General features: G+C 65.1%; 829 protein-coding genes, 21 tRNA genes, 1 other RNA gene, 6 pseudogenes and 1 riboswitch (2 of these 858 cut by a window edge). Of the genes and pseudogenes, 441 read left to right on the forward strand and 416 right to left on the reverse strand.

Features of this window, described 5'->3' with window-relative positions; all coding sequences use genetic code 11:
- On the reverse strand, window positions 1–861 hold the 5' portion of the coding sequence (locus ACSVDO_RS09800) for a catalase (RefSeq protein WP_489596178.1). 585 nt of this gene lie to the left of the window's left edge; only the first 861 of its 1446 coding nucleotides appear in the window; it begins with the start codon at window positions 859–861; its stop codon lies beyond the left edge, outside the window.
- 125 nt (window positions 862–986) lie between these two features.
- Window positions 987–1529: a PAS and helix-turn-helix domain-containing protein gene (locus ACSVDO_RS09805; protein WP_332540265.1), complete on the reverse strand. Its 543-nt coding sequence runs from the start codon at window positions 1527–1529 to the stop codon at window positions 987–989.
- A gap of 86 nt (window positions 1530–1615) precedes the next feature.
- Between ACSVDO_RS09805 and ACSVDO_RS09810 the strand changes: the two genes are divergently transcribed.
- The 3 genes from ACSVDO_RS09810 to ACSVDO_RS09820 all read left to right on the forward strand — a co-directional run bounded on the left by ACSVDO_RS09810 (window position 1616) and on the right by ACSVDO_RS09820 (window position 4472).
- Window positions 1616–2323 (forward strand): CoA transferase subunit A, encoded by a 708-nt coding sequence (locus ACSVDO_RS09810; protein WP_332548890.1) that lies wholly within the window; start codon window positions 1616–1618, stop codon window positions 2321–2323.
- Window positions 2324–2325: 2 nt separating this feature from the next.
- The gene (locus tag ACSVDO_RS09815) at window positions 2326–2964 is read left to right on the forward strand and encodes a 3-oxoacid CoA-transferase subunit B (RefSeq protein WP_332537708.1); all 639 of its coding nucleotides are present in this window, start codon (window positions 2326–2328) and stop codon (window positions 2962–2964) included.
- Between the two features lie 98 nt (window positions 2965–3062).
- Window positions 3063–4472 (forward strand): HD-GYP domain-containing protein, encoded by a 1410-nt coding sequence (locus ACSVDO_RS09820; protein WP_489596181.1) that lies wholly within the window; start codon window positions 3063–3065, stop codon window positions 4470–4472.
- A 16-nt stretch (window positions 4473–4488) separates the two neighbouring features.
- Here the strand turns inward: ACSVDO_RS09820 and ACSVDO_RS09825 are convergent, their stop codons facing one another.
- Entirely contained in the window at window positions 4489–6690 is a 2202-nt protein-coding gene (locus ACSVDO_RS09825; RefSeq protein ID WP_489596183.1) for an AsmA family protein, read from the reverse strand.
- 246 nt (window positions 6691–6936) lie between these two features.
- Here ACSVDO_RS09825 and ACSVDO_RS09830 point away from each other — a divergent pair, with 246 nt between their 5' ends.
- The 15 genes from ACSVDO_RS09830 (at window position 6937) to ACSVDO_RS09900 (ending at window position 19440) form a co-directional block, all read left to right on the forward strand.
- A complete protein-coding gene (locus ACSVDO_RS09830; protein WP_332537705.1) occupies window positions 6937–7851 on the forward strand; it encodes a pseudouridine synthase in 915 nt (304 codons plus the stop codon).
- A gap of 173 nt (window positions 7852–8024) precedes the next feature.
- Window positions 8025–8297, forward strand: coding sequence for a hypothetical protein (locus ACSVDO_RS09835; protein ID WP_489596184.1), 273 nt, complete (start codon window positions 8025–8027; stop codon window positions 8295–8297).
- Window positions 8298–8490: 193 nt separating this feature from the next.
- Entirely contained in the window at window positions 8491–9078 is a 588-nt protein-coding gene (locus tag ACSVDO_RS09840; protein ID WP_489596186.1) for an A24 family peptidase, read from the forward strand.
- 29 nt (window positions 9079–9107) lie between these two features.
- Window positions 9108–9971 (forward strand): Flp pilus assembly protein CpaB, encoded by an 864-nt coding sequence (gene cpaB / locus ACSVDO_RS09845; RefSeq protein WP_332683299.1) that lies wholly within the window; start codon window positions 9108–9110, stop codon window positions 9969–9971.
- Between the two features lie 67 nt (window positions 9972–10038).
- Window positions 10039–11595, forward strand: coding sequence for a type II and III secretion system protein family protein (locus tag ACSVDO_RS09850; RefSeq protein WP_489596188.1), 1557 nt, complete (start codon window positions 10039–10041; stop codon window positions 11593–11595).
- Between the two features lie 13 nt (window positions 11596–11608).
- Window positions 11609–11923, forward strand: coding sequence for a hypothetical protein (locus ACSVDO_RS09855; RefSeq protein WP_332537701.1), 315 nt, complete (start codon window positions 11609–11611; stop codon window positions 11921–11923).
- A 146-nt stretch (window positions 11924–12069) separates the two neighbouring features.
- Entirely contained in the window at window positions 12070–12279 is a 210-nt protein-coding gene (locus ACSVDO_RS09860; RefSeq protein ID WP_332537700.1) for a Flp family type IVb pilin, read from the forward strand.
- A gap of 92 nt (window positions 12280–12371) precedes the next feature.
- Entirely contained in the window at window positions 12372–13616 is a 1245-nt protein-coding gene (locus ACSVDO_RS09865) for a pilus assembly protein TadG-related protein (protein WP_489596191.1), read from the forward strand.
- A 4-nt stretch (window positions 13617–13620) separates the two neighbouring features.
- Window positions 13621–14058: a TadE/TadG family type IV pilus assembly protein gene (locus ACSVDO_RS09870; protein ID WP_332548885.1), complete on the forward strand. Its 438-nt coding sequence runs from the start codon at window positions 13621–13623 to the stop codon at window positions 14056–14058.
- Window positions 14055–14498 carry a TadE family protein gene (locus tag ACSVDO_RS09875; RefSeq protein ID WP_332537697.1) on the forward strand — a complete coding sequence of 148 codons (444 nt, stop codon included), beginning with the start codon at window positions 14055–14057 and terminating at the stop codon, window positions 14496–14498. Before ACSVDO_RS09870 ends, ACSVDO_RS09875 begins: the two co-directional genes overlap by 4 nt.
- Window positions 14499–14514: 16 nt before the next feature.
- A complete protein-coding gene (locus ACSVDO_RS09880; RefSeq protein WP_489596193.1) occupies window positions 14515–15675 on the forward strand; it encodes a CpaE/TadZ family protein in 1161 nt (386 codons plus the stop codon).
- Between the two features lie 29 nt (window positions 15676–15704).
- The gene (locus ACSVDO_RS09885; protein ID WP_489596195.1) at window positions 15705–17117 is read left to right on the forward strand and encodes a TadA family conjugal transfer-associated ATPase; all 1413 of its coding nucleotides are present in this window, start codon (window positions 15705–15707) and stop codon (window positions 17115–17117) included.
- A 14-nt stretch (window positions 17118–17131) separates the two neighbouring features.
- Window positions 17132–18121 (forward strand): type II secretion system F family protein, encoded by a 990-nt coding sequence (locus tag ACSVDO_RS09890; protein ID WP_489596196.1) that lies wholly within the window; start codon window positions 17132–17134, stop codon window positions 18119–18121.
- Window positions 18122–18149: 28 nt separating this feature from the next.
- Window positions 18150–19061, forward strand: a complete 912-nt coding sequence (locus ACSVDO_RS09895) for a type II secretion system F family protein (protein WP_489596198.1) — start codon at window positions 18150–18152, stop codon at window positions 19059–19061.
- A gap of 94 nt (window positions 19062–19155) precedes the next feature.
- Window positions 19156–19440: a PsiF family protein gene (locus tag ACSVDO_RS09900; protein ID WP_332537692.1), complete on the forward strand. Its 285-nt coding sequence runs from the start codon at window positions 19156–19158 to the stop codon at window positions 19438–19440.
- Between the two features lie 50 nt (window positions 19441–19490).
- Here ACSVDO_RS09900 and ACSVDO_RS09905 read toward each other — a convergent pair whose 3' ends face one another.
- From ACSVDO_RS09905 to ACSVDO_RS09920, 4 genes are all read right to left on the reverse strand, one after another.
- Complete coding sequence (locus tag ACSVDO_RS09905; RefSeq protein ID WP_489596200.1) at window positions 19491–20525, reverse strand: DNA/RNA non-specific endonuclease; 1035 nt, start codon at window positions 20523–20525, stop codon at window positions 19491–19493.
- Window positions 20526–20608: 83 nt separating this feature from the next.
- Window positions 20609–21889, reverse strand: coding sequence for an FCSD flavin-binding domain-containing protein (locus tag ACSVDO_RS09910; RefSeq protein ID WP_489596202.1), 1281 nt, complete (start codon window positions 21887–21889; stop codon window positions 20609–20611).
- On the reverse strand, window positions 21889–22215 hold the full coding sequence (locus ACSVDO_RS09915) for a c-type cytochrome (protein WP_332537689.1): 327 nt from the start codon (window positions 22213–22215) through the stop codon (window positions 21889–21891). Before ACSVDO_RS09915 ends, ACSVDO_RS09910 begins: the two co-directional genes overlap by 1 nt.
- Window positions 22216–22326: 111 nt before the next feature.
- The gene (locus ACSVDO_RS09920) at window positions 22327–23166 is read right to left on the reverse strand and encodes an alpha/beta fold hydrolase (protein ID WP_332537688.1); all 840 of its coding nucleotides are present in this window, start codon (window positions 23164–23166) and stop codon (window positions 22327–22329) included.
- Window positions 23167–23436: 270 nt separating this feature from the next.
- On the opposite strand from ACSVDO_RS09920, the gene ACSVDO_RS09925 reads away from it, so the two are divergent.
- Window positions 23437–23979 (forward strand): hypothetical protein, encoded by a 543-nt coding sequence (locus ACSVDO_RS09925; protein ID WP_332537687.1) that lies wholly within the window; start codon window positions 23437–23439, stop codon window positions 23977–23979.
- A 79-nt stretch (window positions 23980–24058) separates the two neighbouring features.
- Here the strand turns inward: ACSVDO_RS09925 and ACSVDO_RS09930 are convergent.
- The 5 genes from ACSVDO_RS09930 to ACSVDO_RS09950 form a co-directional block, all read right to left on the reverse strand.
- A tRNA-Gly gene (locus ACSVDO_RS09930) sits at window positions 24059–24132 on the reverse strand.
- 80 nt (window positions 24133–24212) lie between these two features.
- Complete coding sequence (locus ACSVDO_RS09935; RefSeq protein WP_489596204.1) at window positions 24213–27956, reverse strand: PAS domain-containing protein; 3744 nt, start codon at window positions 27954–27956, stop codon at window positions 24213–24215.
- Between the two features lie 127 nt (window positions 27957–28083).
- Entirely contained in the window at window positions 28084–29880 is a 1797-nt protein-coding gene (locus ACSVDO_RS09940; protein WP_489596206.1) for a monovalent cation:proton antiporter-2 (CPA2) family protein, read from the reverse strand.
- Window positions 29881–29892: 12 nt separating this feature from the next.
- Window positions 29893–31059, reverse strand: a complete 1167-nt coding sequence (locus tag ACSVDO_RS09945) for a GGDEF domain-containing protein (RefSeq protein WP_489596208.1) — start codon at window positions 31057–31059, stop codon at window positions 29893–29895.
- Between the two features lie 170 nt (window positions 31060–31229).
- Entirely contained in the window at window positions 31230–32039 is an 810-nt protein-coding gene (locus tag ACSVDO_RS09950) for an IclR family transcriptional regulator domain-containing protein (RefSeq protein WP_489596210.1), read from the reverse strand.
- A 148-nt stretch (window positions 32040–32187) separates the two neighbouring features.
- On the opposite strand from ACSVDO_RS09950, the gene mhpA reads away from it, so the two are divergent.
- The 9 genes from mhpA (at window position 32188) to yoaA (ending at window position 42647) form a co-directional block, all read left to right on the forward strand.
- Window positions 32188–33948 carry a bifunctional 3-(3-hydroxy-phenyl)propionate/3-hydroxycinnamic acid hydroxylase MhpA gene (gene mhpA, locus ACSVDO_RS09955; RefSeq protein ID WP_489596212.1) on the forward strand — a complete coding sequence of 587 codons (1761 nt, stop codon included), beginning with the start codon at window positions 32188–32190 and terminating at the stop codon, window positions 33946–33948.
- A complete protein-coding gene (locus ACSVDO_RS09960; protein ID WP_489596214.1) occupies window positions 33949–34947 on the forward strand; it encodes a 3-carboxyethylcatechol 2,3-dioxygenase in 999 nt (332 codons plus the stop codon).
- The gene (gene mhpD / locus ACSVDO_RS09965; protein ID WP_489596216.1) at window positions 34944–35726 is read left to right on the forward strand and encodes a 2-keto-4-pentenoate hydratase; all 783 of its coding nucleotides are present in this window, start codon (window positions 34944–34946) and stop codon (window positions 35724–35726) included. The genes ACSVDO_RS09960 and mhpD overlap by 4 nt, the downstream gene beginning before the upstream one ends.
- A 41-nt stretch (window positions 35727–35767) precedes the next feature.
- Window positions 35768–36742: a Bug family tripartite tricarboxylate transporter substrate binding protein gene (locus ACSVDO_RS09970; protein ID WP_489596218.1), complete on the forward strand. Its 975-nt coding sequence runs from the start codon at window positions 35768–35770 to the stop codon at window positions 36740–36742.
- A 22-nt stretch (window positions 36743–36764) separates the two neighbouring features.
- Window positions 36765–37718, forward strand: coding sequence for an acetaldehyde dehydrogenase (acetylating) (locus tag ACSVDO_RS09975; RefSeq protein ID WP_489596219.1), 954 nt, complete (start codon window positions 36765–36767; stop codon window positions 37716–37718).
- 10 nt (window positions 37719–37728) lie between these two features.
- Window positions 37729–38754, forward strand: a complete 1026-nt coding sequence (gene dmpG / locus ACSVDO_RS09980; RefSeq protein WP_489596221.1) for a 4-hydroxy-2-oxovalerate aldolase — start codon at window positions 37729–37731, stop codon at window positions 38752–38754.
- A 21-nt stretch (window positions 38755–38775) separates the two neighbouring features.
- Window positions 38776–39639: an alpha/beta fold hydrolase gene (locus tag ACSVDO_RS09985; protein WP_489596222.1), complete on the forward strand. Its 864-nt coding sequence runs from the start codon at window positions 38776–38778 to the stop codon at window positions 39637–39639.
- Between the two features lie 84 nt (window positions 39640–39723).
- Window positions 39724–40602 carry a serine hydrolase domain-containing protein gene (locus tag ACSVDO_RS09990; protein ID WP_489596224.1) on the forward strand — a complete coding sequence of 293 codons (879 nt, stop codon included), beginning with the start codon at window positions 39724–39726 and terminating at the stop codon, window positions 40600–40602.
- Window positions 40599–42647, forward strand: a complete 2049-nt coding sequence (gene yoaA, locus ACSVDO_RS09995; RefSeq protein WP_489596226.1) for a DNA repair helicase YoaA — start codon at window positions 40599–40601, stop codon at window positions 42645–42647. Before ACSVDO_RS09990 ends, yoaA begins: the two co-directional genes overlap by 4 nt.
- Here the strand turns inward: yoaA and ACSVDO_RS10000 are convergent.
- The gene (locus ACSVDO_RS10000; protein WP_489596228.1) at window positions 42613–43410 is read right to left on the reverse strand and encodes an outer membrane protein assembly factor BamD; all 798 of its coding nucleotides are present in this window, start codon (window positions 43408–43410) and stop codon (window positions 42613–42615) included. The two genes, yoaA and ACSVDO_RS10000, sit on opposite strands and share 35 nt — an antisense overlap.
- Window positions 43411–43585: 175 nt before the next feature.
- On the opposite strand from ACSVDO_RS10000, the gene dnaE reads away from it, so the two are divergent.
- The 5 genes from dnaE to sbcB all read left to right on the forward strand — a co-directional run bounded on the left by dnaE (window position 43586) and on the right by sbcB (window position 53004).
- Window positions 43586–47122 carry a DNA polymerase III subunit alpha gene (dnaE, locus tag ACSVDO_RS10005; protein WP_489596230.1) on the forward strand — a complete coding sequence of 1179 codons (3537 nt, stop codon included), beginning with the start codon at window positions 43586–43588 and terminating at the stop codon, window positions 47120–47122.
- 116 nt (window positions 47123–47238) lie between these two features.
- Window positions 47239–47595, forward strand: coding sequence for an ATP-dependent Clp protease adapter ClpS (clpS, locus tag ACSVDO_RS10010; protein ID WP_332536716.1), 357 nt, complete (start codon window positions 47239–47241; stop codon window positions 47593–47595).
- A 60-nt stretch (window positions 47596–47655) separates the two neighbouring features.
- The gene (gene clpA, locus ACSVDO_RS10015) at window positions 47656–49992 is read left to right on the forward strand and encodes an ATP-dependent Clp protease ATP-binding subunit ClpA (protein ID WP_332536715.1); all 2337 of its coding nucleotides are present in this window, start codon (window positions 47656–47658) and stop codon (window positions 49990–49992) included.
- 119 nt (window positions 49993–50111) lie between these two features.
- Window positions 50112–51521 (forward strand): cardiolipin synthase, encoded by a 1410-nt coding sequence (gene cls / locus ACSVDO_RS10020; protein WP_489596378.1) that lies wholly within the window; start codon window positions 50112–50114, stop codon window positions 51519–51521.
- Between the two features lie 37 nt (window positions 51522–51558).
- A complete protein-coding gene (gene sbcB, locus ACSVDO_RS10025) occupies window positions 51559–53004 on the forward strand; it encodes an exodeoxyribonuclease I (RefSeq protein ID WP_489596232.1) in 1446 nt (481 codons plus the stop codon).
- A 190-nt stretch (window positions 53005–53194) separates the two neighbouring features.
- On the opposite strand, the gene ACSVDO_RS10030 is transcribed toward sbcB, so the two are convergent.
- Complete coding sequence (locus ACSVDO_RS10030; protein WP_489596234.1) at window positions 53195–54430, reverse strand: nucleoside recognition domain-containing protein; 1236 nt, start codon at window positions 54428–54430, stop codon at window positions 53195–53197.
- Between the two features lie 256 nt (window positions 54431–54686).
- Between ACSVDO_RS10030 and ACSVDO_RS10035 the strand changes: the two genes are divergently transcribed.
- Together ACSVDO_RS10035 and ACSVDO_RS10040 are read left to right on the forward strand one after the other, a co-directional pair.
- Window positions 54687–57029: a putative bifunctional diguanylate cyclase/phosphodiesterase gene (locus tag ACSVDO_RS10035; protein ID WP_489596235.1), complete on the forward strand. Its 2343-nt coding sequence runs from the start codon at window positions 54687–54689 to the stop codon at window positions 57027–57029.
- A gap of 13 nt (window positions 57030–57042) precedes the next feature.
- Window positions 57043–57966 (forward strand): phosphate/phosphite/phosphonate ABC transporter substrate-binding protein, encoded by a 924-nt coding sequence (locus ACSVDO_RS10040; RefSeq protein ID WP_489596237.1) that lies wholly within the window; start codon window positions 57043–57045, stop codon window positions 57964–57966.
- Here the strand turns inward: ACSVDO_RS10040 and ACSVDO_RS10045 are convergent.
- On the reverse strand, window positions 57953–59149 hold the full coding sequence (locus ACSVDO_RS10045; RefSeq protein ID WP_489596238.1) for a PQQ-dependent sugar dehydrogenase: 1197 nt from the start codon (window positions 59147–59149) through the stop codon (window positions 57953–57955). The two genes, ACSVDO_RS10040 and ACSVDO_RS10045, sit on opposite strands and share 14 nt — an antisense overlap.
- Window positions 59150–59370: 221 nt before the next feature.
- On the opposite strand from ACSVDO_RS10045, the gene ACSVDO_RS10050 reads away from it, so the two are divergent.
- Both ACSVDO_RS10050 and ACSVDO_RS10055 read left to right on the forward strand, forming a co-directional pair.
- A complete protein-coding gene (locus tag ACSVDO_RS10050) occupies window positions 59371–60075 on the forward strand; it encodes a YebC/PmpR family DNA-binding transcriptional regulator (RefSeq protein ID WP_332536704.1) in 705 nt (234 codons plus the stop codon).
- A 165-nt stretch (window positions 60076–60240) separates the two neighbouring features.
- Window positions 60241–61188, forward strand: a complete 948-nt coding sequence (locus ACSVDO_RS10055) for an IS481 family transposase (protein ID WP_489596240.1) — start codon at window positions 60241–60243, stop codon at window positions 61186–61188.
- Between the two features lie 82 nt (window positions 61189–61270).
- Here ACSVDO_RS10055 and ACSVDO_RS10060 read toward each other — a convergent pair whose 3' ends face one another.
- Complete coding sequence (locus ACSVDO_RS10060; protein ID WP_489596242.1) at window positions 61271–62254, reverse strand: Bug family tripartite tricarboxylate transporter substrate binding protein; 984 nt, start codon at window positions 62252–62254, stop codon at window positions 61271–61273.
- A 97-nt stretch (window positions 62255–62351) separates the two neighbouring features.
- Window positions 62352–63281 (reverse strand): LysR family transcriptional regulator, encoded by a 930-nt coding sequence (locus ACSVDO_RS10065; RefSeq protein ID WP_489596243.1) that lies wholly within the window; start codon window positions 63279–63281, stop codon window positions 62352–62354.
- Between the two features lie 140 nt (window positions 63282–63421).
- On the opposite strand from ACSVDO_RS10065, the gene ACSVDO_RS10070 reads away from it, so the two are divergent.
- On the forward strand, window positions 63422–64834 hold the full coding sequence (locus ACSVDO_RS10070; protein WP_489596244.1) for a M20 family metallopeptidase: 1413 nt from the start codon (window positions 63422–63424) through the stop codon (window positions 64832–64834).
- Between the two features lie 123 nt (window positions 64835–64957).
- Here the strand turns inward: ACSVDO_RS10070 and upp are convergent, their stop codons facing one another.
- Together upp and ACSVDO_RS10080 are read right to left on the reverse strand one after the other, a co-directional pair.
- Window positions 64958–65587 carry a uracil phosphoribosyltransferase gene (upp, locus tag ACSVDO_RS10075; RefSeq protein WP_332536696.1) on the reverse strand — a complete coding sequence of 210 codons (630 nt, stop codon included), beginning with the start codon at window positions 65585–65587 and terminating at the stop codon, window positions 64958–64960.
- A gap of 70 nt (window positions 65588–65657) precedes the next feature.
- On the reverse strand, window positions 65658–66632 hold the full coding sequence (locus tag ACSVDO_RS10080; protein WP_332536694.1) for a threo-3-hydroxy-L-aspartate ammonia-lyase: 975 nt from the start codon (window positions 66630–66632) through the stop codon (window positions 65658–65660).
- Window positions 66633–67180: 548 nt separating this feature from the next.
- Here ACSVDO_RS10080 and ACSVDO_RS10085 point away from each other — a divergent pair.
- Window positions 67181–67969 (forward strand): c-type cytochrome, encoded by a 789-nt coding sequence (locus ACSVDO_RS10085; protein ID WP_489596246.1) that lies wholly within the window; start codon window positions 67181–67183, stop codon window positions 67967–67969.
- An 81-nt stretch (window positions 67970–68050) separates the two neighbouring features.
- The gene (locus ACSVDO_RS10090; RefSeq protein WP_332536690.1) at window positions 68051–69838 is read left to right on the forward strand and encodes a pyrroloquinoline quinone-dependent dehydrogenase; all 1788 of its coding nucleotides are present in this window, start codon (window positions 68051–68053) and stop codon (window positions 69836–69838) included.
- Window positions 69839–69921: 83 nt separating this feature from the next.
- Here the strand turns inward: ACSVDO_RS10090 and ACSVDO_RS10095 are convergent, their stop codons facing one another.
- Window positions 69922–70785, reverse strand: a complete 864-nt coding sequence (locus tag ACSVDO_RS10095) for an enoyl-CoA hydratase-related protein (protein ID WP_489596248.1) — start codon at window positions 70783–70785, stop codon at window positions 69922–69924.
- A gap of 61 nt (window positions 70786–70846) precedes the next feature.
- On the reverse strand, window positions 70847–72358 hold the full coding sequence (locus ACSVDO_RS10100) for a helicase HerA-like domain-containing protein (protein WP_489596249.1): 1512 nt from the start codon (window positions 72356–72358) through the stop codon (window positions 70847–70849).
- 79 nt (window positions 72359–72437) lie between these two features.
- Between ACSVDO_RS10100 and ACSVDO_RS10105 the strand changes: the two genes are divergently transcribed.
- From ACSVDO_RS10105 to rlmH, 5 genes are all read left to right on the forward strand, one after another.
- Window positions 72438–73157: a YebC/PmpR family DNA-binding transcriptional regulator gene (locus tag ACSVDO_RS10105; RefSeq protein WP_332536686.1), complete on the forward strand. Its 720-nt coding sequence runs from the start codon at window positions 72438–72440 to the stop codon at window positions 73155–73157.
- Complete coding sequence (gene purD, locus ACSVDO_RS10110; RefSeq protein ID WP_332536685.1) at window positions 73154–74437, forward strand: phosphoribosylamine--glycine ligase; 1284 nt, start codon at window positions 73154–73156, stop codon at window positions 74435–74437. Before ACSVDO_RS10105 ends, purD begins: the two co-directional genes overlap by 4 nt.
- A 1-nt stretch (window position 74438) precedes the next feature.
- Window positions 74439–75407 carry an oxygen-dependent coproporphyrinogen oxidase gene (gene hemF / locus ACSVDO_RS10115; RefSeq protein WP_489596251.1) on the forward strand — a complete coding sequence of 323 codons (969 nt, stop codon included), beginning with the start codon at window positions 74439–74441 and terminating at the stop codon, window positions 75405–75407.
- 219 nt (window positions 75408–75626) lie between these two features.
- Window positions 75627–76460, forward strand: coding sequence for a ribosome silencing factor (rsfS, locus tag ACSVDO_RS10120; protein ID WP_332536681.1), 834 nt, complete (start codon window positions 75627–75629; stop codon window positions 76458–76460).
- Between the two features lie 13 nt (window positions 76461–76473).
- Entirely contained in the window at window positions 76474–76941 is a 468-nt protein-coding gene (rlmH, locus tag ACSVDO_RS10125) for a 23S rRNA (pseudouridine(1915)-N(3))-methyltransferase RlmH (RefSeq protein ID WP_332536679.1), read from the forward strand.
- Between the two features lie 161 nt (window positions 76942–77102).
- Here the strand turns inward: rlmH and ACSVDO_RS10130 are convergent, their stop codons facing one another.
- Entirely contained in the window at window positions 77103–77837 is a 735-nt protein-coding gene (locus tag ACSVDO_RS10130; RefSeq protein WP_489596254.1) for a GntR family transcriptional regulator, read from the reverse strand.
- A gap of 125 nt (window positions 77838–77962) precedes the next feature.
- Between ACSVDO_RS10130 and pcaB the strand changes: the two genes are divergently transcribed.
- The 8 genes and pseudogenes from pcaB to rng all read left to right on the forward strand — a co-directional run bounded on the left by pcaB (window position 77963) and on the right by rng (window position 86015).
- Entirely contained in the window at window positions 77963–79330 is a 1368-nt protein-coding gene (gene pcaB, locus ACSVDO_RS10135) for a 3-carboxy-cis,cis-muconate cycloisomerase (protein WP_489596255.1), read from the forward strand.
- Window positions 79331–79354: 24 nt separating this feature from the next.
- Window positions 79355–80332 carry a tripartite tricarboxylate transporter substrate-binding protein gene (locus ACSVDO_RS10140; protein ID WP_332536673.1) on the forward strand — a complete coding sequence of 326 codons (978 nt, stop codon included), beginning with the start codon at window positions 79355–79357 and terminating at the stop codon, window positions 80330–80332.
- Between the two features lie 8 nt (window positions 80333–80340).
- Complete coding sequence (locus ACSVDO_RS10145; protein WP_489596257.1) at window positions 80341–81837, forward strand: fumarate hydratase; 1497 nt, start codon at window positions 80341–80343, stop codon at window positions 81835–81837.
- Between the two features lie 95 nt (window positions 81838–81932).
- Window positions 81933–82022, forward strand: a pseudogene (locus ACSVDO_RS10150) (septum formation inhibitor Maf); the annotation flags it as partial.
- Between the two features lie 22 nt (window positions 82023–82044).
- Window positions 82045–82155: pseudogene (locus tag ACSVDO_RS10155) on the forward strand (23S rRNA (pseudouridine(1915)-N(3))-methyltransferase RlmH); the annotation flags it as partial.
- Between the two features lie 278 nt (window positions 82156–82433).
- Entirely contained in the window at window positions 82434–83792 is a 1359-nt protein-coding gene (locus ACSVDO_RS10160) for an alanine/glycine:cation symporter family protein (RefSeq protein ID WP_489596259.1), read from the forward strand.
- 95 nt (window positions 83793–83887) lie between these two features.
- A complete protein-coding gene (locus ACSVDO_RS10165; protein ID WP_332536670.1) occupies window positions 83888–84502 on the forward strand; it encodes a Maf family protein in 615 nt (204 codons plus the stop codon).
- Window positions 84503–84524: 22 nt separating this feature from the next.
- On the forward strand, window positions 84525–86015 hold the full coding sequence (gene rng, locus ACSVDO_RS10170; protein ID WP_332536721.1) for a ribonuclease G: 1491 nt from the start codon (window positions 84525–84527) through the stop codon (window positions 86013–86015).
- A gap of 33 nt (window positions 86016–86048) precedes the next feature.
- On the opposite strand, the gene ACSVDO_RS10175 is transcribed toward rng, so the two are convergent.
- The gene (locus ACSVDO_RS10175; RefSeq protein WP_489596261.1) at window positions 86049–86477 is read right to left on the reverse strand and encodes a hypothetical protein; all 429 of its coding nucleotides are present in this window, start codon (window positions 86475–86477) and stop codon (window positions 86049–86051) included.
- A gap of 447 nt (window positions 86478–86924) precedes the next feature.
- Between ACSVDO_RS10175 and ACSVDO_RS10180 the strand changes: the two genes are divergently transcribed.
- Entirely contained in the window at window positions 86925–87392 is a 468-nt protein-coding gene (locus ACSVDO_RS10180) for a DUF3592 domain-containing protein (RefSeq protein WP_489596262.1), read from the forward strand.
- A gap of 76 nt (window positions 87393–87468) precedes the next feature.
- Here the strand turns inward: ACSVDO_RS10180 and ACSVDO_RS10185 are convergent, their stop codons facing one another.
- From ACSVDO_RS10185 to ACSVDO_RS10205, 5 genes are all read right to left on the reverse strand, one after another.
- On the reverse strand, window positions 87469–87627 hold the full coding sequence (locus ACSVDO_RS10185) for a hypothetical protein (protein ID WP_489596263.1): 159 nt from the start codon (window positions 87625–87627) through the stop codon (window positions 87469–87471).
- Between the two features lie 40 nt (window positions 87628–87667).
- Window positions 87668–87790 carry a hypothetical protein gene (locus tag ACSVDO_RS10190; RefSeq protein ID WP_489596265.1) on the reverse strand — a complete coding sequence of 41 codons (123 nt, stop codon included), beginning with the start codon at window positions 87788–87790 and terminating at the stop codon, window positions 87668–87670.
- A gap of 221 nt (window positions 87791–88011) precedes the next feature.
- Window positions 88012–88914, reverse strand: coding sequence for a ZIP family metal transporter (locus ACSVDO_RS10195; protein ID WP_489596266.1), 903 nt, complete (start codon window positions 88912–88914; stop codon window positions 88012–88014).
- 12 nt (window positions 88915–88926) lie between these two features.
- Window positions 88927–89553, reverse strand: a complete 627-nt coding sequence (locus tag ACSVDO_RS10200; RefSeq protein ID WP_489596267.1) for a superoxide dismutase — start codon at window positions 89551–89553, stop codon at window positions 88927–88929.
- Between the two features lie 191 nt (window positions 89554–89744).
- The gene (locus tag ACSVDO_RS10205; protein ID WP_489596269.1) at window positions 89745–90383 is read right to left on the reverse strand and encodes a LysR substrate-binding domain-containing protein; all 639 of its coding nucleotides are present in this window, start codon (window positions 90381–90383) and stop codon (window positions 89745–89747) included.
- A 24-nt stretch (window positions 90384–90407) separates the two neighbouring features.
- Between ACSVDO_RS10205 and ACSVDO_RS10210 the strand changes: the two genes are divergently transcribed.
- Complete coding sequence (locus tag ACSVDO_RS10210) at window positions 90408–91262, forward strand: CaiB/BaiF CoA transferase family protein (protein ID WP_489596380.1); 855 nt, start codon at window positions 90408–90410, stop codon at window positions 91260–91262.
- A gap of 10 nt (window positions 91263–91272) precedes the next feature.
- On the opposite strand, the gene ACSVDO_RS10215 is transcribed toward ACSVDO_RS10210, so the two are convergent.
- From ACSVDO_RS10215 to lptF, 5 genes are all read right to left on the reverse strand, one after another.
- Window positions 91273–92451 (reverse strand): pyridoxal phosphate-dependent aminotransferase, encoded by a 1179-nt coding sequence (locus ACSVDO_RS10215; protein ID WP_489596270.1) that lies wholly within the window; start codon window positions 92449–92451, stop codon window positions 91273–91275.
- Between the two features lie 58 nt (window positions 92452–92509).
- Window positions 92510–93451 carry a CysB family HTH-type transcriptional regulator gene (locus tag ACSVDO_RS10220; RefSeq protein WP_332539507.1) on the reverse strand — a complete coding sequence of 314 codons (942 nt, stop codon included), beginning with the start codon at window positions 93449–93451 and terminating at the stop codon, window positions 92510–92512.
- Window positions 93452–93528: 77 nt separating this feature from the next.
- Window positions 93529–93906: a sirohydrochlorin chelatase gene (locus tag ACSVDO_RS10225; RefSeq protein ID WP_332539505.1), complete on the reverse strand. Its 378-nt coding sequence runs from the start codon at window positions 93904–93906 to the stop codon at window positions 93529–93531.
- Window positions 93907–93908: 2 nt separating this feature from the next.
- Window positions 93909–95015 (reverse strand): LPS export ABC transporter permease LptG, encoded by a 1107-nt coding sequence (gene lptG, locus ACSVDO_RS10230; protein WP_332539504.1) that lies wholly within the window; start codon window positions 95013–95015, stop codon window positions 93909–93911.
- The gene (gene lptF / locus ACSVDO_RS10235) at window positions 95012–96115 is read right to left on the reverse strand and encodes an LPS export ABC transporter permease LptF (RefSeq protein WP_332549445.1); all 1104 of its coding nucleotides are present in this window, start codon (window positions 96113–96115) and stop codon (window positions 95012–95014) included. Before lptF ends, lptG begins: the two co-directional genes overlap by 4 nt.
- A gap of 23 nt (window positions 96116–96138) precedes the next feature.
- Here lptF and ACSVDO_RS10240 point away from each other — a divergent pair, with 23 nt between their 5' ends.
- The 3 genes from ACSVDO_RS10240 to ACSVDO_RS10250 are packed head-to-tail and all read left to right on the forward strand — an operon-like array spanning window position 96139 to window position 98773.
- Window positions 96139–97752: a leucyl aminopeptidase gene (locus tag ACSVDO_RS10240; RefSeq protein WP_489596274.1), complete on the forward strand. Its 1614-nt coding sequence runs from the start codon at window positions 96139–96141 to the stop codon at window positions 97750–97752.
- 20 nt (window positions 97753–97772) lie between these two features.
- Window positions 97773–98207: a DNA polymerase III subunit chi gene (locus ACSVDO_RS10245; RefSeq protein WP_332539500.1), complete on the forward strand. Its 435-nt coding sequence runs from the start codon at window positions 97773–97775 to the stop codon at window positions 98205–98207.
- Window positions 98207–98773 carry a hypothetical protein gene (locus tag ACSVDO_RS10250; RefSeq protein ID WP_489596276.1) on the forward strand — a complete coding sequence of 189 codons (567 nt, stop codon included), beginning with the start codon at window positions 98207–98209 and terminating at the stop codon, window positions 98771–98773. The genes ACSVDO_RS10245 and ACSVDO_RS10250 overlap by 1 nt, the downstream gene beginning before the upstream one ends.
- A 24-nt stretch (window positions 98774–98797) precedes the next feature.
- On the opposite strand, the gene ACSVDO_RS10255 is transcribed toward ACSVDO_RS10250, so the two are convergent.
- Window positions 98798–99805: a D-2-hydroxyacid dehydrogenase family protein gene (locus tag ACSVDO_RS10255; RefSeq protein ID WP_489596278.1), complete on the reverse strand. Its 1008-nt coding sequence runs from the start codon at window positions 99803–99805 to the stop codon at window positions 98798–98800.
- A gap of 202 nt (window positions 99806–100007) precedes the next feature.
- On the opposite strand from ACSVDO_RS10255, the gene ACSVDO_RS10260 reads away from it, so the two are divergent.
- A complete protein-coding gene (locus ACSVDO_RS10260; protein WP_489596279.1) occupies window positions 100008–101294 on the forward strand; it encodes a tyrosine-type recombinase/integrase in 1287 nt (428 codons plus the stop codon).
- Here ACSVDO_RS10260 and ACSVDO_RS10265 read toward each other — a convergent pair.
- Together ACSVDO_RS10265 and ACSVDO_RS10270 are read right to left on the reverse strand one after the other, a co-directional pair.
- Window positions 101276–101557, reverse strand: coding sequence for a helix-turn-helix transcriptional regulator (locus tag ACSVDO_RS10265; protein WP_489596281.1), 282 nt, complete (start codon window positions 101555–101557; stop codon window positions 101276–101278). The genes ACSVDO_RS10260 and ACSVDO_RS10265 overlap by 19 nt on opposite strands.
- A 222-nt stretch (window positions 101558–101779) precedes the next feature.
- Complete coding sequence (locus ACSVDO_RS10270) at window positions 101780–102670, reverse strand: phage Gp37/Gp68 family protein (protein ID WP_489596282.1); 891 nt, start codon at window positions 102668–102670, stop codon at window positions 101780–101782.
- Between the two features lie 576 nt (window positions 102671–103246).
- On the opposite strand from ACSVDO_RS10270, the gene ACSVDO_RS10275 reads away from it, so the two are divergent.
- Window positions 103247–104845 carry a methyl-accepting chemotaxis protein gene (locus ACSVDO_RS10275; RefSeq protein WP_489596284.1) on the forward strand — a complete coding sequence of 533 codons (1599 nt, stop codon included), beginning with the start codon at window positions 103247–103249 and terminating at the stop codon, window positions 104843–104845.
- A gap of 134 nt (window positions 104846–104979) precedes the next feature.
- On the opposite strand, the gene ACSVDO_RS10280 is transcribed toward ACSVDO_RS10275, so the two are convergent.
- On the reverse strand, window positions 104980–105189 hold the full coding sequence (locus ACSVDO_RS10280; protein ID WP_489596286.1) for a hypothetical protein: 210 nt from the start codon (window positions 105187–105189) through the stop codon (window positions 104980–104982).
- Window positions 105190–105311: 122 nt separating this feature from the next.
- Between ACSVDO_RS10280 and ACSVDO_RS10285 the strand changes: the two genes are divergently transcribed.
- Window positions 105312–105515 carry a hypothetical protein gene (locus ACSVDO_RS10285; RefSeq protein WP_489596288.1) on the forward strand — a complete coding sequence of 68 codons (204 nt, stop codon included), beginning with the start codon at window positions 105312–105314 and terminating at the stop codon, window positions 105513–105515.
- 92 nt (window positions 105516–105607) lie between these two features.
- Here the strand turns inward: ACSVDO_RS10285 and ACSVDO_RS10290 are convergent, their stop codons facing one another.
- A complete protein-coding gene (locus ACSVDO_RS10290; RefSeq protein WP_489596290.1) occupies window positions 105608–106117 on the reverse strand; it encodes a class I SAM-dependent methyltransferase in 510 nt (169 codons plus the stop codon).
- Entirely contained in the window at window positions 106114–108027 is a 1914-nt protein-coding gene (locus ACSVDO_RS10295; protein ID WP_489596292.1) for a DNA cytosine methyltransferase, read from the reverse strand. The genes ACSVDO_RS10290 and ACSVDO_RS10295 overlap by 4 nt, the downstream gene beginning before the upstream one ends.
- Here ACSVDO_RS10295 and ACSVDO_RS10300 point away from each other — a divergent pair.
- The 5 genes from ACSVDO_RS10300 to ACSVDO_RS10320 all read left to right on the forward strand — a co-directional run bounded on the left by ACSVDO_RS10300 (window position 108005) and on the right by ACSVDO_RS10320 (window position 110036).
- Window positions 108005–108178, forward strand: a complete 174-nt coding sequence (locus tag ACSVDO_RS10300; RefSeq protein WP_489596294.1) for a hypothetical protein — start codon at window positions 108005–108007, stop codon at window positions 108176–108178. The two genes, ACSVDO_RS10295 and ACSVDO_RS10300, sit on opposite strands and share 23 nt — an antisense overlap.
- A gap of 63 nt (window positions 108179–108241) precedes the next feature.
- Complete coding sequence (locus ACSVDO_RS10305) at window positions 108242–108640, forward strand: hypothetical protein (RefSeq protein ID WP_489596296.1); 399 nt, start codon at window positions 108242–108244, stop codon at window positions 108638–108640.
- Entirely contained in the window at window positions 108637–108936 is a 300-nt protein-coding gene (locus ACSVDO_RS10310; protein WP_489596297.1) for a hypothetical protein, read from the forward strand. The genes ACSVDO_RS10305 and ACSVDO_RS10310 overlap by 4 nt, the downstream gene beginning before the upstream one ends.
- Window positions 108933–109733, forward strand: a complete 801-nt coding sequence (locus ACSVDO_RS10315) for a glycoside hydrolase family protein (protein ID WP_489596299.1) — start codon at window positions 108933–108935, stop codon at window positions 109731–109733. Before ACSVDO_RS10310 ends, ACSVDO_RS10315 begins: the two co-directional genes overlap by 4 nt.
- A 3-nt stretch (window positions 109734–109736) precedes the next feature.
- The gene (locus ACSVDO_RS10320; protein ID WP_489596301.1) at window positions 109737–110036 is read left to right on the forward strand and encodes a hypothetical protein; all 300 of its coding nucleotides are present in this window, start codon (window positions 109737–109739) and stop codon (window positions 110034–110036) included.
- 131 nt (window positions 110037–110167) lie between these two features.
- Here the strand turns inward: ACSVDO_RS10320 and ACSVDO_RS10325 are convergent, their stop codons facing one another.
- The 4 genes and pseudogenes from ACSVDO_RS10325 to ACSVDO_RS10340 form a co-directional block, all read right to left on the reverse strand.
- Window positions 110168–116161, reverse strand: a complete 5994-nt coding sequence (locus ACSVDO_RS10325; protein WP_489596303.1) for a DUF4347 domain-containing protein — start codon at window positions 116159–116161, stop codon at window positions 110168–110170.
- A 229-nt stretch (window positions 116162–116390) separates the two neighbouring features.
- Window positions 116391–116964 (reverse strand): annotated as a pseudogene (locus ACSVDO_RS10330) (IS3 family transposase); the annotation flags it as partial.
- A 642-nt stretch (window positions 116965–117606) separates the two neighbouring features.
- Window positions 117607–117903: a hypothetical protein gene (locus ACSVDO_RS10335; protein WP_332539616.1), complete on the reverse strand. Its 297-nt coding sequence runs from the start codon at window positions 117901–117903 to the stop codon at window positions 117607–117609.
- Window positions 117904–118033: 130 nt separating this feature from the next.
- Complete coding sequence (locus ACSVDO_RS10340) at window positions 118034–118279, reverse strand: hypothetical protein (protein WP_332539615.1); 246 nt, start codon at window positions 118277–118279, stop codon at window positions 118034–118036.
- Window positions 118280–118649: 370 nt separating this feature from the next.
- On the opposite strand from ACSVDO_RS10340, the gene ACSVDO_RS10345 reads away from it, so the two are divergent.
- Both ACSVDO_RS10345 and cyoE read left to right on the forward strand, forming a co-directional pair.
- Complete coding sequence (locus ACSVDO_RS10345) at window positions 118650–119819, forward strand: COX15/CtaA family protein (protein WP_332539614.1); 1170 nt, start codon at window positions 118650–118652, stop codon at window positions 119817–119819.
- Window positions 119816–120712, forward strand: coding sequence for a heme o synthase (gene cyoE / locus ACSVDO_RS10350; RefSeq protein WP_332539613.1), 897 nt, complete (start codon window positions 119816–119818; stop codon window positions 120710–120712). The genes ACSVDO_RS10345 and cyoE overlap by 4 nt, the downstream gene beginning before the upstream one ends.
- A 23-nt stretch (window positions 120713–120735) precedes the next feature.
- On the opposite strand, the gene ACSVDO_RS10355 is transcribed toward cyoE, so the two are convergent.
- The 7 genes from ACSVDO_RS10355 to cyoA form a co-directional block, all read right to left on the reverse strand.
- Window positions 120736–121269, reverse strand: a complete 534-nt coding sequence (locus ACSVDO_RS10355; RefSeq protein WP_332539612.1) for a response regulator transcription factor — start codon at window positions 121267–121269, stop codon at window positions 120736–120738.
- Complete coding sequence (locus ACSVDO_RS10360) at window positions 121241–122500, reverse strand: ATP-binding protein (RefSeq protein WP_332539611.1); 1260 nt, start codon at window positions 122498–122500, stop codon at window positions 121241–121243. The genes ACSVDO_RS10355 and ACSVDO_RS10360 overlap by 29 nt, the downstream gene beginning before the upstream one ends.
- Before the next feature lie 108 nt (window positions 122501–122608).
- A complete protein-coding gene (locus ACSVDO_RS10365) occupies window positions 122609–123379 on the reverse strand; it encodes an SURF1 family protein (RefSeq protein WP_489596382.1) in 771 nt (256 codons plus the stop codon).
- Window positions 123380–123444: 65 nt separating this feature from the next.
- A complete protein-coding gene (cyoD, locus tag ACSVDO_RS10370; protein WP_332539609.1) occupies window positions 123445–123849 on the reverse strand; it encodes a cytochrome o ubiquinol oxidase subunit IV in 405 nt (134 codons plus the stop codon).
- Window positions 123849–124481, reverse strand: a complete 633-nt coding sequence (gene cyoC, locus ACSVDO_RS10375) for a cytochrome o ubiquinol oxidase subunit III (RefSeq protein WP_332539608.1) — start codon at window positions 124479–124481, stop codon at window positions 123849–123851. Before cyoC ends, cyoD begins: the two co-directional genes overlap by 1 nt.
- A complete protein-coding gene (gene cyoB / locus ACSVDO_RS10380; RefSeq protein WP_332539607.1) occupies window positions 124474–126471 on the reverse strand; it encodes a cytochrome o ubiquinol oxidase subunit I in 1998 nt (665 codons plus the stop codon). Before cyoB ends, cyoC begins: the two co-directional genes overlap by 8 nt.
- A gap of 58 nt (window positions 126472–126529) precedes the next feature.
- Window positions 126530–127576, reverse strand: a complete 1047-nt coding sequence (gene cyoA / locus ACSVDO_RS10385) for a ubiquinol oxidase subunit II (protein WP_332539605.1) — start codon at window positions 127574–127576, stop codon at window positions 126530–126532.
- 320 nt (window positions 127577–127896) lie between these two features.
- Between cyoA and ACSVDO_RS10390 the strand changes: the two genes are divergently transcribed.
- The 8 genes from ACSVDO_RS10390 (at window position 127897) to ACSVDO_RS10425 (ending at window position 138499) form a co-directional block, all read left to right on the forward strand.
- The gene (locus tag ACSVDO_RS10390) at window positions 127897–129237 is read left to right on the forward strand and encodes an MFS transporter (RefSeq protein WP_332539604.1); all 1341 of its coding nucleotides are present in this window, start codon (window positions 127897–127899) and stop codon (window positions 129235–129237) included.
- 276 nt (window positions 129238–129513) lie between these two features.
- Window positions 129514–132138, forward strand: a complete 2625-nt coding sequence (gene alaS / locus ACSVDO_RS10395) for an alanine--tRNA ligase (RefSeq protein WP_489591947.1) — start codon at window positions 129514–129516, stop codon at window positions 132136–132138.
- A 75-nt stretch (window positions 132139–132213) separates the two neighbouring features.
- Entirely contained in the window at window positions 132214–133560 is a 1347-nt protein-coding gene (locus tag ACSVDO_RS10400; protein ID WP_489591948.1) for a GntP family permease, read from the forward strand.
- A gap of 85 nt (window positions 133561–133645) precedes the next feature.
- The gene (locus ACSVDO_RS10405) at window positions 133646–134557 is read left to right on the forward strand and encodes a LysR family transcriptional regulator (protein ID WP_332535810.1); all 912 of its coding nucleotides are present in this window, start codon (window positions 133646–133648) and stop codon (window positions 134555–134557) included.
- Between the two features lie 161 nt (window positions 134558–134718).
- Window positions 134719–135837 (forward strand): NADH:flavin oxidoreductase/NADH oxidase, encoded by a 1119-nt coding sequence (locus ACSVDO_RS10410; RefSeq protein WP_489591950.1) that lies wholly within the window; start codon window positions 134719–134721, stop codon window positions 135835–135837.
- Window positions 135838–135949: 112 nt separating this feature from the next.
- Window positions 135950–136939 (forward strand): Bug family tripartite tricarboxylate transporter substrate binding protein, encoded by a 990-nt coding sequence (locus ACSVDO_RS10415; RefSeq protein WP_489591952.1) that lies wholly within the window; start codon window positions 135950–135952, stop codon window positions 136937–136939.
- Window positions 136940–136948: 9 nt separating this feature from the next.
- Window positions 136949–137941 carry a TauD/TfdA family dioxygenase gene (locus ACSVDO_RS10420; RefSeq protein ID WP_489591954.1) on the forward strand — a complete coding sequence of 331 codons (993 nt, stop codon included), beginning with the start codon at window positions 136949–136951 and terminating at the stop codon, window positions 137939–137941.
- A gap of 9 nt (window positions 137942–137950) precedes the next feature.
- A complete protein-coding gene (locus ACSVDO_RS10425; protein WP_489591956.1) occupies window positions 137951–138499 on the forward strand; it encodes a TetR/AcrR family transcriptional regulator in 549 nt (182 codons plus the stop codon).
- Window positions 138500–138507: 8 nt separating this feature from the next.
- Here ACSVDO_RS10425 and trmB read toward each other — a convergent pair whose 3' ends face one another.
- The 4 genes from trmB to ACSVDO_RS10445 form a co-directional block, all read right to left on the reverse strand.
- Window positions 138508–139260, reverse strand: coding sequence for a tRNA (guanosine(46)-N7)-methyltransferase TrmB (gene trmB / locus ACSVDO_RS10430; protein ID WP_489591957.1), 753 nt, complete (start codon window positions 139258–139260; stop codon window positions 138508–138510).
- Complete coding sequence (gluQRS, locus tag ACSVDO_RS10435; RefSeq protein WP_489591959.1) at window positions 139257–140225, reverse strand: tRNA glutamyl-Q(34) synthetase GluQRS; 969 nt, start codon at window positions 140223–140225, stop codon at window positions 139257–139259. Before gluQRS ends, trmB begins: the two co-directional genes overlap by 4 nt.
- Entirely contained in the window at window positions 140222–141340 is a 1119-nt protein-coding gene (locus ACSVDO_RS10440) for an NAD(P)/FAD-dependent oxidoreductase (protein ID WP_332535804.1), read from the reverse strand. The genes gluQRS and ACSVDO_RS10440 overlap by 4 nt, the downstream gene beginning before the upstream one ends.
- Before the next feature lie 95 nt (window positions 141341–141435).
- Window positions 141436–142374 (reverse strand): LysR family transcriptional regulator, encoded by a 939-nt coding sequence (locus tag ACSVDO_RS10445; RefSeq protein ID WP_489591961.1) that lies wholly within the window; start codon window positions 142372–142374, stop codon window positions 141436–141438.
- A gap of 249 nt (window positions 142375–142623) precedes the next feature.
- Between ACSVDO_RS10445 and ACSVDO_RS10450 the strand changes: the two genes are divergently transcribed.
- Entirely contained in the window at window positions 142624–143049 is a 426-nt protein-coding gene (locus tag ACSVDO_RS10450) for a DoxX family protein (RefSeq protein WP_489591963.1), read from the forward strand.
- 21 nt (window positions 143050–143070) lie between these two features.
- On the opposite strand, the gene ACSVDO_RS10455 is transcribed toward ACSVDO_RS10450, so the two are convergent.
- From ACSVDO_RS10455 to ACSVDO_RS10470, 4 genes are read right to left on the reverse strand one after another with little or no spacing between them, the layout of a single operon-like run.
- Window positions 143071–143832, reverse strand: a complete 762-nt coding sequence (locus tag ACSVDO_RS10455) for a sulfurtransferase (protein ID WP_489596383.1) — start codon at window positions 143830–143832, stop codon at window positions 143071–143073.
- 43 nt (window positions 143833–143875) lie between these two features.
- Window positions 143876–144724, reverse strand: coding sequence for a MinD/ParA family protein (locus ACSVDO_RS10460; RefSeq protein WP_442881454.1), 849 nt, complete (start codon window positions 144722–144724; stop codon window positions 143876–143878).
- 10 nt (window positions 144725–144734) lie between these two features.
- Window positions 144735–145526 (reverse strand): GGDEF domain-containing protein, encoded by a 792-nt coding sequence (locus ACSVDO_RS10465; RefSeq protein WP_489596385.1) that lies wholly within the window; start codon window positions 145524–145526, stop codon window positions 144735–144737.
- A gap of 29 nt (window positions 145527–145555) precedes the next feature.
- A complete protein-coding gene (locus ACSVDO_RS10470) occupies window positions 145556–147244 on the reverse strand; it encodes a SulP family inorganic anion transporter (protein WP_489591965.1) in 1689 nt (562 codons plus the stop codon).
- Window positions 147245–147390: 146 nt separating this feature from the next.
- Here ACSVDO_RS10470 and ACSVDO_RS10475 point away from each other — a divergent pair, with 146 nt between their 5' ends.
- The 4 genes from ACSVDO_RS10475 (at window position 147391) to ACSVDO_RS10490 (ending at window position 150391) form a co-directional block, all read left to right on the forward strand.
- Window positions 147391–147864, forward strand: a complete 474-nt coding sequence (locus ACSVDO_RS10475; protein ID WP_332535797.1) for a BON domain-containing protein — start codon at window positions 147391–147393, stop codon at window positions 147862–147864.
- A 130-nt stretch (window positions 147865–147994) separates the two neighbouring features.
- Window positions 147995–149224: a PLP-dependent transferase gene (locus tag ACSVDO_RS10480; protein ID WP_332535796.1), complete on the forward strand. Its 1230-nt coding sequence runs from the start codon at window positions 147995–147997 to the stop codon at window positions 149222–149224.
- A gap of 118 nt (window positions 149225–149342) precedes the next feature.
- Window positions 149343–150143 carry a DUF2189 domain-containing protein gene (locus ACSVDO_RS10485; protein ID WP_489591968.1) on the forward strand — a complete coding sequence of 267 codons (801 nt, stop codon included), beginning with the start codon at window positions 149343–149345 and terminating at the stop codon, window positions 150141–150143.
- Between the two features lie 56 nt (window positions 150144–150199).
- The gene (locus tag ACSVDO_RS10490; protein ID WP_332535792.1) at window positions 150200–150391 is read left to right on the forward strand and encodes a hypothetical protein; all 192 of its coding nucleotides are present in this window, start codon (window positions 150200–150202) and stop codon (window positions 150389–150391) included.
- Between the two features lie 16 nt (window positions 150392–150407).
- Here ACSVDO_RS10490 and ACSVDO_RS10495 read toward each other — a convergent pair whose 3' ends face one another.
- A complete protein-coding gene (locus tag ACSVDO_RS10495) occupies window positions 150408–151070 on the reverse strand; it encodes an arylesterase (RefSeq protein ID WP_442881592.1) in 663 nt (220 codons plus the stop codon).
- Between the two features lie 20 nt (window positions 151071–151090).
- Between ACSVDO_RS10495 and ACSVDO_RS10500 the strand changes: the two genes are divergently transcribed.
- The 8 genes from ACSVDO_RS10500 (at window position 151091) to ACSVDO_RS10535 (ending at window position 164292) form a co-directional block, all read left to right on the forward strand.
- The gene (locus ACSVDO_RS10500) at window positions 151091–151774 is read left to right on the forward strand and encodes an ABC transporter ATP-binding protein (protein ID WP_489591970.1); all 684 of its coding nucleotides are present in this window, start codon (window positions 151091–151093) and stop codon (window positions 151772–151774) included.
- A 199-nt stretch (window positions 151775–151973) separates the two neighbouring features.
- Window positions 151974–154478 (forward strand): putative bifunctional diguanylate cyclase/phosphodiesterase, encoded by a 2505-nt coding sequence (locus ACSVDO_RS10505; protein WP_332683847.1) that lies wholly within the window; start codon window positions 151974–151976, stop codon window positions 154476–154478.
- A 29-nt stretch (window positions 154479–154507) separates the two neighbouring features.
- Window positions 154508–154840, forward strand: coding sequence for a YnfA family protein (locus tag ACSVDO_RS10510; RefSeq protein WP_332535788.1), 333 nt, complete (start codon window positions 154508–154510; stop codon window positions 154838–154840).
- Window positions 154841–154899: 59 nt separating this feature from the next.
- On the forward strand, window positions 154900–158436 hold the full coding sequence (gene smc, locus ACSVDO_RS10515; RefSeq protein ID WP_489591972.1) for a chromosome segregation protein SMC: 3537 nt from the start codon (window positions 154900–154902) through the stop codon (window positions 158434–158436).
- 21 nt (window positions 158437–158457) lie between these two features.
- Window positions 158458–159672 (forward strand): cell division protein FtsZ, encoded by a 1215-nt coding sequence (locus tag ACSVDO_RS10520; protein WP_332547775.1) that lies wholly within the window; start codon window positions 158458–158460, stop codon window positions 159670–159672.
- A 14-nt stretch (window positions 159673–159686) separates the two neighbouring features.
- A complete protein-coding gene (gene ligA, locus ACSVDO_RS10525; RefSeq protein ID WP_489591974.1) occupies window positions 159687–161873 on the forward strand; it encodes an NAD-dependent DNA ligase LigA in 2187 nt (728 codons plus the stop codon).
- Between the two features lie 114 nt (window positions 161874–161987).
- Window positions 161988–163433 carry a hypothetical protein gene (locus ACSVDO_RS10530; RefSeq protein WP_489591976.1) on the forward strand — a complete coding sequence of 482 codons (1446 nt, stop codon included), beginning with the start codon at window positions 161988–161990 and terminating at the stop codon, window positions 163431–163433.
- Between the two features lie 70 nt (window positions 163434–163503).
- Window positions 163504–164292: an SOS response-associated peptidase gene (locus ACSVDO_RS10535; protein WP_489591978.1), complete on the forward strand. Its 789-nt coding sequence runs from the start codon at window positions 163504–163506 to the stop codon at window positions 164290–164292.
- 12 nt (window positions 164293–164304) lie between these two features.
- Here the strand turns inward: ACSVDO_RS10535 and ACSVDO_RS10540 are convergent, their stop codons facing one another.
- The 3 genes from ACSVDO_RS10540 to ACSVDO_RS10550 all read right to left on the reverse strand — a co-directional run bounded on the left by ACSVDO_RS10540 (window position 164305) and on the right by ACSVDO_RS10550 (window position 168656).
- On the reverse strand, window positions 164305–166995 hold the full coding sequence (locus ACSVDO_RS10540; RefSeq protein WP_489591980.1) for a chemotaxis protein CheW: 2691 nt from the start codon (window positions 166993–166995) through the stop codon (window positions 164305–164307).
- A gap of 309 nt (window positions 166996–167304) precedes the next feature.
- Complete coding sequence (locus ACSVDO_RS10545) at window positions 167305–167856, reverse strand: NUDIX hydrolase (protein ID WP_332535779.1); 552 nt, start codon at window positions 167854–167856, stop codon at window positions 167305–167307.
- Between the two features lie 104 nt (window positions 167857–167960).
- On the reverse strand, window positions 167961–168656 hold the full coding sequence (locus ACSVDO_RS10550) for a fumarylacetoacetate hydrolase family protein (RefSeq protein ID WP_332547772.1): 696 nt from the start codon (window positions 168654–168656) through the stop codon (window positions 167961–167963).
- A gap of 169 nt (window positions 168657–168825) precedes the next feature.
- On the opposite strand from ACSVDO_RS10550, the gene maiA (ACSVDO_RS10555) reads away from it, so the two are divergent.
- Window positions 168826–169491 (forward strand): maleylacetoacetate isomerase, encoded by a 666-nt coding sequence (gene maiA, locus ACSVDO_RS10555; protein WP_489591982.1) that lies wholly within the window; start codon window positions 168826–168828, stop codon window positions 169489–169491.
- Window positions 169488–170348, forward strand: coding sequence for a peptidoglycan editing factor PgeF (gene pgeF / locus ACSVDO_RS10560; RefSeq protein ID WP_489591984.1), 861 nt, complete (start codon window positions 169488–169490; stop codon window positions 170346–170348). Before maiA (ACSVDO_RS10555) ends, pgeF begins: the two co-directional genes overlap by 4 nt.
- Here pgeF and ACSVDO_RS10565 read toward each other — a convergent pair.
- A complete protein-coding gene (locus ACSVDO_RS10565) occupies window positions 170259–170582 on the reverse strand; it encodes a hypothetical protein (protein WP_489591986.1) in 324 nt (107 codons plus the stop codon). The two genes, pgeF and ACSVDO_RS10565, sit on opposite strands and share 90 nt — an antisense overlap.
- A gap of 156 nt (window positions 170583–170738) precedes the next feature.
- Between ACSVDO_RS10565 and ACSVDO_RS10570 the strand changes: the two genes are divergently transcribed.
- From ACSVDO_RS10570 to phbB, 3 genes are all read left to right on the forward strand, one after another.
- Complete coding sequence (locus ACSVDO_RS10570; RefSeq protein ID WP_442881451.1) at window positions 170739–172463, forward strand: PHA/PHB synthase family protein; 1725 nt, start codon at window positions 170739–170741, stop codon at window positions 172461–172463.
- 93 nt (window positions 172464–172556) lie between these two features.
- Entirely contained in the window at window positions 172557–173738 is a 1182-nt protein-coding gene (locus ACSVDO_RS10575) for an acetyl-CoA C-acetyltransferase (protein ID WP_332535771.1), read from the forward strand.
- A 119-nt stretch (window positions 173739–173857) separates the two neighbouring features.
- Window positions 173858–174595: an acetoacetyl-CoA reductase gene (gene phbB / locus ACSVDO_RS10580; RefSeq protein WP_332535769.1), complete on the forward strand. Its 738-nt coding sequence runs from the start codon at window positions 173858–173860 to the stop codon at window positions 174593–174595.
- A 765-nt stretch (window positions 174596–175360) separates the two neighbouring features.
- Here the strand turns inward: phbB and ACSVDO_RS10585 are convergent.
- From ACSVDO_RS10585 to dusA, 9 genes are all read right to left on the reverse strand, one after another.
- Entirely contained in the window at window positions 175361–177388 is a 2028-nt protein-coding gene (locus ACSVDO_RS10585; protein WP_332535768.1) for an ABC-F family ATP-binding cassette domain-containing protein, read from the reverse strand.
- Between the two features lie 106 nt (window positions 177389–177494).
- Entirely contained in the window at window positions 177495–178412 is a 918-nt protein-coding gene (gene prmB / locus ACSVDO_RS10590; protein ID WP_489591990.1) for a 50S ribosomal protein L3 N(5)-glutamine methyltransferase, read from the reverse strand.
- 11 nt (window positions 178413–178423) lie between these two features.
- Window positions 178424–179611 (reverse strand): succinyl-diaminopimelate desuccinylase, encoded by a 1188-nt coding sequence (dapE, locus tag ACSVDO_RS10595; RefSeq protein ID WP_489591991.1) that lies wholly within the window; start codon window positions 179609–179611, stop codon window positions 178424–178426.
- 56 nt (window positions 179612–179667) lie between these two features.
- Window positions 179668–180846 carry a PilT/PilU family type 4a pilus ATPase gene (locus ACSVDO_RS10600; protein WP_332535763.1) on the reverse strand — a complete coding sequence of 393 codons (1179 nt, stop codon included), beginning with the start codon at window positions 180844–180846 and terminating at the stop codon, window positions 179668–179670.
- Between the two features lie 130 nt (window positions 180847–180976).
- Window positions 180977–181801: a 2,3,4,5-tetrahydropyridine-2,6-dicarboxylate N-succinyltransferase gene (gene dapD, locus ACSVDO_RS10605; RefSeq protein WP_332535761.1), complete on the reverse strand. Its 825-nt coding sequence runs from the start codon at window positions 181799–181801 to the stop codon at window positions 180977–180979.
- A 6-nt stretch (window positions 181802–181807) separates the two neighbouring features.
- Window positions 181808–183013: a succinyldiaminopimelate transaminase gene (dapC, locus tag ACSVDO_RS10610; protein WP_489591994.1), complete on the reverse strand. Its 1206-nt coding sequence runs from the start codon at window positions 183011–183013 to the stop codon at window positions 181808–181810.
- 91 nt (window positions 183014–183104) lie between these two features.
- Window positions 183105–183782 (reverse strand): electron transport complex subunit RsxB, encoded by a 678-nt coding sequence (gene rsxB, locus ACSVDO_RS10615; RefSeq protein WP_489591996.1) that lies wholly within the window; start codon window positions 183780–183782, stop codon window positions 183105–183107.
- Between the two features lie 14 nt (window positions 183783–183796).
- A complete protein-coding gene (locus ACSVDO_RS10620; RefSeq protein ID WP_489591998.1) occupies window positions 183797–185377 on the reverse strand; it encodes a polyhydroxyalkanoate depolymerase in 1581 nt (526 codons plus the stop codon).
- Between the two features lie 137 nt (window positions 185378–185514).
- Window positions 185515–186486 carry a tRNA dihydrouridine(20/20a) synthase DusA gene (gene dusA / locus ACSVDO_RS10625; protein WP_489592000.1) on the reverse strand — a complete coding sequence of 324 codons (972 nt, stop codon included), beginning with the start codon at window positions 186484–186486 and terminating at the stop codon, window positions 185515–185517.
- 366 nt (window positions 186487–186852) lie between these two features.
- Here dusA and ACSVDO_RS10630 point away from each other — a divergent pair, with 366 nt between their 5' ends.
- From ACSVDO_RS10630 to ACSVDO_RS10640, 3 genes are read left to right on the forward strand one after another with little or no spacing between them, the layout of a single operon-like run.
- Window positions 186853–188520, forward strand: a complete 1668-nt coding sequence (locus ACSVDO_RS10630) for a ShlB/FhaC/HecB family hemolysin secretion/activation protein (protein ID WP_489592002.1) — start codon at window positions 186853–186855, stop codon at window positions 188518–188520.
- A gap of 18 nt (window positions 188521–188538) precedes the next feature.
- The gene (locus ACSVDO_RS10635) at window positions 188539–192165 is read left to right on the forward strand and encodes a two-partner secretion domain-containing protein (protein WP_489592004.1); all 3627 of its coding nucleotides are present in this window, start codon (window positions 188539–188541) and stop codon (window positions 192163–192165) included.
- Window positions 192166–192173: 8 nt separating this feature from the next.
- Window positions 192174–192629: a FecR family protein gene (locus ACSVDO_RS10640; protein ID WP_489592006.1), complete on the forward strand. Its 456-nt coding sequence runs from the start codon at window positions 192174–192176 to the stop codon at window positions 192627–192629.
- Between the two features lie 491 nt (window positions 192630–193120).
- On the opposite strand, the gene ACSVDO_RS10645 is transcribed toward ACSVDO_RS10640, so the two are convergent.
- The gene (locus ACSVDO_RS10645) at window positions 193121–193777 is read right to left on the reverse strand and encodes a DNA/RNA non-specific endonuclease (protein ID WP_442881607.1); all 657 of its coding nucleotides are present in this window, start codon (window positions 193775–193777) and stop codon (window positions 193121–193123) included.
- Between the two features lie 799 nt (window positions 193778–194576).
- Here ACSVDO_RS10645 and ACSVDO_RS10650 point away from each other — a divergent pair.
- The 15 genes from ACSVDO_RS10650 to ACSVDO_RS10720 all read left to right on the forward strand — a co-directional run bounded on the left by ACSVDO_RS10650 (window position 194577) and on the right by ACSVDO_RS10720 (window position 212224).
- Window positions 194577–195383: an ABC transporter permease gene (locus ACSVDO_RS10650; protein WP_489592008.1), complete on the forward strand. Its 807-nt coding sequence runs from the start codon at window positions 194577–194579 to the stop codon at window positions 195381–195383.
- Window positions 195380–196054, forward strand: a complete 675-nt coding sequence (locus ACSVDO_RS10655; RefSeq protein ID WP_489592010.1) for an ABC transporter ATP-binding protein — start codon at window positions 195380–195382, stop codon at window positions 196052–196054. The genes ACSVDO_RS10650 and ACSVDO_RS10655 overlap by 4 nt, the downstream gene beginning before the upstream one ends.
- Complete coding sequence (locus tag ACSVDO_RS10660; protein WP_489592012.1) at window positions 196051–197169, forward strand: KpsE/RkpR family capsule polysaccharide export protein; 1119 nt, start codon at window positions 196051–196053, stop codon at window positions 197167–197169. The genes ACSVDO_RS10655 and ACSVDO_RS10660 overlap by 4 nt, the downstream gene beginning before the upstream one ends.
- Window positions 197170–197586: 417 nt before the next feature.
- Window positions 197587–199128, forward strand: a complete 1542-nt coding sequence (locus ACSVDO_RS10665) for a polysaccharide biosynthesis/export family protein (RefSeq protein ID WP_489596387.1) — start codon at window positions 197587–197589, stop codon at window positions 199126–199128.
- A gap of 16 nt (window positions 199129–199144) precedes the next feature.
- A complete protein-coding gene (locus ACSVDO_RS10670; RefSeq protein ID WP_489592013.1) occupies window positions 199145–200167 on the forward strand; it encodes a glycosyltransferase family 4 protein in 1023 nt (340 codons plus the stop codon).
- A gap of 1 nt (window position 200168) precedes the next feature.
- Window positions 200169–201815 carry a capsular polysaccharide export protein, LipB/KpsS family gene (locus ACSVDO_RS10675; protein WP_489592014.1) on the forward strand — a complete coding sequence of 549 codons (1647 nt, stop codon included), beginning with the start codon at window positions 200169–200171 and terminating at the stop codon, window positions 201813–201815.
- Between the two features lie 11 nt (window positions 201816–201826).
- The gene (locus ACSVDO_RS10680) at window positions 201827–203281 is read left to right on the forward strand and encodes a hypothetical protein (protein WP_489592015.1); all 1455 of its coding nucleotides are present in this window, start codon (window positions 201827–201829) and stop codon (window positions 203279–203281) included.
- Window positions 203274–204098 (forward strand): 3-deoxy-8-phosphooctulonate synthase, encoded by an 825-nt coding sequence (gene kdsA, locus ACSVDO_RS10685; RefSeq protein WP_489596388.1) that lies wholly within the window; start codon window positions 203274–203276, stop codon window positions 204096–204098. Before ACSVDO_RS10680 ends, kdsA begins: the two co-directional genes overlap by 8 nt.
- A gap of 150 nt (window positions 204099–204248) precedes the next feature.
- Window positions 204249–205232 (forward strand): KpsF/GutQ family sugar-phosphate isomerase, encoded by a 984-nt coding sequence (locus ACSVDO_RS10690; protein WP_489592016.1) that lies wholly within the window; start codon window positions 204249–204251, stop codon window positions 205230–205232.
- 70 nt (window positions 205233–205302) lie between these two features.
- Window positions 205303–207372, forward strand: a complete 2070-nt coding sequence (locus ACSVDO_RS10695) for a capsule polysaccharide biogenesis protein (RefSeq protein WP_489592017.1) — start codon at window positions 205303–205305, stop codon at window positions 207370–207372.
- Complete coding sequence (locus ACSVDO_RS10700; RefSeq protein WP_489592018.1) at window positions 207369–208850, forward strand: capsule polysaccharide biogenesis protein; 1482 nt, start codon at window positions 207369–207371, stop codon at window positions 208848–208850. The genes ACSVDO_RS10695 and ACSVDO_RS10700 overlap by 4 nt, the downstream gene beginning before the upstream one ends.
- The gene (locus ACSVDO_RS10705; protein ID WP_489592019.1) at window positions 208847–210055 is read left to right on the forward strand and encodes a hypothetical protein; all 1209 of its coding nucleotides are present in this window, start codon (window positions 208847–208849) and stop codon (window positions 210053–210055) included. Before ACSVDO_RS10700 ends, ACSVDO_RS10705 begins: the two co-directional genes overlap by 4 nt.
- 83 nt (window positions 210056–210138) lie before the next feature.
- Complete coding sequence (locus tag ACSVDO_RS10710) at window positions 210139–211446, forward strand: cytochrome P450 (protein WP_489592020.1); 1308 nt, start codon at window positions 210139–210141, stop codon at window positions 211444–211446.
- Entirely contained in the window at window positions 211443–211787 is a 345-nt protein-coding gene (locus ACSVDO_RS10715) for a hypothetical protein (protein WP_489592021.1), read from the forward strand. The genes ACSVDO_RS10710 and ACSVDO_RS10715 overlap by 4 nt, the downstream gene beginning before the upstream one ends.
- Before the next feature lie 77 nt (window positions 211788–211864).
- On the forward strand, window positions 211865–212224 hold the full coding sequence (locus ACSVDO_RS10720) for a bleomycin resistance protein (protein ID WP_489592022.1): 360 nt from the start codon (window positions 211865–211867) through the stop codon (window positions 212222–212224).
- Here the strand turns inward: ACSVDO_RS10720 and ACSVDO_RS10725 are convergent, their stop codons facing one another.
- Window positions 212225–213118, reverse strand: coding sequence for a LysR family transcriptional regulator (locus tag ACSVDO_RS10725; RefSeq protein WP_489592024.1), 894 nt, complete (start codon window positions 213116–213118; stop codon window positions 212225–212227).
- A gap of 103 nt (window positions 213119–213221) precedes the next feature.
- On the opposite strand from ACSVDO_RS10725, the gene ACSVDO_RS10730 reads away from it, so the two are divergent.
- Window positions 213222–214088, forward strand: coding sequence for an MBL fold metallo-hydrolase (locus tag ACSVDO_RS10730; protein WP_489592026.1), 867 nt, complete (start codon window positions 213222–213224; stop codon window positions 214086–214088).
- Entirely contained in the window at window positions 214085–214708 is a 624-nt protein-coding gene (locus ACSVDO_RS10735) for a DsbA family protein (RefSeq protein ID WP_489592028.1), read from the forward strand. Before ACSVDO_RS10730 ends, ACSVDO_RS10735 begins: the two co-directional genes overlap by 4 nt.
- Before the next feature lie 6 nt (window positions 214709–214714).
- On the opposite strand, the gene ACSVDO_RS10740 is transcribed toward ACSVDO_RS10735, so the two are convergent.
- The 15 genes from ACSVDO_RS10740 to ACSVDO_RS10810 form a co-directional block, all read right to left on the reverse strand.
- Window positions 214715–214975, reverse strand: a complete 261-nt coding sequence (locus ACSVDO_RS10740) for a DUF2798 domain-containing protein (RefSeq protein WP_332536307.1) — start codon at window positions 214973–214975, stop codon at window positions 214715–214717.
- 97 nt (window positions 214976–215072) lie between these two features.
- A complete protein-coding gene (locus tag ACSVDO_RS10745) occupies window positions 215073–215624 on the reverse strand; it encodes a GNAT family N-acetyltransferase (RefSeq protein WP_489592030.1) in 552 nt (183 codons plus the stop codon).
- Between the two features lie 19 nt (window positions 215625–215643).
- Entirely contained in the window at window positions 215644–216762 is a 1119-nt protein-coding gene (locus tag ACSVDO_RS10750; RefSeq protein WP_489592032.1) for a CMD domain-containing protein, read from the reverse strand.
- A gap of 163 nt (window positions 216763–216925) precedes the next feature.
- The gene (locus ACSVDO_RS10755) at window positions 216926–218245 is read right to left on the reverse strand and encodes an acyl-CoA thioester hydrolase/BAAT C-terminal domain-containing protein (protein WP_489592034.1); all 1320 of its coding nucleotides are present in this window, start codon (window positions 218243–218245) and stop codon (window positions 216926–216928) included.
- Window positions 218246–218252: 7 nt separating this feature from the next.
- Window positions 218253–219827: an ABC transporter substrate-binding protein gene (locus ACSVDO_RS10760; protein ID WP_489592035.1), complete on the reverse strand. Its 1575-nt coding sequence runs from the start codon at window positions 219825–219827 to the stop codon at window positions 218253–218255.
- Between the two features lie 143 nt (window positions 219828–219970).
- Window positions 219971–221005: an ABC transporter ATP-binding protein gene (locus ACSVDO_RS10765; RefSeq protein WP_489592037.1), complete on the reverse strand. Its 1035-nt coding sequence runs from the start codon at window positions 221003–221005 to the stop codon at window positions 219971–219973.
- A complete protein-coding gene (locus tag ACSVDO_RS10770; protein ID WP_489592039.1) occupies window positions 221002–222054 on the reverse strand; it encodes an ABC transporter ATP-binding protein in 1053 nt (350 codons plus the stop codon). Before ACSVDO_RS10770 ends, ACSVDO_RS10765 begins: the two co-directional genes overlap by 4 nt.
- Before the next feature lie 10 nt (window positions 222055–222064).
- Entirely contained in the window at window positions 222065–223000 is a 936-nt protein-coding gene (locus ACSVDO_RS10775; RefSeq protein WP_332536295.1) for an ABC transporter permease, read from the reverse strand.
- A complete protein-coding gene (locus tag ACSVDO_RS10780) occupies window positions 222997–223971 on the reverse strand; it encodes an ABC transporter permease (RefSeq protein ID WP_489592042.1) in 975 nt (324 codons plus the stop codon). Before ACSVDO_RS10780 ends, ACSVDO_RS10775 begins: the two co-directional genes overlap by 4 nt.
- Window positions 223968–225446, reverse strand: coding sequence for an FAD-dependent oxidoreductase (locus tag ACSVDO_RS10785; RefSeq protein ID WP_489592044.1), 1479 nt, complete (start codon window positions 225444–225446; stop codon window positions 223968–223970). Before ACSVDO_RS10785 ends, ACSVDO_RS10780 begins: the two co-directional genes overlap by 4 nt.
- Entirely contained in the window at window positions 225443–226444 is a 1002-nt protein-coding gene (locus tag ACSVDO_RS10790) for a LysR family transcriptional regulator (protein ID WP_332536291.1), read from the reverse strand. The genes ACSVDO_RS10785 and ACSVDO_RS10790 overlap by 4 nt, the downstream gene beginning before the upstream one ends.
- Window positions 226445–226585: 141 nt before the next feature.
- Window positions 226586–227527, reverse strand: a complete 942-nt coding sequence (locus ACSVDO_RS10795; RefSeq protein WP_332536289.1) for a LysR family transcriptional regulator — start codon at window positions 227525–227527, stop codon at window positions 226586–226588.
- A 265-nt stretch (window positions 227528–227792) separates the two neighbouring features.
- Window positions 227793–228830, reverse strand: coding sequence for a tyrosine-type recombinase/integrase (locus ACSVDO_RS10800; RefSeq protein ID WP_489592047.1), 1038 nt, complete (start codon window positions 228828–228830; stop codon window positions 227793–227795).
- Window positions 228831–228908: 78 nt separating this feature from the next.
- A complete protein-coding gene (locus ACSVDO_RS10805) occupies window positions 228909–230714 on the reverse strand; it encodes a diguanylate cyclase domain-containing protein (RefSeq protein ID WP_489592049.1) in 1806 nt (601 codons plus the stop codon).
- Between the two features lie 203 nt (window positions 230715–230917).
- A complete protein-coding gene (locus ACSVDO_RS10810) occupies window positions 230918–231556 on the reverse strand; it encodes a GntR family transcriptional regulator (protein ID WP_332536284.1) in 639 nt (212 codons plus the stop codon).
- Window positions 231557–231644: 88 nt separating this feature from the next.
- On the opposite strand from ACSVDO_RS10810, the gene scpA reads away from it, so the two are divergent.
- From scpA to ACSVDO_RS10860, 10 genes are all read left to right on the forward strand, one after another.
- Window positions 231645–233837, forward strand: coding sequence for a methylmalonyl-CoA mutase (gene scpA / locus ACSVDO_RS10815; protein WP_489592051.1), 2193 nt, complete (start codon window positions 231645–231647; stop codon window positions 233835–233837).
- Entirely contained in the window at window positions 233834–234862 is a 1029-nt protein-coding gene (meaB, locus tag ACSVDO_RS10820) for a methylmalonyl Co-A mutase-associated GTPase MeaB (RefSeq protein WP_332536283.1), read from the forward strand. The genes scpA and meaB overlap by 4 nt, the downstream gene beginning before the upstream one ends.
- 76 nt (window positions 234863–234938) lie before the next feature.
- Window positions 234939–236471, forward strand: coding sequence for an acyl-CoA carboxylase subunit beta (locus ACSVDO_RS10825; protein ID WP_332536281.1), 1533 nt, complete (start codon window positions 234939–234941; stop codon window positions 236469–236471).
- A gap of 25 nt (window positions 236472–236496) precedes the next feature.
- Window positions 236497–238572: an acetyl-CoA carboxylase biotin carboxylase subunit gene (locus tag ACSVDO_RS10830; protein WP_489592053.1), complete on the forward strand. Its 2076-nt coding sequence runs from the start codon at window positions 236497–236499 to the stop codon at window positions 238570–238572.
- 250 nt (window positions 238573–238822) lie between these two features.
- Window positions 238823–240556: a methyl-accepting chemotaxis protein gene (locus ACSVDO_RS10835; RefSeq protein ID WP_489592055.1), complete on the forward strand. Its 1734-nt coding sequence runs from the start codon at window positions 238823–238825 to the stop codon at window positions 240554–240556.
- A 77-nt stretch (window positions 240557–240633) separates the two neighbouring features.
- Window positions 240634–241515 (forward strand): LysR family transcriptional regulator, encoded by an 882-nt coding sequence (locus ACSVDO_RS10840; RefSeq protein ID WP_489592057.1) that lies wholly within the window; start codon window positions 240634–240636, stop codon window positions 241513–241515.
- A 142-nt stretch (window positions 241516–241657) separates the two neighbouring features.
- The gene (locus tag ACSVDO_RS10845; RefSeq protein ID WP_489592059.1) at window positions 241658–242635 is read left to right on the forward strand and encodes a Bug family tripartite tricarboxylate transporter substrate binding protein; all 978 of its coding nucleotides are present in this window, start codon (window positions 241658–241660) and stop codon (window positions 242633–242635) included.
- A 1-nt stretch (window position 242636) separates the two neighbouring features.
- A complete protein-coding gene (locus tag ACSVDO_RS10850; protein WP_489592060.1) occupies window positions 242637–243806 on the forward strand; it encodes a CaiB/BaiF CoA transferase family protein in 1170 nt (389 codons plus the stop codon).
- A complete protein-coding gene (locus ACSVDO_RS10855) occupies window positions 243803–244555 on the forward strand; it encodes an enoyl-CoA hydratase (protein WP_332534597.1) in 753 nt (250 codons plus the stop codon). Before ACSVDO_RS10850 ends, ACSVDO_RS10855 begins: the two co-directional genes overlap by 4 nt.
- Before the next feature lie 133 nt (window positions 244556–244688).
- The gene (locus ACSVDO_RS10860) at window positions 244689–245159 is read left to right on the forward strand and encodes a VOC family protein (protein ID WP_332534598.1); all 471 of its coding nucleotides are present in this window, start codon (window positions 244689–244691) and stop codon (window positions 245157–245159) included.
- Between the two features lie 4 nt (window positions 245160–245163).
- Here ACSVDO_RS10860 and chrA read toward each other — a convergent pair whose 3' ends face one another.
- Window positions 245164–246381: a chromate efflux transporter gene (gene chrA, locus ACSVDO_RS10865; protein WP_489592062.1), complete on the reverse strand. Its 1218-nt coding sequence runs from the start codon at window positions 246379–246381 to the stop codon at window positions 245164–245166.
- A gap of 361 nt (window positions 246382–246742) precedes the next feature.
- Here chrA and bioB point away from each other — a divergent pair, with 361 nt between their 5' ends.
- Entirely contained in the window at window positions 246743–247777 is a 1035-nt protein-coding gene (gene bioB / locus ACSVDO_RS10870) for a biotin synthase BioB (RefSeq protein WP_489592064.1), read from the forward strand.
- Between the two features lie 37 nt (window positions 247778–247814).
- On the opposite strand, the gene ACSVDO_RS10875 is transcribed toward bioB, so the two are convergent.
- From ACSVDO_RS10875 to ACSVDO_RS10890, 4 genes are all read right to left on the reverse strand, one after another.
- The gene (locus tag ACSVDO_RS10875; RefSeq protein WP_332534603.1) at window positions 247815–248231 is read right to left on the reverse strand and encodes an organic hydroperoxide resistance protein; all 417 of its coding nucleotides are present in this window, start codon (window positions 248229–248231) and stop codon (window positions 247815–247817) included.
- A gap of 29 nt (window positions 248232–248260) precedes the next feature.
- Window positions 248261–248734 (reverse strand): MarR family winged helix-turn-helix transcriptional regulator, encoded by a 474-nt coding sequence (locus tag ACSVDO_RS10880; RefSeq protein ID WP_489592066.1) that lies wholly within the window; start codon window positions 248732–248734, stop codon window positions 248261–248263.
- An 83-nt stretch (window positions 248735–248817) separates the two neighbouring features.
- On the reverse strand, window positions 248818–249987 hold the full coding sequence (locus ACSVDO_RS10885) for an AAA family ATPase (protein WP_489592068.1): 1170 nt from the start codon (window positions 249985–249987) through the stop codon (window positions 248818–248820).
- 85 nt (window positions 249988–250072) lie between these two features.
- Window positions 250073–251218: a site-specific integrase gene (locus tag ACSVDO_RS10890; protein ID WP_489592070.1), complete on the reverse strand. Its 1146-nt coding sequence runs from the start codon at window positions 251216–251218 to the stop codon at window positions 250073–250075.
- A 116-nt stretch (window positions 251219–251334) separates the two neighbouring features.
- On the opposite strand from ACSVDO_RS10890, the gene ACSVDO_RS10895 reads away from it, so the two are divergent.
- From ACSVDO_RS10895 to ACSVDO_RS10905, 3 genes are all read left to right on the forward strand, one after another.
- Window positions 251335–252309 (forward strand): DNA-binding protein, encoded by a 975-nt coding sequence (locus tag ACSVDO_RS10895; protein ID WP_489592071.1) that lies wholly within the window; start codon window positions 251335–251337, stop codon window positions 252307–252309.
- 110 nt (window positions 252310–252419) lie between these two features.
- Window positions 252420–252686, forward strand: a complete 267-nt coding sequence (locus ACSVDO_RS10900; protein WP_489592072.1) for a hypothetical protein — start codon at window positions 252420–252422, stop codon at window positions 252684–252686.
- 146 nt (window positions 252687–252832) lie between these two features.
- Window positions 252833–253957: a Fic family protein gene (locus tag ACSVDO_RS10905; RefSeq protein WP_489592073.1), complete on the forward strand. Its 1125-nt coding sequence runs from the start codon at window positions 252833–252835 to the stop codon at window positions 253955–253957.
- On the opposite strand, the gene ACSVDO_RS10910 is transcribed toward ACSVDO_RS10905, so the two are convergent.
- From ACSVDO_RS10910 to ACSVDO_RS10955, 10 genes are all read right to left on the reverse strand, one after another.
- Window positions 253930–254463 (reverse strand): (2Fe-2S)-binding protein, encoded by a 534-nt coding sequence (locus ACSVDO_RS10910; protein WP_489592074.1) that lies wholly within the window; start codon window positions 254461–254463, stop codon window positions 253930–253932. The two genes, ACSVDO_RS10905 and ACSVDO_RS10910, sit on opposite strands and share 28 nt — an antisense overlap.
- Window positions 254460–256745: a xanthine dehydrogenase family protein molybdopterin-binding subunit gene (locus tag ACSVDO_RS10915; RefSeq protein ID WP_489592075.1), complete on the reverse strand. Its 2286-nt coding sequence runs from the start codon at window positions 256743–256745 to the stop codon at window positions 254460–254462. The genes ACSVDO_RS10910 and ACSVDO_RS10915 overlap by 4 nt, the downstream gene beginning before the upstream one ends.
- Complete coding sequence (locus ACSVDO_RS10920) at window positions 256742–257572, reverse strand: FAD binding domain-containing protein (protein ID WP_489592076.1); 831 nt, start codon at window positions 257570–257572, stop codon at window positions 256742–256744. Before ACSVDO_RS10920 ends, ACSVDO_RS10915 begins: the two co-directional genes overlap by 4 nt.
- A 9-nt stretch (window positions 257573–257581) precedes the next feature.
- Window positions 257582–258085 (reverse strand): nucleoside deaminase, encoded by a 504-nt coding sequence (locus ACSVDO_RS10925; protein WP_332548835.1) that lies wholly within the window; start codon window positions 258083–258085, stop codon window positions 257582–257584.
- A gap of 23 nt (window positions 258086–258108) precedes the next feature.
- Window positions 258109–258867, reverse strand: coding sequence for an ABC transporter permease (locus ACSVDO_RS10930; protein ID WP_332534618.1), 759 nt, complete (start codon window positions 258865–258867; stop codon window positions 258109–258111).
- Between the two features lie 42 nt (window positions 258868–258909).
- Window positions 258910–259683 (reverse strand): ABC transporter ATP-binding protein, encoded by a 774-nt coding sequence (locus tag ACSVDO_RS10935; RefSeq protein ID WP_489592077.1) that lies wholly within the window; start codon window positions 259681–259683, stop codon window positions 258910–258912.
- 70 nt (window positions 259684–259753) lie between these two features.
- On the reverse strand, window positions 259754–260743 hold the full coding sequence (locus tag ACSVDO_RS10940) for an ABC transporter substrate-binding protein (protein ID WP_489592078.1): 990 nt from the start codon (window positions 260741–260743) through the stop codon (window positions 259754–259756).
- Between the two features lie 147 nt (window positions 260744–260890).
- A complete protein-coding gene (locus ACSVDO_RS10945; protein ID WP_489592079.1) occupies window positions 260891–261673 on the reverse strand; it encodes an alpha/beta fold hydrolase in 783 nt (260 codons plus the stop codon).
- 4 nt (window positions 261674–261677) lie between these two features.
- Complete coding sequence (locus tag ACSVDO_RS10950) at window positions 261678–262649, reverse strand: isopenicillin N synthase family dioxygenase (protein WP_489592081.1); 972 nt, start codon at window positions 262647–262649, stop codon at window positions 261678–261680.
- A 117-nt stretch (window positions 262650–262766) separates the two neighbouring features.
- Entirely contained in the window at window positions 262767–263630 is an 864-nt protein-coding gene (locus tag ACSVDO_RS10955) for a LysR family transcriptional regulator (protein ID WP_489592082.1), read from the reverse strand.
- Window positions 263631–263713: 83 nt separating this feature from the next.
- On the opposite strand from ACSVDO_RS10955, the gene ACSVDO_RS10960 reads away from it, so the two are divergent.
- Complete coding sequence (locus tag ACSVDO_RS10960; RefSeq protein ID WP_489592083.1) at window positions 263714–264301, forward strand: nucleotidyltransferase family protein; 588 nt, start codon at window positions 263714–263716, stop codon at window positions 264299–264301.
- A gap of 32 nt (window positions 264302–264333) precedes the next feature.
- Here ACSVDO_RS10960 and ACSVDO_RS10965 read toward each other — a convergent pair whose 3' ends face one another.
- Complete coding sequence (locus ACSVDO_RS10965) at window positions 264334–264570, reverse strand: hypothetical protein (protein WP_489592084.1); 237 nt, start codon at window positions 264568–264570, stop codon at window positions 264334–264336.
- Window positions 264571–265392: 822 nt separating this feature from the next.
- Between ACSVDO_RS10965 and ACSVDO_RS10970 the strand changes: the two genes are divergently transcribed.
- The 21 genes from ACSVDO_RS10970 (at window position 265393) to ACSVDO_RS11070 (ending at window position 290793) form a co-directional block, all read left to right on the forward strand.
- Window positions 265393–266451 carry a HEAT repeat domain-containing protein gene (locus ACSVDO_RS10970; RefSeq protein WP_489592085.1) on the forward strand — a complete coding sequence of 353 codons (1059 nt, stop codon included), beginning with the start codon at window positions 265393–265395 and terminating at the stop codon, window positions 266449–266451.
- Window positions 266448–267983: a glycosyltransferase family 2 protein gene (locus ACSVDO_RS10975; protein WP_489592087.1), complete on the forward strand. Its 1536-nt coding sequence runs from the start codon at window positions 266448–266450 to the stop codon at window positions 267981–267983. Before ACSVDO_RS10970 ends, ACSVDO_RS10975 begins: the two co-directional genes overlap by 4 nt.
- 17 nt (window positions 267984–268000) lie before the next feature.
- Window positions 268001–269272, forward strand: a complete 1272-nt coding sequence (locus ACSVDO_RS10980; protein WP_489592089.1) for a YaiO family outer membrane beta-barrel protein — start codon at window positions 268001–268003, stop codon at window positions 269270–269272.
- A 4-nt stretch (window positions 269273–269276) separates the two neighbouring features.
- The gene (locus tag ACSVDO_RS10985) at window positions 269277–271631 is read left to right on the forward strand and encodes an LTA synthase family protein (RefSeq protein ID WP_489592090.1); all 2355 of its coding nucleotides are present in this window, start codon (window positions 269277–269279) and stop codon (window positions 271629–271631) included.
- On the forward strand, window positions 271628–272569 hold the full coding sequence (locus ACSVDO_RS10990; protein ID WP_332534634.1) for a glycoside hydrolase family 18 protein: 942 nt from the start codon (window positions 271628–271630) through the stop codon (window positions 272567–272569). The genes ACSVDO_RS10985 and ACSVDO_RS10990 overlap by 4 nt, the downstream gene beginning before the upstream one ends.
- 251 nt (window positions 272570–272820) lie before the next feature.
- Entirely contained in the window at window positions 272821–273294 is a 474-nt protein-coding gene (locus tag ACSVDO_RS10995; protein ID WP_489592092.1) for a sugar dehydrogenase complex small subunit, read from the forward strand.
- 58 nt (window positions 273295–273352) lie between these two features.
- Entirely contained in the window at window positions 273353–275008 is a 1656-nt protein-coding gene (locus tag ACSVDO_RS11000; RefSeq protein WP_489592093.1) for a GMC oxidoreductase, read from the forward strand.
- A 7-nt stretch (window positions 275009–275015) separates the two neighbouring features.
- On the forward strand, window positions 275016–276776 hold the full coding sequence (locus tag ACSVDO_RS11005) for a pyridoxal phosphate-dependent decarboxylase family protein (RefSeq protein ID WP_489592095.1): 1761 nt from the start codon (window positions 275016–275018) through the stop codon (window positions 276774–276776).
- Window positions 276777–276810: 34 nt separating this feature from the next.
- Complete coding sequence (locus tag ACSVDO_RS11010; RefSeq protein WP_489592096.1) at window positions 276811–277584, forward strand: phytochelatin synthase family protein; 774 nt, start codon at window positions 276811–276813, stop codon at window positions 277582–277584.
- Window positions 277585–277587: 3 nt separating this feature from the next.
- Window positions 277588–278685, forward strand: a complete 1098-nt coding sequence (locus ACSVDO_RS11015) for an RCC1 domain-containing protein (RefSeq protein WP_489592098.1) — start codon at window positions 277588–277590, stop codon at window positions 278683–278685.
- Window positions 278682–280379 (forward strand): multicopper oxidase family protein, encoded by a 1698-nt coding sequence (locus ACSVDO_RS11020; protein ID WP_489592100.1) that lies wholly within the window; start codon window positions 278682–278684, stop codon window positions 280377–280379. The genes ACSVDO_RS11015 and ACSVDO_RS11020 overlap by 4 nt, the downstream gene beginning before the upstream one ends.
- Window positions 280376–281719 carry a hypothetical protein gene (locus tag ACSVDO_RS11025; protein WP_489592102.1) on the forward strand — a complete coding sequence of 448 codons (1344 nt, stop codon included), beginning with the start codon at window positions 280376–280378 and terminating at the stop codon, window positions 281717–281719. The genes ACSVDO_RS11020 and ACSVDO_RS11025 overlap by 4 nt, the downstream gene beginning before the upstream one ends.
- Window positions 281716–282810 (forward strand): hypothetical protein, encoded by a 1095-nt coding sequence (locus ACSVDO_RS11030; protein ID WP_489592104.1) that lies wholly within the window; start codon window positions 281716–281718, stop codon window positions 282808–282810. The genes ACSVDO_RS11025 and ACSVDO_RS11030 overlap by 4 nt, the downstream gene beginning before the upstream one ends.
- A gap of 56 nt (window positions 282811–282866) precedes the next feature.
- Complete coding sequence (locus ACSVDO_RS11035; protein ID WP_489592105.1) at window positions 282867–284558, forward strand: SLC13 family permease; 1692 nt, start codon at window positions 282867–282869, stop codon at window positions 284556–284558.
- Window positions 284555–285535: a hypothetical protein gene (locus tag ACSVDO_RS11040; RefSeq protein WP_489592107.1), complete on the forward strand. Its 981-nt coding sequence runs from the start codon at window positions 284555–284557 to the stop codon at window positions 285533–285535. The genes ACSVDO_RS11035 and ACSVDO_RS11040 overlap by 4 nt, the downstream gene beginning before the upstream one ends.
- Before the next feature lie 74 nt (window positions 285536–285609).
- Entirely contained in the window at window positions 285610–286044 is a 435-nt protein-coding gene (gloA, locus tag ACSVDO_RS11045) for a lactoylglutathione lyase (protein ID WP_489592108.1), read from the forward strand.
- Between the two features lie 63 nt (window positions 286045–286107).
- Window positions 286108–286770 (forward strand): pyridoxamine 5'-phosphate oxidase, encoded by a 663-nt coding sequence (gene pdxH / locus ACSVDO_RS11050; RefSeq protein ID WP_332534637.1) that lies wholly within the window; start codon window positions 286108–286110, stop codon window positions 286768–286770.
- Window positions 286771–287145: 375 nt separating this feature from the next.
- Window positions 287146–287493: a DUF3649 domain-containing protein gene (locus tag ACSVDO_RS11055; protein ID WP_489592109.1), complete on the forward strand. Its 348-nt coding sequence runs from the start codon at window positions 287146–287148 to the stop codon at window positions 287491–287493.
- A 35-nt stretch (window positions 287494–287528) separates the two neighbouring features.
- Window positions 287529–289157, forward strand: a complete 1629-nt coding sequence (locus ACSVDO_RS11060; RefSeq protein ID WP_489592111.1) for a PepSY-associated TM helix domain-containing protein — start codon at window positions 287529–287531, stop codon at window positions 289155–289157.
- Window positions 289154–289489 (forward strand): DUF3325 domain-containing protein, encoded by a 336-nt coding sequence (locus ACSVDO_RS11065; RefSeq protein WP_489592112.1) that lies wholly within the window; start codon window positions 289154–289156, stop codon window positions 289487–289489. The genes ACSVDO_RS11060 and ACSVDO_RS11065 overlap by 4 nt, the downstream gene beginning before the upstream one ends.
- A gap of 215 nt (window positions 289490–289704) precedes the next feature.
- On the forward strand, window positions 289705–290793 hold the full coding sequence (locus ACSVDO_RS11070; RefSeq protein WP_489592114.1) for a tyrosine-type recombinase/integrase: 1089 nt from the start codon (window positions 289705–289707) through the stop codon (window positions 290791–290793).
- A gap of 62 nt (window positions 290794–290855) precedes the next feature.
- Here the strand turns inward: ACSVDO_RS11070 and ACSVDO_RS11075 are convergent, their stop codons facing one another.
- From ACSVDO_RS11075 to msrA, 5 genes are all read right to left on the reverse strand, one after another.
- Window positions 290856–292970 (reverse strand): TonB-dependent receptor domain-containing protein, encoded by a 2115-nt coding sequence (locus tag ACSVDO_RS11075; protein ID WP_489592116.1) that lies wholly within the window; start codon window positions 292968–292970, stop codon window positions 290856–290858.
- A gap of 143 nt (window positions 292971–293113) precedes the next feature.
- The gene (locus tag ACSVDO_RS11080; protein WP_489592117.1) at window positions 293114–293539 is read right to left on the reverse strand and encodes a hypothetical protein; all 426 of its coding nucleotides are present in this window, start codon (window positions 293537–293539) and stop codon (window positions 293114–293116) included.
- A gap of 45 nt (window positions 293540–293584) precedes the next feature.
- A complete protein-coding gene (locus tag ACSVDO_RS11085; RefSeq protein WP_332534647.1) occupies window positions 293585–293866 on the reverse strand; it encodes a hypothetical protein in 282 nt (93 codons plus the stop codon).
- A gap of 48 nt (window positions 293867–293914) precedes the next feature.
- Window positions 293915–294379, reverse strand: a complete 465-nt coding sequence (locus ACSVDO_RS11090; protein ID WP_332534649.1) for a Fur family transcriptional regulator — start codon at window positions 294377–294379, stop codon at window positions 293915–293917.
- 144 nt (window positions 294380–294523) lie between these two features.
- The gene (gene msrA, locus ACSVDO_RS11095) at window positions 294524–295090 is read right to left on the reverse strand and encodes a peptide-methionine (S)-S-oxide reductase MsrA (RefSeq protein WP_489592120.1); all 567 of its coding nucleotides are present in this window, start codon (window positions 295088–295090) and stop codon (window positions 294524–294526) included.
- A gap of 126 nt (window positions 295091–295216) precedes the next feature.
- Between msrA and ACSVDO_RS11100 the strand changes: the two genes are divergently transcribed.
- From ACSVDO_RS11100 to ACSVDO_RS11135, 8 genes are all read left to right on the forward strand, one after another.
- Window positions 295217–295669 carry a VOC family protein gene (locus ACSVDO_RS11100; RefSeq protein ID WP_332549135.1) on the forward strand — a complete coding sequence of 151 codons (453 nt, stop codon included), beginning with the start codon at window positions 295217–295219 and terminating at the stop codon, window positions 295667–295669.
- A 27-nt stretch (window positions 295670–295696) separates the two neighbouring features.
- Window positions 295697–297049, forward strand: a complete 1353-nt coding sequence (locus ACSVDO_RS11105) for a glycosyltransferase (RefSeq protein ID WP_489592122.1) — start codon at window positions 295697–295699, stop codon at window positions 297047–297049.
- Between the two features lie 79 nt (window positions 297050–297128).
- Window positions 297129–297836: a TetR/AcrR family transcriptional regulator gene (locus ACSVDO_RS11110; RefSeq protein WP_332534656.1), complete on the forward strand. Its 708-nt coding sequence runs from the start codon at window positions 297129–297131 to the stop codon at window positions 297834–297836.
- 14 nt (window positions 297837–297850) lie between these two features.
- Window positions 297851–299029 carry an efflux RND transporter periplasmic adaptor subunit gene (locus ACSVDO_RS11115; protein WP_489592124.1) on the forward strand — a complete coding sequence of 393 codons (1179 nt, stop codon included), beginning with the start codon at window positions 297851–297853 and terminating at the stop codon, window positions 299027–299029.
- 12 nt (window positions 299030–299041) lie between these two features.
- A complete protein-coding gene (locus tag ACSVDO_RS11120) occupies window positions 299042–302227 on the forward strand; it encodes an efflux RND transporter permease subunit (RefSeq protein WP_489592126.1) in 3186 nt (1061 codons plus the stop codon).
- Between the two features lie 66 nt (window positions 302228–302293).
- Entirely contained in the window at window positions 302294–303004 is a 711-nt protein-coding gene (locus ACSVDO_RS11125; RefSeq protein ID WP_489592128.1) for a protein-L-isoaspartate O-methyltransferase family protein, read from the forward strand.
- Between the two features lie 16 nt (window positions 303005–303020).
- Window positions 303021–303365 (forward strand): rhodanese-like domain-containing protein, encoded by a 345-nt coding sequence (locus ACSVDO_RS11130; protein ID WP_332534662.1) that lies wholly within the window; start codon window positions 303021–303023, stop codon window positions 303363–303365.
- A 90-nt stretch (window positions 303366–303455) separates the two neighbouring features.
- Window positions 303456–304826, forward strand: coding sequence for a TolC family outer membrane protein (locus ACSVDO_RS11135; RefSeq protein WP_489592131.1), 1371 nt, complete (start codon window positions 303456–303458; stop codon window positions 304824–304826).
- A gap of 15 nt (window positions 304827–304841) precedes the next feature.
- Here ACSVDO_RS11135 and ACSVDO_RS11140 read toward each other — a convergent pair whose 3' ends face one another.
- The 3 genes from ACSVDO_RS11140 to ACSVDO_RS11150 all read right to left on the reverse strand — a co-directional run bounded on the left by ACSVDO_RS11140 (window position 304842) and on the right by ACSVDO_RS11150 (window position 308421).
- The gene (locus tag ACSVDO_RS11140) at window positions 304842–306158 is read right to left on the reverse strand and encodes a 3-deoxy-D-manno-octulosonic acid transferase (RefSeq protein WP_489592132.1); all 1317 of its coding nucleotides are present in this window, start codon (window positions 306156–306158) and stop codon (window positions 304842–304844) included.
- Window positions 306159–306312: 154 nt separating this feature from the next.
- Window positions 306313–307701: a phosphomannomutase/phosphoglucomutase gene (locus tag ACSVDO_RS11145; RefSeq protein ID WP_489592133.1), complete on the reverse strand. Its 1389-nt coding sequence runs from the start codon at window positions 307699–307701 to the stop codon at window positions 306313–306315.
- A gap of 117 nt (window positions 307702–307818) precedes the next feature.
- A complete protein-coding gene (locus ACSVDO_RS11150) occupies window positions 307819–308421 on the reverse strand; it encodes an isochorismatase family protein (RefSeq protein WP_489592135.1) in 603 nt (200 codons plus the stop codon).
- Between the two features lie 188 nt (window positions 308422–308609).
- Here ACSVDO_RS11150 and ACSVDO_RS11155 point away from each other — a divergent pair, with 188 nt between their 5' ends.
- From ACSVDO_RS11155 to ACSVDO_RS11180, 6 genes are all read left to right on the forward strand, one after another.
- Window positions 308610–309182, forward strand: coding sequence for a C40 family peptidase (locus ACSVDO_RS11155; RefSeq protein WP_332534697.1), 573 nt, complete (start codon window positions 308610–308612; stop codon window positions 309180–309182).
- A gap of 122 nt (window positions 309183–309304) precedes the next feature.
- Complete coding sequence (locus ACSVDO_RS11160) at window positions 309305–309565, forward strand: GlsB/YeaQ/YmgE family stress response membrane protein (protein ID WP_332534669.1); 261 nt, start codon at window positions 309305–309307, stop codon at window positions 309563–309565.
- Entirely contained in the window at window positions 309562–310125 is a 564-nt protein-coding gene (locus tag ACSVDO_RS11165; RefSeq protein WP_489592138.1) for a hypothetical protein, read from the forward strand. The genes ACSVDO_RS11160 and ACSVDO_RS11165 overlap by 4 nt, the downstream gene beginning before the upstream one ends.
- A 37-nt stretch (window positions 310126–310162) precedes the next feature.
- A complete protein-coding gene (locus ACSVDO_RS11170) occupies window positions 310163–310663 on the forward strand; it encodes an EVE domain-containing protein (RefSeq protein ID WP_489592140.1) in 501 nt (166 codons plus the stop codon).
- A gap of 195 nt (window positions 310664–310858) precedes the next feature.
- A complete protein-coding gene (locus ACSVDO_RS11175; RefSeq protein WP_489592142.1) occupies window positions 310859–311890 on the forward strand; it encodes a M4 family metallopeptidase in 1032 nt (343 codons plus the stop codon).
- Between the two features lies 1 nt (window position 311891).
- Window positions 311892–312239 carry a protealysin inhibitor emfourin gene (locus ACSVDO_RS11180; RefSeq protein ID WP_332534674.1) on the forward strand — a complete coding sequence of 116 codons (348 nt, stop codon included), beginning with the start codon at window positions 311892–311894 and terminating at the stop codon, window positions 312237–312239.
- A gap of 74 nt (window positions 312240–312313) precedes the next feature.
- Here ACSVDO_RS11180 and lpdA (ACSVDO_RS11185) read toward each other — a convergent pair whose 3' ends face one another.
- From lpdA (ACSVDO_RS11185) to aceE, 3 genes are read right to left on the reverse strand one after another with little or no spacing between them, the layout of a single operon-like run.
- Complete coding sequence (gene lpdA, locus ACSVDO_RS11185) at window positions 312314–314203, reverse strand: dihydrolipoyl dehydrogenase (protein WP_489592144.1); 1890 nt, start codon at window positions 314201–314203, stop codon at window positions 312314–312316.
- A 12-nt stretch (window positions 314204–314215) separates the two neighbouring features.
- Window positions 314216–315907, reverse strand: a complete 1692-nt coding sequence (gene aceF, locus ACSVDO_RS11190; RefSeq protein WP_489592146.1) for a dihydrolipoyllysine-residue acetyltransferase — start codon at window positions 315905–315907, stop codon at window positions 314216–314218.
- Window positions 315908–315925: 18 nt separating this feature from the next.
- Window positions 315926–318649: a pyruvate dehydrogenase (acetyl-transferring), homodimeric type gene (aceE, locus tag ACSVDO_RS11195; RefSeq protein ID WP_332534679.1), complete on the reverse strand. Its 2724-nt coding sequence runs from the start codon at window positions 318647–318649 to the stop codon at window positions 315926–315928.
- Window positions 318650–318925: 276 nt separating this feature from the next.
- Here aceE and ACSVDO_RS11200 point away from each other — a divergent pair, with 276 nt between their 5' ends.
- From ACSVDO_RS11200 to ACSVDO_RS11225, 6 genes are all read left to right on the forward strand, one after another.
- Entirely contained in the window at window positions 318926–321535 is a 2610-nt protein-coding gene (locus ACSVDO_RS11200) for a PAS domain-containing sensor histidine kinase (RefSeq protein WP_332534680.1), read from the forward strand.
- Window positions 321532–322170, forward strand: a complete 639-nt coding sequence (locus ACSVDO_RS11205; protein ID WP_175503911.1) for a response regulator transcription factor — start codon at window positions 321532–321534, stop codon at window positions 322168–322170. Before ACSVDO_RS11200 ends, ACSVDO_RS11205 begins: the two co-directional genes overlap by 4 nt.
- Before the next feature lie 75 nt (window positions 322171–322245).
- On the forward strand, window positions 322246–323100 hold the full coding sequence (gene folD, locus ACSVDO_RS11210) for a bifunctional methylenetetrahydrofolate dehydrogenase/methenyltetrahydrofolate cyclohydrolase FolD (RefSeq protein ID WP_332534681.1): 855 nt from the start codon (window positions 322246–322248) through the stop codon (window positions 323098–323100).
- Window positions 323101–323248: 148 nt separating this feature from the next.
- Window positions 323249–325306: a M3 family metallopeptidase gene (locus ACSVDO_RS11215; protein WP_489592150.1), complete on the forward strand. Its 2058-nt coding sequence runs from the start codon at window positions 323249–323251 to the stop codon at window positions 325304–325306.
- A 63-nt stretch (window positions 325307–325369) separates the two neighbouring features.
- Window positions 325370–326026 (forward strand): glutaredoxin family protein, encoded by a 657-nt coding sequence (locus ACSVDO_RS11220; protein WP_489592152.1) that lies wholly within the window; start codon window positions 325370–325372, stop codon window positions 326024–326026.
- Window positions 326027–326361: 335 nt separating this feature from the next.
- Window positions 326362–327618, forward strand: coding sequence for a hypothetical protein (locus ACSVDO_RS11225; RefSeq protein WP_489592154.1), 1257 nt, complete (start codon window positions 326362–326364; stop codon window positions 327616–327618).
- A gap of 50 nt (window positions 327619–327668) precedes the next feature.
- Here the strand turns inward: ACSVDO_RS11225 and rpiA are convergent, their stop codons facing one another.
- Window positions 327669–328361, reverse strand: a complete 693-nt coding sequence (gene rpiA / locus ACSVDO_RS11230) for a ribose-5-phosphate isomerase RpiA (protein WP_489592155.1) — start codon at window positions 328359–328361, stop codon at window positions 327669–327671.
- Window positions 328362–328395: 34 nt separating this feature from the next.
- On the opposite strand from rpiA, the gene ACSVDO_RS11235 reads away from it, so the two are divergent.
- The gene (locus ACSVDO_RS11235; RefSeq protein ID WP_489592157.1) at window positions 328396–329442 is read left to right on the forward strand and encodes a quinone-dependent dihydroorotate dehydrogenase; all 1047 of its coding nucleotides are present in this window, start codon (window positions 328396–328398) and stop codon (window positions 329440–329442) included.
- Window positions 329443–329524: 82 nt separating this feature from the next.
- Here the strand turns inward: ACSVDO_RS11235 and ACSVDO_RS11240 are convergent, their stop codons facing one another.
- The 4 genes from ACSVDO_RS11240 to ACSVDO_RS11255 all read right to left on the reverse strand — a co-directional run bounded on the left by ACSVDO_RS11240 (window position 329525) and on the right by ACSVDO_RS11255 (window position 331849).
- Window positions 329525–329866, reverse strand: a complete 342-nt coding sequence (locus tag ACSVDO_RS11240; RefSeq protein ID WP_332534688.1) for a hypothetical protein — start codon at window positions 329864–329866, stop codon at window positions 329525–329527.
- The gene (locus ACSVDO_RS11245; RefSeq protein ID WP_332534690.1) at window positions 329863–330258 is read right to left on the reverse strand and encodes a phage holin family protein; all 396 of its coding nucleotides are present in this window, start codon (window positions 330256–330258) and stop codon (window positions 329863–329865) included. Before ACSVDO_RS11245 ends, ACSVDO_RS11240 begins: the two co-directional genes overlap by 4 nt.
- A gap of 31 nt (window positions 330259–330289) precedes the next feature.
- Window positions 330290–330601 carry an ElaB/YgaM/YqjD family protein gene (locus ACSVDO_RS11250; protein WP_489592160.1) on the reverse strand — a complete coding sequence of 104 codons (312 nt, stop codon included), beginning with the start codon at window positions 330599–330601 and terminating at the stop codon, window positions 330290–330292.
- A 141-nt stretch (window positions 330602–330742) separates the two neighbouring features.
- Entirely contained in the window at window positions 330743–331849 is a 1107-nt protein-coding gene (locus tag ACSVDO_RS11255) for an NAD(P)/FAD-dependent oxidoreductase (protein ID WP_489592162.1), read from the reverse strand.
- 353 nt (window positions 331850–332202) lie between these two features.
- On the opposite strand from ACSVDO_RS11255, the gene ACSVDO_RS11260 reads away from it, so the two are divergent.
- From ACSVDO_RS11260 to ACSVDO_RS11275, 4 genes are all read left to right on the forward strand, one after another.
- Complete coding sequence (locus tag ACSVDO_RS11260; RefSeq protein WP_332537356.1) at window positions 332203–333147, forward strand: dihydrodipicolinate synthase family protein; 945 nt, start codon at window positions 332203–332205, stop codon at window positions 333145–333147.
- 495 nt (window positions 333148–333642) lie between these two features.
- Window positions 333643–334275: a TRAP transporter small permease gene (locus ACSVDO_RS11265; RefSeq protein WP_489592164.1), complete on the forward strand. Its 633-nt coding sequence runs from the start codon at window positions 333643–333645 to the stop codon at window positions 334273–334275.
- Between the two features lies 1 nt (window position 334276).
- A complete protein-coding gene (locus ACSVDO_RS11270; protein WP_489592166.1) occupies window positions 334277–335542 on the forward strand; it encodes a TRAP transporter large permease in 1266 nt (421 codons plus the stop codon).
- 48 nt (window positions 335543–335590) lie between these two features.
- The gene (locus ACSVDO_RS11275; RefSeq protein WP_332537361.1) at window positions 335591–336583 is read left to right on the forward strand and encodes a TRAP transporter substrate-binding protein; all 993 of its coding nucleotides are present in this window, start codon (window positions 335591–335593) and stop codon (window positions 336581–336583) included.
- A gap of 80 nt (window positions 336584–336663) precedes the next feature.
- On the opposite strand, the gene ACSVDO_RS11280 is transcribed toward ACSVDO_RS11275, so the two are convergent.
- Window positions 336664–337371, reverse strand: a complete 708-nt coding sequence (locus ACSVDO_RS11280; protein ID WP_489592168.1) for a GntR family transcriptional regulator — start codon at window positions 337369–337371, stop codon at window positions 336664–336666.
- Window positions 337372–337515: 144 nt separating this feature from the next.
- Window positions 337516–338520: an Ldh family oxidoreductase gene (locus ACSVDO_RS11285; RefSeq protein WP_489596389.1), complete on the reverse strand. Its 1005-nt coding sequence runs from the start codon at window positions 338518–338520 to the stop codon at window positions 337516–337518.
- Window positions 338521–338954: 434 nt separating this feature from the next.
- On the opposite strand from ACSVDO_RS11285, the gene ACSVDO_RS11290 reads away from it, so the two are divergent.
- Window positions 338955–340541, forward strand: a complete 1587-nt coding sequence (locus tag ACSVDO_RS11290) for an aldehyde dehydrogenase (NADP(+)) (protein ID WP_489592170.1) — start codon at window positions 338955–338957, stop codon at window positions 340539–340541.
- Window positions 340542–340626: 85 nt separating this feature from the next.
- Here ACSVDO_RS11290 and ACSVDO_RS11295 read toward each other — a convergent pair.
- The 4 genes from ACSVDO_RS11295 to ACSVDO_RS11310 form a co-directional block, all read right to left on the reverse strand.
- Window positions 340627–340701, reverse strand: a tRNA-Val gene (locus ACSVDO_RS11295).
- A gap of 105 nt (window positions 340702–340806) precedes the next feature.
- A complete protein-coding gene (mtlD, locus tag ACSVDO_RS11300) occupies window positions 340807–342981 on the reverse strand; it encodes a bifunctional mannitol-1-phosphate dehydrogenase/phosphatase (RefSeq protein ID WP_489592172.1) in 2175 nt (724 codons plus the stop codon).
- Between the two features lie 164 nt (window positions 342982–343145).
- A tRNA-Val gene (locus ACSVDO_RS11305) sits at window positions 343146–343220 on the reverse strand.
- A gap of 31 nt (window positions 343221–343251) precedes the next feature.
- Window positions 343252–343326: transfer RNA gene (locus ACSVDO_RS11310), tRNA-Val, on the reverse strand.
- Window positions 343327–343884: 558 nt separating this feature from the next.
- Between ACSVDO_RS11310 and ACSVDO_RS11315 the strand changes: the two genes are divergently transcribed.
- The gene (locus ACSVDO_RS11315) at window positions 343885–344277 is read left to right on the forward strand and encodes a hypothetical protein (RefSeq protein WP_489592174.1); all 393 of its coding nucleotides are present in this window, start codon (window positions 343885–343887) and stop codon (window positions 344275–344277) included.
- Window positions 344278–344282: 5 nt separating this feature from the next.
- Here the strand turns inward: ACSVDO_RS11315 and ACSVDO_RS11320 are convergent.
- The 11 genes and pseudogenes from ACSVDO_RS11320 to uvrB form a co-directional block, all read right to left on the reverse strand.
- Window positions 344283–344489 (reverse strand): annotated as a pseudogene (locus ACSVDO_RS11320) (IS481 family transposase); the annotation flags it as partial.
- Between the two features lie 194 nt (window positions 344490–344683).
- Window positions 344684–344758 (reverse strand) — tRNA-Val (locus ACSVDO_RS11325).
- A gap of 49 nt (window positions 344759–344807) precedes the next feature.
- Window positions 344808–345515, reverse strand: a complete 708-nt coding sequence (dnaQ, locus tag ACSVDO_RS11330; RefSeq protein ID WP_489592175.1) for a DNA polymerase III subunit epsilon — start codon at window positions 345513–345515, stop codon at window positions 344808–344810.
- Between the two features lies 1 nt (window position 345516).
- A complete protein-coding gene (gene fdx / locus ACSVDO_RS11335; protein WP_332537372.1) occupies window positions 345517–345855 on the reverse strand; it encodes an ISC system 2Fe-2S type ferredoxin in 339 nt (112 codons plus the stop codon).
- Between the two features lie 19 nt (window positions 345856–345874).
- Window positions 345875–347743, reverse strand: a complete 1869-nt coding sequence (gene hscA, locus ACSVDO_RS11340) for a Fe-S protein assembly chaperone HscA (protein WP_489592177.1) — start codon at window positions 347741–347743, stop codon at window positions 345875–345877.
- Window positions 347744–347837: 94 nt separating this feature from the next.
- Entirely contained in the window at window positions 347838–348356 is a 519-nt protein-coding gene (hscB, locus tag ACSVDO_RS11345) for a Fe-S protein assembly co-chaperone HscB (RefSeq protein WP_489592179.1), read from the reverse strand.
- Window positions 348357–348443: 87 nt separating this feature from the next.
- Complete coding sequence (gene iscA, locus ACSVDO_RS11350) at window positions 348444–348767, reverse strand: iron-sulfur cluster assembly protein IscA (protein ID WP_159913525.1); 324 nt, start codon at window positions 348765–348767, stop codon at window positions 348444–348446.
- A 1-nt stretch (window position 348768) separates the two neighbouring features.
- Window positions 348769–349167, reverse strand: coding sequence for a Fe-S cluster assembly scaffold IscU (gene iscU / locus ACSVDO_RS11355; RefSeq protein ID WP_159913523.1), 399 nt, complete (start codon window positions 349165–349167; stop codon window positions 348769–348771).
- A 61-nt stretch (window positions 349168–349228) separates the two neighbouring features.
- The gene (locus ACSVDO_RS11360) at window positions 349229–350449 is read right to left on the reverse strand and encodes an IscS subfamily cysteine desulfurase (RefSeq protein WP_332537378.1); all 1221 of its coding nucleotides are present in this window, start codon (window positions 350447–350449) and stop codon (window positions 349229–349231) included.
- A 101-nt stretch (window positions 350450–350550) separates the two neighbouring features.
- A complete protein-coding gene (iscR, locus tag ACSVDO_RS11365; protein ID WP_159913519.1) occupies window positions 350551–351087 on the reverse strand; it encodes a Fe-S cluster assembly transcriptional regulator IscR in 537 nt (178 codons plus the stop codon).
- A gap of 210 nt (window positions 351088–351297) precedes the next feature.
- Window positions 351298–353379, reverse strand: a complete 2082-nt coding sequence (gene uvrB, locus ACSVDO_RS11370) for an excinuclease ABC subunit UvrB (RefSeq protein ID WP_332537380.1) — start codon at window positions 353377–353379, stop codon at window positions 351298–351300.
- Between the two features lie 112 nt (window positions 353380–353491).
- Between uvrB and ACSVDO_RS11375 the strand changes: the two genes are divergently transcribed.
- Window positions 353492–354688: an amino acid aminotransferase gene (locus tag ACSVDO_RS11375; RefSeq protein WP_332681918.1), complete on the forward strand. Its 1197-nt coding sequence runs from the start codon at window positions 353492–353494 to the stop codon at window positions 354686–354688.
- A gap of 108 nt (window positions 354689–354796) precedes the next feature.
- Here the strand turns inward: ACSVDO_RS11375 and ACSVDO_RS11380 are convergent, their stop codons facing one another.
- The gene (locus tag ACSVDO_RS11380; protein WP_489592183.1) at window positions 354797–355771 is read right to left on the reverse strand and encodes a TerC family protein; all 975 of its coding nucleotides are present in this window, start codon (window positions 355769–355771) and stop codon (window positions 354797–354799) included.
- A 44-nt stretch (window positions 355772–355815) separates the two neighbouring features.
- Window positions 355816–356328 carry a universal stress protein gene (locus tag ACSVDO_RS11385; protein WP_489592185.1) on the reverse strand — a complete coding sequence of 171 codons (513 nt, stop codon included), beginning with the start codon at window positions 356326–356328 and terminating at the stop codon, window positions 355816–355818.
- 109 nt (window positions 356329–356437) lie between these two features.
- On the opposite strand from ACSVDO_RS11385, the gene ACSVDO_RS11390 reads away from it, so the two are divergent.
- Entirely contained in the window at window positions 356438–357328 is an 891-nt protein-coding gene (locus ACSVDO_RS11390; protein ID WP_332539889.1) for a LysR family transcriptional regulator, read from the forward strand.
- 89 nt (window positions 357329–357417) lie between these two features.
- Here the strand turns inward: ACSVDO_RS11390 and ACSVDO_RS11395 are convergent, their stop codons facing one another.
- From ACSVDO_RS11395 to ACSVDO_RS11415, 5 genes are all read right to left on the reverse strand, one after another.
- The gene (locus tag ACSVDO_RS11395) at window positions 357418–358422 is read right to left on the reverse strand and encodes a Bug family tripartite tricarboxylate transporter substrate binding protein (protein ID WP_332539900.1); all 1005 of its coding nucleotides are present in this window, start codon (window positions 358420–358422) and stop codon (window positions 357418–357420) included.
- A gap of 95 nt (window positions 358423–358517) precedes the next feature.
- On the reverse strand, window positions 358518–359234 hold the full coding sequence (locus tag ACSVDO_RS11400; protein ID WP_489592187.1) for an SDR family NAD(P)-dependent oxidoreductase: 717 nt from the start codon (window positions 359232–359234) through the stop codon (window positions 358518–358520).
- Window positions 359235–359295: 61 nt separating this feature from the next.
- Complete coding sequence (gene pcaF, locus ACSVDO_RS11405) at window positions 359296–360498, reverse strand: 3-oxoadipyl-CoA thiolase (protein WP_332539892.1); 1203 nt, start codon at window positions 360496–360498, stop codon at window positions 359296–359298.
- A gap of 49 nt (window positions 360499–360547) precedes the next feature.
- The gene (locus ACSVDO_RS11410) at window positions 360548–361189 is read right to left on the reverse strand and encodes a 3-oxoacid CoA-transferase subunit B (RefSeq protein ID WP_332539893.1); all 642 of its coding nucleotides are present in this window, start codon (window positions 361187–361189) and stop codon (window positions 360548–360550) included.
- A 26-nt stretch (window positions 361190–361215) separates the two neighbouring features.
- Window positions 361216–361917 carry a 3-oxoacid CoA-transferase subunit A gene (locus ACSVDO_RS11415; RefSeq protein WP_489592189.1) on the reverse strand — a complete coding sequence of 234 codons (702 nt, stop codon included), beginning with the start codon at window positions 361915–361917 and terminating at the stop codon, window positions 361216–361218.
- An 87-nt stretch (window positions 361918–362004) separates the two neighbouring features.
- Here ACSVDO_RS11415 and ACSVDO_RS11420 point away from each other — a divergent pair, with 87 nt between their 5' ends.
- On the forward strand, window positions 362005–362802 hold the full coding sequence (locus ACSVDO_RS11420) for an IclR family transcriptional regulator domain-containing protein (protein WP_332539896.1): 798 nt from the start codon (window positions 362005–362007) through the stop codon (window positions 362800–362802).
- A gap of 132 nt (window positions 362803–362934) precedes the next feature.
- On the forward strand, window positions 362935–363846 hold the full coding sequence (locus ACSVDO_RS11425) for a CoA transferase (RefSeq protein ID WP_489592192.1): 912 nt from the start codon (window positions 362935–362937) through the stop codon (window positions 363844–363846).
- 34 nt (window positions 363847–363880) lie between these two features.
- On the opposite strand, the gene ACSVDO_RS11430 is transcribed toward ACSVDO_RS11425, so the two are convergent.
- The 5 genes from ACSVDO_RS11430 to ACSVDO_RS11450 form a co-directional block, all read right to left on the reverse strand.
- Complete coding sequence (locus tag ACSVDO_RS11430; protein WP_489592194.1) at window positions 363881–366394, reverse strand: YgiQ family radical SAM protein; 2514 nt, start codon at window positions 366392–366394, stop codon at window positions 363881–363883.
- Between the two features lie 100 nt (window positions 366395–366494).
- The gene (locus tag ACSVDO_RS11435) at window positions 366495–366704 is read right to left on the reverse strand and encodes a DUF2783 domain-containing protein (protein WP_489592196.1); all 210 of its coding nucleotides are present in this window, start codon (window positions 366702–366704) and stop codon (window positions 366495–366497) included.
- On the reverse strand, window positions 366704–368419 hold the full coding sequence (locus ACSVDO_RS11440) for an FAD-dependent monooxygenase (RefSeq protein WP_489592198.1): 1716 nt from the start codon (window positions 368417–368419) through the stop codon (window positions 366704–366706). Before ACSVDO_RS11440 ends, ACSVDO_RS11435 begins: the two co-directional genes overlap by 1 nt.
- 105 nt (window positions 368420–368524) lie before the next feature.
- Window positions 368525–369367: a helix-turn-helix transcriptional regulator gene (locus tag ACSVDO_RS11445; RefSeq protein WP_489592200.1), complete on the reverse strand. Its 843-nt coding sequence runs from the start codon at window positions 369365–369367 to the stop codon at window positions 368525–368527.
- A 153-nt stretch (window positions 369368–369520) separates the two neighbouring features.
- Window positions 369521–369718 carry a hypothetical protein gene (locus ACSVDO_RS11450; protein WP_332538811.1) on the reverse strand — a complete coding sequence of 66 codons (198 nt, stop codon included), beginning with the start codon at window positions 369716–369718 and terminating at the stop codon, window positions 369521–369523.
- A 125-nt stretch (window positions 369719–369843) separates the two neighbouring features.
- On the opposite strand from ACSVDO_RS11450, the gene ACSVDO_RS11455 reads away from it, so the two are divergent.
- The 5 genes and pseudogenes from ACSVDO_RS11455 to ACSVDO_RS11475 all read left to right on the forward strand — a co-directional run bounded on the left by ACSVDO_RS11455 (window position 369844) and on the right by ACSVDO_RS11475 (window position 373573).
- Window positions 369844–370431 (forward strand): IMPACT family protein, encoded by a 588-nt coding sequence (locus tag ACSVDO_RS11455; protein WP_489592202.1) that lies wholly within the window; start codon window positions 369844–369846, stop codon window positions 370429–370431.
- An 83-nt stretch (window positions 370432–370514) separates the two neighbouring features.
- Window positions 370515–371951 carry a dihydrolipoyl dehydrogenase gene (locus ACSVDO_RS11460; protein ID WP_489592203.1) on the forward strand — a complete coding sequence of 479 codons (1437 nt, stop codon included), beginning with the start codon at window positions 370515–370517 and terminating at the stop codon, window positions 371949–371951.
- A gap of 107 nt (window positions 371952–372058) precedes the next feature.
- Window positions 372059–372271, forward strand: a complete 213-nt coding sequence (locus tag ACSVDO_RS11465; protein WP_332538814.1) for a hypothetical protein — start codon at window positions 372059–372061, stop codon at window positions 372269–372271.
- A 41-nt stretch (window positions 372272–372312) separates the two neighbouring features.
- Window positions 372313–372489, forward strand: a pseudogene (locus ACSVDO_RS11470) (helix-turn-helix transcriptional regulator); the annotation flags it as partial.
- Window positions 372490–372589: 100 nt separating this feature from the next.
- Window positions 372590–373573 carry an aldo/keto reductase gene (locus ACSVDO_RS11475; protein ID WP_489592205.1) on the forward strand — a complete coding sequence of 328 codons (984 nt, stop codon included), beginning with the start codon at window positions 372590–372592 and terminating at the stop codon, window positions 373571–373573.
- Window positions 373574–373584: 11 nt separating this feature from the next.
- On the opposite strand, the gene rlmB is transcribed toward ACSVDO_RS11475, so the two are convergent.
- Window positions 373585–374340, reverse strand: a complete 756-nt coding sequence (rlmB, locus tag ACSVDO_RS11480; protein WP_332538816.1) for a 23S rRNA (guanosine(2251)-2'-O)-methyltransferase RlmB — start codon at window positions 374338–374340, stop codon at window positions 373585–373587.
- A gap of 243 nt (window positions 374341–374583) precedes the next feature.
- Here rlmB and sstT point away from each other — a divergent pair, with 243 nt between their 5' ends.
- The 5 genes from sstT to aptA all read left to right on the forward strand — a co-directional run bounded on the left by sstT (window position 374584) and on the right by aptA (window position 380722).
- Window positions 374584–375810, forward strand: a complete 1227-nt coding sequence (sstT, locus tag ACSVDO_RS11485) for a serine/threonine transporter SstT (RefSeq protein ID WP_489592207.1) — start codon at window positions 374584–374586, stop codon at window positions 375808–375810.
- A gap of 10 nt (window positions 375811–375820) precedes the next feature.
- On the forward strand, window positions 375821–376291 hold the full coding sequence (locus tag ACSVDO_RS11490; RefSeq protein WP_332538819.1) for a CopD family protein: 471 nt from the start codon (window positions 375821–375823) through the stop codon (window positions 376289–376291).
- A 7-nt stretch (window positions 376292–376298) separates the two neighbouring features.
- Window positions 376299–376529, forward strand: a riboswitch (cobalamin riboswitch).
- 62 nt (window positions 376530–376591) lie between these two features.
- Window positions 376592–378445, forward strand: coding sequence for a TonB-dependent receptor domain-containing protein (locus ACSVDO_RS11495; RefSeq protein ID WP_489592209.1), 1854 nt, complete (start codon window positions 376592–376594; stop codon window positions 378443–378445).
- A complete protein-coding gene (locus ACSVDO_RS11500; protein ID WP_332548788.1) occupies window positions 378427–379314 on the forward strand; it encodes an ABC transporter substrate-binding protein in 888 nt (295 codons plus the stop codon). The genes ACSVDO_RS11495 and ACSVDO_RS11500 overlap by 19 nt, the downstream gene beginning before the upstream one ends.
- Before the next feature lie 64 nt (window positions 379315–379378).
- The gene (gene aptA / locus ACSVDO_RS11505; protein ID WP_489592211.1) at window positions 379379–380722 is read left to right on the forward strand and encodes an omega-aminotransferase AptA; all 1344 of its coding nucleotides are present in this window, start codon (window positions 379379–379381) and stop codon (window positions 380720–380722) included.
- 47 nt (window positions 380723–380769) lie between these two features.
- Here aptA and ACSVDO_RS11510 read toward each other — a convergent pair whose 3' ends face one another.
- The 3 genes from ACSVDO_RS11510 to ACSVDO_RS11520 form a co-directional block, all read right to left on the reverse strand.
- Entirely contained in the window at window positions 380770–381018 is a 249-nt protein-coding gene (locus ACSVDO_RS11510) for a DUF3297 family protein (RefSeq protein ID WP_332538823.1), read from the reverse strand.
- Between the two features lie 62 nt (window positions 381019–381080).
- Entirely contained in the window at window positions 381081–381419 is a 339-nt protein-coding gene (locus ACSVDO_RS11515) for a heavy metal-binding domain-containing protein (RefSeq protein ID WP_332538824.1), read from the reverse strand.
- 72 nt (window positions 381420–381491) lie between these two features.
- A complete protein-coding gene (locus ACSVDO_RS11520; protein WP_332538825.1) occupies window positions 381492–381986 on the reverse strand; it encodes a MarR family winged helix-turn-helix transcriptional regulator in 495 nt (164 codons plus the stop codon).
- 201 nt (window positions 381987–382187) lie between these two features.
- On the opposite strand from ACSVDO_RS11520, the gene ACSVDO_RS11525 reads away from it, so the two are divergent.
- Genes ACSVDO_RS11525 through ACSVDO_RS11545 form a run of 5 tightly spaced genes read left to right on the forward strand, consistent with a single transcriptional unit; the run spans window position 382188 to window position 386880 of the window.
- Entirely contained in the window at window positions 382188–383390 is a 1203-nt protein-coding gene (locus tag ACSVDO_RS11525) for a 3-hydroxybenzoate 6-monooxygenase (RefSeq protein ID WP_489592214.1), read from the forward strand.
- Between the two features lie 20 nt (window positions 383391–383410).
- Window positions 383411–384448, forward strand: a complete 1038-nt coding sequence (locus tag ACSVDO_RS11530; RefSeq protein WP_332538828.1) for a cupin domain-containing protein — start codon at window positions 383411–383413, stop codon at window positions 384446–384448.
- Window positions 384449–384484: 36 nt separating this feature from the next.
- Entirely contained in the window at window positions 384485–385189 is a 705-nt protein-coding gene (locus tag ACSVDO_RS11535; protein WP_489592217.1) for a fumarylacetoacetate hydrolase family protein, read from the forward strand.
- 5 nt (window positions 385190–385194) lie between these two features.
- Entirely contained in the window at window positions 385195–385836 is a 642-nt protein-coding gene (gene maiA / locus ACSVDO_RS11540; RefSeq protein ID WP_489592219.1) for a maleylacetoacetate isomerase, read from the forward strand.
- 60 nt (window positions 385837–385896) lie between these two features.
- On the forward strand, window positions 385897–386880 hold the full coding sequence (locus ACSVDO_RS11545) for a Bug family tripartite tricarboxylate transporter substrate binding protein (protein WP_489592221.1): 984 nt from the start codon (window positions 385897–385899) through the stop codon (window positions 386878–386880).
- Window positions 386881–386948: 68 nt separating this feature from the next.
- Here the strand turns inward: ACSVDO_RS11545 and ACSVDO_RS11550 are convergent, their stop codons facing one another.
- Entirely contained in the window at window positions 386949–387851 is a 903-nt protein-coding gene (locus ACSVDO_RS11550) for a LysR family transcriptional regulator (RefSeq protein ID WP_332681948.1), read from the reverse strand.
- 161 nt (window positions 387852–388012) lie between these two features.
- On the opposite strand from ACSVDO_RS11550, the gene ACSVDO_RS11555 reads away from it, so the two are divergent.
- From ACSVDO_RS11555 to ACSVDO_RS11585, 7 genes are all read left to right on the forward strand, one after another.
- Window positions 388013–389536 carry a CoA-acylating methylmalonate-semialdehyde dehydrogenase gene (locus ACSVDO_RS11555; protein WP_332548792.1) on the forward strand — a complete coding sequence of 508 codons (1524 nt, stop codon included), beginning with the start codon at window positions 388013–388015 and terminating at the stop codon, window positions 389534–389536.
- Window positions 389537–389566: 30 nt separating this feature from the next.
- The gene (locus tag ACSVDO_RS11560) at window positions 389567–389983 is read left to right on the forward strand and encodes a lysozyme inhibitor LprI family protein (protein WP_489592223.1); all 417 of its coding nucleotides are present in this window, start codon (window positions 389567–389569) and stop codon (window positions 389981–389983) included.
- Window positions 389984–389991: 8 nt separating this feature from the next.
- Window positions 389992–391170: an acyl-CoA dehydrogenase family protein gene (locus ACSVDO_RS11565; protein ID WP_332548795.1), complete on the forward strand. Its 1179-nt coding sequence runs from the start codon at window positions 389992–389994 to the stop codon at window positions 391168–391170.
- Window positions 391171–391180: 10 nt separating this feature from the next.
- A complete protein-coding gene (locus ACSVDO_RS11570) occupies window positions 391181–391555 on the forward strand; it encodes a TfoX/Sxy family protein (protein ID WP_489592225.1) in 375 nt (124 codons plus the stop codon).
- Between the two features lie 30 nt (window positions 391556–391585).
- A complete protein-coding gene (gene mmsB / locus ACSVDO_RS11575) occupies window positions 391586–392485 on the forward strand; it encodes a 3-hydroxyisobutyrate dehydrogenase (protein WP_332539154.1) in 900 nt (299 codons plus the stop codon).
- Window positions 392486–392682: 197 nt separating this feature from the next.
- Window positions 392683–393243, forward strand: coding sequence for a PepSY domain-containing protein (locus ACSVDO_RS11580; RefSeq protein ID WP_332539153.1), 561 nt, complete (start codon window positions 392683–392685; stop codon window positions 393241–393243).
- 97 nt (window positions 393244–393340) lie between these two features.
- Window positions 393341–393670 carry a cupin domain-containing protein gene (locus ACSVDO_RS11585; protein WP_332539152.1) on the forward strand — a complete coding sequence of 110 codons (330 nt, stop codon included), beginning with the start codon at window positions 393341–393343 and terminating at the stop codon, window positions 393668–393670.
- Between the two features lie 23 nt (window positions 393671–393693).
- Here the strand turns inward: ACSVDO_RS11585 and ACSVDO_RS11590 are convergent, their stop codons facing one another.
- Window positions 393694–395169 carry an aminotransferase-like domain-containing protein gene (locus ACSVDO_RS11590; protein WP_489592228.1) on the reverse strand — a complete coding sequence of 492 codons (1476 nt, stop codon included), beginning with the start codon at window positions 395167–395169 and terminating at the stop codon, window positions 393694–393696.
- Between the two features lie 148 nt (window positions 395170–395317).
- Here ACSVDO_RS11590 and ACSVDO_RS11595 point away from each other — a divergent pair, with 148 nt between their 5' ends.
- Window positions 395318–395935 (forward strand): LysE family translocator, encoded by a 618-nt coding sequence (locus ACSVDO_RS11595; protein WP_489592230.1) that lies wholly within the window; start codon window positions 395318–395320, stop codon window positions 395933–395935.
- Here ACSVDO_RS11595 and mnmH read toward each other — a convergent pair.
- Window positions 395932–396990: a tRNA 2-selenouridine(34) synthase MnmH gene (gene mnmH, locus ACSVDO_RS11600; protein WP_489592232.1), complete on the reverse strand. Its 1059-nt coding sequence runs from the start codon at window positions 396988–396990 to the stop codon at window positions 395932–395934. The genes ACSVDO_RS11595 and mnmH overlap by 4 nt on opposite strands.
- Window positions 396991–397184: 194 nt before the next feature.
- Between mnmH and ACSVDO_RS11605 the strand changes: the two genes are divergently transcribed.
- The 9 genes from ACSVDO_RS11605 to ACSVDO_RS11645 all read left to right on the forward strand — a co-directional run bounded on the left by ACSVDO_RS11605 (window position 397185) and on the right by ACSVDO_RS11645 (window position 410266).
- Window positions 397185–397868: a DsbA family protein gene (locus ACSVDO_RS11605; protein WP_489592234.1), complete on the forward strand. Its 684-nt coding sequence runs from the start codon at window positions 397185–397187 to the stop codon at window positions 397866–397868.
- Window positions 397869–397973: 105 nt separating this feature from the next.
- Window positions 397974–399158 carry an imelysin family protein gene (locus ACSVDO_RS11610; RefSeq protein ID WP_489592236.1) on the forward strand — a complete coding sequence of 395 codons (1185 nt, stop codon included), beginning with the start codon at window positions 397974–397976 and terminating at the stop codon, window positions 399156–399158.
- Between the two features lie 14 nt (window positions 399159–399172).
- Window positions 399173–400666 carry a di-heme oxidoreductase family protein gene (locus ACSVDO_RS11615; protein WP_489592238.1) on the forward strand — a complete coding sequence of 498 codons (1494 nt, stop codon included), beginning with the start codon at window positions 399173–399175 and terminating at the stop codon, window positions 400664–400666.
- Window positions 400667–400681: 15 nt separating this feature from the next.
- Window positions 400682–401755, forward strand: a complete 1074-nt coding sequence (locus ACSVDO_RS11620; protein ID WP_489592240.1) for an imelysin family protein — start codon at window positions 400682–400684, stop codon at window positions 401753–401755.
- Between the two features lie 4 nt (window positions 401756–401759).
- A complete protein-coding gene (locus ACSVDO_RS11625; RefSeq protein ID WP_489592242.1) occupies window positions 401760–402935 on the forward strand; it encodes a DUF1513 domain-containing protein in 1176 nt (391 codons plus the stop codon).
- 250 nt (window positions 402936–403185) lie between these two features.
- Window positions 403186–405153 carry a TonB-dependent receptor plug domain-containing protein gene (locus ACSVDO_RS11630; protein WP_489592244.1) on the forward strand — a complete coding sequence of 656 codons (1968 nt, stop codon included), beginning with the start codon at window positions 403186–403188 and terminating at the stop codon, window positions 405151–405153.
- 157 nt (window positions 405154–405310) lie between these two features.
- Window positions 405311–409309 carry a cobaltochelatase subunit CobN gene (gene cobN, locus ACSVDO_RS11635; protein WP_489592246.1) on the forward strand — a complete coding sequence of 1333 codons (3999 nt, stop codon included), beginning with the start codon at window positions 405311–405313 and terminating at the stop codon, window positions 409307–409309.
- Between the two features lie 46 nt (window positions 409310–409355).
- The gene (locus ACSVDO_RS11640; protein WP_332539135.1) at window positions 409356–409922 is read left to right on the forward strand and encodes a MotA/TolQ/ExbB proton channel family protein; all 567 of its coding nucleotides are present in this window, start codon (window positions 409356–409358) and stop codon (window positions 409920–409922) included.
- Window positions 409919–410266: a DUF2149 domain-containing protein gene (locus ACSVDO_RS11645; protein WP_489592248.1), complete on the forward strand. Its 348-nt coding sequence runs from the start codon at window positions 409919–409921 to the stop codon at window positions 410264–410266. The genes ACSVDO_RS11640 and ACSVDO_RS11645 overlap by 4 nt, the downstream gene beginning before the upstream one ends.
- A gap of 7 nt (window positions 410267–410273) precedes the next feature.
- Here the strand turns inward: ACSVDO_RS11645 and ACSVDO_RS11650 are convergent, their stop codons facing one another.
- The gene (locus tag ACSVDO_RS11650; RefSeq protein WP_332549501.1) at window positions 410274–410729 is read right to left on the reverse strand and encodes a GNAT family N-acetyltransferase; all 456 of its coding nucleotides are present in this window, start codon (window positions 410727–410729) and stop codon (window positions 410274–410276) included.
- 93 nt (window positions 410730–410822) lie between these two features.
- Between ACSVDO_RS11650 and ACSVDO_RS11655 the strand changes: the two genes are divergently transcribed.
- The 4 genes from ACSVDO_RS11655 (at window position 410823) to ACSVDO_RS11670 (ending at window position 414284) form a co-directional block, all read left to right on the forward strand.
- Entirely contained in the window at window positions 410823–411593 is a 771-nt protein-coding gene (locus tag ACSVDO_RS11655) for a nucleotidyltransferase domain-containing protein (RefSeq protein WP_489592250.1), read from the forward strand.
- A gap of 111 nt (window positions 411594–411704) precedes the next feature.
- Complete coding sequence (locus ACSVDO_RS11660; RefSeq protein WP_332549503.1) at window positions 411705–413120, forward strand: cytochrome ubiquinol oxidase subunit I; 1416 nt, start codon at window positions 411705–411707, stop codon at window positions 413118–413120.
- A gap of 21 nt (window positions 413121–413141) precedes the next feature.
- Window positions 413142–414152 (forward strand): cytochrome d ubiquinol oxidase subunit II, encoded by a 1011-nt coding sequence (gene cydB, locus ACSVDO_RS11665; protein ID WP_332540163.1) that lies wholly within the window; start codon window positions 413142–413144, stop codon window positions 414150–414152.
- Window positions 414153–414161: 9 nt separating this feature from the next.
- Entirely contained in the window at window positions 414162–414284 is a 123-nt protein-coding gene (locus ACSVDO_RS11670) for a DUF2474 domain-containing protein (RefSeq protein ID WP_489592252.1), read from the forward strand.
- 25 nt (window positions 414285–414309) lie between these two features.
- On the opposite strand, the gene ACSVDO_RS11675 is transcribed toward ACSVDO_RS11670, so the two are convergent.
- Together ACSVDO_RS11675 and ACSVDO_RS11680 are read right to left on the reverse strand one after the other, a co-directional pair.
- Window positions 414310–415281, reverse strand: a complete 972-nt coding sequence (locus ACSVDO_RS11675; protein WP_489592254.1) for a Bug family tripartite tricarboxylate transporter substrate binding protein — start codon at window positions 415279–415281, stop codon at window positions 414310–414312.
- Window positions 415282–415321: 40 nt separating this feature from the next.
- Window positions 415322–416536 carry a M20 aminoacylase family protein gene (locus tag ACSVDO_RS11680; protein ID WP_489592256.1) on the reverse strand — a complete coding sequence of 405 codons (1215 nt, stop codon included), beginning with the start codon at window positions 416534–416536 and terminating at the stop codon, window positions 415322–415324.
- Window positions 416537–416638: 102 nt separating this feature from the next.
- Here ACSVDO_RS11680 and ACSVDO_RS11685 point away from each other — a divergent pair, with 102 nt between their 5' ends.
- Both ACSVDO_RS11685 and ACSVDO_RS11690 read left to right on the forward strand, forming a co-directional pair.
- The gene (locus ACSVDO_RS11685; RefSeq protein WP_332540159.1) at window positions 416639–417604 is read left to right on the forward strand and encodes a LysR family transcriptional regulator; all 966 of its coding nucleotides are present in this window, start codon (window positions 416639–416641) and stop codon (window positions 417602–417604) included.
- Window positions 417605–417815: 211 nt separating this feature from the next.
- Entirely contained in the window at window positions 417816–418379 is a 564-nt protein-coding gene (locus tag ACSVDO_RS11690) for a hypothetical protein (RefSeq protein WP_489592257.1), read from the forward strand.
- Window positions 418380–418559: 180 nt separating this feature from the next.
- Here ACSVDO_RS11690 and ACSVDO_RS11695 read toward each other — a convergent pair.
- A tRNA-Met gene (locus tag ACSVDO_RS11695) sits at window positions 418560–418636 on the reverse strand.
- A gap of 364 nt (window positions 418637–419000) precedes the next feature.
- Here ACSVDO_RS11695 and ACSVDO_RS11700 point away from each other — a divergent pair.
- Window positions 419001–419537, forward strand: coding sequence for a hypothetical protein (locus tag ACSVDO_RS11700; RefSeq protein ID WP_489592258.1), 537 nt, complete (start codon window positions 419001–419003; stop codon window positions 419535–419537).
- Between the two features lie 91 nt (window positions 419538–419628).
- Here the strand turns inward: ACSVDO_RS11700 and ACSVDO_RS11705 are convergent.
- Window positions 419629–419705 (reverse strand) — tRNA-Met (locus tag ACSVDO_RS11705).
- Window positions 419706–420371: 666 nt separating this feature from the next.
- Between ACSVDO_RS11705 and ACSVDO_RS11710 the strand changes: the two genes are divergently transcribed.
- Window positions 420372–421769, forward strand: a complete 1398-nt coding sequence (locus ACSVDO_RS11710; protein WP_489592259.1) for a hypothetical protein — start codon at window positions 420372–420374, stop codon at window positions 421767–421769.
- An 84-nt stretch (window positions 421770–421853) separates the two neighbouring features.
- Here ACSVDO_RS11710 and icd read toward each other — a convergent pair whose 3' ends face one another.
- The gene (gene icd, locus ACSVDO_RS11715) at window positions 421854–423116 is read right to left on the reverse strand and encodes an NADP-dependent isocitrate dehydrogenase (protein WP_489592261.1); all 1263 of its coding nucleotides are present in this window, start codon (window positions 423114–423116) and stop codon (window positions 421854–421856) included.
- A 209-nt stretch (window positions 423117–423325) separates the two neighbouring features.
- Here icd and ACSVDO_RS11720 point away from each other — a divergent pair, with 209 nt between their 5' ends.
- Complete coding sequence (locus ACSVDO_RS11720; protein ID WP_332548982.1) at window positions 423326–423835, forward strand: DUF192 domain-containing protein; 510 nt, start codon at window positions 423326–423328, stop codon at window positions 423833–423835.
- Window positions 423836–423925: 90 nt separating this feature from the next.
- Here ACSVDO_RS11720 and ACSVDO_RS11725 read toward each other — a convergent pair whose 3' ends face one another.
- The 3 genes from ACSVDO_RS11725 to xseA all read right to left on the reverse strand — a co-directional run bounded on the left by ACSVDO_RS11725 (window position 423926) and on the right by xseA (window position 428592).
- Window positions 423926–426163, reverse strand: a complete 2238-nt coding sequence (locus ACSVDO_RS11725) for an NADP-dependent isocitrate dehydrogenase (protein WP_332548981.1) — start codon at window positions 426161–426163, stop codon at window positions 423926–423928.
- A gap of 351 nt (window positions 426164–426514) precedes the next feature.
- Window positions 426515–427096, reverse strand: a complete 582-nt coding sequence (locus ACSVDO_RS11730; protein WP_489592264.1) for a Fe-Mn family superoxide dismutase — start codon at window positions 427094–427096, stop codon at window positions 426515–426517.
- Window positions 427097–427284: 188 nt separating this feature from the next.
- On the reverse strand, window positions 427285–428592 hold the full coding sequence (gene xseA / locus ACSVDO_RS11735) for an exodeoxyribonuclease VII large subunit (protein ID WP_489592266.1): 1308 nt from the start codon (window positions 428590–428592) through the stop codon (window positions 427285–427287).
- 140 nt (window positions 428593–428732) lie between these two features.
- On the opposite strand from xseA, the gene ACSVDO_RS11740 reads away from it, so the two are divergent.
- The 6 genes from ACSVDO_RS11740 to adk all read left to right on the forward strand — a co-directional run bounded on the left by ACSVDO_RS11740 (window position 428733) and on the right by adk (window position 432830).
- Entirely contained in the window at window positions 428733–429362 is a 630-nt protein-coding gene (locus tag ACSVDO_RS11740; protein WP_332539913.1) for a MotA/TolQ/ExbB proton channel family protein, read from the forward strand.
- Between the two features lie 20 nt (window positions 429363–429382).
- The gene (locus ACSVDO_RS11745; RefSeq protein WP_332539911.1) at window positions 429383–429808 is read left to right on the forward strand and encodes an ExbD/TolR family protein; all 426 of its coding nucleotides are present in this window, start codon (window positions 429383–429385) and stop codon (window positions 429806–429808) included.
- Window positions 429809–429842: 34 nt separating this feature from the next.
- Window positions 429843–430835: a tetraacyldisaccharide 4'-kinase gene (gene lpxK / locus ACSVDO_RS11750; protein WP_489592268.1), complete on the forward strand. Its 993-nt coding sequence runs from the start codon at window positions 429843–429845 to the stop codon at window positions 430833–430835.
- An 18-nt stretch (window positions 430836–430853) separates the two neighbouring features.
- Window positions 430854–431036, forward strand: a complete 183-nt coding sequence (locus tag ACSVDO_RS11755; RefSeq protein WP_332539908.1) for a Trm112 family protein — start codon at window positions 430854–430856, stop codon at window positions 431034–431036.
- 74 nt (window positions 431037–431110) lie between these two features.
- On the forward strand, window positions 431111–431854 hold the full coding sequence (kdsB, locus tag ACSVDO_RS11760; RefSeq protein ID WP_489596391.1) for a 3-deoxy-manno-octulosonate cytidylyltransferase: 744 nt from the start codon (window positions 431111–431113) through the stop codon (window positions 431852–431854).
- Between the two features lie 319 nt (window positions 431855–432173).
- The gene (gene adk, locus ACSVDO_RS11765; protein WP_332539907.1) at window positions 432174–432830 is read left to right on the forward strand and encodes an adenylate kinase; all 657 of its coding nucleotides are present in this window, start codon (window positions 432174–432176) and stop codon (window positions 432828–432830) included.
- 59 nt (window positions 432831–432889) lie between these two features.
- On the opposite strand, the gene ACSVDO_RS11770 is transcribed toward adk, so the two are convergent.
- Window positions 432890–433867, reverse strand: a complete 978-nt coding sequence (locus tag ACSVDO_RS11770) for an asparaginase (RefSeq protein WP_489592270.1) — start codon at window positions 433865–433867, stop codon at window positions 432890–432892.
- 89 nt (window positions 433868–433956) lie between these two features.
- Between ACSVDO_RS11770 and lexA the strand changes: the two genes are divergently transcribed.
- From lexA to ACSVDO_RS11785, 3 genes are all read left to right on the forward strand, one after another.
- Window positions 433957–434631 carry a transcriptional repressor LexA gene (gene lexA, locus ACSVDO_RS11775; protein WP_332539905.1) on the forward strand — a complete coding sequence of 225 codons (675 nt, stop codon included), beginning with the start codon at window positions 433957–433959 and terminating at the stop codon, window positions 434629–434631.
- Between the two features lie 112 nt (window positions 434632–434743).
- The gene (locus tag ACSVDO_RS11780; RefSeq protein ID WP_489592272.1) at window positions 434744–435043 is read left to right on the forward strand and encodes a hypothetical protein; all 300 of its coding nucleotides are present in this window, start codon (window positions 434744–434746) and stop codon (window positions 435041–435043) included.
- An 87-nt stretch (window positions 435044–435130) separates the two neighbouring features.
- Window positions 435131–435886, forward strand: a complete 756-nt coding sequence (locus tag ACSVDO_RS11785; RefSeq protein ID WP_332539903.1) for a PP2C family protein-serine/threonine phosphatase — start codon at window positions 435131–435133, stop codon at window positions 435884–435886.
- 43 nt (window positions 435887–435929) lie between these two features.
- Here the strand turns inward: ACSVDO_RS11785 and ACSVDO_RS11790 are convergent, their stop codons facing one another.
- From ACSVDO_RS11790 to ACSVDO_RS11810, 5 genes are all read right to left on the reverse strand, one after another.
- A complete protein-coding gene (locus tag ACSVDO_RS11790; RefSeq protein ID WP_332539902.1) occupies window positions 435930–436640 on the reverse strand; it encodes a hypothetical protein in 711 nt (236 codons plus the stop codon).
- A 62-nt stretch (window positions 436641–436702) separates the two neighbouring features.
- On the reverse strand, window positions 436703–437806 hold the full coding sequence (gene zapE, locus ACSVDO_RS11795) for a cell division protein ZapE (RefSeq protein WP_332548973.1): 1104 nt from the start codon (window positions 437804–437806) through the stop codon (window positions 436703–436705).
- Window positions 437807–437915: 109 nt separating this feature from the next.
- Entirely contained in the window at window positions 437916–439343 is a 1428-nt protein-coding gene (lpdA, locus tag ACSVDO_RS11800) for a dihydrolipoyl dehydrogenase (protein WP_332548972.1), read from the reverse strand.
- A gap of 114 nt (window positions 439344–439457) precedes the next feature.
- A complete protein-coding gene (odhB, locus tag ACSVDO_RS11805) occupies window positions 439458–440720 on the reverse strand; it encodes a 2-oxoglutarate dehydrogenase complex dihydrolipoyllysine-residue succinyltransferase (protein WP_489592273.1) in 1263 nt (420 codons plus the stop codon).
- Window positions 440721–440765: 45 nt separating this feature from the next.
- Window positions 440766–443642, reverse strand: a complete 2877-nt coding sequence (locus tag ACSVDO_RS11810) for a 2-oxoglutarate dehydrogenase E1 component (RefSeq protein ID WP_489592275.1) — start codon at window positions 443640–443642, stop codon at window positions 440766–440768.
- Window positions 443643–443848: 206 nt separating this feature from the next.
- Here ACSVDO_RS11810 and ACSVDO_RS11815 point away from each other — a divergent pair, with 206 nt between their 5' ends.
- From ACSVDO_RS11815 to ACSVDO_RS11855, 9 genes are all read left to right on the forward strand, one after another.
- A complete protein-coding gene (locus ACSVDO_RS11815) occupies window positions 443849–444946 on the forward strand; it encodes an AI-2E family transporter (RefSeq protein WP_332548967.1) in 1098 nt (365 codons plus the stop codon).
- A 173-nt stretch (window positions 444947–445119) separates the two neighbouring features.
- Window positions 445120–447237, forward strand: a complete 2118-nt coding sequence (locus tag ACSVDO_RS11820) for a hypothetical protein (protein WP_489592277.1) — start codon at window positions 445120–445122, stop codon at window positions 447235–447237.
- Between the two features lie 291 nt (window positions 447238–447528).
- On the forward strand, window positions 447529–450594 hold the full coding sequence (gene fdnG, locus ACSVDO_RS11825; RefSeq protein WP_489592279.1) for a formate dehydrogenase-N subunit alpha: 3066 nt from the start codon (window positions 447529–447531) through the stop codon (window positions 450592–450594).
- A gap of 10 nt (window positions 450595–450604) precedes the next feature.
- The gene (gene fdxH, locus ACSVDO_RS11830; RefSeq protein WP_332540073.1) at window positions 450605–451546 is read left to right on the forward strand and encodes a formate dehydrogenase subunit beta; all 942 of its coding nucleotides are present in this window, start codon (window positions 450605–450607) and stop codon (window positions 451544–451546) included.
- Window positions 451543–452169: a formate dehydrogenase subunit gamma gene (locus ACSVDO_RS11835; RefSeq protein WP_489592281.1), complete on the forward strand. Its 627-nt coding sequence runs from the start codon at window positions 451543–451545 to the stop codon at window positions 452167–452169. The genes fdxH and ACSVDO_RS11835 overlap by 4 nt, the downstream gene beginning before the upstream one ends.
- 209 nt (window positions 452170–452378) lie before the next feature.
- Window positions 452379–453344 (forward strand): formate dehydrogenase accessory protein FdhE, encoded by a 966-nt coding sequence (gene fdhE, locus ACSVDO_RS11840; protein WP_332540076.1) that lies wholly within the window; start codon window positions 452379–452381, stop codon window positions 453342–453344.
- A 15-nt stretch (window positions 453345–453359) separates the two neighbouring features.
- Window positions 453360–454832, forward strand: coding sequence for an L-seryl-tRNA(Sec) selenium transferase (gene selA / locus ACSVDO_RS11845; protein ID WP_489592283.1), 1473 nt, complete (start codon window positions 453360–453362; stop codon window positions 454830–454832).
- Entirely contained in the window at window positions 454829–456763 is a 1935-nt protein-coding gene (gene selB, locus ACSVDO_RS11850; RefSeq protein WP_489592285.1) for a selenocysteine-specific translation elongation factor, read from the forward strand. Before selA ends, selB begins: the two co-directional genes overlap by 4 nt.
- A gap of 8 nt (window positions 456764–456771) precedes the next feature.
- Window positions 456772–456867 (forward strand) — tRNA-Sec (locus tag ACSVDO_RS11855).
- Between the two features lie 3 nt (window positions 456868–456870).
- Here the strand turns inward: ACSVDO_RS11855 and ACSVDO_RS11860 are convergent.
- Complete coding sequence (locus ACSVDO_RS11860; RefSeq protein WP_489592287.1) at window positions 456871–458421, reverse strand: hypothetical protein; 1551 nt, start codon at window positions 458419–458421, stop codon at window positions 456871–456873.
- A gap of 299 nt (window positions 458422–458720) precedes the next feature.
- Between ACSVDO_RS11860 and selD the strand changes: the two genes are divergently transcribed.
- Window positions 458721–459788 carry a selenide, water dikinase SelD gene (gene selD, locus ACSVDO_RS11865; protein WP_489592289.1) on the forward strand — a complete coding sequence of 356 codons (1068 nt, stop codon included), beginning with the start codon at window positions 458721–458723 and terminating at the stop codon, window positions 459786–459788.
- 10 nt (window positions 459789–459798) lie between these two features.
- On the opposite strand, the gene msbA is transcribed toward selD, so the two are convergent.
- A complete protein-coding gene (msbA, locus tag ACSVDO_RS11870; protein ID WP_332539832.1) occupies window positions 459799–461577 on the reverse strand; it encodes a lipid A export permease/ATP-binding protein MsbA in 1779 nt (592 codons plus the stop codon).
- A 246-nt stretch (window positions 461578–461823) separates the two neighbouring features.
- Between msbA and tolB the strand changes: the two genes are divergently transcribed.
- The 6 genes from tolB (at window position 461824) to ACSVDO_RS11900 (ending at window position 467880) form a co-directional block, all read left to right on the forward strand.
- Window positions 461824–463143, forward strand: coding sequence for a Tol-Pal system beta propeller repeat protein TolB (tolB, locus tag ACSVDO_RS11875; RefSeq protein ID WP_332539834.1), 1320 nt, complete (start codon window positions 461824–461826; stop codon window positions 463141–463143).
- Between the two features lie 69 nt (window positions 463144–463212).
- A complete protein-coding gene (gene pal / locus ACSVDO_RS11880) occupies window positions 463213–463755 on the forward strand; it encodes a peptidoglycan-associated lipoprotein Pal (protein ID WP_332539835.1) in 543 nt (180 codons plus the stop codon).
- Window positions 463756–463757: 2 nt separating this feature from the next.
- Window positions 463758–464534 carry a tol-pal system protein YbgF gene (gene ybgF / locus ACSVDO_RS11885; RefSeq protein ID WP_332539836.1) on the forward strand — a complete coding sequence of 259 codons (777 nt, stop codon included), beginning with the start codon at window positions 463758–463760 and terminating at the stop codon, window positions 464532–464534.
- A 156-nt stretch (window positions 464535–464690) separates the two neighbouring features.
- Window positions 464691–465512: a tRNA threonylcarbamoyladenosine dehydratase gene (locus ACSVDO_RS11890; RefSeq protein ID WP_489592292.1), complete on the forward strand. Its 822-nt coding sequence runs from the start codon at window positions 464691–464693 to the stop codon at window positions 465510–465512.
- A 58-nt stretch (window positions 465513–465570) separates the two neighbouring features.
- Window positions 465571–465646 (forward strand) — tRNA-Lys (locus ACSVDO_RS11895).
- 1085 nt (window positions 465647–466731) lie between these two features.
- The gene (locus ACSVDO_RS11900; RefSeq protein WP_489592294.1) at window positions 466732–467880 is read left to right on the forward strand and encodes an alpha/beta hydrolase; all 1149 of its coding nucleotides are present in this window, start codon (window positions 466732–466734) and stop codon (window positions 467878–467880) included.
- A gap of 196 nt (window positions 467881–468076) precedes the next feature.
- Here the strand turns inward: ACSVDO_RS11900 and ACSVDO_RS11905 are convergent, their stop codons facing one another.
- Entirely contained in the window at window positions 468077–468739 is a 663-nt protein-coding gene (locus tag ACSVDO_RS11905) for an SOS response-associated peptidase (protein ID WP_489592296.1), read from the reverse strand.
- Window positions 468740–469198: 459 nt separating this feature from the next.
- On the opposite strand from ACSVDO_RS11905, the gene ACSVDO_RS11910 reads away from it, so the two are divergent.
- The 3 genes from ACSVDO_RS11910 (at window position 469199) to mqo (ending at window position 475709) form a co-directional block, all read left to right on the forward strand.
- Window positions 469199–471652: a SwmB domain-containing protein gene (locus tag ACSVDO_RS11910; protein WP_489592298.1), complete on the forward strand. Its 2454-nt coding sequence runs from the start codon at window positions 469199–469201 to the stop codon at window positions 471650–471652.
- Window positions 471653–472294: 642 nt separating this feature from the next.
- Window positions 472295–473611 (forward strand): dicarboxylate/amino acid:cation symporter, encoded by a 1317-nt coding sequence (locus ACSVDO_RS11915; protein ID WP_489592300.1) that lies wholly within the window; start codon window positions 472295–472297, stop codon window positions 473609–473611.
- Window positions 473612–474017: 406 nt separating this feature from the next.
- Entirely contained in the window at window positions 474018–475709 is a 1692-nt protein-coding gene (gene mqo, locus ACSVDO_RS11920) for a malate dehydrogenase (quinone) (RefSeq protein WP_489592301.1), read from the forward strand.
- A 72-nt stretch (window positions 475710–475781) separates the two neighbouring features.
- Here mqo and ACSVDO_RS11925 read toward each other — a convergent pair whose 3' ends face one another.
- Complete coding sequence (locus ACSVDO_RS11925; protein WP_489592303.1) at window positions 475782–476672, reverse strand: LysR family transcriptional regulator; 891 nt, start codon at window positions 476670–476672, stop codon at window positions 475782–475784.
- Between the two features lie 98 nt (window positions 476673–476770).
- On the opposite strand from ACSVDO_RS11925, the gene cuyB reads away from it, so the two are divergent.
- The 4 genes from cuyB to ACSVDO_RS11945 all read left to right on the forward strand — a co-directional run bounded on the left by cuyB (window position 476771) and on the right by ACSVDO_RS11945 (window position 478799).
- Window positions 476771–477562, forward strand: a complete 792-nt coding sequence (cuyB, locus tag ACSVDO_RS11930) for a cysteate racemase (RefSeq protein ID WP_489592305.1) — start codon at window positions 476771–476773, stop codon at window positions 477560–477562.
- 215 nt (window positions 477563–477777) lie between these two features.
- Complete coding sequence (locus ACSVDO_RS11935) at window positions 477778–477951, forward strand: ETC complex I subunit (RefSeq protein WP_332536647.1); 174 nt, start codon at window positions 477778–477780, stop codon at window positions 477949–477951.
- Window positions 477952–478046: 95 nt separating this feature from the next.
- Window positions 478047–478217, forward strand: coding sequence for a hypothetical protein (locus ACSVDO_RS11940; protein ID WP_332536645.1), 171 nt, complete (start codon window positions 478047–478049; stop codon window positions 478215–478217).
- Between the two features lie 123 nt (window positions 478218–478340).
- On the forward strand, window positions 478341–478799 hold the full coding sequence (locus tag ACSVDO_RS11945; protein WP_489592308.1) for a nucleoside deaminase: 459 nt from the start codon (window positions 478341–478343) through the stop codon (window positions 478797–478799).
- 9 nt (window positions 478800–478808) lie between these two features.
- On the opposite strand, the gene ACSVDO_RS11950 is transcribed toward ACSVDO_RS11945, so the two are convergent.
- The 6 genes from ACSVDO_RS11950 to mltG form a co-directional block, all read right to left on the reverse strand.
- Window positions 478809–479513 (reverse strand): ankyrin repeat domain-containing protein, encoded by a 705-nt coding sequence (locus ACSVDO_RS11950; protein ID WP_489592310.1) that lies wholly within the window; start codon window positions 479511–479513, stop codon window positions 478809–478811.
- Window positions 479510–480316, reverse strand: coding sequence for a TatD family hydrolase (locus ACSVDO_RS11955; protein ID WP_332536639.1), 807 nt, complete (start codon window positions 480314–480316; stop codon window positions 479510–479512). Before ACSVDO_RS11955 ends, ACSVDO_RS11950 begins: the two co-directional genes overlap by 4 nt.
- Before the next feature lie 164 nt (window positions 480317–480480).
- Window positions 480481–480840: a PilZ domain-containing protein gene (locus ACSVDO_RS11960; RefSeq protein ID WP_332536637.1), complete on the reverse strand. Its 360-nt coding sequence runs from the start codon at window positions 480838–480840 to the stop codon at window positions 480481–480483.
- A gap of 43 nt (window positions 480841–480883) precedes the next feature.
- The gene (locus tag ACSVDO_RS11965; protein WP_489592312.1) at window positions 480884–481894 is read right to left on the reverse strand and encodes a DNA polymerase III subunit delta'; all 1011 of its coding nucleotides are present in this window, start codon (window positions 481892–481894) and stop codon (window positions 480884–480886) included.
- Entirely contained in the window at window positions 481891–482562 is a 672-nt protein-coding gene (tmk, locus tag ACSVDO_RS11970; RefSeq protein WP_489592313.1) for a dTMP kinase, read from the reverse strand. The genes ACSVDO_RS11965 and tmk overlap by 4 nt, the downstream gene beginning before the upstream one ends.
- Before the next feature lie 30 nt (window positions 482563–482592).
- Entirely contained in the window at window positions 482593–483546 is a 954-nt protein-coding gene (gene mltG, locus ACSVDO_RS11975) for an endolytic transglycosylase MltG (protein ID WP_489592315.1), read from the reverse strand.
- A gap of 84 nt (window positions 483547–483630) precedes the next feature.
- On the opposite strand from mltG, the gene ygfZ reads away from it, so the two are divergent.
- Window positions 483631–484548: a CAF17-like 4Fe-4S cluster assembly/insertion protein YgfZ gene (gene ygfZ, locus ACSVDO_RS11980; RefSeq protein WP_332536630.1), complete on the forward strand. Its 918-nt coding sequence runs from the start codon at window positions 483631–483633 to the stop codon at window positions 484546–484548.
- A gap of 22 nt (window positions 484549–484570) precedes the next feature.
- Here the strand turns inward: ygfZ and ACSVDO_RS11985 are convergent, their stop codons facing one another.
- From ACSVDO_RS11985 to ACSVDO_RS12025, 9 genes are all read right to left on the reverse strand, one after another.
- On the reverse strand, window positions 484571–485230 hold the full coding sequence (locus ACSVDO_RS11985; RefSeq protein ID WP_489592317.1) for an ankyrin repeat domain-containing protein: 660 nt from the start codon (window positions 485228–485230) through the stop codon (window positions 484571–484573).
- A gap of 34 nt (window positions 485231–485264) precedes the next feature.
- Window positions 485265–486122, reverse strand: coding sequence for a YbgC/FadM family acyl-CoA thioesterase (locus ACSVDO_RS11990; protein WP_489596392.1), 858 nt, complete (start codon window positions 486120–486122; stop codon window positions 485265–485267).
- 5 nt (window positions 486123–486127) lie between these two features.
- Complete coding sequence (locus ACSVDO_RS11995) at window positions 486128–487057, reverse strand: alpha/beta hydrolase (protein ID WP_489596393.1); 930 nt, start codon at window positions 487055–487057, stop codon at window positions 486128–486130.
- 215 nt (window positions 487058–487272) lie between these two features.
- Window positions 487273–488178, reverse strand: a complete 906-nt coding sequence (locus ACSVDO_RS12000) for a hypothetical protein (RefSeq protein WP_489592319.1) — start codon at window positions 488176–488178, stop codon at window positions 487273–487275.
- A 244-nt stretch (window positions 488179–488422) separates the two neighbouring features.
- A complete protein-coding gene (locus ACSVDO_RS12005; RefSeq protein WP_489592320.1) occupies window positions 488423–488929 on the reverse strand; it encodes a hypothetical protein in 507 nt (168 codons plus the stop codon).
- 299 nt (window positions 488930–489228) lie between these two features.
- A complete protein-coding gene (locus ACSVDO_RS12010; protein WP_489592322.1) occupies window positions 489229–491781 on the reverse strand; it encodes an AI-2E family transporter in 2553 nt (850 codons plus the stop codon).
- A 128-nt stretch (window positions 491782–491909) separates the two neighbouring features.
- Window positions 491910–492767, reverse strand: a complete 858-nt coding sequence (locus ACSVDO_RS12015; protein WP_489592323.1) for a sensor histidine kinase — start codon at window positions 492765–492767, stop codon at window positions 491910–491912.
- 41 nt (window positions 492768–492808) lie between these two features.
- Window positions 492809–493519: a LuxR C-terminal-related transcriptional regulator gene (locus ACSVDO_RS12020; protein ID WP_489592325.1), complete on the reverse strand. Its 711-nt coding sequence runs from the start codon at window positions 493517–493519 to the stop codon at window positions 492809–492811.
- 211 nt (window positions 493520–493730) lie between these two features.
- On the reverse strand, window positions 493731–494003 hold the full coding sequence (locus tag ACSVDO_RS12025; RefSeq protein WP_489592327.1) for a hypothetical protein: 273 nt from the start codon (window positions 494001–494003) through the stop codon (window positions 493731–493733).
- 282 nt (window positions 494004–494285) lie between these two features.
- Between ACSVDO_RS12025 and ACSVDO_RS12030 the strand changes: the two genes are divergently transcribed.
- The 4 genes from ACSVDO_RS12030 to ACSVDO_RS12045 all read left to right on the forward strand — a co-directional run bounded on the left by ACSVDO_RS12030 (window position 494286) and on the right by ACSVDO_RS12045 (window position 498249).
- The gene (locus tag ACSVDO_RS12030; RefSeq protein ID WP_489592329.1) at window positions 494286–494783 is read left to right on the forward strand and encodes a hypothetical protein; all 498 of its coding nucleotides are present in this window, start codon (window positions 494286–494288) and stop codon (window positions 494781–494783) included.
- Between the two features lie 97 nt (window positions 494784–494880).
- Entirely contained in the window at window positions 494881–495318 is a 438-nt protein-coding gene (locus ACSVDO_RS12035) for a hypothetical protein (protein WP_489592330.1), read from the forward strand.
- A 205-nt stretch (window positions 495319–495523) separates the two neighbouring features.
- Window positions 495524–497122, forward strand: coding sequence for a DUF4384 domain-containing protein (locus ACSVDO_RS12040; RefSeq protein WP_489596395.1), 1599 nt, complete (start codon window positions 495524–495526; stop codon window positions 497120–497122).
- Window positions 497123–497127: 5 nt separating this feature from the next.
- Window positions 497128–498249 (forward strand): tetratricopeptide repeat protein, encoded by a 1122-nt coding sequence (locus ACSVDO_RS12045; RefSeq protein WP_489592332.1) that lies wholly within the window; start codon window positions 497128–497130, stop codon window positions 498247–498249.
- 36 nt (window positions 498250–498285) lie between these two features.
- On the opposite strand, the gene ACSVDO_RS12050 is transcribed toward ACSVDO_RS12045, so the two are convergent.
- Both ACSVDO_RS12050 and ACSVDO_RS12055 read right to left on the reverse strand, forming a co-directional pair.
- Window positions 498286–500637: a Tex family protein gene (locus ACSVDO_RS12050; protein WP_332536614.1), complete on the reverse strand. Its 2352-nt coding sequence runs from the start codon at window positions 500635–500637 to the stop codon at window positions 498286–498288.
- A gap of 244 nt (window positions 500638–500881) precedes the next feature.
- A complete protein-coding gene (locus ACSVDO_RS12055; RefSeq protein ID WP_489592334.1) occupies window positions 500882–501337 on the reverse strand; it encodes a hypothetical protein in 456 nt (151 codons plus the stop codon).
- Window positions 501338–501376: 39 nt separating this feature from the next.
- Here ACSVDO_RS12055 and ACSVDO_RS12060 point away from each other — a divergent pair, with 39 nt between their 5' ends.
- Complete coding sequence (locus ACSVDO_RS12060) at window positions 501377–501946, forward strand: hypothetical protein (RefSeq protein WP_489592336.1); 570 nt, start codon at window positions 501377–501379, stop codon at window positions 501944–501946.
- Between the two features lie 418 nt (window positions 501947–502364).
- Here ACSVDO_RS12060 and ACSVDO_RS12065 read toward each other — a convergent pair whose 3' ends face one another.
- Window positions 502365–503393 carry a cysteine peptidase family C39 domain-containing protein gene (locus ACSVDO_RS12065; protein WP_489592338.1) on the reverse strand — a complete coding sequence of 343 codons (1029 nt, stop codon included), beginning with the start codon at window positions 503391–503393 and terminating at the stop codon, window positions 502365–502367.
- 120 nt (window positions 503394–503513) lie between these two features.
- Between ACSVDO_RS12065 and ACSVDO_RS12070 the strand changes: the two genes are divergently transcribed.
- Window positions 503514–504584 (forward strand): DUF72 domain-containing protein, encoded by a 1071-nt coding sequence (locus ACSVDO_RS12070; protein ID WP_489592340.1) that lies wholly within the window; start codon window positions 503514–503516, stop codon window positions 504582–504584.
- Between the two features lie 7 nt (window positions 504585–504591).
- On the opposite strand, the gene ACSVDO_RS12075 is transcribed toward ACSVDO_RS12070, so the two are convergent.
- The 8 genes from ACSVDO_RS12075 to ACSVDO_RS12110 all read right to left on the reverse strand — a co-directional run bounded on the left by ACSVDO_RS12075 (window position 504592) and on the right by ACSVDO_RS12110 (window position 515746).
- Window positions 504592–506073 carry an efflux transporter outer membrane subunit gene (locus tag ACSVDO_RS12075; protein WP_489592342.1) on the reverse strand — a complete coding sequence of 494 codons (1482 nt, stop codon included), beginning with the start codon at window positions 506071–506073 and terminating at the stop codon, window positions 504592–504594.
- Window positions 506070–509246, reverse strand: a complete 3177-nt coding sequence (locus ACSVDO_RS12080; RefSeq protein ID WP_489592344.1) for an efflux RND transporter permease subunit — start codon at window positions 509244–509246, stop codon at window positions 506070–506072. The genes ACSVDO_RS12075 and ACSVDO_RS12080 overlap by 4 nt, the downstream gene beginning before the upstream one ends.
- Window positions 509247–509262: 16 nt before the next feature.
- Window positions 509263–510606 carry an efflux RND transporter periplasmic adaptor subunit gene (locus ACSVDO_RS12085; RefSeq protein ID WP_489592346.1) on the reverse strand — a complete coding sequence of 448 codons (1344 nt, stop codon included), beginning with the start codon at window positions 510604–510606 and terminating at the stop codon, window positions 509263–509265.
- A gap of 362 nt (window positions 510607–510968) precedes the next feature.
- Complete coding sequence (locus tag ACSVDO_RS12090) at window positions 510969–511880, reverse strand: SDR family oxidoreductase (RefSeq protein WP_332536600.1); 912 nt, start codon at window positions 511878–511880, stop codon at window positions 510969–510971.
- 17 nt (window positions 511881–511897) lie between these two features.
- Window positions 511898–512914 carry an NADP-dependent oxidoreductase gene (locus ACSVDO_RS12095; protein WP_489592348.1) on the reverse strand — a complete coding sequence of 339 codons (1017 nt, stop codon included), beginning with the start codon at window positions 512912–512914 and terminating at the stop codon, window positions 511898–511900.
- Between the two features lie 68 nt (window positions 512915–512982).
- On the reverse strand, window positions 512983–513384 hold the full coding sequence (locus tag ACSVDO_RS12100) for a PaaI family thioesterase (protein ID WP_332536596.1): 402 nt from the start codon (window positions 513382–513384) through the stop codon (window positions 512983–512985).
- Window positions 513385–513490: 106 nt separating this feature from the next.
- The gene (locus ACSVDO_RS12105; RefSeq protein ID WP_332536594.1) at window positions 513491–514282 is read right to left on the reverse strand and encodes an SDR family oxidoreductase; all 792 of its coding nucleotides are present in this window, start codon (window positions 514280–514282) and stop codon (window positions 513491–513493) included.
- Between the two features lie 114 nt (window positions 514283–514396).
- Window positions 514397–515746, reverse strand: a complete 1350-nt coding sequence (locus ACSVDO_RS12110; protein ID WP_332536649.1) for an MFS transporter — start codon at window positions 515744–515746, stop codon at window positions 514397–514399.
- 293 nt (window positions 515747–516039) lie between these two features.
- Here ACSVDO_RS12110 and ACSVDO_RS12115 point away from each other — a divergent pair, with 293 nt between their 5' ends.
- The 5 genes from ACSVDO_RS12115 (at window position 516040) to ACSVDO_RS12135 (ending at window position 520488) form a co-directional block, all read left to right on the forward strand.
- Complete coding sequence (locus ACSVDO_RS12115) at window positions 516040–516624, forward strand: Lcl domain-containing protein (RefSeq protein ID WP_489592351.1); 585 nt, start codon at window positions 516040–516042, stop codon at window positions 516622–516624.
- Between the two features lie 105 nt (window positions 516625–516729).
- On the forward strand, window positions 516730–517035 hold the full coding sequence (locus ACSVDO_RS12120) for a hypothetical protein (RefSeq protein WP_332536591.1): 306 nt from the start codon (window positions 516730–516732) through the stop codon (window positions 517033–517035).
- Window positions 517036–517237: 202 nt separating this feature from the next.
- Complete coding sequence (locus tag ACSVDO_RS12125; protein ID WP_489592353.1) at window positions 517238–518116, forward strand: putative selenate ABC transporter substrate-binding protein; 879 nt, start codon at window positions 517238–517240, stop codon at window positions 518114–518116.
- A gap of 12 nt (window positions 518117–518128) precedes the next feature.
- On the forward strand, window positions 518129–518941 hold the full coding sequence (locus ACSVDO_RS12130; protein ID WP_332548323.1) for a phosphonate ABC transporter ATP-binding protein: 813 nt from the start codon (window positions 518129–518131) through the stop codon (window positions 518939–518941).
- Window positions 518932–520488 (forward strand): PhnE/PtxC family ABC transporter permease, encoded by a 1557-nt coding sequence (locus tag ACSVDO_RS12135; RefSeq protein ID WP_489592355.1) that lies wholly within the window; start codon window positions 518932–518934, stop codon window positions 520486–520488. Before ACSVDO_RS12130 ends, ACSVDO_RS12135 begins: the two co-directional genes overlap by 10 nt.
- A 13-nt stretch (window positions 520489–520501) precedes the next feature.
- Here ACSVDO_RS12135 and ACSVDO_RS12140 read toward each other — a convergent pair whose 3' ends face one another.
- The 13 genes from ACSVDO_RS12140 to ACSVDO_RS12200 form a co-directional block, all read right to left on the reverse strand.
- Window positions 520502–520873: an ankyrin repeat domain-containing protein gene (locus ACSVDO_RS12140; RefSeq protein ID WP_332536583.1), complete on the reverse strand. Its 372-nt coding sequence runs from the start codon at window positions 520871–520873 to the stop codon at window positions 520502–520504.
- 18 nt (window positions 520874–520891) lie between these two features.
- Window positions 520892–521299, reverse strand: a complete 408-nt coding sequence (locus ACSVDO_RS12145) for a YgiW/YdeI family stress tolerance OB fold protein (protein ID WP_489592357.1) — start codon at window positions 521297–521299, stop codon at window positions 520892–520894.
- Between the two features lie 95 nt (window positions 521300–521394).
- Window positions 521395–522777, reverse strand: a complete 1383-nt coding sequence (locus tag ACSVDO_RS12150) for an ATP-binding protein (protein WP_489592359.1) — start codon at window positions 522775–522777, stop codon at window positions 521395–521397.
- Entirely contained in the window at window positions 522774–523442 is a 669-nt protein-coding gene (locus ACSVDO_RS12155) for a response regulator transcription factor (protein WP_332548321.1), read from the reverse strand. The genes ACSVDO_RS12150 and ACSVDO_RS12155 overlap by 4 nt, the downstream gene beginning before the upstream one ends.
- A gap of 56 nt (window positions 523443–523498) precedes the next feature.
- Complete coding sequence (locus tag ACSVDO_RS12160; RefSeq protein ID WP_489592360.1) at window positions 523499–525325, reverse strand: acyl-CoA dehydrogenase family protein; 1827 nt, start codon at window positions 525323–525325, stop codon at window positions 523499–523501.
- A 120-nt stretch (window positions 525326–525445) separates the two neighbouring features.
- Window positions 525446–526621: an acetyl-CoA C-acyltransferase gene (locus ACSVDO_RS12165; RefSeq protein ID WP_489592362.1), complete on the reverse strand. Its 1176-nt coding sequence runs from the start codon at window positions 526619–526621 to the stop codon at window positions 525446–525448.
- Window positions 526622–526656: 35 nt separating this feature from the next.
- The gene (locus ACSVDO_RS12170) at window positions 526657–528753 is read right to left on the reverse strand and encodes a 3-hydroxyacyl-CoA dehydrogenase NAD-binding domain-containing protein (RefSeq protein ID WP_489592364.1); all 2097 of its coding nucleotides are present in this window, start codon (window positions 528751–528753) and stop codon (window positions 526657–526659) included.
- 325 nt (window positions 528754–529078) lie between these two features.
- The gene (locus ACSVDO_RS12175; RefSeq protein WP_332540094.1) at window positions 529079–529774 is read right to left on the reverse strand and encodes an ABC transporter ATP-binding protein; all 696 of its coding nucleotides are present in this window, start codon (window positions 529772–529774) and stop codon (window positions 529079–529081) included.
- A 2-nt stretch (window positions 529775–529776) separates the two neighbouring features.
- Window positions 529777–530556 carry an ABC transporter ATP-binding protein gene (locus ACSVDO_RS12180; protein ID WP_332540095.1) on the reverse strand — a complete coding sequence of 260 codons (780 nt, stop codon included), beginning with the start codon at window positions 530554–530556 and terminating at the stop codon, window positions 529777–529779.
- The gene (locus ACSVDO_RS12185) at window positions 530553–531905 is read right to left on the reverse strand and encodes a branched-chain amino acid ABC transporter permease (protein WP_489592366.1); all 1353 of its coding nucleotides are present in this window, start codon (window positions 531903–531905) and stop codon (window positions 530553–530555) included. The genes ACSVDO_RS12180 and ACSVDO_RS12185 overlap by 4 nt, the downstream gene beginning before the upstream one ends.
- Before the next feature lie 3 nt (window positions 531906–531908).
- The gene (locus tag ACSVDO_RS12190) at window positions 531909–532862 is read right to left on the reverse strand and encodes a branched-chain amino acid ABC transporter permease (protein ID WP_332537987.1); all 954 of its coding nucleotides are present in this window, start codon (window positions 532860–532862) and stop codon (window positions 531909–531911) included.
- A gap of 78 nt (window positions 532863–532940) precedes the next feature.
- Window positions 532941–534176 (reverse strand): branched-chain amino acid ABC transporter substrate-binding protein, encoded by a 1236-nt coding sequence (locus ACSVDO_RS12195; protein ID WP_332537988.1) that lies wholly within the window; start codon window positions 534174–534176, stop codon window positions 532941–532943.
- A gap of 316 nt (window positions 534177–534492) precedes the next feature.
- Window positions 534493–536133, reverse strand: a complete 1641-nt coding sequence (locus tag ACSVDO_RS12200) for a 3-(methylthio)propionyl-CoA ligase (RefSeq protein WP_489592369.1) — start codon at window positions 536131–536133, stop codon at window positions 534493–534495.
- Between the two features lie 148 nt (window positions 536134–536281).
- On the opposite strand from ACSVDO_RS12200, the gene ACSVDO_RS12205 reads away from it, so the two are divergent.
- From ACSVDO_RS12205 to ACSVDO_RS12225, 5 genes are all read left to right on the forward strand, one after another.
- Complete coding sequence (locus ACSVDO_RS12205; RefSeq protein WP_489592371.1) at window positions 536282–537775, forward strand: protein adenylyltransferase SelO; 1494 nt, start codon at window positions 536282–536284, stop codon at window positions 537773–537775.
- Entirely contained in the window at window positions 537772–538182 is a 411-nt protein-coding gene (msrB, locus tag ACSVDO_RS12210; protein WP_332537991.1) for a peptide-methionine (R)-S-oxide reductase MsrB, read from the forward strand. The genes ACSVDO_RS12205 and msrB overlap by 4 nt, the downstream gene beginning before the upstream one ends.
- Window positions 538183–538240: 58 nt before the next feature.
- Complete coding sequence (locus ACSVDO_RS12215) at window positions 538241–538798, forward strand: septation protein A (RefSeq protein WP_332537992.1); 558 nt, start codon at window positions 538241–538243, stop codon at window positions 538796–538798.
- Window positions 538795–539067: a BolA family protein gene (locus tag ACSVDO_RS12220; protein ID WP_332537993.1), complete on the forward strand. Its 273-nt coding sequence runs from the start codon at window positions 538795–538797 to the stop codon at window positions 539065–539067. Before ACSVDO_RS12215 ends, ACSVDO_RS12220 begins: the two co-directional genes overlap by 4 nt.
- 73 nt (window positions 539068–539140) lie before the next feature.
- Complete coding sequence (locus ACSVDO_RS12225; protein ID WP_332537994.1) at window positions 539141–539926, forward strand: peptidylprolyl isomerase; 786 nt, start codon at window positions 539141–539143, stop codon at window positions 539924–539926.
- Window positions 539927–540000: 74 nt separating this feature from the next.
- On the opposite strand, the gene ACSVDO_RS12230 is transcribed toward ACSVDO_RS12225, so the two are convergent.
- Window positions 540001–541263, reverse strand: a complete 1263-nt coding sequence (locus ACSVDO_RS12230) for an MFS transporter (RefSeq protein WP_489592375.1) — start codon at window positions 541261–541263, stop codon at window positions 540001–540003.
- Window positions 541264–541366: 103 nt separating this feature from the next.
- Here ACSVDO_RS12230 and ACSVDO_RS12235 point away from each other — a divergent pair, with 103 nt between their 5' ends.
- Entirely contained in the window at window positions 541367–542155 is a 789-nt protein-coding gene (locus ACSVDO_RS12235) for an SDR family NAD(P)-dependent oxidoreductase (RefSeq protein ID WP_489592377.1), read from the forward strand.
- Window positions 542156–542180: 25 nt separating this feature from the next.
- On the opposite strand, the gene ACSVDO_RS12240 is transcribed toward ACSVDO_RS12235, so the two are convergent.
- Both ACSVDO_RS12240 and ACSVDO_RS12245 read right to left on the reverse strand, forming a co-directional pair.
- Entirely contained in the window at window positions 542181–542420 is a 240-nt protein-coding gene (locus ACSVDO_RS12240; RefSeq protein ID WP_489592379.1) for a hypothetical protein, read from the reverse strand.
- A 113-nt stretch (window positions 542421–542533) separates the two neighbouring features.
- On the reverse strand, window positions 542534–543034 hold the full coding sequence (locus tag ACSVDO_RS12245; RefSeq protein WP_489592380.1) for a hypothetical protein: 501 nt from the start codon (window positions 543032–543034) through the stop codon (window positions 542534–542536).
- A 705-nt stretch (window positions 543035–543739) separates the two neighbouring features.
- Here ACSVDO_RS12245 and ACSVDO_RS12250 point away from each other — a divergent pair.
- Entirely contained in the window at window positions 543740–544204 is a 465-nt protein-coding gene (locus tag ACSVDO_RS12250; RefSeq protein WP_442881504.1) for an SH3 domain-containing protein, read from the forward strand.
- A 9-nt stretch (window positions 544205–544213) separates the two neighbouring features.
- Here ACSVDO_RS12250 and thiD read toward each other — a convergent pair whose 3' ends face one another.
- The 3 genes from thiD to ACSVDO_RS12265 all read right to left on the reverse strand — a co-directional run bounded on the left by thiD (window position 544214) and on the right by ACSVDO_RS12265 (window position 547376).
- Window positions 544214–545098, reverse strand: a complete 885-nt coding sequence (gene thiD, locus ACSVDO_RS12255; RefSeq protein WP_489592382.1) for a bifunctional hydroxymethylpyrimidine kinase/phosphomethylpyrimidine kinase — start codon at window positions 545096–545098, stop codon at window positions 544214–544216.
- Between the two features lie 62 nt (window positions 545099–545160).
- The gene (gene eutC, locus ACSVDO_RS12260; protein WP_489592384.1) at window positions 545161–545964 is read right to left on the reverse strand and encodes an ethanolamine ammonia-lyase subunit EutC; all 804 of its coding nucleotides are present in this window, start codon (window positions 545962–545964) and stop codon (window positions 545161–545163) included.
- Window positions 545965–545975: 11 nt separating this feature from the next.
- Entirely contained in the window at window positions 545976–547376 is a 1401-nt protein-coding gene (locus tag ACSVDO_RS12265; protein ID WP_489592386.1) for an ethanolamine ammonia-lyase subunit EutB, read from the reverse strand.
- Between the two features lie 376 nt (window positions 547377–547752).
- Between ACSVDO_RS12265 and ACSVDO_RS12270 the strand changes: the two genes are divergently transcribed.
- From ACSVDO_RS12270 to thiE, 4 genes are read left to right on the forward strand one after another with little or no spacing between them, the layout of a single operon-like run.
- Window positions 547753–548793: an FAD-dependent oxidoreductase gene (locus ACSVDO_RS12270; RefSeq protein WP_489596397.1), complete on the forward strand. Its 1041-nt coding sequence runs from the start codon at window positions 547753–547755 to the stop codon at window positions 548791–548793.
- Between the two features lie 25 nt (window positions 548794–548818).
- Window positions 548819–549016: a sulfur carrier protein ThiS gene (gene thiS / locus ACSVDO_RS12275; RefSeq protein ID WP_489592388.1), complete on the forward strand. Its 198-nt coding sequence runs from the start codon at window positions 548819–548821 to the stop codon at window positions 549014–549016.
- Window positions 549017–549043: 27 nt separating this feature from the next.
- A complete protein-coding gene (locus ACSVDO_RS12280) occupies window positions 549044–549859 on the forward strand; it encodes a thiazole synthase (RefSeq protein WP_489592390.1) in 816 nt (271 codons plus the stop codon).
- 10 nt (window positions 549860–549869) lie between these two features.
- Window positions 549870–550799: a thiamine phosphate synthase gene (gene thiE, locus ACSVDO_RS12285; protein ID WP_489592392.1), complete on the forward strand. Its 930-nt coding sequence runs from the start codon at window positions 549870–549872 to the stop codon at window positions 550797–550799.
- 29 nt (window positions 550800–550828) lie between these two features.
- Here thiE and ACSVDO_RS12290 read toward each other — a convergent pair whose 3' ends face one another.
- Window positions 550829–553132, reverse strand: coding sequence for a hypothetical protein (locus tag ACSVDO_RS12290; RefSeq protein WP_489592394.1), 2304 nt, complete (start codon window positions 553130–553132; stop codon window positions 550829–550831).
- Window positions 553133–553420: 288 nt separating this feature from the next.
- On the opposite strand from ACSVDO_RS12290, the gene ACSVDO_RS12295 reads away from it, so the two are divergent.
- The 8 genes from ACSVDO_RS12295 to ACSVDO_RS12330 all read left to right on the forward strand — a co-directional run bounded on the left by ACSVDO_RS12295 (window position 553421) and on the right by ACSVDO_RS12330 (window position 563682).
- Window positions 553421–554140: a Crp/Fnr family transcriptional regulator gene (locus ACSVDO_RS12295; RefSeq protein WP_332538007.1), complete on the forward strand. Its 720-nt coding sequence runs from the start codon at window positions 553421–553423 to the stop codon at window positions 554138–554140.
- A 20-nt stretch (window positions 554141–554160) separates the two neighbouring features.
- Window positions 554161–555252: a phosphotransferase gene (locus tag ACSVDO_RS12300; protein ID WP_489592396.1), complete on the forward strand. Its 1092-nt coding sequence runs from the start codon at window positions 554161–554163 to the stop codon at window positions 555250–555252.
- Between the two features lie 32 nt (window positions 555253–555284).
- Window positions 555285–556559, forward strand: a complete 1275-nt coding sequence (locus ACSVDO_RS12305) for an acyl-CoA dehydrogenase family protein (protein ID WP_489592398.1) — start codon at window positions 555285–555287, stop codon at window positions 556557–556559.
- A 250-nt stretch (window positions 556560–556809) separates the two neighbouring features.
- Complete coding sequence (locus tag ACSVDO_RS12310; RefSeq protein ID WP_489592400.1) at window positions 556810–558546, forward strand: methyl-accepting chemotaxis protein; 1737 nt, start codon at window positions 556810–556812, stop codon at window positions 558544–558546.
- Window positions 558547–558685: 139 nt separating this feature from the next.
- A protein-coding gene (gene prfB, locus ACSVDO_RS12315) for a peptide chain release factor 2 (RefSeq protein WP_332538011.1) occupies window positions 558686–559790 on the forward strand; the annotation gives its coding sequence in 2 pieces (ribosomal slippage) (window positions 558686–558766 and window positions 558768–559790; 1104 coding nt in all).
- 12 nt (window positions 559791–559802) lie between these two features.
- Window positions 559803–562523: an aminopeptidase N gene (gene pepN / locus ACSVDO_RS12320; RefSeq protein ID WP_489592402.1), complete on the forward strand. Its 2721-nt coding sequence runs from the start codon at window positions 559803–559805 to the stop codon at window positions 562521–562523.
- A gap of 63 nt (window positions 562524–562586) precedes the next feature.
- Window positions 562587–563594: a class 1 fructose-bisphosphatase gene (locus ACSVDO_RS12325; protein WP_213301972.1), complete on the forward strand. Its 1008-nt coding sequence runs from the start codon at window positions 562587–562589 to the stop codon at window positions 563592–563594.
- A gap of 12 nt (window positions 563595–563606) precedes the next feature.
- Window positions 563607–563682: transfer RNA gene (locus ACSVDO_RS12330), tRNA-Thr, on the forward strand.
- Window positions 563683–563806: 124 nt separating this feature from the next.
- Here the strand turns inward: ACSVDO_RS12330 and ACSVDO_RS12335 are convergent.
- Window positions 563807–564976, reverse strand: a complete 1170-nt coding sequence (locus ACSVDO_RS12335) for a glycerophosphodiester phosphodiesterase (RefSeq protein WP_332681310.1) — start codon at window positions 564974–564976, stop codon at window positions 563807–563809.
- A gap of 147 nt (window positions 564977–565123) precedes the next feature.
- Between ACSVDO_RS12335 and ACSVDO_RS12340 the strand changes: the two genes are divergently transcribed.
- From ACSVDO_RS12340 to ACSVDO_RS12355, 4 genes are all read left to right on the forward strand, one after another.
- Window positions 565124–568786 (forward strand): DEAD/DEAH box helicase, encoded by a 3663-nt coding sequence (locus ACSVDO_RS12340; protein ID WP_489592405.1) that lies wholly within the window; start codon window positions 565124–565126, stop codon window positions 568784–568786.
- 224 nt (window positions 568787–569010) lie between these two features.
- Entirely contained in the window at window positions 569011–570042 is a 1032-nt protein-coding gene (locus tag ACSVDO_RS12345; protein ID WP_489592407.1) for a porin, read from the forward strand.
- A 488-nt stretch (window positions 570043–570530) separates the two neighbouring features.
- Complete coding sequence (locus ACSVDO_RS12350; protein ID WP_489592409.1) at window positions 570531–572201, forward strand: hypothetical protein; 1671 nt, start codon at window positions 570531–570533, stop codon at window positions 572199–572201.
- A gap of 43 nt (window positions 572202–572244) precedes the next feature.
- Window positions 572245–572619 carry a hypothetical protein gene (locus tag ACSVDO_RS12355; protein WP_489592411.1) on the forward strand — a complete coding sequence of 125 codons (375 nt, stop codon included), beginning with the start codon at window positions 572245–572247 and terminating at the stop codon, window positions 572617–572619.
- 143 nt (window positions 572620–572762) lie between these two features.
- Here the strand turns inward: ACSVDO_RS12355 and ACSVDO_RS12360 are convergent, their stop codons facing one another.
- The 4 genes from ACSVDO_RS12360 to ACSVDO_RS12375 all read right to left on the reverse strand — a co-directional run bounded on the left by ACSVDO_RS12360 (window position 572763) and on the right by ACSVDO_RS12375 (window position 577817).
- Entirely contained in the window at window positions 572763–574583 is a 1821-nt protein-coding gene (locus ACSVDO_RS12360; RefSeq protein ID WP_489592413.1) for a methyl-accepting chemotaxis protein, read from the reverse strand.
- Between the two features lie 152 nt (window positions 574584–574735).
- Entirely contained in the window at window positions 574736–576172 is a 1437-nt protein-coding gene (locus ACSVDO_RS12365; RefSeq protein ID WP_489592415.1) for a carboxylesterase/lipase family protein, read from the reverse strand.
- Window positions 576169–577158, reverse strand: coding sequence for a Bug family tripartite tricarboxylate transporter substrate binding protein (locus ACSVDO_RS12370; RefSeq protein WP_489592416.1), 990 nt, complete (start codon window positions 577156–577158; stop codon window positions 576169–576171). Before ACSVDO_RS12370 ends, ACSVDO_RS12365 begins: the two co-directional genes overlap by 4 nt.
- A gap of 23 nt (window positions 577159–577181) precedes the next feature.
- Complete coding sequence (locus tag ACSVDO_RS12375; RefSeq protein ID WP_489592418.1) at window positions 577182–577817, reverse strand: TetR/AcrR family transcriptional regulator; 636 nt, start codon at window positions 577815–577817, stop codon at window positions 577182–577184.
- A 243-nt stretch (window positions 577818–578060) separates the two neighbouring features.
- Here ACSVDO_RS12375 and ACSVDO_RS12380 point away from each other — a divergent pair, with 243 nt between their 5' ends.
- Window positions 578061–578519, forward strand: coding sequence for a VOC family protein (locus tag ACSVDO_RS12380; protein ID WP_332537440.1), 459 nt, complete (start codon window positions 578061–578063; stop codon window positions 578517–578519).
- 27 nt (window positions 578520–578546) lie between these two features.
- Here the strand turns inward: ACSVDO_RS12380 and ACSVDO_RS12385 are convergent, their stop codons facing one another.
- A complete protein-coding gene (locus ACSVDO_RS12385; protein WP_332537439.1) occupies window positions 578547–579644 on the reverse strand; it encodes an NAD(P)-dependent alcohol dehydrogenase in 1098 nt (365 codons plus the stop codon).
- A 175-nt stretch (window positions 579645–579819) separates the two neighbouring features.
- Between ACSVDO_RS12385 and ACSVDO_RS12390 the strand changes: the two genes are divergently transcribed.
- Window positions 579820–580317, forward strand: a complete 498-nt coding sequence (locus ACSVDO_RS12390; protein ID WP_332549759.1) for a flavodoxin family protein — start codon at window positions 579820–579822, stop codon at window positions 580315–580317.
- A gap of 12 nt (window positions 580318–580329) precedes the next feature.
- On the opposite strand, the gene ACSVDO_RS12395 is transcribed toward ACSVDO_RS12390, so the two are convergent.
- The 4 genes from ACSVDO_RS12395 to ACSVDO_RS12410 form a co-directional block, all read right to left on the reverse strand.
- A complete protein-coding gene (locus ACSVDO_RS12395) occupies window positions 580330–582894 on the reverse strand; it encodes a TonB-dependent siderophore receptor (protein WP_489592421.1) in 2565 nt (854 codons plus the stop codon).
- A gap of 117 nt (window positions 582895–583011) precedes the next feature.
- Window positions 583012–583998 carry a FecR domain-containing protein gene (locus tag ACSVDO_RS12400; RefSeq protein WP_489592423.1) on the reverse strand — a complete coding sequence of 329 codons (987 nt, stop codon included), beginning with the start codon at window positions 583996–583998 and terminating at the stop codon, window positions 583012–583014.
- A gap of 4 nt (window positions 583999–584002) precedes the next feature.
- On the reverse strand, window positions 584003–584515 hold the full coding sequence (locus ACSVDO_RS12405) for a sigma-70 family RNA polymerase sigma factor (RefSeq protein ID WP_489592425.1): 513 nt from the start codon (window positions 584513–584515) through the stop codon (window positions 584003–584005).
- Between the two features lie 103 nt (window positions 584516–584618).
- Entirely contained in the window at window positions 584619–586064 is a 1446-nt protein-coding gene (locus ACSVDO_RS12410; protein WP_489592427.1) for a short-chain fatty acyl-CoA regulator family protein, read from the reverse strand.
- A gap of 141 nt (window positions 586065–586205) precedes the next feature.
- On the opposite strand from ACSVDO_RS12410, the gene acnD reads away from it, so the two are divergent.
- The 3 genes from acnD to ACSVDO_RS12425 all read left to right on the forward strand — a co-directional run bounded on the left by acnD (window position 586206) and on the right by ACSVDO_RS12425 (window position 590792).
- Window positions 586206–588842, forward strand: coding sequence for a Fe/S-dependent 2-methylisocitrate dehydratase AcnD (gene acnD, locus ACSVDO_RS12415; protein ID WP_489592429.1), 2637 nt, complete (start codon window positions 586206–586208; stop codon window positions 588840–588842).
- 1 nt (window position 588843) lies between these two features.
- Window positions 588844–590004 (forward strand): bifunctional 2-methylcitrate synthase/citrate synthase, encoded by a 1161-nt coding sequence (prpC, locus tag ACSVDO_RS12420; RefSeq protein WP_489592430.1) that lies wholly within the window; start codon window positions 588844–588846, stop codon window positions 590002–590004.
- A gap of 74 nt (window positions 590005–590078) precedes the next feature.
- The gene (locus tag ACSVDO_RS12425) at window positions 590079–590792 is read left to right on the forward strand and encodes a class I SAM-dependent methyltransferase (protein WP_489592432.1); all 714 of its coding nucleotides are present in this window, start codon (window positions 590079–590081) and stop codon (window positions 590790–590792) included.
- A gap of 30 nt (window positions 590793–590822) precedes the next feature.
- Here the strand turns inward: ACSVDO_RS12425 and queE are convergent, their stop codons facing one another.
- From queE to ACSVDO_RS12440, 3 genes are all read right to left on the reverse strand, one after another.
- On the reverse strand, window positions 590823–591458 hold the full coding sequence (gene queE / locus ACSVDO_RS12430; RefSeq protein ID WP_332537423.1) for a 7-carboxy-7-deazaguanine synthase: 636 nt from the start codon (window positions 591456–591458) through the stop codon (window positions 590823–590825).
- Window positions 591455–592528, reverse strand: coding sequence for a 6-carboxytetrahydropterin synthase (locus ACSVDO_RS12435; protein WP_489592434.1), 1074 nt, complete (start codon window positions 592526–592528; stop codon window positions 591455–591457). The genes queE and ACSVDO_RS12435 overlap by 4 nt, the downstream gene beginning before the upstream one ends.
- A gap of 122 nt (window positions 592529–592650) precedes the next feature.
- Window positions 592651–592893 carry a putative hemolysin gene (locus tag ACSVDO_RS12440; protein WP_489592436.1) on the reverse strand — a complete coding sequence of 81 codons (243 nt, stop codon included), beginning with the start codon at window positions 592891–592893 and terminating at the stop codon, window positions 592651–592653.
- Window positions 592894–593004: 111 nt separating this feature from the next.
- Between ACSVDO_RS12440 and ACSVDO_RS12445 the strand changes: the two genes are divergently transcribed.
- Window positions 593005–593811 (forward strand): DNA/RNA non-specific endonuclease, encoded by an 807-nt coding sequence (locus ACSVDO_RS12445; protein WP_489592437.1) that lies wholly within the window; start codon window positions 593005–593007, stop codon window positions 593809–593811.
- A 118-nt stretch (window positions 593812–593929) separates the two neighbouring features.
- The gene (locus tag ACSVDO_RS12450) at window positions 593930–594442 is read left to right on the forward strand and encodes a Dps family protein (RefSeq protein ID WP_489592438.1); all 513 of its coding nucleotides are present in this window, start codon (window positions 593930–593932) and stop codon (window positions 594440–594442) included.
- Window positions 594443–594523: 81 nt separating this feature from the next.
- Here the strand turns inward: ACSVDO_RS12450 and ACSVDO_RS12455 are convergent, their stop codons facing one another.
- The 7 genes from ACSVDO_RS12455 to ACSVDO_RS12485 all read right to left on the reverse strand — a co-directional run bounded on the left by ACSVDO_RS12455 (window position 594524) and on the right by ACSVDO_RS12485 (window position 602655).
- Complete coding sequence (locus ACSVDO_RS12455) at window positions 594524–596962, reverse strand: membrane-bound PQQ-dependent dehydrogenase, glucose/quinate/shikimate family (RefSeq protein ID WP_489592440.1); 2439 nt, start codon at window positions 596960–596962, stop codon at window positions 594524–594526.
- A gap of 205 nt (window positions 596963–597167) precedes the next feature.
- A tRNA-Gln gene (locus ACSVDO_RS12460) sits at window positions 597168–597244 on the reverse strand.
- Between the two features lie 70 nt (window positions 597245–597314).
- Window positions 597315–598055, reverse strand: coding sequence for an alpha/beta fold hydrolase (locus ACSVDO_RS12465; RefSeq protein WP_489592442.1), 741 nt, complete (start codon window positions 598053–598055; stop codon window positions 597315–597317).
- A complete protein-coding gene (locus tag ACSVDO_RS12470) occupies window positions 598052–599569 on the reverse strand; it encodes a carotenoid oxygenase family protein (RefSeq protein ID WP_332537411.1) in 1518 nt (505 codons plus the stop codon). Before ACSVDO_RS12470 ends, ACSVDO_RS12465 begins: the two co-directional genes overlap by 4 nt.
- Before the next feature lie 45 nt (window positions 599570–599614).
- Entirely contained in the window at window positions 599615–600586 is a 972-nt protein-coding gene (locus ACSVDO_RS12475) for a Bug family tripartite tricarboxylate transporter substrate binding protein (RefSeq protein WP_489592444.1), read from the reverse strand.
- 37 nt (window positions 600587–600623) lie between these two features.
- A complete protein-coding gene (locus ACSVDO_RS12480) occupies window positions 600624–601430 on the reverse strand; it encodes an alpha/beta fold hydrolase (RefSeq protein WP_489592446.1) in 807 nt (268 codons plus the stop codon).
- Between the two features lie 151 nt (window positions 601431–601581).
- Window positions 601582–602655, reverse strand: coding sequence for a porin (locus ACSVDO_RS12485; RefSeq protein ID WP_489592447.1), 1074 nt, complete (start codon window positions 602653–602655; stop codon window positions 601582–601584).
- Window positions 602656–602935: 280 nt separating this feature from the next.
- Here ACSVDO_RS12485 and ACSVDO_RS12490 point away from each other — a divergent pair, with 280 nt between their 5' ends.
- From ACSVDO_RS12490 to ACSVDO_RS12505, 4 genes are all read left to right on the forward strand, one after another.
- Window positions 602936–603787, forward strand: coding sequence for an IclR family transcriptional regulator (locus ACSVDO_RS12490; protein ID WP_489592449.1), 852 nt, complete (start codon window positions 602936–602938; stop codon window positions 603785–603787).
- 120 nt (window positions 603788–603907) lie between these two features.
- The gene (locus ACSVDO_RS12495) at window positions 603908–604882 is read left to right on the forward strand and encodes a tripartite tricarboxylate transporter substrate binding protein (RefSeq protein ID WP_489592451.1); all 975 of its coding nucleotides are present in this window, start codon (window positions 603908–603910) and stop codon (window positions 604880–604882) included.
- A 47-nt stretch (window positions 604883–604929) separates the two neighbouring features.
- Complete coding sequence (locus tag ACSVDO_RS12500) at window positions 604930–605706, forward strand: SDR family NAD(P)-dependent oxidoreductase (RefSeq protein WP_332537400.1); 777 nt, start codon at window positions 604930–604932, stop codon at window positions 605704–605706.
- Entirely contained in the window at window positions 605703–607208 is a 1506-nt protein-coding gene (locus tag ACSVDO_RS12505; RefSeq protein ID WP_489592453.1) for an aldehyde dehydrogenase, read from the forward strand. The genes ACSVDO_RS12500 and ACSVDO_RS12505 overlap by 4 nt, the downstream gene beginning before the upstream one ends.
- 10 nt (window positions 607209–607218) lie before the next feature.
- Here the strand turns inward: ACSVDO_RS12505 and ACSVDO_RS12510 are convergent, their stop codons facing one another.
- The 6 genes from ACSVDO_RS12510 to ACSVDO_RS12535 all read right to left on the reverse strand — a co-directional run bounded on the left by ACSVDO_RS12510 (window position 607219) and on the right by ACSVDO_RS12535 (window position 615247).
- Complete coding sequence (locus tag ACSVDO_RS12510) at window positions 607219–608220, reverse strand: Bug family tripartite tricarboxylate transporter substrate binding protein (protein ID WP_489592455.1); 1002 nt, start codon at window positions 608218–608220, stop codon at window positions 607219–607221.
- A 103-nt stretch (window positions 608221–608323) separates the two neighbouring features.
- Window positions 608324–609358 carry a threonine ammonia-lyase gene (locus tag ACSVDO_RS12515; RefSeq protein WP_489592457.1) on the reverse strand — a complete coding sequence of 345 codons (1035 nt, stop codon included), beginning with the start codon at window positions 609356–609358 and terminating at the stop codon, window positions 608324–608326.
- A 2-nt stretch (window positions 609359–609360) separates the two neighbouring features.
- Entirely contained in the window at window positions 609361–610359 is a 999-nt protein-coding gene (locus tag ACSVDO_RS12520; protein ID WP_489592459.1) for an N-carbamoyl-D-amino-acid hydrolase, read from the reverse strand.
- Between the two features lie 245 nt (window positions 610360–610604).
- The gene (locus ACSVDO_RS12525) at window positions 610605–611600 is read right to left on the reverse strand and encodes a LysR substrate-binding domain-containing protein (protein ID WP_489592461.1); all 996 of its coding nucleotides are present in this window, start codon (window positions 611598–611600) and stop codon (window positions 610605–610607) included.
- A gap of 85 nt (window positions 611601–611685) precedes the next feature.
- On the reverse strand, window positions 611686–613101 hold the full coding sequence (locus ACSVDO_RS12530) for a CoA transferase (protein ID WP_489592463.1): 1416 nt from the start codon (window positions 613099–613101) through the stop codon (window positions 611686–611688).
- 436 nt (window positions 613102–613537) lie between these two features.
- Window positions 613538–615247: a methyl-accepting chemotaxis protein gene (locus ACSVDO_RS12535; protein WP_489592465.1), complete on the reverse strand. Its 1710-nt coding sequence runs from the start codon at window positions 615245–615247 to the stop codon at window positions 613538–613540.
- Between ACSVDO_RS12535 and ACSVDO_RS12540 the strand changes: the two genes are divergently transcribed.
- Window positions 615240–615614 carry a hypothetical protein gene (locus ACSVDO_RS12540; RefSeq protein WP_489592467.1) on the forward strand — a complete coding sequence of 125 codons (375 nt, stop codon included), beginning with the start codon at window positions 615240–615242 and terminating at the stop codon, window positions 615612–615614. The two genes, ACSVDO_RS12535 and ACSVDO_RS12540, sit on opposite strands and share 8 nt — an antisense overlap.
- A 145-nt stretch (window positions 615615–615759) precedes the next feature.
- Here the strand turns inward: ACSVDO_RS12540 and ACSVDO_RS12545 are convergent, their stop codons facing one another.
- Window positions 615760–616728, reverse strand: coding sequence for a LysR family transcriptional regulator (locus tag ACSVDO_RS12545; protein WP_332539424.1), 969 nt, complete (start codon window positions 616726–616728; stop codon window positions 615760–615762).
- Between the two features lie 196 nt (window positions 616729–616924).
- Between ACSVDO_RS12545 and ACSVDO_RS12550 the strand changes: the two genes are divergently transcribed.
- The 7 genes from ACSVDO_RS12550 to ACSVDO_RS12580 all read left to right on the forward strand — a co-directional run bounded on the left by ACSVDO_RS12550 (window position 616925) and on the right by ACSVDO_RS12580 (window position 623823).
- The gene (locus tag ACSVDO_RS12550; protein ID WP_489592469.1) at window positions 616925–617935 is read left to right on the forward strand and encodes a tripartite tricarboxylate transporter substrate-binding protein; all 1011 of its coding nucleotides are present in this window, start codon (window positions 616925–616927) and stop codon (window positions 617933–617935) included.
- Window positions 617936–617961: 26 nt separating this feature from the next.
- Complete coding sequence (locus ACSVDO_RS12555; RefSeq protein ID WP_489592471.1) at window positions 617962–619389, forward strand: M20 family metallopeptidase; 1428 nt, start codon at window positions 617962–617964, stop codon at window positions 619387–619389.
- Window positions 619390–619582: 193 nt separating this feature from the next.
- Window positions 619583–620209 (forward strand): ANTAR domain-containing response regulator, encoded by a 627-nt coding sequence (locus ACSVDO_RS12560; protein ID WP_332539428.1) that lies wholly within the window; start codon window positions 619583–619585, stop codon window positions 620207–620209.
- 274 nt (window positions 620210–620483) lie between these two features.
- Window positions 620484–621728, forward strand: coding sequence for a CmpA/NrtA family ABC transporter substrate-binding protein (locus ACSVDO_RS12565; RefSeq protein ID WP_332539429.1), 1245 nt, complete (start codon window positions 620484–620486; stop codon window positions 621726–621728).
- Window positions 621729–621767: 39 nt separating this feature from the next.
- Window positions 621768–622721 (forward strand): nitrate ABC transporter permease, encoded by a 954-nt coding sequence (gene ntrB, locus ACSVDO_RS12570; RefSeq protein ID WP_489592474.1) that lies wholly within the window; start codon window positions 621768–621770, stop codon window positions 622719–622721.
- Entirely contained in the window at window positions 622718–623518 is an 801-nt protein-coding gene (locus ACSVDO_RS12575; protein ID WP_489592475.1) for an ABC transporter ATP-binding protein, read from the forward strand. The genes ntrB and ACSVDO_RS12575 overlap by 4 nt, the downstream gene beginning before the upstream one ends.
- A gap of 95 nt (window positions 623519–623613) precedes the next feature.
- Window positions 623614–623823, forward strand: coding sequence for a hypothetical protein (locus ACSVDO_RS12580; RefSeq protein ID WP_332539432.1), 210 nt, complete (start codon window positions 623614–623616; stop codon window positions 623821–623823).
- A gap of 193 nt (window positions 623824–624016) precedes the next feature.
- On the opposite strand, the gene ACSVDO_RS12585 is transcribed toward ACSVDO_RS12580, so the two are convergent.
- Entirely contained in the window at window positions 624017–624985 is a 969-nt protein-coding gene (locus ACSVDO_RS12585) for a LysR family transcriptional regulator (protein ID WP_489592478.1), read from the reverse strand.
- Window positions 624986–625090: 105 nt separating this feature from the next.
- On the opposite strand from ACSVDO_RS12585, the gene ACSVDO_RS12590 reads away from it, so the two are divergent.
- From ACSVDO_RS12590 to ACSVDO_RS12600, 3 genes are read left to right on the forward strand one after another with little or no spacing between them, the layout of a single operon-like run.
- A complete protein-coding gene (locus ACSVDO_RS12590; RefSeq protein ID WP_332539434.1) occupies window positions 625091–626929 on the forward strand; it encodes a gamma-glutamyltransferase family protein in 1839 nt (612 codons plus the stop codon).
- 27 nt (window positions 626930–626956) lie between these two features.
- On the forward strand, window positions 626957–627925 hold the full coding sequence (locus tag ACSVDO_RS12595) for a Bug family tripartite tricarboxylate transporter substrate binding protein (protein ID WP_332539435.1): 969 nt from the start codon (window positions 626957–626959) through the stop codon (window positions 627923–627925).
- Window positions 627918–628451 carry a GAF domain-containing protein gene (locus ACSVDO_RS12600; protein WP_489592480.1) on the forward strand — a complete coding sequence of 178 codons (534 nt, stop codon included), beginning with the start codon at window positions 627918–627920 and terminating at the stop codon, window positions 628449–628451. Before ACSVDO_RS12595 ends, ACSVDO_RS12600 begins: the two co-directional genes overlap by 8 nt.
- Window positions 628452–628656: 205 nt before the next feature.
- Here the strand turns inward: ACSVDO_RS12600 and ACSVDO_RS12605 are convergent, their stop codons facing one another.
- Window positions 628657–629148 (reverse strand): Lrp/AsnC ligand binding domain-containing protein, encoded by a 492-nt coding sequence (locus ACSVDO_RS12605; protein ID WP_489592482.1) that lies wholly within the window; start codon window positions 629146–629148, stop codon window positions 628657–628659.
- A gap of 96 nt (window positions 629149–629244) precedes the next feature.
- Between ACSVDO_RS12605 and putA the strand changes: the two genes are divergently transcribed.
- The 4 genes and pseudogenes from putA to cobA all read left to right on the forward strand — a co-directional run bounded on the left by putA (window position 629245) and on the right by cobA (window position 638216).
- Window positions 629245–632988 carry a trifunctional transcriptional regulator/proline dehydrogenase/L-glutamate gamma-semialdehyde dehydrogenase gene (putA, locus tag ACSVDO_RS12610; protein WP_489592484.1) on the forward strand — a complete coding sequence of 1248 codons (3744 nt, stop codon included), beginning with the start codon at window positions 629245–629247 and terminating at the stop codon, window positions 632986–632988.
- A gap of 279 nt (window positions 632989–633267) precedes the next feature.
- Window positions 633268–634527, forward strand: a pseudogene (locus tag ACSVDO_RS12615) (NAD(P)/FAD-dependent oxidoreductase); the annotation flags it as partial.
- Between the two features lie 27 nt (window positions 634528–634554).
- Complete coding sequence (locus ACSVDO_RS12620; RefSeq protein ID WP_489592486.1) at window positions 634555–637401, forward strand: nitrate reductase; 2847 nt, start codon at window positions 634555–634557, stop codon at window positions 637399–637401.
- An 8-nt stretch (window positions 637402–637409) separates the two neighbouring features.
- Window positions 637410–638216 (forward strand): uroporphyrinogen-III C-methyltransferase, encoded by an 807-nt coding sequence (cobA, locus tag ACSVDO_RS12625; protein ID WP_489592488.1) that lies wholly within the window; start codon window positions 637410–637412, stop codon window positions 638214–638216.
- A 118-nt stretch (window positions 638217–638334) separates the two neighbouring features.
- On the opposite strand, the gene ACSVDO_RS12630 is transcribed toward cobA, so the two are convergent.
- The 4 genes from ACSVDO_RS12630 to ACSVDO_RS12645 form a co-directional block, all read right to left on the reverse strand.
- Window positions 638335–638538 (reverse strand): hypothetical protein, encoded by a 204-nt coding sequence (locus ACSVDO_RS12630; RefSeq protein WP_213300549.1) that lies wholly within the window; start codon window positions 638536–638538, stop codon window positions 638335–638337.
- 63 nt (window positions 638539–638601) lie between these two features.
- Complete coding sequence (locus ACSVDO_RS12635; RefSeq protein WP_489592490.1) at window positions 638602–639555, reverse strand: alpha/beta hydrolase; 954 nt, start codon at window positions 639553–639555, stop codon at window positions 638602–638604.
- A gap of 2 nt (window positions 639556–639557) precedes the next feature.
- Window positions 639558–640442 carry an alpha/beta fold hydrolase gene (locus ACSVDO_RS12640; RefSeq protein ID WP_489592491.1) on the reverse strand — a complete coding sequence of 295 codons (885 nt, stop codon included), beginning with the start codon at window positions 640440–640442 and terminating at the stop codon, window positions 639558–639560.
- A 31-nt stretch (window positions 640443–640473) separates the two neighbouring features.
- Entirely contained in the window at window positions 640474–641529 is a 1056-nt protein-coding gene (locus ACSVDO_RS12645) for a sugar phosphate isomerase/epimerase family protein (protein WP_332539574.1), read from the reverse strand.
- Between the two features lie 146 nt (window positions 641530–641675).
- On the opposite strand from ACSVDO_RS12645, the gene ACSVDO_RS12650 reads away from it, so the two are divergent.
- Both ACSVDO_RS12650 and ACSVDO_RS12655 read left to right on the forward strand, forming a co-directional pair.
- Window positions 641676–642287: a TetR/AcrR family transcriptional regulator gene (locus ACSVDO_RS12650; RefSeq protein WP_489592494.1), complete on the forward strand. Its 612-nt coding sequence runs from the start codon at window positions 641676–641678 to the stop codon at window positions 642285–642287.
- Between the two features lie 74 nt (window positions 642288–642361).
- Entirely contained in the window at window positions 642362–643237 is an 876-nt protein-coding gene (locus tag ACSVDO_RS12655; protein ID WP_332547685.1) for an alpha/beta fold hydrolase, read from the forward strand.
- 12 nt (window positions 643238–643249) lie between these two features.
- Here ACSVDO_RS12655 and ACSVDO_RS12660 read toward each other — a convergent pair whose 3' ends face one another.
- The 9 genes from ACSVDO_RS12660 to ACSVDO_RS12700 all read right to left on the reverse strand — a co-directional run bounded on the left by ACSVDO_RS12660 (window position 643250) and on the right by ACSVDO_RS12700 (window position 649318).
- On the reverse strand, window positions 643250–643597 hold the full coding sequence (locus tag ACSVDO_RS12660) for an AsnC family transcriptional regulator (protein WP_332539578.1): 348 nt from the start codon (window positions 643595–643597) through the stop codon (window positions 643250–643252).
- Window positions 643594–643941, reverse strand: a complete 348-nt coding sequence (locus ACSVDO_RS12665) for a GIY-YIG nuclease family protein (RefSeq protein WP_332539580.1) — start codon at window positions 643939–643941, stop codon at window positions 643594–643596. Before ACSVDO_RS12665 ends, ACSVDO_RS12660 begins: the two co-directional genes overlap by 4 nt.
- A gap of 116 nt (window positions 643942–644057) precedes the next feature.
- Window positions 644058–644627 carry a DUF2239 family protein gene (locus tag ACSVDO_RS12670; RefSeq protein WP_489592497.1) on the reverse strand — a complete coding sequence of 190 codons (570 nt, stop codon included), beginning with the start codon at window positions 644625–644627 and terminating at the stop codon, window positions 644058–644060.
- Between the two features lie 100 nt (window positions 644628–644727).
- A complete protein-coding gene (locus ACSVDO_RS12675; protein ID WP_489592499.1) occupies window positions 644728–645114 on the reverse strand; it encodes a copper-binding protein in 387 nt (128 codons plus the stop codon).
- Window positions 645115–645137: 23 nt separating this feature from the next.
- Entirely contained in the window at window positions 645138–645626 is a 489-nt protein-coding gene (locus ACSVDO_RS12680; protein ID WP_489592501.1) for a DUF411 domain-containing protein, read from the reverse strand.
- A gap of 27 nt (window positions 645627–645653) precedes the next feature.
- On the reverse strand, window positions 645654–647033 hold the full coding sequence (locus ACSVDO_RS12685) for a multicopper oxidase family protein (protein WP_489592503.1): 1380 nt from the start codon (window positions 647031–647033) through the stop codon (window positions 645654–645656).
- A 2-nt stretch (window positions 647034–647035) separates the two neighbouring features.
- Entirely contained in the window at window positions 647036–648472 is a 1437-nt protein-coding gene (locus ACSVDO_RS12690; protein ID WP_489592505.1) for a TolC family protein, read from the reverse strand.
- Window positions 648469–648795 carry a hypothetical protein gene (locus tag ACSVDO_RS12695; protein WP_489592506.1) on the reverse strand — a complete coding sequence of 109 codons (327 nt, stop codon included), beginning with the start codon at window positions 648793–648795 and terminating at the stop codon, window positions 648469–648471. Before ACSVDO_RS12695 ends, ACSVDO_RS12690 begins: the two co-directional genes overlap by 4 nt.
- Window positions 648796–648877: 82 nt before the next feature.
- A complete protein-coding gene (locus tag ACSVDO_RS12700) occupies window positions 648878–649318 on the reverse strand; it encodes a hypothetical protein (protein WP_489592508.1) in 441 nt (146 codons plus the stop codon).
- A 116-nt stretch (window positions 649319–649434) separates the two neighbouring features.
- Here ACSVDO_RS12700 and ACSVDO_RS12705 point away from each other — a divergent pair, with 116 nt between their 5' ends.
- A complete protein-coding gene (locus ACSVDO_RS12705) occupies window positions 649435–649971 on the forward strand; it encodes a hypothetical protein (protein ID WP_489592510.1) in 537 nt (178 codons plus the stop codon).
- 190 nt (window positions 649972–650161) lie between these two features.
- Here the strand turns inward: ACSVDO_RS12705 and ACSVDO_RS12710 are convergent, their stop codons facing one another.
- Window positions 650162–650485, reverse strand: a complete 324-nt coding sequence (locus ACSVDO_RS12710; protein WP_489592512.1) for a hypothetical protein — start codon at window positions 650483–650485, stop codon at window positions 650162–650164.
- 68 nt (window positions 650486–650553) lie between these two features.
- Window positions 650554–651837: an SGNH/GDSL hydrolase family protein gene (locus tag ACSVDO_RS12715; RefSeq protein WP_489592513.1), complete on the reverse strand. Its 1284-nt coding sequence runs from the start codon at window positions 651835–651837 to the stop codon at window positions 650554–650556.
- A 121-nt stretch (window positions 651838–651958) separates the two neighbouring features.
- Here ACSVDO_RS12715 and ACSVDO_RS12720 point away from each other — a divergent pair, with 121 nt between their 5' ends.
- Window positions 651959–652870: a LysR family transcriptional regulator gene (locus tag ACSVDO_RS12720; RefSeq protein WP_489592515.1), complete on the forward strand. Its 912-nt coding sequence runs from the start codon at window positions 651959–651961 to the stop codon at window positions 652868–652870.
- 86 nt (window positions 652871–652956) lie between these two features.
- On the opposite strand, the gene ACSVDO_RS12725 is transcribed toward ACSVDO_RS12720, so the two are convergent.
- Window positions 652957–653364: a GntR family transcriptional regulator gene (locus ACSVDO_RS12725; RefSeq protein ID WP_489592517.1), complete on the reverse strand. Its 408-nt coding sequence runs from the start codon at window positions 653362–653364 to the stop codon at window positions 652957–652959.
- Between the two features lie 240 nt (window positions 653365–653604).
- Here ACSVDO_RS12725 and ACSVDO_RS12730 point away from each other — a divergent pair, with 240 nt between their 5' ends.
- A complete protein-coding gene (locus ACSVDO_RS12730) occupies window positions 653605–653763 on the forward strand; it encodes a DUF3309 family protein (RefSeq protein WP_213300558.1) in 159 nt (52 codons plus the stop codon).
- Window positions 653764–653843: 80 nt separating this feature from the next.
- Here ACSVDO_RS12730 and ACSVDO_RS12735 read toward each other — a convergent pair whose 3' ends face one another.
- Both ACSVDO_RS12735 and ACSVDO_RS12740 read right to left on the reverse strand, forming a co-directional pair.
- Window positions 653844–654866 carry a sensor domain-containing diguanylate cyclase gene (locus ACSVDO_RS12735; RefSeq protein WP_489592519.1) on the reverse strand — a complete coding sequence of 341 codons (1023 nt, stop codon included), beginning with the start codon at window positions 654864–654866 and terminating at the stop codon, window positions 653844–653846.
- Window positions 654867–654957: 91 nt separating this feature from the next.
- The gene (locus tag ACSVDO_RS12740; protein WP_332538584.1) at window positions 654958–656025 is read right to left on the reverse strand and encodes a TerB family tellurite resistance protein; all 1068 of its coding nucleotides are present in this window, start codon (window positions 656023–656025) and stop codon (window positions 654958–654960) included.
- A 224-nt stretch (window positions 656026–656249) separates the two neighbouring features.
- On the opposite strand from ACSVDO_RS12740, the gene ACSVDO_RS12745 reads away from it, so the two are divergent.
- A complete protein-coding gene (locus tag ACSVDO_RS12745; protein WP_489592521.1) occupies window positions 656250–656645 on the forward strand; it encodes a hypothetical protein in 396 nt (131 codons plus the stop codon).
- Window positions 656646–656726: 81 nt separating this feature from the next.
- Here the strand turns inward: ACSVDO_RS12745 and ACSVDO_RS12750 are convergent, their stop codons facing one another.
- The 13 genes from ACSVDO_RS12750 to ACSVDO_RS12810 all read right to left on the reverse strand — a co-directional run bounded on the left by ACSVDO_RS12750 (window position 656727) and on the right by ACSVDO_RS12810 (window position 670701).
- Window positions 656727–656861 carry a hypothetical protein gene (locus ACSVDO_RS12750; RefSeq protein ID WP_332538582.1) on the reverse strand — a complete coding sequence of 45 codons (135 nt, stop codon included), beginning with the start codon at window positions 656859–656861 and terminating at the stop codon, window positions 656727–656729.
- Between the two features lie 143 nt (window positions 656862–657004).
- Window positions 657005–657187 (reverse strand): CsbD family protein, encoded by a 183-nt coding sequence (locus tag ACSVDO_RS12755; RefSeq protein WP_332538580.1) that lies wholly within the window; start codon window positions 657185–657187, stop codon window positions 657005–657007.
- Window positions 657188–657323: 136 nt separating this feature from the next.
- On the reverse strand, window positions 657324–658994 hold the full coding sequence (fes, locus tag ACSVDO_RS12760; RefSeq protein WP_489592524.1) for an enterochelin esterase: 1671 nt from the start codon (window positions 658992–658994) through the stop codon (window positions 657324–657326).
- A gap of 2 nt (window positions 658995–658996) precedes the next feature.
- Window positions 658997–661150 carry a TonB-dependent receptor gene (locus ACSVDO_RS12765; RefSeq protein WP_489592526.1) on the reverse strand — a complete coding sequence of 718 codons (2154 nt, stop codon included), beginning with the start codon at window positions 661148–661150 and terminating at the stop codon, window positions 658997–658999.
- A gap of 152 nt (window positions 661151–661302) precedes the next feature.
- Entirely contained in the window at window positions 661303–662070 is a 768-nt protein-coding gene (locus ACSVDO_RS12770) for an SDR family oxidoreductase (protein ID WP_489596399.1), read from the reverse strand.
- 19 nt (window positions 662071–662089) lie between these two features.
- Window positions 662090–663100 (reverse strand): ABC transporter substrate-binding protein, encoded by a 1011-nt coding sequence (locus ACSVDO_RS12775; RefSeq protein ID WP_489592528.1) that lies wholly within the window; start codon window positions 663098–663100, stop codon window positions 662090–662092.
- Window positions 663101–663114: 14 nt separating this feature from the next.
- Window positions 663115–663912, reverse strand: a complete 798-nt coding sequence (locus ACSVDO_RS12780; RefSeq protein WP_489592530.1) for an ABC transporter permease — start codon at window positions 663910–663912, stop codon at window positions 663115–663117.
- Window positions 663909–664655, reverse strand: coding sequence for an ABC transporter ATP-binding protein (locus ACSVDO_RS12785; RefSeq protein WP_489592531.1), 747 nt, complete (start codon window positions 664653–664655; stop codon window positions 663909–663911). Before ACSVDO_RS12785 ends, ACSVDO_RS12780 begins: the two co-directional genes overlap by 4 nt.
- Window positions 664656–664657: 2 nt before the next feature.
- A complete protein-coding gene (locus ACSVDO_RS12790; RefSeq protein WP_489592533.1) occupies window positions 664658–666139 on the reverse strand; it encodes an acyl-CoA reductase in 1482 nt (493 codons plus the stop codon).
- Entirely contained in the window at window positions 666136–667218 is a 1083-nt protein-coding gene (locus ACSVDO_RS12795) for a LuxE/PaaK family acyltransferase (RefSeq protein WP_489592536.1), read from the reverse strand. The genes ACSVDO_RS12790 and ACSVDO_RS12795 overlap by 4 nt, the downstream gene beginning before the upstream one ends.
- Before the next feature lie 228 nt (window positions 667219–667446).
- Window positions 667447–668466, reverse strand: a complete 1020-nt coding sequence (locus ACSVDO_RS12800; protein ID WP_489592538.1) for a Bug family tripartite tricarboxylate transporter substrate binding protein — start codon at window positions 668464–668466, stop codon at window positions 667447–667449.
- A 49-nt stretch (window positions 668467–668515) separates the two neighbouring features.
- A complete protein-coding gene (locus tag ACSVDO_RS12805) occupies window positions 668516–669475 on the reverse strand; it encodes a 2-hydroxyacid dehydrogenase (protein WP_489592540.1) in 960 nt (319 codons plus the stop codon).
- Between the two features lie 29 nt (window positions 669476–669504).
- On the reverse strand, window positions 669505–670701 hold the full coding sequence (locus ACSVDO_RS12810; protein ID WP_489592542.1) for a mandelate racemase/muconate lactonizing enzyme family protein: 1197 nt from the start codon (window positions 670699–670701) through the stop codon (window positions 669505–669507).
- A 115-nt stretch (window positions 670702–670816) separates the two neighbouring features.
- Here ACSVDO_RS12810 and ACSVDO_RS12815 point away from each other — a divergent pair, with 115 nt between their 5' ends.
- The 8 genes from ACSVDO_RS12815 to ACSVDO_RS12850 all read left to right on the forward strand — a co-directional run bounded on the left by ACSVDO_RS12815 (window position 670817) and on the right by ACSVDO_RS12850 (window position 679148).
- On the forward strand, window positions 670817–671545 hold the full coding sequence (locus ACSVDO_RS12815; protein WP_489592544.1) for a FadR/GntR family transcriptional regulator: 729 nt from the start codon (window positions 670817–670819) through the stop codon (window positions 671543–671545).
- A gap of 101 nt (window positions 671546–671646) precedes the next feature.
- Entirely contained in the window at window positions 671647–672084 is a 438-nt protein-coding gene (locus ACSVDO_RS12820) for a YbaY family lipoprotein (protein WP_489592546.1), read from the forward strand.
- An 835-nt stretch (window positions 672085–672919) separates the two neighbouring features.
- Window positions 672920–673345: a GtrA family protein gene (locus ACSVDO_RS12825; protein WP_489592548.1), complete on the forward strand. Its 426-nt coding sequence runs from the start codon at window positions 672920–672922 to the stop codon at window positions 673343–673345.
- The gene (locus tag ACSVDO_RS12830) at window positions 673345–674274 is read left to right on the forward strand and encodes a glycosyltransferase family 2 protein (RefSeq protein WP_332538562.1); all 930 of its coding nucleotides are present in this window, start codon (window positions 673345–673347) and stop codon (window positions 674272–674274) included. Before ACSVDO_RS12825 ends, ACSVDO_RS12830 begins: the two co-directional genes overlap by 1 nt.
- An 18-nt stretch (window positions 674275–674292) precedes the next feature.
- On the forward strand, window positions 674293–675672 hold the full coding sequence (gene wsfD, locus ACSVDO_RS12835; protein ID WP_489592551.1) for a glycan biosynthesis hexose transferase WsfD: 1380 nt from the start codon (window positions 674293–674295) through the stop codon (window positions 675670–675672).
- Between the two features lie 321 nt (window positions 675673–675993).
- Complete coding sequence (locus ACSVDO_RS12840; protein WP_332538560.1) at window positions 675994–676197, forward strand: hypothetical protein; 204 nt, start codon at window positions 675994–675996, stop codon at window positions 676195–676197.
- Between the two features lie 993 nt (window positions 676198–677190).
- Window positions 677191–677817, forward strand: coding sequence for a uracil-DNA glycosylase (locus ACSVDO_RS12845; RefSeq protein ID WP_489592553.1), 627 nt, complete (start codon window positions 677191–677193; stop codon window positions 677815–677817).
- Window positions 677818–678950: 1133 nt separating this feature from the next.
- A complete protein-coding gene (locus ACSVDO_RS12850; protein WP_489592555.1) occupies window positions 678951–679148 on the forward strand; it encodes a hypothetical protein in 198 nt (65 codons plus the stop codon).
- Between the two features lie 4 nt (window positions 679149–679152).
- Here ACSVDO_RS12850 and ACSVDO_RS12855 read toward each other — a convergent pair whose 3' ends face one another.
- The 26 genes from ACSVDO_RS12855 to ACSVDO_RS12980 form a co-directional block, all read right to left on the reverse strand.
- Entirely contained in the window at window positions 679153–679821 is a 669-nt protein-coding gene (locus tag ACSVDO_RS12855; protein ID WP_489592557.1) for an SOS response-associated peptidase, read from the reverse strand.
- 89 nt (window positions 679822–679910) lie between these two features.
- Window positions 679911–680309, reverse strand: a complete 399-nt coding sequence (locus ACSVDO_RS12860; RefSeq protein ID WP_489592558.1) for a BLUF domain-containing protein — start codon at window positions 680307–680309, stop codon at window positions 679911–679913.
- Window positions 680310–680551: 242 nt separating this feature from the next.
- Window positions 680552–680881: a hypothetical protein gene (locus ACSVDO_RS12865; protein WP_489596400.1), complete on the reverse strand. Its 330-nt coding sequence runs from the start codon at window positions 680879–680881 to the stop codon at window positions 680552–680554.
- 32 nt (window positions 680882–680913) lie between these two features.
- Window positions 680914–681306 carry a hypothetical protein gene (locus tag ACSVDO_RS12870; protein WP_489592560.1) on the reverse strand — a complete coding sequence of 131 codons (393 nt, stop codon included), beginning with the start codon at window positions 681304–681306 and terminating at the stop codon, window positions 680914–680916.
- Complete coding sequence (locus ACSVDO_RS12875; RefSeq protein ID WP_489592562.1) at window positions 681303–681728, reverse strand: glycoside hydrolase family protein; 426 nt, start codon at window positions 681726–681728, stop codon at window positions 681303–681305. Before ACSVDO_RS12875 ends, ACSVDO_RS12870 begins: the two co-directional genes overlap by 4 nt.
- Window positions 681725–682024, reverse strand: a complete 300-nt coding sequence (locus ACSVDO_RS12880; RefSeq protein ID WP_489592564.1) for a hypothetical protein — start codon at window positions 682022–682024, stop codon at window positions 681725–681727. The genes ACSVDO_RS12875 and ACSVDO_RS12880 overlap by 4 nt, the downstream gene beginning before the upstream one ends.
- Complete coding sequence (locus ACSVDO_RS12885; protein ID WP_489592566.1) at window positions 682021–682419, reverse strand: hypothetical protein; 399 nt, start codon at window positions 682417–682419, stop codon at window positions 682021–682023. Before ACSVDO_RS12885 ends, ACSVDO_RS12880 begins: the two co-directional genes overlap by 4 nt.
- Before the next feature lie 63 nt (window positions 682420–682482).
- A complete protein-coding gene (locus ACSVDO_RS12890) occupies window positions 682483–682893 on the reverse strand; it encodes a hypothetical protein (RefSeq protein ID WP_489592568.1) in 411 nt (136 codons plus the stop codon).
- A gap of 2 nt (window positions 682894–682895) precedes the next feature.
- A complete protein-coding gene (locus ACSVDO_RS12895; protein ID WP_489592570.1) occupies window positions 682896–684038 on the reverse strand; it encodes a glycine-rich domain-containing protein in 1143 nt (380 codons plus the stop codon).
- A complete protein-coding gene (locus ACSVDO_RS12900) occupies window positions 684035–684970 on the reverse strand; it encodes a hypothetical protein (protein WP_489592572.1) in 936 nt (311 codons plus the stop codon). Before ACSVDO_RS12900 ends, ACSVDO_RS12895 begins: the two co-directional genes overlap by 4 nt.
- Complete coding sequence (locus ACSVDO_RS12905; RefSeq protein ID WP_489592574.1) at window positions 684967–690621, reverse strand: phage tail length tape measure family protein; 5655 nt, start codon at window positions 690619–690621, stop codon at window positions 684967–684969. Before ACSVDO_RS12905 ends, ACSVDO_RS12900 begins: the two co-directional genes overlap by 4 nt.
- A gap of 77 nt (window positions 690622–690698) precedes the next feature.
- A complete protein-coding gene (locus ACSVDO_RS12910) occupies window positions 690699–691022 on the reverse strand; it encodes a hypothetical protein (protein WP_489592576.1) in 324 nt (107 codons plus the stop codon).
- Window positions 691023–691105: 83 nt separating this feature from the next.
- Entirely contained in the window at window positions 691106–691573 is a 468-nt protein-coding gene (locus ACSVDO_RS12915) for a hypothetical protein (protein ID WP_489592578.1), read from the reverse strand.
- A 112-nt stretch (window positions 691574–691685) separates the two neighbouring features.
- Window positions 691686–692153, reverse strand: coding sequence for a phage tail tube protein (locus tag ACSVDO_RS12920; protein ID WP_489592580.1), 468 nt, complete (start codon window positions 692151–692153; stop codon window positions 691686–691688).
- Between the two features lie 63 nt (window positions 692154–692216).
- A complete protein-coding gene (gp17, locus tag ACSVDO_RS12925) occupies window positions 692217–692555 on the reverse strand; it encodes a tail completion protein gp17 (RefSeq protein ID WP_489592582.1) in 339 nt (112 codons plus the stop codon).
- Window positions 692556–693011: an HK97-gp10 family putative phage morphogenesis protein gene (locus ACSVDO_RS12930; RefSeq protein ID WP_489592584.1), complete on the reverse strand. Its 456-nt coding sequence runs from the start codon at window positions 693009–693011 to the stop codon at window positions 692556–692558.
- 1 nt (window position 693012) lies between these two features.
- On the reverse strand, window positions 693013–693336 hold the full coding sequence (locus ACSVDO_RS12935; protein WP_489592586.1) for a phage head closure protein: 324 nt from the start codon (window positions 693334–693336) through the stop codon (window positions 693013–693015).
- Between the two features lies 1 nt (window position 693337).
- On the reverse strand, window positions 693338–693673 hold the full coding sequence (locus tag ACSVDO_RS12940) for a head-tail connector protein (RefSeq protein WP_489592588.1): 336 nt from the start codon (window positions 693671–693673) through the stop codon (window positions 693338–693340).
- Window positions 693670–694089: a hypothetical protein gene (locus tag ACSVDO_RS12945; RefSeq protein ID WP_489592590.1), complete on the reverse strand. Its 420-nt coding sequence runs from the start codon at window positions 694087–694089 to the stop codon at window positions 693670–693672. Before ACSVDO_RS12945 ends, ACSVDO_RS12940 begins: the two co-directional genes overlap by 4 nt.
- A 49-nt stretch (window positions 694090–694138) precedes the next feature.
- Window positions 694139–695332 (reverse strand): phage major capsid protein, encoded by a 1194-nt coding sequence (locus ACSVDO_RS12950; RefSeq protein WP_489592592.1) that lies wholly within the window; start codon window positions 695330–695332, stop codon window positions 694139–694141.
- Window positions 695333–695341: 9 nt separating this feature from the next.
- Complete coding sequence (locus ACSVDO_RS12955) at window positions 695342–696199, reverse strand: head maturation protease, ClpP-related (protein ID WP_489592594.1); 858 nt, start codon at window positions 696197–696199, stop codon at window positions 695342–695344.
- A gap of 3 nt (window positions 696200–696202) precedes the next feature.
- Window positions 696203–697498, reverse strand: a complete 1296-nt coding sequence (locus ACSVDO_RS12960; RefSeq protein WP_489592596.1) for a phage portal protein — start codon at window positions 697496–697498, stop codon at window positions 696203–696205.
- Window positions 697495–699183 (reverse strand): terminase large subunit, encoded by a 1689-nt coding sequence (locus ACSVDO_RS12965; protein ID WP_489592597.1) that lies wholly within the window; start codon window positions 699181–699183, stop codon window positions 697495–697497. The genes ACSVDO_RS12960 and ACSVDO_RS12965 overlap by 4 nt, the downstream gene beginning before the upstream one ends.
- On the reverse strand, window positions 699180–699365 hold the full coding sequence (locus ACSVDO_RS12970; RefSeq protein ID WP_489592599.1) for a hypothetical protein: 186 nt from the start codon (window positions 699363–699365) through the stop codon (window positions 699180–699182). Before ACSVDO_RS12970 ends, ACSVDO_RS12965 begins: the two co-directional genes overlap by 4 nt.
- Window positions 699366–699671: 306 nt before the next feature.
- Window positions 699672–699962: a hypothetical protein gene (locus ACSVDO_RS12975; RefSeq protein ID WP_489592601.1), complete on the reverse strand. Its 291-nt coding sequence runs from the start codon at window positions 699960–699962 to the stop codon at window positions 699672–699674.
- Entirely contained in the window at window positions 699959–700291 is a 333-nt protein-coding gene (locus tag ACSVDO_RS12980; protein WP_489592602.1) for an HNH endonuclease signature motif containing protein, read from the reverse strand. The genes ACSVDO_RS12975 and ACSVDO_RS12980 overlap by 4 nt, the downstream gene beginning before the upstream one ends.
- A 70-nt stretch (window positions 700292–700361) precedes the next feature.
- Here ACSVDO_RS12980 and ACSVDO_RS12985 point away from each other — a divergent pair, with 70 nt between their 5' ends.
- Window positions 700362–700577: a hypothetical protein gene (locus ACSVDO_RS12985; protein WP_489592604.1), complete on the forward strand. Its 216-nt coding sequence runs from the start codon at window positions 700362–700364 to the stop codon at window positions 700575–700577.
- A gap of 154 nt (window positions 700578–700731) precedes the next feature.
- Here ACSVDO_RS12985 and ACSVDO_RS12990 read toward each other — a convergent pair whose 3' ends face one another.
- The 7 genes from ACSVDO_RS12990 to ACSVDO_RS13020 are packed head-to-tail and all read right to left on the reverse strand — an operon-like array spanning window position 700732 to window position 705303.
- Complete coding sequence (locus ACSVDO_RS12990; protein WP_489592606.1) at window positions 700732–701139, reverse strand: hypothetical protein; 408 nt, start codon at window positions 701137–701139, stop codon at window positions 700732–700734.
- Window positions 701133–701720 carry a recombination protein NinG gene (locus ACSVDO_RS12995; protein WP_489592608.1) on the reverse strand — a complete coding sequence of 196 codons (588 nt, stop codon included), beginning with the start codon at window positions 701718–701720 and terminating at the stop codon, window positions 701133–701135. The genes ACSVDO_RS12990 and ACSVDO_RS12995 overlap by 7 nt, the downstream gene beginning before the upstream one ends.
- Window positions 701717–702415, reverse strand: a complete 699-nt coding sequence (locus ACSVDO_RS13000) for a phage antirepressor KilAC domain-containing protein (RefSeq protein ID WP_489592610.1) — start codon at window positions 702413–702415, stop codon at window positions 701717–701719. Before ACSVDO_RS13000 ends, ACSVDO_RS12995 begins: the two co-directional genes overlap by 4 nt.
- The gene (locus tag ACSVDO_RS13005; RefSeq protein ID WP_489592612.1) at window positions 702415–702642 is read right to left on the reverse strand and encodes a DUF3310 domain-containing protein; all 228 of its coding nucleotides are present in this window, start codon (window positions 702640–702642) and stop codon (window positions 702415–702417) included. The genes ACSVDO_RS13000 and ACSVDO_RS13005 overlap by 1 nt, the downstream gene beginning before the upstream one ends.
- A gap of 2 nt (window positions 702643–702644) precedes the next feature.
- Window positions 702645–704006, reverse strand: coding sequence for a replicative DNA helicase (locus ACSVDO_RS13010; RefSeq protein WP_489592614.1), 1362 nt, complete (start codon window positions 704004–704006; stop codon window positions 702645–702647).
- The gene (locus ACSVDO_RS13015; RefSeq protein ID WP_489592616.1) at window positions 704003–704827 is read right to left on the reverse strand and encodes a hypothetical protein; all 825 of its coding nucleotides are present in this window, start codon (window positions 704825–704827) and stop codon (window positions 704003–704005) included. The genes ACSVDO_RS13010 and ACSVDO_RS13015 overlap by 4 nt, the downstream gene beginning before the upstream one ends.
- Window positions 704824–705303, reverse strand: coding sequence for a phage regulatory CII family protein (locus tag ACSVDO_RS13020; RefSeq protein WP_489592618.1), 480 nt, complete (start codon window positions 705301–705303; stop codon window positions 704824–704826). The genes ACSVDO_RS13015 and ACSVDO_RS13020 overlap by 4 nt, the downstream gene beginning before the upstream one ends.
- Window positions 705304–705453: 150 nt before the next feature.
- On the opposite strand from ACSVDO_RS13020, the gene ACSVDO_RS13025 reads away from it, so the two are divergent.
- Window positions 705454–705699: a hypothetical protein gene (locus ACSVDO_RS13025; protein ID WP_489592620.1), complete on the forward strand. Its 246-nt coding sequence runs from the start codon at window positions 705454–705456 to the stop codon at window positions 705697–705699.
- A 518-nt stretch (window positions 705700–706217) separates the two neighbouring features.
- Here the strand turns inward: ACSVDO_RS13025 and ACSVDO_RS13030 are convergent.
- On the reverse strand, window positions 706218–706490 hold the full coding sequence (locus ACSVDO_RS13030) for a helix-turn-helix transcriptional regulator (protein ID WP_489592622.1): 273 nt from the start codon (window positions 706488–706490) through the stop codon (window positions 706218–706220).
- Between the two features lie 84 nt (window positions 706491–706574).
- Here ACSVDO_RS13030 and ACSVDO_RS13035 point away from each other — a divergent pair, with 84 nt between their 5' ends.
- The 23 genes from ACSVDO_RS13035 (at window position 706575) to ACSVDO_RS13145 (ending at window position 721862) form a co-directional block, all read left to right on the forward strand.
- Window positions 706575–707360: a S24 family peptidase gene (locus ACSVDO_RS13035; RefSeq protein WP_489592624.1), complete on the forward strand. Its 786-nt coding sequence runs from the start codon at window positions 706575–706577 to the stop codon at window positions 707358–707360.
- 107 nt (window positions 707361–707467) lie between these two features.
- Window positions 707468–708025, forward strand: a complete 558-nt coding sequence (locus ACSVDO_RS13040) for a hypothetical protein (protein ID WP_489592625.1) — start codon at window positions 707468–707470, stop codon at window positions 708023–708025.
- Window positions 708026–708808: 783 nt separating this feature from the next.
- The gene (locus tag ACSVDO_RS13045) at window positions 708809–709099 is read left to right on the forward strand and encodes a hypothetical protein (RefSeq protein ID WP_489592627.1); all 291 of its coding nucleotides are present in this window, start codon (window positions 708809–708811) and stop codon (window positions 709097–709099) included.
- The gene (locus ACSVDO_RS13050) at window positions 709086–709616 is read left to right on the forward strand and encodes a hypothetical protein (protein WP_489592629.1); all 531 of its coding nucleotides are present in this window, start codon (window positions 709086–709088) and stop codon (window positions 709614–709616) included. Before ACSVDO_RS13045 ends, ACSVDO_RS13050 begins: the two co-directional genes overlap by 14 nt.
- A 62-nt stretch (window positions 709617–709678) precedes the next feature.
- Window positions 709679–709879, forward strand: a complete 201-nt coding sequence (locus ACSVDO_RS13055; protein ID WP_489592630.1) for a hypothetical protein — start codon at window positions 709679–709681, stop codon at window positions 709877–709879.
- 722 nt (window positions 709880–710601) lie between these two features.
- A complete protein-coding gene (locus tag ACSVDO_RS13060) occupies window positions 710602–710895 on the forward strand; it encodes a hypothetical protein (protein ID WP_489592632.1) in 294 nt (97 codons plus the stop codon).
- The gene (locus tag ACSVDO_RS13065) at window positions 710892–711071 is read left to right on the forward strand and encodes a hypothetical protein (RefSeq protein WP_489592634.1); all 180 of its coding nucleotides are present in this window, start codon (window positions 710892–710894) and stop codon (window positions 711069–711071) included. Before ACSVDO_RS13060 ends, ACSVDO_RS13065 begins: the two co-directional genes overlap by 4 nt.
- Window positions 711072–711997: 926 nt before the next feature.
- Complete coding sequence (locus tag ACSVDO_RS13070) at window positions 711998–712291, forward strand: hypothetical protein (RefSeq protein WP_489592636.1); 294 nt, start codon at window positions 711998–712000, stop codon at window positions 712289–712291.
- A gap of 26 nt (window positions 712292–712317) precedes the next feature.
- Complete coding sequence (locus tag ACSVDO_RS13075) at window positions 712318–713217, forward strand: ParB/RepB/Spo0J family partition protein (protein WP_489592637.1); 900 nt, start codon at window positions 712318–712320, stop codon at window positions 713215–713217.
- 57 nt (window positions 713218–713274) lie between these two features.
- Window positions 713275–713610, forward strand: a complete 336-nt coding sequence (locus ACSVDO_RS13080) for a hypothetical protein (protein WP_489592639.1) — start codon at window positions 713275–713277, stop codon at window positions 713608–713610.
- The gene (locus ACSVDO_RS13085; protein ID WP_489592641.1) at window positions 713607–713822 is read left to right on the forward strand and encodes a hypothetical protein; all 216 of its coding nucleotides are present in this window, start codon (window positions 713607–713609) and stop codon (window positions 713820–713822) included. The genes ACSVDO_RS13080 and ACSVDO_RS13085 overlap by 4 nt, the downstream gene beginning before the upstream one ends.
- A 45-nt stretch (window positions 713823–713867) precedes the next feature.
- On the forward strand, window positions 713868–714803 hold the full coding sequence (locus tag ACSVDO_RS13090; protein ID WP_489592643.1) for a recombination-associated protein RdgC: 936 nt from the start codon (window positions 713868–713870) through the stop codon (window positions 714801–714803).
- Window positions 714800–715168, forward strand: coding sequence for a hypothetical protein (locus ACSVDO_RS13095; RefSeq protein WP_489592645.1), 369 nt, complete (start codon window positions 714800–714802; stop codon window positions 715166–715168). The genes ACSVDO_RS13090 and ACSVDO_RS13095 overlap by 4 nt, the downstream gene beginning before the upstream one ends.
- A complete protein-coding gene (locus ACSVDO_RS13100; RefSeq protein ID WP_489592647.1) occupies window positions 715165–715401 on the forward strand; it encodes a hypothetical protein in 237 nt (78 codons plus the stop codon). The genes ACSVDO_RS13095 and ACSVDO_RS13100 overlap by 4 nt, the downstream gene beginning before the upstream one ends.
- 30 nt (window positions 715402–715431) lie before the next feature.
- Window positions 715432–715956 carry a hypothetical protein gene (locus ACSVDO_RS13105; RefSeq protein WP_489592649.1) on the forward strand — a complete coding sequence of 175 codons (525 nt, stop codon included), beginning with the start codon at window positions 715432–715434 and terminating at the stop codon, window positions 715954–715956.
- Window positions 715957–716040: 84 nt separating this feature from the next.
- Window positions 716041–717117: a DNA cytosine methyltransferase gene (locus tag ACSVDO_RS13110; RefSeq protein WP_489592651.1), complete on the forward strand. Its 1077-nt coding sequence runs from the start codon at window positions 716041–716043 to the stop codon at window positions 717115–717117.
- A gap of 43 nt (window positions 717118–717160) precedes the next feature.
- On the forward strand, window positions 717161–718591 hold the full coding sequence (locus tag ACSVDO_RS13115) for a hypothetical protein (protein ID WP_489592653.1): 1431 nt from the start codon (window positions 717161–717163) through the stop codon (window positions 718589–718591).
- A 182-nt stretch (window positions 718592–718773) separates the two neighbouring features.
- A complete protein-coding gene (locus tag ACSVDO_RS13120) occupies window positions 718774–719163 on the forward strand; it encodes a hypothetical protein (protein WP_489592655.1) in 390 nt (129 codons plus the stop codon).
- The gene (locus tag ACSVDO_RS13125; RefSeq protein ID WP_489592657.1) at window positions 719163–719444 is read left to right on the forward strand and encodes an ASCH domain-containing protein; all 282 of its coding nucleotides are present in this window, start codon (window positions 719163–719165) and stop codon (window positions 719442–719444) included. The genes ACSVDO_RS13120 and ACSVDO_RS13125 overlap by 1 nt, the downstream gene beginning before the upstream one ends.
- A complete protein-coding gene (locus tag ACSVDO_RS13130) occupies window positions 719441–720049 on the forward strand; it encodes a Lar family restriction alleviation protein (protein WP_489592659.1) in 609 nt (202 codons plus the stop codon). Before ACSVDO_RS13125 ends, ACSVDO_RS13130 begins: the two co-directional genes overlap by 4 nt.
- Window positions 720036–720386 carry a hypothetical protein gene (locus tag ACSVDO_RS13135; protein WP_489592661.1) on the forward strand — a complete coding sequence of 117 codons (351 nt, stop codon included), beginning with the start codon at window positions 720036–720038 and terminating at the stop codon, window positions 720384–720386. Before ACSVDO_RS13130 ends, ACSVDO_RS13135 begins: the two co-directional genes overlap by 14 nt.
- Window positions 720387–720477: 91 nt before the next feature.
- Window positions 720478–720726 (forward strand): excisionase family protein, encoded by a 249-nt coding sequence (xisR, locus tag ACSVDO_RS13140; RefSeq protein WP_489592662.1) that lies wholly within the window; start codon window positions 720478–720480, stop codon window positions 720724–720726.
- Window positions 720687–721862, forward strand: a complete 1176-nt coding sequence (locus tag ACSVDO_RS13145) for a site-specific integrase (protein ID WP_489592664.1) — start codon at window positions 720687–720689, stop codon at window positions 721860–721862. Before xisR ends, ACSVDO_RS13145 begins: the two co-directional genes overlap by 40 nt.
- Window positions 721863–721979: 117 nt before the next feature.
- Here ACSVDO_RS13145 and ssrA read toward each other — a convergent pair.
- The 4 genes from ssrA to ompA form a co-directional block, all read right to left on the reverse strand.
- Window positions 721980–722357: a transfer-messenger RNA gene (gene ssrA, locus ACSVDO_RS13150) on the reverse strand.
- 12 nt (window positions 722358–722369) lie between these two features.
- Window positions 722370–723044, reverse strand: a complete 675-nt coding sequence (locus tag ACSVDO_RS13155) for an HAD family hydrolase (RefSeq protein ID WP_332548305.1) — start codon at window positions 723042–723044, stop codon at window positions 722370–722372.
- Window positions 723041–723754 (reverse strand): bifunctional 2-polyprenyl-6-hydroxyphenol methylase/3-demethylubiquinol 3-O-methyltransferase UbiG, encoded by a 714-nt coding sequence (ubiG, locus tag ACSVDO_RS13160; protein ID WP_489592666.1) that lies wholly within the window; start codon window positions 723752–723754, stop codon window positions 723041–723043. The genes ACSVDO_RS13155 and ubiG overlap by 4 nt, the downstream gene beginning before the upstream one ends.
- Before the next feature lie 153 nt (window positions 723755–723907).
- Entirely contained in the window at window positions 723908–724567 is a 660-nt protein-coding gene (gene ompA / locus ACSVDO_RS13165; RefSeq protein ID WP_332548303.1) for an outer membrane protein OmpA, read from the reverse strand.
- A gap of 227 nt (window positions 724568–724794) precedes the next feature.
- On the opposite strand from ompA, the gene gyrA reads away from it, so the two are divergent.
- The 18 genes from gyrA (at window position 724795) to ACSVDO_RS13255 (ending at window position 744759) form a co-directional block, all read left to right on the forward strand.
- A complete protein-coding gene (gyrA, locus tag ACSVDO_RS13170; protein ID WP_489592668.1) occupies window positions 724795–727467 on the forward strand; it encodes a DNA gyrase subunit A in 2673 nt (890 codons plus the stop codon).
- Window positions 727468–727572: 105 nt separating this feature from the next.
- A complete protein-coding gene (serC, locus tag ACSVDO_RS13175) occupies window positions 727573–728682 on the forward strand; it encodes a 3-phosphoserine/phosphohydroxythreonine transaminase (RefSeq protein WP_489592669.1) in 1110 nt (369 codons plus the stop codon).
- Between the two features lie 13 nt (window positions 728683–728695).
- Entirely contained in the window at window positions 728696–729793 is a 1098-nt protein-coding gene (gene pheA / locus ACSVDO_RS13180; protein ID WP_332538691.1) for a prephenate dehydratase, read from the forward strand.
- A gap of 42 nt (window positions 729794–729835) precedes the next feature.
- The gene (locus tag ACSVDO_RS13185; protein WP_489592671.1) at window positions 729836–730729 is read left to right on the forward strand and encodes a prephenate dehydrogenase; all 894 of its coding nucleotides are present in this window, start codon (window positions 729836–729838) and stop codon (window positions 730727–730729) included.
- A 22-nt stretch (window positions 730730–730751) separates the two neighbouring features.
- Complete coding sequence (locus ACSVDO_RS13190; protein WP_489592673.1) at window positions 730752–732779, forward strand: bifunctional 3-phosphoshikimate 1-carboxyvinyltransferase/cytidylate kinase; 2028 nt, start codon at window positions 730752–730754, stop codon at window positions 732777–732779.
- A 150-nt stretch (window positions 732780–732929) separates the two neighbouring features.
- On the forward strand, window positions 732930–734615 hold the full coding sequence (gene rpsA / locus ACSVDO_RS13195) for a 30S ribosomal protein S1 (RefSeq protein ID WP_159915580.1): 1686 nt from the start codon (window positions 732930–732932) through the stop codon (window positions 734613–734615).
- A gap of 83 nt (window positions 734616–734698) precedes the next feature.
- Window positions 734699–735028, forward strand: coding sequence for an integration host factor subunit beta (locus tag ACSVDO_RS13200; RefSeq protein ID WP_159915582.1), 330 nt, complete (start codon window positions 734699–734701; stop codon window positions 735026–735028).
- Between the two features lie 129 nt (window positions 735029–735157).
- Window positions 735158–735463, forward strand: a complete 306-nt coding sequence (locus ACSVDO_RS13205) for a LapA family protein (protein WP_332538685.1) — start codon at window positions 735158–735160, stop codon at window positions 735461–735463.
- A complete protein-coding gene (gene lapB, locus ACSVDO_RS13210) occupies window positions 735453–736607 on the forward strand; it encodes a lipopolysaccharide assembly protein LapB (RefSeq protein WP_489592676.1) in 1155 nt (384 codons plus the stop codon). The genes ACSVDO_RS13205 and lapB overlap by 11 nt, the downstream gene beginning before the upstream one ends.
- A 133-nt stretch (window positions 736608–736740) precedes the next feature.
- Window positions 736741–737091 carry a ComEA family DNA-binding protein gene (locus ACSVDO_RS13215; protein WP_489592678.1) on the forward strand — a complete coding sequence of 117 codons (351 nt, stop codon included), beginning with the start codon at window positions 736741–736743 and terminating at the stop codon, window positions 737089–737091.
- A gap of 132 nt (window positions 737092–737223) precedes the next feature.
- Window positions 737224–740157 (forward strand): monovalent cation/H+ antiporter subunit A, encoded by a 2934-nt coding sequence (locus ACSVDO_RS13220; RefSeq protein ID WP_489592680.1) that lies wholly within the window; start codon window positions 737224–737226, stop codon window positions 740155–740157.
- A complete protein-coding gene (locus ACSVDO_RS13225) occupies window positions 740157–740522 on the forward strand; it encodes a Na+/H+ antiporter subunit C (RefSeq protein ID WP_213304022.1) in 366 nt (121 codons plus the stop codon). The genes ACSVDO_RS13220 and ACSVDO_RS13225 overlap by 1 nt, the downstream gene beginning before the upstream one ends.
- Window positions 740519–742213, forward strand: coding sequence for a monovalent cation/H+ antiporter subunit D (locus tag ACSVDO_RS13230; protein WP_489592682.1), 1695 nt, complete (start codon window positions 740519–740521; stop codon window positions 742211–742213). Before ACSVDO_RS13225 ends, ACSVDO_RS13230 begins: the two co-directional genes overlap by 4 nt.
- Entirely contained in the window at window positions 742210–742698 is a 489-nt protein-coding gene (locus ACSVDO_RS13235) for a Na+/H+ antiporter subunit E (protein WP_489592684.1), read from the forward strand. The genes ACSVDO_RS13230 and ACSVDO_RS13235 overlap by 4 nt, the downstream gene beginning before the upstream one ends.
- Window positions 742695–742973, forward strand: coding sequence for a K+/H+ antiporter subunit F (locus ACSVDO_RS13240; RefSeq protein ID WP_213304028.1), 279 nt, complete (start codon window positions 742695–742697; stop codon window positions 742971–742973). Before ACSVDO_RS13235 ends, ACSVDO_RS13240 begins: the two co-directional genes overlap by 4 nt.
- Window positions 742970–743356: a monovalent cation/H(+) antiporter subunit G gene (gene mnhG / locus ACSVDO_RS13245; protein WP_332548298.1), complete on the forward strand. Its 387-nt coding sequence runs from the start codon at window positions 742970–742972 to the stop codon at window positions 743354–743356. The genes ACSVDO_RS13240 and mnhG overlap by 4 nt, the downstream gene beginning before the upstream one ends.
- Before the next feature lie 19 nt (window positions 743357–743375).
- Window positions 743376–743759 carry a fluoride efflux transporter CrcB gene (gene crcB, locus ACSVDO_RS13250; RefSeq protein WP_332538676.1) on the forward strand — a complete coding sequence of 128 codons (384 nt, stop codon included), beginning with the start codon at window positions 743376–743378 and terminating at the stop codon, window positions 743757–743759.
- A gap of 124 nt (window positions 743760–743883) precedes the next feature.
- Window positions 743884–744759, forward strand: a complete 876-nt coding sequence (locus ACSVDO_RS13255) for an LOG family protein (RefSeq protein WP_332538674.1) — start codon at window positions 743884–743886, stop codon at window positions 744757–744759.
- 194 nt (window positions 744760–744953) lie between these two features.
- Here the strand turns inward: ACSVDO_RS13255 and ACSVDO_RS13260 are convergent, their stop codons facing one another.
- The 5 genes from ACSVDO_RS13260 to ACSVDO_RS13280 form a co-directional block, all read right to left on the reverse strand.
- Complete coding sequence (locus ACSVDO_RS13260; RefSeq protein WP_332538673.1) at window positions 744954–746162, reverse strand: MFS transporter; 1209 nt, start codon at window positions 746160–746162, stop codon at window positions 744954–744956.
- The gene (locus ACSVDO_RS13265; RefSeq protein WP_489592688.1) at window positions 746162–747763 is read right to left on the reverse strand and encodes a DNA recombination protein RmuC; all 1602 of its coding nucleotides are present in this window, start codon (window positions 747761–747763) and stop codon (window positions 746162–746164) included. Before ACSVDO_RS13265 ends, ACSVDO_RS13260 begins: the two co-directional genes overlap by 1 nt.
- A 58-nt stretch (window positions 747764–747821) precedes the next feature.
- The gene (locus tag ACSVDO_RS13270) at window positions 747822–749237 is read right to left on the reverse strand and encodes a sodium:proton antiporter (protein ID WP_489592690.1); all 1416 of its coding nucleotides are present in this window, start codon (window positions 749235–749237) and stop codon (window positions 747822–747824) included.
- Window positions 749238–749253: 16 nt separating this feature from the next.
- Complete coding sequence (gene pncB, locus ACSVDO_RS13275; protein WP_332548296.1) at window positions 749254–750462, reverse strand: nicotinate phosphoribosyltransferase; 1209 nt, start codon at window positions 750460–750462, stop codon at window positions 749254–749256.
- Window positions 750463–750545: 83 nt separating this feature from the next.
- Complete coding sequence (locus ACSVDO_RS13280) at window positions 750546–751001, reverse strand: acyl-CoA thioesterase (protein ID WP_332539882.1); 456 nt, start codon at window positions 750999–751001, stop codon at window positions 750546–750548.
- A gap of 298 nt (window positions 751002–751299) precedes the next feature.
- Here ACSVDO_RS13280 and ACSVDO_RS13285 point away from each other — a divergent pair, with 298 nt between their 5' ends.
- The 3 genes from ACSVDO_RS13285 to ACSVDO_RS13295 all read left to right on the forward strand — a co-directional run bounded on the left by ACSVDO_RS13285 (window position 751300) and on the right by ACSVDO_RS13295 (window position 754058).
- A complete protein-coding gene (locus ACSVDO_RS13285) occupies window positions 751300–751845 on the forward strand; it encodes a phasin family protein (RefSeq protein ID WP_332539881.1) in 546 nt (181 codons plus the stop codon).
- A gap of 263 nt (window positions 751846–752108) precedes the next feature.
- Window positions 752109–753155: an extracellular solute-binding protein gene (locus ACSVDO_RS13290; RefSeq protein WP_332539880.1), complete on the forward strand. Its 1047-nt coding sequence runs from the start codon at window positions 752109–752111 to the stop codon at window positions 753153–753155.
- A 144-nt stretch (window positions 753156–753299) separates the two neighbouring features.
- A complete protein-coding gene (locus tag ACSVDO_RS13295; RefSeq protein ID WP_332539878.1) occupies window positions 753300–754058 on the forward strand; it encodes a 3-hydroxyacyl-CoA dehydrogenase in 759 nt (252 codons plus the stop codon).
- A 47-nt stretch (window positions 754059–754105) separates the two neighbouring features.
- Here ACSVDO_RS13295 and ACSVDO_RS13300 read toward each other — a convergent pair whose 3' ends face one another.
- Complete coding sequence (locus ACSVDO_RS13300; protein WP_332539877.1) at window positions 754106–755170, reverse strand: LacI family DNA-binding transcriptional regulator; 1065 nt, start codon at window positions 755168–755170, stop codon at window positions 754106–754108.
- 114 nt (window positions 755171–755284) lie between these two features.
- Between ACSVDO_RS13300 and ACSVDO_RS13305 the strand changes: the two genes are divergently transcribed.
- The 5 genes from ACSVDO_RS13305 (at window position 755285) to ACSVDO_RS13325 (ending at window position 761471) form a co-directional block, all read left to right on the forward strand.
- Entirely contained in the window at window positions 755285–756313 is a 1029-nt protein-coding gene (locus tag ACSVDO_RS13305) for a TRAP transporter substrate-binding protein (protein ID WP_489592693.1), read from the forward strand.
- 98 nt (window positions 756314–756411) lie between these two features.
- Window positions 756412–758289 carry a TRAP transporter large permease gene (locus ACSVDO_RS13310; RefSeq protein ID WP_489592695.1) on the forward strand — a complete coding sequence of 626 codons (1878 nt, stop codon included), beginning with the start codon at window positions 756412–756414 and terminating at the stop codon, window positions 758287–758289.
- A 46-nt stretch (window positions 758290–758335) separates the two neighbouring features.
- Window positions 758336–758878, forward strand: coding sequence for a VOC family protein (locus tag ACSVDO_RS13315; protein WP_489592697.1), 543 nt, complete (start codon window positions 758336–758338; stop codon window positions 758876–758878).
- Window positions 758879–758890: 12 nt separating this feature from the next.
- Window positions 758891–760156, forward strand: a complete 1266-nt coding sequence (locus tag ACSVDO_RS13320; protein WP_489592699.1) for a ribulose-bisphosphate carboxylase large subunit family protein — start codon at window positions 758891–758893, stop codon at window positions 760154–760156.
- A 7-nt stretch (window positions 760157–760163) separates the two neighbouring features.
- Entirely contained in the window at window positions 760164–761471 is a 1308-nt protein-coding gene (locus tag ACSVDO_RS13325; RefSeq protein WP_489592700.1) for a four-carbon acid sugar kinase family protein, read from the forward strand.
- A gap of 397 nt (window positions 761472–761868) precedes the next feature.
- On the opposite strand, the gene ACSVDO_RS13330 is transcribed toward ACSVDO_RS13325, so the two are convergent.
- From ACSVDO_RS13330 to folC, 15 genes are all read right to left on the reverse strand, one after another.
- A tRNA-Asp gene (locus ACSVDO_RS13330) sits at window positions 761869–761945 on the reverse strand.
- A 49-nt stretch (window positions 761946–761994) separates the two neighbouring features.
- Window positions 761995–762070: transfer RNA gene (locus ACSVDO_RS13335), tRNA-Glu, on the reverse strand.
- Between the two features lie 29 nt (window positions 762071–762099).
- Window positions 762100–762175, reverse strand: a tRNA-Ala gene (locus ACSVDO_RS13340).
- Between the two features lie 36 nt (window positions 762176–762211).
- A tRNA-Asp gene (locus ACSVDO_RS13345) sits at window positions 762212–762288 on the reverse strand.
- A 57-nt stretch (window positions 762289–762345) separates the two neighbouring features.
- Window positions 762346–762421: transfer RNA gene (locus ACSVDO_RS13350), tRNA-Glu, on the reverse strand.
- A 30-nt stretch (window positions 762422–762451) separates the two neighbouring features.
- Window positions 762452–762527: transfer RNA gene (locus ACSVDO_RS13355), tRNA-Ala, on the reverse strand.
- A gap of 38 nt (window positions 762528–762565) precedes the next feature.
- Window positions 762566–762642, reverse strand: a tRNA-Asp gene (locus ACSVDO_RS13360).
- 57 nt (window positions 762643–762699) lie between these two features.
- A tRNA-Glu gene (locus ACSVDO_RS13365) sits at window positions 762700–762775 on the reverse strand.
- Between the two features lie 60 nt (window positions 762776–762835).
- Window positions 762836–762911, reverse strand: a tRNA-Ala gene (locus tag ACSVDO_RS13370).
- 73 nt (window positions 762912–762984) lie between these two features.
- Window positions 762985–764388 (reverse strand): glutamate--tRNA ligase, encoded by a 1404-nt coding sequence (gene gltX, locus ACSVDO_RS13375; RefSeq protein ID WP_489592702.1) that lies wholly within the window; start codon window positions 764386–764388, stop codon window positions 762985–762987.
- On the reverse strand, window positions 764388–765599 hold the full coding sequence (locus ACSVDO_RS13380) for an O-succinylhomoserine sulfhydrylase (protein WP_489592704.1): 1212 nt from the start codon (window positions 765597–765599) through the stop codon (window positions 764388–764390). Before ACSVDO_RS13380 ends, gltX begins: the two co-directional genes overlap by 1 nt.
- A 189-nt stretch (window positions 765600–765788) precedes the next feature.
- The gene (gene purF / locus ACSVDO_RS13385) at window positions 765789–767297 is read right to left on the reverse strand and encodes an amidophosphoribosyltransferase (RefSeq protein ID WP_332549830.1); all 1509 of its coding nucleotides are present in this window, start codon (window positions 767295–767297) and stop codon (window positions 765789–765791) included.
- Window positions 767298–767370: 73 nt separating this feature from the next.
- Window positions 767371–767862 carry a CvpA family protein gene (locus tag ACSVDO_RS13390; RefSeq protein ID WP_332540197.1) on the reverse strand — a complete coding sequence of 164 codons (492 nt, stop codon included), beginning with the start codon at window positions 767860–767862 and terminating at the stop codon, window positions 767371–767373.
- Between the two features lie 7 nt (window positions 767863–767869).
- Window positions 767870–768775, reverse strand: a complete 906-nt coding sequence (locus ACSVDO_RS13395) for an SPOR domain-containing protein (protein WP_489592707.1) — start codon at window positions 768773–768775, stop codon at window positions 767870–767872.
- 21 nt (window positions 768776–768796) lie between these two features.
- Window positions 768797–770122: a bifunctional tetrahydrofolate synthase/dihydrofolate synthase gene (gene folC, locus ACSVDO_RS13400; protein WP_332549874.1), complete on the reverse strand. Its 1326-nt coding sequence runs from the start codon at window positions 770120–770122 to the stop codon at window positions 768797–768799.
- Window positions 770123–770183: 61 nt separating this feature from the next.
- Between folC and ACSVDO_RS13405 the strand changes: the two genes are divergently transcribed.
- The 5 genes from ACSVDO_RS13405 to ACSVDO_RS13425 all read left to right on the forward strand — a co-directional run bounded on the left by ACSVDO_RS13405 (window position 770184) and on the right by ACSVDO_RS13425 (window position 774713).
- Window positions 770184–770540, forward strand: coding sequence for an arsenate reductase (locus ACSVDO_RS13405; RefSeq protein ID WP_332549875.1), 357 nt, complete (start codon window positions 770184–770186; stop codon window positions 770538–770540).
- A gap of 118 nt (window positions 770541–770658) precedes the next feature.
- Window positions 770659–771393, forward strand: coding sequence for a glycine zipper 2TM domain-containing protein (locus tag ACSVDO_RS13410; protein ID WP_489592709.1), 735 nt, complete (start codon window positions 770659–770661; stop codon window positions 771391–771393).
- A 138-nt stretch (window positions 771394–771531) separates the two neighbouring features.
- A complete protein-coding gene (gene ppnP, locus ACSVDO_RS13415) occupies window positions 771532–771849 on the forward strand; it encodes a pyrimidine/purine nucleoside phosphorylase (protein WP_332540205.1) in 318 nt (105 codons plus the stop codon).
- A 61-nt stretch (window positions 771850–771910) separates the two neighbouring features.
- Complete coding sequence (gene argG, locus ACSVDO_RS13420; protein WP_489592711.1) at window positions 771911–773248, forward strand: argininosuccinate synthase; 1338 nt, start codon at window positions 771911–771913, stop codon at window positions 773246–773248.
- Window positions 773249–773363: 115 nt separating this feature from the next.
- Window positions 773364–774713 (forward strand): diguanylate cyclase domain-containing protein, encoded by a 1350-nt coding sequence (locus ACSVDO_RS13425; protein ID WP_489592713.1) that lies wholly within the window; start codon window positions 773364–773366, stop codon window positions 774711–774713.
- Window positions 774714–774738: 25 nt separating this feature from the next.
- On the opposite strand, the gene ACSVDO_RS13430 is transcribed toward ACSVDO_RS13425, so the two are convergent.
- A complete protein-coding gene (locus ACSVDO_RS13430) occupies window positions 774739–775353 on the reverse strand; it encodes a hemerythrin domain-containing protein (protein WP_489592716.1) in 615 nt (204 codons plus the stop codon).
- A gap of 301 nt (window positions 775354–775654) precedes the next feature.
- On the opposite strand from ACSVDO_RS13430, the gene ACSVDO_RS13435 reads away from it, so the two are divergent.
- Window positions 775655–776644 carry a hypothetical protein gene (locus ACSVDO_RS13435; protein WP_332538938.1) on the forward strand — a complete coding sequence of 330 codons (990 nt, stop codon included), beginning with the start codon at window positions 775655–775657 and terminating at the stop codon, window positions 776642–776644.
- 171 nt (window positions 776645–776815) lie between these two features.
- Here ACSVDO_RS13435 and ACSVDO_RS13440 read toward each other — a convergent pair whose 3' ends face one another.
- Window positions 776816–777706: a LysR family transcriptional regulator gene (locus ACSVDO_RS13440; RefSeq protein ID WP_489596402.1), complete on the reverse strand. Its 891-nt coding sequence runs from the start codon at window positions 777704–777706 to the stop codon at window positions 776816–776818.
- A 96-nt stretch (window positions 777707–777802) separates the two neighbouring features.
- On the opposite strand from ACSVDO_RS13440, the gene ACSVDO_RS13445 reads away from it, so the two are divergent.
- A complete protein-coding gene (locus ACSVDO_RS13445; protein WP_332682190.1) occupies window positions 777803–778570 on the forward strand; it encodes a sulfite exporter TauE/SafE family protein in 768 nt (255 codons plus the stop codon).
- Window positions 778571–778583: 13 nt separating this feature from the next.
- Here the strand turns inward: ACSVDO_RS13445 and ACSVDO_RS13450 are convergent, their stop codons facing one another.
- Both ACSVDO_RS13450 and ACSVDO_RS13455 read right to left on the reverse strand, forming a co-directional pair.
- Window positions 778584–778943 carry a VOC family protein gene (locus tag ACSVDO_RS13450; protein ID WP_489592718.1) on the reverse strand — a complete coding sequence of 120 codons (360 nt, stop codon included), beginning with the start codon at window positions 778941–778943 and terminating at the stop codon, window positions 778584–778586.
- 153 nt (window positions 778944–779096) lie between these two features.
- The gene (locus tag ACSVDO_RS13455) at window positions 779097–779291 is read right to left on the reverse strand and encodes a hypothetical protein (RefSeq protein ID WP_332538931.1); all 195 of its coding nucleotides are present in this window, start codon (window positions 779289–779291) and stop codon (window positions 779097–779099) included.
- Here ACSVDO_RS13455 and ACSVDO_RS13460 point away from each other — a divergent pair.
- Complete coding sequence (locus ACSVDO_RS13460) at window positions 779290–781002, forward strand: tannase/feruloyl esterase family alpha/beta hydrolase (RefSeq protein ID WP_489592721.1); 1713 nt, start codon at window positions 779290–779292, stop codon at window positions 781000–781002. The two genes, ACSVDO_RS13455 and ACSVDO_RS13460, sit on opposite strands and share 2 nt — an antisense overlap.
- Before the next feature lie 43 nt (window positions 781003–781045).
- Here ACSVDO_RS13460 and ACSVDO_RS13465 read toward each other — a convergent pair whose 3' ends face one another.
- Window positions 781046–781825, reverse strand: a complete 780-nt coding sequence (locus ACSVDO_RS13465) for a DUF6597 domain-containing transcriptional factor (protein WP_489592723.1) — start codon at window positions 781823–781825, stop codon at window positions 781046–781048.
- Window positions 781818–782243 carry a helix-turn-helix domain-containing protein gene (locus ACSVDO_RS13470; protein WP_489592725.1) on the reverse strand — a complete coding sequence of 142 codons (426 nt, stop codon included), beginning with the start codon at window positions 782241–782243 and terminating at the stop codon, window positions 781818–781820. Before ACSVDO_RS13470 ends, ACSVDO_RS13465 begins: the two co-directional genes overlap by 8 nt.
- 67 nt (window positions 782244–782310) lie before the next feature.
- On the opposite strand from ACSVDO_RS13470, the gene ACSVDO_RS13475 reads away from it, so the two are divergent.
- Window positions 782311–783546 (forward strand): MFS transporter, encoded by a 1236-nt coding sequence (locus ACSVDO_RS13475; protein ID WP_489592727.1) that lies wholly within the window; start codon window positions 782311–782313, stop codon window positions 783544–783546.
- Between the two features lie 13 nt (window positions 783547–783559).
- On the opposite strand, the gene ACSVDO_RS13480 is transcribed toward ACSVDO_RS13475, so the two are convergent.
- Window positions 783560–784444, reverse strand: a complete 885-nt coding sequence (locus tag ACSVDO_RS13480) for a LysR family transcriptional regulator (RefSeq protein ID WP_489592729.1) — start codon at window positions 784442–784444, stop codon at window positions 783560–783562.
- A 219-nt stretch (window positions 784445–784663) separates the two neighbouring features.
- Here ACSVDO_RS13480 and ACSVDO_RS13485 point away from each other — a divergent pair, with 219 nt between their 5' ends.
- From ACSVDO_RS13485 to ACSVDO_RS13495, 3 genes are read left to right on the forward strand one after another with little or no spacing between them, the layout of a single operon-like run.
- Window positions 784664–785866: a CaiB/BaiF CoA transferase family protein gene (locus ACSVDO_RS13485; protein ID WP_489592730.1), complete on the forward strand. Its 1203-nt coding sequence runs from the start codon at window positions 784664–784666 to the stop codon at window positions 785864–785866.
- A complete protein-coding gene (locus ACSVDO_RS13490) occupies window positions 785863–786867 on the forward strand; it encodes a hydroxymethylglutaryl-CoA lyase (RefSeq protein ID WP_489592732.1) in 1005 nt (334 codons plus the stop codon). Before ACSVDO_RS13485 ends, ACSVDO_RS13490 begins: the two co-directional genes overlap by 4 nt.
- Before the next feature lie 32 nt (window positions 786868–786899).
- Window positions 786900–787880 carry a Bug family tripartite tricarboxylate transporter substrate binding protein gene (locus ACSVDO_RS13495; RefSeq protein WP_332538921.1) on the forward strand — a complete coding sequence of 327 codons (981 nt, stop codon included), beginning with the start codon at window positions 786900–786902 and terminating at the stop codon, window positions 787878–787880.
- A 2-nt stretch (window positions 787881–787882) separates the two neighbouring features.
- On the opposite strand, the gene ACSVDO_RS13500 is transcribed toward ACSVDO_RS13495, so the two are convergent.
- The 3 genes from ACSVDO_RS13500 to ACSVDO_RS13510 form a co-directional block, all read right to left on the reverse strand.
- The gene (locus tag ACSVDO_RS13500) at window positions 787883–789766 is read right to left on the reverse strand and encodes an acyl-CoA synthetase (RefSeq protein WP_489592734.1); all 1884 of its coding nucleotides are present in this window, start codon (window positions 789764–789766) and stop codon (window positions 787883–787885) included.
- Window positions 789767–789788: 22 nt separating this feature from the next.
- On the reverse strand, window positions 789789–790763 hold the full coding sequence (locus ACSVDO_RS13505; protein ID WP_489592736.1) for an NAD(P)H-dependent flavin oxidoreductase: 975 nt from the start codon (window positions 790761–790763) through the stop codon (window positions 789789–789791).
- 86 nt (window positions 790764–790849) lie between these two features.
- Window positions 790850–791866 (reverse strand): Bug family tripartite tricarboxylate transporter substrate binding protein, encoded by a 1017-nt coding sequence (locus ACSVDO_RS13510; protein ID WP_489592738.1) that lies wholly within the window; start codon window positions 791864–791866, stop codon window positions 790850–790852.
- A gap of 116 nt (window positions 791867–791982) precedes the next feature.
- Between ACSVDO_RS13510 and ACSVDO_RS13515 the strand changes: the two genes are divergently transcribed.
- A complete protein-coding gene (locus ACSVDO_RS13515) occupies window positions 791983–792903 on the forward strand; it encodes a LysR family transcriptional regulator (protein WP_332682201.1) in 921 nt (306 codons plus the stop codon).
- 28 nt (window positions 792904–792931) lie between these two features.
- Here the strand turns inward: ACSVDO_RS13515 and gorA are convergent, their stop codons facing one another.
- The gene (gorA, locus tag ACSVDO_RS13520; RefSeq protein WP_489596404.1) at window positions 792932–794338 is read right to left on the reverse strand and encodes a glutathione-disulfide reductase; all 1407 of its coding nucleotides are present in this window, start codon (window positions 794336–794338) and stop codon (window positions 792932–792934) included.
- Window positions 794339–794396: 58 nt separating this feature from the next.
- Window positions 794397–795314 (reverse strand): LysR family transcriptional regulator, encoded by a 918-nt coding sequence (locus tag ACSVDO_RS13525; protein ID WP_332538915.1) that lies wholly within the window; start codon window positions 795312–795314, stop codon window positions 794397–794399.
- A 158-nt stretch (window positions 795315–795472) separates the two neighbouring features.
- On the opposite strand from ACSVDO_RS13525, the gene ACSVDO_RS13530 reads away from it, so the two are divergent.
- Together ACSVDO_RS13530 and ACSVDO_RS13535 are read left to right on the forward strand one after the other, a co-directional pair.
- A complete protein-coding gene (locus ACSVDO_RS13530; RefSeq protein WP_489592740.1) occupies window positions 795473–796681 on the forward strand; it encodes a CaiB/BaiF CoA transferase family protein in 1209 nt (402 codons plus the stop codon).
- A 27-nt stretch (window positions 796682–796708) separates the two neighbouring features.
- A complete protein-coding gene (locus ACSVDO_RS13535; RefSeq protein WP_489592741.1) occupies window positions 796709–797713 on the forward strand; it encodes a Bug family tripartite tricarboxylate transporter substrate binding protein in 1005 nt (334 codons plus the stop codon).
- Between the two features lie 93 nt (window positions 797714–797806).
- Here ACSVDO_RS13535 and ogt read toward each other — a convergent pair whose 3' ends face one another.
- From ogt to ACSVDO_RS13575, 8 genes are read right to left on the reverse strand one after another with little or no spacing between them, the layout of a single operon-like run.
- A complete protein-coding gene (ogt, locus tag ACSVDO_RS13540; protein WP_489592743.1) occupies window positions 797807–798352 on the reverse strand; it encodes a methylated-DNA--[protein]-cysteine S-methyltransferase in 546 nt (181 codons plus the stop codon).
- A 47-nt stretch (window positions 798353–798399) separates the two neighbouring features.
- A complete protein-coding gene (locus tag ACSVDO_RS13545; protein ID WP_489592745.1) occupies window positions 798400–799203 on the reverse strand; it encodes a transporter substrate-binding domain-containing protein in 804 nt (267 codons plus the stop codon).
- Window positions 799204–799246: 43 nt separating this feature from the next.
- Window positions 799247–799975, reverse strand: a complete 729-nt coding sequence (locus ACSVDO_RS13550; RefSeq protein WP_489592747.1) for an amino acid ABC transporter ATP-binding protein — start codon at window positions 799973–799975, stop codon at window positions 799247–799249.
- The gene (locus ACSVDO_RS13555) at window positions 799959–800633 is read right to left on the reverse strand and encodes an amino acid ABC transporter permease (RefSeq protein WP_489592749.1); all 675 of its coding nucleotides are present in this window, start codon (window positions 800631–800633) and stop codon (window positions 799959–799961) included. The genes ACSVDO_RS13550 and ACSVDO_RS13555 overlap by 17 nt, the downstream gene beginning before the upstream one ends.
- Window positions 800630–801364 (reverse strand): amino acid ABC transporter permease, encoded by a 735-nt coding sequence (locus tag ACSVDO_RS13560; RefSeq protein ID WP_332548255.1) that lies wholly within the window; start codon window positions 801362–801364, stop codon window positions 800630–800632. The genes ACSVDO_RS13555 and ACSVDO_RS13560 overlap by 4 nt, the downstream gene beginning before the upstream one ends.
- On the reverse strand, window positions 801364–802326 hold the full coding sequence (locus ACSVDO_RS13565) for a Bug family tripartite tricarboxylate transporter substrate binding protein (RefSeq protein WP_489592751.1): 963 nt from the start codon (window positions 802324–802326) through the stop codon (window positions 801364–801366). Before ACSVDO_RS13565 ends, ACSVDO_RS13560 begins: the two co-directional genes overlap by 1 nt.
- On the reverse strand, window positions 802316–803698 hold the full coding sequence (locus tag ACSVDO_RS13570; protein WP_489592752.1) for an amidase: 1383 nt from the start codon (window positions 803696–803698) through the stop codon (window positions 802316–802318). Before ACSVDO_RS13570 ends, ACSVDO_RS13565 begins: the two co-directional genes overlap by 11 nt.
- Window positions 803695–804363: an RraA family protein gene (locus tag ACSVDO_RS13575; protein WP_489592753.1), complete on the reverse strand. Its 669-nt coding sequence runs from the start codon at window positions 804361–804363 to the stop codon at window positions 803695–803697. The genes ACSVDO_RS13570 and ACSVDO_RS13575 overlap by 4 nt, the downstream gene beginning before the upstream one ends.
- A gap of 96 nt (window positions 804364–804459) precedes the next feature.
- Here ACSVDO_RS13575 and ACSVDO_RS13580 point away from each other — a divergent pair, with 96 nt between their 5' ends.
- The gene (locus ACSVDO_RS13580) at window positions 804460–805362 is read left to right on the forward strand and encodes a LysR family transcriptional regulator (RefSeq protein WP_332539365.1); all 903 of its coding nucleotides are present in this window, start codon (window positions 804460–804462) and stop codon (window positions 805360–805362) included.
- A gap of 96 nt (window positions 805363–805458) precedes the next feature.
- Window positions 805459–805833: a nucleotide pyrophosphohydrolase gene (locus tag ACSVDO_RS13585; protein ID WP_489592756.1), complete on the forward strand. Its 375-nt coding sequence runs from the start codon at window positions 805459–805461 to the stop codon at window positions 805831–805833.
- Between the two features lie 42 nt (window positions 805834–805875).
- On the opposite strand, the gene epsC is transcribed toward ACSVDO_RS13585, so the two are convergent.
- A complete protein-coding gene (gene epsC, locus ACSVDO_RS13590; protein WP_489592758.1) occupies window positions 805876–806793 on the reverse strand; it encodes a serine O-acetyltransferase EpsC in 918 nt (305 codons plus the stop codon).
- Window positions 806794–807231: 438 nt separating this feature from the next.
- Here epsC and ACSVDO_RS13595 point away from each other — a divergent pair, with 438 nt between their 5' ends.
- Complete coding sequence (locus ACSVDO_RS13595) at window positions 807232–808014, forward strand: hypothetical protein (protein ID WP_489592760.1); 783 nt, start codon at window positions 807232–807234, stop codon at window positions 808012–808014.
- Window positions 808015–808038: 24 nt separating this feature from the next.
- On the opposite strand, the gene ACSVDO_RS13600 is transcribed toward ACSVDO_RS13595, so the two are convergent.
- The 3 genes from ACSVDO_RS13600 to guaB form a co-directional block, all read right to left on the reverse strand.
- On the reverse strand, window positions 808039–809325 hold the full coding sequence (locus ACSVDO_RS13600) for a M16 family metallopeptidase (RefSeq protein ID WP_489592762.1): 1287 nt from the start codon (window positions 809323–809325) through the stop codon (window positions 808039–808041).
- Between the two features lie 154 nt (window positions 809326–809479).
- Window positions 809480–811096, reverse strand: a complete 1617-nt coding sequence (guaA, locus tag ACSVDO_RS13605; protein WP_332548017.1) for a glutamine-hydrolyzing GMP synthase — start codon at window positions 811094–811096, stop codon at window positions 809480–809482.
- Window positions 811097–811170: 74 nt separating this feature from the next.
- Window positions 811171–812646: an IMP dehydrogenase gene (guaB, locus tag ACSVDO_RS13610; protein ID WP_261498487.1), complete on the reverse strand. Its 1476-nt coding sequence runs from the start codon at window positions 812644–812646 to the stop codon at window positions 811171–811173.
- Window positions 812647–812804: 158 nt separating this feature from the next.
- Between guaB and ACSVDO_RS13615 the strand changes: the two genes are divergently transcribed.
- Window positions 812805–813353, forward strand: coding sequence for a DUF4124 domain-containing protein (locus ACSVDO_RS13615; RefSeq protein WP_489592765.1), 549 nt, complete (start codon window positions 812805–812807; stop codon window positions 813351–813353).
- On the opposite strand, the gene ACSVDO_RS13620 is transcribed toward ACSVDO_RS13615, so the two are convergent.
- Complete coding sequence (locus ACSVDO_RS13620) at window positions 813347–813685, reverse strand: RnfH family protein (protein WP_332538169.1); 339 nt, start codon at window positions 813683–813685, stop codon at window positions 813347–813349. The genes ACSVDO_RS13615 and ACSVDO_RS13620 overlap by 7 nt on opposite strands.
- On the reverse strand, window positions 813678–814118 hold the full coding sequence (locus tag ACSVDO_RS13625; protein ID WP_489592767.1) for a type II toxin-antitoxin system RatA family toxin: 441 nt from the start codon (window positions 814116–814118) through the stop codon (window positions 813678–813680). The genes ACSVDO_RS13620 and ACSVDO_RS13625 overlap by 8 nt, the downstream gene beginning before the upstream one ends.
- A gap of 142 nt (window positions 814119–814260) precedes the next feature.
- On the opposite strand from ACSVDO_RS13625, the gene smpB reads away from it, so the two are divergent.
- The gene (gene smpB / locus ACSVDO_RS13630) at window positions 814261–814734 is read left to right on the forward strand and encodes an SsrA-binding protein SmpB (RefSeq protein WP_213304108.1); all 474 of its coding nucleotides are present in this window, start codon (window positions 814261–814263) and stop codon (window positions 814732–814734) included.
- Window positions 814735–814951: 217 nt separating this feature from the next.
- Here the strand turns inward: smpB and ACSVDO_RS13635 are convergent, their stop codons facing one another.
- The 10 genes from ACSVDO_RS13635 to ACSVDO_RS13680 all read right to left on the reverse strand — a co-directional run bounded on the left by ACSVDO_RS13635 (window position 814952) and on the right by ACSVDO_RS13680 (window position 827002).
- Window positions 814952–816046 (reverse strand): enoyl-CoA hydratase/isomerase family protein, encoded by a 1095-nt coding sequence (locus tag ACSVDO_RS13635; protein ID WP_489592769.1) that lies wholly within the window; start codon window positions 816044–816046, stop codon window positions 814952–814954.
- Between the two features lie 167 nt (window positions 816047–816213).
- Window positions 816214–818034 carry a translational GTPase TypA gene (gene typA / locus ACSVDO_RS13640; protein ID WP_332548021.1) on the reverse strand — a complete coding sequence of 607 codons (1821 nt, stop codon included), beginning with the start codon at window positions 818032–818034 and terminating at the stop codon, window positions 816214–816216.
- The gene (truB, locus tag ACSVDO_RS13645) at window positions 818031–819023 is read right to left on the reverse strand and encodes a tRNA pseudouridine(55) synthase TruB (RefSeq protein ID WP_489592772.1); all 993 of its coding nucleotides are present in this window, start codon (window positions 819021–819023) and stop codon (window positions 818031–818033) included. The genes typA and truB overlap by 4 nt, the downstream gene beginning before the upstream one ends.
- A gap of 2 nt (window positions 819024–819025) precedes the next feature.
- The gene (gene rbfA / locus ACSVDO_RS13650) at window positions 819026–819397 is read right to left on the reverse strand and encodes a 30S ribosome-binding factor RbfA (RefSeq protein ID WP_332538175.1); all 372 of its coding nucleotides are present in this window, start codon (window positions 819395–819397) and stop codon (window positions 819026–819028) included.
- Window positions 819398–819400: 3 nt separating this feature from the next.
- Window positions 819401–822268 carry a translation initiation factor IF-2 gene (gene infB / locus ACSVDO_RS13655; RefSeq protein ID WP_332538176.1) on the reverse strand — a complete coding sequence of 956 codons (2868 nt, stop codon included), beginning with the start codon at window positions 822266–822268 and terminating at the stop codon, window positions 819401–819403.
- Window positions 822269–822291: 23 nt separating this feature from the next.
- Window positions 822292–823776 carry a transcription termination factor NusA gene (nusA, locus tag ACSVDO_RS13660; RefSeq protein WP_332538177.1) on the reverse strand — a complete coding sequence of 495 codons (1485 nt, stop codon included), beginning with the start codon at window positions 823774–823776 and terminating at the stop codon, window positions 822292–822294.
- Window positions 823777–823897: 121 nt separating this feature from the next.
- Window positions 823898–824479 (reverse strand): ribosome maturation factor RimP, encoded by a 582-nt coding sequence (gene rimP, locus ACSVDO_RS13665; protein ID WP_332538179.1) that lies wholly within the window; start codon window positions 824477–824479, stop codon window positions 823898–823900.
- A 210-nt stretch (window positions 824480–824689) separates the two neighbouring features.
- Window positions 824690–825055, reverse strand: coding sequence for a thioredoxin family protein (locus ACSVDO_RS13670; RefSeq protein ID WP_489592775.1), 366 nt, complete (start codon window positions 825053–825055; stop codon window positions 824690–824692).
- Window positions 825056–825065: 10 nt separating this feature from the next.
- The gene (locus ACSVDO_RS13675) at window positions 825066–826340 is read right to left on the reverse strand and encodes a c-type cytochrome (protein WP_489592777.1); all 1275 of its coding nucleotides are present in this window, start codon (window positions 826338–826340) and stop codon (window positions 825066–825068) included.
- Entirely contained in the window at window positions 826340–827002 is a 663-nt protein-coding gene (locus ACSVDO_RS13680; protein WP_489592779.1) for a c-type cytochrome, read from the reverse strand. Before ACSVDO_RS13680 ends, ACSVDO_RS13675 begins: the two co-directional genes overlap by 1 nt.
- Before the next feature lie 338 nt (window positions 827003–827340).
- Here ACSVDO_RS13680 and ACSVDO_RS13685 point away from each other — a divergent pair, with 338 nt between their 5' ends.
- The 3 genes from ACSVDO_RS13685 to ACSVDO_RS13695 are packed head-to-tail and all read left to right on the forward strand — an operon-like array spanning window position 827341 to window position 829266.
- Window positions 827341–827931, forward strand: coding sequence for a lipocalin family protein (locus ACSVDO_RS13685; RefSeq protein WP_489592781.1), 591 nt, complete (start codon window positions 827341–827343; stop codon window positions 827929–827931).
- Between the two features lie 27 nt (window positions 827932–827958).
- Window positions 827959–828912: a DnaJ C-terminal domain-containing protein gene (locus tag ACSVDO_RS13690; RefSeq protein WP_489592783.1), complete on the forward strand. Its 954-nt coding sequence runs from the start codon at window positions 827959–827961 to the stop codon at window positions 828910–828912.
- A gap of 21 nt (window positions 828913–828933) precedes the next feature.
- Window positions 828934–829266: a MerR family transcriptional regulator gene (locus ACSVDO_RS13695; protein WP_489592785.1), complete on the forward strand. Its 333-nt coding sequence runs from the start codon at window positions 828934–828936 to the stop codon at window positions 829264–829266.
- Between the two features lie 65 nt (window positions 829267–829331).
- On the opposite strand, the gene ACSVDO_RS13700 is transcribed toward ACSVDO_RS13695, so the two are convergent.
- Window positions 829332–829502, reverse strand: a complete 171-nt coding sequence (locus ACSVDO_RS13700; protein WP_332538189.1) for a hypothetical protein — start codon at window positions 829500–829502, stop codon at window positions 829332–829334.
- 179 nt (window positions 829503–829681) lie between these two features.
- Here ACSVDO_RS13700 and ACSVDO_RS13705 point away from each other — a divergent pair, with 179 nt between their 5' ends.
- Window positions 829682–831475, forward strand: a complete 1794-nt coding sequence (locus ACSVDO_RS13705) for an ABC transporter ATP-binding protein (protein WP_489592787.1) — start codon at window positions 829682–829684, stop codon at window positions 831473–831475.
- Window positions 831476–831678: 203 nt separating this feature from the next.
- A complete protein-coding gene (locus tag ACSVDO_RS13710; RefSeq protein ID WP_332538191.1) occupies window positions 831679–832326 on the forward strand; it encodes a lipocalin family protein in 648 nt (215 codons plus the stop codon).
- A gap of 13 nt (window positions 832327–832339) precedes the next feature.
- Here ACSVDO_RS13710 and ACSVDO_RS13715 read toward each other — a convergent pair whose 3' ends face one another.
- The 5 genes from ACSVDO_RS13715 to ACSVDO_RS13735 form a co-directional block, all read right to left on the reverse strand.
- Window positions 832340–833227, reverse strand: a complete 888-nt coding sequence (locus ACSVDO_RS13715; RefSeq protein WP_489596406.1) for an alpha/beta fold hydrolase — start codon at window positions 833225–833227, stop codon at window positions 832340–832342.
- Window positions 833228–833389: 162 nt separating this feature from the next.
- Window positions 833390–835006 (reverse strand): ABC transporter ATP-binding protein, encoded by a 1617-nt coding sequence (locus ACSVDO_RS13720; RefSeq protein ID WP_489592789.1) that lies wholly within the window; start codon window positions 835004–835006, stop codon window positions 833390–833392.
- Window positions 835007–835011: 5 nt separating this feature from the next.
- Window positions 835012–836112, reverse strand: a complete 1101-nt coding sequence (locus ACSVDO_RS13725; RefSeq protein WP_489592791.1) for an ABC transporter permease — start codon at window positions 836110–836112, stop codon at window positions 835012–835014.
- Window positions 836078–837109 (reverse strand): microcin C ABC transporter permease YejB, encoded by a 1032-nt coding sequence (locus tag ACSVDO_RS13730; RefSeq protein WP_489592793.1) that lies wholly within the window; start codon window positions 837107–837109, stop codon window positions 836078–836080. Before ACSVDO_RS13730 ends, ACSVDO_RS13725 begins: the two co-directional genes overlap by 35 nt.
- A gap of 11 nt (window positions 837110–837120) precedes the next feature.
- Window positions 837121–838950 carry an extracellular solute-binding protein gene (locus ACSVDO_RS13735; protein WP_489592795.1) on the reverse strand — a complete coding sequence of 610 codons (1830 nt, stop codon included), beginning with the start codon at window positions 838948–838950 and terminating at the stop codon, window positions 837121–837123.
- 106 nt (window positions 838951–839056) lie between these two features.
- Here ACSVDO_RS13735 and fabI point away from each other — a divergent pair, with 106 nt between their 5' ends.
- On the forward strand, window positions 839057–839857 hold the full coding sequence (gene fabI, locus ACSVDO_RS13740; protein ID WP_332548026.1) for an enoyl-ACP reductase FabI: 801 nt from the start codon (window positions 839057–839059) through the stop codon (window positions 839855–839857).
- 185 nt (window positions 839858–840042) lie between these two features.
- Window positions 840043–841017 (forward strand): cation diffusion facilitator family transporter, encoded by a 975-nt coding sequence (locus tag ACSVDO_RS13745; RefSeq protein ID WP_489592797.1) that lies wholly within the window; start codon window positions 840043–840045, stop codon window positions 841015–841017.
- 10 nt (window positions 841018–841027) lie between these two features.
- On the opposite strand, the gene ACSVDO_RS13750 is transcribed toward ACSVDO_RS13745, so the two are convergent.
- The 4 genes from ACSVDO_RS13750 to ACSVDO_RS13765 all read right to left on the reverse strand — a co-directional run bounded on the left by ACSVDO_RS13750 (window position 841028) and on the right by ACSVDO_RS13765 (window position 844284).
- Window positions 841028–841264 carry a DUF2789 domain-containing protein gene (locus tag ACSVDO_RS13750; protein WP_332538797.1) on the reverse strand — a complete coding sequence of 79 codons (237 nt, stop codon included), beginning with the start codon at window positions 841262–841264 and terminating at the stop codon, window positions 841028–841030.
- 184 nt (window positions 841265–841448) lie between these two features.
- Window positions 841449–842438 carry a Bug family tripartite tricarboxylate transporter substrate binding protein gene (locus ACSVDO_RS13755; protein WP_332538805.1) on the reverse strand — a complete coding sequence of 330 codons (990 nt, stop codon included), beginning with the start codon at window positions 842436–842438 and terminating at the stop codon, window positions 841449–841451.
- Window positions 842439–842493: 55 nt separating this feature from the next.
- Window positions 842494–842865: an AtuA-related protein gene (locus tag ACSVDO_RS13760; RefSeq protein WP_489592799.1), complete on the reverse strand. Its 372-nt coding sequence runs from the start codon at window positions 842863–842865 to the stop codon at window positions 842494–842496.
- A 15-nt stretch (window positions 842866–842880) separates the two neighbouring features.
- A complete protein-coding gene (locus ACSVDO_RS13765; RefSeq protein WP_489596408.1) occupies window positions 842881–844284 on the reverse strand; it encodes an acyclic terpene utilization AtuA family protein in 1404 nt (467 codons plus the stop codon).
- Between the two features lie 99 nt (window positions 844285–844383).
- Between ACSVDO_RS13765 and ACSVDO_RS13770 the strand changes: the two genes are divergently transcribed.
- The 4 genes from ACSVDO_RS13770 to ACSVDO_RS13785 all read left to right on the forward strand — a co-directional run bounded on the left by ACSVDO_RS13770 (window position 844384) and on the right by ACSVDO_RS13785 (window position 848652).
- Window positions 844384–845325, forward strand: a complete 942-nt coding sequence (locus ACSVDO_RS13770; protein WP_489592801.1) for a LysR family transcriptional regulator — start codon at window positions 844384–844386, stop codon at window positions 845323–845325.
- 61 nt (window positions 845326–845386) lie between these two features.
- On the forward strand, window positions 845387–845830 hold the full coding sequence (locus tag ACSVDO_RS13775; protein ID WP_332538793.1) for a hypothetical protein: 444 nt from the start codon (window positions 845387–845389) through the stop codon (window positions 845828–845830).
- Window positions 845831–846242: 412 nt separating this feature from the next.
- Window positions 846243–846860 carry a YqiJ family protein gene (locus ACSVDO_RS13780; protein WP_489592802.1) on the forward strand — a complete coding sequence of 206 codons (618 nt, stop codon included), beginning with the start codon at window positions 846243–846245 and terminating at the stop codon, window positions 846858–846860.
- Between the two features lie 31 nt (window positions 846861–846891).
- Window positions 846892–848652 carry a flotillin family protein gene (locus ACSVDO_RS13785; RefSeq protein ID WP_489592804.1) on the forward strand — a complete coding sequence of 587 codons (1761 nt, stop codon included), beginning with the start codon at window positions 846892–846894 and terminating at the stop codon, window positions 848650–848652.
- Window positions 848653–848748: 96 nt separating this feature from the next.
- Here ACSVDO_RS13785 and ACSVDO_RS13790 read toward each other — a convergent pair whose 3' ends face one another.
- From ACSVDO_RS13790 to ACSVDO_RS13800, 3 genes are all read right to left on the reverse strand, one after another.
- Window positions 848749–849642: a dienelactone hydrolase family protein gene (locus ACSVDO_RS13790; protein WP_332538791.1), complete on the reverse strand. Its 894-nt coding sequence runs from the start codon at window positions 849640–849642 to the stop codon at window positions 848749–848751.
- A gap of 76 nt (window positions 849643–849718) precedes the next feature.
- Window positions 849719–850123, reverse strand: a complete 405-nt coding sequence (locus ACSVDO_RS13795) for a COG4315 family predicted lipoprotein (RefSeq protein WP_332538790.1) — start codon at window positions 850121–850123, stop codon at window positions 849719–849721.
- A 139-nt stretch (window positions 850124–850262) separates the two neighbouring features.
- Entirely contained in the window at window positions 850263–851642 is a 1380-nt protein-coding gene (locus ACSVDO_RS13800) for an aminotransferase-like domain-containing protein (protein ID WP_489592807.1), read from the reverse strand.
- Window positions 851643–851759: 117 nt separating this feature from the next.
- On the opposite strand from ACSVDO_RS13800, the gene ACSVDO_RS13805 reads away from it, so the two are divergent.
- A complete protein-coding gene (locus tag ACSVDO_RS13805; protein ID WP_489592809.1) occupies window positions 851760–853037 on the forward strand; it encodes a hydroxymethylglutaryl-CoA reductase, degradative in 1278 nt (425 codons plus the stop codon).
- A gap of 226 nt (window positions 853038–853263) precedes the next feature.
- Here the strand turns inward: ACSVDO_RS13805 and ACSVDO_RS13810 are convergent, their stop codons facing one another.
- The 5 genes from ACSVDO_RS13810 to ACSVDO_RS13830 all read right to left on the reverse strand — a co-directional run bounded on the left by ACSVDO_RS13810 (window position 853264) and on the right by ACSVDO_RS13830 (window position 859649).
- Entirely contained in the window at window positions 853264–854898 is a 1635-nt protein-coding gene (locus ACSVDO_RS13810) for an AMP-binding protein (RefSeq protein ID WP_489592811.1), read from the reverse strand.
- 15 nt (window positions 854899–854913) lie between these two features.
- A complete protein-coding gene (locus ACSVDO_RS13815; protein ID WP_489592813.1) occupies window positions 854914–855639 on the reverse strand; it encodes an ABC transporter ATP-binding protein in 726 nt (241 codons plus the stop codon).
- Window positions 855632–857452: a branched-chain amino acid ABC transporter ATP-binding protein/permease gene (locus ACSVDO_RS13820; protein ID WP_489592814.1), complete on the reverse strand. Its 1821-nt coding sequence runs from the start codon at window positions 857450–857452 to the stop codon at window positions 855632–855634. Before ACSVDO_RS13820 ends, ACSVDO_RS13815 begins: the two co-directional genes overlap by 8 nt.
- Entirely contained in the window at window positions 857452–858372 is a 921-nt protein-coding gene (locus ACSVDO_RS13825) for a branched-chain amino acid ABC transporter permease (RefSeq protein ID WP_332538784.1), read from the reverse strand. The genes ACSVDO_RS13820 and ACSVDO_RS13825 overlap by 1 nt, the downstream gene beginning before the upstream one ends.
- Window positions 858373–858461: 89 nt before the next feature.
- Window positions 858462–859649 carry an ABC transporter substrate-binding protein gene (locus ACSVDO_RS13830; protein WP_332538782.1) on the reverse strand — a complete coding sequence of 396 codons (1188 nt, stop codon included), beginning with the start codon at window positions 859647–859649 and terminating at the stop codon, window positions 858462–858464.
- A 289-nt stretch (window positions 859650–859938) separates the two neighbouring features.
- Between ACSVDO_RS13830 and ACSVDO_RS13835 the strand changes: the two genes are divergently transcribed.
- Window positions 859939–860325, forward strand: a complete 387-nt coding sequence (locus ACSVDO_RS13835) for a VOC family protein (RefSeq protein WP_332538781.1) — start codon at window positions 859939–859941, stop codon at window positions 860323–860325.
- On the opposite strand, the gene ACSVDO_RS13840 is transcribed toward ACSVDO_RS13835, so the two are convergent.
- Window positions 860322–860885 (reverse strand): TetR/AcrR family transcriptional regulator, encoded by a 564-nt coding sequence (locus ACSVDO_RS13840; RefSeq protein WP_489592817.1) that lies wholly within the window; start codon window positions 860883–860885, stop codon window positions 860322–860324. The genes ACSVDO_RS13835 and ACSVDO_RS13840 overlap by 4 nt on opposite strands.
- Window positions 860882–861418 (reverse strand): dihydrofolate reductase family protein, encoded by a 537-nt coding sequence (locus tag ACSVDO_RS13845; RefSeq protein ID WP_489592819.1) that lies wholly within the window; start codon window positions 861416–861418, stop codon window positions 860882–860884. Before ACSVDO_RS13845 ends, ACSVDO_RS13840 begins: the two co-directional genes overlap by 4 nt.
- A 144-nt stretch (window positions 861419–861562) precedes the next feature.
- Here ACSVDO_RS13845 and ACSVDO_RS13850 point away from each other — a divergent pair, with 144 nt between their 5' ends.
- Window positions 861563–861952 (forward strand): hypothetical protein, encoded by a 390-nt coding sequence (locus tag ACSVDO_RS13850; protein WP_489592821.1) that lies wholly within the window; start codon window positions 861563–861565, stop codon window positions 861950–861952.
- 23 nt (window positions 861953–861975) lie between these two features.
- Here ACSVDO_RS13850 and ACSVDO_RS13855 read toward each other — a convergent pair whose 3' ends face one another.
- The gene (locus ACSVDO_RS13855; protein WP_332538776.1) at window positions 861976–862671 is read right to left on the reverse strand and encodes a FadR/GntR family transcriptional regulator; all 696 of its coding nucleotides are present in this window, start codon (window positions 862669–862671) and stop codon (window positions 861976–861978) included.
- Window positions 862672–862795: 124 nt separating this feature from the next.
- On the opposite strand from ACSVDO_RS13855, the gene ACSVDO_RS13860 reads away from it, so the two are divergent.
- The 3 genes from ACSVDO_RS13860 (at window position 862796) to ACSVDO_RS13870 (ending at window position 866121) form a co-directional block, all read left to right on the forward strand.
- Entirely contained in the window at window positions 862796–863764 is a 969-nt protein-coding gene (locus ACSVDO_RS13860; protein WP_332683166.1) for a Bug family tripartite tricarboxylate transporter substrate binding protein, read from the forward strand.
- A gap of 6 nt (window positions 863765–863770) precedes the next feature.
- A complete protein-coding gene (locus ACSVDO_RS13865) occupies window positions 863771–864973 on the forward strand; it encodes a mandelate racemase/muconate lactonizing enzyme family protein (protein ID WP_332538774.1) in 1203 nt (400 codons plus the stop codon).
- Between the two features lie 116 nt (window positions 864974–865089).
- Complete coding sequence (locus ACSVDO_RS13870; protein ID WP_489592823.1) at window positions 865090–866121, forward strand: porin; 1032 nt, start codon at window positions 865090–865092, stop codon at window positions 866119–866121.
- Window positions 866122–866228: 107 nt separating this feature from the next.
- Here ACSVDO_RS13870 and ACSVDO_RS13875 read toward each other — a convergent pair whose 3' ends face one another.
- Window positions 866229–868295, reverse strand: coding sequence for a TonB-dependent receptor family protein (locus ACSVDO_RS13875; RefSeq protein WP_489592825.1), 2067 nt, complete (start codon window positions 868293–868295; stop codon window positions 866229–866231).
- A gap of 81 nt (window positions 868296–868376) precedes the next feature.
- A complete protein-coding gene (locus ACSVDO_RS13880) occupies window positions 868377–868775 on the reverse strand; it encodes a hypothetical protein (protein ID WP_489592826.1) in 399 nt (132 codons plus the stop codon).
- Window positions 868776–869421: 646 nt separating this feature from the next.
- On the opposite strand from ACSVDO_RS13880, the gene ACSVDO_RS13885 reads away from it, so the two are divergent.
- From ACSVDO_RS13885 to ACSVDO_RS13935, 11 genes are all read left to right on the forward strand, one after another.
- Window positions 869422–870105 carry a hypothetical protein gene (locus ACSVDO_RS13885; protein ID WP_489592828.1) on the forward strand — a complete coding sequence of 228 codons (684 nt, stop codon included), beginning with the start codon at window positions 869422–869424 and terminating at the stop codon, window positions 870103–870105.
- A gap of 81 nt (window positions 870106–870186) precedes the next feature.
- On the forward strand, window positions 870187–870375 hold the full coding sequence (locus ACSVDO_RS13890) for a hypothetical protein (protein WP_489592830.1): 189 nt from the start codon (window positions 870187–870189) through the stop codon (window positions 870373–870375).
- Window positions 870376–870378: 3 nt separating this feature from the next.
- Window positions 870379–870639: a hypothetical protein gene (locus tag ACSVDO_RS13895; protein WP_489592832.1), complete on the forward strand. Its 261-nt coding sequence runs from the start codon at window positions 870379–870381 to the stop codon at window positions 870637–870639.
- 3 nt (window positions 870640–870642) lie between these two features.
- Complete coding sequence (locus ACSVDO_RS13900) at window positions 870643–870903, forward strand: hypothetical protein (RefSeq protein ID WP_489592834.1); 261 nt, start codon at window positions 870643–870645, stop codon at window positions 870901–870903.
- Window positions 870893–871348 carry a CHC2 zinc finger domain-containing protein gene (locus ACSVDO_RS13905; RefSeq protein WP_489592835.1) on the forward strand — a complete coding sequence of 152 codons (456 nt, stop codon included), beginning with the start codon at window positions 870893–870895 and terminating at the stop codon, window positions 871346–871348. Before ACSVDO_RS13900 ends, ACSVDO_RS13905 begins: the two co-directional genes overlap by 11 nt.
- Window positions 871345–872688, forward strand: coding sequence for an AAA family ATPase (locus ACSVDO_RS13910; protein ID WP_489592837.1), 1344 nt, complete (start codon window positions 871345–871347; stop codon window positions 872686–872688). The genes ACSVDO_RS13905 and ACSVDO_RS13910 overlap by 4 nt, the downstream gene beginning before the upstream one ends.
- Complete coding sequence (locus ACSVDO_RS13915; RefSeq protein ID WP_489592839.1) at window positions 872685–873017, forward strand: hypothetical protein; 333 nt, start codon at window positions 872685–872687, stop codon at window positions 873015–873017. The genes ACSVDO_RS13910 and ACSVDO_RS13915 overlap by 4 nt, the downstream gene beginning before the upstream one ends.
- Window positions 873014–873157: a hypothetical protein gene (locus tag ACSVDO_RS13920; protein ID WP_489592841.1), complete on the forward strand. Its 144-nt coding sequence runs from the start codon at window positions 873014–873016 to the stop codon at window positions 873155–873157. The genes ACSVDO_RS13915 and ACSVDO_RS13920 overlap by 4 nt, the downstream gene beginning before the upstream one ends.
- A gap of 1 nt (window position 873158) precedes the next feature.
- A complete protein-coding gene (locus ACSVDO_RS13925) occupies window positions 873159–873425 on the forward strand; it encodes a hypothetical protein (protein WP_489592843.1) in 267 nt (88 codons plus the stop codon).
- Window positions 873426–873629: 204 nt separating this feature from the next.
- Complete coding sequence (locus ACSVDO_RS13930; protein ID WP_489592844.1) at window positions 873630–874877, forward strand: phage major capsid protein; 1248 nt, start codon at window positions 873630–873632, stop codon at window positions 874875–874877.
- A gap of 103 nt (window positions 874878–874980) precedes the next feature.
- Window positions 874981–875589 (forward strand): hypothetical protein, encoded by a 609-nt coding sequence (locus tag ACSVDO_RS13935; RefSeq protein WP_489592846.1) that lies wholly within the window; start codon window positions 874981–874983, stop codon window positions 875587–875589.
- Window positions 875590–875964: 375 nt separating this feature from the next.
- On the opposite strand, the gene ACSVDO_RS13940 is transcribed toward ACSVDO_RS13935, so the two are convergent.
- From ACSVDO_RS13940 to ACSVDO_RS13955, 4 genes are all read right to left on the reverse strand, one after another.
- Window positions 875965–876516, reverse strand: a complete 552-nt coding sequence (locus ACSVDO_RS13940; protein ID WP_489592848.1) for a hypothetical protein — start codon at window positions 876514–876516, stop codon at window positions 875965–875967.
- 103 nt (window positions 876517–876619) lie between these two features.
- Window positions 876620–876709 (reverse strand) — tRNA-Ser (locus ACSVDO_RS13945).
- A 62-nt stretch (window positions 876710–876771) separates the two neighbouring features.
- Entirely contained in the window at window positions 876772–877689 is a 918-nt protein-coding gene (locus tag ACSVDO_RS13950) for an SPFH domain-containing protein (protein ID WP_213298503.1), read from the reverse strand.
- 94 nt (window positions 877690–877783) lie between these two features.
- The gene (locus ACSVDO_RS13955; protein WP_332540269.1) at window positions 877784–878209 is read right to left on the reverse strand and encodes an NfeD family protein; all 426 of its coding nucleotides are present in this window, start codon (window positions 878207–878209) and stop codon (window positions 877784–877786) included.
- Window positions 878210–878352: 143 nt separating this feature from the next.
- On the opposite strand from ACSVDO_RS13955, the gene ACSVDO_RS13960 reads away from it, so the two are divergent.
- From ACSVDO_RS13960 to ACSVDO_RS14010, 11 genes are all read left to right on the forward strand, one after another.
- On the forward strand, window positions 878353–881004 hold the full coding sequence (locus ACSVDO_RS13960) for an Orn/Lys/Arg family decarboxylase (protein WP_489592851.1): 2652 nt from the start codon (window positions 878353–878355) through the stop codon (window positions 881002–881004).
- Window positions 881005–881162: 158 nt separating this feature from the next.
- Window positions 881163–881531 (forward strand): VanZ family protein, encoded by a 369-nt coding sequence (locus tag ACSVDO_RS13965; RefSeq protein ID WP_489592853.1) that lies wholly within the window; start codon window positions 881163–881165, stop codon window positions 881529–881531.
- 143 nt (window positions 881532–881674) lie between these two features.
- Window positions 881675–882457, forward strand: coding sequence for a sulfate reduction electron transfer complex DsrMKJOP subunit DsrO (gene dsrO / locus ACSVDO_RS13970; protein WP_489592855.1), 783 nt, complete (start codon window positions 881675–881677; stop codon window positions 882455–882457).
- A 15-nt stretch (window positions 882458–882472) separates the two neighbouring features.
- Window positions 882473–883516, forward strand: coding sequence for an NrfD/PsrC family molybdoenzyme membrane anchor subunit (nrfD, locus tag ACSVDO_RS13975; protein WP_489592857.1), 1044 nt, complete (start codon window positions 882473–882475; stop codon window positions 883514–883516).
- An 18-nt stretch (window positions 883517–883534) separates the two neighbouring features.
- Window positions 883535–886714, forward strand: a complete 3180-nt coding sequence (locus ACSVDO_RS13980) for a tetrathionate reductase subunit A (protein ID WP_489592859.1) — start codon at window positions 883535–883537, stop codon at window positions 886712–886714.
- Window positions 886715–886793: 79 nt separating this feature from the next.
- A complete protein-coding gene (locus tag ACSVDO_RS13985; RefSeq protein WP_332539659.1) occupies window positions 886794–887459 on the forward strand; it encodes a response regulator in 666 nt (221 codons plus the stop codon).
- Window positions 887456–888964, forward strand: coding sequence for an ATP-binding protein (locus ACSVDO_RS13990; RefSeq protein WP_489592862.1), 1509 nt, complete (start codon window positions 887456–887458; stop codon window positions 888962–888964). The genes ACSVDO_RS13985 and ACSVDO_RS13990 overlap by 4 nt, the downstream gene beginning before the upstream one ends.
- Before the next feature lie 132 nt (window positions 888965–889096).
- Window positions 889097–889756 (forward strand): c-type cytochrome, encoded by a 660-nt coding sequence (locus tag ACSVDO_RS13995; protein ID WP_489592863.1) that lies wholly within the window; start codon window positions 889097–889099, stop codon window positions 889754–889756.
- Window positions 889757–889772: 16 nt separating this feature from the next.
- Window positions 889773–890753, forward strand: a complete 981-nt coding sequence (locus tag ACSVDO_RS14000; RefSeq protein WP_489592865.1) for a c-type cytochrome — start codon at window positions 889773–889775, stop codon at window positions 890751–890753.
- Between the two features lie 119 nt (window positions 890754–890872).
- Complete coding sequence (locus tag ACSVDO_RS14005; protein WP_489592867.1) at window positions 890873–891181, forward strand: hypothetical protein; 309 nt, start codon at window positions 890873–890875, stop codon at window positions 891179–891181.
- A gap of 19 nt (window positions 891182–891200) precedes the next feature.
- Complete coding sequence (locus tag ACSVDO_RS14010; protein WP_489592869.1) at window positions 891201–892028, forward strand: TlpA family protein disulfide reductase; 828 nt, start codon at window positions 891201–891203, stop codon at window positions 892026–892028.
- A 1-nt stretch (window position 892029) separates the two neighbouring features.
- On the opposite strand, the gene ACSVDO_RS14015 is transcribed toward ACSVDO_RS14010, so the two are convergent.
- The 3 genes from ACSVDO_RS14015 to ACSVDO_RS14025 form a co-directional block, all read right to left on the reverse strand.
- Window positions 892030–892929 carry an MBL fold metallo-hydrolase gene (locus ACSVDO_RS14015; protein WP_489592871.1) on the reverse strand — a complete coding sequence of 300 codons (900 nt, stop codon included), beginning with the start codon at window positions 892927–892929 and terminating at the stop codon, window positions 892030–892032.
- Between the two features lie 128 nt (window positions 892930–893057).
- Window positions 893058–893384, reverse strand: coding sequence for a plasmid stabilization protein (locus tag ACSVDO_RS14020; RefSeq protein WP_489592873.1), 327 nt, complete (start codon window positions 893382–893384; stop codon window positions 893058–893060).
- Between the two features lie 56 nt (window positions 893385–893440).
- Window positions 893441–893563: a hypothetical protein gene (locus ACSVDO_RS14025; RefSeq protein WP_489592875.1), complete on the reverse strand. Its 123-nt coding sequence runs from the start codon at window positions 893561–893563 to the stop codon at window positions 893441–893443.
- Window positions 893564–893702: 139 nt separating this feature from the next.
- Here ACSVDO_RS14025 and ACSVDO_RS14030 point away from each other — a divergent pair, with 139 nt between their 5' ends.
- A complete protein-coding gene (locus ACSVDO_RS14030) occupies window positions 893703–894800 on the forward strand; it encodes an alkaline phosphatase D family protein (RefSeq protein WP_489592877.1) in 1098 nt (365 codons plus the stop codon).
- On the opposite strand, the gene ACSVDO_RS14035 is transcribed toward ACSVDO_RS14030, so the two are convergent.
- Entirely contained in the window at window positions 894797–895519 is a 723-nt protein-coding gene (locus ACSVDO_RS14035) for a flagellin N-terminal helical domain-containing protein (RefSeq protein ID WP_489592879.1), read from the reverse strand. The two genes, ACSVDO_RS14030 and ACSVDO_RS14035, sit on opposite strands and share 4 nt — an antisense overlap.
- A gap of 939 nt (window positions 895520–896458) precedes the next feature.
- On the opposite strand from ACSVDO_RS14035, the gene ACSVDO_RS14040 reads away from it, so the two are divergent.
- Entirely contained in the window at window positions 896459–896662 is a 204-nt protein-coding gene (locus ACSVDO_RS14040; RefSeq protein WP_489592880.1) for a hypothetical protein, read from the forward strand.
- Between the two features lie 122 nt (window positions 896663–896784).
- On the opposite strand, the gene ACSVDO_RS14045 is transcribed toward ACSVDO_RS14040, so the two are convergent.
- From ACSVDO_RS14045 to ACSVDO_RS14080, 8 genes are all read right to left on the reverse strand, one after another.
- A complete protein-coding gene (locus tag ACSVDO_RS14045) occupies window positions 896785–897837 on the reverse strand; it encodes a DUF5677 domain-containing protein (protein WP_489592882.1) in 1053 nt (350 codons plus the stop codon).
- A gap of 264 nt (window positions 897838–898101) precedes the next feature.
- A complete protein-coding gene (locus ACSVDO_RS14050) occupies window positions 898102–898380 on the reverse strand; it encodes a hypothetical protein (RefSeq protein WP_489592883.1) in 279 nt (92 codons plus the stop codon).
- Window positions 898377–898769: a hypothetical protein gene (locus ACSVDO_RS14055; protein ID WP_489592885.1), complete on the reverse strand. Its 393-nt coding sequence runs from the start codon at window positions 898767–898769 to the stop codon at window positions 898377–898379. The genes ACSVDO_RS14050 and ACSVDO_RS14055 overlap by 4 nt, the downstream gene beginning before the upstream one ends.
- Window positions 898766–899191, reverse strand: a complete 426-nt coding sequence (locus tag ACSVDO_RS14060) for a glycoside hydrolase family protein (protein WP_489592887.1) — start codon at window positions 899189–899191, stop codon at window positions 898766–898768. Before ACSVDO_RS14060 ends, ACSVDO_RS14055 begins: the two co-directional genes overlap by 4 nt.
- Entirely contained in the window at window positions 899188–899487 is a 300-nt protein-coding gene (locus ACSVDO_RS14065; protein ID WP_489592889.1) for a hypothetical protein, read from the reverse strand. The genes ACSVDO_RS14060 and ACSVDO_RS14065 overlap by 4 nt, the downstream gene beginning before the upstream one ends.
- Window positions 899484–899882: a hypothetical protein gene (locus tag ACSVDO_RS14070; protein WP_489592891.1), complete on the reverse strand. Its 399-nt coding sequence runs from the start codon at window positions 899880–899882 to the stop codon at window positions 899484–899486. The genes ACSVDO_RS14065 and ACSVDO_RS14070 overlap by 4 nt, the downstream gene beginning before the upstream one ends.
- 63 nt (window positions 899883–899945) lie before the next feature.
- Window positions 899946–900359 carry a hypothetical protein gene (locus ACSVDO_RS14075; RefSeq protein ID WP_489592893.1) on the reverse strand — a complete coding sequence of 138 codons (414 nt, stop codon included), beginning with the start codon at window positions 900357–900359 and terminating at the stop codon, window positions 899946–899948.
- Between the two features lie 2 nt (window positions 900360–900361).
- On the reverse strand, window positions 900362–901303 hold the 3' portion of the coding sequence (locus ACSVDO_RS14080) for a glycine-rich domain-containing protein (protein ID WP_489592895.1). It continues 201 nt past the right edge of the window; the window shows 942 of its 1143 coding nt (coding positions 202–1143); the start codon falls outside the window, past its right edge; its stop codon occupies window positions 900362–900364.

Here is a 901303-nt window from a genome sequence, read left to right on the forward strand (position 1 = left end):
CAGCGGATAGTCCTTCTTGCTCCAGACCTTGGTCAGGTCGAACGGGTGGAAGCGGTAATGCTCGGCTTCGGCCTCGGGCATGACCTGCACGCACAGCTTCCACTTGGGGAAGTCGCCGCGCTCGATCGCGCCCAGCAGGTCGCGCTGCGAGCTTTCGCGGTCGCCGGCCACCACGGCCGCGGCTTCGGCGTCGGTGTAGTTCTCTATGCCTTGCTGACAGACGAAGTGGAACTTCACGTAGAAGCGCTCGTTTTGCGCGTTGTAGAAGCTGTAGGTGTGCGAGCCGAAGCCATGCATGTTGCGGTAGCCCTTGGGAATGCCGCGGTCGCTCATCACGATGGTGATCTGGTGCAGGGCTTCGGGCAGTCCGGTCCAGAAGTCCCAGTTGTTTTCCGCCGAGCGCATGTTGGTGTACGGATCGCGCTTGACGGCCTTGTTCAGGTCGGGGAACTTGAGCGGGTCGCGGAAGAAGAACACGGGCGTGTTGTTGCCCACCATGTCCCAGTTGCCTTCCTCGGTGTAGAACTTCATGGCGAAGCCGCGGATGTCGCGCTCGGCATCGGCCGCGCCGCGCTCGCCGGCGACGGTGGAAAAGCGCGCGAACATTTCGGTGGTCTTGCCGATCTGCGAAAAGATCTTGGCCTTGGTGAAGCGCGTGATGTCGCCGGTGACGGTGAACGTGCCGAACGCCCCCGAACCCTTGGCATGCATGCGGCGCTCGGGAATCACTTCGCGGTTGAAGTGGGCGAGCTTCTCGAGGTGCCAGATATCCTGCAGCAGCATCGGTCCGCGCGGACCCGCGGTCATCGAGTCCTGGTTGTTGGCTACGGGAGCGCCGGCGACTGTCGTGAGTTTGTTCATGCGTGGCCTTTCGTTATGAAGATAAAGCAATCGGTGTGGTTCATTATTGAGGTGAATCAGTCATTTGACGTGGCTTGCGCGATTGCAAGTTTGGAACTCCGTCATAGGATTTTTTATGACACCAACTAGCCGAGAGCGAGTTTTCGCACCAGGTCGGCGGCCGTCGCCGCGCCGTATTTGCGCATCAGGCGCGCGCGGTAGATTTCCACCGTGCGGTGGCTGATGCCCAGCGCCTTGCCCATCTCCTTGGAAGTCAGGCCTTCGAGCAGCCGCGCCGCGACTTCGCGCTCGCGGCCGGTGAGCCCGGCCTTGACGGGGCGCTGCGCGCTCAGGTCCTCGAAGCTCCAGACGCCGGCCGCATGCGGGTTGCCGCGCTCTAGCGTGCGGCCCGAGACATGGCACCAGAAAGTCTCGCCCGTCGCGCGCTGCATGATGCGGCTGTCGGAATACAAGCCCGTGGCGCTCATGATGGGCGCAATGCGCTCGCCCAGGCGTTCATACTCTTCCACCGATGGATACAGCACCTGAAAAGACTGGCCGATCAGCAGTTCGCGCGAAGCGCCGAACATCGTGCACAGTTGCTGGTTGCAGTCCATCATGATGCGGTTGCGGGAAATGACCAGGCCCACGGGCGCCATGTCGAAAGCCAGGCGGTAATCTTCAGTCATGACCTGTTCCTAGTGCTAGTCTTTACGGAAAACTACGTAGTTGTCTACGTAGTATGCTAGCCCAAACCCCTTACCAGGAGACAAGAGTGAAAAAGCTTTACCCTTCAGCGGAACAGGCCTTGCAAGGCGTGGTCGCGGACGGCCAGACGCTGGCCGTCGGCGGCTTCGGCCTGTGCGGCATTCCCGAGGCACTGATCGATGCCTTGCGCGACAGCGCGGTGCGCAACCTCACCGTGATCTCCAACAACGCGGGCGTGGACGGTTTTGGCCTGGGCAAGCTGCTCGAGACGCGCCAGATCAAGAAGATGATCTCATCCTATGTGGGCGAGAACAAGGAGTTCGAGCGCCAGTATCTCGCGGGCGAGCTCGAGCTGGAGTTCACGCCCCAGGGCACGCTGGCCGAGAAGCTGCGCGCGGGCGGCGCGGGCATTCCTGCGTTCTTCACCAAGACCGGCGTGGGCACGCTGGTCGCCGAAGGCAAGGAATTGCGCGATTTCGACGGCGAAACCTATGTGATGGAGCGTTCGCTGGTGCCCGACGTGTCGCTGGTCAAGGCCCACCGCGCCGACAAGAGCGGCAACCTGCAGTTCCGCCTGACGGCGCGCAACTTCAATCCCGCGGCCGCGACGGCCGGCAAGATCTGCATCGTCGAAGTCGAGGAAGTCGTCGAGATCGGCGAGATCGCGCCCGACGACATCCACCTGCCGGGCATCTACGTGCACCGCATCGTGCACAACCCGAATCCCGAAAAGCGCATCGAGAAGCGCACCATCACCGCAAAGCAAGGAGCCTGACCATGGCGTGGACCCAAGACCAGATGGCCGCGCGCGCGGCGCAGGAACTCGAAGACGGCTTCTACGTCAACCTAGGCATTGGCATTCCGACGCTGGTGGCCAACCACACGGGCGACAAGGAAGTCTGGCTGCAGTCGGAGAACGGCATGCTGGGCATTGGCGCGTTTCCGACCGAAGACAAGGTCGACGCCGACCTGATCAACGCCGGCAAGCAGACGGTCACCACCATTCCCGGCTCGGCGATCTTCGGCAGCGACCAGTCGTTCGCGATGATCCGCGGCGGCAAGATCAACCTGTCCATTCTCGGCGCAATGCAGGTCAGCGAGAAGGGGGACCTGGCCAACTGGATGATTCCGGGCAAGATGGTCAAGGGCATGGGCGGCGCGATGGACCTCGTGGCCGGCGTCAAGCGCGTGATCGTGCTGATGGAGCATGTCGCCAAGAAAAAGGATGGCACGACCGACCTCAAGATCCTGCCGCAGTGCACCTTGCCGCTGACCGGCGTGGCCGTGGTCGACCGCATCATCACCGACCTGGGCGTGTTCGATGTGACGCCCGAAGGCCTCAAGGTGGTCGAGCTGGCCGAAGGCGTGGCGTTCGAGGAAGTCCAGGCCCAGACCGGCGTGACGCTGCTGCGCTGATGCTTTCCTGGCTGCATTGACATACGGCCCGCAAGGGCCGTTTTCCATGGGCGATGCATTGGCTTACATTTAGGGTCTGTCTCAATACCATCCAACGAATGTCAACAAGTGCTCTCTCAGATCCGGATGCGGTTCCGGACGATCTGCGCGACAGCGTGCATTTCCTGCGGGCGATCACGGAACTGGCCGAAAACGATAACGTCATCACGCACAGCGCGATCTTCACCGACAAGGGCATCAAGCTGGTCGAAAGCGGTGCGCGCATCGACAGCCGCCTCTATGACCGGCTGGTGCAGGCGCCGCTGCGTGAAGCGATAGACCACCATCTGATGGTCGACAACATGGTCTGCATACAGTCCATCGAAGCCGAAGTCATGGTGCAGTGCGAAACCGTGGGCCTGGTGCGCAGCCTGGTCGCCGCACTCGGCGGCGTCGACCGCCTGCTCACGCCGCTGCGCTTCATGCCCCTGCCAAGGCCCATTGCGTTCAAGCTCACGCTGATGCGCGAGCAGCGCCCCGAACTCTATGCCCACAGCCTGCAGATGATGCTGGTGGCGCTGTACCTGGCCGTCAAGGCGGGCTGGACCGAACGCGAATGCGTTCCGCTGGCCGCGGCCGGGCTGCTGCATGACATCGGCATGCTCTACATGCCGCCGGGCTGGACCGACCCCGAGCACAAGCTGACACCCGAGGAACGCAAGCAGTTGGTGGCGCACTCGGTCACCGCGATGTGGGTGCTGCGCGAGCAGCGCGTCTACCCGCTGTCGGTGCAGGTCGCGGTGCTCGAGCACCATGAGTGCATGGATGGCAGCGGCTATCCGCGCGGCCTGCAGGGCGAGCAGATTTCGGCGATGGGCCAGATGCTGATACTGGCCGAAGTGGTTTCCGCCTTCCACGAAAAGTATGCCGACATGGCGGCTTCGCGCCTGTCCTTGATGCTGCGCATGAACCATCGCCGCTATCCGCCGGACCTGGTGCGCAAGATATTGCCCCTGCTCGCGGGCGAGGTCGACAGCAGTCTGGAGATCGGGCCGCTGCTGCATGAAGTGCAGACCATGACCACGCTGCTGGGCGAAGCCTTTGCGCGCTGGGCCCAGTTGCGCGCGCAGTTGCCGGCGGCGCTGCCGGTATCTTCGCCCTCGCTGACCAAGCCGCCGCCGCGTCCCGTGGACCGCGCCGTGGTCTGGCTCGACGGGCGTCTGAAGGTGCTCGAAAAGGAGCTGGCCCAGGCCGGCTCCCACCCCAAGCAGCTGCCCGATCTGCTGGGCTATCTGAAGGACGATCTGCAAGGCATGGCCGAACTCGCGCTGCTGCACCGCGAAGCCGTGTGGCAGCTCGAAGCGATTGCCAACAACTGCCTGCGGCGCTGGCCGCAACTGCTCGAGGGCGCGACGCCCATGGAGCATGCGCTGGCGCGCTGGTGCCGGGCCGCGGGCCGGCAGGCCAGCCAGGAAGCGGCGCAGGAAGCGGGCGAGCAGCCGCAGGAGGACGCTGCGGCCGACGCTTAGCGCCGGCCGCCGTGCGTCAGCGCGCGCGCGGCTTCTGCTTCGCGCCCTTGCTGCCCGACTGCACGGCAGACCGGCCCTGGGCCAGCAACTGGCTGCAATTGGCGTCGTCCTCGGCACCGGGCACGGTGATGGGCACCAGGGCCAGCGCGACCGGCGCGATCGCGATCGCTGCGGCGGCGGCGCCCGCGCGCAGCAGCAGCGGGCCGGCCTCTGGCCCGACCTTGGGCTTGGAGAAGGGGCCGCGCACATAAAGCGGCGTGCGCAGCGAAAAGAACTTCCATTCGAGCGATTCAGGCTTGATGTGCAGGTCGAGCTGCTCCTGTGCCAGGTCTATGGTGCCCGTGGCCTCGACATTGGCTTCGGGCGTCGCGAGTTTGGCCACGCGCGTCTGTGCCACGCCCTTGCGCACCGCGAAATCGGCGACCGCGCACTGCAGCTTGACTTCCTTGTCGTCGCCGAACAGCTTGGCGACCACGACGGAGCCGACGTTGAGCGCGGCCAGATCCAGCAGCTGGCGGCTCAAGGTGCCGTCGCGCACATAGAGCTTGAACTCGCCCGTGCTGCTTCCCAGCAGCTTGGCGATGGAGTTGCCCTGGGCGCTGAGCGCGACCGCGCCATCCATCTGACCCAGGCTCTTTTCCATCAGCGCGACCTTGGGGAACAGCGCCGAGAGCTTGAGCCCCTGCACCGTGCCCTTGATCTCGCCCTGCAGCGGTTTCTGGTTGCTGTCGAGCACGACCACCGTATCGAACTTGCCCTTGGCGACGCCGAAGCGCAGCGGCTCCAGGCGCAGCACGCCGTCCTGCAGCACGGCGTGGGTGCTCAGCGAATCGATGGGCAGGTTTTCCGAACCCACGACATGCTTGCCGTCGAACTTGATGTCGAGATCCATCGCATTCCAGCGACCGATGTTGAACGGGTTGTCGGGCAGGATGCGCCCCCCCGTGGCCCGGGCCTTGCGCGCCTTGGCTTCGGAGGTGCCGAGCACGGGCACCAGGTCGGCCAGGCGCAGCTGCTCGGAGCGCATGTCGCCGACGAGCTTGGCGCGCGGCTTGCCCGAGGTGTAGGTGAGGTTGCCTTTGAGATCGCTGCGTCCGACCTTGCCGCGGAAGTCTTCATACTTCCAGACCGCTTTTCCCGGCTCCAGGCTGCCGGTCAGATGGCCGCGGGTGTCGAAGGTCGGCGTATTGGGCAGCACCAGTCCCGTGAGCGGGTAGAGGTCGGCCATGCTGAAGCCTTCGAGCGTGACGTCGAAGTCCAGGCCCGAGAGCGCCACCGGGTTGGCCAGAATGCCTTCGGCCGTGGCGGCGATGCTGCCGGCACGCGCCGAGAACTGCAGCGGATAGTCCACCTTCCTCTCGCGCAGGCTCAGCACGGGGCCGGCCTTGCCCTGGCCCGTGACCTGGGCCTTGCCATAGCGGCCAGTGAGCACGAAGCCCAGGCCATAGGGGCTGTCTGCGGGCGCATCGTCGAGGGTTGCCAGGCGCGCGCGCACCGACAGGTCGATCGCGCCATCGAGATAGCCCAGCCAGCCCTGCTTGATCTGCAGCTCGCCCACGTCGAACTGCCAGGGCCGGGCGCTGGGTTCGGGGCGTTCGAACTTCCAGTTGTTGCTGCCGTCCTTGCGCCGAGCCAGCACGATGTCGGGTTCATCGAGCACCAGGGTGTCGATCTGCAGCTGGCGCGCGAGCAGCGGCCACAGGCGCAGCGAGGCGCTGGCGCGCGCCACGCTGGCCATGGTCGCGGCGTCGCGTGCTGCGGGCGCAGCGGTGTCGGCCACCGGCTGCGACGCAGCGGGCTTGGCATCGCCCTGACCGGCTTTTCCTTGCGCTGGCACCGCGATCGCCTTGCGCGCCGGCAGGATAGGCAGGCCCGTGACTGCGCGCTGCGGTGCTTCTGGGGTGCTGAAATCCACCGGATTGCCCAGCGTCAACTGCTCTGCGTGCAACGTGACGCCAGGGATCCAGTGGCGCCAGCCGGTATCGAGCGGTTGCGGCCACTGCCATTGGGCCGACAGCGGCCCGGCGATGGTGAAACTGCGGCCCGTGGCTTCGCTGACTTTCTGTTCCACCCAGGGCTTGTAGCGGTTCAGATCGGCATAGATGATGAACAGGACGGCGGCGACCAGCAAGGCCAGCAGCAGTGCGAAGAGGGCGCCGATCCAGCGCAAGGCGCGATAGCGTCGTACGGGGGGCTTGGTGTCTGGGTTTGGGGTCATGCGCAGCAAAGGGGAATCCGTCGAAATAGCGCAGGTTCGCGCGGGCAACCGTCCTCGGTTGCAGGATGAATGCATCCTAGCCCTGCAGTCGGCCGCATCCAAGCGCGGGGCAGACGCTCGCGCCATTGGCTTACAGCGCAATGCCCTCTGAAGGTCCGTTGCGCGCGCGCTGCGCTGCCTGCGCCACGCTTTTGTCGCCCCAGGGGCGGCAGCGGCGCGCCAAACAGGCCCTAAAATCACGCCGCCATGCACAACCCGCACGATCCCAAAGTTCTGCCCCTGCGCGATGGCGTCAGCCCCAGTTGCATCGTGCTGCCCCACCAGGTCGAAGGCCTGGTGCTCGATTTCCTGGCACGGCGCCTGCCCGTGGTAGCGCGCGCCGATTGGCGCGCGCGCATGGAGGCCGGCGATGTGGTCGATGAGCATGCACAACGCGTGCTGCCCGACCGCGCAATGGCCGGCGGGCTGCGCGTGTACTACTACCGCACGCTGGAAAACGAAGCGCCCATCCCGTTCCAGGCCAGTGTGCTGCTGCGCGACGCGCACCTTCTTGTCGCCGACAAGCCCCATTTCCTGCCCGTGGTGCCCGCGGGGCGCTATCTGCAGCAAAGCCTGCTGGTGCGCCTCAAGCGCGAGTTCGACCTGCCGGACCTGTCGCCCATCCATCGCATAGACCGCGAAACCGCGGGCCTGGTGCTGTTTTCGGTGCAGCGCGCCACACGCGGCCTCTACCAGGGACTGTTTCGCGAGCGCGCGATCGAAAAGACCTACGAAGCCGTCGCGCCCTGGCGCGCGCAGCTGGCGTTTCCGCGCGAACATGCCAGCCGCATGGAGGAAAGCGGTCACTTCTTTCGCATGCACCAGGTGCCGGGCGAGCCCAACAGCTTCACGCGCATCGAGGTGCTGGAGCAAGCGGGCGACTGGGCGCGCTACCGGCTCACGCCCGTGAGCGGCAAGCGCCATCAGCTGCGCGTGCACATGGCGGCCCTGGGCCTGCCGCTGGTCGGTGACACGCTGTACCCCGAAGTCAACGACGCGCCGGAAGGCGATTTTTCGCGCCCGCTGCAGCTGCTCGCGCGCTCGCTGGCCTTCGTCGATCCGCTCACGGGCGAGCACCGCAGGTTCGAAAGCCAGCGCAGTCTGGCAGACCTGCCGAGTTGAAACGCCGGCCGCGCAGCGCAGCGCGGCCCATGCGCCAGCACATCCATCGGCCCGGCTTCGAAGCGCCGGAGGCAGGGGCGCGAGCGAGCGCGCCGCGACGGCCATGCGCAGGGTGTCGCAGCCCGATAGTTCATTGCTAACACCATAGCTATTGCACAGGCTAAGCCAATCATTTGCTGAAAAATGCAGTCGAAATTGCGCCCGAAAAGGGCTGTTCAAACCCCTTGTTGGCGGCATGGTTAAAGCAAAAATCTGTCACCAGTGCACGGATTTCTGGCCTTGATTCAGCGCGTTTGCGGCATTTATTCCGGCACTGGAAGTCCGCTGAATCAGGAGCAAGCTTTCAAGGCGTGGCGTGGATTTCATCACTTTTTGTGTCGGCGGGTTCTGACAAAAAACGGCCTAAGAAACCATGGCGAGATATCGGCTATTTGCAAGAAGCTTGATTGACAAAGCTAACCAACGGAATAGGATTTTTTCAAAATAAAACAACTTGTAAAGATCGATAGAAAGTTTCTATTTTTCTAAGCAAGGACCGGTGTCCGAACTGCCTGGATGACGGCCCATCGGCGCCTGCGCCCAGCCCTTCACCAGCGACGAAGTACACGCTTGTCAGACCCGATCGAATGGAGGTTGGCCATGGAATTTTCCGAACTCCGCGCCGCAGCCGAGCTGGTGGGCATGCTGTTTGCCGATCCGCGCTCGCTGACCCTTCTGCTGCTGCTGCTCGCGGCCGCCGTCTGTGATCTGCGCAGCCGCCGCATTCCCAACCGGCTGACATTCGGCGGTGCCACCGCAGGCTTGCTGTTCAGCCTGGCCGCACCCCATCACGGCGGTGGCCTGCTGTGGGCCCTGGGCGGTCTGGGCCTGGGGCTGGCGCTGATGCTGCCGCTCTATCTGCTGCGCGCTCTGGGCGGCGGCGACGTCAAGCTGATGGCCATGTCCGGCGCCTTTCTGGGCCCTGAAGGCACCTGGCAGGCCGTGCTCTTTGTCTTTGTCGTGGGCGGAGTGCTGGCCATGGCCTACGCGCTGTGGCATCGCGTGGTGGGCAGGCTGCTGCGCAACACGCTCAAGACGGTGCAGATCCTGTCCATGACCGTTGCCGCGGGAATGCGCCCCGACGCCCGCGCCAGTTCGGCGCAGTCGGTAGGCAGCTTGCCCTACGGCGTCAGCATCGCGCTGGGAACGGCAGCGTTCCTGGTCGCCCGGCAGTTCACCTGGATTTAGCAACCACAACAGCTTCGCAGGGAGTTCCCATGAAAAACGTCAAAGCTCTGGGTCTGTTCGTTCTGGCGGCGCTCGTCAGCCTGGCGGCCGCGGTCTATGCGGCGAACTGGGTGGCACGGCGTGGCAGCGTGGACACCGACCGGGTGGTCGTCGCGGTCACCGATATTCCTCTGGGCAGCAAGCTGGTGCCCACCATGCTCGGCACGGCCGAGTGGCCGCGCGGCTCGATTCCTGAAGGCGCCTTCACGGACATGCAGCGTCTGCAGGACCGCGTGATCAAGGTCGGCGTGCTGCGCGGCGAAGCGCTGCTCGAAGGCAAGCTGGCGCCTGAGGGAACGAAGGGCGGCCTGGCCGCCATCATCGCTCCGGGCAAGCGGGCCATGTCGGTGCGCGTCAACGATGTGGTGGGCGTCGCCGGCTTTGCCCTGCCGGGCAACTATGTGGACGTGCTGGTCAACGCCGAGCAGGACAAGAGCGGTGGGACGCAGCAGCATCAGATCAGCATGACCGTGCTGGAGAACGTGCTGGTGCTGGCCGTGGCGCAGGAAGCGGGCCGCGACGAGACCAAGCCCAAGGTGGTCAGCGCCGTGACGCTGGAACTCAGTCCTGCGGATGCCGAGAAGCTGGATCTGGCGCGCAGTGTCGGCAGCCTGTCGCTGGTGCTGCGCAACCAGGTGGACAAGGACCCGGTCGGCACCGCTGGCATCACCAAGAACCAGCTGTTCGGCACCTCAGAGCCGGCTGCCGTTCCAGTCAGCGCTGCGGTCAAGGTGGCTGCTGCCGTCAAGCCTGCCAAGCCGGTCGCGCCGCGCGCCCGGCCCGCAGCGCAGCTCCCGGCCGCGACCTGCGTCGAAGTGATTCAGGGCGGGGGCAGCACCTTCAACTGCTTCTGATCTTCAAACAACCAACAACCCAGAGAGGCCGGCCGTGCGAAACCACCACCTGTACAGAGCAGCGAGCATGCTGCTTGCCAGCGCCGTTCCGGCCCTGGTCGCCAACGCCCAGCCTGCGGACACGCCGGCAAAGGCTCCCGCCACGGCTGTTACGGCGCCAGTGCCGGCGCGCAGCGCCGTGTCCGCGCGCAATTGCAGCGCCATCCGCATGGAGGAGCCGGCCACGGTGACGCTGGGCAAGTCCGTCGTCATTCCACTGAGCTCGCCCATGGCGCGCATTCTGGTCAGCGGGCACACGCCGGGCAGCGCGCAGGCGGGCGTGCCTGCGGCAGCGGCGGCGGCCGCCGCCACCCAGACGGCGGTGCAGGACGGCATAGGCGATATCGAAGTGCAGCTGCTCAGCCCGCGGGATCTGTTCTTTCGCGGCCGCAAGTCGGGCGGCATGAACGTCATCCTGCAGAACGCCCAGGGCATCTGTTTCGTCAAGGACGTGGTCGTGACCATCGATCCCGGCCCGCTGCAGGCCAAACTCGCCGAGCTCATGCCCGAAGAGCGCGGCATCCGCGTGCAGGGCGCGGACAACGCGCTGGTGCTCAGCGGCGAGATCAGCAATCCGCTGCGCCTGGACGACGTGCTCATGCTGGCCGGCGCCTACAGCGACAGCAAGCGCATCGTCAACCTGCTGCGCACCACCTCGCCCCACCAGGTGATGCTGGAGGTGAAGATCGCCGAGATCAGCAAGACGCTGCTCGACAAGCTGGGCGCAGGCTTCAACGGCCAGCGCATCGCCAGCGGCGGCATGAACAGCTACTCCATCATTTCCAATTTTCTCAGCGGAGGGGGCGGGCTGTTGAGCGCGCTGCGCATAGGAAGGGGCGCATTCACCATCGACGGGCAGAAGGACGATGGCCTGGTGCGCATCCTGGCCGAGCCCAACATCATGGCCATCAGCGGCCAGCAGGCGAGCTTTCTTTCGGGCGGCAAGATCTTCATTCCCGTGGCCCAGTCCAACACCAATGGCGTGCCGGTGATGACGCTGGAGGAAAAGGAGTTCGGCATAGGCGTCAAGTTCACGCCCACCGTGCTGGGAAATGCGCGCGTCAATCTGAAGCTGGTGTCCGAAGTGTCCGACCTGTCGCAGACCGGCTCGCCCTTCACGTCGATCAACGGCGTGACCTCGGTCATTCCCTCGTTCTCGGTGCGCCGCGCCGACACCACGGTGCAGCTCAATGACGGGCAAAGCCTGGTGATCGCCGGTCTCATCAAGAACAACATCACCGAAGCCATCAAGCGCTTCCCGGGGCTGGGCGAAATCCCGGTGCTGGGCGCGCTGGCGCGCAGCACCGAGTTCCAGACCGACCAGACCGAGCTGATGTTCGTCATCACGCCGCGCCTGGTGCAGGCACTGGCCGAAGCGCCGCGTCTGCCCACGGACAACCATGCGACGCCTTCGCGCACCGAGGTCTACCTCAACGGCGCGCTGGAAAGCGCGACACCTGCGGCGGCGCCGCCGGCGCCCGCAATGCCGGGCTCGACCACGCCGCGCCCCGAACTGTCGCCCACGCCGCTGCAGCCTCTGGCACCCCCTGCCAACCTGCCCGATCCACAGAATCCGCCCTCATGAAAGGAGGTCCGCCATGATCGCTCGCACCCTCTGGCTTCCCCTGGCCGCGACCGCAATGCTGGCCGGCTGCGGCAGCACCACGCCCCATTACGACGCGCGCTTCGGCGACGCCGTGCGCAGCGCCCGCGCACAGATGACCATCCATCCGGACGCGGGCCTGGTTGCGGGCAGCGGCGTTGACGGCGCCACCGGCATGGACGGGCGCACCACGCGCCAGACCATGCAGCGCTACGAGCAAAGCTACAAGACGCCGCCCAAGGCGGTCAATGTCATCAACATCGGCGGCTCGCTGGGAGGCACTTCGTCCGCCGGGGGCGAGACGCAATAGGCCGGGCGACGGTCGCCCGGCGACACGCAATTGATTGAATTGAAAAGGAGTCCAGACCGCATACCGGCCTTGCACGCCACCCACCGGTCCACAGACCGGCGCATTCAGCGCAGTTCCTTTCATTTATCCACTTTAGAGGTGTCACCATGACCAAGTTTGCTCAACAGTTTGGCAATTCCCTGCAGTCCTTTGCAAGCGACGAAGAGGGCGCGCAGGTGATCGAGTACGCCCTGGTGGTGGCCGTGGTTTCGATCGGACTCATCTTGTTGATGAAGTCGTCCATCAGCACCACGCTGTTCACCGATTGGCTCACCAAGGTCAAGGCCTGCCTGACCAACAGCGCTGCCTGTGTGTAGTGGCTTCGCGCGCCAGCAAAAGCCTTTGCGGTCTCCGCGCCGCATCGGCTTTGCGCTGGCACATCGCTGCAACCCTTCAACCACCATGCGCCATGAAAAACCATCCGCACCCACGGTCCAGTCATTGGTCCACGCGCGATGCTGGCGCTGCGGCGCGGCGCCAGCATGGTGCGTTTCTCATCACGTTCGCGCTGTTCATGCTGTTCCTGCTGGGATTCATGGGCGTGGCGCTGGATTTCGGCCGGCTGTTCGTCGTCAAGGGCGAGCTGCAGACGGCCGTGGACAGCTGCGCGCTGGCGGCGGCGCGCGAACTCAACGGCCAGGCTGACGCCATTGCGCGCGCCCAGAGCGCGGGCATGGCGGCCGGCAATGCCAACCGCGTCAACCTGCAGTCCACGGCCTGGAACGGCCAGGGCAAGCTGACGAACGCCGACATTTCCTTTCGCGACCAGGCCTACGCCGTGACCGGCGCGGCCAATCTGGCCCGATATTCCGAATGCCAGTACACCATGGGCGGGCTCAAGCTCTGGCTGCTGCAGGCCATGGGCGCATTCACGGGCGACAGCGCCAACTGGGCCAATGCGGGCACCGTGGCCGCGCGCGCCGTGGCCACCAGAGGCGTGGCGCAAAGCGCCTGCCCGGTTCCGGTGCAGCTCAAGCAAGCCAGGTTCCAGACGCTGGCCAAGGGCGATTGGGTCGTGGTGCTGAGCAAGTCGGGCGACAGCGGCAGCGACTTCGGCTGGGCCAACCTCGACGGCAGCACCAGTGCCACCGAAACCTGGGCCGAAATGGAAGGCAAGTACTGCAGCACCAAGCTCGGCGACACCATAGGCACGGGCGGCGTCAAGGCCTCGGTCTTCGAGTACTGGAACCACCGCTTCGGCATCTACAAGAACAATGCCGCGACCCCGGCCCAGGACCCGAACGCCAGCCGTCCCGACTTCACCGGCTATATTTACAGCGCCACGAACTGGACTGCGGGGCGCAATGCCTATGACGGCAGTTCGGGCGCCACGCCCAATTTCAAGGCGCAGCGCCAGGCCTTTGCGGCCTGCAACCCCAGCTGTCCCGTCAAGGGGCAGGAGGTGGCGCTGGGCGCGGGCGCGCTGCAATCCTATGGCGCCGACCGCCGCCTGGTGCTGCTGCCCGTGGTCTCGGCCAGCGGTGTGGTGGTCGATTTCGCCTGCATGCTGATGCTCCAGCCCATACCCACGCCGGTCAAGGATGACATCCAGCTCGAGTTCCGCGGCAAGGCCAGCGACCTGGACAGCCCCTGCACCACGTCGGGCCTGGCGGGCGGCACGATAGGCCCGCTGGTGCCCACGCTAGTGAGGTGAAACCATGCGCAAACACCATGCACAACGAGGGGCGGCGCTGATCGAGCTGGCGCTGGCCATCCCCTTCATGATCCTGCTGAGCATGATCGTCATCGAGTTCGGCCGCGCGCTGTACGAGTACGGCGCGGTCACCAAGTCGGTGCGCGACGCCGCGCGCTATCTGTCGAACCAGACGCCCAATACCTTGTGCGCGAACGCGCAGAACCTGGTCGTCTACGGCAGCCTGACCACGGGCAGCACGCCGCTGGCGCCCGGCCTCAATACCGGCGCGGTCAGCTGCAGCTGGCAGACCGCGGGAACGTTTCCCTTGATCAACACCGTCACCGTCACCGTGACCGACTACCGCTTCCAATCAATGGCAAGCAGTGTGTTCGGCACGCAGTTGACCGATGGCGGCATTACTTTCGGCGCTATCTCCGCCACCATGAGGACGCAGTCATGAAACGCCTCACACAGCGTGGCGGCACGCTCATCGAGTTTGCGCTGGGCTTGCTCATCTTCCTGATGTTCCTGCTGGGCGTGGTCGACTTCAGCCGCATGCTCTATACCTGGGGCGCGGCCAGCGAGGCGACGCGCGCCGGCGCGCGCTTCGCCGTGGTCTGCGACGACCAGGCGCAAAAGGCCCAGGTGCTGGGCTACATGCAGGCGCGGCTGCCCCAGATTTCCGACGTGGACATCGTCTGGGCGCCGAGCGGCTGCACCACGGCCAGCTGCGAGGGGGTGACGGTGAGCATTCCTGCGGGCGGGCTCAAGTTCCAGTGGATTGCGCCCATCGTGGGCTCGGGCCTGCAGGCGGCCATCGACGTGCCGCGGTTCTCCACCTTCCTGCCGCGCGAAGCCATGCGCAAGGACCTCAACAGCGAAACGGCCTGTGCCAACTAACCAGAGTGCGCGCATCATGAAAATCGCCATCATCTCTCCCAACCCCGCGCATCTCCAGGACATGGCGCATGCGCTGCAGACGTACTCGCACCAGGTGTGGACTTTCGAGGGCGGCAAGACGCGCATGCCCGCGATCGCCGAGCAGGAGCGGCCCGATCTGATGATCGTCGACGGCATGTGCTGCGATCCCGGGGACCTGGCGCCGGTGGAGTACGTGACCAGCCACCATCCCCACACGGCGGTGATTCTTCTGTGCGCCCAGCAGACGCCCGAGTTCCTGCTGCAGTCGATGCGCGTGGGCGTGCGCGAAGTGCTGGCTTCACCCGCGCCGGCGCAGGCGCTGGTGGAGGCCGTGCGGCGCATCGCGGCGCGGCTGCAGGACGGCGCGTCCGAACACGCCAAAGGCCGGATCATGGCTTTCGTCTCCTGCAAAGGCGGCAGCGGAGCCACTTTCCTGACAACCAATCTGGGCTGGATGCTGGCGCGCCATCAATCGGTGCTGCTCATGGACCTGAACCTGCAGTTCGGCGATACGCTGGCCTATCTGCACGAAGGTCCGCCCAGCTCGACGCTGGCCGATGTGACGCGCGACATCCATCGCCTCGATGCGTCCTTTCTCACGGCCAGCACGGTCAAGGTCACGCCGCGCCTGCATGTGCTGGCCGCGCCAGAGGACGCGATGCATGCACTGCAGGTCGATCCCTCGGATGTGGATGCCATCTTGCAGCTGGCCGCCGCGCACTACGACTTCGTGCTGCTGGACATGCCGCGCGTGCTCGACCCGCTGGCGCTGCGCGTGCTCGACCGGGCGCAGATGATCGTGCCGGTGCTGCTGCCCGACGTGCCGGCGGTGCGCAACGCGCAAAAGCTGCTGGGCATGTTCCACGACCTGGGCTATTCGGAAAGCCGTCTGCATCCGGTGCTCAACCGGCTGGACCGGCGCAGCGAAATCGGCCTGGCCGAAGTGCGCAAGGCGCTGCGCCTGGACCTGCCATGGCACGGCGTTTCCGACGCGCCGCATGAAGTCCAGGCGGCGATCAATGCGGGCCTGCCGCTGGCGCAGGCGCAGCGCGGCAGCGCCGTGGTGCGCGAGCTCGCGGCCTGGGCCGATGGGCTGTCGCCCCAGGCCCATCAGGAAAGCATAGGGCTGTTGCAGCGGTTGTTTCGCCGTGCCTGACAGCGCCAGTCGAACACAAGGAGAAGGTCATGTCATTACGAGACTTGCTCGCCACCCCCCTGGCCCGCAGCCCCAGGCCTGCGCTGCAGGTGGTCCCCGCGGCCGCCGACAGCGCCCCGGCCGACGGGCCGCCGCCTGCGCCGGCCGTGCCGCTCTACGGTCACTCGGCGCCGTATCTGGCGCTGCGCGGACGCATCCATGCCAAGCTGCTGGAGCGTTTCGACCTGGCCGCGCTCGAGTCGCTGTCGCCCCAGATGCTGCAGCAGGAGATCGCGGCCATGACCGAGCGCCTGCTGGACGAGGATGCGGAGGCGATCAACGACCTCGAAAGAAAGCTGCTGGTGCGCGACATACAGCATGAAATGCTGGGCTTTGGGCCGCTCGAGCTGCTGATGGCCGACCCCGCGGTCTCGGACATCCTGGTCAATCGCCACGACCAGATCTATGTGGAGCGCCACGGCAAGCTGGAGCTCACGCAGGTGGTCTTCACCGACGAAAAGCACTTGCTGCGCATCATCGACAAGATCGTCTCGCGCATAGGCCGGCGCATCGACGAGTCCAGTCCCATGGTCGATGCACGGCTGCCCGACGGCTCGCGCGTGAACGCGGTCATCGCTCCGGTCGCGCTGGACGGCCCGATGATGTCGATACGGCGCTTCGCGCGCACGCCGCTGCGCATGGAAAACCTGGTCGGCGATCTCAAGAGCCTGACGCCGGGCATGGCCCTGGTGCTCGAGGCCCTGGTCAAGGCCAAGGTCAACATGATCATCTCGGGCGGCACGGGCGCAGGCAAGACCACGCTGCTCAACATTCTCTCGGGCGACATTCCCGTCACGGAACGCGTGGTGACGATAGAGGACGCGGCCGAGCTGCAGCTGCAGCAGCCGCATGTGGTGCGCATGGAAACCCGCCCGGCCAACATCGAGGGCCGCGGCGAGATCACCCAGCGCGCGCTGGTGCGCAACGCACTGCGCATGCGCCCGGATCGCATCATCATCGGCGAAGTGCGCGGCGCCGAGGCCGTGGACATGCTGCAGGCCATGAACACCGGGCATGAAGGCTCGTTGACCACGATCCATGCGAACACGCCGCGCGACTCGCTGGCCCGGCTCGAGAACATGGTCGGCATGGCCGGTCTGAACCTGCCGCACCAGGCCGCGCGCCAGCAGATTGCCTCGGCCATCACGGTGGTGGTGCAGGTGCTGCGGCTCACGGACGGCAAGCGCAAGATCACCAGCATCCAGGAAATCACCGGCATGGAGGGCGATGTGGTCACCATGCAGGAGATCTTCGCGTTCATCCAGACCGGCATAGGCCAGGGCGGCGAAGTGCAGGGCTATTTCCATGCGACCGGCGTGAGGCCCAAGTTCGCCGACCGGTTCCCGGGGCTGGGAATCGTGCTGCCCGATTCCGTCTTCGATCCCGAGCGGCACTACCAGTGAACCAGGAGGCTGCCATGTCGTCCTTTCTTTCCTCGCATTCGTTCATGGTGATCAGCGCGCTGGTGTTTGTCGCGGCGCTGCTGCTGCTCGAGGCGCTGCGCCTGCTGTGGAAGCAGTACAAGAGCCCCGAAGCCAAGCGGCTGGAGCGGCGGCTGCGCGCGCTGTCGGCGGCGCATGACCACAGCGCCCCGACCAAGCTGGTGAAGGAGCGCGCGCTCAGCGACATACCGCGGCTGCAGCGCGCGCTGCAGCGCGCGCCGCGCGCTTACCAGCTGGACCGGGTGATCGTGCAATCGGGCCTGGAGTGGACGGTTTCCGGTTTGCTGCTGGGCTGCGCGATACTGTTTGCGTTCGGCGTGCTCGCGGCCGTCATGTTGCGCCAGCCCATGGCGCTGGCCATTCCCCTGGGCGCCGCGCTGGGCCTGCTGCCCTGGCTTTTCCTGCAGCGCAAGCGCCATCAGCGCCTGGCGCTGATGGCGCGCCAGCTGCCCGAAGCGCTGGATCTGATGACGCGCGCCTTGCGCGCCGGCCATGCGTTTTCCTCGGGCCTGCAGATGGCGGGCGACGAACTGGCCGAGCCCATTGCCGGTGAACTGCGCCTGGTGCACGACGAGATCAACTATGGCACTTCGCTGCCCCAGGCCTTGACCAACCTGAGCGAGCGCGTGCCCATCACGGACCTGCGCTACTTCGTCGTGGCGGTGCTTATACAGCGCGAGTCCGGCGGCAACCTCACGGAAATGCTGATCAACCTGAGCCGCCTCATCCGCGAGCGGCTCAAGCTCCACGACAGGGTGCGCGTGCTTTCCGCAGAAGGGCGCATGTCGGCCTGGATTCTGGGGCTGATGCCGTTCGGGCTGGCCGCGATGCTCAATCTGCTGAACCCGGAATTCATGTCGGTGCTGTGGAGCGATCCCATAGGCATCGCGATACTGCAAATACTGGCCGCGTTGATGGTGATCGGGGTGCTGATGCTGCGCCGCATCGTTCGCATCCGGGTCTGAGTTTGGTCCTGAACGCAAGGAGTCCGCCATGCTGATCGTCGCTTTGCTCACTTTCGTCGCGCTCATGCTGGTCGCGGCAGCCATGTTCTCCTGGATGGTGCCCACGGCCACCGAGCAGCGCCTGCAGTCGCTGGCGCCCGCGCCTGCGGACCAGGGGTGGACGCAGACCGTGGTCAAGCTGGTAGGCCCGTTCGCCCACTTCTCATTGCCCACGGGCGGCATGGACGCATCGCCCTTGCGCCTGCGTTTTCTGAACGCCGGAATCCGCCACGAGAGCGCGCCGCTGCTGTATTTCGGCAGCAAGACGCTGCTGCCGCTGCTCGCTGCGCTGGCGGTGTATTCGCTGATGCTGACTTCCAGCGCGCCCGATGGCACCGAGCGCCTGTTCTATCCGCTGGTGGCCGCGCTGGTTGCCTGCTATCTGCCCAATCTTGTGCTGCGCCGCATGGCCGCGCGGCGCCAACGCGAGATCTTCGAGAATTTCCCCGATGCCGCCGATCTGATGCTGGTCTGCGTGGAGGCCGGCATGGGGCTGGACGCAGCGCTGAGCAAGGTGGCCGAGGAAATCCGCATCAAAAGCCAGGCCCTGGCCGACGAGCTGCATTGGACCAACCTCGAAATGCGCGCCGGCAGCAGCCGCGAGAAGACCTTGCACAACCTGGCCGCGCGCACCGGGGTCGAGGAGATCCACTCCTTCGCCGCCATGCTCACGCAGGCCGACCGCTTCGGCACCAGCATAGGCGACTCGCTGCGCGTGTTCTCGGACGATCTGCGCCACAAGCGGCAGATGCGCGCCGAGGAGCTCGCGGCCAAGATTCCCACCAAGATGCTGCTGCCGCTGGTGCTGTGCATCTTTCCGGCCATCGTGATGGTGGTGCTCGGGCCCGCGGTGATAGGCATAGTGCGCACCGTGCTGCCGATGATGGCCGGCAACGGCTGAGCAGCGCTGCGCTGTCGCACAAATTGCCCGAAACGCGCCGACCTGTGGTGCAATGCAGTGGCGCTGGTCGTCAGCGTGTTTTCGGGGCACTTTCATGCAGAAACTCGTCGGAAAAATCCTTGCCATCGCCACCTTGGCCCTGGCGGCCAATGCCAGCTTCGCGCAGGATAAGCAGCCCACGCCGCAGCAAAAACTGATGGGCACCTGCAATACCGAGGCCACGGGCAAGAAGGGCGATGAGCGCAAGGAGTTCATGAAGTCCTGTCTTTCGGACGGCAAGAAGCTGCAGCAGGAGCGCATGAAGCTGTGCAACTCCCAGGCCACGGGCAAGGCCGGCGACGAACGCAAGGCCTTCATGGGCCAGTGCCTGAAGAAATAGGCATTGGCTGGCGTCCGGGTTGCACCGGCTGGAGCGCCTGGGCCGCGGCTTCAGCCGTGCAAAAACCGTATGCCGCTGCGCCGCACCAGCTCGTCGTAGCTGATGGGCGCGCTCAGTCGCGTGCCGGCCGCGTTCTCCTGCCAGTGCGCCCAGCTCTTGCCCGTGCTCGCGTCATAGACCAGCTTGAACAGATGGCTGGGCACCTGCACCTTGCCCGGGCCTATGGTGCGCACAGGCCCCGAGAACACCGGGCCGGTGAACACATAGACATCCCCTTGCGCGCGCTGGGCATAGCGGCGCGTGTCCTGTTCGATCTGGCTCCAGGGCCCGGCATTGTGGGTCTGGTTCTGCGGCACCATGTTCGCCAGGCTGAAGCTCTGCGCCATGGCTTCGGTGCTGGCCATGTTGCCGGCCGGCGCCATATGGCCGCGCGAATAGCCCGAGCCCTGGTAGTCGGCAAGTTCCGCGCGCTCGGCGCGCGGCAGGCGCGCGTCGGCAAAGAACTTGTCGGTGCGCTGCAGGCCCTTGGCCTGGGTGATGGTGGCGCGGTTGAGGCGTTCGGCGACGAACACCGGCGTCTTGTGGCTGCCGCTGTGCAGCACCGCGAAACTGCTGTAGCACAGCTCGCGCAGATCGCCGGCCTGGGGCACGACGGGCGGCAGGCCGCCGGGGAAATGCTGGCGGCATTGCGAAAACTGCGTGGCCGTGGTGCTGCCCTGGCCCGCATGAGGGGCGGGCGCCGGGCTGCTGGTCGTGGTCTGCGGCAGGCCCAGCAGATCGTTGAGCGCGAAGCGCGCCAGTCCGTCGGCCAGGGGCGCGAGCGCGGCCAGCGCCGATGCGGCTGCCGGGCCGACCAGCGACGTGACCGAGGCGAGCAGCGGCGGTCCTATCACCGCCGAAGCCTTGGCCAGCAAGCCGTCGTACCAGCCCATGTGGGGCGTGCAGCCCGAAACCTGATGGCCCACGGCCGCCGACGAAGTCAGTCCGAGCCAGAACCGGCGCATCCGCAGGAGGTCGTTGATCTTGGAAAGCAGTGCACTTTTACGGGTGCGTCTGCGGCTGGCCTTGCGGGAACGCTTCGTCATGTCTGCGGGGATGTTAACCGCCAAACCGCCCCGTTTTTTCCATTCATGCGCGCATATGCGCCCGGGTCGCGAGAATGTTGCTTTCAGTTGCCCCAGGTATCGGCGCTGATCGCCTGGTACCAGGCCGCGCCGTAGCGCGCTTCGGCCACGCGAAAGCCCGCCGGGGCCTCAAGCGGGCTGATTCCGCCCGAGTCAGGCACCTCGATGAGTGTGTCGTTCTGCGCCCGGTAGACCCCTGCCACCGAGATGCCGTGTTCCGGGCCTATCAGGCTGTAGCAGGTGTTGGTGTACCAGGCCTGGGGCGCCTGCTGGCCTTGCAGTTCGGCGCAGATCGCCGCGGCAACCAGCCGGCCCTGGGAGTTCGCGCTGGCGCCCGATTTGGGCATGGGCGCGGCCAGGCTGGCGTCGCCTATCACATGGATGCCGGCCTGCTGGCGCGCGGCGAAATTCTCCGGGTGCACCGGCACCCAGCCGCTGGCGTCGGTCAGGCCCGCGCGCTCGGCGATCCAGCCGGCTTTCTGCGGCGGGATCACATTGAGCACATCGGCGCGGTGCAGCGTCCCCAGCGAAGTCTCGACTTCGCGCCGCAGCGCATCGACGCGCACCACCTCGCCGTCGTCGTCCAGGCTGCGCCAGTCGATCATGTCGCCATACAAGGCTTTCCAGCCCTGCAGAAACAGCGGCTTCTTGGAGAATTCGTTCTTCGCATCGAGCAGCAAAATGCGTGATCTGGGCTTGCGCGCGCGCAGATAGTGCGCCACCAGCGCCGCGCGCTCATAGGGGCCCGGCGGGCAGCGATAGGGCGCGGCGGGAATCACCATCGCGAAGGTTCCGCCATCGGCCATGGCCTGGAGCTGCGCGCGCAGCAGGCGCGTCTGGGCACCGGCTTTCCAGGCATGGGGCGCATGCATGGATGCGGCGGCATCGTAGCCCGCGAGCCGGTCCCAGCGCATGTCGACGCCCGGTGACAGCACCAGCCTGTCCCAGGCGAGGCGCTGGCCGTCGGACAGCGTGACGGTTCTTGCCGCGGCATCCACGTCGACGGCCGCGGCGTGCACGACGCAGATGCCCATGCCGCGCAGCGTTTCGAAGCCGTGTCCCAGGCTTTCCCAGTGGCGCAGTCCCGCGAGATAGTGGCTGGAAAAAGCGCAGGTGTAGTGGCGCGCTGCGGGCTCGATCAAGGTGATGCGCAGCGCGCTGTTGTACAGGCGCAGATGGCGCGCTGCCGTGGCACCCCCAAAGCCGCCGCCGACCACGACCACATGCGCCGCGCCTGCCTGGGCACGCACCAGGGCCGGCATGGCCAGCGCCCCCAGTCCGGTGAGCAGCGCGCGGCGCGAAAGAGGAGAGGGTGGTGGCGTCATTACCGCTCCTGTGCAAACCAGCGTGCCAGGGCCGCGATCTGCGCTTCGTCATAGCCCTTCATCAACCGCGTCATGATGGTGGCATCGGGCGCTGTGCCGTTCCTGAACGCCAGCAACCGCGCGCGCAAACGGCTTTCGGACTGACCGGCAATGCTGGGAATGTCCGTGGACGAGTGGCCGCCCGGCCCATGGCAGCTCACGCAGGTGGCCGCGAGCACGGCCACCGTGGCGGGCGCGATAGCGGCTTCGGCAGCCGGGCCGGCGACAGCCGTGCCCGGCAGCACAGAAAGCAGCAGCGCGCATGGGCGCCAGAGGGAACAAGGCATGGGGAGACCTTTGCAACACAGGATTGCCAGCATGCCTGTGAGGTCTGTGCGTCTGGATAAGCGCAGCGCGCATCGTCTTGCGCGCAGCAGCCGACAGCGCCGTCCCGCCCGCTATCGTCCTTGCAGGAAGTCCAGCAATGCCTGGTTGAACTCCGCCGCATGCGAGAGATTGCAGCCATGCGGGCCGCCCTTGATCAGATGCAGCTTGCTGCCCGCGATCGCGCTGTGCGTGCGCGCGCCGCTGACTTCGAACGGCACGGTCTGGTCGCTGTCGCCATGGATCACCAGCGTGGGAATGTCGAATTTCTTCAGGTCAGCGCGGAAGTCGGTGCGCGAGAACGCGGCGATGCACTCGTGCGTGCCCTGCGGTGACGCGAAGGCGGCAATCGTCTTCGCGTATTCGCGCTGGGCTTCGCTCACGGCCAGTTGCCCGCCCTTGGGCGTGAAGAACTTCTGCGTGAACTCGTCGAGAAATGCGAGCCTGTCGTCGCGCACGCCTTTTTGCTTGGCGGCGATGTCTTCGTCGGAAACCGCGCCTTCCGGGTTGTCGCCCGACTTGAACAGGTAGGGCGGCACCGCGGCCGCGAACACCGCCTTGGCGACGCGCTCGGTGCCGTACTTGGCGACATAGCGCGCGACTTCGCCGCCGCCCATCGAGAAGCCCACCAGCGTCACGCCATGCAGATTCAGGCTGTTGAGCAGGATGTGCAGATCCTGGGCCAGCGTGTCGTAGTCATAGCCGTCCCAGGGCTGGGTCGAATGGCCGAAGCCGCGGCGGTCATAAGTGATCACGCGGTAACCGGCCGCGACCAGCGGCCCGACCTGGGGCTCCCATGTGCGGCCGCTCAGCGGCCAGCCATGGATCAGAACGACAGGCTTTCCCTGGCCGAGATCCTGGTAATGCAGCTGCAGATCCTGGCCGGAAAATTGAGGAAGGTTGACAAAAGGCATGCGAGCTCCCGCTTGGTTTGGATACAAGCCTTGAGCTTCGCAAGCCCGCGGCATGTTGTCTGTCATCCATTGATGACATTGCATCTGCGCGCCACCGCTCCATCGAAACCAGATGTCGGCTCCGTAGGACAGCCACTACAGCCGTACGCCATTTTTGCTGGCAAGGATTGGGCCGATTGACGACATGGTGACCCGTGGGCAATTGGCGACTATCGATGCCTAGCGCAGGAGCACCAGCGCCCATTTCCAATCCATCCATCCGGAGACCCCATGCCCAACATCAAAAAGAATTTCTTCTATGCCGCCACGCTTGGCGCAGCCCTTGCCCTGGCCGCCTGCGGCGGCGGCAATGACGACGACACCGAGCCCAGCGGCGACATCGGCATTCTGCGCATCTCCCAGGCGACCGATGCCAACCTCAACGGCTGGTACGGCACCGGCAATGTGGGCCTGACCGGCGTCGCCGACACCGGCAAGATCGGCCCCAACGAATGCGCGTTCGATTTCGACAACTTCACCAAGATCACCGGCGACCGCACGCTGGCGATGATGGGCGACATCCGCTATGCCTATCCCAACGGCAACGCCGCGCCCGCGCTCAACGGCGACAGCATCAAGATCAAGGACACGACCTACGCCTTCGTCAAGGACGGCAACAACCTGAGCAAGGCCAAGGTCAACCTGACGCTGGGTACGGTGACGTTCGACAATCTGCTGGCCAAGGATTCGGGCACGCAGTCGGTGGAGCTGTCCGGCACCATCAAGCTGCCCGACGAAGCCAACCGCGACAAGGCCTGCAAGAAGCCTAGCTAAGCGACCCGCAGCGCCCAAGGCGCAGCGAGGGGCTGAAATGCGCATTGTGTCCCGAGGGCGCGATGCGCATTTCTGCATGTGGAGCGGGCGACGGGAATCGAACCCGTGCTATTTGCTTGGGAAGCAAAAGTTCTGCCATTGAACTACGCCCGCAATCTGTGGCTGGTTGCAAACGAACTATCCTGTGCCGCCAGGGCTGGATTATCCATCGGGTTTTTCCAGAGGTTCGGAGTTCAGCGAGGGGGACTTGCGCCAGGTTCCTGCCTGCACAAAAGATGCTCGATGGGTTCCGGTCGGTGCAACAGAAATCCCTGAGCGTAGTCCACGCCGATGTCCCGCACATGTTGCAGCACTGCAGCTTGCTCGACAAACTCGGCGACGGTCCCGACACCGAGCACCCTTGCCACGTCGACGAAGCTGCGCACTGCGGCGGCGTCCAGCGGATCGTCGATCACATCCCGGATGAAGCTGCCATCGATCTTGAGCAGGTCGACCTTGAGTTTCTTCAAGTAACCGAAGGACGACGCCCCCGCGCCAAAGTCATCCAGCGCAATCCGTACTCCCAGTTCCCGCGCTTGTTCGATGAATACAACTGCGTCCGTCATGTTGGTCACGGCCGCTGTCTCTGTGATCTCAAGGCAGATGCGCTGACACACCGCGCTGCCGGCTTGCGCGAGTGCATCGATGGCATAGCGGTGAAAGGCCCGGTCGCCCACCGAATGCGCTGTAAGGTTGATGCCCAGTGTGTCCAGCACGTTCAAATCAGCGAGGTGCTGAATCTGCTGCACCGTGCGTTGCAGCACCCAGCGGTCTATGCGCGCGGCCATATGAAAGCGCTCTGCGGCCGGCAAGAATGCACCGGGCTGTATCAGGCTGCCATCGCTGTCGCGCAGGCGAATCAGCACTTCGGCATGAAGCCCGCTGCTGTTCCCGGCGAGCGGCTCGATCCGCTGGGCGAAGAGCACAAAACTGTCTTCATCCAGCGCCCGCTCCAGCCGGGCGGCCCATTGCATCTCGCCATGGCGTGCGAGTATTGCCTTGTCGCTGTCTGACCACACATGCACGCGATTGCGCCCCGCCTCCTTGGCGGCGTAGCACGAGGTGTCGGCCGCCTGCATGGCGGCTGCGGTGCCGCCCCAACGGCTGTCCAGAGGAACCAGTCCGATGCTGGCGCCGATGCGGAAACGCCGCTCGTCATGGAGAAACCTGAACTCATCCATGCGGTCGCAGATCTGCTGCGCCAGCCGGCCGGCCTGGTCCACCGTGCATTGCTCAAGAATCACGGCGAACTCGTCCCCCCCTAGCCGTGCAAGGGTGTCGTGCGCTCGAACGACGTCTTTCAGCAGCTTGGCCACCTGCTGCAGAAGCCGATCGCCCACCGAGTGACCGCAGGCATCGTTGACGAGCTTGAACTGATCGAGGTCTATGTACAGCAAGGCGTGCTCGCTGCCTTCTTCGCGTGCCTTTTTCAGCGTACGGCTCAGCTGCGACTCAAACTCGGCCCGATTGACCAGGCCGGTCAGCGCATCGTGCGTGGCCCGATAGCTCATTTCGCCCGAGAGACGTCGCTGCTCGGTCACGTCATGAAAGACCAGCACGACGCCGAGGATGTCGCCGCTGGGGTTGCGAATGGGTGCGGCAGAGTCTTCTATGCCGAACTCGTTGCCTTGGCGGGAAATGAGCACCGTGTGATTGCCTGTGCCGGCGATCCTGCCTTGCTCAAGACAGGTGAGCACCGGATTCTCGGCCGGTTGGCGCGACTCCGCATGGACGACGTGGAAGACCTGCGCTACCGGCTTTCCCTGCGCTGCGGCTGACGGCCAGCCTGTCATGCGTTCGGCGGACGGATTCAGCCACGTGACTTCGCTTTGTGCGTTGGTGGTGATCACCGCGTCGCCAATCGATTGCAGGGTCACATGCAACAGCTCGTGTTGTTCAGCCAGCTGGTTGGCGAGGTGCCGCAGCGGCGTCACGTCCCAGTTCACTCCCACCATGCGCAGTGCCTGGCCTTCGGTGTCGCGCGTGACCCGGCCGGAGCCGCGAAGGTAGTGCACCGAGCCATCGGGCCAGACAACCCGGAACTCCGAGCGGAAATCGCCGCCGTCTTTCAGGCACTCCTGGACTTCGCCTTCCACGCGATCCTTGTCGTCGGGGTGAAGACGGTGGGACCACAGGGTATAACCCTCGGTGCCCGGGCCCATGGGCATGCCGTGCAGCGCGTACATCTGGGCATCCCAGGTGAGCGTGCCCTCACGCAACTTCCATTCCCACAGGCCGATGCCGCCACTTTCAGTGGCCAGCGATATGCGCTCGTGGGCGCTTTCGAGCATCTGCCGGTGCCTGACCCGCAGCGTAATGTCCTGAAAGGCGCCGAAAAGCCGCACTGGCTTGCCCGCCTGGAACTCCACATGACCGACGGCGCGCACCCAGATGCGCTGACCGCCGTGTTGAATGACGGGCAGTTCCACATCCCAGTCCCGCCCATCGCACGCGGCTTTGTGGATGGCCGCTTCGATCACCGGTCGCGCTTCTGGCGCATAAAATCCTATTGCTTCGGCGAGCGCCGGCTGGTGTCCCGGCGGCAAACCATGGATGCGGCAGGTCTCCTCTGACCATTTGACACGGGAGCTGGCAATGTCGAGTTCCCAACCGCCTACCTGCGCCAGAGCGCCGGTGCGGTTGAGCAGTTCTTCGCTCTTGCGCAGCTCTTCTTCCTGGATCTTGCGCACGGTGATGTCGAGGTGCGTGCCGAACATCCTTTCCGGTTGTCCGTCTGGCGTGCGGGTCAGCAGCCTTCCGCAACTGAGCACCCACACCCAATGACCGTCGCGGTGGCGCATCCGTGCCTCGCATTCGTAGGCCTTGGCTTCGCCGCAGAAGTGCGCCTGCAGCAGCGCGTTCGAACGCGCGAGGTCGTCGGGATGGGTCAAGCCCGTCCAGGTATGGATGGTGGTCGGCTTCAGTTCGTCTATCGTCAGGCCCACGATCTCGGCCCAACGCTCGTTCAACCAGGTCTCGCCGGTTTGCACATTCCATTCCCAGGTTCCGGCGCCGGTACCCTGAATGATGGCCGTCAGCCGTTGCCGCTCGCCTTCGAGCGCATGACGTTCCAGCTGCCGGTCGGTGATGTCTTCCACCGATCCCACAAAGTCTGTGACCTCACCATCCGTGTCGAGCACCGGCTGGGCGATGGAGCGGACATGGCGCACCGTGCCATCGTCGCGACGCACCCTGAACTCCATGTCGAACTCGCGCTTGAGTGCCATGGCGCGACCCCACTCTGCGAAGGCGCCAGCCCGGTCGTCCGGGTGCAAGGTGCGACTCCAGTCATCGCCCAGGGCTTGGCTTTCGGTCAAGCCAAATATGGCCTGCCACTGCGCATTGGTGTAGGTGCAGGAACCGGACGCATCGGTAGCGAACACGCCCAGCGGAGAGGCCTCGCTGAGGGTGCGGAACCGCGTTTCGCTGGCCACGAAAGCGCGCGCCATCCTCCTGGATTCAAGCGCCTGGACTGCAGCGATGGACAGCAGTCGCAAGGCTTCGCGTTGCTTCTCGCAGAGCTTGCGGGGTACGCGATCGATCACGCACAGGGTTCCAACGTGTGCGCCATTGCTCAAGCGCAGCGGGGCGCCGGCGTAGAAACGGATATCGGGCGCGCCGGCGACCAGCGGGTTGTCGGCAAACCGCGGATCGGCCAAGGCATCGGGTACCTCGAACACTTCTTCTTGCAGGATGGCATGAGCGCAGAACGCCACGTCGCGCGGCGTCTCGGTGACGCCAGGCAAGCCAATGTTGGCCTTGAACCACTGGCGGCCGCTGTCGATCAAGCTCACAAGCGCTATGGGCACACCGCAGACCAATCCGGCCGTCGCCACCAAAGCGTCGAATTCACGCTCGGGTGCAGAATCGAGAACCTTGAGGTGCTCAAGGGCTCGCATGCGCTCGGCTTCGTCCAATGGCGTCGGTGCTGTCAACATGATGTGGCCTTACTCACAGTTGATTACCGATTGTCACGGCTATTTCGTCATCTTGGCGACCTGATTTTCCCTTTAAGGGATACGGGTGGAGGGAATCACCACGGCAACACGCCCCGTGGTTTGCCCTTCAGTGCTTTGCGGTGTTTGCCGCTGCATGCCGTGAATGATCCGGCGGATCGATATGTTCGATGTTGCCCAGCAGCAGGGCACGGCCCGCAAATACGCCGCTCACATCCTCTAGTTCAAAGCGTTCGGTGTCGCGCTTGCGCACGCGTTCGGTGATGGCCGCGGCCTCATCGTCCGTGGCACCGAGCGCGGCCACCGCGTGCTGTCCCATCTGCAGCGCCGACTCGAAGGTCTCGCGCACGACATGGTGGGCGTCGAGCTTGATCAACTCCAGCGCATGCTGGCGGTCGAAGGCGCGCGTGACCACCACGGATTGGGGGAATTCGCGCTGGATGTTCTCGACGATGCGCGTGGTCGCATCCTTGTCGTCTATGCACACCAGGATGGCCTGCGCGTGGTGGGCACCCGCGGCATGCAGCACATCGGTTCTCGCGCCGTCGCCATAGTAGACCTTGAAGCCATAGGGCTCGGCCGCGCGTATCGCATCCGGGTCGCTGTCGATGATGGAAAGCTGCGCGCCGCGCGCCAGCGGGCCCTGGCTCGCGATCTGGCCTACACGGCCGAATCCTATGATGAGCACATTGCCCTGCAGGTCCTTGGGCGCCTCGACGCCGTCGAGCCTGATGGCCTGCGCCGCGCCCAGGCGCTTGTACAGCACCACCACCAAAGGCGTGAGCGCCATGGATAGAACGATGATGGCGGTCATGTTGGCGTTCACTTCGGGCGTGATCACGCGCAGCTTGAGCGCTTCGGCAAACAGCACGAAGGCGAACTCGCCGCCCTGGGCCATCAGAATGGCGCGGTCGACGGCATCGGCGTGCGAGCTCTTCGCCAGGCGGGCAACCGCATAGATGCACGCGGCCTTGGCGATCATCAGCGCCACGACGCCGGCGACGATGAGCTGCCAGTTCCGGCCCACGACGTCGAGGTTCAAGGCCATGCCCACGCCCAGGAAGAACAATCCCAGCAGCAAGCCGCGAAACGGCTCGATATCGGCTTCGAGCTGGTGGCGGAAGGTGGACTCCGAAAGCAAAACGCCGGCCATGAACGCTCCCATGGCCATGGAGAGGCCGCCCAGCTCCATCAGCAGCGCCGCGCCGAGCACCACGAGCAGCGCCGCAGCCGTCATCACTTCGCGCGCCTTGGCCTTGGCCAGCACGCGGAACAGCGGATTGAGCAGCCACAGGCCGGCGCCTACCAGGGCCGCCAGGGACAGAACTGCCAGACCCACGCGCTGCCACGGCGAGGCGCTGGCCACGGGCAAGGCATCGGCCGGTGCGAGAAACGCCACGATGGCCAGCAAAGGCACGATCAGCAGATCTTCGAACAGCAGGATGGAGACAATGCGCTGGCCGCGCGGCGCGAGAATGTCGCCGCGTTCGGCCAGCACCTGCATGACCACGGCCGTGGAGGTCAGCACGAAGCCCGCGCCGCAGACGAAGGACACCTGCCAGGAGAAGCCGAAAGCCATGCTCACCGCGGTGAGCAAGGTCGCGCAAAGCAGTACCTGCATGCTGCCCAGGCCGAATATCTGCGCGCGCAGATTCCAGAGGTGCGAAGGCTTCATCTCCAGCCCGATGACAAACAGGAACATCACCACGCCGAGTTCGGCGATGTGGATGATGGTCTGGGCGTCGTTGACCAGGCCCAGGCCGTACGGACCTATGGCCAGGCCGCCGGCGAGGTAGCCCAGCACCGAGCCCAGGCCGAAACGTTTGAACAACGGCACGGCAATGACCGCGGCGCCCAGCAAGGTGATGATGCTTGTCAGCTGGCTGGCGTTACCTTCAGCGGCCATATGGATTTTCCTTCATGTAGTCTGTATTTCGTTCAGCGGTCGGGCCACATACACGCGGTCACGTCCCGCCTGCTTGGCCTGGTAGAGCAGGCCGTCCGCACGCGACAGCGTGGCGGACAGCTCGGTCGGGCTGGTGATCGGCGCGATGCCGAAACTCATGGTCATGCGGTCGCCATCGGGCAACAGCTGCCTGTTTTCGCTCAACTGCATGCGTATGCGCTGGGCAATGCTCTCGGCGCTGGCGAGGTCGGTGCGCAGCAGCAGCACGAACTCCTCGCCGCCGAAACGCGCGACCAAATCGTCGCCGCGCACCTGCTGGGTCAGCGCGCCGGCCACGGTCTGCAGCACATGGTCGCCGTGTGCATGGCCCCAGGTGTCGTTGATGCGCTTGAAATGGTCGATGTCGCCGATCAGCAGCGTCCAGGGGCCGCGCTGCGGATCGCGCAGCAGCGGCCCGGCCGCCTCCTGGAAGGCCCGGCGGTTGAGCAGGTTGGTCAGCGGGTCCATGTTGCGTTCCGCGCGCAGCGCGGTCATGGTGTCGCGCACCGTATTGGCCAGCAGCAGCATGGCGAACAGCAGGGCGAACAGCATGGTGGTGGCCAGCATCATCAGCCAGTAGGAAGAAAAGAATGCGGCGTCCTGGCCCATGCTGCCTACGGCCAGCCACAGAATGGGGCGGATGCTGGTGTTGAGCGCGAATACCACATACGACCAGTACATCGCGCGCTCCAATCCTCCCGCGGGCAGCTGGCGGCGCAGAATGCGCGCCGCGGGCAGCAGCTGCATCAGTCCCAGGCCGGCGTTGAGCCAGAGCATGCGCATCCACAGACTGACCTCGACGCGGCTGTAGTAATAGAGCGCCAGCAGCACCACGGCGCCTATGAGCAGGCCCAGCCGCGGCCGGGCCGAGACGTCGTAATAGCCGGCCAGGCCGCGCGCAAAGCTCCAGGCGCCAAACAGATACAACATGCCCGTGACCACGGCCCAGCGCTGCAGCTCCTCGACGCTCATCAGGCTTTGCCAGGCGAGCGCGCTGCCCACCAGCGCGTAGCTGGCCGCGACCCACAGCAGATGGAAACGGCGCCGCTGCACCCGCCAGCAGCCCGCGAGCATCGCTCCCAGCAGCAGCATGCACGCCGGAATGATCAACAGAAACAGGCGGTCGATGAGAATGGGCACGTGATCAATGCAGCCGCACGCCGCGTGGAAGAGTGGTCAGCAGGCATGACAGGCGCGCGGCTGGCCCGCGGCGCGCTGCCTTCCCGTGGACCGATAATTGATTATTCTGGCAGCGATTTGCATTCGCGGGGAGGATCTGGGCTCCAATTCGCGCGCCATCGTACATGGCGCTATTCCCGCCAGGGCGTGCTGTCGCGGCCTATGCGATAGGCGAGCTTTTGCAGCAGCGGCAAATACTTGCGCTCCACCGTCTGTTCATCGACCGAGGCATTGGGGTAGATCATGTTGATGGCGCCTATGACCTGGTCCGTTCCCATCACGGCCACGCCTATGGCCGAGAAATCGGATTCCTTGGCCCATTCGCCGCTGTTGCGCGCATAGCCGCGTGCGCGCGTGGCCTGGACCAGCGCCTCTATGGACTGGCGGTCCCTGGCCATGTCGCCTATCCAGTCGGGACGCTGGCCCAGCAGCTGCAGGATGCTGCCTAGCTGCTCGGCGTCGCAGGCCGCGAGGTAGGCCCGGCCTATCGCCGTGACGAACAGCGGCAGCCGTTCGCCGATCATCGCCTGGTGTTGAGACAGCAGGCTGAAGCGGTGCGTGCTTTCGCGCACCACGAGAAATCCGGCTTCCATCGTCGCCAGGTCGCAAGGCCACATCAGCTGCTTGACGGCGCCGCGCATCAACGGCGTCGCCACCTGGCTGATCCATTCATCCTCGATGAAGCCTTCGCTCAGGCGCTTGACTTCGAAGGTCAGGCAGTACTGGCCTTCCTGCTCGGTGGGCCGCACCAGGCCGCAGGTGCGCAGCGTCTCCAGCATTCTCTTGACGGTGGTGCGATGCACCTGCGTCATCTGGCCCAGCTCGGTCGTGGTGGCCGTGCCGCCGGGCATCTGGTTCATGCATTTGAGCAAGGCGATGCCGCGGGCCAGACTGCGAATGTCTTTGTAGGCCTCGCTGGCGCGGGGGGTGTCGTCCGGCATGGGGCGCTGGTCCTGGTAATTACCCGTGGCTCAAGGTGCACCACGTGCACTCAGTTTACCGGTTCGCGGGGCGTCCACACAATTCCAGTCATCAAGTGGCCGGAAGTGATTTCCGGAAAACGACGCGTACTGAGCAAGGACCGGGGACATGACAAAACAAGCGCACGAGACACATTCCGCACTGGACGCTGACGTCCTGATCATTGGCGCCGGCCCGGTGGGCCTGACGACCGCCAACATCCTGGGGCAGGCGGGCGTGAAGACGCTGGTGGTGGAGAAGCTGGACGCGATCATCGACTACCCGCGCGCCATCGGCATCGACGACGAGTCGCTGCGCACCCTGCAGACCGCAGGCCTGAGCGGCGAAGTGCAAAAGCACATCACGCCCTATCACTGGATGCGCTTTTACACGGCCGGCGGCAAATGCTTCGCGTCCATAGAGCCGCGCACCGATGAATTCGGCTGGTCGCGGCGCAACGCGTTCATCCAGCCCGAGGTCGACCAGATCCTGTATGAAGGCCTGCAACGCTATGCGCATGTGCAGGTGCTGTTCGGCCAGAGCGTCTGCTCGGTGTCCCAGGGCGCAGAAGGCGTGGCGCTCGAAGTCGAGAATGCGCAAGGCGAGAAGAGGACCTTGCGCGCGCGCTATCTCGTGGCCTGTGACGGCGGCAACAGCCTGATCCGGCGCACGCTGAACGTGGCCTTCGAAGGCCGGACCAAGCCCAACCAGTGGATCGTGGTCGACGTGCGCAACGACCCGCTGGGCACGCCCCATGTCGGCATGCACTGCGATCCCGAGCGGCCCTATGTGTCGGCCGCCCTGCCGCATGGCATAAGGCGCTTCGAGTTCATGGTGATGCCGGGCGAGACCGAAGAGGAGCTGTTCAAGCCCGAAGCCATGGCGCGGCTGATGTCCAAGGTGGTCGCCCATCCCGACAAGGTCGACTACATCCGCAAGCGCGTCTACACGCACAACGCGCGCCTGGCCGCGACCTTTCGCGTGCAGCGCATCTTTCTGGCGGGCGACGCGGCCCACATCATGCCGGTCTGGCAGGGCCAGGGCTACAACAGCGGCATGCGCGACGCGAGCAACCTCGCGTGGAAGCTCGCGCTGGTGGTGCAGGGCAAGGCCGGCGACGCGCTGCTCGACAGCTATACCGAGGAGCGGCGCGACCACGCGCGCTCGATGATCCACCTGTCCGAAGTCGCGGGCGACATCTTCGCGCCCGAAAGCGCAACCGCGGCCAAGGTGCGCGACACCGTGATGCTGGCGATGAACGCCGTGCCGCCCGTGAAGCAGTATTTCGCCGAGATGCGCTTCAAGCCCATGCCGCGCTATGAGAAGGGGCTGGTGCTGCATGCTGCGCCGTCGGGCCCGCCTTCGGCGCTGGGCGGTCTGCTCACGCGTTCGGGCGACACGCCGCTGGGCCGGCTGCTGGGACTGGTGGCCGAAAAGAAGGAGTCCTTCGTCGGCCGGCTGCTCAACGGCTTCGAAACCGTAGAGCCCAGCCCCGTGGGGCGGATGTTCATCCAGCCGCTGGTCACGACCGAGGACGGCGCCGTGCACAAGCTCGACGACGTGATAGGCCTGCGCTTTGCGATCCTGGCCTGGGGCACGGACCCGACTTCGGGCATGGCGCCCGAAGTGCGCGCGTTCTGGGAGCGCACCGGCGTGAAGTTCCTGTGCGTCAAGCCGCTGGGCCAGATGAGCCGCGGCGCAATGGCCCAGCCGCATGTGACGCTGCTGCAGGACACGCAAGGCCGCATCAAGGACTGGTTCGGCGCGCAGAAGAAGGCCGTGGTGTTCATTCGCCCCGACCGTTTCGTCGCGGCCCTGGCCAGTCCGCAGGAAGTCGATGCCGTGAGCCATCAGCTCGCCCAGCGCATGGCCCAAGCCGTGGAGGCCTGAATGCAGATCCGCAGATCGGAACGTGGCTTTCTGGGCATGTCGCATTCGCCGCTCTATGGCCTGAATGCGGTCGATGCCGCAGTGCAGCGGCAGCTCGACGCCGCGGTGGCCCAGGCGCGCGCGCTGGTACATGACTTTGCCCCGGAACTGGTGGTGCTGGTCGGGCCCGACCACTACAACGGCTTCTTCAACGAACTGATGCCGCCGTTTTGCATAGGCTCCGCAGCGACTTCGGTCGGTGACTACCTCACGCCCGCGGGAGCGCTGAATGTCGATGCCGCGCTGGCGCTGGGCCTGGCCGAGCATCTGATGGACGCCGACTTCGACGTCGCGGTGTCGCGCCGCATGAAGGTGGACCATGGCTTCGTGCAGGCGCTGCAGTTCCTCTGGGGCGGGCTGGACACGCCGCCCGTGCTGCCGGTCTTCCTCAACGCCGTCGCCCAGCCCGGCATCGCGCGCCTGCGCCGCTGCGAGCAGCTGGGCCGGGAGATGGGCCGCTTTCTCGACGGCCTGCCGCAGCGCACGCTGCTGATCGGCTCGGGCGGGCTGTCGCATGAGCCGCCGGTGCCGACCATGGAACACCCCGACGCCGCGGTGCGCGAGCGCATCACCTGCGCGCGCATGCCGACGGCACAGGAAGTCGCGGCCAAGACCGAGCGCGTGATGGCCGCAGGCCTGGCGCTGGCGGCCGGCAGCCCGGACATGAAGCCGCTGAACCCGCAGTGGGACCTGCAGTGGATGCAGGCCACGGAGCAGGCCGACTGGAGCGCTTTCTCCGCGCAGGGCGAGGCCGCGATCGCGCAGCACGCGGGGCTGTCGGCGCACGAGTCCAAGACCTGGGTCGTGGCGCGCACCGCGCTGGACTCGCCCGGCGCAGGCCAGGCGCTGCACTGCGGACTGCGCCACTACCAGGCGATTCCCGAATTCATCGCCGGCTACGGCATCTTGATGCTGCACAACCTCGCTTCTCCTCACGTTCCTGAAAGGCCATTCCCATGAATACACCAGAGCACATCGAACGCTGGGCCGCGGCGCTGCGCGCGGCCGAAGCCGGGCGCGCGCCGATCGCACCGCTGCGCGCGGAAATTTCCGACGCCGAAACCGCGTACGCGGTTCAGCTGGCCAACGTCGCCCATGCGCAGGCCCAGGGCCGGCGCATCGTCGGGCGCAAGATAGGCCTGACCTCGCTGGCGGTGCAAAAGCAGCTGGGCGTGGACCAGCCCGACTTCGGCACGCTGTTCGCCGACATGGTCCACGGCGACGACGAGCCGGTAGCGCTGGCGCGCACGCTGCAGCCCAAGGTCGAGGCCGAAGTGGCGCTGGTGCTGCGGCACGATCTGGACCTGCGTGACGCGACGCTGGTGGACGTGATCAATGCCACCGACTACGTGCTGCCGGCCATAGAGATCGTTGGCAGCCGCATCGCCAACTGGGACATCCGCTTCATAGACACCGTGGCCGACAACGCTTCGAGCGGCCTGGTCGTGCTCGGCGCCGTGCCCACGCGGCTCGACGGGCTGGACCTCAAGTCCTGCGCGATGGAAATGCGCTGCAACGGCGAAGTGGTGTCCACCGGCAGCGGCGCGGCCTGCCTGGGTCATCCGTTGAACGCGGCCGTGTGGCTGGCGCGCAAGCTCGCGGCGCTGGGCCAGCCGCTGCGCGCCGGCGACCTGGTGCTGACCGGAGCGCTGGGACCCATGGTGGCCGTCAAGGCCGGCGACCGCTTCGAGGCGCGGATCTCGGGCGTGGGCGTGGTCAACGCCCAGTTCGGCACCTGACACGACTTCCCCATAACAACCATTCCATTCAGGAGACAAAAATGAGCCTCAAACGACAATTCCTGCTGGCCTGCGCGCTGGCGCTTCCCGGCCTGGCGCTGGCCCAGCCGGCAGCGGCCTTTCCCCAGCGCCAGGTCACCATGGTCGTGCCGTTTCCCGCGGGCGGCATCACCGACACCGTGGCGCGCGCGCTCGCGCTGAAGATGGGCGAGAACCTGGGCAAGGCGGTGATCGTCGAGAACAAGCCCGGCGGCGGCGGCCAGATCGCCGCCGCCCAGGTGCGCCAGGCGCCGGCCGACGGCCACACGATCTACGTGGGCGCGACCGAAATGTTCGCCATCAACCCCGTGCTGTTTCGCAAGTTCTCCTATGACCCGCTCAAGGATTTCACGCCCATCACCTCGCTGATCCGCTCGCCGCTGGTGCTGGTCGTGCCCGAAAACAGCCCCATCAAGGATGTCGACGGCCTGATCAAGGCGGCCAGGACCGAAGCCAAGGGGCTGAGCTTTGCCTCGCAGGGCCCGGGCTCGATAGGCCATCTGCTGGGCGAAGTGTTCCGCAGCAAGACCCAGGGCCAGTTCACGCATGTGCCCTACAAGGGCTCGGCGCCTGGCCTGCAGGACCTGATGGCCGGTCAGGTCGACATGATGTTCGACCCGGTGATCAGCACCGCACCCTTGATCGCGGGCAGGAAGCTGCGGCCGCTGGCGATCGCCGCCGCCGAGCGCGCGCCGCAGATGCCCCAGGTGCCCACGCTGCTCGAGCTCGGCCTGACCGGCCTCGACGCCCAGGTCTGGTTTGGCGCGGTCGCCAGGGCAGGCACGCCCGCGCCCGTGGTGCAGCGGCTCAACGACGCCCTGCATGCGGCGATGAAGGACCCTGAAGTGCAAAAGCGTTTTGCCGAGCAGGGCATGCAGGCCTTCCCGTCAACGCCCGTGCAGTTCGGCAGCTTCATGTCCGCAGAAGCCGCGCGCTGGGCGCCGCTGGTCAAGGCCAGCGGCGCTTCCATCGATTGATTTTTTACCTAAGGCAAATGCGATGACCCGCAAACTCAAGGCTGCCATCATCGGCAGCGGCAACATCGGCACGGACTTGATGATCAAGATACTGCGCCACGGCCAGCACATAGAAATGGCCGCCATGGTCGGCATCGATCCGGCGTCCGACGGCCTGGCGCGCGCCGCCCGCATGGGCGTGGCGACCACGCACGAAGGCGTTGAAGGCCTCACGCGCATGGCGCAGTTCGCCGACATAGCCTTCGTCTTCGACGCCACTTCGGCCGGCGCGCATGTGAAGAACGACGCGCTGCTGCGGGCTCTGAAGCCCGGCATTCGCATGATCGATCTGACGCCCGCAGCCATTGGCCCCTACTGCATTCCCGTGGTGAACGGCGACGCGCACCTGGACGCGCTGAACCTCAACATGGTGACCTGCGGCGGCCAGGCCACCATTCCCATGGTGGCCGCGGTGTCGCGCGTGGCCAAGGTGCATTACGGCGAAATCATTGCCTCCATTGCCAGCAAGAGCGCTGGGCCGGGAACGCGCGCCAACATCGACGAGTTCACCGAGACCACCTCCAAGGCGATCGAAGTGGTCGGCGGCGCGACCCGCGGCAAGGCCATCATCGTCATGAACCCGGCCGAGCCGCCGCTGATCATGCGCGACACGGTCTACACGCTCAGCGACTTTGCCGAACAGGACGCGATTGCCGAGTCGGTGGCGCGCATGGCCGCGGCCGTGCAGTCCTATGTGCCCGGCTACCGCTTGAAGCAGAAAGTGCAGTTCGACCGCATTGCCCAGCCGATACGCATTCCGGGCGTGGGCGACGCCATGACGGGCCTGAAAACCTCGGTGTTTCTCGAAGTCGAAGGCGCGGCGCATTACCTGCCGGCCTATGCGGGCAACCTCGACATCATGACCAGCGCCGGCCTGCGCACGGCCGAGCAAATGGCCGCACGCATGCTCGCGGCTCAAGCCGTGGCCACCGCCTGAGGAGCACACCATGCAAAATAAACTCTATATCTCCGATGTCACGCTGCGCGACGGCAGCCACGCCATCCGCCACCAGTACAGCATTGCCCAGGTGCAGCAGATCGCCCGGGCGCTCGACGAGGCCAGGGTCGACTCCATCGAAGTCGCGCATGGCGACGGCCTGCAGGGCTCGAGCTTCAACTACGGCTTTGGCGCCCACACCGACCTCGAATGGATAGAAGCCGTGGCCGGCGTGGTCAAGAACGCCAAGATCACCACGCTGCTGCTGCCGGGCATTGGCACCGTCCATGACCTGAAAGCCGCGTATGAGGCCGGCGTGCGCGTGGTGCGCGTGGCCACGCACTGCACCGAAGCCGACGTCTCGCGCCAGCACATCGAATACGCGCGCCATCTGGGCATGGAAGCCGTGGGCTTTCTGATGATGAGCCACATGCAGACGCCGCAAGGCCTGGCGCAGCAGGCCAAGCTCATGGAAAGCTATGGCGCGACCTGCTGCTACGTGGTCGATTCGGGCGGCGCGCTGGGCATGCAGGACGTGCGCGAGCGCTTTCGCGCGTTCAAGGACATCCTGAAGCCCGAAACCCAGACGGGAATGCACGCCCACCACAACCTGAGCCTGGGCGTGGCCAACTCCATCGTGGCCGTGGAAGAAGGCTGCGACCGCGTGGACGCAAGCCTGGCGGGCATGGGCGCGGGCGCGGGCAATGCGCCGCTGGAAGTGTTCATTGCCGCGGCCGACCGCCTGGGCTGGAACCATGGCACCGATCTGTACAAGCTGATGGACGCGGCTGACGACATCGTGCGCCCGCTGCAGGACCGGCCGGTACGCGTGGACCGCGAGACGCTGGCCCTGGGCTATGCGGGGGTCTACAGCTCGTTCCTGCGCCACGCCGAAGTGGCCGCGGCCAAGTACGGCCTCAAAGCCGTGGACATCCTGGTCGAGCTGGGCAAGCGCCGCATGGTCGGCGGCCAGGAAGACATGATCGTCGACGTGGCGCTGGACATTTTGCAGCAGCGCGCGCGCGCGGCCACCTGATTGAAACGACAAGGAGCAGCAATGTCCAACCCCATCACAGAACAAGCCACCAGCCATCTGGTGCGCATCAGCGAATCCGGCCTGGACCTGCAGGTGCACTACAACGACGTGGGCCAGGGCAATCGTGTCGTCGTCATGCTGCACGGCTCGGGCCCGGGCGCGACCGGCTGGGCCAATTTCCAGCGCAACATCGAGCCCCTGGTCGCCAAGGGCTTTCGCGTGATCCTGCTCGACTGCCCGGGCTGGGGCCGCAGCGACAGCATCGTCAACCCGGGCTCGCGCTCGGACCTGAATGCGTCGGCGCTCAAGGGCCTGCTCGATGTGCTGCAGTTGGACAAGGTCCACATCATCGGCAACTCCATGGGCGCGCACAGCGCCGTCGCTTTCGCGCTGCGCTATCCCGATCAGGTGGGCAAGCTGGTGCTGATGGGCGGGGGCACGGGCGGCCCGAGCCAGTTCGTGCCCATGCCGACCGAAGGCATCAAGCTGATCGGTGCGCTGTACCGCAACCCGACGATAGACAATCTCAGGAAGATGATGAGCGTCTTTGTCTACGACGCGAGCAGCATGACCGACGAGCTGTTCCAGCAGCGCCTGGACAACATGCTCGCGCGCCGCGAACACCTGGAAAACTTCGTCAGAAGCAGCCAAGCCAATCCCCGGCAGTTCCCCGACTACGGCCACCGGCTGCACGAGATCAACGCCAGCACGCTGGTGATCTGGGGCCGCGACGACCGTTTCGTTCCCATGGACGTGGGCCTGCGCCTGATCTGGGGAATCCGCAACGCCGAGTTCCACGTGTTCAACCAATGCGGCCACTGGGCTCAGTGGGAGCATGCCGAGCGTTTCAATCAGCTCGTGGGCGAGTTTCTTTCGCTGCCATAAGCCCTGCGCGGCGAATTCCCCGGATTGGGCAGCGGCGCGCAAGGGTGGCAGACTGCAGTCTGTCGCCCCTTTCCGTGCAACGCCATGCCTGCCCAATCCCTCGCCCTGATCGATTCTTCCGGCCAGACGACGCTCAGCGGCGACAGCGCCGCCGTGCCCTGGTGGAGCTTCACCAAGACCGTGCTGGCCGTTGCGGCGCTGCGGCTGGTCGAGGATGGCATGCTGTGCCTCGATACGCCTATCGAGGGTGAGTGCTTCACCCTGCGCCAGCTGCTGCGGCACGAGGCCGGCTTGGCAGATTACGGGCTGATCGCGCAATACCAGGGCGATGTCGCCGCGGGCCGCACGCCGTGGTCGGTCGAACAGCTGCTCGACCGGGTCGATGTGCGCTCGACGCGCGGCATGCCAGGGCAGGGCTGGCGCTATTCCAATGTGGGTTATCTGTATGTGGGCCGGCAGATCGCGCGGGCCATGGGCCTGGGACTGGCCGATGCGCTCAGGACCTGCGTGTTCCAGCCCGCGGGCCTCACCAGCGCGCGGCTGCCGCCCGATCTTGCCGACGTGAACATGGGCGACGCGTCTGGCTACCACCCCGGCTGGGTCTATCACGGCCTGGTGACCGGAACCACGCTCGATGCGGCGCGGCTGCTCGCCGCGCTGGTCCGCGGCCACCTGCTGCAGCCGGGAACGCTCGCGCAGATGTACGAGTGCCGCGCGCTGCCCGAGCACCGCTGCGCATTGCATCCGGATCCGGCCTACGGACTGGGGCTGATGCTGCATGCGCGCGACGCGCAGTTGCACCCCGTGGGCCATTCGGGCGCGGGCCCGGGCAGCCGGATCGCGGTCTACTCCCAGAGAGACATGGTCTGCGCACTGTGGCAGGCAGAGTCCATGCAATCGGACCCGGCGCATGAAGCTTTTAGAATGCTCTCCAAGTCTGAACAGGTTCCAGGAGCGGCGTGAACGATTATTTTTCCGCCGTACAGGCGGCTTTTTCCGAAGGCGGAGTGATTGCGCGCGCGCAGCCGCATTTCCGCCCGCGCAGCGGCCAGACCGAAATGGCGATCGCGGTCGCCGAAACCATTGCCGATGGGGGCGTGCTCGTGGTCGAGGCCGGCACGGGCGTGGGCAAGACCTATTCCTACCTCGTGCCCGCGCTGCTCAGCGGCAAGCGTGTGCTGATCTCCACGGCCACCAAGGCCTTGCAGGACCAGCTGTTCTCGCGCGACCTTCCGAGTCTCACGCGCATGCTGGGCCTGCCGCTGCGCATGGCCCAGCTCAAGGGCAGACCCAGCTATCTGTGCCAGCACCATCTGGGCCAGGCGCGCCAGGGACGGGGCGCGCCCCAGGATCCGCAGCTGCTGCGCACGCTGGCGCGCGTCGAGGAGTGGGCGCGCGTCACGCGCACCGGAGATCTGGCCGAACTGTCGGCCGTGAGCGAAGACTCGCCCGTCTGGCCGCTGGTCACGTCGACGCGCGACAGCTGCCTGGGCAGCGCCTGTCCGCAGTTCGAGCCCTGCCATCTCAACGTCGCGCGGCGCGCGGCCCTGGTTGCCGATGTGGTCGTGGTCAACCACCATCTGTTCTTTGCCGATCTGGAAGTGCGCGAGTCGGGCGTGGCCCAGCTGCTGCCCTCGGTGGGCGTGGTGGTGTTCGACGAAGCCCACCAGCTCAACGAGACTGGCATCCAGTTCGCGGGCACGCTCGTGGGCACGGCCCAGCTCCAGGGCTATGGGCGCGATTTTCTCGCGCAGACGCTCGAGCATGCGCGCGGCATGGGCGACTGGATGCAGCTGAGCGCCGATCTGGAGCGCACGGTGCGCGATCTAAGGCTCGCGGTCGGGCGCGCCGCCGTGGGCGAGCGCCTGCGCTGGCTGGGCGCCGTGCCCGACGGGCTGGACGCGCTGGCCTGGTCGCGCGCTTTCTCGGCGCTGGGCCAGGCCTTGCACGCGGCGCTGGTCGCGCTCGGCGGCGTCGAGGAAATGGCCGCAGAATTGCGCCAGCTCTATGCGCGCGGCGAAGCGCTGCTGCGCCGCCTGGCATTGTTTGGCCGCACCAGCAGCGACGACACCGTGCGCTGGCTCGATATCGGCAGCCGCCATCTGCGCATGATCGAATCGCCGCTGAGCATCGCGCGCATCGTGCGCACGCGGCTGCTGCAGGAAGGCGAGGGGGCTGCGGGGGCCGAAGTCCCGCACGAGGGGCGGCCCGCGTCGTGGATCTTCACCTCGGCGACGCTGGGCGATGACGCCGCGCTCAGTTGGTTCACCGAGCCCTGCGGGCTGCGCGACGCGCGTATTTTGCGCGTCGACAGTCCGTTCGACTATGCGCAGCAGGCGGCGGTCTATGTGCCCGCGGAATTTCCCGCGCCCGGCACGCCCACGCACAGCGCCGAGGTCGCAGCGCTGGTACAGCGTTCGGCTGAAGTGCTGGGCGGGCGCACGCTGGTGCTGACCACGACCACCAAGGCCTTGCAGGTCATAGGCGCGGCATTGCAGGCGCAGTTCGGGCTGTTTTCAGATCTGGAGGTGCTGGTCCAGGGCCAGGCGCCCAAGCAGCTGTTGCTCGAGCGCTTTCGTTGCGGACAGGATGGCGGCGGCAAGGGCTGCATCCTGGTCGCTTCGGCGACGTTCTGGGAAGGCGTCGACATGCCCGGCGATGCGCTCGAACTGGTGGTGATCGACAAGCTGCCGTTCCCGCCGCCCGATGACCCGCTGGTCGAGGCGCGCTCGCAGCAGCTCGAAGCCGTGGGCCGCAACGCGTTTCGCGACTACATGCTGCCCGAGGCGGCAATGGCCTTGAAGCAGGGCGCGGGGCGGCTGATACGCAGGGAAACCGACCAGGGCGTGCTGGTCGTGGCCGATACCCGCCTGGTCGCCAAGCCCTACGGCCGGCGGTTGCTCGCGGCGCTGCCGCCCATGCGCCGCCTTAAAACCGTGGCCGATTACGACGCCGCGCTGGCCGCGCTGGCGCTTACCAGAACTTCCACCAGGGACTCGACTTCGTGAGGCCGGCCGTGCCTGGCGTGCCGCCTTCGGGGAAGGTGGTGTCGAGCACGCGCTTGCTGTCGTCGCGCAGCTGGGTCATGCCCAGCGCGTCATACGACTTGATCAGGATCTGCAGCGCTTCGCGCACCGCGGGCACGCCTTCGTACTCTGCCAGCGCGGTCTGGGCGCGGCCGATCGCGGCCACATAGGCGCCGCGCTCATAGTAGTAGCGCGCGACATGCACTTCGTACTGGGCCAGCGAGTTGACGATATAGGTCATGCGCTGGCGTGAATCGTTGGCGTACTTGGATTCGGGAAAACGCGTCACGACCGCGCGGAAGGACTCGTACGAATCCTTGGCCGCCTGCTGGTCGCGCTCGGACAGGTCCTGGCGCGAGATCCAGGAAAACATTCCGAGGTTGTCGTTGAAGTTGACCAGGCCCTTGAGGTAGAGCGCGTAATCGGTGGCCGGGCTGGCCGGGTGCAGCTTGAGAAAGCGGTCCAACGTGGCCTGGGCCTGGGCTTTTTCGCCGGCCTTGTACTGGGCATAGGCCTTTTCGAGCTGGGCCTGCTGGGCCAGCGGCGTGCCCGCAGCGCGGCCTTCGAGTTTTTCGAACAGCGGCACGGCCTTGTCGAACGCGCCGGCCGAGACTTCGTCGCGCGCTTCGGTGTAGATCCGGTCCGGAGTCCACTTGGCCGTTGGATCTTCCTGGGTGCTGGAACAAGCCGCCAGCAAGCCCGCAGCGAGCACGGCAGGAAGAAGAGGCGAGGACAAACGCAGCATGGCAGGAAGCTTTCTGGCAATAAGGGGCATCTGGTGGTGGGCGCTCCCACGGGAGTGCCAAGGCCGATAAAGGCGCAGGATACGGCATTGTAATGTCCGCAAAGGCCCGTGCCGCGCGGGGCCTGCGGGGGGCCGCTTTGTCCCGCGGTCCCCAGGCCTTTCTACAATGCTGCCCATGTTTGTTCATTTGCGCCTGCACTCCGAGTTTTCCGTCATCGACGGAACCACCCGTATCAATTCCATCATCAAGGCAGCCGCGGCAGACGGGCAAGCTGCGATGGCGATCACCGACTACAACAACATGTTCGGCGCCATCAAGTTCTACAAGGAAGGCCGGGGCAAGGGCGTCAAGCCCTTGCTCGGCACCGAAATCCAGCTCGAGGGCGAGGACGGCGGCGCGCCGTCGCGCGTGATTCTGCTGGTACAGAACAAGGCCGGCTACCACAACCTCTGCGAGCTGCTGGCGCGCGGCTGGACGCGCAACGTCGTCAAATCCCAGGCGGTCCACACCTGGGAATGGCTGCAGGAATTGGGCGAAGGCCTGATCGTGCTGGCGGGCGCCCAGGCCGGGCCCGTGGGCCAGGCGCTGATGCGCGGCGACATGGCCGGAGCCGCCAACCAGGCGCTGCGGCTTGCTGCAATGTTTCCCCATCGCTTTTACATCGAGTTGCAACGCGCGGGCCGCGCCGACGACGAAGCCCATGTGCTCGCGGCCGCGCAGCTGGCCGCGCGTCTGAACCTGCCGGTGGTCGCGACCCACCCCATCCAGTTCTCCACGGCCGACGACTACGAAGCACACGAAGCGCGCGTGTGCATCGCCGAAGGCGAAATTCTGGGCAACCCCAAGCGCGTGCGCCGCTTCACGCGCGAGCAATACTTCAAGACCCAGGCCGAAATGCAGGCGCTGTTCGCCGACCTGCCTTCGGCCATCGCCAACAGCGTGGAGATCGCGCGCCGCTGCAGCCTGACGCTGGTGCTGGGCTCGCCGCAGCTGCCCAACTTCCCGGTGCCCGAGGGCATGACGATGGAGTCGTTCTTCCGCCAGGAATCGTTCGACGGCCTCGAAGTGCGGCTGGCGCTGCTTTATCCCGATGTCGCCAAGCGCGATCAGGAGCGCCCGCGCTATGTCGAGCGGCTCGAGTTCGAGCTCAACACCATTTTGAAGATGGGGTTTCCGGGCTACTTCCTGATCGTGGGCGACTTCATCAAGTGGGCCAAGAACAACGGCTGCCCCGTGGGGCCGGGCCGGGGTTCGGGCGCGGGCTCGCTGGTGGCCTATGTGCTCAACATCACCGATCTGGACCCGCTCGAGTACAACCTGCTGTTCGAGCGCTTCCTGAACCCGGAGCGCGTTTCGATGCCCGACTTCGACATCGACTTCTGCCAGTCCAACCGCGACCGCGTGATCGACTACGTCAAGCAGCGCTACGGCCGCGACGCCGTCAGCCAGATCGCGACCTTCGGCACCATGGCTGCGCGCGCTGCCATCCGCGACGTGGGCCGCGCGCTCGACATGAGCTACACGTTCTGCGACGGCATCTCCAAGCTGATCCCGAACAAGCCCGGACTGCATGTCACGCTCAAGTACCCGCCCAACCCGAAGAAGGAGGGCGACAAGTACACCTATGCGATCGAGGCCGAGCCCATGCTCGCCGAGCGCATCGAGAAGGAAGAGGACGTCAAGACGCTGATCGAGATGGCCCAGCGCCTCGAAGGCATGACGCGCAATATCGGCATGCACGCCGGCGGTGTGGTGATCGCTCCGGGCCGGCTGGCCGACTTCTGCCCGCTCTACCAGCAACCGGGCAGCGACTCGGCGGTGAGCCAGTTCGACAAGGACGACGTCGAGGACATCGGCCTGGTGAAGTTCGACTTTTTGGGCCTGGCCACGCTGACGATTCTCGAGATCGCGCGCGAATTCATCATGGCGCGCCACAAGGGTCAGGAAAACTTTGCCTACGAGCGCATTCCGCTCGACGACCATCCGACCTACCGGCTGTTTTCCGAAGGCAAGACGGAAGCGGTGTTCCAGTTTGAAAGCCGCGGCATGCAGGGCATGCTGCGCGACGCCAAGCCCAGCCGCCTCGAAGACCTGATCGCGCTCAACGCGCTGTACCGTCCCGGTCCCATGGACCTGATTCCCAGTTTCGTGGCGCGCAAGCACGGGCGCGAAGTCGTCGAGTACCCGCACCCCATGGTCGAGAAGGTGCTGGCCGAGACCTACGGCATCATGGTCTACCAGGAGCAGGTGATGCAGACCGCCCAGGTGCTGGGCGGCTACTCGCTGGGCGGCGCCGATCTCTTGCGCCGCGCGATGGGCAAGAAGAAGGCCGAGGAGATGGCCAAGCACCGCGAGCTGTTCCGCGAAGGCGCGGCGAAGAACGGGCTGAACCAAGAAAAGGCCGACGAAGTCTTTGACTTGATGGAGAAGTTCGCGGGCTACGGCTTCAACAAGTCGCACGCGGCCGCGTACTCGTTGCTGGCATACCACACGGGCTGGCTCAAGGTGCACTACACGGCCGAGTTCTTCTGCGCGAACATGACCGTGGAAATGGACGACACCGACAAGCTCAAGGTGCTCTACGAAGACGCGCTGAAGATGGGCCTGACCTTCGAGCCGCCGGACGTCAACCGCGGCCGCTACCGCTTTGAGCCCGTGACCGACAAGGTCATCCGCTACGGCCTGGGTGCCGTCAAGGGTGGCGGCCAGGCCGCGATCGAAGCCATTGTCGCCGCGCGCGAAGGCACGGGCACGGGTCCCCGGGGGACGGAAAAAGGCCCGTTCAAGAGCCTGTTCGACTTCTGCCTGCGCGTGGATAGAACGCGGCTGAATAAGCGCACGCTCGAGGCCCTGATCAAGGCCGGCGCGTTCGACGCCATCCACCAGAACCGCGCCTCGCTCGTGGCGTCCATAGACACCGCGTTCGAGTTCGCGAATGCGACCCATGCCAACGCCAACCAGGGCGGGCTGTTCGACATGATGGGCGACGACGCCGTGGGCTCGAGCACGCAGGAGCCCGAGCTTGCCGAGCGCCTGCCCTGGGGCATCAAGGAGCGGCTCACGCTGGAGAAGACCGCGGTCGGCTACTATCTTTCGGGCCATCTGTTCGATGAAGTCGAGACCGAGGTGCGGCGCTTCGTGCGCACGCGCATCGAGGAGATGCGCGACAGCCGCGAGCCCCAGGTCATGGCCGGCATCATCAGCGATTTCCGCGCGATCACCGGCCAGCGCGGCCGCCTGGGACTGTTCAAGATCGACGACAAGTCGGGCGTGATCGAAGCTTCGGCCGACGAAGCCGTGCTCAACGCGCACAAGGAGCTGCTCAAGGAGGACGAGTTCGTCGTCGTCAGCGGCCGGCTGCAGCTGGACCACTTCAGCGGCGGGCTGCGCATGAAGGTCCAGCAGCTGTGGAGCCTGGCCGACGCGCGCTGCAAGTTCGGCCGCTATCTGCAGGTCAGCGTGGGCGACGCCATGCCCGACGTGCTGCGCGTGCTGGGCGATTTCCCTGCGCGCCGCGTCGAGCACGAGCAGGCCGAGCCTGTGGTGCACGGCCTGCGCGTGCGCCTGGGCCTGCGCTGCGAGTCGCCGCAGGGCGCGGCTGTGGCGGAGTTGCAACTCGGCGACAGCAGCCGTTTCTATCCCAGCGACGCCGCGCTCGCAGCCTGGACGGCGCAGGCCGGCAGCGGCCACGCGACGGTGATCTACGAATGAAAACCGCCGGTTTGCGCGACACTGGCGGAAAATGCCGCGGGCGCAGGCTTGAAATTGGTGTTTCCCTTCCCATCTGGGAAGACAAAAGAGCCGGTATGGCTCGCTAGAATGAATTCATGGCAACACAACCCCCTTCCATTCCACCAAAGCCCCCCGAGGGGCCAGGCGCAGACGACGCTGGTTCGGTCGTAATGGAGCGGCGCGCGCAGCGTGTGCAGCCCCCCAAGATGTACCAGGTGGTCATGCTCAACGATGACTACACACCGATGGAGTTCGTCATTGCCGTGCTCCAGGAACTGTTCAGCAAGGACCGGGAAACCGCGACCCAGATCATGCTCAAGATCCACCTTGACGGCCGCGGCATCTGCGGAGTCTTTCCGCGCGATATCGCGGCGACCAAGGTCGATCAGGTGCACCAGGCCGCGCTGAAAGCGGGTCATCCACTACAGGCAACGTTGGAGCCTGTTGAATAAGCTGCAACCGCCCCGATTTATCTCCATAATGAAATCACGCAAGCCAAAAGGAGTCCTCTCATGATTGCCCAGGAACTGGAAGTCAGCTTGCACATGGCCTTTGTCGAGGCCCGTCAGCAGCGCCACGAATTCATCACCGTGGAACACCTTCTGCTCGCGCTGCTCGACAACCCCAGTGCTGCCGAAGTATTGCGCGCCTGCTCGGCGAGCATTGATGATCTGCGCGCCTCCCTGTCCAACTTCATCAAGGACAACACGCCGCAGGTCGCCGGTAGCGACGAAGTCGATACCCAACCCACGCTGGGCTTCCAGCGTGTGATCCAGCGCGCCATCATGCACGTGCAGTCCACGGGCAATGGCAAGAAGGAAGTCAACGGCGCTAACGTGCTGGTGGCGATCTTCGGCGAAAAGGATTCGCATGCGGTCTACTACCTGCACCAGCAGGGCGTGACGCGCCTGGACGTGGTCAATTTCATTGCCCACGGCATCAAGAAGAGCGAACCGCCCGAAGCCGCCAAGTCCGAAGGCCAGGCCGAAGGCGAAGAGGGCGGCAACAGCGAGCGCCAGGAAAAGGCTTCGCCGCTCGAGCAGTTCACGCTCAACCTGAACCAGGCCGCCAAGGAAGGCAAGATCGATCCGCTGATCGGGCGCAACTACGAAGTCGAGCGCACGATACAGATCCTGTGCCGCCGGCGCAAGAACAACCCGCTGCTGGTGGGCGAGGCCGGTGTGGGCAAGACGGCCATTGCCGAAGGCCTGGCATGGCGCATCACCCAGGGTGATGTGCCCGAGATCCTGGCCGAGGCCGTGGTCTATTCGCTCGACATGGGTTCGCTGCTCGCGGGCACCAAGTACCGCGGCGATTTCGAGCAGCGCCTCAAGGGCGTGCTCAAGTCGCTCAAGGACAAGCCCAATGCGGTGCTGTTCATCGATGAAATCCACACCCTGATCGGTGCGGGTGCGGCCTCGGGCGGAACGCTGGACGCGTCCAACCTGCTCAAGCCCGCGCTGTCGAGCGGCCAGCTCAAGTGCATCGGCGCAACGACCTTCACCGAGTACCGCGGCATCTTCGAAAAGGACGCAGCCCTGTCGCGGCGTTTCCAGAAGGTCGACGTGGTCGAGCCCACGGTGTCGGAGACGATAGAGATCCTCAAGGGTCTGAAGTCGCGCTTCGAAGAGCACCACAACGTGAAGTACGCTGCGGCGGCGCTGCAGGCGGCAGCCGAGCTGTCGGCCAAGTACATCAACGACCGTCACCTGCCCGACAAGGCGATTGACGTGATCGACGAAGCCGGCGCTGCCCAGCGCATCCTGGTCGCGTCCAAGCGCAAGAAGACCATAGGCAAGGCCGAGATCGAGGAAATCGTCGCCAAGATCGCGCGCATTCCGCCCGCGAACGTCTCGAACGACGACCGCAGCAAGCTGCAGACGCTCGAACGCGACCTCAAGAGCGTGGTGTTCGGCCAGGACAAGGCGCTGGAAGTGCTGGCCTCGGCCGTCAAGATGGCGCGCTCGGGACTGGGCAAGGGCGACAAGCCCATTGGCTCTTTCCTGTTCAGCGGCCCCACGGGCGTGGGCAAGACCGAGGCCGCCAAGCAGCTGGCGTTCATCATGGGCGTGGACCTGATCCGCTTCGACATGTCGGAGTACATGGAGCGCCATGCGGTGAGCCGCCTGATCGGCGCGCCTCCGGGCTACGTTGGTTTCGACCAGGGTGGTCTGCTGACCGAAGCCATCACGAAGAAGCCGCACGCGGTGCTGCTGCTCGATGAAATCGAGAAGGCGCATCCCGACATCTTCAACGTGCTGCTGCAGGTCATGGACCATGGCACGCTCACGGACAACAACGGACGCAAGGCCGACTTCCGCAACATCATCATCATCATGACGACGAATGCGGGCGCCGAGACCATGAACAAGGCCAGCATAGGGTTCACCAACCCGCGGGCTGCCGGGGACGAAATGGGCGACATCAAGCGCCTGTTCACACCCGAGTTCCGCAACCGTCTGGACGCGATCGTGGGCTTCAAGTCGCTTGACGAGCAGGTCATCATGCGCGTGGTCGACAAGTTCCTGCTGCAGCTCGAAACCCAGCTCGCAGAGAAGCGTGTCGAAGTCACGTTCACCGACAGCCTGCGCAAGCACCTGGCCAAGGCCGGCTTCGATCCGCTGATGGGCGCGCGTCCCATGCAGCGCCTGATCCAGGACACGATCCGGCGCTCGCTGGCCGACGAACTGCTGTTCGGCCGACTGGTGGACGGCGGTCGCCTGGGCGTCGACTGGGTCGAAGGCGAAGGTGGCGCTGCGGGCGAAGTGCAGCTCGACATCCAGCCCCTGCCGCGCAAGGAGCGCGGCCGGTCGGAACCGGCCGAGCCCGAAGAAGCCACGACCGATTGAGCGTGTGACGCTTTGATCCTCTCAAGCCGACAGCCTTGTGCTGTCGGCTTTTTATTTTTTTCAAAGGCTTTCAAGTGCAATGGTTCAGCGATGTCTGGAACGCCGAGAACACCCACTCGATGTTCTGGCTGATTTGGTCGGTGTATGCACTGGTGATAGGCGTCTGGGTGCTGATGCAGCGCAGCGCGCCCGTGGCCACGCTGGGCTGGCTGCTGGCGCTGGCGGCGCTGCCCGTGGGCGGGCTGGGCGTCTACTACTTCTTCGGACCACAGCGGCTCAAGCGGCTGCGCAACAAGCGGCTGCGCAGCCACAAGTCCTCGCGCCTGCGCATGAGCGCGGCGCGGCTGCGCGAGCATGTGCCGGCCGCTACCGTGCGCCTGCAGCAGGTGGCGCGCCTGGTGAGCCGCACGGCCGATTTCCCGGTCAGCAGCGCCGAGCGCATGGATCTGCTGGTCGGCGGCGACCGGACCTATGACGCCATCCTCGAAGCCGTGCGCGCCGCGCGCCACCATGTGCACCTCGAGTACTACGTGTTTGAGCCCGACCAGACCGGCACGGCGCTGATGGATGCGCTGGTCGAGCGCGCGCGCGCCGGCGTCAAGGTGCGCATGCTGGTCGACTCCATGGGCTCCAAGAAGATACGCCGCAAGTTCTACGCGCCGCTGGTCGAGGCCGGCGGCGAGTTCGCTTTCTTCCACCCCTCCAAGATAGGCCGGCGCCTGCGCCCGGTGATCAATTTCCGCACCCACCGCAAGATCCTGGTCTGCGACGGCAAAGTGGGCTTCACGGGCGGGGTCAACATCACCGATGAGGAAGACAAGCGCGTGATGGACTGCGCCTACCATGACGTGCACCTGCGGCTCGAAGGCCCGGTGGTCAACTGGCTGCAAACCGTGTTTCTCGAAGACTGGTCGTATGCGCTGGAGCGCAGCCACCCGGTCGAGCCGCCGGACCTCGATGAACTGTTGCCCGACCTCGCCGAAGGCCAGCATGCGGTGCAGATCGTGAGCTCGGGCCCCGACAACCGGCTCGAAGCCATCCACCGCGCCTATGTCGCGGCGATCAACGCCGCCGATGCGCGCGTGTGGCTCACGACGCCGTATTTCGTTCCCACCGAAGCCGCGATGACAGCACTGACCAATGCCGCGCTGCGCGGCGTCGACGTGCAGCTGCTGGTGCCCGAGAAGTCCGATTCGTTCATCGTCACCATGGCCGCGCGCTCCTACTTCGACGAACTGATCGCCTGCGGTGCCAAGGTCTACGAATACCGCGCACGCATGCTGCATTCCAAGACCCTGGTGGTCGACGACAGTCTGGCGATCATAGGCACGGCGAATTTCGACCACCGCAGCTTCTTTCTCAACTACGAAGTCTGCGCGATAGGCTACGGCGCCAAGCTCAACGGCGACCTGGCCACGCAGTTCGTGCTCGATCTGGAGAACGCGCGCCTGGTGCACTACGAACGCAAGCAGCGCTTCTTCCCGCGGCTGGGCGATTCTGTCGCCAGGCTTTGTTCGCCCCTTCTTTGATATGCAAGAGGCAGCCATTCCCGGGCATACTCCGGGCATGGCTGATACCACTTTCTTCTGGCACGACTACGAAACCTTCGGTGCCCAACCCCGCTATGACCGCCCGGCCCAGTTTGCCGGCATACGCACGGACATGGAGCTCAACGAGATCGGCGAGCCGCTGGCGCTGTACTGCCAGCCGGCCAACGATTACCTGCCCGACCCGCAGTCCTGCCTGATCACCGGCATCACGCCCCAGCAATGCGTGGCCCAGGGCGTGGCCGAGCACACGTTCGCGGCGCGTATCGAGGAGGAGTTCGCCGCTCCCGGCACGGTGGGCGTGGGCTACAACTCGATCCGTTTCGACGATGAGATCACGCGTTTTATGTTCTGGCGCAACCTCATCGACCCCTATGCGCGCGAATGGCAAAACGGCTGCGGCCGCTGGGACCTGCTCGACGTGGTGCGCATGGTCTATGCGCTGCGCCCCGAAGGCATCATCTGGCCGCGCAAGGAAGACGGCACGGTGAGCTTCAAGCTTGAAGACCTGGCGCGCGCCAACGGCCTGGTGCACGAGCAGGCGCATGACGCGGTCAGCGACGTGCGCGCCACCATCGCGCTGGCGCGGCTGATACGCAAGCACCAGCCGCGGCTGTTTGACTATGCGTTCAGCCTGCACAAGAAGGACCGGGTGCTGCAGGAGCTGGGCCTGCCGGCCGTGGCCGCGCATGCCAAGCCGTTCCTGCATGTCTCGGGCATGTTTGGCGCGGCGCGCGGCTGCCTGGCCGTGATGTGGCCGCTGGCCACGCACCCCGCGAACAAGAACGAGATCCTCGCCTGGGATCTGTCCCAGGACCCATCCGAACTCGCGACGCTTGATGTAGAAACCTTGCGCCTGCGCATGTTCACACGCGCCGCCGATCTGCCCGAAGGCGTGGCGCGGCTGCCTATCAAGAGCATCCACATCAACAAGTCGCCGATGGTCGTCGGCAGCCTCAAGACGCTGAGCCCGGCCATGGCCCAGCAATGGGGCATAGACATGGAGCAGTCGCTGCAGTACGCGGCCGTGGCGCGCGACCTGCCCGACATGAGCGCGCTGTGGAAGCAGGTGTTCCAGCGGCCGGCGACCGGCACGGCCGTCGATGCCGACCAGGATCTCTATGGCGGCTTTGTCGGCAATGAAGACCGGCGCCGGCTCAACCATCTGCGCGCGCTCACGCCGCTGGAGCTGGCGATGGACCGCACGGGCTTTGACGATGCGCGCCTGGGCGAGCTGGTGTTCCGCTACCGCGCGCGCAATTTCGCCGACACGCTGTCGCCCGAAGAGCAGCAGCGCTGGATGGAACACTGCGCTGCCTGCCTGCTCGACGGCAAGGGCGGGGCGCGCTCGTTTGACCAGATGTCGGCAGCGATCGACGCGCTGTTTGAAACCGCCGACGAGCGCGGCACGGAAATCCTCGAAGCACTTTATGAGTATGCGGAAGCCATAGTGCCCGAGGCGTGAGTCATCGTCTTGCCGATGGCGGCAAGCTGGCCACCAAGGGCGTTGCCGTTCGCCCCGAGCGGACCGCCCACAGTAATTGCGTTTGCCCTGAGCCTGCCGCGCCGGCCGCGTCTAAGGGTGAACGCAGAAACCCGGCCAAACCGCAACAGCGTTTCAAGGCCGGGCTGCGAGCGCCGCAGTCCCAGCCAGCTCACATTCCCCCGAAGAACTGATAACACACCGCAATTGCCGCCACCACGCCCGCGAACTCGGCAATCAGCGCGCAGCCCACCGCATGGCGCGCGCGCTGTATGCCCACGGCGCCGAAGTACACGGCCAGCACATAGAACGTGGTCTCGGTGCTGCCCTGGATGGTGGCCGCAGCCAGCGCGGCAAAACTGTCCACGCCCTGGCTTTGCATGGTCTCTATCAGCATCGCGCGCGCCGCGCTGCCCGAAAACGGCTTGACCAGGGCCGTGGGCAAGGCATCGACAAAGCGCGCATCCCAGCCGCCCAGATCCACCAGCCAGCGAATGCCCGACAGCGCATAGTCGAGCGCGCCGGAAGCGCGGAACACGCCCACCGCGCACAGCATGGCAACCAGGTAGGGCAGCAGGCCCTTGGCGACGTCAAAGCCTTCCTTGGCGCCGTCGATGAAACTGTCATAAACCGCGACCTTGCGCCAGGCGCCCAGACAGACAAACAGCATGATCAGGCCGAACAGCGTCAGATTGCCCAGCAGCGACGACAGCGAGGCCAGGGCCGCGCCGCTGAGCGTGGCCAGCAGCGCCATGAAGCCGCCCAGCAGCAGTGCGACCGGCAGAAGATAGGCCAGCACGACGGGATGCCACAGTTTGAGACGCTGCACCAGGCCCACGGCCAGCAGCGCGACCAGCGTCGAGGCAGACGTGGCCAGCAAAATCGGCAGGAAGACCAGGGTCGGGTCGGGCGCGCCCTGCTGCATGCGGTACATGAAGACCGTGACCGGCAGCAGTGTCAGCGACGAGGCGTTGAGCACCAGAAACAGGATTTGCGCATTGGTCGCGGTGTCGGGCCGCGGATTGAGCGTCTGCAGTTCGCGCATGGCCTTGAGGCCCATGGGCGTGGCCGCGTTGTCCAGACCCAGCGCATTGGCCGCGAAGTTCAGCGTGATCAGGCCCAGCGCCGGGTGACCGCGCGGCACTTCGGGCATCAGCTTGGCAAACAGCGGGCCCAGCGCCCAGGCCAGCCATTGCACCACGCCGGCTTTCTCGGCGATGCGCAGAAAGCCCAGCCACAGCGTCAGCGTGCCGAACAGCAGCACCATCACTTCGACCGACAGCTTGGCCATCGCGAACAAGGCCTGGACCATGCCGGCAAACACCTGGGCCTGGCCGCCGATCAGCCATTGGGCCAGCGCTGCGATCGCGGCGATGAGAAAAAAGCCCAGCCACAAGGCATTGAGCATCGGAGGTCTCCTGGTGGGAATGGCGCGCCAGCGCGCGCTGGCGCTATTGTCGCGGCTAGCAGACCGTCACGGGGTTTGTGATCTGTCACAAAGGGCGCGGGGCGAGAAATATTTCAAACTGTCACGCCATTGACTTGCGGGCTTTGCATCATCCACGCATCTGCCCGTATGCGCCCGCTCCGTGACTGCCCTTTATGCCCGTTGTTTGTCCTTGCTGCTGCGCTTTCGCCGGCCGGTATCCGCGATGCCGTGGCGCATGGGATGGCGTGGAATACGGCTGGCCTGCATAGGGGCCGCCTTGCTGGTGCTGGGTCTGGTCTGGTGGCTGGCCTGGCAAAGCGTGCAAGCCGAGCGCGTGCAGCAGCAGATCAGCACCGCGCAGCAGCAGGCCAGCCTCGCGGCCGTGGTCGCCGAGAACCTGGTGCAGGTCGTCAACAAGGGGCAGCTGATGGGCTTGGCCGCGGGCGACGCACTCGCAGGCCATATGCGCGGCCAGCAGTCCGCGGCCGAAGTGCACCGGCGGCTCTCGACCATGCTGGTCGCCGAGCACTGCTTCGCGCGCTATGTGCTGTTCGATGCGGCGCTGCAGCCGGTCGATGCATCTTCCCCGCTGTCCGCCGTCGAGCTCGCGCCGCTGGCGGCGGCGCTGCGCGAGGCGCTGCAAAAAACCGAACCGGGCCATGCACGCCTGCTGCCTGCGGTCCAGTCGGCGCTGTCGGGCCATCCCGACCTCTGGCAGATTCCGTTGGTCTATGCGTTGCGCCCGCTCGAGTCCGAGGCGGCGCGCGCGCCGGGTGGCTATCTGCTGCTGATGCTGGACCTGGGCTATTTCCTCAATCTCTACCGCGATGTGGAAATGGGGGCAGGCAGCGCCATCCATCTGCTCGACGACCAGGGCGTGGCGCTGGCCGAACTCGGTCCCCAGGGTCTGACCATGCCGTTTTCGCGCGCGCCCGTGGCGGCAGCGGCGCAGATGGCCGGCAACCGCGGCGCGATGGTGGCCGCGCTGCAGCCCGGCGGCGCCAAAAGCCATTTCAGCTGGCGGCGCAACGCCAACTCGCCGTTTCTGGTGGTTGCAAGCCGCGGCCTGGAATGGGTGCACGGCTCGCCGCGCGAAGACAGCCGCAAGGTCTGGACGCTGCTGGGCGTGCTGAGCCTTTGCATGCTGCTGGCCGTGGGCGGCATGCTGCGCGTGCTGCGCCACCAGGAAGGGCTGTTCACCGCGCTGAGCTACGCCAACCGCGACAAGCACATGCTGATCGATCAGCTCGAACAGGAAAAGGCCAAGGCGCTGGAGCTGGCCGCCAACGACCACCTCACGGGACTGCACAACCGCCGCATGTTCAACGAGCTGGTCGCCAGCCACCTCGCGCTGGCGCGGCGCAGCCGCAAGTTCTATGCGCTGATGTACCTGGACCTGGACCGCTTCAAGGCGATCAACGACACGCTGGGCCACCATGTGGGCGACCTGCTGCTGCAGGCGGTTGCCCAGCGCCTGCGCCAGCTGCTGCGCAGCTCGGACATCATTGCGCGCATGGGCGGCGACGAGTTCGCGGTGCTGGTCACGGGCATGGACGCGATGAGCGACATGGACGTGCTTGCGGCCAAACTCGTCGACTGCCTGAGCCAGCCCTATGAAGGCGTAGAGGGCAACAGCCTGCAGGTCACGCCCAGCATAGGCGTGGCGTTCTTCCCGCGTGACGGCCACGACGTGACGCTGCTGTGCCGCAATGCCGACGCGGCCATGTATGCGAGCAAGCGCGCGGGCCGCGGCCGATTCACCTACTACGACGCCACGGCCAGCGCCGACAGCGCGCGCAGCTACGCGCTCGAGCGCCAGCTGCCCAAGGCCGTGACCGACCAGCAACTGGTGCTGCATTTCCAGCCCAAGGTGCGGCTGCACGACTGCCGCATCATGGGATTCGAGGCGCTGGTGCGCTGGCAGCACCCCGAATACGGCCTGATCTATCCCGGCGAATTCATTGCCTCGGCCGAAGCCACGGGCGCGATACGCGCGCTCGGCGACTGGGTGCTGCAGGCCTGCTGCAGGCAGGCGGCCGACTGGCGCGCGCTGGGGCTGGAGCCCGTGCCCATCGCTTTCAATGTCTCGCCCGTGCAGCTGCGCGACGGCGCGTTTGCCGCGCGCCTGGCCGCGCATATCGCGCATTACGGCATAGAAGCCGCGGACCTGAGCATGGAGATCACCGAAAGCTGCCTGCTCGAGCCGCGCGAGCTCGCCCTGAGCGTGCTCGAGCAGGTGCGCGCCATGGGGGTATCCATCGGCCTGGACGACTTCGGCACGGGTTTTTCCAGCCTCAGCCAGATCAAGGATCTGCCCATAGACACGCTCAAGCTCGACCGCTCATTCGTCAACGACATCCGCAGCAGCAGCGAGGCCGGCGTGATCGTGACCTCGGTGATCACGCTGGCGCACAACCTCAAGATGCGCGTGGTCGCCGAAGGCGTGGAGCTGATGGACCAGCTGGTCTATCTCAAGACCGCGGGCTGCGACGAGGCGCAAGGCTATTTCCTCAGCCGCCCCGTGGGCGCCAAGGCCGCGCAGGAGATGCTGCGCGCCGCCTATCTTTGCCCCGCATGAAAGGCCGGCACCGATGAGCCCAGACATCAACGACCGCCGGCGGGCGCTGGCGCAGCTGTTGGGCCTGGGGGCCACCGCGGCCGCCATGCGCCCGGCTGCTGCCGACGCGGCCCCGGCCGCCGCGGCATCGGCCGCCGCGCCCTGCGATCACCCGCGGCGGCTGCGGCTGGCCTTCATTCCCAAGAATCACGAAGATGCGCAGGCCAACGGCTACCGTCTGCTGGGCGCGCTGCTGGCCGGCGCGCTGGACATGCCCGTGGACCTGGTGTCCGCGGCATCGTATTCCGCCGTGGTGCAGGGCCTGCAGGGCGGGCGCATCGATGTCGCCGAACTCGGTCCCGCCACCTATGTGCAGATGCAGCGCAGCGGCGCCTCGGCGCGGCCCATGGCGGCGATGGTCAAGAACGCCGGAGTGCTCACGCGCTATCACGCGCTGCTGATCGTGCGCAGCGGCGCGCGCTATCGGCGCTGGCAGGACCTGCGCGGCGCGACGCTGAGCCTGGTCGATCCGGCCAGCACTTCGGGGGCCTTGCTGCCGCGCCAGGCGATGAAAGCCCAGACCGGGATGCGGCTCGAAGACTACTTCTCGCGCGTCTCGTACGCGGGCTCGCATACGCGCGCGATCGCGGCCGTGGCCGACGGGCTCGTGGACGCGGCATTCGTATCGAGCGACAGCCTGACGCTGGCGCAGCAGCGCAAGTCCGTTGAGGCCGGCGCGCTGCGCACGCTGTGGATGTCGCCGCCGCTGCCCACCGATCCGCTGGTCGTGCGCCGCAAGCTGTGCCCCGCGCTGCAGGCCCGGCTGCACGCGGTGTTGCTGGCGCGCCAGCAACTGCTGCTGCCGGCGCTGCGGCTGCTGGGCAAACAGGGGCTGGTGGCCGTCGATGAAAGCGACTATGCCCATGTCGAGGCCATGCTGGGACTCAGCGCGCCTTGAGCTGCACGCGCAGCAGCTGGCCGTTGCGTGCGTCGGTCAACAGATAGAGCCAGCCGTCCGGGCCCTGGCGCACGTCGCGCACGCGCTGGCCCAGTTGCGCCAGCATCAAGTGGCGCGCCGTGATCTTGCCATCCTGCAGTGTCAGGCGCTCGAGCATCTGGCTCTTGAGCGCGCCCACCACCATCTGGCCTTTCCAGGCCGTGCCATAGCGGTCGCTGGTGATGAAGGCCATGCCCGAGGGGGCGATCGACGGCACCCAGTAATGCACGGGCTGCTCCATGCCGGGCTGGGCCGTGATGCCCTTGCCGATCGCGCCGCCGCCGTAGTTCTCGCCGTAGGTGATCACGGGCCAGCCATAGTTCTTGCCGGGTTGGGGCTGGTTGACTTCGTCGCCGCCCTGGGGACCATGCTCGTGCACCCAGAGCTTGCCATCGGGCGCGAGCGCCGCGCCCTGGGGGCTGCGGTGGCCGTAGCTCCAGATTTCGGGCAGCACGTCGGTGCGGCCGGCGGAGGCGCCCCCCGCAAACGGGTTGTCGCTCGGCACCTTGCCGTCCTTGCCCACGCGCACCACCTTGCCGAAATGGCTGCGCAGGTTCTGCGCCTCTTCCTTGGCCGTGGAACGCTCGCCCAGCGCCAGGAACAGCGTGCCGTCGGGCTTGCCGCCGACTTCGCGCTCGACGATGCGGCAGCCGAAATGCAGGCGGCTCGCGTACTTGGGCTGCTGCGAGAAGATCACCTGCACGTTCTCCAGGCGTGTCGCATCCGCAGAGAGAGTGGCGCGCGCCAGCGCCGTGCTGTTTACCGCCGTATTGCCGTCGGCGCCGGGCTCGGAAAAGCAGAAGTACAGCGTGCGGTTGCTGGCGAAATCGCTGTCGAGCACCACGTCAAGCAGGCCGCCCTGGCCGCCGGCGGCGACCTTGGGCAGGCCGGCCAGCGGCGCGAGCAGACGGCCGTCGGCTTCGACGATGCGCATGCGGCCCGGCCGCTCGGTGACCAGGTAGCGGCCATCGGGCAGGAATGCCAGCCCCCAGAGGTTTTCGAGCCCGCTGGCGATGGCCTTGGCCTCGACGGCCGGGGCATCGGCGCCCGCGGGCGAGACGGCCAGAGGTTGCGCGCCGGCCGGCGCGGCCCCCGCCAGGGCTGCCGCGCAGGCCGCGATGAGGAGGGTGGAATGGGAACGCATGGGCAGGCTTCTCCGGTAATGGCAAACAAGGGGCGGGGCAGAGGGCCAGCGAAGCACCTCGCCGTGCCAGCATAGTTTTGCGTACCTTGCACCAGCGCCGCATACCCCTGCAATGCACTTGGCTAAATCACGGCGCCACTCACAGGTGTATAACCTCCACCCTTTGGGGTGCGCGTGCCCGGATGGGGCGTGCGCGCCTTTCACCTGAAGGAAAACAATTCATGGGCGCGCAGTGGAAATCGAAGGGCAAGGCACAGGTTGCCGATGCCAAGGGCAAGCTGTTTGGCAAGCTGGCCAAGGAAATCATGGTCGCCGCACGCGGCGGTGCCGACCCGGCTGCGAACTCCAAGCTGCGCCTGGTCGTCGAGCAGGCCCGCAAGGTGTCCATGCCCAAGGACACGCTTGAGCGCGCGATCAAGAAGGGCGCGGGCCTGACGGGCGAAACCGTCAATTTCGAACATGTGATCTACGAAGGCTACGCGCCCCACCGCGTGCCGGTGATGGTCGAATGCCTGACCGACAACGTCAACCGCACGGCGCCCGAAATGCGCGTCGCCTTCCGCAAGGGCCAGATGAGCGCCGTGGCCTGGGACTTCGACTATGTGGGCATGATCGAAGCCGAACCCGCCCAACCGGGTGCCGACGCCGAAGTGGCGGCGATCGAAGCCGGTGCGCAGGACTTCGAGGCCGGCGACGCCGAAGGCAGCACGCTGTTCCTGACCGACCCCACCGATCTGGATCTGGTCAGCAAGGCGCTGCCGGCTCAGGGCTTCACGGTGCTGTCGGCCAAGCTCGGCTACAAGGCCAAGACCCCGATCAGCGCGTCCAGCCTGAGCGCCGAGCAACTGGAGGAAGTGCAGACCTTCCTCGCGGGCATTGACGACAACGACGATGTGCAGAACATGTTCGTCGGTTTGGTCGACTAAGAGCCACTAGCACAACCCTTGCTGCGTCGTTGCGTCGCCTTGTCGTGCTACTTGCACTGCCTGCGGCACCGCGCCTAGCTGTGAAGTCTCAATAGGTTGTTCATCCGTCCCGGACCTGGGAAGCTGTGGTTACCACGCCAACGCAACTCAGGACAGGAGAGACGGATGAACAGTCATAAGCATGCAGCATTGACGCCGCGAGGTCGAGCGCTACTGGTCTACAGGGTCTTGCACCAAGGCTGGAAGGTCGCACTTGCCAGCCAAGCGGCTGGCGTCAGCCAACGCACTGGGTACAAGTGGCTCGCACGCTTCAAGGCAGAAGGCGAAGATGGATTGCGCGATCGCACCAGCAGACCTTGGCACAGCCCAGCCTCCTGTAGCGCCGCGCAGCTCTGCCAGTTCGAGCAGCGCCGCCGCGAGCGAGCGCCGCTGTGGCGCATTGCGCGCGAGTCCGGTCGCAGCTTGGCAACCGTGGCGCGTCACATCGCGCGGCTGGGGCTGAGCCGGCTACCAGCGCTGCAACCGAGCGAGCCCATCGTGCGTTATGAACGCGAGCGTCCTGGCGAGTTACTGCACATCGACATGAAGCGGCTGGGCCGTATTAGGGGCATTGGCCATCGCATCACAGGCGAGCGCCTGCACCGCAACCGTGGCATTGGCTGGGACGCGGTACACCTGGCCATCGACGACCATTCGCGCGTCTCCTTCGCCGCGATCAAACCCGACGAGTCGAGTCTGAACTGCATCGAGTTCTTGCGCCAAGCTCTGGCCTTCTATGAGACCTTAGGAGTGAAAATCGAGCGGGTCATGACAGACAACGGTTCGGGCTACGTAAGCCGAGCCTTCAAGCTTGCTTGCCAAGAGTTGGGGGTGCGCCACATCCGCACTCGCCCCTACACCCCGAAGACCAATGGCAAGGCTGAACGCTTTGTGCAGACCAGCCTGCGCGAGTGGGCCTACGCCAGGGCTTATGAAAGCTCAGACCAAAGACATGCTGCGCTGCAGCCATTCATTGACTACTACAACTGGCTGCGGCCACACTGCGCTCTAAACCATCAGCCTCCCATGAGCCGCATCCCGAGCATGAACAACGTCCTGAGACTCGACACCTAGCCGGCCGCGCCTAGCAGCAACCGCAAATCTTCGATTTGCTGGGTCGTGTTAGCGGCTCTAAAAGTCCTGCACCCGCGCGCCATCATTCCATCACGATGCTGGCGCGCTTGCCCGCGGCCTTGAACGTGGCTATTTCATCGGCCACTTTTGCCTTGAACGCGGGCGCATCCAGAAACCCGGGCTCCAGGCCCGCGGCCAGCATCTTTTCCTTTACATCGGGCAAGGCCATGATGGCGGCGAGTTCGCGCCCCAGCAACTGCTGGACGGCCTGTGGCGTGCCTGCGGGCGCGGCAAGCCCGTAGAACCCGTCGAAGCTGGCCTTGCCCAGCTTCAGTTCACCCAGGGTGGGAACGTCGGGCAGCGCGCTGGCGCGCTGCACCGAGGTCACGGCGAGCGCGCGCATCTTGCCCGACTTGATGTGGGGCCCGACCGAAGGAATCGTGTCGATCGCATAGTGGATCTCGCCGCCCAGCAGCGCCATGGAGGCCGGCGCGCTGCCTTTGTAGGGCACGGCCAGCACCTTGATGCCGGCTTCGTGCGCGAACATTTCACCGGCAAGGTGGGGCGCGGAGCCCGTGCCGAAGGTCGCGTAGCTCAGCTCTCCGGGCCTGGACCTGGCCAGCGCCACGAGGTCGGCCATTGTCTTGGCCTGCGTGGCCGGGCCGGTCACCAGCACCAGCGGCGCTTTGACCAGCAGCGCGATCAGCGCCAGGTCTTTGTGCGGGTCGTAGGGCATGCGCTCCTTGAGCGCCGGCACTACGGTGTAGGTCGACGAGCCCGAGACCATCAGCGTATAGCCGTCGGCTGCGGCCTTGGCCACGGCGTCGGCACCGATCATGGTGCTGGCGCCGGGCTTGTTCTCCACGATCACCGGCTGGCCCAGCCGGGACGACAGCTTGTCGGCGACGCTGCGCGCCACCACATCCGTCGCGCCGCCGGGCCCGAAAGGCACGACGATGCGTATCGGCTTGTGCGGGTAGCTGGGCGTTTGCGCCTGGGCCCAGGGGCTGGCGAGCGCCGCGGCGCCGAGCAGGGATACGTTCAGTAAATGGCGACGTGTGGTCATGATGGCAGCGGGCAAGAGTATTGTCTGCATCGTAGAAAGATTGCCGCCTTGCCACCAGCAGAGAATTTGAAACCCAGCTTTGCCGGATCGGCAATGATCAGGGTTTACCTTCGGTGTCCGTAGCCGCGGGAAGCATGGTCTTGAGATAGTCGAGAAAACGCTGCGCCGCATGCGGCAGGGTGCGCCCGGCCAGGGTCTGCAGCTCAATGTCGCGCAAGCCCATGCCGTGGTCGCGGATGGGAAGGGCGCGCAGCGTGCCTGCGGTCACCATCTGCCGGGTCGTGACTTCGCCGGCGACCGTCAGGCCGCCGCCGTGGCATACAAAACCGACCAGCGTGGGCCAGTGGTTGGTGGTCAGCACCGGCTCCAGCGGCAACTGCTGGCGGCTGCAGGCAATGTCTATCATCTGGCGCACCGTGGTGCTGGGCATGGGCAGGGCCAGCGGATGGGCGCACATGGCGCGCAGGCTCACGGTCTTGAGCCCGGCCAGCGGGTGGTCGGGGCGCATCACGGCGAGCAGCGGCGCGGGCTGGCGGTATTCCACACGGATGTCGCGCTCGGGCTGGCGGCTGAAGGTCAGGCCCATGTCGGCATTGGCCTGGCGCACCTGCTGGGGTACCTCGGCCGGAAGCAAGACCGATACCTGGAACTGGATCTGCGGGTGCTGCAGCCGGAACTGCTGCATCAGACGCGGCAGGAATTCGCCGGCGAAGCCCTCGGTGACGGCCAGACGCACCTTGCCCGAGCGCAGGCCCTGCAGCGCGCGTATCCCTTCGAGCGCATGTTCGGCGTCCATGCGGCTGCGCCGCGCGTGCACGGCCAGGATTTCGCCCGCCGCCGTCAGCACCATGCCGCGCGGCTGGCGTTCGAACAGCGGCGTGCCCAGGGTCTGCTCCAGCCCGCTGATCTGGCGGCTGATGGCGGAGGTGGCGACATGCAGCCTCAGGGAAGCTTCGGTCAGGGAGCCGACTTGCGCCACTTCGAGAAAGTAGCGCAGCGCGGTATCTTGCAATTGGTGGGCGTGCACGGGAGAGTCTGCGGTGATGGTTTGCCGATTCGGCAATGGTAGTTTGAAAATACGGTGATTGTGTTGACGCAGCGCTGTCTCTACGCTCGCTCCATCGATCGGCATGGCGCCGACACCCCTGCACACCGGAGAACCACCCCATGAGCCGAGACCACGCGCTGCAGCGCGCCACCGACTACTTTGACAGCGGCGAACTGCGCCAGACCCTGGCGCAGCGCGTGGCGCTGGCGACCGAGAGCCAGGAGCCCGCACAGGCGCCCGTGATGTCTGCTTACCTGCACGCGCACATGGTGCCGCTGCTGGAGTCGCTGGGCTTCGTGTGCCAGATCTGGCCCAACCCGGTTGCCGGCGGGCCGCCGTTCCTGTTTGCCGAGCGTAGCGAAGCCGATGCGCCGTTCGCCGTACTCAGCTATGGCCATGGCGACGTCGTGCGCGGCTACGCCGCGCAGTGGAACCCGGGCCTGGAGCCCTGGGCGTTGGTGGTCGATGGCGACCGCTGGTACGGCCGTGGCACGGCCGACAACAAGGGCCAGCACAGCATCAACCTGGCGGCCTTGGAGCAGGTGCTGGCTGTGCGCCAGGGGCGACTGGGCTACAGCTTCAAGCTGCTGCTGGAGATGGGCGAGGAAGTCGGCTCGCCCGGCCTGCGCGAAGTCTGCGAACTGCACCGCGAGGCGCTGCGCGCCGACCTGTTCCTGGCCTCAGACGGCCCGCGCGTCGCGGCCCAGCGGCCCACCTTGTTCCTGGGTTCGCGCGGCGGAGTGAACTTCGATCTGCGCATACATCTGCGCCCGGCGGGTCACCATTCGGGCAACTGGGGCGGCCTGCTGCGCAACCCCGGCGTGCGCCTGGCGCATGCGATTGCCTCGCTGGTCGATGCCCAGGGCCGCATCCTGGTGCCCGGCCTGCTGCCCGCGAGCCTGCCCGACAACGTGCGCCAGGCGCTGCAGACCATTGACGTTGGCGGCGGCGCCGACGACCCGCAGATCGACGTCGACTGGGGCGAACCCGGACTGAGCCCGGCCGAGCGCGTGATCGGCTGGAACTGCCTGGAAGTGCTGGCCTTCAAGACCGGCAACCCCGAAGCTCCGGTCAATGCCATTCCGGGCCATGCATCGGCCCATTGCCAGGTGCGCTACGTGGTGGGCAGCGACAGCGCAAACTTCATGCAGTACCTGCGCGCCCACCTGGACGCGCACGGCTTCAGCGACGTGCAGGTGGAGCAAAGCGGCCCGCTGATGGAAGCCACGCGGCTGGACCCCGACAATCCCTGGGTGCAATGGGCGCTGGCTTCCATGGAGCGCAGCACGGGCAAGGCTCCGGCGCTGCTGCCCAACCTGGGCGGCACCTTGCCCAACGATGTGTTTTCGATGGTGCTGGGTCAGCCCACGCTGTGGGTGCCGCATTCGTACCCGGCCTGCGCGCAGCATGCGCCGAACGAGCATCTGCTGGCCAGCGTCGCGCGCGAGGCGCTGGCGCTGATGGCGGGTCTGTTCTGGGATCTGGGAGAGCAGGGCGCGCAGATTGCGCTGGCCTGTCGAGCGGGGCGCTGATGGTGCAGTGCGCGGCGGCGAGCAGCTGAGGTATCGCACGGATGCGGGCTGCCGCATGCCGTGCTGTATGCGTCCTGGCCATTGCGGCGGACGCCGGGAGACGGCAGGCCTTTGCCGTGGGCTTTACTTGGTGCCGAAGATGCGGTCGCCGGCGTCGCCCAGGCCCGGCAGGATATAGCCGTGGCTGTCGAGTTCGCGATCGATGGCCGCGGTATAGATGGCCACATCGGGGTGGGCCTTCTGCATCGTGGCGATGCCTTCGGGCGCGGCCAGCAGGCACATGAACTTGATCGACTTGGGGCTCAGTTGCTTGAGGCGCGCCACGGCGGCCGCTGCCGAATTGCCCGTGGCCAGCATGGGGTCGACGACGATGATGTCGCGTTCGGCCATCTCCGAAGGCATCTTGAAGTAGTACTCGACCGGCTGCAGGGTCTGCGGGTCGCGGTACAGGCCGATGTGGCCGATGCGCGCGCCGGGAACCACATTGAGCATGCCGTCCAGGAAACCGTTGCCCGCGCGCAGGATGGACACCAGCACCAGCTTCTTGCCATCGATGACCTTGCCGGTCATGGTTTCCATGGGCGTTTCGATCTCGATGTCCTGCAGCGGCATGTCGCGCGTGATCTCGTAGGCCATCAAGGTGCTGAGTTCGCCGAGCATGCGGCGGAAGCTGTTGGTGCTGGCCTCCTTGCGGCGCATCAGCGTGAGTTTGTGCTGGACCAGCGGGTGGTCTATTAGATGAACTTGGCTCATTTAGGTTGTTTGTTCGACAGGGAAATGGAGGGCCTGCAGACCAGGTCCGCAGGCCGGTGGCGGCCAGACATCAATCCGCCAGAAAACGGGCGTAGCGATCGAGGTCCACGTTGCCGCCGCTGATGATGACGCCGACACGGGCTCCCGAGAGCTCGATGCCGCCATGCAGGGCCCCGGCATAGGCCAGGGCACCCGTGGGCTCGACCACGATTTTCATACGTTCGGCGAAAAAGCGCAGCGCCTGAACCAATTGCTCGTCTGAAACGGTAAGAATGTCTTCGACCGCGGGCTGGATCAGTGCAAAGGTGATATCGCCCAGGGACTGGGATTGTGCGCCATCGGCGATGGTCTTGGGCGTGGGAATGCGCACCAGCGCGCCGCTGCGCAGCGATTGCTGGCCGTCGTTGCCGGTTTCGGGCTCCACGCCGTAGACCTTGCACTGCGGCGCGAGCTGCTGCGCTGCCAGCAGGCTGCCCGACAGCAGGCCGCCGCCGCCCAGGCACACAAACAGATAGTCGAGGTCGGGAACTTCCTCGAACAGTTCCTTGGCCGCCGTTCCCTGTCCGGCAATCACGTCGGCGTGATCGAACGGCGGAATCAGTGTCATGCCGCGCTGCTGGGCAAGCTGGGCGCTGATGGCTTCGCGGTCCTCGGTGAAGCGGTTGTAGGTCACTACCTGGGCGCCGTATTCGCGCGTCGCGGCCATCTTCGCGGCCGGCGCGTCCTCTGGCATGACGATCACGGCCGGCATTTCCAGCAGCCGCGCCGACAGCGCGATCGCCTGCGCATGGTTGCCCGAGGAAAAGGCCAGCACGCCGCCCTTGCGCTGGGCATCCGTGAACTGCGACAGCGCGTTGTAGGCGCCGCGGAACTTGAAGGCTCCCATGCGCTGCATGTTCTCGCACTTGAAGAACAGCTGCGCACCCAGCAGCGCGTCGGCCGTGCGCGAGCGCTTGACCGGCGTGCGGTGGGCGATGCCCTCCAGCCGCTGGGCGGCTGCTGATACATCTGCGTAACTGGGAAGAGAGGTGGCAGTAGAGGGCATGGGAGGCTTTGCAGGACGTTGGAATATGCAGCCCATCATAGCGAGCCGCCAGCCCTGCGCGAGGCATCGCCACTGCTGAATATCAGCGTAGCGCAGCCGTGCCGCCCACGGCCCAAGGACAGCCGCCTGCCATCAACGGGTGATCAAAACGCGAAATATGTTCCCTTTGAAGTCGGTTTCATGTGTAAAAAATAGTAACTATTCTTGTATTTCAGGAATTTCACAAATTTCTGAAATTTTAGCAAACTCCTGCAAAGAAAGAAGATAAGAATGAATCTTATTTACATTTCAATGTTTTTTATGGGGGTATAGGGTCAATTGGTCGACCCTGTCCGGAAGATCGCCGCTGTTGCGGGCATTACGGAGGTAAAAAGCGGCCGCTGACGCTGGTTGAAAGCCGAAGTGCGGATGCAATCTTTGCTTTGATTGATCCATGTCAAGTCAATAAGGGTGAGGCCTTATTGCATTGTGTGTCTTTTTCTATGCGGAAATTTTGTGCAACGATTCGCGAACTTTTGTAGTTCAACCACGAAAAGAGCACAACAATCATGTACGTGAAGACCCTGGTGGCAGCCCTGTCGGCTGCTGCGTTCATGGCTCCTGTCAGCCTGCTGGCACAGCCCACAAACAATTTCACACTGATCCAAGGCAAGACCCAGTCGCTGGGCAAGTTGGTTGCCGCAGCCAACGGCCAGACGGCTTACACGCTGCTGACCGACTCGCAAAAGAGCGAAGAAAAAGCCGCAGCCCTGGCTGCCTGCGACAAGGCCTGCCAATCGCAGTTCACGCCCCTGAAGGCATTGAGCGCCAAGCCCCAGGGCTGGTTGCTGGCCCAGGGCCTGGTCGGCGCCGTCAAGCGCGCCGACGGCACGCTGCAAGCCACGTTCAACGGCCTGCCGCTGTACACCTTTGCCGGCGACAAGGCCGCGGGCGAGGTGAACGGCCAGGGCTTTAACAAGGTGGCCTATGCGGTCACCACCGTGGGCAAGATCAATACTTCCGCCCCCAAGGTTGCACAAGCTGCGGCCGCCGTGAAGACGGTCGCTGCCGTGGATGCCGCCCAGTTCGAACTGGGCAAGGACAAGTACGCCGCGACCTGCGCCGGCTGCCACGGCCCGAACGGCGAAGGTGCGTTTGGCGCGCCTTTGAAGGGCAACAAGATGATAGGCAACGACGAAGCCTTCATCAAGCAGATCCTGGTCGGCAGCGGCGACATGCCCAGCTTCGCCCCCATGCTGGCCGACGCCGACGTGGCGGCCATCGCCACCTTCGCGCGCAATGCCTGGGGCAACAAGCTCGGCGGCATCACCGTGGACCAAGTCAAGAAACTGCGCTGAGCCCCGATTCCCGCAGCGCCGGCCCCGGCCCGCGCGCGGGATGCCTCACGCCTTTCCCCCTATTTGACGGAATTTGCATTCATGAATTTCAAGACCCTTGCCCTGGCTGCTGCGATCAGCGCCACTTTCGTGCCCGCAGCGTTTGCTGACATGGCCGCCTACCGTCCCGTGACGGACGCCAACGTGCTCAACCCCGAAGCCGGTGAATGGCTGATGTGGCGCCGCACGGTCGACAACCAGGCCTACAGCCCGCTCGAGCAGGTCAACACCAAGAACGTGGGCGAACTGCGCATGGAATGGTCGTGGTCGCTGCCCGTGGGCGGCCTGACCGAGGTCGCTCCGCTGGTGCGCGACGGCGTGATGTTTGTCGGCATGAACCGCGCTGTGGTGCAGGCCCTGGACGCGACCAACGGCGACCTGATCTGGGAATACAAGCACAAGAACCCCGAGTGGACCGGCGGCTACCACGCCAGCCAGGCCGATCGCCAGCGCAACAACATCGTGCTGTACAAGGACAAGGTCTACCTGACCACGCCCGACGCCAAGATCGTCGCGCTGGACGCCAAGACCGGCAAGTCGCTGTGGGAAAGCCAGGCGGCCGACTGGAAGAAGGGCTTCAGCTACACCGCGGGCGCGATGGTCGTCAACGGCCTGATCTACACCGGCATGTCGGGCTGCTCGATTGCCGACACCGGCGGCGGCTGCTTCATCATGGCCCACGACGCCGAGACCGGCAAGGAAGTCTGGCGCGTCAACACGCTGTCCGACCTGACGCGCAAGGAAGTGGAAGCTTCGTGGAACGGCATTCCTCCCGAAAACCGCTACGGCGGCTCGGCCTGGATCACCGGCGCCTATGACGCCAAGCGCGACACCCTGTTCTGGGGCGTGGGCATGCCCATTCCGTGGGCCGAATCCGTGCGCGGCACGACCGGCGGCGCGACGCTGTACACCAACTCGACGCTGGCCATCGATGCCAAGACCGGCAAGGTCAAGTGGTACTACCAGCATCTGGGCCGTGACGACTGGGATCTGGACAGCGTGTTCGAACGCGTGCTGGTCGAGTCGGAAATCGCTCCCGAAGCCAAGGAAGTGCGCTACATGAGCGCCAAGGTCAAGCCGGGCAAGAAGTACGACGTGATCGTCACCGTTCCCGGCAAGTACGGCACGGCTTTCGTGCTGGAGCGCGATTCGGGCGACCTGCTGTGGGCGCGTGACACCGCCTACCAGAACGTGGTCAAGGGCTTCACCAAGGATGGCAAGTCCATCCCCAACGCCGACCTGATCTCCAAGACCATAGACCAGACCGTGCACGTCTGCGGCGGCCGTTCGCTGGGCAAGCTGTGGCAAGCCGGCGCGTACAGCCCCAAGACCAACTCGTTCTACTTCCCCATGGCCGAATCGTGCCGTGACCTGACGCCCAATCCAGGTGAATACGTCACCGGCGGCGCGCTGGGCTTCCAGAAGTCGGGCCCTGCCCAGGCAGCTCCCGGCGAGACCAACACCGGCCGTTTCTACGCGTTCAACGTGAAGACCGGCAAGATGGAATGGGTCAAGAAGCAGGCCGCGCTGTTCACCTCCTCGGCGCTGACCACGGCCGGCGACCTGGTGTTCGTGGGCGACAGCATGCGCAACTTCACGGCGTTCGAGCAGGCCTCGGGCAAGCTGCTGTGGAACAGCAAGCTCAACACTTCGGTGTCGGGCAACCCCATGACCTACAGCGTCAACGGCAAGCAGTACATCGCCATCACCACCGGCCCGCACGCCCAGACGCCTACGGCCGTGGCAGTGAACCCCGAACTGAAGAACGTCAACGACAGCGGTCACTCGCTGTTCGTGTTTGCGCTGCCTGACGCCAAGCCCGCCAAGTAATCCATCCCTGGATGGCGCGCGCAGGTCGCAAGACCTGGCGCCGACAAACCCCGCCCGCAGCGATGTCGGCGGGGTTTTTTCTTTCAGCGGGGATCAGCGAACGCGTGCAAGGGCGCAAGCGGCGGAAATTCTGGCGCGCGCTTTTCCTGGCGCGCCTGCACCGCTTCGCTCACATGGCGGTTGCTCCAGATGCCCGACTGCAGCCAGCCCATCTGGCGCAGGCTGTCTTCCACGCTGTGGTCGCGCGCGTAGTCCAGCGCCTGCTTGGTGCCCCAGATGGCAATCGGCGGCTTGGCGGCAATTTCATGGGCGCAGGCCAGCGCGGCTTCAAGCAGCGCCTCGGGCGTGTCATACAGCGCGTTGACCAGGCCATGGACCAGCGCCTGCTCGGCGGGCAGGCGCCGGCCGGTATAGGCCATCTCCTTGACGATGCCCATGGGAATGAGCTTGGGCAGGCGCTGCAGCGTGCCCAGGTCGGCCACCATGCCGATGTTGATTTCCTGGATGCAGAAGAACGCGTCGCGCGTCGCGTAGCGGATGCAGGCCGTGCTGACCAGGTCGACCGCGCCACCTATGCAGCCGCCCTGGATGGCGCAGACCACCGGCATGCGCAGCCGTTCTATGCGGTTGAACGTGGCAAGCATGTCGGCCAGCGTGTCGCTGAGCGCGGCCCGGCCTTCGGGCGTGCGGTCCTGCGGCGCGAAGCCCGGGTCGGCAAAGGTCTCCAGCGCCATGCCTGCGCTGAAGTGCTTGCCGGTGCTGCTGATGACCAGCGCGCGCGCTTCGCCCGCGTTGTGCAGCTGCTGCAGCACGCCGTCGAGCTCGCGCCAGAACAGCGGGTGCATGGTGTTGAGCTTGTCGGGCTGGTTGAGCTGCAGGTGCGCGACGGCGCCATGCCAGGTCAGCGCAAAGCAGTGCAGCGAGGGGGAGGCGTTGGTTGCGGTCATGGCCTCACTGTAGGGGCGCGCGGGGAGGGCGCGCGTCACTCCGGTGACGCGGCCCGGGCGCTCAGCGCTTGCCGCCGCCCATGATGCTGCCGAGCACGCCGCGCAGGATCTGCTTGCCCAGCGAGTTGCCCATGGTGCGCATGGTGGACTTGGCCATGGTCTGCACCAGTCCGTCGCGCTTGCCGCCGCGCGGTCCGGTGCTGCCGAACAGCAGGTCGTTCAAGCCGCCCATCATTCCCGAATCCTGGGCCTGGCCCGCGGGCGCCGCGCCGCCGCCGGCCGCGGGCGTGGCCTGGGCCGTGCGCTGCTTGAGGATCTCATAGGCCGATTCGCGGTCCTCGGTCTTCTCGTAGACGCCGGCGACCAGCGACGACTGCTGCAGCGCCTGGCGCTGGGCGCTGGTGATCGGGCCGATCTGGCTGCCCGGCGGAATCACGTAGACGCGCTCGGTGATGCCGGGCCGGCCTTTTTCGTCGAGGAAACTGATCAGCGCTTCGCCCACGGCCAGCTCGGTGATCGCAGTCTCTATGTCCAGGCCCGGGTTCTGGCGCATGGTGGTGGCCGTGGCCTTGACGGCTTTCTGGTCGCGCGGGGTGAACGCGCGCAGCGCGTGCTGCACGCGGTTGCCCAACTGGGCCAGCACGCTGTCGGGAATGTCCAGCGGGTTTTGCGTGACGAAATACACGCCCACGCCCTTGGAGCGCACCAGGCGCACGACCAGCTCGATGCGCTCGAGCAGCACCTTGGGCGCGTCGTTGAACAGCAGGTGGGCCTCGTCGAAGAAGAACACCAGCTTGGGCTTTTCGGGGTCGCCGATCTCGGGCAGCTGCTCGAACAGCTCGGACAGCATCCACAGCAGGAAAGTCGAGTACAGCCGCGGCGCGTTCATCAGTTTGTCGGCCGACAGGATGTTGATCACGCCCTGGCCGCCGGCATCGGTCTGCATCAGGTCCTGGATGTTGAGCATGGGCTCGCCAAAGAACTTGTCGCCGCCCTGGCTCTCGATCTGCAGCAGCCCGCGCTGGATCGCGCCCACGCTCGCGGCGCTGATGTTGCCGTATTCTGTGGTGAATTGCTTGGCGTTGTCGCCCACATGCTGCAACATGGCGCGCAAATCCTTGAGATCGAGCAGCAGCAGGCCGTTGTCGTCGGCAATCTTGAACACCAGGTTGAGAACGCCCATCTGCGTCTCGTTGAGCGCCAGCATGCGGCCCAGCAGCAGCGGACCCATGTCGGACACCGTGGCGCGCACCGGGTGGCCCTGCTCGCCAAACACATCCCACAGCGTGGTCGGGCAGGCGAGCGGCGTGGGCAGGGCAATGCCGCGCTCCTTGAGCGCGGCCGCGAGCTTGTCGCCGATACTTCCCGTCTGGCTGATGCCCGCGAGGTCGCCCTTGACGTCGGCGAGGAACACCGGCACGCCGATCTGGGAGAAACTTTCGGCGAGTTTTTGCAGCGTCACGGTCTTGCCGGTGCCCGTGGCGCCGGTGATCAGGCCGTGGCGATTCGCCAGGCCGGGCAGCAGCGCGCATTCTGTGGCAGAGTGCTGTGCGATCAAGAGTGGTGGGGCCATAACGAGGTTCCTCTGGAAATGCGTGCCGTCAAAAGTAAAATCGCCACCAGTAGATTAAATCAATACCAAAGGAATTCCTGTGGCAGGACACAGCAAATGGGCAAATATCCAGCACCGCAAGGGTCGCCAGGATGAGAAACGGGGCCGCATCTGGACCCGTATCATTCGGGAAATCATGGTGGCCGCACGCACGGGCGGCGGCGACCTGGATGCCAACCCCCGGCTGCGCCTCGCGGTGGAGAAAGCCAAGGCAGCCAATATGCCGGCTGACAACATCAAGCGCAACATCGACAAGGCCACGGGCAACCTCGAAGGCGTGAACTACGAGGAAATCCGATACGAAGGCTACGGTATTGGTGGAGCGGCGATCATTGTCGACACCATGACCGACAACCGCGTGCGCACGGTGGCCGATGTGCGCCACGCATTCAGCAAATATGGTGGCAACATGGGCACGGAAGGCTCGGTGGCCTTCCAGTTCAAGCACTGCGGACAAATCATTTTTGCACCGGGCACTTCGGAAGACCGCGTCATGGAACTGGCGCTCGAAGCCGGTGCCGAGGATGTGGTCACCGACGAGGAGGGCGCCATCGAGGTGCTGACCTCGCCCGCCGACTTTGAAGCCGTACGCAACGCACTGGAAGCCGCGGGCCTCAAGCCCGAAGTGGCGGAAGTGACCATGCGCCCTGAAAACACCATCGCCCTCGAAGGCGATGACGCGACCCGCATGCAAAAGCTGCTGGACATGATCGAAGACCTGGACGACGTTCAAGACGTTTACCACAACGCAGACTTATGAAAATTCTTGTGATTGGCGGCGGAGGCCGTGAGCACGCTTTGGCGTGGAAATTGGCGCAATCGCCCAAGTCGACCAAGGTGTTTGTTGCACCCGGCAACGGTGGCACGGCATTGGCGGGCGGCAAGCTCGAAAACCTGGCCCTGACCGATGTCGTGGCGCTGCGCGAATGGGCGCAGGCCGAAAAGATCGGCCTGACCGTGGTCGGCCCCGAAGCGCCGCTGGCGGCCGGCGTGGTCGACGAATTCCGTGCCCACGGGCTCAAGGTGTTCGGCCCGACCAAGGCCGCGGCGCAGCTTGAAAGCTCCAAGGCCTTCTCCAAGGCCTTCATGGCGCGCCATGGCATTCCCACGGCGGCCTACGAAACGTTCAGCGACCCGGCGCTGGCCCATGCCTACATCGACCGACTGGGCGCGCCCATCGTCGTCAAGGCCGACGGCCTGGCCGCCGGCAAGGGTGTGGTCGTGGCGCTTACGGCACAGGAAGCACATGACGCCGTCGACTTCATGCTGGTCGACAACAAGTACGGCGTGAGCCACAACGACGGCGGCGCACGCGTGGTGATCGAGGAATTCCTCGAAGGCGAGGAAGCGAGCTTCATCGTGCTGTGCGACGGCAAGAACGTGCTGGCGCTGGCCACCAGCCAGGACCACAAGCGCCTCAAGGACGGCGACGAAGGCCCGAACACCGGCGGCATGGGCGCTTACTCGCCCGCGCCCGTGGTCACGGCCGACGTGCATGCCCGGGCGATGCGCGAAATCATCCTGCCGACGATACGCGGCATGGAGCGCGACGGCATTCCGTTCACGGGCTTCCTCTACGCCGGTCTGATGATCGATCCCACGGGCCATGTGAAAACGCTGGAATTCAACTGCCGCATGGGCGACCCCGAAACCCAGCCGATCATGATGCGCCTCAAGAGCGATCTGGTCGACGTGATGGCCGCAGCGGTCGATGGCAAGCTCGACCAGGTCGAACTCGAATGGGATCGCCGTACCGCGCTGGGCGTGGTGATGGCCGCCCATGGTTATCCCGAAGCGCCGCGAAAGGGCGACGTGATCACCGGTCTGCCCGCGGAAACCGATGACGCCATGGTCTTCCATGCCGGCACGGCGCTGGTTAACGGTCAGCCCCAGGTCACAGGCGGACGCGTGCTGTGCGTGACCGCGCTGGCCGACAGCGTCAAGCAGGCCCAGGTGCGCGTGTATGACGTGGCGCGCAGCATCCATTTCGATGGCATGCAGTACCGCCGCGACATCGGCTTTCGCGCCATCAAGAGCTGAGATGCAGCCGGTGGAATCAATCAGCGCAACGCCTGCAAGCGTCGACAACGTGCGCGCCTACCTGACGGGGCTGCAGGATGCGATCTGCAGCGCCCTCGAAGCCGTTGAAAGCGGCGCCGGGGGCGAGGGCGCGGGCGCTGGCCGTTTCCTGGCCGATGCCTGGGCCAAGGGGCCGGAGGAGCGTCTGCAGGGCGAAGGCATCACGCGCATCATGGAAGGCGGCCTGGTGTTCGAGCGCGCGGGCTGCGGCTTCTCGCATGTGCGCGGCGCGCAGCTGCCGCCCTCGGCCACGCAGCACCGGCCCGAGCTGGCCGGCGCGCCGTTCGAGGCCATGGGCGTGTCGCTGGTGTTCCACCCGCGCAACCCCTATGTGCCCACGGTGCACATGAACGTGCGCATGATTTCGGCCGGTCATCCGGGCCAGGCGCCCACACGCTGGTTCGGTGGCGGGCTCGACCTGACGCCGGTCTATGGCTTCGAGCAGGACGCGGTGGATTTCCACCGCGGCTGTCGCGATGCGCTGGCGCCGTTCGGCGCCGATCTCTACCCGCGTTTCAAGACCTGGTGCGACGAGTATTTCTATCTCAAGCACCGGGACGAGCAGCGCGGCGTGGGCGGAATCTTCTTTGACGATTTCTGCGAGCTGCCGCCCGAACAGAGCTTTGCCATGCTGCGTTCGGTGGGCGACAGTCTGCTCAAGGCCTACCTGCCCATCGTCGCGCGCCGCCAGGACACACCCTATGGCGAGCGCGAGGTGGCGTTCCAGCGCTATCGGCGTGGCCGCTATGTCGAGTTCAACCTGGTCTGGGACCGGGGCACGCATTTCGGCCTGCAGTCGGGCGGGCGCACGGAATCCATCCTGCTGTCCATGCCGCCGCATGCCTGCTGGAGCTACCAGCGCGAGGACGCCCAGGGCTCGCCCGAAGCGGCCTTGACGCGTGAATTCCTCGTGCGGCGCGACTGGCTTTGAGCCTGCAGGCCCGCCGTTCTGACGGGCTTGATGTGCGCGCAGCGGGGTTATGCTGCAAAAAACTATAATTTCGATAGCTGACCGCGCAGATGCGGCACGCATATCATTCCAATAACAAAGCAACAGCCCGGTCTGCGGTACACCGCGGGGGGGCAAGCCGCAGAAGGCATTGAGCCCGGATGCGCGCTATATTGAACAACCTTTTCTATACATCGCCTGATGACCACCACCCCCAAAACGGAAACCGCCGCCAAAAAAGACGTCACCAAGCTCCAGCGCGCCATCGTCGATGGCCTGGAGGATGTCAAGGCGCAAGACATCCAGGTCTTCAATACCGAACACCTGTCGCCCCTGTTTGAACGCGTGATCGTGGCATCGGGCACGTCGAACCGCCAGACCAAGGCGCTCGCGGCCAGCGTGCGCGACGCCGTCAAGGAAGCCGGCTTCGACAAGCCGCGCATGGAAGGCGAAGAAAACGGCGAATGGATCATTGTCGACTGCGGCTCGGCCGTGGCGCACATCATGCAGCCCGCTATCCGCCAGTACTACCGCCTGGAAGAGATCTGGGGCGACAAGCCCGTGCGCCTGAAGCTCGGCGCCGCCAAGCCCGCGCCTTCGGCCGCCAATGTGCTGGCCGACAAGAAGGCCGCGCAAAAGGCCGCCAAGTCGGATGCCAAGGCAGCCCCCAAGTCCAAGGCCAAGGCCGCAGACAGCGCCAAGCCCGCAGCCAAGAAGACTGCGGCCAAGCCGGCAGCCGCCAAGAAGCCCGCCGCCGGTAAGCCGGCCTCCAAGACCGTGGCCAAGGGCCTGGCAGCTCCGGCCGCCAGCGCCAAGACCGCAGCCAAGACGGCAGCCAACGCCGTGGCCAAGGAAGCCGCCCAGACCGCAGCCAAGAGCGCGGCCAAGGCTGCAGCCAAGCCCGCTGCCGTCAAGAAGCCCGCTGCCAAGAAGGTCGCCGCCAAGGTCCAGACCGTCGTGGTCAAGCCTTCGGTGCCGCGCACTGCCAAGCCCGCGGCGCCTGCCGCCAAGCGCGCTCCCCGCAAGGCTTCCTGATCGGGCCTGAAGGATGAGGCTTTTGATCGTGGCCGTGGGCCTGCGCGTGCCCGATTGGGCGCAGACGGCTTACGACGATTACGCCAAGCGCTTTCCACCGGAGTTGAAGGTGGAGCTCAAGGCGGTCAAGACCGAGCCGCGCGGCTCCAAGACGCTGGAGACGCTGTACGCCGCCGAGCGCGAGCGCATCGAGGCGGCCATTCCGCGCGGCATGCGCATCGTGGTGCTCGACGAGCGCGGCACGACCCTCACGACCAAGGCCCTGGCCCAGCGTCTGCAGGGCTGGCAGCTCGAAGGCGACGATGTGGCGCTGGTGATAGGCGGGCCCGACGGGCTTGATCCGGCGTTTCGCCAGGCCGCGCACGAGCGCATACGCCTGTCCGACCTGACGCTGCCGCACGCCATGGTGCGCGTGCTGCTCATCGAGCAGCTGTACCGCGCCTGGTCGGTGAATGCAGGTCATCCTTACCATCGCGAGTAAGGGACGGTGGCGCGAGCTGGCGCCTCTTTAGACCCATGAACGGCCTGTACTCATCACTTGAGTACGGGCCGTTCATCCTTCGACGGGCTCAGGACGAACGGGGGGATGAGGCCCGCTGTTTCTTGTTGATTCATTGCGAGACTTAGGCTCGCTGGCCTCGCTCAATCCTTGCTCCGACTCATTTCCATGGAGAACGTGAACCGATTCGCCGGGTGGAATGAACGCGAGATCTCCAGCAATTCCCCGGCCTGATCGTAATAGCGCCGCGTGATGCGCAGCGCGGGCGAGCCGCTTTCCGTTTTGAGTTCCGCCGCCATGTCCGCGGGCAGCAAAATGGCCTGCACGTCCTGGCGTATGCGCGCGATCGCGCGGCCGTAGCGTTCTTCGATGAGGCTGCTGATCAGCGTTTGTGGCGAGGCGCGTACCAGCTGGGCGATGTCGGCGAAAGCGGCGTCCACATAGACGTCGGTCCAGCAGATGGGCAGGGCATTGGCCTGGCTGCTGTCGAGCCGCAGGCTCGAGATGCGCAGCCAGCGCGTGCCGCCCGGGCAGTCGAGCTCCTTGGCCAGAGCGAGGTCGGCGACCAGCTCCTGCGACGACTTGACGGTGCGCACATGGCGCGCGCCGAACTGCGCGAGCTCGTCCACGGTGGCGATCGACTGCGTGAAGCCCATCGCGGGGCGCGCCGATTCGACGCGCGTGCCCACGTTCTTCTTGCGCGAAATCAGTCCCTGCTCCTGCAGCTCGTCGAGCGCCTTGCGCACCGCGTAACGGCTCAGGCCGTACTGCTCGCACAGTTCCAGTTCGGTGGGCAGCAGGCTGCCCACGGGATGCACCCCCGAAGTAATGGCGTCCGTCAGCTCGCGGCAGAGGTCTGTCTGTGTGCTTTTCTTCATCGCTTGGATTGTGTCCCGAATCAGGGTTTTCACTGTGAAGTCAATTGTTCGAACATATCTACACTTCGATATGTACGAACATAACTATATGTTCGATTTTATTCAACATATTGGATTGCACTCCCATGCGCAACGGCTCATCTTCCAGCACTGTCATCGATTCCATCCTGTTTCGCGATGCGTTCGGCACGCCCGCGATGCGCGAAGTCTTCTCCGATCGCGGTCTCATCGCGCGTTACATCGAAGTCGAAGTCGCACTGGCCCAGGCCCAGGCCCGCTGCGGCGTGATCCCGCAAGACGCGGCGCAGACGATTGCGCGCGCGTCGTGCATAGAGAAGATCGATTTCGATCATATGCGCCAGGAGACCGACATCGTCGGTTATCCGATCCTGCCCCTGGTGCACCAGCTGGTGGAGATGTGCGGCGACGCCGGCCGCTATGTGCACTGGGGCGCGACGACCCAGGACATCATGGATACCGCCAACGTGCTGCAGGTGCGCGCCGCGCTGGATATCGTGGAAGCCGACATTCGCGCGCTGCGCGCCATCCTGGCCGATCTGGCGAAGAAGCACCGCGACACGCCCATGGCCGGGCGCACGCACCTGCAGCAGGCGCTGCCCGTGACCTTCGGCTACAAAGTCGCGATCTGGCTGGCGATGTTCGATCGCCATCAGCAGCGCCTGGCCGAGCTGCGTGCGCGCGTGCAGTGTGTGAGCTTCGCGGGCGCCGCGGGCACGCTCGCTTCGCTGGGCGACAAGGGCTTCGAAGTGCAAAAAGCCCTGGCCGAGGAACTGGGCCTGCAGGTTCCCGTGACCACCTGGCATGTGGCGCGCGACGGTTTCGCCGAGGCCGTGAATCTGCTGGCTCTGGTCACGGGCTCGCTGGGCAAGATTGCGCTCGACATCATGATCATGGCTTCTACGGAATTCGGCGAAGTCTACGAACCGTTCGTCAAGGGCCGCGGCGCCAGTAGCACCATGCCGCAAAAGCGCAATCCTATCTCCAGCGAGCTGATGCTGGCCGCGGCCAAGGGCGTGCGCCAGCATGCGGGCCTGATGGTCGACGCGATGATCCAGGACTTCGAGCGCGCGACCGGCCCCTGGCACGCCGAGTGGATTGCGATTCCGGAGAGCTTCATCCTGACCGCGGGCGCATTGCACCAGGCCAGGTTCGCGCTCGGCGGGCTGATCGTCGACGCCGCACAGATGCGCCGCAATCTGGGCATCAGCCGGGGCCTGATCGTCGCCGAGGCCGTGATGATGGGTCTGGCCCCGGCCATGGGCCGCCAGCAGGCGCATGACGTGGTCTACGACGCCTGCCGCAGCGTCAACGAATCCGGCGGCACGCTGGCCGAGGCGCTGGCCGCGCTGCCCGTGGTCACCGAGCATTTCGATCGCGCCGCGATCGAGCACCTGACCGACCCCGTGAACTACCTGGGGCTGGCGCCGCAAATGGTCGACCGTGCGCTGGAAGCATCGACCAAGACCCTCTGATTCCGAAATCCAAGGAGACAAAAAATGAAGCTGCTCAAGACTTCCGGCGCTGTGGCCCTGCTGCTCGCATCCCAGATCGCCGCGGCCCAGGCCTGGCCCAGCAAGACCATGACCTGGATCGTGCCCTTTGCCGCGGGCGGTCCCACCGATGCGATGGCGCGCGACATCGCCGACAAGGTGTCGCGCCAGGTCGGCCAGACCATCGTCATCGAGAACGTCGCCGGCGCGGGCGGTACCATAGGCGCGACCAAGGCATCGCGCTCGCCGGCCGACGGCTATACCTTCCTGGTCGGCCACATGGGCTACATGGGTGCGGGCCCGGCGCTGTACAAGAAGCTCAGCTACGACCCGGTCAGGAGCTTCGAGCCCGTGTTCCGCTTTCCCGATACCCCGCTGGTGATGCTGGTCGGCAAGAACTCGCCCTACAAGAGCGCCGACGACTTCGTCGCCGCGGCCAAGGCCAAGCCCTTGGCGCTGAACTTCAGCAATGCGGGCGTGGGCTCGACTTCGCATCTCATCGCCGCGCTGTTCGCGTCACGCGCCGGCATCGAAGTCACGCAGATTGCCTACAAGGGCGCGGGCCCGGCGATCAACGATCTGATCGGCGGCCAGGTCGATGCCATGTTTGACCAAAGCAACACCGCCTTGCCGCAAGTGCAGGGTGGGCGCCTGAACGCGATCGCGCTGACTTCGCTCACGCCCATGGCCAGGCAATATCCGGGCGTCAAGCCGCTGGCCGAGAAAACGATTCCCGGCTTCGAGGCCGCGACTTGGTACGGCCTGTACGCGCCCAAGGGCACGCCGCGCGACGTGGTCGAGAAGATGCACCAGGCCTATCTCAAGGCGCTGGGGGACAAGGCATGGACCGAGCGCATGACAAGCCAGGGCATCAAGCTGCTGCCCGATGCGCAATACGCGCCTGATGCATTCGGCAAGTTCACGGCCGCCGAAGTGCTGCGCTGGAACGAGGTCGTCGCGGCGGCGAAGATACAGCTCGACTGAGCGCGCCCATGGTCCGCATCGCACAGGAAGATCTGGTCGAAAGCCTGGCCCGGGCTTTCCAGTATGTGAGCCACCACCATCCGGCTGACTATGTGCAGGCGCTGCGCCGCGCGCAGGCGCGCGAGACGCATGCGCCCGCGCGCGCCGCGATCGAGCAGTTGCTGGTCAACAGCCGGCTCGCGGCTCTGGGCCGGCGGCCCCTTTGCCAGGACACGGGCGTGGGCCAGGTGTTCGTGCGTCTGGGCTGCGGCGTGCAGTTCTATCGCCACGACGGCGCGCCGCCCCTTTGCTTGCAGGAAATCGCCAACGAAGGCGTGCGCCGCGGCTACACCGACCCGGTCAATCCGCTGCGCGCGACCATGGTGTCCGACCCGCTGGGACTGCGGCGCAATACGCGCGACAACACGCCCGCCGTCGTGCAGTGCGAGATCGTCGCAGGCGATGTGCTCGAAGTGCTGGTCGTCGCCAAGGGCGGCGGCGGCGATGTGAAGACGCGGTTCGCGACGCTCGAGCCCAGCGACAGCGTTGCCGACTGGGTGATTGCGCAGTTGCCAGGTATGGGCGCGGGCTGGTGCCCGCCGGGAACGCTGGGCATAGGCATAGGCGGCACGCCCGAACAGGCTATGCTGCTGGCCAAGCTGTCGCTGTTCGATGCGATCGACATCGATCTGCTGCAGGCGCGCGGCGCGCAGGGCGCCGAGCAAGCGCTGCGCCTCGAAGTCTTCGAGCGCGCGAACGCGCTGGGCATAGGCGCGCAAGGCCTGGGCGGGTCGTCGGCCGTGCTGGATGTGAAGCTGCGCACCGCCCCCTGCCATGCGGCCACCATTCCTGTGGCCTTGATTCCGAATTGCACGGCCGCGCGCTATGTGCGCTTCACGCTCGACGGCAGCGGCCCGGCCGAGCTGGCCGAGCCGCCCGCAAGCCTGTGGGACGGCATCGCCGAGCGCTTCGACATGCCTGGCGCGGTGCGCGTCGATCTGGACCAGCTCGACAAGGCCCAGGTGAGCCAATGGAAGACCGGGCAGACGCTGCTGCTGTCCGGCTCCGTGCTGACTGCGCGCGACGCCGCGCACAAGCGTCTGGTTGACCTGATGGCGCGCGGCCAGCCGCTGCCGGTGGACCTGCGTGGTCGCACCATCTACTACGTGGGCCCGGTCGATGCCGTGGGCGAAGAAGCCGTGGGCCCCGCGGGGCCGACCACGGCCACGCGCATGGACCGCTTCGTCGAGCCGCTGATGGCCGGCACCGGACTGCTGGCGATGATAGGCAAGGCCGAACGCGGCAAGGATGCGATCGCGGCGATCGCGCGCCACGGCGGCGTGTACCTGAGCGCGACGGGCGGCGCGGCCTATCTGCTGGCCCGATCGATACGCGCGGCACGGGTCGTGGCGTTTGCCGACCTGGGCATGGAAGCGATCCATGAGTTCGTGCTGCATGACTTCCCGGTCACGGTGGCGGTGGACAGCCAGGGGCGGACGATCCACCTTTTTGGCAAGGCCGTCTGAGGCGCAAAGGCTGTCGCGCGCTTTGCCCGGAGCGCACGGAATCGGTCGGACGATGGGAGACCACTGCGGCAAGGGCTGCTGTCAGGCCGCAAGGCGTTGGCCGCCATGCGCGCCGTTGCCTGGCACCCGCGCCGATTCTCTGCTCCGACACCACCGTCGCGCTGGGCGCGCAGCGCCTGGGCAAGTCCGGCGCCTGTGGCATCCTGTATCCGCCTGTCCGACCTGACGCTGCCGCACGCCATGGTGCGCGTGCTGCTCATCGAGCAGCTGTACCGCGCCTGGTCGGTGAATGCAGGTCATTCTTACCACAGGGAATGATTGCGGGTCCGGATCGATGAAGCAGCCTCAGGGCTGCTTTTTTTTGCTCCGCCCCGGATGAGCACGAGTCCGCGGCTGCAGGTCCCGCCACTACAGGGCCGCAGTGAGCGATGCAAGGCGCGACCGGGTGGTGAGATTCAGCCGGTAAATGCAATTGAATATTGCTCTGCTGCGGGGTCAGGGCCGCGCGGCACCTGTTAGATTGCGGTATCGCAAGGCGCTGTGCGTGCGGCCCGGAAGGCGCGCGCCGAAAATCTACATAACTATCGAGAGAATCCATGGAATTGCTGAATCAGTTCTTCACGTCATTGAACGGCATCGTATGGGGTGTGCCCATGATCGTGCTGATCCTGGGCACCGGCTTTTATCTGCAGATTCGCCTGGGATTCATGCCTCTGCGCAATATCGTCCATGGCTTTCGCATGATCTGGCGCAGCCGGCGTATCGAAGACAAGGCCGATGGCGACATCTCGCCCTATGCGGCGCTGATGACGGCGCTGTCGGCGACGGTGGGCACGGGAAATATCGCCGGCGTGGCCACGGCCATCGCGGTGGGCGGCCCGGGGGCGCTGTTCTGGATGTGGATGACCGCGTTGCTGGGCATGGCCACCAAGTACGGTGAAGTCGTCGTCGCGGTGAAGTACCGCGAGCAGAATGCCAAGGGCCAGTGGGTCGGCGGCCCGATGTACGCAATCAAGAACGGCCTGGGGCGTCACTGGCGCTGGATGGGTACGCTGTTCGCCATCTTCGGCGGCTTTGCCGGCTTCGGCATAGGCTCCATGGTGCAGGCCAACGGCATTGCCTCGGCCATGCACAGCGCCTTCGGCCTGGAAAACTGGGTCACCGGCCTGGCATTGGCGCTGCTGGTGGGCGCGGTCGTGCTGGGCGGGATCACGCGCATCGGCGCGGTCGCCGAAAAGCTGGTGCCGGCGATGTGCGTGCTCTACATCGCCTGCGTGCTGTGTGTGCTGTGGGTTTTTGCCGACCGTATCCCCAGCGCCTTCGCGCTGATCTTTGCCCAGGCCTTCAATCCTACGGCGGCCACGGGCGGTTTCCTGGGTTCGACCGTGCTGATGGCCTTGCGCATGGGAGTGGCGCGCGGCATCTTCTCCAACGAAGCCGGCCTGGGCACCGCCGGCATCGCCCAGGCCGCGGGAGCGACCAAGGACCCGGTGTTCTCGGGCCTGGTGGGCATGATGGGCACCTTCATCGACACCATCATCGTCTGCACCATGACCGGCCTGGCCATTGTCGTCAGCGGTGTCTGGAACTCGGGCGCGACCGGCGCGGTGCTGTCGACCCAGAGTTTCGAGGCGGCACTGCCCGGCATTGGCAAGTATTTGCTGGCGCTGTCGCTGGCGGTGTTTGCCTTCACCACCATCCTGGGCTGGGCCTATTACGGCGAGAAGTGCTGGACCTACCTGGTCGGCCCGATCTGCGAAAAGCCTTTTCGCATCCTGTGGACCGTGGCTGCGTATTTCGGCGCCGTGGCGACCCTGGACTTCGCCTGGCTGGTGGCGGACACGCTCAACGCGCTGATGGCGATTCCCAATCTGATCTCGCTGCTGCTGCTTTCGCCGGTGATCGTGCAGCTCACGCGCGAGTACTTTGCCCGGCGCGACGGCGCAGCGCGATAGGCGGCTTGCGAGGCCGTCGAGCGCGCGTGGTACTATCTTTTTCATAGCCTGCGACGCTTGAATTTAAAGGGTTGCAGCAGTTTTTACCGTCTGCCATGTCTGATTTCCTCTACCTCGCCTCGCAAAGTCCCCGCCGCCGTCAATTGCTCGAGCAAATCGGCGTGCGCCACGAATTGCTGCTGCCCAACGCCGCCGGCGATGTCGCAGAAGATGCCGAAGCCATCGAGCTGGCGCTGGCCGCCGAAGCGCCACGCGACTACGTGCAGCGCGTGACCGGACTCAAGCTCGACGCAGCCGTGGCCCGCCATGCGCGCCGCGGCCTGGCGCCCGCGCCCATCCTGTGTTCCGATACCACGGTGGCGCTGGGTGCGCAGATCCTGGGCAAGCCCGAAGATGAGGCTGATGCCGCGCGCATTCTTTCGCTGCTCTGCGGCCAGGAGCATGAAGTGCTCACGGCCGTGGCGCTGCAGTCCGGCCCGCAGCGTTTCACGGCGCTTTCAGTTTCTGTCGTGCGCTTCGCGGCCATGACGCCCGCGCAGATCGCGGCCTATGTCGCCACGGGCGAGCCCATGGGCAAGGCCGGCGCCTATGGCATACAGGGCGCGGCCGCGGTGCATGTCGCCCACCTCGCGGGCAGCTATACCGGCATCATGGGGCTGCCCCTGTTCGAAACCGCCCAGCTGCTGCGCCAGGCCGGCTGGTCCCTTTGAGTTGGATAGGCAAGCAATGAACATGCAACAGGACATTCTGATCAACTGGTCGCCCCAGGAGACCCGCGTCGCCATCGTCGAAAGCGGGGCGGTGCAGGAGCTGCACATGGAGCGCCCGCTCGAGCGCGGCCTGGTGGGCAATGTCTATCTGGGCAAGGTGGCGCGCGTGCTGCCGGGAATGCAGTCGGCCTTCATCGACATCGGCCTGGAGCGCGCGGCTTTCCTGCATGTGGCCGACGTCTGGCAGCGCCAGGAAAACGGCGAGGCGCCGATGTTCGCGCGCAAGGACCTGCCGGTCAAACCGATTGAAAAGCAGATCTTCGAGGGCCAGGCCATCCTGGTCCAGGTCATCAAGGACCCGATCGGCACCAAGGGCGCGCGGCTGTCGACCCAGGTCAGCATCGCAGGGCGGCTGCTGGTGTTCCTGCCCCAGGACGACCATGTGGGCGTGTCGCAGAAGATTCCGCCTGCCGAACGCGACGCGCTGCGCGCCCGGCTGCAGGGCCTGGTGGGCGAGAAGGCCACGGGCGGCGGTGGCGGTTTCATCCTGCGCACCAACGGCGAGGATTCGAGCGACCAGGAGCTGTCGGAAGACATTGCCTACCTGCGCAAGACCTGGGCGCGCATCAAGCAGTCATCGGTGCAACTGCCGCCGGGCTCGCTGCTGCACCAGGATCTGAATCTGCTGCAGCGCGTGCTGCGCGATCTGGTGGGCGAGCAGACGCAGACCATTCGCATCGACTCGCGCGAGCAGTTTGCGGCCTTACAGGCTTTCGGGCTGGAATTCATGCCCGCGGCCGTGCCCAAGCTGCAGCTGTACAAGGGCGAGCGGCCGATTTTCGACCTCTACTCGATTGACGAGGAAATCGCCAAGGCGCTGGGCCGGCGCGTGGACCTCAAGTCGGGCGGCTACCTGATCGTCGACCAGACCGAAGCCCTGACGACGATCGATGTCAACACCGGCGGTTTCGTCGGCGCGCGCAATTTCGACGACACCATTTTCAAGACCAATCTCGAGGCCGCCCAGGCGATCGCGCGCCAGCTACGCCTGCGCAATCTGGGCGGCATCGTGATCGCCGACTTCATCGACATGGTGCGCGAAGAGCACCAGCTGTCGGTGCTCGCCGAGTTCCGCAAGCAGCTGGGCCGCGACCGCGTCAAGACCATGATGTCGGGCGGCTTCTCGCAGCTGGGCCTGGTCGAGATGACGCGCAAGCGCACGCGCGAATCGCTGGCCCACATGCTGTGCGAACCCTGCCCGGTGTGCACCGGCAAGGGCATAGTCAAGACCGCGCGCAGCGTCTGCTATGACGTGCTGCGCGAAATCCTGCGCGAGGCGCGCCAGTTCAATCCGCAGGAATTCCGCGTGATTGCCTCGCGCCAGGTCGTCGACCTGTTTCTCGACGAGGAAAGCCCGCATCTGGCAAGCCTCTCGGACTTCATCGGCAAGCCGATTTCGCTGCAGGCGGAAAATGCCATGGGCCAGGAGCAGTACGACATCGTGCTGCTGTGACCCTAGGGCAGAGGGTCGCCGCGCCGCGCGAAATCACTGCGATACGTTAATCTGCGTATGTTCCGGTGCGCTTTCGGGGTGGGAGGGGTCAGGGTGCTTGGGACTGCTCATGGAAAAGAAGACGTAGGTCGACTTGCCATGGGCCGTGTATTTGAAGGCCTTGGCGTGAAAGATTCTGGCTTGTGCACCCACCATGTCCTCGGAGCCGTCCTCCGAGAACCACTGCGCGATTTGTTGTGGCGTCATATCGAATCGCGGATCGTGTGGCCGCGGCCGGGCGAAGGGGGCGAGGGCGGTCCCGTCTTCCGCAAACTCGTCAAAGCCATAGCTGTAGCCGTTGGCGTCTAGGCCCCAGACGCCTCTTTGATCCAGGCAGTTGTGCATGTCTTCATAAACCCTGCCGAACAGTTCAGTGTGGGGCACCTCCACTAGGTCGCTGGAGACGAAAACATATTTGCTCACTATCGAGTCACTGCGAAACTCCCCTGACCCACCATCTTTCGGCTGCCGGCACGCTGCCAGTACCGCCCGCGTCGACGCCAGCGCCGGCGGCGGACGGCGAGCCGCCCCCCCCCGCCGTAAGTCGCCGGTCCCCATGCCAACGCCACCCCTGCGACAGTCAGCAAGCATGAGTTTTGGCGTATGGCGCCCATGATCTGCCTCGGTTGAAAGCGCCGAAACTGGCAAATCAACTATGGCTTTTGTTGGGCTCGGGCCAAGGCGGCAAGGGGCTTATTTCCAAGCCAGAAAAACCTTATCATCCGGATCGCGTGCCGGTTGGCTGGCAAGCGCAAGGGGGGGCGGGGCGTGCAGCCCGATGCAGCGCGCATTTCGGTCCGCCCGGCATGGTGTGGCATTCGCGGGGCACCGAAACAAAGCAGCGAAACTGTGACTGACTATCTTCAGCTGATGTTCGATCTGACACTGCGCAAGCAGCCTCAGGGCATTCATTTCTGGTTTACGGTTTACGTGGTGTTCGTGCTTTTGGGCACCTTGCTGCATGCGCTGCGCGTGCGCCGCTGGCCTGGCACCGAAGGCCGTTTGCTGCGCTTGGGAACGCGCCAGTTCGGCGCCACCGAGCTTCACCCCGCCAATCAGCAATTCGTGCCCGATGCGCTCTATGAGTACCAAGTGAGCGGGCAGGTCTATCAAGGTCGAGAAATCTCGATCTGGAAGATGTCCGCGTCTGGTGTGCTCAAAGGCGCGGCAGGAGTGCTGCCGCGGCGGGTCAAGGCGGATGCCCGCGGCGCGGTCCGTGTTTTTTACCATCCCGGCAAGCCGTACCGGAGCCTGCTGTTGCGACCGGGATGGGTGAGCTTGTCGAGTTTGTGCGCGGCCATAGCCATCGTGATCGCTGGCTACATTGGCCGTTGGTGAGTGCCATGCCGCGCGCTGCACCGGGCGCCGCATCAGACCTGCAGCGGCGCCGGCGGGGCAGAGTCCCAGGCGCGGTTCAGCTGGCTTCTCCCGTGGGAAAAAGCGCGGGCTTGGCCGTATAGCTCTCGGGGAAAAGCTTCCTCAATTCGTCGATCTTGGGCAGGTCGTTGACCGTGATGTACGGCTGGCCCGGATGCAGCGTCAGGTCATTCCTCCTGCCAGGCGAGGTTGCCACGAAGCAGCATGAACGCAAAGCCGAATCGTCAGGAGAGGGTCTAGCCGGACTCCCCGCCAAATTCGACCAGCTTGCAGTTCCAGGCGGACTGGCAGTCCGATAACGTGCCCTTGAGATATTCCAGCACTTCGGGCGACAGCGTCTTTCGCCGGTATTTCCGCACAAAAACGATGTGCGGCCCGCTGTTAAAACAGCAGGAGAGCTAGGGCTTGTTACTTTTCATGCTGGCGCCTTACTGATTTCTCCATGAGCATGGCGACATGCAGATCGGCCACCGTTTTCGCTGCTATCCCACGCCTGCACAGGCACAGACTCTGCTGCGGTGCAGGCGCCGAAAGCGGCTGATGCGCCTTGGATGCCCGACCGCGCTGCGCGCGGCCGTGCTCAGGCGAGTGCGGTATCGAGCACCATCATCATCACGAAGCCCAGCATCAGCCCGGCGGTGGCAAACACTTCGTGGCCCTTGCGGTGGGATTCGGGAATGATTTCGTGGCTGATGACGAACAGCATCGCTCCCGCGGCAAAACCCAGGCCCCAGGGCAACAGCATCGCGGAGTGTCCGACGATGGAAGCGCCGACCACGGCGCCCATGGGCTCCACCAGGCCCGAAGCCATGCCTATGGCGACGGCCAGAATGCGACCGTAGCCCGCGGCAAGCAATGCCGCGGCAACGACAAAGCCTTCGGGCACGTCCTGGATCGCAATGCCTATCGCCAGCGCGTTGGCGCGCAGGCCTTCGTTGCCCGCGTAGCCCACGCCTATGGCCAGGCCTTCGGGAATGTTGTGCAAGGCAATTGCGATGACGAACAGCCAGGTGCGGCGCAGCTGCTGGGCGCTGGCGCCTTCGCGTCCCTTGATGAAATGTTCGTGCGGCAGCAGCTTGTCCAGCGCCAGCAGCACCAGGCCGCCGAGCAGAATGGCCGCGCCGACCGAGCCGCTCGCGGCCCAGGCGCTGCCGCCGGCCTGGCGCACCGCGTCCAGGCCTGGAATGACCAGCGAGAACGCGCATGCCGCGAGCATCACGCCGGCACCGAAACCGAACAGCGTGTCCTGCAGGCGTTCGGACGGGCGCTGGGCCAGCAGCACGGGCAAGGTGCCCAGCGCCGTGGCCAGCGCTGCGACGCCGCCGGCAAGCAGCGCGCCGCGCGCCGCCGGATTGTTCTGCAGGCCGTTCCAGACCAGGGCGCACAGCGCCCATACGCCAAGAATGGAAATCGCCAGCCCGATCCGGGTTCTGAGCCGCATGCGTTGTGTGGCGCGCGCAGCGCAGGCGCTGGAGTCATTCATGCGTGGGTCCGATCAGCCTTGCAGCGCCTGGGCGTGGCGGCGAGCGACTTCGGCCCAGTCGATGACGTTGTAGAACGCCGCGATGTACTCGGGGCGACGGTTCTGGTACTTGAGGTAGTACGCATGTTCCCACACATCGAGCCCGAGGATGGCGGTATTTCCGGAACCGATGCCGACCATGGCCGGGTTGTCCTGGTTGGCGCTGCTTTCGACCGCAAGCTTGCCGTCGCTGTCGACCGTGAGCCAGGCCCAGCCGCTGCCGAAGCGGCTCAGCGCGGCCTTGGTGAACGCGGCCTTGAAGGCTTCGAGGCCGCCGAGGTCGGACTCGATTGCGCGCGCCAGATCGCCCGCAGGCTGACCTCCGCCCTGGGGCGACATGACTTGCCAGAACAGGCTGTGGTTGGCGTGGCCGCCGCCGTTGTTGCGCACCGCGGGGCGCAGCGCTTCGGGCAGGGACTCGACCTGGGCAATCAAGGCCTCGATGGAAAGTTCCGCATACGCGCTGCCTTCAAGCGCCGCATTGAGATTGTTCACATAGATCTGATGGTGCTTGGTGTAGTGGATCTCCATCGTCTGCGCATCGATGTTCGGCTCGAGGGCGTCATAGGCGTAGGCAAGCTGGGGCAAGGTAAAGGGCATGGGAGTCCGTCTGGGGAGTGGGAAAAAATGCGTGGCGCGCGCAGGACAGGGCAGGCCGGCGAAAGGCTTGCGCGCAGAAGTCCTTCATTCATTGGAAATGATATTAAATGAGAATCATTACCGATGCAAAACCCATTCGAGCCACATTGACTTAGGCATTTTCCGCTGAATCCGGTGAGCGCTGCGCCCGTTCAGCGTTCGGCTGCGCAGGCCATTTGCAGGTGCTCTTTCACGACCGAATGCAGGTGCGCCAGCAGTATCGGCATCAGAGGATGCGCGGGCGAGGGGCGCCACATGGCCTGCAGCACCGACAGCGGCGTTTTGCGCGCGATCGGCTTGAACGCCAGGCCCTGCATGCCCGCGCGCTGCAGGCAGGCCGGCACCAGAGACACGCCTTGGCCGGTGCTCACCAGCGACAGCACGGACAGCCAGTGGCGCACCTCATGCCGCAGCTCGGGGTCGAACCCGGCTTTCTGGCACATGCTGCGTATCACGCGAAAGTAGTCGGGCGACACGGCTTCGGAAAACAGGATCAGGCGTTCGTTGGCCAACTGGGCGATGGAGATCTTCGCCTGACCCGCCAGCGGGTGGCCCGCGGGAATGCAGGCGATGAAGGGCTCGGAGGCGATGGTCTGCGCGCTCATGCCCGGCGGTGGCGCCATGGTATGCATCAGTCCCAGGTGGATCTTGCCGGCCTGCAGCGCCCCGACCTGGTCGATGCTGTTGAGTTCATGCAGGTCTACGCGCACGTCGGGGTATTGGGCGCGCATGTGTTCCAGCGCTTCACGCGCCTGCACCAGCAGGTGCAGGCCCGCGTGGCTCAGGCGCACGCCGCGGCTGTTGCGCTCGAACAGCTGGGCGTCCAGCGTGCTTTCGAGCTGATCGAGAACTTCAAGATCGGCACGATGGAAAAATGGGGCATTGGCTTTGCGCAGATGCAGCAGCGCTTCGAGCGCCTGGTCTGGTGCCGCGTCAGCGGCTTTGGCGCCGACGGCCCGCTGGGCGCCTGGCCGGGTTACGACGCCGCGATCCAGGCCATGACAGGGCTGATGAGCGTCAACGGCGAGCGCGACGGCGGGCCCTTGCGCGTGGGACTGCCCGTGGTCGACATGGTGACGGGAATGAACGCGGTCATCGGCGTGATGCTGGCTCTGCACGAGCGCCAGCCCAGCGGCCTGGGCCAGCTGGTCGACGCCGCGCTCTACGACAGCGGCATCTCGCTGCTGCACCCGCATGCGGCCAACTGGTTCATGGACGGCAAGACGCCGCAGCGCTCGGGCAATGCCCATCCGCACATCGCGCCCTACGACGTGCTGCAGACCGGCTCCATTCCGGTGTTCTTTGCCGTGGGCAATGACCGCCAGTTCAAGCTGCTGTGCGAACACATCGGCTGCGCGCAGTTGGTGCAGGACAGCCGCTTTGCGACCGCCGGCCAGCGTTCGGTGCACCGCGAGGCGCTCAAGCCCCTGCTGGAACAGGCGCTGGCGGGCTTTGAAGGCAATGCCCTGGCCACGGCGCTGATGGCGATCGGCGTGACGGCCGCGCCCGTGCAGGCTGTGGATGCGGCGCTCGCGCACCCGCACACGCTGCACCGCCAGCTGCGCGTGCAGCTGCCCGGCTACCAGGGCGTGGGCTCGCCGATCAAGCTATCGCGCACGCCGGCTACCTACCGCCATACGCCGCTGACCCCGGGCGAGCAGTTCGATTGACGGCTGCGGCTCAGAGCTTGCGCAGGCGCGCCAGCGCCGCGTGCAGCGTCGCGTCTTCCTTGGCAAAGCAAAAGCGCACCACGCGCTGGTCGAAGCCGTCGCCGTAGAACGCCGACAGCGGAATCGCCGCCACGCCGATCTCGCGCACCAGCCACTGGCAGAAATCGGCTTCGCTCAGATCGCTGACGGCCGAGATGTCCACGCACTGGAAGAAGCTGCCGGTGCTGGGCAGCAGCTTGAGGCGAGAATCCGCCAGGCCCGCGCGAAACAGGTCGCGCTTGGCCTGGTAGAACGCCGGCAGGCCCTGGTAGCGCGCGGGCTCGGCCAGGTAGCTTGCCAGGCCGTGCTGCATGGGCGTGTTCACGGTGAACACGTTGAACTGGTGGACCTTGCGGAACTCGGCCATCAGGGCCGCGGGCGCGGCCACGCTGCCGACCTTCCAGCCGGTGACGTGGAAAGTCTTGCCGAAGCTTGAATTGATGAAGGCGCGCGCCGCCAGGCCGGGAAAGCGCGCCGCGCTCTGGTGCTCGGCGCCGTCAAACACCATGTGCTCGTAGACTTCGTCGCTGATCAACAGCACGTCGGTGGGCGCGAGCAGCTCTTCGAGCGTGCGCATTTCCTCGGCGCTCCAGATGGTGGCGCTGGGATTGTGCGGCGTGTTGATGATCAGCAGACGCGTGCGCGGCGTGATCGCCGCCGAAATCCTGTCGAAGTCGGGGCGGAAGCTGCCCGGCGTCAGCGGCACGCGCACCGGCACGCCGCCGGCCAGCAGAATGTTGGGAATGTAGCTGTCGTAGCAGGGGTCGAGAACGATGACTTCATCGCCTGGGTGCACGCAGGCCAGGATGGCCGTGAGAATGCCCTGGGTCGCGCCCGCGGTGATGGTGATCTCGCTGTCGGGGTGGTACGTGCGGCCGTGCAGCGCCGCGATCTTGGTGGATACCGCCTGGCGCAGCGCGGGCACGCCGGGCATGGGCGGGTACTGGTTGTGGCCGGCCAGCATCGCCTGGTGCACGGCCTCGATCAGCGCCGGGTCGCAGGCGAAGTCGGGAAAGCCCTGGCCCAGGTTCACGGCCTGGTGCTCGGTGGCCAGGGCCGACATCACGCTGAAGATCGTGGTGCCGACGGCGGGCAGCTTGCTGGCGAAAAGGGGCGTGCGGGGTGCGGATGCAGCAGGGGTAGAGGTCATGGTGCAGCAGGAAAAACGATAAGGCACCGCGGGCCGGTGCGCAGGTCAGTCGGAAGAATCAGAGTTCGTAATCGGCCACATGGCCGTTCATGGCGCGCACCACCAGGTCACGGCTCAAACGGTCGCTGAGCAGCTCGGCGAACTTGTAGACGAAGTTGCGCATGTAGGCGCCGCGCTTGAACGCGACGCGCGCCACGTTCTGGCCGAACAGATGGCCCATGGGGCGCACCACCAGGTCGCCGGCCGGGTCGTCGCGCATCGCCATTTCGGCGACGATGCCAATGCCAAGGCCCAGGCGCACATAGGTCTTGATCACGTCCGAATCGATGGCTTCGAGCACCACGCGCGGCTGCAGGCGGCGTGCGGTGAATGCCTGGTCGATCTTGTTGCGGCCCGTGAACGAGGGGTGGTAGGTGATCAGCGATTCGTGGGCGATGTCGTCCAGCGAGATGCGCTCTTTTTGCGCCAGCGGGTGGCCGGGCGGCACGACCAGCACATGCTGCCATTCATAGCAGGGCAGGGTCACGAGTTCGGGGTAATCGGCCAGCGACTCGGTGGCCATGCCGATCTCGGCGACCTCGTCGATCACCATGCGCGCGACTTCCGCGGGCGTGGCCTGGTGCAGGCTGATGTGCACCTTGGGATAGATCTCGCGCAGCTTGGCGACCGAAGGCGGCAGCACATAGCGCGCCTGCGTGTGGGTGGTGGCGATGCTCAGCGTGCCGCTGTCCTGGGCGCTGAACTGTTCGCCTATGCGCTTGAGGTTGCCCACCTCGCGCATGATCAGCTCAATGCTTTGCAGCACATGCTGGCCGGGCTCGGTGATGCGCTTGAGGCGTTTGCCGTGGCGCGCGAAAATGTCCACGCCCAGCTCTTCCTCCAGCTCGATGATGGCTTTGGAGACCCCGGGCTGCGAGGTGTGCAGGGCTTTCGCCGCCTCGGTGAGATTGAGGTTGCGGCGCGCGGCTTCTTGGACGAAGCGGAATTGATGCAGGTTCATACTGATTTCTGCTAAGAGCTTCCATCATTATGACGCATTTGTCTAACAAGAGCCGCTAATTTGCGGCCCGCAACGCGTTATTCGGTCGCTATCTGCGCGAGCAAGGCCGTGACGCGCGCGTCCTCGCCCACGGATGCCTGCACTTCAACCTGCACGTCGGGGTGGCGCGCCTGCAGCTCGGCGACCAGCCGCGGAATGTCTTCGCGCGCATGCTTGCCCGTGCCCAGGAACATGGGCGTGATGCGCAGCTGGCGCACGCCCTGGGCAATCAGCTGGTCGGCGGCCTGGGCCAGGCTGGGCTCGGTGAGTTCCAGATAGGCGCAGCAGCAGGGCGACTGCGGCTGGGCGCGCTGCACGCGCTGCTGCACGGCCTCGATGGGCGCGCGCCACAGCGGATCGCGCGAGCCATGGCCCAGCAGGATCACGCCGAATGTCGAAGGATTTTCAGTAGTCATGTTCATCGCCTGAGCACCAGCCAGCTGAAGGCGCCGAGTGAAAGCAGGCTGTAAATGAAGCCCGGCGCCGCGGCAGTGAGCCAGGGCGACCAGTTCTGCAGATTGCCCGCGTAGCCGAACACGTTGTTCAGCAGGAAGAAGCTGATGCCGGCCATGACGCCGCCGAACACATAGCCCGCGATGCCGCCCGAGCGGAAATGCAGGTAGGCAAAAGGCAGGGCCAGCACGACCATCACCAGGCAGCTCAAGGGATAGAACACCTTGCGCCAGAATTCGATTTCATAGCGCTGCGCGGACTGGCCGTTGGATTCGAGGTGGCGGATGTACTGGAACAGGTCGAGCGTCGCCATGCGGTCGGGCTTGAGCAGCGAAGCGGCGACCATCTCCGCGCTGATGCGCGTGGGCCAGCGCAGCGCGGCCTCGCGCACGCGATCGAGCCGCGCCTGGCCGGCCTCGACGACATAGGTGCTGCGCGTCACGTTGCGCAGCTCCCAGGTGTCGTCGTTGGTGCTCACCACGGCGCTCTCGGCGCGGGTTTGCGAGGCCATGTGGCCCTGGGCATCGAACTCGAAGATGCGCACGCCCAGCAGGTCGCCGTCATTGCTCAGCGCATTGACGTTGACCGCGAACGAATGATCGCCCTGGCGTTCCTTGAGCCAGGCACCGGTTGCGCCGCTCGACACTTTGCCCAGCTGCGCGGCCTTCACGGTCTGCGCCAGGCGTTCGGCCGCGGGTGCGATGTAGTCGCCCACGGCAAACGTCAGCACCACGAAACCCAGGCCCAGCACCAGCAGCGTGCGCAAGGCCATCCACGGGCCCATGCCGCTGGTGCGCATGATGGTGAACTCGGAGCTTTGCGCCAGCCGCGCCATCACGAAGATCGTGCCTATGAGCACGGTGATGGGCAGCAGCTCGTACAGATGGCTGGGCAGGCTCAGCAGCACGAACACCAGCGCGTGCGAAGGTTTGTACAGGTCGCCGCCGGTGCGGCCTACCCAGCGCAGCTCATCGATCAGATCGAAGAAGAAAAACAGCCCCAGAAAGGCCAGGGTCACGAAGGCGACGGCGGACAGCGCGTCGCGGTAGATCAGTCGGCGCAGGACTTTCATTGCACGGCTTCCTTGCGTCGGTTGGACCAGAGCGAACGTATCGACCAGCGGTGGTGGCGCGCGAGCAGCACGCCCAGGGCGCACAGCAGCGTGCCGCCATGCAGCAGCGCCAGAAAGCTGAAGGGCCCGATGCGGCCCGCGCCGACCCAGCTTTGTCCCAGCGTCATCAGGTTGTAGTAAACGATGAATGCGAACAGCGCAATCATCAGGCTCGAGCTGCTGCCCGCGCGCGGGTTCACGCTGGCCACGGCCAGGCCCAGCACGAGGAAGTTCAGCGCCGCCAGCGGCAGGCCCAGGCGCCAGCCCATTTCGGCCTGGTAGGCCGGCAGCGCACTGCTCCACAGCGCATGGGTGTATTGGCTGCGCGCCGATGCATCCTCTTCGGCGATCGATGCGCCGTCGCCCAACTGCAGGCCGTATTCCTTGAACTCGCTGATCTTCACGCCCGGAGTGTCGGTCTGGGTCTCGACGCGCTGGCCGTCGCTCAGGATGACCGTGCGCTGGCCGTTCTCGACAATCAGGCGCGCGCTGCGTGCCGACGTCACCGACTCCGCATGCGGCTCGTTGGTGACGATGAACACATTGCTCGCGGCATCGGCGCCCGGCGTGTCCTTGTCGATGAAGAACACGCGCGAACCGTCCGACGATTCCTGGAACTCGCCGGGCGCGATGCGGTCAATGTCGCTGCGCTGCGAGTACTGCGACTTGAGCTGCTGGACCTGCTGGTTGGACCAGGGCCAGACCAGCGTTGCGAGCACCGCGATCACCGCCACGACCGGCCAGGCAAAGCGCAGCAGCGGTGGCAGGAACGACACCAGTCCGCGACCACTGGCAAACCAGATGACCATCTCGCTGTCCCGGTACATGCGCGACAGAGACCCTACGACGGACACGAACAGGCTCAGACCCAAAATAGTGGGCAACTGGCCCAATACCGTGAAGCCCATGACCATGATCACGTCGGAAGGATTGACATTGCCGCGGGATGCCTGGCCCAACGTGCGAATCAGCATCATGGTCATGACGACCGTGACCAACACCACCAAGGTGGCGCCAAAGCTGCGGGCCAGCTCTTTGCGTATGGATGAATCGAATAACATTGGCTAAAAGGAAAACGCCGATTATGAACTTTGATCTCAAGGCACTGACCATCGCGGCTGCCGCCAACGAAAAATCCGACCTGCTGGTGCTGCTCGTTGCCGAGCCCACGCCCGCCGCGTCCGATCCCCTGTCCTCGCTTGTGGCCCTGGCCCTCAAGCATGGCGACCTGCAGACCGAAGCCGGCAAGTCATTGTCGCTCTATCATCTGCCCGCCATCGCTGCGCGCCGGGTGCTGCTGGTGGGTGCGGGCGATGGCTCGGCCAAGGCCGTTCGCAAGGCCCTGGCCGCTGTCGGCCCGGCGTTGAGCGCGCCCGCGCTCAAGCGCGCTGTAGTGTGCTTCAGTTTCGATGTCCCTGCGCCGGCGCTGACTGCTGCGGTGCAGGCGATTGCCGACGCGACCTATGTCTTTGCCACGACCAAGCCTTCGGCCAAGCCCTGCAGCCTCGAGAAGGTGGTGCTGGGCGTGCCTTCCAAGGCCGCGTCGCAGGCGGCGTTCGACTGCGGCGTGGCGCTGGCGCTGGGCCAGGGCACGACGCGCGAATGGGCCAATCGCCCCGCCAACCATGCGACGCCCACGCTGCTCGCCGACGCCGCCAAGGCGCTGGCCAAGCTGCCCGGCATCGAGTGCAAGATCCACGGTCCGGCCGAAGTCGCCAAGCTCGGCATGGGCGCGTTTCTCGCCGTGGCCCAGGGCTCGGCCGAGCCACTGCGCCTGATCGAGCTGCATTACCAGGGCGGCGCCAAGGGCGACGCGCCCGTGGCCCTGGTTGGCAAGGGCATCACGTTCGACACCGGCGGCATTTCGCTCAAGCCGTCGGCCGAAATGGACGAGATGAAGTTCGACATGGGCGGCGCGGCCAGCGTGCTGGGCGTGTTCCGTGCCCTGGCCGAACTGCGCCCGGCAATCAATGTCGTCGGCCTGATCCCGGCCTGCGAAAACATGCCAGACGGACGCGCCGTGAAGCCCGGCGACGTGGTCACGAGCATGAGCGGCCAGACCATTGAAATCCTCAACACCGACGCCGAAGGCCGTCTGGTGCTGTGCGACGCGCTGACCTATGTCGCGCGCTTCAAGCCGCGCGCCGTGGTCGATATCGCGACGCTCACCGGCGCCTGCGTGGTCGCGCTGGGCGGGCTGCGCAGCGGCCTGTTCTCGAACAACGAGGAGCTGGCCCTGGCGCTGCAGAACGCGGGCGAGGAGGCGCAGGACCTGTGCTGGCGCATGCCGCTGGACGACGACTACGCCGAAGGCCTCAAGAGCAATTTCGCCGACATGGGCAACGTCGCGGGCCGTGCGGGTGGCGCGGTGACGGCCGCGAAGTTCCTGCAGCGCTTCGTGGGCGACATGGCCTGGGCGCATCTGGACATCGCGGGCACCGCCTGGAAGGGCGGCGCGGCCAAGGGCTCCACGGGCCGTCCCGTGGGCCTGCTGGTGCACTACCTGCTTGAAGCTGCCAAGTCCGCTCCTGTGGCGGCCAAGGCAGTGAAGGGTGACAAGGCCGGCAAGGCGGTGAAGGCCGCCAAGCCTGTCAAGGCGGCCAAGCTGCCGGCAGCGGCCGACACGACGGCTGCCGTCGCCAAGACGATCACGCCCGCGGCCGGCGCGCCCGACGCCGCGACCGATACGCTGCTTTGAGTGGCGCCAGCGCTGTGACCATGACCGAAGTCGCCTTTCATTTCAACGCGCCCGACAGGCTGGCCTATGTCTGCCGCTTCGTGCGCAAGGCCTTGCGCAACGATGCGCGCGTGGTCGTGACCGGGCCGCAGGCGGTGACGCAGGCGCTGTCGCAGATGCTCTGGAAGCTGTCGCCGCCCGACTTCCTGGCCCATGCCTGCGAAGGCGACGACGCGCAGGTGTTCGCGGCCTCGCCCGTGGTGCTGGTTCAGGACGAGCGCTGTGCGCCGCACCAGGACCTGCTGCTCAACCTCTGGGACAGCGTGCCGGCGCATTTCGCGCCGTTTGCGCGCGTGGTCGAAGTGGTGAGCGCGCATGACGAGCAGGACCGCGCCCAGGCGCGTGTGCGCTGGAAACACTATGCGGGCCTGGGACTGAACATCGTGCGCCATGATCTGGTGCTGAAAGGGGCGTGATGGACTTGTCCAATGCCAAGGCGCCACCGCGCTATGTGCCGACCTTGACCGATGTGGTGCAGGACCCGGCTCACGGTTCCGTGCAGGCGTCAGCGCCCGAGCCCGCTGCGCATGCCGTGCCGGTGCAGGCTTACGCCTCTCGGGACGTGGCGGCCCAGGCGCCCGCGCCCCATGCTGCAATCCCCGAACTGCATCCCGGCGCGCGCGTGGTGTATTCGCCGTCGCCGGCCTCGGGGTCGGCGGCGCGTTTTCCGCTGGCCGAGACGGTGTTGCCCAGCCTCGCCGAGCAGGAGCCCGAAGCCAGCCCCGAACTCGACGCCGTCGCCTGGGCCCAGGTCCAGATGCAGGCCGAGGAGCGGCTGGTGCAGCGCCTGCTCGAGCGCGTGGAACGCGTGCTGGACCAGCGCCTGCGCGAGTCCATCGCCCAGGTGGTGCAGGAGCAGACGCGCTCGGTGACGCTGCGGCTGCAGGAAGAACTCGAATCGGTGGTGCGCCAGACGGTGCAGGAAGCCATCGCACAGGAGCGCGAGCCCGACGGCGGCGCCGCGGGATTCAGAGTCCGCTGATCATCGCCGATGCCGCGCGCGCGTTCAGCGCGCGACCCGCTGATAGTCGGGATTGACGATCTGCGTGGGCATGCCCTGGATGAAATTCACGACATTCTCGAAGGCCGTACCGAAATACAGCTCATAGCTGTCCTGCTCGACATAGCCCAGGTGCGGCGTGCAGATGCAGTTTTCCATGCGCAGCAGCGCATGGCCTTGCAATATGGGTTCGCTTTCGAACACGTCGATCGCGGCCATGCCGGGGCGGCCGCGCTGCAGCGCGGCGACCAGCGCATCGGCCTCGATCAGCTCGGCGCGCGAAGTGTTGACCAGCAGCGCCGTGGGCTTCATCAGCGACAGGTCGTCCAGGCCTATCACGTGCTCGGTGGCTTCGCTCAGGCGCAGGTGCAGGCTCAGCACATCGCATTGCGAGAAGAACTCTTCACGCGTGTTGGCCGCCTGGTAGCCGTCGGCCAGGGCTTCGGCGCGCGAAGCGTCACGGCCCCAGATGCGCACGTTCATGCCAAAGGCGCGGCCGTAGCCGGCCACGATCTTGCCGACCCGGCCGTAACCCCAGATGCCCAGCGTCTTGCCGCGCAGCACATTGCCGAGCGCGAAATTGGGCGGCATGGACGCGGACTTGAAGCCCGATTGCTGCCAGGCGCCATGCTTGAGGTTGGCGATGTACTGCGGCAGGCGGCGCATGGACGCCATGATCAGCGCCCAGGTCAGCTCGGCGGGAGCAACCGGCGAACTCACGCCTTCGGCGATCGCAATGCCATGGTCGGTGCAGGCCTTGACGTCGATATGCGCGCCCACGCGGCCGGTCTGGGCGATCAGCTTCAGACGCGGCAGCTTCTCTATCAGTTGTCGCGTGATCGCAGTGCGGTCGCGTATCAGCACGATGATGTCGGCATCCCGCAGTCGCACCGAAAGCTGGCCCAGGCCTTTGACGTTGTTGGTGTAGACCTTGGCATTGAGCGCATCCAGGCGGGAAGCGCAATGCAGCTTGCGTACGGCGTCTTGGTAGTCGTCCAGTATGACAATGTTCATGGTTAAATCACCTGCCTAAGTGCTTGAATTTACAGGGGAAAACAACGCAAGCCGTTGATTTGCTTAATTTTTTTGGACTTTCGGCAACCTTGCCTCAAGTCACGGCATCGTCACCACATGCCCTGTACACTTCACTAATTGGCGTAGCTTTTGGCGTAACCTCATTTCGGACTGTAGGAAAGCTACGCTGGCAGGGAGTGCAATGTATTTTGATGCGCGGACAGCAAAGGCGCTGCAGCCCGGTGCCTATATTGTCGTACATGGGTGCCCAGGCTTACGTCTGGATGCAAGTAACGCAAGTAAAAGTTGGATTTACCGTTACAAGTCGCCAGTCGATGGGCGCATGCGACAAATCAAATTTGCTCAGTGGCCAGCGATGCCGTTCACGGCTGCTGTTGCTAGGTGGGAGGGGTTGCGCCAAATTCGTGATTCCGGACGCGATCCGTCGCTCGAGCGTAAGGCAGAGAGGCAGGGAAAGCAGGCCGCAGCAGTTGAGGCGAAAGAGGGGGCTTACACCGTTGGGCGTCTGGTAGGCGACTATCTCACCGACTACATCGAGCGCAACCGTGAAGCCAAAAACGCAAAGGCTTTGCGATCGCGCCTCACTCGTGGCATCGCATCCATCGCGCATTTGGAGCCCTCGGCAGTTACGCGCAGCGTAGCTTTTGAAGCGATCCAAGCCGTGGCCGATAGGCCTGTGATGGCGAATAGCCTGCGCCAGGAGCTGGGCGGGGCCTGGGAATATGCCCATGATTCAGGTCGTTTGAGCGCAGATGTTCCCAACTGGTGGCGGCAGATCCTAAAGCGCAAGCTACAGAGCAAGGGCCAGTTGCGTGATGGCGAGCACAAGGGTTCGGATAAGCGAGTGCTCGAGCCTGAAGAGGTGCGGAGGTTGATCGTGGCAGACTATCCCAAGCTGTCGCCGGCGGTACAGGATGTGCTGACGCTATACCTGTGGACGTGTGCTCGGGGAGTGGAGATTTGCGCATTGCACGCAAGCCACATTAGAGAAGAGGGAAAGGTGTTGTGGGCAATGCTGCCCAGGAGCCTCACCAAGAACAAGAAAAGGGAAAGCGCCAATGACTTTCGAGTTCCGCTTTTAGGTCGTGCCGCGGACGTCGTCAAACGGCGGCTGGCAGACAATCCCAATGGATTTCTGTTTCCGGGTGCGCATGCTTCCGGGCATATCCAGCAGACGAACGTGCAGACCCAGGTGCATTCGAAGCAGCCTTATAGCAAGACGCGACCAGGTTGGGAGCGGGCGCGGCTGGAGGTGACGCACTGGTCTCCGCATGATTTGCGCAGGACAGGGCGCACGATGCTTGCTCAGATCGGTTGCCCTGAAGAAGTTGGCGAGGCCATCATGGGGCATGTCACTGCAGGTGTGGCAGGCGTATATAACCGATACCGCTATGACGCTGAAAAGCTTCACTGGCTGCAGCGCCATGCGGAGAGGCTGGATGCAATTGTTCAGGCCTCTCCTACATAGACGGCCTCACCCTGCCTGTTGTTTCTAGGCTTTGGGGCTCCGGTGTTGCTGGGCGGCAGCAGCTCTGAAACGGGGCGCTTTTCAGCCCATGAGTCAATGTCGCTGACCAGCCAGCCTACTCGATTGGGGCTGAGCTGCCTGGACTTGGGGATGCTGCCTTGAGCCACAAGGCGCTCAAACGACTTCACGGAAAGACTCAAGAGTTGTGCTGCGATTTCTTTGGGGACGACGCGGGGTGAAATTGTTACGGTGGTCATAGTCATTTGCTCGTAAAAGGAGCGCCCTTCGGGGGTAGGCTGGACGAGTTCGAGGAACGCGGTTGCGTTGGGGTTGGCAGCCAGGTGAAGTGGGGCGGATCGCCTGCAGCTTGGTATGTGTCCCAGAGCGCTTGCCGGGCGCGGCGCCGGCGGCAATGCACTGTGGGCAGTTGATGTGGTGGAGCTGGTATGCCTTATCGGCCTGTTCCCAGGTGCTGGCGCTGGTCGTCATGGCGCGGGAGCCTCGTCCCAGGTGTGGCCATCCAGCAGGCGGCCAGCGAGTTTCTTGCCGACACGAGCCATTTCGCCCCACATGCATACGTAGAGATCGCTGCGCTTTCCGCCCGCCGCCATGAACGCAGGGCCGTCGGCTGGCCCCCATTCGCCCCACTGCTTGAACAGGAAGGGCACGTCGGCATCGGCGCACTGGTCGCGCAGACTGAGCGCCCAGTCGGGATGCATGGGCCGCGCGCCGGGTTCGCTCTCGCCGCCAACGATCACCCAGTCCAGGCGCTGAATGGCCCGGACCATGTTGCGCATGACACCATTTGCCACCATCACGCTGGTCAGGTCGACCGAGCCCAGCAGCGGCTCCATGCTCAAGAACCGCACGCGCGCTTCCAGCGCCAACAGCTTGGGAATGTCGCGGGCTGCTTCTGCCTGGCTGGTGATGGTGGCGCCGAGCCACACGTTGGGATACTGCTTGGCGAAGTCGAATGGCACAGGGAGCATGTTGCCCACGTTGCCAATGCGTTTGGTCAGCAGCAGCCAGTCCAGGTTGGGCGTGGCCTCGATCAGCCGGAACAGGTCTTCGCGCCACTGCGGATCCACGGCGTTGTCGAAGACGTCGGCCAAGCTGGTGCAGAACACGCGCTGGCGGCGGCCGTGCTGGTTCATGAAGGCCTCGGCCTGGGCATTCCAGCGCTTCGGCAGTTCCCAGTTGCTGGCGCTGGTCCGGCGCCGCGCCGCGCCGGGGCCCAGGTTGATGGTCGTGCCGCCGGCGAAGCGCGCGTTGCGCGTCTTGGCATAGCAGTGGTCGCAGCCGGGTCCGACCTTTTGGCAGCCTTCCCAGGGATTGAAGGTGTGGTCTGTCCACTCGATCTTGCTGTTTTCGGACATGAGTTCTCCAAAAAAGCAGCCCCGCTCGATGGCGGGGCTGGTGGTTGGTTGAGGCGGATCCGGGGTCCTGGTAGTCCGCGTGGCGTTATCGAGAGTGCGTACGTTATTTGGCTATCAATTCAGCAGCACCAACCTTGCGGCTATGGCCCCGAATGGTATGCAGCGCGAGATATGCGTTTCGCTTTGTCTGAGGCCTTGCCTGTGTATGCCTTTTTTCATTCCATCTCACTCGTGAATGCCTATAAATATCCGCAATGAGGGGAATCATGTATTGAAAAGAAATATCCATGGTGTTTAAGAAATCTCTGTGGGATTTAACGCCTAGGTGCTGTAGGACGTGACCTGCGTGGCGTATTTGGCATTCTGATCAATGGAACTCTCAATGGGTCAGAGCTGGATTGATTGGTCTGTAAGCTCCATTTACGCCATAGTTGTATAAAAAAAGCAACAAGATGCTGCTATCATTATTGATGTTACGTTTTGCAATAATTGATGGCCACCAGAGGCGTCGGTGCTGAAGAACCGCAACTGGCACGCCTGCTGGAACGGCGCCAAATAATCCCTCTTGGAGTAGAAATGAAGTTGTTTTCAGACTGGTCCGTAGGCACCAAGTTGCTGGTCGGGTTTCTTGCGGTCGCAGCCATTGCGGCACTGATTGGTCTTCAAGGAATCCTGAAGGCGGGGGAGATCAACGAGCTCGCCAACACCATGTACGAGCGCGAAACCGTAGGTATGCGCCAGATCGCCGATGCCAACATCGAGCTACTGGCCGCTACCCGTGCCCTGCGCAGCGCAATGCTGTCCTATTCCAGTAATGACCGGGATACCCACCTCAAAGATCGTGAGCAGCGCCTGTCGAACACCCTCGCGCAATTGCAGATGGCGTCTAAGTCGTTCACCCGGCCTGAAGGCAAGGCGATGCTGGAGGACGCTCGTGTCTCGGTGGAGGCGTACATCAAGGCGTCGGATCAAACAGTGGCCTTGCTGCGTTCCGAGCCGCTCATAGAAGTGCTGGGTTCCACGCAGCAACTGTTCACGGTGGTGCGCCCTATTGCCGACAAGGCCGACGCTCTGATGACCCAATTGGTGAACCGGCGTATGGCCCAAGCCAGCAACCTCAAAGATGAAACCGACGTCATTTTTGAGAACATCCGTATCCTGCTGCTAGTGCTGACGCTGGGTGGCGTGGTAGTGGGAGTCGTGCTGGGTGTGACCATCACCCGCGGCCTTACTGGCCAGCTGGGCGGCGAGCCCGGCCAGGTGGCAAAGATGGCTAGCGCGATTGCCGATGGCGATCTGACGACCCGCATCGATACGTCCAAGGCCAAAGATGGCTCCGTGGTCCACGCCATGCACTCCATGCAGGAATCGCTGCGCCGCGTCGTGAGTTCCGTGCGCTTCAGCAGCGACAGCATTGCGACAGGATCCGGCCAGATTTCCGTAGGCAATGCCGATCTGTCACAGCGCACAGAAGAGCAGGCTAGCAATCTTCAGCAGACGGCAGCTTCTATGGAAGAGATCAGCAGCACCGTGCAGCACAATGCAGAGACTGCCCGCCTGGCCACGCAATTGGCCAATAGCGCCAGTCAGAGCGTGCGCCAGGGCGGTGAAGTGATGGAGCAGGTAGTGGCTACGATGGCCGAGATCAATACCTCATCGCGCAAGATCGCAGACATCATCAGCGTGGTTGACGGCATCGCGTTTCAGACCAACATTCTGGCGCTCAATGCGGCGGTTGAGGCCGCACGCGCAGGTGAACAGGGCCGGGGCTTTGCCGTGGTCGCAAGTGAAGTGCGAAGCCTGGCGCAGCGTAGTGCCGAAGCGGCCAAGGAGATCAAGACGCTTATAGCCAACAGTGTGGACGCTGTGAGCGCAGGCGGTCAGCTGGTCGATGAGGCTGGCACCTCCATGCAGGTCATCGTTGGCCAAGTGCAGCAGGTCACCGACCTAATCGGTCAAATCAGTTCCGCCACCATCGAGCAGACCACAGGTATCGGCCAGATCAGCGATGCGGTTGCGCAGCTCGATCAGGTCACCCAGCAGAACGCCGCGCTGGTTGAAGAGTCTGCAGCTGCGGCCGACAGCCTCAACGTGCAGGCCAAGCAATTAGTTCAGGCTGTGAGGGTGTTCCGGCTGGGTTCGGATTCGCCTGCGCCCGCATTGGCGATGACGTAGCACGTGCTTATGTGCCGCCGGGCATGGATAGCTGCATGTGCAATGTCAGCAGGCTTGCCCACGCGGCACAGCGTGGTCTTGGTCATAAACACGCCATGTATCCCGCAGCCTATTCCGGATTGCTCGCATTTTGACTAATAGAATGCTGCTGGGGTCGCCAGTGCCGCGCGGCCTGCGGCCGTGGGCAGGTGATTGATGCCGGCCAGCATTCCCTTGCGGTGTAAGGCCTGGGCGGTGCTGAGCGGGCCGGACTGGTGAATTCGGGCCAGGCCGTGCTCGAGCGGTCGGCCGGTGATGGCATTGGCCAGCATTGCGCGCTGGGGCCTAGATAGGGATTGCTTCATAACGCCCTCTGCAGTGAAAAATCTCGCTATCGCGGGCATGAATATTTTTTGCAAATGGGTGTCAGCAGTCACACTAATATCGAACCTCACAGAGTGGCTGCCGCAGATCGAAGGAGAGCCGTATGAACGAAACAGCAATTCGGCTTGTTCGAGAAGCAGTGGTCAGAGCACTGGTGAAAAATCCTGGCGACGTCGAGTTTTATCGTGCTCAGGTGATCGACCCATTGCGTAAGCCCCAGTACAGGCAAGCGCTGCAGCAGGCCATCGAAGAGAGTCGACAGATGCTTGAGGACCGCCGACAGAACGCAAATCAGCACAGTGCCTAGCGCACGACATGGGCCTGCGCCTGCGGGTTCCAAATGAGTTGACCAGCATTGCGCGCTGGGGGCGGGAGAGGGTGCGCTGGTTCATGCTGCTGTCACTCCGGGGCAGGTTTCATGAACACCAGCCAGTGGGTCATTCCCGATCGCCCGCTGACCTGGCCGAAGAGCGGCGCGGCGGGCGCGAGCGCCAGGACCTCTCCGACCTTCACCTGGGTCTCGTTCCACTTGAACACCAGCACGCCGTCTGGCGCGAGGACTCGCCAGCACTCGGCGAGGCCTTGGCGCAGGTCGTCGCGCCAGTCGGTGCCCAGCTTTCCGTACTTGGCTGCCAACCAGCTGCTCGGGCCAGCGCGAACCAGGTGCGGCGGATCAAACGCGATCAGCTTGAATCGGCCGTCGGGGAAGGGCAGCGCGCGGAAGTCGAGTTGCACATCCGGGTTGATCGTCAGCGTGCGCGTGCCCTCTTCGCGGTGGGAGCGGCCGGTGACGACGAGGGTTTCGCTGCGTTGGTCGCCGAAGATGACGCGCGGGTCCGACTTGTCGAACCACATTATTCGACTGCCGCAGCAGGGGTCCAGCACTTGCTGGGTGGTGAGGGTGTTCATGCTGCTGTCACTCCGTAAATCTGTGCCTCATGGGCGAAGTTGGCGCGGGCCAGGGCCTCGGCCAGCGGTGGACAAACGCTGTTTCCGCACATGCGCACCTGTGCGCTTTTGGTGAGCTTTAGACCCTGGCTTTCGTCGTCGCCGATGATGTAGGTGTCAGGGAAGCCCTGGGCCTTGAACAGCTCGCGCGGCGTCAGCATGCGCAGGCCTATGTCCACGATCTGGTAGTCCTGGCCGTGAATGGTCACCAGCCCGAAACGGTCCTTTGTGGTTGCCGTGGGCAGCGGGCCTCCGATCTTCGGGTCCCGGTCGGTGCTGTAGTAGCTGAGCAGGAACGCGCGGACCTCGGCGTGATGCTGGCCGCCAGCGCTGGCGGTGTGCAATGGCCCATCGGTAGCCGCGGCGCTGCTGGTGCCGCGCAGCTTGACCAAGTTACTGGTGACAATGGCGGCGGGCATGCCGGAGGCGGCCACTGTGTTCAGTGGCACTTCGACTTCGCGCATAGCGTGGCTGAATCGTTTCGTTCCGTCCTTGCCTTCGCCGTGTCCCATGTGCACCAGGTGCGCCGACACAAGGCTGTGGTGATCCACTGCGGTCACCGTGCCCATCCCGTCGCTCAGATCGCTGCCGACCACGCCGGTGTAGTGCTTGGCGAGGAAGGCCGCGACGAGCGCATGCTTCACGCTTCCCACTGCGGTTCCGAGCGGCTTTCCGATGTCCAGCGCCCGCGGCGCCTGGCCTTTCCGCTCGCCGTAGCCGGTTTGCATCAATGTGGGCGAGACAAGTGCGAAGTGACCGCCCTTGACCTGGGCGCATTGCGTGCGCATTGGGTCCTCCACGGAAAACACCCGCTGCGTTGAGCTGTTGGCATGCTCTGTCATGAACGGGGCGATGCCGGCGGCATTCCCAGGCACGATGAACGGCTGCTCTGCATTCACCACGTACCGCATGATCCCCTTAGCAATGCGCCGCAGCGTGGCGTCTGCCAGCGGGCGGGCGCGCTCGAAGATGGACGGGCAGGGGATCGACCAATCGATGCACTCGGCGGCCGTGCGCCAGGGCTTCAGCTTGCCGCTGCGCGCCAGCTCGCTGCCTGGTGCTGCATGCGTCACCGGCGGCCGCGCGATGGTGGGCAGCCCGTCGCGACGGCCGACCATGAAGAAGCGTTTGCGGATGGTGGGGGTGCCGTAGTCGCAGGCTTTCAACTCGGCGCATTCGACCGAGTAGTGCATGCCGTCCAGCAGGCGGGCGAATTCGCTTTGGCTCAGCGCCAATGGCCGGGTGCACAGCGCGGCGCGTGCGTCTTCGATCGACTCGTTGCCTTCGCGTTCCGACAGTGGCACGCCCGTGGTGAGCATCTGCTTGAACACGCGGAAGGTCTGGCCCTTCTTGGCTGGATCGGGGCGGGCGTTGCCGTCCTCGTCGATCAGCAGCGGCCCCCAGGTCTGCAACTCTTCTACGTTCTCAAGCATGAAGCCGCGCGGCTTGGTGCGGATGACCCAGCGAACGCCGATCCATGCCAGGCCGCGGATCTCCTTCTCCACGGGCTTGCCGCCCTTGGCCTTGCTGAAGTGCTTGCAATCGGGCGACAGCCACACTAGGCCCACGGGTTGGTTCTGGGTGACTTCGATCGGGTCCACATCCCAAACGCTCTCGCACAGGTGGCGAGTGTGCGGGTGGTTGGCGGCGTGCATCGCCAGTGCCTCGGCGTTGTGGTTTATCGCGATGTCGACCGGGCGCCCGAACGCGGCTTCAAGGCCGGTGCTGGTGCCGCCGCCGCCGGCGAAGTTGTCGATGATGAGCTCGCCCGGGAAGGCCAGCGGCAGGGTGAATGCGTCACGCCGCCAGGGCCAGCGAGCATTGCTGGTCCACGGGCACCTTGACGATGTGGAGGCGGCAATCGCAGCCATCACCGATCCCCTTGATCGGCGCGATGCGCAGATTGAGTACGAGGCAGGCATCTGGGAGCGCGACAACCCATTCGTGCAAGCCATGTGGGCGCAGCTTGGCGGCACGCCCGAGCAGCTGGACGAGCTGTTCCGAATGGCGGTCACGCTTTGACCGGCGCCGCTCCACCCGCACCCGCTACGGCGGGGTTTTTTTCGCCTGCTGAAAGATCCTGACATGGGCACAAATCAACTCGACCCGGTCTCCGTGGCCATCGCCCTTGCCGGCGTGCTGTTTGGCCCGGCGCTGGCCGGCGTCATCGGCCCCTATGCCGTGATCCTCATCAGCTGCACGGTCGGCGCGGGCTGGGCGCTAGGCCGGCGCGACCCCGCGGCGCGGCTGTCTGCCGCCTGGTACTTCCTGCGACTCAACGCTACCGCTGTCCTCGTGACGGTGAGCCTGGCCCAGCTCGCGGGCCGGTGGCTTGGTGGGGATGACCACGCCTGGCTGTTGGCGCCGATCGCGTTGGTGGTCGGTGGCGTGGGCGACGATTGGCCTAGCCTGGGCCGCTGGCTTCTGCAGCACGCCGGCCGCATTCTGGAGCGCCGCGCGGGCGGCGATGGAGGTTCGACATGACATGGCAAACCCATCAACTGCTGGCCGTGCTGAACCTGATCATTTGCGCGGGCATCGCCTGGGCCTGCCTCTGTCGGCTCAACTCCGAGATCTGCCGGCGATTCCGCGCGGCGCGCGCCAAGTATTCGCTGCTCCTGGCCGGCGCGCTGGCCAGCGGCATGCAGCCGGCGCTGTGGGGCTCCTGGCCCACGGTGGGCGGCGTGCTGCTTGCCGGCTGCGTGCTCGCAGGGCTGGCGATCAACGTGGTGCGCTGGTATGGCCAGACCCACCCGATGCGAAGAAAGGACGACGCATGAAAACCGAACTGACCAAGCAACTGCGCCGCGATGAGGGCGAAGTGCTCAACGCCTACACAGACCATCTGGGCTATTTGACGATCGGCGTGGGCCGCATGATCGACAAGCGCAAGGGCGGCGGCATCACAGCCGAGGAATCTGCCTACCTGCTTAGCAATGACATCGACAAGCGCCAGGCCGAGCTACTGCGCCGCGCGCCGTGGATGGCCCAGCTCGACCCGGCGCGGTTCGGCGTCATGCTGAACATGGCGTTCCAGATGGGTGTCGACGGCCTGCTGGGCTTCAAGAATACCCTGGCCATGGTGAAGGCGGGCGACTACGCGGGCGCTGCAGCCGGCATGCTGCACAGCAAGTGGGCCACGCAGACGCCGGCGCGCGCAGCGCCTGTCCGTGCAGATGCGGTCGGGGGTGTGGCAATGATCGGCCAAATCAAAGCCTACGCCTGGCAGCTGCTGGCCGTGCTGCTGCTGGTCAGCCTTGCGGCCAATGGCGTGTTGACCTGGGCCTACCTGGGCCAGCGCGATGCAACGGCGGCCACGCGCACCTCGGTCACCGCTGTGGAGCGTGAGCGCGACGGCGCGCGCGGCGCAGGCCTGCAGCGATGGTGTCGAGGGGCTGGAGAGTGCGGCAGCGCAGCGGCAAGCCCAGGTCGAACCGGCGCGCGCCGCGGCGGCCGCGCACGCTCAGGTGCTGAACCAGCGCGCCGACTACACGTTATCCACGGCGCCGGCCGCGCCCGGCGATGCATGTTCGAGCGCTCAGGCCCTGGGGGCGGCCTGGCTGAAGGGGAGGGCTAAGCCATGAAATTTCGATTTTTCGCAATTTCGCAATTTGTGGCGTTGGCTGGCTTGTTTGCCCTGGTCGGATGCGCAAGCGCGCCCCATGTCGAGATCCAGACGGTCAAGGTGCCCGTGCCCGTGGCGTGCCGCGAGGCAACCCCGGGCCGCCCGAGCATGCCGACTGAGTCCCTGGCCGACGACGCGGACCCCTTCGACTTGCTGCGCGCGTCCCTTGCCGAGATTGACCGGCGCGAGGGCTACGAAATGAAGCTGGTTGCAGCCCTGGAGAACTGCAAGCGACCGCTCATCTCACCGGAGTGACTTGCTGCGCATATGGTATGGCCTGAGCGGCAAAGCCGCTGAATATGCCCTTGGACTGGCCAATACCACCGGCCAACTTGCCTCGAATGCCGGAGTGGTGGGGGAGGCGCTATGCCTCCACCATTCACATGTCAGGCGAACTCGATACCTGTGGCTGCCAGGCCTACGAGGTCGATGCGCATGGCGTTTAGGTCCAGATTGCTTGCGAGCACTGCGAGCTCGCCGCCTGTGACGCCCTGCGCCATCATGTTGACAAACGGTTGCAGCTGCACTGGCGTGGCCGCGCTGCCCACCACGTTGGTCCACAGCAACTGCGTCACCTGACCCGGCGTGGACGCGCCCAGCAATTGCAGGCCCAGTTGCGCCAGGCTTTGCGCGCTGATGCCCGCGTCCAGAGCGCGAATCACTTCGCCCACCAGCGGCTTGTTGTCCAGGAACGCGGCGCCGGCCACCGCGCCTATCAGTTTGGCGGCCTGGCCCGCGTGGCCGTCCAGGTCCAGGGCCAGCTTCGTGTCGCTCAGCGTGAGCCGCTCCACATTCATCAGCTCGAGCATTGCGCCATCGGTCATGCGCTGCAGCGTGTAGCCTGCGTCGCCTGCTTCGATATGCAGCTGCGCAAAGCTGGCCGGGAAGACCACGGTGTCAATGCCCGCGCCGCCGTCGACCGACCAGGCCAGGCCCGGTGTCGGGGTAAAGGTGTTGTCGCCGGCATCGCCCGTGAACGCGGTTGCGCGCTCGGCATCCACGCGGATCGCGCCCGCGCTGCCCATGCCTTCGAGCAGCTGCTGCGCCGTCCTGCCGCCGGCCTGCTGCGGGAACACCAGGGCAAACAGCTCGGCAACTTGAACGGCCGTCTTGCCTTGCAGCGTCTGGATCACCGCGCCTTCGGACGGCGTCGGTTCGCGCCCCATCCATTGCTGGAACAAAAAGGCTGCCACTTCCTCGGCCTCGCTATAGGCCACGGTCAGACTCGGGCCGGTCGCAAAGCGCACCTGCTCCACGTCGACCAGCCAGTCGGAGATGCCACTTACGCCATGGGTCAGCTTGATGCCCGCGCCGTCGAGCGTGATCGTGTAATCGCTGCGCTTGCCTTCCTGGAGGGCGACATCAAAGCCCGTGCCGCCGTTGAGGCGGTCGCTGCCCGAGCCGCCGGACAGCAGGTCGTTGCCCGCGCCGCCAAACACGATGTCGTCACCGGCATCGCCGTAGACCTGGTCGTTTCCGCCCTTGCTGCCGACGGTGTCGTTGCCGTCGCCGCCATGGATGATGTCGTCCTCGGCGCCCAGCACGATGTACTGGGCGGCGCCGTCGCCGCTGGCCGTGTTCTGGCCTGCGCCGCCAATGATACGCACTGCGCCAATCACGGTCACGAAGTCCACGTTGTCGACCTGAATGGCGCTGCCCGAGGGTAGTGCACGGGCGTCGAGAATCACAGCCTGCAGGCCGTCGCCGGGCAGCGCGCTGCCACGCACCACGATTGGCGCGCTGGCGTCGAAGCCAGCGCCCGTGCTCAACGTCAGCGTCTGGATGTGCAGCTTCGTGGTGGGGCTGACTGTGCTATCGAAAGTCCGACCCAGGTTCAACTGTTCGGTGTTGCCGCCGGCGCTCTCGATCCGCGTCAGCAGCTCATTGAGGGCAGCATCACTGCGCAAACCGGTAGCTACGCCTTGGGCCTTTACCGCCACACCTGCCGGCACACCTACCTCGAGAATGCTGCGTCCACCTGCGGTCTTGACGATTGGAATATCTGCCAATCCCGAATCCGGAGTGTTGGGGTCGTCCACTCGAGTGGGTCGAACAATTGGAACGGTGATGATGGTCGTTCCGCCGTCGCCGGTGGTGGTGGTCACGGGCACGCCATCAACCACCGGTTCGGGGGCCGGTGGTGGCGCAGGAGGAGATGGAGGGGGTGGCGTTGGCGTGAGGTTGGTCGCTGGCGCGGCGCCAAAGCTGTCGGCATCGTTGCCTGCTGCGTCCTGGATGGCGTTGGTGTCGTCGCCAACTGTAGGATCTGTGTAGGCGACGGTGACCGCTTGGCCTGCACTGGCTGCTGTAGCTAGAGTCAGGGTAATGGTCTTGGCTGCTGCATTGACCGCTACGCCTGTGACTGCGCCAGGAGTACTGCCGACTTGTACTTCAAAGTTCCCTGCAATAGGCACGTTGACGGGATCCAGGGTCGTGGTTTCCGTGTAGGTCAGGACTAGCTGGGTGCCGTTGACTGTGGCGCTGGAGAAGGCGGGGAACGTCGTGTCGATGGTCATGCCCAGGGGGCTTGAGGCGTCACTGAAGTTGCCCGCAGGATCGCTGGCCTTGGTGGTCAGTGTGTGCGTGCCCTCAGTCAAGGCGATGCTGGTGATAGTCCAGTTGCCAGAGCCGTCGGCGGTATCGGTGCCCAGCACTGTGATGCCATCGGTGTCGTACAGAGTGACCGTGGCTCCAACATCGACCGTGCCGGTGAAGGTGGGCATGGTCTCCGATGTGTTGTTGTCTGCGTCAGAGGCGCCCGAGTCGCTGCCAGCGACCATGTCAGGTGCTGATGGCGCAGCTGGGGCCAGTGTGTCAAACGTAATGGCAGGCGTCGGACTGCCGACACCATCGTTATTGCCTGCAACATCTGCGTAGCTTCCTGCAGGGACTGTGATGGATGCGGATCCGCTGTCGATATCGGCTGTGGGCGTGAAGGTTGCTGTGCGGGTGAGGCCGGAACCAGAGATGGCGCCAAGCGTGCCGCCGATGACGATCACATCGCCAATCGTGCCATCCCAGGTGAACGAAGCTCCGGGATCTTCGCTAAAAGTGAAGGTGATGTTGGCTGTCTCTCCAGCTTTTAGCACCTGCACATCGCTCGTAATGGCCAACGTGGGGGCCGTGGTGTCTATAACGACGCCCACACCGCTAGAAGCCGCACTGACGTTGCCAGCCACATCGGTGGCCTTGGCCGTGAGTGTGTGCGACCCCTGTGCCAATATGCTGCTGGTGATGGCCCAGAGACCATTTGTTGCGACGGCGCTGCCCAGTGAGGTCACTCCATCGGTGTCGTACAACGTGACGGTAGAGCCCACCTCTGCAGTGCCTGTGAAGTTGGGCGTGGTGATGCTGGTGATGCCGTCCACGTTGGAGACGCCCGTATCGCTGGCTAAGTGCAGGCCCGGCGTGCTTGGTGCCGGTGGGGCGGTGGTATCGAGCGAATATGCCTGGCTGGTGCTGGTGCCGACGTTGCCCGCCGCATCGACAACGCGCAGCAGGAATGTGTCGCTGCCAGCCAGCGTAACGCCATTCCAGCTCAGCGTGGTTCCAGAGACCTTGCTGGTGATGTCAGTCCAGGTGCTACCGTTGTCCAGCGATCCATAAACGACGTCAGCGCCTGCCGGGGCAGCGCTCAGTGTCGCCGTGATGGTCTGGGCAGCGGTGCTGGTGACGAGGTCGCTGTTGCTGCTGCCGGTATCCGCCGAAAACCTGATTGTGTCGAAGGTGATGGTCGGGGCCGTGGTGTCGAGCAAGTAGGCCTGCGAAAACACACTCCCGTCATTGCCGGCGGCGTCGGTTACCTTGATTTTCAGGATGCTGCTGGCAGTTAAAGTCTGGTCCGCCAGGGACCAGGCATTGCTACCAACACTTGCCGTAGCTGTCGTCCAGCCGCTGCCATTGTCGAGCGAGACATAGACAATTTCACCGCTGGCAAGATTGGCAGACAAGGTGCCACTGATGGTCTGGGCGGCAGTGCTGGTGTTGAAGTCTGTACTGCTACTGCCGGTATCGGCGCTGAAAGAGGCCGTCGCAACAGTGGTGGTTGGGGCTGTCGTGTCAAACACATACGCCTGCGAATACACGACACCATCATTGCCAGCCTCGTCCTGCACCTTGACACGCAGCGTACTGCTGGCACTCAAGATCTGGCCGGTCAGCGACCAGGCACTGCTGCCAGCGGTTGCCGTGGCGGTCGTCCAGGTGCTGCCATTGTCGAGCGAAACATGCACGCTCTCGCCGCTTACGAGGTTGGCCGAGAGGGTGCCGCTCACAGTCTGCGCTGCCGACTTGGTGATCAGGTCAGTGTTGCTGCTACCGGTATCGGCACTGAAGCCGGCGGTACTGACCGTATTGGTGGGCGCTGTCGTGTCGAGCACGTACTCGTGCGCGTAAGCCGTGCCGCTGCCATCTGCATTGCTAACCCGCGCCAGAAAGGTATTGGTGCCGGACAAGGTCGTCGTCGTGGACCATGAGTTGGAGCCGACGGAATAGAGAGTAGCATCGCTCCAACTGCCGCCGTTGTCGTAGGAAACCTCAACTTTCTCACCGCTCGCGAGGTCGGCTGTGAGCGTACCGCTGATGGTTTGGGATGCAGTGTTGGTGATGAAGTCGGTAAGGCTGCTGCCGGTGTCGGCAGACAGAGCCGCGCTATTTACCATAGTGGTGGGGAGTTCGACCACGTTGGTGACGGTGATCGCCACCGCCCTAGACGCATTCAACGCGCCAGCCCCGCTATCGGTAGCCGTGACGGTGATGTCGTAGACGTTGTCGCCCCCTGCATCACTCGGCACTTCGTAATTCGGCGCGACGTTGAAGCTCACCGCGCCAGTGCTGCTGTTGAGTATGAACAAACTGGCATCGGTGCCGCCCAGGCTGTAGCTCAGTGTTTGGCCTGTATCCGCATCGCTGGCTGTGGCAATGTAAACGATACCCGTGCTGTTCTCGGCAACGGTGGCCGTGGCGCCCGAGGTGATGGCAGGCGTGTCGTTTGCACCGGTGATGTTGACCGTCAGCGTCGCCGTACTGGTGGCTGCGGCATTGTCGGTCGCTGTGACGGTGAAGGTTTCATTCTGCGCGCTGCTGCTTGCGTTGATCGCCGTGGCGTTGGGCACATAGACGTAGCTGCCATCGCTACTCTTTACATAGAGCGTGCCATAGGTGCCGGCCCGGGAAACGTCGTAAAGCGTCCCGCTGATATCGGTGGTGCCGCCCGCGGTGCCCCCGGAGATGCCGTAAGAAGCAATAGGGCTGATGGTTACTGCAGAAGAACTTGCGGTCAATGTTCCGGTTTGGTTTGAGAACGTGTTGTCTGCAGCGGTGTCGGTGTAGGTGATGGCGCTCGGCGTGGTTAGCGTGGGCGGGGCTTTCACGTCGGTGATGATCAAATCTTGGAAGAGTGCGTAATTCTCGGAGGAAAACGTAACGAAGGTGACATCATTGAAGTCTGTCAGGCTGGACAGGTTTTTTTCCGTGTCGATAGCGCCAAGATTGAAGTCCTTGTAACTCGCCATCCCGTTGTAATAAACCCGAATGAGGCCCGTAGAGGCCGATGCCGCGAAACCGGTAAGATCAAAGGTATAGCCGTTTTCGACGGTTATCGTGAAATCGACGCCGCCGCCCGCATTGCGTGCGGATAGTGCATAAACCCCGGCAAAACCGTCGCCGGGGATACCGTTCATGGTCTGGATGTCGAAATATGATCCGGGGTAGGCACTTGATCCGCTTGCGAAAGTGAAGGTTGCGCCATCGATGGTCTTGGCGAAGGACGTTGCACCGCTTTCAATGTTCAGGTCTTCGGTTGATCCTTCGACAAAAACCACGGTAGCCAGCAGACCGCTGAATCCCGCCACGCCTCTATCATCCAGCATGGCGGAGGCATCAATCTGGCCGGTTTCCTTTTCCAGCACCCAATCGCCGCCCTTGGCCGCCGCGCCGGTCAAATCGGTCGAAGCCGCGACATCCGCCCCCGTCGCCTGCGCAAGTTCGGCGATGAAGGCCGCCCCATCCGTTCCCTGCGCGATGTCGCATCCGTAGAGCAGCAGGTCGCCGCCCTCGCTCAGGGAGCGCCCGATCGTGGCCAGATCGGCTTGACGGCTTTGCAGCGTGTTCTTATCGAGTGTCAGCGTCCCCAGTTGCACCGACGCGTCCGACCCATGAGAGAAGAGGTGAATAGCGTCTATGCCGCTTCTTCCAGCCAAAATTTCTGCCATTTGCGCCAATCCATCGCCCGCAGCATCGAGGATGTAAACTTCGACTCCTTCTTGCAGTCCGGCGATGAGCTGGGAGTAATCGGCAACGTTGTTTTCGATGAAGACGATTTCGTTTTGTAGTGATTCTCTCGCAGTGATTTCGGACGCTGGAAAACTGACTGACGACATGTTTACACCTAGTCTTTGAGGGAACGGTTTTATCCAGGTCGGGATTAGCGATAGCGCATCCCGTGCATTGTGATTTCTGCACTGCGTATGATAGTTCTGAGTTGGCGACGAAGTCATGCTTTTTGCGGAGCGAGCCTCGCGAGTGTTCTTGCGAAAACACCTTAAAGCAGTACTAAGATCAGCTCTAGTGCTCTGGCCCTGATCGGCCATCTGAATCGCCCCGGCTTTTCTAGACACTGTTGAGCGGTTGGGAATGTCGCTGTTCGAACTCTGCAGGAGATAGCCCTGCTGCTGACGAATGACGGCGCTGCTAGTTGTAGAACATCTCGATGTAGTTGAAGGCATCCGCTCGTGCGTCGCTTCGGGACGCATAGATCCGACGACGGATGCGCTCGCGTTTGAGCAGTTGAAAAAAATTCTCGGCCAGAGCGTTATCGTGGCAGTTGCCACGCCGACTCATGCTGCTGACCAGATTGTGGTCATTCAGGAAGATCTGACACTCGTGGCCGGTAAATCGACAGCCCTGGTCGGAGTGAACCAGAAGAGGCGCCTGCGGCTGGCGGCGCCAAGGCGCCATCAGCAGGGCATCAAGGACCAGTCTGGTGTCGATGCGGCTACTCATGGACGCTCCCAAGACCTGCCTGGAGAACAGGTCAACGACGACTCCCAGGTTGAGCCAGCCTTCGTGGGTTCGGATGTAGCTGATGTCGGTGACCCACGACTGGGTTGGGTTCTGCCACAGTGAACTGACGCTGCTGGTGATTTGGCGCGACCATTGCAGACTTGCCGACTGACATCCCCGGCGTGCAGCCGTAGCTTGATCCACTTGTACAGGCTGTGGTGGCTCACGCAGATCCGGGCAGATACATCGGCCGCCCTATGGCCCCGCTACGTGATGTGCTTGACGGCTTCGATCTTGAATTCTAAAGGGTATGGCTGCTTGTTTGTCATGGCACCTCCTGTTGGGTCTCAGGTTTGAGGCTCGAAGATGTCTAGTGCAGCCGGGGCGATTCAGTTAAATGCGTCCTGTGAGCCATTACAGCTTGCCGCGGACAGGCACGTGAAAGCGGCGTAGCTTTTGGCGTAGTTTCAACCAAAAATGCCCATACTCTATATAGTGAACATTGCCATCCAGTATGACAATGTTCATGACGGGCTCCCAGCTCGTGGGCTTTGGGTAGGTGGAGGCAGCTTGCCTGTGCGTGGCAGGCGTGCCTGGGGCAGGATAGAGGGCGGTGGAAAGCTTCGCCCGCTTTCCACCATGCTTGCGCCAGGCAGGCCTCAGGTATTCACCATTGTCCCGCATGCACAAACGTGCATACATGGGTGATAGAGGGCGAGCGGCGCGAATACCGAGTTTGATTGTTACAGATTACATTGGTATGTATCAAGACGTATATCCTGCAAGGAATATACGGCCGGCGCGCGCCGTGGCTGCGATCAGATCAGGGCTCGGTGCCGTACTGGCTGCGAAAGGCAGCGTCGAGGTCGGCGCAGTCCTTGGGCGTCAGGTCGGGACGCTTGCGGTCTTCGGGCGCGCGCGCGACCTCCTTGTTGCAGACCTTGATGGCTTCGCGCGCCACCCACTGGTTGCTGCTTTCGGGCGTGGACAACAGCTGGCCGACGACCATCAGTACCGCAAACGCGCCCACGGGCAGGCCTATGAGCCAAGGCACCAGACGGCTGCGCGGCGCGGGCGCAACCGCCTGTGCACCCGCAGTCGAAGCGGCAGAGGAGGGCATTTTTCCGCACCCGGCGCAAGGCGAGATGCTATCGGTCAGCGTATGACCGCAGAAAGGGCATGAAAGGGTGGACATGGCCCATTATCGGCCGAGGCGGTCGGCATGCCCACCCGGGCACAGGCCCTGCGCGTCAACCGGCGGCATGCACATGCTTGCGGCGGTTGGTCCAGGAGTCGACGATCAGTCGCTGGCCCATCTCGTTGGCGCAGCGCAGGTGCAACAAGATGCTGCCGCCTTTGCCGTCATAGCGTACGCCTGAAGAGGCCAGTGGCTGGCCGCAGGAAAAGCAGGCAAAACCGTGCTCATGGCTTTCCAGAGGCAGGTCGACGATGCATGTCATATCAGCGATGTAGGTCATGTGCTGGATATCGGCCATTGCCGCGTCGACTGTAGGACAACCTGTGATCGCGTGTCACACCCTGCATCGCGGCGCTTGCATGCCTCGTTGGAGCCTGCTCGCCGGCACCGCGCCGGGCCCATCATCCATAGGGTCACTTGCTGCCGCGCTGTGCAGCGGCGTGTGCGCCGATAGAATTGACCCGGGACAATGCGCCGCGGTCTGCAGACCGCCTTGACAGCCCTGCGAGGAGGTGTCGTGCATGCTCTCTTCCCGGCCCTGGCGCCGCGCTCGTACCTCGCGCAGGCAGCGCGGGTTTTTTTATTAAGAGCGTTCAGATATTTCAGACAATCTTGAAATGGTGGCGGCCTTGCCGGTCGCGGCCCGGCGCACGTGACAACAACGAGTGATGACTAGCCAGCCCCTTTACGATTTGCAACCCCTGCTGCATCTGATGCTGATCGGCGCGGTGATCGCGCTGGCTCCGCTGGCCTGGGTCTGGTTCCGCAATCGCCAGCATGGCCCGGCCGAGCGTCTGCTTGCGCTGAGCGTGTTCACACTGTTCCTGACCTTCGATCTGGTGATGTTCGGCGCGTTCACGCGGCTCACCGACTCGGGCCTGGGCTGCCCTGACTGGCCGGGCTGCTACGGCAACGCGAGTCCGTTGGGCGCGCACCTGGAAATCACCGCGGCCCAGACCGCCATGCCTACCGGCCCCGTGACCCATGGCAAGGCCTGGGTCGAAATGATCCACCGCTATCTGGCCACGGGCGTGGGCGTGCTGATCATTGCGCTGACGCTGATGAGCTGGCGCCTGGCGCGCAAGCAGCCGCTGTCTGCGGGGCGCAGCCCCTGGTGGCCCACGGCCAGCCTGGTCTGGGTCTGCATCCAGGGCGCGTTCGGCGCGCTGACCGTGACCGAGAAACTGTTTCCCGCGATCGTGACGCTGCATCTGCTGGGCGGCACGGTGCTGCTGGCGTTGCTGTGCGTGCCCGCTGTCGCCCATGGCCTGGCCGTGCAAGGCCGCGAGCCCGAAGTGCTCACACCCTGGCTGCGCCGCGCGCTGGTGGTCGGCCTGGCGCTGGTGACGCTGCAGGTCGCGCTCGGCGGCTGGGTCAGCACCAACTATGCGGTGCTGGCCTGCACCACGTTCCCGACCTGCCAGGGCAGCTGGTGGCCGGCCATGAATTTCTCCCAGGCTTTCGAGATCTGGCGCCCGCTGGGCATGCTGCAGGATGGCAGCCACCTCGATTTCGAAGCCTTGACCGCCATCCATTACCTGCACCGGCTCGCGGCCTATGTGGTCGCCGCGGCGCTGGTCGCGCTGCTGCTGGCATTGCGCCGCGCCCAGGCGCTCGCGCGCCAGCGCCGCTGGCTCGCCGGGCTGCTGCTGCTGCAGGTGATGACCGGACTGTCGAACGTCCTATTTGACTGGCCGCTGATTGCCGCTGTACTGCACACTGGAGGCGCCGCGGCGCTGGTGGGCGTACTGGTCTGGAGTCTCGCCAGCAGCTCTTCTTCGCGCGCCGAAATGGATCGTCGCCGCCTCCTCTCCAAGAAAGCCATCGCTCGCGCATGACTACCGACACCCTGTCCTCCGCTTCACGGATCGCCCAGTTCTATGCCTTGACCAAGCCGCGCGTGGTGCAGCTGATTGTCTTTTGCGCGCTGATCGGCATGGTGCTGGCCGTGCCCGGCTGGCCTTCGGGCGCGCAGTGGTTGCAGATGGCCGTGTCCTGCGCCGGCATCTGGCTGGTCGCGGCCGCGGCCGCGGCATTCAATTGCCTGGTCGAAAAGCACATCGACGCGCGCATGCAGCGCACGTCATGGCGGCCCACGGCGCGCGGCGAGCTGTCGAGCTCGCAGGCGCTGGTGTTTTCGGCGGCGCTGTGCAGCCTCGGTTCTGCCATCCTGTTCGTTGGCACCAATCCGCTGACGATGTGGCTCACGCTCGCGACCTTCGTCGGCTATGCGGTGATCTATACCGTGGTGCTCAAGCCGCGCACGCCGCAGAACATCGTGATCGGCGGCGCCTCGGGCGCGATGCCGCCCGTGCTGGGCTGGGCCGCGATGACCGGCCAGGTCGGCCCCGAAGCGCTGATCCTGTTCCTGATCATCTTCCTCTGGACGCCGCCGCATTTCTGGGCGCTGGCGCTGTACCGCGTAGAGGACTACCGCAAGTCGGGCCTGCCCATGCTGCCGGTGACGCACGGCAGCGAGTACACGCGGCTGCAGATCCTGCTCTACACGGTAGTGCTGTTCGCGGCCTGCCTGCTGCCGTTCATCTACGGCATGAGCTCCTGGCTCTACCTGTTCGCCGCCGTGGTGCTGGGCGCGGGCTTTTGCGCCTATGCCTGGCGCCTGCGCCGCAACTATTCCGATGCGCTGGCCTGGCGCACGTTCCGCTTCTCGCTGGTGCATCTGAGCCTGCTGTTCGCGGCGCTGCTGGTCGACCACTACCTGTTCTTCTGACCCGGTAAGGGCCGTATCGGCCCTTACTTCACCTGGCGCTTTTCCAGCTTGCGCGCCAGCGTGCGTCGGTGCATGCCCAGGCGGCGCGCGGCTTCGGAGATGTTGAAGCCGCTTTCGGCCAGGGTCTCGTGGATATGCTCCCACTCGACGGTCTTGATCGAGCTGGTCTGCTGGGTCAGCTCGACTTCGGTGTCGCCCGCGATGCGTCCGAACGCCGCTTCGATGTCATCGGTGTTCGAGGGCTTGGCCAGATAGTGGCAGGCGCCGAGCTTGACGGCTTCGACGGCCGTTGCAATGCTCGCATAGCCCGTCAGCACCACGATCAGCGCCTGCGGGTTGTGCTCGTGCAGCATCTGTATGCAGTTGAGCCCCGAGGCATTGCCCGCAAGCTTCAGATCCATCACGGCATAGCCGGGACTGTGCTCCTGCAGCAGGAGCTTGACTTCGTCGGCGCTGGCCGCGCTCAGCACCTGATAGCCGCGGCGCTCGAAGGAGCGCGCGAGCGTGCGGGCAAACGCGGCATCGTCTTCAACCAGCAGCAGCAGGCGTGGTTCCATGGTCGGTATCTCCTAACGTGATGGATGACAGCGGAAACTGGATACGCACTTCGGCGCCGCCGTCGTCGCGGTTGCGCGCCGACGCCGTGCCATCGAGCGAGCGCGCGACATTGGTCACCAGGAACAGTCCCACTCCGCGGCCCGCGCGATCCGTCTTGTTCGATTGCTGGTACTTGCCGAAGTTGCGCAATATTTCGGGCGCGAAGCCCGTGCCGCGGTCGAGCACGGTGATCACCAGCTGATCGTCCTCGCGGCGCAGGCGCAGCTCGACTTCGTCGGCCGAAGCCTCGAGCGCATTGTCGAGCACGTTGCAGATCATCTGCTGCAGCGCGGTATCGGAGATGATCGCCAGGTCCTGGGCAATGCCATTGTGATAGCGAAAGCGCCCCGGATGATGGGTTTCCTGCCACTGCGCGATCAGCCGGTCCATGAAGCGGAACAGCGTGGTCGGTTTGGGCGCGTCGGCGCGCGCTTCGCCGGCCGACAGCAGCACGTTGGTCACTATGCTCTTGCAGCGCAGCAGTTGCTGGCGCATCTCGTCGAGGTCCTGCAGCAGCTCGGGCTGGCGCGCGATTTCGGGAATGCGCTGCCAGTCGCCCAGGATCACCGACATGGTCGCCAGAGGCGTGCCCAGTTCATGCGCGGCGCCCGTGGCCAGCAGGCCCATGCGCACGATATGCTCCTCTTCGCTCGCGCGCTGGCGCATGTCGGCCAGGCGTGAGTCGCGCCGGCGCAGATTGCCGACGATGCGCGTGAGGAAGATCACCAGCAGCACCGTGGTCAGCACGAAGCAGGTCAGCAGGCCTATGACGTAGAGATTGTTGTCGGGCTGCACGGCCAGCGGCCGCGACGAGCCCGCCAGATCGATCACGCACAGCGAGGTGATGGCCGCGATCACCCAGGTGTAGGCCGGCGACAGCAGCACCGCGCTCAGGATGGCCTGCAGCAGGAACAGATAGATGAAGGGATTGCTCGCGCCGCCGCTCAGATACAGCTGCACTGCGAGCGCGGCCACGTCGGCGAGCAAGGCGCAGAACAGTCCGACGCTGGTCACATTGCGCCGGCGCCATTTGAACCAGTAGAGATAGCCGAGGTTGGTGACGATCAGCGCCATCAGCACGGCCGTCATTTCGGGCAGCGGCAGCGGAATGCCCAGGCCGTAATGCACGACGGCGATCGTGATCACCTGACCCACCACCGCCAGCCAGCGCAGCTGTATCAACAGCTGCATGTTCTTGCGTTCGGTGGTGAGGTCTACCTGGGAAAGAGGGTCCGCAGAGCGGGGGCGATGAGGGCGATTCACCGCAGCGATTTTGCCGCAAGCGGTGAATCGCCCGGCCTACAAGGTCTTGTGCGCGCCGCGGCGCTTTTCCCAGCGCACCACGACCACGGCGGCGACCAGCACCATCAAGGCCATGCCGTACCAGGTCAGCGCGTAGACCAGATGGCTGTTGTGGAACGTGATCACCGTCATGCCTGGACGCGGCCAGACCGCGTGGGCCGCGGGCGTGCCGGGGCTGTCCATGCCCGCGCTGTCCATCGCGCCGCGGGCCAGGTTGGGTCGGCCTTCATCGATGAAGTAGGGCGCGGGCCGGTCCAGGCCCTGGGCCGCGGCGATGGCCGCGACGTCGCGCGAATACCAGCGCTGCTGCTGGGCATCGTTGTCGCGCAGGAAGCCGCCGCCGGGCTCGGTCATGCGCAGCAGGCCGGTGATGGTCTGCTGCGGCGATTCGGACGCCGACGCGCCGCTTTCGGGCAGCCAGGCCTGGCGCTCGCTCGCAGGCACGAAGCCGCGGTTGACCAGCGTCTGGCTGCCATCGGCAGCCTGCAGCGGCGTGATCACCCAGAAGCCCGAGCCGAGTTCGGTCGCTGCCTGGGCCAGCACGGTCTTGTGCTGCAGGAAGCGTCCGGACAGGGTGACGGGCAGGTATTCGTATTGCGTGGCATCGACCTGCGGCCATTGCGCCGGGCCGGGCGCGGCCACGGGCGCCGAGCGCACGCGTTCGGTCACGCGCTCGATCAGCGCGAGCTTCCAGGCGCGGCGCTGCAGCTGCCAGCTGCCCAGGCCCACAAACGAAACAAACAAGGCCACACCCAACAATGCGAGCATGGCCTTGAGCAGAACAGAACGCGGGCCCGCAGGCCCGGCGTTCAGCGCATGGTGACGAGTGGAGGTCAAGACTGCGGAGCAGTAACGGCCGCCGGCGCGTCGTGGTGCGGCATCATGTTGGCGTTCATGTGGAACATGACCCAGAGCGTTCCCGACAGCGCAATCACGACGAAGATCACGGTGAAGATCGTCGACAGCAGCGTCCAGCCGGCTTCGACCTTGCTGTTCATGTGCAGGAAGTAGTACATGTGGACCAGGATCTGGATGATCGCGAACGCGCCCAGCACCAGCACCGCAGTGCTGCGGCCTTCGATGACCTTGGCCATGATCAGCCAGAACGGAATCGCGGTCAGGATGATCGACAGCACGAAGCCCGTCATGTAGCCGGAGAAGGTGCTGTGCGGGCCGGCGTCGTGGTGGTCGTCATGCGCATCGTGCGCATGGCCGGCATGGATGTCGTGTGCGCTCATTACAGCACTCCCATCAGGTAGACAAAGGTGAAGACGCCGATCCAGACCACGTCCAGAAAGTGCCAGAACATCGACAGGCACATCAGGCGGCGGTTGTTCTCGTGCGTCAGACCATGCTTGTTGATCTGCAGCATCAGCACGACCAGCCAGATCAGGCCGAACGTCACGTGCAGGCCGTGCGTGCCGACCAGCGTGAAGAACGACGACAGGAAGGCGCTGCGGCCCGGGCCCGCGCCTTCGTGCAGCAGGTGCGAGAACTCATAGAGTTCCAGACCCAGGAAGCCCAGGCCCAGCACGCCGGTGATGGCCAGCCAGCCCAGCGTGGCCGAGACCTTGCCCTGCTGCTTCTTGAGCATCGCGAAGCCGAAGGTGATCGACGACAGCAGCAGGAAAGCCGTGTTCATCGCCACCAGCGGCAGGTCGAACAGGTCGGCGCCGGTCGGGCCGGCGGCGTAGCTGCGACCCAGCACGCCGTAGGTGGCGAACAGGGCGGCGAAGATGAGGCAATCGCTCATCAGGTAGAGCCAGAAGCCCAGCGCCGTGCCGTTGGCCACGTGCGGTTCCTCGGCCAGGTGGTAGTCGCGGGGTTCAATGGCGCCAGCGGCGCCAGCGTTCATGCGGAGTTCAGACATTGCGGGCAAGCAGTTCAGTGCGGGCATCTTCAGTCGCAGCAACTTCGGATGCTGGAATGTAGAAATCGCGCTTGTAGTTGAAGGTATGGATGATCGAGATCAGCACCACGGCGGCGAACGACACGGCCGCGACCAGCCACATGTGCCAGATCATCGCGAAGCCGAACAGCGTGGCAACCATGGCGATCACGAAGCCTGCACCCGTGTTCTTGGGCATGTGCAGCGCCTTGAAGCCGGCCAGCGGACGCTTGTAGCCATGCTTCTTCATGTCCCACCAGGCATCGATTTCGTAGACCTTGGGGGTCATGGCGAAGTTGTAGTCAGGCGTGGGCGAAGCGGTCGACCATTCCAGCGTACGGCCATCCCATGGGTCGCCGGTGACGTCGCGCAGGGCTTCACGGTTGCGGAAGCTGACCCACAGTTGCATCAGGAATGCAGCGATACCCGCGGCCACGATCATCACGCCGACGAACGAGATGTACAGCCAGATGTTGTACGAAGCGTCCTCGAACACGTTGACGCGGCGCGTCGCGCCCATCAGGCCCAGAACGTACAGCGGAGTGAACGTGACCCAGAAGCCGACCAGCCAGCACCAGAAGCAGACCTTGCCCCAGAACTCGTCGAGCTTGAAGCCGAAAGCCTTGGGGAACCAGTAGTTGATGGCCGCGAACAGGCCGAACACCACGCCGCCGATGATGACGTTGTGGAAGTGGGCGATCAGGAACAGGCTGTTGTGCAGCACGAAGTCGGCAGGAGGAACGGCCAGCAGAACGCCGGTCATGCCGCCCACGGCGAACGTTGCCATGAAGCCCACGGTCCACATCATGGGGACAGTGAAGCGGATGCGGCCCTTGTACATGGTGAACAGCCAGTTGAAGATCTTCGCCCCGGTAGGGATGGAGATGATCATCGTGGTGATGCCGAAGAACGAGTTGACACTCGCGCCCGAGCCCATGGTGAAGAAATGGTGCAGCCAGACCAGGTAGGACAGGATGGTGATCGCGACCGTGGCGTACACCATCGAGGTGTAGCCGAACAGGCGCTTGCGGCTGAACGTGGCGGTGATTTCGGAGAACACGCCGAAGGCCGGCAGGATCAGGATGTACACCTCGGGGTGGCCCCAGATCCAGATCAGGTTCACGTACAGCATGGCGTTGCCGCCCATGTCGTTGGTGAAGAAGTGCGTGCCCAGGTAGCGGTCCAGCGACAGCAGCAGCAGCGTGGCCGTCAGCACGGGGAACGAGGCGACGATCAGCGCGTTGGTGCACAGCGAGGTCCAGACGAACACCGGCATCTTCATCATCGTCATGCCGGGAGCGCGCATCTTGATGATGGTCACCAGCAGGTTGATACCCGACAGCGTGGTGCCCACGCCCGCGATCTGCAGTGACCAGATGTAGTAGTCGAGACCGACGCCCTCGGGGTTGTGGCCGAGGTTGGACAGCGCGAGCCAGCCCGACGTCGAGAACTCACCGATGAACAGCGACACCATCACCAGGATGGCACCGGCGGTCGTCATCCAGAAGCTGAAGTTGTTCAGGAACGGGAAGGCCACGTCGCGCGCGCCGATCTGCAGCGGCACGACGTAGTTCATCAGGCCCGTGACCAAAGCCATGGCCACGAAGAAGATCATGATGGTGCCGTGGGCCGTGAAGATCTGGTCGTAATGGTGCGGCGGCAGGAAGCCCAGGCCGTCCACCGTGGCCATGGCCTGCTGCGCACGCATCATCAGCGCGTCGGCGAAGCCGCGCAGCAGCATGACGATGCCCAGGATCATGTACATGATCCCGATCTTCTTGTGGTCGATGCTGCAGATCCAGTCGCGCCACAGCGGGCCCCAGAGCTTGAAGCGGGTCAAAAGGGCGAGCACCGCCAGGCCGCCGAGGATCACTCCCGCGAAGGTGGCGAGAAGAATCGGCTCGTGCAGCGGTATCGATTCCCAGCTCAACCGTCCGAAGATCAGTCGGGCTGTATCAAATTGGTCAGACATAAAGGGTCTCTTGTGAGGTGGACAGCAGGCCGGGCAGGCCGGCTATCCACCGAATTGCTTATTGCTGGATGACGGCAGGGGAGGCCACGCCGGGTTCCAGGGCTGCCGTGATTTTGTCGGCGTCCTCGGTCGTGCAGATGTCGGCCGTGAGGTTCAGGCCCTTGGCACGTGCATAGGACTCGCCGCCTGCCTTGTCGATGGCCATCATGGTGTGCATGCACATCTGGCCTTCTTCGACGCAGCGGTTCAGGACCGTGTGGTAGAGCTTGGGGTCGACATTGCCGAAGCGTTCGACCGGGTTGCGCTCGCTGGGCTTGGCCAGTGCGAGGTAGCTGTCGCGGTCGAGCGTCTTGCCTTCGGTCTTGGCCTTGGCGATCCACTCGGCGAAGCCTTCGTTGCTCAGGCCGTGGAACTTGAAGGTCATGCCCGAGAAGCCCGCGCCGCTGTAGTGCGAGGACATGCCCTTGTAGACGCCTTCCTTGTTGATCACGGCGTTGAGTTCGGTCTGCATGCCGGGCATGGCATAGATCATGCCGGCCAGGTCAGGCACGTAGAACGCGTTCATCGTGGTGGTCGACGTCAGCTTGAAGTGGATGGGGCGGTCGACCGGCGCAGCGAGTTCATTGACCGTGGCAATGCCTTGCTCGGGGTAGAAGAACAGCCATTTCCAGTCCATGGCCACGACTTCGACGGTCAGCGGCTTGACGTTCTCGGCCAGCGGACGCTGGGCGTCGATGCGGTCGAGCGGACGATAGGGGTCGAGCTTGTGGGTGCTGATCCAGGTGATCGCACCAAGGATGATCACGATGATCAGGGGCGCCGTCCAGATGATCAGTTCGAGCTTGGTCGAATGATGGAAGTCTGGATCGTATTCGGCTTCGGTGTTCGACTGGCGGTATTTCCAGGCGAAGAAGAACGTCAGCAGAATCACCGGAACGATGATGATCAGCATCAGCAGGGTGGCCAGCATGACCAGATCACCTTGCTGCGCGGCGATATCGCCTGCGGGGTTGAGAACTACGGCTTTGCTGCAGCCGCTCAGAGCGGCGACAAGCGCAGTAGCTGTGAGCCACGCAGGCCCACGGATTTCCTTGGATTGAAGCATGTCATGGGCGCGCCAGAGCGCGCTTAGGTGTAAACGTGAGATTGGAACCAGCGTAAATGTAATAAAAAGGAGCAAATTGTCGATTGGACATTTTGTCCCACGTCAAGACGTGGGTGTATTGCGCCATTCTTGGTAGATCAGCGGATTTCGATGTAGGCGGGTAAGCCGAACCGATGTCGGCGGGCTTCATGCCCGCCGGGGTGAGGGGCTGGCGATGGCCGGGCTGTAGTTTTTGGCTGACGCGTTCAGGCGCAAAAGCCGCACCAGGCCCTGTCGTTGACCAGCGTAGAAAGAGCTAGTCATTGAAAGGGAGCATCTCTATGAGCGCAACCGGTTACACAGCATTGTCTGCAGGGGGCCGCGAAAGCCCCGAAGCACTTTCCCGCGCCGATACGGACGAAGAGGTCAGCCCTGGTGATATCGCGGTCGGCGTGATCATTGGCCGGTCGTCCGAATATTTCGACTTCTTTGTGTTCGGCATCGCCTGCGTGCTGGTCTTTCCCGCACTGCTGTTTCCCTCCTTTTCACGTCTTGACGGCACGCTTGCGTCGTTCGCCATCTTTTCGCTGGCCTTCATTGCCCGGCCTTTCGGTACCGCCATCTCCATGGCGGTGCAGCGGCGCTGGGGTCGCGCCACCAAGCTGACGCTGGCGCTGTTCCTGCTCGGCACTTCCACCGTGGGCATGGCCTTCCTGCCCGGCTACCAAAGCCTGGGCATCTGGGCGATCGTGCTGTTTGCCGTGCTGCGCATAGGCCAGGGCCTGGCGCTGGGCGGCTCCTGGGACGGCCTGCCGTCGCTGCTGGCGATCTCCGCGCCGCGCGAGCGCCGCGGCTGGTACTCGATGCTGGGGCAACTGGGAGCGCCCGTGGGCTTCTTCATGGCCGCAGGCCTTTTTGCCTACGTCTACGAGAACATGAGCGCCGAGGAGTTCCTCTCCTGGGGCTGGCGCTTCCCGTTCTTCGTCGCCTTCGCGATCAACGTGGTGGCGCTGTTCGCGCGGCTGCGGCTGGTCGTGGGCCAGTCGTTCTCCCATCTGCTGCACCAGAATGAACTCGAGCCGGTCAAGGCCTCCGAAGTGGTCGCAAACGAAGGCCGCAACGTGGTCATCGGTGCATTCGCGGCGCTGGCCAGCTTCGCGCTGTTCCATCTTGTGACCATCTTCCCGCTGTCGTACATCGAGCTGTATTCCGAGCAGCCCGTGGGCGACGTGCTGCGCGTGCAGATGCTGGGCGCGGCTGCAGCCTGTGTGGCGATGGTAGCTTCAGGCTGGCTCGCCGACCGCTTCGGGCGGCGCAACACGCTGGGCACGATGGCCGCGCTGATCTGCGTGTTCAGCTTTGTCGGTCCCGGCCTGCTGGGCAACGGCCAGGGCGGCAACAACACCTTTCTGATCGTCGGCTTCATCCTGCTGGGCCTGTCCTACGGCCAGGCCTCGGGCACGGTCACTGCGAACTTCACGCCGCGCTACCGCTACACCGGTGCGGCGCTGTCGGCCGACATGGCCTGGCTGGTCGGTGCGGCTTTCGCGCCACTGGTCGCGCTCGCGGTGTCGGCCCGCTTCGGCCTGTTCGGGCTGGGCATCTACCTGCTGTCGGGCGGTATCTGCACGCTCGCGGCGCTGGCGATCAACCGCGCGATCGAAGCGCGCGATAGCGAGTGATCACCCCCTGAGCGCCTGCGCGGCATGGGCCGCCCGCGCTTGCCCCTCTCAACCTTCGTTGGAGGGGGCGGCAGCCTCGCTGCGGGGCTGCCCTTGCGCGCTGCCCCCATGCTGGGGCACGCCAGTTTCCAGAGGGTTGCGCGAAGGCCATGGAGGCAAATTCAACTGCCGTCAAAATCGGGCCGCACAAATCTATAATGGAAGATTGTCCCGCTGCACAGCGGCGCGCCTTTTCATGCGAGCGTGCAGGCGCTGCGCACTTCCAAACCATACGCCATGAGCCAACCCACTTTTTCCGTTGCCGAAATCAGGAAGTCGTTCCTGGACTTCTTCGCCTCCAAGGGCCACACCATCGTGCCGTCGAGCTCGCTGGTGCCGGGCAACGACCCGACGTTGATGTTCACCAATTCGGGCATGGTGCAGTTCAAGGACGTGTTCCTTGGCACGGACAAGCGCCCCTACACCCGCGCCACCTCGGTCCAGGCCTGCCTGCGCGCCGGCGGCAAGCACAACGACCTGGAGAACGTGGGCTATACGGCCCGCCACCATACGTTCTTCGAAATGCTGGGCAACTGGTCGTTCGGCGACTACTTCAAGCGTGAATCGCTCAAGTGGGCCTGGGAACTGCTGACCGAAGTCTACAAGCTTCCCAAGGAGCGACTGCTCGCGACCGTGTACGCCGAAGACGACGAGGCCTACGACATCTGGACCAAGGAAATCGGCCTGCCGCCCGAGCGCGTGATCCGCATCGGCGACAACAAGGGCGGCCGCTACAAGTCCGATAATTTCTGGATGATGGCCGACACCGGTCCCTGCGGCCCCTGCTCGGAAATCTTCTACGACCATGGCGACCACATTCCCGGCGGCCCTCCGGGCAGCCCCGATGAAGACGGCGACCGCTTCATTGAAATCTGGAACAACGTGTTCATGCAGTTCGACATGGACGAGCAGGGCCGGCTGACCAAGCTGCCCGCGCCCTGCGTCGACACCGGCATGGGCCTGGAGCGCCTGGCCGCGATCCTGCAGCATGTGCACAGCAACTACGAGATCGACCTGTTCGCGGCGCTGATCAAGGCCGCGGGCCGCGAGACCCATGTGGCCGACCTGAGCAATCCTTCGCTCAAGGTGATCGCCGACCATATCCGCGCGACCTCGTTCCTGGTCAGCGACGGCGTGATTCCGTCGAACGAAGGCCGCGGCTACGTGCAGCGGCGCATCGTGCGCCGCGCGATCCGCCACGGCTACAAGCTGGGCCAGAAGACGCCGTTCTTCCACAAGCTGGTCAAGGACCTGGTGGCCGTGATGGGCGACGCCTATCCCCAGCTGCGCGAGCAGGAAGCACGCATCACCGAAGTGCTCAAGGCCGAGGAAGAACGCTTCTTCGAGACCTTGGCCAACGGCATGGAAATCCTCGACAGCGCGCTCGCGGGCGACGTCAAGGTGCTGCCCGGCGACGTGGCGTTCAAGCTGCACGACACCTATGGCTTCCCGCTCGACCTGTCGAACGACGTGGCGCGCGAGCGCGGCCTGAGCGTCGACGAAACGGGTTTCCGCGCGGCCATGGAAGAGCAGAAGAACAAGGCGCGCGCGGCTGGCAAATTCAAGATGGACCGTGCGCTTGAATACACGGGCGCGGCGAACGCCTTCACGGGCTACACCCAGCTCGCCACCCCGGCCAAGGTGCTCGCGCTCTACGCCGACGGCACCAGCGTGCAGTCGCTGGCCGCGGGCCAAAATGGCGTCGTGGTGCTGGACAACACGCCTTTCTACGCCGAATCGGGCGGACAGGTCGGCGACGAAGGCCTGATCACGGCCGACGGCGTGCGCTTTGCCGTTCAGGACACGCTCAAGATCAAGGCCGACGTGTTCGGCCACCACGGCACGCTGGAGTCCGGCAGCCTCAAGGTGGGCGATGCGGTCTCGGCCGAAGTCAACACCGAAGTGCGCGCTGCCACCATGCGCAACCACTCGGTCACGCACATCATGCACAAGGCGCTGCGCGAAGTGCTGGGCGACCATGTGCAGCAAAAGGGCAGCCTGGTCAACGCCGAGCGCACGCGTTTCGACTTCACGCACAACGCGCCCGTCACCGACGCGCAGATCCGCGAGATCGAGCGCCGCGTCAACGCCGAGATCCTGGCCAACAGCGACACCCAGGCGCGCGTGATGGACATTGAGAGCGCGCAGAAGACCGGCGCCACCATGCTGTTTGGCGAGAAGTACGGCGAGACCGTGCGCGTGCTGGACATCGGCTCCAGCCGTGAACTGTGCGGTGGCACGCATGTGCAGCGCACGGGCGACATCGGCCTGTTCAAGGTCGTGGGCGAAAGCGGCGTGGCCGCGGGCGTGCGCCGCATCGAAGCCGTGACCGGCGCCAACGCGCTGGCGTACCTGCAGTCGCTCGAAGAGACCGTGGGCCAGGCCGCGGCCGCGTTCAAGGCACCGGCCAGCGAACTCAATGGCCGCATCGGCCAGGCGCTCGAGCAGATCAAGGCGCTGGAGAAGGAAATCGCCGCGCTCAAGGGCAAGCTGGCGTCCAACCAGGGCGACGAACTGCTGACCCAGGCCGTCGAGATCAAGGGCGTGAAGCTGCTGGCCGCACGCCTCGAAGGCGCCGATGCGAAGACTCTGCGCGACACCATGGACAAGCTCAAGGACAAGCTGGGCAGCGCGGTGATCGTGCTGGCAGCGGTCGACGGCGACAAGGTGCAGCTGGCCGCGGGCGTGACCAAGGATTGCATAGGCAAGCTCAAGGCCGGCGAGCTGGTCAATCATGTGGCGCTGCAGGTCGGCGGCAAGGGCGGCGGCAAGCCCGACATGGCGATGGCCGGCGGCACCGATGCCGCGGCACTGCCTGCGGCGCTGGCTTCGGTCCAGGCCTGGGTGACTGAACGCCTTTGAGCGTAATCTCCAAGGGTGCGCCTTGCGCGGCGCACCCGGTCTGAAAACAGCAACCTGATTTCCGAAGGAGACGGCATGGTCGTGCTGCACACCGTCGTGGCCATTGCGCTGGTCATCGGCCTGATCATCTGGCTGCGTGTGGAACCGGTCATCTCCCTGGTGCTGGGCTCGCTCTATCTGGGCCTGGCCAGCGGCGTGGGCTTTGCCGGCACGCTGACCGAGATCACCACCGGCTTTGGCGAAATCATGGGCAAGGTGGGCCTGCTGATCGGCTTCGGCGTGGTCATAGGCTCGCTGCTGCACGCGACCGGCGCGTTCGGGCGCATGGTGCAGGCGCTGGTCTCGGCCGTGGGGGCCAGGCGACTGCCCTATGCGATGGCGGGCGCCATGTCGACCATCTTCCCCTCCATCTATGTCGACGTGCAGGTGGTGCTGGGCGCGCCCGTGGCGCGCTCCGCGGCGCCGCTGCTCGGGCGCAACGGCCTGCCGCTGCTCGCGGGCGCGATAGGCACGGGCATCTTTTCGGGCTATGTGTTTGTCGTTCCCGGCCTGGCCGTGATCCTGATCGCCGGGCAGATGAACGTGAGCCTGGGCGCGTGGCTGATCGGCGGACTGTGCATAGGCCTGGCCACGGCGCTGCTGACCACCTTGCTGTTCAGCCTGCTGCTGCGCACCAACTACTGGAAGCCCGAGACTGACGAGGACGCGAGCGATGCCATGCTGGAAACCGAGGCCAGCGATGCGCAGGCGCCGGCATCCGGTGAAGGTCCGGGCCTGCTGCTGGCTTCGGCGCCCATCGTCGTGCCGCTGTTGATGATTGCCTTTGGCGCCTTCGCCAAGCTCGCGGGCGTCTCCAACGAAGTGATCAGCTTCATAGGCAATGCCAACCTGGCCTTGTTCGTCGGCCTGCTGGGGGCTTACTTGATGGCGCGGCGCTGGATAGGCGTGGAGCGCACCAGCGAGGCCTTGACCGACGGCTTCAAGACCAGCGGAGAAATCCTGCTGATCACCGGGGTAGGCGGCTCGCTGGGCGCGATCATCACGGCCTCGGGCATGGGCGCCGAGCTGGGCAAGCTGTTTTCGGCCGATGCAGGAGGTCCGGTGCTGCTGAGCATCGTGCTGGCCTGGTTCATTGCCGCCGTGTTGCATGTGGCCATAGGCTCGGTGTCGGTCGCGGCGCTGACCGCGGCCAGCATCATCGGCCCGGTGGCATCGCAGATCGCGGTCTCGCCGGTGATCATAGGCTTCGCGATTGCCTCGGGTTCGCTGTTTGCCGTGCAGGTCAACAGCAACTTCTTCTGGATGTTCAAGGGGCTCATGGGCCTGTCGACCAAGGGTGCGCTCAAGACGCTGACCATGGTGACGTCGATGGCCTCGCTCGCTTCGCTGGCGTTGGTGCTGCTGGCCAGCGTGTTTGGCTGAAGACCTGCATTTTCTCCTGGCCATCTTCGTTGCTTGTGCGGTTGAGATATAAACCAGGCTGGTTTGTATCGGGTCGGTAATAAGAATGAAAGATATCAGGAGCATGGATCTCAACCTGCTCAAGGCGCTGGACGCCTTGCTGGACGAGTGCAATGTGACCCGCGCCGCGGCGCGCCTGGGGCTGACCCAGCCGGCGATGAGCGGCATGCTCACGCGGCTGCGCGAAAGTTTTGGCGACCCGCTGTTCGCGCGCGCCCAGCGCGGCATGGTGCCCACCCAGCGCGCGCTGGACCTTGCGCCGTCCATCAAGCAGGTGCTTGCGGGCATAGACGCGCTGCTGCAGCCGCCGGTGTTCGATCCCTCGACCGCGCGCCTGACCTTCACCATTGCCGCGACCGACTACGCGCTGCGCGCGATTGCCGTGCCTTTTCTGGCCGTGCTCAAGCCGCTGGCGCCGCACATGCGCGTGGCGCTGGTGCCGCTGAGGAACGGGCAGGTGCAGACCCAGCTCGAGCGCGGCCAGATCAGCCTGGCCTTGCTGAGCCCCGAGAACACGCCGCCCGATCTGCATGCGCGCGTGCTGTACCACGAGCGCTATGTCTGCGTGCTGCGCCAAGGCCACCCCGCGGCGACCGGGCGCAGGCTCACGCTGGAGCAGTTCTGCGCGCTCGACCATGCGCTGGGCTCCTACGAGGGCGGCGGTTTTTACGGCGTGACCGACGAAGCGCTGGAGAAGCTGGGCAAGCGGCGCAATGTGACTGTGTCAGTCAAGTCCTTCCTGATCCTGCCCGACATCCTGCGCGCCAGCGACATGGTCGCCATCCTGCCCAGCCGGCTGGTCGCGGGCCAGGACGGATTGATGGTGTCCGAGCCGCCGCTTGACGTTCCCGGATTCACCAACACCGCGGTCTGGCATGCGCGCACCCACAGCGACCCCGCGCACCGCTGGCTGCGCGAACTGCTGGTCAGGTCCTGCGCCGAAACGCAACCGGGCTGATATCGATTGCGCTGATGCGAATCATAAATTTATAGCATTTGATTTATTTCAGCAGCGGCGCAATTTGTGCCTATGGGTCCACAGCATTCGCCGTGTCGAATGCCTGGGCTCGCGGCCGTTCGCGCCGCCCCATTTCCCTTTCAGCCCAGAAGAAAATCAGCATGTCCGCATTGTTCTCTCCGTTCACCCTCAAGGACGTCACGCTGCGCAACCGCATCGCCGTGCCGCCGATGTGCCAGTACAGCGCCGTCGACGGCTTCACCACCGATTGGCACCAGGCCCATTACACGTCGATCGCGCGCGGCGGCGCGGGTCTGGTGATTGTGGAAGCCACGGCCGTTTCGCCCGAAGGCCGCATCACGCCGGGCTGTACCGGGCTGTGGAATGACGCCCAGGCCGAAGGCCTGGCGCGCATCGCCGCCTCGGTCAAGACCGCGGGCGCCGTGCCCGGCATACAGATCGGCCATGCGGGCCGCAAGGCCAGCGCCAACCGGCCCTGGGAAGGCGACGACCATATCCCCGCGGATGACGCGCGCGCCTGGCAGCCGATCGCGCCTTCGGCGATTGCCTTCGGTGGCGGCCTGCCGCGCGTGCCCACGGAAATGACGCTGGCCGACATCGTGCGCGTCAAGGCCGATTTCGTGGCGGCCGCACGCCGCGCGCGCGACGCGGGCTTCCAATGGCTCGAGCTGCATTTCGCCCATGGCTATCTTGCGCAAAGCTTCTTTTCCGCGCATTCGAACCAGCGCACCGATGCCTACGGCGGCAGCTTCGACAACCGCGCACGCTTCCTGCTCGAGACGCTGGCCGCGGTGCGCGAGGTCTGGCCGCAGAACCTGCCGCTCACGGCGCGTTTCGGTGTGATCGAGTACGACGGCCAGGATGAGCAGACGCTGTCTGAATCGATCGAGCTGGTCAAGAAAATGCGTGCCGGCGGACTGGGCCTGCTCAACGTCAGCGTCAACTTCGTGATCCCCGACGTGCAGATTCCCTGGGGCACGCCCGCGTTTCTCGCGCCCATCGCCCAGCGCGTGAGCCGCGAAGCCGGCCTGCCGGTCGCTTCGAGCTGGGGGATAGACGACCCGCAGGTGGCCGAGCGTGCCGTGGCCGAGCAGCAGATGTCGCTGGTGATGATTGGCCGCGCGATGCTGGCCAATCCCCACTATCCGTATGTGCTGGCCCAGGCGCTGCAGCAGCCGCGCCCCGACTGGACGCTGCCCGCGCAATACGCGCATTGGCTCGAGCGCTACCGCGGCGCGGGCAAGAAGGCCGTGCAGTAAGAAGTCCGGGGAGCGTTACTCGAAATCCGAGTAATCATCCTCGGAATCGTTCGATACAGACAGGTCTGTCCACCCCTAGCATGGGACCATCCTGTCTGAATTCCTATCGAACATGTCTCTGCTCACCCGTCGCCAATTCGCCTTTTCCGCCGGCGCGCTGTGGCTCGCCGGTGCAACGAATGCATCGGCCGCCACCGCCGCCTATCCAACGCACGCGGTGTCCATCGTCGTGCCCTACGCCGCGGGCGGCGCTGCCGACCTGCTGGCGCGCATCCTGGCGACCAAGCTCGGCGAGCGCTGGGGCCAGCCCGTCGTGGTCGACAACAAGCCCGGCGCCTCGGGCCAGAGCGGCACCGAGTTCGTCGGCAAGAGCAGGGGCAACCCTTACCGCCTGCTGCTGGGCACGCAGGCGGTGTTTGCCGTGCTGCCCACGCTGAGCAACCGCGCCGACTTCAACGTCAACGCCGATTTCTCGCCGATTTCGCTGCTGATCAAGATGCCTTCGGTGATCCTGGTGCCCAGCGCAAGCCGCATCGCTTCCCTGGCGGAACTGGTGGCGCTGCTGCGCGCCGGCCCGCCCAACGCCTACTCGTTCTCGTCAAACGGCGCCGGCACCTCCCAGCAGCTGATTGCCGAGGACTTTCTCGGCCGGCTGGGCGTCAAGGCCGTGCACGTGCCCTACAAGGGCAGCACCCAGGCGCTCACGGCGCTTGCGGGCGGCGACCAGATCCTGCTGAGCGTGGACAACATTCCTTCGGCCCTGCCGCTGCTCCAGGCCGGCAAGATCAAGGCCCTGGCGGTGACGACCACGGCGCGCGCGCAGCAGCTGCCCGACGTGCCCACCGTGGCCGAGACCCTGGACGGCTTCGACCAGTCGACCTGGATGGGCCTGATGGCGCCGCCTGGCATTCCCGCCGATGTGCAGCAGTTCCTGAGCCGCGAAGTGCGCGCTGCGCTGGCCGACGCCGACGTGCGTCGCCAGTTGCAAGCCCTGGCCTTTGTGCCGCAGGGCAGCGCGCCCGACGAGTTCCGTTCCTTTGTCAACCAGGAAACGGCGCAGTTCAAGAAGCTGCTGGCCCGGTTTGATCTAGCGCAGAACTGAGGAGTGGGCATGACAGCGAACACCTTTGCCGTCGCAGGCACCATCGAAGGCCCCAGCGCCTGGACACGCGACACGATTTCTCCCGATGACTGGACGCTGGCGTTTCCCGCCGAATGCGTTGCCGAGCTGGCGCAAGCGGTGCGCGCTACCAATGGCCACGCAGGCGCGCTGCACACGCTGGGCCGCGAAGGGCTGCAGCTCGATGCCTGCCAGGCGTTTGCCGCGCGGCTGCGCGGCGATTACCTCGACAACGGCCCGCTCTTTGCGGTGTTGGACGGACTGCCGGCGGCGGCTTTTACCGATGCCGAACTGACCCGGGCCTACTGGCTGTTTTCAGGCCTGGTGGCGCGCCCCGTGGAGCAGACCTACCAGGGCACGCTGATGTTCGATGTGCGCGATACCGGCGTGGGCGGGCAGATGGTGCCGGGCTCGGGCATTCGCGCGACGATCACCAATCTGGACCTGAACTTCCACAACGACAACTGCTTCAACAGCGCCATGCCCGACTATGTGGGCCTGCTGTGCCTGCATCCGTCCAGGACCGGGGGCATCTCCAAGGTCATCAGCTTCCACACGCTGCACAACATCCTGCTGGCGGAAAACCCCGAGCTGCTTGAAAGGCTGTATCAGCCCATCTGGTGGGACCGGCACCGCGAGTTCGGCCCGGGCGAGGCGCCGTATGTCGCCAATCCGGTGTTTGACGCGGCCAACGGCCGGCCGCGCGCGCGCTTTTCCAACTACAACATCCGCGGCGGCTACCGGCTGCGCGAGCAAGCGCTTGATCCGGCGCTGGAGCAGGCCATGCAAAGGCTGTTGGCGCTGTTTGCCCGGCCCGAGCTGCAATGCCAGTTCCACATGCAGGCTGGCCAGATCCAGTATGTGAACAACCGCGCGATCGCCCATGCGCGCAGCGAGTTCCAGAACGGCGACACGCCCGAAGAGCAGCGCCATCTGGTGCGGCTGTGGCTGCGCGAGCACGGCCGGGTCGGCTACGAAGGCTGAGGCGCAGCGGTGCGTGATCACATCGTCGAGACCGCGAGCCGGCTTTTCTACCAGCATGGCGTCAAGACCGTGGGCGTGGACCGCGTGATCGCCGAAGCCGGCATCGCCAAGGCCACGCTCTACCGCCATTTCCCGAGCAAGGAACAGCTGGTCGTCGCCTATCTGCAGGCACGCCATGACGCGGTGATGCAGTCCATGGAGCAGGGGCGGCTGGGCGGCCAGGCCGGTGCCAGCGCGCGCGTTCTGCGCTATTTCGAGATACTACAGCGCAAGGCCGGCAGCCCGGAGTTTAAGGGCTGCGCCTTTTTGCTCGCGCTGGCCGAGAACGAGAATTCGGCGCCCATCAAGGAAGTCGTGCTGCTGCACAAGCAGACCATCCTGGAGATGTTCCTGGCCGAGCTGCCCGAGGACCTGCCAGCCCGCGTGCCGCTGGCGCGGCAACTGGCCTTGCTGTACGACGGCGCGCTGGCGCAGATCATGGTCCAGCGAAGCCCCGAGGCCGCGCAAATCGCGGCCCTCTGCGCTGACAGCCTGCTGCAGGCGCAGCTCGGCCGCTAGCGTCCAGCCTACTTCTTGCGGAACACCAGGTCCCAGACGCCGTGGCCCAGCTTGATGCCGCGGTTCTCGAACTTGGTCAGCGGGCGGTAGTCGGGCTGGGGCGCGTAGCCTTCGGCGGTGTTGGCCAGCGTGGGCTCGGCCGACAGCACTTCGAGCATCTGCACGGCATAGGGCTCCCAGTCGGTCGCGCAGTGCAGGTAGCCGCCAGGCTTGAGGCGCGACGCCAGCTTGGCGATCAGCGGCGACTGCACCAGGCGGCGCTTGTTGTGCTTCTTCTTGTGCCAGGGATCGGGAAAGAAGATGTGCACGCCGTCGATACTGGCTTCGGGCAGCATGTTGTCTATCACTTCGACGGCGTCATGCTGCAGGATGCGGATGTTCTTGATGTCCTGCTCGCTGATGCGCTTGAGCAGCGCGCCTACGCCGGGTTCGTGCACTTCGCAGCACAGGAAGTTGTCGTCGGGGCGCACGCGCGCGATATGCGCCGTGGCCTCGCCCATGCCGAAGCCGATCTCGAGGATCAGCGGTGCCGTGCGGCCGTAGGCGGCGCTCGCGTCCAGCGGCGCGGCCTGGTAGTTCAGCAGGAACTGCGGGCCGACCTCGGCAAAGGCCTTGGCTTGGCCGGTCGTGGTACGTCCTGCGCGCAGCACATAGCTTTTGATGGTTTTGGGATAAGCCACGCCGGCGGGTGCAATGCCGGGAGTAGCGTCTTGGGGGGCGTCGGGGCCGGGAGCGGCCGCATTGGTTTGGTGTTCAGTCACAGGGCGTGATTGTAGTTAGCTCGCCAGGCCTGCACCCACAGGGCCAGTGCATCGGCCAGGGATTTGTGGGTGCAATCGGCCACGGGCAGGCCCAGCGCGGCAGCGGCGGTGGCCAGAGCGGCGCTGCAGGCTTCGCGTGTGGACACGTCGATGGAGCGCGCCCCATGCTGCTTGGAGAGCTTTTCGCCATCGGCGCGGCGCACCAGCGGCATGTGCAGATAAGCGGGCGTGGCCAGGCCCAGCGCCTGCTGCAGCAGCATCTGGCGCGGTGTGTTGTCGGTCAGGTCTTCGCCGCGCACGACATGGCTTACCTGCTGCAGGCCGTCATCGACGACCACGGCCAGCTGGTAGGCCCACAGGCCATCGGCGCGGCGCAGCACGAAATCGCCGACACTTTGAATGAGGTCCTGAGACTGCGCGCCGAGTCGGCGGTCCTGCCACAGCAGGCGGCCGTCTGCGGCGTTCCAGGTGGGCGCGCACTGGCCGTGGAACGCCAGCGCCAGGCGCGCCTGTTTGTCGGTTGCAAAGCGCCAGGCGCGCGCGGGCCGGCCGTTCAGGCCTGCGCGGCAGGTGCCGGGGTAGGGACGCTCCACATGCCGCTCGCGCTCCAGGCCCGACTGCTCCCAGGCGAGCGCGATGTCGCGGCGCGTGCAGGCGCAGGCATAGGCGAGCTGCCGGTCGAGCAATTGCTGCAAGGCGTGGGCGTAATGGTCGCCGCGCCGGGATTGCCAGACCGGCGGTGCGTCGGGCAGCAGGCCGCAGGCGGCGAGTTGCTGCAGTATCAATTCGTCGGCACCGGGCATGCAGCGCGGCGGGTCTATGTCCTCGATGCGCACCAGCCAGCGCCCGTTGTGGGCGCGTGCGTCCAGCCAGCTGCCCAGTGCAGCAACCAGCGAGCCCGCATGCAGCGGGCCCGTGGGAGAGGGCGCAAAGCGCCCGACATAAGACGAAGAAGTCCCGGTCATGCCACTTTCAACGCAAGCTCCAGGCCGGACACGAAGGCATCCTCGACGCGTGCACCCAGGCACCAGTCTCCGCAGACGCCCAGGTGGGTCTTGTCGTTCCAGAGGAAAGGATGGCCCAGCGTGCTCACGGTCTGGGCATGCGGCCAGAAGCGGCTGCTGACATGGCTGGGCGTGGCGTGTATGCCGGTAATTTCGGCAAAGGCCTTCTGCAACTTGGCCTGGATGCGCGGGCCGTCGTCGTTGCGGTGTTCCTGCGACCAGGCGGGGCTGGCCTGCACGGTCCAGCGCTCGGTCGTCGCGCGCCCGGGCTTGGACGATTCGCGGGCGAGCCAGGCAATGCGGTGGTGGGTGCTGCGCGCGGCGTTCCAATGGGGGCCCAGCGTGGTCAGGCCCGGCTGCTGCGCCTGGGCGAAAGTCAGGTGCAGCGTCCAGCATGGTGCGATGTCGATTTCGCTGAGCGTCTGGCAATGCAGGTCGGCCAGGCCCGTGGGTTCGAGCAGCGCGCGCGCCAGCGGCGCAGGCAGGGCCAGCAGCACGGTGTCGAAGCCCGCGTGCACGGTCTGCTCGGTCGAATCAAGCGAATTTTCGGTTTGCAGCTGCCAGCGCGTGGGGTCGAGCCGGTCGCGCTCGAGCGCGGTGACGCGGCATTGCGTGAGCACGCGCCCGGCATCGACCAGCGGTTTGGCCCAGGCCGCGGGCAGGCTTTGCATGTGGGGTGTGGCGACCCAGTGCGATTCGCGCGGCGGCGGCACGGCCGTGGCCACGCGTCCGGCGCTGTCAAGCACGCGGATGGTGGTTGCGCTCCAGGGGCGGCACAGCTTGGGGTCCAGCGCCAGCACCTGTTCGAAGCGCGCATCGCGCACGGTGAAATATTGCGCACCGGAGTCGAAGCTGCCGTGCGATGTGGAATGCACCGCCATGCGGCCGCCGACATCGGCGCCCTGTTCGAAGACCTTGACCTGGTGGCCGGCCTGCACCAGCGTGCGCGCGCAGGCCAGGCCCGCGATGCCCGCGCCGATCACGGCGATGACTTGGGGTCGGTGGCGGGCGCGGCGCGGGTGCTGCGCGGCAGTGGGTGCGGGGGCAGGGGTGCGAAGCGTGCGCGGAGCAGTCATGTCAAGCCTTTCGGAAAACAGGGAGGCGAATTCTGCGGTCTCGCTGAGCCTCCACCGTGGACTGACTCTACACCCTTCGCGGGGGTGCGCAGGGCTCAAAGCACGTGATGGTTTTCCAGCAATGCGGCGCGCGTGGTCGGATGCGACAGCTTTTCGAGCCACCACTGGAGCGCGCGACCGGGGCTCGCATGGCCCGAAGTGGTCCAGGCGTAATGGGCGCGCAGCGTGCGCGCCGGACGCACCACGGAGCGCACCACCAGCCGTCCGCTGGCCGCGTGTTCGTGCAGCATGCCCTGGGGCAGGAAGCCGTAGCCCAGGCCGCGCAGCATGGCGTCCACTTTGGCGCCCATGCTGTCCACGGTCAGCACCTGCTGGCCATCGAGCACGCCTATGCTGGTGGTGTCGCGCAGCGCGGAGTCGGCCACGGCCACCACGCGGTGCTGCAGCAGCGTGTCGTCGCTGATGGGCTCGGGCAGCTGGGCGAGCGCATGGTGGGGGGCGACGGCCAGACAGAAGACCAGCTCGCCGAGTTCCTGCAGCTGTATGCCCGCGACATTGCTCGCGTTGACGGCCACGCCTATGGCCAGGTCGGCGCGCCCCGAACTCAGCACTTCGAGCGTTCCGCTCAGGATGCCTTCGCGCAGCTTGAGCCGCGTGGGCGGCGCGAGCGCATAGAACGCTTCGACGAGATCGAACAGCGGGCCGCGCGCCAGCGCGCCGTCGGTGACTATCGTCAGCTGGGGTTCCCAGCCCGTGGCCACGCGGCGCACGCGGTGGGCAACGCTGTCGATGTCCTGCAGCAGGCGCGCGCCTTCGCGCAGCAGCGCCAGGCCGGCTTCGGTGGGCTGGGCCTGGCGCGAGCGCCGATCGAACAGCAGCACATCGAGCGCATCCTCGATGTGGCGCACGCGATAGGTCAGCGCGCTGGGCACCAGGCCCAGCGAACGTGCGGCGGCGGCAAAGCTGCCGGTATCGGCAATCACCTGCAGCATCGCCAGGCTGTCGGGAGTCAGTGCGTCGCGGGGACTGGACATGGAAAGGCGTGGCTGTTCAAAGGATTTGAATGATGCCATCAATTTGGCTGCACCAGCGCAGTGTTCGGCGCGGCTATGCCGCAGATTGCCGCGTGCGGCAGGCGGTGGATCAGTGGAACAAAGCTGACAAGCGCGGCCGCAACGTCTGGTGACAATGAGGTCCATCCGACACGGGCGACCGCTGGTGTCCGATCCCGCGCCACGCAGCGGAATCCTCCGCTTCGACGCAGTGTTCTCGGAGGTATCTCTATGTGGACTTCGCTGCAAAATCCGCTGGCCCTCTTGGGCCGTATCCTGCTGGCCCTGCTGTTCATTCCCGCGGGTGTGGGCAAGCTCACGGGCTTTGCCGGCACAGTGGCCTATACCGCGTCCGCGGGAGTTCCCGTGCCGCAGGTCGCAGTGGCGCTGGCGCTGCTGGTGGAAATCGTCGGCGGCCTGGCTTTGCTGCTGGGCTGGCAGACGCGCTGGGCGGCGATCGCGCTGGCGCTGTTCACGCTGGTCGCGAGCTTCTTCTTTCACAAGTTCTGGGCCTTGCCGGCGGAGCAGGCGGGAATGCAGCAGTTGCTGTTCTACAAGAACATCGCGGTGGCGGGCGGACTGTTCGCGTTCGCGGCATTTGGCGCGGGCGCGCTGAGCGTTGACGCGCGCCGACCGCTGGCGCCGGTCGTGCGCTGAGGCGGCCCTGGCCGCCGGCGCTCAGCCCGCCGAAGGCGGCAGCTCGCTGGCCGGCACGGTGTCGAGCGCCGGGTCGAGCACGCGGCGTTCGTCGAACACGAAGCAGCCGCCGCGGTAATGCGCGCCGTCGGTTTCCTCGAAGTACTTCAGGATGCCGCCTTCGAGCTGATAGACATGCTCCAGGCCCTGCTCGCGCATCAGGATCGCGGCCTTCTCGCAGCGTATTCCGCCGGTGCAATAGCTGACCACGGTCTTGCCTTCGAGCTCGGCCTGGTGCGACTGCAGCGCGGCGGGGAATTCGGTGAACTTGGCGATGCGCCAGTCGATCGCCGATTCAAACGCGCCCGCATCGACTTCGAAGTCGTTGCGTGTGTCTAGCGTGACCACGGGCCGGCCGGCGTCGTCATGGCCTTGCTCCAGCCACTGGCGCAGCCGCGCCGGGCTCACGGATGGCGCGCGCCCATGGGCGGGCTTGATGGCCGGGTGGTCCATGCGGATGATCTCGCGCTTGACCTTGACCAGCATCTTGCGAAACGGCACGTCGCTGGACCAGCTTTCCTTGGGCGCCAGATCAGCGAAACGTTCATCGGCGCGCAGCGCATCGACGAAGCCATGCACTTGCGCGGCCGGGCCGGCGAGAAAGAAATTGATGCCTTCTTCGGCCAGCAGGATGGTGCCCTTGAGTTCGGCGGCGAGCGCGCGTTCCAGCAAGGTCTCGCGCAGCGCGGGCGCGTCGGGGAGTGCCACGAACTTGTAGCAGGAAATATTGAGAATGTCGTTCACGGTCATGGGCCCGATACAGGCCGGTGCAATGGCGCGGCCTGTGTCAGGCCACCAGCATCGATTTTATCTTGTTGGCCAATTGTGCGACAGACAGCGCGGCCGCGCAGCCCGGAGTGGCTTGCAGCAGCAATTGCCGGCGCATCACCGAGTCGCGCACTGCCGGGTCGGCAGGAATGTCGCCCATGTGGATCAGCCGCAGCGGCTGGCCTTCGGCCGTGGTGACGAAACGGTTGAGCACCTGCTGCAGCTGGCCCGTGATTGCGCGGCCGTCGCCGGCGCGTACCGCCTGGTTGATGATCAGGCGCATATGCTGGCGCTTTTGCTGGGTCGCAAGCACCTTGATCGCCGCATAGGCATCGGTCAGCGAAGTCGGCTCGGGCGTGGCGACAATCATCACTTCGTCGGCCATGGAGACGGAGAACAGCACAACGTCAGAGATGCCTGCGCCGGTATCGAGCAGCACCACGTCGAAGCGCGGCGCCATGGTCTCGACGACTTCTAGGAACTTGGCGCGGATGTCGGGCGTGAGGTGCGAGTATTCGACCATGCCCGAGCCCGCGAGCAGCACCGAGAAACCGCCCGGGCCTGCGAGCAGTGCGTCTTCGAGCGCGGCCTTGCCGGTGAACACGTCGTGCAGCGTGATCTTGGGATAGAGGTTCAGCACCACGTCGAGATTGGCCAGGCCCAGGTCGGCGTCGAGCACCAGCACCTTGAGACCGTGGCGCGTGAGCGCGGCGGCCAGGTTGGCGGAGACGAAAGTCTTGCCGACCCCGCCCTTGCCGCTGGTGACGGCAATGATCTTGGCCCGATGCTGCGGGCGCGTGCGCACCGCTTCGCCCATCGGAGTGGTCGTGGGAATGGCGGGGTGGGAGGGAAGCACGGCGTCGCTCATCGCTCTGCTTTCAACGGCCTGCATCCGGCGCGTCCGTGGGGTTGACACGGATCACGTTCGATTGATCTGCTTCATTCGGATGAAGATTCATGGGCAGGGAGCCAAACAACATGCTTTTTTCTTCTGCACTCACGGTGCTGTCGGGTTGCTCTTCGATGCAGATACGGTTTCGGCCAGCGGATTTTGCCTGATAGAGCTGATTGTCCGCGCGTTCTATCCACAGTTGTGTGGTGCTGCGGATCCATTGCAGCGCATACGCGCCGCCTATGCTCACGGAGACGCTCAGGTCCAGGGCCGGCGAGACGCGAATGATGGTGGACTCGACCGCTTCGCGGATGCGCTCGGCAATCGAGCTGCCGAAAGCCGACTGGCACGAGGGCAGCACGATGGCGAATTCCTCGCCGCCATAGCGCGCCAGGGTGTCCATGGGGCGTACGCAGCCGAGCAAAGTGCGGGCCACGGATTGCAGCACCATGTCGCCCACGATATGACCGTGGGTGTCGTTGATCTTCTTGAAATGGTCGATGTCGAGCATCAGCAGGAGTGCCGCTTCACCCGAGCGCGCCATGCGGTCGACTTCGCGCTCGAGTACGGAGCGGAAATGGCGGCGGTTGGCCAGGCCCGTCAGTGGATCGCGCAGTGAGAGGTCGCACAGACCGTCGATCACTGCCTGAAGGTAGCGAGTGGGAGTCTCGTTGGGCAGCACCAGACCCGGCGCACCAGACTGGGTTACCAGGCTGTGGGCCGTAGACAAGCGCAGATCGCGCAAGAAGACAGATTGATAGGTCGCGGAACCGGTCACAAATTGCAAATCAGTGTTACGAGAGTGTATCAGCCCGTTGTCTGCGTGGCACGAAGGTTTTGCAACGCCGCCAACGCATCGGCGTCGGTGCGGTACAGGGCGAGGTCGGTGCCGGGCTCGAGCGCACCAGCGCGTCGCAGGCTATTTTCCACCGGAAGTTTGAGTCCACTGACGTGCAGTGTGCCACCACGCAGGCACAGCAGACCACGGATTCGCTTGAAAGTCTCGATTCCCGTAATGTCGATGCGGTTGATGGGCTGGGCCAGCAGGCACAGATGCAGCAGTTCCGGGTGCGCGCCCAGGTGATCGACGATGCGCTGCTCGAGCGCGCGCGCCGACGCGAAATCGAGCTCGGCATCCATGCGCAGCACCAGCACGCCCTGGGCCAGCGAGGGCAGTTGCCAAAGGTGGCGGTCGCGCAGGCTGCCGTCGCCGTGCAGGCCGGCCTCGATGATGCGTGGGTGCAGGCGCTGGTAGAGGAAGTGGCACAGGCCCATGACGATGCCGGCAAGCACGCCCCAGTACAGCCGCGGCGCCGTGGCCAGCGTGAGCGCGCAGGTGGCCAGGCCTATGCAGGCTTCGGTGCGCGAAATGCGCCACAGGCGGAACATGGTCTGCGGCTTGATGAGGTTCAGAACGGCCGTGACGACGATGGCCGCCAGCGCCGACTGCGGCACATGGTAGAGCGCTGGCGTGAGCCACAGCAGCACGATGAACACGAAGGCGATGGCAAACACCGTGGCCCAGCCGGTGCGCGCGCCGGCCATGAGATTCACGGCCGAGCGCGAAAACGAGGCGCTGGTCGCGAAACTGCCGCACAGACCGGCGCTGATCTTGGCCATGCCCTGGGCCAGCAGATCCTGGTTTTCGTTCCAGCGCGTGCCCGCGTTCTGGTGCTCGGCCTGGGCGCTGGACGCGGTTTCGAGAAAGCTCACCAGCGAAATCACCAATACCGGCATGATCAGCGCCGCAAACTCGCTGGCTTCCAGCCATTGGGGCCAGTGCAGCGACGGCAGCCCTGCAGGCAGCGTGCCTACGACATCGCCGCCGCTGTCGGCGAAGCCCATGGCCCAGCTGAGCACGCCGGCCAGGCCGGCAACGACCATGGCTGCGGGGAAGCCCGCGCGCCAGCGCTTGAGCACCAGCAGCAGCGCCACGCTGATCAGGCCTATGGCTGCGGCGCGCAGATCGAAATGGTGCAGCGAAGGGCTGTAGAAAAATGCATTCCAGGTGGTGCGCAAGCCCAGCAGCGCAGGCAACTGGGACGCCAGGATCAGAATGCCCGCGGCCTGGGTGAAGCCGTTGAGCACCGGCGAGGTCACGAGGTTGAGCAGCCAGCCCGCGCGCAGCGCGCCCAGCGCGCATTGCAGCAGGCCCGACAGCAGCGCGATCCAGACCGCGAGATTGACCCAGTGGGCGCTGCCCGGCTCGGCCATTCCCAGCAGCGATGCGCCGATGAGCAAACTGGTCAGCGCGGTCGGCCCCACGCCCAGGCGCGGCGAGGCGCTCCAGAGGACCGCGATCAGCGCGGGAATCAGCGACGCATAGATTCCGGTCACCAGCGGCATTCCCGCGAGCGCGGCATAGGCCACGCCCTGGGGCAGCAGCATCAGACCGACAGTCATGCCGGCCCAGAATTCTCCAAGCAGCAGGGCGGAAGTCGGACGGGGCCAGGCGAGAAACGGAAACCAGCGAGCAAGATGAGGCATGGGCAGCATTGTGCTGCAGCGCGATGGCTGGTGCAGGGTAGGGCGGCTGTCCTACGCGGGCGTCGGCTTCCTCCCACGGTGGCCGCTGCGCCGCGGCGTTACATTTTCCTCACGAACAACACGCAGGAGATGTCCTGCCACAAGGGGAAATCAACATGATTCAGCCACGTCAACGCATTCTTTCGATTCTCGCGGTCAGCGCTCTGGCACTGGGTCTGGCCGCCTGCGGCAAGAACGAGGACAAGACCGCAGGCCAGCAGCTGGACTCCGCGGTCTCCCGCACCGAACAAGCCGCTGGCGACGCGCAAAAGCGTGCCGAGGAGGCGGCCAAGAACGCAGGTGCGCGCATCGAGGAAGGTGCTGCCAAGATGGGCGACGCCACAACCAACGCTGCCGGCAATGCCATGGACGCAGTAGGCGATGCCGCGACCACGGCTGAAATCAAGGCCGCGCTGGTCAAGGACTCCGAACTGAGCGCGCTGCAGATCAACGTCGACACCAAGGGCGGCGCGGTCACGCTCAACGGCACGGCGCCCAGCGATTCCGCGAAGGCGCGTGCCGAAGAGATTGCCAAGGGCGTCAAGGGCGTGGTGGCGGTGAACAACATGCTGACCATCCAGCCCAAGTAACTCCGGGGACGTGGACACGGCCAGGCCCTGTCCCGGTTCTCGTGCATTCGGGCCCTGCCCCTGGACGCCACCGCTGAGCCGGTGGCGTTCTTGCGTCCGGCAGGGGGCTGCGGGGCGCTACCATTGGCCCATGAAACAAGCCGCCTACGATCTGACGACCGAACTGGTCCATCATGCCTATCAGCCACCGGCCGATTTCGTGTCCTTGCTGCCCGCCGTGCACAAGGCCTCGACGGTGGTGTTTCCCAACGTCGCGGCGATGCGCGAGCGTCGCTGGCTGGACAAGAGCAGCTACACCTATGGCCTGCACGGCACGCCGACGACCTACCTGCTCGAGGAGCGCCTGTGCACGCTCGAAGGCGGCAGGCAGTGCCTGCTGGTGCCCAGCGGATTGGCGGCGATAGGCTGCGTGTCGCTGTCGCTGCTCAAGGCGGGTGACGAAGTGCTGATTCCCGACAACGCCTATGGGCCGAACAAGTCGCTGGCAGAGGCGGAGCTGGTGCAATGGGGCATCACGCACCAATACTACGACCCCATGGATCTTGCGGATCTGGCCGCGCGCATCTCCGAGCGCACGCGCCTGGTGTGGATCGAGGTGCCGGGTTCGGTGAGCATGGAGTTTGCCGACCTTGCCGCGATGGTCGCGCTGTGCCGCGAGCGTGGCGTGATTTCGGCGCTCGACAACACCTGGGGCGCGGGCCTGGCGTTCAAGCCTTTCGATCTTGACGGCGACGGCAGCCACCGGTTGGGCGTCGATGTATCGGTGCAGGCGCTGACCAAGTACCCCAGCGGCGGCGGCGACGTGCTCATGGGCAGCGTGATGACCGTCAACCAGGCCTTGCACCTGCGCCTCAAGCTCACGCACATGCGGCTGGGCTTGGGCGTGTCGGGCAATGACAGCGAAACGGTGTTGCGCTCGCTGCCCAGCATTGCGCTGCGTTACCGCGCCCACGACCTGAGCGCGCGCGAACTCGCGCGCTGGCTGCAGCAGCAGCCTGCGGTCGTTCAGGTGCTGCATCCAGCGCTGCCCGGCTCGCCTGGCCATGCGCATTGGGCCAGGCTCTGCGGCGCGGCCAACGCCGGCCAGGGCGCGGCCGCGGGCTTGTTCAGCGTGGTCATTGATCCGCGCTACACCCAGGACCAGGTCGATGTCTTGTGCGACAGCCTGCGGCTTTTCAAGCTGGGCTACAGCTGGGGCGGCCCGACCAGTCTGGTCGTGCCCTACGAGATCGAAACCATGCGCCAGCGGTCCGTGACGCAGCTGCAGCCGGGCACCGTGGTGCGTTTCAATATTGGTCTCGAGGCGGTCGAGGACTTGCGCGCCGATCTGGCGCAGGCGCTGGCCAAGGCCTTCGGCTGAGTGGCGATGGCCTTCTTGGTGATTGTCTGGATGGCAGGCGCAGGCGGCCGCGCTAAGGTGGTGCCAGCAAGCGCCTTTGCCCGCCGGGCCGGGCGCGCATGCTGGAGGAGGCATCGCCATGGACATTTCACCGGTACCGGTTCCTGCAGCGGCTTCGGAGGTCGAGCTCAGGCCCTTGCGCTGGGGCGACCCTTTTCGCTGGCTTGCGCTGGGCTGGCGCGACCTGCGCGCCGTGCCCGGCATTGCCTTGTTCTATGGCAGCTGCTTCTGGGCCATGGCGCTGCTCATAGGCTGGCTGTTCCGCTCGCGTCCTGAATATGTGATGTCGCTGGCCAGCGGTTGTCTGCTGCTGGGCCCGTTTCTGGCGATGGGGCTGTATGACGCGAGCCGGCGCCTGGAGGCCGGGCAGCGGCCTGCGCTCGGGTCTTCGATCACCGCCTGGGATACGCACATTCCCAGCATGGCGATGCTGGTGTTGGTGCTGGTCGTGCTCGAGTTGCTGTGGGGCCGTGCGTCCATGGTGGTGTTCGCAGTGTTCTTCAACACCGGCATGCCCACCAGCGCAGGCGTGGTTCAGGCCGTGTTCAATTTCGAAAACTGGGAGTTTCTGGCCGTGTACCTGCTGGTGGGAGGGGCATTCGCGGCGATCGCCTTTGCCAGCATGGTGGTGGCGCTGCCCATGATTCTCGACCGCGACACCGATGCGCTCACGGCCTGCATTACCAGCGTGCGCGTGGCTGCGGGCCATCCGGGCGTGCTGCTATTGTGGGGCCTGCTGATCACGCTGCTGGTGGGCTCAAGTCTCTGGTGGACCTGGGGTGCGGGCCTGGTGCTGGTAGGGCCATTGCTGGGCTGCGCGAGCTGGCATGCCTACCGACATGCGGTGGCTCCGGTCCTCTCGGCGGCGGCCCAAGGCTAAACCCGAGCCCGATGGCTGGTACAGTAGGCGCAGCTTCAAATCAACGAAAGAGAACATTGGCAACACCCAACTACGGATACGAAAAACGGCAACGCGAGCTCGCCAAAAAGCAAAAGAAGCAGGATAAAGAGCGCGCCAAGGAACAACGCAAGAGCGATGTGCCCGAGCATTCGGGCGCGACCTATGTCGCTCCCGGCAATGATCCTGCGCCTGCCGCCGATGTGCCGGCGCCCAGCGCTGGCAACTGATACGCGCAGCCCGCGCTCAGCGCAGCAAGGGCTGCAGCAGCGGCCAGACATTCTCCAGCATGCGCGGATGCGCCTTGGCTGTGGGATGGATGCGGTCGGCCTGGAACCAGCTGCTCGCGTCGGGTGCGTCGGCAATGCCTGCGAGCAGGAACGGCAACCAGGCCGCCTTGTTCTGCTTGGCAACCTCGGGGAAGACCGCGGCGAAATCGCGGCCGTAGGCGCTGCCATAGTTGGGCGGCACCTGCATTCCCAGCAGCAGCACCTTGGCGCCGGCCGCCTGACTGGCGCGCGTCATGGCCTGCAGGTTGTCGCGCGTTCCCTGAAGCGGCAGCCCGCGCAGCGCATCGTTGCCGCCCAGCTCGATCACCACCACCGTCGGCGCATGCTGCTTGAGCAGGCTTGCCAGCCGGGCACGTCCGCCTGCCGTGGTGTCGCCGCTGACACTTGCATTGATCACACGCGCTTGCGGCATGCTTTTCGCTAGTCTTTCCTGCAGCAGTGCCACCCAGCCCTGGCCGCGGGCCAGGCCATATTCGGCGCTCAGCGAATCGCCCACCACCAGCACCACCGGGGCCTGTGGGGCGGACGCTGACGGCGCCGCGCTGGACATGCCGCATGCCATGGCGGCCACTGCCGCCAGAAGCCGGCGTCGCGTGCGGTCGGATGGTTTCAATTTCATGGTATCCATTTCAGTTTGATATGCCCGCACCTCTTGTACCCCCTCTGCTCGAAATCGAACATCTTTCCAAGTCGGTCACGGATTCCACGGGGTCACTCGACATTCTGCGGGATATTCATGCGAGCTTCGCGCGCGCCGAGAGTGTGGCCATCGTGGGCGCGTCGGGCTCCGGGAAAAGCACGCTGCTGTCGATTCTGGCAGGCCTCGATACCCCGACCTCGGGTACGGTCCGCCTCGAAGGCCAGGATCTGTTCGCGTTGAACGAAGATGACCGCGCGGCGCTGCGTGCGCAAAAGCTCGGCTTCGTGTTCCAGAGCTTCCAGCTGCTGGGCAACCTGACGGCGCTCGAAAACGTGATGCTGCCGCTGGAACTTGCGGGCCATGCCCAGGCGCGCCAGCTCGCCAGGGAGATGCTCGAGCGCGTGGGTCTGGGCCAGCGCCAGGGTCATTACCCGCGGCTGCTGTCGGGCGGCGAGCAGCAGCGCGTGGCGCTGGCACGCGCCTTTGTCGTGCAGCCGGCCGTGCTGCTCGCTGATGAACCCACGGGCAGCCTCGACTTTGCGACCGGCGAAACCATCATGCAGCTGATGTTCGATCTGAACCGTGAACGCGGCACCACGCTGGTGCTGGTCACGCATGACCGTGCCATCGCCGCGCGCTGCGACCGATGCCTGACCGTCGAGGCCGGGCGGCTGCTGGCGTAATTCGGGCCGGCGCGGGGCAGGGGAGGCATGGCAATGCGTGGGGCCGTTGCGAAGTATGTAACATCGACATGCAAAACCGCTGTGTCTGACTTGGAGCCGGGCAAAAAACAGCTATGCTCAACAAGCTATCGGATTCATAGCTTTTCTAATCGTTTGACGTTGTGAGCCCTCGGAATTTCCGCGGCGCGCTTATGTCCCCATGACCCTTCACCTTCCAGGCCTGTCGAAAAAGCACCGCATTTTTGTGCCGGGATTGGCGGTGTTCGTCTTGGGAGCGTCACTGAGTGCCTGGCTGGGAATTGCCTTGATGCGTGCGCCGCATGATGCGGGGGCGCTGAGCGTGATCACGCAGGGCGTGGGGCTGTCGACCAGGGCGCCGGATCTGCGAGCCGCGCCTCCTGCGGCCGCGTCCGCCCCCAAGGATCCCGTGGTGCTGCGGACTGCGGCTACGCCGGTGCGTCATCTGTTGCCCTGGGTGGTGATTCTGGGCGGCGGGCTGACGTCTTTGCTGCTCGGCGTCGCGACCGTCTGGCGCATGCGCCGGCGCCGCCGGATCTGGGCGCAGGAACGAGCGCTGGCGACCGCGCGCCACAGCGACCAGCGCATCCAGGCGCTGTTCAACCAGGCCGCGGTCGGTGTGGTCCAGCTCGATGCCGAGACCGGCGCGTTCGAGCAGGTCAACGAGCGTTACGCCAGCATTCTGGGGCTGCCCATCGAAGCCTTGCAGGACCGCAAGTTCGGAGAGTTCATCCATCCCGGCGACCGTGCCCAGCATTTGTCGCTGATGCAGCGACTGGGGCGCGGCGAGATACAGGAATACCAGGTGGAACTGCGGCTGCTGCGCAGCAACGCCTCCATCATCTGGGTCGAGGAAACCGCGTCGGCCATAGGCCGGGGCGTGCGCGGCCGGCTGCTCAACCTGGGCGTGGTGCAGGACGTGACCGAGCGCCGCCGCTTGGAGCAGCACCACCGCGAGAACGAGGAGCGCCTGCGCGCGGTGCTGCAGCGCCTGCCCGTGGGCCTGGCCATCGTCAACGATGCCGATGAGATCGTCTACCGCAACGACCGCTTCGTGTTCACCTGTGGCTATACCGAGCAGGACGCGGTGACGGTCGACGAGTGGTGGGGCCTGGCCTATCCCGATCCTGTGCAGCGCGCCAAGGCCTGCGAGCAGCTGCGCACGGCCAAGGCGCGCGCGCGCGCGCTCGACGGCAACATCGTGCACTCCGAATACCACATCGTGTGCCGCGACGGCACGATGCGCACCGTGGAAATCGGCGGCGTGGCGATGGACGGCCAGTACCTGATCACGCTCGAGGATCTGAGCCAGCGCAAGGCCGCCGAGGAAGAGATACGCTACCTCGCGTTCTATGATTTGCTGACCCAGCTGCCCAATCGGCGGCTGCTGCTCGACCGGCTGCAGCAGGCGCTGGGCGCGGGCGCGCGCCGCCAGCGCTCGGGCGCGTTGCTGATGCTCGACGTCGACAACTTCAAGACTTTGAACGAAACCCGCGGCCACGACCAGGGCGATGCGCTGCTGCGCCAGGTCGCGACACGGCTGCGCGAGACCGTCGATGTCACGCATACCGTGGGGCGCCAGGGCGGCGATGAATTCGTCGTGGTGCTCGAAGACCTGGGCGAGGACCCGGTGCAGGCCGCGGCCATGGCCCAGGAAGTCGGCCACGCCATCTTGCAGGCCCTGCGCCAGCCCTATGTGCTCGACGATGGCGAGGAATGCCATGCCACTGTGAGCATGGGCGCGACGATCTTCCAGGGCCTGAGCGACACCGTCGACGAGCTGCTGCGCCGCGCCGATCTGGCCATGTACCAGGCGAAGAAGGCCGGCCGCGACACGCTGCAGTTTTTCGACCCTCGCATGCAGCAGGCGGTGCGCGAGCGCGCGACGCTGGAGCAGGACCTGCGCACCGGCCTGGCGCAGCAGCAATTCGAGCTGTTCTACCAGCCCCAGGTCGAGGACGGACGCATCATAGGTGCCGAAGGCCTGCTGCGCTGGCGCCATCCGGGACAAGGTTTCATTTCTCCCGCGAACTTCATTCCGCTCGCCGAGGAAAGCGGCCTGATCGTGCCGCTGGGCGAATGGGTGCTCAACACCGCCTGCGCCCAGCTCGCGCAATGGTCGCGCGATCCGGCGATGGAGTCTTTGGTGGTGGCGGTCAATGTCAGCCCGCGCCAGTTCTACCAGGCGCAGTTCGTCGACCAGGTGCTCGCGGCGCTGGCGATCAACGGCGCGCCGCCGTCGCGCCTCAAGCTTGAGCTCACCGAAGGCCTGCTGCTGACCGACATCGACGATACCATCGACAAGATGGTGCAGCTCAAGCAGCATGGCGTGGGCTTCTCGCTCGATGACTTCGGCACCGGCTACTCGTCGCTGGCCTATCTCAAGCGCCTGCCGCTGGACCAGCTCAAGATCGACCAGAGTTTCGTGCGCGACGTACTCACCGATCCGAACGACGCGGCCATCGCCAAGACGATTGTCGCGCTGGGCACCAGCCTGGGCCTGCGCGTCATTGCCGAAGGCGTGGAGACCGAGGCCCAGCGGCTGTTCCTGCACGATCATGGCTGCCATGCCTGGCAGGGCTATCTGTTGAGCCCGCCCGTGCCCATGGCCAAGTTCGAGGCACTGGTGCGCACCTGGCCCGCGCAGCAGGCCGTACCTGCCGTGATCCCTGTGCAGCCCGGCTGAGAAGCCGGGCAACGCTGGCATACTGCGGCGTGCCTGAAATCAAGACCTTCTTCCTTTTCGCCGCCACCGCCGTCGCCGAGATCGTCGGCTGCTATCTGCCGTGGCTGTGGCTGCGCCAGGGCCACAGCGCCTGGCTGCTGCTGCCCGCGGCCGCGAGCCTGGCGGTGTTTGTCTGGCTGCTGACCCTGCATCCCGAGGCTTCGGGCCGCGTCTATGCGGCCTATGGCGGCGTCTACGTGGCCGCGGCGCTGGTCTGGCTGTGGCTGGTCGACGGCATTCAGCCCACGCGCTGGGACCTGGCGGGCGCGGCCGTGGCGCTGGCCGGCATGGCGATCATCGCCTTCGCGCCGCGCGCGGGCTGAATCGCCGGGCGCGCGCGGTATCATGCGGGCCTGTTCCACGAAGATGTTGCTAGACGCCCGTGCGCCTTAATTCGATCAAGCTTTCCGGCTTCAAGTCATTTGCCGAACCCACCAATTTCCTGCTGCCCGGGCAACTGGTCGGTGTGGTCGGGCCAAATGGCTGCGGCAAATCGAACATCATGGATGCGGTGCGCTGGGTGCTGGGCGAAAGCAAGGCCAGCGAGCTGCGCGGCGAGTCCATGCAGGACGTGATCTTCAACGGCACCACGCACCGCAAGCCCGCGAGCCGCGCCAGCGTCGAGCTGGTGTTCGACAACAGCGACCACCGCGCGGGCGGCCAGTGGGGCCAGTACGGCGAAATCGCCGTCAAGCGCGTGCTCACGCGCGATGGCAACAGCAGCTATTTCATCAACAACCAGCCGGTGCGCCGGCGCGACGTGCAGGACGTGTTCCTCGGCACCGGCCTGGGCCCGCGCGCCTACGCCATCATCGGCCAGGGCACGATCAGCCGCATCATCGAGTCGCGCCCCGAAGAGCTGCGGCTGTTCCTCGAAGAGGCCGCGGGCGTGTCCAAGTACAAGGAACGCCGGCGCGAGACCGAAAACCGCTTGTCGGACACGCGCGAGAACCTCACGCGCGTCGAGGACATCCTGCGCGAGCTCAACGCCAACCTCGAGAAGCTCGAGAAGCAGGCCGAAGTCGCGGCCCAGTACAACAAGCTGCAGGCCAGCGTCACGCTCAAGCAGCAGCAGATGTGGTTCCTCAAGCGCGCCGAATCCGAGGCCGAGCAGGACAGGGTGCGCGTCGAAGGCCTGCAGGCGGTCAACGACCTCGAAGCGCGCATGGCCGAGCTGCGCCATATCGAGGCCGAACTCGAAACCATTCGCCAGGCGCATTACACCGCGGGCGATGCCGTCAACCAGGCCCAGGGCCAGCTCTACGAAGCCACGGCCGAGGTCGGCAAGCTCGAGGCCGAGATCCGCTATGTGGTCGAAGGCCGCCAGCGCGTGCAGCAGCGGCTGGCGCAGCTCGCCGAGCAGATCGCCGACTGGGCGCGCCGGCGCGAGGAAGCAGAGATCGAGATCGAGAACCTCGAAGGCGCGGGCATGAACGCCGAAGAGCAGGCCGAAATGCTGGCCGCCCAGCTCGAGGAGCAGTCGCAGCGCCTGCCCGATCTCGAAGACGCGCTGCGCCAGGCGCAGAAAAATGACAGCGAGCAGCGCGCCCAGGTGGTGCAGGTGCAGCAGCAGATCCAGGTGCTGGCCGCCGAGCAGCGCAGCTTGAGCGAGCAGGAGCGCCAGTTCCAGGCGCGCGACGAACGCCTGCGCGCCGACCGCAACGCGCTGACCGTGCCCGACGAGGCGCGGCTGGCCGATCTGCGCGGCCAGCTCGAGGTGGCGCAGGAAACCGCCGAGATTTCCGAAGCCCAGCTGCTGGAACTGCAGGACAGCGTGCCCCAGCTTGACGAGGAGCGGCGCACGCGCCAGCAGGCGGTGAACACCGAAGGTGCGCGCCAGGCCGAGCTCGCGGCGCGCATGGAGGCGCTGAAGGCCCTGCAGGAAAAGGTCAAGACCGACGGCAAGCTCCAGCCCTGGCTGGCCAAGCACGGCCTGGACGGCATGCAGGGGCTGTGGACCCGCCTGGCGATAGAGCCGGGCTGGGAAAACGCGCTCGAAGCCGCGCTGCGCGAACGCATGGGCGCGCTGTCCGTGGGCCGGCTCGACATGGTGCGCGGCTTTCTCGGCGCGGGCGCGCAGGACGCGCCGCCCGCAAGGCTGGCGTTCTACAGCACGGCCGATGCCAAGCCCCTGGCCGCGCAGGCGAGCAGCACGGGCCTGGCGCCGCTGGCTTCGCTGCTGCGCGTGAGCGACGCCGGCCTGATGGCGGTGCTGGCCGACTGGCTGCAGGGCTGCTATACCGCGCCCACGCTCGACGCCGCGCTGGACCGGCGCGCGGCCTTGCAGCCTGGCGACGTGGTCTACGCGCCCAGCGGCCACGCGGTCACGGCGCACAGCGTGGGCTTCTACGCCCAGGACTCCGAGCAGTCGGGCCTGCTGGCGCGCGCCCAGGAAATCGAACACCTCGAAAAGGAAACGCGTGCCCAGGCGCTGATCAGCGACGAGTCGCGCACCGCGCTGGTGCGTGCCGAGACGGCGTACGCCGATGCCTCGCAGCGCCTGATCGCCGCGCGCCGCGACGCGGGCGAAGCCAAGAACGCCGCCCATGGCCTGCAGGTCGAGGTGCTGCGCCTGGGCCAGCTGGCCGAGCAGGCGCGCGCGCGCAATGCGCAGATCACCGCGGACCTGGACGAAGTCCAGGCCCAGCTGGGCGATATCGAAGAGCGCCGCATGTCGGCCGAAGCGCGCTTCGAGGAGCTGGACATGCAGCTTGCCGACAGCCAGGAGCGCCATGCCCAACTGGGCGACAAGGTGCTCGAAGCCGAGCGGCGGCTGAACGAATCACGCGAGCAGCTGCGCACGCTCGAGCGCCAGGCGCAGGAAGCGACGTTTTCGCAGCGCAGCCTGCAGGCGCGGCGCGCCGAACTCAGCCGCAGCATAGACACGGCGGCGCAGCAGGTGCGCTCGCTGGGCGACGAACAGCAGCGTGCCCAGGAAGAGCAGACGCGGCTGAACGACGCCGCGGCCCAGGGCGGGCTGCAGGACGCGCTGGCGCTGAAGATGGAGCGCGAGAAAGCCGTGGGCGAGCGCCGCAGCGAATACGACGAACTCACCAACCGCCTGCGCGGCAGCGACGAACGCCGCCAGCAGCTCGAGAAGGCGATGGAGCCGCTGCGCCAGCGCATCACCGAATTCCAGCTCAAGGAACAGGCCGCGCGCCTGGGCCTGGAGCAATACAACAGCCTGCTGACCGATGCCCAGGCCGATCTGGCGGCGATCGCGCAGTCGATCGCCGAAGGCAATGTGCGCATTCCCGGCATGCAGGGCGAGATCGACCGGCTGCACCGCGACATCGCGGCGCTGGGCGCGGTCAACCTGGCGGCGCTCGACGAACTCAATGCGGCCAGCGAGCGCAAGCTGTTCCTCGACGCGCAGATGGAAGACCTGACCTCGGCGATGAACACGCTCGAAGATGCGATCCGCAAGATCGACGCCGAGACGCGCGACCTGCTGTCGGGCACGTTCGACACCGTCAACCGGCATTTCGGCACCATGTTCCCCGAGCTGTTCGGCGGCGGCCAGGCCAAGCTGGTGATCACGGGCGACGAAATTCTCGACTCCGGCGTGCAGGTGATCGCGCAGCCCCCGGGCAAGAAGAACCAGACGATTCACCTGCTGTCGGGCGGCGAGAAGGCGCTCACAGCCATTGCGCTGGTGTTCGCGATCTTCCAGCTCAATCCCGCGCCGTTCTGTCTGCTCGACGAAGTGGACGCGCCGCTGGACGACGCCAACACCGAGCGCTACGCCAAGCTGGTGTCGAGCATGAGCCGCGGAACCCAGTTCCTGTTCATCAGTCACAACAAGATCGCCATGGAGATGGCCCAGCAGCTGATTGGCGTGACAATGCAGGAGCAGGGCGTTTCGCGCATCGTTGCGGTCGACATGCAGTCGGCGCTGCACATGGCCGAGGCAGTTTAGATTTTTTCCTGACGGATACACATGAGTACCTTGCAAATCAGTTTGGCCATTCTGGGTGTCGTGGTGTTGGCACTGATCGTCGCGTACAACACCTGGGCGGCGCGGCGCAATGCGCCCAAACGCGCCCAGCCCGAAGAAGACGAGACCGGCCTGCCGGGCCACCACCAGCCCTACAACCTGACCGAGCGCCAAGAACCCGCGCTCGATCTGTCGCATGGCGGCCATCAGCCCGAGCCCGTGGGTCCGCAGGTCGTGCCCATGGCCCAGGCCCAGGACCATGTCCACACCGCGCCGCCGCCGCCCGATACCCAGCGGCGCGAGCCTGGCATGGACGAAGCGCAGCCCGCAGGCGCGCCCGCGGCGTTCACCGAGCCCGCGTTTGCCGCGCCCGAGCCCAGCGCGATTCCCGTGGAGCGCCGGCCCAACCTCGACTCGCTGATCGATGCCATCGCGCCGATACAACCCGAACATGTGATTCCCGGCGAAGGCGCGCTGCAGGTGCAGCCGACGACGCGGCGCGCGGGCAGCAAGCCGTTTCGCATCGAAGGCCTGAACCAGAAGACGCGCCAATGGGAGCCGCTGCAGGCCGGTTCGCGCTACACCGCCTTCCAGGCTGGCGTGCAGCTGGCCAACCGCATGGGCGCGCTCAATGAAATCGAGTTCTCCGAATTCGTCTCCAAGGTGCAGGCATTTGCCGACGCCGTCAGCGCCTCGGTCGACCTGCCCGACATGCTGCAGGAAGTGGCGCGGGCGCGCGAGCTCGACCAGTTCGCGAGCGAACACGATGCCCAGCTGACCTTCATGCTGCGCGCGCGCCAGGCCGCCTGGAGCTCGGGCTACGTGATGCAGAATGCCGCGCGCCTGGGCTTCGTGCCGCTGTCCATGCCGGGCCGCATGGCCTTGCCTTCGGCCGCGGGCGGCCAGCCACTGCTGGTGCTGACCTATGACGCCCAGGCCGCGATGGCCGAAGACCTCGACCAGTCCGCCATCCTCGAACTGCTGCTGAGCCTCGACGTGCCCCAGGTGCACCGCAGCGAGCAGCCGTTCGCGCGCCTGCGCGAAGTCGCCGACGGCCTGTGCCAGGCCATGGAAGGCGTGCTGTGCGACCAGAACGGCCACCCGCTGCCCGTGTCCGTGGTCGAGCCGATTGCCGCCGACCTCGAGCATCTGTACGACCAGCTCGACAGCCGCGAGCTGTCGGCCGGCTCCATGCTTGCCCGTCGGCTTTTCAGTTAGTAGTTAGAGAGTGCATGCAACATCTGCAGGATGATATGTTCGGGCAGCCCGAGGGCGCGCCTGAACCCAAGCCCGCGGCCAGTCCGGCCGCCGAAATCGAAGCCCTGCGCGCGCAGCTGCGCGTCTGGGCCCACCAGTACTATGTGCTCGACGAGCCCAGCGTTCCCGACGCCGAGTACGACAAGGTCTATCAGCAACTGGAGGCGCTAGAAGCTTCCCACCCCGAGCTGGTCACGCCCGATTCGCCCACGCAGCGCGTGATCGGTGCCGTGATGGCCGGGCTGGCGCCTGTGCAGCATGTGGTGCCCATGCTCAGCATACGCACCGAAACCGATACCGAAGCCACGGGCGCGCAGGCGTTTGACGCGCGCATTCGCCGTGAACTGGGCCTGGAGCCCGGCGATCCGCCGGTCGAGTATGTGGTCGAGCCCAAGTTCGACGGCCTGGCGATGAGCCTGCGCTACGAAGCCGGCAAGCTGGTCCAGGCCGCGACGCGCGGCGACGGCAGCGTGGGCGAGGAGGTGACGCACAACATCCGCACCATACGCAGGATTCCGCAGGTGCTGCCCGCGGGCGTGCCGCCGGTGCTCGAAGTGCGCGGCGAAGTCTACATGGGCCGCGCCGATTTCGAAGCCCTCAACGAGCGCCAGCGCGCAGAAGGCGGCAAGACCTTCGTCAACCCGCGCAATGCCTCGGCCGGCGCGGTGCGCCAGCTTGACTCCTCGATCACCGCCCAGCGCCCGCTGTCGTTCTTCGCCTATGGCCTGGGCGACATCACGCCTCAGGAGCAGGGCGGGCCGGCGTTCGGCACGCATTACGCCATGTTGCAGCAGCTCAAGGCCTGGGGTTTTCCGGTCGCCGAGCAGGTGAGCCTGGCAAAGGGTGCCGAAGAACTCGTGGCCTTCCATGCGCGCATAGGCGCGGCGCGCGACAGCCTGCCCTATGACATCGACGGCGTGGTCTACAAGGTCAACGCGCTGGCATTGCAGCGCGAACTCGGCTTCGTCACGCGCGAGCCGCGCTGGGCCGTGGCGCACAAGTACCCGGCGCAGGAGATGGTCACGCGCGTCGAGGCCATCGACGTACAGGTGGGGCGCACGGGCAAGATCACGCCCGTGGCGCGGCTGGCGCCGGTCTTTGTCGGCGGTGTCACCGTGACCAATGCCACGCTGCACAACCTGTTCGAGCTGCGCCGCAAGCGCGTGCGCGTGGGCGATGAAGTCATCGTGCGGCGCGCCGGCGATGTGATCCCCGAAGTGGTGGGCGTGGTGCCCCAGCGCGTGGTGTCCGCCGCGGGTGCCGAGGTCGGCGCCGCGGCCAGCGACGCGCTGCTCGACGCCGCGGCCCAGCTGGCCACCGTGCAGCCGCGCTCGCCCTACGTGCCCAACTTCCAGATGCCGCGCCAATGCCCGGTCTGCGGCAGCGATGTGCTGCGCGAAAAAGGCCAGGTCAACCACCGCTGCAGCGGCGGCCTGTTCTGCGCCGCCCAGCGCAAGGAGGCGCTGCTGCATTTCGCCCACCGCCGCGCGATGGACATCGAAGGCCTGGGCGACAAGCTGGTCGACCAGCTGGTGGAAGCGCAACTGGTGCGCACGCTGCCCGACCTGTACCGGCTCACGCTGGAGCAGCTCGCAGGCCTGGAGCGCATGGCCGAGAAGTCGGCGCTCAACCTGCTCGCGGCGCTGGAAAAATCCAAGTCCACAACGCTCGCGCGCTTCCTGTTCGCGCTGGGCATTCGCCAGATCGGCGAAGCCACGGCCAAGGACCTGGCCAAGCATTTCGGCACGCTGGACGCCATCATTGCCGCGACCGAAGAGCAGCTGCTTGAAGTCAACGACGTGGGCCCCATCGTCGCGCACAGCATCCGCACGTTTCTCGACCAGCCGCACAACCTCGAAGTGCTGGCCCAGCTGCGCGGCGAGTGCGGCATCCACTGGTCCGAGGGCCCGCCGGCCGAAAAGCCGCCGCAGCTGCTCGCGGGCAAGACCGTGGTGTTGACCGGAACGCTGCCCACCATGGGACGCGACCAGGCCAAGGACCTGCTCGAAGCCGCGGGCGCCAAGGTCGCGGGTTCGGTCAGCAAGAAGACCAGCTATGTGGTCGCGGGCGCGGATGCGGGCAGCAAGCTCGCCAAGGCCGAGGAGCTGGGCGTTCCGGTGCTCGACGAAGCCGGCCTGCTGGCGCTGCTCGCAGGCGGATAGCCGACGCGGGCCGGATGGAACTAATCCGCGGCAACTGTTGCGAACAGGCGGGGGTGAAAGTCACCTCGCAGGTGCGGGCCGCGGGCCCGCCCACGTTCCTCGAAGGAAATTCGCATGTCGGAAGTACGCATCAACAATGTGGCACTGAGCCAGAATCGCCTGGAGCAGATCGAGGGCGCGCAGACCCTCAACGAAGCCCAGCGCATGGGCTTGTTCGATCGGGTCGTCGACTGGTTTCGCGGTGGCGTGAAGAGCGAGGCCATCAAGCAGGCGTTCGATCTGCTGCGTGCGCCCGGCTGCGGCAGTGCGCCGGCGTCGCAGCATCAAGGCCTGCTGCAGCACTTCAATGTGCTGCACAACGCCTTGCGCGCCGAGCACACTGACAAGTGCCAACTGACCGTGCAAAGGGACGAGGACACGCAGACCTGGTCCTATCGCATGGAACTCGACGGCAAGTCTCTGGTGAGTGCGACCGCCTTGCCCATGCAGTCGGGCCATACGCTGGCGGCATTCGAGGACCAGGCCATGCTGGCGAATCTGGGCAATTACCTGCAGGACAAATTTGGCGCGGATTCGCCGGACCAGCGCCAGGTGCTGCAGGAAAAATTTGCCGCCATCAACGCCGGGCATGCGGACCTTGCGGGCGATTGTGCCAACCATGCGACACTGGAAAAATTCCGCCTCGTGTGCGCCAATCTGCAGCCCTTGGGCGCGCCCGCCAAGGGCTGTTTCCCCGCAGTCCAGCTGTCGCACGACCTGGGCACGGCGGAGCTGTCGATAGGCAATCATGTGCTGGGCGAATACATGATTTCCAGCCAGTCCGTCCTGACCGACACCCTGACCACCATGGCCCAGGTCTGCGCCGGCGCCGTCGACTACATGCTGCAGGCGCGTGACATCGATCAAGCCGTGCTGGCCACGGTGCAGGACATGGTCGATGACAGGGACGAACGCAGCGTGATGGAAGGGCGCATCCACGACCCCTTCTTTTGCCGCGCGAACTTCGTCGGTGCCCGTGTGCTGGAGGGGGACGAATCGAAGTTCGTGGCGACGTTCCGTGACGCTTCGGCGGGCGGCCAGGAGCAGACACTGGTCTTTTCCAATCGCCTGGTCACGAATGCCGAGTTGCGTGGAGCCAATCTGCAGGAAAAGCTTGCAACCGGCGCCTACGCCACGCTGGCGGAGCTGATTTCCCAGCGGTTTGGCACGGCCGAGGATTCCGAGCTTCCCTATCTGACCACCACTGCGCGCTTTGGTCTGGCGGGCGCCTTGTCCTGTCTGGAAGATGACACGGATGCGGGCGAGCGACTTGGGTTTCCCGATGAGGCGTGCGTACACCGGTATTTCCAGGGGCTGAAGGACAATGTGCTCGGTCCCATGACGCTGGGCCGTACGGATCTGGCCCAGGTCTGGCGCCTGGAGTCCACCGCCTACGGCAGCATGAGCCAGCAGCAGCCGGCAGCCGACGACGGTGACCTCATGCCAGCGGAGGTGGGGCCGCCTGCCGCCCCACCGTCGCAGCCGCATGACATGACCATGCTGGCCACCTTCAAGGCCTGAGCCAGGCATAGGCCGCCGCTTCCATGCCCGTTTCGGCGCGCGGTCGCCTGCGCTGCTTTACCATTCGCGCATGAGTTCCCATTACGAAACGCTGCAAAAGGCAGACGCCTACCGCGAATTTTTCAAAGTAGCCCCTCCCGAGGACCTGGGCGAGCGCATGCTGCGCGCCCGCCGTCCGGGCTTCATGATCCGCGCCGTACCCCAGGCCGAGGCCCCGAGCGAAGCGCCGGTCGCCGCTGCGCCGGCCCCCGATGCCACGCCCGAGGCCGAGACCGCGGTCGCGGCGCCACCAGCGCGCAAGCAGGCCGTGCCGGTCGTGCGCGAGCTGGTCGCGGCGCAGTGGGGCCTGGTGCCGCACTGGGTCAAGACCGCGTCGGACGCGCGCCTGCGCGCCATCAAGCTGCTGCACGCGCGCAATGAAACCGCATCCACGGCCCAGGCGTTTCGCGACGCCTGGCTCAACAACCAGCGCTGCATCATTCCCATCATGGCGTTCTTCGAGGACGACCACCGCAGCGGCAAACCGGTGTCCACGCGCATTTCGCGCATCGACGGCCAGCCCATGGGTCTGGCGGGTCTGTGGGCGCACTGGAAGGGCCCCGAAGGCGAGGAGATCCTGAGCTTCGCGGCGCTCAACATCAACGCCAACACCCACGGCCTGCTGCACCGCTACCAGCCCCCAGGCAACGAGCGGCGCATGCCGGCCATCCTGAACGAAGGTGCCTACGACGCCTGGCTCAGCGTGCGCCAGGACAAGGCGCGCGAGTTCATGCGCCAGTACGCGGCCAACTGGCTCACGGCCAATCCCGTGGAAAACAAGAAGGACAAGATTCCCAAGGATTGGCGCGTCGCCCAGTAAGCGCGCGCCGCTTCAGGCGAACGTCTCCTCGCTCTCGGGCGTACCGTATTGCTGCGACTGCAGCGCTTCGGCCGCCTGGCGCTGGTTCGCGGCGCAGGTCTGCAGCAGCTGCATCAGTGCCGCGATGTCCAGGCATTGCACCAGCAGGCCCGTGCCGTCGGCCTGCTGCGCCTGGATGATCTCACCGACGATCGCGGGTGCGCCGCCATGCATGCGCGGCGCGGCCGCAAAGCGCCTGGCCGCGAAATGCTGTACGCCCAGCAGGTCGCTGACCAGCAGGCCTATGCGCCGCCCGCCTTGCTCGATCACGATCACCTGGCTTTGCGCGGTGATGGTCGAGGGCGTGCCACGCAGCACATGGCCCAGATCGAACACCCAGGCATAGCCCGTGACCTGGCCTTGGGACCGGCGCGCCAGCGTTCCAAGGCAATAGGGCAGGCGTCCCGCGGAGACCGCAGTGATCGCACTGGCCGGCAGCGCTTCAAGCACGCAGGCTGCATGGACCGCGAAAGGCCTGGCATCGATGAAGAACGTTGCCATCTCGCGTCCCGCGCCCATTGCCGGCTCCTGGACATTGCCCACGCTGTCACCGAGCAGCTGGGTGGTGCGGCGCAGCACCGCGGCTTCGGCATCGGCAAGCACCGCGCCAAACGAGGTGAACGACAGCGCGAGCACGGCATCGGGCGCATCGTGGTTGGCGCGAAACTCGCGGTAACCCTGCGTGACCGAACAGCCGACGATGCAGTAGTGGCCCGCATGCACCATGGCGCGCGACTCGCTCTGGCCGGGAGCTAGCTGCAGCATGCGCGCCGGCAGCGCCAGGCGGCTGCCGGCTGCAATCTGCAGGCCGGCGCGCTCGGCCCGGGCGCTGCTGCTGGCCAGCACCAAACCGGTGCGATCGACAAACACGGTGCAGTTGCGCTCGGCGCCCGGCTGCGCTCCGGCCAGCATGGCCGTGAGCTCCTCGGCCGAGTTGAAGACAATGCCTATGCCGCCCACGGGTGCCGCGTTGGCGCTTTGCGCTCCTTCGGGCGCGCGTATCGCGGCATGGAACACATAGGTCGGCGCATCGTCGCTGAGCGCGCTCGCCTGCCAGGGGCTCACGTGGTAGGCCTGGGGGCCGCGCAGCGCGAGCACGGCGGCCAGCGCCTGCGCGTCTATGCTCTGGCCTATGGCGCTCGTGCCATTGGCCAGCCGTTCGTGGCTGGCGGCGACGATGCGCCCGCTGGTGTCGTAGACCACCAGACGGGAATAGACGGTATACAGCCCGTTGATCTGCGCCAGGATGGCGTTGGCGCGCAGCACGTCGGCATCCCCGGCGATGCCCAGCTTCACATCGGCCAGCAGGTTGCGCAGCTCGGGCGTCAGCGCCCACCAGCGGCAGTCGTTGGCACGCTCATAAAGGTTGCGGTCCAGCAGATCGACCAGCAGCTGGCTCAGAAACTCGCTGTCGCGCAGCGCCGCGCTGAGCACTGTGTGGTACAGGTCGCGTATGGAGTGGCTGAACACCTCGTTGGTGCGCGCGCCGGTCTCGCCTATCTGCTCGAGCACGGCGGCCAGGCGCTGCGCGTCCTCGCGCTGACCGCCCGTCATGACCTGGCCGTTCCAGACCACGCGGCGAATGGTGTCGGCGGCCGTGACGATGTCGTGCAGCGGCGGGCAGAACTGGCGCGCATGGCCCAGCAGGCCCTGGATGATCGCCGGCGGCAGGCTGTCGACGCTGCTGCCGGCGCGCGACTGGAAGGCGAGCTCGACGGGCACCATGACCTGGCCTTTCCAGCCCGGTGGGCCGGGATAGCCCTGGTAGCCTGCGGCGGCGATGGTCTGCACCAGATAGGTGCGTCCAGAGTGTGTCCACAGTTGCGCAGCACCAGAAAGGTTCCCTGGGACCTTGATTCCAACTCCGATCCACAGCGGGTCGCTGCTGGCCAGCACCTGCTGGCTCGCATCGACCAGCAGCGCGAGGCTGCGGCCTTGCTGCGCCCCGCGTGCCTGGAAAATGCCCTGGAGCTCGTCATCGAACGCAAAGCTCAGGCACAGCACGCCCACGGCTTCGCCGGTGACCGGGTGCAGCAGGCGCTGCGAATAGATCAGTGCATGGCGCTGGCCGGGGCGCAGGTCACTGGCGCGAAAAGTCTCGACATGGCGCGGGCTGCGCAGCGTCTGCTCGATCAGCGCGTCCTGGCTCTCGACCAGCGGCGTGGCCTCGTCTATGCGCGCCAGCACGCGGCCTTGCGTGTCGAGAATCAGGATGTCGTCATAGACGGTGTATTTGCTGCGGTACTGGCGCAGGCGCGCACGCACCGTTTCGGCATCGTCGTCCAGTCCCGCGGCCAGACGGCACAGCACCGGATCGGTGGCCAGGAAACCCACGTCGGCCGTGCGTTCGTACAGGTTGCGCACCAGTATGTCGATCACATGCCGCGCCTGCGTGCCGATTTCGCGCATCACTTCGCCCAGCGACTCGGCGACCAGCGACTGCACCAGATCGGCTTCGAGCCGCTGGAAGCCCTCGCGCGTCGCGGCCATCATCGGCAGGATGCTGTGCGCCTCCTCGGGGCAGTTCATCTTTGCCGATGATTCGATCAACCGCCACATCAGCCGCAGCTCCCGCAGCGAGTCCTCGCAGCGCGATACCTTGCGCATGAAGGGAATGAAACTGTCCGTATCGATCTCGTGAACCACTTCGTCGGTGCTTGTCATGGCGCTCCCTGGTTGTCGTACTTCTTGTCCGCATGCGTCGTTGCATGGGCTATTTGTGACAAGATGCAAGCAAGAGATGGGCCAGTCTGGCGCCAGGAAGCTGCCGTCGACAGCCAGGTTCTCCATGGGGTGATAACGCTAACCACCAGCAGCGCTCGAATGGCGCTGGGTTGTTGAACAACATGGCTTCGATCCTTCAACGGCTTGGGTGCTCGGCGCGAACCGAGCGGTGCGCTGCGCCCTCAACCCCGTTCGCCCTGAGCCTGTCGAACAGCAGACGAACAGCGGCTCTATCGCCGTCGCGAAACCTCAGTTCAGATCAATGCAGTGCATGCCGAAGCTGCCGCGCGCACGGTCGGCATAGTAGTGCTGCAGCGTTTCCTTGACGGTGCGAAACGCCAGGTCTTCCCAGGGGATGTCCTGCTCGGCGAACAGCTGCACCTCCATGGTCTCGGGCCCGGGATAGCATTGCTCGGCACGCAGGCGGGCGCGGTAAAACAGATGGACCTGGCCCACGCGCGGTACGCTGATCAGGCTGTAGAGCGGTCCCATTTCAATGTCGGCGCCGGCTTCCTCGTCGGTCTCGCGCTCGGCACCCTGGGCCGTGGTCTCGCCCAGCTCCATGAAACCCGCGGGCAGGGTCCACAGGCCGCGGCGCGGCTCGATGTTGCGCTTGCACAGCAGCACGCGGCCGTCGTCCATCACCGGAATGGTGCCCACGACATTGAGCGGGTTCTCGTAATGAATGGTGTGGCAGTGGGGGCAGACGGCTCGCTCCCGGGTGTCGCCGTCGTCGGGAATGCGGTAGACCACGGCGGTGCCACAGTTGCGGCAGAACTGGATGGGGCTGCGAAAAATCATTGCCTGAATATAAGCAATAAATCAGCCGGCCGTTGGCGCCGGCCGCGAGCAAGCCGATGAAAAACCGCATCGGCAGGCCCCACGCGGCGCGGGGCCCTGTGACATCAGACGATGCGCACCGACAGCGGTGTCAGGCCTTCGACCGTGCCTTCGAGCAGGTCGCCGCGCACCACGGCGCTCACGCCTTCGGGCGTGCCGGTCATGATCAGGTCGCCGGGCTGCAGTTCCCATGCGGCCGACAGATGCTCTATGGTCTCAGCGATATTCCAGATCAGCTGCGCGACCGTGCTGCGCTGGCGGTCGACACCGTTGACCTGCAGTGCGATTGCAGCGTTCTCCACGTCGCCGGCCTGGGCCACGGGCGTGATCGGGCCTATGGGGGCCGAGTGCTCGAACGCCTTGCCGATGCACCAGGGGCGGCCCTGCTTCTTCATTTCGTTTTGCAGGTCGCGGCGCGTCATGTCCAGGCCCAGCGCGTAGCCGTAGATGTATTCGGCGGCGTCGGCGGCGCGGATGTTCTTGCCGGCCTTGCCTATGGCCACGACCAGCTCGATTTCATGGTGCAGATTGCTGGTCAGCGTGGGGTAGGGCATCTCGCCCGTGGTGCCGGCTTCTACCGGCAGCAGCGCGTCGGCGGGCTTGAGGAAGAAGAACGGCGGCTCGCGGCCGGTGAAGCCCATTTCCTTGGCGTGTTCTTCGTAGTTGCGGCCTACGCAATAGATGCGGTGCACGGGGAAACGTTCGGGGCTGCCCACCACGGGCAGGCTGGCGACGTCTGCGGGTGTGAATACATAGCGCATGGGAATCTTTCACGAAAGAAGGTAAATGCCAAGCCGCGCCCTGCGCAAGCCTGAGCTGCGCAGTGTGCCATGCGCAGCGCGGCAATCTTATATAAGAGTGGATTTTTCCGCACAGGATTCAGCGCTTGTGCCATGGGCAAGGCCCGCCGCTGGCGGTATGCTGGGCGGCATGAAGCTGCATTCCTATTTCCGCTCCTCTGCCGCCTACCGCGTGCGCATCGCGCTGCATCTCAAAGGCCTGTCGTTTGATTATGTGCCCGTGCACCTGCTGCGCGGCGACCACCGCGCCGCCGAGTACGCCGATCGCGTGGGCGATGCACTGGTGCCGGCGCTCGAACTCGACGCAGGTCCGTTGCTCACGCAGTCGATGGCCATCATCGAGTACCTCGACGAGACCCAGCCCGCCGTGCCTTTGCTGCCCGCCGATGCACTGGGCCGCGCCCATGTGCGCGCGCTGGCGCAGATGGTCGCCTGCGAGATCCACCCGCTCAACAATCTGCGCGTGCTCAAGTACCTGGTGCGCACGCTGGAAGTCTCGGAAGAACAGAAAACCACCTGGTACCAGCACTGGGCCGGCTCGGGCCTGGCCGCCATAGAGCGCCAGTTGGGCCTGCTGGCCGAGGAGCGCCGCGCCGCGGGTCTGGCCGAGTCCAGTTTCTGCTGGGGCGACACGCCCGGCCTGGCCGATTGCTGCCTCATTCCCCAGGTCTTCAACGCCCAGCGTTTCGGCCTGACGCTCGACGAACTGCCGCGCATCGCGGCGATTGTCCAACGCTGCAACGCCTTGCCCGCGTTCCAGCTGTCCCATCCTGACGCCTGCCCGGATCACCAATGAGCGCTGCCCCCGCATTCGATGACTGGCTGCGGCCCGACTGGCCCGCGCCACCGGGCGTGCATGCGCTGTGCACCACGCGCTCGGGCGGCGTCAGTGCTTCTCCCTGGGATTCGCTGAACCTGGGCGACCATGTGGGCGATTCGGCACATGCGGTCTACGAGAACCGCAACCGGCTGCAGAGCGCGCTGCGCACGCGCACGCCGGGCGCGCATGCGGTGTTCCTGCGCCAGGTGCATGGCAGCGACGTGCTGGCGCTGGACGCCGCCACCGGCCAGGGACTGGCCGCCGATGCGAGCCTGACATCGACGCCGGGCGTGGCCTGCACCATCATGGTCGCCGACTGCCTGCCGGTACTGTTCACGACTACCCAGGGCAGCGTGGTCGCCGCGGCGCACGCGGGCTGGCGCAGTCTTGCGGGCAGTGCGCGCGCCGGCGCCCGCCCGCAAGGCGTGCTGGAAAACGTTTTTGCGCAATTTGCCCAGCAGGCGGGTGCCATCAGCGGTGTCGATGCCTCCCAGGTCGCGGGCCAGACGCTGGCCTGGCTGGGCCCCTGCATAGGCCCGGAGGCATTCGAGGTCGGCGACGAAGTGCGCGCCGCGCTGTGCCAGGGCCGGCCCGAGGCCGCAGCGCATTTCCGCGCGGGCCAGGCGCCAGGCAAGTGGCTGGCCGATCTTGCGGGTCTGGCGCGCCAGCGCCTGCAATCGCTGGGCATCAGCGCGGTCTACGGCAACGACGCCAGCGCGCGCTGGTGCACCGTGGGCAACCCTTCAGCGTTCTTCTCGCACCGCCGCGACGCTGCCCGGCTGGGCAGCAGCGGACGCTTCGCCGCCTGCATCTGGCGCGACGGCGCCGTCTGAGCGCGCGCGAGCGGCCTGGGCTTCATCCCAGGCCTGCTGCTCGGCCTGAGCGCGTTGGTGCAGCTTGCGCTTGCGCGCCGGCGTTCCCAGGATATAGACCAGGATGCCCAGCGGCAGCAGGCCGTAGAGCACAAACGTCACGATGGCGCCGAGCACGCTGCCCACGGGGCTGGTGGCTTCGGCGACGGCCATCATCAAGGTGACATAGAGCCAGGCGATAACGACAAGGTACATGGAGGGCCATTCAGCAGGAAGTGGCCCTAAGGGGCCGGTGTCCGGAAAAGTGGGAAGCGCTCGCAAAGAGGGCCGAAGTGCATTGCCAGGGGGCGCATGCTGGTCAACAATGGTGACATCCGGTCGCATCGTTATCCCGCCTTTCTTGGACGCAGCATGAATTCTGACCCACTCCGTGGCTTCGCCCCGCAAATCCCGCAGATTTTCAGTCAGCAATGGGGCCAGATACTGGCCATGCTGCAGCCCGCCGCTGCAGCGAGCCCGGCGGCTGCAACGGCGCCCGCGGCGCCGGCGCTGCAGTTCGATCCGCAAAAGCTCCAGCAACTGCAGCAGCACTACCAGCGCGAGCTCACGCGCATCTGGAGCCATGTCAGCGAGCCACCGGCGGACGCGCTCAAGGACAAGCGCTTTGCCGCCGAAAGCTGGCGCAAGCAGCCCGGTGCGGCGCTGATGGCGCAGGTCTATCTGCTCAATTCACAGACTCTTCTGGGCCTGGCCGATGCCGTCAAGGCCGATGAGAAGACCACGCGCCGCATCCGTTTCGCGGTCGAACAATGGGCCGCGGCGCTGTCGCCCAGCAACTGCCTGGCCTTCAACCCCGAGGCGCAGCAAAAGCTCATCGCCTCGCAGGGCGCGAGCCTGGCCAAGGGCATCAGCAACCTGCTGCACGACATGCAGCAAGGCCATCTGTCGATGACCGACGAAAGCCGTTTCGAAGTCGGCAAGAACATGGCGACCACCGAAGGCGCGGTGGTGTTCGAGAACGAGCTTTTCCAGCTGATCGAGTACAAGCCGCTGACCGACAAGGTCAGCGAGCGCCCGCTGCTGATGGTGCCGCCGTGCATCAACAAGTACTACATTCTCGACCTGCAGCCCGAAAGCTCGCTGATCCGCTATGCGGTGGCCCAGGGCCAGCACACCTTTGTCGTCAGCTGGCGCAATCCCGACGCCTCGCTGGCCAAGGCCAGCTGGGACGATTACATAGAAGGCGCGGTGCTCACGGCCATAGAGCGCGTGCGCGAGATTTCGGGCGCCGAGCAGATCAACACGCTGGGTTTTTGCGTTGGCGGCACCATGCTCACGGCGGCGCTGGGCGTGCTCGCGGCGCGCGGCGAGAAATCGGTGGCCAGCGCCACGCTGCTGACCACGCTGCTTGACTTCAGCGACACCGGCATTCTCGACATCTTCATCGACGAGCCCATGGTCCGCTACCGCGAGTGGCAGATGGGGCAGGGCGGCCTGCTCAAGGGCCAGGAGCTGGCCTCGACCTTCAGCTTTCTGCGACCCAACGACCTGGTCTGGAACTATGTGGTCGGCAACTATCTGCAGGGCGAAACGCCGCCGCCGTTCGATCTGCTCTATTGGAACAGCGACTCGACCAATCTGCCCGGACCCTACTACGCCTGGTATCTGCGCAACCTCTACCTCGAGAACAAGCTGGTGCAGCCACGTGCGCTCACGGTGTGCGGCCAGCCGCTGGATCTGTCGCAGCTCGACATCCCGGTCTACATCTACGGCTCGCGTGAAGACCATATCGTGCCCATCAACGCCGCCTATGCCTCGACCCAGCATCTGCCGGGCAGCAAGCGCTTCGTGATGGGGGCCTCTGGCCATATCGCAGGCGTTATCAACCCGCCGGCAAAGAACAAGCGCAGTCACTGGATTCGCGACGACGATCAACTGCCCGCAAGCCACGCCGAATGGCTGGCCGGGGCGAGCGAGCGTCCCGGCAGCTGGTGGACCGACTGGTCGCAATGGCTCGCGCAGCAGGGCGGCAAGCAGGTCGCGGCGCCCAAGCGCTATGGCCGTGGCAAGAATTTTCAACCGATCGAACCCGCACCAGGTCGCTATGTACGGCAAAAAGCCGCTACAAATAGTTGACAATGTTGCGGTGCAATATCCGTAGCATGTGGCGATCACCGGCCCAGCGTTGACAGGGCCGACCGCCGAAACCAGAGTCATCAAAGGACCATCATGGAAGACATCGTCATCGTTTCTGCTGTTCGTACCCCCGTGGGCAAATTTGGCGGCACGCTCGCCAAGGTTCCCGCGACCGACCTCGGCGCCCTGGTCATCCGCGAGGCCCTGAGCCGCGCCCAGGTGCCGCTGGACCAGGTCGGTGAAGTCATCATGGGCCAGGTGCTCACCGCAGGTGTGGGCCAGAACCCCGCGCGCCAGGCGATGATGAAGGCCGGCGTGGCCAAGGAAACTCCCGCGCTGACCATCAATGCGGTCTGCGGCTCGGGCCTCAAGGCCGTGATGCTCGCGGCCCAGGCCGTGGCCACGGGCGACAGCGAGATCGTGGTCGCGGGCGGCCAGGAAAACATGAGCCTGTCGCCCCACGTGCTCAACGGTTCGCGCGACGGCCAGCGCATGGGCGACTGGAAGATGACCGACACCATGATCGTCGACGGCCTGTGGGACGTCTACAACCAGTACCACATGGGCATCACTGCCGAGAACGTCGCGCGTGAAAACGGCGTGACACGCGAAGCCCAGGATGCGCTGGCGCTGGCCAGCCAGCAGAAGGCCGCGGCGGCCCAGGACGCGGGCAAGTTCGTCGACGAGATCGTTCCCGTCGCGATTCCTCAGCGCAAGGGCGACCCCGTGCAGTTCGCGGCCGACGAGTACATCAACCGCAAGACGAATGCCGAGGCGCTGGGTGGCCTGCGCCCCGCGTTCGACAAGGCCGGTTCGGTCACCGCCGGCAATGCGTCCGGCCTCAACGATGGCGCGGCTGCGGTGGTGGTGATGTCGGCGACCAAGGCCAAGGCGCTGGGCCTCACGCCGCTGGCGCGCATCGTGTCCTATGCGACTTCCGGCCTGGACCCGGCAACCATGGGCATGGGCCCGGTTTTTGCTAGCCGTAAGGCATTGGAGCGCGCTGGCTGGAAGGCCGAAGACGTGGACTTGTTCGAGCTCAACGAGGCCTTTGCTGCCCAGGCCTGTGCGGTCAACCAGCAGCTGGGCATAGACCCGGCCAAGGTCAACGTCAATGGCGGCGCCATCGCGCTGGGCCACCCCATTGGTGCCTCGGGCTGCCGCGTGCTGGTCACGCTGCTGCACGAAATGCAGCGCAGCGGCGCGCGCCGCGGCCTTGCCGGTCTGTGCATCGGTGGCGGCATGGGCGTGGCCATGGCGCTGGAACGCGTCTGAGACCAATGACCGCAGCCCGCAGGTTTTTCACGCGGGCTCGGTAGTTACCTCAGCGTGGGATCCGCCCAAGTTGGATAGAGTGTCTGAATCGTACTAGTGGTTTGTCCAGGAGAAATTGCATGAGTCAAAAAGTAGCATATGTCACGGGGGGTATGGGCGGCATTGGTACGTCGATCTGCCAGCGTCTGTACAAGGATGGCTTCAAGGTGATCGCCGGCTGCGGCCCGACACGGGATTTCCAGAAATGGCTCAAGGAACAGAAAGACCAGGGCTTTGAGTTCTATGCCTCCGTCGGCAACGTCGGTGACTGGGATTCGACGCACGCGGCTTTCAGCGCCGCCAAGGAAGAGCATGGCAGCATCGACGTGCTGGTCAACAACGCCGGCATCACGCGCGACCGCATGTTCCTCAAGATGACGCGCGAGGACTGGGACGCGGTCATCGAAACCAATCTGACCTCGATGTTCAACGTCACCAAGCAGGTGGTCGGCGACATGGTTGAAAAGGGCTGGGGCCGCATCATCAACATCAGCTCGGTCAATGGCGTGAAGGGCCAGTCGGGCCAGACGAACTACTCGGCGGCCAAGGCCGGCATGCACGGTTTCACCATGGCCCTGGCGCAGGAACTGGCGACCAAGGGGGTCACGGTCAACACCGTGAGTCCGGGCTATATCGGCACCGACATGGTCAAGGCCATACGCACCGAAGTGCTCGACAAGATCGTGGGCACCATTCCGGTGCGCCGCCTGGGCGAGCCCGGCGAGATCGCCTCGATCATTGCCTGGCTGGCGTCCAATGACGGCGGTTATTCCACCGGGGCCGATTTCTCGGTCAACGGCGGACTGCACATGCATTGATGCGTCAGGCAAAGAAAAAACCCGCTGCGGCGGGTTTTTTTTATGCCGCTTTGGCGGCAGTGGAAATGGGAGGACGGAACATCCTGGAAAGGCTATCGGTCCGGCTGTCAGGGTTTCTTGGGGCGCCTGCGGGCGCGCGCCGGAAACAGCGGGACGGGGGCTCAGCAGCGAACGGGTGCGCGCTTGCGATCGCGTTCGTCTTCAGGCCAGGCAAACATGTGGGACATCGTGTTCATAGCAAAAGCTCCTTGATATCTGTTCAACGCGGCTGTGTAGGAATGCGTTGACAGGAAAACACCGATTCTTCAAAAACTTTTTGCATTGTCGCGCCAGGATAGGAACTTCGAGGCGCCATGCGTAGTCCAAGAAAAAACCCGCGCCTGCGGGTTTTGGCTGCCGGCTTTGCGGCGGTGGAAAATCAGCGGCCGGGGCATTTGCGTGTGAATGCCGGCGCTGCCAGAAAGTGTGCTGCGGGGGGCGTCAACGCGCGACCCGGCAACGGGGGAGGGTTTCAGCAGCGGGCCGGGGCGCGCTTGCGATCGCGTTCGTCTTCGGGCCAGGCAAACGTGTGGGCTGTCATGGTCATAGTAAAAGCTCCTTAGTGCTCATACAACGTGGGGGCCGCAAACAGCGTTGACAGTCAAACGCAAATAAATGAAACGAAAACGCGCCGTTTGACCGCACAATTCTTCCTTTTGCAAAATACATAGCAAAAAACCAAGGCATAGCCTTGGTTTCAAGTGGGTTTGCTCGCTGGAGATTGGCTTACGAATCGTTGCCAGCCTGGGCCGTCAAACCTTCGATCACGTCGTTGATTTCGAGCCAGCGTTCTTCCAGCGCATCGATTTCATCGCTGCAGGCCTTCAGGCGCTTGCCGGCTTCGACGATTTCCGCCGCGGGCAGCGGCTCGGTCAGGCGCTGTTCGATCTGCGCGCGTTCGGCCGTGAGCTGGGCCAGCTTCTTGTCGTTGGCTTCGAGCTCCTTCTTGAAGGGACGCATCTTGTCGGCCAGCTCCTGGCGCGCCAGCGCGGCCAGGCGGCGCTGCTCCTTCTGGTCCACGGCGGGCGCCGCGGGGGCAGATGCGGGCGGGGCCACCGGTGCGACGGCCGCAGGTGCGAGCGCAGGCGCAGGCGCCGCGGCTGCGGGCTTGGCCTCTTCGTTCTTTGCTTCCTCGCGCAGGCGCTTGGATTCGTCGAGCAGGTAGCGCTGGTAGTCGTCGAGGTCGCCGTCGAACGGGCCCACGGCGCCGCGACCGACCATCCAGAACTCGTCGCAGACCGCGCGCAGCAGCGCCCGGTCATGGCTGACCAGCATGACCGTGCCTTCGAACTCGTTGAGCGCCATCGACAGCGCCTCGCGCGTGGCCAGGTCCAGGTGGTTGGTGGGCTCGTCGAGCAGCAGCAGGTTGGGGCGCTGCCAGACGATCATCGCCAGCACCAGGCGCGCCTTCTCGCCGCCGCTCATCGTGCCCACGGCCTGCTTGACCATGTCTCCCGTGAAGTTGAACGTGCCCAGATAACTGCGCAGGTCCTGTTCGCGCGAAGGTTCGCGGCTGTTCGGGCCCTGTTCGCGCGCCAGGCGGATCATGTGCTCCAGCGGGCTGTCGGCGGGGCGCAGCACGTCGAGTTCCTGCTGCGCGAAGTAGCCGATGTTCAGGCCCTTGCCTTCGGTGACCTGGCCGGCAAGCGCGCCCATTTCGTGGGCAATCGTCTTGACCAGCGTCGACTTGCCCTGGCCGTTGGCGCCCAGGATACCTATGCGCTGACCGGCGAGCACCGAGCGGCTCACATTGCGCAGGATCACGGTGTCGTTGCCGTCCTCGCCGCGGTAGCCGAACGAGGCGTCCGAAATCGCCAGCATCGGGTTGGGCAGGTTGAGCGGTTCCTTGAACTCGAAGGTGAAGTCGGCTTCGGCCAGCACCGGGCCGATCTTTTCCATGCGCTCCAGCGCCTTGACGCGGCTTTGCGCCTGCTTGGCCTTGGACGCCTTGGCCTTGAAGCGGTCGATGAACTTCTGCAGGTGGGCGATCTTTTCCTGCTGCTTGGCAAAGCTTGCGCCCTGCAGTTCGAGCTGCTGGGCGCGCAGTTCCTCGAACTTGCTGTAGTTGCCGCCGTAGCGGTTGAGCTGGGCCGCATTGATCTGCAGCGTGACCGTGGTCACGGCATCGAGGAATTCGCGGTCATGGCTGATGACGATCATCGTGCCCGCATAGCGCTTGAGCCAGGCTTCGAGCCAGACGAGGGCGTCCAGATCCAAGTGGTTGGTGGGCTCGTCGAGCAGCAGCAGGTCGGACGGGCACATCAGCGCGCGCGCGAGTTGCAGGCGCATGCGCCAGCCACCCGAGAAGCTGTCGACAGGATTGTCGAGTTCGGACGACTTGAAGCCCAGGCCCAGGATCAGTGCCTGGGCGCGCGCCACGGAGTCGTGCGCGCCGGCGTCGGCCAGGTCGCAATAGGCCTGGGCGATGGCCATGCCGTCGTCGGCGGCCTCGGCGTCCAGCAGCTGCTGCTGCACTTCGGCCAGGCGGGTGTCGCCGTCGATCACGAACTGCGTTGCCGACTGGTCGGTCTCGGGCATGTCCTGCGCGACCTGGGCCATGCGCCACTGGCGCGGCTTGGAGAACTCGCCGCCGTCTTCGGCCAGCGCGCCGGTGAACAGCGCAAACAGGCTGGACTTGCCCGCGCCGTTGCGGCCCACTAGGCCGACCTTTTCGCCCGGGTTGATGGTGGCGGTCACTTTGTCGAGCAGCACTTTGGCCGAGCGGCGCAAGCTCACGTTCTTGAGGGTAATCATGTCAAAGTCCAGGGCGTGGCGTGGCCACGTAAGCGGGCCCGCGGGCCCGGCAAGAAAAGAAGTCCTGATTTTCGGCGGCTCCCGCGCGCGGCGGAAGCCGACTGGCTCAGAGGTCGGCGAGCGCCTGGCGCACCAGCGCTTCGCGCGTGATCAGCAGCACCTGTTCGTCACCCGACGAGGTGTCGAGCCAGAACACCGGCAGCCGCGGAAACGCGGCTTCGAAATATTCACGCTCGTTGCCGATTTCCAGGATCAGGATCGCGTGCTCGCGCATGCGGCTGGGCGCGTCGCTCAGCAGCTGCTTGATGAAGTCCATGCCGTCGGCGCCGCCGGCCAGCGCCAGCACCGGCTCGGCCTGGTATTCGGCGGGCAGCGCAGACATGCTGTTGGCGTTCACATAAGGCGGGTTGCACAGGATCAGGTCCCAGGGGCCGGGCGTGTTTGCCATGCCGTCGGATTCGATCAGCTGCACGCGCTGGCCCAGTTCGTGGCGATCGACATTGATGCGCGCCACGGCCAGTGCATCGGTCGACAGGTCGGCACCCGTGACCTGCACATCGGGGTAGGCCATTGCCGCCAGGCAGGCCAGGCTGCCGTTGCCGGTGCACAGGTCGAGCACGTCATGCGTCTTGTCGCTGAGCCAGTCGTCGATGGAGCCATCGGCCAGGATCTCGGCAATGAAGCTGCGCGGCACGATGGCGCGCTCGTCCACATAGAACGGCACGCCCTGCAGCCAGGCTTCACGCGTCAGGTAGGCCGCGGGCTTGCGCGTGCGAATGCGTTCCTCGAACAGCGCGGCCACGCCGGCCTGTCCGGCGGCGTCAACGGCCTGATCGGCCAGCACGGCTTCGTCCAGATCGCTGTCCAGCGGGATTCCCAGGCGCCACAGCACCAGCCAGGTGGCTTCATCATGGGCGTTGCTGGTGCCGTGGCCAAAGGCCACGCCAGCGGCGGTCAGTGCGCTCGCACCGGACGCGATGAGCGCGGCGACAGTCGTGCCGTGCACGGCTTGGGGTTCAATCATGGAGCTTTCGGTCACGCCGCGCCGGGGGCTGCGCAGGCCGCGAGAGCCTGGGCATGCAGGTTTTCCAGCGTGCGGCGGTAGATGTTGGTCAGTGGCGCGATATCGGCCAGGACGATATTTTCGTCTATCTTGTGGATGCTCGCATTCGGTGGGCCCATTTCAATGACCTGATCGCAGATCTGGGCAATGAAACGCCCGTCGCTGGTGCCGCCCGTGGTGGAGAGTTCGGTCTGCAGACCGGTCTCGTCGGCGATCGCCTGCTGCACCGCGTGGACCAGGTTGCCGGGCGTGGTCAGGAAGGGCTGGCCGCCAATCGTCCAGTCGAGCGTGTATTCCAGGCCATGGCTGTCGAGAATCGACTTGACGCGCGCCTGCAGGCCTTCGGCGGTCGATTCGGTGCAGAAGCGGAAATTGAAGTCGATCACCACGCTGCCCGGAATCACGTTGCTCGCGCCCGTGCCGCCGTGGATGTTGCTCATCTGCCAGCTCGTGGGCGGGAAGAATGCATTGCCCTGGTCCCAGGCCGTGGCCGCGAGTTCCGTCAGTGCCGGAACAGCCTGGTGAATCGGGTTGCGCGCGAGTTGCGGGTAGGCGATATGGCCCTGGATGCCGAGCACCGTGAGCTTGCCGCTCATGGTGCCGCGGCGGCCGTTCTTGATCATGTCGCCGGTGCGCTCCACGGCCGTGGGCTCGCCCACGATGCAGTAATCGAGGCGCTCGCCGCGGGCCTTGAACTGTTCGACCACGACCTTGGTGCCGTCGATCGATGGGCCTTCCTCATCGCTGGTCAGCAGGAAAGCCAGATCGATCAGCGGATCGGGCGTGGCCGCCAGGAATTCCTCCACCGCGACGACAAACGCCGCGATCGAGGTCTTCATGTCGCTGGCGCCGCGGCCGTAGAGCCGGCCGTCGCGGTGCGTGGGCGTGAACGGCGGGCTGCTCCACTGATCGAGCGGGCCCGTGGGCACGACATCGGTGTGGCCGGCGAAGACCAGCGTCTTGCGCTGCTCGGTTGCGGTCGCGCTGCGCTTGGCGTAGAGGTTTTGCACGCGAAAGCTGTCGGGGCCGCTGTCGAGGCGCTCGCAGACAAAGCCCAGCGGCGCGAGGCGCGCGGCGATCAGGTCGAGGCAGCCGGCATCTTCAGGCGTGACGGAAGGGCGGCTGATCAGTTGTTCGGCCAGTTGCAGTGTGCGGGACATGGGAAATGCAGGGTTAAAAGTGCGTAGGGACAGCGGGCAGGCGGCAATGCCAGCGCTCAGCTGTGGGAGCCGATGTCCAGCACGATGTCGGTGAAAGAAGCTTGTTCGTCTTCGGCGGGCGCGGCGGCCTTGGCCTTGGCGTCGGGGCTGGGCGCGGGAGCGGGCTTGGTGCCCGAGAAATCGTTTTGCAGCCGCCACATCAGGTTGGTCGGCGAGTCCGCATGGGCCAGGCCTTCCTTGCGGTCAATGGTGCCGGCGACAATCAATGTGGCCAGTGCTTCCTCGAAGGTCTGCGAGCCTTCGGCCATGGATTTCTCCATTGCCTCGCGCACCGCCGAGAAGTCGCCTTTTTCAATCAGGTCGGCGACCAGCTTGGTGTTGAGCATCACTTCGACGGCCGGCACGCGCAGGCCTTCGGGCGTGCGCACCAGGCGCTGCGAGATCACGGCGCGCAGCGCGGCGGCGAGATCGCCCAGCATGGTGTCGCGCACTTCGACCGGGTAGAAGCTCAGAATGCGGCTGAGCGCGTGGTAGCTGTTGTTGGCGTGCAGCGTTGCCAGGCACAGATGGCCGGACTGGGCATAGGCCAGCGCGGCCGACATGGTCTCGCGGTCGCGAATCTCACCAATCAATATGACGTCGGGCGCCTGGCGCAGCGCGTTCTTCAGCGCGGTATGCAGCGAATCGGTGTCGCTGCCGATCTCGCGCTGGTTGACGATGGAGCGCTGGCTGCGGAACTGGTATTCGATAGGGTCCTCGATGGTGAGGATATGGCCCGTGACGCTCTTGTTGCGCGCATCGATCATAGACGCGAGCGTGGTGCTCTTGCCAGAACCCGTTGCGCCGACGACCAGCAGCAGCCCGCGCTTTTGCAGTATCAGCTCGCTGAGTACGGGCGGCAGGTTGAGCGTCTCGAGCGCAGGAATGTGCTGGGCAATGAAGCGGATCACCACCGCGTAGGTGCCGCGCTGGCGCATGGCGCTGACGCGAAAGCGTCCCACGCCGCGCAGCGGCACGCCCATGTTGAGCTCGCCGGTCTGTTCCAGCTCCTGCATGCGCTCGGGGGGAACGATTTCGGCCAGCAGGCTGCGCGGCGCATCGGGCGGCAGCAGCTGGCTGTTGATCGGCACGCACTCGCCATGGATCTTGATCAGCGCGGGCGCGTTGGCGGACAGGTAGACGTCGGACGCCTGTTTTTCACCCATCAGGCGCAGGATTCGCTCCATGGTGCTCATGCAAGTTCCTTTTGGGTTGGGGTAGACCGTTGATCCTGCTCAAGATCAGCGTGAACGGGCGAGTCCGTTCGTCCTGAGCCTGCCTCGCCGGCCGCGTCGAAGGATGAACGGCCTGTCCTAAAGAAATACCTCAGTCGCGCAGCAGGTCGTTCAGGCTGGTCGTCGAACGCGTCTTGGCATCGACCTTCTTGACGATGATCGCTGCGTACATGCTGTAGCGGCCGTTGTCCTTGGGCAGGTTGCCCGACACCACCACCGAGCCCGCGGGAACGCGGCCGTAGCTGATTTCACCGGTGGCGCGGTCATAGATGGGCGTGCTCTGGCCGATGTACACGCCCATGGAGATCACCGAGTTCTCTTCGACGATCACACCTTCGACGACTTCGGAACGCGCACCGATGAAGCAGTTGTCTTCGATGATCGTGGGGTTGGCTTGCAGGGGCTCGAGCACGCCGCCCAGGCCCACGCCGCCCGACAGGTGGACGTTCTTGCCCACTTGCGCGCACGAACCGACCGTGGCCCAGGTGTCGACCATGGTGCCTTCGCCCACATAGGCGCCGATGTTCACATAGGAAGGCATCAGGATCGCGCCCTTGGCCATGAACGAGCCGCGGCGTGCGACCGCGGGTGGCACCACGCGCACGCCGGTGGCGGCAATCTCGGCTTCCGACATGCCCTGGTACTTGGTGGGGACCTTGTCGTAGAAGTTCAGGCCGCCGGCCGTGATCAGCTCGTTGTCCTTGAGGCGGAACGACAGCAGCACGGCCTTCTTGATCCACTGGTGCACGGTCCATTGGCCCACGCCCTGCTGGGTCGCGACACGCATCTGGCCGGCATCGAGCTGGGCGATCACATGCTCGACGGCGTCGAGGATTTCCGCGGGGGCGCTGGCACTGCTCAGGTTGGCACGGTCTTCCCAGGCGGCGTCGATGATGGATTGCAATTGCTGAGTCATGAAATCTTACTTCTTCAGGTTTTGGATAAATTGGACGATGCGCTGGGCTGCCTCGAGGCATTCCGCGGTCTCGGCGACCAGGGCCATGCGCACGCGATTCGCACCGGGGTTGTGGCCTGCGACATCCCGGGCCAGATAGCTGCCCGGCAGGACCGTGACATTGTATTGAGCATAGAGCGCGCGTGCGAACTCGACATCGTCCATGCCCAGGAATTCAGGCACGCCGGCCCACAGGTAGAAGCCCGCGTCGGGCAGGCGCACGTCCATCACGCTGGCCAGCAGCGGCGTGACTTCGGCGAACTTCTGCCGGTACTGGCGGCGGTTCTCTATCACATGCTCCTCGTCGTTCCAGGCGACGATGCTGGCTTCCTGCACGGCCGGGCTCATTGCGCCGCCGTGATAGGTGCGGTACAGCAGGAAGGCCTTGAGCAAGGCGGCGTCGCCGGCGACAAAGCCGCTGCGCAGACCGGGCACATTGCTGCGCTTGGACAGGCTGGTGAAGGACACCAGATTCTTGAAGTCGCTGCGGCCGAGCTTGGCCGCGGCCTCCAGGCCGCCCAGCGGGGCTTCCTCGCGGAAATAGATTTCGCTGTAGCACTCGTCCGAGGCAATGACGAAACCGTGGCGGTCGGACAGAGCGAACAGCTTTTCCCACTCGGACAGGGGCATGACCGCGCCCGTGGGGTTGCCCGGCGAGCAGACATACAGCAGCTGCGTGGTCTGCCAGACAGTTTCTGGCACGCTGTCCCAGGCGACGGCAAAGTTGCGTGCCGGATCGCTGGGCACGTAGACTGGCGTGGCACCGGCCAGCAGGGCCGCGCCTTCATAGATTTGATAGAACGGGTTAGGGCAGACCACGGTCGCGCCGGGCTGGGTCGGATCGATCACCGTCTGCGCGAACGCAAACAGGGCTTCGCGCGAGCCGTTGACCGGCAGCACCTGGGTCGCCGGGTCCAGCGACAGGCCGTAGCGCTGGTTCATCCAGTGCGCGCCCGCCGCGCGCAGTCGCGGGTCGCCGCCCGTGGCCGGATACTTGGCCAGCGCCCCGGGGCTGTTGCCCAGCACCTCTTCGATGAAGGGCGGCGTAGGATGGCGGGGTTCGCCTATGCCCAGGCTGATGGCGCGATACGAAGGCGAGGGCGTGACCCCCGCGAAAAGCTGTCGCAGCCGTTCAAACGGATAAGGCTGCAGTTTGGAGAGCAGGGGATTCATTGCCCGCATTATCCACGCTGTGGCGGGCGCTGTTGCGCTCCGTTGGCCGCAACTGACAGGCAAAAGCGCGGGGTGGTCCTGCACCCCGGCTTCAGGATTGCGCGCGCTGCGCGCGCGCTCTGGCCATGGCCGCGGCAATCGCGGCTTTTTTTGCATCGACGGGCGCCGCAGCCGAGGCCGAGGCCGGTGCCGCTGAAGGCGCCAGCGCCACTTCCAACCCTGCGGCCATTGCGGCCTTGGGCGCGGCCGCGCGCTCGGAAGCTCCCAGCCGTTTCTGTCGCCGGGTATAGCGCGACAACGCGTGCGTGGCCTGCTCCTGCGACCAGGCAGCCCAGCCGGTCGCGCCACCGCTGGCCGGAACCAGCGTGATGCAGTCGACCGGGCAGACCGGAATGCACAACTCGCAGCCCGTGCAATGGGGAGCGATCACGGTGTGCATGCGTTTGTTGGCGCCGAAAATCGCGTCCGTGGGGCAGGCCTTGATGCACAGGGTGCAGCCTATGCACCAGGCTTCGTCGATCACCGCCAGCGTGCGCTGCGACTCGAGGCCGTGTTCTGCCGACAGCGGCAGCGGCGGCCGTCCGGTGAGCGCCGAAAGCCGCGCAATGCCCGCGGCTCCGCCGGGCGGGCATTGGTTGATGGGCGCAGCATCTTCGGCGATCGCCTGCGCATAGGCCGCGCAGTCGGGATAACCGCAGCGCGTGCACTGGGTCTGCGGCAAGGCGGCGTCGATGCGAGCCGCCAGGCCTTGTAAGGCGGAGGCTGGCATGACGCGTCCCCCTGTCAGTTGCGGCGTGATCCGCGTGTCGTACGCGGTTTCGCTTTGGCGGGCTCGGGAGCACGCGCCTGCGGGCCTTCGGTCGTTGCCAGGGCTGGTTCCTCGGCGCGTTCAAGTGCCGTTTCCAGCACGGTCTTGGGCGTTTCAGGCGGCGTCACATGCGCAACTTCCAGTGCTGCTTCGGCTGCCGGGCTGTCCAGCGCCGCTGCGGGAGCGAGCGCGGGCGCGGTTTCCACCGGCGTCACCGCAGCCTGGCGGGCCGCAGCCGGACGCATGGGCAGGGCGTCGTGGCCCACGCCGTCGTCGACCGCAACCTCTGGCTGCTTGTGGTAGGCCAGGATGAAGTCGCGCACTTGCGGGTAGACCGTTTCGCGCCAGCGGCGGCCGCTGAAGATGCCGTAGTGGCCCGCGCCCTCGACTTCGAGGTGGCGCTGCTTGTCGACCGGCACGCCGGTGCACAGGTCGTGCGCGGCCCGCGTCTGGCCCGCGCCCGATATGTCGTCGAGTTCGCCTTCAACCGTCAGAATGGCGCTGCTCGTGATGTCCTGCGGGCGCACGCGCTCGACCTGGCCGTCCGGCGACTTCACATCCCAGGTGCCCTTGACCAGCGAGAAATCCTGGAACACGGTGTAGATCGTCTCCAGGTAATAGGCCGCGTCCATGTCGAGCACGGCGTTGTACTCGTCGTAGAACTTGCGGTGGGCTTCGGTACTGGTGTCGTCGCCCTTGAGCAGGTTCTTGAAGTAATCGTAGTGGCTGGTCGCATGCCGGTCGGGATTCATCGCGACGAAGCCCGTGTGCTGCAGGAAGCCCGGATACACGCGCCGGCCTGCGCCGGGATAGTTCGAAGGCACTTCGTGTATCACATTGGTCTCGAACCACTCGTAGCTGTTGGTGGTCGCGAGGTTGTTCACCGCGGTCGGCGAGCGGCGCGCATCGATGGGGCCGCCCATCATGGTCAGCGTCAGCGGCGTGGTTTCGCCGCGGCTGGCCATCAGCGATACCGCAGCGAGCACCGGAACGGTGGGCTGACACACGCTGACCACATGGCAGTTGCCATACTTGCCCTGCAGATGACGGATGAACTCCTGTACATAGTTCACATAGTCATCGAGGTGGAAAACGCCCTGGTCCATGGGAACCAGGCGCGCGTTTTTCCAGTCGGTGATGTAGACCTTGTGATCCGCCAGCATGCTGCGCACGGTGTCGCGCAGCAGCGTTGCATAGTGGCCCGACAACGGCGCCACCACCAGCACCACTGGTTGGGCCAGCATGGTGTCGAGCGTCGCCGAGTCGTCGGTGAAGCGCTTGAAGCGCCGCAGCTCGCAGAACGGCTTGTCGATCTCCACGCGCTCCATGATGGTCACGCCCACGCTGCCGACATCCACCGTGGTGATGCCGAACTGCGGCTTTTCGTAGTCCTTGCCCAGTCGGTGGAACAGTTCGAACCCCGCGGAAATACGTTGGGACAGCGGTGTTTGGCTGAAGGGCGACGATGGATTGCTGTACAGCTTGGAAGCTGCAAGTGCAAAGTCGGCGAAGGGCTCCACGAGGGAGCGCTGAGTTTCATACATTTGGTAAAGCATGGGCAAGACCTTGTTATGTTGCAGTGCAATATAGCAGTTGTCTGGCATCAAGGTGCAAGACTGTGCGACACCGACGTCCGTCATTCGGAAGAAAGCGACACAGAGACCCTTCTTGTCACATGTCCGCGCTATGGGTCTCAGCCTATGGTGCCGTTTTCCGCGCCACGCGGCTGGCGCGCGATCGCCATCACTTCGTGCGCCGGCAGGCCCTTGAGGCGGTGATCGCTCCACACCTGGCGCCAGCGGCGCGCACCCGCGAGCCCGTGGCGCAGGCCCAGCATATGGCGCGCCACGCTGTACCAGTGGGTGCCGTGCTCCAGCGCTTCGCGCTCCATGTACTCGACCATCTGCTCCTCGACGGCTTCGCGCGTCAGTTCGCTGGGCGCAGCACCATAGAACTGTGCATCCCAGCTCGCGAGCCACCAGGGGTTGTGATAGGCCTCGCGCCCGACCATCACGCCATCGACCACCTCGAGCTGCTCGGCGACGGCCGCGCTGTCCTTGAAGCCGCCGTTGATGGCAATGGTCAGCTGCGGAAAATCGCGCTTGAGCTGGGCCACGACGTCATAGCGCAGCGGCGGCACTTCGCGGTTTTCCTTGGGCGAGAGGCCCTTGAGCCAGGCATTGCGTGCGTGCACGATGAACACTTCGCAGCCGGCTTCGGCCACGGTGCCTATGAAGTCGCGCACGAAGTCATAGCTTTCGCTCTTGTCTATGCCTATGCGGTGCTTGACGGTCACGGGAATCTGCACCGCGTCGCGCATCGCCTTCACGCCTTCGGCGACCAGAGAGGCCTCGTTCATCAGACAGGCGCCAAACGCGCCGCGCTGCACGCGCTCGCTGGGGCAGCCGCAGTTGAGGTTGATCTCGTCATAGCCCCATTGCGCGCCCATCTGCGCGGCGCGCGCCAGATCCGCAGGCTCGCTGCCGCCGAGCTGCAGCGCAACGGGATGCTCCTCGCCATTGAAGCGCAGATGGCGCGGCACATCGCCGTGCAGCAAGGCGCCAGTGGTCACCATTTCCGTATACAGCAGCGTATGGCGCGTCAGCAGCCGGTGCAGATACCTGCAATGCCGGTCTGTCCAGTCCATCATGGGCGCCACGCTCATGCGCCAGTTGAGTGCAACTGCTTGATTTTCTTGAGATTTCTGCGGATTCATAGGTTTGTTTGGGGCCTGTGGCGCTGGCGGCAGCGCCGCGGACAAGGCCGATATTGTGCACACCCGAGCGCAAACCTTCAGCTCCAAGGCCTTGCCCACTCTGCGGCGCAGGCGCCTGCACAGGGTTCGGATGGATTCAATGCCCTGCGCAAACGGGGTTTACGAATGTCTGTTTTCCGATATTGTTTCAATGTAAAGCATCGTTTTTCATGTAAAAAAATGTTTGTCTCGCGGATAATTTCGCACTGAGCACCTCGTCCATATCAATCATTCGCCCGCGCCAGTGCGACCGCGTGCGCCAGCAGAAAAAATCCGATGCCTCCACGCCGTTTCCTGTCGGTCCGACTGAGGTCTGTGGCGTTCTGCGCCGCGCTGACCTGCCTTTCTGCTCATGCCACCGAACCAGCCGGGCCGCGCTTCGATATCTCGCGCTTTCAGGTCGAAGGCAATACGCTGGTCTCCAGCGAAGCCATCGCCAGTGCGCTGGCCCCGTTGACCGGCCCGCAGCGTGAATTCAGCGATATCCAGCGTGCGGTGGAAGCCGTCGAGCGCGCCTACATGCAGGCCGGCTTCACCGCGGTGAAAGTGGTGTTGCCCGAGCAGGAAATCGCCGGCGGTGCCGTGAAGATCCGCGTGGTCGAAGCCGTGGTGACTTCGGTCAAGGTCGTGGGCAACCAGCATTTCAGCGAGGAAAATATCCGCGCGAGCCTGGCGGTCCTGCAGACCGGCAGCGCGCCGCGTCTGGGGGCGCTCTCGGCGGCCATCCAGCAGGCCAACGACAATCCGGCCAAGCAGGTGTCGGTCAGCATGGCCGAAGGCGCTTTGCCAGCCACGGTGGAGGCCACGGCGTCCGTCGTCGACCATAAGCCGCTGCGCTTCATTGCCACGCTCGACAACATCGGCACCGCTGCAAGCGGCCACTGGCGCACCGGCATCGCGCTGCAGCATGCGAATCTGTTCGATCGCGATCACGTGGGCACGCTCGCGTACTCCACGTCGCCCGACGGCCCATCGGGACAGAACCTGAACGTCTACTCGGTGGGCTACCGCATGCCGCTGTATGCGCTGAACGACAGCATCGACTTCATCTATGGCCGCTCCAGCGTCAACACGCCCGCGAGCTCGCCCACGCTGGGCGGTGTGCTTGGCTTCACGGGAAAGGGCGAGACCTGGGGGCTGCGCTACAACCTCTTCCTGGGCCGCAAGGGTGAGACCGCGTCCAAGGTCGTGTTCGGCCTGGACCACAAGAAGATCGACTCGCGCTGTGATGTGAACGGCCAGCCCATCAGCGTCACGGGAGCTACGCCGCCGATCTCCTCCTGCGTGCCGTACACCACGACGCCGTTGAGCATCACCTATATAGGCCAGCGCGACGCGGTGAACCAGGCGCTGGCCTACAACCTCGGGCTGGCGCGCAACTTCGCCAGCGGTGCGCGCTACACCAATCTGGACGGCCGCACGGACCGCTACTCCTACCTGACACCGGGCAATCGCAGCACGCGCGACGGCTTCATGGTCGTGCGCGGCGGCGCCACGCTGCTGCAGGCGCTGGACAGCGGCTGGCAGATTCGCTTTGCGGGCAACGCCCAACTGACCCACACGCCGCTCGTTTCTAGCGAACAGTTGGGCCTGGTGGGCAGCAACGCGGTGCGCGGCTTCGACGAGCGCGCCGTGGCCGCGGACGGCGGCCTGGTGCTCAACGCCGAGCTTTACACGCCTGAGTTGGGCGCGCACATCAGCCTGCCGGGCACCCTGCGCGGCCTGGTGTTCTTGGATGCCGGCTATGGCAGCAACCGAAAGACGGCGGGCACCTACCTGCCGGGCCACACCAAGGTCGCCAGCACCGGTCTGGGCGCGCGCTACACGCTGAGCCGGGACTTCAGCGTCCGGCTGGATGCGGCCCGGGTGCTCGATGCCGGCAGTTCATATACCGAGAAGCGCGGCGACTGGCGCGCCCATCTGAGCGCGATGTTCGCGTTCTAAGAAAAGAGAGCTTCCCCCATGAAATCGAACAAGGCATTCCGGCTGCGCTTTCTCTCGCTGGTGGTCGCGGCGATGTGCGCCGGCGGCGCGCGCGCCCAGCTCGCCCCGGGCGCGCTGCCCACCGGTGCCACCGTGATCGGTGGCCAGGCATCGATCGTGCAAAACGGCACGACGCTCAATATCCACCAGACTTCGGCTCAGGCGCTGGTCAACTTCTCGGGCTTCAACATCGGCTCGGCTGCGCTGGTCGACATTCGCCAGCCGGGCGCGGCGGCGGCGCTGCTGGCGCGTGTGACAGGTGGCGACCCGTCGCAGATTTACGGCCAGATCACGGCCAATGGCGCGCTCTGGCTGGTCAATCCCGCTGGCATCATGGTGGGGCAGGGCGCGCGCATAGACGTAGGTGCCTTCATCGCCAGCACGCTCAATGTGAGCGACTCCGACTTCCTGGCCGGGCGCCTGAACTTCACTTCGGCCGGCAACGCCGCCGGAGTGCGCAACGCGGGCACGGTCAATGCCGGCGCGGCAGCGGGCGGGGGACGCATCTATCTGGTAGGCCAGACGGTGGAGAACGCTGGCAGCCTCAACGCCCCCAATGGCGAGGTGCTGCTGGCTGCGGGCCAGAACGTACAGCTGCTGGATACCGGCCACCCGGGCGTATCGATCGCGCTGTCCGGCGCCGGTGGCAATGCCAGGAATCTGGGCCGCATCGTGGCCGAAGCCGGCCGCATCGGGCTGGGGGGTGCGCTGGTGGCCAACGCCGGTGAAATCAGTGCCAGCAGCGCCCACAGCGTGGGCGGGCGCGTGTTCCTGCGCGCCAACGAGGTGACGACGTCAGCGGCGTCCCATATCCATGCCGATGGCTTGTCGGGTGGCAGCGTGGTGCTGGTCGGTGACACGGCCGACATTGATGGACGCATATCGGCCACGGGCAGCGCGGGCCCGGGCGGCTTTGTCGATACCTCGGGCCATGCCCGCCTCAACGTCAAGAATGCGCCGACCGTGGGCAAGGGCGGAGAATGGTTGATTGATCCCAGCAATTTGGAAGTCATTGCCGGCGCCGGCGGCGGCGCCAATGTGCAGGAAGGAATCATCGTTTCGACCGAAGCCGGCACAACCATAGGCGCCGACGTCATCACGGCCCAGCTCAACGTCGGCGCCTACGTGGTGCTGGCCACCGGTGGCAGCGGCACCGGTGAGGGCAACATCGCGGTGAATGCGGCGATCGCCAAGACCGGCGGCGAAAACGCGCAGCTCACGCTGCGTGCCCACAACGACATCGAGATCAACGCGCCCATCACCAGCAGCGCTGGTTCGTTGGGCCTGAGCCTGAAGAACAATTTCCACGGCAGCACGACCACCCCCGGCCACGCGGCCACCATCAACGCGGACATCAACCTCAACGGCGGTGCGCTGGAAGTCTCGCAAGGCGAGGCGCTGGGCAACGGAACCCTGAATATTGCGAGTGGCACCACGACGCTTCAAGGCGCTTCGCGCATTCTCGCGGCGGCGGTCAATGTCAGGAAGGATGGCCGTGTATCGATCGATTCGGCGCAGACGCTGCAGGGCGTTTGGACCAATGCCGGCGAGATAGAACTGCAGGGCGAAGGCGCACTGAACCTGGAAAACGCGGACGCGAGCCTGCTCAACACCGGGCGCCTGACCCTGTCCGGCACCAACAGTGCCGTGCTGGCCGGCGCCAGCGAAGCGTCCAACCTCACCAACAACGGCGAAATCGTCAAGACTTCGTCGGGTGCCCAGGACATCAGCAGGCTGACCAACGGCGGCGCCGGCAGCATCGTGATTGAGGCCGGGCAATTGTCGCTGTCCAGGACAACCGTGGGCGGTGCCGTGAAAGTGGCCCAGAACGCCGAGCTTGCGATAAAGGGCGCCGAACAGGGCGAACAGGGTTCCGAGCTTGCCGGTGGCGTCAACATCACCGGTGCCGGCGCCATGACATGGCGCGGTAACGTGAGGCTGCTGGGCGATGTGACGCTGGGCGCCAACGCGCCGACACTGACCATCGAACCCTCGGTCCTGACTTTCGTTGGCGGCACGAACACCCAACTCACGACGCATAACCTGATCGACATCCGCGGCGAGCTCGTGCTTGATGGCGACACGGTCTGGAACAACCACGGCCCGATCAGCGTGGGCGCTGATCAGCCTGGAGTGCTGTCCTTCAATACCAATGCCATCTTCAACAACAAGTCGAGCGGGGTGGTGGACGTAAGAAACAACTCGCGTGTCATGCTCTCGACGTTGACCACCATCAACAACGAAGCCGGCGCGCTGCTGAAGATTGCATCCTCCGAGACCAATACGTTCAGCGGCGGCTATCAGGGCCGTATCAACAACAGCGGCACCATAGAGAAGACGGGGCTGGGCACCACGCCGGCGCCTATCGTGAACCAGGCCGGCGGCTTGCTCGACATCAGAGCCGGCGTGCTGGGCGTCACATTTTCGTCCACCGACACCAACCAGGGCACGATCCGTATTGCCGAAGGCGCAACGCTGCGCAGCTACGGTCCCCAGGATCTTTACAACGCGGGCACCATACGCGGCGCGGGTACGGTTGATTTTTACGCTGCAGGGCCGACATTGGTCAACGCCTTTCCCGAAGCGCTCCAACTGGTCAACGCGGTCGTGGCGACGCCCAAGCTGGTCAACAACGGCATCGTTGCTCCGGGCGGATCGGACGAAGTGGGCACGCTGACGGTCAACGGCGGCTATGCCCAGGGAGCGCAAGGCGCTTTGAACATCCGGCTGTCGGGCGACACCGCCGACAAACTCCAGGTCACCGGCCCGGTCCAGCTGGCTGGCACGCTCAATCTGTCCACCCTGGGCGGCGGCCTGCCTGTCGATGGAGTGCAGGCCAGCGTGCTGACCGGTGACGCGGGAAGAACTGGCTCCTTCACTGTGGTGAATGCGCCCGCAATCATCACTCCTGAGCTTACCGGCAGGCTGGCAGTCGACTATCCCGCGTCGGAAACCGCCTTGGTGCAGGTCAACGCAACGACTTCCCCGACGGTCGTCACGCCAACGCCAACGCCAACGCCAACGCCAACGCCAACGCCAACGCCAACGCCAACGCCAACGCCAACGCCAACGCCAACGCCAACGCCTACGCCTACGCCTACGCCTACGCCAACGCCAACGCCAACGCCAACGCCAACGCCAACGCCAACGCCAACGCCAACGCCTACGCCTACGCCTACGCCTACGCCTACGCCAACGCCAACGCCAACGCCAACGCCAACGCCCACGCCCACGCCTACGCCTACGCCCACGCCCACGCCTACGCCCACGCCCACGCCCACGCCCACGCCCACGCCCACGCCCACGCCCACGCCCACGCCCGCCCCTACACCCACGCCCGCGCCGCCACCTACCGCAGATATCTGCACGATTGCGCCGAAGTCGGCGCTATGCCAGGTGTTGTCCCCGCCTACCGCATCGGAGCCTATAAAGCCGGTGCTACGCGCTGCAAACGAAGTGCTGTTCACCGCCATTGCAACCAGCACTCCGCCGCCGGCCCCCCCGGCCGATAAGAGCTCCCCGTCGATTGGCAACGAGGATACGAAAGCTGCGGCCGAAGCTACGGGCGCGACAAATCAAAGCGTCAAGACGACGTTCTGCAACTGAGCCAGCCCATGAAAAACCACTCCCGCGCCGCCTGCCTGCTCAGCCTTGCGCTCAGCGCAGTCATTTTTTCGCCCTTGGTCCAGGCCCAGGGCGTGGCCACCATCACCCACCTGGCCGGTCTTGTGGTCGCGCGCAGTCCGCAGGGCGCGTCCAAGCTGCTCGCCGTCGATTCGCATGTCAATCAGGGCGACACGCTGACCACTGAAGCCCGCGGCTACGCGCTGGTGAAATTCACCGACGGCGCGGAAATCATGATGAAGCCCGACTCCGTCGTGGCCGTGAACCACTTCAGCTATGACCCGGCGCAGCCGCAGCTCGACCGATTCGAGATCGGCCTGGTCCAGGGGGGCTTCGTCAGCACGCCGGGTATGCTGGGCAAGCGCAGCCCCCAGGCCAGCGTGATCAAGACTCCTTCGGGCGACCTGCAAGGCGCCGCAACACTCAATGTGATGGTGCAGCCATGAAAAATCCGCTGTTTCTGCTTACGTTGGTGTCTGCATTGACTGCGCCTGCATGGGCCCAGGTCGCTATGCCGCCGACTTCCCCTGGAGGTTTGCCTCCGGGCTTGTATGTGCAGGTGGTTGACGGTCTCATCAGTGTGACCAATCGTGCGGGCACGATGAACTTCACGGCAGGGCAGTTTGGCTATACCCCGAGCCCAACGCAGCCTCCCGCCGTCGTACCAAGGAACCCGGGTCTTCAGTTCGCATTACCCCCGTCCTTCGCCGCGCCCCCCCCAGGCAACTCGTCCAACGGAGCCACCAAAAGCAATGAAGTGATGTGCATCGTTCGGTGAGCGTGTCTGTCCGGCGAATGCATAGGCGCGCCGCTTCCGCTATTCAATTGCGTTGAGACTGCGGCGCCGGCATCGGCGCTTCAGAAAAACACTGCGCTGCACATCTATCAGGCTGACGGTCAGATGCCACAGGCACTCGCGCCCGCGGCGCACTGCGCCTCAGCGCGGCACGAATTCTATCCCTGTGCGCCGCACCAGCTCTTCATAAGTGATGGGCGCGCTGACCTTGCGCTGGGGCTCGTTGGCTTGCCAGTGCGCCCAGCTGTTGCCATTGCTCGGGTCGTATACCAGCTTGTAGAAATACTGCGGCACCTGCACCCCGCTGCGACCTATGGCGTAAGTGTCTTTCGAATAGACCGGTCCGGTGAACACATAGACGCCCGCCTGGGCGCGTTGCACATATTTGCGCGTATCTTGTTCTATGTCGTTCCAGGCACCGTTGTTGAGTTCCACGTCCTGCGGCGCCATGTTCGCCAGGCTGAAGCTCTGGGCCTTGCTCTCGACAGAGCCCATGTCGCCCGCGGGAGCCATATGACCGCGCGAATATCCCGAATCGCGATAGTCGTCGATTTCCGCGCGCTCTTCGCCGGGAAGCCGGGCTTCGGCATAGAAATGCGCGCTGCGACGCACTCCGTGTCCTTGCTGAAGGGTCGATCTGTCCAAGTGTTCGGCGACGAACACCGGCGTCTTGGTCTGGCCGCTGTGCAGCACCGCGAAGCCATCGAAGCACAGTTCACGCTGCAGCGGTGCCTTGGGAACAATCGGCGGAAGACCGGCAGGAAAGAAATGCTTGCATTGCGAAAACTCGGTGGCCACGCGCTCTGCAACCGGGAATGGCAAAAGCGGATCGGAAAATCCATGCAGTGCGAAAAAAGCCAAAGCCAGCAAGAGCCAGGAACGCTTGTGTTTGGGCAATGAGGCCGGTTGTTCGGGCATATAACTCCTTTACAGATGACGGACTGATGGATTGCAGTCTTACTGTGCATTCGTCTCGCCCGTGGTCAAGCCGGGCAGCGAAGGAACAACCTGTAGGAATTACGCCGCCAGGCGCTGAAGTTTTCGCTGGCATGATTTCCTTCATAAATCCCGCTGCGCATTGAGGAATAAAGAATTTATTCGCGACATTGGATTTTCTCGAAGTGGATGATTGTCGATGTGTGATTAATTTTTTACCGATTTTGTGCTTTGGAATATTTAATTGTTATTTTTATAGGTTTTTGTCGCGGACATAATTCTCTCGCATGCTCTGCCATGGATGCATTTGACTCGCTAGTGCTCTTATATTGTGTTTTTTGTACTTAGATGTAATAAAAAAAGGGTATTTGGATGATTGAGTGGCGCAAATGCTGGGTATTGAAGACTTATGACAAAAAGTTAATGAATGTTAATAAATGTCTTGAGAGGATTGCTCATAGAATCCTGCTATCAAAGTGAACAAAAGTTACTGCGATTAACACTTTTTTAAATATTTGTCTATAGGGCATAATCCCTATTTTTCAGCTCCCTGCAAGGTTGCCGGTGCCCACAGCGGCAGTGCCAATTTCGCTTCGTCTCTCATGAAATTCCCCCTGTTTCGAACCACAACCCGTGCGCGGTCGTTGAGTGTCTTCACGCCATGCAGATGCCGGTGACTCAGGCGCGGCAGTCCATGGGGAACTTCGAGTCAGCCATGGCCGTGTGGAAAGCACTGTTCCTGCGCGAGGCCGTGGTTCGCATGTTTGGTTCGCGGCTGGCTTGGGTCTGGCTCGTTGCCGAGCCCTTGGTCAACGTGCTGTGGCTGATTCTTATCTTTACCGGACTTCGCGTGCGCCATATCGGCGGCATTGAAACGGCGCTCTGGATAGCGATCGGCATGCTGGTGTTCATGACGTTCAAGCGCACGCTCTCACAGGTTCAGAACGGTGTCAGTGCGAACGGCGCGCTTTTTTCGTACCGGCAGGTACGGCCTGCGGACGTAGTGCTCGCGCGCGCCATGGTGGAAGGCGTCAGCATGCTGATCATCAGTAGCGTGTTGTTCTTTGTGGGTACCCTTTTTGGCTGGATGTCCTGGCCTGCGAGCGTGTTTCAGGTGCTGGAGGCTTTCACCCTGGCCTGGCTGTGTGGTCTGGGTCTGGGCATGACTTTTGCCGTGCTGATCAAGCTGGTACCCGAGATGGAACGCGTCATCAACTTCATCATGATGCCGCTCATGATGATTTCGGGTGTCGTCTTTCCTTTGTCCATGGTGCAGCCGCCGTACCTTGATTGGCTGTTGCTCAACCCTCTGGCGCATGCCATCGAAGCCGGCCGCGTAGGCTTCGCGCCTTACTACCATGCGGTGACGGGTCTTGACCTTGGCTATGCGTATTCTTGCGCGTTGGTGCTTGTCTTCACAGGGCTGGCGCTGTTCCGCCGTTTCAATGAACGGCTGGTGACGCAATGATTGAAGTGCTGGACGTACACAAGCGCTATCACACGGACCACGGCATGGGACCGTGGGTGTTGAAGGGCGTGAATCTCACGATTCCCGCTGGCTGCAGCGTCGGACTCATCGGTGGCAATGGCGCGGGCAAGTCCACGCTGCTGCGCATTGTGGGCGGCGTGGACTATCCCTCCAAAGGCGAGGTCCGCAGACATGTCAAGGTCTCCTGGCCCATGGGCTTTGGCGGCGGCCTGCAGGGCAGCATGACGGGCCGTCAAAACACCAAGTTCGTGGCCCGCATCCACGGCATGGAGCATGACATTCCACGCATTCTGCAGAGAGTGCAGGAGTTCGCCGAAATCGGTGCGTCCTTCGATGAGCCGATCAAGACCTATTCCTCCGGCATGAAGTCACGCCTGCAGTTCGCGCTGTCCCTGGCCTTCGACTTCGATGTGTACATCTCCGACGAAGTCACGGCCGCGGGCGATCGCGCCTTTCAGGCCAAGGCCGCCAAGGCTTTCAAGGACCTGATTGGCAAGGCCAGCATCGTCATGGTTTCGCACAGCGAAGGCACGTTGCGGGATTTTTGCCAGGCCGGCATCTGGCTGCACCAGGGCCAGGCGCACTGGTTTGACCAGATCGACGACGCCTTGCGCGCCTACAACGACAGTACCTCTCCCTCCCGTTCATGACCATGGTTTCTCCTATCCAACGCAGTGTTCAGTGGCTGCGACATTCCCCCTTGCGCAGTCTGACTGCCGTGGCCTGCGTCTGCAGCGCCGTCTACTGGCTTGGAATTGCTTCCGACAGGTATGTATCGGAGTCGCGTCTCATCATCCAAAGCACGAGCTTGCACAGTGGGGCATCGTTGGACCTCGGAAGCCTGATCTCGGGTGCTTCGGGGGCCAACCGTGCAGACCAGCTGCTGCTGCGCGAGCATCTGCGCTCGCCCGATATGGCCGAGATCCTGGACGCCAAGCTGGGCTTGCGTGCCCATTTCAGCTCCGAAGGGGACTGGTTTTCGCGTCTATGGGGTGCACAGGCCAGCCGCGAGGACTTCAGCGCCTATTATCTGCGCCGCGTGCAGGTCGAGTACGACGAATTTGCGGGCGTGCTGGTGCTGAAGGCCCAGGCCTACCAACCGGAGATGGCGCAGCAGATCAACCAGGCGCTGGTGCGGGAGGGGGAGCGTTTCATGAATCGCATGGCGCACGCCATTGCACAGGACCAGGTGACCTTTCTTGAAGGCCAGGTCGAAACACTGAACGCTAAAGTACAAGGCAGTCGTCAGGCTTTGCTTGACTTCCAGGAGAAAAAAGGGCTGATCTCGCCTGAAGCGGCAGCGCAGGTAATAGCCACCATCGTTGCAAGCCTTCAGGGCCAGCTCGCCGACTTGCAGGCACAGCGCAGCGCACTTCAGGCCTACCTGGTCAAAGACCACCCGAACATCGTGCTTCTTGACCAGCGCATCGCCGCGATTGAAAAGCAGATGGCCCAGGAGCAGGCAAAGCTTGCCGCTCCGGGAGGCAAGACGCTCAATCGCACTGCGGAAGCTTTTGCCCAGCTCGAGATGCAATCGCGGTTTGCGCTCGATATGTACAAGACCGCGCTGACTGCGCTGGAGCAGGGTCGTCTCGAAGCCACGCGCACGCTCAAGAAAGTCTCTGTGCTGCAGCAGCCCAACTTGCCACAGGACGCCACCGAACCCCGACGCATGTACACCAGCGGCGTGTGGATCGTCGTCATTTTGCTGCTGGCGGGCATAGCCCATCTTTTGCTGGCCATCGTGCGTGATCACAAGGATTGAAATCCTTGGTCCGTACATATTCCATATTGCCCGTGCTGGCGATGTTCATCCTGTCTCGCTCGCCTCTGAATTACCGGATTTTCTGTGTGTCTCTATCTGGCCGAAAAACGATTTTCGGGACGCAGATATCAGGAGTGCGCCAGCCGCCAATTACCTATTGCATTTATGAAGACAAGCCCTATCCCGAACGCCATTAATTTGTCAACGCCCGCGATTTCATTGCGGCATGCCTCCGCAGTGGCGATTTTGGCCGCAGCGTTGCAACCGGCATGGGCGCAATATGACGTGGGCACATCCTTGGGTCTGGGCACATCCAGCCCTTCGTTGGCATCCACGGCCCCAAACGCAGCGAAAAATACCGCCACGCATACAGCTTCGCGAGAAACACCAGCTGCAATACCTGGATTGCCATCCCCAATGCCGGTTCCCGCGCAGACTCAGGATCAGCTCGACAACCAGGCCAGCGATGTCTTCGGCGCGCAACTGTTCACGGGTGCATTCAGCCAGCCAGGCGCCACCCAGTTCAATCCTGACTACGCCATCAGCATTGGCGACCAGATTCAGGTGCGACTTTGGGGCGCGTTCACGCTGGAGGACGCGCTGACGGTGGATCCCAAAGGCAATATTTTCCTGCCCCATGCGGGACCCGTGAAACTGCAAGGCGTGCGCAATCAAGATCTGCAGTCCGCGGTGCAGAACGCGGTGCGCAAGACCTTCCGCAACAACGTCAGCAGCTACGCGAGCTTGGCCGCAGCCCAGCCGGTGCGTGTGTTTGTAGGCGGCAATGTGAACCGCCCTGGTCTTTATAACGGCACCAGCATGGACAGCGTTCTGCGCTACCTTGACATGGCGGGCGGCGTCGATCCGGAGCGTGGCTCCTACCTGCAAGTGAGCATCAAGCGCGGCCAGGCCACGAAAGCCACAGTCAATCTCTACGATTTTCTGCTCAACGGCAATATGCCCATGGTGCAGCTGGCCGATGGCGATGTGATTTTCGTGCCGCCGTACGCCAAACGCGTGAAGGTCAAGGGACTGGTCGCGAATGCCAAGCGCTTTGAATTCAATGCCGGCATGCAAACCGTGGCGCATTTCATGGAACTGGCCAAGCCGACAGCCACGGCGACCCATGTGCGTGTGGTGCGCAACACGGGCAGCATACGCAATGCCGAGTATTACCCGCTGGCCGATGCCGCGGCCGTCATGGTTGCGGACGGAGATGAACTGGAGTTCACGGCGGACAAGAAGCCCGGCACCATCACCGTGCGCGTGGAAGGCGAGCACAACAGCGCGCAGGAATATGTGCTGCCTTACGGCACGCGCATGGGAGCGCTCATGCAGCAGGTCGCCCCTACGGCGGATGCCGACACGCAAAGCGTGCAGCTGTTTCGCCAAAGCGTGAAGCAGCGCCAGAAGGAAATGCTGGCCACCAGCCTGCACAACCTCGAAATGTCATTGCTCACGGCGCGCAGCGGCAGCAGCGACGAAGCCCGGTTACGCAAGGAGGAGGCGGAACTGAGCTTGCAATGGGTTGACCGCGCCAAAAAGATCGAGCCGGTGGGCCAGGTGCAGATTTCCCAGGCCAGCCAGCGCGACGCCATGTTGCTCGAAAACGGTGACGTGATCCGAATTCCGCGCAAGGATGACCTGGTGCTTGTCAGTGGCGAAGTGCTTTTTCCGAATGCCGTGGCTTTCGAGGCCGATTTGGGTCTGGAGGATTACATCAATCGAGCTGGCGGATTTACGCAAATGGCCGATAACGCACGCGTGGTCATTGCGCGGCGAGATGGTTCCTTCGAACAGGTTGCCGCCAAGAGAATATTTGCGAGTGCAGATATTCATGCCGGTGACCAAATTCTTGTGCTGCCCAAGGTGGATGAGAAGAAGCGCCAATTTTGGAAAGATATGACCCAAATAGTTTTTCAAATTGCAGTAAGTGCAAAAGTGGTTTTGGGCCTGTGAAATGAAAGCGACGCAAATGACTATTAGAAAATATACCATTAACCATGTGATGAGTAAAAATATCGATAGCGGTATTTTTACTGCAATATTGGGGTATTTTAAAAAATATAGTCCTTCTTGGGTTGAGCATATTGAGAGCGTGAATCCGATTGATGGCGCTGATATCTATCACTACCACAGGCCTCATCTTGAGAGGAAGCTGTTGGATAACGCTGTCTGCACAGTACACCATGATCTGGATGATCCAGATGTCTGGCATTCCAGGCAAAGGTTCATTCCTCGATATGTTGAATCAGCCGCTGTCATTTGCTTAAATAGCAAACAAAAAGGCATCTTGCTGGACGATGAGGGACTGCCTGCCGGGTCGATCAATGTGGTTGCCCATGGATACAACAACGAAGTTCTTGCGTTGGCGGAAAAAAAACGCCTTCCGGGGGATAAGTTTGTAATCGGTATCGCTTCGAGGAGATATGGAAGAAGAGTGAAGGGTGAGGCTTACCTTCTCGAGTTGGTAAAGCGGTTGAATCCGGCTGGAGTGAAATTTGTCTTGGTAGGCGAAGATCGTTCAATCGATGCAATTTCACTTAGAAAGCTTGGCATTGAAGTCGATGTTTTTGAACGTCTTCCATATAGAGTGTTTCAGGGATTTTATTCGAAAATTGATGCTCTTTTAATGTGCAGTAGCCATGAAGGTGGGCCAGCGAACGTGCCGGAAGCTTTGGCCACAGGCACGCCAATATTCTCAAGTCGAGTAGGTATGTCATTGGATTTCATCAAGCATAAAGAAAATGGATTTTTTTTGAGTTTGGATCCGGATCTGGATGCTGCGGACATCAACGAAATTCTTGATGATCGTTCTGCTTTCTCAGGCGTTGAAGCAAATTGCAGGGCGTCAGCATTTTCCATACCCACTTGGCAAGATTCAGTTGCTGGTAATCTGAGCGTCTATTCAAAAATAATTGGTGCCGATATATGCTCCCCGTCATTTATTGACGTGTCAGAAGATGAATTTGCTGTTTTTTCGGGTGTAGGAGTGTGAAATGACGAAGAAATACAATATATTGGTTCCTGATGACCTGCATATAAACCAGAGGAATTTCACTTCTTTTTTTAAGTTTGTTGAAAAATCTGGTGCGTCCGTTAAGTTTGTCAAAGGCAGGCGTGACTGGATATGTCTTTTTGGAAACTATGAGGAAAAGTCGCAGGAGTTGAACGAGTTTGCCCGTGTCCTCTCTCATTTGGATCAGGAAACACTTTTTAATTACTCCATAAAGGGGGTTAATCTATTCAAGATATCTCGCGCAGAGATCTTGTCAAAAGTTATTGTTGGGCCATCATGGTTCAATGAGCCTCTTCCGTTGAAGTCGGAGGAGATTTTTCACAAGATGTTGATGCTGAATAAACAGGTGCTGATGCAGTGCTTGGCCGCCGCATGGGAATGGTTGGATTTTTGGTCAAAGTTTTTAGCCGATGAGAAGGAATTTACGCACTGCTGCGTTTTTTCTGGCTCGTTGATTTACCAAAGATCGTTGGTTGAGTTATTACGCTATACACCGACAAAAGTTCTTCATATGGAATCATTTTTTACTGGAAATGATTACTATTGTGAGGAGAAGTATGGGCCCATTGCAAACAACTGCGATATTCGGCATCAAGCTGTTTTCGAATCTCTCAGCCCTGCAATGTTGGCTAACGATTTGGATAGAGACAGGATGAAGGCCATCAACAAGGTGGTCCTGGCAAAAAACAAGAATGTAGTGCAGCCGGATTTCGGAGAGGACGTGATATTTTCTTTGCCGGGGAAAGTTGTTGTCGTATTAGGGCAGGTTGTCAATGACTTTTCTTTGCTCGAATATAAGAACCTGGGGATTTCCTCTATCTCCTTTTATAAAGAAATAATATTGGGGTTGGTTCGTGGCGGATTCAATGTTGTATTCAAGTCGCATCCTTGGGAGGAGAGGAAAACAAATATTGAAAAATCTCTTACAAAAGATGTCTTGAATGACTACGTTGCTGGATTTTCTCCCGAGGAAAGAGAGAGGATAAAAATTGTTGATCATTACCCCATAGATCGACTCTTTTCGATGTCAAGCTTTGTTGTAGGACTGAATTCTCAAAGTTTGATTGAGGCAGCATTTCACGGGTTGAAGCCGGTCCAGTTTGGTAATGCATTTTTCGGTGGCAAGGGGTTTACCAGTGATTATTCCTTCACTTCTTGCAAGCGTTTTCTGGCAGATATTGATTCGGGGTGCGTCAGTGGTTCTTTGAATTTGGATGAGTTTGCTGCTTTCGAGGAGTTTTTGAGAAGGCTAATGCAAGGGCAGTTGGTTTCTGTTCATGATTCTGGCGTTGCAAGACTGAACTCAATATTTGAGGCGAATCCGACAATTGGCTTGGCAAAAAACACATCAAAAACTGTTGGATCGCATGCCGATGATAGCCAAAGCCTTGAGAAATCCAGTAAAAATATTGCTGTTGAAAGTCAGAATATTGATGAGAAAAGTATTCCTGTCAAAGATTATTCGTCTGAAGTTATAACGCTGGGTAATGCGGTGGGAGATTTGGGGCGAGTTGGCTCTGTCAGGAGAAAGTTCAAGAAGTTCATGCTGAATCCGCGAAAATTTTGTGCTGATTCACATGTTGTTCCCATACGAGCTTTGAGGCATTTCTTTCCTGCAAAATCTTGATGGAATAAAAGATGGATTTGAAGTCGGTAGTGCAAGCGCACGAGAAGGAATTCAAGGGTAAGAAGTACTTGTTTATACCCAGGGAAGGTTGTGATCGCATTCTGATATTGTTAAGTGCGCATAATCAAGGAGATAAATATTTTCTTCTTAGGTCATTTGTTGAAAAAAGTAAATATAACCTGCTATTCATTACTGATCCAGGGAATAGCTGGTATCTGAATGAAGATTTTGGCGCCTCATATGTTGAGCTTATAAGAACAGTTCTTCTGGATTTTGATGCCGAGAAGTCTTATATTTTTGGCTCATCTATGGCTGGTTATGCAGCAATAAATTTTGCTGTGCAACTCGGTATTCATGCCTTGATTTGCAATCCTCAAGTCGATTTGAACTTGACTCTGGATTATGGTTGGTATGAGTTGAATAAAAACATAGCGAAGCTAACTTCCAAGCGATTGAATGCTGATTTAGGGAAGTTGCTCAATGAGTCAAGGCATGACAAAGTCATGTGCATTGTGCATGGGCATGCACCCATAGATGTTGCAAATGTTGAACTGATATTAGGGTCTGCGGCCCCGATCAGGAAACTGCTCGTTTATACCCTGGATACTGATGACCACTCAATGCCTTTTGGACGAGATGTTGACAAGGTCTATAAAGCATTGGATTTGATTGATAATTTTCATGATTTTAATGTTCATGTAGAAGATCAGAATTCTCAGATAGCTGTTCTCAGGGAAAACAGAAAAAAATCTGTGGCGAAAAATAACATATATCACAGCAGAAGCTTATCAGGCGTGCATTTTGAGGATATCTCCTGGGTAAAAAGATATGCGGTGAATGACCCGGGGGTTTATTTTTGCAATGATGTGGGGTTCTACAATTCAAAAGGAATATTGTCAGGGTGCCTTTTGTCCTTTGATGGCGATGATTTTACTTGCATTACAAATCATGCGGATTCAATGAAAAAATCTGCTTCACTGGGTTTGTCTGTGATTGAGGCGCTGGAGATTAATAACGGAGATGGAATTTTCCAGAACGCTTGGGCCAGGGTTCCGGAAGGCGGTTCATTGACTGCCTTGAATGAAGGTTTGTTTTTGGCTGAATTCGAATCTTCCAAAAATTGTTATTTGAATTGGGAATTGATCAAAGAGTTTTCTGCAGATGTCAAAGAGGGTATGTATGTGTCGTGCCTTGTTGATGTTGAGCTCTCTGGCGGAAAAATAACGTTGAGTCTTGGTGGGTATGGTAATGCTGGATATTATCAGGTAAATAAAGTTATTGATGCCAGTGGTTGTTATGGCTTGACGTTTCATATTTCAAATATTTTGCCGCAGCACCGAGATGCACTTTTTGCCAGAGTGTATTTTTACCCTGATGGCGTCAGTAAAGAAGTTAAATTGAATAGATTTTCGGCAATTCTGGGGTGCTACCCTGATGTTTCATTTTGGAGTTTCCGTGATGCTTAATTTGTCGAATGATCGAGGCTTTTGCTTGTTTGGTGGGATCAATGTCATTGAGGACTATGACTTTGCCTTGCGTTGCGCTGCTCACTACGTCAGAGTGACAGATAAGTTGAAGATTCCTTTTGTGTTCAAGGCCAGTTTTGATAAAGCCAACCGATCTTCAATCCATTCCTATCGAGGCCCAGGTCTGGAAGAGGGACTCCGAATTCTGGAGGCAGTGAAGAAGGAATTTGGCGTTTTGATCATCACTGATGTGCACGAGCCTTGGCAGGCTGCGCCTGTTGCCGAAGTAGTTGATGTATTACAGCTTCCCGCATTTTTGGCGCGTCAGACCGATCTGGTGGTAGCCATGGCAAGGACAGGCAAGTACATAAATATCAAGAAGCCCCAGTTCTTGAGCCCTTCGCAGGTTGCCAACATCGTTGAAAAATTCAAGGAAGCAGGCAATGACCAGTTGATGCTATGCGATCGGGGTACATGTTTCGGTTACGATAACCTGGTGGTTGATATGCTGGGTTTTGGCGTGATGAAGAAGGTCACCAACAATCTACCTATCATTTTTGACGTTACGCATGCACTGCAGAACCGTGATCCCTTGGCAGGAGCTTCTGGAGGACGTCGTCAGCAGATTGTGGAGCTTGCGCGCGCGGGCATGGCAACAAAATTGGCTGGGCTGTTTTTGGAGGCTCATCCTGACCCCAGCAACGCCAAGTGCGATGGCCCCAGCGCCTTGCCTTTGGATAAATTGGAGCCATTCTTGGTTCAAATCAAAGCAGTCGACGAGCTTGTGAAGTCGTTTGAACCATTGGTTATCGACTGAAGATCATTTGAAATACATTCCAACGAAAAATTTGCTGCTTGTAGTGCCAATGAGAACTGCTCATGTGCGCGCGCTGCGAAGATGTGTGGCCTGGAGCAAGCGTATGTTGGCCTTGTACAAGAATGATTGCGCAGCCAAGGAAAATTTAAAATGGCGATAAATATGCGAAGCACCTGTGATGCACTGGCAATAGGATTGGAAACGCTCGATGTGGAAATCGAGGCGTTGCAGCGCATGCGGTCGCGCATGGGGCAGGATTTCAATGATGCCGTAGATATTATCCTGGCCATGCAAGGACGATTGGTTATCGTCGGCATGGGAAAATCGGGAATTATTGGAAAAAAAATCGCTGCTACATTGGCTTCAACTGGAACACCATCTTTTTTTGTGCATCCAGGTGAAGCATTTCACGGCGATCTGGGAATGATAAGGCCTATAGATGTTTTGCTGCTGATTTCGAATTCGGGTGAGACCGAAGAGGTGTTGCGCATATTGCCTTTTCTTCAGCATCAACAAAACAAGATAATTTCGTTCACCGGAAAGCCGGGCTCAACGCTTGCGCTGCATTCACATGTCGTGCTGGATGTGGGAGTGGAGCGCGAGGCCTGCAAGAACAATCTGGCGCCTACCAGTTCCACAACCAATACTTTGGTGATGGGCGATGCACTGGCCGTTGCGCTGACCGTAAAGCGTGATTTCCAACCGGCAGACTTCGCGCGGTTTCACCCCGGCGGCAGCCTGGGGCGAAAACTGCTTACGCGGGTAAGTGACGTGATGCACAAGGGCACATTGCCAATTTGTGCGCCGGATGCTTCTTTTCGCGATGTGGTGAACTCGATCACTTATGGTCGTCTGGGCTTGACGCTGGTCATGGAAGGGCAGGAACTTAAAGGGATCATCACCGATGGTGATTTGCGCCGTGCTTTTGAAGCGCAGGACGATCCCAAGCTTGTGCAGGCTGCGGAAATGATGTCTTCAAATCCCCTGACTATCGCTCCAGATACACGATTTTCCGACGCCGAAGCATACATGCGTGAGAAGGAAGTCGGCGCTCTGGTCGTCAAAGATGCCGCAGGTGTGGTGGTTGGAGTACTGCAAATATACGGACTCAAGCAGGAAACCGCATTGGTCTGATATGCGAATTGGAATTCTGTCTTCCGGCATTGGCCGTATCCCTTTTCTTTCGTCTTTTATTGGGGCAGACGTGCACCGACTGCGCTGGTTCACCGCGCAGGTGGATGCGGTCGCCGGTTGGGGCCTGCGACCCAGCACGCGCAAGGCGGTTGCCTATGCCGCGAGGCACGGTCTGCCGTATGTGGCGCTCGAGGATGGATTTCTGCGATCGTTCGGCACGGGCGAGCATTTTGCGCCGGTCGCGCTGGTGTCGGATGACGAAGGCATCTATTACGACTGCACCAGGGTCAGTGCATTGGAAAGACTGCTCAACAAGACAGATGATTTGTTTTTGCCCGACGCTTTGGCTCGCACCCGGCTGCTTGAGTGCGCGTTGAGCAAATACAACCATGCGCCGTCGCTCCCTGCCAATGCGCTTCGTGCGCGGGATATTGCGCGGATACTGGTTGTTGACCAGACTGTCGGCGACATGAGCGTGGAGTTGGGAGGTGCCGATGCCCAGACTTTTCAAGAAATGCTCGCCGCCGCGCGCAAGGAAAATCCCAGCGCAACCGTCTATGTAAAGACTCATCCCGAGGTGACATCAGGCCGCAAAGGCGGCTATCTGACGGCCGTTCGGGAAGATGCGCAGACCGTAGTACTGCGCGACGCGGTCAATCCGCTGAGCCTGATAGAGCAGATGGATCGGGTCTATGTGGTCACCTCCACCATGGGCTTCGAGGCCTTGCTGGCAGGCAAGCCCGTGACTTGCTTTGGCGTTCCCTGGTATGCGGGCTGGGGAGTCACCGATGACAGGCAAGCGGATCATCCGGCGATAGCCAGGCGCATGTGCGCTCGCTCGGTCGACGAGTTGTTTGCTGCTGCCTACATCCAGTACACGCGCTACCTCAACCCCGAAACGCGCGAGCGCGGCAGTATCTGGGACGCCTTGCGTTGGCTTGCGCTGCAGCGCGAGGTGGCACAACGCTTTCCTGCGCGCATGATCTGTGTGGGCTTTCGCCGCTGGAAAGCCGCCAACCTGCAGCCCATGCTCTCGCTGTTTCCGGGCAAGGTGCTGTTCGTGAAAGATGCCAAGGCGGCAGCCGCGCTGCAGCCTCAAGGGGCGGATTGTCTCGTCTGCTGGGGCCTCGTGGCGCCGCCGGGCGTGGAGCGACTGGCGAGTGAGCAAGGCATACGCATGCTGCGCATGGAAGACGGTTTCGTGCGCTCCGTGGGGCTGGGTTCCGACCTGATTCCACCGCAGTCCTTCGTGCTCGATGCCAAGGGGCTCTACTTCGATCCGGCCGGCCCCTCCGAACTGGAAGACATTCTCAACGGCCGGGAGTTCACTGCAGAAGATCTGTGCCGCGCAGCCAAGGTGCGCGAGACCATCGTGGCGCATGGCATCACCAAGTACAACCTGGAGTCGGTGGTTGCCGTGCAGTGGCCTGGCGTCGCTCACGGCCAGCAGGTGGTGCTGGTGCCTGGCCAGGTCGAAGATGACGCGTCCATCCGTTTTGGCTGCGATACGGCGAGCGGCGTGCACACGAACCTGGGCCTGCTGCAGGCCGCGCGCACGGCCTATCCGCAGGCATTCATTGTCTACAAGCCACACCCCGATGTGACCAGCGGCAATCGCCGCGGCAAGGTCGCACTGGCCCAGGTGCGGCAATGGGCAGACCATGTCGAGCTGCAGTCGTCGGTCGTCAGCTGTATCGATGCCTGCGATGTGGTGGTCACCATGACGTCGCTGACGGGTTTTGACGCCTTGCTGCGCGGCAAGACCGTGGTGGTGCATGGCCGGCCGTTCTACGCGGGCTGGGGTCTGACCGACGACATGCTGGCCACGCCGCGCCGCGAGCGGGCGCTGACGCTGGATGCACTGGTCGCTGGAGCACTGCTGCACTATCCCCTCTACTGGGACCCCGTGCTCAACGGCTACACCACCTGCGAAGCGGTATTGCGACGCCTTGTCGAGGAGCGCACGCACAAGGAAGCGCAAGGCAATCTGCAGCGGATGAAACGGGGCTATGTGGTCAGGCAAGTCAGGAAGATACGCGTACTGCTGCGGTCCTGGTCGAACGGGCATTCAGCGAAGCCGCTGTCGGCGCTGGGCAGGCTCTCCAGTTGGCCGCCGCCCTTCGGAAGGGACGGACCATGAGTACCATGGCTTCTCCTTTTTCAGGAAAACGCGTGCTGTTGCTGCAAGGCCCTGTCGGGCCCTTTTTCAGCAACCTCGCCCACGACCTGCGCCATGCGGGTGCCGAGGTGTTCAAGGTCAACTTCAACGCCGGTGACTGGCTGTTCTATCCCCGCGACGCCCATGGTTTCAAAGGCAGCCTGCAGGAGTGGCACCGTGAGCTGCCCGAACTGCTGCACAGACACCGCATCGACGCCGTGCTGTTGTTTGGCGACTGCCGGCCTGTCCACGCCAAGGTGCGGGCGCTGGCCGAGCGCCTGGGAATTGCGGTCGGGGTCTTCGAAGAGGGCTATCTGCGACCCGACTACGTGACTTTCGAGCCGGTGGGCGTCAACGGCCATTCGGTATTTCACCAGGATCTCGGCGACTGGCTCAGACAGGCCGCGCTGGACGGCCCGCAGGCGGCCAACGCCGATGTGGCCGAAGAATCCTCTGCGTCTGGCAATGCGCCGGCCACGCCCGCTGGCGCCAAGATGCCAGAGCAGCAGGCGGTGGGCAACTGCTACTGGAACGGCGCGCGCTGGGGCATGCTGTACTTTTTCGCATCGTGGGCGGGCTACGTTTTCTGGAACAACGCGCTGCACCACAGGCCGTTGACCATCTGGGATGGGCTCTGGTGGCTGTTGTCTTTCGCGCGCAAGGCCTATTTCCGCTGGGCGGAAAAGGGCGTGCAGGAAAAGCTCGAAGGCGAGCTGCGCCAGAAGTTCTTTCTGATCCCTCTGCAGGTCCACAACGATGCGCAAATCACGGTGCATTCCGACTATGAGTCGGTGTGCGGATTCATCGACCATGTGATGCGTTCGTTCGCGGCGGCGTTGCTGCGTGAGAACCAGCCTGATAAACAATTGCCGTTGAACGCGGAGTCTGTACAGGGTGATGTGCTGGTGTTCAAGCACCACCCCATGGATCGTGGCCACCGCAACTACGCCAGGGCCGTGCGCCTGCTGACCAGGCGCCATGGCTTGCAGGGGCGGGTGCTCTATATCCACGACCAGCATCTGCCCAGCCTGCTCAAGGCCTGCAAGGGCGTGGTGCTGGTCAACAGCACCACAGGGCTTTCGGCGCTGGGCCATGGCGCGCCGGTCAAGGTCTGCGGTTCGGCGTTGTACGACGTGCCGGGCATTACCTACCAGGGACGCTTGAACGATTTTTGGTTTGAAGCACGCAGCGCGCTGCCCTGCGTGCAGATGCTGCAGCGCTTCAAGGCCGCGCTGGTGACGCGTACGCAGCTCAACGGCAGTTTCTACCGCAAGCTGCCCGGCGTGGCGTGGCGCTGCGGCGTTCGACTTCAGGGACTGATGGCCCAGCGGCTGTGGCCCGAGCCCGCGATGGCGGCCGTTCCCGAGAGCCTGCCCAAGGTCGCGGCCAACCAGTCGGTTGCGCCTCTCGCCCCCTCTGGGCGATCTGAAGCCTGCGCAGGCAAGGGCTGGGCGCCGTGAGCGGTCATGATGAATTCGCGGCGGCGCGCGCGCCGAGGCTGGTGGTGTTCGTTGGCGGCTTCGACCCGCGTGGTGCTCGCCACTACTACCGCTTGTTCTGCGAGCATGCAGCGCTGCAGGCCAAGGTCGATCAGCAGGCGTATGCGGTGGGTCCCCGACAAGCGCTGGATGTCGGTGGCCATCGCCATGCGCAGTGGCGTTTCAGCGGCGAGGAAGGCGGCGGCGACTACGTTTTCTTCGACTGGAGCGATGCGGTGCGCGCGCACTGGCCGCGGTCCTGGTGGCCGGTCGCGGCGCAGGCCTGCGTTACCTATGCCGTAGCGCTCAAGGATTGGCGCGTGTTGCGTGCGGTGCAGCGCCAGGCGTCCAACACGCTGCTGTCCTTCGCCTATCCGCTGGTGTATATCGTGCTGGCGCTCGCGGCGGCGGTGGGCGGCTTCGCGCTGGGTTGGCGCCTGAGCGAGGGCCTGGCTTCATGGGTAAGCTGGGCCATGCCGGCGGCAATGTCCGCTGCCGTGCTGTGGGGCAGCGCGGCGCTCGACAAGCGGCTGCATGTCAGTTGGCTGCTGAGGATTCTCAACTTCGCCAACCACAGCAGTCAATCGGACTGCCCGGTGCTGGCGCAGCGCACCTGCGCCATGGCCGACTGGATACAGGCGCAGGCCGCGCGCCAAAGCAAGCTCGAAGTGGTGGTGCTGGGCTTCAGCGTGGGCAGTGTGCAGGCGCTGCACCTGGTGGAGGCCTTGCGCCAGCGCCTTCCCGCGCAGCAGACTGCGGCGCAAGGCGAGCCGACCTCGGTGACCTTGCTGACATTGGGAAACTGCATTCCGCTGTTCAGCTTGATGCGCAAGGCCCAGGCCTTGCGTGCGACCTTGAACGATGTGGCGGCGGACAGCAGGGTGTATTGGGCCGATGTCTCTTCGCCTGGCGACAGCGTCAGTTTCGGCATGTGCGACCTGATGCCGCTGGCGATGCGCGGCGCGCCGCCACCGGCGCAGGCCTACGTCAATCCTCGCCATATGTGCAGCCCGCGGTTTCACAAGCTTTTCGAACCCGAGACCTACAGGCGCATGCGGCGCAATAAGATGCGCATGCATTTCCAGTACCTGATGGCTTCCGAAAAGCGTGGCGCATACAATTTTTTTGCCATGCTCACAGCGCCCGGCGCTGTGCGTGCATTTGTTGAGAAGTATCTGGTCCGATGAGTCTTTTTTGCCCCGCCTATCCCAAACCCCGGCCTGAAAAAGCTTCCAGGCTCAGCCTTTTCTGGCATGCACGCCGCTCCTGGATGGACGCGCTGTACGAGCGCAGCTACACCATGCAGATGGGCGAAGTGCATCTGCCGGGTGTCGACCTGTACATGCTCAACGATGTCAAGGAAGTCAAGCGCGTGATGCAGGGCGAGGCGCAGTCGTTTCCCAAGAGCCATCTGCTGCATGAATCGCTGGCGCCCTTGCTGGGCGACAGCATTTTCACGACCAATGGCGCGCAGTGGCAGCGTCAGCGCAGCATGATGAACCCGGCGTTCGAGCAGGCGCGGCTGCAGGTGGCGTTTCCGCGCATGCTGGGCGCGGTCGATGCCATGCTCGCTCGCCTGGACGCGCTCAAGAGCGACCAGCCCTATGACATCGAGATCGAGATGACCCATGTCACGGCCGACATCATCTTTCGCACCATTTTCTCCGAGCCCATGCAGGGCCCGGATGCACACCGCGTGTTCGATGCCTTTGCCCGCTACCAGGCGATGGCGCCCAAGCTGATGCTGCCGGCGCTGTTCGGCATGCGCTGGCTCAAGACACCGTGGCTGCAGTGGCGCAGCAACCAGGCTGCCAGGGAAATCCGCACGCTGCTGCAGGCCATGATTCGGCCGCGTTATGAAGCGCATCAGCGCGGCGAGCCAGGTGTGCAGGAAGATATTCTGGCGGCGTTCCTGCGCGCCAGGGATGAGACCACGGGCGCGCCGTTCTCCTTCGAGGAACTGGTCAACCAGGTGGCGATGCTGTTCCTTGCTGGTCACGAGACTTCGGCCAGCGCGCTGACCTGGGCCAGCTACCTGCTGGCCAAGTCGCCCGAGATCCAGCAGCGCGCCCACGACCAGGTCTGCGCGGCGCTGGGCGAACACGCGCCGCAGCAGGCGGACATGAAAAGCCTGCCCCTGGTCTGGAATGTCTTCCGGGAAACGCTGCGCTTGTTTCCACCCGTGGGATTTTTCGCGCGCGAGAACACTTCGGCCTGTCCCATGCGCGGCAAGCAACTCAAAGCCGGCAGCACGGTGGTGGTTGCGCCCTGGCTGCTGCAGCGCCATCGCAAGTGGTGGGTGGATCCCGATGCCTTCGATCCCGACCGCTTCGACCGCGACGAGAGCAAGGAAGCGATCAAGAACGCCTACCTGCCTTTCAGCATGGGGCCGCGCGTGTGCCTGGGCGCGGCGTTCGCGCTGCAGGAGGCGGTGCTGATCCTGTCATGCCTGCTGCGGCGCTATCAGCTGCAGCCGGTCGAAGGCCATGAGCCGCAACCCGTGGGCCGCCTGACCATACGCTCCGCCAATGGCGTACAACTGCGCCTGGTCAAGCGCGCGCAAGCGGCGGGCGCATGAAAGAGCGCCTCGCAGGCTTTGTGCTGATGTGCGCGATGGTGCCCCTGGCATTGCTGGGCTGGCTGCTGCTGATCGTGGTCGGCTTTGTGGGAAAAACCGAGCGCGGCCGCGCCGGAGTGCGCGCGCTGGACCACTTCGTCAACGCCACGCTGTTCAACGGCCATGCCTGGGAAAGCGTGTCATCCCATGCGTGGCGCGAGCGCGACCGGCGCTGGGCGCGGGCGGTGATCTGGCTGACCGACCTTTTCCAGCCGGACCACTGCCAGCGCGCCAACAAGCGCGAGCAGCCCGTGGTCGATCTGGTGCTCAAGAAGGGACTGGGAGACCGTACCATCCACTAAGAGTGGCTCACACAACCCAGCAGACTGAAGATTGGCGCTGGCTGCGAGCCGTTCTAACCATCCATTCAGACCCGAAAATGCAAGCATTCACCTTAGGCAAAGCTATCCCCGTTCTTGCGTCGCTCGACATGGCGCGCACGTTGCAGTTCTACCGCGACATGCTGGGTTTCAGCACGCGGCATTTCGAAGCGCAGGGATATGGCGTCGCACAGCGCGGCGACACCGAACTGCACTTCTGGGCCTGCACCGAAAGGCATATCGCCGAAAACACATCCTGCTATATCCGGGTGGCGGACATAGAGGCCGTGCACCGCGAATTGAGCACCAGGCTGCCCGTGCTCGGGCCGGTGGTGCACACGGACTGGGGCATGGACGAGCTCTATGTGATCGATCCCGACGGCAATCTTCTCAAGTTCGGCCAGGACTCGGCGCGGTAGTCATTCCCAAGGGGGCGTCGCGAAGCGCTCCACCAGGAAGTCAAGCAGGGCGCGCACCGCGGGCGACAGATTCTTGCGCGAAGGGTAGAGCGCATAGATGCCCATGGTCGGCAGCGCCCATTGCGGCAGCACCGCTTCCAGCGCGCCGGCGCGCAGATGGGGATTGGCCAGATAGGTCGGCTGCATGGCGATGCCGCCGCCGGCCAGCGCGGCCTGCAGCAGGGCCGTGGCCTCGTTGCCGCTGAAGTGGCTGCCCACGCTCACTTGCTCGCGCGCGTCACCGCGCTGCAGTTTCCAGAGGCTTTTGCCAAAATTGGCATAGCTCAGGCAGCGATGGGCGCCTAGGTCGGCCGGCTGCTGCGGCGTTCCATGCGCGCGCAGGTATCCGGGCGAGGCGACCAGCACCGAAGCGCAGGGCGCGAGCACGCGTCCTATCAATGCGGGATCGGGCTCGGCGCTGATGCGTATGGCGAGGTCTATGCGCGCTTCGACCAGATTGAGCGCGCCTTCGCTGGCGTTCAGGTCGATCTTGAGCTCGGGGTACATGCGCAGGAAATCGACCACGGCCGCGGCCATCTGCGCATGGGCGAAGGACACGCTGCAGGTGATGCGCAGCTGGCCGCGCAGCGCGCCGTCGCGGCCGCTGGTTTCCTCTTCGACATCATCCATCAGCGACAGCATCTGCTGGCTGCGACGCAGGCAGCTTTCACCGGCATCGGTCAGGGTCACGCTGCGCGTGGTGCGCTGCAGAAGGCGGGCACCGAGCCATTGCTCCAGCGTGCCCACATAGCGCGTGACCATGGCGCGCGACATGTCGAGCTTGTCGGCCGTGGCGCTGAAGCTGCCGCTGCGCGCCACTTCGACAAACACCTGCATGGCTGTCAGTCTGTCCATGATTTGCTCAATTTATGAAACGGTCATGCGCGGATTATCGCGTTTATCTGCGCGGATATTGAAACTAAAGTCCATCCATCGCACCACTGACAGGAGTTTCCACATGATCCGCACTACGCTTCTGGCCGCATCGCTGGCCATTGCCTTCACCAGCGCCCAGGCTGGCCAGCCGCTGACCGTCAAGGTCTACAACGCCGACGGCAACAGCTTCAATGTCAACTCGACCCTGGTTTTCGGCGAGAAGGAGGCCATGGTGATAGACGCGGGCTTCACGCGCGCCGATGCGCTGCGCATCGCCGCCAATGTGCTCGACAGCGGCAAGCAACTGACCACCATTTACGTGAGCCAGGCCGATCCCGACTATTACTTCGGTGTCGAAACGCTCAAGCAGTTCTTTCCCCAGGCTGACGTGGTGACCACGCCTGCGGTGCTGGGCAAGCTCGCGCCCAAGATGGCCGGCAAGCTCGCGTTCTGGGGCCCCAAGATGGGCGCCAATGCGCCGCGTCAGCCCGTGCTGCCGCGCGCGCTCGAAGGCAACACATTGATGATCGAGGGCCAGACGATAGAGATCCGAGGCACCCAGGGCCTGCTGGCCCACCGCCCCTATGCCTGGATCCCATCGCTGCAGGCCATTGTTGGCAACCTGGCGGTGTTCGGCAACATGCATGTGTGGACCGCGGATACCCAAAGCCCGGCCGAGCGCGCCGCATGGGTGGCGCAACTGGACGAGATGGCCGCGCTCAAGCCCGCGCTGGTGGTTCCCGGCCATATGAGCGCCGCCACCCCGGTGGACGCAAGCAACATCACGTTCACCAAGGAATACTTGCAGACGTTCGAGAAACAGCTGGCAGCGACCAGCGACAGCGCGCAATTGATTGCCGCGATGAAGAACGCTTATCCCAAGCTGACGGGCGGTGCAATGTCGCTGGACATCGGTGCCAAGGTCAACAAGGGTGAAATGAAGTGGTGAACATTACCTATCTGCTGGACCCGCTTTGCGGCTGGTGCTATGGCGCTTCGCCCGTGCTGCAGCAGCTGGGCCAGCTTCCCGGCATGCAGCTGGAGCTGGCGCCCACGGGACTGTTTGCGGGCGCGGGCGGGCGCACCCTGGATGCGGAGTTTGCGCAATACGCCTGGGCCAACGACATGCGCATACAGAAGCTCACGGGCCAGCGCTTCAGCGAGAAATACCGCAGCGAGCTGCTGGGCAAGCTGGGCAGCCGCTTCGATTCGACAGCCACCACGCTGGCGCTGACGGCCGTGCTGCGCAACGCGCCGCAGCGCGAGCTGGAGGCCTTGAAAGTCTTGCAGGAGGCGCGCTATGTGCACGCATTGGACACGGGCGACATGGCCGTGGTGGCGCAACTGCTGCGTGAAATGCAGCTTGATGCCGCCGCCGATCTGCTGCTCGCCGATGACGCTCAGTTGCTGGCCGCCAATGCCGCACGGCTGGTCAAGGCCCAGGGCCTGAAGCAGGCGTTCGGCGCCCAGGGCGTGCCGGCGCTGATCGTCAAGGGCAGCCGGCTGCTGCGTGGCGATGCCTTGTACGGCAGCTTCGACAGCCTGCTGGCCGAGATTGCCGCGGCCTGAAAGGCATCAGAGATGCACCGTGAGCGCCACCAGGCGCAGCACGAAGGGCCGCACGATGACCACGCAGCAAAAGGCCACAGGCATGGCAAGCGCGTAGACCTTTAGAACGCTGGCCAGATAGCCGGGACCGACGCCCGCTTGCACGCCCACAATGACGGCGCACATCAGGAAAGCCATGATGGTCGCCATGTAGAAGGCAAACACGTAGGGCATGAAGCGCCGCGGAAGCTTGCGGCGAGGGGAAGCAGAGGGAGAAGGCGTCGACATCTGTTATGTTGTTGATAAAGTCAACGGATTATGCGGGATGAAGTTGACTAAATCAACTTCTTGTCCGGAAAATTGAGGTCGCGCGCGAAGAGATTCGTCAATGTGGCAGCCCGAGCACCATGGCCTGGGCCATCAGCGGCGAGCCTTCACGCAGCGGCTCCAGGGCGCCTATGGCGCGAAAGCCATGGCCTTGATACAGCCGCAGCGCCGGGCTGTCCGCTGCCGTAACGCCCAGATGAACCTGGCGGCAGCCTTTCATGCACGCCCAGTTCAGGGCCGCCTCTAGCAGCGCCCGGCCTGCCCCCCGCCCACGGGCTTCTGGCGCAACCCACATCTGATAGAGGTCGGCTCGCGACGGGTTGTCGGCCGACAGTTTGCACCAGATCAGACCGCAGACCTGCTCGCCATCGAAGGCAAACAAGGGGCAGTCCTTGCCACTCGTGGTGGCGGCCATGATCCGCTGCGCCCAGGCTGGGTCGCTGCGCATGGCTTCGGCTGCGAAACTGCTGCCGAACGCGTCGGGAGCCTCGTGCAGCGCGCGCAGCCGGAGATCGCGGTACATCGCCCATTCATGCGCTTGGATAGGACGTACCGCGAAGATGGGGTTTTGCATTCCAGAACTGACGGGTGCTTGCATGATGTGGGTCATCACGCAAGCTTGCCATAGCTCAGGGGTGAACGGCTTCGCCCAGATTGAGCATCAGGCGGTTGGCCCAGGCAAAGATCGCCGCGGCGTGCAGTGCGTCGAGGATCTCCATGTGGCTCAGACCGGCTTCGCGCAGCTGCTGCAGGCGTTGGCCGCTGAGCTGGTTCGGCGCTTCGGTCAGGTCGATCGCGAACTGGACCAGCGCTTTTTCGCGTGCATTGGTGCCTGCCGTGTGCGGGTTCTCGAACACCTGGGCGATCACGTCGTTGCGCTTGGCCAGTTGCTCGAAGCGCTGGGCATGCACGGAAGCGCAATAGACGCAGCCGTTGATGCACGACACCGCGGCGCTGACCAGCTCGCGCTCGGCGCGCGACAGACCGCCGGGAGCGTACATGATGGCGTTGAACACCACCGAGCGTTCCTGCAGGATCTGCGGCTGATGGATCAGCGCCAGGTAGTACTGGCTGGTCTTGGCCGAAGGGTGGCTGGCTTCGAGAATGGCGAGCTGCTCGGGCGTGGCCTGCTCGAGCTGGAGCACCGGCACCCAGGCTTTCCAGCCCAGCGTCTCGCTGGTGAAACCGTTGATGCGCAGCGCCTCGCCGGGCTTTGGCAGATGGTGGGGGTGCACGAAGGTTTCGCTGCTCGCCGCGGCGGCGGGCGCCGCGTGCAGGTCGTCGCCCAGCGCGGTGAGCGCCTGCAGGCCGGCGACCACACGCACCTGGTAGCTGAGGAAAGCGATCAACTGGGCCAGCGTGATGATTTCGGGCGGCTGCAGGCCAGCGGCGAGCAGGGCATCGATGCTGGAGCGATCGCCTTCCACGGGCTTGTGCGTCAGCAGCGTCGCGAACTTCTGCAGCGCGGCTTCGCGCGGTGCGTCGACGCCAGCGTCATGCAGCGCGGCCAGTTGCGCGCTGTAGTGCTGCAGCAGGCTCGCGCTGTCGCTGAGCCGGCTGATGGTCTGCGCCACGCGCAGCCGCTCGCCCAGCGTCAGGCCGGGCAGGGCGGGGTCGAACAGCTGGTTGTAGCTGCCCTGGGTCGCGTCCACGACCTTGGCGCGCTGGTGGCGTATGGCCTTGACTGCGGGAAACTGGTCCAGCTGGGTCAGGGAGTCGATCAGATCAAGGGTTTGGGTTTCGGTCATGACTTGGAAAGGGAGTTATGGCTGTAGTGCAGGCCGTTCATCCTTCGACGCGGCCGGCGAGGCGGGCTCAGGACGAACGGGACATCCGTTCGAAGCCATCGCGCGAACGGCGTTTGACCGTTCGTGGTGAGCTTGTCGAACCATGAACGTCCACGCGCATGTTTCAGGCCTGGGCCTTGGGACGGTTTGCCTGCGCGGCCGTGGCGCGCGCAAGAAAGGCCTGGACGGCGATCCACGACTGCTCGTTGGCCAGTGCGTTGACCGCCGGCGTTCCGCCCGAGGTGCTCAGGCGCCTGGACACCGGGTGGGCGTAGAACAGGTGGGTTGTCGGCACGTAGGGGAACAGGATCGCATGGCCGCCGCCTTCCCAGTCGTGGTGTTCCACGGGGTAGGGATGGTGATTTGCCGCGAGGTGGTCCTTGACCATCTTGCTGTAGAGCGACGACGGCCAGGAGCCGTCATCGGTCGCCGACAGCAGCATCACCGGACCATCGATGCGTTCCACGCGAATGCGGGCGCGCTCGACGGCGTCGGGGTCCTGCAGCGCGGTGAGCATGGCCGCGGTATGGCGGCGCGGCTCGGGGCCTTCGTCCCAGGGCGCCCACGAGGCCGTGCGGTTGTTGCTCCAGATGTCGGGAATCGGCTGGCCGCGGAAGATCCAGGCCGGCCCTTCGCGGCCCTTGGCCGGGTCGCAGGCGTTCTGCGCGCAGTGCACCAGCGCGCTGGGCACATAGCCGATCACCGCCTTGACCAGATGCGGGAACAGCGAGCCCAGCAGCAGCACCAGCTCGCCGCCGCGCGACTGTCCGCTGAGCGCGACAAAGCCGTCCTTGGGGTGCAGCTCGCGATGAATCCACTGCAGCGCGGTCTCGAAGTACTCGAGATGCGTGTCGGAGATGTAGTCGGAGCGGCCCGGCGACTTGAAATAGCCCACGGCCAGCGCCGCATAGCCGCGCGAGGCGTAGAGCGCGGCGCGCGGCTCGTTGATGCCGCCGCCCGAGCCGTTGAGCACCATCACCACGGGGTGGGGGCCGGGCGTCGCGGGCGTGAACAGCGTGGCCGACAGCCCCTCGTCGCGTATCTCGCGGCGCGTGACGCCTTCGGCGGCCAACTCCTGAACGAAATGGCCGGATAGCTCCGTACCGTCATCCAGCAGCGCGCGCACTTCGGTGGTCAGCGCGGCGCTGGGTTCGGCCGCAAACGGGTCGTGCGGCGCGTCGGCGATGGTCTGGGTTTGCGACCAGATCAGGCCCATGGCCGACACGCCGCTGTAGCTGCCGTCGACAGGCGCGTCGCGCCCCAGGTCGACGCTGCCGTCCGCGCCCGCGAGGAAGCTTGCTTCGGACGTCCATTCGACCTGTGGGCCACGCACGGTGCGCGTGCGCAGCGTGACGCGCCGGCCGGGCGCGAGCCCGCGCACGATGATGCGGCGCGGCACGTCGATCAACGCCGTTTGCGGCGAAATCTCGAGCTGAGCTTGCATGGCTGCCTTACTTGCCGGACACGGGAGTGACCTGCAGTGCCGTGGTCCGGTCGCTGAGAATGGGCACCACTTTGAGGCCCTTCTTGGCGGCCCAGATGTTCTTGTAGTGGAACAGCGGGATCTGCGCGACATCGTCGGTCACGAGCTTGGCCGCATGCCGGAAGATGGCTTCGCGGCGCTTGGCGTCGAACTCGATGGTGGCGGCGTCCAGTGCCTTGTCCACGTTCTCGTTGCTGTAGCGGCCCCAGTTGTTGGCGCCGCGGCCAGCCTTGGAGTCGTTGGTCGCCAGCGTCTGCAGCAGACCGTAGCCGGCTTCGCCCGTGCCGTTGCCCCAGGCAATCACGCTGACCGCGTATTCATTCTTGCCCGCGCGGCTGGAGTACACCGACCATGGCACGACTTCGAGCTTGGTCTTCACGCCGATGCGCGTCCAGAACTGGGCCACGGCCTGCATGGTCTCGGGCGCTTGCGGATAGCGGTCGCCGGGCACATGGATGGTGATCTGGAAGCCTTCGGGGAAGCCGGCGTCGGCCAGCAGCTTCTTGGCTTTCTCGGCGGAGTAGGGCGTTGCCGGGATGTCGGGGTTGTAGCCAAACGAGCCCTTGGGCATCCACTGATTGGCTTCGGTCGCCGTGCCCTGCAGGATGCGGTCGGTGATGGCCTTGCGGTTGATCGCGATGTTCAGCGCCTCGCGCACGCGCTGGTCGGTCAGCGGGTTCTCGGCCAGCGGCTTGCCGGCGTTGTCGGTGATGAACTCGTTGCTGCCCTTGCGCAGGCTGGGCTGTATCAGCAGCGCGCGCAGGCCGGGGTACTCGTACACGCTGACCGATGAGGTCTTCTTGAGCTTGGCGACATCGGTCACGGCCACCTTGTCGATCACGTCGACATCGCCCGACAGCAGCGCTGCGGTGCGCGCCGCGCCGTTGTTGATGAAGCGGTAGGTGACCTTGTCCCAGGGCTGGGCCGGGCCGTAGTAGCTGGCGCTGCGCTCCATCAGCGTGCGGTCGCCGGGGGTATAGGACGTGAACTTGTAGGGGCCGGTGCCGACCATGGCCTTGCCCGAGTTGTAGTCTTCACTCTTGGCCTGCGCGCCCACATGCTTGCTCACGATGTAGATCGAGGCGATCTCCAGCGGCAGCATGGGGTTGGGCGTGTTGGTCTTGATGATGACCGTGTGCGCGTCCTTGGCGGTCGTCGACTCGACGCTGCGCAGCGCGCCGCGGTAGGAAGCCACCGAGCCGGCGACATTGCGCGCGCGCTCGAACGAGAACACGATGTCGTCGGCGGTGAACGGCTTGCCGTCCTGCCACTTGATGTCCTTGCGCAGCTTGAATTCCCAGGTCTTGTCGTTGAGCGTCTTCCAGCTTTCGGCCAGGCCCGGCTCGAGCTTGCCGCCGTCGCGCGAATTGACCAGAGAGTCCCAGAAGTGCAGGGCCAGCGAGCGATCGCCCGCATGGTTGTTGAGCTGCGGGTCGGCCGATGAGATGGGGTCGGCAAAGCCTATGCGCAGGTCCTTGGCACTGGCGCCCGAAACTGCCAGCAGGGCGGCCATTGCAATGGCGGAAAGGTGAGCGGTGTGCATGGTGGTGCTTTCTCTCGGGAGGGTGAAGTGAATCGATGGTCTATAACAGCGTTCGCACTGAGTCCTGAGCCTGGCGAAGGATCCAAGTGCCTGTATTCGACAGGGCTTCGGCAGGCTCAGCCCGAACGGCTGTTGAGCGGAGTTCAGGCAGCATGGGCCATGTCATTGAGGTGGCAGGCGCTTTCGTGCTGAATCGCAATTCCCTTGAGCCGCGGCACTTCGACGCTGCAGCGCGGCATCGCCTGGGGGCAGCGCGGGTGAAAGTGGCAGCCGCTGGGCGGGGCCATGGGGCTGGGAATCTCGCCGCGAATGGTCTGAAAGCTGGTGCGGCGGTGGTCCAGGCGTGGAATTTCCGCCAGCAAGGCCTGGGTGTAGGGGTGTTGCGGATTGGCAAACAGCTCCTCGACCGGCGCGGTCTCGACAATGCGGCCCAGGTACATCACGGCGACGCGGTCGCACAGATGGCGGATCACGCCCAGGTCATGGCTGATGAACAGGTAGGCCAGGCCCAGCTCGTCGCGCAGGTCCATGAACAGGTTGAGAATCTGCGCCTGGATGGACACGTCGAGCGCGGCCACGGCTTCGTCGCAGACCAGCATCTTGGGCTGCACGGCCAGCGCGCGCGCAATGCCTATGCGCTGGCGCTGGCCGCCGCTGAACTGGTGCGGGTAGCGAAAGCGCAGGCGCGGGTCCAGGCCCGCTCGCTCGAGCTGCTGGCACACGTACTCGTCCTCGTGCTCGGCATCGACCAGGCCGTGCAGGCGCGCGGCCTCGCCGACGATGCGGTTGACGCGCAGTCGCGGGTTCAGGCTGGACTGCGGGTCCTGGAAGATCATCTGTATGCCCAGGCGGGCGCGCAGCGTTTCCTCGGCGTTCAGCTGCGTGCGGTCCTTGCCCATCACCTGCACCTGGCCGTCGGTGGGCGCAAGCAGGCCGGTGGCAATGCGGCCCAGCGTCGATTTGCCGCAGCCCGATTCGCCGACCAGACCGACGACTTCGCCGGCGCGCACCTGCAGGTCGACGCCGTCGAGCGCGTGCGTGACGACGGGCGCCTTCTGCAGCCCGGTGCGGCGCAGCCATTGGCCGAAACGGCCCGGCGGCGGCTGCAGGCCGAAACGCTTGGTGATGCCCTTGAGGTCAAGCAAAGGGGCGGCGGTGTCTTGAACATTGCCGGTCATGCGGCGCTCCGGGAAAAATCGGCCGCTGCGCCGGGAAAGAAGCAGCGCACGGTATGGGCTGTGGCGGTCGCGGCGCCGGTGGGCGCGGCAATGGTCTGCAGTTCGGGCGGCTGCTGGCAGCGCGGCTGGGCACGCGGGCAGCGCGGCGCAAAGGCGCAGCCGGGCGGAAGATCCAGCAGGTTGGGCGCCATGCCCGAGATCTGCTGCAGGCGGCTCTTGCGCTGGTTGGCGCTGGGCAGGCTGCCGATCAGGCCCTGGGTGTAGGGGTGCTGGGGATGGTCGAGCACGGCATCGACGCTGCCATGCTCGACGATGCGTCCCGCGTACATGACGGCAATGTCATCGGCCAGTCCCGCGACCACAGACAGGTCGTGGCTGATCCAGATCATGGAAGTGCCAGTCTCGCGCACCAGCTGCTGCATTTCCGACAGAATCTGTGCCTGGATGGTGACGTCGAGCGCGGTGGTCGGTTCGTCGGCAATGATCAGCTCGGGGTCGTTGAGCAGCGCGATGGCAATCGCCACGCGCTGGCGCATGCCGCCCGAGAGCTGGTGGGGAAAGGCCTTGAGGCGTTCCTCGGGGCTGGGAATGCCCATGCGCGCCAGCGTCTTGCGGCAGTGTTCGAGGGCTTGCGCCTTGCCCATTTTTCGGTGGGCGCGAATGGTCTCGAGCATCTGCACGTCGATGCGCAGCACCGGGTTGAGCGTGGCCATCGGATCCTGGAAGATCATGGCGATGCGGTTGCCGCGCAGGCTGCGCAGCGCGCGGCTGTCCAGGCGCGCCAGGTCCTGGCCCTGGAACAGCACCTGGCCGGCGGTGATGCGCCCGGGCGCGTCGAGCAGGCCCATGATGGAAAAGCCGGTGACCGACTTGCCCGAGCCCGACTCGCCGACCAGGCCCAGCACCTTGCCGCGCTGGAGGGCAAAGCCTACGCCGTTGACCACGGGCAGCAGGCCCGCGCGCGTGTCGAACTGGGTGTGCAGGTCCTTGACCTCGAGCACGGGAGCTGGCGCAGGCGGCAGCGAAGAGTTGACTGAATCGTGGGACATGGCGCTTTTTTTATTTCTGCAGGCGCGGGTTGAGCACATCGCGCAATTGGTCGCCAACCAGGTTGATCGCGACAATCGTCAGCAGCAGCGCGACACCCGGGAAGAAGCTGATCCAGTATTCGTTGGACAGCAGGTACTGGTAGCCGTTGGAGATCAGCAGGCCCAGCGACGGCTCGGTGATGGGCACACCCAGGCCGAGGAACGACAGCGTGGCTTCGAGCGTGATCGCGCGCGCCACCTGCAGTGCGGCAATCACCAGCAGCGGCGGCAGGCAGTTGGGCAGGATATGGCCCAGCAGGATGCGCCACTGCGGCAGGCCCTGGCCGCGTGCGGCATCCACATATTCGCGCCGGGTTTCCACCAGCGCCTGGCCGCGCGCGGTGCGCGCGTAGTAGGCCCATTCGACCAGCACCAGGGTCAGGATCACGTTGCCAATGCCCTTGCCCATGTAGGCCAGGATCATCAATGCCATCAGGATGGTGGGAAACGACAGCAGCAGGTCGACCACGCGCATGATCAGCGCGTCGACCTTGCCGCCGGCGTAGGCCGCGATCAGGCCGATGACCGTGCCGACCACGGCCGCGATCGCCGCCGAGCCCACGCCCACCAGCAGGCTGATGCGCAGGCCGTAGACGATGGCCGAGTACAGGTCGCGGCCCTGGCCGTCGGTGCCCAGCCAGTAGGTGAAGCCATGCTCGGCGCTGGCCGAGCCGGGCGTGAGCCGGGCGTCGAGCACGTCGAGCTGCATCAGGTCATACGGGTTCTGCGGCGTGATGAAAGGCGCGAACAGCGCCATCAGCACCACGATCAGCAGGATGACAAGGCCGATGATCGCGGGCTTGGAGCGCAGGAAGTCGTGGGCGATCTGCGCCCAGATCGACTGCACGCGGCCGGCGTCGGTCGCCGCGGGCGCGGCAGCGGAAGAATTGACGGGAGCTTGGCTCATTGGGCGGCCTCCAGGCGAACGCGCGGGTCAAGCAGCTTGTAGAGCAGGTCGACGATCAGGTTGAGAGTCACGAAAATCACCACCACGACCATCAGATAGGCGACGACCACGGGGCGGTCCAGCGAGTTGATGCTGTCCAGGATCAGCTTGCCCGCACCCGGCCAGGCGAAGATCGATTCGGTGACGACGGCATAGGCGATGGTCGAGCCCAGTTCGAGGCCCAGCACCGTGACCAGCGGAATCATGGTGTTGCGCAGAACATGCATGACCATCACGCGGGTTTCCGACAAGCCCTTGGCGCGCGCGAACTTGACGAAGTCCTGCGGCATCACTTCGCGCACGCCGGCGCGCGTGAGGCGCAGCACCAGCGAGATCTTGAACAGCGCGAGGTTGAACGCCGGCAATATCAGGTGGTGCAGGCCGTCGAGCGTGAGAAACGACCATTCGATGCCGAACAGGCTGCGCGTGTCGCCGCGGCCGCTGGAAGGCATCCAGCCCAGCTGTACGCTGAACACCATGATCAGCATCAGCGCGACCCAGAATGCGGGCAGCGAGAAGCCCAGGATGGAGCCGCTCATCAGCAGCTTGGAAACGGGGCTCGCGGGCTTCATGCCGGCATACAGGCCCAGCGGCACGCCCAGGACGATGGCCATGACCAGCGCCACGACGGCCAACTCCAGCGTCGCGGGCAGGCGGTCGAGAATCAGGCCTATCGCCGGTTCGTTGTAGACAAAGCTGGTTCCCAGGTCGCCTTGCAGCGCATTCTGCAGAAAGCTGAAGTACTGCTGCAGCAGCGGCTTGTCGAGGCCCAGGTGGGCAATGGCTTCGAGGCGTTCCTGCTGATTCAGGTCTTCGCCGATCAGGATGTCGATGGGGTTGCCGATCGCGTGCAGGCCCACGAAGACGATCACCGTCATCGCCAGCACCACGAGCATGGCCTGGCCAATGCGGCGCAGCAGCCAGCCTATCATGCTGTCACCTCGTCATAGGGAGGCAGCGGCGAATCGGTCCATTCGTCGCCGTAGAGTTCGGGCTCGCTGTAGCGTTCCATGGCCGCATAGTGCAGCGCGATGTCCTCGGCGTAAAGCGCGCCGGCCAGGCCTTGCGACAGGCGGCGCGCGCCGTCGCTGATCTGTGGAATGTCGCCCGAGATTGTTCCCAGCGACAGCGCCGCGGGATAGCTGAAGCAGTGAATGCGGTCCAGCCCCGGGCAGGTTCCCGGCGTCTTTTCCTGGAACTCGAACAGATCGCCCAGATCGGGCGACAGGTTCAGCTCGGCATCTTCCTGGCCGGACTGGGGCGTGAAACGGTCCTGCCACAGGCGCACATAGGGCGCAAACGGCGCGAACTCGGGGCGCAGCTGCCAGTCGGGGCGAAAGCCGGTGCAGAAGATCACGCTGTCGGCGGCAATCGGGCCCTGTGTGGTGTCTATGCGCAGCTTGCCATCGGCGCGCACCTGCGCGCCTTCTATGCCTGCGCCCAGGTGAAAGAACGCATTGTCGTGCTGCGAAACGCGCAGCGTGCTGCCGTGCGGCGGCGGCACCTGCTGGCGGTTGATGTAGTTGCGCACCTTCCACTTCCACTCATCGCTCAAACGCGCAAAACCATGGGCGGCGCCGGGATTGCCCGCGCCCTTGCCCTTGTTGACCGTGGGCAGCTCCTTGCGCCGTATCAGCAGGTGCACGGCAGCCGCGCCGTTTTCCAGCGCCGTCGCGGCGCTGTCCATGGCCGAGGCGCCGCCGCCCACGACCACGACGGTCTGGCCCGCGAACGCAGCGTCATGCCAGGGATCGGACGAATGCGCCCAGCGGTCGCGCGGCAGCGTGTGCGCGACATCGGGCACCCAGGGCCCGCCCAGGCCGTCGCGGCCCGTGGCCAGCACGACATGGCGCGCGAGCACGCGGTAGGCGCGATCGCCTTCGCTGGTGTCGATCAGGTCGAGCTGCGCGAGCTGGTCGGCGCGCGGGCGCACGGCGACCACGCGCTGCTGGTTGTGCAGCACCACGCCCGCGGTTTCGCGGTACCAGCGCAGGTAGTCCATCCACTGCAGGCGCGGAATCTTGTCGAGCGCGGTCCAGGCGGCCTCGCCCCATTGGGCTTCGAACCAGGCACGGAACGTCAGCGATGAGAAACCCAGGGCCGGGCCGGTGAGTTCCTTGGGAGAGCGCAGCGTCTCCATGCGCGCCGTCGTGGCCCAGGGGCCTTCATAGCCGGGCGGGCTCTGGTCGAAGATCTGCGCGCGCAGGCCCAGATGCGTGAGCGCCGTGGTCAGTGCCAGGCCGCCCATGCCGCCGCCAACCACCGCGACGTCCAGCACGGGCTGGCCTTCGTGGGTGATGGCGGGCGTCCAGGTCTTGCCAGGCAAGGCCAGCAGCTGCAGGTCGCGCTGGTAGCGCGCCTGCAATGCTGCAAGAGAGGTAGGAAGAGGAGTGGGCAAACTGTTCATGGAGTGGGCGGCGTTTTGCGGCCAGCAGAGCAAAGCGGGCTGGTGTAAGGCTGTGAATTGGTGGGAGCGCAGACGCCGGACATGGCCTGGGCGTCGTGCAACTGGCATTGATCGAGCGAAGCGGCGGTCTCGCGCAGCGCTTCGAGCAGCAGCAGCGCGGGGGCGGAAAGGTTTTTTCCCTGGGCGCTGATCGCGCCAAAGTGAAAAGGAATTCGCACGTCGAGATCGCGGTAGGCCAGGCCGTGGAGCGGAGCGCCGAGCAGCGTCATTGGATCCAGAATGGCCACACCCAGCCCGGCGCGTACCAGGGCCTGGGCGTTCATGGACGAATTGGTTTCTATATCGGCCTGCAGGCCCGGGGCGCCGGCCTGGTGCAGCGCGGCGTCTATGTGCTGCTTGAGCCGGTGCGGGTTGTGCATGCCTATCACGCGCTGTTGCGCCAGCGCCGCGATGGGAATGATGTCGAGCGCTGCCAGGGGATGGCCGGCCGGCACGACGGCCTTGCACGCCACTTCGGCGACCCAGTGCACGCAAATCTGCTGGTGGTCCAGCGGCAGGCTGCAGACGCCGATGTCCGCCATGCCGTGCAGCACGTCGCTGACCACGCTCTCGGGGCGCACCGACAGCAGTTCGATCTTGCTCACGGCCAGCGCAGGCTGGCAGTGCGCGAGCGCGGGCGCGACGATGCCCAGCGACAGAGCGGGCGTGGCGGAAATCAGCAGCGGCGGCTGCACGATTTCCGCCGGGCGGCGCGCATGCTGCTGGATGCGGCGCACGCCGTTGACGATGCGTTCGGCTTCCTCGTAGAGCACATAGCCCAGCGCCGTGGGTGTGACCTTGGGCCCGTTGCGGTGCAGCAGCGCCTCGCCCAAGTCTGTTTCCAGCTCCTGGATCTGTCGGGAAATGGCGGGCTGCGAGCGTTCCAGCAGCTTGGCTGCACCGGTGATGCTGCCAATCGTCATGACCGCGACAAAAGCTTCGAGCTGGCGTATGTCCATGTGCGTTCGATTATGCAAAACGCGAATGATGACGCATTTGGCATGCGTTTGTGAAATACTAAATCGATATTTGCTTATGAGAGCCGTGGTTTTGCACATTGCTGTGCCGGTCGACGCGCGCCCCCGCAGGCGAATGACCGTTCACACCGCACTCGTTGATGGGAGAGCGGCCATGCGCTGCAGCCAGTCCGAAAACGACTGCAGAACGGCTGAAGGGGGCAGGGCAGGCGTGATCAGGTAATAGCTGCGCTCGCGCCGCAGCGACAGCGCGCAGGCCACGACCAGGTCGCCGCGCGCCAGCTCTGCCTCGACCAGCATGGGCGGAATCAGCGCCACGCCCATGCCGTGCGTGGCAGCCATGGCCAGCATCGAAAAGAGCTCATAGCGCGGGCCGTCGAGCGCGCGCGCGGGCGCCAGCCCTGCAGCCTGGAACCATTGCTGCCAGCCATAGGGGCGGGTGCTCTGCTGCAGCAGCGGCAGTTGGGCAATTGCTTCGGGCGACACCGTCTGCCAGGCGCGGCCCAGCCCGCGCTGCGCCGCCTGGGCCAGCAGGCCGGGACTGCACATGGGCACCACCTGCTCGTCCATCAGCCACTGCGCCTGTATGCCCGGCCATTGCGTCACCTGTTCGGGCGTGCCGGCGTAGAGCGCCGCGTCGAAGCCGGTGTCGGCAAACAGAAAAGGGCGGGTCTGGGTGTCGATGTGCACGGTGATGCCCGGGTGCTCCTTGGCGAGCAGGGGCAGGCGGGGCATGAGCCAGCGCGTGGCGAAGGTCGGCACCGCAGCCAGACTCAGCGTTCCGCCTTCCCCTTGGCGCGCCATGATGTCCAGCGTGTCGCGCTCCAGGCCTTGCAGCCAGCTGCGCACCTTGCGCGCATAGGTCGTTCCGGCAGGGGTGAGTTCCATACCGTGGCGCGTGCGCCGGAAGAGGGCTACGCCAACGAATTCCTCGAGCGCAATGATCTGCCGCGACACTGCGCTCTGGGTCAGTGCGAGCTCCTGCGCAGCGCGTGTATAGCTTTGGTGCCGGGCGCAGGCTTCGAAGCAGGCCAGGGCTTGGGTGGAAGGAATGGCGCGGCGCATGGTGAACAGGGTTGGAGCGGTTCGCGGGATTAGGCCATAAAAGCCGATGGACACGGCACGCACGGGATGCGCATCGGTGCAGGCGGAGCTGGCAAAGAAACTTCCAACGGCAGATTGCGCCATCTGCGTAGTTCAAATCATTTCTCGAATCCAGCTTACATGCAATTAAAAACCAATCATCAATTTCTACTGCGCTGCATTGCAGCGAGTAATCAAGCAGGGGGGCAGCCTGCCGGCTCAGCAGCGCGCATAGGCTTTACAAGCGCTAGAACGATCTTGCGCGCTGCGACAGCGCGGCCCGGGCTTCATCGCTGACCAGATCGCGCAGATGCAGCAGGCCATTGACGTTCTTGAGCCCGGCGCGCTCAACGACATCGGCCAGAGACATGCCGGCATTGAGCCAGCGAACGATGGCCGTGTTGCGCACGATCTGCGGCCCCAGCCGGGCGGGCGTGGGCAGGCCCGCCGATTGTGCGGCTTCGGACAGCGTCTTGGTGACCAGGTGCAGCAGCGTATGGTTCGACAGCGTGCGCGATTTGCGCGAACAAAAAAGCGAAACTTCGCCTTGCATCGCGGGGTATTGCGCGCGCGCGCGCAGCCAGTGGGCCAGGCCGCGCGCCAGCGCCGTGCTGATCGACAGCTTGCGCTGCTGGTTGTCGCGCAACCCTTCTATATGCACGCCTATGATCTGCGTCTCGCCGCTGTCTCCTTGGGGCGTGCTGTAGAGCAGGTTGTCCATGCGCAACATGCGCAGTTCCTCGGGCGCCAGGCCCAGCTCGAACAGCAGCATCAGCACCGCGCGGTCGCGCGCGCCCACCAGATCGGCACCTGGAGGAATGTGGGCAATGCCGGCTTGCCACATCGCATCCGAGAGGATAGCGCCCTTGGGATCCTCGCTGGGCGGGCGCTCGGCGGCGGCGACCGCATGCACGGGATTGATCTCTATCCAGCCCATCAGCAATGCGTGGTCGTAGATGCGGTCGAGCACGCGCCAGTAGCGCCGCCGCGTGATGTCGCTGACCTTGCGGCCCTTAGCGGTCTGCGGGATATGGTTGATGAAGTGCAGCACCTGCACGGCGCTGGCCTCGTTCCAGGCCAGCGCCGCCACCTTCTGTCCCTGGGCATCGAGATGGGCCAGCAGAAATTTGCTCCAGGCTCCCCAGATGAAGCGGTAGGGCTTGGCGGCCTGGGCGGTCAACGGCGACCAGGGATCGCTGGCGCGCGCCTGCAGCCAGTGGTCGAACAGGCCTTCGGCGCTGGGCCGGGCAGTGGGACTGGAATCGGGAAGGGCAGAGGTGGACATGGCGGACCTGGTCGCGGCGACAGGAGACTGAACAGACGCGGCTATTGTCGCAGTGGAATCAGCGCCCAGCGCGGCGCATCAGGCGGTGGGTGCGGGCTGCGCGCAATCGGTAGCGTCCAGGCGCACGAGTTCCTTGCCCGTCTCCGGGGTTGGCGCGCTGCGGAAACGCCGATACTGGTTCTTGCCGCATTGCTTGGCGTCGTACATGGCCTGGTCCGCCTGCTCGAGCAGTTCCTCGGGCAGTTGCGCGTCCAGCGGAAAGACGCTCATGCCAATGCTTGCGGTGACACGCACCGTGCCGCGCGGCAGGGCCACGGGACGCGCAATGGCTTCGAGCAGCCGCGCAATGGTCGCCTCGGCCTGGTGCATTTCGTTCCAGTCGCCCAGCAGCAACACCATTTCATCGCCGCCTATGCGTGCGGCCGTGTCGTCGCCGCGCAGTTCAGCACGGATGCGCCGGCCCTGTTCGCACAGCAGCAGGTCGCCGTCCGCGTGGCCCATCAGGTCGTTGACCTGCTTGAATCCGTCGAGGTCGAGGTACAGCACGGCAAGTAGCGTTTTCTGGCGGGTGGCCGCATGGATGGCCTGGGCCAGGCGGTCGTTGAGCAGGCGGCGGTTGGGCAGGCCGGTCAGGCTGTCGTAGAGCGCGATCTGCTCGAGCTCACGCTCGTGCGATTTCTCCTGCGTCACATCGCTGATGACGACGATGTAGTGCTGTATGCGCTTGCGCTCGTCCAGCACCGCAGAAATCGAGATGCGGTGCACGGCGTTGATGCCGCCCGCATCCATGGCTTCGATCTCGCCTTGCCAATGCGTGGTCGCGGCGACGATCTGCTGCACCGAATCGAATGTCTGACCCAGCACCAGGGGTCCGTAGAGGTCCTCGAGCGTGCGGCCCACACAGTGGCTCTTGGAGAAGCCGCTCATGCGCTGGTAGGCATGGTTGATGTCGGTCACGCGAAAATGCGCGTCCAGCACCATGAAACCTTCATAGCCGTGCTCGAACACGCTGGCCGCAACGCGCAGGCGGGACTCGATTCTCTTGCGCTCGCTCAGCAGTGACTGCAGACGCTGCTCGTTCGACTCCACGCGCCGCCACAGCGCGCGATAGCGCAGCAAGCCCATCAGCAGCCCGATCAGGCCGATCACCGCGAGCGCGGCGAAGGCCACGGTCATCGCCAGGAAGCGCGCGCCCCCGGCGCCCGGGCCTTCGACCATGTCAGGCGTGCCGACGAAGCGCGCAGCCGCCATGGCGGTGTAATGCATGCCCGAAATTGCGCCCCCCATGACCAGCGCCGACACTGCCTTAATGGTTTCGGATGACCAGTTCAGTGCCGGGCTAAGACGGTCGCGCAGCGCAAAGCGTATCCACAGCGCAAGCGTGGCCAGCACCACCGCGACCCCCAGCGACGCCGCGAACCAGAACGGGTCATAACGCAGCAGCGGCGCCATGCGCATGGATGCCATGCCGCTGTAATGCATTGCCCCTATGCCCACGCCCACGCAGAAACCACCTAGCAGCAGCGAGGACAGCGCTGGGCGCGGCCGCGAGAGGATGCGCAGCGCGATCCACGATGCCAGCAGGCTGGGAACCATGGAGATCAGCGAAAGATTCAGGTCGTAATTGATAGTCAGGCACAGATCGAAGGCCAGCATGCCGACGAAATGCATGGCCCAGATGCCGCTGCCCAGCACCAGGCTGCCCGCGAGCAGGGCCGCCTGTTGCGTCGCGCCTTTGGTGGCCTGTGCTATACCCGCCAGGCGCAGACATACTGCGGCGCTGATGATGGCGATCAGCACGGACAGCACGACCAGCCCGGCGTTGCTACGACCTTGGAGCAACTGTGCCGGACTTGCGTCGCTGAGGAAAAAACCGTCCAGCATGATGAAGGCCCTCAGATTGCAGCGCGAATGCGATCCGAATGACACGGCTCCCGGAATAGCTGGTCAGTGACACGCCGCTAAAGAAGGCGAAACCTCATGCCGGGTGAACTTCCTGCTGTTTACCTGTCATCCACTGCTTGATTTATAGCATTCTTCAGTTACCTTGCGTAACAGGCGCGGCGCGCGTTGCAGGAATGCACCGTTCAAAGCACGGCTGCCGTGAGACCGTTGGAGAAGTGCTGCTGCATCGCCGCGCGCGCTTGCTCGGGCTGGCGATCGAGCAGCGCCTGCAGGATCTGCGCATGCTCCCTGAGCGATTCCTCTATGCGCCCCTGGCGGAACAGCGACTTGTGGCGGTTGAGTTTCATGACCTTGCGCAGGTCGGCAACCACCTGGTCGGACCAGCGATTGTTGGCCAGCGCCAGCAGGCGCATATGGAAGCGTTCGTTGATTGCAAAGAATTGTTCAGCGTTGCTTTTGTGCGCAACCAGATCAGCGTGCAGGGCGCTGAGCGCAGCGAGTTCGTCATCGGTGGCGGTTGCCGCCACCGCGGCCGCCGCGTCGCTCTCCAGTAGCGCCAGCAGGTGATAGACGTCGCGCACATCCTTGGTCGAGACTTCGGTTACATAGGCGCCGCGGCGCACTTTCATCGTCACCAGCCCTTCGGCCGCAAGCACCTTGAGCGCTTCACGCAGCGGCGTGCGGCTGATGCCGAATTCCTCGGCGATCTTGAGTTCGTCAATCCAGGCACCAGGCTCGAGCACATGCTGAAAGATGCGTTGGCGCAGTTGCTCGGCCACCTGTTGGTAGAGAGCGGAGGGGGCTAGGGTAATCACTGACATGAATGGTGAATTGTAGCCTGGATTATTTTGAATCAATAATTATGAATCATGTACACTCTTTCGGTCACAACCTACCGTGGTCTCACTGATGGACAAGCCTACAGATATGCGCCAAAGCGTGGCGAATGCCGACACTCCTGAATTCGCCCCCGCCGACCTGGGCGCCTGGGCCAAGGCGGCAGCCAAATCCGCGCCTGGCGGCGATGTGCAGGCCTTGAACTGGATCACGCCCGACGGCATCACCGTCAAGCCGCTCTATACCGCCGCAGACAGCGCTGATCTGCCGCATGCCAACACGCTGCCCGGTTTCGAGCCCTATCTGCGCGGGCCACAGGCCACCATGTATGCGGTGCGTCCCTGGACCATTCGCCAGTACGCGGGCTTCTCCACCGCGGAAGAGTCCAACGCTTTCTACCGCAAGGCGCTGGCCGCGGGCGGCCAGGGCGTGTCGGTGGCATTTGATCTGGCCACGCACCGCGGCTACGACTCCGACCACCCGCGCGTCACGGGCGACGTGGGCAAGGCCGGCGTGGCCATCGACTCGGTCGAAGACATGAAGGTGCTGTTCGACCAGATTCCGCTCGACAAGGTGTCGGTCTCGATGACCATGAACGGCGCGGTGCTGCCGGTGCTGGCCGGCTATGTCGTCGCGGCCGAAGAGCAGGGCGTGCGCCAGGATCAGCTCTCGGGCACGATCCAGAACGACATTCTCAAAGAATTCATGGTGCGCAACACCTATATCTATCCGCCCAAGCCGTCGATGCGCATCATCGGCGACATCATCGAGTACACGAGCCTGAACATGCCCAAGTTCAACTCGATCTCGATTTCGGGCTATCACATGCAGGAAGCTGGCGCCAACCAGGCGCTGGAACTGGCGTTCACGCTGGCCGACGGCAAGGAATACGTGAAGACCGCCACGGCCAAGGGCATGGATGTCGACGCGTTCGCGGGCCGGCTGTCGTTCTTCTGGGCGATCGGCATGAACTTCTATCTGGAGATCGCCAAGATGCGCGCCGCGCGCCTGCTGTGGTGCCGCATCATGAAGGAGTTTGGCGCCAAGAACCCCAAGAGCCTGATGCTGCGCACCCACTGCCAGACCTCGGGCTGGTCGCTGACCGAGCAGGATCCCTACAACAACGTGGTGCGCACCACCATCGAGGCCATGGCCGCGGTGTTCGGCGGCACGCAGTCGCTGCACACCAACAGCTTCGACGAAGCCATCGCGCTGCCCACCGAATTCTCCTCGCGCATTGCGCGCAACACCCAGCTGATCATCCAGGAAGAAACGCATATTCCCAGCGTGATCGACCCCTGGGCCGGCTCGTACATGATGGAGAAGCTGACCCAGGACATGGCCGATGCGGCCTGGGCCATCATCGAGGAAGTCGAAGCCATGGGCGGAATGACCCAGGCCGTGGACAGCGGCTGGGCCAAGCTCAAGATCGAAGCTGCGGCTGCCGAGAAGCAGGCGCGCATCGACTCGGGCAAGGACGTTATCGTTGGCGTCAACAAGTACAAGCTCGCCAAGGAAGATCCCATCGACATTCTGGAGATCGACAACGTCAAAGTGCGCGACGGCCAGATCGAGCGGCTCAACAAGATCAAGAAGGAGCGCGATACGGCCAAGGTGCAGCAGGCGCTGGACGCGCTGACCGCAGCCGCCGAAAGCGGCGAAGGCAATCTGCTGGACCTTGCCATCCAGGCCGTGCGCCTGCGCGCCACGGTGGGCGAAGTCAGCGATGCGCTGGAAAAGGTCTACAGCCGCCATCGCGCCGACACGCAGAAGGTCACCGGCGTCTATGCCGCGGCCTATGACTCGGCCGAAGGCTGGGACAAGCTCAAGACCGAAATCAATGCGCTGGCCGAGGAACTGGGCCGGCGCCCGCGCGTGATGATCGCCAAGCTGGGCCAGGACGGGCATGACCGCGGCGCCAAGGTCGTCGCCACGGCGTTTGCCGACCTGGGCTTCGACGTCGACATGGGCCCGCTGTTCCAGACACCCGAGGAGTGCGCGCGCCAGGCCATCGAGAACGACGTGCATGCCGTGGGCGTGTCCACGCTCGCCGCCGGCCACAAGACGCTGGTGCCGGCCATCATTGCCGAGCTCAAGGCCCAGGGCGCGGACGACATCATCGTGTTCGTCGGCGGCGTGGTGCCGGCGCAGGACTATGAATTCCTGTTCCAGGCCGGCGTCAAGGGCGTCTACGGCCCGGGAACGCCGATTCCGGCCAGCGCCAAGGACGTGCTCGAACAGATCCGCAAGGCTGCCGTGGCATGAGCCCTTCCGAGTTGCTCGAAGGCATTCTGCACGGCAGTGCGGCCGTGCAGCGCCGGGCGATCGCCAAGGCGATCACCCTGCTCGAATCGACACGCGCCGACCACCGCGCGCAAGCCGATGCGCTGCTCACCACGATGCTGCCCCATACGGGCAAGGCGTTCCGGCTGGGCATCAGCGGCGTGCCGGGCGTGGGCAAGTCGACCTTCATTGAAACCCTGGGCCTGTACCTGATCGGGCAGGGCCTGCGCGTCGCGGTGCTGGCGATCGATCCCTCGTCCTCGGTATCGGGCGGATCGATCCTGGGCGACAAGACGCGCATGGAGCATCTGTCGGTCCATCCCCAGGCCTACATCCGGCCCAGCCCCGCGAGCGGAACGCTGGGCGGCGTGGCCGAGAAGACGCGCGAGGCCATGCTGGTCTGCGAGGCCGCGGGCTACGACGTGGTGATTGTCGAGACCGTGGGCGTGGGCCAGAGCGAGACCGCGGTCAACGGCATGACCGACATGTTCGTGCTGCTGCAACTGCCCAATGCGGGCGACGACCTGCAGGCGATCAAGAAGGGTGTGATGGAGCTGGCCGATCTGGTGGTCATCAACAAGGCCGACATCGACAAGAACGCGGCCACGCGCGCCCAAGCCCAGATCACCTCCAGCCTGCGCCTGCTGGGCATGCATGGCAACCCCGATCACGCCACGCATGGCGCGCTGTGGCAGCCGCGCGTGCTGCAGATCAGCGCGCTGCTGGGCCAGGGCGTGGAAGCGTTCTGGCAGGCGGTGCAGCAGTTCCGCGAGATGCAGACGGCCAATGGCCGGCTGGTCTCGCGCCGCGAAAAGCAGTCGCTGGCCTGGATGTGGGAACGCGTGGACGCCGGCCTCAAGCAGGCGTTTCGCTCCCACCCCGAAGTACAGGCGCTGCTGCCGCAGACGCTGGCGGCCGTGGCCGAAGGCCGGCTGCCCGCATCGACCGCGGCACGCAATCTGCTGGCCGCACAGTCACAGGTTCCACATTCCCGCGCGCCACAATAGGGCACGCAGTCATCCATCCCCAAGAAGCGCGCGTGCCTCCGTGCCGCGCGACGACTCAGCAAGAAAGACGAGCATCATGCAGGACATTCTGGAGCGACTCGAGAAACAGCGCGCACTGGCGCGACTCGGCGGTGGTCAAAAGCGCATTGACGCGCAGCACGGCAAGGGCAAGCTCACGGCGCGCGAGCGCATAGAGTTGCTGCTCGACGACGGCACGTTCGAGGAATGGGACATGTTCGTCGAGCACCGCTGCACCGATTTCGGCATGCAGGACAACAAGATTCCGGGCGATGGCGTGGTCACGGGCTACGGCATGATCAACGGCCGGCTGGTGTTTGTCTACAGCCAGGACTTCACGGTGTTTGGCGGCGCTCTGAGCGAAACCCATGCCGAGAAGATCTGCAAGGTCATGGACCAGGCAATGAAGGTCGGCGCGCCGGTGATCGGCCTCAACGATTCGGGCGGCGCACGCATCCAGGAAGGCGTGGCCAGCCTGGGCGGCTACGCCGACGTGTTCCAGAAGAACGTGCTGGCCAGCGGCGTGGTGCCGCAGATCAGCATGATCATGGGCCCCTGCGCGGGCGGAGCGGTGTATTCGCCGGCGATGACCGACTTCATCTTCATGGTGAAAGACTCGTCGTACATGTTCGTGACCGGCCCCGAGGTGGTCAAGACCGTGACGCACGAGGAAGTCACGGCCGAGGAACTGGGCGGCGCCGTCACGCATACGACCAAGAGCGGCGTCGCCGACATGGCATTCGACAACGATGTCGAAGCGCTGATGATGCTGCGCCGCCTCTATAACTACCTGCCGCTGAACAACCGCGAGAAGGCCCCGCTGCGCGCCACCACCGATCCGTCCGACCGCGCCGACCGCTCGCTCGACACGCTGGTGCCCGAGAACCCGAACAAGCCCTACGACATGAAGGAGCTGATCGCCAAGACCGTGGACGACGGCGACTTCTTCGAGCTGCAGCCCGACTACGCCAAGAACATACTGATCGGCTTCGCGCGCATGGCCGGCCAGACCGTGGGCATCGTGGCCAACCAGCCGCTGGTGCTTGCCGGCTGCCTGGACATCAAGAGCTCGATCAAGGCCGCGCGCTTCGTGCGCTTTTGCGATGCGTTCAACATTCCGGTTCTGACGTTTGTCGATGTTCCCGGCTTCATGCCCGGCACCAGCCAGGAGTACGGCGGCATCATCAAGCATGGCGCCAAGCTGCTCTACGCCTATGCCGAGGCCACGGTGCCCAAGATCACCATCATCACGCGCAAGGCCTATGGCGGCGCGTACGACGTGATGGCCTCCAAGCACCTGCGCGGCGACGTGAATCTGGCCTGGCCCCAGGCCGAGATTGCCGTGATGGGCGCCAAGGGCGCGGTGGAGATCATCTTCCGCGAGGACAAGAACGACCCCGAAAAGCTCGCCGCGCGCGAAGCCGAGTACAAGGCGCGCTTTGCCAACCCGTTTGTCGCCGGCGCACGCGGCTTCATCGACGACGTGATCCTGCCGCACGAGACGCGCAAGCGAATCTGCCGCAGCCTGACGATGCTGCAGAACAAGCAGCTCGAGAACCCGTGGCGCAAGCACGGCAACATTCCGCTCTAAGAACGACAGCGCCAGGAAATCCATCATGTTCACCAAGATTCTGATTGCCAACCGCGGCGAAATCGCCTGCCGCGTGATCGCCACCGCCCGCAAGATGGGCATCGCCACCGTGGCCGTGTATTCCGATGCCGACAAGGATGCGCGCCATGTGCAGCTGGCCGACGAGGCCGTGCACATCGGTGCCGCGCCCAGCCGCGAGTCCTATCTGCTCGCCGACCGCATCATCGCTGCCTGCAAGCAGACCGGCGCCCAGGCCGTGCACCCGGGCTACGGCTTCCTGAGCGAAAACGAAGCCTTCGCCAAGCGCGTGGAAGAAGAAGGCATCGTCTTCATCGGCCCCAAGCACCATGCGATTGCCGCCATGGGCGACAAGATCGCCTCGAAAAAGCTCGCAGCCGAAGCCCAGGTCAACACCATTCCCGGCTACAACGACGCGATCGCGGGCGCCGAGCAGGCCGTGGAAATCGCGCGCGGCATAGGCTATCCCGTGATGATCAAGGCCAGCGCCGGCGGCGGCGGCAAGGGCCTGCGCGTGGCGTTCAACGACAAGGAAGCGTTTGACGGCTTTGCGAGCTGCCAGAACGAGGCACGCAACAGCTTCGGCGACGACCGCGTGTTCATCGAGAAATTCGTCGAGGAGCCGCGCCACATCGAGATCCAGGTGCTGGGCGACGCCCATGGCAACGTGGTGTTTCTCAACGAGCGCGAATGCTCGATCCAGCGCCGCCACCAGAAGGTGATCGAGGAAGCGCCGTCGCCGTTCATCTCCGAGGAGACACGCGCGGCCATGGGCGCCCAGGCCGTGGCGCTGGCCAAGGCCGTGCAGTACCAGAGCGCGGGCACGGTCGAGTTCGTGGTCGGCAAGGACCAGTCGTTCTACTTCCTGGAAATGAACACCCGGCTGCAGGTCGAGCATCCCGTGACCGAAGCCATCACCGGCCTGGACCTGGTAGAGCAGATGATTCGCGTCGCGGCCGGCGAGAAGCTGGCTTTCGGCCAGGCTGACGTGCGCCGCGACGGCTGGGCCATAGAGTGCCGCATCAACGCGGAGGATCCATTCCGCAACTTCCTGCCGTCCACGGGCCGGCTGGTGCGCTTCCAGCCGCCGCAGCAGACCATGTGGCAGGGCGATACCGAGCACCTGCATGGCGTGCGCGTCGACACCGGCGTCTACGAAGGCGGCGAAATTCCGATGTACTACGATTCGATGATCGCCAAGCTCATCGTGCACGGCAAGGACCGCAACGAGGCGATCGCCAAGATGCGCGAAGCGCTCAACGGCTTCGTGATCCGCGGCATCAGCTCCAACATCCCGTTCCAGGCCGCGCTGCTGGCCCACCCCAAGTTCATTGCGGGCGACTTCAACACCGGCTTCATCGCCGAGCACTACGCGGGCGGCTTCCATGCCGAGGACGTGCCGCACAGCGATCCGCAGTTCCTCGTGGCCCTCGCGGCCTACATGAACCGCCGCTACCGCGAGCGCGCCTCGACCATCACCGGTCAGATGCAAGGCCATGAACTGCAGCTGGGCATCGACTACGCCGTGGTCACGCTGGGCGCCGAAGGCCGCAACCAGCACGCGGCGGTGCGCGTCGAGGACTTCGACCTGGCGCGCCATGCGAGCAAGGTCACGGTGCATGGCGCGGGCGGCGAGCAGGTATCAGCCGACCGCGTCTACGAGATCAGCAGCGACAGCCATCTGCGCGACGCGCGCCTTGCAGGCCTGGTCAACGGCCAGCCATTCACCGTGCAGATCGAACGCGGCACGGGCAAGAACCCGCTGGCCCTGCGCATTGCGCACAACGGCACGCAGATCGAAGCCCTGGTGCTGTCGCCGCGCGGCGCCGAGCTGCACCAGCTCATGCCTTACAAGGCACCGCCCGATCTGTCGAAGTTCCTGCTGTCGCCCATGCCGGGGCTGCTGATCGACATCGCCGTGCAGCCAGGCCAGAAAGTGCAGGCGGGCGAGAAGCTCGCCGTGATCGAAGCCATGAAGATGGAAAACATCCTGTTTGCCACGCAGGACGGCGTGGTCGGCAAGATCAGCGCCAGCAAGGGCGATTCGCTGGCCGTGGACGAGGTGATCCTCGAATTCGTCTGAATTCCGCCCTGCGGCTTTCGCCCAGGGCCGCCTGCCGGGGCCACGCCAATGCACATGGCGTGGCCCCGGTCCGCTTTCCCCGCCCTCGGACACGATAGACAAGTCATATACCTGACACAAACGCAGTGCTCAGGGGGGTGCCTTGGGCAAAGGTGTAAGCAAAAGCATGCTATTTTTTTAGGCGGTATTCACGGCCCGAAAAGCATCGATCTCTCGCACTTTTCCCTTTGGTCTTCCCCACTGATCTTTTATGCACTTCAACAATCTTTCGGTCGCCAGCAAGCTCTGGACGACCATTCTGGGTCTCATGCTGTCCCTGCTGGCCCTGGGCACAGGCCTTTACGTGATCACGGTGCAACTCAATGCACAAACGGCGCAGGAGGTCCAGGCCGAGGAGGACCGCATTTCCCTGGCGCTGCGCTGGAAAGGCATGACCGAGCTGGCCGTCGAGCGCGTGGTGATAGGCGCGATCACCACCGATGAGTTGCTCAGCCAGCGGCTGCAGCCGCAACTCAAGACCTCGATCCAGGCCGTATCGGCGGTGCAAAAGCAGATTGTCGACGGCGCCGACTCGCCCGAAGACAAGGTCCAACTGGAGCGCGTGGCTGCCGCGCGCGTGATCGTGCTCGATCTCGTCGCCCAGGCGCAGAAGACGCGCAGCGCCGGTGACGTGGAAGGTGCCCAGCGCGTGGTCAACGACAGGCTGCTGCCTGCGGTGGCGAGCTACATCGCGGCGCAGGAAGCGTTCATCTCGCTGCAGCAGCGCCAGCGCGACCAGATCAAGGCCGACGCAGTTGAGCGCAATGCAGTGGCGCGCTGGATTGCGGAAGCGGTCGCCGCCGTGGTGATGTTGCTGGGCATAGGCCTGGTCGCGCTGACCGTGCGCTCCATCACCCGGCCGCTGGAGCAGGCCGTGCGTCTGACCGATGCCATCACGGATGGCGACCTGACGATCGAAGTGCGCGATGACCGCAAGGACGAACTGGGCCATCTGCTGCAGTCGCTGTCGGCCATGGCCGCGCGCCTGCGCGGCGTGGTGACGGAAGTGCGCTCGGGTGTCGAATCGGTGTCTTCGGCATCGACGCAGATCGCCACCGGCAACCAGGATCTGTCGGCACGCACCGAGCAGACCGCCGCCAACCTCGAGGAAACGGCTGCCAGCATGGAGCAGCTGACGGCCACCGTGACCCAATCGGCCGACACCGCGCGCCAGGCCAACCAGTTGGCGTCCACCGCTGCCCAGGCCGCGGAGCGCGGCGGCGAAGTGGTCGGTCAGGTGGTGCACAGCATGCAGCAGATCACCGACAGCTCGCGCAAGATCAACGACATCATCGGCGTGATCGACTCCATCGCCTTCCAGACCAACATCCTCGCGCTCAATGCGGCCGTGGAAGCCGCGCGCGCAGGCGAGCAGGGCCGGGGCTTTGCCGTGGTCGCATCGGAAGTGCGCAGCCTGGCGCAGCGCAGCGCCGAGGCCGCCAAGGAGATCAAGCAGCTCATAGGCGCCTCGGTGGAGAACGTGGAGACCGGCTCGGCGCAGGTCGCGCACGCGGGCCGCAGCATGGAAGAGATCGTCAGCAGCGTGCGCCGCGTATCGGACCTGATAGGCGAAATCACGGCCTCGTCGACCGAACAGCGCGACGGCATAGGACAGGTGAACCAGGCGGTGGCCAATCTGGACCAGATGACGCAGCAGAACGCGGCGCTGGTGGAAGAATCGAGCGCAGCCGCCACGGCCATGCGCGATCAGGCGCAGCGCCTGTCACAGGTGGTGGCGGTGTTCAATGTGGGCGGCGCAGCGGCCAAGGCCGCGGCGCCGGCGCTGCAGCCCGCAAGAGCGGCGACGCCAGCGCCCAGGAAGGTGGCCGCGGCCCGGCCCGCATCGCCGCCACGCCTGGCACCGACGGCGGCCATGCGCGTCAGCGCCGCTGCGCCGGCGGTGCGCCCCGCGGCCAAGGCCGAGGGCGAGTGGGAAAGCTTCTAGCCGTGCATTGAGGCGTGCTTGCCGGTGCAGGCACGCCGCGACAATGCCGCGGCAGCACGGCATTTGATAATGTCCGCATGAAAATCGACACCCTCACGGTCCAGCTGGCCCTGGCCGTCGCCGAGGAAGGCAGCATCTCGCGCGCGGCCGACAAGCTGCAGCTGGCCGTGGCCGCGGCCTCCAAGCGGCTCACCGACCTGGAGCGCCAGCTGGGCACGCCGCTGTTCAAGCGCGTGCCGCATGGCGTCAAGGTCACCGAGTCGGGCACCAAGCTGCTGGCCCACATTCACCAGATCGACAGCCTGATCACGCGCCTGGCCGACGACGCCCACGCAATGCGCGAAGGCCAGGACGGACGCATCATCATCGGCGCGCCCAAGGCGGCCATCATCGAATTCCTTGCCAGCGACCTGGCCCAGGTGCGCGCCCGGTATCCGCAGATCACGTTGCACATCATCGAAGAGAACAGCCGCATCATCCAGCAGCTGCTGCGCGACAAGGTCATAGACATAGGTATCTTCGAGAAGAAAAGCGGTTTCATCGATGTGGAGAAGTTCGACTACCGCTCGGACGAACTGGTCGCGGTCTACAGCCGCGCACATTTTTCGTTTGCCGCAGAGCCGCTTGAAGCCGACCCGCTGCTTGACTGCCCGCTGGTCAGCCTGGGCCAGGGCTCGGCCGTGCTCGCGAGCCTGCAGCGCCTGCACCAGAGCCGGGGCCGGGCCATGGGCCGGCACCTCACCGTGAGCGGCTTCGACACCATGCTGGCACTGGTGCGGCATGGCCTGGGCGTGGGACTGATGCCGCCGGACGTGCTTGCGAGCCTGCACCCCGAGCCCGCGATAGGCCATGTGGCGCTGGCCGGCGACTGGCACCAGCGCACCTATGTGCTGGCCAGCGTGCAGGGTAGGGCCCAGGAGCAGACGCTGCGCAATGTCGTCTCGCAGCTGCTGAAGTAGCTTTCAGCCAGGGTTTCCTCGTATTTTTGTTGGTTCAACGCGGCTGGGTTTCGCAAAACACGAACCCAGGCATGCTTGATGCGTTCTTGCCGCTGCTGGCGCGCTCGGCGAGCATTGCAGCAAACAAAACGCAGGAGACAAGATGAAGCGACGCGAATTCCTGGCCGGCAGCGCAGCTGCAGTGGCCGCGCCCTGGGCCCTGGCCAATGCCGCCGATCTGCCCAAGGGCCCGGTGAAAATCCTGGTGGGCTGGGCCCCGGGCGGCGGCACCGACGTGTTTGCGCGCATCGTGGGCCAGAAGCTCACGGACCTGTGGGGCCGTTCGGTGATTGTCGAGAACAAGCCCGGCGCGACTGGCGCGCTGGCCGCCGACTATTTCGCCAAGACCCGCTTCCATGATGGCCTGACGCTGCTGATGGCGCATGTCAACACGCATGCGATCTCGCCCCAGATCTTCAAGAGCATCACCTATGACCCGCTCAAGGACTTCGCGCCCATCGTGCTGATAGGCGCGACGCCGCACATCCTCGTGACCAGCCACAAGAACAGCTATGCAAGCGTCAAGGAAGTCGTCGAGTTGTGCAAGAAGAACCCGGGCAAGATCAGCTTCGGCTCGTCGGGCACGGGCTCGGTCCAGCACCTGGCCGCCGAAATGTTCAACATGGCAGCGGGCGTGCAGACCATTCACGTTCCCTACAAGGGCTCGGGCCCTATGCAGACCGACCTGATAGGCGGCCAGATCGATTTCAGCTTCGACACCATGACCGCGGCCACGGCCCAGGTCAAGGCCAGGAAGATGAACGCCATTGCCCAGACCCGCGTGAGCCGCGCCAAGGGCTTCCCCGAAGTCACGACCATGGACGAGCAGGGCTTCAAGGGCTTTGACGCTTCCAGTTGGTACGGGCTTGTAGGCCCCAAGGACATGCACAAGGACCTGGCCAGGCGCATCAACGCCGATGTCAACAAGGTGCTGGCCATGCCGGACGTGGTGGCGCGTTTCGATAGCTTCGGCGTCGAGGACGGCGGCGGTTCGGTGGAGAAATTCGCGGCCTTCATGGCCACCGAGTACAAGAAATGGGGCGAGGTCGTTCGCCTTGCCAAAGTGACCGAGGAGAGCTGAAATGAGCCAGACCACCCCCCAACTGCCGCTGCAGGGCATTCGCGTTCTCGATGTGAGCCAGGTCATGGCCGGCCCGTTTGCCTGCATGCTGCTGGCCGATCTCGGCGCCGACGTGATCAAGGTCGAGCCGCCCACGGGCGACCAGACGCGCGGCGCCATGGGCTTCAAGATGAAGGGCCCCGACAGCATGGGCTTTCTCAACATGAACCGCAACAAGCGTTCGCTGACGCTGGACCTCAAGAGCGACGAAGGGCGCGAGTTCTTCTACAAGCTCGCCGAGACCGCGGACGTGATTGTCGAGAACTACCGCCCCGGCGCCGTGCAGCGCATGAAGATCGACTACGAGACGATTCGCAAGATCAATCCCAAGATCGTCTATGTGAGCATTTCGGGCTTTGGCCAGAGCGGACCCTGGGCCACGCGCCCGGGCTTCGACCTCATGGCCCAGGCCATGTCGGGCGTGATGAGCGTCACCGGCTACAAGGGTGAAAAGCCGGTCAAGGCGGGCGTTCCCGTGGCCGACATAGGCTGCGCGCTGTTTGCCACCTATGGCCTGCTCGCGGCCTACATCGGCGCGCAGAAGTCGGGCCAGGGCCAGCATATCGATGCCTCGCTGTTTGATTCGGCGATGGCATTCTCGATCTGGGACATGTCCGACTACTGGGGCACGGGCGTGCCGCCATCGCCGCTGGGCACCAGCAACAAGATGAGCGCGCCCTACCAGGCGGTGAAGGCGCGCGACGGCTACTTCGTCATGGGCGCAACCAACCAGAAGCTCTGGGCCAAGCTGTGCGCGCTGCTGCAACGCCCCGACCTGGTCGAGCACGCGGATTACGCCACCGTGGCGCTGCGCCTGAAACACCGCGAAGCGCTGATCGAGGAGCTCGAAAAGAGCTTTGCCCAGCGCGACAGCGAGGACTGGGTCGACACCATGCTTGAAGCCGGCATTCCGGCCGGCCCGCTGCTGACCTACCCGCAGGCGTTTGAAGGCGAGCACGGCACGCACCGCAAGATGTGCATGGAGATCGACCATCCTATCGAAGGCAAGGTCAAGAACATCGGCTTTCCCGTGAAGATGCTGGGCACGCCGCAGCAGGTGCGCCGCCATCCACCGCTGCTGGGCGAGCACAACGAGGAAATCATGGCTGAAATCTACGCACTCTCCGCATGAACGAACTGGTCCAACTGCGCATCGCGCCTTCGGGCGCGGCGCATATCACCATAGCGCGTCCCGAGCGCCACAACGCCATGACGCAGGCGATGTACGAGTCGCTGCTCGAATGCATTGCCGAATGCGCGCGCAATCCCCAGGTGCGCGCCATCGTGTTTCGCGGCGCGGGCGGCAAGTCCTTCATCTCGGGCACGGACATCGCGCATTTCGCCGATTTCACGCGGGGAGAGCAGGGCATCGCCTATGAGGCCTTTGTCGAGAAGGTCATAGACAGCGTGGAGCGCATTGCCGTGCCGACCATTGCCGTGATCGACGGCTGGGCCGTGGGTGGCGGCCTGGCGCTGGCCACGGCCTGCGACTTTCGCCTGTGCACCGAAGGCGCGCGCTTTGGCGCGCCGATTGCCAAGACGCTGTCCAACACCTTGTCTTCGCGCAATATCGCGCGGCTGCAGGCCGCCCTGGGCGTGCCGCGTGTCAAGAAGATGCTGCTGCTGGCCGAGTACATCGACGCTGCCGAAGCCCTGGCCTGCGGCTTTGTCTACGCAGCCTGCGCGGCCGATCAACTGGGCGAACGCGCGAACGCGCTGGCCGAACGGCTGATGGCGCTGTCGGGCGTGACCCAGGCGGCCGTCAAGGAAAGCATTCGGCGCATCGTCATCGAGCAAAGCCTCGAAGACGACGATCTGGTGCACGCGGTCTATGGCAGCCAGGCCTTTCGCCAGGGAGTGGCCGGGTTTCTCAAGCGCTGAGCCCCGCACTTGCCACGAACCGCCTGCCAAGGCGGTTTTTTTCTGGCTGCGCGCCGGGACTGGGGCCGGCTTTTCTCCGAGAATGGCGAGTGAGCCCGCGAGGGCCGAACTTCAGAAAAATACAAGGAGCAACATGACTGCAGCGCAGCGCCCATTCAAGGTCTTGGGCATTCAACAGGTCGCCATTGGCGGCACCGACAAGAACCGCATGAAGAAACTCTGGGTCGACATGCTCGGCCTGGAGCAGACCGGCACCTTCCAGAGCGAGCGCGAGAACGTCGACGAAGACATCCTGTCCATGGGCCGCGGCGCGATGAAAGTCGAAGTCGACATCATGCAGCCGCTGGATCTGGACAAGAAGCCCGCGGTCCACACCACGCCGCTCAACCATATCGGCCTGTGGATTGACGACCTTCCGCTCGCAGTCGAATGGCTCACCGCGCAGGGCGTGCGTTTCGCGCCCGGCGGCATTCGAGCGGGCGCTGCGGGCTACGACATCTGTTTTCTGCACCCCAAAAGCAATGACGAATTTCCCATTGCGGGCGAAGGCGTGCTAATCGAACTGGTGCAGGCGCCCGCGGACGTGATCGCGGCGCTGGGCTGAGTTTTCAAGCCAGCAGCCAGGCCGCCAGGGCCGACAGCGCCACCACGCGCAGCGACGACTGCCGGCCCCAGGCCAGCAGGCCGAACGCCGCCAGCGCAATGGCGAAATCCAGGCGGGAATGAATGGCACTGGTCCACAGCGGGTCGTAAAGCGCGGCCAGCAGCAGTCCGACCACGGCGGCATTCGCTCCTGCCATGGCGCGCTGCACCCTGGGCCGGCGGCGCAGCGATTCCCAGAAAGGCAATGCGCCCGCGACCAGCAGCAGTCCGGGAAGGAATACGGCGACGAGCAACAGCAGCCCGCCTGCCCAGCCGCCTAGAGGCGCTGGCATCAAGGCGCCCAGATAGGCGGCAAAAGTGAACAGCGGACCGGGCACGGCCTGGGCCAGGCCGTAGCCGGCAATGAAGGCGTCGTTGCTGATCCAGCCCGGCGGCACCACCGCCGCCTGCAGCAGCGCCAGCACCACATGGCCGCCGCCAAACACCAGCGCGCCCGCCTGGTAGAACGCGGCAAACTGCGCCGACAGCGAAGGCGTGGCCATCACCGCCATCGACCACAGCAAAAGCAGGGCGAACACCAGCAACAGCATCGCGCCGGCCTTCTGGCCCAGGCCAGCGGCGCGCGGCGTGGGTATCGGTTGCGCTGGCAGCCGTAGCCACAGCAGGCCGGCGACGCTGGCCGCGGCAATGGCCGCAACCTGTCCCAGCGCCCAAGGAATTGCCAGCGCAAGCAGCGCTGCGGCTATCGCCAACCCGGCCCGGGGACGATCCGGGCACAACGCGCGCGCCATGCCCCAGACCGCATGCGCGACCACGGCGACCGCGGCCAGCTTCAATCCATGCACCGCTCCCGATGTCGCCAGCCAGGCCCATTGCTGTATGCCGAACGCAAACAGGATAAGCACCAGCGCCGAAGGCAAGGTGAAACCCAGCCAGGCGGCCAGCGCACCGGGCCAGCCCGCGCGCCCCAGACCCAGCGCAAAGCCGACCTGGCTGCTGGCCGGGCCTGGCAGGAACTGGCATAGCGCGACCAGATCGGCATAGCCGGCGTCATCGATCCAGCGCCGACGCTCGACGAATTCCGCGCGAAAGTAGGCCAGATGGGCCGTAGGCCCGCCGAAAGCCGTGAGCCCCAGCTTCAGAAAAGCGAAAAAGACTTGGGCGACATTGGCTGCGCGACCAGGGCGCGCGGGTGCTTGGGGCTGGGGCGGCAGGGAAGACATCAGGCTGAGACCATGAAAACCGGTGAATGCCCGCGAAAACCCGGGCGCTGGGGTGTGAGGCGACAGCATAGCGCGCGCCAATGACACGGGTTGCCGGCAAACGCCGGGATGGTCCAGGCCGTTTTGGGCGCAGTTGGCGTATGTTGCGCGCAGCATGGCGACGACAATTCACAGGGTTGGCAATTCATCCTCAAATACACTTATTTGCCTTTAAAAATAGCCGAATTTGCGCGCATTTGCAGGCATCGTTTTTAGTCGATTTATTTTGGGGCGTGAGGCGCAGTGCAGTGGATTTCGCCTCCCACAATCGCTGCCATGGACTGCCAGCCTTCGCCAGCAGCCTGATCCAGGAGTTGTTTCCATGCCTGTTTTGAACCCGTCTGCCCCCACAGCAGCGCACACGCTGAATTTCCACCCACCGGTTTGCTCCCCGGCCGTCCGCCGGGCCGAAATGGACGAATGGAGCGAAGAAGCCGTGCAGCAGTTGCTGGACCTGCCTTTTCTCGACCTGCTGCACCGCGCGCAATCTGTTCACCGCGAACACTGGCCCGAAGGCGACATGGAACTGGCAACCCTGCTGTCGGTCAAGACCGGGGGCTGCCCCGAGAACTGCGGCTATTGCCCCCAGGCCGCGGAGTTCGACACCGGCGTCAGCGCGCAAAAGCTCATGGGCGTCGATGAAGTGCGCGCCGCGGCCCAGGCCGCCAAGGATGCGGGGGCGACGCGCTTTTGCATGGGCGCGGCCTGGCGCGCGCCCAAGGACCGCGATATCGAGAAAATGGCGCTGCTGATTGAAACCGTCAAGGGGCTGGGAATGCAGACCTGCGCGACGCTGGGCATGCTGCAAAGCCACCAGGCCACGGCATTGAAGGAAGCCGGCCTCGACTACTACAACCACAACCTCGACACCGCGCCCGAGTACTACACCGACGTGGTCAGCACGCGCAGCTACCAGGACCGGCTCGATACCTTGAGCGCGGTGCGCGCGGCCGGCATCAGCGTGTGCTGCGGCGGCATCGTGGGCATGGGCGAGGCGCCCGTGCACCGCGCCGGGCTGATTGCCCAACTGGCGAATCTCAAGCCCTATCCCGAGTCGGTGCCTATCAACAGCCTGGTGGCCGTTCCCGGAACGCCGCTGGCCGACAGCCCACCCGTGGACCCTCTGGATTTCGTGCGCGTGATCGCGGCCTGCCGCATCACCATGCCCAAAGCCCGGGTGCGCATGTCTGCCGGGCGCCAGCAAATGGGGCAGGCCGTTCAGGCCCTGTGCTTCCTGGCCGGCGCGAACTCCATCTTTTATGGCGACAAGCTGCTGGTGACCGGTAACCCCGAAGTCGATGCCGACAACCAGCTGCTGCAAAAACTGGGCATGCGGGTTCGCCGCAGCCCAGTCTGAATCGCAACAGCGGGACAGGCGCGCGCAGCGCCTGGCTTTATGCCAGCGTCAGCGTGACGTCGATATTGCCGCGCGTGGCGTTGGAGTAGGGGCAGACCTGGTGGGCGGTGTCGACCAGTTCCTGGGCCTGGGCCTTGTCCATGCCGGGCAGCGAGATGTTCAGGCGCACGGCGATGCCAAAGGCCTGGCCCACGGGGCCGAGGTCGACTTCGGCGTCGATCGCCAGATCCTGGGGCAGCGTCACTTTCTGGCGCGCGGCCACGGCCTTGAGCGCGCCGATGAAGCAGGCGGAGTAGCCGGCGGCAAACAGCTGCTCGGGGTTGGTGCCCTTGCCCGCGCCGCCGGGCGAGGACAGGCTGATGTCCAGGCGGCCGTCGTCACTGCTGGAAGCGCCATCGCGGCCACCGGTGGTGTGGGTGCGGGCGGTGTAGAGAACTTTGTCGAGCGATGCCATGGGGTGAACTCCTGAAAAGTGAAGACGCTTCAATGGGAAGCGGGAGGGATCAGCGCAACCAGATGGTCGCGCCATTGCTGGAGTTGCAGGCGCAGGGCCTGCAGCTCGGAAAGGGTGCACGGACTTTGTTGCAGCATGCAGTCAGGAATGCCGGCAAGCTTTTCGCGCAGCGCGCGGCCGGCCTCGGTCAGGACCACGCGCACCCGGCGTTCATCCGCACTGTCGCGCTGGCGTTGCAGCCAGCCCGCGCTTTCCATGCGCTTGAGCAGCGGAGTGAGTGTGCCGGAATCAAGAAACAGGCGATCGCCCAGTTCAGAGACCATGCAGTCGTCCTTTTCCCAGAGCGAGAGCATCACCAGATATTGCGGATAGGTCAGCCCCCAGGGCTTGAGCAGCGGCTTGTAGAGCTTGGTCGTCGCCAACGAAGCGGAGTACAGCGCAAAGCACAGCTGGTTGTCGAGCTGGAGAGCATCGCTGCTGGAAGACACAAGTGCGTTGGGCATGGGTGCATTGTTATGCACAATTGAATTGCACACAATTTAATTTCCAAAGAACCTGCAGACAGAAGGGTCGGCAGCTGCCGCCCTCAGGGCGCAACAGGCGGGCGCACCGCGCCTGGCTGCGCCTTGTGCGCGAGCCAGGCACGGCGCACGAACGGGTCGGTCACGCAGTACACGCCGTGGCTCTTGCGCATGATGATGTTGGCATTGCGCAGCTCGTCTGCGACACGCTGGACCTGGTCGGTCGTGACATAGTGGCCGACCACGGCGCTGTAGGCGCTCACGGATTCGGCGGAAAACAATCCGCGCACGCCTTCCTCGTCTGCAACCACCCGCTCGAAGACGGCCATGGCCAGCATTCCCAGGTCTTCGATCTTGCGCAGCTCCACATCCGCCGACGCGCTCTTGAGCGTCAGCGCGATCACGGGGAAGAAGGTATCGACCTGCGCCGCCACGTATTGCTGGACCATGCGCAAGGCGCGCAGCAGTTCTTCGGGCCGGTGGCCCAGGGTCTCGAAGGCCGCTACCGCGACCGCGAGACTCGGCACTTTCGCGCCTTCCGCGTGAACGGCATCGAGCAGGTATTCGACATAGTCGTCGCCCAGCGTGGGGTAGCTGAGCGAAGTCGCTCCGGCAAACGCCTGCTTGCCTTGCAGCGTCAGGCTGGCCACCTGAGCGCGGTGCGAGCCCGTGCCTATGAAAAGAAAGTACCCGGGCGTGTCGGGCCGGGGATTGATCGCATCGCGCGCGGCCTTGAGCGCAAGCATCAGCTGCGCCCCCTGTTCGGTCGCCAGCACCTGCTGCACTTCATCGACGATCAGCACCACATGGGTTTTGGCCTTGTCGACGACTTCCATCAGCGCCTGGGCCAGGGGTGGGCCGGACTTGGTGCCCAGGTCGGCGAGCTCGAAGCCGAACTTGACGCCCAGCGCCTCCACATCGAGCCCCTTGATGCGCGCCAGCCGCGCAAGCACACTGGACGCCGGCGTCTGCAACTCCTGCAGCGCATTGCGAATCGCTGCGTGTACCAGCGCGCCGGGCTCGGCATGGGTGTCGGACCACAGGTCCACATAGATCACGACCGCATCGTGGGCTTCGAGCGCGGGCATCAGATCCTGCTGCAGGAACGTGGTCTTGCCCGTGCGCCGCGAGCCAGACAGGAACAGGCCCGAGCGCAGCCCCTGGTCGAGAATGCCAGGACGCAGCAGTTGCCTGGCCATCTGCTCTGCCAGGGCTTGACGACGGAAGTAACTCATTATTGTCAATTATCCAATTTGAATAATTATTATTATTGAATAATTCATGCGAATTGACCAGCACCTCCTCTGAATAGCGCCGGACCTACTCCTTGCCCTCCATCATGCGCGCCGCCTGGTTGCCCAGCGCGGATTCGGCGCGGAAGTAGCCCATGACCGTGGCCACGCTCTGATGCCCCGTCATGGCCATGGTGTCGGAAAGCGGCACGTTCTGGCGCCCGGCCTCGGTGACAAAGCCCGAGCGCAGCGAGTGCGCGGAGAAATCGCCTTCCACGCCCGCGAGCGCACAGCGTTCGCGCACGATATTGCGCACCGCGGGCGGGCTCAGCGGTTCACCCAGATGTCCGCCCTTGCGTATGCGCCGGAAAATCGCACCCTCCACGATGCCGCTGGCCTGCAGCCAGGCCTCAAGCGCCACCGCGGCCGCGCCCAGCACCGGCTTGTGGTTCTCGGGTGCATCGACCCCGGTCTGATTGGTCTTGGAGTGGGTCAGCGTATAGAGATAGTCGCCCGAAGCCAGGCGGCGCAGGTGCTGCATATCGGCGCCCGCGACCTCGGAGCGCCGGCGGCCGCCGCTGGCCCAGGCGAACAGCAGCAGCGCGCGGTCGCGCCGTCCGCGCAGGCTGTCGTCGCAGGTATCAAGCAATTGGGTCAGCAGGTCGCGCGTCAGCGCCTCCTTCTTTTGCGGCAATGCACCACGCTTGGCATAGGCCTTGCGCGTGCGCGACAGCAGCTCGCGCACGCGCGGGTCATGGCAAGGGTTGGCGAGGTCGCGCACCTGATGCGCTTTCGACAGCACCGAGACGCGGTGCACCAGCGTGTTGTGCGCGGGCGCGCCGGCTCGCGTCTTGTAGCCGGCCTCGATCAGCGCCTGGTCCATGGCCGCGGGCAATTCGCAGACCAGGCCTTGCGGCGTGCTGCGCTGCGCATGGTCGACGACGAACTGCAGCACGCAGTCCACCGACAGCGGCAGCGCGATCTGGCGGCCGTAGCGCAGCGCATGCCAGGCCGCCCAGTAGCGCAGCGCACTCTGGTAACTGATGCGCGTATTGAGCGACTCACCTTCACGCAGCAGGTCGCGCATGGCCTGGTGCGCCTGTTCATCCAGACCTTGTGCGGGCAAGGTTGCGGGCAGGGCCTCGTCGGCCGCTCCCACGCGCAGGGCATTGAACGTTTCGGCGCCGGAATTCCCCGAGGAGGGCGGGGCAAGGTCAAAAACATCAGGATGCATGGAAAGACTCAAGTGTTTGTATTATTTTATATGTAATACATAACGTATAATACATATATAATTCATAGATCGCGATAACAATCCATTATCGATACTAATCCTAGCAGGATGCCAAGATGAACCCACCAAAAGTCACGCGCGGCGTGCAGGAAGCCGATGTCTGGGCCGCAGCCGACGCCTTGCTGGCCCAGGGGCTGCGCCCCACGATCGAGCGCGTACGCCAGCAGATTGGCCGCGGCTCGCCCAATACCGTGAGCCCCATGCTCGAATCCTGGTTCGCGACGCTGGGCCAGCGCTTGGGCGTGGCCCAATCGGACAACCCCCAAGGCAGCGTTCCCGAGAACGTTCTGCGCCTGGCGCAGGAGCTGTGGAGCAGCGCCACGCAAGAGGCCGTGGCCGCGGCGCAAAAGACGCTGGAAGAACGCGAAGCCGCGCTGCAGGCCAGCCGCCTGTCGCATGAGGCCGATCTGGAGCACATGGCGCAGCGTGAAAAAGCCCTGCACCAGCAAAAGCAGGCCATGGACGAAGCCATGAAGCTGGCCCAGGGCCAGGCCCAGGAGCTGTCGCGCCGGCTTGATGAAATGCAGCAGCTGGCCCAGGACCGCGAAGCCCAGCTGGGCAGCCTGCGCGCGGAAATCGCCGCCCAGGGCAAGGCACGCGAGATCGAGCGCAAGGAGCACAGCGAGGAACTGCAGGCCGCGGCCCAGGAGCGCCAGCGCCTGGCCGAGCAATTCGCGGGCAACGAGCGCCGCATGCTGACCGACCTCGACCGCGCGCGCCAGGAAGTCACCAGCGCCAAGAAGGCGCAGGCCGAGCAGGAGCGCAAATCGGAAGCGCGGCTGGGCGAATGGCAGACCCGCCAGCAACACCTCGAGGAGGAACTGCTGCAGGCACGCACCCAGTTGCTGGGCGCGCAGCAGGCGGCCCAGGCCGCGCAGGAGCGCGTGACCGATCTCAAGGCCTTGTTGCTGGCCACGCAGTCGGCGAGTGCGCCGGCAGCCGCCGCGGCCAAGCCGCCGCTGCGCTCGGGCAGCCCGTCGTTGCAGCGGCGCGCATTGTCGCAGCGCGCACGCAATCTGCCGCGCAAATAAGCCAGGCGCGAAGAGCAGGCGGGGATTTTCCCGCTTGTCGGCGCTGTCTATCCTTGCGCAGGCCAGGGCAGGGGACTAGGCTTTACGCCCATCCTTGCAGGAACGACACCATGCGGCTGTGTTTGCTTGCGCTGCTTCATCTGTTTGCCGGCCTGGCCCAGGCCACGCCCGGCGGACTCGATGCCAGCGGCTGCCATCACCCCAGGAACAAGGAGTTTCACTGCCATGTGCCGCGCGCCAAGGCCCAGGGCAAGACCCTGGGCCGCGCAGAAACCACGGCCCAGCGCGAAAAGCGCCTGCTGCGCGAATGCCGGGGCCTACCCAACGCGGGCGCCTGCCTGGGGTATGCGAACCAGGCGCAAGGTCCACAGCGCTAGCAAGAAGCGCTTGATGGCCGTCCATTCCCGCCAGGGTGCAGCCCCCCAAGGGACCCAATGCGTTGAGTTGCTGTGGTTTTGCGGAGAATACGCCGCCTATTCTCCGCAAAAATGCGGAGAATAATGCCTCTAATCACCGCAACCTTATGGCCACCGAAAACCGTACCTACATCTGGCAATTGCCCGAATGGCCGCAGTGGCGCTACGACATCGGTGCGCTCGCCACACCGCTGACCGAAGTCGCAATGGCGCAGGGAAAGCTGTTTGGTGCGCTGTCGCAGCTGGGCCTGGCCGTGCGCGAACGCATGGAAGTCGACGCCTTGACGTCCGACGTTCTCAAGACCAGCGCGATAGAAGGCGAACATTTTCCACCGCAATCCGTGCGCTCATCCGTTGCGCGCCGCCTCGGAGTGGACGCAGGCGCGGTGGTGGCGGCAGACCGCAATGCCGAAGGCGTGGTGGACATGGTGCTCGATGCCACGGCCCGCTGCACCGAGGCCTTGAGCGAACAAAGACTTTTTGCCTGGCATGCGGCCTTGTTTCCCACGGGCTATAGCGGCTTGCAGCGCATACAGCCCGGCGAATGGCGCAAGGATGAGCAAGGCCCCATGCAAGTCGTGTCAGGGCGAATCGGCCGTGAAAAGGTGCACTTCGAGGCGCCCGCAGCGGACCAGCTCACGCGAGAAATGGCGCAATTTGTCGATTGGGCCAACACCGACTGCAACCACCATCCGATGATCAAGGCAGGGCTGGCCCACCTCTGGTTCGTGACGCTGCACCCCTTTGACGACGGCAACGGGCGCGTCGCGCGCGCAGTGGGAGATCTGTTCCTGGCCCGCGCCGACGCCAGTCCGCAGCGCTATTACAGCCTTGCCGGCCAGATACAGCGCGAACGCGAAGCCTACTACCAGATCCTGGAACAGACACAGCAGGGCGGCATGAACGTCACGGCCTGGCTGCAGTGGTTTCTGCGCAGCGTGCATCTGGCCGTCGAGCACGCCTTGGCCGGCGTCGGTATCAGCCAGCAGCGCAACGCCTACTGGAGCAGGTTTGCCCATGTGGCGCTCAATGCGCGTCAGCAAAAGGCGCTCAACCGGCTGTTCGAAGACTTCGAAGGCAAGCTGACCGCCAGGAAATGGGCGGCCATCACCAAGACTTCGGCTGATACCGCCTTGCGCGACATCACCGCGCTGGTGGATGCAGGGATGCTGGTCAAGGCTTCTGCGGGGGGGCGCAGTTCAGCCTACGAAATCCCCGCGGAATTCCGCTGATCGGGCGCGGGGAAAAGCGCATCAATCGCCCGCTGGATGCCGCCATAGCCCGTGCAGCGGCACAGATGGCCGCACATCAGCGCGCTGGCCGTGGGAGCGTCCATTCCGGGCTGCTGGTGCAGATAGGTCAGCCCCATGCACATTCCCGCGCTGCAGTAGCCGCATTGCACGCCGCCGCTTTGCGCCAGCGCTGCTACGACGGGCGCGGCCTGGGGTGTGCGCGACAGGGATTCAATCGTGGTGACCTGCCGGCCCTCGAGCTGCCAGGCCATCAGCAGGCAGCTGTTGGCGGGCTGGCCGTCGAGCCAGACCATGCAGGCGCCGCAGCGGCCGACTTCACAGCCGGGCTTGGCGCCGACCAGCAGGAAATGTTCGCGCAGCAGGCTCAAGAGGCGCTGGTCGGGCGCGCAGTGCACTTCGACCACCTGGCCGTTGAGCACGAACGACCAGACCGGCGGCGCGGCGTCGGCGTTTTCGGCAACAGCCAAAGGGATGCAGGCGTTCATGCGAAGACTCCTTCAAGCAGGCGAAAGACGGTTGCCGGACGCACCGGCAGGCTTTCAATGGGCGACTGCAAGGCGCAGGCAATGGCGTTGGCGCAGGCCGGCGTCGCAATATTGACGCTGATTTCTCCCGTGCCGCGCGGCCCGGTCGTGTCGTCTTCGGGCAGGCCCTCGATGGCCCAGACGTCCATGGAGGGCGCGTCGGCCAGCGTGGGAATCAGATAGCTGTCGAGGTTGCGCTGCTGGTAATGGCCGTCCACGCAGTCCAGTGATTCCTGCGTGCACAGCGCCTGGCCCATGAGCGCTCCGCCTTCTAACTGGCCCAGATAGCCCATGGGCGACACCACTGGGCCCACGGCGCCGACCAGGGCCATTTCCGTGATGCGTATGCTGCCGGTCCAGCTGTCGACCACCGCATGCGCGACGCCTGCGCAGGCGCCAAACACATAGTGGGTGTCGGGCGCGTCGCTGGGCGTGACTTCGGGCGGCTGGTCTATGGTGATCTTCGGTCGCTGCGCGCCCATATGCAGAGCCAGTTGCGCGTAGCTGGCGATCAGCCCCGCGCGGCCATGCACGCCGCCGGCGCCGAGTCGCAGATTTTCGCGCGCCACATCGAATGCCTGCGCGGTCGCGGCAAGCAGCTGCGAGCGCCATTGCGGCGCGGCGCGCTGCAGCGCATGCCAGACCAGCGTGGTCGCGCGCGAGGCCGCGACCGGCCCGGAGTCGGGCGTGCAGCGTGTGTCACCCAGCACCGGGCGCACGTCACCGGGGCCACAGTGCAGGAAATGCACGCAGGTATTGCGCACCGCGGACAGCAGGTTCTGGCCCAGTTCGGTGAAGCCGCTGCGCAGCTCGATGGCGCCGTCCTCGGCCAGCGCCAGCTCCATGCGGCAGCCGAAAGGAAAGCCCTTGCCGAAGCCGTCGCTGCGGTGCACCAGCGCCAGACCTATGCCGTGGCGGTAGCGTCCGCCTGGCCCATCGCTCCAATGGCGCTGGGGATGCGAAACCCACAGCGGATGCCGCACCAGCGCCGCGAGCGCGCGCTGCGGACCGTCGAACGGCACGACGATCTGGCCCAGCGGCCCGGGCGCATCGACGGGCTTGAGGTTGCGCAGGCGGAAATCCGCGGGGTCCAGATGCGCAGCATGGGCCAGCCTGTCCATCTGCTGCTCGAGCGCGAACTGCACCTGCACCGCGCCAAAGCCGCGAAACGCGCCGGCCACGCCGTTGTTGGTATAGGCCAGGCGCCCGGCGATGTCGATGGACTGCCAGGCATACGGCCCGGGCGCGTGTTCCAGCGCCGCGTCCAGCACTTCGGGACCATGGGTGGCGTAGGCGCCGGTATCGGCCAGGATCTGCACGCGGTGGCAAGTCAGCCGCCCGCGGGCATCGCAGCCGCTTTCCATCTGGATGCGCATGGGGTGGCGCTTGACGCCGAAATCCGTCGATTGCGCGCGCCCCAGATGCAGGCGCACGCTGCGCTGGGTCTTCCAGGCAAGCAGCGCGGCAATCGGCTGGACCGTGAGTTCGTCCTTGCCGCCGTAGGAGCCGCCGACCGGCGAGCCCACGCTGTGCACGCGCTCGGGCGGTATATCAAGCAGCGCGGCAACGACCTGGCGCTCACGCTCGGGGTTGTGGTTGGCGAAATACAGGCACAGCCCGTCCTGGCCGTCGGGCTCGGCCACGCCGCCTTCGGTTTCCAAAAATGCATGCATCTGGCGCGGCGTCTCGTATGTGGCGCTGACACGGTGCACCGTGGCAGCGTCGGCGGCGCCGTCATCGCCCAGGCGGTGATGGTGCTGGTGCAGCAGATTGCCGCCCGCATGCACGGCAGTTGCTTCGGGCCGCAACGCGGCTTCGGGGCAGGTCACGGCGGGCAGCAATTCATACTCGACCGCAATCAGATCCAGCGCCGCATGGGCGATGTCCAAGCTGTCGGCCGCCACCGCGGCCACGGCATCGCCCACATAGCGCACACGGTCGCGACACAGCGCGGGGCGGTCCACGCGGCGCAGGCCGTAGTCGGCCTGGCCCGGAATATCGGCATGGGTCACGACCGCGTGCACGCCGGGCAGAGCGCGTGCCGCCGCGGTATCGATGGACACGATGCGCGCATGCGGATGCGGGCTGCCAAGCATCGCGCCACGCAGCTGGCCGGGCGCAATGCGGTCGCTCAGATAGCCGGGGTTGCCGCCGAGCTTGGCCAGCGCGTCGGGCCGGGCAAGGTCGGCGTGCGCCAGCGGGCGCATCACGCCCGCGGGCAGCGGTGCATTCGGCTGTGTCATGGCACTTCCTCGATGGCAGGGCCCAGCAGGCCGCAATGGCCTGCAATCAGGCGGGCTGCCAGATGAGCGAGATCTTCGGGATGCTCGCTGGGCAGGCCGTCGGCGGCGCAGGCCTGGCGCAGACCGGCAAGCGCCGCAGCGCCGCGCGTTGCGGGATGGGAATGCAGCCAGGCAAGCGTTCGGCCCAGCAGACGCGCCGGCACATCGGGCGCGGCACAGGCCGCGTGGCTCAGCTGCCCCGCATTCCAGCGCAGCGCCAGGCTCAGTCGCGCCGGCGCAAAGGCCGCGCGCGCTGCGGCTTTCTCGAAGGCGGTGTGTGGCTGCGGATGACCGGGCCGCAGCGGAATATGCAAGGCCACAATCAACGGCAATTCGGCTTGGGCCAACAACGCCGCCAGCGGCAGGCGCTGGCCGGGCGCATGCGCGCATTCGGCCTGGGCATCGAGCACCAGCAGCGCGGGCGTGCTGTCGCCCCAGCGCCATGCGACGTTGCCGCCCAGCGTGCCCAGATGCCGCACGCCCAGGGCGCCCAGCTGAGCAAGCGCTTCAACCAGCAGCGGTGCATGCGCGCGCACCAGCGCGTGGGTGCGCACGGTTTCCAGCGGCATGGCCGCGCCTATGCGCAGCGCGCTTGCGTCTTCGATCAGTTCAATGCCATGCAAGGCGCTCAGGTGATGCAGGGGAATCAGACAGCAGCCGGCCGGGGCGCGGTGGCGATCGCCCCATTCCTGCTGCAAGGCCGTGCCGCCGGCGACAAAGCGCGCGCCCGGATGCGCGGCGCGCAGCGCGATGGCATGGGCCGGGCTGTCGGGCCTGAGCAATTGCATGGCCGGCCTTCAGCGCCCGGCCCAGAACGCGCGCTGCTGTGCGGCAATCTCGGCTTCGAGCGCGGGAACAGGGCCTATCAACTCCACAGGCTTCTGGCAGTGATCGAACACATAGCGCGAGGCCACGCTCATCGTCGGGTTCTCGGCGTGGTTGCCGGTCTGCTGCAGCAGCGCGTGCTCGGTCATGCCAAACACCACGCGGCCGATGTTGGCCCAGTACGAGGTGCCGGCGCACATGCAGCAGGGCTCGACCGAGGTGTACAGCGTGCAGTTCCACAGATAGTCGGCCGGATAGTTGCTGGCCGCAACCCGCGCCAGCGTCGACTCGGCATGGTTGACGGTGTCGATGTTGCACTGCTCCAGCAGCACGGTTTCGTTGTCGGGCGCGACCAGAATGGCGCCAAACGGGTGGCGGCCTATGCTCACGGCGCGCTCGGCGACTTCCATGGTGCGGCGCAGATGGCGCTCAATCTGTTCGGGCGAGGGTGGGCTGGCGGGGGGCAGGGTGGTCATGGCAAGTGAGAAAGTGAGATGAATCAGGCCTTGGGGCTGCTCCAGCCAAAGAAGCGCTGGTGCACCCATTGCACCAGGCTGTAGAGCGTGAGGCTGCTGAGCACCAGCAGCGCCAGTGCGGCAAAGGCCACGGGCACCTTGAAAGACGAGGTGGTGAACAGGATCAGATAGCCCAGGCCTTTTTCGGCGGCGACAAACTCGGCCACCACGGCGCCGACCACGGCCAGCGTGACCGACACCTTCATTGCCGAGAACACATGCGGAATCGCAAACGGCATGCGCACCTGCCAGTACTGGCGCGCGGTATTGGCGCGCAGCGAGCGCGACAGCTCAATGAACTCGGCCGGCACCGACGACAGTCCCAGGCAGGTGGAGACCACCAGGGGGAAGAACGCCAGCAGCGTGGTGATGGCCACGCGCGGCAGCACGCCCGCGCCCAGCGTGACGACAATGATGGGCGCGACGGCGACGATGGGCGTCGACTGGATGACGACCAGCCAGGGCATGACGATGCGCGACAGCAGCGCCGAGCGCGTGATCGCCACGGCCAAGGGAATCGACAGCGCGATGGCCAGCGCATAGCCCAGCAGCGCGACTTCAATCGTCGCCCACAGGTGCTCGGCCCAGCGTGCCAGGCCCAGGCTGCCCGCGGCCAGCGCAATCGCACTGGGCGCGGGCAGGATGAACTCGGGCACGGCCAGCGCACGGCAGGCCAGCTCCCAGAGGCCCAGCAGGACGATAAAAGCCAGCAACGAGGCATGGCGGAAGGCAAAGGCTTTCATGGGCAAAATCCGGAAAGTGGTGGCGTGGGGCAGGGGGGGCGATCAGTGCGGGTGGCGCGTGAACACCTGCTCGCGGATCTCGTTGGCCATGCGCGTGAACACCGGGTCGGTCAGCGTCTGCAGCGTGCGCGGCCGGGCCAGCGGCACATCGATGATCTGCGACACGCGGCCCGGGCGCGCGCTCATCACCACGATGCGGTCCGACAGCAGCAGCGCTTCCTGAATGGAGTGGGTCACGAAGACCACGGTCTTGGGGCGTTCGCTGCAGATGCGTAGCAACTCGAAACTCATTTCGTCACGCGTGAGCGCGTCCAGCGCCGAGAACGGCTCGTCCATCAGCAGGATGTCGGGGTCGTGCAGCAGCGAGCGCGCGATCGCCACGCGCTGCTGCATGCCGCCCGAAAGCTCGTGCGGGCGCTTGTGGCCGAAGTCCTGCAGGCCGATCATCTGCAGCAGCGCCTGGGCGCGCGCCTGGTCCCTGGCATCCACGCGGCCGTACTTGTGGCGCATGGGAAAGGTGATGTTGTCGACCACGCTGAGCCAGGGCAGCAGCGTGGGCTTCTGGAAGACCATGCCGATCTCGTCGCGCGGCTCGGTCACGGGCAGATCGAAGATCCGCACTTCACCGGAGCTGGGCCGCAGCAAGCCCGCGATCAGGCGCAGCACCGTCGATTTTCCGCAGCCCGAGGGGCCTATCAGCGAGATGAATTCATTGCGCTGCAGGTGCAGATCGACGTTGTGCAGGGCAGTGACAGGGCTGCCATCGCTGGACACAAAGGTTTGGGTGACGGCATTCAGGTCGATGACGCAAGGCATAGAAGATCCAGCAGGCAGGCAACAAAAGGCGGATGGCCGGCTCTGGCCATCCGGAAATACAAAGGCCGGATCAGCGCGCCATGAAACGGCGATCGACCAGCGCTTCCGGATCGACCTTCTTGATGTCGTAGCCCATGGAGGCCGAGACCCAGCCCCAGGTGTCGGCCAGCAGCTTGGGCTGGAAGGCACCCAGGCCGTCGCGCGCCGAGGCCTCGGTCTTGAGCAGCGGAATCGACGCGCGGAATTCGGCCTCGATCACGTCGACATTGGCTTCGGGCACCATCGCCACCAGCGATTCGGCGGCCTTGCGCGGCTGGGCAATCGAGAACTCGAGCGACTTGGTCAGCGCGCGCAGATAGCGCTTGAGCACGTCGGGGCGGCTGGCAATGGTCTTGTCGTTCGCGATTGCCGACCAGCCGTAGCCCGTCAGGCCGAACTGGCTCCAGGGCAGCACCGACAGCTCCTGCTTGGCCTGGCCCAGCACGTTCTGGAACGCGGGCGCAACGGTTACCCAGTTGATGGTCGCATCGACGCGGCCCTGGGCCAGCATGGGAGCGAGCGTCGCGGGATCGGTCTTGATGATCTTGACCTTGGAGATATCGACGTTGTTGCGCTGCAGCACCACGGGCCACAGCGCGTTCGACGACGAGAACGTGGGCATGCCCACGGTCTTGCCTTCCATGTCCTTGAGGCTCTTGATATTGCTGCTGGCCTTGGTGAACAGTGCATCGGGCTGGGCCGAGTACAGCGACATCACGGCCTTGACCGGAATCTTGCCTTCGGCAGCGGCCATCATCACGGCGGAGATTCCGCCAAAGCCCACGTCGGCCGAGCCCGACGCGACCTTGGTCACCGCATCGGCCGAGCCGCGCCCGGGAACGATCTTGACTTCCAGCCCTTCGGCCTTGAAGAAGCCCTGCTGTACACCGGCGTAGACAAACGACTTGTCGCCACCGGGCAGCCAGTCGAGCTGTACGGTCAGCGCATCGGCCGCATGGGAAGTGGAGGCCATCAAGGCCAGGGCCAGGGCGGAAAGAACAGGGCGAACAGTGATGGACATGGCAAGCGCTCCAGAGAGTGAGAAAAAAGGCGCAACGCGGTTGAAAGGCCGCTGGCGGCGTTACGTTGGATCAAGCAAATTCCAGGCCAGATTTGCATACCGATTTCGTATACAAATTTCAAGGTGCGAAAAAGCCGGCGGCAAACGCTATGCCAGCAGGGCTTCGAGCGCAGGCAGCAAGGCCTGCGTCAACGCGCCGGGACAGGCGAGCTGCGGCACATGGCCGCAGTCGAGGGCAACACTTGCCTGCGGCGGCAGCAGCCGCTGCATGCGCTGCTGCAGGGCCCAGGGCACGGAGCGGTCGTTGCGACAGCCCACGTAAACGCGCGGCACGCGCCCGAAACGCTGGGCAGAAAGTTCGTTGGCCATCGCCCGGCCGCTTTCGGGCTGGGGCGTGAGCAAGGCAGCAGCGGCGCGCGCAGCGTCTGGCGGGCAGTCATGCAAAAAGGTCTCCAGCGCGCCGTCGCGGTCCACTTCGCTGTGCGCGCCGTCTGCGCTCCAGCGCAGATGCGGCGCTATGCCCCTATAGACCCAGTCGGGGTCATCGGCCCTGGCCTGGGCAATCAGGTCGGAATACGCCATGCCGCCGGGCAGCATCATTCCCGCAAGGTAGACCAGAGCCGCGACCTGATCGGGCAGGGCCTGGGCCACCTGCGAAGCGACGATGCCGCCGCCGCTGTGGCCCAGCACCACGGCGGGGCGTTGCAGCGCAGCCAGAACCTCGCACACATGGTCGGTATAGCCCGCCAGCGTCGCGGGCCGTTGGGCGCTTGCAGGCGTATGGCCGTTGCCCGGCAGGTCCACGCAATGCACGCGCCAGCCCGCGGTTTCAAGCAGGGGGCGCCAGGCGTCGAACGCCCAGCTGCCTTGCCACGCGCCATGGATCAGCACGATATCGCGCACGCCGGCGCTGGAAGTCGAGTGGCTCATGGTTTCAGGCCGCGGCGGTGGCATAGGTCCGGCGGTAGCAGGCGCGTTGATGGTCTTCGACCGTGGTCGCGGGATAGCGCGGTGCCTCGCCTTCGGCCAGGCAGGTGGGAATGCAGCGCACTTCGTGCAGCGGATTGCCCGTGAAGAAAAAGGGCACCGAGTAACGGCGCCGGCCCGAACGGTTGATTACGCGGTGCAGGGTGGACACATAGCGGTCATTGGTCCAGCGTGCAAACAGATCGCCGATATTCACCACGAAACTGCCGGCCACGGGCGGCGCGTCTATCCAGCCCTGGTGCTGACGATCCCAGACCTGCAGGCCGCCCAGATCGTCCTGCAGCAGCAGCGTGAGCCCGCCGAAATCGGTGTGGGCGCCGCAGCCTTTTTCACCGGGTGCCGGATTTCCGGGCTGGGTCGGATAGTGCAGCAGGCGCAGCGTGGCTGCGGCGTCGCGCAGATAGGCTTCGAAGAAATCCGCGGGCAGCTGCAGCGACAGCGCCATGCCGCGCACCAGATCGGCGCCCAGCGCATAGACCGCCTGGTAATAGGCCTGGGTGGTGGAAGCGAAGTCTTGCAGCTCGCCGGGCCACTGGTTGGGTCCGGTGTTGAAACGCCCGGCCAGCACGCGCGCATCATCGGCCGGCACTTCGGCGCCTATATAGAAGCTTTCCTTGAGATCGGGCGGCGCGCCGGCTTCGAGCGTCTGGGCGCGCAGCGGCTCGTAGCCGCGGTTGCAGGGCGAGTGGCGCTTGTCGAGCGCGTTCTTGCGCGCTTCGGGCAGGTCGAAGAAGGCGCGGCTGGCAGCAAACACGCCATCTATCAGCGCCGCATCGATGCCATGGCCAGTGATGTAGAAAAAGCCGTGGGTTTCACAGGCCAGGCCCAATTGCGCGGCAACGGCCTGGCGCTGGGCGGCGCTGCCGTGGCGCAAGGCATGGATATCGATCACGGGCAGCTGCAGTTGGGAGGTGGTCATGGCGGGAACATTCAAAAAACGGTTGGCAAGCGCGACAGCCGCCAGTCTAAAAAGGAGTCGGGGGCAGCGGGTAGCAGCGTTTTTGGCGCAGGGTGCTGCCGTTTTTGGCGCGCCGCCTCAATCCGCGAGTTCGGCCATCAGCAGATGCACCAAGGCAGTGACTGCGGGCGGCAGGCTGCGCCCGGCCCGCACGTAAACGCCCAGTTCGCACCACAGTGGTGCCGGAGAATGCAGCGGCACATGCACCAACTGGCCCGACGCCATTTCCTGCTCCAGCCCCCAGCGGCTTTGAAAGGCAATGCCCAGGCCTTGTTGTGCGAGGCGCTTGCCCAGATCAAGCGAGGCGGTTTCCAGCAAAACGGCAGGGCGCTCGGCCAGGCCCGAGAGCAGGGGGGCCAGCAGCGCATGCAACGACAGGCTGGGCAAGGGCAGTATCAAGGGCGACGCCTGCGCGCATTCGGCCAGACTCAGCCTGGGCCGGCCGGCGAGCGGATGCTCGGGGCTGAGCACCGCACCTACGGGATCCCGGCGCAGGCAGCAGGCCTGCAGGTCGTCATCGGCCGCTATCGAGAACCCCAGCCCGATGTCGGCATCGCCGGTGCGCACCGCCTGGGCCGTGGCCGCCGATCCGCCGGTGTGCAATTGCACCGACAGTCCTGGATGACGGCGGTACAGCCGGACCAGCATGCGCGGCAGCAGATCGCTGCACAGGCCTTCGACGGCCATCACATGCAGGGGCCCGCGCTGCAGGCCCTGCAGTTGACCAAGTTCCTGGGAAAGGCGGCGCTCGTCCTGAAAGACGTTCTGCACATGGCGCGCAAAGGCTTCGCCCGCGGCCGTGAGTTCCAGCCCATGCGGCAGGCGCTCGAACAGCGGCATGCCCAGCGTGTCCTCGAGTTGCAGCAACTGGCGGTTGATCGCCGACGAGGCAATGTGCAGATGGCGTGAAGCCTCACGGATAGACCCGCAGCGGCGGATCATGTCGAAGGATTTGAGAACTCGGGCATGGATGTGCATTCCCCATGGCCTGCAGCTTGCGTGCCAGACTTTCTACAATGGCCGCGATGCACAGCAGCAACGACAACAGCAATCCCGTGGTGGTGGTTCTCGCCGCGGGCCAGGGAAAGCGCTTTCGCGCTTCGGGCGCGCAGACCGGCAAGCTGCAAGCCCAGTTGCATGGGCGCAGCGTGCTCGAGCACACGCTGGCGGCCGTCGCGGCCAGCGGGCTGGGCGCGGTGCTCGTTGAAAACAGCCCGCTGTGGCGCAGCGAAGGCATGGGCCATTCGATCGCGCGCGGCGTGGCGTTGTCGTCAGACGCCAGCGGCTGGCTGATATTGCCCGGCGACCTGCCGGCCGTGGCACCGGCCAGCCTGCGCGCCGTCGCCCAGGCATTGCAAGCGCTGGGCGGCGTGGTGCGGCCGCAGATCGATGGCCAGTGGGGCCATCCTGTCGGTTTTTCGGCGGCGTGGGGGGAGCAGCTGCTGCAGCTGACGGGCGACAGCGGCGCACAGAGCGTGGTGCGCTCAGCACAGGCGCAGAATCAGTTGCAGCCAGTGGTACTGCAAGACTGGGGTGCTCTAGCAGACACCGATACGCTGGCCGACCTGGCCCGCGTGGCCGAGCGCTGGGATCAGCGACCGACAGCGCGTTGAATGCCGTTGCCGTTACAGGCTTCCAGCAGCGCTCAGCTGCGTGGCGGCCTCTGCCGCCGGTAGCCTTTGGGCGCGTAGACCGTGGAAAGCGGGGAAAACCGTTGCTGCTCCTTGCGCGAGCGCAGCAGCCCGGCCGCGCCGTGCTTTGCACGCGAACGCTTGCCCGACCGGCCCGTCCAGCGGACCGCACAACCGAGGGCCACCAGCGCACCCAGCATCAGCCAGGGATGGCGCAGCGTCCATTGGATGGAGGCAGTGAAAAATTCCATACGGGGAAGTTAGCACGCTTTCGCCGGTTCAGGCCCTGGCACAGAAACTGGAGCGGACTGGCCATCGGAGTGGAGCAAAACTGTATAGCCAATACTTAACATAATATACATCGTATCTAGTAGATACCACCTCAGAAAGCAGCCTGTCTTGGCTGCCACGACCTCGAGTTCCAAGTTTCGTCCGCTCATCCATTTCAGGAGCGAAATACTCCTGGGCTGCAGCCGTACACACTACGACCATCCCCCTGGCTGGCGGTCGAACTTCCAGGGCCACGGCCAGGTGCCCCCACGTCAACCCGAACCACGCCGTGCGCAGCGTCATGCGCCAGCCGTGTCACATTCCAGCGATGCTCCGGCCTGTGCCGCAACGACCGGGACTTCCAAAGGTTCGAGCCGAATGAACGCTTGTTCCCGTGCACGAATCGCTGTTTGGCGCCCATGGGCCGGGACTTGGCTTGGCGCGAGCTCCGGGCGCTGGCGGAAGTCACGAAGATGGCAAAGCAACGGTAGGCCGCGGCGTGACCGCCACAGGATTGGCTTTGCCAGCGCGCCCTCGCCGATAAGCCCGACCCCGACGCCAGTTTCACGCACGGGCCATCGCACGCTCCGATATTCAAAGAAATACGCCAAATCGAAGGCTTGAGGCGCCGGCGCAAATAAATCTGTAACCAAGCACGGTACAACAAGTGACAGTCTTCAACAAAAAGCCTAGCATCTGTAACACAGGCGTCAAATCCCAACGTTGAACGCGATAGCATTCATCGATTGGCAGCACCTTCCAGTCGTGTGCGCATGTGGTGATCGTGAAGCAGGGAGAAAAAAATGCGTTTTTTCCTGGACAACACTCCGAATGTGGTGTTTGCATTCTGGATCGGCGTTTGCGCGATGACGCTGGCGTTGGTCATGCTTTTGATCATCCTTGCGATGCGCTGGTTCACCAAGCACCGAGAGCGCCGGCACTTGCGCGGACTGCAGCAATGGCGAAACCTCTTTGAAAGAGCATCGACAGGGGAAAACATCGCCCTGCCCGCGGTCCCGGCGCGCGATGCACCGGCCTTCATCGAAGCGTGGAACGATATCCACGAAGCGGCGCCCGAGAGAAATGCGCAGCTGCGCAATATCGGCGAACGCGTAGGTCTCTCCGCAGTGGCCCGTCGCATGCTGCACGGCAACTATCACGATTGCGGGATGGCCATCATCGCTCTGGGCCATCAGGGAGATATGCGCGACTTCGAGACGCTGGTCCCCTATCTCTCGGATCCCGGCCCCATCCTGTCACTTTGTGCCGCCCGGGCGCTGACACAGATCGACTCTGCCAGAGCGTTGGAACTGTTTGTTCCGGCGATTGCCGAACACGAGAACTGGCCAGATGGGACAGTGGCGCGCATTCTCAAAGGGAACGACGCCGACAACACGGCCGCCGTCCTGTCCAGTGCGGTTTTGCGCGCCAACGACAATACCGCCGCCAGGCTGGTGCGCTTCCTGGCCGATACGGACACGCAACGCGCGGCGCTTGTCATCCGCCAGTTGCTGGATTCCAAGATGGACGATCACGTACTCTCCACCTGCCTGCAGATGGTCACCGATCGCGCCGATGTCGATCACGTGCGAAGTTTTCTCGCCCATCCCCGCTGGCATGTGCGCATGCATGCGGCCACCGCGCTGGCTCGCCTGGGAGACAACAGCGACGAGGCACGGCTGGTTCCGTTGCTTTCGGACAGGCAGTGGTGGGTGCGCTACCGAGCGGCCCAAGCCCTCAGTTCCTTGTGCGCAGGAAATGAGGAACGCATTCAACGCATCGGCGCCAGACAGCATGATGTGTTCGCACGAGAAATCATCCAGCATGTGCTGTCGGAGCTACCGCAAAGGAGGATGGCATGAACGAATTCTTCAACGCCCTTGCGGCCGGGTGGCATCAAATTGCGGCTGAACTGGGGCAAATGCCCTGGGTGAGCTGGATGACGTCACTGCAGTGGTTTTTCCTCTTCTACTTTGTCGTGCTGAACCTGGCCTACCTGCTGCTCAGCGTGATTTCCGGGTTCAGCATCGTGCGCCACATGCGCGAGCACAGGGCGCGCTACCTGCCCGCTGCATTGCGCGCCTACCAACCGCCCGTCAGCATCATTCTGCCGGCGTACAACGAAGCGCAATCGATCGCCTCCAGCGTGCGTTCCTTGATGGCCATGGACTATCCTGAGTACGAGATTGTGATCATCAACGACGGTTCCACCGACAAGACCCTGGAAACGGTGATCAACGCCTTTGGCATGCTGCCGTTTCCCGAGGCCTATCGCCGCCGCCTCAAGACGGAGGACGTCAGAGGCTTTTATTTCTCGCCGACGATGCCCCGCCTGCGCCTGGTGGACAAAGCCAATGGCGGCAAAGCCGATGCCTTGAATGCAGGGCTCAACTGCGCTCGCTTCCCGCTTTACTGCACGATAGACGCCGACTGCGTTCTTCAAACCGACAGCCTGTCGCGCGTGGTGCGGCCTTTTCTTCAGGACGCACGCACCGTGGCCTGTGGCGGCGTGGTGCGCGTACTCAACGGCTGCTCGGTCAAGAACGGCCTGCTGGACAAGGTGGGTTTGCCCAAGGGATTCCTGGCTGGATTTCAACTGATCGAGTACCTGCGGGCATTCCTGTTCGGACGCATGGGTTGGTCGCCCTTCAATGCCTTGCTGATCATCTCCGGCGCCTTCGGCGTCTTCTACAAGGAGCGGGTGATATCGATCGGTGGTTACCGCCGCGACACCATGGGCGAAGACATGGATCTGGTGGTCCGCCTGCACCGTGCCATGCGTGAGGAGAAGCGGCCATACCGCATCACCTTCGTTCCCGATCCGATTTGCTGGACGGAAGTGCCCGAAGACCTGGAGTCGCTGCGAAACCAGCGCATTCGCTGGCAACGCGGACTGGCCGAGAGCCTGTGGCCCAATCTGGGCCTGATGTTCAGCCGACGCAGCGGCGTTCTTGGCTGGCTCAGCTTCCCTTTCATGCTGTTGTTCGAATTCATCGGACCGCTGATTGAACTGCTGGGTTATGTCGTCATGACCGTGCTCTTGATCCTGGGCCTGGTGTCGGGGCAGATCTTCCTGATCTTCCTGATCGCCGCGATCGGCATCGGCGTCCTGCTCTCCATCAATGCCCTGCTCTTGGAGGAGCTTTCGTACCGCATGTACCCCAAGCTAAGCCAGCAACTCAAACTGCTCGCATGGGCCGTGCTGGAGAACTTTGGCTACCGCCAGTTGACTGCGGTCTGGCGTGTCACCGGACTGATGCGCTGGGCGTTCAGCGCGCGGCGGCATGTTCGGCGCTGGGGAAAAATACGTCGCGACGGGTCCTGGCAAGTGCCTGATGCGGTGGAGTCAAGAACACCCCCCCAGGCCACCGCCTCGGACACCTCCGTTCCTTAAGCCATCGAAAGTACACCATGCATCTTCGATTTCATACCGATGTCGCTACCGTGCTGGCTTTCTTGTCCATGGCGCTGCTCCCCGCAGCGTCCAGCGCACAGCCATTGGCAGCGCCTGGCCTGACGGAACAGATGGCCCAGGCGCGGCAGCTTGCGGTCAGTGGACAACGCGAAGCCGCGCTGGCTCTGTACGATCGCTTGCTGACAGAAAGCCCCGGCAACGGCGACTTGCTGCTGGCGCGTGGCCGCACGCTGGCCTGGATGGGCCGCTGGGAGGCTTCGGAGCAGGACCTCAGGGCAGTGACGGCCGCCCACCCCAGCTATGGCGATGCATGGTCGGCGCTGGGAGACATGTATTTCTGGAGCGATCGCCCGGCGCAGGCGGCGCAAGCCTACGCAGAGTGGGCCAGGCTCGATCCTGCGGACGCCCCACCCTTTGTGGCGCTGGGCCGCGCGCTGCGTGACGCGGGTGATTACAGCGGTGCTGCCGACGCATTTGGCCGGGCCGAGGCAAACGGCCTGGCGCGCGTGGAGGTGGAAGGACTGATGGTCTCGCTCAGACCGCCCGCAGCCAATCGCGCCGATACGGCCCCACCGGGATTTCGCTGGATCGCCAGTGGAACTTATGAGCACACCGGCTTCGAAGGCAGTCGAAGGCCCTGGAACGATTACTCGATATCGCTGCGCCGGAAGTTCACGAAAGGCTCACTGGCAGTGGAGTTGCTGCGTGCGAATCGATTCGGCGGTCACGACAGCGCCGTGGCGCTCGATGGCTATGTAGACCTTTGGTCGCGTGCCTACGCCAACGTCCGCTACCAGCGCGCATCGGGCGACAGACTGTATCCGCACTACGCCTCCCGGGCAGAACTATTCCAGGGTGTGGGCAGTGGATGGGAGCTGTCGGGCAGCTATGACCGGCTGAAATTCAGCGACGATGTGAACATCTATGGGCTGGGTGTGGGCAAATACTTTGGCAATTACTACGCCCGCGTACGCGCCACCCATGTGCCGAGCAGCGACGGCACCCGGAGCAATGGCTATCGCGCCATTCTGCGCAACTATTACCGTGGCGATGCCGACAGCTATGTCGAATTCCGCGTGGGTCATGGCCGTGGCAACGATTTTCTTCCGGGCCAAGGCCTGAGCCAGGTCCGCAATGGCTTGGTGGGGGTGTCCTGGGTATTTTTCCCCGAGCGCACGTGGGGCTTCAAGCTCACGGGCGACTATGGGCATGACAGCTCCGCACCAAGCCAGTTCTCGGTTTCGATGTCCGTCTATCGTCGGTGGTGATGAAGTGCCGACCGGGAAAGCCGCCACTGATGCCGCCGTGCCTCTGGGTTGGCGTGGCGCGGCCAGGCGTTTTCTTTGGGTGCTGCCTGCATGGCTGGCCGCGAGCGGTGTCGTTCGCGTAGCTGAACTGGTCGCCAGCGGACCGCTGGATCCGCACCTGGCCACGGTGGCCGCAGGGTTTGATGTCGCGGATTTTCTGCGCTGGCTGCCGCTGCTGTTTTTCAGTGCCTGGCTTTTTCTGCGCCAGCCGAAACCATGGCCGCTGGCGCTGGCATGGAGCGCCTTGCTTCTCGCGCAGATGGGCCTGTCGCTTTATTTCCTCATTGCCCGAACCCCGCTTGGGAGCGATCTGTTCAGCTACTCCCTGAATGAAATCACCACCACCGTACGTGGGGCCAATGTAGCGATCGGTGCGGCGCCGCTGCTGGTGGGACTGCTGGCTCTGGCCGTACTGTGGTCCGGACTGATGCTTGCCTGGCGCCTGCCGCTGCCGCGCAGCGCCCTGCCCCTGGGGGTGCTGGTGGCGCTATCGCTTGCCGCCTGGCTGCTGCCGCTGCATGGCGCCTGGTCGCAGGGTCTGGACCTGGACCGCCGCATGAGGGCGCAGGACAAGGCAGGATTCTTTCTGGAAAGCTTGGCGCAAAAATGGCGGCCTGCGCCGGCACCGGACGCCATTGCGGGCGCCGACGATGCAGCCGACGTTGCGCCCCAGGCAGCAGCGCCGGCCCACCCGGACTACCCCTTCATGCGTGCAGAGCGCACGCAGGATGTGCTGGGCGGCTATTTTTCTCCCGCGCGCCGGCCGCCTAGCTTGGTGGTCATTGTGGTGGAAGGACTGGGCAGAGATTTCTCTGGGCCCGATGCCCGTCTTGGCAGCTTCACTCCCGGCCTCGATGAGCTGGCCAGCCGCAGCCTGTATTTCGAGCATTTCATTGCCCCGCAGGGGCGCACCTTCGGTGTTCTGCCCTCGCTTTTCGGCTCTCTGCCCTTCGGAGAAAAGGGCTTTGCCGATCTGGGCGACAGGATGCCCGAGCACGCCGATCTTTTCAGCGTGCTGCTGGCCAACGGCTATGACGCACGGTTCTACAGCGGCACCAACCTGGATTTCGACAGCGAACGCGCGTATTTGACGCGCCAAGGTGTGACGAAGCTGCGTGACCTGCCGTGGCATCTGCGCCGGCATAGCTTGCCCGCGGGCAGCAACAGCTGGGGGTTCGCAGACGCAGATCTGGTGCGGCTGGCGCTGGCCGATGAGGCCAAGGAAAGCGACGCGCCGGCCATCGTCGCGCTGCAAACCATCAGCATGCACACGGATTACCATTTTCCAGGCCAGGAACGCTATCGCGCGCGCGTATTGGAGCGTTTGCAGGAGCTCGGTATCCAGCCAGCGCATAGGCAGTTCTATGTCGACAACATCGATATTTTTTCCGCCGTGCTCTACACCGACGACGCTGTGCGCAGTTTCATCGACGGAATGCAGGCATTGCCAGGACATGCGGACACGGTCTACATCGTGACAGGAGATCACCGTCTGCCCGAACTGCCGCTGGTGGACGCCCTGGAACGTCACCATGTGCCGCTGCTGGTCTATTCGCCGCTGCTCAAGAGCCCGGCACGCATCGCGGCGGTATCGTCGCAATTGGATCTCACGCCGTCGCTGCTGGCATGGCTGTCCCATGCCTACGGACTGCGCACCCCGGTGCAGACCGCCTGGCTGGGCAAGGGACTGGATATGTTCGCAGCCTACCGGAACCTGCACGACATTCCCATCAAGCCGGTGAAGACCGAATCGCCAGGGATGCTGTCAGGTGACTGGTTTCTGCTGCGCGGGCAGCTCTACAGCGTGTCGGCGCAGCTGGCGGCGGAAGCGGTCGCCAATGCACCGCAGCAGGCACGCCTGCAAAGCAAGCTGGCGGCTTTCAACGCTGCCAGCCAACGCATGTTGGCGAGCGGTCGGCTGCTGCCGCCCGAAGCTGTCACGGAATTCGCAGCCTGGGATGCCGGGGCACGGCAGGCGCCAACCGCCGCTTCCGCGAACACCGATGCTACGGTGCAGTTGCAGGTGCGCAATGTCAGCCTGCAAGGCCAGTATGTACACGTCACGTTCTTGAATGCGGGCAGCCGCTCCAGCACGGCTTTCGTTCCGTTGCTGGTCGTCACCGATGCGGCTGGACAGGAACTGCAAGAAGTCAATGGCGCGCCGTTGCGGTTGACCGGGGGCGAATCGCGCACCGTGCAGTTGCGGCTGCCCGAAACCGTTCTTCGGTCCGAGCGCTATTTGGCCGTCATTCCTGCCGATCCCAATTCGGGAAAGCGTGTCGGCGCCGGCTTCTTTCACATCTCTCTGGAGCCAAGATGAAAGCCCATCTGCTTGCTGTACTGCTTTTGCTGGGCATGCCCTGGTCGATCACGCGCGCGGCTGAAGGGCCACCGGATCGCGCGCTCTGGATCTGGGAAGCCGAGTCCTATGCGATGGTGGAAAAACCTGAGGTCGCAGCAGATGCCATTGCCTTCATGAAAAAGAATGGCGTGAATACGCTGTATCTATATGCCGACGCGTATAAATCCCGCAATCTGATTGCCGATAATCCCGCGCTCTATCGCAGCTTCATCGAGAGTGCGCATGAGAAGGGAATGCACGTCTATGCGCTGCTGGGGTCCGCCTATCTGCATACCGAAACCTATATCCTCCCGGAGCGGCGAGCAGACGCCCAGGCGATGTTCCAGCGCGTACTGACATACAACCAGGCAGCGCCGCCCGCGGCGCGATTCGACGGCATCAACATGGATATAGAGCCGCATCTGTTGAATGCCTGGAACGACGACACACGCGTGGAGCTGATGCGCCAATTTCTGGAGATGAGCGCCGCATTGATGCGCCTGAAGACGCTGGCCGGTGCCGATCTGTCGGTCGGTCCGGCCATCCCGTTCTGGCTGGACGGCATGCAACTTGATTGGCGAGGACAGAAAAGGCCCGTCAGCGAGCACGTCATCGATCTATACGATTATGTGGCGCTGATGGATTACCGCGACAAGGCCGAGGGCCGTGACGGCATTCTCTCCCATGCGGCGAGCGAGATCGCCTATGCAAACAAGGTGGGCAAACGCGTGGTCATCGGACTGGAAACGACAAAGAACGACATTGACAAGGTCACATTCTATGAAGAGGGACCGCGGGTGATGGAACGCGAGATTTCCAAGGTCAGCGCCGCATTGGCCAAGGAACCGTCCTTTGCCGGCTACGCGCTGCATCACTACCGAGAATGGCGCGCTTGGTTGCAACGCAAATGGCCGTGATCGAACCGCCGGCCACGAAGGTAATGGTCAGCGCGATCTCCACAGAGATCATGAACCAGTTCGGGTCTGCACCTGCGCCGCTGGGCTTGTGGCTGTTCTTGCGGGTGAACCAGGGGTTGGGACTCCCGATTTATCCGTAAATTTGAGCAAGCAAGTGCTATAGTTCTATTGGCGTTAAAAATTGAAACATGTGTGTGCTGGGGTTGCATTTCTGCAACCGTGTGCCTACCCATCCACGACTGGCCCACTCAATGTCACACCTCGGATCTGCCTCCCGCCGGCGAGTTGTCTTCCAGCTCGCCAAGTGCATTGCAGTGGTCTCGCTGCCCGCCTTGCCGGCGGTTGCCTCGTCTGCCGATGCCATTCCAGACCGCACGCTGCGCTCGCTGGCAGCGGCCTGCGAGAAGCTGACAGGTATCGCCAACGCCAATGAGGCACTCACGCGGCAATACGTCACCGTACTGATCAAGAACCTCGACAAGACCCAGTGGGATGCACTCTTGGGTCTGGCCGGAAAGTCCACCGCCGAAATGCGCGCCGCTTCGCTGCGCCCGCCGTTGCGCGATGCCGTCGAGTTCGCGCTCCAGCTGTGGGTCAGCGGCATGGTGGGTGCATCGCAGGTGATCGCGTACACCGATGCGCCCATCTGGTCCGCGCTGAGCTTCACCAAGCCCCCCGGTGTCTGCGGCGGCGCTTTTGGTTATTGGGCCGACCGGCCCACCTGATTTCGCCCCGCAAATCACCAATCAGGTCAATTGCCTTTACCCAGAGAGAACCGTATCCATGCAAGAGTCTTTGGACCAGGAGTTGACCTCCGACGTCATCGTCGTGGGGGCCGGCGCCGTCGGCAGCATGCTGTCTTGGCAGATGGCACAAAAGGGCGTCAAGGTGCTGCTGATCGATGCCGGTCCGCGCATAGAGCGCGCCACCGCCGTGCAGAACTTCTACGACTCGGCAGATAAAGGCGCCAACTCGCCGTATCCTAGCCAGCCCTACGCTCCCCATCCCATGCATGCGCGCGACCATGTGGTGCAAGCCGGCCCCGATGTCTTCGGTGGCAGCTATCTGCGCGGCGTGGGCGGAACGACCTGGCACTGGACAGGCTTTGCGGCGCGCTTTCGGCCCAACGATTTCCGTACAAAGTCGTTGTTTGGCGTGGGCGTGGACTGGCCTGTGGGCTATGAAGACCTGCAGCAGCACTATCTCTTCATTGAAAAGGAATGGGGAACGGCGGGCTACGCCGAGTTCGATCAGGGGGGGCCGCGCAATGGCGCGCCCTACCCGTTGGCGCCGGTTCCCATGACCTATGCCGACGGACTGATACGCGCTGCGCTCGCGCCGCTGGGCTATACCGTTGCGCCCTTTGCCCATGCGCGCAATTCGGAAGTGTTTGACGGCCGCCCGCCTTGCTGCGGCAGCTCGAGCTGCGCGCCCATCTGCCCCATAGGCGCCAAATACGATGCCAGCGTCCATGTGGCCAAGGCCGAAGCTGCCGGCGTGCGCGTGCTGCCCGAATTGCTGGTCGAGCATATTGAAGTCGGCCAGGACCAGTTTATCACCGGCTTGCGCGTGCGCCGCTCCGATGGGCAGCGCGGCATGGCCCGGGCGCGCATCTACATCATTGCGGCCCATGCGACCGAAACCCCCAGCCTGCTGCTGCGCTCGACCCAGCCTAATGCACCGCGTGGCGTGGCCAATCGCAGCGACGCGGTCGGCCGGTATCTGATGGGCCAGGTGGACCTGGATACGCGCGCGCTGACGCGCGAGCCGCTCTACACCTACCGGGCGCCGACCACTACGGCCGGCATCCTGGAGCTGCGTGACGGCGACGCGCGCCGCACCCACGGCGCCATCGGCACGTCTTTCCTCAATCGTGGCTGGCGTGTCGGCCTGGGGCCGATGCAACGCTCCGCGCGCCTCATCAAGTCGGGGGTGCGCGGCAGCGAGCTGGCGGCGCGGCTGAGCGACGAATGTTCGCGTGAGCTGGCAATCAACAGTTCGGTGGAAACCTTGCCATCGGAAAGCAACCGCGTGCAGATCGACCCGGTACAGCGCGACTCGAGCGGCATGCCGCGCCCGCGCATCAGTTTCACCATCGACGAGTACAGCCTGCGCGGCGTTGAAAAGGCGCGTGCGCGCCACGGCGACATCACCAGGGCGCTGGGCTGCACAGAGATCGAGACCGATGCGCCGTCGATTGCCTCGGCCATCATCGCCGGCACCGCGCGCATGGGCGCCGACGCAGCGACCACGGTGGTCGATCCGTACTGCCGCAGCCACGACCACGCCAACCTGTTTGTCGTCGGCACCGCCAATTTCCCCACCATGCCGATCAACGCGCCCACGATGACTGCGGTCGCCCTGGGTCTGCGCGCCCTGCCCCTGCTGCATGCCGATCTGGCCGCGGGACGCTTCCCGCTGTCCACCCCACCAAGGTAATAACCCCATGCTGCGCCGCAACTGGTTGAAGATCTCCGCTCTCACGTCGCTGGCCGCGACCTTGCCGGCCAAGGCCCGCGATGCACTGCGCAAACCTGAAGAGGGCGTTTCATCGGGTTCGGCAGCCTACCAGCGTGTGGTGCGTACCATTCGCGATACCTTCCCTTCGCCCACGCGTTCGCAGTCCGCAGACAGCCGCCTGTCGCGGCTGATGGCCTACGCAATGGGGGAATACGAGAAGCGCAAGACCCACAGGACGTTTCTGGGGAAGCGCACGGCGCTGGACTACGCCGGCGCGCGCCGGGAACGCATGGGCGAGAAGCTGGGCGACGCGCGCGGCACCATCCGCGAGACCGCGCGCTATCTCGAAGGCCAGTACACCTGGAGCCATCCGAACGTGCACCGGCTGCACGGCTCGGCAACCTCGGTGTCCATCATCGGCCAGCTGTATGGCTCGATCACCGATCCCAACACCGTGTGGGACGACCTTTCGCACAAGGCCGCGGAGGCCGAAGTGCGGGTCTCGGCCATGTGCGCTGCACTGGTAGGCTACGACCCTGAAAAGGCGCTGGGACTGTTCACCTTCGGCGGCACCGGCACCACGCTGTACGGCATCAAGGTGGGCGCCGAGATCGCCCAGCCCGGACTGTTCAACGACGGCATCCGGCAGCCGATGCGGGTGTTCGGCTCCGACCTGGCGCATTACGCCAAGCTCAGCGCCTCGGCCTGGCTGGGACTGGGCAGCCAGGCGGCGGTGTCCGTGCCTACGGGTGACGACAACGCCATGGACATCGCGGCACTTGAAAAGGCGCTGCGCGCCAGCATAGTCAAAGGCGAGCGCATTGCCGCCATCGTGGTGACCATGGGAACGACCGATGCCTTCGGCATCGACGACATACTGGCGGTGCACGCGCTGCGCAAGCGCCTGGTGGACGAATACCGGCTCGACTACACACCGCATCTGCACGCCGACGCCGTGATCGGCTGGGCTTACGCGGTGTTCAACGACTACGATTTCGCGGCCAATGCGCTGGATATTCCGCCCGAAGCCGCGGCCTCGCTCCAGGCGGTGCGCGAACGCATGCGACACCTGCATCTGGCCGACTCGCTGGGCATAGATTTCCACAAGAGCGGCTACACACCCTATGCCTCGAGCCTGTTCATCGCCCGCGACGCGCAGCTGCTCAACACGATACGCCGCGACAAGGTCGCCATGCCCTACCTGTTCCAGTTCGGTGAATACGATCCCGGCATCTACACGCTGGAATGCTCGCGCTCGGGCGGGCCCGTTCTGGCGGCCCTGGCCAATTTGCTGATGCTGGGCAAGGATGGCTACCGCGGACTGCTGAGCCATTGCGTCGAGATGTCGCAGCTTCTGCGTCGCCGCGCGCGCGACCTGCCCTGGCTGACGGTGCTCAACCAGGACAACCATGGCGCCGTGGTCGTGATCCGGGTGTATCCGGACGGCGTCAATGGCGACCAGGCCTATCTCGCGGAAAAGGACGACATCGCGCAACGCGACGCGCTGATCCGGCACAACGACTTCAACAAGGCCGTCTACACCGCCACGCGCGAGGCCGCCGAGGGCGGCGAGAGTCCGGTGTTCGTGCAGACCAGCCGCTACCGCGCCACAGGCTACGGCGAACCCGTGGTCGGCATCAAGTTCTTCACCTTGTCTGCATTCACCGACCCGGCTTGCGTCGAGGCCGCCATCGATGCATTGCAGGCAGCGCGCAGGAAAGTCGCGGCCCCGCAGAAAAAGACCTGAACCTCCCGTCCCCTGTCGCTTACGGAAACTCCCCATGGCCCTCTTCTCCTGCCGCAGATACCTGTTCAGCCTGCGCCGTTTCGCCCTGATTGCCGGCGCGGCAACGCTGTCGCTTGCCGGCTTCAGCGCGCCCGCACAGGCGCGTGCGCCCAGTGCCGCAGTATCGCTGGAGATTCCCGCACACCTGTTTGCGCTGACCCACCCGATAGGCCAGCAGCGGCTCATTGAAAGCAGCTACCGCCAGGCGTATTGGCCGCTAGCGGCATACTTCGAGACGCAGCGCAACCAGGCCTACTGTTCGGTCGCGACCTCGGTGGTGGCACTGAATGCGCTGGGCGTCGCACGTCCGGCCACAGCCATGTATCCCGACTTTCCTTTCTTCACGCAGCAGGATTTCTTTGCGGGCGTGGACCAAGCCATTGCCCAGCCCGAAGTCGTCGCCAAGGAAGGCATGACACTCGAGCAGCTTGGCAAGGTGCTGGCAGCGCATCCGGTGCGCGCGCAGACCATTTTTGCCGACACGCTGGATGCGGGCCAGCTGCGCGAGTTGCTGATGCAGCATCTGCGCGAGCAGGACCGCTTTGTGCTTTTCAACTTCAACCGCCATGTGCTTGGCGAGGTCGGAGGCGGGCATTGGTCGCCGCTGGCGGCCTACCATGCGGCCAGCGACTCGGTGCTGGTGATGGATGTGGCGCGCTACAAGTACCCGCCGGTCTGGGTGCCTTTGACGGAGCTGCTGCGCGGCGCGCAGGATCACGACAGCGTCAGCGGCAAGGCGCGCGGCCTGATCGTGGTGCGGGGGCAGTAGACCTTGGCCACGGCTGTCCAGGATCTGGCCGCCGGCCGCGATCACAGCCTGGTGCTGAGGTCCGATGCCAGCCTGCAGGGCTGGGGCGGCGACGGCACGGGGCGGTTTCCGCCCCCGGCCGGCATATGCACGGCCCCGCCGACAGCGCAGGCTGCGGTGGTGGTGCGCGCCGCCCAGCCGCTGCAGCAGATCAGCGCGAGCGGCGGAACCAGCCTAGGGCTGGATGCCCACGGTACGGCCTATCTCTGGGGTGCGAATCGCGCCGGCATAGGCGGTGCGTTGGCGCATATCGTGCATGAGCGGCCGCAGCCGCTGCGCGGCTTGCCGGCTATTGCCCAGCTGAGCAGCGGCGAGTTCTTTGCGCTGGCGCTGGCGCGAGACGGCCGGCTGTTTGCCTGGGGCCTGGTCAATCACGCCGGCAATGTGCGCAACCGGGGACCGGCCCCCTTGGCCGGCCTGCCCGCCGTCGCCCATTGCGACGTGGGCGGTGCGCACGCGCTGGCCATCGACAGGTCGCGCCGGCTCTGGGCCTGGGGTTCCAATGCCGCGGGTCAATTGGGGCTGGGACATCTTGATGACCAGGATCAGCCCCGGCCAGTCAATCTGCCGGGCGGCGCCCTGGCCTGCGCAGCGGGCGCCAGCCACAGCCTGGCCATCGACGCCCAGGGCGCCGTATGGGGCTGGGGCAGCAACCAACATGGCCAGTTGGGCAGCCGCCAGGATGCTTATCGCGACGCACCGCTGCGCATCGCGCTGCCGGAAAAAATCACCCAGGTGGCGGCAGGCATGTACGTCTCCTATGCGCTCGGGCGTTCAGGGCGCCTTTACGCCTGGGGCTGGAATGCCCGCGGCCAGTTGGGCCAGGGAGACTTGAAGCCCCATGCCGGCATTCTTGCCGTGCAACTGCCTGCCCGGGTGCGCCAGATCGCCTCGGGTCAGGCCCATGTCCTGGCCACCGACGGCGACCAGGTCTGGGCCTGGGGCGACAACACCAGCGGGCAGCTGGGCCGCGAAGGCGGCCCCACGGGAACGCCCCAGCCCTTGCCCATTGTCAGCGCTGCCCGTTCCACTGCGACTTCCATTTCCAAGAGCAACACATGACTGCCCACCTGCCGCGCCGCGATTTCTTGAATGTCAGCTGGAAAATGGGAGTGGGGGCCATGGTGCCGCCGATTCTGCTGGCCTGCGGGGGGGGCGCTGCCGATGGTCTGCCGGCGACCAGCGAGACGTTTGTCGAGCCGCCGCGCCTGCGCGCGCGCGGTGGAGTTCTGGACTACACGCTGCGCATGGCCTATGCGGACCTGAAGATCAATGGCAAGAATGCGCATCTGCGCAGCTACAACGGCATGGTTCCCGCGCCCACGCTGCAACTGCGCGCCGGTGAGACGCTGCGTGTGAAGGTGGTGAACGACCTGCCGCCCAACCCGGACAGCGCCGAGCCTGCCGAGCACCTGCGCTACATGAACAGCGCCAATCTGCACACCCATGGACTGCATGTCTCCCCGGGCATGGTGGGTGCGGATCTTTATGGTGACTACGTGATCGACAGTTCCGAGTCCGCGGTGCAGCCGGGCCAGTCGCGCCAACATGAATACAAGATTCCCAGCGATCACCCCATAGGCACTTCCTGGTACCACCCGCATCTGCACGGCTCCACGGCCATCCAGGTGGGCAGCGGCATGGCCGGTGCGATCCTGATCACGGGAGATCTCGACGAGGTGCCCGAAATTGCCGCGGCACGCGACCGCGTCATGGTGTTCCAGGCGCCGATCTTTGACGACCAGGGCCAGCTCGAGAGCTTCTCGCAGGTCACTTCGCCCGATTCGGAACCCCCATTCCTGGTGAACGGCGTGCGCTGTCCACGCCTGGTGCTGCGGCCGGGGCAGGTCGAGCGCTGGCGCTTTGTCAACGCCGGCATCGCCAACTACCTGAACCTGACAATGGACGGCCATGATCTGCACCTGATCTCGCTAGACTCCTGCCCACGTGCGCGTGCGCAGGTCTTTTCTGCGGGCGCCGCCATGGGACTTGTCCTGGCACCGGGCAATCGCGCCGACATTCTGGTCAAGGCTGCGGCACCCGGCCGCTATGTGCTGCGCACCAAGCCTTACGACATGGGTTTTCCGAACATGCTGGCCGGCGATATCCTCGCCGAGATCGTCGTCGAGGGCGAGCCTCTGGACATGGCGCTGCCCGCAGCGGCACTGCCGGTTTCCAGCAATCTGGCGTCGATCAACGATGCCGAACTGGCGGCGCATGGCGGCTTGCGGCGCAACGTGGTGCTGCGCTCAGTCTACAACGACAGCGGCGCCCCGCTGGGACAGGCACCTGCGGCGGATGCGCTGGACTCCCCAGGCGACGAACTCTCGCAGTGGCAATACCAGACCGACGGCACTTTTTTCGCGGATACCGCCTTTACCGTGGGAACGGGCGACGGCAAGCCATCGGTCATGCCTGGCATGCCGCAGCGGTTTGCCCCGTTTCAGTCGCACCGCGCGACCCGGCAGACCGTGGCGCTGGGCAGTGTCGAAGAGTGGACGGTGCACAACATGAACGCAGTCCAGCACCCGTTCCATATTCACATCAACCCCTTCCAGGTGGTGAAAATCAATGGCAAGCCGGTCGAGCCTTACTGGGCCGACACCGTGGGCCTGCCCAAGGGCGGCACACCCGAGGCGCCGACCTCCGTGACCTTCCGCACGCGCTTCACCGATTTCACCGGTGTCTTCGTGATGCACTGCCACATCCTCGCGCATGAAGACATGGGAATGATGCAGCTTGTCGAGGTGACATGAGCGCCCCGGCCCCAGCGCACGACAGCAAAACTGCGCCCGGCGCTGCAGCACCGTTTCCCAATGCCGTCAGCCTGGCGGTTGCCGCCAGCTGCGCCCTGCTTGCCGTTGTGCTGCCGCTGAGCGGCTGGGCCAGCGCGATGCAGGCTGCGCCGTGGCTGGTTCTGGCGCTTCTTGCGGGGCTGTGGCTTGTGCCCTCGATGCCGCTGCTCTTTCCGGCGTTGCTGGCGCTGCTGCTGCTGTGCCTGTTCAACGTCGTTCCACCCGACCAATTGATCGGCGCCGCCTCGGGCAATGCCGCGCTGTGGCTGCTTGGCTCGCTGGTGCTGTCGCTGGCGGCAAAGGACAGCGGCTTGCTCGGCGCACTGGTGGCGCGCGCCGCCCAGGCGCGCACGCCAGGCCGGCGCCGCGGCGTTGCCGTGCCTGCGGTGCTGTGGCTGTCCGCGGCGCTGGCCCTGCTGCCTTCGCCGGACCAGGCCAGCCGCTGGAGCGCGAGCTTCTGCGCTGCGTCCACACTGCCGGGCCGGGCGCGCACCGAGCTGCTGCGTGCAGCGCGTTTGCTGGCACGGCTGGCCTGGCTGCCGGCCCACCCCGCCAATCTGGTTGCGATAGGTCTGCTGCCCGGCGGCGGCCTGGATCGCTTCATTGCGACCCACTGGCTGTCGCAGACCTGGCCGCTGGTGCTGCTGGCAGCCGTGCACGGCCTGAGCGCGCAATGGTGCCCGGGGCGAACTATGTCCGCGCCCGCCGAAACGCCAGCTGCATGCGCGCTGGCGCCGGCCAGCGCACAAGACCTTTTCGCGCTGCGCAGCGTGGCCGGAATATTCCTGAGCATGGTGCTGATGACAGCACTGCAGCCCTACCATGGCCTGGCGCCCGGACTGCTGGCGCTGTTTGCACTGGTGGTGCTGTTCGCTCTGCAGCTGGTTCCAGGCGGCAGGTTTCACCCCGCCATCGACTGGAACGTTCTTGTGGCCGTAGGGCTGTTGCCCGGCCTGGTGGCGGCACTGGCTGCCGACCTGCGGCTGCCGCTGCCGCCGCTGGCCTTTGCACCGCTGGCGCTGCCAGCGCTGCTGATGTTGCGTGCCGTCTTTCCCGCACTGGCGGCAACGGCGCTGGTTTTTGTGCTGCTGCTGCCCTGGGCGGCTGCCGGCAACGCCGACCTGCCGGATGCAGTGTTGCCGGTGCTGGTGGCATTGCACATTGCCGAGCTGGTGCTGGTGCGCCCCGGGGCAAACGAAGGCCCGGCGGGCCTCAAGGCATTGGCATCGGCCGTGAAGCGCCCCTCGGTCTGGATCTGGGTCCTGGCCTATTACCTCTGGCTTGGCTGGAGCACCTTGTGACCTCTTACGTTCACGCAGCACAAGGCGCGATGCCGCCATCGTCCCGGCTCCTGCGGCTCGTGGTTCTAGGCGCATTTGCCGCCCTGGCCATCAGCCTGCTATGGAATGCCGCGCGCCGGCCGGCAGTGCTGGTGGTGCATAGCCAGAGCGAGCGCATACCCTGGACCCGAGGCATAGATGCAGGAATCGATGATGTACTCCATGCGCAAAGCGGAGTGCGTCTGCAGCGCATTCATCTGAACCCACGCGACACACAGCGCATGGCCCAGCAGGTTGACGATGTGCATGGCTTCATTGCACGCTGGCAGCCGGGCGCGCTGATCGCCGTCGACGGCCTCGCACAGACGGCAGTGGGCAGACATTACGCCGGTCATGGGCGGCCTTATGTGGTCTACAGCGGCATAGAGGATGAAGAACGCTCGCTGGCGCAAAGCCTGTCCGCCAATGTGAGCGGCATCGCGGAGCGCACGCCCTGGCCCGTGGTGGAGGACATGCTGGTGAAACTGGTGCGCTCGCAGCGCATCGCGGCCGGGTTGCCGCCCGCAGCGCGATCGCTGCGCGTGGCAATGATCAACGACAACGGCGCCGCGTCGGCCGAGGAGGCCCAGGGCTTTGCGGCCCACCGCTGGACCAGAGCCACGCCCATGGGTGTCTGGCGCTGCGCGACGCCCGACCAATGGACGCAAGCCCTGGCGCATATTGCGCAGCGCGCAGATGTCGTGCTGATTGGCGATTACCGCGCCATGCCCGTGCCCGCGGGCGTGCTACCCGCCGTGTGGCGCCGCAATCTTGCCGCGCAGGCGCTGGCGCAACTGCACCAGCCACTGATGGCTTTGTCCTCCTACGCAGTGGACGACGGCATTCCGCTGGCGGTCCTGCCATCTCCCATGGAACAAGGTGCCGTGGCCGCACACCAGACGCTGCGGGCGCTGCATGCCAACATGGAACCCATGGCCCGGCATGCCCACACGGTGGACTTCGCGCTGGTGGCCAATTCCCAGGCAATGGCCGCGCGCCAACTGTCGCTGGGAGCACTGGACGGTTATTACGCGCGCCTGTCCAGCCGGGTGATTGGAGCTGGCAAGTGGTGAGAGCTGGCCTGCAGGATCACCCCTTCTGGCAAACGCTGGACCGGTCGACAAGGCGCATGCTGGTGGAAGGAGTGGTGCCGCTGCAGTGGACCAACCTGGCCGAGCTGCAAAGGCTGAGCGCAGGCGCGCTGGTGATTGGCTATGCGGGCCCTGGACAGGCACTCACCGCCAACGCTGCGGATCTGGCGCCATCGGCGCAAGCACCGGGAGAACTGCCGGATGCGCCCGGCCATGGATGGCGTATCGCCGTCGATGTGCTGGCGCCGCTGCTCGATGGCCAGGAGGCCAGCCAGCAGTATTTGCAGCAGGCCTGCGCCACGCCCTGCATTGCCATCGGCGACGCTTCAGCGCCGGGCGCGGGGGAGACGCCTTCCGACCCCTTTTCCTTGTCGGTGGCCATGGGCTGGATGATGGCCGTCGCGGCGCCGCTGGCCGCGTCGTTGCTGCTCGGCGCCTCCAGCGGCATGCCGGCCCAGCTGTCGCAATGGCTGTTTTTCCTGGCGGCGCTGGCTTCGGGTCTGTGCGTCTGGATATTCAATCTCGCACCGCCTTTTGTGGGCGCCCTGTTGGCGCTGCTGCTGATGGTGACAGGCAGCAATCTGCCACCCGAACTGGCGTTTGCAGGCCTGTCCAGCGGCAATTTCTATCTGCTGCTGGGCATGCTGGGCATCAGCGCTGCCGTCCAGCAATCGGGCCTGATCGAGCGCATGCTGGGCGCGGCACTCAGGCGGCTCGCGCATGGGCACAGAACGGTGCAGGCCAGCGTGCTGATGACGGGGGTGCTGATGTCGGTGTTCATACCGAGTACATCGGGCCGGCTGCAACTGGTGGTGCCCATGGTGCGCTCCTTTGCGCAATCCGGTCAGCGCGCGGCACTGGCGTTTGCCGCCTTGTCGGGTTGCACTCTGTTTTCCACGGCTTTCCTGATGGGCAATGCCGGCAACTTCATTGTGCTGGGCGTGCTGCCGGAGCACTGGCAACCGCATGTCAATTGGACGATGTGGTTCAAGGGCGCAGGTGTCTACGTTCTCGTGCTGGCCTTGCTGTTGGCGGCCACCGTGCTGTGGCAAAGGGCCGACGCCCCAGCCACGGCGGCACCGGTGGCGGCGCGGCGCAGGCCTTTTTCCGCGCACGAAGCGGTGGTCGCACTGGCCCTTCTATGCCTCACGCTGGGCATGGGCCTGGGCAACGTACACCATATCGAAACCGCCTGGCTGACGCTGTTTGTGTTTTTGCTGCTGGTGGCCTGCGGCGTACTTTCGCTGCAGCGACTGGCAAGCGACATCCATTGGCCCATCCTGATCTACCTGGTCTGCACCGTGGGATTCGCGCGCGGCTTTGCATTCACCGGCTTGGATGAATGGGTGGGCAGCCACCTGGGCGTTCTGACGTCGCTGATGCGCAGCGCCCAGGTCCAATTCCTGTGGCTGCTGATAGGCATCGTGCTGCTGCTGCGGCTGCTGCTTCCCACCGTGGTGTGCGTCACCACCTTGTGCGCCGTGCTGATGCCGCTGGCCGACACCTTCGGTTTGAACCCATGGGTCATAGGCTTCATTGTGCTGACCGCCAGCGAGGTGTGGTTCTTTCCCCACCAGAGTTCGGACTACCTGCTGTTTCGTGAATCCACCGGTCTGATCGCGGCCGAGAGCCGCCAGCTGCTGCGCATGAACGGATGGATCCAGGCCTGCCGCGTGCTGGCGCTGGGCCTGTCGATTCCCTACTGGCAATACCTGGGCTACGTGCAATGATGGGCCGCACGCATTGGGGTTGGTTGCTGCTGCTCATGCTGGTGGCGGCGGCGGCCGTTCTGGTGAACGCCGGCAGTCGGCGCGTTTTCATCCTGCACGAGGGACGCGCCAGCCAACCGGTGGCGCAAGCCTTCTTTGCGGCCGCAGAAGGGGTGCTGCGGCGCTCGTCGCACCTCAAGGCGCGCCACCAGTATCTGGATGTAAGACCTGAGAACTGCCGCAAGGCGCTGGTGCAACTGGCCGCTTTCAATCCCGATGTGGTGATTGCCGAGGGACTGCAGGCCCGCCGGTGCATGGCGCAGCGTGAGGCAGACAACGTACATCTGGTTGTCGATCCCGCGACGCAGATTCGCGGGCAGGGGCACAGCGCCTTTGTTGCCGCCTGGGCAGAGGTGCTGGCAGAGCTTTCCTCACCAACGGCAGCGGTGACGCTGCTGTATGGCGACGACGCCGAAGGTCGGGCGGAACGCGACCTGCTGATTGAGGCCGCAAGCCTCGCCGGGCGGAAAATCCAGTCAGTGGCGGTTGCGACGGACAGTGATCGCCCCATGATTCCAGCGGAAAGGCTTGGCACGCTGGACAATCCGGTGCTCGTCGGCCACACCGTGGGCGAAGGCGCAAGCGCCGGCAGGGATCCGGCCTTGCGTGCCGTCTTCAGTGCCCTGCAGGCAGCGACACCCCAGCCCATCTTGGCAACGCGGCTTGACCGGGTAGCCCTGGGCGCCGACATGGCGCTAGACCAGGCGCCCGAGCAGCGCGGCGAGCAGATGGCGCTGAAGGCCTTGCGCGGCCTGCCTGCCGACGTGGCGGTGCCGCCTCTTGAAATGGCCGTGGCGCTGCGCAGCGAATTTGCCGCGCGCATGGGGGCGGAGCTGCCCCCTTTCTATCTGGCCAGCGCGCGGCTTTCAGGGTTCTTGGCAACGCCTGAAAACCGTGCGGGCGCACAGCCACGGCTTGCGCCTGCCGCAGCGCGGTGAAGCGGTCTGGGGCGGTATGGCCCCACGACAGCCCGATTTCTGCAACGGCCCGCATCTGGCGGCACAATTGGCGCATGAGATTCCTACACACGATGCTGCGCGTTGGCAACCTTCAACGCTCGATTGATTTCTATACCAATGTGCTGGGCATGCAACTGCTGCGCCAGTCCGAAAACAGCGAATACAAGTACTCGCTGGCTTTTCTGGGCTTTGATGGCGGCAATCCCGGCCAGGCCGAGATCGAGCTGACCTACAACTGGGGCACGGAAAGCTATGACCTGGGCACGGCCTACGGCCATGTGGCGCTGGGCGTGGCCGATGCCTATGCGGCCTGCGAGAAGATCAAGGCTGCAGGCGGCAACGTGACGCGCGAAGCCGGTCCGGTCAAGGGCGGCAGCACGGTGATTGCTTTCGTCACGGATCCTGACGGCTACAAAATTGAGCTGATTCAGGAAAACTCCCGCGCGCATGCGGCGGGATCGAACGCCGATCCTCTGCGCGCGGCCTGAACGCGCACAGCCTCGCGGCTGTGCAGAACAAGCGCGCCGCTGGCTCCAGGCACGCATGCCGCCATGCACAATGGTGGCATGAGCCAAATTTCCTCCTCCATTGCCGATCTGCGCAAAAGCTACGAGCGCGCGGAACTCAGCGAAGACGCTTCGCACGCCAATCCCATGCAGCAGTTCGACCAGTGGCTGCAGGAAGCGGTGAATGCCCAGGTGCCAGAGCCCAACGCCATGACGCTGGCCACCGTGGGCGCCGACCAGCGGCCGAGCACGCGCATCGTGCTGATCAAGGGCTATGACGAGCGCGGCATTGTCTGGTACACCAACTACGACAGCCGCAAGGGCCGTGAACTCGCGGGCAATCCGTTTGCCGCGCTGCAGTTCCACTGGGTCGATCTCGAGCGCGTGGTGCGCATCGAAGGCCGGGTGGAAAAAGTCAGCGCCGAGGAAAGCGACGCCTACTTCCAGAGCCGTCCGCTGGATTCGCGCATAGGCGCCTGGGCCAGCCCGCAAAGCCAGGTCATTTCCGGACGCAGCGTGCTGGTGGCCAATGCGGCGCGCTATGGCGCGCAATTTCTGCTGTCGCCGCCGCGGCCGCCGCACTGGGGTGGTTTCCGACTGGTGCCCGAGCGTTTTGAATTCTGGCAGGGGCGCAAGAGCCGGCTGCATGACCGCCTGCGCTACCGCCTGGACAACGGGCAATGGACGCGCGAACGCCTCGCGCCCTGAACTGCAATGGGCAGAAAACCGCCCTCTTCCTGGTCAGCCATGCGCGAAGCGCATGGCACTTTTTTCTCTCAACTCCCTCGCTTTTTCTTTCAATTCATTCTCAACCAATTCATGTAAGTTACATTCAATGAGATCGGGCAACGGTTGCCATGTGATTCGTCTGCCAGCGCGGCAAGGCTCGCGGCGGCAACGCCTCAGGCATTCCCGGTAAAGTTCCCCAACTTTACCTGCCGTTAGAAAAACAGCCGGCAGAAAGCACTATATTGAGTCCCATTCGCATTTGATGGCCAATATGACTGCTTTCCTCCTCCAGGGCTTGGGCAAAACTGCGCTCAGCTGCCCTCTGTTCCATTTCAACGCTTGCGCGCGCCGGCAATGAGCGATATCGCCTCCCGAACTGCGCCCGGCGGCCCGCCTCGTAAATTGCCGGCATCCATGGGCCGCTACCGCCTTGCCGTTGCTTCGCGCGCGCTGGCGGCGATCGGCGGCGGCTACGCCCTGGCCTGCGCCACTGCGGCCGGTGTCGGCCTGACATTGGCACGCGCCGGCAGCAGCGGCGTCGATGCCGTGATGTGGGCCACGATGCTCGCGTTCATCGCCCATGCCCTCGCCGCGCTCTGGTCCTTTGGCTGTGCCAACGCCTGGCGTGCCTGGCTGGGCATCGCCGTACCGGCAGCATTGCTCGGCGCGCTGACCTTTGTCCTGCGGGGAGCTGGCGCATGAGGCCCGATGGCAAACCCGAGGGACTGCGCCAGTCCATGTCGTGGCTGCACACCTGGAGCGGCCTGCTGCTGGGCTGGCTGCTCTATGCGGTGTTCTTCACGGGCACGCTGAGCTACTTCCTCGACGAGATCACCGACTGGATGCGGCCCGAACTGCACCAGTCGATTCCCGGCCCGCAGACCGCGGCGCTGGCACTAGCGACAATGCAAAAGCTCGCGCCCGATGCGACCAGCTGGACCATCAACCTGCCCGGCGAGCGCCAGACCGCGGTCGAGGCCAACTTCCGCCAGCCAGGCGCGGCCGCGGGCCGGGCCGGCAACCAGCGCGTGCAGCTCGATGCGGGCACGGGCGAGGTGCTGCAACCGCGAGAAACGCGCGGCGGCAGCTTTCTCTACCGCTTTCATTTCGAGCTGTACGCCATGCCGCGCGTCTGGGGGCGCTGGATCGTCGGCATCGCCACCATGTTCATGTTCGTTGCCATCATCAGCGGCGTGATCACGCACAAGAAGATCTTCACCGAGTTCTTCACCTTCCGGCCGCACAAGGGCCAGCGCTCGTGGCTGGACGCGCACAACGCCACCGCCGTGCTGGCCTTGCCGTTCCACATCATCATCACGTTCAGCGGCCTGCTGCTGCTGATGTTCATGCTTATGCCCTGGGGCATAGACGCGGTCTACAACGGCGATACGCAGAAATACTTCGCGGAAAGCCGGGGCCGGCCCGCGGCTGCAGCGGGTGCATCGGGGGAACGTGGTGGCGCGGGCCGCGCCGGCCGAGCCCAGTCCGCCGAGCCCGCGCAGCTCACAGCCATCGCCCCGCTGATGGCCGCGGCCCAGGCGCGCTGGCCGGACCGGGGCGTGGGCACCATTGTCGTGCAGCGGCCCGGTACGCCGCAGGCAACCATCGAGCTGCGCGAACAAGGCGCGCGCGCCCTGGTGCGCGGCGGTGGCGAGCGGCTGCTGTTCAACGGCGTGACGGGCGCGCCGCAAACGCCTCCCGAAGCGCGCGCCACGTCTTCCGCGCAGGCGGTCTCGGGGGCGATGATGGGCATCCATCTGGGACGCTTTGCCGATCCCGCGCTGCGCTGGCTGCTGTTCCTGTCCGGCGTGATAGGCACCGTGATGGCAGGCTCCGGCATGGTGCTTTGGGTCGTCAAGCGGCTGCCCGAACGCCGCAAGCTGGGCCGCACGCCGCGCGGCCACCGGCTGGTCGAAGTGCTCAATATCGCCGCGATCGCGGGTCTGTCGGTCGCGACAGCCGGCTATTTCTGGGCCAACCGGCTGCTTCCCGTGGACATCGCCCAGCGTGCCGACATGGAAATCCGCAGCTTCTTTGTCGTCTGGGGCCTGTGCCTGCTGCATGCCATGCTGCGCCCCCATCGGCGCGCCTGGCTCGAACAGCTGTGGCTTGCGGCCATCGCTTTTGCCGCACTGCCGCTGCTGAACGCCGCGACCGGCGGCGCGGCGCTTCCCGCTGCCATGCTGCACGGCCAATGGAGCGTTGCGGGCTTCGACCTGGTCGCGCTCGCACTGGGCGTGCTGCACGGTTTCGCGGCCTGGAAGCTGGGTGCATCGGGCGCCATCGCCCTGCCCCAGCGCGCGGCCAGCGGCGCCGGCATGCGGATTCCGCGCCCCGTGGCGCAGTCACCGGAGAAACAACAATGAGTGCCTGGATTGCGGGGGCCTTGGCCCTGCCGGCCTTCACTGCGCTGAGCCTGGCCATGGAGCGCCACCAGGACCAGGTCTTTGGCCGTGCGCTTTCGGTCAACACCACGGTCGCCTGGCGCCTGACCGGTATTGCCTTGCTGGGTTTGTCACTGGCGAGCTGCCTGGCCGCGGGCTGGAGCGGCGCGGTCGCTGTCACGGCCTGGGTCGGAGTGCTGACCTTGGGCGCAATGGTGACGGGTTGGACGCTGGCCTATGTTCCGCGCCATCTGCTGCGCCTGGCCGGCGTCAGCCTGGCTGCGGCCGCGCTGGGCTTCGTCTTCAGCAGCTAGCACCCTGGCGCGCCGACGCCGGCGCGCAAGGCCAGGACACCGGCACGCGGAGTCGGCCCGGCTTGCGCTTTCGCCCATCACGCGCCGAAGTGCATGTGACCTGCGGCCGCTTGGGGCCCGAAAATGCCCTGCCCCGCTTGATTTGCCATGTCTAGTACATGGCATTTTTTTGCCTACGTCTTGGCCAGCCATCACATGTAAGTTACATTGAAGCAATGATGAACGCCAAGGAAAAACAACAATCGACGGCTGCGCCCCCATCCCCCTCTTCGCCGCCGCCCGATGCGACGGTCGTCTTTGTGCATTGGCAACAGGCCGAATGGGGCCGCGAGGTGGATGCCGCCCAGCCAGCCTATGCACAGTTACCGGCCACCGGCTATGCGCTGGTATGGAATGCCTGGGTTCTTCAGTTGCAGGGCCAGACGCCCGCCTCTTCCAGGAAGCCGCGCGACGCCCGTGCCGCGCCCAAGGCCTGGCACGCGGCCACGGCCGAAGATGTCGCGCACTTTCTGCAGATACGCCCCGGCCAGCGCGCCCACCATCAGCCCGGAAGGCAGATCAGCGAAATCACGCGCCGGCGCTATTGGCGCCTGCTCGATCGCATCTATGCGCATGCGCTGGAGCAAGGCTGGGTTACATACAACCCGGTGCAGGCGGTTCATCCCGTAGAACGCCCTGCCCCCGAGCAGCCCACGGGCCATGTGCTGCCGTCTGCACTGTGGAAAGCCCTGCCCCGCCATTTCCCGGGCAGCGACGATCTGCAAGGCGCGCGTGACCGGGCCGTGTTGCGTCTGCTGTACGACATGGCGCTCGCGCCCGAAGAAGTACGGCTGTTGACGCTGGGGTCGCTGCGCAATGCGCGCCAGGCCGCGATGGCCGCCGATGAGAAGCCGTCTTTCATCCAGATAGAAGGAACGCGCGCCGCGCAGCACCGCTGCCTGGCCCTGCCTGCGACCACGCAGGCCGCGTTGAGCGCCTGGCTCGCGTTCAGGCACAACAGCGGCACGCCCGCGCAGCAGGCCGCGCCGCTGTTCGAGTCGCGCAAAGGCGGGCCGCTGACCATTCGCGCGCTGTTCCATATCGCGTCCAAGACGATTGCACTCGCCAGGCAGGCGAGCCCGGATCGCGCCCTGCCCCTGGCCCGCATGGGCCCGCAGGTGCTGCGCAACACCGCCATCGTGCACTGGCTGCATGCGGGTGCCGCACCGTCGGAAGTGGTACGGCGCATAGGCGTGGAGGATGTGCGCGCCCTCGCCCATCTGCAGCAATGCGTAGACGCGCTGCAAGCCATCAGGCTGTCGTAAGTGCCTTTTTTGCGTAACTGTACAAACGTACAGTTACGACAAAACCGGCACTTTCGCGCACCTTAGAAGTCCATTTTCACGCCCACGGTGATGTTGCGCCCCATCAGCGGCGCTGCCGACTTGATGAACGAAGTGTGGGCATAGCCCAGGCGATCGGTCAGGTTGCGACCCTTGACATAGATCTGCCAGGGCGTGCCGCCCGCGGTGCGCATTTGATAGCTGGCCGACAGATTCAGCATGCCGTAGCCGGCGGTCGTGCTTTCGAATTCCGCGACGCGGTTCTGCTTGCCCACCTGCACCCATTCCGCCATGCCTTGCCAGCCGTTCCAGCGTGCGTCCAGGCGCAGGCCCACGCGTGCCGAAGGAATGCGCGGCAAGGTGCCGCCCGCGTCGAGACGCGCGCGCACCGTGTCGCCGAACAGCGTCACGCCCCAATGACTGCCCAGGCGCTGGCGCACCTGGCCTTCGAGCCCGGTGAAGCGCGCGTTGGCCTGGCTGTACTGCAGCAGCTGCAGGCCGTCGTGCTCGTCGAGCGTGCGGCCGTAGATGTAGTTATTCACGCGGTGCTGGAACGCGCTGACGCTGAACGTCGTCGCTCCCGCGGTCTTGCGCAGCGACAGGTCCCAGGCCTTTGACTTCTCGCGCTGCAGGTCGGCGTTGCCGCGCTCATAGGTCGATGTCGCCATGTGCAGACCCTGGGCATAGAGTTCCTCCACGGTGGGCAGGCGGCTCGAATGGGTCAGCGAGGTCGCGAGCTGGTAGCCCGGCACGAATTGCCAGACCGCGCCCAGCGACGCCGAGGTGCCGCTGTGCTTGCGCTCCAGGCCCGAAGTCAGCGCTTCGGCGGTCTGGCGTTCGTGGCGCAGCGCGCCTTCGAAACGCCAGTCCTGCCAGCGGTACTCCTCAAGCAGGAACAGGCTGTTGCGCCGCGTCTCGGTAGGCTGCACATAGGCTTCCTCGCCGATGGCGCTGAACTTGCGGTTGGTGGTCTGCATGCCGAGCACGCCGCGCAGCCCGCCAATGGGCTGATGCTCGATCTCGACGCGCGCATCATGCGCCTTGTTCTTGAACGTCGTGGCAATCGCGCCCTCCTCGATCTCGTCGTGGCGATAGTCGGTGACGCCCGCACGGAAACGCACGGCGGCCACGCCCGCGAAAGGCTGACGCAGTTCGCCGCGCATGTCCAGGCGCTCGCTGACCATGTCGACCACGGGCACCTCATGTTCATGGGCGTGCTCATGGTCGTGGTCATCGTGGTCATGGCCGTCGTGGCTGCCGCAATGCAGATGATCGCCATGGGTATGGCAGCCTTCGAAGTCATGGCTGTGGCCCGGCAGGCCGTAGCGCGATGTCTGGCGCGTATAGGCCGCGCCCAGATAGCCCTGTGTGCCTATCCACGACAGCCCCAGGCTGCCGGTATCGCCGCGGCTGAAGCTGCCGCCCACGCGCTTGCCTTCGGCCCAGCCGCTGCCCACGCGGTAGTCATCGGCGTCGCGCGTGAGGCCTTCGACATGCACCGCGACCTGGCCTGCGCCGCCGGTCAACGAAAACGCCCCGGCCTTCTCCTTGGCACCGCTGCCGTAGCGCAGCTCGGCGCTGCCTTCGTAGCCCTTTTCGGGAATCCTGGTGGGAATCTTGTTGTCGAGGATGTTGACCACGCCGCCCATCGCACCGCCGCCGTGAATCAGCGCCGAAGGGCCGCGCAGCACTTCGACCTGCGTGGCGAGCATGGGCTCCATCGCGACCGCATGGTCGGGGCTGATCGACGAGGCATCGTGCAGCTCGGCGCCGTCGCTGAGGATCTTGACGCGCGGACCGTCCATGCCGCGGATGATGGGGCGGCTCGCGCCCGCGCCGAAATGGCTCGAGTGGATGCCGGGCTCGCCGCCGAGCGTCTCGCCCAGCGTGGCTTCGCGACGCAGCACCAGTTCCTGGCCTTCGAGCACGCTCGCCGGCGTGGTCATCTCGCTGCCCGACTGGCCCAGGCCGCCGGCCGAGACAGTGACTTCGGACAAGGCAGCTTCGGCCGCAGCCGGCGCCACGGTCTGCGCCGAAGCCAGGCCGGAGAAGGCCCAGGCGGCCAGCGCGGCGCAGGCAATGGCGACCTGCGTGGGGCGCTGTACCGGGGAAACGGCGGGCGCGGAAAACTCAGCCCGGAGGGATTGGATGCGGTGCATGGGAACGCTTTCTAAACAGGCAAGGCGGCGCGCCGGTGCAAGGCAATACACCGGGAGAACGCGCAGCGCCAGCGCAGACCTGAGGCCTGCGCAAAATTCGGGGAAACAGGGAGTGCGGCGCCGGGAAACCGGCACCGGAAAGATCAGGCGTCGGCAGGCGGCGCGCGCGGATCGAAGAAAGCGGCCGAACCGGCGGATGCGGTTCGCCCCTCCACATGGCGTGGAGGTTCCTGGAGCAGGGCCGCAGGCAGGGCCTGGGCAAGCACGGGCGGGCTGGCCCAGGCATTGAGCTGGTCGTGCAGCTGGCAGTCGCTATGGCTGTGGCCGAAAAACAGCGCCAGCAGCCAGGGGTAGCCGTCGCCTTGGCGCGCGCCATCTTGCACCGCCGCGCCGGCCTGCGAATGCGCATGCACAAGGCCCGGCGTGGCCGTTCCCTGCCACGCGGGCGGATGCAGCACCTGGTGGATGCGCCCCAGCGCGGGCGCGAGCAGCATCGCCAGCACCAGCCACCACAGCAGGCGCGCGGGCGCACCGTAGCTCTGGCGGGCAGCTGGGCGAGGGTTCAGCATGGAGAAGATGACAATGAAGCGGACGCGAAAATCAGTTCACGCAGCTCAATGCGCGTGGCGCATGCCGCAGTACTTGCCTATGGCCAGGCCCTTGCAGGCCTGCAGCAATTCCTTCTGGCAGACCGCATGCGCCTTGCCCGAGGCCAGGCACTGGGCCGCAGCCTGGTGCGCGGCCGCCATCGCCTGGTGGCGCTCGATGTCGACCTTCAACTCCTGGGACGTGTGCTTGTCCTTGTCCTTGCTGTCGTGGTCATGGGCCTGGGCCACGGGCAGCACCGACAGGCTCAGGGCGGCAAACAACAGGGCGGCGCGACGCAGGACGTTCATGGCAGATCTTTCAGGTGGCAAGAGTAGGAAATCGGAAATGGGGGCGCATCAGGACGCCGCGGCATCGGTAGTCTGTACACAGCCGGCGCAGCGGCCGCGCACGGCCAGGTCCAGGCGCAGCTCTTCGTGGCCCGCGGCCTGCAGTTCCTGGCGCAGCGCGCGCAAGGCGGTCTGCAGCCGCGCCTGGTGGCCCGCGAGCCGGAACTGCTGATGGCAGCCGTCGCATTCGAAGCGTGGCTGCTGCGCCGCGCCTTCCGCACCGCACGGCATGTAGCGCGCAATCCGGTCCGCATCGACGCTGCGCTGCAGCAGCCCGGCCGCATGCAGCTTGTTGAGCAGTCGATAGACCGTCACGCGGTTGACGGCGATGCCCTGGGCCTGCAGGCTGCGCTCCACATCGGCTTCGCTGACCACGGCATCAGGCCGCGCGGCAAACAGCGCCAGCACGGCCTGGCTGGCGCGCGTGGAGCGCATTCCGGCAGGCAGCGGCAGGGGAGCATTGGCGATGGGCATGGGGCGCAGGGATGAATTCAAAAAACACGGTCGCCATGCGCGCTGAAACCAGGCGCTAACGCAACCGCGTTGCATTATGCCCAGTTTTTGCCCAATTTTTTACAAATATCCCACGGGTGCACGCCCGCGCGGCTCATGGCGCCTTCAGGCGCCCGGCTTCATCCACTGCGAGAAGCTCTTGCGGAACTTCTGCACCTTGGGGCTCACGACAAAAGCACAGTAGCCCTGCTCAGGGTGCTGGCGGAAATAATCCTGGTGGTAGTCCTCGGCCGGCCAGTAGCTTTGCAGCGGCAGCACTTCGGTCACGATGGGACCACCGGCCTCGGGCGCCAGCTCGGCAATCACCTCGCGCGCCACTTCGGCCTGGAGGGCATCGCCGTAATAGATGCCGCTGCGGTATTGCGTGCCCACATCGTTGCCCTGGCGATTGAGCGTGGTCGGGTCGTGCGTGGCAAAGAAGATCTCGAGCAGCTGGCGCAGACCGATGATCTGCGGATCGAACACCAGGCGCACGACTTCGGCGTGGCCGGTCGTGCCTTCGCAGATCTGCTCATAGCTGGGGTTGTCGACATGGCCGTTGGCATAGCCGCTTTGCACGTCCATCACGCCGCGCACGCGATCGAACACGGCTTCGGTGCACCAGAAGCAGCCGCCCGCGAGGTAAATCGTTTCCAGCTGGCTGTCTTGTTGACTTTGAGGAGTTTTTTCCATGGCGGATAGGTCCTGAGATGGGATGGAAAGGCAGGCCGAGTTTAGGGTACGTCGCAGCAATCCCATACGCTCGATCCAGATGACAATTCATCATATGGATGCCACACCGCCAGATTGAAAGCCCTCATGGATCTCAAGTTCAGTCACATCGACGTGCTGGTCAACGACCTTGAAGCGGCGTGCCGCTACTACGCCCGCCTCTTTTGCGCCGAAATCTCCAGAATCCAGGCCTGGGATCGTGGCGGTCTGCGGGTGCGCTATGCGATGGTGCGGTTTGGCCAGGAACGCTTCATTCTGGTCCAACCCCTTCAAGGCAACCTCAAGGACCTGCTGGACAGCCACGGCGAAGGCACGATCTACCGCCACTGCTATACAACGCCGAACATAGAAGCCGCCTACGATGCATTCGTCGCCCAGGGCGTGCAACCCGAAGACGAGAACGGCAACGCTTTGGCAAAGACCAGCCTCGAGTCCCCCAGCGGCACACGCATTCTCTGGTTGCCCAAAAGATTCGGCAGCTTCTCCATCGAGTTGCTGGAAGAAAGTGAGCTGAACAAGTTCATTCAGGACATTTTCTGACCAGCACAACAAGAAGGCGCGCAAGCAATGATCGACGTCCAAGGCACTGCACAGACCGATCCAGCGGGCGGTGGATCGCATGCTGGCGCAGAACCACTGATCCTCGTCGCCACCAGCGGAACCGGGGGCGACATTCTGCCGTTCATCATATTGAGCCAGGGGCTGCTGCAACGCGGTCGCCAGGTGCTCATGCTGGTGCCCCGCTTCCACGAGCCCCGGGTCGCCGCCGCAGGAATTCCCTGCCTGACGTTCGGAACCGATGAAGCGTGGCAGGCACTGCTGAGCAACCCGGATCTCTGGGACGAACGCAAGGGCTGGGGCGTGATCTGGCGCGGACTCGTGCCCCACCTTGGCGCCTTGCGCGAGTTCATTGCGCAATTGCCGGCGCATGAATCCTGCGTGGTGTTGACCCATCCGATTCTGGTGCCCATGGCAGCGCTGGCCCGATCGGTACGCCCCGACTTGCGGATCGTCGCGGCCTACCTCGCCCCGGCAAATTTGTGCAGCAGCCACGACATGCTTACCGCCGGCTCGTTGCGAGTTCCCGCCTGGGTGCCTATCCCATGGCGGCAGGCGCTGTGGAAGCTGATCCACCGGGGCTGGATCGATCCCGTCACATTGCCCCATCTCAATGCAGCGCGCGGTCGAGCGGGCCTGCCTGCGGTCGCGCATTTCTTCGAACACATGCTGGCGGCGCCAAGCGTCTCTATGGGCCTGTTTCCGAGCTGGTACGCGCCCACCGCGCCCGATTGGCCGGCCTCTTTTTCAGACGGCGATTTTGTCGGACCCGGCGCGCAGTGCACGGCGACGCTGTCGTCGGAGCTGCAGCAGTTTCTGTCATCGGGCGACGCACCGATTGTCTTTACGCCCGGCACCGGCCACCAGCATGCCGCACGGTATTTCACCGCGGCGTTGCAGGCGTTGCAGCGGCTGGGCCGCAGGGCGATCTTTGTCACACCGCATGCGGCGCAACTGCCTGCGGCACTGCCGCCCCACGTACTGTGGCAGGCCCATGCACCTTTCTGCGCGCTCTTGCCACACGCGGCGGCGCTGGTGCATCACGGCGGCATAGGCACCACGGCCGATGCCTTGCGGTCGGGCACCCCGCAACTGATAGTGCCGTTTGCCTATGACCAGTTTGACAATGGGCTTCGCGCCCGACAATGGGGTGTTGCCGAAGTGCTGCTGGCCAGGCGCTTGTCTGCCCGCCGCATGCAAAGGCAACTGGCGCGCCTGCTTTCATCACCCGATGTGGCCCGGGACTGCAGCGCCCTGGCCCTGAAAATGGAGCAAGGCCCCGATTTGCCATGGTTGCTGGATCGGGTGGAAGCCGCCCTCTTTGCGCCACCGGCGATGCCCTCCAACCCGCTGCGCGATTGAACGCCATTGCGGCATCACGCGCCCTTGCATTGACGCTCGCAAACGCCCTGGTTATATTAATAACCCATTAGTCATTAACATGCCCCATTCCGCTTCCGACCCTTCTTCGCCGATCGCCGACGCCTCCGAGCCGCAGCGCCGCTCGCGCCGCAAGAACGCCCGCCCCGGCGAACTGCTGGCCGCGGCGCTCGACCTGTTCGTTGAAAAAGGCTATGCCGCCACGCGCGTGGAGGAAGTCGCGGCGCGCGCCGGCGTCTCCAAGGGCACGCTGTTTCTCTACTTCGCGAGCAAGGAAGAACTGTTCAAGGCCGTGGTGCGCGAGAACATCGCCGGGCGCTTTGCCGAATGGCAGCTCGAACTCGATGTCTTCGAAGGCGACAGCGAAGCCCTGCTGCGCCACTGCTACGCCGTGTGGTGGGAGCGCATAGGCAGCACCAAGGCTGCAGGCATCACCAAGCTGATGTGCAGCGAGGCGCGCAACTTCCCCGCGCTCGCGCATTTCTACCAGCGCGAAGTGATGGTGCCGGGCAATGCGCTGGTGCGGCGCATTCTGGAGCGCGGCATCGCACGCGGCGAAATCCGCCCGCTGGATCTGGACACGGGCGTCTATCTGGTGCTCGCGCCCATGATGTTCCTGATGTTCTGGCAGAACTCGATGGCCTGGTGCGGGCCGGCGCCCGCGGACCAGGGCGCGGGCAGCGGCTGCGCCGTCATGCCGTTCAGCCCGCAAGCCTATCTCGAGGCACAGATAGACAACCTCGTGCGCGGGCTCGCGCTCAGACCCTGAACCACGCCAGCCCCATGACGCGCCGCAAAATATTGCTCCTGGTGATCGCCGCGGCGCTGGCCATCGCCTTCGCCGTGGGCCGCGCCCTCATCAAGCGCCAGCACCAGCAGCAGGCCGGCCAGCAAGCGGCCAGCGCGGCGCCCATGCCGTTGCGCCTGCAGCCCGGCGAAGTGCTCACGGTGCAGCGGCGCGCGTTGCCGCTGGTCGTACAGGTATCAGGCGTGGTCGAGGCGCTGCAGGTGGCGAGCATCAAGTCCTATGCCGCGGGAACGCTGCAGGACCTGGCCGTGCGCGAAGGCGACAGCGTGCAGGCCGGCCAGGTGCTGGCGCGCGTCGATGCGGCCGACGCCAGCGCGCGCCTGCGCCAGGCCCAGCAGGAAGCCGAGGCCGCGCGCGCCCAGCTGTCCATACAGCAGCGCCAGCACAGCAACAACGAGGCGCTGGTGGCCCAGGGCTTCATTTCGCAGACCGCGCTGCGCACCTCCGACGCCAATCTGCAGGCCGCGCAGGCGCAGTACCAGTCGGCGCTGGCCCAGGCCGATGTCGCGCACAAGGCCGTGGCCGACACCGTGCTGCGCAGCCCGATCGCCGGCCAGGTCGCGCAGCGCCTGGTCAACAACGGCGAACGCGTGGCCGTGGAGACCAAGGTGCTTGAAATCGTCGACCTGCGCGAACTGCAGCTGCAGGCACTGCTGCCGCCCGCCGACGCGCTGCAGGTGCGCGTGGGCCAGACGGCACGGCTGCGGCTTGACGGCAGCGCGCAGGAATTCACGGCGCGCGTGGTGCGTGTGAGCCCCCGGGCCGATGCCGCGACGCGCAGCGTGGCGGTCTATCTGCAGCTGCGCCCGCCCGCCGCCGCCAGCGGTACGGCCCCGGTGCTGCGTCCCGGCATGTTCCTGCAGGGCCAGATCGATCTGGAGACCAGCGAGTCGCCCGCTCCGCTGGTGCTGCCGCTGGACGCCGTACTGACCGACAAGCCCCAGCCCTATGTGCAGATGGTGCAGACGACGACCGATGGCCAGCTGGCCATTGCCCACCGGCCGGTGAGCGTGGGCGCGCGGGCCTTGATCGACGGCCAGGCCTGGGCCGCGATCGAGGGCGTGGACGAAGGCAGCCGGGTCGTTGCAGCCGGCGCCGGGGCATTGCGCGAAGGCACGCGCGTCGAGATCTCGGCCAGCGCCGGCGCCCGCTGAAAGCCCGCACGCATGTGGTTCACCCGCGTCAGTCTGCACAACCCGGTGTTCGCGACCATGGTGATGCTCGCGCTGCTGGTGCTGGGCGTGTTTTCCTACCAGCGGCTCAAGGTCGACCAGTTTCCCAACATCGACTTCCCGGTGGTGGTGGTGACCGTCGCCTACCCCGGCGCCGCGCCCGAGATCGTCGAAAGCGAAGTCACGCGCAAGATCGAGGAAGGCGTGAACTCGGTGGCCGGCATCAATGCACTGACTTCGCGCAGCTACGCGGGCACCAGCGTGGTGATCATCGAATTCCAGCTGCAGATCGACGGCCGCCGGGCCGCCGAGGATGTGCGCGAGAAGGTCGCCGCGGTGCGCCCCTTGCTGCGCGACGAAGTCGAGGAGCCGCGTGTGCAGCGCTTCGATCCCGCCGATGCCGCGGTCTGGTCGCTGGCCGTGCTGCCCACGGGCGAGGGCCGCGACCCGCCGCTGTCGCCGGTCGAGCTCACGAGCTGGGCCGAGCAGGTGCTCAAGAAACGGCTGGAGAACGTGCGCGGCGTGGGGGCCGTCAATCTGGTCGGTGCGACGCCGCGCGAAATCAATCTCTATCTCGATCCCCAGGCGCTGGAGGCTTTCGGCATCAGCGTCGATCAGGTCGCGCAGGCGGTGCGCAGCGAAAACCAGGATCTGCCGCTGGGCGCCGTGCGCTCGCTGGCGCAGGAGCGCATGGTGCAGATCGACGCGCGCATGCAGCGCCCCGAAGACTTCGCCGACATCATCGTCGCGCGCCGCCAGGGCAGCGCGGTGCGGCTGGGCCAGCTCGCGCGCGTGCTTGACGGCGCGCAGGAAATAGAGAGCCTGGCGCTGTACAACGGCCAGCGCAGCCTGCTGCTGTCGGTGCAAAAAGCCCAGGGCGACAACACCATAGAAGTCGTCGACGGCCTGCGCCGCGCCGTGGCCGCGATGCAGGCCGAGCTGCCGCCGGGCGTGCGCCTCGAAGCCATAGGCGACATGGCGCGGCCCATACGCGTGGCCGTGGACAACGTGCGCCAGACGCTGATCGAAGGCGCGGCGCTTACGGTGCTGATCGTGTTTCTGTTCCTCAACTCCTGGCGCTCCACGGTCATCACCGGGCTCACGCTGCCGATCGCGCTGATAGGCACCTTCCTGTTCATGCACTGGCTGGGATTTTCGATCAACATGGTGACGCTGATGGCGCTGTCGCTGTGCGTGGGGCTGCTGATAGACGACGCCATCGTGGTGCGCGAGAACATCGTGCGCCACCTGCAGATGGGCAAGACGCCCTATGCGGCGGCGCTCGACGGCACGCAGGAGATCGGCCTGGCCGTGCTTGCAACCACGCTGTCCATCGTCGCGGTGTTCCTGCCCATAGGCTTCATGCAGGGCATCATCGGCAAGTTCTTCCATGAGTTCGGGCTGACCATCGTCGTCGCGGTGCTGATTTCGATGTTCGTGAGCTTCACGCTGGACCCCATGATGTCCAGCGTCTGGCACGACCCCAGCGTCCACGCGCCGTCCGGGTCCGGCCAGCGCAGGAGCTTTTACGACCGCAGCATAGGCCGCGTGACCGGCTGGTTCGAGCGCATGACCGAGCAGCTGGCCAGCGTCTACCAGCAGATCCTGCGCTGGGCGCTGGGACACCGGCTCGCGACTGCGCTGTCGGCGCTGGCGATCTTCGCGCTCAGCGTGATGATGGTGCCGCTGCTGGGCACGGAGTTCGTGCCCAAGGCCGATTTCTCCGAAACCACGGTGCAGTTCCACACGCCCCAGGGCAGCTCGATAGAGACCACCGAAGCCAAGGCCAGGCAGGTCGAGGCGCTGCTGCGCGCCATGCCCGAAGTGCGTTACACGCTCGCCACCATCAACACCGGAGCGGCGCGCGGCAAGACCCATGCGAGCATCTACGTGCGCCTCACGGACCGCCACCAGCGCGCGCGCAGCGCCGAGGCGCTGGCGACCGAGCTGCGCACGCAATTGCGCCAGATCGCGGGCATCACCGTGACCCAGGTCGGATTGCTCGATCCCGTGGGCGGGCAAAAACAGATCGCGTTCTCGCTGCAGGGCCAGGACCTGGCCGAACTGGGCCGGCTCAACCAGCAGGCGCTGGCATTGATACGCGACATTCCGGGCCTGGTCGATGTCGACTCCAGTCTCGAAAGCGACACGCCGCGCGTGACGCTGGCGATCAAGCGCGAGGCCGCATCCGACCTGGGGCTGTCGACCGGCGCCGTGGCAAGCGCGCTGCGCACGCTGCTTGCCGGCCAGGACGTGGGCAACTGGCGCGCGAGCAACGACGAAACCTACGATGTGCAATTGCGCCTCGCGCCCGAAGACCGGCTGTCGCCGCTGCAGCTGGGCCGGCTGCCGCTGCTGGTCACGGCCCAGGACGGCACGCGGCGCAGCATACGGCTGGACCAGGTGGCGGACATCCGCGCATCGGCCGGCCCCAGCCAGATCAACCGGCGCGCGCTCACGCGCGAAGTGTCCATCACTGCCAACGTGTCGTTTCGCTCGGTCGGCGAAGTCTCCGCCGACATCCGCAGCGCGCTCAAGGGCCTGGCGCTGGCCCCGGGCTACAGCTGGCAGTTCAATGGCTCGACCAAGGACATGGACGAATCGTTCGGCTACGCGCTGTCGGCCCTGGCCCTGGCCATCGTCTTCATCTACATGATTCTTGCCAGCCAGTTCAAGAGCTTTCTGCAGCCGATGGCGCTGATGACCGCCCTGCCCCTCACGCTGATCGGCGTGGTGCTGGCCTTGCTGATGTTCGGCTCGGCGCTGTCGATGTTCTCGATGATAGGCGTGATCATGCTGATGGGCCTGGTGACGAAGAACGCCATCCTGCTGGTCGATTTCGCCATCCGCGCGCGCCAGGACCAGACCGACCCCGCGACCGGCGCGGTCACGCCGGGGCTGGCGCGCGAGCCGGCGCTGCTGCTGGCGGCACGCGTGCGGCTGCGCCCCATTCTGATGACCACGCTGGCCATGATCTTCGGCATGCTGCCGCTGGCCCTGGCAGTCAGCGAAGGCTCGGAGCAGCGCGCGCCCATGGGCCAGGCGGTGATTGGCGGGGTGATCACCTCCTCGCTGCTGACGCTGGTGGTGGTGCCGGTGATGTACTGCTACATGGACGATCTCGCCAACTGGGCGCGGCGCCTTTCGGGTCGAACACGCCACAAAGCAGACCCTCGGTGAAACATGTACCCACTCCCTCGTAGAATCAAAGGTTTGTCGTGATCAGCCTTTCCCCGGAGTAACCCCATGAACATGCCCTTGAACACCTCAGCCAACGCCAACGACCCAGTCGAGCAGGCGCGCTTCAACATGATCCAGCAGCAAATCCGCCCCTGGAACGTGCTGGAGCAGGACGTGCTGGATACGCTCAACGAGGTGCCGCGCGAACAATTCGTCGCCCCCGAGCACCAGGGCCTGGCCTTCATGGACATCGAGATTCCGCTGCACGGCACACCCGAGGAGTCGGGTCCCAAGGGCTGGACCATGCTCGCGCCGCGCGTCGAAGCGCGCATGCTGCAGGACCTGCGCATCCAGCCCACCGACAAGGTGCTCGAAATCGGCGCCGGTTCGGGCTACATGGCGGCCTTGCTGGCCCACCAGGCACGCGAAGTGCTGAGCCTGGAAATCGTGCCCGAACTCGCCGAACTCGCACGCGAGAACCTGCTGGGCGCGGGCGTGACCAATGCCACCGTGCGTCTGGCCGACGGCGCCAGCGACCCGCTGCCCGAAGGCCCGTTCGATGTGATCGTGCTCAGCGGCTCGGTCGCACAGGTGCCACCCGCGCTGCTGCAGCACCTGACCGAAGGCGGCCGCCTGGGCGCGATCGTCGGCCACGAACCCGTGATGCGCGCCACGTTTGTCACCCGCACGGGCAACAGCTTCGAGACCACCTCGCCCTGGGACACCTACGCGCCGCGTCTGGTCGGTTTCGCCGAGCCTTCGCCGTTCAAGTTCTGAGCCCCCGGAGCCGCAGATGCTTGCCCAAGTCCGCCCCGCGCAATTCGACCAATGGCTGCAACAGGTCCAGGCCCAGGGCCTGACGCCGCTGGTGCTCGACGTGCGCGAGCCCTGGGAATGCGCGACCGCCAGCGTCACGCCGCAAGGCTTTGAACTGGTGAACATTCCCATGCAAGACATTCCCGCGCGCCAGCAGGAGCTGGACCCGGAGCGCCCCATTGCCTGCCTGTGCCACCACGGCATGCGCAGCATGCATGTGGGCATGTTCCTGCTCAACCAGGGGTTCGAGCAGGTCACCAACATTACCGGCGGAATCGATGCCTGGTCGCGCGAGCGCGACCAGGCGGTTCCCCTGTACTGAGACCCAGGCGATGGCGCCGGGGTCTTTTCTCCGTGTCTGTCCGTGCCCTCGCACGCGCGGCGCGGCAGGCTTCTCTTAGCAAGGAACACCATGCCCCTGGCCCGCACGCTGCGGTTCTCGCCCACCCCCTGGCGCAATGCCAGCACTCTCTTGGCCATGCTCGCTTTCGCGCCGCTGGCGCAGTCGCAAAGCCTGGTCGAGCTCGCCGAACGCGCGCGCGGCTTCGACGCCGTATGGCAGGCGCGCCAGGCCGAAACCGATGCGGCCTACAGCCGCTCGGAACAGGCGCGCGCCGGCCTGCTGCCTTCGGTCGGCCTGCAGGCGGGCGCGAGCCGCGCGCGCACCGAAATCAGCCGACCCGACTTCACGCTCAACGCGAGCACCCAGACTGCGACGCTGAGCGCTTCTCAGCCGCTGTACCGGCCCGCGAACCGCATTGCCTTCACCCAGGGCCAGCGCAGCTTCGAAATCGCGCTGGCACAGCGCGACGCGGCCGAACAGGACCTGATCGTGCGCACCAGCCAGGCCTATTTCGATGTGCTCGGCGCCCAAGACGCGCTGCGCTTCGTGCAGGCGCAAAAGGAAGCGGTGTCCGAGCAGCGCGCGTTCGCCCAGCGCAATTTCGACGTAGGCAATGCGACCATCACCGATGCACGCGAAGCGCAGGCACGCTACGACCTGATCGTCGCCCAGGAAATCGCGGCCGACAACGATCTGCGCGTCAAGCGCCTGGCGCTCGAGCAGCTCGTGGGCACGCCCGGCGTGCAGCCGCTGCCGCTGGCCCAGCCGGTGGTGCTGCCGCCGCTGTCGCCCGCCGATCCCCAGGCCTGGGTCGATGTGTCGCAGGGCACGCAGCCGCAGCTGCGCCAGGCCCAGCTCGCGCTCGATGTCGCGCGGCTCGAAACGCGCAAGGCCGAAACCGGCCACCTGCCCACGGTCGACCTGCAGGCCGGCTACAGCGTCAACAACAACCCGCAAGGCACGGTCACCGCGCCCAACAACGGCTTTCGCACCAATGTCGCGAGCGTGGGCGTGCAGCTCAACATGCCGCTGTTCGCGGGCTTTTCCGTGCAGAACCGCGTCAAGGAAACGCTGTCGCTGGAACGCAAGGCCGAAGCCGATCTCGACAACGCGCGCCGCAGCGTGGCGCAGTCCACGCGCGCCGCGTTCTATGGCGTGCAATCGGGCCAGGGCCAGATCCGTGCGCTCGAAGCCGCCGAGGCCTCGAGCCAGAGCGCGCTGGACGCCAACCGGCTGGGCTACGAAGTGGGCGTGCGCATCAACATCGACGTGCTCAACGCGCAAAGCCAGCTCTACCAGACCAAGCGCGATCTGGCGCTGGCGCGCTACAACCTGATCCTGGGCCAGCTCAAGCTGCGCCAGGCCGCGGGCACGCTCAGCAGCGACGACCTGCGCGCCGTCAATGCCCTGCTGAGCACCGACGCCGCCGCGACGCGTTGATCTGCACACCGCCGCTCAGCGGCGATTGATGGGGCTGCTGTGCAGCAGCTGCTCTATGGCCATCGCCGTCGCCTGCGCCGCGCCGCGGTGGGCCTGGGCAAACTCCAGGCAATGCGCGACGGCTGCGGTGCGCGCGGGCACATCGTGCACCAGCACCAGCGCAGCCTGCACACCCGCGTCGAGATCCGCCACCCGCCGCGCCGCACCCGCCGCGCAGGCGAGTTCGGCCGCTTCGGCGAAGTTGAACGTCGAGGGCCCGACCAGCATAGGGCAGCCACAGGCCGCGGCCTCGATCAGATTCTGGCCGCCCAGCGGCGCAAAGCTGCCGCCGAGCAGCGCGGCATCGGCCATGCCGTAATAAAGAGGCATCTCGCCCAGCGAATCGCCCAGCCACAGGCATTCCTCGCCGGCCTGGGCCAGCGCGCGCGGCGGCGCACCCAGCCATTCGCTGCGCCGCGACACCCGCAGACCCGCGGCCTGCAGCGCCAGCGCGACGGACTCGAAACGCTGCGGATGGCGCGGCACGACTAGCCATTGCACTTTCAGCGCCTGCGCGCCGAGTCGGCGCAAGGCGGCGATGAACAGCTCCTCCTCGCCTTCGCGGCTGCTGGCCAGCATCACCACGGGACGCGCCGAACGGTGGCGCCATTGAGCGCCCTGCGCGAGCAGGCCCGCATCGGGCAGCACGTCGAACTTGAGATTGCCCAGCACGCCGTGCACCGGCGCCGCGAGCGCGCGCAGCCGCTGGGCATCGGCCTGGGTCTGGGCCCAGACCGCGGCCAGCGCCTGGTAGGCGGGCATGGACAGCGCCGACAGCTTCAAGGCCTTGTCCAGCGACTTGCTGTTGAGCCGCGCATTGGCCAGCGCCAGCGGCACGCCGCGCGCGCGGCAGATCGCAGCAAGATTGGGCCAGACTTCGGTTTCCATCAGCACGCCGACGGCGGGCCGAAATTGCGCGACGAAGCGCTCGACGGCGGCGCGCGTATCCCAGGGCTGCCAGACCTGCAGATCGCCGCTGCGCAGCAGCTTCTGGCCTTCGGCGCGGCCCGTGGCCGTGCCATGCGTGAGCAGCAGCCGCATGTCGGGCAATTGCGCGCGCAGCGCGGTGATCAGTATCGCCGCGGCGCGCGTCTCGCCCAGCGACACCGCATGCACCCAGATCCAGCGGCCCGCGCCGTCACGCCCCAGACTCTCTGGCTCGTAATGGCCAAAGCGCTCCCCGACCTTGAAAGCGTAGCCCGGCTCGGCGCGCGCGCGCTGGCGCAGCTTGCGCCGCAGCAGCGGCTGCGCGACCCAGGTCAGCGCCGAATACAGCGCCAATACAACGTTCATTGCACGCTCCCAACTACTGCCCGATGTACTCTGAGAAACTGGCGCATCGCAGCATGGAGACACCGAGCAAGGGCCGCCCCGCAGCGATGGTGTCGTCCCCCTCCACCGAAGGATGAGAGGGGGAAGCCGCGTGAGCGGCTCAGGGGGTGCTTCATCAATGCGCGGCGCTGCCGACTTGCGCGCCGGGCTTGACGCGCTCCAGCAGCGCCAGCATCTCGGCCTCGATGCGGTGCAGCGCTTCGGGCGTATGGCCTTCGAAACGCAGCACCAGCACCGGCGTGGTGTTGCTCGCGCGGATCAGGCCGAAGCCGTCGGGCCAGTCGACGCGCAGTCCGTCGATGGTGTTGAGCTGGGCCGGGGCCGCAAAGCTGCTGACCGCGAGCGCCTGCAGTTCGGCCGTGAGGCGGTGCGGCTCGCCTTCGGCGCAGGCCACATTCAGCTCGGGCGTCGAATGGCTGGTGGGCAGGGCCAACAGCTGCGCGCTCGGATCGGCGCTGCGGCTGACGATTTCCAGCAGGCGGCAGCCCGCATAGGTGCCGTCATCGAAGCCAAACCAGCGCTCCTTGAAGAAGATATGGCCGCTCATCTCGCCGCCCAGCGGCGAATCGAGCTCCTTCATGCGCGCCTTGATCAGCGAGTGTCCGGTCCTGAACATCACGGGCTCGCCGCCGGCTTGGCGGATCGCGGGCGCGAGCCGCTGGCTGCACTTGACGTCGAACACGATGTGGCCGCCGGGCACGCGCGACAGCACGTCGGCGGCGAACAGCATCATCTGCCGATCGGGAAAGATATTGCTGCCGTCCTTGGTCACGATGCCCAGGCGGTCGCCATCGCCGTCGAACGCCAGGCCCAGCTCGGCATCGCTGTGCGCGAGCGCGGCGATCAGATCGCGCAGATTCTCGGGCTTGCTCGGGTCGGGATGGTGATTGGGAAAGTTGCCGTCGACTTCTGAAAACAGCTCGATCACTTCGCAGCCCAGCGCGCGGAAGATGCCCGGAGCCGAAGCGCCGGCCACGCCGTTGCCGCAATCGACGACGATCTTCATGGGCCGCGCGAGCTTCACATCGCCGACGATGCGCGCGGTGTAATCGGCCAGCACGTCGGCATGGCGCACCGAGCCGCCGGGCAGCAGTTGCCAGCTCTCTTCTTCCATGGTGCGGCGCAACGCCTGGATCTCTTCACCATAAATTGCACGGCCGTTGAGCACCATCTTCAGGCCGTTGTAGTCCTTGGGATTGTGGCTGCCCGTGACCTGGATGCCGCTTTGGCACAGCGTCGCGGCCGCGAAATACAGCATGGGCGTGGTCGCGACACCTATATCGATCACTTCGATGCCCGCGGCCACCAGGCCATCGATCAAGGCCGCCGACAGCGCCGGACCCGACAAGCGGCCATCACGGCCCACGGCCACGGTGGTCTGCCCTTCGGCGCGCGCGGCCTGACCGAAAGCCAGACCTACACCGCGCACCACGGCTTCGTTCAGGGTCGTCGGCACCACGCCGCGGATGTCGTAGGCTTTGAAAATGGAAGGTGTCAGCTGCACGGAATGACTCTAGTAGAGGGTGAACACCGGCGCCATGGGCGGCGCCAGCGAAACAGAGGCGGCCATTGTAGGCCGGCCTGGTGGCGCCCGCGCGGCGGCGCGCAGGCGCATGCGGGCTTACTTGATCAGCGCCAGCACATCCTTGAATGCCGGATGCTCGCAACTGCCCAGCCACTCGAACGCCACCATTTCGGTGGTCACCAGTTCAACACCCGCACCGGCGAGCCGGTCGAAGGCCGCATCACGGTTGCGCTCGGTGCGCGAGCTGCAGGCATCGGTCACGACCCAGACGTCGAACTCTTCCTCGACCAGATCGAGCGCGGTCTGCAGCAGGCACACATGGGCTTCGCAGCCCGCGAGCACGATGGTGCCGCGCTCGGCTTCCTGGGTCTGGGGCTTTTGCAGGTGCTTGGGCAGGCTGCGTGCATTGCCGCCCTGGGGACGCGCAGGCGGACGCAGCCATTCGCCCAGGCCTTCCTCAACGCCGCTGAACTGCATCTTGGCCAGCGTGCGCTGGCACAGCGCACGCAGCTGCACGTCGTTGGCGCCCAGCTTGGAAGGATTTTGCTCCGTGCCCCAGACAGGCACTTCGAGCAGCCGGGCGACCTGGGCCAGCAGGCGGGCATTGGCCAGCACGGCCTGGCCTTCAAAAATGGCCGGCATCAGGCGTTCCTGGTAGTCCACCAGTACCAGCTGGGATTCAAACGAGTCAAGCAACATGGAAATCTTTCTTTTTCGGTCCGCAATGGCTGCATTGTCGCAGCCCGGGCCCGTCCCTGGGGCCTGATGGACTCCCTCTGAGCCAGAGCGGCGGGCCGCCCATGCAAATGCGATCCAATCCGGAAAAAAACTGTAAATCCCCATTTCAGGGTATGTCGCCCAAGCTTTCCATGTTACCCTTTGTCTCCATGTCCAGATGGTTGTGTGCTCTTCTTTTTACCTGTGTCAGCGCCCATGCCGCGCCTGACAGTCGCTCCGCCGACGACGACATGCAGCGCTTGCTGGTCAGCAAGGGCCTCATCTCCCAAATCAATACGCAATTGCATGAAGCCGGCCAAAACGTGGCAGCGCGCACGTCCGAACTGGTCGGCACGGCCATGGGCTTCCTGGGCGTACCCTATCGCCGCGGCGGCAACAATGCCACCACGGGCTTCGACTGCAGCGGTTTCGTGCGTGCCATCTACTCGCAGACCGTGGGCCTGGTGCTGCCGCGCCGCGCCGACGAGCAGGCAAATGTCACGCAGAAGATCGACAAGAACGAGTTGCGCCCTGGCGACCTGGTGTTCTTCAACACCATGCGCCGCACGTTCAGCCATGTCGGCATCTATGTGGGCGAAGGCAAGTTCATTCATTCGCCGCGCTCGGGTGCAACAGTGCGCGTCGAAAGCATGCAGACGCCATATTGGTCGCACCGCTTCGATGGCGCGCGCCGCGTCGAAACCGCCGAGCTCGCAGGCGATCCGCTCGCCATGACGCGCTGAGCCGATGATTCGTCGCTGGCAGGCAGGCTGAGCGACAGGTTAAGCCCCTGTCCGACATGGCTTGCCATGGGCTGGGCACTAGAGTCAGGTGTCGAATCCCTCACACTCAAGGAGCCCACCTTATGTTCTCTCTTCTCGGAACCTTGATCGTCGGTCTGATCGTGGGCCTCATTGCACGCGCCGTCAAACCCGGCGACGACAGTCTGGGCTGGATCATGACCATCTTGCTGGGCATTGCCGGCGCCTTTCTGGCCAGCTATATCGGCGTGGCCATGGGCTGGTACCAGCAAGGCGATGCCGCGGGCTGGATCGCTTCCATCGTGGGTGCGATCGTGCTGCTGGTGATCTACCAGTTCGTGCGCGGCAAGACCGCCGACCGATGAGCCAGGCCACCGGAACCGAAGGCGCTGCGGCGCCCGCCCGGCAGGCGCAGATCGATGCCGCCGCGCAACGCTCGCGCAAGCTGCTGCACAGGCGTGCGCTTGCGGGCGCATTCGTCAGCGCCGTGCCCATTCCCGGTCTGGACTGGGCGGTGGATGCCGCGCTGCTATCGCGCCTGGTGCCGCGCATCAGCAAGGAGTTCGGCCTGAGCGTGGAGCAGCTCGACGAGCTCGAGCCCTCGCGGCGCGAAGGCATTCAGAAAGCCGTGGCCATCGTCGGTTCGGTACTGATCGGCAAACTCGTCACGCGCGAAATGCTCATCCGGCTGGTGCAGAAAGTCGCCACGCGCATGGCCGCCAAACAGGTCAGCAAGTTCGTGCCGATTCTGGGTACGGCGACCGCCGCCGCCCTGGGCTATGCCGCGCTGCGCTTTCTCGGCGAGCAGCATATCCGCGACTGCATCCGCGTGGCGCAAAGCTCCGACGTCGACCTGCCCGTGGGCAGCACGGCGCACGCCGACGCACTGCGCCAGCGCGCAGCGCGCAACGCCGCGCGGCATTGAACCGGCAGGCCAGCGCGGGCTTTGCCACAATGCAGCCATGCCTGCTGCATCTTCCACCCCCTCTTCCCAGCGCCGCTTCTGGCTCATGAAAAATGAGCCCGAAACCGAATCCATAGACCACGCGCTGGCCGCGCCCGATGCCACGCTGGCATGGAGCGGCGTGCGCAATTACCAGGCGCGCAACTTCATGCGCGACCAGATGCAGGTCGGCGACGGCGTGCTCTATTGGCACTCCAGTTGCGCCGAGCCCGGCATCTACGGGCTGGCCTGCATTGCCAGCGAAGCGCGCGTGGACCCCACGCAGTTCGACCCCGCAAGCCCATATCATGATCCGCGCTCCAGCCCCGACAAGCCGCGCTGGCTGCTGGTCGATGTCAAGGCGCTGCACAAGACCCGGCCGGTGGGGATTGCCGAACTGCGCTCCCACCCCGCGCTTGCGGGCATGACAGTGTTGCAAAAAGGCAATCGCCTGTCGATCAGCGAAGTCACGCCCGCGCAGTGGCACTACCTCAACGAGCACCTGCTGCAGCCCTGCTGACCCGCGCGGAATCATCCGCGCAAGTAGGGCCTCTGGATGCCCTCTTCCACCCCGGATTTACCATCAATTCACGGCCGCTGGAACGCAGTCCGCGCTCCTGCCGAACGGAGAGGGACACTCCGCCACCGCCCCAGCCCGATGGGCTCGAGGCTTGCGGCGTATGCCCCTTCCACTGCTTGACCGGGAGGGTTCAAAATGTACCGATGCCAATGCCAGATCGTTCCGGACGAGGTGCTCAAGCGCTGGGCCTGTGATCCCCAGCTGTCCGAGGAGCTTTGCAAGAATGCGGAGTACTCCGCGCGGCTGAGCGAACATTTCCGCGACATACGGCTGCAAACCAAGAAGCTGGCCGGGTTTCTGCTTGAAACCCACACGCTCACGACGCTGACCGAAAATCCCGAAGTCACCTTGTTCGATTGCAAGCAGACATTGAGCCTGCCGGGCTCACAGGTCAGGGAGCCGACCAGGTCCGAGGATCCCACGGTCAGTCGCACCTACACGGAAACCGACTACCTCGCGACCTTCCTGCGCCAGGTCTTCAAGCGCAACTCCGCGGACAACGCCGGAATGACGCTGATGTCCTCGGTGCACTATGGCAAGAAATACAACAATGCCATGTGGAACGGACTGCAGATGATCTACGGCGACGGTGATGGCGAACTGTTCACCGATTTCACGCTGGGTATTGATGTGATAGGCCATGAACTCACTCACGGCCTGACCCAGTACACGCTGCAGCTCGACTACGACGACGAGCCCGGCGGCCTCAACGAAAGCATTTCCGACTGCTTCGGCTCGATGTTCCGCCAATGGCGGCTCAACCAGGATGCAGCGAGCGCCGACTGGCTCATAGGCAATGACATTCTCGGCAAGACATCGCTCAATCGCGGCTTCACCTGCCTGCGCGACCTGTCCGATCCCGGCGGCAAGCATTGCCTGGCGCCCCAGCCCGTGCACTACTCGGAAATCAAGCCCGGCATGGATCCACACTTCAGCAGCGGCCCGCCCAACCTCGCGTTCAGCACCGCGTGCAGGCAGGTGGGCGGCAAGAGCTGGAACACCGTCGGAAAGGCCTGGTACCACGTGATCTCCAATGCAGGCCAGCGCCCGCGCATGACCATGGCGGAATTCGCGGACCAGACCCGGCAGGCCGCAGCCGAACTGTTCGGCAGGGAGTCGGCCGTCGACGTCGGCATCAATGCCGGCTGGAAGAAAGTGGGGCTGTGACATGCGCGCCGAACTGCTGATGTCCAGCCCCGTCGCGGGCTGGGGGCGCATCGATGTCGAGCGGCTTGGCGGCCTTGCAGGCTACGGCATGCCTGGATCGCGCATTCGCAGCCGCGGCCATATCCTGGCCAAGGATCTGAGTCCGACAGACCAGAGCACCTTGCGCAGTCTCTTTGTGGAGCCCGCCGATGCACCTGCCTGGGTGCGCGACGGCTTTCGCTACCACCTCACCAGACAAAGCGATTGCGGCCCGCAGACCGTGATCGCGTCCGAAGCGACCGTGCCCGATTCCATTCGGGAATGCGTGCGCGATGAAATCATTCCCGATGGGGCGCCAAGCCTGACCTGACGCCGCGGCATGTAAAAAAGCCGCACATGCCCGCAAGAGCATGTGCGGCCTGCTGGCCCGCGCGGACGCGCGAATTACTTGCGCACTGGAGGCACGTCCGTGCAACTGCCGTGCGCGACTTCCGCGGCCATGCCGATGGACTCGCCCAGCGTCGGATGCGGATGGATGGTCTTGCCGATATCGACGGCATCGGCACCCATTTCAATCGCCAGGGCGATTTCACCGATCATGTCACCTGCATGCGTGCCGACCATGCCGCCGCCCAGGATGCGGCCGTGACCATGGGCCTCGGGCGAATCGTCGAACAGCAGCTTGGTCACGCCTTCGTCGCGGCCGTTGGCAATCGCCCGGCCCGAGGCCGCCCAGGGGAACAGGCCCTTCTTGACCTTGATGCCCTGCGCCTTGGCCTGGTCTTCGGTCAGGCCCACCCATGCGACTTCGGGGTCGGTATAGGCGACGCTGGGGATCACCCGGGCATTGAACGCGGCCGCGGCCAGTTCCTTGTTGCCCTGCAGTTCGCCGGCGATCACTTCGGCCGCCACATGCGCCTCGTGCACCGCCTTGTGCGCCAGCATGGGCTGGCCCACGATGTCGCCGATCGCAAAGATATGCGGCGCGCTGGTGCGCATCTGGATGTCGACCGGAATGAAGCCGCGATCGGTCACCGACACGCCTGCGGCTTCGGCCGCGAGCTTCTTGCCGTTGGGCGTGCGGCCCACGGCCTGCAGCACCAGATCGTAGGTCTGCGGCTCGGGCGCCGTGCCGCCCTCTTCGGCGGCCGCGAACGTGACCTTGATGCCTTCGGGCGTGGCCTCGGCACCCACGGTCTTGGTCTTGAGCATGATGTTGTCGAAACGCGGCGCGTTCATCTTCTGCCAGATCTTGACCAGATCGCGGTCCGCGCCCTGCATCAGGCCGTCCATCATCTCGACCACATCCAGGCGCGCGCCCAGCGTGGAATACACCGTGCCCATTTCGAGGCCGATGATGCCGCCGCCCAGGATCAGCATGCGCTTGGGAACTTCCTTGAGTTCGAGCGCGCCCGTGGAATCGACCACGCGCGGATCTTCGGGCATGAACGGCAGGCGCACGGCCTGCGAGCCCGCGGCAATGATGGCGTTCTTGAACTGCACGACCTGGGTCGTGCCGCTGCGCTCGGTGCCTTCACCTTGCGTGGCTTCGACCGACAGGTGGTGGCTGCCGACGAACTGGCCGTAGCCGCGCAGCACCGTGACCTTGCGCATCTTCGCCATCTGCGCCAGACCGCCGGTCAGCTTGCCTATGACCTTTTCCTTGTGGCCGCGCAGCGTGTCGATGTTGACCTGGGGGGCACCGAATTCCACGCCCACGGCCGACAGGTGCTTGACCTCGTCGATCACCGCCGCGACATGCAGCAGCGCCTTGGATGGGATGCAACCCACGTTCAGGCACACGCCGCCCAGCGTCGCGTAGCGCTCGACCAGCACCACCTTGAGGCCCAGATCGGCCGCGCGGAACGCCGCCGAATAGCCGCCGGGGCCACCGCCGAGCACGACCACGTCGCATTCGAGGTCGGCCGCAGCGCCCGCATATTGCTGGGGCACGGGTGCGGGTACCGCGGGCGCGGCGCCGGCAGCCGGCGTGGGCAGTGCGACCGCAGGCGCGGGCGCGGCGGCCGCCGGCGCGGCAGCGGCCGCCGCGGCAGCAGCGGCTGCGGGCGCAGGCGCCGCAGCTTCGGCACCGGCCGCCTCGGCCTCGAGCGTCAGCACCACGCTGCCCTGGGCGACCTGGTCGCCGATCTTCACGCGCAGTTCCTTGACGATGCCGGCATGCGACGAGGGAATCTCCATCGACGCCTTGTCGGATTCGACGGTGATCAGGCTCTGGTCCACGGCAACCTTGTCGCCGGGCTGCACCAGCAGCTCGATCACGCCGACGGTGTCGAAGTCGCCGATGTCAGGGACCTTGATATCAATGATGGCCATCTGCATGACTCCTTACAGCACGATGCGGCGATAGTCCGCCAGCAACTGGCCCAGATAGGCATTGAAGCGCGCGGCCAGCGCGCCGTCGATGACGCGGTGGTCGTACGACAGCGACAGCGGCAGCTGCAGGCGAGGAACGAACTGCTTGCCGTCCCAGACAGGCTTCATCTGGCCCTTGGACAGGCCCAGGATCGCCACTTCGGGCGCATTCACGATGGGCGTGAAGTGCGTGCCGCCGATGCCGCCCAGCGACGAGATCGAGAAGCAGCCGCCCTGCATGTCGGCGCCGCCGAGCTTGCCGTCGCGCGCCTTCTTGGCGAGCTCGCCCATTTCCTGGCTGATCTGCATGATGCCCTTCTTGTCGGCATCCTTGAGCACAGGCACCACCAGGCCATTGGGCGTGTCCGCCGCAAAGCCGATGTTGAAGTACTGCTTGTAGACCAGCGTGTCGCCGTCGAGGCTGGCGTTGAACTCGGGGAACTTCTTCAGCGCCGCGACCACGGCCTTGATCACGAAAGCCAGCATCGTCACCTTGACGCCGCTCTTCTCGTTTTCCTTGTTGGTCGACACGCGGAAGGCTTCGAGTTCGGTGATGTCGGCTTCGTCATTGTTGGTGACGTGCGGGATCATGACCCAGTTGCGGTGCAGGTTGGCGCCGCTGATCTTCTTGATGCGCGACAGCTCCTTGCGTTCCACCGGACCGAACTTGGCGAAGTCGACCTTGGGCCAGGGCAGCAGGTCCAGACCCGCGCCAGCGCCGCCAGCCGCAGCCTTGGGAGCGACGGCACCTTGGGCCTTGGTCTGCAGCGCGCCCGACATCACCTGCTTGGTGAAGGCCAGCACGTCGGCCTGGGTGATGCGGCCCTTTTGCGCCGTGCCGGTGATCTCCTCGAGCGGCACGCCGAGTTCGCGCGCGAACTTGCGCACCGAAGGCGAAGCGTGCGGCAGCTTGCCCGAAGGCGGGGTCGTGGGATTGTGCGCGGGCACGGCAGCGACCGGTGCCGCAGCCACGGGCGCGGCTGCAGGCGCAGCGGCCGGGGCCGGCGCGGCCACAGGAGCCGGTGCGGCGGCGGGTGCCGAGGCTGCGGGCGCCGCAGCGCCAGCGGCTTCGATCTCACCGATCACATCACCGATGTTGACGGTGTCGCCGACCTTGAGCGTCAGCGCCTTGATCACGCCGGCGGCGGGCGATGGAATCTCCATCGACGCCTTGTCGGATTCGACGGTGAACAGCGATTGCTCGGCCGTCACCGTGTCGCCCACCTTGACCAGGATCTCGGTCACGGCCACGTCCTTGAAGTCGCCGATGTCGGGGATCTTCAGGGCGATGGTTGCGGCCGGGCTTGCGGCGGCGGGAGCCGCTGCTGCCGGTGCAGGGGCGGCTTGCGCTGCGGGAGCGGGAGCCGCCGAAGCCGGGGAAGCAGCAGCGGGGGCCGCAGCAGCGGGGGCCGCTGCTGCGCCGGCCGAAGCCGTTTCAATCACCGCAATGACCGAACCCTGCTTGACCTTGTCGCCCAGCGCCACGCGCAGTTCCTTGAGAACGCCCGCATGGCTCGACGGAATCTCCATCGAGGCCTTGTCGGATTCCACGGTCAGCAGCGATTGCTCGGCCTTGATCGTGTCGCCCACCTGAACCAGCACTTCGATCACCGACACCTCGTCGAAATCACCGATGTCCGGAATTTGAATGTCTACCAATGCCATATATGTCTCCCGGAATTCTTAGGCGTTCAGCGGGTTGATCTTGTCGACCTGGATGCCGTACTTGGCAATCGCTTCGGCCACCTTGGTCATGGGCAGCTGGCCGGCGTCGGCCAGGCCGCGCAGCGCCGCCACGACGATGTAGTGGCGATCGATCTCGAAATGCTCGCGCAGCTTGCGGCGGAAGTCCGAACGACCGAAACCGTCGGTGCCCAGCACCTTGTAGATGCGGCCCTTGGGGATGTAGGCGCGGATCTGTTCGGCATAGGCCTTCATGTAGTCGGTCGACGCGATCACCGGGCCGGTGGAGCCGGCGAGCTGTTGCGTGACGAATGCCTGGCGCGCGGTTTCCAGCGGGTGCAGCAGGTTCCAGCGGTCCACGTCCTGACCGTCGCGCGTCAGTTCGTTGAAGCTTGGGCAGCTCCAGACGTCGGCGGCCACGCCCCAGTCATTGAGCAGCAGCTCCTGGGCGAACATCGATTCGCGCAGGATGGTGCCCGAACCCAGCAGTTGCACGCGCAGGCCCGTGGTCGGCACCTTGATGCCGGCCTTGCACTGGTACATGCCCTTGATGATCTGCTCTTCGGTGCCGGGCGTGAGGCCTGGCATCGCGTAGTTCTCGTTGAGCAGCGTCAGGTAGTAGAAGACGTTTTCCTGCTCCTGCACCATGCGGCGCAGGCCTTCGCGCATGATCACCGCGACTTCGTGGGCGAAGGTCGGGTCATAGCTGACGCAGTTGGGCACGGTGTTCGCCAGGATGTGGCTGTGGCCGTCTTCGTGCTGCAGGCCTTCGCCGTTGAGCGTGGTGCGGCCCGAAGTGCCGCCCAGCAGGAAGCCGCGTGCCTGCATGTCGCCCGCCGCCCAGGCGAGGTCACCCACGCGCTGGAAGCCGAACATCGAGTAGTACACGTAGAACGGGATCATGATCCGGTTGCTGGTGCTGTAGCTCGTGGCGGCAGCGATCCAGCTGGACATGCCGCCGGCCTCGTTGATGCCTTCCTGCAGGATCTGGCCGGCCTTGTCCTCGCGGTAGTACATGACCTGGTCCTTGTCGACCGGGGTGTACTGCTGACCTGCAGGGTTGTAGATGCCGATCTGGCGGAACAGACCTTCCATGCCGAACGTGCGCGCCTCATCGACCAGGATGGGAACGACGCGCGGACCGATTTCCTTGTCGCGCAGCAGCTGCGTGAGGAAACGCACGTAGGCTTGCGTGGTCGAGATTTCACGGCCTTCGGGCGTGGGCTCGAGAATGGCCTTGAAGGTTTCCAGCGCGGGCGCAGTGAACTGCTCGTCGGCCTTGACGCGGCGCTTGGGCAGGTAGCCGCCCAGGGCCTTGCGGCGCTCGTGCAGATAGCGCATTTCCGGCGTGTCGTCGGCCGGCTTGTAGAACGGCAGATCGGCGATCTGGCTGTCGGGAATCGGGATGTTGAAGCGGTCGCGGAAGGCCTTGATGTCTTCGTCGCCGAGCTTCTTGGTCTGGTGCACGGTGTTCTTGCCTTCACCGATCTTGCCCATGCCGAAGCCCTTGACGGTCTTGACCAGCAGCACCGTGGGCTGGCCCTTGTGCTCGTTGGCCGCGTGGAAGGCCGCATAGACCTTCTGCGAATCGTGGCCGCCGCGGCGCAGGTTCCAGACTTCGTCGTCGCTCATGTGCTCGACCATCTTCAGCGCGCGCGGATCGCGGCCGAAGAAATGCTTGCGCACGTAGGCGCCGTCATTGGCCTTGAACGACTGGTAATCACCGTCGTTGCATTCCATCATGATCTTGCGCAGCACGCCGTCCTTGTCCTTGGCCAGCAGCTCGTCCCAGCCCTTGCCCCAGAGCAGCTTGATGACGTTCCAGCCCGAACCGCGGAACTCGCCTTCGAGCTCCTGGATGATCTTGCCGTTGCCGCGCACCGGACCGTCCAGGCGCTGCAGGTTGCAGTTGATGACGAAGATCAGGTTGTCGAGCTTTTCACGCGCGGCCAGCGAGATCGCGCCCAGCGATTCCACTTCGTCCATTTCGCCGTCGCCGCAGAACACCCAGACCTTGCGGTTCTCGGTGTTGGCAATGCCGCGCGCGTGCAGGTACTTGAGGAAACGTGCCTGGTAGATGGCCATCAGCGGGCCCAGGCCCATGGACACCGTGGGGAACTGCCAGAACTCGGGCATCAGCTTGGGATGCGGGTAGCTCGACAGGCCCTTGCCGTCGACTTCCTGGCGGAAGTTCAGCAACTGCTCTTCGCTGATGCGGCCTTCGAGGTAGGCGCGCGCATAGATGCCGGGGGACACATGGCCCTGGATGTAGAGGCAGTCGCCGCCGTGGTTCTCGCTCTCGGCATGCCAGAAATGGTTGAAGCCCGCGCCGAACATGTTGGCCAGCGAGGCGAACGAGCCGATGTGGCCGCCCAGGTCGCCGCCTTCGGGCGGATGGATGCGGTTGGCCTTGACGACCATCGCCATCGCGTTCCAGCGCATGTAGGCGCGCAGGCGGCCTTCGATCTCGAGGTTGCCGGGGCAGCGCGCCTCCTGCGAAGTCTCGAGCGTGTTCACATAGCCGGTATTGGCCGAGAACGGGCGGTCCACGCTGTTTTGGCGCGCGTGTTCGAGCAGCTCTTCGAGCAGCGCGTGGGCGTACTGCGCGCCCTCACGGTCGATCACGGCGGACAGCGCGTCCATCCATTCGCGGGTTTCTTGCTGATCGGTGCTGGCCACGGGGGTGGCGCCGGCGCCGGCCTGAGGGTCGGTCTGAGCTGTCATGGTGTCTCCTGGCAATAGGCGATAAACGAACAGTACGCGTTGAGCCCATTGTCATCGGGCCGGAATGCTCCTGCCAAATGCTCAACCAGCTGCCCTGCGCAAACGGCCGCAAACCGGCCGCCACTGAATGAATTTGATCGGAAGTTTCGCACATTTTCCGCAAATTTCAAATGATGCTTTTCAATTTCATAATGTGATATTTTGCTGCAAATGCACAATTCAAACGCAGGCTGAAGACCGCCGGAAAAGCGCGCCCTGCTCCTCTACACTCGGGCCATGGATCCCACTCCCGTCAAGCCTGCCGTCAGGCCCGCCGCATCCCCGCCTGGCGCGTCCGCGCCGGCCGCCCCGCATGTCCTGTCCGACACCATCGTTGCGCCCGCGCGCTGGTGGCGCAGCTGGTGGCGCAGCCTGTCGCCCACGCGACAGGACCGTTTTGCCGCGCTCGCGCCGCTGGCAGCGGTGCTGATGTTTCTTGCGGCCATCGTGGTCGCGTTCTGGTATCTGCGCGTGGAGGAAGTCGAGCGTGAGCAGGAAGCGCTGCGCCGCGATGTCGAATACGCCCAGCAGCGCGTGCGCCTGCGCCTGCTCGAACGCCAGGAGCAACTGATGCGCGTGGCGCGCGACATCGCCAACCAGGAGCTGGGTCGGGGCGACTTTGCGCGCCGCAGCGAAGCGCTGATCACCCAATACCCCGAGCTGCAGTCGATCAGCTGGATAGACGAGCACCAGCGCATACGCGCCAGCCATTCCGCGCCCACGGTGCACAGCGAACAGCTGCGCATCGCCGGCCAGATCCTGCGGCCCGGCGATACCGCACGCACGTTTGCGCAGGTGCAGGACCTGCAGCAGCCGGTCTATTCGCAGTCGCTGGCGATAGCCGGCGAGCCGGTGCCGCTGCTGCAGCTGCAGGTGCCGATCAACAGCACGGGCGGCTTTGGCGGCGTGGTGCTGGGCGAGTACTCGGTCGACAGCCTGCTGCGCTACGGCACGCCGACAGAAGTGCTCGCACGCTACGCGGTCACCATGCTCGACGGCAGCGGCAAGCTGCTGGCCGGCACGGCCTTGTCGCAGCGTGCCAGCGGCAATGCCTGGCGCTGGTGGCGTGACCGCGCCAACGAATATGAGGTGCCGGTATCGCCCGTGGGCAGCGGCCTGGTGCTGCGCGCCCAGGCCTACCGCACTTCGCTGGGCTTTGTGGGCAACAGCCTGTTCTGGCTGGTAGGCACGCTCAGCGCCATGACGGCCTGGCTGCTGCTGGCCACCTGGCGCCATACGCGCCGGCGCATGCGCGCCCAGGAAGCGCTGGTCGCAGAGACCAACTTCCGCCGCGCGATGGAAAACTCGGTGCTGACAGGCATGCGCGCGCTCGACCTCGAAGGCCGGATCACCTATGTGAACGCCGCGTTCTGCCAGATGACGGGCTGGAGCGAAAGCGATCTGGTCGGCCAGCTGCCGCCCTACAGCTATTGGCCCAGCAACGAGTACGACAGCCTGCGGCTGAAGCTGCGCGACGAGCTCAGCGGCAAGACCATCGTCGGCGGCTTCCAGGTGCGCGTGCAGCGCAAGAACGGCAGCCAGTTCGACGCGCGGCTGTATGTCTCGCCGCTGATCGACGCCCACGGCCAGCACACGGGCTGGATGTCGTCGATGACCGACATCACCGAGCCCAACCGCATCCGCGAGCAGCTGTCGGCCTCGCATGAACGCTTCACCATCGTGCTCGAGGCGCTGGACGCCTCGGTGTCGGTCGCGCCCCTGGGCAGCGCCGAGCTGCTGTTTGCCAACAAGCTCTACCGTCAGTGGTTCGGCTCGCAGACCGACGGTCATCTGCAGCTGGTGGCCCAGGCCGGCGTGCTGCCCACGCGCCACACCGACTCCAACATGGACGACGAGGACGGCCTGATGGGCCTGCCCGCCGACCCGCTGACCAGCGCGCGCAGCGAGAACGCCGAGATCTTCCTGCCCGACCTGGGCAAATGGCTGGAAGTGCGCTCGCGCTACCTCAGCTGGGTCGACGGCCGTCTCGCACAGATGGTGATCGCCACCGACATCACGCCGCGGCGCCTGGCGCAGGAGCAGGCCGCGCGCCAGGCCGAGCACGCGCAGTCGATCAGCCGCCTGATCACCATGGGCGAAATGGCGTCCAGCGTGGCGCACGAACTCAACCAGCCGCTCACGGCGATCAGCAACTACTGCAGCGGCATGATCTCGCGCAGCCAAAGCGGCCAGCTGAGCCAGGAGATGCTGCTCACGGCGCTGCAGAAGACCGCCCACCAGGCGCAGCGCGCAGGCCAGATCATCCAGCGCATACGCGCGTTCGTGAAGCGCAGCGAGCCCAACCGCACGCTGGCCCAGGTGGCCGACATGGTGAACGAAGCGGTGGAACTCGCCGACATCGAGCTGCGCCGCCACAACGTGCGTCTGACCCACCATATTGCCGAGCGGCTGCCGCCCGTGATGGCCGATGCCATCCTGATCGAGCAGGTGCTGGTCAACCTGATGAAGAATGGCGCCGAATCGATAGAGAATTCGCAGCGTCCGGGCCACCAGCGCAGTGTCGAACTGAGCGTGCTGCCGCGTGAAATCGAAGGCCAGCAGGTGGTCGAATTCACGGTGCAGGACACGGGCAAGGGCCTGCCGCCCGAAGTGCTCGAACGCCTGTTCGAAGCCTTCTTCACGACCAAGAGCGAAGGCATGGGAATGGGGCTCAATCTGTGCCGCAGCATTGTCGAGTCACACCATGGCCGAATGCGCGCGGAGAACCTCTACAATGGTTCAGATGTCATAGGCTGCCGCTTCACTTTCTGGCTGCCGCTCGCGGCTCCTGTGGATGCGACAGCGCTCACCACGACAACCGAACCCACACCAAGGACGATTGCATGAGTTTGATTCCGAAAAAAGGCACTGTGTATGTGGTGGACGACGACGAGGCCGTCCGTGATTCGTTGCAATGGTTGCTCGAAGGCAAGGACTACCGCGTGCGCTGCTTCGACGCCGCAGAATCCTTTCTGGCGCGCTATGACCCGCGTGAGGTCGCGTGCCTGATCGTCGACATCCGCATGGGCGGAATGACCGGCCTGGAACTGCAGGACCGCCTGATCGAACGCAAGTCGCCCCTGCCCATCGTGTTCATCACCGGACACGGCGATGTGCCCATGGCGGTGAACACCATGAAGAAGGGTGCGCTGGATTTCATCCAGAAGCCGTTCAATGAAGAAGAACTGCTGGGCCTGGTCGAGCGCATGCTGGACCACGCCCGCGAAGCCTTTGCCGGTCACCAGCAGGCCGCGAGCCGCGACGCGCTGCTCTCCAAGCTCACCAGCCGCGAAGCCCAGGTGCTCGAACGCATCGTCGCCGGTCGCCTGAACAAGCAGATCGCCGACGATCTGGGCATCAGCATCAAGACCGTGGAAGCGCACCGTGCCAACATCATGGAAAAGCTCAACGCCAACACCGTCGCCGACCTGCTGAAAATCGCGCTGGGACAAAACCAGCCCACAGGCAAGGTCCCGGCCTGATCCCTAGAATTACGGCAGGTACACGGCTGCTAGTGCCCCACGGTGCTAGCAGCATTTTTTATTGAGATTTCAAACATGACAGCCCAACTCATCGACGGCAACGCCCTCTCCCGCCAACTGCGCTCCGAAGTCGCCACGCGCGCCGCGGCACTCAAGGCGCGCGGCGTCACGCCCGGTCTGGCCGTGGTGCTGGTGGGCGACAACCCCGCCAGCCAGGTCTATGTGCGCAACAAGGTCAAGGCCTGCGAGGAAGCGGGCCTGCATTCGGTGCTCGAGAAGTACGACGCCAGCCTGACCGAAGCAGAACTGCTGGCGCGCGTCGAAGCGCTCAACAACGACCCCAGCATCCACGGCATCCTGGTGCAGCTGCCGCTGCCCGCGCACATCGACGACCACAAGGTCATCGAAGCGATCTCGCCGCTCAAGGATGTCGACGGCTTTCACGTCGCCAGCGCCGGCGCGCTGATGGTCGGTGAAGTCGGCTTCAAGGCCTGCACGCCCTACGGCTGCATGAAGATGCTCGAGTCCATAGGCATGAAGGATCTGCGCGGCAAGCACGCCGTGGTCATCGGCCGCTCGAACATCGTCGGCAAGCCCATGGCCATGATGCTGCTGCAGGCCAATGCCACCGTCACCGTGTGCCACAGCGGCACGGCCGACCTGGGTGCGATGACGCGCCAGGCCGACATCGTGGTCGCTGCCGTGGGCAAGCGCAACGTGCTGACGGCCGACATGGTCAAGCCCGGCGCCGTGGTGATCGACGTGGGCATGAACCGCAACGACGAAGGCAAGCTCTGCGGCGACGTGGACTTTGCGGGCGTCAAGGAAGTCGCGGGCTACATTACCCCCGTGCCCGGCGGTGTCGGCCCGATGACGATTACGATGCTTTTGGTCAGCACCGTGGAAGCGGCCGAGCGGACCGCGGCCTGAGCGACAGTTCGAAGGGTGTGCCCCGCTCGCATGCCCGGCACCTCGACGTTCAGCGCGAACAAAGCCAGCTGCTTGAACTGAACCTGTCCAAGCCTGCTGCTTTCACTCACCGCTTGAAATTATTAGTTACGCCGCCACATAAGCACGCATGAGCAATCCACTTCTCGACAAAACCGACCTGCCCCTGTTCGACCGCATCCAGCCCGAACATGTGCAGCCCGCGATCAATGAATTGATGGAGCAAGCCAGCAAGGCGCTGGAAACGGTCACCGCCGCGGATTTCCCCGCGCGCTGGGAATCGATTGCCGGCGTGCTCGATGTCGCAACCGAGAAGTTCTCCAGTGCATGGGGCGCCGTAAGCCACCTCAACAGCGTGGCTGACACGCCCGAGTTGCGCGCCGCCTACAACGAGGCTCTGCCCAAGGTCACCGAGTTCTGGACACGCCTGGGTGCAGACGAGCGGCTGTACGCCAAGTACAAGGCCATCGATCCGGCCACGCTCAATCCCGAGCAGCGCCGTGCCTGGGACAACGCCATCCGCAACTTCGTGCTGTCGGGTGCCGAACTGCAGGGCGAAGCCAAGGCGCGCTTCGCGCAGATCCAGGAACGCGCGGCCGAGCTGAGCCAGAAGTTCAGCGAGAACGCGCTCGACGCCACCGATGCGTTCGCCTACTACGCAACGCTCGATGAGCTCGAAGGCGTGCCCGCCGATGTGCAGCAGGCCGCACGCACCGCCGCCGAAGCCGAAGGCCAGGCCGGCTACAAGCTCACGCTGAAGATGCCCTGCTACCTGCCCGTGATGCAGTTCGCGCGCAGCAGCAGCCTGCGCGAAACGCTCTACAAGGCCTATGTCACGCGCGCCTCCGACCAGGCCGCGGGCGATGCCCGGAAATTCGACAACAGCGCCAACATCCGCGAAATCCTGGCGCTGCGCCAGGAAGAAGCGCAGCTGCTGGGCTACGCCACCTTCGCCGACCTGTCGCTGGTCACCAAGATGGCGAAATCGCCGGCCGAAGTCATCACCTTCCTGCGCGACCTCGCGCACCGCGCGCGCCCCTTCGCCGAGAAAGACGTTGCCGACCTGCGCGCGTTTGCCAAGGAAGAACTGGGCCTGGCCGATCCCCAGCCCTGGGACTGGAGCTATATCTCCGAAAAGCTCAAGGAAGCGCGCTATGCGTTCAGCGAGCAGGAGGTCAAGCAATACTTTCCCGCCCCCAAGGTGCTCGCCGGGCTGTTCAAGATCGTCGAAACCCTGTTCGAAGTCAGCATCCGCCGCGATGTCGCTCCGGTCTGGAACCCCGCGGTCGAGTTCTACCGCATCGAGCGCGCAGGCAGCAACGGCCCCGAGCTGGTCGGCCAGTTCTACCTCGACCAGCCGGCGCGCAAGGGCAAGCGCGGCGGCGCCTGGATGGACGATGTGCGCGCGCGCTGGCTGCGCCCCGACAACCACCAGCTGCAGACGCCCGTCGCGCATCTGGTCTGCAACTTCGCCGACGGTGTCGACGGCAAGCCCGCGCTGCTGACGCACGACGACGTGATCACGCTGTTCCATGAAACCGGCCACGGCCTGCACCATCTGCTGACCCGGGTCAACGAGCGCGATGTTTCGGGCATCAGCGGCGTCGAATGGGATGCGGTCGAGCTGCCCAGCCAATTCATGGAAAACTTCTGCTGGGAATGGAATGTGCTCGAGCACATGACCGCCCATGTGGACACCGGCGAGCCGCTGCCGCGCGCGCTGTTCGACAAGATGACGGCGGCGAAGAACTTCCAGAGCGGCATGGGCACGCTGCGCCAGATCGAGTTCTCGCTGTTCGACATGCTGCTGCACACCACGCACCAGCCGGCCGACGACATCATGCCGCTGCTGGCCCAGGTACGCGCCGAAGTCGCGGTCCTGCCCGCACCGCCCTACAGCCGCACGGCCCACACGTTCAGCCATATCTTCGCGGGCGGTTACGCCGCGGGCTACTACAGCTACAAGTGGGCCGAAGTGCTCAGCGCCGACGCCTACGCGGCCTTCGAGGAAACGCAGCTGCCCGACGGCAGCAATGCTCCCGAGACCGGCCGTCGCTACCGCGCCGCGATTCTCGAAGCCGGCGGCAGCCGCCCGGCCATGGACTCGTTCAAGGCCTTCCGCGGCCGCGAGCCTTCTCTGGACGCCTTGCTGCGCCACCAGGGCATGGCCGAACCGCTGGCGGCCTGACCAGGCGCAGGCGGCTCACCGCCGCCTGCCCGCCCTGCCCCTTCTTTTCACCAGGTTCCTGCCATGCTTGTTTCGCCCTCTCTGCAGCGCTCGGCACTGGTTGCGGTCATGGCGCTCGCCGTCACCGCATTCGCGGTGAATGAAGCCACGGCCCAGGCCATCTACCGCAGCGTAGGCCCCGACGGGCGCGTGACATTTTCCGACCGCGAGCCCAAAGCCGCGCGCGCCGCCGTGACCTCCGAAGATGCGCGCGCTCCGGGCAACGCCAGCGATGCCCTGCCCTATGGGCTGCGCGACGTGCAGGCACGTTTTCCCGTGACGCTTTACACCGGCAGCGACTGCAGCCCCTGCGCCAGCGCACGCGCGCTGCTCACGACGCGCGGCATTCCCTTCACCGAACTGAGCGTACAGACCAACGCCGACATCCAGGCGCTGCAGGCGCTCAGCGGCCAGCGCCAGCTGCCGTTTGCGACCATAGGCCGCCAGCATCTCACAGGCTTTGCGGCCGACGAATGGCGCCAATACCTGGATGCAGCGGGCTACCCGCAGACTTCGACCCTGCCCGCAAATTACCGCCAAGTGCCCGTGCGGCCGCTGGCCACGCCGCCCGCGCCAGCCGCGCCCGCTGCCGCACCCGCCGGGACAGAACGCCGCATGGAGATGCCGCCTGCGTCGTCCAACCGCGTGACACCCACCAATCCCGCAGGCCTGAGCTTCTGAGCCGCCAGCGCCGGCAAGGCTGGAGATGCGCCGCGCCAGCCCTTTGGCGCGGCAAGAAGCCACCACGCCAATCCCGCTCGGCACCCTGAATTTGCCGACCACGCCGCGCGCCATGCGCAGCCGAACGCCCGGCGGCAAGCCCGTGCCCGGGGCGGGAATTCTCTGCATCCATACATCTATCGGGATGGTGCCAACTTGCATCGCTTGATAGTAAAAAACTATTTATTATTTATTTTTGATAGAATTTCCACCAGGGCACGGATCGCTCATGCGCCTGAGCAACGACTGCCCCGTCTCCCCGCACTTTTGCAGTACTTCTACAAGGTTTAAAAATCATGGACAAGCAACCGCCTCAGGAGAGCACGCTGGACACTCTGATCAAGTCACTCCCGCCCACCGACAACACAACCCAAGATACCGAAGATACTGTCCCGGCAGAGCCCCGCTCGGACGGCCCCGCGGCTGTCAACGCCTCGACCGAGCAGATTGCCGCGGCCAACCAGGTGTACCTACAATTCCAGGCAGTGAAGGCCGAAGTGGTCAGGCTGGATCGCGGACTGGGCGATCGGATGGCTGCCGGTGAAAGAGAGGTCGCGAGAATGGCCCAGCAACTAGATCACTCTTCGACACAGAGCGTCATTCACCGCGGCATGCTACAAGTGGCCGAGGATGAGCTCGCCCAACTGGGCTCCTACTGGGCGCAGCACAATATGACAGAACGGATGTGGATGGCTTTACAAAAGGACCACATTGAAGGCCTGCAAGCAGCTGAACATGCCGCTGCGACTGCCCACCTTCGGCAGTTCCAAGGCCACGCGCTCGACGATCCTGCTCGAGTGCCGGGCCACCTCATCCGGGCTTTAACACAAGCCCGCGTCGACCCCCAAGCGCTCGCACGCCCGCTGGTGGACGCACTCAGAGAAATCATAGAAGAAATCAACCAAGCCTATTTCGTGGAAGAAAATGCGCAAGAGTACAGCGACCCAACGTACACGCAAACGAAGATCTACCTGGTGAGGCAGGACCTGGCCAAGCTCGATAAGCTGTTGGACGAAGAAGCTGTTTTACAGCGGCGCACGTCTGTTTCGCTTAGCAAGGCAATAGATGAACAGGACGACATTGCAGCCCAGAGGCAGACGCTGTCCGATTTTCTGCAACGCACAAACGCGGTCAAGGAACCCGTCAGCAGCAGTGTGGACGACCTGATTCAATTTGCCTACGACATCGCCAAATTCTACGCGGATGCGCCGTCGATCGGCACGCTGACAAACCTCCGCCTCAAATTGGTTGAATCAATAGCAGAGCTGGGCGAGCGCTTTGGCATGCGCGAGGATCTACTGCGCTGTTCGTATGGCTATGCAGAGTCGACAGTCCCGCAAGATGAAGGCGAAAGCGACAACGATTCAATTGACGAATGGTCGCTGATATCCAGCAACTACGTCTGGAACCCCGGACACACTCGCACCATCCATGTCGACTCGGAGGAGTCCGACGACAGCGAAGAAGGCACCGATATCGATGAGGTGAACCCGCTGCTGCATCTGCAGCCGCCAGGCTCCATGTGGGATGGGGCCCCCAACGGCCTGCCATGACCCACGCCGAGCCAGGCCGCGCATGACACGTTGACCATGGCCGCGCGGGGTCAGTAGGCGATGGTGCGCACGCCCTGTGCCGTGCCAAGAAGGCATACCGAAGCCTTCTGGTGGGCAAACACGCCCACGGTGACCACGCCCGGCCACTGATTGACTTCGGACTCGAAGGCCAGCGGATCGGCAATCGACAGGCCGCGCACATCCAGAATGTGCTGACCGTTGTCGGTCACCAGCGGCTGGCCGTCCTTGAGGCGCAGCGCGGCGCTCGCACCGCGCGCTTCGAAGCGGCGCGCGATCTGCTGCGCGGCCATGGGAATCACTTCGACGGGCAGAGGGAACGCGCCCAGCGCATCGACCAGCTTGGATTCATCGGCAATACAGATGAAACGCTTTGCGAGCGCGGCGACGATCTTCTCGCGCGTCAATGCCGCGCCGCCGCCCTTGACCATATAGCCCTTGCCGTCGATCTCGTCGGCGCCGTCGATGTACACCGACAGCGACTCGACCTCGTTGGCGTCGAACACCGCTATGCCCAGCGCCTTCAGGCGCTCGGTGCTGGCCACGGAGCTGGAAACCGCGCCGCGGATCTGGTCCTTGATGGTCGCCAGCGCGTCGATGAACTTGTTGACCGTCGAGCCCGTGCCCACGCCGACGATTTCGCCTGGCTGCACATATTGGAGGGCAGCTTGTCCCACCAGGGTTTTGAGTTCATCTTGGGAAAGGGCTGCAGCAGGTGTCGTCATGGGAGAGAATTGGAAGTAATCACCGAATTATCCAATGTCTCTTATTCCCTACGCACTGGCTAGACCCTTTCTGTTCCGGCTCGACGCCGAAGCAGCCCATGACCTGACCATGAACCTGCTGGCGCGCGGCCAGGGCACGCCGCTGCAATGGGCCTGGTCGCAACCCATGGTATCGGACCCGATCGAACTCGCCGGACTGCGCTTTCCCAACCGCGTGGGCATGGCCGCAGGCCTGGACAAGAACGCGCGCTGCATCGATGCGCTCAGCGCCATGGGCTTTGGCTTTGTCGAAGTCGGCACCGTGACGCCCAAGCCCCAGCCGGGCAATCCGCAGCCGCGCATGTTCCGCATTCCCCAGGCCAGGGCTCTGGTCAACCGCCTGGGCTTCAACAACCAGGGGCTGGAGGCATTCATCGCCAACGTGCGCGAGTCGAAATGCCGCGCCCAGGGCAAGCCCATGCTGCTGGGCCTGAACATCGGCAAGAACGCGCTCACGCCCATAGAGGAAGCGACCAGCGACTACCTGATCGCGCTGGAAGGCGTGTACCCGCATGCCGACTATGTGACCGTGAACATCAGCTCGCCCAACACCAAGAACCTGCGCGCGCTGCAAAGCGACGACGCGCTTGATGGCCTGCTGGGCGCGATCGCCGTGCGCCGCGAGCAGTTGGCCGCGCAGCACGGCCGGCGCGTGCCGCTGTTCGTCAAGATCGCGCCCGATCTCGACGCCGACCAGGTCGCGGTGATCGCCGCGACGCTGCAGCGCCATGGCATGGACGGCGTGATCGCCACCAACACCACCATCCGCCGCGAAGCCGTCCAGGGCATGGCGCATGCCGAGGAAGCCGGTGGGCTGTCCGGCGCGCCGGTGCGCGAGGCCAGCAACCATGTGATAAGCCAGCTGCGCACCGCCCTGGGCCCCAAGTTCCCCATCATCGGCGTGGGCGGCATCATGAGCGCCGCCGATGCCGTGGAAAAGATCCATGCGGGCGCCGATGTCGTACAGATCTACAGCGGCCTGATCTACGAAGGCCCGGCGCTGGTGCAGCGCGCGGCCAGGGCGATTCGCGCGCTGCGCTGAGCTGCGCGCGCAAAAAGAAAAAGCCGTGGCTGCTGGCAGCGCACGGCTTTTTCGCGTCCGGCTCGCGCCGGATTCGCCGCCCTTAGCGGCGGTATTTCATCACCAGCGGCAACACAATGCCCGACCAGCGGATCAGCCGCCGCGGACCCACGGCGAGGGCCGCTACGGCCGCAGCCGCGACCGCCATGGGATGCAGCCGCGCAAAGGCCACCAGCCGCTCCGACAGCGGACCGGAGGTAGGCATATGTGCCGATTGCTGGCTTTGCAACGCCAGCGCCTGGGCGCGCGCGCTGCGCCGCGCATTCAGGCGCTCGCGCTGCGTCGCAATACGCAGCAGCACGGCGCGGTGCGTTTCGGGCAGCGAAGGATCAAGCGCCGCGGCCTTGGCCTTGAGGCTGTCGGCAGAAGTCGTGGAAGTGTTCACAGCTTCTCCTTGAGCGAGCGCCAATCCTGCGCGAGCTCATTGCGTGTCAGCGCGAAAGCATTTCCGGCCTTGCGCAGCGTGGACCACAGACCCAGCAGCAAGCCGGCCCAGATCAACAACCAGGCACCGGCCACGCTCCAGGCGACCGTGACGCGCTCGGGCGAATCCCAGAAATGCACCAGCAGCGCCATCGAGAGCACGATCAAGGTCACCACGGTAAGCCCCGCCAGCGCGATGCCCAGCACCACGACGGAGATCAATCGGCGTTTCTGATCCTGCCATTCGAGGCGGGCGAGATCGAGGCGGTCTTCGGCCGCGATCGCGCCTTCGATCACATTGGCGCGCCAGCGCGCTATCCAAGCGTCGATCCCGAGTAGAGACAACCAGTTCACATCCATGTCCGGTGGATCGCTGTCGCGCGATTCAGCGGCGCGACAGCAGGAAACCGATGACTGCGCCAGCGGCGAGGGCTGCGCCGGCAACACGCCAGGGTTCGTCGTGCGCGTACTGATCCGCAGCCATGGCCGCATCCTTGGCCTGGCGGGCGGCTTCGCGCGCGGCGCGCACGGCCGAGTCGCGTGCGGATTCGATGCCCTCATCCAGGCGCTTGCGCAGCACCTGGATCTCGGGCAAAGCGTCCAGAGTCTTGCTGTCGACCAAGCCGCGCAGATCGCTCACCAGTTTTTCCAGGTCAGAAGGAGCGTGGGCGATGGTTTCGGATACGGATTTAGTCATGAAGGCCTTTCGGATGGACAATAAAAACAGGCGCCGGCAAAACGCATGCGAGGTGAGTCACCTACAAGCGCCTACTGGCGTCATGGCTTCATCTTAGCGAATGCAGAGGCAAGCACCAAGAGAATCTGGGCCGCAGCGCTGTCAGACAGCTCCCACAATTGCGCTTACAGACTCGGCAAGCGCAAGGCAGCTGGTCAATCCGGGCGACTCGATGCCGAACAGGTTGACCAGGCCGGGAACGCCGTGATCGCTCGGCCCCTGCAGCACGAAGTCGGCGGAGGGCGCGTCGGGCGCGCTGATCTTGGGCCGAATGCCAGCGTAGCCGGGCGCAAGTGCTCCGTCGCGCAGACCGGGCCAGTAGCTGCGCACCGCCGCATAGAACGCCTCGCCGCGCCGTGGATCCACCACCAGATCGTCAGGCCCATCAACCCACTCGACGTCGGGGCCGAACTTGGCCTGGCCGCCCAGGTCCAGCGTCAGATGCACCCCCAAACCTGCGGCTTCGGGCACCGGGTAGATGAGGCGCGAGAACGGGCTGCGTCCGCTGAGCGTGAAATAGCTGCCCTTGGCGTAATAGGCGCTGGGAACCACGTCCGCGGGCAGGCCGTCGAACGTCCGGGCCAGACCGGGCGCGTACAGGCCCGCCGCATTGACCACGGTACGCGCCATCAGCTCCATGCCGTCGGCCGTATGCAGCACTATGCCTTCGGGCGTGACTTCGGCGCGCAGCACGCGCGCATGAAATGCCACCAGGCCGCCGGCGTTTTCCAGGTCGCCCTGCAGCGACAGCATCAGCGCGTGGCTGTCGACGATGCCCGTGCTGGGCGAGTGCAGCGCGGCAACGCACTGCAGCGCGGGTTCCATGGTGCGCGCCTGCCCGGCATCGATCAGCACCAGATCATCGACGCCGTTGGCCAGGGCCTTGAGGCGAATCGATTCGAGCGTCGCGCGCTGGGCTTCGCTGGTGGCCACAATCAGCTTGCCGCAGCGCTTGAACGGCAGGCCGCGCTCTTCGCAGTAGGCGTAGAGCAGCTGCTTGCCGCGCACGCACAGCCGCGCCTTGAGCGAGCCTTCGGGGTAATAGATGCCCGCATGAATGACTTCGCTGTTGCGCGAACTGGTGCCCGTGCCTATGGCCTCGGCCGCTTCCAGCACCATCACTTCCCTGCCCTGCAGCGCCAGGGCGCGCGCCACGGCCAGGCCCACGACACCGGCGCCGATCACGACGCAATCCACACTTTCACGCATTGCCACCCCTGCTTGCAAAAAAACGATTTTGCCGCCGAAAACCCCGCACAGAGGCAGATGAGCGGCGCTTTTTTGCAGCGGCGGCTGGGCATGTTTCCACTGCTGATCAGGGCAATGACCGGTGGACGGCAGCGTCGCGCCCCGGCCACAGCGCGCCACTGCTTTTAACCGCATGGCGCCCATGCGCAACAACCCCCTTGCGCCGGAAAAAATCATCGACTATCCTCGGCATTCGGAATATTGCTAATATATTTACAGTCTATTTAAAGATTGATTCCGCTTTCGGCAGTTGCGTCGTTTGCCGCGCTTGCCGAAGGTGCCCACAGCGAGTTTTTTCACAAAGGTGGTTTTCTATGAGCACGAACATCTTCACCGGCACCATTCCCGCACTCATGACACCGTGCACGCCGGACCGCACGCCTGACTACGATGCACTCGTTGCCAAGGGCAAGGAACTCATTGCGGCAGGCATGAGCGCCGTCGTCTACTGCGGCTCCATGGGCGACTGGCCGCTGCTCACCGCCGAGCAGCGCCAGGAAGGCGTGGCCCGGCTGGTGGCCGCGGGCATTCCCGTGATCGTCGGCACCGGCGCGGTCAATTCCAAGGAAGCCGTGGCCCACGCCGCGCACGCCGCCAAGGTCGGCGCCCATGGCCTGATGGTGATTCCCCGCGTCATGTCGCGCGGTGCTTCCGCAACCGCGCAGAAAGCCCATTTCTCCGCCATCCTGGAAGCCGCGCCCAACCTGCCCGCTGTCATCTACAACAGCCCCTATTACGGCTTCGCCACGCGAGCCGACCTGTTCTTCGAACTGCGCGCCAAGTACGCCAACCTGATCGGCTTCAAGGAGTTCGGCGGCGCGACCGATCTGCGCTACGCCGCGGAACACATCACCTCCAAGGACGATGCCGTGACGCTGATGGTGGGCGTCGACACCCAGGTGTTCCACGGTTTCGTGAACTGCGGCGCCACGGGCTCCATCACAGGCATAGGCAATGCCCTGCCCAAGGAAGTGCTGCACCTGGTCGAGTTGTGCAAGAAGGCCGCCCAAGGCGATGTCGCCGCGCGCCGCCAAGCGCAGGAACTGGAGTCGGCGCTGGCCGTGCTGTCTTCGTTTGACGAAGGCACCGATCTGGTCCTGTACTACAAGTATTTGCTGGTGCTCAACGGCCAGAAGGAATACACGCTGCACTTCAACGAAACCGATGCGCTGACCGACTCGCAGCGCCGCTACACCGAAGCGCAGTACCAACTGTTCCGTGACTGGTATGCCGCCTGGTCCAAGGACCTGGGCCGCTGATCCTCTGGCTGCAAGCTCCCTCACGGGAGCTTTTTTTTGGCGCGCGCGCAGGCGCCAGCGCAGCGGTCTGGATGGCGCCATTTGGTGCGGATGCCGTGTGCGAAGCGCACCAGCGCTGTGCAGTCAGCGCCTGAAGACGGTGCATCGTGAGGGGAATGGACGGATGCTGCGGTCCATCCAGCCGCTTGCCCACCCGAAGGCCTGCAGCAGACAGCAGCAGGTATGGTTTGTGCTAGTACAACATAAAAATGTGTCAAATATATTTCCAGCATCTTTGCGCCACCTGATGAAAGCCCAATCATGCAAGCCAGCTCTGAACCCGGCCTTTGCGCAGCCCTCAGGAACGCGCGCCATGCCGATCGGCGCAGCACTGCGCGGCGATCCCAGGGAAACACCTATAGGCCGGCCTGCCCAAGGCTCTTAATATATTTGGCATATGTTTGAGTTGTGGGCAGTTTGTTTCACTTCCTTTTCCAAAAAACCAGAAGAAGCCTCATGGACGATATAGCCAACTCTTCCACTGCCCTCAACCCTCCACCGCGGCCCGTGCGCTGGGTGCTGGACGCCTCCGATGCGCTGCTGCGCGTGGAGCGCTGGCTGCTGACTTTCCTGATGAGCCTGCTGACCGCGCTGATCCTGATCAACGTGGTCACGCGCTACAGCGGCATGCCGATCTACTGGATAGACGAAGCTGCGGTCTATACGGTCGTCTGGCTGACCTTCATCGGTGCCTCGGCGATGACCCGCCTGCGACTGGACTTCGCGGTCACGATGCTCACAGAGAAGCTGGGAGCGCGCAACGCACGCATCGCCAAGGTGATCGCCACGGGCGGCGTGCTGTTCTTCGCGCTGGCGCTGTTCGCCATGTGCTGGATCTGGATGGATCCCGTGGGCATCGCCAGCAAGGGCTTCGACGCCAAGGAATACGCGGCCGAGTCCTTCAACTTCCTCTACACGGAGCGCACGCAGACGCTCGAATGGCCGGTGTGGGTGCTGCAACTGATCATGCCGATCTTCGCTGTCTGCATGAGCCTGCACGCCTTGGCCAACCTGCTGGAAGACCTGCACCTCGCACCCCAGCGCAAACACCCTGCCTTCCAGGCAGCCAACCCCGAAGCGGTGAACTGACATGCTGACCTCCCTCTTCTTCATCGTGATCATGCTGGTGGGCGTGCCCATCGGCCTGTGTCTTTGCCTCTCGGGCATTTTCTACATCTACAACACCGGCAACCCGGTGCTGCTGCAGTCGTTCGCCACGCAGATGTTCGCCGGCGTCGACAGCTACGGCCTGATTGCGATCCCGCTGTTCATCCTGATCGGTGAAATCATGAACAGCGGCGGCATCACGCGCCGGCTGGTCGATCTGTCGATGGCGTTCGTGGGCTCGATCAAGGGCGGCCTGGCCTACGTGAACATCCTGGCAAACATGCTGGTCTCGTCCATCATCGGCTCGGCCACGGCGCAGGTCGCGATCATGTCGCAGGTCATGGTTCCCGAGATGGAAAAGCAGGGCTACGACAAGACGTTTGCCGCCGGCCTTACCGTGTACGGCGGCATGCTGGGCCCCATCATTCCGCCGTCGGTGATGTTCGTGGTCTACAGCGTGCTGGCCCAGGTGGCCGTGGGCGACATGCTGATAGCGGGCATTCTGCCGGGCATCCTGCTGACGGTGCTGTTCTTCGGCGTGATCGCCTGCATGGGCCTGGTCTACAACTACCCGCGCAGCGCCAGGCGCACGCTGCGCGAGCGCGCCATGACGGTGCTCACTTCCAGCCCCACGCTGCTGATTCCGCTGGTGATCGTCGGCTCCATCCTGACCGGCCTGGCCAATCCGACCGAGGCCGCGGCCGTGGGCGCGGTGAGCGCGGTGCTCGTGGGCCGCTACGTGACGCGCGAATTCAAGTACTCCGACCTGGCGCCCATCATGCTGCGTGCCGCCATCTACTCGGCCATCGTGCTGTTCCTGGTGGCTGCGGCCTCCGTGTTCTCGTGGCTGCTGATCTACGGCAAGATTCCGCAGGAGGTCGCCGCCTGGATACAGACCGTGGCCAAGGACCCGATCACCTTCTTGCTGCTGGTCAACGTGATCCTGCTGATCATAGGCACCGTGATCGACGGCATTCCGGGCCTGATCATGACCGCGCCCATCCTGCTGCCCATCGCCACCGAGATCTACCACATCGACCCGCGCCATTTCGGCGTGGTGATCGTCATCAACCTGGTGCTGGGGCTGATGACGCCGCCCGTAGGCCTGAGCTTCTTCGTGGCCGCGGCCGTGACGGGGGCCAAGCCGGGGCGCATGTTCATCGTCACGCTGCCTTTCTTCATCATCAGCGTGATCGCGCTGATCATGCTTTCGCTGTTCCCCAGCCTGTCGCTGGGCCTGCTGAACTGACCGTTTCCCCGCTCTGCCTCGATTCCTCCCCTCTCTACGGAGTTTTTCATGACACTCAACCGTCGCCACTTTCTTCAGACCTCGGCCGTGGCCGCTGCGCCCCTGGCATTCGTGACGCCTTCGCGTGCGGCAGCAGCCAAGGAATTGCGCCTGGGCATCATCACGCCCGCAGGCCATTCATGGAACCGCGCGGCATTGCAGTTCGGCGAGGCGCTGTCCAAGGCCACCAACGGCCGCCTCACGGTGACAGTCTTCCATTCGGGCCAGCTGGGCAACGAGTCGGTGATGATGCAGCAGATGCAGTCGGGCGCGCTGGACATGGGCTGGATACAGGCTGCCGAACTGGGCACGCGCGTCTCCAGCGTGGCCTCGATCAACGCGCCCTATCTCGTACGCTCCACGCCCGCGGTCGCCAAACTGGTCAAGACCCCCGCGGCCCTGAAGCTGCTCGAAGTGCTGCCGCGCGAGACCGGCTGCGTGGGCCTGGGCTGGGGCATCACGGGCATGCGCGTGGTGTTCTCGAACAAGGACATCAAGACGCCCAATGACCTCAAGGGTCTCAAGATCCGCATCAACCCGACACCCGTCTACCGCGACTTCTACCAGTACTTCGGCGCCGCGCCCACGCCGATTCCCACGCCTGCGGTGTTCGATGCGATGACCAACGGCCAGGTCGACGGCCTCGAAGCCGACGTGGAGTTCTCGTGGAACCAGCGCTTCGACAAGGTGTCGAAAGTCATGATGCCGATGAACGCGCTGTTCATGCCGTTTGCGCCACTGTTCTCCGGCCGCGTCTGGGCCACGCTGGACACCAAGGACCGTGACCTGATTCGCCAGCTGACCACGCAGGCGCTCGACGCCCAGATCAATGACATCGTCACCACCGAAGCCGGCCTGCTGGAGAAGTTCAAGAAGGAATCGATCGCCATCCGCGATCTGAGCAACTTCGACACCAAGCCCGCAATCGATGCCTTCGACAAGATCTGGCTGCCCAAGGCGCCGCAGATCGCCGAGCTGCGCGCCGTCGGCGCAAAGCTCTGAGCCGCAGCTGAAAAAAAGGGGTGATGGCCTGGCCATCACCCCTTTGTCGTTGCGACAGAGCGCACGCGAGCGCCCGGTGTTCAACTTTCGATAATGCGCTTGGCAAAATCCTCGAGGTAGTCCATCAGGCGGTTGGCGCCGGTGATCGCCGCCGCCTCATCGCCCGTGGCAATGCCTTGTGCGAGTTCCAGATGCGCCTGGGCGCCCGCGATGATGTCGCCTTCGTGCTGGTACGCATACCAGAACCGGCGGCATTGGACGATCAGCGGCGTCACGCACTTCACGGCCGAACGGTTGCGGCTGGCCGAGTGGATCACGAGATCGAGCTCATGGTCGCCGCGCATGTATTCGTCCAGATTGCCGCGCTCGGCAGCGGCCACCATTTTCTCGGCGCAATGCACGATTTCCTTGCGCTGCGCCGCCGATGCGCGGCGCGCGGCGCAGGCCGCGATCAGATTCTCCAGCACCCGGCGCGTCTGTATCACGTCGAGATGCTCCGCCAGATCGATGTTCGAGACCAGCAGGCCGCGGCGCGGTTGCTGGACGATCAGGCCGATCGAGATCATGCGCAGCAAGGCTTCGCGCACCGGCGTGCGCCCCATGCCAGTGCGTTCGGCCAGCTCGGCCTCCACGATAGGGCTGCCGGGCTCGAGCTGCATGGTCGACAGCATCGCTTCGATGGCATCGTAGGCAAGGTCCGCAGCCCGGCGTTTGGCCGGAACCGCCGCCTTGACCTTGGCAGTGGAAGGCTTCGCGCGCGAAGCTGTGGATTTGAAAGGAGTCGGCATCAGATGAAGGATTCTTTCGGCTTTTTATGCCGCAAAAGCTGAAATGGTTGAATGCAATTATATTGACAAAATACTTTTGCTACATCACCGTATTTGCGCGCTCGCCGCCCTGAAGCTGCTGCCAATGGCAAGTCGCAAGCCGTGTCACAGCAGCAGTTGCCGCACGTCGTAATACAGGGCCGCAGGCACCTGCACGCAACCATTGCCCAGGCTGCGCTCCCGGGCAGCGAAGCGACGCTGCGAAGGCAGGCGCGCGCCCTGATCGGTGATGCCTTCGAACAGCTTCTCGGCGCGCACGCGGTCTTCGAGAAAGTCACCCTGGCTGAAGAATCGGGGGTCGAACGCCAGCACCAGTTCGCCGTGACACGGCGCGGCGCCGGCGCCGTCGTCCTTGGCGCGCGACTCGCTGCTGGTCATGTCGCCGATCAGCGGGCCGGCGAGCAATTCGATCATCGTCGACAAGGCCGAGCCCTTGTACCCGCCGAACGTCAGCATTGCGCCCTGGTCCAGCACGGTCGCGGCGTCGGTGCTCGAAGCCCCATCGGCATCTATGCCCCAGCCCGCAGGCAGAGCGCGCCCGCTGCGGCGGTACAGCTCGATCTCGCCACGCGCGACGGCGCTGGTCGCAAAGTCGAATACATAAGGATGCGCGCCAACGCGCGGCCAGCCGAAGGCAATCGGATTCGTGCCGAACACCGGCCGGCGCCCGCCCGCAGGCGCGACCCACGAATGGCTGGGCGTCATGGCCAGCGCGGCCACGCCATGCTCCACCAGGGCTTCGACTTCGGGCCACAGGGCCGAAAAGTGATAGCAGTTGTTGATGACCAGCGCCGCGACGCCGGTTTTCGCGACCTTCTCCAGCAAGACCTTGCTGCCCACTTCGAACGCCAGCTGAGAGAAGCCGAACTGCGCATCGACGGCAACCACGCCCGGCCCGCGGTCGCTCACGACAGGCGTGGCATCGCGCACCACGGCGCCGTGCTGCAAGGTTCGGGTGCACGACAGCAGGCGGTAGATGCCGTGCGAGTGGCACTCGTCGCGCTCCCCGGCCGTGATGACGCGGGCGATCGCCTGGGCCTGGGCTGACGAGAGGCCATGGTGGGTCAGGACGCGCAACGAAAGATCATGCACTTCTTCCAGCGTCAGCATGATGCAGGCCGGGGGCGCGGCGGAAGATGCGACGCTTTGCGGCGCGCGCAGGGGGAATGTGTCGGGCGTAGAGTTCACGAGGCGCTCCTCAGGATAGAACAGGGTCGTGATGGCAGCGAGGAGGTCTTGCCACTGGCTTGGATGCAGCGCTTCGTCGAACGGAAGACTGCGTGAAATAAATATATTATTAAGATACTTGAACCCTGTCGATGGGGCCTAACCCTTGCCTCGCAATTCAGATGGCCTGCTGCTTGCAATTTTAAAGATACTTAAAATATATTTACGCTATCTTCATGTCTGGTATCTTCTGCATGCAGCGGTTTTCCCCGGCTACGGGCACGCGGCAAGGCCGGGCGTCTGCGGCCTGCTGGCGCCAGGCCCATGAAGAAGCAAGACCGGCCATTCACCACCATAGACCTCACCAGGACATGTTCATGCAAATCACCGGCGAAATGCTTATCGGCGCGAGTTTCGTTCGCGGCACCGAAGGCCAGCAGCAGGCGTTCAATCCCGCCACCGACAAGCCCATTGACGCCCCCACCTTCGGCATGGGTGGCGCCGACGAAGTCGACCGCGCGGCCCAGTTGGCCGCCGACGCCTTCGACCCCTATCGCAGCCTGCCGCTGGCCAGGCGCGCCGAGTTCCTCGAAGCGATTGCCGACAACATCGTGGCGCTGGGCGACACCCTGATCGAACGCGCCCACGCCGAATCCGGCCTGCCCATCGCGCGACTGCAGGGCGAGCGCGGACGCACCGTCGGTCAGCTGCGGCTGTTCGCCAAGGTGGTGCGCGACGGCCGCTTCCTGAGCCCGACCATCGACCAGGCCCAGCCCGAACGCACGCCCATGCCGCGCTCCGACCTGCGCCTGGCCAAGATGCCCCTGGGCCCCGTGGCGGTTTTCGGTGCCAGCAATTTCCCGCTGGCGTTCTCGGTGGCCGGCGGCGATACCGCCTCGGCCCTGGCCGCGGGCGCGCCGGTGGTGGTCAAGGCGCACAGCGCGCACCTGGGCACGTCCGAGCTCGTCGGCCGCGCAATCCAGAAGGCCGTCAAGGACCTGGGCCTGCCCGAAGGCGTGTTCTCGCTGCTGATAGGCGCGGGCCGCAAGCTGGGCGAGGCGCTGGTCTCCCATCCGGCAATCAAGGCCGTGGGCTTCACCGGCTCGCGCCAAGGTGGCCTGGCGCTGGTGCGCGCCGCCAACGCGCGTCCCGAGCCGATTCCCGTCTACGCCGAGATGAGCAGCATCAACCCGGTGTTCCTGATGCCCGCGGCCCTGGCCGCGCGCGCCGAAGCCATAGGCAGCGGCTTTGCCGATTCCCTGACCATGGGCGCGGGGCAGTTCTGCACCAATCCCGGCATGGTGGTGGCGATAGGCGACGACAACGTGCAGCGCTTCATCAGCGCCGCCAGCAAGGCATTGGCCGCCAAGGCGGCCCAGACCATGCTGACCCCCGGCATCCATGAGGCCTTTGTTGCGGGCACGGGCAAGGTGGACGGCGTCGCAGGCGTGGAGAAAGTCGCCCAGGGACTGGCCGCGGGCGGCCAGCCCAACGCCGCCCAGGCCGCGCTCTACGTGACCGACGCCCAGCGCCTGCTGTCGTCGCCGGTGCTCGAAGAAGAGATGTTCGGCCCGGCCTCCATCGTCATCCGCGCCAAGGATTTCGAGGAAGTGCTGCAACTGGCCGAGCACCTCGAAGGCCAGCTCACGGTGACGCTGCAGATCGATCCGGCCGACTACGCCGACGCGCGCCGCCTGATTCCCGTGCTCGAACGCAAGGCCGGGCGCATCCTGGCCAACGGCTTCCCCACGGGCGTGGAAGTCTGCCATGCCATGGTGCACGGCGGCCCCTTCCCCTCCACATCGAACGCCATGTACACATCCGTGGGCGCGACCGCGATAGACCGCTTCCTGCGTCCGGTGTGCTACCAGGATCTGCCCGATGAACTGCTGCCCGCAGCCGTTCAGCAAGCCAACCCGCTGGGGCTGTCACGCGTCGTCAACGGCGATCTAGAGAAAGCCTGAGCGCGGCTCGGGCGCCGCGGCCCTGCATGTAGGGCCGCGGCAATAAAAAAACCTCGCAAGCCAATGGCTTGCGAGGTTTTCAATCTGGTGGGTGATGCAGGGTTTGAACCTGCGACCCCTGCCGTGTGAAGGCAGTGCTCTACCGCTGAGCTAATCACCCGAATTTAGAGGTGCCTGGCAGCATGCCTGGCCAAGCCAAAATTCTAACAGTGCGGCGTGCGCCCGAAGGGAAAATGCCGCATATTTTTGCGCCTGCGAACGCCGATCAGGCAAAAGCTTCGTCCAGCGCAGGCGCCGACAGATAGCGCTCGCCCTCAGCCTGCAGGCGGTCGAAATGCCACTGCACGGCTGCAATCTCCTCGGCATCCTGAACCGGATCCAGTCCCGCATAGGGCTGACCGTGATAGTCGCCGCGCCACGCCAGCACATCCTGCAGCGCGCCGCGCTGGGCGTAGATTTCGCGGATTGTCAGGCATTCGGCCTCGTCGCCTGCATCGGCATGGTGCAGCGCATAGTGCACGGCCAGCGCGGCGCCGAACGCCAGCGCCGGCGCCCCCACGCCCTGGGCACGGGCCATTGCCAGACTGCCCAACACGCGTTCGTCGCGCTGCAGTTTTCGCAGCGGATCGCGGGCTACGCGCGCGCAAGGATCCTTGAACGCGAGTTCGCAGCGGCGGCGGAAAGTGTCGATGAACTCGGGCAGGCGCGAAGCCATCGCCGGGAATGCCGCTTGCAGTGCAGGCGCAAGCTCGGCGTCGAGCAAACGGTTCATCAGCGCCTGCACGCGCGCATCGCCCATCGAATGGCCTATGGTCGGATAGCCCAGCAGCGCCGCATACCAGCCGATGACCGCATGCGTGCCGTTCCACAGCCGGTTCTTGAGCGTCTGGATTTCACCGATGTCGTCGACGGTGTCGATCTGGCGCAGATGCTCGAGCAGGTTGCCGCCACGCTGTGCATACAGCGGCATGTCCGTCTCGGCGTGGAACAGGATCAGGTGCAGCGGCGCCAGCGCGCTTGCGGGCTCGCCCGCGTCGCGCAGCGTATTCACGATCGGCGTGATGGCCTCCATCTGTGCATCACCCAGGTCGTCGCCCCACCCTGCATGGTCCGCGGCCGACTCGCGCACCGCAGCGACATTCTTCTCGTAGAGATCACGCTTGATGCGCAGCTGACGCACCAGCGCCTCTTCGGTCAGCTTGGAAACGATACGCGTGACCACGGTTTCACAGAAATGCGTGCGCGCAAGTATCTGCTCGCACTCGCCGGCCGGCAGTGTCGACGCCAGCGCGGCGGCCACCTGATCGCGCACGAACTGCGCACCGCCCACCTTGTTGAGCACCACCAGCACCGTCAATGGCCGGCCATGCGCCGCGCGCCGCTCGGCCAGGCCCTGGGCAATCACTTCGGCCTGGGTCGCGATCGCCTGCTCGGGCAGGCACAGGGCCACGATCTCGCAATCGCGGTACATGCCGGCCACGCAAGGCACGTCGGCCGCGTCGATCACGCGCATGTTCTCTATGGTCTGGTCGAACGCCAGGCTGCCATAGCGCACGCTGAACCTGCCGAATGCATTGACCGCCTCGCGCAGCAGCGCATTGCCCGTGGAAGCAATGATTTCGCCTGGCCGGGTATAGCCATCCCAATGCGAGAACACCTGCGCCAGATAGCCTCCGCCCATTGCGCCAAAGCCATGGATTGCGGCCTTGAGCTGGTTCACGGCCTGGGGAAAAGGATCGGTCACCGCAGGCATGGCCATCTTCGGCGTCCAATCCGAGAGATCGGCCAGGAAGCCGCGCAGATCGGCGTAGCGGGCGAAGGCGCGCGCCGCGACTTCGGGGCTGGGCGGCTTGATGTCTTCGACCAGAATCGCCACCCCGCCGGCATCGGCCGCAGAGCGCAGACCGTTTTCCGAATCCTCGAACATCAGGCTGCGTTCGGGCAGGCTGTTGAGCGCTTCGGCAGCGCGCAGGAAGATCTCGGGGTGGGGCTTGCCGCGCGTGACCTCGTCGCCGCAGACACAGAGGTCGAAGTACTTGAAGATATTGGCATTGATCAGGTACTCCTCGGCGATCGCGCGGCGGCTCGAGGTCGCCACCGCCATCTTCAGTCCCGACTTGCGCAGGCGCTCGAGCACCGGCAACAGGCCCGGCTTGATGGGCACGCCATGGGCACGCACATGCGCGAGCTCCAGTTCGTCCGCGCGCCGGCGAATGGCCGCATAGGGAAATGCATCTCCGTAGTGCTGTTTGGCAAGCTCTTCAGCCTTGGTGGCGCTCAGGCCCAGCGAGCCCATGAGCACGGCTTCGGTGAAAGGCTTGTCGAACAGTTCTTGGGATGCCTGGGACAGGGTTCTGAATCGCAATCTTTCGGTATCGAACATGGTCCCGTCCATGTCGAAAATTGCGGTGTCGATTTGCTTGTCCTTGAATTGAAGCATCCAGATCCTTTCTGTTTTGTTGCTGCAGTGCAGCAAACATTCTGACCCCAAACGTTCTCAAACGAAAACGGCGTGTCAAAAGATCCGAAAGGCCCGGACAATGCTTAGGTTACTTGACGAACGCAAAAAACCCTCTTGAACCGGAATTCAAGAGGGTTTCGAATTGGTGGGCGATACATGGATCGAACATGTGACCCCTGCCGTGTGAAGGCAGTGCTCTACCGCTGAGCTAATCGCCCGAGCATCCGGCACAGGCCAGACCTCGAAATATGGTGGGTAATACATGGTTCGAACATGTGACCCCTGCCGTGTGAAGGCAGTGCTCTACCACTGAGCTAATCACCCATACTGACTTGTTGCATCAACCAGTCAAGACTAATATTCTAACATCAATTTTCGAGTCTTTGCACAAGCTTCTGAATTTTTACCCCAACCAGCGCCACCGCCCGAACTTTTACCGGCAACGCCCGTGCATGCCGAGACGTCATAGCCCCGGCCGGTCGGCGGCACGGGTCACACATTAGCGCTGCCCGCCCCGGGGTCACGGCGGCGCTGCTCGACTCCTCAGTATCCGCAAGCGCGCGAGGTCCAGGTCGGTCCTGCTTCATTGAAAGCAGAATTCCCCGAGCATTCACGACTGCGTGAAAGCTTGCCAACGGGCCCAAATGTCGGGCAATTCCAGAAGGCCGGCGAGCTCTTTCGGAATGCCGGAGGGCCCGCATGGAGCGCATGCGCGCCCATCTGTGGTGCATCGCGCAAAAGTTGGACGCAGGTCCATGAGAGCGTGCATTGGAATGGCTTGAATTCGCCCTGGTTCTCATTAGCGAATCAATAACATTATGTTACATTTGAATGTGCATTTCCAATGCATTTGAAGACGAAATCTACTTCTCAAGGCGTTCAATGAAATTTTTCAAAATTCTTCCTCTCGTCGTCGCAGCAGCCTTGACTGCGGGCTGCGCAAGTGTTGGCAACGAGCAACTTCGCAACGAAACAGAAACCTCTGTTCAGCAGAAGTTAATCGAAGGCAAAACAACCAAAGCGGAAGTTCGGGCAACCTTTGGCTCCCCTCTCAAAACATCGTTCACAGACGGCGGCCTAGAAGTCGCTACGTATGAATTCACCAATGTGTCAGCCGATGCAATTTCATACGTACCAATTGTGAACCTGTTCGGCGCATCTGCCAGCGGGAAAAAGAAGGAACTGGTAGTTCTTTTCGACAAAGGTGGAATCATCCAACGTTATTCGATGAGCGAGTCTGACGTTAAACAAAAGACTGGCCTATTCAACAATTGAGCTTCTCATCGCGGACGACCATAAGACCGCTTGCTGAATAAATGCGGATGGATCGGGTGCCACTGGTTCATTGCAAGCATCCGAGTAGTGCTGCTCAATGCAAACTGCGGCACCTGATGCTTGTAAAGTGCCACTCAACGCAACAGCGTTTGCGCCAAACCTTCGCCATTGTGAAAACGGCGGGGCTGCAGAACTCTCGCGATGCGGCCATTGGCTGGAGGGCATTCGAATTACCCGCTCCATGGCGACCTAGGCATCTGTCAAACCCAGAGCGGGCGACGCTGGCGGCAGGAGCCCAGAAGGAACAGCGAGTAGATCATCACGAGCGATCATCGGCATACAGCCCCATACCGCTGCTCAAAAAGAAAAACCCTCTCAAGCCAGAAACTCAAGAGGGTTTTCAAATTGGTGGGCGATACATGGATCGAACATGTGACCCCTGCCGTGTGAAGGCAGTGCTCTACCGCTGAGCTAATCGCCCGAATCGCTGTTGCGACCAGACCTAAATTATGGCACAGCTTTTGCGGCGTTCAGGCCGCACTGCGCCAAATAGTTTTGGCACCGCTGGACTTGTCGATTTGCGCCAGCACCGCTTCGTGCGCCGTGCACTCCTGTTCGCTGGCCTGGATCACGGGCAAGGTGAGGCTGCGCAGATCGAGTGCAACAATGGGCAGGCCGGACGCGTCTTCCTGCGCTTCGTCGCTGATCAGCAGCGCGTCCTGGCCGCGCGTCAGATTGATGTAGACATCGGCCAGCAGTTCCGCGTCCAGCAGTGCGCCGTGCAGCGTGCGCCCGGAGTTGTCCACGCCCAGGCGATCGCACAGCGAATCGAGCGAGTTGCGCTTGCCCGGATAGCGCTCCTTGGCCATGGCCAGGGTGTCGATCACGCCTTCGACCCAGCTCTTGAGCGGCGGCTTGCCTGCGCGCTGCAGTTCCTCGTTCAGGAAGCCTACGTCGAACGGCGCGTTGTGGATGATGATCTCGGCGCCCTGCAGATAGGCGAGGATCTGGTCGACCTGCTGTTCGAAGCGCGGCTTGTCCTTGAGGAACTCGGTCGTGATGCCGTGCACCCGCAACGCGTCTTCATGGCTGTCGCGGCCCGCGTTGAAGTACATGTGCAGGTTGTTGCCGGTGAGCTTGCGGTTGAGCAGCTCCACGCAACCGAGTTCGATGATACGGTCGCCGTTCTCTGCGGACAGGCCCGTGGTTTCGGTATCAAGGACGATCTGGCGCGACATCTCAGTGGTTTTCCTTGGCGTGGTTGATCGAGTACTTGGGGATTTCGACGGTCACATCTTCCTGGGCCAGGATGGCCTGGCAACTCAGGCGCGACAGCGGCTCCAGGCCCCAGGCGCGGTCCAACATGTCTTCTTCCTCTTCCTCGGCTTCGTTGAGCGAGTTGAAGCCCTCGCGCACGATCACGTGGCATGTGGTGCAGGCGCAGACCATGTCGCAGGCATGCTCGATCTTGATGTTGTTGTCCAGCAGCGCTTCGCAGATCGACGTGCCGGCCGGCACCTGCAGTTCAGCGCCCTGGGGACAGTATTCGGCGTGGGGCAATATTTTGATGACAGGCATGGGTTCTCTTCTATGGCAATCAGGAAATGCTGTGGACGTTCTTGCCCGCCAGGGCCTGGACGATGCCGCGGTTCATGCGCTGGGCCGCGAAAGCTTCGGTGCCCTTGGCCAGGGCCTGGGTCGCGGCTTCAACCACGGCCGGGTCGCTGGAGCCCTGCTGCTCGCGCAGCGCAGCCATCAGGGCATCGACGGTGGCGCGCTCGGCGGCACTCAGCAGGTCGCCGTCTGCATCCAGCGCGCTCTGCGTGGCGATCAGCATGCGGTCGGCGTCCACGCGCGCCTCGACCAGCGCACGCGCCTGCATGTCCTGCGCCGCCGTGGCGAAGCCGTCCTGCAGCATGCGTGCGATCTGTTCATCCGACAGGCCATACGATGGCTTGACATCGATATGCGCTTCCACGCCGCTGATCTGCTCCTTCGCTCCCACCGACAGCAGGCCATCGGCGTCGACCGTGAAGGTCACGCGTATGCGCGCCGCGCCCGCGGCCATGGGAGGAATGCCGCGCAGCTCGAAGCGCGCCAGGCTGCGGCAGTCGGCCACCAGATCGCGCTCGCCCTGCACCACATGGATGGCCAGCGCCGTCTGCCCGTCCACATAGGTGGTGAAATCCTGGGCGCGCGCCGTGGGAATCGTCTCGTTGCGCGCGACGATGCGCTCGACCAGACCGCCCATGGTCTCCACGCCCAGCGACAGCGGGATCACGTCGAGCAGCAGCAGGTCGCCGGCCGAACTATTGCCTGCGAGCTGGTTGGCCTGGATGGCCGCACCCAGCGCCACGACTTCGTCGGGGTTCAGATTGGTCAGCGGCGTCTGGCCGAAGAAGTCGCCCACAGCCGTTTGCACCTGGGGCATGCGCGTCGAGCCGCCCACCATGACCACGCCTTGCACTTCGTCCTTGGCGAGTTCGGCGTCGCGCAGCGCGCGGCGCACCGCGGCCAGCGAGCGCGCCGTGAGCGCCTCGGTAGCGGCGTAGAAATCGGCGCGCGCGACTGCGTGCTCCACGGTGCCCGTGGACAACTCGGCGCGGAAGGTGGCGCTCTCGGCGTCCGTCAGCGCCTCCTTGCAGCGGCGCGCGGCCAGCCGCACCGCGGCCTTGTCTTCGGCGCTGGGCGCCTGCGCGCCGGTCTGCCCGAGCACCCATTGCGCCAGCGCGGCGTCATAGTCGTCACCGCCCAGGGCTGAATCACCGCCCGTGGAGATGACTTCAAACACGCCTTGCGTCAGGCGCAGGATGGAGATGTCGAAGGTGCCGCCGCCCAGGTCGTAGACCGCGTAGACGCCTTCGCTGGCGTTGTCCAGACCGTAGGCAATGGCCGCTGCCGTCGGCTCGTTGATCAGGCGCAGCAGGTTGATGCCGGCCAGTTGGGCCGCGTCCTTGGTCGCCTGGCGCTGGGCGTCGTCGAAGTACGCAGGCACGGTGATCACCGCGCCATAGAGTTCGTCGTCGAAGCTGTCTTCCGCGCGAAAACGCAGCGTGGCGAGGATTTCCGCGCTGATTTCCACGGGCGTCTTGACGCCGGCGCGCGTCTGCAGCGAGACCATTCCGCCCTGCCCTTCCTGCTGGACGAAAACGTAAGGCAGGTGGTTCGCATCGGCCACGTCATTGAGGCCACGGCCCATGAAGCGCTTGACCGAGACAATGGTGTTTTGCGGATCGGTGCTCTGGGCCGCGATGGCGGCGTCACCGATCAGGCGCTTGCCCTGCTCGGCATAGCTCACGATGGACGGCAGCAGCACGCGGCCCTGGTCGTCGGGCAGGCATTCGGCAACGCCGTTGCGCACCGCGGCCACCAGGGAATGGGTCGTGCCCAGATCGATGCCTACGGCAATGCGCCGCTGGTGCGGATCGGGGGACTGACCGGGTTCGGAAATCTGCAAAAGCGCCATGGGAACTCTCGAAAAATGGGGTGCAGGCGCCTGCCCGAGCAGATCGCGCCTTCCAGAAAAACAGGGGGTGCTTCAGAGCCGCCCGCAGAGATGTCTATTGTTGCAGTTGCTCTCGCCGCGCCTCGATGTCGCGCGCAAAACGTGCAACAAACATAAGGGCTCTCACCTGCTGGGCCGCGCCCGCAGGATCCTGGGCTTCGTCGAGCAGCCGTGCGCATTCGGCCAGCAGGCTGCGCCGCGCTTCGGACACTTCGTCGTCGAGCCGATCGACATCGGCTTCGGTCTGCGCGTCTTCGAGCGCTTCGCGCCATTCCATCTGCTGCATCAGGAACGCCGTGGGCATGGCCGTGTTGTCCTCGGCGCGCAAGGGCGCACCGCGCAACTCGCACAGGTAGGCCGCGCGCTTGAGCGGGTCCTTGAGGCGCTGATAGGCCTCGTTGATGCGCACCGACCATTGCATGGCCACGCGCTGGGCCGCCGCGCCCTGGGCCGCGAAACGGTCGGGGTGGGCTTCGCGCTGCAACTCTTTCCAGCGGCTGTCAATGTACGTACGGTCCTGCGCGAACTGCGCGGGCACGGCAAATAGCTCGAAGTCGTCGGATTGGAGGTTCATATCAAGAAAAAACCGCCAGCACGCAAAGTGGTGGCGGTTGTTGTGTGCGGGAAAAAATCGCCGGCAAAACGCAGAGTTCTAGCGTCTTCAGACGCGGAAGCTCTCTCCACAACCGCAACGATCGCGCTCGTTCGGGTTGTTGAACTTGAAGCCTTCGTTGAGGCCTTCGCGCACGAAGTCCAGCTCGGTGCCATCGATATAGGCCAGGCTCTTGGGATCGATGATGATCTTCACGCCGTGGTTCTCGAATACCATGTCTTCGGGCGCCTGATCGTCGACATACTCGAGCTTGTAGGCCAGGCCCGAGCAGCCCGTGGTCTTCACACCCAGACGCACGCCCAGCCCCTTGCCCCGACGGGACAAGTAGCGGCTCACATGCCGGGCCGCCGCATCAGTGAGCGTGATGGCCATCTTAGGCGGCCACCACCGCTGCGTGCTTGGCACGGTAGTCGTTGACTGCGGCCTTGATGGCGTCTTCAGCCAGGATGGAGCAGTGCACCTTGACGGGCGGCAGCGCCAGTTCTTCGGCGATCTCGCTGTTCTTCAGCGCCGCGGCCTGGTCCAGCGTCTTGCCCTTGACCCATTCGGTGACCAGCGACGACGAAGCAATCGCCGAGCCGCAGCCATAGGTCTTGAAGCGTGCGTCTTCGATCACTCCGGTTTCCGGATTGACCTTGATCTGCAGCTTCATCACGTCGCCGCAGGCGGGAGCGCCGACCATGCCCGTACCAACGGAGCCGTCACCCTTGTCGAACGAACCCACATTGCGGGGGTTTTCGTAGTGGTCTACCACTTTTTCGGAATAAGCCATGATGTCTACCTCTTCAATTCTTCAGACCGTGGATCTTTGGACCAAGCTCAGTGGGGCACGCCTAGTGGGCAGCCCACTGGATGCTGCTGATGTCGATGCCGTCCTTGTACATTTCCCACAAGGGGCTCAGTTCGCGCAGCTTCTCGACATTTGCGCGTATCGTGCCGATCGCGTAGTCGATTTCTTCTTCGGTCGTGAAACGGCCGATGGTCATGCGCAGGCTGCTGTGGGCCAGTTCGTCGCTGCGGCCCAGGGCGCGCAGCACATAGCTGGGCTCGAGGCTGGCCGATGTGCAGGCCGAACCCGACGATACCGCCAGGCCCTTGATGCCCATGATCAGCGACTCGCCTTCAACGTAGTTGAAGCTGATGTTCAGGTAATGGGGAACGCGATGCGTCATGTCGCCATTGACGAACACCTGCTCGATGTCCTTGAGACCGTCGAGCAGACGGGTCTGCAGGGCACGCGCCTTGGCGATGTCCTGGCCCATTTCTTCCTTGGCGATGCGGTAGGCTTCGCCCATGCCGACGATCTGGTGCGTGGCCAGTGTGCCCGAACGCATGCCGCGCTCATGGCCACCGCCGTGCATTTGTGCTTCCAGGCGAACGCGGGGCTTGCGGCGCACGTACAGCGCACCGATGCCCTTAGGGCCGTAGGTCTTGTGCGCCGTCAGGCTCATCAGATCGACGGGCAGCGTGGCCATGTCGATGGGCAGCTTGCCGGTTGCCTGCGCGGCGTCCACGTGGAAAATGATGCCCTTTTCGCGGCACAGCGCGCCGATGCGGGGAATGTCCTGCACCACGCCGATTTCGTTGTTCACCAGCATCACGCTGGCGAGGATGGTGTCGGGACGGATCGCGGCCTTGAAGACTTCGAAATCGAGCAGACCGTTGTCCTGCACATCCAGATAGCTGACTTCAAAGCCCTGGCGCTCGAGTTCACGCATGGTGTCGAGCACCGCCTTGTGCTCGGTCTTCACGGTGATCAGGTGCTTGCCCTTGCCCTGGTAGAAATGGGCCGCGCCCTTGATCGCCAGGTTGTCGGACTCGGTCGCGCCGCTGGTCCAGACGATTTCACGCGGATCCGCATTGATCAGCGCCGCCACATGACCGCGCGCCGCCTCGACCGCCTCTTCGGCTTCCCAACCCCAGGCATGGCTGCGCGATGCCGCATTGCCGAAGTGCTCGCGCAACCACGGAATCATGGCGTCGACCACACGCGGGTCCACCGGCGTGGTGGCGCCGTAGTCGAGATAAATGGGGAAGTGCGGGGTCATGTCCATGGCTGGCTCAATGCAATGTCTGGCTGGCAAAAAAACGAAATTTTCTCTACACACCTGGCAGTGCCCCGCCCCCTGGCGCTGGCACCGTTGCTCGGCGCGGATTACGACTTGGCGAAAACGTTGCCCAAGGCAAACACCGAGTTCGGTGCATTCACGCGTATCGGCTTGACCACGGGAGCCGTGGAGATCGCGCGGCGCACCACAGGCTTGTCTTCGATCTGCACGCCCTTGGCGATCTGTTCGTCGACGAGCTTTTGCAGGGTCACGGAGTCAAGAAACTCGACCATGCGCTGGTTCAACGCGGCCCACAGTTCGTGGGTCATGCAACGGCCGGCTTCGCCCAGACAGTTTTCCTTGCCGCCACACTGGGTGGCGTCGATGGGTTCGTCCACCGAAACGATGATGTCGGCAACAGTGATATCCGCGGCCTTGCGGGCCAGCGTGTATCCGCCGCCAGGGCCACGGGTCGATTCGACCAGTTCGTGGCGGCGCAGCTTGCCGAACAGCTGTTCCAGATAGGACAGCGAAATCTGTTGACGCTGGCTGATGGCAGCCAGCGTGACGGGACCGTTGTTTTGGCGCAGGGCCAAGTCGATCATGGCAGTGACCGCAAAGCGGCCTTTGGTTGTGAGACGCATCGCGAGCTCCTTTGTCAGGCTTGTTCGTTACAGAAATACCCTAGGCAGGTTCTTGACCCGTCCGGGCACCGTCTCCGCCCATACTCCGCCCTACAAAAGGTCCAGAGCCCTTCTTCATCGAAGTCTTTGTTGTTATTGAATGTGGGGTCTAGTGTATCACAAACCCCATCAATTTTGTCGGGTACCCCAAGACAAAGCTCGCGGACCCGCTCACACTACTGGCGACTCGCGTCCGGAAGCGCCGAAAAAGCGCGCCTTGAGCTGCGCCAACTGGTCGCGAACGCGCGCTGCCTGCTCGAACTCCAGGCTGCGCGCATGCTCGAGCATCTGCTTCTCGAGGCGCTTGATTTCGCGCGCCACGTCCTTCTCCGACATCTCTTCCACGCGCACCCGTTGCGCGTCGGCCTGCTCCAGCCGCTCGGCTTCCTTGCCGCTTTTTTCGCTGTAGACACCGTCAATCAGGTCTTTCACCTGCTTGACAATGGCCTGCGGCGTGATGCCGTTGTCCAGGTTGAACTGCGTCTGCTTGGCGCGCCGGCGCTCCGTTTCGTCTATCGCCTTGCGCATCGAATCCGTGATGCGGTCCGCGTAGAGAATCGCCTTGCCGTTGAGGTTGCGCGCCGCGCGGCCTATGGTCTGGATCAGGCTGCGCTCTGCGCGCAGAAAGCCTTCCTTGTCGGCGTCGAGAATCGCCACCAGCGAGACTTCGGGGATGTCCAGGCCTTCGCGCAGCAGGTTGATGCCGACCAGCACGTCGAACAGCCCCAGCCGCAGGTCGCGGATGATTTCCACGCGCTCGACGGTGTCCACATCGGAATGCAGGTAGCGCACCTTGACGCCGTTGTCGGTGAGGTAATCTGTCAGTTGCTCGGCCATGCGCTTGGTCAGCGTGGTGATCAGCACGCGCTCGTTGATTTCCGAGCGCAGGCGGATCTCCTGCAGCACGTCGTCCACCTGATGGATAGCGGGCCGCACTTCGATCTCGGGGTCGATCAGGCCCGTGGGCCGCACCACCTGCTCGACCACCTGGCTCGCATGGGTCTTCTCGTAGTCGGCAGGCGTGGCCGAGACGAACACGATCTGGCGCATGCGCTGCTCGAATTCGGCGAACTTGAGCGGCCGGTTGTCGAGCGCCGAAGGCAGGCGAAAGCCATATTCGACCAGCGTGGTCTTGCGCGCCCGGTCACCGTTGTACATGGCGTTGAGCTGGCCTATCATCTGATGGCTCTCATCGAGGAACATCAGCGCGTCGGCCGGCATGTAGTCGGTCAGCGTGCTCGGCGGATCGCCGGGCGCCGCGCCCGACAGGTGGCGCGTGTAGTTCTCGATGCCCTTGCAATGCCCGATTTCGCTGAGCATCTCCAGGTCGAAGCGCGTGCGCTGCTCCAGCCGCTGGGCCTCGACCAGCTTGCCCTGCCCCACCAGCTCGTTCAGGCGCTCGGCCAGCTCGAGCTTGATGGTCTCGACGGCCGCGAGCACCTTGTCGCGCGGCGTGACGTAATGGCTGCTGGGATAGACCGTGAAGCGTGGGATCTTCTGCTTGACCCGACCGGTGAGCGGATCGAACAGCTGCAGCGTCTCGATTTCGTCGTCAAACAGCTCGATGCGCAGCGCCAGCTCCGAATGCTCGGCCGGAAACACGTCGATGGTGTCGCCGCGCACGCGGAACTTGCCGCGGCTGAAATCCTGGTCGTTGCGCTGGTACTGCATGCGTATCAGCTGGGCGATCACGTCGCGCTGGCCCATGCGCGCGCCGGTGCGCAGCGTCATCACCATGCGGTGGTAGCTCTCGGGCTCGCCAATGCCGTAGATCGCCGACACCGTGGCGACGATCACCACATCGCGCCGCTCCATCAGGCTCTTGGTGCACGACAGCCGCATCTGCTCGATGTGCTCGTTGATCGCGCTGTCCTTCTCGATGAACAGGTCGCGCTGCGGCACATAGGCTTCGGGCTGGTAATAGTCGTAATAGCTGACGAAGTACTCGACCGCGTTCTTGGGGAAGAACTCGCGGAATTCGCTGTAGAGCTGGGCGGCCAGCGTCTTGTTGGGCGCGAAGACGATGGCCGGCCGCCCCATCTGGGCGATCACATTGGCCATGGTGAAGGTCTTGCCCGAGCCGGTGACGCCCAGCAGCGTCTGGAACACTTCGCCGTCCTGCAGCCCCTCCACCAGCTTCGCAATCGCCTGCGGCTGGTCGCCGGCCGGCGGATACGGCTGATAAAGCTCGAAAGGCGAGCCTTCATACGAAACAAATTGGCCAGTCAATGGCAGATCAGTAGCTTGGTGCATAACGTGGTGATACTAGCCTGCCCCGCAGGCCGCTAAAATTCCGGGGCTAACCCAAATGAATAATGCAGCTTGGGGCTGGCAGCCATATTTTCATCCTCCGAGGATTTTTTTCATGTCTTTGTTTACCGCCGTCGAAATGGCCCCCCGCGACCCTATTTTGGGTCTGAACGAGCAATTCGCCTCTGACACCAACCCCAACAAGGTCAACCTGGGCGTGGGCGTGTACTTCGATGACAACGGCAAGCTGCCCTTGCTGCAATGCGTGCAGACCGCCGAAAAGGCCATGATGGCCCAGCCCACGGCACGCGGCTACCTGCCCATCGACGGTATCGTCGCCTATGACAACGCCGTCAAGGGCCTGGTCTTCGGCGCCGACAGCGATGTCGTCACCTCGGGCCGCGTGTCCACCGTGCAGGCCATTGGCGGCACCGGCGGCCTAAAGATCGGCGCCGATTTCCTCAAGAAGGTCAGCCCCCAGGCCAAGGTGCTGATTTCCGATCCCAGCTGGGAAAACCACCGCGCGATCTTCCAGAACGCCGGTTTCGAAGTCGACTCCTACGCCTACTACGACGCCGAAAAGCGCGGCGTCAACTTCGAAGGCATGCTGGCCAGCCTCAATGCCGCAGCGCCTGGCACCATCGTCGTGCTGCACGCCTGCTGCCACAACCCCACGGGCTATGACATCACTGCCGCCCAGTGGGACCAAGTGATTGCCGCCGTCAAGGCCAAGCAACTGACAGCCTTCCTCGACATGGCCTACCAGGGCTTTGGCGAAGGCATTGCCGAAGACGGCGCCGTGATCGGCAAGTTCGTCGCCGCCGGCCTGGACATCCTGGTCTCGACCTCGTTCTCCAAGAGCTTCAGCCTGTACGGCGAGCGCGTGGGCGCGCTGTCGGTGGTTGCCAAGGACGCGGAAGAAGCCAAGCGCGTTCTGAGCCAGCTCAAGATCACGATCCGCACCAACTATTCCAACCCTCCGATCCACGGCGGCGCCGTGGTCGCGGCCGTGCTCAACAACCCCGAGCTGCGCGCGCTGTGGGAGAAGGAACTGGGAGAGATGCGCGTGCGCATCAAGGCCATGCGCCAGAAGCTGGTCGACGGCCTCAAGGCCGCGGGCGTGCAGCAGGACATGTCGTTCATCACCCAGCAGGTCGGCATGTTCAGCTACTCGGGCCTGTCCAAGGACCAGATGGTGCGCCTGCGCAGCGAATTCGGCGTCTACGGCACCGACACCGGCCGCATGTGCGTCGCTGCCTTGAACAGCAAGAACATCGACTACGTCTGCCAGGCCATCGCCAAGGTGATCTGAACATGTCCAGGAGCCCTGGTTCCCCTTGAAAAAGGCGCCAGGCTCCCTTGAGGATATCTGCAGCAAGCCCTCCCAGCCCCTCTTGCAGGGGCTTTTTCTTGCCTTGATTCACAGCGAACTTCCGGGCTGCCTGTGCCGGGGAAGCCTGATGCTGAGGAATACGGAGGCCAGTACGATCAAGGCCACGATCGACAGCGACCACTGCACGGGCATGTGAAACCAGGGCATCAGCAGCATCTTGGCACCGATGAAGACCAGCACCAGCGCGAGTCCATACCGCAGCAGGTGAAAGCGTTCGGCCATGTCCGTGAGCAGGAAATACAGCGCCCTCAGACCCATGATGGCAAAGATATTCGACGTAAAGACAATGAAGGGATCGGTGGTGACCGCAAAAATGGCGGGAATGCTGTCGACCGCAAAAACCAAGTCGCTGGCTTCTATCATGACGAGTACCAGGAACATCGGGGTCGCATAGCGCAATCCGTCAATGTGCACAAAGAAATCCTGGCGGTGAAACCCGGGCGTGATGCGCAGGTGGCTGCGCAGCCAGCGCAGCAAGGGATTTTTTTCCAGGTCGGGCTTATGGTCGACCAGAACCAGCATCTTGATGCCGGTGACCACAAGAAAAATGCCGAACACATAAAGCATCCAGCGGAACTCAGAAACCAGCCACACTCCCCCCATGATCATCACGGCACGCATGGCAATGGCGCCGAGCACGCCATACAGCAGCACACGGCGCTGCAGCTCGGGTGGAACGCCGAAGTAAGCGAAGATCATCACGAACACGAACATGTTGTCCACGGACAAGGCCTGCTCGATCAGGTAGCCCGTAAAGAACTCCAGCGCCTTGCGATTGGCTATTTCGCGGCCGACTTCTGCATCGAGATGCCACCACAACAATGCACCAAAAGATGTCGCCAGAGAAATCCAGGTGACGGTCCAGCCCGCGGCTTCCTTGACCGACACCCGGTGGGCCTTGTTTCCTCCCAGAACAAACAAATCCAGGGCCAGCACGATCAATACGAATACGATGAATCCGATCCACATCGGACCTGTCGCCAACGATTCGATGTTGTTCATGGGCCAGCTCCAGGAGCGTCGCGTTCATCGGGGTGGGACATCGGTCAATTCGCAGCCATCCAGAGCGCGAGGATTCCTGCGCCTGCCCCTATGCCTGCCGGGATGCCGACACGCTCGAGCGTTGAGGCGCTCTCGCCGGCGATCACTTCCACCGGAACATGGGCTCTTTCAAGCACCTTGTTGGTCACCGAACTCTCGACAAGACGCACCAAGGAGCTTTTGCGCCCCGTGCCCATCACAATGCCGTCGCAATGGAGTTCGGCGGCCATGTCGACAATGCAGTCGACGGTGTCGCCCACCTTGGAGTGGGCGGTATACGGAACGCCAGCATCGTCGAGCACCCGGCGCGCCGGCGCGAGTGCGGCATCGGCCTGCTCCTGGTGAAAATCCGTTCTGGCGATCTTGCTGCTGTGCTCGCAGATCAGCGCCGAAAACGGCGGCTGCACGTTGAGCAAATGGATATCCAGCGCATGGTTCTGGTCGTATCCGTGCAAAACATGGCGTATCGCGTGTAGCGCATTGCGCGAGCCATCCGATGGGACAAGAACTCTCAACATGATGCTTCTCCTGCGGTTGTGTTTCACGAGGGGCACTCCCACGATAAAGACACCGCCGCTTTATAGAAGCAGATAATCAGGAAGTATCAGTTCCGAAAAAGGTGAACCAATGAGTTCCGCCTTCAGTTACCGCCATCTGTACTACTTCTGGGTGGTTGCCAAGGAAGGCGGCATGGCCCGCGCTGCCGAGCGTCTGGGCATGGCAGTGCAAACCGTCAGCACACAGGTGAAGGAACTGGAGCGCGCGCTGGGCTATGCGCTGCTAAAGCCCGCGGGACGCGGCGTGGCACTCACGGAAGCGGGTCTGGCGGCCATGCGCCAGGCCGAGCAGATTTTTCAGTTGGGCGAGCAGTTGCCTGCACTGCTGCGTGACGCAGCCGACTTGCCGGCGGTCAGGTTGGTGGTCGGCATCTCCGACGAACTGCCCAAGCTTGCGGTCAGGAGCCTGATGCAGGCCGTGCTGCAAGAACCCCACCTCAGGCTTCTGTGCCTGGTCGATGAGTTTGAAGATTTGCTCGGCGACCTGGCCTTGCACCGGATCGACGTAGTGCTTGCCGACCGCGCCGCACCGCAAAATCCCAGTTTGAAAGTCTACAGCCACCTGCTGGGCGCATCGGAATTGGCGTGGTACGCGCCCGCACCGCTGCTGACCGCAGCACGCTGCAATTTTCCGCGCTCCCTGGCCGCAGTACCCGTGCTGCTGCCCACCGCCCATGCAGCGGTACGTTTCAGGCTGGACCAATGGTTCGAGCGGCTGGAGATCAAGCCGCACATCGTGGGCGAATTCGAGGACAGCTCAATGCTGCAAACCTTCAGTGCCGCAGGCATGGGCGTCTTTCCCATGGCGTCCCTCGTGCAAGACGATCTCACGATCCGATATGAGGTGCAAAAGATAGGTGCCTGTGAGGGCGTGGAAGAGCAATTCTTTGCCATAGGCGCACAAAAACATGTACAGCATCCCCTGGTGCAGAAAATGCTGTCGGGCCGTTTGGCGCAATAGGCCGTCAGCGCAGCGGGACTGCGTGCCCCAGCCAGCGCCTTCCTTGCGGGTCACCGGAAGGCCGCAAGGCCCTCCGGGATCAATCGCGATCAGTCCGCGATCGCGCCCGATTCGCGCACGACCTTGCCCCACTTGACGCTTTCCTTCTGGATGAAGGCGGCGAACTCGGCAGGCGTCTCGCTGTAGGCCTCGGCGCCCTGGTCGTTGATCTTCTTCTTGATGTCGGGCTGGGCCAGCACCTTGACCAGCGCGGCGTTGAGCTTGGCGACGATGGGCGCAGGCGTGGCGGCCGGGGCCAGCATGCCGAACCAAGACGTGGCTTCATAGCCGGGCACGCCGGCTTCGGCAATGGTCGGCACGTTGGGCAGTTCGGGCGAGCGCTTGGCCGTGGTCACGGCCAGCGGCACCAGCTTGCCCGAGCGCACATGCTGGATGGCGGACGGCATGTTGTCGAACATGATGCCGATCTGGTTGCCCAGCAGGTCGGTCACGGCCGGCGCGCTGCCCTTGTAGGGAACGTGCACCATGTCGACCTTGGCCAGCGAATTGAACAGCTCGCCCGAGAGGTGGATGGAGCTGCCGCTGCCCGACGAACCGTAGTTCACCTTGCCCGGATTGGCCTTGGCGTAGGCGATCAGTTCCTTGACGGTCTTGTAGGGCTGGTTGGGGTTGGCGACCAGCAGGTTGGGAACGTTGGCCACGCGCGTCAGCGGTGCGAAGTCCTTGACCGGGTCAAAGGACATCTTCTTGTAGAGCGAAGCGTTGATGGCATGCGTGCCCACGGTGCCCATGAACAGCGTGTAGCCGTCGGCCGGGGCCTTGGAGGCCAGCAGGCCGCCGATGTTGCCGCCCGCGCCGGGACGGTTGTCGATGACCACCGACTGGCCCAGCTCGGCCGTCAGTCCCTGGGCAACGATGCGCGCCAGGATGTCGGTCGTGCCGCCGGCCGAGAACGGCACGATGATGGTGATCAGCTTGCTGGGGTACGGCGCCTGGGCCAGCGCGCTGGTGGGCAGCGCTGCAGCGCCGACAGCCAGGCTGGCCAGCGTGGCGAGGGCCGCGCGGCGGCCCGTGAACTTGGTGCTTGTCTTCATCATTATGGTCTCTGTCTCTCTAGTGGTTAGCACCTGCAGCCTCATGGGCCGCAGGCAGGGTCAAGGCCTTGGGGGCCTGTCGGATGGTGTGCGGCTCAGACGCCGGCAACGCCGACGGTCATGCCGCCGCAGACATAGATCACCTGGCCGGTGACAAAGCCGCTGCGCTCGTCGAGCAGGTAGCTGGCCGTGTGGGCCACGTCATCTGCCGTGCCCACGCGCTTGACCGGCACCGATTCGATGATGGCGCGCGTGCGCGGTGCATCGGGCGGGTTGGCGCGGTCGAACAGCTCGGTGCGGATGGGGCCGGGGCCGATGGCGTTGGCCGTGATGCCGTGGCGGCCGAGTTCGAGCGCCCAGACGCGCGTCATGCCGATGAGGCCGGCCTTGGTCGCAGAGTACGCCGTGCGCAGCTCCTTGCCCAGCGCGGCGCGCGAGGACATGTTGACGATGCGGCCAAAGCCCGCTTCCTTCATTCCCGGCAGCAGCGCCTGCATGCACTGGAAGGCGCAGCGCAGGTTCAGCGAGACCGCCAGGTCGAATTCGGCCAGGGTCTGGTTCTCGGCATCGGCCGGCACCACGATACCCACGTTGTTCACGAGGCGCGTGATCGGGCCTGCGGCCAGGGCTTCGTGCAGCGCGCGCTCGGTGTCGGCCGCGTCGGACAGGTCGGCGCGTATGCCGTCGCCCACGCGGTCAATGACCACCGGCTCGTAGCCTTCGGCGCGGCAGCGCTCGGCAATCGCCGCGCCTATGCCGCTGGCGCCGCCGGTGATCAGCACGCGCTGGGCATTCTGGGTAGCAGTATTCATGGAAACTCCGAAAAAATGATGCGCTGCGCGGGCGGGCCCGCACAGCGCATGGTCGCGCGAATCAGACGCGCTCGAGGATCACGGCAATGCCCTGACCCACGCCAATGCACATCGTGCACAGCGCGTAGCGGCCGCCGGTGGCGTGCAGGCGGTTGACGGCCGTCGTGGCCAGACGCGCGCCGCTGGCACCCAGCGGGTGGCCCAGGGCAATCGCGCCGCCCCAGGCGTTGACGCGGGCATCGTCATCCTGCAGACCCAGGGCGCGCAGCACGGCCAGGCCCTGCGCGGCAAAGGCTTCGTTGAGCTCGATCACGTCCATCTGCTCGAGCGTCAGGCCGGTCTGGGCCAACACCTTGAGCGTGGCGGGCGTGGGGCCGAAACCCATGATGCGCGGCGCGACGCCGGCCGTGGCCATGCCGACCACGCGGGCGCGCGGCACCAGGCCGTACTTGGCGGCGTTGGCTTCGTCGGCCAGCAGCAGCGCGCAGGCGCCGTCGTTCACGCCCGAGGCATTGCCGGCCGTCACGCTGCCGTCGGCACGCACCACGCCCTTGAGCTTGGCCAGCGCTTCGATGGTCGTGGCGCGCGGGTGCTCGTCCTGGCTCACGATGATGGCGTCGCCCTTTTTCTGGGCAATCGAGACCGGCACGATTTCGCGCGCCAGGTGGCCGGCGGCAATGGCCGCCGCGGCATTGATCTGGCTGGCCAGCGCCATGCGGTCCTGGGCTGCGCGCTCGATCTTGAAGTCATCGGCGACGTTCTCGGCGGTTTCGGGCATGGAGTCCACGCCGTACTGCGCCTTCATCAGCTTGTTGACGAAGCGCCAGCCTATGGTCGTGTCATAGACCGCGTTGTTGCGGCTGAAAGCGCTTTCGGCCTTGGGCATGACGAAAGGCGCGCGGCTCATGCTTTCGACGCCGCCGGCAATCATCAGGCCGGTTTCGCCCGACTTGATGGCGCGTGCCGCCGTGCCCACGGCGTCCAGGCCCGAACCGCACAGGCGGTTGATGGTCGCGCCCGGCACTTCCAGCGGCAGGCCGGCCAGCAGGCCCGACATGCGCGCCACGTTGCGGTTGTCTTCACCGGCCTGGTTGGCGCAGCCGTAGATCACGTCGCTGACGGCAGCCCAGTCCACGCCGGGATTGCGCTCCATCAGCGCCTTGATCGGCAGCGCGCCCAGATCGTCGGCGCGCACGCTCGACAGCGCGCCGCCGTAGCGGCCGAAGGGGGTGCGGATCGCATCGCAAATAAAGGCCTGGTTCATGTTGTCTCCTGAATGGGTCGAATGAAGTAAATGGGGCGGTGGCGCGGACTCAGGCCTGGATAGGCAGGCCCACGAGCTGTTCGAGCTCGGCATGGGTCAGGCCGGGCACCATGTCGACAAGCTTCAAGCCGTCGGGCGTGCACTCGAGCGTCGCCAGGTCGGTGTAGATGCGCTTGACGCAGCCTATGCCGGTCAGCGGATAGGTGCACTGCGGGACGATCTTGCTTTCGCCCTTCTTGGTCAGCAGGTCCATCATCAGCCAGGTCTGCTTGGCGCCTATGGCCAGGTCCATGGCACCGCCGACGGCGGGAATCGCGCCGGGCTCGCCCGTGCTCCAGTTGGCCAGGTCGCCCGTGGCCGACACCTGGAACGCGCCGAGCACGCAGATGTCGAGGTGGCCGCCGCGCATCATCGCGAAGCTGTCGGCGTGGTGGAAGAAGGCGCCGCCGGGCAGCAGCGTCACGGGCTGCTTGCCGGCGTTGATCAGGTCGTAGTCTTCGGCGCCCGCGGCCGGTGCCGGGCCCATGCCCAGGATGCCGTTCTCGCTTTGCAGGATGACTTCGCGGCCCGCGGGAATGTGGTTGGCCACCAGCGTCGGCTGGCCGATTCCCAGGTTCACATAGGCACCGTCATGGATGTCTTCGGCCACGCGCTTGGCAAGCTCGTCTTTGCTGCGTTTTTGATAGCTCATGTTGTTCTTTCCTTGTCGCGCGCCGCTCAGGCGGCTTTCTTGATGCCGCCGGCCTGGGTCGCAACGCGTTCCACGCGCACGATCTGGCTGACAAAGATGCCTGGCGTGACGATGCTTTCGGGGTCCATCTGGCCGAGCTCGACGATCTCGTGCACGGTCGCCACGGTGTGGCGTGCGGCCATGGCCATCACGGGGCCGAAGTTGCGGGCCGACATGCGGAAGTTCAGATTGCCCCAGCGGTCGCCCTGCTCGGCCTTGATCAGCGCCACATCGCCGTGGATCGGATACTCGAGCACGTAGTGCTTGCCGTTGATCTCACGCGTTTCCTTGCCCGCGGCCAGCTCGGTGCCGTAGGCCGTGGGGCAGAAGAACGCGCCGATGCCGGCGCCTGCGGCGCGCAGGCGCTCGGCCAGATTGCCCTGGGGCACGAGCTCGAGCTCGAGCTTGCCGCTGCGGTACAGGCCGTCGAACACCTGGCTGTCGACCTGGCGCGGGAAGCTGCAGATGATCTTGCGCACGCGGCCGGTCTTGAGCAGGGCCGCCAGGCCTTCCTCGCCATTGCCCGCATTGTTGTTGACCACGGTGAGGTCACGCGCGCCGTGCTCTATCAGTCCGTCAATCAGCTCGATGGGAATACCGGCCGTACCGAAGCCACCAATCAGTACCGTGGCGCCGTCTTTCACTTCGGACAGCGCCTGGGCCACCGAGTCGGCAATCTTGTTGATCATGTAATGCGTCTCCTGGGGATCAAAAATCCTGGCAAATGTTCGCCTAAAGAACAAATGTTCGTATAATGAATTATAGAGAGGCATCCCATGACCGTCCAGCCCCCGACCCAAGACCCCAAGCCCGGTGACAGCTATGTGCAATCGTTTGCGCGCGGCCTGGGCGTGATCCATTCATTCAGCGCCGACGCGCCGCAGCAGACGCTCAGCGAAGTCGCGGCGCGCACCGGCCTCACGCGCGCCGGCGCGCGCCGCATCCTGCTGACGCTGCAGACGCTGGGCTACGTCGAAAGCGACGGCCGGCTGTTTCGGCTCACGCCGCGCATCCTGGAGCTGGGCTTTGCCTATCTGTCGTCGATGCCGCTGTGGAATCTGGCCGAGCCGGTGATGGAAGACGTGGTCGACCAGGTGCGCGAGTCGTGCTCGGCCGCGGTGCTCGACGGCCTGGACGTGGTCTATGTGATGCGGGTCCACACCCACAAGATCATGCGCTCCCACCTGGGCATAGGCTCGCGCCTGCCGGCCTGCTGGACGTCCATGGGGCGGGTGCTGCTCGCCGGGCTGCCGGACGCGGCGCTGCAAGCGCGCCTGCAGACGCTCAAGACGGAGCGCTTCACGCAGCACACCATCACCGATGTGACCGAGCTGACCGAGCGCATTCGCCAGGCGCGCAGCCAGGGCTGGTGCCTGGTCAACCAGGAGCTCGAGGAAGGCCTGATCTCGCTGGCCGCGCCGCTCACCAACCGCGCGGGCCAGACCGTGGCCGCGCTCAACATCAGCGGCCAGGCCAACCGCACCAGCGCCGAAGTCATGCAGACGCAGATGCTGCCCGTGCTGCTGCAGGCCGCGCGCGCGATCTCGCAGCGCCTGGGCGCAGCGCTCGACTGACGCGCAACACGGGCCGCATGAGGGCTTGCACCGAGGGCCGGGAAGCGCGCATCTGCGTATAAAGACATGAACCCGACACATTGGCATGGCGCCAATGCGTTACGCGGACGCCGTACTTACGAGGTCATGACGATGCACAACCCCTCTTCCTGGTCGGCCCTGCCCCTGCACCCGCTGCGCGGTGTGCGCATTCTGAGCCTGGCACTGAACCTGCCGGGCCCGGCCGCACTGCGCCGCTGCGCGGCCATGGGCGCGCAATGCACCAAGCTCGAACCCCTGGCCCCGGCCGGCAGCGCAAGCGCCGACCCGGTGCAGACTTACTGCCCCGAGGCCTACAACGCCCTGCACAAGGACATCACCCGCCTGCAGGCAGACCTCAAATCGCCCGAGGGTCAGGACCAGCTGCACGCCGAGCTCGCGCGCAGCGATGTGCTGCTGACCTCGTTCCGGCCTGCGGCGCTGCACAAGCTGGGGCTGGATTGGGACACGCTGCAAAAGCGCTACCCGCAGCTGTCGATGGTGCGCATCTTCGGCGCGACCGGCGAAGGCGCAGACATCCCCGGTCATGACATCACCTACCAGGCCGAAGCCGGGCTGCTGCCCGGCGGCCAGATGCCGGCATCACTGATGGCCGACATGACCGGCGCGCTGATGGCCAGCGAGGCCGTGCTGCAGACGCAGATGCACAGGCTGCGCTCGGGTGCGGGCGCGCTGCTCGATGTCGGGCTGTTCGAGGCCGCGCAGTGGCTGGCCCAGCCGCTGCACTGGGGGCTTTCAGCGCCGCAGGGCGATGTCGGCGGTGCACATGCGGGCTACCGCACCTACCGCTGCGAGGACGGCGTGGTGGCGATTGCCGCGCTGGAGCCGCATTTCGCCGCCCGGCTGTGCGCCGCCGCCGGCCTGCCCGCACGCGGCGATGTCGGCACCATGCGCGAAGCTTCCACGCATGAAGCGATCACCCGCTTCATGGGCGAACGCTCGGTCGCGCATCTGCGCGAAATGGCCCAGCAGCAGGACATCCCGCTGCATGTGATTCCGGCCTGATGGCGATCCGAGGCCGGCACCGGCCTCGGCGGTATCAGCGTGCGCCGCCGCGCTTGCCCTGGGCGGGGCGCGCATTGCTGGCCGGACGCGCATTGCCCGGGCGGGCCATGGGCTTGGCACCGGGCTTGGCACCGGTGCCCGCGCGCGGCGGCAGGCCGGTGTGCTGCGTCAGCAGCTGGCCCTTGACCGGAGCCGCGGCATTGCGCCCGCCCGAGGACGCGGCCTGGGGACGCGCCACGGCCTTGTCGGGCGCGGTGCTGTTCTTGCGGCGCGCGCTCTGATAGGTGCCATCCGTCATCGGCTGGAACGTAGGAATCAGATGGTGCTTGCCGTTGCCGATCAAATCGGCGCGACCCATGGTCTTGAGCGCCTCGCGCAGCAGCGGCCAGTTGTTCGGGTCGTGGTAGCGCAGGAAGGCCTTGTGCAGGCGGCGGCGCTTTTCGCCGCGCACGATGTCGACCGACTCGTCCTCGCTGAGCACCGTGCGGCGCACGCGCTTGAGCGTGTTGCGGCCCGAGTGGTACATGGCCGTGGCCGTGGCCATGGGGCTGGGGTAGAAGGTCTGCACCTGGTCGGCGCGGAAGCCGTTCTTCTTGAGCCAGATGGCCAGATTCATCATGTCGTCATCGCTGGTGCCCGGGTGGGCGGCGATGAAGTAAGGAATCAGGAACTGCTTCTTGCCGGCCTCTTCGCTGAACTGTTCAAACATCTTCTTGAACTTGTCGTAGCTGCCAATGCCCGGCTTCATCATCTTGGTCAGCGGACCCTGCTCCGTATGCTCGGGCGCAATCTTCAGGTAGCCGCCCACATGGTGCTGCACCAGCTCCTTGACGTACTCGGGCGACTGCACGGCGAGGTCGTAGCGCAGGCCCGAGCCGATCAGGATCTTCTTGATGCCCTTGAGCGCACGGCCACGGCGGTAGATCTTGATCAGCGGATCGTGGTTGGTGGTCAGGTTCTGGCAGATGCCCGGATAGACGCAGCTGGGCTTGCGGCAGGCGGCCTCGATTTCGGGCGTGCGGCAGCCCAGGCGGTACATGTTGGCCGTGGGGCCGCCCAGATCGGAAATGGTGCCGGTGAAGCCAGCGACCTTGTCGCGGATGTCCTCGATCTCGTGAATGATCGAATCTTCCGAGCGACTCTGGATGATGCGGCCTTCGTGCTCGGTGATCGAGCAGAAGGTGCAGCCGCCAAAGCAGCCGCGCATGATGTTGACCGAGAAGCGGATCATTTCCCAGGCGGGAATCTTGGTCGCGCCATCGTGGCTGCCGTTTTCATCGGCATAGCTTGGATGGGGCGAGCGCGCATACGGCAGATCGAACACATAGTCCATCTCGGCCGTGGTCAGCGGAATCGGCGGCGGGTTGATCCACACATCGCGCGCAGTCGCGCCTTCGCCATGGGCCTGCACCAGCGCGCGCGCGTTGCCGGGGTTGGTTTCCAGATGCAGCACGCGGTTGGCGTGGGCATAGAGAATGGGATCGCTCTTGACCTGCTCGTAGCTGGGCAGGCGTATCACCGAGTGGTCGCGCGGCGGCGCCTTGAGCTTGCTGCGAAGCAGCGGGTTGGCGACGAACTGTATGGGCTGAACCGAGTCGCCCTCCTCCACGCCCGCGACCAGCGGCGAGTCGTATTGGCGCCGCGCCGGCACGTTCTTGCCCGTGCCGCAGCTCGGGCCCGCGATTTCGGGAATGGCGGAGGCCGCGGCGGCCTCGCCGTCTTCCTTGCTGCAGGTGCTGCCCTGAGCCGCGGCCTGCTCGCTGGTGGTCTGGTAGGGGTTGATGTGGGCTTCGACACGGCCGGGTTCGTCGACCGTTGTGGAGTCGATCTCGAACCAGCCGGCTTCGGAGGCGCGGCGCACAAAGGCCGTGCCGCGCACGTCGGTGATGGTGTCCACCGGCTCGCGCGCGGCCAGGCGGTGGGCGACTTCGACCAGCGCGCGCTCGGCATTGCCGTACAGCAGCAGGTCGCACTTGGAGTCGACCACGACCGAGCGGCGCACCTTGTCGCTCCAGTAATCGTAATGCGCGATGCGGCGCAGGCTGCCTTCGATGCCGCCAAGCACCAGCGGCACGTCCTTGTAGGCTTCGCGGCAGCGCTGGCTGTAGACGATGGCCGCACGGTCGGGACGCTTGCCGGCGACGTCGCCGGGCGTGTAGGCGTCATCCGAGCGGATCTTGCGGTCCGCCGTGTAGCGGTTGATCATCGAATCCATGTTGCCCGAGGTCACGCCCCAGAACAGGTTGGGCTTGCCCAGGGCCTTGAACGCCTCGGCGCTTTGCCAGTCGGGCTGGGCAATGATGCCGACGCGAAAGCCCTGGCCTTCAAGCACGCGGCCGATCACCGCCATGCCGAAGCTCGGGTGGTCCACGTAGGCGTCGCCCGTGACCAGGATGACATCGCAGCTGTCCCAGCCGAGCTGTTCCATTTCCTTGCGCGTGGTGGGCAGGAACTTGGCCGTGCCGAAGCGCTTGGCCCAGTACGGGCGGTAGCTGGTCAGCGGTTTGGCGGCGCGGGCAAAAAAGGAAACGTCAACGGGGGCGTTCATGGCGTGCGATCGTGGGGACTGGAACCTGACAGTGTACTTTTGCACAGGTAGCTTTGCTGCAGCAGGGTCTTGACCGCCCTGCTGCGCGCGCGGTGAACGCCTAGAGGTCCTTCTGCGCTTTTGCCACCAGCGTGGCCAGCAGCTGCGCATCGCCGATCTGGCGCGCGCTGAGCAGCGCCAGCTTGACGAGGAACAGCTCGATTTTATCAGGCCCGACGGCGTCTATCGCCGAAGCCAGGGTTTCATAGACCGACTCGAGGCCGGCGATATCGAGTGCGGGCGCGGCCGCAGATGGTGAGTTGTGGGACATCAACGGCTTTCAACAGGGACAGAAATAGCCAGCGCGCTGTCTAGCGCCGACTGCAGGCGTGCGGCGTCCAGCGCGAGCCAGCGCGCGCAGACATGCTGGTCCGGGCGCAGCAGATAGGCCGCGCCTTCGGCGGCCACGCCGTAGCGCGCGCGGCAGCGGCCTGCACTGTCGTGCAGCAGCAGATCGGCGCCGGCCACGGGTCCGCTGCCGCGGCCCACGGCGACGATGCGCAGCGGCAGGCCGCGCGCCCGCGCCGCCGCAGCCGTGGCCTGCAGCGGTGCAGGAACGGCCGCGCCATCGGTGAAATACAGCAGATCGAAATGCCCGCCCACATGGTCGAGCAGAAAATCCTCGGCGCCCAGGCGCACGTTCTGCGGCGGCGCGCCATGGCCTGGGCCGGCCTCGAACAACGCATTGTCGTCGTGCTTGCTGTTGAGCGGCGACTGCTCGTAGGCATGCGGGCGCGAAGTGCGCCAGTGGTACAGCGGCCCGACAAACGGCTCGCTCAGCGACAGCGACAGCACGGCGTCGCGCAGCAGCCGGTAGCCGCGCGTGGGCGGCGCCATGAAGCGCGTGCTCTTGCCGGCCTCCTCGACAATCTCGCGCGCCGCGCCCACGCGCTCGCTGCTGTAGGTGGCCAGCAGCGCGCGCGGCGCGACGCCGCGTGCCACCAGCGCCAGCCGCCAGGCCAGGGCCTGCGCATCCTGAAAGCCGGTATTGGCGCCGCGCACGCCGAAGATGGGCAGCATGTGGGCCGCGTCGCCGCAAAACACCACGCTGCCATGCACATAGTCGGGCAGCGTCAGCGCGCGCGCGGAGTACACCGAACTCCAGTCCATGCGCCAGGGCGTTCCGGCGAAGCCGATCATGGCCAGCTGGGCGTCTATGCGTGCCTTGAGCGATTCGGGCCGCAGTGCATCCTGCGGGTCCTCATCCAATGGCAGTTGGTAGTCCACGCGCCAGATGCCATGCGGCTCGCGGTGCATGAGTATGGTGTTGCCCGGATTCCAGTCGGGATCGAAATACGCCAGGCGCTCGGTCGGCAGCGGCAGGTCGATGCGGATGTCGGCGATCACGAAGCGTCCTTCGTACGACGCGCCTTCCATCTGCAGGCCCATGGCCGAGCGTATGCCCGAGCGCGCGCCGTCGCAGGCCACGAGCCAGTCGGCTTGCAGCGTGTAGAGGCCTTCGGGCGTGTCGACCTGCACATGCGCAAAGTCCGCTTCCTGCACGACTTCGGCAACGCGGTTGCCCCAGCGAAAGTCGATCAGCGGATGGGCCAGCGCGGCATCGATCAGATATTCCTCGAGATACTGCTGCTGCAGGTTGATCATGGGGTGGAAGCGATCGTCGTCATCGTGCGGCGCCTCCATGCGGTAGACGCGCTGACCGCGGTAGATCGAATTGCCGCAACGCCAGGGCAATCCGTTCTCGCTGACGCGCTCGGCCACGCCCACCTGCTGCAGGATTTCCATGGAACGGCGCGTGAACACGATGGCCCGGCTGCCTTCGCTGACCTGCAGCTCGGACTCGAGCACCACGCAGGCCACGCCCTGGCGCGCCAGCTCCAGCGCGGCCGTCAGGCCCACCGGCCCGGCGCCGGCAATGACCACCGGATGGCGTGGCTGGGCCGGGTGCGCGGACGCGAGCCAGGGCGCATGCACCTGGTAGCGGTAGTAGATCGATGGCCTCGGCTGGGCATGGGGCTGGTGCATGGCGCTTGTCTCCTGGGCGGGCGCGGAAATCGGGATTTGTGCAAGCAGTGTAAAAAGCGGCAGACCACAATTTGTCCCCATGTAGGGACATCGCCAGGACATTCTTCAGCGGCGCTCGCCGGGCTCCATCAGCAGCGCAAACAGTTCACGCTGACCTTGCACGCCGAGCTTGCGGCACACGCGCTTGAGGTAGGTGCGAGCGCTCTCCAGCGTAAGCCCCAGACGCTGCGCCAGCGCCGCGGTGTCCAGCCCCTCGAGCACGGCGCGCACCACGTCGAGGTCGCGCTGCGTCAGCTGCACAAAGCGCCGCTGCAGGCGCGCGATCACCCAGCCAGCGAGATCGTCCTCGAGCGTCTGCCCCGCGTAGTGCAGCCGCATGATGTCCATGAGCATGGGCGCGAACGCTTCGATCACGCCAATCGCGGCGGCATCGAATGGACCATGTTCTTCGCCGCGATACAGGTTCACCGACAGCCAGCGCGCGCCCTGCTGGCGGCTGAGCAGCGAAAGCCGCTCGACCACGCGCGGCTGCTCGTAGCAAACGGCGCGGTATTCGGGATGAAGCACCTCGTCGCGTGCCTGCAGATGCAGCCAGATGCGTACACTGGCCGCTGTCGACGCCGGCGCGGCGCGCTGGCCGTTGACCCAGGCCAGCTCCTCGGCAAGAACACGCTGGGCACCGTCGAGCAGATAGAAGCGTTGCGCGTAGTCCTGCGAAATCGCAGCCAGCGCCCCCGTGCGTGCGCGGTCGCCAAATCCGACCACCTGGGGCCGCCCCTGGCCCTGAAACGAAAAAATGGCGCATTGCGCCAGCGGAACTTCACGCAGCAGCAGCTGCAACAAGGCTTCGGCGACTTCGTGGCTGCCCGTACCGCCCAGGCCGTGCAGCAGGCGCCCGATATCTGCGAGCGCTATCTGGCGGGAACGGGCTGCGGCGGGTTGAAGCAACCAGTATCGAGACATAGGACGCGGACTTTAGCATTGCGCAATGCGGTCGACGCGGGCCGCGCGAAACTGCTCAGGTCACTGCAATCAACCGGTGCGGAGTGTGCCGAGCGCAAAAACAGCACCGCCGGCAGCGATGCCGGCGGGGGCCTGGTTTCACCATTCACCTACGTTGCGTATGCGCTGATCGAGGTCCAGAACGGGTGCGGCATATGCCAGCGGATCCTGGCCTGCAGCGAGCGCGCCCACGGAAGATGCGCGTTCGAGATTGTCTGGCAAAGGCGGTGGAGTGAACTGGTGGCGCCCGAATGTGTGCGCGGCCAGGTCGTGGGTTGGGGGTAGGCTACTGGACATGGACGGTCACTCCTATGACCTCTAGGCTAGCTTTTCACCAATGCAATCCTTGTAGGACAAATGCCGGCAATGATGTCGCCGATTCGCCTAGGCTGCGCGCGCCTTGCGTTAAGCTCACAGACCCCATGTCCCAGACTCTCGCCGCGCCCGCACGGAGCGAACTCATCATCAAGAAAAGCCGTTTCATCGGCTGCGTGCAACCGATGGCCGATCGCGCCAGCGCCCAGCAGGTGGTCGACAGCCTGCGGCGCGAACATCCGGGCGCAGCCCATGTCTGCTGGGCGCTGCTCGCGGGCGGCCAGTCGGCGGCTGTCGATGACGGCGAACCCAGCGGCACGGCGGGCCGGCCCATGCTCGATGTGCTGCGCCACCAGGAGCTCGAAGGCGTGCTCGCGACCGTGGTGCGCTACTTCGGCGGCGTCAAGCTGGGCGCGGGCGGGCTGGTGCGCGCTTATACCGACTGCGTCGCCCAGGCATTGCTCAGCGCGCCCAAGATCCGGCTGCAGCGCATGACCGCACTGCGCTGCAGCGTGCCCTATTCGCTCGAGGGCATGATGCGCCGCGAGATCGCCGCGGTGCAGGCGGAATTGCTCGAGGTCGCGCACGGCAGTCTGGTGACGCTGCTGTGGCGCATGCCCGAGGATGCGAGCGCGGCCTTTGTGCAGCACCTCAACGATATCGGCCAGGGCCGGCTGGGCTGGGTCGACGCCTGATTACGCGCGCCAGCGTGGCGTCCGGCCCGGGGCTTGCATGCCGGCCTACAGCCGGCAACATGGGTCCCATGCAAAGTGAACGCATGAACCAGACCCCTGCATACGACTATGACGTTCTCATCATCGGCGCGGGCTCGGCGGGCCTGGCCGCGCTGCGCGCGGTGCGCCGGCATACGCAGCGCTTCGCGCTGATAGACGCCGGCCCCGGCGGCACGACCTGCGCGCGCGTGGGCTGCATGCCGTCCAAGCTGCTGCTCGAAGCCGCGCATGCGTTTCACCGCCGCCATCAGTTCGAGGCCTTCGGACTGCGCGGCAGCGAACAATTGAGCGCCGACATCCCCGCCGTGCTGCAGCGCGTGCGCGCCGAGCGCGACCGCTTTGTCGCGGGCGTGCTGCAGACCACGGCCGACCTGGGCCCGCGCGCCATCACCGGCAGCGCGCGCATTCTGGACCCGCATACCGTCGAAGTAGACGGCCAGCGCCGGCTGACCGCGCGCAGCCTGATCATCGCCACCGGCTCCAAACCCCATGTGCCCGACGAATGGCAGGCGCTGGGCGATCGCGTGCTGACCACCGACACGCTGTTCGAGCAGACCGACCTGCCCGCGCGCATCGCGGTGCTGGGCCTGGGGCCGCTGGGCACCGAAATGGCGCAGGCGCTCGCGCATCTGGGCCTGGACGTCACGGCATTCCACAGCGACGACCATCTGGCCGGCCTCGCCGACCCCAAGGTCAATGCCGCGCTGATCCAGAGCATGGCGAGCAGCATGCAGCTGCAGCTCGGGCAGATGCCCGAACTCCGGGCTTTCGATGGCCACGCGATCACCGTCGGCGCGGGCGCGTTTTCCACGCAGGTCGATGCCGTGCTCGCCGCCACGGGCCGGCGCCCGGCGATCGAGGGCCTGGGCCTGGAAAACCTGGGACTGGCGCTCAACGAGCGCGGCCTGCCCGAAGTCGACCCCCATACCTTGCAGTTGGGCGGTCTGTCGGTGTTCTGGGCCGGCGATGTCAACCCCGACCGCGCCCTGCTGCACGAGGCCACGGACGAAGGCGAAATCGCCGCCAACAATGCGCTTTCCGAGGAGCCGCGCGCTTTCGCGCGGCGCACGCCGCTGGCGATCACGTTCACCGAGCCTTCGGTCGCGGCCATCGGCATGCCTTATGACCCGCACTGGAGCGACGAGGTGGCGATAGGCGGCGTCGATTTCGCCGACCAGGGCCGGGCGCGCGCGGGTCTGCGCAACCAGGGCGTGCTGCGGCTGTATGCGCGCGCCGACGGCGGCGAGCTGCTGGGCGCGCAGCTGTGCGCGCCCGCAGGCGAGCATCTGGCCCATCTGCTGGCCTGGGCGATAGCGCGGCGCAGCAGCGTCGCCGAACTGCTCGAGATGCCGTTCTACCACCCGGTCATAGAGGAAGGCCTGCGCACCGCGCTGCGCGATCTGCAGGCCCATGTGCACGCGCCGCGCGCCACGCCAGGCCCGCATTACTGCGAGCAAAGCAGCCTCGATTGCCTCGACTGATCGCCGGTAAAGGACGGTAGGCCGGGCTTTTTTCGGGCCATGGCGAAGTGGCGTGCAGCGCTAAAGTCGAGCCACTTCAATCAAAGACCCCAGAGGTCATCGGCATCATGGACATCACTTACCAACGCGCTCTCGACAATGCCAACCGGGCCTGGTCACAGCAGCGCGTGGTCGATGCCCAGAGCCTGGCCGTGGTTCGCCGCGGCGAACGCGCCGCAGCGCAGAACGCGGCAGCACCTGCGGCCACGCAGCAGGCCTTGCTGCAGCCGGAGCTCGCGCGCTTCGGCCTGCTCGGAACCCGGCTCAATCTGTTTGCCTGAGCAGCCCGCCAGCGCCAGGCAGGGGCGTTAACATCCCCGAGATGACCCACCCCCTGATAGAACAACTGACCCAGGCGCGCAAGGCCGCGCAGATGACACAGGCCGATCTGGCCGAACGCGCGGGACTCTCGCGCATGACGGTGCAGCGCCTCGAAAGCGGCGGCCTGGACCCGCGCCTGTCCACGCTCAGCGAAATGGCGCGCGTGCTGGGCCTGGAATTCCACACCCGCCAGCGCAGCGACGACAGCGAGGTCATGGGCTGATACGCAGGAGGCGTGTTTGCATAATGGAAGCATCCCCAATGCAAAGGACACGCCGATGAATGCTTCCTCTCCTTCGTTTCGACAACTGGGCCGCTCGGGCCTGCAGGTTTCGCCGCTGTGCTTTGGCGGCAATGTCTTCGGCTGGACCGTGGACGAAGCCACATCCTTCGCGCTGCTCGACGCCTGGCTTGATGCAGGTTTCAATTTCATAGACACCGCCGACGTGTATTCGCGCTGGGTGCCCGGGCACACGGGCGGAGAATCCGAGCGCATCCTCGGCAAGTGGCTGCAGCGCAGCGGGCGGCGCCAGCAGGTGGTGCTTGCCACCAAGGTCGGCAAGGACATGGGCGACGACAAGGTCGGTCTGCGCCCCGAGTACATCCGCGCGGCAGTCGAAGCTTCGCTGCAGCGCCTGCAGACCGACTACATCGACCTCTACCAATCCCACGACGACGACGCCGAGGTGCCGCTGGCCGACACGCTGGGCGCCTATGCCGACCTGATCGCCGCGGGCAAGGTGCGCGCGATAGGCGCATCGAACTACGGCGCGGCACGTTTCAAGGAGGCGCTGCTGACCAGCGAGCGCCTGGGCCTGCCGCGCTATGAAAGCCTGCAGCCGCTGTACAACCTCTGCGATCGCGCGGTGTTCGAGCGCGAACTCGCGCCGCTGTGCGTTGCCCAGGAAATCGGGGTGATCAATTTCTACGCCCTGGCCGCGGGCTTTCTCACGGGCAAATACCGCAGCGAGGCCGACGCCGGCAAGAGCCCGCGCGGCGCCAAGACCGTGAGCACTTATCTGAATCCGCGCGGACTGGGCATTCTGCAGGCGCTGGACAGCGTGGCCCAGCGCCTGGGCGCGCAGCCCGGCCAGGTGGCCCTGGCCTGGCAGATGCAGCGCCCGGCAATCACGGCGCCGATTGCCAGCGCCAGCACGCTTGACCAGCTCCAGCAGCTGATGGCGGCGGCGCAGCTTCGCCTGTCAGCGGATGACCTGGCGCTGCTCAACGCCGCCAGCGCCGAGCCCGGCGCGCGCGACTGAGACGGCCGTCTTCAGGCGGCGGCGAGCCGCTGGCGCACGGCTTCAAACAGGCACACGCCGCTGGCCACCGACACGTTGAGGCTTTCGACCGCGCCCTGCATGGGAATGCTCACCAGCTCGTCGCAGGTCTTGCGCGTGAGCTGGCGCATGCCGTCGCCTTCGGCGCCCAGCACCAGCGCGACCGGGCCCTTGAGGTCCATCTGGTAGATGTTCTTGTCGGCATCGCCGCTGGTGCCGATGATCCAGATGTTGCGCTCCTTGAGCTCATTGAGCGTGCGCGCCAGATTGGTCACCATGAAATAGGGCACGGTCTCGGCTGCGCCGCTGGCGACCTTGGCGACGGTGGCGTTGATGCCGGCCGCATGATCCTTGGGAGCGATCACCGCGTGCGCGCCCGCGCCGTCGGCCACGCGCAGGCAGGCGCCGAGGTTGTGCGGATCGGTCACGCCGTCGAGCACCAGCAGCAGCGGGTTCTTCACGCCGCTTTCCTCGAGGTTTTCGAGCAGCTCGTCAAGCGAGGTGATCTGCTTGGTGGGCTCGACGCGCGCGGCCACGCCCTGGTGGCCGTGGCTGCCGGCAAGCTTGGCCAGGCGTTCGCCGTCGGCTTCGATCAGCCGCGCTCCGGCTTCACGCGCACGGTCCAGGAACTGGCGCATGCGGGCGTCGCGGCGCGAAGCCTCGTAGTAGATTTCGACGATGGATTGCGGCGCGGTCTTCAGACGCACGCCTACGGCGTGGAAGCCGAAGAGAACTTTGGGGGACGACATAGCCTTCGATTATCGACCCAAGCCCATGCCCGGCACATTCCCGGTGGCATCGAAAGCGACAAATCGGCGCCAATGCTGTTGCTAACTACGCTGCCAGGCCGCATGCCGCCTAGCATCCTGCCGTGCGGCGGGGTTTTGCCCAGCGCTTAAACTCCCGGCTCCCGCGGCACGGCTGCCCGTGCTGCCGCGTCCGGCATGCCGCAGCGCCCTGCTCCCTCGGCCCCATTCGTTCTTCTTTATTCCATGATCTTCAAGCCATTGCTGCACCTGATGCAGCGCACCAGCCTTGTGACGCAAATCGTGCTGGCCTTGATTGCCGGCATTGCGTTTGCCTTTCTTTTCCCGGCGGCCACGCCCGGTGTGGGGCTGCTGGGCAAGCTGTTCATCTCGGCGCTCAAGGCCGTCGCCCCGGTGCTGGTGCTGATGCTGGTGATGGCGTCCATCAGCAACCACCGCCCCGGAGACTCGACGCTGATTCGCCCCGTGCTGTGGCTGTATGTCGTCGGCACACTGGCCGCGGCCATCGTCGGCGTGTTCGCGAGCATGTTGTTCCCCTCGACGCTGGTGCTGCAGACCGCGGCCACGGGCGTCACACCGCCGGGCAATGTGCAGGAAGTGTTGATGGCGCTGGTGCTCAGCGCCGTCGACAACCCGGTCAACGCCCTGCTGAGCGCGAACTACATCGGCATTCTGGTCTGGGCCGTGGGCCTGGGACTGGCGCTGCGCCATGCGAGCGAAGGCACGCGCAAGCTGCTGGGCGACCTGTCGAACGCCATCACGCTCGTCATCCAGGGCGTGATCCGCTGCGCGCCGCTGGGCATCTTCGGCCTGGTCGCGGCAACGTTTGCCGACGCCGGCATGGCCGCGCTGCTGGGCTACGCCCACCTGCTGACGGTGCTGGTCGGCTGCATGCTGTTTGTCGCGCTGGTGGTCAACCCGCTGATCGTGTTTGCCAAGATCCGCCGCAACCCCTATCCGCTGGTGCTGATGTGCCTGCGCGAAAGCGCCGTGACGGCGTTCTTCACGCGCAGCTCGGCGGCCAACATTCCGATCAACCTGGCCCTGGCCAAGCGTCTGAACCTTGACGAAGACACCTACAGCATCGCGATTCCGCTGGGCGCGACCATCAACATGGCCGGCGCCAGCATCACCATCAGCGTGCTGTCGCTCGCCGCAGCGCACACGCTGGGCATCGTCGTCGACATTCCCACGGCCATCCTGCTGTGCGTCGTGGCCTCGGTCTGCGCCTGCGGCGCCGCGGGCGTGGCCGGCGGCTCGCTGCTCTTGATTCCGCTGGCCTGCAGCCTGTTCGGCATTTCCAGCGATGTGTCGATGCAAGTCGTGGCGATCGGCTTCATCATTGGCATACTGCAGGACTCGGCCGAAACCGCGCTGAATTCCTCCACCGACGTGATCTTCACCGCCGCGGCCTGCCAGGCCGAGGAGCGAAAGAACGCGGCACTGATCTGAGACCTGTCCCATGCTGTTCGCCCCCCTGAAATACATCCATCTGCTGGCCGTGATCGTCTGGCTGGGCGGCATGGCGTTCTCCCACTTCTTCCTGCGCCCCGCCGTGCAGTCGCTGGCGCCCGCGCAGCGCGTGCCGTTGATGCACAACGTGCTGCAACGCTTCTTCGCGGCCATGCTGGTGACCGTGGCCGTGGTACTGCTGTCGGGCGCGGGCATGGTCGCCTCGGTCTATCACATGGCGGACCAGGCCGAACTGCAGTTCCAGATGCCGCTGGCCTGGAAAGTCATGACCGCGCTGGGCCTGGTGATGGCCGGCATCTTCGGCCATATCCGCTTTGCGCTGTTCAAGCGTCTGGACCGCGCGGTGCAGGCCGCCGACTGGCCCGCAGGCGGCAAGGCATTGGCCAGCATCCGCGTCTGGGTCGCGGCCAATCTCGCAATAGGCGTGGCCATCGTCACGGCACTGCGGCTGTCCGTTTGACAGCGCCGATTAGAATCACCGCGTTGGTGCTGGCCCGGCAAATCTTGCCGGGCCGTTAAACGGGAAACAGGGCGGCGATGCGCAATGCATCGCTCCAGCCTGTACTGCCCCCGCAACAGTGAGTGAAGCGGCCCGAACATTCGGGCCGGCGCGCATCGACAAGCCACTGGCGCAGCCGCCGGGAAGGCGATGTGCGTGATTCACCAGTCTGGATACCGGCCAACAAGGCGGTTGCTGCATGCGCGGCAACCTTGTGAGTGAAGCGCCGGCGGGGTCGCGGGCGCGAACTGGTAATCCTTCATGACTATTTCCTTTCGACCGAACACCGGCGCTGCGGTGCGACTGCACGCCTGCGCGTTTGCCGCCATGGCACTGTGCGCGCCGGCCTGGGCGCAGACCGGCTCCGCGCTCGACACCCTGGTGGTCACGGCTGCGCGAGAAGCCCAGCCGCTGCGCACCGTCACCGCCGACATGAGCGTGATCGACCGCGCGGCCATAGAGCGCAGCGGCGCCACGGGCGTCGCCGACCTGCTGGCCCAGGTGCCTGGCGTGCAGATCACGCGCAACGGCGGCCCGGGCCAGACCACCTCGGTGTTCCTGCGCGGCATGGGCAACCAGCACACGGCGGTGTTCGTCGACGGCGTGCGCTTCAACAGTCAGGAACTGCAGGGCGGCGCAGCGTGGGCCGCGCTGCCGCTGGCGCAGATCGACCGCATCGAGATACTGCGCGGTCCGGCCGCGGCCATCTACGGTTCGGACGCAATGGGCGGCGTGGTGCAGATCTTCACGCGCCAGGGCGACGGCCCGCTGCGTGCATACACCGAAGCCGGCCTGGGCAACCAGGGCACCTCCAAGATTTCCACCGGACTGCAAGGCGGCGCCAACGGCTGGAGCTATGGCCTGCATGTGGCGGACGAGCGCAGCGACGGTTTCGACGTGAACCCGGGCAACCCCTGGACACCCAACCCCGACCGCGATGGCTACAGCAACAGCTCGCTGGGCCTGAACGCGGGCTACAGGCAAGGCATTCACCAGATCGACACGCGCCTGCAGCACAACCGCCTCAAGGCGCAATACGACCAGAGCGCCGCGCCGTTCGACGACTACGACCGCGTGAAGAACACCTCGGGCACGCTGCGCTGGCAGGCCGCCTGGAGCGATACCTACCAGAGCGTGGTGCAGCTGGGCCAGGCGCGCAGCGACATCCGGCGCTTCACCGATTCCCCCGAAGGCAACGACGGCCGCAGCAGCAACTACCTGCTGCAGAACCAGTGGAAGCTGGGTGACAGCCGCGTCAACATCGATCTGGAGCGCCGCGAAGACCGGCTGAACACCGATTACGCCTGGACGCAGAACACCGACAGCAAGCGCGTGCAGAACTCGCTGTCGGCCGGCTGGCGCTATGCCAGCGGCCGGCACCAGCTCGACGCCAACGTGCGCCACGACCGCGTGCGCGAGCAGCAAAGCAAGACCACGGGCGGCCTGGGCTATGGGCTGCAGCTCAATGACAGCCTGCGCTGGGTGGTGTCGGCGGGCACGGCCTTTCGCACGCCCACGCTCTACGAGCGCTTCACGGGCCAGGCCGCGGCGGATCTCAAGCCCGAAAGCAGCGCCAATGTCGAAACCGGTCTGCACTACAACACGGGTAACCAGCAGCTGTCTGCCGTCGCCTATCGCAACAAGATCAAGAACCAGATCACCTATGACTTCACCAGTTCGCCGGCCTGCAACTGCTACCGCAACTGGGAAAGCGTGGAGCTCAAGGGCCTGACACTGACCAGTTCGACGCGCCTGGACCGCATGAACCTGGGACTGTCGCTGGACTTCCTGAACCCCAAGAACCTCGAGAACGGCAGGCTGCTGCCCTACCGCTCCAAGCGCATGCTCAAGCTCTCGGCCGACACCCAGCTTGCAGGTTGGACGCTGGGCACCGAAGCCCAGCTCTACAGCGCACGCTTTGTCGATGCCGAGAACTCGGCCAGCCTGGGCGGCTATGGCGTGGTCAACCTCTATGCCCAGCACCAGCTGGCCAAGGACTGGTCGCTGCTGGCACGCGTCAACAACGTCGCCGACCGCGACTATGCGCCCACCAAAGGCTATGCCAACGCGGGCCGCACCCTGTTCGTCAGCGTGAAATGGGCGCCCGCAAACTGAGCGCGCGCCTCGCGCCCTGGCTGCTCGCGGCCTGCGTGCTGCTGGCTGCGACCGCGCCCGCGCTGGCGTACGGCGTGCGCGATGCCCAGGGCCGCACGGTGGAATTCGCCCGGGTGCCGCAGCGCATCGTGTCGCTGCTGCCTTCGGTCACCGAGTCGCTGTGCGCGCTCGGCGCCTGCGCGCGCCTGGTCGGCGTCGATGCGTTTTCCAACCACCCGCCCGAGATCGCGGCGCTGCCGCGGCTGGGCAAGTCTTCCGCGCCGTCGGTGGAAGCCATCGTGCGCCTGCGGCCCGACGTCGTGCTGCTGGCCTATTCGCCGCCGCTGATGGCCCAGCTCGCGCAGTTCGGCATTCCCGTGCTCGCGCTCGACGCCCACGATATCGCGGGCATGCGCGCACAGTGGCGCACGCTGGACGCCTTGCTGCAGCAGCAGCGCGCCGAGGCGCTGAACGCGCGCCTGCAGGACGGAGTCGAGCGCGTCGCGCAGTCGGCGCGCGCCCATGCGGGCCGCAGCGTCTATTTCGAAGTCGACGCCACGCCGTATGCTGCCGGCAGCACCTCGTTCATCGGCGAATTGCTGACCCGGCTGGGCGCGCGCAACATCGTCGCGCCCGCGCTCGGGCCCTTCCCGCGGCTGTCGCCCGAATATGTCGTGCGCCAGAATCCGCAGATCATCATCCATACGCCCGAAACGCCGGCCAGCGCGTTTGTCCAGCGCCCGGGCTGGCGCAGCATCGATGCGGTGCGCAGCGGCCGTATCTGCACGCTCAGCACAGCCGAAGTCGATCTGGTCTCGCGCCCCGGCCCCAGGCTGGACCAGGCCGCGGCCGTGCTCGCGCGCTGCCTGGCGCTTTCAGACAAGCCCTAGTCCGGCTGGACAGTGACCGCAAGTGCTGGCACGCTAGCCCCCGCACTGTCCACTGAAAGCGCGCATGAACTTCGCCGATATCACCGCCCACCGCATGGATGCGGCCTGGCTCGATGCCCACTGGATGCCGTTCACCGGCAACCGCAATTTCAAGGCCAGGCCGCGCATGGTGGTCGGCGCCCAGGGCGCGTATCTGCGCGATGCCAGGGGCCGCGAGATCTTCGACGGCCTCTCGGGCCTGTGGTGCTCGGGCCTGGGCCATGGCCGCAGGGAGATCGCCGAGGCGATAGGCCAGGCCGCGCTGCAGCTCGACTATGCGCCGGCCTTCCAGTTCGGCCACCCTGCGGCCTTCACGCTTGCCAACCGCATCAAGGAGCTGATGCCGGCCGGCCTGGACCATGTGTTCTTCACGGGCTCGGGCTCGGAAGCCGCCGACACTTCGCTCAAGATGGCGCGCGCCTACTGGCGCGCCAAGGGCCAGGCGGGCAAGACGCGGCTCATAGGCCGGGAAAAGGGCTATCACGGCGTGAACTTCGGCGGCATTTCGGTGGGCGGCATCGCCGGCAATCGCAAGCTGTTCGGCCAGGGCATAGAAGCCGATCACCTGCCGCATACCCAGCCGCCGCCGGGCGGCTTCCACAAGGGCCTGCCCGCGACCGACGGCCGCGCGCTCGCCGACCGGCTGCTGGACATCATTGCCCTGCACGATGCCAGCACCATTGCGGCGGTGATCGTCGAGCCGTTCTCGGGCTCGGCCGGCGTGGTGGTTCCGCCGGCGGGCTATCTGCAGCGGCTGCGCGAAATCTGCACCCAGCACGACATTCTGCTGATCTTCGATGAAGTCATCACCGGCTTCGGCCGCTGCGGCGGCTGGACGGCGGCGCAGGTCTTCGGCGTCACGCCCGACATCCTGAACTTCGCCAAGCAGGTCACCAACGGCGTGCAGCCGCTGGGCGGCTGCGTCGCGAGCAAGGAGATCTACGCCACGTTCATGGCCGCGGGCGGGCCCGAATATCTGGTCGAGTTCGCCCATGGCTACACCTATTCGGCCCACCCCGTGGCCTGCGCGGCCGCGCTGGCCACGCTTGATCTGCTGCAGCAGGAAGACCTGCCGGCGCGCGTCAAGACCATGGCTCCGCATTTAGAGAATGCGGTCCACGGCCTGCGCGGCGCCAGGCATGTGCTGGACATACGCAACTTCGGCCTGGCCGCGGGTTTTTCCATAGACCCGCTGCCCGGCGAGCCCGCGCGCCGGCCTTACGAGATCGCCATGAGATGCTGGGAGATGGGGTTTTACGTGCGCTATGGCGCCGACACCATCCAGCTCGCGCCGCCGTTCATCAGCACCCAGGCCGAGATAGAGCGCCTGGTCAGCGCGCTGGGCGATGCGCTGCAGGCCTGCAACTGAAAAAAAAAGCGCCCGAAGGCGCTGGTTCAAGGAAGGCGCAACAGCGCTTACTTGTAGAAGGCCTCGACCTTGCCCTTGATCTTGATCAGCAGCGGACGGCCCTTGCGGTCCAGTGTCTTGCCCGCGGGCACGCGCACCCAGCCTTCGCTGATGCAGTATTCCTCGACGTCGAAACGCTCCTTGTCGTTGAAGCGGATGCCGATGTCATGCTCGAACACCGCGGCCACATGGTGCGGGCTGCTGGGGTCGATGGAGAGGTGGTCGGGCAGCGCAGGGGCTTGGGTGGAGTCGCTCATGAAAACCTTTCTGTGCATTGAAGAATGCGTTCAACCCGCGATTTTCGCGGATTTTCGCGCGCTCAGCGCCCAGCGCCTTCATTCCCCAGTACCACGGCCGTGCCGCTGGCCGAGACCATCAGCATTCCATTGCCCTGGCCCAGCACCTCGAAGTCCAGATCGACCCCCACCACGGCATTGGCGCCGAGTTTTTGTGCCTGCTCCTGCATTTCCTGCAGCGCGACCTGGCGGGCCTTTTGCAGTTCCTTCTCGTAGGTTGCAGAGCGGCCGCCCACGATGTCGCGTATGCCCGCGAACAAATCCTTGAAAACGTTCGCGCCCAGGATGGCTTCACCGGCAACGATGCCCAGATAACGGGTGATGGGCCGGCCTTCAACGTTGGGAGTGGTCGTCACAAGCATGCGTTCACCTTGGAAATGAAGAGGATCTGATTGTGCCTGCGCGCTGCGGCCGCGCCAAGGCCGGGCAGCGCCTCACTCCGTGAACTTCGCCGCCGCACTGCCGGCCGCAAGACTGGGAGCGCGGTTGCGGCCTTCGTTTTCGTGGTTGATCTGCGCGACCATCTGCATGAAAAGCGCGCGCTGCTCCACGGGCAGCGGATCGAGCATGCGCTGCTGGGCGCGCATGACCGCGGGCTGGGCGGCCTTGAGCAGGTCGACGCCGGCCGGGGTCACGGTGAGCAGGCGCACGCGCTTGTCGGTCTTGCTGGCATTGCGCACCATGAAGCCGCGCGCTTCGAGCCGGTCGATCACGCTGCCTATGGTGGAGGTGTCGAAACCGATGAAGCGCGCCAGCGAGCGCTGGTCCATCTCGGGCTGGCGCAGCACCGCCGACAGCGCCGCGAACTGCACGGGCGTGACCGCGAAGTCCTGGGTTTCCTCCATGAAAACCGCCACGGCAATCTGTTGCAGCCGCCGGATATGGAAGCCAGGAAGCAGTTCAAGTTCTTCAGGACTGAAAGTTGTCATAGCAGCCAAGTTTAGGGGTGCGGCGGCGCTTTGCCGTATGCAAAACCCGAATGCGCCGCCTCAGGGTTTTCACTGGTTACGCGGCAAGGCAAATCAACACTACACTGATCGTCAGCATACTGTTGATTATCCGCAAACCGCAGGCGAGGCCGCTTCACAGCCCGCGCCGGCGTCACGCAAGCATTGAAGAAAGAGTGGCCCATGACGACGAAATCATCTTCCGCCCTGCCCGTCCTGGTGGTCGGCGGCGGCATAGGCGGCGTCGCCGCGGCGCTGGCCCTGGCGCGCCAGGGCCATGCGGTGCAGGTGCTCGAGCAGGCGCCGCAGCTCGGCGAGATCGGCGCCGGCATCCAGCTGGGGCCGAACGCATTCGCGGCTTTCGATGCGCTGGGCATTGGCGAACAGGCGCGCGGCAGGGCCGTCTACACCGATGAAATGGTGATGCATGACGCGCTCGATGAAACCCTGGTCGGCCGCATTCCCACGGGCGCGGCGTTTCGCCAGCGCTTTGGCAACCCCTATGCGGTGATACACCGCGCCGACATCCACACCGCGCTGCTCGAAGGCGCACGCGCGCAGTCGGCGATAGAGACCGTCACCGGCACGCACATCACCCGCGTCGAACAGCATGCGGACCGCGTGACCGTGCACGAGCAGAACGGCCGGTCCTTCACGGGCCAGGCGCTGATAGGCGCCGACGGCGTCAAGTCCGTGGTGCGCCAGCAGTACGTGGGCGACAAGGCGCGCGTTTCGGGCCATGTGGTCTACCGCGCCGTGGTGGAAAGAAACGACTTTCCCGAGGACCTGCGCTGGAACGCAGCCAGCATCTGGGTAGGCCCCAACTACCACCTGGTGCACTACCCGCTGCGCGGCGGCGAGCAATACAACGTGGTCGTGACCTTCCACAGCCGCGAGAACGAGGAATGGGGAGTGCGCGACGGCAGCCGCGAGGAAGTGCAGAGCTATTACCAAAGCTGCTGCGCACGCGCCCACCAGCTGATCGACCTGCCCAAGAGCTGGAAGCGCTGGGCAACAGCTGACCGCGACCCCATAGGCCAATGGAGCTTCGGCCGCGCGACGCTGCTGGGCGACGCCGCCCACCCCACGCTGCAATACATCGCCCAGGGCGCCTGCATGGCGCTCGAAGACGCGGTCACGCTGGGCGAAGCGCTCCAGGCCTGCGACCAGGATTTCGTCAAGGCGTTTGCGCTCTACGAACGCTCGCGCATTGCGCGCACCGCGCGCGTCGTGCTGTCGGCGCGCGAAATGGGCCGCATTTTCCACGCCCGGGGGGTGGAGCGCCTGGTGCGCAACGACCTGTGGAAAGGCCGCACGCCCGAGCGCTTCTACGACGCCATGGAGTGGCTGTACGGCTGGAAGGTCGACCACTGCCTCGCCGACTGAACCCATCCCAGGAGAACACCATGGAAGAACTCGGTCGCCTCGAAGACCTGCCCCAGGAGTACCGCGACGAGCTGGTGCGCAACAACCTCGTGCCGCTGTGGCCCAGCCTGCGCAGCGTGATGCCGCCGCTGACGCCCAAACCGCGCACCCAGCCCATACTCTGGACCTATGACAGCATACGCCCGCTGCTGCTGCGGGCCGGCGAACTCACGCCCATCGAGAAGGCCGAACGCCGCGTGCTGGTGCTGGCCAATCCGGGCCATACGCTGGAGAAGATGCAGGCCAGCTCGGCCATCTATCTGGGCATGCAGCTGCTGCTGCCCGGCGAATGGGCGCCTTCGCACCGCCACACGCCGAATGCCGTGCGCATGGTGGTCGAAGGCGAAGGCGCGTGGAGCACCGTGGACGGCGAGAAATGCCCGATGCTGCGCGGCGACCTGATCCTCACGCCCACGGGCCTGTGGCACGAACACGGCCACGACGGCGACCAGCCCGTGGTCTGGCTCGATGTGCTGGACCTGCCGCTGGTCTATTACATGGAAGCCACCTACCACGTCGACGGCCCGCGCCAGCAGACGCTGGCCGGCCGCGGCGATCGCGCCTATGCGCGCGGCGGCGTCGCGCCCACCAAGGTATTCGAGCGCAGCAGCCGGCAGTACCCGATGCTGCGCTATCCCTGGGCCGACGCGCGCGCCGCGCTGCTGGCGCTGGCCGACGACCAGCCCGCACTCGACTGCGTGCAGGTCACCTATGTGAACCCCGAGACCGGCGCCGACTGCGAAAACATCCTGGGCTTCTACGCGCTGATGCTGCGCCCGGGCCAGACGCTGCAGCTGCCCGCGCGCTCGCCGGCCACGGTGTTCCATGTGATCGAAGGCGGCGCGCTGATTGCCGTGATGGACCAGGACTGGCGCCTGGCCGAATCCGACACCTGCTGCGCGCCGGGCTGGGCGGCAATCACGCTGCGCAATGCCTCCAGCACCCAGGCCGCGTTCCTGTTTGTCGCCGACGAGGCGCCGCTGCACCGCAAGCTGGGGATTTACGAAGTGCGCGGCTGAACGCCGCACGCCCTGCATTTTTCGAAAGACTTTTTCATGACCACCAATTACCTCTGGACTCCGCCCGCCGTTCAATCCCTGCCGGTGCGCGGCAGCGAGCAGCGCCTGCCCATCCACCGCCTGTTTTTCGTGGGCCGCAACTACCACGCGCATGCGGTCGAGATGGGCCGCCCGGTCGACAAGAGCGTGGAGCGCCCGTTCTATTTCACCAAGGCGCCGTCGACGCTGGTGGAATCGGGCGCCACCGTCGCCTACCCGCCCGAGACCAGCAACTACCACTTCGAGATGGAACTGGTGGTGGCGATCGGCAAGCCGGGTTTCCGCATTGCCGCCGAACAGGCCCATGAATACATCTACGGCTATGCCTGCGGCCTCGACATGACGCGGCGCGACCTGCAGCTGGTGGCGCGCGACAAGGGCCGCCCCTGGGACCTGGGCAAGGACGTGGAGCAGTCGTCGGTGGCCAGCGAAATCGTGCCCATGCCAGGCGTGGTGATCGATCGCGGCGCGATCGCGCTGTCGGTCAACGGCCAGGTCAAGCAGCAGTCCAATGTCGACAAGCTGATCTGGGACATACGCGAAATCATTGCCGACCTGTCGCTGTTCTACCACCTGCAGCCCGGCGACCTGATCTACACCGGCACGCCCAAAGGCGTGGGCGCGGTGCTGCCCGGCGACCGCATCGCGGGCAGCGTCGAAGGCGTGGGCAGCGTGGCGCTGACCGTGGGCGCAGCCGAGTAAAGCACATGAAACCCTACAGTTTCTTTCGCAGCGGCACTTCGCACCGCCTGCGCATCGCGCTCAACCTCAAGGGCCTGAGCGCCGACTACATTCCCGTGGACCTGCGCGTCGACGAGAACCAGGGCGCGGCCTTCAAGGCCGTCAATCCCCAGGGTCTGGTGCCCGCGCTCGATGTCGACGGCCAGGTGCTGATCCAGTCGCCGGCCATCATCGAATGGCTGGAGGAAACCCATCCCACGCCCGCGCTGCTGCCCCAGGGCGCGGCGGCCCGGGCGCGGGTGCGCGCACTCGCGGCGCTGATCGGTTGCGACGTGCACCCGATCAACAACCGCCGCATCTTGATGCGCCTGCGCCAGCAGTTCGGCGCCGACGAAGCCGCGGTGAACGCCTGGTGCGCGACCTGGATCAGCGCGGGCTTCGACGCGTTCGAAGCGCTGCTGGCCCAGGACAGCGAACGCGGCGACTTCTGCTTCGGCGGCGCGCCCACGCTGGCCGACGCCTACCTCGTGCCCCAGGTCGAAAGCGCGCGCCGCTTCGGCGTGGACATGGGCGCCTGGCCGCTGATCAGCGCCATCGACGCGGCCTGCGCGCGCCTGCCGGCCTTTGCCCGGGCCGCTCCCCTGGCCCAGCCCGACGCCGCCGGCTGACATCATCGAATCCCGCAAGCCCCGGAGACACGGGGCCTTTCATTCCACCTGGAGACAAGCTTGAAAACTGTTCCTTCCACACCGGCACTGGTCGCTGCGGCCCTGCTGACCACAGCGGGCTGGGCATCGGCGCAGACCGCCCCCTACCCCGCCAAGCAGGTCAATGTGATCACGGCCTTTGCCGTGGGCAGCGGCCCCGACGCCGTGCTGCGCCTCGTGGGCCAGAAGCTGGGCCAGCGCTGGAAACAGCCGGTCACGGTGGAGAACCGCCCCGGCGGCGGCGGCTTTGTCGCCATCGAAGCGGTGCGCCGCGCGCCGCCCGACGGCTATACGCTGCTGCAGCTCGACAGCGAGCATGTCTCGGCCCTGCCCTATCTCTACGCCAAGCGCAATTTCGACACGCTCAAGCATTTCGACGCGGTCGCGCCGCTGTTTCTCACGCCGTTCTTTGTCGCCGTGCCCACGCAGTCGCCGTGGAAGAACATGGCCGACCTGATCAAGGCCGCCAAGGCCGAGCCCGGCCGCGTCAGCTATGGCTCCTGGGGCGTGGGCAGCCCCGGCCATCTGGGCGGTGAATGGCTCGACTACCTCACGGGCAGCAAGATGACCCACGTGCCCTACCGCGAAGTCAGCCAGCTGTTCACTTCGGTCGCCAATGGCGATCCGGCCTGGAGCTTTGCCAGCATTCCTTCAAGCCAGGGCATCTACCGCGCGGGCAAGCTGCGCTACCTGGCCGTGGCCAGCCCGCAGCGCAACCCGCAGATGCCCGACGTGCCCACGGTCGCGGAATCGGGCGGTCCGGCCGAGCTCGACGTGAACTCCTTTGTGTCCCTGCTCGCGCCCAAGGGGATCGCACCCGCGGTGCGCGACAAGATCCACGCCGACGTGGTTGCCGTGCTGCAGGACCCCGAGGTCAAGGAGAAGTTCGCCACCTTTGCCTTCCAGCCCATCACCTGGCCGCTGGCGCAGATGGACCAGTTCGCCAAGGGCAAGGCCACGCAGTACAAGCTGTTGATACAGAAGGCAAACATCAGTCTGGACTGAGGTCGCAGCGAACTCCGTTCGCCCTGAGCATGTCGAACGGCAGAGGCATCCAGGGGCAGGCGCTGCATTCACTGCGGCGGCTGCAGCCGCTGCGCCTCCTCCTTCAGCGTCTCCTTGAGCCAGCGCCACACGGCCTGGATGCGCGGCACCGACTGGCCTTCCTGGGGCATGGACATCCAGAACGTGCGCGTGAAGCGCGCCTGGGGCTGGTGCACGCGCGCCAGCCGCGGGTCGCGGTCGGCCAGAAACGCAGGCAGCACGCCCAGTCCCGCGCCGGCGCGCACGGCTTCGTATTGCGCCGTGATGCTGGTGCTGCGAAACGCGTAGCGCTGCGGCTGGTAGAGGCTGTCGATCAGTTGCAGCTCCTTGGTGAACAGCAGGTCGTCGACATAGTGCACGAACGCATGGTGGCGCAGGTCGGCGGTCTCGCGCACCAGCGGGCGGCGCGCGAGGTATTCGCGCTCGCCGTAGAGATAGAGGTCGTAGTCGGCCAGCCGCGTCACGACCACGGCGCCGCGCTTGGGGCGTTCGAGCGAAATGACGATGTCGGCTTCGCGCCGCGACAGGTGCAGCAGCCGCGGCAGCGCCAGCAGATCGACCGACAGCTGCGCATGCCTGCAGGTCAATGCGGCGAGCTTGCCGGCCAGCAGCGTCGTTCCCAGCCCTTCGGTCGTGCCCACGCGCACCAGGCCGCTCGGGCCTTCGGCCGAGGTGGCGGCCTGGTCAACGCTGCGCTCTATGCCGCGCGCGGCCTGGGCCATGGCTTCCACGGCGGGCAGCAGCGCACGCCCGGCCTCGCTGGGCCGCAGGCCCCCGGCCTCGCGCGTGAACAGCGCCTGGCCCAGGCTTTTTTCCAGCGCCTGGATGCGGCGCGCGACCGTGCTGTGCTCGACCTGCAGCACGCGCGCCGCGGCCGAAAGGCTGCCGTGCTGGCCCACGGCGGCGAAATAACGCAGATGTTCCCAGTCCATGAAAACCCTTAATGAATACGCGCAATCCAGCGCTGGCGCGGGCTGCGCGGCCTGTGCATTTTTGCAAAGCGAAAGTGCACAAACCGATATTGCCCTATGAATTTCGCACAGCTAGCATAGTCCATCGCTGGAAAATTTCTTACTACACCGGAGACCATGTCATGAACGCCCCTACCGCTGCCGCAGTCCTCGCCCCCACGGTCAAACTGCTGATCGACGGCCAACTGGTCGAATCGCGCACCACCCAGTGGCGCAACGTGGTCAACCCCGCGACCCAGCAGGTGCTGGCGCGCGTGCCGTTTGCCACGCCCGAGGAAATCAACCTGGCCGTGAGCAGCGCCAAGAAGGCGTTCGCGACCTGGAAGAAGACGCCCATAGGCACGCGCGCGCGCATCTTTCTCAAGCTGCAGCAGCTGATACGCGAGAACATGGGCGAGCTCGCGGCGCTGCTCACCGCCGAGCAGGGCAAGACCCTGGCCGACGCCGAAGGCGATGTGTTCCGCGGCCTCGAAGTCGTCGAGCACGCGGCCGGCATAGGCAACCTGCAGCTGGGCGAGCTGGCCAACAACGTCGCCAATGGCGTCGATACCTATTCCATACTGCAGCCGCTGGGCGTGTGCGCGGGCATCACGCCGTTCAACTTCCCGGCGATGATTCCGCTGTGGATGTTCCCCATGGCGATCGCCACGGGCAACACCTTCGTGCTCAAGCCGTCCGAGCAGGACCCCATGGTCACCATGCGCCTGTGCGAGCTGGCCGTCGAAGCCGGCCTGCCCGCGGGCGTGCTCAATGTCATCCATGGCGGTGAAGACGCCGTGAACGCCATCTGCGACCACCCCGACATCAAGGCCGTGAGCTTTGTCGGTTCTACCCAGGTCGGCACCCATGTCTACAACCGCGCCAGCCTGGCCGGCAAGCGCGTGCAGTGCATGATGGGCGCGAAGAACCACGCCATCGTGCTGGCCGATGCGAACAAGGAGCAGACGCTCAATGCGCTCGCCGGCGCCTCGTTTGGCGCGGCCGGCCAGCGCTGCATGGCGGTCTCCACCGCCGTGCTCGTGGGCGAGGCGCAGAACTGGATTCCCGAACTGGTCGCCAAGGCGCGCACGCTCAAAGTCAGCGCCGGCGTCGAGGCCGGCACCGATGTCGGCCCCGTGGTCTCCTGCGCGGCGCTGGCGCGCGTCGAAGGGCTGATCGCGCGCGGCGAGGCCGAAGGCGCCAAGCTCGAGCTCGATGGCCGCAAGCCCACCGTGGAAGGCTATGCCAACGGCAATTTCGTCGGCCCGACCATCTTCAGCGGCGTCAAGCCCGGCATGGCGATCTACGACCAGGAAATCTTCGGCCCCGTGCTGTGCCTGATGGCCGCCGACACGCTGGACGACGCGATTGCCCTGATCAACGCCAATCCCAACGGCAACGGCACGGCCATCTTCACGCAGTCGGGCGCGGCGGCGCGCAAGTTCCAGGAAGAGATCGACGTCGGCCAGGTCGGCATCAACGTGCCGATTCCCGTGCCCGTGCCCATGTTCTCGTTCACCGGCAGCCGCGCTTCCAAGCTTGGCGATCTGGGCCCCTACGGCAAGCAGGTGGTGCTGTTCTATACGCAGACCAAGACGGTGACCGCGCGCTGGTTCGACGACAGCACCACGGCGGCGCGCGTCAACACCACCATCAATCTGCACTGAAGGCAGCGCCAAGGCTGGGATGATGGCGGCATGAATGCCTTGTCTTCCCCTTTCCTTCTCGGCGCCGCAGCGCTGGCGCTGCTCGCGGCGCTGGCCCCCGGCATCAGCCAGGCCCAGGCCGGAGCGGCCTGCGAGCGCGCATCGGTTGAACCCGGCGCGCGCAATGCCTGCGCCGTGCTCGACTTCCAGGCCGCAGACACCGCCAACACCATCCTGTATGGCGACGTGATGCGCGCGCTGTCGGCGCACGAGCGCCCGGCCTTGCGCCGCGACCAGACAGCGTGGACGCGCCAGCGCATCACAGCCTGCAAGACCAGCCATGCGCGCGAGGAGGCCCTGGCCGACTGGCCGGCGCGCTACCACCAGTGCCTGCGCCTGGCCACCGAAGCGCGCCGCGCGGCCCTCATGCACTGGCTGCAGACCGGCGAGGCGCCCGCACAACAATAGGAATACCCATGGACTTTGAACTCAGCGACGAACAACAGGCTTTTGCCGACACCGCGCGCCAGTTTGCACTGGCCGAACTCGCGCCGCATGCGGCGCGCTGGGACGCCGAAGGCCACTTTCCGCGCGAAGCCATCGCCAAGGCCGGCGAGCTGGGCTTTTGCGGCCTGTACGCGCCCGAGAACGCGGGCGGCCTGGCCTTGCCGCGGCTGGACGCGACCCTGGTGTTCGAGGAAATGGCGGCCGTGGACCCCTCGACCACGGCCTTCATCACCATCCACAACATGGCGACCTGGATGCTGGGCACCTGGGCCCAGGACGCGGTGCGCGAGGAATGGGGCCCGCAGCTGGCCAGCGGCGCCAAGCTGGCCTCGTACTGCCTGACCGAACCGGGCGCGGGCTCGGACGCGGCCGCGCTGGTGACGCGCGCCGAACGCGCCACCGACGGCGAAGGCGAGCACTACCGCATCAGCGGCAGCAAGGCCTTCATCTCGGGTGCGGGCAGCACCGACATGCTGGTGCTGATGGCGCGCACCGGCGCCGTGGGCTCGGGCGCGGCCGGCATCAGCGCGTTTGCCGTGCCCGCCGACCTGCCCGGAATCACCTACGGCAAGAAGGAAGAAAAAATGGGCTGGAACAGCCAGCCCACGCGCGTGATCCATTTCGACAACGTGCGCGTGCCCGCGCAAAACCTGCTGGGCAGCGAAGGCGAAGGCTTCAAGATCGCGATGAAGGGCCTGGACGGCGGCCGCATCAACATTGCCTGCTGCTCGGTGGGCGCGGCCCAGGGCGCGCTGGCCCAGGCCCAGGCCCATCTGCACGCGCGCCGCCAGTTCGGCAAGAGCCTGGCAAGCTTCCAGGCGCTGCAGTTCAAGCTCGCCGACATGGCGACCGAACTCGTTGCCGCGCGCCAGATGGTGCGCCTGGCCGCAAGCAAGCTCGACGCCGGCGCGCGCGATGCCTCGACCTATTGCGCGATGGCCAAGCGCTTCGCGACCGACGCCGGCTTCATGGTCTGCAACGAGGCGCTGCAGCTGCATGGCGGCTACGGCTATATCCGCGAATACCCGCTCGAGCGGCTGATGCGCGACGCGCGCGTGCACCAGATTCTCGAAGGCACGAACGAAATCATGCGCGTGATCATCGCGCGGCGCATGCTCGAAGCCGACGCGCCCGACGTGATCCGCTGAAAGCCCTGCGATGGCGCGCAATCCCGACGCTTTTTCCCCCGGCCTCACGGCCGCGCTGCGCCAGGCGCTCGATGCGCGCAGCGACGTCGAGGAGCGCCAGATGTTCGGCTGCCTGTGCTTCATGGTCGACGGCAAGATCTGCCTGGGCGTCAGGCGCGACGAGCTGCTGGTGCGCCTGCCGCCTTCGCGCCATGACGAATTCGCCGAGCAGCCCGGCGTGCGCGAACTGTCGCCCGGAGGCGGCATGCAAGGCTATTTCTTCATCGAACCCGATGGCTATGCGCGCCGCGAACAGTGGGAGTTCTGGCTCGGCGAAGCGCTGGCCTACAACCCCCAGGCCCGCGCCACGCCAAAGCGCAAACCGCGCACCACCACCGAAGACTGAAATTTCCAATCACCACAAGAGGAGACAAACATGCACATCGCATTCATAGGCCTGGGCCACATGGGCGGCCCCATGGCCGTCAATCTGCAAAAAGCCGGCCACAGCGTCGCCGCCTTCGACCTGTCCCAACAGGCCTGCGACAAGTTCGCTGCCGCGGGCCTGACCATTGCCGCGAGCGCCGAAGCCGCGGTGCAAGGCGCCGAGGTCGTGATCAGCATGCTGCCCGCAAGCCGCCATGTGCAGTCGCTCTATCTCGGAGCGTCGGGTGAAGGTGGCCTGCTCGCGCATATCGCTGCAGGCACGCTGGTGATCGACTCCTCGACCATTGCCGCGGCGACCAGCCAGCAGGTCGGCACCGCCGCCAACGCCGCGGGAATCGACTTCATCGATGCGCCGGTCTCGGGCGGCACGGGCGGAGCGATTGCCGGCACGTTGACGTTCATGGTCGGCGCCAGCGCGGCCCAGCTCGAACGCGCGCGTCCGGTGCTCGAGAAGATGGGCAGCAACATCTTCCACGCCGGCCATGTGGGCGCGGGCCAGACAGCCAAGATCTGCAACAACATGCTGCTGGGCATCCTGATGATAGGCACCAGCGAAGCGATTGCGCTGGGTGTGGCCAACGGCCTGGACCCGCAGGTGCTGTCCGAAATCATGCGCCGCAGCTCGGGCGGCAACTGGGCGCTCGAGAAGTACAACCCCTGGCCCGGCGTGCAGGAGAATGCACCGAGCAGCAAGGGCTATGCGGGCGGTTTCGGCACTGACCTGATGCTCAAGGACCTGGGCCTGGCGCAGGAGAACGCGGGCGCGGTGCAGGCCGCCACGCCGCTGGGCGGTCTGGCGCGCTCGCTGTATGCGATGCATTCGATGGCCGGCCATGGCGGGCTTGACTTCTCGAGCATCGTGCAAAGCCTGCAAAAGCGCGCGGGCTGACGGCGACGACGCGCACCGCGGTTTTGCCGCAAGGCGCGTGAATGGGCAACAATGCAGGTTGCGTTCCGGCACGGCGCGCAGCGCCTGCCCTGACATCTGTTCGCAGGGGTCGTCCTGGAAAATCAAGACGGCCCCACCCAGGATGGCGCCACTTTTTGCGCGCACCGCGCAGCATTCTTGCCCGAAAGGAAATCTGAATGAAATACCTGCAACCTTCCGCCATTGCCTCGGCCCTGCGCGCCGGCGGCCTGAGCCTGATCAGCATGGTTGTCATGGGCAGCGTCAGTGCTCCCGTCTACGCCGAATCGCCGGCCCAGTGGCAGGCCGCGCTGCAGCAGACCCGGCTGTCGCTGTCGCAGGCGATAGACGCAGCCGAAAAGGCCGTTCCGGGCCGCGCTTTCGATGCCCAGCTCGACATCGACGATGGCTCGCCGCGCTTCGACGTGGACCTCATCACGACCCAGGGCGACCATGTCGAGGTGCATGTCAACGCGGGCACGGGCGCGGCGCAGCAGCACAAGAACAAGGGCTCGGCATCGTCCAAGGACAGGAAGCGCCTCGACGCCAGCAAGATCACGCTCAAGCAGGCGCTGGACGCCGCGCTCAAGCACACGCCAGGAACGGCCGTCGATGTCGAGCTGGGCAACGACTGGGGCCGGGCCGTGATTGCCGTCGATGTGCTGACCGCGGCCGGCCAGCGCATGGAAATCAAAGTCAATCCCGTGGACGGCACGGTCATCAGCGCGAAAGTGGATTGACCATCCGGGGGGACGCAGGTACGCCTGATCACACGGTTCTTGCCGATTGGCGCAAGAACCGCCAGAATTTCCCCATCCCCCTTACGGAGCGCACGCCATGGCCATTCCCCACGCCTTGCCCGCACAGGCCGTCGACGTCCATCCTTACGGTGCGCGGCTGGCAGACGAAAAATCCGTGGCGCTGTTCAAATCCGACGATCTCGAAGTGATACGCATGGTGCTGCATGCGGGCAAGCGCATGCCTGCGCACAAGGTCACGGGCGGGCTGGTGCTGCACTGTCTCGAAGGCCGATTGCAGGTCGACATCGACAGCCAGCAGCATGCCTTGCACGCCGGCCAGCTGCTGCACCTGCCAGGCAACGTCGCGCATGCGGTCAGCGCGCTCGAGGATTCTTCGGCGCTGCTGACCCTGGTCGTGCGCAAGTAGACGGCGGTCAGCAGGCGCAGATCTCAAGGCGCCACGCGGTCCAGCGCCTGCGCGAAAAGGCTCCATGCCTGCGGGTCGTCGGCCATGGGAACGGGTACGCGCACCATGCGGCTGGGTGCGCACTGGGGCGAAAACAGCATGCCGGGGGCAAGCAGCAGTCCCAGCGCCACGGCCTCGCGCGCCAGCGTTTCGGAATCGCGGCCGCAGTCGGCCCAGACGAACATACCCGCATGCGGTGGGTGTGCCACACGGCAGCCCAGCGCCTCGAGCTGGGACAGACAGCGCCCGCGTGCCTGATTCACGCGTTCGCGCAGCCGGTCGACATGGCGGCGGTACTGGCCGTCGGCCAGGATGCGGTGCACCACCTGCTCACCGAGTTCCGGCGAGGTCGGACTGCCCAGCAGCTTGGCGTCGACCAGCCGGCGCATCAAGGCCTCATGTCCCGCGATGTAACCCACGCGCAGTCCGCCGCCCAGCGTCTTGGCGTAGCCGCCGATCAGCAGCACGCGTTGCAGCCGGTCGAGCGCGGCCAGGCGCACCGGCGTGCCCGGATGGAAATCGGCGAAGGTATCGTCCTCGGCCAGCAGAAAGTCGAAGCGCTCGGCGATGCGCAGCACTTCATGGGCTACGCCCAAAGACAAGGTCGAGCCCGTGGGATTGTGCACGGCGGTGTTGATGATGAACATGCGCGGCCGGTGCTGCTCGGCCAGCTGCGCCAGCCCAGCCAGATCGGGGCCGTCATGGCGGCGCGGCACGCCGACCACCTGCAGACCCTGGGCCTGCAGCAAACCATGGACCAGAAACCAGCCCGGGTCTTCGACCAGCACCGTGTCGCCGGGCTGCAGCAGGCTGCGCACCACCAGATTGAGCCCCTGGGTCACGCCCGCGACCGTCATCAGATGCAAGTCAGGGTGGGCCGGCACTTCCTGGGACTGCAACTGCGTCGCGATCTGCTGGCGCAGCGGCCGGTAGCCATGGGGCGTGCCGTAGCTCAGCAGGCTCGTGCCGGCCGTGCGGCCCACGCTGCGGATCGCTGCGCCCAGCATGTCGGCGTCGAGCCAGTGCGCCGGCAGCAGCCCCGCTCCAGCGGAGGCAGCGCCGCGCCACGGACCGCTGAACATGCTGCGCAGCAAAAAGGCCCTGTCGAACGCCAGCGGCCCGGCGACGTCGCAGGCATCGCCTGAACGGCAAGGTGCCTGCACGGGTTGGGTACAGACAAAAAAACCCGCGCCGCGGCGCGAACCGACCAAACCCTGGGCCTCGAGCCGGCCATAGGCCTGGACCACCGTGCAACGGCTCAGGCCCGTCGCCTCGGCCATCACGCGCACCGACGGCAAGCGCATTCCCGGGCCCAGCCCCTGGTTGGCTATCAGCTCGACCACATGCGCGATCAACTGCTCGACCAGCGACAGCGGCGAATCGCGCAACGGTTGCCAGCCGCACCCTCGCGGCCCCTGCGTGCGGGCGAGCTCGCTCGCCTTTCTTGGGTCAAGTGTCATGGTGTTCGGCACAGGCCAGTCAGCCCACATTATTAATTAACTGTATCGATATTAATTTACCAATAGTCAATAGCATGACATGGTTACGCCGGTTTTCCTAGCCCGCAGGCCAGGACACCACGCCGATTCACCCTGAATGGACTCAGCCATGAACGCATCTGCTTTTTATCCGCTGCTCATGTTCACTTTCGCCTACTCGATCACGCCCGGGCCGAACAATCTGTTGCTGGCGGCGTCAGGCGCGGCATTCGGTTACCGACGCAGCCTGCCGCATATCCTGGGAGTGAGCGTGGGCGCAGCCCTGATGCTGGTGGTGGTGGGCTGCGGCCTGTGCACGGTGTTCGATCGCGTGCCGCATCTGCACACTGCGCTCAAGTATTTTGGCGCGGTCTATCTGGTCTGGCTGGCGTGGTGCATTGCGCGCTCTGGCAACGCGGGCAAGCAGCGGACCGCGCGCCAGCCCCTGCGTTTCTGGCAAGGCCTGGCCTTGCAGTGGATCAACCCCAAGACCTGGGTGATGGCCGTGGGCATCGCCGCCACCTATACGCCGCGCGACGGCTATCTTCTGCACCTGCTGCTGGCCGGCGCGCTGCTGGTACTGGTGAGTTTCCCCAGCATCAGCGCCTGGACCCTGTTTGGTCAATGCGTGGCCTGCAGGCTGCGCTCGCCTGCGGCCATCCACCGTTTCAACCGCACCATGGCCGGCCTGCTGCTGGTGTCGCTCTATCCTTTTGCCGTCGAAGTCTGGGAGTGTCTCTGCGGCTAGCGCGCTGGCGCCGCGGCGGCCACCTGCTGTGCGAGCCGCGCAATGCCGGCGTCGCTCAGATCCGCGCAGCCGATGCGCGCGCGCTGCTCCCAGCCGCGAAAATGCCGCGCCTGCGAGCGCTCGTACTGCGGATCGTAATGCAGCGCCATGAGTTCGCCGAACAGCGGCGCGAGGGCCTGTTCCTGCGCCCAGGCCTGCCAGCGCGCGACAATCACATTGCCCTGCATTTCCTTGAGCCGGCCCAGCTGCGCCGACAGTGCCTGCGCATCCTCGCCCAGATAGGCGTAGTCGCGCAGCAGATAGTCAAGGCGGGCCTCGGCCGTGGCTTCGATTTCTATGCAGGGCGCGTCGCGCATGCGCTCGACCAGGCCCAGCGGCAGCGTGATGCGGCCTATGCGCTGGCTCTCGCCTTCGATGTAGACAGGGCGCGTGAGATCCAGCGCTTCCATGCAATCGACCAGTCCGGTCTCAAACGCTTTTTGCGACGGCTGGGCAATTCCCGGCAGCTGCCCCAGCAGCGAGCCCTTGTGGCGTGCCAGGCCTTCGAGATCGAGCACCTGCTCGCCCTGCGCGGCCAGCGCATGCAGCACGCGCGTCTTGGCACTGCCGGTCGCCCCGACAAGCACGCGCAACTGCAGCTGCGGCACCATCTGTTCCAACTGCGCCATCACATGGTGGCGAAAATATTTGTAGCCGCCCGCGAGCTGCTGCGCATCCCAGCCCACGAGGCGCAGCCAGGTGACCATGGAGCCGCTGCGCAGGCCGCCGCGCCAGCAGTAGATCAGCGGCTTCCAGTCGGCGGGCTTGTCGGCGAAGGTCTCGCGCAGATGGCGCGCGAGATTGGCCGAGACCATGGCCGCGCCCAGGCGCTTGGCCTCGAAGGGACTGACCTGCTTGTAGATCGTGCCTATGGTCGCGCGCTCGGCGTCGTCGAGCACCGGACAGTTGATGGCGCCGGGAATATGGTCGAGCGCGAATTCGGCGGGCGAGCGCGCATCGATCAGGGTATGGAACTGGTGCTTGTCGGTGATGCGTACGGGAGAGCGATGGGACACGGGAGAGGCTTTCTGAAAGCGCCGCCTCGAAGGGCGGCATGGGCTGCCAGTGATCGAGCCTCGATACGAGCTGGACGCCGCAAATGCGCTTGGCGCAAGCGCGCGCAAGGGGCGACCATTGTCGCATTCCATGCTTGGCCATGCTGGAAGGCTTAGCATTGGCGCGCATCCCGCACGCTCACCTTTCCGCCGCCATGCCCTCTGCCGCCCCCCCTGTCCTGCACTATATTTTCGATCCGCTGTGCGGCTGGTGCTATGCCGCCGCGCCGCTGCTCGCGGCCAGCCGCCTGCCCGGACTGCAGCTGCAGTGGCATGCGGGCGGAATGCTCAGCGGCGCTGCGCGCCGCACCATCACACCCGACTGGCGCGCGCATGTGATGCCGCACGACGAGCGCATCGCCGCGCTCACGGGCCAGCCGTTTGGCGACGCCTACTACAACGGCCTGCTCAACCAGATCGGCGCGACGCTCGACTCCACGCCGCCGATCGCCGCGATGCTGGCCGCCGAATCAATGGCCGGCCTGGGCCTGGCAATGCTTGCGCGCGCCCAGACCGCCCACTACGTCGAAGGCCAGCAGATTTCCACGCTGGGCGTGCTGCAGTCGCTGGCGCAGGAGCTGGGGCTCGATGGCCGGGCGTTTGTCACGCAATATCAGGACGCGCTGGCCCACGCCGTCGCCGACCATATCCAGCAAAGCCGCGAATGGCTGCAGGCGTCGGGCGGCCAGGGATTTCCGACCTTCCTGCTCGAGTACACCGAAGCCGCGAGCAGCCGGCGCGTGGGCCAGCGTCTGGATATCTCACCCTGGCTGGGCAATGCCGCGGGCTGGCACGCGCATCTGCAGCAATTGCTCGATACCGAAGCCGCGCCGATCTGAATCGGTGCCGCGGGGTCAGGACGGTCATTCGACAGCAATGAGAAAAATTCTCATTACAATTTGAGGTTCCATCACCGTCGGGCCGCGCGCCCTGCCCATTCAGATATGCATAAACTGCTGTTGATCGCTGCGCTCGCGGCCGCCCCCGTGGTCGCCCCCCTGGCCCAGCCCGTTGCCCCCATTGCCGCCAAGCAGTCCACGCTCAGCGTCGAGCAAGTTGCCGGTCACTACGCCCAGCTGGTCCATGCCGGCTACAGCGATTCGCTGCAATCGGCCCAGGCGATGCAAAAAGCCATCAACGCCCTGATTGCGCAGCCCAGCGCGAAGACGCTGGCCGCGGCCCGCAAGGCCTGGCTGCACGCACGCAACTTCTACGGCCAGACCGAAGCTTTCCGCTTCTACGACGGCCCCATCGACAACGAGGACGGCCCCGAAGGCCGCATCAACGCCTGGCCCATGGATGAGTCGTATGTCGACTATGTGCAAGGCAATGACGAGGCCGGCATCATCAACGACCCTGCCCAGCCGATCACGGCCGAAGCGCTGTCCGAGCTCAATGAAAAGGACGGCGAAGAGAACATCGCCACCGGCTGGCATGCGATCGAGTTCCTGCTGTGGGGCCAGGACCTGAGCGCCAGCGGCCCGGGCGCACGCCCGCACACCGACTTCATCGACGGCAAGAAGCCCAATGCCGACCGCCGCCGCCAATACCTGCAAGTCGTCACCGACCTGCTGATTGAAGACCTCCAATCGATCCAGGCCGCATGGGCGCCGGGCGTCGCCGACAACTACCGCGCGCAATTCGTTGCCGGCGGCAATGAGTCGATACGCAAGATCTTTGTCGGCCTGGGCTCGCTGTCGCGCGGCGAACTCGCGGGCGAACGCCTGGAAGTGGCACTGGCCAGCCAGGACCAGGAAGACGAGCACTCGTGCTTCTCCGACAACACCCACAACGACGCGATTGCCAACGCCAAGGGCATAGAGAACGTCTGGCTGGGCCAGTACCGGCGTCTGGACGGCAGCCTGTTGCGCGGCCCGGGCCTGCGCGACTGGGTGGCGCTCAAGAACGCGGCCCTGGCCCAGGAAACCACCACGCATATCCGCAAGTCCGTGGCCGGCACGCAGCAGATTCCCGTGCCGTTCGACCAGGCCATACAGGGCCAGCGCTCGTCGCCGGCGCGCGCCAGGATCCAGGCCGTGATCGACAGCCTGACCCAGCAGAGCAAGGACCTCGCCGCCTCCGCCCAGGCCGTGGGCATTGACCGCCTGAACATCGTTCAACCCGAGTAAGCCGACTGCGTCCCATGAAAAGATTGACGGGCCGCCAGGCCCTGGCCGCAGTGGCCTGCGCTGCTGCGGCCGCCACGGCGGCACTCGCCGCCCAGGTTTTTGCCGAGAGCCGCGCCGCGCCAGCGGGCGCAGTGCAAGCGGGCGCCGCGGATGCGAGCGTCGCGGCGCCGGCCGACCACCTTCCCGGTGGCCAGACCACGGTGTTTGCCACCGGCCGCAATGCGTTTTCGTTTCCCGCGGCCAATCTCGCCGATGCCGAGCGCACGCGCTTCGTGATCGGCAATTCCTTTTTCAAGCGCAACTGGGTGCAGGCGCCCGCGTCGACCACGGCGCGCGACGGCCTGGGCCCGCATTTTCTCGCGCGCTCGTGCGGCGGCTGCCATGTGCAGGACGGCCGCGCCCAGCCGCCCGACTTCCACAACGGGCTGGAGCCACGCGCCGTCGCCGGCCTGCTGATGCGACTGTCGGTTCCCGGCAAGACCGCCCAGGGCGGCCCCGTGCCCGAGCCGACCTATGGCGACCAGTTCAACGACCTGGCGATACCCGGAGTACGCCCCGAGGGCAAGGTCCATATCCGCTATGAAACGCTGACCGGAGCGTTCGCCGACGGCACGCCCTATACGCTGGAAAAGCCGATCTACACGCTGCGCGAACTCGGCTACGGCGCGCTCGCGGCCCATGCCATGGTCAGCCCGCGCATCGCGCCCCAGGTCATAGGCCTGGGCCTGCTCGAAGCCATTCCCGCGGCCGAGATCGAGGCCAATGCGCGCGCGCAGCAGGCCGCAGGCGGCCCGGTGCGCGGCGAAGTCAACCGCGTCTGGGATGCGTTTGCCCAGACCACGATGATCGGGCGCTTCGGCTGGAAAGCCAACGTCGCCACGCTGGCCCACCAGACCGCGGGCGCGTTCCAGGGCGACATCGGCATCACGTCGAAGAACTTCCCCGACGAAGCCTGCATGCCTGCGCAAAAGGACTGCATCCAGGCGCCGCGCGGCGCCAAGGGCCAGGGCGTGGAAATCGACGACAGGACGCTCGACGACGTGATCTTCTACCAGGCCACGCTGGCACCGCCCGCACGGCGCGACCCGGCCGACCCGCAGGTGCTGCAAGGCCAGCAGATCTTTGCGCGCGCCCAATGCGCCGCCTGCCACCGGCCCAGCTATGTGACCGGCGCGCCGCCGTTTCCGCGGCTGAGCAGCCCGGCGCTGTCGGGCCAGGTGATCTTCCCCTACACGGACCTGCTGCTGCACGACATGGGCAAGGATCTGGCCGATGGCCGGCCCGACTTCCTGGCCAATGGCAACCAGTGGCGCACGCCGCCGCTGTGGGGCCTGGGCCTGGTGCCCGCGGTCAACGGCCACAGCCGGCTGCTGCACGACGGCCGGGCGCGCAACATCCTCGAAGCTGTGCTGTGGCATGGCGGCGAGGCCCAGGCTTCGCGCGACGCCGTGCTGCAACTAAACGCTCAGGAGCGTGACGCGCTGGTTCGTTTTCTCGAATCGCTCTGACCCCGCAGGAATCCTATGACAAACCATTCCGCATTCCGCCCCATCGCCTGGGCCTGCACGGCGCTGGCCCTGGTGGCCGGCACGGCATCCGCCCAGGGCATTCCGGCGGCCTACGCCGAAGTCGCGCTGCCGTTCTACAACCCCGCGCACCTGAGCGCGGGCCTGGCCACGCAATGGTATGGCACCAACGCCAGCGCTTTCGAGCAAAGCGCCCAGGCTCTCGTCGGCAGCTGGCAGCAGTACTGCGCGGGCCAGGGCTCGGCCACTGAAGTGCGCGAGCGCTGGCGCGCCGCGGCCACCGACTGGGAGCGGCTGTCGGCCGTGGCGCTGGGCCCGCTGATCGAGCGCCGCTCCATGCGCCTGATCGACTTCCAGCCGCTGCGCCCCGCGGCCGTGCGCAAGGCCATCACCACTGCGCCTGCCGACCTGCTGGGCATGGAGCGCGTGGGCGCGCCCGCCAAGGGTTTCCCGGCGCTCGAATGGCTGCTCTGGACCGAAGCCGCGGCGCCGAATACCCCCGCCTGCCGCTACGCGGCACTGGCCGCGCGCGAAGTCCATGCCGAAGCGCAAGCGCTGCAAAAGGGTTTTGCCAAGCTCGCGCAAACACCCTGGGATGAGGACGAATCCACGGCCGCTCCCGAGCTGATGGCCGAGTTCATCAACCAGTGGATTGGCGGGCTCGAGCGCCTGCGCTGGCAGCAGATGGAAAAGCCGCTGCGCAGCCAGGGCAAGGCCGCGGCGCCCGACTTCGCGCGCAGCGCCAGCCAGACCAGCCTGCAATCGTGGCGCGCGCAATGGTCGGCGCTCAAGACGCTGGCCGTGCACCACGCCGGCCCCACGCCCGTGGCCGGCAAGGACATCGTGCCCATCGAACTCTATCTGCGCGGCCGCGGCCTCAACGACCTGGCCCAGCAATGGGTCAATGCGGTGCTAGCCGCCGACCAGGCCATGGCGCAGCTCGCATCGACCGACAAGGATGCGGTGCTGCAGGCCGTCAAGGCGCTGGGCCAGGTCAAGCAGCAGATGCAGGACAAGGTCGCACCGGCCTTGAAAGTGAACATCGGCTTTTCGGATGCCGACGGAGATTGACATCATGAGCGCAGCAATGCACCGCCGGCAATGGCTGCGGCAGGCGCTGGTCTGGTCCCTGCTGCCCGGCCTGCCGCTGGCCGCCCGCGCCCAGGCCATCGGCAACAGCCCGCTGCCGCGCTTCATCGCGGCCTGGCAGGACGGCGCGCAGCAATACATAGGCCAGCTCGCCTGGACCGGCGCCACCACCGCGGCTGCTGCGCAATTGCTGCCATTGCACAGGCTCGAAGTGCCCACGCGCGCGCATGCGCTGCTGCAGGAGGCTTCGGGCGCCATCGTGTGTGTCGCGCGCCGGCCCGGCGACTGGCTGCTGCGCTGGCATCCGGGCCAGGAGCCGCAATGGCTGTGGATAGAGCCCGACCGCGTCTTCAACGGCCATGTGCTGGCCAGCGCCGACGGCCGCCACATCTACACCACCGAAACCGATCTGGCCGACAGCCAGGGGCTGATAGGCGTGCGCGACGCGGCCAGCCTCGAAAAGCTCGCCGAATGGCGCACCGGCGGCATGGACCCGCACCAGCTGCTGCTCGACCACGACGGCAGTCTGATCGTAGCCAATGGCGGCATTCCCACCCAGTCCGAGACCGGCCGGCGCAAGCTGCGGCTGGACCATATGGATTCTTCGGTCGTGCGCCTGGCTGCCCAGGCGAGCGGTGAACTGCTGGGCCAGTGGAAGCTTGACGACCCGCGCCTGAGCCTGCGCCACCTTGCCTGGGGCGCGCAGCTGCGGCCAGGCCACGCGCGCCGCTGGCTGGGCGTGGCCTTGCAGGCCGAGCACGACGACGCCCAGGCCAAGCGTCAGGCGCCCGTGCTCGCGGTGTTCGACGGCGAGGCGCTGCGCGCCGTCGCCACCCCGGCGCCCGTGGCCGGCTATGGCGGCGATATTGCGTTCACCGGCGACGCATTCGCCGTGAGTTGCCCGCGCGTGGACCGGGTGGCGTTCTTCGGCAGCGCCCGACCGGGTGCGCCCATCGCCTGGCAGGCCGAGCATGCGCTGCCCATGGCCTATGCGCTGGCGGCCGTGCCCGGCCAGGGCCGCGCCGATGACGCGCGCGTCTGGGTAGGCGGCGGCGAACAGGCCATCGCCCTTGATGCCGCAGGCCAGGACAGCAATATCGCGCCCGCGCGCGTGGGCGCCATCCAGCTCGACAACCACTGGCTGCGCGCGCGCACCGCCTGAAGCACGCCAGCGCGGCGGCCGCGAAGGTCGGCTGCGTGCCTTCGCGCGCCTGGCGCGCAGCACCCCATGGGCGCATGCGCGCCGCGTGCGCGCCGATTTCGCGCCATTTCCGCAACGCTTCGCGCCAACAGCATCAGAAAACACGAATTCGAATGAGAATGGTTTCTGTTTGCATTACAATTTGTATACAGTTTCACTTCTTATTTGGCCTGCAGCGCTGTAACGTCGCTTTCCGGGCCTGGAGCCTTCCATGTCTTCTTCCCATCGCGCGGCCTCCGGCGCGCAACGCCGTCTTCCCGCGACGCTGACGCCGCTGGCTTCGGCCCTGTGCCTGGCGCTGCCCGCGCTGGCGTTCGCGCAATCTACGCCTGCCACCGAAAATGCGACCGTAACCGTCACGGCCACGCTGCAGGAACATGACACCCGCACCGCGCCGGCTTCGGTCAGCGTGATCGACCGCGCCCGGCTCGACCAGCAGCAGCCCGCCGACCTGTTCGAAGCCGTGCGCGGCCAGACAGGCATAGGCTTCAGCGCGACCAACACCGCGGGCCGCCGCACCCTGTCGATGCGCGGCATGGATGGCAAGCATGTGCTGACCATGGTCGACGGCAAGCGCATTGCGGCCACTGACGACATCGTGGGCCACTCGAACTTCCAGTTTGGCTGGGTGCCCATGGCCGCGGTCGAGCGCGTCGAAATCATCCGCGGCCCGATGTCCACGCTCTACGGCTCCGAAGCGCTGGGCGGCGTGATCAACCAGATCACGCGCCAGCCCCGGGGCGACCGCTGGGAGACCTCGGTCTACCTCAAGGCCGGAACACAGACCGACCGTACGGGCGGCAATCTGGGCCAGGCCTCGATCTACTCCGCGGGCAAGGTCAACGACATGCTGTCGCTGCGCGTTTCGGGCACGGCGGCCCACGCCGATGCCATCGCCAAGCCCTCCGCGCCCACGCTGTCGGCGCTCGAAGGCCAGCACAACGGCCAGGGCAGCATAGGCGGCACGCTCAAGATCGATGCCGACCAGTCGCTGGACTTCAACCTCATGGCCGGCAAGGAGCAGCGCTTCTTCGACACCAGCAAGACCGTCAACAAGCTGCTCACGGTCTATGAAAGCGAATACGACCTCGACCGCCGCCAGGCCGACGTGACCTGGAAAGCCAAGTTCGGCGACTGGAAGACGCAGGCGCGCGCCTATGCCAGCGACATCCGCATCACCAACTCGGCAAGCAACGGCGTCGCGCCGGCCACGCCCCAGCGCATGCAGGAACAGGTGATCGACGGTTTTGCATCCAGGCGCTTCGGCGCCCACCAGCTGACCACGGGCGCCGAAGTGCGGCGTGAAAAGCTGACCCATTCGGAACTCAACCAGGGCAGCGACGGCGTGACCCACCAGGCCTTGTTCGCCCAGGACGAATGGGCGCTGACCGAAAGCCTGAGCCTCACAACAGGCCTGCGCGCCGACCACCATGCGCTGTTCGGCAGCGAATTCAGCCCGCGCGCCTACCTGGTCTGGGAAGCCTCGTCCGCACTGGTCGTCAAGGGCGGCATAGGCCATGCGTTCAAGGCGCCCACGCTCAAGCAGATGTCGGGCAACTACCACTACAACGGCACGAGCTACGACATCTACGGCAACCCCGATCTCAAGCCCGAGTCGCTGAACTCGATCGAGCTGGGCGCGACCTGGCAGGCCACGTCGGCGCTGGAACTGCAAGGCACGCTGTTCCACAACGACGTCAAGAACCTGATCGCCAGCAAGATCATCGGTCCCAAGGTCAACAACCGCAACCAGTACTGGTACTCGAACGTCGACAAGGCGCGCATCACGGGCCTGGAACTCGGCGCGAACTGGGACATCAGCCGCCAATGGCGCTGGAGCAACAACGCGACGTTCATGGCCACCAAGGACCTGACGACTGGCACCCGCCTCGACTACCGTCCGCGCGTGGGCTTCAACTCGGCGCTCGACTGGAACGGCAACGCGGGCTGGAATGCGCGCGTCGATCTGAACTATGTCGGCAGCCAGGTGGCCGCGGCCGCACCCATGCCCGCGTTCAGCGTCTGGAATGCGAGCATAGGCAAGAAGATCGACAAGACCTACACGCTGCGCGCGGGCCTGGAGAACATAGGCAACGTGGATCTGGCCGAGAGGTCGCCCAACTTCAAGAACGCCGAACGCGGCCGCACGCTGTTTGTCAGCCTGCAAGCCGACTTCTGAGGGCCTGGCCCTGGCGGGCGCCGATGCGCCCGCCGCTCTCCAAGCCACCCGCCGCTTTCTGGTCGATGGCTTGTTTCTCGTTCTGACGGCAGACGCCCGCAAGCCATGTACTTGCCGCGCTGCCCGCCCACCGACCGGGCGCCCCCGAAGCTGATTGATGCAATTCTTCTCCCTGATTTCCTGGCTGCTGGCCGGGCTGCTGCTCGCCAGCGCCAGCCACGCAGCGCCGGCGGCACCTGCGCAGCGCGTGCTGGTCATTTCGGCGAGCAATGTGCCGCTGGGCAAGTTCACTGCGCTCGCGCCCATCGCGCTGGACGCCGGCATACAGATCGAGCAGCGCAATCTGCAGTCGCTGCCCGACCAGGCCGACCCGGGCAGTTTCGCGGGTTTCGACCTGGTGCTGATCGACGCCTACCAACAGGAGCAGGTTCAGGCCAAGCTCGGCAGCACCTTGGCGCGCCTGCCCATGCCCCATGTCTGGCTGCTCGAAACCCAGCCTTCGGGCCAGGGCCTCGCGGCCGCTGATATCGAGCAGCTCACGCGTTACTACGTCAACGGCGGCCAGGCGAACTACCGGCATTTCTTCCAGACCGTGAAAGCGCTGCTCGAAAAGCGCCGGCCCGATGGCATTCCCGCGCCTGTGGTGTTTCCCAAGGTCGGCATCTACCACCCGCGCGCGCCCAGCCAGGTGTTCGCCAGCACCGCCGACTACTTCGCCTGGCGCGGGCTGAAACTCGACGCCCCCGGCCAGCGCCCGCCGGTCGTCGCCATCGGCTTTCACCAGACCCAGATCAGCGGCCTGCAGACCGCGGTGATCGACGACCTGGTCGCGCGCATCGAAGGCGCGGGCGCGGTCGCCCTGCCCTACTACAGCCCATCGATGGACGCCCAGGCCCACCTGCAGATCCTGCAGCCCGGTGGCCTGCGCGCCGCCGATGTGCTGATCAACACCCGCATCATGCTCAACGCCGAAGGCACGCGGCGCGCCTTCGAGCAGCTGGGCATTCCCGTGGTCCAGGCCACGACCTACCGCCGCGGCTCGGCCGACGACTGGGCCAGGGACCCGCAAGGCATTCCCGCCATGGACCTGCCGCTCTATGTGGCCCAGGCCGAATACACAGGCATCAACGACATCCAGATCGCCTCGGCCATCGATCCCGAAAGCGGCGCCCAGGTGCCGATCGACGCCCAGGCGCAATCGGTGGTCACCAAGGCCTTGAACTGGGTCAATCTGCAGCGCAAGCGCGCGGCCGACAAGCAACTCGCGGTGTTCTTCTGGAATTCGCCGCCCGGCGAGAAGAACCTGGCCTCGGCGTTTCTCAATGTGCCGACCAGCCTGATCGAAACGCTCACCCGGCTGCGCGCCGCCGGCTACACCACCGAAGTGCCGTCCCAGGCCGAACTGATAGAAAAGCTCCAGCGCCTGCTCGCGCCGCTGTACCGCGACGCCAAACTCGACGACCTGCTGCGCGACGGCCTGGCCGCGACGCTGCCCGTCGCGCGCTACGAAGCCTGGCTCAACAACCTGCCGCCGCAAGTGCGCGCCGATGTCACGCGCCGCTGGGGCGCGCCCGCGGCGTCCGACATGGTGATACAGCACCAGGGCCAGCCGGTGTTCGTGATCCCGCGCCTGCAATTGGGCAAGGCGGTGCTGCTGCCCCAGCCGCCGCGCAGCGACAAGCGCGACAACCAGGAACGCGCGCTCTACCATTCGTTGAGCGCCGTGCCCACGCACTTCTATCTCGCGGCCTACCTCTGGGCGCGCGAAGCCATGGCCAGCGACGCCATCGTCCACTTCGGCACCCATGGCTCGCAGGAATGGCTGCCCGGCAAGGAGCGTGGCCTGGCCGTGACCGACTACCCCTCGCTCACCGTCGGCGACCTGCCCGTGGTCTACCCCTACATCGTCGACAACATCGGCGAAGCCCAGCAGGCCAAGCGCCGCGGGCGCGCCGTGACCATCAGCTACCAGACGCCGCCGTTCCAGCCCGCAGGCATGCACCAGGCCTGGACCGAAGTGCACGATCTGCTGCACAGCTGGCAGGACCAGGACCAGGGCGCCGTGAAGGACCAGTACCGCGCCGACATCCTCGCGCGCGTCAAGGCCCAGCGCATGGACGCCGACATGGGCTGGACCCAGGGCCATACGCCCGCCAACTTCGCCGACTTCGTCGAGGCCCTGCACAGTCATCTGCATGAACTCGCCGAGACCGTGCAGCCGCTCGGCCTGCACACGCTGGGCCAGCCGGCCGCGCAGGAGCATCGCATCGCCACCGTGGTGATGATGCTGGGCCGCGACTACTGGTATGCGGCGGCGCGCGCCGCGGGCAAGGCCGAAGCCGAGATCGACGAAGCCATGGTCGGCGACTACCGCCAGTTCAAGCAAAGCCCGCCGTTCCGTCTTCTCGAACAGTTTCTTGCGGGCCAGGCCCGCGTGACGGACCCGGCATTGCAGGCCCAGCTCGAGCAGGGGCGCGAATGGTATGGCCGGCTCGACGCCGCGGGCGAGATGCCCGCGCTGCTCGCCGCGCTCGACGGCCAGTACATCCCCACTTCCTACGGCGGCGACCCGATCAAGAACCCCGACGCGTTTCCCACGGGCCGCAACCTCTACGGTTTCGATCCTTCGCGCATTCCCAGCGCCCAGGCCTGGGCCGCGGGCAAGAAAGCCGCCGAGCAGATGATCGCCGCCCACCGCGATGCCACGGGCAAGACCCTGGACAAGGTCACGTTCTCGCTGTGGTCGGTCGAGACCATGCGCCACCAGGGCATTCTTGAAGCCCAGGCGCTGTGGCTCATGGGCGTGGAGCCGGTCTGGGACAAGGGCGGGCGCGTGATCGACGTGCGCCGCGTGGAACGCAAGGCGCTGGGCCGGCCACGCGTCGATGTGGTGCTGTCGGCCACGGGCCTGTACCGCGACCATTTCCCCAACGCGCTGCGCCAGCTCGCGCGCGCGGCCCAGCTCGCGGCCACGGCCGACGAAGCCGACAACCCCGCATGGCGCTTCAGCCAGCAGGTGCGCCAGCGCCTGATCGCCCAGGGCGTGGATGCCAAGGCCGCGGCCAACGCCAGCCAGACGCGCATCTTCTCGACGGCCAGCGGCGAATACGGTACCGGTCTGCCCGAAGCCACGCTGGCCAGCGACTCCTGGGGCAGCAAGGCCGACGGCGACAGCAAGCTCGCCGCGCTGTATCTGGACCGCATGCAGTCGGCCTACGGCCCCGACGAAAAGCTCTGGGGCACCAAGGGCGTCGCGGGCCTGGGCACCAACCTCTACGCCGAACACCTCAAGGGCACGCAGGCCGCGGTGCTCGCGCGCAGCTCCAACACCTACGGCATGCTGACCACCGACGACCCGTTCCAGTACCTGGGCGGCATAGGACTGGCGGTGCGCGCGCTCGACGGCAAGGCGCCGCAGCTCTACATCTCCAATCTGCGCAACCCGGGCGCAACGCGCACCGAGTCGGCCGCGAACTTCCTGTCGAAGGAACTCGCGACGCGCCAGTTCCACCCCGGCTATATCGAAGGCCTGATGAAGGAAGGCTACTCGGGCACGCTGCGCGTGCTCGACGCGACCAACAACCTCTGGGGCTGGACCGCGACCTCGCATGAAATCGTGCGCGATGACCAGTGGCAGGAAATGGCCGAAGTCTATGTGAACGACAAGCACCAGCTGGGCGTCAAGGAATGGATGGAGAAGAACAACCCCCATGCCTATGCCCAGACCATGGAGCGCATGCTCGAAGCCGCACGCAAGGGCTACTGGCAGACCGACGACAAGACGCTGGCCACGCTCAAGGATCGCTACCAGGCCCTGCAGCAGCGCTTCGGCGTGCAGGCGCCGCACCAGGCGCTGATGGACTATGTGGCCGGCGCCGCCGACAGCAATGCGCTGCCGTCCCAGGCCCCGGCTGCCCAGGCACCCGCGGCAGCCCCGCCACCCGCATCCGAAGAGCCCGCCGCCGCGCCCGAGCCGCCGCCGGCCCCGCCGCTGATCACCGGCATGCAGCTGCAAAAAGTCGAGCCGCCCGCGCCGCCACCGCCTGTGAGCCTGCAGCAATGGCTGCTGTGGCTGCTGGTGCTGGGCGTGGTCGCGGCCGGCGCGCTGCGCCAGTCACTGCGCCCGGCACGCGCACTGCCCACCACCGCGCATTGAGCGCGCGACCCGCTATTTTTCTCTTCTAGATTTTGAAAGCCACCCCATGACAAGCCTGCACATCGAATCCTGGATGTACACCATCGGCCAGCTGTTCCTGATTCCCACGCTGCTCGCCATCGCGCTGCTGTTCTTCTATTCGCTGTTCGCCTTCGGCCAGTTCGCGATGGCGCATTTCCAGCGCCGCCAGCTGCGCCTGGGCGCGGCCGCCGCGCACAGCAGCGCCTACCCGCTGCTGCGCTGGGCCGCCCAGCACCCGGGCGCGAGCGCCGATGAACGCGACCTCGCGGCCCACCGCCTGCTCGAAGTGCCGCGCGTGGCCACGCGCGTGACGCCGATGCTGGGCCTGGTCGCAACCATGATTCCCATGGGTCCGGCGCTCAAGAGCATTTCGAGCGGCGACATCGCCGCCGTCGCCGACAACCTGGCCGTCGCGTTTTCGGCCGTGATCCTGGCGCTGATCGCCTCGGCCCTGACCTACTGGATCGTCTCCGTGCGCCGCCGCTGGCTCGCCGAGGAACTGGTCTGGCTGCAGCAACATGCCGCCGTCAGCGCGCCCGCGCTGGCCCCGGGCGCGCTCGCGCAGACCGCCCAGGCCGGAGTGCACGCATGAGCCTCAAGTTTCTTGAAGAAGGCGATGCCGAGGACCCGTTGCTGTCGGTCGTCAATCTGATCGACATCTTCCTGGTGATCATCGCCGCGCTCGTGATCACCATCGCCCAGAACCCGCTGATGGCCGCGATGTCCCAGCCCGACGTCACCGTGGTCACCAACGCGGGCAAGGAAAGCATGGAAATGATCGTCAAGAAAGGCGACAAGGTCGAACGCTTCAAGGCCAACGGCCAAAGCGGCCAGGGCGAAGGCGCCAAGGCCGGCGTCGCCTACCGCATGAAGGACGGCTCGGTGGTCTATGTGCCCGAGGCCGCCGAAGGCAAGCAGCCGGCGGCGACAAACTGAAGCCCGCCTACGGCCGGCGCTTCTCCAGCCGCACATCGCCATCGACCAGATCCGCAGCATGCGCCCAGCCTAGGTGGCGATAAAAACCCGCGGCGCGGCTGCGGCCGTCGGTTTCGAGCCAGGCCAGCGCATGGTCGCGGAACAGGGCCTGCTCGCAGACCGCGACCAGATCCCGGCCCATGCCCCGGCCTTCATATTGCGGCAGCACGAAGGCCGCGAACAGGCAGGCGGTTTCGAGCTCGACCATCGCAAATCCGGCCACCTTGCCATCGGCTTCGGCGACCCAGATGCAGGGGGCGCTGCATATCAGCTCAGCAATGGAGTCCGGCGTCACGCCCAGCTCGGCAAGCTGCTGCAGCGTCAGGACGTTTTCCGTGACGGCGGTGCGCACGCGAAAGATCGCGGCGACATCTTCCAGCGTGGCAGGGCGAATCTGATGGTTGAGTGAAGCGGTAGAAGGCATGCGCGCATTAGAACAGGCGACTGCCGCAGGGCGCGGCCCTGCGCCATGGCAGAATCACCGCGAATCGCGACCGCTGGACTCTGAAAGGCAAGGTTGACCGAAACCAAAGGCGTCGATGCGCTGGGATATATCCGCACCGTGGGCCATGCGCCGCTGCAGCCGGCCTTCCAATCCGTGGTCGACGCCCTGTACGCTGCCGTGCACGGCCCGCTGGCCGATCTGATCGACAGCGCCTATCTCTATGGCAGCGTTGCCAGAGTGGATGCCGTACCAGGGCGCTCCGACCTCGATGCCGTGCTGCTGCTGGTGCGTACGCCTTCGACCCAGGACCTTGAACGGATTGAAGCCGCGCGCCAGACCCTGGAGCAGAGCCACGCCGAAGTCACCAAGGTCGATTTCGATCTGGGCAGCCTGGCCGAAATCCAGGCGCCAGAGAATTTCGCACGCTGGGGTTTCTGGCTCAAGCACCATTGCCGCTGCATCGCCGGGCCGGACCGCGCCCAGGCCTTTGCGCTGTTTCGGCCGTCGCGGGCGATCGCGCTCGCGGTCAACGGCGATTTCTCCAGCGTGTTGACCGCCTATGCGCAACGCCTGGCGATGCCACTGCCACCGGAACAGGCGGCGCAACTCATGCGCCAAGCGTCCAAGAAAGCGATTCGCGCGACCAATGTGCTGCGCCCCCTGGATTCGACGTCCTGGCCCGAGTCGATCGACGACCATCTGCAGCAATGCGCCGCGGCCTTTCCCGAGGCGGTCGAGGCGCTCGGATTTTTCGCTGCCCAGCAGCTCCAGCCGCAGGCCGACGCGCAGGACTTCTCGCGCCGGCTGCTGCGTTTCGTTGCCTGGATGGAACAGCGACGCTGACACCGCGTTCGACCAATGTGACGCAAGGGTGAAATCGACCCTGATGCGCGCACGCCTATGTCTTACTGAATTTTCAGTAATTACTGAAAACTCAGTAAACTCCGAGCGCATATGCCTACCCTTCCCGACCTCAGCGCGCTCGACCTGGCACGTATCCAGTTCGCATTCACCATTTCCTTTCACATCGTCTTCCCGTCGATCACCATCGGCCTGGCCTCGTACCTTGCCGTGCTTGAAGGTCTTTGGCTCTATACGCGCAAGACGCTGTACCGCGACCTGTACCACTACTGGATCAAGTTCTTCTCGCTGTGCTTCGGCATGGGCGTGGTCTCGGGTCTGGTCATGGCCTACCAGTTCGGCACCAACTGGAGCGGTTTCTCGAACTTCGCGGGCGGCGTCACCGGACCGCTGCTGGCCTATGAAGTGCTCACGGCGTTCTTCCTCGAGGCCGGCTTCCTGGGCGTGATGCTGTTCGGCTGGAACAAGGTCGGGCCGCGCCTGCACTTCTTCTCGACGCTGATGGTCGCGCTGGGCACATTGATTTCCGCGACCTGGATACTGGCATCGAACAGCTGGATGCAGACGCCGCAGGGCCACGAGATCATCAACGGCATCGTCGTGCCGGTCGACTGGATTGCCATCATCTTCAATCCATCCTTCCCGTACCGGCTGGTGCACACCGTGATTGCGGCGTTTCTCGCCACGTCGCTGATCGTCACGGCCACGGGTGCCTGGCATCTGCTCAAGGGCAACCGCACGCCGATGGTGCGCCGCATGACCTCCATGGCGCTGGCCATGCTGCTGGTCGCCGCGCCGCTGCAGGCCTTTGTCGGCGACCAGCATGGGCTCAACACGCTCGAACACCAGCCCGCCAAGCTCGCCGCGATCGAAGGCCACTGGAAGCATCACGCGCCCGGGGCCGGCGTGCCGCTGGTGCTGTTCGGCCTGCCCGACCAGACCAATCAGAAGAACGATTACGCGCTCGAAGTACCGCGCCTGGGCAGCCTGCTGCTGACGCACAGCTGGGACGGCACCATTCCCGCGCTGTCCGATTTCCCGCCCCAGGACCTGCCCCATGTAGCCACGGTGTTCTGGTCGTTCCGCGTGATGGTGGGACTGGGTTCGCTGATGATTGCGCTGGCCTTGTGCGCTGCCTGGCTGCGCTGGCGCGGGCGGCTCTACGACAGCGCCTGGTTCCACCGCTGCTGCGTGGCCATGGGACCGGCCGGGCTGGTCGCGCTGCTGGCCGGCTGGTTCGTCACCGAGACCGGACGCCAGCCCTGGATCGTCTACGGCGTGATGCGCACCGCGCAAGGCGTGTCCAACCACGACATTTCGCACCTCGCGATCTCGCTGACGCTGCTGGTCGTGGTCTACCTGCTGGTCTTCGGCACGGGCACGCTGATGGGGCTGAAGATGCTCGCCACCGCGCCCCATGCGGGCGAGACACCGCCCGAAGGCGGACCCGGCGAAGCCAACCAGCCGATGCGCCCCATCTCCGGCGCGAATCCCGAACCTCTGCACTGAATCCTTGCGAAAGAAATCCCCATGGGAATCGACATGTCAATCATCTGGGCCGGCATCATCGTGCTGGGCGTCTTCATGTACGTGGTCATGGACGGCTTCGATCTGGGCGTGGGAATGCTGTTCCCGTTCTTCCAGGACCGCCACGACCGCGACGTGATGATGAACACCATCGCCCCGGTCTGGGACGGCAACGAGACCTGGCTGGTGCTCGGCGGCGCGGGTCTGCTGGCGGCGTTTCCCGTCGTCTACTCGGCGGTGCTCAGCGCGCTGTATCTGCCCATCATGCTGATGCTCATCGGCCTGATCCTGCGCGGCGTGGCCTTCGAGTTCCGCTTCAAGGCCAGCGACGCGCGCCGCCATATCTGGGACAAGGCGTTTGCCGGCGGCTCGCTGCTCGCCACGCTGATGCAGGGCGTGACGCTGGGCGCGATACTGATGGGTATCGAGCTCGATGGCGGCGTGTTTGTCGGCGGCGCCTGGGACTGGCTCAGCCCGTTCAGCGTGTTCACCGGCTGCGCGCTGGTCGCGGCCTACGTGTTTCTGGGCAGCACCTGGCTGGTGATGAAGACCGAGGGCCGGCTGCAGCAGGAGCTGCGCCGGGCCGCGCGCGCCAGCACCATTGCGATGGCGGTCGCAATTGCGGCCGTGAGCCTGTGGACGCCGCTGCTGCACGGACATATCGCCGAGCGCTGGTTCGGCTCGGATGCACTCCAATGGCTGCTGCCCGTGCCTTTCCTGGTCGTTCTGAGCCTGGCCGCGCTGTGGCGCACGCTGGGCTCGGAACGCCGCAATGCCAGCCCGTTCTCGCTGGCGCTGTTCGTGACCTTTCTGGGCTACTCGGGCCTGGTGATCAGCATCATGCCCATCATCCTGCCGCCGTCGCTCACCATCTGGCAGGCTGCGGCGCCCGCGTCCAGCCAGGGATTTGCGCTGGTCGGCGCGCTGTTCATCATTCCCATCATCCTGGGCTACACGGCCTGGAGCTACTACGTGTTCCGCGGCAAGGTGCGCCACGGTGAGCACTACCATTGAGGAGGCCCCATGCGCACCACACTGCGCCAGCTCGGCTGGCTGCTGATGATCTGGACCGCAAGCGTCGCTTCGCTCGCGGCCATGGCCTGGCTGATGCGCCAGTTCATGGCCTGGGGCGGCATGGTCGGCTGAACGACCGCGCCGCCCGCGCGCCCCGTCAGTCCTTGATGTTGGCGAACTTCACCAGTTCCGCATACTTGCGGCCATCGTTCTGGATGATGGCCGCGATGTCCTCGTTGCCCGTCGCGGGCACCAGGCCGCCATCTTCAAGGCGGCGGCGGTAGGCCGGATCCTGCAGCGCCGCGCGCAGGTTGGCGCGCAGCTTGTCGGCCATGTCCGCGGGCAGGCCCTTGGGCGCGGCCAGCGACAGCCAGCCGGTCAGCTCGTAGCCTGACAGTGCGGGATGCTCGGCGATCGCGGGCACATTGGGCGCGGCCGGGCTGCGCTTTGCCGAAGTCACGCCCAGGCCGACCAGCCGGCCGTTGGCGATGAACGGGTTCGCTGCCGTGGTGGTGATCATCGCGCAGTCGAGGTTGCCGCCGACCAGATCGGTCAGCAGCGGCGCGGTGCCGCGGTACGGAATATGGCTCATGAACAGCCCGCCGCGCTTTTTCAGCAGCTCGCCCGCGAAATGCAGGGTCGAGCCCACGCCCGAGCTGCCGTAGCTGTATTTGCCGGGATTTTTCTTGACCAGCGCGAGAAACTCGTCCATGTTCTTCACGCCCAGCTTGGGGCTGGCGACGAACAGCACCGGCGATTCGCAGACCATGCCGATATGCGTGAAACCCTTGACCGCATCGTATTTCTGCGCCGGATTCACATGCGCCGTGGCGCATAACTCGTTGCTTGAGCCCACCAGCAGCGTGTAGCCATCAGGCTGGGCCTGCGACACGCGCTGGGCCGCGATCACGCCGGCCGCGCCCGAAACGTTCTCGACCGTGACGATGGCGCCGGCCAGCCTGGCCGCGAGAAAATCCGCGGTCGCGCGGCAGGCGAGATCCACCGAGCCGCCGGGTGCATAGCCCACGACCACCTTGATGGGACGGCCCGTGGGCCAGGCGGATTGCGCATGCACCACCAGGGGGGTGCAAGCCAGTGCGCCAAGAATGCTGCGGCGTGTGAAATTCATGGTGGTTTTCTCAACGGGAAAATGGGACACAGGGAAACCTTCAGGCGGTGGGCGCGAGAAAACGCCGCACCAGCTGCACCCAGTAGCTCGATGCAATGGGCAGGATCGCGTCGTTGAAGTCGTAGCCGGGGTTGTGCACCATGCAGCCGCCGGTGCTGTGGTGACCGCCTTCGCCGTTGCCAACGATCAGATAGCAGCCGGGAATCTTTTCCAGCATGAACGAGAAGTCCTCGCTGCCCGTGAGCGGCTGCATGCCCTGGATCAGCGCGTCCTCGCCCAGCCATTCGGCGGCCACGCTGCGCGCCAGCTCCGTCGCCGCCGGGTCGTTGATCAGCGCGGGATAGCGCCAGTGGTAGTCGACCTGGGCCTGCACGCCCAGCGTCACTGCCTGGGCCTGGACCAGCGCCGTGATGCGCTCGCGCAGCATCTGGCGCACTTCGGGACGGTAGGCACGCACGGTCAGGCGCATCTGCACGCTGTCGGGGATCACGTTGGGCGCATTGCCGCCATGGATGGCGCCCACGCTGACCACCGCCATGTCGCGCGGGTCGTTGTTGCGCGCGACGATGGTCTGCAGCGCGACCACGATATAGGCCGCGGCCACGACCGGATCGGCCGCCTGGTGCGGTGCCGAACCGTGTCCGCCCTGCCCTTGCACGGTCACCGTGACCGAATCGGACGAAGCCATGAACGAGCCGCCGAGAAAGCCGAACTTGCCCACCGGAAAGCCTGGCATGTTATGCAAGGCGAAGATCTGGTCGCAGGGAAACTTCTCGAACAATCCGTCCTCGACCATGTGGCGGCCGCCGCCCAGGCCTTCTTCCGCGGGCTGGAAGATCAGATGCACCGTGCCATCGAAATCCTGCGCCTGCGCGATCACACGCGCCGCGCACAGCAGGATGGCGGTATGGCCATCGTGACCGCACGCATGCATCTTGCCGTCGTTGCGGCTCGCATACGGCAGCCCGGTGTCCTCTTGGATGGGCAGCGCGTCCATGTCGGCGCGGATACCGATGGCGCGCGCGCTGGTGCCGCGCTTCAAGCTACCGACGACACCCGTGCCGCCCAGGCCGCGGTGCACGCTGTAGCCCCAGCGCGCGAGGTTTTCGGCCACCAGATCGGCGGTGCGGAACTCCTCGAACGCGAGTTCGGGGTGGGCATGGATATCTCGGCGCAGACGCACCATGTCGTCGGCGGAGTCACGGATGGCCGGCAGCACTTTGTCGGCAAGAGCGAATTCGGGGAGGCAATGCATGCCGCAAGTGTATGTAGCGATGCTTTATCGCCATAGATTGCTAAAACCGTTCATTGAACGCATTTACCTGTCTATGCAGCATGGCTGTGCTACTGTCGCGCCATGAAACTCAACCAACTGCGTTACCTGGTCGCGCTGGGCGCGCAAGGCAGCATCCGGGCGTCGGCGCGCTCCCTGGGACTCGCACAGGCGACCGTGACGCAGGGGCTCAACGACCTGCAGGCCAGCGCCGGCGTGGTGCTGCTCGAGCGCCACGGCCGCGGCGTACAGCTCACGCCCGCCGGCAAGGAGCTGCTGGAGCAGGCGCGCACCATCGTCGGCCAGGTCGCGCGCGCCGAGCAAGGTCTGGAGCGCCACCGCCAGGGCGGCAGCGAGCGCCGGCTCGCGGTCGGCGTCACGCCCTGGGTCGGGCAGACGCTGCTGGCACCGGTGGTGTCGGCTTTCCGCAAGGCGCTGCCGCATGTAGGGCTGGAGTTCGTCGACGGCTTTGCCGCGTTGGCCTACCCGCGGCTGCGCGAAGGCACGCTCGATCTGATGATCGGCCGCATAGGTCTGCCGCATATGCTCGAGGGTCTGCAGGCCGAGCCATTGTTCCGCTATGAAATGACCGTGGTCGCGCGCGCCCAGCACCCCCAGGCGCAGGCGCGCTCCTTGTCCGAGTTGCTGGAAAGCGACTGGATACTGAGCCACGGCCAGCTGGAAAACGAAAGCGTGATGCAGGAGCTGTTCGGCAAGCATGGCCTGACGCCTCCGCATGCACGCATACAGCTCGCACATTCCGGCTGGCTTGCGCTGGCATTGATGAAGCGCGTGGACATGCTCAGCTACTGGCCCTGGCCGCTGCTGGAAACGCAGAATTCCAACCGTGATTTTGTCGCGTTGAACCTGAACGAGCGCTTTGCCCACCACGAAGTGGGCATGGTGCGCCGCGCGCACGAGGCCGCAAGCCCGTCCGCGGCCTTGTTCATGGAGCTGTTCCGCGAACAGGTGCGCGCCGCGGCGCACAGTACCGATCCCGCGTGGAAGCGCTTTTTCTACACGCTCGACTGGCTGCCGGGCGAGGCCTGAGCCCCGCGTGCTCGCGCCCGATTCGGCGGCGCCGGCCCTCACCTTGCGGGGTGCCCGCCCCTCAACCTTGGGCAGCCTCATGCAAGGCGGCACTTGCCGGACTCCCGTCCTCAGGGCGCGGCCTCCTACGTGCCGCAGTTCACCTGACTGACGAACCCGGCGGCCGGATCCAGCCACAGTCACTGCTATTCCTTCCTCCAAAAGCACGACCATGGATTCCACCCAGCCGCTGCCTCATCCGCCGACCACTTTTCTCCCGGCCGCGGCACGGGCATCGTTCCATGTCGTGCGCGATGGCGCGGCGCTGGCGACACCGCTGCTGCGCCAGCGGCATGGGGCCGGCGGTTTCGCCCACGCCCGGCCATCCAGGCTCGATCTCGCCGAATTCCGCGCGGACCATGCGCTGCGCCATGCCGTTGCGCCGCCGTCCGATGCGGCCTGCGACCCTACTGTTCTACGGCTCATGGCACCGCGCGGCGCGGCGGCGTTCAGCGCCATGGACCCGCACTTTCGCCACCGCTGGGACACGCGCAGGCTGCTCTTCATGCACCCCTGCGACATGGCCGCTCGCGGGCTGATCGAAGGCGACCTGGCCCATGTCGCTGCGGTGGAACGAACCGAACAGTCCTGTGAACTCGCGGGCATGCGCGTGGTGCCCTACGACATGCCGCGCGGCAGCGTCGGCGCCTATTTCCCGGAATGTCAGCCCCTGCTTGGCGCGCCGGAGCGCGCCAGCTGGAGCATAGCGGTGCGCGTAAGAAGCGCCACGGCCTGATCCCGCCCACCCATGCCCTCGCCGTGCCGTCGGCCGGGCTGCGTGCGCGCACTGACAGGCTCGATCACGCGCATGCGCTGGCCTTGGTAGCTCACGCAGCCTGAGCGCCACCGCTGGCAGGACGCAAAAAAGCCCACCGAGGTGGGCTTTTTTGCCGTTTCGACCGAAGCCGAACCAGGTTGGTTGCGCGAGAAGGATTTGAACCTACGACCTTTGGGTTATGAGCCCAACGAGCTACCAGACTGCTCCATCGCGCGGTATTTCTTCAGCGAGAGAGACATTTGCTGCCCCTCTGCGTCGATGAATGAACTATAGCACAGTCTTTGCGCCAACTTAGAGAACGACGAAACAAATCATCATGTTTCGCCAATATTCAAAAAAAACCTTCTTTCCAACCAACTTTGAAAGCATTTTTTTCGCAGCCCAGAACAGCCGCCCCAAGCCAAGAACCGAAGGCGCTGGAACCCATTTTTTTCACACGTTACTCAATCGGCAAGCTGACCGGTTGTCGCTGCTGGGGCACAAACGGTCTGCCCCAGGCATGACTGGCAGCAGCAGCAGAATCGGCTCTGGCGCGGACCGTGATCCCATTGCGCAACGCCACCCATTCGAGGGAGTCCAATGAGCATAGAACCTATAGGAGCCATTCGGCCTGCGCTGCCGCGCCTCAAAGCGCAGCCGAAGACGCCTGGTGGCGACAAGAATGACAAGGCCGCCGAAGCTGCCGGCGCAACGCCACAAGACACGACATACAACATCCGGCAAACCATCTCGAATCGCAGCAATGCTACTGTGGTTACGACCACAGTCACTACGACCGTCACAACGGTTGAAAGCGTGCCCGAGCCCGTGCACGAGTCCACCGTTGCGCGTTATTCGCTTTCACCCGGCACCCCCAACCCGCTCGACGCCAGGAACGAGGCCCAAGCCGGCGAGAGTGGCGCGGCGCCAGTGTCATACAGCCCCGGCGACAACGACGCGCAACTCGAACGGCTCATCGGTGATCTGGCCAAGTATTTTCACGCCATCGAAGCCGACCGATTGTCGCGCTTCCTGGCCAAGGCGAGGGCAGCGCGTTCAGCGCCGAGCATCAAAGGCGTACAGGCAGTGCAAGCTTACGCGGCCCAAGCCCAAGCTCCGACGATGCAGTCGCCATAGAGGGATACGCAGCAGGCTGCAGCGCGCATCACAATGCAAAAAGCCCACCGAAGTGGGCTTTTTTCCTGTTCCAGCCAAAGCCGGAACAAATTGGTTGCGCGAGAAGGATTTGAACCTACGACCTTTGGGTTATGAGCCCAACGAGCTACCAGACTGCTCCATCGCGCGGTATTTCTTCAGCAACAGGGCGAGGCCTGTTTGCATCTAGATGTCCATTCTAGCACACTGCCGCGCGAACTTTCCGGTCATGACGACAAATCGCGGGATGCCTCCACTCGACAACAGTTTTGTGCGTTAGTGCAAACCGTCCGGGCATGGCGCGGCAGCGGACGAGGCTCCGTGGCCGGTCCGGCCCTGCACGCCGACACGGACAGGAACGCTTTCGCGCGAAATCAGCTGCATACGAAAAACAACACGAGCATTGTTACAAACTAACAAAATAGTACTTTTGATAGTCTTGCTCTATACTTTTTTGGACTCCCTCGGCAGGCCCTGCCATCGCCAGTGGCTATCTGGAGCTTGCTCTTTTTAATTGACAATCCCATGCCAAATTTCAAAGCTGACAACGAACTCCCAAACGGCTCCCAAGACCCTTGCAAAGCCCAAAACGCTGACTCGCCGGAAGTACAGCGACAGGACGTGCAGGCGGTAGCCCCGCCAGCGTCCGCAAACATGGAGCCCTCGGCCCCGTCGCAACTTCGACATAGCACTACATGGGCCGAGACTGTCATCCGTCTTGGGCTGTCGATACATGTAGATACTCGCCAGCAGAATACAAACGGCATCGAGCCTACTTTTTCTCATTTGACCAGACATCCAGCTTGGGAAAATTTCATGCTGCTGTTTTCGTTTTGTATCGAGGACGACATAGGTGAACGCTTTGTCGACGACTATCTTGAACAGCTGGACTGGCAACAATTCATAGCCAATTTGGAAAATGGCCTGCACCTTCTGGATGAATGGCAGAGTACGCAAGAAAAATTGCTGGCATTGCGTCCGAGGGAAAATAGTTTAAATCTGACCCTCGATGAATATCCTCAGTTATGGATCCTGATCAAGAACTTGATAACCTTGCAAAAACAAGGCATTGAGCTGAACGACGTACTCACCACGACATCAGATAAATTAGCTCAAGTATTCGAAAAATTATCCCAACTATTCGATTTTCAAGAAGATGCTTACGAAACCGAAAGCTTTGACTCGTTGGAACTGCGGCTATTTAGCGCGGAGACACCGGCCCGGTCCGCCTCCCCCTACATGGAACTCTTGGTTTCGTCACAACTTAAACACATAACGCTTTGGAACGAAGGTGTTGTCCGAGCTGCGCTGTCCAGAAATGTGGACGCGCGACACCAGAATCCAGACGGCACGCAGGCCAGCTTTTCCCATCTGGCAGAACATCCAGCCTGGAAAAATTTCATGCTGCTGTTTTCATTTTGTATCGATGACAACGTAGGTGAACGTCCCGTCGATGAATATCTTGAACAGCTGAACTGGTCAGCAATCCTTCCCGAGTGGGAACGCGGGCTGCACCTTTTGGCGGCGTGGGAACGTAAGCAAGAGGATTTGCAGGCACTGCGCTCCGAGGAAAAATTTTGTGATTCAGTCCTTGATGAGCCTCTCTATAACGCCTTGGACATAGAGGAAATGGTGGAGGTGCAAACGCGCGGCATCCATCTGGACGGTGCACTCGCCCTTATCTCCAATGAATTGAGCGAGTTGTTCGAAAACCTGTCCCCACTTTTCAAGTTACAAGATTCAAAGGATGCGGGTACAACCCAAAGCCCGGACGACTCGAGCGATGATGAAGACAAGGATGACGGATTCGACACACCGGACAAAAACGATGGCCCCAGCGGATCCGATGACAGCAATGATGCAAGCCACAGCGACAGCACCACGGACGCAAAAGAACATTCCGACAACGCGCAGTCCCCGCCGGCACACGCGTATGCCGGCGCGCAGCGCTCGCTGGAGAACTTCACCATTGCAGTGACGACCCAGCTGGATGCCCGAGCCTTGCCCAGGGGTGGCGACAATGTGCGCGCAGACACCGAAGGGGCGCCTGAGATGGGCATGGTACCGCCAGCCGGCTGGGAACCGTCCCATGCCCTCTCGACATCGAGCGTGCTGCTCACAGGCAGTATGAGCCCCCAGCATCACCACCTGGCGGCCAAGGAATACCTGGTCGGCTTGCCACCGTTCGACTGGTTGTCCCCGCTGATCGCCTGATGCCAAGCGGTGTTCCGCAGTCAGGCGGAACGCGCGCCAGCAAATCGGTCAGGGTTGGGCGAGCGCACCGTGCCTTGGCCCCGCTCAGTCCATTTTTTCAATCATCACCGCGCCAAACCCGGAGCAGGAAACCTGGGTCGCGCCGTCCATCATGCGCGCGAAGTCATAGGTGACCTGCTTGCTCAGAATGGCTTTTTCCAGCGACTGGATGATCAGGTCGGCGGCTTCGGTCCAGCCCATGTGGCGCAGCATCATTTCAGCGGACAGGATTTCCGATCCCGGGTTCACATAGTCCTTGCCCGCGTACTTGGGTGCCGTGCCATGCGTGGCTTCGAAACAGGCCACCGAGTCCGACATGTTGCCGCCAGGCGCGATGCCTATGCCGCCCACCTGGGCCGCGAGCGCGTCGGAGATGTAGTCGCCGTTGAGGTTGAGCGTGGCGACCACCGAGTATTCGGCCGGGCGCAGCAGGATCTGCTGCAGGAAGGCATCGGTGATCGAGTCCTTGATGACGATGTCCTTGCCGGTCTTGGGGCTCTTGAACTTGCACCAGGGGCCGCCGTCGATAGGCTGGGCGCCGAATTCCTTTTGCGCCAGCGCATAGGCCCAGTCGCGAAAGCCGCCTTCGGTGAATTTCATGATGTTGCCCTTGTGCACGATGGTCACGCTGGGCTTGTCATTGTCGATCGCGTACTGGATGGCCTTGCGCACCAGGCGCTCGGTTCCTTCGATCGACACCGGCTTGATGCCAATGCCCGAAGTCTCGGGAAAGCGGATCTTCTTCACGCCCATCTCGTTGATCAAGAAATCGATCAGCTTCTTGGCCTTGTCGCTGCGCGCTTCGTATTCGATGCCCGCGTAGATGTCTTCCGAGTTCTCGCGGAAAATCACCATATTGGTCTTCTCGGGCGACTTGAGCGGCGAAGGCACGCCCTTGAAGTACTGCACCGGGCGCAGGCAGACATAGAGGTCGAGCTCCTGGCGCAGCGCGACGTTGAGCGAGCGTATGCCCCCGCCCACGGGCGTGGTCAGCGGACCCTTGATGGAGACCACGTATTCACGCAGCACCTGCAGCGTTTCCTCTGGCAGCCAGACGTCGGGACCGTAGACGCGCGTGGCCTTCTCGCCGCCGTAGACTTCCATCCAGTGAATCTTCTTCTTGCCGCCGTAGGCCTTGGCCACGGCTGCATTCACCACCTTGAGCATGACCGGCGTGATGTCCTGGCCCGTGCCGTCGCCTTCGATATAGGGAATGATGGGCTCGTCCGGCACGTTCAACGACATGTCGGCGTTCACCGTGATCTTCTGGCCTTGGGCGGGCACCTGGATATGCTGGTAGCGGGTCATTGACAAAATTCTCCGGTGAGAACGCTGAATTCATTCAGCAAGGGGAAAAGCCCCACGATTCTAGCGACAAAGTCCTGCGAGTTTGCACCAAGATGGCGCATGGCCGGCTGCCGGATTTTGCCGCCCTTGCGCGACAGCGAGAGCCCCGATTCTGGCAGACTGCATGCATGCCTCTTTCTTTCATGCATCGTCTGAACAATTTCCACGCCATGCCTGCCTCTTCCGCCCGCTCCACCGCGCTGCGCCTGCCTTTGCGCCGCCCTGCCCTCGCTCTTGCCGCCGGCCTGCTGGCGCTGCTGGGCGCCGTCGTCACCCCCCAGGTTTCGGCCCAGGACAAGCCTCAGTTGCAGCTGCCGCGCACCGAACTGCGCGCGGGCATGTTCCGCATTGACGCCCAGGTCGCGCAGACGTTCAACGAACGCCAGACCGGCCTGATGCACCGCCAGGAAATGCCGGCGCACGAAGGCATGCTGTTCGTGTTCGAGCAGCCCGCGCGCCAGTGCTTCTGGATGAAGAACACCTTGCTGCCGCTGACGGCCGCTTTCGTCGCCGACGACGGCACCATCGTCAACCTGGCCGACATGCAGCCGCTGAGCGAAGCTTCGCACTGCTCGGCCCAGCCGGTGCGCTATGTGCTGGAGATGAACCAGGGCTGGTTCGCGCAGAAGAATCTCAAGGCCGGCGCCAAGCTCACGGGCCGACCGTTCACCAGCCGCTGACCGGCAAGAACGCAAAAAAGCCGGCGGCTGCTTTCGGCAGCCGCCGGCTTGTTGTCTTCAGCCGCGCCCCGCAGGCGGGACGCTGTGGCTTCAGGCCTTGGCCGATGCCAGTGCGGCGTTCAACGTCGCGCTGGGGCGCATTGCGGCATCGAGCTTGGCCAGGTCGGGCTGGTAGTAGCCGCCGATGTCGACGGGCTTGCCTTGCACGGCCAGCAGTTCGGCGACGATGGTCTGCTCATTGTCAGCCAGCTGCTTGGCCAGCGGCGCGAACTGGGCAGCCAGTTCGGCGTCGTCGGTCTGTGCGGCCAGTGCCTGGGCCCAGTACAGCGCCAGATAGAACTGGCTGCCGCGGTTGTCGAGCTGACCGGTCTTGGGCGAAGGGTTCTTGTTGTTGTCAAGCAGCTTGCCCGTGGCTTCGTCCAGCGTCTTGGCGACGATCTTGGCCTTGTTGTTGCCGTTCTTGATGCCCAGGTCTTCCAGCGACACCGCCAGCGCCAGGAACTCGCCCAGCGAATCCCAGCGCAGGTGGTTCTCTTCGACCAACTGCTGCACATGCTTGGGAGCCGAGCCGCCGGCACCGGTTTCGTACATGCCGCCACCGGCCATCAACGGCACGATGGACAGCATCTTGGCGCTGGTGCCCAGTTCCATGATGGGGAACAGGTCGGTCAGGTAGTCGCGCAGGATGTTGCCGGTCACCGAGATGGTGTCCTGGCCGCGGATCACGCGCTCGAGCGTGTAGCGCATGGCGCGCACTTGCGACATGATCTGGATGTCCAGGCCCGTGGTGTCGTGGTCCTTGAGGTAGGTCTCGACCTTCTTGATCATCTCGGCTTCGTGCGGACGATAGGGGTCGAGCCAGAACACCGCAGGCATGCCCGAGTTGCGCGCGCGCGTCACGGCCAGCTTGACCCAGTCGCGGATCGCGGCGTCCTTGACCTGGCACATGCGCCAGATGTCGCCGGCTTCGACGTTCTGCGACAGCAGCACTTCGCCCGTGGCCAGATCGACGATGTTGGCGACGCCGCCTTCGGGCAGTTCGAACGTCTTGTCGTGCGAGCCGTACTCCTCGGCCTGCTGGGCCATCAGGCCCACGTTGGGCACGGTGCCCATGGTCACGGGGTCGAAGTTGCCGTTGGTCTTGCAGAAGTTGATGACTTCCTGGTAGATGCGGGCGAAAGTCGACTCGGGGATCACGGCCTTCGTGTCCTTGGGCTTGCCGTCGGCGCCCCACATCTTGCCGCCGATGCGGATCATCGCGGGCATGGATGCGTCGACGATCACGTCGTTGGGTGCGTGCAGGTTGGTGATGCCCTTGGCGGAGTCGACCATGGCCAGCTCGGGACGGTGCTCGTGGCAGGCGTGCAGGTCGCGGATGATTTCCTCTTTCTTCGAGGTCGGCAGCGTCGCGATCTTGTCGTACAGGTTGACCATGCCGTTGTTGACGTTCACACCGAGTTCGTCAAACAGCTTGCCGTGCTTCTCGAAAGCTTCCTTGTAGAAGATGCGCACGGCGTGGCCGAAGACGATGGGGTGGGACACCTTCATCATCGTTGCCTTGACGTGCAGCGACAGCATGACGCCGGTCTTGCGCGCATCTTCGAACTGGTATTCATAGAAGTCGCACAGCGCCTTCTTGCTCATGAACATGCTGTCGATGATTTCGCCGGCCAGCAGGGAAACCTTGGGCTTGAGCACCAGGGTCTTGCCGCTGGTGGTCACGAGTTCCATCTTGACGTCGCGCGCATGGTCCAGCGTCATCGACTTTTCGCCATGGTAGAAGTCGCCGTGCAGCATGTGCGCCACGTGGCTGCGCGAAGCCATGCTCCACTCGCCCATGCTGTGGGGGTTCTTGCGCGCGTAGTTCTTCACGGCCGCAGGTGCGCGGCGGTCGGAATTGCCTTCGCGCAGCACGGGGTTCACGGCGCTGCCCAGGCACTTGGAGTAGCGCTTGAGGATGGCCTTGTCTTCATCGCTCTTGGGATCTTCGGGGAAATCGGGCACGGCATAGCCCTTGCCCTGGAGTTCCTTGATCGCGCTGACCAACTGGTGCACCGAAGCGCTGATGTTGGGCAGCTTGATGATGTTGGTCTCGGGCAGCAGCGTCAGACGACCCAGCTCGGCCAGGTTGTTCGGGACCTTCTGTTCTTCGGTCAGGTATTCGGGGAACTCGCCCAGAATGCGTGCCGCCACCGAGATGTCGCTGGTTTCGACATTGACGCCCGCGGGCGCGGTGAACGCACGCACGATAGGCAGGAAAGCGCTGGTCGCGAGGCGCGGCGCCTCATCGGTCAGGGTATAGATGATGGTGGATTGCTGGGTGCTCATCTCTTGTCTCAGGTAGTAAAAGGGGTCTTCAAGCCGCCGGCCAGCCTCGCGCCGCGCAGTCCGATGGAGTGATCCAGGAGGATTGTGCGCGCGCCGCAAAAACTGTTAGCAATTTTTTGCAACGGGTTCTCACAATGCAAAAATTCTAACCCGAGCCGGCCGCATTTTTCTTATGTCTTGTATAAGAGTTGGTCTTTCTCCCCGCTTTACCGACTGGGACAAACCCGAGGCAGGGCCGAAAAATATTTGCCGCAGTGCAGCAATTGCGTGTAGCAGCGGCCGAAAAAAAAGCCTGAAGATTGCTCTTCAGGCTTTTCGTCAGGTCACGGGCAGCATGCTGCCCGGCCATGCTCAGGCGAAGTTGGCTTGCGCGAACTTCCAGTTCACCAGCTTGTCGAGGAAAGTCTCGACGAACTTGGGACGTGCATTGCGGTAGTCGATGTAGTAGGCGTGTTCCCAGACGTCGACGGTCAGCAGGGCCTTGTCTTCGGTCGTCAGGGGCGTGCCGGCAGCGCCGGTGTTGACGATGTCGACCGAGCCGTCGGCCTTCTTCACCAGCCAGGTCCAGCCCGAACCGAAGTTGCCCACGGCCGACTTGACGAAGCTTTCCTTGAAGGCGGCATAGCTGCCCCACTTCTGGTTGATCGCGTCGGCCAGCGCGCCGGTGGGCTCGCCGCCGCCGTTGGGGGTCATGCAGTTCCAGAAGAACGTGTGGTTCCAGATCTGGGCAGCGTTGTTGTAGATGCCGCCGGACGAACGCTTGATGATCTCTTCGAGGCTCATCGATTCGAATTCCGTGCCCTTTTGCAGGTTGTTCAGGTTCACGACGTAAGCGTTGTGGTGCTTGCCGTAGTGGTACTCGAGCGTTTCCTGGCTGTAGTGGGGAGCCAGAGCGTCAATCGCGTAAGGCAGTGGTGGCAGGGTATGTTCCATGGTGTTTTCCTCGTGGTGGTTTGAATTCTTCACAGCCCGGGCCTTGCGGCCCGCAGATCTGATGGGGCCCGGGCACGCGGCGCAGTCCTCACAGCAGACATTGTAGGAACAACCGCGGGCCGCGCGCAGCATATGCTTTTAGCTGCAGCCATGTTTGGCCCGTGTCCGACAGCCGCTGCACGGTTTCTCTACAGCAAGCGCGGATGGACAACGGTCAGATCGATGTCACCGTCCGACAGCGAGGCGCGCAGTGCATCGCCGGGCCGGGCCTGCGCAACGCGGGTAACTGCCTGGCCCTTGGCATCGGTCAGCAGCGCATAGCCGCGCTGCAGCGCATGGCGCGGATCGAGCAGCTCCAGGCGCAGCGCCGCGCGCTCCAGCCGGCGCTGCTGGGTTTCAAGCCCGCGCTGCAGGCCCTGGGGAATCTGGCGCGCGAGCTGCTGCTGGATATGCTGCTGGCGCTGCAGCCGCAACTGCATCGCATGGCGCAGGCGCTGGGCGCTGCGCGCGAGCTGCAGCTGGTTGCGGCCCAACTGGCCCGAAGGCCGGCCCAGGCGCTGGCTTGCATGGTCCAGCCGCTGCTGCTGGCGGTCCAGGTGGCGCTGGGCGGCCGCCTGCAGGCGCTGCGCGCCCTGGGCCAGCTCGGCCAGCCAGCTGTCGCGCGGCAGCGACACCAGTTCGGCCGCGGCCGTGGGCGTGGGCGCGCGCAGATCGGCGCAGAAATCGGCGATGGTGAAATCGGTCTCGTGGCCCACGCCGCTGACCAGCGGCACCGGGCTTTGCACGATCAGCCGGGCGAGCTGCTCGTCGTTGAATGCCCAGAGGTCTTCCATGGAGCCACCGCCGCGCACCAGCAGGATCACGTCGATACGCGGTGCCGACGGTTGCGCGTCAGCCTCGGCCATGCGGTAGAGCTGGGTCAGCGCGTCGCGCAGCGACTGCGGCGCGGCCGCGCCCTGCACCAGCGCCGGCACCAGCACCACAGGAATGTGCGGCACGCGCCGGCGCAGCGCCGTGACCACATCGTGCAGCGCGGCCGCGCCCAGCGAGGTCACCAGGCCTATGCCGCGCGGCATCGCGGGCAGGCGGCGCTTGCGCTCGGCGTCGAACAGGCCTTCGGCCTGCAGCTGGGCCTTGAGGCGCAGGAACTGCTCGAACCATGCACCCTGGCCCGCGCGCTGCAGGCTGTCGACAATCAACTGCAGATCGCCGCGCTGCTCGTAGACGCCCAGCTTGCCGCGCAGCTCGACGAGCTCGCCGTCGCGCGGCGAAAAATCGAGCTGCATGGCCGCGCGGCGGAACATCGCGCAGCGGATCTGGCCCTGCGCATCCTTGATGCTGAAATAGCAGTGGCCGCTGGCGGCACGCGAAAAGCCGGTGATTTCACCGCGCACCGTGACCGGGTTGAAACGCGCCTGCAGCGCATCGGCGACCGCCCGGCACAGCGCACCCACTTCCCAGACCGTGGCCCGGGGCGGCTCGGAAAAATCATACATACGGAAAAACGCTTTCTAAAAATGCCCGCGGTGCAGGCCCGCTCTCCAGCGCCGCGCAGCATTCGTTGGAACTTTGCATCCGTGGGGCTCGGCGCCTGGGCCATAATCCCGAGCTGCACCCCTTCGCCTGGAGAGAGTAATTGCTGTCGATCATACAAGCCGCAGGTTGGCCCATCTGGCCATTGATTGCCTGCTCCATCCTGGCGCTGGCGCTGGTTTTCGAACGTTTCATGGCGCTCAAGACTGCCCGCGTCGCGCCCCCCCAGCTGCTTGACGAAGCCCTTGCGGTCTCGTCCAGGGGCGTGCCCGCACCCGATGTGGTGCAGCAGCTCGCGCAGAACTCCACGCTGGGCGAAGTGCTGGCCAGCGGCCTGCGCACGCTGCATGTGCACCCCGCGGCTTCCGAGGAGGAGCTGCGTGCGGCCGTCGAAGGCGCGGGCCGCGCCGCGGCGCACAAGCTGGAAAAATACCTGAGCGCGCTGGCCACCATCGCTTCGGCTGCGCCCCTGCTGGGCCTGCTGGGCACGGTGATCGGCATGATAGAGATCTTCGGCTCGCAAGGCGGCAGCGCCGCGGCGGGCAGCGGCGACCCGGCGCAGCTCGCGCGCGGCATCTCGATCGCACTCTACAACACCGCCTTCGGCCTGATCGTGGCGATTCCCGCGCTGATCTTCTGGCGCTATTTCCGTGCGCGTGTCGACGAATACCTGCTGACGCTGGAGCTTTCAGCCGAGCAGTTCGTGCGCCACCTGTCCCGGCTGCGCAAGTAAGCCAAACCGAGGCCTGCCCGATGAATTTCCGTCCCCGCCACCGCGACGAGCCCGAGATCAACCTGATCCCGTTCATTGACGTGCTGCTGGTGGTCCTGATCTTTCTGATGCTGTCGACCACCTACAGCAAATTCACCGAACTGCAGCTCACGCTGCCGGTCGCCAACGTCGAGCAGCAGCGCAACCGCCCGCAGGAAATCATCGTTTCCGTGGCCGCGGACGGCCGCTATGCGATCAACAAGACCGCGCTGGCCGACACCAGCGTCGCCGCCCTCACCCAGGGCCTGGCCGGGCTGGCGCAGGCCGGCCCCGAAAGCGTGCTGATCATCAGCGCGGACGCCACCGCACCCCACCAGGCGGTGATTTCCGTGATGGAAGCCGCACGCCGTGCGGGCCTGTCGCAGATCACGTTCGCGACCCAGTCGTCCAAGCCCGAGCGGCGCTGAGCGCGCCTTTCGCCGGCCGGCCGCTCTTTCCCTGATGGCCTCTTCCTCCCAGCTGCCGCACACCGCCTGGCGCCGACGCGGGCCGCTGGCCTGGGCGCTGTGGCCGCTGTCGCTGCTCTACGGCGCGCTGGTGCGCCTGCGCCGCGCGCTGTATGCGGCCGGGCTGCTGCGCCGCCAGCATGCAGGCATTCCCGTGATCGTGGTCGGCAATGTGATTGCCGGCGGCGCGGGCAAGACGCCGGTCACGCTGGCCGTGGTGCGCCATCTGCAGCAATGTGGCCTGGCCGTGGGAATCGTCTCGCGCGGCTACGGCCGCAGTACCCAGGACTGCCGCGAGGCCAGACCCGACAGCCCGGCCGACAGCGTGGGCGACGAACCCGCGCTGCTGGCGCGCACCAGCGGCGCGCCGGTGTTCGTCGCGCGCGCGCGCATTGACGCTGTTCGGGCGCTGCGCGCGCAGTATCCGGCCACGCAGGTCGTCGTCTGCGACGACGGTCTGCAGCATCTGGCGCTGGCGCGCGATGTCGAGCTGTGCGTGTTCAACGACGAAGGCACGGGCAACGGCTTTCTGCTGCCCGCGGGCCCGCTGCGCGAGCCCTGGCCGCGCAAGGTGGACATCGTGCTGCACGCGGGCGCACGGCCCACGGGCAGCGCCCCCGCATTCGCGCTGCAGCGCCGGCTCGCAACCCATGCGCACAATGGGCGCGGCGAACGCATTGCATTGACCGCGCTGCGCGACCAGCCGCTGCACGCGCTGGCGGCCGTCGCCCGGCCCGCGGACTTTTTTGCCATGCTGCAAGCGCAGGGCCTGACGCTGGCCGTGACCGAGGCTTTGCCCGATCACTATAATTTTGAGAGCTGGAGCGGCATGAACAGCAAAGCCCAAGCGCTGATCTGCACCGAAAAGGACGCAGTCAAGCTGTGGGCGCTGCGCCCCGATGCCTGGGCCGTGCCGCTGGAAATATCCATTGCCGAGGGATTCTTCCCTGCCCTGGAGCAGGCTCTCTCACTATCATCGAAACACTGATCTTCTTTTCCTACCGCCATGGACGCCAAATTCCTCGAACTGCTCGTCTGCCCTGTGACCAAGGGCCCTCTGACCTATGACCGCGAGCGCCAGGAACTGGTCTCGCGCAGCGCGCGCCTGGCCTATCCCGTGCGCGACGGCATGCCCATCCTGCTGGAAAACGAAGCGCGCACCCTGAGCGACGAGGAAGTCGAAGCGTGACCACCAGCACCCATCCCCACCCCGCGCCCGCGCTGTTCACCAGCAGCGGCTTCACGGTGCTGATTCCTGCGCGCATGGCATCGAGCCGCCTGCCCGATAAGCCGCTGGCCGACATCGCGGGCCTGCCCATGGTGGTGCGCGTCGCCCAGCGCGCGCTGCTGAGCCAGGCGACGAAAGTCGTGGTCGCGGCGGACGACGAACGCATCATCGAAGCCTGCGAAGCCCATGGCGTGCAGGCCATTCTCACGCGCGCCGACCATGCGAGCGGCAGCGACCGCCTGGCCGAAGCCTGCGAACAGCTGGACCTCGACGGCAGCGACTGCGTGGTCAACGTCCAGGGCGACGAACCGCTGATCAACCCGCAGCTGATCGACGCCGTGGCGCGCCTGCTGGCCGACCGCCCCGAAGCCAGCATGGGCACGGCCGCCCACGCGATCGACACGCTCGAAGACTGGCGCAATCCAAACGTGGTCAAGGTGGTCTGCGACGCCCAAGGCCTGGCCCACTATTTCAGCCGCGCGCCGATACCGTTCGCGCGCGACCACGCCAACGAGGCCTGGTGGAGCAATCCCGCGGCGCTTGGCGGCCATGCGGGTTTCGCACCGCTGCGCCATGTGGGCATCTACAGCTACCGCGCAGGCTTTCTGCGCAGCTTCCCCCAGCTGGCGCCCGCGCCCACCGAAGCGCTCGAAGCGCTCGAACAGCTGCGTGCGCTGTGGCACGGACACAAAATCGCCGTGCATGTGACGCAGGAGGCGCCGGGCGCCGGTGTCGATACTCCAGCCGACCTCGAGCGCGTGCGCGCGCTGCTGGGCTGAGCGCCATGAGAGGGCAACATGCAACGATTTGCGCTCGCGGCTTGCATAAATCTCTATGATTTCAACCACTACTTTCTGAAATAACAGAAAATCAAAACAACTCGCAAATTCAGGGAGTGCACGAACAGCGCAGGCGCCAGCGCCTGACTGGCCACTTTGCCCGGCAGCGCCGGTGTCACGAATCCATCCGCTGCGCGCAGTCCACAAGGCTGCACGCGTGCTATCCTTGCCGCGAAAAAACGCGACATGGCCTGCGCCGGCGCAGCTGCCGGCAGGGCCCATCGTCGCCCAAAAATATTTCAACACTTCGAGGATTTCCATGAAACTGATTTTGTTGGGCGCTCCCGGCGCCGGCAAAGGCACACAGGCTGCTTTCATCTGCCAGAAGTACGGCATCCCGCAAATCTCGACCGGCGACATGCTGCGGGCTGCCGTCAAGGCCGGAACGCCTCTGGGCCAGCAGGCCAAGGCCGTGATGGACGCGGGCCAGCTGGTCAGCGATGAGATCATCATCGGTCTGGTCAAGGAACGCATACAGCAGGAAGACTGTGCCAACGGCTTCCTGTTCGACGGCTTTCCGCGCACCATTCCCCAGGCCGATGCCATGAAGGCCGCGGGCGTGAAGCTCGATTACGTGCTGGAAATCGATGTGCCGTTCGACGCCATCATCGAACGCATGAGCGGCCGCCGCTCGCACCCCGCTTCGGGCCGCACCTACCACGTCAAGTTCAACCCGCCCAAGGTGGCCGGCAAGGACGACGTGACCGGCGAAGATCTGGTGCAGCGTGAGGACGACAAGGAAGAAACCGTGAAGAAGCGCCTGCAGGTCTACAGCGACCAGACGCGTCCGCTGGTCGACTACTACCGTCAATGGGCCGAAAAGGACGCCGCACAGGCGCCCCAGTACCGCGCCATCAGCGGCATGGGCACGGTCGAAGAGATCACCGCGCGCGCGCTGGCCGCCCTGGCCAGCTGATTGACACTGCCGCCGCAAGAGGCCGCACCTACGGGCAGCGGCCTTTTTTGCGTCCTGTTCTAGCCGCGCTGCGCCAACAATTCCAGCTGCAGGCTGATGCGCGCCTTGAACGGCGGCAGATCCACAGGCCTGGGCTGCAATGCATGCTGCGCGGCCATGCCCTGCGCCGCCACCAGTTGCCCTTCGCCGCAGCGCGTGCTGATCCACACCGGCACGCGCTTGTGCAGCGCGCGCTGCAGCGCCGGTTCGAGCGCGCGGTGCAGCGTGCCGTTGCCAGTGGCCGCAACCACCAGGCCTTGCACGCCCTGTGCCAGCAGCGCATCGACCGCGCGGCCGTCGCAGCCCGCATGGCTGCTCACGACTTCGACCCAGGGCCAGTCGCTGTCCGGCAGGTTCGCCACATTGCCTGGCCAGGCCGCGCCACCGGCGGCGCCGACTGGCCGCTGCTGCCAGCGCACCTGCCCTTCTTCCACCCAGCCAAGCACGCCCTGCTCGGCCGAAGAAAACGCATCGACCCGGTAAGGGTGGAGCTTGCGCACCGCGCGCGCGCCGTGCACCTGGCCGGCGGCGACCACCAGCACGCCCGCGGCATGCGCATCGACGGCGCAGGCGACGGCGTCGCGCAGGTTCTGCGGACCATCGGCCAGCAGCGCGGTCGCGGGGCGCATCGCGCAGGTCAGCACCACGGGCTTGGTGCCCGATGGCAGCACCTGCTGCAGGAACCACGCGGTCTCTTCGAGTGTGTCCGTGCCATGGGTGACGACCAGCGCGCGCACATCGTCGCGCGCCAGCCAATGCGCGCAGCGGCGCGCGAGCGCGACCCAGGTCGCGGCATCCATGTCCTTGCTGTCGAGCTGCGCCACCTGTTCGGTCAGCAGCCCGCCGCCTGCGACCTCGCCGAGGTCGGGAACAGCCGCGAGCAGTTGCTCCACGCCCAACTGGGCTGCGGTATAGCCCACTGCCTGCGATGCATGGGCCGCGGTGCCCGCAATCGTGCCGCCTGTGGCCAATATGACCACATTATTTGAATTGACCACTTGCGGCCCCTTGAAAACTGGTGAAAAATACAGTCACTGTATAAAAGAACAGATTGCTTTAGCCAGCACCCATCTGCACAAGGACTGCCATGCTCGATCATCCCAAGCTCACACCGCGACAGCAGCAAATCCTGGACCTGATCCAGTCTGCCATCGAGCGCACCGGCGCGCCTCCGACACGCGCCGAAATTGCCGGCACGCTGGGCTTTCGTTCCGCCAACGCCGCCGAAGAACATTTGAAGGCCCTGGCGCGCAAAGGCGTGATCGAACTGGTCAGCGGTACATCGCGCGGCATACGCCTGCGCCATGACACCGTGCGCAACATCAACGCCGCGCGCGGCGCGATCTTCACCTCGCCGCTGGCGGCCATGGCTTCGCTGGTGCTGCCTCTGGTCGGTCGCGTGGCCGCTGGTTCGCCCATCCTGGCGCAGGAACATATCGATCAGACCTATGCGGTCGAGCCCAGTCTGTTCCAGGCCAAACCCGATTACCTGCTCAAGGTGCGCGGCATGTCGATGCGCGACGCCGGCATCATGGACGGCGACCTGTTGGCTGTACAGGCCAGCAAGGATGCACGCGACGGCCAGATTGTAGTCGCGCGCCTGGGTGATGAAGTGACAGTCAAGCGCCTGCGCCGCACGCGCACCGGCATAGAGCTGCTGCCCGAAAATCCCGATTTTCCCGTCATCCACGTCAAGCCCGACGAGCCTTTCGCGATCGAAGGCCTGGCCGTCGGGCTGATACGCAACAGCATGTTCATGTAACAGGCTTTCCCCCGCAGGGACTTGCGGCCCCTGCATTGCACCTCTCGACCAAGGCCACGGCCCGGTCGAAGCACGGCTGCGGCCGTCCTAGTACCTTTGCTGGAGATATCACATGCAATTTGCTTTGCAGGCCTTGCCTTTCTCGCGCCACGCCCAGAACGACACGCTTTTTGAGCTTTTGAGCGCCAAGCCAGACGCTCTTGCCGGCTGCGTCGCGCGACCTGCCCCGCGCTGCGCGCCGGTCGCCCGCCTGCCGCTTTGCCCGCCCAGCGCGCGCGGCGGCGTGCGCATACTGCGCAACGAAGGCCCAAGCCACGGTGGCCAGGGCGGGCGGCTGCTGATTTCCGGGCGCATGGCCGATGTCTGCGCCGCGCTCAACCGCCTGGCCTTCAACGAGTACGCCTGCGGCTGAATCGGGCTGGGTCCGTACAAGCTGTGAAATCCTGCCGCTACACTGTCGGCTAGCGGATTTCGCCCCCTTTGGGTGGCCGCAGCGCCCATGCCCCCCTCTTTTCGACTTCTTGCCTCGACAGGACTGCACCGCGGTGACCGTGAGTACCAGCAGGACCAGGTCCTGCTGCTGACGCACGCACGCGTGCATGGCTGCGTGCTGGGCGTGATCGCCGACGGTATGGGCGGGCGCAGCGGTGGGCGCAAGGCTTCGGACCAGGTCATGCTCACCTGCAGCCAGCTGTTCGAGCGCTACGACCCGGCGAGCGACGACGCGATGGAGCTGCTGCAAACCATGGTGCATGAAGCGCATACCGTGATCCGGCTCACGGCGCTGTCGGCCGAGCAGGAGCCGCACAGCACCATGGCCGCGTTCATCGTCCAGCCCAGCGGCGCCTGCCATTGGGTGCACTCGGGTGATTCACGCATCTACCATTTCCACGACGACCACCTGCTGCACCGCACGCGCGATCATTCTTACGTGCAGACGCTGGTCGACCGCGGCGAGCTGACCGAAATGCAGGCGCACAACCACCCGCAATCGAACATTCTGGTGGGTTGCCTGGGCGCGGCTTCGGTGCCACCTGCGACCCCGCACCATATCGCCCAATTGCAGCCCGGCCACACGCTGCTGGCCTGCAGCGACGGCGTCTGGCACTACTTCACTGCCGACGAACTGGCCTTGGTGCTGCAGGCGCTGCCGCCGCGCGCTGCGGCCGAATCGCTGATACGCCAGGCGCGTGCGCGCGCTGGTGGCGGTGGCGACAATCTGAGCCTGGCGATCGTCAAAATCGAAGCGCTGTAGTAACAGGCTTCGACAAACCCGAACGCCCCCCCGAGAGCGCCGATTACGGCGCAGCGCGCGGCAGCGGCGCGGCCTTGGGCTTGTCGGACTCCAGGGCCTTGGCGCGTTGGCGCTCGCGGTTCTGCTGGGCTTCGCGCTGCTTTTCTTCATAGCGCTGGCGCGAGGCCGCGCGGCGCTCGGCTTCGGAGGCCTGCTTGCGCGCCTGCTCGGCCGTATGGGACTGCTCATGCTGGCTTTGCGCCTGGGCGCGCTCGCGCGCCTGCTGCGCGCGCAGCGCCTGCGCTTCGACCAGGTCCTTGGCCGTGGGTGCGGCTGGCGGCGCCGATGCAGGCACGGTCGGCGACTTCGGCGCGCGCACCTTGCCTTCAACGCCTGGCTTGGGGCCGGTCTGCTGGTTCTTCTCTTCGACTTTCTGTTCGATCGACAGCAGGCGTGCGGCCGACTTCTCGCGCCGCTCGACCGCGTTGATCGCGCTTTCCTGATCGCGCAAGGCGTTGTCCGCGAGGCGCGCACGCGTGCGCGTCGCGCTCAGGCAATCCTCGACCGCAAAGCGCTTGTAGCAGGCGGCTTCCTCCTGGCTGCGGCGCTGCTGTATGGCCTTGCGCTCGGCGGTGATGCGCGCGCGCTCGGCATCGCGCTGCTGCTTGACGGCGGCGCGCTGGGCCTTGGTGGCGCCGCTGTCCAACACGGGCGCCTTTTCCGCGACCGTATCGGCGGCCTGCGCCAGGGCCGCGCCCCAAGGCAGGGCAAGCATCAGGGCGGCAGTGAGCAGCGAGGCGCGAGTACGGAACAACAGGCGGTGCATGGGCATAGGCGTCAGGTCAGGCTGGTATCCACAAGGCGGTGCTCGAGCGCCAGGAACTCCTGGGACTGCATCTCGTTGAGGCGCGACACAGTGCGCGGAAACTCATGCGCGAGCGGTCCTTCAGTGTAGAGCTGCTCGGGAGCCACTGCCGCCGACAGGATGATTTTGACGCGGCGATCATAAAGCACATCGATCAGCCAGGTGAAACGCCGTGCGGGCGAAGCCATGTTGACCGGCATGAACGGCACGTCCGACAGCAGCACGGTATGGAACTGCGTGGCGATCTCGAGGTAGTCGTTCTGCGAGCGCGGGCCGCCGCACAATGTCCTGAAGTCGAACCAGACCACGCCGCCCGCGCGCCGGCGCGCACGGATCTCGCGCGCCTCTATGTGCAGCACCGGATCTTCGTCATGGACTTCGGCCAACTGGTTGAACGCCTCTTCCATCGCGGCATCGGCCTCGGCGCCCAGCGGCGTATGGTAGAGCTTGACCATTTCGAGCGTACGCCGGCGATAGTCAGTGCCGTTGTCGACATTGACGATTTCCATGCGCTCGTTGAGCAAGGCGATCGCCGGCAGGATGCGGTCGCGGTGCAGACCGTTGGGATAGAGGCCGTCGGGCACGAAGTTGGACGTGGTCACAAAGCCCACGCCGTTGTCGAACAGCGCGACCAGCAGCCGGTACAGAATCATCGCGTCGGTGATGTCCGCGACATGGAATTCGTCAAAGCAGATGAGCTTGTAGCGCTTGGCGATGTTGGCCGCGAGCACGTCGAGCGGGTCCTGCACGCCTTGCAGGCCCGCGAGCTCGCGGTGCACTTCGCGCATGAACTCGTGGAAATGCAGGCGCGCCTTGCGCTTGATGGGCACGGCCTCGAAGAAGCATTCCATCAGAAAGCTCTTGCCGCGGCCGACACCGCCATACATGTAGACGCCGCGCGGAATCTCGGGACGGTTGATCAGCTTCTTGAATGCATTCGATCGCTTGCCCTTGTAGGCCGCCCATTCATCCGCGCAGCGCTGCAAGGCCTCGACGGCACGCAACTGGGCAGGATCGCTTTTGAAACCTTTGGCAAGCAACTCGGCCTCATAGGCCTCACGAACAGACTGGGACATGCGAGCGGGGGTGTGAAATGACAAAAGCCGAAAGCACCTGGAAGCCAGGCCCTTTCGGCGGATGCGGCACCCTGAAACCGGTTCAGGGGCCGCTGCGAACGCACTGGAATCAGAAGTTCAGCGTGCGCTTGTCGACGGCCAGGGCCGCTTCCTTGGTCGATTCCGACAGCGAAGGATGGGCGTGGCAGATGCGGGCGATGTCTTCGCTCGATGCCTTGAACTCCATGGCCACGACGGCTTCGGCAATCAGCTCGGACACCATGGGGCCGACCATGTGCACGCCCAGGATCTCGTCGGTCTCGGCGTCGGCCAGGAACTTGACCATGCCGGTCGTGTCGCCCAGCGCGCGCGCGCGGCCGTTGGCCAGGAACGGGAAGGTGCCGGCCTTGTACTTGACGCCGTCGGCCTTGAGCTGCTGCTCGGTGCGGCCCACCCATGCGATTTCGGGGCTGGTGTAGATGACCCAGGGCAGCGTCGCGAAGTTCACATGGCCGTGCTGGCCGGCAATGCGCTCGGCCACGGCCACGCCCTCTTCTTCGGCCTTGTGCGCGAGCATGGGGCCACGCACCACGTCGCCCACGGCCCAGACGCCAGGCAGGTTGGTCTTGCAGTCGTCGTCAACGACGATGGCGCCGCGCTCGTCGAGCGCCAGACCCACGGCTTCGGCGTTCAGGCCTATGGTGTTGGCGGTGCGGCCGATGGACACGATCAGCTTGTCGACAGCCAGCGTCACGGCTTCGCCCTTGGCGTTGGTGTAGGCCACGGTCACGCCCTTGTCGCTGACCTGGATGTCACCGACCTTGACGCCGGTCTCGATCTTCAGGCCTTGCTTGTCGAAAGCCTTCTTGGCTTCCTTGGCGATCTGCTCGTCGACCACGGGCAGGAACTTGTCCTGGCCTTCCAGCACGGTCACGTCCGTGCCCAGGCGGCGCCAGACCGAGCCCATTTCCAGGCCGATCACGCCGGCGCCGATCAGGCCCAGCGAAGCGGGCGTCGCGCCCAGGCGCAGCGCGCCGTCGTTCGACAGCACGTTGACTTCGTCGAACGGCACGCCGGGCAGCGCGCGGGCGTTGGAGCCCGTGGCGATCACGATCTGCTTGGCGGTCAGCGTTTCTTCTTCCTTGCCGGCGACGCGGATTTCGTAGCCGCCGTCAGCGGCCTTGACGAACGAGCCACGGCCGTGGAAGAACGTGACCTTGTTCTTCTTGAACAGGTACAGGATGCCGTCGTTGTTCTGCTTCACGATCGCGTCCTTGCGGCCGATCATCTTGGCGACATCCATGCCGACTTCGCCGGTCGAGATGCCGTGGTCGGCAAAGTGCAGACGCGCGTGCTCGAAATGCTCGGACGACTGCAGCAGCGCCTTGGAGGGGATGCAGCCGACGTTGGTGCAGGTGCCGCCCGGTGCGGGGCCGCCCTTTTCGTTCTTCCATTCGTCGATACAGGCGACGTTGAAGCCCAGCTGGGCTGCGCGTATGGCGGCGATGTAGCCGCCGGGGCCGGCGCCGATCACGATGACGTCAAATTGCTTGCTCATGTCTCAATACTCTCTCAATGCATTTGGGAAAAAACCCACCGCCGGGCGTTGCGCCGCTAGGGGCGGGCCGGGGTGGGTTTTGATGGGGCTAGTGGACCTGACCAGCGCGGTGGTTTACAGGTCGAACAGCAGGCGTGCGGGATCTTCCAGCGCGTCCTTCATGGCCACCAGGCCCAGCACGGCTTCGCGGCCGTCGATGATGCGGTGGTCATAGGACATGGCGAAGTAGTTCATCGGACGCACCACGACCTGGCCGTTTTCGACCACGGCGCGGTCCTTGGTCGCGTGCACGCCCAGGATGGCCGACTGGGGCGGGTTGATGATGGGAGTGGACATCATCGAGCCGAACGTGCCGCCGTTGGAGATCGAGAACGTGCCGCCGGTCATGTCGTCCAGGCCCAGCTTGCCGTCCTTGGCCTTCTGGCCGAATTCAGCGATCTTCTTCTCGATGTCGGCAAAGCTCATCTGGTCGGCGTTGCGCAGGATGGGCACCACCAGGCCGCGCGGCGAACCGACGGCGATACCGATGTCGAAGTAGCCGTGGTAGACGATGTCGTTGCCGTCGACCGAAGCGTTGAGCACCGGGTACTTCTTCAGGGCGTGCACGGCAGCCTTGACGAAGAAGGACATGAAGCCCATCTTCACGCCGTGTTCCTTGGTGAAGTCGTCCTGGAACTTCTTGCGCATGGCCATCACGGGCGCCATGTTCACTTCGTTGAACGTGGTCAGGATGGCGTTGGTCGATTGCGACTGCAGCAGACGCTCGGCCACGCGGGCACGCAGACGGGTCATGGGAACGCGCTGCTCTGGGCGCTCGCCCAGGTCCTGCTTGGCCGCAGGTGCGGACACCTGGGGCAGCGCCTTGGTGGGCACGCCCGTGGGGATCACGGCGGCGGTGGACTGCACGCCACCCTTGATGGCGGCCAGGGCGTCGCCCTTGGTCACGCGGCCGTCCTTGCCCGAGCCTGCCACGTTGGCGGCCGACAGGTTGTTTTCAGCCAGCAGCTTGGCAGCGGCGGGCATGGCGACATCGCCCTTGTTGCCACCGGCTGCGGGGGCCGCGGCGGCAGGAGCAGCAGCGGGGGCTGCCGCGGCGGCCGCAGGAGCTGCAGCGGCAGCGGCAGCGCCGGCAACCGCTTCGGTGTCGATCTTGGCGATCAGCTGCTCGGCAACCACGGTGGCGCCGTCGCCTTGCACGATTTCGGTGATCACGCCGGCCGAAGGCGCAGGCACTTCGAGCACGACCTTGTCGGTCTCGATTTCGATCAGGATTTCGTCGACAGCAACTGCTTCGCCGACCTTCTTCTTCCAGGTGAGCATGGTCGCTTCAGCGATGGACTCGGACAGCTGGGGGACTTTGACTTCTACGATAGCCATGGTGTTTCTTTCCAAAAGGTTTGTACTGATTTCGGGTTTCCGGCCTTACTTGGTCAGAACAAAACCCTTGAGCTTGGTGAATGCGCCTTCGACCAGCGCCTTTTGCTGTTCCTGGTGCAGGTGCGAGTAACCCACGGCAGGCGAAGCGGATGCTGCGCGACCGGAGTAACCGAGCTTCTGACCATCCAGCATGTTTTCATGGATGTTGTGCTGGATGAAGAACCAGGCGCCCTGGTTCTGCGGCTCGTCCTGGCACCACACGATGTCGGTGGCCTGGGGGTACTTCTTGAGCTCGGCGGCAAAGGCCTTGTGCGGGAACGGATAGACCTGTTCGACGCGGATGATCGCGACGTCGTCCTGCTCGCGCTCGGCACGCTTCTTCACCAGATCGTAGTACACCTTGCCGGAACAGGCGATCACGCGCTTGACCTTGGCGGCGTTGTCGACGATTTTCGCATCCTGCTCGGGGATCACGGTCTGGAAGCCACCGGACGTGAACTCGGACAGCGGCGAAGTCGCATCCTTGTTACGCAGCAGCGACTTGGGCGTCATGATGATCAGCGGCTTGCGCAGGTTGCGCACCATCTGGCGGCGCAACACGTGGAAGATCTGGCTGGCCGTGGTCGGCTGCACGATCTGCATGTTGGTGTCCGCAGCCAGCTGCATGAAACGCTCCAGGCGGGCCGAGCTGTGCTCGGGGCCCTGGCCTTCGTAGCCATGGGGCAGCATCAGCGTCAGGCCGTTGATGCGACCCCACTTGACTTCACCCGAGGCGATGAACTGGTCGATCACGACCTGGGCGCCGTTGGCGAAGTCGCCGAACTGGGCTTCCCAGATGACCATGGTGCTGGGATCGTTCGAAGCGTAGCCGTATTCGAAGCCGAGCACGGCTTCTTCGGACAGGATCGAGTCGATCACGACAAACGGAGCCTGGTTGTCGGCAACGTTCTGCAACGGCACGTACGAGCCCGTGTCCCACTTTTCGCGCTTCTGGTCATGGATGACCGAATGGCGGTGCGTGAAGGTACCGCGGCCGCAGTCTTCACCCGACAGACGCACGGGATAGCCCGAAGCGACCAGCGAGGCGAAAGCCATGTGCTCGCCCATGCCCCAGTCGACGTTGACGTCGCCGCGGCCCATGGCTGCGCGGTCGTCATACACCTTCTTGACCAGAGCGTGCGGCGACACGGACTCGGGAATGGTGGTGATCTTCTCGGCCAGGCGCTTCCACTCGGTCAGCGGAATGGCGGTGTCGCCGGCATCGGTCCAGGGCTTGCCCAGGAACGGACTCCAGTCGACGGCGTACTGGCTCTTGAAGTTGGTCAGCACGGGGTCGGCCGTGTGCTTGCCTTCGTCGAGCGCGGCGCGGTAGGCCTTGGCCATGTCGTCGCCCAGGGTCTCGCCCAGGCCTTGCGCGGACAGCTTGTCGGCGTACAGCTTGCGCGTGCCGGGGTGGGCAGCGATCTTCTTGTACATCAGCGGCTGGGTCAGAGCGGGAGTGTCCTGCTCGTTGTGGCCCAGCTTGCGGAAGCAGACGATGTCGACGACCACGTCCTTGGCGAATTCCATGCGGAACTCGAGCGCCAGCTGGACAGCCAGGGCCACGGCTTCCGGATCATCGCCGTTGACGTGCAGCACGGGCGACTCGATCATCTTGACGATGTCGGTGCAGTACAGCGTCGAGCGCGTGTCGCGGGGATCGGAGGTGGTGAAACCGATCTGGTTGTTGATGATGATGTGCACCGTGCCGCCCGTGGTGTAGCCACGGGTCTGGGCCAGCGCCAGAGTTTCCTGGTTCACGCCCTGGCCGGCAAAGGCCGCGTCGCCGTGCACCAGCACGGGCAGCACCTGCTTGCCGTGCGGATCACCGCGGCGGTCCATGCGTGCGCGCACCGAGCCTTCAACCACGGGGTTGACGATTTCGAGGTGCGAGGGGTTGAAGGCCAGCGACAGGTGGACCGGGCCGCCGGCGGTGGACACGTCGGAGCTGAAGCCCTGGTGGTACTTCACGTCGCCCGATGGCAGATCTTCGGGAGCGGTGTGGTCGAACTCGGCAAACAGGTCGCGCGGAGTCTTGCCCAGCGTGTTGACCAGCACGTTCAGACGGCCGCGGTGGGCCATGCCGATGACGATTTCCTGCACGCCCTTGGAGCCTGCGGACTGGATCAGTTCGTCCATCGCGACGATGAAGCTTTCACCGCCTTCGAGCGAGAAGCGCTTCTGGCCCACGTACTTCGTGTGCAGGAAACGCTCGAGGCCTTCGGCCGCGGTCAGGCGGTCGAGAATGCGCTTCTTCTGCGCGGCGTCGAATTGGGGCTTGCTGCGAATCGTTTCGAGCTTCTGCTGCCACCAGCGCTTCTGGTTCTGGTCGGTGGCATACATGTACTCGGCGCCGATGGCGCCGCAGTAGGTTTCGTTGAGCGAGTTGAGCAACTCGCGCAGGGGCATGGTTTCCTTGCCGAAGAAGGTGTTGCCCACGTTGAACACGGTTTCCTGATCGGCGTCGCTGAAGCCGTAGAAAGACGGCTCGAGTTCGGGGATCGAAGGACGCTCGGTGCGCTTGAGCGGATCGAGATCGGCCCAGCGCTGACCGACATTGCGGTAGGCGGCGATCAGTTGCTGAACGGCAGTGCGCTTGCGGCCCAGCTCGGAGTCGGCGCCCGAAGCGACGACGACACGCGTGCCGCCTTGCTTGGCGCGTTCGGCGAATGCATTGACGACCGGCAGGTGGGGCACGTCGCGGGCGTTGGAGCCGTCGACTGCGGGCACGTGCTGCAGCGCATCAAAGTATTCGCGCCACGAGTCGGGCACGCTGCCGGGGTTGGCAAGGTAGTTTTCATACATCTCTTCGACATACGGCGCATTGCCACCGAAGAGATAGGTATTGCCTTGGTAGGCTTGATAGACAGTTGTCTCGCTCATATTCCGCTGACCTCCGCTTTCCTGGAGAAAGCATTAGCTGGTTGGTAGACCTTCCGCGACACGGCTTTACCGATTGGCGGATGCGACTGTGGCATGGGGAAGGGCCTTGTTGCGACCGCCATTGTGCCACCGAACCGGCAAGGCCACTTCTTCCGACGCAGCGCGCGTGGATTACATTTGCAACTATCTTCAACGCAGCGGCGCACATGAAAAGCACTACCCTCTATCACCGCGTATTTCTGTTGTTGCTGTGCATAGTCACCGCAGGCTTCTTCGCCATTCTCTGGCCGTTCCTGGGCGCGGTGTTCTGGGGCGTGGCCCTGGCCGTGCTGTTCGCGCCGCTGCACCAGCGCCTGCTGGCGCGCATGCCGCGCAAGCCGACGCTGGCCGCGCTGGCGACGCTGGGCATCTGTCTGCTGATCGTCATCCTGCCCCTGGTGCTGATCGGCGCCTCGCTGGTGCGCGAGGCCGCGCTGATCTATGAAAACCTCAGTTCAGGCGAGATCAACGTGGGCGCGTACTTCCAGCAGATCATGTCCGCCCTGCCCGGCTGGGCCACGCGCGCGCTCGATGGCCTGGGCCTGGCATCGGTGATCGACATCCAGGACAAGCTGTCGACCGTCGCCGTGCAGGCCAGCAAGGTCGTGGCCACGCAGGCCGTGGGCATTGGACAGAACACGCTGGGTTTCCTGGTGAGCTTTGCCGTCATGCTGTACCTGCTGTTTTTCCTGCTGCGCGACGGCGCCCAGCTCGCGCGCCGCATTCGCTACGCGATGCCGCTCGAGCCCGCGCACAAGGCCGCTCTGGCCAGCAAGTTCACCACCGTGGTGCGCGCGACCATCAAGGGCAACCTCGCGGTCGCGATGGCCCAGGGCGCGCTCGGCGGCCTGATCTTCTGGCTGCTAGGCATTCAGGGCCCGGTGCTGTGGGCCGTGGTCATGGCCTTCCTGTCGCTGCTGCCCGCCGTGGGCGCGGGTCTGATCTGGGGGCCGGTCGCGCTGTATTTCTTCGCCACCGGCGACATCGTCAAGGGCAGCATTCTCGCGGCCTACGGCGTGCTGGTGATCGGCCTGGTCGACAACGTGCTGCGCCCGGTGCTGGTCGGCAAGGACACCAAGATGCCCGACTACGTGGTGCTGATCTCGACGCTGGGTGGCATGGCGCTGTTCGGCCTCACGGGCTTCGTGATCGGACCGCTGATCGCTGCGCTGTTCATCGCGGTCTGGGACCTGTTCAGCCAGGACCTGCACACCTCCGACGACAGCGGCACGCCGCCCGGCGCGGCCGCGCCGCCACGGGACTGACACCGGCGAGGCGCGGCGCGCCGCTACGCCATGGCCCTTTTGGGCAATAGCCGCGAACCTTCCCCTCTCCGGCGTTACTCATGGGATGTCGTTCTGAGCCTCAGTGATGCCTGCCACCGCAGGCCCACCGAGGCGCAGACCCGCAACCCAATGCTGTAACCACCGGAGCGGTCATGTTCATCAATCGCAGAAATATCATTCAGTTCGCATGCGGCAGCTTGCTGGCCCCGCCACTTCTGACGGCTTGCGGCGGCACCCCGGAGCCAGAACCCGGGCAGGAGCCCGTCGATGACCTGACCGAGATCATCGAGTCCCCAGGCTATACGAATCTGGCCCACACGCCGGATGGCGAAACGTTCGACGCGGCGCAGATCTTTCTGGATGCACCGGGCCAGATCAGCGCCAAGGTGTTTCTTGGCGACCTGCCCCAGCCAGCGGTCAAGGTCACGTTCTACAACGCCCGATTGGAAGAGATCTGCAGCGCAGTGACCGGAAAGGACGGGTATCTGCATACAGAGATCCGCCCCAAGCGCCTGATGTTCGCCAAGGCGCAAACCGCCCATGGGGAGCTCTACGGCTACTCCTTCGTGGGCGAAGGGGAAATCAGCCAGACCATCAACATCAACATCTTCCAGACCCTGGCGGCCCATGTGGCCAATGCGTTCGGCTTCGAATACAACATCGTCAATTATTTGCTGCAGCGGCATTTCCAGATTGGCTACAACGAGAGCATCCAGTCCATAGACCTGGACAACCGCTATTTCAGCCAGAGCAAGCTGGCCGATGCCTATCTTGTCAGCCAGCTGCCACTCGACACCTATCTCGCCAACATGGCCGCGGCCATCATCGCCAGAAAGGACGAGGAATATGAGCCCGAGACGCAATTCCAGCTTTCCCCATCGAATAGTCCGCTCATGCGCGCTTCGGCCCGATTGGCCATCGATGACCAGACGAAATACCAGGTCATAGAATTCGCGCTGGACCAGGCCGAAACCATCATCTCGTCGCTTGTCGCCTTCCCTTATTCATCGCAGATCATCAAATTCTTCTTCAGCCGCATCAAATCGGAACTCAAGCCCGAAGAGCCCGATCCGCTGGCCGAAGTCAAGCAGAAACTCGATACCATTTCCCACAAGATCGACGATCTGCTCGACTACCTCAAGACCAAGGCGCTCAAGGATGAATGGGCCAAATTTCTCGATGTCTGGGAGAAATTCGGCACGGAGCGCGTGGCATTCAACGAAGCGAAAAGTGCGCTCTCGGCCCAGGACTCGCTGAGCAATGCAATATCGCTGATTCAGAACCAGCGCAGCAACATCCTGGGAATGAACAAGTGGTTCTTTGGCGCCAGTGGCATGGCCATGGATTCGACTTTCCTGCACAGCTACAGCGCCTTGATGCAGGAAAAGGAGTTCTACACCACGGATGTCCAGGAACGCATCAACGACTACGTGTGCACGTTTCTTCTGCAGCAAACGCATTTGATCGGCTTTGTCACCGCAATGATCGTGCTCGATGCGCAGGCCAAAGGCGAGACCGAGGAACAGGCCGCCGCACGCTGCGCCGTCTACACCGTTTCACTGGACAAGACGCGCCAGCTGGCTCGGCAGTTCATGGATTGCGTACAACCGCTGCCGGACAGAATCATCATCCACAAGGCAACGCGCACGCTGTGGGTCGGCGTGTGCAACTCGGTCCCAGAAGTCAGGGATTTCCTCAAGACCGGAACCTATACACGCCGCTGGAAAAACATTTTTTTGGGCCAGACTTGGCAGTCAACCGGAACGGCGGATGGCGTCGACAAGCAGAAATACATGCTGAAGAATGCGCAGAACCCCAACGGGGTCACGCAGGATGTGATCGATTTTGCCGACTGGCGGCTGCCAACGCCGGCCGAAGTCAGCGATGTGTTCTTGAAACGCTCCAGCGACGAGGTCGCGACCAAGAAAGCCATCGATGTATGGGCGCAAAGCCGGCATATTCCGAATAGTGTCCCATGGACGCTTTTCAATGCCACGAAGCGCAAGCGGGAGGAAAACTTCGCCACGATCGTGACCAGTTATTTCAACGACAACGTCAGCGGAGGATTCTGCTTTGACTCCAAGTTCGTGCGATTTTCTGACTTTTCGACTTTCTCCGCCGGACTTCCCTCGAAATACTCAGAATTCGGATTCGACTCATTCCCCTATTTCCCTGTCGCGACCAAACCGCCATCGGAACTGGAAGTGTATTACCCGCTCAATGTGTACAAGAAGTTCTATGAGGAATATGCCGTGAAGCTGGACATCTAGTCCGCGCCTTGCCACTCGCACAGCGTCAGGCGGCAGCCGCGTGTCGCTGCGCTGCCTCCTGCATCGGCACGGCAATATGACGGATAAGCGACGTAGCTGTGCAATATCTGCCATCAGAGGCACAAAGGGCTTGCGCAAAAGGCCCACGCTCCAAGAATGGCTTGACGCGCAATGTCAAGCCGGCAAGAAAGCCCGACCGGGGGCCTGCGACAGTTGCGCTGCCTGCGTGCCGATTCCGTGCCTCCCCATAGAATCCTGAGTACAAGCGTCAAACTAAAAGAGGTACCCGCGATGGTGCAATTCTCCAGACGCCAGTTCATGAAAGTGACTGGCTCCAGTCTGGCCGCATCCAGCTTGGCGGTCATGGGCTTTTCGCCCACGGCCGCCCTAGCTGAGGTGCGCCAGTTCAAGCTGGCCGCGACCACGGTCACGCGCCAAACCTGTACCTACTGTTCCGTAGGCTGCGGCATCCTGATGTACTCGCTCAGCGACGGCGCCAAGAACGCCAAGCTGTCGGTGATCCACGTCGAAGGCGATCCGGACCATCCGGTGAACCGCGGCACGCTGTGCCCCAAGGGTGCATCGCTGCTGGACTTCGTTCACAGCCCCAGCCGCCTCAAGTACCCCGAATACCGCGCTCCCGGCTCGACCGAGTGGAAGCGCATGTCGTGGGACGAGGCGCTGACGCGCATCACCAAGCTGCTCAAGGACGATCGCGACGCGAACTTCGTCGAGCAGAACGACAAGGGCCAGACAGTCAACCGCTGGCTCACCACCGGCATGCTGGCCGCTTCGGCCTCCAGCAACGAAGCCGGTTACATCACGCACAAAGTGGCCCGTTCCTGGGGCCTTCTTGCACTCGACAACCAAGCACGTGTCTGACACGGCCCGACGGTGGCAGGTCTTGCCCCGACGTTTGGCCGTGGAGCGATGACGAACCATTGGGTCGACATCAAGAACGCGGATGTGATTTTGATCATGGGCGGCAATGCCGCTGAAGCCCACCCCTGCGGCTTCAAATGGGTGACCGAAGCGAAGGAGCACAACAATGCGCACTTCATGGTGGTCGACCCGCGCTTCAACCGATCCGCATCGGTTGCCGATTTCTATGCCCCCATCCGGTCGGGCAGCGATATCGTGTTCCTTGGCGCAGTCATCAACTATCTGCTGACAAACAACAAGATCCATCACGAATACGTGAGGAACTACACCGACTTCACCTATATCGTGAAGGAGGACTTCGCGTTCGACGAAGGCATTTTCGCGGGCTACGACCCCGAGAAGCGCAGCTACGACAAGTCGTCCTGGGACTATGAGCTCGATGCGGACGGCTATGTGACGGTGGATCCCACGCTGGAGCATCCGCGCTGCGTCTATCAGTGGCTCAAGCGCCACTACGCGGGCTATACGCCCGAAAAGGTCGAGAGCATCTGCGGCACGCCCAAGGCCAAGTTCCTGCATGTGTGCGAACAGCTGGCTTCCACGGCGGAATCGGGCCGCGTCGCGACCATCCTCTACGCGCTGGGCTGGACTCAGCACACGACGGGCGCGCAGATACTGCGCACCGGAGCGATGATCCAGCTGCTGCTGGGCAACATCGGCGTCGCGGGTGGCGGCATGAACGCCTTGCGCGGTCACTCCAACATCCAGGGCCTGACCGACCTGGGCATTCTGTCGGCCAGCCTGCCAGGCTATCTGTCGCTGCCCAACGAAGGCGAGCAGGAGTACGAGAAGTACATAGCCGCGCGCACGCCCAAGCCCATGCGCCCGGGCCAGATGAACTATTGGTCGAACACACCGAAGTTCCATGTGAGCCTGATGAAGGCCTGGTATGGACCGGCTGCCACGGCCGAGAACAACTGGGCGTTCAACTACCTGCCCAAGCTCGACCGCCAGTACGACATGCTGCAGGTCTTCGACCTGATGAACCAGGGCAAGATCAACGGCTACATTGCCCAGGGCTTCAACCCGCTCGCCGCACTGGCCAACAGCAACAACGTGCGCAAGGGCCTGTCCAAGCTCAAGTTCCTGGTGATCATGGACCCGCTGGTCACCGAGACCTCCGAGTTCTGGAAGAACCACGGCGAGTTCAACGATGTCGACAGCGCCGCCATCCAGACCGAAGTCTTCCGCCTGCCGACCACCTGCTTTGCCGAAGAAGACGGCGCGGTGGTGAGTTCGTCGCGCGTGCTGCAGTGGCACTGGAAGGCGGCCGAGCCGCCGGGTGAAGCCAAGACCGATGTGGCCATCATGTCGGCCCTGCACCTGCGCCTGAAGGCGGCCTACGCCAAGGACGGCGGCAAGTTCCCCGACCCCATCGCCAACCTGTACTGGCCTTACGCCCAAGCGGCCCACCCGTCGTCGGAAGAAATTGCCAAGGAGTACAACGGCCGCGCGCTGGTCGACCTGTTCGATCCCAAGGATCCGACCAAGCTGCTGCGCAAGGCTGGCGAGCAGTTGAGCAGTTTCGGCGAGCTGCGCGACGACGGCAGCACGCTCAGCGGCTGCTGGATCTGGACGGGCAGCTGGACGACCTCGGGCAACCAGATGGCACGCCGCGACAACTCCGACCCCACGGGCATAGGCAATACGCTGAACTGGGCCTGGGCCTGGCCGGCCAACCGCCGCGTGCTCTACAACCGTGCGTCCTGCGACCTGCAAGGCAAGGCGTTCAATCCGAACCGCAAGCTCATCGAGTGGAACGGCAAGGCCTGGGGCGGCGCAGACGTGCCCGACATCGCGGTGACCATGGACCCGGCAACCGTCGGACCGTTCATCATGAACCCCGAAGGCGTGGCGCGTTTCTTCGCGCGCAAGGGCATGAACGAAGGGCCGTTCCCCACGCACTACGAAGCGTTCGACAACCCATTGGGCTACAACCCGATGTACCCCAAGAACAAGCTCGCGGTCATCAACCCCGCGGCGCGTATCCTGGAGTCGACCAAGGGCACGGACGGCACGGCCGCCGAGTACCCGCATGTGGGCACGACCTACCGCCTGACCGAGCATTTCCACTACTGGACCAAGCATGTTCAGCTGAACAACATCATTCAGCCCGAACAGTTCGTCGAGATCGGCGAAGCCTTGGCACAGGAGCTGGGCATTGCGACCGGCCAGCAGGTCAAGGTGAGCTCCAAGCGCGGCTTCATCAAGGCCGCGGCCGTGGTGACCAAGCGCCTCAAGGGCATGCAGATCGAAGGCAAGACCGTGCACCATGTCGGCATCCCCATCCACTGGGGCTTCTCGTCGACCGGGCGCAAGGGCTATATGGCCAACAATCTCACGGCATCGATTGGTGACGGCAACAGCAACACACCAGAATCCAAAACCTTCCTCGTGAAGGTGGAAAAGGCCTAAGGAGTAGCTGATGTCTTCTACACATTCTCTCGATATCAAGCGCCGTTCGGCGACCACCACTCCCTCGCCCAGCGTGCGCGAAACGCACTCGGGCGAAGTGGCCAAGCTGATCGACGTCTCCAAGTGCATTGGCTGCAAGGCCTGCCAGACCGCCTGCATGGAGTGGAACGATCTGCGCGACGAGGTCGGCACGCTGGCCGCCGGCGTGTACGACAACCCGACCGACCTCACGGCCGACTCGTGGACCGTCATGCGTTTCACCGAGTACGAAAACGAGGCCACGGGCAACCTGGAATGGCTGATCCGCAAGGACGGCTGCATGCACTGCGAGGATCCGGGCTGCCTCAAGGCCTGCCCGTCGCCCGGTGCCATCCTGCAGTACAGCAACGGCATCGTCGACTTCCAGCAGGAAAACTGCGTGGGCTGCGGCTACTGCGTGACCGGCTGCCCGTTCAACATCCCGCGCATCTCGAAGAAGGACAACAAGGCGTACAAGTGCACCTTGTGTTCCGACCGTGTGGCCGTGGGCCGCGAACCGGCCTGCGTCAAGACCTGCCCCACGGGCGCCATCCAGTTCGGCACCAAGGAGGCAATGAAGGACCATGCCGAGCACCGCATCGCGGACCTGAACCGCCGCGGCTTCGACAAGGCCGGCCTTTATGACCCGCCGGGCGTGGGCGGCACGCACGTGATGTACGTGCTGCACCATGCCGACAAGCCATCGCTCTACAAGGGCCTGCCGGATGATCCCAAGATCAGCCCCATGGTCTCGCTGTGGAAGGGCGTGGCCAAGCCACTGGCTCTGGCCGCGCTGGGTGCGGCGGCCGTGGGCAGCTTCTTCCACTACGTGACCAAGGGCCCGCACGAAGTACCTGCGGAACTCGAGCGCGAGGAAGACCGCATGGAAGAACGGCTGGAGCAGCAGATGCTCGACAAGGAGGACGCAAAATGAAGCGCAGCCCCCGTGACCTCAAGCGTTACACCGCCGGTGAGCGCGCCAACCACTGGCTGGTGGCGATCACCTTTGTGCTGCTGGCGCTGTCCGGCCTGGCGTTCTTTCACCCGGCCTTCTTCCCGCTGACGCAGCTGTTCGGCGGCGGTCCCTGGACGCGCATTCTGCACCCCTATATCGGGGTGGTGATGGCGCTGGGCTTCGTGCTGATGGTGATCCGCTTCTGGCGGCTCAACATCATGCGCGCGCGGGACCGCCAGTGGATCAAGGAAGCACCCAAGCTGGTGACCGAAGTGCATCACGTGATGCCGGAGCAGGACAAGTACAACGGCGGCCAGAAAGCGCTGTTCTGGCTGCTGGTCGCGTCCATGCTGGGCCTGACGATCTCGGGCGTGCTGATGTGGCGCGCCTGGTGGAACCTGCCCGTGGAGCTGGTGCGCGCCAGCGTCGTGCTGCACGCGGTCTCGGCGTTCGCGCTGTTCGGCCTGATCATCCTGCACATCTATGCGGCAATCTGGACGCGCGGCACGCTGCGCGCCATGGTCTACGGCACCGTGAACCGCGCCTGGGCCAAGTACCATCATCCGATCTGGTACCGACGGATGACCGGGGAGAAAGAGTAGCCCCCCCTGAGCCGCTTACGCCGGATGGCCGGCCCCGGCTTCCCCCTCTCATCCTTCGGTGGAGGGGGGCGGCCGGCCAGGCACGGCACCCTCGCTGCGGGGCGGCCCTTGCTCGGTGCCCCTGAGTTGGGGTCCGCCAGTTTCGAGGAATACGCCCTGCCGCCGGACGCCACCATGGCGTGCCGGCGGCACTTATTTGGAAAGACACAATGCAACGCATTCTTCAACGCGGCGAGATCGAAGCCATCGATCAGATCAATTTCCCGCGCATCCGCCTGCCCGAAACCGGCAGCCTGTTTGCCGAGCGCGCGGCGCGCCTGCGCCAGCTCGCCGTCGGCAACCCGATTGCCGACTACATCCTGTTTGTCGCGCAGATCGTCGACGCCCAGCACCAGGCGCTGACCCAGCTGCCCACGCCCGAGCTTCCCGCCGCGGCGATCGCGCTGGCCCAGCAGCATTCGATGCCGCTGCTGCCGGCCGCCGACCACCTCGATCCGGCCTGGAATCAGGTGCTCGACGCCATGCTCACCCGCCTCGAAGGCGGTGACGGCCTGCCCGCACCGCTGCAGCCCCTGATTGGCGCACTGCGCGAAATGCCCCTGGCCGAGCGCGAGGCCGTGGCTCGGCGCCTGCTGCAAAAGGAAGTGGCGGCGCGCGATGTCGGCATGGCGCCGTTCGTCATGGCCGCGCTGCAAGTCGTTTTCACGCAGCGCGCCGCCCATCTGTCGGTGGGCGACGTGCCCTATACCGAGCCGGCGTCGATCTGCCCGGTCTGCGCCAGCGAACCCGTGGCCAGCGTGCTGCGCATTGGCGGCAAGGCCAACGGCCACCGCTACCTGCACTGCGGCACCTGCTGCACCGAATGGCATATGGTGCGTGTCAAGTGCTCGCACTGCGAGTCCACCAAGGGCATACAGTACCAGGGCGTAGAAGGCCTGGGCGAAGTCGTCACCGCCGAGACCTGCACGGAATGCGGCAGCTACCGCAAGGTCATCAACCAGGAAAAGGACCCGCTGGCCGAGCCGCTGGCCGACGACCTGGCCTCGTTGATGCTCGATCTGCTGATGAGCGAAACGCCTTTCAAGCGCGCCAGCACCAACCCGCTGCTCTATGTGGCGTTTGCCGAAGAGCAGGCCGAAGGCGACCAGTCGCTGGTCGATCCCGCGGCGGAATGAGCCGACAATAGCCCGATGAAAACCGCTCCTCTGGAACAGGCCGTTCTTGCGGCCGCACAGGACACGGCCGCGCGCCCCTGGCCGCAACTGCCGTCCGTCGACAAGCTACTGCAAAGCGCGGCGCTCGCGCCCCTGCGCGAGCGCTACGGCCACCAGGCCTGCACCCAGGCCTTGCGTGAAACGCTGGACGCGCTGCGCGACCAGCTGCGCGCGGGCATGGTGCTGGCGCCGGATGCGACCCATTTCGAGCGCATCGCGGACAGCGCCGCGCAGCGCCTGGCCAGGCGCTTTGCACCGCGCCTGCAGGCGGTTTTCAATCTCACGGGCACGGTGCTGCACACCAACCTGGGCCGCGCGCTGCTGCCCCAGGAAGCGGTCGATGCGGTGGTGCAGGCGCTGCTGAGCCCGGCCAACCTCGAATACGACCTCGCAACCGGCGGGCGCGGCGACCGCGACGACCTGATCGAAGCGCTGATCTGCGAGCTCACGGGCGCCGAAGCCGCAACCGTGGTCAACAACAACGCCGCGGCCGTGCTGCTCACGCTGGGCACGCTGGCCGAAGGGCGCGAAGTGATCGTCTCGCGCGGCGAGCTGGTCGAGATCGGCGGCGCATTTCGCATTCCCGACATCATGGCGCGCGCCGGCGCGCGGCTGGTCGAAGTCGGCACCACCAACCGCACCCATGCGCGCGACTACACCGAGGCCGTGTCCGCCGACACCGGGCTGCTGATGAAGGTGCATTGCAGCAACTACGAAGTCACGGGCTTCACCAAGAGCGTCAGCGACCAGGAGGTCGCCGACATCGCCCATGGTCGCGGCCTGAGCATGGTCGTCGACCTGGGCAGCGGCACGCTGGTCGACATGCGCCAATGGGGCCTGCCCTACGAAGTCACGGTGCGCGAGACGATCGCCGCGGGCGCCGATATCGTGACCTTCAGCGGCGACAAGCTGCTGGGCGGACCGCAGGCCGGCCTGATCGTCGGGCGCAAGGACTTGATTGCCCGCATCAAGAAGAACCCGCTCAAGCGCGCGATGCGCGTGGGCAAGCTAACGCTGGCCGCGCTCGAGCCCGTGCTGCGCCTGTACCTGCACCCCGAACAACTGGCCCAGCGCCTGACCACGCTGCGGCTGTTCACGCGCCCGGCCGCCGACATGCAGGCCCAGGCCCAGGCGCTGGCGCCCGCTCTGCAGGCTGCGCTGGGCCCGGCCTATGTGGTCGAGACCGCGGCCATGGCCAGCCAGATCGGCAGCGGCGCGCTGCCTGTGGAATCGCTGCCCAGCCACGGCCTGCGCATCCACCCGGCCTCGGGCCGCCAGGCCGGCCGCCAGCTGATGCAGCTCGAAGCCGCGCTGCGCGCCCTGCCCCGGCCGGTGATAGGCCGCATCCAGGCCGACGCGCTGTGGCTGGACCTGCGCTGCCTTGAAGCCGATCAGCAATCCCTTTTCGCCGAACAACTGCCCTTGCTGGCCTCGCATATCCCTTCATGATCATCGGTACCGCAGGCCATATCGACCATGGCAAGACCACGCTGGTGCGCGCGCTCACGGGCGTGGACACCGACCGCCTCAAGGAAGAAAAAGCGCGCGGCATATCGATCGCGCTGGGCTATGCCTATGCGCCGCTGCCCAACGGCGATGTGCTGGGCATCATCGACGTGCCCGGCCACGAGAAGTTCGTGCACACCATGGCCGCGGGCGCGGTGGGCATAGACCATGCGCTGCTGGTCGTGGCCGCCGATGACGGCGTGATGCCGCAGACCCGCGAACACATCGACATCCTGCTGCTGCTGGGCGTGACCCAGGCCAGCATTGCGCTGACCAAGGTCGATCGTGCCAGCGCGGCGCAGATTGCCGACGCCCGCGCCCAACTGGCCACGCTGCTTGCGCCCACGCCGCTGGCGGGCGCCGTCGTCTTCGAGACCGCTGCCGCGCTGCCCGATGACCCCGGTGTCGCCGCGCTGCGCGGCCACCTGCAAACCCTGGCCCAGCAGATGCCGGCACGGCCGCGCAACGGCCTGTTCCGCCTGGCCGTAGACCGCAGCTTCAGCCTGCCCGGCCAGGGAACCGTTGTCACGGGCACGGTGTTTGGCGGCGCCGTGACCACGGGCGACAGTCTGGTGCACTCGCGCAGCGGCCAGACGCTGCGCGTGCGCAGCATCCATGCGCAGAACCAGGCCAGCGACAGCGGCGTGGCCGGCCAGCGCGTGGCGCTCAACCTCGCCGGCCTGGGCAAGGACGAGATCCAGCGCGGCGACTGGATTGCCGACGGCGCGCTGCTGCAGGCCAGCGAGCGCATCGATGTGCAACTGCAGCTGCTGGCCTCGGCGCCCGAGATCCGCCAATGGACGCCCGTGCACCTGCATCTGGGCACCGCGCATTGCACGGCCCATGTGGCGCTGCTCGAAGGCGAGCACATAGAACCCGGCAGCAGCGTGCGCGCGCAGCTGGTGCTCGACACTCCGGTGTTCTGCCTGCCCGGCGACCGCCTGATCCTGCGCAACGCCCAGGCCAGCCGCACGATTGCGGGCGGCACCGTCACCGATCCCCATGCTCCCGCGCGCAAGCGCCGCAGCGCCGAACGCCAGGCCTATCTGCAGGCGCTCGATGCGCTGATTGCCACGGGCAGCGCCGCGCAGTTGCTGGCGCGCTCCCCCCACGGTCTGGCGCTGTCGCAGCTGGTGCGGCTGTCGGGCCGGCGCTGGAGCGCGCAGGATCTGCCCGCCGATGCGCTGCAATTGCCGCTGGGCGCGGATACTGTGCTGCTGTCTGCCACGCGCTGGCAGCAGTTGCGCGCCCAGGTGCTGGCCACGCTGGCGCAATTCCATGAAAAGCACGCCGACGAACCGGGGCTCAACGCCGCGCGCCTGCGCCGCATGGCCTGGCCCGGATTGGTGCAAGGCGCGCACGACGCGCTGTGGCGCGGCCTGATCGACGGCCTGCTGGGCGACGCGCAACTGGTCGCCAGCGGCGCCTGGCTGCATCTGCCAGGCCATAGCGTGGAACTGAGCTCCCCCGAACAGACGCTGGCCGAACGCCTGCTGCCGCTACTCGATGAAGGCCGCTACGATCCGCCCTGGGTGCGCGATCTTGCGGGCACGACAGGTGCCGGTGAAGACAGCGTGCGCCAGCTGCTGCGCAAGCTCACGCGCCGCGGCCAGGTATTCCAGGTGGTCAAGGACCTGTTCTACAGCGCGCCGCGCATGCAGGAGCTCGCCCAGTTGGTCGCGTCCCTGGCGGCGAGCCACCCCAAGGCCGAAGTCGAAGCGCGCGCGTTTCGCGACGCCACCGGCCTGGGCCGCAAGCGTGCGATCCAGATCCTCGAGTTCTTCGACCGGGTCGGCTACACGCGCCGCCTGCGCGACGCCCACCTGCTGCGCCCGGATGCAAGCTGGCAGGGGCCGAACGGCAGCTTACAATAGCCGGCATTGGAAGGCATGCACACCCGGTGGTGTGGCCGGGCTTCAAACCCGGTGAGGGGCGTCAGTCGCTCCTGGGTAGGTTCGACTCCTGCTGCTTTCCGCCATTCCTACCAGCTGAAGCAGGCGCCCAAGCGCGCGCAGGCCGATGACCGTCCCGACGTCGTCGCCGCCACGCCCAGCGAGACCACGGTGCGGCGCGTTTCGGTGTTGGCGACCAGGCGATTGAAGCTGAAACCCATGGCCGTCTGGCCGTTATAGGTCGCCACGCCGCCGGTCACGGCGCTGTTGGCCTTGGGAGCGAACGACACCGGCTGGCTCAGCGCCATCGCCATGGCCACGCCGCCCGAAAGCTTCTTTTCGACCGCATTGATTTTCTGATCGAGCTGCTGCACGCGGCTTTCCAAGCCGTCGAAGCGCGCGCCCAGCGGTGTCACGGCCGCATCGATCACGGAGTGGACCTGCTCGACATTGACTGCATCGGTGGGCGCAATGCCAGCGGCAACGCCGCCCAGCACGACCGCTGCGCCCGTCTGTGCATCGACAAATTTTGCGCCATCATCGTCAAGCCGCAGATTTGTCGAATGCAGACCGCCCGACAGAACGAGCTTGTCCTGACCGACCCACACGCCATGGGTGTTTCCCAGATGGTTGGTCACCACCAGCGATTCCTGCGGATCGGGAGCCTGGCCTGGCGCTATCACCAGGGAGTCATGCGCGGACAGCGCGACATACTGGTTCGCCGGCAGCATGGGCGCTGCGCCCGCCCATCCCGAGGCCGCTGACGCCGAAACGGCAGGTCCGACAACGGACTCCGCCACAGGCGTCAACACCTTGTCGGATGGATTGGTGACGGCTGACGGGGGCTTGAGCTTGGCGAATAGGTCGCCAAAATTCGATATGCGTTGGCCGAGGCCCGACGGCGCAGGGGGTTGCGGCGCGCCAACGTTTGGCAGTTTTTTCTCGGGGCCGTTGGGCGCCGCCTTTTGCAGCGCCTCGTTCACACCTTCCAGCAGAGTCTTGTTGAGCGTTCCGACCTTGGGTGGGTCATCCCGCGTGTTTTTCGCTGCGCCATCGTTATGCGAATTCTGGAGAAAGAAATCACGGCTGAATTTTTTAGCTGATGGAATCGATTCTTGCTCGCCATTACTGATTGAGGGCGTGGAGGGTGCAGCGGATTCTATTTTCTGGCCACGTTCAGAAGCGGCATCATTATTGGGGCGACGATGAGCGGCATCGTTTCCAAGCGATTTTCGATTTCCAACATTCGCCAGGCCATTTTTCCTGTCGATTTCTCTGCGTTCTTTCTTCAAATCATCCAACTCCAACTCCACCTTGTCTTTCTTGGCGCTCCATTCCTCCAATTTCTTGCCCATTGCGAACGCGTCCTCGGCGCGCTTTTCTCTGTCGGCATGAAACTTCATGTTCGTTGCGTAATTGATTTCCTTATTGCACTTATCCAGATAGGTCTTCAAATCGTTCATCTTCAGATTATTGTCCTGGCTTTCCTTCGAGTATCCGTAGAACAGACCACCCAGCTTATCCAGTTCAGCCGAACTCAAACCATGGGAATGCGCGGCGCCTGCCAGCAAAGCCGAACAGGTTCCAAGCAAGACGAAAAATGTATTTTTTCGGAAATGTGAGATTGGTGTATTTTTCATGTTTGAACCTCTTGATATTGATGATTTTTGCTTCCATGCCATCGACGGCCGTCGCCGCGCACTCCTCTGTCGCCCTGCAGGGTGCACAGCCAGGCGAGAGCGCGCCAAGCCTTGACAATCGATTGCCTTTTTCTATGCAACACAAATAATCAATAGATTCCAACTATTTTTGTTTTTTCCGCCGCGCACGCAGGCGAACGCCGCCGGGCGTGCGCCCCACACGCGGTCGACACTGTCTGGCCATAATGGCGATGGCCGAGTCCTCCGTCGCGACCCGGCACAGAACAGCGAGCACTTACATGAATGACACCACTCCCACTCTTCCCACCGCCCCCCGCCTGACCTCTCTTTCGCACGGTGGCGGCTGCGGCTGCAAGATCGCACCGGGCGTGCTGGCGCAGTTGATAGGGCAAAGCGCGCTGCCCAAGCAGTTCTTCCCCGACCTGCTGGTGGGCAACGAGACCGCCGACGATGCCGCCGTGTACCGCATCAACGACGAACAGGCCATCGTCGCCACCACCGATTTCTTCATGCCCATCGTCGACGACCCGTATGACTTCGGCCGCATTGCCGCAGCCAATGCGCTGTCGGACATCTACGCGATGGGCGCGACGCCGCTGATGGCGCTGGCCATCGTCGGCATGCCCATCAACGTGCTGCCGCATGCGACCATCGCCAAGGTGCTCGAAGGCGGCGAATCGATCTGCCGCGAGGCCGGCATTCCGCTGGCCGGCGGGCATTCGATCGACTCGGTCGAGCCCATCTACGGCCTGGTGGGTATCGGCATCGTCAACCCCAAGCACATGAAGCGCAATGCCGATGCCCGGGACGGCGATGTCCTGGTGCTGGGCAAGCCGCTGGGCGTGGGCATTCTGTCGGCGGCGCTGAAGAAGAACCTGCTCGACGCCAACGGCTACCGCGCCATGGTCGAGACCACGACGCAGCTCAACCGTCCGGGCGCGGCGCTATCGCAGATCGAAGGCGTGCACGCGCTGACCGACGTGACCGGCTTCGGCCTGCTGGGCCATACGCTGGAGCTGGCGCGCGGCGCGGGTCTCACGGCGCGCATAGACAGCCGCGCGCTGCCGCTGCTGCCCACCGTGCAGGCGTTTGCGGAACAAGGCGTGGTCACTGGCGCTTCGAGCCGCAACTGGGCGGCCTATGGCGCGCAGGTGGTCATGGGGTCGCAGGTCTCGGCACCGCTGCAAGCGCTAATGACCGACCCGCAGACTTCGGGCGGGCTGCTGGTGTCCTGCACTGCCGAGACAGTCGATCAGGTGCTGGCGCTGTTCGCGGCCCAGGGTTTTGCGAGCGCCGCGGTCATAGGCCGCATGGAAGCCGGCGCGGCGCAGGTCGTCGTCGACTGACGCACAGGCGTCAGCCCGCGGCTTGCAGCCGCGAATACAGCCCGCCCTGGGCCAGCAACTGCGCATGCGGTCCCTGCTCGACAATGTGGCCGCGCTCCATGACCACCACGCGGTCCGCGTGCTCGATGGTCGACAGCCGGTGCGCAATCACCAGCGTCGTGCGGCCCTGCATCAGGCGCTGCAGCGCATCCTGCACCAGGCGCTCGGATTCGGTGTCGAGCGCCGAAGTGGCCTCGTCGAGAATCAGTATGGGCGCATTCTTGTAGACCGCGCGCGCGATCGCCAGCCGCTGGCGCTGGCCGCCCGACAGCTGGGCCGCGTTGTGGCCGACCACGGTCTGCAGTCCCTGGGGCATGCGGCGCACGTGGTCGCCAAGATTTGCGGCTTCGAGGCTGGCCCAGACCTTGGCCTCGTCGACCTGCGCGCCCAGCGTGACATTCGCGGCCACGCTGTCGTTGAACATCACCACGTCCTGGCTGACCATGGCGAACTGCTGGCGCAGGCTGGACAGATCCCACTCGGCCAGCGGCCGGCCGTCGAGCAGCACTTCGCCGCTGGTCGGTGCGAGAAAGCGCGGCAGCAGATTGACCAGCGTGGTCTTGCCCGCGCCCGAAGGCCCGACCAGGGCCACGACTTCGCCGGGACGCACGCGCAGATTCACCTGCGCCAGGGCCGGCGCCTGGTCCTCGCCGAACGCCACACCCACGTCGCGCAGCTCGATTTCGCCGCGCGCACGTTCCGTGCGGTGCGTTCCGCCCTGCTCGGCCTGCGTGCTGTCGAGCAGCGCCAGGCCGCGCTCGAGCGCGGCCACGCCACGCGTGATCGGATTGGCCACGTCGGCCAGCCGGCGTATGGGTGCGACCAGCATCAGCATGGCGGTGATGAACGACACGAAGCCGCCCACGGTGACGTCGTCGGCGCGCAGCGTCTGGCGGCTTTGCCACAGCGCAATGCAGATGACCGTCGACAGCGCGGCCGCGGCCAGCAGCTGCGTCAGCGGTGTCATCGCGGCCGACGCAATCGTAGACTTCACCGCCAGATGGCGCAGGCGCTGGCTCAGACCGCCAAAGCGCTTTTGCTGCACGTCCTGCGCGCCATGCAGGCGCACCATGCGGTGGGCCAGCACGTTTTCCTCGACCACATAAGCCAGCGAATCGGTCGCCTCCTGGCTGTCCTTGGTGATGCGGTAAAGCCGGCGCGACAGCGTCTTCATGATCCAGGCGACGCCGGGCACGACCAGGCCCACGACCAGCGTCAGCTGCCAATTCAGATAGAGCAGATAGCCGAGCAAGGCGATCAGCGTGAAGCTGTCGCGCGACAGGCCCATCATCGCCTGCACCAGCAGCGTCGAGCCGGTCTGCACTTCATAGACCACGGTGTTCGACAGGCTGCTCGCCGAGTGGCGCGAGAACAGCGCCATGTCGGCCGCCAGCAAGCGGTCGAACAGCGCGTGGCGCAGGCTCAGCATGCCTTCGTTGGCGATGCGCGCCAGCGCGTACTGGCCGACGAACTGGGCGATGCCGCGCAGCAGGAACACGCCCATGATGGAAACCGGCACCAGCCACAGTTGCAGGCTGCCGTCGGTAAATCCGTTGTCCAGCAGGGGTTTGAGCAGTGCCGGAATCATGGGCTCGGTCGCGGCGCCGACCAGCATCGCGGCCACGGCCAGCACCCAGGTCCAGCGACGCCCGCCGAAGTAAGGAGCAAGACGCTGCAGGCGCTGGCGCATGCTCAGGGGACGCGAAGGCACGAGGGCGGAGGCTTCTGGGGCGGAGTGGGATGCTTGCATGTGACGCGAATTTTACGGCCCTACGGCATGACTGTTCATCCACTTACAGTTGGGCCGCGCCAGAGTGTGTAACATGCGATCCGTAAGCACCGGGATTTACCCGGAGCAACAGTCGCTGACACGGCCTGACACGGCCCGAGAAATCGCGGGATTTGCGGTGGACACCAGGCGCAGTGCAAGTTGCACGCGCCCAGGCAACGCAACGATGTGCCAAGGGTTGTGTTGGCCACACTAAGATGGTTGCCAATGACTATTGACCGAACTCCATCCACATCCTTTTCCGCGGCGCTGCCGCAAACGATGCGCCGCGGCTTTCTTGCGGCCCTCGCCTCTGCTCCCGCGCTGCCCGCGCTGGCCCAGTTCCGGGTAGAAGTCACGGGCGTGGGCTTGACGCAGTTGCCGATTGCGATCGCCCCGTTCCGCGGCGAGCCGCAGTCGCCGCAGAAACTCGCGGCCATCGTGCAGGCTGACCTCGAGCGCAGCGGCCAGTTCCGCGGCGTAGATGCCTCGGGAACCCAGCTTGATGAGACCTCGCGGCCCGACGTGGCGCTGTGGAAGCAGAAGATGGCCGACTCGCTGGTCACGGGCAGCGTGACGCGCCTGGCCGACGGCCGCTTCGACGTGCGCTTTCGCCTCTGGGACGTGGTGCGCGGCCAGGATCTGGGCGGCCACAGCTTCGCCGTACCTTCGGGCGATCTGCGCCTCGTGGCCCACCGCATCGCCGACTACGTCTACGAAAAGCTCACCGGCGAACGCGGCATCTTCTCGACCCGCATCACCTACGTGACCAAGGCCGGCAAACGCTACAGCCTGTGGATTGCCGATGCCGATGGCGAGGGCGCGCAGTCGGCGCTGTCGAGCCCCGAGCCCATCATTTCCCCGGCCTGGTCGCCCAGCGGCCGCCAGGTGGCCTATGTGTCGTTCGAGTCGCGCAAGCCCGTGGTCTATGTGCATGACGTGGCCAGCGGCCGGCGTCGCCTGCTGGCCAACTTCCGCGGCTCCAACAGCGCGCCGGCCTGGGCACCGAACGGCGAGTCGCTGGCGGTGACGCTCACGCGCGACGGCGGCTCGCAGCTGTACATGATCAGCGCCGAAGGCGGCGAACCGCGCCGCCTGATGCAAAGCAGCGGCATCGACACCGAGCCTGTGTTCTCCAGCGACGGCCAGACGATCTTCTTCGTCAGCGATCGCGGCGGCGCACCGCAGATCTACAAGGTTTCGGCCAGCGGAGGCAGCGCCGAACGCGTGACCTTCACCGGCAACTACAACATTTCTCCAAGTGTCAGTCCGGACGGTCGCTGGCTCGCGTATATTTCGCGCGTGGGCGGAGGCTTCAAGCTGCACGTGATGGACCTGAGCGCGGGCACCGTGACCGCGATCACCGACACCACGGCCGATGAAAATCCGAGCTTTGCTCCAAATAGCCGCCTGATTGTGTACGCGACCCTGCAGCAAGGACGCGAATCCCTGATGACCACGACACTGGACGGCAAGATCAAGGCAAGGCTCGCCGGCCAGGGTGGCGACATCCGCGAGCCCGACTGGGGCCCATTCCCCAAAAACTGAGTTTCTGTAGTTCTTTTCTTTTCAACCATATCGCTGATGGCGTTCTGTAGAACGCTGCGGAGTTTTTCCATGATCACCTTCAAACGCCTTTCCATCGCCATGACCGTTGCCGCCCTGATGGCAGGCTGCAGCTCGGGCGTCAAGCTCGACGAAACCCCGGTCACCGACAAGTCGGCTTTGAGCAGCGGCGCTGGCACCGGCGCCACCGCTGGCGGCACGGGCCAAAGCGGTGTCGCAGGTGTCGACCTGACGCAGTCGGGCGGCGACCAGGCCGGCCCCCAGGGCGTGAGCCGCATCGTCTACTTTGACTACGACTCGTACGTCATCAAGGCCGACGCACAATCGCAGATCGAAGCCCACGCACGCTTCATCAAGGCTTCGCCCAGCCGCAAGGTCGTGGTCGAAGGCCACACCGACGAACGCGGCGGCCGCGAGTACAACCTGGCACTGGGCCAGAAGCGCGCCGAAGCCGTGCGCCGCTCGCTGGGTCTGCTGGGCGTGTCCGACGCCCAGGTCGAAGCCGTGAGCTTCGGCAAGGAAAAGCCTGCCGTCCAAGGCTTCAGCGAAGACGCCTTCGCCCAGAACCGCCGCGCTGAACTGTCGTACCGTTAAATATGGCAACACCGTTTTTCCGCACCACCTCCGTGGCCCGGCTGGTACTGGCATTCGCCTGTACCGCGTCGTTCGCCACGGCCAGCCAGGCCGCCCTGTTCGGTGACGACGAGGCGCGCAAGGCGATCATCGAGCTGCGCCAGCGCCTGGACGCGATGCAGCAGTCGAACCAGCGCGCCAGCGAAGACACTTCGCAGCTGCGCCGCAGCCTGCTCGATCTGCAATCGCAGATCGAGATACTGCGCCAGGACCAGGCCCGTCTGCGTGGGCAGAATGAACAATTGCTGCAGCAGTCGTCTGAACTGCAACGCAAGCAAAAGGACATCGCCCAGGGTGTGGAAGAACGGCTCAAGCAATTCGAGCCGGTCACTGTGACCGTAGACGGTCAGCAGTTCACGGCCGACCCGGCTGAAAAGCGCGACTTCGATGCCGCGCTCGAAGTCTTCCGCGGCGGCAAGTTCGCCGATGCCAACAAGTCCTTCAGCGCGTTCATCCGCCAGTATCCGCGCAGCGGCTATCTGCCGTCGGCACGCTTCTGGCTTGGCAACGCGCAGTATGCGGAGCGAGACTACAAGGAGGCGATCGCCAACTTCAAATCGCTGCTGACAGCGACGCCCGAGCACGCGCGCGCGCCGGAAGCCGCATTATCGATCGCCAACTGCCAGATCGAGCTCAAGGACACGCGTTCGGCGCGCAAGACGCTCGAAGACCTGATCAAGGCCTATCCGCGCAGCGAAGCCGCGAATGCCGCCAAGGAACAGCTGTCGCGTCTGAAATAAAGCACCCCCTGAGCGACTTACGTCGCTTCCCCCTCTCAACCTGCGGTGGAGGGGGACGGCACCTTCGCTGCGGGGCGGCCCTTGCTCGGTGCCCCTGACCCAGGACACGTCAGTTTCACGCGCTGTTAGCGGTGCCTTGCATCCTGAATAAATGAAATGACTTTCTCATTGAGCATCGCGACTGCCGCCCTGCCCGACCCCGACTTTCTGGCTGCCGACAACCAGCGCCGCTTCGGCGGCCTGGAGCGTCTTTACGGCGTGCCGGGCGCCGCGCGCATCCGCGGCGCACATGTGGCCGTGGTCGGCATAGGCGGCGTGGGCTCCTGGGCCGCGGAAGCGCTGGCGCGCAGCGGCGTGGGCCGCATCACGCTGATCGACCTGGACCAGGTCGCCGAATCCAACATCAACCGCCAGATCCATGCGCTCACTTCGACCGTGGGCCAGGCCAAAGTGGTCGCGATGCGCGAGCGCATAGCGCAGATCCACCCCGACTGCGAAGTGCACTGCATAGAGGAATTCGTCGAGCCGGACAACTGGCCGGCGCTGCTGCCCGCGGGCGTGACGGCCGTGATCGACGCCTGCGACCAGGTCAAGGCCAAGACCGCCATGGCAGCGCATGCACGCCGCAACAAACTGCTGTTCATCAGCGTGGGCGCAGCCGGCGGCAAGCGCCAGGCGCACAAGGTCGACATCGACGACCTGAGCCAGACCACGCACGACCCGCTGCTGGCCCAACTGCGCTACCGCCTGCGCCGCGAACACAATGCGCCGCGCGACGGCAAGAAGATGGGCGTGGCCTGCGTCTTCAGCCGCGAAGCCGTCGCCCCGCCCGATGCATCTTGCGCGATCGACGGCGCCGACGGCACGCTCAACTGCCACGGCTACGGCTCGGTCGTTGCCGTGACGGCCACATTCGGCCAATGCGCTGCCGGCTGGGTGCTCGATCAAATTGCGGCCACCGAGCCCAAAGTGCTTTAAATTCCGTGCTAGAATCGAGTTCTTCGCTAATCAGAACAAACGTTTTGTGAAGCAGGTTGGGTCGTTAGCTCAGTCGGTAGAGCAGCGGACTTTTAATCCGTAGGTCGCGTGTTCGAATCACGCACGACCCACCAACCCTCCATAAGGAAAGCCTGCTATTCAAAAGATAGCAGGCTTTTTGTTTTATTCCCACCGTGGGAATATTCACTGCCGGCCAACGGCCCTGAGCAGCACAATTTTTCCTCGAAATCCGCCAACGTCGTGCGTCTGACACAAGGTCGCTTGACCACTGCATGCTGCATGCTGTATGCGAATACAGCATCGGCATGTGGTGCACTGTTCACGTTCTATACCACGATGGCAAGCGTCTTCCTGCCCACCAGGCCAAGGCCAACTCCATCTATGGGTAGCTGCGAATGCATTCCAAGTCGCCCGAGACAGGTGCTCCATTTACCCAAGCCTTTGTTCTCCACGGTCCAATGGGCTTACTTGACACCGCGGTCTGTCAAATTGACCACTGCTGGCTGCGAGCCATTGATGGCGGGGGAATGCGACTTGTGGGTGTTGACTCTGACCATTCAAGAGCGCCAGGCTCTCACCAGTCGTAGTGGGTGATTCCGGGAAAACCGCGGTGATCTATACCTATCCCACCCTCCTGCGCACCCCAAATCCGGATTACGACTAGCCCCTGGTCTACACACTCCCCGGGTTGCCTGCCGACTACACAGTCTTCGAAGTGTTTCCGAGCCGCTTCACAGTGCGCGACGCACGCTGCAGGTGCATCTACTATGGGCCAGGTCCAGTAGAAGTCGTGCAGTCGCCGGCGCCGTTCTAACCTCGGCAAGGCAGATCGAGAGCGAGGGATTCGAACACCCGATGAGCAGTATTTGGGCGTATTCCAGCGTAGCTTTCCCTCTGAGCGCCTACGCTCCAGTACGCTGAGTTCGCTCATTTAGGTGCGCTTTTAGGTTCAGACTCTGGCTGTTATCGACCGTGGATTCAACGGGTCGACTCGGGCCGAAATTGGCCTGGGGGGGCTTGATTGGCATGATCTGCTTCGTGCGAGTGAGCATGATCTCTCATAAGGACGCCCTGCTGGCCTGGGGCCTGGTCTTACTCCAGACTTATCCGTAGCCTTAACTAAGCCCCTGGGAATTCCTGGGCAACCTTGCGCAGCGGCCGCTCGTATACTGCCACCACACACAACAGGGAGGTTCAGATGCTCAGGTCTTCCGGAGTTCTTGCGCTGGTGTTCTCGGTGCTTCTGTCCGCGTGCAGCACTACCAATTTGGGTAAACCTGCGCCGATTGTCGCGCCCCCTCCACCCATCGCGCTCCCCGCACCGATTGTTGCGCCCCCTCCGCCGATGGGGGTCGCGGCGAAGAGCAAAGAGGTTTCTGTGTTTTTCGTCACTGACCGTGCGCCTTCAGAGTCCGGCCAGGGTTTTGGCGCGAGCCGGGCGGGCGGTCAGCTGACCCGCGGCACTGTATTGGTCAACATTCCGGTGGACCGGGCACGAGGCGATGTGCCGCGGCCAGGCTGGTTCGCGCAGAAACTTGGCGCGCAGCCGAATCCGCTCAAGCACATGTTCATCATGGGGACGACGACGATGTCGGCGCAGGACTTCTTCGCGAAGCTGAAGACCGAATCGGGCGAGGACCGCAGCGTTCTTGTTTTCGTGCACGGTTACAACAACTCGTTCGAGGAAGCGGCGCTGAGGACGGCGCAGATCTCCTACGACATGGGCATGCCCTTCTTGCCGGCTTTGTTTTCTTGGAGTTCGTCGGGCAGCACAGCGGCCTACTTCAAGGACTCCGACAGCGCTGCGATCGCCAGGCCTGCGTTCGTCAGCTTTCTTCAGGACCTGATCATGAAGTCAGATGCGCAGCGGCTGTATGTGCTAGGGCATTCAATGGGCACGCGCATTGTCTCGGAGGGCATTGCAGAGTTCGTCGAGAAAAAGCCCGAATGGAAGGACCGGGTCAAGGAGGTCTTGCTGGCAGCGGCCGACATCAACGCAGTGGTGTTCGAGGAACAGATTGCGCCGCGCCTTGAGGCCCTGCAGCTGAACGTGACGATGTACGCATCTGCCAGCGACAATGCCTTGAACATGTCCAAGGCAGTCCAGGGTTACTCGCGAGCTGGCGATATCGAGACGGGTATGCCGGTACGGGTGAAATCCATTGAGATCATCGATGCCACCAGCGTGCAGACTGACTGGCTTGCGCACACCTATGTGGCGAGCACCACCACGCTGCTGACGGACATGGAGACGCTTTTTCGCACTGGCACCCGGGCGGCCGACCGCTCGCCGTTGAAGCTCAGCCCGCTGAGCTCACAGGAACGGAAGTTCTGGGTGTTCCCGTAAACGCATGGGATGACCCAACAGGGCGCCGCGCTCATTTGTAACAGCGCGTTTCGAGATACATTCCTTGCCTGTGGCGCACATTGCCCCATGTGAAACAAAGTCGAGGACGCCGCGTTCCATGCCGCCGAGTCGAAGTGTGAGTTGATCACCTCCGCGAAGGCGACGGTCGCGAGTGTCGGCTCCTGGCGGTAAGCGGTCAGCCATTAGGTGCGGCATCAAATAGCTCGACGGGCGCAAGATGCAGCAGTTCAGAGGCCTCGGCAATGGTGCCGGCAAGCCATTGGTCCACGTCTTCGCGCTCGATCGAGATGACGCTGCGCTTATCCTGCTGGTCTGCGGGCAGCTTCGGATCGGGCTTGTGCATGCGCCTCATCAAGGGATGGGCGTCGGCGTTGATCGTCAGCATTGTGTAGGACTCGACAATCTCGCCGGTCTTGGGATCGGCCCACCGGCTCCAAAGCCCCGCGAGCCCCCACGGCTCGCCATCAGCCCGGGTGAACCTCCACCATTGATTACGCCCCGACTCCCAATTTGGCTCATCGAATGAGACGGCTGGGATGATGCAGCGCTGCCCCTTTGCCCATGGACCCTTGAAACTCGCCTTGCTGGACAGCTCTTCGCTGCGCGCATTGTTCGTAGCGTATTTCAGGCTCCACTCGCCCGCCACGAGCCCCCAACGACCTGCAGCGCCCTCCCGGCGATAGCCAGAGTCGTCTACAGCGCGCCGGATGAACGGGCCTTGCGCCCGGGGGAAAATCTCAACGTGCTGCTCACGCCACCAGCGAGGCTGGTTTGCGCGGCCGATATTCCAAAATCTTTCGATGTCGGCTTCCGCGGGGGAGACGTATCTATTGCACATAGGGTGAGTGCACACCATTTCGCAGAATCATTCAACCCCTTGCCATGGCGCGAGTTGATGGGTGCTTGCAGTTTTCCAGTGGTGAAAGTCTTGCTTCGTGCAGCGCGTCAAGGTCCCGGAATTCGCCGCCTCGGGTCCTGTCCAGCAGCAATGAGGGTTCGTAACCCCATGTGATAGCATGGTTCGAGTGCATTTCGGGGCCTGCGAATCAGGGGCGTGTCGCGCTGCCAAGGCTCAGACGGGGTTCAACAACAACGCCACCGCACTGTGGGTCACCGCACATACGACAGGCCGAACCTGGTCCATGTTCTGTGAACAGTAACTTGTGGTCATTGGCTTCGATGCCCAGTTCGCCATGCTGGCGACAAACAAGTTGGGGATTTCCGTGGATGAATGGTGCGTGGCCATGGCACGCAGCACGCACACCCCAGTTGAGACATACCGTAACCGGAGCTCAAAATGCACGAACTAGCACCGCTGGAATTCAATCAAGCGAGTATTGCCGACGGGGTTGTGATGCCGCCACCAGTCGGCGTACAACTGGTGGCCGGCAGCGATAACGGTAAATCGGGCTGGGATCACATCACCAGCGCCACAAAACTCACCATCGGAGGCACGACGCTGTCGGGCGCCCTCGTCACCTTGTACGACACAGACGGCACCACCGTGCTGGCAACGACGCGTGCCGTCAAAGGCGTGTGGCAAGTGACAACCCACGTTGCGCTGGCCGAAGGAATGCACATCGTGACAGCCAAGGCTTTGGGCGCGGTTGGCACTATCAGCGCTGCATCCAACGCACTGGTTGTCACCATCGACACGCAAGCGCCGGTTTTTGAGTCGGCCGCCGTCAATCGCAGCACCCTGGTGTTGACCTTCTCCAAGTCGGACACACTCGATGACGTCAACGGCCCAGCGCCAGAATCCTTTACGGTGATGGTGGGTCTGGTGCGCAATGTGGTCACGGCCGTGGTCGTCAACGCGGCCAAGAACACCGTCACCCTGACCCTGACCAAACCCGTGACCCATGGCGACACTGTGACCGTTGCCTATGACAAACTCGAAGTGGGCAATGCCGCCAGTGCCATCCAGGACCTCGCCGGCAACGATGCCGCCCCGCTCGCGGCGACGGCAGTGACAAATACGACGCCTGCGCCGCCGACCGATTCCAGCGCTGTGCCCGTCGACGGCGTGCCCGTGGTTACCACGCCCGGCGACGGCGGCAGCACCATCATCAGCATTCCGGTGGTCTTGCCCGGGCGGCCCGACACGCCCGGCACGCCTTCGCCGCTGGCCGACATTCCCCTGGTCAAGGGCATAGATGGCCACTCCATCCTGCAGGTCAGCGTACCCGTGGGCATGGCGCTGCAGGCCCAGGGCATGCCAGCACCAATGACCGGTGCCGCAGCCCTGGCTGAATTGACACTGCGCATAGAGCGCTCGGCCGGTGGCGACGCCGGGCTGACCCACAACGGTCAGGTCTTCCTGGCCACGCTCGATCCCTCGGTGCCGCTGACCATACAGACCATCACCGCCACGGCCGGCGCGGGCTTCAACCCCGACGTGCCCCTGGTGATCAGCGGCAGCGCCATTGCGCGCGACGGCATGCAGGCCGTGATCCTTGACGCGAGCGCCCTGCCCGACAGCACCACCATACAGGTGGACAATGTCGACTTCCTGGCCGTGGTCGGTGCCGTGCGCATCATCGGCGGCGCGGGCCAGACCATGGCCAGCGGCGACGGCGCCGCCCAGTACATCGTGCTGGGCGCCGAGAACGACATCATCCATGGCGGCGGCGGCAACGACACCGTCGGCAGCAAGGGCGGGAACGACCAGGTCTACGGCGATGCCGGCGACGACATCGTGTTTGGCGGCGCGGGCAACGACCTGCTGTCGGGCGGCACGGGCAGCGACCGCCTCAACGGCGGCACGGGCTTCAACGTGGCACTGCAGGAAGGAAAGCGCAGCGACTACTTGATCACGCTCGACGGCGCGGGCATCAAGCTCACGCATATCGCCAGCGGCAGCGTCGACTGGCTGGTCGATGTCCAGCAGGTACGCTTCGAGACTGGACCCATCCTCACGGTCGCGCACAGCGCCGCTGAAGAAGCCGCGGCCTTCCTGTTCCAGAAGTGGATGGGACGCGACCTGACACCAAGCGAAGGCGCAGTGATCCAGACGCAGCATGGCCTGAGCGCCGTGCAAGTCGCGGGCCTGTTTGCCCAGGTCTACCCGCAGCAGGCAGCCGGCAAGACTGCGCAGCAGCTGCTCGACGGCATGGAGGCGGCGGGAGCCATCCGCGTGGATGCCGATCGCTCCACCAAGTACGTGGCCGATGCGGGCGACAACACATTCACCCCCACCCTGGGCCTGGCCTGGAAGCTGGACGGCGGCGCAGGAATCGACACCCTCGTTTTTCCAGCCACTCTGGCGGAAACGCACATCAAGGCGAGTGCCACAGGTTTCACTCTGCAGCGCATGACCGACGGCGCAATGCTCGAGCTGACCAACGTGGAGCGCTTGACGCTCAATGACACCCAGCTGGCGCTGGATCTCGACCGCCACGCGGGCGAAGCCGCCAAGCTGCTCGGCGCGCTGGGCGGTGTGGGCTTGCTCGACAACCAGCCGTTGGTTGGCGAAGTGATTCGCGCGCTGGATGCGGGCGTGAGCGCGCAAAGCCTGGCGCAGCTGGGCCTGCAGGTGCTGGGTGCGAAGACATCGCTCGAAGTCACGCAACTGATCTGGACCAATGTCGTGGGCAGCGCCGCAACTCCGGCGCAGTTGCAGCCGTTCGTCAACCTCATGGCACAGGGCGTGATGGGCAGCGAACTGGCGGTGCTGGCCAGCCATCTGGAGCTGAACGCCACGCGCATCGATCTGGTGGGCCTGGCGGCCACGGGCATCGAGTTCGCCTGACAGGTCAATGGTGGAGGGCACAGCGCCTCGCCCACCACTGCGGCATTCGAGGCAAGGCGGCCCGTGGTATTGGCCAGTCCACGGGCATCTTCAGCGACTTTGCCGCTCAGGCCATACCCTATCGCGCAACAAGTCACTCGGGTGAGATGAGCGATCGCCTGCAGTTCGCCAGCCCTTCGACACCATCGCTGCAGGCCTGGGCCGCGCCGCGCGCGCCTATCGAGCATGGAAAGCCGCCCATCCATGACGCAACGTCTTTTGCGGATAAATCCCCCAAAGACGCATGGATGCTGGGGTACGACTTGAGAAAACACTCTCCAAAAAGCCGTAGAATCCGCGCCAATCTTCAACAGCGGGTTGGACTTCAAAACCTTGGGTCGCGTGTTCAAACAACGTTTGAACAATCGGCAAGATGTCTCCGCTGCTGAAAAGCCTGCTATCTAAAACATAGCAGGCTTTTTTGTATCACGTGAAAATACCTCCTGTTTGGCCTACCGATGAAATGAAACGAAAGCCCGATGTTTGCGCTTATGTCGCATTTCCATCGTTCGCGCCGGTACAGGCTTTCGCTCCCTCCCCTTTTACCTATTGCCCCATCGCTTTGAAAGCCTGCACGCGCGCGCTTGAGAAAACGGAGACAGAATGAAATTCAACAAACTCACCACCTGGGTACTGATCGCGCTGGTTGCCGGCATCATCGTCGGCTACATCTGCAACACGGCTCTTTCCGCGGAAGCTTCCAAGGAAGTTGCGAGCTACTTCTCCGCACTGACGGAAATCTTTCTTCACCTGGTGAAGATGATCATTGCCCCGCTGGTGTTCGCCACGCTGGTGGTGGGCATCGCCAGCATGGGGGACGCCAAGAGCGTGGGCCGCGTGGGCGCGAAGGCGCTGGGATGGTTCGTCACCGCCTCGCTGATTTCCCTGCTGCTGGGCCTGCTCTGGGCCAATGTGTTCCGGCCGGGCGACGGCACGCATCTGACGCTGCCGGATGCGAGCGCAGCAACCCACCTCAAGACAGGTTCGCTGGATTTCAAGCACTTCATCGTCGGCATCTTCCCCAAGAGCATCTTCGAGGCGCTGGCCACCAACTCCGTGCTGCAGATCGTCGTGTTCTCGCTGTTCTTCGGCTTTGCGCTTTGCACCGTGAGGAGCAAGACCGGCGACATCATCAAGTCGTTCTTCGAGGAACTGGTGCACGTGATGATCCGCGTCACCGACTATGTGATGCTGTTCGCGCCGGTGGGCGTGTTTGCTGCCGTGGCCGCAGCGATCACGGTGCAGGGCCTGGGCGTTCTGGGCACCTACGCCAAATTCATCGCGAGCTTCTATTTCGCCTTGGCGACGCTGTGGCTGGTGCTGATTGCGGCCGGCTACGTCGTGCTGCGCAAGCGGGTGTTCAAGTTGCTGAGCCTGGTGAAGGCGCCGACGCTGATCGCGTTCTTCACGGCGAGCAGCGAGGCCGCCTACCCCAAGACCATGGAGCAGCTCGAGAAGTTCGGCGTCAAGGATGAAGTCACGGGCTTCGTGCTGCCCATGGGCTATGCCTTCAACCTCGACGGCTCGATGATCTACCAGGCGTTCGCGATACTGTTCATTGCACAGGTGTATGGCATCGAAATGTCGTTCGCCACCCAGCTGTCGATGCTGCTGGTGCTGATGATCAGCAGCAAGGGCATGGCCGGCGTGTCGCGCGCTTCTCTGGTGGTGGTCGCCGCGACACTGCCGCTGTTCGGCCTGCCCGAAGCGGCCTTGCTGCTCATCATGGGCATAGACGTGTTCCTCGACATGGGTCGCACCGCGACCAACGTCATCGGCAACAGCATCGCCACGGCCGCCGTGGCCAAGTGGGAAGGCAAGCTCGGCGAGACGCTGCCCGACAGCGAGGAGCTGCTGCCCGCACAGGCCCGGCCGGTCGCAGCGCCAGAGATCACCGCAGGCAACGGCCATCCCGCATAACCTTGCCGCAGCGATGACTTTGCTGCGCCGGACGACGGCCCGGGTCATGACCGGGCAAACTGTCGCCCGCTACGGTGGCCGGGTTCGGCCCCCAACCCGTCACGCGCGCAAAACCGGCCGCACGCAAGTCATGTGCGGGCCATTGCCCACCGGCCTGGCCCGGTGTGCCGCAATGCCACCGGTTACAGGAACAAGCGCGGACAGCAGCGATGAATTGTGGGCGTCAGGCGCGCACCCCCCTCGACACGGTGATCCGCTGAAGCGGTGACCCGGCTGCGAAGCAAGTGAATGCGGCCGGCACCGCGTTCCTGTCGATCACTGATCGCCAGCGATACGGTACGGGTGCCAAGCCATGCGCCGCTTTCTTTCCATTCCAACCGATTCGTCCAAGAGACGGAGTATTCTCATGCGGAAATTCAAAATATGGGGGCCTAGCCTGCTGGCCCTTCTGGCACTTGCGGGTGTCCTGTTCCTCTACTGGCCGCTTCATCAGCGGTCCGTGCCTGCGGCCGAAAACGACAAGCCCGTGGACGTGGTGCTGGTCGGCGGCGGCATCATGAGCATCACGCTGGCCACCTACCTGCAGGAGCTGCAGCCCGAGCTGAACGTGCAGCTGTTCGAGCGCCTCGACGGCGTCGCGCTGGAAAGCTCCAATGGCTGGAACAACGCTGGCACCGGTCACTCGGCCTTCGCCGAGCTGAACTACACGCCCGAGCTGCCCGACGGCTCCATCGAGACCAAGCGCGCGGTCGGCATCGCCGAGCAGTTCGAAGTCTCGCGCCAGTTCTGGTCGCACCAGGTCAAGCTGGGCCGCCTGCCCCAGCCCTCGGACTTCATCAATGCGACGCCGCACATGAGCTTTGTCTGGGGCGAAGACCGCATCGAATACCTGCGCAAGCGCCACGCGGCGCTGGTCAAGAACCCGATGTTCTACGGCATGCAGTTCACCACCGACGCCCAGCAGATCAAGCAGTGGGCGCCGCTGGTCATGGAAGGGCGCGACCCCGGCCAGAAGGTGGCGGCCACCTATATGCCTCTGGGCACGGACGTCAACTTCGGTGTGATCACCAACCAGCTGACGCGTGGCCTGCAAAGCAACCCGAACTTCAAGCTGCAGGTGCAGCATGAAGTCACGGCGCTGCGCCAGGGTGACGACAAGATCTGGAACGTCACCGTCAAGGATCTCAAGAACGGCCAGGAACGCACCGTCAAGTCGCGCTTTGTCTTCATCGGCGCGGGCGGCGCCGCGCTCAAGCTGCTGCAGATGTCGGGCATTCCCGAAGCCAAGAACTACGCCGGCTTCCCGGTCGGCGGCCAGTTCCTGGCGTTCAAGGCACCGGCCGTGGCCGAGCGCCACAAGGTCAAGGTCTACGGCATGGCCGAGACCGGTTCGCCGCCGATGTCGGTGCCGCACATCGACTCGCGCAAGCTCGACGACAAGCCCGTGGTGCTGTTCGGCCCGTTCGCGCTGTTCAGCACGAAGTTCCTCAAGGAAGGTTCGTGGTTCGACCTGTACTCCTCGGTCAACCACAACAACGTGGCCGGGATGCTCAAGGTCGGCAGCGAGAACCTGGACCTGGTGAAGTATCTGCTGCAGCAGGCCGAGCTGAGCGATGCCGATCGCCACGCCGAGCTGGTCAAGTACTACCCCAACGCCAAGCGCGAGGACTGGGAGCTGGTCACCGCCGGCCAGCGCGTGCAGATCATCAAGAACGATCCGGAAAAGGGCCCTCTGCTGCAGTTCGGCACCGAGATCGTGACCGACCAGAACAAGACCATCGCCGCGTTGCTGGGCGCCTCGCCGGGCGCATCGACCGCGCCGCCCATCATGCTGAACCTGCTGGCCCAGGCTTTCCCCAAGGAAATGGAAGCCGGCTGGAAGGAAAAGCTCAAGGAGATCGTGCCGTCGTACGGCCGCAAGATCAACGACAGCGCGGCGCTGACCAATGAGATCCGCGCCATGACGGGCAAGGCACTGAACCTGCCTTACCTCGAAGTGCCCGTCGCGGCGCCAGTGGCTGACCAGGCTGCGCCCGCCGCGCCTGCTGCCGCGCCGGCTCCTGCGCGCAATGCCAATACGGAAATGCAGGCCCTGTAAGAAAGCCGCTTCCAAGACGCCCGATGCCGCCCATCGGGCGTTTTGCATTGGGGCCCCGGTCTCGCCTGGCGTTCAGGCGCTGGCGATCGCCGCGCGCAACGCCGCGATGAAGTCGTCGACCGGGCGCTGGGAAATGTCGCCGCGCGGCATCAGCGCGCGCACTTCGATGGGAATTTCCGGCGTCACGGTGCGCATGTGCAATTCGGCCACCTGGCTGGCCTGGGCCGTGAACGAGTCGATGATTGCCGGCCCGAAGCCCTGCTCGGCGAGGACCATCGCAATGTGATGCGTCTGCACCGACATGCCGCCCACAGGCGGCCCGCCCATGCGCGAGAACTGATCCGCGAGCATGGCGCCCAGCGGATCGCGCTCATCGATGCGGATGAAAGGCTCGCGCATCAGGTCCTCGAGCGCGACCGTGCTGCGCCGGTCGTCGCCCTTCTTGCCCACGCGCGACACGCACACCAGCCGGCCCGTGGCGATATGCGCCTCGTTCAAGCCCGCATGCATGACACTGCCATAGACGATGCCCACATCGCCTTCCTGCAGTGCAATCGCGCGTGCAATCTCGTTCGAGTGCAGGGTGCGCACCGATATCGCGATCTTGGGGTGGCGCTGGCGAAACAGGCCCAGCGCATCCGGCAGCGCCCGGATCGCGAGCGAAGGAACGATGAGAATGCGCAAGCCCCGGCTCGAATCGCCCTCCCCCAAGGCCTGAGCGAGCCGCTTGACGCTTTCGAGCTGCGTCATGAGCTTTTGCACTTCCACATACAGCGCATGCGCTTCGCGCGTGGGCACGAGGCGGCGCCGCTGGCGCGTGAAGAGCTGGTAGCCCAGCTGCAGCTCCGCGAGCTGCAGGCTCTGCGTCGCGGCGGGCTGGGTCACATGCAGCAGCTTGGCCGCGCCGCTCACGGTGCCGGTCAGCATCAATGCATTGAACACTTCGATGTGCTTGAGCCGCATTCCGGCCTCCTTTTCGTCGGAGCGGAATATTAGCCGGGCTTATGAACTGCGGCGCGATTGCTATGACATGGCCCCTGTGGGTTGCCTAGGATTGCGGCATGCAGATTCGCCGCTCAAAATCTCTGAAAACCGCCTTGCGCCGCCGCTTTCACGCCAAGGCTCCCCTGAACGCCCATCCCGGCGCATTGCCCGGGCTGATCGGCGTGCTCGGCGGCATGGGCCCGCTGGCGACCGTGGACTTCATGCACAAGCTGGTCCAGGCCACGCCCGCGACGCGGGACCAGGACCATGCGCCCGCGCTGGTCAGCTCCATTCCGCAGATTCCTGACCGCACCCAGGCGTTTCAGGGCAAGGGCGAGTCGCCCCTGCCCGCCCTGGTCGCCTGCGCGCAGCGGCTGGAGGCCGCAGGCGCGGCAGTGATCGTGATTCCCTGCAACACGGCCCACCTGTGGTTCGACGCTATCCAGGCCAAGATCGCCATTCCCATGCTGCACATCGTTGACGCGACACTGCAGATGGCTTGGGCCGGCACGGGCGCCGCCCCGCGCCTGGGCTTGTTGGCAACCGAAGCGACCATGGCGTCAGGCATTTACACGCGCCGCGCGCATGGCACAGCGGTGGAGTGGCTGCTGCCCGGCGCCGGCGAAATCCGCGACTGGGTCACGCCGGGCATTGCCGCCGTGAAGGCGGGCAGGCTCGATGCAGGCCGGGCGCTGCTGCTGCAGGCGGCCCAGGCGCTGCAGCAGCGCGGTGCGGCGGCCGTGGTGCTGGGCTGCACCGAGATTCCCGTGGTGCTCGATGACGCGAACTGCCCGCTGCCCACCATCGATGCGACGGCGGCGCTGGCGCGACGCGCCGTCGATTGGTCGCGGCACATGCGCAGCCGCTAGCGGGCGCGCGAGCCCACGCGGCGCGCAGCGGCCCGTTGCATGCCGGCCCGCACTGCCGCATGCTAAGAGCCGCTAACACAACCCTTGCTGCGTCGTTGCGTCGCCTTGTCGTGCTACTTGCACTGCCTGCGGCACCGCGCCTAGCAGCAACCGCAAATCTTCGATTTGCTGGGTCGTGTTAGCGGCTCTAAGCACCACAGCCAAGGAGCGCGCAAATGACACCCACCGAATCGTTCAACACCGAGGAAGAGGCCCATGCCTATGCGGAACAGGCGGGATGGACCAATTACCGGGTCGTCGCCGAGCCCGGACCGCTTTCGCAGAGCATGCCGCTGGGCGGCCAGGAAGGCATTCCCGCAATCCGCTTCCTCATCGAGCGCCTGGACTAGATGGATGGGCCGGTGGGAATCGGGGCAGCGCTCCTACAACGGCCAGTGCCGTCTTGCGCCACGCTGGGAACACCTCAACGTACAGGACCGCCCCCATGAACAAGCAGCCAGCATCGCTTCCAGAGGACGAGGACATGGACCCCGTGGGCAAGCCCTACCCCGAACAGGAGCCGCTCACGCCCGACGACGCCAAGCCGGCCGACGGCGATGACCCGCCCCACCCGCCCTTCTCGCCGAGCAACGAGCCGGATATCGCACCCGATTGAAAGCCGCTGCGGCGGCCCGCGCTCAGGCGCGCCGTTGCAACCGACATGTTGCAGAAAATGGGGGGCGTTCACCTTAATATTTGCGCAATATCTCTATATTGGCCCACTGAAGGATACCGCCCCATGACGAACGACAACCAATATCTGCAGCAGGCCATCGCCCTGGCGCGCGCCAACATAGCCCAGGGCGGACGCCCTTTTGGCGCGGTCGTGGTGCGTGACGGCGCGGTCATCGCCACCGGCGTCAACGAAATCCGTGCCACCAACGACCCCACAGCCCATGCCGAACTGACGGCGCTGCGCGCCGCGAGCCGCCAACTCGGCTCACCCGACCTGAGCGGCTGCAGCGTCTATGCAAGCGGCCATCCTTGCCCCATGTGCCTGGCCGCAATGCGCATGGCGGGCGTGCGCAAGGTCGCCTATGCCTACTCCAACGAAGACGGCGCGCCGTTCGGGCTGTCTACGGCAGCGATCTACGAGGACCTTGCCAAGCCATTTGCCCAGCAGTCCATGGAGATCTGCCATCTGCGCATTCCGGGCCAGCCCGACCTGTACGCCGAATGGGCGCAGGCGGCCTGCTGACCCGGCCCCTCACCAGCCCGGTCGGCGCGCCGGTTGTGCGGCGCTGGGCTGGCGCTTTTGCGCCTGGGTCAGCGTATCGACCAGATAGTCGCGCGAAGCCTGGCGCGCGAAATCGACCGCGGTCCAGCCGCGCTGGTTCTTGGCGCGCGGATCGGCGCCGTATTTGAGCAGCTGGGCGACCACGTCTTCCGAGCTGTACTGCGCGGCCATCATCAGCGGCGTCGTGCCGTTGGGCGATGGGGCATCGACCTGCGCGCCCTTGCGCACCAGCAACTGCACGATGGCCAGGCTGTCGGGCAGCGCGGCCGAAGCCGCATAGTGCAAGGCGGTCCAGCCGTCCTTGTTCACTGCCGCGCCGCGCTCGAGCAGCTTGTTCACCAGCGCCAGGTGGCCCTTGATCGCGGCCATCATCAGCGCGCTTTCACCCTGGGCACTGACGTCATCGAGGCGTATTCCCGGCAGCTGCACCAGCACCTCGAACACGCGCAGCGAGTCGCGGTGCAGCGCCGCGACCATGCCGGGACGGCCGCGCGAATCCTTGGTGTTCGGATCGGCGCCACGGAAGATCAGATCGACCATGGCCTTGGGGTTGTCCTGGATCAGCGCACGTTCGAAATCGACGGCCGCGTCGGCCTGGGCCAGGCCGGCGAGACCCAGAGCGCCGATGGCGCCCGCGGATTGCAGCCAATGGCGGCGGGTATGCAGTCTGGTCATGAAACCACTCCCTTGAACAAGGCGTCGAAGTTGGCGCTGGTCAGCGCTGCGATGTCCTCGACCGGCATGCCGCGCACGGCCGCGATCTGCTTGGCGACATAAGGCACATAGGCCGGGCTGTTGGTCTTGCCGCGGTAGGGCATGGGCGCGAGATAGGGGCTGTCGGTCTCGATCAACATGCGGTCCAGCGGGACAAAGGCCGCGACATCGCGCAGGTATTGCGCGTTCTTGAATGTCACGATGCCCGAAAACGAGATGTAGTACCCGAGGTCGAGCGCGGCGCGCGCGACTTCGGCGGTTTCGGTGAAGCAGTGCAGCACGCCGCCGGCCTGGTCCGCCGAGCCGTCCTCGCCCTCTTCGCGCAGTATGCCCAGCGTGTCGTCGGACGCGCTGCGCGTATGGATCACCAGCGGCTTGTGGCAGGCACGCGCGGCGCGGATATGCACGCGAAAGCGCTCACGCTGCCATTCGAGGTCGGCAATCGTGCGCCCGCCCTTGCGGTCTTCCATGCCGTAGTAATCGAGGCCGGTTTCACCGATGGCCACCACGCGCGGCAGCGCGGCGCGCTCGAGCAGGTCCTGCACGCCGGGCTCGGTCATGTCTTCGGTATCGGGGTGCACGCCCACGGTGCACCAGAAGTTGTCGTAGCCCGTGGCCAGCGCGTGCACGTCAGGGAACTCCTCCATGGTCGTGCAGATGCACAGCGCGCGGTCCACCTGGGCCTGGGCCATCGCGGCACGGATTTCCGGCAGGTTCTGCGCGAGCGCGGGATAGTTCAGGTGGCAGTGGGAATCGGTAAACATCAAATACTCTCAAAACAAAAATGCCGATCCCGACTGCAGCGCATGCGCGCTGCCTGCGGATCGGCATGCAGCCGCGGGAATGCGCGCTGCCAGGGATCGTCTGCATAAATCGAGCGGTCAGTGTGCGCAGATGCACACGGCGCGATGATTTGTGCAGAGGTTCCCTAGACCGTTTGCGTGGCCTTGTCCCAGGCCAGTGCGCCGCCGAGGATCTGTTCGATCTTGGCCTTGAGCTGGCTCGACTTCTCGTCCTGGGGAAACTGTATGCCTATGCCCTGGGTGCGGTTGCCCGCAGCACGCGCAGGCGTGACCCAGGCGACCTTGCCGGCGATAGGATAGCGCTGCGTGTCTTCGGGCAACGTCAGCAGCACGTAGACATCGTCGCCCAGCCGGTACTCGCGCGGCGTGGGCACGAAAATGCCCCCGCTGGCGAACATGGGGATATAGGCGGCGTACAGGGCAGCCTTTTCCTTGATGGCCAACTGCATGACGCTGGGACGCGGCGTGGGAGGAATCTGGCTCATGGCAATGGTGGGAGGAAAGGAAGGAGCCGCACGACGCAGGCCCTCATGGCCTGGAGTTTAGGACGCTTCGGCCCCGCGCGACAAGCGCCTCGAGCATCAGGCCCGCATTGAAGGGGTGTTCCGCGGTGCGCAGCGCGGCCGTGAGCTCCTTGCTCCAGGCCGCGAGCAGCGCCAGCGGTGCGGGCACGGGCAGGTCGGCCGGCGCGAAATAGCGCGGCGCCGCGCCGCTGGCGCGCGCGAGTTGGTCATGGCAGATCTTCTGCAGCACGGCGATCACCTGCGCCGGCGCGAGATCGGCAAACGCCGACACATCGCCCTGGGACAGTGCGCGCGGCATATGCGTCCAGGCCTGGGCCGGCTTGCCGCTGCGCGCCAGCGCCAGCGCGTCTTCGGGTCGCCCGCCCGAGGCCTTGAGAAACGCCTGGGCAGCTACGGGCTCCAGACCCTGGGCCTGGAGCCAGGCCAGCATTTCGGCTTCACCGGGCCAGGACATGGTGTGGATAAGGCAGCGGCTGCGAATGGTGGGCAGCAGCTGGTGGGCCGACTCGCTGGCCAGCACGAAGCGCACATCGCCCGGTGGCTCCTCCAAGGTCTTGAGCAAGGCGTTGGACGTGATCGCGTTCATCTGCTCGGCCGGATAGACCAGCACCGCCTTGCCGCGCCCGCGCGCGCTGGTGCGCTGGGTGAACTCGACGGCGTCGCGCATGGCATCCACACGGATTTCCCGGCTGGGCTTGCGCTTCTTGTCGTCGATATCGGCCTGGGCCTTTTCCGCCAGCGGCCAGCCCAGCGCGAGCATATGGGTTTCGGGCATCAGCACGCACAGGTCGGCATGGGCGCGCACGTCGATCGCGTGGCAGCTGCGGCACTGGCCGCAGGCCTGGCCGTCGGCGACCGCCTCGCACAGCCAGGCGCGAACCATTTCCAATCCCAAGGCGTATTGACCCAGGCCCGACGGCCCCTGCAGCAGCCAGGCATGGCCGCGCTGGGCCAGCAGCGCCTGGCGCTGGGCGGCGATCCAGGGCGCGACCGCGGGGCGCTCTACGGCGCTCATGGCAGGTCCTGGTCGGCAGGCGCAGGCAACCAGCCGCGGCCCACAAACGTGGCCTGCAGCTGGCGCCACACCAGCGCGCGCTCGTGGTTGGAATCTATGCGCGCAAAGCGCTGCGGCGCGGCCGCGGCGCGGTCGGCATAGCCCTGTGCAACGCGGCGGAAGAACTCGAGCGGCTGGGCTTCGAAACGATCGGGAACGCGCGCATGCGCCAGGCGGGCGGCCGCGACTTCGGGCGGCAGGTCGAACCAGACCGTGAGATCGGGTTCGCGCAATTGTGCGGGGTCGGGAGCGACGCCGGTCTGCACCAGGCGCTCGAGTTGGGCCAGCGGCGCCAGATCAAAGCCCCGGCCCGCGCCCTGGTAGGCGAACGTTGCGTCGGTGAAGCGGTCGCACAGCACCACGTCGCCGCGCGCCAGCGCGGGCTCTATCACCTGCACCAGGTGGTCGCGCCGGCCCGCGAACACCAGCAGCGCTTCGGTCAGCGGATCCATCGCGTCGCCCAGCAGCAGCACGCGCAGTTTCTCGGCCAGCGGCGTGCCGCCGGGCTCGCGCGTGAGCACCACGCGCCGGCCCTGGGCGGTGAAGGCCGCAGCCAGGCCGCTGATGTGCGAGGACTTGCCCGCGCCATCAATGCCTTCGAATGAAATAAACAGGCCGTTCTGGCTCATCTCAAAATCCTCAATGCGGCGGACGCTGGTTCAGCGTCCGCGCTGGTAACGGTTCACAGCTCTATTGTGCTCGTCGAGCGAAGCACTGAAGTGGCTGCTGCCATCGCCCTTGGCGACAAAATACAGCGCCGGCGTGGTCGCGGGCTGGACGGCAGCCATCATCGACGCCTTGCCGGGCATGGCAATCGGCGTCGGCGGCAGGCCGTTGCGCGTATAGGTATTCCACGGCGTGTCGGCGCGCAGATGGCTGCGGCGCAGATTGCCGTCGAACGCTTCGCCCAGACCATAGATGACCGTGGGGTCGGTCTGCAGCGGCATGCCTATGCGCAGGCGGTTGATGAACACGCCTGAAATCTGCGCGCGGTCGCTGGCGCGCCCGGTTTCCTTCTCGACAATGCTGGCCAGCACCAGCGCGTCTTCGGGCGAACGCAGCGGCAGGTCCGCGGAGCGCATTTCCCAGACCTGCTGCAGGCGCCGGTCCATCGCATGCACCGCGCGGCGCAGCACGGCAATGTCGCTGCTGCCCTTGGCATAGGTATAGGTGTCAGGGAAGAAGCGGCCTTCGGGCGCGACGCCGGGCTTGTCGAGTGCGGCCATCAGCGCTTCGTCGCTCAAGGCTGCGCTGTCCTGGCGCAGGAATTCCTCGCGCGCCAAAGCCGCGCGCACCTGGCGCCAGTTCCAGCCTTCGACCAGCGTCAGCGCGCGCAGCGACTCCTCGCCGCGCGCGAGCTTCTGCAGCAGCTGGTAGGGCGAGGTGCCCGCGGGAATCTCGTAATTGCCGGCCTTGATCAGCCGGTCCTTGCCCGACAGGCGAAACCAGGCGTAAAGCAGCCGGGCATCGGTCTGCACGCCGGCCTTGACCACGTCGCGCGCCACGCCGCGCGGCGTCGTGCCCGGTTCGATCTCGAGCTCGAGCGAAGGCGCGCCCTGCGCCAGCGGCTGCAGCAGCCACCAGGCGGCCGCGCCCGCGGCAACGAGCGCCATCAACACCAGAAAAAGCAGTCCTTGGAAGAATCTACGCACAACCTTTACCGCCCCATGAAAGTGAGCGGGCATCATAATTCACACATGACCCAGTCCTTTCATGGCATTGCCCCCATTTCCCACCTCGGCGTGATTCGCGTGCAAGGCGAAGACGCCGCCAGCTTTCTGCACAACCAGCTGACGCAGGACTTCGCGCTGCTGGACCTGCAGCATGCGCGCCTGGCCGCATTCCTGTCGGCCAAGGGTCGTATGCAGGCCAGTTTCATCGGTTTCAAGCGCAGCGCCACCGAAGTGCTGCTGATCTGCAGCCAGGATCTGCTCGCGACCACGCTCAAGCGCCTGTCGATGTTCGTCATGCGCGCCAAGGCCAAACTCAGCGACGCCACGGCCGAATTCACGCTGTACGGCCTGATCGGCGACGCCGTCGCCGCGGCTGCGGGCCAGGGCCAGGCCGCGCCCTGGGACAAGCAGGACCTGGGCGAAGCGCATCTGGTCCACCTCTATCCCGCCGCCGGCCAGCCGCGTGCGCTGTGGATCGCCCCCGTGGGCACGCCCGCGCCCCAGGCCGCCGCGCTGGCCGCCGATATCTGGCTGTGGAGCGAAGTACAAAGCGGCGTGGCCACGCTCACGGCGCCGCTGTTCGAGCTGTTCGTGCCGCAGATGCTCAACTACGAATCGCTGGGCGGCGTGAACTTCAAGAAAGGCTGCTACCCCGGCCAGGAAATCGTCGCGCGCAGCCAGTTCCGCGGCACGCTCAAGCGCCGCGCCTATATCGTCCAGTCCGAGACCGCGCTGCAAGTCGGCATGGAAGTGTTCGCCGCCAGCGACGCCGAGCAGCCCACGGGCACGGTGGTGCAGGCCGCGCCCGCGCCCGGCGGCGGCTGGCTGGCCCTGGTATCGATGCAGATTGCGTCGGCCGAAGAGGCATTGCACGCCGGCAGCGCCGGTGGACCGGCATTGGCCGTCCAGCCCCTGCCCTACGTGCTGCTCGACGATATCTGAGGCCAGCGCCGGCGTAGGTCCCTCAGCGCGCTCCCGCGGCGCGCAGAATGCTTTCGGTTTCGGCATGGCCGCGCCGGATCGCATGCTGCAGCGGCGTGACGCCCTCGTTGTCCGCGAGCTGCACGTTCGCGCCCGCGTCGACCAGGGCCTGCACGATCTGCTGGTGGCGCGGACCGCCGTCGCTCAGGATGATGGCTTCGAGCAGCGCCGTCCAGCCCAGCCGGTTCACATGGTCGACCGCCACGCCCGCTTGGATCAGTCGGCGCACGGTGTCGACATGGCCGCGCTCGCTCGCCGGAATCAGCGCGGTTCCGCCGAACCGGTTGGTGCTGCGCAGATCGGCGCCCTGGGCCAGCGTCATCGTCAGGATCTCGAGATGTCCGCGCGCGCCCGCATAGAGATAAGGGCTGTCCTGGATGCTGTCCTTGGCGTTCACATCGGCGCCCGCGCCTATCAGCACGCGCGCCGCCTGCACATGGTTGCCATGCGTGGCGACCAGCAAGGGCGTGCGGCCCTGGGCATCGCGCGCGTCGATGGCCGCGCCCTGGCCCAGCAATTGCGAGATGGCGTGCGCATCGCCCCGCGCCGCGGCCTGGTGCAGCGGCGTAGAAACCGCCACCTGCGCCACGGCCTGGGCCTGGGGCAGCGCCAGGGCAGCACTCAAAGCCAGTAGATTGCGCATGGGGGATTCCAGTTGAAGTGATGCGCGGCGCGCGTCAGAAAACGCGCACCATGGTGATGTGCTCTATGCCGGCCTCTTCGTAGGGCTCGCCCTGCACCCTGAAGCCCGCGCGCAGATAGAAGCCTTCAGCGCTGCGCTGCGCGTGCAATTGCACTTCGCGGTCGCCGCGTGCCTGCGAAGCCGCAACCAGCGCGTCCAGTACCTGGCGGCCCAGACGGCTGCCGCGCAGGTCGCGGTCCACGGCCAGGCGGCCTATGCGGCCCACGCCCGGCGCTTCGGTGATCAGCCGCCCCGTGGCCACGGCCTGCTCCAGGCGGTTGTAGACCACGACATGGCGCGCCGCTTCATCGCGGCCGTCGACTTCGAGCGCGACATCGATCTGCTGCTCGCGCACGAACACGTCGGTGCGCAGGCGCAGCGCCTCGCGGCCCAGCAGATTCCAGTCGCCCGAGCGCAGTTCTGTGAACGCGCGCCCGGCTTCGAAATCATCGATCAGCGAGCGCAGCGCGGCCGGCACGGGCTGGGATTTCTGCGTCGCGGGGTCGGCAAACACATAGACCAGCTCCACGCTGCTGAGCAGCCCCGTGCCGCTGAAGATGCCGATCTCGAAGCGCATAGACGAATTGCCGATGGCGGCGCAGCGCACGCCCACGTCGAGCACATCGCCATAGCGCGCCGACGCGTGGTATTCGACCGTGGCCTTCTTCACATACAGTTCACCGCCCAATCGCGCGAAGCCGCTCTCGTAAGGCAAGGCCAAGGCGCGCCAGTACTCGCTGATCGCCGTGTCGGCATACATCATGTAATGTGCATTGAAGACGATTTTTTGCGCGTCCACTTCAGCCCAGCGCACCCGCAGGCGATGAAAACAGCGAAACGATTCCCGGTGCAGCATGTTCAGTTCTCCAGTCCAAAAGCCAGGCGCAGCGCGCGCGCGCAGTCCGCATGGGCCTGGCGCGCTTGGGGGATAGCGCGGCCCATCTTGATGAATTCGTGGGTCACGCCGCGGTAGATTTCAAGGTCCACGGCCTCGCCCGCAGCGCGCAGCCGGTCGGCATAGGCCACGCCCTCGTCGACCAAGGGATCGCATTCGGCCAGGCACACGAAAGCCGGCGCCACGCCTTCGAGGTCGTGGGCGTTGAGCGGCGCGAAACGCCAGTCGTCACGGTCAGCGGGGCTGCGCACGTAGTTGCCGAAGAACCAGGTGATGCTGGCCTCCTCGAGCACCATGCCATGCGCGAAACGGCGGTGGGAGTCGGTGTCCTGGTGGGCGGTCGTGCCAGGGTAAATCAGCAACTGCAAGGCCAGCGCGAGGCCCGCATCGCGCGCCAATATCGCATTCACTGCGGCCAGCGTGCCGCCCGCGCTGTCGCCACCGACCGCCAGGCGCGCAGGATCTGCGCCCAGCGTCCGGGCGTTCAGTGCCAGCCATTGCAAGGCATCCCAGGCATCGTTGCTGGCCGTGGGAAAGCGGTGTTCGGGTGCGAGCCGGTAGTCGAGCGAAACCACCATGCAGCCCGCCTGGCGTGCGAGTTCGCGGCACAGCACGTCGTGCGTTTCCACGCTGCCGATGGTGAAGCCGCCGCCATGCAGGTACAGCAGCACGGGCAGCGGGCCCGACTCGGCCGGTGCGGGCGCATAGAGCCGCGCGGGCATCGGGTGGCCGTCGCGCGCCGGTATCTGCAATTCATCGACCCGCGCCAGCGCGGGCTTGGGGATTTCGAGCACGCCCGAGCCCGCGGCATAGGCGGCACGCGCGGCTTCGGGCGACAGGCTGTGCAAGGGCGGGCGCCCTGCCCGCTCCATGCGGCGGATCACGTCGCGCATCTGCGCGGTCAACAAATTATGAGAAGCATTCACGGTAAACAGGGCACGCTGCTGCAAGCCTTCAGGCAACACCAGCCGAAGGCAGGCACAGCAGATCGTGCAAACAAGGAACAAGCCGACACCGGCAGACGCCATCATGCCGCAAGCTGCGCCCCATCCGCGTCTCGATGGGCACTGCGCTGCCGGCGGGCAGCTGTCGCCTGCGCGTCCCGCCGTCAATCGCAATGCTGCTGGAAATTCACCGCCACCGGGCTGGAGCTGTCATGGCCGAGCACCACGGCCACGCCCTCGTAGCGGCAAAAGCCTTGCCCCGAAGGCTTGGCGGGCGGCACGCCCAGGGTGGACCAACGCATGGGAAACGGCCCAGGGCCTTGCCCCTGGAACCGCGACTCGTGCGGAAACTGGGGCCAGCGCTGCCCAGCCTGCGGGAACGGATAGGATTGCACGAACTGCGCTTCGCCCGGGTACTGCGGCCAGCGCACATCAGCGGAATAGTCCACCTGCGGCAAAGGCTTTGGCTTGGGTACGCGCGCGATGTCGCGCGAGACAGCGGCGTCCCGGCCCGAATAGAACCCCGAAGACACCCGCGCGCGGTAGCGGGCAACGGCGCCCGCTGCCGTGTGAGGTTTGCCCATGGTGGCAAAGGCGTGCTGCTGCGTCGCTACGGCGACCCTGAAGCCAGAACTGTGATGCCAGGCGGCGAGGCCGCTGCAATCCACCCCCAACTCCAATGGGCGGTGCAATTCAGGCGCAGTGATGCCGTCCAAGGAAATCTGCTCGACACTGATGCCCAGCCGAAATGCAATTTCCTTGAGCATCGCTTTCTTGAGCAGCAAAGGATCGGAAGGTGCCAGCGAGCAGGCCATGCAGCATGCCGGGGCCGTGAAGGCGGCACTCCCCAGCAGGGCCAGCACCAGCGGTTTCATTGAAATTTGCACGCCATTCTCCTTGCAAAAAGCGTCGCCTGGGCCGCCGCGACGGCAGCGGCTGAAATGAACGACAACGAGGCGGGCGTCACAAATGCCCATCAACGCCGCCACAGCTTCATGGATGCAGGTGCTCAGGAGTGCCGCTGCGTCGGGCGGCAAACGGCCGATGGCCGCGGTGGACTCCGTGGACAACCGCTGCGATATCGGCGGCGAACCCGGGTCCGCACGCCAAGTCTTTCGCGGCGAAAGCCTGCGCTAGGGTGAAGAGCGCCCAGTTCCGCACCCGGCGGAAACCGCAGGCGCAGCGGCGGCGGGGAAATGGCGCGGGCCGGAGAATGCGCAGGGCGGCGGCGCCCAGCCTGTGCGCGATCTGCTTGCGCGTCAGGTGCGTGATCCGATCCGGTTCGGCGCAAGAGCGCGGACACGCAGGCAGTGCTCAACGGCAGCGGCGCTCGAAGTTCACGGACACCGGGCTGGAATAGCCATAGCCCAGCACGACCACCGCGCCTTCATAAACGCATTGGCGGCCCTGACCGGGCCACGGACGGGGTCCGCCGCCCGGCGGCCAGCCCGGTCGGGGGCCGCCGTCGGGCCCGGTGCCGGGCCAGGGTCCGGGTCCGGGTCCGGCTCCGGGCTCCGGACCGGGACCAGGGCCCTGGCGTCCTGGCTGCCGGATGCGGAAGCCCGCTGAATGATGATAGGCCCCGAGCCCGCTGCAATCGGCGCCAAGCCCCAGCGGCGTGATCAACCGGGGCTCGGTGATGGCATCGAATGGAATCTGTTGAGGCCGCATGCCCAGCCGGTGGGCAATCTCATTGGCCATGAGCTGCTTGATCCTCACCGGATTCGCCGGCGCGAGCGTGCAGGCCATGCCGGACACCGACGCCAATGCGGCGACGGCCCCCACCAGCGCCGTTGCGAGATGGCTGATCTTGGGTTGCATAAATGTTCTCCTTGCAGATAAAACACGTCTCTTCCCGTGACGCAGCGCGTGCTGGCAGCAGCAGCGACGTCATTTGCAGTATGGGAAGGGCCGAGGCTCGCGCAGAAAGAACAACTGTTGGCAGTACTGGAATCGCCGAGGACGCGCAGACTGCTTCGCAGCCGCCTTTGGAGCATCTGCCCCTCTGGCGTCGCTGGCGTCGCTGGCGATGGCAGGATCAACGCAGCGCGCGTGCCAAGGACGCGCGCTGACCCGCTTTTGCAACACCTGAGGCGCGCGCCTGGCGCGGCGGGCTTGACTCAGACCATTGCCGGCCCAGTGCCCGGGCCCAGCAGCGGGCCAGGCGCAGGTTCGTCTGCCGGCGCGCCAGGCATTGCTGGCCCCGCGTCCGACGGCGGCGGCACTTCCGCGCTGCGCGACAGCGTGGTCTGGAGTTGGCGCGCCATATCATGCAGCAGCGCGAACTCGTTGGCGGCAAGGTTGCGCGGCTCGGTGTCCATGATGCAGAAGCTGCCCAGCACCATGCCATGGCGGTCATGCAGCGGCACTCCTGCATAAAAGCGCAGATGCGCCGATTGCAGCAGCGGGTTGTCGGCAAAGCGCGGATCGCGCGCGATGTCCTCGACCTGCAATTCGCGGTCTTCGTGCACCACATAGGAACAGACCGACAGCGCGCGCTCCAGGCCGCTGCCGTGCGCGCCGTCGCGTGTCGAAGTCAACAGCGTTCCCGGCGTATGCACCCAGTCGGCGTCGACCAGCGAGACCTGGGCAAAAGGCACATGGAAGGCATTCGCTGCGTGCACCACCATGTCGTGGATGGCCTCGGTGTGGTTGGTATCCAGCCAGCCGCTGGCATGGAGCGCCGCGACGCGCTGCGCGTCGTTGTCGCCCACGGGCGCGGCCAGCGGCCCGGCATCGGACGAAGCGGCGAGCAAGGCATCGGCACGCAGCCGCAGTTCGCGCACGCTGGTGGTGATTGCCTGCACCCCCAACTGCGCGGCCGCGCCTTCGGCCAGCAGCGCGGGCGGCGCATTCCACAAGGCCAGCACGATGCGCAGGCCGGGCCAGCGCCGGTGCAGCCTCCGGCAGATCTGCCGCACCTGCGCCTCGGGCTGGGGAGTGAACACCGACAGGCACAGCAATTCGACTTCGCCCCAGCTGGCGTCGTCGGGCGCCTGCATGCGCGCGCTGAGCGCATGCACGGAGTGGCTGGCCGCATGACCGCTGAGGGCCAATGCATGCGCCATGGCCGCGGCCGCGAGCGCATCGACTTCCCAGCGCGCGCCCACGCAATGCACGCGCGGGCGCGGCGCAAGACCGGTGTCGGCGGGCGCGGGCGCCGGATATTGCTCCGCAAGTTCCGCCAGCAGCAGCTCCATGCCCTGCGCCAGGCGCAAGCGGTGCTCGGCCGTGGCCGCGCCCGTATGGTGGCTGGTGGCCACGCGCAAGGCAGGCATCACCACATCGTCATACAGTCGGGTCACGCCGTCACTGACCTGGGCCGGCGTGGGCTTGGCAGGCAGCAGCGTGTCGACGGTGTCGGTGCACAGCTCTATGGCCTCCTCCACATCGCCGCCCAGCAGGCGCTGGTAAAGGCGCCGCGGCGCGTCAAGCACGGGGGCATTGCCCAGCAGCACTTCCATGAATTTCAGCGCCGGCAGGTAGCGCCCCAGCACCAGCAGGCACACCGTCAGCGGCGTGGACAGGATCAGGCCCACGGGCCCCCACAGCGCGGTCCAGAACGTGGCCGCAACGATGATCGACAGCGTGGACAGGCCCGTGCTGGTGCCGTAGAGCCAGGGCTCGACCACGTTGTTGCTGATCAGCTCGAGCAGCAGGATCAGGCACAGCGTCCAGAGAAACATGTTCCAGCCGGGGTCGACCGCAAAGGCCAGCGCCAGCGGAAACACCGCCGAGACCATGGGCCCCACATAAGGCACGAAGCGCATGATGGCCGCGACCACGCCCCAGAGAATCGCTCCGGGCACGCCGATGAACCACAGCCCGACCGCCATGGGTACGCCATAGCTTGCGTTGACGATGAACTGCATGCGCAGATAACGGCCTATGCGTTCGGATGCTTCGTCGAGCGCATTCGTCGCCAGATGCAGGTTGCCGCCCATCAGCCGCACCAGCCGGTCGCGCAGGTCATCGCGGTCCAGCAGGATCAGCACCACGAACAGCAGCACGATGCCGGCCATCAGCACGGGCTCGCTGATCTTGTCCAGCCAGGCGGTGAACTGGGCCAGGGGCTTGAGCTCGATGGGCTGGATCTCGACCTTCTGCACGCGCGGCGCGGGCGCACGGCTGCTGGGGCTGGTGATTTCCTTTTCGACCGTGTCGTAGGTCTTGCGCGCGCCATCCCAGACGCTGGGGCCGCTGATGTACTTGCGCAGATCGCGCAGTTTGGTGCGTATGGTGCTTTGATAGGTCGGAAGATCGGAGCTCAGCTGGCTGACCTGGTTGCCCAGGTAGGCGCCCATGCCGCCGAGCGCGCACAGCGTGATGGCGACCACCAGCAGCGTGGACGCCATGCGCGACAGACCCCAGCGCTTGAGCCGGCTCACGGCGGGATCGAGCAGGAACCCCAGCAGCAGCGCCAGCGCCAGCGGCACCAGCAGTTCACGCCCGAAGAAGAGGCCCGCGATCACCAGCGCGGCAATCAGCAGGCCGATGAGCAGGCGCAGGGCCGGAAGCATGGATGCCAGCTGGGCAAACACCGGGGTTTCGACCGCGGCGCGCTCGGGTGCTTCGCCGCGCGGTCGCGAAACCTGTGAAGTCTTGCCCGATGATGGAGCGGACTGCGGCCGCGCGGAGGCAGCCGATGCGGGTTCAGGGAAATTCTCGGGCATGGCTTGGGCGGTGGGTGGCAGAGGAAGGCAGCAAGCGTCCATTGCATCCCAAAGCTCCCGGCATGCCTGTCAGCGGGGACCCCGAAACATGTTCAGGATTGTGTGAATGACTCCTGCGCAGCGCGCCGTCAATGCCGCGCCGCTGCAACGGGCCAGTACACATGCACGCATACACCGCGCCCGGCTATGCCCGGACCGCGTTCCAGACGCGCGCCGGCCCGCGCCGCACGGTAGGCCATGCCGTGCAAGCCCTTGCCATAGTCCGATGCGCCCGCGTCCTGGACGATGCCCACGCCATCGTCGCGCACGCGCAGATGCCATTCGTCCTGCTCCTGCTCGAGCCGGACTTCAAGGGTCTTGGCCTGCGCATGCTGGAGCATATTGCTCAGTGCTTCCTGAACAATGGCCGCAATGTGCTGCGCGGCCTCGCCCGTGAACAATCCCGATTGATGGTTATCGGGCACTTCCCACTGGCAGTCGATGCCGCGGCGTTCGAGCACGGGCTGCAAGCGGTGGCGCAGGATGGCCAGTCGGTCGGTCAGCATGCTCTGGTCGCCATCCATGCTGTCGACCAGCAGCCGCAGGTCGAGCAGGCAATGTTCAAGCACTGCATGCAGCTGTATCTGACGCGTGTCGCTGGTATCGAGCAGCATCGCAGCGTTGACCAATTGCGAGCCGACGGCATCGTGCAGCGCGCGCGCAATGCGCTGGCGTTCCTGCTGGATTTCGCGCGAGGGACGGGGATTGCGCCGGCGGCGCCAGACGAGGGCCCGCCAGGCCTGCAGTCCCAGCCAGGCACCGACCAGCAGCCAGCTGGCCAGGGCCGCGCCGGCCACGACGCGAACGGAGGCATCCGCAGCGGGCTGCAGCCGCCCGCTGGCTGCCAGCCAGCACAGCAGGACCAGGGGAAAGAACCATAACAACAATGCCAGCAGCGCCAACAGTGCGGCAAGATCGGCACGGCGCAGGGATGGATGGCCGAACATGGTTCGCCGGCAAAAGCCGCTGCGTCAGCAAGGCCGACACATCAGAACATCCCCCGCAGCGACGCAAAGCGCACCGCCTGGGCACGCGTGCGCACCTGGAGCTTGCGGTAAATGTTCTTGATGTGGGTGTTGACGGTCATGCTGCTGATCGCCAGCCGCACGCCGATCTCCACGCTGGTATAGCCGCCGGCCACCATGCGCAGCACTTCGCGTTCGCGCGCGGACAGGCGCTCGGCCTCGTCGGGCTGGCGCCGGCGCACTTCCTCCACGGCGGTCTTGTCGAAGCGTTGCAGCAGGCGGCGCGCGAGGTTGGGCGTGATCGACGCGCCGCCGTTGGCGACCTGCAGCACCGCCATCGGGTAATTGCCGAACCAGGAGTTCTTGATCAGATAGCCCGTGGCGCCGAGCTCGAAAGCGCGCAGCACCAGATCGTCGCTCTCCATGATCGACACCACCACGGCTTCGGCCGACGGATGCAGCGTCTTCATGAAGTCGATCAGCTCCAGCCCTTCGCCGTCGCCCAGGTGCATGTCGACCAGCATCACATCGAATGCGTGCTGGCGTATCGCCTTGCGCCCTTCCTTGATGCTGCTGGCCTGCGCCACCAGCAAGGTGCGTTCGTCGGCCATCAGCTCCTGGGCGATCACCATGCGGATATGTGCATCGTCATCGATCAGCAGCACGCGCACCGGCTTGTCCACCTGGCCGATCAGGAAATTCGGCCAGATTCGCGCGCCAGCCTGGGCAGACATGGAGGGGTACGACTGCGGCTGCAATGAGGGTGGCGCCGCCGTGCAGACCGGACTCGGGGCCTGCGCCGCTGTAGGGCTGTCGATGGTCATAAGAAGTACCCCTTCTACAGAAACAAGCGTCTAGTGCTTACAGGGACAGCCTGGGCGCTGAGTGGTTCAGACACGAATTGATGATGAAACAAATATCTACACCTAGTTCACAAAAAATTTATTAATTACCAAATTTACTTTCTGTTGCTAAACAACTGGGTAGAAAACGCACGAATGCCGCAAGCGTGGTGACGAGCAGGCCTGGAGCATCGCCGATATCAGTGACCTGGGCCAGTAACAAATCCTGAATGGCCGTTGCCGCGCTCTCCGGCCCTCCTGCCCGGGAGGCAAGCATCTGACTGCGTGTTGCAGGGCCACGCAACGCCGTACAGAAAGTATGAGAACGACGAGAAAAATTGCACTTCACACTCTTGTACTCATGTTTATTTGTCAATGTTGCTCTAGTTTCATTTGGTTACAGGTTTGTGTACCAACCTATCTTTCATAGCGAAAACTTGTTGATACATGCGCCTTCATTGGTAAATCAACAGATCCAAACGATACAGATTGTGGTCAACAGGTTACCGCCAACGGGCGATGGAACAAACCTCTGCTGGCTCGCACAGTAGCAACCAGGCAAAGCGCACAAACGCTGACTCCTGCGGGAACCAGCAACGTTTTGCCCTTCACCGTTCGAGCGCTCCGCTCCTTCACTTTTGAAACCAAGGAAACTGTCATGAAAACGCTTGCCATTCTCTCGCTGAGCCTGATTTCTGCAGCTGCATTTGCCACCGGTCCTGGCGGCGGCTCTGGTGGTGGATCCGGTGGCGGATCGGGCGGCGGCTCGGGCGGCCCAGGTGCCCCCTCCGGCCCGCAGATCAACATCAATGCTCCTTCGATGCAAATCACTTCGCTGTCGCACTCGGCGCTGAAGAACAGCGCGACCGGCAACGGCGAAGCCCGACAGAACGTGGCAAGCAACACCGGCAACGTGAACATCAACGCCGCGTCGCTGCAACTCGTCACCGCCAAGGGCAGCGGCATCATCAACGAAGCCAACAACGACGCCACCGCCACGCAGAACTTGGCCACCAACATGGGCAAGGTCAATGTGGACGGCAAGCAGCTGCAGATGGTGGCGCTCAAGCATTCCTACGTGGGCAACTTCGCCAGCGGCAACTCCAGCGCCGTGCAGAACGTGTCCAGCAACAACGGTTGCCAGGCTTGCAACTGATGCAGGCTTGACCGGGTTGCCTGCAGCCCGGGCCGGCGGCGGTACGCTGGCTTCCCAGAGTACCGCCGCCGGCCTACTTACCGAATGGAGGCTTGCCATGACATTTCCTACTGTCGCCTCGCCGCGGACGCGAATGGTCTGGGCCTGGCTGCTGCTTGCGGCCGCGTCTCTACTCGTGGTCGGCACACCGGCTGGCGCGGCGCCGGGTGAAGATCCGCTGGTGCTGAACGCTCCGGTCCAGCACCTGAACATGCCCTGGGCCGCGGCTGCCCCCTCCAAAGGCCTGGAGACTCTGGACGAAATGCCGGTCGCCATCCAGGCCAAGGTCGCCCGCTATCTGGCCAAGTCGATGTCCAGCAACACCGAGGGCATACAGACCGACGAGGACGTGATCACCACGAAAAACACCCAAGGCCTGCGCCGCAGCTGCACGCAGGAGATCGCCAGCAATACCGCGCCCGGCAGGAACGGCACGATCAACGCGGCCCCGCAGATCGTGGTGCTGCGTGGCGACCTGATCAACGCCTGCCGCTGAACGCCGGCAGTGCAACCCACTGGACCAGACGCGGCCCAGCCCCAATTTCCTCGCGCCACGGCGCGGACCTGACTGCCTTTTGCGGAGCTGCATCATGGATTATTCCAAGCGCCCTCGGCACGATGTGCCTTCCCCATGTCCGCCTGCGCCCAAAAGCGAGCATCGCTTGTGGCGCACCGTGCTGGCATCGACCCTGGGGCTGAGCATGCTGCTCGCGGGTTGCACCGCTCCGCTGAACGCGCGCAAGGATGCCAAGTTCCAGAGCTATGCGTACGCGGAAAACCGCCCCACGGTGCGCCCGGTGCGCTCGATTTCGAGTTTCTCGGATTCGCTGATGTGCATGGACCGCCTGCTGCGTGAGACCGGCATGCCCACGACGCTGATCACCAGCAAGCAGTTGCCCGACTACTCCGGCCGCGTCGCCGTGGCGACCAAGGAAATGGTTGTCACCGCGCTCTCGCAGATGTCGCGGCTGAGCAATGCCTTCCGCTACGTCGACTACGAAGTCGACATCGCGCGCCAGGACACGGTGCAGAACCTGACCACCATCCTGCTGAACAACAACCAGATGCAGCTGCAGCGCCCCGCCCTGTACATCTCGGGCGCGATTGCCTTTGTAGACCAGAACGTGCTGCGCAACGAGTTCGATGTCGGTACGTCCGCCAGCCGGCTGGAGACAGGCTACAGCCGAACCCGCAATGCGACCGTGATCGGCCTGGAAATGCACCTGGGTGAGTTCCGCAACCGCACCATCATTCCCGGCCTGGACTCGGCCAACGAAATCATCATCGCCAACGGCGGCCAGGGCCTGGACCTGGCGGGCCGCATAGGCAGCTATGGCGTGCAATTCACCGTGGGACGCGACTACGCCCAGGGCTCGGGGCCGGCGGTGCGCACGCTCGTGGAGCTGGGCATGATAGAGCTGCTGGGCAAATGGGCACGCGTGCCATACTGGCAATGCCTGACGCTGGAACAGACCCACCCCGACTTCCAGCGCCAGCTGCGCGACTGGTACGAGGAATCGGGCCCCGAAGCGCGCCTGCAACTGGTGCAGCGTTCGCTGATCCGCAAGGGCTATCTGCCGCTGACCTCGCAGGTGCTGAGCCCGCAAAGCGGCGCGCTGCGCACCGCGCTGGCGCGCTTCCAGGCCGACCAGGGCATGGTCGTCACGGGCGTGACAGATTTCACCACCTACGAGCGCGCGCTCAGCGGCTTTGTCGGCGTCGGGCCCGACGGCAAGCTCACGCGTGTCGGCTGGACCAGCAAGAACGGGCAAAGCCTGGAGCTTCCGGGTACGGCCGGCGTGACCGTCGCCGAGCGCGTGATCGACATGCAGATAGAAAACATCATGCTGGACCGCACGACATTCGAAGTCGGCGAGCAGATCTTCCTTTCGGCGACCGTCTCGCGCAACTCCTACATGAGTTGCTACATGAGCAGCGCCACCGGCACCGTGATCCGGCTGCTGCCCAACAGCACCAACCCGTCGGGCTGGGTCTCGGCCAATCAGGCGCTGCGCATTCCTGACTGGATGAGCCCGCAGCCTGGCTTCGTGATGGACGCAGGGAGCCCGGGCAATGAAGGTGTGGCCTGCTTTGCCAGCGGCAATGACCTCGGCCAGCAACTGCCTGCGGCGCTCCAGGGTCCGGCCTTCGCTCCCGTGGCTGGAATGCGCACGCTTGACGATGTGACCGCAGCGCTGCAGCAAGCCGCAGGAGCCGAACGCGTGACCGCGCAGCGCCTGATGTGGCAGGTCGTGCCGCGCCGCGCAGCAGCAGCGCCGGCTGCAGGCGCCGCAAAGTGACCGCCATGCCCAAGCGCAGCACCTTCATCCACGGCCCGTGCCGGACCGGCTGGCGCCTGGCCCTGGGCATCACGCTGGGCCTGGGCCTGCAGTTCGCGGCTTCGGCCCAGGCCCTGGCCACAGGGCCGATAGCCGAAGAGCGCGGCCCGCAGCGCGCGCCGCCGGGCAGCAGCGTCGCGCCTTCACCCGAAATCGACCCCGCGCATGTGCAGCCGGCCGCGCCCACCCTCGGCGGCGGCGCGCTCGCACCCCAGTTGCAGGCACTGGAGCGGCTGCGTGCACAAGCGAGCACAACGCGCCAGGGCAAGACCGCCCAGCGTGATGCCGCCTGGATGCTGGGCCTGGTGCTGTTGCACGGATCGGGCGCCCCCGCCGACCCGGCCGCAGCCCACCAATGGTTCAAGCGAGCGCATGAACTCGGTCATCCGCTCGCAGCGGCCGGCCTGGCCTGGTGCGCGCTGGATGGCTGCACGGGTGCGCCCCGGCCAATCGAGGCCGCGCCCTGGATTGCCCAGTTGCGCCGCAGCGACCCGGCGCGTGCCACGTACTTCGAATGGCTGCGCGCAAAACACATGGCGCCGCTGCAGCGCAGCAGCCGCGCACCCGCTGCCGACTCGCTGCTGGCACGCGCCGCCGCGAGCGGCAACCCCGCCGCGCAGGTGGAATATGGCCTCGCCTTGCTTGAACACGGCCAGCGGTCGGCCGCGCTGCGGCTGTTTCGGCAGGCCGCAGCGCGCTCCCCCGCAGCAGCGGCGAACGCCGAGTGGCTGCAAGCCGGGGAGTCGGCCAGCACTCCGGTGAATCAGAACCTCGAACAGAGCGCGCAATGGCTTGCGCAAGCCAGGCGCTACCACCGTGGCGACGGCGTGCCGGCCAACTACACCGAAGCCCTGCGCCTGTACCAGCGCGCGGCCAATGCGGGCAATGCCGAGGCGCGGCGCATGCTGCAGACCATCTATTCGCGCCCTGGACCGGGCGGGGGCATAGACATCGCGTGGATGCAGCAGCTGGCGCGGCTGAACCTGGATGCAGCCGGTCAGGCCGTGCCCGGCACGCTGGCCGGCGTGCACGCATTTGCGCGCGACCCCACGCCGCTCTACGACCTGCTGCCCGCGCAGTGGCGGTGATGCAGGGCGCAGGGCGTGCGCCGCGAATATGCCGGGCTACTTGCGTCCGGGCTGCAGCTTGGCAAACGCCGAGGCCATGGCGTTCTGCGCCACCGGTTCGTTGCGCCGCGGGGGCGATGCATAGCCGCGGCCCGCGCCTTCGAAGCGGTTGTCGCGCGGGCCGTCGCGGCGCGCGGGCGCGGCGTCCAGCTTCATCGTCAGGCTGATGCGCTTGCGCGCCACGTCGACTTCGAGCACCTTGACCTTGACGATCTGCCCGGTCTTGACGACTTCGCGCGCGTCGGTGATGTACTTGTGGCTCATCTGGCTCACATGCACCAGACCGTCCTGGTGCACGCCCAGGTCGACGAAGGCGCCGAACTGCGCAACGTTGCTCACCGTGCCTTCGAGCGTCATGCCTTCCTTGAGGTCCTTGATGTCGTCGACGCCGTCGTTGAAGCGCGCGACGACGAAATCAGGCCGTGGATCGCGCCCGGGCTTTTCGAGCTCGCCCAGGATGTCGCGCACCGTGATCACGCCGAACTGCGCGTTGGCGAACAGCTCGGGCTTGAGCGTCTTGAGCATGTCGGCGCGGCCCATCAGCTCGGCCACGGGCTTGCCGGTGGTCGCGATGATGTTCTCGACCACGGGATAGGTTTCGGGGTGCACGCCGGTCATGTCGAGCGGGTTGTCGCCGCCGCGTATGCGCAAAAAGCCCGCGCTCTGCTCGAAGGTCTTGGCGCCCAGGCCGCTGACTTCCATCAGCTGCTTGCGGCTCCTGAAGCTGCCGTTGGCATCGCGCCAGCGCACCACCGACTTGGCGACGCTGCCCGACAGCCCCGAGACGCGCGCCAGCAGCGGCGCGCTCGCGGTGTTCAGGTCCACGCCCACGGAGTTCACGCAGTCTTCGACCACGGTGTCCAGCGTGCGCGCCAGCTCGCTCTGGTTGACGTCGTGCTGGTACTGGCCCACACCAATGCTCTTGGGGTCTATCTTCACCAGCTCCGCCAGCGGGTCCTGCAGGCGCCGCGCGATGCTTGCCGCGCCGCGCAGGCTCACGTCCACATCGGGCATTTCCTGTGAGGCGAATTCGCTGGCCGAGTACACGGACGCGCCGGCTTCGCTAACCACGACCTTCTGGATGTTCTGCTCGACCTTGGCCATGAGCTTGATCAGCTCGCCCGCGAGCTTGTCGGTCTCGCGGCTGGCCGTGCCGTTGCCGATGGCGATCAGGTTGACGCCATGCTTTTCGCAGAGCTTGGCCAGCGTGTGCAGCGCGCCGTCCCAGTCCTTGCGCGGCTCGTGCGGAAACACGGTGGCAGTATCGACCAGCTTGCCGTTGGCATCGACCACGGCCACCTTGACGCCGGTGCGAATGCCCGGATCGAGGCCCATGACGGTGCGCGCGCCTGCGGGCGCGGCCAGCAGCAGGTCGCGCAGGTTGTCGCCGAACACCTTGATCGCGACCTTTTCGGCGTCTTCGCGCAGGCGCGAGAACAGGTCGCGCTCGGTCGACAGGCTCAGCTTCACGCGCCAGGTCCAGGCCACGCATTTGCGCAGCAGGTCGTCGGCCGCGCGCTTGGCGTGGCTCCATCCGAGGTGCAGCGCGATCCGGCCTTCGGCAAGACTCGGCTGGCCCGGCTCGGGCTCGACCGGCAGCACCAGCTTGGCTTCGAGGATTTCAAGCGCGCGGCCGCGGAACACGGCCAGCGCGCGGTGCGAAGGCACGCGGCCAATGGGCTCGTCATATTCGAAGTAATCGCGGAACTTCGCGACTTCGGGGTCGTTCTCGTTCTTTGCATCGACCTTCTTGCTGCGCAGCAGGCCCTCTTCCCAGAGCCACTCGCGCAGCGCCTGCACCAGCACCGCGTCTTCGGCCCAGCGTTCGGAAAGGATGTCGCGCACGCCGTCCAGCACGGCCAGCGTGTGGGAGAAGTCGGGGCCGGGCTTGCCGTCGTCAAGCAGCGTCGCGGGCCGGCAATAGGCCTGGGCTTCGGCGTGCGGATCGAGCGTGGGGTCGGCAAACAGCTTGTCGGCCAGCGGCTCTATGCCGAACTCCTTGGCAATCTGGCCCTTGGTGCGGCGCTTCTGCTTGAACGGCAGATAGATGTCCTCGAGTTCCTGCTTGGTCGGCGCGGCGGCAATCGCCGCGCGCAGCGCGTCGGTCAGCTTGCCCTGCTCGTCGATGTTCTTGAGTACCGACACGCGCCGGTCTTCGAGTTCGCGCAGATAGGAAAGCCTGGCCTCGAGCTCGCGCAGCTGCACGTCGTCCAGGCCGCCCGTGACCTCCTTGCGGTAGCGGGCGATGAAGGGCACGGTGGCCCCGGAGTCCAGCAGCTCTACGGCCGCGGTGACCTGCTGCTGGCTGACTTTGATTTCTGCGGCAATTTGCCCAATGATTTTTTGCATGCGGTACTCGCCCCACGGCGATGGATCAAGGGAAGCCTGCCAGTGTGCCATAGGCGCGAAAGCTCATGCGAAAGCGATGGACCGCGTCCCAGACAGTGGCCTGGACTTCAAAACCGATGATTATTCAGTGCGCAGGATGTTTTCGAACTGATGTTTACCCACGGGAGCATTTTTCCCGCCAGGCATTGGAACTTTTCCCGGCAGCCTGCGACTCAACCCAAACACTTATCCGGACCCGCCCACCTCATTGAGAAATCTGACCTGAAAACCCGAATTCACAACGACATCCATCCATTGATGAATGTTTTTTTAAAATCATCTGGGACTGAATTTTATGGCGCCGCACGAAAACGGTCATTGCTTTCTGAAATTCGACGATATACATGCGAATATCGAAGCCATCGCTGAAAGCACTTGGGCGCCCCTTTACAGCAGCCCGAAACAGGTATCTGACAACGCCGGACGCGATGTCTACGCCCTGGCGCTCGAAGCCCATTACTTCTTTGAATAGACGGAAGGAGCAGCACTCGGCATGGAAGCCGAAACGGGGCTGTTCGCGACGGCCAGGAACGTGGACATGGCGAACATGGAACTGGCCGATTGGAAAGCTGCGATGAAAGCATCCTGTGGATGCCGCCGGGACATACGTCCAGCCATTCAATGCGCCGCTGGAAAGCACACAATCGCCGGCCACGCCCATGGGGCCCAATCATATCAATCTTGCATCAAAGGATATGTCATGAGAAATTTCCCCAGAATATCGTCATTCTTTTTTGGAAATTTAAGCATCTCCAAGGCGTTATATGGAAAAGAAAACGATGATGCTGACGAAAAAAGAAAAGAGCAAAATAAAAAGATAGCCACGAAAAACTCCTTCATGGGAATAATCACCCACCGGATTATTTCTTCGCAACCGTCCATAATCGGGAAGTCCGTCAGACAGAAATTCTACTCATCCATTGGCCATCTATTGAAGCCTGGCACGTTCTTGAGGATTTTTGATAACCTGAGCCCTCAAACCACCAATGACAAGCCGCTTTCGGTGAGAACTGTCAGCATTCCACCGCAAAGCCTGGGATGCTGGCATGAGCCCGAACCCCTGCAGTCGACGCTGGATCAACTGAAGAAGGATCTGCATTCAATTCATGAGAAAAACCAACAGAACTTCAAGGCATCGACCGCAGATATCAGCAGCGCCGAATCATTGACGGCACTCAAGAAAGGCGACCCCAGGGAAGCCGAACTCCAATCCAAGCGGGGAGAACAGGAGAGGAAAGTGGCCGGCATCAAAAAGCGCTTGGGCGAATAAACGCATGTGCGGGCCTCGGCCTACGAAATCGTCATCGATGGAAGACTTTACGCAACCATCGTGGAAGCCGAAAAATCATCCGATGCCGGCAGGCACATCTCTGGGCGGAAGCGAGAAGCTGCGCACGCGTGCCGCATCCGCGCCACCGATGGCAGGGTATGTCAACCCACCAGCCAACATCGATTCCGCAGCGAGTGCCAGGCCACAGGACAATTTGCCAGTTGTCGAATCAGCCCCCAGAAAGCCCAGGGCAAAGTAAAGAATATCAGCACGACTTTTGACTGGAGCACGTTGAAGCCTGCAAGCACTCCGAAGTGGCCCCAAAGCAATCATAAATCCTGAAGATTCAAACCGCCTGCCACACCACCGCATGCGCGCAAGCCCGTCTTCGGCCGCTGGTGCCATCCATGTATTTCGATCAACGCACTCTGGGAAGATTATCGGGAATTTTAAGCCAGCTGTTTCCTATCGCGGACGCGGTCGCAAGCACCGAAACGCCCAGTCTGTCAATTATTCCAAACGAGAAATCCGCGTCTTTTCTTCTCCCGAAACCCGGCGATTCGCTACTATCCGAATCATCGATCTTCTCAAATTGCATCAGCGGCGCTTGCATATATTCCTGCTCCCAATCCAGATGCGCGTTCAAATCCTCCAGACTGGCACATCGATTTCCTAACAAGGGGCAATACACATCGATGCGACCCAACAAGGCATTGGCACCGTGGACGACGAGGTAATGATTCTCCAGCTCGCACAGCAGCGGCCCTTTCTTCAAGCTCTCCTGTATCTGTTCACAGGTGTAGGCCTTGTGACCCTGGGCCAACAATGGCAGATCGACCAGACCGTTTCTTCGCAGTTCGGCAACCAACTCCTGCTTGGAATTACCTTCGAATATACTCCGCGAATTTGTCGCAGGATCGTAGTCGATTCCATGATAGGCAAGAATCATGTTTCTGCTGGCCTCGCTGCAGGCATTGGCTCGTTCCTGTTGCATGCCTATGATGTCCACATGCACTGTCGCAGTTTCGTACACTCTTTTAACCATTGCTTCCGAAAAATCGGAATGATTCATCAGTTCTGAGAAAATCATGTTTCTGAGGGAAAAGAGACTGACTCCCTCGATTTCCTTGGATTCCCCTTCGGGATATTCCCGAAAACGAATTCCTCCCTGGGGCAGGTCGGAAATCTCATACCGCCTGTCATCGAGCGTCAATTGCATCGGTATTTCCGCGGAGGCCGGGTCCCACATGATAATGGCCTTCCCCAGATCAAGCAGGTCATTCTTCATCTCCGACGCGACACTGGTCTTGTACGCGCCATAGATTCCCATGGTGATGATGTTGAGGATTTTATCCAAGGTCTTGGCCATCGGAGTCGACAGGCTTTCGCTGGAAACCTGATTGGAACCGATTGCCGTGAGCGTATGCTGCAGCGATGCAATACTCATCTTCTGTTTCCCGCAGTTGAGCGAATGGGGGGCAGCCCGGCAATGCCCTCTGCACGCCTGGACGTACCGGACGACACGTCATGGGTTTTGTGGCATTTTTTAACAAACCGTTCCAATTTCATGCAAAACGACTTATTTGACGATGCTTTGCCGCCGGGCGACGCTGGCAAGCCGGCCAGCGGCCAGGCGCCGGGCGCCGATGCCGCGCGCAGGGCCGCGGTACAGCCCGCGCCCACGCCGCCGGATCTGCATGCGCTGGCCACCGCCCTGCCCGCCCAGCTGCGCATGGGCGCCTCGACCTGGTCCTACCCGGGCTGGGACGGCCTGGTCTGGGACGGAGCCTATGATGCCAGCGTGCTGGCAAAGAAAGGGCTGCAGGCCTATGCCCAGCACCCATTGCTGCGCACCATATGCATTGATCGCAGCTTCTGGCGCCCTCTTACCGTGAGCCAGTACGTCACTTACGCGGGCCAGACGCCGGCGGATTTCCGCTTTGTCGTCAAGTGTCCGTCCGTCATCACCGACGCGCTGGTGCGCGCCGAGGACGGACGTGGACGTGAAGCCAACCCCGCGTTTCTCGACCCGGCGCTGGCCGCAACGGCCTTCGTGCAACCCACGCTCGAAGGCCTGGGTGATCAGTTGGGGGTGCTGGTGTTCCAGTTGAGCCCCTTGTCCTGGGACTGGCTGAGCCGGCCTGCCGAACTGTTTGCGCGCTTGCAGGCGCTGCTGACCAGCGTGCAGTCCCAGCTCATTTCGCATCCGCAAGTGATCGTCGCCGTGGAGGTGCGCGATCCCGAGCTGCTGGTGCCGGCCTTTGCCGACGTGCTGCGCGCCACCGGCGCCACGTTCTGCCTGGGACTGCACGGCAAGATGCCGCCCATCGAGGAGCAACTGCCGCTGCTGCGCTCTCTGTGGCCGGGCCCGCTGGTATGCCGCTGGAACCTGAACCGGCGCTTTGGCGCCTATGGCTATGAAGACGCGCAGAAGGCACATGCACCGTTCAGCGAAATACGCTCGCCCGACCCGCACACGCGCATGCTGCTGGCGCGCACCATCGCCGGCATCACGGGCCGCGGCCAGCGCGCCTACGTCACCGTGAGCAACGACGCCGAAGGCTGCGCGCCGCGCTCCATTGCACTGCTCGCCGAAGCGGTGCTAGAAGCCGCCGCCCAGGCGCCGCGCGCGCGCTGAAAACGTTTCAGCGGTTGACCGGTGCAGCCGCCGCAGCCACGGCCGCCACCGGCTCGCCGCCCAGCACCTTGATCAGCGTCACGCGGTTGAGCTGCTCCTGCAGCTGCAGCGTGATCAGCGTCTGCTGCGCGGCGTAGAGGCTGCGCTGCGCGTCGAGCACGGCCAGATAGTTGTCCACGCCCGACTTGAAGCGCGCCTCGGACAGATCGAAGGCCTTTTGCGTCGAGGCCACGAGCGAGGCCTGGGCGGACAGCCGCTCGGCCCACTGCGCGCGGTCGGCAAGCGCATCGGCGGTTTCGCGAAAGGCCGTCTGCACGGCTTTTTCATATTGCGCCAGCGCGACCTGCTCATTGGCCTGGGCCACGGCGACGTTCGCGCGGTTGCGCCCGCCGTCGAAGATGGGCAGGCGCACCAGCGGCACGAAGCTCCAGGTGCTGTTGCCGCTGCCGAACAGGCCGGACAGCTCGTTGCTGCCCGTGCCCAGCGAGGCCGTGAGGCTGATGGTCGGGAACAGCGCGGCGCGCGCCGCGCCGATGTTCGCATTCATCGCGCGCAGCTGGTACTCGGCGGCGCGCACATCGGGGCGCGCGAGCAGCACGCTCGACGGCAAAGGTACCGGCAAAGGCGCCAGCGCGGCAGCGGACGTAGCCGCCGACAGCTGCAGCGGCGCCGGCATGGCCGTCTCGGGCAGCGGACCGCCGACCAGCAACTGCAGCAGATTGCGGTCGCGCACCACCTGGCTCGCAAAGCTGGCCACGTCGGCGCGCGCGGCATCGACCGTGGTGCGGTTCTGTTCGAGCACCAGGCCCGAGGTCGAACCCAGTTCATACATGCGCTGGGTCAGCCCGAACGATTGGCGGCGCGCGGCCAGCGTCTGCTCGGCCAGCGTGAGCCGCGCCTGGTCGGCGGCCAGCGTGAGCCAGGCATTGGCGACGTCGGCCAGCAGCGTCAGCTGCACATTGCGCTGGTTCTCGCCCGACTGCAGGAAAGCCTGCAACGCAGCTTCGTTGAGGTTGCGCACCCGGCCCCACAGATCGAGCTCGTAGCTCGTCATTGCGAGCTGGGCGGTGTACTGGCTGGCCACGGCCGAACGGCCGGAGCTCGTCAAATCGGCCGCCGTGCGGCTGCGATTGCCCTGGCCGTTGGCGTTGATGCTCGGCAGCAGATCGGCTTCGGTGACGCCGTACTGCGCGCGCGCCTTGTCGATGTTGGCCAGCGCCACGCGCAGGTCGCGGTTGTTGGTCAGCGCCAGCGCCAGTGCTTCACGCAGGCCCGGCGACTGCACCCAGGCCAGGGCCTGGGCCGCATCGAGGCTCGCGGGCGAGGCCAGCACGGGGGTTGCAGCCGTGCCGACTTGCGCCGGGACCATGCCCGTGGGCGTGCTGTATTGAGGCGCGAGGTTCATGCAGCCGGTCAGCGCCGCGGCAGCCAATGCCGCGGCGCTGGCCAGTCCGTGGAGTCGATATGCGTTCTTGGATTGGATGGTCATGCCACGCCCTTTGCGTCGCTGTCGTGTGCATCGATGGCCGGCGCCGCGCCCTTGGGACGCGAGGCAAACCAGCTGCGCACCAGCAGGAAAAACACCGGCACGAAGAAAATCCCCAGCACCGTGGAAAACACCGTGCCGCCGAGAACGGCCGTACCGATGGCCTGGCGTCCGCCCGCGCCCGCGCCGGTACCGATGGCCAGCGGCAGCACGCCGAAGCCAAACGCCAGCGAAGTCATCAGAATGGGCCGCAGCCGCAGGCGCACGGCCTCGACCGTGGCGTCGCGCAGATTGCGGCCCTGCTCCTGCAGCTGGGTCGCGAACTCGACGATCAGAATCGCGTTCTTGGACGCCAGCCCCACCGTGGTCAACAGCCCCACCTGGAAATAGACGTCGTTGTGCATGCCGCGCAGGCCCGTGAACAGCAGCGCGCCCACCACGCCCAGCGGCACGGCCAGGATCACGGCCAGCGGCACGGTCCAGCTTTCATAGAGAGCGGCCAGGCACAGGAACACGAACAGCACCGAGATCGCATACAGCAGCGGCGCCTGCGCGCCCGACAGCCGCTCCTGGTACGAAGCGCCGGTCCATTCGTAGCCAATGCCCACCGGCATCTGCGCCATCATCTTTTCAATAGCATCCATGGCCGCGCCCGAGCTCACGCCCGGCGCCGCGTCGCCGACGAACTCGAAGCTGGGACTGCCGTTGTAGCGCATCAGCTGCGGCGAGCCGTAGGTCCAGCTGGTCGAGGAGAACGCCGAGAACGGCACCATCTCGCCCTTGTCGTTGCGCACCGTCCATTGACCTATGTCCTGGGGCAGCATGCGGTAGGGAGCGTCGCCCTGCACGTAGACACGCTTGACGCGGCCGTTGTTCAGGAAGTCGTTGACGTAGGTTCCGCCCATGGCGCTGGACAGCACGCTGTTGATGTTGGCCGTGCTCACGCCCAGCGCCGCGGCCTTGCGGTCGTCGATGGTCACGCCCAGCTGGGAGGTATCGTCCAGGTTGTTGGTGCGCAGGTTCTGGATCGTCGGCTCGGACGGGGCCAGCGCCAGCAGCTTGTCGCGCGCGGCCACCAGCGCCTCGTGGCCCAGGCCGTTCAGGTCCTTGAGCTGGAAGTTGAAACCGGCGTTCGAGCCCAGGCCGCGCACCGCGGGCGGCAGCATCACGAAGATGCGCGCATCGCGCAGGCGGCGCAGGTCGCGCGTGGCCTTGCGCGCGATCGCGTCGGCGGTCTGCTCCTTGCCCGGGCGCTCGGCCCAGCTCTTGAGCCGCACGAAGCCGCGCGCCGACGCCTGGTCGCCACCCAGGCCGGTGATGGAGTTGAAGCTCACGACATCGGGCTGCGCGGCGAAATACTGCTGCACTTCGGCAATCACCGCCTGCAGGCGCGCGTTGGTGCTGCCCGAAGGCAGCGTGATCTGCACCTGCATGTAGCCCTGGTCCTCCACGGGCAGGAACGAGGTCGGCAGCTTGGTGAACAGGAAGGCCGTGCCCGCGCAGATCAGCAGGAACACCAGCGCCATGCGCTTGCTGCGCGAAAGAAGCCTGCCCACCGTGCTCTGCGCCTTGTGCGAGCTGTAGTCAAAGCCCTTGTTGAAGGCGCCAAAGAAGCGGTCGATGCCGCCGCGCAGGCCGGGGCGCGGCGCGCCGTCATGGTGGCCATGGCCCTTGGCCACGGGCTTGAGCAAGGTCGCGCACAGCGCGGGCGTGAGCGTCAGCGCGACAAACACCGACAGCACCATGGCCGAGACGATGGTGATGGAGAACTGACGGTAGATCACGCCCGTGGAGCCGCCGAAGAAGGCCATGGGAATGAACACCGCCGACAGCGTCAGCGTGATGCCCACCAGCGCGGGCGTGATTTCGGCCATCGACTTGCGCGTCGCCTCCTTGGGCGACAGCCCCTCCTCGCTCATCACGCGCTCGACGTTTTCCACCACCACGATGGCGTCATCGACCAGCAGGCCGATGGCCAGCACCAGGCCGAACATGGTCAGCGTATTGATCGAGAAGCCCGCGACCGACAGCACGCCGAACGTGCCCAGCAGCACCACCGGAACGGCGATTGCCGGAATCAGCGTGGCGCGCAGGTTCTGCAGGAACAGGAACATCACCACGACCACCAGCAGCATGGCCTCGAACAAGGCCTTGACCACTTCCTCGATGGAGGCGCGCACGAACGGCGTCGAGTCCGAGCTGATGAAAGGCTTGAGGTCGTTGGGAAAGAACGGCTGCATTTCGGCCAGCTTGGCGTTCACGGCCTCGGAGACCGCCGTCGCGTTGGCGCCGTCGGCCAGCACGATGCCCATGCCCGCGCCGGGGCGGCCGTTCAGGCGCGACGTGATGCTCAGGTTGTCGGCGCCCAGTTCCACGCGCGCCACGTCCTTGAGCAACACGGCGGCGCCGTCGGCCGAGGACTTGAGCAGGATGGCTTCGAATTCCTGCACGGTCTTGAGCTTGGTGCGCGCGGTGATGGTCGCATTGAGTTGCTGGTCATTGACCGCCGGCAAGGCGCCCAGTTGACCCGCCGAGACCTGGGCGTTCTGGTTGTTGAGCGCCGTGATGACGTCGGACGGCATCAGCGCGTATTTCTGCAGCTTGGCCGGGTCCAGCCAGATGCGCATCGCATAGCCGGTGCCGAAGATCTGGATGTCGCCCACGCCGTCGACGCGGCCGATCACATCGACCACGTTGCTGGTCAGGTAGTCGCCGATATCGACCTGGCTCACGTTTGGATCGGGCGACGTGAAGCTGTAGGTGGTCAGATAGTCATTGCCGCCCTTGTTGACGAACACCCCGCGGCTCTTGACGGCCTCGGGCAGGCGATTCATTGCCGACTGCAGCTTGTTCTGCACCTGCACCTGGGCAACGTCGATGTTGGTGCCGGGGCTGAAGGTGAGCGTGGTGCGCGAGCGGCCCGACTGGTCGCTGACCGAGTCCATGTACAGCAGGTTGTCGATACCCTTGAGCTGCTGCTCGATCAGCTGCGTGACCGAGTTCTCCACGGTTTCGGCCGAGGCGCCGGTGTAGGTGGCGGTGATGGTCACGCGCGGCGGCGCGATATCGGGGTACTGCTCCAGCGGCAGCGTGGAGATCGACAGCGCGCCCGCAAGCATGATGACGATGGAAATGACCCAGGCAAAAATGGGCCGGTCGATGAAAAACTGTGCCATGGTGTGCGGCTCTCTCTCAGGGCTTGGCCGCAGGAGCGGGAGCCGGCGCGGCGCTGGCCGGCGCGGCGCTGGCTGGCGCGGCATCGGCCGGCGGCTTGCCGTTCGCCTGCGCCGCGCGGTCCGACGCCGCCTTGGCCTTGGCGTTCAGGTCCACTTCCTGGGGCTCGACGGCGTCGCCGACCTTGATGCGCTGAAAGCCATCGACAATGATCTTGTCGCCGGCGGCCAGGCCCGAGGTGACCATCCAGCGGCTGCCGATGGCGCGGTCGATTTCAATCGGCCGGCGCTGCACCTTTGCCTCGGCGTCGACCACCAGCACGCTGGCCTTGCCGGCGATATCGCGCGTCACCGCCTGCTGGGGAACCAGCAGGGCCTCGGGCGCCACGCCCGTGGGCAGCAGCGCCTGCACATACATGCCGGGCATCAGCACGCCTTCGGGGTTGGGCACCACCGCGCGCAGCGTCACCACGCCGGTGCTGGGGTTCACGATCACGCCGGCAAATTGCAGCTTGCCCTTGTGCGAATAGAGGCGGCCGTCTTCAAGCCGCAGTTGGATCGCCAGCGCATCGCGCTCGAGCTTCTCGAAACGCCCATCCTGGATATCGCGCTTGAGCTGCAGCAGCTCGGTGCTCGATTGCGTGAAGTCGACATACATAGGGTCGAGCTGGACGATGGTCGTCAGCGCATCGACCTGATTGGCCGTGACCAGCGCGCCGGGGGTGACCGTCGACAGGCTGGTCTGACCGCTGATCGGTGCCTGGATGCTGCTGTAGCGCAGGTTGATGCGCGCGTTCTCCAGCGCGGCCTGGGCCGCGGCCACATCGGCCGCCGATTGCGCCACCGCGGCCTGGCTTTCCTCGTTCGCCTGGCGGCTGATCGCATCGATCTTCACGAGTTCTGCATTGCGTGCCGCCGTCGCCTGCAGCGTGCGCTGGCTCGCACGCACCTTGGCCAGCGCCGCCTCGGCGCTGGCCTGCGTCGCGCGCAGCGAAGCGGAATCGATCTGGTAGAGCGGCTGGCCGGCCTTGACGCTCGCGCCTTCGGTGAACAGGCGCTTTTGCACGATGCCCGAGACCTGGGGGCGGACTTCGGCCGTGAGCGATGCACGGGTGCGCCCCGGCAGACTGGCGTCGAGCTGCTGGCTCTGCGCCTTGAGCGTGACTACGCCCACCTTGGTCGGCACCTTGGCCGCAGGTGCCTCGGCGGCCTTGGGCGAGCAGCCTGCCGTCACGACGACCACAGCCGCGGCCACGGCCGCCATGCGCCACGCCGAAAACTGCTGCCGCGCCGCCAGGGGGCGATCGGAAGGCCAATGGGACAGCAGGCGCGCACGCAGCGAGAGAGACAGGGCAGACGTCATGGGGTGCATCTTGAAATTGAAAGGCGAGCACCATTGTGCAAGCCTAATATTTACTTTTTGTAAAGCCGGCGCGCACAGGGCATTGAACGCGCGGCTGCCGGCAGAGATGCCTACGTCGGGCAGTTCTCTGCGGCAGCAGGAATGATGCCACTCTGTAACCCCTCATTACATTGGCGCAAGGCGAATTCAGCGTCTACGCTACAGATTTTTCAGTGGCTTGCCTGGCGGGGATCGTGGCGCGGGTCTGGCGCCGGCCTTCTCGGTTCCTGCGCTTGCGCCGATGCAGTCCCCGGGGCGCCAAGCAAGCATTGCGGCAAAGAAAAGGGCCGTCGAAACGGCCCTGGATGGCTGGGATGCGATCTTCAGTCCGGCGTCGCACGCAGCGCGGCGCGCAGGCTCGCGCCCAGCTCCGGCTTGTGCGCAAACGGGTCGCTGGGATTGCGACCCTGCACCACGTCTTCCATGCGGGTCTGCACCGCGCCCAGCGCCTGGGGATGGCTGTAGATGTAGAACTGGTTGGCGGCCACGGCGTCGAACACTTTCTGCGCGACTTCGGCCGCCGAGACCTTGCCCGACGACACGGCCTTGTCGGTCATGGCCTGGCCTATTTTCTGGCTTGCGGTCAGCTCCGCCGCCGGACGGTTTTCGGGACGGTTGCGCTCGCTCTGGTTGATTCCCGTGGCGACGAAGTACGGGCACAGCAGGCTCGCACCGATCTGGTCGGTGACCAGCGACAGGTCCTGGTACAGCGTCTCGGTCAGGCTCACCACCGCGTGCTTGCTGACGTTGTAGATGCCCATGTTGGGCGGCGTGAGCAGGCCGGCCATGCTGGCCGTGTTGACGATATGGCCGCGGTAGCCCGGGTCCGTCTGCGCGGCTTCAAGCATCATCGGCGTGAACAGGCGCACGCCATGGATCACGCCCCAGACGTTGACGCCCAGCACCCATTCCCAGTCGGAGACCGAGTTCTCCCAGACCAAGCCGCCCGCGCCCACGCCGGCGTTGTTGAACACCAGATGTGGCGCGCCGAAATGCTCCTGCACGCTGCGCGCCAGCACTTCCATCTGCATGCGGTTGGAGACATCCACGCGCTGGGTCAGCACCTGCGCGCCCGCGGCGCGCATTTCCTCGGCAGCGGCTTCGAGCGCCTCCTTTTGCACGTCGACCAGCACCAGGTTCATTCCCAGCCGCGCGCCTATGCGCGCGCACTCCAGGCCGAAGCCCGAGCCCGCGCCGGTCAGCACCGCGGTCTTGCCTTGAAAATCATTGATCATGGCGGCCTTTCAGTCGTTCAGACCAGCTTGACGAGTTGTTTGCCGAAGTTCTTGCCCTTGAGCAGGCCCAGGAAGGCCGCGGGCGCGGCCGCCAGGCCCTGGGCCACGGTTTCGCGCGGGCGCAGCTTGCCCGTGGCCACCAGCGTGCCCAGCTCCTTGAGCGCGTCGGGCCAGACTTCCATGTGCTCGCTGACGATGAATCCTTCGACCTTCAGGCGGTTGATCAGGATCAGCGCCGGGTTCTGCAGCGGCAGCGGCTGGCCGTCATAGCCGGCGATCATGCCGCAGACCGCGACGCGCGCAAACGCATTGGTGCGCAGCAGCACGGCGTCGAGAATGTAGCCGCCGACGTTCTCGAAATAGCCGTCTATGCCGTCGGGGCAGGCTTCCTTGAGCGCGCGCGCCATCGCCTTGACGTCGGCGTTCTCGCGGTAGTCGATGCAGGCGTCAAAGCCCAGTTCCTCGGTCGCATATCGGCATTTCTCGGGACCGCCCGCAATGCCCACCACGCGACAGCCGCGCGCCTTGGCCAGCGCCGCGAACGCGCTGCCCACAGCCCCCGTGGCGGCGCTGACCACGACGGTCTCGCCGGCCTTGGGCGCAATGATCTTCACGAGTCCGTAATAGGCGGTCACGCCGGGCATGCCGACTGCGCCCAGATAGTGCGACAGCGGCACATGGGTGGTGTCGACCTTGCGCAGCATGCCGGGAGCGTTGCCGTCGACCACGCTGTATTCCTGCCAGCCGCCCATGCCCACGACCTGGTCGCCGGCCGCAAACTTGGGATTGCGGCTCTCGACGACCTCGCCCACCGTGCCGCCTATCATGACTTCGCCCAGCGGCTGGCTCGCGGCGTAGCTCTTGCTGTCGTTCATGCGCCCGCGCATGTAGGGGTCAAGGCTCAAATAGTGGTGGCGTACCAGCACCTCGCCATCGCGCAGCGCGGGCACTTCGGTGCGCACCAGCCTGAAGTTGCTTTCCACGGCTTCACCCTGGGGGCGGTTGTCGAGAAGAATTTGCTGATTCTGGGTCATGAACTGTCTCCTTGTAATCATTGCAATACCATCGAAAGCCGGGCGCAACGCAGCGAGCGCAGGCCGGCTCAGCCGGCCTTGACCGGTTCGCGGTGCTTGAGCTTGAACGTGCCCGAGGCCTTGCAGCACATCAGGCCTTCGGCGTCGTAGACTGCGCCTTCGACATAGGCCATGCCGCCATGCGTCTTGTGCAGCAGCTGTCCCTTGGCGACCAGCGCGCCGCGCGCAGGCAGCATGAAGGACGTCTTCATTTCAATCGTCACGCCGCCGGTGTTGGGCGCCACGCTGCTGGCGGCCTGGGCCAGCGTCACGTCCAGCAGCGCCATCAGCGCGCCGCCATGGGTCACGCCGAACGAATTCAGGTGCTCGGGACGCGGCGTGTAATGCAGCTCCGACTCGCCGCCGGCACGCTTGTGCAGCGTGAAGCCCAGCTCGGTCACAAAAGGAATATCTGCTTCAAAACTCAACACCGGATCGGCCTTTCTTGATACGGGGCATCACCCGCCCGCCAGGGGCCGGGCGCTGAGCGCGCCACGGCAGCGCTATTGTCAGGGCAGAAATGCCCTGTGCGAGGCGCTAGCCGCCGGTCACCACGCTCACGCCGCCGTCGACCGCCATCCACTGGCCGGTGATGTGCTTTCCCGCATCCGAGGCATAGAGCAGCGTGATGCCCTTGAGGTCCTCGTCGTCGCCCAGGCGGCGCAGCGGCGCATGGCTGGCCATCTTTTCCTCGCCCAACGTCTCGATCAGCACCGTGGCCATCTTGGTCTTGAAGAAGCCCGGGCAGATCGCGTTGACGTTGATGCCGTGCACGCCCCACTCCGCGGCCAGCGCACGCGTGAAGTTGATCACCGCGCCCTTGGACGTGTTGTAGGCGATGGTCTTCATTTCGATGGGATTGCCGGCCAGGCCCGCGATCGACGCGATATTGATGATGCGCCCCGTGCGGCGCGCGATCATGCTGCGCTTGGCGATCTCGCGACTGAGCAGAAAGTAGCCGCGCACGTTGAGGTTCATCACCTTGTCCCAGGCCGCGGTCGGGTGGTCCTCTGCGGCCGCGCCCCAGCTCGCGCCGGCGTTGTTGACCAGGATGTCGACATCGCCCACGCGCTGCAGCGTTTCGTCGACCAGGCGCAGGATGTCTTCCTCGCGCGCGCAGTCGGCCGCGATCCAGCGCGCATCGATGCCATCGGCCTGCAGCACGGCGACGGCTTCCTCGAGGTCGGCCGCCTTGCGCGAGCTCAGCACGATCTTCGCACCGGCTTCGCCCAGCGCCTGCGCCATCTGCAGGCCCAGCCCCCGCGAGCCTCCGGTCACCAGGGCCGTCTTGCCGCTGAGATCAAACAGTTGTTGCACCTTACGCGTCATCTCGCTGTCTCCTTGATGGTGGGAATTCGCTGGCCGCACAGGCCGCTGGAGCATTGTGCGTTGGCGCCCGCGCGGCCTGTGTCGCCAGCGTGTCGCGCGCGCGGCGCGCCGCATTCAGGCGCGCGGCTGGCGAATGCGCAGGCTGCTGCAGATGCCGGCCAGCGCCGCGAAGCCCCCCGCGCCGACCAGCGCCACGGTTTCGGCCATGCCGCCATGGCCTGGCCACAGCGCGAACAGCGCGGCGAGAATGACCGCACCCATGGTCTGGCCCGTGAGCCGCGCCGTGCCCAGCATCGCGCTGCCCGCGCCGCTGCGCAGCACCGGCGTGGAACGCACTATCGTATGGTTGTTCGGCGACTGGAACAGCGCAAAGCCCGCGCCGCACAGCGCCATGCGCCAGATAACGTCAAGGTCCGACGGCTGCGCCGGCAGCAGCGCGAGCAGCCACAGTCCGCTGGCGAACACCGCCATGCCCAGGCCACCCAGCAGCCCGTCGGGATAGCGGCCTATCAGCCAGCCGGCCAGCGGCGCGACGGTGACTATGGCCAGCGGCCAGGCGGTGAGCAGCAGGCCGGCCTGCAGTGCGCTGCGGCCATAAGTCTCGAGCAGCAGGAAAGGCAGGGACAGAAACGCCAGCGTCTGCGCACAGAAGGCGTTGACCGAAGAGGCCATGGACAGCGCGAACACCGGAATGCGAAACAGGTCCACGGGAAACAGCGGTCGCGGCTTGCGGCTCTGGCGCACCAGATGCCAGGCGCCTATCAGCAGGCCCGTGCCCAGCATCAGTCCGCCCACCAGCATCGAACCGGGCTGGTCCTTGCGCGCCACGCCCAATGCGTCGGCGCCAAGAAACACCAGCGCAAACATCGCCATGTTGAGTACCAGGTCCAGCGCGGAGAACGCGCGCTCACCGTTGGCGCTGGCCACGCGCGGCGTCTCGGGCAAGGACTTGCGCCCCAGCCACAGCGTCAGCAGGCCCAGCGGCACATTGGGCGCGAGCAGCCAGGGCCAGGAGCCCGCGGACAGGATGGCCGCGGCCACCGTCGGGCCGGCCACCGAAGCGCTGGCCACCACGGCCGAGTTGAGCGCCAGCCCGCGCCCCAGCTGCGCGCGCGGGAAAATGAAACGCACCAGGGCAGCGTTCACGCTCAGCACGCCCGCAGCGCCCAGGCCTTGGAGCGCGCGCGCCGCGATCAGCGCGCCGAGCGACGGCGCGAAGATCGCGCCCAGCGACGCCAGCGCGAACAGCGCCATGCCCCACAGATAGACGCTGCGGTAGCCGATGCGCTCACCCACGGCCGCGAGCGGCAGCAACATCACCAGCGTCGCGATCTGGTAGGCATTGACTACCCAGATGGTGTGCGGCGCATCGGCCTGGAACGCACGCGCGATCGCGGGCAGCGCCAGGTTGAGCAGGCTGCTGTCGAGCACCACCACCGTCAGCCCCAGCAGGATGACCAGCATGGCGCTGCCGCGCCGCCCCGCAGGCAGGCCGTCGACGGCATCATGGCTGGTCAAAGGTGGCGTTCTTTCGGTGATCGTTGGCGGTTTCTCGACGGACTCTTGCATTGCGCTTTCCTGGCTGGCTCCATGGCGGCCCGCGGCCGCGCCCGTTGGCCATGGTAGTGGCTCATGGTTTACCCCGGGAGAATACGCCCCGCGCCAGCGCGCAATGGCATCTTCATCGAGCAAGCAAGGCATCGCCAGCAGCGCGCGCGGGTCACAATACAGACTGTCATCGCTCCACGGAACATCCCATGCCGCCTGCCCTTTCTTTCTGGTGTCGTCCCCTTTGTCTGCTGGCCGCGCTGACGGCGCTTTCCAGCCCGCAGTTGCGTGCCCAGACCGGCGCCACCGCCGCATCCGCGCAGCTACAGCTTTCGGACGATGGCAGCGAAGTGCGGGACCTGCGCGCGCGCCTGGCCTGGCCGCGCTGCCTGCAAGGCATGGAGTGGCGCAATCAGCGCTGCGAAGGCATGCCCGAGCGCCTGAGCTTCGGCCAGGCGCAGAAACTTGCGCAGTCGAAACACCGGGAGGACGGCCTGCGCTGGCGTCTGCCGCGCGCCAAGGAGCTGCAGCGCCTGCGCCAGAACGCAGCGCTGGCAGGCGAGCACGCCGCGCTGCTGCCGGCCGTTCCCGGCGACTGGCATTGGACCGGCACGGCCGCGGTCAATGCCGCGCCCGTCAACCAGTACAGCTACGAGCAGACCGGGCCCGGCAAAAGCCGGCTTTCGGCGCAGCAGGCCTGGGCAGTGGACTGGGCCACGGGCAAGGCCAGCGGCGAGATGGGACGCGGCAACACACTGCTGGTACGTCTGGTTCGCCCATTGCCCGCGCCTTGATTGCGCGCGCCGCGCAAGCGGTCAGAAAAAACCTGTGAAAAACAACAGTGGATAAACAGAATTTACTGTACATTTTCACAGTCAACTACTCACATCTGACCCATCATGGACACTGTTGAAACTTTCTACACCGTTTCTTTGTGCGATTACCCCAGCCTGCCCGAGCACGAACGCGCGCGGGCAGAAGCGCGCTATGCGCGCGTGATGGAGCGCCAGCTGGGCGGGGCCGAGCAGGTGGCGCTGGCGCTCGAATGCGTGCTGGGCCTCGAAGACACTCCGCCGGAGGAAATCACCGACGAAGCCAAGGCCACGTTCGCGCGCTGGACCAAGGCCGCCAACGCCGCCGTGCAGGCCGGCATGCAGGGTCTGGGCGATGGCGAAAGCAGCTTCTTCGAAGTGCGTTTCAGCTGAGCGCAGCGCGGCCTCAAGCGCAGGCAACCGGGTACCCTTGCGACTTCCTGCGGCAAGCAAGGCCTGCCCAGCCCGCAGGGGCCGCGGTCACTACAATCGGCCGGACGCCAGCACAGGGCGGGTGACCGCCCGCATGCCGGCGCCAGATCGGGCTGCCGCGCAACACGCGCGCAGCGGCGATCTCAACCCAAACGGAACCTCCATGCGTCCTACCTCTGCACGTCGTCTCGCGCTCAAGGCGTTGTCCTGCGCCCTGGCTCTCTCTTCGCTGTCCGCGCTGCCGGCGCTGGCCGCGGACAACGTGCTGCGGGTGTCGGCGATTCCCGACGAAGCGCCGACCGAGCTGCAGCGCAAGTTCGCGCCGCTGGGCAAATATCTCGAAGCGCAGACCGGCATGAAGGTGGTCTTCACGCCCGTGACCGATTACGCCACCGTGGTCGAATCGCTGGCCACGCGCAAGCTCGATCTGGCCTGGCTGGGCGGCTTCACGTTCGTGCAGGCCAAGATCCGCACCAACGGCACGGCCATTCCCATCGTTCAGCGCGAGGAAGACGCGCGCTTCACGTCCAAGTTCATCACGGCCAATCCCCAGGTCAAGGAATTTTCCGACCTCAAGGGCAAGAGTTTTGCGTTTGGCGCGCCCTCGTCCACTTCGGGCAGCCTGATGCCGCGCTTTTTTCTGCAGCAGGCCGGGCTGAACCCCGAAAAGGATTTCAAGAACGTCGCGTTTTCGGGCGCGCATGACGCCACGGTGGCCTTTGTTGCCGCGGGCCGCGCCGAGGCCGGCGTGCTCAACGCTTCCGTCTGGGACAAGCTGGTCGAGGAAAAGAAAGTCGACACCAGCAAGGTGCGCGTGTTTGCCACCACCCCGCCCTATTTCGACTACAACTGGACGGTGCGCGGCGACCTCGATCCCGCGCTCGTCAAGAAGCTGACCCAGGCCTTCCTGCAGCTCGACCCCGCCAAGCCCGAGCACAAGGAAATCCTGGCCCTGCAGCGCGCGGCCAAGTTCATTCCGACCGAAGCCAAGAACTATGTGGGCATAGAAGATGCGGCCAAGTCGGCCGGATTGCTGAAGTAAGCCGCGCCGCGCATGGGCTTCGAGTTGCAGGGCCTGGGCCTAGCCCACGCCAATGGCACGGTCGCGCTGGCCGATATCCGCCTTGCGGCGCGCCAGGGTGAAAACATTGCTCTGATCGGCCCTTCGGGTGCGGGCAAGACGTCGCTGCTTTCGGTGCTGGGCACGGCCTGGTCCGGCCAGCCCGGCCTGCAGGGCGCGGTGCGCGTGCTCGACAGCGAATTGTCGGCGCTGCACGCGCGCGCGTTGCGGCACTTGCGCGCGCGCATAGGCACCGTGCACCAGGCCCCGCCCTTGCCGGGACGCCAGCGCGTGGTCACCAGCGTGCTCGCGGGACGTCTGGGCCAATGGCCGGCCTGGAAATCGCTGGCCTCGCTGGCCTACCCCGCGGACATTGCGGGTGCGCGCGCCGCGCTGGCCCGCGTGGAACTCGAAGACAAGCTGTTCGCGCGCTGCGATCAGCTGTCGGGCGGCCAGCTGCAGCGCGCGGGCATTGCGCGCGTGCTGTACCAGCAGGCCGCGCTGGTGCTGGCCGACGAACCGGTATCGGCGCTGGACCCGGCGCTGGCGCTGGCCACCGTGCGATTACTGGTGGCGGACGCCGCGCAGCGCGGCGCGACCCTGGTTGCCAGCCTGCACGCCGTCGATCTCGCGCTGGGCTGCTTTGCGCGCATCGTGGGCATCAAGGCCGGACGCATTGCCTTTGATCTGCCGGCAGACCAGGTCAGCGAAGCGCAGTTGCAGGCGCTGTATGCGGGCGAAGGCCAGCAGCTTCCCACGCTGCTGCCGGCGCGCGCGGCCGCGGTGCCCATGAACGCATGCCGCTGAAACCCGCGCAGCGCGACCCCGCGAGCCGCGCGCGCCTGGCGCATGCGCTGCTCGCGCTGTGCATTCTCTGGCCGCTGTTCGAGGCCGCGCAGGTGCGGCCCGGGGCTCTGTTCGAGGCCGGCAACCTGACGGTGATCGGCAACTTCCTGGCCGCTTTCCTGCCGCCCGCGACCGGCAGCGAATTCCTCGGCTACCTGGGCCAGGCGACGCTGCAGACGCTGGCGATTGCCACCGCCGGCATGATGCTGGCCTGTCTGCTTGCCGTTCCGCTGGCCTATCTGGTCAGCGCCGCGGGCCGCGACCGGCCCACGCTCAATCCGCTGGCGCGCAGCCTGCTCACCGTGCTGCGCGGCATTCCCGAACTGGTCTGGGCGCTGGTGTTCGTGCGCGTCTTCGGCCTGGGCCCGGCCGCAGGCGTGCTGGCGCTGGGACTGACCTATGGCGGCATGCTGGCCAAGGTCTACGCCGAGATTCTCGAATCGACCGATCCCGCGCCCGCGCGCGCGCTGCGCCACAGCGGCGCGCGCCGGCCGCTGGCGATTCTGTACGGTCTGGTGCCGCAGGCCGCGAAGGAGCTGGTCTCGTACACCGTCTACCGCTGGGAATGCGCGATACGCGCGTCGGTGGTGATGGGCTTTGTCGGCGCCGGCGGCCTGGGCCAGCTCATGGACCAGTCGATGAAGATGCTCAACGGCGGTGAAGCCGCGAGCATCCTGCTCACTTTCCTGCTGCTGGTGTTTGCGGCCGACGCGCTGTCCAATGCGCTGCGCCGCGCGCTCGATGCCGCGCCGACCGCGCAGCCTTCGCCCTGGGGCTGGCGCAGCGGCGCCGCGGCCGTGGCGCTGGCGCTTGCCGTCTGGGCGAGCTTTCGCCTGCTCGACATGGATCTGCCGGCGCTGTTTTCACACGAATCGGCGGCCTCCATGGGCCAGTTCGTCGCCAGCTTCTTTCCCATGGACCTGAGCGCCGAGTGGCTGCGCCGCGTGGCCGTGGGCACCTGGGAGACGCTGGCGATTTCCGTGGTCGGCACGCTGCTGGCCGCGGTGCTGGGTTTGGTGCTGGCGCTTGCGCCGCTGCGGCCCCTGAGCCACCTGCTGCTCAATCTGCTGCGCTCGGTGCCAGAGCTGGTCTGGGCCACGATCACCGCGCTGGCCGTGGGCCTGGGCCCGTTTGCGGGCGCGCTGGCGCTGGCGCTGCACACCAGCGGCGTGCTGGGCCGGCTGTACGCGCAGGCGCTGGACAACGCGCCACGCGCGCCCGCTTCGGCGCTGGCGCTCAGCGGCGCGGGCCAAGGCCTGGCGTTTCTGTACGGCACGCTGCCCGGCGCCGGACCGCAGCTGATCGCCTATACGCTGTACCGCTGGGAAATGAACATCCGCATGGCCGCCATACTGGGCTTTGTCGGCGCGGGCGGCCTGGGGCAACTGCTGTACTTCGAGCTGTCGCTGTTCCACTATTCACAGGCCGCGACCGTGATCGTCGCCATGCTGGCGCTGTCGATAGGCGTCGATCAGGCCAGTGCCTGGCTGCGCCGGCGCATGGGCTGAAGCGCGCCGGCCTTCATCCAGCAGCCCTGGCATTGGCGCGCGCCAGCGCGCGCACCACGCTCAGTTGCCCTTCTTGCGCGGCAATCATCAGCGCCGACCAGTTGCGCGCATCCCGGCCATCGATGTCCGCGCCCGCCGTCGACAAGGCCTGCACCACGGCCGTGTGCCCGCCCTGCGCGGCCAACATCAGCGCGGTCCGGCCCTGGGCGTTCCTGGCCTCGATGTCCGCGCCGGCGCGCAGCAAGGCCTGGACCCGGTCCAGGTTGCCTTGCGCCGCAGCGCGCACCAGCGCCGCGCCGGCGTCGGTTTCCCGGCACGGCGCCGGCTGCGCAACATGAGCGCGCAGGCGGGCGCCGGCCAGCGTCAGGCGCAGTGTCTTCCACATCTGCCGCAGACCTGCGGATCAGCGCAGCACCGTCAGGCGATCGACTTCGAATTCGGTCTTGCGCAGGCCCTTGTCGAATTCGCCCAGCAGTTCCACGCGCTGCTCGGCGCTCACGGACTGGCCTGCGGGAAAGTCCTTGTCGTCGATCTCCACGCGTATGCGCCCCGTGGCATCCGCGAACGTGTAGTGCTCACCGCCGTCATGCGAGACGATCTGGCCCTGCAGGCGGGCGTGCTGGTCGTCGCGGCCCGTGTCGAGCAGTTGCTTGACGGTCATCAGCGGCACATTGCTCGGGCCGGTGTAGCCGCCAGCGGCGGCAGCCGTCGCATTGCTCGGGCCGGTATAGGCCGCGGGCTGGGCCGTGGCAACCGTAGCGCCGAAGGCCAGCAGGCAAGCAAGAGTCAGTGTGGAAACGATGATGCGCATGGTGATGCTCCTTCAGTTGGGTCAATGAATCCGCTTTCTGTGCGGCATGAATCCATTGGACACAGCGAAACTGAAGGCAATCTGATGCGCGCCGCTCAACCCGCGGGAAAATCGAGCACCACGCCCAGGCCGCGCCCGTCAAGCCCTTCTTCGAAGCGCAGCGTCGCGCCATGCAGGGCTGCGATGCGCGCCACGATCGACAGGCCCAGCCCATTGCCCGGCTGGCCCGTGCCCAACACGCGGAAAAAGCGTTCGCCCAGGCGAGCGCGCTGCTCCAGCGGCACGCCCGGGCCGTCGTCACGCACTGCGAGGCGCACGCCGCCGCCGGGCAAGCGCTGGGCCTCGATGCGCACCCGCCCGCCATCGCTGCCGTAGCGCACCGCGTTGTCCAGCAGATTGCGCAGCGCGCTGGCGATCAGCGTGGGCGTGGCCTGCAGATGCGTGACGTCGAGGGCGCGCTGCACGCGCATGTTCCTGGCATGTGCGGGCGCGAAGTCCAGCGCGTCGATCAGCGCATCCAGCGCCACGGCCTCGCGCTGCAGCGGCTCGGCCTGCGGATCCAGGCGCGCGAGCGCCAGCAGGCTTTCTATCAGGCCCGTGCAGCGGTCGAGGTCGGCACGCAGCTGCTGCAGATGAGCGTCGGGCAGTTGCAGCTCGCGCTCGATCAGCTGCACGCGCATGCGCAATGCGGCCAACGGCGTGCGCAGCTCATGCGCCGCATCGTTGGTGAAGCGGCGCTCGCTGTCGAGCGCCACGCCCAACCTGGTCAGCAGCGCGTTGAGCGCGTCCAGAATCGTCTGCAGTTCGCGCGGCGGGTTGGGCACGGCAATCGGCGACAGGTCCTGCGGCGACTGCGCGGCAATGCGCATTGCAGTGTCCTCGAGAGGGCGCAGCAGGCGACGGATCTGCCTCCAGCTCACCAGGCCCAGCAGCACCAGCAGCGCCAGCGCCGGCCAGGCGAGGTTCTCCGCCATGTCGCCCAGCAGTTCGAGGCGCTCCTCCATGGGCTGGCCCACCTGGGCGCTGCTGCCGTCCGGCGCGCGACGCACATGCACGCGCCAGAGCTCGTTGTCGACCCATACATTTGCATAGCTCTTGCGGCTTTCGACGCGCGGCACGAACGCGGACCGGGGCGTGTCTTCGGCACGCAGCAGCACGCGGCCGTCGGGCGCGACGATCTGGTAGTACATGCGCAGCTTCATCGCTTCGCCACGGCCGTCGCTCAGCTCGCGGCGCGGGTTCGCGGCCGCATCGCTTTCCGAGCCCAGCTGCAGCACCAGGCGCGCGCCCTCTTCCAGCGCCTCGTCGAACACTTCGCTGGTCGCGAACCAGGCCACGCTGATGACGATCGCCAGGCTCACCAGCCACAGCGCGATGCTGGTGCCCATCACCATCAGCAGCAGGCGCCGGCGCAGCGACCAGTGCGCGTGTCGCGTCTGCTGCGCGGCCTTCCAGTTCTTCCATGGAAAGAGATTCATGCCGGTGCCAGCCCATAGCCCTGGTTGCGCACGGTGACGATGAAGCGCGTGCCGAGCTTCTTGCGCAGGTTGTAGACATGGGCCTCGATCGCATTGCTCTCGACTTCCTCGCCCCAGCCATAGAGGGCTTCCTCGAGCTGGGCGCGGCTCAGGATATGGGTGGGATAGCGCATCAGCGCCTGCAGCAGCGCGAACTCGCGCGCAGTCAGCGTGACCGGCACGCCGTCGAGTGTCGCGCGCTTGGCCGCAGGGTCCAGCGCCACCGCGCCATGGCGCAGCTCGGGCGCCGGCTGCGGCGTGCCGCGGCGCAGCGCCGCACGCACGCGCGCCGACAGCTCCTCGAGGTCAAAAGGCTTGACCAGATAGTCGTCCGCGCCCAGGTCCAGCCCCTGCACGCGGTCGGCGAGCGTATCGCGCGCGGTGATCACGATCACCGGCAACTGGGCGCGCGGCGCACCCGCGGCGCGCAGTGCCTTCAACACGCCGTCGCCGTCCAGGCCCGGCAGGCCGCGGTCCAGCAGCACGCATTGGTAGTCGTGCGTGGCCAGGGCGGCCGCGGCCTGGTCGCCGCGCTGCAGCCAGTCGACAGCGTAGCCATCAAGCTGCAGCCAGGACTGCAGGGAACTGCCCAGCGAGGGGTCGTCTTCGATCAGGAGTATGCGCATGCCCCCAACCCTAACGCAGAAAAATGATGCGAAGCTGAAGAACGCGCCGCCAGGCGCTAGAACCCGGCTTCGTCCATTTCGGCGCAAGTCATGTCGCGCGTGCGCACCACGGCGAGCCAGGCACTTATGCGCGGCAGCTCGTAGCGCAAGAAGTAGCGCGCGGCCGCGCGCCGACCGATGTTGGCGGCGGATTGCGCGTCGGCGCGCAGCGATGCGCGCGCCACGTCCAGCCACATCCACGCCAGCACCACATGGCCCAGCGCCTGCATATAGGGCACGGCATTGGCCAGAGCCTGGGCAGGATCGCCCGTGGCCCAGGCGGCTTCGGTCGCGGCCAGCGCCTGCTGCAGCGCGGCCGTCAGATCGTCGGCGAACTCCACGAGTTCAGGCAGCGCGCGCGCCGCGGCTATGCTGGCCTCGATGCGTGCCGTCAGCAGCTGCAGGCCGCGGCCGCTGTCCATGCGCACCTTGCGGCCCAGCAGGTCCGCGGCCTGGATGCCGTGCGTGCCTTCGTGGATCATGTTGAGGCGGTTGTCGCGCCAGTACTGTTCCACCTGGAAGTCGCGCGTATAGCCATAGCCGCCGTGGATCTGTATCGCCAGCGAATTCGCTTCCAGGCAGAATTCGCTGGGCCAGCTCTTGGCAATCGGCGTCAGCACTTCGAGCAGCAGCCGCGCTTCGTCAGCGGCCTGCGGCGCGGCCGTATGCTGCTCGTCGACCAGTCGCGCGCAGTAGAGGTTCAGCGCCAGCGCGCCTTCGCCATAGGACTTCTGCGCCAGCAGCATGCGCTTCACATCGGCGTGCTCGATGATGCGCACCTGGGGCCGGGTTGCGTCCTTGCCGCCCGCGCCCATGGGCCGGCCCTGGGGACGATTCTGCGCATAGTCGAGACTCGCGTAATAGCCCGCCAGGCCCAGCATGGTCGCAGCCATGCCTATGGAAATGCGCGCCTCGTTCATCATGTGGAACATGCACTGCAGGCCCTTGCCGGGCTCGCCCACCAGATAGCCGATGGCGCCGGCCGCGCCGCGCACCGGGTATTTGCCTTCGCCGAAATTGAGCAGCGTATTGGTCGTGCCGCGCCAGCCTAGCTTGTGGTTCAGGCCCGCAAGCGCGACATCGTTGCGCTCGCCGGTCAGCGCGCCTTCGGTATCGACCAGCTTCTTGGGCACGATGAACAGCGAGATGCCCTTGACGCCCGGCGGCAGCTGGCCGTCGGGGCCGGGAATCTTGGCCAGCACCAGATGCACGATGTTCTCGGTGAGCTCATGGTCGCCCGCCGAAATCCACATCTTGTTGCCCTTGAGGCGAAAGCGCGGGCCCAGCGGATCGTCCTGCGCGCCTTCGCCGTCGGGCGTGGCGCGGGTGGAAATATCCGACAGCGACGAGCCCGCCTGCGGCTCCGACAGGCACATGGTGCCGGCCCAGCGGCCGTTGAATTCATTGAGCGCAAAGACCTCTTTTTGCAGCGCGCTGCCATGCACCATCAGCGCGCTGGCATTGCCCGAAGTCAGCATGTTCGAGCCAATGCTGACGGAAGCAGCGGCAAAGAAGCTGTTGGCCGCGGATTCCAGCGTGTACGGCAGCTGCATGCCGCCGATCTCGTAATCCTGGGCCGCGCTGAGCATGCCCGACTCGGCATAGGCCAGGCGCGCCGCATGCGTGCACGCCGGCAGTATCACCTTCTCGCCGTCAAAGCGCGGCTCCTCGGTATCGACGGTGCGGTTGAACGGCGCGTACTTGTCGCGCGCAATGCGCTCGCAGGTGTCGAGCACCGCGTCGAACGTCTCGCGCGAATGGTCGGCAAAGCGCGTGCGCGCGCTCAGCGTCGTCACTTCCAGCCAGTCATACAACAGAAAATCCAGCGTAGCGCGCAAGCCCATGGTCCACTCCTCGCTCATAGAAACAAATCGGGCCGCAACAAGCGGCCCTGACCCGTTCGCCCTGAGCCCGTCGAAGGGTGAACTTCGATAGATCCAGGGCGATGCAAGCACTATCCGCGCTTACAGCACTTCGAAAATACCGGCCGCGCCCATGCCGCCGCCGATGCACATCGTCACGCAGACCCGCTTGGCGCCGCGGCGCTTGCCTTCGATCAGCGCATGGCCCGTGAGGCGCTGGCCCGAGACGCCATAGGGGTGGCCCAGCGCGATCGCGCCGCCGTTGACGTTCAGGCGCTCGGCCGGAATGCCCAGCTTGTCGCGGCAATAGAGCACCTGCACGGCAAACGCCTCGTTGAGTTCCCACAGGTCGATGTCCTGCACCGTGAGGCCCAGCTTCTTGAGCACCTTGGGCACGGCAAACACCGGGCCAATGCCCATTTCATCGGGCTCGCAGCCCGCGACCGCAAAGCCCAGGAAGCGGCCCAGGGGCTGGAGGCCGTTGCGGCCCGCATAGTCTTCGCTGACAACGACGCAGGCGCCCGCGCCGTCGGAGAACTGGCTCGCATTGCCGGCCGTGATCAGGCCACCGGGCAAGGCGCTGCGCAGTCCGCTGATGCCTTCCTTGGTCGTGCCTTCGCGCGTGCCTTCGTCCCTGGCGACGGTGACTTCGCGCGTGATCAGGCCGCGCACCTTGTCGACCACGCCGGCCGTCACGGTGATGGGCGCGATCTCCGCGTCAAACAGGCCAGCGGCCTGGGCGGCGCAGGCTTTTTGCTGGCTGCCCGCGCCGTACTCGTCCATCGCGTCGCGGCCAATGCCATAGCGCTGGGCCACGGTTTCGGCGGTCTGCAGCATGCTCCAGTAGATCTCTGGTTTGCTGCGCAGCAGCGCCGGATCCTGCAGCATGTGCTGGTTCATTTCCTGCTGCACGCAGGAGATGGATTCCACGCCGCCGGCCACATAGACATCGCCTTCGCCGGCGATGATGCGCTGGGCCGCCGTGGCAATGGTCTGCAGGCCCGAGGAGCAGAAACGGTTTATGGTCATGCCCGAGGTGGTCACGGGCAGGCCCGCGGCCAGCGCGATCTGGCGCGCGATGTTGGCGCCGGTCGCGCCTTCGGGCGTGGCGCAGCCCATGATCACGTCGTCGACGGCGGCGGCGTCGATGCCGGCGCGCTGCACGGCGTGCTTCACGGCATGGCCGCCCAGCGTCGCGCCGTGGGTCATGTTGAACGCACCTTTCCAGCTCTTGGCCAGAGGGGTGCGGGCGGTGGAAACAATCACTGCGGAAGTCATGGAATATCCTTGGGAATTCGTTCGTCGGGCAACGCTTACTGGAAGGTCTTGCCTTCGGCGGCCAGCCGCGCCAGCAGCGGCGCGGGCTGCCAGAACGCCGCGTCGTCGTGCGGGTTCTGCGCAAAGCGGTTCATTGCCTGTACCACGTTGATCAACCCGACCTCGCCCGCGTAGTGCATGGGGCCGCCGCGGTGAATCGGGAAGCCATAGCCCGTGAGATAGACCATGTCGATGTCGCCCGACTTGCCGGCGATGCCGTCTTCCAGGATATGCGCGCCTTCATTGACCAGCGAGAACACCAGGCGCTGCACGATTTCCTCGTCGGAGATCTTGCGCGGCGTGATGCCGTTGTCCTTGCGGTGCTGCTCTATCATCTGATTGACGACCTCGGAAGGAATCGCATCGCGCTTGCCGGCCTCGTAGTCATACCAGCCCGCGCCGGTCTTCTGGCCATAGCGGCCCAGCTCGCAGAGCTTGTCGGCCGTGGCGCTGTACTTCATGTCGGCGCGCTCCACGGCGCGGCGCTTGCGAATCGCCCAGCCGATGTCGTTGCCCGCGAGGTCGCCCATGCGGAACGGTCCCATCGCGAAGCCGAACTTCTCCACGGCCTTGTCGACCTGCTGGGGCGTCGCGCCTTCGTCGAGCAGGAAGCCGGCCTGGCGGCTGTACTGCTCGATCATGCGGTTGCCGATGAAGCCGTCGCACACGCCAGACACCACGGCGGTCTTCTTGATCTTCTTGGCCAGCTGCATCACGGTGGCCAGCACGTCCTTGGCGGTTTCCTTGCCGCGCACCACTTCGAGCAGCTTCATCACGTTGGCCGGGCTGAAGAAGTGCATGCCCACCACGTCCTGCGGACGCTGGGTGAAAGCCGCGATCTTGTCGACGTCCAGCGTCGAGGTGTTGGATGCGAGAATCGCCCCGGGCTTGGCCACGGCGTCGAGCTGCTTGAACACGGTTTCCTTGACGCCCAGCTCCTCGAACACGGCTTCTATGATCAGGTCGGCATGCTTTAGGTCGTCATACGACAGCGTGGTGCTCAGCAGCGCCATGCGCTCTTCGTATTTCTCGGGCTTGAGCTTGCCTTTCTTGACCTGCGATTCGTAGTTCTTGCGAATCGTGCCCAGGCCGCGGTCCAGCGCTTCCTGCTTGGTCTCCAGGATGGTCACGGGAATGCCGGCGTTGAGGAAGTTCATCGCGATGCCGCCGCCCATGGTGCCCGCGCCGATCACGCCCACCGTGCGGATCTCGCGCTGCGGCGTGCTCGAAGGCACGTCGGCGATCTTCGACGCCGCGCGCTCGGCCAGGAACAGATGGCGCAGCGCGCGCGACTCGGGCGTGAACATCAGTTGCGTGAACAGCTCGCGCTCGGTCTGCATGCCGGCGTCGAACTTGCCCACGGCCGCGGCGACCGCGTCCACGCACTTGCCGGGCGCGGGGAAATTCTTCGCCATGCCCTTGACCATGTTGCGTGCGAACTGCAGATAGGCTTCGGCCTGGGGATGCTTGCACGGCAGGTTGCGCACCAGCGGCAGCGGACGCTGGCCGGCAATGTGCTGGGCAAACGCGCGCGCTTCCGAGGCCAGAGAATCCGCCGAAGCCGCGACCAGATCAAACAGCTTCTGGCCGGGAATCGCAGCGAGCACTTCGCTTTGCACGGCTTCGCCGCTGACGATCATGTTCAGCGCGGTTTCCAGGCCCAGCAGGCGCGGCAGGCGCTGCGTGCCGCCGGCGCCGGGCAGCAGGCCCAGCTTGACTTCGGGCAGCGCGACCGACGTCTTGGGTGCGACCACGCGGTAGTGGCAGCCCATGGCCAGCTCCAGGCCCCCGCCCATGCAGACCGAATGGATCGCCGCGACCACGGGCTTGGTCGATTGCTCCAGCACCTTGATCACCGACAGCAGATGCGGCTCCTGCGTCGCGCGCTCGGTGCCGAACTCGGTGATGTCGGCGCCGCCCGAAAAGGCCTTGCCCGCGCCCGTGATGACGATCGCCTCGATGCTCGCATCGGCATTTGCCCGGTTCACCCCCTCGACGATGGCCCGGCGCGTGGCCAGGCCCAGGCCGTTGACCGGCGGGTTGTTCAGCGTGATGACGGCGATGGAGCCGTCCTTCTGGTAGTCAGCGCTCATGCGGTTGTCCCTTGTGGAATGGAAAAGAACGATCGTGCGTTTTTTATTGTAGAAACTTGCGCGCAAATGACCAGTGGGGTTTGTCTCGCCTGGGACAAGGGGGGCAGTCTTGCTGGGAACTACAGTTCGTCCAGAGCAACGTAAGCGAGCCGAAGTCTCGCAAGGCGTAAAAAGAAACAGCAAGCCTCATCCCCCGTTCGTCCTGAGCTTGCCTCGCCGGCCGCGTCTAAGGATGAACGGCCTGCGCTCAAGTCATGAAGACAGGCCGTTCATGGATTCGACAAGCTCACCACGAACGGGTTTGTCCATCGCACCCGCCTGGTGACTAAACCTCCAACCACTCCTTGCGCACCTTCTCATCCGCGCGCAGGCCATCGGGCGTGCCGTCAAAGACAATGGCCCCATGGCCCATCACCAGCGCGCGGTCCGAAATGCGCATGGCAATCGTCAGTTTCTGCTCGATCAGCAGCACGGCAATGCCGCGCGCCTTGATGGTCTGCAGGTATTCGCCGACCAGCTCGACGATCTTGGGCGCGAGGCCTTCGGTGGGCTCGTCGATGATGATCAGGTCGGGGTCGCCCATCAGCGTGCGGCACAGCGTGAGCATCTGCTGCTCGCCGCCCGACATCACGCCGGCCTCGGTGTGCTGGCGCTCCTTGAGCCGCGGGAACATCGCGTACATGTCGTCGAAGCTCCAGCGGCTGCCCTTGCCGTTGCCTTTCTGGCCCAGCAGCAGGTTCTGGTGCACCGTGAGATTGGGAAACACGTCGCGGCTTTCGGGCACGTAGCCTATGCCGCGATGCGCGATCTCGTAGGCCTTGCGGCCCTGGAGCTGCTCGCCTTTCCACTCGAGCGTGCCCTCCCAGTCGACCAGCCCCATCACGGCCTTGGCCGTGGTCGAACGGCCCGAGCCGTTGCGGCCCAGCAGCGCGACGATTTCACCGGGCCGGACTTCGAAGTCCACGCCATGCAGCACATGGCTCTTGCCGTAATAGGCATGCAAGTTGGCAATCTTCAGCATCTTCAGTGCGCTCCCGCCTGCTGATCGGCCACGGCTGATCCCAGATAAGCTTCCTGCACGCGCGGGTTCGCGCGCACCTTGTCGGGTGTGTCGAAGGCGATGACTTCGCCGTACACCACGACGGCGATCTTGTCGGCCAGGCCGAACACCACGCCCATGTCGTGCTCCACCGTCAGCAGCGTGCGCCCTTCGGTGACCTGCTTGATCAGCGCGATGAAACGCGCGGTCTCGCTGTTGCTCATGCCCGCCGTCGGCTCGTCGAGCAGGATCACGCTGGCCCCGCCCGCGATGGTGATGCCGATCTCGAGCGCGCGCTGCTCGGCATAGGTCAGGTTGATCGCCAGCACGTCGCGCTTCTTTTCCAGGTTGATCATCTGCATCAGCTGCTCGGCGCGCGCGTTGGCGTCGTGCAGGCCGGACAGAAAGCGCAGGAAGGTGTACTTGTAGCCCATGCTCCACAGCACGCCGCAGCGCAGGTTCTCGAACACGCTGAGCTTGGGAAAGATGTTGGTGATCTGGAAGCTGCGCGACAGCCCCAGGCGGTTGATCTCGAACGGCTTCTTGCCGTCTATGCGCTGGCCGTGCAGCAGCACTTCGCCGCTGCTGGGTGCAAAGCGTCCGCTGATCAGATTGAACAGCGTCGACTTGCCCGCGCCGTTCGGCCCGATGATGGCCACGCGTTCGCCGGCCTCGACGGCCAGGTTCACGCCGCGGATGATCTCGGTCTTGCCGAAGCGCTTTTGCAGGTCCTTGAGTTCGAGCGCGTAAGTGGTCTGTGTCATGCCTGTGCCTCCCCGCGTTTGATCAGCAATTCGATTTCTTCCTGGATCTGGCTCCACTGGCGCACGAAGCGCCGGCGCAGCATTTCGAACAGGCCGCCACCCACTACCAGCAGCGCAATCGCGCCCAGCCAGCTGTCCGTGCTGCGCGTGTCCAGCGACAGGCCCATGAAGCGCAGGTGATCACCCAGCGCCGCGTTCAATTGCAGGTGGTAGATCATCTCGACGATGGCCGCGAAGCCCGCGACGCCGACCAGCGCGCAGACGGTGAGCAGCGCGTAGCCGGGCAGCAGCCGCTTGAGCTTGCCGAACTTCGCCAGCCGCAGGTTCATCATGATCAGGCTGGCCACGCCGCCGGGCGCATACATCACCATGAACAGGAACACCAGGCCGAGGTACAGCAGCCAGGCCTTGGACAGCTCGGACAGCAGAATGGAGGCGAACACCAGCAGCACGGCGCCGATGATGGGCCCGAAGAAGAACGTCGCGCCGCCCAGGAAGGTGAACAGCAGATAGCTGCCCGAACGCATCACGCTGACGCTGTCGGCCGCGGTGATGATCTCGAAGTTGATCGCCGCCAGGCCGCCGCCTATGCCGGCAAAAAAGCCGGCAATGATGAACGAGAAGTAGCGCACGCGCTGGGTGTTGTAGCCGACGAACTCGACGCGCTCGGGGTTGTCGCGCACTGCATTGAGCATGCGCCCCAGCGGCGTGCCGGTGAAGGCGAACATCAGCGCCGTGCAGACGAAGCAGTAGACCGCGATCAGGTAGTAGACCTCGATCGCCGGGCCGAAGGTCATGCCCAAAAAGGGCTGGCCGTAGACCCGGTCGCTGGTGATGCCGCCCTCGCCGCCGAAGAACTCGGGGAACATCAGCGCCATGGAAGCCACCAGCTCGCCTATGCCCAGCGTGATCATCGCAAACGTCGTGCCCGACTTGCGCGTGGTCACATAGCCCAGCAATATGGCGAAGAACATGCCGCCCAGCCCGCCGATGACGGGAATCAGCACCAGCGGAATCTGCAGGCCAGCGACCTTGTTCATCGCATGGATGGCGATGAACGAGCCCATGCCGGTATAGACCGCATGGCCGAAGCTCAGCATGCCGCCCTGGCCCAGCAGGATGTTGTACGACAGGCAGATGATGATCAGATAGCCGATCTGGCTGAGCATGGTCAGCGCCAGGCTGCTGGTGAACAGGTGCGGCGCGGCGGCCAGCGCCAGCGCAAACAGCGACCAGACGACAAAGCGGCCGATATTGAGCGGCTTGAAGCGGTAGGCCGGGGGCGCAGCCGCGGGGCGCTGTGGCGCCACGCCGTTGCGGGCCGGCAAGGAGGTCGAAGAAGTGTTCATGGCTCAGTCCTCCCGGGTGCCAAGCAGGCCCTTGGGGCGGAAAATCAGGATCAGCACGAGGAACAGGTACGGCAGGATGGGCGCGACCTGGGAAATCGTCAGCTTGAGCACGGGGTAGCCGAACGTCTGGTCGGTGATCTTCGCGCCCAGCGAGCCGAAGAAATGCACCAGCGAGTAATCCAGCGCGACGGCGAAGCTCTGCACGATGCCGATCAGCAGCGAAGCCAGGAAGGCGCCGGCCAGCGAGCCCATGCCGCCGACCACGACCACCACGAAGATGATCGAACCCACCGACATGGCCATCGCCGGCTCGGTCACATAGGTGTTGCCGCCGATCACGCCAGCCAGGCCGGCAAGCGCGCAGCCGCCGCCGAACACCAGCATGAACACGCGCGGCACGTTGTGGCCCAGCGCCTGCGCCATCTCGGGGTGCTTGAGCGCGGCCTGTATCACCAGGCCGATGCGGGTGCGCGTGAGCATCAGCCACACGGCCAGCAGCATCAGCAGCGCGACCAGCATCACGAACGAGCGCGACTTGGGAAACTGCGTGCCGTAGAGGGTGAACAGCGGGCCTTGCAGCTGCGGCGGCAAGGCATAGGGCACGGTGCCGCGGCCCCAGACCAGCTGCACGATTTCCAGGACCAGATAGGACAGACCGAACGTGACCAGCAGCTCGGGCACATGGCCGAACTTGTGCACGCGGCGCAGGCTGTAGCGTTCGAACAGCGCGCCGAGCGCGCCAACCAGCAGGGGTGCGATGAACAGCGCAGGCCAGAAGCCCACCACGCCGCTGAGCGTATAGGCGAAGTAGGCGCCCAGCATGTAGAAACTGGTGTGGGCGAAGTTGAGCACGCCCATCATGCTGAAGATCAGCGTCAGGCCCGAGCTCAGCATGAACAACAGCAGCCCATAGCTGACGCCGTTGAGCAGCGAGATCGTCAAAAATTCAGGATTCATCGCAAGACCCAGAGAAAGAACCGGGGAAAAGAAGGGGCCGGCGCGCGGCCCCTTCAGCGTCGCCTCAGACCGCGGAGATCACGAAGGGCGCTTCATGTCGCAGGAAGTCGGCGTGCTCGCCACGTAGGGCTCGTAGTACTTCACGGGCGCCAGCGTGTAGCCGGTGTTTTCCGAGTCCTTGGGGTACTTGGCATCGGTCTTTTCCCAGCGCGTGATGAACAGGCCCTGCTGCAGCTGGTGGTCGTTCTTGCGCATTTCGACTTCGCCATTGAAGCCCTTGAACTTCATGCCTTCCATCGTTGCCGCGACCTTCACCGGATCGGTCGACTTGGCGCGCACGAAAGCTTCGGTGAGCATCGCGTAGGCGTTGTAGACCGAGGCCGTGTACATGTCGTCGTTGAAGCGCTTCTTGAAGTCGGTGACGATGCGACCGATGTCGCCGGGCAGATTCAGGTGGCCATAGCCCACCGCATAGACCTTGCCCGCCGCGCCCGCGCCCATGGCCGTGGGCGCGCCCGTGGCAATCGCGTAATAGGTGTAGAACTTGACGTTGTTCAGCCCCGCGTCGTTCGCCGCCTTGATCAGCAGCGCCAGATCGGAGCCCCAGTTGCCGGTGATCACCGAGTCGGCGCCCGATTGCTTGATCTTGGCGATGTAGGGCGAGAAGTCGCGTACCTGGGCCAGTGGCGCCAGGTCGTCGCCGACGATCTCCACATCGGGACGCTTGCGCTTGAGCATGTCCTTGGCGTACTTCGACACCTGGTGGCCGTGGGCGTAGTTCTGGTTGATCAGGTAGACCTTCTTCACGTCGGGAAGGTCCTTCATGTAGGTGGTCAGCGCCTCCATCTTCATCGAGGTGTCGGCGTCCAGACGGAAGTGCCAGTAGCTGCACTTGCTGTTCGTCAGGTCGGGGTCGACCGCCGCGTAGTTGAGGTAGACGACCTCCTTGCCCTTGTTGCGCGCATTGTGCTTTTCGAGCGCATCCATGATGGCCAGTGCCGGGCCCGAGCCGTTGCCTTGCACCACGTAGCGCGCGCCCTGGTCCATGGCCGAGCGCAGCGCGCTGGTGGTTTCCTGCGGGCTGAGCTTGTTGTCGATGCCTATCACTTCGAACTTCACGCCCGCGGCGTTCTTCTTGCTGAACTCCTCGGCCAGGAACTGGAAGCTCTTGAGCTGGTTCGAACCCAGCGCCGCCATCAGTCCCGAAAGCGGGTCAAGCCAGGCAATCTTGACCGTCTCCCCCTGCTGGGCCATTGCCCCGCCCGCACTCGCCAGGATCACCGCTGCCGTCACTGCCTTGAAAGCGAACTTCATTGTTTGTCTCCTTATTGGTGGATGAGCAAGTGCAGCGTAGCGGCTTACCTTGGACGTCTGGATGGGGATTGCCCTAGCCGCTATCGCTTAGGTGACTGGGTGCCAACGGTTCGCAAAAAACCGCCGTGCTTGAGAGGTAAAACTACCTGTCGACAGGCAGGCAAAAAGCGAAAAAAAAGCCTGATTCGGAGGAATCAGGCTTCGCCAATAACCGCTCGACGGGCTCAGCACGCCACCCGAACGGATTTATTCACCACGCCATGAACGCCGTTCGCCCCGAGCCTGTCGAAGGGCCGGTATCTGCCGACCGCGCCGCTCAAAGCCCCGGCAGCTTGTACCCCGCCAATTGCTCGCGCAACCGGGTCTTGAGCATCTTGCCGGTCGCGCCCAGCGGAATCGCGTCGACGAACACCACGTCATCGGGAATCTGCCACTTGGCGGTCTTGCCGTCGAAGAACTGCAGCAGTTCCTCGCGCGTGACCACGGCCTGGGCCTTGAGTGCGACCGCGACGATGGGGCGCTCGTCCCACTTGGGGTGGAACATGCCTATGCAGGCGGCCATGGCCACGGCCGGATGGGCCATGGCGATGTTCTCGATGTCGATGGAGCTGATCCATTCGCCGCCCGACTTGATCACATCCTTGCTGCGGTCGGTGATCTGCATGAAGCCGTCCTCATCGATGGTCGCGACATCGCCCGTGGGAAACCAGCCCCGGCCCTGCGCGTCGTAGACCAGCGGACTGCCTTCACCCTTGAAGTAGCTGTCGATGATCCACGGACCGCGCACCAGCAGGTCGCCATAGCTCTTGCCGTCCCAGGGCTGCTCCTTGCCGTCGCCGTCTACGATCTTCATGTCGACGCCATAGATCGCGCGACCCTGCTTCTGCAGGATCTTCATCTTCTCGGCCTCCGGCAGCGCGAGCTGCTTGTTCTTGAGCGTGCACAGCGTGCCCAGCGGGCTCATCTCGGTCATGCCCCAGGCATGCAGCACCTCGACGCCGAACTCATCCTGGAACGTGCGGATCATTGCGGGCGGGCAGGCCGAGCCGCCGATCACCGTGCGCCTGAGGCTGCTGAACCGCAGTCCGTTGGGCTGCATGTAGCCCAGCAGCATCTGCCAGATCGTGGGCACGCCGGCCGCATAGGTCACGCCTTCGGCTTCCATCAATTCATAGAGCGACTTGCCGTCGAGCGCCGGGCCGGGGAACACCACCTTGGCGCCCGTGAGCGCCGCCGAGTACGGCACGCCCCAGGCGTTGACGTGGAACATGGGCACGACGGGCAGCACGGCGTCGCGCGCGGAAATGCTCATCACATCGGGCAGCGCCGCCGCATAGGCATGCAGCGTGGTCGAGCGGTGGCTGTAGAGCGCGGCCTTGGGATTGCCCGTGGTGCCGCTGGTGTAGCACATGCTCGACGCGGTGTTCTCGTCGAACTGCGGCCAGACATACTCCGAAGACTGCGCGCCTATCCATTCCTCGTAGCTGCTCAGGCCCGGGATGCCGGAGTCCACGGGCAGGCGGTCGGCGTCGCACAGCGCCACCCACTTTTGCACCGTCGGGCACTTGGCATGCACGGCCTGCACCAGCGGCAGGAAAGTCAGGTCGAAACACAGCACCTTGTCTTCGGCATGGCCCACGATCCAGGCAATCTGGTCCGGATGCAGACGCGGGTTGATGGTGTGCAGCACGCGGCCTGCGCCACTGACGCCGAAATACATCTCCATGTGCCGGTAACCGTTCCAGGCCAGGCTCGCGACACGCTCGCCCGGCGCCACGCCCAGGGCCTCGACCGCGTTGGCGAGCTGCTTGGAGCGCGCCGACAGGTCACGGTAGGTGTAGCGGTGGATGTCGCCCTCGACGCGGCGCGAGACGATTTCCGCATCGCCATGATGGCGGGCAGCGAAATCGATCAGCGACGAAATCAGCAACGGTTGGCTCTGCATCAATCCCAGCATGAATGGTCTCCAGATGTATATCGCGCCATCCTACCGCGCGATTTCCGCGCCGCCCATGCGCACTGTCACCAATGTTCCGCGCCGATGGTGCACCCGTGGTAAGGCCTGACGCCGACCCGGAACGGCGCACTGGGCGACAATTGCCACCATGAATCCGAACGACACTGCGCGTCCCGAACCCGCCTCGAGCCCCGACTGGGGCTGGCAGCCCGGCTTTGCCGCGCTGGGCCCGGCCTTCTTCACGCACTTGCAGCCCACGCCCGTGCCCTCGCCCTACTGGGTCGGGGTCAGCGCCCCTGCGGCCCAGGCACTGGGACTGGCGCCCGAGTGGCTCGCCAGCGACGAAGCGCTGCAGGCGTTCAGCGGCAACCAGCTGCTCGCGGGCAGCCAGCCGCTGGCTTCGGTCTACAGCGGCCACCAGTTCGGCCTGTGGGCCGGACAGCTGGGCGACGGCCGCGCCATCCTGCTGGGCGAAACCGCGCGCAAGCTCGAAATCCAGCTCAAGGGCGCGGGCCGCACGCCCTACTCGCGCGGCGGCGACGGCCGTGCCGTGCTGCGCTCGAGCATCCGCGAATTCCTCTGCAGCGAAGCCATGCACGCGCTGGGAATCCCGACCACGCGTGCACTGTGCGTGACCGGCTCGCCGCTGCCCGTGCAGCGCGAGACCACGGAAAGCGCGGCCGTGGTCACGCGCTTCGCACCCAGCTTCATCCGCTTCGGCCACTTCGAACATTTCGCAGCGCGCGATCAGATTCCCGAACTGCGCGCGCTCGCCGACCATGTCATCGACCATCACTACCCGGCCTGCCGCGGCGCCAAGAACCCCTACGCCGCGCTGCTGCAGGCGGTGAGCGAGCGCACGGCCGAGCTGCTGGCCCGTTGGCAGGCCGTGGGCTTTTGCCATGGCGTGATGAACACCGACAACATGAGCATTCTGGGCTTGACCATAGACTACGGTCCGTTCCAGTTCCTCGACACCTTCGATCCCGGCCATATCTGCAACCACAGCGACACCCAGGGCCGCTATGCGTTCAACCGCCAGCCCCAGGTCGCCTACTGGAACCTGTTTTGCCTGGCCCAGGCGCTGATGCCGCTGATCGAAGACCAGGAAACCGCGCTGGCCGCGCTCGCGCCCTACAAGACGGTCTATGCCAGCGCTTTTCTTGCGCGCATGCGCGCCAAGCTGGGCCTGCTGCATCGCCAGGACGACACGCGCCACAGCGAAAGCGACGGCGCGCTGATCGAAGAACTGCTGGGCCTGCTGGCCGCCAACCGGGTCGACTACACGGTGTTCTGGCTGCGCCTGACCGATGCCGTGGAATCGGGCGATTTCACGCCGGTGCGCGACCTGTTTCTCGACCGCGAAGGCTGGGACGGCTGGCTGCTGACCTACTCCGAGCGGCTGGTGCAGACCGATGCCGGCAGTGCCCTGGCCGACATGCGCGCCAGCAATCCGCGCTACGTGCTGCGCAATCACCTGGGCGAACTCGCGATACGCGCAGCCAGCGCCGGCGACTTCAGCGTGCTGCAGCAGTTGCTCCAGGTGCTCGAACGCCCTTACGACATCCACCCCGAACACGCGCAATGGTCCGGATTTGCGCCAGAATGGGCTTCATCCATCGCCATCAGCTGTTCATCATGAGCTTTCCCATACAGAAAACCGACGCCCAGTGGCACGCCGTGCTGCAGGAAAAAGGGGCCGAGCCCGGCGCCTATCAGATCACCCGCCACGCGGCCACCGAGCGGCCCTACAGCGGGAAATACGAGCAGCATTGGGCCGACGGCAGCTACCACTGCATCTGCTGCGGCGCCAAGCTGTTCTCGGCCGACACCAAATTCGACGCGGGCTGCGGCTGGCCCAGCTTTTCGCAGGCCATTCCCGGAACCATTCGCGAGATCGTCGATCACAGCCATGGCATGAGCCGCACCGAAACCGTCTGCGCGCAGTGCGGCGCGCATCTGGGCCATGTGTTCGAAGACGGACCACAGCCCACAGGCCTGCGCTACTGCATGAACTCGGCGTCGCTGGACTTCACGCCCGGCACGTAACGAATCCGGGCCGCTGCAGCAGCGGTCCCTGCCATTTCCCTCTCTGGCCCCCAGCCCCATGAAATTACTGATCGACTTCTTTCCCATCATCCTGTTCTTTGTGGCATTCAAGGTCTGGGGCATTTACACGGCCACGGCGGTGGCGATCGCGGCCACGGTGCTGCAGATCGCGTATCTGCGCGTGCGCAACGGCCGCGTCGAGCCCATGCAATGGGTCAGCCTGGGGGTGATCGTGCTGTTTGGCGGCGCGACGCTGCTCGCCGAAAGCGAGACCTTCATCAAGTGGAAGCCCACGGTGCTGTACTGGCTCATGGGCGGCGCGCTGCTGGTGGGCCAGCTCATCTTCCGCAAGAACCTGCTGCGCTCGGTCATGGGCGCGCAGCTGCAGCTGCCCGAGCCTGTCTGGCTCAAGCTCAACTGGGCCTGGGCGGCGTTCTTTGCCGTGATGGGCGCGCTGAACCTGTGGATCGCCTTCCACTTCGACACCGACACCTGGGTCAACTTCAAGCTGTTCGGCGGCATGGGCCTGATGCTGGTGTTCGTGGTCGCCCAGGCGCTGTACCTGAGCCGCTATCTCAAGGAAGACGCCGACGCCGCGTCCAAGGAACTGCCATGAGCGCCCTGCCCCCCATCAGCGCCGACGCCATGGCCGCTGCGCTGCGCGCGCAGCTGGCACCCACGCAGCTTGAAGTCATCGATGAAAGCAGCCAGCATGCAGGCCATGTGGGCGCCAACGACACCGGCTTTGGCACCCATTTCCGGGTGCGCATTGCGGCCCCCGGATTTGCCGCCAAATCGCGCGTGGCACGCCATCGCCTTGTGTATGATGCGCTGCAAGACTTCATTGACCAGGGTGTTCATGCCATCGCCATTGAAGTGCTTTGACTACATGCATGCCTGTTGAGGCATGGCAACGTTGAACACTGAAACGTACCTCTTTTTTCTTTCGGAATTTCGCATGAATAAACAGTTCTTGTCCAGCCTGGTGACGGCTGCCGTTTTGGGTGGTGCTGCCCTGGGCGCTTCGGCGCAAAATCTGGCCGTCGTCAACGGCAAACCCGTTCCCAAGGAACGCGTGGAAATCCTCAAGAAGCAGATCGAGCGCTCGGGTCGTCCCATCTCCCCGGAAATCGAAGTCCAGATCAAGGAAGAAGTCATCGCCCGCGAAATCTTCCAGCAGGAAGCCAGCCGCCTGGGCCTGGAAGCTTCGCCCGCATACAAGACGCAAATGGAACTCGCGCGCCAGTCCGTGTTGATCAACGCGCTGTTCGAAGACTTCAAGTCCAAGAACCCGGTGACCGACGCAGAAATCAAGGCCGAGTACGACAAGTTCGTCGCCGCCAACCAGGGCCAGGAATACCGCGCCAGCCACATCCTGGTGCCCACCGAAAACGAAGCCAAGGCCATCATTGCCTCGCTGAAGAAGGGTGGCAATTTCGCCGAGATCGCCAAGAAGCAATCCAAGGATCCTGGATCGGGCGCGCGCGGCGGCGATCTGGACTGGGCCAATGCCAACAGCTATGTGCCCGAGTTCACGCAAGCCATGATCAAGCTGCAAAAAGGCAGCTACACCCAGACTCCGGTCAAGAGCCAGTTCGGCTACCACGTGATCCGCCTGGACGACACGCGCCAGGCCGAGCTGCCCAAGCTCGAAGACGTCAAGCCACAGGTTGCCCAGCAACTGGAACAGCAAAAGGTGATCCAGTTCCAGGAAAGCCTGCGCGCCAAGGCCAAAGTCGAGTAAACGCGACCAACGCCTGCGTTGAATACAAGAAAAGCGGCCCAGGCCGCTTTTTTTGTTTCTGCCGCAAGCTTTTCTCAGGCTGCGGCGAGACGGGCGGGACGCGCCTCGCGAATCGGCAGATGGATCAGCGCCGCGCCCGCGGCCAGCGCAATGTCGACATACCAGACCCAGTCATAGCTGCCCGTGGCCTGGAAGACCTGGCCGCCGAGGAAAGCGCCGAAGAAGCCGCCAATCTGGTGGGCCAGCATCAGCACGCCGAACAGCATCGCCATGTTCGCCGGTCCGAACATCTTCGCCACCAGCCCTGCCGTGGGCGGCACCGTCGACAGAAACGTCACCCCCATCACCGCGGCAAAGACCAGCACCACGGCCGGCGTCTTGGGCGCGAGCACGAAGGCCAGAACGGCCAGGCCGCGCGCCGCATAGAGCAGCGACAGCAGCGACTTCATGCGCCAGCGCCCCACGGCCCAGCCCATGGCCAGGCTACCCACGATGTTGAACAGGCCGATCAGGGCCAGCGCCCAGCCGGCAATCGCCGGCGGCATGCCGCAGCTCTCGATCACTCCGGGCAGATGCGTGGCGAGAAAGGCGATATGGAAACCGCAGACCATGAAGCCTGCCGCGAGCAGGCCGTAGCTGGGCGTGGCGACTGCGCGCGCCAGCGCCTGGCGGGCGCTGAGCACGGCCACGCCCGATGCACTCGCGGCGGCCGCGGCAATGGCATTGGAATTGCCTTTGAGTATCCACGCCGCCGGCAGCGCCAGCAGCACCAGCACGCCCATCCACTGCATGGAAGCCGCCCAGCCCAGCGAGGCCGTCAAACCCATGGCCACCGGCGCCAGCGCGAACTGTCCGAACGATCCACCCGCATTGACAATGCCCGTGGCCATGCCACGCCGCGCCGCCGGCACCATGCGCGTGCTTGCGGCCATCAGCACCGACGGCCCGGCCATGCCCGCGCCGCCCGCGGCCAGCACGCCTATGGCCAGGATCAGCCCCCAGGTGGTGGTCATCAGCGGCGTGATCACCGTGCCGATGGCGATCAGCACCATGCCCGCGATCAGCACGCGCGCCGTGCCCACGCGGTCGGCGATCGCACCCGCGAAAGGCTGGGTCAGCCCCCACCACAGCTGGCCGAACGCGAATGCCAGGCTGATGTTGGCGACGCCCAGGCCCGTGGACGTGTTCACCGAAGACAGGTACAGGCCCATGGTCTGGCGCACGCCCATGGTGAGCGCGAACGTGCCGGCCGCGGCAAGCAGCACCAGCCATAGCGCATAAGTCGCCTTGGCGGTTGCGGGATCGGCTGGGAGAGGAGATTTGGAAGTGGGCTGCATTGCGGGGCTCCGTTTTCGCATATGATTGCATATACAATTGTTGTAGCTGCAAATGTATCACAGCCGAGACAGCTCTTTTCCCCTGTTTTTCAAGGAAGCAACCATGACCTCCACACCCACCGTTCTGATCACCGGCGCCTCCAGCGGCATAGGCGCAACCTACGCAGAGCGCTTTGCCCGCCGCGGCCATGATCTGGTGCTCGTTGCGCGCGACAAGACCCGCCTTGATGCGCTGGCCAAACGTCTGCAGGAAGAACATGGCGTTACCGTGGGCGTGCTGCAAGCCGACCTGACCGAGTCCGCCGATCTGGCCACTGTCGAGGCGCGGCTGCGCGAGGACGCGCGCATAGGCATCCTGATCAACAATGCGGGAATGGCCCAGACGGGCAGCTTCTTGCAGCAGACCGGCGAAAGCATCGAGCGCCTGGTCACGCTCAACACCACGGCGCCAGCGCGCCTGGCGGCCGCGGTCGCGCCGCGCTTTGCGCAGGCCGGCACGGGCACCATCGTCAACATCGGGTCGGTGGTGGGCTTTGCGCCGGAGCTGGGAATGACGGTCTACGGCGCGACCAAGGCCTTTGTGCTGTTCCTGTCGCAAGGGCTGAACATGGAACTCGCACCCAAGGGCGTCTATGTGCAGGCGGTGCTGCCCGCGGCGACGCGCACCGAAATCTGGCAGCGCTCAGGCATCGACATCAACGCCCTGCCCGAAGTCATGGAAGTCGGCGAGCTCGTCGATGCGGCCCTGGCGGGCTTCGACCGCCGCGAGCTGGTCACGATTCCGCCGCTGCATGTCGCGGCGCGCTGGGATGCGCTGGACGGCGCGCGCCAGGGCCTGATGTCGGATATCCGGCAGGCGCACGCAGCCGAGCGCTACCTGACCCCGGCGTGAGGCGCGCGCGGCGCGCAGCCAGGCTTCAGGGCCGCGGAATGTCGGCCCACTTGCGCAGGCCGTCGGTGCCGGCCGCGGCGCGTGCCAGCAGGATGCCGGCCAGCGTGGCATGCAGCACCGCGCGACCGCGGCCCTGCGCGCGCAGCGCGCACAGCACCAGACCCAGGCCCGCGGCCGCAGTGAGGCAATGCTCGTACGGTGCGCTTGCGCGCGCATCGTCATAGGCAATCATTTCGTGCACGCAGTCCTTGACGCTTTTTTCCATGGCCATTCTCCTTGGGCTGATGACTAGTCCTTCAAATTAATCGGCCAGGCGCCGCGGCCGGGCCGGCGCGCAGGCCGTGCAAGCGTAGTCCATGCGCACAGCGCATGCGCTGGCTACATTTTGGATAATGATGATTCGGACGACGGAAGTGCCGCGCATTGCACGGCATTGGCGAAACCCTCGCCTTGCGATTCGGTTTTGGCAGCGTGGAAAACGGGTTGCGCCGAATTGAGCGCGAACAGAATGCGGTCTTCGCGCGTGCCTCCCAGGCGCTGAATCACGATGGCGCCATCGTCATGGATGTAAATGCGCAACTGGGGCGCCCTGGGGCTTTGCCAATAGCAGGGGTTGCTGTCGAGGCAATGCCAGTTATTTTCCGCCGACATCTGGGTGTGCAGCAAGCCATCCAGATAAGCCTGGTCGTCGTGGTAGTTGGATTCGACCGCGTGCCAGTGCGCGAGCAGGCTGTTGTAAGCCTGCTGCCGCGAAGTGCAAGGCGCCATGTTTTCTATGCGCTTGAGAAAAGCGACTGCACGGCGCTCAAACTCGTAAAACAAGCTGACCTCCTTGAATGTAAGCCGAGTTCGTCCGAGTTGGTTACGAATAGTCGTCAATATGCTATTTCTAACAGATTCTCAGGAGGGCTGTCGAGCAACGTGGGCGTAAGTTTCATACAGTTTCATTTGTGGCTTGCTATTCTCAGAATACCTAGCATTGTTTGCAATATCTGCACTGCGTTTCATCAAGCCAGCAAGGAAATTCCATGCACCGACCGCAACCTGTCGATCCACCCACATCCCCCTCGGTTCCCACCGAATCTCCTGGAGAGATGCCGATTGGCGATCCTCCACCAAGCCCGGCCACGGCACCGCCCATCAAAGACCCTCGACCCGAGCGTGAAGCGGGCTGAGCCAGGCTGGAGATGAACGCGTCAGGGCAATGCCTGTGGCGCGGCTGACGAGATAACGTAAAAGTCATTTCCAACGGCAAGTCGCTGCTCCGCATTTCGCGCACGTGCGCGCGCATGGCGTCCAAAAATGCATGCTGCAGCTGGATGCAATCCTGGCTGGCGGTGCGGCGATGCAACAGATAGCGCGGCGAAAGCCGCTTCATCGTCCCACCCTTCGCGTAGGAGTGCTAGCTAAATTGATAGCAACGATACTTTCTAGAATGGGTTAATCAACTCTAAATTAACTGTACTTCTCATTTGCAGCAAAGATTTCTAGCTCTCTTTTTTGATTTTTCCTGGAACTTCGCGTTCAGGCATGGACTCAGAAAGGCTTTTTCCACCCCTGACCTATCTGATTGGAGCTGCTCCCGTGCTGTCTTTGACCCGCCGTTTCTCGCATTTCATCGCCGCTGCCAGCCTTGCACTGGGCGCGCTCGCGCCCGCCGCGGCCAGCGCCGCCGAATTCGTCAGCATCAAAGGTTCCACGGTGAACGTGCGCGAGAAACCGAACACCCGCTCCGATACCTTGTGGGAGCTGGGCCGGGGCTATCCGCTGCAGGTCACGCAGCGCCAGGGCAAGTGGCTCAAGGTGCGCGACTTCGAATCCACCCTGGGCTGGGTGCATGCCCCGCTCACGGCCAAGACGCCGCACATGGTGATCACCGCGCGCACGGCCAACATGCGCTCGGGCCCGGGCACGAAGTTCAAGCGCGTCGCCACGCTGGAGCAGCATGAAGTCGTGCGCACGGTCAAGAAATCGGGACGCTGGGCCCAGGTGAGGCGCGAAAATGGCCAGCAGGGCTGGATCGCAAAGAGCCTGGGCTGGGGCTGGTGAAACCGGCGCTCAGCCGCGCACAATGACCTGCGCGCGCGGCGCATAGCCGTGGTTCAGCGGTCCATGACCGCTGCCGGTGCGCACATCGGCGCCCGCGGCGATCGCGCCCAGAATGTAGCTGCGCGCGCGCGCCACCGCATCGGGCAGCGCCGCGCCCGATGCCAGTTCAGCCGCAATCGCCGACGACAGCGTGCAGCCCGTGCCATGGCCGTTGTGCGTCACGATGCGCGCCGATTCCAGCCGGTGGCTCACGCCATCGGCGTCGACCAGCAGATCGACCACCCAATCGCCGGGCAGATGTCCGCCCTTGAGCAGCACGGCCGGCGCGCCCAGCGCCAGCAATTGGCGCGCCGCGGCGTCCAGCGCCTCGATACCGGCAATGGGCCGATCCAGCAGCCAGCCGGCTTCGTCGAGGTTGGGAGTGATCAGCTCGACCAGCGGAAACAGCTCGCGCACCAGCGCATCGGCGGTCTCGGCAGCGACCAGGCGGTCGCCGCTGGTGGCCACCATCACGGGATCGAGCACCACATGGGGCAGCTGGTAGCTGCGTATCGCGTCGGCCACCACGCGCACGGTCTCGGGCGTGGCCAGCATGCCGATCTTGACGGCGTCCACGCCTATGTCCTGCACCACGGCATCGATCTGCGCCTTGAGGATGTCGCCGGGAACGGCGTGTATGGCACGCACGCCGCAGGTGTTCTGCGCGGTGATCGCGGCAATCGCCGTCATGCCGAAGCAGCCGAGCGCGCTGAAGGTCTTGAGATCGGCTTGAATGCCCGCGCCGCCACCGCTGTCGGAGCCGGCAATGGAGAGCACGCGCAGGTAGCGCGCAGGGGCCGAAGCTGGCAGGTTGGAGGCGGCCTGGGCGGATTGCGCCGAATGAGGGATTGTCATGGGAAAATTATGGCGCATCCGGCGCCCTTCCCGCCCCAAACCAAGGGCCGCGTCGCCGCGGGCTATTCGCGCCGCGCCAGCGTGAAATCAGACGCTTCTTCCTGTTCGATCCGCCGCAACGGCGCGCTTTCGTCCTTGAGCGCCACGCCCGTGCGTTCGCCGGCGCGCGCCGCGCGCAGCAGCCAGGCGGCGCGCCGCGCGGCCTCGGGGTAGTCCTGGCCTTCGGGCCGCACATTTGAAATGCAGTTGCGCTCGGCATCGCTGCGCCCGCGCCGCGGCGCCCAGGTCAGGTAGATGCCCATGCTGTCGGGCGAGCTCAGGCCCGGGCGTTCACCGATCAACACCATCACCATGCGCGCGCCCAGCCGCTCGCCTATGTCGTCGCCTATCGCCACGCGGCCCTGCTGGGCCAATACCGCAGGCGTCAGGTGCCACGCCGGTGCATCGGCCTGCAGCTCGCCGAGCAAGGCCGCCAGAAACGGCGCCGCATGCCGCTCCACCGCCAGCGCCGACAGGCCGTCGGCGACGACGATGGCCAGATCGGGCGGCGCGCCGCGCTCGGCCTGCAGCGCCTGGGCCGACGCGTCATCGAGTTCGCGCCCCCAATCGGGGCGCTGCAGGTAGCTCGCGCGATCGGGCGCGGCGCTGTGCGCAACCAGCGTGGGCACCCCCAGCGCCTCGATGGCGCCGGCGGTCAGGCGCATGTCCAGCGACCGGTGCACGGCGTCGCGCGCCTGCGCATGCGCCAGTTGGAAGGCCAGCTGCTGCGCGGTAGGAATGCTGATGCCGCTGCGCCCCAGCGCGATGCGCGCCGGCGTGTGGCGGCGCAGCTGTTCCCAGGGGTTGGCGGTGACGGCGCTATCCATGCGGTTCTCCTTCACGTCAGCAGATGCGCAAACGGGCCGTGGCGCGCATCCGCGAGCTGTGCCCGGGCGCCGGGCACGAAGATGCCCGAGCGCTCCAGCCAGGCCTCGAACTCGGGCGCGGGGCGCAGCCCGAGCACGCGGCGCGCATAGAGCGCGTCGTGGAACGACGTGGTCTGGTAGTTGAGCATCACGTCGTCCGAGCCCGGAATGCCCATCACGAAGGTGCAGCCCGCGACGCCCAGCAGCGTCAGCAGCACGTCCATATCGTTCTGGTCGGCCTGCGCATGATTGGTGTAGCAGATGTCGCAGCCCATGGGCAGGCCCAGCAGCTTGCCGCAGAAGTGGTCCTCGAGACCGGCGCGGATGATCTGCTTGCCGTCAAACAGATATTCTGGCCCGATGAAGCCGACCACGGTGTTGACGAGCAGCGGATTGAAATGCCGCGCCACCGCATAGGCGCGCGCCTCGATGGTCTGCTGGTCGCAGCCGTGGTGCGCATTGGCCGACAGCGCACTGCCCTGGCCGGTCTCGAAATACATCACGTTGGCCCCGCGCTGGCCGTCCGCGAACAGGCTGCCGCGCTGCAGCGACAGCGCGGCAGCGTGGGCTTCGGCCAGCAGCGCCAGGTCTATGCCGAAGCTGCGGTTCGCGGCCTCGGTGCCGGCAATCGACTGGAACACCAGATCGACGGGCGCACCGCGCTCCATCGCCTGCAAGGTGTTGGTCACATGCGTGAGCACGCAGGACTGCGTGGGAATGCCGTACTGCTGTATCACCGCGTCGAGCATTTCAAGCAGGCGCATGACCTGGGGAACATTGTCGCTCGCCGGGTTGATGCCTATGGTCGCGTCGCCCGAGCCGTACATCAGGCCGTCAAGCACGCTGGCAGCAACGCCGGCCGCGGCGTCGGTCGGGTGGTTGGGCTGCAGCCGCGTCGACAAGCGCCCGCTCAGACCTATGGTGTTGCGAAAGCGCGTGGTGACCTGGCATTTGCGCGCGACCTGGATCAGGTCCTGGTTGCGCATCAGCTTGGAGACCGCGGCCACCATTTCGGGCGTGAGGCCGGGCGCGAGCGCCGTCAGCACGGCGCCGTCGACCGCATCCGACAGCAGCCAGTCGCGCAAGCCGCCCACGTCCATTCCGGCCACGGGCGCAAACGCAGCCGCGTCGTGGCCGTCGATGATCAGCCGCGTGACTTCATCGGACTCGTAGGGAACCAACGCTTGCTGCAGGAATTGCGCCAGCGGCACCTGCGCCAGCGCCATCTGCGCCGCGACGCGCTCCTCGGCCGACTGCGCGGCCAGGCCCGCGAGCTGATCGCCTGAGCGCTCGGGCGAAGCGCGCGCGAGCAACTGCGCGAGGCTGTCGAAGACATGGCGGCGCACGCCTATGGTCTGGTGGTAAACGGGCATTTGAACTTCGGTTTGTCAGCGGTTGGACCCATTCTGGCCCTCCTGCGCGCCAGCGCAACTCCTGCCCTGCCGCCGGGGTCGCGCCGCTTGTGCTGTAATTCGACTTCAACGGACGAAACAGGGGTGTCCCATTGCCGGCCAGGTTGCCCAGCGCAGCCATGACCGCGATGCGCGACTGAGAAACACCCTGGGGCACCCAACCGCAGCCTGTGCTGCCGCCCCGCTACCCGATCCAGGTCATACTGGCGTGGGGAGTTTCCTGCAAAGCGTGGTCACGCCTTTTTTGTCCCTGCCGTATTGACGGGACTTATCGACGGGATTTCCCATGCCTTGCCTACAACCTTCCTCGCGCATCGCCATTCTGGGCGCGGGTCTCATGGGCCGATTGCTGGCCTGCTCGCTCGCACGCCAGGGCCACCAGATTGCGCTCTACGACGCCCATGGCCCGCAGGCCGATGGCGCGGCCGCGCGCGTCGCCGCGGCCATGCTCGCGCCGCTGGCCGAGTCGGCCGTGACCGAACCGGGCGTGGTGCGCATGGGCCAGCACGCGCTGGGCCGCTGGCCGCAGATCATTGCCGAACTCGACGGCCATGTGTACTTCCAGCAGAACGGCACGCTGGTGCTGTGGCACCGACAGGACGCGGGCGACGCCCAGCGCCTCTGCGCGCTGTTCGAGAAGAACCGGCGCATCAACGACTCCCTGCCCGCGCTGCAGACGCTGTCGGGCCAGGACTTGCACGCGATCGAGCCCGCGACCACCCAGCGCTTCACGCAAGGCGTGTACCTGCAGGGCGAAGGCCAGCTCGACAACCGCCAGCTGCTGGCCGCGCTGCTGGCCACGCTGCAGCGCCTGGGCGTGCAAATGCATTGGGAAACGCCCAAGGAACTGGGCGACTTCGCGCCCGGCCAGCCGGGCCAGCCCGACTGGGTGCTCGACTGCCGCGGCCTGGGCGCGCGCCCGGCCTGGCCGCAGCTGCGCGGCGTGCGCGGCGAAGTGGTGCGCGTGCATGCGCCTGAAGTCACGCTGCAGCGGCCCACGCGGCTGGTACATCCACGCTATCCGCTGTACATCGCGCCCAAGGAAGACCATCTGTTCGTGATCGGCGCGACCGAGATCGAGTCCGACGACATGTCGCCCGCGAGCGTGCGCTCCACACTGGAGCTGCTGAGCGCGGCCTATACCGTGCACTCGGGCTTTGCCGAAGCGCGCATCGTCGAGATCGCCAGCCAGTGCCGCCCCACGCTGCCCGACAATCTGCCCGCCGTGCGCCGGCTGTCGCAGCGCGTGCTGGAAGTCAACGGTCTGTACCGCCACGGCTTCATGATTTCTCCGGCGCTGCTCGACGTGGTGCTGGAACTGCTGACCACGGGCGACTCCGCCTTGGCGCGGCGCTTCGACGTGCCCGTGCACCAGTGAGTCCCCTCCTGCCGGAAACTGCCCCATGAACATTCTTCTGAACCAACAGCCGCTGGCCCTGCCCGAGGGCGCGAGCCTGGCCGACGCCCTGGCGCTGCAGGCGCTGCGCCCGCCCTATGCCGTTGCCGTCAACACCCAGTTCGTGCCGCGCGCGCAGTACGCCGCGCGACCGCTGCAAGACGGCGACCGCGTCGAAGTCGTGTCGCCCGTGACCGGCGGCTGATCCACTGAATTCACCGAGTTTGCCAAGATGAACACCACCACTTCCTCCGACAGCGATCCACTGGTCCTTTACGGCCAGACCTTCCACAGCCGCCTGCTGCTGGGCACGTCGCGCTATCCTTCGCCGGCCGTGCTCGAAGCCGCAGTGAAGCGCTCGCGCCCCGCCATGCTCACGGCCTCGCTGCGCCGCCAGGGCAGCCAGGCCGCCGAGACCGGCGCAGGCTTCTGGGAGATGCTGCGCCGCCTGGACGTGCCCGTGCTGCCCAATACCGCGGGCTGCCTGAGCATCCAGGAAGCCGTGACCACGGCGCAGATGGCGCGCGAAGTGTTCGACACGCCCTGGATCAAGCTCGAACTGATAGGCGACGACTACACGCTGCAGCCCGATACGCTCAATCTGGTCGAAGCCGCATCCATCCTGATCAAGGACGGCTTCCAGGTGCTGCCTTACTGCACCGAAGATCTGGTGCTGTGCCAGCGCCTGGTCGATGTCGGCTGCCAGGCCGTGATGCCCTGGGCCGCGCCCATAGGAACGGGCCGCGGCCCGGTCAATCCCTATGCGCTGCAGACACTGCGCGAGCGCCTCACGGTGCCGATGATCGTCGACGCCGGCCTGGGCCGGCCTTCGCATGCCTGCCAGGTGATGGAATGGGGTTTCGACGGCGTGCTGCTCAACACCGCCGTGGCGCTGTCGCAGGACCCGGTCGCCATGGCCGGCGCGTTTGCCGACGCCACGCACGCGGGCCGCGCGGCCTGGCATGCGGGCGCGATGGCTGAGCAGCAGTCGGCCCAGCCCAGCACTCCGGTGCTGGGAACGCCGTTCTGGCACCACGACGGCCCCTGAAAGAGACGCAATGACTTCGACCGACATCGACACCCTGGCACTGTCCATCGTGCATCACCACGCTGCGGCGTTCGCGCCCGAAGGCAGCGACCGCAGCGCGCTGCCGCCCCAGCCCGTGCCGCCCGCCACGCGCAGCGAGCCCGCGTATCTCGCGGCGCTGCAGGCCTGCTCGCAGCTGGGCTTCATCGCCGTGGACGCCGAATGCCTGGCGCGCGCCTGGCAGGCGCAGACCGAGCGCACGGGGCAGTTCGACGCCGCGCACTGGCCCGATGACGGGCGCGACTTCGGCCTGATTGCAGCCGACGCCGCCCTGCCCCCGGCGTTTGCAGCCTGCCCGCGGTCGCTGGGCCTGTACGCCGTGCTGCCCGACGCGCAATGGGTGGGCCGCATGGCGCGCGCCGGCGTACCCACGGTGCAGCTGCGCTTCAAATCGGAAGATGCCCAGGCGATCACGCGTGAAGTCCAGGCCGCCGTGGCGGCTGTGCAGGGCACGGACGCATTGCTGTTCATCAACGACCATTGGCAGGCGGCGCTCGACGCCGGCGCCTATGGCGTGCATGTGGGCCAGGAAGACCTGGACGCCCTGCCGGCCGCCGCGCTCGATGCGATGCGCGCGGCCGGCGTTCGCCTGGGCGTCAGCACCCATGGCTACGCAGAGATGGTGCGCGCCCAGGCCGTGCGCCCCAGCTACATCGCGCTGGGCGCGGTGTTTCCGACCACACTCAAGCGCATGGCGACCGCGCCGCAGGGCGTGGCGCGGCTCGCGGCCTATGTGCGCTTGATGCGCCAATACCCGCTGGTGGCGATTGGCGGCATCAGCGCCGAGCAGTTTCCCGAAGTGCTGGCCACGGGCGCGGGCTCGATCGCCGTGGTGCGCGCGCTGGTCAACGCGCCGGACCCCGAAGCCCAGGCGCAGGCATTGCAGGCCGCCTGGCGCTGAAACCAGCTGCCGTCACGGCGGCCGCCCCTTCAGCCCGGACCGTTGCCGGCTTCGGGCTTGTCCTTCTTGTCTTCGTCCACCACAGGCTTGGCGATCACCCGGTCGGTGCGCGCCGCGTTCCAGGCAGAGAAGATGCTGTCGGGCGATGACTCCTCTTCCCAGGGCGTGAGCTCCAGGTCTGCGGGCAGCGACTGCTTGGGGTCCATGGCATTGAAACCCACGTTCTGGTCCACGGGCGAGCCAACGATGGGCCGCTTGGGAAACTCCTCCAGATCGAAAGGCAAGGGCTCGACGGCCGGCAGATCCAGCGGCTGCCAGCGGCCTACATCGCTCAGGTCGATGTCGAGCAGCGACGACGCCGCGGGCGCATCTGCGCCGGCCGCGTCCGGGCTCAACGGCTCGGCGCGTGCGAAAGGACCTTCGGGCACATCGAAGCGCGAAGGGATCTCCAGCGACAGCTCGGGAGTTTCCAGCGCTTCGGGCAGCGGCACCAGCGGAGGTGCGGACGCATGCGAGCGGTCCAGCGTCGCCCAGGGCTGCTCGACTGGCGCCGCGACTGCGCCCGCTGCGGCTGCCGCGGCCAGAGCGGTCGCCGTCACCGATGCCGGCGGCGTATCGTCTGCGGCCACGGCGGGCGTGGTGCGCACCCGGCCCGCGGTCTCGCCGCGCGCGCGCGCCGGCGTGGTGCGCGCCACGGCCTGCAGCAGCAGCAGATCATCAAACGCTTCGAGGTCGAACAGCAGGTCCTGGCCCGGCTGGCGGAACAGATAGCTTTCGAGCAGATCGCCGACCTCCTCGGTAGGCCACAGCGCCTCGATGTTGGCGAGCAAATCCGGGTAATGCGCCAGCGAGCGGCCACGCTGGGCGAACTGCGCCATTTCCGGCACGCGCGCCGCGAAGTGCTGCTCGAACTGCCGGCGCAGCTCCTCGTATTCGGTCTTGCGGCTGAGCTGATAGAACAGCCCCAGCAACTCGAGATAGGCCAGCGGCGACGAGTCTTCATGCTCGGCAATGTGCTTGCGCATCACGGCAATCGCCTGTTCGTACTCGCCCACCGAGGTGAAGAATTCGGCCTGCTGGCGCACGTCGAACAGCTCCTCGGGCTTGACCACGGCGCGCGGCTTTTGCTGCGGCAACGCCGCCGCATCGGCGCTTGCCGAAGCGCCGAATGCGGAAAGACCAAATTCGGTCGTGATCTCGTCCTGGCGCACATCGACGGCCGCGCCCGGCGGCGTGGCAGCGCTGGCGGCCGGGGCAACGAACGGCACGGCGCTGCCGAAAGCCGTGTCGCCAGCGGCGGCGTCAGGCTTCGCGGCCACGTAGCCATCACCGGAATCGCGCCAACTGTTCGCGGCCGCCTGCGTCAGGTTGCGCAGGCGCAGCAGCAGCCAGGCCAGCAGCGCGAGCGCGATCGCCAGCGCGGCCAGCAGCGGCAAGGTCCAGGGACTGCCCTGTTCCTTTTCGGCCTGCAAGGCCTCGAGCTGGGTGCTGATGCGCGCCAGGCTCGCGTTCTGGCTGGCCTCGCGCGCCTTCATGGACTGGATCTGGGTTTCAAGCGCCAGCACGCGCTGATCCGCCTCCGGAGCAACCGCAGGCAATGTGACATCGGGCACGGCCGCAAGACCTTCTGCAGCGGGCGCTGCCGGGGCACCAGGCACAGTGAGGGCCGCCGCGCCGGCAGCGGGTGCGGTCCAGTTTTCGACCGGCTCCATGCGCAGGCGCGAGTCGATGCGCAGACGCGGCTCCATGCGCAGGCCTGATTCGCCCGCGGCGGCCACGGTTGGTGCAGGCGCGGCCGGGGCCTTGCTGGGTTTGGGTGCGGGCTTGCGCGGACGTGGCTCGGCGGGGACCTGGGGCGGATTCACGCTGGCCGTGGGCCGGCTTGCGGGCTCGGCGCGGCGGGCTGGGGCGGTCGCACGCGCACGCTCCGCAGGCGGTGCAATGGCGGGCGGTGGCGGCAGCTCGCTCAACTGCCTGATGTCGAGCGCCGCGCCGCTGGCGGCCACCGTTTCGGGCAATTCGGCAAAAAATGTATAGCTGCGCGAAGTCTGGCCCTGGCAGCCGGCCGACAGCTTGACCACGACCACGGGCTCATCGATGACGACAAAGGCGCGCACCCGTACCGAGGCCGGCAGGCCGGCGCGGCGTGCCAAGGGCGTGATGTTCACGCGGCTGGCGTCGATGCGGCGCTCGCCCAGCAGCACATCGGCGCGCACGCAGGAAGAAGCGGCATCCATATCGGCGTCCGGTTGCCACTGGAACACCAGATCCAGCGGCGCGCCCAACACCACCTGGCCCTGGCTCTGTCCCAGAGACAGTGCTGACGCGGTCAATGACAGCGCGAACAGCCCAACCCCTCCGAACGTATAACAAATTTTCACAAGCAGCTCCCCCTGGGTGAATTTTGGCATACAAGGCTCGAAAGCCACACGGGGCGGCGGTTTTGGGCCATTTTTCCACGGCGCATGAGCGCGTGCTCGACCCCCGGGGTTTTCCCTTGGGCTGCGCGCACCCCACCCGCGGCGCAGACACCCATGCGACAAACAGGCGAAACCACTGCTGCGCGAGGCCGGTCCCGCACGCGACAATGGGCCGGTCATCAGTCACGGAAAAGACAGTCCATGGACGACCCGATTCTTACTATCGAAGAACGTGAAGCGATCAACTCAGGTCGCTGGTTTACGTCTCTTTCTCCTTCACTCAGGCACGACATACTTCGATGCGCATATGTCAAACGTTACAAGGACGGCACGCTGATCTGCGCACGCGGAGAGCCGCCCGAGGAGTGGATTGCCTGCGCCAAGGGCGCGGTGCGCGTGAGCTCCACCTCGATCTCGGGCAAGCTGATCACATTGACCTATGTGGAGCCGGGCATCTGGTTCGGCGATGTCGCGATCTTCGACGGCGACCGGCGCACGCACGATGCTTATGCGCACGGCGAGACCACCATCCTGTGCGTCTCCAAGGCCGACTTCAAGAAGATTCTGGCCACGCATGCCGAATTCTCCGAAGCCATGCTGCGCCTGCACGCGCGGCGCATACGCCAGCTCTACGGCCTGGTGGAAGACCTCAACACGCTGCCGCTGCGCGCGCGCCTGGCCAAGCAGCTGCTGCACCTGGTGCGCAGCTACGGCGTGCCCAGCCTGTCCGATGGACAGGAAATCCGCATCGGCCTGCAATTGGCGCAGGAAGAACTGGCACAGCTGCTGGGCGCCTCGCGCCAGCGCGTGAACCAGGAGCTCAAGGCCATGGAGCGCGAAGACATCATCCGCATCGAGCCGGGCGGCCTGGTCGTGCGCGACCGGCCCACGCTGCTGCGCATCGCGGAATCCGACCACTGACGACAAGGACCTGCTGACCCATGAGCACTTTCGACCATTTCGTGGGCACCCGCCCCCTTTCGGAGCAGCATGCGTTCGATACCGCCGCGCTGTCGGACTGGCTTTCGCGCAATCTGACGGGCTTTGCCGGCCCGCTGAGCGTCGAGATATTCAAGGGCGGCCAGTCCAACCCGACCTACAAGCTGATCACGCCCGGCCAGAGCTATGTGCTGCGCGCCAAGCCCGGGCCCGTGGCCAAGCTGCTGCCTTCGGCGCATGCAATAGAGCGCGAGTTCGCAGTCATGAAGGGTCTGCAGGGCACCGACGTTCCCGTGCCGCGCATGTTCGCGCTGTGCGAGGACGAGACCGTGATGGGCCGTGCGTTCTACGTGATGGAGTACATGGAAGGCCGTGTGCTCTGGGACCAGTCGCTGCCGGGCATGACGCCCGCCGAGCGCGGCGCCATCTATGACGAGATGAACCGCGTGATTTCCGCGCTGCACTCGGTGAAGTTCGCCGAACGCGGCCTGGCCAGCTACGGCAAGCCGGGCAATTATTTCGACCGCCAGATCGGGCGCTGGAGCAAGCAGTATCTGGCCTCGGTGACCCAGCCGATTCCCGAGATGGACCAGCTGATGGCCTGGCTGCCCGCGCACATGCCCGCGAGCGCGCGCGACGAAGCCCATGTGTCCATCGTGCACGGCGACTTCCGCCTCGACAACCTGATGTTCCACCCGACCGAGCCGCGCGTGATCGCCGTGCTCGACTGGGAGCTGTCCACCCTGGGCCATCCGCTGGCCGACTTCAGCTACCACTGCATGAGCTGGCATATCCCGGCCGCGCTGGGCCGCGGCATAGGCGGCATGGATATCGCTGCGCTGGGCATTCCCGACGAGGACAGCTACATCCGCCGCTACTGCGAGCGCACGCGCATCACCACACCCGAGGCGCTGCGCGCCGACTGGAACTTCTACCTGGCCTACAACATGTTCCGCATCGCGGCCATCCTGCAAGGCATTGCCAAGCGCGTCGAGGCCGGCACGGCATCGAGCGCCCAGGCCAAGGCTTCGGGCGACACCGCCAGGCCCATGGCTGAGCTCGCCTGGTCTTTCGCGCTCAAGAGCGGCGCCTGAAGCGACCGCGCAAATCACCCCAAGGAGAACGCATGGACTTCGAATATTCGGCCAAGACCAAGGACCTGCAGGCGCGGCTGCTGCGCTTCATGGAGGAGTACATCTACCCTGCGGAAGCCACCTATGCAGCGGAACTGGCGACCAATACCGCGGCGGGCAAGCGCTGGAGCGCGCTGCAGACCGTCGAGAAGCTCAAGGTCCAGGCCAGGGAAGCCGGACTGTGGAACCTGTTCCTGCCGGTGGACAGCGCCGCGGCCTCGGGCTATGAAGGCGCGGGCCTGACCAACCAGGAGTACGCACCGCTGGCCGAAATCATGGGCCGCGTGCCCTGGGCCTCCGAAGCCTTCAACTGCTCGGCGCCCGACACCGGCAACATGGAAACCATCGCGCGCTACGGCGACGAAGCCAACAAGCAGCGCTGGCTCAAGCCGCTGCTCGAAGGCAAGATACGCTCGGCCTTCGCGATGACCGAGCCCGACGTCGCCTCCAGCGACGCGACCAACATTGAAACGCGCATCGAACGCCAGGGCGACGAGTACGTGATCAACGGCCGCAAATGGTGGATCTCGGGCGCGGCCGACCCGCGCTGCGCGGTGTTCATCACCATGGGCCAGACCGACCCCGAAGCCGCCAGGCATTCGCAGCAGAGCATGGTGCTGGTGCCGGCCGACACCCCCGGCATTCGCATCGTGCGTCCGCTCAACGTGCTGGGCTACGACGACGCGCCGCACGGCCATGTGGAGATGTACTTCGAGAACGTGCGCGTGCCGGTCTCGAACATTTTGCTGGGCGAAGGCCGGGGCTTCGAGATAGCCCAGGGGCGGCTGGGCCCGGGGCGCATACACCATTGCATGCGCCTGATCGGCCTGGCCGAGCGCGCGCTCGAGCTGATGTGCAAGCGCGCCACCTCGCGCACCGCGTTCGGCAAGACGGTGGCCCAGCAGTCGATCACGCAGGAGCGCATCGCCGAAGCGCGCTGCAAGATCGACATGGCCCGGCTGCTCACGCTCAAGGCCGCCTGGCTGATGGACACGGCCGGCAACAAGGTGGCCCGCACCGAGATCGCGATGATCAAGGTCGTCGCTCCGAGCATGGCCTGCCAGGTCATCGACTGGGCGATCCAGGTGCATGGCGGCGGCGGCATGTGCGACGACTTCCCGCTGGCCTATGCCTACGCGACCGCGCGCACGCTGCGCTTTGCCGACGGCCCCGACGAAGTCCACCGCAACGCGCTGGCCAAGTGGGAGCTGGGCAAGTACGGCAGCTATGGCAAGGACGCCGAAGTTCCGGTGACGCGCGGCGGATAGTCCTAACACCGAATTCAAGTCGACCCGGCCTGCGCGCCGGGTTTTTTCTTGCCTGTGCGGCTGCGCCGCGCCCTGCGTCTGCACGAATTTGTAACTTTCGGGAAAAGCCCTGCTTATTGGACTAAGGGTTTGCGCTGGGCTTCCGATAATCCGGCCAAGGATGCGGCGGATCGAAAGTGATCGGTCGCTCCTTCCCTGTCAATTTCAATTTCTGCACTGCGCCGCGGCCTGACCGCTACCCCCCACCCCCATGACGTTCTTTCAAAACCTGAAGCTGGCCAACAAGCTGCTTGTCTCTTTCGCGGTCCTGCTGCTGCTGTCCGCCAGCGTAGGCCTGTTCGCGCTGGTCCAGCTCGACCGCGTCAACCAGACTGCGACCGACCTGACGCGCCAGGCACTGCCCGCGGCGCGCACGCTGCAGGACATCAAGTACCAGCTGCAGCGCCACCGCGCGCAACTGACGCAGCACCTGCTGGCCGCCACGCCCGACGAGGCCGCAGGCTACGAGAAATCCATGCCCATTCTGTGGGACACGGTGACCAAGCAGCATGCGGCCTATGCCGCCTTCGCCAAGACGCCCCAGGAGCAGCAACTGCTCAGCGAGATCGGCACCGAGCTCAAGAACTACGCAGCGCATTCCGCGCAGATCCTGCAGATGTCGCGCGACCTGCAAAGCGAACAGGCCGCGCACGCGCTGCGTGGCGACTCGCTCAAGGTCACGCTTGCCATCCAGACCAAGCTCGACGCGCTCGACGAGATCAACAGCGCGCGCACCGAAGCCTTCAACAAGGCGGGCGACGACCTTTTCGACAGCGCCCAGGTCTGGATCAGCGCGCTGCTGGCCGGCTCGGTGCTGCTGGGTCTGGCCCTGGCTCTGGGCATTGCACGCGTGATCGCCCGGCCACTGCAGCATGCGGTCAAGCTTGCCCAGGAAGTCGCCGCCGGCAACCTCGGCAGCCGCATCGAAGTGCACTCCACCGATGAAACCGGCCAGTTGCTGCAGGCCCTGCAGGACATGAACAGCAGCCTGCAGCAGATCGTCGGCCAGGTGCGCCAGGGCACGGACTCGATCGCCACGGCCAGCAGCCAGATCGCCATGGGCAACCAGGACCTGTCGGCCCGCACCGAACAACAGGCCAGCTCGCTGGAGGAAACCGCGGCCTCGATGGAAGAACTGACATCGACCGTCAAGCAGAACGCCGCCAACGCGCAGCAGGCCAACGAACTGGCCAGCGTCGCCTCTCAGGTCGCGGTGCGCGGCGGCGCCGCGGTGTCGCAGGTGGTGCAGACCATGTCGGACATCAATGCCTCGTCGCGCAAGATCGTCGACATCATCGGCGTCATTGACTCCATCGCCTTCCAGACCAACATACTCGCGCTCAACGCCGCCGTCGAGGCCGCTCGCGCGGGCGACCAGGGCCGCGGCTTTGCGGTCGTGGCCTCCGAAGTGCGCACGCTGGCCCAGCGCTCGGCCGCTGCCGCCAAGGAGATCAAGCAGTTGATCGACGCTTCGGTCATCAAGGTCGAGGAAGGCAACGGCCAGGTCGACCAGGCCGGCAAGACCATGGACGAGATCGTCAGCAGCGTGCGCCGCGTGACCGACATCATGGGCGAGATCACCGCTGCGAGCCATGAGCAGACCGCGGGCATAGAGCAGATCAACCAGGCCGTGACCCAGATGGACCAGATGACGCAGCAGAACGCGGCCCTGGTCGAGGAAGCCGCGGCCGCCACGGGTGCGCTGCAAGGCCAGGCCACGGCGCTGTCCAAGGTGGTCAGCGTGTTCGATCTGGGACACAACGGCATGGCGCCAGTCGTTCATGCCCCGCCCAAGCTTGCACCCGCACCCCGGGTCGTCAACGCGCCGGCCCGCCCCGCGGCGGCCGCAGCCCCGCGTGTCGCCGCCGCGCCTGCGCCCAAGCCCGCGGCCCCCAAGCCTGCGGCGCCCAAGGCAGTGAGCAACGAAAGCGACTGGGAAAGCTTCTAAGCCCTGCGAGGCGGCTCGCGCCGCGCATTTTTACGGCTTAAATCGCCCCCAAAAGCCCCGGTCCCGGGGCTTTGCGTTCGAATGGGCGCTGTGCATGAGAAAATCGACGATTAATTCTCAAGAACACACAGGACGCATCATGGAAGCAGAACGCATCAACCTCATCGGCAATACCCTCGAAGATCTGACGCAACGTGCGGCAGATCTACGGAGGTATCTTTGACTACGATGCCAAATACGAACGCCTGAGAACCGTCAACGCCTCGCTCGAGGACCCCGCCGTCTGGAACGACCCCAAGAAGGCCCAGGAACTCGGCAAGGAAAAGAAGTCGCTCGACGGCGTGGTGCTGACGCTGCAAAAGCTCGCCAACGAACTCGCCGACAACGCCGAGCTGTTCGAGATGAGCCGTGAAGAGGACGACGAAGACGGTCTGCTGACCATCGAAGCCGAAACCGAAAAACTGCGCCCGCTGGTCGAAGAGCTCGAGTTCCGCCGCATGTTCCGCCATGAAGCCGATCCGCTGAACTGCTTCATCGACATCCAGGCCGGCGCCGGCGGCACCGAAGCCTGCGACTGGGCCAGCATGCTGCTGCGCCAGTACCTGCGCTATGCCGAACGCAAGGGCTTCAAGGCCGAAGTGCAGGAAGAAACGCCGGGCGATGTCGCGGGCATCAAGAGCGCGACCATACGCATCGAAGGCGAATACGCGTTTGGCCTGCTGCGCACCGAAACCGGCGTGCACCGCCTGGTGCGCAAGAGCCCGTTCGATTCGTCGGGCGGCCGCCACACCAGCTTTGCCTCGCTGTTCGTCTATCCCGAGATTGATGACTCGATCGAGATCAACATCAACCCCTCGGACGTGCGCACCGACACCTACCGGGCCTCGGGCGCGGGCGGTCAGCACATCAACAAGACCGACTCGGCCGTGCGTCTGACACACATCCCGACCGGCATCGTGGTGCAATGCCAGGACGGTCGTAGCCAGCACAGCAACCGCGATGTGGCCTGGCAGCGTCTGCGCTCGCGTCTTTACGACTTCGAAATGCGCAAGCGCATGGAAGAGCAGCAAAAGCTCGAAGACACCAAGACCGATGTGGGCTGGGGCCACCAGATCCGCTCGTACGTGCTGGACAACAGCCGGATCAAGGACCTGCGCACCAACGTCGAAATTTCCGCCACGCAAAAAGTGCTGGACGGCGATCTCGACGCGTTCATCGAAGCCTCGCTCAAGCAGGGCATATAAGGGAGGAACATCATGTTGCGTGAAGGACAAGCGAAACCCACACAACGTGCCGACTACCAGGCTCCGGCCTGGTGGATCGACACCGTGGATCTGACTTTCGATCTCGACCCGGCCAAGACCCGCGTGCTCAACCGCATGCGCGTGCGCCGCAACCCCGACGTGCCGGCCAAGGCCTTGCGCCTGGATGGCGACGAGCTCAACCTCGCGCGCGTGATGGTCAACGGCCAGGGCACGTCGTTCAAGATGGACGGCAACGCTCTGGTGCTCGAAAACCTGCCCGAGGGCGATGAGCCCGTCGAGCTCGAGATCTTCACCACCTGCGCGCCGGTGAAGAACACCAAGCTCATGGGCCTGTATGTGAGCGAAGGCACGTTCTTCACCCAGTGTGAAGCCGAGGGCTTTCGCCGCATCACCTATTTCCTCGACCGTCCCGACGTGATGGCGATGTACACCGTGACGCTGCGCGCCGACAAGACGCTGTTCCCGGTTCTGCTGTCCAACGGCAACCTGGTCGACAGCGGCGAGCTGCCGGACAACCGGCACTTCGCCAAGTGGGTCGATCCGCACCGCAAGCCCTGCTACCTGTTTGCACTGGTCGCGGGCCAGCTCGTGGCGCGCGAGCAGCGCATCACCAGCCGCGCGGGCAAGGAGCATCTGCTGCAGGTCTACGTGCGCCCCGGCGATCTCGAGAAGACCGAGCATGCGATGAACTCGCTGATGGCCAGCGTTGCCTGGGACGAAGCGCGCTTCGGCCTGTCGCTGGACCTGGACCGCTTCATGATCGTCGCCACCAGCGACTTCAACATGGGAGCGATGGAAAACAAGGGCCTGAACATCTTCAACACCAAATATGTGTTGGCGAACCAGGCCACGGCCACCGATGTCGACTACGCGAACATCGAAAGCGTGGTCGGCCATGAATACTTCCACAACTGGACCGGCAACCGCATCACCTGCCGCGACTGGTTCCAGCTGAGCCTCAAGGAAGGCCTCACCGTGTTCCGCGACCAGGAGTTCAGCATGGACCTGGCCGGCACGCCGTCGGCGCGCGCCGTCAAGCGCATCGAGGACGTGCGCGTGCTGCGCACGGTGCAGTTCGCCGAGGACGCCGGCCCCATGGCCCACCCCGTGCGGCCCGACAGCTACCTCGAGATCAACAACTTCTACACCGTCACCATCTACGAAAAAGGTGCGGAAGTCGTGCGCATGATGCACACCCTGGTGGGCCGCGAAGGCTTTGCCAAGGGCATGGCGCTTTACTTCGAGCGCCATGACGGCCAGGCCGTGACCTGCGACGATTTCGCCCAGGCCATTGCCGACGCCAACCCGGGCAGCGCGCTGAGCGAGCGCCTGGAGCAATTCAAGCGCTGGTACAGCCAGGCGGGCACGCCCCAGGTCGCGGCCAGCGGCGTCTACGACGCTGCGGCCCGGACCTATACGCTGACGCTGCGCCAAAGCTGCGCGCCCACGCCCGGCCAGCCCGAAAAGCTGCCGTTCGTGATTCCCGTCGAAGTCGGCCTGCTGACCGAGGACGGCGCGGCCCAGACCGTGCAGCTGCTCGACACCGCCGGCATGGCCGGCAGCCCGGCCGACACCCGCTTGCTGGTGCTGACCGAAGCCGAACAAAGCTTTGTGTTCAGCGGCGTGACCCAGCCTGCCGTGCCTTCGCTGCTGCGCGGCTTCACCGCTCCGGTGGGCCTGCAGTACGACTACAGCGACGACGCGCTGCTGACCCTGCTCGCGCAGGACAGCGATGCGTTCAACCGCTGGGAAGCCGGCCAGCGCCTGGCGCTGCGCATTGCGCTGGGCGCGATCAACAACCCGGCGGTGGTCGTGCAGGCCGATGGCGAGATTGCCCAGAACCTGCTGCCCCTGCCCTTTGTCGAAGCCATGCGCAGCGTGCTGCGCCATCCCACGCTGGATGCGGCCTACAAGGAACTGGTGCTGAGCCTGCCTTCGGAAAGCTATCTTTCGGAACAGCTCGACGAGGTCGATCCCCAGCGCGTGCATGCCGTGCGCGAAACCCTGCGCCAGCAACTTGCGGCCGCGCTGCGCGAAGACTGGGCCTGGGCCTGGGAGAACCACCAGGACACCGGCGCCTACAAGCCCGACCCGGTGTCGTCGGGCCGGCGCGCGCTGACCGGTCTGGCGCTGTCCATGCTGTGCCTGGATGCGCGCCGCAGCGGCGACAGCGTGTGGCCCGGCCGTGCCTATCAGGCCTTCAAGGACGCGGCCAACATGACCGACCGCATGGCCGCGCTGTCCGCGCTGGTCCACAGCGGCCACCCGCTCGCAGCCGATGCGCTGGCGCGCTTCCACGCGCTGTTCAAGACCGAGGCGCTGGTGCTCGACAAGTGGTTTGCGCTGCAGGCCGGCGCCACCGACCGCGGCGGCCAGGTGCTGCCCGCGGTCAAGCAGCTGATGAAGCACCCCGACTTCCAGCTGCAGAACCCCAACCGGGCGCGCAGCGTGATCTTCAGCTTCTGCAGCGGCAACCCGGGCGCCTTCCACCGCCTGGACGCGGCCGGCTACCTGTTCTGGAGCGAGCGCGTGATCGAGCTCGACGCGATCAACCCGCAGGTCGCGGCCCGCCTGGCGCGCGCCCTGGACCGCTGGAAGAAACTGGCCGAGCCCTACCGCACGGCCGCACGCGAAGCCATTGCCCGCGTGGCCGCACGGCCCGACCTCAGCAATGACGTGCGCGAAGTCGTGACCCGCGCCCTCGCCGACTGAAAGACCGCGGACGCCTACCCGGCGTCTGCGGCACACCTTTTTTGTAATTACTGGATTTCCGCCATGAGCAAACGTCCCAGCCTGACCCGCTACCTCGTCGAACAGCAACGCGTCGACGGCCGCATTCCCCCCCAACTGCGCCTGCTGCTTGAAGTCGTCGCGCGCGCCTGCAAGCGCATCAGCTTTGCCGTCAACAAGGGCGAACTCGGCGACGTCATGGGCTCGGCCGGCTCCGAGAACGTGCAGGGCGAAGTGCAAAAGAAGCTCGACATCATCGCCAACGAAGTGCTGATCGAAGCCAACGAATGGGGCGGCCACCTCGCAGGCATGGCTTCCGAGGAAATGGAAGGCATCTACGTGGTGCCCAACCGCTATCCCCAGGGCGAATACCTGCTGATGTTCGATCCGCTCGACGGCTCGTCCAACATCGACGTCAACGTCTCAATCGGCACCATCTTCAGCGTGCTCAAGAAGCCCGAAGGCCACCCCGGCGTGCATGACGCCGACTTCCTGCAGCCCGGCCTCGAGCAGGTTGCTGCCGGCTACTGCATCTACGGCCCGCAGACCACACTGGTGCTCACCGTCGGCGACGGCGTGGCGATGTTCACGCTGGACCGCGAGCAAGGCTCGTTCGTGCTGGTGCGCGAAAACATCCGCATTCCCGCCGACACCCAGGAATTTGCCATCAACATGTCGAACATGCGCCACTGGGACGCTCCCGTGAAACGCTACGTCGACGAATGCCTGGCCGGCGAGGAAGGCCCGCGCGGCAAGAACTTCAACATGCGCTGGATCGCCTCCATGGTCGCCGACGTGCACCGCATCCTGATGCGCGGCGGCATCTTCATGTACCCCTGGGACCAGCGCGAACCCAACAAGGCCGGCAAGCTGCGCCTGATGTACGAAGCCAACCCCATGAGCTGGCTGGTCGAACAGGCCGGCGGCGCCTCGACCAACGGCAAGCAGCGCATCCTCGAACTGCAGCCCACGCAGCTGCATGAACGTGTCAGCGTCATCCTCGGCTCAAAAAATGAAGTTGATCGCGTGACAAGCTATCATTCTGGTATATAATTTAATTCTTCAGCCGGTGTAGCTCAGTCGGTAGAGCAGCTCATTCGTAATGAGAAGGTCGGGTGTTCGATTCATCTCTCCGGCACCAAATAGAAGCCCCTGATTCGCAAGAGTCAGGGGCTTTTCTTTTGCCTGGCCTTGGCAAGCGGCACGCATTCATCTGCGCCGCACGCAGGGAATCGGACTGGGCGCCAGCCCAGCCGACTTGGTACTCAGTTGTCCATTGCAGCACGCGCCTTGACTGCGGTGTCAGGGAAATCGCTGAACACCGCGTCCACTCCCAGCTCGAAGAACAGCTTGTATTCCGCCGCAGGATCGCCCTTGAAGTCCGATGCCAGGCGTTTGGCTTCATTGCGGAAGGTGAAGGGGTGCACCACCAGGCCTGCGGCATGCGCGTCCTTCAGCACCGAGGTGGCCGGCAGCATGGTGCGGTCGCGCTCGTCGACCACGCCGTCCTTGTTCACGTCATCGGCCTTGCCGTCGCCGTTGGCATCCACTGCTTTGGATGAGATCAGATAAGGCTTCCAGGGGCCGATGCCATCGGCGTAGGTCTTGATTTCGGCCAGGCCCGCAGGGGTCAGCATGGTGATGAAATTGCGCTTGTCACCCGCAACGGCAAAGTCATACGGCTTGTCAAAGGGCGCGGCCAGCGTGACCTGCCCGCCCAGCGCCACATCGTCGCCGTCGATCAGCTGCGACAAACGCACCTGGGTCTTGGTGCGCAGGTACTTCAGGTTGGAGACTTCGAACGACTGGATGATGACGGGCGAACTTTTCTGCGTATAGCCGTAGCCGGCAAGAACGGCCAGCAGGCGGTCTTCGAGCTTCAGGCCGGCGTTCACGTGGTAGGTGGGATGCTTGGTTTCGGGGTAGACGCCAATCGTGCGGCCCACGCGCGTGCTTTCGCTCTTGGCCAGGTCCAGCACCTCCTTGAGCGTGGGAATGCTGAATTTCCCGTTGTACGACGCATCACGCTCGGCCAGCGGCTGGATGGCGCGCAGCGTCTTGATTTCGGCCAGCGTGAAATCGGTGGCGAACCAGCCGGTCTCGGCAACGCCGTCCACCATGCGCGTGGTCTTGCGGCTCGCAAATTCGGGCCGGCTGGCGACGTCCGTCGTGCCGGTGATGTTGGGCTCGTGGCGGGCGATCAGCTCGCCGTCCTTGGTGGCCACCAGATCCGGCTCGATGAAGTCGGCCCCCATCTCGATTGCCAGCTTGTAGCCTTCCAGAGTGTGATCGGGCCGGTAACCGGCGGCTCCACGATGGCCCACGACCAGAGGGGGCTGGCCGTCCAGCGTGTTGTAGTCGGTGCCGTCCGATCCGCCACAGGCAGCAAGCAGCGTGGTCGTGGCCAGGGCCAGCACCGTCAGTTTCATCGTCATTGCGTGTCTCCTCCGTTGTAGAAGAACCCATGGTAGATGGGCACACGTGACGCGTCCATGACAAAGCAGCCGACCGCTGGTAAGTCACTACACGGCGGGGCAGGCCGCGCAGTCACCACGGGCCAGGGAAGCCTATGATTGCCGGCCATGAAACCCGACAAGTCCAAGAGCAATATCTCCGCCGCTCTGCAGCTCTGGCAAGCCTTTGAGTATCTGAGCCCGCAAAAGCCTCCCGAAGTGAAATGCGCGAAGGGCGTGTGCAACTGGGAGATTCCCGTGGACAGCCTGTCCGACGAGGATATGCCGTGGGTCGACCCGAAAAAGCAGGACGACCTCGACAAGCTCTTCTTCGTGGGCGAACACTCCACCCGCCGCTTCCATCTTTTTGCCGGCGTTCTTCCGGGCCATGTGTACACCAACGCGACGCGCGAGATTCTGGGCTCGCCCGCCATTTCTGACGACGAGAAGGCCGGCCCCACGGACGCCGCATCACTGGTTCTTCCCATCGATGAAATGGGCTATGTGGCGGGTTCGCCCTTCGTCAGTTCGACGCCCTGGGCGCTGGGCAACCTCGTGCTGGCAAGCCGCCAGGGAACGCATTTTGATTTCAGCGGCTTCTTCGGGCCCGATGGCGCCGAAGCTCAGACGGTGGCTGCGCTGAAAACCTTGCTGGTGAAAAACACGCTTCTGCCGCAGCAGACGCCCAACAGCAAGGAACTCACCACCGTCTCGGCCTTGCTGACGATCGAGAAGAACGAAGCCGAAGCCGAGAAAATCCGCAAGGCCTACAGGACCGTCACGGCCGACGATGTGCGCGAGATGACCGCCCTGCTCTTCGAGAAACTCGGGTGGACGCCAGCCAGCCAGGCACCTTGGGTGATCAAGACACAAAGCGCGAGCAGGAAGAACAAGAAGGAGCTGGATGACCCGCTCAACAGCTTCTACGCCGAGGACATCGAAACGGTACAGCGGGCTTTTCTCCAGGGCAACACCGGCGCCGCGCTGGACCAGTTCCTGGCGAGCACGGAAGCGCCCGAACGCGTGGACCTGGACGCCAACGACAAGGCCCCGCTGCTCGCGGGCGTACACCCCGGCAAGCTGCCGCTGGCCGCATGGCCTGGGAGCCACCCGCTGGTGACGGCTCAGCAATTCGCGGTGAACACCATACAGCAGGATCTTGCGAGCTCGGGCCTGTTCTCCGTCAACGGACCACCGGGAACCGGCAAGACCACCATGCTCAAGGACATCGTGGCCGCCGTGGTTCAGCAGCGCGCCGATGCCTTGATGGCGTTCCACCGCCCCGAGCACGCATTCCGCGAAGCGCTGAGTGTCGAGAACCACAAGGACGCGGCCTGGAAGCCCGATGCTTCCCTCTGCGGACATGGCATCGTTGTGACCAGCGCCAACAACGGCGCCGTCGAGAACATCAGCCGCGAGCTTCCCGGCCTTAGCTCCCTCGATGAGAGCATTCAACTGGAGTACTTTTCCCAAGTCTCGGACTCCATGGGCCTGGGCAGGAAAGAGAGCCGCCCGGAAGCTGCGCAGACTTGGGGTCTGATATCTGCTGCTTTGGGAAACTCCACCAATCGCAACGCTTTCGCGAGCAGCTTCTGGTATCCCAACAAGGAGTGCAAGAAACTGCCCGATGGCGCGCCCAACCCCCTGGCCCAGGTGTGTCTGCCTGAATGGATAGCCAGCCATAGAGACAGCGTCCCCTCCTGGGAAGAGGCCCGGGCCCGCTATCGAGCCGCCCGGGCGGAGGCGGAAAATCAAGTCGCAAAAGCGGCGGACCTGGTCGACGCGCAGGTGCTGCTGCCCAAGCGCGAAGAGCAACTGGCCCAACTGCAGACACAGGAACGCGCACTGGACCTGCAGCTGCGGCAGCTCGAGACCCATGCCGATACGGCGAGAAAGACCTGCGCCGCCGCGGCTGCGGCGCTGGCCGCCGCGGCTTCGCATCTGGAGCATGCAAAAGCCCGCGCGGCAGCCGATGCGCAACGCGAAAATGCGGCCTTCCTGGTGCGCAGCCACCATGCAAGCCGCCCCAGCGGAGATGTGGAGCAGTTGACCATGGAGATGGTGCAGGCGCAGAGCGCGGAACAGGCCAGCCAGCGCAATCTCTCCAACCACCATGGCGCCAAACCAGGGTTACTCACGCGCTGGTTTTCACAGCCCAAGGTGGACGCGTGGGAGCGGCGTGATCGCCAGTTGACGGCTCTCATCGAGCATGCGCAAGCCGCGTTCCAGACCGCGCAGAAATCGAAGCACGCGCTCGAGCGGTGGGAGCAGCAACTGCGTCCCCTGCAGCGCCAGGAACAGACATGCAAGGATGCTGCGACCGCGACACGCGTACGCATGGTGGATGCGGGGTTTGCCGACCATTACAACCTGGCAGTGGTAGAGAAGGCGCATGCCGGCGCCCAGCGGGCTGTCAGTGAGGCGCAACAGGATTTGCTGCGCCTGGATGGCTTGCTGCGAAAACACGCAGCGCAACGGATCGACCTGCAGACCCGCGCAGCACAGTTGAGCAGCGACATCGAGGCCATGGCACAGAAGCTGGTTCTGGCCGGCTTGCCGGATCGCAGCCGCGACGCCTGGAATCTGTCGGAGCTGTCGCGCGACGACTTCCACCGGGCTTCGCCCTATCAGGATGATGGCGCGCTTTTCAGCGCGCGCCGCGCGCTGTTTGTCGCGTCCATGGAGCTGCACAAGGCATTTGTCGTACATGCCTGGAGCAAGCTCAAGCCCACGCTGTCGGTGTTCGTCGACCTGCTGCAAGGCAAGCTCACCAGCGGCCGTGTCACGGGCGGGGTCATGCCGCTATGGGATGCGTTCTTTCTTGTCGTTCCGCTGGTATCGACGGCGTTTGCCTCGTTCCCGCGGCTGTTCAAAGGCGTCAGGACCAACGACCTGGCCTGGCTGCTCATCGATGAAGCCGGTCAGGCAGCGCCTCAACAGGCGATAGGCGCAATCTGGCGCTCCAAGCGGGCCGTGATCGTCGGCGACCCCATACAGCTCGAACCCGTGGTCAGCATTCCCCAGGAACTGGTGACGCCGCTGCAGAACTATTGCGCCACGCCAGCCCAGTACATTCCGCCCGAGGCTTCGGTGCAGACCATGGCCGACCGCTCCAACCGCTATGGCACCTTGATGGGCTCAGAGGAAGATGGGACGGCGCTGTGGCTAGGCTCACCGCTGGTCGTGCATAGACGCTGCACCAACCCCATGTTCCAGATCGCCAACGCCATCGCCTATCAAAACAAGATGGTCTATGGAACCATCGAAGGCGCCGCGCTTGACGCGCCGTTGAGCGCCTGGCTCGATGCCTCAAACGAGGACGCCGAAGGGCATTGGATAGAGAACCAGGCCGATCGCGTGCTGCGGGGCATAAAAAAGCTCACCAACGATGAAATACGCGATGAAAAGGGCAAATTGCGGATCTACGTCATCACGCCCTTCAAGCTCGTGAGCGAGCGCATGCGCGAGATGCTGGGCCGCCGGTTCGACGATGAGACGGCCAAGGAGATGTGCGGCACGGTCCACACATTCCAGGGCAAGGAAGCGGACTTCGTGATTTTCCTGCTCGGTGGCGACCCCAGCCGTCCCGGCGTCATCTCCGGTTTTGCCGGCCGCAAACCCAATCTGATCAACGTCGCCGTCACGCGCGCCAAAAAACGTCTTTTCGTGATCGGCAGCAAGGCATTCTGGTGCAGCCCCGCCGACGCCAACGGTTACTACAACACCATGGAAGACCTGCTGAGCACCGCCAGCCGCGCCAAACCCAGCGCAGCGTCGGAACCGCTGCAGTGATGCCAGGCGCCGCTTTCCGCAACCTCGGCGCGCCCCGCACTGCGGGTCACGGACTGCCGCCCCGGCGAATGCGAGATCGATCCAAAGTGTTGTTTTAATGACAATCAAGGGATTGTAACTATTGTTTCATTTGTGAAATGTCCAATGGATCTAGCCCCACGCGACTTCGGTGGCTATCACCTTGGTGCATGGGCGTTCTTATCTCCAACTACCCATTGAACAGCATGAAACGACAACTCCTGGCCCTTGCCGCCCTCACCGTTGCCACAGGTGCCATGGCCCAAAGCTCCAGCGTGGCGCTCTTCGGCGTGGCCGATGTCTCGGTCGCCCATCTCTCCACGTCCGGCAAGAGCGTCACGGGCCTGGCCAACGGCGGCAATTCGAGCAGCCGCCTGGGCTTTCGTGGTGTAGAGGATCTGGGCGCGGGCCTCAAGGCCGGGTTCTGGCTCGAAGGCGGTGTGACCGTCGATGACGGCGCTGCGTCCGGCTTCAAGTTCGATCGCCGCTCCACCCTCAGCCTGATGGGCAATTTCGGTGAACTGCGCGTGGGCCGCGACAAGACGCCGGCCTACCAGAACCTCGAAACCTTCCATGCGTTTGCCGATGCCGGCATGGGCGCCATCAACGGCCACAGCCTGATCAGCGGCTCGGCGGCCGGCACGCCCGAAGGCTCCAACCCCAAGCGCGTCTCCAACAGCGTCAGCTACCTGCTGCCCAAGCTCGGCGGCGTGTATGGTCAGGTGACGCACAGCTTTGGCGAGCAGGCCGGCAACAACAGCCTGTCGAGCCACACCGGCCTGCGCCTGGGTTACGCTGCAGGGCCATTGAACGTGGCCGGTGCCTATGGACTGGTGCGCGGCGGCACCGCGACCACAGATGTCGACTACAAGACGTTCAACCTGGGCGCTTCGTACAAGCTGGGCAGCTTCACGCCCATGGTGCTGGTGGCGTCGGACCGCGGCGCCGACAAGCGCATCGACCTGTACAGCTTCGGCCTGAAGATGGCCCTGGGACAGGGCGAGTTGCGCGCGGCCTACTCGATGTACGAAGACAAGAAGCAAGACGATGCCGACTCGCAGCGCCTGGCACTGGGCTATGGCTATGCCTTGTCCAAGCGCACGGAACTCTACGCCACCATCGCCCATATCAAGAACGACGGCAAGGCGGCACGCAAGCTCGGCTCCTCGCTGAGTCCCACGCCCAACGTGGGCAAGAAGCTCACGGGCTACGAAATCGGCCTGCGCCACAACTTCTAAGCGTGTTCGAGGCATGCGTTGGCGCGCATGCCCTCGCTTGCAAGCCTGGACCTCCGGGTGGGGAAGCGTCCTGCCATCCAGCCCCGCCGATGCGGGGCTTTTTTCATCATCCAGACAGACAGCGCAAGAAATGCTCTGTCCGATCTTGCAGGGCCTGTCGACATGACCCTGGCATCCATCCATTTCCCGCAGGCCTGAGTGCGCCAGACACCTGGCGCACGGTCTACGCCCAGCCCAGTTCCGGGGCTCGGCGCTTTGCTCGGCATTTTGCGTCCAGCCCGGTGACGCTGGCCCAACGCGCTGCTGGCGCCCCTCCCCCATCGGCATCCTCACCCGCATTTGCCCGGATGCCACCCGCTCATCCGCCCACCAGAGTGCAAGACCGCGAGCCGTCGACAGGTTCGGCAAGGTCGCAAATATTAGAAAATTCCTACAGACACAATAATATTGATAGTTTATCTTTATCGATTTGCATTTCAGGAATACCTATGCCACCGCCGTCATCCAACGCCACCGCCTGCTCCAACAACGCCACCAAGGTCCACACCTTGCACAAAGGGTCGGCATGGCAAGCTTGCCCAACGACCAAACCAACGCCTTCAACCATCCCGCCGGGCCCTTCTCAGCCACATGGCGCGGAGCAGAAAACGCTGCTGCAGCCACTTCATGCGCAGGCACAGACTGCCAGCAACTGGCTCAGTCACCCCTCGGGCTCTGCGGCACGCCAGCCACAAGAAAAATGGGCAGCACCAATGCATCAGCGGCATTCTGACGACAGACGTAGTGAGTCGCAAAGCAAGCATGCCGTTTCTGCACAACATTATGAAAACATCAGCGACAGCCCATTTGTGCAAATCGGATCGCCAAATCAGAATGCCTCGTACTTCGCCCCATCCGGCTGCCATTCGAAAACCAACAGATCGGTGTATGACAGTTTTACCTACACGATGTACACCACGCCGCGCGAGATTTTCAACGATGTCCTGCAAGCGGGGAGCGCGTTCCCGTTGCGCATGAAGTACCAGGCCATGCAGCAGTATCCGCAGCAGCCAGGCACGCTGCATTCCGCCAATTTCGTGCATGCACCAGCATCGAATCCGGTTAAAAACACCCCGATCCACCCGCTCTTGCTTTCTGTGAAGCCAGCGCAAGACAATCAACCCGTTACTCCAGCTACTCCAGCTACCGGCGCCCATCAGACCAGCAGCGCGGCACAGAATTACGATATCGACCTGCCATTACCAAAGGAAGTGAGCTATCACGATGCCAAGCAGCATTTCATAAGACTGAAAAAATACATGGATATTTTCTATCAACAAGTATCCAAAACCAAAAACTACGAAGCCAAAAATGCAACCGATGAAGGTCATGTCCTGCACAAGGGAACAGATTATCTACATTATTTATTTTTAGACACCTATTTGACGCTTGTCGGTCACGAAGAATACTTCAACCCGAATGAAGCCAAAATGCAATCCGACCAAGACCAAGAGGGCAAGATGCCGAAGCTCAGTGCGGATGAGAGAGAGATATTCAAATCCTACCCACCCCTTGATGCAATCGAAATCATTTGCCGCCTTGGGCATGTGGACACTAAAAATTACGCATTGATGGTAGCAAGAGTCCTGGAAGAAGAGCATGTACCAGAAAACAACAAGACCAATAGCACAAAAATGGACTTCCTGCCCCGCATCGACATTGAAAATATTCACGGACTGACCAAACACCAATTCAAAATATTAAAAAAATCCAACTCCCTGGAAAAATCTTTGATAATCTATTTAAAACAAAGATTCCTTCCAAAATTCAAAATGAATTCCGAGATTGAAGAAGAAGAAAAGGAAAAACTCACAGCAGACATTGAAAAATACATTCTGGAAGAACACTACAACGACAGTCACGAAAAAGAAATAATTTATGCAAGAATATCAAAATTGGAAATTGTATATAAAATAATTGAAAAAAATGAATACATAAAAGACATCAAGTCAGCGTATGACAGCATCAAAGAATACCCGCACAGCCAAATCACAGCGGACTTTTCGATAGCCGACCAGGACCTTGAGGAAGAAGTACGAGCAATAGCCCCCCATTTGAGGATCATTCCATTTTCGAAGTCGATTCGGTTGAGGCGGAAATTATTGCACCTAATTCATTAGATTCTTTCGGACAGCTTTAAACGATCACTTCCGAATTGCCGAAATGATGATTCCTGCAATTTCATGGCGAATACAGGTCATTCAACATTTTTCGGCAGAACTGAATATCACAATGCGTTCCACAGTTGCATCCAGTCATTGCATGTATTTTTCCGGCGATGGCATGTTTGACATCGAAGCTTCGCATGAGACTGGCAAAGCCCTTGTTCGGCAAAGACATGCGACCGATGGTGCCTGGTGCTGCGGGTGGCAGCGATCGAGTCCGATCGACTCCGCATACTCCCGCGGCGGGAGCGCTGAACCACGCTGGCCGCGCGGCACGACCGTCATTTGCGGCGGCTTCGCCGGCGCAGTTGGCGAACGCGCGCAGGGCAGCAAACCGCACGCGATCGGGATGAAATTTGCCGGCGCCCATTGAACCCAGGCCTGCAATGCGAGAGTCTGCTGCCCGACCCAGGCGCTGCGCGAGGGCATGGTGACCGAATCACGCATCTTGGGACGCGTGCCAGCGCCGATCCCGTGACCCACGGCCAGGCGACTTCAACGCGCCAGCGGCATCGTCTAGGCGGCAGAGCCGGCACCACGCTCGGGTGCCAAGGTAAACATGTTGACCGTATGCGCGAGGTTGTGGGCCTGTTCGTTGAGCACCGCCGAGGCCGCCGTGGACTGCTCGACCAGCGCCGCATTCTGCTGGGTCGCCCGGTCCATGTCGACCACGGCCTGGTTGATCTGCACGATGCCCGTGCTCTGCTCGGCCATCGAGCCGTGGATCTCGCCGATGATGTGGGCCACGCGCTCGATGCCGTCGACGATCTCGCCCATGGTCGCGCCGGCCGCACGCACCCGCTCGGTGCCGGTGCGCACGCTCGCGCCCGATGCGTCGATCAAGGTCTTGATCTCCTTGGCGGCCGTCGCGCTGCGGTGGGCGAGGCTGCGCACTTCGGCCGCCACCACCGCAAAGCCCCGGCCCTGCTCGCCGGCGCGCGCCGCCTCGACGGCCGCGTTCAGCGCCAGGATGTTGGTCTGAAACGCAATGGCGTCGATCACGCCTATGATTTCGCCTATGCGCACCGAGGACCGGGCGATCTCGTCCATGGTGTCGACCGCGCCGCCCACGGTTTCCCGCCCGCGCCCCGCGGACTGGCTCGCGGCGTCGGCCAGGCGCTTGGCCTGGGACGCCGATTCGGCCGACTGGTGCACGGTGACGGTGAGCTGGGACAGCGCGGCAGCGGTTTGCTGCAGGCTGCTGGCCGAGTCCTCGGTGCGCGTGGACAGATCCAGGTTGCCGGCCTTGATTTCGTCGGTGGCCGTGGTGATGGAATCCACGCCGTTGCGCACATCACGCAGCACGCTCGCAATCTGCTGCACGAAGCGATTGAACGCGGCGCCGATCTGCGCCACTTCGTCCTTGCCCTCCACGGGCAGGCGCTGCGACAGGTCGCCGCCGCCCGAACCGATCTTGTCCATGGCATCGCGCACCTGCGACAGCCGGCGGAACGACTTGGCCGTGAGCGCCGCCGCGACGGCCGTGGCCACCAGCGCCAGCACCACGATGGCCAGCGCCAGCGTATGCAGCAGGTTGTCCAGCCCCGCCGTGGCTTCGGCTTCATCCAGCGCCACGACCAGCAGCCAGTCCGTGCCCGCGACCGGCCTGGCCTTGAGCATTTGCGCGCGTCCGCCGAGTTCCAGCGCCAGCGGCGACTGTGCCTTGGCCAGTGCGCCAAGGGCTGCGGGCGTGAGCCGCGCCGACAGTTCGGTCGCGGGCTTGAGCAGGAACTGTGCATCCGCATGGGCCAGCACCTGACCGTCTGTGCTGACCACAAAACCGCTGCTGCTGGGCGTGGGATGGATGGTGGCAACCACGGCGCGCACGCCTTCGAGCGGCACGGCGCCGCTGATCACGCCTTCGAGCGTGCCGTTTCTGAGCATGGGCGCGACGAAAGCCACATAGGGCACGCCCGTGGTCGAGTCGCCATACGGTTTGGTCACCGTGAGCTTGCCCGCCTGCACGGCGGCCTTGTACCAGGGACGCGCCGTGGGATCGTAGCCGGGCGCGGTCTGGGTCGTCGACTTGAACGTCTTGTCCTGCCAGCCCACCGTGGTGATGGGAAAGCCGCTGGCCTTGCCCATGTGTGCCGCCAGATCGCGCGGGTCGCCATGTTCGATGGCCGCGGCAGCGGCCTCGACGGCCTGGGCCTTGGCTGCAACCCACTGGTCGATCGCCATGGTGTTGCCCGCGGTGATCGCGTCGAGGTCCTGCTCCAGCGTCTGGAAGGTGCTGGCACGCGTGATGGTGTAGGTCGCGCCACCGGTGATCGCGAGCGCGCCCACGACGGTGGCGGTGCTGATGGCGAGAATCTTTGAGCGAAGGGTCTGAAGCATACGAGGGGCGGCAGTGCGCGAGGTTGGAAGGCGGCCAAAAAAGAGACTCGACACTTTTTCGGAAAGCCTGCAACCGACTTGAGGAAGCACGGCACTAAATTTTGTTACAGCCCCGCACCACTCCCCCACTCACTCAATGCTCAACACCCCGCTCAAGCGCCAGCCACGGGTCCGTCGAAGCACTCGGTCCAGGGCGCAGCCCCCGCATGGGGCGGCCAGCCAGGCTCGCCCGTGAGCGCGAAACGCGCCCAGGCGCCATGCATGCGCTGGGCGAGCGGCGCGGGCGCAGCCCGGCCAGCGAGTTCCTGCGCCGTGGCAGCGGCGAGGTTGTTGAACACGAACGGCAGCTCCACCCCATGCGCTGCGCCGAGCTGCCCGGCCCACTGGGGCGAGCGCCAGCCGAACACATAGCGGTGCGACGAGCGCGCTGCAAGGCCCGCAAGTTCCGCCAGACGCCGCGCGGGCTCGGCATAGTAATAATGCGACTGCATCCGGCACAGCTGTTCGCCCGGGCTGCCGGCGGCGGCATCGGGCGCAAGGCCCGTGGCCGCGCTGAAATCCTGCAGATCGGCCTGGCCTATGCGCGCCAGCCCGTTGCCCGGCACATGGTAAAGCCGCATTTCCTCGGCGTTGTGACCGACCAGCAGCTGCAGCGCGGACGGCTGCGCGGCCCAGGCCTGGGCCAGCGCCGCCAGTGGCTCGGCGCGCAGGCATTCGCCGTCGATGACCGGGCGCAGCGGAAAGAACTGGCGGCTGCCCATGCCATGCGCGCGCCGCAGCGCAGGATCGGCCGCGAGCCGGTGCACGGCCTGCAGCAGCGGCTCGAGCGGCGCGGCGGCGAACGCAGCGCGCGTGGGCGGCACGCCGGCGAGCGCCGCAATCGCCTGCAACGCGGTCTCGGCTTCGGCGCGCGTCTGGCAGGCCACGCTGGGGCTTTGCAATATGGCGCGCTGGAACAGTCCGCGGCTTTGCGCCATGCCCATCAGACAGGCAAGCGCGCCCGCGCCCGCGGATTGGCCGAACACCGTGACCTGCTGCGCATCGCCGCCCCAGGCGCCTATGCAATCCTGCACCCAGCGCAAGGCCGCGATCTGGTCCAGCAGGCCGCGGTTCGCCGGCGCTCCGGGCAGATATGCAAAGCCGTCGACGCCCAGCCGGTACTGGATGGACACGAACACCAGGCCCTGGCGCGCGAACGAGGCGCCGTCGTAGAGCGCATCGCTGGCGCTGCCGCGAAAAAAGCCGCCGCCATGCACCCAGACCATGACCGGAAGGCGCTGGCCCGCCTCCACCGGCGGCGCCCAGACATTGAGCCGCAGGCAGTCCGGGTCGCCAAGCTGGCGCGCGCCGCTGCGCGGCCACTGCGGCGCCACCGGTCCGAACTCCGCGGCCTCGCGCAGGCCCTGCCACGGCGGCTCGGCCTGGGGCGGCTCGAAACGCAGGCTGTCCACGGGTGGGCGCGCATAGCGCAGGCCCTTGAACACGCGCAGTTCACCGTCCCAGGCACCGCGCAGCCGCCCGCCATGGGGCAGCACGACCTCGGGCGCGGCGCGACCGGCGCCGGTTGCAGCACTCGCTTCGGCGCTCATTCCGACGCCAGGCCCAGCCGGTCGATCAATGGGCGCCAGACTGCGGCGTCGCGCGCCGCCCAGGCGCGCACATCGGCCGGCGTCGACGGCGTGAGCACCACGCTCATGGCCTCTAGCCGCGACTTGTACTGGGCATTGGCGCGGCACTGCTCGGTGGCCGCGCCCAGCCGCGCGAGCGCGGCCGCGGGCGTGCCCGCCTTGGCGACAATGGCGATCCAGGACGGCCGCGCCAGATCGGCCGCCGCGGGCAGCAGTTCGGCCACCGTGGGCACATCGGGCAGCAAAGGCGAGCGCTGGGTGTCGAACACCGCGATGGCGTTGAGCCTGCCGGCCTTGACCTGGGCCGCGGCCGTGCCTATCACCAGCGTCATTGCCTGGATCTGCTTGCCTATCAGCGCCGTCACGCCCGCGCCTTCACCGACAAACGGCACATGGGTTCCGCTCGCGCCCAGCTTGTCGAGCAGCGCCGTGGTCAGCAGGTGCGCAGGGCTGCCCTTGCCCGGCGAGCCGAAGTTCAGTCCGCCGGCCGTGGCCTTGGCGAGTTTCTGCAGATCCGCGAGTCGCGTGAGGCCCTCCCCCGCAGGCACGGCCAGCACCAGCGCCGACGTGCCGAGCACGGCCACGCCATCGAAGTCGCTGCCGGGATCGTAGGGGCGCTGGCGGTAGGTATAAGGCGTGATGCTCATCTGCGACATGCCTATGCTCATCAGCGTGTAGCCGTCCGCTGGCTGGCCCTTGAGGCCGTTGATTGCCAGCACGCCGTTCGCGCCGGGCTTGTTCATCACCACCACCGGCTGGCCCAGCTCATGTGCCGCGCAATCGGCCCAGATGCGCGTCATCGCATCCGACGCACTGCCCGGGGGCTGCTGCGCGATTAACTGGATGGGCTTGGCGGGATAGGCCTGCGCCGATGCGCCCGCGGCGCACAGCAGACCGGTAGCGGCAAGCAGGCAGGCGCGGGACAGCGCTGAATCAGGAAATTTCATGGGCTTGAGGTGGAGGAAAAAATTCAACGCGCGTTCTCGCAACGCGCGGCGATCAGGTCGGCGAGGCTGGCAAGCTGCGCGCCGGCCTGGCCCAGCGGCAGCGGCTGCGCCGCGACGGGAAACAGTTGCAGCAGGCCCAGCCCACGCAACGCGGAAAACACCAGACCCAGAAATGCCTGGCGGTCCGGGGTGGCCAGAAGTTCGGGAAACGCGTCGAAGAATCCCGCTTCGAGCTGCGCGCCGATTTCCGCACGCAGGCGCGCGACATGCTGCAGGATTTCGGGCTGGCTGCGGCTGCCCAGATAGATGTTCCAGGCGACGATGAAGCGCGGCTGGGCGTAGATCAACCGCCAGGCGGTGTCGACAAAGCGCGCCGCGCGCTCGCGCGCGCTCAGACTGGCCGCGGGCCACAGCGCGCCGGCATCCAGCTGCGCCTGCAGCAGCGCGCTCAGGATGTTCATCATCAGCACCGCCTTGGACTCGAAGTGGTGCTGCACCGCGCCCGAGGTCATTCCCGCGCTGCGCGCGATCTCGTGAATGGAGACGTCCTCCAGGCTGCGGCGCTCGATGACTTCGATCGCGGTGTCGATCAAATGCTGGCGCGTGGCGGCACTGCGCTGCGCCTGGGAGCGTCGGGGCGCGATCGCGGGCGGGCTCATGGAATTTACATTTTGCATTTCGAACGTAATGTAAATACAGTGGACGCAGGCCTTTACAGGGAATACCCGATGCTGCGCCGTGCTGCCTGCGGCACCACCTCATGCGCGACCAGCCGCTCGGCAAGCAGATGAGGCTGGGCAGGCCTGGCGTCGTGCGGCGTCGGCAATGCATTGGACGGCGGCGCAGCGGCGCGGATACACTGGCCCTACCGGCCCTGCAAAGTCGGCACAAAGGAGACTTGTGTGACAACCACCCTGACCCCCTACCTGAGCTTCGACGGCACGACGCGCGAAGCCTTCGCCTTCTACGAAAAAGCGCTGGGCGCGCAGATCCAGGCGATGATGAGCTACGCAGACATGCCTACGCCGCCGGCAGGCTCGGCCGCAGAGAGCTGCGGCGGCCAGCCCGCGCCCACGGGCGACGGCATCATGCATGCCAGCCTGGTGCTGCCCGGCGGCGCGCTGCTGTTTGCCGGCGACACGCCTCCCGGCATGCCTTTCGAGGGCATCAAGGGCGTGATGCTGACGCTGGAATACGACACCGTCGAACAAGCCGAGCGCGCTTTTGCCGCGCTGGCCGAAGGCGGCCGGATCACGATGCCGCTCGCGCCCTCGTTCTGGGCCAAGACATTCGGCATGCTCACCGACCGCTTCGGCGTGAGCTGGGCGCTCAATGGCGATCCGCTGCCCATGCCTTCCTGAGGCCTGAGAACAGGCGCATCCGGCCGCTCAGGGCCGGATCGCGATCTTCAGCACCCCGTCGCGCTGATGGCTGAAGAGCTCGTAGGCCGCGGCGATGTCCTCCAGCCCGTACTCATGGGTCACCAGCGGGCCCAGGTCTATGCGTCCGCTGGCGATCACCGCCATCAGCCGGCGCATGCGTTCCTTGCCGCCCGGGCACAGCGCGGTGTTGATGCGGTGGTCACCCAGGCCCGCACCAAAGGCATCGAGCGGAATCCTCAGGTCCGTTGAATACACCCCCAGACTCGACAACGTGCCGCCGGGGCGTATGCAGCGCAGCGCGCTCTCGAACGTCTGCTGCGTGCCCAGCGCTTCGATCGCACTGTCGGCGCCTTTGCCGCCCGTCGCCTTGAGCACCTCGGCAACCACGTCCTGGGTCTTGAAATTCAAGGTGATGTCGGCTCCGAGCTGTTGGGCCACGCCCAGGCGCTGATCATTGCCATCGACCGCAATGATGGTGCTCGCCCCGCGCAGCTTCGCGCCCGCGGTCGCGCACAGGCCGATGGGGCCCTGCGCAAACACCACCACCACATCGCCTATGCGGATGTTGGCGTTTTCCGCGCCCGCAAAGCCGGTCGACATGATGTCGGGACACATCAGCACCTGGCGATCGCTGAGCCCCTGCGGCACCGGCGACAGATTGCCCTGCGCATCCGGCACCAGCAGGTACTCGGCCTGGGCGCCATCGATCAGATTGCCGAAGCGCCAGCCCGCGGTGAGCTTGTAGCCGTGGCAGCCGCAGCGCCCGCTGGCGGCCAGATAGCTGCCGTCCTGCGATGCCGCGCCATCCTGCGCCGCATAGCTGTTGAAATCCGGGCAGATCGCGCCGGCAATCACGCGCTGGCCTTCCTCGTAGCCGCGCACCGCGCTGCCGAGCTTGACGATCACGCCCACGGGTTCGTGGCCTACCGTCAAACCCTTGGCGACCGGATACTCGCCCTTGAGAATGTGCACGTCCGTGCCGCAGATCGTGGTCGTGGTGATCTTGATCAGCGCATCGTTGGGCCCGACATCGGGAATCGGTTTGTCCACCACTTCGATACGACCGGGTTCGACGAATACCGCCGCTTTCATCATCTGGGCCATGGGATCTCCTTGAAGAACAGAGGAAAGGGAGCTGTGCTGAATTGCCAGCATATGCCTTCGCACCCGATCGCTGCTTGACGTGGAGCAAGGTCTGTCCCGGCAACTCCCCCTTGGGCTGCGCTGCAGCGCCATACGTTCAATGGCCCTGCGGCCGCATTGGCACTATGCTGGTGCCATGCCACGCAAGACCCTGCTCATCGTCTACCACTCGCTCACGGATGGAACGCGCCAGATGGCGCAGGCCGCGCATGACGGCGCGGCCGCCGAAGGCAGCGTGACCGTGCGCCTGCTGCACGCGCGCGAGGCCGGCGCCGACGATGTACTGGCGGCCGACGGCTATCTCTTTGCCACGCCCGAAAACCTCGCGGCCATCAGCGGCCAGCTCAAGGATTTCTTCGACCGCAGCTACTACGGCGCGCTCGAGCGCATCAACGGCCGGCCCTATGCGAGCCTGATCTGCGCGGGCAGCGACGGCTCCAACGCCGCGCGCCAGATCGCGCGCATCGCCACCGGCTGGCGGCTCAGGCCCGTGGCCGAACCGCTGATTGTCTGCACACATGCGCAGACGCCCGAGGCCATTCTCGCGCCCAAGCACATTGCCCAGGAAGATCTGCAGCAATGCCGGGCGCTGGGCGAAGCCATGGCGGCGGGGCTGGGGCTGGGAGTGTTCTGAGCAGTCCGCGCGTCAGAACTTCCCGCGCAGTGCCAGCATCACGCTGCGCGGCGCCCCATAGAAGCTGCCGTAGTCCAGATAGCCGATGCTGCTGTAGTAGGTCTTGTCAAACAGGTTGTTGATGTTCAGCGAGGCCGTCCACTGGTTGTCGATTCTGTATTCGGCAAAAGCGCTGTAGACCGTGTAGCCGGCCTGCGTGATGCGGTAGTCCCCGGTGCGGCTGCTCACCGTACCGTCGGCGTTGCGCAGGTAGGCGTAGTCGTCGATGAAGGTCTTGCTTTGGACCGTCGCACCGCCGCCAATCTTCCACTTGCCGAAATGGCCGGGCAGCTGGTAGGCGGCGAAAATCTTCGCCATATGTGCGGGCGAGGTGCCGTTGAAGCGGCCGCCCGAGGTTGAATTGCTGTCGCGGTTGTCGTTGTAGTTGTAGCTCAGCGAAAGCTGCAGGCCGCGCACGGGCTCGCCCGTCAACTCGGCGTCCAGCCCCTTGGAGACAATGCGGCCCGTGGGCAGGAAGCAGCAGCTGCTGCCCAGGTCCAACGTACTGGCGGGAAAGCTGCGGTCGCGCACCGCGGCGCCGTCGCGGTCAATGCGGTAGAGCGCCAGCGCGCTCTGCAAGCGGCCGTCGAAATGCGCGCCCTTGAGGCCCAGCTCGTAGTTGCGCCCAGTCACGGGGTCCAGCGGTGCACCGGGCGCCGGTCCGGCACGTTTGTCGGCCTGCGACTTGAAGGTCTCGGCAATGCTGGCGTAGGCCGTCCACGTGCGATCCAGATCGTAGGTGGCGGCGAGATAAGGCGTGAAGACGCTGCTGTCCTCATACCGCGTGATCGAGCTCGAGGTCACGGTGCCGCTGGGGTTGAGCAGCGTGTTCTCGAACGCGTACTTGTAACGGCCCAGGCGCCCGCCCGCAATGACGTGCAGCGGCTCGCTCAGATGCAGGCGCAGCGATCCGTAGATGCCGGCATTGTCCGAGCGCGAAGGCTGGCGGCTCCAGGGCGTGAGCGCTGCGGGGCGCAGGTAGGCAGCGGGGTCGAAGCGGTAGATGTCGGGCACCGGCGTGGCCACATAGGGCACGGGGCGCTGCAGCAGCGCGTCGACTCTGAATCTGGACCATGAGCCGCCGACCAGCACATCGTGCTGCCGGCCCCAGGCGCTGAACCGGCCTTTGAGCGCGGCGTCAAGGGACGCATTGCTCCAGTGCTCTTTCTGAAAGTTGGCGCCACCCGTCGTGCCCACGCCGGTGAGCGCATCGGCAGCGCCGTTGAAATAGTGGTCGAAGCGGTCCTGGTCGGCGCGCTCGTGGTTGGCATCAACGTCCAGCGTCCAGTCCGGGCTGAACCGGTGCGTGAGGTGGGCGAACAGGCCGGTGATGTTCTTGTCGGCGCGGTCGTCGGCGCCGCTGAGATAGAGCGTGCGCGCCAGGCCCAGGTCTTCCCCGGTGCGCGCCCGGGGCAGGCCGTAGCCCTGGTACGACGAATCACGCCGGATATACGACGCGCCGAGCAACGCCGTTGTCTCGGGCGTCAGATCCGCCTCGATCACGCCATAGGCCATGCTGCGCTTGCTGTGCGCGACATCGAAAAAGAAATCCTTGTCTTCGTGTGCCAGCACACCGCGGCCACGGATGCGGCCGTCTTCGCTCAACGGGCCGCTGACGTCGAGATCGGCGCGCCGGAAGTTCCAGCTGCCCAGTTGGGCCTGTACCTGGACCTGCTTTTCACGCGTGGGCTTCTTGCGCACCAGATTGATCACTCCGCCGGGATCGCCATTGCCGCCAAACAGACCGTCCGCCCCGCGCAGCACTTCGACATGGTCGTAGAACGCCAGGTCATGATCGACCGAGAAACCGCGAAACATCGGCGATGCGCCGTCGACACGCAGGTTTTCGTTGCCCACTTCAAAGCCGCGCGCCAGGAAGCGATCGGCAAGCATGGAGCCCTGGAAGGCCGTCACGCCAGGCATGGCCTTGAGCGCGTCGGGCAGCGTGGTCATTCCCATGTCGTCCATCTGCTGGCGCGTGACGACAGAGACCGACTGAGCGACTTCGCGTTGCGTCAATTCCGTTTTTGCGCCCACCGTGGAGGTGCGCGCGATGTAGGCGCCCGTGCCTTCGGTGGCGCCGCTGCGCTCGGCCAGGGCCGCCACGGTCACGGTGGCCAGCGCCGCACCCGCCGCATCATCTGCCTGGGAATGCGGCACGGCGCCGGCCACCACGGTCATGGAGTTGCTGCCGGTGCGCGCCAGTACCAGGCCACTGCCGGCCAGGGCGCGCTGCGCCGCTTCTTCGACGCTGAAACTGCCGCGTATCTCCGGCGCGCGCCTGCCCTGCAGCAAGCTGGCGCTGGCGACCACGCTGCGCTGCCCCTGGTCGGCAATCCGCGCCAGCGTGTCGCTCAGGTCGCCGGCGGGAATATTCCAGACAAGCAGCGCGCTGCCCGCCGCCGGCGGGGACGGCTGGGCCAGGACGCTGGCGGGTGCGCCGCACAGCAGCAGCAGGGCTGCGGCCGCGGGACGCAGCGCCTGGGGTGGACGGGAAAATGCGAAAGACGCGAATGCGCGCCGGCAGGAGGAGGCCATGGTCTGAACGAATCCTGGTTGGAATGAAAAACGTTGCTTCATTCCCCTTGTGCAATGAGCCCGCGAAAAGTCCTCACCAGGCGCGAAAAAAACTGCTGCGGCCAGGCCAGGCCCGGCTCAGGCGTGCGGCGCCCTGACGTCGATCAGCGTGAGCCAATCGCTCCACCGCACGACCGTGATCGGCTGGGTATCGACCAGGTCCTGCAGCACCCGCTCAGGCCTGTCCAGCGAGAACCGGCCAAACACGCGCAGCCGGGCCGCGGCCGCACTCACGCGTATCAGCCCGGGCTGGTAGGGACGCAAGGCATCGATCACCACACCCAGCGGCTGGTCGCGCACCTGGAGCACGCCGCCTTCCCAGGCCGCGGGTGCCATCAGCGATGCGTCCACGGGAGTGACTTCGCTGGCGCTGAAATATGCCGTCGCGCCCTCTTCCAGCGTGTGCCGGCGGCCCGAGCGCGTGGTGATGCGTACGCTGTGTTCCATCACATGCACCAGCGTTCGCTCCTCTTCCTGGCGCACCATGTAGCGCGTGCCCAGCGCCTGGACATTGCCTTGCGCACTCTGCACCACGAAAGGCCGCCAGCCCGCGCCCTGCCAGGGCGCCACGGCGACAATGACCGCGCCGGCGCGCAGACGCACCAGTCGCTGCGTGTCGCTGAAGAGAATGTCCACCGCCGAACGCGCATCGAGCGTCAGCGTGCTGCCATCGGGCAGTGCGTGGCGACCGCGCTCGCCCGTGCCGGTGCGCAGGTCGGCGCTCAGCGTGCCCAGCGGTGTCTGTCGGTGCAGCAGCCAGCCCGCGCCAACGCTCAGCAGCACCGCCGCGAGGCCGCCATGCAGCGCGCGCCGGCGCGCAACCGTGGGAGCCGGCACGGCCAGCGCCTGCACGCCCGCGCGTGCCGCCAGGCCGCCATCGCGCAACTGCGCAATCGCGGGCTGCACGTCTGCGCCCTGCAGACGCGCCTGCAGATGCTCCCAGGCGCTGGCATGCGCGCCCGAGGCCGCAAGCCACTGCGCAAACCGCTGCCGGTCACTGGCCGTGGCGCGGTCCGAATCCAGGCACACCATCCAGTCGATGGCCTGCTCCATCACGGTGTCCACGCGCTCAGTCTCCGGGCGCAGACGGCGCGCTGCACAAATGCACCAGCGCCTGTTTCATGTAGCGCTCCACGCTGGCTTCGGACACCGCCATGGCCGCGGCGATCTCGGCGTACTTGAGTCCATCGATGCGGCGCAGCAGGAAAGCCTGGCGCACCTTGGGCAGCATTCCGTCCAGCCAGGCGTCAATGGCCTCGATGGCCTCGCGCACCAGCAGATAGTCTTCAGGTGAGGGGGCGCATTCTTCGGGCATCGAGGCCAGCGCGTCCAGCCAGGCCTGCTCCAGTTCGCGCCGGCGCCAGAAGTTGTAGAGAACGCGCTGCGCCAGCGTGGTGAGATAGGCCCTGGGCTCCTGCAGCGCATGCGCCTGGCGGGCGACGATGACGCGCTCGAACGTGTCATGCGCCAGATCCGCCGCCTGGTGTGCATCGCCCAGCTTGCGTCGCAGCCAGGCCTGAAGCCAGCGGTGGTGGTCGACGTAGAGCGTGTGTACCGGGTCGGCGGCAAACGGCATGGGCATGAACGGAATCCAGCGCAGATGAGAAGTATTCTCATTGTAGTCGTGAAAAATCGCCGCTCACCCGCGCTGTGGCTGGCGGTCCACAAGCGGCGCTTGCCAGCGCTCAGTCCGGCTGGCCCTGCACCGCCGCATAAGGCACAAAGCCCTGCGCGTTCTCATTGACCAGCAGCGGCTTGCCGACGAACGGAAACGCGCGCTGCGGGCAAGCGCTGCGTTCGCAGACCTTGCAGCCCATGCCTATGGGCGTGGCCACATGCGCGCCCTTGAGATCCATGCCTTCCGAGTAGACCAGCCGCGCCGCGTGCTGCACATCGCAGCCCAGGCCGATGGAAAACATCTTGCCCGGCGTGCCCCAGCCCGCGCCCGCATGGGAGATGCTGCGCGCGACCCACAGGTAGGTGCGTCCGTCGGGCATGCTGGCGAGCTGGGGCAGGATGCGCCCCGGCTGGGCAAAGGCTTCGTAGACATTCCACAGCGGGCAGGTGCCGCCGGTCTTGGAAAAGTGGAAATGCGTGGCCGACTGCCGCTTGGAGATGTTGCCCGCGCGGTCGACGCGGATGAAGAAGAACGGCACGCCCGGCGCGCCCGGGCGCTGCAGCGTGGAAAGCCGGTGGCATACGGTCTCGAAGCCCACGCCGAACTGGCGCGCAAGCCGGTCGATGTCGTGGCGCAGCGTCTGCGCGGCCTGCAGGAATTCGCCGTAGGGCAGCACCAGCGCGCCGGCGGCGTAGTGCGCCAGGCCTATGCGCGCCAGCCGGCGCGTGGCCTGGTCCTGCCAGTTGCCGGTCGCCAGGCATTCGTCCATCAGCGGCGCCATTTCGAGCAGCGCCAGCTGCGTTGCCATCTGGAATGCCTGCTGTCCCGGCGCGAGCTCGGCCGACAGAAACAAGGTGCGGCTGGCCGCATCGTAGCTGCGCAGCGGGCCCTGGGCCGCGCGCGCGCTGCGCTGTACCTGCACGGCGTGCTGCGCGCGCAGCCGTGTCACCAGCCAGTCGACCAGCGCCGCGCCCTGGGCGCCGGCTTCGCCCGCCCAGGCTTCGGCCGCGCGGTCCAGCGCGTCGAAGTAATTGCGGTGGGCAAAGAAGAAGTCGCGCACCGCCTCGAACGGCATCTGGCGCAGCGGCGCCGCGGCCCAGTCCTCGCCTTCGGCGCGGCTGTCGCCCAGCCGGGCCGACAGCGCTTCGAGGCGTTGCACATCTTCGGTGTGGCGGCGGTGCAGCGCCAGGATGGCCTGGGCCAGTTGCGGCAGCTTGGCCGCGACTTCGCGCAGCTCGGGCTGGGGCACGGCCGGCGCGCCCGGCAGCGCGGCCAACGCATCGCCCAGCTGGGCCAGCACGCGCGCCTGCTCGTCTTCGGAAAACTGCTGGATGTCCACGCCCAGCAGGCGGTGGATCTTGAGCAGCACCGACACCGTGAACGGGCGCTGGTCCTGCTCGAGCTGGTTGACGTAGCTCGGCGACAGCCCCAGCGCGTGGGCCAGCGCCAGCTGTGTCATGCCGCGCTCGGCGCGCAGCGAGCGCAGGCGCACGCCCATGAAAGTTTTGGCCATGAAAGTCGGTCTCCAGAAATTCGCAAACTTCGCAAATTAGCGGTTTGTGATTCGCAAACATTCGCCAATTCAGGACTGTTCGCAGTGCAAGGTCTTGCGTAAATTGCAAATCTTCGCAAGCCTATCACGCCCACGACCCACATGAAAACCGACTTCCTGCGCGCCCTGCCCGGCACGGCGCTTGAATACTTCGACGCGCGCGCCGCCGTCGAGGCGCTGCGCCCCGGCGCCTGGGCCGCCCTGCCCTATACGCTGCGCGTGCATGCCGAGAATCTGCTGCGCCGCTGCGCGCCCGCGCTGCGCGACCAAGGCCTGCGACAGATGATCGAACGCCGGCGCGACAGCGACTTTCCCTGGTTTCCGGCGCGCGTCGTGTGCCACGACATCCTGGGCCAGACCGCGCTGGTCGATCTCGCCGGGCTGCGCGATGCGATCGCCGCGCAGGGCGGCGACCCGGCGCAGGTCAACCCCGTGGTGCCGGTGCAGCTGATCGTCGACCATTCGCTGGCCGTCGAATGCGGCGGCGACGACCCGCAAGCGTTTGCGACCAACCGCGCGATCGAAGACCGGCGCAATGCCGACCGCTTCCACTTCATAGACTGGTGCCAGAAAGCCTTCGAGAACGTCGATGTGGTGCCGCCGGGCAACGGCATCATGCACCAGATCAATCTGGAGCGGATGAGCCCCGTGGTGCAGGTGCAAGGCGGCGTCGCCTTCCCCGACACACTGGTCGGCACCGACAGCCACACGCCCCATGTCGACGCGCTGGGCGTGATGGCCGTGGGCGTGGGCGGGCTGGAAGCCGAGAGCGTGATGCTGGGCCGGGCCGTGTGGATGCGCGTGCCCGACATCGTGGGCGTGCGGCTCACGGGCGCGCGCCAGCCGGGCATCACCGCCACCGACATCGTGCTCGCGCTGACCGAGTTCCTGCGCGCGCACAAGGTCGTGGGCAGCTATCTCGAATTCCACGGCGACGGCGTGGCCGGGCTCACGCTGGGCGACCGCGCGACGATTTCCAACATGGCGCCTGAATACGGCGCGACCGCCGCGATGTTCGCCATCGACGCGCAGACCCTGGCCTATCTGCGCCTCACGGGGCGCGCGGCAGCGCAGGTTGCGCTGGTCGAAACCTATGCGCGCCACGCGGGGCTGTGGGCCGAGACGCTGGAACAGGTGGTGTATGACCGCGTGCTGCGCTTCGATCTGGCGAGCGTGGTGCGCTGCATTGCGGGGCCATCGAATCCGCATGCGCGCGTGCCGACCTCGGAGCTTGCGGCGCGCGGCATCGCACAGGAGCCGGCGTCGCCACAGCCCGACGGCCTGATGCCCGATGGCGCGGTGATCATTGCCGCGATCACCAGCTGCACCAACACCAGCAATCCGCGCAATGTGATCGCCGCCGGGTTGCTGGCGCGCAATGCCAACCGGCTCGGGCTGACGCGCAAGCCCTGGGTCAAGTCGTCGCTGGCACCGGGCTCGCGCACCGTCGCGCTGTATCTCCGGGCCGCGGGCCTGGACCGCGAACTCGAGCAGCTGGGCTTCGGCATCGTCGGCTTTGCCTGCACCACCTGCAACGGCATGTCGGGCGCGCTCGCGCCGCAGATTGCGCAGGAAATCGAGGCGCGCCAACTGCACACCACGGCCGTGCTGTCCGGCAACCGCAATTTCGACGGTCGCATCCACCCCCAGGCCCGCCAGGCCTTTCTCGCCTCGCCGCCGCTGGTCGTTGCCTATGCGCTTGCGGGCAGCATACGCTTTGACATAGAGCGCGATGTGCTGGGCGTGCACGCCGGCCGCGAGATCCGCCTGCACGACCTCTGGCCCGACGATGCCGAGATCGACGCCGTGGTCCAGGCTGCGGTCCAGCCCGCGCAATTCGAACAGGTCTATGCGCCCATGTTCCTGCGCTCCATCGGCGCCGCCCGCGTCGCGCCGCTCTACAACTGGCGCGCGCAGAGCACCTATATCCGCCGTCCGCCCTACTGGGAAGGTGCGCTGGCCGGCGAGCGCTCGCTGCGCGGCATGCGGCCGCTGGCGCTGCTGCCCGACAACATCACCACCGATCACCTGTCGCCGTCGAACGCGATCACTCGCGATTCGGCCGCGGGCGAGTACCTGGCCGCAATGGGCCTGCCCGAGCAGGATTTCAACTCCTATGCCACGCACCGCGGCGACCACCTCACGGCCCAGCGGGCCACGCTGGCCAATGCGCAACTGCGCAATGAAATGGTGGTCGATGACCAGGGCCGCACGCGCCAGGGGTCGCTGGCGCGGCTGGAGCCCGAAGGCCGGGTGCTGCGCATGTGGGAAGCCATAGAAACCTATATGGCACGCCGCCAGCCGCTGATCATCATTGCGGGTGCCGACTACGGCCAGGGCTCGTCGCGCGACTGGGCGGCCAAGGGCGTGCGGCTCGCAGGGGTCGAAGTCATCGCCGCCCAAAGCTTCGAACGCATACACCGCACCAACCTCATCGGCATGGGCGTGCTGCCGCTGCAATTCCTTGCGGGCTGCGACCGCCACACGCTGGCACTCGACGGCACGGAAACCTACGACGTGCTGGGCATGCCCGCGCCCAGCGCATCGCTGGTGCTGCGCATCACGCGGCGCGACGGCCGCCAGCACGACGTGCGCATGCAATGCCGGCTCGACACCGCCGAGGAACTGTCCATCTACGAAGCCGGCGGCGTGCTGCAGCGCTTCGCCCAGGACTTCCTGCAGCGCAGCGCCACCGTTTCCCCCGCCACCCAATCCCAAGCCGCATTCCAGGAGACCTGACATGACACTCGCCCTCGCCACCCCCCACCTCCCCAAGCCCAAGAAATCGGTCGCGCTGTCCGGCGTCACCGCGGGCAATACCGCGCTGTGCACCGTAGGCAAGACCGGCAACGACCTGCACTACCGCGGCTATGACATTCTCGATATCGCCGAAGTCTGCACTTTCGAGGAAATTGCCCACCTGCTGGTGCACGGCAAGCTGCCCACGCGCGCCGAACTCAAGGCCTACAAGGCCAGGCTCAAGGCGATGCGCGGCCTGCCGGCCAGCGTCAAGGACGCGCTGGAGCAGCTGCCCGCGAATGCCCATCCCATGGACGTGATGCGCACCGGCGTGTCGACGCTGGGCTGCGTGCTGCCCGAAAAGGATGACCACAACACGCCGGGCGCGCGCGACATCGCCGACCGGCTGCTGGCCTGCCTGGGCTCGATGCTGCTGTACTGGTACCACTGGAGCACCCAGGGCAAGCGCATTGATGTCGAGACCGACGACGACTCGATAGGCGCGCATTTCCTGCACCTGCTGCATGGCGAAAAACCCAGCGCCGCCTGGGAGCGCGCGATGCACACTTCGCTCAATCTCTATGCCGAGCACGAGTTCAACGCCTCGACCTTCACCGCGCGCGTGGTCGCGGGCACGGGCAGCGACATGCACTCGGCGATCACGGGCGCGATAGGCGCGCTGCGCGGCCCCAAGCACGGCGGCGCCAACGAAGTCGCTTTCGAGATCCAGAAGCGCTATGCGAACCCCGACGAGGCCGAGGCCGACATCCGCCGGCGCGTCGATGCCAAGGAAGTGGTCATAGGCTTCGGCCACCCGGTCTACACCGTGAGCGACCCGCGCAACACCATCATCAAGCGCGTTGCCGAGGAGCTGTCGCTGCAGGCGGGCAGCACCAGGATGTATGCGATTGCCGAGCGCATCGAGGCCGTGATGTGGGACAGCAAGCGCATGTTCCCCAACCTCGACTGGTTCAGCGCAGTGAGCTATCACATGATGGGCGTGCCCACAGCCATGTTCACGCCGCTGTTCGTGATCGCGCGCACCAGCGGCTGGGCCGCGCATGTGATCGAGCAGCGCCAGGACAACAAGATCATCCGCCCCAGCGCCCACTACACCGGGCCCGACGATCTGGCGTTCGTGCCCATCGATCAGCGGCAGTGAGCTTCTGCAACGGCGATGCCGCCAATCGCCGACCACGGCTTTTTGCGCGCATCGGAGCTGCCTAAGATAGCCGCATGTCTGCCGCTGAATCCATCACCAAGTTCGATCAGTCGCGTGCCCAGGAGTACGCCACCCAAAGCCGCATCGCGCTGGCCGGCTACGACGCCTGCCATGAGCTCGCGGCCTGCCTGCTGTCGGCCCATCTGGGCGCGGGCGAGGCGCGCATTCTGGTGGGCGGCGCCGGCGGCACGGGCCAGGAAATCATCAGCGCCGCGCAGCTGCAGCCTGCCTGGCAATTCGTTGCCGTCGATCCCGCGCAAACCATGCTGGATACCGCCATGGAGCGCATTGCCCAGGCCGGCCTGGGCGAGCGCGTGACGCCGTTCGCGGGAACGCTGGACGCGCTGCCCGCGAGCGCCGCCTTCGATGCCGCGACGCTGATCGGCGTGCTGCACCACCTGCCGCAGCAGCAGGCCAAGAAGGACATTCTGCGCGCCGTCGCCGACCGGCTCGCGCCCGGAGCGCCGTTCATTCTGGCGTGCAACCGCTGCGCCTATGAATCCCAGCCGCTGTTTCTTGCCGCATGGGCGCAGCGCTGGCGCCTGGCGGGTGCCAGCGAGGCCGAAGTCGAGGCCAAGCTCGGCAAGATACGCCAGGGCGCGGTGCCGCCGGCTTCGGAAGCCGAAGTCGAGTCGCTGCTGCAGGGCGCGGGCTTTGACCAACCGCTGCGGTTTTTCTCCAGCCTTTTCTGGAGTGCCTGGATCGTGTTCAAGCGCCAGGAGCAATAACGCCGCAGGGGCTCGCTGCAGCCTTGCCGCTCAGGCGATGCCAACCACCTTGTGGGTCTGTATCGACAGCCGCCATTGTGGGTGGGCCATGCAGTAGTCGATGGCCAGGCGCGTGTTGCGCTGCTGGTCGGGCCCGTCCATGGGCTGCAGGAAATGGTGGGTGAACGCCAGATCGGCAAACTGCTCGGGCATGGCGCCGGGCTGGGGAAAGACCAGCTTGAGCTCGGAGCCCGCGCTCAGCACCAGCGGCGCACCGGCCTTGGGGCTCACGCAGATCCAGTCCAGGCCCTGGGGCGCGGGCTGGGTGCCGTTGGTCTCCACCGCGATCTCGAAGCCGCAGGCATGCAGCGCATCGACCAGCGCCTGGTCCAGCTGCATCAGCGGCTCGCCGCCGGTGCAGACCACCAGCGGCTTGCCCGAAGGCGAGTCGGGCCACAGCGACTTCACTTTCTCGGCCAGCGCCTGGGCCGTGGCGAACTTGCCGCCGCCCTCGCCGTCGGTGCCGACGAAATCGGTGTCGCAGAACTGGCAGATGGCCTTGGCGCGGTCCTTTTCCCGGCCCGTCCAGAGGTTGCAGCCCGCAAAGCGGCAGAACACCGCCGCGCGCCCCGCCTGGCCGCCCTCGCCTTGCAGCGTGTAGAAGATTTCCTTGACGGAATAGGTCATGGCGTCACTCCTTGGGCCGCGACCAGCGCGCCGCAGCCGCGGGTTTCAAACAGGTCAACGCCATCGAGCTGGGGCAGATCGGCGCGCGCCTGGGCCAGAATCCACTGCGCCAGGGTTGCGGTATCGCAGTCTTCGAGGCCGGCGATCTCGTGCAGCGGCCTGTGGTCCAGCGCCTTGAACAAGGGATTGAACAGCTGCTTGACATCGCCGAAGTCCACGGTCCAGCCCATGATCTGGTCCAGCGGCGCGCTCAGGTGCAGGCGCAGCGTATAGGTGTGGCCGTGCAGGCGGCGCTGCACGCTGCCTTCGGGCGCACGCCGCAGCTGGCGCGCGCTGTCGAGCGTGAGGTCCTTCCAGATGCGGTACTGCCGGCCGTCGAAGCGCGCGCCGCAGGACGCGGTCTCGTAGACCGTGACCAGTGCCAGCGAGGGCAGCTGCGCCTGCAGCCGCTGCCAGATCCAGCTGGACATCATCTCGCTGGTCGGGTTCTCGAGCCCGGCAAGCTCGTTGAGGCAGGCATAGTGCAAGGCGTGCTGCAGCGGCGCCCAGACCGCGTCGAGCCGGTCGTAATCGACGCCTTCGTCGGCGCGCGCCTGGACAATGACCTCGAAGCCATGGCCGTGCATGCGCCCGCACTTGTGGCCTTCGGGCACGTTGGGCAGCCGGTGCGCCGACTGGAACACATAGCGGCGCCAGACATGGGCCTGGCCCGCGGCGTCAAGCAGCGCGCCCTGGCGCTCGGTGCTGTCGATGCCGATTTCCATCTGGCCCAGCGCCGGGTCGGCCAGCTGCCGGGCGAGCCAGCGCGCGATGTTGATGTCGCTGGGATCGGCCAGTTGCTCGTTCAGGTGGCGATAGTCCAGCGGCACCAGGGCCGCGGCCAGCCTTTGCTGGAGCTTTTCCACTTCGCCGCCGGGATAATCAGCCCAGCCGGCTTCTATGGCGCATTGGACGCGGGCCATGAAGCCATGGCCATGCAGGCGGGATGCCGGGTGCGCTGGCGCGTGCCCGGTCAGCTGTCGCGCCGCCTCGAAAGGGGCTGCGGCAGCATATAAAGTCTTGGTATTCATTGCACTCAATCAAAACAGCAAACCAGCAGGGGTGGCCGGCGCAGAACGGCATTGTGCCTGCCATGCCATGACCTCGGCGGGCGCACGGCTCCCGGGCCCGCCATGGGCACCCGGCAAACGCGCTATTTGCAGGGGTGGTCGGCGCGATACAGCTGCCACTCATCGACCAGCGATCCATCGGGCAGAAAGCACAGGCCTTCGCGGCCTTCGGCCGTGTAGCCCAGCAGCGTCCTGCCGCCGCGCGCATGGCAGTAGCTGGTCGCGGGATTGACCAGCCCTGCGGGCCGTATGGGCTGGGGCGCGCAGGCCGCGAGCAGGCACCAGGCGCCGAAAAATGCGGCGCTTTTCATCAGATAACCGGCCATGGTTTCTTCCCTTTGCGCAGACATAGTCCCCCTATGATGGAAATTCAGGGGCCTTGGCAATGCCAGACACATGCGCCTTGTCATGCACACGCCCTTCACGCAGGAGGTGCAATGAAGACATGCCATGGCATGGCGCGTGGGCGCTGGAAACTGCACGCCACCAGCGGACTGCTGGCACTGCTCGCCGGCTGCGCGCTGCAGCCCGTGCCGCAGCTCTCGCCCATCGATACGGCGTTCTCCGAATGCCCGCAGTTCTTCCCTGCGCGCAAGCCTCCCGTGGTGCCGGGCGCGCCCGCGCTGCGCGAGCTGTGCTACAGCGCTTTTGCCGTGCTGCACAGCGGCGAGACCAAGACGCCGGTCTTCGTGGTGGAACACCTAGATCGCGCGCTGATCAACGCCGCGCGCGGACAAAAGCGCGCCAACCGCTTCTTTGCCGATGCGCGCCTGCCGCGCGGCGAGCGTGCGGAGCTGGCCGACTACCGCGATTCGGGCTATTCGCGCGGCCACATGGCTCCGGCCGGCGACATGGGCTCGCCCTACGCCATGGCGCAAAGCTTCAGCCTGGCCAACATGGTGCCCCAGGACCAGACCTTCAACGCCGGTGCCTGGTCGGAAATCGAGCAGCACACGCGCCAATATGTGCTGCGCGCCCAGGCCGATGTCTATGTCTTCACCGGACCGGTGTTTGCCGCGCCCGCGCCCACCATAGGCCCGGGCAAGGTGCAGGTGCCCAGCCATCTGTTCAAGCTGGTCTACGACCCTTGCAGCGGCAAGAGCTGGGCCCACTGGCTGGCCAATGACGCCGGCACCACGGCGCTGCCGCCCATCAGCTACGAGGAACTGGTGCGGCGCACGCGCATACGCTTTCTGCCGCCCGCCGTGCCGGCCCGCGCGAACTGCGCGCGCCCGCCGCCTTGAACAACGCGCCATGGACGGGTGGCGAGCCTGACCGTTACGCGCTAGAGTCTGCCTAGTGCCCCTACAACGTGCAGCAGCGATTTCAACCACAGCTTGTTTCAACCCCAAGGAGTCCGCAGTGCCCAAGAAATCCGTAGTCATCCCCGCAGCCCAGGCCCACACCATCAATATCGGCATCTCGGCCAAGGACCGCCAGGCCATTGCCGAAGGCCTGTCGCGCCTGCTGGCCGACAACTACACGCTGTACCTGACCACGCACAACTTCCACTGGAACGTGACCGGCCCGATGTTCAACAGCCTGCACCAGATGTTCATGCAGCAGTACACCGAGCTGTGGAATGCCGCCGACCTGATTGCCGAACGCATACGCGCGCTGGGCCATGTGGCGCCGGGCTCGTACGCGCAGTACGGCCAGCTCACTTCGCTGGACGACGCGCCCATCAAGCCGCCGGCGGCGCTCGAGATGGTGCGCATTCTGGTCAACGGCCACGAAGCCGTGGCGCGAACCGCGCGCGCCCTGTTTCCGATTGCCGACAAGGCCGCCGACGAGCCCACGGCCGACCTGCTGACCCAGCGCCTGTCGGTGCACGAGCAGACGGCCTGGATGCTGCGCTCGCTGCTGGAAGAGTAGGCCGGAGCGCGGCATTCGCCCACGAAAAAGGCCACCCTGGGGTGGCCTTTTTCCATGCGCGTGCCGGCAAGCCGGCGGCGTTCACTTCTTGTCGGGCAAGGCGTAGGCAATCACATAGTCGCCGCGGTCGGGCGACTGGCGTGCGCCGCCGGCCGAGATCACCACGTACTGCTTGCCGGTCTTGGGCGACTTGTAGGTCATGGGCGTGCCCTGGCTGCCCACGGGCAGGCGCTGCTTCCAGACTTCCTTGCCGGTGGCGGTGTCGAGCGCGCGCAGGTAGTAATCCTGGGTGCCCGCAAAGAACACCAGGTTGCCCTGCGTGGCGACCGAGCCACCCAGCGTGGGCATGCCGACTTCCATAGGCAGCAGCATCTTGATGCCGAAAGGACCGGTGTCCTGCACCGTGCCCAGCGGCACCTGCCACGCCACCTTCTGCGTCTTGAGGTCGATGGCGGTCATGGTGCCGAACGGCGGCTTCTGGCAAGGGATCTGCAGCGCCGACAGGAAACGGTTCTTCATCACCGAGTACGGTGTGCCGCCCAGCGGCACCTGGCCCATGCCGACGTTGGGTGCTTCGCCGCCGTCGGACAGCTTGTCGTTCTTTTTCTGCTCGACCATGGTGACCCACAGACCCAGGCGCATGTCGTTGACGAACAGCAGGTTGTTGTTTGGGTCGCTCGACAGGCCGCCCCAGTTCATGCCGCCCAGCGAGCCGGGGAAGGACAGCGACTTGTCGGTGTCGGGCACGGTGTACAGGCCGTCGTAGCGCATTCCCTTGAAATCGATGCGGCACAGCAGCTGGTCAAACGGCGTCACGCCCCACATGTCGGACTCGGTCAGCGTCTGCGCGCCGATCTGCGGCATGCCCACGGAGAACGGCTGGGTCTTTGAGTAGTGCTCGCCCGCAATGCGGCCGGGCTTGACTTCACGCTCTTCCACGGCGGTCAGCGGCTGGCCCGTGACGCGGTCCAGCACATAGATCTGACCGGCCTTGGTGGCGACCACCACAGCCGGCACATTGCTGCCGTCGGCCTTGGGGAAGTCGATCAGCGACGGCGCCATGGGAACGTCGAAGTCCCACAGGTCGTTGTGCACGGTCTGGTAGACCCACTTTTCCTTGCCGGTCGCGGCGTCCAGCGCCAGCACCGAGGCGCCGTACTTGCGGTCCAGCGCGCTGCGCGTCGCGCCATACAGGTCGACCGAAGCCGAGCCCACGGGCAGGAACACGGCATTCATCGTCGGGTCGTAGGAAATGCCGGCCCAGACGTTGGGCGTGGAACGCTGGAAGTTCTGCTCGGCGTTCAAAGGAGCGTTGGGGTTGTCGCTGCCCGGATCGAAGTGCCACAGCATCTTGCCGCTGATCACGTCGAAGGCGCGCATCACGCCGCCGGGCATGTCGACCTGGACGTTGTCGGCGACACGGCCGCCGACAACGATGGCGGTGCCGGCCACCGTGGGCGCGGAGGTCATGGTGTAGAACGCCTTGTTGGCGATGTTGCCCATTGCGGCCTTGAGGTCGACCTCGCCCTTGTCGCCGAACTCGGCGCACATTTCGCCGTTGTCGGCGTTGATCGCAACCAGACGCGCGTCAATGGTGTTCATCACCACGCGGCGCTCGCAGCCGCCCGAAGCCGGCAGCGACACGGGCGTCACCGGGCTGGAGCCGGCCACCGTGGGCGCGGCAATCGCGGCGTTGATGTCGAAATACGCCAGGCCGCGGCAGCGTTCCCAGACGCCGCCCACGGAAGCGTTGAAATCGCGGCGCCACAGCTGCTTGCCGGTGTCGACGTCAAGCGCGATCACGTTGTTGTGCGGCGTGCAGACAAACAGCTTGTCGCCGACCTGCATGGGAGTGAGCTGGTCTTCGGAGCCCGCGCCCGTCGACTGGGGAATGTCGCCGTGCTGGAAGGTCCAGGCCACGGCCACCTCGCCGACGTTGGAGGCATTGATCTGGTCGAGCGCCGCGAAGCGCTGCGTGCCGGCGTCATTGCCGTAGTGGGCCCAGTCCTTCTGCTCTGCTCCGGGCTGCACCGGCACCTGCTTGGCAGCGGGCGCCGCGGCCACGACTTCGGGATGCTTGACGAACATGCCGCCAAAGCCGATGACGCCCAGCACCAGCAGCACGCCGCCTATCGCCACGCCTTGCGCACGCGCGGGCGCCAGCCCTTGGGCTCGGCGCAGCAGCGGCAAGGTGAAGGCCACCACGGCGCCCAGGAACACCAGCGCCAGCAGGCGCGAGATCAATCCCCAGAAGTCCAGGCCCACATCGGCCAGCGCCCAGACCACGGTGCCTGCCAGCGCCGCAAGATAAAGCCAGGCGCCCGAACTGCGGCCACGGCCGACCTGCACCGCGGCGGCGGTGATGACCAGGCCTGCAAGCACGAAGTAAAGACTGCCGCCACGCTGCACCAATACGGCGCCGCCAATGGTCAAGAACAGTCCGGCTGCAAGCAGCACCAGTGCCAGGGCATACAGCCAGACACGCCAACCGCCAAGGGGCGGGATTGTTTTTGTTTTCAAGGCTCAACTCCCAATCACTCAGCCTGGATCGTCCGCTCTGTGCAACGGGCACAGCAACGCCAGGCTGATCAATCGACAATTTTCGCCATTCACGTTCATCCCTGAGCAGCGCGAGGTCAATCAGGGTAATCCCTTTGCCGCATGACATCCATGCGCTGCGCCAAAGAAAAAACCCCGGCTGCTTGCGCAACCGGGGTTTGAATCTTGGCAGGGGAAGAAGGACTCGAACCTTCGCATGCTGGAATCAAAATCCAGTGCCTTAACCAACTTGGCGACTCCCCTTCAATGCCCGCAATCATAGCATCGCCAAAATGGGGCAAAAACGAAATTCAGAGAAAAATTTACAAAAATTTCAACTTCGCGTTGTCGGCGTATCCGCACCCCCCTGCTCTCGAGCACCCATCCAGCGCAGCAGATGGGTCGCCACCGCCTGCGGCTGCTCCATGGGCGCGAGATGGCCCGCGTCCTGCACCACGGCCAGCACGGCGCCGGGAATTGCCGCGGCGCAGTCGGCCAGCATGGCGGGAGCAAACAGCCGGTCATGCGAGGCGGCCAGCACCAGCGTCGCACGGCTGCCGTCCAGCAGCGCGCTGCGGTCGGGCCGCGCGGCCGTGGCGCGCACATGGGCCGCGTAGCGCTGCGGCCCGTAGTCCAGCACCATGGCCTGGCGCGCGGCCATGAGCGCCGCATTGCCCAGGCTGTCCGGATGGAAGGCATTGGCCGCCTGCTGCGCAATCATCTCGAAGTAGCGGCCCTGGGCCACGGCGTCGAGCGCGGCCAGGCGCTTTTGCGCGGCCTCGGGCCGGTCGGCATAGGGCGCGGTGCACAGCAGCGCAATTCCCAGCACGCGCTCGGGCGCAAGCTCCAGCATTGCCAGCGCCACGTAACCGCCAAACGAGAAGCCCGCGAGCCAGAAGCGTTCCGGCAGCGCCGCGAGATGGGCGCGCGCAATCGCCTCCACGCTGTCGAGCGCGGGGTTGTCCAGCGCGCGTGCCGTGACCCCCGCGGGCAGCGCGGCGACGACGCCGTCAAACACCGCCCGGGTATTGTTCAGCCCCGGCACCAGCACCAGGGTGTCGTGCCGCGCCTTCATGCCGCCACGTAGCGCGGGTCGCGGTGTTCGCCCGCAATGCGGTCGCCCTCGACCCAGGCGGTATGCGTGCCCGCGGAGATGCGGTGCGGCAGCACGATGCGCGCCACCGCGCCGCGCGCGATGTCGCTGGCCGGGATGATCCAGCATTCGGAGCGCGCGTCGACCATGTTGTTGACGAAGGTGATGATGTAGCCGTCGTCCTCGGCCACGGCGCCGACGCTGCGCGCGAGCTGCGGCTCGCTGCCGTAGCAGCCCTTGCCGTATTCAAGCGACTGCGTGCGGCGCGACAACATGTCGTAGCGCTTGAGGCCGCGAAACAGCCATTCGCCGGGCTGGTAGAGCACGTTGAAACTGTAGCGGTACGGCCGGCCCACGTAGTCGTTGCTGACCATGGGGAACTCGGTGATCTCGTCGTCGATCTGCTCCTCGTGCGTCTGGCCGGTGCGCAGGTTGAAGCGCCAGCGATACATCAGCGTCGGGTTGTTGTGCTTGTCGAGATGGGCGCGGATCTTGTCGTACGCGGCCTGGCGCCCGCCTTCGTTCGATTGCCCGACATTGGGCTTGTGCGGATTGGGCATGATGCAGCCGTCCATCACCACCTCGTCGCCGTCCTCGTAGCAGTTGGCGATGTGCAGGATATGGCAGGGCGTGCCCTCGAACCAGCGCACCGAGGCCGAGTCGCCGTAGCGCGGCAGGATGCCGAAGCGCGCGGGCTTGTCGCGGTAGAACGTCATCTTGCGCTGGCCCTTGGCCAGCAGTTCGGCGTCGAAATGGAACGGCAGGTCGTGCAGTATGGAAAAGCGCTTCGTCACGCCCAGGTCATGCGGCCAGCGCGCGCCGGGCAGCTCGATGGGCACGTAGTGGACCAGGCGGTTGTTGCGGTCGACGACGCCGTAATGCATGTGCGGCCAGCGCTCGGGGTAGTTGAAGAACATCATCTCGCCCGTGGCCGGGTCGACCTTGTAGTGCGAGGCCACGCCGTCGGGCACCAGCCGCGCCCAGTCGGCGTCGGGGCCCAGCGTCTCCAGCGTGACCGGGTCCAGGCGCCAGGGCTCGCTGCCCTGCGACATCGTTGCCAGCAGCTTGCCCGCGTGGATCTTGACGTCGGTGCCGGCGTTGTCTTTCATTGCGCCCATCGAGCCCCAGCCGCGGCGCGCCTGCAGCTGCGGCGCGAGAATGCCGGGCCACAGCGAGCGGCCGGCTGCCTGCTCGGCCAGAAAGCCCGTGGTCTGCACGAAGCGGTTGCGGTAGGTGGCCTTGCCGTCCTCGAAGTGCATGGAATGCAGCATGCCGTCGCCGTCAAAAGGGTGGTACATGCCCAGCGACTCGTGCACCTGGTTGTGCGTGTTGCGCACGTAGATGCCGTGCAAGTCCTTGGGAATCTCGCCTATCACCTGCATGCTGTCGGTGTCGGCAATCCACTCCTCCATGGCGGGAGCGAAAGGGCCGTGCAGGAACGGATGGTCGTTGTCGGGAGCGAGGGTGGAGGTATAGGTGCGGAGGATTTTCTGCATGGTGTCATCCGGTGAAGACGGAGAAAAACAGGAGGACGCGCGGGCTCACTGGAGCTTGACGGCGCCCGAGCGCAGCAAGGCGCCATAGCGCTGGCTGCTGTCCTGCACGATCTGGCGGAACTGCTGCGGCGTGTTGCCCACGACCTGGTAGCCCATTTCGGCCAGCTTTTGCTGCACGGCGGGCACCTGCAGCGCCTTCACAAAGGCGCCCTGCAGCCGCGCGAGCACGGGCGCGGGCGTGCCCTTGGCGGCGACATAGCCGACCCAGCCGTCGGAGGTGAAGTCGATGCCCTTCTCGCGGAACGTGGGCACATCGGGCAGCGAGCGCACGCGCTGCGCCGAGGTCACGGCCAGCGCGCTCACCTGGCCGTTCTCGACAAAGCTCTTGCCCACGTTGGAGACCAGCGCGTACTGCAGCTGGCCGCCCGCGATGTCGTTGAGCATCTGCACCTCGCCCGTGTAGGGCACATGCTGGGCCTCTATGCCCAGCTTCTGCGCCAGCAGCACGTTGTTGAAATGAAAGCTCGTGCCCGCGCCCGGCGTGCCGTAGTTCATCTTGCCCGGGTGCTGGCGCGCGTATTCGGCAAACTCGGCCACCGTCCTGAAACCCAGCTTGCGGTCCACCACCAGCGTGAGAAAGGTGTCGACCGCGATGGTGATGGGCTCGAACTGCTCGAGCGGGCGTATCTTGTAGGCCGGGTTGGTCAGCGGCAGCGTGACCATGGTGGCCGGCACCACCAGGCCTATGGTGTAGCCGTCCCTGGGCGCCTGCAGCAGCGCCTGCAGGCCGATCTGCCCGCCCGCGCCGGCGCGGTTCTCGATCACCACCGAGGTGCCGAGCTCGCGCCCGAGCGCGTCGCCGACCAGGCGCGAGACGATGTCGGTCAGGCCGCCGGCCGGGTACGGCACGATCAGCTTGATGGGCCGCTCGGGCCAGGCGCCGGCCAGCGCGGGCGCGGCGCACAGCGCTGCCAGCGCGCCGGCCACCAGATGGCGAAGAAGGGATCTCTTGTGCATGGATGTCTTTCGCATGGGAATGCCAAACGCTGCGGCCTCAGGCCTGCGCCAGCACGCGCTGGCGGATGAAGCGCAGCAGATGTTCGTTGAACAGCGCATGCTGCTCGGCAAACGCGTAATGCGCGGCGCCGGGCAGGCAGGCGAAATCGGCATGCGGCATGAACTGCTGCTGCACCTGCTGCATGCTCTGCGGCCGGCCCACCTGGTCGAACTCACCGGCCAGCAGCAGCGCCGGCACCTTGACGTTCTTCAGATTGGGCTCGCCCGCGTAGCGCGTGATCGCGGTGATGGCCGCGCAGAAGGTGTCGGCCGGCGTCGCCAGCGCCACCTCCCGCACCAGATCCACCATGGGCCCGCGCGAGGTGGGCGCAAACATCGAGTCGATCACCGCGCCCGCGGTGTCGCGAAAGGTATTGCCCGCGCGCAACGGCTCCACGCGTTCGGCAAGAAAGGTTTCCTGGTCCCGGGCGCTCTTTTGCGAGAACGAGCCGGCCGTGGCGGAGATCACGATGCCATGCACCTTGTCCGGGCGCGCCGCGTAGACCGCGGGCGTGATGATGCCGCCCATGCTGTGGCCCAGCACGACGTTGGTCTTGCTGCCTTCGCGGTCTATCAGGCAGGCCGCGGTTTCGGCCAGGCGCTCTATGCTCAGGCCTTCGGGCGGCAACGGGCTGATGCCGTAGCCGGGCGCATCCCAGGCAACGACGCGCAGGCCGGCGCCCACCAGCGTCTGGATTTGCGCGCGGAAGTAGTCCTTGGAGCCATAGGCGCCGTGCAGCAGGAACACGGTGGTGTCGGCGTCGCCGGCCACCTGGTAATCGGGGAAACGGTAGGGAGTGAACATGGGCAGTTGCTCGGTGGTGAAAGTGGGCCCTGCAGCCGTACGTCGCTGCAGGGCAGATGGTCGCGATTGTGGGAAAGAACCGGCGCTGCGGCACGGCATTCCGGCGCGCATTCCGCGCTGCGGAACTGCGTTGGGCCGGGCCCGCGCGGGCTCAGAAGTTGTGCCGCAGGCCGATGTCGTAGCCGCTTGACGAGCGCCCGCCGGCGGCGCCGGCCATGCCGCCCGGCACGCCATAGGTTGCAGCGCCCCGGTTGGCCACATGGGCCGCGCTGGCGTAAAGCGCCGTGCGCTTGGACAGGTGGTGCACATAGCCTATGGCCAGGATGCGGGCATCGTCGGCATCGATGGCCGCGCCCGCGGCATTGCTGCCCTTCTGGTCCACGCGCGCCAGAGAAGCCTTGAACTCGTGCACCCCCGACTGCAGCCTCGCGGCCAGGGCCATCACGTTGTGGCGCGAAGACAGGTAGGAGGTCTGCGTCGCGCTGGCGCTCAGGTGCAGCGCGCCTATCCGGTAGCTGCCCGCCATGGAGTCGACCGCGAAGTCAGCGCCCGTCGCATCGATGCGCGTGCGCGCCGCGGTCGCTGAGATATCGAGCGCGCCGCCCGCATAGCCCAGGCGCGCGGCCTGGTGGCCGTAGCCGGCCGCGCTGCCGGTCTTTTCACGCGGCGCATAGGCCAGGATGGCATAGACGCCGCCCAGGGTCCTGGGCGTGAAGTACTGGATGGCATTGTTCGAGCGCGCGAAGGTGGTCGCACCCGTGCCGAACGCGCGCTGGAAAGTGGTCGTGGCCGCGGCGTTGAACGCCGTCGCTATGCCGCCCACGCCCACATAGGCAAAGGGATCGGCCGCGACAATGGCGCGAAAGCCCGGCGTGTAGTCGCGGCCCAGCCGCAGTTCGCCCCAGTGGCCGCCCAGGCTCAGATAGGAGGCGCGATCGAAGAACATGCCGCCACTGCCCACCGTGCCGCTGTCGGTGAACAGCGTCGACTCGAGCCAGAAGCCGGCCTTCAGGCCGCCGCCCAGGTCTTCGCTGCCGCGAAAGATCAGCCGCGAAGTCGAATTGTTGCCGCTGGACAGCGAACTCAGCCCGCCCTGGGCATTGCGCACATGGCGCAGGCCGGCGTCGACCACGCCGCTGATCGTCGCCGACGACTGGGCCGCGGCCGCGGCCCCGATGCAGGCCCATGCCAGGCCTATGCCCATGTCTCTGGTTGTTATACGCATGCAAATGTCTCCTCGAATGGTGTTGTGCGCTGCGCGGCCAGGGCCTGCGCGCCGCCGGTTCTGTCGGCGGTGGCGGATTCTTGTGCCGACGGGCCCGGTCTGGCCACGCACAAACGGCGCAGTTCCACGACGCGGAATCGAGATGCCGGCGCGCGCTGCGCCAGCGCCGCGCAATGCCCCTGATGGCGGGATGCAGGCGTACCATCCGGCCTGGGCCTGCTCGGCGGCGCGGCCTGCGCCAACGCCGTACCTTGCCGACACCTCTTTCCTGGACCCTGCGATGCCATCGACTCCCGCCCGCCCCGCAAAGAACGCCGACGCCGTCGCGCGCCCGCCCGCCCTGGTGCACTCGCTGGCCAAGGGCCTGGAAATCCTCTCGGTGTTCTCCGAAGGCGACCTGCTGGGCAACCAGCAGCTCGTCGCCTTGACGGGACTGCCCAAGGCCACGGTCTCGCGCCTCACGTCGACGCTGGTGCAGCTGGGCTATCTGCGCGTCGACCCGCTGACGCGCAGGTATTTCATGGGCACGCGGCTGCTGGGAATGGGCCTGAGCGTGCAGCGCAAGCTGGGCCTGCTGAGCGTGGCCAGGCCCTACATGCAGGCGCTGAGCCAGGACACCGGGCTCACGGTGTCGCTGGGCACGCGCGACCGCCTGGGTCTGGCGCTGCTTGAAGTGCTGCTGCCGCCGCAGAGCAACCGGCTGGTCGTCAACGCCGACGTGGGCACGGTGCTGCCCATCGCCTCCACGGCCATAGGCCTGGCCTACCTCGTCGCGGCGCCGGTCAAGGAGCGCTCGCAGATTCTCGAAGGCCTGCGCAAGCGCTTTCCCGACGAATGGCCGGCCATGCGCGAGAACGTCGAGCGCGCCCATGCCGACTTCGCCGCGCACGGCTTTGTCATCACCCAGGGCTCGTGGGGCCGTGATGTCAACGGCGCGGCCGCGCCCTTGCTGCTCGATGAACGCAACGTTCTCTATTCCTTCCACTGCGCCGGGCCGGCCAGCCGCATGCCGCTGGCGCGCATCCGCAAGGACATAGGCCCGCGCCTGGTCGCGCTGGTGGCCGAAGTGCGCGCCGCGCTGCGCCAGGCGCCGCGCCCGCGGCTCAATCCTCCGGGCCTCTACGAGCCCTGAAACGCAATTCCGGTCTGCGGAACTGAAGCGCATTGCGCGTTGGAAGGGTGCGCCTGCGTGCCCACAATCCACGCCGAGGGCCGCAGCGGGCGGCACCTCCCCACAACAAGGAGACGCTTCATGTATTCACCGCTGCGCCGCCGCCATCTCGGCGCGCTGGCTTTGCTGGCCCTCGCGCCCTGGGCCCGGGCCTCGGAGCCGCCCTACCCTTCGCGGCCCATCACGCTGGTCGTGCCCTACCCCGCCGGGGGCAATGGCGACAACATCGCGCGCGTGTTTGCCAGGAAGCTGTCGGCGCTCTGGAACACTCCCGTCGTCGTCGACAACAAGCCCGGCGCCTCGGGCACCATAGGCGCGGCCAGCGTGCACCGCGCCGCGCCCGACGGCCACACCCTGCTGCTCACGGTGACCACCCAGCTCACCAGCAGCGTGCCCAACGTCAAACCAGTCTACGACGCCGCCACCGACTTCGTGCCGATTGCCGGACTGACCATCGCCCCTATGGCCTTTGTCGTCTCGCCCGCGCTGGGCGTGAGCAGCATGCAGGAACTCGAGGCGCTGGCGCAAAAGCGCCGGCTGGCCTACGGCTCGTACGGCACGGCGACCTCCACACATGTGGTCCAGCACCTGCTGGGCAAGCAGTTCAAGGCGGTCGACATGGTGCATGTGCCCTACCGCGGGGAAAGCCCCATGGTTGCCGACCTGCTGGGCGGCCAGGTCGACATGGGCCTGGTGGGCATAGGCCAGGGCCGGGAAATGGCCAGGTCGGGACGGCTGCGCATTCTTGCCGTGCTGGGCACGCAGCGCAGCGAGTTCCTGCCCGACGTCAAGACGCTGACCGAACACGGCTACCGGCAGATGGATTGGGCCTATGGCGTTGCGCTGTACGGCCCGGCGCGCCTGCCCGCGCCCGTGCTCGCCAGGCTGCAGGAGGCCGGCAAGACCATCATGGCCGATGCCGAGACCCAGCAGCTGTACCGCAGCCAGTCCAACCAGCCCTGGCTGGGCGCCACGCCCGCGCAGCTGCGCGAGCGCCAGCTCGCCGATATCCGCAACTGGAACAAGGTGCTGGCCGAAGTCGGCCCGCTCGAATGAACGCCGCCGGCGAAAGACGGACCCCCATGACTGATTCGGAGATTTCCTTGCTTCCATCCTTTACACCGACCGCCGGCCAGCGCCTGCTGGTCATAGGCGGCTGCGGCGGCATGGGCCGCGCGCTGGTGCAGTCCGCGCTGGCCCTGGGCCTGCGCGTGGCGGTGCTCGATCTCGAGCGTTCCATCCTCCTGTTCCCTCCGCCCGAGGGCGTGCTGGCCATTGCCTGCGACGTCTCGCAGGAGACCGCCGTGCAGGCGGCGTTCGCGCAGATCAGCGCGGCCTGGGGGGCGGTCGATGCGCTGGTCAACCTGGCCGGCTACACCGGCGAGCGGGTGCGCGTCGAAGACATGTCGACGCGCGAATGGGACGACATTCTCAACACCGACCTGCGCGGCATGTTTCTCGCGGCGCGCGCCTGCGCCCCGCTGCTGCGCGCCGCGGCGGCGCAGGGCCGGGCGCCCGCGGCGGTGCTGGTTTCATCGACGTTTGGCGTGCGCGTGCCGCATGTGGGCTACGGGCCCTACGCGGCCTCGAAAGCCGGCGTGATCAACCTGATTCGCGCGCTGTCGACCGAATGGGCGCCCGAGATCCGCGTCAACGGCGTCGCTCCCGGAGTGATCGACACCGCGTTCCTGCGCGGCGGCACGGGCCGCGACGTCAAGCAGACCGGACTGGACATGGGCCGCTTCGTGCAGGGCGTGCCGCTGCAGCGCCTGGGCCAGCCGGCCGAGATCGCGCATGCGCTGCTGTTCCTGCTGAGCCCCGCGGCCAGCTACATCACCGGCCAGACCCTGCATGTCAACGGCGGGAGCTTCATGGCATGACCACTTCCTCCTTCACTCCCATGCGCACCACCATCACCAGCTACATAGCCGGCCAATGGCAGCCTGCGGGCGCCTTGCTGCTGCCCGTGATCAACCCCGCGACCGAAGAGGTCGTGGCCCAGCTAGGCGAGGCCGATGCGCGCGAGACCGCGGCCGCCGTGGCCGCGGCCCAGGCCAGCTGGAAAAGCGGCATCTGGGCGCGCAAGAGCGCGGCCGAGAAGCGCCGCGTGTTCCAGCGCATCGTTGCGCTGACGCTCGAGCATATCGAGGAACTGGCCCAGCTCGAATGCCTCAACAGCGGCCTGCCGCTCAACTACCTGCGCGCGCGCCAGCTGCCGCGCATCACGCGCAACTTCGACTTCTTTGCCGACTGGCTGTCGCAGAACGTAGAGAAGGCCGGCATGAGCGACCAGGACTATCTGCGCTTCGTGCTGCGCGAGCCCGCGGGCGTGGCGGCGCTGATCGCGCCGTGGAACGCGCCGCTGGCCCTGGCCTCGACCAAGATCGCGGCCGCGCTGGCCTTCGGCAACAGTTGCGTGATCAAGCCCGCGGAAACCACGCCGCTGGCGGTGGCGCGCTTCATGGACATCCTGAGCGAAGCCGGCGTGCCGCCCGGCGTGGTCAACATGGTCAACGGCCGCGGCCATGTCACGGGCGACGCGCTGGTGCGCGACCCCGGCGTGCGCGTGGTGTCGTTCACGGGCGGCACGCAGACCGGGCGAGCGATTGCCGCGGCCGCCGCGCCCGGGCTCAAGCGCGTCGACCTGGAGCTGGGCGGCAAGTCGGCCAACATCATCACTGAAACCGCCAATATCGACGACGCGCTGGACGGCGCGCTGACGTCGATCTACACCAACAACGGCCAGCAGTGCTTTGCGGGCTCGCGCATCCTGCTGCAGCGCTCGATTGCCGACGCGTTCATGCGCCGCTTCGTCGAGCGCGCGCGCGCCATCCGGGTGGGCGACCCGCTCGACATGGCAACCGAGCTCGGGCCGCTGTCCAACGCCGCCCACTACGCGCGCGTGTGCTCCTTCATTGAAATGGCGCGCGCCGACGGCGGCGAGCTGCTGTGCGGCGGCCAGCGGCCGCCGGGCCTTGGCGCCAAGGGCTACTATCTCGAGCCCACGGCCGTGCTGATGCCCTCGAATGCCGCGCGCGTGTGCCAGCAGGAAATCTTCGGGCCGTTCGCGGCCTTCCAGGTGTTCGACGATTTCGACGAAGCGATTGCCATTGCCAACGACTCCGAGTTTGGCCTGGTTTCCTACCTCTGGACCAACGACCTGCAGCAGGCCCACCGGGCCGCGCGCGCGATCGAGGCCGGCGTGGTGCTGGTCAACACCCCCATGATCCTGGACCTGCGCTTTCCGTTTGGCGGCTACAAGAGTTCGGGCGTGGGCCGCGAAGGCATAGACGGCATGCGCCATTTCTACACCGAGGAAAAGACCGTGACCATTGCCCTGCAGCGCCCGGCAATGGCCCGGCTCGGAGCGGGCGCGCAGTAGCTGGCGCGGCTCAGTCCAGCTTCGCGCCCGAGATGCGTATCACCTCGGCCCAGACCGGGCGCTCCTTTTTCGCCAGATCGAACAGCTGCTGGCGCGGGCCCACGTTCACTTCATAGGCCTGGGCGTTGAGCTGCTGCTTGACGAGCGGCGAGGCCAGCGCCTTGTTGAAGGCCGCATTGAGGAAATCCAGCACCTTGGCGTCGACGCCCGCGGGCGCGACATAGCCGTTCCAGGCCACGGCCTGGTAGCCCGCGAGGCCGGTTTCGGCCAGCGTCGGCAGCTTGGGCAGGCGCGCGTCACGCTGCGCGCCGGTCACGGCCAGCGCCGTCAACTTGTCGCCCTTGAGGTGCGGCGCAATCGAGGTGATGTTCTCGAACACCAGATCAACTTCGCCGCGCAGCAGCGCCAGGTCCGCCTCCAGCCCTCCCTTGTAGGGCACATGCACGATGGACACGCCGGCCATGCTCTTGAACATCTCGGCGCTCAGGTGCCCGGTCGTGCCGTTGCCGCCCGAGCCCACGCTGAGCTTGCCCGGCTGCTGCTTGGCCAGCGCGATCAGGCCGGCCACGTCCTTCACGCCCAGGCTGGAGCGCACCGCCAGCACGTTCTGCACCCCGCCGATCAAGGTGATGGGCGCGAGTTGCCGGTCGGCGTCATAGGGCAGCTTCTGATAGAGCGACTGGTTGATGGCCAGCGTCGCGACATTCGCGAAACCAATGGTGTAGCCATCGGCGGGAGCATTGGCCACGGCCTGGGTGCCGATGATGCCCGAGGCGCCCACGCGGTTCATCACCACCACCGGCTGGCCTATGTCGCGGCCCACCGATTCGGCCAGCAGGCGCGAGACGATGTCGGGCGTGGTGCCGGCGTTGAACGGCACGATCAGCGTGATCGGCTTGTCGGGAAAGGCCGCATGGGCGTGGCTGCAAAGCGCCAGCGCCGCCAGCGGCGCCGCCAGGCCCTTGAGCAGCAGGCGGCGGGAAGACGAGAGAGAGGGAGCAGAAAACAACATGGTGGGGACTTTCTGAAACGCGGTGAACAGAGGGCTTTCGGTCTCCTGGGCAACGCTGCACCGCGGGGCGGCGGCGTCGGCCTCGTTGTTCTGGAATGCGGATTCAGGCATCGGTGCGGGCGATCACGGACTGCAGCAATGCCATGTCGACGTTGCCGCCCGACAGCACGACCACGGCGCTGCGGCCATCGAGCCGCAGGCGGCCGGCAAGCAGCGCCGCCAGGGCCACGCTGCCGCCGGGCTCGACCAGCAGGTGCAGCTCCTCGAGCGCAAAGCGCATGGCGCGCGCCACTTCGTCATCGGTCACGGCCACGGCTTCGCTCAGCAGCGGCTGGTTGATGGCAAACGGCAGCTCGGCCGGCGTCGCGGCCTGCAGCGCGTCGCACAGCGTGCGCGCGCCCGCGGCATTGATTTCGCGCCGGCCGCTGGCCAGCGAGCGCACGGTGTCGTCAAACGCCGCGGGCTCGACGGCCACGCGGCGCGCGTGCAGGCTCAGCGCGTCGAGCGCGAGGCAGCAGCCGGCCATCAGGCCGCCGCCGCCGCAGGGCGCGGCAAACAGGCCCAGCGTCGCGGCCACGCCCGCGGGCAGATCCTGCAGCGCTTCGAGCGCCACCGTGCCCTGGGCGGCCAGCACCTGCGGGTGATCGCCGGGCGGCACCAGCGTGCCGCCGGTGTCCAGCAGCAGGCGCATGCCTATGTCTTCGCGGCTTTCCTTCTCGCGGTCGTAATGCACCACCTGCGCGCCCTGGGCCAGCGCGCGCGCTACCTTGTTTTTCGGCGCGTCGACGGGCATGACGATGGTGGCGCGCAAGCCCAGCTGGCGCGCGGCCCAGGCAATGGCCTGACCGTGGTTGCCGGTCGAATAGGCGACCACGCCGCGCGCGCGCTGTTCGGCGCTCAACGCCAGCAGCGCGTTGAACGCGCCGCGCAGCTTGAACGAGCCCGTGGTCTGCAGGTTCTCGCACTTGAGCCACACGGGGCCGCCCGCGATGGCGTCCAGCGCCGCCGAGCGCAGCAGCGGCGTGCGCAGCACATGGGGCGCGATCACGCCGGCCGCGGCCTGCACGTCGGCGAAACGCGGAACGGCCAGCGTGCCCAGCATTTCATGCTCTATATAGGAAGGCAGGCAAGCGGCCATGATCACTGCCCCTCCTGCGCGGGCGCCCAGGTCGGCGGCGCGCTGCTGCCGGTCTGCGCCGTGAGGCGCGCATAGGCCTCGAGGCGGCGGTGCTGGGCGAAGTTGAAGATTGTGGTGCGGCCCAGCTCGCACATCGCAAGGTTGCAGTCGGCCACCACCAGTTCGTCGTCCCAGCTGGTCGCCATGGCCATGATCTCGCCCTGGGGGTTGACGATGATCGAGTGGCCCATGAGCTCGAAGCCGTCCTCGTTGCCGGCCTTGGCCACGCCCACGCCAAAGGTCGCGTTCTGGTAGCAGCCCGCCTGTATCGACAGCTGCGAATGGAAGTTGCGCAGATGGTGGGCTTCGAAGCCGCGGTTTTCCTGGTTCACGGCCGGCGTGTTGTAGCCCAGCATGGTCAGCTCCACCTGCTGCAGCCCCAGCTCGCGCCAGGCCTCGGGCCAGCGGCGGTCATTGCAGATCAGCATGCCCAGGTTCACGCCCTCGACCGGGCCCACGGGGGCGCGCACCACGGGAAAGCCCAGGTTGCCGACCTCGAAGTAGCGCTTTTCCAGGTGCTGGACCCGGCGCAATGTGGAGAACTCCTTGTGTCCCGGCAGATGGATCTTGCGGTACTTGAGCACGATCTCGCCCGACGGCGCGATCACCACCGAGGTGTTGAAGCGGCGCTTGCGCAGCACGCCGCTCTCGTCGGGCTCGTGGGCGATCTCGGCATAGCCCAGATAGCAGGTCAGGCCGTAGCGGCGTATCGCATCGAACAGCGGCTGGGTCGCGGGCGAGGGCAGCGCCTGCTCGTACCAGCCGTCGGCTTCATCGAGGTCCTCCACATACCAGCGCGGAAAGAAGGTGGTCAGCGCGAGTTCGGGAAACACCACGACATGGGCGCCGCGCTGGTGGGCCTGCTCGAGCAGGCGAACCATGCGGGCGACAACCGCATCGCGGCCCTCGGCTCTCTGGATGGGGCCCAGTTGGGCGGCGGCAACGGTGATAAGACGTTTCATGGCGGTCTTCAAGTGGATCTGTGGCAATGATCTGCGCCGAACGCCGCGGCGCCAAACGCGCCGCAACCCCCTTTTTGCCATTGCGCAATACGCCTTAAAAATCACACAAGCGCTTGATTCACAAGGGAAAAACGACAATCACGCGCCTTGCACAAAGTCCACGCCGTTAACCAATCGTTATGGCCTGAAGCCAAAAGATGAAGCGCGGCCGCGGGCGGCTGTTGATGGCAGCCCACAGGTCTGCTTCAGGCACGATGCACCAGCACGCGCACCGCGCCCTCGCCGTCCCAATGCTCGGCCGGCGCCAGCGCGGTGTCGCGCCCCTCTTCCTTGAGCAGGCGCTTGACGGTGGCCAGGAATTCCTTGGCCACGGCCGACAGCGGGCTGGTGTTGGCATGGATCTGGTAGATGCGGTGCGACAGCATGGGCCGCAGCGGCTTGAGCACCACGCCGTCCTGGCTGGGCCGGCGCGCGCCAAAGGCCTCGATCAGCGCCACGCCCACGCCCGCTCGCACCAGGCCCATGGCTTCGGGCGTGGAGCGGATCTCCACATCGGCGCGCAGGGCCAGGCCCGAGGCGGCAAAGAAATCCGCGGCCAGATTGCCAAACGGCGTATCGCCGCCGTAGCTGATGAAGGTCTGACCGACGAGATCGGCCGCGCCCACGGACTCGGCTGCGGCCAGCGGGTGGCGCTCGGGCACGGCGCATTCAATGAAGCCATGGCCTATGGCGCGCGCCACCACGTTGGCGCTGGACGGCGCGGGCATGGACGAGATCGCCAGGTCGGCCTGGCCCAGCAGCACATGGGGCAGCAAGGCATCGAAGGGCAAGGGCCGGTACTTGATGCGCACCTCGGGAAAGCGCGCGCGAAAGCGGCGTATCGCCACCGGCATCAGCCATTCGGCATAGCTCGGGCTGGACACCAGCGACAGCTCGCCATGCGTGCCCACGGCCAGGTCGCTGGCCAGCGCATTGAAGCGGCGCACGCCTTCAATGATGCTCTGCACTTCGGAAAACAGCCGCCGCGCCTCGGGCGTGGGCTGCAGCCGCCCGCGCACGCGCTCGAACATCAGCATGCGCAGCCGGCTCTCGGCCGTGGCCAGCATGCGGCTCACGGCCGGCGGCGAAACGCACAGCATGCGCGCCGCGCCGCTGAGCGTTCCGGCCATCATGATGGCGTGAAAGACTTCGATCTGCCGCAGGTTCAGCGGCACGGGATGGGGCAAGGCGGAGAGGGTCATGGCGCGCGCAAGGTGACAGAGGAACGGCCACCGTGCAAGCAATTAACATGCCCCATTTCAGGGCGCGGGCTAGGCGCCGCGCGCGCTAATCCCAGCGCGGCGCGTCGCTGCCGGGCGGCACGGAAAGGCGCTGCCAGCCCGGGGCACTGCGCGACAGCACGGCGCAGTGGCGCACGGCGCGCAGCGCGCCAAAGCCGCTGGCGGTGGTTTCGAGGTACGGCGCGATATCGGGCTTGGGCTGATCCCAGTCGCCATCCGGCACCTCGACTGCGCCCAGGCCGCGCAGCCAGCGCGCCACGCCCGCGAGCGTCACGCGCACCTGCCAGCTGCCGCCTTCGCGCGCCTGGCGCAGCAGCGCGGCCTGTATGCCGCAAGCCAGCAAAAAGCCGGCGCTGTAGTCGAGGATCTGCATGGGCAGCGCGCGCGGCGCGGCCTGGCCGCGCGCCAGCGCTTCGTCGGCCTGCACGCCGGTCGCGGTCTGCACCAGCGAATCAAAACCCGGGCGCCCGCCCCAGGGGCCCTGCCAGCCATAGGCCGACAGCTCGGCCACGACCAGTCCGGGGCGCAGGCGTGCCAGCTCCCCGGCGGAAAAACCCTTGGCCGCCAGCGCCCCCGGCCGGTAGGCCTGCAGAAACACCTGCGACTGCGCGACCAGTTCACGCAGCGCCTGCCGGCCGCTGTCGCCGCGCAGATCGAGCGTGGCCGAGCGCTTGCCGCGACTGGTGTCGGCAATCGCTTCGATGTTGGGCAGATGCGGGCCGTTGACCAGCATCACGTCGGCGCCATGTGCGGCCAGCGTGCGCCCCGCGACCGGGCCGGCAATGATGCGCGTGAGATCGAGCACGCGCAGCCCGGCCAGCGGCTTGTCGCCCTCGGCCAGCGCCGGCCAGGGCAAGGGCGGCGCATCGCCCAGGCGCGTGATCGCCACCAGCGGCTGCTCTGCCAGCACGGCCTCGTGGCCCAGCGCCTGCCACTGCGCGGCGCTGCGCGCGGCGGCTATAGGCAGGCCCCTGGCCGCGGCCCGGGTTTCGAAATCCTCGGCATTCCACTGCGCCAAGGCCTGCTCCACGGCCGCGCGCGGCGTGCCGGCTCCGGTCGGCAGGCCCAGCAGCGCCAGCGCGCCGTCGCGGTGGTGATCGAAATTCGCATGGATGCGCACCCAGCCCTTGCCGCAGGCGTAGAGGCCGGAGACTGGCGCCCAGGCATCGGGCTGTACGCCGTCGAGCGTGAAATACCCGCTGGTCTCGAACGCCGCGTGCTGGGCATCGACGCTCACGCTTTGCAGCCGCCGTCCAGGCGCGCGCCAGCGCTCGATTTCGGTCGCGGCCAGCGCGGCCGCGCCGGCGCTGATCTGCGCGGCCTCGACGACGCGCAAGCTGCTTGCAAAGCCCGCCGCCGCTCCCGTGAAAGCGAGGCGCGCCAGCGCCTCCTTGTTCAGGCCTTGCGCACGCCACAGCGCGGCCAGCGCTGCGGCGGGAGTGGGGCAATCGTCGATGGGCATGGAAAACTCCTTTCATGGCGCAACCGTATCGCTTGGCGACTTGCCGCAATGTAGCCCATGTCCCGACCCGACCGCCTCGGGCGTGCCGGCACGCCTGCGCCCCAGGCCCGTACGCAAGCGCCTGCCACGTTCAAGGGTTGGCCTGGGCCATCTTGACGCTGGTGACCGGCAGCGTTGATGCGGACCACGCCGGCCCCGGGACCGACGATCTCCTCGCGGTCGATGCGCATCGCGAAATGGGTGTCGGTGTCCCGATGAAGCCATGGCCAGTGGGGCGTGCGCGCGCCCGGCGCATGCGCCTGGCCAACCAGGCCCGGGATGGCAAGCTGATGGCCGCCCGCGCTTCACGCAGCAACTGCGCCAGCCGGAAAGATCCTTTCGGGGGGCCGCCGGGACGCGCTGCCGGCTGCAAGATGGCAGGTGGGAATGCCAATGGCTAAAAAGTTTCCCAATCCGCCTCATTGGCCGTGGAGGCTGTCGGCGCGGCTTTGACCATGGGGACGGGAGCGGCAGCCGCAGGAGATTTTTTCACCCATGCCGCCGTTTTTGCCGCGGGGAGTCGTGCAGCAGGGGCTTTGGTCGCGGCGACGTCAGTTACTGCCGAGGCCGTGGAGGCGTCCAGCATCTGGTGCTGAACGTAGTGGCTGCCGCCATCGCTCAGCTTGAACACGGACACCACTTGCACCAGGTCGCGGGACTGGGATTTGAGGCTGCCGGCCGCAGCGGCCATCTGCTCCACCAGCGCCGCATTCTGCTGGGTGACCTTATCCATCTGCATGACAGCTTCACCGACTTGCGAGACGCCGGCACTCTGCTCCAGGCTGGCGGCACTGATTTCGCTCATGATGTCGGTGACGCGGCGTATGGAGCTCACCACCTCTGCCATGGTCTCTCCCGCCTTGTCTACCAGCGTGGTCCCTTGTTCCACCCGCTGCACGCTCGCGCCTATCAGTGTCTTGATCTCTTTGGCCGCTTCGGCCGATCGCCCGGCCAGGGAACGTACTTCGCTGGCCACCACCGCAAAGCCGCGCCCCTGCTCGCCAGCACGCGCGGCCTCCACGGCAGCATTGAGGGCCAGAATATTGGTCTGGAAGGCAATGGCATCGATGACGCCGATGATGTCGCCGATTCGGCGGCCAGACTCGTTGATGCCCTTCATGGTTTCCACCACTTGCCCCACCACCTCACCACCCTGGGTCGCAACCTGGCTGGCATTCACGGCCAGCTGGTTGGCCTGGCGAGCGGACTCGGCATTTTGCCTGACCGTGGAGTCAAGTTCTTCCATGGAGGCCGCGGTTTCCTCCAGCGCACTCGCCTGGCTTTCGGTGCGAGCCGAGAGATCCTGGTTGCCCTGGGCGATTTCCGAACTGGCCGTGGCAACGCCATCCGCACCCTGGCGCACGCGCGATACCACTCTTGCCAGACTGTCGCGCATGGCCACCAGGGTGTGCAGCAATGCCGCCACCTCGTCCTTGCCAGTGATCGCCACCGGCACGCTCAGGTCGCCAGCTTCAATCGCACGCGAAAGGTCTTCGGCCTGTTTCAGCGAACGCACCAGCCCGGCAATGAGGAAATAGCCAAAGCTGACGGCGAACAGCAGGCCCAGCACGATGGATGCCGTGGAATACATGCGCACAGCATCGTAGCGCTCCACCGCCCCAGCGTATTCCGACTTGGCCACGTCGAGCTGCAGCTGGATCAACGCATCCAGTTCGTCTTTGGCAGGAGCATATATCGCCGGCAACACCTTGGTAGACAGGCGCTGGCTCTCCTGGATATCGGCCGCGCGCAAGGCCGCCACTGCGGGCTTGAGCCCTTCCCGGACGTACGTGCCGCGGGCTTGGGCAAACTTCTTGGCAATCCCGGCCTCCTGCTGCGTGAGGTAGCTGGCCATGTACTCATCCCAAAGCTTGGTGATCTTGCCAATATTGGCATCGACCGACGTGGTGAGCTGATTCACCACCTCCGGGCTGGGATCCAGCGTTGCAGCGCTGACCAAATAGGCATTGGTCATCATCAAACTTTGGATCTGTCCCAACTGACCCAAGGCCACGGTGCGATCTTCGTACACCGTTTTCAGACCCTCATTGCTGCTCCCCATCCCGCGCAGGCCGAGCAGACCGATGCCCAGAAGCAGCATGGACATCACGCCCACCAGCAAGATCAACCGCGTTGAAATCTTCATTCTTGAGCCCCTTGCGCAGAAAGATACATTTGGAATTGTCAGCAATGCCATGCCACGGCGCATGGCATTTTTTGCAAATTTTTTCCGAGAGAACGAACAGTTGGATGGGCCTCCACGCCAACCGTCGCTGCAAAGCAGCCCAAGCAATCTTGATGCCAACGGCGACCAGCGAGCGGTTGCAGCATCAGCGCTGCGGCGTTGCTTTCGCCTTCGTGAACGCCAGGCTTTGCGTGCCGCGCGTCGCAGAGCGGCCGCGCCGCCGGGATCACCGAAGATCGTGTCGCCGCGGCCGGCCGCGAGCGTAACGAGCAAGGGTCTGGCGCCGTAGCGCGCGGTGCAAGCTTCAGGCGGCACTGGATTTTCACACGCAGATGCCATGGCGGGCTGGAAAATCCTTCGGGGATATGCGGATGCGGCAAAAAACCACCGCTGCAGGGCGACAAGCAAGACCTCGCCATGCTGCGCGAGAAGCGCTACAAGATCCCCGGCCTGCGCCACAGCCGGAGCATTTCGCCCAGCAGTTGCGGCGCGGCTTCGCGCGCGAACACCACGCCCAGCGGCGGCAGCGCCGACTGGAAGCTGCCCGGCTGCAGGTCGAGCACCGCGAAGCGCGCACCGCGGCCGTCCGGCCCCAGGTGGTCGACAATGCTGCGCGGCATCAGCGACACCGCCTGCGGCTGGCCCAACAGGCCTTCGAGCACCGACAGCGACATGGTGGCCACGGGAAACCATTGCGCCTGCGGCAGGCGGCTCAGGATGTCGCGCTCGAAGATATCGCGCACGGCGATATTCGCAGACGGCAGCACCCAGCGCGCGCTGTCCAGATCGGAAAGCTGCAGTTGCGGCCGGCCCACGAGCGGATGCGCATGCGAGGCGACCACAACGGCTTCGTCGCCCAGCAGCGGCTCGAACTCGAACGCATCGGGCAGCAAGCCGGGCGCGCGGCAAAACAGCGCGTCGAGTCCACCGCTGATCAGCTGCGGCAGCAGCCGCAGCGCCGAGCCCTCCTGGACATCGATATGCACCAGCGGATGCAGCCCGTAGAAACGCGTGAGCAGTTGCGCCAGTATGGCCTGCGCGGCCGCGGGAATGGTGCCCAGGCGCAGCGCCGCCGAGGCACCCATGCGGATTGCGGCCAGCGTCTGCGCGGCTTCTTCCAGCTCGGTCATCACGCCGCGCGCGGCGTCGGTCAGCGCCTGACCGGCCAGCGTGGGCCGCATGCCGCGCGCATGGCGCTCGAACAACCGCATGTCGAGCACGCGTTCGAGTTCGGCCAGCGCCTGCGTGGCCGCCGACTGGCTCATGTGCAGGTGGGCAGCCGCGCGCACGATGGAGCCGCACTGGGCCAGCGCTAGCAGCAGCTGCAACTGGCGCAGCCGGCCCTGCTTGGCGAGCCGGGAAAACAGCACTTGGCCTTCGGGGCCGTTCTCGGGGAGATTCACGGGAGCACGATAAAAGCGGTTCTGGCCTCCATTCTGAACGCAAACCTGGGCCAGGAGCTATCGGCAATGCTTATGGCTACCCCCTGTTTCGGTGAGCCCGGCGCACGGCTTTTTTTCTATAGTTCATGTCTTGCCTGCATGACCTGACTACCGGTTGTGCATGTTGCCGCGTTTCGCCCGTCCAAAGGAAAGTTCCATGAGCGCCCTGTCCCGCCCCACCCAACGCCTGTCGCTGCAATGCCTGGGCGCCGTCACCTTGAGCACGCTGTGCGCTGCGCTGCCGCTGGGCGCACAGGCGGCCGACAACTATCCGAGCAAGCCCATCAAGCTGATCGTGCCGTTCGCGGCGGGCGGCTCCACCGATATCGTGGCGCGCGTGCTGGCCGAAGGCATGCGCAGCACGCTGGGCCAGCCCGTGGTCGTCGACAACCGCGGCGGCGCGGGCGGGCTCATTGGCACCGAAGCCGTGGCCCAGGCGCCGGCCGATGGCTACACCGTGGGCATGGCCACCGTCAGCACCATGACCATCAACCCGCTGCTCTACACCCGCGCCCAGGGTCTGGGAGCCAAGCTGCTGCCCGTCGCCAACCTCGTGACCATGCCTTCGGTGTGGATGGCCCACCCCAAGATGGGCGTGAACAATTTCCCCGACTTCCTGGCCAAGATCCGCGCCCAGCCCGGTGCCTTCAGCGCCGGCGTGCCGGGCGTGGGCACGCTGGGCCATCTGATGCTGGCGGCGTTCAACGACACCATGAAGACCGACATCCAGATCGTGCCCTACCGCGGCAACGGCCCGGCGCTCAATGACGCGCTTGCCGGCCAGGTGCAGGTCATGACCGATCAGCTGCCTTCGGCGCTGCCGCAGATCAAGGGCGGCAAACTGATTCCGGTCGCGCTGTCGGCGACGGCGCGCTCGCCCGATCTGCCCAACGTGCCGACGTTCAAGGAACTGGGCTACGACGACCTGAACGCGCTGGGCATCAGCTGGTTCGGCATCGTCGTGCCCAAGAACACGCCCGCGGCCACGGTGAAGAAGCTGCAGGATGCGGCGGTGAAGGCCGCCCACCTGCCCGACGTGCAAAAGCGCCTGCAGGCGCTGGGCGCGCAGGCCACCGAAATGGACCAGAGCAAGTTCCCCGCGCAGATCGCGGCCGACATCCAGCGCAACAAGGCCCAGCTCGACAAGGCCGGAATCCAGCCCGAATGACACCGCAGCGCCAGGAGACAACGCACATGACCGCAATCCACCAACTGCAGGATTTCTTCACGCGCGAGACCCCGCGCATGACCGCGCTCGCCGACCAGATCTGGTCGCTGGCCGAGCTGCGCTACGCCGAGATGTCGTCGGCCCAGCTGCACATCGATGCGCTGGCCAGCGCGGGCTTTCGCATCACGCGCAATGTCGCCGGCATTCCCACGGCCTTCGTGGCCGAATGGGGCGACGCGGGCCCGGCCATTGCGTTCCTCGGCGAATACGACGCGCTGTCGGGCCTGAACCAGCAAAGCGGCGCGCTGGTCTGCACGCCCTCGGTCGACAGCCCGGGCCTGGCGGGCCACGGCTGCGGCCACCATCTGCTGGGCACCTCGGCGCATTTCGCGGCCATCGCGCTCCAGGCCCATCTGCAGGCCAGCGGCCAGAAGGCGCGCATCCGCTACTACGGCTGCCCCGCCGAGGAAGGGGGCTCAGGCAAGACCTTCATGGCGCGCGCGGGCGTGTTCGATGATGTCGACGTCGCGCTCACTTGGCACCCCGCGAGCTTCACGGCGGTGTTCAGCCAGAACACGCTGGCCAACATCCAGGCCAAGTTCATCTTCCACGGCAAGGCCTCTCATGCCGCGCATTCGCCGCACCTGGGACGCAGCGCGCTGGACGCCGTCGAGCTGATGAACGTGGGCGTCAACTACCTGCGCGAACACATGCCTTCGGACGCGCGCGTGCACTACGCGGTCACCGATTCGGGCGGCATGTCGCCCAATGTGGTGCAGGCGCGCGCCGAAGTGCTCTACCTGATTCGCGCCGGCCGCAACCACGAGGCCGCCGAACTCTACGAGCGCGTGAAGAACGTCGCGCGCGGCGCGGCGCTGATGACGGATTGCCGCCTGGAGATCGTGTTCGACAAGGCCTGCTCCAACCTGCTGCAGAACACCACGCTCAGCCAGGTGATGTACGCGCAGATGCAGGCGCTGGGCCAGCTGCAGCTCGATGAGCGCGAGCAAAAGCGTGCCAGCGACTTCCAGGCCACGCTGGACCCGAACGACCTCGACTCGGTGAGCCGCCCGCTGGCCGCGGTGCTGCGCGGCAAGGTGCCGGCGGTGTTCGAAGGCCTGGCGCCCTATGACCCCAAGGCGCAGGAGACCATGTTTGGCTCCACCGATGTGGCCGATGTCAGCTGGATCACGCCCACGGTGCAGGCCTGGGTCGCCTGCTATGCGTTCGGCACGCCGCTGCACTCCTGGCAGATGGTCTCGCAAGGCCAGTCGGGCCTGGCGCACGCGGGCATGGTGCATGCGGCCAAGGTGCTGACCGCGACCGCGGTGGAACTGATTGCCAACCCGGCGCTGATTGCCGCGGCCAAGGCCGAGCTGCTCGAGCGCCGCCAGGGCCAGCCCTATGCCTGCCCGATACCGGCGGATGTGCCGCTGCCGTTTTTGCGCAAGTAGGAGCACGCCTTTCGCACTGCTGTTGTCACCGGGCCGCCATTTTGAGGACAGGACGTTCATGGTTCGACAGGCTCACCATGAACGGTTTCCCCGTTGATCCCGCGGCCCCGTCGAACCATGAACGTACAGCTTAGAGTGCCTGTGCGGGACCTGTTTCGGCACAAAATGGCACTTTTCTTGCTTGTGTCATTGCATGAGCCATCCCCTGCGCATCGTGGTCATTGTTCCGGATCTGGCCCTGCTGGACGAGCAGGAAGAGCATGTGCGCCTGCAGCTCGAACGCTCGCGCTCGCTGCGCGTGGGGCTGCTCGAAGCGCAATATGACATCGTTGCCACGCTGCCCGCCGATGTATTTCTCAGCGAGCGCATTGCCCAGCTGCGCCCCGATCTGATCATCGTCGACACCGAAAGCGAAGCCCGCGACGCGCTCGAACATGTGGTCATGGCCACGCGCGACGAGCGCCGCCCCATCGTGCTGTTCACCAACGACCCCGACACCACCCATGTGCGCGACGCCGTGGCCGCGGGGGTGTGTGCCTATATCGTCGAAGGCCTGGCGCCGCAGCGCATACGCCCCATCCTGCAGGTGGCGATGGCGCGCTTCAAGCATGAGCAGTCGCTGCGCGCCGAGCTGCAGGATGCGCGCGACGAGCTCAAGGACCGCAAGACCATTGACCGCGCCAAGGGCATTCTGATGGAGCGCCAGGCGCTGAGCGAAAAGCAGGCCTACGACCGGCTGCGCAAGCTCGCGATGGACAAGGGCATCAAGATGGTGCAGATCGCCCAGCGCATGATAGACGCGGCCGAACTTCTGGGCTGAATGCCCCGATTCAGCGCAGGCGCACAGAAATGGCGCGCGGCCCAGGCCCCGGCCACCGGCGATTCGCGCCGCTTCCTTGGGAAAACAGTAAAAGCTCAGCTGGCACGGAAGCTGCTTAGAAAGAAACAAGGTCAACGAAGACCCCACCGACAGGCAATCAACGACTGATTGCCCGTCACCGGACAAAGGCGTCCCCATCACTGCACGTACAGCCCATGGCTTGCGCGCAGGATGCGGGCGCCTTTTTTTTCGCCACTTTTTGCCGAGACTGCATATGCCCGACCTGATGAAAACCGGACTTCCGCGCCGCACCGTTCTCCAAGCCGCCGCCGTGGGTGCCGCCGGCATCTCCCCTGCCCTGCGCGCGCTGGTCCATGCCCAGGGCTCCGATGCACCGGAGAAAAAGGAAGTCAAGATAGGCTTTATTCCGCTCACGGATTGCGCCAGCGTGGTGATGGCTTCGGTGCTGGGCATAGACAAGAAATACGGCATCAAGATCATTCCCACCAAGGAAGCGAGCTGGGCCGGGGTACGCGACAAGCTGGTCAACGGCGAACTCGACTGCGCCCATGTGCTCTACGGTCTGGTCTACGGCGTGCACTTGGGGCTGGGCGGCCCCAAGAAGGACATGGCCGTGCTGATGAACCTGAACAACAACGGCCAGGCGATCACGCTGGCCAAGAAGCTCGCCGACAAGGGTGCCGTGAACGGCGCGGGCCTGGCCAAGCTGATGGCCAGCGAGAAGCGCGAATACACCTTTGCCCAGACCTTCCCCACGGGCACGCATGCCATGTGGCTCTACTACTGGCTCGCGGCCAACGGCATCAACCCCATGAAGGATGCCAAGGTCATCACCGTGCCGCCGCCGCAGATGGTGGCCAACATGCGCGTCGGCAACATGGACGGCTTTTGCGTGGGCGAGCCCTGGAACCACCGCGCGATCATGGATGGCATAGGCGTCACGGCCGCCACCACCCAAGAAATCTGGAAGGACCACCCCGAGAAGGTGCTGGGCACGACGGCCGAGTTCGCCGACAAGTACCCCAACACCGCGCGCGCCGTCACCGCCGCCATTCTGGAAGCCGGCCGCTGGATCGATGCCAGCCTGGCCAACAAGAACCAGATGGCCGAGACCATTGCCGCCAAGTCCTATGTGAACACCAGCGTCGACGCGATCAACCAGCGCATCCTGGGGCGCTACCAGGACGGCATGGGCAAGACCTGGGACGATCCCAACCACATGAAGTTCTACAACGAGGGCGCTGTGAACTTCCCCTACCTGTCTGACGGCATGTGGTTCCTCACCCAGCACAAGCGCTGGGGCCTGCTCAAGGACCATCCCGACTACCTGGGCGTGGCCAAGGCCATCAACCGCACCGCCCTCTACAAGGAGGCGGCCACGGCCTCCAAGACGCCGCTGCCCAAGAGCGAGATGCGCAGCAGCAAGCTGATCGATGGCGTGGTCTGGGACGGCACGCAGCCGCAGAAGTACGCCGACAGTTTCAAGATCAAGGCCTGACGCCAGCGCCCGGCCCCCGGTTTCAACGGAAGAAGCACGATGAACACACATACTTTGTCGCCCAGCGCCGCGGCGCTGGGCGCGCCCCACGCCCGCCCGCACGAGAGCGCCGAACCCGTGGCGGAAATTGCACTGCCCGCGGCCGGACATGCGGCCCATGCCGTGGCCGCAAGACCGGCCGGCGCCCGGCCGCCAGGCCCGCTGGCGCTCAAGGCCCAGGCGCTGGTGAAGGCGGCCGTGCCGCCGCTGCTGGGACTGGCGCTGCTGGCGCTGGCCTGGACCGGCATTTCCATGGCCACCGGCGCGAGCATTCCCGGGCCGGCCGCGACCTTTGACCAGGCCGTCAAGCTGTTCAGCGACCCGTTCTACAGCAACGGCCCGAACGACCAGGGCGTGGGCTGGAACGTGCTGGCTTCGCTGGAACGCGTGGCCATAGGCTTTGGCCTGGCGGCGCTGGTCGGCATTCCTGCGGGCTTTCTGATCGGGCGCTTCAAGTTCCTGTCGAAGATGTTCAACCCCATCATCAGCCTGCTCAAGCCGGTGTCGCCGCTGGCCTGGCTGCCCATAGGCCTGCTGGTGTTCAAGGGCGCGAATCCCGCGGCCATCTGGACCATCTTCATCTGCTCGATCTGGCCCATGGTGATCAACACCGCCATAGGCGTGCAGCGCGTGCCCCAGGACTACATGAACGTGGCGCGCGTTCTCAACCTGTCCGAATGGAAGATCGCCACCAAGATCCTGCTGCCCTCGGTGTTGCCCTACATGCTGACCGGCGTGCGCCTGGCCGTGGGCACGGCCTGGCTGGTGATCGTCGCCGCCGAGATGCTGACCGGCGGCGTGGGCATAGGCTTCTGGATCTGGGACGAGTGGAACAACCTCAACGTGATGAACATCATCATCGCCATCGGCGTGATCGGCATCGTGGGTCTGGCGCTGGAGCTGCTGCTGGTGCAGATCGCCAAGGCATTTACTTATGAAGAGGTGAAGTCATGAGCGACAAATTCATTGAACTGCAAGGCATCTCGCAGAGCTTCAAGACCGCCAAGGGCCTGTTCCTGGCGCTGGAGAACATCGATCTGCGCATTGCCAAGGGCGACTTCGTCGCGCTGATCGGCCACTCGGGGTGCGGCAAGTCGACGCTGCTCAATCTGATTGCCGGCCTGACCACGCCCAGCAACGGCGTGCTGCTGTGCGCCAACCGCGAGATCCAGGGCCCGTCGCCCGAGCGCGCCGTGGTGTTTCAGAACCATTCGCTGCTGCCCTGGCTGACCTGCTACGAGAACGTGCACCTGGCCGTGGAGCGGGTGTTCGCGCAAAAGGAAAGCAAGGCCCAGCTCAAGGAACGCAGCGACGCGGCGCTGGCCCTGGTGGGCCTGGGCCATGCGCGCGACAAGCGCCCGGGCGAGATCTCGGGCGGCATGAAGCAGCGCGTGGGCATTGCGCGCGCGCTGTCGATGGAACCCCAGGTGCTGCTGATGGACGAGCCGTTCGGCGCGCTGGACGCGCTCACGCGCGCTAAGCTGCAGGACGAGCTGCTGGAGATCGTCGCGCGCACGCGCAGCACCGTGGTGATGGTGACGCACGATGTCGACGAGGCCGTGCTGCTGTCCGACAAGATCGTGATGATGACCAACGGCCCGGCCGCGCGCATAGGCGAAATTCTCAGCGTCGACATCGCCCGCCCGCGCAGGCGCGTGGAGCTGGCCAGCGACCCCGAGTACCTGCGCTGCCGCCAGGCGGTGATGGATTTTCTCTACACGCGCCAGGCGCATGTGGAAAAAGCCGCCTGAAGCGCCGGAGCATCACGGGACGGCGGTATATTGGAGCTCAGGCCGTACAGCGCAAGCTGACGCGGCATCCTTGCAATTCGAGAACCGCCGATCCCATGAAAACCATTGACGAAATGCTGCACCTGGATCTGCTGACGCCCGAACAGCACCACGAGATCGGCGCCTGGATCGCCCAGGCCGACACACCCGAGCAAATACTCAAGATGCCCTCGGAGCTATGGACGGCCATGGAGCGCGCCAGCGAAGTCATGGGAATCGACAAGGACCTGCTACGCCCGCCGGCGCTCGATGCGATGGGGCTGTAAGCCGCGCTTCTTGCCCGCCTGAGGAAACTGCGAGCCTCAAAATCCCGTTCGTCCTGAGCCCGTCGAAGGATGAACGGCCTGTCCTCAAGCCAGCAGCGCGTTCCGGCATTCCCGTTCGTCCTGAGCTTGTATTCCCGTTCGTCCTGAGCTTGTCGAAGGATGAACGGCCTGCGCTCAAGCTCAGCGCAGCCGTTTAAACGTCCTGACCCTGCCGCGAAAGAATCGCCTGCCTCAGCCCATCGATCAGATCGACCTTGGGCGAATTGCGCAGCCAGGCCAGGCCCACGGGCGGCAGGCTCCAGGGCAGCGGCTGCTCTAGCACCTGCGCCGCGCCGCCCACGCACACCGCCTGGGCAATGTCGTCGGGCAGCACCGTGATGCCGCGCGGCAGATTGCGCAGCGCCGACGCAATGGTGCGCACCGCATAGGCTTCGAGCGTGGGCACGGGCACGCGCCGCCCGGCCGCCGAGAAGATCGCGTCGATCATGCCGCGTATCGGCGTATCGGCCGGCGGGAATATCCAGTCCATTTCCGACAGCTTGGCAATGTCCACTTCGGGGTAGCGTGTGAGCAGCGCCGCGCTGGGCTGGGCCACGACCAGGCGCGGCTGCTGCTGGTACAGCAGCACCTGCTCGATCGCCTCGTCCCCCGGCATGCCCTGGTCGTTCTGTGAAAAGCGGCAGATCGCGCAGTCCAGCGTGCGCGCGCGCAATGCGGCAAACAGATTGCCGGTCACATCCTCCATCGACACCGTGGCAATCCTGGGACGCAGCGAGAACAGATAGGACCAGGTGCTGTCGAGCACGCGCGTGGACGCATAGGGCAGCACGCCCACGCGCAGCCGGCCCTGGCGCCCGGCGCGCACGCCGTCGAGCTCGATCAGCAGTTCGTCGTTCTCGGCAATCGCATACGCCGCGCGCGCAATCACCACCCGGCCCGCGGCCGTGGGCTCCAGGCCGCGCCCGGTGCGCTCGAACAGCACGGCATCGAAGATGCCCTCGATGTCGGCCAGCGCGCGCGTGACCGTGGGCTGGCTGCTGCCGAGGATTTCGGCGACGCGCGTGATCGAACGGTAGCGGTCCAGCGCGACCAGCAGCCGGTAGTGGCGCAGCTTGAGGCGCGCGTCGATCGCGCGCTCTACGTCGGGAAGGGAATGGGGCATGAACGAACTATAGCCTGCAATGCATGGGTCGATGCAAAGACATTCACCCTGGCCTATTCCGTGCTTCTATAGTTGGGCCATCTTCCACTCGCACCAAAAGCAATCATGAGCGCTTTCACTACCCGTCCCGAGATCACTGGAACCTTCGGCGTGGTCTCCTCAACCCACTGGCTGGTGTCACAGACCGCGATGGGTGTGCTCGAGCGCGGCGGCAATGCCTTTGACGCCGCCGTGGCCGGAGGCTTCGTGCTGCAGGTGGTCGAGCCGCATCTCAACGGCCCGGGCGGCGAAGTGCCCATACTGCTGTGGAGCGAGCGGCTGGGACGCATGGAGTCGATCAAGGGCCAGGGCGTGGCGCCGGCCGAAGCCGATGCCCAGACCTTTCGCCGCATGGGCTTCGAGCAGGTGCCGGGCATTGGCATGCTGCCGGCCACCGTGCCCGGCGCCTTTGGCGCCTGGATGACCATGCTGCGCGACCATGGCACCTGGTCGCTGGCCGAAGTGCTGGCGCCGGCCATAGGCTATGCGCGCGACGGCTTTCCGCTGATCGCGCGCGCGGTGCAGGCCATCTATGCGGTGCAGGACCTGTTTCGCGAACAATGGCCCAGCTCGGCCCAGGTCTGGCTGCCGGGCGGGCGCGTGCCCCAGCCCGGCGCGCTGTTCCAGCTGCCCAAGCTGGCAGACACCTTCGAGCGCCTGCTGCAGGAAACGCAGACCCGCGCCACGGGCCGTACCGAACAGATAGACGCCGCCCTGGACATCTGGTACCGCGGCTTTGTCGCCGAGGAAATCGATCTCTATTACCGCACCGAAAAGGTGCAGGACACCAGCGGCGAACGCCATGGCGGCCTGCTGCGCTACGACGACATGGCGAACTGGCAGGCCGCGGTGGAAGCACCGCTGACGCTGGACTTCGGCCGCTACACGCTGGCCAAGTGCGGCTTCTGGAGCCAGGGCCCGGCCTTCCTGCAGCAGATAGGCATGCTGCGCCACGCCGACCTGGGCCAGCACGCGCCGCATACCGCGGGCTTCGTGCACCGCATTGCCGAAGCCGCGAAGCTGGCCATGGCCGACCGCCTGGCCTGGTACGGCGACGCGCCCGCAGCGCAGCGCGAGGCACAGATGGCGCTGCTGTCCGACGACTACCTGCGCGCGCGCTGGCAGCAGACCGGGGCCCAGGCCTCGGCCGAGCTGCGCGCCGGCGCGCCGCTAGGCATTGCGCCGCAGCTGCCCGATCTGGGCGCGGCCGAACGCACGCTGCGCACTGCCGACACCCGCTTTGGCATTGGCGAGCCGACGTTTGCCGCGCTGCCGCCGGTGGCCGAATGGGCGCAGCGCGAAGTCTTCGTGGGCGACACCTGCCATATCGACGTCATCGACCGCGACGGCAACATGGTCGCGGCCACACCTTCAGGCGGCTGGCTATCGTCCAGCCCGGTGATTCCCGCGCTGGGCTTTGCCATCAACACCCGGCTGCAGATGACCTGGCTGGACGAGGGCCTGGCCAACACCGTCACGCCGCGCGTCGTGCCCTGCACCACCTTGTCGCCTTCGCTGGCGCTGCGCGACGGCCAGCCCTACATGGTGTTCGGCACGCCCGGCGGTGACCAGCAGGACCAATGGTCGCCGGCCTTCTTCCTGCGCCACGCGGTGCACGGCATGAACCTGCAGGAGGCAATCGATGCGCCCGCCTGGCATGTCGATCACTTCCCGGCCTCGTTCTGGCCGCGCCAGACCAGGCTCAACCAGCTGACCGTCGAGTCGCGCTTCGCGCCCGAGGAAATCGAAGCCCTGCGCGCCGCGGGCCACCAGGTCAAGGTCGGCGACCCCTGGTCGGAAAGCCGCATGTCGGCCTGCACGCGCGAGCGCGACGCGCGCGGCCGGCTGCTGCTGCGCGCCGCGGCGAATCCGCGCGGCATGCAGGGCTACGCCGTCGGCCGCTGACTACCCCTTTCAACCACTGGAGCTTCCATGATCTCTCACCGTATCCGCGCCCTGTGCGCCACCGCCTTGCTGGCCGTTGCCGGCGCCGCTTCGGCGGCTTACCCGGACAAGCCCATCACGCTGATCGTTCCCTGGGCGCCCGGTGGTTCCACCGACATCCTCGCGCGCGCGCTGGGCGAACGCCTGTCGAAGTCGCTGGGCCAGACGGTGATCGTCGACAACCGCGCGGGCGCCTCGGGCAACATAGGCTCGAACATGGTTGCCAAGGCCAAGCCCGACGGCTACACGCTGCTCGTGGGCTCCATGAGCACGCATGCGATGAATCCGGCGCTGATGGCCAGCATGCCGTTCAAGGGCGTGGAAGACTTCACGCCCATCGCCCAGCTGGCCAATGTGATCAACACCATGGTGGTGAGCAACTCGGTGCCGGCCAACAACCTCAAGGACTTCATTGCCTACGCCAAGGCCAATCCCGGCAAGCTCAACTACGCCTCGGCCGGCCAGGGCTCGACCAACCACCTGAGCGCCGTGCTGTTTGAAAAGGCCGCGGGCATCACCATGGTGCATGTGCCCTACAAGGGCGGCGCGCCGGCCGTGGTCGACACCGTGGCCGACCAGACCCAGGTGCTGTTTTCGGCCGGCACGCAGACCCTGCCCCATGTCAAGACCGGCAAGCTCAAGCTGCTGGCCGTGACCGAGGCCAAGCGCTCGGCGCTGATGCCCGACGGCGTGCCCACGGTAGGCGAGACCCTGCCCGGCTATGAACTGGGCGTCTGGTACGGCCTGTTCGGCCCGGCCGGCATGCCCAGGGACCTGGTCGACAGGCTCAACACCGCAGCCAATGCCGCGATGGCCGATCCCGCCGTCAAGGCACGCATGGACAGCCTGGGCGTGGAAGTCGTCAAGACCACGCCCGCGCAGTTTGCCGCCGTGCTCAAGTCCGACGCCGAGCGCTACGGCAAGATCATCCGCGAGCTGGGAATCAAGGGTGAGTGACAACGTCCCGCTGACGCTGCCGGCGGCGGCCGCGCTGGCGCTGTGCCGCGAGCTGCCGCGCGCGCCCGATTTCGCCGCCGCGCTGCAGACCATCGAGCGCGTGCGCCAGGACCTGCTGGGCGACGGCCTGCTGACCGTCAACCATGTGCGGTGGCCGGCGCCACCGGCCGATACGCCGGACGCCATAGACCTGCAGCGAATCTGGTCGTCGCGCCCCGCCGAATACCCGGTCGCGGGCCGCAAGCGCAAGGGCCTCACGCCCTGGACGCGCCAGCTGCTGCTGGGCGGCGAGATCTTCATTGGCGAAGGCCAGCCGGCGCTGCAGCAGGTGTTTGACGACAGCCCCCTCATACTGTCGCTGGGCCTGCGGTCGGTGATGAACGTGCCGCTGCTGCGCGCCGGCGCCTGCTTTGCCACGTTCAACGTGCTGGGCACGCGGCCGCAATGGACTGCGCTGGAAAAGCAGCAGATCGAACTGCTGGCGGCGCTGGCCCTGCCTTGGGTGGCGGGGCATGGGGATGCGTAGGATCTCGTTCGTACTGAGCTAGGTCAGCGAGCCGAGGTCTCGCAAGGCGTTCAAAAGAAACAGCGGGCTTCAAAAAACCGTTCGTCCTGAGCCTGTCGAAGGATGAACGGCCTGCGCTCAAAGCATGAGGACGGGCCGTTCATGGTTCGACAAGCTCACCACGAACGGGTCGACGGCCTGCCCTCAAAGCATGAGCACAGCCCCCCTACCCCACCCCCCTCAAATGCAAATGCGAAGAGTTCTTCACCTCTTCCATCACCGCATAGGTGCGCGTCTCGCGCACGCCCGGCAGCTGCCACAGCACGTTGCCGGCAAACACCCGGTAGGCGTTCATGTCGGCGCTGCGCGTCTTGAGCAGATAGTCGAAGCCGCCGGCCACCATGTGGCATTCCATGATTTCAGGCTGCAGCTGCACCGCCACCTTGAACTCCTCGAACACATTGGGCGTGGTGCGGTCCAGCAGCACCTCGACAAACACCAGCATGCCCGCGTCCAGCTTGATGGGGTTGAGCCGCGCCTCGTAGCCCAGGATATAGCCCTCGCGCGTGAGCCGCTGCACACGCGCCAGCGTGGCCGTCGGCGACAGGCTGATGGCCTCGGCCAGCTTGAGGTTGGTCAGGCGGCCGTCGGCCTGCAGCAGCGCAAGAATGCGCAGGTCCATGCGGTCGATCTGGACTGATTCGTTATCGGATGCCATACAAATAGTTTTTCATTCGGACCAAATCACATATTTCGAACAAATATTCTATTCGCCCCGGTTCACCATTGCGCTATCCACTCACCGAGTTTCGCCATGTCCATTTCCGCTGCCCCGGCCTCTCCCGCCGCTTTTGTCGACGGCCCCACGCAACACCGCGGCGCGCTGCGCGACGCCATCACGGCCGCGACGCGCCGGCCCGAACCCGAGGCCGTGATGGCGGCCCTACTGGAACTCGCGCGCCCGCGCAACGACGACGCGCAGCGCGCCCACGTGCTGGCGCTGCAGCTGGCGCGCGGACTGCGCGAGCGCAAGTGCGCCAGCGGCCGCGCGGGCATGGTGCAAGGCCTGCTGCAGGAATATTCGCTGTCGTCGCAGGAGGGCGTGGCATTGATGTGCCTGGCCGAAGCGCTGCTGCGCATTCCCGACGCCGCCACGCGCGACGCGCTGATACGCGACAAGATTGCCGACGGCGACTGGCGCCAGCACCTGGGCCGCAGCCCCTCGCTGTTTGTCAATGCCGCCACCTGGGGCCTGCTGCTCACGGGCCGGCTGGTTGCCACGCACAGCGAAACCGGGCTGGCCAGCACGCTGGGACGCATCATCGGCAAGGGCGGCGAGCCGCTGATACGCCAGGGCGTCGACATGGCGATGCGCGTGATGGGCGAGCAATTCGTTGCCGGCGAGACGATTGGCGCGGCCTTGCAGCATGCCAGGGGCCTCGAGGCCCGGGGCTTTCGCTACTCGTACGACATGCTGGGCGAGGCCGCGCTGACCGAAGGCGATGCCCGGCGCTACCTTGCCGACTACCAGCAGGCCATAGACGCCATAGGCAAGGCCGCGGCCGGCGCGGGCGTGCAGGCCGGCCCGGGCATCTCGATCAAGCTGTCGGCGCTGCACCCGCGCTACAGCCGCGCGCAATACGCGCGCGTGCTGCAGGAGCTCTACCCGCGCGTGCTGGCGCTGGCCGTGCAGGCCAGGAAGTACGACATAGGGGTCAACATCGATGCCGAGGAAGCGGACCGGCTCGAGCTGTCGCTCGATCTGCTCGAGCGCCTGTGCTTCGAGCCCGCGCTCGCGGGCTGGAACGGCATAGGCTTTGTGATCCAGGCCTATCAGAAGCGCTGCCCGGCCGTGATCGACTTCCTGGTCGATCTGGCCCGGCGCAGCGGCCACAGGCTCATGGTGCGCCTGGTCAAGGGCGCGTACTGGGACAGCGAGATCAAGCGCGCCCAGGTGGACGGCCAGGACGGCTATCCGGTCTACACGCGCAAGCCGCATACCGATGTCGCCTACCTGGCCTGCGCGCGCAAGCTGCTGGAAGCGCCGGCCGAAGTCTTCCCGCAGTTCGCCACGCACAATGCGCACACCGTCGCGGCCATTCACCAGATGGCCGGGCCCGCCACCTACCGGCCAGGCCAGTATGAATTCCAATGCCTGCACGGCATGGGCGAGCCGCTGTACGAACAGGTAGTGGCCAGCCTCGGCCGGCCCTGCCGCATCTACGCCCCCGTGGGCACGCACGAGACGCTGCTCGCCTACCTGGTGCGCCGGCTGCTGGAAAACGGCGCCAACACCTCGTTTGTGAACCGCATTGCCGACCCGACCATGGCGCTGGAAACGCTGGTCGAAGACCCGGTGCAGACGCTGGAGCGCATGGCGCGCGAGGAAGGCGAGTATGGCCTGCCCCACCCGGCGATCGCGCTGCCGGTCGCGCTCTACGGCGCGGCACGCGCGAATTCGCGCGGACTCGATCTGTCCAACGAGCACACGCTGCAGGCCATTGCCCCGGCCATGCAGGCGCGCGGCGACTGGTCGGCAGCGCCCATGCTGGCCCCCGGCATCACGGCGCAGGGCGGCGCCAGCGTGGAGATCCGCAATCCCGCCAATCTGCAGGACCTGGTGGGCCGGGTGCAGCAGGCGTCGCAGCAGGATGTGCAAGCCGCGCTTGCCGCCGCGGCCGGCGCCGCCGACAGCTGGGCCCAGACGCCGCCCGCGCTGCGCGCCGATGCGCTGGAAAGCGCGGCCGATCTGCTGGAAGCCGACATGCCGCAGCTCATGGGTCTGCTGGCGCGCGAAGCCGGCAAGACCGCGGCCAACGCCATTGCCGAAGTGCGCGAAGCCGTTGATTTCCTGCGGTATTACGCGGCCCAGGCGCGCGCCGATTTCGCCGTCGCCACCCACCGTCCGCTGGGCCCGGTGGTCTGCATCAGCCCCTGGAATTTCCCGCTGGCCATCTTCGTGGGCCAGGTCAGCGCCGCGCTGGCCGCGGGCAATCCGGTGCTGGCCAAGCCCGCCGAGCAGACGCCGCTGGTGGCCGCGCATGCGCTGCGCCGCCTGTGGCAGGCCGGCGTGCCCCAGGCCGTGGTGCAGCTGCTGCCCGGCGAGGGCGAGAGCGTGGGCGCGGCGCTGGTCGCCGACGCGCGCGTGCAAGGCGTGCTGTTCACGGGCTCCACCGATGTCGCGCGCATTCTGCAGCGCCAGCTGGCCCAGCGCCTGGGGCGCAACGGCCAGCCCGTGGTGCTGGTGGCCGAGACCGGCGGCCAGAACGCGATGATTGTCGACTCGTCGGCGCTGGCCGAACAGGTGGTGGCCGATGTCGTTGCCTCGGCGTTCGACAGCGCGGGCCAGCGCTGCTCGGCGCTGCGCGTGCTGTGCCTGCAGGAAGACTGCGCCGACCGCATCATTGAAATGCTCGGCGGCGCCATCGCGCAAGGCCGCATCGGCGACCCGGCGCAGCTGGCCGTCGACGTCGGCCCGGTGATCGATGCCCAGGCGCGTGACGGCATAGAAAAGCACATCGAGCAGATGCGGGCCAAGGGCCGCAAGGTGCTGCGCAGCGCCTGGAATGCCGGCGACGCGGCGCTGGCCCAGGGCACGTTTGTGCTGCCCACGCTGATCGAGCTGGACAGCATCGCTGAACTTCAGCGCGAGATCTTCGGCCCGGTGCTGCACATCGTGCGCTACCGCCGCAAGGATTTGGCGCAGCTGCTCGCGCAGATCAACGCCACCGGCTACGGCCTGACGCTGGGCCTGCACACGCGCATAGACGAGACCATTGCCCAGGTGGTGGCCGCGGCGCACGCCGGCAACGTCTATGTGAACCGCAACATGGTGGGCGCCGTGGTGGGCGTTCAGCCTTTCGGCGGCGAAGGCCTGTCGGGCACCGGGCCCAAGGCCGGCGGGCCGCTGTATCTCTACCGCCTGCTGTCGCAGCGCCCCGATGACGTGCTGCAGCGCGCGCTGCCCGCCGATGCCGCCGCCGACGCCGCCACGCCCGCGCGCTGGCATGCGGCCTCGGCATTTGCCCAGCTGCGCCAATGGGCCGCGCAGTCCGGCGCGCCCCAGCTGGCCGCGACCTGCAGCCGCTTGCAGGCGCTGGCGCCGCGCCAGCACGCCCGCGAACTCCAGGGCCCCACGGGCGAGCGCAATGTTTATACGCTGGCGCCGCGCGCCGCCGTGCTGTGCCTGGCTACGAGCGACGAAGACCGGCTGACTCAGCTGGCCGCGGTGCTGGCCGTGGGCAGCCGCGCCGTCTGGCCGATGGCCGCCCGGGCGCTGTACGCGCGCCTGCCCCAGGCCGTGCGCCAAGCCATAGACCTGGTGCCCGAATGGACCGCGCCCAACGCCGCTTTCGATGCCGTGCTGCACCATGGCGACGCGGCTTCGCTGCTGCAGACCGGCCAGGCGCTCGCGGCCCGGCCCGGGCCGATTGTCAGCATGGGCCACGCAGCCGGCGGCTCGACGGCCGTGCCGATCGAGCGCCTGGTGATCGAGCGCGCGTTGAGCGTCAACACCGCCGCGGCCGGCGGCAATGCCAGCCTGATGACGATTGCCTGACGGCCAGCGCCGTGCCACCGCACCGCGATGGCCTGGCCGCTGCACCCCAATGCAGCGCGCATCTCACCATCTCGGTGCATGGCCTCGCGGCCCGGGCCCTCTGCACAGCCATCGCGACCTGGCCCGCAAATTGCTTGAACCCTTGCGTGACCACTGAAGGTCACAACGGTTTCGGTCCGACGATGGGCCCAAACCCATGACAAAGGCGTCTTTCCCTGCAGCCGGGCGGCTCAGGGACAGACGCTTTTGCGCTTTCAGAACGGCCAAGGAAAGACCCTGATGAAAAAATCCAGATTGGTGATGATAGGCAACGGCATGGCGGGCGTGCGCTCTCTGGAAGAGTTGCTCAAGCTCGCGCCCGATCTGTATGACATCACGGTGTTCGGCAGCGAGCCCCACCCCAACTACAACCGCATCATGCTGTCGCCGCTGCTTGCGGGCGAACAGACGCTAGAACAGATCGTGCTCAACGACTGGAGCTGGTACACCGACAACGGCATCACGCTGCACGCGGGCTGGACCGTCACCAAGATAGACCGCCAGTCGCGCACCGTGCACGCGGTCAACGCCGCGGGCGAGTCGCTGAGCGCAGCCTACGACCGGCTGATCATGGCCACGGGCTCGCATGCCTTCATCCTGCCGGTCCCCGGCAGCCAGCTCGAAGGCGTGCTCGGCTACCGCGACATCGCCGATACCCATGCCATGATCGATGCCGCCACGCAGTACCGGCATGCGGTGGTGATTGGCGGCGGCCTGCTGGGCCTGGAAGCCGCCAACGGCCTGATCAAGCGCGGCATGCAGGTCACCGTGGTGCATGTCAACGACTGGCTGCTCGAGCGCCAGCTCGACGAAGCCGCGTCGCAGCTGCTGCGCCAGTCGCTCAACGAGCGCGGCATGCAGTTCCTGATGGGCGCGCAGACGCAGGAGCTGCTGGGCAACGCATGCGGCCGCGTGCGCGCCGTGCGCTTCCAGGACGGCAGCGAAGTGCCGGCCGATCTGGTGGTGATGGCCGTGGGCATACGCCCCAACACTTCGCTGGCCGAAGCCGCCTACCTGCAGGTCAACCGCGGCATCGTGGTGCACGACACGCTGCAGACCACGACCGACCCGCGCATCTACGCGGTGGGCGAATGCGCGGCCCACCGCGGCATTGCCTACGGCCTGGTCGCGCCGCTGTTCGAGCAGGGCAAGGTACTGGCCAACCACCTCGCGGAAATGGGCATCAGCCGCTACCAGGGCTCGGTCACCTCGACCAAGCTCAAGGTCACGGGCATCAACCTGTTTTCGGCCGGCGACTTCAAGGGCACGGACCGCACCGAGGAAATCGTGCTCAGCGACCCGACCAGCGGCGTCTACAAGAAGCTGGTGATTGCCGACGACAAGCTGGTCGGCGCCTGCCTCTACGGCGATACCGTCGACGGCAGCTGGTACTTCAAGCTGCTGCGCGAAGGCTGCAGCATTGCCGAGATCCGCGACCGGCTGATGTTCGGCGAAATCCCTCCGGCCGACGGCGGCGCCGACGAGCAGACCAAGCCCGCCTGACCTCCTCACCATTCAAAGCTCCCCATGACCGCCTCCCCCGTCACGCAAACCCGCTCCACCTGCCCCTACTGCGGCGTGGGCTGCGGAGTGATCATCGAAGCCCGGGACGGACAGATCACCGGCGTCCAGGGTGATCCGCTGCACCCGGCGAACTTCGGCAAGCTGTGCACCAAGGGCAGCACGCTGCACCTCACGGCTTCGGCCGCGGTCACGCGCCAGACGCGGCTGCTGCAGCCGCTGCAGCGCCTGCAGCGCGGCGGCCCGGCCCTGCCCGTTTCCTGGGATGCGGCGCTGGCCACGGCCAGCGATCAGCTGGCGCGCATCATCAGCGCCCATGGCCCCGACGCCGTGGGCTTCTACCTCAGCGGCCAGCTGCTGACCGAGGACTATTACGCGTTCAACAAGCTGGTCAAGGGCCTGATAGGCAGCAACAACCTCGACACCAATTCGCGCCTGTGCATGAGCAGCGCCGTCGCCGGCTACAAGGCCACGCTGGGCGCGGACGCGCCGCCGGCCTGCTACGAAGACCTGGAAAAGGCGCAATGCGTGTTCCTGGTCGGCAGCAACGCCGCCTGGGCCCACCCCATTTTGTTTCGCCGCCTCGAAGCCGCGAAAGCCGCGAACCCGGCGCTCAAGGTGATCGTTGCCGACCCGCGCCGCACCGATACCGCCAGCCTCGCCGACCTGTTCCTGCCTATCGCACCGGGCTCCGATGTGCTGCTGTTCCAGGGCATGCTGCAGCGGATGCTGGCCCGGGGCTGGGTGGACCGCGGCTATATCGCCGCCCACACCACGGGCTTTGGCGCGCTGGAAAGCCTGGTGGCGCAGGCCACGCCCGAACGCGTCGCGCGCGAATGCGGCATTGCCGAGCAGGACCTGCTGCAGGCCGCGCAATGGTTTGCGCAGTCGCCGGCGACGCTGAGCCTGTACTGCCAGGGCCTGAACCAGAGCAGCAGCGGCACGGCCAAGAATGCGGCGCTGATCAACCTGCACCTGGCCACGGGCCAGATCGGCAAGCCCGGCGCCGGCCCGCTGTCGCTCACCGGCCAGCCCAACGCCATGGGCGGGCGCGAAGTCGGCGGCATGGCCAATCTGCTCAGCGGCCACCGCGATCTCGCCAATGCCGCCCACCGCGCCGAAGTCGCGGCGCTGTGGGGCCTGGCCGATGTGCCGGCCCAGCCCGGCAAGACCGCGGTGGAAATGTTCGAAGCCGCGGCCGACGGCGAAATCAAGGCGCTGTGGATTGCCTGCACCAACCCCGCGCAAAGCATGCCCGACCAGCGCATGGTGCAGCGCGCGCTGGAACGCGCGGAACTCGTCGTGGTGCAGGAAGCCTTCACCACCACCGAGACCGCGCGCCACGCCCACCTGCTGCTGCCCGCCAGCACCTGGGGCGAGAAGCTGGGCACGGTCACCAACAGCGAACGCCGCATCTCGCGCGTGCGCGCCGCCGTGCCCGCCGCGGGCGCTGCGCGCCACGACTGGCAGATTGCGGTGCAGCTCGCCCACCGGCTCGAAGCGCGGCTGCGCCCCGGCCAGCCCACGCTGTTTCCCTACCCCGTCGAGCCGGCCGAAGCCGGCGCGCAGGCGCTGTGGGAAGAACACCGCGCCAGCACCGCGGGGCGCGATCTCGACATCACCGGCTTGTCGTGGGAGCGGCTGGAACAAGGTCCCGAGCAATGGCCCATGGCCGCGGGCGCGGCCCAGGGCCAGGCGCGGCTGTATGAAGACGGCGTGTTTCCCACGGCCGACGGCAAGGCGCGCTTTCATGCCGCGCCCTTCCAGCCGCTGGCCGAGCCGGTCGACGCCGAGTTTCCGTTCGCCCTGACCACCGGCCGGCTGCGCGACCAATGGCATGGCATGAGCCGCACCGGCACGCTGGGCCGGCTGTTCAGCCACGCGGCCGAGCCGCGCCTGCACATGCATCCGCAGGACATGGCGCAGCAGGGCCTGGGCGAAGGCGAACTGGTGCGGCTCACCAGCCGCCGCGGCACGCTGCTGGTCGCACTGCAAGCCGACACCCAGCTTGCGCCCACGCGCCTGTTCATGCCCATGCACTGGGGCAGCGAGTTTCTCAGCGGCCGCGCCGCCGACGGCCAGCGCCTGCTGGGCATCAACGCGCTCACCCAGCCGGCGTTCTGCCCCATGTCCAAGCAGCCCGAGCTCAAGCACACGGCGGTGTCGGTCAGCAAGGCCACGCTGCCCTGGTCGCTGCTGGCCATGGCCTGGCTGCCCGCAGAGCGCGTGCTTGAAGTGCGCCAGGCGCTGTCGGCGCTGATGGGGCAATTCGAGTTCGCGAGCTGCGTGCCGTTCAGCAACCAGGTGCCGCTGAGCGCGGCCGCGCAGACGCGCAGCGGTGTGCTGCTGCGCGCCTCGGCCTGTGCGCCGCCGGCCGCCGAGGCGCTGCTGCGGATAGAACAGCTGCTGGGAATTGCCGGCGACCAGGTGATTCGCTACAGCGACCGCCGCCGCCAGCAAAGCCGCGCCCTGCAGCTGCAGCGCGACGACCAGGGCACGCTGCGCCTTGAAGCCATGCTGCTCACGGGCGACACCAGCGCCGGCGCCTGGCTCACGCAGCTGCTGGCCCAGGAGCTGGACCCGCCCCAGCCCGCGCACCTGATGCTGACCCAGGGCGCGACGCCGCCCTCGGGCACCAAGGCCCGCAGCCCCCAGGTCTGCAGCTGCATGAACGTCACGCTCGACAGCATCGTGCAGACGCTGGGCCAATGCGCGGGCAGCGACGGCGAACGCCTGCTGCAGCTGCAGCAGCGCCTGGGCTGCGGCACGCAATGCGGCTCCTGCATTCCCGAACTCAAACGCCATGTGCAGACCACGGCCGTGGTCCGCTTCCACGCAACCACCCACGCCTGAGGCCCTCCATGACTATTTCCCAAGGAAATCACTCCCTCCCGATGGGCCGCTGCACGCTGGTGGGCGCGGGCCCGGGCGACCCCGACCTGCTGACGCTCAAGGCGCTCAAGGCCATTCAGGCGGCCAGCGTGCTGCTGGTCGACGACCTGGTCAGCGACGCCATCGTCGCCCTGGCCCCGGCCGGCGCGCGCGTGATTGCCGTCGGCAAGCGCGGCGGCTGCCAGAGCACGCCCCAGGCCTTCATTGAAAAGCTCATTCTGACCAGCGTGCTGGAAGGCGAGAACGTGGTGCGCCTCAAGGGCGGCGACCCGTTCATCTTCGGGCGCGGCGGCGAGGAGGCCGAGCACCTGCGCGCCGCGGGCGTGCATGTCGAGATCGTCAACGGCATCACCGCCGGCCTGGCCGGCATGACGCAGATCGGCGCGCCGCTGACCCACCGCGACCATGCGCACGGCGTGCTGTTCATCACCGGCCATACGCGCCCGGGAGCCCAGCCCATAGACTGGCCGCAGCTGGCCGCGACGGCGCAGGCCGCGCGGCTCACGCTGGTGATCTACATGGGAATGAAAGGCGTGGCCGACATCGCCCAGGGCCTGCTGCAGGGCCTGCCGCCAGGCACGCCCGTGGCCGTGATACAGAACGCCTCCCAGCCGCAGCAGCGCCATGCCATTGCACGCCTGGACGAACTCGTTGCGGTCGTTGCCCAGGAAAAACTGGGCAGCCCCAGCGTGGTCGTTGTCGGCGAAGTCGTGCGCTGCGCGCAAGGCTTTGCGCAGTGGATGGACGGCGCGCAGCTGCATCAGGCCAGGGCTTGATTGGCGCATCCTCGACCATCCTTCGAACTGAGACGCCCTTCGACGGACGCGCCGAGGCTCAGGGCGAACGGCCATTCGCTGTTCGTGCTGAGCCCGGCCCCAGTCCCAAAAGGGCCTCTTAGCGCTCCACAATCCCCAACTGCTCCAGCTGCGCCTCGAGCACCTTGCGCCGGCGCACGGCCTTGGCCGCGGTTTCGCTGGCCAGCTGGATGGCGCGCGGGCCCTTGGCCGCGACCACGCGCACCAGCTGCTCCTTTTGCTGCGCCTCGGCCGCCGCCTTGCGGTAACGGTTCAACAGATCATCATGGGCCGGATTGTTCATGCATACCTCGATTCTTTGAAACCGCCATTTTCGCGCCATTGACGGGCCTGCAAAGACAGCTTGCTAGCCCAATGCCCGCCGCACGGCCGTGCCGGCCGCATCGAACAGCCCGCGCGCTGCCGCAGCCGCTCCCAGCATATGGATGCATGCATGCACCATTCCGGGCAGGCGCACGCATTCCACCGCTACGCCCTCGCCCTGCAGACGCCGGGCATAGGCTTCGGCCTCGTCGCGCAGCGGGTCGTACTCGCAGCTGATCACCGTGGCCGGTGGCAGGCCCGCGAGGCGGCCCGCATGCAGCGGCGACACCTGCTCCAGCCGCGCCTGCGCGGGATGCGCAAGATAGGCGGCGTAGCAAAATGCCATTGCCGCGCGCGTCAGGTAGTGGCCCTCGCCAAACCGGTCGAACGACGCCGAGTCCATTGCGGCGTCGAGCGCGGGATACAGCAGCAGCTGGTGCGCAATCGCCGGCGGCCCGGCCGCGCCCCAGCCCTCTGCGTGGCGTGCCGCCAGGCAGGCGGCGGCCGCGAGATTGCCGCCTGCGCTGTCGCCGGCCACGCCTATGCGCCCAGGGTCCAGCCCCAGTGCCTGGGCCTGCGCGAAAGTCCAGGCCAGGGCATCGCAGAAGTCGTGCAGCGGCACCGGGAAGCGGTGCTCGGGCGCGAGCCGGTAGTCCACCGAGATCACCACCGCCCCGGTTGCCACCGCCAGCGCGCGGCAGGGGTTGTCGTACAGCGCCATGGAGCCCAGGCACCAGCCGCCGCCATGGGCGAACACCAGCGCCGGCTGGGGCCGGCCGCTTGCCGACGGCCAGTACACACGCAGGCGCAGGGGAGCGCCGTCGCGCGCGCGCAGCGTGAAGTCGGCCGTGCGCGCGACGGCCTCGACCGGCCCGTGCAGGGCGCGCAGCCCGGCGTCGGTGGCCTGGCGCAACTGCGCCAGCGTGGGCGGTGTCGCGGGCTGGGGCAAACGCGCCTGCTCCGCGAGCAAGCGCGCGATGTCAGCGTCCAGGCCCATGATCACCGCGTCCTTTGCAGGAAAGGCAGCAGTGCGGCAATGAACGGCTCGGCGGCCTCCTCCATGATGAAGTGGCCGCAGTCAGGCACGATCACGCCCGACAGATCATCGGCATGGCCGCGCAGCGTGGCCAGGGGCGCATCGCCGGTCGCGTGCTCGGCGCCTATGGCCAGCACCGGCATGGCGAGCGGGCGCTGCGCACGCTCGCGGTTCTGGCGCATGGTCTCGGGAATCGCGCGGTAGTAGGCGAAGCCGCCGCGCAGTCCGCCTGGCGCCGAATAGGCATCTACGTAGACGTCGACGGCCACGCGGTCGCGCCGCAGCGACCAGCGGTTGAACATGAACTCCAGGTAGGCGCGTTCGCGGCCCGCGATCAGCGTCTCGGGCAGGTCCGCCAGCTGATTGAACATGAAATGCCACAGGAAGATGTTCTGCTCGGGCGGCGCGAAGATGCTGGGCTCGGGCGCCAGCCCCGGGATCACGGCTTCCGTCAGCGCCAGAGACTGCACGGCCTGGGGCTGGTCGCTGGCCAGCGCGTAGGCGACCCACATGCCCACGTCGTGGCCTACCACCTGGTAGCGCGCATGGCCCAGCGCCAGCATGCTGCGGTGCAGGGTCTGGGCGATGGTGCCGGTGTCGTAGCCGGTGTCGGGCCGGTCGGAAAACCCCGTGCCCGGCGGATCGACGGCAATCGCCTGAAAGCCCTGCGCGGCCAGCGCCTGCATCACATGGCGCCAGGCATACCAGGTCTGCGGCCAGCCCGGGATGAGCAGCACGGGCTGGCCCTGCCCGGCCGTGACGCAGTGGATGCGGCGGCCGTCGATGCGCACATAGTCGTGGGAAAAGTCGTCCTGGGTGGGGGCAGGAATCGAAGGAAATGCGTTCATTTTTGTGGTCCGAATCGGGATACGAGGAGGCTCAGGCGATGCCCAGCATGGCGTTGATCTGGCCCTGGTTGACGGGCGCGCCGGCGAAGTCGTCAAAGATTCTGTCGGTCACGCGGATGATGTGGCGATGGATGAATTCCACGCCCTCGCGCGCGCCGTCCTCCTGGTCCTTGAGGCAGCATTCCCACTCCAGAGAAGCCCAGCCCTGGTAGTCGTACTGGGCGAACTTGGAGAAGATGGCCTTGAAGTCCACCTGCCCGTCGCCCAGCGAACGGAAGCGTCCGGCCCGGTCCAGCCATGAGGAGTAGCCGCCGTAGATGCCCTGGCGCCCGCTGGGCAGGAACTCCGCATCCTTCACATGGAACATGCGGATGTGATCGCGGTAGATGTCGATGTAGTCGAGGTAGTTCAGCTGCTGCAGCACGAAGTGGCTGGGGTCGAACAGGATCTTGCAGCGCTCGTGCTGACCGACCAGTTCATGGAAGCGCTCGAAGCTCGTGCCGTCGTGCAGGTCCTCGCTGGGATGGATCTCGTAGCAGAGGTTCACGCCCTGCGCGTCGCAGGCGTCCAGGATGGGGCGCCAGCGGCGCGCGAGCTCCTCGAAGGCCGTCTCGATCAGCCCAGCCGGGCGTTGCGGGAACGGGAACAGATAGGGCCAGACGAACGAGCCCGAGAACGTGCCCATCTCCGTCAGGCCCATGCGGCGCGAGGCGCTGGCCGAGTGCTTGAGCTGCTGCATCGCCCAGGCGGTTCGCGCCGCCGGATTGCCGCGCAGCGACTCGGGAGCGAAGCTGTCGCACATCGCGTCATAGGCGGGGTGCACGGCGACCAGCTGGCCGAACATGTGCGTGGTCAGCTCGCTGGCCACCAGGCCGTGCGAGGCCAGCATGCCGGTGATGTCGTCGCAGTAGGTCTGGCTTTGCGCGGCCGTCGCCACGTCGAACAGCCGCTGGTCCCAGGCGGGAATCTGCAAGGCCTTGAAGCCCACGCCCGCGGCCCAGCGTGCAATGTCCTCGAGCGAATTGAACGGAGCCTTGTCGTCGGCGAACTGCGCGAGATGAAGGCTCGGGCCCTTGATGGTCTGCATGTGTTTTTCCTTGATTCGATGTATTGTTTGTTGATCAACAAAGAATAGTATCACGCCTGCGCCGCTGCTTTTGCCAACCCGGCGCGCGACGGCGCCGATGGCACGCCGCTAAGATGCCGCACTGACTTTTGAAGAGGACAAGAAACATGGCCGGAAGACCCAGGGAATTTGACCGGGACCAGGCGCTGGAGCGCGCCATGCTGGCGTTCTGGCAGCGCGGCTACGAAGGCACGTCCATGGCGGATTTGGTCCAGGCGCTGGGCATTGCCTCGGCGCGCATCTATGCGGCCTTCGGCAGCAAGCAGGCGCTGTTCCGCGAGGCCGTACAGCGCTATGAGTCGGGCGCCGGCTGCTTCGCCGACAAGGCCCTGGCCGACGAGGCCCAGGTGCGCGCATCGATCGCGCGCATGCTGACGGATGCGGCCACGGTCTATACCGAACCCGGCCAGCCCCAGGGCTGCATGGTCGTCATGGCGGCGATCAATTTCGCGCAGGAAAACGAGGAGGTGGCGGCCTGGCTGGCGGACCACCGCCGCCAGCGCACGCAGTCCATCATCGACCGACTGCAGCGCGCTCGGGACGAAGGCCAGCTGCGCCCGGCCACGGATGTGCAGGCGCTGGGCGACTTCTATGCCACGCAGCTGCACGGCATCTCGGTGCAGGCGCGCGACGGCGTAGCGCGGGCACGGCTGCTTGCGGCCTGCGAGGTTGCCATGGGGGCTCTGGACCAGGCCTTGTGCCGCGCCGCCCGGCCTTGAGCCGGCGCGGCCAGCGACTAGCCCCCGCATCAACCCCAACCAGGCCTGCCCTGCCGACATGCCAGAATCCGGCAATGAGCACTTCGACCTCCTCCTTTGTCTCCAACGTCGACGCCACCCGGGTCGCGACCTATACCTGGGCCGAGGTTGCCGGCCAGCCCATGGGCGTGGTGCAGATCGCGCACGGCCTCGCCGAACATGGCGAACGCTACGACCGGTTTGCCCGGGCGCTCAATGCCGCGGGCTTCGTGGTCCATGCGGTCGACCACAGAGGGCACGGGCGCAGCGCCGATGGGCGATTGGGCGACTTCGGCGCCGCGGGATTTGACGGCCTGATTGCCGACGTGGCGCAGTTCGGGGCGCAATTGCGGACCCAGCATGCCGGCCTGCCGCTGTTTCTGTTCGCGCACTCGATGGGCTCGTTTGCCGCGCAGGCGGCGATCATCGATCACGCTTCGACCTGGTCGGGCGTGGTGCTGTCCGGCACGACCGCGCTCGACATGCTGGTCGCGGCCATGGCCAATGCGCCTGCGGGTGCGCCGGCCGGGCTCGAAGCCTTCAACGCCGGCTTTGCGCAGCGCACGGGCTACGAATGGCTTTCGCGCGACGCCGCCGAAGTGGATGCCTATGTCGCCGATCCCTGGTGCGGCTGGGAAGTGCCGCAAGAAGTGATTGGCGCGCTGTTCGCACCCGCATCCCGGCTCGCCGATCCGGCGCAGCTGGCGCGCATCCGCGCCGACCTGCCCCTGCTGATCGCTTCGGGCGACGCCGATCCGCTTGCCGGTGGCGGCGCGCTGGTGCAGCTGCTGGCCAAGCGCTATCGCGATGCGGGCATCGCCGACGTGACGCTCAAGCTCTATCCTGCGGCGCGCCACGAGATCCTGAATGAAACCAACCGCGCCGAAGTGACGGCCGACATCGTCGCCTGGCTGCGCGCGCACGCGGCCTGAGCGAGGTTGCCGTCAGGGCCTGCAGGCGTTGGCTGCCGTCTGCCGCGCCTCGTGCAGCAGCTTGCGGCCTGGCGCGCGCAGCGTGACGCGGCGCCGGCCCTGGCCATCGGCGGCGCGCTCCACCAGGCCGGTCTTCTCCAGCGGCAGCAGGCGCAGCAGCAGTTGCGAGGCCGGCGTGCACATGGTGCGCGCGAGCTGCGTCGCGGGCGCGGCGCCGCCGGCCGCCTCCAGCACCGTCAGCAGCACGAAGTCGGCCCATGACAGTCCGTGGTGGGTGCCGAGTTCGTTGTCGAGCACGAACACCCGGCCCGCGTGCGCGAGGTGTCGGTCCACGCAGGCTTGCAGCGCAAGTTCGCTCATGGCTTGAGGCCTTCGAGTTCGCGGCAGGTCTGCTCCAGCGCCTTGAGCTCGCCCGCGTAGTCGAATTCCGCGTCCTCGCGTTCCTTCACCAGTTCGAGCACCTCGAAGCTGAGCGCATCCGCGCCGGCGCGGCTCCAGGCGGCTTGCAGCACACGGTCCGCATACTTGCCCATGCGCATTTCAAAACGCGCGCGATTGAGCGCGGCGTGCACGTTGCGGCTCGCGCCCAGCAGCCGGTGGCCGCTGGCGCGGTCGCGTATGGCATAGACGCCCATGGGCGGGAAGGCGTCGCGCGCCTGGCGCGCGGCCGCGCGCCGCGCCGCCTGGTTGACGGAAGATTCCATCTTTTTCTCCTGGTGAGGGTGGTGCCGCGTGCCTTGAACGCCACGGGCGTGCGTGTGCCCGCAGCGCTGCGGCAGCCGGCCACGCGCTGTTGGCAAAGAATCGGAAAATGCCGGTCTCAGCCGGCTGCGGGTTCGGCGAGCTGCAGCACGTAGGTCCGAACGTCTTCGGGCCAGGCGGCCATCTGCGCCGCCAGCCGCTCAGGGTCGCCTGCGAACAGCGCCCGCGACGCTTCCTCGAAGCCCGCGAGGTCGCCGGCCAGCGTCGACATGGCATGGTAGGCACGGTCGCGCGCGCGGCGCGTGAGGTCCTGCTCGCCGCCTTTGCGCCGCGCTTCGTGCACCAGCTTGCGCAAGGCGACCGAGGCGCCACCGGGCTGGGCCGCGAGCCAGTCCCAGTGTTCGGGCAGCAGCGTGACTTCGCGCGCCACCACGCCGAGCTTGGGACGACCTCGGCCCTTGGAGACGGAGACAGCCGCGGCCACGGCATAGCGCGCCGCCACGGCTTGCTCGCCGCCGCGCAGGTCCAGGTCCGCGGACTGCCCCGTGGCATTGCTGAAGACCAGCGGATGATCGTGCTGCGACAGCTGGGCGCGCAGCACGGCCACGGCGACTTCGGGCAACAGGCCGCTGGCAAGGCGCTGCCCGTTCAGGAAAGCGGTGTAGGTGGGTGGCGTAACTTGGTCCATGCAGGAATTTTACCCGGGTGAAATAAACGAGTCAATAACACCCGGGTAAAAATACCAGCGGCAGCGACGATGGCCTGGCGCCTGACGCTGCGCGCTTCGATCAACGCGGCGGCGCGGCCGATTCGATATGCGTGATCACCAGCGCCCCGTTGATCCTCTCCACGCGAAAGCGCACCTTGTCGCCGGGCTGCAGCGCAGCGGCCTGGGCCGGGTCCTGCACGGCAAACACCATGGTCATCGGCGCCATGCCCAGGTTGACGATCTCGGCATGGCGTATGGTCAGCTTGCCGGTGCGCGCGTCGCGGCGCGTGATTTCGCCTTCGGTCAGCGCTGCGTGCCCAGCGGCAGCAGGCGCCGCATCGTGGGCGTTATGGCCTGCATGACCGGGCTGGTCGTGGTTGTGCGCCATGGCCTGGCTGCAGACCAGAGCCAGGCCCAGCACGGCCAGCGCAGGCACGCGCAGAGATGGGAAAAGTGAGAGCAGCATGATCGGTTTCCTTCGCTGGCAATTCACGACCGGTAGCTGGTGAACACCTGGGTGCTCACCTCGCCGCCCATCATATTCCTGCTGACCAGCAGGACGTCGTACGCGTCCTTGCGGCCGCCGTATTCCGGGCCGTCCATGCCGGGGCTGCCCACAGGCATGCCGGGAACGGCCAGGCCCAGTGCCTTGGGCTTTTCCTTGAGCAGGCGGCGCACATCGGCCGCAGGCACATGGCCTTCGAGCAGATAGCCGCCCACCAGCGCCGTGTGGCACGAGCCCAGGCGCTGCGGCAATCCCAGCTTGGCGCGCACGGCGTTGTTGCCGGTATCGTGCACGGTGACGGCAAAGCCGGCTTTCTCCATCAGCACCACCCAGTCCTTGCAGCAGCCGCAGTTCGGGTCCTTCCAGACTTCCATGGGGGTTCTGGCGCCAGCGGCCAGCGCGGGCAGACAGGCCGTGGCGGCAAGCGATGCCAGCAGCGCCAGCGAATGGCGGCGATTGGGGTGAAGTGTCATGGTTTTCTCCTGGTTCAAAGCAAGGTATCAATGGTGTTCATGGCCCGTGCCGGGCTTGCGCACGCTGGGTGCACCCGGCGCGCTGCCTGGCAGGGTCTGGCGCGGCGCGGCGGCATCGAGCGGCGCTCCGGTCCATTCATAGGCCACGCTGCCCCTGGGCTGGGCAAACCAGCCCGGGTCCGCATAGTCGTGGGCGCCCAGACCGGGGCGCACCTTGAGCGTGGTGAACATTCCGCCCATCTCGAGCGGCCCGAACGGGCCGTTGCCGCTCATCATCGGAAAGGTGTTGTCGGGCAGGGGCATCTGCATGCTGCCCATATCGCCCATGCCGCGCTCGCCCATCAGCATGTAGTCGGGCACGATCTTCTGTATCTTGCCCACCAGTCCGCGGTGATCGACACCGATCATGGTGGGCACGTCATGTCCCATCGCGCCCATGGTGTGGTGGCTCTTGTGGCAATGCAAAGCCCAGTCGCCGGGCTCGTCGGCAATCAGTTCCACCTGGCGCATCTGGCCCACGGCCACGTCGGTGGTCACCTCGGGCCAGCGCGCCGAGCGTGGCACGGGCCCGCCGTCGGTGCCGGTGACTTCGAACTCGTGGCCGTGCACATGGATGGGATGGTTGGTCATGGTCAGATTGCCCACGCGCATGCGCACCCTGTCGCCCTGGCGCGCGACCAGCGGCGTGATCGCGGGAAAGGCCCGGCTGTTGAAGGTCCAGATGTTGAAGTCCGTCATCTCGTTGACGCGCGGCGTCATCGCGCCGGGCTCCACGGCATAGGCCGACAACAGGAATGCATAGTCGCGCTGCACATCGGCAATCAAGGGGTGGCGCCCCTTGGGGTGGGTGATCCACAGGCCCATCATGCCCATCGCCATCTGCACCATCTCATCCGAGTGCGGGTGGTACATGAAGGTGCCGGGGCGGCGCGCCTCGAACTCGTAGACATAGGTCTTGCCCGGTGGAATATGCGGCTGGTTCAGCCCGCCCACGCCGTCCATGCCGTTGGGCAGGCGCTGGCCGTGCCAATGGATGGTGGTGTGCTCGGGCAGGCGGTTGGTGACGAAGATGCGCACCCTGTCGCCCTCCACCACTTCGATGGTCGGCCCCGGGCTCTGGCCGTTGTAGCCCCACATGTTGACGAAAAAGCCGGGCGCCACTTCGCGCACCACGGGCTCGGCCACGAGGTGGAACTCCTTGACGCCCTGGTTCATGCGCCAGGGCGTGGTCCAGCCGTTGAGCGTGACCACCGGATGGTAGGGCCGGCCGTTGGGCGGCGCCAGCGGCGGCGCGGTATCGGCCGAGGCCTGGGACACGGGTTCGGGCAGCGCGGCCATGGCCACGGAGCTGACGGAGGCGGCGGCCACGGCCGTGGCGGCGCCGGTGAAGAAATTGCGGCGGTTCATGGTCAATGGCCTGGTGAGGAAGTCGAGGAAGCGGCGGCGGCCCGGCTGTCCGGCGCCGCGACGGCGCCGGGCGAGCTGCCGTGGAGCGCGAGCTGCAGATCGACTTCGGTCAGCCAGAAGTCGCGCTGCAGCTCGCTGGCCGTGGCCACGGCCTGGGTCGTGGCGCGCGCCTGGGCCAGCAGCTCCCAGGTGCTGATGAACATGCCGTTGTAGCGCAGCACGGCCTCATCCTGGCGCAGCTGCGACAGCGGCACTACTTCGGCCTGCTGCTGCTGCGCCAGATCCCAGGCCGTGCGGTAGCGCAGCCAGCTGCTGCGCGCCTGGCTGCGGGCGTCCAGCGCCGTCGCGCGCAGCTGGGCGGCGCTGCGCTGCAGCCCGGCGCGCGCTCCGGCCGTGGCCGCTCCGCCCCAGTCGAACAGCGGCAAGGCGATGTCCAGCTCCCAGCCGCGCGTGACTTCGCTGTGGCCGTTGGCGCGATCGGTCGCGGTATTGCGGCTGTAGCTCAGCCCCAGATCGCCGAACACCGCGCCCACGCCGGCCCAACCGCTGCGCTCGGCCGCGCTGTCCAGATCGCGGCGCAGCGCGCGCACATCGAGCCGCTCGCGCAGCGCCGTGGCTTCGGCGTCGTCGCCGCGGCGCAGATCGTTGGCCGCAGGCAGCGCGGGCAAGCGATCGGGCAGCGCCAGCTCGGCCTGCGGTCCCCACAGCCCCATCAGCCGCGCAAGCTGCTCGCTTTCCAGCGCTGCGGCCAGGCGCGCGCGCGCCAGCTGCGCCGCGCTGTCGTGCTGCACGCTCAACTGCTGGGCCTGCTGCAGCCGGCTGAAGTTGCCCACCCTGGCCATGCGCTCGGCAAGCTCGCCGCCGACCTGCGCCGCTGCATGCATGCGCTCCTGGGCCGCAAGCACCTGGCGCGCCGCAACGGCGCGCAGCCAGGCACGGCGCGTATCGGCGGCCAGCGCCAACACCTGCTGCGCGGCGTCCAGCGTGGCGCGCTCCATTTGCCAGCCCTGCCAGCGCGCGCGCCAGGGCATGGTGATGAGCTGCACCACGTTCAGGCCCAGCTGGCGTTCGATTTCGCGTTCATGCGGGCTGGTCAGCCGCGCCAGCGACAGCGTGGGATTGATCAGCGTCAATGCCTGGGCGCGCTCGGCGTCCTGCAGCGCCAGCTGCGCCAGGCGGGCCTGCAGGTCCGGGTTGTTGAGCAGCGCAATGCGCACGGCCGTGTCGGCATCGACCGGCTGCTGCAGCCACGCGGCGATGTTCGCCTGCGCCTGCTGGCGGGCAGCATGGTCGGGCGCCGGCAGGTCCGCGCCCGCTGGCAGGCGCCCCTGGGCATGCTGTTGCACGGCGCCACGCAGGCCATCGGGAGCGACGCTGGCGCAGCCGGCGAGCAGCAGCGCGGCCACGGCGGCGCCCAGCGTGGAAAGGCGGCGCGTCATGGATGCCCCTTGTGCGCGGCGGCGGAACGTGGGGCCTGCTGGCCGGCCTCCCAGCGCACGACATCGGAATGCCCGCGCGGGAATGCGGCCACGGCGGCATTCGCAGCGCGCCAATCCTGCGGCGTTGCAACCAGCGCGCCGCTGTGCGGCAAAGGCCTGTGGATCAACGGCCGCGCAGCGGCAGCCGGGTCCAGCCAGGCATTGGTGGCCACGGATGGGACGGATGGGACGGAATTCTGGGCCCAGGCGGCGGTGCAGGCCCATCCGGCCAGCACCCCCAGGGGCAAAAGCTGCGCCAGGCGCATATGGTTCTCCTTCGACATGACTAACGAAGCGTCAGACGCAAGCAACGCGTCTGCACGCAGCAAAGCGCGTCCGCTGCGGACGCACTTCGGGTGTCAGGTCTCAGGAAATGGGCGGTTTGACGGCCTGCAGCGGCAAGGCGCTGGCAAAGCGCGGGCGCATTCCCGCGGGGCGAATGCCGGGCGCAGCGGCGGCGCCAGGCAGCGGCACATCGGTCAGCGACACCGCCGAGTGGCAGATGCCGCAGGCCGCGCAGGACGCGCCATGCGCCGGATCACAGGCACTGCCCGCCTGCATGTCGCAGGCTTGCTGCGGCGCGCTGCCATGGGCATGGGCAGCGCCAGGTTCATGCGCGCCATGCCCACCGTGCCCGGTGCCGACCATATGGTGACCGGCACCGACCATATCGTGACCGGCTGCGGCCGCATGCGCCGGCTGCAGCACCGCCTCGCCCATCGCCATAGCGTCGCCCAGCAGGCCGCGAAAGACCAGCAGCAGGACGATGAACAGCGAGAAAAAGCGACGCATGGAGGATATGGACACCGCCCAAGCGTATTGGTTCCATGGTCCGCATGCAATAGCTGCGCCGAACGGTGCGGGACACCACGTATTTGCGCACCTGGCTTGCAAGCAAAACGTTTCCAAATGAAACTAGACGTATGTTCCTGCCTCTTGCCCTGTTTCTGGCCAGTCTTGCGCCGTTTTCCACCCATGCCCAGGAACCGATCTACCGCTGTGGCAACAGCTACTCGGCAACGCCCTGCCAGGGCGGCAAGCGGGTGCAGGACACGACCAGCATTGCGCCGTCCAGCAGCGCCGGCCCCGGCCAACGAGTCGTCTACCTCTGCAAGAGCCATGGCGGCGGCCTGTTCTGGTCAGCGCATACCTGCCAGCAGCAGAACGCATTTCTGGAGCGCAGCGAAACCGTTCCCGAACAGATGGAATGGAAGCAGCAGGTCGCTCAGGCCCAGGCCCAATGGGAGCAAGCCCAGGCACTGACCCGGGCGCCAGCACGAGCCCCCGTCGCGGTCACCGCCTCCCGGACCGACGCCGCTAACCCGCTGTGCGCGCAACTCGAGCAGCGTGTGAAGATGCTCGACAGCATGGGCCGCGCCGGCAGCCAGTACTACGATCTGGACTGGGTGCGCCGCGAACGCAAGGCGGCGCGCGACCAGCAGGCGCGGCTCAAGTGCTGAGCCCCGCGGGTGCTGGGTGCGAATGTCAAAGATTGTTGCTTTCTTGGCAAATTCGCGTTTGCCCGCGATTTATCCGTTGACAAGGTCGCAACAAAAGGTAATGGCCGGCATGTCCTACACCCTGCGAATCCGCAGCGGTTCAAAGTAAAGGCTCAGTGGCAATCGATCACTGATTAACGTCACCGACACCTCAAGGAGTATGGAAATGACACAGCAAGACCAGAGCCAGAACGCCAGCAACAACCAGAACAACCCCGGTCAGCAGCAGCAGAACAACCCCAATCAGCAGCCCGGAGGCGCGCGCAATCCGGGTCAGCAGCAGCAGACCAACCCCGGCCAGCAGCAGCCAGGCAATCCGCAAAATCCCGGCCAGCAACAGCAGACCAATCCCGGTCAGCAGCAACCTGGCAGCGGCAACAATCCCGGTCAGCAGCAGCAGAACAGCCCCGGCCAGCAGCAGCCAGGCAGCGGCAGCAACCCCGCTCAACAGCGTCCGCCGCAATAAGCCTTGCATGGAATGCACCGGTGAGCCGCTCCAGTGACGGCTTCACCTAACAAGGGCCTTCGGGCCCTTTTTTCATGTCACCAAGCTTTCACGGTTCCCGGCAGTAGCGCTTCGAGATCGACGGCTTGGGCCATTGCGCGGTTGCCTTCATCGCCGGGATGCAGGCGGTCGCCGGAATCAAAGCGCGCGGCCAGCCGGGTGGGATGGTCGGGATCGCGCAGCGCGGCATCGAAGTCGATCACCGCATCGAATGCGCCGCTGAGGCGAATCCAGTCGTTGACCCGCTGGCGCAGCGCTTCCTTGTCAAGCTGGTAGTAGTTGCTCAACGGCGTCCCAGGCAAGGCGCCTTCGAACGGCGTCAGCGTGGCGCCGATCACGCGCAGGCCGCGCGCATGGGCCTGGGCGACCAGTTGCCGGTAACCCGCGGTCAGCGCCGCCAGCGTCGGGCGTGAAGCCTGGGGCGCGAACGCCGTTCCGGGCCAGGCAATGTCGTTGATGCCCAGCATCACAATCACGCTTTGGGCACCCGGCTGGGTCAGTACATCGCGCTCCAGCCGCGCCAGGGCGTTGACGCCCATGCCGTCGGCCAGCAGTCGCGCGCCCGAAATGCCCGCATTGACCACAGCCACCCCCTGCGGTGCGAGCCGTGCCGCGAGGAAGTCCGGCCAGCGGCTGTCCTTGTCGAGGCTGGCGCTGGCGCCGTCGGTGATGGAGTCGCCCAGCACCACGACAGCCCGCGCGGGCCTTGCGCTTTCCACCTGGATTCCCGTCAGCAACGGCCGCGCCGTGGTGGTCTGCACCGCATCACCGCCCTTGGCCGGCGCGAGTCTTGACGTCTGGTCTCCGGGCGCGATCCAGGCCGTCTGGCGGCCATCCCAGTGAAAGGTGCGCACGGCCGTCGCCTGCGGCAGATGGATGCTGACCGCCACCTGCGCCAGCGCCGGAACGTCCAGGGCCACGGGGTCGCTGACCAGCGAGGCGCCGGCAAGCACCGTTGCCTCTTCCCGGCCGCCAAAAGTCAGCGACCGCAGGCTGTCGGCGGCAACCGCTCCATTGCACGCCGGCCGGGCAAGCGTGGCCTTGCCGACCACGATGGGCTCGGCGCCGTAGGCGTTGGACAGCACGATGCGCAGACGTTGCCCCCCGAGGCTCAGGCGCGCCACCTGGTGCACGGTCTGGTCGTGCAGTACCGCCGGCACATTGGCAGGAAGCAGGAAGTCCGCGCCCCAGGTGGGCTGCGGGCTTGCCTGCCAGGTGGCAACCCACTCCGATGCCATTGCGGGGGTGGGCGTCAGGGCCGTGCCTGCCGCAAGTGCCAGGCCGAGCATGGCCGCCAGATAAGCCTTGCGAACTGTTTTCATGGGTTTTCTCATTGGATGAATTCAAAGACCTTCTAGAGAAAAATTATGAATTCAAAGATTAGTCCGGCATAGACTCTCCAGCGGAACATCATTTGTGCGTTGATCTCATCGAGGAGCGGCCGTGGCCCGTCTGGAAGTGAATCGCTCCGGCGAACTGGAAGTGTTTGTGCGGGTCATCGAGCTGGGCGGTTTTTCCGCCGCCGCCCGCGCATGCGGCATGACGCCGTCGGCGGTCAGCAAGCTCGTGGCGCGCCTGGAGCAGCGCCTGGGTGCGCGGCTGGTGAATCGCTCCACGCGCCAACTGCAGATCACCGCCGAAGGCTGCGCGTTCTACGAGCGCGGCGTGCGCATCCTGGCCGACCTGGAGGACGCCGAACGCTGCGCCGGCGAGCACACCACGCCGCGTGGCCGCTTGCGCGTCAATGCCAACGTGCCGTTCGGGCATCACTTCCTGCTGCCGCTGGCACCGGAGTTCCTGGCCCGCCATCCCGACGTGAGCCTGGACATCGTGCTGACCGACGAAGTCATCGACATCCTGGAGCAGCGCACAGACGTGGCGGTGCGCGCCGGGCCGCTCAAAAGCTCTAACCTGGTGGCTCGCAAGCTGGGCGCCACGCGCATGATGATCGTCGCCACGCCAGCCTATCTCGCGCGCCACGGCGCGCCGACCACGCCGGAGCAATTGCGCGCCCACAACCGCCTGGGCCCCAACCATGTGCGCGCGCAGCCGGGCTGGCCGCTGCGCCATGCGGGCAAGGATGTGGTGCTGCCGGTCAGCGGCAATGCCCAGGCCAGCGATGGCGCGGCATTGCATCGTCTGGTTCTGGCCGGGCTGGGGCTGGCGCGTCTGGCGGCTTTCCAGGTGCGCGACGACCTTGCCGCCGGCCGGCTGCTGCCGGTGCTGGAAGACTGCAATCCCGGCGATGTCGAGGAGGTCCACGCCGTCTATGTCGGGCAAGGCGGCTACCTGCCGCTGCGCGTGCGGGCTTTTCTGGATTTCCTGGCCGAACGGGTGGACCTCGGAGCCGCGTAAAGCGCGCAAGACAAGGGGCAGCCGTCCGGCATTTCCCCGCACCCCATGCGCTGCAGGCCGGCCTCCCCCGCCTACAGCGGACATCGTCAGGGACGGCCCTCAGTCTTCCAGCTGTATCCTGCGCCCCTGCTTGGACGGATGCTGGGGCCGGTGATGGCCCACAGCGTACGGATCATGGTCATCAGATAGGAGCGCCGCTCGGCGCCGTAAAGCGCGAAGTGGAACCGCACGTTGGTGCGCAGGATGCGCGTCACGTCGCCCGCGGCTTTGGCCAGCTGCAGCTCGGCGTGAATGCGCTCGAGTTCGGCAATGCCTTCTGGCGTCCATTCGTGCATGGCATTGGTCGCGGCCATGATTTCCAGCTTGGTGCGGATGGCGCGCACTTCGGCCAGCTGCTCGACCGATGGAATCGGCACGCGCACGCTGAAACCGCGCTGGCCCATGAGGACGTCCTGGGCCACCAGCTGCAGCAGCGCCTCGCGTATCGGCGCCACGGATTGGCCGAATACGCCGCGCTCGCGCAGATCTGTCTTGGCAGGCAGCGAGCGCCACGGCCTGAAGGCATGCGCGTCAACGCGGCGGCATCCTACCCTTGGGCCGAGGCGCGGCCCGTATCGTTGATCCCAGAGTCGCATCCCGCGGGCAGAACGAAAGTCTCACGCACTTTCAAGTTCATGCCGATGAGATGCGCATTCGAAGCAATCGCTTATCAACCACACAGAAAAGAGCTGACCATGGCCATTAGCACCATCCTTTTGATCATCCTCATTCTGCTGCTCGTCGGAGCACTGCCGTCCTGGCCACACAGCCGCAGCTGGGGCTATGCTCCCAGCGGCGTGCTTGGCCTGGTGGTGGTGGTCCTGATCGTCCTGCTGCTCATGGGCCGCTTATAACCTCAGGAAAAAAGCCCCCCGGTGCCATGCGCCGGGGGGCTTTTTGCATTCCACATCCAGGCCAGCGCCGCGTGCCTGGATCAATGCAGGTGGGCCAACTGGTTCTTGCGCGCCTGCTTGACTTCATACATCGCGGCATCGGCGGCCTGCAGTGCCTGCACTGCATCGTGGCTGCCCGGAGACACGCCCAGCACGCCGACGCTCGCGCCGTCGTAGTGCATGCGCAGTGGACCCAGTTGGTAGTCGCCGCGCGTCGCTTGGAACACCCTCTTCTCGAACGCCTGCGCGGCATCGCCTAGCATGTCGAGCTTTTCGGGCCCCAGCGCCACCACGACGAATTCGTCTCCGCCCAGGCGCGCCGCAAGATCCTCGGCACGCAGCAGATTGCGCAGGCGCTCGGCCAGCGCAATCAGAAACTGGTCACCCACATCATGCCCATAGGTGTCGTTGATGGCCTTGAAACCATCGAGATCGATGAACGCCACCAGCACGGCCATGCCGCGGCGCGAACCCTGCTCCAGCAGCCGGGTCAATGCCTGGTGCAGCGCGCGCCGGTTCGCCAGCGCCGTCAGCGGATCGGTATTCGCATAGGTACTGAGGCGCGAGTTGGCTTCCACCAGCCGCTGCACCAGCAATTCGCGCTCGACCTGCTGGGCGATCAGGGTCGCGAACAGCGACAGCACATGGCGAGCCTGCTCCGGCAGCTCATGCCGCGCCGAACTCGCGGCGCACAGCGTGCCGTACAAGGCACCATCGGCCAGACGCACGGGCGTGCTCAGATAGGTCTGGATCTGCAGCGCGCGCGCGGCGTCCGAATCGCCCCAGCGCAGGCCGACATCGTCGGCGAACGGCTGTGCCTCGTCGAGCGCGCGTTTGCACAGCGTGTCGCCCCAGGCCACCGACAAGCCCTCGGGAATCTGCATCTCGCAGGTGTTGCGCGCATAAAGCACATGCTGAAGATTGCGCTGCAGGTCGATGGTCGTCAGATAAGTCGATTCCATGCCGGTGACGGACACCAGCATTTCCAGCAACGGCCGCGACAGCTCTTCCAGTGTTTTGGCCGAGCTGACCGTCTCGGACAGGTGATCAAGTAAAGGCTCCATGCCGCCATTATTGTCTTATGGACGACACATGCGCTGTAACCGGCTGTCAGTCCAGGCGGCGGGCCCATTGCCGGCCCGCCCCACACGCGGCTTATGCGCCGCGCACCATCGCCATGATCTTGGCGGTATTCAGGCCGCGTGCGGTCTCCTGCATCTGCGGCAGATAGCGCGACTGCAGATCGCGCCCGTCCTTCATCACATGCTGGTACGCGTCCTTGAGCATGTCGGTGGACAGCGTGCGCCCGCCCGCGTAGTACTGATTGGCCACATGGCCCAGCGCGTAGGTCGACGCAAAGCTCATGCCGCTGCTCACCGCCTGGCGCCCCACGCCGCCAAACAAGCCCTTGCCGGCCTTGCCCAGCAGTCCGCTGAGCAGCTTGCGTCCGGCCTCTTCGAGGTACTGCGAGGTCAGCCCCACGCCCAGCGCGCCGAGCAGGTCCTTGATGTGGCCGCGATCGAGTTCATAGCCATAGCTCTGGCCGATCTGATAGACCAGGCGCATCTGCAGCGGAATGATGGCCAGGGTCGACAGGTTCTCGGGCAGCAGCTCGATCGCGCCGTTCATGATCGACGACTTCAGGATCTTGCTGTCCATCTCCGCCGCCGAGAGCGTGCCCGGGCGGCGCTGCGCCGCCGTCGTGGGCAAGGCATCCACGGCGGCCGGGTGCGGCACCGCCACGCCCTGGGGCAATGGCGCCTCGGCCAAAGCCGTCGATTGCAGCGGCGCATCGGCCACGCTGCGCGCCTGCACATCGAAGCTGTCATCGGCCCGGCCCCAGGCCGTGCCGACAGCCGCCGTCGCTGCAGCAGCGGCGGCCACCGGTGCGGCCGCGCCGCCCATGCCCCAGGCCTGTCGCACCTGGGCCAGGAAAGCTTCTTCCTTGGAACTGGTCTGGCCATCGGCATCGCAGACGCAGACTGCCATCTCGTAGGCGAGTTGACGCGATTCCGTACTGGTCAGGCGCGCCAGCACGTCGGTCAGCTGCACCCTGCGCAGCAGCACGTCCTGGTACAGGCCGGGCAGATTCACGGCCTGGTCGCCAGCGAGTCCTTCCGCGACCTGGCGGATCTGCTCGCGTTCACGGTCGTGCTTTTCTCCATCGGCAAACGAGGCCAGCAGGCACAGGGTCAGGGTCGCGCGAATTTCGTCGTGTGTCATGGATGCTTCAGCTCCTGGATGGATAACAAGGGGTTGGAGCCCCAAGCGGGCCCGGGGTTCCTCGATTTACAGGGTAAAACAAAGTTTCGTGGTCGCCAGGCCCAATCCCGGCGCGCGGTGATGGAACCGAATGCACGGCGCCGTGACGAAGTAGCCATGGATGGCGGCCAGACGCTGCAATGCTCAAGACGGCCCGACGCCAGCACCTTGCGGAGACCCAACCAATGACAGCACAGGACAGCAGACGCGCGCGATTCGAAGCCTGGGTGGCGCAATACCATCCGGCCACACCGCTGGACCGGATTCCCTCACGGCCGGACGAGTACGACGGCATTCTTGCCGCCTGGACCTGGGCCGCCTGGCAGGCCGCAAGCGCCCTGCCCTCGGCGCAGCCCGAGCCGGCGGCCTGCATCTACCAGGTTCAGACCTTGGTGCCCGACAGCCTTGAGACCACCAGGGTCGCGCTGTATCGGCCGCTGAGCCCGGGCACCTTGCTCTATACCGCCAGCGTACTGGCGCCGCCTGCGGCAAGAAGCCATTCGGCCAGCGCCATGCAACTGGCCTGCGTGCGCGGTGGCGGCGCATTCCGGCAATCCGTGACGGATTCACCCATCAGTTGAACAACGGGAGGAAGGAGAAAGGCGCTGGAGATGGTTACTGCCATCACCAGCGCCTTGATGTTCGCCCGCGGTCCGCGGCGCCTACCAGGGCACGAACATCGCGATCAACAGGAACACCAGCACCGCTCCAATGATCGTCATGGCGCGGGATGTGAAGAAGCTGCTGCGAAACGATGCATCGCGCTTGGCCTGGGTTTTATCGGGGGGAGTGTTCATGTTTCAAACTTGTGTAGCATGCGGTCCGCGCACTGGGTTGCAGTCGCGCGGGCAAGAACGGATCGGCGATTGGCGAAATGAAAAAGCCCCCGCCGCAGTTGCAACGGGGGCCCGGGCGGGTCAGGCTAGATCGGACCGGCCCGTTATTTTTTGGCGATATCCTTGGCAACTTCCTTCACATCGCCGACGGCCTTCTGTGTCTTGCCTTCGACCTGCTTGGCGACGCCCTTGGCTTGTTGCTCGGGGCTGTTGAACACTTCACCCGCCTTTTGCTGAACCTTGCCAGCTGCATCCTTGATAGCGCCTGTGACTTGATCTTTGTTCATGGTGTTTTCCTTTATCGCTTGGACCGTCTTGACGGCCCATGGGTTGAAGTACCCATGAAGGATGCCTTGCCTGAGCGAGGATGACGGTAGGAACAAAAGAGGATGGGACGTGGGCATTGGCTTACGTCCTGGCTGGTCAAGACGCGCCTGCCCCCACACAGCCCTGCAGGCGTTCATCCTTCATGTCATAGCGCGCCGGTGCCAGCAGCGCCACCAGACCGCAGCCCAGCGCGCCCTGCCAGTGCAGGTAGTCATGGCCGCTGGCATATTCCCGGTGCGTGACCGACAGGCCGCGCGCGCGCAGGATGTCGGCCAGCGCGCGGTTGGTTTCAAGAATGCCTTCGCGCCCGCCGCGCCCGGTCTCGTACCAGCCGGCATCGAGATAGAAGCGCACCGCGGGAACGGGTGCGGGCAGCGCCTGCCAGGCGCGCTGCATCCAGCCCGGCGCTTCGCCCGGCGGCGCCCACCAGTAAGAGCCCGAAAGGCTCAGCACATTGCCAAAAAGCTCGGGGTGGGTCAGGCCCAGATAGGACGACACCAGTCCGCCATAGCTGCTGCCCGCGACCACGGTGCGCCGCGCGGTCTGCGCCAGGCCCTGGCTGCGGGCCCAGGGCATCAGTTCCTCGGCTATGAAGCGCGCGAACCGCGGGTTGGGCGGCAGTTCGGCGTCGCGCGCCTCGGGGCTGGCATTGCCGACAATCACCGCCGCCACGGGAGGCAGCAGGCCGTCGGCCACCAGGTTGTCGAGAATGCGCGGCGTGGGCACATCGTGCACATAGGCATGGGCATCGAACAGCACCAGCAGCGCCTGGGGATCGGCGCCCGCCGGCACATAGGTCCAGACATCGCGGCGATTGCCGAGAATGCCGCTGTCCACGCTGTGGCGCGTGAGCTTTCCCTGCGGCACGCCGGCACGGGCCTGGACCCAGGGCTGCGCCGGCGCCTGCGCCAGCACCAGACTGGAGCGGCCCTGGAAGCGGTCCTGCGCGCCGCTCCAGGGTGTGGCGGGAAACGGCTGGCGATTGAGCGGGTCGCGCTGCATCGTGGCCAGCACCATGCGCCGCTGCTGCGCGGCCTGCGCCGCAGGCAGCTGCGGCACATCGGGCGCAAAGGCATAGCTCAGATGGGAGCGCGGGTCCATGACCGCCGAGGTCCACCAGACATCGCTGCCGGCCAGGCGCTGCAGCGGATTGTGGTTGCCGCTGGGGCTGCCGAACAGGCGCACATTGGTGTTGCCCTGATCGCGCCACACAAAGCTCACCAGCAGCTTGCCGTCCGCCCAGGGCTCTACCCAGGGCGTGCCGCGCTGCTGTGCCTCGCGCCAGAACGCCTGCGTGGCCGCCGCGCCCTCACCGCGCGCCAGCGCCTGCTGCAAGGCCGCCAGGCGCGCGCCCATCTGGGCCTTCTCCGCGGGCAGCGGCTGCGGCCCCGCGCTGGCCCAGCTGTTGAGCACCCGCAGATCGTAGGCCAGCGGCTTTGCCCCGGGCTGTGCGGGCGTGACCCACAGCTGCTCCTGCTGTGCGCCCTGGCTGAACCAGGTCGCGGTCTGCACGCCGCGGCCGTTCTCGGCCAGCCGGCGCAGATGGCGGCCCTGCGCGTCGCGCAGATCCAGATGCAGGCCGGCGCCGGCAAAGCGCAGCTGCAGCACATGCTGGGCCGGCAGATCCAGCGCCAGCGGCCGCGCCTGCAGCACCTCGCCGTGCACGCCCGGCAGCAGCGGCGCATCCGCCTCGGCGGCCCCTGCCAGACTGCAGGTCGCGGCCAGCAACACGGCGGCGCAATGCGCCGCCCAAGGAGTGTGTGTCATGTTCAGAAATCCACCGTGGCCGACAGCAGCAGCGTACGCGGCGCGCCCACGGTCATGAAGTTGTCGTTGAAGGCCCCGGCCCAGTACTGGCGGTCGAAGACATTCTGCAGATTGGCGCGCCAGGTCACAGCGTGGCCCGAAACGCGGCTCGCATAGCGCACGCCGGCGTCAAAGCGCGTCCAGGCCGGGGCCTGCAGCGTATTGCCGGAGTTGACCTGCTGCGCGCCGGTATGCACCATGCGGCCCGACAGCGCCAGGCCGGTCACGGCTGGAACGGCCCACTCCGCCGCGAGGTTCGCGGTCCAGCGCGGCACGCCGTAGACGTCCTTGCCATCCTTGAGCCCGCCCTGGGTCCGGGTCTGCTTGGCCTGGGTGTACGAGATGCCGCCCAGCAGCGTCCAGGCCGGCGCCAGCTTGCCCGACACCGTCCATTCCGCGCCGCGGTTGCGCTGCTCACCGTCTTCGACCAGGCTGGGCAAGGCCACGCCGACGGTCGTGACCGAGATCGCCGAGGGCTTGCTGATCTGGAACAGCGAAAAGGTGTGCAGCCAGTCGGCGGTCTGCCACTTCACGCCCGCCTCCAACTGCTGCGTCTTGTAGGGCGCCAGCGTCTGGCCGGCGTTGGCATAGCCAGCGGCCACGGTGGTGCCCGCGCTCAGGCCTTCGATGTAGTTGCCGTACAGCGCGAGCTGCTCGCCCCAGGGCCTGGCAACAATGCCCAGCATGGGCGTGGTGGCCTGCTTGTCGTAGCCGGCCATCTTCTGCTGCACCTGCTGCAGGCGCAGGCCGGCCGTCACCGCCAGCTTGCCGTCGGCAAGGCGCAGCGTGTCGGCCAGCGCAAAGCTGGTGATGACGTTCTCGCGCTCCTGCTTGTAGGCCGTGCTTTCGTTGGCCACCACGGTCTTGTAGGTGGGGTTGTAGAGGTCGCTCACGTAGCTGGCCGTGGGAATGCCGCCCTTGGCGTTGAGCGCCCGTCCGCCTTCCTGGCGCAGCTGGTTCATCGACAGCACCAGTTCGTGTTCCACGGCGCCGGTGCGCAGGCGCCCGCGCAGGCCGGCGTCACCCGTCCAGCTGCGCGTGAAGCCGTATTGCTGGTAGTTCTGGGTGTTGAGCGTGTGGCCGTCGGCCTGCAGGATGCCGCGCGTGCCGTTGAGCATCCCGGTATAGGCATGCTCGGCCCAGCCCAGGCTGGCATAGGCGCGCCAGTCATCGGACAGATCGACGCTGCCGCGCAGCATCGCGCCATCGCTTTGCTGCTCGGCATTCATGCCGCGGAAATGGTTGAGGCCGGCATCGGGCGCGGCCACCATGCGGCCCACCGTCGCAAAGCCCACCATCAGCGGGCTGCCGTTGGCAATGTGCGAACGGTAGCTGTAGGCATCCAGGCCCAGCGACCAGCGGTCGCCCTGGTAATCCAGCGCCAGCGCGCCCAGGCGCTTGCGCCGCTTCTGGTCGTCGATATCGGTTTCGCCGCTGGCCATGCTGCCGTTGACGCGTATGCCCAGGCGGCGCTCGGGGCCGAAACGGCGCGAGACATCGGCGTGCACGCCCAGCTGCGAGCCCGAGGCATAGGAGGTGGTCACCTGGGCACGGTCATCGACCGTGGGGCGCTTGGTGACGACGTTCACCACGCCGCCGACCGCGCCGCCGGGCGTCATGCCGTTGAGCAGCGCGCCCGGACCCTTGAGCACTTCCACGCGCTCGATCATTTCGGTTGGAATATGCGCGTCGGGCGCAATGCCGTACAGGCCGTTGAAGCCGACTTCCGTGGCGTTGACTTCCAGCCCGCGGATGGTGAAGTTCTCGTAGGCATGGCCGGTGTTGGTGGAAAAGCGCACCGAGGGGTCGTTTTCCAGCACCGCGGCCACCGTGGCGCTTTGCTGGTCGGCAATCAGCTTTTGCGTGTAGGAAGTGATGTTGAACGGCGTGTCCAGGGCATCGCGCTGGCCCAGCAGGCCCAGCCCCGCGCCCTTGGCCACCTGCCCTCCGGCGGCCGCCGCCGGCAGCGCCTGGCCGTCGTGCTGGGCCTGGACCTTGATTTCCTCGAGAGTGGCCTGGGCCAATGCGCCTGTGGCGCTGAAACTGAGCACGCCGGCCAGCGCCAGCACATGGGGGGACAGCAGCCCGCGGGCCAGCCGCGGGGGGGAGAAATGCAAAGGGGAGCGCATGCGATGCAAGGGCCGGAACGGCCACTAAAATACTGAATGAGAATCATTATTACACGCAGTCACGGGTTTACCATGAGGATGCAGAAAAACGCCATGCGGCCCGGCGCTGCCTGCTACAGGGGCAGCCGCCCCGCAGACCGTCAGCGCATCACCAGCCCGCCATCGACAAAAAGCACCTGGCCCGTCATGAAGCCGCTGAGCTCCGACGCCAGGAACAGCACCGGCCCGGCCACGTCTTCGGGGCTCGCGAGCCGGCGCAGCGGCGTGGCCGCCATCAGCGATTCTCGAAACGATTCCTTGGTGTTGTGCGTGCCCTGCGTGGGATAGACCAGGCCCGGAGCGACGCAGTTGACGCGTATGCCCACGGGCCCGAGCTCGCTCGCCAGATTGCGGCTGAACGCCACCAGCGCCGACTTGGCCGTGGTGTAGTCGTGGTAGGGCACGACCGGGTGCTCGACCAGGTTGCTGACGATGTTGACGATGCTGCCGCGCGCGCGCCGGCGCATCTGCGGCAGCACGGCGCTGCAGACGTTGAACGCCGCGCCCACGGCGCCGTCGAACTGCGCCTGGTAGTCGCTCCATTCAAGCGCATCGAAATGGCTGCGGCGCTCGGGGTCGAACGCATAGGGCCGGAAAGCGTTGTTGACCACGATGTCGATGGCCCCGGCGTCGCGCACGATGGCCTCGACCATGGCCTGCACCGCGGGCCTGGAGCCCACATCAGCCTTCACCGCCCAGGCGTCGCCGCCCGCGGCGGTGCAGGCGGCCACCGTCTGCGCCGCGGCCGCGTCGTTGGACAGATGGTTGATGGCCACGCTCGCGCCCTGGCGCGCGAAAGCGACGGCAATGGCCGCGCCTATGCCCCGGCTCGCGCCCGTGACCAGCACCACCTTGCCGCGCAGCCCCATTGCCGAATCCTGCACCATTTCAGGCCCCTGGAATCAGGCTGGTATCCACCACGTCGGACATCTTGAGCTGGCGTTGCACCAGTCCCAGCGCGCGGTAGGTGTCGGCGCCCTTTTGCAGCGCCGCCAGATCAAAGCTGCCCAGGCGCGGCGCCGCGCCCTTGGCCTGCTGCGTGGGCAGCGAGGACGCATTGCGCAGACGGATCACGTCGAGATTGATCTCGCGGTTGGTGCCATCGATCGCGTGCTTGCCGGCCAGCTGCGCGGCTTCTTCCGGGTTGGCGATCATCCAGGCCGCGCTGTCGCGGTAGCCCTGCAGGAAAGCCTTGAGCAGTTCCTTCTTCTGGCGCAGCACTTCCTCGCGCACCACGAACATGTCGCTGGAAATGTTGAGCTGGTCGCGCACCTGCATGATGTTGACTTCGCCAATGCCCTTGCGCAGGCCCACGGCCAGCCCGGTGTCGGTGGCGGCCGTGGCATCGACCTGGCCTTGCATCAGCGGCGCGAAGTTGAGCAGTCCGGTGACGACGATCTGCACATCCGACTCCTTGAGGCCGGCCTGGTGCAGCATCACCAGCAGGTTCTGGCGCGTGCCGCTGGCCAGGCTGTAGACGCCGATCTTCTTGCCCTTGAGATCAGCGGGCTTCTGGATGCCCGACGACTTGAGCGCGACCACGTTGAACACGTTCTGCGGGTAGATGTCGTAGATCGCGACCAGCTTCTCGCCCTTGTCAAGCGCCATGAAGAACGAACCCGGGTCGGTGAACGCCACGTCGCCCTGGCCGCTGAGAATGTTGCGTATCGCATCGCCGCCGCCCGCGCCCGGCAGATAGGTCAGCTCCACGCCTTGCGCCTTGAAGAAGCCCTTGTCGGGTTCGGCGAGGATATTGGTGATCTCGCTGATGGGCTTGCTCCAGCCCGCCAGGCGGATCTTGCCTTGCACGTTGGCGGCGCCGGCCGTGCCCGCCAGGGTCAGGCCGGCCAGGCCGCCCAGCAGGCTGCGGCGGGAGATGAACGAAGACGGGGTGTGCATTGCAGTCATGGCGATCAGGATTTTTCGCGCGCGCGCGCGGTGGACGAAAGAGGAAAGGCGTGGGAGCGCAGCAGCCGGCGCTCGAGCAGCATGCAGCCCTGGTACAGCAGCAGGCCTATGGCCGCGATGATGACCAGCGCCGCGAACATCAAGGTGGTGTCCATCATTCCCTGGGCGGCGATCACCACGGCGCCCAGGCCGCGGCTCGCGCCCATGAACTCGGCAACCACCACGCCGACCAGCGCCAGCACCACAGCCACGCGCAGGCCCGCGAGAATGGCCGGCAGGCCCGTGGGAAGCTTCAGGCGCAGCAGCGTCTGCAGGCGCGTCGCGCCCAGCATGCGAAACAGCTGCAGCCGCTGGGCATCGACCTGGCGCAGGCCGGTCAGCGTGTTTTCCATCAATGGGAAGAAGCAGATCAGCGCGGTGATCAGCACCGTGGGCAGCAGGCCGAAGCCAAACCACAGCACGAACAGCGGCGCGAGCGCGAGCTTGGGAACGACCTGGCTGACCACCACATAGGGCTTGAGCACGCGCTCGAGCAGGGCCGACTCCGCCAGCGCCATGCCGGCGAACAAGCCGACCAGACTGCCCGCCGCAAGGCCCAGCACCAGCGCCTGCAGCGTGGCCACGATATGCGGCCAGAAATAGCCCGAAGCCAGTCCCGACCATAGCGCCGCCGCCACGGCAGACGGCGCGGGCAGCACCAGCGCCGACAGGCCCGACGCGCGCACGGTCAGCTCCCACAGTGCCAGCAAGATGAGCAGCAGCGCCGCGGCCATGAGCCGCGCCTGAAACGGCGTCGGATTCATGCGGCGGTCCTGTCCATGGCGGCGCGCACGCGCGCGCAGTAGGCGTTGAATTCCGGGCCGTGGCGCATCGCCTGCACGCGCGGCGCCGGCAGCGTGATTTCGATGTCGTCGACGATGCGCCCGCCATGCATCAGCGCGATGCGGTCGCCCAGATACACGGCCTCGTTGATGTCGTGCGTCACGAACAGCACCGTGGTGCCCAGCGCGCGGCAGGTGCGCAGCAGGTCGTCCTGCAGTTCGGCGCGCGTGATCGCGTCCAGCGCCGCGAACGGCTCGTCGAGCAGCAGCAGCGGCGGCGCCAGCATCAGCGCGCGCGCCAGCGCCACGCGGCTTTGCTGGCCGCCCGAAAGCTCGCGCGGATAGTCCTGTGCATGGTCGGCCAGCCCCAGTTGCGCCAGCAGTTGCAGCGCGCGCGCCTCGTCCTGCGCCGTGGGCTTGCGCTGCAGCGACACCGGCAGCAGCACATTGCCCAGCACCCGGTGCCAGTCGAGCAGCGTGGGCGCCTGGAACATGAAGCCCAGCTGCGGGCCGGGCGCGGCGAGTTCACCGCCGTTGAGCAGGATATGCCCCGATTGCGGCCGCAGCAGGCCCGCGGCCAGCTGCAGCAGCGTGGTCTTGCCGCAGCCGCTGCGCCCCAGCAGGCAGTGGAATGCACCGGCAGGCATGCGCCAGTCGACGCCGTTCACCACCGGCGTGCGGCCCGGGTAGGTGAACACCACGTTTTGGATATCAAGAAACGCCATGGTCAATCCGCATAGGGCGCAAACGGCTGGGCCGCGATCTCCGCCGACTGCTCGATCTCGGTCATGCGCACCAGGTCCAGCAGGTTGAAGCGTCCGTCGTGGTGCCAGCCGGCCTCGGGCATGCTCATCGCGCCTATGGCGCTGATGCGCGTGACCCCGGCCGCGCCCAGCAGGCCCGCGAGCCGGTACAGCGTTTCGGGCTCGGCGGCGATGCCCGCGGTCTGCAGGAATTCGCGCTGCGCCGCGACCACGGGCACGACGGCATCGAGCGTATCGACGCCGACCAAGGCTATCGTGCGGTACAGCGCCGTAGGCGCCAGCGGCTGCAGGCTGTCGCTGTACGCCACGCTCCAGGGCGCGTCGGCCGGGCCTATCAGCAGGTCTTCGCCCTCATCAGCCGGCGCGCGCCATTCCACGGTCTGCTGCCATTTGGCAATGGCCGCGCCCTCTTCAAGCTCCAGCGGCCGGCGCGCAAAGCGCCGCTGCAGATTGGCAAGCTCGGCCGCGAGATAGTCGGCAAACGCGCGCGGCGACACCGGCGCGCCGCGCTCCACATAGAACACATGCGGCGAATAGCAGCCCTGCTGGTCGTAGCGCATCACATCCCAGGCCGCGAGCCGGGCCACGGCCGGCGCCTTGAGCGCATCGAGCGCCTGCACGCCGACCAGGCCAAAGCCCAGCTTGTGGCCATGGGGCAGAAAGCGCGTGGTCACGGGCAGGCGCCGGCGCAGCGCATCGAGCGACGCATTGCCGCCGTACGCCAGCACCGTGTCGGCCTGGGCATAAAGCGCGGCCGCGCCTTCGGCGCCCAATCCGGTCGCGCCACCCGCGCCGCTCCACCAGACCACGGCCAGGCAGTCGGCCAGCGGCGGATGCACTTCGGCCAGCAGCCGCGCGAACCAGCCCGCAAACAGCGGCTCGGCGCTGGCCAGCTTGCCTATGCTCGGCGCCTTGACCAGCAGACCGCAGACCAGGCTCCACAGCGACAGCGCGGGCACATTGCCGGCCCAGCTGTGCACCAGCAAGTCGGGCCCGAAAGCGCGCACCGCCCCGCCCTTGGGCGCGGGCTCGAAGCCGTCGAGCACGCCCGGGTTGGCGAAGTCTTCGGCCACGAAGCGGCGCAGCTGCGCGGCGCGGAATGTCTTGAAGAACCCCGTGAGGCCCAGCCGTACCATGTCCGCGTCATAGCCGCTGACCACGGGCAGCCAAGCTTGCGCCTCGCGCCGAAAAGGATCATCGCGGTCCAGCAGGCGCGCGATCGCGCGGTCTATCGCGTCGATGATTTCGGCCACAGGCATGGCTCGCAGATGCCGGTCTGCGGCCGCGCGCACGCGTTCGCCCAGCGCCTGCATCTGCGCGGCCGTCAGCACCGGCACCGCGACTTCGAGCCGCTGGCTGCCCTGCGCGAACGCCAGCACATGCCACTGCACTTCGGCGTCGCGCAGGCCGGGCAGATAGCCCGCGGTGATGCGCGCGATGGTCATGCCGTCGCGGCCTTGACGAACTCGTCCACCGCCAGCGAACAGCCCTTGGCCGCAGCGCCTTCTGCGCGCCCCAGCAGCAGGAAGCCGCCTTCGGCCCACAGCCCTACGTCTTCCGTCAGTATGGTCGTGACCGCGTTGTAGTTCGCCAGATCGCAATGCACCAGAATGCCGCGCTCGCCGGGCGCGACGCTGCGCCCGGTCACGGGCTCGACCAGGCGCGAGCGAATCCAGTGCTGCCCCGACTTGACCGAAGGCAGCGTGGCATTGCCGTTGTCGTAGAACTGCGTGCTCAGCTCGGTCATGCCATACATGTTGATGCACTGCGTGCGCGGCACGCCGAACAACGCCGACAGATCGGCATAGAAGTCTTCCAGCGGCAGCTCGCGCGACTGGCCCTTGTAGCCGCCGGTGTCGAGAATGCGGCTGCCCGCGGGCAGGCGAAAGCTGCGGCCCTGGGCGCGCAAGGCGTCCATCACATGCACCAGGCTGAAGCTCGCGCCCAGCAGCGCATAAGGCAGCCCGCTGCGCTCTGACGCCTCCAGCGCGGCGCACAGGCCCGGCATGTCCAGGCCTTGGGGCGTCAGATAGTAGCGGCTGTCCGGCGTGCCGAATTCGGACTTGGCCAGCGCGAGGTAGTGGGCCAGCGACGAGTTGGGCATGGCCTGCTCGTCGGGAAACAGAATGCCCATGGGCAGGCGGGCCTGGCCCTGCATGAAGCGCTGGCCGAAGTTGCGCGCCATCGACAGATCGTACACCGCGAGCTGGGGATGGAAATGCCGCCCGCGCGCCGCGCGCCCCGTGGTGCCGCTGGTCATGAAGACCCGCTCGTCGGGTGAAGGCGGCGCGCTGCGCAGCTCCATGGCCTTGAACGCATCGATGGGCACGGCCGGAATGTCGCTCCAGGTCTTCACATTGCGCAGCGTCGCGCCGCGGCGCTGGCAGAAGCTGCGAAACGGCGCATTCGATTCGTACTGGTAGGCGAACAGGCGCAGCGCGAGTTGATCGAACTGGTCGTCGGTGCAGCCATCGAGCGCGATGAATGCAAGCAGGTCTGCGACCAGCGAAGCGGCCTTGTCCATGGAAATCCTTCGAGAGCGTGAAACGAATGCTCCGAAGGCCCCTCGCCCGTGCGCGCAACCATCAACAATGCGCGGCCACGTCAGGCAGCAAGCTCTTCTTCCGCCGGAATGACCCGGGTCAAGTTCTCGGGTGTAGATCTCAGCACTGGCGTGCACCCCGGAGCGAGGGCTATCTTACCGCAGCCCTGCATGGCCAGTGCGGCGCAGGTGCTCTGCTCCCACGCTCCCTCAATCCGCCTTGATATTGTTGTCCTTGACCACCTTGCCCCACAGCTGGGTTTCGGAGCGCAGCCACTGCGTGATCTGCTGGCGCGTCATCGCCGAGGGCTCGGAACCCAGCTCCTGCAGATGCTTGGCGAACTCGGGCCTGGCCACGATGCGCTGGATTGCATCCTGCAACTTGTCCAATATCGGTGCCGGGGTGTTGGCCGGCGCCAGCAGGCCCTGCCAGGAACCCGTCACGAAGTCGGGAATCTGCGAGGCCACCGTGGGCACGCCTGGCGTGGCGGCAAACGGGCTGGCGCTGGTGACCGCGATGGCCTTGATCTTGCCGCCCTGCACCAGGGCCTTGGTCGCCACCACGCTGGCGATGGCGCTGTCGATCTGGCCGCCGGCCAGATCGGCCATCGCCTGCGCTCCGCCCTTGTAGCCGATCACATTGAATTCAAAGCCCCGGTCCTGGGCAATCATGATGCCCGCAAGCTGGCTGATCGAAGCCAATGGCGTGCCAAAGCTCAGCGGCGTGCCGCTCTTCTTTGCATAGGCCGTCAACTCATCGAGATTCTTTGCCGGCAGGTCATTGCGCACCACCAACAGATGCGGTGAATACGCCGGGATCGCGATCGGCGTCAATTCCTTTTGCGGGCTGTAGCTGAGCTTGGGCACCACGCTGGGGCCAATGGTCAGCACGCTCAGATCGAGCAGCAGCAGGTTGTAGCCATCGGGCGCCGACTTGGCCACATACGAGGCGCCGATGTGGCTGTTGCCGCCCGCCTTGTTCTCGACAATGATGTTCTGCTTGAACATCTCGCCCAGCTCCTTGGCCAGCGACCGCGCCAAGATGTCGGAGGTGCCGCCCGGCGGGTTGGGCACGACGATGCGTATGGGCTTGCTGGGATAGCTGGCCGCGGGCTCCTGGGAAAAGGCCGGCGCTGCCATGGCACCGAGCAAAACAGCGGTGCTCAGGCCCAGCACGGTGCGTCTGGATTTGCCGCGGGCCGGGACGGGGAAAGTGCGCGAAGGGTGCATTTTTTGTCTCCTGTCTATCGAATCGATTGAAGCGTGATGCGCGCCGTTCTTATTGCGGCGAGCGAATCACGTTGCGCAGCGGCCGGCCTGCGTGCAGGCGCAGGATGTTGCCGGCCATGAACTCGTAGCGCCGCTCCAGCAGGGCCGGCGTCATCGCCGAGATATGGGGCGTGGCGCGCACGTTGGGTAGCTCATGCAAGGGCCAGCGCGAGGGCGGCACGGGCGGCTGCCCTTTCCGGGGATACTGGTACCAGACGTCCAGCACCGCCCTGCCCAGCCGTCGGTCGCGCAGGGCTTCGTACAGCGCCTGCTCCTGCACCACTTCTGCCCGCGCCACGTTGACCAGCAGGGACTGCGGCGCCAGCAAGGCCAGTTCGTGTGCGCCTATCAGGCCGCGGGTGCTTTCATCCAGAGGACAGCACAGCACCAGCGCGCGGGCGCGCGGCAGCACGGCTTGCAACCCGGAGACTGCGACAAACTCATCGGCCAGCTCCGGGGAAGTCGGCTTGCCGCTGCGCGTCACAGCCACGACATGCATGCCCAGCGCCTTGGCGCGCCGCGCGATCTCCTGGCCGATATGCCCGAAGCCCACGATGGCCAGCGTCTTGCCGTAGGCCTCGTCGTGCTGGGCGCGGCTGGCATAGGCATCCGCCCAGGCCTGGGCATCGAGCCGCGCCGGGTATTGCCACAACTGCAGAAAATGCTCCAGCACCGCGTGAAGGGTGAATTCGGCGATCGGCACCTCATGGCCGTGGACATTGCTGACCGTGGTCGCCGCTGGCAGGTCTTCGCAGGCGATCTGCTCCGCGCCGGCACCCGGCACCTGCAGCAGCCGGCACTCGATACGCGCGGCCTCGCCGGCGCTGACGCTGTTGCTGATGACCACATCGGCGCGTATGGGACCCTCGTTCGGGAAGGCATCGAGGGCCTCGACTTCGTGCGCGGCGCCCAGCAGCGCGCGCAGGCGCGGGGCGTTGGGCGCGTGCAGCCCGACAATCTTGATATGCATGGCAGTTCTCTGAAAAATGAAAGTTGCGATCAGCGGGTCTCGCGCACGACGAGATCGGCGCGCTGCTTGAAGCTGTCGGCCAGGCGCGTGCCCAGCCCGGACTTCGTCGTCGGCAAGGCCATGCCGGCCTGGATCACGGGCAGATCCGTGACGATGTCGCGGTACCAGGTGGCCAGCGTGGCGCGCACCACTTCCTGGTAGATGGCCGTGGGGGCATGCAAGGCCATCTGCAGGCCGGCCATCAGGGTCACGGGGCCGGTGCAGTCATGCGGCGCCAGCGGCCGGTTGTAGGCCTGGGCCAGCGCCGCGATCTTGCGGCCTTCGGTGAATCCGCCGCACCAGGCCAGGTCCAGCATCACCACATCGAGCGCATCCGCGGCCAGCAGGTCGCGAAACGGCCGCAGCCCGCCCAAGGTCTCGCTGCCGCAGATCTGCACGCGCGTGCGGCGGCGCAGATCGGACAGGCTCGCGGCGTCGTCCATCTTGCACAGCGGGTCCTCGACCCAGAACACCTGGTACTCCTCCAATGCCTGGCAGATGCGCAGTGCCGAGTGATTGCCGAACAGGCTGTGCAATTCGCACATCACCTCGATGCGATTGCCCACGGCGTCGCGGATCTTTCTGAAAGGCTCCAGTCCCTTTTCCAGATCGGGCAGGCTGATGAGCTGACCCTGGCTGGCGGGCGCATAGATGTCGAACGGCCAGATCTTCATGGCCTTGTAGCCTTCATCGAGCAGGCTGCGCGCCAGCGCGCCCGCGTCGCGCATGAAGGCCACCTGATCGTCGTAGGGGCCTTGGGACGCGTCGTCCGCGCCTATGTCGCGGCGCTTGCCGCTGGTGTTGAAGCTGTAGCCGGCGCAGGTGTTGTAGACCGGAACACTGGGGCGCGCGGCTCCGCCCAACGCCTCATGAATGGGAATGCCCTGACGTTGCCCGGCCAGATCCCACAGCGCGATGTCGACGGCGCTGGCCGCGCGCACCTCCACGCCCGAGCTGTTGTAGCCCACATAAGGCGACAGCAGATGGCGCGAGATGCCTTCTATCTGCCGCGCATCGCGGCCCAGCAGCCAGGGTGCGAGCTCTTCATGCAGGCAGGTTTCCACCGACACTGCGCCGCGGAAGGTTTCGCCCAGTCCGATCAGTCCGTCGTTCGTCTCCAGTTCCAGCCAGATCAAGCTGGGGCGGTCGGGCACGCGGTAGGTGCGAAGGCAGCGTATATTTGACATGATTTACAGCTTTTTATAACTTTGACGCTAAACTGCGGCAGAAGAATCGGGTGACGCATTCTTGTTTGGAAAATCCACGGCGTCTTCACCCGCAAACCCTGTAAATAGCTGTCACATGCCCATACCCATTCATTCCGCGCAAGGCACCGACACCTACAGCGAGCGACTGTTGGGCGACAAGATCTATGAAGATCTGCTGCAGTTGCTGGGCACGCCGGGTTTCGAGCCGCGTGCGCGCATGCCCGGCGAGACCGCGCTGTCGCAGCGCCTGGGGGTGTCGCGTCCTGTGCTGAGGCAAGCGCTGGCGCGTTTGCGCGACGAAGGCCGCATCTACGCGCGCAAGGGTTCAGGTACTTTCGTCACCGATGCCATGCCGCAGGCGCGCCCGGTCTCGGTCGACACCCTGAAGAACATCGCCGACATCCGCGACTTCCTCGAATTCCGCCTGTTCATCGAAGGCGAGGCGGCAGCCCAGGCCGCGCGCCAGCGATCGGCAGAAGAAATGCACCATATCCGGCGTTGCCGGGAGCGATTCGATCAGGCGCTGGCGCAAGGCAGCGATGCGATCGAAGAAGACGTAGCTTTCCACGACGCCGTTGCCCAGGCCTGCGGCAATCGCTTCTTCAGCATGACGATGACGGCGCTGGCGCCGCAGACGCGCTTCAGCATAGGCCTCTCGCGCAGCCTGGCGGGCCGGCCGCAGGGCGAAAGCCGGGACGGTGTGTGCCATGAGCACGCGGCCGTGGAGTTGGCCATCGAACGCGGCGATGCGGATGCCGCGCGCCGGGCGATGGCGCTGCATTTGCGCGGCGGCATCGACAGGCTCTTTGGACATGCGGTATGAGTTGGGGACATTACCCCCCGTGCTGACCAAGCTTCGTCCTACAACCGGCCATGTCCCGCAACCGTGAGACTGGGGCCTTGTCGAATGAAACAAGGATCCCAATGATTTCCACCAAAGCCCAACGCCGCACCCTCTTTGCTGCCGTGATCTCCGCCGCGCTGCTTGCAGCCTGTGCGCAGCCTCAACAGCCCGCGGTCGGCCCGGTCAAAGCCATTACAGGGACCGTCGATCTGCGCGAGCGCTCGCAGTTGCCATCCCAGGCGGTGCTGCTGGTCGAACTTCAGGACAGTTCACGCGCCGATACCGCCGCCCAGGTGGTGTCCCAGCAAATCGTCAAGATCGAGGGCTTGCTGCCGCCGTTCAAATTCCTGCTGCCCGTCGACCCCGGCAAGATCAATTCGTCGGCGCAATACACCGTGCGCGCACGCATCACGAACGGCAAGGATCCGGTGTTCGTCAGCGATACCGCCTATCCCGTGCTGACGCGCGGCGCGGGCCAGACGGCGGATCTGATGCTGGTGCGCGTCGCGCCGAACTGATGGGCACCCCTTTCGCGGCGCATACCGTGAATGGCCGGCTGTCCGAGAGCGGTGTCAGCATGTGAGCATTCCATTGAATGCTGAGCGGGCTCTTTGGACTGCAGCAGCGTGCTGGCGGCGTCGCCATCAAGCACACTGTCATCCAGCCCCACCGCGCTGCGCCCCGTAAGGCGGCGCGAATGCCTGTTCCCGTAGACGCTTCCCATAGCCCCGCAATCGCCAGACCGGCGGATGCGGGGCTTTCTGCATCTGCGTACTGCCGGTCGGTTTGGAGCAACTGACGCAAACCTTGAGACATCGTTGCCTTGCCGTGCCATCGGATCCACCCGGCCCTGGCGCCAGATCGGCACGCACCCTCGTGGGGACAGCGGGTACATCGCCTTGCATAGAGAATCCAGGACTGGGTTGGCCTTGGATAATCCCACCTGCGCGGGCAATCTGCCAAATCCTGCGCGGCCTCAACGCAATGCAGCCAATGGACCGGCCGCGTCGGACACCGGCGACAACAGCACCATAGTGGCCTGGCCGGCCGCGCGGCATCATCAGGACCGGTTTGCACTCCCCGCATCGCACCTCCACGCAAGGGCTAGGCTGAACCATGACCTGCCACACACATAATCCTTGCCCGAAACTGCGTCCGCATCCCGCCAATTTGGTAGTCTGCAGGCAACTATGACCAGACCATGGCCCAGCCATGATCTACTACCTGCTCTGACGGAGATGCGGAAGATCATCCACGAGCTCCGTATCCTCCTCCCCCGCCGGACCCACCGCGCCTTGAAATTGCAAGGCAATGGGCACCGATGCGGGAATGAACTTGAAGTGAATGGCATTCTTGCAGACCAAGACCGCAGCAAGCCCTACCTCAAGGACGCGCAGGCATTGGTGGCGTAAAAATATGCATGAGAAATATTTGTTTGTTAAGTACCTGATCGTCGGTGTTGCCAATACATTGGTTCATGCCATCGTTTTCTTCCTGGGGATATTATTTCTCAGTCAATCGCTGGCCAATTTACTTGCTTTTTTTGTTGCAGCAACTTTCTCCTTTTTTGTCAACGCAAAATTCACATTCAAAGCAAGTCCTAAAAAATGGAAATATTTTTCGTTTTTGGGATTCATGGGTGGACTTAGTTATTTTGTAGGGTATTTCTGCGACAACCTGCAAATCCTTCCTATTTTCACCTTCATATTGCATTGTTTATTAAGCCTAGGCATAGGATTTTTATTTTCAAAATTTCTTTTTAAAGAACGGGATATGTAATGTTGATTTCACTGGTAGTGCCTGTCTTCAATGAAGAAGATGCTGTTCCAATCTTTCACGATGCCATCAAAAACAACAAGGAACTTGGCGCGTACGATATGGAAATCATCTTCGTCAATGACGGAAGCACAGATAATACTGTGCAGGTGGTGAAAGATATTTTGACATATGAATCAAACATCAAACTGATCAGTTTCTCGCGGAATTTTGGCAAGGAGCCAGCGCTTTTTGCCGGGCTTCAGCATGCCCGGGGCGATGTAGTGATCCCCATAGATGTCGATCTGCAAGATCCCATTGAAGTCATTCCTCGGCTCATCGAAAAGCATCTCGGTGGTGCAGAAGTGGTTCTGGCCAAGAGAGTCGATCGCGTCTCGGATAGCTGGATGAAGCGCAGAACCGCAGAAGCGTTTTACTGGGTACACAATAAAATCTCCAAGCCAAAAATCGAAAGCAATGTTGGCGATTTTCGATTGATGAGCCGGAAAGTGGTGAATGAAATCATCAAACTGGAAGAAACCCAGCTCTTCATGAAAGGAATATTGAGCTGGGTGGGCTTCAAGACGGATATTGTGGAATACGCCAGGGAAAAACGAGTGATAGGCGATACCAAATTCAATGCATGGAAACTATGGAATTTGGCCGTGGAAGGAATCACCTCGTTTTCCACGGTTCCGCTCAAGATATGGACTTACATGGGTTTGATAATTTCATTGCTCTCTTTTCTCTATGCAATAGCCATTGTGATTGACAAGCTGCTTTTTGGAAACGCCGTTTCGGGATACTCTTCCATCATGGTGTCCCTGCTGTTTCTCGGCGGCGTTCAACTGATAGGCATTGGAGTTTTGGGCGAATATGTCGGAAGAATATATATGGAGTCGAAAAAAAGGCCCCGATACATCATTGCCGATGTTTTTCAATCAGAGAACTAACGACATCGCCCGGAACTCATGAAAGAATCATTCTGCAAAATTTTCCTATCCAATAAGAGGTTGTTCTTCATTGGATTTCTTGCCTTCCTGTTTTTTATCGTTTTCAAGACAAGCGGCTATCACTACACAGATACGGGCGATTACCCCCGAGTGATATCCGGAATCCTGAATTATGACATCGGCACCCAAAGAAATAACTTCTCTCGTCTCGAGATAAAGGATCATTTTTCCAATTTTTCCTATGTCAGCTCTTACACATTACTGGTGTATGCAGCCGTCTGGCTCACGAGATTTTTCTCCGAGATATTCAATGTTCAGATTTTTGCGTCCATTCTAAAAATCTCGTACATTGTCTTGCTGTTTAAAATTTATTCTTTTTACTTCAAAGAAAAGAATTTATTGAATCTGGCAATTTTCATCGCAGCCTCAATCCCATTGCTGTCCTCAGCAAATTTTGGGATTTTCTCTTCCTATTATCAAGAGCAATTGGTCTTGATATTTTTGCCGATGATCTTGATAGGGTATTTGAATGGAACACTGAAGGGTTTCTACCTTTCCTTGTTTTCCATATTGGTCATTGCCACGGCCAAGAGCCAATTCTTCTATCTACCGCTATTCGCGTGGTTTTTCTACGCGCTTTTCTGCCGAGAAAATATTCAGAGAAAGACGATTCTCCTGGTACTTGTTCAAATCGTTGCCATATACACCGCTTTCTCATCCTCCGAAGCGGTAAATTTGAATAAATATCACTCGGAATATTTCGGCATCTATCAATACCAGAAAATGAACGGCAAGGAAATAGATAAAAAAGCCGATCTGGAATGTGTAGGAGTTGATGCCTGGGGCCACAAATTTGATATAGATCAAGGAGCAATCAGGGCACTCACCGAAGGCGAATGCCTCAAAAGAAATTCAAATGCTTCACACAAAAGTGTAATCACATATTTTCTTAAAAATCCTGTGAATTTCATTTCACTTCTTTTTGATGAAGGGATCAACAAGCAGGTGCGCGAGAACTATTTTCATGTCTTTTACAGTGAGAAGATTGTCATGGACAAAGACGATATTTTTGCAAAAATAAAAAACACCAAGGATCAGGTTTTCCTTGATAAGAAACCGGTTTTGATACTTTTGATATTTATATTCTCAGCTTTTTTTCACAAGAAAAAATATGCAAGAATGATAATATTCCTGTCTTTGTTTGCTTTGTCGCAATTATATATTTCGTTTTTTGGCGAAGGCTACAGAGACCTCGCAAAGCACTTGTTCGCAATGAATGTCTCGTTTGATTTGATATTGTTTCTGCTGTTCATCGGGCTGTGCTCCGTCGTCAGGGAAAAGTGGTTTTTATCTTCAGGTAAATTTTTTCCAGAGGGACATGCAGCAACGCTACATTGACTGGACGGCCAGTGCCCAGCTGATGCTGAAATGCGTGCGCAGTCATGCGCGCGACGCGGGCAGCACGCCTTGACCCAGGCCAAGCATCCCTGCCCCGCCCCAAACCGTGCATTGCAAGCCCGCTGGCCAGCGCCAGCGGGCTTTTTTCATGGAATAAATTGAACCGAAGCGATCCGCATGACACACAAGAGCCATCTGTTGCAGTTTCCGCATTCCGTCATGGCGAGGATGGCGGTGTAACGAGATGTTGACCTACGAGAGCTTCTCGCTCAAGGAGCAAGAATGGTTCGCACTGGTCACATGCCAGTCATGAAAGCCGTTATGAGCCACAAACCAGCTTCTCCCCGATCGTTGCCGCAACCTGCTCCTTTGGAATGGGCCAAGGCCCAGACCGATACGCGTATTTCCTACCCCGATGGGGTGCCGGACCGCCTGAGCTGGCGAGCGCGCGAAACCTACACCGGCAGCGAGCTCACCTATCGCAGCCGTGAGGTCCGACAGATCATTTCGCTGACCAGCAAATAACGGCCATTTCATCAACCCGCGTGCCTGAGCGGCACGCCCCCAAAACTCGATGCTTCCAGCCATGAAAATCCTGTTTTATCTGCTGCTGTGGGTCTCGTTCATGACGTTCGGCTTCGCGGCGGCCATCGCCACCAAGACTCAGATCCTGCAGCTGATTTGAGTTCAAACGCGCCGAAGTGCGGGCACGACGCACTTTTTGAGGCGCGCTCCCCGCCACAACTGCAGTGCTGAAAACTGACTTCGCATCACCTTTGCAGATGCCTGACCTCGCTTACCAGCCGCCCACCTAATCCGTTTCCGCCCAGCGCACGCAGCCAGCACCCATCAGCCGCCATCTGGTGGCGCCCGAACGGCCTTCGCCATGGCTTGCGCCGTATCAGCAGCGGCTTGCTGCCACCGATGCATAGTCCCGCACCGTCAGAACACCCCGTACCGCCAGGCAACAAACGCCGCAGCCAGGATGCCAATGACGGCAAGAATGGTCATGATTCTGGGCATATGCACTCCATGGGTTGCAGAGATCGTATCAAACGCAATGGCATCAGCGCTGACTCCGCCCAGCGCTTGGCTCAATTCTCCAAGACTCATAGCCACCAACAGCCGGCTTGATCGTTGGCGCGCGCTCTGAAAGTCGCGCTTGGCGACATGGGCTCGCACATCGCCCAACAATCCCTTGCGCTATCCAAAAATACTGTATAAAATCACAGCCTACTGCAAATAACCAGGCATGCACAGTCCGGAACTTGGCAATCAAGCTCAGTTTCAGGATGCTGCGGCTGCGCAGAAAAAACCTGGGCCATCATTGAAGTGGCGGCGTGGATGGACACGCGAACCGTAGAGTGAAGCGACGCACAAACGCGACACGCGGTTTTCCACAGCTGGAATCAAGCCCAGCCCGCTTCAATGATGGTCCAGCCGGCTCGCATTGGGCGCTGCCGCGCTGTTCAGCGAAATCCAGGCTTTTTCTCCCATTCTGTTCATCACAATTGACGCATGGATGAACCCAAATCTCTGCGCTGTCCCGCAGCCCGCGCGCAACGCCTGGCAGCCATAGACGCTTGCCATGTCGCACCGCTCACCGACTTCGTGAGGGCATTGCGAACCCAAATGGGCGCCGAGTATGGCATTCCCTATTTCGATCCCCTTGACGGCGGAACCAGGGCTGACTGCCTTTTCCTTTTGGAGGCACCCGGCGCCAAGGCCGTAGCCTCCGAATTCATTTCTCGCGACAACCCGGACGAAACGGCGAAAAACGTCTTTTTGCTGTCCAAGGAAGCAGGCATAGAACGGCGCAGAACCGTGCTCTGGAACGTCGTACCGTGGTACACAGGCTCTGGCAAAAAAATTCGCCCCGCCAACTCCCGCGATCTAGGCGCTGCCGCGCCGTCGCTCATTGAACTCGCGGCGTTGTTGCCAGCACTACATACGATTGTCTTGCTGGGCAAAAAGGCAGCCACCGCGAGCCGGCCCATAGCCCAGCTGCTGCCTGCAGTACAAGTCTTTTCCGCCCCTCATCCCAGTCCGCTGTTTGTCAATCGCCGCCCGGAGAATCGCGCAATTCTTCTGCAGTGTTTCCAACAGGTGGCAGATCAACTACCGATGTGGTCAGATGGCGCCTGATCTGTTTTTTGCCCCAATACCGCGCGCAGCGGAGCGCTCATGCGTTTCTGCTGTATCTCAGTCATGCGTTCTTATGAATGCCTAAGCCGATCTAGACGATGCTCTACAGGAAACCCAAGCAAGGACGGCCATAAGCCCAAGGCAGCCTTGTGGCCGGCGCGATGAAAGGCGCCGATGTGATTCCGGCGTGAACTTCAGGGCAATGACAAGCATTCTGACGGGCAAAGAAAAACGCCACACAGTGGGGATTCCATTGTGTGGCGTTGTTTGTGGTGGTGAAGCTGGCGGGAATTGAACCCGCGCGCGGCCCAGCATCCATGCGGGTTTGCGGGCATCGGTGTGATTTCGGTGTGATTTAGCCGGTAACTTCTGCGCTACCCCGCATCATCCCAGGCAACCTGGCCTATTCAATTCCGTGCGGCTCAATTGAACCGCCGTCCGCATCTGAACACCCCCGCCTCAAAAATCGTAAGCATTTGCAACACTCTGCCGGATGCATGCAACCACCGCTGCACTTTTCGCTTGACACGGGAATACTGTATGCACGTACAGTATTGGCATGTGGTGCACAGTCTATGTTCTCTATCGCGAAGGCAAGCGACGTCCTGATCACGAGGTCAGAACGAGCCCAATGTACGGATGGCTGCGAATGCGCTCCAAGACCCCCGGGGCACGCGCGCCCTTTCCCCAAGCCTTCATGTTGCATGGCCCGGAAGCTTTCGATGACACCTGTGTCTATCAACTTGACCACTGCTGGCTTCGAGCCATCGATGGAGGCGGAATGCGACTTGTGGGGGTCGAGTCCAAGCATACGATCGCTCCAGGCGCTCATCAGTCATGGTGGGTGCTCCCGGGAAAACCGCAGTGATCCACACCTACCCCACCCTCCTGCGCACCCCGAATCCGCATTACGACTGGCCCCTGGAGCACATACTCCCCGGGCTGCCTGCCGACTACACCGTTTTCGAAGTGTTCCCGGGGCGCTTCACAGTGCGCGACGCGCGCTGCCGGTGCATCTACTATGGGCCGGGCCCGGTAGAGGTTGTGCGGTCGCCTGCACCGTTTTAGCTTCCCGGCTGCGGCGTCGTGACACGAAACTCCAACTGCCCGATCCAGGGTGCTAGGAGTATCCGATGACGAAAAAACCAACCAACCGTTTGGCCGAGAAAGAACGCGAAATCAGCGCTGAGTGGTATGCGCGCCCAATTGAGCAGCGCACCACCAAGCATATTGAAGACTTTGCGGATGACATGCGCCGCGCAGGCCTGTCTTTAAGGAGCGATCCGACTCAACACATTTCAGCGGTACGCACTCTGCTAGGAATATTTTGACGTTTCACGGGGCCATCAAAGGCGCCACATCAAACGTCTCAACGGGCGCAAGACGCAGCAGTTCAGATGCCTCGGCAACGGTGCCCGCAAGCCATTGATCCACGTCTTGGCGCTCGATCGCGATAACGCTGCGCTTATCTTGCTGGTCTGCCGGCAACTTCGGGTCGGGCTTATGCATGCGCCTCATCAAGGGATGGGCGTCGGCATTGATCGTCAGCATTGTGTACGACTCGACAATCTCGCCGGTTTTCGGATCGGCCCAACGGTTCCAAAGTCCGGCCAGCCCCCACAGATCGCCATCAGCCCGGGCAAACCTCCACCATTGATTACGCCCCGACTCCCAATTGGGCTCATCGAATGTGACAGCGGGGATGATGCAGCGCTGTCCCTTTGCCCAGGGCCCCTTGAAGCTGGCCTTGTTGGCAAGTTCTTCGCTGCGCGCATTATTCGTAGCGTATTTCAGACTCCATTCGCCCGCCACCAGACCCCAACGACCTGCAGCACCCTCGCGGCTATAGCCTGGGTCGTCAAACGCGCGCCGGATGAACGGGCCTTGCGCCCGGGGGAATATCTCCACAGGCTGCTCGCGCCACCACCGCGGCTGGTTCGCGCGGCCTATATGCCAAAACCTTTCGATGTCGGCTTCCGTGGGGGAGACGTATCTATTGCACATGGGGCAAGTGCACACCATTTCGCACAATCCTTCAACCCCTTGTCATGGCGCGAGCTGATTCGTGCTTGCCGTGTTGCTCGGCGGAGGATTTAGGCTATGTCCAAGGTCGGCAACAGCTCAGCGAAATGAGTCATTGCCGCTTGACCCCGCAGCGGCGCAAGCACCGCAAGCGGCTCCCCGTCCTCAACGTGCACATAAGCCATCGACCAATTGCGAAAACGTCGCTCGCCTGTGAAAGCTCCTTGGTACTGGAGTGTGAAATCCACGTGCCGCACATCGCGAGCGATGCGCACAATCAGGTCGGTTAAAACTTGCGGCGGGCCTTCAAGGTGCTGCAAAAACCGGTGGCCATCAAAGACAAGAATTCCTGTTATGCCATGGACAGCGTTGAAACTGCGTGCTGTTTTGATGATGTCCGTGATGCAGCTTAGAGGCGCATCAGGTGCAAGCTGACTGTGATACAGCATGCAATGAAGTTTGGCGTTCACGATTAACCTATAGTGGTCGAGGGGCCCGGGAATGCTGCGTCAATCCAAGGAATCTGCCGCCACAGACGCCCGGAGCGCCGTGAGGCGGAGCCAATGCGCCAAGCGCATGAGCCTGCTATCCGGATAGTGCGCAGCGCTTTTAAGGCGCCAACATCTACAGGGTTACACGTGCTCCTATTGTATGTGTGCGCTCGCAGCGCGCGTGGGTCACCATGGCCGCGCTGCAAGGATGGCTCCGGGGATCAGAGCTTGGATTGTGATGGTGTATACGCTGCGCCAAGCCGGCGCTTGCAGTTCTCCAGCGCTGCGACCAACTTCACTTCGTAGCCCTCGCGCCGGTCGATCTCGGCAAGGGACGCGCGCAGCAGATCGAACGGATCCGCGTCTTCGGCCAGAGCCTCGGTCGGCATGCTCGGGCGGTCGGGGGTTGCCTCTCGGCACTCCACTGGCACGGGCACCTTGACGGCCTGGATCTCAACGCGCGGCGCGGCTGCGCAGCCGGCCAAGGCCAGCGCGGCCAGAAGCAGCGAACCTTGCGAGATCCGCGATTTGTCAACCGCCCGATCTTGCATTTTTTGGGGTATGTCAACCAATGGGGCGCGCTTCATGGCTTGGCCCTCCCCTTCAGCCAAGCCGACCCCAGGGCCTGGGCGCTCGCGCATGCATCGCCGGGCACGGCCGGCGCCGTGGATAGCGTGTAGTCGGCACGCTGGTTCAGCGCCTGGGCCTGCTTTGCAGCCGCAGCGCGCGCGGGCTCGGCCTGGGCCTGCCGGTGCGCCGCCGCACTCTCCAACCCCTCCACGCCATCGCTGCAGGCCTGGGCCGCGCCGCGCGCGCCGTCGCGCTCTCGCTCCACGCCAGCTATCGCGGTGCGCGCGGCCGCCGTTGCATCGCGCTGGCCCAGGTAGGCCCAGCCCAGCACGCCATTGGCCGCCAGGCTGATCAGCAGTAGCACTGCCAGGAGCTGCCAGGCGTAGGCTTTGATTTGGCCGATCATTGCCACGCCCCCGACCGCATCTGCACGGACAGGCGCTGCGCGCGCGCCGGCGTCTGCGTGGCCCACTTGCTGTGCAGCATGCCGGCTGCCGCGCCCGCGTAGTCGCCCGACTTCACCATGGCCAGCGTGTTCTTGAAGCCCAGCAGCCCGTCGACACCCATCTGGAATGCCATGTTCAGCATGACGCCGAAGCGCGCCGGATCGAGCTGGGCCATCCACGGCGCGCGGCGCAGCAACTCGGCCTGGCGCTTGTCGATGTCGTTGCTCAGCAGGTAGGCCGATTCCTCGGCCGTGATGCCGCCGCCCTTGCGCTTGTCGATCAAGCGGCCCACGCCGATCGTCAAATAGCCCAGGTGGTCTGTGTAGGCGCTCAGGACCTCGCCCTCATCACGGCGCAGCTGTTTGGTCAGTTCGTTTTTCATGCGTCTTCCTTTCTTCGCATCGGGTGGGTCTGGCCATACCAGCGCACCACATTGATCGCCAGCCCAGCCAGCACGCAGGCGGAAAGCAGCGTGCTGCCGACTGTCGGCCAAGAGCCAAAAAGCGCCGGCTCCATGCCGCTGCCCAAGGCGCCGGCCAGCAGCAGCGAGTACTTGGCGCGCGCCGCACGGAATCGCCGGCAGATCTCGGAGTTGAGCCGGCAGATGCAGGCCCAGGCGATGCCGGCACAAATGATCAGGTTCAGCACGGCCAGCAGTTGATGGGCTTGCCACGTCATGTCGGACCTCCATCGCCGCCAGCACGGCGCTCCAGAATTCGGCCGGCGTGCTGCAGAAGCCAGCGGCCCAGGCTGGGCCAGTCGTCGCCCACGCCGCCAACTACCAGCGCGATCGGCGCCAACAACCAGGCGTGGTCATCACCGCCCAGCCACCGGCCCGCAAGCTGGGCCAGGCTCACCGTCACGACGACGGCTGTAGCGTTGAGCCGCAGGAAGTACCACGCGGCCGACAGGCGCGCCGCAGGGTCGCGCCTGCCCAGCGCCCAGCCCGCGCCGACCGTGCAGCTGATGAGGATCACCGCGTAGGGACCGATGACGCCGGCCAGCGCCGGGCCGAACAGCACGCCGGCCAGGGCGATGGCCACCGAAACCGGGTCGAGTTGATTTGTGCCCATGTCAGAGCCTTTCAGCAGGCGTAAAAAAACCCGCCGAAGCGGGTGCGGGTGGAGCGGCGCCGGTCAAAGCGTGACCGCCATGCGGAACAGGTCATCGAGCTGCTCGGGCGTGCCGCCAAGCTGCGCCCACATCTGCTGTACGAATGGGTTGTCGCGCTCCCAGATGCCTGCCTCGTACTCAATCTGCGCATCGCGCCGATCGAGGGGATCGGTGATGGCTGCGATTGCCGCCTCCACATCGTCAAGGTGCCCGTGGACCAGCAATGCTCGCTGGCCCTGGCGGCGGGTGCAGGAATGCGGCACTGGATCGGGCTGCGGCTCGGTCGCGGGCGGCGGACTGAATGCAGTGCCGTCATGCAGCCATCCGATGCTCACGCCGGCAGTCGCCAGCACCCAGTTTGATTCCAGCGCCTTCGTGGCAAGCGCCATATTTGCGACGACGCCGCCTTCAATGATTGCGTATGTTTTTGCCATGCTTACCACCATGTGAGTCGTGCTTGGCCGCGAGCGCCAGAGCCAGATGTGCACGAAGATCCAGCTGCGGCCTGCAACCGGATGCCCCCTCCGCCGCCAGAAGGGATGGCTCCAGGGTTTCCGGTTTGGCCAGTGACTGTGACATCCTTACCTGCACCTCCATTGCCAACGGTCAGCGAAACCCCTGCAACTCTCCACGCAGCGAAATTGCCGTCTGTTCCGCCGCCACCGCCGCCGCCACCCATGGACGAATCACCACCAGGGCCGCCCATGAACCGAGCATTTGGATCAGAGGCTGGAGGCACGGCTCCCTCCCCTCCCCCAGCGCCGCCGTTTGCGCCGCCGGCAGAGTTCGATGGAGCTGCAGAGGGATACTGTGCAGAAGCAGCCAACCCGCCATAGGCGACTAGACCTGCGAAGCTGGAATTCCCCCCGTTGTTTCCCCTGACCCTGACGCCCGCCCCAGATGTAGCAGTCGCAGACACTGCGATTCCGCCAGCGCCAATGGTCAATGTTGTGTTTGTCGCCAGATCGGCAACGCGGATGACCCGAGATGCGTATGAGCCGCCTTCACCGCCAGCCGCACTGGTCGTGCCGGACGTTCCCGCAGAAGCTCCGCCAGATGCGCTGCCACCCCAAAGCTCAACAAGCACATAGGTGGCCGTGCCAAAAAGGGACTTGTGAATGGTCTGCGACGCTGTGTATTCCTGCGAGCCGCGAGCATTGACCACATCCCCCCATTCGACGCCAGTCTCATCGGGCTTCACCACCAGCGCCTTGCCAGCCTTGCCCACCAGCGACGGCAGGCCAGCCGCCGCGCCGGCAGCAGCAGCAGCAGCCCAGGAGCTCGCCGCGCCGGCCTCGGATCGGTTCGCCTCAATGTGGCTGCGGTTTGCCTCGTTGAAGGCTTCGAGCGCTGACGTAGCCGCCTGCTCCTCGGACTCGCCGGCCGCCAACGCCGCTTCATAAGCGGCCACTGCGTTTGTGTACGCGGTCAAGGCAATCTCACGATCGCGCACCGACTGCGCGCGCGTCGAGTCACCCCAGGCCACCACTTTCGGGTTGAACGTTCCTGCGGTGCGATCTGCGTTCGTCGGGAACTCCGTCGAATGGATGCCCGCAGGAACCGGAACGATGTCGGTCATATGTAGCCCTTGCCTGTAATTTGAAGTTTTGCTGTGCGCCAGGTGTCAGCCGTGACGTTCCCGGAGATCAGGCCGAACGTGTTGAGGTACTCGTAGCGCGGCAGGCCGCTCAGGACGATGGCCACAGGCTTCGCCAAGACCTGCGTCAGAACGTCCGCCGCCTTGTTGGCCTGCTCCGCGTCAATGACGACGCTGCAATTGATGTTGGTCGCGGAAGCGCGCGGCACGATCGAGGTCGAGCCGTCTTCCTCGGTCTTGATGTAGCTGTAGGTCTTGATTTCGGCTGATGCGCCGTACTCGACGCCGCCGAACTCGCCCGTACCAAGCAGCGTTTCCCAGAAGCCGCAAACCACCATGCCAACGCCGCAGACCCCGCTGCCGGCAGCCGTGATCCGGATGGTCAACTCGGCATCGGTGCCCATTGCGAGATCGGCGGCCAGACGCTTGGTGATCTGGCGCAGCGGCATGTAGAGGTACTCGAACAAGCCGAAAGGCTGCTCGAACATGTCGCCGATCCACTGGTAAATGATCGTGCCGCCCGGGGTGTTGCGCAGCGTAATCTCCAGCTGCTCGCCGACCAAGCCATAGAGCGCCAAGCCGTTGAAGAACCCTGGCTTGATCACCAGCTTCAACTCGCCCGCGCCTACGCTCCTGGTGCTGAGCTTGTCGTCAAACGCCGCCATGCGATTCGAAGGCCCGGTTTCGCGCCATTTGGTCGAGTCGGTGCCAGGTTTCACGCCAGTGCTCGAAGCCACCGCCGTCCACAATTTCCCTCCGTCGTTGATCTTGGTTTCCACGCCCGTGTAGGCCGTGGCGATGCTCCATGCCACCTCGCCGCGCGCAGAATCGACAACGGGCACCGAAGTGCCCGTTGTGATCATTGCTGCCGTGATTTGGTTTGGCAGGAGCAGCATTGCGCTGCCCTGTGTCATGCCATAGCCTCCGCGATCGCCTTTGCAAGCGCCTCGATATTCATGATTTCGGTCGCATTGGCATTGCCGTCCGCAGAAACGCGGTCCGTGATGTCAAGCAGCTTCTCGGTGGCGTCTGCCATGCGCCCCATCTGGGCCTCCAGTCGCTCCACCTTCAACTCCAGATCCTTGTTGGATTGCTGGACTGGCGCGGCCACCATCGGCATGCGGAACGACCGGTTCTCGGCCGCCGTCAGCACGCGCTCACCCATGTGCAGCTCTGCCCTGTACCCATCAAAGGGCACATAGCTCAAGCCGCCCGCGTGCGAGCCGTCCATGCGCACCGAATCAAGCACCGCGCCGGCCAGGCCAGTAATAGCGGGGATCAACGATGCGCCGATGGCGCCGGACAGCTCAGCGGGAAGGCCTTTCAGCACCTCCACCGTAAAACCGCCTTGGTCGATCAGCTTCTGTGCCAGCGTTGCCTCGGTCTCGAAGGCCGTGGCCGACTCCACCAGCAGGTCATCAATCAGCTTCTGCGTTGCCGCGCTGACCTTGAACTGCTCTGCGGAGCTGGCCGCAACCGATTCGGCTGCAGCGATCTGGCGTTCGTACTGGCTGACCTGGCTTGTGGCCGAGGCTTCCTGTATCGCCGCCGTAGCTGCCAGCTCTGCCGCGATGCGACCGCTGAGCACGCTGTAGTCCTGCTGGCTGACCGCCATCTGCTGCGCAAGCGTCAGATAGTTGCCCGTAACGCCCTGCAGGTCCTGCATCGCACCTGTGTCGCCGGCGCGCGCCTTTGCCAGCAGGTCGCGGCGCTCGCTATCGAGGGCCGCCAGGCGCTCAGCCTCGCCCAGCCCGGAAGCCTCGCTGAAGCCCAGAGACTTGGCATAGCTGCCCAGACCCTGCGCTGCGCTCAGCAGCTGCTTTGCCGCGTTGACCTGCTCGCGCGCCGCATTGGCCCGCGCCGTCGCCGCTGCTGCCTCTGCCTGGCGCGCTGCCTGCTGACCATTCCACAGCCCCTGCTCAAGGTTGATGATCTGCTGCAGCGCCGCCACGCGGCCGTCAGTGGTTGTCGCATTGGCATAGCTGCCCTGCACGACACCCAGCTGCTGCGACAGGCCCGACGTGTTGCCGGTGTACTGCGCGGCCAGGCCCGCCATCGTGCCGAAGTTCGACCAGGCGCCGGACATGGACTGAGCGGCAGTCTGCGCGGCCACTTCGGCGGCGGATTTCGCCGCCGCCTCCATGTCCTCGAACATCTGCTGACCGTAGTCGGCTGTCGAGGCGAAGTCCCCGGACATCGCCAGCAGCTTGGCCGCCAATTCAGTCTGGCCCGATGCCATCGCTTCTTCGACCGTGCTGCGGAACAGCTCTTTCGCGGCATCGCCCTCTGCAGGGTCGATATACAGCCCCATCTCAGCCAGGGCGGCCATCTGCTGCGCGCGCTGGCTCAGCGCCCGCTCGCCCTCGCTGTAGAAGCCTTGGTTGAAGGCGCCCACATTGCTGACCAACGGATCCATGCCGCCAGAGGCCTCCACCAGACCCGACTGCACCTCGCCCGAAAGGCCGGAGAACATCGCTAGGACCTTGCCCAGGCCCGTCCACGATGTCGCCGCGGCCGCCGCTTCTTGGGCCGCATCCTTGGCCGCTGTCGCAGTCGCGTCCAGAAGGGTTTGACCGTAATCAGCGGTCTCCGCGAACGATGCCGACATGGCAAGCAGCTTCCCAGCCAATGCCACCTGCCCTGAAGCCATGGCCTCTTCGACCGTCAGCCGGAACATCTCCTTTGCTGCATCGCCCTGGAAGGGGTCGATGTACAAGCCCATGTCGCCCAGAGCGCCCATCTGCAACTCGCGTTGCGTTTGCGCGCGATCGCCCTCGCTGTAGAAGCTCTGGTAAAACGCCCCTGCGTTGGTGCCGAGTGCTTCGATGCCACCGGACGCGGCCAGCAATTGCGTCTGCAGCTCTCCGGAGAGGTCCGCAAACATGCCCATGGTCTTGCCCAGGCCCTCGAACACCGTTTTCACGGTGGCGATCTGCTGCAGCGCCGTGTTCAGCGTGTCGATGTCGGTTGCAGTCTTCAAGATCTGGCGGCCCCAACCCGCAATATCCATCTTCTCGATCTCGCCTTTGACGGACTGGAAGATTTCACTCTGGTACTGCTTGAAGCCCTCCTCGCCGTCAGCAAAAGTCTTTGGTGCCCACTTGCTGGAACGCGAGTCTTCCCAGTTCACCAGAACATTGCCCAGGGCGTCTGCGATCTTGAGCGAACCCCAAGAGCCGTCCTTGCTCGAGTCGTCAGCAAAGGCCGTGGCCACGCTGTAACCCGCAGTCTTGCCGAAGGAGACTGCAAAGGCGTCGAGCGTCTGGCCCAGGCCCTGCGCAATGCCGCTGATGCCGGCCTGCATCGCTTCGCTGTACTCGTCGCGATGGCCCATGCCGAAAGTGGCCTGGTTGTAGATACCCGCGCCCGACTGCACGCCTGTCGCTTTGCTGTAGACCGCGCCTGCACCGCTGTGCGGGGTGCCGGAATCGTCAAAGCCCTTGATGACGCTCAACAGCGCGACCGCCCCGGCTATCCATGGCGCCGCCGCCATAAAGCCCGACATCAACGAGCCAGCTGAAGCAGCCGCGCCCGATGCGGCAGCGCTCAGCGTGCCCGCTTCCAGCGCAACCGCCGTGCCTGCCTCCATGGCCAGGTTGGCGGCAACCGCAGCTTGCGAGGCCGAGGTCGCTACACCCGCCCACATGCCATTCGCAGCTGCGAGGGTTCCGATTGCATCGCCGCCCATCAGGCCGACAGCATTTGCCCCAAGCAAGCTTGCGGAAGATGCGCCAACTGAAGCGCCGTAGATCGCCTGATAACCGGCGCCGATCGCGCCCGCATTGTTCAGCACCTTAGAGCCGACGTTGCCACCAGCCAGCACCGACTGCACGGCGGAGCCCTGCTGCCCCATGCCCAGCGCGCCCATGACCGAGTTCACCCCGTACTGAACCACTGGCTGCAAGATCAGCGTGGCAAACAGGCGCTTGAGGTACTGGGCTGCGTCCTTGCCGCCGCCCATGATGTAGTCGCTGAGGGTGTCGCCTATGAGTTGAGAAGTCTTGGCCCATTCGTCCACGTGCACCTTGCTCTCGGCGGTGGCGAGCTTTTTCGCGGCCACTAAACGCTCGCGAGCTCGCAGCTCCTCCTTCTGGGACTCAGTCGCGTCGAGCTTGTTGTCGATCGCTTCGATCCTGCGCTTGAGTTCCAGCTCGGCGTCGTACTGCGCCAGCGCAACAGCTCGAGCCTGATTACTCATACCGATGAGGCCGGCCTCAAGCTGCAAGCGTTCGTGGTCCTCCTGCGCCGCTTTCTCGTAGGCATCCATTGCCAGGCGCGCGGACTCCAGCGCCTTGCTGCGCTTCAGGTAGTCCTCGGTGAGCTCCGTCTCTATGTCCAGCTGCTGCTGGTACATCGCAACGTTTTGCCTGGCCTTTTCCTGGGCCTGCTCTTGCTGCTTCCACTCCTCTATGCGTTTGCGCAAATCCTTCTCATGCGCCTCCGACAGCTTGATCTTGCCCTCCTTCAAGTCGGAATTCAGCTTGATCTCCGCCTTCTGCGCTTCGTTCAGCTTCCCCGAGAACTCGAGCTCCTGCTTGTTGACATCGATCTTGGCCTGGATCGATGCAGCCAGCTCCGCATATGTGGACTGCTCCTTTTTGGAGCCATCATCACGCGTCTTGCTGAGCGTCTTGATCTTCTCGGTGACACCATTGATGCTTGCCTGAACCTCGGCCGCTTCACTGGAGTCGCCCCGCCCCTCATCCCTCAAGCGCTTTTGCTGGGCTTGCAGGCGACTCAGCGTCTCGCCCAACTCTTTGGCGGCATCACTTTTGGCTCGAAGGCCAGCGGTATCTTTAAGGAGCTGCGCCAGAGCTACGTCGGCATCCGACTTCACTCCGGCAGTGGGCGGAGAACCCCAACTGCCATTCACTCCCCCTGTGTTCTCACCCCAACTGCCTGTGACGCCGCCGGTGGAAACTGGCTTGCTTGCAGCCGCAGCGCCAGTGGCCGCCAGCGAATCTGCGGCCATGGAGGCGAGCTTCAGCGCAGGATGAAGGTTGGCGAGCCATTTCAGGGATGCAGGGATCTCAATGTTGCTCAGCGCAGTGATCAAATCTCCGGTTTTGATGATCAGCCCGGCAAGGGCGCTATTGGCGAAATTGAGCACACCCTTGTCGTCCAGGCGGCTCATGGCATCAGACCACGCATCGCCAAAATTCTTGGTTGCCTCCTGCAGTGGCGTGAGCTTCTTTTCGGCCAGGTCTTTGACGCGGTTGCCGAGCGCGTCTAAGACGACTTCTTGTGCCCCTGCCTTATCGCCGGCTTCCACCATGGCCTCAACGGCAAGCAACTGGGAAACAGTGAGGAAGTTGAAGGCCTCATCCAAAGCCTGGGCGCCTTTAACCGGGTCTTCCATCGCCTTGGCAAGCTCCTTGGCAGCTCCCGCGGCGTCCTGCCCCGTGGCGGCCGCGAAGTCTGCCGACAGCAATGCGATCTTCTGCAGGGCCTCACCGCCCAAAGTTCGCACCTGGACCAGGTCCGCAATGATGGCCGATGCCATGCTTTTGCTGACGCCGGGAAGATCCGCCATGTCCTTCTTGAGCTGCTTGATGGCCTCACTGTTCAAGTAGCCCGCGCGGCCCGTTGCCTCCAACTGCGCCATCAGCGCCATGTTGGTGCGCAGCTTGTCTTCCGTGTAATACATAGCAGCGCCAAGCGCTACCACCGCGGCTGCAGCTACGGTGTACGGGTTCACCAGACTCACCAGCGTCGCTGCAAGCGCTTTGCCTGCCGGGCCAAAACCGCCGAACATATCGCGCAACTGGAAGCCCTGCTGCATGAATACCGTCATGATGGGCATGCCACCCTGAAGGCTCACAACAATGTCGCTGATCTGGGCGGGAACGCCGCGCATTGCGGCGCTCATGGCCCGGGCCGACATTCCGGCGCCGGACATTCCGGTTTCTGCCTCTCGCAACTTGGCAATGAAGGGCGCAGCCTGCGAGGCGACCCCCATCTGTGCAGCCTGCAGCTCGAGCAGATCCGCTCGCGTCTTGCCTATGGCGGCTGCCTGCGCCTTCAGCGAATTCACGAACTCGGCTTCTGCTGCAATCTTCTTCTCTGCAGCCTCCACCTTTTCAAGCTCTACAGCCCACCAACTGGTGTACTGCGCAGCTTTCATCAACTCAGCTGCCTGCTGATGCTTTTTTGCGAAAGCGTTGTGCGCAGCGAATTCCTCTTCGGCTGCTTTCGCCACGGACAGCTGGCTCTCAAGCTGACGTAGGCGCTCCAGCATTGGGTCAAACTTGGACGCATCGAACCCACGGATGTCGGCCTTGATCTGGAAAGCATCGCCCACGCTCTTGGCTTGACGCACCGCGATTTCCATCTGCTCGACCGTCTTCCGCAGGGCAACGCCCATGGCGGACTCGCTCCGCGTGAACTTGGTGGCGGCCGCTTCACTGGATTTCCCCATGCCATCCAAAGCGGTCGACGCCTTGGCGCCCGCCTTGGACGCGGTCTCTCCCATCGCAGAAACCTTATCATTCACGCGATCGATGCCTGCCTCGGCCTCCCGCGTATCGGCGCCTACTTTGATGCGCGCATCCAAGTCGTTGGACATAAACTCTCCAGCCAATAAAAAACCCCCGCGGCATGGCCGAAGGGGTTCAAAAATCACTCTGTTGCGACAAGCGAAAATCAGTCGCGGAGCACACTCTTGATGCGCGCCGCGAGCTTCTTGGCGTCGCCTCTCTCGGCTCGGATGATTTCCGGCGACGGACACCCTTCTGCCTTCGACTTTTCAAGCTGCGCCAGATAGATGCTCGAGAGGCGTCGCAGCAGCTGCAGCTCATGAGGCCGGAGGGGGCTGGCGGTGGCTGCGTGCCAGGCGCTGATTTCCTGCCAGGACAGCGCCGACAGACCCATGCCAGCACAAGAAACCGGGCCGGCTTCCATAAGCGCCTCAATCAGGTGATAGCCGTCCTCCAGCTCGGGCAGCGGCAGCTCCGCGTCTTCACCCATACGCTCGGCCCTGCTGGGGAGCGGCGCCTGGTCCTTGGCGCGCTTGGGCGGATCGATCGGAGCCTGGAGCCAGGCCAGTTGCTTTACGTAGTCTCGGAGCTGGATTCCGAGGTCGTGCCAAAGTTTCCCAGGCTTTCCGACTCCTCCACGATCTGCGCAGTCCAGTGCGGGTTACGCTTGAGGGCCGCGCGCAGTTGGTCGGCGCTGAAGGGCTGGCGAACGCCCTTCCAGTCAGCAACCCGCACCACGGCGCCTTCAATGTTCTGAGCTTCGAGCTCGTCCACAGTCTTGCTCTTCGGCGCCTTACCCCGGCGCTGAGCAGCGCGCTGCTCGTTGAGGAACTTCTCGGCTGTGCTGGAATTCCAGGCGACCACCTCGGGCGCGAAGGCTCCGCGAACGATCAGGGTGATGCCAGTGGGGGTGCCATCAGGATTGCGCAACGTGGCTGCGTGGCCTGCAGCGCAAGCGCCCACCATGTCAAACGCGGTGATATCCACCAGGACTTCGTCGGCGACGGTCTTGGCTTGGGTGTTGGTTGTGGCTTTGGTCATGTGGATCTTTCAGCGGGGGAAAAGAAATGCCCGCGCCCGACCGCCCGCCTCCGCTGAGAGACGAAGCAGTCGGGCCGGTGCTGGAGAGGCCTAAAGGCCGAATGGTTGCGGCTTAGGGGGTGACGACTTCAACGATGCCGACGCCATCCTTCGACGTGGTCAGTGACAGCTGAACCGTGGCCGAGCGAATGCTGTCGACGCCGGCCGTCGCCTTCTGGAACGAAAGCACCAGGGCTTGGAAGTAGTCCACGTCACCGCCCTGGTACTCGACCTTGAAGCTGAAACTGGCATCAGACGCCAGTGCGTCCTTGACGATCAGCTGGCCAGCGTCGGAGCTATCCAGCGCCAGCTGCAGCGTCTTAGTGCCCTCGTTGAAGGAGCCCTTGAACTTCTGCGTGCCGCGGGTGTCAATGGGCCCATGGGTCACCTCGTTATAGGTGCGCCCGTGCGATCCACCATCGGTGATCTCGCCGACCTTGGCCCAGGAGGCAACTGCTTCGTAGCCGGCCTCGTCGTAAGTGGCGGGCTTGGCCGCCGAAATGCTGATTCGCGTACCCGCGACTGTTTCCACACCAGACATGGCGTTTCCTTTCGGACGTAAAAAAACCCGCTATTGCGGGCTGGGGTTGAAGAACACGTTTTGTTAGGACCAGATCGACCAGTCCTGCATTTGCCCGAACAAGCCGGCGTCCCGGTCACTGATCATTCGCCTTGCCCCAGAGGGGGAGGCTTGTAGCGAAGCAGAGGCGCGCAGGGCGGAATCCACTTGGTCGAGCAAACCGCCAGCACTTGCCGGCGTCTGATCCCATACCGTGAACTGCACCAGCGCATTTCTCCGGATTCGCTTCTTGTCTAGCGCGGTCAGCTCTCGCCCGCCAACGGCATGCCAGACGATGTAGGGCGCTTTTGCGCCCTCTGGAGCCACCGACGGATAGGTCTTTTCACAGACTTGGCGCAACAAGGCGACCAGTTGAATTTCCATTTAAAGCACCTCCTTCATGTCCTGCTTAAGGCGGTCCAGCATTGCCGTCTTTGCACGGTCGTCAGCCTGCCCTCGAGCGGAGCGAACAAAGGGATGGGGATCTGCATGGAGGGTCCCAAACTCAACCATGTGCCCATATGGCGCCTTCAGGTGATTCCAGCTGATCCGGTAGTGGGCGTAACCATCACCAGAAAGCTCTGGAACAAACACCTGATAAATCGCGTCCCGCAGGGCGCCGGGATCAAAGTAGTACCGAACGCCACTCTTTCGCGAGTTCCGCCCATAGAAATAGTGCGGATGCAAGGAGACGGGCACATTGACCTTGACCTGCTCATAAAACACCTGAGCGCCCGCCTGCGCTGCCGGACGCGCAGCAGAACTGACAGCGCGAGCAATTCGGTCAAGACGGACGTGCAAACCTCGCCCATCAAAACGCACATTGAAACTGTCCGCCATGTCATTGCACCTTCTTGCATGCCAGGTCTAGATACTCCCTGGTTCGCCCGGGCAGCACCGCCTCTATGTCATAGACCGCGGCACCGAACAGCACCCGCATGCCCGCATCCACTTCAGTGCGGCGGCGGATGCGGATCGAGGCGCGGACAATGGAGACGTCGGCGTCGGCCTTGATCGCACCGAGGCCGGACGCATGCTTCACATCGGCCCAGACCTTGGCAAGCTCCGTCCAGGCACCAGGACCGGGTATCGGCGTGCCCCACTCGTCCTGAGCCTGCGTGTGTCGCTGGATGGTGATGCGGTCTTTGAGGGAGCCTGCCTGCATGTCACACCCCCAGTCCAACGCGGTGCGGGTACAGCAAAGAATGCGCACCCATAGGCAGCTTGTTGGCCGCCGTGGCCACCACATCCTCGCGGTTCGCATAAAGATGACCCAGGATCAGCAGAACGGCGGCGCGTACCGCTGCATTGACCACCATAGGCATCGCCTCCACCGGCTCAGCGGCGGCTTCCATATCTGCCGGCGTGGCGTACACGCTGCGATTCAGAAAGTCGACCGCTGCAGTTTCGGCAGCTTCGATGTACAGCCCGATAAGCGCATCCTCCGCATCGTCATCGACCCGCAAATGCAGCTTTGCTGTGTCCAGGTCGATGAGGCTCACTTTCTGCCTCGCGCGGGCTTAGCCGGCGTGGGCGGCTCGTTTTCCTGGGTCGCGGTAGATTCTGCGTGCGGCTCAGGCTGCGAGATTCCAGGGGCATCTGCGACCGCTGCAGGCTCGACGGGAGCCACTTGCGGCGCCAAGACCACTTCGCGCACCTTGGCCTCGTCGGCATCCGTGAACGCCGCTCCAAAGTGGTTGCGCATCGCGCGCGCCACATAGTCGGGATCGTCGTTGCCACCGGGCAACTGGCGAAGTGCATTATCCAGCGCCGCGCGCGCATCTGGGAAACGCGCGCCATCGGCACCCTCCGGCACAGCGTCGGCTGAGCCAGCATCGATCAACTGCTGACCGCGGCTGCTATCCATGCGCGCCGTTATGCCGGCGCGCGGGTCCGGCTTTTTGAATTTGATGAGCATGAGATTCTCCCGATGGAGATGGGCAGGCCCGCCGAAACGGGCCCAGCCATCAGGTCACATTGCCGAAGTCACCGTAGATGAACGCTTCAGGGCGATACACAGCCAGCGCCAGCCGCTCTTCGGCCAGGATCGTGACCATGTTCTTCACAAAGTCGTCTTCGTTCTCGGTGGCGACTTCGACTCGCGCTTGCCAGCGGTCAAAGACCTGAGCACCCATCTTGAAAGCGCCGGTCAGAAACTTGTCCACCGGGATGGCCTGGGTTTCAACCACCGGCAGATTCCAAAGCGTGGCGCCGATGCTGCCTTGCGGATTGCCGATGATGTAGCGGCCCGTCGTGTCCTTGAGCAGTTCGATGCGCGCCCAGTCGACGGGATTCATCACGTGCCCCGTCGCCGGGTACTCGGCCAAAAAGGCCTGCAGCATTGCCAGGCGGATCATGTCGATATTGGTTTCCGTGCCGGCAGGATCGAACGGAGCGGAATAAGCGGTCGCCTGGGGAATGATGCCCAGCAGGTTCTGGCCGGTGCCATCGCCATTGAGCAGCTGCTGCTCTTCCTTGAATGCCAAGCCGTAGCGCAGGCGTCCGTCGATCAGGCTGGCCAGTTGCGAAGCATCGCTCAGGATCTGGCGGGACGCCTTCACGTAGTGCGCAATGACCTTGGCAGTGGTGCTGATCAGGTCGTACTTCAGCGAGGACTCGGGCTTCTTGGCGCCTTCGGCCACCATGCCCGCGTTGTTCGTGAAGCCGGTTTCCTTGACGTACTCGAGCGCATTGCCGTCCATATTGCCGGGAGTGATCAGGTCACGCACGGTCATGCGGCGCTGCGGCATGGAGACGATGCCAGGCACTCGGGTGGTCTGCACCAGGTCGCCGGCAGAGCCGTCGGCGTCGGTGGTCAGCGACGTGATGGCCGACTTGACCGTCATGTCCACACGCCCGCGCGGCGTTGTCTTGCCGGCGAAGGCCTTGAACTCTTCGGTGTTCACGAACTGTTGGCCCAGCGACTGGTGCTGCACGTCGCCGCCAGCCCCGTTAGCTTCCAGCTTTGCCAGCACCTGCTCGGCGTTCTTGAGGTTCGCCTGCAGCTCGCCGTGCTTCATGAGCAGGTCATCGACCTTGGCGCGGGTTTCCGTACCGAGTTCGGCGTTCTTGGCCGCCGTCTCGGCGTGGGTCTTGAGCTGATCGCCCACCGTCTTCAGGCTGGCGTTGATCTGCTGGATGTCTTGTTCGATTTGCGGCATGTGATGCTTTCAAAGGATGGAAGTGAGGGATGCGGCCAAGGCCGCGGTCTTGCTGATGTCGGCCAGCGGGCCATGCTCGGCGGGATCTCCCTCGCCGCTGCCAGCGGGATCACCCGCGCTGGACTTGAATTCGCTGATGAGGCGCATTGCCTCGCTCTTGGGCATGCCGCTGTTGCGCAACGCGGCCTCGAGACGGCGCACGGCAGAGGCGCTTGCGTTGGCCGCGCCCTTCCCCACCTGGTCGGAGGCCAGCAGTTCGTCGGCGAAGCCCTGCTCGACCGCGGCGGCGCCGCCAATCCAGGATTCGGAGTCCATGAGCTTGGCAATGGCCTTGGGCTCAAGGCCGGTTCGCACCGCGTAGATGTCGCCCATCGCAGCATCGAAAGGCTCAAGCCAGGCCGCCAGTTCGCGCAGGTCGTTGCGGTTGCCCATGGCCACGACCCACGCGTTGTGGATCATCAGGAAGCCGGCGCGCGCGATCTGCACTGTGTCGCCAGCCATCGCGATGACCGAGCCTGCAGAAGCCGCCAGGCCAAGCACCTTTACGTTTACCTCGCCTTCGTGCTCACGCAGCAGGTTGTAGATGGCGAGGCCCTCGAACATGTCGCCGCCCGGGCTGTTGATGTTCACGGTCACCGGCCCTTTCCCCAGGCTGCGCAGGGCGCCGGCGACCCGCTTGGCTGTTACGCCCTCGCCCGTCCACGGGTCGTAACCGATAGCGTCGTAAATGCTGATCGAACGGTCGTCATCGCGATCCGCTGCACGAACCTCGGGGCTCCAGCGCTCCATCGCGCGCGGCAGGATTTCGCAGCGCAGGCTAGCGCTCGGCCGACCCATCGGGGCCGCCGGCAAATTCTTCATGCTCATGGTTCAGCCTTTCTGCGGCTCTTCGTTGAATCCCAACAGCGCCCGGAGGGCTGCGCGGGCTTGATTGGTTTGCGAGGCAGAGGCGTCCGCCCCCAGCGCATCCAAAGTGGTCATCGCCGACTGCACCGTCAGCACAGCGGCGTTTCCGCCCATCGGCTCCCGGTCTTCCAGCTCGCGAACCTCGTCACGCGTCAAGATGCCGTTGTTGACCATCGCCGCATAGAAGGCGGCGCGGCCAGCGCTGTCAGCGCGCAGCAGTCCCTCGACCGCGAACTTTGCGTAAAAGCGCGTGCGATCGGTCGGCGTCAGCAGATCCTTGTTGATCGCCTGCTCAATCCGGCGCAGCCACGGGGTCAGGGTGAAGGTCAGGAACCCGATCATTTGCTGCTCGATGCCTGTCCCCCAGCTGGTGGACTTCTCCGTGTGCCCCACCATCCAGGGCGGCACGCGGAACCAGCGGCAAATGGACTCGACCGAAAAGCCTCGCGACTCAAGTAGCTGGGCATCGGAAGGCTTGATGCCAACCGAGCCAACATCCGTACCACCCTCCAGAACAGGGGCCTCGCCGCGTTCGACCGAGCCCTGAATCTCTGCCTTGAACATCCGCCGCTGCTCCGGCTTCAGGAAGGCCGCGACCTTGTAATAGACCGTTGGCAACATCCCGTTGCGGAACGTCCGCGCCGCTGACCGCTCGGCCGCCATGGCAGCGCCGAAAACCTTGGCCCCGTAAGCAATCACCGAGACACCTGTTTCGCCATCCAGCGTGAAGCCGGGAATCGTCCAGATCCTGGCGGCAGGAATCTGGCGCGGCGTTCCGTCTGGTCGTGGATATTGGTAAATCTTGCGGCCGTTGATGTCTCGCGTGATCACCAGCTTGTTCGGATCCAGGAAAGAGAGGCCCACAAGCTTGTCGCCGATGTAGAGCTTTTCGGCACGGCCATTACCGCGCAGCAGCATTGAAGCTACCAGCGCCTCCCAGAACACCGATGCGGTCGAATCAGCGTTGGGCTGATCGTGGATCACAAAGTGCAGGGGATGCTGGCTGGCCAGGCGCTTTCCTGCCGAAGTGCGCTCATGGATCGAGAGAGGCAACGTCGCTATGGTTTCGGAGATCAGGCGCACGCAGCTCCAAACCGCATCCACCTGCATGACCGCCTTGGGCGTCACATCCACCCCGGCCTCGCTGTCCATCTCGCGATCGGTGTAGAGGTCCTTGTCCCGGAGGCTGAAAGACCGCACCCAGCCGTCGATGGCCGCGCGGACGCGGCCCGCAAGGCTCGGTTTCTTTTGTAGTTTCATGCCTTGCCCGTCCGTATTGGGTCGCTGAGCCAGTCGTCCATGCCGCCCGCGGCTTCTGGACTCAGGGCCATAAGCGACACTGAATTCAGCATCGCCATCAGGGGGTCAATCTTTCCGGTGCCAGAGGCCTGCTTGGTGATGTTCACCGCATTGCCTGCTGGCACCACCTTTGCATTTCCAACACAGAAAGCCATGAGCGGCTGCGCGGCGTGGGTCATATCCCCGGCAGCCAGGGCACGCTCAGCGACACTGATCGCGCCGGTGAGCTTCCACCCCTGGGAGATGCCAATAATCAGCTCCTCCGGGATGCCCGCATCCTGAAGCGCCTTTTTCACGACCTTGTGTGTCCGCTCAGGGTCGAGCCCCACCTGCGACAGCAAGCCTGATTCGTAAACTTGCAGCACAAGCTGGGCTAACTGATCAACGTCCTCCGGTATCTCCTTGATGATTACCAGATCGCCCTGCTTTTCGAAGTCGCGATATTGAGACTCCAGCGATTTGCGGCGCTCCAGTCCAATCGGATGCAGCCAAGCTTTATTCCACTGGAGCCAGTGGTTAGAGCCACGAACCCTGCCAGTGACCGAAAAACCCAAAAGATCATCCAGCCCGCCACCGTCCACCCCGGCAGTCACCACCTCGCATTCCTGCAGGATGTACTCGAGAGTCACCTTCTTGTCGCCGTTTCGCTCCCAGAAGTCAGCGCCGGTCCAGCGGTCGCCCGCCATGCTCAGGCCGACTTGCACATTCAAGTGCTTGGCGCGAATGTCACGAACCGCATGCTCGCCCGCATCTGCGGCCTCCTGCAGCTTTTGGGCAATAACATCCTCATCGACCGAGATGCCCCAATTGGGGTTCGTGATGTAGGCGTTGTCCAGGTCCTCGTACGCCTTCTCCTCAAGCATCTTCTTGGGGAATTCATAGATGACGGGCAGAAAGCGCGGGTCGCTCACCTGGCCATCGCGAACCTTTCTGGCATACGCCAGCTTGTCTTTAAATACTCCAGCTGGCGGGTTTTCCGACTGGGTGGTGCAGTAGAAAACGAACCCTTCGGGGCGCGACGTAATGCCGCCAGTGGCCTCGGTGAGCATTGCGGCCGCCTTGGCACTCTTGCCAAACTCATGCAACTCATCCACGAATACGCCGGTAGCCTTTTTCCCGGTCACCGTGGCCGAGTCGGATGCGACGACCTTTAGCGTGGCGCGCGAGAGCCGGCAGGTCACGGTCTTGAAATACTGCTGCTCCTGAAAGCGGGCCGACAGATCCTCGTCAGCCAAGATCATTTCGCGGATGGGCTTGTAGGCGTTGTCGGCCGCCTCCTTCGTTGGAGCCAGGATAAGGAATTCAGCCCCGGGCCTGGTGTTCAAGATGAGCGCGGTGAGCATCACGCCTGCCGCGATCATGGATTTCCCATTTTTCTTGGAGACCATCAGGAAGTAGTTTGTGATCAGCCGGCGTCGGCGCTCCGGGTCATATGCCCCGAACAGCGCTCTCACCAAATCCATCACCCAAGGCAGGCAAGCCTCTTCCATCGTGGGACTGCCATCGGCATCCATCATCCGTAGAGCGCCAAACACATCCATGGCGTCTGCCGCCACATCAGGGAACAGAGGCGAAACAGGAACCAAAGACTCGCGCGCCACAATCCGTCGCTCCCAATCAGGGCAGCTGGTCGTCCATTTCTTCATTTCACCGCCCTCAAGCCGAAGCGACCTCCGCCAGCCAGCTTGGCTGCATCCGCCTGCTGGTCCTTTTTGCCGCCCTCGCCCTTCTTGGCGTGGGTGTACTGGACTGCAGCGATGGCCGCCCGAACCTGGGTGTTCGAAGCGTCCCTCAAGCCGAGGGCAATTTCTTGCAGCAGCGTCAACATGTCAGTGCCCGCAGGCGCCGGCACTGGGACAGCCTTCTTCCTCTTCAGCGCGCCGCCATGTCCTTGAGGCTCCAGCGCTACTTGCACAGCACCATTTGCTGATTCGCTTGCAGCCTTGGGCTTGCGACCAGCACCGGGGCGAGCGCCGCCAGCATTGGCGCGCGGGCCTCCGCTGCGACCTTTTACGCCTGCCATTTGCTGATTCCTAAATAAAAAAGGGGGGAGATTTTGCGCGCGTGAGGAACAGTGCGGTCTAGAGCCGAAAGGCCTCCAGACTTTGACCCACCCCCTCCCCCTTGGGCCGCCCTAGACCGCGGCGTCGATGCCCTTGGGACGCGTCAGGACGGCCTTGGGGCCTTCATTGCTGAAGCGATAGGCCGACAGCAGTTGCAGCAGGCCGAGCTGCAGGCGCACCGCCCTCATGTAGCTTTCATCCCGGAAGTCTCTGGTGCGGGAGCGATCTCGGGAGATGCGCCACCAGTGGGCGGCGTACTCGATCCTCTCCTTGACGTGACTCTTTGCCCATAACGGTAGGCCAGCCCTCACGCCCGCCCTCAAGTCGCGGGCAAGCGTCTTGCGCAAGCTCGAGTAGTTCATCGTCGCTGCTCCTCGCGTTGCTTGTCTCTGCTGTGGTGGGTGGCGCAAAGGCTTTGCCAGTTGGTCCTATCCCAGAACAGCGCCTGATCACCGCGGTGCGGCGTCTTGTGGTCGACCACCGTGGCCGCTGTCACGCGGTCCTCGGCCTCGCACATTACGCATAGCGGATGCGAACGCAGGAAGCCCTCGCGCGCCTTCTGCCACTTGTAGCCATAGCCGCGCTGTGCCGCCGTCTGGTCGCTGGTGCGCCAGCTGCCTGCCTGCATCGTTGGGACGCGACGGGTATCAAGCATGGGCACGGACGACTTGAGAGTCTGCAGCTTCATCATCCACAAGCCCCGGCAGAGAATTGATTAATTATTTGATACATTTAACACGTTGACTTACACAGGAAGTGCCATGCCAGACGTTCGCATCAAGTTAGACCAACCCATCGATATTGCGCACAAAGATGCAGCCATCGAGGTCGATGGTCTTGGAAAGCTGAAATTCAGCAAAGGATCCATCGACTGGTGGCCAAGCGGCAATCACGTGAACCACTACTCTCTCAAATGGGCAGAGCTGGCAGAACTCTTTGAAGAGCACGGCACGCCAAAGCGCAAAGAGAAGACTTGAGCCCCAAACGGCCTCGACGCTGCCCGCAGGGGTTGCATCAATAGAAAAAGCCCGCATGGCGTGAACCTTGCGGGCTTTTTCTATTAATCAGACGCAAAAAACCCGGCGCAAACCGGGTTCGTTCTGTGCAATTGCTAACGATGCCCCTACGTTATCACACTTCTACCGAGTTTGCAAGCCGCTCCATGCGGTTGGTCAGCATCGTGCGGCCTTCTCGGATCAGCTCGGCAAGACGCTCCTTCGACACTGCCGCAGCGCGCGCGGCGCCCAGCGGGTTGCCTTGGAACACGTACACCCAGCGGATAGCGTGGCGGTGCTTCTCAGGCAACGCGGCCACGGCCTTTTCGATCAGGTGTCCGTCCAGCGAGTTCACTGGTGGCGCGTAAGCCGCGCCGCGCTCGCGCTCTTCCTTCTCTTTAAGGTGGCGCCACATAGGGTGCGCCGTCCAACTCCGGCCGCTGTCGCGCACCCAGCGCCTCCAGTTGTTCAAGCGCTCATGGATAGCGCTGTGCTCGGGCTTCACTTCGTTGAAGTCGATGTAATCGCGGGTCTTCATCAGCATGTGGCTTCTTTCTTCAGTTCTTTGGTCTTGGTTCGGTAGGTGTCTCGGATGTTGCGCAGGTCAATGGCAGACCACTTCGGCGATGACTTGTCAGACTCAAGCGCTACCACTCGGGCCAGACCGATGCGCGCGACCAGCGCCATCCGGTAATCGACGGCGTTGCCAGCCAGGTACTGGTTGTCGTGCTTGGACTGGGCGTGGCAGTTGTCTTCGTTGAAGCGCAGATGCGGCGCCGCGCCCGTGGAGCGGTAGTGCCCGGCATCCACTTGGTTGCCCGACCAGTCCAGCTGGCGGCCTGAGCTGATGCAGGCATGGCCCGCCTGACGGTCGCGCTCGCGGATGAAAGCGTTGAAGGCCTGCTGCGCTTCCTTGAGGTAATCGCTGCGGGTCTTCAGCGCTTCCTTGCGCTTGCGGATATCCGCCTTCTCAACCTTGGCGGCGGCGCGAACGGCCTTGGCCTTGGCGCGATCAGCTTTCGCGGCTTGAGCGTCGGCGAAAGCGTCGATGCAGCCAGTGTGAATGCGCTGGTTGTTCTCGAGCTTGCCCTTGCAGTGCGGGCAACGTGTGCGGCGAAACGTCATGCGGCCGAGCTTTCCAGCGCCAGCAGGTGCTTTGCCCACTCACCCGCCACCCACTGCACACCTTTGGGCGTGAACTTCGTGGTCGCGAAAGCGTGGGCGTTGTGCGTGGCCACGCCGGTCTTGACGACAAAGCGGCCGGCATCGATGTGGTTCTGGTGCGCCGTCCAGGCGCTGCCCAAGCGGTACATGATCCGGCGTGCGGCCAGAAACTCGCGGAAGTCGACCTCGTTGGCACGCAGCAGCTTCGCCACCTCGCGGAAACCCTTGGCGCCATCGGCCAAGACGTAGCGGTCCACGAATTCGACCTTGGGGGCTGCCAGCGCCAGCGCGGCGACAGCGGTCTGCTCGACCTCCTTGGCATCAGCCCAGGCGCGCGCAGCGGCCACGGGATCGGCAAAGTTCGGGATCGCCGGCGCGGTCTGGGCTTCCAGCTCCTGCCAGCGGTCGACCAGGCGCGCAGTGAACTCGGGCGACATCTGGGCCACCACCACATAGCTGTCGCGCTTGCCCACCAGGTAGACCGAGATCGTCCGGGGACCAGAGCGCGGATTGGAGACTTCCGCCAATGGCGGGAGTGTGATGACGCCGCGCGCGGCAAGGCGCTCCATGGAACGCTTCACATCGTCATGCTCTGATTCCACCAGGTCCGCAATCTCGCGGCTGCTCATCGTCGCTGTGGCAAGGGTCATGTGCATCAGCTCTCTCCTTCTTGCTTTTCGCCGTACTGCAACTCCAGCGCCAGCTGGGCGTAGTGGATGACCTTGCGCAGGTCCTCGGCGCCGTTCTTGGCCTTGTGGCGCGTGGCGTACTTCACGATGTTTCCCTGGAAGAAGTCCAAGCCGTTGGCGTGGATGTATTCGATAGGCTGGATCGCGCAGTCCTTGTAGTGGGTGCCACCTGCCTGGATGCTCAAAGCGCTCATGCTCAAAACTCCTTCGTGTAGCGGCCTTGCTGCTCGGTCCGGGTCGGCGCGGCAAGGGAAACAGTGGATTGATTCCAGAGCTGGTACTGGCCTTCGAAGTGCAGCGCGATCTCGCCGCGCGCGCCGCCGCGGTTCTTGGCGAGGCTGCAGCCCTTGATCGAAGGTGCGCCGTCCTGGCCCTTGGCGTGGTCCCACAGGAAAATGATCACGTCCGCGTCTTCTTCGATCGCGCCGCACTCCTTGAGGTCGGACATCTGGGGGCGCGGGTTCGTGCGCTTCTCCACGTCGCGATTGAGCTGGGACAGCAGCACCACGGTGATGCCCAGTTGCTTGGCGAGGCGCTTGAGCCCGCGGGTGATCTCCTCGAGCTGGAAGCGGCGATCCTTCTTCGGGTCGCCTTGCATCAGCTGCAGGTAGTCCACCACCAGGGTCTTGATGCCGTAACGGCGCACCAGCTTGCGGGCCTTGGACGCCACTTCGGCCAGGGTCAGGCCAGGCACATCGTGCAAGTACAGCGGCAGATTGCGGATGGCCTCCACGGCTTCGGTGACGCGCGACCAGTCGTCGCCGGACAGCTGGCCCGTCTGGATGGCATCCAGGGGCACGCGGCCTTTGTTCGCAACCGTGCGGTCCACCACCTCGTCGTTCTCCATCTCCATGCCCAGGAAGGCGGCGGGATGACCATCGGAGGCATGGCGCTCGGCGATCTGCTGCGCCAGGCTGGACTTGCCGACCGAAGGGCGCGCGGCGATCACCACCAGCTTGCCGTCACCCATGCCGTTGGGCATCATCCGGTCCAGGCCTGGGAAGCCGGTCGACCTGCCTGGCTTGGTCTTGCCGTCGGCGCGGTCCATCAGGCGATCGATGAAGCTGGCCGCAAAATCCTGCATGGGCCGGGGATCAGTGCCGGCGCGGCCTTCCAGCACGGACTCCAGCGCCAGCACCGATGCTCCGACACGCTGCTCGATCGACAACTCCTGGTCCCTGGAAAAGGCCGAGACCTGGAAGGCGACAGACCGCAATGCCCGCTGCCTGGCGTAATCCGCCATGATCTCGGCGTGGCCGCGCACCGCCCGCACGCTGGTGAAGTTCTGCGCCAGCTCGTTGACGTAGCCCCAGTCCACATCCTGGCCGCGCATCGCCTCCATCACCGCCACCACGTCCACATGCTTGCCGGCAATGACCAGCTTTTCGGCCTCTTGCCACAGCGTGCGGTGCAGCGGATCGTTGAAAGCGCCGGCAGTGATTAACGCCGCTGCGGCGTCGTAGGCGTCAGACCCCTGGGTCAGCAGCGCGCTCAACACCGAGCATTCAGCCTCGGCCGAGTACAGGAGCTCTTCCTGCGGAATATCGAAGGCGTTCATGCGCCCTCCTGGGCCGCCGCAGCAGCTTCAGCCACGCGCTTCGCCTGCAGACCCTCGCTGGTCCACTGGGCCGGGCCATCGGCATTCACGAACCAGAGCTTGTACCAGCGGTCATTCACGCTGTTCGCGAAGGCGCCGGGCCAGTCCTTGTAGCGCTTGTCCTTGCGGGTGCCGGTCGTGTGCTCCTGGCGAAAGCGCAGCCAGGCAATCTGGGCCATCTCGTCGCAGATTCCGGCGTCGGCCATGTCCTTGCGGATGTGGTGGCCCTCAGGAATCGGCTTGACACCAGCCACCTTGCACTCGGCAAGGTAGGTCTTCAGGGTTTTTGAAGCCGACGCGGAGGAAGAGCGCGATCCTTCGCGCGTCTCTTTATCTTCTTCTCCTTCTTTATCTTTATCTAGGCCGTTACTTTCTTGTTTCTGTAACGTTTCATCATCGTTACCGCCTGCGTTACCGTGGTCGTTACCTTCGGCGTTACGTGCTTCAACCTTCTTCTTCTCGCGATGCTTCGCCACGCGGGTCGCGCTGCTGTCGCTTGGCATCTGGCGCTTATCCCAGGCCAGGGGCTGCCAGTCGTCGGAAATCAGGCCGCTGGCAACCAGGCGCTTCTTGACCTCGCGGATGACGGCATGGTCCACCCACAGGCGTTGCGCAACGATGCGGTCCAGCAGGTCTGGGGCAGCACCAGCATCAAGCGCGCCGTCGCACTTCAGCGCCAGCAGGCCGATGTAGTGGCGCTGGTCCTCGAAGGCCAAGGCGATGATCTTGGGGTCGTTGAGGAACTCGGAATACATCCGGAACCAGGGGTACTTGCCGCTCATTGCGCGCTCCTTGCGTTGTCGGCCGCGTGCTCAGCCTCAAGGGCCGCGTACACCTCCTGGAGAGCCATCACGGTGTGCCCAATCTCGCGCATGACCTCTGCTCGGTCGTTGTCGCTGACGTTGCCGTCCGCCTTGGACTTGGTGACGGCCAGCAGCACATCGGCGACTTCATGGACCGCCGTAGCCGTGGCGCGGGTCAGGCAGCGCGCAGCGCCAGCCGCAGGGGAAGCAGGCAGCGCCAGCATGCCCGCGTGGAACGAAAACACGGTGCCCAGGGCGTGAGCGTCAGGGCTTCCAGCTTCGCGGCACATGGTGGCGATTTCTTCAGCATCAGCCAGGCCCATCTTGTGGTGCGCAGACGAGCCGCTCAGCTCCTTGCGCAGCACTTCGTCGGACTTGTTCAAGCGCACAGCCATAGCGGGACGGCCACCGGGGTAGCCAGCGACCATGCGGCGCAAAGCATCAAGGGAGTTCATGTCCGGTCTCCTGAGAAAAGGACGTTGCGGGCAACGCCGCGGAAAACGAAACTCGTCGCATGAAAACCAAAACAACGAGAGGAAAAGGTGCCCGCCGCACCCTGGGCTATGCTGGGAGTTCCTACACAACCAGCGCCAGGGAGGGCGGACATGAGCGTGAAATCAGAAAAATTCGACATCAGCCCAGTCGGAAATCGCGTGCGCGTGCAGCGATCTCTTCAAACGCCTCAGGGGCGGATCGATCTGGATCTAGATTTCGAGCACGGCATCCCGAAGGACAAGCTGACGGTGGACGCGATCCACAATGCGTCACTGGAGGTTGCGATACAGCACCTGCAGTCGATGCTGATTCCGACAAAGGACAGCCCCACGAGTCCAGAGGCTGCGACGGCGTAAGCTTCTCCAGCACTGCGCCCGACACAGTGCGGAATCTGCCTTCTTCGCTGGGCTGGTGCAGTGCTGTGACTGTTGCGCCGCGCCTGACCCAGAACTTGGCCTGCTCAAGATCGGTGGTGAAGCCGGGCCGGCCGAAATTTGGTCCATCGACTCGCCAAGCGCACAGCGGGGTGAGCTTATTCGCGGTAGCACTGGGCTCCGGGGCGACCGGGGCGACCGGGGCGACCGGGGCGACCGGGGCGATTTTGCGCGGCGGCGCGGCAGTCTCCGCAACAGCTTGGCGAGCCCGTGACACTGCGGCAACTATTGCTTCCGCACCTGCCTGGACCACCTTCGGGCGAATGTCGATCACGGCGCCCATGCCGTCGCGGACCTGCTCCCAGTACGGCCCAGGGTTCTCCAGAAAATCCTGGCGCCGGTTCTTCTTCAGCGTGGCGAAAGACTGGGAGCTGCGATACCGGCGACGCCTTTGGAGCGTTTGCACGGACTCAGGAATGGGGCCGCCAAAGCGGTATGGCTCAGCCATGGGTGACCTCCTGGGTGGGGGCCAGCGCCAGCTCTTGCGGGAGTTGAGTGGCAGGATCCGGCAGCGGCGTTGAGCCGTAAACGTGGTCAAAGCCAATGCGCAGACCGCGCGCCGCAGCGACATCAATAACTTTGCGGGCCATGCTGGGCAGCAGGGTTTGCCCCTTTTCGTAATGGCCAACATTGCTCTGCGTGCAGCCAAGCTCATAAGCCATGCCCTGCTGGGTCATGCCTAGACGCACACGTATTGATTTGAGGTGGTTCATGCTGAGATTATTAGCTGCGCTTGTTTTCAAGTCAATACCCGCACTTGTTTGAAACAAGCGGCATGTTTATTAGGCTCGCTACTTATGAATGAAAACAAACGCGGCTCTGTCACAGAAGAGAACCGGGAAGAATCCCGGCTTCTGAGGGCGTTGTGGGACGCTAGGGATAACCGCATGACCCAGACTGAGTTCGGCGAGGCCTACGACATCGGCAGTCAAGCCGCCGTTGGGCACTTCCTCAATGGCAACTCCGCTATCAGCATGAAGGCCGCAAAGGGATTCGCTCGTGGCCTTGGCTGCGAAATTGCGGCCTTCAGTCCCCGGCTTGCCCGAGAGGCGCTTGAGCTCGCAAATGTCTCAGGCGGGCAGCACGCGTTGCCGACCCCCGCTCCAATTGGCGTCCCTGTGTCGCCTAGGGATGTGCCGCCGGATGGCTATGTGCGACTGCAACACCTTTCCCCCAGGCCATCGATGGGACCAGGACGAGCCGTGAGCGAGCCGGTTCAACTAGTGCGCCAACTTGATGTGTCGGAGAGCTGGGTGCGACAAAAGGTGGGCAGCGCCAGCTTTGATCGCATCAAAATTCTTACGGGGTGCGGCCAGAGCATGCGCCCGACCATCCAGGATCAAGACTTAGTTTTCGTGGACATAAGCCAGCGCTTCATCGACATTCCGGGAATCTACGTACTTGATGTCTGCGGGCGCTTCCTGCTCAAGCGCGCGATGATTCTTTCCGATGGCACGCTGGTGCTTCGCAGCGATAACACAGCCGAGTTCCCGGACGAAGAGCGCATCGACCTTTCAAAGGCGGCCGAAACCGTCAACGTGGCTGGCCGAGTTAAGGCTTGGTGGACCTTGCATCAGGGATGAGTAAAACGGATGCGCGCCTGTTGAAGGCAGGTCTGCAGGTGCCGACTCAATAGGGTGCTGACACTCCGCGCGCCAAAAGAATAACGAGAGAACAGAAGGAGAGAGGGATGAGGAATTTGTTGATCATGGCCGCGATAGCAGCCAGCACACTTACGGCACATGCCGACGAGTTCAGCTACAAAGGCGTCAGGCTTGGCGACTCAACTGAAGTGATCAGAGAAAAGCTCCCGGCGTATGAGTGCTCGGGGAGCTCCTGCACCTACAGCATGCGGCGCTGCGTGGGTAAGTCTTCACGATCCGCTTGCGATGCGGGCACATCCTTTGCCGGCCAGTGGGTGGAATTCGGCTTGATCATGTTGCGAGACCAAAAAGTCAGTCGCATCTACCTTGAAACGCCGAAAGGCTACATGCCAAGCGTGGCAGATGCTGTCACACAAGCCTACGCAGACCCAGCAAGCAACGAAGTCCTGGAGGTGAAAACCAAAGGAGGCGCTTCGCACCAGAGCTGGCGCAAGTCCTGGACGAAGGGTGATGAGATGCTCACGCTGAACGCCATCGGCCCCAACATCAACACTGGCTCGATCATGCTCAGCAGCAAACAAGAAGAGCAGGCTGCGGCGGCCGAGCGGCAGGAGAAAGCAAAGGCCGGCGCGAAGGACTTCTGAGAGCTCGTCGAATCGCTGTGCCGAGCCGGGTAGCTAGGTCAGTGGGCGCGGATTCGATGGTGTTCTGACGCTCACGGCGCGAAAAGAATAACGAGAGAAAAGAAGGAGAGAGGGATGAGGAAGGCAATGCTTATCGCCGCTGCGTGCGCGGCGCTGACAGGGTGCGCGACAGGCATGTCGGTATTTGATCAACTTCGCAGCAGCTCTTATGCGACGGCTGCAAATGTGGCTAGTGCAGGTCAAAGTTATTTGCGTCAAGGCGGAAGTAGGGACGGCCTCGAAGTGGAGGCAAAGAAATCTGTTGCGAACATGCTCAAAGACCCCGGGGCCGCGCAGTTCAGGGGCGTTGTGGCTCGCAGATACCTGAGCGGCACAGTGGTGTGCGGCGAAGTGAATGGGAAAAATAGCTATGGAGCCTACATCGGCTACAGGCGCTTCTTAGCATCAGTCAACTTGGGCGTGCTAGAAGAGATCGAGCCCAAGATGCCGCAGTTGGCAGAAGCTGCAAACGCTGGAATTGACGCGGCATGTAGCGGAGTCGAACCAACCGCCAGGAGCGATGAGCAGCTACCCTTACAGCCATACACTCGGGCGACCGACGTACCTCTATCAGCCGCTGGGACTGGGGACTATGACCCCTTTCGCCCCATGCCGGACCACTCGGTGCCACAAACGAAGATTCGAGCGAAAAATCGTTGACGTCGCATCGTCTAGTGGCAGATGGCCGCATGTTGAGGCCGGCGCAGTTGGCCCGGATTCGATGGTGTTTTGACCCACTCCTAAATGGATCAGGAAAAGCCTGAAGAGGAATTTCAAATGGATAAAAATGATGCTGATAGCCACAACACAGCGCTGTCGACCGTCGAACTTCAAGAGCAAATTCTCATTCTCGGTGTGGCTCTTGGTTGCTCTCTAAAGGCCACCGCGCTCGGTGATCCGGCCAAGGCAAAAGCTATTGAGGACAATATGCGCCAGGTGGTAGCAGGACTCAAATCCGAAACGTGGCAGCCACTCAGCCTTGGCCTTCTGGATGTCCTTTATTCAGCCCTGCAGGAGCGGAATGCCAGTGAGTAATGCGTCTTCAGACTGGAACAGCAAGGTCATCAGGCTGTTCAAGCATGAGGTCGCCCCGGCCTCCCTCATTGTTGGCTTGCCTCATAATGCGGACATGAACGCAGCCATCACCAAGGACCTTCTCGACGCTCGGCTCGAAGCAATCGAGGCGCGGATGGATGCGCGCGTGGCTGGGATGTCGTCTAAGCTGGATACGGCGCTCGCTGAGATGCGAGTAGACAGAGAGACCAACGCTATTCGCTTCGCCGCCATGACCGACTCCATCAAGGACGTAAAGGAGCAGGTCAATGAGGTGAAGGAGCAGGGAAAAAGTCTCCGGGGTAGCGTATGGGGCGCAGCAGTTGCCACCATCACCATCGTCGCGGCCATTGTTGCCTTCGGCATATCCGCTTTTGATTCTGGACGCGAGACCTCTAAAAGCATCGCTGAGGCCACGGTTCGCATGGAAAAACTGCAGGCTCAAATTGAGGCGCAAGCAAAGGCCCAGCAGAGTCCTCCAGCGCAGCAGCCACGCTGAACACGTGAAGCCACAGCCAAGCCACCTTCGGGTGGCTTTTGCTTTTGTGCCACCATATCGCCATGACCTCTGCCCTCCCCCTCCAGTTCACCAGCGTCCGCACCCGCGTCGTGGACGGCAAGACGCTCATCGGCCTAAAGCACACTGCCAAGGACGCGGAGGGCGCGCGCGTCTCGACGGAGTGGATCGAGATGCCGGCTGAGGATCTGGCGCGCCTGGTCAAGACGCTTCAGGACACGCTGGCCGAGCTTGGGCGCAAGTAGCCCACGTCGCGCCGTAGCAGCCACCTTCGGGTGGCTTTTTTTCGCCCATATGGCGCGTGGTCATGCGCTCTTTTTGCAGGCATTGAAAATAAATACAAGCGCTACTATTGACTATTAAAACAAGCGCCGCTAATATTCATCCATCGCAGCACAAACAGCGACCGGCCTACCGGGTCCAGCTCCACAGGAGCGCAGCAGGTTTGTGCACCACGCGATGGGTGCCAAGTGATCGAGCCAGCACCGACCGTTCAGTGATGGGCGCAAGCCCGATGCGTCATCGTCGGTGCCGGGTGAACCGGTGTGCAGTGGATGTGAGTCCGGGGATCGATCGCGTGGGCGGTGACGATGGAGCAACTCAGTAGGCCACCTTAGCCCTCAACAAGCTCTAGGCACATGAAACGCGCGGACCCAGTGCAACGCGAGAGACCAGAGCACTCAACACACCAGCAGCCACGCGCTGCGAAGGAGAACACATGCGAGACACATAGGCCGGCAGACCCGGCCCAGCCTCTGCCAGTCACAGGCAGGCGTAGAAGGCCGCACGACAGCCGGCACGGGATCAAAGTTGGCCGATGGTTTGAGGAGTCACCCGCCCTCTTACACCAGATGACGCCGCCAAAGCTTCAAGACCGCAGCCGCGGCGCCGCGCCCTGAGCGAGATCAGGGCGAAAACACAAGCAGCTTCTTCGGAGGCTGTTTCTGTTTTCACCAAGGAGCAATGCATGGCAATCGAAGGCACCACATTCACAGTCTCCGGCACCAGCGACTACCCGGTGTGCGACTGCTGCGGCAAGACAAACCTGACGCGCGCCGTGATGGTCCGCAACGAGTGCGGCGAAGAGTTCAACGTCGGCTGCATCTGTGCGTCGAAGGTGCTACGCCAGTGCTACCGAGGCAAAAAGCATCGCATCAGCACGGCGGCTGTCATCTCCATCGGCAAGGCTGCACTTGCCAGCAAGGAATGGCAGGAGCGCAACGGCTACGGTTCGGCAAGCTTCCAGCTGGTGGCCGCATGAAAGTCGCCAAGCTCAACGACAAGCGCAAGCAGGTCCAGCGCGCGAACTACAAGGCGGCAGTGCTGGACGCTTTCGATGCACTGCTCCCCGCTGGGCGAAAGCAGCGGCAAGCAGGCAAGCCTCAACGACTCGACACAGACGCCGAAGTCCGGCGCAAGGCGCGGCAACAGCTCTGAGCACCCCGGAATCACCGCGTATAGGCGCGCGGCCTGGCACGGGCAAATGCCAGGGGCCATATCCAGAGGGAAGCTGCCTCAAGCCGAACAGCACACGGAAGCAGATAGTGATCTGCGAACCCCTGCCAGGTGGGGCCATCACGCAGGCAGATTGGCAAGACCTGAGCCACGGTACGGCAGCGAATGCGCGCACGACGTGGAAGCCGGGGCCAGCAATGGCGAAGTGAAGCCTTCGTCCAGTCTGCCTCCGTGATGGCGTGACCGGGTCAACTCCGGCAAAGGGTGGAAGTCCCGGGCGCAAGCCCACCACAACCCTCGACGCTGCTTCAAGCGGGCCATCTTCAACAACGGGCCAGCGGCCCAAACGAAAAACTATTTGCCAAACTGAAATGACTGTATAGAATCACACCACTGTTTAAATAAACACCATTTGCAGAAACTGTCCCGGCTGGATAGATGCCGGGGCCATCATTGAAGTGGCGGCGTGGATGGACACGCGGGACCGTAGAGCGAAGCGATGCACAAACGCGACGCGCGGCGCCAAGAGCTGGAATCAAGCCCAGCCCGCTTCAATGATGGTCAAGCCAGCTCGCGTAAGTACGCGCCGCACTGGTCAGGCTGGGCAGATGAGGGCCCGCCGCCATCTCTTTTTTCCGGCCCGTTCGCGGGCTTCCTTGTTTTCAGCCGCGCCCGGCTCCTCCGTCCTCCCTCCTCCTATCTTTCCGGGCATCACGCGGCTCTTTATTCGCATCATGACCTACTACCACCCCGCCATCGCGCAGCGGGTGCTCTGCACATCTGCGGTAGCCCTCGGGCTCCCAGCGCCAGCAGCCCTGCCGCCACTTTCACCCGATGAGCTGCGCCAGCTGCTCAACAACCACCCCGCGCGGCCAGAAGGCAGCGCAGACGCAATCTGAGGAACCCGTATGCCTAAGCCATTCGCCAAACTCTTCGACCATCCTGAAATTGGCCAGGTGCTCGTGCAGCGCTCGAGCAACGAGGAAGACACGCCGGGTATCCGCATCACTTTCGACCCGGGAGTCGAAGAGCTGCAGCCCTGCCACCTATTTCTCGGAGTCGGCGGCATTGATGACGACGCGGCCAACGAGGCCGCAGACACGCTCCTGATGAACCTCACTGAGGACATGGCGGTGTCAGCTGCAAAGCAGCAGATACAGCAGATACAGCAGATCAAGCAAATGTTCCAAGCCGCCCACTGAGGCGGTTTTCTCTTTCTGGAGCACCAATGACCAACTCCAACCGCAAGATGTTCGAGAGCGGCGAGGCCAAGCGCGCCGATGCAGTGCAGGTCCGCTATGAGAGCATCCACATCGAGCCCGGCTTCAACCTGCGCCAGCAAGACGACGCGCTCGAAGAGAGCATCGAATCCCTCGCCCGCCACATCATCGCGGGTGGCCGCATCCCGCCGCTGGAAGTGCGTATACGGCCCGAGGGCGGTGTGTGGGTCGTGGATGGCCACCGCCGCCACGCAGCGCTCGGGCGCGCCCTGGAGCGTGGTGCGGCGCTGCGCAACCCCAAGGACGGCGAAGCCTGGATCCACATCGTCTACTTCGAGGGCAACGACGCGGACCGCACGGCGCGCATCATCACCAGCGCCGCAAACAAGCACCTCAAGGCCCTGGAGATTGCGGAAGGCTACAAACGGCTGCGCGCGTTCGGCTGGACGGCGGCGCAGATCGCGGGAAAGGTCGGCAAGACGCCAGAGCATGTCTTGCAACTGCTGGCCCTGGGCGATGCGAACAGCGATGTGCAGCAGCTGGTCAACGCTGGGAAGGTATCGGCCACGCGGGCAGCCAACACGGCGCGAAAGCACGGCGAGCAGGCCGGCGCACTACTTGGTCAGCAGCTCGAGTCCGCCGTGGCGCAGGGCAAGACCCGCGTCACCGCAGCCACCGTCGCTGGGCCGCGAGCCAAGACAGCCGAGTTGCGCAAGGACGCGGGCCGGCTGGATTTCTTGGTCGAAGAAGGCGCCATCGTCCGGCACGGCGGAAAGGTGGATCTCGCATCCCCCGAGCCTGGGCAGCAAGGCTACTGGCTTGAATGGCCTGCCACTGACATCACCCAGCCCGGCGTCTTCGCCACCGCCCGCGATGCCATCGACGCAGCGACCAGCGCCAGCAAGTAGCCACCCCACCCCGACACAGCCGGCCCGCATCTGCGGGCATTTTCTTTGGAGCGCGCCATGAGCACCCGCATGCCCTTCCCTGCTGACGTGAACCCCGACCCAGACGCTGAGTACCCGCGCAGCATGGCCCAGGCCTTCCCCTTTGATCCGCGTCTCACCCCGCAGCCCAGCCGCCTCGATCTCTTGAATCACCCCGGCCTCTGGATTGCCATCCTGCTGGTCGCGCTGGCCTGTCTGACCTTGACCAGCTGCAGCAGCGCCGAGGCCCAGGAGCCCAGCGCCAGCGCGGCAGATCAGCGGCACGCGGCCAGCAGCGCGCGCGCCTGCCCACCTGGCCAGCATGTCGACTGGGAGGACGCCACCACGATGCGATGCCTCAAGCACCTCCCGTGACCGACCCCATCGCCAAGCGCCAGCGCGCCAAGCAGGCCTGCACCATGACCGGGGACCACGCCTGGCACTGGGCCGAGAACGTCCAGCAGCCCACCAGCAAGGCCAAGCGCCTGACCGTCACCACCAAAGGCTTCTACCAGTGCGCATGCGGTGCGACCCAGATGGGCCCCAAGCAGCGCCAGCCACCGAAGGCGAAGAAGAAGCCGCGCTGAATCCCACCAACGCCCTGCCAGAGCGGGCACTCATTCCTGATCACCATGTTTAAACACCTCATCATCTATCGCATCGCCTCCACCTGGCAGGCCGACCTGGCCGCCGTCGAAGAATCCCTGGCGCGCACGCCCTTCACCCCATGCGGCCCCACGCAGGAACGCTCTGCAGGCTGGGTGCCGCCCCGTGGCGAAGAAGAAGGCCTGTTTGCCGAGTCCGTCGGCGGCCAATGGATCCTGCGCTTCATGAGCGAGGCCAAGATGCTGCCCGCCAGCGTGCTCAACCGCAAGGTGCAGGAGAAGGCCGACGCGATCGAGCGCGAAACGGGCCGCAAGCCCGGCAAAAAGGAAAAGCAGGAGTTCAAGGACGAGGCCAAGCTCGACCTGCTGCCCATGGCGTTCACAAAGCAAGGGGGAATGTGGATCTGGGTCGACCCCGCCGCGCGCTTCTTGGTGCTCGATACCAGCAGCCAGACGCGCGCCGATGAAGTCGTGACGCTGCTGGTCGACGCCCTGCCCGGCTTTGACGTTGCCCTGCTCGACACGCAGACCAGCCCGCAAGCCGCCATGGCGCACTGGCTCACCAGCCAAGAGCCGCCAGTGGGCTTCACCGTTGATCAGGAGTGCGAGCTGAAGGCTGCGAGCGAGATGAAGTCGACGGTGCGTTACGGCAGGCACCCGCTCGACATCGATGAGGTCAAGGCGCATATCGAAGCCGGCAAGCTCCCCGCCAAGCTGGCGCTCACCTGGGATGACCGGGTTTCGCTGCTGCTGACCGAGAACCTGCAGGTCAAGAAGCTCACGTTCCTCGAAACCGTGTTCGATGGCCAGGACGAAGGCGGATTCGACGCAGACGTGGCGATTGCCACGGGCGAGCTCAGCAAACTGCTGCCCGACCTGATCGAAGCCCTGGGCGGAGAAGGCCGCACGGTGCTGGGCGAAGGCCTGCCCGCCGCACTGCAGCAACCAAAGGAGTCGCCATGAAAGTCATTCAAGCCCACGTGCTGCTCGCCATCCACATAACCGACCTGCCGGACATGGAAGACCTATCGGTTTTGGTCGAGGCCGGCGAAACCTCCCTCTACCCCGCACAGCTCATCGTGCGCGCCAGCTCGCGCACCTGGAATGCGCCCCTGTTCTGCAGCGAGGAAGACCCCGTTGTCCACCTGTCACGAATGACCGAAGGCCGATTGCGCGATGCCCTCGAATTCAGCCGGCCATTTACCAGCCGCGATGCGCAGCAGGTCCGCAGTATGACCTCCGACTTGGCGAAAGTTATTCCCGCCGCCGTCCGGGTCCACCTTGAGCGCCTGCAACCAGCGCCAGCCACACAGGAGGCTTGCCGATGAGCTGCCAGCCCAAAGGCTCCATGTGCATGGCCTGCAGCAACGGCAGCGCCGCTTGCGGCCAGCGTGACTTCGGCGCAATGTCCGTCATTCAGGTCTATCCCGATGGCGTGAAGGCCGTGAAGTGCAGCGGGCACCGCGCGGCCCAGCCGGCACCCGCACGACGCTGCATCAGCTGCGGCGCTGCGGCGCCTGCGAACCTCGAAGAAGGTCAGGGCCTGCCCTGCGGCCACTAAACCTCCCGCCACCAAAACAAGGAAGCAAAAATGCTCAAGAAAGTACTTTGGATGCTGCTCGCTTTCGTGCTCAGCCGACCCGTTGTGGCTCGTTGGGTCATCCGCCGCGCGCAGCGCACGCCCTATTTCCCCATCCTCGGGCGCGGGAACGACACCCTGTACATGGATCGCTGGTGGCTGTTCAACGCCTACGGCAAGACACCGGAAGGCAGAACCGCGCCGGCGCGCTGGCCGGGGCTGCCTAGTATCCGCGTGCACCACATCTGCCAGCCCGACGACGACGACCATGAACACGATCACCCGTGGGATGCCCGCACGATCATTCTCAAGGGCTGGTATGTCGAAGAGCGCCGCACACACGCCCAGGCCACGCGCGTGATGCGCGCAGGCCAGACGGCGCCAATCGTGGCTGGTCAGTTCCACCGGATCGCGCGCGTCAGCGACGGCGGCGCCTTCACCTTGTTCTTAACCTGGCGCTACGTCGAAGACTGGGGCTTCTGGGTCGGTAACCGCAAGGTCGCCTGGCGGGAATACCTAGCCAGCCGTGGCGGCTGACCCCCTCGAAGAAGGCGAAAGCCCTCCCTGCGGCTGCCCCTGAGCCTGAACACATCAACCGGCCCGCCTTGAGCGGGCTTTTTCATGGCCGCTTACTACAACGAATTCGACCCGTATGCGGCCCAGTGGCTGCGCAACCTCATAACTGCCGGCCACATCGCGCCAGGCGTCGTAGACGAAAGGAGCATCGAAGATGTTCACCCCTCAGACCTGCGCGGATTCGAGCAGTGCCATTTCTTCGCCGGCATCGGAGTCTGGTCCCTGGCCCTGCGCCGCGCCGGCTGGCCCGATGACCGACCTGTTTGGACCGGTTCCTGTCCTTGCCAACCTTTCAGCCAGGCAGGCGAAGGCGCTGGGTTTGATGACGAGCGGCACCTTTGGCCGCACTTTCAGTGGCTCATCGCGGAGCGGCGGCCTCCAGTCGTCTTTGGAGAACAGGTTGCGAGCCGTGACGCAGGCCCTTGGATCGACCTTGTACAAGATGACCTGGAAGGCTTGGGATACGGGGTCGGGGCGGTTGCGTTTCCGTCTGCGGGCATCGGTGCCCCGCACATCCGCGACCGGCTCTACTGGATGGCCCACGCCAGCGGCAAGCGACGGAGCGGGCGGCAAGGGATTTCGCCCGGGCGTATCGATGACTGGGCGAATGCCGGACGGTGGCAAGGTGACGATGGACTTATCCGCAGCAACCAAGCTGGCGTTCTCTCATCTTGCAGGCTGGAACACGCCGGACAGCACGATGACGCAAGCCAAGGCGCGGCCGCCAGTCCTGGGCAACCGCAAACCGACCGATCCGCAGATCTCGCTCGCGGACCAGGCCTTCCACTTGGCCGGCTGGGGAACGCCCACAGCGAGCGAACCAGGGGGCACGGGGGATCAATACGTGGCGCGGTCAGTTGGGACAACGGGCAACGCGGCACCAACCATGCTGACACATCAGGTGCAGCCTTACCTGCCAGGCCCGGCCCGACGAACGGCCTCTGGCGAGATGCTGACTGGCTCTTCTGCCGGGATGGCAAGTGGCGGCCAGTTGAACCCAGCACATTCCCGCTGGCTCATGGGGCTCCCGCCCGAGTGGGACGCCTGCGCGCCTATGGAAACGCGATCAACGCTCAGCAAGCGCAAATCTTTATCGAAGCGGCCATGAGCTGCATGCCGTGACCGCCCACCAAATTATTGCCATCGAATAAACGGGGATAAATCCATGACCGACAAGACACAACCCACCACGCATGCGGAGATTACGGCGCCAATCTCCGCAGATTTGCGGCGAATGCCAGGTCTGAGCGAACAAGACGCCGGGCTGCTCGAGCAGGCCGCATCGATGCTTGAAGGGCTGCAAAACGACGAGCGCAACCGCGGCAACTGCTCCACGGCCGAGGGTGCTGGATGCAGCGCCGATGCAGTGCGGCGTCTTGCAGTGCAGCTGCTGCGATCCACCGAAACAGCGCAGTGCCTGCACCAGGGCGCGGAACCGGACAAGCACATGACCATCGGCCGCGCACTCCGTGAAGGTCTGCGCGCAGAGCCATGGATAAGCGGCGGACCAGGCGCTGCTGCGTGCGTTGGCCTGTGCGCAATACAGCTGCAAGGCTGGTGGCACACCGCAGAAACCGCAAAGGCATATGCCGACGCTTACAACCGAGGCGCGGACGACATGCGCGCCGCGTTGCAAGCCGCCCCACCAGCGCCAGCAGCCGTGGCAGTGCCGGCCGCGAGCGAGGTGCTGGACGCGCTGAACTATGTGGACGACTTCGTCGCGCGCTGCAATGGCGATGACCGTGGCTCTTGCGCATCGGTCAACCTGCTGCGCGCCGCGCTTGCCGCCGCCCCGACGCAGCCTGCTGCTTGGATGACGCCCGAGGGCGACCGCGTGGTGACCGAAGCGACGATGGCCAGCGCGCGCAAGGACGGCGGCGCAATGCTGTCGAGCCTGCGGCCATTCACCGTGGCGCTGGCCAGGGCCGCCGCCCCGGCGCAGGCCTGGCCGAGCGAGTGCGATTCGCCAGAGTTGTGCCAGGTGCATCGGGGGTGTGCCGGTCAGTACGGAACCAAGAACACTTGCCCCTCGTTCGCAGTGCTCAATCCCTGCAACTCCGCCGCCCCGGCGCAGGAGCATGCAACCCAGCTTGCGGGCCAGGACTTCGAGGTCATCGAAAAACTGCTGCGGCTGGCTCAGATCGTTGACCGCGCGGTCGAAGACTGGGGCGAGTCGTTCCCTGATGGGTCCTGCGATGTCAAGTTCCACAAGGACGAGGCCGTCAAGATGGAAGCCATCCTCGAATTCTTCGACAGCCTGCCAGATGCTCCCGAAGACGAAGGCGTGATTGAAAGCGGGCCGCTCAAAGCCGCGCGTGCGATTCGTGCCGCCGCGCCCGCCCAGGCGCAGGAGGATGCGCGCGATGCCGTGCGCGCGCTGATCGCTACGCATGCCGAAATGCTGGAAGACAACGCATACGCCTACTTCGAGCTGGCATACACCCGGCAGACCGGCTGGATGGCATGGATCACGGACAAACCGCTGTACGGCGCGCCTGTCGTCAACCCCGACCGCAAGGTGTTGGCGCAGTGCCAAGGCGACACTCCCGACGAAGCATGCGCCGAGGCAGCCCGCGCTGCGCAAGGGGGTGCGTGATGGAAGGAGTCACTCTCACCAATGCGAGCGCGGCAGACCGCAGCGCAACGGACTTTTACCCAACGCCCCCCGAGGCGACAGCAGTGCTTGCCGAGTGGATGGGACTGCGGGGACAGACGGTATGGGAGCCCGCTTGTGGCGCAGGGCACATGTGCCGCGCACTGGAGGAAGCTGGAGCGCGCGTGATCGCAACCGAGCTCCATGGGCAGCAGTACGGCGAAGCAGGTATCGACTATCTGACGGCGCCCCTTCCCGAAGGCGTAGATGCCATTGTCACCAACCCTCCATTCAAACTGGCCGAGGAATTCATCCGCCGCAGTGTTCAGCACGGCAAACCTTTCGCCATGCTGCTCAAGGGGCAATATTGGCACAGCGCCAAACGCCGCGCACTGTTCGAGTTGCACCGGCCAGCTGCAGTCCTCCCGCTCACCTGGCGCCCGGACTTCCACTTTGGCAGCAAAGGGGGCAGCCCAACCATGGAGGTGCTTTGGACGGTATGGAATGCGGCGCCCGCGGACTTGACCGTGTATTCGCCCCTCAAGCGCGCAGCAGCGCAGAAAGGCGGTGCGTGATGCGCACCCTGCACCTACCCCTGAAACGCGAGTACTTCGAGGCGATTCGCGACGGCACCAAGTTCGAGGAATACCGCCTGTGCACGCAGCACTGGGGCAAACGCCTCCAGCGCCAGCCGTTCGACCAGGTCGTGCTCACGCTGGGCTATCCGGCACGCGACGATCATGCCCGACGTCTGGTGCTGCCGTGGAAGGGCTACACGATCAAGACAATCACCCATCCGCACTTCGGCCCCGAGCCGGTCGAGGTGTTCGCCATAAACGTGAGAGGACAGCAATGACCACAGCACAAGACCAACAGAGCCGCGAGCTGCTGCCCTGCCCGTTCTGCGGCAAAGGCGCGCATTTTGAACACGATGCCGATGGCTGGCAATGGGTGGCGTGCGAAAGCTGCGGCATGGAGAGCAATCGCCGCGCCTCCCTCATGGATGATTGCAAGCCGTTGCTGGCCGGGGCATGGAACCGCCGCGCGCCGGCCTCGATAGAGCGCACGTACATCTGCCCCACCCGCACTGTCGGCGATCTGGTGAGCAACCTACTTCTGCTGGATCAGGCCCTACCCATCTACGGCACTCAGTACATCGAGCACCCACCCGGAAAGCGCCGCGCAATCACAGTCCCACCCACGGTGAGCCGCGAGAGGGTCAAGGATGGGCGGTGGATCGGAGAGGGAGACGAGTTAAACGCAGCCGTGATCTGGACGCGCGCAGAGGAGCCAGGCGCTCAAGAGCGCAAGCCGCTGACCGATGAGCAGATACGCGAATGGTGGGCCAGCGAGAACGGCCTTGGAGACTGCGACATGGGCAAGCTCGTTGACTTCACCGCTGTGGTTCGTTCGGTCGAAGCCAAGCTCGGCATCACAGGAGGTGGCCATGGCGGAAATTAAGCAGTTCCGGCGCCCACTCCCGCCAATGGATCAGGCCGAGAGCGCGCAGAAGTACAACGCCGTGCTGCAGCAGTATGTGCTCGACCGCAAGCACCTTGCGGAATGGCTGCGGCAGCAAGCCGATTTGATCGAGTCCGATCGCGTCGAGGTCGAGCCTCGCGCGGCAATATTGGTTCTTTCCGGTTCCCGAGCGAGTGAAACCCTACATCTTGGCTTTGGCAGAGAGGGCGGGCCAACCATCGCCAACGCTTTCCGCGCCGCGCGCAGCCTGCTCAACCAGTACGGAAGCGGCAAGGTCAATAGCGTTTTCATCCACCCCATGGAGCCCGCCCCATGAGCCGCCGCAAACGAGAGCGCCGCGACAAGCGCGCGCCCATCCCCGACTTTGACCAGCCCGCCCAGCAAGCGGGCTTTTTTAGGCCTGAATCATGAAACACAAAGTTACAGAGCAACCATCTGCAGGCACTACCGTGCAGGCCGTTGAACCCGTTTGGGTGCGCGCCGAGAAGTATTTCGAGCTTACCGGCACCCCTGTCGAAACTGTCCGCCACTACCGCAAGAAAGGCTGGTGGTTGGCGGGAAAACACATTGCCACCGTGGCAAATCGGTTGCACGTCAATATCAAGGAAGCAGACGCATGGATCGCAAGACAAGCCACACAACCCCACCGGGGGTAACCCTCCGAGAAATGAAGTCTGGGCCGCGGCTGCAGATATTTTTCACCTTTGGTGGTGAGCAATGCCGCGAGCTCATGCCCGAAGGCCCAATTACCAAGAACGCCATCCAATACGCAGCCAATCTGCGCAATGAAATCCGCCGAAAAATTGCCGATGGCAAGTTCGAATATGCCGACTATTTTCCGGAAAGCCCCAAGGCGAAGCGCCCCGCCCCGGGGGCTTCTCTCATGGAGGACATGCTGGACAAGCAACTGGCGCTGTACCAGAAGCAGGTGTTGAACGGGAAAATGAGCAAGGCCACTTGCAACGGCTACGCCAAGAGCATCGCGGGTGAGCGCATGCGCCATTGGCACGGCTGGAAGCTGCACGAGGTCACTCCCAGTGCCCTGCGCGACTGGGTAAGCGAGATGGATTGCACAAGCAAGGCCATCCGCAATATGCTGATTCCGCTTCGATCCGTCATGGAAGATGCGCTCAACGATGGGCTGATCGAGTTCAACCCTTTTGACCGCATCGCGCTGGTGAAGCTGATCCGCCAGACCAGCAAAGCGAGTGATTACGTGATCCAGCCTTTCACACAGACTGAGCGCGTCACCATCCTTGAGGCATGCCGGTTCGATGAGCGGCCAATGTTCCAGTTCTGGTTCAATACTGGCCTGCGCCCTGGCGAGCTTCAGGCGCTGGAGTGGCGGCACATCGATTTTGACAAGGCCACAGCGCGAATCGAACAAAACCAGGTAGCAGGCGTGCTCAAGGCGCCAAAAACTGCGGCCGGCATCCGAACAGTCGACCTCAACCCCGACGCGTTGGACGCGTTGAGGGCGCAGAAGCCCATGAGCCAGCTGCGCGGGGAACGGATTTGGCTCAACCCACGGACGCTGAAACCATGGGATACAGATGCTCAGATTCGCAAGACGGCATGGCTGCCCATCATGGCCAGGTCAGGCATTGAGTACCGCAACCCCTACCAAATCCGGCATACCTACGCGTCAACGATGCTGACCGCCGGCGCCAACCCATGGTACGTGGCCCAGCAGCTTGGGCACGAAGACGTTGAGATGGTGTTTCGCACCTATGGCAAGTTCATCCGCGAGGACTACCAGAAGCCCAAGGCCATACTCCAGGCTGTCGGCTGAAGCGGCCCGTGCATTTTCGGTGCATTTTCGGTGCATTCGAGCGCACCAGCCTGCACTATCTGAGCACAAAAAAAACCGCCCTGCACTGGGCTTTACCTAGTGCAGGGCGGTGTATGGTGGTGGAGCTGGCGGGAATTGAACCCGCGTCCGCAAGCCTTTACCGGGCAGATCTACATGTTTAGTGTTCTGATTTGAGTCTCGCCTCGGTCACCGCGCAGACACACGCTGTGAACAAAGCCAGTACCCTATTTTCTTGTTCCATACCAAGGTACCCGGCACAGAACCAGTTGATGAAAATTCCTTTGCAGCCTGGAAGTCTTGCGACCCCCTTGCCCAGCCCATCAACGTGCTGTTGCAAAGCTCACCGGATTAAGCGGCGAGTGCGAAACGTTCGTCGTTTGCAGTTAGTTTTTTTGAACGGAGATTTACGAGCGTCATTCAAGCTCGACATGCACCACACCGGCTCCGAACCCACGTCGAAACCAGGACAGCCCCATGAAGCACATTTTAGGCTACATCGAGCCATTGCAAGAGCTCGTGGGGGTATTTAATTGCAGCGTCGGCGCCCCAGTGCTCGGTGGCGTCGACTGCGCCGAGGTAGCCGTAGAGGGCGGCGACGGTTTTCATGCCGGCGGCGCGGCCGGCGACGATGTCGCGTTCGTCGTCGCCCACGTAGATGCAGGCCTCAGGCGGCAGCCCCAGGCGGCTCGCGGCTTCAAAAAGTGGCGCGGGGTGTGGCTTGGCATGGGGCGTGGTGTCACCGCTCACGACGGCGCGCGCGCCGTTGAGCAAAGGCATGGCGCGCGTCAGCGGGTCGGTAAAGCGTGAGGATTTGTTGGTGACAATGCCCCACAGCAGGCCGCGCGCCTCGATGTCGGCCAGCAGCTGGGCGACGCCGTCAAAGGCATAGGTGGTCTGCGTCATGCGCGCTTCGTAGTTGCGAAAGAACTCTTCGCGCAACGTGTCGTAGTCGGGGGTTTCGGGCGTGATGCCGAAGGCCACGCCCAGCATGCCGCGTGCACCGGCACCGGCCATGGGGCGGTAGTTTTCCGCGGGCAGCGAGGGCAAGCCGCGCTCGGTGCGCATCTGGTCGGCGGCGGCGCCCAGGTCGGGGGCGCTGTCGATCAGGGTGCCGTCGAGGTCGAACAAGACGGCTTGTATTCCCTTGAATGCCATGCTCATTGCGCAGGCCTCTGGGTGGCGATCATGTAGTTGACGCTGGTGTTGGCGCTGAGCCAGTAGCGGCCCGTGATCGGGTTGTGCTGCAGGCCCTTGGCGTGCAGCACGTTGAGCCCCGCGCTGCGGCAGAAGCCGGCAAGCTCGCTGGGCTTGATCATTTTTGCGTACTCGTGCGTACCACGTGGCAGCAGGTTGAGCAAGTATTCGGCTGCAACAATTGCTTGCGCAAAAGATTGAACGTTTCTATTCAAGGTCGAAAAAAAGACCCATCCACCGGGTTTTACGAGCTCGGCGCAGGCCTTTACCACCGATTCCGGGTCGGGAACATGCTCCAGCATCTCCATGCAGGTGACCACATCGAAGCTCGCGGGCTGGCGTTCGGCCAGGGTTTCGACAGCCACTTCCTCGTAGCGTATGCGCGGCGTTTCGGCTTCCAGCGCATGCAGCTGGGCCACGCGCAGCGACTTTGTTGCCAGATCGATGCCGGTCACGACGGCGCCTTTGCGCGCCATGGAATCGGCCAGAATGCCGCCGCCGCAGCCCACATCAAGCACGTCGCGGTCATGCAGCGGGGCAATGCCGTTGATCCATTCCAGGCGCAGCGGGTTGATCTGGTGCAGGGGCTTGAATTCGCTTTCGGTGTCCCACCAGTGGTGGGCCAGATCGGAGAACTTGGCCAATTCGGCCGGGTCGACGTTGATGGCGTCTTGCATCGGTTCAATTCCTTCACGCTGCATTGTTCAAGGGCATAAACAATACCGCACCCTTGCTCACTTGGCGTCGCCGGCCGGGAGGCAAGGCCCCCCAAGGTCGCGGCGACCATAAAAAAAGCCCCGTCTCCGGGGCTTTTTAGGGTAATCCGGAGATTACTGAGCGGCGCGGGTGCCCACCACTTCGATTTCCACGCGACGGTTCTTCGCGCGGCCTTCGGCGGTCTTGTTGTCGGCGACGGGTTGCTTTTCGCCCTTGCCTTCAGTGTAGACGCGGTTCTTTTCGATGCCCTTGGAAACCAGGTAGGTCTTCACGGCTTCGGAACGACGCACGGACAGCTTCTGGTTGTAAGCATCGGAGCCAACGGAGTCGGTGTGACCCACGGCAATGATGACTTCCAGGTTCACGCCCTTGACCTTGGAGATCAGGTCGTCGAGCTTTTCCTTGCCAGCTGGCTTCAGAACGGACTTGTCGAAGTCAAAGAACGCGTCAGCTGCGTAGGTGACCTTGGTCGCGACTGCAGGAGCAGGTGCGGGTGCGGGTGCCGGTGCGGGAGCGACCACTGCAGGAGCGGGAGCAACAGCCACGGGTGCGGGCTTCAGAGCACCGTCGCAATCGGCAGCAGCCGTTGCAGGTGTCCAGTTGGCATCGCGCCAGCACAGTTCGTTCGTGCCATTCTTCCAGACCAGCTCGCTGGTACCGTTTTGCCAGTTGTCGATCACATTACCGCCATTGGCAGCCTTGACTTGAGCGCCAGCAGCCGTAGCCAGTGCGGCGCAGGCAAACAACATTGCAACTTTGTTCAGTTTCTTCATGGTTCTCCTCTTGGGGAAAAAGCCGCAGCCGCGCTGCGTATTTGTGGACGTCATTAGTGGCCATCACCAAGAACGTTGGAAATGATTGTGCCATACGTAACATGCGAATGACCCGGGCTCGACGGTGGGGTCGGTGCGACAAAAGCGTAATTCGCGGGATATGTTGCGCAGCAACTACAGCCCAATGACTCTAAAATGAGCCTCCCTTGCCGTCAAAGTCGCAGTCCATGACCCAGTTTGCCAAAGAAACTCTGCCCATCAGCCTTGAAGAGGAGATGCGTCGCAGTTATCTCGATTACGCCATGAGCGTGATCGTGGGCCGCGCGCTGCCCGATGCACGCGATGGCCTCAAGCCGGTGCACCGTCGTGTTCTCTATGCCATGCATGAGCTGAACAACGACTGGAACCGCCCCTACAAGAAATCCGCGCGTATCGTCGGTGACGTGATCGGTAAATACCACCCGCACGGCGACTCCGCCGTGTACGACACCATCGTGCGCATGGCCCAGGACTTCTCCCTGCGCCACATGCTGGTCGACGGCCAGGGCAACTTCGGCTCGGTCGACGGCGACAGCGCCGCGGCGATGCGCTACACCGAAATCCGCCTGGCCAAGATCGCGCATGAAATGATTGCCGACATCGACAAGGAAACCGTCGATTTCGGCCCCAACTACGACGGCAGCGAACGCGAGCCGCTGGTCATGCCCAGCCGCCTGCCCAATCTGCTGGTCAACGGCTCCTCCGGCATTGCCGTGGGCATGGCCACCAACATTCCGCCGCACAACCTCAACGAAGTCGTAGACGCCTGCCTGCACCTGCTGCAAAGCCCCGAAGCGACGATCGACGAACTGATGGAAATCGTGCCCGCGCCCGACTTCCCCACGGCCGGCATCATCTACGGCATCAACGGCGTCAAGGACGGCTACCGCACGGGCCGCGGGCGCGTCGTGATGCGCGCCAAGTGCCACTTCGAGGACATCGACCGCGGCCAGCGCCAGGCAATCATCGTCGACGAGCTGCCCTACCAGGTCAACAAGAAGACGCTGCAGGAGCGCATGGCCGAGCTGGTGCACGAGAAGAAGATCGAAGGCATCAGCCACATCCAGGACGAGTCCGACAAGTCGGGCATGCGCCTGGTGATCGAGCTCAAGCGCGGCGAAGTGCCCGAAGTGGTGCTCAACAACCTGTACAAGCAGACCCAGCTGCAGGACACCTTCGGCATGAACATGGTGGCGCTGATCGACGGTCAGCCGCGCCTTTGCAACCTCAAGGAACTGATTGCAGTCTTCCTCCAGCACCGCCGCGAAGTGATCACGCGCCGCACGGTGTTCGAGCTGCGCAAGGCACGCGACCGCGGCCATGTGCTCGAAGGCCTGGCCGTCGCGCTGGCCAACATCGATGACTTCATCGCCATCATCCGCAACGCGCCCACGCCTCCCGTGGCCAAGGCCGAGCTGATGACGCGCGCCTGGGACAGCAAGCTGGTGCGCGAGATGCTCACCCGCACGCGCGAAGACGGCGGCGTGGTGAGCGCCGACGACTACCGCCCCGAAGGTCTGGAAGTCGAGTTCGGCATGGGCAAGGACGGGCTGTACCGCCTGTCCGAAACCCAGGCCCAGGAAATCCTGCAGATGCGTCTGCAGCGCCTGACCGGCCTGGAGCAGGACAAGATCGTCGCCGAGTACAAGGACGTGATGGCGATGATCGAGGACCTGCTCGACATCCTGTCCAAGCCCGGCCGCGTGTCGGTGATCATCGGCGAGGAACTCACGGCGCTCAAGACCGAGTTCGGCCAGAGCAAGATCGGCGCGCGCCGCAGCAGCGTCGAATACAGCGCGCAGGACCTGTCGACCGAAGACCTGATCACGCCCACCGACATGGTGGTCACGCTGAGCCACACCGGCTACATCAAGAGCCAGCCGCTGTCCGAATACCGCGCGCAAAAGCGCGGTGGCCGCGGCAAGCAGGCGACGGCCACGAAGGAAGACGACTGGATCGACCAGCTGTTCATCGCCAACACGCACGACTACCTGCTGTGCTTCTCCAACCGCGGCCGCCTGTACTGGCTCAAGGTCTGGGAAGTGCCCGCGGGCTCGCGCGGCTCGCGCGGCCGCCCCATCGTCAACATGTTCCCGCTGCAGGAAGGCGAGAAGATCAACGTGGTGCTGGCGCTGACCGGCGAAATGCGCAGCTTCCCCGAGGACCGCTACGTGTTCATGGGCACCAGCATGGGCACCGTGAAGAAGACCGCGCTCAACGAGTTCAACAACCCGCGCAAGGCCGGCATCATTGCCGTCAACCTCGATGACGGCGACTACCTGATCGGCGCCGCGCTGACCGACGGCGCGCATGACGTGATGCTGTTCAGCGACGGCGGCAAGGCCGTGCGCTTCGACGAGAACGACGTGCGTCCGCTGGGCCGCCAGGCGCGCGGCGTGCGCGGCATGATGCTCGAGGAAGGCCAGAGCGTGATCGCGATGCTGGTGGCGGAAGACTCCGACACCAACCCGCAAAGCGTGCTCACCGCCACCCAGCACGGCTATGGCAAGCGCACCAGCATTTCCGAGTACACGCGCCACGGCCGCGGCACCAAGGGCATGATCGCCATCCAGCAATCCGAGCGCAACGGCAAGGTCGTTGCCGCCACGCTGGTGCGCGCCGATGACGAAATCATGCTGATCACCGACAAGGGTGTGCTGGTGCGCACGCGCGTCTCCGAGATCCGTGAGCTCGGCCGCGCGACCCAGGGCGTGACGCTGATCGCGCTGGACGACGGCTCGCAGCTCAGCGGCCTGCAGCGCATTGCCGAAAACGATGCCCAGGCTGTTGCCGAGGAGACCGAAGCCGAAGCCGGCGATACCTCCGCAGCGGACGGCAGCGACGCAGCGCCCCAGGCGTAACTCCTGCCACTCCCAAGCACGCCGGCAATGCCGGCGTGCCCGTTTACAGTTATCCCCCACGCACGGCCCAGCGCCGCCCTGCTCTTTTTCATTCCGGTAGACACCATGAATCGCCCCTACAACTTCTCCGCCGGCCCTGCTGCCATCCCTGCCGAGGTTCTGGAAACGGCCGCGGCCGAAATGCTCGACTGGCACGGCAGCGGCATGGGCGTGATGGAAATGAGCCACCGCGGCAAGGAATTCATCTCGATCTATGAGCAGGCCGAAGCCGACCTGCGCGAGCTGCTGGCCGTGCCCGCAAACTTCAAGATCCTGTTCATGCAGGGCGGCGGCCTGGCCGAGAACGCCATCGTTCCGCTGAACCTGTCGCATGCCGCCACGGTCGACTTCGTGCTCACCGGCAGCTGGAGCCAGAAGTCGGTCAAGGAAGCCGGCAAGTACGCAGCCCAGGCGCATGTCGCGGCCAGCGGCGAAGACAGCAACTTCACCGCCATTCCGCCCGCCGCCAGCTGGGACCTGAGCCGCGGCGCGAGCTATGTGCACATCTGCAGCAACGAAACCATTCACGGTGTCGAGTTCCATGAGCTGCCCGATCTGCAGGCCCTGGGCAGCGACGCTCCGCTGGTGATCGACTTCTCCTCGCATGTGGCCTCGCGCCCGGTCGACTGGAGCCGCGTGGGCCTGGCCTTCGGCGGCGCGCAGAAGAACATCGGCCCCGCGGGCCTGACCATCGTGATCGTGCGCGAAGACCTGCTGGGCCATGCGCTGCCGGCCTGCCCCAGCGCGTTCAACTACAAGACCGTGGCCGACAACCAGTCGATGTACAACACGCCGCCGACCTGGGGCATCTACATGGCCGGCCTGACCTTCCAGTGGCTCAAGCGCCAGCGCGAAGGCGAGCTCACGGGCATTGCCGCGATGGAGCAGCGCAACATCGCCAAGGCCGAGCTGCTGTACCGCAGCATCGACCAGTCGCAGCTGTACCTCAACAAGGTCGCGCCCAACTGCCGTTCGCGCATGAACATTCCGTTCTTCCTGCGCAACGAGGCGCTCAACGACGCCTTCCTGGCCGGCGCCAAGGAGCGCGGCCTGCTGCAGCTCAAGGGCCACAAGTCGGTGGGCGGCATGCGCGCCAGCCTCTACAACGCCATGCCGCTGGCCGGCGTCCAGGCGCTGGTCGACTACCTGCACGCTTTCGAACAACAACACGCCTGAGAGACTTTTCGCCATGAACACGCCCCAAGCTTCGCCTGATCTTTCGGACCTGCGCCAACAGATCGACAGCATCGACCAGCAGCTGCTGTCGCTGGTCAATCAGCGCGCCCGGGTGGCCGAACAGGTCGGGGAAGTCAAGAAACGCGAAGGCACGCCGTTCTTCCGCCCCGACCGCGTGGCCCAGGTGATCCAGAAGATCGAAGCCGCCAACCCCGGCCCGCTGAAGGCCACCCATGTGTCGGCGATCTGGCGCGAAATCATGTCCGCCTGTCTGGCGCTTGAATCGCCCCAGCGGGTAGCCGTTCTGGGCCCCGCGGGAACGTTCTGCGAACAGGCCGCGGTCGACTACTTCGGCGGCGCGGCCGACCTGATGTACTGCGCCAACTTCGACGAGGTGTTCCATGCGACGGCCGCGGGCAGCGCCCAGTACGGCGTGGTGGGCGTCGAGAACTCGACCGAAGGCGTGGTCACGCGCTCGCTCGACATGTTCCTGCACACGCCCTGCCATGTGGTCGGCGAGGTCAGCCTGCTGATTCGCCACAACCTGCTGCGCATGAGCGATTCGCTGGAGAACATCGAAGTCGTCGCGGCCCACCCCCAGGCGCTGGCCCAGTGCCAGGGCTGGCTCTCCAAGCACCTGCCGCATGCCGAGCGCCGCCCGGTCGACAGCAACGCCGAAGGCGCGCGCCTGGCATCGCTGAACCCGACCTGGGCCGGCCTGGCCGGCGAGCGCGCGGCCCAGCAGTTCGGCCTGCACACGGTGGCCCATGCGATCCAGGACGAGGCCTACAACCGCACGCGCTTTGCCATCATCTGCCTGCCGCAGACGCTGGCCATGCCCCAGGCGACTGGCAAGGATTCGACCAGCCTGATCATTTCCGTGCCCAACCGCCCCGGCGCCGTGCACGACCTGCTGGTGCCGCTCAAGACCCATGGCGTGTCGATGACGCGCTTCGAGTCGCGCCCGGCGCGCACCGGCCAGTGGGAGTACTACTTCTACATCGATCTGGCCGGCCACCCGTCCGAGCCCCATGTGGCCAAGGCGCTCGAGGAGCTGCAAGGCCTGTGCGCTTTCTACAAGGTGCTGGGCGCCTACCCCACGCCTGCGTGATGTCTTTGTTGCCTGCTCTTTTTCTGCTGCCGGAGTGTGTGGATGTTTGAACAACTGGGGCTCATAGGCTGCGGCCTGATGGGCGGATCGTTTGCGCTGGCGCTGAAGAAAGCCGGTCTGGTCAAACGCGTGGTCGGCTACAGCAAGTCCCCCTCCACCACCGAGCGCGCACGCCAGCTGGGCGTGATCGATGTCGAGGCGCCTTCGGCGCTGCTGGCCGCGGCCGGCGCCGACATCGTGCTGCTGGCCGTGCCCGTGGCGGCGACCGAAGCCACGCTCAAGTCCATCAAGCACCTGGTCACCCCGGGCATGCTGATCATGGACGTGGGCTCGACCAAGACCGACGTGGTGCAGGCCGCGCGCTCGGGACTGCGCGACCGCATAGGCTCGTTCGTGCCGGCCCACCCGATCACGGGCAAGGAAGTCGCGGGTGTGGAGCATGCCGATGCCAACCTGTACCTGGGCAGCCATGTGGTGCTCACGCCCACCGAGCGCACGCTCACGGTGCAGCTCGAGCAGGCGCGCCAAATCTGGCAGGCGCTGGGCTGCGAGGTGCACAGCATGTCGCCCGAAGCGCATGACGCCACGCTGGCCACGGTGAGCCACCTGCCGCATCTGCTGGCGTTTGCCATGATGCAAAGCGTGCTGTCCCAGCCCGGCGCCGACGCCACGCTGGCGCTTGCCGGCCCGGGGTTTCGCGACTTCACGCGCATTGCCGCGAGCAATCCGCAGATCTGGCGCGACATCCTGCTGGCCAACCGCGAGCAGGTGCTGGCCCAGTCGCGCCAGTTCCGCCAGGCGCTGGAAAACCTCGAAGGCCTGATTCTCCAGGGCGACGGCCAGGGCCTGCAGGACCGCATCACGCTGGCCAGCGCGGCCCGCGCCCACTGGCGCCAGGGCCCGCGCCCCGCCTCCCCCGACCTCCAGGGCGCCTGAGCCCGCACGCCGAAACTGCGCCATGTTCAAGACCCAATTCCTCGACATTCCCGCACTTGCCACCGCCGGCGGCGAAGTGCGACTGCCCGGCTCCAAGAGCATTTCCAACCGCGTGCTGCTGCTGGCCGCGCTCAGCGAAGGCACGACCGTCGTGCACGACCTGCTCGACTCCGACGACACGCGCGTGATGATGACCGCGCTCGAGCAGATCGGCTGCGTTCTTGAACGCGGCGCGACCACCCTGAGCATCACGGGCATTGCCGGGGCGCTGGCCGCGGGCACCAAGGCCGAGCTGTTCCTGGGCAACGCGGGCACGGCCATGCGTCCGCTGACGGCGGCGCTGTCGCTGCTGGGCGGCGATTTCACCATGCTGGGCGTGCCGCGCATGTACGAACGCCCGATTGGCGATCTGGTCGATGGCCTGCGCCAGATCGGCTGCAGCATCGACTATCTGGGCAACCCCGGCTTCCCGCCGCTGCGCATCACGCCGGCCGATTTCTCTGCCGACGCCCAGCAGCCGCCTATCCAGGTGCGCGGCGATGTGTCGAGCCAGTTCCTGACTTCACTGCTGATGGCGCTGCCGCTGCGCGCCGCGCAGCAGGACATCCACATCGAAGTCGTCGGCGAGCTGATCTCCAAGCCCTACATCCACATCACGCTGGAGCTGCTGGCGCGCTTCGGCATCGCGGTGAAAAACGACAACTGGCAGCGCTTCACGATTCCCGCGGGCAGCCGCTACCGCTCGCCGGGTGATATCCACGTCGAGGCCGATGCCTCGTCGGCCAGCTACTTCATCGCGCTGGGCGCGATCGCGGCCGAAGGCAGCGAAGGCGTGCGCATCCTGGGCGTGGGCGCGCAGTCCATCCAGGGCGACATCCGCTTTGTCGAGGCCGCCCAGGCCATGGGCGCGCAGGTCGACAGCGGCCCCAACTGGCTGCAGGTACGGCGCGGGCGCTGGCCGCTGCAGGCCATCGATCTCGACTGCAACCATATTCCCGACGCCGCGATGACGCTGGCCGTGATGGCGCTGTACGCCGAAGGCACGACCACGCTGCGCAACATCGCGAGCTGGCGCGTCAAGGAAACCGACCGTATTGCCGCCATGGCCTGCGAGCTGCGCAAGCTGGGCGCGACGGTGGAGGAAGGCGCGGACTATCTGCGCGTCACGCCGCCGGCCCGGCCCGCCGACTGGCGCGCGGCCAGCATCCACACCTATGACGACCACCGCGTGGCGATGTGCTTTTCGCTGGCGGCGTTCAACGCGCAGAAACTGCCGGTGCGCATCGAAGACCCGCAGTGCGTGGCCAAGACTTTTCCCGACTATTTCGAGGCGCTGTTCTCCGTCTGCCAGACGCCGCGTGAACAGATTCCCGTGATCTGCATCGACGGCCCCAGCGCTTCGGGCAAGGGCACGATTGCCGCCGAAATCGCCCACCGCCTGGGCTATGGCATTCTCGACTCGGGCGCGCTGTACCGCATCGCGGGCCTGGCCGCCCACCGCGCAGGCATCGCCATCGACCCCGCGCACGAAGACCGGATCGTCGCGCTGCTGGCCACGCTCGATATCCGCTTCACTCCCAGCCATCAGATCCTGATCGATGGCGAGGACGTGGGCCATGCGATACGCAGCGAGGAAGCCGGCATGGCTGCGTCACGCGTCTCGGCCCTGCCCAAGGTGCGCGCGGCGCTGATCGCGCTGCAGCTGGGATTCCAGCAGCTGCCCGGCCTCGTTGCCGACGGCCGCGACATGGGCACGGTGATCTTTCCCACGGCCCAACTCAAGGTCTACCTGATCGCCTCCGCCGAATGCCGTGCTGAAAGAAGGTATAAACAATTGATTTCCAAAGGAATTTCAGCTAACATCACGGCGCTTCGTGCAGACCTTGAAGCCCGTGACGCCCGCGACATGTCGCGCAGCGTGGCGCCGCTCAAGCCCGCACCAGACGCTTTGTCCCTCGACAGCTCTCTACTCTCCATCGAACAGGTGGTAACGCAGGTGCTTGACTGGTGGCAAGAGCGACAGCCCTTCAAGGCCGTCTTGAAGAGCTGACACCGGTCCCTCTGCCGCCTTTCGCCCTGGCTAGCGATTGGCAGAGGGTTATTGAACTATAGCCCGCGGATCCGTCCGCAACCTCCGCAATCAGCCTTAAAAACGCGAGCAATTGTGCTCTCGGAAACCTGTTTGCGGCCAAGGAAATACATGTCTGAATCTTTTGCCGCCCTTTTTGAAGAATCGTTGCAACGCACGGAAATGCGTCCTGGCGAAGTCATCACCGCTGAAGTCGTTCGCGTCGAACACAACTTCGTGGTGGTCAACGCCGGTCTGAAGTCGGAAGCCTACGTGCCCCTCGACGAATTCAAGAACGATCAGGGCGAAGTCGAAGTCCAAGTCGGTGACTTCGTGTCGGTGGCCATCGGTTCCATCGAAAACGGCTACGGCGACACCATCCTGTCGCGCGACACCGCCAAGCGTCTGGCTTCCTGGCTGGCCCTGGAAAAGGCGCTGGAATCCGGCGAGTTCGTGACCGGCACCACTTCGGGCAAGGTCAAGGGCGGCCTGACGGTTCTGGTCAACGGCATCCGCGCATTCCTGCCCGGTTCGCTGATCGACACACGTCCGATCAAGGATCTGACGCCTTACGAAAACAAGACCCTGGAATTCAAGGTCATCAAGCTCGACCGCAAGCGCAACAACGTGGTGCTGAGCCGCCGCGCTGTCGTGGAAGCCTCGATGGGCGAAGAGCGCGCCAAGCTGATGGAAACGCTGAAGGAAGGCGCCATTGTTCAAGGCGTCGTCAAGAACATCACCGAATACGGTGCGTTCGTTGACCTCGGCGGCATCGATGGTCTGCTGCACATCACCGACATGGCATGGCGTCGCGTGCGTCACCCATCGGAAGTGGTGACGGCTGGCCAGGAAATCACGGCCAAGATCCTGAAGTTCGACACCGAAAAGAACCGCGTGTCCCTGGGCCTGAAGCAAATGGGCGACGATCCATGGATGGGCGTTTCGCGCCGCTATCCTTCGGCTACGCGTCTGTTCGGCAAGGTCACCAACATCGCCGACTACGGCGCATTCGTGGAACTGGAACCCGGCATCGAAGGCCTGGTGCACGTTTCCGAAATGGACTGGACCAACAAGAACATTGCTCCTTCGAAGCTCGTGTCGCTGGGCGACGAAGTCGAAGTCATGGTTCTGGAAATCGACGAAGACAAGCGTCGCATTTCCCTGGGCATGAAGCAGTGCAAGGCCAACCCATGGCAAGAATTCGCGCAGAACACCAAGCGCGGTGACCGCGTCAAGGGCCCGATCAAGTCGATCACCGACTTCGGCGTGTTCGTTGGCCTGGCTGCCGGCATCGACGGCCTGGTTCACCTGTCCGACCTGTCGTGGAACGAAACCGGCGAAGCCGCGGTTCGTAACTACAAGAAGGGCCAAGAAGTCGAAGCCATCGTGTTGGCCGTGGACGTGGAACGCGAACGTATCAGCCTGGGCATCAAGCAGCTGGACAGCGATCCCTTCACCACCTTCGCTACTGTCAACGACAAGGGCCAGATCGTGACCGGCAAGGTCAAGACCGTGGACGCCCGTGGCGCTGAAATCGACCTCGGCGAAGACATCCTGGGCTACCTGCGCGTTTCCGAAATCTCGCGCGACCGCGTGGAAGATGCGCGCTCGGTGCTCAAGGAAGGCGACGAAGTCACTGCCGTGGTGCTGAACGTGGATCGCAAGACCCGCAACATCCAGCTGTCCATCAAGCAAAAGGACATGGTCGACCAGCAAGAAGCCATGGCTTCCCTGTCGGCACAATCGTCGCGCGAAAGCGCCGGCACGACCAGCCTGGGCGCTCTGCTGCGCGCCAAGCTGGACAACTCCGACAAGTAAGCCCTCCCGCTTAGCTTGAGTTGGATGCGGCGGGCGCTTTAGGCGCCCGCCGCTTTTTTCTTAAAACACTGGATTCGCTTTCGATGACCCGTTCTGATCTCGTCGAAGAACTGGCCGCACGTTTCGGTCAATTGACGCAACGCGATGCCGAGCTCGCAGTCAAAACCATTCTGGATGCGGTGGGCGATGCCCTGGTGCGCGGGCAACGCATTGAAATCCGCGGCTTTGGCAGCTTTTCCGTCAACCACCGCCTCGCACGCATGGGTCGCAACCCCCGCAGCGGCGAAGCCGTACATATTCCGCAAAAACGCGTCCCCCATTTCAAGCCGGGCAAGGCCCTGCGCGAAGCCGTGGACCAGCGCACGGCCGAACTCGGCGGTGCCCAGGCCCTGTTGCTGGCCGAAAAGAAATAACTCCTGCCTGCGCGGAATCCGCGCGCGACCCGGCGGCAAAAGGCCTGCACCAAGCCCCCCGGCCTTGGGTCCACACGCTCCGCGGGTGAATCAAGGCCTATAGAATCAGGCGGTCACACAAGGGGTCGCATGAAATACATACTGTGGCTGCTCAAGGCGGCCATTTTTTTTACTCTCTTCGCCTTTGCGCTGAACAACCAGCAAAACGCCACGGTGCACTTCTTCTTCGGCACCCAATGGACGGCGCCACAGGTACTGATCGTGCTCACCGCCTTTGGCGCCGGCCTGGTCGCAGGCGTGCTGGGCATGGTGCCGCGCTGGCTCAAGCACCGCAGCGCGGCCCAGCGCGCCGCCCAGCCTGAAGCGGCGCCCGTTGCCGCCGAGTCCACTGCACCCGCACCTCCCCTGCCGCCCCACGATCTCCATGGAATTTGATCTCAACTGGATTCTGCTGGGCCTGCCGCTGGCCTTCGTTCTCGGCTGGGTTGCTTCCCGCTTCGATGCGCGGCAAATGCGCGCGGAAAACCGCAGCGCGCCCAAGGCCTACTTCAAGGGCCTGAACTTCCTGCTCAACGAGCAGCAGGACAAGGCCATCGATGCCTTCATCGAAGCCGTGCAGAACGATCCCGACACATCCGAGCTGCACTTCGCGCTGGGCAACCTGTTCCGCCGCCGCGGCGAATACAACCGCGCGGTGCGCGTGCACGAGCACCTGCTGTCGCGCGGCGATCTGAGCCGGCCCGACCGCGACCGCGCCCAGCATGCGCTGGCTCTCGACTTTCTCAAGGCCGGACTGCTGGACCGCGCCGAAGACGCGCTGCGCCGCCTCGAAGGCACGCATTTCGAAGCCGAAGCCCGATTGGCGCTGCTGGCCATCTACGAGCGTTCGCGCGACTGGAAACAGGCAGGCGAGATTGCCCAGCGCATGCAGACCGCACAACAAGGCGATTTCAGCGTGCGCCTGGCGCATTACCTGTGCGAAGAGGCCGATGGCCTGGCCGCGAACGGCCAGCTCGAAGCCGCGATGGCCAGGCATCAGCAGGCGCTGCTGATCGCGCCGCAGGCCGCGCGCCCGCAGATCGATCTGGCGCGCTTGCAACTGCGCCTGGGCCAGGCCGCGCAGGCCTGGGACACGCTGCAGGCGCTGGCCGAGAAAAGCCCCAGCGCCCTGCCCCTGGCTGCGGCGCTGCTGCCCGAGATCGCCAAGACGCTGCCGCAGGCCCCCATACGCCACTGGCTCGACGCGCAATACCAGCGCACGCCTTCGCTGGACCTGCTGCAGGCGCTGGTCGCACTCGATGCCGACAGCGGAGAAACCCAGGCGCCCGGGCGCCAGCGCTATGTCGCCCACTTGGGCAAGGAACCTTCGCTGGTCGCGGCGACGCGCTGGCTCGCGGACGAGGCTTTCGCCGAAGAGCAGCACCACCCCGCGGTGCAACGCGCGCTAGAGCACGCAAGCAAGCCGCTGACGCGCTACCGCTGCGCCGCCTGCGGCTTCGAGGCACGCCAACATTTCTGGCATTGCCCGGGTTGCCAGAGCTGGGACAGCTATCCCGCGCGTCGCGTCGAAGAGCTGTGATCTGATGTCCACAATGCGTTGAATCCGGGTTTACCCGGCTTCAGCGCGGGCATCGCGCTGCCGTACGATGCCTGCATCAAGGCTTGCGATCAACGCAGTTCAGCGCCGATCCGCATGATCAAAGGGAAGCGCGATGCTGAAGAAACTTCTGACCATTTCGGCTTTGCTTTGCGCCAGCTGTGCGTTTGCACGCGTCGATGCCAACCAGGCCACGCAGGCCGAACTCGATGCGATCAAGGGCATAGGCCCGGCGCTCTCCCAACGCATCATCACGCAGCGCAAGAAAGCGCCGTTTGCCGATTGGGCCGACCTGATAGACCGGGTGCACGGCGTGGGCAACACCTCGGCCGCCAGATTCTCCGCCGAGGGACTCACGGTCAACGGCAGGACATTCCCGGGCGTGCAGACGCCCCACGGACGCAATGCCCCTGCCGCCACGCCAGCCATGGCGGCAGACAAAGCCCCATCGCCAACCCTGCGCTGAGCCGCTGCAAAACCGCCACTTGAACCATTTCCGCCTAGGCGGTTTTTTTATGTCCGCGCCATGACCCTAATTGAAAACATGCTCAGATTTTCATAGCGAAATTCTGCTGCTTGCCCGTAAAATGCAACGCACATGCCGTTGATCTTCCTCATTATTCTGCCTTTCCTCGGCAGCCTTTTGGCTGCCGTATTGCCGACCAATGCCCGCAATACCGAGTCCACGCTGGCTGGACTGATAGCGCTGGGCTGCGCCATCCAGGTGGCGATGCTGTTCCCGGAAGTCGCCGATGGCGGCGTGCTGCGGCAGGAAATAGAGTGGATTCCCGCGCTGGGAATGAATCTGATCGTGCGCATGGACGGTTTCGCCTGGATGTTCTCCATGCTGGTGCTGGGCATAGGCTCGCTGGTGGTGCTCTATGCGCGCTACTACATGTCGCCCGCCGACCCGGTGCCGCGTTTCTTCTCGTTCTTCCTGGCGTTCATGGGCGCGATGATGGGCGTGGTGCTCTCGGGCAACATCATCCAGCTGGCATTCTTCTGGGAGCTGACCAGCCTGTTCTCCTTTCTGCTGATCGGCTACTGGCACCACCGCAAGGATGCGCGCCAGGGCGCGCGCATGGCGATGACGGTCACGGGCACGGGCGGGCTGTGCATGCTCGCCGGCATGCTGGTGCTGGGGCATATCGTCGGCAGCTACGACCTCGACCATATCCTTGCCGCGGGCCAGCAGATCCGCGACCACCATCTCTATCTCACGGCGCTGGTGCTGATCCTGCTGGGCGCGCTCAGCAAGAGCGCGCAGTTCCCCTTCCACTTCTGGCTGCCGCATGCGATGGCCGCGCCCACGCCGGTGTCGGCGTATCTGCACTCGGCAACCATGGTCAAGGCCGGCGTGTTCCTGCTGGCGCGCATGTGGCCAGTGCTGGGCGACACCGAGGCCTGGTTCTGGCTGGTCGGCGGCGCGGGCCTGTGCACGCTGCTGCTGGGCGGGTATCTGGCGATGTTCCAGAACGACCTCAAGGGGCTTCTTGCCTATTCGACGATTTCGCATCTGGGCCTGATCACGCTGCTGCTGGGCCTCAACAGCCCGCTGGCCGCGGTCGCGGCCGTGTTCCACATCATGAACCACGCGACCTTCAAGGCTTCGCTGTTCATGGCCGTGGGCATCGTCGACCATGAGAGCGGCACGCGCGACATCCGCCGCCTTTCGGGCCTGCGCAGCATGATGCCGGTGACCGCCACACTGGCCATGGTGGCCAGCGCGGCCATGGCCGGCGTGCCGCTGCTCAATGGCTTTCTCTCCAAGGAAATGTTCTTTGCCGAGACCGTCTACCTCGATGCCGCTCCCTGGGTGCGCTCCTGGCTGCCGGTCGCGGCGACGCTGGCCGGCATGTTCAGCGTGGCCTATTCGCTGCGCTTCACCGCCGATGTGTTTTTCGGCCCGCCGGCCACCGATCTGCCGCTGACGCCGCACGAGCCGCCGCGCTGGATGATTCTTCCGGTTGCGCTGCTGGTGCTCGCCTGCCTGGTGGTCGGCATTCTGCCGGCGCTGACGATGGACGCCTTCCTGCGCGCCGCGGCCACACCTGTCGTCGGCGGCACGCTGCCGGTGTTCAGCCTGGCCGTGTGGCATGGCGTGAATGCGCCTTTCATCATGAGCATCCTGGCGCTGCTCGGCGGCATTGCCATCCATTGCCTGCTGCGCTGGCTGCGCCGCGCGGGCCACGCCGAAGCCGCGCCCATTGCCCGCCACTTCGACGGCCGGCGCTTCTTTGAAACCCTGCTCGCCTGGCTGCAGGCGGGCGCGCGCCGCGGCCGCCGCATGCTCAGCACCATGCGCCTGCAGTGGCAGATGCTGTGGCTGGTATGTCTGGCGCTGGCCGCGGCCATTTTCTCGCTGTGGGATCGTGATCTGCAACTGGGCAACCGCGGCACGCTGCCGTTGTCGCCGGCCTTCGTGCTGCTGTGGGTGCTGGGCTGCACCTGCGCGCTGGCCGCGGCCTGGAAAGCCAAATTCCACCGGATGGCCGCGCTGATCATGCTGGGCGTCAGCGGCCTGTGCGTCTGCATCACCTTCCTCTGGTTCTCCGCGCCCGATCTGGCGCTGACGCAGCTGGTGGTGGAAGTCGTCACCACGGTGCTGATCATGCTGGGCCTGCGCTGGCTGCCCAAGCGCGACAAGAACCTGCGCATTCCTGCGCTGTCGACCCAGGGCCGGGCACGCGCGCGCCGCATGCGCGACCTGGGCCTGGCCCTGGCCGCGGGCGGCGGCATGGCCTGGCTGGCCTTCGCGATGATGAGCCGGCCGTTCCACGACAGCACCTCGACCTTCTTCCTGGAGAACGCGCTCACGGGCGGCGGCGGCACCAACGTGGTCAACGTGATGCTGGTCGACTTCCGCGGTTTCGACACCTTCGGCGAGATCGTGGTGCTGGGCGTGGTCGCGTTGACCGTGTACGCGCTGCTGCGGCGCTTCCGCCCGGCGCGCGAAACCATGGACCTGCCCGAGCAGCAGCGCTTTGTTCCGGGCGATCTGCAGACCGACCTGCTGAACCCGCGCCACGCCAGCGACACCGCCGTCGGCTACCTGATGGTGCCCGCGGTGCTGGTGCGGCTGCTGCTGCCATTCGCCACCCTGGTCTCCATCTATCTGTTCATGCGCGGCCACAACGAGCCCGGCGGCGGCTTCATTGCCGGCCTGGTGTTCTCGGTGGCATTGCTGCTGCAATACATCATCTCGGGCACGCAGTGGGTAGAGGCCCACTTCGCGCTGTTCCCGCGCCGCTGGATCGCGGTCGGCCTGCTGCTCGCGCTGATGACCGGTTTCGGCTCCATCGTCGCCGGCTACCCGTTCATGACCAGCCACAGTTTCCACTTCACATTGCCGTTGGTGGGCGAGATCCACCTGGCCAGCGCCACCTTCTTCGACCTGGGCGTGTTCGTGCTGGTCGTAGGTTCCACGATGTTGATACTGACGGCCATTGCCCACCAATCCGTACGCGGCCACCGCTACCATGCGCGCCTGCTCGATGACGACCAACTCGACGAGAACGAGAGGGCCCACTGATGGAACTCGTACTTGCCATTGCGATTGGCGTTCTCACCGGCTCGGGCGTCTGGCTGCTGCTGCGCCCGCGTACCTATCAGGTCATCATGGGCCTGTCGCTGATGGCCTATGCCGTCAATCTGTTCATCTTCAGCATGGGCCGCCAGGGCCTGGCCATCGACAAGGAGCCGGTGCTCAAGCCCGGCATTGCCCAGGATCTGGTGAATTACGCCGACCCCATGCCCCAGGCGCTGGTGCTCACGGCCATCGTCATCGGCTTTGCCTCGACCGCGCTGTTCCTGGTGGTGCTGCTGGCTTCGCGCGGCACCGCGGGCAACGACCATGTGGACGGTGTGCATTCGCGTGACGTGCAGGAGATGCCATGACGGACATCGCGAGCCTGCTCATGCCGCACCTGATGCTGGCACCCATTGCGCTGCCCATGCTCACCGCGGCGCTGATGCTGCTGATGCGCGAGGAGCAGCAGCGCCTCAAGCTCGGCTTCAACATCCTGTCGACCCTGATCGGCCTGGTGATCGCCATCGCCCTGCTCGGCTGGACCGACCAGGCCGGCGCCCCCGTGACCATGGGCGTGTACATGCCGGGCAACTGGCCCGCGCCGTTCGGCATATCACTGGCGCTGGACCGGCTGTCGGCGCTGATGCTGGTGGTGACCAGCGTCGTGGCGCTGTCGTCCATCGTCTTTGCCGCGGCGCGCTGGCACCGCGCGGGCGTGCACTTCCACCCGCTGTTCCAGTTCCAGCTGATGGGGCTGGCGGGGGCATTCCTCACGGCCGATCTGTTCAACCTGTTCGTGTTCTTCGAGATCACGCTGGCCGCCTCCTACGGACTGCTGCTGCACGGATCGGGGCGCGCGCGCATCCAGTCGGGCCTGCATTACATCGCGATCAACCTGGCCGCCTCGTCGCTGCTGCTGATCGGCGTGTCCATGCTCTACGGCATCACGGGAACGCTCAACATGGCCGATCTGGCCAGCGCCATTCCGCATGTCGACGCTGCCGATCGTGGACTGCTGCACGCGGCCGCGTCGATTCTGGCGATGGCTTTCCTGATCAAGGCCGCGATGTGGCCGCTGAACTTCTGGCTGGTGCCCGCATACAGCGCCGCGACCGCGCCGGTGGGCGCGCTGTTCGCGCTGATGACCAAGCTGGGGGTCTATACCGTGCTGCGGCTGTGGACGCTGATGTTCAGCAGCCAGGCCGGCGACTCCGCGCTGTTCGGCAGCGCCTGGCTCATGTGTGGCGGGATGCTGACCATGGCCTTCGGCGCGATCGGCATGCTGGGCTCGCAGCGGCTGACGAATCTTGCGGGCTATGCCGCCATACTTTCGTCGGGCACGCTGCTCGCGGCAGCGGGCTTCGGCCAGAACCTGCTGACGGCCGGCATCCTGTATTACCTGCCCAGCTCGACATTCGCGGTGGCCGCGCTGTTCCTGCTCGCCGATCTGATAGACCGCTGGCGCAACGCGGGCGCGCGCACCGCGCCCTATGAAGACGACGAAGCACCTTTCCTCAACGCCGAACTCGTGCCCACCACCGGCCTGAACCTCGACGAGGACGAGGAAGTGCTGATCGGCCGGGTGATTCCCGCGGCCGCGGCTTTCCTGGGCCTGGCATTCATGGTCTGCACGCTGGTCATCTCGGGCCTGCCACCGCTGTCGGGCTTCGTCGGCAAGATCGCGATGCTCAATGCCCTGCTCAATCCGCTGGGCATAGGGACCTCGGCGGGCTACCAGCCCGGCATCTGGGGCTGGACGCTGCTGACGCTGCTGATAGGCACGGGCCTGATCGGCTCGATCGCGCTGATACGCGTGGGCATGCGCCATTTCTGGGCCAGTCATGACCGCAACACGCCGCAGCTGCGCGTGGCCGAAGGCCTGCCCATCGCGGTGCTGCTGCTGTGCTGCATCGCGATGACCGTGCAGGCCGGCCCCGTGATGCGTTACATGCAGAACGCGGCCGATGCGCTGCATTCGCCAGGCACCTACATCCACGGCGTGCTGACGCAGGCGCCCGTGCCCAATCCCGCGCCCATTCTCTCCAAGGAGCAGCCATGAAAGTCCTGCTGCCCGCGCCACTGCTTTCGGTGGCACTGCTGCTTCTCTGGCTGCTGCTCAACCAGTCGCTGGGTGCCGGCCATATCCTGCTGGGCACCATCCTGGGACTGGCGGTTCCCGTGCTGCTGCGCGGACTGCGGCCCTTGCCGGTGCGCATACGCCATCCATTGACCATCCTGCGGCTGGCCCTCAGCGTGGTCTACGACACCTCGGTGTCCAATCTGACGGTGGTGCGCTTTCTGCTGTTTCCGTCGTACCGCAAGCATGGCGCGGATTTCGTGCATATTCCGCTCGAACTGCGCGACCCGAACGCGCTGGCCGTGCTGGCGATGATCGTCTGCATCACGCCGGGAACATCCTGGGCCGAGCTGTCGCGCGACCGCTCGGTATTGCTGCTGCACGCGCTCGAAGTCGGTGACCCGCAGTCAGTCATAGACCACATCAAGACCCGCTACGAGCGCCCTCTGATGGAGATTTTTGAATGAGCCCGTATTTCGTCTGGGCGCTTTCCCTGGCGCTGTTTCTGCTGGTCGCGGCCATGGCCTGCGCGCTGTTCCGCCTGCTCAAGGGGCCGGCAGCCCAGGACCGCGTCCTCGCGCTCGACTGCATGTACACCATAGGCATGCTGGCCATGCTGGTGCTGGGCATCATGTACAGCAGCACCGATTACTTCGAGGCCGCGCTGCTGATCGCGCTGTTCGGCTGCATCAGCTCCACGGCCATGGCCAAGTTCCTGCTGCGCGGGGAGGTCATCGAATGAACGAAGTCATGATTCCCCTGTGGGCCCAGGCCGTGGTCGGCGCACTGGTGATCATCGGCGCGCTGATCACCCTGCTGGGCTCGCTGGGGCTGGTAAGGCTCAAGAGCTATTTCGAACGCGTGCACTCGCCGTCCATCATCGCCACGCTGGGCTGCTGGTGCATCATGCATGCCACGGTGCTGTTCTTCTCCGTCATGGAGCAGCGCCTGGCGCTGCACGCGCTGCTGATCGCGGTGTTCATTTCGGTGACGGTGCCGATCACCACGATTTTCCTGATGCGCGCCGCGCTGTTCCGCGCCCGTCGCACGGGCCAGAACGTGCCGCCCGCCGTGAGCCGCGTGGTCTCCAGCGATCCGGCCGACAGCATCGAAAACCGTTATTGATTGCCGGTCGATTCGCGCCATGTTGCCTGTTATAGCGATCTGCGCAGGCGCCTGTGTCGGCGCCCTGGCCCGCTGGCGCCTGGGCCTGTGGCTCAGCGTACCCAATGGCATCCCCTGGGGCACGCTGGCCGCCAATCTCGTGGGCGGCTATCTGATCGGCGTATGCGTCGCGGCCTTCGATGCGCTGCCGCAGCTGGACCCGGCCTGGCGCCTGGCCCTGGTCACGGGTTTTCTCGGCGCGCTCACCACGTTCTCCACGTTTTCGGCCGAAGTGGTGGGCATGCTGCAGCACCAGCGCTATGGCGCGGCCCTGGGCTGGACCAGCCTGCATGTGCTGGGCTCGCTGGCGATGACGGCCGCCGGCCTGGCCAGTCTGCACGCGCTCTGGCCGCGTGCCGGCTGATTGCAGCGGTCAGCCCAAAGCTATGACTTTGTGAGCGTATAGTGGATTCAGCGGCGGGCCGGCCCGCTGCGGATTGGATCCTGGTGTCCGGCGCCACCTGCGCTTTTACTTTGTTCGAGGCTACATGGAAATCTCCCATCCCCTGTCTGAAACCGACCTCGCCGACGGCTGGGGCCAATTGCACGACCAGGCGCACAACGGTGCAGTCCTGCAGCCCAACTCCCACCGCCTGGCATTTGCCGATCCGGAATTCATGTTCCGGCGCGAAACCCGCGGCATTCGCATGCAGCTCGAACTGCTCAAGCCCGATATCGCCCAGCGCGAGCGCGGCATTGAACACACTGTGGTGGTCTACGGCAGCGCGCGTTTCGTCGATCCCGAACAGGCCGCGAGCCAGCTGGAGCAGGCCCAGGCCAGCGGCGACGCCGAACGCATTGCCGTGGCCCGGCAGGCCGTGCGCAACGCCCAGCGCTACGACCAGGCGCGCCAGTTCGCGCGCATCGTCGCCACCGACAGCCTCAAGCAGGCGCCCGAGGAGCGGATCTATATCTGCACCGGCGGCGGCCCGGGCATCATGGAAGCCGCCAACCGCGGCGCCCACGATGTCGGCGTCGACAACATCGGCCTGAACATCGCCCTGCCCCACGAGCAGAATGGCAACCGCTTCATCACGCCCGGCCTGAGCTTCAAGTTCCACTACTTCGCGCTGCGCAAGATGCATTTCGTGATGCGCGCCAAGGCCCTGGTCGCTTTTCCCGGCGGCTTCGGCACGCTCGACGAGCTGTTCGAAGTGCTGACGCTGGTGCAGACCAGCAAGAGCCGGCCCGTGCCCGTGATCCTGTTCGGCAGCGAGTTCTGGAAGAAGCTGATCAACTTCGAACTGCTGATCGAGGAAGGCACGATTTCGCGCAAGGACCTGGGCCTGTTTCACTACACCGACGACCCGGCGGAAGCCTGGGCGCTGATCAAGAAGCACTACGAGATCGGCGAAAAGGCCTGAGGGCGATCAGGCGGGCCGCTGCGTAGCGACCATGAGCTGCGCAGCCTCAAAATGCAAGCCCTTCGACAAGCTCAGGGCGAACGGGTACAAACCGTTCGTGGTGAGCCTGTCGAACCATGAACGACCTGTCCTCAAGAGAAAACCACTGCTGTGTTTTGATAACGCCTGGCGAGGACACGCCTCGCTTGCATAACTCAAGGCGGCGGCAACTGCGCCACCTTTTTCTCCGGCTCGACATGCTCGGGCGTTCCCATGCGCCAGGCCGCGCGCACGCCGCAGCATACGCCCGCGCCCACGGTCCAGAACAGCGCGGATATGCCGATCACGCCGCCGGCCGCGCCGAACAGCATGGGCATGGCCACGCTCGAGGCGTTGATCACCATCAGCCGCAGCCCCAGCGCTTCGCCCTGGCGGTGCTGGGGCGTGATCTGGTGCAGCATGCTCATCACCATGGGCTGGACCGAGCCCAGCGAAAAGCCCAGCAGCACCGAGCAGATGCCCATGGTCAGCGCGCTTTCCATGAACGGATAGACCACGAAGATGCAGGCCGTGGCCGCCATCGCGATGGCAATCACCGCGCCTTCGCGCAGCCGGTCGGCGACCAGCGGCATCAGCAGCCGGATCGCGGCCGCGGCAACGGCAAACATGCCCAGCAGCGTGCCTATGACCGAAGCGCTCATGCCGCGCTCGTGGCCCAGCAGCGGCAGCACGAAAGTATGCACATCCCAGCTTGCCGACTGCACCCAGTTGACGATCAGCACGGTGCGAAACGCCGGGTCGTTGAGCAGGTCCCAGGCGCGCTGGCCGCTGACCGGCGCGGGCGCGGGCGTGCGCGGCGTCTCGGCGGTCCTGCGTATCCAGAACCAGGCGACGATGGGGCTGAGCGCGAGCAGACCGAAGGCCATGCGGTAGCCGGAGATCGGGCTGTCGCCGAACGTCGCATGGTCGATCATCAGGCCCGTGAAGAACGGCCCGACGAAGTTGGCGAATGCCGGCCCTATCGCCAGCCAGCTGAACACTTTCTTCAGCTGCGAGGGATCATGCGTGGCCCGGCCCACATGGCGCTGCACGGTGATCACGACAATGCCCGAGCCGCCGCCGGTGCACAGCGCGGCGAAGCACAGCACGGGAAAGACCGGAAACAGCATCGCCGCGGTGCAGCCTATGCTAGCCATCAGCATGCCGATGAAGAACGGCCGGCGCAGGCCGTGGCGATCGGCAAAGCGGCCCGCGGGCAGCGCGAGAAACACCTGGGTCAGCGCGAACAGCGCCAGCAGCACGCCCACCGCAGGCGCGCTGTAACCCTGCTTGAGCGCGAGCAGCGGCGCGGCCAGGCGCACGCCGGCCATGGTGGCGTGCACCAGAACCTGGGAGCCTATGACCTTGAACAGCGCCGCGTTCATTACGCGCCACCCGGCTCGTCGCCGTCGGCGTCGAGATCGTCGGCATCGGGCAGGCCCAGCACCGCGATGGTCGGCGCCACGGCCGCGGCGCCCAAGGGCAGATCCTGCACGTCGCGCAGCCTGCGCTGGATGGCGCGCGTGCGCACGCCCACTTCGTCGAACTTGCGCGCCGCGGCGTCTATGGATTTCTTGGTGGCCGCGACCACTTCGCCGAACTTGGCGAACTCGGTCTTGACCGCACCCAGCAGGCCCCAGACTTCCGATGAGCGCTGCTCTATCGCCAGCGTCTTGAAGCCCATCTGCAGGCTGTTGAGCATGGCCGCGAGATTGGCCGGCCCGGTGATCATCACGCGGCAGTCGTTCTGAATGGCTTCGACCAGTCCAGGGCGGCGCATGACTTCGGCAAACAGGCCTTCGGTGGGCAGATACAGGATGGCGAAATCGGTGGTATGCGGCGGCGACACGTACTTGGTGTAGATCTTCTTGGCTTCGAGCTTCATCGACGCCTCGAACGCCAGTCCCGCGCTCTGCATCAGCGCCTTGTCGGCCGCGTCCTGTGCATCCATCAGCCGCTGGTAATGCTCGACCGGGTACTTGGCATCGATGGGCAGCCACACCGGCTGGTCGTCGGCATGGCCCGGCAGGCGGATCGCGAACTCGACGAGTTCGTCGCTGCCCGGCACGGTCTTGACGTTGCGCGCGTACTGCGCGGGCGTGAGCACGTTCTCTATGATCGCGCCCAGCTGCATTTCTCCCCAGGTGCCGCGCGACTTCACATTGGTCATCACGCGCTTGAGATCACCCACGCTGCCGGCCAGCGTCTGCATTTCGCCCAGGCCCTTGTGCACCTGTTCGAGCCGGTCGCTGACCAGCTTGAACGATTCGCCCAGGCGCTGCTCCAGCGTCGCATGCAGTTTCTCGTCGACGGTACGGCGCATTTCCTCGAGCTTGGCCGAGTTGTCGGCCTGGATGGCCGCGAGCCGCTCGTTGAGCGCGCTGCGCAGCTGCTCGGCGCTGCTCTGGCTGCCCTGCACCAGGCCGCCGAGCTGCTGCGTCACCGCGTCCTGCAGCACGCCGAACTGGTGGCGGATCTGGTGGCCATTGCCTTCGAGCTGGTCCTTGAGCGCGGTAGACATCGCCGTGAGCTGGCTTTGCACATCGCCCTTGAGCGAATCGAGCGTGCCGCGCGTGGCTTCGGCCAGCGCCTCGAAGCGCTGCTGTATGCGCTGCTCGAACAGATTTGCGCTGTCGGCCACCAACTGGCGTGAGCGCGTGCTTTCGCCGGTGAGCGCGGCCGTGGTCGCGGTCAGTTCGCGGCGGAACGCGGTGAGCGCATCCGTGAGCACATCACGCATGGCCTCGGCATCGTCGCGGGCCTGGGCCTGCTGGGCGCGCAGCTGCTGGCCCAGGCTTTCGAGCGCGCCGTCGTTGCGCGCAATCGCCAGCTGCGTCGCCTGCATGCCGCGCTCCAGCGCCTGCATCTGGCTCTGCAGATGGGCAAGATCCTCCGCGCCATTGTCCTGGCGCCGCAGCAAGGCCAGTATTTGCAAGACCACCACCAGCGCGAGCGCTGCGAGCACGACAAGGGATTCAAGAGACAAAGCGGATACTTCAAAAAAGAGGGGCTGGGCGCAGATTATCTGCCCTGCCGGCGCCCCGTCACAAGAACCAGATCCAGGTCATGAGCGCGAACAGCGGCAGCAGGATGCCGCAGGACCAAAGCATGTAGCCGAAGAAGCTGGGCATCTTCACGCCGCGGTCCTCGGCGATGGCCTTGACCATCAGGTTGGGCGCATTGCCTATGTAAGTGTTCGCACCCATGAACACCGCGCCCGCCGAAATCGCCGCCAGCGTGGGCGCGAGCGTGGTCATCAGCAGCTGGGCGTCGCCGCCCGCCGTATTGAAGAACACCAGATAGGTCGGCGCATTGTCGAGAAACGACGACAGCGTGCCCGCGGCCCAGAAATACATCGCCGGATCGGGCGCGCCGTCGGGGCGCGTGACCGCGCGCACGATGGCGCCGAACGGGCCGTCGGTGCCGGCCTTGAGCATGGCAATCACGGGAATGATGGTCAGGAAGATGCCGGCAAACAGCTTGGCCACTTCGGCCATCGGCGCCCAGCCGAACTGGTTGCGCTGATGGACATCCGTGGGCGTGATGCGCAGCGAGGCCCAGACCACGGCCAGCAGCCCCAGGTCGCGCACCAGGCCCGGCAGGCCCACGGGCGTGCCGGCGATGTCGAACACCACATCCGACTTCCAGAATCCGCTGAGCAGCACCAGCGCGACGATCACGCCCAGCAGCGCGAAATTCGCCTTGCCGTCGAAACCGAAACGTTCGGCGCTGTCGCCCGCGGCGACCGCGGGCAAGGTGCATTCGCCGGGGCTGCGCAGGTACCAGCTGTCGAGCGCAAAGAACAAAGCCAGCAGTGCACCCACCAGGAACAGCGCCTGCGGGAAAAGATGCTGCAGCGGCCAGAAGAAATCGACGCCCTTGAGAAAGCCCAGAAACAGCGGCGGATCGCCCAGCGGCGTGAGCGCGCCGCCGGCGTTGGAGACGATGAAGATGAAGAACACCACGATATGCGCGGTGTGCCGGCGGCCGGCGTTGGCGCGTATCAGCGGCCGTATCAGCAGCATCGACGCGCCTGTCGTTCCCATGAAGCTGGCGAGCACCGCGCCTGTGGCCAGGATGGCGACGTTGAGCGCGGGCGTGCCGCGCAGGTTGCCGCGAATGTAGATGCCGCCCGCGACCGTGAACAGCGCCAGCAGCAGGATCACGAACGGCAGGTATTCGGCCAGCAGCGCGTGCACCAGGCTCGCGCCCGCGGCGCCCACGCCGAACAGCGCCGCGAACGGCAGCAAAAAGGCCAGCGCCCAGCCCGCGGTGAGCTTGCCGAAGTGCTGGTGCCAGAAGAACGGCGCAATCAGCGGCATCAGCGCGATCGACAGCAACAGGCCGGCGAAGGGAACGCCCCACCAGCCCGACAGCGCGCGGCCGTCGATGTCAGCGGCCAGCGCCCAGCCAGGCAGGGCCAGGAATGCAGCCAGAGCCGCAGCACGCTTGAGTTTCATGGAAAGCAATCCTGTTTCAGTTCGACGGAGCGATCTCGAAGACCTGGCGCAGGTAGGCCAGGTACTTCTCGTCATCGCACATGCTCTTGCCCGGCGAATCCGACAGCTTGGCTACGGGCTGGCCCGCGCAGCGCGTCATCTTGATCACCACCTGCAAAGGCTCGTAGCCCAGATCGTTGGTCAGATTGGTGCCTATGCCGAACGCCAGCACGCAGCGCCCGCGAAAGCGCTCGAACAGCGCGATGGTGCGCGGGATGGTCAGCGCGTCGCTGAAGATCAGCGTCTTGGTCAGCGGGTCGACGCGGTTGATGCGGTAGTGCTCGAGCAGGCGCTCGCCCCAGGTGAACGGATCGCCGCTGTCGTGGCGCGCGCCATCGAACAGCTTGCAGAAATAGAGATCGAAATCGCGCAGGAATGCGCTCATGCCGTAGACGTCCGACAGCGCAATGCCCAGATCGCCGCGGTACTCGCGCGCCCAGGATTCGAAGCCGAACACCTGGCTGTCGCGCAGCCGCGGACCCAGCGCCTGACAGGCCTGCAGGTATTCATGCGCCATGGTGCCCAACGGCGTCACGCCCAGCTTCATCGCATAGAGCACGTTGCTCGTGCCCGCGAACTGGCCTTCGAGCCGGCTCGAACCCGAGCGCCGCTCGCCCGTGCCCAGGCGCGCGCACAGCACACGCAGCACTTCCTCGTGCCAGGCACGGCTGAAACGCCGGCGCGTGCCGTAGTCGGCGATCTTCAGCGGCTCCAGGCCCGGGGCCTGCAGCTGCATGATCTTTTCCTCGAGGCGGCGCCGGCCTTCGGGAAAATCGGGCACCTTCTGCGTGTTGCGGAAGTACACCTCGTTGACGATGGCCAGCACCGGAATCTCGAACAGGATGGTGTGCAGCCAGGGCCCGCGTATCGTGATGTCGATCTCGCCATTGGGCAGTGCAGTCACCTCAATGTATTTTTCATTGAGACGGAACAGGCCCAGGAAATCGATGAAATCGCTCTTGATGAAGCGCAGGCCGCTGAGATAGGCGAGCTCGGCGTCGCGGAACTGCAGGTCGCAAAGGCAGCGGATCTCCTCGCGGATCTCGTTCACATACGGCGCCAGCTGCACGCCCGGATTGCGGCACTTGAAACGGTATTCGACCTGCGCGCTCGGAAACTGGTGCAGCACGACCTGCATCATGGTGAACTTGTACAGGTCGGTGTCGAGCAAACTGGTGATGATCATGGGCAAGACAGGGAACAGCTCCCCCGCTGGCAGTGGCAGGCAGCCGACAGTGTAGGCGATCCCTCCCCGGGTTTGCGGCGGTTTCAGGCCGCCGTCAGGGCCTGGAGCACTTCGCGCAGCCGCGCGGGCAAGGCACAGGGCCGGCGCGTTGCGCGGTCCACATAGACATGGATGAAGTGGCCGGCCGCGGCCGTGAGCGCTTCGCCCTGGGCGAACAGGCCCACTTCATAGCGCACGCTGGAGCTGCCGATACGCGCCACGCGTATGCCGGCTTCCACGGTCTGCGGAAACGCCAGCGGCGCAAAGTAATTGCACTGGGTCTCTATCACCAGGCCTATGGTTTCGCCATGTTCGATGTCCAGCGCGCCCTGCTCTATCAGGTGCGAATTCACCGCGGTATCGAACCAGCTGTAATAGACGACGTTGTTCACATGGCCGTAGACGTCGTTGTCGGACCAGCGCGTGGTGATGGTCTTGAAGGCCTGGTACGCGCCGCGCTCCTGCGGCTGCGGGCGGGCGGCGGCGGAATTCCTGTCCATTGATTCCCCATTCGTCAAGCAATGCTGGGCCTAGCTTAATTCAGCCCGGCCCCGCAAGCGCCGCACGAATGTCATGCGCGAGACATCAATGGGTGCGCATGTCGCCTTCGCCCAGATGTCAGCAGCATGTCCGCAGGGCATTCCCGACAAATTTGTTGCAATGCAACAAAAGGCTTGCATCGCCGCGCGAAATGCCTAGAATCGCACTTATGCTGCACTGCAACATGGCCTTGGGCCCCTCAGCGCAGATATCTCGCAAGCCTGGTTCATTCCATAACGCTACCCAAGGAGAAATCACATGTCGCTGACCCCCGAAGCCATTCTGAACGCCCAGAAGTCCCACCTCGAAGCCCTGTTCGGCCTGACCCAGAAAGCCTTTGACGGCGTCGAAAAGCTGGTCGAACTGAACGTGACCGCCTCGCGCAACGCGCTGTCGGAAGCCGCCAGCCACAGCCAGCAACTGCTGAGCGTCAAGGATGCGCAGCAACTGCTGGCCCTGCAGGCACAGTGGTTCCAGCCTCTGGCTGAAAAGACCGCCGCCTACAGCCGCAGCCTGTACGACATCGCCAACGGCACCGGCTCGGCCATCGCCCAGACCGTCGAAGCGCGCGCCGCCGAAGCCCAGAAGAACCTGGGTGACCTGATCGACAACGCCACCAAGAACGCGCCTCCCGGCTCGGAAGCCGCGGTTGCCATGCTGAAGAACTCGTTCTCGGCAGCCAACAACGCTGCCGAATCGGTGCAGAAGGCTGTCAAGCAGGCGTCCGATCTGGCACAGACCAACCTGCAGAACGCGTCGAAGAATGTGGTTGATGCTGTCAAGAGCAGCACGCAACAAGGCTGATAGAGCGCAATTTTTTTTGCCTGAGGTATTCCCTAATCCAGGGAATACCCGCATAATGACTCCATTGTTTTGGTGAAAGCCAAAACCACCAGTTGTCTCCTTGGATCCTCTCGAAACCCCCGTTTCTTGGATCCTTTCAAGCCCGGCTTCGCGCCGGGCTTTTTTTCGTCTGCGCGCAGGCAGCGGGCCGCGCGCAAGGACAATATTAAGAACAATTCGCGTTTGGCGTATTATCCAGCGATCCCATTTCACACTGATTTGTCATGTCCAAGATTCTTCACACCTTGATTGCCGCGTGCGCCGTGGCTGCAGCCGGCGCGGCCTATGCCGATGGCGTGGTCAACCTGTACTCCGCGCGCCACTACAGCACCGACGAAGCGCTTTATGACGGCTTCACCAAGGCCACGGGCATCAAGGTCAACCGCGTCGATGCCGACGACGCCGGCATTCTGGCGCGCCTGAAGGCCGAAGGCACGGCCTCGCCCGCCGACGTGATCCTGCTGGTGGACGCAGCACGCCTGTACCGCGGCGAAGTCGACGGCCTGTTCCTGCCGATCCGCTCCAAGGTGCTGGAAGACGTGATTCCGACAAATCTGCGCAGCGCACCTGCGGCCGACGGCGGCATTTCGTGGTTCGGCCTGTCGACCCGCGCCCGCGTGATCGTCTACAACAAGATCAAGGTCAAGCCCCAGGACGTGCAGACCTACGAATCGCTGGCCGATCCCAAGTTCAAGGGCAAGCTGTGCATCCGTTCGGGTTCGCACCCCTACAACCTGAGCCTGTTCGGTGCGATCACCGAGCACATGGGCGAGCAGCAGGCCGAAACCTGGCTCAAGGGCGTCGTTGCCAACCTGGCGCGCGCTCCCAAGGGCGGCGACACCGACCAGATCAAGGCCGTGGCTTCGGGCGAGTGCGATATCGCCGTGAGCAACAGCTACTATCTGGCGCGCATGATCCGCTCGAACAAGCCCGAGGACGTGGCCGTGGCCAACAAGGTCGGCGTGGTGTTCCCCAACCAGCAATCCTGGGGCACGCACATGAACATCGCCGGCGGCGCCATCGCCCGCCACACCAAGAACCAGGCCAATGCGGTCAAGTTCCTGGAATACCTGGCCAGCCCCGCGGCGCAGAACTACTTCGCCAACGGCAACAACGAATGGCCCGCGGCCAAGGGCGTGCAGCTCGACAACCCGGCGCTCAAGGCCATGACCAACGGCAAGCCGTTCAAGAGCGAAACCATTCCAATCAGCGCCGTGGGTGCCAACATGACCAAGGTCCAGCAGATGCTGGACCGCGTGGGCTTCAACTGATAGCGCAGCGCGAGCATACGAACCCGGCCTTCTGGCCGGGTTTTTTTTGCGTGTGCGGCACCTGCGTAGCTCCAGCGACAGTGCCGGCCAGCGGTTTCTCGCCATAATGGACGTTTACGTCAACGTCAATCAAGGAGACAAACCATGGACATCGCAGGCAAGGTATTCATCGTGACAGGCGGCGCATCGGGCCTGGGCGAAGGCACGGCGCGCATGCTCGCGGCCAAGGGCGGCAAGGTGGTGATCGCCGACATGCAGGATGACAAGGGCCAAGCGGTAGCCCAGGATATCGGCGGCGCGTTCGTGCACTGCGATGTAAGCAACGAAGCCGACGCCCAGGCTGTCGTCGATCAGGCCACCAAGCTGGGCAAGCTCATGGGCCTGGTCAACTGCGCAGGCATCGCTCCGGCCGAGAAGACCGTGGGCAAGAACGGCGCGCATGCGCTGTCGGTATTCAGCAAGACCATCACCGTCAATTTGATCGGCAGCTTCAACATGATCCGCCTGGCCGCCGAAGCCATGGCCAAGAACGAAGCCGAAGCCACGGGCGAGCGCGGCGTGATGATTTCCACGGCCAGCGTCGCCGCCTATGACGGCCAGATCGGCCAGGCCGCGTATTCCGCGTCCAAGGGCGGCATTGTGGGCATGACGCTGCCCATCGCGCGCGATCTGGCGCGCAACGGCATACGCAACATGACCATTGCCCCCGGCATCTTCGGCACGCCCATGCTGTTCGGCATGCCGCAGGAAGTGCAGGACGCGCTGGCCGCCGGCGTACCCTTCCCCAGCCGCCTGGGCACGCCCGGCGACTACGCCAAGCTCGCCTGCCATATCTTCGAGAACGACATGCTCAACGGCGAAGTGATTCGCCTCGACGGCGCCATCCGCCTCGCGCCACGCTGATTGCCGCGTGCCATGCCGATTGACAGGCATGGCGTGTTTTAACGAAGTTAAGGCAGGTTTTCGCGAAAGATCACCAGCGTTTTCGCAGGATCCACGCCCAGCATTGCATCGCGCTTCTCGCGCAGATTGGTGAAGATGCGCACGCAGCTCATCATCGCCGCCTGCGGGCTCTGGGTGATCACCGCGTCCATGCTGCCGTCGATCAGCATGGCGCGGGTGTCGGGCGTGAGGCCATGGCCTATGAACACCACCTTGTGCTCGCGCCCCATTTCCTTGAGCGCGCGCGCCACACCGTCCGACGCACCGCCAATGTTGTAGATGCCGGCCAGATCGGGGTATTGCTCAAGCAGCGTGCGGGTCTGCGTGTAGTTCTTCTGCGCATCGTCATGGCCTTCGCGCAGGCCCACGACCTGCAGCGCGGGAAACATCTCTTCGATCACATGCAGAAAACCGGCCTCGCGCTCCTCGTGCGCGCTGTAGCTGCGCGAGCCGGCAATCAGCGCCACCTTGCCCGCGCGCGCGCCCGGGCCTATGAAACGTCCCACCAGATAGCCCGCCGTGCGGCCCGCGGCCCGGTTGTCCAGGCCCACATAGGCCGCGCGGCGCGAGCCTGAAAGATCCGAGATCAGCGTAATGGTCGGCACGCCCTGCTCCGCCAGCAGTGCCACGGCTTCGCGCACGGCCGGGTGCTCGAGCGCCATGAACGCAATGCCGTCGCAGCGCTCGCCCAGGCGCAGCAGGCGCGCGGCCAGTTGCTGCGGGTTGAAGCTCTCGAACTGCTCGCTGCGGCATTTGACGTTGAACGGCGCGAGATGCTCCTGCGAATAGCCCACGGTGTCGCCCAGCATGCGGATGAAGCGGTTGTTGCCGTCGGGCAGCAGAAAACCCAGCCGCATGGGCGCGGCCGCGAGAGCCGCGTACAGCCCGGTTTCGGGCAGGTAGTCGAGCTCGGCCGCGGCCTTGAGCACTTTCTGCGCGGTCGCATCGCGCACGCCGGGACGGCGGTTCAGTACCCGGTCCACGGTAGCGGTCGACACCTTGGCGGCACGCGCGATATCGGCCACGCGCGCGCGCTGCGGCAAGTTCTCCAATCCATCAGGGTCAACCCGCATACATCAAAACCCATCATTTTTATGATTTGACGCCTCGCCGCTCAACACCTATCGTTGCGTGGCTTTCATCCAATGATGCATCAAAACGCATCAAAAATAAATCTGGAGACAACCATGGCCGAAGTCACCCGCCGCAGCGTTCTGCGCAGCCTGTCCGCCGTTCCCGCCGCGTCCATCGCCACCGGCATGGCCGGCTTTCCGCTGATCGCGCGCGCCGCGGAGTTCTCGTACAAATACGGCAACAACCTGCCGGTGACCCACCCGCTGAACATCCGCGCGCAGGAGGCGGCCGATCGCATCCTCAAGGAAACCAAGGGCCGGGTCGAGATCAAGATCTTTCCGAACAACCAGCTTGGCGGCGACACCGACATGCTGGCCCAGGTGCGCTCGGGCGGCATAGAGTTCTTCACGCCTTCGGCCCTGGTGATTGCCACGCTGGTGCCGGTCGCGGCCATCAATGCCACGGGCTTTGCGTTTTCCGACTACAACCAGGTCTGGTCGGCCATGGACGGCAAGCTCGGCGCCCATGTGCGCGCCGCCATAGGCAAGATGCGGCTGTACGCGTTTGACAAGATGTGGGACAACGGTTTTCGCCAGACCACCAGCAGCAAGGCACCCGTGGCCAGCGCCAGGGACCTCGACGGCCTGAAGATCCGCGTGCCCGTGAGTCCGCTGTCGATCTCGATGTTCAAGGGCCTGGGCGCCGCGCCCGCAAGCCTGCAGTTCAGCGAGGTCTATTCCTCGCTGCAGACAAAGATCGTCGACGCCCAGGAAAACCCGCTGCCCATCATCCAGGTCGCCAAGCTCTACGAAGTGCAGAAGTTCGCCTCGCTGACCAACCACATCTGGGACGGCTACTGGTTTGTCGCCAACGGCCGCGCCTGGGACCGCCTGCCGCCCGACCTCAAGACCATCGTGGCCGCGGCCATCAACGACGCCGGCATGCAGCAGCGCGAAGACATCAAGAAGCTCAACGATTCGGTGATCACCGACCTGCAGGCCAAGGGGCTGCAGATCAACCGCCCTTCGGCCGACAGCTTCCGCGCCAAGCTGCGCGAATCGGGCTTCTATGCCGAGTGGAAAGGCCGCTTCGGCAACGAAGCCTGGGGCCTGCTCGAACAGACGGTAGGCAAGCTCGCCTGACCCGCGCGGGCGGCCCGTCGCTGCCCGCTGACCCGCTCCCGAACGCCATGCCCGCGCCTGCGCGCAGGCCTCGCCCTGCCCCGAAGAAAGTTACGTTCATGTCCCACGCCCCTGCTCTTGACCCCCAAGCGCCGCCGGCCAATCCGCTCAGCCGCCTGGCCGGCCGCATAGACCTGCGCCTGGGCGCGGTGATCGAGGCCGTTGCCGCGGCCATCGTGCTGGTGGAAATCGTCATTCTGTTTGCGGGCGTGGTCGCGCGCTACGTGTTGCATGCGCCGCTGGTCTGGTCCGACGAGCTCGCGTCCATCTTCTTCCTGTGGCTGTCGATGCTGGGTGCGGTCGTGGCGCTGCGCCGCGGCGAACACATGCGCATGACGGCGCTGGTCAGCAAGGTCGGCCCGCAGACGCGCGGCCTGCTCGAGGCGCTGGCAATAGCCGCCGCGCTGGCGTTTCTGGTGATGGTCATGCATCCGGCCTACGAATACGCCGACGAGGAATCGTTCATCGTCACGCCGGCGCTGGAAATCAGCAATGCCTGGCGCGCTTCGGCGATTCCCGTGGGCGTGGGCCTGATGGGCGTGTTTGCCGTGCTGCGCCTGCTGCGTCTATGCACCATGCGCCAGATTGCCATCACCGTCGCCGCGACGGCCGCAATCATTCTCGCGTTCTGGCTGGCCCAGCCGGTGTTTGCCACGCTGGGCAAGCTCAACCTGGTGGTGTTCTTCCTGGTGGTGGTCGCGGTCACGGTGTTCTCGGGCGTGCCGATCGCGTTTTGCTTTGCGCTCGCGACCTTCGGCTACCTGGCGCTGACCACGCACACGCCCATGGTGGTGATGGTCGGGCGCATGGACGAAGGCATGTCGCACCTGATCATGCTGGCCGTGCCGCTGTTCATCTTCCTGGGCGCGCTGATCGAGATGACGGGCATGGCCAAGGCCATGATCCAGTTTCTCGCCAGCCTGCTGGGCCATGTGCGCGGCGGCCTGAGCTATGTGCTGATAGGCGCGATGTACCTGGTGTCGGGCATCTCGGGCTCGAAGATCGCCGACATGGCGGCGATCGCGCCCGTGCTGTTTCCCGAAATGAAGAAGCGCGGCGCCAAGCCCGGCGACCTGGTGGCGCTGCTGTCGGCCACGGGCGCGCAGACCGAGACCATTCCTCCGTCCATCGTGCTGATCACCATCGGCTCGGTCACGGGCGTGTCGATTGCCGCGCTGTTCACCGGCGGCATGCTGCCCGCGCTGGTGCTGGGCCTGTGCCTGTGCACCGTCGTCTGGTGGCGCTACCGCAAGGAAGACCTGAGCGGCGTGACGCGCTACAGCAAGCGCCAGATCGGCAGGTTCTTCGTGATCGCGCTGCCTGCGATCGCCCTGCCCTTCGTGATCCGCGCGGCCGTGGTCGAAGGCGTGGCCACGGCCACCGAGGTCTCGACCATTGGCGTGGTGTATTCGGTGCTTGCCGGGCTGCTGGTCTACCGCCAGTTCGACTGGCGCCGGCTCAAGCCCATGCTGATCGAAACCGCCTCGCTGTCGGGCGCCATCATGTTCATTGTGGGCTGCGCCACGGCCATGGCCTGGGGCCTGACGCAGTCGGGCTTTTCCACCGATCTGGCGCAGATGATGGCCGGCATTCCGGGCGGTGCCTACGGCTTCCTGGCGATCTCCATCGTTGCCTTCATCGTGCTGGGCTGCGTGCTCGAAGGCATTCCCGCCATCGTGCTGTTCGGCCCGCTGCTGTTTCCCATCGCCGTGCAGGCCGGCGTGCATCCCGTGCACTACGCCATGGTCGTGATCTTCGCCATGGGCATAGGCCTGTTTGCTCCGCCGATCGGCGTGGGCTACTACGGCGCCTGCGCGATCAGCAAGGTCGACCCCAACGAAGGCATGAAATACATAGGCGGCTACATGGCCGCGCTGCTGGTCGGCTTGGTGCTGGTCGCGGCGATTCCCTGGATCTCCACGGGCTTCCTCAAATAAGCGCCGCGCGCGCTGCTTCTTCACCTCACTCTTACACGGAAAAAACATGAGCCGCCATTTTGGAGAAATTCGCCAGCTGGGCTACGTCGTGCACGACATCGAAGCTGCCATGGACTATTGGAGCAAGACCCTGGGCGTGGGCCCGTGGTTCTACAACCCCAAGGTGCCGATCGAGAACTACCGCTACAACGGCCAGGCCCACGCGCCGCACAACTCGGTGGCGCTGGCCAACTCGGGCTTTGTACAGGTCGAGCTGATACAGACACGCAACGACGTGCCCTCGATGTACCGCGACTTCCTGCAGGCCGGGCGCACCGGACTGCAGCATGTTGCCTACTGGACCAGCCACTACGACGCCGACCTCGAGCGCCTGCTGCGCCAGGGTTTCAAGCCGGTGATGAGCGGCGAAGTCGGCGCCAACGGCCGCTTCATCTACTTCGACACCGAGTACCACCCCGGCACCGTGATCGAGCTGTCGGAAGTCGCCGGCCCCAAGGGAAAGATGTTCGACCTGATTCGCGCTTCGGCCGAAACCTGGGACGGCGTCACCGACCCCGTGCGCCCTTTCCCCGACCTGAGCAAACTCTGAGCCTGCCGCCCCATGACCGCCGACCGCTTCGAAGCCACCTATCTGATTGAAACGCCCCTGGCGCCCGCCCACGTCGCTGAAGTGATGGCCGGCGAACAGTCCTGCGGCACCTTCACCCGCGTCGAGGGCGAGACCGATGCGCTGCGCCGGCGCGCACGCGCCACGGTCGAGTCCATTGACGAACTGGAATCCGTGCACGCGCCCAGCCTGCCCAATGCGCTGCTCGAGCGCCAGGGCCGCGCCGGCCCCTGGCGGCGTGCGCGCGTGCGCATCTCGTTTCCCGTCGCCAATGTGGGCGCCAACCTGCCCACGCTGGCCGCCACCGTCTCGGGCAATCTCTACGATCTGGGCGAAGCCAGCGGCCTGCGGCTCGAAAGCCTGCAACTGCCCGCAAGTTACCGCGCGCAGTTCGACCTGCCCCAGGTGGGCATTGCCGGAACGCGCCAGCGCACCGGCGTGGCCAGCGGCGCGCTGGTCGGCACCATTCTCAAGCCCAATGTCGGCTTCTCTCCCGAGCAGAGTGCCGAGCTGGTGGCGCGGCTGTGCGCGGCCGGCGTGGACTTCATCAAGGATGACGAAGTCTGTGCCGACCCTGTACATGCCCCGCTGGCCCAGCGCGTTCCCGCCGTCATGGCGGCGGTGCGCGCCCACCAGGACCGGACCGGCAAGCATGTCATGGTAGCTTTCAACATCACCGACGAAACCGATGCGATGAAGCGCCATGCCGACCTGATAGAGCGCGAAGGCGGCAGTTGCGCGATGGCCAGCCTCAACTGGTGCGGCTTCTCGGCGCTGCAGACGCTGCGCCGCCACACCGGTCTCGCGCTGCATGGCCACCGCAATGGCTATGGCGCGCTGTCGCGCCATCCGTTGCTGGGCATGTCGTTCCAGGCCTACCAGACGCTGTGGCGGCTCGCGGGCGTGGACCATATGCATGTGCACGGCTTGCAGGGCAAGTTCTCCCAGCCCGATGAAGAAGTCATTGCCTCGGCCCAGGATTGCTATACGCCGCTGACGCCGGAAATCGATGACCGAGTGATGCCGGCCTTTTCGTCCGGCCAGTGGGCCGGCACCGTGCCCGCGACCTGGGCCGCGGTGCAAAGCGACGACCTGCTGTTCATGTCGGGCGGCGGCATTCTGGCGCATCCGGGCGGTCCGGCCGCGGGCGTGGCCAGCATTCGCCAGGCCTGGGCAGCGGCGCGCGCCGGCGTTGCGCTTTCCGAGTACGCGTGCCAGGCGCCCGAGCTGGCTGCGGCGCTGGCCTTTTTCGGCAAGTGAGCTGGCCATGCCGTCCGCATTGAAGATCGCCTACTACGGCGACGATTTCACCGGCGCCACCGACACGCTGGCGACGGCCGCGCGCGCCGGCCTGCGCACGCTGCTGTTTCTGGGCCTGCCCGGCGCCGCCCAGCTTGAGCGCGCAGGCCCGCTGGACTGCCTGGGCATTGCGGGCGCGGCGCGCGCCATGACACCCGCCGAAATGCAGGCCGAACTCGAACCCGTGGGCCGGCTGTTCGCGCAGCTGGGCGCGCCGGTCATGCACTACAAGACCTGCTCGACCTTTGACAGCGCTCCCCATATCGGCAGCATCGGCACCGCCATTCGCGTGCTGCAGCCGCATACGCGCAATGCCTTCGTGCCGATTGTCGGCGGCCAGCCCAATCTGCGCCGCTACTGTGTGTTTGGCAATCTGTTTGCGAGTGCCGGCCCCGCCATGCACCGCATAGACCGCCACCCCACCATGCGCCGGCATCCGGTCACGCCCATGCATGAAGCGGATCTGCGCCTGCACTTTGCCCAGCAAGGGCTGCAGCTGGCCTCGCTTGACTATCCAGACTACCAACAATCGGAATCCGCACTGGATCAGCAGCTTTCTGCGCTCATTTCGCAGCAACCTGATGCTGTCCTGCTTGATATTGCGCATGCACAGGACCTGACCATCGTCGGCCGGCTGATCTGGCAAAGCGCCTGCCGGCAGCCGCTGATGGCTGCCGGTCCGAGCAGCGTGGTCCAGGCGCTGGCCGCGCATTGGCAAGGCCAGGCGCCGCAGACCCTGCTTGCCCATGCCACGATTGCGCCGGCGCAAGGCCCGGTGCTGGTGCTTGCCGGCAGCCTGTCACCCATGACCGCACGCCAGATCAAGGCAGCCAGCTCGTACGAACAGCTGTTGCTCGATGCGCCGCGGCTGGCCCAGGACATGGCTTACCGCGCGCAGATGGCGAAAAAAATTGCGCTGCAGCTGCAGCAAGGCAGAAATATGCTGGCCTGTACGTCCAGCGAAGGGCAGATTGCCCCGGCGGATGCCCCCGCCGATGCGCGCGCACTGGCCCTGGCCTGCGGCGAACTGCTGGCGCAGGTGCTGAAACTGGCGCCCATCAAGCGCCTGGGAGTGGCCGGCGGCGATACATCGAGCCATGCGGTCCAGGCTTTGGACGCCTGGGGCCTGTCCTATCAGGCGCAACTGGCTCCCGGCGTCGCGCTTTGCCGGCTGCACAGCGACGATTTGACGCTCGATGGCCTGGAAATCATGCTCAAGGGCGGGCAGATGGGGGGCGAAATGCTGTTTGAGGAATTGCTTTCGGGCATTTGCTGAGCGTTTGGCGCTGACCCAGTTTGTCGGAATGCCCGGAAAATCACGGAACATGCGCACCGGCGGTCGATTTCCGGGCTCTGCAAGCTCAGCGCGAGCAGGTTTATTCACTGCACCCGGGTGGGGTTTATTCACTGCACCCGGGTGGGGTTTATTCACCGCGCCCTTGTCGGGTTTAGTCGCTGCATCCTGATCCCCGTTCGCCCTGAGCCTGTCGAAGGGCCGGTTTTCATAAAGCCGAATGACTGAACATCTCCCTGGAAAAGCCATTCATCCTTGGACACAATCAGGAAAAACGACTTCGCTGAGAAAACGCCAGCCCAACGAAAAAAGGCACTGTGCGAAGCACAGTGCCTTTATCGTAATCAGCGAAACCAACATAAAGTCGATCCACAAATTATGGCGGAGTGGACGGGACTCGAACCCGCGACCCCCGGCGTGACAGGCCGGTATTCTAACCAACTGAACTACCACTCCTGGTAGATAGCTTTTCACCTGTACTTGATACAGGCCAAGCGCTATAACTTGGCGACCCTACGGGGATTCGAACCCCGGTACTCACCGTGAAAGGGTGATGTCCTAGGCCTCTAGACGATAGGGTCGTAACCTAAGAACTTCCGTTCTAACTTCTTGGTGGAGGTAAACGGGATCGAACCGATGACCTCTTGCATGCCATGCAAGCGCTCTCCCAGCTGAGCTATACCCCCAATCGGAGCCATGCAAACGCATACTTCCATTAACTGTGGCGGAGTGGACGGGACTCGAACCCGCGACCCCCGGCGTGACAGGCCGGTATTCTAACCAACTGAACTACCACTCCTGGCAGAAAGCTTTGTGGTGCAGCAAATAAATCTGCCATACCCAAGTGCTTCAAACTTGGCGACCCTACGGGGATTCGAACCCCGGTACTCACCGTGAAAGGGTGATGTCCTAGGCCTCTAGACGATAGGGTCGTAGCCTTGGAACTTCTGTTCTCAATTCTTTGGTGGAGGTAAACGGGATCGAACCGATGACCTCTTGCATGCCATGCAAGCGCTCTCCCAGCTGAGCTATACCCCCAAACGGATTCGTGCTGTAAGGCATGAACCCTTTAACTGTGGCGGAGTGGACGGGACTCGAACCCGCGACCCCCGGCGTGACAGGCCGGTATTCTAACCAACTGAACTACCACTCCTGGCAGAAAGCGTTGTGATTCGGTAAATATTTTTACCAAACCCAAGTGCTTCAAACTTGGCGACCCTACGGGGATTCGAACCCCGGTACTCACCGTGAAAGGGTGATGTCCTAGGCCTCTAGACGATAGGGTCAAAACCTTGGAACTTGTCCGTTTTCAACGCACGTTCTTTTCAGAACGTCTTCGACTTCTATGGTGGAGGTAAACGGGATCGAACCGATGACCTCTTGCATGCCATGCAAGCGCTCTCCCAGCTGAGCTATACCCCCCACAATTTCCATCTTGACAACACAATCAATTTCTTGCTGTGTGTCGTTGAAGACTCGAATTATAGACAGGTTTTTAGACGTTTTGCAATCTCGCAGCAATTTTTTCACGACCGAGCAATTCAAGCACTGAATCGACCGATGGCGTGTGTGCCGTACCCACGGTGAGAACCCGCACCGGCATGGCCAGTTGAGGCATCTTCAGACCCTGGGCCTTGAGCACTTCCTTGAAGGCCGCGGAGATGGCTTCACGCGTCCATTCGCAGTCAGCCAGCGCGGCGGCGAGTGCGGCAATCGCGGGCTGCACGGCTTCGGTCACATGCTTGGCGCGCTCTTCTGCATCCGGTGTCACATCCCTATAGAAGACCTGGGCCCAGTCGGCCAGCGCCACCAGCGTGTCGCAACGGTCCTTGAACAGACCGCAGATGCGCACCAGGCGATCGTCGGCATCGAGTTCGGCAGCGGCAATGCCGCGCTTCTCGAGGAAAGGCTTGACCAGTGCAGCCAACGCCTGGTCGTCCAAGGCCTTCAGGTGCTGGGCGTTAACCCAGCGCAGCTTGGCTTCGTCGAACTGGCCCGCGCTGCGACCCAGGTGGTCGAGGTTGAACCATTCGAGGAACTGGGCGCGGCTGAAGATCTCGTCGTCGCCATGGCTCCAGCCCAGGCGCGCCAGATAGTTGACCATGGCATCGGCCAGATAGCCTTCGTCACGGTATTGCGTCACGGCCTTGGCGCCGTTGCGCTTGCTCATCTTCTCGCCCTGCTCGTTGAGCACGGTGGGCAGATGGGCGAACACCGGAACCTCGGCGCCCAGGGCTTCGAAGATGTGGATCTGGCGCGGCGTGTTGTTGATGTGGTCGTCGCCGCGGATCACATGCGTGATCGCCATGTCCATGTCGTCGACGCAGACGCAGAAGTTATAGGTAGGCGTGCCGTCGGGGCGCGCGATCACCAGGTCGTCGAGTTCGCTGTTCTGGAATTCGATGCGGCCCTTGCACTTGTCTTCCCAGGCCACGACGCCGCCTTGCGGCGTCTTGAAGCGCAGCACGGGCTGCACGCCTTCGGGCACGGGCGGCAACTGCTTGCCGGGCTCGGGGCGCCAGGTGCCGTCATAGCGCGGCTTTTCCTTGGCGGCCATCTGCTTTTCGCGCAGCGCGTCGAGCTCCTGCATGCTCATGTAGCAGGGATAGACCAGGCCCTTTTCCTGCAGCCGCACCAGCACTTCCTTGTAGCGCTCTATGCGTTGCATCTGATAGAACGGGCCTTCGTCGGGCGTGAGCTGCAGCCACTCCATGCCCTCGAGGATCACGTCGACCGATGCCTGGGTCGAGCGCTCGACATCGGTGTCCTCGATGCGCAGGATGAAGTCGCCACCATTGGCGCGCGCAAAGGCCCAGGGATAAAGCGCCGAGCGGATGTTGCCCAGGTGGATGAAGCCCGTGGGCGAAGGGGCGAAACGGGTACGTACTTTGGTGCTCATTACAGGGTATCCAGTCCACGGCAGAGATCTGCCTTGATGTCTTCAAGATGCTCGAGGCCGACCGACAGGCGGATCAGGCCTTGACCGATGCCAGCGGCCTGGCGCTGGTCTTCGGAAAGACGGCCATGCGAAGTGCTGGCCGGGTGGGTGATGGTGGTCTTCACGTCGCCCAGGTTGGCGGTGATGCTGCACACGCGCGTGCTGTCGATGACCGCGAACGCGTTGGCGCGCAGCGCTTCGGGCGAGTCGCCGATCACATCGAAGGCCAGCACGCCGCCGCCCATGCCAGATTGCTGGCGCATCGCCAGCGCATGCTGGGCGTGCGTAGGCAGGCCGCTGTAGTGAACGCGCGCCACCTTGGGATGGGCTTCAAGCCAGTTTGCCATTTCCAGCGCCGCGGCGCTCATGGCCTTGACGCGCAGCGCCAGGGTTTCCATGCCCTTGAGCATGACCCAGGCGTTGAACGGCGCGAGGTTCAGGCCCGCGGTGCGCATGAAGGCGCCCATCTTCTCTTCAACCAGCGCCTTGGGGCCGCAGACCGCACCGCCCATGCTGCGACCCTGGCCGTCGAGCAGCTTGGTGCCCGAGTGCACGACCAGGTCGGCACCGAATTGCACCGGGCGCTGCAGCACCGGCGAGGCAAAGCTGTTGTCCACGGCCAGCAGCGCGCCGTGCGCATGCGCGAGTTCGGCCAGCGCCGCGATGTCGCACAGATCGCCCAGAGGATTGGTCGGGGTTTCGGCAAACAGCAGCTTGGTTTCAGGACGGATCGCGGCCTTCCAGGCGGCGACATCGGTCTGGGACACAAAGCTGGAAGTCACGCCGAAGCGCGCCATCTCGCCGCCCAGCAACTTGATCGTCGAGCCGAACATCGACTGCGAGCAGATGATGTGATCGCCGGCCTTGAGCATGGTCATCGCGACCATCAGAATGGCCGACATGCCGGTCGAAGTGGCAATGGCCACCTCGGTGCCTTCCATGGCAGCGAGTCGACGCTCGAAGCTGGTCACGGTGGGGTTGGAAGTGCGGCTGTAGGTATAGCCCGGCTCTTCATTGCCGAAGCGGCGCGCGGCCGTGGCGGCATCGGGTTGCACGAAGCTGCTGGTGAGGTACAGCGCTTCGCTGTGCTCGCCCCATTGGCTGCGCTCCACGGCTTCGCGCACCGCGAGGGTATCGGGATGCAGGCCGGCGGGAAGGGTTCGTTCGGTCACGGTGGTATTCCTGGTTGTCCAGCGGAGGCAGGCCGTTGCTGGCGGCGCAAAGAAAAATGAGCCAAACCCGCTGGGCCGGTCAGGTGGTGAGGCCTGACCCTTCCGCGTTTTTAGCTCTTTTCCATGACAGCCAAGCGGGCGGCGCTGCGCCCCGCTTCATTGCTTGCAATCGTTCCTAATGTAACGTGCTCAAGCGTCCTGGGCGTTGGGCAGCGATAGGCGCGAGGTATCGACATCGCCCTCTTCGGCGCCGCCGGTGCGGCCCGCGTTGAGCGCCGCGATATCGCCTTCGGAAATGTCGCCGGTCACATATATACCGTCAAAGCACGAAGCTTCAAAGCCGTTGACGCCGGGGTTGAGCGCGCCAATCGCCTTTTTCATGCCGTCGACGTCCTGATAGATCAGCGCGTCGCAGCCGATGACCTGGCGGATTTCCTCGACCGTGCGGTCGTGGGCCACCAGCTCGCTCTTGGTCGGCATGTCGATGCCGTAGACATTGGGAAAGCGCACCGGCGGCGCGGCGCTCGCCAGGTACACCTTGTTGGCGCCGGCGTCGCGTGCCATCTGCACGATTTCCTTGGAGGTCGTGCCGCGCACGATGGAGTCATCAACCAGCAGCACGTTGCGGCCCTTGAACTCGCTGCTGATCGCATTGAGCTTCTGGCGCACCGACTTCTTGCGCGCGCCCTGGCCCGGCATGATGAAGGTGCGGCCCACGTAGCGGTTCTTCACGAAGCCTTCGCGGTACGGCAGGCCCAGCAGCTGGGCCAGCTGCATGGCGCTGGGGCGGCTCGATTCGGGAATCGGAATGATCACGTCGATCTCGCTTGGCGGCACGGTGGAGATCACGCGCTTGGCCAGCGATTCGCCCAGGTTCAGGCGCGCCTGGTAGACCGAGATGCCGTCCATGACGGAATCGGGGCGCGCCAGGTAGACGTACTCGAAAATGCAGGGGTGCAGCGAGCTCTTCTCGGCGCACTGCTCTGCCTGGACCTTGCCGTCGAGGCCGATGTAGACGGCTTCGCCCGGCGCGACATCGCGCTCCAGTGTGTAAAGATTGCCTTCGAGCGCCACCGATTCGCTGCCCAGCATGACGCTGCCATCGGCACCGTGGCCTATGCACAGCGGACGGATGCCGTAGGGGTCGCGGAAAGCCAGCAGACCGTAACCGGCGATCAGCGCGATCACGGCGTAGGAGCCGCGCACGCGCTTGTGCACCGCGCGCACCGCCTTGAACACGTCGACGCTCTTGAGCGGCGCGCCGCTGGTGGCACGCGCCAGTTCGTGCGCCAGCACGTTGAGCAGCACTTCGGAGTCGCTGTCCGTATTGGTGTGGCGATGGTCGGTGTCGGCGAGCTCGGCACGCAGTTGCTTGGCGTTGGTCAGGTTGCCGTTGTGCACCATGACGATGCCGAACGGCGCGTTGACGTAGAAGGGCTGGGCCTCTTCTTCGCTGGCCGCGTTGCCGGCCGTCGGGTAGCGCACCTGGCCCAGGCCGATGTTGCCCGGCAGCGCGCGCATGTTGCGCGTACGGAAAACATCGCGCACCATGCCCTTGGCCTTGTGCATGTAGAACTTACGTTCCTGTTGGGTCACGATGCCTGCCGCATCCTGTCCACGATGCTGCAAAAGCAGCAGCGCGTCATAGATCAGCTGATTCACGGGTGCAGTGCTGACTACACCGACGATTCCACACATAGTTGCGTTCCATCCATCCGCGGGAAAAGTCCCGCCATTCTTGCAAGGCCGCCCGGGTAGGGCCGCCCTGCCCTCATCTTGAAGGCAAATACCTTCCCAATTCCTGCGGCAGCGCCGGCATCCAGTCCAGCAGCAGGCCGCCGAGTTGCGGCGCAATCAGCGATTGCTGCCACCACTCGGACTGCTGCAAAGGCGTATAGGTCACCACCAGGGTCACGACGACCAGCAGCAGACCACCCCGCAGCAGACCAAATACCGCGCCCAGCGTGCGGTCCACAGGCCGCAGACCCACGCCATCAATCAGTCGCTTGGCGAGACTGGAGACCAGGCCCCAGACAAACGCCACAGCAATAAACGTCACCACAAAACCTGCGGCATAACGCAGCGATACATCGGCATTGCCCATGGGCAGAAACCCGCCCATTGTCTCCGCCCCGTAGCGCGCCGACACGAAGGCCACGAGCCACCCTACGAGCGACAGGAGTTCATAGACCAGCCCGCGCCAGGCACCGACCAGCAGCGACCCCAGCACCACGGCCAGAAAAATCCAGTCGACAGCGCCCATCACCGCGTCAGGGCTTGATCACCGACGCCGGCAAACCCAGTCCCTTGACCCGCGCCGCGGCCTTGTCGGCTTCGGCCCGGCTGTTGAACGGGCCCACGCGCACCCGCGTGCGCTGACCATCCTTGGTCGACACCGTCTGGGTGAACGCCTTGAGGCCCGCGCCTTCGAGCTTGGCGCGCACTTCACGCGCCTTGTCCGCATCGCCAAACGCTCCGACCTGGACCACGACACGATCGCTGCTGCTGGCCTCGGCGGCTGCCGGTGCCCGGCCTTCGAGCAGCGCACGCGCGCGCGCCGCCTCATCGACCTTGGGCTTGGCTGGCTCGGGCTTGGGCTCAGGCTTGGGCTCGGGTTTCGGTTCGGGCTTTGGCTTGGGTTCAGGCTTGGGTTCAGGTTTAGGTTCAGGCTTTGGCTTGACCGGGGCTTCGACCTTGGGCTCGGTTTTCGCGGGCGCAGGCTTGGGCGACTCCGCCTTGGCAGATGCGGCCGCGGGCGGCGACATCAAGGGCGGCACGGGCGGCATGGGCATGGCGGCCGCACGCGGCGCGGCCACGGGCGTGGACGATTCGAAAACTTCCTCGCCCTTGTCCAGCGATGCGTGCGTGTCCACGGAAGTGGACGGACGTGCCGCAGCCGCCGGAGCCGCGGTTTCGCCGGGCACCATCAGCGGCGCGACATGACCGCGGTCGGGAATCTCAATCGGAATATCGACGGGAATCGGTCGGGGCTGGGTGTCGAACAGCAGTGGGAAGCCCACCACGCCCACCAGCACCAGCACCGCAGCGCCGATCAGCCGATGGCGCGCGCGACTGCGCATGACGTCGACGCTTTCCACCTGGGCAGCGCGGGAACGCGTTACGGACTTGTCCGCAGCCTCTTTTTTGCCGAACCAAGAGAACTTGAAAAATGCCATGAAGTGCAGACTCGTTCGGGCTTATTCGCCCAGATGCTTGGCTTGCAAGCGCGGCGTGCCATGAAGCAGCACACCACCCACCGTATAAAACGAGCCAAAGACCACGATTCTATCAGCGGGGTCCGCAGCGGCGACCGCAGCCTGCAAGGCCAACTCGGGAGTCGCATGCAGGCTGGTGGCCACTTCACGGCGCCCGCCGGCGACCATCTGCACCGCATTCCATTTCTGCTGCAGGCCCGCAGCCGTGTCGGCACGCGGCGTGGGCAGGTCACAGAAGTACCAGCGATCGATCAGCGGGCCGACCTTGGCGAACATCGGCGCGAGGTCCTTGTCGGCCATTGCGCCAAAAACCGCATGGGTCGTGGGGAAAAAGCCCATGGCATCCAGGTTGGCGGTCAGCGCCGCGACCGAATGCGGGTTGTGCGCGACATCGAGCACCAGTGTGGGCTGGCCGGGAACGATCTGGAAGCGCCCGGGCAGTTCGACCATGGCCATGCCGGTGCGCACGGCCTGGGCCGTGACCGGCAGGCGCTCGCGCAGCGCTTCAAATGCAGCCAGCGCGCCCGCGGCGTTGACCAGCTGGTTCGCGCCGCGCAGCGCGGGATAGGCCAGGCCCGCATAGCGGCGCCCGCGGCCCGCCCAGCCCCACTGCTGCTTGTCGCCCGAAAAATTGAAATCCTGGCCAAACTGCCACAGCTGGGCGCCGATCTCGTTGGCATGGTCGATCACGCTTTGCGGCGCGACCGGATCGCTGACGATCACCGGACGTCCGGGGCGCATGATTCCGGCCTTCTCGCGGCCTATGGTCTCGCGGTCCTTGCCCAGCAGCTCGGTATGGTCAATGTCGATGCTGGTGATGATTGCGCAGTCGGTGTCGATCACGTTGGTCGCATCCAGGCGCCCGCCCAGGCCGACTTCGAGAATCGCCACATCGAGGCCCGAGCGGCTCAGCAGATGCATGATGCCCAGCGTGGTGAACTCGAAGTAGGTCAGTTGGACTTCGTTGCCGCCCTGCACGCGCGCGGCCTCGACGGCCTCGAAGCTGCCCATCAGCTGCTCGGCGCTGGCGATTTCACCGCCGATGCGGCAACGCTCCTCGAAATGCACCAGATGCGGCGAGGTGTAGACGCCGGGCTTGTAGCCGGACTGCAGCGCCACGGCTTCGAGCATGGCACAGGTCGAGCCCTTGCCATTGGTACCGGCCACGGTGATCACCGGGCAGTCGAAACGCAGCGCCAGGCGCTGGGCCACTTCGCGCACGCGCTCCAGGCCCATGGCGATGTTTTGGGGGTGCAGGCGCTCGCAATAAGAGAGCCAGGCTTCCAGATTGGGGAATGTGGTGTGCATACTGCGCGCATTGTCGCCCAGCAGCGGCGGCTCGATTGGCTTCACCCGGAGTATCCCCTTCATGATCGTTTACGGCATTCCAAATTGCGACACCGTCAAAAAAGCGCGGCTATGGCTTTCAGCCCAGGGTCAGGCGCATGAGTTCCATGATTTCAAGAAGCTGGGCGTGCCGCCCGCGCAGCTCGCGCGCTGGATGGAAGCCCTGGGCTGGGAGAAAATCGTCAATCGCCAGGGCACGACCTGGCGCAAGCTCGACGCCGCCGCCCAGGCCGGCGTGCAGGACGCAGCCAGCGCCAGCGCGCTGGTGCAGGCCCAGCCCAGCCTGATCAAGCGCCCGGTGGTCGAATGGCCCGACGGTAGCATCAGCGTGGGCTTCCAGGCCGATGCCTGGCAGGCGCGGCTGGACGCAAACAGCTGAAAAGCATACAAACACTTACCGGCGTTTACCCCGCTGGCGCACGCGGTTCACCGAGCAGGCCTAAAATTTGGTCCATTGCCGGGGCATGAGTGCCGCGGTCAGCAAAGGAGCTTGAGCCATGAAAAGAATGATCTGGATCGGAGCCGCGGCCGCGCTGTCCACAGGCGCTGCAATGGCCCAGGAGCAAGGCCGCGTGCTGTCCGTCTCTCCCGTGCAGCAGCAGGTGAGCGTGCCCCAGCAGGTCTGCCAGGATGAAACCGTGCCGGTGCGCCAGCGCAGTTCCGGCGCGGGCGCGGTGATAGGCGCCGTGGTCGGCGGTCTAGCCGGCAACGCCATTGGCGGCGGCTCGGGCCGTGCGGCAGCGACGGGAGCGGGCCTGGTCGGCGGCGCGATGCTGGGCAACCAGCTCGAAGGCAACAACAGCACCCAGTACCAGACCGTGCGCCGCTGCACCACGCAGAACTACTACCGCAACCAGGCGGTGGGCTACGACGTGGTCTATGAATACGCCGGTCGCCAGTACACGACGCGCACCGCCACCCCTCCGGGCGACTGGATCGCGCTGAACGTGCAGCCGGCACCGCAAGCCTACGCGCCCAGCTATCCGCAGGGCTACTACGGCACGCCGGACGCCTACTCCGCTCCAGCCTATCCCCCGGTGACCTATGCCACACCGCAGACGGTCTATACGGCGCCCCCGGACACGGGCTACAGCGCGGCCGACTATGTGGCCCCCATACTGCTGGGCGCGACGATTGCCGCTGGCGCCCACTATGTGCTGCGGCCGCGCGATCGCTGGAACGGAGCGCGCCACTACGAGCGTCCGCACCACCACGGCGGCTGGCGCCGCTGAGGCAATCCCACCTTCTCAACGCCCCTGAAGCCCGGGTTTCAGGGGCGCTTTGCTTGGCGACTCCCCTGCACGCAGCACGGAGGACGCTGGCTGGCCTAAAATCTGCGCTTTGCCCACTTTCACGGACCGCGTTCTTCCATGACCACCGAAAACTTCGCCGGCGTTACCCTCACCACCAAAGCCAACGTCTACTTTGACGGCAAGTGCGTGAGCCATAGCTTCACCCTCGCCGACGGCACCAAGAAATCGGTGGGCGTGGTCCTGCCCGCCACGCTGACCTTCGGCACGGCCGCCGCCGAAATCATGGAATGCGTGGGCGGATCGTGCGAATACCGCCTCGACGGCACCGACCAGTGGCTCAGCTCCCAGGCCGGTGAGTCCTTCCACATTCCCGCGAATTCGAAGTTCGACATCCGCGTGACCGAGGCCTACCACTACATTTGCCACTACGCGTGAGCCCGGCGGCCGGCCTGCGGGCCGGACCCACTTAATTCTCTTACCCAGAGTGCACTGATCTATGGAAACCATCCTCAAGAACCTTCCCGTCGGCGACAAAGTCGGCATCGCCTTCTCCGGCGGCCTGGACACCAGCGCCGCGCTGCGCTGGATGAAGAACAAGGGCGCCGTGCCCTACGCCTACACCGCCAACCTGGGCCAGCCCGACGAAGCGGATTACGACGAGATTCCGCGCAAGGCCATGGAATACGGCGCCGAGAAGGCCCGCCTGATCGACTGCCGCACGCAACTGGCCAACGAAGGCATTGCCGCCATCCAGGCCGGCGCCTTCCACATCTCCACCGGCGGCATCACCTATTTCAACACCACGCCGCTGGGCCGTGCCGTGACCGGCACCATGCTGGTCGCCGCGATGAAGGAAGACGACGTCCACATCTGGGGCGACGGCTCGACTTTCAAGGGCAACGACATCGAGCGCTTCTACCGCTACGGTCTGCTCACCAACCCCGCGCTGCGCATCTACAAGCCCTGGCTGGACCAGGCCTTCATCGACGAACTCGGCGGCCGCGCCGAAATGTCGGCCTTCATGACCAAGGAAGGTTTCGGCTACAAGATGAGCGCCGAGAAGGCCTACTCGACCGACTCCAACATGCTGGGCGCGACGCACGAAGCCAAGGATCTGGAACTGCTGTCGAGCGGCATCCGCATCGTCAACCCCATCATGGGCGTGGCGTTCTGGAAGCCTGAAGTCGAAGTCAAGGCCGAGGAAGTCTCGGTGACCTTCGAGGAAGGCCGTCCCGTGGCCCTCAACGGCAAGCGCATCGAAGACCCGGTCGAGCTGTTCCTCGAAGCCAACCGCATCGGCGGCCGCCACGGTCTGGGCATGAGCGACCAGATCGAGAACCGCATCATCGAAGCCAAGAGCCGCGGCATCTACGAAGCCCCGGGCATGGCGCTGCTGCACATTGCCTACGAACGCCTCGTGACCGGCATCCACAACGAAGACACCATCGAGCAGTACCGCATGAACGGCCTGCGCCTGGGCCGTCTGCTGTACCAGGGCCGCTGGTTCGATCCCCAGGCCATCATGCTGCGCGAAACCGCCCAGCGCTGGGTCGCGCGCGCCATCACCGGCACCGTGACGCTGGAGCTGCGCCGCGGCAATGACTACTCGCTGCTCAACACCGAGTCGGCCAACCTGACGTACCAGCCCGAGCGCCTGTCGATGGAAAAGGTCGAGGACGCACCGTTCTCGCCCGCCGACCGCATCGGCCAGCTGACCATGCGCAATCTCGACCTGATGGACACGCGCGACAAGCTCGCGATCTACGCCAAGACCGGCCTGCTGTCCATGGGCAGCGGCTCGGCCCTGCCGCAGCTGGGCAACGACAAGAACTGATCAGGCGCCAGCCGGTCCATGAAAGCCACGCCATCGCCCGATGGACGTGGCTTTTTTTTCACCCTTCTACGGCCTTGTTTCTGTCTCCACCGCGGCGGCTCCTCCGATCAACGACATGAACACCCACCCTGACACTTCGGCCAGCCATCTCCCCACGCCGCAGCAAAGCGATCCCTTGTTCAGCACGATTCTCGATCTGCTGCTGGACGCGGTGTGCGTGGTGGATGCGCAGGGCTACTTCGTCTTTGCGAGCGCCGCCTGCGAAGCAGTATTCGGCTACACGCCAGAGGAAATGATAGGTCGGCGCATGATCGACATGGTGGCGCCGCAGGACCGGGAAAGAACGCTGCAGGCAGCGCACAACGTCATGGCTGGCCAAAGCCACCTGCATTTCGAGAACCGCTATGTACGCAAGGACGGCAAGCTCATCGACCTGATGTGGTCGGCGCGCTGGTCCGAAGTCGATCAGGTCAGGATCGCCGTGGCGCGCGACATTTCCGCGCGCAAGCGTGCGCAGGCGCTGCAGACCGCGACCAACGCCATTTCGGAAGCCGCCCACGAGGCCAAGGACATGCGCGAACTGCTGCAACGCGTTCACCAGATCATAGACGCGCTGCTGCCCTGCCTCGCATTCGCCGTGGCGCTGCGTGACGAGAGCCGTCAACAGCTTGAATTCCCTTATCTGGTGCTCGACGGAGATGCCGGCACCGACCGCCCCACCCCCATGGTGCAGGCCTTTTGTGACGACATCATCCGCTCTCCCGATCCCAGGCACAGCCCGCAGCAGGTGGCCGTGCCGGGGCCGGAAGACGCGGCGTCCTGGCTGGGCGTGCCGCTGATCACGCAGCAAGGCGTGATGGGCGCGCTGGTGCTCAAGAGCCACTCCAATGCCGTGCAGGATCAGGAGACGCTGCAGTGCATTGCCACGCAGGTGGCGTCCGCAGTGGAGCGCCGGCGCCTCTACGCAAGCCTGCAGTTCATGGCGCATTTCGATCCGCTGACCGGCCTGGTCAACCGCACCATGCTGCATGACCGCCTGAGCCGGGCGCTGGAGCGCGCCGGGCGCGACGGGCTCTTTCTCTGCGTGCTGTATCTGGACCTGGACGGGTTCAAACAGATCAACGATTCCCTCGGACATTCGGCCGGCGACAGCCTGCTCAAGGCGTTCGCGCAGCGGCTCAAGGCCTGCTTTCGCAGCTACGACACCGTGGCCCGCGTGGGTGGCGACGAGTTCGTGGTGCTGCTCGAGTCGACTGCCCCCATGGATGGCGCATGGGTCATCGCGCACAAGATCGGCGCCACGTTCGATACGCCGTTCGACATCAACGGCCAGCAGCTCAACATACAGACAAGCATAGGCAGCGCCAGCTATCCCGAACACGGCAGCAACGAACACGAGCTGCTGCAGCATGCCGACAACAGCATGTACCGCATGAAGAAAGCCGGCGGCCACGGCGCGCGATGACCCTGACCTGGCCGGCTGAGCGCGCTTATTTCTGCAGCTTCTTCTCTATCGTGGCCCCGGCCTTCTCTTCCTTCTTGCGGCGGTTGAACACCTGGCGCATGTAGCGCACATCGCTGTCGGACAGGTGTTTCTGCGCCGCGACGAACTGCTCCTGCTCCTCCTCGCGAATGTGGTGCAGGTATTCGTCGCGCAGCGCGGCGAAGCGGCGCAGCCAGCCGGGCGAGGCCATGTCGCGCGCGGCCAGGTCGGCCAGCATCTTGTCCATCTCCTTGTGCTCGCCGACTGCATGGCGCGCGTCCTCGGTGGTCTCGGGATTGCGCAGCACGCTGGACCACAGCGCCTGCTCCTCGGCCGCGGCATGGCCCTTGATCTCCCTGACCAGCTCCATGAACAGGCGCTCGCGCTCAGGCGAATGGCCGTGGGTCGCGCTGATCATCGCCAGCAGCGCGCGGTGGCGGTCATGGTCTTCGACCAGGCGGCCGAAGATGTCGGCATCGCCGCGAAAACGCGTGGCCGGCGTGCTGCCGATGTTCGCCGGCACATCCTCGGCAATTGCCTTGGCCTTGGCGATCGCAGCGCGCTTGGCTTGCAGGGGGGGAATGGGCTTGGCCTTGGCGATCGCGGCGCGATTGGCTGGCATGGGGGGAATGGGCTTGGCAGTGCTTTTCGCCGTGGCAGTTCGGTTCATTGCGGTCCTCGTGGTGGTGCATGGTTGTTTTGGCGGTCCATCCTCACCATTGACCAAAGCTGCGAGTCGCCATGTAAGCCGAAGACGCATTGCATCCTCATCCTGCGCCGGGACTGCGCACCTTGCCGCGGGGCGGCGACATTCCTGCAGCAAAAGGAGCTTGAATCGGATACGTTTCTTCCGGTTTCCTTACAAACCATTCCAGGTCGACGCACCAAAAATGGGACTTTTCCAATCAACCGGAAGGCTCTCCATGACGGCACCTACCTATGTTCAGTCCGACCCCCTCGCTCCTTCCGCCCTTCCTCGGGCTGTCGACGGTGCAGGCGTTTCCTGGGCGGCAATTTTCGCGGGCGCGCTCGCTGCCGCAGTACTGTCTCTTGTCCTCTTCGTTCTCGGCATAGGCCTGGGCCTGTCGTCGATCTCGGTCTGGTCGGGCCGCGGCGTCGAAGGCGAGACTTTCGGCTGGACAGCTGCCGCCTGGTTTGCATTCACCCAACTGGCCTCGGCCGGCGTCGGTGGCTACATCGCTGGCCGCCTGCGCACCCGCTGGCTGGGCGTGCAGGTTGACGAAGTCTATTTTCGCGACACCGCCCATGGATTCCTGGCCTGGTCGCTGGCCACTTTGCTGATGGTGGCGCTGATGGGCTCGGTCGCCAGCAGCGCGATCACCGGCACCGCCAAGGCCGCGGGTGCTGTGGCGTCGGGTGCGGCAACCATGGTCGGCGGCGGCGTGCAGGCGGCGGTTGCCGGCGCGACCGGTGCGATTGCGGGCAGCGGCGACAGCCAGGGTGCTTCGGCCAATCGCTTCGGCTATTGGGTCGACAGCCTGTTCCGCCCCGCCCCCACCACCGATGGCACGACGGCCCCCGTGCCGCCAAGCCAGCGCTCGCCCGCCGATGTGGCCAAGGAAGTCACGAGCATCTACGCCAATGCGCTGCAGACCGGCAAGCTGCCGGAAGAAGACGCGCGCTACGTCGCACAACTGGTCGCCGAGCGCACCGGCCTGACTCAAGAGCAGGCTCTGGAACGCGTGCAGAAGTCGTTCGAGCAGGCGCAGCAGCAGATCGCCCAGGCCAAGGCCAAGATCGATGAAGCCGAAGTCAAGGCCAAGGAAGCCGCCGAAACCGCACGCAAGGTCGCCGCGCACTCGATGCTGTGGCTGTTCGTCGCGCTGCTGATCGGTGCTTTCGTCGCCAGCCTGTCCGCCACCTGGGGTGGCCGCCAACGCGACGCTTTCTAAACCATTTTGTCCACCGCCGGCCCTTGCGGGCCGGCCCTTCACTCCAAAGGACCATCCATGCGCTCCATTCTCCTGTTCCTGCTTGGCATTCCGATTCCCATCATCATCCTGATCGCGCTGCTCACCTGATACGCGATCCATGTGTCCCCAGCCCGCCGCGTGCGGGCTTTTTCATGGGGAGTGGGCCAGCAGATGCCGCGCCAGTTGCTGCGCGGGCGCGGGCAATGCGTCGAGATCGCGCACGCACAGCATCAGATTGCGCGCGGCCCAGGCGTCGGTCAAGGCAATGCGCTTGATCTTTGCCGCGCGCGCATGGCGCAGCGCGACCGCCTGCGGAACAATGCCCACGCCTATGCCTTCGCCCACCATGCGGCACACCGATTCGAAACTGCGCAGGCGAACGCGATAGTTCAGCCGCTGGCCCAGGCGCCGTGCCTGCTGGGTGATGTGGGCCTGCAGTGCGCTGCCGTCAAGCAGGCCGACAAAGGCGCAGTCGACGATTTCCGCCAGGTCAACCGAGCGGCGCTGCGCCAGCCCATGGCCGCGCGGCACGACCAGCACCAGCGGGTCCGCACAAAAGGCAAAGCTCTGCAGGCCTTCGAGGTCCACGGAGTCGGAGACCATGCCGACATCGCACAGCCCGTTGCGCAGCGCGTCGACGATCTCGCTGCTCGCACGCTCCTCCAGATCGACGGAAATGCCGGGATGCCGCGCGAGAAAGCCGCCCAGCACCTGCGGCAGATGCTCGCTCAGGGCCGAGGTATTGCACAGCAGGCGCACATGGCCCTTGAACCCCGCGCCATAGTCGGCGAGTTCGCCCTGCAGTCGGTCCATCTGCTGCAGCACCAGGCGCGCGTGGTGCAGCAGCGTGCGGCCCGCGGGCGTCAGCTGCACGCCGCGGCGTTCGCGCAGCAGCAGCGCCACGCCCAGCGCCTCCTCCATGCCGCGCACGCGCTCGCTCGCCGAAGCCAGCGTCATGTGGCTGCGCTCGGCGCCCCCCGTGATCGTGCCCGCCTCATGGACGTTCAGGAACAGCCGCAGATCGGTCAGGTCAAAGCGCATGGCCGCAAAGTACCACATCGAGGCTCAGGAAGCGCCTGAGGCTGGCTACGCAACATCCGCATTCCGCGCCGTGCCTGGCGTCGCCAGAATCGCGCCATGCATTTCCCCATTGCGCTTTCCGACGCCGTCTGGCCGCTGCTGGTCACCCTGGTCTTCATTCTCGCCGGCCTGGTCAAGGGCGTGGTCGGCCTGGGGCTGCCCACGGTTGCCATGGCCTTGCTCGCGCTGCTGATGACGCCCGCCCAGGCCGCGGCGCTGCTGATCGTGCCTTCGCTGGCCACCAACGTGTGGCAGATCCGGCCCTGGCCGGCGCTCTGGCCCCTGCTGCGCCGCCTGGCGCCCATGCAGATCGGCGTGTGCATAGGCACGCTGGCCGGGGCCTGGGCGCTGGGTGCGCCCGCAGGTGCCTGGGCCACGGCCTGCCTGGGCGCGGCGCTGGTCGGCTACGCGGTCTGGGGCCTCACGGGCGCGCGGCTGACCGTGCGCGCGGCCAGCGAGCCCTGGCTGGGGCCGTTGATAGGCGCCGCAACGGGCCTGGTCACGGCGGCCACGGGCGTGTTCGTGATTCCCGCCGTGCCTTATCTGCAGGCACTCGGATTGCAGCGTGATGCACTGATACAGGCCATGGGCATCTCGTTCACGGTCTCCACCGTGGCGCTTGCCGCCGGCCTGTATTTCAATGCGCAGTACTCAAGCGCCAGCCTGGGCGCATCGGTCATGCTGCTGCTTCCCGCCCTCGCAGGCATGGCCGCCGGACAGCATCTGCGCCACCGGCTATCGCCCGTGCTGTTCCGAAAAGTCTTTCTGGCCAGCCTGATCGTGCTGGGCCTGCACATGGTGCTCAAGGAAATGCTCGCGCCTTGACGCGCAACAGCGCTCAGTGCGCCTGGTCCGACCAGACCGCCAGCTCGTAGCCGTCCGGGTCCTGAAAGTGAAACCGGCGCCCGCCGGGAAAAGCGAACACCGCACGGGTGATCACCGCGCCCGCTGCTTCGAGCCGCCGCTGGGCCTGGGCCAGATCGTCGGCATACAGGATGACCAGCGGGCCACCGGGCCGCACGGCCTCGCCCGTGGTGAAGCCGCCGGTCAGGCGGCCGTCGCTGAACTCCGTGTAGGTCGGACCATAGTCGGTGAACTGCCAGTCGAAGGCCGCGCCATAGAACGCCTTGCTGCGCGCGATGTCAGCGACGTTGAATTCGATATTGTCGATCCTGCGATCGCGTTCGGTGGTGGTCATGCTTTTTCCTGGGTGGAGTGAATTGCCGCCATGATCGCTTGAGCGCGCCCCTGCGTCTTGGACAAATCGGCCAAGTCGGCCATATGCGGCAAAGCCGGCAAGGCTAGTGCAAACGTGGATAGACCGCACGATACCGATTCCAGACACTGTCCATCAGTTGATTGTCTTGCCGCTGAACGCGCGCATCCCCTGAAATTCCTGTTCCCCATCGCGGCCACGACGGCTGCAGTCCTTGCCACCCATCCGAGCGCCCTCGGTGGACAGGAATATGTCGACAAAGTGCTTGATCGAAATCCGTGCCCCGGGCCCGGACTTGCTCCGTAATTTTTCAACAGCAGGAGACAACATGCGACAACCCCAGCGTTCTCTAGGCCACCTGGCTTTATTGCTGCCCTTGTCGGCCGTACTGGTCGGATGCGGCGGCAATGGTGACGGCGGCAGTCCGCCCGCACCGCTGCCATTGGCTTGCGCGGATCTGAACGGCATGACCATTGCCGCGGCCGACATAGGCCTGCCCACGACCGGCGCGCTGGTCACCGCCGCCGCTACGGTCGCGGCAACGGGCAGCGGCGCGGGCGCCACGCCAGAGTTCTGCCGCGTGAGTGCGTCGATTTCTCCGGTAGACGCCACGGCGCCGAAGATCATGCTGCAGGTGGCCTTGCCGGCCGTATGGAACAACAAGGCGATGATGTTCGGCGGCGGCGGCTACAACGGCACGATTCCTTCGGTGACAGGCAACGTCCCCGCAGGGCCGACCGTGCAGGCAACGCCGCTGGGCCGTGGTTACGCGACATTCGCCAGCGATTCGGGACACCAGGCCACGGCCCTGGGCAGCCAGGACGGCTCGTTCGGCGTCAACGACGAGGCGGTCCGTAATTTTTCGGGCGATGCGCTCAAGAAGACGCGCGATGTGGCGCTGGCGATCATCAAGGCGCGCTACGCCATGGGCGCGCCGACCAAAGCCTATTTCGCCGGCGGCTCCACCGGCGGCCGCGAGGCACTGGCCGTGGCGCAGAAATGGCCGCAGGACTGGGACGGAGTGATTGCGCTGTATCCTGCGGGCGCAGCTGCAAGCCTAGACCTGCAGTTCGGCCGCATCACGCGCGCGCTGGCCCAACCCGGCGCCTATCCCAGCCCGGCCAAGCGCAAGCAGCTGTACGACGCATCGATGCAGGCATGCGATGCGCTCGACGGCGTGGCCGACGGCCTGATCAGCGACATCAAGGCCTGCAACGCACGCTTCGATCCCATGACCGCGAACGTCAACGGCCTGCCGCTGCGCTGCGCGGGCGGCCTGGACCAGGGCGACAGCTGCCTGTCGGACGCTCAGATCGCGGCCTTCAATGTCATCAACACGCCGATCACCTTCGGCTACCCGCTGGCCAGCGGCGAGACCCAGTATCCGGGCTTCAACACCTGGGGCACCGACTTCGGCATTCCCAACGCCAGCCCCTTGCAGCCCACCGTCTCGGCGCTCTCCTTGAAGACCGTCCAGCCCGCCAATCCCATGCCTACCGGCGCGCCCTATGGCAGTGTTTTCTGGGACCAGTGGGTGCGCTTTTTCGTGACGCGCGACCCTAACTTCAACGCGCTCACGCTGGACCCGCAAAACCCCGGCCCCTACCAGGAGCGCATCAGCGCGCTGAGCGCGCTGCAGGACGTCAACAAGACCGATCTGACGGCGTTCCAGTCCAGGGGCGGCAAGATGCTGATAGCGCACGGCACGGGCGATGCACTGGTCAGCACCCGCGCCACCGCGCAGTACGTCGATCGCGTGCGCACGACCATGGGCCAGGCGCGCGCCGACACCTTCCTGCGCTACTACGAGATTCCGGGCTACGGGCATGCGGTCAGCAGCGTCTTCAATGCCGCCTGGGATTCGCTGTCGACGCTCGAGAACTGGGTCGAGAAAAGCACGCTGCCACCGAACCAGACCGTGACCGATACAGCCGGCGTTCCGGGCCGCACGCGTCCGCTGTGCGACTACCCCGCGTATCCGCGCTACAACGGCAGCGGCGACATCAACGTGGCAGCCAGCTTCAGCTGCTCCACGCAATAGCGCCGCAACGGCAGGGGCCGGCGCCGGGCAACGCCGCCCCGGTTCAAGACCGGATCTGTGCCAGCAAGGCCGTCGCGGTCATGCCGCACAATGCCCGGACTTCACGCGCCAGATGGGACTGGTCGGCATAGCCTGCATCGACCGCCAGCAGCGCCAGTCCCGCGCTGTGATCAGCGCGGGTCAAGTCCATAAATCGCTGCAGGCGCAAGATGCGCTCCAGTGTCTTGGGCCCATAGCCGAAATGATCGCGGCTATGGCGCAGCAAGCTGCGCTGGCTGATGCCCAGGCGCTCGCGCATGCGCTGCGCGCCCAGTCCACGCGCCGCCAAATGGAAGGTCTCGCGCGCGCTGCGATCGGCACCGGGGAGGTTTCCCGAAGCCGCGATCAGCTGCGCTTGAAAGACCTGCGCCCGCGCGCCTGGAGAGCAGGCATCTTCCATCCGCTGTGCGAAGTCCCTGCCCCTGACGCCCAGCAGATCCGCCAACGCCACTTCCCGGCCCACGATCTCCGACATCGGCAGGCCCAGCCAGCCGCGTGCAGCCCCGGGCTGGAAGCGCGCGCCCATGACACGCGCTCCGGGTGCGAGATCGGGATGCGCGGCGACGATGTCCGGGCCGACCACCAGCAAGCGGTCGGCGCGCCAGACGATGTCGACACAGCCGTCGGGCATGACCGCAATATCGCTGGCCTGGCCATCGGACAGCGCGCTGCTCCAGAGGCACTGGAACTGCGCCTGCAAACCGGGCGGGGGCAGATGCTCCCGGTAATGGCCGGTGATGCCCGCTATTCCCGAAGTCTCCACTCCCGCACTCTTCTCACGCATTTTTCGCCGGACGCTGATTGACCGCCTCCCCGGGGCCCGCGACCCGCAGCAGCTTGCGAAATCGCGGGCAGGCCATGTGCGCCGGTGCCGGGCATTCGGCGACATGGCGCAGCAGCTTGCTCAAGGTGGTCATGCGGCGGATCTGCTGATCGAGTTCGTCCGCCCTCTCGTGCAAGGAGGGCCGCGGCAGATCGGGCTGGCGGTTCTGGTCGAACATGCCGTTGATCTCATCGAGCGAAAAGCCCGCGCCCTTGCCCAGGGCGATCAACGCCAGTTGATCCAGCGTTTCCTCGCGGTACTGGCGGCGCAGGCCGTTGCGCGCCACGGACGCGATCAGGCCGCGCTCTTCGTAGTAGCGCAGCGTGGAGGCGGGCAGGCCGCTGGTTTTCGACAGCACGCCGATATCGAGAAGATTCACTCTTGACCTCAAGTTGACTTGAAGTTGCATAGTAAAGCTGTCCTTCATTCCGCAGCAAGAAGTCCGCATGAAAAACGCAACTCCCCTCCCCCACAACAGACTTGTACTGGCGACACTCGCCAGCGCCATCCTGCTCGCGTCGCTGGGCATCAGCATCGCGACCGTGGCACTGCCCACGCTTGCCAGGGCCTTCTCTGCAAGCGTCGCGCAGGTGCAATGGGTGATGCTGGCCTATCTGCTCGCGGTCACGCTGGCCATCGTCTCCGCCGGGCGCATGGGTGATCTGCACGGCCACCGGCGCGTGCTCCTGGCCGGCATCGTACTGTTCACGCTGGCGTCGGCCGCGGCAGCGCTCGCTCCCGGCCTGGGCTGGCTGATTGCCGCGCGCGCGGCGCAAGGCCTGGGCGCAGCCACGCTGATGGCGCTGCCACTGTCGCTGGCCAAGGGCCTGGTCGCCAAGGAGCGCATGGGCGCGGCGATGGGCCTGCTGGGCACCATGTCAGCCATAGGCACGGCGCTGGGTCCGTCCGCAGGCGGGCTGTTGATTGGCGCCCTGGGCTGGCGCAGCGCCTTCGCCTTGCTGACCGTGCTCGGCGCGGGTCTGCTGCTGCTCGCCTTGAAAGCGCTTGCCGGCACGAAAGACCGCGCGAGCGCGACGCACGCGCCGCTGGCTTTGGGCCTGCTGCGCGACCGTGCGGTCGCCACGCCGCTGGCGATGAATCTTCTGGTCGGCGCGGTGATGATGGCCACGCTGGTCGTAGGCCCGTTCTTTCTGGCTTTCGGCCTGGGCCTGACCGAAGCGCAGACCGGGCTGGTGATGGCCACGGGCCCGGTCGCCGCCGCGCTGTCGGGCGTGCCTGCGGGGCGCATCACCGACCGCATTGGCGCCCAAGCCAGCTTGCGTGCGGGCCTGGCGCTGGCCGCGGCTGGCCTGTGCGGCTTCGCGCTGCTGCCCGCCGCCATAGGCGTGCCGGGCTACATGCTGGCGCTGGTACTGGTCACGCCCGGATTCCAACTGTTCATGGCGGGCAACAACACCGCCGTGATGCGCGCCGCGCCAGAGGCACACAAGGGCCTTCTTTCGGGACTGCTGGGGCTGTCGCGCAACCTGGGGTTCATGCTCGGCGCCTCGCTGCTGCCGCTGCTGTTTGCCGCACTGCTGGGCGCCGATGGCCTGGCCCACAGTTCGCGCCAGGCCATGGAGCAGGCCTTTGCGACGACCTTTCTCGCCACCGCGGGCCTGTGCCTGCTGTCACTTCTTCTGGCCTTGCGCCGTCAGGCGGCGCATCGCGGCATAACCTGAAACGCGGCGGCACTCACGGCTTGGCAAGATGCTCGACCAGCGCGCGCGCGACCGGCGGCAGGCCTTCGAACGAGCGCATGCACAGCACCAGTTGGCGCTGCGCCCAGGGCTCGTCCAGGCGCAAGGCCGTGATCGCCAGCGTGCCCGCGTACAAGGCGGCGCTCTGGCGCGGCAGCACGCCCACGCCCAGGCCCGCGGCCACCATCAGGCACAGTGCGTCGTAGCTGGTCACCTGGATGCGCAGCTTCAACGGCAGATCCACCTGCGCGGCGCTGCGCGTGAGCAACGCGTTGATCACGCTGCCCACATGCGCGCCGACGAAGTCATAGGCCAGCGCCTGGCGCATGTCGACCTGCTCGAACTGCGTGAGCGGGTGGCCGTGCGGCGCGATCAGTATCAGCTCGTCCTGGCGGTAAGGCAGATAGCACAGGTCGCCGCCATAGCGGCCCGCATTCAGAATGCCGAAATCGGCCGTGTTCTGCGCCACGGCCAGCGCGATCTCGCTGCTGATCTTCTCCTGAAGGTGGACCTGCACTTCGGGGTGCTGGGTCATGAAGCCCTGCAGCTGCGCGGGCAGGAACTGCGTGATCGCCGAGATGTTGGCCACCATGCGCACATGGCCGCGCATGCCGCTGCCGTACTCGCGCATCTGGCGCGCGATGCCATCGATCTCACCGAGCACGCTGCGCGCCAGGCCCAGCAAGGTATAGGCCGCGGGCGTGGGTGCGATCCCGCGGTTGCTGCGCTCGAACAACTGCACCTTGAGCTGGGCCTCGAGTTCCGCGAGGCGGCGGCTCGCGGCAGACGTGGCGATGTTTTCGCGCGCGGCGGCACGCGCAATCGCCTGCTCCTCCATGACGGCCACGAACAAACGCAAGGAAATGGGGTCGAGTCGCATGCCCGCATTTTGCTTTGCCAAAACGGCAGTGCAGCCGCATGCGTTCACGCTTTCACCTAGGGTATCTACTGATTTTCTGTTCAGCCATGCCGAAATGCGATGGCAGAGACGCAAATCAGCGTTTTGCAGCCGCGACTATCTTTTGCATCATTGCGGCCTTCGCGATGCGAATCGAAACCGCCGAGAGAGAAGGAACGAATGCAGGAAACGCAACAACATATGCCGGCACTGGACGCGGGCGCGCTCGCGGGCGTGCGCGTGATCGAGATGGGCCAGCTGATCGCCGGCCCGTTCGCGGGCAAGACCCTCGGTGAGTTCGGCGCCGACGTCATCAAGATCGAGGCACCGGGCGACGGCGATCCGCTGCGCAACTGGCGCATGATCAAGGACGGCACCTCGGTGTGGTGGCAGGTGCAGTCGCGCAACAAGAAATCGGTGGCGCTCGACCTGCGCAAGCCCCAGGGCCAGGAGCTGGCGCGCCAGCTGCTCAAGGAAGCCGACGTGCTGATCGAGAACTTCCGGCCCGGCACGCTCGAAGGCTGGGGCATGTCGCCCGACGAACTGCATGCGCTCAACCCGGGGCTGGTCATTCTGCGGATTTCTGGCTACGGCCAGACCGGCCCCTACCGCGACCTGCCGGGTTTCGGCGTCGTCGGTGAAGCCATGGGCGGCCTGCGCCATCTCACGGGCGAGCCCGGACGCGTGCCGGTGCGCGTGGGCGTGTCGATCGGCGACACGCTCGCGGCGCTGCACGGCACCATAGGCGTGCTGACGGCGCTCTATCACCGCCAGGCGCATGGCGGCAAGGGCCAGGTGATCGACGTGGCGCTGCACGAAGCGGTGTTCAACGTGATGGAAAGCCTGGTGCCCGAATACAGCGCGTTCGGCGCGGTGCGTGCAGCCGCGGGCAGCGCCCTGCCCGGCATCGCGCCCTCGAACGCCTACCCCTGCGCCGACGGCTGGGTGCTGGTCGCGGGCAATGGCGACAGCATCTTCAAGCGGCTGATGCAGACCATAGGGCGCGACGACCTGGCCGGGGCCAGCGACCTGGCCGACAACGCCGGGCGCGTGGCGCGCGTGCAGGAGATCGACGCCGCGATTGCCGCCTGGACCCAGGCCCGCAGCATCAATGAGGTGCTCGAACAGCTGGGCGCGGCGCGCGTTCCCGCCGGCCGCGTCTACACCGCCAAGGACATCTGCGAAGACCCGCACTACCGCGCGCGCGACATGATCCTGCAGCAGCAGACACGCGACGGCTACAGCGTCGAAGTGCCGGGCATCGTGCCCAAGCTGTCGGCAACGCCGGGCACGGTGCGCAGCAGCGCGCCCAAGCTGGGCGACGACACCGACGCGGTGCTCGCGGGCATGGGCCTCAATGCCCAGCAGATCGCCGAACTGCGCGCGCAGGGAGTGATCCAATGAGCAGCACCGCCAACGTCTGGAACGGCGCGGGCCGGCGCATCTACCTCCAGGAAGTGGGCCCGCGCGACGGCCTGCAGATGGAAAAAGTCTTCGTGCCAACGGCGCAGAAGATCGCCATGGTCGATGCGCTGTCGGCGGCCGGCATGGCCAAGATCGAAGTCACGGCCTTTGTCTCGCCCACGGCGATTCCCGCGCTGGCCGACGCCGAGCAGGTGCTGTGCGGCATCGCGCGCCCGCCCGGCACCGTGATGACCTGCCTGGTGCCAAACGTCAAGGGCGCCGAGCGCGCGATGGGCGCGGGCGCCGATGAACTGAACCTGGTGATGTCGGTCAGCGAAACCCACAACCTCGCCAACCTGCGCATGCTGCGCGAGCAGTCGTTTGCGGGACTGCAGGATGTGATCGCGGTCGCCCGGCAGGGCCGGGTCGCCATCAACGTCTCGCTGTCGTGCAGCTTCGGCTGCCCGATGGAAGGCGATGTGCCGGCCGAGGTCGTGCTCGACTGGGCCCAGCGCTTCATCGATCTGGGCGTGCAAGGCATCACCTTGTGCGACACCACGGGCATGGCCCATCCAGCCCAGGTGCATGCCCTGGTCGGCGCGTTCAAGGCGCGCTGGCCGCAGACCACCCTGACACTGCATTTCCACGACACGCGCGCCATGGCGCTGGCCAATGTGCTCGCGGCCATCGCCGCCGGCGCGGACCGGTTCGACGCCTCGGTGGGCGGCATGGGCGGCTGCCCTTATGCGCCCGGCGCCAGCGGCAATGCCTGCACCGAGGAACTGGTGCATGCGCTGCAGCTCATGGGCTACGACACGGGTGTCGATCTGGCGGCGCTGACCGCAGTGGCAGCGGCCTTGCCCGCGCAGATCGGCCACGACATTCCCAGCGCCATCGTCAAGGCGGGGCCGGTGCAGCAGTTGCATCCCGCGCCCGCATCGCTGCAGGAAGTTCGCGCACGCGCGATGGAGCGGCTGCAGGCCGCGCAATCGGGGCTTTGAAGCCCGCATTACAAAATCCAAGGAGACACAAAATGACCATGACCCGCAAGCAATTCGGCCGCCTCGCACTGGCCACCGGCCTGGCCCTGGGCGTTGCCGGCACCGCCGCCGCACGCTCCGACTACCCCGTCAAGCCCATCACCATGGTGGTGCCGGCCGCCGCCGGCGGCACCACCGATCTGGCCGCGCGCATGGCGGCCCAGGCCCTGGGCCCGGTGCTGGGCCAGACCATCGTGGTCGAGAACAAGGGCGGCGGCAACGGCAACATCGCCGCGGCCCAGGCCAAGCGCGCCGAAGCCGATGGCTATACCTTGCTGATGCAGTACTCTGGCTTTCACGTGATCTCGCCCCACCTGGGCAAGAGCGCCTGGGAGCTGACGGACTTCGTTCCCGTGGCCAACGTGCTGTCCGCGCCGCAGATCGTCGTCGTGCGCCGCGATCTGCCCGTGAACACGCTGCAGGAACTCGTGGCCTACGCCAAGGCCAATCCGGCCAAGCTCAACTATGCGTCTTCGGGCAATGGCTCGCTGCAGCATGTGACCGGCGTGCAGCTCGAACAGGCCGCTGGCATTCGCATGGTGCATGTGCCCTACAAGGGAACGGGCCCTGCCTTGCAGGATCTGCTGGGCGGCCAGGTCGATCTGACGTTCGGCACCGCGCCGCCGTTCATGGCCCATATCCAGTCGGGCAAGCTCAAGGTGCTGGCCGTGACCGGCAAGGAGCGCCTGCCCAGCCTGCCCAACGTGCCGACCACGGCCGAAGCGGGTCTGCCCGGCGTCAACGCCACCTCTTGGTTTGCGCTGTTCGCACCGGCCAAGACCTCGCCCGAGATCGTGCGCAAGCTCGAAACCGATGTGCGCAACATGCTGGCCGATGCCGCGTTCCAGAAGAAGGCGCTGGACCAGGGCGCGACCGCCGATTTCAAGGACAGCAAGGCACTGGGCGCCATGGTCAAGCGCGACTGGGACATGTGGGGCAAGATCGTCAAGGACGCCAACATCCAGGCCGAGTGATCTCAGGCTTCGATGCGCACCGCTGCGCCCATGAACTGCACGGCGCGGCCCAGCGCCTGCAGATCCTGATCCGATAGGCAGCCGAGCGGATCGCGCAGCAGGAAGCCCTGCGCTTCATCAAACCGCACTTCGGGCCAGACGCAGGCCGGCTGCGGCTGGCGCTGCATCAGCGCGGCAAGCGCGGACTCCAGGTAGCGCTGCCTGGCCATGGCGCGCAGTTCGGGCTTGAACACCTTGCCCACATTGGTGGTCGGCAGCGCAGCAACGATTTCCACGTAGCGCGGGCGCGCGGGCGGCTCGTCGACATGGCGCGCCGCAAATTCGCGCAGCGCTTCGGCGTCCGCCGTCTGCCCGTCCCTAAGCGTCACATAGGCCACGGGCACTTCGCCCGCCAGCGGGTCGGGCGCGCCCACCGCGGCGCAGGCTTTGACGGCTGGATGGCGCTCCAGCGCCTGCTCTATCACCAGCGGGTCGATGTTGTGGCCGCTGCGGATGATCAGGTCTTTCGAGCGGCCCTGCAGCTTGAGCAGGCCCTCGGCCGACAGCGAACCCAGATCGCCGGAAAGCAGCCAGCCGTCCGCGGTGAAATAGCTGTCGCGCGCAATCGCGCCCAGATAGCCCGCAAATAGATTGGGCGACTGGAACAGCACCATGCCGGTTTCGCCGGGCGCGGCTTGGTCGCGCATGACATTGCCGCTGGCGTCCAGCTGGGCGATGCGAATGCGCGCATGCGGCGTTCTGAAGCCCACATGGCCCACGCTTGCCTGCACGCCCTGCGGCGTGATCGTCGAGATGCCGGTCATCTCGGTCATGCCCAGGCTTTCGTGCACATGCAGGCCGGTGCGTGCCTGGAAGCGGCGCGCGGTTTCCTCGCTCAATGGCGCCGCGCCGGTGCGGAAGTAGCGTATCGAGGAAATGTCGGCGCCCGCCAGATCGATATCCGCCAGCATGGACAGCACCGTGGGCACGGCCGACATCACCGTGGGCCGGTGGCGCTCCACCAGGCGCCAGAAGTTGGCAATCACGCCCTTGTTGCGAAACAGCTCGGTGGTCGGAATGATGACTTCGGCACCCGCCGAAAAGCAGGCCAGCGAACCCGGCAGCACGCCGGCCACATGGAACAGCGGATAGCCGTTGATGGTGCGGTCGTTCGACGTCAGCCCCTGCATCTGCACGCTGGCCCAGGCGGTATAGACCTGGGCGCCATGGGTCTGCGCCGCGAGCTTGGGCGAACCCGTGGTGCCGCCGGTGTGAAAGTACGCGGCGATGTCGCCGGGCGCGATCTCGCGGCCCGAGACCAGCCGGTCGGCCGGTTCGCGCGCGATCACATCGGCAAAATCCAGCACGCGCGCGCCTATGCCTGCGGTATCGGGCGCCGCGCCCGCATGGCTCACGTACAGCACATGCGTGATGCCGCAAGTCAGCTGCGCCACCTTGCGCCAGATGCCGGCGTCATCGGCATCGGCCCAGGCGATCAGCACCTTGGCGCGCGTGGCGTCGAGCAGCGACGAGATCTTCTCGGCGGTGAGCAGCGGGTTGATGGGCTGGACGATGGCCGCGGCCTCGCCGCCCCACAGCGCGAAATGGTATTCGGCGCAGCCAGGCAGCATGATGGCCACGGTGTCCTGGCTGCCCAGTCCCAGGCCATGCAGCGCATTCGCGGTCTGGTTGATCTTGCCCAGCAGCTGCGCATAGGTGTAGCGCTGGGCCTGGGCATGGCCATCGGCGGATGGAAGAAACGTCAGCGCCGCGCCCGCGCCATGGCCGCGCGCCGCGGCCTCGAACAGCGCATGGGTGGACCGGGGCGCGATCAATGCATCGAGCGGCGTCTGCTCGATGGCCTCGATGTCGGCGAGGCTGCGTATGGGGCGAATGGGGTGAAACATGGGGACTTGAAAAACTCGGAAATCACGAAACAAACAAGCGGTTGCCGCGCGCAAACGCCGCGCGGCAATCGCGCACCATGCGGTCTATCAGTTCCTCGCAGGTGGGCACGTCGTCGATCAGGCCCACGCACTGGCCCGCGGCAATCACGGCGTCGTCGATATCACCCGACTGCAGCGCCGCCTTGCCGCGCTGGCCGGTCACGAGATGGCGCAGGTCTTCGAACGCGCTGCCGCCGGGGCGGCGCTCCAGCGCCACCACTTGCTGGGTCACGCTGCTGCGCAGCGCGCGCGAGGTGTTGCCCAGGCTGCGCAGCACCAGCTGGGTATCCGTCTCCCTGGCATTGACCAGGGCCTGTTTCAGCGCCTCATGCACCGGCGATTCGACCGTGGCTAAAAAGCGCGTGCCCATGTTGACGCCTTCGGCGCCCAGCGCCAGCGCGGCCGCCATGCCAGCGCCCGTGGCAATGCCGCCCGAAGCGACGACCGGGATGTCGAGCACCTTCACCGCTGCGGGAATCAGCACCAGGCCGGGAACATCGTCCTCGCCGGGATGACCCGCGCACTCGAAGCCGTCGATGGAGACCGCATCGACGCCTATCTTCTGCGCCGACAGCGCATGCCGCACCGACGTGCATTTGTGCACCACCGTGACGCCCGCCGCGTGCAGCCGGCCTATGTACTCCCGGGGATTGTTGCCCGCAGTCTCGACGATGCGTATGCCGCTGTCGATGATGATGTCGATGAATTCATCGTAGGGCGGCCGGTTCTGCGCGGGCAGAAACGTCAGATTCACCGCGAACGGCGCGCGCGTGAGCGCCTGCGTCTTCTCGATTTCCGCGCGCAGTGCCTGCGGCGTGGGCTGGGTCAGTGCGGTCAGCACGCCCAGACCACCGGCGTTCGATACCGCGGCCACCAGCGGGCTGCGCGCCACCCACTGCATGCCGCCCTGGATGATGGGATAGCGTATGCCGAGCAACTCCGTGATGCGTGTCTTCATGGTGCGTCTATGTCTTTGGCCAGCGCTGGCGCGGCTTTCCCGCGCCCGGCGTCTGCAGGCTGATTTCTTTCGGAACGTGAAACGATTTACTCGGGCGTGAGCTGGTTGTCCTTGATCACCTTGCCCCAGCCCGTGAAGTCGGACTGCAGCAGCTCCTGCGTCTTCGCGGGAGTGAGGAAGGCGGCCAGAACGCCTATCTGCTCGAAGCGCTGGATGATCTCGTCGCTGGCCAGAATCTGGCGCGACTCCTCGCTGACCCGCTTGATGATGTTCTGCGGCGTGTCCTTGGGCGCGACCAGGCCGCCCCATGACGACGCCTCGTTGCCGCCAAAGCCCTGCTCGGCCATGGTGGGCACATCGGGCAGCGACTTCACGCGCTGCGGCGTACCCACGGCCACGGCCTTGAGCCGGCCGGCCTTGATCTGCGGCAGCGCCGTGACCATGTCGGCATAGATCACCGGCACCACGCCGCCCAGCGTGTCGTTCATCGCGGGCGCGCTGCCCTTGTAGGCGATGTGCTGCATGTTGGTGAAGCCCTTGGACTTCATCAGCTCCATGCTCAGATGGCCCGAACTGCCCGCGCCCGAGCTGGTGTACATCAGCGTCTGCGCGCTGGCCTTCGACTTGGCGAACAGCGACTTCAGATCGGTCACGTCGGGCAACGAGTTCCTGTTGACCGCAATCACATTGGGCAGGTCGTAGATCTTGGTGACGGGCGCGAAGCTGGTCGCGGGATTGAACGTGGCCGTCTTGAAAAAGTGCGGCGCAAGAATGGTGGGCGTGACCATCATCATCAACGTATAGCCATCGGCCGGCGTGCCGACGAACTGGCCGGCAGCGACCGCGCCCGATGCGCCGGGCTTGTTGTCGACCACGATGGGCTGGCCCAGGCGCTTGCCCAGCGCCTCTGCATAGACGCGCGCCGCGGAGTCGGTGGGGCCGCCCGCGGGGAATGGCACGACCAGCTTGATGGGCCGGTCGGGCCAGCCCGCGGCCGATGCCTGCAGACTGGGAAGCGCCATGAGGATACCCAGCGCAAGCAGCGTCGGAGTGCGTAAGAACTTTGAACGTGTGATGGCCATTTTGTCTCCTTGCCTGTGCATTTTTCTTATCCCATTGATTGGGCTTTGGCTCATTCTTGCAAACAAGCCAGGCGTTGACAACGACTGCATCGATGTACATCATGGTCAAGAATATTTGACATGCGGAGATGGCTTCAATGGACTTGCAGGCACTGACGATCTTTGTCGAAATCGTCGACGGCGGAAACCTGGCCCAGGCGGCACGCACATTGAACATGTCGCGCGCCAATGTCAGCTACCACGTGGCCAGGCTGGAAAAATCGCTGGATGCCGAGCTGCTGCGGCGCACGCCCCAGGGCATTGAGCTGACCCCCATGGGCCAGCAGGTCTACGAGCATGCGCGCAACATCGTGCACGAGTCGGCACTGATGCGCGAAGCCGTGAACGCCAGCGCCAACGATCGGCAGCTCAGCGGAAAGATTGGCCTGAGCGCGCCCACGGGCTTCGGCCAGCTGGTCATGGGGCCCTGGCTCATAGAGTTCAAGAAGAAGTACCCGGCCATCATTCTGGAAGTGCGGCTGGAGAACTTCATCGACAATCTGGTCAAGGACGGTGTGGACGTCGCCATACGCGTGACCCAGGAGCCGCCGCCCATGGTGGTCGCGCGCGACCTGGGGCCGGTGCGCTACGCGCTGTGCGCCAGTGCCGAATGGGCGCAACGCCACCGCGTGCCGCAGACGCTGGCCGAACTGCGGCGCACGCCCATCATCACGTCGGGCGGCGTCAGCGGCCGGGTGCGCATGACGGCCACGCAGAACGATCATGGGGAGGAAATCGAGTTCGTTCCCACGCTGATGTCGCGCAGCTATCCGTTTGTGCTCGACTGCATTCTGGGTGGCCTGGGCCTGGGCCTGGTGCCCGACTACATGACCCATGCGCGCGTTCAGGCCGGCGAGATGGTGTCGGTGCTCGCCGACTACCAGTTCAGCATCAACCGCAATCACATGTACCTGATGTACATGCCCAACCGCTACCAGTCGCGTGCCACCATCACCTTCATCGACTTCCTCACGGACAAGATGGGCCTGCTGCGCATGGTGCGCAAATCGGGCACCTGAGGCCTGGCCCTGCAGGGCCAGCCCGCTGTCAGGATTTCGCGGGCGACTTCACCGGTTCGCGCATGGTGACGAACTCTTCCGCCGCGGTCGGGTGTATGCCTATGGTGCTGTCGAACAAGGCCTTGGTCGCGCCGGCCTTCATGGCCACGGCGAAACCCTGGACGATCTCGCCGGCCTCGGCGCCCACCATGTGCAGGCCCACCACGCGATCGGTCTTGGTCTCGACCACGAGCTTCATCAACGTGCGCTCGCTGCTGCCCGAAAGCGTGTGCTTGAGCGCCTTGAACTCGCTGCGAAAGATCGTCACCTCGCCATACAGTTCGCGCGCCTGCGCTTCGCCGTAACCCACCGTGCCTATGCTGGGATGGGTGAACACGGCGGTGGGAATGAACTCATAGCTCATGCGGCGCTCGGGTTTGCCGGCCTGCGGGCCGAACAGCTGGTCGACGACCACCATCGCTTCGCCCAATGCCACGGGAGTGAGCTGCACGCGGCTGGTGACATCGCCCACGGCATAGATCGAAGGCACATTGGTCTGGTAGTGTTCATCGACCACCACGGCCCCATCCTTGCGCTGTACAACACCCGCGGCTTGCAGACCCAGGCCGACCACCAGGGGCACACGGCCCGTGGCATACAGCACGGCATCGGCCATCACCTCGCCGCCGTCCTTGAGCCGCACGCGCAGGCCCGCGTCCGTTTTGGTGATGGACGCGACATCGGCACCCAGCCGCAGATCGACGCCGGCCTTGCCCATCTCGGCGGCAACGAAATGGCGGATCTCGTCATCGAAGCCGCGCAGCACCTGCTCGCCGCGGTAGAGTTGGGTGACCTGGGCGCCCAGGCCGTTGAAGATGGACGCGAACTCGCAGGCGATGTAGCCGCCGCCGACCACCAGCAGACGCTGCGGAAACGGCTCGAGGTCGAAAATGGCGTTGGAGTCGATCACATGCTCGCGGCCTTCGATATCGGGCAGGTGGGGCGTGCCGCCGGTCGCGACCAGGATGTGTTGGGCGGTCAGGCGCTGTTCAGCCGCTTCGCCGTCAAGCTTGAGCATGACTGACTGCGGGCCGTCGAGACGCGCGAAGGCGTTGAACACCGTCACCCCCGCACCTGTCAGCAGGTTGCCGTAAATGCCGTTCAGCCGCGTGATTTCGCGCGCGCGGTTGGCCTTGAGCGCGGCCCAGTTGAGCACCGGAGCCTGGCCTTCCCAGCCGAAGCCATGCGACTCCTCGAACGCCTCGGCGTAGTGCGCCGCATAGCTGTAGAGCTTCTTGGGAATGCAGCCCACGTTGACGCAGGTGCCGCCCAGGCCTGCACCGCCCAGGCGCTCGGCCAGCGCCACGCGCGCGCCGCGCTGCGCGGCCATGCGCGCGGCGCGCACGCCGCCGCTGCCGCCACCGATAACGATCAGATCAAAGTCATGCTTGTTCATCATTTGTACTTTCCTGTAGGGACTGCGCGGCATCCCATGCCAACGTGCCAGGTGTACATCATCGTGCTTCTTCGACATCGGCGCCCTGCTGTGCGGCTTTGCCCAGCAGGAAGTCGATCAGCGTCGCGATCGCCTTGGTCTGGTAGCGCGTGGGCATGTAGAGCAGGTATTTGTTGGTGGACAGGAAATCCAGGCTGCCGGGCGCAAACGGCAGGCTCAGCAGTTCGCCGCGCTGCAGCGGCTCGCGCACCATGTAGTCGGGCACCACGCCCACGCCCAGGCCCTGCAGGATGGCGTCGCGCAGGAAGTAGAAATTGGCCGACATCAGCCGCGGCTTGATGCGCAGCTCCGTGCTGCCGCCTACTTCGTAGCCCGCCAGGCGCAGCTTCTGGCCCGTGAGGTTGGAGCTGATCAGCGGCACCAGGTGCAGGTCGGCCAGGCTGGTGGGCATGCCACCGGCCTGTACCAGCGCCGGCGCCGCGCAGGCCACATAGTGCACCGGCCCCATGTTGCGTGCGACCAGATGCGGCGGCGGCTCGGTCATGACCCGCATCGCGAAATCGACCGCGCCTTCGAGCAGGTCCTCGATGTCATTGTCGAACACCACTTCCAGCGTCACGCCCGGGTACAGCTGCATGAACTCCGTGAGCCAGGCCGACATCATCAGCTGGCCGTAACCGCTGGGCACCGACAGGCGCACCGTGCCCTGCAGGCTCTGGCCCAGGCTGCTGACGGACTCGGTCGCGGCCAGCAGCTCCTGGCGTATGGCGCGGCCGTGTTCATAGAGCTTCCAGCCCAGCTCGGTGGGCTCGATCTGGCGCGTGGTGCGGCGCAGCAGCTGCTGGTCGAGTTCGCGCTCGAACTGGTTGAGCCGCTGGCTCACGCTGGCGCGGCTCACGCCCAGACGGGCCGCGGCGCGGCTCAGATTGCCGGCTTCGATGATGTCAACCAGCAGGGACAGGGTAGCCAGGTTCATTGTCAAATTTTGAAATACACAATGTCCAATTTTTATCACAATTGCTAAATTTTCTAAACATATCAAAATACGCACCTGATTGGGGCGTCGTCGCACGCACCATCAAAGAGAGGGGTCTGAGTGCCTCGTTTTGATTTGTTGGACAAGGCCCTTCTTCCATGAGCGCTTCCTTCCCCATCCAGCCGCTGGCTGGTCTGCGTGTTCTCGACCTTTCGCGCGTGCTGGCCGGCCCGATGTGCGCCATGTCGCTGGCCGACCTGGGCGCCGACGTGACCAAGGTCGAGCATCCGAGCCGCGGCGACGACACGCGCGACTGGGGCGTGCGCGTGGGCAGCCGCAACACCTCGTACTTCAACAGCGCCAACCGCAACAAGCGCTCCATCAGCCTCGATCTACAGTCGCCCCAGGGCCAGGAAATCGCGCTGCAGCTGGCCGCCAAGGCCGACGTGGTGATACAGAACTTCAAGGTCGGCGGCGCCGAGAAGCTGGGCCTGGGCTACGAGCAGCTCAGCGCCATCAACCCGCGCCTGGTGTACTGCTCGATCTCCGGCTACTCGCGCTCGGGCGCCGAAGCCAGGCGCCCGGGCTACGACCTGGTGGTGCAGGGCGAAGCGGGTCTCATGGCCATGAACGGCGACGAAGGCCAGGGCCCGCTCAAGTTCGGCGTGGCGGCAGTGGACATGTTCACCGGCATGTACTCGGCCCAGGCGATTCTTGCCGCGCTGTACGAGCGCCACACCACGGGCCGTGGACGCCATGTGCAGATGGCGCTCTATGACTGCGGCCTGATGATCACCAGCTACTACGGCATGGAAGCCCTGCTCAAGGACGGCGACCCGCCGAAGTTCGGCAATGCCCATCCGTCGATCGTGCCCTACGGCGTGTTCGAAGCCGCCGACGGCCCGCTGGTGATCACCGTGGGCAACAACGGCCAGTTCCAGCGCTTTTGCAGCGAGATCGTCGGCCACCCCGAATGGGCGAGCGACGAGCGCTTCGCGACCAACACCGCGCGCTCGGCCCACCGCCATGTGCTGATGCCGCTGATCCACGCGGCGCTGCGCGAAAAGCCCCGGGCCCAGCTGCTGGCCCAGCTCACGGCGGCGCAGATTCCCTGCGGCGAAGTGCTGGGCCTGCTCGACGCATTGCAGTCGGAACGCACGCAGGACGCCGGCCTTTTGCACCGCTATGAAGACACCGAAGCCGGCAACCAGGCCGTGCTCGCCCCGCCCTACGCCATGGACGGCGAGCGCCTGCCGGTGCGCCTGCCGCCGCCGCATCTGGGCGAGCACACCGACGCCGTGTTGAGCGAGCAGCTGGGAATGGCGCCCGAAGCCATTGCCGCGCTGCGCGCGAGCCACATCATCTAAATACAATTTTTTTACCGGAGACAAGATATGTCCAAGCCACAAGCTTCCCTCAATCGCCGCCACCTGCTGACCGCAGGCGCCGCCAGCGCGCTGACCCTGGCCACCGGCACCAGCTTTGCCGCCGACCCGGCCTGGCCCAACAAGCTCGTGAAGATCGTCGTTGCCTTCCCGCCCGGCGGCCCCACCGACACGGCTGCGCGCATCGTTGCGCAAAAGCTCAGCGAACGCCTGGGCCAGACCATGATCGTCGAGAACCGCCCCGGCGCTTCGGGCTCGATAGGCACGGCAGCGTTCATCAAGTCGCCCGCCGACGGCTACAACCTGTCGATGTTCGGCATGCCCGCGCTGCTCGCGCCGCTGCTGTTCAACAACAACGCCTACGACGTGCGCAAGGATTTCATGCCCGTGGCCACGGTCTATGACCTGCCCATGGCCATCGTGATCAACCCGCGCGTGCTGCCCGACGTGACCAACCTGCAGCAGCTGATCGCCCACGCCAAGGCCGCGGAAACGCCGCTGAACTACACCAGCTCGGGCACGGGCAGCTTCGGCCATCTGTCGATGGAGCAGCTCAAGGACCTGGGCGGCTTCAACATGCAGCACATCCCCTACCGCGGCAGCGCCCCGGCCGTGACCGACCTGATCGGCGGCCAGATTCCCGTGATGTTCGCCGACGTCGTCGCCGCCCTGCCGCATATCCAGGCCGGCAAGCTGCGCGCCATCGCGGGCAGCTCGAACAAGGCCAAGCTGCTGCTGCCGGGCATCAAGTCGGTCGCCGAGCAAGGCTTTGCGGGCTTCGACGCCGACACCTGGGGCGGCCTGGTCGCGCCCCTGGGCACGCCGCGCCCCATCATCGACCGCCTGAACGCCGAACTCAAGGTGATCCTGGCCGACCCCGAACTGCAAAAGAAGCTGATCGGCGCCGGCGCCGTCGCCAGCTACCAGGACGCGGAAACCATGCGCAAGCGCCTGGCGGCCGACTACACGCGCTGGAGCAAGATCGCCAAGGACAAGAACATCTCGGCGCTGTAAAGCGATGCGCCCGGCGCTTGCCGGGCATGCAGATCAAAGCCCCGGCCAGCCCTGCTTGCCGGGGCTTTTTTGCGCCTGGCAGCCAGCAGGCGCTCAGAATCCGGGCAGGGATTGCGTCAGCGGTTGAATTGCCTTTTCATGCTCCAGCAGCCAGCGCTTGCGCTGCAGCCCGCCGCCATAGCCGGTCAGCGCGGCATTGCTGCCGATGACGCGGTGGCATGGCAGCACGATGCTCACGGGATTGGCGCCATTGGCCAGTCCCACGGCCCGGCTGGCCGAAGGCCGGCCCAGACGCGCGGCGAAGTCGCCGTAGCTGAGCACCTGGCCTGCGGGAATGCCGCGCAAGCCCTGCCACACCTGGCGCTGGAAATCGGTGCCGCCCAGGGCCACCGGGATCTGCTCTATGCCGGCCAGATCGCCTTCGAAATAGGCCTGCAGAATGCGCCGCGCCGGCGACGCCTGGGCGGCATCGCGCAGCGACACGGCGAGGCCTTTGTACTGGCGCCGCATCAACAGCTGCATGCGCGCCTCGTAGTCCTGCCAGTCGATGGCGCGCACCTTCTGCTGTTCATCGCTGACCAGCAGCAGCTGGCCTAGCGGTGTGGCGAATCTTTCGAGCTGAAAAATCAGTGCGGACATGATGGGATACGTGGGCATATCCGCACATCGTAGAGGATCGCTGCCCGTCAGTTCTGCGCGGTCTTCACAACCACATTGGGCATGTCGCGGCCGTGGTACTTGCGGTAGATCTGGTTGAGCTTGCCGCTTTCCAGATTGGCGCTGACCCAGCGGTCCACCCATTCCTTGAGCCGCGGCTCGCCCTTGTTCAGCGCAATGCCCAGCGGCGAATCAAGCTGCGAGAACTTGATCTCGAAGTTCTTCCCCGGCGCGCGCCGGTTGATCTCGTCCATGGTCGATGGCGTGGCCGAGAAGATGTTGACCTGCCCGGTCACGGCCGACGTGATCAGCGTGGCGTCGTCCTCGTAGCGCATGATCTCCGCGCCCTTGGCTTCCTTGGTCGTCAGCGTGTCGTTGGTGGTGGCGCGCGTCAGGCCTATGCGCTTGCCCGCGAGATCGGCGTAGCCCGCGATCTTCACGTCCCTGGGCGCGGCGGTGATGATGGTGATTGCCGCATAGGGCACGGAAAAGTCGACCACCTTGGCACGTTCTTCGGTGATCGACATCACGGAAATGGTCATGTCGGCGCGCCGCGCCTGCAGCGTGGAAATGCGCGCGGCCGTGGTGACCGGCACCACTTCGAGCTTCACGCCCAGGCCGCGCGCCAGTTCGCGCGCGGTCTCCACGTCCGAGCCCGTGGGCTCCATGGCAGCGTCGGTGAAGCTGAACAGCGGAATGCCTATCGCCACCGCCACCCGCAGCTTGCCGGATTTGCGAATGTCGTCAAGCTGGTCGGCCTGGGCCGCATGGGCGCTACAGGCCAGCAGCGCGGCGGCGAACGTGGTGCGCAACAGGGAGCGAGACAAGGTCATGGCGTTTTCTTTCAGGAAGTGAGGGAAAGGAAAAATCAGGCCGTCACAGGCCGTTGTCGAGAAAGGCACGCAGCTCGGGCGTGCGCGGCTGGTCCAGCATCTCGCCCGGGCCGGTCTCCCAGACCTTGCCGTGGTGCATGAAGATGATGCGATCGGCGACGCGGCGCGCAAACGCCATCTCGTGGGTCACCAGCAGCATGGTCATGCCGCCGGCCGCGAGGTCTTCCATCACGCGCAGCACTTCTCCGGTGAGCTGCGGATCCAGCGCCGAGGTGACCTCATCGAACAGCATCACCTTGGGCGCCATCGCCAGCGAGCGCGCAATGGCCACGCGCTGCTGCTGGCCGCCCGACAGCTGCTCGGGATAGGCCTGGGCCTTGGCGCGCAGGCCGACTTTTTCCAGCACCTGCAAGGCGCTGGCGCGCGCCTGCTCGCGGCTGTGGCGCTTCACATGGCGCAGCGCCAGCATGATGTTGGCCTCCACCGTGAGATGGGGAAACAGGTTGTAGCTCTGGAACACGATGCCCACTTCGCGGCGCAGCTGCCTGAGGTCCACGCCCGGGTCGTCGACGCGTAGGCCGGCAACTTCGATGCTGCCGCTGTCTATGGTCTCCAGGCGGTCCATGCAGCGCAGCGCGGTGCTCTTGCCCGAGCCGCTGGCGCCGATGATGGCAATCATCTCGCCCTTGTTGACTTCAAAGGACACCCCTTTGAGCACGGGGTTGGAACCAAAGGTCTTGTGGACCTCGCGCAGGCTAATGATTGGCGACATTGAGCTTTTTCTCCATGGCTTCGCTCCAGCGCGACAGCGGGTAACACAGGGCGAAATAGAAAGCACCGACCAGACTGAAGATCAGGAAGGGCTGGAAGATGGTGTTGTTGATGACCTGGCCGGCGCGCGTGAGCTCGACAAAGCCGATCACCGACGCCAGCGAAGTCATCTTGATGATCTGCACCAGAAAACCCACGGTGGGCGGCAGAGACAGGCGCAGGGCCTGGGGCACGATCACCAGCCGCAGCGTCTGCCAGCGCGTCAGCGCCAGGCACTCGGCGGCCTCCCATTGGGGCCTGGGCATGGCCTCGATGCAGCCGCGCCAGATATCGCCCAGATAGGCGCTCACGTAAAGCATCATCGCCAGGCCCGCGGCCACCAGCGCCGGCAGCGAATAGCCGTAGAGCGACAGGCCGTAGTACACGATGAACAGCAAAATGAGCAGCGGAATGCCCTGCACGCCCTCGATGTAGACCATGGCCGCAACGCGCAGCCAGCGCCGCGGCGAGACACGCGCCAGCATCACGCCAAAGCCACCGAGCGCGCCCAGGGCAAACGCCAGCAGCGACAGCAGCAGCGTCCAGCCCATGGACTTGAACAGATAGGCCAGATGCACGGCAGTGAAGTTGCCGAACAGTCCGGTTTCCAGCGGCGTCATGCTGTGCCTCCTACGGCGGCAGCCGGCACCGCGCGGCGGCCCGGGCGATGGGCCTGGCTCAGCACACGGCGGCGGCGAAAGACAAGCCGGCCGAGCAGCGCCGCAAGCCCCTTGATGCACAGCGACAGCGCGATGTACAACGCCGCGACGACAAGATAGGTCTCCAGCGAACGGAAGGTATCCGACTGCACGGTATTGGCCACAGCCGTCAGCTCCTGGGCCGAGATCTGCGAAGCCATGGCCGAGGCCTGCATCATCAGCAGGAACTGGCTGGTCAGCGCCGGGTAGACCTTCTCTATCGACGGCTGCAGCATCACATGCCAGCCTATGCGCCAGCGCGACAGCCCCAGGCATTCGGCGGCCTCGATCTGCCCGCGCGGCACCGACTCCAGGCCGGCGCGGATGATCTCGGCCGCATAGGCGGCGATGTTGATGACCATGGCCAGCACCGCCGCGGTGAATGTCGGCATGCGCAGGCCAAAGCTGGCCAGGCCGAAATAGAACAGAAAGATCTGCACCAGGAAAGGCGTGTTGCGCACGATCTCGATGTACACCGTGCAGGCCCAGGCCAGGGCGCGGTTGCGCCCGCGCTTGCCGAAGGCCACCAGCACCCCGACGGCGACACCGGCAACGACGGCCAGGGCCGTCATCTGCAGCGTGAGCCAGGCGCCGTGCAGAAACACGTCCCAGTAGCCCAGCAGGGGGCTGAAGTCGAGTGTGTAGCGGCTCATCACTGCAGGCTGATGTTGGCCGACTTCACCAGGCGGCTGTAGTTGGCGGCGTCCTTTTGCAGGAAGCTGCGGAAGGCTTCGGGCGAATCGCCCACCGGAATCAGCGCGGCCTCGGCCAGCTGCTGGCCCAGCGGGCCCTTGAGCGCCGTCTTCAGCGCCGCGTTGATGCGCTGAACAATGGCCGCGGGCGTGCCCGCGGGCGCGGCAATGCCGGTCCAGGTCACGACTTCGTAGTTCGGCAGGCCGGCCTCCTTCATGGTCGGCACATCGGGCAGCAGCGGCGAACGCTGGGCACTGGTGATGGCCAGCGCGCGCAGCTTGCCGCTCTTGGCATAGGGCAAGGCCGTGGGCGAGGTGTCGAACAGCATGTCGATCTGCCCGCCCATCAGGTCGGTGAGCGCCGGCGCCCCGCCCTTGTAGGGCACGTGCAGCAGGTCCACGCCGGTCTGCTGCTTGAACACCTCGGTGGCAAAGTGCTGGGCCGAGCCCACGCTGGCACTGCCGAAGGTCAGCTTGCCGGGGCTGGCCTTGGCCGCGTCTATCAGCGCGCGCACGCTGTGGATGGGCGAATTGCCCGAAACCACCAGCAGATTGGGCTGGTCGACAATGCGCATGATGGGCGTGAAGGCCGTCAGCGGATCGAACGGCGGATTCGCATACAGGAACTGGTTGGCCGCGAACACGCCCGCGCTGCCCACCAGCAGCGTATAGCCGTCGGGCGCGGACTTCGCGACCTGGCCCGCGCCAATGTTGCCCGAAGCGCCGGGCTTGTTTTCCACCAGGAAAGGCTGCTTGAGCTCGTCCTGCAGGCTCTTGCCTATCAGGCGGGCCACCAGATCCACGCTGCCGCCCGGCGGAAACGGCACGATCAGCTTCACCGGCTTGGAGGGGTAGTCCGCAGCGGCGGCTGCATAGGGCAGCGCCAGGGCCAGCAGAACAGCACAACAGAAATTACGACGCATCGCACACCTCCACAGAGCAAACAGGGGACGGAGAAATCACGGCCGCGACGGCCGCGGCCAGCGCCAGCAGCGCATGGTCCTGGCCGGCGCGGCCCACCAGCTGCAGGCCTATGGGGCGCGCATCGGCATCCTGGCCCGCGGGCAGCGAAATGCCGCACAGCGCGAGGAAATTGACCGGGCGGCTGAAGTGCACCGGCGCCACGTCGTGGTCCACGTCTTGCACGCGCGGCGCGGCCATGGCGGTGACGGGCATGGCGATGGCCGCAAGCTGCAGTCGGTCCATCTCCCGGGCAAACTGCTGCTGCCAGAGCAAGGCGCTGGCCTGGGCCTGCAGGTATTGCACGGCGCTGGTCGAGCGCGCGGCAATCAGGCGCGGGCGCACCGACGGGTCCATGGGCAGCGCCGGATCGTCGAGAAAAGCAGCGTTCACCGCCGCGCCCTCGGCAATCATGATGGCGTTGGTCGGGGCCCGGAACTCGGCCAGCGGCGCGGGAAAGCGAAACGCCACCAGCTCATGGCCCGCGGCCTGCAGTTGCGCCAGGCTGCTGGCCAGGCTTTGCGCCACGGCCGGCTCCAGGCCCGTCAGTTCGTCGGGCGGCAGCACGCCGATGCGCAGCCTGCCCTGGCCAGCGGCACCGACGCCGGCGCCGGCGCCCGCCAGCGCGCCGAAACACTGCTGCGCGTCGTCAACCGAACTGGCAAACAGTCCCAGGCTGTCGAGTGTCTTGCTGAGCGCATAGACACCGTCGCGCGGCAGCGCATCGATGGTCGGCTTGAAGCCCACCACGCCGCAGAACGCGGCCGGCACGCGCACCGAGCCGCCGGTGTCCGAGCCTATGGCCCAGGGCACGAGACGCGCGGCCACGGCCACGGCCGAGCCGCTGCTCGAGCCGCCGGGCACCAGCGTGTCGGCCGCATGGCCTGCGGGGTTGCGCGGTGTGTCCATGTGCGCGTTCGTGCCCCAGGCGCCAAGCGCGAACTGCACCATGTGGGTCTTGCCGATGATGATGGCGCCCAGCGCGTGCATGCGCTGGACAATGGCCGCATCCTGGGCGGCAACGTTGTCCGCCAGCAGCGGCGAGCCCGCGGTGGTCGGCTGGCCCTGGATGTCGATCAGGTCCTTGAGCGCCACTGGAATGCCGTGCAGCGCGCCGCGGTCATGGCCGGCGCGCAACTCTGCGTCCAGCCGCTCGGCAGCGGCCAGCGCCTGCGCCGCATACACGGCAATGAAACTCTTGAAGACGCCGTCGTGGGCGGCAATGCGCTCCAGGCAGTCGCGCACCAGTGCGGTGCTGGTGGTGCGCCCGTGGCGCAGATCCGCGCCCAACTGCGCAATGGAAGGAAATGCCGGCGGCAGGTTGTGGCCTCTCATGCCGTCACCTCGCCCAGCGTCAGCCGCGTGCCCAGCACCTGGGGATAGGTCTCGCCCGCGCGCAGCCGCGCCAGCGTGTGCTGCTCGGCCTGCTGCAGCGCCAAGGCCTTTTCCGCCAGCGCCCGGGCTTCCGACGGCGCCATGACCAGCAGGCCGTTCTCGTCTGCCAGGATCACATCGCCCGGCTGCACGCGCACGCCGCCGCAGTCCACAGGCAGGCAGAAGCTGCCCACCTGCCCGCCCGAGCGCGTGGTGCGCGCACTCAGACCACGAGCCCACACGGGCAATCCCAGTTCGCGCAGTTCGGCGATGTCGGTGACGCAGCCATCGACCACGATTCCGGCCGCGCCGCGCAGCTTTGCGGCCAGCACGCTTGCGCCTCCAATGCAGGCAATTGTCTGCTCGCCCGCACGGTCGACCACCAGGAAATCGTTGGCGCGCAGCTGGCCCAGAGCGTGGTGCAAGATGGAGCCGTCCGTGCCTTCGCAGCGCACGGTCACCGCCGTGCCCACGACCCGTGCCATCGTCGTGACGGCCTTCACGGCGCCGTCGACGAAGCCGCGGTCATGGAAGTGGCCTATGGTGGCGGGTTCGACCTGCTGGAGCAATTGCAGCAGGGGCGCGGCGCAGGGCGGCGGCAGCTTGCCAAGGTGTATGCCTGTCATCTCAGTTATCCTCGAAGTTGATGAACTGATGCTAGGCAAGCCGACCTGGCATGGATATTGATCAATTCTGCGGATCGCTAATACAGTTTTTTCATCATGCGGTTTACCCTCAATCAGTTGGAAGCCTTTGTCTGGACGGCACGCCTGGGCACGGTCCATGCGGCGGCCCGGCAGCTGCATATCACGCAGCCGGCGATATCGCATCGCATACGCGATCTGGAAGAAGAGCTTTCCACGCAGCTGTTCGAGCGCCAGAACCAGCGGCTGATCGTCACCGACCAGGGCCGCAACGTGCTGGTCTATGCCGAGCGCGTGATTGCCTCGGCGCAGGAAGTCGCGCGCCTGGACCTGACGCGCACCATCACCGGGCTGGTGCGCGTGGGCGTGGACGAATCCTGCGCCATCACCGGCATGCCGCTGATCCTCAAGGACATCAAGGACACCTATCCCAACCTGCGCGTGGATCTCACCGTGGGCGGGGGCTCGCAGCTGCTGCAGAAGATCAACAACCACGAACTCGACATCGCGCTGCACACCGGCCAGAGCAGCCAGCCCGATGTGACCAGCCAGTTCATAGGCCTCACGCGCCACCAGTGGGTGGCCGCGCCCGGACTGTTCCCCGCCGACGCCGACTTCCTGCCCGAGCAGGCAATGAACCACCGCATCGTCAGCAACGCGCCGCCGTCCACGCTGCACGACTCGGTCGCGCGCTGGCTGGTCACCGAGGGCTATGCGTTTGACGAATACAGCAGCTGCAATTCGCTGTCGCTGATGGTCTCGCTGGTGGTCTCGGGCCACGCCATTGCCATGCTGCCCGCGTCGATCACCCGCAAGCATGTGGAGGCCCAGACCCTGCAGGTGCTGCACGCCAAGCCCGAGGTGCCCGATGTGCCCTACTACTTCTCCTATCTGGTGCACCACCGCAGCGACACCACCACCCGGTTTCTGGAGATCGCGGAGCGCAATCTCAAGGAAATCGGGTTCTTCGTGAATCCCTAGGGCAGAGGCTTCATTACCTGCTCAAGCATGTCCCGCTCCGCCGCAAGAAAAGCAGGACCACCAGAATGGTGAACAATCTGTGCAAAGGGGCACAACGTGAACAAGACATTGATCGACGTAGAGGGCGCAACACAGGCGCTGAGGCATTTTGCAGACGAGCGGAACTGGCAGCAATTCCATTCGCCCAAGAACCTGGTCATGGCGCTCTCTGGCGAAGTCGGCGAGTTGACCGAGATCTTCCAGTGGATGACCGAAGCCGACTCGCACGGCGCGGCTGCCGCGCCGAAAACGGCCCAGGCGGTGCGCGACGAACTGGCCGATGTCGCTCTGTACCTCATCCGTCTGGCCGACGTCCTGGGAGTCGATCTCGACGCGGCCATTACCACCAAGCTGGCCACCAATGCCGCCAAGTACCCAGTTGAAGCCGCGCGCGGCGTGAGCACCAAATACGACCGGTTGCCCAAGTCATGATGCGCTGCTGCCTGCGACGGTGCGCATGGCTGCGCGGGAGAATCATGCGCCGCCCCCGCCTTTTGGCGCCTTCTGCAGACTGGCCTGGGTGACGCTGGCCCCGGGCGCGACATCGTCGGTGATCCACACATTGCCGCCTATGGTGGCGCCCCGCCCCAGCGTCACACGGCCCAGAATGGTGGCGCCCGCATAGATCACCACATCGTCCTCGACCACCGGATGGCGCGGCAGGCCCTTTTTCAGCTGGCCGTCGCTGTCAGTCGGAAAACGCTTGGCGCCCAATGTCACTGCCTGGTAGAGGCGCACATGCTGGCCGATGACCGCGGTCTCGCCAATCACGACGCCCGTGCCGTGGTCAATGAAGAAGCTTGCCCCTATGTCGGCGCCAGGGTGGATGTCTATGCCGGTTTGCGCATGCGCCAGCTCGGCAACGATGCGCGCCAGCAGCGGCAGCCCCAGTCCGTAGAGCGCATGCGCCAGCCGGTGGTGAATCATTGCCAGCACGCCCGGATAGCACAGCAGCACCTCGTCGACGCTGCGCGCCGCCGGATCGCCCTGGTAGGCGGCCAGCACATCGGAGTCAAGCAGGCGGCGCAGCGCGGGCAGCGCATTGGCAAACTGGCGCACGGCTTCGGTTGCCTGCTCTTCGATTTCCTGCGCTGGCAAGGCCGCATGCCTGGCATTGAAATTCAGCTCCAGCCGCGCCTGACCCAGCAGCTCCTGCAGCGCGGCATCCAGCGTGTGGCCCACATAGAAATCCTCGCTCTCATGGCGCAAATCGGTGGGGCCCAGCCGCATGGGAAACAGCGCGCCCTTGAGCCCTTCAACAATGCGTTCGAGCGCATCGCGCGATGGAAATTCACGCCCGCCCGGCTCACGCGAACGCTTTTGCAAGTCGCGCCATTCGTCGCGCACGCCGCGCAACGCGCGCACGATTTCGCCCACTTCGAAATTCGCCATTCGGCTTCTCCTGTTCTTGCTGTACTGAAGTCTGATGCGCCGCCGCCCCTTATCCCCGCCTCGGACGCGCGCGCCGATCGCGCCGCCATGCGAGCAACGCAGCAATGTAGGCGCCTGGACGCAAAGCACGAACCATTGAAAAGTGGGTTTCTAACAACTTTTTTATCTTAGTCGCCATGCGCAGACGAGAACGTGGCAAAGGCCTTGATCGACAGCCGACAGACAGCTGCGCAGGACTCGCGGCCCAAGGCATGCGGATCAAACACCTATCCAGTTTTCCCTGATCGTCCTATATGGCATCAGCCTGTTGCACACGGACTGGCATGCGGCCCGCTGCACAGAATAAAAACGCTGGATTCCAGCATTTGCGATCCAACAGGCTTGCGGCGTCCGTTTGCAATCCTGTCGTCCAACACGAACCAACCGAGTGAGGCGTATATGCGCAAACATATTTTTGTTTCTCTTTCCATGTTGTCGCTGCTGCAAGCCTGCGGCGGTGACGGTGACCCGGAACCCGCAGCCCCGGCGGCCAAGGGCCTCGCTCCCGGCGGCGCCGTGTCGGCCAAGTTCGTGGCCAACGAGAACGCGCGCACCATCCTGCTCGCCAAAGGCGAGCAGTCCATGGGGTCGGCAGTGCCTACGGAGCAGGCAGACAACGGGGCCATGGTCCGCATAGGCACCAGGGCCCTGACAGGCGCCCAACAGACCTTGGATATCGCCGGCGATGCGCATTTTGCGCTCGGACGCTGGGTGAAAGGCACTCTGACGCACGAGAAAGACTCCGTAACGCTGCAGGGCAAGGACTACGAGTCGTATCACTACATCGTCTACAACCGCCTCGCGGCCCTGCCCCTCGAAGGCCAGCTGCAGTGCAAGTCCGTTGCCGCGACCACGCCTACCGGTGCTTCAGACAGTCGCCAGAAAGTCGACTCGCCCAGCGGAGCCGCCAATGTCACGTTCGACGCCAACGGCGCCGCAATAGAGGGGACGATGCAGGTGCGCGCGGGCAGCCAGAGCGCCAGCGTGAGTCTGGCGACAAAAATCCAGAATCCGGCCTCCATGGGTGTCACCGGCCATATGTTTGCCAATGGCACCGGCGCGGTAGTCACGCTCGCGAACCAGGGCGACGCCGTCCCTGGCCTGATCGTGGGCTACCGGGCCCAGTTGCCTGGCGGCGACCTCTACCTCGGCGTGGCCCGCTTCGTCTGCTCCAGAAAATGAGTCAGCGCGCGCCTCGAAGCCGGCTCAGCCGGCCAGGCAGCCCGCGAGCTGCCGCGCAGCCTTGGCGCTGGCGCCCTTGCCGGTGATTGCCACGGCTGGCGCGTTCTCCAGCAGGCGCTCGAAGACCAGGCGCACTTCCTCGGCGCGGATGTCTTCGATCAGCGCCAGCGTCTGCGCCATGGGCATCACGCTGCCCTGGGTGAACAATTCCTCTACGGCCTGCTCCATCGTGGCGAAAGGCCGCTCCGCAGCGCGCACGCGGGACACGGTCAGCTGGTTCTTGGCCCGCTCCAGATGCACGGAATCTATGGCCGCGGCCTGCGCGCGCAGCAGCCGGCCCGTCGCGGTGAGCAGCGCGTCGAGCTTGTCCGGGGTCGTGACCGCATGCACGATGAAGTTGGCCCAGACATCCGCGCTTTCCAGCGTGGCATAGGTCGTATACGCCAGGCCCTGCTGTTCGCGCACGGTGTCGACCAGCGGCGACGACATGCCTTCGCCAAAGAGATAGGCCGCCAGCGAGGCCGCCAGACGCGCACGCTGCGCAGTCTCGTCCTGCTGCGTGGTCGGCGCCAGCGGATAGGCGATGTTCACGAACACCTGCGAAACCTGGGTGAAGCGCCGGGCCAGCGCCTGGCCCAGGTACGGCGCAGGCCGGGGCGGCGCCAGCACGCGCGCATCGGACGCCGCGGGCATTGCGGCAAACAGTTGCGCGGCCAGCGCCAGCCAGGCGTCTACGTCGAAGTTGCCGGCCGCAACCACCACGGCCTTTTGCGCGACATAGTGACTTTGCACATGGCGCACCAGATCCTGGCGCGTGAAGCCCTCGATGTTGGCCACCGTGCCTATCACGGGCATGCCCATGGGATCGTCCCCCCAGATGGCGCGATCAAGAAGATCGCTGGCACTGTCTTCCGGGTCCTCCGCGTACTCTATGGCTTCCTGGCGTATCACCTCCAGCTCGCGCTGCAATTCATGCTCGGGGAAGGTGCTGTTGAGCACGATGTCGGCGGTCATGCGCAGCAGCTGCGGCGCGTGCCGGCCCAGCCCGGTCATGAAATAGCCCGTCGTGTCCTTGCCCGTGAACGCATTCACCTCGGCGCCCAGGCGCTCCGCATCCAGGTTGATTGCCTGCACGTTGCGCGTGGCCGTGCCCTTGAACGCCATGTGCTCCAGCACATGGCTGATGCCGTTGCTCGCCGGCGTCTCGTCGCGCGAGCCCACGCGCAGGAACACGCCCACGCTGACGCTTTGCACATGGGGCATGGGAAGGGCCAGCAACCTGACCCCGTTGGGGAGGGTGTGCAGGATCATGGCGGATCGATCGGCCGCCACTGTAGCAACGCGCTTTTCTTGAGTCATAGGCTGGTTTCTTGCTGCTCCATCGGTTCCACAAAAAGCAATCCCCCGCAAAGCCAGGCCCTGCGGGGGTCGTTCTAGTCACTGCGAAGACGTGACTGGAGCAGTATCACTCCCACTCGATCGTCGCTGGCGGCTTGGTCGACACATCGTAGGTCACGCGGTTGATGCCGCGCACTTCGTTGATGATGCGCCCGGACACCTTCTTCAAGAGCGCGTAAGGCAGCTCGGCCCAGTCGGCGGTCATGAAGTCGCTGGTCTGCACGGCGCGCAGGGCCACGACGTAATCGTAGGTGCGGCCGTCGCCCATCACGCCCACGCTCTTCACCGGCAGGAACACGGTGAAGGCCTGGCTGGTCAGCTCGTACCAGTTCTTGCCCGTGGCGGCGTCGGTGAAGTTGTAGAGTTCCTCGATGAAGATCGCATCGGCACGGCGCAGCAGGTCGGCGTATTCCTTCTTCACTTCGCCCAGGATGCGCACGCCCAGGCCGGGTCCGGGGAACGGATGGCGGTAGACCATGTTGCGCGGCAGGCCCAGCGCCACGCCGAGTTCGCGGACTTCGTCCTTGAACAGGTCGCGCAGGGGTTCGAGCAGCTTGAGGCCCAGCTGTTCCGGCAGGCCGCCCACGTTGTGGTGGCTCTTGATGGTCACGGCTTTCTTGCTCTTGGCGCCGCCCGACTCGATCACGTCGGGGTAGATGGTGCCCTGGGCCAGGAAGGTCGCGCCCTTGCTGCCGGCGTTCGCGGCCTTGAGCTTGCTGGCTTCGGCCTTGAAGACATCGACAAACAGGCGGCCGATGATCTTGCGCTTTTGCTCGGGTTCGGACACGCCCGCGAGCTCACCCAGGAACAGGTCGGCGGCATCGACGCGCACCACCTTGGCGTGCAGCTTGCCCTCGAACATTTCCATGACGGCATCGCCTTCGTTCAGGCGCAGCAGGCCGTGGTCGACGAAGACGCAGGTCAGCTGGTCGCCGATGGCGCGGTGGATCAGCGCCGCGGCCACGGACGAATCGACGCCGCCCGACAGGCCCAGGATGACTTCCTCGTCGCCCACCTGCTCGCGGATCTTGGCGACGGCTTCCTCGATGTAGTCGCCCATGATCCAGTCCGGCGCGGCGCAGCAGATGTCGCGCACGAAGCGGTTGAGCATGGCCTGGCCCTGCACGGTGTGCGTGACCTCGGGGTGGAACTGCACGGCGTAGTAGCGGCGCGATTCGTCGGCCATGCCCGCGATGGGGCACGACGGCGTGGAGCACATGACCTTGAAGCCCTCGGGCAGCTGGGTCACCTTGTCGCCGTGGCTCATCCAGACCTTGAGCATGCCGTGGCCTTCGGCCGTGGTGAAGTCTTCGATGCCTTCGAGCAGATTGGTGTGGCCGTGGGCGCGCACTTCGGCGTAGCCGAATTCGCGGTTGTTCGAGCCTTCGACCTTGCCGCCCAGCTGGGTCGCCATGGTCTGCATGCCGTAGCAGATGCCCAGCACGGGAATGTCCAGCTCGAACACCGCATCAGGCGCGCGGTCGTCGACTTCGTAGACGCTGGCGTGGCTGCCCGAAAGAATCACCCCCTTGAGCTTGCCGTCGGCGGCGAACTCGCGCACCCAGTCGCTGCTCACATCGCAAGGATGGACTTCGCAGTAGACATGGGCTTCGCGCACGCGGCGGGCAATCAGCTGGGTGACTTGGGAGCCGAAGTCGAGGATGAGGATCTTGTCGTGTTGCATGGTCTGGAAAATGGCAAGGCCCGACCTGCCTGCTTGCGCAGCGGATCGGGCCGTTGGATGGCGATCAACCGATTTTAATCGGCGCGGTAGTTCGGCGCTTCTTTGGTGATTTGCACGTCATGGACGTGGCTTTCGCGGATGCCGGCCGTCGTGATCTCGACAAATTCAGCCTGGTTGTTCATCTGTTCGATGCTCGAGCAACCGCAGTAGCCCATGGCCGCGCGCACGCCGCCGGCCATCTGATAGACGATGGAGACCATCGAGCCCTTGTAGGGAACGCGGCCTTCGATGCCTTCGGGAACCAGCTTGTCGGCGTTCGGGTTGCCGGTCGACGATTCCTGGAAGTAGCGGTCGGCCGAGCCTTGCTGCATCGCGCCGATCGAGCCCATGCCGCGGTAGCTCTTGTACGAGCGGCCCTGGTACAGGATGACTTCGCCCGGAGCTTCCTCGGTGCCGGCGAACATGCCGCCCATCATGATGGTCGAGGCGCCAGCGGCCAGCGCCTTGGCGATGTCGCCCGAAAAACGCACGCCGCCGTCGGCGATCAGCGGCACGCCCGTGCCCAGCAGGGCCGTGGCCACGCTGTCGATGGCCATGATCTGGGGCACGCCCACACCGGCAACGATGCGCGTGGTGCAGATGGAGCCCGGGCCGATACCGACCTTGACCGCGTCGGCACCGGCTTCGACCAGTGCCAGCGCGGCCGCGCCGGTGGCGATGTTGCCGCCGACCACGTCGACCTGCGGGTAGTTCTGCTTGACCCAGCGCACGCGCTCGATCACGCCCTGGCTGTGGCCGTGGGCGGTGTCAACGATGATGGCGTCCACGCCGGCCTTGACCAGCAGTTCAACGCGCTCTTCGGTGCCTGCACCCACGCCCACGGCTGCGCCCACGCGCAGTCGGCCGGCGGCGTCGCGCGCGGCGTTGGGGAAGGTGGTCTGCTTGTTGATGTCCTTGACGGTGATCAGGCCCTTGAGCTCGAAATCATCGTTGACGACCAGAATGCGTTCGAGCTTGTGCTTGTTGAGCAGCGCCTTGGCTTCGGCGGGCGTGGTGCCGGCCTTTTCGTTGACGGTGATCAGCTTTTCGCGCGGCGTCATGATCTGGCTGACCTTGACGTCATAGCGCGTTTCAAAGCGCACATCGCGGCTGGTGACGATGCCGACGACCTTGCCGCCATCGCAGACCGGGAAACCCGAGATGCCGAGGTTTTCCGAAAGCTGCAGCACCTGCAGTACAGTGTGCTCAGGGGTGATGACCACGGGGTCGATCACGACGCCGGACTCATGGCGCTTGACCTTGTTCACTTCGGCGGCCTGTTCCTGGGCCGTCATGTTCTTGTGGATGATGCCGATACCGCCCTCTTGCGCAATGGCGATCGCCAGGCGCGCTTCCGTCACGGTGTCCATCGCGGCGGACACCAGGGGAATGTTCAGGGAAATATTGCGGGAAAAACGTGTCGCGAGAGACGTGTCCTTGGGGAGGACTTGGGAGTAAGCGGGTACCAGCAACACATCGTCGAAGGTCAGTGCTTTACCAAGAAGGCGCATGTGAAAGCTCCAAAAAAACGATTGTACCTGTGAGTGCAATTCTTACAGACGGCGCCTGGTTTTTTCCTGCGCGACCTTGGCAGGGTCGATGGGAAGTGCGAAGATTCCGCCGCTGGCCTGCTCCATTGCACCGGCCTTCCCACTTTGATCCTGCCGCCATGAACGTCTTCACGCTTGTCCTGCTCTGCGCGAGCAGCCTTTTTTCCGCCAATGCGCTGGCGCAATGGCAGTGGGTCGATGCACAGGGGCGCAAGGTGTTCAGCGACCTGCCGCCGCCCGTGGAAATACCGACCGAGCGCATCGTCAAGCGCCCAGGCGGCGCCAAATCCGCGCCGGCACCCGCCTCCCAGGCACCGGGCCCGGCCGCGGCCTCATCTTCGGCGCTGCCCGTGAGCCGCAGCTCCGGCGTGGACCCCGCATTGCAGGCCAAGAAAAACGCCGAGGAAGCCGAAAAGACCAGGCGCGAACAGGCCGAGGCCGATGCCCAGGAGAAGAAGCTGGCCCAGGCGCGCCAGGAAAACTGCACACGCGCCAAGGCCGCGCAGACGGCCCTGACCGATGGCCGGCTGATTGCGCACACCAACGCCAACGGCGAACGGGTGTTCATGGACGACGCCGCGCGCAGCGCCGAACGCCAGCGCGCGCAAAGCACCATAGCCAGCGACTGCGGCCCGGCGCCCAAGGCGGCCCAGCCAGGCGTTCAGTAACCGGCCTTGCCGCCTGGACGCTGGCGCGAAAACAGGCCCGCGCCGCGTGCGCCCTGGCGCGCGAAACGCTCGCGCCGCGCGACCTTGGGGTCGACCAGCAGCGAACGGTACAGTTCGACACGGTCGCCGTCGTGCAGCAACTGGCTGCGCTCGGCACGCCGCCCCCAGATACCGGCGGCGCAGGCGCTGTCCTGCAGCCCCACGGCGCGCAGCGCGTCCAGCACGCAGGCGCCAGGCGGCAGCTGCAGCGTCCACTCCTGCGCCTGGCCGGCCGCGGCAGAAAACACCACCTCCACGCTCAGTTGCGTCCCGGCGGCCAATGCTTCAGCCATAGACCTGTTCCGCGCGCTTGATGAAGGCATCGACCATCGAGCCCGCAATGCGGTCGAACACCGGCCCGACCAGCGCCGCCAGCGCGACATTGTCGAAGCCATAGCTCAGGCGCAGCTCCACCTTGCAGGCGCGCTGCGAGCCGTCGCCCACCGGATGAAAGAACCAGTCGCCTTCTAGATGCGAGAATGGACCTTTGACCAGTCGAATGGTCACGCGCCGGCCTTCTTCGTGGGTGTTGCGGGTCACGAAGGATTTCTTCAAGCCACCCAGCGCCATGCCCACTTCCGCCGTCATGCCCTGCGCGTCCTGTTCCAGGATGCGTGCATGGTCGCACCAGGGCAGGAAGTCGGCGTAATCGTCCACATCCGTCACCAAGGCATACATTTCTTCGGGGCTGTACCAGATGAGGACGGATTTGTTGACTGTTTTCATGGAAAAGGGGCCTGAATAGGGATGCTGCGAAGGCCATCGCAGCATTGCCGGCCGATGGAAACTAAAATCTCTGCAGCGAGACGACAAACAACATTGTAGGGAGAGCTTTTATCTCCTGAATTGCGCCGCACTTAATTCATACATGGCAAAACAAACTGATTCCCCGTCCCGCATTGCCGACAACAAAAAAGCGGCTTACAACTACTTCTTCGAGGAACGCCACGAGGCGGGCATGGTCCTGCACGGCTGGGAAGTCAAGGCCTTGCGCGAAGGCAAGGTCCAGCTGACCGACGGCTACGTGGTCATCAAGGATGGCGAGCTGTACCTGATCGGCTGCCAGATCAACCCGCTGCGCACCGCTTCCACGCATGTGAGCCCCGACGCCGCGCGCACCAAGAAGCTGCTGCTGCACAAGGAAGAGATCAAGCGCCTGATCGGCAAGGTCGAGCAAAAGGGCTATACGCTGGTGCCGCTGAACCTGCACTGGAAGAACGGCCTGGTCAAGGCCGAGATCGCGCTGGCCAAGGGCAAGGGCGAGCACGACAAGCGCGACACCATCAAGGACCGCGAAGGCAAGCGCGAAGTCGAGCGCGCAATGAAGGGGCGCAATCGCTGATTGCGCTTCAGGCCCGAACGGGCAAGGGGGCTCTCTGTGCCCATCATCCGTTCGCCCTGAGCGTGTCGAAGGGGTTTTAGGGCGCGCCGCAAAATGCGCTGCTAAAGCGCTTTCACCATGTGTTCACCCTTCGACAAGCTCAGGGCGAACGGAGAAAACCCGGTGCGGTGCTCCCAAGACATGAATCATGTTCCGACGCACCGCTCACTCTGGCCCGTCAGTCCGCCAGCCCCGCCAGCGGATGCGAATGCGCCGGCCAGGGGCTGGCGAAGAATGCCTGCCAGTCGGCCTGCTGCACGTCCTCGATGCGCGCGGGATTCCAGCGCGGCGCATGGTCCTTGTCGACGGCCAGCGCGCGAATGCCTTCGAGGGTTTCGCTGCGGCCTGGGCGCAGGTAGAAGCAGTGGCGCACCATGTCGCGCTCCATGCGCAGGTCGTCGGCCAGGCCCATGGCGCGCGCGCGGCGCACCTGTTCGAGCACCACATGCAGCATCAGCGGCGAGCGCTTGCGCAGCAGCGCGGCCGTGGCCTGGGCCCATTCGCTGCCGCCCTCCTCCAGCGCGGCGACGATGGCCGCGACCGTGGGCAGGGCGAAGTACTGGTCGATCTCGGCTTGGCGGTGCGCGAAATGCGTGGGCGCCGTGCCCAGTTGCGCATCGATCCACTGCTGCACCGCAGCGCCGTCGGCGAAATCACGCGTGGCCAGGGCCTCCCACAGTTCAGGCAGCTGCGCTGAGGGCACCAGGCCATCGGCCAGGCCCAGCGCGATCGCATCGCCCGCAGCAATGGTCTCTCCAGTGAGGCCCAGCCATTCACCCGCGCGGCCCGGGCAGCGGCTGAGGAAGTAGCCGCCACCGACATCCGGGAACAGGCCGATCGCCGTCTCGGGCATGGCCATCTTGGTGCGCTCGGTCACGATGCGCGCGCTCGCGCCCTGGCTGATGCCCATGCCGCCGCCCATGACGATGCCGTCCATGAAAGCGATGTAGGGCTTGGGGTAATGGTGGATCAGGTGGTTGAGCGCATATTCCTCGGTGAAGAAATCCTCGAGCTGCGGGTTGCCCGTGCTGCCGGCCTGGTGCAGGAAGCGGATATCGCCGCCCGCGCACAGCGCGCCAAACACGCCTTCCTTGTTGCTGCCGCGCAGCGCGACCGCCAGCACCTGCGGGTCGTCCTGCCACTGCAGCAGCGCGGCCATCAATTCACGCACCATCTCCAGCGACAGCGCATTGAGCGCGCGCGCACGGTTGAGCGTGATGCAGCCGATGCGGCCGCGCACTTCGGTCAGGACTGGCGCCGTTGTCTCCGTCATATTGTGTTCCTCTGGTCTACCTGTGATTCAGCGCAGCCACGCGGCCGCGCGCCAACCGTGAACCTTAACCGAGCCTCGCCGCCTGCCCGTGTCGCAGACGCAAAAAAAGCCGCACAAGGCGGCTTTTTTTGGCGAACGCAATGCAGGGCAGGCGTTCTTCAACGATCTCAGCGTCCAGCACGCTTGCGATCGCTTTCCTTCAAGAAGCGCTTGCGCACGCGCACGCTCTTGGGGGTGATTTCAACCAGCTCGTCGTCCTCGATGAATTCCACCGCGTATTCCAGCGACAGGTCGATCGGGGGCGTGATCTTGATCGCGTCTTCCTTGCCGGAGACACGGAAGTTGGTCAACTGCTTGGTACGCGTGGCGTTCACGACCAGATCGTTGTCACGGCTGTGGATGCCGATGATCATGCCTTCGTACACGGGATCGTTCGCCTTGACGAACATGCGGCCGCGGTCGTCGAGCTTGCCCAGGGCGTAGGTGAAGATTTCACCGTCGTCCATGGAGATCAGCACACCGTTCTTGCGGCCACCGATGTCACCCTTGTGGGGTTCGTAGCTGTCGAAGATGTTGGCGATCAGGCCCGAACCACGTGTCAGGTTCAGGAATTCGTTGGTGAAGCCGATCAGGCCACGCGCGGGAATGCGGTACTCGAGGCGAACACGGCCACGGCCGTCGGACTCCATGTTGACCAGCTCGCCCTTGCGCTCGCCCAGGGCTTGCATCACGCCGCCTTGGTGGGTTTCTTCGACGTCGGCGGTGACCAGCTCGATAGGCTCGTTCTTTTCACCGTTGATGTCGCGGAACACGACGCGGGGCTTGGACACAGCCAGCTCGTAGCCTTCGCGGCGCATTTCTTCCAGCAGAATGGTCAGGTGCAGTTCACCGCGGCCCGACACTTCGAAAATGCCGTCTTCGTCGGTTTCCTTGACGCGCAGGGCCACGTTCGAACGCAGTTCCTTTTGCAGGCGGTCCCAGATCTGGCGGCTGGTCACGAACTTGCCTTCACGACCCGCCAGCGGCGAGTTGTTCACGCAGAAGTTCATGGTCAAGGTCGGTTCATCGATCTTGAGCATGGGCATGGGCTGGGGATCGAGCGGATCGGTGATGGTCTCGCCGATGCCCAGGTTTTCGATACCGTTGACCAGCACGATTTCGCTGGGGCCGGCTTCGGTGACTTGCACGCGATCGATACCCTGGAACTTCTGGATCTGGTTGATACGACCCTTGTAGGCCTTGCCTTCGGGGCCGGCCATGATCATCACTTCCTGGCCTGCCTTGACGGTGCCCTGGGAGATGCGCGCCACACCGATACGGCCCACGAACGTGGAGTAGTCGAGTGCCGACACCTGCATCTGCAGGGGAGCCGCTGCGTCGCCCTGGATCGAAGGCACGTGGTTCAGAATGGTGTTGAACAGGGCCGACATGTCGGTGCCCCACTGTTCGCCGGGAGCGCCTTCTTCGGTCGACGACCAGCCGTTGATGCCCGAAGCGTAGACGACGGGAAAGTCCAGCTGTTCATCGGTGGCGCCGAGCTTGTCGAACAGGTCGAAAGCGGCGTTGACCACGTAGTCGGGACGCGCACCGGGCTTGTCCACCTTGTTGACCACGACGATGGGGCGCAGGCCCAGGGCCAGGGCCTTCTTCGTCACGAAACGCGTCTGGGGCATGGGGCCCTCTTGCGCGTCGATCAGCAGCACCACGCCGTCGACCATCGACAGCGCGCGCTCGACTTCACCGCCGAAGTCGGCGTGACCGGGCGTGTCGAGAATGTTGATGTGGGTGCCTTCCCAGCTGACGGCACAGTTCTTGGCCAGAATGGTAATGCCGCGCTCGCGCTCGATGGCATTGTTGTCCATGACGGTGTCGACCACCTTTTCATGCTCGGCAAAAGTGCCGGACTGGCGCAGAAGCTGATCGACCATGGTGGTTTTACCGTGGTCAACGTGCGCAATGATCGCGATGTTGCGGATTTGTGTACTCATAAAGTTTCCAAAATGCCGCGGTCTGTTGGGCGCGGCGTGCCTTCCAAAATTTGTTGAATTTCCAAGGGGCTCAGCAGGCGGTCGGGGATCAGCTCCCCGGCCAGCACATGGCCTACTCCCAATAAAGCGTGAGGCTCTGTTCCATAAACGGCCACTGCCGAGGCATCCGGCCAGTCGCCCCGTCGGCGCATGCCCGACAGAAAACGTCCGGCATCGTACTCGTTCAGCGTGACAGGCGTGTGTTCATGCAGCAACATTTGCGGTGGCTGCAGGTGCAACAGGCGCTGTTCCTCGTCCATGGCTTCGAGCGCTTCGAGCGTGACGCAGCCTTCAAGCCCCAATCCGCCCGTGTCGGTGCGGCGCAGGAACCTGAGGTGCGCACCACAGCCCAGCGCTTCGCCCACATCCTCACCCAGGGTGCGGATATAGGTGCCCTTGCTGCAGGTCACGACCAGCTTGACGGCCGCAAAGCCGTCAGCGTCTTCGCACAGACTCACGTCAAGCGCATGGATCGTGACCGCGCGCGCAGGGCGCTCGATCTCGATGCCTTCGCGGGCGTATTCGTAGAGCGCCTTGCCGTCCTTCTTGAGGGCACTGTGCATGGGCGGCACCTGCGAAATCGGCCCGGAAAACTGCCTGGCCACGGCCTGCAGTCGTTCGGGCGTGATCGCCGCGAGATCCACGGGCCGCTCGCACACGATCTCGCCTTCCGCGTCCGCGGTCGTCGTGGTCGTGCCCAGGCGGGCAATGGCAATATAGGTCTTGGCCGCTTCAAGCTGCAGCTGGCTGAACTTGGTGGCGGCACCAAAGCACAGCGGCAGAACGCCGCTGGCCAAGGGATCCAGGGTGCCGGTATGACCGGCTTTTTCCGCGCGCAACAACCACTTCACCTTCTGCAAAGCGTCATTGCTGGAAAACCCCAGCGGTTTGTCGAGCAGCAACACCCCATGCACAGGGCGCCGCTGCACCCGTGTGCGAGGCGCGTTCATGCTCAGTCTTCTTTCGCGCGCGAAGAAACCGCCTTGGCGATCAAGGCATTCATGTCCGAAGCGCGCTCCGTCGTACGGTCGTAGACGAAGTGCAGCGTGGGCACGGTGTGGATGTGCAGGCGCTTGAACAGGCCGCTGCGCAGAAAGCCCGCAGCCTGGTTCAGACCTTCGAGCGTCTGGTCGGGATCCCCCGTGAGGATGCTGAAGAACACCTTGGCGTGTGCATAGTCCGGAGTCACCTCCACCCCTTGCAGGGTCACCATGCCCACGCGCGGGTCCTTCAACTCCCGGGCGATCAGCTCCGACAGATCACGCTGGATCTGGTCGGAGACTTTGAAGCTGCGATTCGGCGCAGCGCGTTTCTTGGCAGCCATGGATTACAGCGTCCGTGCGATTTCCTTGATCTCAAAGACTTCCAGCACGTCACCTTCCTTGATGTCGTTGTAGTTCTTGAGCTTGATACCGCACTCGAAGCCTTCCTTGACTTCCTTGACGTCGTCCTTGAGACGCTTGATCGATTCGATCTCGCCGGTGTAGATCACCACGTTTTCGCGCAGCAGGCGGAAGCGAGCATTGCGGGTGACCTGGCCGGAGGTGATGTACGAACCGGCAATCGTGCCAATCTTCGTCGCCACGAACACGGTGCGGATCTCGGCCATACCGATGATCTCTTCGCGCTGCTCGGGAGCCAGCATGCCGGACATTGCCGCCTTGAGTTCGTCCACAGCGTCATAAATGATGTTGTAGTAACGGATCTCGACGTCGTTGTTCTCGGCGGCCTTGCGTGCATTCGCATCGGCGCGCACGTTGAAGCCGATGACGATGGCCTTGGAGGCAATCGCCAGGTTGATGTCGGACTCGCTGATGCCGCCCACGCCGGCATACACCAGCTGCACGCGCACTTCTTCGGTCGACAGCTTGAGCAGCGACTGGCCCAGGGCTTCTTGCGAACCCTGCACGTCGGCCTTGATGATGATGGGCAGGGTCTGCAGATCGCCCGCCGTCATTTCGGCAAACATGTTTTCCAGCTTGGCGGCTTGTTGCTTGGCCAGCTTGGTGTGGCGGAACTTGCCGGCACGGTAGGTGGCGATTTCACGGGCACGACGTTCGTCGGTCAGCACCATGAATTCGTCGCCGGCCGCGGGCACATCCGACAGACCCTGGATTTCGACCGGAATCGAAGGACCAGCGGTCTTGGTGGCCTTGCCGTTTTCGTCGACCATGGCGCGCACGCGGCCATAGGTCTGGCCGGCCAGCACCACGTCACCCACCTTGAGGGTACCGGACTGTATCAGCACCGTCGCGACAGGACCGCGGCCCTTGTCGAGCTGGGCTTCGATGACCAGGCCCTTGGCGGCGGCGTCGACCGGAGCGCGCAGCTCCAGCACTTCGGCCTGCAACAGCACCTGTTCGAGCAGTTCGTCTATGCCCATGCCGGTCTTGGAAGACACTGGCACGAAAGGCGACTCGCCGCCGTACTCTTCAGGCACGACTTCCTGCACCACCAGCTCTTGCTTGACGCGCTCGAAGTTGGCATCGGGCTTGTCGGCCTTGGTGATGGCCACGACGATGGGAACACCAGCCGCCTTGGCGTGCTTGATGGCTTCCTTGGTCTGGGGCATCACGCCGTCATCGGCTGCAACCACCAGAATCACGATGTCGGTTGCCTGGGCACCGCGGGCACGCATGGCCGTGAAGGCCTCGTGACCCGGGGTGTCGAGGAACGACACCATGCCGCGTTCGGTCTTCACATGGTAGGCACCGATGTGCTGGGTAATGCCGCCGGCTTCGCCGCCAGCCACCTTGGAGCGACGGATGTAGTCGAGCAGCGAGGTCTTGCCGTGATCGACGTGACCCATCACCGTCACCACAGGAGCGCGCGGCAGGGCTTCGGCTTCCTGTTGCGAGGTTTCCTCGAACGTGAAGGCTTCGGGATCGTCCAGGGCCGCGACCTTGGCGGTGTGGCCCATTTCTTCGACCACGATCATCGCGGTGTCCTGGTCCAGAGGCTGATTGATGGTGACCATCTGGCCCATCTTCATCAGGATCTTGATCAGTTCGGACGCCTTGACCGACATCTTGTGCGCGAGTTCGGAAACCGTGATGGTTTCAGGCACGTGCACTTCGATCGCCCGGAACTCCGCCTGCGCTTGCTGGTGGTGATCGTTGCGATCGTTGCCGCCGCCACGACGGCTGCCGCCGCGCGGACCGCCGCGCCAGTTGCTGCCGCCACCGCCGCTGCGGCTGGGGCCGCTGTCGCCGCGGGTCTTGATTTCCTTCTTCTTGCCGTCGCCAGCCCAGCTGGAAGACAGCTTGGCGGACTTGACTTCCTTGCCGGCGCCGGCCGCAGGCGCGGCTGGGCCGCCCGTGCGGGCCGTGGTCGAACCCGTGGCAGGCTTGTGCAGCGTACCCTTCTTGGCGTCGCCCGCGGGCTTGGCCACGACGGCCGGCTTGACCGGCTCTTCGGGCTTCTTCGCGACGAGCACGCGCTTGGGCGCTGCCATCATGGCGCGAATCGCTTCGGCTTCGGCCTGGGCCTTGCGGCGGCGTTCGTCGAGGTCCTTCGCCCGGGCTGCTTCTTCAGCAGCGCGCGAGCGCGACTCTTCCTCGGCCTTTTCGCGTGCAGCGGTCTGGGCTGCATTGCGGGCAGCCGTTTCGGCCTTGTATTCGCGCGAGGCCTCGGCCTTCTGCGCAGTCGCCTGGGCAATCTTTGCGGCTTCCTGAGCAGCGTAGGCTACGGCCCGCTCCTCGGCTTCACGCTCCCGGCGTTCGCGCTCTTCGCGCTCACGGCGTTTTTCCACCAGTTCTTCCTCCTGCTGGCTGATCAGCTCCACCTGATGGCGAGCTGCCTCTTCCCGCCGCACCAATTCATCGGATTCGCGTTCAGTGCCGGCCTGCTCTTCGCTGACCTGTGCTTCGCCTTCGGAACCGGCTTCGCCGCTTTCGTCACGCTTGATGAAGGTGCGCTTCTTACGCACTTCCACTTGAATGGTGCGGGCCCGGCCAGTGGCATCAGCCTGCTTGATTTCGCTCGTCGACTTTTTCGTCAATGTGATTTTCTTGCGGTCAGCTCCGCCTGTGCCATGACTGGCTTGCAGGTGCGAGAGCAATTTCTGTTTATCGGACTCGGTCAACGCATCGGAAGCCGAGGCCTTGGCAACACCAGCAAAGCTCAGTTGTTGCAACAAGGTTTCGGGTGTTTTTTTGAGTTCAGCAGCAAACTCAGCAACAGTGTTACTCGACATATTCGGTTCGTTCCTCCCTGACCTTACTCTTGCCCGGTGAACCAATGTTCACGTGCCTTCATGATCAAAGCTTTCGCTTCGTCGGCAGACTGCCCGGTCAGTTCGGTCAGTTCGTCAATGGCCAAATCGGCCAAGTCATCCCGCGTATGCACGCCACCGTCGGCCAGCTTGGCCACCAGCTCAGGCGTCAACCCCTCGAGGTCGCGCAGATCCTGCGAAACCGTGTCGACATTTTCCTCGCGTGCGATTTCCATCGTGAGCAGAGCGTCCTTGGCTCGCGCCCGCAGCTCGTTCACGGTGTCTTCGTCGAAGCTCTCGATTTCCAGCATTTCCTGCAGCGGCACATAGGCCACTTCTTCCAGGCTGGCGAAACCTTCTTCGATCAGGATGTCGGCGATTTCCTCGTCGACATCCAGATTTTCCATGAACAGGCGGCGAGCGGTATCCGTCTCGTCGGCCTGTTTTTGCGCAGACTCGGCTGCGTCCATGATGTTGATTTTCCAACCGGTGAGGTCGGAAGCCAGACGTACGTTCTGGCCGCCGCGGCCGATGGCGATGGCGAGGTTTTCCTCGTCAACCACCACGTCCATGGCATGTTTTTCTTCGTCGACCACGATGGACGACACGTTCGCCGGGGCCAGCGCACCGATCACGAACTGCGCCGGGTCTTCCGACCACAGCACGATGTCGACGCGCTCGCCGGCCAACTCGTTGGTCACGGCGTTGACGCGCGTGCCGCGCACACCGACGCAGGTCCCGATGGGGTCCACGCGCTTGTCATGCGAGATCACGGCGATTTTCGCACGGCTGCCGGGATCGCGTGCGCAACTCTTGATTTCCAGCAGACCCTGTTCGATTTCGGGCACTTCATTGCGGAACAGTTCCACCATGAATTCGGGCGCCGAACGCGACAGGATGATGGGAGCGCCGCGCAGCGTCAGGTCGACTTCCATGATCATGGCGCGCACGCGGTCGCCGTTGCGCAGGTTTTCCTTGGGAATCATTTCGCTGCGGCGCAGGCGTCCTTCGACGCGTCCGCCTTCGACGATGATGTCGCCCTTGTCCATGCGCTTGACGGTGCCGGTGAAGATCTTTTCACCGCGCGCCATGAAGTCGTTGAGCAGCATTTCGCGCTCGGCGTCACGGATCTTCTGCAGGATCACCTGCTTGGCGGCCATGGCGCCGATACGGCCGATAGGCACCGACTCGACTTCTTCTTCGATGTGCTCGCCGACTTCGATGTCCGGAACGCGGTCTTGCGCGTCCATGAGCATTTCTTCGGCTTCGGGGTTCTGCAGGCCGGCGTCATCAGGCACGACCAACCAGCGACGGAAGGTGTCGTAATCACCGCTATCACGGTCGATGGCCACGCGGATATCCACTTCGCCCTGGTACAGCTTCTTCGTGGCCTGGGCCAGAGCCAATTCCACGGCACCAAAGACCACATCGCGCTCGACGTTCTTCTCGCGCGAAATGGCCTCTACCAACATCAACAATTCGCGATTCATGCGATGACTCTCCTATTTCATTCACTCCGAGGGGGCACCTAGTCTCAACCGCAAATCCACGATTTGCCGGGTTGTGTTAGCCGCTTTGAGCCCCGTACTATTTGACCTGCAGTGGCACCGCTCAGGAAGCGGCTTTACCGGCCCTGCCCTTGAAATCCACCAGCGGCGCCAGGCGTGCCTCGCGCAGCTCATCGAGTGCGAATCCCAAAGCCTGCAACGGCGCGGGCACACGCTTCTTGCTCACGCGCTGACCTGGCTTGACTGCCGGCTCATCGCTCCAGACGATTTGCCAGCCACCGGTCTCGCTGCGTTCGAGCGTGCCCCGGAATTTCTTGCGATTGGCGCTGACCTGCCCTGCCGCCGCGGTGCCGATCGGCTCCTTGAGCGTCAAGTCGATCACTTCGCCTTCAAAGCGAACAAAGTCCTGCTCGTGGCGCAAAGGCCGGTCGATGCCAGGCGACGAGACTTCCAGACGCGTGTATTCCGCACCATCGACCTCGAGCGCAAACTGCAGCTGGCGCGTAACCTTCTCACAGTCTTCGACCGTGATGTACTGCTCCGGCAATGCCTGCGTTTCCGGCGTGGGAGCCTGCCAGGGCAAATCGATGGTGACGCGCAGCAGTCCTCCTGCGGAGCGCTCGATCTCCACCAAGTCATAACCCAGGCCTGCGACTGTTTGTTCAACGATTTGCTGTAGTGCCACGTGTATTCAATTCCATCTCTGCAAATACAAAAAACCCGATAACCCCCGGAAAACCCATCCGACAGCTTCGAGCTCCAAATGCAACCGACCAAAAAAAACGGGCGGTATGTACCCGCCCGTTTGGTCGTGAGTCCTATATTGTACCCGCAAACCATTGTCAGGGCTCGCAAACGGCACCCAAACGCTGTGCGGGCAACCGCTGGCGGCAGCTCACAGGCCCGCCGCAAGAATGCGATCGCGCAAGGCCTGCGCCTGCGCGGATACTGCCACGGGCGCCGGCCCGGTGCGCTGCAACGATACCAGAAGTCGGGTCAGCACCGGCAACTGCGGCAGCAGCGGTCCCAGAAAACGTGCGTGCTGCGCGTCGGAAATCAAGAGGCTGGGAAAAGTTTCTATATCGAGATCGCCGGCGACATCTTCACGGTCCTCGATGTCGAGCCACACGAAACGTGCCTCGGGGTGACTTGCCGCGAGGTCTTCGAAACCCTGGCGGTAGTCCTTGCAGACACCGCACCATTGCGCGCACAGGCAGACCACCAGCCATTGCTTGCCCGCCGGGGGCCGCTCACTCTCCATTCCCACTCCTTCAAGGCCGCTTTTTCTCGCGTGCCCGGTAAACCTCGATGGTACCAACCGCTGGCGCCATGTTGCCCCACGATTGTCGGACATAGGACGACACGGCGGCTATCTGCGCGTCACTCAGTTGATGGGAAAACGGGGGCATTCCATGCGGGCGCGGATTGCCGGCCGTGGCCGGCGGGTAGCCGCCCTGCAGCACCATGCGCACCACGTTGCTGCCGTCCGCAAGATTCACCGCACGATTGCCGGCCAGCGCGCCGAATGCCCCGGGCCGGCCTTCGCCCTGCTCGCCATGGCATTGAGCGCAGTGCTGGGTATAGACCTTGGCGCCGAGCAAGGCATCGTTGGCCGTGGCCACCGGCGTGGCCGGTGCCTGGGGCGCGGGCAGCGTCTGCAGATACGTGGCCATGGCCTGCAGGTCGGTGGTCGTCAGATACTGGGTGCTGCGAAACACCACTTCGGCCATGGGTCCGCTGGCCGAGGCGGAAGGAGAGACCCCGGTCTTCAACAACCGCACCAGATCCTCGCGTGGTCCCAGCGCACCGCCCAGCGCCGGCGCATACCAGTCCTGCAGCGCCATCATGCCCCCGCGCATCAGGCCTTCCTCCACCGAGGTCCCCCAACTGTTGCGCGCCGAATGGCAGGCGGCGCAATGCCCCAGCCCCTGCACCAGGTAGGCGCCGCGGTTCCATTCGGCCGGCGCATCGGCCGCGGGCTGCCACGCTTCGGCGCGGAAATACAAGGCACGCCAGACAGCCAGCGCCGCCTGGGTGTTGAACGGAAACGTGAGCGCATGCGCCTTGGCCGGCGCATGCACCGGCGCCAGGCTTTGCAGATAGGCGAACAGCGCGTCGGCATCCTCGCGCACGACGCGCGTGTACTGGGGATAGGGAAAGGCCGGGTACAGCAGACGGCCGTCCTGTGAACGCCCATGGTGCAGCGCGCGCCAGAACGCATCGGGCGTCCAGCGGCCCAGGCCGGTCTCGGGATCGGGCGTGAGGTTGGGCGCATGGATCACGCCAAACGGCGTCTCTATCGCGCGTCCGCCCGCATACTCCGCGCCGCCCTGCGCGGTATGGCAGGCCATGCAATTGCCCGCGCGCGCCAAATAGGCGCCTTTTTCAATCAGGGCGGGCGAAGCCGGCGCGATGGCCGCTCCCGGTTCACGGAACAATTGCGCACCCGCGGCTTCGCCGCGCAGATTGAGCCAGGCCAAAAGGGCCAGGCCCGCCAGCAGCAGCCCGCCCAGGGCCAGCAGCCATCGCATCAATGATTTGCGCATCACTTGCCCTCCTGGTGTGCGGCATGTTCGGCCTGCATGCCGGCGCAGGCCATGGGCGCTGGACCGGGCAGCTGCGCGAGCGGCTTGCCACCCTGGGGCACGGGCTGGGCGGCCAGCCAGGCCGACACCGCCCCCACTTCCTGCACCGACAGCTTGCGCGCGATCGCGGCCATGCAATCGGGGGCCTGGGCGTGGCGCGCGCCGGTGCGCCAGGCGCCCAGCTGGCTGTTGAGATAGTCACGCGACAGGCCCAGCAGGCCGGGCACGGCGGGCAGCGCCCCTGTCATCACCGCGCCGTGGCAGGCCACACAGGCGGGCAGGCCGCGCGCCGCATCGCCCTGCATGACCAGCGCCTGGCCCTGGGCCAGCACCGCCGGCGCGGCCTGCGGCCGCAGCGGCGCGGGATACGGCACTTCGCGGCGTGCAAAGTGTTCGGCCATCTCGCGCAGATAGTCATCGGTCAGCGGCGCCAGCAGATAGGCCATCTGCGTGTGGCTGCGCCGGCCATCGCGAAAATTGAGCATCTGCCGGAACAGGTAATCGGCAGGCTTGCCCGCAAGCCGCGGGAAATAGCCTTCGGGACTGGCCCGGCCCTGGTCGCCATGGCAGGCACTGCAGGCCTTGACACGCCAGGCCATGGAATCGACGGGCGTGTTTTCCATGGCATTTTCCTGGGCCCGAGCGCCTAGAGAGAGTGTTCCCAGCAGCACCGCGGCAAGAAGCGCGTGACGGGCAGAACCGCTGCGCCCTGCATTTGCCCTCCCCCATTTCAAACCTGCCATGAATCGCTCGCCTGTCATGCTTAGAGACTTCCGAATCTACGGCTTCGCTTAGGCACGGGCTAGAGGGACAACCAGAGGCACGCGCCTAGCCCCTACTCAACCGACAATCCGTGCCAGCGTCGACCTACATGCGACGACGAGGGCTCTGCTACATTGGTTCCAGTCCTTCAACCATGGGCATCCGCAGCCGGGCTGTGGCGGCCTTCAGGGAGTCGCTCATGTTCGCTGCAGGCTTTCTCCAAACCGGCGATCCGCCGCGCTACTGGTTGCTGGCAATGCTGCTGTGCGGCCTGGTGTTCGCCTGCGGGCTCAGCGCCCATACGCACCCCGTGCCGCGCGATATCGCGGTGATCCAGAATTTCGACGCCCAACGTTACGCGGGACCCTGGTTCGTGCTCGCGCGCATGGACCATCCGGCGGAACAGCGATTGATACAGACCGGCGTCTATTACCGCAGCAACGCCGACGGCTCGCTGTCCATGGTGCAGCGCGGCCTCGATCCCGAGCGCAGGCAATGGACCAAGCGCGAAAGCCTGGCCCTGCCCGCGGGCGCGGCACACGAAGGCGCGCTGAAAATTTCGTCCCATGGCACGGTCACCAGCGACTACCATGTAGTTGCGCTCGATGCCGACTACCGCTGGGCCCTCGTTCTGGGCACCAGCGCCGAACGCGTGTGGGTGCTGTCGCGCACGCCCGTGCTGCGCCCCGCAGACCGGGCCAATGTGCTGCACCAGGCGCGCCTCGCGGGCGTCAACACCGAACAGCTGCTCTGGGTTCCACAGGAACGCCAGGGTGCACCTTTGCTCTAGCTTGCAGTCGCCATGGAGAACCCCTGAATGGATTACAAGGACTATTACAAGATCCTCGGTGTCGATCCCAAGGCAAGCGCCCAGGACATCAAGAAAGCCTACCGGCGCCTGGCGCGCAAGCACCATCCCGACCTGAGCAAGGATCCAGAGTCCGCGCGCCGCATGGCCGAGCTCAATGAAGCCAACACCGTGCTGTCCGATCCCGAAAAGCGCGCGGCCTACGACCAGCTCGGCGCCGAGCCGCCGCCGGACTTTGGCGCGCACGGCGGTTTCCGTCCTCCACCCCACTGGGACGAGGACCATGCGTTCCATCAGAACGGCGGCACCGACAGCGAGGACTACAGCGACTTCTTCGACCAACTGTTCGGCCGCACCGCCTATGCCCGCCAGACCCATGCGCGCGGCCAGACGCCGCCCGACCGCAAGGGTCGCGACCACCATGCGGTCATCGAACTGGACCTGGAAGACAGCTATCGCGGCACCGAGCGCTCGCTGCAGGTGCGCAGTGCCGCGCTCGATGCCCAGGGCCACGCCGTGGAAAAGACGCGCGAGCTCAAGGTCACCATTCCGAAAGGCGTCAAGGAAGGACAGCTGATACGCCTCGCGGGCCACGGCAGCCCGGGCCTGGGCCAGGGATCATCCGGAGATCTGCTGCTGGAGGTGCGTTTTCGCCCCGACCCCCGTTGGTACGCCAAGGACAAGGACGTGTACCAGCATGTGGCGATCGCGCCTTGGGAAGCGGCTCTGGGCGGCCCCATCGAAGTGGCGACGCTCGCCGGCACGCTCGAAGTCAACGTGCCCGCGGGCTGGAAAAAAGGCCGCCAGCTGCGCCTGCGCGGAAAGGGCCTGCCCGCCCAGACGCCCGGAGACATGTATTTGCTGCTCGATATCGCGCTGCCGCCGGCCAATGACGAAGCCAGCCGCAAGGCCTACGAAGCGTTCTCGCAGGCCTTCCCGCACTTCAACGCGCGCAATGCCTGAACCTGCCATGAGGAAAATGCCATGACCGCCGCTCCCTCCCCTTTCTGCACGCCCTGCGAAGTGCTGGACACGGCAGCGCTCGATATTGCGCAACTGGCCCACGCCTGCGCCCAGCCCACGGGCTGGGTGGTGCAGCGCGTGCAGGAAGAAGTGCTGCACATCGATGGCGACAGTGGCCAGGGCGACAGCGAATGGCGCTTCAGCAGCCGCACGCTGCTGCGCGCCCGGCGCATCGCGCATCTTGAAACGGCATACGATGCCGATCCACAGCTCGCGGCACTCGCGGCCGATCTGATGGAAGAAGTGCAGACGCTGCGCAGGCTGCTGCATGAACGCGGGCAAGAGCGGCGCTGAAACTGCACGCCAAAAAGCAAAAAAGCCCTCGAAAGGGCTTTTTTTCAGGGAAGCGAAGCCGCAGCTCAGCCGCCTTGGTGCACGCGCTTGCCGGGGTTCTTCTTCGAGCGCGTAGCGACGCCACGTTCCTTGCTCACGCGCTGACCGCGGCCAGCCGTGGGCAGGCTATAACCGTTGGGCAGGGGAGGCTGGGGCGTGAACTTGCGGTCGGCTTCGGTAACGATCTTGTTGCCCATGGGACATCCTTCAATGAAAAAAGCGATTTGAAGCCGCTATTAAGCCACAGCCTGGGCCCTGCCTGCACGGCAAAGTCATATGCCGACGCGCGTTATCGCTGCGAAAGCCGGCTTTGCATGCATGCAACGGGCTGCTGTCCGACAGCGCAGTCCCACAGGACAGCGGATAAGAGTCGGCTATGCACATACTCTGGACCTACCTGAAGCCCCACGCCCGGCTCGCCTGGCTGGCGCTGCTGCTGGCCGCGATCAGCCAGGTGCTGGCGCTCGTGGACCCTATCATTTTCGGCAAGATCATCGATGGCTACGCCGTCCATCCCGGCGACAAGACCGATGCCGAGCTGATTTCCGGCGTGCTGCGCCTGCTGGGCCTGGCCGTGGTCGTGGCCATAGGTTCGCGCCTGGCCAAGGCGCTGCAGGAGTATGTGACCCGGCTGGTGGTGCAAAAGCTGGGCACGCAGCTGTTCAACGACGGCCTGCGCCAGGTGATGCGGCTCAAATACCAGGAGTTCGCCGAGATGCGCACCGGCGAGACCTTGTCGCTGCTGCAAAAGGCGCGCGCCGACAGCGAGCGCTTCATCAACACCTTCATCAATACCGTGTTCGCCGCCGTCGTCGGCATCAGCTTTCTGGTCTGGTACTCGGTCACGCGGCATTGGGCGCTGGTGCCGGTGTTCCTGATCGGCGTGCTGGTGCTCGGCGGCCTGACCGGCCTGCTCAGCCGCGAAATCCGCAACCAGCAGCGCTCCATCGTGCGCGAGACCAACCGCAACTCGGGCTTCATCACCGAGTCGCTGCGCAACATCGAACTGATCAAGAGCCTGGGGCTCACTTTCCCCGAAGTGCGCCGCCTGCAGGCCCAGACCGAGAAGATCTTTGCGCTCGAGATGCTCAAGGTCAAGCGCATACGCCTGCTGTCGTTCCTGCAGGGCTCGACGCTGAGCCTGCTGAAGCTGGGCATACTGTTTGCGCTGCTGTGGCTGATATTTCGCGATGTGCTGAGCACCGGCGAGCTGATCGCCATGCAGTTCATCTCGGTGGCGATCTTCGCGCCGCTGCAGGAGCTGGGCAACATCATCGTCGCCTGGCGCGAAGCCGAAGCCTCGCTGCTGAACTTCGACACGCTGATGAAGAAGCCCGTGGAAAAGCGCCCCGCCAACCCGCAGCGCGTGGGCCTGGTGCAGGACCTGAGCTTCGACCAAGTCGAATTCCAGCACCAGGGTGCCAGCGACAAGGCGCTCGACGGCGTGTCGTTCTCGGCCAAGCTGGGCGACACCATTGCCTTTGTCGGTCCTTCGGGCTCTGGCAAGTCGACGCTGGTCAAGCTGCTCGTAGGCCTCTACACGCCCCAGGCCGGCACCATTGCCTTCAACGGCATAGCGACGCAGCAGCTGCGCTACAACGAAGTGCGCCGCCAGATCGGCTTCGTGACCCAGGAGACCCATCTGTTCGCCGGCACGCTGCGCGAGAACATGCTGTTCGTCAAACCCGATGCGACCGACGCAGACATCCTCACGGCGCTCGAGCAGGCCTCGTGCCTGCATCTGCTCGAGCGTTCGCCGCTGGGCCTGGACACGCCGATAGGCGAGTCGGGCGTGCGGCTGTCCGGCGGCGAGAAGCAGCGGCTGTCGATCGCGCGCGCGCTGGTGCGCGATCCGCGGCTGCTGATCTTCGACGAAGCCACGTCGGCGCTGGATTCGCTGACCGAGGAGCAGATCACCGCGACGGTGCGCCGGGTGTCGCAGCAGTCCAACCGCATCACGCTGCTGATCGCCCACCGCCTGTCGACCATCCTGCATGCCCAGACCATCATGGTGCTCGAGCGCGGACGCGTGGTCGAAGCCGGCAGCCATGCCGAGCTGCTCGAGCGCAAGGGCCTGTACTACGCGATGTGGCGCCAGCAGATCGGCGAACGCCCCGCGGGCCGGCCGCTGGGCGCGATCGCCCCGCAAGCGCCCGCCGGCGACGAATGACGCGGCCTGCACGACCGCAGCGCGCGCAAACGTCGTCCTTCGCTGACCGCAGCATGCCAGCAAACACCTACACGCGGCGCACGCGGCGCGCGGTAGATTGTTGGTAATGGGCGCAGCGCCCTCACCATAAAAGTGCTGACGACCTGTTAACGGCCCCACCGCCGCGCGCAGGCGTTGATTGTCAACACCGTCCAAGGAGTTCTATGTCCCGTCACACCCCTCGCCAACTGCCCTCCTTCGATGACCTGCGCAGTCGCCTGGACCATGCCCGCCTGCCCGCATCGGCCAGGCGCACCGGCTCCGCGGTCGCAGTGGCGGTGAGCGCCGGTGCGATTGCCTATCTGGCCTGGATGGCCTTGCGCAGCCCCGCACGGCCGGCGTCGGTGCAGCCCGTGGGCAACTTCGACATCTCGCGCTATCTGGGCCGCTGGTATGAAGTGGCGCGCATAGACCAGCGTTTCGAGAAAGGCCTGGTGCGCACGCGCGCCGAATACAGCCTTGCACCCAACGGCAGCGTGCAGGTGGTGAACCGCGGTTTCGATCCGCGCCGCAACCGCTGGCAGGAAGCACGCGGCAAGGCGCAGTTTGTCGGCAGCTCGGACGAAGCCGCGCTCAAAGTCTCGTTCTTCGGGCCTTTCTACGGCGGCTACAACGTGGTCGCGCTCGATGAGCAATACCGCTGGGCCATGGTCATAGGCTCCAGCCTCGACGACTTCTGGATTCTCTCGCGCACGCCCGTGCTGCCGACCGGCGTGCGCCAGCATCTGCTGGCCCAGGCCCAGCAGATCGGCGTCGATCTGGACCGCATCCTGTGGGTGATGCAGGACGGTGCCAACCCTACAGGCAGCTGAGCGCCATTCAGCCTCAGGCGCCGCGCCCTTGCAGAAAAGGCAGCGCGGCGTCCAGCAGCGCCTGCGGCGCTTCTTCCGCAATGTAGTGGCCGCAAGGCAGAGGCCAGCCACGCACGTCGTCGGCGATTTTCTGCCATTCCTTCAGAGGTTCGAAGCAGCGGTGCACCACGCCCTGCTCTCCCCACAGCACCAGCAGCGGCACGCTCAGGCGCAGTCCCGTTTGCCGGTCTTCGCGCTCGTGCACCAGGTCTATGCCCGCCGCTGCGCGGTAATCCTCGCACACGCCATGCGCCGCGCCCGGCAGCGCCAGGCAGCGCATGTATTCGCCCAGCGCTCTCGCATCAAACGGCGCCAGCCCCGCGCTGCGCCCGCCCATCACATCACGCACATAGGCCGCGGCATCGGCCTCGATCAGGCGTTCGGGCAATGGTGCGGGCTGGATCAGAAAGAACCAGTGCCAGTAGGCGCGCGCGAAATCCTCGTTGGTCTGCTCATACATGGCCAGCGTGGGCGCGATGTCGAGCAGCACCAGCCGCTCGACGGCCGGCCCATGGTCCATGGCGAGCCTGTGGGCGACGCGCGCGCCGCGGTCGTGGGCCAGCACGCTGAAGCGGCCATGGCCCAGCTGCTGCATCAGCACCAGCAGATCGCGCGCCATGCGGCGCTTGCTGTAGTTTGCATGGTCGGCAGCGCCGCGCGGCTTGGACGAATCGCCGTAGCCGCGCAGGTCGGGAACGACCAGCGTGAAATGCCGCGACAGCTCGGGCACCAGCCGGTGCCAGATCACCCCCGTCTGCGGATGGCCGTGCACCAGCAGCAGCGCCGGCCCCTGGCCGCCGACCCAGGCGTGCAGCTGCACGCCTTCGTCGACCAGCACCTGCTGTGGGGCCAGGCCCGCCATCAAGGCCGCGGCCTCGGTCTCTACGGCAAGTTCGGCTTGGGCGACGGTCATTGGTTCTCCTGGTGGCAAATATGCGCCCCATGATAGGGAGAAACAATTTTCTATTGATGGCTTGCGATTTACTTCACTAGTTCATTCAATTCATGAATTGAACAGCATGGCCTAGGAAAGCGTCGCCGCGGCCACGAGGCGCTGGGTATAGGGGTGGCGCGGTGCATCGAGCACCTGGGATACGGGCCCGGCCTCGAGCACTTCGCCGTCCTTCATGACCATCACATCGTGGGCCATGGCGCGTATCACTTCGACGTCGTGGGTGATCAGCAGATAGCTCAGGCCGCGCTCCTTCTGCAGCCGCTGCAGCAGCGCCAGCACCTGCTGCTGCACCGTCACGTCGAGCGCGCTGGTCGGCTCGTCGAGCACCAGCAGCTGCGGCTGCACTATCAGTGCGCGCGCGATCGCCAGGCGCTGGCGCTGGCCGCCGGAAAACTCATGCGGATAGCGCTGCATCAGCCCCGGGTACTGCAGCTCGGTCAGGCCGACGTCGGCCAGGGCCTGCTCCACACGCTGGCGACGATCGACTGCCACGCCGGTGGCCGCGTGCACGCGCAGCCCTTCGCCGACGATCTCCTCCACCGTGAGGCGCGGCGACAGCGACGAGAACGGGTCCTGGAACACCACCTGCACGCTGCGGCGCAGCGCCTGGTTGGCCGGACTGTTGCGCGTGGCCGGCAGATGCCAGGCCTGGCCATTGATGCGCAGTTGCCCGTCGGACGGCAGCAGGCCCAAAATGGCCTGGGCCAGCGTTGACTTGCCCGAGCCCGATTCGCCCACGATGCCCAGCGTGTGGTGCGGCAGCAGGCGCAGGTCAACGCCCTTGACGGCAACAAACTCGCCCTTGCGGAACCAGCCGCGCAGCCCGGGCAGCGGCGTCGCGTAGCGCACCTGCAGCTGCTGTGTCTCGACCAGCACCTTGTCTGCGCGCGGCGGCAACTCCACCACGTCGCGCTGCGGCACGCTGCCGATCAGGCGCCGCGTATAGGCATGCTGGGGGTGGGCGAAAACTTCGTGCACCGGACCCTGTTCGACCAGCAGTCCGCGCTCCATGACTGCGGCGCGGTCGGCAAAGCGGCGCACCAGATTCAGGTCATGGGTGATCAGCAGCAGCGCCATGCCGGTCTGGCGCTGCAGCTCGCCGAGCAGCTCCAGGATCTGCACGCGCAGCGTGACATCGAGCGCCGTCGTCGGCTCGTCGGCCAGCAGCAGCTTGGGCGCGGACGCCAGCGCCATGGCAATCATCGCGCGCTGGCGCTGGCCGCCGCTGAGCTGATGGGCAAACGAACGCGCGCGCCGCTCGGGCTCCGGAATGCCCGTGGTGGCAAGCAATTCGACGGCCTGCTTGCCGGCCTGGGCGAGCGACAGCGACTGCTTGAGCTGCAGCACTTCAGCGACCTGATCGCCGACCGTCATCAGCGGGTTCAGCGCCGTCATCGGCTCCTGGAAGATCATCGCCACGTCGCCGCCGCGCACGCCGCGCATTTCGCGCTCGGACAGCGCCAGCAGATCGCGGCCGTCAAACAGCACCTGGCCGCTGATGCGCGCCTCGCCTGCCAGGCGCAGCAGCGACAGCGCGGTCACGGTCTTGCCCGAACCCGATTCGCCGACCAGCGCCAGCTTTTCACCCGCATGCAGCTGGAAGTTCACGCCATGCACCACCTGCTTGTCGCCAAAGCGCACCTGCAGGTCGCGCACGTCGAGCAGTGGCGTGGAGGATGGGTTCATTTGCGTCATGCTTTTTCCGATACCTGGGCCTTGCGCGGATCGAGCGCATCGCGCAGCGCGTCGCCCATGAAAGTCAGCAGCAGCAAGGTGCTCACCAGCACGGCAAACGTGCCCAGCGAAATCCACCAGGCATCGATGCTGTTCTTGCCCTGGCTCAGCAGCTCGCCCAGGCTGGGGGTGCCGGGCGGCACGCCCAGGCCCAGGAAGTCTAGCGATGTCAGCGCGAGAATCGCGGCGCTCATGCGAAACGGCAGGAAGGTGACCACGGGCGTGAGACTGTTGGGCAGGATGTGGCGCCAGATGATCTGCGCATTGCCCACGCCCAAAGCGCGCGCGGCCTTCACATAGTCGAGCTGGCGGTTGCGCAGGAACTCGGCGCGCACGTAGTCGGACAGCCCCATCCAGCCGAACAGGCTCAGCAGCACCAGCAGCAAGGCGATGCTGGGCGCGAACAGCGCGCTGAAGATGATCAGCAGGTAGAGCTCGGGCATGGAGCCCCAGATCTCGATGAAGCGCTGGAACGCGAGGTCGGTCCGGCCGCCGAAAAAGCCCTGGATCGCTCCCGTGATGACGCCCAGCAGCACACCGGTCACGGTCAGCGCCAGCGCGAACAGCACGCTCACGCGAAAGCCGTAGATCAGCTGCGCGAGCAGGTCGCGCCCGCGGTCGTCCGTGCCCAGCCAGTTGGCCGCGCTCGGCGGCGAGGGGTTGGGCAGCGCCGCGAAATAGTTGATCGACTGCGGGCCGTAACGGTTGGGCGTGTAGACCGCCCAGTTGCCGGGCGCGGCCAGCTGCTGGGCGATGAACGGATCGAGGTAGTCGGTCGTGGTCTCGAAATCGCCGCCAAACGTGGTCTCGGGGTAGTCGTTCCACAGCGGCCAATAGGTCTGGCCCTGGTAATGCACGACGATGGGTCGGTCGTTGCTCAGCAGCTCGGCGCCCAGGCTCAGCAGCACCATCGCGCAGAAGACGATCAGGCTCCAGTAGCCCAGGCGGTTGCGCTCGAAACGCTGCCAGGCGCGGCGCGCGGGCGACAGCGAAGGGCGCAGCGAAGGCGCAGCAGATGTGGAATCAGTCGAACTTGACACGTGGATCCACCCAGACATAGCAAAGGTCGCTGATCAGCTTGGTCACCAGGCCGATCAGCGTGAACAGATACAGGGTTCCAAGCACGACCGGATAGTCGCGCCGGATCACGCTTTCATAGCTCAGCAGCCCCAGGCCGTCGAGCGAGAACAGGGTTTCTATCAGCAGCGAGCCCGCGAAGAATGCGCCGATGAAGGCCGCGGGAAAGCCGGTGATGATGGGAATCAGCGCGTTGCGGAACACATGCTTCCACAGCACCTGGCGCTCGCTCAGGCCCTTGGCGCGCGCGGTCAGCACATACTGCTTTCGGATTTCCTCGAGGAAGGCGTTCTTGGTCAGCATGGCGGTGACGGCGAAGCTGCCAGCGACCATGGCCGTGACCGGCAGCGCGATGTGCCACAGGTAGTCGACGATGCGCGCGCCCCAGCCCAGCTGCTCCCAGTTGGCCGAAGTCAGGCCGCGCAGCGGAAACCACTGCAGCTGGCCGCCGAAGATCACCAGCAGCGCCACGCCCAGCACAAAGCCCGGAATCGCATAGCCCACGAGAATCAGCAGCGTGGTCACGAGATCGAAGCGCGAGCCCGCGCGCACCGCCTTGGCCACGCCCAGCGGCACGGCGACGAGATAGCTGATCAGGAAGGTCCACAGGCCCAGGCTGATGGACACCGGCAGCTTCTCCACCACCAGATCCCAGACCGCCTTGTTGTGGAAAAAGCTGCGCCCCAGATCGAAGCGCGCGAACTGGCCCAGCATCTGGAAGAAGCGCTCATGCGCAGGCTTGTCGAAGCCGTAGAGCGCCTTGATCTGTTCTAGGCGCTGCGGGTCCACGCCCTGGGCGCCGCGGTAGTTCATGCCGCCGCCCCCGCCCGTCGCCCCGCCCACTCCGGCCTTGGCTTCGGCCAGATACTGCTCCACCGGCCCGCCGGGAACGAACTGGATCACGACAAAGGTCAGCAGCAGCACGCCCAGCAGCGTGGGCACCATCAGCAGCAGCCGCTTGAGGATATAGACGAACATGGTCGGCCTTTCTAGCGGGGCTCGGCGGAAGTCTGCGGCGGCAGCCTGGCCCACCAGGTGTCCAGCGCCCAGAGCTCGCCCGTGGCATAGGGCGGCACGGTCTCGGGGCGTTGCAGCCGCCAGGCGTTGTAGACCATGCGGTGCGTGCCCGCGCTCCACTGCGGAATCAGATAGTGGCTGTGCGCGATCACGCGTTCGAGCGCATGGCAGGCCGGCAGCAATTCTTCCTGCGACCTGGCCGTGGTGATGGCCTTGATCAGCGCATCGACGGCCGGGTTCTTGACGCCGGCATAGTTGCCCGAATCCTCGGTGTCCGCGGCCTTGCTGCCGAACAGGTCGGCGAATTCCTGGCCCGGGTTGTGCGTGCCCTGGAAGACGATGGTCGCCATGTCGAAATCGAATTTCTGCAGCCGCTGCTGGAACAGCGCGAAGTCGACGGCGCGGTATTTGAGCTTAATGCCCAGCTTCTCGAGGTTGCGCTGCCAGGGCGCGACCGTGCGCAGGCTGCCCTCGCCGCTGTCCATGTATTCGAGCTCCAGCGCCTGGCCGGCCGCGTTGCGCAGCACGCCGTCCTGCACGCTCCAGCCCGCATCGCGCAGCAGCTGCTGGGCGCGGCGCAGATTGGCACGCAGCGAATTCGGTGGATCGGTGCGCGGCGGGCTGTACATTTCGCCGAACGCCGCGGCCGGAATCTGCGCGCGCCAGGGCTCCATCAGCGCCAGCTCGGCCGCGCTGGGCAGGCCGCGCGTCTCGCAGGCCGTGTTGCCGAACATGCCGCGCACGCGGTAGTACGAGCCGTAGAACATCTGGCGGTTCATCCACTCGTAATCCATCGCCAGATCAAGCGCTTCGCGCACGCGTGCGTCCTGCAGCAGCGGCCGGCGCGTGTTGAGCACATAGCTCTGGAAGCCCGATGGCAGCTTGTGTTCGAACTCGCCCTTGACCAGCTCGCCCGTGGAAAAGCGCTTGCCGCTGATGCGCCGCGCCCAGTCGCCGGCGCTGTAGACGCGCATCAGATCGAACTCGCCGGCCTTGAGGGCTTCGAGCCGCGCGGTGTTGTCCTTGTAGATCTTGACGCTCACGCGCTCGAAGTTGGCCGTGCCCTTGCGCGCGCCCAGATCCCTGGCCCAGTAGTTCGCGTCGAGCACATAGGTGATGTCCTTGCCGAAACGCACCGGACCCACGCGGTACGGGCCGCTGCCGATGGGGATTTCCATCACCACCTGATCGAAAGGCTTGACCTTGCCGTCCTCGCCGCGCGCCCAGTCGGGGCTGAAGATGGGCAGGCCGCCCACGGTCAGCGGCAGTTCGCGGTTGGGCACATGAAAACGAAAGCGCACCGTGCGCTCATCGACCACGTCCGCGCCCGCGACGTCGATCAGCAGCGTCTTGTAGGCCGGCGAAGTGTATTGGCCGATCAGCGTCTCGAAGCTGTACTTCACGTCCTTGGCCAGCACCGGCTTGCCGTTGTGAAAGCGCGCCTCGCGCCGCAGCCGGAATGTCGCCGACAGGCCGTCGGGCGCGACGTCCACGTCTTCTGCGAGCAGGCCGTAGCCGGTCGCGGTCTCGTCGAGCGAACCGGTGAGCAGCGTGTCGAACAGCAGATTCGACAGATAGGCCGGCGCATTGCCCTTGATGGTGAACGGGTTGTACTTGTCGAAAGTCGATACCCGCAGGTTGCTCACCAGCCGCATCTCGCCGCCCTTGGGCGCCTGCGGATTGACGTAATCGAAATGCGTGAAGCCCGCGGGATAGCGCGGCTGCCCCCATAACGCATAGGCATGCGCGCTCCAGGCAGGGGAGGCACCGAGAAGCAGCAGAGAAAACATCCAGTAGCGCATGAGACAATTCTGCCCTAGCCTTGACCGGATGCGTCCATCGCCCGGTCGCCGCGCGCAACAGAATTTGCGAACTGCACATTCCTACCTACTTCCCTGGAGAAAAACAATGGGTTTCCTCACCGGCAAAAAACTGCTGATCACCGGCGTTCTGTCCAACCGTTCCATCGCCTACGGCGTCGCCAAGGCCTGCCATGCACAAGGCGCCGAACTCGCGTTCAGCTATGTCGGTGAGCGCTTCAAGGACCGCATCACCGAATTCGCGGCCGACTTCGATTCCAAGCTGGTGTTCGACTGCGACGTGGCCGACGACGCGCAGATCGAGAAGCTGTTTGCCGACCTGGGACAGACGTGGGGCAAGTTCGACGGCTTCCTGCACTCGATCGGCTTTGCGCCGCGCGAAGCGATTGCCGGCAACTTCCTCGACGGCCTGAGCCGCGAGAACTTCCGCATTGCCCACGACATCAGCGCCTACAGCTTCCCCGCGATGGCCAAGGCCGCCCTGCCCTACCTCAACGACAAGTCGTCGCTGCTGACGCTGTCGTACCTGGGCGCGCTGCGTTCCATCCCCAACTACAACACCATGGGCCTGGCCAAGGCCTCGCTCGAAGCTTCGGTGCGCTACCTCGCCGAAGCCGTGGGCCGCACCGAAGACGGTCGCACCATCCGCGCCAACGGCATTTCCGCCGGCCCTATCAAGACCCTGGCCGCGAGCGGCATCAAGGACTTCGGCAAGCTGCTCAGCCGCGTTGCCGACGCCTCGCCGCTGCGCCGCAACGTGACGCCCGAAGACGTGGGCAATGTCGCGGCCTTCATGTTCTCCGACCTGGCCGCGGGCGTGACCGCTGAAATCACTTACGTGGACGGCGGCTTCAGCCAGACCGCGGGCCTGAGCGCCGACCAAGTCTGATCATCACGCAGCGGCGTCGAGTTGAAAGCCATGGGCGCGAGTCCATGGCTTTTTTCATTGTCGAAGCGCCTGGCGTGACGCTGCTTTCGATGCACGCGAAAGGTGCAGGGACATGGCGCAGGCCCTGGTCACCTGCGGCATGACGAACTAAGCTGGCGGCAATTTCAGCCCAGCGCGCCGACCCGATGTCATCCAGCGAACACGAACACGATCCCCATCACGGCCACGACCATGGCCACGCGCACGCAGAGCCGCACGCACATGACCACGGCCCTGGCGCCCATTCGCATGCGCCATCGGTCACGGCATCGAATGCCAGGCGCATCCAATGGGTCTTCGTGATGACGCTGGGCTATGCGGGCGTGCAGGCCGTGGGCGGCTGGCTGTCGGGCTCGCTGGCCTTGATCGCCGATGCAGGCCACATGCTGTCCGACGCCGCGGCGCTGCTGCTGGCGCTGATCGCCTACCGCATCGCGGCGCGCGCGCCCGACAAGCTGCGCACCTATGGCTTTCACCGCGTGCGCGTGCTCGCGGCGCTGGCCAATGGCGCCACGCTGCTGCTGCTCGTGGCCTGGATCGCCTGGGAAGCCGTGGCGCGCTTTCGCCAGCCCACGGAAGTGCTTGCCGGGCCCATGCTGGCCGTGGCCGTCGTAGGCCTGCTGGTGAACGTGGTCGGTGCCTGGGTGCTGATGCGCGGCGAGCAGAACGACGGCAATCTGCGCGGCGCGCTGCTGCATGTGGTCGGAGATCTGCTGGGCTCGGTGGGCGCGATCGCGGCCGCGGTCGGCATCATGTATACGGGCTGGACCGTGCTCGACCCGATTCTGTCGGTGCTGGTCGCGGTGCTCGTGGTGCGTTCGGCCTGGAGTCTGGTTTCGGACGCGCTGTTGATACTGCTGCAGGCAGTGCCGCGCGGGCTCGATGTCGAAGCCGCGCAAGCGGCCATCGCGCGCCTGCCCGGCGTCGCCGAAGTCGGCCATTTCCATGCCTGGACGCTGACCGACGAGCGCGTGGTGGCCACGGTGCATGTCACCCCTTCACCCGGCACCGACCCGCTGATGCTGCCAAAGCAGGTCGCCGATCTGCTGCGCGACAAGCATGCCATCGAACATGTGACGGTGCAGGTGGACCCGCCGGGCGGGCTGCGCGGCCCGCATTGAGGTACTGGCCTTATTCGGCGCGCAGCGAGGCGTTGAGCTGGTCTATGACTTCGGCCCACTCGGCATCGGCACGCAGTTCGTCGCGCAGCAGGCGTGCCTGGGACTCGTTCCAGAACGGCGCTTCATGCAGCAGCACCGCGTTGTCCAGCGGCGCGTGTTCGCGGATGAAGTCGGCAATGCCCTGGGGATCGTCGGCCAGGCCCAGTTGAGCGAACAGTTCGGAGAAGCGGGGATTGATGGTATCCATGGAAAAGTCCTTTGCACGATCGAGTTGATGGCTTCGCGGCCGCGTGGGCGGCCGCGAAAAATGGCGCTGACAGGACTGCTTCGACGGCGTTGCCGTGGTTGCAGCGCTGTTGAAGCATTGTGCAGGATTCCCCCGTGGTCCACGCTCCCGAAGCTGTCGGAGAAAGCGCCGAGACAGCCGTAGATTATTCGGGCTGTATGCCCGCGGCCTTGATCACCTTGCCCCACTTGGCGGTTTCCTCGGCCTGGAACTTCGCGAGTTCTTCGGGCGTGCCATGCCAGCGGCTGGTGCCCGACAGCGTGTAGAAGCTCGCGGCCTGGCGGCTTTCCACCGCCTTGCCCAGCAGGCCGCTGAGCTGGTTGACGATCTGCGGCGGCGTGCCCGCGGGCAGGTACGCAGCAAACCAGTAGCCCATGTTGTAGCCCTTGATCCCGGCCTGCTCTATGGTCGGCACATCGGGCAGCATGGCGCTGCGCTCCTGCGTGGAGAAACCCAGCGCCTTGAGCTTGCCGGCCTGCACCTGCGGCAGGCCCGTGGAGACATCGGTGATCATCAGATCAATCTGGCCGCCCAGCAGATCGGTGATCGCCAGCGGATTGCTCTTGTAGGGCACATGCAGTATGTCGACGCCCGCGAGCTGCTTGAGCATCTCGCCGGCCATGCGGCTCGACGAGCTGCCGCTGCCGAACGTCAGCTTGCCGGGGTTGGCCTTGGCATAGGCCACGAGGTCCTTGACCGACTGCAGCGGCGAGGAGGAATTGACCACCAGCACCTGGCCGCCCTTGCCCAGGCCGGTCACGGCAGCGAAGTCCTTGACCGGGTCGTAGGGCAGCTTCTTGTACAGGTGTTCGTTGGCCGCATGCGTGGTGTTGGTGGTGATCAGCACCGTGTAGCCGTCGGGCGCGGCGCGCGCCACGCCCTGGGCGGCGAGCATGCCGCTGGCGCCGCCCTTGTTTTCCACCACCACGGCCTGGCCCGTTTCCTGGGTGATAGCCTGGCCCAGCGCGCGCGCGATCTGGTCGGTGGCGCTGCCGGCCGCAAACGGCACGACAAAGGTCAGCGCCTTGGCCGGGTACTTGGCGGCCGTCTGCGCAAAGGCCGCGGGCGCGGCCAGCGCCAGCGCCGCGGCAATGCCTGCGGCCAGCGTGTGTCGGCGCAGCGCGTTGGGGGTCATGGGCTTGTTCATGGTTTGTCTCCGGGGTTGTAGTAGTTGGTGGAATGAACGGGAACTAGGACTCTTGCGGTCCCTTGCAATGCACCAGCAGATCGGCGGGCAAGGCGATCTCCATCTGCAGCAGATCGAAGGCCAGCGCCTTGCCATGGCTGTCGAGGTTGAGTGCGCTGTTGACACCGCCTTCGAGCATGTCGTCGAGCACGAAATTGAGCGCCTGCAGCCTGGGCAGCACATGGCGCGCGACCTTGCTGGGACTGCGCGCCGCGAAATGCGCGGCCACGCGCTCGGCCGTGACCTGGGCTTCGATCACCGGCCACAGGGCCGGGTGGTAGGCAATCACGCTGATGTTGCTGCGGTTGCCTTTGTCACCGGTGCGGCCATGGGCCAGGCGGTACAGGGGCAGGCTCAAGGTGTTGGAAGTGTTCATGGCAAATGGCATGGTTCAGGGCAGCGCCGCGGCGGGATGCCACCAGCGCCAGCCACAGGGAATCTGCGCGCGCGGCAGCAGACAGGACACCGTCGACAGCCGCGAGCGCAGCTGGGTGCGCACGCCGCCGCCGCCGCCCGGCCCGCAGGTATAGAGCGCATTGACTTCGCGCAGCAGCACTTCGGCCGCCCGGGCCGTGGGCTGCTCCCAGGCCCAGCGCACGCGCACATCGCGCGGCGTTGGCGCGGCCCCGAGATGCGCCAGCCACTGGCCCTGGTCGTCGCCGAGCACGCTGGTCACGCCGATGAAGTCGCAGCGCAGCTTGCCTTGCGCGCCCAGGCGCGTGGCAATGATCTGGCGCGCCAGCTGGGCGCGCGCCAGTGCATGCGCGCCCGCATAGGAAATCTCGGCTTCGGCGAGCCAGCCGCGTTCGCTGCAGACATTGATCTTGAGGTGGCTGGGCCGCGCGTGGCCGCGCACGCCTTCAAGCCGCACCTGATCGGGGCCGACTTCGCTGACCCAGGCATCGCTGATGTCGGCGACGACATCGGGCGTCAGATAGGCCGCGGGGTCGTGCACTTCATAGAGCAGCTGTTCCTTGACGGTCTGGGCGTTGATCAGTCCGCCCGTGTTTGCCGGCTTGCCAATGGTGCAGCTGCCGTCGGCTTCGATGCGCGCGATCGGAAAGCCCACATGGGCCAGATCGGGCACATCCTTGTAGCCCGGATCGGCAAAATAGCCGCCCGAGACCTGGGAGCCGCATTCGAGCAGGTGGCCGGCCATGGTGCCGCGCGCCAGCAGATCCCAATCGTCCCAGGCCCAGCCATGCCAGGCCACGGCCGGGCCCAGCACCAGCGCCGGGTCGGCGACCCGGCCCGCGATCACGATCTCGGCTCCGTCCTGCAGCGCCTGGGCAATCGGCTGGGCACCGATATAGGCGTTGGCGCTGACGACCCGCGACGCGGGCCAATCGGCGCCGCATGCGGCCTGCAAGCCCTGGGCATGCTCGGCGCCCATCAGGTCATCGCCATGTACCAGTGCCATGCGCGGCACGCGAAGGCCCAATTCCGCGGCCAGGGCCGCGATACAGGCCGCCGCGCCCGCGGGATTGGCCGCGCCGAAATTGCTCACGATGCGAATGCCGTGCGCTATGCAGTCGGCCAGCACGGGCCGCAGCAGATCGGCCAGCAGCGGCTCGTAGCCTGCGGCCGGATCGCGCTCGCGCGCCAGCTGCGCCAGCGCCAGCGTGCGCTCGGCCAGGGTTTCAAAGATCAGCACCGCGGGCTCGCCCGCGGCCATCAAGGCGTCGACCACGGGCCGCGCGGCGTCGGTGCGATCGCCCGAAAACCCCGCGCCGCAGCCCACCAGAAGCGGCCCGCGGGGCGTGGAGGCAGAAGCGGGCCCCGAGGGCCAGCGCATGGAATTCAGATCAGGAATGGTGTTCGCCATGGAGCCAATATAGAGAAAGCGATTTATGTTGTAAATTCGATGATTTGGATAGATTGATTTGCATCACCTATGAATCTGACCACCCGGCAACTCCAGGCTTTTGCCGCCCTGCATCAGCATCTGAGCTTCACGCGCGCCGCACAGCAATGCCATCTGTCGCAGCCCGCATTCAGCGCCTTGATCCAGGGCCTGGAGCAGGGCCTGGGCGCGCAGCTGTTCGAGCGCAGCACGCGGCATGTGGTGCTCACTGCCGCGGGCCAGGACTTCCTGCTCCATGCCCAGCGCCTGCTTGCCGCGATCGATCAGGCCGTGCAGTCGATGCAGGGCGCGGCCGAGTTGCGCGCCAGCCGCGTCACCGTCGCCCTGCTACCTTCGCTGGCCGCCCACTGGCTGCCGTCGCTGCTGGCGCAGTTCGCGCAGTCGCATCCGCAGATCCAGGTGCAGGTGCGCGACGCCTTGAACACCCCCTGCCTCGACAGCGTGCAGCAGGGCCAGGCCGACTGGGCGCTGTGCACGGCGCTGACGCGCCACCCCGACCTGCATGCGGCGGCCGTGGCCGAGGAAACCTTTTATCTCGTCTGCGCGCGCGATCATGCGCTGGCGCAGACCACGGCGCCGGTCTCCCCCCAGGCGCTGCGCGGCCTGCCTTTCGTGCACCTCGCGGCCCACACCAGCGTTCGTGCCAGCGTAGACGCCTGGCAGGCGGCGGTGTTCAACGCTGCGCTGCTGCACACCCGCATGGAAGTCGAGCAGCTCGCCACCGTCATGGGCATGGTGCGCGCCGGCCTGGGTGTGAGCCTGGTGCCCGCGCTGTCGCTGGCCTATTTCCAGGACCCGGGCATTGCGATACGCCGGCTCGAAGGCCTGGCGCCCGCGCGCACGATCTACTGGGTGCGCCACCGCCACCAGAGCCTGGGCCCGGCCGCCCAGGCGTTCTACGACAGCGCCCAGCATTCGCTGCAGGCCTGGCTGCAAAGCCAGGAGGAAATGCAGTCGGCGGGCCGGACGTGAAAAGCGATGTCGCGCGCGACTGGCTATGATGGCCTGAGCCCCCAACGCAGGCGCCCGCACGATGAGTCCTCTGCCCCTTTTTCCCTTGCGCAGCGAATGCCCGCCCGGTGCCTGCACCTGCGGGCGCGATGCGCTGCTGCAGGACCCGCAGGCCGACCTGCGCATCATGCGGCTCACGCGCGAAGACGAAAAGCGCCTGGTGCAGCGGCTGGAGAACCTCGCCAGCCTGGCCGATCTGCGCCACATGCAGCAGCGCATGCAACTGCAGCTGGGGCTGGAACTGGACATACAGACCAGCCCACGCGAAGTGCGCACGCTGCGCGGCATCACCATCCTGGTGCTGGAGCGCCCGGGGCTGTGCCGCAAGACGCGCCAGGCGATTCCGGCGGCGATCAAGCGCAGCTTCGAGCAGCGCCCCGAAATTGCGTTTGAACTGCTTGACGAGCAAAGCCTGTTTGCGTCGCAAGCTGCCCTGCCCATGACCACCGCGCCCGCGTCACGCTAACGCTTCAAGCCATCTTCGCCGGCAACGCCTGCGGCAGTCACGCCGGCCTTGGCCCACGCCAAGACCCCCTCCCGTGCTGCCAGGCACATGGGCCGCAAGAAAAAGCGATCTTTCTCACCATGCCATGGGATGCACCCATGCAATTTCAGCGCCGCCTTATTGATAGTCTGAAACTATCAACATACAATAATCAATGATTAATAACTTAAAAATCTCCAGACAGTGGCACGCAATGCAGCCGCCTGTGACACACCAACCGTGCCGCAAGAATCCGCCCAGGATTTGAGCTGTGCCAGTTGATCCTCGCCAACCCAAGGACAAGCACCATGACCGATATCCTCCAGCCCCGCGCGCATCGAGCGAACGCCTGGCCGCGCCCAAAGCCTGGCGTTAGCTCACCATGATTGTGCTCATGAGCCCTGAAACCTGGCCATTTGGCGCGGCCCTGGCAACCATGGTCGGGCTGACAGTGATCGAAGGCGTGGGCCTGCTGTTCGCGCACAGCCCCGCGCACGCGCTCGATGGCCTGCTGCCCGACCTGCCCGACATGCCCGATGGGCTGGAACGTGCGTTGGGCTGGCTCCACCTGGGCAGGGTTCCGGCCCTGGTACTGCTGATCCTGTTTTTGACCGGCTTTGCCGTGTCGGGCTATGGAATGCAGGCGGTGGCCGGCACGCTGTCGGGCAGCTTGCTGCCATGGTGGCTGGCTTCGCTGCCCGCAGCGTTCAGCGGCCTGTGCTGCATGCGTGCGATCGGCGGCCTGCTCACGCGGGTACTGCCCGACAACGAGACCACGGCTGTCAGCGGCCAATCCCTGGTGGGCCGCACAGGCGTGGTCACACAAGGCATAGCACGCACCGGCATGGCAGCCCAGACCAAGGTTCGCGACGCGAACGGCGACTTGCATTACGTGCTCGTCGAGCCTGACATCGCGGCAGAAACTTTTGCAGAAGGCGACGCGGTACTGCTGGTGCGCAAGACCGGCGCTCGCTTTTACGGCATCCGCAAGCCCCACCCCGAACTGCTTTAGTGCGGGCGAAACTCTTCAATCAGAGGAAAAAATGCTCAACGACACACAGATGAACGACATGCTGATCAATATCGGCGTTCCGGCCGGCATTGCACTGTTTGCCTTGGTGGCCATTGGCCTCATCGTGGCACGCCTCTACCAGCGCGCCAGCAAAGAGACCGCCTTCGTGCGCACCGGTCTAGGGGGCCAGAAAGTCATCATCAACGGAGGCACGCTGGTGTTGCCGGTTTTTCACGAAATCATTCCGGTCAACATGAACACGCTCAAGCTGGAGGTCTCGCGCAAGGAAGAGCAAAGCCTCATTGCACTCGACCGCATGCGCGTCGACGTGGCAGCCGCGTTCTTCGTGCGCGTCAAGCAAATGGCCGAATCGGTCAGCACTGCCGCACAAACGCTGGGCCGCAAGACAATGGAGCCGCAGCAACTCAAAGTGCTGGTGGAAGACAAGTTTGTCGACGCCCTGCGTGCCACTGCCGCGACCATGACCATGCAGGAATTGCAGGACAAGCGCCGTGAGTTCGTGCAAGCCGTGCAAAACGCGGTGGCCGAAGATCTGGAAAAGAACGGACTGGAGCTGGAATCCGTGTCGCTCATCAGCATGGACCAGACTGCCAAGGATTTCTTCAACCCCGACAACGCGTTCGACGCCGAAGGCCTGACCCGCTTGACGCAGGAAACCGAGGCACGCCGCAAACAGCGCAACGATATTGAGCAAGATACCGAAGTGCAGGTGCGCACAAAGAACCTGGAGGCCGAACGCGTCAAGCTCGACATCTCCAAGAATCAAGAGTTTGCCAAGCTGACGCAATTGCAGGCAATCGCCAATGCCAGGGCCGAGCAAATTGCCGAAATCGCAAAAACCGAGGCAGAACGCCAACGCGAAGCCGAAGAAGTGCGGATCACCGCCGACCGTCAAGTCAAGGAGCGGCGCATCGAGGCCGATCGCACGGTGAACAGCGCAGAAATCGACAAGAACCTGGCCATTCAGAAAAAGAACATCGAAGCGGAGCGCGAAACGCGCATCAAGCAGGCCCAGCAGCGCCAGTCGGTGGAGCTCGCCAACCAGGATGCCGCCATCGCCATCGCGCGAAAATCCGAAGAACAATCACAGGCCGACGCTACCGCCAACGCGGCTTTGGCGGATTCCGTGCGCTCGGAGGAGCTGGTGAAAACGGCGCGTGAAATGGCTGTGGCTGAACGCGGCAAGGCCATTCAACTGATCGATGCCGCAAAAGAAGCCGAGCAGCAGGCCATAGGCGTCAAGGTTGCTGCGCAGGCCGAACGTGAAGCCGCCGAGAATCGCGCCGCCGCCATCACCGTGGAGGCCCATGCGCGCAAAGACGCGGCGTTGGCCGAAGCCGAAGGTATTGCCGCCATCAATGAAGCCAAGAACCGCCTGGGCGTTGCCCAGATTGATTTGGCCGTGCGCCTGCAGCTCATCGAGTCACTGCCCCAGATCCTGGAGCAGGCGGCCAAGCCGATGGAGAAAATCGATTCCATTCGACTCTTCCAAGTCAACGGCTTGCCGGGCATGGGTTCGGGCGCAGGCGGTCATGGCAGCGCACCAGCGGCCGGCGGCACGCTGCCAGAGCAGGTGGTGAACTCCGCCTTGCAGTATCAAGTGGCCAAACCCATTGTCGACGCCATCATGAAAGATGCCGGACTGGCCAATCCTTCGCTGACCGGTATCGCCCAGTCAATAGCCGGCATGGTGACGCTTCCCACCGCACCAGCCGCCGATGCGCCTTTGCTTGACGCTGCCTCGCTGCGAGCGCAGGAGCCCGTTGCCTAGAATGCCTGACGCCATCGGGACTTCGGCGAAGCCGGTGCCGCGTCCTGCAACCGCGCTCGACAGGCGCAGGACAAGCGGCCATACCTGCCGCGCGCGTCACCCCAGCTGCGCCTTGAAGAACGCAATCGTGCGCTCCCATGCCAGCTTGGCCGCGGCCGCGTCGTAGCGCGGCGTGGTGTCGTTGTGAAAGCCGTGCTGCGTGCCCGCATAGTGGTGCACCTCATACTTCGCGCCAGCGGCCCTGAGTGCGGCTTCGTAGGCGGGCCAGGCGGCATTGATGCGCTCGTCGACGGCCGCCAGATGCACCAGCAGCGGCGCCTTGACCTTGGCCGCCAGCGCCGGATCGGGCGTGTTGCCGTAGAACGGCACGGCGGCGCGCAGCTCGGGCAGCTGGGTCGCGAGCCAGTGCGACATGCCGCCGCCGTAGCAAAAGCCCACCACGCCCAGCTTGCCGTCGCCATCGGCGCGCATGCGCAACCACTGCGCGGCGGCCACGAAGTCTTCGCGCGTGCTCTCCTGATCGAGCTTGGCGAAGGCCTCGCGCGCCTTGTCTTCATCGCCGGGATAGCCGCCCAGCGGCGTGAGCGCATCGGGAGCGAAGGCCATGAAGCCTTCGAGCGCCAGGCGCCGGGTCACGTCTTCGATATGGGGGTTGAGGCCGCGGTTCTCGTGCACCACGAGCACCATGGGCAGGCGCGCCGCGCCTGCGGCCGACGGCCGTGCGAGGTAGCCATTGATCTTGCCGTAGACCGAGGGCGAAGGCAGCGTGACGCGCTGCGTGGTCACCCGGCTGTCCTGCGCGGGCACCTGCTGGCCCGCGGCGAAATTGGGGCTCAGCGCCGCGAGCAGTCCTGCCGCCGTGACGCCAGCCTTCGCATAGCGCTGCGCCTGGCCGAGAAAACTGCGCCTGTCCATGTCGCCATGCACATAGGCGTCAAAAAGAATCAACAGTTCCTGGTCGAAATCGGCGGCAGTCAAGCGTTTGGTCATTGGCGGCTCCTGAACAAGGGATGGGAAGCGAAGATCTTACGACCATGCCGCCCCATCCACCAGCGCCGCCGGGTCGTCAGGGCCGTGCCAGGCGCCAGACGTTGCCCACGCCTTCACCCGTGGCGTCGCCCGGACGGCTGTCCTTGGCCCAGAAGTACAGCGGCCGGCCCTTGTAGGCCCACTGGGTCTTGCCATCGTCGCGCGTGATGACGCTCCAGTCGCCAATGGGCTTGGCACCCGCGGGAGCCATCAGCGGCGGCCAGTTGGTCGCGCAGCCGCCGTTGCAGACGCTCTTGCCGCTGCCCACGGCATCGCGGTCGAACACATACAGCGTCATCTGATTGGGGCCTACGAGCATGCCGTTCATGGTCGTCGCGGGCGAAGCCTGGGACTGGGTCATGGAGGCTTGGCTGCTGGGCGCCGTATTGCACGCGGTCAATGCGACCGAGGCCAGAAAAGCGATCGAAGCCATACGTAGCATGGTGTACTCCTTGAGGTTGAAAAGCTGGATAAGGCGCATGATTGCATCAACCTTGACGCCTGTGGAAGTCACCAGGGCAGTATCTGCCTTTTTGCACATGCCGTGGTAACGAACTTCAACCACGCGTCGTCCAACGACCTCACCACAGCGGCCGGCGCTGCAGCATGGCCTGGAATTTTTCGTGCACCACGATGCCGCTGTTCAGGCGCATCCAGGGGCTGGTGATGCCGGGATCGACGCTGAAGATGCGCCCCGGCGCCACCGTGATCTGCTCGGCGGTCAGGTACTCCGACAGCGCCAGAGAATCCTCCAAACCTTCGAAGCGCACCCACATGTAGAGACTTTCGGCGGGCTCGCAGAAGAAGCGCGCGCCCGCATCGCCCAGCAGCTGGCGCGACTGGCGCGTGGCCTGGGCCACATGCGATTTGAGCGCGCTGATGTGCTTGGCATAGGTGCGTTCGCGCAGGATGGTGTCGACCGTGCGCTCCGCGTACTCCGAGCTGTTTACATGCACGATGGATTTGAGATCGGCAAGCTCGGAGGCCATGTCGGCGCTGCAGGCCAGAAAGCCCACGCGCAGCGCGGCCGACAGCGACTTCGAAAACGAGCCTATGTAGATCGTGCGCTGCAGCTGGTCCAGCGCCGCCAGCCGCGTCTGCTCGTGGGGCTTGAGATCGGCCAGCGGGTCCATGTCGACCAGCAGCAGATTGTATTTTTCGGCCAGCGCCAGCAGCCGCCTGGCCTTGTCGGCGCTGATGTCCGAGCCCGTGGGATTGTGGCCCACGGACTGCACGAAGAACAGCCGCGGGCGCTTGCGAATCAGCACCTGTTCCAGCACCTCCAGATCCGGGCCGTCGGGCTGGCGCGGAATGCCCGCGATTTCCGCGCCATGCACCTTGAGCTTGGCGAACAGGAAGTAATAGCCGGGATCGTCGACCAGCACCGTCGCGCCCGGTGGAATCATGTAGCGCAGCACCAGGTCCATCGCCTGGTTGGCGCCATGGGTCATGAGGATCTGGCGCGGGTCGGTCTCTATGCCCAGATTGCCGAGCTTGCGCACCAGCTGCTGGCGCAGCGGCAGATAGCCGTAGCGGTTGCCGTAGCTGAACAGCGCGCCCAGGCCGCCGCGCGCGACCTTGTGGTGCACGCGGTCCAGGCGCGCGCCCGCGAGCCATTCGGGCGGCGGCATGCCGTCGGCCGCGCGTATTGCGTGGGGATCGTCCTTGAGCTGCTCGCGTATCAGCCAGACCCAGTCCTTGGCGCGCCCCAGCGCGTGATCGTCCATGTCGGGCGGCTCGGCGATCTCCTTCACATAGAAGCCCGCGCCGCGCCGCGGCTCGACCAGGCCGCGCGCGACCAGCAGCTCGAACGCCGCGATCACGGTGTTCTTGCCATAGGCGCGCTCGCGCGTGATTTCGCGCAGCGAAGGCAGCTTCTCGCCGACCTTGTACGCGCCCTGGCGGATTTCCCGCTCCAGCGATTCGGCGAGGATCTTGAAACCGGCAAGTGGTGGGGGCATGGATCTGTTCTCAATAACTGTACCTGCTGCAAAGGGTACAGCAGGCCTACAGTAACGGGCAGTCCCGCTTTGCCGGGAATACCCTGACCCACCCTCACCCGCGCTCCAAGGATTTTCATGACCCGTGATTCCCGCCTGCCCAATATGCGTTCCCTGACTCCGCAGGAGCGCCTGCACCGCGTTGCCGAAGCCGCGGGCCTCGACGCGCAGGACCGTGCGCTGCTGGCCCAGGCCGGCGCCCTGCCGCTGGACGTGGCCGACGGCATGATAGAGAACGTCGTCGGCACCTTCGAGCTGCCGCTGGGCATTGCCAGCAACTTCCGCGTCAACGGCAAGGATGTGCTGGTTCCCATGGTTGTCGAGGAGCCTTCGGTGGTCGCCGCGGCCTCGTTCATGGCCAAGCTGGCGCGCGCCAGCGGCGGCTTCTTCACCTCGTCGACGGCGCCGCTGATGCGCGCCCAGATCCAGATCGTCGGCATGACCGACCCCTACGGCGTGCGCCAGATCGTGCTGGAAAACAAGGCCGAGATCATGGCCCGCGCGAACGCCAGGGACACGGTGCTGATAGCCATGGGCGGCGGCTGCAAGGACATCGAAGTCCATGTGTTCGACAGCACGCCGCGTGGCCCCATGGTGGTCGCCCACCTGATCGTCGATGTGCGCGACGCCATGGGCGCCAACACCGTCAACACCATGGCCGAGACGGTCTCGGCATACATCGAGCAGATCACTTCGGCCACGGTGCGCCTGCGCATCCTGTCGAATCTTGCCGATCTGCGCCTGGCGCGCGCGCGCGTCACGCTGTCGCCCGAGACGCTGGCCACGGCCGAGTACACCGGCAGCGAAGTCATCGAAGGCGTGCTCGACGCCTACACGTTTGCCAAGATCGATCCCTACCGCGCGGCCACGCACAACAAGGGCATCATGAACGGCATAGACCCGGTGATCGTCGCCACCGGCAACGACTGGCGTGCGGTCGAGGCCGGAGCCCATGCCTATGCCGCGCAGTCGGGCCGCTACACCTCGCTCACGCGCTGGGAAAAGAACGGCGACGGCCATCTGGTCGGCAGCATCGAGCTGCCCATGCCCGTGGGCCTGGTCGGCGGCGCGACCAAGACCCACCCGCTGGCGCGCTGGGCGCTGCGCGTGATGCAGGTGCAAAGCGCGCAGGAACTCGGCGAGATTGCCGCCGCTGTCGGCCTGGCGCAGAACCTGGGCGCGCTGCGCGCGCTGTCCACGGAAGGCATTCAGCGCGGCCACATGGCCCTGCATGCGCGCAACATTGCCTTGCTTGCGGGAGCGAGTGGCGCCGATATCCAGCGCATTGCGGCGCAGATGGCGCAGGAAAAGAATGTCAGCGTGGACCGGGCAAAGGCGTTGCTGGCGGGCATGTAAAACGCTGATGAACGGCTTGCCTGACTTGTGGGCAGGCCGTTCATCCTGGGGCGTGGCCGGAGAGTGCTTCTAAACCGTTCGTGGTGAGCTTGTCGAACCATGAACGGCCCGTTCTCATGGCTTGAGCGCAGGCCGTTCATCCTTCGACAAGCTCAGGATGAACGGGGACGGCTGAGACTGCGCCCAAACGGGAGCAGGAGCAATACGCTGGGCAACAAGCGCCGCCTCACCCCCTCTTCTTCATCCCCCGCAAATCCAGCATGCCCTCTGCGGCACGCGGATCCGTGCCGCGCGCGAAAATCGCGTGCTTCTGGATCTTCTGCGTGCCCGTGGTGGGAATCTGCGGCGTGAACCAGATCCAGCCCGGCGCCTTGTAGTAGGCCATTGCGCGGTGGCAGTACTGGAAGATGTCCTGCGCCAGCTCCATCGGCTCGCCCATGTCGGGCAGGCCGGCCTTGAGCACGATGCAGGCCAGCACTTCCTCTTCGCGCACTTCATCGGCCACGGCCATCACGGCCGCCTGCTCGACCCAGGGATGGGTCAGCAGCATGGCCTCGACTTCGGCCGCGGCAATGTTCTCGCCCGAGCGCCGGATGATGTTCTTGCGGCGGTCGACGAAATGGAACATTCCGCCGGCATCGCGCACCACCATGTCGCCCGTGTGGAACCAGCCGCCGCGCCAGGCGCTTTCGGTGGCCGCGGGGTCGTCGAGGTATTCGCTGAAGAAGTCCTTGCGCGGCGTCGCGGCGGAGTGGCGTATGACCAGCTCGCCGGGCGTGCCGTCGGGCACTTCCCGGTCGAGATCGTCGACGGCGCGCGCCTGCACGCCTTCGACCGCGCAGCCAAAGGCCCGGGTGCCGACCTGGCGCGGCGCATGGCAGTCGACCATGGGGCGCACCATCTCGGTCATGCCCCAGAGCTCGAGCAGCGGAAAGCCAAAGCGTTCTTCAAAAGCCGCATGCAGCTGCGGCTCTACCCCTGCGCCAAAGCCAAAGCGCACGCAATGCGTCTGGTCGTCGTCGCGCGGCGGCTGCAACAGCAGCAACTGGATCACCACGCCCAGGTAATGGACGATGGTGGCGCGCGTCTGGCGCACTTCCTGCCACCAGCGCGAAGGCTGGAAGCGGTCGGTCTGCACCTGGCAGCCGCCGGTCAGCAGCATGCAGTAGAACGACAGGATGGAGGCGTTCACATGGAACAGCGGCAGCGGGTTGTAGAGGCGTTCCGCACCTTCGCGGATGCTGGCCATTCCGCCGCGCGTCGCATAGGCCTGGCCGGCCGCCACTTCGTAGTGGTGCGACAACACGCAGCCCTTGGGCCGGCCGGTGGTGCCCGAGGTGTAGAGAATGCTGGCCGGCGTGTCGGGCCCGACTTCGCCGGCCTGCGCCGGCCGCAGGGCAGCCGGCAGGCCTTGCGCCCATTGCTGCAGCACCGACAGCACGGGCTGGTGGCGGCTTTCGCGCAGCGCGGCTTCGGCGGCAGCGACATGGCTTTCAAGCACCAGCAGCAGATCGAGCCGCGCATGGTCGATCAGATAGGCGAACTCGGCGGGCCGGTAGTCGGGGTTCACGGGCACGCAGCACACGCCCAGCGCGTTCAGCGCGAGCTTGTGCAGCATGTGTTCGGGCCGGCTTTCCAGCAGCAGACCCACGCGGTGGCCCAGGCCGTAGCCCGCCTCGCGGTAGTCGCGCATCAGCGCCCTGACCTGCGCGGCCGCGTCGGCATAGCTGATCTCGCAGCCCTCGGGGTAGTAGCTGCGCGCCGGGTTCACCGGCACGGCGATCAGGCTGTTGGCGGCGTACTTCTGCGCGGCCTGGAAGAAGACTTCGCCAATGGTGCTGGCCTCATGAATGGCAATCACATGCAGTCCTTGCGTTCAATGGCTGCCCAGATAGGCGGCGCGGATCTTGGGGTCGGCGCGCAGCGCCTTGCCGCGGCCCTGCATGGTGATGCAGCCGGTTTCCAGCACATAGGCGCGATCGGCCACGGCCAGCGCCTGGTTGGCCATCTGCTCGACCAGCAGGATGGTCACGTCCTTTTGCTGCAGGCCGCGAATGATGGCGAAGATCTCCTTGACGATCAGCGGAGCGAGGCCCAGCGACGGCTCGTCGAGCAGCAGCAGCTTGGGCTTGGCCATCAGCGCGCGCGCGATCGCCAGCATCTGCTGCTCGCCGCCCGACATGGTTCCGGCCATCTGGTCCTGGCGCTCGCGCAGCCGCGGAAACGCGGCGAACTGGGCCTCGATATCGGCATCGATCAGCGCGCGCCCCACCTTGCGATGGTAGGCGCCAAGGATCAGGTTGTCGCGCACGGTCTGGTCGGCAAACACCTGGCGGCCTTCGGGCGACTGCGCAATGCCCAGCGCCACGCGCTGGTGGCCGGGCAGGCGCGTGATGTCCTGGCCGTCAAACACGATGCTGCCGGCGCTGGCCGGCTCCAGGCCCGACAGCGCCTTCATCAGCGTGCTTTTTCCCGCGCCGTTGCCGCCTATCATGGTGACGATCTCGCCCGCATGCACTTCGAGGCTGATGCCGCGCAAGGCCTGCACCGCGCCGTAGTGCACCTGCAGATCGGTGACTTTGAGCAAGGCTTTCTCAGACATGGCTCTCTCCCAGGCCCATGGGGGCCGCTTCTTCTTCGTCATCCGTGCCCAGATAGGCCGCAATCACGCGCGGATTGCTCTGCACCGCCAGCGGCGCGCCCTCGGCGATCTTCTCGCCGTAGTCAAGCACGATCACATGGTCGGATATCGCCATCACCAGATCCATATGGTGTTCGATCAGCAAGATGGTGATGCCCAGATCGCGGATGCTGCGTATCACTTCGACCAGTTCCCCCGTCTCCTGCGGATTGAGGCCCGCGGCGGGTTCGTCGAGCAGCAGCAGCGTGGGCCGCGTGGCCAGCGCGCGCGCGAGCTCCACGCGCCGCTGCAATCCATAAGGCAGACTGCCCGCAAGCGCACGCGCATGTTCCTGCAGACCCAGGAACTGCAGGATCTGCAGCGACTCGGCCGTGGCGCGGGCTTCATCGCGCGCCGCTGCCGGCAGGCCCAGCAGATACGACCAGAAGCCGGTGCGGATATGCTGGTGCAGACCGACCTTCACGTTGTCTATCACCGACATGTCGGCAAACAGCTTGAGGTTCTGGAACGTGCGGCCCAGGCCCATGTTGCAGATGCGATAGACCGGCTGGCCCACGGTGCTGCGGCCGCGAAACTCCATCGTGCCCTTGCTGGGCGGCACGATGCCCGACAGGATGTTGAGCAGCGTGGTCTTGCCCGCGCCGTTCGGGCCGATCAGCGAATGCACATGGCCCGACTGGATCTCGATGTCGAGGTTGTTGGTCGGCACCACGCCGCCATAGGCCTTGTACAGGCCTTGCGTGCGCAGCAGCACTTCACCGCCGGGCACGGCGTCGCCGGCCACCTGCAGACGCCAGGGAGCGATGGGCGCGCGCTCGGGGCCGGGAACGCGGCGGTCATACCAGCGCAGGCGGCGAAACAGCGAAGTCAGCGCGCCCGACAGGCCGTTGGGCATCGCATACAGCGCGAACAGCAGCAGCGCGCCATAGGTGAAATGCTGCACGCCCGGCCAGCGCGCCAGAAACGCGTCCAGCAGCGTCAGCACCACCGCGCCCAGCAGCGGCCCGTAGACCGAGCGCCCGCCAAACAGCACGATCAGCAGAAAGAACACCGACAGGTTGAAGGTGATGAAGTCGGAGTTGATGTACTGGTTCTGCTGGGTGATCAGCGCACCGGCAAAGCCGCAGGTCACGGCGCTGATCACGAAGGCCAGCACCTTGTACTTGTAGACGCTCACGCCCACGCTTTCGGCGGCGACCTCGGCGGTGTTGACCGCCATGAACGCGCGGCCGTATTTGCCGCGCAGCAAAAAGCGCAGCATCAGGTGGGCGGCAATGCCCAGCGCCAGCACCACCCAGACCCACTGCCGCGCGTCCAGCGGCTCGCCGCCGAACGTCAGCGGCAGCACGCCGTAGATGCCCTGCTGGCCGGCAAACACCTCCTGCCATTCGGACACCACTTTCTCGACGACCACGCCAAAGCCTATGGTCACCATGGCCAGCGCCGGGCCCTTGACGCGCAGCGCGGGCAAGGCGATCACCACGCCGAACACGCCGGCCATCACGCCCGCGGCAACGAAGGCCAGCCAGGGATTCCAGCCCAGTCTGGCCGTGAGCAGCGCCGCCGTGTAGGCACCGACCGCGAACAGACCCGCATGGCCCAGCGACTTCTGCCCGGCGTAGCCGACCAGCACGTTGAGGCCGGCGGCGGCGAGGTAATTCACGCCGATCAGGAACAGGACCTTGAGATAGAAACCGTTGTCGGTGACGAGCGGAATCAGCCCGACCAGGGCCGCAAACGCGACCACGCCCAAAAGATGCTTGTACTGGTTCATCAGACCTTCTCCACCACGCGCTGACCCAGCAGGCCTTCAGGCTTGAGCACCAGAACAAAAATGATCAGCAGGAAGATGCTGATTTCGCGCAGCTCCGCATGCCACAGGCCGACCATGGCCTCGATCAGACCGAGAAGAAAACCGCCCAGCATGCAGCCGCGCGGATTGCTCAGGCCACCGACGATGGCCGATGAAAACGCCTTGAGCGCCAGCGTCAGGCCCATGAACACCGAGGCGGTGGTGATGGGCGCGATCAGCAGCCCGGCAATGCCGGCCAGGCTGGCGCTGACGACAAACGCCAGCACCACGATGGCCGTCACATTGATGCCCATCAGCGTCGCCGCGGTGCTGCTTTGCGCCACGGCGCGCACCGCCTTGCCCAGGCGCGTCCTGCGCATCACGACGTCGAGGCACAGCATCAGCGCGATGCTCACGCACAGCACCAGGATTTCCTGCGGCAGCACGCCCGCGCCGCCTATGCGCAGCACTTCGCTGCCCAGCGGCGAAGGCATGACCATGGGCGACGGGCCCCAGATGGCCAGCGCGATGTTCTGGATGATGATGCCGAAGCCGATCGTGCTCATCACCCAGGCCAGTCCGGGCTGGCCGATGAACGGGCGGATCGCGGCGTAATACACCACCACGCCCAGCAGGCCCATGATCACCACGGTGGCGATCAGGCTCAGGCCGTAGCGCGCCAGCGTCACTTCGGCCTGCTGCAGCGTGCCCTTGAAGTCATGGCCGGCAAGCAGCAGCAGCGTCGAAACCGCGATGAAAGCGCCAGCGACAAGAAACTCGCCCTGGCCGAAATTGAAGGTTTTGGTGGTGTTGTGGGTGATGTTGAAACCCAGTGCCACCAGGGCATAGATGCTGCCCAATGCCAGGCCACTGAACATGGCCTGAAGAATACTGACTGCCATACGCGCAACTCCGATCGCTCGCCATACCAACGCAAGGTGCGGGCGGACTGCCTGAGCAGCCCGCCAGCAAACGCCATCACAAACGGAAATTACTTCTTGAAGTCAGCGGGCTGGAAGCCCTTGGTCACGGAGTCCTCGAACTTCACGACCGTGTCGCCCTTCCAGCGCGCCAGGTAGAAGTCATTGACGTTCAGGCCTTCATGCATGGTCTTGGTGAACGGCTTGTTGTAGGTCTTGATCACGCCTTCGACGCCCTGCAGGTTTTCCAGCGCCGCCGCCACCTTGGCGCCGTCGGTGCTGTTGGCCTGCTTCATCGCCGCGGCAATCAGCATCACCGAGTCATAGCTTTGCGCCGCACAGGGGAAGGTGGTGAGCGTGGGGAAGTTCTTGCGCACGCGCTCGCCCAGGGCCTTGGTCTTGGCGTTGGTGTCTTCCGTGGTCGACGCCGCCATGATCAGGTGCTCGGACAGCTTGGCACCGGTCATCTTCGGAAACAGCGAGCTCAGGTTGCCCCAGGCACCCAGCGTGGTCGGCAGGTAGTTGATCTTCTCCATGCTGCGCAGCACCTGGGCCGTGCCGTCGGCCAGGCCGTAGACGATCACCGTGTCGGCACCCGCGGCCTTGATCTTCGACAGCTGCGAAGTGATGTCGGTGTCCTTGGGGCCGAACTTCTCCACGGCCACGGGCTTGACGCCATGCAGCTCGAGAATCGCGGTGGCGTCCTTGGTGCCGCCCTGGCCGTAGCCGGTCGAATCAGCCAGCACGGCAATCTTCTTGCCCGCCGAATGCTTGACCGCGTAGGCGGCCAACAGCGCCGACTGCTCGCGGTCCACCATCGAGATGCGAAACAGGTAGTTCTGCGCATCGTTGGCGTAGCGCGTGGTGATCTCCGAGCCGGTGGCGATGGGCACCACGACGGGAATCTTCTTTTGCTGCGGCAGGTGCAGCCAGGCCAGCGCATTGCCCGAGTTGGCCGGGCCGACGACGGCCGAGACCTTCTCGTTGTCGATCAGCTCGGTCATGTTCTGGATGGACTTGGGCGGCGTGCCCAGATCGTCGCGGATCACGCCCACGACCTTGCGGCCCATGATGCCGCCGGCCTTGTTGATGTCCTCGATCGCGGCCTCGAAGCCCCAGCGCCCCGAGATCCCCAGCTCGGCGACGCCGCTGCCCGACATGTCGGCGTTGTAGCCGATCTTGATGTCCTGCGCGTAGGCCGTGCCCGATACGACGGCGGCGGCAATTGCCGTTTTGGCAAATCCTTTGAACCAGTTCATGCTTGTCTCCTTTGACGGCTTTTGTGAGGTCACTTATCAAAGCGTCTTGGCCTTGGGTTTGTGACCCATTTGGTGTCTGGTCAATATAGACAAACTGTATCCATACCGACAGGTACAGTTGCGCGGTACAGCAAGCAGTACGCGCCTGCCTGTCGCACGACGCATGCCGGTACCGGCGGCCAGAGATACCACTGGCATCGCGGCATCCGCGGGCGTAAGCTGGAGTGCCGGTCAAGCGGATGCGCGCCCTGCGGCGCACGACGCCAGCGACCGCGTGAAAGGACTTGCCATGCTGTCCCAATCCGCTGTTACCACCATGCTTCCGGTCATCGACATGGAACGCGCCCGACACTTCTACGAAGACTGCCTGGGCCTTGCTCCCGGCGGCCTGCGGCCGGACGGCAAGTTCGTCTACCAGGTCGGCGGCAGCACGCTTGCGCTGTTTCCCAAGCCCGAAGGCACCAAGGCCGATCACACCGCCATCAGCTTTCGCGTCGCCGACATCGCCGCAGGCATCGCGCAGCTCAAAAGTGCGGGCGTGACCTTCGAGGACTACGACTTTCCCGGGCTCAAGACCGTCAACCATGTCTGCGTGCTGGGCGCGGAAAAGGCCGCCTGGTTCAAGGACACCGAGGGCAACTACCTGTGCCTGCACGAGGATCTGCCCGAGGGCTAGCGCGCGCCGGTCAGGCCCTCGAGCAGCCGGTCAAGCGCCTGCTGGTAATGCGCGAGCAGGGGCTCGAACTGCGCGGGCTGGGCCTGGCTTGCGGCCAGCGCCAGACCGCTGCCGTGCGCATGGTCGACAAGAATGTCGCGCCACGCCAGCGGCTGCGCGGTGATGCGCGCCAGCAAGCTGTCCAGCCGCTCGGTGATCGCGCGCGTCACGCCGGCAAAAGCCTGGGGCGTGGCAAAGATCGCCAGCGTCAGCTGCGGATAGCGGGCCACGGCCTGGTGGTAGCGGGTCAGCAGCGCCCGGATCTGCGCGCCCTCCTCGGCCAGCCCCTGCGGCGCTTCCAACACCCGGGCATAGACCTGGTCGGCCAGCGCGCGCAGCAGCCCGGCCTGGTCGCCCACATGGCGGTAAAGACTCATGGGCGTGACGCCCAGCCTGGTGGCCAGCGCGCGCATGCTCAAGCCCTGGCCCGCGTTCTCGTCAAGCAGGCACAGCGCTGCAGCCAGTACCTCATCGCGTGCCATCTCCTGACCCTGGGCCGGACGCCCGCGCGCCCGGCTCATGGCGCGCGCCGGTAGCTCGACTGCACCAGGCCCGAGGCAAAGCTGCGGCTCGAGACCAGCGTCCAATCCACGTCGGCCGACAGCGCGCCAAACAAGCGCCTTCCCGCCCCCAGCAGCACGGGCACCGTTGTGATCACCATGTCGGCAATCAGTCCCGCGCGCAGAAACGACTGCACCAACTGCCCGCCGTCCACATAGACGCGGCCCACGTTCTGCGCGGCCAGGGCTTGCATCACCTCGCCGGGCGCGCTGGCGCTGAACCGAACCTTACCCTGCAGGGCCTCGGGCACCGCCGTGTCGGCCAGCTGTTTCGACAGCACCAACACGGGCCGGTCATAGGCCCAGGGGCCCAGACTCAGCACCTTCTCATAGGTGCCGCGGCCCATCACGATCAGGTCCTTGTCGGCAATGAACTGCGCGTAGCCATGGTCCTCGTCGGGCGCATCGCGCTGCAGCAGCCAGTCGATGTCGCCGTCGGGCCGGGCAATGAAGCCGTCAAGGCTGGTGGCAATGAAAACGTGGGCGGTGACCATGGGCGTTCCAATAAATATACAGAGTATATTATTGCGCGGAAATGGCTTGCCGGGTCAGCCAATGGCTTTGGTACAGTGACTCTACCCTGGCGCTGGCGCCAGCCCGCGCCCACCGCGTTCCGCCCGAAATCAATCCGCCGCCCCATGACCCTGCCCACGCCCGCCGCATCCTTCCCATCATGGCGACGCCGCGCCGCGCAGGCGGTGATGGTGCTGGCGGCAGCGCTGTGCGGGCTCAACGCCGTCATCATTGCCGGCAACGGAGTGCTGGTGGCCACGCAAACCCAGGCCATTGCCGTCAGCGTGGTGGTGGCGCTTGTCTATGCGCTGATTGGCTGGCTGCAATTCAAGATGCAGCAGCATCTGTTCAGGCTCTGGGAGCTGCCCGCGTCCACAGACGCGCGGCAGCACGCGGCCCTGCGCGGGCTGACGTTTTTCAGCGCGCTGTTTTCGGCCGGCATCGTGCTGGTCATGCTTGTCTCGCTGTCCGCGGTCTCGAGCCGCATGCGCGAAGGCTATGCGATTTTCGGCTGAAGCCCGGCGCCCGGCGGCGCGCGCTAGGCGATCTGGCCGATGCGCACCACGGCGCGGGCAATCAGCGCCAGCACTGCGGCTTCGGCGCCCTGCGGATCGCGCCCTTCTATGGAGTGCAGCAAGGAGCGGTGCAATTCCAGCGCCTGGGCGTCGGGGCCCCAGGCGTCGCTGGACGCCTGAAAACTGGTTTTCCAGACCGCCGACAGCGCGGTCTCCAGCTGCTGGATGAACTGGTTGTCGCAGGAGCGCACCACGGCGCCGTGAAAGCGCAGGTCGGCCTCGATATAGCTGGCCTGGGTCTGGGCCTTTGCCATGGCCTCGAAGGCTTCGCGGATCTCAGCCACCTGCGGCGGCAAGGCCCGGGCCGCGGCCAGGCGCGCGGCCAGCGGCTCTATGGTCTGGCGCAGCTCCATCAGATCGGCAATCAGCTTCTTGTCGGGCGGCGCCTCGCTTTGCCAGCCCAGAACGGCGGGGTCAAACAAATTCCACTCGGCACGCGGCAGCACATGGGTGCCGGTGCGCGGACGTATCGAGACCAGGCCCTTGGCGGCAAGACTCTTCATCGCCTCGCGGATGATCAGCCGGCTCGCGCCATAGGTCTCGGCCAGCTGCGGCTCGGTCGGCAGCTGCTCGCCTTCGGCATAGCGCCCGGCCACGATGCTCGCGCCCACGGCATCAACGATTTGGTGGTGAAAGTTGCGCAAACGGGGTGGGGACATAGGCTGCAAGCATAACCGCTGGCCCTCCCCGAATCTGCCTTGACGTTAATCATATGATGATTGTATTATTCGCAGCGACGCGGCACCGCGTTCCATAATTCATCCAAAAAGCTGGAGACAAATCATGAAAAAGAGCCTTGTGACCATTGCGCTTGCCTTTGGCGCGACCCTGGTCCTGCACCCCGCAGCACATGCCCAGGACTTCCCTTCCAAGCCGATACGCATGATCGTTCCGGTGCCGCCTGGCGGCTCGGGCGATCTGGTCTCGCGCCTCACGGCCAACGCCGCCGCCAAGGAACTGGGCCAGGCCATCGTGGTCGAGAACCGCCCGGGCGCGACCGGCAACATCGGCACGGCCGCGGCGGTCAAGGCCCCGGCCGACGGCTACACCATCTTCCTGTGCAGCATAGGCAACTGCTCGGTCAACTCCAGCCTCTACGCCAACCCCGGCTTCGACCTGTTCAAGGACATCGCTCCCGTGGTGCTGCTCGGCTCCTCGATCAACGTGCTGACGGCCAGCCCCAAGTCCGAGATCAACAGCGTCGAGGACCTGGTGGCCAAGGCCAAGCGCGGCCAGCTCACCTATGCCTCGTCGGGCGTGGGCGCGTCCAACCACCTCGCGGGCGAGATGTTCAAGAAGATGGCCGGCGTCGACCTGCTGCATGTGCCCTACAAGGGTTCGGGCCCGGCGATCACCGATCTGCTGGGCGGGCAGATCGACGTGTTCTTCGACAACGAGCCGTCGATCGCGCCCTTCGTCAAGACCGGCAAGGTCAAGGGCCTGGCGGTCACGGGCAAGGGCCGTTCAAGCAACCTGCCCGAGCTGCGCTCTATGGAAGAGATCGGCTACAAGAACTTCATCATCGAGCCCTGGTTTGCGATCGGCGCGCCGGCCGGCACGCCCGCAGCAGTGATCCAGAAGCTCAACGCCGCATTCAACAAGGGCCTGCAGGACCCGACGGTGCGCAAGACCATGAGCGACGCCGGCATCAATCCCCTGGGCGGAGCGCCTGCCGTGCTGGGCAAGCACATCCGCGCCGAACACGACAAGTGGGCCGATCTGATCCGCTCGCAAAAGATTTCCGCGGAGTAAACAAGAATGCGCATTACAGCGATTGAAACCACACGCCTGAAGACCCAGCCCAACCTGCTGTGGGTAGAGATTGAAACCGACGCCGGCATTGTCGGCCTGGGGGAAACCTTCCGCGGCGCCGAAGCCGTGGAAACCTATATCCACTCGATGGCCGCGCCGCTGATCCTGGGCCAGAGCGCGCTGGACATCGAACGCCTGCACAAGATCCTGCTGCGCGGCTACCTGGGCTTCAACGGCAGCGGCGTGGAAACGCGCGCCGCCTCGGCCATAGACATCGCGTTGTGGGACATCCTGGGCCAGGTCACGGGCCAGCCCATTTACCAGCTGCTGGGCGGCGCCTGCCATGACCGCATGCGCGCCTACAACACCTGCGCCGGCGTCGACTACAACAGCAAGAGCATCCAGCGCCGGCTGGTGCAGCCCGGCGACGCCAAGGTGCGCCACCGCTATGACGACCAGATCGCGTTCATTGAAAGCCCGGGCGAACTCGCGCAAAGCCTGGTTGAAGAAGGCTTCAGCGCCATGAAGATCTGGCCGTTCGATGCCGCGGCCACCGAATCGGACGGGCAATATGTGAGCGCCAAGGCCATGCGCCAGGGACTGGAAGTGTTCGAGAAGATCCGCCTGGCCGTGGGCGACAAGATAGAAGTGATGTGCGAGTTCCATTCGATGTGGAACGTGACGTCGGCGCTGGCCATCGCGCGCGAACTCAAGCAGTACCGGCCGTTCTGGGCCGAGGACCCGATCAAGATGGACAGCCCGGGCGCGCTTGCCGACTACCGCCGCCTGGGCCAGATTCCGGTCTGCGGCAGCGAGACGCTGGCCGCGCAGGGAGCGTTTCGCGACCACCTCGCGGCGCATGCGCTGGACTACGTCATGCTCGATCTCTCGTGGTGCGGGGGCATCACCGAGGCGCGCAAGATCGCCAGCCTGGCCGACGCCTACCAGAAGCCCATTGCACCGCATGACTGCACCGGCCCGGTCGTGCTCATGGCCTCGCTGCACCTGGGGCTGGCCTCGCCCAACGCCATCTTCCAGGAAGTGGTGCGCGCGTTTCTCAGCACCTTCTACAAGGACCTGGTGACCGAGCTGCCGGTGCTGGAAAACGGCTACCTGCTGCGCCCCGACAAGCCCGGCCTGGGCACCGCGCTGGCGCCCGGCGTCAAGCGCGACCCCGCGGCCTCCACTCGCCGCAGCACCGCGGCGTAACACCAAGCCCCCTACTCCGGGCCGGCGCCCGCCGGCCCCGCCCCGCTGCACCCGCCAACAAAGCCGCAATGACGGCTGGGCGCAGCCATGCCCGCTTTCAACCAGGAGACAAGAAAATGAGCCACAAGATGCACCGACATATCGCGCTGGGCGCGCTGCTTGCCTGCAGCGCCAGCGCCTTTGCGCAGTCCGGCGTGACCGTCTACGGCCGCGCCGATGCCGCCGTGTACCACCAGTCGCGCTCCAACCCGAGCACCAACCAATGGTCGCTGTCCTCGGACACCAGCTACTTCGGCCTGCGCGGCAACGAGGACCTGGGCGGGGGCCTGAGCGCCACGTTCAAGCTCGAGAGCCAGCTTGATCTGTCCAGCGGCGCGAGCAGCGCGGCCTTCTTCAACCGCGAAGCCTATGTGGGCCTGTCCGACCGCCGCCTGGGCACGCTGCAGCTGGGCTCGATGTGGGGCCCGTCGGTCTGGATTTCAGGCAAGGCCGATGCCTTTGGCCGCGCGCAACTGGGCGCGGTGCAGACGCTGCTGCAGGGCGCGAACAACCGCGGCAACACCTTCAAGTTCGACAACGCCGTGCAGTACATCACTCCCAAGTTCGGCAATGTGTTTGGCCGCGCCTACGTACAGGCCGCCGAAGGCGCGGCCACGGGCCGCAACTACGCGCTGGCGCTGGACTACAGCAGCGGCCCGGCCTTTCTGGGCCTGGCCTTCGACAGCGCGCAGATCGCCGGCCCGACCGTAGGCCTGGCCGCGCCCGCGGTGCGCGCCAAGACACTGGGCATAGGCGGGGCCTACAACTTCGGCGTGGCGCGACTCCATGGCTACTACCAGCGCAACCAGATTGCGGGCCTGGCAGATGCCAACTCGGCCAACGTCAGCGCCGCGATTCCCGTGGGCTCGGGCGAGTTCCGGCTGGCGCTGGGCAAATGGTCGCGTCCCGGCGATGCCGATGCCAGGCGCGTGGCGCTGGGCTATGCGCATTTCCTGTCCAAGCGCACCCAGGTCTATGCCAACCTGGCGCAGCTCAAGAACGGCAGCCGCTCCACCAGCATGCTGTTTCCCATCAGCCAGGACTCGGCGCCCGCGCTGGCCGGCCAGGACGTGAAGGCCTTTGGCATAGGCATGCGCCACATGTTCTGAAAATGGCCCCTGTTCGTTCAGCGGCTCCCATTTGCCGCCTGCCCGGCGCCGGGCAGATGCCAGCAACGCGCAGGCGGTGCGGCGCCAATTAGGCACGCCGCTGCAAGTCAGAACTTCAGCCGCGCTCCCACATACAGCGAGCGCGGCTCGCCCGGGGTGAGGATGGCGGCGTTGGCCGCGGCGCTGTCGCGCACGCTGAAATACGACACGTATTTCCTGTCACCGGCGTTGCGCAGCTCGGCATACAGGTCCCACTGCGGGGTCGAGTAGCCGGCGCGCAGGCCCCACAAGGCGTATTTGCCTACGGTATACGTATTGGAGAAATCCGCAAACCGGCGGCCCACCACATCAAAGGTCGGGCCGAAGAACACACCGCTCGCGTGGCGGTAGAGCAACTCACCCTTGATGGCATAGCGGGGCGCAGCCGGCAGGCGATTGTTGCCGTAGATCGCATCGTGCTTGAACTTGAACTGGTTCAGCGCGATGTTGATCAGCGGCTCCAGGCGATGCGCGCCCACGCCATCGAGCGCGAAGCTGGCGCCAAGCAGCGCTTCGGCGCCCGCATGCAGGGTCTTGCCGACATTTGTCGACAGGCTGGTGCCGGGCGCATTCGGATCGTCGCGCGAGAGTATCTCGCCGTTGAGGCGGCCGTAATACAGCGCGGTATCCCAGTGCACGCGGTGCCGGTCGAAGGCATGCGAGCCGCGCGTACCGACTTCAAGCACCACACCGCGCATCGCGTCCAGCGTCGAATTGTTGCCGCGCACATCGTCGTCCAGCTCGTACAGCGTCGGTGCTTCGTACATGCGGCTCACATTGGCAAACAGCTGGGATGTGGGCGACAGCTCGCGAATCAGCCCGGCCCTTGGATTGACGCTGTCGAAGTCGGCCTTGGGGTTGCGCACGGCCCCGGTCGCGACATTCGCGCTGCGGATCTCGCGGCTGCCCGAAACCACCTGCGCGCCATACACGGCCGTCCACAGCGGCGCGAACTTCCAGCGGTCGACAAGAAACAGCTCCATGTTGTCGGCACTGTTGTCCAGCCGCGTGCCTATCGTCTGGGCGCCGCCGGTGACATAGCTGTAGTTGCCTCCCTTGACGCTGGTGCGGCCATGGTTCAAGCCGGCCAGCACATCGTGGTCGCCGACGCGGCGCTGGTAGCGCAAGGTCGTGCCCAGGTTGCGCTGGGTGGTGTCGATCAGCAGCGAAAAGAAAGGCGGCGCGTAGACGATGGGGTGATAGAGCTGCTGCTCCTCGAAGGAAATGCCGACCGTGAGACTGGAGTCCGCGTCGATGTCCCAGACGGTGCGGTTGGCGATTCGCGAAGTGCGCACATTCAGGCGGTAGTTGCCTGCCACGGCCGCGGCCTCGGCGGCGCGCGGATTGGCATCGAACTGCGCGCGCGTGAGCGCACCGGGCAATTGCTGGTCGTTGTCGATCTGGGTCAGGTAAAAGCGGGTGGTCACCGATTCGCCCAGCTGCAGCCCGGCGTTCGCGTAAAGGCCTTGCCGCTGCTGGCGCTGGTGTTCTCGAAACCCGTCGCTGCGCTTGACTTCCGCGGTGACCAGCGCATCGAAGATTCCCGCCACCGCGCCCACGGTGAAACGGCCCTGGCGCTGGCCGTGGCTGCCCCCGTTGATGACCGCTTCCCAAGGCGTGCCATCCAGTGCGGTGGGCGTGATGAAGTTGATGGCGCCGCCCAGCGTGCTGGCGCCGTAGGTAAGCGCGTTGGCGCCGCGCGCCACGATGATGCGGCGCATTGCCAGGGGGTCTACATCCCGATTGTGGTTGTTGCCGTCCGCCGCCGTGACCGGCAGGCCGTCGATCAGCAGCTTCACGCCGTTGCCGTCGTAGTTGGTGGCATCGAGGTTGGAGCCGCGAATCGACAGAAACGTCGAGTCGCCGGTCATGCCGCTGGCGGCCCAGACGCCGGGCACATAGCGCAGCGTGTCCGTGAGGCTGGTGACATTGCGCAGGCGCAAGCCTTCGCCCTCCACGACGCTGACCCCGCCCGGCGTGAGCGCGCGTTCGGCCTCCACCTGCCTGAGCAGGCGATCGCCTTCGCGTTCGGCCGAAATGGTCACGGATTCCAGCGCGGGTTCATCCTGGGCCTGCGCCAGGACCCAGGGAACAACGGCAAACAGGGCCGCCAAGGTGCAGCTATTTCTCAGCATGGTGAACCTCCTGATCATTGGAGCGGATCGCAACGGGTCGCAGGCGCAATGCGTGCCTGGTGCCGGGCACGCGAGAGACCGTCAACCGAGCATCGGAGGCGCTTGTGCAGGAGGCTTGGGATTTTGCGAGCGCGTCGCCGGATGGCTCAATGGCGTCCTCACCGGCTCGGGTCCGGTGGGGCGCAGCGTGGTCACGGTCACGAAGCCGACAGGAGGCGTAGCAGCGGTGCCGGCGGCGCACAGCAGACTGCAAGCCGCGAGATGCTCGGCTGCGGCCGCGTCACCCTCGGTCAGCGCCGCGCGCAGTTCTGCGGGAAACACCGCCAATGCTGCCATGGCCGATGCGTGCTCGCCGCACCAGAAACTTTCTGCAGTCCGGGTTCCAGGCATGGACGCTGCATGCACCACGGGGAGCAAAGCTTGCGCCAGCCATGCAAGCACGACAATGACAAAACGCAGGCGGACAGCACAGGCGTTCATGGTGTGGCGCAGTTGAAAGCAGCGGGCTGCGGAAATCACGCACGTGTCACAGCGGCTGCGAGCACGATGGCTCCATGATAGCCAAGGATCGCGCGGCTGGCGCGGAAAATTCGCGCCAGCGATCTCGCCAGGCGGCTTCGCTGCGGCGCCAGTCCGCGGCCCGCCCGCGCGCCGCGCCTGGCGCCAACAAAAAAGCCACCCGAAGGTGGCTTTTTGCTTTCCCGATTGGCACCGGGAAATTGTTATGGCGGAGAGGGCGGGACAAATCTGCCCCAACCCGAAAAGTCTTATGAATCAACCACTTAGTGATAGCGGGAGTTGAAAAATCGCTACCAGTAGTGCTACCACTGGCGGTCAGGGTCATGTTACACCATGAGAGCCGTAGGCAGCGATGCAAGCGGGCTGCCGTAAGTAGCTACTACTGGCCAGGAACATCCGTATGAGAAGTAACGCCGCCGTAGCGACCATATGCGGAGGTTACGTTGCCTACCAGGTGCTCATTGCCGGAAAACTTCGCCACGTTTTCATTCCGTGCCAGGCAAAAAGATCTTCCTGCAGGGAGTGCTGCGTTTAAAACAGAGTTATGCGGTGTTGCGAAGTGCCAGAATCTGGCAGGCAACATACACATTTAAAGAGGAGCAAGGCAATGGGAGCACAGCACGTAGACCCTAGTTTGTTGAGCCAGCGCATTGGTTCAAGTCAGGTAACCTACTCTTTGACGGAGGGGGTGGTGTACGACCGAAACCAGATCGTCAATACGATCACAACGACAAGCAACTCCATTTTCGAGTCACCCTCTGTCACCAACTTCGTTCTCAACGAGGCTTGGATCAAGTGGGAGACTAATGACAAGCGTGACTTGATGGTCAAACTACCAGGATATGTTGTGGGCCATCGCATCCTTATGCTTGGTGCCAAGGCCGTCGATATCCACGGAAACAAGAAGGAAGTTGAGAATTTGGCCATCTTCAACCTCAACACTGGCAAAGCATACCTTTGCTACAACACGCTTCCGACAGAAGGTCGTCTACTGAACAAGGGTGATACGCATGATGTTGATAACTTGGCGGTCGTTTGTCTGTCCGCGCGCGACCGCCTTTTCCTGAATCACGGGAAAACTGGCATTGGTGTCGGCGGCGCACTCGGCGTTTTGCTTGGCTTCTTGATGGGCGCAGGCATTTGGGTCGCTTTGGTGTGTGGCCTAGTCGGCGCTTTCCTGGCACTGGCGCTACTCTCGGTGATGGCATCGCAGGGCGCTGGACAGATCAAAGATGGGATCTGGAGCATTTCCAAGGCCTTGAAATGTCACTTGGCGCCCAAGTTCTCTTAGCTTAAATCGGTGTTGGTGACCAGTTAAAGGTCATCCAGCCGTTCAAGCAAAGTTCAGTTCAAGCCCCGGCGCGATGCGGGCATGACCGATCCCACACCGGTCTCCGCGCGCACGCTCGATCCGATCCAATTGCACGCCGATGTGCATAACGCGCTGAGCATGGCCGTGTTCTACCTGCGCCAGCCGCAGGCAAACACCGCCGCCGCGCGCCGCAAGGCCATCCAAGCACTGACAGCCCTTCGCGGCCTGTCGCTGGCGCTGGAGGGCTGAACCATGACCGTCCTCAAGTTCACCCGCTACACCGACTCCACGACGCTGGCACACGACTCTCAGGCTGCCATGAGCCCGCATCGCAGCGTCTTCATCACGGCCGATATGAAGCAGGACCGCGTAGACCTGAGAGTCGCCGATGACGGGCTTAGCAGCTACATCCGCTTCACGACCAACCAGGCCCGAGCCATCGCCGCCGAGTTGATTGCCGGCGCTGACGCGCGCGACGCTGCGCAGTCCCCAAAACCCGGCCTGGAGGGCTGACCCATGAGCACAAAGAAAAACACTGCCTGCGTGGCAGTGCAGGCGAAGCCTTGCCAAAAACTCGCATTCATCCACTGGGTGCCCGCCCTCATGCTGGAGGGTCCTGACCTCGATCCCGGCATCACCACCACCTTTTACGAGCGCCTGCCTGGCAGCTTTGATACGGCGGCCGAAGCCATGGCCGCTGCGTGGAGTGCGCTGTGCAAGCGCCCCGACGCCATCGGCTACTACGCCAAGCGTGTGGAGGTGCCCCATGGGCTTTGAACGCGACTGCCTGCCCGACGCGCAGAGCTATTTCGAGGCCCAGGGGTTGAAGCTCAGCCGCGGTAAAAAGTGGGTGACCACGGCCTGCACCTTCCACCAGGGCAGCGACAGCATGCGCATCAACCTGCACAGCGGTGCCTGGGTCTGCATGGCCTGCAATGCCAAGGGCGGTGACGTACTGGCCTATCACATGGCTGCGCATGGCATGGAGTTCATCGAAGCCGCCAAGGACCTGGGCGCGTGGGTCGATGACGGCCGACCAGCGCCAGCCAGCCCCGCCCCATTCACTCCACGCCAAGCGCTTGCTGTGCTGCTGGTCGAGGTGAACCTGATTGCCATTGCTGCGGGCAATATTGCCAACGGCGTGGCCCTTTCCGAAACCGACCGCGCGCGCCTGATGCAATCCGCTGGGCGAGTGCTGCGCATTGCGGAGGTCTACTCATGAATGCACGAAATGACGCGGCCATTGCGGCCGTTGACGCGGACGTTGCCGCCGCCCTGGCCTACCGCCCACCAGTCAGGGCGCTGAGCGCGCCGCCTGGACCAACCTTCCCGCCGCTTGAGGGCTACCCGGACCACTTCGGTACGCAGCCTGGTACGCGCACTGGTACGCAGGGAAATAGCGTGGTGCTGACCTGCGGCACCGACCTAAACCCCGAGCCCATCCGGTGGCTATGGCCGCACTGGTTGGCGCTGGGCAAGCTGCACATACTGGCCGGCGCACCTGGCCAGGGCAAAACTACGCTGGCGCTGGATATGGCGGCGACGATCACAGCCGGCGACCGCTGGCCCGATGGCAACCGGTGCGAAAAGGGCAATATCCTGATCTGGAGCGGTGAAGACGACCCCGCCGACACGCTGCTGCCTCGACTGCTTGCTGCTGGCGCTGATCGCAGCCGCTGCTACTTCATCGAAGGCGCTCGCGACGAGGCAGGAGAGGTGCAGCCTTTCGACCCATCGCGCGACCTGCAAGGGCTGCTGCAGGCCATCCAGCAGATTGGCGGCATCCGGCTGCTGGTGATTGACCCGGTAGTGTCTGCGGTGACTGGCGACAGCCACAAGAACACCGAAGTGCGGCGCGCCCTGCAGCCACTGGTCAACCTGGCCACGGCCTGCGATTGCGCGGTGCTGGGCATTACCCACTTCGCCAAGGGCGGCCAGGGCGTGGACCCGGCGCAGCGCGTGGTCGGCAGCGTGGCCTTTACGGCCGTGGCCCGCGTGGTGATGGTGGCCGCCAAGGTCAAGAGCATGGAGGACGGCCAGGACGCCCGGATTCTGGCGCGCAGCAAGTCCAACATTGGCCCGGACGATGGCGGGTTTCAGTACCAGCTGGAACAGTGCGAGCCTCTGCCAGGCATTCAGGCATCGCGCATCGCATGGGGGGCTGCTGTGCAAGGCTCAGCGCGCGATCTCTTGACCGAGCCAGGCGAGGACGACACGGGCGACGCACAAGATGTTTGCGACATGCTGCGCGCTGCATTGGCCGCCGACTGCTGGACGCCGGTAGATACCGCCCAGCATGGCCCGCTGAAGGCCGGATTCAGCAAAAAGCAAATCTGGACGGCATCGAAGAAGCTCGGGGTGATCCGTAAAAAGGGCGAAGACGGCCCGCGCGATGGCTGGTACTGGAAACTGCCACCAAGTGCCGAAAATTCCCAAGATTCCACCGAAGATTCCGAAGATTCCAGCGTTCAAAACAAGGAATCTTGGAATCTTGGCACCTTGGCGGCACCTGAAGCCGACGAAGCCACCACGCCCAAAGCTGGCCCGCAGGAGGTGCTATGACAGCCCGCGCCATCCTTGCCGGCCTGCTGGCCCACGGCATCGAGCTGCAATGCACGCCCGACGGCAAAAACCTAGTTGTGCCCGCAGGCTGCCTCACACCACAGCAGCGTGCCCAGGTGCTGGCCCACAAGCCCGAGCTGATCCGCCTGGTGCTGGAGGCCAACCAAACCACCCGGCAGCTGCTGCACGCCGCCATGCGCGCTTGCGACCACTGGGGCGACAGCCAGGCCGCCCGTGAGCAGATGCGCCAGGACTGCCTAAGCACACCGCCTCACTTGCGCCCCGATCTGCTGGCGCATTTCAAAAACGCCCATCGGAATAAGCCATGACCGCACGCCTGCTGCTTTTCATCCTGCGCCGGCACTCCCCCGCCATGCAAAAGCGCCTTGTGCAAGACCTTTTGTGTGGCCTTGGTCTTTCGCGCAGCCAGGCCCGCACCGCTTCATCCCATATTCACCAGGAGCAATGACATGACAACCAATACCACCGCGCCCCTCGTCGCAGCCCATCGACACGCCACGCGTGCATTGCTCCAGGCTGGCATGGCCCAGTTCAAGGCAGAGCACCCCGAGGAATACCGGACTGTGGCCGAAGCCGCGCAGCATGGCGGCCAATTTGTGGTGACTGCTGAACTGGCACCGTCTGGCCTTGATGAGCTGTGTATCGACCTGGTAACCGCTACCGGGCAGCGCATCAACCTCATGCATGTGGAGAACATGCCTGCTGGCGCTGGATAAAAAACCAGGGTTCGCCTAGAATTTGTCCAGGCGTCCTTGTGACCCACCGGTGTCTCTACTGCCAATTGCCGTGCGCTGTCAGCGGAACACCGTCCTTTAGGACTGCATTGCCTTGCGCTGCCGTCCACCACACCCGAAGCATGCCGGGCGCTGCTTGAAACGGATGTGAAACCTTTCCCACATTTGTTTTGCAAAGGCATTCCTATGCACACCCCTATCCCAAATACCGTCAAACGCGGCATCCTGGCCGTTCGCGCCGAAGCCACTGCAGAAACTCCCGCAGCAGTTGCAGCACTCGCTGGCGCTTTCGCTGACTTCAAGGCCCGCTACGACGACAAACTCGACCAGCAAAAACGCGAGATCGATGATGCCCACACCAAGCTGGCAAGCCAGCAGCACTTCGGTGCTGACACCCAGGCCCAGGCAGCCGACGATGGCGTGATTCACAGCTTCAAGGCGCTGCGCACCTCTGCAGACTTCAAAGACCACTACAGCAAAGATGCACCGGCAGGCGACAAGGTGGGTCTGTCCGACTTTGTGCGCGCCGTGGCAGGCATGCGAACCAGCGAAGGTGCCATCCAGGCACTGAGCCTGGGCCAGGACACGGCGGGCGGCTATGCGGTGCCCCATACCGTCATGCCCGAGATTCTGGCCGCCATGGCACCCGCAAGCAGCTTGCTGCAGGCTGGCGCTGGCGTGGTGCCTATGGAGAAAGGTGCCAAGTCCGTGACCACGGCAGTGGTCAACGCGCTGCCCCAGGCGGCCTGGCGCAATGAGTCTGGCGCGCTGGCGCTGTCCGAGCCCACTTTCCGTGGCGTGACGGCGATTCCCCAGTCGCTGGCTTTCATGTTCAAGGTATCGCGCGAGCTGCTGGCCGATGCCCCCAACATGGAATCCGCGCTGCGCATTGCCATCGGCCAAGCCTTCGCCAAGGAGCTGGACCGAGTTGGCTTGCGTGGCAGTGGCACTGCCCCCGAGCCGCGCGGCCTGCTGAACACCGATGGCGTGCAGGTAGTGAACTTCGGCGGTGCCAATGGTGCAGCCCTTGTCGGCTATGCCCCCGTTCTGCAGGGCATTGGTGCAGTGATGAACGCAGACGGTCCCATGCCCAATGCGGTGATCGGCGCACCGCGCAGCGTCATTACCCTGGCGGGCCTGGTCGACACCACGGGTCAGCCCATCCGCAAGCCCGAGCTGCTGCAGAACCTGCCCATGCTCCACACCTCGCAGATTCCTACCGATCTGGATGTGGGCACCTCGGCGGACGGCAGCGAACTGTACGTGGGCGACTTCCGCGGCATGTACTTCCTGCTGCGTGAAAACGTCAGCATCCAGCTGCTGCGCGAGGCCTTTGCATCCACCGGTGAGATCGGCTTTGCCTGCCACGTTCGTGCTGATGTAGTGATCCCATACCCGCAGACCTTCGCAGTAGTCAAGGGCGTGCGCGCGTAAACCTCCCAGTCCCAGATGAAACAAAGCCCCGCATGGTTCGCCCAGCGGGGCTTGTTCTATGACGCTTCCATCAACGCTGTAAGCTTGAGGAAGGAGGTGAAAAATGGCAGACGTTCCAGGTTTTATATGGGCCGGCTTGGCTGGCGGCGGTCTCAGTGCTGCGCTTCTTGCAATTGCGGCAGTGCTGGGGAAAAGTCAGCTAGCACACTGGCTGAACAAAGACATGGAGCGCATCAAGACTCTGTATCAGAGAGAACTTGAGGCCTACAAAGTTTCGCTGATTGCTTCAGTCGAACGTACTAAGGCAAGCCAAGATGTACAAAAAGCCATGGCATTGCTGGTCGCGGAAAAGAAGTTCCATGCCTTGGATCGGTTAAACCAAGCTGTATCTTTCCAGGCCGCCAAGCTTTTGATGCTTCTAATGACTATTGATCACGAAAATAGAGCGCAAAGAGTAACTGAGTGGATGCAAGAGTTTCATGGAATGACGGTGGCAACTCAAGCGGCATCGTGGTTTATGAGCGCGGAAGATGGAAAACTAATTTCCGACTTCAGCATGAGCTTGAATAGATACGTCCCAGAATGTGTTCCGACGAAACCAGACATGACGCCCGCAGAGGTTGAGTCGATTACCGAGGGTTTATTTCTGGAGCAAGCAAAAATTAATTATTTGCTGCGTCAGCATTTGAATGCGATGCTTTCGATGTTTTAGTGGTGTGCAGGCGGGAATCTAGACCTGCATGGGGTCGTCTGACACTCCCCTCGGGCGGCGGCTGAGTTGGCGAGTAGGGGGGGCATCGAAACTCTGGGACCTGCCCCTCTCCAGACCGCACTGTTCCTCACGCGCAGAAAACCTTCCCCCTGGGGAAAAATGTTAAAGCTTTAACACACTGCTGAAATGGCCTGAAAGCCGTACCGAGCTTGGGTTTTCGGCGTTTCTCGAGGCTCGCTTGATGTTAAAATGGGGTTAAAGCTTTAACATCCAGACATCGCGTCTGAAGATTGCTTTTAGGGTGTCCTGAAGTCAAGGACACCTCACCCTGAATTTAGATTTGAAATCTGACCTCTTTGGGAGTTGAGTATGTTGCTAGACAGTTGGGGCGAGCTTGGTGGATAAGAAGCTCCAAACGCCTAGCAGTAAAGGGATTGCTGCTACAAAAAATGGTACTAAATAATCCGTGAATCGCGGTGTCTTGGTCGCGACTGAGAAAAATGCACGCAATGTCCAAGAAGCTTTCTGCAACTTGTTATTTGGGTCATTATCCGATGCGGTCCATTGTTCAGCTTCCCACTCTTTGTGCTGCTTCAGCATGGTCCAAAATACCCCATACCTCCAGCTGATCCAGTGGTGGAATTCCATGTCGAACTCATCCCATGAAATCTGCCGGTTTATCCAGTGTTCCATTCCTTGATGGATCCCTAGATCAGGCTCTTCATTGAAGTACTGCCAGTAGCGCACCAAGAAATAGACCCAGAGTACCCACAGGCCCCAAACCACCCGTTCTGGATTCGCGAACTCGAGTGCAGTGCCGAGTACAGATACATCCTTTTTCAGGGTGGCACCTGCGAGATCAATGGCTGTCAGCGCCAGGCTGCTGACTAGCAGGTTCCTACGCTGGCGCAGCAAATCGGCACTCATGGGAGGACGTTTTTCACTAGCCACAAGCACCTCCATCATTGATGGGTAGATTGATGGGTAAAACAGAAAAGCCCCGCCTATTTCTAGGCGGGGCTTGCTTTTTTGGCGGAGAGGGCGGGATTCGAACCCGCGGTGGGGATAAACCCACACACGCTTTCCAGGCGTGCGACTTAAGCCACTCATCCACCTCTCCGAAGACCGCAATTGTAGCGCCAGTTTTGCCGTCCGAAAGCGAACTGTGCAAATTTAGCGAAATTAGTTGCGCGTGCCGCCGACCTGCACCATCTTCATGGCGGAAGTGATCAGGCTGGAAACTTCGGTCATGTTGCTGGGAACGATCAGCGTGGTCTGGGCGTCGGCCGCGACCTTGCCGTAGGCTTCGACCGCGCTCTGGGCGACTTTCAGCTGCACGGCCTGCTCGCCGCCGGGCTGGCGGATCGCTTCGGCAATGCGCTCGAGCGCGGTGGCGGTGGCGTCGGCCACGGTGGTGATGGCTGCGGCCTCGCCCTGGGCGTTGTTGATCGCTGCCTGCTTTTCACCTTCGGAGCGCGCAATCGAGGCTTCGCGTTCGCCGGTGGCAATGTTGATCTGCTCCTGGCGCCGGCCTTCGGAGGCGGCGATCAGCGCGCGCTTTTCACGCTCGGCGGTGATCTGGGCCTGCATGGAGCGCAGGATTTCGGCCGGCGGCGTCAGATCCTTGATTTCATAGCGCAGCACCTTGACGCCCCAGTTGAGCGCGGCCTCGTCAATCGCCGAGACCACCTGGGCGTTGATCATGTCGCGTTCCTCGAACGTCTTGTCGAGTTCGAGCTTGCCGATCACGCTGCGCAGCGACGTCTGGGCCAGCTGGGTCACGGCCATGATGTAGTTCGACGAGCCGTAGCTGGCGCGCATCGGGTCGGTGACCTGGAAGTACAGGATGCCGTCGACCTGCAGCTGCGTGTTGTCGCGCGTGATGCAGACCTGGCTGGGAACGTCGAGCGGAATTTCCTTGAGGCTGTGCTTGTAGGCCACGCGGTCGACGAACGGCACCAGGAAGTTCAGCCCCGGAGTGAGCGTGCCCGCGTATTTGCCCAGGCGCTCCTTGACCCAGGCATTCTGCTGGGGTACGACCTTGATGGAACGTGCAATGAAGATGGCCGCGATGACCAGAAGAATGATGGCAACTTCCATGGTGTCTCCCTCCCCGATGGGGCGTGATTGAAATTCGCTGACAAAGAAAATCTGCGGGCCTGGGCGGCGAAGTGCCGCCAGCGCCCGCGGTGGCTCACAGCTTGTCGACCAGCAGGCGATTGCCTATGACTTCGGCCACGCGGTGCGTGCCGGGCGTCGGTGCATTGCCGGGACGCAGCACCACGGTCCACTGCGCGCCGCGGTAGCGCACCTGCGCCGTGCCGTCGGCGGCCCAGTTCTCGACCTGGACCGATTCACCGATGTCGAGATTCATGCTGCGATCGCTTTCAGCGGGCTGCATGCGCGCCTGGCGCCGGCGCAGCAGATAGCAGGCAATGACCGCCGCCGTGCCGACCAGGGCGGCGCAGACGATCTGCCCAGTTTCGGATGCGCCCAGGTGGGCGGCGATGGCACCGGCCACCGCACCGATGGCCAGCATCAGCAAATAAAAGCTGCCCGTGAGCAGCTCGGCAGCGACCAAAGCGCCCGCAACCAGCCACCACACTGTAAAACTTGCCATGTAGCCTGCTCCTGTGTAATTCAATGTTTGTAGTTCACCACAGTTATGGGGTGATAAGGTCCTGCTTTCACAGGCGCAATAAGGATATTCCTTACACTCGCGCCTGTTTCGATTTTTTAAGCCCGACACAACGGAGGCTGTGCATGAAATTCCGCTTTCCCATCATCATCATAGATGAAGACTATCGCTCTGAGAATACCTCAGGCCTGGGCATTCGTGCCCTGGCGCAGGCCATTGAGACTGAAGGCTTCGAAGTGCTGGGCGTGACCAGTTACGGCGACCTGACGCAATTCGCCCAGCAGCAAAGTCGGGCGAGCGCTTTCATTCTCTCGATCGACGACGAAGAGTTCACGCTGGGCTCGGGACTGGACCCGATCGTGCTGAGCCTGCGCAAGTTCATCGAGGAGGTGCGCCGCAAGAACGCCGATGTGCCTATTTATGTGCACGGCGAGACCAAGACCAGCCGCCACCTGCCCAACGACATCCTGCGCGAGCTGCATGGCTTCATCCACATGTTCGAGGACACCCCCGAATTTGTCGCCAAGCACATCATCCGCGAAGCCAAGAATTACCTCGAGAGCGTGCAGCCGCCGTTCTTCAAGGCGCTGCTCGACTACGCCGAAGACGGCTCGTACAGCTGGCACTGCCCCGGGCACTCCGGCGGCGTGGCCTTCCTCAAGAGCCCCGTGGGCCAGATGTACCACCAGTTCTACGGCGAGAACATGCTGCGCGCCGACGTCTGCAATGCAGTCGAGGAACTGGGCCAGCTGCTGGACCACAACGGCGCCATCGGCGCCAGCGAACGCAATGCGGCGCGCATCTTCAACGCCGACCACTGCTTCTTCGTGACCAACGGTACGTCCACTTCGAACAAGATCGTCTGGCACCATACCGTGGCCTCGGGCGACGTGGTCGTGGTCGACCGCAACTGCCACAAGTCGGTGCTGCACGCAATCATCATGACGGGCGCCATTCCGGTGTTCCTCAAGCCCACGCGCAACCATTTCGGCATCATCGGACCTATCCCGCAAAGCGAGTTCACGCCCGAGACCATCCAGGCCAAGATCGCCGCCAACCCGCTGCTGCAGGGCGTGGACGCCAAGGCCGTGAAGCCGCGCGTGCTGACGCTCACGCAGTCGACCTATGACGGCGTGCTCTACAACACCGAAACCATCAAGAGCATGGTCGACGGCTATGTGGAGAACCTGCACTTCGACGAAGCCTGGTTGCCGCACGCGGCCTTCCACCCCTTCTATGGCAGCTACCACGCCATGGGCAAGAAGCGCGCGCGCCCCAAGCATTCGGTGGTCTATGCGACGCAGTCCATCCACAAGCTGCTGGCCGGCATCAGCCAGGCCTCGCATGTGCTGGTGCAGGACTCGCAGACGCAAAAGCTCGACCGCCATCTGTTCAACGAGGCGTACCTGATGCACACCTCGACCAGCCCGCAGTACAGCATCATTGCGAGCTGCGACGTGGCCGCGGCGATGATGGAGCCGCCCGCGGGCACGGCACTGGTCGAGGAAAGCCTGGCCGAAGCGCTGGACTTCCGCCGCGCGATGCGCAAGGTCGAGGAAGAGTTCGGCAAGAACGACTGGTGGTTCACGGTCTGGGGCCCGGACGACATCATCGAGGAAGGCCTGGGCACGGCCGAAGACTGGATCTTCCGCGCCAAAGCCAAGGCCAAGGGCAAGAAGGCTTCGGCCAAATGGCATGGCTTCGGCGATCTGGCCGACGGCTTCAACATGCTCGACCCCATCAAGTCGACCATCGTCACGCCCGGCCTGAACCTGGACGGCGCTTTCGACAAGACCGGCATTCCCGCGTCCATTGTCACCAAGTACCTGGCCGAGCATGGCGTGGTGGTCGAGAAGACCGGCCTGTACTCGTTCTTCATCATGTTCACCATCGGCATCACCAAGGGCCGCTGGAACACCATGCTCACGGCCTTGCAGCAATTCAAGGACGATTACGAGAAGAACCAGCCGATGTACCGCATCCTGCCCGAGTTCTGCCAGCAGCACCGGCAGTACGAGCGCATGGGTCTGCGCGACCTGTGCCAGCATGTGCACCAGATGTACGCCAAGTACGACATCGCGCGCCTCACGACCGAGATGTACCTCTCGGATCTGACGCCGTCGATGAAGCCTTCGGACGCCTACGCGCATATCGCCCAGCGCCGCACGGAACGCGTGGAAATCGACCGCCTCGAAGGCCGCACCACGGTCGGCCTGGTCACGCCCTACCCGCCCGGCATTCCGCTGCTCATTCCCGGCGAAGTCTTCAACAAGAAGATCGTCGACTATCTGCTGTTCGCGCGCGAGTTCGCGAAGATGTGCCCCGGCTTTGAAACCGACATCCACGGCCTGGTCGAGGAAGAAGACGAGGCCGGCGTGGTGCGCTACTACGCCGACTGCGTGGCCGAGGCGCCCAAGATCGCGGCCAAGCCTGCAGCGCCAGCGCGCGCCAAGGCGCCCGCCAAGACTGCGGTGAAGACCGCGGCCAAGCCTGCCTCCGCACCGGCCAAGGCAGCGGCAAAGGCCTCGGCCGCAGCCAAGGCGCCCGTGAAGGCCGCAGCCAAGCCTGCGGCCAAGGCACCGGCAAAGACAGCCGCCAAGACAGCGGCAAAAACGCCTGCCAAGGCCGCGGTGAAAACCGTGACCCAGGAAGAAGTCGCGACCATGACCGAAGACCGGACCACGGCCAAGCGCACGGCGCGCGCCACGGCCACGCCGGGCAAGGGCAAGAAGACACTGGTGCAGGTGGGCGCCGACGAGTTCAGCCGCAAAATCTGACCTCCCGCCCTTCGCGGCCCTGAGCGGCGGGCGCCGGATGGCCGGCCCCCAGCTTGCCCCATCGCTGCGGGGCGGCCCGTGGTGCCGCGTGCCGGACCACGCCCGTTGCGAGACTGGGAATGGACGCCAGACGCTTGATGACCTTCCGATCTTCTCCCTTGCCCGCCTGGACCTGGCGGCTGGCGGCGCTTTGCTGGGCAGCCGCCATGGCCTGGGGCTGCCTGCAGGAGGCCAGCGGCGCCGCGCCTGGCTGGTGGCGGCTGCCGCATATCGACAAGCTCGCGCATGCGGGCATGCATGCCCTTCTTGCCTGGCTGCTGTGGCGTGGCGCGCGCCGTGCCAGCCTGGGCGGCGCCGTGGGCGTCGTGCTGCTGTGCGCAGCCTACGGACTGGCCATCGAATGGAGTCAATGGCAGTTCACGCTGACGCGCAGCGCCGAGGCCCTGGACGCGGTTGCCAACACGCTGGGCGCAATGCTGGGCGTGACGCTGGGCCTGCGGCGCGCGCGCCTGGTTTCGCCCCCTTAATGCAGCCTTAATCTGCGCCCGGCATCATTCGGGGTTTTGCAAAAAACCCAATAAAATCAATAGCTTACGTCATTGACGCAGATCAATGGCGAGCTTGCCGCATGAAATGAGAATCCCTCGAAAGCAATCGAGGAATTCTCAACATGGCAGACAGAAATGGGGCCACGCCAACGCCGGCCCCGCCCCACAGCAAACGCACTTTCCTGCAGGAACTGGTCGCACTGGCCACGACCTTTGGCCTGGCCGCGGGCAGCCCGCCCGCAGCCGCGCAAGCACCCGGTCAGCCGGCACGCCGGCCCGGCGCGCAAGGCAAACGCTACGGCATGCTGGTCGACATGCGCAAGTGCATAGGCTGCCAGGCCTGCACCGTGAGCTGCTCGATGGAGAACCTGCCGCCCATAGGCCAGTTCCGCACCACGGTGCTGCAGTATGAAGTCAGCGCCCCGGGCATGGCCGCACCCGCCATGGTCAGCCTGCCGCGGCTGTGCAACCACTGCGACAACCCACCCTGCGTGCCGGTATGCCCGGTGCAGGCCACGTTCCAGCGCACCGACGGCATCGTGCTGGTCGACAACGAACGCTGCGTGGGCTGCGGCTACTGCGTGCAGGCCTGTCCCTATGACGCGCGCTTCATCAACCACGAAACGCAGACCGCGGACAAGTGCACGTTCTGCGAGCACCGGCTCGAGGCCGGGCTGCTGCCGGCCTGCGTCGAAAGCTGCGTGGGCGGCGCGCGCGTGATCGGCGACCTGAACCAGGCCGACAGCGAAATCAACCAGCGCATGGCAGCCAGCAAGGAGCAGATCAAGGTGCTCAAGCCCGGCCTCAAGACCGCGCCCCATGTGTTCTACATCGGCCTGCCCGATGCCTTTGTCGACGGCGTCGACGGCCAATCCAGCGTGCGCCTGCTCGCCGATCCCCACTGACGAGGTAGCACATTCATGCAGATCATTGAATTGTTGACCCCGGCCTATGAAGCCGCCTGGCTGCCCTGGGCCGTGCAGTATTTCTTCCTGGTGGGCATTGCCACCGGCGCCGCGCTGCTGGCGGTTTGGGGCGCCTGGTCGCGCGCGCACCTGCCGGCCGCCAAGGCCTTGCCGCTGTCGATGCTGGTGCTGGCCATCACGGCCCTGGCCGCGCCCGTCTCGCTGCTGGCCGACCTGCACCAGCCCGCGCGCTTCTGGCATTTCTACGCCCACTTCACGCCCTGGTCATGGATGTCCCTGGGCGCGCTGCTGCTGCCGCCGTTCGTCGCGCTGTCGCTCGCGATGTGCGCGGCCTGGTGGCTGGGTCGCACCGGCTGGATGCGCGCACTGGGCGCGGCGCTGCTGTTGTCGGCGCTGAGCATCGTGGTCTACACGGGCGCTGAAATCAGCGTGGTCAAGGCCAGGCCGCTGTGGAACAACCCCTGGGTGCCGGTGAACCTGGCGCTCACGGCCTGGCTGGCGGCCGTGGGCGCGCTGCTGGTCGCGAGCTGCTGGCTGCCCGCGGGCCGCGATGCCCAGGTGCGCGCCTGGCTCGCGCGGCTGGGCCTGGGCCTGAGCGCGGCGCTGCTGGCCGTGGCCTGCATCTGGGCGGCAACAGGACTGGCTTTCGACACGCCCTCGTTTCATGCCGCCGCCCGCCTCTATGCGGACTTCCCGGTCTGGCGCGCGAGCCTGTGGCTGTCGGTGCTGCTGGGTGCCGCGGTGCTGCTGCTGTGGTGCCAGCCGCGGCGCTGGGCAGCGTCTACGGCGCGCACCCTGGCGCTGGGCCTGACGGTCGCGGCCGCGGCCTGGGGCTTTCGCTGGGCACTGTTCATGGGCGTGCAAGGCGTGCCCAAGTACGGCGCCGGGCTTTACGTCTACCGCATGCCGCTGGGCGGCGACGGCCTGATGGGCATGCTGGGCGTCTTCGGCCTGTGCCTGGCGCTGGCCACGCTCGCGCTGTGGGCGCTGGAGCGCTTTCCCGCGCGCGCCACTCCTGCCGCTTCTGCCGCGAACTGATACCTCACAAGATTTCCCATGAACGACAAGCATTCCCCCTCTTCCACACCCGAAACCACTCCGGACGCGCAGCGCCGCACGCTGCTGCGCACGGGCCTGGCCGCGGGCGGCATGGCTGCCTTTGCGGCCGGCTATGGCGAAACCCTGGTCAAGGCCGGCAAGGGCCTGATCACCGGCAGCTCGGGCGTGGCCACGGCCAGCGCCACGCGCGGCAATTCGCTGCTGCCCGAATTTCGCATCGACCCGGCCACGGGTCTGCTGCAGACGCAGCCCGGCCAGACCGTGAGCCCTTCGAGCTGCCTGGGCTGCTGGACCCAATGCGGGGTGCGGGTGCGCGTGGACACGGCCCACAACCAGATCCTGCGCGTTGCCGGCAACCCCTACCACCCGCTGGCCACGACCCGCCCTGCGCCCATGGAAACGCCGGTGCGCGAAGTCTATGCCCAGCTCGGCGGCGACAATGGCCTCGAAGGCCGGGCCAGCGCCTGCGCGCGCGGCTCGGCCATGCTCGAACACCAGAAGAGCCCGCACCGCGTGCTCGCTCCGCTCAAGCGCGTGGGCCCGCGCGGCGGCGGCCAGTGGCAGACGATTTCATTCGAGCAGCTGATCACGGAAATCTGCGAAGGCGGTGACCTGTTCGGCGAAGGCGCGGTCGAAGGTTTGCGCGCGATACGCGACACCGAAACCTTGATCGATGCCGACAACCCCGAATACGGTCCCAGGTCCAACCAGCTGCTGTTCACCGACGCCAGCAACGAAGGCCGCACGCCGCTGATACGCCGCTTCGCCCAGCAGTCGTTCGGCACCGTCAACTTCAGCAACCACGGCGCCTACTGCGGCCAGAGCTACCGCGTGGGCACGGGCGCGGCGCTGGGTGATCTGTCGGGCATGCCGCACGGCAAGCCCGACTGGACGAACTCGCGCTTCGGCCTGTTCATAGGCGCGGCGCCAGCCCAGTCCGGCAACCCTTTCCAGCGCCAGGGGCGCGAACTGGCCGAAGCGCGTTCGCGGCCCGAGAACACCTACCGCTACGTCGTGGTGTCGCCGCTGCTGCCGTCTTCATCGAGCCAGGCGAGCGGCGACAACAACCGCTGGCTGGCCGTCAAGCCCGGCTCCGATCTGGCGCTGGCCATGGGCATGATCCGCTGGATGCTCGACAACGGGCGCTATGACGAACGTTTTCTCAGCCAGCCCGGCCCGGCGGCTATGCGCAGCGCCGGCGAGGCGGCGTGGAGCAATGCCACGCACCTGCTGATCCACGCTCCCGACCACCCGCGCCACGGCCATTTCCTGCGCGGCGCCGACCTGGGCTGGGCGCTGCCCGCGCCCGCGGAAGGCAGCGAGACGGCAGAAGATGTCTATGTGGTGCAGCTGGCCGACGGCAGCCTGGCGCCCCACACCACGGATCAGCCCGCGCAGCTGTGGGTGGAGCGCGGCATCGCGCCCGCGGCCACGCCCGCAGCTCCGGCGCCTGCCGAACTGCCGGTGCGCAGCGCGCTGTTCGCGCTGCGCGAGGAAGCGCGGCGCATGACGCTGGCGCAATACGCGGCCGAATGCGGCGTGCCCGCGGCCGAGATCGAAGCCCTGGCGCGCGAGTTCACCAGCCACGGCAAGCAGGCCGTGGCCAACGCCCATGGCGGCACCATGAACGGCGCGGGCTTCTACACCGCCTATGCGATTGCCATGCTCAACCATCTGGTCGGCAACCTCAACGTCAAGGGCGGCTGGGTGCTGGACGCCGGGCCGTTCGGCCCGTTTGGCCCGGGCCCGCGGTACAACTTCGCGCAGTTCGCGGGCAAGGTCACGCCCAAGGGCGTGGCGCTGTCGCGCACGCGCTTTCCATATGAGCGCAGCAGCGAGTTCGCGCGCAAGAAGGCCGCGGGCGAGAACCCCTATCCGGCGCGCGCGCCCTGGTACCCCGCACCCGGCGGCATGAGCAGCGAAATGCTGGCCGGCGGCCTGCTCGGCTATCCGTATCGCGCCAAGGCCTGGATCAACCACATGAGCAACCCGGTGTACGGGGTCTGCGGTTTCGAGAACGCGCTGGCCGCCCAGCTCAGGGACCCGAAGAAGCTGCCGCTGTTCATTTCGGTCGACCCGTTCATCAACGAAACCTCGGCGCTGGCCGACTACATCGTGCCCGATACCATCACCTATGAAAGCTGGGGCGTGGGCGCGCCCTGGGCCGATGTGGTGGCCAAGTCGAGCACCGTGCGCTGGCCGGTGGTCACGCCCGCCGTGGCGCGCACCGCCGAAGGCAGTCCCGTCAATCTCGAAAGCCTGCTGTTCGCGATCGCCAGGACGCTGGCCCTGCCGGGCTTCGGCCCCGGCGGCATGTCGACCAAGGACGGCCAGCCCGTCGATCTCGAATGCGCCGAGGACTTCTACCTGCGCGGCATCGCCAACATCGCCTGGCAGGCGGGCCAGCCCGTGGCCGAAGCTTCGGACGACGATATCGCGATCACCGGCCTGGACGCGCTGATGCCGCTGATCACCCCGCGCCTGGCACCCGAGGAAGTGCGGCGCGTGGCCATGGTCCTGACGCGCGGCGGGCGTTTCGACCGGCTAGAGAACGCCTGGAAGGACGGGCAGGTCAAGGCCGACCACAGGCCCGCGCTGCAGATCTGGAGCGAAGGCCTGGCACGCATGCGCCACTCGATGACGGGCGAGCGCTACAGCGGCTGCCCCACCTGGTACCCGACGCGCCTGGCCGACGGCACGGCCATGCGCGCGCATTTTCCCGAACAGGACTGGCCGCTGTCGCTGTGCTCGTACAAGTCCAATCTGATGAGCTCGATGTCCATAGGCGCGGCGCGCCTGCGCCAGGTGCACCCGCACAACCCGGTGGCGCTGAATCAGGACGACGCGGCGCGGCTGGGCATAGCCAACGGCGACCGCGTGGAACTGCAGACCCCGGGCGGGCGGCTGCAAGGCGTGGCCATGGTGCGCGCCGGCGTGGCGCCCGGCGCCGTGGCCATAGAGCATGGCTACGGCCACACCCAGCTGGGCGCCGTCTCCCACCGCATCGACGGCCAGGCCACGCCCGCGAACCCGGCGCATGGCAATGGCATCAACCTCAACCGCCTGGGCTTTGTCGACCCCACGCGGCCGGCGGCCGACAACGTCTGGATAGACTGGGTCTCGGGCGCCGTCGTGCGCCAGGGGCTGCCGGTCAGAGTGGTGCGACTGGGCGTCTGAAACACGCCGACATACCGCAGCGCGCTCCTTTTTCCGCGGATCGGTGCACCATGGCGGCGGATTTTCTTTCTGGGCAGCCATGCATATATTGATTGTGGAAGACAGCGCGCTGGTCGCCAGCGGCATCAGGACCGGCCTGGAGCTGCACGGCTTCACCGCCGACATTGCCGCAAACGTGGCCCAGGCCCGCTGCCATGTCGCGGCCAGCCATTTCGACGCCTGCATTCTCGACCTGGGCCTGCCCGACGGCGACGGCCTGCGGCTGCTGGGCCAGTGGCGTGCCGCGGCGCGGCATCTGCCGGTTCTCATCCTGAGCGCGCGCGACCGCATCGAGGACAAGGTCGCGGGCTTCCAGACCGGCACCGACGACTACCTGACCAAGCCTTTCGATCTGACCGAGCTGGTGCTGCGCCTGCATGCGCTGCTGCGCCGCGCGGGCGGGCGCGCCAGCGACCGGCTCGACTTCGGCAGCTTCGCGATCGACATGGCTTGCGCCCAGGTCACGCGCCAGGGCCAGCCCGTGGAACTGGCGCGGCGCGAATGGGCGCTGCTGTCGGCGCTGGTCCAGGCCAACGGCCGCGTGCTGTCGGCCGCGCAGCTGCACGACAGCCTCTATGGCAGTGATCTTGACGTGGGCAGCAACACCGTCAACGTGCATGTGCACCATCTGCGCAGGAAGCTGGGCCAGGAAGTCATTGAAACCGTGCGCGGCCTGGGCTTTCGCCTGAGCGCGCGCGCGGCATGAACAAAGCCGCAAGCCTGCGCCTGCGCCTGGTACTGGGCGTTTGCCTGACCATGTGCGCGCTGTGGAGCAGCGTCGCCGCATGGATGTTCACCAGCATGCGCCAGGAGCTGCACAGCATGCTCGACGACCGCCTGATCGCCTCGACGCGCATGGTCGCCGGCGTGGTGCAGCAACTGCAGCCCGTGGAGCACGCCGCAAGCGAGCGGGCACCGGCGACCGACATCCTGTCCGTGATCGCGCGCGACGGCGTGGCCTGCGAGGTCAGCCTGGTGCGCAGCGAAGTCGATATCCGCCCCATTGCCCAGACCGCCAACAGCCCCGGTTTCAGCGATCTGAACGCGGCCGGTTTCGGCCACATCCACAAGGGCGGCAAGGACTGGCGCACCTATGTGCTCGAAGAGAACGGCATACGCATTGCCACGGCCGACCGCATCGACGTGCGCGAACACCTGGTGCAGTCCTTTGCCTATACGCTGATCCTGCCTTTTCTCGTGGCCCTGGCCGGCATCCTGCTGCTGACCTGGTGGTGCTGGAGCCTGGGACTCAAGCCCTTGCAGCGCCTGCAGCAGGAGCTGAGCCGGCGCCCGCCGCGCGACTCCAGTCCCGTGCAGGCCGGCCAGGACGTGGTCGAGCTCGCGCCGCTGGTGCTGAGCCTCAACGACCTGCTGGGCCGCATGAACGCCGCCATAGAACGCGAACGCCGCTGGACGGCCGACGCCGCCCATGAACTGCGCACGCCGCTGACCGCGATCAAGACCCATGTGCAGGTGGCGCAACTGGTGATGGAACGCACGGGCACGCCGCCGCCCCAGGCCATGTCCGCGCTGCAGCAGGCGGACCAGGGCATCAGCCACATGCACGAGACGCTGGAGCATCTGCTGCTGCTCGCACGCGTGGAAACCGGCGCGCAGCAGCAAGACTGCAGCACCCGGGGCGCGGCCCTGGTCCAGGCGTTCGAGCAGGCCTGTGCCCAGTCGCGCCAGCAGGCGCTGCTGACCGCGGGCAGCGCCGTGCCGCCCGCGATCGAGACTGCCATTGCCGACCCGGGGGCCTGGCGCTGGGAGCAGCTCGAAGTGGCGCTCGCACCCGCGCTGCTGACCTGCGCCATCACCAATCTCACGGACAACGCCTTGCGCCACCACCAGGGCGCGGCGCCCGTGAGCGCGCGACTGGCGCTGACGACGACGGGCCTGCGAGACGACACCGGGCCGCCGCAGCTGCTGGTGCGCATCGCGGACCAGGGCCAGGGAATGACGGCCGAGGAATGCGCGCTCGCGACCCAGCGCTTCTGGCGCAAGTCATCGGCGCTGCACGGCAGCGGCCTGGGCCTGACCATCGTGCAGCGCATCGCCGAAAGCGCGGGCGGCTGCCTGCGCCTGCTGCCCGGCACGGCACAGGCACCGGGTCTCGTGGCCGAACTGCGCCTGCCGCTGCGCCTGGCCGCCGATGCACGCGCGCCGGACGCACTGACCTTGACGGCAGCGGCACTGTTAACAAAGTCTTAATCTGGGCTCTTTAGATTCGGGGGTTTGGCGGCCTGCCGCGCGCAGGCGCGCCGTTTTGAACCACACCCGCCCCGCCTGCCACGGCGCTTGCCGATGCGCCGCGCATGGCCGGGCACCAACTCTCGCGACCCTATGCCTGTATTCAAGGCCCCCCTCCAAGGCATCCTCGGCCTTGCCGTTCTGTGCGCGCTGCACGCACCCGCTCTCGCCACCGACGCCGACGCGGGCGCGAAAATCGCGGCCCAGGGCGGCGCGCAAGGCGCTGCCGCCTGCGTCAGCTGCCACGGCAGCCAGGGCGAAGGCGGCGCCAACTTTCCGCCGCTTGCCGGCCAGCCCGCAGGCTATCTGCAGCGCCAGCTCGAGGCCATGGCCGCAAACCAGCGCAAGTCGCCGATCATGGGTCCACTGGCCAAGGCACTGACAGCCAGCGAAAAAGCCGATGTAGCCGCCTACTATGCGCGCCTCGCGCTGCCGGTGAAGCCAAAGCAAGGCGCGCTGCCCACCGCCAAGAGCAGCGACGGCGCCTGGCTGGTCGAGCGCGGCCGCTGGGCCGACGGCATTCCGGCCTGCGCCAAATGCCATGGCCCCGGCGGAGCAGGCGTGGGCCAGGACTTCCCGGCCATAGGCCATCTGAGCGCAAGCTATATGCAGAGCCAGGTCGATGCCTGGAAGAACCAAAGCCGCGATGCCGGCCCGCTGGGGCTGATGGGCGCGATCGCCCAGAAACTGACCGCCAAGGACATCGAGGACGCGGCCGCCTACTACCAGCAGCTGCACTCCGGTTCCCACTGATCGAGGCCATACGCATATGACCACGCAATCCCCCGACTCCACCACCGCTTCCGAATCCGGCAACGCCGGCGCCATTCTTGTCCTGGGCATCGCCGCGCTGCCGCTGGTGCTTGCCGTGGGCGGCATCATCTACAGCCGGCCCGACAAGCCCGTGGCCATGCCTGCCGCCGCCGCGACGCCGGCGCCCACCCTCGCGCTGCAGCCCACCGTTTTCAGCCCGCCCGCAGCGCGCGACATCCCCGACTCCAAGATGGGAGAATGGATACAGCGCGGCGAAGCCATCTTCACGCGCACGCCCGAGAACGCCGTCGGTTTCTCGGGCAACTCGCTGAGCTGCACCAACTGCCACGTCGACGCCGGCCGGCTCAAGAATGCCGCGCCCATGTGGGGCGCCTACCCCATGTATCCCGCGTACCGCAAGAAGACCGACCATGTCGACACCTTTGCCGAACGCGTGCGCGGCTGCTTCATGTACAGCATGAACGGCAAGGCGCCGGCCGACGGTCATGACCTGCTGGTGGCCATCGAGGCCTACGCCTACTGGATGGCCAGCAAGGCGCCGCTGGGCGAAAAGCTGCCCGGCGCCGGCTTCGTCAAGGTGGCCAAGCCCGCGCAGGCGCCCACTTTCGACGCCGGCCAGAAAGTCTATGCCGCCAACTGCGCGCTGTGCCATGGCGAACAGGGCCAGGGACAGAAAAGCGGCGGCGTCACCGTATTCCCTGCGCTGTGGGGCAAGGACTCCTACAACTGGGGCGCGGGCATGCACGAGATCGACAAGGCGGCCGGTTTCATCCAGTCCAACATGCCTTACGGGCTGCACAACGTGCTCAGCGACCAGCAGGCCTGGGACGTGGCGACGTTCATCAACAGCTTCGAGCGCCCGCAGGACCCGCGCTTCACGGGCGACGTGGCCCAGACGCGCAAGCAGTTTCACGACTCGCCGTATTCCAACTACGGCGTGGAAGTCAACGGCAAGCTGCTGGGCAAGGGCCTGTAAGAGCACCGTCGGGCATTGGAGGGCGGCGCTGCGCGCCGCGGCCTTCGCCCGCACAATGCCAGCAAACCGCGCCGCGCCCCGCGCTGCGCACCATTTCATCTCTCCATTGGAAACCGGCCATGACCGAACTGCCTCCCATCCTGTTGCACGCTCCCACGCTCGAATCCCTGGCGCGCGCGCGCAACAGCCTCATGAACGCCCAGGAAGCCAACCCCGGCGTGCGCGTGCGCATCATCGCCAATGCCCAGGCCGTTGCCGCCGCGCTCGACATTCCCCACGCCCAGGCCGATGCGCATACTTCGCTGTGCCCCAACACGCTGATGCACCTGCAGCGCGCGCCGCACGCGCCGCTGCAGGTGCTGGCCGGCCCGGCCGTGCTGGAGATCGCCGCGCTGCAGGCAGCGGGCTGGCTCTACATCCGCGCCTGACACCGCACAGACCGCCGCCATGGACAAGATTCTTCAACTCGGGCCGCTGGCCCTGCCTGTGTCCTGGCTGGTGCTGTTCATTGCCTGGCAGGCGGGCAGCTTCGTTGCCGAGCGCCGCGTGCGGCGCCTGGGACAGACGCTGGGCCTGCATGGCTGGCTGCTGCCCCTGGCGGGCTGGGCCGCAGCGCGCGCAGGCTTTGTCGCCGCGCACTGGGACGGCTATGCGGGCAGCGCCTCCAGCCTGCTTGGCATTCTGGATATCCGCGACGGCGGCTGGTATCCCTGGACCGGTCTGCTGGTCGCCGTGGTCTATGGATTGGTACTCGCCTGGCGCGGCCAGCCCGCGGGCCGGCCGCTGCTCTGGGGTCTGGGCCTGTTCTGCGCGCTGTGGCTGGGCGCCCATGCAGTAGCGCGCGCCTTCGCCGCGCCGCCCGCGCAATTGCCGCAATTCAGCGCCGTGGCGCTTGATGCGCGCAGCGTAGATCTGCCCGCATTGACCGGCACGCCCGTGGTCATCAATCTCTGGGCCAGCTGGTGCCCGCCCTGCCGGCGTGAAATGCCGGTGCTGCTGCAGGCCCAGCGCGACAACCCCGCGATCCGCTTTCTGTGGATCAACCAGGGCGAGTCACCCGAAGTAGTGCAGCGTTTTTCGGCCCAGCACGGCCTGCCGGCCGACGCCGTATTGCTCGACATCCAGGGCCGCCTGGGTCAGATGCTGGGACGCAGCAGCCTGCCCACCACCTTGTTCTACAACGCCCAGGGCCAGCTGGCCGATCTGCGCACGGGCGAGGTCTCGGCGGGCTCGCTGGGCCAGCATCTGCAGCGCATTGCCCCGGCCGCGCCCTGACTCACAGCCCTGGCGGCAAGGCGCCGTTGTTGAAAAATGCGTTGATCGGCACCTGGATATAGGCGCGGCCGTCTTCCTCGGCGGGCGGCAGCTTGCCCGCGCGCACGTTCACCTGCACGGACGGCAGGATCAGCGTGGGCATGGATAACGTCGCGTCGCGCGCGCTGCGCATCTGCACGAACGCGTCCTGCGTGATGCCGTCGCGCACATGGATATTGCCGCGGCGCTGCTCGCCCACCGTGCTGACCCAGGCCGCGGCACGTTCGGGCGGCGGGTAGTCGTGGCACACATGCAGCCGCGTTTCGGCCGGCAGCGCAAGCAGGCGCTGTATCGACAGGTAGAGCGTCGCCGCGTCGCCACCGGGGAAATCCGCGCGCGCCGTGCCCACATCGGGCATGAACAGCGTGTCGCCCACGAACACCGCGTCCTGCACACGGTAGGCCATGTCGGCGGGCGTATGGCCAGGCACCCACAGCGCCGTGACTTCGAGTTCGCCGATGTGAAAGCGCTCGCCGTCCTCGAACAGATGATCGAACTGACTGCCGTCAGGCAGGAAGCTGCGCTCGAAATGAAAGACGCTGCGAAACATCTGCTGCACTTCGCGTATGCGTGCGCCTATCGCCACCTTGCCGCCCAAGGCATGGCGCACATGCTGGGCCGCCGACAGATGGTCGGCATGCGCATGGGTTTCCAGTATCCATTGGAGTTGCCAGCCGCGCGAACGCACAAGGTCGATCACCCGGTCTGCACCCGCGCTGGTCAGCGTGCCCGACTGCGGTTCGAAATCCAGCACCGGATCAATGACTGCGGCCATGCCTGTAGCTGCGTCGGCGACCACATGGGTCACCGTGCCCGTGACCGTGTCATGGAAAGATTCAATCTGCATGCGTCCTGCGCCCATCCGATGCTCCTGCAACCTGCGCGCCATGGACAAGTCCATGGAGCCGAACTGAGGATTGTCTCAGCATATTGGAGCGGGCGGCAAAACGCCTGCACGCGCGGCGCGGGCGCCTATTGCGCGGCAAGATTTCAGGCCGCGGCGCCGGCTTTTTTCGCTTCGGCGTTGCGCTTGCGCGTCGCCGCGGCCTTCTTCGCCGACGCCGAATGCTGCTCAGGCGTGCGCGCCGCGGACGCCGCGCCGCCTAGCCTGCCGCCCTTGCGCGCCGCCGAACGATCCACCGGCTGGCCGCGCCCCGCGCCCGACTTCTTGCCGCCGCCAGTCTCCTTGTTGACCGTCGCCCAGGCGCGCTTCTGGGCCTCTTCAGGGCTTACGCCGCGCTCTTCATAACTCTCCTCGATATGCTGGGCCTGGCGCTTTTGCTTGTCGGTATAGGCGGATTTGTCACCTCGTGGCATCACGTTCTCCTTCCACCAGGCGCAAGGCGATCCGCGCTCCGGTGGCCTGCTGCGTTTTAGATGTTGGGCTCGTTGGCCGGGTCCTGCGGCGCTTCCAGCGGCGGCGCGTCGGTGGGCGGATCTATGGGTTCGGGCGAAGGCTCTTCTTCCTTGCGCGGATCCTTGTGAATCATTGACATGGGCGGTTCTCCTTGAACGCCTGTTGTACCAAGATTTCTCCTGGCGCCGAGTAGGCCGGGAACCTGCCATCAAACGGCAAGATGCCGCTGCTCGATTGGCCCGCCCCCCTATCCGCAGGCGCAGGCAAGCGCCTGGGCCATGCAGAAATACCGTACCGATCCACGCCTGCAGGCCGTGCACGAACGCTTCGCGTTGGTCGCCATCTGGGACGACCACGAATTCAGCGACGACTGCTGGGCCGATAGCGAAACCTACGGCAACGGCAGCTTCGCCAACGGCGTCGGCGGCAATGTGCATCAACCCCAGCGCCGGCGCAGCGCCAACCAGGCCTGGTATGAATTCATGCCCGCCGACATCTACTTCACCGCCGACGCCGCGGCCGGCATCCAGAACGTGCGCATCTACCGCGAGCTGCAGTTCGGCACACTGGCCCATCTGGTGATGACCGACGAGCGCCTGTACCGCAGCGACCACATCATTGCCGAGGCAGCGCCCCACCCCGCGACCGGACAGGCGCTGAGCAGCATGGGCAGCGGTTACATGGTGCCCGAGGCGCTGCTGTATGACACGCAAGCGCAGAAGATGGCCGCAGGCTCCCATCCGCTGACGCCGGTCTCCATCCTTGGCAACACCCAGCGCGCCTGGTCAGCGCAGGCCGCGGCAGGCGCCGGGATTGCGGCCCAGACCATTGCGTTTGGCTTCATACGCGCCGACGTCATTGCCAACCGGCAGAAATCCCGCTTTGTCGCGGATGCCGGAATGGCCCAGGCACTGGCACCGTTCTTCACGCGCTTGCTGCTCAACGCCGACCAATGGGACGGCTACAACGCCGAGCGCAAGGCCTTGATGCAGCATCTTCAGGACCACGGCATACGCAACGTGGTGGCCCTCACGGGCGACATCCACGCCTTCTTTGCGGGCGAAGTGCGCGACGACTACAGCGCGTTCGATGGCGGCAACCCGGTCATGGTTGACCTCGTGACCGCAGGCGTCAGTTCCGACTCTTTCTTCAACTACCTCAAGGATGCGGTGGGCTCGCTTTCGCAGAGTCTGGCAACGCTGGTCCATTACCCCTTGAGCCTGCCCGTGCCGGGCGCCGGCACCGTCGCGCTGTCCGTCAACCTGCTCGACTACACCCTGGGCGCGGCCACCCCTATGGAGGCGGCGACGACAGGCGCGCGATGTGCGCCCGGATTTCAGCCAAAAGCCGTCGCCGTGAAAGCGCGCAGCGTCTAACCGCGCAACAGTGCCGCGACCAGTTGGGGCATTGCATTGGCCTGGCTGAGCACGGCTACGCCGGCCTGCTGCAGCATCTGTGCACGCGTCCATTGGGCCGTCTCTGCTGCGTCGCCGGCATCGTCGATGCGGGGACGGCTGGTCGAAGGGTTGGCGCCGCTTGATTGCAGGCTGCCTATCGACTCCTGCATGGCACTTTGCCGGGCGCCCAGATCCGAACGTATTCCGGTCACCATGTCCATGGCCTTGCGGATGTCTTCGGCCGATTGGAGGGAGCCATCACGCGTTCCCATCGCAGCCGTGTAGTCGGGGCGATAGGCCAGCAGATTGTTGCCGTCCGCGATGCGGTTGATCTCGTTGTTGTTTGCCTCGAACTCTTTTTCCAGCGCCTCGCTCTCTTGTGCATTCAAATTTCCGCTGTCGGATTGAGTGCGCAGTTCCAGCATGCGATTGAGCAGCTGAGAGACCTCATTGAGTTCGGTATCCCGGGTCTGCACCTCTTTGATTTCGTTGTTGGCATTTTTCAGGGAGTCGCTCAAGCCGCTGGCTTGAGCCCGCAGCCGCTCGGCAATACCCAGACCGGCCGCATCGTTCTGGGCGGTATTGACACGCAAGCCCGCAGACAGGCGCGAGATGGAAAGACCCAGCATCCCCTGTGTCGTTTGCAGATTGCGTTGTGCATTCAAGCTGGCCGAGTTGTTGACGATTGCGAGTCCCATGCGAATCCTTAAAGGTCAAATAGAGGGAGTTTATGCCTTCAATTTACAACTTGCAAAACTTTTCCCGCGTGTAAAGGCTTGTTCTGAGGGGACGTCGCGTCGGGTTGCCGGGCGTTGCGGAATAACTCCGCTGCCTGCCACTTGCCGCGCATTGCCGCAGACAGGAAACGCCGGCCTGGCGCGGCCCGCCGCGGCCCGCCGTGGCCCGCCGTGGCCCGCCGTGGCCCGCCGTGGCCGCCAGACCTGCGCGCCACCGCCGCCACATCGGTCGAGGAGTCGAACGGAACGCCCAGGCGCTGGCGGTTCACTACATCCGTCACAAGATGAGGAAAAAGGTAAAGCCTGTGCGTTGAATTGCGGAACAGTCCGTGATTTTGCGGAACTGAGCGCGAGAATGATTGTGTGATTTGCTACAAAAAGCGCAGCAACACACCGTTGCTGCGCTTATGTATTGGTGCCCCGAGCCGGGGTCGAGAATGTAGCATTCATGCGGCTTTGCGGCGATTTCCGTGAACTTTTCGTGCAGAGAGAAAAACTTCACAGTCGCGCAGTCTGACGCCGACCCGACACAATCATATCCTTCTGCGCAGCTTTTTCCTGACAGGCAATCACTGTATGCGCGTACAGTATCGGCATGTGGTGCACAGTTCACGTTCTCTATGAAAAAGGCCGGCGCATTCCTGCGGGAGCCGCCCAGGCCAATGGCATCTATGGCTGGCTGTACATGCGCTCCGAAACGCCCGTCGTGCGCATGCCCAAGCCCGAAGCCTTTCTTTTGCGCGGGCCTGATGGAAATCCGGGCCGGCCCATGCTGCATTTGGAAAACTGCTCCCTTCGCGCCATTGTTGGTGGAGGCATCCGCCTGGTGGGCTGTGATATGCACCTAGCCAGCCAGCCAGCCGTGCACCAGTCGTGGTGGGTCATCCCCGGGGAGCGGCAGTGATCCACACCTACCCCACCCTCCTGCGCACCCCGAATCCGCATTACGACTGGCCCCTGGAGCACATACTGCCCGGGCTGCCTGCCGACTACACCGTCTTCGAGGTGTTCCCGGGCCGCTTCACAGTGCGCCACAAGTGCGGGAAGTGCATCTACTTTGGTGATGGGCCCGTCGAAGTCGTGCGGTCGCCGGCGCCGTTTTAGCCAAACCCTCTCAACGAACCATTCGCGCCCTGCGAAATGTCCATGCCGCAACAACGCAGCCAAGTAGCGAAACATGGCTTTCGTTGAGGGGCTTCTCACTTTTTCGCATGGATATTATTTTATTACCCAAATTCTTGATTTTCATTTTTCTCACGGCACCGAAGAAATGTGGGGCCTATTTCCTCATGAAGTGATTTCACAACCTTCAGACTTACAACACTATCAATGTTTGGGGACTGCATCAGCAATACACAAGTCACCTGATATAACGAGATAGCCATGGCATCTGCAGGATCCGTCATGCCAAAATTACTTGACCCCACAAGAAGCACTTGGCTTGTATCGGGATTAGACAAAGATTTATTAATAGCCTTTGCCCCCGCATGAATGTTTTGACTGGCCCACTTATAGTATGGCCTCCAATGATCCATCCCGACAGAATTTTCTATATCAGCGAAGTTCGCCTTTTTCTTGCCAAGAAAATTCTCAGCCCACCCGTACGGATTTTTAAAATCTGAACCGTATTTTCCAATCACCTCTTCATACTGTTGTTCCAAGCATCTGAATTCCTCATCGCCAAGCACTCCCACCTGTAGTCTATCAGCATAAATTCTTAACTGACAGGCACCTTTATAAGAGTCAACAACGTCATGACTGATAAATCTCTCAACTGTATCGCCACCACTTTTTTGCAAGAACAATGCTGTTATTGCCACTTCATGAAGGGCACGCCAGCGCGCATGAGCTCCATCAGCATATCCATTCTTTAACAGACACACTATTTCGCTTGAAATGGCACAAGCCTTGGCATGCAACCGAACCAAAACGTCGAACTTCAAATCCACATTAGCTGTAGCTTCGAGACGCAACCTTTCATTTTCACACGCCCCCACCTCAAAGCAAACTTGCACCAAGGTTTCAAGCTCATCAAAGCCATCTTTCCATCTTATATAGTGCCGCTCAACAAATTTTTCATGATTAGTCCGATGCTCAGAGAGCCCGAGCCCGGATGTATCCGCCTTGACAAATTTAAGCAGTGCCTCATGACATCTCCCTAAGAACTCTTCGTGATTGTTAGTTATTGACTCCAGAATGGCATCTACATCATCCTCCGACTCTGCCTTCAAAAGAGCTTCTTCTACATACTTATCAAATTCCCGTTGAAAAGCATCCATGCACGTCTTTCATTTTTCCGAAATGAGCATCAATATACAGCCATTTCTTTCATTCTCTATTTTGTAATGATGCGGAAAAAGCACGATTGACATTTCGTACAAGTGAGGACGCCTTAATACTGAATTAGTCAACGCCCTAAAGGTAACGCATCAGCCGCGACCAGCCCCTTGAGAGCCTCTACCTGAGAGGCTCGGGCTTCGACCAAGCCGACAAGCTCTCCAACCTCTCCCGCACCCTATGCAACACGGGTTGCGAGCTGCGTGTCACTCCATCAAAACAAGCGGGCGCTTGCAGTTCTCCAGCGCAGCGACCAGCTTCACCTCATAGCCTTCGCGTCGGTCGATCTCGGCCAGGGACGCGCGCAGCAGATCGAACGGGTCCGCGTCATCGGCCAGGGCTTCGGTCGGCATGCTCGGGCGGTCTGGGGTGGGCTCGCGGCATTCCACGGGCACGGGCACCTTGACGGTCTGGATCTCGACGCGCGGCGCGGTTGCGCAGCCACCCAGGGCTAGCAGGCACAGCAGAAGTGCGGCGCGCTTCATGGCTTGGCCCTTCCCTTCAACCATGCCGACCCCAAGGCCTGCGCGCTCGCGCATGCATCACCAGGCGCGGCCGGCGCCGTGGACAGCGTGTAGTCGGCGCGCTGGTTCAGCGCCTGGGCCTGCGCGGCCGCCGCGGCGCGCGCTGGCTCGGCCTGGGCCCGCCGCTGCGCCGCCGCACTCTCCAGTCCCTCCACGCCATCGCTGCAGGCCTGGGCCGCGCTGCGCGCGCCGTCGCGCTGCTGCTCCACGCCGGCGATCGAGGTACGCGCGGCCATCGTCTTGTCGCGCTGGCCCAGGTAGGCCCAGCCCAACACGCCATTTGCCGCCAGGCTGACCAGCAGCAGCACGGCCAGCAGCTGCCAGGCGTAGGCTTTGATTTGGCCGATCATTGCCACACCCCCGACCGCATCTGCACGGACAGGCGCTGCGCGCGCGCCGGCGTCTGCGTGGCCCACTTGCTGTGCAGCATGCCGGCCGCCGCGCCCGCGTAGTCGCCCGCCTTCACCATGGCCAGGGTATTCTTGAAGCCCAGCAGGCCGTCGACACCCATCTGGAACGCCATGTTCAGCATGACGCCGAACCGCGCCGGGTCGAGCTGGGCCATCCACGGCGCGCGGCGCAGTAGCTCGGCCTGGCGCTTGTCGATGTCATTGCTCAGCAGGTAGGCCGATTCCTCGGCTGTGATGCCGCCGCCCTTGCGCTTGTCGATCATGCGGCCCACGCCGATCGTCAAATAGCCCAGATGGTCGGTGTAGGCGTTGAGCACTTCGCCCTCATCCCGGCGCAGTTGCTTTGTCAGTTCGGTTTTCATGCGTCGTCCTTTCTTCGCATCGGGTGGGTCTGGCCATACCAGCGCACCACGTTGATCGCCAGGCCCGCCAGCACGCAACCAGCAAGCAGTACGCCGCCCACCGTGGGCCAGGAGCCCCAGAGCGCCGGCTGCATCCCGCTGGCCAGCGCGCCGGCCAGGAGCAGCGAATACTTGGCGCGCGCGGCGCGGAATCGCCGGCAGATCTCGGAGTTGAGCCGGCAGATGCAGGCCCAGGCGATGCCCGCGCAAATGATCAGGTTCAGTACGGCCAGCAGTTGATGGGTTTGCCACGTCATGTCGAACCTCCATCGCCGCCTGCGCGGCGCTCCAGAATTCGGCCAGCGTGCTGCAGCAGCCAGCGGCCCAGGCTCGGCCAGTCGTCGCCGACGCCACCGACCACCAACGCGATCGGCGCCAACAGCCAGGCGTGGTCATCACCACCCAGCCACCGGCCTGCCAGCTGCGCCAAGCTCACCGTGACGACGACGGCCGTAGCGTTGAGCCGCAGGAAGTACCAGGCGGCCGACAGCCGGGCCGCGGGGTCGCGCCGGCCGAGCGCCCAGCCCGCGCCCACCGTGCAGCTGATGAGAATCACGGCGTAGGGGCCGATGACGCCGGCCAGCGCCGGGCCGAACAGCACGCCGGCAAGGGCGATGGCCACGGAGACAGGGTCGAGTTGATTTGTGCCCATGTCAGGATCTTTCAGCAGGCGTAAAAAAACCCGCCGTAGCGGGTGCGGGTGGAGCGGCGCCGGTCAAAGCGTGACCGCCATTCGGAACAGGTCATCGAGCTGCTCGGGCGTGCCGCCGAGTGCTGCCCACATCTGCTGCAGGAACGAGTTCGAACGCTCCCACGTCCCTGCCTCGTACTCGATCAGCGCTTCCTCGCGATCTATCTCGTCAGGCATTGCGGCAATCAGCGTCTCGATGTCAGCGCGACGATGTCCGTAGGCCAGCAACGCCAGAAGGCCCTGGCGGCGGGTGCAGGAATGCGGCACTGGATCGGGCTGCGGCTCAGGCGCGGGCGGCGGACTGAATGCAGCGCCGTCATGCAGCCAACCGATGGCAACGCCAGCAGTCGCCAGCACCCAGTTGGCCTCCAGCGCCTCGGTAGCCAGAGCCATGTTTGCGACGACGCCGCTTTCAATGATTGCGTATGTTTTTGCCATGCTTACCACCATGTGAGTCGTGCTTGGCCGCGTGCGCCAGAGCCAGATGTGCATGAAGATCCAGCTGCGGCCTGCAACCGGATGCCCCCTCCGCCGCCAGAAGGGATGACACCAGGGTTTCCGGTTTGTCCAGTGACCGTGACATCTTTACCTGCACCTCCATTGCCAGCGGTCAGTGAAACCCCTGCAGTTCTCCACGAAGCGAAATTACCGTCTGTTCCACCGCCGCCGCCACCGCCGCCCATGGACGAATCGCCACCAGGGCCGCCCATGAACCGAGTATTTGGATCAGAGGCTGGAGGCACGGCTCCCTCCCCACCCCCAGCGCCGCCGTTTGCGCCACCGGCAGAGTTCGATGGAGCCGCAGAGGGGTACTGTGCAGAAGCAGCCAACCCGCCATAGGCGACTAGACCTCCGAAGCTGGAATTCCCCCCGTTGTTTCCCCTGACCCTGACGCCCGCCCCAGATGTAGCAGTCGCGGACACGGCGATTCCGCCAGCGCCGATGGTCAATGTTGTGTTTGTCGCCAGATCGGCAACGCGGATAACACGAGACGCGTATGAGCCGCCTTCACCGCCAGCCGCACTGGTCGTGCCGGACGTTCCAGCGGAAGCTCCGCCAGATGCGCTGCCCCCCAAAAGCTCAACAAGCACATAGGTGGCCGTGCCGAAAAGGGACTTGGGAATGGTCTGCGACGCTGTGTATTCCTGCGAGCCGCGAGCATTGACCACATCCCCCCATTCGACGCCAGTCTCATCGGGCTTCACCACCAGCGCCTTGCCAGCCTTGCCCACCATCGAAGGCAAGCCAGCCGCAGCGCCGGCTGCTGCTGCAGCAGCCCAAGCGCTCGCCGCACCAGCCTCGGATCGATTCGCCTCAATGTGACTTCGGTTTGCCTCGTTGAAGGCTTCGAGCGCTGACGTAGCCGCCTGCTCCTCAGACTC

It is taken from the genome of Comamonas sp. DB36, from assembly GCF_057914905.1.

Excerpts from the sequence above, each read along its gene's own strand:
- ACSVDO_RS13300 (WP_332539877.1), bottom strand. The coding sequence starts at position 755,170 with ATGCGGGTTGACCCTGATGGATTGGAGAACTTGCCGCAGCGCGCGCGC.
- pcaF (WP_332539892.1), bottom strand. The coding sequence starts at position 360,498 with ATGAACCAGGCCTTTATTTGCGATGCGATCCGCACCCCCTTCGGCCGC.
- mhpD (WP_489596216.1), top strand. The coding sequence starts at position 34,944 with ATGAATACACCAGAGCACATCGAACGCTGGGCCGCGGCGCTGCGCGCG.
- ACSVDO_RS12035 (WP_489592330.1), top strand. The coding sequence starts at position 494,881 with ATGACATTTCCTACTGTCGCCTCGCCGCGGACGCGAATGGTCTGGGCC.
- ACSVDO_RS11520 (WP_332538825.1), bottom strand. The coding sequence starts at position 381,986 with ATGACAACTTTCAGTCCTGAAGAACTTGAACTGCTTCCTGGCTTCCAT.
- ACSVDO_RS11175 (WP_489592142.1), top strand. The coding sequence starts at position 310,859 with ATGTACCGATGCCAATGCCAGATCGTTCCGGACGAGGTGCTCAAGCGC.
- kdsB (WP_489596391.1), top strand. The coding sequence starts at position 431,111 with ATGGCATCGAGCCGCCTGCCCGATAAGCCGCTGGCCGACATCGCGGGC.
- wsfD (WP_489592551.1), top strand. The coding sequence starts at position 674,293 with ATGAAAGAATCATTCTGCAAAATTTTCCTATCCAATAAGAGGTTGTTC.
- ACSVDO_RS12740 (WP_332538584.1), bottom strand. The coding sequence starts at position 656,025 with ATGACACACGACGAAATTCGCGCGACCCTGACCCTGTGCCTGCTGGCC.
- ACSVDO_RS12665 (WP_332539580.1), bottom strand. The coding sequence starts at position 643,941 with ATGGAATCTTCCGTCAACCAGGCGGCGCGGCGCGCGGCCGCGCGCCAG.
- ACSVDO_RS10180 (WP_489596262.1), top strand. The coding sequence starts at position 86,925 with ATGTTCGATCTGACACTGCGCAAGCAGCCTCAGGGCATTCATTTCTGG.
- ACSVDO_RS12280 (WP_489592390.1), top strand. The coding sequence starts at position 549,044 with ATGAACACCACCACTTCCTCCGACAGCGATCCACTGGTCCTTTACGGC.
- ACSVDO_RS12115 (WP_489592351.1), top strand. The coding sequence starts at position 516,040 with ATGCCGCCTGCCCTTTCTTTCTGGTGTCGTCCCCTTTGTCTGCTGGCC.
- ACSVDO_RS13155 (WP_332548305.1), bottom strand. The coding sequence starts at position 723,044 with ATGAGCATGGCATTCAAGGGAATACAAGCCGTCTTGTTCGACCTCGAC.
- ACSVDO_RS13405 (WP_332549875.1), top strand. The coding sequence starts at position 770,184 with ATGATCGTTTACGGCATTCCAAATTGCGACACCGTCAAAAAAGCGCGG.
- ACSVDO_RS13800 (WP_489592807.1), bottom strand. The coding sequence starts at position 851,642 with ATGCCCCCACCACTTGCCGGTTTCAAGATCCTCGCCGAATCGCTGGAG.
- ACSVDO_RS12120 (WP_332536591.1), top strand. The coding sequence starts at position 516,730 with ATGGACACTGTTGAAACTTTCTACACCGTTTCTTTGTGCGATTACCCC.
- ACSVDO_RS12125 (WP_489592353.1), top strand. The coding sequence starts at position 517,238 with ATGCGTCCTACCTCTGCACGTCGTCTCGCGCTCAAGGCGTTGTCCTGC.
- ACSVDO_RS09885 (WP_489596195.1), top strand. The coding sequence starts at position 15,705 with ATGTCATTACGAGACTTGCTCGCCACCCCCCTGGCCCGCAGCCCCAGG.
- ACSVDO_RS09875 (WP_332537697.1), top strand. The coding sequence starts at position 14,055 with ATGAAACGCCTCACACAGCGTGGCGGCACGCTCATCGAGTTTGCGCTG.
- ACSVDO_RS14005 (WP_489592867.1), top strand. The coding sequence starts at position 890,873 with ATGACCGAACTGCCTCCCATCCTGTTGCACGCTCCCACGCTCGAATCC.
- ACSVDO_RS12270 (WP_489596397.1), top strand. The coding sequence starts at position 547,753 with ATGGGCCGATTGCTGGCCTGCTCGCTCGCACGCCAGGGCCACCAGATT.
- ACSVDO_RS13005 (WP_489592612.1), bottom strand. The coding sequence starts at position 702,642 with ATGAGCGCTTTGAGCATCCAGGCAGGTGGCACCCACTACAAGGACTGC.
- ACSVDO_RS09895 (WP_489596198.1), top strand. The coding sequence starts at position 18,150 with ATGCTGATCGTCGCTTTGCTCACTTTCGTCGCGCTCATGCTGGTCGCG.
- gltX (WP_489592702.1), bottom strand. The coding sequence starts at position 764,388 with ATGAGCACCAAAGTACGTACCCGTTTCGCCCCTTCGCCCACGGGCTTC.
- ACSVDO_RS09860 (WP_332537700.1), top strand. The coding sequence starts at position 12,070 with ATGACCAAGTTTGCTCAACAGTTTGGCAATTCCCTGCAGTCCTTTGCA.
- ACSVDO_RS13070 (WP_489592636.1), top strand. The coding sequence starts at position 711,998 with ATGCCTAAGCCATTCGCCAAACTCTTCGACCATCCTGAAATTGGCCAG.
- ACSVDO_RS13075 (WP_489592637.1), top strand. The coding sequence starts at position 712,318 with ATGACCAACTCCAACCGCAAGATGTTCGAGAGCGGCGAGGCCAAGCGC.
- xisR (WP_489592662.1), top strand. The coding sequence starts at position 720,478 with ATGAAACACAAAGTTACAGAGCAACCATCTGCAGGCACTACCGTGCAG.
- thiE (WP_489592392.1), top strand. The coding sequence starts at position 549,870 with ATGACTTCGACCGACATCGACACCCTGGCACTGTCCATCGTGCATCAC.
- ACSVDO_RS11675 (WP_489592254.1), bottom strand. The coding sequence starts at position 415,281 with ATGAATTTCACACGCCGCAGCATTCTTGGCGCACTGGCTTGCACCCCC.
- hemF (WP_489596251.1), top strand. The coding sequence starts at position 74,439 with ATGCAGCCGGTGGAATCAATCAGCGCAACGCCTGCAAGCGTCGACAAC.
- ACSVDO_RS13615 (WP_489592765.1), top strand. The coding sequence starts at position 812,805 with ATGAACGTCTTCACGCTTGTCCTGCTCTGCGCGAGCAGCCTTTTTTCC.
- ACSVDO_RS13855 (WP_332538776.1), bottom strand. The coding sequence starts at position 862,671 with ATGTCCCCACCCCGTTTGCGCAACTTTCACCACCAAATCGTTGATGCC.
- gorA (WP_489596404.1), bottom strand. The coding sequence starts at position 794,338 with ATGAACAAGCATGACTTTGATCTGATCGTTATCGGTGGCGGCAGCGGC.
- ACSVDO_RS10355 (WP_332539612.1), bottom strand. The coding sequence starts at position 121,269 with ATGGAACCACGCCTGCTGCTGCTGGTTGAAGACGATGCCGCGTTTGCC.
- ACSVDO_RS12305 (WP_489592398.1), top strand. The coding sequence starts at position 555,285 with ATGGACTTCGAATATTCGGCCAAGACCAAGGACCTGCAGGCGCGGCTG.
- ACSVDO_RS13670 (WP_489592775.1), bottom strand. The coding sequence starts at position 825,055 with ATGGAGAGTGAGCGGCCCCCGGCGGGCAAGCAATGGCTGGTGGTCTGC.
- ACSVDO_RS12265 (WP_489592386.1), bottom strand. The coding sequence starts at position 547,376 with ATGCCCGTTTACCACCAGACCATAGGCGTGCGCCGCCATGTCTTCGAC.
- ACSVDO_RS10655 (WP_489592010.1), top strand. The coding sequence starts at position 195,380 with ATGATTGAAGTGCTGGACGTACACAAGCGCTATCACACGGACCACGGC.
- ACSVDO_RS10315 (WP_489596299.1), top strand. The coding sequence starts at position 108,933 with ATGAAAACCGAACTGACCAAGCAACTGCGCCGCGATGAGGGCGAAGTG.
- ACSVDO_RS12375 (WP_489592418.1), bottom strand. The coding sequence starts at position 577,817 with ATGAGCCCGCCCGCGATCGCGCCCCGACGCTCCCAGGCGCAGCGCAGT.
- ACSVDO_RS12635 (WP_489592490.1), bottom strand. The coding sequence starts at position 639,555 with ATGGGCCTGGACGCTGACATCGCGCGCTTGCTCGCGGAGCAGGCGCGT.
- ACSVDO_RS12795 (WP_489592536.1), bottom strand. The coding sequence starts at position 667,218 with ATGGACAAGGCCGCTTCGCTGGTCGCAGACCTGCTTGCATTCATCGCG.
- ACSVDO_RS11945 (WP_489592308.1), top strand. The coding sequence starts at position 478,341 with ATGACGAACGACAACCAATATCTGCAGCAGGCCATCGCCCTGGCGCGC.
- ACSVDO_RS12080 (WP_489592344.1), bottom strand. The coding sequence starts at position 509,246 with ATGGCACAGTTTTTCATCGACCGGCCCATTTTTGCCTGGGTCATTTCC.
- ACSVDO_RS10410 (WP_489591950.1), top strand. The coding sequence starts at position 134,719 with ATGTCCGCATTGTTCTCTCCGTTCACCCTCAAGGACGTCACGCTGCGC.
- ACSVDO_RS13255 (WP_332538674.1), top strand. The coding sequence starts at position 743,884 with ATGGAAATCTCCCATCCCCTGTCTGAAACCGACCTCGCCGACGGCTGG.
- ACSVDO_RS13875 (WP_489592825.1), bottom strand. The coding sequence starts at position 868,295 with ATGCTGAGAAATAGCTGCACCTTGGCGGCCCTGTTTGCCGTTGTTCCC.
- ACSVDO_RS13325 (WP_489592700.1), top strand. The coding sequence starts at position 760,164 with ATGCCGTCCGCATTGAAGATCGCCTACTACGGCGACGATTTCACCGGC.
- ACSVDO_RS11565 (WP_332548795.1), top strand. The coding sequence starts at position 389,992 with ATGGACTTTGAACTCAGCGACGAACAACAGGCTTTTGCCGACACCGCG.
- ACSVDO_RS09815 (WP_332537708.1), top strand. The coding sequence starts at position 2,326 with ATGGCGTGGACCCAAGACCAGATGGCCGCGCGCGCGGCGCAGGAACTC.
- ACSVDO_RS11220 (WP_489592152.1), top strand. The coding sequence starts at position 325,370 with ATGCTTGTTTCGCCCTCTCTGCAGCGCTCGGCACTGGTTGCGGTCATG.
- ACSVDO_RS11425 (WP_489592192.1), top strand. The coding sequence starts at position 362,935 with ATGCACAACCCCTCTTCCTGGTCGGCCCTGCCCCTGCACCCGCTGCGC.
- ACSVDO_RS11995 (WP_489596393.1), bottom strand. The coding sequence starts at position 487,057 with ATGCGCGACGTGATCCGCCGCATGGAGCGGGCAGGGCGCCCGCCCTTG.
- ACSVDO_RS10325 (WP_489596303.1), bottom strand. The coding sequence starts at position 116,161 with ATGTCGTCAGTCAGTTTTCCAGCGTCCGAAATCACTGCGAGAGAATCA.
- ACSVDO_RS13260 (WP_332538673.1), bottom strand. The coding sequence starts at position 746,162 with ATGAACGCGGCGCTGTTCAAGGTCATAGGCTCCCAGGTTCTGGTGCAC.
- xseA (WP_489592266.1), bottom strand. The coding sequence starts at position 428,592 with ATGTATGATTTTTCCGAGCCGCCCCGGGCCACGGTCTGGGAAGTGGGT.
- ACSVDO_RS10140 (WP_332536673.1), top strand. The coding sequence starts at position 79,355 with ATGAAGCTGCTCAAGACTTCCGGCGCTGTGGCCCTGCTGCTCGCATCC.
- ACSVDO_RS13080 (WP_489592639.1), top strand. The coding sequence starts at position 713,275 with ATGAGCACCCGCATGCCCTTCCCTGCTGACGTGAACCCCGACCCAGAC.
- ACSVDO_RS10635 (WP_489592004.1), top strand. The coding sequence starts at position 188,539 with ATGAAATCGAACAAGGCATTCCGGCTGCGCTTTCTCTCGCTGGTGGTC.
- ACSVDO_RS14010 (WP_489592869.1), top strand. The coding sequence starts at position 891,201 with ATGGACAAGATTCTTCAACTCGGGCCGCTGGCCCTGCCTGTGTCCTGG.
- ACSVDO_RS11495 (WP_489592209.1), top strand. The coding sequence starts at position 376,592 with ATGACTATTTCCTTTCGACCGAACACCGGCGCTGCGGTGCGACTGCAC.
- ACSVDO_RS10260 (WP_489596279.1), top strand. The coding sequence starts at position 100,008 with ATGTATTTTGATGCGCGGACAGCAAAGGCGCTGCAGCCCGGTGCCTAT.
- ACSVDO_RS11670 (WP_489592252.1), top strand. The coding sequence starts at position 414,162 with ATGCGCACCACACTGCGCCAGCTCGGCTGGCTGCTGATGATCTGGACC.
- ACSVDO_RS13145 (WP_489592664.1), top strand. The coding sequence starts at position 720,687 with ATGGATCGCAAGACAAGCCACACAACCCCACCGGGGGTAACCCTCCGA.
- ACSVDO_RS13460 (WP_489592721.1), top strand. The coding sequence starts at position 779,290 with ATGCGACAACCCCAGCGTTCTCTAGGCCACCTGGCTTTATTGCTGCCC.
- ACSVDO_RS12170 (WP_489592364.1), bottom strand. The coding sequence starts at position 528,753 with ATGAGCGCTGACTACCAGAAGGACGGCTCCATCGCCGTCATCACGCTG.
- ACSVDO_RS10475 (WP_332535797.1), top strand. The coding sequence starts at position 147,391 with ATGATTCAGCCACGTCAACGCATTCTTTCGATTCTCGCGGTCAGCGCT.
- tolB (WP_332539834.1), top strand. The coding sequence starts at position 461,824 with ATGACTATTGACCGAACTCCATCCACATCCTTTTCCGCGGCGCTGCCG.
- ACSVDO_RS09825 (WP_489596183.1), bottom strand. The coding sequence starts at position 6,690 with ATGACCCCAAACCCAGACACCAAGCCCCCCGTACGACGCTATCGCGCC.
- ACSVDO_RS10785 (WP_489592044.1), bottom strand. The coding sequence starts at position 225,446 with ATGAACAGTTTGCCCACTCCTCTTCCTACCTCTCTTGCAGCATTGCAG.
- ACSVDO_RS13890 (WP_489592830.1), top strand. The coding sequence starts at position 870,187 with ATGACCGATCCCACACCGGTCTCCGCGCGCACGCTCGATCCGATCCAA.
- ACSVDO_RS13935 (WP_489592846.1), top strand. The coding sequence starts at position 874,981 with ATGGCAGACGTTCCAGGTTTTATATGGGCCGGCTTGGCTGGCGGCGGT.
- iscR (WP_159913519.1), bottom strand. The coding sequence starts at position 351,087 with ATGCGTCTCACAACCAAAGGCCGCTTTGCGGTCACTGCCATGATCGAC.
- rbfA (WP_332538175.1), bottom strand. The coding sequence starts at position 819,397 with ATGGCTGCCAAGAAACGCGCTGCGCCGAATCGCAGCTTCAAAGTCTCC.
- putA (WP_489592484.1), top strand. The coding sequence starts at position 629,245 with ATGTCCATTTCCGCTGCCCCGGCCTCTCCCGCCGCTTTTGTCGACGGC.
- bioB (WP_489592064.1), top strand. The coding sequence starts at position 246,743 with ATGCCTGTTTTGAACCCGTCTGCCCCCACAGCAGCGCACACGCTGAAT.
- ACSVDO_RS11700 (WP_489592258.1), top strand. The coding sequence starts at position 419,001 with ATGAGCATAGAACCTATAGGAGCCATTCGGCCTGCGCTGCCGCGCCTC.
- ACSVDO_RS10310 (WP_489596297.1), top strand. The coding sequence starts at position 108,637 with ATGACATGGCAAACCCATCAACTGCTGGCCGTGCTGAACCTGATCATT.
- ACSVDO_RS13240 (WP_213304028.1), top strand. The coding sequence starts at position 742,695 with ATGAGCCCGTATTTCGTCTGGGCGCTTTCCCTGGCGCTGTTTCTGCTG.
- ACSVDO_RS10215 (WP_489596270.1), bottom strand. The coding sequence starts at position 92,451 with ATGACCTCTACCCCTGCTGCATCCGCACCCCGCACGCCCCTTTTCGCC.
- pncB (WP_332548296.1), bottom strand. The coding sequence starts at position 750,462 with ATGATCATCACCAGTTTGCTCGACACCGACCTGTACAAGTTCACCATG.
- ACSVDO_RS13825 (WP_332538784.1), bottom strand. The coding sequence starts at position 858,372 with ATGGCAGTCAGTATTCTTCAGGCCATGTTCAGTGGCCTGGCATTGGGC.
- ACSVDO_RS13770 (WP_489592801.1), top strand. The coding sequence starts at position 844,384 with ATGAATCTGACCACCCGGCAACTCCAGGCTTTTGCCGCCCTGCATCAG.
- ACSVDO_RS11260 (WP_332537356.1), top strand. The coding sequence starts at position 332,203 with ATGAGCACGAACATCTTCACCGGCACCATTCCCGCACTCATGACACCG.
- ACSVDO_RS12955 (WP_489592594.1), bottom strand. The coding sequence starts at position 696,199 with ATGAGCATGAAGAATTTGCCGGCGGCCCCGATGGGTCGGCCGAGCGCT.
- ACSVDO_RS12480 (WP_489592446.1), bottom strand. The coding sequence starts at position 601,430 with ATGTTCACTCCCTACCGTTTCCCCGATTACCAGGTGGCCGGCGACGCC.
- ACSVDO_RS11315 (WP_489592174.1), top strand. The coding sequence starts at position 343,885 with ATGAAATTTTTCAAAATTCTTCCTCTCGTCGTCGCAGCAGCCTTGACT.
- alaS (WP_489591947.1), top strand. The coding sequence starts at position 129,514 with ATGAGCCAACCCACTTTTTCCGTTGCCGAAATCAGGAAGTCGTTCCTG.
- ACSVDO_RS12820 (WP_489592546.1), top strand. The coding sequence starts at position 671,647 with ATGATTTCCACCAAAGCCCAACGCCGCACCCTCTTTGCTGCCGTGATC.
- ACSVDO_RS13495 (WP_332538921.1), top strand. The coding sequence starts at position 786,900 with ATGACCATGACCCGCAAGCAATTCGGCCGCCTCGCACTGGCCACCGGC.
- fes (WP_489592524.1), bottom strand. The coding sequence starts at position 658,994 with ATGACACACACTCCTTGGGCGGCGCATTGCGCCGCCGTGTTGCTGGCC.
- ACSVDO_RS11580 (WP_332539153.1), top strand. The coding sequence starts at position 392,683 with ATGAAATACCTGCAACCTTCCGCCATTGCCTCGGCCCTGCGCGCCGGC.
- ACSVDO_RS11065 (WP_489592112.1), top strand. The coding sequence starts at position 289,154 with ATGAGTGCCTGGATTGCGGGGGCCTTGGCCCTGCCGGCCTTCACTGCG.
- rlmH (WP_332536679.1), top strand. The coding sequence starts at position 76,474 with ATGAGGCTTTTGATCGTGGCCGTGGGCCTGCGCGTGCCCGATTGGGCG.
- ACSVDO_RS10035 (WP_489596235.1), top strand. The coding sequence starts at position 54,687 with ATGGGATGGCGTGGAATACGGCTGGCCTGCATAGGGGCCGCCTTGCTG.
- ACSVDO_RS13205 (WP_332538685.1), top strand. The coding sequence starts at position 735,158 with ATGAAATACATACTGTGGCTGCTCAAGGCGGCCATTTTTTTTACTCTC.
- ACSVDO_RS13455 (WP_332538931.1), bottom strand. The coding sequence starts at position 779,291 with ATGTTGTCTCCTGCTGTTGAAAAATTACGGAGCAAGTCCGGGCCCGGG.
- rlmB (WP_332538816.1), bottom strand. The coding sequence starts at position 374,340 with ATGTCGTCCCCCAAAGTTCTCTTCGGCTTCCACGCCGTAGGCGTGCGT.
- queE (WP_332537423.1), bottom strand. The coding sequence starts at position 591,458 with ATGACCTATTCCGTCAAGGAAATCTTCTACACGCTGCAAGGCGAGGGC.
- ACSVDO_RS12595 (WP_332539435.1), top strand. The coding sequence starts at position 626,957 with ATGATCTCTCACCGTATCCGCGCCCTGTGCGCCACCGCCTTGCTGGCC.
- ACSVDO_RS12680 (WP_489592501.1), bottom strand. The coding sequence starts at position 645,626 with ATGACACTTCACCCCAATCGCCGCCATTCGCTGGCGCTGCTGGCATCG.
- ACSVDO_RS13040 (WP_489592625.1), top strand. The coding sequence starts at position 707,468 with ATGAGGAATTTGTTGATCATGGCCGCGATAGCAGCCAGCACACTTACG.
- ACSVDO_RS10720 (WP_489592022.1), top strand. The coding sequence starts at position 211,865 with ATGCAAGCATTCACCTTAGGCAAAGCTATCCCCGTTCTTGCGTCGCTC.
- ACSVDO_RS11270 (WP_489592166.1), top strand. The coding sequence starts at position 334,277 with ATGCTGACCTCCCTCTTCTTCATCGTGATCATGCTGGTGGGCGTGCCC.
- adk (WP_332539907.1), top strand. The coding sequence starts at position 432,174 with ATGAAACTGATTTTGTTGGGCGCTCCCGGCGCCGGCAAAGGCACACAG.
- ACSVDO_RS10905 (WP_489592073.1), top strand. The coding sequence starts at position 252,833 with ATGGCCACCGAAAACCGTACCTACATCTGGCAATTGCCCGAATGGCCG.
- ACSVDO_RS12140 (WP_332536583.1), bottom strand. The coding sequence starts at position 520,873 with ATGTGGAAGACACTGCGCCTGACGCTGGCCGGCGCCCGCCTGCGCGCT.
- truB (WP_489592772.1), bottom strand. The coding sequence starts at position 819,023 with ATGAACGCGCCTCGCACACGGGTGCAGCGGCGCCCTGTGCATGGGGTG.
- ACSVDO_RS10825 (WP_332536281.1), top strand. The coding sequence starts at position 234,939 with ATGCAGGACATTCTGGAGCGACTCGAGAAACAGCGCGCACTGGCGCGA.
- ACSVDO_RS10660 (WP_489592012.1), top strand. The coding sequence starts at position 196,051 with ATGACCATGGTTTCTCCTATCCAACGCAGTGTTCAGTGGCTGCGACAT.
- ACSVDO_RS10480 (WP_332535796.1), top strand. The coding sequence starts at position 147,995 with ATGAAACAAGCCGCCTACGATCTGACGACCGAACTGGTCCATCATGCC.
- ACSVDO_RS11730 (WP_489592264.1), bottom strand. The coding sequence starts at position 427,096 with ATGGAACATACCCTGCCACCACTGCCTTACGCGATTGACGCTCTGGCT.
- ACSVDO_RS09910 (WP_489596202.1), bottom strand. The coding sequence starts at position 21,889 with ATGACGCCACCACCCTCTCCTCTTTCGCGCCGCGCGCTGCTCACCGGA.
- ACSVDO_RS12160 (WP_489592360.1), bottom strand. The coding sequence starts at position 525,325 with ATGGGCTTGCGCGCTACGCTGGATTTTCTGTTGTATGACTGGCTGGAA.
- mltG (WP_489592315.1), bottom strand. The coding sequence starts at position 483,546 with ATGGCGCTCGTTGCCGCGGGCGCGGCCGCCTGGTGGCTGCTGCAGCCG.
- ACSVDO_RS11205 (WP_175503911.1), top strand. The coding sequence starts at position 321,532 with ATGAGTTTGATTCCGAAAAAAGGCACTGTGTATGTGGTGGACGACGAC.
- cyoA (WP_332539605.1), bottom strand. The coding sequence starts at position 127,576 with ATGCTTCAATCCAAGGAAATCCGTGGGCCTGCGTGGCTCACAGCTACT.
- ACSVDO_RS12465 (WP_489592442.1), bottom strand. The coding sequence starts at position 598,055 with ATGAAGGCGCGGCACGACACCCTGGTGCTGGTGCCGGGGCTGAACAAT.
- ACSVDO_RS10680 (WP_489592015.1), top strand. The coding sequence starts at position 201,827 with ATGGATTTGAAGTCGGTAGTGCAAGCGCACGAGAAGGAATTCAAGGGT.
- ACSVDO_RS10200 (WP_489596267.1), bottom strand. The coding sequence starts at position 89,553 with ATGCCCTTTACCTTGCCCCAGCTTGCCTACGCCTATGACGCCCTCGAG.
- ACSVDO_RS10665 (WP_489596387.1), top strand. The coding sequence starts at position 197,587 with ATGCCGGTTCCCGCGCAGACTCAGGATCAGCTCGACAACCAGGCCAGC.
- ACSVDO_RS13565 (WP_489592751.1), bottom strand. The coding sequence starts at position 802,326 with ATGCGTCGTAATTTCTGTTGTGCTGTTCTGCTGGCCCTGGCGCTGCCC.
- ACSVDO_RS11090 (WP_332534649.1), bottom strand. The coding sequence starts at position 294,379 with ATGCCCATCGCCAATGCTCCCCTGCCGCTGCCTGCCGGAATGCGCTCC.
- ACSVDO_RS10220 (WP_332539507.1), bottom strand. The coding sequence starts at position 93,451 with ATGAACCTGCATCAATTCCGCTTCGTCCAAGAAGCCGCGCGCCGCAAC.
- ACSVDO_RS12885 (WP_489592566.1), bottom strand. The coding sequence starts at position 682,419 with ATGGGCACAAATCAACTCGACCCGGTTTCGGTGGCCATCGCCCTGGCC.
- ACSVDO_RS12030 (WP_489592329.1), top strand. The coding sequence starts at position 494,286 with ATGAAAACGCTTGCCATTCTCTCGCTGAGCCTGATTTCTGCAGCTGCA.
- ACSVDO_RS10295 (WP_489596292.1), bottom strand. The coding sequence starts at position 108,027 with ATGGCTGCGATTGCCGCCTCCACATCGTCAAGGTGCCCGTGGACCAGC.
- rng (WP_332536721.1), top strand. The coding sequence starts at position 84,525 with ATGCAACAGGACATTCTGATCAACTGGTCGCCCCAGGAGACCCGCGTC.
- ACSVDO_RS12475 (WP_489592444.1), bottom strand. The coding sequence starts at position 600,586 with ATGCACAAGAGATCCCTTCTTCGCCATCTGGTGGCCGGCGCGCTGGCA.
- ACSVDO_RS13620 (WP_332538169.1), bottom strand. The coding sequence starts at position 813,685 with ATGGCTGAAGCATTGGCCGCCGGGACGCAACTGAGCGTGGAGGTGGTG.
- ACSVDO_RS10710 (WP_489592020.1), top strand. The coding sequence starts at position 210,139 with ATGGACGCGCTGTACGAGCGCAGCTACACCATGCAGATGGGCGAAGTG.
- pepN (WP_489592402.1), top strand. The coding sequence starts at position 559,803 with ATGTTGCGTGAAGGACAAGCGAAACCCACACAACGTGCCGACTACCAG.
- ACSVDO_RS09985 (WP_489596222.1), top strand. The coding sequence starts at position 38,776 with ATGTCCAACCCCATCACAGAACAAGCCACCAGCCATCTGGTGCGCATC.
- dnaQ (WP_489592175.1), bottom strand. The coding sequence starts at position 345,515 with ATGTCGCGCCAGATCGTCCTTGATACCGAAACCACGGGCCTGTCCGCA.
- ACSVDO_RS10485 (WP_489591968.1), top strand. The coding sequence starts at position 149,343 with ATGGACATTTCACCGGTACCGGTTCCTGCAGCGGCTTCGGAGGTCGAG.
- ACSVDO_RS13200 (WP_159915582.1), top strand. The coding sequence starts at position 734,699 with ATGACCCGTTCTGATCTCGTCGAAGAACTGGCCGCACGTTTCGGTCAA.
- ACSVDO_RS09915 (WP_332537689.1), bottom strand. The coding sequence starts at position 22,215 with ATGCCTTGTTCCCTCTGGCGCCCATGCGCGCTGCTGCTTTCTGTGCTG.
- ACSVDO_RS10755 (WP_489592034.1), bottom strand. The coding sequence starts at position 218,245 with ATGCAAGCTCAGCTCGAGATTTCGCCGCAAACGGCGTTGATCGACGTG.
- ACSVDO_RS12230 (WP_489592375.1), bottom strand. The coding sequence starts at position 541,263 with ATGCAGCCCACTTCCAAATCTCCTCTCCCAGCCGATCCCGCAACCGCC.
- ACSVDO_RS10980 (WP_489592089.1), top strand. The coding sequence starts at position 268,001 with ATGCATCTTCGATTTCATACCGATGTCGCTACCGTGCTGGCTTTCTTG.
- cobN (WP_489592246.1), top strand. The coding sequence starts at position 405,311 with ATGCAATTCTTCTCCCTGATTTCCTGGCTGCTGGCCGGGCTGCTGCTC.
- guaB (WP_261498487.1), bottom strand. The coding sequence starts at position 812,646 with ATGCGCCTTCTTGGTAAAGCACTGACCTTCGACGATGTGTTGCTGGTA.
- ACSVDO_RS13795 (WP_332538790.1), bottom strand. The coding sequence starts at position 850,123 with ATGCTACGTATGGCTTCGATCGCTTTTCTGGCCTCGGTCGCATTGACC.
- ACSVDO_RS12970 (WP_489592599.1), bottom strand. The coding sequence starts at position 699,365 with ATGTTGACGCTGCTGCAAGAAATTGCCCTCGGCTTGAGGGACGCTTCG.
- ACSVDO_RS12750 (WP_332538582.1), bottom strand. The coding sequence starts at position 656,861 with ATGAACACTCCCCCCGATAAAACCCAGGCCAAGCGCGATGCATCGTTT.
- ACSVDO_RS11835 (WP_489592281.1), top strand. The coding sequence starts at position 451,543 with ATGAAGCGCAGCCCCCGTGACCTCAAGCGTTACACCGCCGGTGAGCGC.
- ACSVDO_RS13050 (WP_489592629.1), top strand. The coding sequence starts at position 709,086 with ATGCCAGTGAGTAATGCGTCTTCAGACTGGAACAGCAAGGTCATCAGG.
- ACSVDO_RS10575 (WP_332535771.1), top strand. The coding sequence starts at position 172,557 with ATGGAAGACATCGTCATCGTTTCTGCTGTTCGTACCCCCGTGGGCAAA.
- ACSVDO_RS14045 (WP_489592882.1), bottom strand. The coding sequence starts at position 897,837 with ATGGATGCTTTTCAACGGGAATTTGATAAGTATGTAGAAGAAGCTCTT.
- ACSVDO_RS12670 (WP_489592497.1), bottom strand. The coding sequence starts at position 644,627 with ATGGACCAAGTTACGCCACCCACCTACACCGCTTTCCTGAACGGGCAG.
- ACSVDO_RS10270 (WP_489596282.1), bottom strand. The coding sequence starts at position 102,670 with ATGTCCGAAAACAGCAAGATCGAGTGGACAGACCACACCTTCAATCCC.
- ACSVDO_RS12020 (WP_489592325.1), bottom strand. The coding sequence starts at position 493,519 with ATGTCTGCCCAGGCTGGCGCGCGAATCTGGCCGAATTTCCTGATCGGC.
- ACSVDO_RS13750 (WP_332538797.1), bottom strand. The coding sequence starts at position 841,264 with ATGGATACCATCAATCCCCGCTTCTCCGAACTGTTCGCTCAACTGGGC.
- rsxB (WP_489591996.1), bottom strand. The coding sequence starts at position 183,782 with ATGCCAGCCTCCGCCTTACAAGGCCTGGCGGCTCGCATCGACGCCGCC.
- ACSVDO_RS12090 (WP_332536600.1), bottom strand. The coding sequence starts at position 511,880 with ATGATCAATGATTTTCAAGGCAAGACCGCGGTGCTGACCGGCGCGGGC.
- ACSVDO_RS11150 (WP_489592135.1), bottom strand. The coding sequence starts at position 308,421 with ATGTTGCTTGACTCGTTTGAATCCCAGCTGGTACTGGTGGACTACCAG.
- ACSVDO_RS12510 (WP_489592455.1), bottom strand. The coding sequence starts at position 608,220 with ATGTTGTTTTCTGCTCCCTCTCTCTCGTCTTCCCGCCGCCTGCTGCTC.
- ACSVDO_RS09975 (WP_489596219.1), top strand. The coding sequence starts at position 36,765 with ATGACCCGCAAACTCAAGGCTGCCATCATCGGCAGCGGCAACATCGGC.
- cls (WP_489596378.1), top strand. The coding sequence starts at position 50,112 with ATGTTCTGGCTGATTTGGTCGGTGTATGCACTGGTGATAGGCGTCTGG.
- ACSVDO_RS10855 (WP_332534597.1), top strand. The coding sequence starts at position 243,803 with ATGAACGAACTGGTCCAACTGCGCATCGCGCCTTCGGGCGCGGCGCAT.
- ACSVDO_RS11075 (WP_489592116.1), bottom strand. The coding sequence starts at position 292,970 with ATGCACCGCATCCAATCCCTCCGGGCTGAGTTTTCCGCGCCCGCCGTT.
- ACSVDO_RS12110 (WP_332536649.1), bottom strand. The coding sequence starts at position 515,746 with ATGCTGGTCATCCTGCTGGGGCTGACGGTGGTGGTGCTCGACAGCAGC.
- ACSVDO_RS10995 (WP_489592092.1), top strand. The coding sequence starts at position 272,821 with ATGTCACACCTCGGATCTGCCTCCCGCCGGCGAGTTGTCTTCCAGCTC.
- ACSVDO_RS12410 (WP_489592427.1), bottom strand. The coding sequence starts at position 586,064 with ATGGCCAAAACTTTCATGGGCGTGCGCCTGCGCTCGCTGCGCGCCGAG.
- gloA (WP_489592108.1), top strand. The coding sequence starts at position 285,610 with ATGAGATTCCTACACACGATGCTGCGCGTTGGCAACCTTCAACGCTCG.
- ACSVDO_RS11020 (WP_489592100.1), top strand. The coding sequence starts at position 278,682 with ATGACTGCCCACCTGCCGCGCCGCGATTTCTTGAATGTCAGCTGGAAA.
- ACSVDO_RS10975 (WP_489592087.1), top strand. The coding sequence starts at position 266,448 with ATGAACGAATTCTTCAACGCCCTTGCGGCCGGGTGGCATCAAATTGCG.
- ACSVDO_RS10765 (WP_489592037.1), bottom strand. The coding sequence starts at position 221,005 with ATGACCGGCAATGTTCAAGACACCGCCGCCCCTTTGCTTGACCTCAAG.
- ACSVDO_RS12685 (WP_489592503.1), bottom strand. The coding sequence starts at position 647,033 with ATGAACCGCCGCAATTTCTTCACCGGCGCCGCCACGGCCGTGGCCGCC.
- ACSVDO_RS11955 (WP_332536639.1), bottom strand. The coding sequence starts at position 480,316 with ATGTTTACCGATTCCCACTGCCACCTGAACTATCCCGCGCTCGCGCAG.
- ACSVDO_RS13635 (WP_489592769.1), bottom strand. The coding sequence starts at position 816,046 with ATGACGGAGACAACGGCGCCAGTCCTGACCGAAGTGCGCGGCCGCATC.
- ACSVDO_RS10095 (WP_489596248.1), bottom strand. The coding sequence starts at position 70,785 with ATGACCGCAACCAACGCCTCCCCCTCGCTGCACTGCTTTGCGCTGACC.
- fdx (WP_332537372.1), bottom strand. The coding sequence starts at position 345,855 with ATGCCTGTCATCAAAATATTGCCCCACGCCGAATACTGTCCCCAGGGC.
- ubiG (WP_489592666.1), bottom strand. The coding sequence starts at position 723,754 with ATGCAAGACGCCATCAACGTCGACCCGGCCGAATTGGCCAAGTTCTCC.
- lpxK (WP_489592268.1), top strand. The coding sequence starts at position 429,843 with ATGGCCTCTTCCTCCCAGCTGCCGCACACCGCCTGGCGCCGACGCGGG.
- ACSVDO_RS10070 (WP_489596244.1), top strand. The coding sequence starts at position 63,422 with ATGAGCCGAGACCACGCGCTGCAGCGCGCCACCGACTACTTTGACAGC.
- lptG (WP_332539504.1), bottom strand. The coding sequence starts at position 95,015 with ATGAAAGTCCTGCGCCGACTGATCTACCGCGACGCGCTGTCCGCCGTC.
- ACSVDO_RS09925 (WP_332537687.1), top strand. The coding sequence starts at position 23,437 with ATGCCCAACATCAAAAAGAATTTCTTCTATGCCGCCACGCTTGGCGCA.
- ACSVDO_RS13025 (WP_489592620.1), top strand. The coding sequence starts at position 705,454 with ATGAGCGTGAAATCAGAAAAATTCGACATCAGCCCAGTCGGAAATCGC.
- ACSVDO_RS12870 (WP_489592560.1), bottom strand. The coding sequence starts at position 681,306 with ATGATCGGCCAAATCAAAGCCTACGCCTGGCAGCTCCTGGCAGTGCTA.
- crcB (WP_332538676.1), top strand. The coding sequence starts at position 743,376 with ATGTTGCCTGTTATAGCGATCTGCGCAGGCGCCTGTGTCGGCGCCCTG.
- ACSVDO_RS12815 (WP_489592544.1), top strand. The coding sequence starts at position 670,817 with ATGCCCATACCCATTCATTCCGCGCAAGGCACCGACACCTACAGCGAG.
- ACSVDO_RS12180 (WP_332540095.1), bottom strand. The coding sequence starts at position 530,556 with ATGACACAGACCACTTACGCGCTCGAACTCAAGGACCTGCAAAAGCGC.
- thiS (WP_489592388.1), top strand. The coding sequence starts at position 548,819 with ATGAACATTCTTCTGAACCAACAGCCGCTGGCCCTGCCCGAGGGCGCG.
- ACSVDO_RS10915 (WP_489592075.1), bottom strand. The coding sequence starts at position 256,745 with ATGACACAGCCGAATGCACCGCTGCCCGCGGGCGTGATGCGCCCGCTG.
- ACSVDO_RS11490 (WP_332538819.1), top strand. The coding sequence starts at position 375,821 with ATGCTGTTCGCCCCCCTGAAATACATCCATCTGCTGGCCGTGATCGTC.
- ACSVDO_RS12385 (WP_332537439.1), bottom strand. The coding sequence starts at position 579,644 with ATGGCCCAGATGATGAAAGCGGCGGTATTCGTCGAACCCGGTCGTATC.
- msrA (WP_489592120.1), bottom strand. The coding sequence starts at position 295,090 with ATGGAAAAAACTCCTCAAAGTCAACAAGACAGCCAGCTGGAAACGATT.
- ACSVDO_RS13190 (WP_489592673.1), top strand. The coding sequence starts at position 730,752 with ATGTTCAAGACCCAATTCCTCGACATTCCCGCACTTGCCACCGCCGGC.
- ACSVDO_RS13765 (WP_489596408.1), bottom strand. The coding sequence starts at position 844,284 with ATGCGCTGGCCCTCGGGGCCCGCTTCTGCCTCCACGCCCCGCGGGCCG.
- ACSVDO_RS12135 (WP_489592355.1), top strand. The coding sequence starts at position 518,932 with ATGCCGCTGAAACCCGCGCAGCGCGACCCCGCGAGCCGCGCGCGCCTG.
- ACSVDO_RS13500 (WP_489592734.1), bottom strand. The coding sequence starts at position 789,766 with ATGTTTCACCCCATTCGCCCCATACGCAGCCTCGCCGACATCGAGGCC.
- ACSVDO_RS11570 (WP_489592225.1), top strand. The coding sequence starts at position 391,181 with ATGGCGCGCAATCCCGACGCTTTTTCCCCCGGCCTCACGGCCGCGCTG.
- ACSVDO_RS10780 (WP_489592042.1), bottom strand. The coding sequence starts at position 223,971 with ATGATAGGCTGGCTGCTGCGCCGCATTGGCCAGGCCATGCTCGTGGTG.
- ACSVDO_RS12690 (WP_489592505.1), bottom strand. The coding sequence starts at position 648,472 with ATGACGCGCCGCCTTTCCACGCTGGGCGCCGCCGTGGCCGCGCTGCTG.
- ACSVDO_RS11780 (WP_489592272.1), top strand. The coding sequence starts at position 434,744 with ATGCAATTTGCTTTGCAGGCCTTGCCTTTCTCGCGCCACGCCCAGAAC.
- ACSVDO_RS13580 (WP_332539365.1), top strand. The coding sequence starts at position 804,460 with ATGCGGTTTACCCTCAATCAGTTGGAAGCCTTTGTCTGGACGGCACGC.
- ACSVDO_RS11250 (WP_489592160.1), bottom strand. The coding sequence starts at position 330,601 with ATGACTAAATCCGTATCCGAAACCATCGCCCACGCTCCTTCTGACCTG.
- ACSVDO_RS13280 (WP_332539882.1), bottom strand. The coding sequence starts at position 751,001 with ATGGACAGGAATTCCGCCGCCGCCCGCCCGCAGCCGCAGGAGCGCGGC.
- ACSVDO_RS12195 (WP_332537988.1), bottom strand. The coding sequence starts at position 534,176 with ATGAAGTTCGCTTTCAAGGCAGTGACGGCAGCGGTGATCCTGGCGAGT.
- ACSVDO_RS10505 (WP_332683847.1), top strand. The coding sequence starts at position 151,974 with ATGACCCTTCACCTTCCAGGCCTGTCGAAAAAGCACCGCATTTTTGTG.
- ACSVDO_RS12830 (WP_332538562.1), top strand. The coding sequence starts at position 673,345 with ATGTTGATTTCACTGGTAGTGCCTGTCTTCAATGAAGAAGATGCTGTT.
- ACSVDO_RS11910 (WP_489592298.1), top strand. The coding sequence starts at position 469,199 with ATGCACGAACTAGCACCGCTGGAATTCAATCAAGCGAGTATTGCCGAC.
- ACSVDO_RS09890 (WP_489596196.1), top strand. The coding sequence starts at position 17,132 with ATGTCGTCCTTTCTTTCCTCGCATTCGTTCATGGTGATCAGCGCGCTG.
- ACSVDO_RS10420 (WP_489591954.1), top strand. The coding sequence starts at position 136,949 with ATGACAGCGAACACCTTTGCCGTCGCAGGCACCATCGAAGGCCCCAGC.
- pcaB (WP_489596255.1), top strand. The coding sequence starts at position 77,963 with ATGCGCAACGGCTCATCTTCCAGCACTGTCATCGATTCCATCCTGTTT.
- ACSVDO_RS11465 (WP_332538814.1), top strand. The coding sequence starts at position 372,059 with ATGGACATCACTTACCAACGCGCTCTCGACAATGCCAACCGGGCCTGG.
- ACSVDO_RS10640 (WP_489592006.1), top strand. The coding sequence starts at position 192,174 with ATGAAAAACCACTCCCGCGCCGCCTGCCTGCTCAGCCTTGCGCTCAGC.
- ACSVDO_RS12965 (WP_489592597.1), bottom strand. The coding sequence starts at position 699,183 with ATGAAGAAATGGACGACCAGCTGCCCTGATTGGGAGCGACGGATTGTG.
- ACSVDO_RS13785 (WP_489592804.1), top strand. The coding sequence starts at position 846,892 with ATGCTCAACGACACACAGATGAACGACATGCTGATCAATATCGGCGTT.
- ACSVDO_RS10540 (WP_489591980.1), bottom strand. The coding sequence starts at position 166,995 with ATGACAAGCACCGACGAAGTGGTTCACGAGATCGATACGGACAGTTTC.
- ACSVDO_RS10750 (WP_489592032.1), bottom strand. The coding sequence starts at position 216,762 with ATGACCGAAACCCAAACCCTTGATCTGATCGACTCCCTGACCCAGCTG.
- lpdA (WP_489592144.1), bottom strand. The coding sequence starts at position 314,203 with ATGGCCATCATTGATATCAAGGTCCCTGACATCGGCGACTTCGACACC.
- ACSVDO_RS11560 (WP_489592223.1), top strand. The coding sequence starts at position 389,567 with ATGAATGCCTTGTCTTCCCCTTTCCTTCTCGGCGCCGCAGCGCTGGCG.
- ACSVDO_RS11515 (WP_332538824.1), bottom strand. The coding sequence starts at position 381,419 with ATGCTTGTGACGACCACTCCCAACGTTGAAGGCCGGCCCATCACCCGT.
- lptF (WP_332549445.1), bottom strand. The coding sequence starts at position 96,115 with ATGTTATTCGATTCATCCATACGCAAAGAGCTGGCCCGCAGCTTTGGC.
- ACSVDO_RS10565 (WP_489591986.1), bottom strand. The coding sequence starts at position 170,582 with ATGTACCTTGTCGTTATCGCCTGGCTCTATGTCACCTTGATGATGGCC.
- ACSVDO_RS11380 (WP_489592183.1), bottom strand. The coding sequence starts at position 355,771 with ATGAACAACATCGAATCGTTGGCGACAGGTCCGATGTGGATCGGATTC.
- ACSVDO_RS13815 (WP_489592813.1), bottom strand. The coding sequence starts at position 855,639 with ATGTCTGAGAAAGCCTTGCTCAAAGTCACCGATCTGCAGGTGCACTAC.
- mhpA (WP_489596212.1), top strand. The coding sequence starts at position 32,188 with ATGACAAAACAAGCGCACGAGACACATTCCGCACTGGACGCTGACGTC.
- ACSVDO_RS10335 (WP_332539616.1), bottom strand. The coding sequence starts at position 117,903 with ATGCCCTCCTCTGCCGCTTCGACTGCGGGTGCACAGGCGGTTGCGCCC.
- ACSVDO_RS11820 (WP_489592277.1), top strand. The coding sequence starts at position 445,120 with ATGTTCATCAATCGCAGAAATATCATTCAGTTCGCATGCGGCAGCTTG.
- pdxH (WP_332534637.1), top strand. The coding sequence starts at position 286,108 with ATGCACAATGGTGGCATGAGCCAAATTTCCTCCTCCATTGCCGATCTG.
- maiA (WP_489591982.1), top strand. The coding sequence starts at position 168,826 with ATGAAGCTGCATTCCTATTTCCGCTCCTCTGCCGCCTACCGCGTGCGC.
- ACSVDO_RS13675 (WP_489592777.1), bottom strand. The coding sequence starts at position 826,340 with ATGCGCAAATCATTGATGCGATGGCTGCTGGCCCTGGGCGGGCTGCTG.
- pal (WP_332539835.1), top strand. The coding sequence starts at position 463,213 with ATGATCACCTTCAAACGCCTTTCCATCGCCATGACCGTTGCCGCCCTG.
- ACSVDO_RS11525 (WP_489592214.1), top strand. The coding sequence starts at position 382,188 with ATGACGACGAAATCATCTTCCGCCCTGCCCGTCCTGGTGGTCGGCGGC.
- ACSVDO_RS12715 (WP_489592513.1), bottom strand. The coding sequence starts at position 651,837 with ATGAAAACAGTTCGCAAGGCTTATCTGGCGGCCATGCTCGGCCTGGCA.
- thiD (WP_489592382.1), bottom strand. The coding sequence starts at position 545,098 with ATGACAATCCCTCATTCGGCGCAATCCGCCCAGGCCGCCTCCAACCTG.
- ACSVDO_RS11155 (WP_332534697.1), top strand. The coding sequence starts at position 308,610 with ATGTCCAGATGGTTGTGTGCTCTTCTTTTTACCTGTGTCAGCGCCCAT.
- fdhE (WP_332540076.1), top strand. The coding sequence starts at position 452,379 with ATGCAACGCATTCTTCAACGCGGCGAGATCGAAGCCATCGATCAGATC.
- ACSVDO_RS11105 (WP_489592122.1), top strand. The coding sequence starts at position 295,697 with ATGATCGACGTCCAAGGCACTGCACAGACCGATCCAGCGGGCGGTGGA.
- ACSVDO_RS12445 (WP_489592437.1), top strand. The coding sequence starts at position 593,005 with ATGAAGACATGCCATGGCATGGCGCGTGGGCGCTGGAAACTGCACGCC.
- ACSVDO_RS10965 (WP_489592084.1), bottom strand. The coding sequence starts at position 264,570 with ATGGAATTTTTCACTGCCTCCATCCAATGGACGCTGCGCCATCCCTGG.
- ACSVDO_RS12370 (WP_489592416.1), bottom strand. The coding sequence starts at position 577,158 with ATGAAATTTCCTGATTCAGCGCTGTCCCGCGCCTGCCTGCTTGCCGCT.
- ACSVDO_RS12310 (WP_489592400.1), top strand. The coding sequence starts at position 556,810 with ATGACGTTCTTTCAAAACCTGAAGCTGGCCAACAAGCTGCTTGTCTCT.
- ACSVDO_RS12735 (WP_489592519.1), bottom strand. The coding sequence starts at position 654,866 with ATGGAGCCTTTACTTGATCACCTGTCCGAGACGGTCAGCTCGGCCAAA.
- ACSVDO_RS10885 (WP_489592068.1), bottom strand. The coding sequence starts at position 249,987 with ATGAGTTACTTCCGTCGTCAAGCCCTGGCAGAGCAGATGGCCAGGCAA.
- ACSVDO_RS12145 (WP_489592357.1), bottom strand. The coding sequence starts at position 521,299 with ATGCGCATCATCGTTTCCACACTGACTCTTGCTTGCCTGCTGGCCTTC.
- ACSVDO_RS13760 (WP_489592799.1), bottom strand. The coding sequence starts at position 842,865 with ATGAACACTTCCAACACCTTGAGCCTGCCCCTGTACCGCCTGGCCCAT.
- hscB (WP_489592179.1), bottom strand. The coding sequence starts at position 348,356 with ATGAACCTCCAATCCGACGACTTCGAGCTATTTGCCGTGCCCGCGCAG.
- ACSVDO_RS10545 (WP_332535779.1), bottom strand. The coding sequence starts at position 167,856 with ATGATTTTTCGCAGCCCCATCCAGTTCTGCCGCAACTGTGGCACCGCC.
- ACSVDO_RS09820 (WP_489596181.1), top strand. The coding sequence starts at position 3,063 with ATGTCAACAAGTGCTCTCTCAGATCCGGATGCGGTTCCGGACGATCTG.
- ACSVDO_RS10950 (WP_489592081.1), bottom strand. The coding sequence starts at position 262,649 with ATGACCACCTCCCAACTGCAGCTGCCCGTGATCGATATCCATGCCTTG.
- ACSVDO_RS13220 (WP_489592680.1), top strand. The coding sequence starts at position 737,224 with ATGCCGTTGATCTTCCTCATTATTCTGCCTTTCCTCGGCAGCCTTTTG.
- gluQRS (WP_489591959.1), bottom strand. The coding sequence starts at position 140,225 with ATGACCGGGACTTCTTCGTCTTATGTCGGGCGCTTTGCGCCCTCTCCC.
- ntrB (WP_489592474.1), top strand. The coding sequence starts at position 621,768 with ATGAACACACATACTTTGTCGCCCAGCGCCGCGGCGCTGGGCGCGCCC.
- ACSVDO_RS12405 (WP_489592425.1), bottom strand. The coding sequence starts at position 584,515 with ATGCCCATGCCGTTTGCCGCCGACCCGGTACACACGCTCTACGTCGAC.
- ACSVDO_RS12755 (WP_332538580.1), bottom strand. The coding sequence starts at position 657,187 with ATGAACAAAGATCAAGTCACAGGCGCTATCAAGGATGCAGCTGGCAAG.
- ACSVDO_RS11550 (WP_332681948.1), bottom strand. The coding sequence starts at position 387,851 with ATGGACTGGGAACATCTGCGTTATTTCGCCGCCGTGGGCCAGCACGGC.
- ACSVDO_RS10060 (WP_489596242.1), bottom strand. The coding sequence starts at position 62,254 with ATGACCACACGTCGCCATTTACTGAACGTATCCCTGCTCGGCGCCGCG.
- ACSVDO_RS10770 (WP_489592039.1), bottom strand. The coding sequence starts at position 222,054 with ATGTCCCACGATTCAGTCAACTCTTCGCTGCCGCCTGCGCCAGCTCCC.
- rpsA (WP_159915580.1), top strand. The coding sequence starts at position 732,930 with ATGTCTGAATCTTTTGCCGCCCTTTTTGAAGAATCGTTGCAACGCACG.
- ACSVDO_RS11005 (WP_489592095.1), top strand. The coding sequence starts at position 275,016 with ATGCTGCGCCGCAACTGGTTGAAGATCTCCGCTCTCACGTCGCTGGCC.
- ACSVDO_RS10740 (WP_332536307.1), bottom strand. The coding sequence starts at position 214,975 with ATGTCGACGCCTTCTCCCTCTGCTTCCCCTCGCCGCAAGCTTCCGCGG.
- ACSVDO_RS11225 (WP_489592154.1), top strand. The coding sequence starts at position 326,362 with ATGGACAAGCAACCGCCTCAGGAGAGCACGCTGGACACTCTGATCAAG.
- cyoC (WP_332539608.1), bottom strand. The coding sequence starts at position 124,481 with ATGTCTGAACTCCGCATGAACGCTGGCGCCGCTGGCGCCATTGAACCC.
- fabI (WP_332548026.1), top strand. The coding sequence starts at position 839,057 with ATGGGTTTCCTCACCGGCAAAAAACTGCTGATCACCGGCGTTCTGTCC.
- ACSVDO_RS12650 (WP_489592494.1), top strand. The coding sequence starts at position 641,676 with ATGGCCGGAAGACCCAGGGAATTTGACCGGGACCAGGCGCTGGAGCGC.
- ACSVDO_RS10920 (WP_489592076.1), bottom strand. The coding sequence starts at position 257,572 with ATGCAATTGCTCAGGCCCGACAGCCCGGCCCATGCCATCGCGCTGCGC.
- ACSVDO_RS12005 (WP_489592320.1), bottom strand. The coding sequence starts at position 488,929 with ATGCAACCCAAGATCAGCCATCTCGCAACGGCGCTGGTGGGGGCCGTC.
- ACSVDO_RS10040 (WP_489596237.1), top strand. The coding sequence starts at position 57,043 with ATGAGCCCAGACATCAACGACCGCCGGCGGGCGCTGGCGCAGCTGTTG.
- ACSVDO_RS12555 (WP_489592471.1), top strand. The coding sequence starts at position 617,962 with ATGACCGCAATCCACCAACTGCAGGATTTCTTCACGCGCGAGACCCCG.
- guaA (WP_332548017.1), bottom strand. The coding sequence starts at position 811,096 with ATGCAACACGACAAGATCCTCATCCTCGACTTCGGCTCCCAAGTCACC.
- ACSVDO_RS09990 (WP_489596224.1), top strand. The coding sequence starts at position 39,724 with ATGCCTGCCCAATCCCTCGCCCTGATCGATTCTTCCGGCCAGACGACG.
- ACSVDO_RS11070 (WP_489592114.1), top strand. The coding sequence starts at position 289,705 with ATGATGAACGCCAAGGAAAAACAACAATCGACGGCTGCGCCCCCATCC.
- ACSVDO_RS12710 (WP_489592512.1), bottom strand. The coding sequence starts at position 650,485 with ATGCAAGGCTTATTGCGGCGGACGCTGTTGAGCGGGGTTGCTGCCGCT.
- ACSVDO_RS12565 (WP_332539429.1), top strand. The coding sequence starts at position 620,484 with ATGCCCGACCTGATGAAAACCGGACTTCCGCGCCGCACCGTTCTCCAA.
- ACSVDO_RS13095 (WP_489592645.1), top strand. The coding sequence starts at position 714,800 with ATGAAAGTCATTCAAGCCCACGTGCTGCTCGCCATCCACATAACCGAC.
- ACSVDO_RS09970 (WP_489596218.1), top strand. The coding sequence starts at position 35,768 with ATGAGCCTCAAACGACAATTCCTGCTGGCCTGCGCGCTGGCGCTTCCC.
- ACSVDO_RS11170 (WP_489592140.1), top strand. The coding sequence starts at position 310,163 with ATGCCTGCTGCATCTTCCACCCCCTCTTCCCAGCGCCGCTTCTGGCTC.
- ACSVDO_RS13910 (WP_489592837.1), top strand. The coding sequence starts at position 871,345 with ATGAATGCACGAAATGACGCGGCCATTGCGGCCGTTGACGCGGACGTT.
- ACSVDO_RS09950 (WP_489596210.1), bottom strand. The coding sequence starts at position 32,039 with ATGCCGGACGACACCCCCCGCGCCAGCGAGGCCTACAAAGACATTCGC.
- ACSVDO_RS11650 (WP_332549501.1), bottom strand. The coding sequence starts at position 410,729 with ATGCCTTCTACCGCTTCACTCAACCATCAGATTCGCCCTGCCACGCTG.
- ACSVDO_RS14070 (WP_489592891.1), bottom strand. The coding sequence starts at position 899,882 with ATGGGCACAAATCAACTCGACCCTGTCTCCGTGGCCATCGCCCTTGCC.
- ACSVDO_RS12915 (WP_489592578.1), bottom strand. The coding sequence starts at position 691,573 with ATGACCAAAGCCACAACCAACACCCAAGCCAAGACCGTCGCCGACGAA.
- ppnP (WP_332540205.1), top strand. The coding sequence starts at position 771,532 with ATGACCACCGAAAACTTCGCCGGCGTTACCCTCACCACCAAAGCCAAC.
- ACSVDO_RS13985 (WP_332539659.1), top strand. The coding sequence starts at position 886,794 with ATGCATATATTGATTGTGGAAGACAGCGCGCTGGTCGCCAGCGGCATC.
- cydB (WP_332540163.1), top strand. The coding sequence starts at position 413,142 with ATGGGAATCGACATGTCAATCATCTGGGCCGGCATCATCGTGCTGGGC.
- ACSVDO_RS13575 (WP_489592753.1), bottom strand. The coding sequence starts at position 804,363 with ATGACAGGCATACACCTTGGCAAGCTGCCGCCGCCCTGCGCCGCGCCC.
- ACSVDO_RS11810 (WP_489592275.1), bottom strand. The coding sequence starts at position 443,642 with ATGAGCGAGACAACTGTCTATCAAGCCTACCAAGGCAATACCTATCTC.
- ACSVDO_RS11180 (WP_332534674.1), top strand. The coding sequence starts at position 311,892 with ATGCGCGCCGAACTGCTGATGTCCAGCCCCGTCGCGGGCTGGGGGCGC.
- ACSVDO_RS09960 (WP_489596214.1), top strand. The coding sequence starts at position 33,949 with ATGCAGATCCGCAGATCGGAACGTGGCTTTCTGGGCATGTCGCATTCG.
- ACSVDO_RS09805 (WP_332540265.1), bottom strand. The coding sequence starts at position 1,529 with ATGACTGAAGATTACCGCCTGGCTTTCGACATGGCGCCCGTGGGCCTG.
- ompA (WP_332548303.1), bottom strand. The coding sequence starts at position 724,567 with ATGAAGAAACTGAACAAAGTTGCAATGTTGTTTGCCTGCGCCGCACTG.
- ACSVDO_RS11375 (WP_332681918.1), top strand. The coding sequence starts at position 353,492 with ATGTCTTTGTTTACCGCCGTCGAAATGGCCCCCCGCGACCCTATTTTG.
- ACSVDO_RS12535 (WP_489592465.1), bottom strand. The coding sequence starts at position 615,247 with ATGTCCATGCTGCTTCTGGGCATCGGTCTGCTCGGCCTGCGCGGGATG.
- ACSVDO_RS13135 (WP_489592661.1), top strand. The coding sequence starts at position 720,036 with ATGGCGGAAATTAAGCAGTTCCGGCGCCCACTCCCGCCAATGGATCAG.
- ogt (WP_489592743.1), bottom strand. The coding sequence starts at position 798,352 with ATGTCCGCACTGATTTTTCAGCTCGAAAGATTCGCCACACCGCTAGGC.
- ACSVDO_RS11200 (WP_332534680.1), top strand. The coding sequence starts at position 318,926 with ATGGATCCCACTCCCGTCAAGCCTGCCGTCAGGCCCGCCGCATCCCCG.
- ACSVDO_RS11535 (WP_489592217.1), top strand. The coding sequence starts at position 384,485 with ATGACCACCAATTACCTCTGGACTCCGCCCGCCGTTCAATCCCTGCCG.
- ACSVDO_RS09920 (WP_332537688.1), bottom strand. The coding sequence starts at position 23,166 with ATGCCTTTTGTCAACCTTCCTCAATTTTCCGGCCAGGATCTGCAGCTG.
- ACSVDO_RS10745 (WP_489592030.1), bottom strand. The coding sequence starts at position 215,624 with ATGACCCACATCATGCAAGCACCCGTCAGTTCTGGAATGCAAAACCCC.
- ACSVDO_RS11120 (WP_489592126.1), top strand. The coding sequence starts at position 299,042 with ATGTGGTTCACCCGCGTCAGTCTGCACAACCCGGTGTTCGCGACCATG.
- ACSVDO_RS10845 (WP_489592059.1), top strand. The coding sequence starts at position 241,658 with ATGAAGCGACGCGAATTCCTGGCCGGCAGCGCAGCTGCAGTGGCCGCG.
- odhB (WP_489592273.1), bottom strand. The coding sequence starts at position 440,720 with ATGGCTATCGTAGAAGTCAAAGTCCCCCAGCTGTCCGAGTCCATCGCT.
- ACSVDO_RS10675 (WP_489592014.1), top strand. The coding sequence starts at position 200,169 with ATGACGAAGAAATACAATATATTGGTTCCTGATGACCTGCATATAAAC.
- dapE (WP_489591991.1), bottom strand. The coding sequence starts at position 179,611 with ATGTCCCGCACACTGCAACTGGCCGAACAACTGATCAGCCGCCCTTCC.
- ACSVDO_RS13485 (WP_489592730.1), top strand. The coding sequence starts at position 784,664 with ATGCCGGCACTGGACGCGGGCGCGCTCGCGGGCGTGCGCGTGATCGAG.
- ACSVDO_RS12995 (WP_489592608.1), bottom strand. The coding sequence starts at position 701,720 with ATGACGTTTCGCCGCACACGTTGCCCGCACTGCAAGGGCAAGCTCGAG.
- ACSVDO_RS12185 (WP_489592366.1), bottom strand. The coding sequence starts at position 531,905 with ATGAACACTTCTTCGACCTCCTTGCCGGCCCGCAACGGCGTGGCGCCA.
- ACSVDO_RS11455 (WP_489592202.1), top strand. The coding sequence starts at position 369,844 with ATGTCCCAGACTCTCGCCGCGCCCGCACGGAGCGAACTCATCATCAAG.
- ACSVDO_RS13930 (WP_489592844.1), top strand. The coding sequence starts at position 873,630 with ATGCACACCCCTATCCCAAATACCGTCAAACGCGGCATCCTGGCCGTT.
- ACSVDO_RS11055 (WP_489592109.1), top strand. The coding sequence starts at position 287,146 with ATGAGCGATATCGCCTCCCGAACTGCGCCCGGCGGCCCGCCTCGTAAA.
- ACSVDO_RS12805 (WP_489592540.1), bottom strand. The coding sequence starts at position 669,475 with ATGCATATCAAGATTGTCGGGCTGCACGCGCCCAACGCCCCGCGCCTG.
- ACSVDO_RS10585 (WP_332535768.1), bottom strand. The coding sequence starts at position 177,388 with ATGATTACCCTCAAGAACGTGAGCTTGCGCCGCTCGGCCAAAGTGCTG.
- ACSVDO_RS11265 (WP_489592164.1), top strand. The coding sequence starts at position 333,643 with ATGGACGATATAGCCAACTCTTCCACTGCCCTCAACCCTCCACCGCGG.
- ACSVDO_RS13510 (WP_489592738.1), bottom strand. The coding sequence starts at position 791,866 with ATGCACAGGCAAGGAGACAAAATGGCCATCACACGTTCAAAGTTCTTA.
- ACSVDO_RS12575 (WP_489592475.1), top strand. The coding sequence starts at position 622,718 with ATGAGCGACAAATTCATTGAACTGCAAGGCATCTCGCAGAGCTTCAAG.
- ACSVDO_RS12530 (WP_489592463.1), bottom strand. The coding sequence starts at position 613,101 with ATGCCCATCGACGATTGCCCCACTCCCGCCGCAGCGCTGGCCGCGCTG.
- nrfD (WP_489592857.1), top strand. The coding sequence starts at position 882,473 with ATGCAGATCATTGAATTGTTGACCCCGGCCTATGAAGCCGCCTGGCTG.
- ACSVDO_RS13490 (WP_489592732.1), top strand. The coding sequence starts at position 785,863 with ATGAGCAGCACCGCCAACGTCTGGAACGGCGCGGGCCGGCGCATCTAC.
- dsrO (WP_489592855.1), top strand. The coding sequence starts at position 881,675 with ATGGCAGACAGAAATGGGGCCACGCCAACGCCGGCCCCGCCCCACAGC.
- ACSVDO_RS10630 (WP_489592002.1), top strand. The coding sequence starts at position 186,853 with ATGCCTCCACGCCGTTTCCTGTCGGTCCGACTGAGGTCTGTGGCGTTC.
- ACSVDO_RS10945 (WP_489592079.1), bottom strand. The coding sequence starts at position 261,673 with ATGAGCCACTCGACTTCCAGCGCCGGCGTGCGCGATATCGTGCTGATC.
- ACSVDO_RS13320 (WP_489592699.1), top strand. The coding sequence starts at position 758,891 with ATGACCGCCGACCGCTTCGAAGCCACCTATCTGATTGAAACGCCCCTG.
- iscU (WP_159913523.1), bottom strand. The coding sequence starts at position 349,167 with ATGGCTTATTCCGAAAAAGTGGTAGACCACTACGAAAACCCCCGCAAT.
- ACSVDO_RS10970 (WP_489592085.1), top strand. The coding sequence starts at position 265,393 with ATGCGTTTTTTCCTGGACAACACTCCGAATGTGGTGTTTGCATTCTGG.
- ACSVDO_RS11905 (WP_489592296.1), bottom strand. The coding sequence starts at position 468,739 with ATGTGCAATAGATACGTCTCCCCCGCGGAAGCCGACATCGAAAGATTT.
- ACSVDO_RS11410 (WP_332539893.1), bottom strand. The coding sequence starts at position 361,189 with ATGAGCTATCAAAAACGCAGCAAAGACGAGCTTGCCAAGCGCGTGGCC.
- ACSVDO_RS11900 (WP_489592294.1), top strand. The coding sequence starts at position 466,732 with ATGCTCAGGTCTTCCGGAGTTCTTGCGCTGGTGTTCTCGGTGCTTCTG.
- ACSVDO_RS13480 (WP_489592729.1), bottom strand. The coding sequence starts at position 784,444 with ATGCGACTCGACCCCATTTCCTTGCGTTTGTTCGTGGCCGTCATGGAG.
- ACSVDO_RS10730 (WP_489592026.1), top strand. The coding sequence starts at position 213,222 with ATGATCCGCACTACGCTTCTGGCCGCATCGCTGGCCATTGCCTTCACC.
- ACSVDO_RS12900 (WP_489592572.1), bottom strand. The coding sequence starts at position 684,970 with ATGACACAGGGCAGCGCAATGCTGCTCCTGCCAAACCAAATCACGGCA.
- ACSVDO_RS10935 (WP_489592077.1), bottom strand. The coding sequence starts at position 259,683 with ATGCCTTGCGTCATCGACCTGAATGCCGTCACCCAAACCTTTGTGTCC.
- ACSVDO_RS10445 (WP_489591961.1), bottom strand. The coding sequence starts at position 142,374 with ATGTCCAGTCCCCGCGACGCACTGACTCCCGACAGCCTGGCGATGCTG.
- ACSVDO_RS12525 (WP_489592461.1), bottom strand. The coding sequence starts at position 611,600 with ATGACCCTCTCCGCCTTGCCCCATCCCGTGCCGCTGAACCTGCGGCAG.
- ACSVDO_RS12540 (WP_489592467.1), top strand. The coding sequence starts at position 615,240 with ATGGACATCACGCCCACCAGCAAGATCAACCGCGTTGAAATCTTCATT.
- ACSVDO_RS11100 (WP_332549135.1), top strand. The coding sequence starts at position 295,217 with ATGGATCTCAAGTTCAGTCACATCGACGTGCTGGTCAACGACCTTGAA.
- ACSVDO_RS12485 (WP_489592447.1), bottom strand. The coding sequence starts at position 602,655 with ATGCGTATAACAACCAGAGACATGGGCATAGGCCTGGCATGGGCCTGC.
- ACSVDO_RS11080 (WP_489592117.1), bottom strand. The coding sequence starts at position 293,539 with ATGCTGAACCCTCGCCCAGCTGCCCGCCAGAGCTACGGTGCGCCCGCG.
- ACSVDO_RS12425 (WP_489592432.1), top strand. The coding sequence starts at position 590,079 with ATGTCTGCCGCTGAATCCATCACCAAGTTCGATCAGTCGCGTGCCCAG.
- ACSVDO_RS13475 (WP_489592727.1), top strand. The coding sequence starts at position 782,311 with ATGAAAAACGCAACTCCCCTCCCCCACAACAGACTTGTACTGGCGACA.
- ACSVDO_RS11555 (WP_332548792.1), top strand. The coding sequence starts at position 388,013 with ATGAACGCCCCTACCGCTGCCGCAGTCCTCGCCCCCACGGTCAAACTG.
- ACSVDO_RS12880 (WP_489592564.1), bottom strand. The coding sequence starts at position 682,024 with ATGACGTGGCAAGCCCATCAACTGCTGGCCGTGCTGAACCTGATCATT.
- ACSVDO_RS13285 (WP_332539881.1), top strand. The coding sequence starts at position 751,300 with ATGTCGCTGACCCCCGAAGCCATTCTGAACGCCCAGAAGTCCCACCTC.
- ACSVDO_RS11285 (WP_489596389.1), bottom strand. The coding sequence starts at position 338,520 with ATGCTGACGCTGGAAGAAGTGCATGATCTTTCGTTGCGCGTCCTGACC.
- ACSVDO_RS10955 (WP_489592082.1), bottom strand. The coding sequence starts at position 263,630 with ATGATCCGCCGCTGCGGGTCTATCCGTGAGGCTTCACGCCATCTGCAC.
- ACSVDO_RS11440 (WP_489592198.1), bottom strand. The coding sequence starts at position 368,419 with ATGCACCAGCCCCATGCCCAGCCGAGGCCATCGATCTACTACCGCTAC.
- ACSVDO_RS13295 (WP_332539878.1), top strand. The coding sequence starts at position 753,300 with ATGGACATCGCAGGCAAGGTATTCATCGTGACAGGCGGCGCATCGGGC.
- rpiA (WP_489592155.1), bottom strand. The coding sequence starts at position 328,361 with ATGACGACACCTGCTGCAGCCCTTTCCCAAGATGAACTCAAAACCCTG.
- ACSVDO_RS11625 (WP_489592242.1), top strand. The coding sequence starts at position 401,760 with ATGAGCGCAGCAATGCACCGCCGGCAATGGCTGCGGCAGGCGCTGGTC.
- gp17 (WP_489592582.1), bottom strand. The coding sequence starts at position 692,555 with ATGGAAATTCAACTGGTCGCCTTGTTGCGCCAAGTCTGTGAAAAGACC.
- ACSVDO_RS11890 (WP_489592292.1), top strand. The coding sequence starts at position 464,691 with ATGACTTTCTCATTGAGCATCGCGACTGCCGCCCTGCCCGACCCCGAC.
- iscA (WP_159913525.1), bottom strand. The coding sequence starts at position 348,767 with ATGGCCATCACGCTCACTGATGCGGCGGCCCGGCATGTGAGCCGCTAC.
- ACSVDO_RS11610 (WP_489592236.1), top strand. The coding sequence starts at position 397,974 with ATGCATAAACTGCTGTTGATCGCTGCGCTCGCGGCCGCCCCCGTGGTC.
- clpA (WP_332536715.1), top strand. The coding sequence starts at position 47,656 with ATGATTGCCCAGGAACTGGAAGTCAGCTTGCACATGGCCTTTGTCGAG.
- pgeF (WP_489591984.1), top strand. The coding sequence starts at position 169,488 with ATGAGCGCTGCCCCCGCATTCGATGACTGGCTGCGGCCCGACTGGCCC.
- ACSVDO_RS10250 (WP_489596276.1), top strand. The coding sequence starts at position 98,207 with ATGGACTTGTCCAATGCCAAGGCGCCACCGCGCTATGTGCCGACCTTG.
- ACSVDO_RS13735 (WP_489592795.1), bottom strand. The coding sequence starts at position 838,950 with ATGCGCTACTGGATGTTTTCTCTGCTGCTTCTCGGTGCCTCCCCTGCC.
- ACSVDO_RS13730 (WP_489592793.1), bottom strand. The coding sequence starts at position 837,109 with ATGTTCGTCTATATCCTCAAGCGGCTGCTGCTGATGGTGCCCACGCTG.
- ACSVDO_RS13685 (WP_489592781.1), top strand. The coding sequence starts at position 827,341 with ATGTTCGCTGCAGGCTTTCTCCAAACCGGCGATCCGCCGCGCTACTGG.
- ACSVDO_RS10255 (WP_489596278.1), bottom strand. The coding sequence starts at position 99,805 with ATGAACATTGTCATACTGGACGACTACCAAGACGCCGTACGCAAGCTG.
- ACSVDO_RS12495 (WP_489592451.1), top strand. The coding sequence starts at position 603,908 with ATGTATTCACCGCTGCGCCGCCGCCATCTCGGCGCGCTGGCTTTGCTG.
- ACSVDO_RS10830 (WP_489592053.1), top strand. The coding sequence starts at position 236,497 with ATGTTCACCAAGATTCTGATTGCCAACCGCGGCGAAATCGCCTGCCGC.
- ACSVDO_RS11710 (WP_489592259.1), top strand. The coding sequence starts at position 420,372 with ATGCTGCTGTTTTCGTTTTGTATCGAGGACGACATAGGTGAACGCTTT.
- ACSVDO_RS11940 (WP_332536645.1), top strand. The coding sequence starts at position 478,047 with ATGAACAAGCAGCCAGCATCGCTTCCAGAGGACGAGGACATGGACCCC.
- ACSVDO_RS13290 (WP_332539880.1), top strand. The coding sequence starts at position 752,109 with ATGTCCAAGATTCTTCACACCTTGATTGCCGCGTGCGCCGTGGCTGCA.
- ACSVDO_RS11025 (WP_489592102.1), top strand. The coding sequence starts at position 280,376 with ATGAGCGCCCCGGCCCCAGCGCACGACAGCAAAACTGCGCCCGGCGCT.
- ACSVDO_RS13865 (WP_332538774.1), top strand. The coding sequence starts at position 863,771 with ATGCGCATTACAGCGATTGAAACCACACGCCTGAAGACCCAGCCCAAC.
- aptA (WP_489592211.1), top strand. The coding sequence starts at position 379,379 with ATGAACTTCGCCGATATCACCGCCCACCGCATGGATGCGGCCTGGCTC.
- ACSVDO_RS12950 (WP_489592592.1), bottom strand. The coding sequence starts at position 695,332 with ATGCCGCAAATCGAACAAGACATCCAGCAGATCAACGCCAGCCTGAAG.
- ACSVDO_RS11215 (WP_489592150.1), top strand. The coding sequence starts at position 323,249 with ATGAGCAATCCACTTCTCGACAAAACCGACCTGCCCCTGTTCGACCGC.
- purD (WP_332536685.1), top strand. The coding sequence starts at position 73,154 with ATGAAAATTCTTGTGATTGGCGGCGGAGGCCGTGAGCACGCTTTGGCG.
- ACSVDO_RS10460 (WP_442881454.1), bottom strand. The coding sequence starts at position 144,724 with ATGAGCGACGCCGTGCTTCCCTCCCACCCCGCCATTCCCACGACCACT.
- ACSVDO_RS12620 (WP_489592486.1), top strand. The coding sequence starts at position 634,555 with ATGACCGCCTCCCCCGTCACGCAAACCCGCTCCACCTGCCCCTACTGC.
- ACSVDO_RS14030 (WP_489592877.1), top strand. The coding sequence starts at position 893,703 with ATGCAGAAATACCGTACCGATCCACGCCTGCAGGCCGTGCACGAACGC.
- ACSVDO_RS10790 (WP_332536291.1), bottom strand. The coding sequence starts at position 226,444 with ATGGACATACGCCAGCTCGAAGCTTTTGTCGCGGTCATGACGATTGGC.
- eutC (WP_489592384.1), bottom strand. The coding sequence starts at position 545,964 with ATGGATAGCGCCGTCACCGCCAACCCCTGGGAACAGCTGCGCCGCCAC.
- ACSVDO_RS13130 (WP_489592659.1), top strand. The coding sequence starts at position 719,441 with ATGACCACAGCACAAGACCAACAGAGCCGCGAGCTGCTGCCCTGCCCG.
- ACSVDO_RS11125 (WP_489592128.1), top strand. The coding sequence starts at position 302,294 with ATGAACATGCCCTTGAACACCTCAGCCAACGCCAACGACCCAGTCGAG.
- ACSVDO_RS13850 (WP_489592821.1), top strand. The coding sequence starts at position 861,563 with ATGACCCTGCCCACGCCCGCCGCATCCTTCCCATCATGGCGACGCCGC.
- ACSVDO_RS10925 (WP_332548835.1), bottom strand. The coding sequence starts at position 258,085 with ATGACCACCCTGCCCCCCGCCAGCCCACCCTCGCCCGAACAGATTGAG.
- ACSVDO_RS12040 (WP_489596395.1), top strand. The coding sequence starts at position 495,524 with ATGCTGCTCGCGGGTTGCACCGCTCCGCTGAACGCGCGCAAGGATGCC.
- lapB (WP_489592676.1), top strand. The coding sequence starts at position 735,453 with ATGGAATTTGATCTCAACTGGATTCTGCTGGGCCTGCCGCTGGCCTTC.
- ACSVDO_RS11235 (WP_489592157.1), top strand. The coding sequence starts at position 328,396 with ATGTCTCTTATTCCCTACGCACTGGCTAGACCCTTTCTGTTCCGGCTC.
- ACSVDO_RS14055 (WP_489592885.1), bottom strand. The coding sequence starts at position 898,769 with ATGATCGGCCAAATCAAAGCCTACGCCTGGCAGCTGCTGGCCGTGCTG.
- gyrA (WP_489592668.1), top strand. The coding sequence starts at position 724,795 with ATGACCCAGTTTGCCAAAGAAACTCTGCCCATCAGCCTTGAAGAGGAG.
- ACSVDO_RS13035 (WP_489592624.1), top strand. The coding sequence starts at position 706,575 with ATGAATGAAAACAAACGCGGCTCTGTCACAGAAGAGAACCGGGAAGAA.
- ACSVDO_RS10390 (WP_332539604.1), top strand. The coding sequence starts at position 127,897 with ATGAGCGCAACCGGTTACACAGCATTGTCTGCAGGGGGCCGCGAAAGC.
- ACSVDO_RS09830 (WP_332537705.1), top strand. The coding sequence starts at position 6,937 with ATGCACAACCCGCACGATCCCAAAGTTCTGCCCCTGCGCGATGGCGTC.
- ACSVDO_RS13410 (WP_489592709.1), top strand. The coding sequence starts at position 770,659 with ATGAAAAGAATGATCTGGATCGGAGCCGCGGCCGCGCTGTCCACAGGC.
- ACSVDO_RS13885 (WP_489592828.1), top strand. The coding sequence starts at position 869,422 with ATGGGAGCACAGCACGTAGACCCTAGTTTGTTGAGCCAGCGCATTGGT.
- ACSVDO_RS10940 (WP_489592078.1), bottom strand. The coding sequence starts at position 260,743 with ATGTCCATCACTGTTCGCCCTGTTCTTTCCGCCCTGGCCCTGGCCTTG.
- ACSVDO_RS13425 (WP_489592713.1), top strand. The coding sequence starts at position 773,364 with ATGAACACCCACCCTGACACTTCGGCCAGCCATCTCCCCACGCCGCAG.
- ACSVDO_RS11960 (WP_332536637.1), bottom strand. The coding sequence starts at position 480,840 with ATGAGCCAGATTCCTCCCACGCCGCGTCCCAGCGTCATGCAGTTGGCC.
- ACSVDO_RS12440 (WP_489592436.1), bottom strand. The coding sequence starts at position 592,893 with ATGGCCGGTTATCTGATGAAAAGCGCCGCATTTTTCGGCGCCTGGTGC.
- ACSVDO_RS12910 (WP_489592576.1), bottom strand. The coding sequence starts at position 691,022 with ATGGGTGAAGACGCGGAGCTGCCGCTGCCCGAGCTGGAGGACGGCTAT.
- ACSVDO_RS12780 (WP_489592530.1), bottom strand. The coding sequence starts at position 663,912 with ATGAATCCGACGCCGTTTCAGGCGCGGCTCATGGCCGCGGCGCTGCTG.
- ACSVDO_RS12200 (WP_489592369.1), bottom strand. The coding sequence starts at position 536,133 with ATGCTGGGATTGATGCAGAGCCAACCGTTGCTGATTTCGTCGCTGATC.
- ACSVDO_RS12905 (WP_489592574.1), bottom strand. The coding sequence starts at position 690,621 with ATGTCCAACGACTTGGATGCGCGCATCAAAGTAGGCGCCGATACGCGG.
- ACSVDO_RS13465 (WP_489592723.1), bottom strand. The coding sequence starts at position 781,825 with ATGCGTGAGAAGAGTGCGGGAGTGGAGACTTCGGGAATAGCGGGCATC.
- ACSVDO_RS11165 (WP_489592138.1), top strand. The coding sequence starts at position 309,562 with ATGAGCCAGGCCACCGGAACCGAAGGCGCTGCGGCGCCCGCCCGGCAG.
- ACSVDO_RS10550 (WP_332547772.1), bottom strand. The coding sequence starts at position 168,656 with ATGCGCTATGTATTCACACCCGCAGACGTCGCCAGCCTGCCCGTGGTG.
- sbcB (WP_489596232.1), top strand. The coding sequence starts at position 51,559 with ATGGCTGATACCACTTTCTTCTGGCACGACTACGAAACCTTCGGTGCC.
- ACSVDO_RS14065 (WP_489592889.1), bottom strand. The coding sequence starts at position 899,487 with ATGACGTGGCAAACCCATCAACTGCTGGCCGTACTGAACCTGATCATT.
- ACSVDO_RS13570 (WP_489592752.1), bottom strand. The coding sequence starts at position 803,698 with ATGAGAGGCCACAACCTGCCGCCGGCATTTCCTTCCATTGCGCAGTTG.
- prpC (WP_489592430.1), top strand. The coding sequence starts at position 588,844 with ATGACACTCGCCCTCGCCACCCCCCACCTCCCCAAGCCCAAGAAATCG.
- ACSVDO_RS11605 (WP_489592234.1), top strand. The coding sequence starts at position 397,185 with ATGCCCTCTGCCGCCCCCCCTGTCCTGCACTATATTTTCGATCCGCTG.
- ACSVDO_RS13830 (WP_332538782.1), bottom strand. The coding sequence starts at position 859,649 with ATGAACTGGTTCAAAGGATTTGCCAAAACGGCAATTGCCGCCGCCGTC.
- ACSVDO_RS12845 (WP_489592553.1), top strand. The coding sequence starts at position 677,191 with ATGGATGAACCCAAATCTCTGCGCTGTCCCGCAGCCCGCGCGCAACGC.
- ACSVDO_RS13110 (WP_489592651.1), top strand. The coding sequence starts at position 716,041 with ATGGCCGCTTACTACAACGAATTCGACCCGTATGCGGCCCAGTGGCTG.
- ACSVDO_RS09865 (WP_489596191.1), top strand. The coding sequence starts at position 12,372 with ATGAAAAACCATCCGCACCCACGGTCCAGTCATTGGTCCACGCGCGAT.
- ACSVDO_RS11110 (WP_332534656.1), top strand. The coding sequence starts at position 297,129 with ATGCCCCATTCCGCTTCCGACCCTTCTTCGCCGATCGCCGACGCCTCC.
- purF (WP_332549830.1), bottom strand. The coding sequence starts at position 767,297 with ATGTGTGGAATCGTCGGTGTAGTCAGCACTGCACCCGTGAATCAGCTG.
- ACSVDO_RS10760 (WP_489592035.1), bottom strand. The coding sequence starts at position 219,827 with ATGCACACCGCTCACCTTTCCGCCATTGCAATGGCCGCCCTGCTGGCA.
- ACSVDO_RS13000 (WP_489592610.1), bottom strand. The coding sequence starts at position 702,415 with ATGCACATGACCCTTGCCACAGCGACGATGAGCAGCCGCGAGATTGCG.
- ACSVDO_RS10700 (WP_489592018.1), top strand. The coding sequence starts at position 207,369 with ATGAGTACCATGGCTTCTCCTTTTTCAGGAAAACGCGTGCTGTTGCTG.
- ACSVDO_RS10530 (WP_489591976.1), top strand. The coding sequence starts at position 161,988 with ATGTCGGAAGTACGCATCAACAATGTGGCACTGAGCCAGAATCGCCTG.
- ACSVDO_RS11035 (WP_489592105.1), top strand. The coding sequence starts at position 282,867 with ATGCTGGTGGAAGGAGTGGTGCCGCTGCAGTGGACCAACCTGGCCGAG.
- ACSVDO_RS13555 (WP_489592749.1), bottom strand. The coding sequence starts at position 800,633 with ATGACGCCGCTGGAAACCGGACTGTTCGGCAACTTCACTGCCGTGCAT.
- mtlD (WP_489592172.1), bottom strand. The coding sequence starts at position 342,981 with ATGCTTCAATTCAAGGACAAGCAAATCGACACCGCAATTTTCGACATG.
- ACSVDO_RS12165 (WP_489592362.1), bottom strand. The coding sequence starts at position 526,621 with ATGACTTCCGCAGTGATTGTTTCCACCGCCCGCACCCCTCTGGCCAAG.
- ACSVDO_RS13790 (WP_332538791.1), bottom strand. The coding sequence starts at position 849,642 with ATGACCAAACGCTTGACTGCCGCCGATTTCGACCAGGAACTGTTGATT.
- ACSVDO_RS13395 (WP_489592707.1), bottom strand. The coding sequence starts at position 768,775 with ATGGCATTTTTCAAGTTCTCTTGGTTCGGCAAAAAAGAGGCTGCGGAC.
- ACSVDO_RS11360 (WP_332537378.1), bottom strand. The coding sequence starts at position 350,449 with ATGGACATGACCCCGCACTTCCCCATTTATCTCGACTACGGCGCCACC.
- ACSVDO_RS13725 (WP_489592791.1), bottom strand. The coding sequence starts at position 836,112 with ATGTCTGGGTGGATCCACGTGTCAAGTTCGACTGATTCCACATCTGCT.
- ACSVDO_RS12365 (WP_489592415.1), bottom strand. The coding sequence starts at position 576,172 with ATGAGCGCCGAAGCGAGTGCTGCAACCGGCGCCGGTCGCGCCGCGCCC.
- ACSVDO_RS12550 (WP_489592469.1), top strand. The coding sequence starts at position 616,925 with ATGAGCGCCCTGTCCCGCCCCACCCAACGCCTGTCGCTGCAATGCCTG.
- ACSVDO_RS11790 (WP_332539902.1), bottom strand. The coding sequence starts at position 436,640 with ATGCTTGCCCTGCCTTGGGGCGCGGCCCTGGCGCAGGCCGCCGATACG.
- ACSVDO_RS12590 (WP_332539434.1), top strand. The coding sequence starts at position 625,091 with ATGAGCGCTTTCACTACCCGTCCCGAGATCACTGGAACCTTCGGCGTG.
- ACSVDO_RS10535 (WP_489591978.1), top strand. The coding sequence starts at position 163,504 with ATGAGTTCCCATTACGAAACGCTGCAAAAGGCAGACGCCTACCGCGAA.
- ACSVDO_RS11925 (WP_489592303.1), bottom strand. The coding sequence starts at position 476,672 with ATGCGGCTCAAGCACATCGAAGTGTTCAATGCATTGATGCTGACCGGC.
- mqo (WP_489592301.1), top strand. The coding sequence starts at position 474,018 with ATGCGGAAATTCAAAATATGGGGGCCTAGCCTGCTGGCCCTTCTGGCA.
- ACSVDO_RS11430 (WP_489592194.1), bottom strand. The coding sequence starts at position 366,394 with ATGAACGCCCCCGTTGACGTTTCCTTTTTTGCCCGCGCCGCCAAACCG.
- ACSVDO_RS12930 (WP_489592584.1), bottom strand. The coding sequence starts at position 693,011 with ATGGCGGACAGTTTCAATGTGCGTTTTGATGGGCGAGGTTTGCACGTC.
- ACSVDO_RS13915 (WP_489592839.1), top strand. The coding sequence starts at position 872,685 with ATGACAGCCCGCGCCATCCTTGCCGGCCTGCTGGCCCACGGCATCGAG.
- dusA (WP_489592000.1), bottom strand. The coding sequence starts at position 186,486 with ATGAGCGTGGCGCCCATGATGGACTGGACAGACCGGCATTGCAGGTAT.
- ACSVDO_RS13600 (WP_489592762.1), bottom strand. The coding sequence starts at position 809,325 with ATGATCCTGCACACCCTCCCCAACGGGGTCAGGTTGCTGGCCCTTCCC.
- ACSVDO_RS12515 (WP_489592457.1), bottom strand. The coding sequence starts at position 609,358 with ATGGCCGCTTGCCTGCCTTCCTATATAGAGCATGAAATGCTGGGCACG.
- ACSVDO_RS13745 (WP_489592797.1), top strand. The coding sequence starts at position 840,043 with ATGTCATCCAGCGAACACGAACACGATCCCCATCACGGCCACGACCAT.
- cyoD (WP_332539609.1), bottom strand. The coding sequence starts at position 123,849 with ATGAGCGCACACGACATCCATGCCGGCCATGCGCACGATGCGCATGAC.
- ACSVDO_RS10050 (WP_332536704.1), top strand. The coding sequence starts at position 59,371 with ATGGGCGCGCAGTGGAAATCGAAGGGCAAGGCACAGGTTGCCGATGCC.
- ACSVDO_RS13450 (WP_489592718.1), bottom strand. The coding sequence starts at position 778,943 with ATGACCACCACCGAACGCGATCGCAGGATCGACAATATCGAATTCAAC.
- lexA (WP_332539905.1), top strand. The coding sequence starts at position 433,957 with ATGCTCGATCATCCCAAGCTCACACCGCGACAGCAGCAAATCCTGGAC.
- ACSVDO_RS12325 (WP_213301972.1), top strand. The coding sequence starts at position 562,587 with ATGAGCAAACGTCCCAGCCTGACCCGCTACCTCGTCGAACAGCAACGC.
- smpB (WP_213304108.1), top strand. The coding sequence starts at position 814,261 with ATGGCAAAACAAACTGATTCCCCGTCCCGCATTGCCGACAACAAAAAA.
- ACSVDO_RS10850 (WP_489592060.1), top strand. The coding sequence starts at position 242,637 with ATGAGCCAGACCACCCCCCAACTGCCGCTGCAGGGCATTCGCGTTCTC.
- ACSVDO_RS12975 (WP_489592601.1), bottom strand. The coding sequence starts at position 699,962 with ATGAACTACTCGAGCTTGCGCAAGACGCTTGCCCGCGACTTGAGGGCG.
- ACSVDO_RS12745 (WP_489592521.1), top strand. The coding sequence starts at position 656,250 with ATGACAGCACAGGACAGCAGACGCGCGCGATTCGAAGCCTGGGTGGCG.
- rsfS (WP_332536681.1), top strand. The coding sequence starts at position 75,627 with ATGACCACCACCCCCAAAACGGAAACCGCCGCCAAAAAAGACGTCACC.
- ACSVDO_RS10240 (WP_489596274.1), top strand. The coding sequence starts at position 96,139 with ATGAACTTTGATCTCAAGGCACTGACCATCGCGGCTGCCGCCAACGAA.
- pheA (WP_332538691.1), top strand. The coding sequence starts at position 728,696 with ATGAACACGCCCCAAGCTTCGCCTGATCTTTCGGACCTGCGCCAACAG.
- ACSVDO_RS13225 (WP_213304022.1), top strand. The coding sequence starts at position 740,157 with ATGGAACTCGTACTTGCCATTGCGATTGGCGTTCTCACCGGCTCGGGC.
- ACSVDO_RS10195 (WP_489596266.1), bottom strand. The coding sequence starts at position 88,914 with ATGAATGACTCCAGCGCCTGCGCTGCGCGCGCCACACAACGCATGCGG.
- ACSVDO_RS10030 (WP_489596234.1), bottom strand. The coding sequence starts at position 54,430 with ATGCTCAATGCCTTGTGGCTGGGCTTTTTTCTCATCGCCGCGATCGCA.
- ACSVDO_RS10345 (WP_332539614.1), top strand. The coding sequence starts at position 118,650 with ATGACTAGCCAGCCCCTTTACGATTTGCAACCCCTGCTGCATCTGATG.
- ACSVDO_RS11280 (WP_489592168.1), bottom strand. The coding sequence starts at position 337,371 with ATGCCGACTCCTTTCAAATCCACAGCTTCGCGCGCGAAGCCTTCCACT.
- ACSVDO_RS13310 (WP_489592695.1), top strand. The coding sequence starts at position 756,412 with ATGTCCCACGCCCCTGCTCTTGACCCCCAAGCGCCGCCGGCCAATCCG.
- ACSVDO_RS10795 (WP_332536289.1), bottom strand. The coding sequence starts at position 227,527 with ATGCGCCGCGCCATTCCTTCCACCCAAGCCCTGGCCTGCTTCGAAGCC.
- ygfZ (WP_332536630.1), top strand. The coding sequence starts at position 483,631 with ATGACCCAGTCCTTTCATGGCATTGCCCCCATTTCCCACCTCGGCGTG.
- ACSVDO_RS10880 (WP_489592066.1), bottom strand. The coding sequence starts at position 248,734 with ATGCCCAACGCACTTGTGTCTTCCAGCAGCGATGCTCTCCAGCTCGAC.
- ACSVDO_RS11620 (WP_489592240.1), top strand. The coding sequence starts at position 400,682 with ATGACAAACCATTCCGCATTCCGCCCCATCGCCTGGGCCTGCACGGCG.
- ACSVDO_RS09900 (WP_332537692.1), top strand. The coding sequence starts at position 19,156 with ATGCAGAAACTCGTCGGAAAAATCCTTGCCATCGCCACCTTGGCCCTG.
- upp (WP_332536696.1), bottom strand. The coding sequence starts at position 65,587 with ATGAGCCAAGTTCATCTAATAGACCACCCGCTGGTCCAGCACAAACTC.
- chrA (WP_489592062.1), bottom strand. The coding sequence starts at position 246,381 with ATGTCTTCCCTGCCGCCCCAGCCCCAAGCACCCGCGCGCCCTGGTCGC.
- ACSVDO_RS13230 (WP_489592682.1), top strand. The coding sequence starts at position 740,519 with ATGACGGACATCGCGAGCCTGCTCATGCCGCACCTGATGCTGGCACCC.
- mmsB (WP_332539154.1), top strand. The coding sequence starts at position 391,586 with ATGCACATCGCATTCATAGGCCTGGGCCACATGGGCGGCCCCATGGCC.
- folD (WP_332534681.1), top strand. The coding sequence starts at position 322,246 with ATGACAGCCCAACTCATCGACGGCAACGCCCTCTCCCGCCAACTGCGC.
- ACSVDO_RS10835 (WP_489592055.1), top strand. The coding sequence starts at position 238,823 with ATGCACTTCAACAATCTTTCGGTCGCCAGCAAGCTCTGGACGACCATT.
- ACSVDO_RS10725 (WP_489592024.1), bottom strand. The coding sequence starts at position 213,118 with ATGGACAGACTGACAGCCATGCAGGTGTTTGTCGAAGTGGCGCGCAGC.
- ACSVDO_RS11460 (WP_489592203.1), top strand. The coding sequence starts at position 370,515 with ATGAACCAGACCCCTGCATACGACTATGACGTTCTCATCATCGGCGCG.
- ACSVDO_RS12095 (WP_489592348.1), bottom strand. The coding sequence starts at position 512,914 with ATGACCCAGAATCAGCAAATTCTTCTCGACAACCGCCCCCAGGGTGAA.
- ACSVDO_RS13435 (WP_332538938.1), top strand. The coding sequence starts at position 775,655 with ATGACGGCACCTACCTATGTTCAGTCCGACCCCCTCGCTCCTTCCGCC.
- serC (WP_489592669.1), top strand. The coding sequence starts at position 727,573 with ATGAATCGCCCCTACAACTTCTCCGCCGGCCCTGCTGCCATCCCTGCC.
- cobA (WP_489592488.1), top strand. The coding sequence starts at position 637,410 with ATGACTATTTCCCAAGGAAATCACTCCCTCCCGATGGGCCGCTGCACG.
- ACSVDO_RS12655 (WP_332547685.1), top strand. The coding sequence starts at position 642,362 with ATGAGCACTTCGACCTCCTCCTTTGTCTCCAACGTCGACGCCACCCGG.
- infB (WP_332538176.1), bottom strand. The coding sequence starts at position 822,268 with ATGTCGAGTAACACTGTTGCTGAGTTTGCTGCTGAACTCAAAAAAACA.
- mnhG (WP_332548298.1), top strand. The coding sequence starts at position 742,970 with ATGAACGAAGTCATGATTCCCCTGTGGGCCCAGGCCGTGGTCGGCGCA.
- ACSVDO_RS13835 (WP_332538781.1), top strand. The coding sequence starts at position 859,939 with ATGCTGTCCCAATCCGCTGTTACCACCATGCTTCCGGTCATCGACATG.
- ACSVDO_RS10900 (WP_489592072.1), top strand. The coding sequence starts at position 252,420 with ATGCGGCTGTGTTTGCTTGCGCTGCTTCATCTGTTTGCCGGCCTGGCC.
- ACSVDO_RS10495 (WP_442881592.1), bottom strand. The coding sequence starts at position 151,070 with ATGAAATTGAAACCATCCGACCGCACGCGACGCCGGCTTCTGGCGGCA.
- ACSVDO_RS12490 (WP_489592449.1), top strand. The coding sequence starts at position 602,936 with ATGCCATCGACTCCCGCCCGCCCCGCAAAGAACGCCGACGCCGTCGCG.
- ACSVDO_RS12105 (WP_332536594.1), bottom strand. The coding sequence starts at position 514,282 with ATGACGCGTAAGGTGCAACAACTGTTTGATCTCAGCGGCAAGACGGCC.
- ACSVDO_RS12190 (WP_332537987.1), bottom strand. The coding sequence starts at position 532,862 with ATGAATCCTGAATTTTTGACGATCTCGCTGCTCAACGGCGTCAGCTAT.
- ACSVDO_RS10055 (WP_489596240.1), top strand. The coding sequence starts at position 60,241 with ATGAACAGTCATAAGCATGCAGCATTGACGCCGCGAGGTCGAGCGCTA.
- ACSVDO_RS13515 (WP_332682201.1), top strand. The coding sequence starts at position 791,983 with ATGGACTTGCAGGCACTGACGATCTTTGTCGAAATCGTCGACGGCGGA.
- ACSVDO_RS12895 (WP_489592570.1), bottom strand. The coding sequence starts at position 684,038 with ATGACCGACATCGTTCCGGTTCCTGCGGGCATCCATTCGACGGAGTTC.
- ACSVDO_RS11500 (WP_332548788.1), top strand. The coding sequence starts at position 378,427 with ATGGGCGCCCGCAAACTGAGCGCGCGCCTCGCGCCCTGGCTGCTCGCG.
- ACSVDO_RS10650 (WP_489592008.1), top strand. The coding sequence starts at position 194,577 with ATGCAGATGCCGGTGACTCAGGCGCGGCAGTCCATGGGGAACTTCGAG.
- argG (WP_489592711.1), top strand. The coding sequence starts at position 771,911 with ATGGAAACCATCCTCAAGAACCTTCCCGTCGGCGACAAAGTCGGCATC.
- ACSVDO_RS12730 (WP_213300558.1), top strand. The coding sequence starts at position 653,605 with ATGGCCATTAGCACCATCCTTTTGATCATCCTCATTCTGCTGCTCGTC.
- ACSVDO_RS12130 (WP_332548323.1), top strand. The coding sequence starts at position 518,129 with ATGGGCTTCGAGTTGCAGGGCCTGGGCCTAGCCCACGCCAATGGCACG.
- ACSVDO_RS14050 (WP_489592883.1), bottom strand. The coding sequence starts at position 898,380 with ATGAAGCGCGCCGCACTTCTGCTGTGCCTGCTAGCCCTGGGTGGCTGC.
- ACSVDO_RS10810 (WP_332536284.1), bottom strand. The coding sequence starts at position 231,556 with ATGTCAGTGATTACCCTAGCCCCCTCCGCTCTCTACCAACAGGTGGCC.
- aceF (WP_489592146.1), bottom strand. The coding sequence starts at position 315,907 with ATGGCATTGGTAGACATTCAAATTCCGGACATCGGTGATTTCGACGAG.
- ACSVDO_RS13700 (WP_332538189.1), bottom strand. The coding sequence starts at position 829,502 with ATGGGCAACAAGATCGTTACCGAAGCCGACCGCAAGTTCACGCCCCAG.
- ACSVDO_RS13045 (WP_489592627.1), top strand. The coding sequence starts at position 708,809 with ATGGATCAGGAAAAGCCTGAAGAGGAATTTCAAATGGATAAAAATGAT.
- ACSVDO_RS10520 (WP_332547775.1), top strand. The coding sequence starts at position 158,458 with ATGAGTACCTTGCAAATCAGTTTGGCCATTCTGGGTGTCGTGGTGTTG.
- ACSVDO_RS10930 (WP_332534618.1), bottom strand. The coding sequence starts at position 258,867 with ATGAAAGCCTTTGCCTTCCGCCATGCCTCGTTGCTGGCTTTTATCGTC.
- ACSVDO_RS13775 (WP_332538793.1), top strand. The coding sequence starts at position 845,387 with ATGAGTCCTCTGCCCCTTTTTCCCTTGCGCAGCGAATGCCCGCCCGGT.
- ACSVDO_RS11965 (WP_489592312.1), bottom strand. The coding sequence starts at position 481,894 with ATGAGCGCCGTAGAGCGCCCCGCGGTCGCGCCCTGGATCGCCGCCCAG.
- phbB (WP_332535769.1), top strand. The coding sequence starts at position 173,858 with ATGAGTCAAAAAGTAGCATATGTCACGGGGGGTATGGGCGGCATTGGT.
- ACSVDO_RS09940 (WP_489596206.1), bottom strand. The coding sequence starts at position 29,880 with ATGGCCGCTGAAGGTAACGCCAGCCAGCTGACAAGCATCATCACCTTG.
- ACSVDO_RS12175 (WP_332540094.1), bottom strand. The coding sequence starts at position 529,774 with ATGCTGAAGATTGCCAACTTGCATGCCTATTACGGCAAGAGCCATGTG.
- ACSVDO_RS13905 (WP_489592835.1), top strand. The coding sequence starts at position 870,893 with ATGGGCTTTGAACGCGACTGCCTGCCCGACGCGCAGAGCTATTTCGAG.
- ligA (WP_489591974.1), top strand. The coding sequence starts at position 159,687 with ATGCAACATCTGCAGGATGATATGTTCGGGCAGCCCGAGGGCGCGCCT.
- ACSVDO_RS12070 (WP_489592340.1), top strand. The coding sequence starts at position 503,514 with ATGCAAAACGACTTATTTGACGATGCTTTGCCGCCGGGCGACGCTGGC.
- ACSVDO_RS10875 (WP_332534603.1), bottom strand. The coding sequence starts at position 248,231 with ATGGCATCGCTCGACAAAGTTCTCTACACCGCCCGCACCCACACCACC.
- ACSVDO_RS12360 (WP_489592413.1), bottom strand. The coding sequence starts at position 574,583 with ATGCTTCAGACCCTTCGCTCAAAGATTCTCGCCATCAGCACCGCCACC.
- ACSVDO_RS11385 (WP_489592185.1), bottom strand. The coding sequence starts at position 356,328 with ATGTTGAGAGTTCTTGTCCCATCGGATGGCTCGCGCAATGCGCTACAC.
- scpA (WP_489592051.1), top strand. The coding sequence starts at position 231,645 with ATGGACAAGCCTACAGATATGCGCCAAAGCGTGGCGAATGCCGACACT.
- ACSVDO_RS13090 (WP_489592643.1), top strand. The coding sequence starts at position 713,868 with ATGTTTAAACACCTCATCATCTATCGCATCGCCTCCACCTGGCAGGCC.
- ACSVDO_RS12800 (WP_489592538.1), bottom strand. The coding sequence starts at position 668,466 with ATGCACCCTTCGCGCACTTTCCCCGTCCCGGCCCGCGGCAAATCCAGA.
- ACSVDO_RS12770 (WP_489596399.1), bottom strand. The coding sequence starts at position 662,070 with ATGGGGCTGCGCGGCAAGGTGGTGCTGGTCACGGGCGCGAGCCGGGGC.
- ACSVDO_RS10165 (WP_332536670.1), top strand. The coding sequence starts at position 83,888 with ATGTCTGATTTCCTCTACCTCGCCTCGCAAAGTCCCCGCCGCCGTCAA.
- ACSVDO_RS13780 (WP_489592802.1), top strand. The coding sequence starts at position 846,243 with ATGAGCCCTGAAACCTGGCCATTTGGCGCGGCCCTGGCAACCATGGTC.
- ACSVDO_RS11450 (WP_332538811.1), bottom strand. The coding sequence starts at position 369,718 with ATGTCCAGTAGCCTACCCCCAACCCACGACCTGGCCGCGCACACATTC.
- dmpG (WP_489596221.1), top strand. The coding sequence starts at position 37,729 with ATGCAAAATAAACTCTATATCTCCGATGTCACGCTGCGCGACGGCAGC.
- ACSVDO_RS13880 (WP_489592826.1), bottom strand. The coding sequence starts at position 868,775 with ATGAACGCCTGTGCTGTCCGCCTGCGTTTTGTCATTGTCGTGCTTGCA.
- ACSVDO_RS12300 (WP_489592396.1), top strand. The coding sequence starts at position 554,161 with ATGAGCACTTTCGACCATTTCGTGGGCACCCGCCCCCTTTCGGAGCAG.
- ACSVDO_RS10600 (WP_332535763.1), bottom strand. The coding sequence starts at position 180,846 with ATGAGCACCATGGAGCGAATCCTGCGCCTGATGGGTGAAAAACAGGCG.
- ACSVDO_RS11060 (WP_489592111.1), top strand. The coding sequence starts at position 287,529 with ATGTCGTGGCTGCACACCTGGAGCGGCCTGCTGCTGGGCTGGCTGCTC.
- ACSVDO_RS12695 (WP_489592506.1), bottom strand. The coding sequence starts at position 648,795 with ATGTCGAAGGAGAACCATATGCGCCTGGCGCAGCTTTTGCCCCTGGGG.
- ACSVDO_RS12585 (WP_489592478.1), bottom strand. The coding sequence starts at position 624,985 with ATGCCCCATTCCCTTCCCGACGTAGAGCGCGCGATCGACGCGCGCCTC.
- cuyB (WP_489592305.1), top strand. The coding sequence starts at position 476,771 with ATGCAGATTCGCCGCTCAAAATCTCTGAAAACCGCCTTGCGCCGCCGC.
- ACSVDO_RS11680 (WP_489592256.1), bottom strand. The coding sequence starts at position 416,536 with ATGCATTGCCTCCCCGAATTCGCTCTTGCCGACAAAGTGCTGCCGGCC.
- ACSVDO_RS10470 (WP_489591965.1), bottom strand. The coding sequence starts at position 147,244 with ATGCTGCCCATGCCTCATCTTGCTCGCTGGTTTCCGTTTCTCGCCTGG.
- ACSVDO_RS09870 (WP_332548885.1), top strand. The coding sequence starts at position 13,621 with ATGCGCAAACACCATGCACAACGAGGGGCGGCGCTGATCGAGCTGGCG.
- ACSVDO_RS12520 (WP_489592459.1), bottom strand. The coding sequence starts at position 610,359 with ATGAAACGTCTTATCACCGTTGCCGCCGCCCAACTGGGCCCCATCCAG.
- ACSVDO_RS11725 (WP_332548981.1), bottom strand. The coding sequence starts at position 426,163 with ATGAGCACCCAGCAATCCACCATCATCTATACCCTGACCGATGAGGCG.
- ACSVDO_RS10160 (WP_489596259.1), top strand. The coding sequence starts at position 82,434 with ATGGAATTGCTGAATCAGTTCTTCACGTCATTGAACGGCATCGTATGG.
- ACSVDO_RS09855 (WP_332537701.1), top strand. The coding sequence starts at position 11,609 with ATGATCGCTCGCACCCTCTGGCTTCCCCTGGCCGCGACCGCAATGCTG.
- ACSVDO_RS10320 (WP_489596301.1), top strand. The coding sequence starts at position 109,737 with ATGAAATTTCGATTTTTCGCAATTTCGCAATTTGTGGCGTTGGCTGGC.
- ACSVDO_RS12990 (WP_489592606.1), bottom strand. The coding sequence starts at position 701,139 with ATGCTGATGAAGACCCGCGATTACATCGACTTCAACGAAGTGAAGCCC.
- ACSVDO_RS11660 (WP_332549503.1), top strand. The coding sequence starts at position 411,705 with ATGCCTACCCTTCCCGACCTCAGCGCGCTCGACCTGGCACGTATCCAG.
- ACSVDO_RS14015 (WP_489592871.1), bottom strand. The coding sequence starts at position 892,929 with ATGGGCGCAGGACGCATGCAGATTGAATCTTTCCATGACACGGTCACG.
- ACSVDO_RS11720 (WP_332548982.1), top strand. The coding sequence starts at position 423,326 with ATGCCTGCCTCTTCCGCCCGCTCCACCGCGCTGCGCCTGCCTTTGCGC.
- ACSVDO_RS13270 (WP_489592690.1), bottom strand. The coding sequence starts at position 749,237 with ATGAAACTCAAGCGTGCTGCGGCTCTGGCTGCATTCCTGGCCCTGCCT.
- ACSVDO_RS10690 (WP_489592016.1), top strand. The coding sequence starts at position 204,249 with ATGGCGATAAATATGCGAAGCACCTGTGATGCACTGGCAATAGGATTG.
- ACSVDO_RS12840 (WP_332538560.1), top strand. The coding sequence starts at position 675,994 with ATGAGCCACAAACCAGCTTCTCCCCGATCGTTGCCGCAACCTGCTCCT.
- ACSVDO_RS11615 (WP_489592238.1), top strand. The coding sequence starts at position 399,173 with ATGAAAAGATTGACGGGCCGCCAGGCCCTGGCCGCAGTGGCCTGCGCT.
- ACSVDO_RS10990 (WP_332534634.1), top strand. The coding sequence starts at position 271,628 with ATGAAAGCCCATCTGCTTGCTGTACTGCTTTTGCTGGGCATGCCCTGG.
- ACSVDO_RS13960 (WP_489592851.1), top strand. The coding sequence starts at position 878,353 with ATGAAATTCCGCTTTCCCATCATCATCATAGATGAAGACTATCGCTCT.
- ACSVDO_RS09850 (WP_489596188.1), top strand. The coding sequence starts at position 10,039 with ATGCTGCTTGCCAGCGCCGTTCCGGCCCTGGTCGCCAACGCCCAGCCT.
- ACSVDO_RS12155 (WP_332548321.1), bottom strand. The coding sequence starts at position 523,442 with ATGCGCATACTCCTGATCGAAGACGACCCCTCGCTGGGCAGTTCCCTG.
- ACSVDO_RS13895 (WP_489592832.1), top strand. The coding sequence starts at position 870,379 with ATGACCGTCCTCAAGTTCACCCGCTACACCGACTCCACGACGCTGGCA.
- ACSVDO_RS10405 (WP_332535810.1), top strand. The coding sequence starts at position 133,646 with ATGAAAGATATCAGGAGCATGGATCTCAACCTGCTCAAGGCGCTGGAC.
- fdxH (WP_332540073.1), top strand. The coding sequence starts at position 450,605 with ATGTCTTCTACACATTCTCTCGATATCAAGCGCCGTTCGGCGACCACC.
- lpdA (WP_332548972.1), bottom strand. The coding sequence starts at position 439,343 with ATGAGCAAGCAATTTGACGTCATCGTGATCGGCGCCGGCCCCGGCGGC.
- ACSVDO_RS11255 (WP_489592162.1), bottom strand. The coding sequence starts at position 331,849 with ATGCGTGAAAGTGTGGATTGCGTCGTGATCGGCGCCGGTGTCGTGGGC.
- ACSVDO_RS13805 (WP_489592809.1), top strand. The coding sequence starts at position 851,760 with ATGACCCGTGATTCCCGCCTGCCCAATATGCGTTCCCTGACTCCGCAG.
- ACSVDO_RS11645 (WP_489592248.1), top strand. The coding sequence starts at position 409,919 with ATGAGCCTCAAGTTTCTTGAAGAAGGCGATGCCGAGGACCCGTTGCTG.
- ACSVDO_RS13900 (WP_489592834.1), top strand. The coding sequence starts at position 870,643 with ATGAGCACAAAGAAAAACACTGCCTGCGTGGCAGTGCAGGCGAAGCCT.
- ACSVDO_RS11510 (WP_332538823.1), bottom strand. The coding sequence starts at position 381,018 with ATGAGCGACTCCACCCAAGCCCCTGCGCTGCCCGACCACCTCTCCATC.
- ACSVDO_RS13950 (WP_213298503.1), bottom strand. The coding sequence starts at position 877,689 with ATGGAAGTTGCCATCATTCTTCTGGTCATCGCGGCCATCTTCATTGCA.
- ACSVDO_RS12580 (WP_332539432.1), top strand. The coding sequence starts at position 623,614 with ATGAAAACCATTGACGAAATGCTGCACCTGGATCTGCTGACGCCCGAA.
- ACSVDO_RS13235 (WP_489592684.1), top strand. The coding sequence starts at position 742,210 with ATGAAAGTCCTGCTGCCCGCGCCACTGCTTTCGGTGGCACTGCTGCTT.
- ACSVDO_RS13560 (WP_332548255.1), bottom strand. The coding sequence starts at position 801,364 with ATGAGCCGCTACACACTCGACTTCAGCCCCCTGCTGGGCTACTGGGAC.
- ACSVDO_RS10365 (WP_489596382.1), bottom strand. The coding sequence starts at position 123,379 with ATGCTCGCATTGTTGGGTGTGGCCTTGTTTGTTTCGTTTGTGGGCCTG.
- tmk (WP_489592313.1), bottom strand. The coding sequence starts at position 482,562 with ATGAGCCAGAACGGCCTGTTTATTTCATTCGAAGGCATTGATGGCGCG.
- ACSVDO_RS11755 (WP_332539908.1), top strand. The coding sequence starts at position 430,854 with ATGGACGCCAAATTCCTCGAACTGCTCGTCTGCCCTGTGACCAAGGGC.
- ACSVDO_RS10800 (WP_489592047.1), bottom strand. The coding sequence starts at position 228,830 with ATGTCCACCTCTGCCCTTCCCGATTCCAGTCCCACTGCCCGGCCCAGC.
- ACSVDO_RS12085 (WP_489592346.1), bottom strand. The coding sequence starts at position 510,606 with ATGACGTCTGCCCTGTCTCTCTCGCTGCGTGCGCGCCTGCTGTCCCAT.
- ACSVDO_RS12395 (WP_489592421.1), bottom strand. The coding sequence starts at position 582,894 with ATGGCCTCCTCCTGCCGGCGCGCATTCGCGTCTTTCGCATTTTCCCGT.
- ACSVDO_RS13530 (WP_489592740.1), top strand. The coding sequence starts at position 795,473 with ATGAGCGCTTCCTTCCCCATCCAGCCGCTGGCTGGTCTGCGTGTTCTC.
- ACSVDO_RS11140 (WP_489592132.1), bottom strand. The coding sequence starts at position 306,158 with ATGAACGTTGTATTGGCGCTGTATTCGGCGCTGACCTGGGTCGCGCAG.
- ACSVDO_RS10275 (WP_489596284.1), top strand. The coding sequence starts at position 103,247 with ATGAAGTTGTTTTCAGACTGGTCCGTAGGCACCAAGTTGCTGGTCGGG.
- ACSVDO_RS12390 (WP_332549759.1), top strand. The coding sequence starts at position 579,820 with ATGCCACGCAAGACCCTGCTCATCGTCTACCACTCGCTCACGGATGGA.
- ACSVDO_RS10340 (WP_332539615.1), bottom strand. The coding sequence starts at position 118,279 with ATGGCCGATATCCAGCACATGACCTACATCGCTGATATGACATGCATC.
- ACSVDO_RS10100 (WP_489596249.1), bottom strand. The coding sequence starts at position 72,358 with ATGGCCCCACCACTCTTGATCGCACAGCACTCTGCCACAGAATGCGCG.
- ACSVDO_RS13020 (WP_489592618.1), bottom strand. The coding sequence starts at position 705,303 with ATGAACTCCCTTGATGCTTTGCGCCGCATGGTCGCTGGCTACCCCGGT.
- ACSVDO_RS11590 (WP_489592228.1), bottom strand. The coding sequence starts at position 395,169 with ATGACACTTGACCCAAGAAAGGCGAGCGAGCTCGCCCGCACGCAGGGG.
- ACSVDO_RS10360 (WP_332539611.1), bottom strand. The coding sequence starts at position 122,500 with ATGCAGCTGTTGATACAGCTGCGCTGGCTGGCGGTGGTGGGTCAGGTG.
- ACSVDO_RS14000 (WP_489592865.1), top strand. The coding sequence starts at position 889,773 with ATGACCACGCAATCCCCCGACTCCACCACCGCTTCCGAATCCGGCAAC.
- ACSVDO_RS10285 (WP_489596288.1), top strand. The coding sequence starts at position 105,312 with ATGAACGAAACAGCAATTCGGCTTGTTCGAGAAGCAGTGGTCAGAGCA.
- ACSVDO_RS13625 (WP_489592767.1), bottom strand. The coding sequence starts at position 814,118 with ATGAAAACAGTCAACAAATCCGTCCTCATCTGGTACAGCCCCGAAGAA.
- ACSVDO_RS09840 (WP_489596186.1), top strand. The coding sequence starts at position 8,491 with ATGGAATTTTCCGAACTCCGCGCCGCAGCCGAGCTGGTGGGCATGCTG.
- ACSVDO_RS11595 (WP_489592230.1), top strand. The coding sequence starts at position 395,318 with ATGAACGCATCTGCTTTTTATCCGCTGCTCATGTTCACTTTCGCCTAC.
- ACSVDO_RS11135 (WP_489592131.1), top strand. The coding sequence starts at position 303,456 with ATGCCCCTGGCCCGCACGCTGCGGTTCTCGCCCACCCCCTGGCGCAAT.
- ACSVDO_RS12225 (WP_332537994.1), top strand. The coding sequence starts at position 539,141 with ATGAATAAACAGTTCTTGTCCAGCCTGGTGACGGCTGCCGTTTTGGGT.
- ACSVDO_RS13955 (WP_332540269.1), bottom strand. The coding sequence starts at position 878,209 with ATGGCAAGTTTTACAGTGTGGTGGCTGGTTGCGGGCGCTTTGGTCGCT.
- ACSVDO_RS11130 (WP_332534662.1), top strand. The coding sequence starts at position 303,021 with ATGCTTGCCCAAGTCCGCCCCGCGCAATTCGACCAATGGCTGCAACAG.
- ACSVDO_RS12240 (WP_489592379.1), bottom strand. The coding sequence starts at position 542,420 with ATGGAAAAAAGCGTCAAGGACTGCGTGCACGAAATGATTGCCTATGAC.
- ACSVDO_RS14025 (WP_489592875.1), bottom strand. The coding sequence starts at position 893,563 with ATGTCAATGATTCACAAGGATCCGCGCAAGGAAGAAGAGCCTTCGCCC.
- ACSVDO_RS13695 (WP_489592785.1), top strand. The coding sequence starts at position 828,934 with ATGACCGCCGCTCCCTCCCCTTTCTGCACGCCCTGCGAAGTGCTGGAC.
- ACSVDO_RS11390 (WP_332539889.1), top strand. The coding sequence starts at position 356,438 with ATGAGTTCCGCCTTCAGTTACCGCCATCTGTACTACTTCTGGGTGGTT.
- ACSVDO_RS12470 (WP_332537411.1), bottom strand. The coding sequence starts at position 599,569 with ATGCAGAAAATCCTCCGCACCTATACCTCCACCCTCGCTCCCGACAAC.
- ACSVDO_RS12050 (WP_332536614.1), bottom strand. The coding sequence starts at position 500,637 with ATGCAAAAAATCATTGGGCAAATTGCCGCAGAAATCAAAGTCAGCCAG.
- prmB (WP_489591990.1), bottom strand. The coding sequence starts at position 178,412 with ATGATTGAACCCCAAGCCGTGCACGGCACGACTGTCGCCGCGCTCATC.
- ACSVDO_RS10910 (WP_489592074.1), bottom strand. The coding sequence starts at position 254,463 with ATGAACGCCTGCATCCCTTTGGCTGTTGCCGAAAACGCCGACGCCGCG.
- ACSVDO_RS12065 (WP_489592338.1), bottom strand. The coding sequence starts at position 503,393 with ATGAGTATTGCATCGCTGCAGCATACGCTCACGGCAATCGGTTCCAAT.
- ACSVDO_RS13445 (WP_332682190.1), top strand. The coding sequence starts at position 777,803 with ATGCATTTCCCCATTGCGCTTTCCGACGCCGTCTGGCCGCTGCTGGTC.
- uvrB (WP_332537380.1), bottom strand. The coding sequence starts at position 353,379 with ATGCACCAAGCTACTGATCTGCCATTGACTGGCCAATTTGTTTCGTAT.
- ACSVDO_RS10890 (WP_489592070.1), bottom strand. The coding sequence starts at position 251,218 with ATGCATCCTGATGTTTTTGACCTTGCCCCGCCCTCCTCGGGGAATTCC.
- ACSVDO_RS12785 (WP_489592531.1), bottom strand. The coding sequence starts at position 664,655 with ATGGCGTTTCTTGATATCCAAAACGTGGTGTTCACCTACCCGGGCCGC.
- ACSVDO_RS11115 (WP_489592124.1), top strand. The coding sequence starts at position 297,851 with ATGACGCGCCGCAAAATATTGCTCCTGGTGATCGCCGCGGCGCTGGCC.
- ACSVDO_RS10500 (WP_489591970.1), top strand. The coding sequence starts at position 151,091 with ATGCCCGCACCTCTTGTACCCCCTCTGCTCGAAATCGAACATCTTTCC.
- typA (WP_332548021.1), bottom strand. The coding sequence starts at position 818,034 with ATGAGTACACAAATCCGCAACATCGCGATCATTGCGCACGTTGACCAC.
- ACSVDO_RS11860 (WP_489592287.1), bottom strand. The coding sequence starts at position 458,421 with ATGAAAAATACACCAATCTCACATTTCCGAAAAAATACATTTTTCGTC.
- ACSVDO_RS13430 (WP_489592716.1), bottom strand. The coding sequence starts at position 775,353 with ATGCCAGCCAATCGCGCCGCGATCGCCAAGGCCAAGCCCATTCCCCCC.
- ACSVDO_RS11640 (WP_332539135.1), top strand. The coding sequence starts at position 409,356 with ATGACAAGCCTGCACATCGAATCCTGGATGTACACCATCGGCCAGCTG.
- ACSVDO_RS10775 (WP_332536295.1), bottom strand. The coding sequence starts at position 223,000 with ATGAGCCAAGCTCCCGTCAATTCTTCCGCTGCCGCGCCCGCGGCGACC.
- ACSVDO_RS10045 (WP_489596238.1), bottom strand. The coding sequence starts at position 59,149 with ATGCGTTCCCATTCCACCCTCCTCATCGCGGCCTGCGCGGCAGCCCTG.
- ACSVDO_RS13680 (WP_489592779.1), bottom strand. The coding sequence starts at position 827,002 with ATGGAAAACACGCCCGTCGATTCCATGGCCTGGCGTGTCAAGGCCTGC.
- ACSVDO_RS12560 (WP_332539428.1), top strand. The coding sequence starts at position 619,583 with ATGAGCCATCCCCTGCGCATCGTGGTCATTGTTCCGGATCTGGCCCTG.
- nusA (WP_332538177.1), bottom strand. The coding sequence starts at position 823,776 with ATGAATCGCGAATTGTTGATGTTGGTAGAGGCCATTTCGCGCGAGAAG.
- ACSVDO_RS11275 (WP_332537361.1), top strand. The coding sequence starts at position 335,591 with ATGACACTCAACCGTCGCCACTTTCTTCAGACCTCGGCCGTGGCCGCT.
- sstT (WP_489592207.1), top strand. The coding sequence starts at position 374,584 with ATGATCTTCAAGCCATTGCTGCACCTGATGCAGCGCACCAGCCTTGTG.
- ACSVDO_RS11085 (WP_332534647.1), bottom strand. The coding sequence starts at position 293,866 with ATGAACGTCCTGCGTCGCGCCGCCCTGTTGTTTGCCGCCCTGAGCCTG.
- ACSVDO_RS10895 (WP_489592071.1), top strand. The coding sequence starts at position 251,335 with ATGAACCCACCAAAAGTCACGCGCGGCGTGCAGGAAGCCGATGTCTGG.
- ACSVDO_RS12645 (WP_332539574.1), bottom strand. The coding sequence starts at position 641,529 with ATGCAGACCATCAAGGGCCCGAGCCTTCATCTCGCGCAGTTCGCCGAC.
- dapC (WP_489591994.1), bottom strand. The coding sequence starts at position 183,013 with ATGAATCCCCTGCTCTCCAAACTGCAGCCTTATCCGTTTGAACGGCTG.
- ACSVDO_RS12810 (WP_489592542.1), bottom strand. The coding sequence starts at position 670,701 with ATGTCAAATATACGCTGCCTTCGCACCTACCGCGTGCCCGACCGCCCC.
- ACSVDO_RS11420 (WP_332539896.1), top strand. The coding sequence starts at position 362,005 with ATGACCGTCCAGCCCCCGACCCAAGACCCCAAGCCCGGTGACAGCTAT.
- ACSVDO_RS14035 (WP_489592879.1), bottom strand. The coding sequence starts at position 895,519 with ATGGGACTCGCAATCGTCAACAACTCGGCCAGCTTGAATGCACAACGC.
- ACSVDO_RS10415 (WP_489591952.1), top strand. The coding sequence starts at position 135,950 with ATGTCTCTGCTCACCCGTCGCCAATTCGCCTTTTCCGCCGGCGCGCTG.
- ACSVDO_RS11935 (WP_332536647.1), top strand. The coding sequence starts at position 477,778 with ATGACACCCACCGAATCGTTCAACACCGAGGAAGAGGCCCATGCCTAT.
- ACSVDO_RS13010 (WP_489592614.1), bottom strand. The coding sequence starts at position 704,006 with ATGAACGCCTTCGATATTCCGCAGGAAGAGCTCCTGTACTCGGCCGAG.
- ACSVDO_RS13990 (WP_489592862.1), top strand. The coding sequence starts at position 887,456 with ATGAACAAAGCCGCAAGCCTGCGCCTGCGCCTGGTACTGGGCGTTTGC.
- ACSVDO_RS11950 (WP_489592310.1), bottom strand. The coding sequence starts at position 479,513 with ATGACCAGACTGCATACCCGCCGCCATTGGCTGCAATCCGCGGGCGCC.
- acnD (WP_489592429.1), top strand. The coding sequence starts at position 586,206 with ATGAAAACCGACTTCCTGCGCGCCCTGCCCGGCACGGCGCTTGAATAC.
- ACSVDO_RS12205 (WP_489592371.1), top strand. The coding sequence starts at position 536,282 with ATGAATCCGAACGACACTGCGCGTCCCGAACCCGCCTCGAGCCCCGAC.
- ACSVDO_RS12935 (WP_489592586.1), bottom strand. The coding sequence starts at position 693,336 with ATGCAGGCAGGCTCCCTCAAAGACCGCATCACCATCCAGCGACACACG.
- ACSVDO_RS12980 (WP_489592602.1), bottom strand. The coding sequence starts at position 700,291 with ATGATGAAGCTGCAGACTCTCAAGTCGTCCGTGCCCATGCTTGATACC.
- ACSVDO_RS13550 (WP_489592747.1), bottom strand. The coding sequence starts at position 799,975 with ATGTCGCCAATCATTAGCCTGCGCGAGGTCCACAAGACCTTTGGTTCC.
- folC (WP_332549874.1), bottom strand. The coding sequence starts at position 770,122 with ATGCACACCACATTCCCCAATCTGGAAGCCTGGCTCTCTTATTGCGAG.
- ACSVDO_RS11400 (WP_489592187.1), bottom strand. The coding sequence starts at position 359,234 with ATGAATACTGCTACCCAGAATGCCCAGCGCGTGCTGATCACCGGCGGC.
- ACSVDO_RS13710 (WP_332538191.1), top strand. The coding sequence starts at position 831,679 with ATGTCCCGTCACACCCCTCGCCAACTGCCCTCCTTCGATGACCTGCGC.
- ACSVDO_RS09905 (WP_489596200.1), bottom strand. The coding sequence starts at position 20,525 with ATGACGAAGCGTTCCCGCAAGGCCAGCCGCAGACGCACCCGTAAAAGT.
- ACSVDO_RS13845 (WP_489592819.1), bottom strand. The coding sequence starts at position 861,418 with ATGGTCACCGCCCACGTTTTCATTGCCACCAGCCTTGACGGCTTCATT.
- ACSVDO_RS10805 (WP_489592049.1), bottom strand. The coding sequence starts at position 230,714 with ATGCTGGACGGTTTTTTCCTCAGCGACGCAAGTCCGGCACAGTTGCTC.
- ACSVDO_RS12345 (WP_489592407.1), top strand. The coding sequence starts at position 569,011 with ATGAAACGACAACTCCTGGCCCTTGCCGCCCTCACCGTTGCCACAGGT.
- ACSVDO_RS11785 (WP_332539903.1), top strand. The coding sequence starts at position 435,131 with ATGCCCCCCTCTTTTCGACTTCTTGCCTCGACAGGACTGCACCGCGGT.
- ACSVDO_RS10620 (WP_489591998.1), bottom strand. The coding sequence starts at position 185,377 with ATGCTTTACCAAATGTATGAAACTCAGCGCTCCCTCGTGGAGCCCTTC.
- ACSVDO_RS12215 (WP_332537992.1), top strand. The coding sequence starts at position 538,241 with ATGAAATTACTGATCGACTTCTTTCCCATCATCCTGTTCTTTGTGGCA.
- ACSVDO_RS10290 (WP_489596290.1), bottom strand. The coding sequence starts at position 106,117 with ATGAACACCCTCACCACCCAGCAAGTGCTGGACCCCTGCTGCGGCAGT.
- ACSVDO_RS13720 (WP_489592789.1), bottom strand. The coding sequence starts at position 835,006 with ATGAACCCATCCTCCACGCCACTGCTCGACGTGCGCGACCTGCAGGTG.
- ACSVDO_RS11290 (WP_489592170.1), top strand. The coding sequence starts at position 338,955 with ATGCAAATCACCGGCGAAATGCTTATCGGCGCGAGTTTCGTTCGCGGC.
- ACSVDO_RS13030 (WP_489592622.1), bottom strand. The coding sequence starts at position 706,490 with ATGAACCACCTCAAATCAATACGTGTGCGTCTAGGCATGACCCAGCAG.
- ACSVDO_RS13100 (WP_489592647.1), top strand. The coding sequence starts at position 715,165 with ATGAGCTGCCAGCCCAAAGGCTCCATGTGCATGGCCTGCAGCAACGGC.
- ACSVDO_RS10145 (WP_489596257.1), top strand. The coding sequence starts at position 80,341 with ATGGTCCGCATCGCACAGGAAGATCTGGTCGAAAGCCTGGCCCGGGCT.
- ACSVDO_RS13055 (WP_489592630.1), top strand. The coding sequence starts at position 709,679 with ATGACCTCTGCCCTCCCCCTCCAGTTCACCAGCGTCCGCACCCGCGTC.
- ACSVDO_RS13705 (WP_489592787.1), top strand. The coding sequence starts at position 829,682 with ATGCACATACTCTGGACCTACCTGAAGCCCCACGCCCGGCTCGCCTGG.
- ACSVDO_RS11690 (WP_489592257.1), top strand. The coding sequence starts at position 417,816 with ATGGATTCCACCCAGCCGCTGCCTCATCCGCCGACCACTTTTCTCCCG.
- ACSVDO_RS13920 (WP_489592841.1), top strand. The coding sequence starts at position 873,014 with ATGACCGCACGCCTGCTGCTTTTCATCCTGCGCCGGCACTCCCCCGCC.
- ACSVDO_RS12640 (WP_489592491.1), bottom strand. The coding sequence starts at position 640,442 with ATGAACGCATTTCCTTCGATTCCTGCCCCCACCCAGGACGACTTTTCC.
- ACSVDO_RS11915 (WP_489592300.1), top strand. The coding sequence starts at position 472,295 with ATGAAATTCAACAAACTCACCACCTGGGTACTGATCGCGCTGGTTGCC.
- ACSVDO_RS09935 (WP_489596204.1), bottom strand. The coding sequence starts at position 27,956 with ATGTTGACAGCACCGACGCCATTGGACGAAGCCGAGCGCATGCGAGCC.
- ACSVDO_RS13840 (WP_489592817.1), bottom strand. The coding sequence starts at position 860,885 with ATGAGCCGGGCGCGCGGGCGTCCGGCCCAGGGTCAGGAGATGGCACGC.
- ACSVDO_RS11585 (WP_332539152.1), top strand. The coding sequence starts at position 393,341 with ATGGCCATTCCCCACGCCTTGCCCGCACAGGCCGTCGACGTCCATCCT.
- ACSVDO_RS13015 (WP_489592616.1), bottom strand. The coding sequence starts at position 704,827 with ATGAGCGGCAAGTACCCCTGGTTCCGGATGTATTCCGAGTTCCTCAAC.
- dnaE (WP_489596230.1), top strand. The coding sequence starts at position 43,586 with ATGTTTGTTCATTTGCGCCTGCACTCCGAGTTTTCCGTCATCGACGGA.
- ACSVDO_RS13440 (WP_489596402.1), bottom strand. The coding sequence starts at position 777,706 with ATGCGCTTTGACCTGACCGATCTGCGGCTGTTCCTGAACGTCCATGAG.
- selB (WP_489592285.1), top strand. The coding sequence starts at position 454,829 with ATGATCATCGGTACCGCAGGCCATATCGACCATGGCAAGACCACGCTG.
- ACSVDO_RS13535 (WP_489592741.1), top strand. The coding sequence starts at position 796,709 with ATGTCCAAGCCACAAGCTTCCCTCAATCGCCGCCACCTGCTGACCGCA.
- ACSVDO_RS13105 (WP_489592649.1), top strand. The coding sequence starts at position 715,432 with ATGCTCAAGAAAGTACTTTGGATGCTGCTCGCTTTCGTGCTCAGCCGA.
- ACSVDO_RS13995 (WP_489592863.1), top strand. The coding sequence starts at position 889,097 with ATGCCTGTATTCAAGGCCCCCCTCCAAGGCATCCTCGGCCTTGCCGTT.
- ACSVDO_RS11685 (WP_332540159.1), top strand. The coding sequence starts at position 416,639 with ATGAAACTCAACCAACTGCGTTACCTGGTCGCGCTGGGCGCGCAAGGC.
- ACSVDO_RS10085 (WP_489596246.1), top strand. The coding sequence starts at position 67,181 with ATGTACGTGAAGACCCTGGTGGCAGCCCTGTCGGCTGCTGCGTTCATG.
- ACSVDO_RS10090 (WP_332536690.1), top strand. The coding sequence starts at position 68,051 with ATGAATTTCAAGACCCTTGCCCTGGCTGCTGCGATCAGCGCCACTTTC.
- ACSVDO_RS12435 (WP_489592434.1), bottom strand. The coding sequence starts at position 592,528 with ATGAATACCAAGACTTTATATGCTGCCGCAGCCCCTTTCGAGGCGGCG.
- ACSVDO_RS14060 (WP_489592887.1), bottom strand. The coding sequence starts at position 899,191 with ATGAAAACCGAACTGACAAAGCAACTGCGCCGGGATGAGGGCGAAGTG.
- ACSVDO_RS10245 (WP_332539500.1), top strand. The coding sequence starts at position 97,773 with ATGACCGAAGTCGCCTTTCATTTCAACGCGCCCGACAGGCTGGCCTAT.
- ACSVDO_RS10225 (WP_332539505.1), bottom strand. The coding sequence starts at position 93,906 with ATGACTACTGAAAATCCTTCGACATTCGGCGTGATCCTGCTGGGCCAT.
- ACSVDO_RS12630 (WP_213300549.1), bottom strand. The coding sequence starts at position 638,538 with ATGAACAATCCGGCCCATGATGATCTGTTGAACCGTTACCGCAAGGCG.
- ACSVDO_RS10305 (WP_489596296.1), top strand. The coding sequence starts at position 108,242 with ATGGGCACAAATCAACTCGACCCGGTCTCCGTGGCCATCGCCCTTGCC.
- ACSVDO_RS11630 (WP_489592244.1), top strand. The coding sequence starts at position 403,186 with ATGTCTTCTTCCCATCGCGCGGCCTCCGGCGCGCAACGCCGTCTTCCC.
- ACSVDO_RS10960 (WP_489592083.1), top strand. The coding sequence starts at position 263,714 with ATGCACAGCAGCAACGACAACAGCAATCCCGTGGTGGTGGTTCTCGCC.
- ACSVDO_RS13185 (WP_489592671.1), top strand. The coding sequence starts at position 729,836 with ATGTTTGAACAACTGGGGCTCATAGGCTGCGGCCTGATGGGCGGATCG.
- meaB (WP_332536283.1), top strand. The coding sequence starts at position 233,834 with ATGAGCCCTTCCGAGTTGCTCGAAGGCATTCTGCACGGCAGTGCGGCC.
- dapD (WP_332535761.1), bottom strand. The coding sequence starts at position 181,801 with ATGACTCAGCAATTGCAATCCATCATCGACGCCGCCTGGGAAGACCGT.
- ACSVDO_RS10715 (WP_489592021.1), top strand. The coding sequence starts at position 211,443 with ATGAAAGAGCGCCTCGCAGGCTTTGTGCTGATGTGCGCGATGGTGCCC.
- ACSVDO_RS11395 (WP_332539900.1), bottom strand. The coding sequence starts at position 358,422 with ATGAAGACAAGCACCAAGTTCACGGGCCGCCGCGCGGCCCTCGCCACG.
- ACSVDO_RS10130 (WP_489596254.1), bottom strand. The coding sequence starts at position 77,837 with ATGAAGAAAAGCACACAGACAGACCTCTGCCGCGAGCTGACGGACGCC.
- ACSVDO_RS12890 (WP_489592568.1), bottom strand. The coding sequence starts at position 682,893 with ATGGCAAAAACATACGCAATCATTGAAGGCGGCGTCGTCGCAAATATG.
- ACSVDO_RS11040 (WP_489592107.1), top strand. The coding sequence starts at position 284,555 with ATGATGGGCCGCACGCATTGGGGTTGGTTGCTGCTGCTCATGCTGGTG.
- ACSVDO_RS12675 (WP_489592499.1), bottom strand. The coding sequence starts at position 645,114 with ATGCTGCTCTCACTTTTCCCATCTCTGCGCGTGCCTGCGCTGGCCGTG.
- ACSVDO_RS12945 (WP_489592590.1), bottom strand. The coding sequence starts at position 694,089 with ATGCTCATCAAATTCAAAAAGCCGGACCCGCGCGCCGGCATAACGGCG.
- epsC (WP_489592758.1), bottom strand. The coding sequence starts at position 806,793 with ATGGCGAATTTCGAAGTGGGCGAAATCGTGCGCGCGTTGCGCGGCGTG.
- ACSVDO_RS12350 (WP_489592409.1), top strand. The coding sequence starts at position 570,531 with ATGCCACCGCCGTCATCCAACGCCACCGCCTGCTCCAACAACGCCACC.
- cpaB (WP_332683299.1), top strand. The coding sequence starts at position 9,108 with ATGAAAAACGTCAAAGCTCTGGGTCTGTTCGTTCTGGCGGCGCTCGTC.
- selA (WP_489592283.1), top strand. The coding sequence starts at position 453,360 with ATGAAAACCGCTCCTCTGGAACAGGCCGTTCTTGCGGCCGCACAGGAC.
- ACSVDO_RS13690 (WP_489592783.1), top strand. The coding sequence starts at position 827,959 with ATGGATTACAAGGACTATTACAAGATCCTCGGTGTCGATCCCAAGGCA.
- ACSVDO_RS14020 (WP_489592873.1), bottom strand. The coding sequence starts at position 893,384 with ATGCCACGAGGTGACAAATCCGCCTATACCGACAAGCAAAAGCGCCAG.
- ACSVDO_RS12920 (WP_489592580.1), bottom strand. The coding sequence starts at position 692,153 with ATGTCTGGTGTGGAAACAGTCGCGGGTACGCGAATCAGCATTTCGGCG.
- hscA (WP_489592177.1), bottom strand. The coding sequence starts at position 347,743 with ATGGCGCTTTTGCAGATTTCCGAACCCGGTCAGTCCCCCGATCCGCAC.
- ACSVDO_RS10670 (WP_489592013.1), top strand. The coding sequence starts at position 199,145 with ATGACTATTAGAAAATATACCATTAACCATGTGATGAGTAAAAATATC.
- ACSVDO_RS11160 (WP_332534669.1), top strand. The coding sequence starts at position 309,305 with ATGTTCTCTCTTCTCGGAACCTTGATCGTCGGTCTGATCGTGGGCCTC.
- ACSVDO_RS14075 (WP_489592893.1), bottom strand. The coding sequence starts at position 900,359 with ATGGCAAAAACATACGCAATCATTGAAAGCGGCGTCGTCGCAAACATG.
- ACSVDO_RS10080 (WP_332536694.1), bottom strand. The coding sequence starts at position 66,632 with ATGCCCTCTACTGCCACCTCTCTTCCCAGTTACGCAGATGTATCAGCA.
- ACSVDO_RS13060 (WP_489592632.1), top strand. The coding sequence starts at position 710,602 with ATGGCAATCGAAGGCACCACATTCACAGTCTCCGGCACCAGCGACTAC.
- msrB (WP_332537991.1), top strand. The coding sequence starts at position 537,772 with ATGAGCTTTCCCATACAGAAAACCGACGCCCAGTGGCACGCCGTGCTG.
- ACSVDO_RS12355 (WP_489592411.1), top strand. The coding sequence starts at position 572,245 with ATGATGATTCCTGCAATTTCATGGCGAATACAGGTCATTCAACATTTT.
- ACSVDO_RS12850 (WP_489592555.1), top strand. The coding sequence starts at position 678,951 with ATGACGAAAAAACCAACCAACCGTTTGGCCGAGAAAGAACGCGAAATC.
- ACSVDO_RS12775 (WP_489592528.1), bottom strand. The coding sequence starts at position 663,100 with ATGCACACCCCGTCTTCGTTCATCTCCCGCCGCAGCCTGCTGGGCGGC.
- ACSVDO_RS10400 (WP_489591948.1), top strand. The coding sequence starts at position 132,214 with ATGGTCGTGCTGCACACCGTCGTGGCCATTGCGCTGGTCATCGGCCTG.
- ACSVDO_RS11000 (WP_489592093.1), top strand. The coding sequence starts at position 273,353 with ATGCAAGAGTCTTTGGACCAGGAGTTGACCTCCGACGTCATCGTCGTG.
- ACSVDO_RS12220 (WP_332537993.1), top strand. The coding sequence starts at position 538,795 with ATGAGCGCCCTGCCCCCCATCAGCGCCGACGCCATGGCCGCTGCGCTG.
- ACSVDO_RS11010 (WP_489592096.1), top strand. The coding sequence starts at position 276,811 with ATGGCCCTCTTCTCCTGCCGCAGATACCTGTTCAGCCTGCGCCGTTTC.
- msbA (WP_332539832.1), bottom strand. The coding sequence starts at position 461,577 with ATGCAAGCATCCCACTCCGCCCCAGAAGCCTCCGCCCTCGTGCCTTCG.
- ACSVDO_RS13525 (WP_332538915.1), bottom strand. The coding sequence starts at position 795,314 with ATGAACCTGGCTACCCTGTCCCTGCTGGTTGACATCATCGAAGCCGGC.
- ACSVDO_RS12660 (WP_332539578.1), bottom strand. The coding sequence starts at position 643,597 with ATGAGCGAACTTGCGCTGCAAGCCTGCGTGGACCGACACCTCGCGCAC.
- ACSVDO_RS11530 (WP_332538828.1), top strand. The coding sequence starts at position 383,411 with ATGGAAGAACTCGGTCGCCTCGAAGACCTGCCCCAGGAGTACCGCGAC.
- ACSVDO_RS13315 (WP_489592697.1), top strand. The coding sequence starts at position 758,336 with ATGAGCCGCCATTTTGGAGAAATTCGCCAGCTGGGCTACGTCGTGCAC.
- ACSVDO_RS13755 (WP_332538805.1), bottom strand. The coding sequence starts at position 842,438 with ATGACCCCCAACGCGCTGCGCCGACACACGCTGGCCGCAGGCATTGCC.
- ACSVDO_RS12875 (WP_489592562.1), bottom strand. The coding sequence starts at position 681,728 with ATGAAAAACGAACTGACCAAACAGCTGCGCCGTGATGAGGGCGAGGTC.
- ACSVDO_RS13925 (WP_489592843.1), top strand. The coding sequence starts at position 873,159 with ATGACAACCAATACCACCGCGCCCCTCGTCGCAGCCCATCGACACGCC.
- icd (WP_489592261.1), bottom strand. The coding sequence starts at position 423,116 with ATGACCCGCTACCAGCATATCCAGGTGCCCGCCCAAGGCCAGAAGATC.
- ACSVDO_RS10860 (WP_332534598.1), top strand. The coding sequence starts at position 244,689 with ATGACTGCAGCGCAGCGCCCATTCAAGGTCTTGGGCATTCAACAGGTC.
- ACSVDO_RS12075 (WP_489592342.1), bottom strand. The coding sequence starts at position 506,073 with ATGACCATCCAATCCAAGAACGCATATCGACTCCACGGACTGGCCAGC.
- zapE (WP_332548973.1), bottom strand. The coding sequence starts at position 437,806 with ATGTCCCAGTCTGTTCGTGAGGCCTATGAGGCCGAGTTGCTTGCCAAA.
- ACSVDO_RS10440 (WP_332535804.1), bottom strand. The coding sequence starts at position 141,340 with ATGACTGCTCCGCGCACGCTTCGCACCCCTGCCCCCGCACCCACTGCC.
- ACSVDO_RS12235 (WP_489592377.1), top strand. The coding sequence starts at position 541,367 with ATGACCTCCACACCCACCGTTCTGATCACCGGCGCCTCCAGCGGCATA.
- ACSVDO_RS12985 (WP_489592604.1), top strand. The coding sequence starts at position 700,362 with ATGCCAGACGTTCGCATCAAGTTAGACCAACCCATCGATATTGCGCAC.
- ACSVDO_RS11415 (WP_489592189.1), bottom strand. The coding sequence starts at position 361,917 with ATGATCAACAAGATTGCCGACTCGGTGGCCCAGGCGCTGTCCGAAGTG.
- ACSVDO_RS10280 (WP_489596286.1), bottom strand. The coding sequence starts at position 105,189 with ATGAAGCAATCCCTATCTAGGCCCCAGCGCGCAATGCTGGCCAATGCC.
- cyoE (WP_332539613.1), top strand. The coding sequence starts at position 119,816 with ATGACTACCGACACCCTGTCCTCCGCTTCACGGATCGCCCAGTTCTAT.
- ACSVDO_RS11475 (WP_489592205.1), top strand. The coding sequence starts at position 372,590 with ATGAATGCTTCCTCTCCTTCGTTTCGACAACTGGGCCGCTCGGGCCTG.
- ACSVDO_RS12295 (WP_332538007.1), top strand. The coding sequence starts at position 553,421 with ATGGACGACCCGATTCTTACTATCGAAGAACGTGAAGCGATCAACTCA.
- ACSVDO_RS13390 (WP_332540197.1), bottom strand. The coding sequence starts at position 767,862 with ATGGGCGCTGTCGACTGGATTTTTCTGGCCGTGGTGCTGGGGTCGCTG.
- ACSVDO_RS12015 (WP_489592323.1), bottom strand. The coding sequence starts at position 492,767 with ATGTTCGGCCATCCATCCCTGCGCCGTGCCGATCTTGCCGCACTGTTG.
- ACSVDO_RS12010 (WP_489592322.1), bottom strand. The coding sequence starts at position 491,781 with ATGCCCGAGAATTTCCCTGAACCCGCATCGGCTGCCTCCGCGCGGCCG.
- ACSVDO_RS12045 (WP_489592332.1), top strand. The coding sequence starts at position 497,128 with ATGCCCAAGCGCAGCACCTTCATCCACGGCCCGTGCCGGACCGGCTGG.
- ACSVDO_RS10570 (WP_442881451.1), top strand. The coding sequence starts at position 170,739 with ATGAATTCTGACCCACTCCGTGGCTTCGCCCCGCAAATCCCGCAGATT.
- ACSVDO_RS13860 (WP_332683166.1), top strand. The coding sequence starts at position 862,796 with ATGAAAAAGAGCCTTGTGACCATTGCGCTTGCCTTTGGCGCGACCCTG.
- ACSVDO_RS13980 (WP_489592859.1), top strand. The coding sequence starts at position 883,535 with ATGAACGACAAGCATTCCCCCTCTTCCACACCCGAAACCACTCCGGAC.
- ACSVDO_RS12705 (WP_489592510.1), top strand. The coding sequence starts at position 649,435 with ATGTTCCTGCCTCTTGCCCTGTTTCTGGCCAGTCTTGCGCCGTTTTCC.
- ACSVDO_RS13940 (WP_489592848.1), bottom strand. The coding sequence starts at position 876,516 with ATGAGTGCCGATTTGCTGCGCCAGCGTAGGAACCTGCTAGTCAGCAGC.
- ACSVDO_RS09880 (WP_489596193.1), top strand. The coding sequence starts at position 14,515 with ATGAAAATCGCCATCATCTCTCCCAACCCCGCGCATCTCCAGGACATG.
- ACSVDO_RS12605 (WP_489592482.1), bottom strand. The coding sequence starts at position 629,148 with ATGGCATCCGATAACGAATCAGTCCAGATCGACCGCATGGACCTGCGC.
- ACSVDO_RS13065 (WP_489592634.1), top strand. The coding sequence starts at position 710,892 with ATGAAAGTCGCCAAGCTCAACGACAAGCGCAAGCAGGTCCAGCGCGCG.
- ACSVDO_RS12340 (WP_489592405.1), top strand. The coding sequence starts at position 565,124 with ATGAAACCCGACAAGTCCAAGAGCAATATCTCCGCCGCTCTGCAGCTC.
- ACSVDO_RS12505 (WP_489592453.1), top strand. The coding sequence starts at position 605,703 with ATGACCACTTCCTCCTTCACTCCCATGCGCACCACCATCACCAGCTAC.
- ACSVDO_RS12055 (WP_489592334.1), bottom strand. The coding sequence starts at position 501,337 with ATGGGCGTGGCCGGCGATTGTGTGCTTTCCAGCGGCGCATTGAATGGC.
- ACSVDO_RS13305 (WP_489592693.1), top strand. The coding sequence starts at position 755,285 with ATGGCCGAAGTCACCCGCCGCAGCGTTCTGCGCAGCCTGTCCGCCGTT.
- ACSVDO_RS12960 (WP_489592596.1), bottom strand. The coding sequence starts at position 697,498 with ATGAAACTACAAAAGAAACCGAGCCTTGCGGGCCGCGTCCGCGCGGCC.
- ACSVDO_RS11435 (WP_489592196.1), bottom strand. The coding sequence starts at position 366,704 with ATGTCCCACAACTCACCATCTGCGGCCGCGCCCGCACTCGATATCGCC.
- ACSVDO_RS10265 (WP_489596281.1), bottom strand. The coding sequence starts at position 101,557 with ATGACTATGACCACCGTAACAATTTCACCCCGCGTCGTCCCCAAAGAA.
- maiA (WP_489592219.1), top strand. The coding sequence starts at position 385,195 with ATGAAACCCTACAGTTTCTTTCGCAGCGGCACTTCGCACCGCCTGCGC.
- ACSVDO_RS12855 (WP_489592557.1), bottom strand. The coding sequence starts at position 679,821 with ATGTGCAATAGATACGTCTCCCCCACGGAAGCCGACATCGAAAGGTTT.
- ACSVDO_RS12335 (WP_332681310.1), bottom strand. The coding sequence starts at position 564,976 with ATGACGATGAAACTGACGGTGCTGGCCCTGGCCACGACCACGCTGCTT.
- ACSVDO_RS13125 (WP_489592657.1), top strand. The coding sequence starts at position 719,163 with ATGCGCACCCTGCACCTACCCCTGAAACGCGAGTACTTCGAGGCGATT.
- ACSVDO_RS12150 (WP_489592359.1), bottom strand. The coding sequence starts at position 522,777 with ATGAATCTCTTTCCATGGAAGAACTGGAAGGCCGCGCAGCAGACGCGA.
- ybgF (WP_332539836.1), top strand. The coding sequence starts at position 463,758 with ATGGCAACACCGTTTTTCCGCACCACCTCCGTGGCCCGGCTGGTACTG.
- ACSVDO_RS13820 (WP_489592814.1), bottom strand. The coding sequence starts at position 857,452 with ATGAACCAGTACAAGCATCTTTTGGGCGTGGTCGCGTTTGCGGCCCTG.
- ACSVDO_RS10450 (WP_489591963.1), top strand. The coding sequence starts at position 142,624 with ATGTGGACTTCGCTGCAAAATCCGCTGGCCCTCTTGGGCCGTATCCTG.
- ACSVDO_RS13715 (WP_489596406.1), bottom strand. The coding sequence starts at position 833,227 with ATGGCGGGCCTGGCCCCACAGCAGGTGCTGGTCGACGAAGGCGTGCAG.
- kdsA (WP_489596388.1), top strand. The coding sequence starts at position 203,274 with ATGCTTAATTTGTCGAATGATCGAGGCTTTTGCTTGTTTGGTGGGATC.
- ACSVDO_RS13215 (WP_489592678.1), top strand. The coding sequence starts at position 736,741 with ATGCTGAAGAAACTTCTGACCATTTCGGCTTTGCTTTGCGCCAGCTGT.
- selD (WP_489592289.1), top strand. The coding sequence starts at position 458,721 with ATGAATGACACCACTCCCACTCTTCCCACCGCCCCCCGCCTGACCTCT.
- ACSVDO_RS11815 (WP_332548967.1), top strand. The coding sequence starts at position 443,849 with ATGAAAAGCACTACCCTCTATCACCGCGTATTTCTGTTGTTGCTGTGC.
- ACSVDO_RS10000 (WP_489596228.1), bottom strand. The coding sequence starts at position 43,410 with ATGCTGCGTTTGTCCTCGCCTCTTCTTCCTGCCGTGCTCGCTGCGGGC.
- ACSVDO_RS11745 (WP_332539911.1), top strand. The coding sequence starts at position 429,383 with ATGAATTTCCGTCCCCGCCACCGCGACGAGCCCGAGATCAACCTGATC.
- ACSVDO_RS10840 (WP_489592057.1), top strand. The coding sequence starts at position 240,634 with ATGAAAATCGACACCCTCACGGTCCAGCTGGCCCTGGCCGTCGCCGAG.
- cyoB (WP_332539607.1), bottom strand. The coding sequence starts at position 126,471 with ATGTCTGACCAATTTGATACAGCCCGACTGATCTTCGGACGGTTGAGC.
- ACSVDO_RS13545 (WP_489592745.1), bottom strand. The coding sequence starts at position 799,203 with ATGACCTTGTCTCGCTCCCTGTTGCGCACCACGTTCGCCGCCGCGCTG.
- ACSVDO_RS12790 (WP_489592533.1), bottom strand. The coding sequence starts at position 666,139 with ATGACCATCGCGCGCATCACCGCGGGCTATCTGCCCGGCCTGCGCGAC.
- aceE (WP_332534679.1), bottom strand. The coding sequence starts at position 318,649 with ATGACAGCTCAGACCGACCCTCAGGCCGGCGCCGGCGCCACCCCCGTG.
- ACSVDO_RS12060 (WP_489592336.1), top strand. The coding sequence starts at position 501,377 with ATGAGAAATTTCCCCAGAATATCGTCATTCTTTTTTGGAAATTTAAGC.
- ACSVDO_RS13115 (WP_489592653.1), top strand. The coding sequence starts at position 717,161 with ATGACCGACAAGACACAACCCACCACGCATGCGGAGATTACGGCGCCA.
- ACSVDO_RS13595 (WP_489592760.1), top strand. The coding sequence starts at position 807,232 with ATGCGCAAACATATTTTTGTTTCTCTTTCCATGTTGTCGCTGCTGCAA.
- clpS (WP_332536716.1), top strand. The coding sequence starts at position 47,239 with ATGGCAACACAACCCCCTTCCATTCCACCAAAGCCCCCCGAGGGGCCA.
- ACSVDO_RS11985 (WP_489592317.1), bottom strand. The coding sequence starts at position 485,230 with ATGCGCAATCTACTGGCTTTGAGTGCTGCCCTGGCGCTGCCCCAGGCC.
- ACSVDO_RS13505 (WP_489592736.1), bottom strand. The coding sequence starts at position 790,763 with ATGAAGACACGCATCACGGAGTTGCTCGGCATACGCTATCCCATCATC.
- ACSVDO_RS12865 (WP_489596400.1), bottom strand. The coding sequence starts at position 680,881 with ATGCAAGATCGGGCGGTTGACAAATCGCGGATCTCGCAAGGTTCGCTG.
- ACSVDO_RS13870 (WP_489592823.1), top strand. The coding sequence starts at position 865,090 with ATGAGCCACAAGATGCACCGACATATCGCGCTGGGCGCGCTGCTTGCC.